Origin of the sequence: Leptolyngbya sp. FACHB-261, assembly GCF_014696065.1 — a bacterium.
Classification (GTDB): domain Bacteria; phylum Cyanobacteriota; class Cyanobacteriia; order FACHB-261; family FACHB-261; genus FACHB-261.
In genome coordinates this window covers 57,672-980,417 of record NZ_JACJPL010000031.1, presented here as the reverse complement: position 1 = coordinate 980,417, position 922,746 = coordinate 57,672, and the positions used below count along the sequence as shown (strand labels likewise).

General features: G+C 52.3%; 848 protein-coding genes, 7 tRNA genes, 1 other RNA gene and 3 pseudogenes (1 of these 859 cut by a window edge). 453 read left to right on the top strand and 406 right to left on the bottom strand.

All coding sequences use genetic code 11. The annotated features are described in order from the left end of the window. A protein-coding gene (locus H6F94_RS29660) for a Ppx/GppA phosphatase family protein (RefSeq protein ID WP_190805839.1) crosses the window boundary here: on the top strand, positions 1–1,631 show its 3' portion. The gene continues 40 nt to the left of window position 1, outside the view; only the last 1,631 of its 1,671 coding nucleotides appear in the window; its start codon lies off the left edge, out of view; the stop codon is at positions 1,629–1,631. A gap of 290 nt (positions 1,632–1,921) precedes the next feature. On the opposite strand, the gene H6F94_RS29655 is transcribed toward H6F94_RS29660, so the two are convergent. Together H6F94_RS29655 and arsS are read right to left on the bottom strand one after the other, a co-directional pair. Then, positions 1,922–4,576 (bottom strand): chloride channel protein, encoded by a 2,655-nt coding sequence (locus H6F94_RS29655; RefSeq protein WP_242041463.1) that lies wholly within the window; start codon positions 4,574–4,576, stop codon positions 1,922–1,924. Positions 4,577–4,827: 251 nt separating this feature from the next. Further along, on the bottom strand, positions 4,828–5,772 hold the full coding sequence (gene arsS / locus H6F94_RS29650; protein WP_199320700.1) for an arsenosugar biosynthesis radical SAM (seleno)protein ArsS: 945 nt from the start codon (positions 5,770–5,772) through the stop codon (positions 4,828–4,830). Between the two features lie 245 nt (positions 5,773–6,017). Between arsS and H6F94_RS29645 the strand changes: the two genes are divergently transcribed. Then, positions 6,018–7,130, top strand: coding sequence for a pentapeptide repeat-containing protein (locus tag H6F94_RS29645; protein ID WP_190805837.1), 1,113 nt, complete (start codon positions 6,018–6,020; stop codon positions 7,128–7,130). A 227-nt stretch (positions 7,131–7,357) separates the two neighbouring features. On the opposite strand, the gene H6F94_RS29640 is transcribed toward H6F94_RS29645, so the two are convergent. Beyond that, a complete protein-coding gene (locus tag H6F94_RS29640) occupies positions 7,358–7,690 on the bottom strand; it encodes a hypothetical protein (RefSeq protein WP_190805836.1) in 333 nt (110 codons plus the stop codon). Positions 7,691–8,302: 612 nt separating this feature from the next. On the opposite strand from H6F94_RS29640, the gene H6F94_RS29635 reads away from it, so the two are divergent. After that, complete coding sequence (locus H6F94_RS29635) at positions 8,303–9,544, top strand: Na/Pi cotransporter family protein (RefSeq protein ID WP_190805835.1); 1,242 nt, start codon at positions 8,303–8,305, stop codon at positions 9,542–9,544. A gap of 100 nt (positions 9,545–9,644) precedes the next feature. On the opposite strand, the gene H6F94_RS29630 is transcribed toward H6F94_RS29635, so the two are convergent. Further along, positions 9,645–9,941 (bottom strand): hypothetical protein, encoded by a 297-nt coding sequence (locus H6F94_RS29630; RefSeq protein WP_190805834.1) that lies wholly within the window; start codon positions 9,939–9,941, stop codon positions 9,645–9,647. Positions 9,942–10,426: 485 nt separating this feature from the next. Here H6F94_RS29630 and H6F94_RS29625 point away from each other — a divergent pair, with 485 nt between their 5' ends. Beyond that, a complete protein-coding gene (locus tag H6F94_RS29625) occupies positions 10,427–10,621 on the top strand; it encodes a hypothetical protein (RefSeq protein ID WP_190805833.1) in 195 nt (64 codons plus the stop codon). Positions 10,622–10,718: 97 nt separating this feature from the next. Further along, entirely contained in the window at positions 10,719–11,345 is a 627-nt protein-coding gene (locus H6F94_RS29620) for a precorrin-8X methylmutase (RefSeq protein WP_190805832.1), read from the top strand. A gap of 42 nt (positions 11,346–11,387) precedes the next feature. Here the strand turns inward: H6F94_RS29620 and H6F94_RS29615 are convergent, their stop codons facing one another. The 3 genes from H6F94_RS29615 to H6F94_RS29605 all read right to left on the bottom strand — a co-directional run bounded on the left by H6F94_RS29615 (position 11,388) and on the right by H6F94_RS29605 (position 13,754). Further along, positions 11,388–11,603: a DUF2839 domain-containing protein gene (locus H6F94_RS29615; protein WP_190805831.1), complete on the bottom strand. Its 216-nt coding sequence runs from the start codon at positions 11,601–11,603 to the stop codon at positions 11,388–11,390. 32 nt (positions 11,604–11,635) lie between these two features. Continuing rightward, on the bottom strand, positions 11,636–13,171 hold the full coding sequence (locus tag H6F94_RS29610) for an ATP-dependent DNA helicase (RefSeq protein WP_190805830.1): 1,536 nt from the start codon (positions 13,169–13,171) through the stop codon (positions 11,636–11,638). A gap of 205 nt (positions 13,172–13,376) precedes the next feature. Continuing rightward, positions 13,377–13,754 carry a HesB/IscA family protein gene (locus H6F94_RS29605; RefSeq protein ID WP_242041462.1) on the bottom strand — a complete coding sequence of 126 codons (378 nt, stop codon included), beginning with the start codon at positions 13,752–13,754 and terminating at the stop codon, positions 13,377–13,379. A gap of 101 nt (positions 13,755–13,855) precedes the next feature. On the opposite strand from H6F94_RS29605, the gene H6F94_RS29600 reads away from it, so the two are divergent. Next, positions 13,856–13,932 (top strand) — tRNA-Met (locus H6F94_RS29600). 100 nt (positions 13,933–14,032) lie between these two features. Here the strand turns inward: H6F94_RS29600 and H6F94_RS29595 are convergent. Beyond that, entirely contained in the window at positions 14,033–15,517 is a 1,485-nt protein-coding gene (locus H6F94_RS29595) for a GTP-binding protein (protein ID WP_313949398.1), read from the bottom strand. Positions 15,518–15,700: 183 nt separating this feature from the next. Here H6F94_RS29595 and H6F94_RS29590 point away from each other — a divergent pair, with 183 nt between their 5' ends. Further along, positions 15,701–17,716: a DICT sensory domain-containing protein gene (locus tag H6F94_RS29590; protein ID WP_190805828.1), complete on the top strand. Its 2,016-nt coding sequence runs from the start codon at positions 15,701–15,703 to the stop codon at positions 17,714–17,716. A gap of 61 nt (positions 17,717–17,777) precedes the next feature. Here H6F94_RS29590 and chrA read toward each other — a convergent pair whose 3' ends face one another. Continuing rightward, entirely contained in the window at positions 17,778–19,004 is a 1,227-nt protein-coding gene (gene chrA / locus H6F94_RS29585) for a chromate efflux transporter (protein WP_190805827.1), read from the bottom strand. 169 nt (positions 19,005–19,173) lie between these two features. Beyond that, entirely contained in the window at positions 19,174–19,872 is a 699-nt protein-coding gene (locus tag H6F94_RS29580; RefSeq protein ID WP_190805826.1) for a hypothetical protein, read from the bottom strand. A 308-nt stretch (positions 19,873–20,180) separates the two neighbouring features. Here H6F94_RS29580 and H6F94_RS29575 point away from each other — a divergent pair, with 308 nt between their 5' ends. From H6F94_RS29575 to H6F94_RS29560, 4 genes are all read left to right on the top strand, one after another. After that, entirely contained in the window at positions 20,181–20,432 is a 252-nt protein-coding gene (locus H6F94_RS29575; protein ID WP_190805825.1) for a hypothetical protein, read from the top strand. A gap of 81 nt (positions 20,433–20,513) precedes the next feature. Further along, on the top strand, positions 20,514–21,032 hold the full coding sequence (locus H6F94_RS29570; protein WP_190805824.1) for a pyridoxamine 5'-phosphate oxidase family protein: 519 nt from the start codon (positions 20,514–20,516) through the stop codon (positions 21,030–21,032). Between the two features lie 121 nt (positions 21,033–21,153). Further along, on the top strand, positions 21,154–22,203 hold the full coding sequence (locus tag H6F94_RS29565) for an SDR family NAD(P)-dependent oxidoreductase (protein ID WP_190805823.1): 1,050 nt from the start codon (positions 21,154–21,156) through the stop codon (positions 22,201–22,203). Between the two features lie 68 nt (positions 22,204–22,271). Beyond that, positions 22,272–22,901 carry an HPF/RaiA family ribosome-associated protein gene (locus H6F94_RS29560; RefSeq protein WP_190805822.1) on the top strand — a complete coding sequence of 210 codons (630 nt, stop codon included), beginning with the start codon at positions 22,272–22,274 and terminating at the stop codon, positions 22,899–22,901. Positions 22,902–23,166: 265 nt separating this feature from the next. Here H6F94_RS29560 and H6F94_RS29555 read toward each other — a convergent pair whose 3' ends face one another. After that, positions 23,167–23,907, bottom strand: a complete 741-nt coding sequence (locus H6F94_RS29555) for a phytochelatin synthase family protein (protein WP_190805821.1) — start codon at positions 23,905–23,907, stop codon at positions 23,167–23,169. A gap of 159 nt (positions 23,908–24,066) precedes the next feature. On the opposite strand from H6F94_RS29555, the gene H6F94_RS29550 reads away from it, so the two are divergent. Continuing rightward, positions 24,067–24,453 (top strand): nuclear transport factor 2 family protein, encoded by a 387-nt coding sequence (locus H6F94_RS29550; protein WP_190805820.1) that lies wholly within the window; start codon positions 24,067–24,069, stop codon positions 24,451–24,453. 276 nt (positions 24,454–24,729) lie between these two features. Here H6F94_RS29550 and H6F94_RS29545 read toward each other — a convergent pair whose 3' ends face one another. The 14 genes from H6F94_RS29545 to H6F94_RS29480 form a co-directional block, all read right to left on the bottom strand. Further along, positions 24,730–24,921, bottom strand: coding sequence for a CsbD family protein (locus H6F94_RS29545; RefSeq protein ID WP_190805819.1), 192 nt, complete (start codon positions 24,919–24,921; stop codon positions 24,730–24,732). A gap of 476 nt (positions 24,922–25,397) precedes the next feature. After that, on the bottom strand, positions 25,398–25,736 hold the full coding sequence (locus tag H6F94_RS29540) for a DOPA 4,5-dioxygenase family protein (protein ID WP_190805818.1): 339 nt from the start codon (positions 25,734–25,736) through the stop codon (positions 25,398–25,400). A gap of 121 nt (positions 25,737–25,857) precedes the next feature. Next, positions 25,858–26,310 carry a GNAT family N-acetyltransferase gene (locus H6F94_RS29535; RefSeq protein ID WP_190805817.1) on the bottom strand — a complete coding sequence of 151 codons (453 nt, stop codon included), beginning with the start codon at positions 26,308–26,310 and terminating at the stop codon, positions 25,858–25,860. 115 nt (positions 26,311–26,425) lie between these two features. Beyond that, entirely contained in the window at positions 26,426–26,965 is a 540-nt protein-coding gene (locus H6F94_RS29530; RefSeq protein ID WP_190805816.1) for a VOC family protein, read from the bottom strand. Positions 26,966–27,104: 139 nt separating this feature from the next. Next, on the bottom strand, positions 27,105–28,268 hold the full coding sequence (locus H6F94_RS29525; RefSeq protein ID WP_190805815.1) for an L-dopachrome tautomerase-related protein: 1,164 nt from the start codon (positions 28,266–28,268) through the stop codon (positions 27,105–27,107). Between the two features lie 70 nt (positions 28,269–28,338). Beyond that, positions 28,339–28,929: a VOC family protein gene (locus tag H6F94_RS29520; RefSeq protein ID WP_190805814.1), complete on the bottom strand. Its 591-nt coding sequence runs from the start codon at positions 28,927–28,929 to the stop codon at positions 28,339–28,341. A gap of 18 nt (positions 28,930–28,947) precedes the next feature. Continuing rightward, entirely contained in the window at positions 28,948–29,439 is a 492-nt protein-coding gene (locus H6F94_RS29515) for a VOC family protein (RefSeq protein ID WP_190805813.1), read from the bottom strand. Positions 29,440–29,552: 113 nt separating this feature from the next. After that, positions 29,553–30,122: a DUF1579 family protein gene (locus H6F94_RS29510; protein ID WP_190805812.1), complete on the bottom strand. Its 570-nt coding sequence runs from the start codon at positions 30,120–30,122 to the stop codon at positions 29,553–29,555. A gap of 127 nt (positions 30,123–30,249) precedes the next feature. After that, positions 30,250–30,393, bottom strand: a complete 144-nt coding sequence (locus tag H6F94_RS29505) for a hypothetical protein (protein ID WP_190805811.1) — start codon at positions 30,391–30,393, stop codon at positions 30,250–30,252. Beyond that, complete coding sequence (locus H6F94_RS29500; RefSeq protein WP_190805810.1) at positions 30,387–30,551, bottom strand: hypothetical protein; 165 nt, start codon at positions 30,549–30,551, stop codon at positions 30,387–30,389. The genes H6F94_RS29505 and H6F94_RS29500 overlap by 7 nt, the downstream gene beginning before the upstream one ends. Before the next feature lie 76 nt (positions 30,552–30,627). After that, entirely contained in the window at positions 30,628–31,572 is a 945-nt protein-coding gene (locus tag H6F94_RS29495) for an AraC family transcriptional regulator (RefSeq protein ID WP_190805809.1), read from the bottom strand. 254 nt (positions 31,573–31,826) lie between these two features. Continuing rightward, a complete protein-coding gene (locus H6F94_RS29490; RefSeq protein ID WP_190805808.1) occupies positions 31,827–32,255 on the bottom strand; it encodes a hypothetical protein in 429 nt (142 codons plus the stop codon). A gap of 43 nt (positions 32,256–32,298) precedes the next feature. After that, complete coding sequence (locus H6F94_RS29485; RefSeq protein ID WP_190805807.1) at positions 32,299–33,477, bottom strand: benzoate/H(+) symporter BenE family transporter; 1,179 nt, start codon at positions 33,475–33,477, stop codon at positions 32,299–32,301. A 247-nt stretch (positions 33,478–33,724) separates the two neighbouring features. After that, positions 33,725–34,714, bottom strand: a complete 990-nt coding sequence (locus H6F94_RS29480) for a homocysteine S-methyltransferase family protein (RefSeq protein WP_190805806.1) — start codon at positions 34,712–34,714, stop codon at positions 33,725–33,727. A gap of 327 nt (positions 34,715–35,041) precedes the next feature. Here H6F94_RS29480 and H6F94_RS29475 point away from each other — a divergent pair, with 327 nt between their 5' ends. Beyond that, a complete protein-coding gene (locus tag H6F94_RS29475; RefSeq protein ID WP_242041461.1) occupies positions 35,042–35,176 on the top strand; it encodes a hypothetical protein in 135 nt (44 codons plus the stop codon). Between the two features lie 105 nt (positions 35,177–35,281). Here H6F94_RS29475 and H6F94_RS29470 read toward each other — a convergent pair whose 3' ends face one another. The 9 genes from H6F94_RS29470 to H6F94_RS29430 form a co-directional block, all read right to left on the bottom strand. After that, entirely contained in the window at positions 35,282–36,760 is a 1,479-nt protein-coding gene (locus H6F94_RS29470) for an alpha/beta fold hydrolase (protein ID WP_190805805.1), read from the bottom strand. 70 nt (positions 36,761–36,830) lie between these two features. Continuing rightward, entirely contained in the window at positions 36,831–37,778 is a 948-nt protein-coding gene (locus tag H6F94_RS29465; protein ID WP_190805804.1) for an SDR family NAD(P)-dependent oxidoreductase, read from the bottom strand. A gap of 53 nt (positions 37,779–37,831) precedes the next feature. Then, entirely contained in the window at positions 37,832–38,695 is an 864-nt protein-coding gene (locus H6F94_RS29460; protein ID WP_190805803.1) for an AraC family transcriptional regulator, read from the bottom strand. Positions 38,696–38,735: 40 nt separating this feature from the next. Then, positions 38,736–39,545: an SDR family oxidoreductase gene (locus H6F94_RS29455; protein ID WP_190805802.1), complete on the bottom strand. Its 810-nt coding sequence runs from the start codon at positions 39,543–39,545 to the stop codon at positions 38,736–38,738. A gap of 182 nt (positions 39,546–39,727) precedes the next feature. After that, positions 39,728–40,285 (bottom strand): GNAT family N-acetyltransferase, encoded by a 558-nt coding sequence (locus H6F94_RS29450; protein WP_190805801.1) that lies wholly within the window; start codon positions 40,283–40,285, stop codon positions 39,728–39,730. 31 nt (positions 40,286–40,316) lie between these two features. Beyond that, the gene (locus tag H6F94_RS29445) at positions 40,317–41,447 is read right to left on the bottom strand and encodes a M20 family metallopeptidase (RefSeq protein WP_190805800.1); all 1,131 of its coding nucleotides are present in this window, start codon (positions 41,445–41,447) and stop codon (positions 40,317–40,319) included. Positions 41,448–41,536: 89 nt separating this feature from the next. After that, on the bottom strand, positions 41,537–42,046 hold the full coding sequence (locus H6F94_RS29440; protein ID WP_190805799.1) for a GNAT family N-acetyltransferase: 510 nt from the start codon (positions 42,044–42,046) through the stop codon (positions 41,537–41,539). Positions 42,047–42,142: 96 nt separating this feature from the next. After that, positions 42,143–42,724 (bottom strand): HD domain-containing protein, encoded by a 582-nt coding sequence (locus H6F94_RS29435; RefSeq protein WP_199320699.1) that lies wholly within the window; start codon positions 42,722–42,724, stop codon positions 42,143–42,145. A gap of 107 nt (positions 42,725–42,831) precedes the next feature. Beyond that, positions 42,832–44,211, bottom strand: coding sequence for an MATE family efflux transporter (locus H6F94_RS29430; protein ID WP_190805797.1), 1,380 nt, complete (start codon positions 44,209–44,211; stop codon positions 42,832–42,834). A 199-nt stretch (positions 44,212–44,410) separates the two neighbouring features. On the opposite strand from H6F94_RS29430, the gene H6F94_RS29425 reads away from it, so the two are divergent. Together H6F94_RS29425 and H6F94_RS29420 are read left to right on the top strand one after the other, a co-directional pair. Beyond that, positions 44,411–45,280, top strand: coding sequence for a helix-turn-helix domain-containing protein (locus H6F94_RS29425; RefSeq protein WP_199320698.1), 870 nt, complete (start codon positions 44,411–44,413; stop codon positions 45,278–45,280). A gap of 251 nt (positions 45,281–45,531) precedes the next feature. After that, positions 45,532–47,142: a tetratricopeptide repeat protein gene (locus H6F94_RS29420; RefSeq protein WP_190805795.1), complete on the top strand. Its 1,611-nt coding sequence runs from the start codon at positions 45,532–45,534 to the stop codon at positions 47,140–47,142. A gap of 133 nt (positions 47,143–47,275) precedes the next feature. Here the strand turns inward: H6F94_RS29420 and H6F94_RS29415 are convergent, their stop codons facing one another. The 3 genes from H6F94_RS29415 to H6F94_RS29405 all read right to left on the bottom strand — a co-directional run bounded on the left by H6F94_RS29415 (position 47,276) and on the right by H6F94_RS29405 (position 50,299). Continuing rightward, entirely contained in the window at positions 47,276–47,725 is a 450-nt protein-coding gene (locus H6F94_RS29415; protein ID WP_190805794.1) for a hypothetical protein, read from the bottom strand. Between the two features lie 724 nt (positions 47,726–48,449). Then, positions 48,450–48,665 carry a hypothetical protein gene (locus H6F94_RS29410; RefSeq protein WP_190805793.1) on the bottom strand — a complete coding sequence of 72 codons (216 nt, stop codon included), beginning with the start codon at positions 48,663–48,665 and terminating at the stop codon, positions 48,450–48,452. A 161-nt stretch (positions 48,666–48,826) separates the two neighbouring features. Beyond that, positions 48,827–50,299 (bottom strand): hypothetical protein, encoded by a 1,473-nt coding sequence (locus tag H6F94_RS29405; protein ID WP_190805792.1) that lies wholly within the window; start codon positions 50,297–50,299, stop codon positions 48,827–48,829. Positions 50,300–51,010: 711 nt separating this feature from the next. On the opposite strand from H6F94_RS29405, the gene H6F94_RS29400 reads away from it, so the two are divergent. Both H6F94_RS29400 and H6F94_RS29395 read left to right on the top strand, forming a co-directional pair. Further along, positions 51,011–51,403 carry a hypothetical protein gene (locus H6F94_RS29400; RefSeq protein WP_190805791.1) on the top strand — a complete coding sequence of 131 codons (393 nt, stop codon included), beginning with the start codon at positions 51,011–51,013 and terminating at the stop codon, positions 51,401–51,403. A 391-nt stretch (positions 51,404–51,794) separates the two neighbouring features. After that, the gene (locus H6F94_RS29395) at positions 51,795–52,016 is read left to right on the top strand and encodes a hypothetical protein (protein ID WP_190805790.1); all 222 of its coding nucleotides are present in this window, start codon (positions 51,795–51,797) and stop codon (positions 52,014–52,016) included. Positions 52,017–52,184: 168 nt separating this feature from the next. Here the strand turns inward: H6F94_RS29395 and H6F94_RS29390 are convergent, their stop codons facing one another. Together H6F94_RS29390 and H6F94_RS29385 are read right to left on the bottom strand one after the other, a co-directional pair. Continuing rightward, the gene (locus H6F94_RS29390) at positions 52,185–54,332 is read right to left on the bottom strand and encodes a M1 family aminopeptidase (protein WP_190805789.1); all 2,148 of its coding nucleotides are present in this window, start codon (positions 54,330–54,332) and stop codon (positions 52,185–52,187) included. A 472-nt stretch (positions 54,333–54,804) separates the two neighbouring features. Further along, positions 54,805–55,212, bottom strand: coding sequence for a response regulator (locus tag H6F94_RS29385; protein ID WP_190805788.1), 408 nt, complete (start codon positions 55,210–55,212; stop codon positions 54,805–54,807). A 751-nt stretch (positions 55,213–55,963) separates the two neighbouring features. Here H6F94_RS29385 and H6F94_RS29380 point away from each other — a divergent pair. The 3 genes from H6F94_RS29380 (at position 55,964) to H6F94_RS33670 (ending at position 57,676) form a co-directional block, all read left to right on the top strand. Next, positions 55,964–56,293 (top strand): hypothetical protein, encoded by a 330-nt coding sequence (locus tag H6F94_RS29380; RefSeq protein ID WP_190805787.1) that lies wholly within the window; start codon positions 55,964–55,966, stop codon positions 56,291–56,293. A 384-nt stretch (positions 56,294–56,677) separates the two neighbouring features. After that, on the top strand, positions 56,678–57,145 hold the full coding sequence (locus H6F94_RS29375; protein WP_190805786.1) for a C40 family peptidase: 468 nt from the start codon (positions 56,678–56,680) through the stop codon (positions 57,143–57,145). 117 nt (positions 57,146–57,262) lie between these two features. After that, positions 57,263–57,676: a zinc ribbon domain-containing protein gene (locus tag H6F94_RS33670; protein WP_396426466.1), complete on the top strand. Its 414-nt coding sequence runs from the start codon at positions 57,263–57,265 to the stop codon at positions 57,674–57,676. Between the two features lie 499 nt (positions 57,677–58,175). Here the strand turns inward: H6F94_RS33670 and H6F94_RS29370 are convergent. Then, positions 58,176–58,248: transfer RNA gene (locus H6F94_RS29370), tRNA-Phe, on the bottom strand. 220 nt (positions 58,249–58,468) lie between these two features. On the opposite strand from H6F94_RS29370, the gene guaA reads away from it, so the two are divergent. Next, a complete protein-coding gene (gene guaA / locus H6F94_RS29365) occupies positions 58,469–60,079 on the top strand; it encodes a glutamine-hydrolyzing GMP synthase (RefSeq protein ID WP_524537857.1) in 1,611 nt (536 codons plus the stop codon). A gap of 204 nt (positions 60,080–60,283) precedes the next feature. On the opposite strand, the gene H6F94_RS29360 is transcribed toward guaA, so the two are convergent. After that, positions 60,284–61,027, bottom strand: coding sequence for a class I SAM-dependent methyltransferase (locus H6F94_RS29360; RefSeq protein WP_242041460.1), 744 nt, complete (start codon positions 61,025–61,027; stop codon positions 60,284–60,286). A 126-nt stretch (positions 61,028–61,153) separates the two neighbouring features. Between H6F94_RS29360 and H6F94_RS29355 the strand changes: the two genes are divergently transcribed. Next, positions 61,154–61,825, top strand: a complete 672-nt coding sequence (locus H6F94_RS29355; protein ID WP_190805785.1) for a DUF1361 domain-containing protein — start codon at positions 61,154–61,156, stop codon at positions 61,823–61,825. Between the two features lie 75 nt (positions 61,826–61,900). On the opposite strand, the gene H6F94_RS29350 is transcribed toward H6F94_RS29355, so the two are convergent. After that, positions 61,901–62,179 carry a hypothetical protein gene (locus tag H6F94_RS29350; RefSeq protein ID WP_190805784.1) on the bottom strand — a complete coding sequence of 93 codons (279 nt, stop codon included), beginning with the start codon at positions 62,177–62,179 and terminating at the stop codon, positions 61,901–61,903. Positions 62,180–62,382: 203 nt separating this feature from the next. Between H6F94_RS29350 and H6F94_RS29345 the strand changes: the two genes are divergently transcribed. Next, complete coding sequence (locus H6F94_RS29345) at positions 62,383–62,703, top strand: hypothetical protein (protein ID WP_190805783.1); 321 nt, start codon at positions 62,383–62,385, stop codon at positions 62,701–62,703. 19 nt (positions 62,704–62,722) lie between these two features. Here the strand turns inward: H6F94_RS29345 and H6F94_RS29340 are convergent, their stop codons facing one another. The 11 genes from H6F94_RS29340 to H6F94_RS29290 all read right to left on the bottom strand — a co-directional run bounded on the left by H6F94_RS29340 (position 62,723) and on the right by H6F94_RS29290 (position 72,773). After that, entirely contained in the window at positions 62,723–63,880 is a 1,158-nt protein-coding gene (locus H6F94_RS29340) for an aminotransferase class V-fold PLP-dependent enzyme (RefSeq protein ID WP_313949397.1), read from the bottom strand. A gap of 147 nt (positions 63,881–64,027) precedes the next feature. After that, positions 64,028–64,336, bottom strand: a complete 309-nt coding sequence (locus H6F94_RS29335) for a DUF3155 domain-containing protein (protein ID WP_190805782.1) — start codon at positions 64,334–64,336, stop codon at positions 64,028–64,030. Positions 64,337–64,644: 308 nt separating this feature from the next. Next, positions 64,645–65,211, bottom strand: coding sequence for a hypothetical protein (locus tag H6F94_RS29330; protein WP_190805781.1), 567 nt, complete (start codon positions 65,209–65,211; stop codon positions 64,645–64,647). 78 nt (positions 65,212–65,289) lie between these two features. Further along, positions 65,290–65,892: a VOC family protein gene (locus H6F94_RS29325; RefSeq protein ID WP_396426465.1), complete on the bottom strand. Its 603-nt coding sequence runs from the start codon at positions 65,890–65,892 to the stop codon at positions 65,290–65,292. 97 nt (positions 65,893–65,989) lie between these two features. After that, on the bottom strand, positions 65,990–66,670 hold the full coding sequence (locus H6F94_RS29320) for a pyroglutamyl-peptidase I (protein ID WP_190805780.1): 681 nt from the start codon (positions 66,668–66,670) through the stop codon (positions 65,990–65,992). After that, positions 66,667–67,533 (bottom strand): helix-turn-helix domain-containing protein, encoded by an 867-nt coding sequence (locus H6F94_RS29315; protein ID WP_190805779.1) that lies wholly within the window; start codon positions 67,531–67,533, stop codon positions 66,667–66,669. The genes H6F94_RS29320 and H6F94_RS29315 overlap by 4 nt, the downstream gene beginning before the upstream one ends. 13 nt (positions 67,534–67,546) lie before the next feature. Continuing rightward, the gene (locus tag H6F94_RS29310) at positions 67,547–68,359 is read right to left on the bottom strand and encodes a pseudouridine synthase (protein ID WP_190805778.1); all 813 of its coding nucleotides are present in this window, start codon (positions 68,357–68,359) and stop codon (positions 67,547–67,549) included. 254 nt (positions 68,360–68,613) lie between these two features. After that, positions 68,614–70,005 (bottom strand): sensor histidine kinase, encoded by a 1,392-nt coding sequence (locus H6F94_RS29305; RefSeq protein ID WP_190805777.1) that lies wholly within the window; start codon positions 70,003–70,005, stop codon positions 68,614–68,616. 8 nt (positions 70,006–70,013) lie between these two features. Next, on the bottom strand, positions 70,014–70,745 hold the full coding sequence (locus H6F94_RS29300; RefSeq protein WP_396426464.1) for a winged helix-turn-helix domain-containing protein: 732 nt from the start codon (positions 70,743–70,745) through the stop codon (positions 70,014–70,016). Positions 70,746–70,903: 158 nt separating this feature from the next. Next, on the bottom strand, positions 70,904–71,686 hold the full coding sequence (locus tag H6F94_RS29295; RefSeq protein ID WP_190805776.1) for a ChaB family protein: 783 nt from the start codon (positions 71,684–71,686) through the stop codon (positions 70,904–70,906). Between the two features lie 106 nt (positions 71,687–71,792). Further along, a complete protein-coding gene (locus H6F94_RS29290) occupies positions 71,793–72,773 on the bottom strand; it encodes a carbohydrate kinase family protein (RefSeq protein WP_190805775.1) in 981 nt (326 codons plus the stop codon). Positions 72,774–72,950: 177 nt separating this feature from the next. On the opposite strand from H6F94_RS29290, the gene pyrF reads away from it, so the two are divergent. Further along, complete coding sequence (pyrF, locus tag H6F94_RS29285) at positions 72,951–73,679, top strand: orotidine-5'-phosphate decarboxylase (RefSeq protein ID WP_190805774.1); 729 nt, start codon at positions 72,951–72,953, stop codon at positions 73,677–73,679. A 17-nt stretch (positions 73,680–73,696) separates the two neighbouring features. Further along, positions 73,697–74,275 carry a hypothetical protein gene (locus H6F94_RS29280; RefSeq protein WP_190805773.1) on the top strand — a complete coding sequence of 193 codons (579 nt, stop codon included), beginning with the start codon at positions 73,697–73,699 and terminating at the stop codon, positions 74,273–74,275. Here the strand turns inward: H6F94_RS29280 and H6F94_RS29275 are convergent. Continuing rightward, positions 74,253–74,951, bottom strand: a complete 699-nt coding sequence (locus tag H6F94_RS29275) for a uracil-DNA glycosylase (protein ID WP_190805772.1) — start codon at positions 74,949–74,951, stop codon at positions 74,253–74,255. The two genes, H6F94_RS29280 and H6F94_RS29275, sit on opposite strands and share 23 nt — an antisense overlap. A gap of 265 nt (positions 74,952–75,216) precedes the next feature. Here H6F94_RS29275 and H6F94_RS29270 point away from each other — a divergent pair, with 265 nt between their 5' ends. Beyond that, positions 75,217–75,687, top strand: a complete 471-nt coding sequence (locus tag H6F94_RS29270) for a bilin-binding protein (protein ID WP_190805771.1) — start codon at positions 75,217–75,219, stop codon at positions 75,685–75,687. Between the two features lie 17 nt (positions 75,688–75,704). Here H6F94_RS29270 and H6F94_RS29265 read toward each other — a convergent pair whose 3' ends face one another. Next, positions 75,705–76,637, bottom strand: coding sequence for a glycosyltransferase family 2 protein (locus tag H6F94_RS29265; RefSeq protein WP_190805770.1), 933 nt, complete (start codon positions 76,635–76,637; stop codon positions 75,705–75,707). A gap of 497 nt (positions 76,638–77,134) precedes the next feature. On the opposite strand from H6F94_RS29265, the gene H6F94_RS29260 reads away from it, so the two are divergent. The 3 genes from H6F94_RS29260 (at position 77,135) to H6F94_RS29250 (ending at position 80,610) form a co-directional block, all read left to right on the top strand. Further along, positions 77,135–79,366 (top strand): glycoside hydrolase family 57 protein, encoded by a 2,232-nt coding sequence (locus tag H6F94_RS29260; protein ID WP_190805769.1) that lies wholly within the window; start codon positions 77,135–77,137, stop codon positions 79,364–79,366. 39 nt (positions 79,367–79,405) lie between these two features. Continuing rightward, a complete protein-coding gene (locus H6F94_RS29255; RefSeq protein WP_190805768.1) occupies positions 79,406–79,954 on the top strand; it encodes a late competence development ComFB family protein in 549 nt (182 codons plus the stop codon). 155 nt (positions 79,955–80,109) lie between these two features. Beyond that, positions 80,110–80,610 (top strand): hypothetical protein, encoded by a 501-nt coding sequence (locus tag H6F94_RS29250; RefSeq protein ID WP_190805767.1) that lies wholly within the window; start codon positions 80,110–80,112, stop codon positions 80,608–80,610. A gap of 112 nt (positions 80,611–80,722) precedes the next feature. Here the strand turns inward: H6F94_RS29250 and nadD are convergent, their stop codons facing one another. Continuing rightward, a complete protein-coding gene (nadD, locus tag H6F94_RS29245) occupies positions 80,723–81,616 on the bottom strand; it encodes a nicotinate (nicotinamide) nucleotide adenylyltransferase (RefSeq protein ID WP_190805766.1) in 894 nt (297 codons plus the stop codon). 74 nt (positions 81,617–81,690) lie between these two features. Here nadD and murC point away from each other — a divergent pair, with 74 nt between their 5' ends. From murC to H6F94_RS29230, 3 genes are all read left to right on the top strand, one after another. Beyond that, positions 81,691–83,118 (top strand): UDP-N-acetylmuramate--L-alanine ligase, encoded by a 1,428-nt coding sequence (murC, locus tag H6F94_RS29240; RefSeq protein ID WP_190805765.1) that lies wholly within the window; start codon positions 81,691–81,693, stop codon positions 83,116–83,118. Beyond that, positions 83,115–84,059: a UDP-N-acetylmuramate dehydrogenase gene (gene murB / locus H6F94_RS29235; RefSeq protein ID WP_190805764.1), complete on the top strand. Its 945-nt coding sequence runs from the start codon at positions 83,115–83,117 to the stop codon at positions 84,057–84,059. Before murC ends, murB begins: the two co-directional genes overlap by 4 nt. A 123-nt stretch (positions 84,060–84,182) precedes the next feature. Next, positions 84,183–84,527, top strand: coding sequence for a YbaB/EbfC family nucleoid-associated protein (locus tag H6F94_RS29230; RefSeq protein WP_190805763.1), 345 nt, complete (start codon positions 84,183–84,185; stop codon positions 84,525–84,527). Between the two features lie 65 nt (positions 84,528–84,592). Here the strand turns inward: H6F94_RS29230 and H6F94_RS29225 are convergent, their stop codons facing one another. Together H6F94_RS29225 and H6F94_RS29220 are read right to left on the bottom strand one after the other, a co-directional pair. Then, positions 84,593–85,414 carry an ABC transporter permease gene (locus tag H6F94_RS29225; protein WP_190805762.1) on the bottom strand — a complete coding sequence of 274 codons (822 nt, stop codon included), beginning with the start codon at positions 85,412–85,414 and terminating at the stop codon, positions 84,593–84,595. 252 nt (positions 85,415–85,666) lie between these two features. Beyond that, positions 85,667–86,686: a 30S ribosomal protein S1 gene (locus H6F94_RS29220; protein WP_190805761.1), complete on the bottom strand. Its 1,020-nt coding sequence runs from the start codon at positions 86,684–86,686 to the stop codon at positions 85,667–85,669. Here H6F94_RS29220 and H6F94_RS29215 point away from each other — a divergent pair. Then, a complete protein-coding gene (locus H6F94_RS29215) occupies positions 86,685–86,822 on the top strand; it encodes a hypothetical protein (RefSeq protein ID WP_190805760.1) in 138 nt (45 codons plus the stop codon). The genes H6F94_RS29220 and H6F94_RS29215 overlap by 2 nt on opposite strands. 43 nt (positions 86,823–86,865) lie before the next feature. Here the strand turns inward: H6F94_RS29215 and nrdR are convergent, their stop codons facing one another. Both nrdR and H6F94_RS29205 read right to left on the bottom strand, forming a co-directional pair. After that, on the bottom strand, positions 86,866–87,384 hold the full coding sequence (gene nrdR, locus H6F94_RS29210) for a transcriptional regulator NrdR (protein WP_190805759.1): 519 nt from the start codon (positions 87,382–87,384) through the stop codon (positions 86,866–86,868). A 56-nt stretch (positions 87,385–87,440) separates the two neighbouring features. Next, positions 87,441–87,878 carry a hypothetical protein gene (locus H6F94_RS29205; protein ID WP_190805758.1) on the bottom strand — a complete coding sequence of 146 codons (438 nt, stop codon included), beginning with the start codon at positions 87,876–87,878 and terminating at the stop codon, positions 87,441–87,443. A gap of 155 nt (positions 87,879–88,033) precedes the next feature. On the opposite strand from H6F94_RS29205, the gene recA reads away from it, so the two are divergent. Then, complete coding sequence (recA, locus tag H6F94_RS29200) at positions 88,034–89,110, top strand: recombinase RecA (protein WP_190805757.1); 1,077 nt, start codon at positions 88,034–88,036, stop codon at positions 89,108–89,110. Between the two features lie 179 nt (positions 89,111–89,289). Here recA and H6F94_RS29195 read toward each other — a convergent pair whose 3' ends face one another. The 5 genes from H6F94_RS29195 to H6F94_RS29175 form a co-directional block, all read right to left on the bottom strand. After that, positions 89,290–90,465 carry a nucleotidyltransferase family protein gene (locus tag H6F94_RS29195; protein WP_190805756.1) on the bottom strand — a complete coding sequence of 392 codons (1,176 nt, stop codon included), beginning with the start codon at positions 90,463–90,465 and terminating at the stop codon, positions 89,290–89,292. Positions 90,466–90,598: 133 nt separating this feature from the next. Further along, entirely contained in the window at positions 90,599–91,345 is a 747-nt protein-coding gene (locus H6F94_RS29190; protein ID WP_190805755.1) for a segregation/condensation protein A, read from the bottom strand. Between the two features lie 203 nt (positions 91,346–91,548). After that, on the bottom strand, positions 91,549–91,917 hold the full coding sequence (locus H6F94_RS29185; RefSeq protein WP_190805754.1) for a lipopolysaccharide assembly protein LapA domain-containing protein: 369 nt from the start codon (positions 91,915–91,917) through the stop codon (positions 91,549–91,551). A 112-nt stretch (positions 91,918–92,029) separates the two neighbouring features. Further along, positions 92,030–94,669, bottom strand: a complete 2,640-nt coding sequence (locus H6F94_RS29180; protein WP_190805753.1) for an efflux RND transporter permease subunit — start codon at positions 94,667–94,669, stop codon at positions 92,030–92,032. Positions 94,670–94,760: 91 nt separating this feature from the next. Further along, positions 94,761–95,840: a phytoene/squalene synthase family protein gene (locus H6F94_RS29175; protein WP_190805752.1), complete on the bottom strand. Its 1,080-nt coding sequence runs from the start codon at positions 95,838–95,840 to the stop codon at positions 94,761–94,763. Positions 95,841–95,986: 146 nt separating this feature from the next. Between H6F94_RS29175 and H6F94_RS29170 the strand changes: the two genes are divergently transcribed. Next, on the top strand, positions 95,987–96,724 hold the full coding sequence (locus tag H6F94_RS29170; RefSeq protein ID WP_190805751.1) for a phosphorylase family protein: 738 nt from the start codon (positions 95,987–95,989) through the stop codon (positions 96,722–96,724). Here H6F94_RS29170 and H6F94_RS29165 read toward each other — a convergent pair. Beyond that, positions 96,693–97,832 (bottom strand): glycosyltransferase, encoded by a 1,140-nt coding sequence (locus tag H6F94_RS29165; RefSeq protein ID WP_190805750.1) that lies wholly within the window; start codon positions 97,830–97,832, stop codon positions 96,693–96,695. The two genes, H6F94_RS29170 and H6F94_RS29165, sit on opposite strands and share 32 nt — an antisense overlap. Before the next feature lie 592 nt (positions 97,833–98,424). On the opposite strand from H6F94_RS29165, the gene shc reads away from it, so the two are divergent. The 3 genes from shc to hpnH all read left to right on the top strand — a co-directional run bounded on the left by shc (position 98,425) and on the right by hpnH (position 102,658). Further along, the gene (gene shc, locus H6F94_RS29160) at positions 98,425–100,344 is read left to right on the top strand and encodes a squalene--hopene cyclase (RefSeq protein WP_313949396.1); all 1,920 of its coding nucleotides are present in this window, start codon (positions 98,425–98,427) and stop codon (positions 100,342–100,344) included. A 428-nt stretch (positions 100,345–100,772) separates the two neighbouring features. Continuing rightward, on the top strand, positions 100,773–100,982 hold the full coding sequence (locus H6F94_RS29155) for a hypothetical protein (protein WP_190805749.1): 210 nt from the start codon (positions 100,773–100,775) through the stop codon (positions 100,980–100,982). 662 nt (positions 100,983–101,644) lie between these two features. Next, the gene (gene hpnH, locus H6F94_RS29150; protein ID WP_190805748.1) at positions 101,645–102,658 is read left to right on the top strand and encodes an adenosyl-hopene transferase HpnH; all 1,014 of its coding nucleotides are present in this window, start codon (positions 101,645–101,647) and stop codon (positions 102,656–102,658) included. 71 nt (positions 102,659–102,729) lie between these two features. On the opposite strand, the gene H6F94_RS29145 is transcribed toward hpnH, so the two are convergent. Continuing rightward, entirely contained in the window at positions 102,730–103,392 is a 663-nt protein-coding gene (locus H6F94_RS29145) for an O-methyltransferase (protein WP_190805747.1), read from the bottom strand. Between the two features lie 119 nt (positions 103,393–103,511). On the opposite strand from H6F94_RS29145, the gene H6F94_RS29140 reads away from it, so the two are divergent. The 13 genes from H6F94_RS29140 (at position 103,512) to H6F94_RS29080 (ending at position 120,624) form a co-directional block, all read left to right on the top strand. Next, the gene (locus H6F94_RS29140; RefSeq protein ID WP_190805746.1) at positions 103,512–103,880 is read left to right on the top strand and encodes a response regulator transcription factor; all 369 of its coding nucleotides are present in this window, start codon (positions 103,512–103,514) and stop codon (positions 103,878–103,880) included. Positions 103,881–104,278: 398 nt separating this feature from the next. Further along, entirely contained in the window at positions 104,279–104,623 is a 345-nt protein-coding gene (locus H6F94_RS33155; protein ID WP_190805745.1) for a histidine kinase dimerization/phospho-acceptor domain-containing protein, read from the top strand. A 265-nt stretch (positions 104,624–104,888) separates the two neighbouring features. Continuing rightward, positions 104,889–107,765, top strand: coding sequence for a PAS domain S-box protein (locus H6F94_RS29130; RefSeq protein ID WP_190805744.1), 2,877 nt, complete (start codon positions 104,889–104,891; stop codon positions 107,763–107,765). A 267-nt stretch (positions 107,766–108,032) separates the two neighbouring features. After that, the gene (locus H6F94_RS29125; protein WP_190805743.1) at positions 108,033–108,671 is read left to right on the top strand and encodes a histidine phosphatase family protein; all 639 of its coding nucleotides are present in this window, start codon (positions 108,033–108,035) and stop codon (positions 108,669–108,671) included. 122 nt (positions 108,672–108,793) lie between these two features. After that, positions 108,794–109,009, top strand: a complete 216-nt coding sequence (locus H6F94_RS29120) for a hypothetical protein (protein WP_190805742.1) — start codon at positions 108,794–108,796, stop codon at positions 109,007–109,009. A 547-nt stretch (positions 109,010–109,556) separates the two neighbouring features. Further along, entirely contained in the window at positions 109,557–110,135 is a 579-nt protein-coding gene (locus H6F94_RS29115; RefSeq protein WP_242041458.1) for a hypothetical protein, read from the top strand. Between the two features lie 75 nt (positions 110,136–110,210). Continuing rightward, positions 110,211–110,948, top strand: a complete 738-nt coding sequence (locus H6F94_RS29110; RefSeq protein WP_277878195.1) for a pentapeptide repeat-containing protein — start codon at positions 110,211–110,213, stop codon at positions 110,946–110,948. Between the two features lie 43 nt (positions 110,949–110,991). After that, a complete protein-coding gene (gene sipA, locus H6F94_RS29105; RefSeq protein ID WP_190805740.1) occupies positions 110,992–111,213 on the top strand; it encodes a regulatory protein SipA in 222 nt (73 codons plus the stop codon). 115 nt (positions 111,214–111,328) lie between these two features. Continuing rightward, positions 111,329–113,092 carry an ABC transporter substrate-binding protein gene (locus H6F94_RS29100; protein ID WP_190805739.1) on the top strand — a complete coding sequence of 588 codons (1,764 nt, stop codon included), beginning with the start codon at positions 111,329–111,331 and terminating at the stop codon, positions 113,090–113,092. Positions 113,093–113,260: 168 nt separating this feature from the next. Then, on the top strand, positions 113,261–116,518 hold the full coding sequence (locus H6F94_RS29095) for a response regulator (RefSeq protein ID WP_190805738.1): 3,258 nt from the start codon (positions 113,261–113,263) through the stop codon (positions 116,516–116,518). Between the two features lie 113 nt (positions 116,519–116,631). Continuing rightward, complete coding sequence (ribBA, locus tag H6F94_RS29090; RefSeq protein ID WP_277878183.1) at positions 116,632–118,359, top strand: bifunctional 3,4-dihydroxy-2-butanone-4-phosphate synthase/GTP cyclohydrolase II; 1,728 nt, start codon at positions 116,632–116,634, stop codon at positions 118,357–118,359. A 127-nt stretch (positions 118,360–118,486) separates the two neighbouring features. Further along, complete coding sequence (locus H6F94_RS29085; RefSeq protein WP_190805737.1) at positions 118,487–119,863, top strand: type IV pilus twitching motility protein PilT; 1,377 nt, start codon at positions 118,487–118,489, stop codon at positions 119,861–119,863. A 20-nt stretch (positions 119,864–119,883) separates the two neighbouring features. After that, positions 119,884–120,624, top strand: a complete 741-nt coding sequence (locus H6F94_RS29080; RefSeq protein ID WP_190805736.1) for a circadian clock KaiB family protein — start codon at positions 119,884–119,886, stop codon at positions 120,622–120,624. Here the strand turns inward: H6F94_RS29080 and gatC are convergent. Then, positions 120,596–120,883, bottom strand: a complete 288-nt coding sequence (gatC, locus tag H6F94_RS29075) for an Asp-tRNA(Asn)/Glu-tRNA(Gln) amidotransferase subunit GatC (protein WP_190805735.1) — start codon at positions 120,881–120,883, stop codon at positions 120,596–120,598. The two genes, H6F94_RS29080 and gatC, sit on opposite strands and share 29 nt — an antisense overlap. 24 nt (positions 120,884–120,907) lie before the next feature. Beyond that, positions 120,908–121,438: a photosystem I assembly protein Ycf3 gene (locus H6F94_RS29070; protein WP_190805734.1), complete on the bottom strand. Its 531-nt coding sequence runs from the start codon at positions 121,436–121,438 to the stop codon at positions 120,908–120,910. Between the two features lie 125 nt (positions 121,439–121,563). Between H6F94_RS29070 and H6F94_RS29065 the strand changes: the two genes are divergently transcribed. Next, positions 121,564–122,886: a hypothetical protein gene (locus tag H6F94_RS29065; RefSeq protein ID WP_190805733.1), complete on the top strand. Its 1,323-nt coding sequence runs from the start codon at positions 121,564–121,566 to the stop codon at positions 122,884–122,886. A 49-nt stretch (positions 122,887–122,935) separates the two neighbouring features. Here the strand turns inward: H6F94_RS29065 and H6F94_RS29060 are convergent, their stop codons facing one another. Next, positions 122,936–123,268, bottom strand: coding sequence for a hypothetical protein (locus H6F94_RS29060; RefSeq protein ID WP_190805732.1), 333 nt, complete (start codon positions 123,266–123,268; stop codon positions 122,936–122,938). Between the two features lie 211 nt (positions 123,269–123,479). Here H6F94_RS29060 and nadA point away from each other — a divergent pair, with 211 nt between their 5' ends. Next, a complete protein-coding gene (gene nadA / locus H6F94_RS29055; RefSeq protein WP_190805731.1) occupies positions 123,480–124,454 on the top strand; it encodes a quinolinate synthase NadA in 975 nt (324 codons plus the stop codon). 4 nt (positions 124,455–124,458) lie between these two features. Here nadA and H6F94_RS29050 read toward each other — a convergent pair whose 3' ends face one another. Continuing rightward, a complete protein-coding gene (locus H6F94_RS29050; protein ID WP_190805730.1) occupies positions 124,459–124,971 on the bottom strand; it encodes an inorganic diphosphatase in 513 nt (170 codons plus the stop codon). A 282-nt stretch (positions 124,972–125,253) separates the two neighbouring features. On the opposite strand from H6F94_RS29050, the gene H6F94_RS29045 reads away from it, so the two are divergent. Beyond that, positions 125,254–126,399 (top strand): cob(I)yrinic acid a,c-diamide adenosyltransferase, encoded by a 1,146-nt coding sequence (locus H6F94_RS29045; RefSeq protein WP_190805729.1) that lies wholly within the window; start codon positions 125,254–125,256, stop codon positions 126,397–126,399. Here H6F94_RS29045 and H6F94_RS29040 read toward each other — a convergent pair. After that, on the bottom strand, positions 126,396–127,547 hold the full coding sequence (locus tag H6F94_RS29040; protein WP_242041457.1) for a histone deacetylase family protein: 1,152 nt from the start codon (positions 127,545–127,547) through the stop codon (positions 126,396–126,398). The two genes, H6F94_RS29045 and H6F94_RS29040, sit on opposite strands and share 4 nt — an antisense overlap. 57 nt (positions 127,548–127,604) lie before the next feature. Between H6F94_RS29040 and H6F94_RS29035 the strand changes: the two genes are divergently transcribed. The 4 genes from H6F94_RS29035 to H6F94_RS29020 all read left to right on the top strand — a co-directional run bounded on the left by H6F94_RS29035 (position 127,605) and on the right by H6F94_RS29020 (position 131,759). Continuing rightward, positions 127,605–127,778 (top strand): hypothetical protein, encoded by a 174-nt coding sequence (locus H6F94_RS29035; RefSeq protein WP_190805728.1) that lies wholly within the window; start codon positions 127,605–127,607, stop codon positions 127,776–127,778. 353 nt (positions 127,779–128,131) lie between these two features. Continuing rightward, complete coding sequence (locus H6F94_RS29030; RefSeq protein ID WP_190805727.1) at positions 128,132–129,874, top strand: 2-oxoacid:acceptor oxidoreductase subunit alpha; 1,743 nt, start codon at positions 128,132–128,134, stop codon at positions 129,872–129,874. An 85-nt stretch (positions 129,875–129,959) separates the two neighbouring features. After that, positions 129,960–130,829, top strand: a complete 870-nt coding sequence (locus H6F94_RS29025; protein ID WP_190805726.1) for a 2-oxoacid:ferredoxin oxidoreductase subunit beta — start codon at positions 129,960–129,962, stop codon at positions 130,827–130,829. Between the two features lie 306 nt (positions 130,830–131,135). Then, the gene (locus H6F94_RS29020; RefSeq protein WP_190805725.1) at positions 131,136–131,759 is read left to right on the top strand and encodes an exopolysaccharide biosynthesis protein; all 624 of its coding nucleotides are present in this window, start codon (positions 131,136–131,138) and stop codon (positions 131,757–131,759) included. Positions 131,760–131,800: 41 nt separating this feature from the next. Here the strand turns inward: H6F94_RS29020 and H6F94_RS29015 are convergent, their stop codons facing one another. The 4 genes from H6F94_RS29015 to H6F94_RS29000 form a co-directional block, all read right to left on the bottom strand. Then, on the bottom strand, positions 131,801–133,093 hold the full coding sequence (locus H6F94_RS29015) for a glucose-1-phosphate adenylyltransferase (protein WP_190805724.1): 1,293 nt from the start codon (positions 133,091–133,093) through the stop codon (positions 131,801–131,803). 104 nt (positions 133,094–133,197) lie between these two features. Continuing rightward, positions 133,198–133,650, bottom strand: coding sequence for an NUDIX hydrolase (locus H6F94_RS29010; RefSeq protein ID WP_313949395.1), 453 nt, complete (start codon positions 133,648–133,650; stop codon positions 133,198–133,200). 17 nt (positions 133,651–133,667) lie between these two features. Continuing rightward, entirely contained in the window at positions 133,668–134,036 is a 369-nt protein-coding gene (locus H6F94_RS29005; protein ID WP_190805723.1) for a hypothetical protein, read from the bottom strand. A gap of 82 nt (positions 134,037–134,118) precedes the next feature. Continuing rightward, entirely contained in the window at positions 134,119–134,607 is a 489-nt protein-coding gene (locus H6F94_RS29000; protein ID WP_190805722.1) for a late competence development ComFB family protein, read from the bottom strand. Positions 134,608–134,798: 191 nt separating this feature from the next. Between H6F94_RS29000 and rpe the strand changes: the two genes are divergently transcribed. Both rpe and H6F94_RS28990 read left to right on the top strand, forming a co-directional pair. Continuing rightward, complete coding sequence (gene rpe, locus H6F94_RS28995) at positions 134,799–135,509, top strand: ribulose-phosphate 3-epimerase (RefSeq protein ID WP_190805721.1); 711 nt, start codon at positions 134,799–134,801, stop codon at positions 135,507–135,509. A 169-nt stretch (positions 135,510–135,678) separates the two neighbouring features. Further along, positions 135,679–136,071 carry a hypothetical protein gene (locus H6F94_RS28990; RefSeq protein ID WP_242041456.1) on the top strand — a complete coding sequence of 131 codons (393 nt, stop codon included), beginning with the start codon at positions 135,679–135,681 and terminating at the stop codon, positions 136,069–136,071. A gap of 28 nt (positions 136,072–136,099) precedes the next feature. On the opposite strand, the gene H6F94_RS28985 is transcribed toward H6F94_RS28990, so the two are convergent. Both H6F94_RS28985 and hisD read right to left on the bottom strand, forming a co-directional pair. After that, on the bottom strand, positions 136,100–136,531 hold the full coding sequence (locus tag H6F94_RS28985) for a universal stress protein (protein WP_190805720.1): 432 nt from the start codon (positions 136,529–136,531) through the stop codon (positions 136,100–136,102). Further along, positions 136,500–137,882, bottom strand: coding sequence for a histidinol dehydrogenase (gene hisD / locus H6F94_RS28980; RefSeq protein ID WP_396426463.1), 1,383 nt, complete (start codon positions 137,880–137,882; stop codon positions 136,500–136,502). Before hisD ends, H6F94_RS28985 begins: the two co-directional genes overlap by 32 nt. Positions 137,883–138,040: 158 nt before the next feature. On the opposite strand from hisD, the gene rpsT reads away from it, so the two are divergent. The 8 genes from rpsT to H6F94_RS28940 all read left to right on the top strand — a co-directional run bounded on the left by rpsT (position 138,041) and on the right by H6F94_RS28940 (position 154,956). Further along, the gene (rpsT, locus tag H6F94_RS28975; RefSeq protein WP_190805719.1) at positions 138,041–138,340 is read left to right on the top strand and encodes a 30S ribosomal protein S20; all 300 of its coding nucleotides are present in this window, start codon (positions 138,041–138,043) and stop codon (positions 138,338–138,340) included. Between the two features lie 2 nt (positions 138,341–138,342). Next, complete coding sequence (locus H6F94_RS28970) at positions 138,343–139,164, top strand: TatD family hydrolase (RefSeq protein WP_190805718.1); 822 nt, start codon at positions 138,343–138,345, stop codon at positions 139,162–139,164. 220 nt (positions 139,165–139,384) lie between these two features. Beyond that, a complete protein-coding gene (gene rpoB / locus H6F94_RS28965; protein ID WP_190805717.1) occupies positions 139,385–142,711 on the top strand; it encodes a DNA-directed RNA polymerase subunit beta in 3,327 nt (1,108 codons plus the stop codon). A gap of 129 nt (positions 142,712–142,840) precedes the next feature. Beyond that, a complete protein-coding gene (locus H6F94_RS33150; RefSeq protein ID WP_190805716.1) occupies positions 142,841–144,730 on the top strand; it encodes a DNA-directed RNA polymerase subunit gamma in 1,890 nt (629 codons plus the stop codon). Between the two features lie 23 nt (positions 144,731–144,753). After that, positions 144,754–148,719, top strand: a complete 3,966-nt coding sequence (locus H6F94_RS28955) for a DNA-directed RNA polymerase subunit beta' (protein WP_396426462.1) — start codon at positions 144,754–144,756, stop codon at positions 148,717–148,719. 554 nt (positions 148,720–149,273) lie between these two features. Further along, a complete protein-coding gene (locus H6F94_RS28950) occupies positions 149,274–151,298 on the top strand; it encodes an elongation factor G (RefSeq protein ID WP_190805715.1) in 2,025 nt (674 codons plus the stop codon). A gap of 350 nt (positions 151,299–151,648) precedes the next feature. Beyond that, positions 151,649–152,434, top strand: a complete 786-nt coding sequence (locus H6F94_RS28945; protein ID WP_242041455.1) for a peptidylprolyl isomerase — start codon at positions 151,649–151,651, stop codon at positions 152,432–152,434. Further along, positions 152,383–154,956, top strand: a complete 2,574-nt coding sequence (locus H6F94_RS28940; RefSeq protein WP_313949394.1) for a type I secretion system permease/ATPase — start codon at positions 152,383–152,385, stop codon at positions 154,954–154,956. Before H6F94_RS28945 ends, H6F94_RS28940 begins: the two co-directional genes overlap by 52 nt. A gap of 102 nt (positions 154,957–155,058) precedes the next feature. Here H6F94_RS28940 and H6F94_RS28935 read toward each other — a convergent pair whose 3' ends face one another. From H6F94_RS28935 to H6F94_RS28920, 4 genes are all read right to left on the bottom strand, one after another. Further along, positions 155,059–156,393, bottom strand: coding sequence for an HlyD family type I secretion periplasmic adaptor subunit (locus H6F94_RS28935; protein WP_190805714.1), 1,335 nt, complete (start codon positions 156,391–156,393; stop codon positions 155,059–155,061). A gap of 168 nt (positions 156,394–156,561) precedes the next feature. After that, the gene (gene kaiC / locus H6F94_RS28930; RefSeq protein WP_242041454.1) at positions 156,562–158,184 is read right to left on the bottom strand and encodes a circadian clock protein KaiC; all 1,623 of its coding nucleotides are present in this window, start codon (positions 158,182–158,184) and stop codon (positions 156,562–156,564) included. Beyond that, positions 158,177–158,473, bottom strand: coding sequence for a circadian clock protein KaiB (gene kaiB / locus H6F94_RS28925; protein ID WP_190805713.1), 297 nt, complete (start codon positions 158,471–158,473; stop codon positions 158,177–158,179). The genes kaiC and kaiB overlap by 8 nt, the downstream gene beginning before the upstream one ends. An 8-nt stretch (positions 158,474–158,481) precedes the next feature. After that, entirely contained in the window at positions 158,482–158,997 is a 516-nt protein-coding gene (locus H6F94_RS28920; protein ID WP_190805712.1) for a circadian clock protein KaiA, read from the bottom strand. Positions 158,998–159,443: 446 nt separating this feature from the next. Between H6F94_RS28920 and H6F94_RS28915 the strand changes: the two genes are divergently transcribed. After that, positions 159,444–162,425 (top strand): ATP-binding protein, encoded by a 2,982-nt coding sequence (locus tag H6F94_RS28915; RefSeq protein ID WP_190805711.1) that lies wholly within the window; start codon positions 159,444–159,446, stop codon positions 162,423–162,425. Here the strand turns inward: H6F94_RS28915 and ureG are convergent. Both ureG and serA read right to left on the bottom strand, forming a co-directional pair. Next, on the bottom strand, positions 162,422–163,075 hold the full coding sequence (ureG, locus tag H6F94_RS28910; RefSeq protein ID WP_190805710.1) for an urease accessory protein UreG: 654 nt from the start codon (positions 163,073–163,075) through the stop codon (positions 162,422–162,424). The genes H6F94_RS28915 and ureG overlap by 4 nt on opposite strands. 25 nt (positions 163,076–163,100) lie before the next feature. Beyond that, a complete protein-coding gene (gene serA, locus H6F94_RS28905; protein ID WP_190805709.1) occupies positions 163,101–164,684 on the bottom strand; it encodes a phosphoglycerate dehydrogenase in 1,584 nt (527 codons plus the stop codon). Positions 164,685–164,903: 219 nt separating this feature from the next. Between serA and H6F94_RS28900 the strand changes: the two genes are divergently transcribed. Both H6F94_RS28900 and H6F94_RS28895 read left to right on the top strand, forming a co-directional pair. Beyond that, complete coding sequence (locus H6F94_RS28900) at positions 164,904–165,683, top strand: transglutaminase family protein (RefSeq protein WP_190805708.1); 780 nt, start codon at positions 164,904–164,906, stop codon at positions 165,681–165,683. Between the two features lie 70 nt (positions 165,684–165,753). Further along, positions 165,754–166,053 (top strand): hypothetical protein, encoded by a 300-nt coding sequence (locus tag H6F94_RS28895; protein ID WP_242041453.1) that lies wholly within the window; start codon positions 165,754–165,756, stop codon positions 166,051–166,053. A gap of 51 nt (positions 166,054–166,104) precedes the next feature. Here H6F94_RS28895 and H6F94_RS28890 read toward each other — a convergent pair whose 3' ends face one another. The 4 genes from H6F94_RS28890 to hutU form a co-directional block, all read right to left on the bottom strand. Then, positions 166,105–166,899, bottom strand: a complete 795-nt coding sequence (locus H6F94_RS28890) for a class II aldolase/adducin family protein (RefSeq protein WP_199320697.1) — start codon at positions 166,897–166,899, stop codon at positions 166,105–166,107. A 69-nt stretch (positions 166,900–166,968) separates the two neighbouring features. Continuing rightward, a complete protein-coding gene (locus H6F94_RS28885) occupies positions 166,969–167,901 on the bottom strand; it encodes a glycine betaine ABC transporter substrate-binding protein (protein ID WP_190805707.1) in 933 nt (310 codons plus the stop codon). A gap of 111 nt (positions 167,902–168,012) precedes the next feature. Further along, positions 168,013–169,584 (bottom strand): HAL/PAL/TAL family ammonia-lyase, encoded by a 1,572-nt coding sequence (locus tag H6F94_RS28880; RefSeq protein WP_190805706.1) that lies wholly within the window; start codon positions 169,582–169,584, stop codon positions 168,013–168,015. Positions 169,585–169,590: 6 nt separating this feature from the next. After that, a complete protein-coding gene (gene hutU / locus H6F94_RS28875; RefSeq protein WP_190805705.1) occupies positions 169,591–171,267 on the bottom strand; it encodes a urocanate hydratase in 1,677 nt (558 codons plus the stop codon). A gap of 93 nt (positions 171,268–171,360) precedes the next feature. On the opposite strand from hutU, the gene hutG reads away from it, so the two are divergent. Next, a complete protein-coding gene (gene hutG / locus H6F94_RS28870; protein ID WP_190805704.1) occupies positions 171,361–172,185 on the top strand; it encodes an N-formylglutamate deformylase in 825 nt (274 codons plus the stop codon). Here hutG and hutI read toward each other — a convergent pair. Beyond that, positions 172,133–173,383, bottom strand: a complete 1,251-nt coding sequence (gene hutI / locus H6F94_RS28865) for an imidazolonepropionase (RefSeq protein WP_242041451.1) — start codon at positions 173,381–173,383, stop codon at positions 172,133–172,135. The two genes, hutG and hutI, sit on opposite strands and share 53 nt — an antisense overlap. 24 nt (positions 173,384–173,407) lie before the next feature. Here hutI and H6F94_RS28860 point away from each other — a divergent pair, with 24 nt between their 5' ends. Both H6F94_RS28860 and H6F94_RS28855 read left to right on the top strand, forming a co-directional pair. Continuing rightward, the gene (locus tag H6F94_RS28860; protein ID WP_190805703.1) at positions 173,408–174,781 is read left to right on the top strand and encodes a formimidoylglutamate deiminase; all 1,374 of its coding nucleotides are present in this window, start codon (positions 173,408–173,410) and stop codon (positions 174,779–174,781) included. Positions 174,782–175,009: 228 nt separating this feature from the next. Beyond that, a complete protein-coding gene (locus H6F94_RS28855; RefSeq protein ID WP_190805702.1) occupies positions 175,010–176,011 on the top strand; it encodes an ornithine cyclodeaminase family protein in 1,002 nt (333 codons plus the stop codon). A gap of 191 nt (positions 176,012–176,202) precedes the next feature. On the opposite strand, the gene H6F94_RS28850 is transcribed toward H6F94_RS28855, so the two are convergent. Then, entirely contained in the window at positions 176,203–176,463 is a 261-nt protein-coding gene (locus H6F94_RS28850; protein ID WP_190805701.1) for a hypothetical protein, read from the bottom strand. Positions 176,464–176,532: 69 nt separating this feature from the next. Here H6F94_RS28850 and fabG point away from each other — a divergent pair, with 69 nt between their 5' ends. From fabG to fabF, 3 genes are all read left to right on the top strand, one after another. Continuing rightward, complete coding sequence (gene fabG, locus H6F94_RS28845; RefSeq protein WP_190805700.1) at positions 176,533–177,276, top strand: 3-oxoacyl-[acyl-carrier-protein] reductase; 744 nt, start codon at positions 176,533–176,535, stop codon at positions 177,274–177,276. Between the two features lie 70 nt (positions 177,277–177,346). Next, positions 177,347–177,589: an acyl carrier protein gene (gene acpP, locus H6F94_RS28840; RefSeq protein ID WP_190805699.1), complete on the top strand. Its 243-nt coding sequence runs from the start codon at positions 177,347–177,349 to the stop codon at positions 177,587–177,589. Positions 177,590–177,634: 45 nt separating this feature from the next. Next, entirely contained in the window at positions 177,635–178,909 is a 1,275-nt protein-coding gene (fabF, locus tag H6F94_RS28835; RefSeq protein ID WP_190805698.1) for a beta-ketoacyl-ACP synthase II, read from the top strand. 124 nt (positions 178,910–179,033) lie between these two features. Here the strand turns inward: fabF and H6F94_RS28830 are convergent, their stop codons facing one another. Next, positions 179,034–180,848, bottom strand: coding sequence for a polysaccharide deacetylase family protein (locus tag H6F94_RS28830; RefSeq protein ID WP_190805697.1), 1,815 nt, complete (start codon positions 180,846–180,848; stop codon positions 179,034–179,036). A gap of 778 nt (positions 180,849–181,626) precedes the next feature. Between H6F94_RS28830 and H6F94_RS28825 the strand changes: the two genes are divergently transcribed. Next, complete coding sequence (locus H6F94_RS28825) at positions 181,627–182,673, top strand: hemerythrin domain-containing protein (RefSeq protein ID WP_190805696.1); 1,047 nt, start codon at positions 181,627–181,629, stop codon at positions 182,671–182,673. Between the two features lie 227 nt (positions 182,674–182,900). Here the strand turns inward: H6F94_RS28825 and H6F94_RS28820 are convergent, their stop codons facing one another. The 10 genes from H6F94_RS28820 to H6F94_RS28775 form a co-directional block, all read right to left on the bottom strand. Continuing rightward, the gene (locus tag H6F94_RS28820; RefSeq protein WP_190805695.1) at positions 182,901–184,007 is read right to left on the bottom strand and encodes a hypothetical protein; all 1,107 of its coding nucleotides are present in this window, start codon (positions 184,005–184,007) and stop codon (positions 182,901–182,903) included. A 105-nt stretch (positions 184,008–184,112) separates the two neighbouring features. Then, on the bottom strand, positions 184,113–184,607 hold the full coding sequence (locus H6F94_RS28815) for an organic hydroperoxide resistance protein (RefSeq protein WP_190805694.1): 495 nt from the start codon (positions 184,605–184,607) through the stop codon (positions 184,113–184,115). 363 nt (positions 184,608–184,970) lie between these two features. Next, on the bottom strand, positions 184,971–186,014 hold the full coding sequence (locus tag H6F94_RS28810) for a pentapeptide repeat-containing protein (protein WP_190805693.1): 1,044 nt from the start codon (positions 186,012–186,014) through the stop codon (positions 184,971–184,973). A gap of 138 nt (positions 186,015–186,152) precedes the next feature. Next, positions 186,153–187,433 carry a hypothetical protein gene (locus H6F94_RS28805; RefSeq protein WP_190805692.1) on the bottom strand — a complete coding sequence of 427 codons (1,281 nt, stop codon included), beginning with the start codon at positions 187,431–187,433 and terminating at the stop codon, positions 186,153–186,155. A gap of 343 nt (positions 187,434–187,776) precedes the next feature. Continuing rightward, positions 187,777–188,502, bottom strand: a complete 726-nt coding sequence (locus H6F94_RS28800; protein WP_190805691.1) for a hypothetical protein — start codon at positions 188,500–188,502, stop codon at positions 187,777–187,779. 109 nt (positions 188,503–188,611) lie between these two features. Continuing rightward, positions 188,612–188,842 carry a DUF1902 domain-containing protein gene (locus H6F94_RS28795; protein ID WP_190805690.1) on the bottom strand — a complete coding sequence of 77 codons (231 nt, stop codon included), beginning with the start codon at positions 188,840–188,842 and terminating at the stop codon, positions 188,612–188,614. 96 nt (positions 188,843–188,938) lie between these two features. After that, on the bottom strand, positions 188,939–189,373 hold the full coding sequence (locus H6F94_RS28790; RefSeq protein ID WP_190805689.1) for a hypothetical protein: 435 nt from the start codon (positions 189,371–189,373) through the stop codon (positions 188,939–188,941). Positions 189,374–189,550: 177 nt separating this feature from the next. Further along, complete coding sequence (locus H6F94_RS32680; RefSeq protein ID WP_242041450.1) at positions 189,551–189,721, bottom strand: DUF433 domain-containing protein; 171 nt, start codon at positions 189,719–189,721, stop codon at positions 189,551–189,553. A gap of 75 nt (positions 189,722–189,796) precedes the next feature. Beyond that, entirely contained in the window at positions 189,797–191,338 is a 1,542-nt protein-coding gene (locus H6F94_RS28780) for a hypothetical protein (RefSeq protein ID WP_190805688.1), read from the bottom strand. 308 nt (positions 191,339–191,646) lie between these two features. Continuing rightward, positions 191,647–192,159 carry a DUF4760 domain-containing protein gene (locus H6F94_RS28775; protein ID WP_190805687.1) on the bottom strand — a complete coding sequence of 171 codons (513 nt, stop codon included), beginning with the start codon at positions 192,157–192,159 and terminating at the stop codon, positions 191,647–191,649. A gap of 877 nt (positions 192,160–193,036) precedes the next feature. Here H6F94_RS28775 and H6F94_RS28770 point away from each other — a divergent pair. Continuing rightward, positions 193,037–193,417, top strand: a complete 381-nt coding sequence (locus H6F94_RS28770; RefSeq protein WP_190805686.1) for a hypothetical protein — start codon at positions 193,037–193,039, stop codon at positions 193,415–193,417. A gap of 203 nt (positions 193,418–193,620) precedes the next feature. Beyond that, the gene (locus H6F94_RS28765; RefSeq protein ID WP_190805685.1) at positions 193,621–193,941 is read left to right on the top strand and encodes a hypothetical protein; all 321 of its coding nucleotides are present in this window, start codon (positions 193,621–193,623) and stop codon (positions 193,939–193,941) included. A 155-nt stretch (positions 193,942–194,096) separates the two neighbouring features. Here H6F94_RS28765 and H6F94_RS28760 read toward each other — a convergent pair whose 3' ends face one another. Next, positions 194,097–194,432 carry a hypothetical protein gene (locus tag H6F94_RS28760; protein WP_190805684.1) on the bottom strand — a complete coding sequence of 112 codons (336 nt, stop codon included), beginning with the start codon at positions 194,430–194,432 and terminating at the stop codon, positions 194,097–194,099. A gap of 236 nt (positions 194,433–194,668) precedes the next feature. On the opposite strand from H6F94_RS28760, the gene H6F94_RS28755 reads away from it, so the two are divergent. Further along, positions 194,669–195,877 carry a hypothetical protein gene (locus H6F94_RS28755; protein ID WP_190805683.1) on the top strand — a complete coding sequence of 403 codons (1,209 nt, stop codon included), beginning with the start codon at positions 194,669–194,671 and terminating at the stop codon, positions 195,875–195,877. Positions 195,878–195,968: 91 nt separating this feature from the next. Here the strand turns inward: H6F94_RS28755 and H6F94_RS28750 are convergent, their stop codons facing one another. Further along, positions 195,969–196,565: a hypothetical protein gene (locus H6F94_RS28750; RefSeq protein ID WP_190805682.1), complete on the bottom strand. Its 597-nt coding sequence runs from the start codon at positions 196,563–196,565 to the stop codon at positions 195,969–195,971. A 170-nt stretch (positions 196,566–196,735) separates the two neighbouring features. Between H6F94_RS28750 and H6F94_RS28745 the strand changes: the two genes are divergently transcribed. Beyond that, positions 196,736–197,221 carry a hypothetical protein gene (locus H6F94_RS28745; RefSeq protein ID WP_190805681.1) on the top strand — a complete coding sequence of 162 codons (486 nt, stop codon included), beginning with the start codon at positions 196,736–196,738 and terminating at the stop codon, positions 197,219–197,221. Positions 197,222–197,341: 120 nt separating this feature from the next. On the opposite strand, the gene H6F94_RS28740 is transcribed toward H6F94_RS28745, so the two are convergent. From H6F94_RS28740 to H6F94_RS28710, 7 genes are all read right to left on the bottom strand, one after another. After that, on the bottom strand, positions 197,342–198,445 hold the full coding sequence (locus H6F94_RS28740; RefSeq protein WP_190805680.1) for a threonine aldolase family protein: 1,104 nt from the start codon (positions 198,443–198,445) through the stop codon (positions 197,342–197,344). 145 nt (positions 198,446–198,590) lie between these two features. Continuing rightward, complete coding sequence (locus tag H6F94_RS28735; protein ID WP_190805679.1) at positions 198,591–198,821, bottom strand: hypothetical protein; 231 nt, start codon at positions 198,819–198,821, stop codon at positions 198,591–198,593. Between the two features lie 226 nt (positions 198,822–199,047). After that, positions 199,048–200,298 carry a DUF4129 domain-containing protein gene (locus H6F94_RS28730; RefSeq protein ID WP_190805678.1) on the bottom strand — a complete coding sequence of 417 codons (1,251 nt, stop codon included), beginning with the start codon at positions 200,296–200,298 and terminating at the stop codon, positions 199,048–199,050. 21 nt (positions 200,299–200,319) lie between these two features. Next, a complete protein-coding gene (locus tag H6F94_RS33380) occupies positions 200,320–201,810 on the bottom strand; it encodes a DUF58 domain-containing protein (RefSeq protein WP_190805677.1) in 1,491 nt (496 codons plus the stop codon). After that, positions 201,803–202,825 (bottom strand): AAA family ATPase, encoded by a 1,023-nt coding sequence (locus H6F94_RS28720; RefSeq protein ID WP_190805676.1) that lies wholly within the window; start codon positions 202,823–202,825, stop codon positions 201,803–201,805. The genes H6F94_RS33380 and H6F94_RS28720 overlap by 8 nt, the downstream gene beginning before the upstream one ends. 112 nt (positions 202,826–202,937) lie before the next feature. Then, positions 202,938–204,425, bottom strand: coding sequence for a mannosyltransferase family protein (locus tag H6F94_RS28715; protein ID WP_190805675.1), 1,488 nt, complete (start codon positions 204,423–204,425; stop codon positions 202,938–202,940). A gap of 131 nt (positions 204,426–204,556) precedes the next feature. Beyond that, complete coding sequence (locus H6F94_RS28710) at positions 204,557–206,272, bottom strand: glycoside hydrolase family protein (protein ID WP_190805674.1); 1,716 nt, start codon at positions 206,270–206,272, stop codon at positions 204,557–204,559. 111 nt (positions 206,273–206,383) lie between these two features. Between H6F94_RS28710 and psb32 the strand changes: the two genes are divergently transcribed. Continuing rightward, a complete protein-coding gene (psb32, locus tag H6F94_RS28705; protein WP_190805673.1) occupies positions 206,384–207,079 on the top strand; it encodes a photosystem II repair protein Psb32 in 696 nt (231 codons plus the stop codon). Between the two features lie 73 nt (positions 207,080–207,152). Here the strand turns inward: psb32 and H6F94_RS28700 are convergent, their stop codons facing one another. Continuing rightward, entirely contained in the window at positions 207,153–207,866 is a 714-nt protein-coding gene (locus tag H6F94_RS28700) for a septal ring lytic transglycosylase RlpA family protein (protein ID WP_190805672.1), read from the bottom strand. Positions 207,867–208,374: 508 nt separating this feature from the next. Beyond that, complete coding sequence (locus H6F94_RS28695) at positions 208,375–209,358, bottom strand: alpha-ketoacid dehydrogenase subunit beta (protein ID WP_190805671.1); 984 nt, start codon at positions 209,356–209,358, stop codon at positions 208,375–208,377. A gap of 548 nt (positions 209,359–209,906) precedes the next feature. On the opposite strand from H6F94_RS28695, the gene H6F94_RS28690 reads away from it, so the two are divergent. Then, a complete protein-coding gene (locus H6F94_RS28690) occupies positions 209,907–210,788 on the top strand; it encodes a hypothetical protein (RefSeq protein ID WP_190805670.1) in 882 nt (293 codons plus the stop codon). Between the two features lie 214 nt (positions 210,789–211,002). Here the strand turns inward: H6F94_RS28690 and H6F94_RS28685 are convergent, their stop codons facing one another. Together H6F94_RS28685 and H6F94_RS28680 are read right to left on the bottom strand one after the other, a co-directional pair. Further along, complete coding sequence (locus H6F94_RS28685) at positions 211,003–211,434, bottom strand: hypothetical protein (RefSeq protein ID WP_190805669.1); 432 nt, start codon at positions 211,432–211,434, stop codon at positions 211,003–211,005. 624 nt (positions 211,435–212,058) lie between these two features. Continuing rightward, positions 212,059–213,285, bottom strand: a complete 1,227-nt coding sequence (locus tag H6F94_RS28680; protein ID WP_190805668.1) for a SpoIID/LytB domain-containing protein — start codon at positions 213,283–213,285, stop codon at positions 212,059–212,061. Positions 213,286–213,605: 320 nt separating this feature from the next. On the opposite strand from H6F94_RS28680, the gene H6F94_RS28675 reads away from it, so the two are divergent. The 9 genes from H6F94_RS28675 (at position 213,606) to H6F94_RS28635 (ending at position 223,084) form a co-directional block, all read left to right on the top strand. Beyond that, positions 213,606–214,562, top strand: a complete 957-nt coding sequence (locus H6F94_RS28675) for a ribonuclease Z (protein ID WP_190805667.1) — start codon at positions 213,606–213,608, stop codon at positions 214,560–214,562. 25 nt (positions 214,563–214,587) lie between these two features. After that, positions 214,588–215,553: a ribokinase gene (gene rbsK / locus H6F94_RS28670; protein ID WP_190805666.1), complete on the top strand. Its 966-nt coding sequence runs from the start codon at positions 214,588–214,590 to the stop codon at positions 215,551–215,553. A gap of 248 nt (positions 215,554–215,801) precedes the next feature. Beyond that, positions 215,802–216,014 (top strand): hypothetical protein, encoded by a 213-nt coding sequence (locus tag H6F94_RS28665; RefSeq protein WP_190805665.1) that lies wholly within the window; start codon positions 215,802–215,804, stop codon positions 216,012–216,014. An 18-nt stretch (positions 216,015–216,032) separates the two neighbouring features. Continuing rightward, on the top strand, positions 216,033–216,926 hold the full coding sequence (locus H6F94_RS28660) for a carbohydrate ABC transporter permease (RefSeq protein WP_190805664.1): 894 nt from the start codon (positions 216,033–216,035) through the stop codon (positions 216,924–216,926). A gap of 106 nt (positions 216,927–217,032) precedes the next feature. Beyond that, the gene (holA, locus tag H6F94_RS28655; protein ID WP_190805663.1) at positions 217,033–218,019 is read left to right on the top strand and encodes a DNA polymerase III subunit delta; all 987 of its coding nucleotides are present in this window, start codon (positions 217,033–217,035) and stop codon (positions 218,017–218,019) included. A gap of 127 nt (positions 218,020–218,146) precedes the next feature. Continuing rightward, positions 218,147–218,644, top strand: a complete 498-nt coding sequence (locus tag H6F94_RS28650; protein WP_190805662.1) for a DUF4168 domain-containing protein — start codon at positions 218,147–218,149, stop codon at positions 218,642–218,644. 59 nt (positions 218,645–218,703) lie between these two features. Then, on the top strand, positions 218,704–219,663 hold the full coding sequence (locus tag H6F94_RS28645) for a branched-chain amino acid transaminase (RefSeq protein WP_242041449.1): 960 nt from the start codon (positions 218,704–218,706) through the stop codon (positions 219,661–219,663). Next, positions 219,664–221,274, top strand: a complete 1,611-nt coding sequence (locus tag H6F94_RS28640; RefSeq protein ID WP_190805661.1) for a glycosyltransferase family 39 protein — start codon at positions 219,664–219,666, stop codon at positions 221,272–221,274. A 91-nt stretch (positions 221,275–221,365) separates the two neighbouring features. After that, the gene (locus H6F94_RS28635) at positions 221,366–223,084 is read left to right on the top strand and encodes a glycosyltransferase family protein (RefSeq protein ID WP_190805660.1); all 1,719 of its coding nucleotides are present in this window, start codon (positions 221,366–221,368) and stop codon (positions 223,082–223,084) included. Here the strand turns inward: H6F94_RS28635 and H6F94_RS28630 are convergent. Beyond that, positions 223,035–224,798 (bottom strand): hypothetical protein, encoded by a 1,764-nt coding sequence (locus tag H6F94_RS28630; protein WP_190805659.1) that lies wholly within the window; start codon positions 224,796–224,798, stop codon positions 223,035–223,037. The two genes, H6F94_RS28635 and H6F94_RS28630, sit on opposite strands and share 50 nt — an antisense overlap. 86 nt (positions 224,799–224,884) lie before the next feature. On the opposite strand from H6F94_RS28630, the gene H6F94_RS28625 reads away from it, so the two are divergent. Next, on the top strand, positions 224,885–226,600 hold the full coding sequence (locus tag H6F94_RS28625; RefSeq protein WP_190805658.1) for a hypothetical protein: 1,716 nt from the start codon (positions 224,885–224,887) through the stop codon (positions 226,598–226,600). A 31-nt stretch (positions 226,601–226,631) separates the two neighbouring features. Here the strand turns inward: H6F94_RS28625 and H6F94_RS28620 are convergent, their stop codons facing one another. The 4 genes from H6F94_RS28620 to rpaB form a co-directional block, all read right to left on the bottom strand. Beyond that, positions 226,632–228,203 (bottom strand): glycosyltransferase family 39 protein, encoded by a 1,572-nt coding sequence (locus H6F94_RS28620; RefSeq protein ID WP_199320696.1) that lies wholly within the window; start codon positions 228,201–228,203, stop codon positions 226,632–226,634. A 100-nt stretch (positions 228,204–228,303) separates the two neighbouring features. Further along, positions 228,304–229,266, bottom strand: coding sequence for a YegS/Rv2252/BmrU family lipid kinase (locus H6F94_RS28615; protein WP_190805657.1), 963 nt, complete (start codon positions 229,264–229,266; stop codon positions 228,304–228,306). An 839-nt stretch (positions 229,267–230,105) separates the two neighbouring features. Continuing rightward, a tRNA-Arg gene (locus tag H6F94_RS28610) sits at positions 230,106–230,178 on the bottom strand. Between the two features lie 95 nt (positions 230,179–230,273). Further along, positions 230,274–231,005, bottom strand: a complete 732-nt coding sequence (gene rpaB / locus H6F94_RS28605) for a response regulator transcription factor RpaB (protein WP_190805656.1) — start codon at positions 231,003–231,005, stop codon at positions 230,274–230,276. A gap of 308 nt (positions 231,006–231,313) precedes the next feature. On the opposite strand from rpaB, the gene H6F94_RS28600 reads away from it, so the two are divergent. Further along, on the top strand, positions 231,314–231,478 hold the full coding sequence (locus tag H6F94_RS28600; protein WP_190805655.1) for a CAB/ELIP/HLIP family chlorophyll-binding protein: 165 nt from the start codon (positions 231,314–231,316) through the stop codon (positions 231,476–231,478). Positions 231,479–231,511: 33 nt separating this feature from the next. On the opposite strand, the gene H6F94_RS28595 is transcribed toward H6F94_RS28600, so the two are convergent. Both H6F94_RS28595 and H6F94_RS28590 read right to left on the bottom strand, forming a co-directional pair. Beyond that, on the bottom strand, positions 231,512–232,603 hold the full coding sequence (locus H6F94_RS28595) for a glycosyl transferase (RefSeq protein ID WP_190805654.1): 1,092 nt from the start codon (positions 232,601–232,603) through the stop codon (positions 231,512–231,514). A 52-nt stretch (positions 232,604–232,655) separates the two neighbouring features. Then, positions 232,656–233,240 (bottom strand): PAP/fibrillin family protein, encoded by a 585-nt coding sequence (locus H6F94_RS28590; protein ID WP_190805653.1) that lies wholly within the window; start codon positions 233,238–233,240, stop codon positions 232,656–232,658. Between the two features lie 115 nt (positions 233,241–233,355). On the opposite strand from H6F94_RS28590, the gene H6F94_RS28585 reads away from it, so the two are divergent. Next, positions 233,356–234,588: a DUF445 domain-containing protein gene (locus tag H6F94_RS28585; protein WP_190805652.1), complete on the top strand. Its 1,233-nt coding sequence runs from the start codon at positions 233,356–233,358 to the stop codon at positions 234,586–234,588. A gap of 356 nt (positions 234,589–234,944) precedes the next feature. After that, positions 234,945–236,591, top strand: a complete 1,647-nt coding sequence (locus H6F94_RS28580; protein ID WP_190805651.1) for a serine/threonine-protein kinase — start codon at positions 234,945–234,947, stop codon at positions 236,589–236,591. 48 nt (positions 236,592–236,639) lie between these two features. On the opposite strand, the gene gatB is transcribed toward H6F94_RS28580, so the two are convergent. Next, positions 236,640–238,112 carry an Asp-tRNA(Asn)/Glu-tRNA(Gln) amidotransferase subunit GatB gene (gene gatB / locus H6F94_RS28575; RefSeq protein ID WP_190805650.1) on the bottom strand — a complete coding sequence of 491 codons (1,473 nt, stop codon included), beginning with the start codon at positions 238,110–238,112 and terminating at the stop codon, positions 236,640–236,642. Between the two features lie 57 nt (positions 238,113–238,169). Here gatB and H6F94_RS28570 point away from each other — a divergent pair, with 57 nt between their 5' ends. Together H6F94_RS28570 and rnpB are read left to right on the top strand one after the other, a co-directional pair. After that, positions 238,170–238,985 carry a hypothetical protein gene (locus H6F94_RS28570; protein WP_190805649.1) on the top strand — a complete coding sequence of 272 codons (816 nt, stop codon included), beginning with the start codon at positions 238,170–238,172 and terminating at the stop codon, positions 238,983–238,985. A 14-nt stretch (positions 238,986–238,999) separates the two neighbouring features. Beyond that, positions 239,000–239,454: RNase P RNA component class A (gene rnpB / locus H6F94_RS28565), an RNA gene on the top strand. 38 nt (positions 239,455–239,492) lie between these two features. Here the strand turns inward: rnpB and H6F94_RS28560 are convergent. Both H6F94_RS28560 and H6F94_RS28555 read right to left on the bottom strand, forming a co-directional pair. Continuing rightward, positions 239,493–240,842: a hemolysin family protein gene (locus H6F94_RS28560; protein ID WP_190805648.1), complete on the bottom strand. Its 1,350-nt coding sequence runs from the start codon at positions 240,840–240,842 to the stop codon at positions 239,493–239,495. A 34-nt stretch (positions 240,843–240,876) separates the two neighbouring features. Then, positions 240,877–243,732 carry a cation-translocating P-type ATPase gene (locus H6F94_RS28555; RefSeq protein ID WP_190805647.1) on the bottom strand — a complete coding sequence of 952 codons (2,856 nt, stop codon included), beginning with the start codon at positions 243,730–243,732 and terminating at the stop codon, positions 240,877–240,879. A gap of 85 nt (positions 243,733–243,817) precedes the next feature. On the opposite strand from H6F94_RS28555, the gene H6F94_RS28550 reads away from it, so the two are divergent. Further along, positions 243,818–245,077 (top strand): ATP-binding protein, encoded by a 1,260-nt coding sequence (locus tag H6F94_RS28550; protein ID WP_242041448.1) that lies wholly within the window; start codon positions 243,818–243,820, stop codon positions 245,075–245,077. Between the two features lie 24 nt (positions 245,078–245,101). Here the strand turns inward: H6F94_RS28550 and H6F94_RS28545 are convergent, their stop codons facing one another. Beyond that, positions 245,102–246,274: a hypothetical protein gene (locus H6F94_RS28545; RefSeq protein ID WP_190805646.1), complete on the bottom strand. Its 1,173-nt coding sequence runs from the start codon at positions 246,272–246,274 to the stop codon at positions 245,102–245,104. Positions 246,275–246,299: 25 nt separating this feature from the next. On the opposite strand from H6F94_RS28545, the gene H6F94_RS28540 reads away from it, so the two are divergent. The 6 genes from H6F94_RS28540 to H6F94_RS33375 all read left to right on the top strand — a co-directional run bounded on the left by H6F94_RS28540 (position 246,300) and on the right by H6F94_RS33375 (position 253,234). Continuing rightward, positions 246,300–249,014, top strand: coding sequence for an ATP-binding protein (locus H6F94_RS28540; protein ID WP_190805645.1), 2,715 nt, complete (start codon positions 246,300–246,302; stop codon positions 249,012–249,014). Between the two features lie 147 nt (positions 249,015–249,161). Further along, a complete protein-coding gene (locus tag H6F94_RS28535; RefSeq protein WP_190805644.1) occupies positions 249,162–249,887 on the top strand; it encodes a response regulator transcription factor in 726 nt (241 codons plus the stop codon). Positions 249,888–249,986: 99 nt separating this feature from the next. Then, on the top strand, positions 249,987–251,309 hold the full coding sequence (locus H6F94_RS28530; RefSeq protein ID WP_190805643.1) for a serine/threonine protein kinase: 1,323 nt from the start codon (positions 249,987–249,989) through the stop codon (positions 251,307–251,309). A 20-nt stretch (positions 251,310–251,329) separates the two neighbouring features. After that, entirely contained in the window at positions 251,330–251,974 is a 645-nt protein-coding gene (locus H6F94_RS28525; RefSeq protein WP_190805642.1) for an HAS-barrel domain-containing protein, read from the top strand. An 81-nt stretch (positions 251,975–252,055) separates the two neighbouring features. Beyond that, a complete protein-coding gene (locus H6F94_RS28520) occupies positions 252,056–252,457 on the top strand; it encodes an NINE protein (protein WP_190805641.1) in 402 nt (133 codons plus the stop codon). A 21-nt stretch (positions 252,458–252,478) separates the two neighbouring features. Next, positions 252,479–253,234: a helix-hairpin-helix domain-containing protein gene (locus H6F94_RS33375; RefSeq protein ID WP_313949392.1), complete on the top strand. Its 756-nt coding sequence runs from the start codon at positions 252,479–252,481 to the stop codon at positions 253,232–253,234. A 97-nt stretch (positions 253,235–253,331) separates the two neighbouring features. Here H6F94_RS33375 and H6F94_RS28510 read toward each other — a convergent pair whose 3' ends face one another. Then, positions 253,332–255,254: a transglycosylase domain-containing protein gene (locus H6F94_RS28510; RefSeq protein WP_190805640.1), complete on the bottom strand. Its 1,923-nt coding sequence runs from the start codon at positions 255,252–255,254 to the stop codon at positions 253,332–253,334. Positions 255,255–255,871: 617 nt separating this feature from the next. Between H6F94_RS28510 and tyrS the strand changes: the two genes are divergently transcribed. From tyrS to H6F94_RS28495, 3 genes are all read left to right on the top strand, one after another. After that, positions 255,872–257,080 carry a tyrosine--tRNA ligase gene (tyrS, locus tag H6F94_RS28505; RefSeq protein WP_190805639.1) on the top strand — a complete coding sequence of 403 codons (1,209 nt, stop codon included), beginning with the start codon at positions 255,872–255,874 and terminating at the stop codon, positions 257,078–257,080. A gap of 197 nt (positions 257,081–257,277) precedes the next feature. After that, positions 257,278–257,442 carry a CAB/ELIP/HLIP family chlorophyll-binding protein gene (locus H6F94_RS28500; protein WP_190805638.1) on the top strand — a complete coding sequence of 55 codons (165 nt, stop codon included), beginning with the start codon at positions 257,278–257,280 and terminating at the stop codon, positions 257,440–257,442. 168 nt (positions 257,443–257,610) lie between these two features. Beyond that, a complete protein-coding gene (locus tag H6F94_RS28495; RefSeq protein ID WP_190805637.1) occupies positions 257,611–257,772 on the top strand; it encodes a hypothetical protein in 162 nt (53 codons plus the stop codon). A gap of 67 nt (positions 257,773–257,839) precedes the next feature. Here H6F94_RS28495 and H6F94_RS28490 read toward each other — a convergent pair whose 3' ends face one another. Further along, positions 257,840–258,046 (bottom strand): hypothetical protein, encoded by a 207-nt coding sequence (locus tag H6F94_RS28490; protein WP_190805636.1) that lies wholly within the window; start codon positions 258,044–258,046, stop codon positions 257,840–257,842. 19 nt (positions 258,047–258,065) lie between these two features. Next, positions 258,066–258,878 carry a SpoIID/LytB domain-containing protein gene (locus H6F94_RS28485; RefSeq protein ID WP_190805635.1) on the bottom strand — a complete coding sequence of 271 codons (813 nt, stop codon included), beginning with the start codon at positions 258,876–258,878 and terminating at the stop codon, positions 258,066–258,068. Between the two features lie 170 nt (positions 258,879–259,048). Here H6F94_RS28485 and H6F94_RS28480 point away from each other — a divergent pair, with 170 nt between their 5' ends. Further along, a complete protein-coding gene (locus H6F94_RS28480) occupies positions 259,049–260,512 on the top strand; it encodes an aspartate aminotransferase family protein (RefSeq protein WP_199320694.1) in 1,464 nt (487 codons plus the stop codon). 52 nt (positions 260,513–260,564) lie between these two features. On the opposite strand, the gene H6F94_RS28475 is transcribed toward H6F94_RS28480, so the two are convergent. Beyond that, positions 260,565–262,085: a peroxidase family protein gene (locus H6F94_RS28475; protein ID WP_190805634.1), complete on the bottom strand. Its 1,521-nt coding sequence runs from the start codon at positions 262,083–262,085 to the stop codon at positions 260,565–260,567. 555 nt (positions 262,086–262,640) lie between these two features. Between H6F94_RS28475 and H6F94_RS28470 the strand changes: the two genes are divergently transcribed. Next, positions 262,641–263,039, top strand: coding sequence for a hypothetical protein (locus tag H6F94_RS28470; protein WP_190805633.1), 399 nt, complete (start codon positions 262,641–262,643; stop codon positions 263,037–263,039). 52 nt (positions 263,040–263,091) lie between these two features. Here the strand turns inward: H6F94_RS28470 and argB are convergent, their stop codons facing one another. Further along, complete coding sequence (argB, locus tag H6F94_RS28465) at positions 263,092–264,012, bottom strand: acetylglutamate kinase (protein WP_190805632.1); 921 nt, start codon at positions 264,010–264,012, stop codon at positions 263,092–263,094. A 329-nt stretch (positions 264,013–264,341) separates the two neighbouring features. On the opposite strand from argB, the gene H6F94_RS28460 reads away from it, so the two are divergent. Continuing rightward, a complete protein-coding gene (locus H6F94_RS28460; protein ID WP_190805631.1) occupies positions 264,342–264,818 on the top strand; it encodes a PAS domain S-box protein in 477 nt (158 codons plus the stop codon). 51 nt (positions 264,819–264,869) lie between these two features. Here the strand turns inward: H6F94_RS28460 and H6F94_RS28455 are convergent, their stop codons facing one another. Both H6F94_RS28455 and acnB read right to left on the bottom strand, forming a co-directional pair. Then, the gene (locus H6F94_RS28455) at positions 264,870–265,289 is read right to left on the bottom strand and encodes a hypothetical protein (protein ID WP_190805630.1); all 420 of its coding nucleotides are present in this window, start codon (positions 265,287–265,289) and stop codon (positions 264,870–264,872) included. A 223-nt stretch (positions 265,290–265,512) separates the two neighbouring features. Then, complete coding sequence (gene acnB / locus H6F94_RS28450) at positions 265,513–268,125, bottom strand: bifunctional aconitate hydratase 2/2-methylisocitrate dehydratase (RefSeq protein ID WP_190805629.1); 2,613 nt, start codon at positions 268,123–268,125, stop codon at positions 265,513–265,515. Positions 268,126–268,438: 313 nt separating this feature from the next. On the opposite strand from acnB, the gene H6F94_RS28445 reads away from it, so the two are divergent. The 11 genes from H6F94_RS28445 (at position 268,439) to ald (ending at position 278,206) form a co-directional block, all read left to right on the top strand. Next, on the top strand, positions 268,439–268,777 hold the full coding sequence (locus H6F94_RS28445) for a P-II family nitrogen regulator (RefSeq protein ID WP_190805628.1): 339 nt from the start codon (positions 268,439–268,441) through the stop codon (positions 268,775–268,777). 132 nt (positions 268,778–268,909) lie between these two features. Then, positions 268,910–270,397 (top strand): ammonium transporter, encoded by a 1,488-nt coding sequence (locus tag H6F94_RS28440; RefSeq protein ID WP_190805627.1) that lies wholly within the window; start codon positions 268,910–268,912, stop codon positions 270,395–270,397. A gap of 48 nt (positions 270,398–270,445) precedes the next feature. Next, a complete protein-coding gene (rpmF, locus tag H6F94_RS28435) occupies positions 270,446–270,628 on the top strand; it encodes a 50S ribosomal protein L32 (protein WP_190805626.1) in 183 nt (60 codons plus the stop codon). Positions 270,629–270,684: 56 nt separating this feature from the next. Further along, positions 270,685–271,293 (top strand): sulfite oxidase-like oxidoreductase, encoded by a 609-nt coding sequence (locus H6F94_RS28430; protein ID WP_190805625.1) that lies wholly within the window; start codon positions 270,685–270,687, stop codon positions 271,291–271,293. 115 nt (positions 271,294–271,408) lie between these two features. After that, the gene (rpsL, locus tag H6F94_RS28425) at positions 271,409–271,786 is read left to right on the top strand and encodes a 30S ribosomal protein S12 (protein WP_190805624.1); all 378 of its coding nucleotides are present in this window, start codon (positions 271,409–271,411) and stop codon (positions 271,784–271,786) included. 187 nt (positions 271,787–271,973) lie between these two features. Further along, positions 271,974–272,444: a 30S ribosomal protein S7 gene (rpsG, locus tag H6F94_RS28420; RefSeq protein ID WP_190805623.1), complete on the top strand. Its 471-nt coding sequence runs from the start codon at positions 271,974–271,976 to the stop codon at positions 272,442–272,444. 93 nt (positions 272,445–272,537) lie between these two features. Beyond that, complete coding sequence (fusA, locus tag H6F94_RS28415) at positions 272,538–274,616, top strand: elongation factor G (RefSeq protein WP_190805622.1); 2,079 nt, start codon at positions 272,538–272,540, stop codon at positions 274,614–274,616. Positions 274,617–274,637: 21 nt separating this feature from the next. Next, positions 274,638–275,867: an elongation factor Tu gene (tuf, locus tag H6F94_RS28410; RefSeq protein WP_190805621.1), complete on the top strand. Its 1,230-nt coding sequence runs from the start codon at positions 274,638–274,640 to the stop codon at positions 275,865–275,867. Between the two features lie 108 nt (positions 275,868–275,975). Next, positions 275,976–276,293 carry a 30S ribosomal protein S10 gene (gene rpsJ / locus H6F94_RS28405; protein WP_190805620.1) on the top strand — a complete coding sequence of 106 codons (318 nt, stop codon included), beginning with the start codon at positions 275,976–275,978 and terminating at the stop codon, positions 276,291–276,293. A gap of 150 nt (positions 276,294–276,443) precedes the next feature. After that, on the top strand, positions 276,444–277,088 hold the full coding sequence (locus H6F94_RS28400) for an LON peptidase substrate-binding domain-containing protein (RefSeq protein WP_190805619.1): 645 nt from the start codon (positions 276,444–276,446) through the stop codon (positions 277,086–277,088). Positions 277,089–277,114: 26 nt separating this feature from the next. Beyond that, positions 277,115–278,206, top strand: a complete 1,092-nt coding sequence (gene ald / locus H6F94_RS28395) for an alanine dehydrogenase (protein ID WP_190805618.1) — start codon at positions 277,115–277,117, stop codon at positions 278,204–278,206. A 26-nt stretch (positions 278,207–278,232) separates the two neighbouring features. On the opposite strand, the gene pheA is transcribed toward ald, so the two are convergent. Further along, positions 278,233–279,093 carry a prephenate dehydratase gene (gene pheA, locus H6F94_RS28390; protein ID WP_190805617.1) on the bottom strand — a complete coding sequence of 287 codons (861 nt, stop codon included), beginning with the start codon at positions 279,091–279,093 and terminating at the stop codon, positions 278,233–278,235. 102 nt (positions 279,094–279,195) lie between these two features. On the opposite strand from pheA, the gene glsA reads away from it, so the two are divergent. Then, positions 279,196–280,176, top strand: a complete 981-nt coding sequence (gene glsA / locus H6F94_RS28385) for a glutaminase A (protein WP_190805616.1) — start codon at positions 279,196–279,198, stop codon at positions 280,174–280,176. A 58-nt stretch (positions 280,177–280,234) separates the two neighbouring features. Here the strand turns inward: glsA and H6F94_RS31855 are convergent, their stop codons facing one another. After that, positions 280,235–282,319, bottom strand: a complete 2,085-nt coding sequence (locus tag H6F94_RS31855) for a serine/threonine protein kinase (protein WP_199320692.1) — start codon at positions 282,317–282,319, stop codon at positions 280,235–280,237. A gap of 371 nt (positions 282,320–282,690) precedes the next feature. Between H6F94_RS31855 and H6F94_RS28370 the strand changes: the two genes are divergently transcribed. Next, positions 282,691–282,918 carry a hypothetical protein gene (locus H6F94_RS28370; protein WP_190805615.1) on the top strand — a complete coding sequence of 76 codons (228 nt, stop codon included), beginning with the start codon at positions 282,691–282,693 and terminating at the stop codon, positions 282,916–282,918. Positions 282,919–282,950: 32 nt separating this feature from the next. Beyond that, on the top strand, positions 282,951–283,616 hold the full coding sequence (locus tag H6F94_RS28365; protein WP_190805614.1) for a DUF8619 family protein: 666 nt from the start codon (positions 282,951–282,953) through the stop codon (positions 283,614–283,616). A gap of 61 nt (positions 283,617–283,677) precedes the next feature. Here H6F94_RS28365 and H6F94_RS28360 read toward each other — a convergent pair whose 3' ends face one another. The 5 genes from H6F94_RS28360 to H6F94_RS28340 all read right to left on the bottom strand — a co-directional run bounded on the left by H6F94_RS28360 (position 283,678) and on the right by H6F94_RS28340 (position 290,779). Next, entirely contained in the window at positions 283,678–284,061 is a 384-nt protein-coding gene (locus H6F94_RS28360; RefSeq protein WP_190805613.1) for a DUF433 domain-containing protein, read from the bottom strand. A gap of 105 nt (positions 284,062–284,166) precedes the next feature. After that, positions 284,167–284,610 carry a hypothetical protein gene (locus tag H6F94_RS28355; RefSeq protein ID WP_190805612.1) on the bottom strand — a complete coding sequence of 148 codons (444 nt, stop codon included), beginning with the start codon at positions 284,608–284,610 and terminating at the stop codon, positions 284,167–284,169. A 510-nt stretch (positions 284,611–285,120) separates the two neighbouring features. After that, entirely contained in the window at positions 285,121–287,859 is a 2,739-nt protein-coding gene (locus H6F94_RS28350) for a WD40 repeat domain-containing protein (protein WP_199320691.1), read from the bottom strand. Further along, positions 287,823–288,698 (bottom strand): AAA-like domain-containing protein, encoded by an 876-nt coding sequence (locus H6F94_RS28345; protein ID WP_190805610.1) that lies wholly within the window; start codon positions 288,696–288,698, stop codon positions 287,823–287,825. The genes H6F94_RS28350 and H6F94_RS28345 overlap by 37 nt, the downstream gene beginning before the upstream one ends. 521 nt (positions 288,699–289,219) lie before the next feature. Beyond that, a complete protein-coding gene (locus H6F94_RS28340) occupies positions 289,220–290,779 on the bottom strand; it encodes an AAA-like domain-containing protein (RefSeq protein WP_242041447.1) in 1,560 nt (519 codons plus the stop codon). Between the two features lie 229 nt (positions 290,780–291,008). On the opposite strand from H6F94_RS28340, the gene lysS reads away from it, so the two are divergent. Further along, positions 291,009–292,529, top strand: coding sequence for a lysine--tRNA ligase (gene lysS, locus H6F94_RS28335; protein ID WP_190805609.1), 1,521 nt, complete (start codon positions 291,009–291,011; stop codon positions 292,527–292,529). A 168-nt stretch (positions 292,530–292,697) separates the two neighbouring features. Here lysS and H6F94_RS28330 read toward each other — a convergent pair whose 3' ends face one another. The 6 genes from H6F94_RS28330 to H6F94_RS28310 all read right to left on the bottom strand — a co-directional run bounded on the left by H6F94_RS28330 (position 292,698) and on the right by H6F94_RS28310 (position 296,311). Further along, positions 292,698–292,958 carry a hypothetical protein gene (locus tag H6F94_RS28330; RefSeq protein WP_190805608.1) on the bottom strand — a complete coding sequence of 87 codons (261 nt, stop codon included), beginning with the start codon at positions 292,956–292,958 and terminating at the stop codon, positions 292,698–292,700. 312 nt (positions 292,959–293,270) lie between these two features. Continuing rightward, positions 293,271–294,362 (bottom strand): redox-regulated ATPase YchF, encoded by a 1,092-nt coding sequence (gene ychF, locus H6F94_RS28325; protein WP_190805607.1) that lies wholly within the window; start codon positions 294,360–294,362, stop codon positions 293,271–293,273. 131 nt (positions 294,363–294,493) lie between these two features. Next, complete coding sequence (locus H6F94_RS31850) at positions 294,494–294,718, bottom strand: hypothetical protein (RefSeq protein WP_199320690.1); 225 nt, start codon at positions 294,716–294,718, stop codon at positions 294,494–294,496. Positions 294,719–294,772: 54 nt separating this feature from the next. Then, positions 294,773–294,955, bottom strand: coding sequence for a Uma2 family endonuclease (locus H6F94_RS31845; RefSeq protein ID WP_199320689.1), 183 nt, complete (start codon positions 294,953–294,955; stop codon positions 294,773–294,775). 63 nt (positions 294,956–295,018) lie between these two features. Then, on the bottom strand, positions 295,019–295,837 hold the full coding sequence (locus H6F94_RS28315; RefSeq protein ID WP_190805606.1) for a tetratricopeptide repeat protein: 819 nt from the start codon (positions 295,835–295,837) through the stop codon (positions 295,019–295,021). A 6-nt stretch (positions 295,838–295,843) separates the two neighbouring features. Beyond that, a complete protein-coding gene (locus tag H6F94_RS28310; RefSeq protein WP_190805605.1) occupies positions 295,844–296,311 on the bottom strand; it encodes a hypothetical protein in 468 nt (155 codons plus the stop codon). A 143-nt stretch (positions 296,312–296,454) separates the two neighbouring features. Here H6F94_RS28310 and H6F94_RS28305 point away from each other — a divergent pair, with 143 nt between their 5' ends. Further along, a complete protein-coding gene (locus H6F94_RS28305) occupies positions 296,455–296,862 on the top strand; it encodes a PPC domain-containing DNA-binding protein (protein ID WP_190805604.1) in 408 nt (135 codons plus the stop codon). A gap of 6 nt (positions 296,863–296,868) precedes the next feature. Here the strand turns inward: H6F94_RS28305 and H6F94_RS28300 are convergent, their stop codons facing one another. From H6F94_RS28300 to H6F94_RS28290, 3 genes are all read right to left on the bottom strand, one after another. Further along, a complete protein-coding gene (locus H6F94_RS28300; RefSeq protein ID WP_190805603.1) occupies positions 296,869–297,390 on the bottom strand; it encodes a hypothetical protein in 522 nt (173 codons plus the stop codon). A 9-nt stretch (positions 297,391–297,399) separates the two neighbouring features. Then, the gene (locus H6F94_RS28295) at positions 297,400–298,380 is read right to left on the bottom strand and encodes a HEAT repeat domain-containing protein (protein ID WP_190805602.1); all 981 of its coding nucleotides are present in this window, start codon (positions 298,378–298,380) and stop codon (positions 297,400–297,402) included. Positions 298,381–298,503: 123 nt separating this feature from the next. Further along, positions 298,504–298,719, bottom strand: coding sequence for a hypothetical protein (locus H6F94_RS28290; RefSeq protein WP_190805601.1), 216 nt, complete (start codon positions 298,717–298,719; stop codon positions 298,504–298,506). Between the two features lie 333 nt (positions 298,720–299,052). Between H6F94_RS28290 and H6F94_RS28285 the strand changes: the two genes are divergently transcribed. From H6F94_RS28285 to H6F94_RS28275, 3 genes are all read left to right on the top strand, one after another. Next, positions 299,053–299,628: an Npun_F5749 family FMN-dependent PPOX-type flavoprotein gene (locus tag H6F94_RS28285; protein WP_190805600.1), complete on the top strand. Its 576-nt coding sequence runs from the start codon at positions 299,053–299,055 to the stop codon at positions 299,626–299,628. Positions 299,629–299,924: 296 nt separating this feature from the next. Continuing rightward, a complete protein-coding gene (locus tag H6F94_RS28280; protein WP_190805599.1) occupies positions 299,925–301,445 on the top strand; it encodes a hypothetical protein in 1,521 nt (506 codons plus the stop codon). Between the two features lie 155 nt (positions 301,446–301,600). Beyond that, positions 301,601–302,158, top strand: a complete 558-nt coding sequence (locus H6F94_RS28275; protein WP_190805598.1) for a hypothetical protein — start codon at positions 301,601–301,603, stop codon at positions 302,156–302,158. Here the strand turns inward: H6F94_RS28275 and H6F94_RS28270 are convergent. Next, complete coding sequence (locus H6F94_RS28270; RefSeq protein WP_190805597.1) at positions 302,143–302,535, bottom strand: hypothetical protein; 393 nt, start codon at positions 302,533–302,535, stop codon at positions 302,143–302,145. The genes H6F94_RS28275 and H6F94_RS28270 overlap by 16 nt on opposite strands. A gap of 404 nt (positions 302,536–302,939) precedes the next feature. Here H6F94_RS28270 and psaC point away from each other — a divergent pair, with 404 nt between their 5' ends. Next, a complete protein-coding gene (gene psaC / locus H6F94_RS28265; RefSeq protein ID WP_190805596.1) occupies positions 302,940–303,185 on the top strand; it encodes a photosystem I iron-sulfur center protein PsaC in 246 nt (81 codons plus the stop codon). Between the two features lie 258 nt (positions 303,186–303,443). Then, positions 303,444–304,325 (top strand): prohibitin family protein, encoded by an 882-nt coding sequence (locus H6F94_RS28260; RefSeq protein WP_190805595.1) that lies wholly within the window; start codon positions 303,444–303,446, stop codon positions 304,323–304,325. On the opposite strand, the gene H6F94_RS28255 is transcribed toward H6F94_RS28260, so the two are convergent. Further along, a complete protein-coding gene (locus H6F94_RS28255; protein WP_190805594.1) occupies positions 304,282–304,635 on the bottom strand; it encodes a hypothetical protein in 354 nt (117 codons plus the stop codon). The two genes, H6F94_RS28260 and H6F94_RS28255, sit on opposite strands and share 44 nt — an antisense overlap. A 136-nt stretch (positions 304,636–304,771) precedes the next feature. On the opposite strand from H6F94_RS28255, the gene clpS reads away from it, so the two are divergent. Further along, positions 304,772–305,053 (top strand): ATP-dependent Clp protease adapter ClpS, encoded by a 282-nt coding sequence (clpS, locus tag H6F94_RS28250; protein WP_190805593.1) that lies wholly within the window; start codon positions 304,772–304,774, stop codon positions 305,051–305,053. Positions 305,054–305,060: 7 nt separating this feature from the next. Then, the gene (locus tag H6F94_RS28245) at positions 305,061–305,927 is read left to right on the top strand and encodes a CPBP family intramembrane glutamic endopeptidase (protein WP_190805592.1); all 867 of its coding nucleotides are present in this window, start codon (positions 305,061–305,063) and stop codon (positions 305,925–305,927) included. A 74-nt stretch (positions 305,928–306,001) separates the two neighbouring features. Here H6F94_RS28245 and H6F94_RS28240 read toward each other — a convergent pair whose 3' ends face one another. From H6F94_RS28240 to H6F94_RS28230, 3 genes are all read right to left on the bottom strand, one after another. After that, positions 306,002–306,250, bottom strand: a complete 249-nt coding sequence (locus H6F94_RS28240) for a hypothetical protein (RefSeq protein ID WP_190805591.1) — start codon at positions 306,248–306,250, stop codon at positions 306,002–306,004. A 240-nt stretch (positions 306,251–306,490) separates the two neighbouring features. Further along, positions 306,491–306,712 (bottom strand): hypothetical protein, encoded by a 222-nt coding sequence (locus tag H6F94_RS28235; protein ID WP_190805590.1) that lies wholly within the window; start codon positions 306,710–306,712, stop codon positions 306,491–306,493. A 142-nt stretch (positions 306,713–306,854) separates the two neighbouring features. After that, the gene (locus H6F94_RS28230; RefSeq protein WP_190805589.1) at positions 306,855–307,694 is read right to left on the bottom strand and encodes a polysaccharide lyase; all 840 of its coding nucleotides are present in this window, start codon (positions 307,692–307,694) and stop codon (positions 306,855–306,857) included. A 700-nt stretch (positions 307,695–308,394) separates the two neighbouring features. Here H6F94_RS28230 and H6F94_RS28225 point away from each other — a divergent pair. Further along, a complete protein-coding gene (locus H6F94_RS28225; RefSeq protein ID WP_190805588.1) occupies positions 308,395–308,787 on the top strand; it encodes a hypothetical protein in 393 nt (130 codons plus the stop codon). Between the two features lie 119 nt (positions 308,788–308,906). Further along, complete coding sequence (locus H6F94_RS28220) at positions 308,907–312,167, top strand: S41 family peptidase (RefSeq protein ID WP_190805587.1); 3,261 nt, start codon at positions 308,907–308,909, stop codon at positions 312,165–312,167. A gap of 20 nt (positions 312,168–312,187) precedes the next feature. Here the strand turns inward: H6F94_RS28220 and H6F94_RS28215 are convergent, their stop codons facing one another. Further along, a complete protein-coding gene (locus tag H6F94_RS28215; protein WP_190805586.1) occupies positions 312,188–312,832 on the bottom strand; it encodes a LysE family translocator in 645 nt (214 codons plus the stop codon). Beyond that, positions 312,822–313,313 (bottom strand): Lrp/AsnC family transcriptional regulator, encoded by a 492-nt coding sequence (locus H6F94_RS28210; protein WP_190805585.1) that lies wholly within the window; start codon positions 313,311–313,313, stop codon positions 312,822–312,824. The genes H6F94_RS28215 and H6F94_RS28210 overlap by 11 nt, the downstream gene beginning before the upstream one ends. A 123-nt stretch (positions 313,314–313,436) precedes the next feature. Between H6F94_RS28210 and H6F94_RS28205 the strand changes: the two genes are divergently transcribed. The 5 genes from H6F94_RS28205 (at position 313,437) to H6F94_RS28185 (ending at position 321,979) form a co-directional block, all read left to right on the top strand. Then, positions 313,437–313,886: a MarR family winged helix-turn-helix transcriptional regulator gene (locus H6F94_RS28205; RefSeq protein ID WP_190805584.1), complete on the top strand. Its 450-nt coding sequence runs from the start codon at positions 313,437–313,439 to the stop codon at positions 313,884–313,886. A 104-nt stretch (positions 313,887–313,990) separates the two neighbouring features. After that, positions 313,991–314,689, top strand: coding sequence for a pirin family protein (locus H6F94_RS28200; RefSeq protein ID WP_190805583.1), 699 nt, complete (start codon positions 313,991–313,993; stop codon positions 314,687–314,689). A 202-nt stretch (positions 314,690–314,891) separates the two neighbouring features. Next, entirely contained in the window at positions 314,892–315,506 is a 615-nt protein-coding gene (locus H6F94_RS28195) for a Crp/Fnr family transcriptional regulator (protein WP_190805582.1), read from the top strand. A gap of 79 nt (positions 315,507–315,585) precedes the next feature. Next, positions 315,586–316,056 carry a DUF4079 domain-containing protein gene (locus H6F94_RS28190; RefSeq protein WP_190805581.1) on the top strand — a complete coding sequence of 157 codons (471 nt, stop codon included), beginning with the start codon at positions 315,586–315,588 and terminating at the stop codon, positions 316,054–316,056. A gap of 448 nt (positions 316,057–316,504) precedes the next feature. Further along, complete coding sequence (locus tag H6F94_RS28185; RefSeq protein ID WP_190805580.1) at positions 316,505–321,979, top strand: phytase; 5,475 nt, start codon at positions 316,505–316,507, stop codon at positions 321,977–321,979. 145 nt (positions 321,980–322,124) lie between these two features. Here H6F94_RS28185 and H6F94_RS28180 read toward each other — a convergent pair whose 3' ends face one another. Next, complete coding sequence (locus tag H6F94_RS28180; RefSeq protein WP_190805579.1) at positions 322,125–322,493, bottom strand: hypothetical protein; 369 nt, start codon at positions 322,491–322,493, stop codon at positions 322,125–322,127. Between the two features lie 120 nt (positions 322,494–322,613). Between H6F94_RS28180 and H6F94_RS28175 the strand changes: the two genes are divergently transcribed. After that, complete coding sequence (locus H6F94_RS28175) at positions 322,614–322,754, top strand: hypothetical protein (RefSeq protein WP_190805578.1); 141 nt, start codon at positions 322,614–322,616, stop codon at positions 322,752–322,754. A 55-nt stretch (positions 322,755–322,809) separates the two neighbouring features. Here the strand turns inward: H6F94_RS28175 and H6F94_RS28170 are convergent, their stop codons facing one another. The 6 genes from H6F94_RS28170 to H6F94_RS28145 are packed head-to-tail and all read right to left on the bottom strand — an operon-like array spanning position 322,810 to position 327,785. Then, positions 322,810–323,598, bottom strand: coding sequence for a PhzF family protein (locus tag H6F94_RS28170; protein ID WP_190805577.1), 789 nt, complete (start codon positions 323,596–323,598; stop codon positions 322,810–322,812). Positions 323,599–323,638: 40 nt separating this feature from the next. After that, positions 323,639–324,202, bottom strand: a complete 564-nt coding sequence (locus H6F94_RS28165) for a GNAT family N-acetyltransferase (protein ID WP_190805576.1) — start codon at positions 324,200–324,202, stop codon at positions 323,639–323,641. A 3-nt stretch (positions 324,203–324,205) separates the two neighbouring features. Continuing rightward, entirely contained in the window at positions 324,206–325,021 is an 816-nt protein-coding gene (locus tag H6F94_RS32670; protein ID WP_190805575.1) for an ACT domain-containing protein, read from the bottom strand. A gap of 10 nt (positions 325,022–325,031) precedes the next feature. Next, a complete protein-coding gene (locus H6F94_RS28155; protein WP_190805574.1) occupies positions 325,032–326,078 on the bottom strand; it encodes an N-acetyltransferase DgcN family protein in 1,047 nt (348 codons plus the stop codon). Beyond that, the gene (locus H6F94_RS28150; RefSeq protein ID WP_190805573.1) at positions 326,062–327,114 is read right to left on the bottom strand and encodes a dipeptide epimerase; all 1,053 of its coding nucleotides are present in this window, start codon (positions 327,112–327,114) and stop codon (positions 326,062–326,064) included. The genes H6F94_RS28155 and H6F94_RS28150 overlap by 17 nt, the downstream gene beginning before the upstream one ends. Positions 327,115–327,164: 50 nt before the next feature. Next, on the bottom strand, positions 327,165–327,785 hold the full coding sequence (locus H6F94_RS28145; RefSeq protein WP_190805572.1) for a putative glycolipid-binding domain-containing protein: 621 nt from the start codon (positions 327,783–327,785) through the stop codon (positions 327,165–327,167). A gap of 466 nt (positions 327,786–328,251) precedes the next feature. On the opposite strand from H6F94_RS28145, the gene H6F94_RS28140 reads away from it, so the two are divergent. Both H6F94_RS28140 and argJ read left to right on the top strand, forming a co-directional pair. Further along, positions 328,252–329,304 (top strand): alpha/beta hydrolase, encoded by a 1,053-nt coding sequence (locus H6F94_RS28140; RefSeq protein ID WP_190805571.1) that lies wholly within the window; start codon positions 328,252–328,254, stop codon positions 329,302–329,304. Positions 329,305–329,394: 90 nt separating this feature from the next. Beyond that, a complete protein-coding gene (gene argJ / locus H6F94_RS28135; RefSeq protein ID WP_190805570.1) occupies positions 329,395–330,636 on the top strand; it encodes a bifunctional ornithine acetyltransferase/N-acetylglutamate synthase in 1,242 nt (413 codons plus the stop codon). 31 nt (positions 330,637–330,667) lie between these two features. Here the strand turns inward: argJ and H6F94_RS28130 are convergent, their stop codons facing one another. Beyond that, entirely contained in the window at positions 330,668–330,943 is a 276-nt protein-coding gene (locus H6F94_RS28130; RefSeq protein WP_190805569.1) for a hypothetical protein, read from the bottom strand. A 292-nt stretch (positions 330,944–331,235) separates the two neighbouring features. Between H6F94_RS28130 and H6F94_RS28125 the strand changes: the two genes are divergently transcribed. Then, complete coding sequence (locus H6F94_RS28125; RefSeq protein ID WP_190805568.1) at positions 331,236–331,784, top strand: general stress protein; 549 nt, start codon at positions 331,236–331,238, stop codon at positions 331,782–331,784. Between the two features lie 187 nt (positions 331,785–331,971). Here the strand turns inward: H6F94_RS28125 and H6F94_RS28120 are convergent, their stop codons facing one another. Next, entirely contained in the window at positions 331,972–332,496 is a 525-nt protein-coding gene (locus tag H6F94_RS28120) for a hypothetical protein (RefSeq protein ID WP_190805567.1), read from the bottom strand. Between the two features lie 857 nt (positions 332,497–333,353). Between H6F94_RS28120 and H6F94_RS28115 the strand changes: the two genes are divergently transcribed. From H6F94_RS28115 to H6F94_RS28090, 6 genes are all read left to right on the top strand, one after another. Beyond that, positions 333,354–334,061, top strand: coding sequence for a toll/interleukin-1 receptor domain-containing protein (locus H6F94_RS28115; protein WP_190805566.1), 708 nt, complete (start codon positions 333,354–333,356; stop codon positions 334,059–334,061). Between the two features lie 44 nt (positions 334,062–334,105). Beyond that, the gene (locus H6F94_RS28110) at positions 334,106–336,349 is read left to right on the top strand and encodes a tetratricopeptide repeat protein (protein ID WP_242041446.1); all 2,244 of its coding nucleotides are present in this window, start codon (positions 334,106–334,108) and stop codon (positions 336,347–336,349) included. 340 nt (positions 336,350–336,689) lie between these two features. Further along, positions 336,690–337,037 (top strand): hypothetical protein, encoded by a 348-nt coding sequence (locus tag H6F94_RS28105; protein ID WP_190805565.1) that lies wholly within the window; start codon positions 336,690–336,692, stop codon positions 337,035–337,037. Between the two features lie 144 nt (positions 337,038–337,181). Next, positions 337,182–337,508 (top strand): hypothetical protein, encoded by a 327-nt coding sequence (locus H6F94_RS28100; protein WP_190805564.1) that lies wholly within the window; start codon positions 337,182–337,184, stop codon positions 337,506–337,508. A gap of 154 nt (positions 337,509–337,662) precedes the next feature. Beyond that, a complete protein-coding gene (locus tag H6F94_RS28095; RefSeq protein ID WP_190805563.1) occupies positions 337,663–338,148 on the top strand; it encodes a hypothetical protein in 486 nt (161 codons plus the stop codon). A gap of 176 nt (positions 338,149–338,324) precedes the next feature. Further along, a complete protein-coding gene (locus H6F94_RS28090; RefSeq protein WP_190805562.1) occupies positions 338,325–339,329 on the top strand; it encodes an isopenicillin N synthase family dioxygenase in 1,005 nt (334 codons plus the stop codon). On the opposite strand, the gene tsaD is transcribed toward H6F94_RS28090, so the two are convergent. Next, positions 339,318–340,364, bottom strand: a complete 1,047-nt coding sequence (tsaD, locus tag H6F94_RS28085) for a tRNA (adenosine(37)-N6)-threonylcarbamoyltransferase complex transferase subunit TsaD (protein ID WP_190805561.1) — start codon at positions 340,362–340,364, stop codon at positions 339,318–339,320. The genes H6F94_RS28090 and tsaD overlap by 12 nt on opposite strands. A 181-nt stretch (positions 340,365–340,545) precedes the next feature. On the opposite strand from tsaD, the gene H6F94_RS28080 reads away from it, so the two are divergent. The 5 genes from H6F94_RS28080 (at position 340,546) to H6F94_RS28060 (ending at position 343,808) form a co-directional block, all read left to right on the top strand. Further along, positions 340,546–341,106: a Photosystem I reaction center subunit III gene (locus H6F94_RS28080; RefSeq protein WP_190805560.1), complete on the top strand. Its 561-nt coding sequence runs from the start codon at positions 340,546–340,548 to the stop codon at positions 341,104–341,106. A gap of 30 nt (positions 341,107–341,136) precedes the next feature. Further along, complete coding sequence (locus H6F94_RS28075; protein WP_190805559.1) at positions 341,137–341,259, top strand: Photosystem I reaction center subunit IX; 123 nt, start codon at positions 341,137–341,139, stop codon at positions 341,257–341,259. 121 nt (positions 341,260–341,380) lie between these two features. Then, the gene (locus H6F94_RS28070) at positions 341,381–341,881 is read left to right on the top strand and encodes a photosystem I reaction center subunit XI (protein ID WP_190805558.1); all 501 of its coding nucleotides are present in this window, start codon (positions 341,381–341,383) and stop codon (positions 341,879–341,881) included. Positions 341,882–341,900: 19 nt separating this feature from the next. Next, a complete protein-coding gene (locus H6F94_RS28065; protein ID WP_313949391.1) occupies positions 341,901–343,478 on the top strand; it encodes an NAD(P)H-hydrate dehydratase in 1,578 nt (525 codons plus the stop codon). 93 nt (positions 343,479–343,571) lie between these two features. Then, positions 343,572–343,808: a helix-turn-helix domain-containing protein gene (locus H6F94_RS28060; protein WP_190805557.1), complete on the top strand. Its 237-nt coding sequence runs from the start codon at positions 343,572–343,574 to the stop codon at positions 343,806–343,808. A gap of 70 nt (positions 343,809–343,878) precedes the next feature. Here the strand turns inward: H6F94_RS28060 and H6F94_RS28055 are convergent, their stop codons facing one another. Then, complete coding sequence (locus tag H6F94_RS28055; RefSeq protein WP_190805556.1) at positions 343,879–344,982, bottom strand: DUF3616 domain-containing protein; 1,104 nt, start codon at positions 344,980–344,982, stop codon at positions 343,879–343,881. Between the two features lie 252 nt (positions 344,983–345,234). Here H6F94_RS28055 and H6F94_RS28050 point away from each other — a divergent pair, with 252 nt between their 5' ends. Then, the gene (locus tag H6F94_RS28050) at positions 345,235–348,261 is read left to right on the top strand and encodes a UPF0182 family membrane protein (protein WP_190805555.1); all 3,027 of its coding nucleotides are present in this window, start codon (positions 345,235–345,237) and stop codon (positions 348,259–348,261) included. 117 nt (positions 348,262–348,378) lie between these two features. Here the strand turns inward: H6F94_RS28050 and H6F94_RS28045 are convergent, their stop codons facing one another. Next, entirely contained in the window at positions 348,379–348,600 is a 222-nt protein-coding gene (locus tag H6F94_RS28045; RefSeq protein WP_190805554.1) for a hypothetical protein, read from the bottom strand. Positions 348,601–349,685: 1,085 nt separating this feature from the next. Continuing rightward, complete coding sequence (locus H6F94_RS28040) at positions 349,686–350,378, bottom strand: toll/interleukin-1 receptor domain-containing protein (RefSeq protein WP_190805553.1); 693 nt, start codon at positions 350,376–350,378, stop codon at positions 349,686–349,688. A gap of 505 nt (positions 350,379–350,883) precedes the next feature. Here H6F94_RS28040 and H6F94_RS28035 point away from each other — a divergent pair. Beyond that, positions 350,884–351,666, top strand: a complete 783-nt coding sequence (locus tag H6F94_RS28035; RefSeq protein WP_199320688.1) for a TIGR02391 family protein — start codon at positions 350,884–350,886, stop codon at positions 351,664–351,666. A 95-nt stretch (positions 351,667–351,761) separates the two neighbouring features. Then, positions 351,762–352,211: a hypothetical protein gene (locus H6F94_RS28030; protein ID WP_190805552.1), complete on the top strand. Its 450-nt coding sequence runs from the start codon at positions 351,762–351,764 to the stop codon at positions 352,209–352,211. 295 nt (positions 352,212–352,506) lie between these two features. Here the strand turns inward: H6F94_RS28030 and H6F94_RS28025 are convergent, their stop codons facing one another. Beyond that, a complete protein-coding gene (locus H6F94_RS28025; RefSeq protein WP_190805551.1) occupies positions 352,507–353,067 on the bottom strand; it encodes a carboxymuconolactone decarboxylase family protein in 561 nt (186 codons plus the stop codon). A gap of 98 nt (positions 353,068–353,165) precedes the next feature. Between H6F94_RS28025 and H6F94_RS28020 the strand changes: the two genes are divergently transcribed. Next, on the top strand, positions 353,166–353,732 hold the full coding sequence (locus H6F94_RS28020; RefSeq protein WP_190805550.1) for a TetR/AcrR family transcriptional regulator: 567 nt from the start codon (positions 353,166–353,168) through the stop codon (positions 353,730–353,732). Between the two features lie 365 nt (positions 353,733–354,097). Here H6F94_RS28020 and cupS read toward each other — a convergent pair whose 3' ends face one another. Next, the gene (gene cupS, locus H6F94_RS28015; protein ID WP_190805549.1) at positions 354,098–354,499 is read right to left on the bottom strand and encodes a CO2 hydration-associated protein CupS; all 402 of its coding nucleotides are present in this window, start codon (positions 354,497–354,499) and stop codon (positions 354,098–354,100) included. An 803-nt stretch (positions 354,500–355,302) separates the two neighbouring features. Between cupS and H6F94_RS28010 the strand changes: the two genes are divergently transcribed. Further along, positions 355,303–355,755, top strand: a complete 453-nt coding sequence (locus H6F94_RS28010; RefSeq protein ID WP_190805548.1) for a cupin domain-containing protein — start codon at positions 355,303–355,305, stop codon at positions 355,753–355,755. Positions 355,756–355,866: 111 nt separating this feature from the next. Here H6F94_RS28010 and H6F94_RS28005 read toward each other — a convergent pair whose 3' ends face one another. Then, complete coding sequence (locus H6F94_RS28005) at positions 355,867–356,529, bottom strand: helix-turn-helix transcriptional regulator (RefSeq protein ID WP_190805547.1); 663 nt, start codon at positions 356,527–356,529, stop codon at positions 355,867–355,869. 172 nt (positions 356,530–356,701) lie between these two features. Between H6F94_RS28005 and H6F94_RS28000 the strand changes: the two genes are divergently transcribed. The 3 genes from H6F94_RS28000 (at position 356,702) to H6F94_RS27990 (ending at position 359,539) form a co-directional block, all read left to right on the top strand. Continuing rightward, a complete protein-coding gene (locus H6F94_RS28000; RefSeq protein WP_190805546.1) occupies positions 356,702–357,613 on the top strand; it encodes a helix-turn-helix domain-containing protein in 912 nt (303 codons plus the stop codon). A gap of 102 nt (positions 357,614–357,715) precedes the next feature. Beyond that, positions 357,716–358,438 carry a dienelactone hydrolase family protein gene (locus tag H6F94_RS27995; RefSeq protein ID WP_190805545.1) on the top strand — a complete coding sequence of 241 codons (723 nt, stop codon included), beginning with the start codon at positions 357,716–357,718 and terminating at the stop codon, positions 358,436–358,438. A 300-nt stretch (positions 358,439–358,738) separates the two neighbouring features. After that, positions 358,739–359,539 (top strand): SDR family NAD(P)-dependent oxidoreductase, encoded by an 801-nt coding sequence (locus H6F94_RS27990; protein WP_190805544.1) that lies wholly within the window; start codon positions 358,739–358,741, stop codon positions 359,537–359,539. Between the two features lie 255 nt (positions 359,540–359,794). Here the strand turns inward: H6F94_RS27990 and H6F94_RS27985 are convergent, their stop codons facing one another. The 3 genes from H6F94_RS27985 to H6F94_RS27975 all read right to left on the bottom strand — a co-directional run bounded on the left by H6F94_RS27985 (position 359,795) and on the right by H6F94_RS27975 (position 362,288). Next, a complete protein-coding gene (locus H6F94_RS27985) occupies positions 359,795–360,808 on the bottom strand; it encodes a hypothetical protein (RefSeq protein WP_190805543.1) in 1,014 nt (337 codons plus the stop codon). Between the two features lie 74 nt (positions 360,809–360,882). Beyond that, positions 360,883–361,068: a hypothetical protein gene (locus H6F94_RS27980; protein WP_190805542.1), complete on the bottom strand. Its 186-nt coding sequence runs from the start codon at positions 361,066–361,068 to the stop codon at positions 360,883–360,885. 650 nt (positions 361,069–361,718) lie between these two features. Next, positions 361,719–362,288 carry a hypothetical protein gene (locus tag H6F94_RS27975; RefSeq protein ID WP_190805541.1) on the bottom strand — a complete coding sequence of 190 codons (570 nt, stop codon included), beginning with the start codon at positions 362,286–362,288 and terminating at the stop codon, positions 361,719–361,721. A 568-nt stretch (positions 362,289–362,856) separates the two neighbouring features. Between H6F94_RS27975 and H6F94_RS27970 the strand changes: the two genes are divergently transcribed. Together H6F94_RS27970 and H6F94_RS27965 are read left to right on the top strand one after the other, a co-directional pair. Next, positions 362,857–363,702, top strand: coding sequence for a HEAT repeat domain-containing protein (locus H6F94_RS27970; protein WP_190805540.1), 846 nt, complete (start codon positions 362,857–362,859; stop codon positions 363,700–363,702). A gap of 282 nt (positions 363,703–363,984) precedes the next feature. Next, a complete protein-coding gene (locus H6F94_RS27965; protein ID WP_313949404.1) occupies positions 363,985–364,581 on the top strand; it encodes a HEAT repeat domain-containing protein in 597 nt (198 codons plus the stop codon). A gap of 134 nt (positions 364,582–364,715) precedes the next feature. Here H6F94_RS27965 and H6F94_RS27960 read toward each other — a convergent pair whose 3' ends face one another. Further along, entirely contained in the window at positions 364,716–366,020 is a 1,305-nt protein-coding gene (locus tag H6F94_RS27960) for a PQQ-dependent sugar dehydrogenase (protein WP_190805538.1), read from the bottom strand. A gap of 32 nt (positions 366,021–366,052) precedes the next feature. Here H6F94_RS27960 and H6F94_RS27955 point away from each other — a divergent pair, with 32 nt between their 5' ends. The 3 genes from H6F94_RS27955 to H6F94_RS33145 all read left to right on the top strand — a co-directional run bounded on the left by H6F94_RS27955 (position 366,053) and on the right by H6F94_RS33145 (position 374,746). Further along, a complete protein-coding gene (locus H6F94_RS27955) occupies positions 366,053–366,586 on the top strand; it encodes a DUF4168 domain-containing protein (protein ID WP_242041445.1) in 534 nt (177 codons plus the stop codon). Between the two features lie 268 nt (positions 366,587–366,854). Continuing rightward, positions 366,855–374,510 carry a hypothetical protein gene (locus H6F94_RS27950; protein WP_190805537.1) on the top strand — a complete coding sequence of 2,552 codons (7,656 nt, stop codon included), beginning with the start codon at positions 366,855–366,857 and terminating at the stop codon, positions 374,508–374,510. Between the two features lie 104 nt (positions 374,511–374,614). Next, positions 374,615–374,746: a hypothetical protein gene (locus H6F94_RS33145; RefSeq protein ID WP_277878179.1), complete on the top strand. Its 132-nt coding sequence runs from the start codon at positions 374,615–374,617 to the stop codon at positions 374,744–374,746. Between the two features lie 35 nt (positions 374,747–374,781). Here H6F94_RS33145 and H6F94_RS27945 read toward each other — a convergent pair whose 3' ends face one another. From H6F94_RS27945 to H6F94_RS27930, 4 genes are all read right to left on the bottom strand, one after another. Continuing rightward, positions 374,782–375,633: a transglutaminase family protein gene (locus H6F94_RS27945; protein ID WP_190805536.1), complete on the bottom strand. Its 852-nt coding sequence runs from the start codon at positions 375,631–375,633 to the stop codon at positions 374,782–374,784. Between the two features lie 73 nt (positions 375,634–375,706). Beyond that, the gene (locus H6F94_RS27940; protein WP_190805535.1) at positions 375,707–376,660 is read right to left on the bottom strand and encodes an alpha-E domain-containing protein; all 954 of its coding nucleotides are present in this window, start codon (positions 376,658–376,660) and stop codon (positions 375,707–375,709) included. 73 nt (positions 376,661–376,733) lie between these two features. Beyond that, a complete protein-coding gene (locus H6F94_RS27935) occupies positions 376,734–378,176 on the bottom strand; it encodes a circularly permuted type 2 ATP-grasp protein (protein ID WP_190805534.1) in 1,443 nt (480 codons plus the stop codon). A gap of 70 nt (positions 378,177–378,246) precedes the next feature. After that, positions 378,247–378,390 carry a hypothetical protein gene (locus H6F94_RS27930; RefSeq protein WP_190805533.1) on the bottom strand — a complete coding sequence of 48 codons (144 nt, stop codon included), beginning with the start codon at positions 378,388–378,390 and terminating at the stop codon, positions 378,247–378,249. A gap of 54 nt (positions 378,391–378,444) precedes the next feature. Between H6F94_RS27930 and H6F94_RS27925 the strand changes: the two genes are divergently transcribed. After that, complete coding sequence (locus tag H6F94_RS27925; protein ID WP_190805532.1) at positions 378,445–378,996, top strand: zinc ribbon domain-containing protein; 552 nt, start codon at positions 378,445–378,447, stop codon at positions 378,994–378,996. Between the two features lie 205 nt (positions 378,997–379,201). Here H6F94_RS27925 and H6F94_RS27920 read toward each other — a convergent pair whose 3' ends face one another. The 4 genes from H6F94_RS27920 to H6F94_RS27905 all read right to left on the bottom strand — a co-directional run bounded on the left by H6F94_RS27920 (position 379,202) and on the right by H6F94_RS27905 (position 384,257). After that, complete coding sequence (locus H6F94_RS27920; RefSeq protein ID WP_190805531.1) at positions 379,202–379,726, bottom strand: pentapeptide repeat-containing protein; 525 nt, start codon at positions 379,724–379,726, stop codon at positions 379,202–379,204. Between the two features lie 154 nt (positions 379,727–379,880). Beyond that, the gene (gyrA, locus tag H6F94_RS27915; protein WP_190805530.1) at positions 379,881–382,586 is read right to left on the bottom strand and encodes a DNA gyrase subunit A; all 2,706 of its coding nucleotides are present in this window, start codon (positions 382,584–382,586) and stop codon (positions 379,881–379,883) included. Between the two features lie 293 nt (positions 382,587–382,879). Beyond that, positions 382,880–383,920 carry a D-alanine--D-alanine ligase family protein gene (locus tag H6F94_RS27910; RefSeq protein ID WP_190805529.1) on the bottom strand — a complete coding sequence of 347 codons (1,041 nt, stop codon included), beginning with the start codon at positions 383,918–383,920 and terminating at the stop codon, positions 382,880–382,882. Between the two features lie 79 nt (positions 383,921–383,999). Next, positions 384,000–384,257, bottom strand: a complete 258-nt coding sequence (locus tag H6F94_RS27905) for a hypothetical protein (RefSeq protein ID WP_190805528.1) — start codon at positions 384,255–384,257, stop codon at positions 384,000–384,002. A gap of 176 nt (positions 384,258–384,433) precedes the next feature. Here H6F94_RS27905 and H6F94_RS27900 point away from each other — a divergent pair, with 176 nt between their 5' ends. Both H6F94_RS27900 and H6F94_RS27895 read left to right on the top strand, forming a co-directional pair. Next, entirely contained in the window at positions 384,434–385,015 is a 582-nt protein-coding gene (locus H6F94_RS27900) for a DUF2808 domain-containing protein (RefSeq protein ID WP_190805527.1), read from the top strand. 184 nt (positions 385,016–385,199) lie between these two features. Then, positions 385,200–385,478 (top strand): hypothetical protein, encoded by a 279-nt coding sequence (locus tag H6F94_RS27895; RefSeq protein ID WP_190805526.1) that lies wholly within the window; start codon positions 385,200–385,202, stop codon positions 385,476–385,478. On the opposite strand, the gene H6F94_RS27890 is transcribed toward H6F94_RS27895, so the two are convergent. Further along, positions 385,426–386,109 carry a TIGR04282 family arsenosugar biosynthesis glycosyltransferase gene (locus H6F94_RS27890; protein WP_190805525.1) on the bottom strand — a complete coding sequence of 228 codons (684 nt, stop codon included), beginning with the start codon at positions 386,107–386,109 and terminating at the stop codon, positions 385,426–385,428. The two genes, H6F94_RS27895 and H6F94_RS27890, sit on opposite strands and share 53 nt — an antisense overlap. A gap of 65 nt (positions 386,110–386,174) precedes the next feature. Between H6F94_RS27890 and H6F94_RS27885 the strand changes: the two genes are divergently transcribed. Continuing rightward, positions 386,175–387,530, top strand: a complete 1,356-nt coding sequence (locus H6F94_RS27885) for a DUF3084 family protein (protein WP_190805524.1) — start codon at positions 386,175–386,177, stop codon at positions 387,528–387,530. Positions 387,531–387,542: 12 nt separating this feature from the next. Continuing rightward, complete coding sequence (locus H6F94_RS27880; RefSeq protein WP_190805523.1) at positions 387,543–387,956, top strand: RuvC family protein; 414 nt, start codon at positions 387,543–387,545, stop codon at positions 387,954–387,956. Positions 387,957–387,988: 32 nt separating this feature from the next. Here H6F94_RS27880 and H6F94_RS27875 read toward each other — a convergent pair whose 3' ends face one another. The 4 genes from H6F94_RS27875 to psbH all read right to left on the bottom strand — a co-directional run bounded on the left by H6F94_RS27875 (position 387,989) and on the right by psbH (position 389,537). Then, a complete protein-coding gene (locus H6F94_RS27875; protein ID WP_190805522.1) occupies positions 387,989–388,246 on the bottom strand; it encodes a DUF3146 family protein in 258 nt (85 codons plus the stop codon). A 3-nt stretch (positions 388,247–388,249) separates the two neighbouring features. Continuing rightward, the gene (pth, locus tag H6F94_RS27870; RefSeq protein ID WP_313949390.1) at positions 388,250–388,855 is read right to left on the bottom strand and encodes an aminoacyl-tRNA hydrolase; all 606 of its coding nucleotides are present in this window, start codon (positions 388,853–388,855) and stop codon (positions 388,250–388,252) included. Positions 388,856–388,864: 9 nt separating this feature from the next. Continuing rightward, positions 388,865–389,203, bottom strand: coding sequence for a TatA/E family twin arginine-targeting protein translocase (locus H6F94_RS27865; protein WP_190805521.1), 339 nt, complete (start codon positions 389,201–389,203; stop codon positions 388,865–388,867). A 127-nt stretch (positions 389,204–389,330) separates the two neighbouring features. Beyond that, the gene (gene psbH, locus H6F94_RS27860; RefSeq protein WP_190805520.1) at positions 389,331–389,537 is read right to left on the bottom strand and encodes a photosystem II reaction center phosphoprotein PsbH; all 207 of its coding nucleotides are present in this window, start codon (positions 389,535–389,537) and stop codon (positions 389,331–389,333) included. Between the two features lie 84 nt (positions 389,538–389,621). Between psbH and psbN the strand changes: the two genes are divergently transcribed. Further along, positions 389,622–389,753 (top strand): photosystem II reaction center protein PsbN, encoded by a 132-nt coding sequence (gene psbN / locus H6F94_RS27855; protein ID WP_190805519.1) that lies wholly within the window; start codon positions 389,622–389,624, stop codon positions 389,751–389,753. 93 nt (positions 389,754–389,846) lie between these two features. On the opposite strand, the gene H6F94_RS27850 is transcribed toward psbN, so the two are convergent. Next, positions 389,847–389,945, bottom strand: coding sequence for a photosystem II reaction center protein T (locus H6F94_RS27850; RefSeq protein ID WP_190805518.1), 99 nt, complete (start codon positions 389,943–389,945; stop codon positions 389,847–389,849). 147 nt (positions 389,946–390,092) lie between these two features. After that, positions 390,093–391,625, bottom strand: a complete 1,533-nt coding sequence (gene psbB / locus H6F94_RS27845; protein WP_190805517.1) for a photosystem II chlorophyll-binding protein CP47 — start codon at positions 391,623–391,625, stop codon at positions 390,093–390,095. Positions 391,626–391,947: 322 nt separating this feature from the next. Between psbB and H6F94_RS27840 the strand changes: the two genes are divergently transcribed. After that, the gene (locus tag H6F94_RS27840) at positions 391,948–392,247 is read left to right on the top strand and encodes a 2Fe-2S iron-sulfur cluster-binding protein (protein WP_190805516.1); all 300 of its coding nucleotides are present in this window, start codon (positions 391,948–391,950) and stop codon (positions 392,245–392,247) included. A gap of 53 nt (positions 392,248–392,300) precedes the next feature. Further along, positions 392,301–392,408, top strand: a complete 108-nt coding sequence (gene psbM / locus H6F94_RS27835) for a photosystem II reaction center protein PsbM (RefSeq protein ID WP_190805515.1) — start codon at positions 392,301–392,303, stop codon at positions 392,406–392,408. A 242-nt stretch (positions 392,409–392,650) separates the two neighbouring features. Here the strand turns inward: psbM and H6F94_RS27830 are convergent, their stop codons facing one another. Then, positions 392,651–393,250: a superoxide dismutase gene (locus H6F94_RS27830; RefSeq protein ID WP_190805514.1), complete on the bottom strand. Its 600-nt coding sequence runs from the start codon at positions 393,248–393,250 to the stop codon at positions 392,651–392,653. A 289-nt stretch (positions 393,251–393,539) separates the two neighbouring features. Between H6F94_RS27830 and H6F94_RS27825 the strand changes: the two genes are divergently transcribed. After that, entirely contained in the window at positions 393,540–393,980 is a 441-nt protein-coding gene (locus H6F94_RS27825; protein WP_190805513.1) for a SufE family protein, read from the top strand. 20 nt (positions 393,981–394,000) lie between these two features. Here the strand turns inward: H6F94_RS27825 and H6F94_RS27820 are convergent, their stop codons facing one another. Both H6F94_RS27820 and H6F94_RS27815 read right to left on the bottom strand, forming a co-directional pair. Next, positions 394,001–394,831 carry a DUF3598 family protein gene (locus H6F94_RS27820; protein ID WP_190805512.1) on the bottom strand — a complete coding sequence of 277 codons (831 nt, stop codon included), beginning with the start codon at positions 394,829–394,831 and terminating at the stop codon, positions 394,001–394,003. Positions 394,832–395,239: 408 nt separating this feature from the next. Then, positions 395,240–397,693, bottom strand: coding sequence for a GAF domain-containing protein (locus H6F94_RS27815; protein WP_190805511.1), 2,454 nt, complete (start codon positions 397,691–397,693; stop codon positions 395,240–395,242). A gap of 224 nt (positions 397,694–397,917) precedes the next feature. Between H6F94_RS27815 and mutY the strand changes: the two genes are divergently transcribed. The 11 genes from mutY (at position 397,918) to H6F94_RS27765 (ending at position 406,605) form a co-directional block, all read left to right on the top strand. Further along, positions 397,918–399,012: an A/G-specific adenine glycosylase gene (gene mutY / locus H6F94_RS27810; RefSeq protein ID WP_242041443.1), complete on the top strand. Its 1,095-nt coding sequence runs from the start codon at positions 397,918–397,920 to the stop codon at positions 399,010–399,012. Between the two features lie 40 nt (positions 399,013–399,052). Then, complete coding sequence (locus H6F94_RS27805) at positions 399,053–399,916, top strand: inositol monophosphatase family protein (protein WP_190805509.1); 864 nt, start codon at positions 399,053–399,055, stop codon at positions 399,914–399,916. 111 nt (positions 399,917–400,027) lie between these two features. Next, entirely contained in the window at positions 400,028–401,002 is a 975-nt protein-coding gene (locus tag H6F94_RS32665; RefSeq protein WP_242041442.1) for an ABC transporter substrate-binding protein, read from the top strand. After that, on the top strand, positions 400,885–401,814 hold the full coding sequence (locus H6F94_RS27800; RefSeq protein WP_313949403.1) for a J domain-containing protein: 930 nt from the start codon (positions 400,885–400,887) through the stop codon (positions 401,812–401,814). Before H6F94_RS32665 ends, H6F94_RS27800 begins: the two co-directional genes overlap by 118 nt. Positions 401,815–401,897: 83 nt before the next feature. Then, positions 401,898–403,100, top strand: coding sequence for an ATP phosphoribosyltransferase regulatory subunit (locus H6F94_RS27795; protein ID WP_190805507.1), 1,203 nt, complete (start codon positions 401,898–401,900; stop codon positions 403,098–403,100). Then, positions 403,097–403,744 (top strand): ATP phosphoribosyltransferase, encoded by a 648-nt coding sequence (gene hisG, locus H6F94_RS27790; RefSeq protein ID WP_190805506.1) that lies wholly within the window; start codon positions 403,097–403,099, stop codon positions 403,742–403,744. Before H6F94_RS27795 ends, hisG begins: the two co-directional genes overlap by 4 nt. A gap of 56 nt (positions 403,745–403,800) precedes the next feature. Then, positions 403,801–404,010, top strand: a complete 210-nt coding sequence (locus H6F94_RS27785; RefSeq protein WP_190805505.1) for a hypothetical protein — start codon at positions 403,801–403,803, stop codon at positions 404,008–404,010. Between the two features lie 95 nt (positions 404,011–404,105). Beyond that, positions 404,106–404,588 carry a Tic20 family protein gene (locus H6F94_RS27780; protein ID WP_190805504.1) on the top strand — a complete coding sequence of 161 codons (483 nt, stop codon included), beginning with the start codon at positions 404,106–404,108 and terminating at the stop codon, positions 404,586–404,588. After that, positions 404,589–405,179 (top strand): chromophore lyase CpcT/CpeT, encoded by a 591-nt coding sequence (locus H6F94_RS27775; protein ID WP_190805503.1) that lies wholly within the window; start codon positions 404,589–404,591, stop codon positions 405,177–405,179. Between the two features lie 88 nt (positions 405,180–405,267). After that, on the top strand, positions 405,268–405,792 hold the full coding sequence (gene apcB, locus H6F94_RS27770) for an allophycocyanin subunit beta (protein ID WP_190805502.1): 525 nt from the start codon (positions 405,268–405,270) through the stop codon (positions 405,790–405,792). 24 nt (positions 405,793–405,816) lie between these two features. Further along, positions 405,817–406,605, top strand: coding sequence for a TlyA family RNA methyltransferase (locus H6F94_RS27765; RefSeq protein WP_190805501.1), 789 nt, complete (start codon positions 405,817–405,819; stop codon positions 406,603–406,605). 120 nt (positions 406,606–406,725) lie between these two features. On the opposite strand, the gene H6F94_RS27760 is transcribed toward H6F94_RS27765, so the two are convergent. Beyond that, positions 406,726–406,881, bottom strand: a complete 156-nt coding sequence (locus H6F94_RS27760; protein ID WP_190805500.1) for a hypothetical protein — start codon at positions 406,879–406,881, stop codon at positions 406,726–406,728. 288 nt (positions 406,882–407,169) lie between these two features. On the opposite strand from H6F94_RS27760, the gene ilvC reads away from it, so the two are divergent. After that, positions 407,170–408,165, top strand: coding sequence for a ketol-acid reductoisomerase (gene ilvC / locus H6F94_RS27755; RefSeq protein ID WP_190805499.1), 996 nt, complete (start codon positions 407,170–407,172; stop codon positions 408,163–408,165). Between the two features lie 168 nt (positions 408,166–408,333). Here ilvC and H6F94_RS27750 read toward each other — a convergent pair whose 3' ends face one another. Next, on the bottom strand, positions 408,334–409,587 hold the full coding sequence (locus H6F94_RS27750) for a sensor histidine kinase (RefSeq protein WP_190805498.1): 1,254 nt from the start codon (positions 409,585–409,587) through the stop codon (positions 408,334–408,336). A gap of 50 nt (positions 409,588–409,637) precedes the next feature. Beyond that, on the bottom strand, positions 409,638–410,822 hold the full coding sequence (locus H6F94_RS27745) for a mechanosensitive ion channel family protein (protein WP_190805497.1): 1,185 nt from the start codon (positions 410,820–410,822) through the stop codon (positions 409,638–409,640). Between the two features lie 297 nt (positions 410,823–411,119). On the opposite strand from H6F94_RS27745, the gene H6F94_RS27740 reads away from it, so the two are divergent. From H6F94_RS27740 to thyD, 4 genes are all read left to right on the top strand, one after another. Next, complete coding sequence (locus tag H6F94_RS27740) at positions 411,120–411,824, top strand: response regulator transcription factor (protein WP_190805496.1); 705 nt, start codon at positions 411,120–411,122, stop codon at positions 411,822–411,824. Between the two features lie 76 nt (positions 411,825–411,900). Next, positions 411,901–412,506 (top strand): L,D-transpeptidase, encoded by a 606-nt coding sequence (locus tag H6F94_RS27735; protein ID WP_190805495.1) that lies wholly within the window; start codon positions 411,901–411,903, stop codon positions 412,504–412,506. Positions 412,507–412,578: 72 nt separating this feature from the next. After that, on the top strand, positions 412,579–412,971 hold the full coding sequence (gene psb28, locus H6F94_RS27730; RefSeq protein WP_190805494.1) for a photosystem II reaction center protein Psb28: 393 nt from the start codon (positions 412,579–412,581) through the stop codon (positions 412,969–412,971). After that, positions 412,968–413,894, top strand: coding sequence for a thylakoid membrane protein ThyD (thyD, locus tag H6F94_RS27725; protein ID WP_190805493.1), 927 nt, complete (start codon positions 412,968–412,970; stop codon positions 413,892–413,894). Before psb28 ends, thyD begins: the two co-directional genes overlap by 4 nt. 48 nt (positions 413,895–413,942) lie before the next feature. Here thyD and H6F94_RS27720 read toward each other — a convergent pair whose 3' ends face one another. The 5 genes from H6F94_RS27720 to H6F94_RS27700 form a co-directional block, all read right to left on the bottom strand. Further along, complete coding sequence (locus H6F94_RS27720; protein ID WP_190805492.1) at positions 413,943–415,184, bottom strand: GNAT family N-acetyltransferase; 1,242 nt, start codon at positions 415,182–415,184, stop codon at positions 413,943–413,945. 26 nt (positions 415,185–415,210) lie between these two features. Then, on the bottom strand, positions 415,211–416,269 hold the full coding sequence (gene aroF, locus H6F94_RS27715) for a 3-deoxy-7-phosphoheptulonate synthase (protein ID WP_190805491.1): 1,059 nt from the start codon (positions 416,267–416,269) through the stop codon (positions 415,211–415,213). Between the two features lie 19 nt (positions 416,270–416,288). Further along, a complete protein-coding gene (locus H6F94_RS27710; RefSeq protein WP_190805490.1) occupies positions 416,289–416,726 on the bottom strand; it encodes a PAM68 family protein in 438 nt (145 codons plus the stop codon). 14 nt (positions 416,727–416,740) lie between these two features. After that, the gene (gene rpsO, locus H6F94_RS27705) at positions 416,741–417,010 is read right to left on the bottom strand and encodes a 30S ribosomal protein S15 (RefSeq protein WP_190805489.1); all 270 of its coding nucleotides are present in this window, start codon (positions 417,008–417,010) and stop codon (positions 416,741–416,743) included. Positions 417,011–417,075: 65 nt separating this feature from the next. Then, on the bottom strand, positions 417,076–417,423 hold the full coding sequence (locus H6F94_RS27700; RefSeq protein WP_190805488.1) for a hypothetical protein: 348 nt from the start codon (positions 417,421–417,423) through the stop codon (positions 417,076–417,078). A gap of 147 nt (positions 417,424–417,570) precedes the next feature. Here H6F94_RS27700 and surE point away from each other — a divergent pair, with 147 nt between their 5' ends. From surE to aat, 3 genes are all read left to right on the top strand, one after another. After that, entirely contained in the window at positions 417,571–418,377 is an 807-nt protein-coding gene (surE, locus tag H6F94_RS27695; RefSeq protein ID WP_190805487.1) for a 5'/3'-nucleotidase SurE, read from the top strand. 144 nt (positions 418,378–418,521) lie between these two features. After that, positions 418,522–419,553, top strand: coding sequence for a type I glyceraldehyde-3-phosphate dehydrogenase (gap, locus tag H6F94_RS27690; protein WP_190805486.1), 1,032 nt, complete (start codon positions 418,522–418,524; stop codon positions 419,551–419,553). Between the two features lie 126 nt (positions 419,554–419,679). Beyond that, complete coding sequence (gene aat / locus H6F94_RS27685) at positions 419,680–420,270, top strand: leucyl/phenylalanyl-tRNA--protein transferase (protein WP_190805485.1); 591 nt, start codon at positions 419,680–419,682, stop codon at positions 420,268–420,270. Between the two features lie 111 nt (positions 420,271–420,381). Here the strand turns inward: aat and H6F94_RS27680 are convergent, their stop codons facing one another. Then, positions 420,382–420,708: a hypothetical protein gene (locus tag H6F94_RS27680; protein ID WP_190805484.1), complete on the bottom strand. Its 327-nt coding sequence runs from the start codon at positions 420,706–420,708 to the stop codon at positions 420,382–420,384. 174 nt (positions 420,709–420,882) lie between these two features. Here H6F94_RS27680 and H6F94_RS27675 point away from each other — a divergent pair, with 174 nt between their 5' ends. Both H6F94_RS27675 and H6F94_RS27670 read left to right on the top strand, forming a co-directional pair. After that, positions 420,883–421,710 carry a photosystem II manganese-stabilizing polypeptide gene (locus H6F94_RS27675; RefSeq protein WP_190805483.1) on the top strand — a complete coding sequence of 276 codons (828 nt, stop codon included), beginning with the start codon at positions 420,883–420,885 and terminating at the stop codon, positions 421,708–421,710. Positions 421,711–422,317: 607 nt separating this feature from the next. Then, positions 422,318–423,094 (top strand): RNA polymerase sigma factor SigF, encoded by a 777-nt coding sequence (locus tag H6F94_RS27670; RefSeq protein ID WP_190805482.1) that lies wholly within the window; start codon positions 422,318–422,320, stop codon positions 423,092–423,094. On the opposite strand, the gene H6F94_RS27665 is transcribed toward H6F94_RS27670, so the two are convergent. Beyond that, positions 423,091–424,527, bottom strand: a complete 1,437-nt coding sequence (locus tag H6F94_RS27665; RefSeq protein ID WP_190805481.1) for a dihydrolipoyl dehydrogenase family protein — start codon at positions 424,525–424,527, stop codon at positions 423,091–423,093. The genes H6F94_RS27670 and H6F94_RS27665 overlap by 4 nt on opposite strands. A gap of 735 nt (positions 424,528–425,262) precedes the next feature. On the opposite strand from H6F94_RS27665, the gene H6F94_RS27660 reads away from it, so the two are divergent. The 5 genes from H6F94_RS27660 to H6F94_RS27640 all read left to right on the top strand — a co-directional run bounded on the left by H6F94_RS27660 (position 425,263) and on the right by H6F94_RS27640 (position 428,148). Further along, positions 425,263–426,207 (top strand): decaprenyl-phosphate phosphoribosyltransferase, encoded by a 945-nt coding sequence (locus H6F94_RS27660; RefSeq protein ID WP_190805480.1) that lies wholly within the window; start codon positions 425,263–425,265, stop codon positions 426,205–426,207. Next, positions 426,207–426,713, top strand: a complete 507-nt coding sequence (locus tag H6F94_RS27655; RefSeq protein ID WP_313949389.1) for a YqeG family HAD IIIA-type phosphatase — start codon at positions 426,207–426,209, stop codon at positions 426,711–426,713. The genes H6F94_RS27660 and H6F94_RS27655 overlap by 1 nt, the downstream gene beginning before the upstream one ends. Positions 426,714–426,777: 64 nt before the next feature. After that, positions 426,778–427,131, top strand: a complete 354-nt coding sequence (locus tag H6F94_RS27650; protein ID WP_190805478.1) for a hypothetical protein — start codon at positions 426,778–426,780, stop codon at positions 427,129–427,131. A gap of 329 nt (positions 427,132–427,460) precedes the next feature. Beyond that, a complete protein-coding gene (locus H6F94_RS27645) occupies positions 427,461–427,772 on the top strand; it encodes a hypothetical protein (RefSeq protein WP_190805477.1) in 312 nt (103 codons plus the stop codon). A 37-nt stretch (positions 427,773–427,809) separates the two neighbouring features. Continuing rightward, entirely contained in the window at positions 427,810–428,148 is a 339-nt protein-coding gene (locus tag H6F94_RS27640) for an SMR family transporter (RefSeq protein ID WP_190805476.1), read from the top strand. A gap of 55 nt (positions 428,149–428,203) precedes the next feature. Here H6F94_RS27640 and H6F94_RS27635 read toward each other — a convergent pair whose 3' ends face one another. Next, complete coding sequence (locus H6F94_RS27635; protein ID WP_190805475.1) at positions 428,204–429,670, bottom strand: hypothetical protein; 1,467 nt, start codon at positions 429,668–429,670, stop codon at positions 428,204–428,206. A gap of 209 nt (positions 429,671–429,879) precedes the next feature. On the opposite strand from H6F94_RS27635, the gene sat reads away from it, so the two are divergent. The 12 genes from sat (at position 429,880) to H6F94_RS27575 (ending at position 443,395) form a co-directional block, all read left to right on the top strand. Next, complete coding sequence (gene sat, locus H6F94_RS27630) at positions 429,880–431,124, top strand: sulfate adenylyltransferase (protein WP_199320685.1); 1,245 nt, start codon at positions 429,880–429,882, stop codon at positions 431,122–431,124. 297 nt (positions 431,125–431,421) lie between these two features. After that, a complete protein-coding gene (locus H6F94_RS27625) occupies positions 431,422–432,201 on the top strand; it encodes a histidine kinase (protein ID WP_190805474.1) in 780 nt (259 codons plus the stop codon). A 96-nt stretch (positions 432,202–432,297) separates the two neighbouring features. Further along, the gene (locus tag H6F94_RS27620) at positions 432,298–433,188 is read left to right on the top strand and encodes a S1 RNA-binding domain-containing protein (protein ID WP_190805473.1); all 891 of its coding nucleotides are present in this window, start codon (positions 432,298–432,300) and stop codon (positions 433,186–433,188) included. Between the two features lie 5 nt (positions 433,189–433,193). Next, positions 433,194–433,724, top strand: coding sequence for a hypothetical protein (locus H6F94_RS27615; protein WP_190805472.1), 531 nt, complete (start codon positions 433,194–433,196; stop codon positions 433,722–433,724). A 79-nt stretch (positions 433,725–433,803) separates the two neighbouring features. After that, positions 433,804–434,535, top strand: coding sequence for a 6-phosphogluconolactonase (pgl, locus tag H6F94_RS27610; RefSeq protein WP_190805471.1), 732 nt, complete (start codon positions 433,804–433,806; stop codon positions 434,533–434,535). Between the two features lie 34 nt (positions 434,536–434,569). Continuing rightward, positions 434,570–435,832, top strand: coding sequence for a vWA domain-containing protein (locus H6F94_RS27605; protein ID WP_190805470.1), 1,263 nt, complete (start codon positions 434,570–434,572; stop codon positions 435,830–435,832). Between the two features lie 105 nt (positions 435,833–435,937). Next, a complete protein-coding gene (locus tag H6F94_RS27600) occupies positions 435,938–436,657 on the top strand; it encodes a double zinc ribbon and FHA domain-containing protein (RefSeq protein WP_190805469.1) in 720 nt (239 codons plus the stop codon). Between the two features lies 1 nt (position 436,658). Further along, positions 436,659–438,089 carry a serine/threonine phosphatase gene (locus H6F94_RS27595; RefSeq protein ID WP_190805468.1) on the top strand — a complete coding sequence of 477 codons (1,431 nt, stop codon included), beginning with the start codon at positions 436,659–436,661 and terminating at the stop codon, positions 438,087–438,089. 184 nt (positions 438,090–438,273) lie between these two features. Then, positions 438,274–439,641, top strand: coding sequence for a protein kinase domain-containing protein (locus H6F94_RS27590; protein WP_313949388.1), 1,368 nt, complete (start codon positions 438,274–438,276; stop codon positions 439,639–439,641). A gap of 98 nt (positions 439,642–439,739) precedes the next feature. Further along, positions 439,740–440,063, top strand: coding sequence for a hypothetical protein (locus tag H6F94_RS27585; protein WP_190805467.1), 324 nt, complete (start codon positions 439,740–439,742; stop codon positions 440,061–440,063). A 414-nt stretch (positions 440,064–440,477) separates the two neighbouring features. Further along, positions 440,478–441,851 (top strand): MptA/MptB family glycosyltransferase, encoded by a 1,374-nt coding sequence (locus tag H6F94_RS27580; RefSeq protein WP_190805466.1) that lies wholly within the window; start codon positions 440,478–440,480, stop codon positions 441,849–441,851. A 284-nt stretch (positions 441,852–442,135) separates the two neighbouring features. Then, complete coding sequence (locus H6F94_RS27575; RefSeq protein WP_190805465.1) at positions 442,136–443,395, top strand: acyltransferase family protein; 1,260 nt, start codon at positions 442,136–442,138, stop codon at positions 443,393–443,395. Here H6F94_RS27575 and H6F94_RS27570 read toward each other — a convergent pair. From H6F94_RS27570 to glgA, 4 genes are all read right to left on the bottom strand, one after another. Further along, the gene (locus tag H6F94_RS27570; RefSeq protein WP_199320683.1) at positions 443,392–443,907 is read right to left on the bottom strand and encodes a hypothetical protein; all 516 of its coding nucleotides are present in this window, start codon (positions 443,905–443,907) and stop codon (positions 443,392–443,394) included. The genes H6F94_RS27575 and H6F94_RS27570 overlap by 4 nt on opposite strands. 153 nt (positions 443,908–444,060) lie before the next feature. Next, complete coding sequence (locus H6F94_RS27565) at positions 444,061–445,191, bottom strand: response regulator (protein ID WP_190805464.1); 1,131 nt, start codon at positions 445,189–445,191, stop codon at positions 444,061–444,063. Then, complete coding sequence (locus H6F94_RS27560; RefSeq protein WP_190805463.1) at positions 445,178–446,293, bottom strand: sensor histidine kinase; 1,116 nt, start codon at positions 446,291–446,293, stop codon at positions 445,178–445,180. Before H6F94_RS27560 ends, H6F94_RS27565 begins: the two co-directional genes overlap by 14 nt. 65 nt (positions 446,294–446,358) lie before the next feature. Beyond that, on the bottom strand, positions 446,359–447,774 hold the full coding sequence (glgA, locus tag H6F94_RS27555) for a glycogen synthase GlgA (RefSeq protein ID WP_190805462.1): 1,416 nt from the start codon (positions 447,772–447,774) through the stop codon (positions 446,359–446,361). A gap of 122 nt (positions 447,775–447,896) precedes the next feature. Here glgA and gshA point away from each other — a divergent pair, with 122 nt between their 5' ends. From gshA to H6F94_RS27495, 12 genes are all read left to right on the top strand, one after another. Beyond that, positions 447,897–449,036 carry a glutamate--cysteine ligase gene (gene gshA, locus H6F94_RS27550; protein WP_190805461.1) on the top strand — a complete coding sequence of 380 codons (1,140 nt, stop codon included), beginning with the start codon at positions 447,897–447,899 and terminating at the stop codon, positions 449,034–449,036. A gap of 135 nt (positions 449,037–449,171) precedes the next feature. Beyond that, the gene (locus H6F94_RS27545; protein WP_190805460.1) at positions 449,172–449,630 is read left to right on the top strand and encodes a tRNA (cytidine(34)-2'-O)-methyltransferase; all 459 of its coding nucleotides are present in this window, start codon (positions 449,172–449,174) and stop codon (positions 449,628–449,630) included. Positions 449,631–450,360: 730 nt separating this feature from the next. After that, positions 450,361–452,640, top strand: a complete 2,280-nt coding sequence (locus H6F94_RS27540) for a peptidoglycan DD-metalloendopeptidase family protein (RefSeq protein ID WP_190805459.1) — start codon at positions 450,361–450,363, stop codon at positions 452,638–452,640. An 87-nt stretch (positions 452,641–452,727) separates the two neighbouring features. Then, a tRNA-Met gene (locus H6F94_RS27535) sits at positions 452,728–452,800 on the top strand. Positions 452,801–452,842: 42 nt separating this feature from the next. Further along, positions 452,843–453,808 carry a tRNA lysidine(34) synthetase TilS gene (gene tilS, locus H6F94_RS27530; protein WP_190805458.1) on the top strand — a complete coding sequence of 322 codons (966 nt, stop codon included), beginning with the start codon at positions 452,843–452,845 and terminating at the stop codon, positions 453,806–453,808. Positions 453,809–454,291: 483 nt separating this feature from the next. Further along, positions 454,292–455,233, top strand: coding sequence for an allantoinase PuuE (gene puuE / locus H6F94_RS27525; RefSeq protein WP_190805457.1), 942 nt, complete (start codon positions 454,292–454,294; stop codon positions 455,231–455,233). 26 nt (positions 455,234–455,259) lie between these two features. Continuing rightward, positions 455,260–455,667 carry an allophanate hydrolase-related protein gene (locus H6F94_RS27520; protein WP_190805456.1) on the top strand — a complete coding sequence of 136 codons (408 nt, stop codon included), beginning with the start codon at positions 455,260–455,262 and terminating at the stop codon, positions 455,665–455,667. A 36-nt stretch (positions 455,668–455,703) separates the two neighbouring features. Further along, positions 455,704–456,873 carry an FAD-dependent urate hydroxylase HpxO gene (hpxO, locus tag H6F94_RS27515; RefSeq protein ID WP_190805455.1) on the top strand — a complete coding sequence of 390 codons (1,170 nt, stop codon included), beginning with the start codon at positions 455,704–455,706 and terminating at the stop codon, positions 456,871–456,873. Between the two features lie 94 nt (positions 456,874–456,967). Then, on the top strand, positions 456,968–457,327 hold the full coding sequence (gene uraH, locus H6F94_RS27510) for a hydroxyisourate hydrolase (protein WP_190805454.1): 360 nt from the start codon (positions 456,968–456,970) through the stop codon (positions 457,325–457,327). 257 nt (positions 457,328–457,584) lie between these two features. Further along, positions 457,585–458,064 carry a DUF7980 family protein gene (locus H6F94_RS27505; protein ID WP_190805453.1) on the top strand — a complete coding sequence of 160 codons (480 nt, stop codon included), beginning with the start codon at positions 457,585–457,587 and terminating at the stop codon, positions 458,062–458,064. Positions 458,065–458,135: 71 nt separating this feature from the next. Further along, positions 458,136–458,939, top strand: a complete 804-nt coding sequence (locus tag H6F94_RS27500) for a sulfite exporter TauE/SafE family protein (protein ID WP_190805452.1) — start codon at positions 458,136–458,138, stop codon at positions 458,937–458,939. 121 nt (positions 458,940–459,060) lie between these two features. Beyond that, positions 459,061–459,789 (top strand): phosphatase PAP2 family protein, encoded by a 729-nt coding sequence (locus tag H6F94_RS27495; protein ID WP_190805451.1) that lies wholly within the window; start codon positions 459,061–459,063, stop codon positions 459,787–459,789. Positions 459,790–459,806: 17 nt separating this feature from the next. Here the strand turns inward: H6F94_RS27495 and H6F94_RS27490 are convergent, their stop codons facing one another. From H6F94_RS27490 to H6F94_RS27475, 5 genes are all read right to left on the bottom strand, one after another. After that, positions 459,807–460,229 (bottom strand): YidH family protein, encoded by a 423-nt coding sequence (locus H6F94_RS27490; protein ID WP_190805450.1) that lies wholly within the window; start codon positions 460,227–460,229, stop codon positions 459,807–459,809. 422 nt (positions 460,230–460,651) lie between these two features. Then, the gene (locus tag H6F94_RS33140; protein ID WP_277878178.1) at positions 460,652–460,780 is read right to left on the bottom strand and encodes a hypothetical protein; all 129 of its coding nucleotides are present in this window, start codon (positions 460,778–460,780) and stop codon (positions 460,652–460,654) included. 97 nt (positions 460,781–460,877) lie between these two features. After that, entirely contained in the window at positions 460,878–461,531 is a 654-nt protein-coding gene (locus H6F94_RS27485) for a cadmium resistance transporter (protein WP_190805449.1), read from the bottom strand. Between the two features lie 22 nt (positions 461,532–461,553). Then, a complete protein-coding gene (locus tag H6F94_RS27480; protein WP_190805448.1) occupies positions 461,554–462,267 on the bottom strand; it encodes a cadmium resistance transporter in 714 nt (237 codons plus the stop codon). A gap of 212 nt (positions 462,268–462,479) precedes the next feature. Next, complete coding sequence (locus H6F94_RS27475) at positions 462,480–463,835, bottom strand: APC family permease (RefSeq protein ID WP_242041441.1); 1,356 nt, start codon at positions 463,833–463,835, stop codon at positions 462,480–462,482. A gap of 793 nt (positions 463,836–464,628) precedes the next feature. Here H6F94_RS27475 and H6F94_RS27470 point away from each other — a divergent pair. The 3 genes from H6F94_RS27470 to H6F94_RS27460 all read left to right on the top strand — a co-directional run bounded on the left by H6F94_RS27470 (position 464,629) and on the right by H6F94_RS27460 (position 468,222). Beyond that, positions 464,629–465,999, top strand: a complete 1,371-nt coding sequence (locus tag H6F94_RS27470; RefSeq protein WP_199320681.1) for a tetratricopeptide repeat protein — start codon at positions 464,629–464,631, stop codon at positions 465,997–465,999. Positions 466,000–466,147: 148 nt separating this feature from the next. Then, on the top strand, positions 466,148–467,170 hold the full coding sequence (locus tag H6F94_RS27465) for a sulfate/molybdate ABC transporter ATP-binding protein (RefSeq protein ID WP_190805447.1): 1,023 nt from the start codon (positions 466,148–466,150) through the stop codon (positions 467,168–467,170). Between the two features lie 101 nt (positions 467,171–467,271). Beyond that, on the top strand, positions 467,272–468,222 hold the full coding sequence (locus tag H6F94_RS27460) for a LysR family transcriptional regulator (RefSeq protein WP_190805446.1): 951 nt from the start codon (positions 467,272–467,274) through the stop codon (positions 468,220–468,222). An 82-nt stretch (positions 468,223–468,304) separates the two neighbouring features. On the opposite strand, the gene H6F94_RS27455 is transcribed toward H6F94_RS27460, so the two are convergent. Both H6F94_RS27455 and H6F94_RS27450 read right to left on the bottom strand, forming a co-directional pair. Then, on the bottom strand, positions 468,305–469,075 hold the full coding sequence (locus H6F94_RS27455; RefSeq protein WP_242041440.1) for a prohibitin family protein: 771 nt from the start codon (positions 469,073–469,075) through the stop codon (positions 468,305–468,307). A 526-nt stretch (positions 469,076–469,601) separates the two neighbouring features. Further along, on the bottom strand, positions 469,602–470,336 hold the full coding sequence (locus H6F94_RS27450) for a Crp/Fnr family transcriptional regulator (RefSeq protein ID WP_242041439.1): 735 nt from the start codon (positions 470,334–470,336) through the stop codon (positions 469,602–469,604). A gap of 86 nt (positions 470,337–470,422) precedes the next feature. On the opposite strand from H6F94_RS27450, the gene H6F94_RS27445 reads away from it, so the two are divergent. The 5 genes from H6F94_RS27445 to H6F94_RS27425 all read left to right on the top strand — a co-directional run bounded on the left by H6F94_RS27445 (position 470,423) and on the right by H6F94_RS27425 (position 474,860). After that, positions 470,423–470,905, top strand: coding sequence for a transposase (locus H6F94_RS27445; RefSeq protein ID WP_190805444.1), 483 nt, complete (start codon positions 470,423–470,425; stop codon positions 470,903–470,905). Positions 470,906–471,271: 366 nt separating this feature from the next. Beyond that, positions 471,272–472,051 carry an SAM-dependent methyltransferase gene (locus H6F94_RS27440; RefSeq protein ID WP_190805443.1) on the top strand — a complete coding sequence of 260 codons (780 nt, stop codon included), beginning with the start codon at positions 471,272–471,274 and terminating at the stop codon, positions 472,049–472,051. A gap of 45 nt (positions 472,052–472,096) precedes the next feature. After that, a complete protein-coding gene (locus tag H6F94_RS27435; protein WP_190805442.1) occupies positions 472,097–472,417 on the top strand; it encodes a cupin domain-containing protein in 321 nt (106 codons plus the stop codon). A gap of 659 nt (positions 472,418–473,076) precedes the next feature. After that, entirely contained in the window at positions 473,077–473,706 is a 630-nt protein-coding gene (locus H6F94_RS27430) for a LysE family translocator (protein ID WP_190805441.1), read from the top strand. A gap of 422 nt (positions 473,707–474,128) precedes the next feature. Further along, entirely contained in the window at positions 474,129–474,860 is a 732-nt protein-coding gene (locus H6F94_RS27425; RefSeq protein ID WP_199320680.1) for a hypothetical protein, read from the top strand. 80 nt (positions 474,861–474,940) lie between these two features. Here the strand turns inward: H6F94_RS27425 and hutH are convergent, their stop codons facing one another. From hutH to H6F94_RS27410, 3 genes are all read right to left on the bottom strand, one after another. Further along, entirely contained in the window at positions 474,941–476,539 is a 1,599-nt protein-coding gene (gene hutH / locus H6F94_RS27420; RefSeq protein WP_190805439.1) for a histidine ammonia-lyase, read from the bottom strand. A 222-nt stretch (positions 476,540–476,761) separates the two neighbouring features. Then, entirely contained in the window at positions 476,762–477,721 is a 960-nt protein-coding gene (locus tag H6F94_RS27415) for a glycine betaine ABC transporter substrate-binding protein (protein WP_190805438.1), read from the bottom strand. A 45-nt stretch (positions 477,722–477,766) separates the two neighbouring features. Continuing rightward, positions 477,767–478,684 (bottom strand): fatty acid desaturase, encoded by a 918-nt coding sequence (locus tag H6F94_RS27410; RefSeq protein WP_190805437.1) that lies wholly within the window; start codon positions 478,682–478,684, stop codon positions 477,767–477,769. 283 nt (positions 478,685–478,967) lie between these two features. Between H6F94_RS27410 and H6F94_RS27405 the strand changes: the two genes are divergently transcribed. Then, entirely contained in the window at positions 478,968–480,476 is a 1,509-nt protein-coding gene (locus tag H6F94_RS27405) for a hydroxysqualene dehydroxylase (RefSeq protein WP_190805436.1), read from the top strand. Between the two features lie 31 nt (positions 480,477–480,507). Here the strand turns inward: H6F94_RS27405 and H6F94_RS27400 are convergent, their stop codons facing one another. Continuing rightward, complete coding sequence (locus H6F94_RS27400; protein ID WP_190805435.1) at positions 480,508–481,131, bottom strand: DUF4385 domain-containing protein; 624 nt, start codon at positions 481,129–481,131, stop codon at positions 480,508–480,510. 245 nt (positions 481,132–481,376) lie between these two features. Further along, positions 481,377–481,874: a GNAT family N-acetyltransferase gene (locus tag H6F94_RS27395; protein ID WP_190805434.1), complete on the bottom strand. Its 498-nt coding sequence runs from the start codon at positions 481,872–481,874 to the stop codon at positions 481,377–481,379. 169 nt (positions 481,875–482,043) lie between these two features. Here H6F94_RS27395 and H6F94_RS27390 point away from each other — a divergent pair, with 169 nt between their 5' ends. From H6F94_RS27390 to H6F94_RS27370, 6 genes are all read left to right on the top strand, one after another. Further along, positions 482,044–483,018 (top strand): hypothetical protein, encoded by a 975-nt coding sequence (locus tag H6F94_RS27390; protein WP_190805433.1) that lies wholly within the window; start codon positions 482,044–482,046, stop codon positions 483,016–483,018. Positions 483,019–483,209: 191 nt separating this feature from the next. Then, positions 483,210–483,887: a response regulator transcription factor gene (locus H6F94_RS27385; protein ID WP_190805432.1), complete on the top strand. Its 678-nt coding sequence runs from the start codon at positions 483,210–483,212 to the stop codon at positions 483,885–483,887. 516 nt (positions 483,888–484,403) lie between these two features. Beyond that, on the top strand, positions 484,404–485,057 hold the full coding sequence (locus H6F94_RS27380; protein ID WP_190805431.1) for a BMP family ABC transporter substrate-binding protein: 654 nt from the start codon (positions 484,404–484,406) through the stop codon (positions 485,055–485,057). Positions 485,058–485,173: 116 nt separating this feature from the next. After that, on the top strand, positions 485,174–486,586 hold the full coding sequence (locus tag H6F94_RS27375; protein ID WP_313949387.1) for an ABC transporter ATP-binding protein: 1,413 nt from the start codon (positions 485,174–485,176) through the stop codon (positions 486,584–486,586). Next, positions 486,577–486,720, top strand: coding sequence for a hypothetical protein (locus H6F94_RS33370; RefSeq protein WP_313949386.1), 144 nt, complete (start codon positions 486,577–486,579; stop codon positions 486,718–486,720). The genes H6F94_RS27375 and H6F94_RS33370 overlap by 10 nt, the downstream gene beginning before the upstream one ends. Next, positions 486,720–487,406, top strand: a complete 687-nt coding sequence (locus tag H6F94_RS27370) for a cysteine hydrolase family protein (protein ID WP_199320678.1) — start codon at positions 486,720–486,722, stop codon at positions 487,404–487,406. Before H6F94_RS33370 ends, H6F94_RS27370 begins: the two co-directional genes overlap by 1 nt. Here the strand turns inward: H6F94_RS27370 and H6F94_RS27365 are convergent. Beyond that, positions 487,384–489,684 carry a CHASE domain-containing sensor histidine kinase gene (locus tag H6F94_RS27365; RefSeq protein ID WP_190805430.1) on the bottom strand — a complete coding sequence of 767 codons (2,301 nt, stop codon included), beginning with the start codon at positions 489,682–489,684 and terminating at the stop codon, positions 487,384–487,386. The genes H6F94_RS27370 and H6F94_RS27365 overlap by 23 nt on opposite strands. 160 nt (positions 489,685–489,844) lie before the next feature. On the opposite strand from H6F94_RS27365, the gene H6F94_RS27360 reads away from it, so the two are divergent. The 3 genes from H6F94_RS27360 to H6F94_RS27350 all read left to right on the top strand — a co-directional run bounded on the left by H6F94_RS27360 (position 489,845) and on the right by H6F94_RS27350 (position 492,331). Continuing rightward, complete coding sequence (locus H6F94_RS27360) at positions 489,845–491,035, top strand: MFS transporter (RefSeq protein WP_190805429.1); 1,191 nt, start codon at positions 489,845–489,847, stop codon at positions 491,033–491,035. Positions 491,036–491,203: 168 nt separating this feature from the next. Beyond that, on the top strand, positions 491,204–491,518 hold the full coding sequence (locus tag H6F94_RS27355) for a fertility inhibition FinO-like protein (RefSeq protein WP_190805428.1): 315 nt from the start codon (positions 491,204–491,206) through the stop codon (positions 491,516–491,518). A 402-nt stretch (positions 491,519–491,920) separates the two neighbouring features. Further along, positions 491,921–492,331, top strand: coding sequence for a hypothetical protein (locus H6F94_RS27350; protein WP_190805427.1), 411 nt, complete (start codon positions 491,921–491,923; stop codon positions 492,329–492,331). 92 nt (positions 492,332–492,423) lie between these two features. Here the strand turns inward: H6F94_RS27350 and H6F94_RS27345 are convergent, their stop codons facing one another. The 4 genes from H6F94_RS27345 to H6F94_RS27330 form a co-directional block, all read right to left on the bottom strand. Beyond that, positions 492,424–492,627: a hypothetical protein gene (locus tag H6F94_RS27345; RefSeq protein WP_190805426.1), complete on the bottom strand. Its 204-nt coding sequence runs from the start codon at positions 492,625–492,627 to the stop codon at positions 492,424–492,426. A gap of 118 nt (positions 492,628–492,745) precedes the next feature. Next, complete coding sequence (locus tag H6F94_RS27340; RefSeq protein ID WP_190805425.1) at positions 492,746–493,030, bottom strand: DUF2470 domain-containing protein; 285 nt, start codon at positions 493,028–493,030, stop codon at positions 492,746–492,748. Between the two features lie 117 nt (positions 493,031–493,147). Then, positions 493,148–493,822 (bottom strand): SDR family oxidoreductase, encoded by a 675-nt coding sequence (locus tag H6F94_RS27335; protein WP_190805424.1) that lies wholly within the window; start codon positions 493,820–493,822, stop codon positions 493,148–493,150. Positions 493,823–493,873: 51 nt separating this feature from the next. Beyond that, on the bottom strand, positions 493,874–494,725 hold the full coding sequence (locus H6F94_RS27330; protein WP_190805423.1) for a DMT family transporter: 852 nt from the start codon (positions 494,723–494,725) through the stop codon (positions 493,874–493,876). Between the two features lie 179 nt (positions 494,726–494,904). Between H6F94_RS27330 and H6F94_RS27325 the strand changes: the two genes are divergently transcribed. Next, the gene (locus H6F94_RS27325) at positions 494,905–495,606 is read left to right on the top strand and encodes a DUF547 domain-containing protein (RefSeq protein ID WP_190805422.1); all 702 of its coding nucleotides are present in this window, start codon (positions 494,905–494,907) and stop codon (positions 495,604–495,606) included. Here the strand turns inward: H6F94_RS27325 and H6F94_RS27320 are convergent. The 8 genes from H6F94_RS27320 to H6F94_RS27285 all read right to left on the bottom strand — a co-directional run bounded on the left by H6F94_RS27320 (position 495,591) and on the right by H6F94_RS27285 (position 503,438). Further along, positions 495,591–496,331, bottom strand: coding sequence for a TIGR04283 family arsenosugar biosynthesis glycosyltransferase (locus tag H6F94_RS27320; protein ID WP_190805421.1), 741 nt, complete (start codon positions 496,329–496,331; stop codon positions 495,591–495,593). The genes H6F94_RS27325 and H6F94_RS27320 overlap by 16 nt on opposite strands. Before the next feature lie 100 nt (positions 496,332–496,431). Continuing rightward, positions 496,432–497,217, bottom strand: a complete 786-nt coding sequence (locus tag H6F94_RS27315) for an FkbM family methyltransferase (protein ID WP_190805420.1) — start codon at positions 497,215–497,217, stop codon at positions 496,432–496,434. Between the two features lie 42 nt (positions 497,218–497,259). After that, positions 497,260–498,429 (bottom strand): SUMF1/EgtB/PvdO family nonheme iron enzyme, encoded by a 1,170-nt coding sequence (locus H6F94_RS27310; protein ID WP_190805419.1) that lies wholly within the window; start codon positions 498,427–498,429, stop codon positions 497,260–497,262. 385 nt (positions 498,430–498,814) lie between these two features. Then, entirely contained in the window at positions 498,815–499,585 is a 771-nt protein-coding gene (gene egtC / locus H6F94_RS27305) for an ergothioneine biosynthesis protein EgtC (protein ID WP_190805418.1), read from the bottom strand. A gap of 53 nt (positions 499,586–499,638) precedes the next feature. Beyond that, positions 499,639–500,925, bottom strand: a complete 1,287-nt coding sequence (locus H6F94_RS27300) for an MFS transporter (protein WP_190805417.1) — start codon at positions 500,923–500,925, stop codon at positions 499,639–499,641. Between the two features lie 96 nt (positions 500,926–501,021). Then, positions 501,022–501,579: a M48 family metalloprotease gene (locus H6F94_RS27295; protein ID WP_190805416.1), complete on the bottom strand. Its 558-nt coding sequence runs from the start codon at positions 501,577–501,579 to the stop codon at positions 501,022–501,024. Between the two features lie 135 nt (positions 501,580–501,714). Further along, positions 501,715–502,404 carry a bacteriorhodopsin gene (locus H6F94_RS27290; protein ID WP_190805415.1) on the bottom strand — a complete coding sequence of 230 codons (690 nt, stop codon included), beginning with the start codon at positions 502,402–502,404 and terminating at the stop codon, positions 501,715–501,717. Positions 502,405–502,688: 284 nt separating this feature from the next. Then, a complete protein-coding gene (locus H6F94_RS27285) occupies positions 502,689–503,438 on the bottom strand; it encodes an SIMPL domain-containing protein (RefSeq protein ID WP_190805414.1) in 750 nt (249 codons plus the stop codon). 181 nt (positions 503,439–503,619) lie between these two features. On the opposite strand from H6F94_RS27285, the gene H6F94_RS27280 reads away from it, so the two are divergent. Together H6F94_RS27280 and H6F94_RS27275 are read left to right on the top strand one after the other, a co-directional pair. Continuing rightward, complete coding sequence (locus H6F94_RS27280) at positions 503,620–505,578, top strand: serine/threonine-protein kinase (RefSeq protein WP_190805413.1); 1,959 nt, start codon at positions 503,620–503,622, stop codon at positions 505,576–505,578. Between the two features lie 408 nt (positions 505,579–505,986). Further along, complete coding sequence (locus tag H6F94_RS27275; protein WP_199320677.1) at positions 505,987–506,604, top strand: WGxxGxxG-CTERM domain-containing protein; 618 nt, start codon at positions 505,987–505,989, stop codon at positions 506,602–506,604. A 146-nt stretch (positions 506,605–506,750) separates the two neighbouring features. Here H6F94_RS27275 and H6F94_RS27270 read toward each other — a convergent pair whose 3' ends face one another. Next, positions 506,751–508,733 (bottom strand): alpha-amylase family glycosyl hydrolase, encoded by a 1,983-nt coding sequence (locus H6F94_RS27270; protein WP_190805411.1) that lies wholly within the window; start codon positions 508,731–508,733, stop codon positions 506,751–506,753. Between the two features lie 219 nt (positions 508,734–508,952). Continuing rightward, a complete protein-coding gene (locus H6F94_RS27265) occupies positions 508,953–509,564 on the bottom strand; it encodes a peroxiredoxin family protein (protein WP_190805410.1) in 612 nt (203 codons plus the stop codon). A 108-nt stretch (positions 509,565–509,672) separates the two neighbouring features. Here H6F94_RS27265 and H6F94_RS27260 point away from each other — a divergent pair, with 108 nt between their 5' ends. The 3 genes from H6F94_RS27260 (at position 509,673) to H6F94_RS27250 (ending at position 510,966) form a co-directional block, all read left to right on the top strand. After that, entirely contained in the window at positions 509,673–510,035 is a 363-nt protein-coding gene (locus tag H6F94_RS27260; protein WP_190805409.1) for a DUF4258 domain-containing protein, read from the top strand. Between the two features lie 2 nt (positions 510,036–510,037). Continuing rightward, entirely contained in the window at positions 510,038–510,265 is a 228-nt protein-coding gene (locus tag H6F94_RS27255; RefSeq protein WP_190805408.1) for a YgiT-type zinc finger protein, read from the top strand. A gap of 350 nt (positions 510,266–510,615) precedes the next feature. Then, positions 510,616–510,966 carry a hypothetical protein gene (locus H6F94_RS27250; protein ID WP_190805407.1) on the top strand — a complete coding sequence of 117 codons (351 nt, stop codon included), beginning with the start codon at positions 510,616–510,618 and terminating at the stop codon, positions 510,964–510,966. Positions 510,967–511,130: 164 nt separating this feature from the next. Here the strand turns inward: H6F94_RS27250 and H6F94_RS27245 are convergent, their stop codons facing one another. The 4 genes from H6F94_RS27245 to H6F94_RS27230 form a co-directional block, all read right to left on the bottom strand. Beyond that, positions 511,131–512,261, bottom strand: a complete 1,131-nt coding sequence (locus tag H6F94_RS27245) for a hypothetical protein (RefSeq protein WP_190805406.1) — start codon at positions 512,259–512,261, stop codon at positions 511,131–511,133. 58 nt (positions 512,262–512,319) lie between these two features. Continuing rightward, positions 512,320–513,060, bottom strand: a complete 741-nt coding sequence (locus H6F94_RS27240) for a hypothetical protein (protein ID WP_190805405.1) — start codon at positions 513,058–513,060, stop codon at positions 512,320–512,322. A gap of 8 nt (positions 513,061–513,068) precedes the next feature. Next, the gene (gene acsF, locus H6F94_RS27235) at positions 513,069–514,148 is read right to left on the bottom strand and encodes a magnesium-protoporphyrin IX monomethyl ester (oxidative) cyclase (RefSeq protein WP_190805404.1); all 1,080 of its coding nucleotides are present in this window, start codon (positions 514,146–514,148) and stop codon (positions 513,069–513,071) included. 195 nt (positions 514,149–514,343) lie between these two features. After that, positions 514,344–515,654 (bottom strand): acetamidase/formamidase family protein, encoded by a 1,311-nt coding sequence (locus H6F94_RS27230; RefSeq protein ID WP_190805403.1) that lies wholly within the window; start codon positions 515,652–515,654, stop codon positions 514,344–514,346. Positions 515,655–516,082: 428 nt separating this feature from the next. Between H6F94_RS27230 and H6F94_RS27225 the strand changes: the two genes are divergently transcribed. Next, positions 516,083–517,654 carry a hypothetical protein gene (locus H6F94_RS27225; protein WP_190805402.1) on the top strand — a complete coding sequence of 524 codons (1,572 nt, stop codon included), beginning with the start codon at positions 516,083–516,085 and terminating at the stop codon, positions 517,652–517,654. Positions 517,655–517,897: 243 nt separating this feature from the next. Here the strand turns inward: H6F94_RS27225 and H6F94_RS27220 are convergent, their stop codons facing one another. From H6F94_RS27220 to clpP (H6F94_RS27205), 4 genes and pseudogenes are all read right to left on the bottom strand, one after another. Beyond that, positions 517,898–518,131 (bottom strand): hypothetical protein, encoded by a 234-nt coding sequence (locus H6F94_RS27220; protein WP_190805401.1) that lies wholly within the window; start codon positions 518,129–518,131, stop codon positions 517,898–517,900. Between the two features lie 147 nt (positions 518,132–518,278). Beyond that, positions 518,279–519,997, bottom strand: a complete 1,719-nt coding sequence (locus H6F94_RS27215) for an ArnT family glycosyltransferase (protein ID WP_199320676.1) — start codon at positions 519,995–519,997, stop codon at positions 518,279–518,281. A gap of 68 nt (positions 519,998–520,065) precedes the next feature. Then, positions 520,066–524,637 (bottom strand): GAF domain-containing protein, encoded by a 4,572-nt coding sequence (locus H6F94_RS27210; protein ID WP_190805400.1) that lies wholly within the window; start codon positions 524,635–524,637, stop codon positions 520,066–520,068. A gap of 273 nt (positions 524,638–524,910) precedes the next feature. Next, a pseudogene (gene clpP / locus H6F94_RS27205) lies at positions 524,911–525,537 on the bottom strand (ATP-dependent Clp endopeptidase proteolytic subunit ClpP); the annotation flags it as partial. Positions 525,538–525,712: 175 nt separating this feature from the next. Between clpP (H6F94_RS27205) and H6F94_RS27200 the strand changes: the two are divergent. From H6F94_RS27200 to H6F94_RS27185, 4 genes are all read left to right on the top strand, one after another. Then, complete coding sequence (locus H6F94_RS27200) at positions 525,713–526,060, top strand: ArsR/SmtB family transcription factor (RefSeq protein WP_190805398.1); 348 nt, start codon at positions 525,713–525,715, stop codon at positions 526,058–526,060. After that, entirely contained in the window at positions 526,042–526,620 is a 579-nt protein-coding gene (locus H6F94_RS27195) for an SRPBCC family protein (RefSeq protein ID WP_190805397.1), read from the top strand. The genes H6F94_RS27200 and H6F94_RS27195 overlap by 19 nt, the downstream gene beginning before the upstream one ends. 265 nt (positions 526,621–526,885) lie before the next feature. After that, complete coding sequence (gene clpP, locus H6F94_RS27190) at positions 526,886–527,488, top strand: ATP-dependent Clp endopeptidase proteolytic subunit ClpP (RefSeq protein WP_190805396.1); 603 nt, start codon at positions 526,886–526,888, stop codon at positions 527,486–527,488. A 58-nt stretch (positions 527,489–527,546) separates the two neighbouring features. Further along, positions 527,547–528,242, top strand: a complete 696-nt coding sequence (locus H6F94_RS27185; protein ID WP_190805395.1) for an alpha/beta fold hydrolase — start codon at positions 527,547–527,549, stop codon at positions 528,240–528,242. Between the two features lie 203 nt (positions 528,243–528,445). Here the strand turns inward: H6F94_RS27185 and H6F94_RS27180 are convergent, their stop codons facing one another. The 15 genes from H6F94_RS27180 to H6F94_RS27110 all read right to left on the bottom strand — a co-directional run bounded on the left by H6F94_RS27180 (position 528,446) and on the right by H6F94_RS27110 (position 541,239). Then, positions 528,446–529,408, bottom strand: coding sequence for a glycosyltransferase family 9 protein (locus H6F94_RS27180; RefSeq protein ID WP_190805394.1), 963 nt, complete (start codon positions 529,406–529,408; stop codon positions 528,446–528,448). An 85-nt stretch (positions 529,409–529,493) separates the two neighbouring features. Next, a complete protein-coding gene (locus H6F94_RS27175; RefSeq protein WP_190805393.1) occupies positions 529,494–529,862 on the bottom strand; it encodes a metal-sensing transcriptional repressor in 369 nt (122 codons plus the stop codon). Between the two features lie 153 nt (positions 529,863–530,015). Further along, positions 530,016–530,792 carry a phycobilisome rod-core linker polypeptide gene (locus H6F94_RS27170; RefSeq protein WP_190805392.1) on the bottom strand — a complete coding sequence of 259 codons (777 nt, stop codon included), beginning with the start codon at positions 530,790–530,792 and terminating at the stop codon, positions 530,016–530,018. Between the two features lie 85 nt (positions 530,793–530,877). Next, a complete protein-coding gene (locus H6F94_RS27165) occupies positions 530,878–531,591 on the bottom strand; it encodes a phycobilisome rod-core linker polypeptide (protein WP_190805391.1) in 714 nt (237 codons plus the stop codon). 26 nt (positions 531,592–531,617) lie between these two features. After that, positions 531,618–532,355, bottom strand: coding sequence for a phycobilisome rod-core linker polypeptide (locus tag H6F94_RS27160; protein WP_190805390.1), 738 nt, complete (start codon positions 532,353–532,355; stop codon positions 531,618–531,620). 90 nt (positions 532,356–532,445) lie between these two features. After that, entirely contained in the window at positions 532,446–533,273 is an 828-nt protein-coding gene (locus tag H6F94_RS27155) for a phycobilisome rod-core linker polypeptide (RefSeq protein ID WP_190805389.1), read from the bottom strand. A 130-nt stretch (positions 533,274–533,403) separates the two neighbouring features. Continuing rightward, positions 533,404–534,006 carry a HEAT repeat domain-containing protein gene (locus tag H6F94_RS27150; protein WP_190805388.1) on the bottom strand — a complete coding sequence of 201 codons (603 nt, stop codon included), beginning with the start codon at positions 534,004–534,006 and terminating at the stop codon, positions 533,404–533,406. 48 nt (positions 534,007–534,054) lie between these two features. Beyond that, positions 534,055–534,882 carry a C-phycocyanin alpha-cysteine-84 phycocyanobilin lyase subunit CpcE gene (gene cpcE, locus H6F94_RS27145; RefSeq protein ID WP_190805387.1) on the bottom strand — a complete coding sequence of 276 codons (828 nt, stop codon included), beginning with the start codon at positions 534,880–534,882 and terminating at the stop codon, positions 534,055–534,057. A gap of 25 nt (positions 534,883–534,907) precedes the next feature. Next, positions 534,908–535,162 (bottom strand): rod-capping linker protein CpcD, encoded by a 255-nt coding sequence (cpcD, locus tag H6F94_RS27140; protein ID WP_190805386.1) that lies wholly within the window; start codon positions 535,160–535,162, stop codon positions 534,908–534,910. Positions 535,163–535,330: 168 nt separating this feature from the next. Then, positions 535,331–536,200: a phycobilisome linker polypeptide gene (locus H6F94_RS27135; RefSeq protein WP_190805385.1), complete on the bottom strand. Its 870-nt coding sequence runs from the start codon at positions 536,198–536,200 to the stop codon at positions 535,331–535,333. Between the two features lie 130 nt (positions 536,201–536,330). After that, entirely contained in the window at positions 536,331–536,819 is a 489-nt protein-coding gene (cpcA, locus tag H6F94_RS27130; protein ID WP_199320675.1) for a C-phycocyanin subunit alpha, read from the bottom strand. A 52-nt stretch (positions 536,820–536,871) separates the two neighbouring features. Continuing rightward, positions 536,872–537,390, bottom strand: a complete 519-nt coding sequence (gene cpcB / locus H6F94_RS27125; protein ID WP_190805384.1) for a C-phycocyanin subunit beta — start codon at positions 537,388–537,390, stop codon at positions 536,872–536,874. A gap of 625 nt (positions 537,391–538,015) precedes the next feature. Next, complete coding sequence (locus H6F94_RS27120; RefSeq protein WP_242041437.1) at positions 538,016–539,020, bottom strand: RluA family pseudouridine synthase; 1,005 nt, start codon at positions 539,018–539,020, stop codon at positions 538,016–538,018. Positions 539,021–540,009: 989 nt separating this feature from the next. Continuing rightward, positions 540,010–540,810 carry a signal peptide peptidase SppA gene (gene sppA / locus H6F94_RS27115; RefSeq protein ID WP_190805383.1) on the bottom strand — a complete coding sequence of 267 codons (801 nt, stop codon included), beginning with the start codon at positions 540,808–540,810 and terminating at the stop codon, positions 540,010–540,012. Positions 540,811–540,822: 12 nt separating this feature from the next. Beyond that, entirely contained in the window at positions 540,823–541,239 is a 417-nt protein-coding gene (locus H6F94_RS27110; protein ID WP_190805382.1) for a hypothetical protein, read from the bottom strand. Between the two features lie 52 nt (positions 541,240–541,291). Between H6F94_RS27110 and H6F94_RS27105 the strand changes: the two genes are divergently transcribed. Continuing rightward, positions 541,292–542,494, top strand: coding sequence for an MFS transporter (locus H6F94_RS27105; protein ID WP_190805381.1), 1,203 nt, complete (start codon positions 541,292–541,294; stop codon positions 542,492–542,494). 67 nt (positions 542,495–542,561) lie between these two features. Beyond that, positions 542,562–542,987 (top strand): YidH family protein, encoded by a 426-nt coding sequence (locus H6F94_RS27100; protein WP_190805380.1) that lies wholly within the window; start codon positions 542,562–542,564, stop codon positions 542,985–542,987. Positions 542,988–543,266: 279 nt separating this feature from the next. Here the strand turns inward: H6F94_RS27100 and H6F94_RS27095 are convergent, their stop codons facing one another. From H6F94_RS27095 to miaA, 3 genes are all read right to left on the bottom strand, one after another. Then, entirely contained in the window at positions 543,267–543,509 is a 243-nt protein-coding gene (locus H6F94_RS27095) for a DUF7219 family protein (protein WP_190805379.1), read from the bottom strand. A 351-nt stretch (positions 543,510–543,860) separates the two neighbouring features. Next, a complete protein-coding gene (locus tag H6F94_RS27090; RefSeq protein ID WP_190805378.1) occupies positions 543,861–546,686 on the bottom strand; it encodes a 5'-nucleotidase C-terminal domain-containing protein in 2,826 nt (941 codons plus the stop codon). 486 nt (positions 546,687–547,172) lie between these two features. Then, on the bottom strand, positions 547,173–548,081 hold the full coding sequence (gene miaA, locus H6F94_RS27085) for a tRNA (adenosine(37)-N6)-dimethylallyltransferase MiaA (RefSeq protein ID WP_190805377.1): 909 nt from the start codon (positions 548,079–548,081) through the stop codon (positions 547,173–547,175). A gap of 137 nt (positions 548,082–548,218) precedes the next feature. Here miaA and gyrB point away from each other — a divergent pair, with 137 nt between their 5' ends. The 3 genes from gyrB (at position 548,219) to H6F94_RS27070 (ending at position 552,821) form a co-directional block, all read left to right on the top strand. Continuing rightward, positions 548,219–550,141, top strand: a complete 1,923-nt coding sequence (gene gyrB, locus H6F94_RS27080; RefSeq protein ID WP_190805376.1) for a DNA topoisomerase (ATP-hydrolyzing) subunit B — start codon at positions 548,219–548,221, stop codon at positions 550,139–550,141. Between the two features lie 223 nt (positions 550,142–550,364). Then, entirely contained in the window at positions 550,365–551,558 is a 1,194-nt protein-coding gene (locus H6F94_RS27075) for an ABC transporter substrate-binding protein (protein ID WP_190805375.1), read from the top strand. Between the two features lie 207 nt (positions 551,559–551,765). Further along, positions 551,766–552,821, top strand: a complete 1,056-nt coding sequence (locus tag H6F94_RS27070; protein ID WP_190805374.1) for a branched-chain amino acid ABC transporter permease — start codon at positions 551,766–551,768, stop codon at positions 552,819–552,821. A 121-nt stretch (positions 552,822–552,942) separates the two neighbouring features. Here the strand turns inward: H6F94_RS27070 and H6F94_RS27065 are convergent, their stop codons facing one another. After that, a complete protein-coding gene (locus tag H6F94_RS27065; protein ID WP_190805373.1) occupies positions 552,943–553,164 on the bottom strand; it encodes a hypothetical protein in 222 nt (73 codons plus the stop codon). A 337-nt stretch (positions 553,165–553,501) separates the two neighbouring features. Continuing rightward, positions 553,502–553,972 carry a hypothetical protein gene (locus tag H6F94_RS27060; RefSeq protein WP_190805372.1) on the bottom strand — a complete coding sequence of 157 codons (471 nt, stop codon included), beginning with the start codon at positions 553,970–553,972 and terminating at the stop codon, positions 553,502–553,504. Between the two features lie 866 nt (positions 553,973–554,838). Here H6F94_RS27060 and H6F94_RS32660 point away from each other — a divergent pair. Beyond that, positions 554,839–554,991, top strand: a complete 153-nt coding sequence (locus H6F94_RS32660) for a UPF0175 family protein (RefSeq protein WP_242041436.1) — start codon at positions 554,839–554,841, stop codon at positions 554,989–554,991. Positions 554,992–555,112: 121 nt separating this feature from the next. On the opposite strand, the gene H6F94_RS27050 is transcribed toward H6F94_RS32660, so the two are convergent. After that, positions 555,113–555,358 carry a hypothetical protein gene (locus tag H6F94_RS27050; protein ID WP_190805371.1) on the bottom strand — a complete coding sequence of 82 codons (246 nt, stop codon included), beginning with the start codon at positions 555,356–555,358 and terminating at the stop codon, positions 555,113–555,115. 131 nt (positions 555,359–555,489) lie between these two features. Between H6F94_RS27050 and H6F94_RS27045 the strand changes: the two genes are divergently transcribed. Continuing rightward, positions 555,490–556,389, top strand: coding sequence for a toll/interleukin-1 receptor domain-containing protein (locus H6F94_RS27045; RefSeq protein WP_190805370.1), 900 nt, complete (start codon positions 555,490–555,492; stop codon positions 556,387–556,389). Between the two features lie 509 nt (positions 556,390–556,898). On the opposite strand, the gene H6F94_RS27040 is transcribed toward H6F94_RS27045, so the two are convergent. Continuing rightward, a complete protein-coding gene (locus H6F94_RS27040) occupies positions 556,899–557,684 on the bottom strand; it encodes a toll/interleukin-1 receptor domain-containing protein (RefSeq protein WP_190805369.1) in 786 nt (261 codons plus the stop codon). Between the two features lie 589 nt (positions 557,685–558,273). After that, positions 558,274–558,546: a nucleotidyltransferase family protein gene (locus H6F94_RS27035; RefSeq protein WP_313949402.1), complete on the bottom strand. Its 273-nt coding sequence runs from the start codon at positions 558,544–558,546 to the stop codon at positions 558,274–558,276. 339 nt (positions 558,547–558,885) lie between these two features. On the opposite strand from H6F94_RS27035, the gene H6F94_RS27030 reads away from it, so the two are divergent. The 4 genes from H6F94_RS27030 to H6F94_RS27015 all read left to right on the top strand — a co-directional run bounded on the left by H6F94_RS27030 (position 558,886) and on the right by H6F94_RS27015 (position 561,590). Next, entirely contained in the window at positions 558,886–559,485 is a 600-nt protein-coding gene (locus tag H6F94_RS27030) for a Uma2 family endonuclease (protein WP_190805368.1), read from the top strand. 51 nt (positions 559,486–559,536) lie between these two features. Beyond that, on the top strand, positions 559,537–560,091 hold the full coding sequence (locus H6F94_RS27025) for a Uma2 family endonuclease (RefSeq protein ID WP_190805367.1): 555 nt from the start codon (positions 559,537–559,539) through the stop codon (positions 560,089–560,091). A 181-nt stretch (positions 560,092–560,272) separates the two neighbouring features. Continuing rightward, positions 560,273–560,836 carry a Uma2 family endonuclease gene (locus H6F94_RS27020; RefSeq protein WP_190805366.1) on the top strand — a complete coding sequence of 188 codons (564 nt, stop codon included), beginning with the start codon at positions 560,273–560,275 and terminating at the stop codon, positions 560,834–560,836. A gap of 190 nt (positions 560,837–561,026) precedes the next feature. Continuing rightward, the gene (locus tag H6F94_RS27015; protein ID WP_190805365.1) at positions 561,027–561,590 is read left to right on the top strand and encodes a Uma2 family endonuclease; all 564 of its coding nucleotides are present in this window, start codon (positions 561,027–561,029) and stop codon (positions 561,588–561,590) included. Positions 561,591–561,709: 119 nt separating this feature from the next. Here the strand turns inward: H6F94_RS27015 and H6F94_RS27010 are convergent, their stop codons facing one another. After that, entirely contained in the window at positions 561,710–562,375 is a 666-nt protein-coding gene (locus H6F94_RS27010; protein WP_242041434.1) for an MOSC domain-containing protein, read from the bottom strand. Positions 562,376–562,733: 358 nt separating this feature from the next. Between H6F94_RS27010 and H6F94_RS27005 the strand changes: the two genes are divergently transcribed. Both H6F94_RS27005 and H6F94_RS27000 read left to right on the top strand, forming a co-directional pair. Further along, a complete protein-coding gene (locus H6F94_RS27005; RefSeq protein WP_190805364.1) occupies positions 562,734–563,240 on the top strand; it encodes a DUF1622 domain-containing protein in 507 nt (168 codons plus the stop codon). 188 nt (positions 563,241–563,428) lie between these two features. Continuing rightward, the gene (locus tag H6F94_RS27000) at positions 563,429–563,923 is read left to right on the top strand and encodes a DUF3574 domain-containing protein (RefSeq protein ID WP_190805363.1); all 495 of its coding nucleotides are present in this window, start codon (positions 563,429–563,431) and stop codon (positions 563,921–563,923) included. Positions 563,924–563,947: 24 nt separating this feature from the next. Here the strand turns inward: H6F94_RS27000 and H6F94_RS26995 are convergent, their stop codons facing one another. Continuing rightward, the gene (locus H6F94_RS26995; protein ID WP_190805362.1) at positions 563,948–564,856 is read right to left on the bottom strand and encodes a LysR family transcriptional regulator; all 909 of its coding nucleotides are present in this window, start codon (positions 564,854–564,856) and stop codon (positions 563,948–563,950) included. Between the two features lie 165 nt (positions 564,857–565,021). On the opposite strand from H6F94_RS26995, the gene H6F94_RS26990 reads away from it, so the two are divergent. Continuing rightward, positions 565,022–565,552, top strand: a complete 531-nt coding sequence (locus H6F94_RS26990; protein ID WP_190805361.1) for a GNAT family N-acetyltransferase — start codon at positions 565,022–565,024, stop codon at positions 565,550–565,552. Between the two features lie 31 nt (positions 565,553–565,583). Here the strand turns inward: H6F94_RS26990 and H6F94_RS26985 are convergent, their stop codons facing one another. From H6F94_RS26985 to H6F94_RS26960, 6 genes are all read right to left on the bottom strand, one after another. Further along, positions 565,584–566,237, bottom strand: coding sequence for an amino acid ABC transporter permease (locus H6F94_RS26985; protein WP_190805360.1), 654 nt, complete (start codon positions 566,235–566,237; stop codon positions 565,584–565,586). Continuing rightward, positions 566,224–567,102 carry a transporter substrate-binding domain-containing protein gene (locus H6F94_RS26980; protein WP_190805359.1) on the bottom strand — a complete coding sequence of 293 codons (879 nt, stop codon included), beginning with the start codon at positions 567,100–567,102 and terminating at the stop codon, positions 566,224–566,226. Before H6F94_RS26980 ends, H6F94_RS26985 begins: the two co-directional genes overlap by 14 nt. Before the next feature lie 256 nt (positions 567,103–567,358). Continuing rightward, positions 567,359–568,576, bottom strand: coding sequence for an MFS transporter (locus H6F94_RS26975; RefSeq protein ID WP_190805358.1), 1,218 nt, complete (start codon positions 568,574–568,576; stop codon positions 567,359–567,361). A 205-nt stretch (positions 568,577–568,781) separates the two neighbouring features. Further along, positions 568,782–569,423, bottom strand: coding sequence for a Uma2 family endonuclease (locus tag H6F94_RS26970; protein WP_190805357.1), 642 nt, complete (start codon positions 569,421–569,423; stop codon positions 568,782–568,784). A gap of 78 nt (positions 569,424–569,501) precedes the next feature. Beyond that, positions 569,502–570,056 (bottom strand): Uma2 family endonuclease, encoded by a 555-nt coding sequence (locus H6F94_RS26965; protein WP_190805356.1) that lies wholly within the window; start codon positions 570,054–570,056, stop codon positions 569,502–569,504. A 327-nt stretch (positions 570,057–570,383) separates the two neighbouring features. Continuing rightward, on the bottom strand, positions 570,384–570,773 hold the full coding sequence (locus H6F94_RS26960; RefSeq protein WP_190805355.1) for a hypothetical protein: 390 nt from the start codon (positions 570,771–570,773) through the stop codon (positions 570,384–570,386). A 406-nt stretch (positions 570,774–571,179) separates the two neighbouring features. Between H6F94_RS26960 and H6F94_RS26955 the strand changes: the two genes are divergently transcribed. The 6 genes from H6F94_RS26955 (at position 571,180) to H6F94_RS26930 (ending at position 579,058) form a co-directional block, all read left to right on the top strand. Continuing rightward, positions 571,180–572,721 carry a TIR domain-containing protein gene (locus tag H6F94_RS26955; protein WP_190805354.1) on the top strand — a complete coding sequence of 514 codons (1,542 nt, stop codon included), beginning with the start codon at positions 571,180–571,182 and terminating at the stop codon, positions 572,719–572,721. Then, entirely contained in the window at positions 572,721–576,695 is a 3,975-nt protein-coding gene (locus H6F94_RS26950; RefSeq protein WP_190805353.1) for a WD40 repeat domain-containing protein, read from the top strand. The genes H6F94_RS26955 and H6F94_RS26950 overlap by 1 nt, the downstream gene beginning before the upstream one ends. A 503-nt stretch (positions 576,696–577,198) precedes the next feature. Continuing rightward, positions 577,199–577,582, top strand: a complete 384-nt coding sequence (locus H6F94_RS26945; protein WP_190805352.1) for a hypothetical protein — start codon at positions 577,199–577,201, stop codon at positions 577,580–577,582. 12 nt (positions 577,583–577,594) lie between these two features. Next, on the top strand, positions 577,595–577,924 hold the full coding sequence (locus H6F94_RS26940) for a hypothetical protein (RefSeq protein WP_190805351.1): 330 nt from the start codon (positions 577,595–577,597) through the stop codon (positions 577,922–577,924). 57 nt (positions 577,925–577,981) lie between these two features. Beyond that, complete coding sequence (locus tag H6F94_RS26935) at positions 577,982–578,530, top strand: nucleotidyltransferase family protein (RefSeq protein ID WP_190805350.1); 549 nt, start codon at positions 577,982–577,984, stop codon at positions 578,528–578,530. Positions 578,531–578,860: 330 nt separating this feature from the next. Next, entirely contained in the window at positions 578,861–579,058 is a 198-nt protein-coding gene (locus H6F94_RS26930; RefSeq protein ID WP_190805349.1) for a hypothetical protein, read from the top strand. A gap of 130 nt (positions 579,059–579,188) precedes the next feature. Here H6F94_RS26930 and H6F94_RS33135 read toward each other — a convergent pair whose 3' ends face one another. Next, positions 579,189–580,790: a Calx-beta domain-containing protein gene (locus tag H6F94_RS33135; RefSeq protein ID WP_190805348.1), complete on the bottom strand. Its 1,602-nt coding sequence runs from the start codon at positions 580,788–580,790 to the stop codon at positions 579,189–579,191. A 109-nt stretch (positions 580,791–580,899) separates the two neighbouring features. Further along, positions 580,900–582,465 (bottom strand): murein biosynthesis integral membrane protein MurJ, encoded by a 1,566-nt coding sequence (murJ, locus tag H6F94_RS26920; RefSeq protein WP_190805347.1) that lies wholly within the window; start codon positions 582,463–582,465, stop codon positions 580,900–580,902. Positions 582,466–582,753: 288 nt separating this feature from the next. Between murJ and H6F94_RS26915 the strand changes: the two genes are divergently transcribed. The 4 genes from H6F94_RS26915 (at position 582,754) to H6F94_RS26900 (ending at position 588,643) form a co-directional block, all read left to right on the top strand. Beyond that, positions 582,754–583,008, top strand: a complete 255-nt coding sequence (locus H6F94_RS26915; RefSeq protein WP_190805346.1) for a hypothetical protein — start codon at positions 582,754–582,756, stop codon at positions 583,006–583,008. A 400-nt stretch (positions 583,009–583,408) separates the two neighbouring features. Further along, positions 583,409–585,907 carry an NACHT domain-containing protein gene (locus H6F94_RS26910; protein WP_190805345.1) on the top strand — a complete coding sequence of 833 codons (2,499 nt, stop codon included), beginning with the start codon at positions 583,409–583,411 and terminating at the stop codon, positions 585,905–585,907. Positions 585,908–586,066: 159 nt separating this feature from the next. Continuing rightward, positions 586,067–586,246: a hypothetical protein gene (locus tag H6F94_RS26905; protein WP_190805344.1), complete on the top strand. Its 180-nt coding sequence runs from the start codon at positions 586,067–586,069 to the stop codon at positions 586,244–586,246. Positions 586,247–586,654: 408 nt separating this feature from the next. Further along, positions 586,655–588,643: a sensor histidine kinase gene (locus H6F94_RS26900; protein WP_190805343.1), complete on the top strand. Its 1,989-nt coding sequence runs from the start codon at positions 586,655–586,657 to the stop codon at positions 588,641–588,643. Positions 588,644–589,650: 1,007 nt separating this feature from the next. Here the strand turns inward: H6F94_RS26900 and H6F94_RS26895 are convergent. Continuing rightward, entirely contained in the window at positions 589,651–590,013 is a 363-nt protein-coding gene (locus H6F94_RS26895; protein ID WP_190805342.1) for a hypothetical protein, read from the bottom strand. 609 nt (positions 590,014–590,622) lie between these two features. Between H6F94_RS26895 and H6F94_RS26890 the strand changes: the two genes are divergently transcribed. From H6F94_RS26890 to H6F94_RS26865, 6 genes are all read left to right on the top strand, one after another. Continuing rightward, the gene (locus H6F94_RS26890; RefSeq protein WP_190805341.1) at positions 590,623–591,318 is read left to right on the top strand and encodes a TIR domain-containing protein; all 696 of its coding nucleotides are present in this window, start codon (positions 590,623–590,625) and stop codon (positions 591,316–591,318) included. Positions 591,319–591,410: 92 nt separating this feature from the next. Further along, a complete protein-coding gene (locus H6F94_RS26885) occupies positions 591,411–592,229 on the top strand; it encodes an ATP-binding protein (protein WP_190805340.1) in 819 nt (272 codons plus the stop codon). 1,376 nt (positions 592,230–593,605) lie between these two features. Next, positions 593,606–595,201 carry an AAA family ATPase gene (locus tag H6F94_RS26880; protein WP_190805339.1) on the top strand — a complete coding sequence of 532 codons (1,596 nt, stop codon included), beginning with the start codon at positions 593,606–593,608 and terminating at the stop codon, positions 595,199–595,201. A gap of 33 nt (positions 595,202–595,234) precedes the next feature. Then, positions 595,235–595,870 (top strand): type I restriction enzyme HsdR N-terminal domain-containing protein, encoded by a 636-nt coding sequence (locus H6F94_RS26875; RefSeq protein ID WP_190805338.1) that lies wholly within the window; start codon positions 595,235–595,237, stop codon positions 595,868–595,870. A 437-nt stretch (positions 595,871–596,307) separates the two neighbouring features. Next, a complete protein-coding gene (locus H6F94_RS26870) occupies positions 596,308–596,712 on the top strand; it encodes a hypothetical protein (RefSeq protein WP_190805337.1) in 405 nt (134 codons plus the stop codon). A gap of 16 nt (positions 596,713–596,728) precedes the next feature. Continuing rightward, the gene (locus H6F94_RS26865; RefSeq protein WP_190805336.1) at positions 596,729–597,049 is read left to right on the top strand and encodes a hypothetical protein; all 321 of its coding nucleotides are present in this window, start codon (positions 596,729–596,731) and stop codon (positions 597,047–597,049) included. 117 nt (positions 597,050–597,166) lie between these two features. On the opposite strand, the gene H6F94_RS26860 is transcribed toward H6F94_RS26865, so the two are convergent. Continuing rightward, positions 597,167–597,613, bottom strand: a complete 447-nt coding sequence (locus H6F94_RS26860; protein ID WP_190805335.1) for a hypothetical protein — start codon at positions 597,611–597,613, stop codon at positions 597,167–597,169. A 99-nt stretch (positions 597,614–597,712) separates the two neighbouring features. Here H6F94_RS26860 and H6F94_RS26855 point away from each other — a divergent pair, with 99 nt between their 5' ends. The 6 genes from H6F94_RS26855 to H6F94_RS26830 all read left to right on the top strand — a co-directional run bounded on the left by H6F94_RS26855 (position 597,713) and on the right by H6F94_RS26830 (position 602,982). Continuing rightward, on the top strand, positions 597,713–598,924 hold the full coding sequence (locus tag H6F94_RS26855) for a 5-(carboxyamino)imidazole ribonucleotide synthase (protein WP_242041433.1): 1,212 nt from the start codon (positions 597,713–597,715) through the stop codon (positions 598,922–598,924). Continuing rightward, positions 598,921–599,442 carry a 5-(carboxyamino)imidazole ribonucleotide mutase gene (gene purE / locus H6F94_RS26850; RefSeq protein ID WP_190805334.1) on the top strand — a complete coding sequence of 174 codons (522 nt, stop codon included), beginning with the start codon at positions 598,921–598,923 and terminating at the stop codon, positions 599,440–599,442. The genes H6F94_RS26855 and purE overlap by 4 nt, the downstream gene beginning before the upstream one ends. Before the next feature lie 272 nt (positions 599,443–599,714). Further along, positions 599,715–601,262, top strand: a complete 1,548-nt coding sequence (locus H6F94_RS26845) for a Ycf46 family AAA ATPase (protein WP_190805333.1) — start codon at positions 599,715–599,717, stop codon at positions 601,260–601,262. A 61-nt stretch (positions 601,263–601,323) separates the two neighbouring features. Then, a complete protein-coding gene (locus H6F94_RS26840) occupies positions 601,324–601,698 on the top strand; it encodes a DUF1257 domain-containing protein (RefSeq protein ID WP_190805332.1) in 375 nt (124 codons plus the stop codon). 31 nt (positions 601,699–601,729) lie between these two features. Beyond that, entirely contained in the window at positions 601,730–601,939 is a 210-nt protein-coding gene (locus H6F94_RS26835; RefSeq protein ID WP_190805331.1) for a DUF2997 domain-containing protein, read from the top strand. Positions 601,940–602,136: 197 nt separating this feature from the next. Beyond that, positions 602,137–602,982, top strand: a complete 846-nt coding sequence (locus H6F94_RS26830) for an alpha/beta hydrolase (RefSeq protein WP_190805330.1) — start codon at positions 602,137–602,139, stop codon at positions 602,980–602,982. 70 nt (positions 602,983–603,052) lie between these two features. On the opposite strand, the gene H6F94_RS26825 is transcribed toward H6F94_RS26830, so the two are convergent. Beyond that, positions 603,053–604,966: an ATP-binding protein gene (locus tag H6F94_RS26825; protein ID WP_190805329.1), complete on the bottom strand. Its 1,914-nt coding sequence runs from the start codon at positions 604,964–604,966 to the stop codon at positions 603,053–603,055. Between the two features lie 69 nt (positions 604,967–605,035). Continuing rightward, positions 605,036–605,857: a cyanophycinase gene (locus H6F94_RS26820; RefSeq protein WP_190805328.1), complete on the bottom strand. Its 822-nt coding sequence runs from the start codon at positions 605,855–605,857 to the stop codon at positions 605,036–605,038. Between the two features lie 570 nt (positions 605,858–606,427). Between H6F94_RS26820 and H6F94_RS26815 the strand changes: the two genes are divergently transcribed. Next, complete coding sequence (locus H6F94_RS26815) at positions 606,428–607,312, top strand: isoaspartyl peptidase/L-asparaginase (RefSeq protein ID WP_190805327.1); 885 nt, start codon at positions 606,428–606,430, stop codon at positions 607,310–607,312. Between the two features lie 223 nt (positions 607,313–607,535). Next, complete coding sequence (locus H6F94_RS26810; RefSeq protein WP_190805326.1) at positions 607,536–608,498, top strand: aldo/keto reductase; 963 nt, start codon at positions 607,536–607,538, stop codon at positions 608,496–608,498. Between the two features lie 141 nt (positions 608,499–608,639). On the opposite strand, the gene H6F94_RS26805 is transcribed toward H6F94_RS26810, so the two are convergent. From H6F94_RS26805 to tftA, 12 genes are all read right to left on the bottom strand, one after another. Next, positions 608,640–608,924: a DUF427 domain-containing protein gene (locus H6F94_RS26805; RefSeq protein ID WP_190805325.1), complete on the bottom strand. Its 285-nt coding sequence runs from the start codon at positions 608,922–608,924 to the stop codon at positions 608,640–608,642. Positions 608,925–609,043: 119 nt separating this feature from the next. Further along, positions 609,044–609,910, bottom strand: coding sequence for an NAD(P)-dependent oxidoreductase (locus H6F94_RS26800; protein WP_190805324.1), 867 nt, complete (start codon positions 609,908–609,910; stop codon positions 609,044–609,046). A gap of 51 nt (positions 609,911–609,961) precedes the next feature. Continuing rightward, positions 609,962–610,870 carry a DMT family transporter gene (locus tag H6F94_RS26795; RefSeq protein ID WP_190805323.1) on the bottom strand — a complete coding sequence of 303 codons (909 nt, stop codon included), beginning with the start codon at positions 610,868–610,870 and terminating at the stop codon, positions 609,962–609,964. Positions 610,871–610,909: 39 nt separating this feature from the next. Then, positions 610,910–611,767 carry an AraC family transcriptional regulator gene (locus H6F94_RS26790; RefSeq protein ID WP_190805322.1) on the bottom strand — a complete coding sequence of 286 codons (858 nt, stop codon included), beginning with the start codon at positions 611,765–611,767 and terminating at the stop codon, positions 610,910–610,912. A gap of 54 nt (positions 611,768–611,821) precedes the next feature. Continuing rightward, positions 611,822–612,124 (bottom strand): HNH endonuclease, encoded by a 303-nt coding sequence (locus H6F94_RS26785; protein WP_190805321.1) that lies wholly within the window; start codon positions 612,122–612,124, stop codon positions 611,822–611,824. Positions 612,125–612,258: 134 nt separating this feature from the next. After that, positions 612,259–615,015: a response regulator gene (locus H6F94_RS26780; protein WP_190805320.1), complete on the bottom strand. Its 2,757-nt coding sequence runs from the start codon at positions 615,013–615,015 to the stop codon at positions 612,259–612,261. A gap of 79 nt (positions 615,016–615,094) precedes the next feature. Continuing rightward, positions 615,095–617,566 carry a methyl-accepting chemotaxis protein gene (locus H6F94_RS26775; RefSeq protein WP_190805319.1) on the bottom strand — a complete coding sequence of 824 codons (2,472 nt, stop codon included), beginning with the start codon at positions 617,564–617,566 and terminating at the stop codon, positions 615,095–615,097. An 80-nt stretch (positions 617,567–617,646) separates the two neighbouring features. After that, positions 617,647–620,139, bottom strand: a complete 2,493-nt coding sequence (locus H6F94_RS26770; protein ID WP_190805318.1) for a methyl-accepting chemotaxis protein — start codon at positions 620,137–620,139, stop codon at positions 617,647–617,649. A gap of 78 nt (positions 620,140–620,217) precedes the next feature. Next, positions 620,218–620,703 (bottom strand): chemotaxis protein CheW, encoded by a 486-nt coding sequence (locus H6F94_RS26765; RefSeq protein WP_190805317.1) that lies wholly within the window; start codon positions 620,701–620,703, stop codon positions 620,218–620,220. 74 nt (positions 620,704–620,777) lie between these two features. Next, complete coding sequence (locus H6F94_RS26760) at positions 620,778–621,134, bottom strand: response regulator (RefSeq protein ID WP_190805316.1); 357 nt, start codon at positions 621,132–621,134, stop codon at positions 620,778–620,780. Between the two features lie 106 nt (positions 621,135–621,240). Beyond that, positions 621,241–622,413 carry a response regulator gene (locus H6F94_RS33365; RefSeq protein ID WP_190805315.1) on the bottom strand — a complete coding sequence of 391 codons (1,173 nt, stop codon included), beginning with the start codon at positions 622,411–622,413 and terminating at the stop codon, positions 621,241–621,243. 844 nt (positions 622,414–623,257) lie between these two features. Then, complete coding sequence (gene tftA / locus H6F94_RS26750; protein WP_190805314.1) at positions 623,258–624,664, bottom strand: hormogonium tapered terminus morphoprotein TftA; 1,407 nt, start codon at positions 624,662–624,664, stop codon at positions 623,258–623,260. A 260-nt stretch (positions 624,665–624,924) separates the two neighbouring features. Here tftA and gnd point away from each other — a divergent pair, with 260 nt between their 5' ends. Continuing rightward, positions 624,925–626,373 carry a decarboxylating NADP(+)-dependent phosphogluconate dehydrogenase gene (gene gnd / locus H6F94_RS26745; protein WP_190805313.1) on the top strand — a complete coding sequence of 483 codons (1,449 nt, stop codon included), beginning with the start codon at positions 624,925–624,927 and terminating at the stop codon, positions 626,371–626,373. Positions 626,374–626,512: 139 nt separating this feature from the next. On the opposite strand, the gene gvpJ is transcribed toward gnd, so the two are convergent. Further along, positions 626,513–626,980, bottom strand: coding sequence for a gas vesicle protein K (gene gvpJ, locus H6F94_RS26740; protein WP_313949385.1), 468 nt, complete (start codon positions 626,978–626,980; stop codon positions 626,513–626,515). Then, positions 626,977–627,669: a GvpL/GvpF family gas vesicle protein gene (locus H6F94_RS26735; RefSeq protein ID WP_190805312.1), complete on the bottom strand. Its 693-nt coding sequence runs from the start codon at positions 627,667–627,669 to the stop codon at positions 626,977–626,979. Before H6F94_RS26735 ends, gvpJ begins: the two co-directional genes overlap by 4 nt. Before the next feature lie 142 nt (positions 627,670–627,811). Between H6F94_RS26735 and H6F94_RS26730 the strand changes: the two genes are divergently transcribed. Continuing rightward, the gene (locus H6F94_RS26730) at positions 627,812–628,663 is read left to right on the top strand and encodes an alpha/beta fold hydrolase (protein ID WP_190805311.1); all 852 of its coding nucleotides are present in this window, start codon (positions 627,812–627,814) and stop codon (positions 628,661–628,663) included. Between the two features lie 51 nt (positions 628,664–628,714). Here H6F94_RS26730 and H6F94_RS26725 read toward each other — a convergent pair whose 3' ends face one another. The 4 genes from H6F94_RS26725 to H6F94_RS26710 form a co-directional block, all read right to left on the bottom strand. After that, positions 628,715–629,029, bottom strand: a complete 315-nt coding sequence (locus tag H6F94_RS26725; protein WP_190805310.1) for a DUF1816 domain-containing protein — start codon at positions 629,027–629,029, stop codon at positions 628,715–628,717. 50 nt (positions 629,030–629,079) lie between these two features. Beyond that, complete coding sequence (gene rlmB / locus H6F94_RS26720; protein ID WP_190805309.1) at positions 629,080–630,456, bottom strand: 23S rRNA (guanosine(2251)-2'-O)-methyltransferase RlmB; 1,377 nt, start codon at positions 630,454–630,456, stop codon at positions 629,080–629,082. 21 nt (positions 630,457–630,477) lie between these two features. Beyond that, positions 630,478–630,798, bottom strand: coding sequence for a Mini-ribonuclease 3 (locus H6F94_RS26715; RefSeq protein WP_242041432.1), 321 nt, complete (start codon positions 630,796–630,798; stop codon positions 630,478–630,480). 71 nt (positions 630,799–630,869) lie between these two features. Next, the gene (locus tag H6F94_RS26710; protein WP_313949384.1) at positions 630,870–631,214 is read right to left on the bottom strand and encodes an STAS domain-containing protein; all 345 of its coding nucleotides are present in this window, start codon (positions 631,212–631,214) and stop codon (positions 630,870–630,872) included. Between the two features lie 243 nt (positions 631,215–631,457). Between H6F94_RS26710 and H6F94_RS26705 the strand changes: the two genes are divergently transcribed. Then, positions 631,458–632,981, top strand: coding sequence for a Ycf46 family AAA ATPase (locus tag H6F94_RS26705; RefSeq protein ID WP_190805308.1), 1,524 nt, complete (start codon positions 631,458–631,460; stop codon positions 632,979–632,981). Between the two features lie 133 nt (positions 632,982–633,114). Next, complete coding sequence (obgE, locus tag H6F94_RS26700; protein WP_190805307.1) at positions 633,115–634,128, top strand: GTPase ObgE; 1,014 nt, start codon at positions 633,115–633,117, stop codon at positions 634,126–634,128. Here the strand turns inward: obgE and H6F94_RS26695 are convergent. The 9 genes from H6F94_RS26695 to H6F94_RS26655 all read right to left on the bottom strand — a co-directional run bounded on the left by H6F94_RS26695 (position 634,125) and on the right by H6F94_RS26655 (position 645,067). Continuing rightward, positions 634,125–634,604, bottom strand: a complete 480-nt coding sequence (locus tag H6F94_RS26695) for a tetratricopeptide repeat protein (RefSeq protein ID WP_313949383.1) — start codon at positions 634,602–634,604, stop codon at positions 634,125–634,127. The two genes, obgE and H6F94_RS26695, sit on opposite strands and share 4 nt — an antisense overlap. Positions 634,605–634,653: 49 nt before the next feature. Then, entirely contained in the window at positions 634,654–636,795 is a 2,142-nt protein-coding gene (locus H6F94_RS26690; protein WP_190805306.1) for a M48 family metalloprotease, read from the bottom strand. A 280-nt stretch (positions 636,796–637,075) separates the two neighbouring features. Beyond that, on the bottom strand, positions 637,076–638,653 hold the full coding sequence (locus H6F94_RS26685) for a glycosyltransferase family 2 protein (protein ID WP_242041431.1): 1,578 nt from the start codon (positions 638,651–638,653) through the stop codon (positions 637,076–637,078). Positions 638,654–639,130: 477 nt separating this feature from the next. Further along, the gene (locus H6F94_RS26680; protein ID WP_190805304.1) at positions 639,131–640,222 is read right to left on the bottom strand and encodes a glycosyltransferase; all 1,092 of its coding nucleotides are present in this window, start codon (positions 640,220–640,222) and stop codon (positions 639,131–639,133) included. 110 nt (positions 640,223–640,332) lie between these two features. Further along, positions 640,333–641,538 (bottom strand): aminotransferase class I/II-fold pyridoxal phosphate-dependent enzyme, encoded by a 1,206-nt coding sequence (locus tag H6F94_RS26675; RefSeq protein ID WP_190805303.1) that lies wholly within the window; start codon positions 641,536–641,538, stop codon positions 640,333–640,335. Next, positions 641,528–642,217 (bottom strand): acetyltransferase, encoded by a 690-nt coding sequence (locus tag H6F94_RS26670; protein ID WP_199320674.1) that lies wholly within the window; start codon positions 642,215–642,217, stop codon positions 641,528–641,530. Before H6F94_RS26670 ends, H6F94_RS26675 begins: the two co-directional genes overlap by 11 nt. Positions 642,218–642,249: 32 nt before the next feature. Then, on the bottom strand, positions 642,250–642,939 hold the full coding sequence (locus tag H6F94_RS26665; RefSeq protein WP_190805302.1) for a class I SAM-dependent methyltransferase: 690 nt from the start codon (positions 642,937–642,939) through the stop codon (positions 642,250–642,252). After that, positions 642,936–644,228, bottom strand: coding sequence for an ABC transporter ATP-binding protein (locus H6F94_RS26660; protein WP_313949382.1), 1,293 nt, complete (start codon positions 644,226–644,228; stop codon positions 642,936–642,938). Before H6F94_RS26660 ends, H6F94_RS26665 begins: the two co-directional genes overlap by 4 nt. A 14-nt stretch (positions 644,229–644,242) precedes the next feature. Further along, the gene (locus H6F94_RS26655) at positions 644,243–645,067 is read right to left on the bottom strand and encodes an ABC transporter permease (RefSeq protein ID WP_190805301.1); all 825 of its coding nucleotides are present in this window, start codon (positions 645,065–645,067) and stop codon (positions 644,243–644,245) included. 440 nt (positions 645,068–645,507) lie between these two features. Between H6F94_RS26655 and H6F94_RS26650 the strand changes: the two genes are divergently transcribed. Beyond that, entirely contained in the window at positions 645,508–646,662 is a 1,155-nt protein-coding gene (locus tag H6F94_RS26650) for a glycosyltransferase family 4 protein (RefSeq protein ID WP_190805300.1), read from the top strand. A 96-nt stretch (positions 646,663–646,758) separates the two neighbouring features. Here H6F94_RS26650 and gifA read toward each other — a convergent pair whose 3' ends face one another. The 3 genes from gifA to H6F94_RS33130 all read right to left on the bottom strand — a co-directional run bounded on the left by gifA (position 646,759) and on the right by H6F94_RS33130 (position 647,971). Continuing rightward, the gene (gifA, locus tag H6F94_RS26645) at positions 646,759–646,959 is read right to left on the bottom strand and encodes a glutamine synthetase inactivation factor IF7A (protein ID WP_190805299.1); all 201 of its coding nucleotides are present in this window, start codon (positions 646,957–646,959) and stop codon (positions 646,759–646,761) included. Positions 646,960–647,194: 235 nt separating this feature from the next. Then, positions 647,195–647,491, bottom strand: coding sequence for a hypothetical protein (locus H6F94_RS26640; RefSeq protein ID WP_190805298.1), 297 nt, complete (start codon positions 647,489–647,491; stop codon positions 647,195–647,197). A 354-nt stretch (positions 647,492–647,845) separates the two neighbouring features. Further along, positions 647,846–647,971 carry a hypothetical protein gene (locus tag H6F94_RS33130; protein WP_277878174.1) on the bottom strand — a complete coding sequence of 42 codons (126 nt, stop codon included), beginning with the start codon at positions 647,969–647,971 and terminating at the stop codon, positions 647,846–647,848. On the opposite strand from H6F94_RS33130, the gene H6F94_RS26635 reads away from it, so the two are divergent. The 3 genes from H6F94_RS26635 (at position 647,970) to H6F94_RS26625 (ending at position 650,774) form a co-directional block, all read left to right on the top strand. Then, the gene (locus H6F94_RS26635; protein ID WP_190805297.1) at positions 647,970–648,314 is read left to right on the top strand and encodes a 2Fe-2S iron-sulfur cluster-binding protein; all 345 of its coding nucleotides are present in this window, start codon (positions 647,970–647,972) and stop codon (positions 648,312–648,314) included. The two genes, H6F94_RS33130 and H6F94_RS26635, sit on opposite strands and share 2 nt — an antisense overlap. A gap of 50 nt (positions 648,315–648,364) precedes the next feature. Continuing rightward, positions 648,365–649,534: a murein hydrolase activator EnvC family protein gene (locus tag H6F94_RS26630; RefSeq protein ID WP_313949381.1), complete on the top strand. Its 1,170-nt coding sequence runs from the start codon at positions 648,365–648,367 to the stop codon at positions 649,532–649,534. Positions 649,535–649,994: 460 nt separating this feature from the next. After that, positions 649,995–650,774, top strand: coding sequence for a PEP-CTERM sorting domain-containing protein (locus tag H6F94_RS26625; RefSeq protein ID WP_190805296.1), 780 nt, complete (start codon positions 649,995–649,997; stop codon positions 650,772–650,774). Positions 650,775–650,875: 101 nt separating this feature from the next. On the opposite strand, the gene glyS is transcribed toward H6F94_RS26625, so the two are convergent. The 6 genes from glyS to H6F94_RS26595 form a co-directional block, all read right to left on the bottom strand. Continuing rightward, the gene (gene glyS, locus H6F94_RS26620; RefSeq protein WP_190805295.1) at positions 650,876–653,008 is read right to left on the bottom strand and encodes a glycine--tRNA ligase subunit beta; all 2,133 of its coding nucleotides are present in this window, start codon (positions 653,006–653,008) and stop codon (positions 650,876–650,878) included. Positions 653,009–653,097: 89 nt separating this feature from the next. Continuing rightward, positions 653,098–653,928 carry a DODA-type extradiol aromatic ring-opening family dioxygenase gene (locus H6F94_RS26615; protein WP_190805294.1) on the bottom strand — a complete coding sequence of 277 codons (831 nt, stop codon included), beginning with the start codon at positions 653,926–653,928 and terminating at the stop codon, positions 653,098–653,100. 89 nt (positions 653,929–654,017) lie between these two features. Then, positions 654,018–655,166 carry a TFIIB-type zinc ribbon-containing protein gene (locus tag H6F94_RS26610; RefSeq protein ID WP_190805293.1) on the bottom strand — a complete coding sequence of 383 codons (1,149 nt, stop codon included), beginning with the start codon at positions 655,164–655,166 and terminating at the stop codon, positions 654,018–654,020. 16 nt (positions 655,167–655,182) lie between these two features. Continuing rightward, positions 655,183–656,286 carry an SPFH domain-containing protein gene (locus H6F94_RS26605; protein ID WP_190805292.1) on the bottom strand — a complete coding sequence of 368 codons (1,104 nt, stop codon included), beginning with the start codon at positions 656,284–656,286 and terminating at the stop codon, positions 655,183–655,185. An 84-nt stretch (positions 656,287–656,370) separates the two neighbouring features. Beyond that, entirely contained in the window at positions 656,371–657,339 is a 969-nt protein-coding gene (locus H6F94_RS26600; RefSeq protein WP_190805291.1) for a diacylglycerol/lipid kinase family protein, read from the bottom strand. A 49-nt stretch (positions 657,340–657,388) separates the two neighbouring features. Continuing rightward, positions 657,389–658,963 carry a metallophosphoesterase family protein gene (locus H6F94_RS26595; protein ID WP_190805290.1) on the bottom strand — a complete coding sequence of 525 codons (1,575 nt, stop codon included), beginning with the start codon at positions 658,961–658,963 and terminating at the stop codon, positions 657,389–657,391. 314 nt (positions 658,964–659,277) lie between these two features. Here H6F94_RS26595 and H6F94_RS26590 point away from each other — a divergent pair, with 314 nt between their 5' ends. The 4 genes from H6F94_RS26590 to H6F94_RS26575 all read left to right on the top strand — a co-directional run bounded on the left by H6F94_RS26590 (position 659,278) and on the right by H6F94_RS26575 (position 667,522). Continuing rightward, complete coding sequence (locus tag H6F94_RS26590; RefSeq protein ID WP_190805289.1) at positions 659,278–660,246, top strand: M48 family metallopeptidase; 969 nt, start codon at positions 659,278–659,280, stop codon at positions 660,244–660,246. 82 nt (positions 660,247–660,328) lie between these two features. Continuing rightward, a complete protein-coding gene (locus tag H6F94_RS26585; RefSeq protein ID WP_190805288.1) occupies positions 660,329–663,667 on the top strand; it encodes a S8 family serine peptidase in 3,339 nt (1,112 codons plus the stop codon). A 228-nt stretch (positions 663,668–663,895) separates the two neighbouring features. Continuing rightward, the gene (locus tag H6F94_RS26580) at positions 663,896–666,877 is read left to right on the top strand and encodes a beta strand repeat-containing protein (RefSeq protein WP_190805287.1); all 2,982 of its coding nucleotides are present in this window, start codon (positions 663,896–663,898) and stop codon (positions 666,875–666,877) included. A gap of 468 nt (positions 666,878–667,345) precedes the next feature. Further along, a complete protein-coding gene (locus H6F94_RS26575; protein ID WP_190805286.1) occupies positions 667,346–667,522 on the top strand; it encodes a hypothetical protein in 177 nt (58 codons plus the stop codon). Positions 667,523–667,631: 109 nt separating this feature from the next. Here H6F94_RS26575 and H6F94_RS26570 read toward each other — a convergent pair whose 3' ends face one another. Together H6F94_RS26570 and H6F94_RS26565 are read right to left on the bottom strand one after the other, a co-directional pair. After that, positions 667,632–670,811, bottom strand: a complete 3,180-nt coding sequence (locus H6F94_RS26570) for an MFS transporter (protein ID WP_242041429.1) — start codon at positions 670,809–670,811, stop codon at positions 667,632–667,634. Between the two features lie 635 nt (positions 670,812–671,446). Further along, a complete protein-coding gene (locus H6F94_RS26565; protein WP_190805285.1) occupies positions 671,447–672,418 on the bottom strand; it encodes a hypothetical protein in 972 nt (323 codons plus the stop codon). Positions 672,419–673,148: 730 nt separating this feature from the next. Between H6F94_RS26565 and H6F94_RS26560 the strand changes: the two genes are divergently transcribed. Then, positions 673,149–674,849, top strand: coding sequence for an ArnT family glycosyltransferase (locus H6F94_RS26560; RefSeq protein ID WP_190805284.1), 1,701 nt, complete (start codon positions 673,149–673,151; stop codon positions 674,847–674,849). A gap of 11 nt (positions 674,850–674,860) precedes the next feature. Here H6F94_RS26560 and metH read toward each other — a convergent pair whose 3' ends face one another. Continuing rightward, on the bottom strand, positions 674,861–678,472 hold the full coding sequence (gene metH / locus H6F94_RS26555; RefSeq protein WP_190805283.1) for a methionine synthase: 3,612 nt from the start codon (positions 678,470–678,472) through the stop codon (positions 674,861–674,863). Between the two features lie 602 nt (positions 678,473–679,074). Here metH and H6F94_RS26550 point away from each other — a divergent pair. Beyond that, positions 679,075–679,734 (top strand): hypothetical protein, encoded by a 660-nt coding sequence (locus H6F94_RS26550; RefSeq protein WP_199320672.1) that lies wholly within the window; start codon positions 679,075–679,077, stop codon positions 679,732–679,734. 138 nt (positions 679,735–679,872) lie between these two features. Here the strand turns inward: H6F94_RS26550 and H6F94_RS26545 are convergent, their stop codons facing one another. The 5 genes from H6F94_RS26545 to H6F94_RS26525 form a co-directional block, all read right to left on the bottom strand. Further along, a complete protein-coding gene (locus tag H6F94_RS26545) occupies positions 679,873–681,075 on the bottom strand; it encodes an argininosuccinate synthase (protein ID WP_190805281.1) in 1,203 nt (400 codons plus the stop codon). Positions 681,076–681,174: 99 nt separating this feature from the next. Continuing rightward, on the bottom strand, positions 681,175–681,618 hold the full coding sequence (psbQ, locus tag H6F94_RS26540) for a photosystem II protein PsbQ (RefSeq protein ID WP_190805280.1): 444 nt from the start codon (positions 681,616–681,618) through the stop codon (positions 681,175–681,177). A 46-nt stretch (positions 681,619–681,664) separates the two neighbouring features. Next, positions 681,665–682,072 carry an ExbD/TolR family protein gene (locus tag H6F94_RS26535; protein WP_190805279.1) on the bottom strand — a complete coding sequence of 136 codons (408 nt, stop codon included), beginning with the start codon at positions 682,070–682,072 and terminating at the stop codon, positions 681,665–681,667. Beyond that, entirely contained in the window at positions 682,059–682,718 is a 660-nt protein-coding gene (locus H6F94_RS26530; protein WP_190805278.1) for a MotA/TolQ/ExbB proton channel family protein, read from the bottom strand. Before H6F94_RS26530 ends, H6F94_RS26535 begins: the two co-directional genes overlap by 14 nt. Positions 682,719–682,805: 87 nt before the next feature. Beyond that, positions 682,806–683,597, bottom strand: a complete 792-nt coding sequence (locus H6F94_RS26525; protein ID WP_242041428.1) for an LmeA family phospholipid-binding protein — start codon at positions 683,595–683,597, stop codon at positions 682,806–682,808. Positions 683,598–684,151: 554 nt separating this feature from the next. Between H6F94_RS26525 and H6F94_RS26520 the strand changes: the two genes are divergently transcribed. Continuing rightward, a complete protein-coding gene (locus H6F94_RS26520; RefSeq protein WP_190805277.1) occupies positions 684,152–684,370 on the top strand; it encodes a DUF4327 family protein in 219 nt (72 codons plus the stop codon). A gap of 88 nt (positions 684,371–684,458) precedes the next feature. Here H6F94_RS26520 and H6F94_RS26515 read toward each other — a convergent pair whose 3' ends face one another. Further along, positions 684,459–685,028 carry a cofactor assembly of complex C subunit B gene (locus H6F94_RS26515; RefSeq protein WP_190805276.1) on the bottom strand — a complete coding sequence of 190 codons (570 nt, stop codon included), beginning with the start codon at positions 685,026–685,028 and terminating at the stop codon, positions 684,459–684,461. A gap of 238 nt (positions 685,029–685,266) precedes the next feature. Here H6F94_RS26515 and sigC point away from each other — a divergent pair, with 238 nt between their 5' ends. Together sigC and H6F94_RS26505 are read left to right on the top strand one after the other, a co-directional pair. Beyond that, positions 685,267–686,478 carry an RNA polymerase sigma factor SigC gene (gene sigC, locus H6F94_RS26510; RefSeq protein WP_190805275.1) on the top strand — a complete coding sequence of 404 codons (1,212 nt, stop codon included), beginning with the start codon at positions 685,267–685,269 and terminating at the stop codon, positions 686,476–686,478. A gap of 122 nt (positions 686,479–686,600) precedes the next feature. Then, the gene (locus tag H6F94_RS26505) at positions 686,601–688,268 is read left to right on the top strand and encodes a SpoIID/LytB domain-containing protein (protein ID WP_190805274.1); all 1,668 of its coding nucleotides are present in this window, start codon (positions 686,601–686,603) and stop codon (positions 688,266–688,268) included. 75 nt (positions 688,269–688,343) lie between these two features. On the opposite strand, the gene H6F94_RS26500 is transcribed toward H6F94_RS26505, so the two are convergent. Next, on the bottom strand, positions 688,344–688,643 hold the full coding sequence (locus H6F94_RS26500; protein WP_190805273.1) for a ferredoxin: 300 nt from the start codon (positions 688,641–688,643) through the stop codon (positions 688,344–688,346). A gap of 612 nt (positions 688,644–689,255) precedes the next feature. Between H6F94_RS26500 and H6F94_RS26495 the strand changes: the two genes are divergently transcribed. The 3 genes from H6F94_RS26495 (at position 689,256) to priA (ending at position 693,262) form a co-directional block, all read left to right on the top strand. Next, on the top strand, positions 689,256–689,645 hold the full coding sequence (locus H6F94_RS26495) for a DUF1823 family protein (RefSeq protein ID WP_190805272.1): 390 nt from the start codon (positions 689,256–689,258) through the stop codon (positions 689,643–689,645). A gap of 106 nt (positions 689,646–689,751) precedes the next feature. Beyond that, entirely contained in the window at positions 689,752–690,660 is a 909-nt protein-coding gene (locus H6F94_RS26490; RefSeq protein WP_190805271.1) for a hypothetical protein, read from the top strand. A 106-nt stretch (positions 690,661–690,766) separates the two neighbouring features. Next, complete coding sequence (priA, locus tag H6F94_RS26485; RefSeq protein WP_190805270.1) at positions 690,767–693,262, top strand: primosomal protein N'; 2,496 nt, start codon at positions 690,767–690,769, stop codon at positions 693,260–693,262. A gap of 69 nt (positions 693,263–693,331) precedes the next feature. On the opposite strand, the gene H6F94_RS26480 is transcribed toward priA, so the two are convergent. From H6F94_RS26480 to gyrA (H6F94_RS26470), 3 genes are read right to left on the bottom strand one after another with little or no spacing between them, the layout of a single operon-like run. Then, the gene (locus H6F94_RS26480) at positions 693,332–694,327 is read right to left on the bottom strand and encodes a tetratricopeptide repeat protein (RefSeq protein ID WP_190805269.1); all 996 of its coding nucleotides are present in this window, start codon (positions 694,325–694,327) and stop codon (positions 693,332–693,334) included. Between the two features lie 27 nt (positions 694,328–694,354). Continuing rightward, the gene (locus tag H6F94_RS26475) at positions 694,355–695,140 is read right to left on the bottom strand and encodes a hypothetical protein (RefSeq protein ID WP_190805268.1); all 786 of its coding nucleotides are present in this window, start codon (positions 695,138–695,140) and stop codon (positions 694,355–694,357) included. A 27-nt stretch (positions 695,141–695,167) separates the two neighbouring features. Continuing rightward, positions 695,168–697,630 (bottom strand): DNA gyrase subunit A, encoded by a 2,463-nt coding sequence (gene gyrA, locus H6F94_RS26470; RefSeq protein ID WP_190805267.1) that lies wholly within the window; start codon positions 697,628–697,630, stop codon positions 695,168–695,170. 63 nt (positions 697,631–697,693) lie between these two features. On the opposite strand from gyrA (H6F94_RS26470), the gene H6F94_RS26465 reads away from it, so the two are divergent. Together H6F94_RS26465 and H6F94_RS26460 are read left to right on the top strand one after the other, a co-directional pair. Beyond that, a complete protein-coding gene (locus H6F94_RS26465; protein ID WP_190805266.1) occupies positions 697,694–698,086 on the top strand; it encodes a response regulator in 393 nt (130 codons plus the stop codon). Beyond that, positions 698,083–698,757: an endonuclease III domain-containing protein gene (locus H6F94_RS26460; RefSeq protein WP_190805265.1), complete on the top strand. Its 675-nt coding sequence runs from the start codon at positions 698,083–698,085 to the stop codon at positions 698,755–698,757. The genes H6F94_RS26465 and H6F94_RS26460 overlap by 4 nt, the downstream gene beginning before the upstream one ends. Here H6F94_RS26460 and H6F94_RS26455 read toward each other — a convergent pair. Both H6F94_RS26455 and H6F94_RS26450 read right to left on the bottom strand, forming a co-directional pair. Further along, positions 698,730–701,780 (bottom strand): family 10 glycosylhydrolase, encoded by a 3,051-nt coding sequence (locus H6F94_RS26455; protein ID WP_190805264.1) that lies wholly within the window; start codon positions 701,778–701,780, stop codon positions 698,730–698,732. The two genes, H6F94_RS26460 and H6F94_RS26455, sit on opposite strands and share 28 nt — an antisense overlap. Beyond that, positions 701,780–704,557, bottom strand: coding sequence for a DEAD/DEAH box helicase (locus H6F94_RS26450; RefSeq protein WP_313949380.1), 2,778 nt, complete (start codon positions 704,555–704,557; stop codon positions 701,780–701,782). The genes H6F94_RS26455 and H6F94_RS26450 overlap by 1 nt, the downstream gene beginning before the upstream one ends. 194 nt (positions 704,558–704,751) lie before the next feature. Between H6F94_RS26450 and H6F94_RS26445 the strand changes: the two genes are divergently transcribed. After that, the gene (locus tag H6F94_RS26445; protein ID WP_190805263.1) at positions 704,752–705,612 is read left to right on the top strand and encodes a prephenate/arogenate dehydrogenase; all 861 of its coding nucleotides are present in this window, start codon (positions 704,752–704,754) and stop codon (positions 705,610–705,612) included. Here the strand turns inward: H6F94_RS26445 and H6F94_RS26440 are convergent. Both H6F94_RS26440 and alr read right to left on the bottom strand, forming a co-directional pair. Beyond that, positions 705,597–706,874, bottom strand: coding sequence for a tRNA nucleotidyltransferase/poly(A) polymerase-related protein (locus H6F94_RS26440; protein ID WP_190805262.1), 1,278 nt, complete (start codon positions 706,872–706,874; stop codon positions 705,597–705,599). The genes H6F94_RS26445 and H6F94_RS26440 overlap by 16 nt on opposite strands. A gap of 13 nt (positions 706,875–706,887) precedes the next feature. Further along, the gene (gene alr, locus H6F94_RS26435; RefSeq protein ID WP_190805261.1) at positions 706,888–708,051 is read right to left on the bottom strand and encodes an alanine racemase; all 1,164 of its coding nucleotides are present in this window, start codon (positions 708,049–708,051) and stop codon (positions 706,888–706,890) included. 154 nt (positions 708,052–708,205) lie between these two features. On the opposite strand from alr, the gene H6F94_RS26430 reads away from it, so the two are divergent. Beyond that, positions 708,206–710,761 (top strand): sigma 54-interacting transcriptional regulator, encoded by a 2,556-nt coding sequence (locus tag H6F94_RS26430; RefSeq protein ID WP_190805260.1) that lies wholly within the window; start codon positions 708,206–708,208, stop codon positions 710,759–710,761. Between the two features lie 51 nt (positions 710,762–710,812). Further along, positions 710,813–711,214, top strand: a complete 402-nt coding sequence (locus tag H6F94_RS26425) for a cupin domain-containing protein (protein WP_190805259.1) — start codon at positions 710,813–710,815, stop codon at positions 711,212–711,214. Here the strand turns inward: H6F94_RS26425 and H6F94_RS26420 are convergent. From H6F94_RS26420 to H6F94_RS26395, 6 genes are all read right to left on the bottom strand, one after another. Then, positions 711,211–711,348: a hypothetical protein gene (locus H6F94_RS26420; RefSeq protein ID WP_190805258.1), complete on the bottom strand. Its 138-nt coding sequence runs from the start codon at positions 711,346–711,348 to the stop codon at positions 711,211–711,213. The two genes, H6F94_RS26425 and H6F94_RS26420, sit on opposite strands and share 4 nt — an antisense overlap. Before the next feature lie 284 nt (positions 711,349–711,632). Beyond that, entirely contained in the window at positions 711,633–711,992 is a 360-nt protein-coding gene (locus tag H6F94_RS26415) for an MHYT domain-containing protein (protein WP_190805257.1), read from the bottom strand. Further along, positions 711,976–712,752 carry a Uma2 family endonuclease gene (locus tag H6F94_RS26410; protein WP_190805256.1) on the bottom strand — a complete coding sequence of 259 codons (777 nt, stop codon included), beginning with the start codon at positions 712,750–712,752 and terminating at the stop codon, positions 711,976–711,978. The genes H6F94_RS26415 and H6F94_RS26410 overlap by 17 nt, the downstream gene beginning before the upstream one ends. 25 nt (positions 712,753–712,777) lie before the next feature. Next, entirely contained in the window at positions 712,778–713,650 is an 873-nt protein-coding gene (locus H6F94_RS26405; protein ID WP_313949379.1) for an S-methyl-5'-thioadenosine phosphorylase, read from the bottom strand. A 17-nt stretch (positions 713,651–713,667) separates the two neighbouring features. Then, complete coding sequence (locus tag H6F94_RS26400; RefSeq protein ID WP_190805255.1) at positions 713,668–714,510, bottom strand: CheR family methyltransferase; 843 nt, start codon at positions 714,508–714,510, stop codon at positions 713,668–713,670. Between the two features lie 38 nt (positions 714,511–714,548). Continuing rightward, positions 714,549–715,103, bottom strand: coding sequence for an HNH endonuclease (locus H6F94_RS26395; protein WP_199320671.1), 555 nt, complete (start codon positions 715,101–715,103; stop codon positions 714,549–714,551). 176 nt (positions 715,104–715,279) lie between these two features. On the opposite strand from H6F94_RS26395, the gene ndhL reads away from it, so the two are divergent. The 5 genes from ndhL (at position 715,280) to map (ending at position 718,879) form a co-directional block, all read left to right on the top strand. Further along, positions 715,280–715,507, top strand: a complete 228-nt coding sequence (ndhL, locus tag H6F94_RS26390; protein WP_190805254.1) for an NAD(P)H-quinone oxidoreductase subunit L — start codon at positions 715,280–715,282, stop codon at positions 715,505–715,507. Positions 715,508–715,534: 27 nt separating this feature from the next. Further along, a complete protein-coding gene (locus H6F94_RS26385; RefSeq protein ID WP_190805253.1) occupies positions 715,535–715,882 on the top strand; it encodes a DUF3007 family protein in 348 nt (115 codons plus the stop codon). 64 nt (positions 715,883–715,946) lie between these two features. After that, entirely contained in the window at positions 715,947–716,744 is a 798-nt protein-coding gene (gene trpA, locus H6F94_RS26380) for a tryptophan synthase subunit alpha (protein ID WP_190805252.1), read from the top strand. A gap of 530 nt (positions 716,745–717,274) precedes the next feature. Further along, positions 717,275–717,916 (top strand): hypothetical protein, encoded by a 642-nt coding sequence (locus H6F94_RS26375; protein WP_190805251.1) that lies wholly within the window; start codon positions 717,275–717,277, stop codon positions 717,914–717,916. 141 nt (positions 717,917–718,057) lie between these two features. After that, the gene (map, locus tag H6F94_RS26370) at positions 718,058–718,879 is read left to right on the top strand and encodes a type I methionyl aminopeptidase (RefSeq protein WP_190805250.1); all 822 of its coding nucleotides are present in this window, start codon (positions 718,058–718,060) and stop codon (positions 718,877–718,879) included. 173 nt (positions 718,880–719,052) lie between these two features. On the opposite strand, the gene H6F94_RS26365 is transcribed toward map, so the two are convergent. The 4 genes from H6F94_RS26365 to H6F94_RS26350 form a co-directional block, all read right to left on the bottom strand. Next, a complete protein-coding gene (locus H6F94_RS26365; RefSeq protein WP_190805249.1) occupies positions 719,053–719,484 on the bottom strand; it encodes a response regulator in 432 nt (143 codons plus the stop codon). 345 nt (positions 719,485–719,829) lie between these two features. Beyond that, positions 719,830–720,132, bottom strand: coding sequence for a 50S ribosomal protein L27 (gene rpmA / locus H6F94_RS26360; RefSeq protein ID WP_190805248.1), 303 nt, complete (start codon positions 720,130–720,132; stop codon positions 719,830–719,832). Between the two features lie 29 nt (positions 720,133–720,161). Continuing rightward, a complete protein-coding gene (gene rplU, locus H6F94_RS26355; RefSeq protein ID WP_190805247.1) occupies positions 720,162–720,548 on the bottom strand; it encodes a 50S ribosomal protein L21 in 387 nt (128 codons plus the stop codon). Positions 720,549–720,658: 110 nt separating this feature from the next. Beyond that, the gene (locus tag H6F94_RS26350) at positions 720,659–721,534 is read right to left on the bottom strand and encodes a M48 family metallopeptidase (RefSeq protein ID WP_190805246.1); all 876 of its coding nucleotides are present in this window, start codon (positions 721,532–721,534) and stop codon (positions 720,659–720,661) included. Positions 721,535–721,696: 162 nt separating this feature from the next. Here H6F94_RS26350 and H6F94_RS26345 point away from each other — a divergent pair, with 162 nt between their 5' ends. Next, positions 721,697–722,908, top strand: a complete 1,212-nt coding sequence (locus tag H6F94_RS26345) for an NAD(P)/FAD-dependent oxidoreductase (protein ID WP_190805245.1) — start codon at positions 721,697–721,699, stop codon at positions 722,906–722,908. Positions 722,909–723,020: 112 nt separating this feature from the next. On the opposite strand, the gene lepB is transcribed toward H6F94_RS26345, so the two are convergent. Continuing rightward, the gene (lepB, locus tag H6F94_RS26340; RefSeq protein ID WP_190805244.1) at positions 723,021–723,611 is read right to left on the bottom strand and encodes a signal peptidase I; all 591 of its coding nucleotides are present in this window, start codon (positions 723,609–723,611) and stop codon (positions 723,021–723,023) included. A gap of 244 nt (positions 723,612–723,855) precedes the next feature. Between lepB and H6F94_RS26335 the strand changes: the two genes are divergently transcribed. From H6F94_RS26335 to H6F94_RS26325, 3 genes are read left to right on the top strand one after another with little or no spacing between them, the layout of a single operon-like run. Further along, positions 723,856–725,445 carry a glycoside hydrolase family 57 protein gene (locus H6F94_RS26335; RefSeq protein WP_190805243.1) on the top strand — a complete coding sequence of 530 codons (1,590 nt, stop codon included), beginning with the start codon at positions 723,856–723,858 and terminating at the stop codon, positions 725,443–725,445. Between the two features lie 46 nt (positions 725,446–725,491). Continuing rightward, a complete protein-coding gene (gene clpB, locus H6F94_RS26330; RefSeq protein WP_190805242.1) occupies positions 725,492–728,176 on the top strand; it encodes an ATP-dependent chaperone ClpB in 2,685 nt (894 codons plus the stop codon). Between the two features lie 9 nt (positions 728,177–728,185). Beyond that, positions 728,186–729,049 (top strand): alpha/beta fold hydrolase, encoded by an 864-nt coding sequence (locus tag H6F94_RS26325; protein ID WP_190805241.1) that lies wholly within the window; start codon positions 728,186–728,188, stop codon positions 729,047–729,049. Between the two features lie 84 nt (positions 729,050–729,133). Here the strand turns inward: H6F94_RS26325 and H6F94_RS26320 are convergent, their stop codons facing one another. Continuing rightward, positions 729,134–730,327, bottom strand: a complete 1,194-nt coding sequence (locus tag H6F94_RS26320; RefSeq protein ID WP_190805240.1) for a hypothetical protein — start codon at positions 730,325–730,327, stop codon at positions 729,134–729,136. An 81-nt stretch (positions 730,328–730,408) separates the two neighbouring features. Here H6F94_RS26320 and H6F94_RS26315 point away from each other — a divergent pair, with 81 nt between their 5' ends. Next, positions 730,409–731,335 carry a metallophosphoesterase family protein gene (locus H6F94_RS26315; RefSeq protein WP_242041427.1) on the top strand — a complete coding sequence of 309 codons (927 nt, stop codon included), beginning with the start codon at positions 730,409–730,411 and terminating at the stop codon, positions 731,333–731,335. Positions 731,336–731,360: 25 nt separating this feature from the next. Here the strand turns inward: H6F94_RS26315 and H6F94_RS26310 are convergent, their stop codons facing one another. Continuing rightward, complete coding sequence (locus H6F94_RS26310; RefSeq protein WP_190805239.1) at positions 731,361–732,704, bottom strand: glycosyltransferase; 1,344 nt, start codon at positions 732,702–732,704, stop codon at positions 731,361–731,363. 688 nt (positions 732,705–733,392) lie between these two features. Here H6F94_RS26310 and H6F94_RS26305 point away from each other — a divergent pair. Beyond that, positions 733,393–735,204, top strand: a complete 1,812-nt coding sequence (locus H6F94_RS26305) for a sensor histidine kinase (RefSeq protein ID WP_190805238.1) — start codon at positions 733,393–733,395, stop codon at positions 735,202–735,204. Here the strand turns inward: H6F94_RS26305 and H6F94_RS26300 are convergent. The 6 genes from H6F94_RS26300 to H6F94_RS26280 form a co-directional block, all read right to left on the bottom strand. Continuing rightward, the gene (locus H6F94_RS26300; RefSeq protein WP_190805237.1) at positions 735,161–736,498 is read right to left on the bottom strand and encodes an FAD-dependent hydroxylase; all 1,338 of its coding nucleotides are present in this window, start codon (positions 736,496–736,498) and stop codon (positions 735,161–735,163) included. The two genes, H6F94_RS26305 and H6F94_RS26300, sit on opposite strands and share 44 nt — an antisense overlap. 12 nt (positions 736,499–736,510) lie before the next feature. Then, the gene (locus H6F94_RS33125) at positions 736,511–736,642 is read right to left on the bottom strand and encodes a hypothetical protein (RefSeq protein ID WP_277878173.1); all 132 of its coding nucleotides are present in this window, start codon (positions 736,640–736,642) and stop codon (positions 736,511–736,513) included. A 61-nt stretch (positions 736,643–736,703) separates the two neighbouring features. Then, positions 736,704–737,105 carry a plastocyanin gene (petE, locus tag H6F94_RS26295; protein WP_190805236.1) on the bottom strand — a complete coding sequence of 134 codons (402 nt, stop codon included), beginning with the start codon at positions 737,103–737,105 and terminating at the stop codon, positions 736,704–736,706. A gap of 167 nt (positions 737,106–737,272) precedes the next feature. Continuing rightward, positions 737,273–738,070: an ABC transporter permease gene (locus H6F94_RS26290; protein ID WP_190805235.1), complete on the bottom strand. Its 798-nt coding sequence runs from the start codon at positions 738,068–738,070 to the stop codon at positions 737,273–737,275. A 93-nt stretch (positions 738,071–738,163) separates the two neighbouring features. Next, complete coding sequence (locus H6F94_RS26285) at positions 738,164–739,237, bottom strand: DUF5357 family protein (protein ID WP_190805234.1); 1,074 nt, start codon at positions 739,235–739,237, stop codon at positions 738,164–738,166. Next, a complete protein-coding gene (locus H6F94_RS26280; RefSeq protein ID WP_190805233.1) occupies positions 739,234–739,755 on the bottom strand; it encodes a hypothetical protein in 522 nt (173 codons plus the stop codon). The genes H6F94_RS26285 and H6F94_RS26280 overlap by 4 nt, the downstream gene beginning before the upstream one ends. Before the next feature lie 87 nt (positions 739,756–739,842). On the opposite strand from H6F94_RS26280, the gene ispD reads away from it, so the two are divergent. Further along, a complete protein-coding gene (gene ispD / locus H6F94_RS26275; protein ID WP_396426461.1) occupies positions 739,843–740,523 on the top strand; it encodes a 2-C-methyl-D-erythritol 4-phosphate cytidylyltransferase in 681 nt (226 codons plus the stop codon). Between the two features lie 2 nt (positions 740,524–740,525). Here ispD and H6F94_RS26270 read toward each other — a convergent pair whose 3' ends face one another. After that, complete coding sequence (locus H6F94_RS26270; RefSeq protein ID WP_190805232.1) at positions 740,526–740,867, bottom strand: hypothetical protein; 342 nt, start codon at positions 740,865–740,867, stop codon at positions 740,526–740,528. A 692-nt stretch (positions 740,868–741,559) separates the two neighbouring features. Here H6F94_RS26270 and H6F94_RS26265 point away from each other — a divergent pair. From H6F94_RS26265 to H6F94_RS26250, 4 genes are all read left to right on the top strand, one after another. Beyond that, entirely contained in the window at positions 741,560–741,922 is a 363-nt protein-coding gene (locus H6F94_RS26265) for a hypothetical protein (protein ID WP_190805231.1), read from the top strand. A 328-nt stretch (positions 741,923–742,250) separates the two neighbouring features. Then, a complete protein-coding gene (locus H6F94_RS26260; protein WP_190805230.1) occupies positions 742,251–742,391 on the top strand; it encodes a hypothetical protein in 141 nt (46 codons plus the stop codon). A 162-nt stretch (positions 742,392–742,553) separates the two neighbouring features. Continuing rightward, positions 742,554–743,075, top strand: a complete 522-nt coding sequence (gene rnhA, locus H6F94_RS26255) for a ribonuclease HI (protein ID WP_190805229.1) — start codon at positions 742,554–742,556, stop codon at positions 743,073–743,075. A gap of 12 nt (positions 743,076–743,087) precedes the next feature. Beyond that, on the top strand, positions 743,088–743,519 hold the full coding sequence (locus H6F94_RS26250) for a Uma2 family endonuclease (RefSeq protein ID WP_313949401.1): 432 nt from the start codon (positions 743,088–743,090) through the stop codon (positions 743,517–743,519). 43 nt (positions 743,520–743,562) lie between these two features. On the opposite strand, the gene H6F94_RS26245 is transcribed toward H6F94_RS26250, so the two are convergent. After that, positions 743,563–744,126 carry a Uma2 family endonuclease gene (locus H6F94_RS26245; RefSeq protein ID WP_190805228.1) on the bottom strand — a complete coding sequence of 188 codons (564 nt, stop codon included), beginning with the start codon at positions 744,124–744,126 and terminating at the stop codon, positions 743,563–743,565. A 101-nt stretch (positions 744,127–744,227) separates the two neighbouring features. Here H6F94_RS26245 and H6F94_RS26240 point away from each other — a divergent pair, with 101 nt between their 5' ends. Both H6F94_RS26240 and H6F94_RS26235 read left to right on the top strand, forming a co-directional pair. Next, the gene (locus H6F94_RS26240) at positions 744,228–744,782 is read left to right on the top strand and encodes a GNAT family N-acetyltransferase (protein WP_199320670.1); all 555 of its coding nucleotides are present in this window, start codon (positions 744,228–744,230) and stop codon (positions 744,780–744,782) included. A 239-nt stretch (positions 744,783–745,021) separates the two neighbouring features. Continuing rightward, the gene (locus H6F94_RS26235) at positions 745,022–745,387 is read left to right on the top strand and encodes a surface-adhesin E family protein (RefSeq protein ID WP_190805227.1); all 366 of its coding nucleotides are present in this window, start codon (positions 745,022–745,024) and stop codon (positions 745,385–745,387) included. Positions 745,388–745,424: 37 nt separating this feature from the next. On the opposite strand, the gene pyk is transcribed toward H6F94_RS26235, so the two are convergent. Then, positions 745,425–747,182, bottom strand: a complete 1,758-nt coding sequence (pyk, locus tag H6F94_RS26230) for a pyruvate kinase (protein WP_190805226.1) — start codon at positions 747,180–747,182, stop codon at positions 745,425–745,427. A 407-nt stretch (positions 747,183–747,589) separates the two neighbouring features. Here pyk and H6F94_RS26225 point away from each other — a divergent pair, with 407 nt between their 5' ends. The 3 genes from H6F94_RS26225 (at position 747,590) to H6F94_RS26215 (ending at position 750,082) form a co-directional block, all read left to right on the top strand. Beyond that, entirely contained in the window at positions 747,590–747,952 is a 363-nt protein-coding gene (locus H6F94_RS26225; protein ID WP_190805225.1) for a hypothetical protein, read from the top strand. A 179-nt stretch (positions 747,953–748,131) separates the two neighbouring features. Beyond that, positions 748,132–749,055 (top strand): DUF4349 domain-containing protein, encoded by a 924-nt coding sequence (locus H6F94_RS26220; protein WP_190805224.1) that lies wholly within the window; start codon positions 748,132–748,134, stop codon positions 749,053–749,055. A 103-nt stretch (positions 749,056–749,158) separates the two neighbouring features. Continuing rightward, on the top strand, positions 749,159–750,082 hold the full coding sequence (locus H6F94_RS26215) for a DMT family transporter (protein WP_190805223.1): 924 nt from the start codon (positions 749,159–749,161) through the stop codon (positions 750,080–750,082). 6 nt (positions 750,083–750,088) lie between these two features. On the opposite strand, the gene H6F94_RS26210 is transcribed toward H6F94_RS26215, so the two are convergent. Continuing rightward, a complete protein-coding gene (locus tag H6F94_RS26210; RefSeq protein ID WP_199320669.1) occupies positions 750,089–750,631 on the bottom strand; it encodes a GNAT family N-acetyltransferase in 543 nt (180 codons plus the stop codon). 500 nt (positions 750,632–751,131) lie between these two features. On the opposite strand from H6F94_RS26210, the gene H6F94_RS26205 reads away from it, so the two are divergent. The 4 genes from H6F94_RS26205 to H6F94_RS26190 all read left to right on the top strand — a co-directional run bounded on the left by H6F94_RS26205 (position 751,132) and on the right by H6F94_RS26190 (position 753,495). Next, entirely contained in the window at positions 751,132–751,842 is a 711-nt protein-coding gene (locus H6F94_RS26205; protein ID WP_190805222.1) for a hypothetical protein, read from the top strand. 240 nt (positions 751,843–752,082) lie between these two features. Then, positions 752,083–752,373: a hypothetical protein gene (locus tag H6F94_RS26200; RefSeq protein WP_190805221.1), complete on the top strand. Its 291-nt coding sequence runs from the start codon at positions 752,083–752,085 to the stop codon at positions 752,371–752,373. Continuing rightward, a complete protein-coding gene (locus H6F94_RS26195) occupies positions 752,370–752,795 on the top strand; it encodes a type II toxin-antitoxin system VapC family toxin (RefSeq protein WP_190805220.1) in 426 nt (141 codons plus the stop codon). The genes H6F94_RS26200 and H6F94_RS26195 overlap by 4 nt, the downstream gene beginning before the upstream one ends. Positions 752,796–752,844: 49 nt before the next feature. Further along, the gene (locus tag H6F94_RS26190) at positions 752,845–753,495 is read left to right on the top strand and encodes a Uma2 family endonuclease (RefSeq protein ID WP_190805219.1); all 651 of its coding nucleotides are present in this window, start codon (positions 752,845–752,847) and stop codon (positions 753,493–753,495) included. 49 nt (positions 753,496–753,544) lie between these two features. Here H6F94_RS26190 and hisB read toward each other — a convergent pair whose 3' ends face one another. Next, positions 753,545–754,171 (bottom strand): imidazoleglycerol-phosphate dehydratase HisB, encoded by a 627-nt coding sequence (gene hisB, locus H6F94_RS26185; RefSeq protein WP_190805218.1) that lies wholly within the window; start codon positions 754,169–754,171, stop codon positions 753,545–753,547. Positions 754,172–754,203: 32 nt separating this feature from the next. Beyond that, positions 754,204–754,329 carry a hypothetical protein gene (locus H6F94_RS33120; protein ID WP_277878171.1) on the bottom strand — a complete coding sequence of 42 codons (126 nt, stop codon included), beginning with the start codon at positions 754,327–754,329 and terminating at the stop codon, positions 754,204–754,206. Positions 754,330–754,447: 118 nt separating this feature from the next. Here H6F94_RS33120 and H6F94_RS32640 point away from each other — a divergent pair, with 118 nt between their 5' ends. Beyond that, on the top strand, positions 754,448–755,680 hold the full coding sequence (locus H6F94_RS32640) for a pentapeptide repeat-containing protein (RefSeq protein ID WP_190805217.1): 1,233 nt from the start codon (positions 754,448–754,450) through the stop codon (positions 755,678–755,680). A 39-nt stretch (positions 755,681–755,719) separates the two neighbouring features. On the opposite strand, the gene H6F94_RS26175 is transcribed toward H6F94_RS32640, so the two are convergent. After that, positions 755,720–756,157, bottom strand: coding sequence for a hypothetical protein (locus tag H6F94_RS26175; RefSeq protein ID WP_190805216.1), 438 nt, complete (start codon positions 756,155–756,157; stop codon positions 755,720–755,722). Positions 756,158–756,583: 426 nt separating this feature from the next. On the opposite strand from H6F94_RS26175, the gene H6F94_RS26170 reads away from it, so the two are divergent. From H6F94_RS26170 to H6F94_RS26140, 7 genes are all read left to right on the top strand, one after another. Next, positions 756,584–757,852, top strand: coding sequence for a pentapeptide repeat-containing protein (locus H6F94_RS26170; RefSeq protein WP_190805215.1), 1,269 nt, complete (start codon positions 756,584–756,586; stop codon positions 757,850–757,852). A 530-nt stretch (positions 757,853–758,382) separates the two neighbouring features. Further along, complete coding sequence (locus H6F94_RS26165) at positions 758,383–758,850, top strand: hypothetical protein (protein ID WP_190805214.1); 468 nt, start codon at positions 758,383–758,385, stop codon at positions 758,848–758,850. A 434-nt stretch (positions 758,851–759,284) separates the two neighbouring features. After that, positions 759,285–760,721: a carbohydrate porin gene (locus tag H6F94_RS26160; RefSeq protein WP_190805213.1), complete on the top strand. Its 1,437-nt coding sequence runs from the start codon at positions 759,285–759,287 to the stop codon at positions 760,719–760,721. 5 nt (positions 760,722–760,726) lie between these two features. Next, complete coding sequence (locus H6F94_RS26155) at positions 760,727–762,823, top strand: tetratricopeptide repeat protein (RefSeq protein ID WP_190805212.1); 2,097 nt, start codon at positions 760,727–760,729, stop codon at positions 762,821–762,823. Positions 762,824–762,828: 5 nt separating this feature from the next. Further along, positions 762,829–765,252 carry a cellulose biosynthesis cyclic di-GMP-binding regulatory protein BcsB gene (locus tag H6F94_RS26150; RefSeq protein ID WP_190805211.1) on the top strand — a complete coding sequence of 808 codons (2,424 nt, stop codon included), beginning with the start codon at positions 762,829–762,831 and terminating at the stop codon, positions 765,250–765,252. Continuing rightward, positions 765,230–767,701, top strand: coding sequence for a UDP-forming cellulose synthase catalytic subunit (gene bcsA, locus H6F94_RS26145; protein WP_199320668.1), 2,472 nt, complete (start codon positions 765,230–765,232; stop codon positions 767,699–767,701). The genes H6F94_RS26150 and bcsA overlap by 23 nt, the downstream gene beginning before the upstream one ends. 562 nt (positions 767,702–768,263) lie before the next feature. After that, on the top strand, positions 768,264–771,500 hold the full coding sequence (locus tag H6F94_RS26140) for an alkaline phosphatase (RefSeq protein ID WP_190805210.1): 3,237 nt from the start codon (positions 768,264–768,266) through the stop codon (positions 771,498–771,500). A 252-nt stretch (positions 771,501–771,752) separates the two neighbouring features. Here the strand turns inward: H6F94_RS26140 and H6F94_RS26135 are convergent, their stop codons facing one another. Continuing rightward, entirely contained in the window at positions 771,753–772,178 is a 426-nt protein-coding gene (locus H6F94_RS26135; RefSeq protein ID WP_190805209.1) for a hypothetical protein, read from the bottom strand. Between the two features lie 201 nt (positions 772,179–772,379). Further along, on the bottom strand, positions 772,380–772,760 hold the full coding sequence (locus H6F94_RS26130) for a hypothetical protein (RefSeq protein ID WP_190805208.1): 381 nt from the start codon (positions 772,758–772,760) through the stop codon (positions 772,380–772,382). A gap of 804 nt (positions 772,761–773,564) precedes the next feature. On the opposite strand from H6F94_RS26130, the gene H6F94_RS26125 reads away from it, so the two are divergent. From H6F94_RS26125 to H6F94_RS26115, 3 genes are all read left to right on the top strand, one after another. Beyond that, entirely contained in the window at positions 773,565–774,038 is a 474-nt protein-coding gene (locus tag H6F94_RS26125; RefSeq protein ID WP_190805207.1) for a hypothetical protein, read from the top strand. 4 nt (positions 774,039–774,042) lie between these two features. Continuing rightward, positions 774,043–774,795 carry a DUF8370 family protein gene (locus H6F94_RS26120; RefSeq protein ID WP_190805206.1) on the top strand — a complete coding sequence of 251 codons (753 nt, stop codon included), beginning with the start codon at positions 774,043–774,045 and terminating at the stop codon, positions 774,793–774,795. A 394-nt stretch (positions 774,796–775,189) separates the two neighbouring features. Further along, on the top strand, positions 775,190–775,927 hold the full coding sequence (locus H6F94_RS26115; protein ID WP_190805205.1) for a carbon-nitrogen hydrolase family protein: 738 nt from the start codon (positions 775,190–775,192) through the stop codon (positions 775,925–775,927). A gap of 536 nt (positions 775,928–776,463) precedes the next feature. Here the strand turns inward: H6F94_RS26115 and H6F94_RS26110 are convergent. Both H6F94_RS26110 and H6F94_RS26105 read right to left on the bottom strand, forming a co-directional pair. Continuing rightward, positions 776,464–777,630: a nucleoside hydrolase gene (locus H6F94_RS26110; RefSeq protein ID WP_190805204.1), complete on the bottom strand. Its 1,167-nt coding sequence runs from the start codon at positions 777,628–777,630 to the stop codon at positions 776,464–776,466. 681 nt (positions 777,631–778,311) lie between these two features. Then, positions 778,312–778,593: a hypothetical protein gene (locus tag H6F94_RS26105; RefSeq protein ID WP_190805203.1), complete on the bottom strand. Its 282-nt coding sequence runs from the start codon at positions 778,591–778,593 to the stop codon at positions 778,312–778,314. Positions 778,594–779,221: 628 nt separating this feature from the next. On the opposite strand from H6F94_RS26105, the gene H6F94_RS26100 reads away from it, so the two are divergent. The 4 genes from H6F94_RS26100 (at position 779,222) to H6F94_RS26085 (ending at position 782,674) form a co-directional block, all read left to right on the top strand. After that, positions 779,222–779,800: a hypothetical protein gene (locus H6F94_RS26100; protein WP_190805202.1), complete on the top strand. Its 579-nt coding sequence runs from the start codon at positions 779,222–779,224 to the stop codon at positions 779,798–779,800. 472 nt (positions 779,801–780,272) lie between these two features. Next, positions 780,273–780,821: a DUF2867 domain-containing protein gene (locus tag H6F94_RS26095; protein WP_190805201.1), complete on the top strand. Its 549-nt coding sequence runs from the start codon at positions 780,273–780,275 to the stop codon at positions 780,819–780,821. Between the two features lie 175 nt (positions 780,822–780,996). After that, positions 780,997–781,167: a hypothetical protein gene (locus H6F94_RS26090; protein WP_190805200.1), complete on the top strand. Its 171-nt coding sequence runs from the start codon at positions 780,997–780,999 to the stop codon at positions 781,165–781,167. Between the two features lie 754 nt (positions 781,168–781,921). After that, complete coding sequence (locus tag H6F94_RS26085) at positions 781,922–782,674, top strand: SDR family NAD(P)-dependent oxidoreductase (protein ID WP_190805199.1); 753 nt, start codon at positions 781,922–781,924, stop codon at positions 782,672–782,674. Between the two features lie 255 nt (positions 782,675–782,929). On the opposite strand, the gene H6F94_RS26080 is transcribed toward H6F94_RS26085, so the two are convergent. Then, positions 782,930–783,169, bottom strand: coding sequence for an alpha/beta fold hydrolase (locus H6F94_RS26080; protein WP_199320667.1), 240 nt, complete (start codon positions 783,167–783,169; stop codon positions 782,930–782,932). 605 nt (positions 783,170–783,774) lie between these two features. On the opposite strand from H6F94_RS26080, the gene H6F94_RS26075 reads away from it, so the two are divergent. Continuing rightward, complete coding sequence (locus H6F94_RS26075; protein WP_190805198.1) at positions 783,775–784,167, top strand: hypothetical protein; 393 nt, start codon at positions 783,775–783,777, stop codon at positions 784,165–784,167. Positions 784,168–784,252: 85 nt separating this feature from the next. Here the strand turns inward: H6F94_RS26075 and H6F94_RS26070 are convergent, their stop codons facing one another. Together H6F94_RS26070 and H6F94_RS26065 are read right to left on the bottom strand one after the other, a co-directional pair. Continuing rightward, positions 784,253–785,128 carry an AraC family transcriptional regulator gene (locus tag H6F94_RS26070; RefSeq protein ID WP_190805197.1) on the bottom strand — a complete coding sequence of 292 codons (876 nt, stop codon included), beginning with the start codon at positions 785,126–785,128 and terminating at the stop codon, positions 784,253–784,255. Positions 785,129–785,659: 531 nt separating this feature from the next. Further along, on the bottom strand, positions 785,660–786,403 hold the full coding sequence (locus H6F94_RS26065; protein ID WP_190805196.1) for an SDR family oxidoreductase: 744 nt from the start codon (positions 786,401–786,403) through the stop codon (positions 785,660–785,662). A 144-nt stretch (positions 786,404–786,547) separates the two neighbouring features. Between H6F94_RS26065 and H6F94_RS26060 the strand changes: the two genes are divergently transcribed. Next, positions 786,548–787,462 carry a LysR family transcriptional regulator gene (locus tag H6F94_RS26060; RefSeq protein ID WP_190805195.1) on the top strand — a complete coding sequence of 305 codons (915 nt, stop codon included), beginning with the start codon at positions 786,548–786,550 and terminating at the stop codon, positions 787,460–787,462. A gap of 61 nt (positions 787,463–787,523) precedes the next feature. Here the strand turns inward: H6F94_RS26060 and H6F94_RS26055 are convergent, their stop codons facing one another. Then, positions 787,524–788,300, bottom strand: coding sequence for an SDR family NAD(P)-dependent oxidoreductase (locus tag H6F94_RS26055; protein ID WP_190805194.1), 777 nt, complete (start codon positions 788,298–788,300; stop codon positions 787,524–787,526). Between the two features lie 197 nt (positions 788,301–788,497). On the opposite strand from H6F94_RS26055, the gene H6F94_RS26050 reads away from it, so the two are divergent. The 4 genes and pseudogenes from H6F94_RS26050 to H6F94_RS26035 all read left to right on the top strand — a co-directional run bounded on the left by H6F94_RS26050 (position 788,498) and on the right by H6F94_RS26035 (position 792,321). Beyond that, positions 788,498–788,812, top strand: coding sequence for a winged helix-turn-helix transcriptional regulator (locus tag H6F94_RS26050; protein WP_190805193.1), 315 nt, complete (start codon positions 788,498–788,500; stop codon positions 788,810–788,812). A gap of 390 nt (positions 788,813–789,202) precedes the next feature. Beyond that, positions 789,203–789,937 (top strand): hypothetical protein, encoded by a 735-nt coding sequence (locus H6F94_RS26045; RefSeq protein WP_190805192.1) that lies wholly within the window; start codon positions 789,203–789,205, stop codon positions 789,935–789,937. 771 nt (positions 789,938–790,708) lie between these two features. Beyond that, entirely contained in the window at positions 790,709–791,257 is a 549-nt protein-coding gene (locus H6F94_RS26040) for a hypothetical protein (RefSeq protein WP_190805191.1), read from the top strand. 344 nt (positions 791,258–791,601) lie between these two features. Then, positions 791,602–792,321 (top strand): annotated as a pseudogene (locus H6F94_RS26035) (IS1 family transposase). A 9-nt stretch (positions 792,322–792,330) separates the two neighbouring features. Here H6F94_RS26035 and H6F94_RS26030 read toward each other — a convergent pair. Continuing rightward, entirely contained in the window at positions 792,331–793,125 is a 795-nt protein-coding gene (locus tag H6F94_RS26030) for an SDR family NAD(P)-dependent oxidoreductase (protein ID WP_190805190.1), read from the bottom strand. Positions 793,126–793,769: 644 nt separating this feature from the next. Between H6F94_RS26030 and H6F94_RS31830 the strand changes: the two genes are divergently transcribed. From H6F94_RS31830 to H6F94_RS25980, 11 genes are all read left to right on the top strand, one after another. Further along, positions 793,770–794,009: a nuclear transport factor 2 family protein gene (locus H6F94_RS31830; RefSeq protein WP_199320754.1), complete on the top strand. Its 240-nt coding sequence runs from the start codon at positions 793,770–793,772 to the stop codon at positions 794,007–794,009. Beyond that, positions 793,951–794,166, top strand: a complete 216-nt coding sequence (locus tag H6F94_RS33665) for a nuclear transport factor 2 family protein (protein WP_199320665.1) — start codon at positions 793,951–793,953, stop codon at positions 794,164–794,166. The genes H6F94_RS31830 and H6F94_RS33665 overlap by 59 nt, the downstream gene beginning before the upstream one ends. Positions 794,167–794,319: 153 nt before the next feature. Further along, positions 794,320–794,802: a cupin domain-containing protein gene (locus H6F94_RS26020; protein ID WP_190805189.1), complete on the top strand. Its 483-nt coding sequence runs from the start codon at positions 794,320–794,322 to the stop codon at positions 794,800–794,802. Between the two features lie 229 nt (positions 794,803–795,031). Further along, the gene (locus H6F94_RS26015; protein WP_190805188.1) at positions 795,032–795,616 is read left to right on the top strand and encodes a YdeI/OmpD-associated family protein; all 585 of its coding nucleotides are present in this window, start codon (positions 795,032–795,034) and stop codon (positions 795,614–795,616) included. Between the two features lie 442 nt (positions 795,617–796,058). Beyond that, positions 796,059–796,457 carry a nuclear transport factor 2 family protein gene (locus tag H6F94_RS26010; RefSeq protein WP_190805187.1) on the top strand — a complete coding sequence of 133 codons (399 nt, stop codon included), beginning with the start codon at positions 796,059–796,061 and terminating at the stop codon, positions 796,455–796,457. A 284-nt stretch (positions 796,458–796,741) separates the two neighbouring features. After that, complete coding sequence (locus tag H6F94_RS26005; protein ID WP_190805186.1) at positions 796,742–797,194, top strand: hypothetical protein; 453 nt, start codon at positions 796,742–796,744, stop codon at positions 797,192–797,194. A 399-nt stretch (positions 797,195–797,593) separates the two neighbouring features. Then, complete coding sequence (locus H6F94_RS26000; RefSeq protein WP_190805185.1) at positions 797,594–798,166, top strand: hypothetical protein; 573 nt, start codon at positions 797,594–797,596, stop codon at positions 798,164–798,166. A 626-nt stretch (positions 798,167–798,792) separates the two neighbouring features. Next, positions 798,793–799,281 carry a hypothetical protein gene (locus tag H6F94_RS25995; RefSeq protein WP_190805184.1) on the top strand — a complete coding sequence of 163 codons (489 nt, stop codon included), beginning with the start codon at positions 798,793–798,795 and terminating at the stop codon, positions 799,279–799,281. A 276-nt stretch (positions 799,282–799,557) separates the two neighbouring features. After that, complete coding sequence (locus H6F94_RS25990; protein ID WP_190805183.1) at positions 799,558–800,013, top strand: GNAT family N-acetyltransferase; 456 nt, start codon at positions 799,558–799,560, stop codon at positions 800,011–800,013. Positions 800,014–800,196: 183 nt separating this feature from the next. Continuing rightward, positions 800,197–800,862 (top strand): glutathione S-transferase, encoded by a 666-nt coding sequence (locus H6F94_RS25985; protein ID WP_190805182.1) that lies wholly within the window; start codon positions 800,197–800,199, stop codon positions 800,860–800,862. A 175-nt stretch (positions 800,863–801,037) separates the two neighbouring features. Beyond that, positions 801,038–801,523: a VOC family protein gene (locus tag H6F94_RS25980; protein ID WP_190805181.1), complete on the top strand. Its 486-nt coding sequence runs from the start codon at positions 801,038–801,040 to the stop codon at positions 801,521–801,523. Positions 801,524–801,720: 197 nt separating this feature from the next. Here the strand turns inward: H6F94_RS25980 and H6F94_RS33660 are convergent. The 3 genes and pseudogenes from H6F94_RS33660 to H6F94_RS25965 all read right to left on the bottom strand — a co-directional run. Beyond that, positions 801,721–801,786 (bottom strand): annotated as a pseudogene (locus H6F94_RS33660) (Ada metal-binding domain-containing protein); the annotation flags it as partial. 131 nt (positions 801,787–801,917) lie between these two features. Beyond that, complete coding sequence (locus H6F94_RS25970; RefSeq protein ID WP_190805180.1) at positions 801,918–803,978, bottom strand: cation:proton antiporter domain-containing protein; 2,061 nt, start codon at positions 803,976–803,978, stop codon at positions 801,918–801,920. Positions 803,979–804,460: 482 nt separating this feature from the next. Continuing rightward, positions 804,461–805,669, bottom strand: coding sequence for a tetratricopeptide repeat protein (locus H6F94_RS25965; RefSeq protein ID WP_190805179.1), 1,209 nt, complete (start codon positions 805,667–805,669; stop codon positions 804,461–804,463). Between the two features lie 679 nt (positions 805,670–806,348). Here H6F94_RS25965 and H6F94_RS25960 point away from each other — a divergent pair. The 12 genes from H6F94_RS25960 to dapB all read left to right on the top strand — a co-directional run bounded on the left by H6F94_RS25960 (position 806,349) and on the right by dapB (position 820,033). After that, positions 806,349–807,158, top strand: coding sequence for a GAF domain-containing protein (locus H6F94_RS25960; protein ID WP_242041426.1), 810 nt, complete (start codon positions 806,349–806,351; stop codon positions 807,156–807,158). A gap of 115 nt (positions 807,159–807,273) precedes the next feature. After that, positions 807,274–807,453, top strand: a complete 180-nt coding sequence (locus H6F94_RS25955; protein ID WP_190805967.1) for a hypothetical protein — start codon at positions 807,274–807,276, stop codon at positions 807,451–807,453. 254 nt (positions 807,454–807,707) lie between these two features. Then, positions 807,708–809,630, top strand: coding sequence for a glycosyltransferase family 39 protein (locus tag H6F94_RS25950; RefSeq protein ID WP_190805178.1), 1,923 nt, complete (start codon positions 807,708–807,710; stop codon positions 809,628–809,630). Between the two features lie 86 nt (positions 809,631–809,716). Then, complete coding sequence (locus tag H6F94_RS25945; protein ID WP_190805177.1) at positions 809,717–811,372, top strand: B12-binding domain-containing radical SAM protein; 1,656 nt, start codon at positions 809,717–809,719, stop codon at positions 811,370–811,372. Positions 811,373–811,424: 52 nt separating this feature from the next. Beyond that, positions 811,425–812,180 (top strand): gamma-glutamyl-gamma-aminobutyrate hydrolase family protein, encoded by a 756-nt coding sequence (locus tag H6F94_RS25940; protein WP_190805176.1) that lies wholly within the window; start codon positions 811,425–811,427, stop codon positions 812,178–812,180. Between the two features lie 127 nt (positions 812,181–812,307). Continuing rightward, on the top strand, positions 812,308–813,255 hold the full coding sequence (gene murQ, locus H6F94_RS25935) for an N-acetylmuramic acid 6-phosphate etherase (RefSeq protein ID WP_190805175.1): 948 nt from the start codon (positions 812,308–812,310) through the stop codon (positions 813,253–813,255). 271 nt (positions 813,256–813,526) lie between these two features. Continuing rightward, entirely contained in the window at positions 813,527–815,443 is a 1,917-nt protein-coding gene (locus H6F94_RS25930) for an EamA family transporter (protein WP_190805174.1), read from the top strand. A gap of 24 nt (positions 815,444–815,467) precedes the next feature. Then, the gene (locus H6F94_RS25925; protein WP_190805173.1) at positions 815,468–816,319 is read left to right on the top strand and encodes a RecB family exonuclease; all 852 of its coding nucleotides are present in this window, start codon (positions 815,468–815,470) and stop codon (positions 816,317–816,319) included. Between the two features lie 285 nt (positions 816,320–816,604). Then, positions 816,605–816,970 (top strand): DUF1830 domain-containing protein, encoded by a 366-nt coding sequence (locus H6F94_RS25920; protein ID WP_190805172.1) that lies wholly within the window; start codon positions 816,605–816,607, stop codon positions 816,968–816,970. Between the two features lie 77 nt (positions 816,971–817,047). Then, positions 817,048–818,433: a bifunctional UDP-N-acetylglucosamine diphosphorylase/glucosamine-1-phosphate N-acetyltransferase GlmU gene (gene glmU, locus H6F94_RS25915; RefSeq protein ID WP_190805171.1), complete on the top strand. Its 1,386-nt coding sequence runs from the start codon at positions 817,048–817,050 to the stop codon at positions 818,431–818,433. 44 nt (positions 818,434–818,477) lie between these two features. Next, positions 818,478–819,161, top strand: a complete 684-nt coding sequence (locus H6F94_RS25910; RefSeq protein WP_190805170.1) for a hypothetical protein — start codon at positions 818,478–818,480, stop codon at positions 819,159–819,161. A gap of 29 nt (positions 819,162–819,190) precedes the next feature. Then, on the top strand, positions 819,191–820,033 hold the full coding sequence (gene dapB / locus H6F94_RS25905) for a 4-hydroxy-tetrahydrodipicolinate reductase (RefSeq protein ID WP_190805169.1): 843 nt from the start codon (positions 819,191–819,193) through the stop codon (positions 820,031–820,033). Positions 820,034–820,371: 338 nt separating this feature from the next. On the opposite strand, the gene aroB is transcribed toward dapB, so the two are convergent. Further along, entirely contained in the window at positions 820,372–821,478 is a 1,107-nt protein-coding gene (gene aroB / locus H6F94_RS25900) for a 3-dehydroquinate synthase (RefSeq protein WP_190805168.1), read from the bottom strand. 95 nt (positions 821,479–821,573) lie between these two features. On the opposite strand from aroB, the gene H6F94_RS25895 reads away from it, so the two are divergent. From H6F94_RS25895 to H6F94_RS25880, 4 genes are all read left to right on the top strand, one after another. Then, positions 821,574–821,966, top strand: a complete 393-nt coding sequence (locus H6F94_RS25895; protein ID WP_190805167.1) for a hypothetical protein — start codon at positions 821,574–821,576, stop codon at positions 821,964–821,966. 170 nt (positions 821,967–822,136) lie between these two features. Further along, positions 822,137–824,041, top strand: coding sequence for an AAA family ATPase (locus H6F94_RS25890; protein ID WP_190805166.1), 1,905 nt, complete (start codon positions 822,137–822,139; stop codon positions 824,039–824,041). 83 nt (positions 824,042–824,124) lie between these two features. Next, positions 824,125–824,619: a hypothetical protein gene (locus H6F94_RS25885; protein WP_190805165.1), complete on the top strand. Its 495-nt coding sequence runs from the start codon at positions 824,125–824,127 to the stop codon at positions 824,617–824,619. 91 nt (positions 824,620–824,710) lie between these two features. Next, complete coding sequence (locus H6F94_RS25880; protein ID WP_242041425.1) at positions 824,711–825,079, top strand: hypothetical protein; 369 nt, start codon at positions 824,711–824,713, stop codon at positions 825,077–825,079. Here H6F94_RS25880 and der read toward each other — a convergent pair. Then, the gene (gene der, locus H6F94_RS25875) at positions 825,069–826,439 is read right to left on the bottom strand and encodes a ribosome biogenesis GTPase Der (protein ID WP_190805163.1); all 1,371 of its coding nucleotides are present in this window, start codon (positions 826,437–826,439) and stop codon (positions 825,069–825,071) included. The two genes, H6F94_RS25880 and der, sit on opposite strands and share 11 nt — an antisense overlap. Positions 826,440–826,557: 118 nt before the next feature. Beyond that, a complete protein-coding gene (locus H6F94_RS25870) occupies positions 826,558–827,271 on the bottom strand; it encodes an MBL fold metallo-hydrolase (RefSeq protein ID WP_313949376.1) in 714 nt (237 codons plus the stop codon). A 62-nt stretch (positions 827,272–827,333) separates the two neighbouring features. Between H6F94_RS25870 and H6F94_RS25865 the strand changes: the two genes are divergently transcribed. Continuing rightward, the gene (locus H6F94_RS25865) at positions 827,334–828,923 is read left to right on the top strand and encodes a site-2 protease family protein (RefSeq protein WP_190805162.1); all 1,590 of its coding nucleotides are present in this window, start codon (positions 827,334–827,336) and stop codon (positions 828,921–828,923) included. Between the two features lie 92 nt (positions 828,924–829,015). Here the strand turns inward: H6F94_RS25865 and H6F94_RS25860 are convergent, their stop codons facing one another. Further along, positions 829,016–830,104: an ABC transporter permease gene (locus tag H6F94_RS25860; RefSeq protein ID WP_190805161.1), complete on the bottom strand. Its 1,089-nt coding sequence runs from the start codon at positions 830,102–830,104 to the stop codon at positions 829,016–829,018. Between the two features lie 97 nt (positions 830,105–830,201). Further along, positions 830,202–830,360 (bottom strand): family 2 glycosyl transferase, encoded by a 159-nt coding sequence (locus tag H6F94_RS25855; RefSeq protein WP_190805160.1) that lies wholly within the window; start codon positions 830,358–830,360, stop codon positions 830,202–830,204. Between the two features lie 531 nt (positions 830,361–830,891). Between H6F94_RS25855 and H6F94_RS25850 the strand changes: the two genes are divergently transcribed. From H6F94_RS25850 to galK, 9 genes are all read left to right on the top strand, one after another. Further along, a complete protein-coding gene (locus H6F94_RS25850; protein ID WP_190805159.1) occupies positions 830,892–832,022 on the top strand; it encodes a geranylgeranyl reductase family protein in 1,131 nt (376 codons plus the stop codon). A gap of 129 nt (positions 832,023–832,151) precedes the next feature. Further along, positions 832,152–833,333, top strand: a complete 1,182-nt coding sequence (locus H6F94_RS25845) for a polysaccharide biosynthesis/export family protein (protein ID WP_190805158.1) — start codon at positions 832,152–832,154, stop codon at positions 833,331–833,333. A gap of 238 nt (positions 833,334–833,571) precedes the next feature. After that, complete coding sequence (locus H6F94_RS25840) at positions 833,572–834,540, top strand: UDP-glucuronic acid decarboxylase family protein (protein ID WP_190805157.1); 969 nt, start codon at positions 833,572–833,574, stop codon at positions 834,538–834,540. An 81-nt stretch (positions 834,541–834,621) separates the two neighbouring features. Then, positions 834,622–836,019 carry a UDP-glucose dehydrogenase family protein gene (locus H6F94_RS25835; RefSeq protein ID WP_190805156.1) on the top strand — a complete coding sequence of 466 codons (1,398 nt, stop codon included), beginning with the start codon at positions 834,622–834,624 and terminating at the stop codon, positions 836,017–836,019. A 105-nt stretch (positions 836,020–836,124) separates the two neighbouring features. Beyond that, positions 836,125–837,129 carry a UDP-glucose 4-epimerase GalE gene (gene galE / locus H6F94_RS25830; RefSeq protein ID WP_190805155.1) on the top strand — a complete coding sequence of 335 codons (1,005 nt, stop codon included), beginning with the start codon at positions 836,125–836,127 and terminating at the stop codon, positions 837,127–837,129. A gap of 172 nt (positions 837,130–837,301) precedes the next feature. Then, complete coding sequence (locus H6F94_RS25825) at positions 837,302–839,221, top strand: glycoside hydrolase family 2 protein (protein ID WP_190805154.1); 1,920 nt, start codon at positions 837,302–837,304, stop codon at positions 839,219–839,221. Then, complete coding sequence (gene galT, locus H6F94_RS25820; RefSeq protein ID WP_190805153.1) at positions 839,133–840,233, top strand: galactose-1-phosphate uridylyltransferase; 1,101 nt, start codon at positions 839,133–839,135, stop codon at positions 840,231–840,233. The genes H6F94_RS25825 and galT overlap by 89 nt, the downstream gene beginning before the upstream one ends. Continuing rightward, positions 840,230–841,363, top strand: a complete 1,134-nt coding sequence (locus H6F94_RS25815) for a M24 family metallopeptidase (protein WP_190805152.1) — start codon at positions 840,230–840,232, stop codon at positions 841,361–841,363. The genes galT and H6F94_RS25815 overlap by 4 nt, the downstream gene beginning before the upstream one ends. An 83-nt stretch (positions 841,364–841,446) precedes the next feature. Next, a complete protein-coding gene (gene galK, locus H6F94_RS25810) occupies positions 841,447–842,511 on the top strand; it encodes a galactokinase (protein ID WP_190805151.1) in 1,065 nt (354 codons plus the stop codon). A 31-nt stretch (positions 842,512–842,542) separates the two neighbouring features. On the opposite strand, the gene H6F94_RS25805 is transcribed toward galK, so the two are convergent. The 3 genes from H6F94_RS25805 to H6F94_RS25795 form a co-directional block, all read right to left on the bottom strand. Beyond that, positions 842,543–844,786, bottom strand: a complete 2,244-nt coding sequence (locus H6F94_RS25805; protein ID WP_190805150.1) for an SDR family oxidoreductase — start codon at positions 844,784–844,786, stop codon at positions 842,543–842,545. Positions 844,787–845,104: 318 nt separating this feature from the next. After that, positions 845,105–846,256, bottom strand: coding sequence for a UDP-galactopyranose mutase (gene glf, locus H6F94_RS25800; protein WP_190805149.1), 1,152 nt, complete (start codon positions 846,254–846,256; stop codon positions 845,105–845,107). 182 nt (positions 846,257–846,438) lie between these two features. After that, the gene (locus H6F94_RS25795; protein WP_190805148.1) at positions 846,439–847,791 is read right to left on the bottom strand and encodes a glycosyltransferase family 1 protein; all 1,353 of its coding nucleotides are present in this window, start codon (positions 847,789–847,791) and stop codon (positions 846,439–846,441) included. Positions 847,792–848,840: 1,049 nt separating this feature from the next. Between H6F94_RS25795 and H6F94_RS25790 the strand changes: the two genes are divergently transcribed. From H6F94_RS25790 to H6F94_RS25765, 6 genes are all read left to right on the top strand, one after another. After that, positions 848,841–849,674 carry a carbon-nitrogen hydrolase family protein gene (locus tag H6F94_RS25790; protein WP_190805147.1) on the top strand — a complete coding sequence of 278 codons (834 nt, stop codon included), beginning with the start codon at positions 848,841–848,843 and terminating at the stop codon, positions 849,672–849,674. A gap of 99 nt (positions 849,675–849,773) precedes the next feature. Continuing rightward, on the top strand, positions 849,774–850,265 hold the full coding sequence (locus tag H6F94_RS25785) for a YajQ family cyclic di-GMP-binding protein (protein ID WP_190805146.1): 492 nt from the start codon (positions 849,774–849,776) through the stop codon (positions 850,263–850,265). A 1-nt stretch (position 850,266) separates the two neighbouring features. Beyond that, positions 850,267–850,776 (top strand): peptide deformylase, encoded by a 510-nt coding sequence (gene def, locus H6F94_RS25780; protein WP_190805145.1) that lies wholly within the window; start codon positions 850,267–850,269, stop codon positions 850,774–850,776. 192 nt (positions 850,777–850,968) lie between these two features. Continuing rightward, positions 850,969–852,438, top strand: a complete 1,470-nt coding sequence (locus tag H6F94_RS25775; protein ID WP_190805144.1) for an efflux RND transporter periplasmic adaptor subunit — start codon at positions 850,969–850,971, stop codon at positions 852,436–852,438. Further along, positions 852,435–853,661, top strand: a complete 1,227-nt coding sequence (locus tag H6F94_RS25770; RefSeq protein WP_190805143.1) for an ABC transporter permease — start codon at positions 852,435–852,437, stop codon at positions 853,659–853,661. The genes H6F94_RS25775 and H6F94_RS25770 overlap by 4 nt, the downstream gene beginning before the upstream one ends. Then, positions 853,662–854,399 (top strand): ABC transporter ATP-binding protein, encoded by a 738-nt coding sequence (locus H6F94_RS25765; RefSeq protein WP_313949375.1) that lies wholly within the window; start codon positions 853,662–853,664, stop codon positions 854,397–854,399. 144 nt (positions 854,400–854,543) lie between these two features. Here H6F94_RS25765 and H6F94_RS25760 read toward each other — a convergent pair whose 3' ends face one another. Further along, positions 854,544–854,774 carry a Calvin cycle protein CP12 gene (locus H6F94_RS25760; RefSeq protein ID WP_190805142.1) on the bottom strand — a complete coding sequence of 77 codons (231 nt, stop codon included), beginning with the start codon at positions 854,772–854,774 and terminating at the stop codon, positions 854,544–854,546. 365 nt (positions 854,775–855,139) lie between these two features. On the opposite strand from H6F94_RS25760, the gene tatC reads away from it, so the two are divergent. After that, positions 855,140–855,940 (top strand): twin-arginine translocase subunit TatC, encoded by an 801-nt coding sequence (tatC, locus tag H6F94_RS25755; RefSeq protein ID WP_190805141.1) that lies wholly within the window; start codon positions 855,140–855,142, stop codon positions 855,938–855,940. Between the two features lie 39 nt (positions 855,941–855,979). On the opposite strand, the gene H6F94_RS25750 is transcribed toward tatC, so the two are convergent. Next, positions 855,980–856,933, bottom strand: coding sequence for an SDR family oxidoreductase (locus H6F94_RS25750; protein ID WP_190805140.1), 954 nt, complete (start codon positions 856,931–856,933; stop codon positions 855,980–855,982). A 330-nt stretch (positions 856,934–857,263) separates the two neighbouring features. On the opposite strand from H6F94_RS25750, the gene H6F94_RS25745 reads away from it, so the two are divergent. From H6F94_RS25745 to H6F94_RS25735, 3 genes are all read left to right on the top strand, one after another. Then, positions 857,264–857,587 carry a DUF6679 family protein gene (locus tag H6F94_RS25745; RefSeq protein WP_190805139.1) on the top strand — a complete coding sequence of 108 codons (324 nt, stop codon included), beginning with the start codon at positions 857,264–857,266 and terminating at the stop codon, positions 857,585–857,587. A 161-nt stretch (positions 857,588–857,748) separates the two neighbouring features. Then, entirely contained in the window at positions 857,749–858,165 is a 417-nt protein-coding gene (locus H6F94_RS25740; RefSeq protein WP_190805138.1) for a hypothetical protein, read from the top strand. A gap of 83 nt (positions 858,166–858,248) precedes the next feature. Then, positions 858,249–859,532 carry a glutamate-5-semialdehyde dehydrogenase gene (locus H6F94_RS25735; RefSeq protein ID WP_190805137.1) on the top strand — a complete coding sequence of 428 codons (1,284 nt, stop codon included), beginning with the start codon at positions 858,249–858,251 and terminating at the stop codon, positions 859,530–859,532. A 114-nt stretch (positions 859,533–859,646) separates the two neighbouring features. Here H6F94_RS25735 and H6F94_RS25730 read toward each other — a convergent pair whose 3' ends face one another. Next, positions 859,647–860,393 (bottom strand): DUF561 domain-containing protein, encoded by a 747-nt coding sequence (locus H6F94_RS25730; RefSeq protein ID WP_190805136.1) that lies wholly within the window; start codon positions 860,391–860,393, stop codon positions 859,647–859,649. A gap of 120 nt (positions 860,394–860,513) precedes the next feature. On the opposite strand from H6F94_RS25730, the gene H6F94_RS25725 reads away from it, so the two are divergent. Continuing rightward, the gene (locus H6F94_RS25725) at positions 860,514–860,864 is read left to right on the top strand and encodes a histidine triad nucleotide-binding protein (RefSeq protein WP_190805135.1); all 351 of its coding nucleotides are present in this window, start codon (positions 860,514–860,516) and stop codon (positions 860,862–860,864) included. Between the two features lie 55 nt (positions 860,865–860,919). On the opposite strand, the gene H6F94_RS25720 is transcribed toward H6F94_RS25725, so the two are convergent. Next, on the bottom strand, positions 860,920–861,642 hold the full coding sequence (locus tag H6F94_RS25720; RefSeq protein WP_190805134.1) for a sugar transferase: 723 nt from the start codon (positions 861,640–861,642) through the stop codon (positions 860,920–860,922). A gap of 467 nt (positions 861,643–862,109) precedes the next feature. Here H6F94_RS25720 and H6F94_RS33360 point away from each other — a divergent pair, with 467 nt between their 5' ends. The 3 genes from H6F94_RS33360 to ndhO are packed head-to-tail and all read left to right on the top strand — an operon-like array spanning position 862,110 to position 863,626. Further along, on the top strand, positions 862,110–862,481 hold the full coding sequence (locus tag H6F94_RS33360; protein ID WP_190805133.1) for a photosystem I reaction center subunit IV: 372 nt from the start codon (positions 862,110–862,112) through the stop codon (positions 862,479–862,481). A gap of 17 nt (positions 862,482–862,498) precedes the next feature. Then, positions 862,499–863,359, top strand: coding sequence for a DNA-formamidopyrimidine glycosylase (locus H6F94_RS25710; protein ID WP_190805132.1), 861 nt, complete (start codon positions 862,499–862,501; stop codon positions 863,357–863,359). Positions 863,360–863,413: 54 nt separating this feature from the next. Continuing rightward, a complete protein-coding gene (gene ndhO, locus H6F94_RS25705; RefSeq protein ID WP_190805131.1) occupies positions 863,414–863,626 on the top strand; it encodes an NAD(P)H-quinone oxidoreductase subunit O in 213 nt (70 codons plus the stop codon). 275 nt (positions 863,627–863,901) lie between these two features. Here ndhO and H6F94_RS25700 read toward each other — a convergent pair whose 3' ends face one another. Then, positions 863,902–865,020 (bottom strand): pentapeptide repeat-containing protein, encoded by a 1,119-nt coding sequence (locus H6F94_RS25700; RefSeq protein WP_190805130.1) that lies wholly within the window; start codon positions 865,018–865,020, stop codon positions 863,902–863,904. A gap of 360 nt (positions 865,021–865,380) precedes the next feature. Between H6F94_RS25700 and miaB the strand changes: the two genes are divergently transcribed. Together miaB and H6F94_RS25690 are read left to right on the top strand one after the other, a co-directional pair. Beyond that, positions 865,381–866,724 carry a tRNA (N6-isopentenyl adenosine(37)-C2)-methylthiotransferase MiaB gene (miaB, locus tag H6F94_RS25695; protein WP_190805129.1) on the top strand — a complete coding sequence of 448 codons (1,344 nt, stop codon included), beginning with the start codon at positions 865,381–865,383 and terminating at the stop codon, positions 866,722–866,724. Between the two features lie 39 nt (positions 866,725–866,763). Further along, complete coding sequence (locus H6F94_RS25690; protein ID WP_190805128.1) at positions 866,764–867,243, top strand: hypothetical protein; 480 nt, start codon at positions 866,764–866,766, stop codon at positions 867,241–867,243. 75 nt (positions 867,244–867,318) lie between these two features. On the opposite strand, the gene H6F94_RS25685 is transcribed toward H6F94_RS25690, so the two are convergent. The 5 genes from H6F94_RS25685 to H6F94_RS25665 all read right to left on the bottom strand — a co-directional run bounded on the left by H6F94_RS25685 (position 867,319) and on the right by H6F94_RS25665 (position 870,774). Further along, a complete protein-coding gene (locus H6F94_RS25685) occupies positions 867,319–868,320 on the bottom strand; it encodes an RNA polymerase sigma factor, RpoD/SigA family (RefSeq protein WP_190805127.1) in 1,002 nt (333 codons plus the stop codon). A gap of 155 nt (positions 868,321–868,475) precedes the next feature. Further along, positions 868,476–868,772, bottom strand: coding sequence for a TMEM165/GDT1 family protein (locus H6F94_RS25680; RefSeq protein ID WP_190805126.1), 297 nt, complete (start codon positions 868,770–868,772; stop codon positions 868,476–868,478). After that, a complete protein-coding gene (locus H6F94_RS25675; RefSeq protein WP_190805125.1) occupies positions 868,769–869,161 on the bottom strand; it encodes a TMEM165/GDT1 family protein in 393 nt (130 codons plus the stop codon). Before H6F94_RS25675 ends, H6F94_RS25680 begins: the two co-directional genes overlap by 4 nt. A 106-nt stretch (positions 869,162–869,267) precedes the next feature. Continuing rightward, the gene (locus H6F94_RS25670; RefSeq protein WP_190805124.1) at positions 869,268–869,615 is read right to left on the bottom strand and encodes a YkgJ family cysteine cluster protein; all 348 of its coding nucleotides are present in this window, start codon (positions 869,613–869,615) and stop codon (positions 869,268–869,270) included. A gap of 127 nt (positions 869,616–869,742) precedes the next feature. Further along, a complete protein-coding gene (locus H6F94_RS25665; RefSeq protein WP_396426460.1) occupies positions 869,743–870,774 on the bottom strand; it encodes an asparaginase in 1,032 nt (343 codons plus the stop codon). A 24-nt stretch (positions 870,775–870,798) separates the two neighbouring features. Between H6F94_RS25665 and speB the strand changes: the two genes are divergently transcribed. From speB to lipA, 3 genes are all read left to right on the top strand, one after another. Then, complete coding sequence (speB, locus tag H6F94_RS25660) at positions 870,799–871,719, top strand: agmatinase (RefSeq protein WP_190805123.1); 921 nt, start codon at positions 870,799–870,801, stop codon at positions 871,717–871,719. Between the two features lie 118 nt (positions 871,720–871,837). Continuing rightward, a complete protein-coding gene (locus H6F94_RS25655) occupies positions 871,838–872,056 on the top strand; it encodes a hypothetical protein (RefSeq protein ID WP_190805122.1) in 219 nt (72 codons plus the stop codon). 62 nt (positions 872,057–872,118) lie between these two features. Next, positions 872,119–873,015, top strand: a complete 897-nt coding sequence (lipA, locus tag H6F94_RS25650; RefSeq protein ID WP_190805121.1) for a lipoyl synthase — start codon at positions 872,119–872,121, stop codon at positions 873,013–873,015. A 7-nt stretch (positions 873,016–873,022) separates the two neighbouring features. Here the strand turns inward: lipA and H6F94_RS25645 are convergent, their stop codons facing one another. Then, complete coding sequence (locus H6F94_RS25645; RefSeq protein ID WP_190805120.1) at positions 873,023–874,558, bottom strand: phytoene desaturase family protein; 1,536 nt, start codon at positions 874,556–874,558, stop codon at positions 873,023–873,025. 111 nt (positions 874,559–874,669) lie between these two features. Here H6F94_RS25645 and H6F94_RS25640 point away from each other — a divergent pair, with 111 nt between their 5' ends. Next, positions 874,670–874,933 (top strand): ParB N-terminal domain-containing protein, encoded by a 264-nt coding sequence (locus H6F94_RS25640; RefSeq protein WP_190805119.1) that lies wholly within the window; start codon positions 874,670–874,672, stop codon positions 874,931–874,933. Positions 874,934–875,136: 203 nt separating this feature from the next. Here the strand turns inward: H6F94_RS25640 and H6F94_RS25635 are convergent, their stop codons facing one another. Further along, a complete protein-coding gene (locus tag H6F94_RS25635) occupies positions 875,137–875,679 on the bottom strand; it encodes a Dps family protein (RefSeq protein ID WP_190805118.1) in 543 nt (180 codons plus the stop codon). Between the two features lie 487 nt (positions 875,680–876,166). On the opposite strand from H6F94_RS25635, the gene H6F94_RS25630 reads away from it, so the two are divergent. The 6 genes from H6F94_RS25630 (at position 876,167) to H6F94_RS25605 (ending at position 879,431) form a co-directional block, all read left to right on the top strand. Then, positions 876,167–876,239 (top strand) — tRNA-Thr (locus tag H6F94_RS25630). Between the two features lie 36 nt (positions 876,240–876,275). After that, positions 876,276–876,755 carry a hypothetical protein gene (locus H6F94_RS25625; RefSeq protein WP_190805117.1) on the top strand — a complete coding sequence of 160 codons (480 nt, stop codon included), beginning with the start codon at positions 876,276–876,278 and terminating at the stop codon, positions 876,753–876,755. A gap of 98 nt (positions 876,756–876,853) precedes the next feature. Further along, the gene (locus H6F94_RS25620) at positions 876,854–877,522 is read left to right on the top strand and encodes a MotA/TolQ/ExbB proton channel family protein (protein ID WP_190805116.1); all 669 of its coding nucleotides are present in this window, start codon (positions 876,854–876,856) and stop codon (positions 877,520–877,522) included. Further along, positions 877,522–878,076, top strand: coding sequence for an ExbD/TolR family protein (locus H6F94_RS25615; RefSeq protein ID WP_190805115.1), 555 nt, complete (start codon positions 877,522–877,524; stop codon positions 878,074–878,076). Before H6F94_RS25620 ends, H6F94_RS25615 begins: the two co-directional genes overlap by 1 nt. 86 nt (positions 878,077–878,162) lie before the next feature. Then, the gene (locus H6F94_RS25610) at positions 878,163–878,699 is read left to right on the top strand and encodes a DUF2127 domain-containing protein (protein ID WP_190805114.1); all 537 of its coding nucleotides are present in this window, start codon (positions 878,163–878,165) and stop codon (positions 878,697–878,699) included. 123 nt (positions 878,700–878,822) lie between these two features. Beyond that, the gene (locus H6F94_RS25605; RefSeq protein ID WP_190805113.1) at positions 878,823–879,431 is read left to right on the top strand and encodes an Hsp20/alpha crystallin family protein; all 609 of its coding nucleotides are present in this window, start codon (positions 878,823–878,825) and stop codon (positions 879,429–879,431) included. A 233-nt stretch (positions 879,432–879,664) separates the two neighbouring features. On the opposite strand, the gene H6F94_RS25600 is transcribed toward H6F94_RS25605, so the two are convergent. The 3 genes from H6F94_RS25600 to H6F94_RS25590 form a co-directional block, all read right to left on the bottom strand. Next, a complete protein-coding gene (locus tag H6F94_RS25600; RefSeq protein ID WP_190805112.1) occupies positions 879,665–880,765 on the bottom strand; it encodes a hypothetical protein in 1,101 nt (366 codons plus the stop codon). 209 nt (positions 880,766–880,974) lie between these two features. Next, entirely contained in the window at positions 880,975–881,472 is a 498-nt protein-coding gene (locus H6F94_RS25595; RefSeq protein WP_190805111.1) for a hypothetical protein, read from the bottom strand. Between the two features lie 5 nt (positions 881,473–881,477). Beyond that, entirely contained in the window at positions 881,478–881,642 is a 165-nt protein-coding gene (locus H6F94_RS25590; protein WP_190805110.1) for a DUF2256 domain-containing protein, read from the bottom strand. An 87-nt stretch (positions 881,643–881,729) separates the two neighbouring features. Between H6F94_RS25590 and H6F94_RS25585 the strand changes: the two genes are divergently transcribed. Genes H6F94_RS25585 through H6F94_RS25575 form a run of 3 tightly spaced genes read left to right on the top strand, consistent with a single transcriptional unit; the run spans position 881,730 to position 884,634 of the window. Continuing rightward, positions 881,730–882,527, top strand: a complete 798-nt coding sequence (locus H6F94_RS25585; RefSeq protein WP_199320664.1) for an RNA methyltransferase — start codon at positions 881,730–881,732, stop codon at positions 882,525–882,527. A gap of 3 nt (positions 882,528–882,530) precedes the next feature. Further along, a complete protein-coding gene (locus H6F94_RS25580; protein WP_242041424.1) occupies positions 882,531–884,042 on the top strand; it encodes a serine hydrolase in 1,512 nt (503 codons plus the stop codon). Positions 884,043–884,073: 31 nt separating this feature from the next. After that, positions 884,074–884,634, top strand: a complete 561-nt coding sequence (locus H6F94_RS25575; RefSeq protein ID WP_190805109.1) for a thylakoid membrane photosystem I accumulation factor — start codon at positions 884,074–884,076, stop codon at positions 884,632–884,634. 138 nt (positions 884,635–884,772) lie between these two features. On the opposite strand, the gene H6F94_RS25570 is transcribed toward H6F94_RS25575, so the two are convergent. Then, entirely contained in the window at positions 884,773–885,720 is a 948-nt protein-coding gene (locus H6F94_RS25570) for a nucleotidyltransferase family protein (protein WP_190805108.1), read from the bottom strand. 206 nt (positions 885,721–885,926) lie between these two features. Here H6F94_RS25570 and H6F94_RS25565 point away from each other — a divergent pair, with 206 nt between their 5' ends. Beyond that, positions 885,927–887,543: an LCP family protein gene (locus H6F94_RS25565; RefSeq protein WP_190805107.1), complete on the top strand. Its 1,617-nt coding sequence runs from the start codon at positions 885,927–885,929 to the stop codon at positions 887,541–887,543. 182 nt (positions 887,544–887,725) lie between these two features. Continuing rightward, positions 887,726–887,798 (top strand) — tRNA-His (locus H6F94_RS25560). Between the two features lie 183 nt (positions 887,799–887,981). Here H6F94_RS25560 and H6F94_RS25555 read toward each other — a convergent pair. Both H6F94_RS25555 and H6F94_RS25550 read right to left on the bottom strand, forming a co-directional pair. Continuing rightward, positions 887,982–888,053, bottom strand: a tRNA-Val gene (locus H6F94_RS25555). A gap of 144 nt (positions 888,054–888,197) precedes the next feature. After that, positions 888,198–888,881, bottom strand: a complete 684-nt coding sequence (locus tag H6F94_RS25550; protein ID WP_190805106.1) for a hypothetical protein — start codon at positions 888,879–888,881, stop codon at positions 888,198–888,200. A gap of 574 nt (positions 888,882–889,455) precedes the next feature. Between H6F94_RS25550 and H6F94_RS25545 the strand changes: the two genes are divergently transcribed. The 5 genes from H6F94_RS25545 to H6F94_RS25525 all read left to right on the top strand — a co-directional run bounded on the left by H6F94_RS25545 (position 889,456) and on the right by H6F94_RS25525 (position 893,525). After that, the gene (locus H6F94_RS25545; protein WP_190805105.1) at positions 889,456–889,902 is read left to right on the top strand and encodes an NUDIX domain-containing protein; all 447 of its coding nucleotides are present in this window, start codon (positions 889,456–889,458) and stop codon (positions 889,900–889,902) included. 141 nt (positions 889,903–890,043) lie between these two features. Then, a complete protein-coding gene (locus tag H6F94_RS25540) occupies positions 890,044–890,928 on the top strand; it encodes a helix-turn-helix domain-containing protein (protein WP_190805104.1) in 885 nt (294 codons plus the stop codon). 334 nt (positions 890,929–891,262) lie between these two features. Continuing rightward, complete coding sequence (locus H6F94_RS25535; RefSeq protein ID WP_190805103.1) at positions 891,263–891,679, top strand: hypothetical protein; 417 nt, start codon at positions 891,263–891,265, stop codon at positions 891,677–891,679. Between the two features lie 66 nt (positions 891,680–891,745). Next, positions 891,746–892,681: an ATP-binding protein gene (locus tag H6F94_RS25530; protein ID WP_190805102.1), complete on the top strand. Its 936-nt coding sequence runs from the start codon at positions 891,746–891,748 to the stop codon at positions 892,679–892,681. 148 nt (positions 892,682–892,829) lie between these two features. Then, positions 892,830–893,525: a hypothetical protein gene (locus tag H6F94_RS25525; RefSeq protein ID WP_190805101.1), complete on the top strand. Its 696-nt coding sequence runs from the start codon at positions 892,830–892,832 to the stop codon at positions 893,523–893,525. A 65-nt stretch (positions 893,526–893,590) separates the two neighbouring features. On the opposite strand, the gene H6F94_RS25520 is transcribed toward H6F94_RS25525, so the two are convergent. The 7 genes from H6F94_RS25520 to H6F94_RS25490 form a co-directional block, all read right to left on the bottom strand. Then, complete coding sequence (locus H6F94_RS25520; protein WP_190805100.1) at positions 893,591–894,772, bottom strand: acyl-CoA dehydrogenase family protein; 1,182 nt, start codon at positions 894,770–894,772, stop codon at positions 893,591–893,593. A gap of 92 nt (positions 894,773–894,864) precedes the next feature. Beyond that, positions 894,865–895,617 carry an ABC transporter ATP-binding protein gene (locus H6F94_RS25515; RefSeq protein WP_190805099.1) on the bottom strand — a complete coding sequence of 251 codons (753 nt, stop codon included), beginning with the start codon at positions 895,615–895,617 and terminating at the stop codon, positions 894,865–894,867. Between the two features lie 61 nt (positions 895,618–895,678). Further along, on the bottom strand, positions 895,679–896,437 hold the full coding sequence (locus H6F94_RS25510; RefSeq protein ID WP_242041423.1) for an ABC transporter permease: 759 nt from the start codon (positions 896,435–896,437) through the stop codon (positions 895,679–895,681). Positions 896,438–896,571: 134 nt separating this feature from the next. Next, entirely contained in the window at positions 896,572–897,573 is a 1,002-nt protein-coding gene (locus H6F94_RS25505; RefSeq protein ID WP_190805097.1) for an aliphatic sulfonate ABC transporter substrate-binding protein, read from the bottom strand. Positions 897,574–898,252: 679 nt separating this feature from the next. Beyond that, positions 898,253–899,071, bottom strand: a complete 819-nt coding sequence (locus H6F94_RS25500; RefSeq protein ID WP_190805096.1) for a DUF1838 domain-containing protein — start codon at positions 899,069–899,071, stop codon at positions 898,253–898,255. Positions 899,072–899,347: 276 nt separating this feature from the next. Beyond that, complete coding sequence (locus H6F94_RS25495; RefSeq protein WP_190805095.1) at positions 899,348–900,727, bottom strand: FAD-binding oxidoreductase; 1,380 nt, start codon at positions 900,725–900,727, stop codon at positions 899,348–899,350. Positions 900,728–900,921: 194 nt separating this feature from the next. Further along, on the bottom strand, positions 900,922–901,461 hold the full coding sequence (locus H6F94_RS25490; protein ID WP_190805094.1) for a hypothetical protein: 540 nt from the start codon (positions 901,459–901,461) through the stop codon (positions 900,922–900,924). 970 nt (positions 901,462–902,431) lie between these two features. Between H6F94_RS25490 and H6F94_RS25485 the strand changes: the two genes are divergently transcribed. From H6F94_RS25485 to H6F94_RS25460, 6 genes are all read left to right on the top strand, one after another. Then, positions 902,432–903,454, top strand: coding sequence for a glycosyltransferase family 2 protein (locus H6F94_RS25485; RefSeq protein WP_190805093.1), 1,023 nt, complete (start codon positions 902,432–902,434; stop codon positions 903,452–903,454). Further along, positions 903,451–905,139: a glycosyltransferase family 39 protein gene (locus tag H6F94_RS25480; RefSeq protein ID WP_242041422.1), complete on the top strand. Its 1,689-nt coding sequence runs from the start codon at positions 903,451–903,453 to the stop codon at positions 905,137–905,139. Before H6F94_RS25485 ends, H6F94_RS25480 begins: the two co-directional genes overlap by 4 nt. A gap of 47 nt (positions 905,140–905,186) precedes the next feature. Next, positions 905,187–907,232, top strand: a complete 2,046-nt coding sequence (locus H6F94_RS25475; RefSeq protein WP_190805092.1) for a heparinase II/III family protein — start codon at positions 905,187–905,189, stop codon at positions 907,230–907,232. 74 nt (positions 907,233–907,306) lie between these two features. Next, positions 907,307–908,551: a glycosyltransferase gene (locus tag H6F94_RS25470; protein WP_190805091.1), complete on the top strand. Its 1,245-nt coding sequence runs from the start codon at positions 907,307–907,309 to the stop codon at positions 908,549–908,551. A gap of 96 nt (positions 908,552–908,647) precedes the next feature. Continuing rightward, positions 908,648–909,613 carry an NAD-dependent epimerase/dehydratase family protein gene (locus H6F94_RS25465; protein ID WP_190805090.1) on the top strand — a complete coding sequence of 322 codons (966 nt, stop codon included), beginning with the start codon at positions 908,648–908,650 and terminating at the stop codon, positions 909,611–909,613. Positions 909,614–909,921: 308 nt separating this feature from the next. Beyond that, positions 909,922–910,944 (top strand): glycosyltransferase family 2 protein, encoded by a 1,023-nt coding sequence (locus tag H6F94_RS25460; protein WP_190805089.1) that lies wholly within the window; start codon positions 909,922–909,924, stop codon positions 910,942–910,944. A 90-nt stretch (positions 910,945–911,034) separates the two neighbouring features. On the opposite strand, the gene H6F94_RS25455 is transcribed toward H6F94_RS25460, so the two are convergent. Further along, the gene (locus H6F94_RS25455; protein ID WP_190805088.1) at positions 911,035–912,147 is read right to left on the bottom strand and encodes a Vgb family protein; all 1,113 of its coding nucleotides are present in this window, start codon (positions 912,145–912,147) and stop codon (positions 911,035–911,037) included. Positions 912,148–912,445: 298 nt separating this feature from the next. Here H6F94_RS25455 and H6F94_RS25450 point away from each other — a divergent pair, with 298 nt between their 5' ends. The 5 genes from H6F94_RS25450 to H6F94_RS25430 all read left to right on the top strand — a co-directional run bounded on the left by H6F94_RS25450 (position 912,446) and on the right by H6F94_RS25430 (position 919,075). Beyond that, a complete protein-coding gene (locus tag H6F94_RS25450) occupies positions 912,446–913,408 on the top strand; it encodes a sll0787 family AIR synthase-like protein (RefSeq protein WP_190805087.1) in 963 nt (320 codons plus the stop codon). 27 nt (positions 913,409–913,435) lie between these two features. Continuing rightward, a complete protein-coding gene (locus H6F94_RS25445) occupies positions 913,436–914,623 on the top strand; it encodes an MSMEG_0565 family glycosyltransferase (RefSeq protein WP_190805086.1) in 1,188 nt (395 codons plus the stop codon). 1 nt (position 914,624) lies between these two features. Continuing rightward, positions 914,625–914,930, top strand: a complete 306-nt coding sequence (locus H6F94_RS25440) for an MSMEG_0570 family nitrogen starvation response protein (protein WP_190805085.1) — start codon at positions 914,625–914,627, stop codon at positions 914,928–914,930. A gap of 216 nt (positions 914,931–915,146) precedes the next feature. Continuing rightward, a complete protein-coding gene (locus tag H6F94_RS25435; protein ID WP_199320663.1) occupies positions 915,147–917,897 on the top strand; it encodes a hybrid sensor histidine kinase/response regulator in 2,751 nt (916 codons plus the stop codon). After that, a complete protein-coding gene (locus H6F94_RS25430; protein WP_190805083.1) occupies positions 917,894–919,075 on the top strand; it encodes a hybrid sensor histidine kinase/response regulator in 1,182 nt (393 codons plus the stop codon). The genes H6F94_RS25435 and H6F94_RS25430 overlap by 4 nt, the downstream gene beginning before the upstream one ends. Before the next feature lie 24 nt (positions 919,076–919,099). Here the strand turns inward: H6F94_RS25430 and H6F94_RS25425 are convergent, their stop codons facing one another. Further along, entirely contained in the window at positions 919,100–920,017 is a 918-nt protein-coding gene (locus tag H6F94_RS25425) for a histone deacetylase family protein (protein ID WP_190805082.1), read from the bottom strand. 174 nt (positions 920,018–920,191) lie between these two features. Between H6F94_RS25425 and H6F94_RS25420 the strand changes: the two genes are divergently transcribed. Together H6F94_RS25420 and H6F94_RS25415 are read left to right on the top strand one after the other, a co-directional pair. Then, positions 920,192–921,433: an HhoA/HhoB/HtrA family serine endopeptidase gene (locus H6F94_RS25420; RefSeq protein WP_190805081.1), complete on the top strand. Its 1,242-nt coding sequence runs from the start codon at positions 920,192–920,194 to the stop codon at positions 921,431–921,433. 82 nt (positions 921,434–921,515) lie between these two features. Then, positions 921,516–922,337 carry an alpha/beta fold hydrolase gene (locus H6F94_RS25415; protein ID WP_199320662.1) on the top strand — a complete coding sequence of 274 codons (822 nt, stop codon included), beginning with the start codon at positions 921,516–921,518 and terminating at the stop codon, positions 922,335–922,337. Positions 922,338–922,746 lie beyond the last annotated feature (409 nt).

Sequence of the window (922,746 nt, the reverse complement as noted above, 5' to 3'; positions counted from 1 at the left end):
CGCCAATTCTTGCGGCTATCGATATTGGCACGAATTCTATCCACATGGTTGTGGTTAGGATTCAGCCTGACTTACCTGCCTTTACGATCATTGGGCGTGAAAAAGAGACTGTTCGCCTGGGAGAACGAGAGCAGCAGACGGGCCGTCTGACCCCTGTTGCTATGGCAAGGGGCCTTGAGGCCCTACGCCGTTGCCAGAGTATTGCTCAAGCTCAAGGCGCGGGTGAAATTATTGCTGTGGCCACGAGTGCTGTGCGGGAAGCGCCAAACGGGCGTCAGTATTTGCAGCAGATCGAGCAGGAGTTAGGTATAGAGGTTGACCTGATTTCGGGTCCAGAGGAAGCCCGACGCATTTATCTCGGTGTTCTCTCTGGCCTAGAGTTTGGCAATCTGCCCCATGTGATTATCGACATTGGCGGCGGCTCCACCGAGCTGATTTTAGGTGATGGGCGAGAGGCTCGCTTCTTGAGCAGTACCAAGGTTGGGGCGGTGCGTCTCAATGAGCAGTTTGTACACAGCGACCCAATCCGCTCTGAAGACTACGAGCGCTTGCGGGCTTATGTGCGCGGCATGCTGGAGCGACCGGCTGAGGATCTACGCTCCCATCTCACCCCCGCTGAAACCGGCTGCCTCCGCATGGTGGGTACTTCTGGCACGATTCAGGCGCTAGCCCTGCTCTTAGCCCGCGAGAAGCTGGGTACAGTGCCATTGCCGCTCAGTGGATATGAATTCAGCCTGAGCGAGTTAGAGGGCGTGTTAGAGCGCCTGCAACGACTGAACTTGCGGGAGCGACGCAACCTTCCTGGCTTATCAGAGCGGCGATCCGAAATTATCCTGGCTGGTGCGACAGTCCTGCACGAAGCGATGCTACTGCTGGGGACCTCCAGCGTGGTGGTTTGCGAGCGGGCCTTGCGCGAGGGCCTAGTGGTGGACTGGATGATGGCCCACGGGCTAATTGCAGACTACTTGCGCTATCAGGAGTCGGTGCGGGAGCGCAGTGTCATACGCATGGCCCAACGCTATCAGGTCAATGTAGACCACAGCGAGCACGTAGCAGATTTAGTGTTGACCTTGTTTGACCAACTCAACGGCGTGCTGCATGACTGGGGGAGTCCAACGACTGAGGGCTTACCCTGGCGAGAGTTGCTGAAGGCTGCGGCAATTCTGCACAATTGTGGCCACTACATCAGTCATTCAGCCCACCACAAGCACTCCTACTACTTGATTCGTCATGGTGAGCTGCTGGGCTATACCGAGGCCGAGATTGAAGTTATCGCTAACCTAGCTCGCTACCACCGTAAGGGGACGCCTAAGAAGAAACACGAGAGCTACTTGACCCTGACTCACAAGCAGCATCGCCGCTTTGTAGACCAGGCCAGTGCCTTGCTACGCTTGGCAGTGGCTTTAGATCGTCGTCAGTTGGGCGCGGTCGAGCGTATTTGGCTGGAGTATGACGCCGAAGCACGGCTCCTGCATCTGTACATACAACCAGCGCAGGCCGATGACCCCTGCGATCTGGAACTGTGGAGTCTGGACTTTAAGAAGGAAGCTTTTGAGACTGAGTATGGGGTCAAGCTAGTTTCACACCGGGCCAGTGCTCAGGCTGGCTTGCTGACAACGGCTGCCCCCTAGCTGTTTCCTCCTGTGCCTCAAGACTGTCGCTTCCAGATGTCTTCTAAGGTTCTGGATATCCTGCCTAAATTCTCGTAAAAGTCTTTAAACCAGCTTCTAGGAGCCTACTGCTCCTCGTAACTGAGTATGGGGTCAAGCTAGTTTCACACCGGGCCAGTGCTCAGGCTGGCTTGCTGACAACGGCTGCCCCCTAGCTGTTTCCTCCTGTGCCTCAAGACTGTCGCTTCCAGATGTCTTCTAAGGTTCTGGATATCCTGCCTAAATTCTCGTAAAAGTCTTTAAACCAGCTTCTAGGAGCCTACTGCTCCTCGTACCAGAATGACTGTCCGCTTGCTATTGCGGGCAATCGCTTCCGGGATGTTGCCTTTAATCACCTGTTGCAGCAAGCCCTCCCGACTAGCCCCTAGCACAATCACGTCACATTGGTCTTGGCGGGCTAGATCAAGCACTGCATGAGAGACGGAGGTGGCGTGAACTGGTGTGGTGCTGACCTTCCAGGGCACTGCACGCCCATGCCCCCGTTGGCTTAGGCGACGGCTGAGGAACCGAGCCGCTCGCTCTAGATTGCTCTGGTCTGGGCGAGGCTGAGAGGGCTCAAACACTTGACAGAGACGGATCTCAGGCGCACTACTGAGCGAGACCAGGGCTGGCAGCAATTGCACCGCTTGTTGAGCATTGGGACCACCTGCCATAGGCACCAACCAGCGATTGGGGATTGTCTGACTGCACAACTTCACCAACACAACCTCGCAGGCGGCCTGTCGGATTACAGTGTCTACGACGTTGCCGAAAATACGGCCTGGCGTCGGTGTGCTCCCCTCCCAACCCATCAGCACCAAGTCAATGTGACGCTCTTTTAGAGTTTCCAGAATGGCCTGCGCAACATCGTGCGCTACTCGAACCTGGGTGTGAACTGGAATTTTCAACTCTTTGCCCAAACGCACTGCTCGATCTAGTAGCCGTCGGCTACTGGTTGTCCGCACCGATGTTTCAGATGGAGAATTGTCCCGAGGCACCAAAATGACCTGTAGGCATTCGAGTTCGAAATGGCGCTCGCGGGCAATCGCTGCTGCCAGTCGCAGCAGGGCTGAGGCAGTTTGGGGGTTGGCGAGAGGCACCAAAAGCCGCCCTTGGCCCAGAGCTGGCGCGCGGGTCTGATGCACGACGTAAGAAGGTTCTGGCTGTGGGCCAAAGCGGTTGTGATCACCGCTCAACCGGTCAGATTCCACTCGAATGATGTCAGCTCTAGTGATGATGCCGACTAGCTTGCGCCCCTCTGTCACGGGCAAACGGCTGAGCTTGTAACGGTCCAACAGGTAGAGCACCTGAGTCAGCGGATCGCTGGGCCGAACTGTCACTGGTTGCAACGTCATAATCTCCCGTAGGGGCAGATCACCGGCCAAGCCTCGCTGGTTGATCACTGCGAGGTCAGTTTGGGTGACAATCCCCACAAGCTTGCCTTCGTCCAGCACTGGGAAGCCTCGGTGGTGCGAGCGAGAAAAAGCCTGTACGACCTCATCCAAGCTCAACTCGCTAGCCAGTGTCTCGACTCGTCCCTGCATGATGTCCTCGGCAGTCAGCTTTGCCCAGAGGCCATCAGCGGGTGCATCCGAATCTAATTTGATACCATTCCACTCCAGCAGGCGCGTGTAGAGTGATCCTGGAAAAACCTGTTCGGACACGAGATAGGCCACCACCGAGGTGATCATCAAGGGCAGCACCAGGTTGAAATTGGTTGTCATCTCGAAGACGATCACGATTGCTGTGATCGGCCCCCTGGCCACCGCACTAAACACAGCCCCCATACCGGCAAGGGCGTAAACAGTAGGGGAACCGACCAGATCAGCTCCCCAAGAAACTCCAGAAACAAGAGATAGGTTCTGGAGACTTTGAGCCCCTGTGCCGACTAGATAGCCCAAAGCGGAACCCATAACCAGTGAGGGGGCAAACAAGCCTCCCGGCGCGCCGGAGCCGCAGGCAATTAAGGTCAGGCCGAAGCGGATGACCAGAGCTACAGCGGTCACCTGCCAGCTGGCTTCTCCAGTGACCAACAACTCCTGCATCCCTGCGTTGTCCCGAAATGAGGCCGGCAGGAGCGCCACGATCAATCCAGATGCTAACCCCGCTAAGCCCACTCGCCAGGGTAGTCCCAGGCGCAATACCCGACGATAGAACGTCAGGCTTAGGAAGACGCCTTGGCAAAATAGGCCCCCGAGCAAGCCTGCTAAAACTCCCAGGATCAGGAGTAGTGGAATCTCTTGGGGCAGAAAATTGATCTGATCGGCGTTCATGCCAACGGAAAGCTCATTGCCCCCCAGTAGCCGGGAGACGACAGCGCCGACAAACGAAGCCAGAATTGCTGTCCCTAGAGTCAGGCCCGATACGTCCTGCAACAGCTCTTCGATCACGAACAGAACGCCCGCGATTGGGGCATTAAAGCCTGCTGCTAAACCGGCTGCTGTCCCCGCTGCAATCAGCTGGCGTCGGTAGTCTGGCGACGTGGGGACCCAACGGCTGAGCTGAGCGGCTAGCGCGGCCCCAATTTGCACAGTTGGACCTTGTCGGCCTAAGGTCAGCCCAGAGCCCAAAACCAGGGTTGTACTGACCAGTTTGACAACCGCAACTCGTAAATCGAGCGATACGGGCAAACGGGCAAGGGCTGATTTGACTTGAGGGATACCGCTCCCCGCCGCTTCTGGTGCCAACCGTTCTACGAGCCAGCCAGCCAGTAGACCGCCGCAGAGCCCGATGGCTGGCAAAATCAGCCAGGGGGGCAGGACGTGAGCCGCGTACACACGCCAGCCCCCTAGCCATCCCACCTGTTGCTTGAGGAGGAAGCCTGCCAGACCGGAGACTAGACCGATCACGCAGGCTTCAAAGATCGCTAGACGTTTGGGCTGGAGCAGTTGCCACAAACGGTTCGGAACGGGGAGATGCCACATCATGCTGAAAATCAGCCAGCTTGAGCCTTGAGGCTTCGGTTAACTTGGCTTCTAGATTGGCCAGATTGTCAGGGCCGATCTCATCTTGAGCCAAAATTTTCTTGAGACACAAGCAAGCTTATGAGCATTTCGCATGGCTCAGATCCGTTTTGCGTATTATCAATAGCAACTGTTTGACCTAGTGAGATCTGGGCCTAGTTGGACTAATGTTTTACTCGATTAGGCTGACTAAGTGAGTTAAGGGCTAATTTACCTCAAGTCAGTGAGCCACCACAGCTAGAACCGGCTCCTGCTGTGCAGCCGTAGCAGTGCTCACCCGTGGCGATGCCACGGCCTAGCAGGTCTTGTTCGCCCAGTTCCCATAATTTGCGTCCTTCACCGGGAACGCCTAGCTCCAGCATTTGATTGAAGTCGCAGTCGTAGACGTTGCCTAGCCAATCAACGCTGATTTGATGACGGCACATGAGCCCTTCGACTGTACTGAGGTTAAATGCTTGCCGCAACAGGGTCATATAGGCTTCGCTCTGACCCGTGATCTCTAGGAAGTGAGCGTAGCGCTTGATCGGGATATTGGTGATCGTAAATAGCTGGTTGAAGACAATGCCGTAGCGAGCTGCGAGTTCCCGTTGGTAGTCGGCTTCTAGTTTGGCTTGGGGCGGTGGCAGATGGGCACCTACTGGGTTGTAAACCAGGTTCAGGGTTAAGCCGGTGTCAGGGCTGCCGTAACCCAACCCGTTGAGCTGTTGTAGGGCACGAATGCTGTTTTGAAAGACGCCGTTGCCTCGTTGTTTGTCAACGTTGTCTTCGAGGTAGCAGGGCAGGGAGGCAACTACTTCAACTTGGTAATCGCGCAAAAATTCTGCTAGATCCTCGTGGCCGGGTTCCAGCAAAATCGTTAGGTTGCAGCGGTCAATGACGTGACGGCCCAATTCACGGCCAGCCTGCACTAAGTAGCGAAAGTGTGGGTTTAGTTCTGGAGCACCGCCTGTGATGTCTAAGGTGCCAATCTTGGGATGGGCAGCTAGAAATTCAATAATGCCCTCGGCAGTTGAGCAGTCCATTGACTCGGTACGCTTGGGGCCAGCTTCGACATGACAATGGCTACAGGCCATGTTGCAGCGCTTGCCAAGGTTGACCTGAAGGGTGCTGAGAGAGGCGCGGCGCAGAGGAGAGCCCAAACGGGCTTGAAAGGTTGGCATGACCACTGGAGGGAGGCGTCTCCTCAATGGTAGGACCGAATTCATCGACAGTTCTATATATGTGCCTAATGTGTGCCTAGCGTAGGAGATTTGCTCTAGGAGCAATTGGGAGCGAAGTTACAGGAGCGTGACTTTTGCAGTAGAGCTTGAGGGGTTAATGGTGAGAATCCTATTGAGCTTGGCTCCTTAAATCACACTTGCTAGGAACTGAGTATTTTGAAGGAGTTCTCTCTCTACTCAGCTATATGGCTAACGAAGAACATCTTTCTCTGCTCAAGCAAGGAGTAGTCGCTTGGAACAATTGGAGGAGACTAGAAAAACACATACAACCTGATCTTTATAAGGCGGACTTGCAGGGTGTGGATCTCAGTGGGGCTAACTTCAGACAGGCTAATCTTGGAGGGGCGAATCTCAGCCTCGCAAGCCTTCGCTATGCAGACCTTTGTGGTACAACCCTTTGTGAAGCAGACCTGAGGGGAGCCAATCTTGCTAAGGCATTTTCTATTGGAGCTAGCCTTGCCTATGCAAACCTCCAAAATGCAAATCTAGTTGAAGCCCAACTTGCTGGAGTAACCCTCACTGGAGCAAGTCTTGTTGGAGCCCTGCTTACAGGCGCAAACTTACAAGAAGCGGACCTTAGCCGGTCAGACCTTACTTTGGCAGATCTCAGCCACGCAGATCTCACAGGCGCTCATTTAGTTGAAACTAACCTTGAGCAAACAAATCTTGAGAGTTGCAGAGTTTATGGAATATCCGCTTGGGACTTGAATCTGAAGGGAGCAAAGCAGTCGAATCTGATTATCACTTCTCCCAACGAAGCGACTATCACAGTAGATGATCTTGAGGTTGCTCAGTTTATCTATTTACTTCTCAATAATAAAAAGATTCGTAGCGTCATTGACACTATGACTTCCAAAGTCGTTTTAATACTTGGTCGTTTTAAACAAGAGAGAAAAGCGATTTTGGACGCAATCCGAGAGGAGTTGCGTAGGGGCAATAACTACGTCCCTATTCTCTTTGATTTTGATAGACCAAACAACAGGGATTACACAGAAACTATTGTCACATTAGCTTCAATGGCTAAATTTGTTATTGCTGACCTTACAGATCCTAGCTCCATCCCCAAAGAATTAGAGTCTTTTACTGAAAAATTTGCTATTCCGGTTCAGCCATTAATAGAAGGGGCGGACCGTGAATACAGCATGTTTAAGGATACTTGGAAATATCACTGGGTTCTTCAGATTCACCGCTATCAAGACTTGGATGATTTGCTAACCTCGCTCCGAGAGAAAATCATTGCCCCTGCTGAGGCAAAAGCAACCGACCTATTGAGACGAAGGCAGGAGGTCTACGGGTGATGGCTTGGAATGGTTAGCTCGCTCACTGCTAACAGAACCTTATGGCATCTCCATCATGACGGCTGCCCTCTCACGCTTCTGTCTTAGGCAAGCCGAGCGTAGCGAAATCGCTCACCAAGATCGAGAAACCGTGCGGACCTGGCGTGAAGGTGCCGCTTTGTTAACTAAATTACTGCTGCCATTAACCCATTTAAGAGAACCTATAAGTAGCAATAATTTGGTGCTGACTAAGCGGCAAGCTGAGCAGATTGCCTTTGTAAAATAGCCTGGAGATTCTGATAGATGGGAGAGCGAAGGCTGACCCAAACCGCGTATCGAGTCTCAGAGATCGTAATCATCACAGGCACTCCCTTCACCGCCAATCCATAGGCTAGGTGGTAGGCTTGCAGCCTGGATTGCAGACTAAATTCATGAGCTAATCCGTAAAGCTCTCCCTCATGACGGATACCTTTTTGCAGAGCCCCCTCTAGGTAGAAGTTGAACGGCTGAAGCTGCTGCTCACGCACGATGGCGGGAAGCGAATGTAGCGTGACTTCAGAAGGAGAAGCAGTGAGAGGCATAGCTAACTCAGTGAAAAAAGGAACTAAAGCTTCTTGAGATCTTCATATTCGGCTGATGACTGGTTGTCCCCCGTCACAAAGCTCAATCTCGCTTGAGATCAAGGCTCTCACTCCCTGCAATTCGAGTCATCTCCCACACGAAATAGACCAATCGTCACTTGCCACGCCCATCACGAAAGCCTGTTCAGCCTCGTAACAGCTTCACATTTATCGAAAGGAAAGTTTGGGAACCTTAGGTAATTTTAATGGCTTATCAGGTAGCAAAACAGTTTTGACTACTGGGTCCTCATCTTGTGAAACGACTAATCCCAACTCACTGCCATTCTCACTTTTGTTAATCTTCAGTTTGCTTAAGGCAGATAATTTTAATCGCCTGTTAACGACTTAATAATCATCGGAAGCCCTCTTGTAATTTCACCCTCAAGAGATAGGTGGAAGTCGAGCGTTAACCCGATAGTTTGGGTGTTTGAGTGTTGTCTAAGTTCGTATAACCTTCATTGACTTAAGCTTGACGCTTAGCGAGGCATGAGTAGATATCTAGCCTCGAACAAGTTTTTGGTACAGCAAATTCTGGGCGGATTCTGGCCCTACTTGGCATTTGGAGAAACTTTTATGGCTTCCTCAAACAATTTGAGAAAAGTATTTAGGCTCTTGAGCTTAGGCTTCTTAGTGCTTGCGTTAACCTTTACCCCGACCCTACTCAGCCTTCATTCTCCTGCTTCTGAATCTGTCTCGCTTGAAATATCTCTGGCGAAAGCCAACGCCCAAACGCCGGAAGCTCAAGCTCCCAATGCCCAAGCACCAGAAGCAGAAGCAGAAGCAGAAGCAGAAGGTGGAGACAGTGCTCAGGCTCCCACTGGGGACGAAGAAGATACAGAAAAAATTGACGCTACCAAAATGGTCATGGGCGTACTAGCTGGTCTCGTGCTATTTCTGTATGGCGTCACTCGTCTCGCCCAAGGTCTCAAAACTATTGCAGGAGACCGTCCCAAACGGCTCCTTGATAAATTCACCACTAATCGCTTTGCAGGTGTGCTCACGGGTGCCGCTGCAACCACTGTCTTAGATTCATCTTCAGTCACTATCATCATGGTGATTGCTATGGTGAGTGCCGGTCTGCTGGGCTTTGCCCAATCTCTCGCTGTTGTTTTGGGCTCCAATATCGGTACAACCGTGGGCGCTCAAATCATTGCTTTTGAGATCAATCAATATGCTCCTATCGCCCTCTTCATTGGCCTGCTTCTACATTTTGTCGGTAGGACAGAGCGTCAAAAAAACATTGGTTTAATTCTGTTGGGTGTGGGATTGATCTTCTTCGGTCTCGATACGATCGACGAAGCAATGAAACCCTTTAGGACCTATCAGCCCTTCATTGATTGGATGAGAACATTAGGCGAGCATCCACTACAGGGTGCTCTAGTAGGGGCCTTGTTTACCGTTTTGATTCAATCTTCCTCGGCCACTGTCGCGATTATCGTCACATTAGCCGGCTCTGGCCTAATTTCACTGCCTGCTGGTATTGCCCTAATGCTAGGTGCAGAAATTGGCACTTGCGCTGATACGTTGGTAGCGACGATTGGACGAGGACGCCCAGCTCTGCGTACGGGTGTGTTTCATCTGGTGTTCAATGTGGTTACTGCCACCATAGGTATTGCCTTTGCGGCTCAACTTGCTCAGTTAGTCGAGTCTATTTCCTCGGGCGCTGGTGTTGGACGGCAAATTGCTAACGCTCAGATCATCTTCAACGTGCTAGGTGTGTTGCTGTTTATTGGCTTAATTCCGCTCATAGCTCGCAGCTTAGAAAAGCTAGTTCCTGATGCTAAGCAATCAGAGCGGCAGCCAGTCAACGTCTAAGGCCAGACTAAAACAAGTTCCGCCTGAGGCGCTCTATTGTCTTGCCTCAGGCGGAATGGTGAATGCACTTGAGCAACCAGTCCAATGCCTGCATTAGGTGTTAAGCAGACTGCTGAGCGCTCCGGAAGCGAAGGCTGGTCCAAACGGTATAGCGAGCCTTAGAGATGGTAATAATCACGGGCACTCCCTGCTCAGCTAGCTCGTAAGCTGCTTGGTAAGCTTGGAGCCGGGATTGAGCATTGAACTCCTGTCCGAAGCCATACAGCTCACCCTCATGCCAAATGCCCTTCTGAATCCCGGCATCTCCATAGAAGTTGAAAGACTGAAGTTGCTGCTCATGCACGACCGCTGGCAAGCGGTGCAGGGGTGTCTGAGATGCAAAAGACGTGAGAGGCATGACTACGCTCAGCAGTAATTTCGGTCTTGGATAAGTCCACCATCCGCTGATTACAGGCTTTTGCCCGTGATAATCCTCAGCTCCAAGTTGTGATCAACTTTGGGTCTACGCGTGATCTGGGTCATCGTCTGGCTTCGCACAATCTAGGTCAGCTTCAGACTCGTAAGATCACTGACGGGTAGGGTGGAAGTGTTAAGCATTTGTAATGCATCTACACTGTTCCGGCCTTTTTTGCCTAGCATCTGGCCGTAGTCTTCATCAAAACTACAAATGGTCTTGGTTCCAGGAGCATTAGCAGCTCAACTCTAGTAGCTCAAATCTGGTAGCCCAACTCCGGTAGCTCAACTCTGGTAGCTCAACTCCAAGCCATCCAAATAGCCCTATTTACTTAAGGTCTGCCTTCGGGCAGTTGGAAAAGCTAGGCCAAGTTAATAAAAGGTAAAAGGTTGGCATTCCGTTTAGGCAAGGGATCGGAGCAACAGGCGATGCAACAAACCACTCTTCAACTTGAACCGGGTAAGCTTTACCGAATCGAGGACCAGCTTAGCAACTACACTGTTACCTTTAGCGAGGTCACGCTTGCCGAAGGCATGGTACGTCTGGGATTCAAAGACGAGAGCGGTAAGGACATCTTCCTTACTCAGGGCTCTCTGGAGTCGATGAAGGTCTCCCCAGCTTAAGCTGGGCTTTCCAGAAATCTGGGGATACTTATCCCCGGTGGCTTCTAACTCAAAGCGATCCGCTAGGCTAAATCCTGGTGTCTCCTTGGAGCAGCAGTTGGATAGCCCCAGCAATCCTCTTACTCATCCGATCACAGCTCAGAGTTTTGCGCTGATCGATCGTGAATTCGGTGAACATGGCCTGACGCCCGACCAGTATGCGGTTGTGCGTCGTGTCATTCATAGCACTGCTGATTTTGAATTCAAGCACTTGGTGCGCTTCTCACAGACCGCCATCGAGTCAGGGATTGCGGCGCTGCAACAGGGGGCTCCTGTCATTGTTGATGTCGGTATGGTTCAGCAGGGGGTACGTAACCTGCTGCGGCAAACTTTTGACAATCCTCTGCTGAACTGTCTGGAGCAAGTCCCGGCACCAGCCCCTGAGCAGACTCGCACCGAAGCCGGATTATTGCATTGGGCGACGACCTATCCTCAAGGTATTTTCGTCATTGGCAACGCTCCCACTGCCCTACTAGCCCTGTGCCAGCAGCTCCAGGCGGCAAACGTCAGCCCTGCCTTGGTAATTGGGGCCCCAGTGGGCTTTGTCTCAGTTTTAGAAGCTAAGGCTGCTCTATCGGCCTGCTCTGTGCCTCAAATCCAGGTAGAAGGTCGAAAAGGCGGCTCGCCTGTTGCTGCCGCCATTCTCAACGCTCTAATTATCCTGGCTTGGGAAAGGGAGGTTTAGCTTCCCCCTTCCCAGCCTCAATCTGTCCCAATCACGCCTTAATCACTGGACCTGCCACCAGCCTGCCCAGGGACCAATAAAACGCACCATTACCCACAGGAAGACCAAGCCAAAGATGCCAAGCCAAGCGCCTTGGGTGCTCCACTTGACGAACTGCTCAGCCTGTTGCTTGTTGATGAAGGTTAGCCAGGGCAGGATTGGCTCCGGTTGACCGTATTTCTCGCCCAGATTGTCCTTGCGACGCTTAGATTCGCCCATCGGAATACTCTGACTTAAAGTTTGTTTCCTTACTAGTCCAGGATAGGACAGCTATCGCTCTCAAACAGCCCTGGATCGAGATAGCTGATCCGAGCGGCTGGATTTAGAGCATTGATGATCTGCCCACCATAGCTTCGGTGCAGAACTCGGTTATCGAGGATAGCCACAACGCCTTGGCGCTCCCGCACAGGCACAACTGCCCGTTGCAAGGTGCTGAGGGCTTCCGGCAGGAGGTATAGGCGGAACCAGTCCTGCCGCAGGTGCTTGTAGTGCGCTACCCGTCCTGCCACCAAAGGGTCTTCGAGCGAGGGAATCGGCAGGGTTGCGATTGCCAGCAGTTGCGGTGCAGGCAGGACCCGTTGATGCTCTTTCCAGAATTTCCAGCCTGTAACCAACACGCCGTTGTCATCCAGGCAGGTCCGCTCTACTTGAACCCGGGAGCCGAACTCAGAAGCCAGAACAGAGCCAACTTGAGCTTTCAAGGGCACATCGCCCACAATTACCACCACCAAGCCCTGCGTGCTGCTGCTCTCGCTAATCAGATAGCGCAATTCTTGCAACAGAGCCACCTGGAATTGCGGCGTGTTGGGCATAGGCAAGCCATCTGGCAGATAGAGCTGAATCAGCTCGTGAGTCCGGGCTGGACCGAACTGCAAACAGGTCATGTCTCCCAAGCCCAGCCGTGTCCGGTAGGTGACCGCATTGGGGTCAGCATCCAAGGCTGCACCTACAACCACCAGGGGTTGCTTTGACCAAACTCGCTCCTGAAGCACCGAGCCAATTTCAATGGGGCTAGCGTGCAGCGAGAACTGACCGTGGGTTCGCGAAACCTGAGCCCAGGCTAGATTGTCTTCGGCTTGCCAGAGCTGCCAGAACTGCTGCCAAGCTTCTGGTAAAGCCGCAATCCCCGCTGTGCCTGGACAGTCTTCCAGCAGGCTCAGCAGTTGGTTCAGACTCTCGCGCTCTGGCTGGTCAATCAGATGGCAGTGGTAGGGGCTTTCGGGGTGGCGAAAAATTTGCTGGGTTAAGCTGACACGCAGCGAACGGATGTCCTCGGCTTGGCTGGGACAAGCCAGTAGCAAGGCATCCCAGTGGCCTGGCTGAATCACCGAGGTCAAGGCATCGCGGGCTAGCTCTTCTAGATCATCAGCGCTGTCAATGAGAACCGGCACTCCCTCAGGGAAGTCGCTCTGGCCACTCAGATGGCTCTTTAACCAATTCTGAGGGGTTGTAAACAGCAGCCCACAGAAGCCCTCAGGCCAAGCAGACTCGGTACGAATAGGCTTGTTCAAGCTCATGATTTGCTGCAACCGAGGAATCTCGATTTGCAGGAGCCGTTGCTGAGTTGCCTCAGCCGCCACAATGATCACTGGCCCTGGCCACATCAAGGCAGGCACCAAATAGCTCAAGCGGTAACGTTCGCTGCCTCCTACCTGCATTAGGGCACTGCGACCCAATCGAAAAGCACGCGCCACCAGCCGGGCCATCGTCAGGTGATGGGGCCAGGTAGGCACGCCCTGCTCACGTAGGAAGGCGCGGAGTTGCTGGTGGACTTCGGCTTCAATCACAGGTCTGTCCGCTGAACAGACCCTATTCTGACACAGGGCCGTAGGGCTGGTTTGTCAGGGGCTGGGAGCTTTACTAGAAGTCAGTTGAGACTTGTTGCTGCTGACCACCAACCCAACCAGCAACAGAGGCTAGCAAGCACAAAGCCCAGGCACAACAGCGCCCAGGCTTCGGTCACACAGATGGGTACTCAAGGCACGGGAGAACTTAAGCGTGTTGCGGTTGGGCCTCTTGAGCTGTCGAGAAGGAGCTGCCGCACCCGCAGCTATGGGTCGCTTGAGGATTGTGGAAGCGGAAACCGCCGCCCATCAAATCTTCGCTGTAGTCCAGCGTCAGTCCATTGATATGACTCAAGCTAGCCGCATCGACGACGACTCGGATACCCTCGCAGTCGTAAACCACGTCATCGGGTCTAGCTTCGCTGTCAAAGTTCATGGTGTAGGACATGCCAGAGCAGCCACTATTCTGAACGCCTAAGCGTAAGCCAGTTGCCGGGTCCTCAAAACGGGCCTTCAGGCGCTTAACTTCACGAGCCGCAGCAGGAGTGAGGTTGATCATAGAAGCTTGCTGACCTTGTTTTTCCATACTTCTTATCTTAGGTCCATCCCACGTCTGCAGATTTCTGGTGCGTGGGGTTGCATAATCTCGTAAGACCCGCTAGGATATAAATCCTGAGGTTGAAGCGACGCGGGGTAGAGCAGTCTGGTAGCTCGTCGGGCTCATAACCCGAAGGTCCATGGTTCAAATCCATGCCCCGCCACCAACCCAAGCTCTAATTAGACTTAGCCCCAGCAGTGATATCACTGCTGGGGCTAAGTCTTTGGGTTTCTTTACAGAGCCTGCAATTCAACAGAGCTTGTAATTTAAGGGATTGGCTTGCCTGCTTTATCTACTGCCCGCTGACGCCAGTCGATCTTGGCTTGAAGCTCAGTTCTAATCCGGCTGAGAATTGAGCCCTCATCCAGATTTTCTAGGATGCGTGTGACCACCGCTTTGGGGCCACTGGGTCCCCAAGAAGCACCATTCGCTAAATATTCCTTGGCGACCATACCAATCGCGTAGGAAGAAACCCCCGCCACGCCAGCCTGAGTGAGGGCCACCGATGCATAAGCGGCCAGACTGGTCCCGCCGGTAACTGGCACCGCCAGCCCCAGCAACCCCTTCAAAGAACTCATGCCTAGGTTGGCAAGCAGTTCGCTGGCGCTGATGCCCCCCATGCCGATCGCAATTTTTTGTAGCAGACCCACCGCGCCCTGCTGGGTCATGTTGATGCCATAGAGCTTCGAGAGCCCCAGAATCAAGGCCACATCTACCACAGCACCGCCAATCACATCCATCACTGTGACCGGATTAAGCGCAATCGCCGCCGCTTTGGTGAGGGTTGCGTTCCAGATCAGCTTGTTAGCCCGAGCGTCTCGGATCTCTAGCTTGCGCTGGACAATGTGGTCGTTGACGTTGTCCACGAACAGCATGGTGTTGAGCGCAACTAAAGACTTGCCCTCCCGATGCAGAATCTCCAAGATCTTGAGCTTGAGGTCGTTTACCTCCGGCGGGCCAGGAAGCAGCGACACACCCAAACTGCCATCAGGCCGACGCACTGCTTTGGCAATGAGGGGTGAGGCAGCGGCCATCACGATCTCATTGGGCGAAAGTAACTCACGAACACGGTCATCGCGGATTTTCTGGTAGATCGCCTCACGGTCAGCGTCTGGATACTGGTCAATTTTGTTGAAGACCAGCAGAATCGGTTTGCTAGCCTGTCGCAGGCGCGAGAGGGCTTCGTACTCGACTTTGGTGATGTCCCCCGACACCATAAATAAGATTAGGTCGGCCTGCTGTGCGATCTCCTGAGCCAGAGCCTCGCGGGCCTCGCCATCCACCTCGTCAATGCCAGGTGTGTCAATTAGTTCAATGCGCGAATCTCCCAGCCCCCTGAGCGCAACCCGCAAAATATCGTGATCGCTACTGCCCAAAGCCTCTCGACTGACCGTCCACTGGGCGCTATGGCTCTCGCGGGTAACTCCGTGGATCGGGCCAGTTTCGAAGATATTGCGGCCCAACAGGGCATTCAGTAATGACGATTTGCCCCGACCCACCATCCCGAACACAACAATGTGCACGACCTGGTGGTCTAGCTTCTCTAGAAGAACTTGTAGATCTTCGAGTTCAGGCTCTAAACCTGCCCGTTCGCTGGGGCTAAGGTCTAACTGGTCAACGATCTCGCGTAGTGCTTTTTGCGCTTGCTTGTAGTTGAGTTCCTCTTGAATGTCCGCAAAACTTAGGATGGTACTGTCAAGCTCATCCTCAGCTGGGTTGTGGGTAGGATTAAGGCTGTCTGAACTGCTCACAGGCTGCACGTTCCTCCCGCTTTTGAGCCGTTCCTCCAGTCTATCCTCGCCTCTGTGGTCTGCTGGAGAGAGCTGAGATTACGCAATCATTCCGTTAATGGGCGCTAGGAGCCTGACATCTTCTCCTAGACTCGAAAAGGAGCAGGTTAACCTAAGCTCAAGGCAGGGCGGGTTCGGACACTGATGAGCAAGCAGATTTCCCTGTTGCAAGAGGTGCAGGCGGCATTTCCCCACCTGAGACCTCAAACCTATTTCAAGTCTTCGTTGACGGCGCTCTCGCATGCGATCGAGGATCAGGTGCTTGCCGAGACGACTGGCTCAGCACCTTTGGTCATTGCTTGCTTCCAACAGGAGCGCTTCTATCGGCAAGAAGCCAGCCGCTACCTGCGCATTGCCGAACTGACCGATCAGGTCTATATCATGGCGGCACCAGAAACTAATTTCGCTGCCAGCTCTGATCACTACGAGACTGTGCCCTTCACCCCCGACGACAGTCTTGCTCAGGAGTGGCATCTGATCGTGGTGAGCGACCAGTACACGATCTGCCTGATCTGCCGTGAAGTTACCCACGAGTCGGATCAGAACGACCCTAGCAGCCCCGGCAACGGTAATAGTCCACCCCTTTTGGGTCAGACCCTGGATCAGGCGCGACGCTTTGAGGGGATTTGGTCTTTCGATCGCCGCGTCAGCTGCGAAGCGGCACGGTTGCTACTCGGTCGGGTGCTGACCCATCGCCCAGCCCTAAAGCCAAAGATCACAGCTGCTCAGGCTCGGCTTGCCTCAGCGGTGGAGCTCACTGGCTTCAGCAATGTTGACCCAGCGCCGTTCGCCGAGCGACTGATGACGCACTTGCAGGCTGGCCAGTACAAGCTACTCAAAGCCTACCGCTCGATTCAAGACCAGGAACGGCGAGAGCGCCTGGTGAACCGCATTACCAGTGTGATTCGCCGCTCTCTAGACACTGACGAAATCCTGGCAGTGGCAGTTCAAGAGCTAGGCGAAGCCCTGCAAGCTGACCGCTGCCTGCTCTATCGCTGCAAGAACACCGATGTGAGCGCCTATATTCGGCATCAGTTCTGCCGCGAGGGTATCGTACCTGTGCAGTCTGACCGCTGGCCGCTCCAGCGTAACCCTCTGCTACGGGAAGCCAGCTCGCGCCAAGAACCCTCGCATACCGTCGATGCCTTTCACGATCCTCGTCTGGCTCAAATTCTGCCACTGGTGGAGTCGGCTCAGATTCGCTCCTGGTTGGCGGTGCCGGTTCACTATCAAGGGCGGCTGTTGGGATTGATTGAGCTGCACGATTGCGATGAGTCGGCGCCGTATCTGTGGACCGAAGAAGACATAGAACTGGTAAGTTCGATCGCCACTCAGGTGGGCGTTGCCCTAATCCAGGCAGAGTCCTACGCCAATTTAGATGACCTCAACCGGCAGCTCGAAGCCCTCGACCGGACCCGCAGTAATCTAATTGCCATCATTGGGCACGAGTTGCGCACGCCCCTATCCACGATCCAGGTTTGTTTGGAGTCGTTGGCTAGTGAGCCAGACATGGTCTCTGCAATGCGCCAGGAACTGCTGAATGCAGCTCTGACCGATGCCGATCGCATGCGCAAACTGATCCAGGATTTCCTCACCCTCTCACGCTTAGAGAGTGGACGGGTGAATTGGCACATGGAGCCGCTCTCACTTTCAGAATGTGTGGATCTCGCTCTTAGCAGCATCCGTTCGCGTCGGGAGGACCGGCTGCCTCGGATCAGCAGTAAGGTTTCTGATGATCTGCCTTTGGTACGCGCTGATGGCGAGTGGTTAGTGGAAGTGCTCAGCAAGTTGTTAGATAACGCCTGCAAGTTTACCGATGGGGATGGTGAGGTGCATCTGGAAGCGCAGGCTAGTGGCAGCCGCATGCTAGAGGTGACAGTTTCGGATACTGGACGCGGCATCGAGCCAGACCGCCTAGAGGTTATTTTCGACCGTTTCTATCAGGAAGAAGGCGCGTTGCGCCGGACAGCCGGGGGCACGGGTTTGGGGTTGGCGATTTGTCGTCAGATCGTGCAGGGCTTGGGAGGATGCATCTGGGCCGAATCGTCGGGTCGCAACCAGGGTAGCGCTTTTCACTTCACGCTACCGACAGCAGACGGTTCGGATCTGCCGACTAATGGCTCAACGCCTCAGCCACCGATGCGGGCGACGCTGCGTTAGTCGGTTCAGATGGTCCTGGAGCGAACTTGCCTAGTAAACGGGTGAGTGTAAACCGGGTTCATTAGGACAACCACAGCTGCGATAGCAGACCAACTAGGCCCCCCGCTGCCACTAACCAGGCAGAGTTCAATTTGAACCGGAAAATAGCCACCAGGCCGAGCAGTGCCAACAATACCGTCAGCCAATCTACTAGGGCAGCTTTGCCGAGCTGGTAGGTGACAACCGCCATTAGTGCCAGCGAAGCAGCATTCACGCCATCTAGAAAACGAGAAGCCCAGGCAGAGCGGCGGATCCGAGGCACCCAAGGGTTGACAACTGCCACCAAAACGAAGGCGGGCAGAAAGATGCCGATCGTGCCTGCAACGGCACCTGCATGACCGGCCAGTAGATAACCAATAAACGTCGCTGTTGTAAAGACTGGCCCAGGCGTGAACTGCCCGATAGCCACGGCATCGAGCAACTGTTGCGACGTGAGCCACTGTGTCCGCTCCACCAGTTCGCGCTGAAGAAAGGCAAGCAGAACGTAGCCGCTGCCATATAGAACCGAGCCGATTTTCAAGAAGAACAAAAAGACTTGCGGCCAAGAGGCTGGGCTCGCTGCTGAAGTTGCAACCCTAGGTGAATCACTGCTGAAGGTGAGCAGGGCAGAGCTAGGCAACAGGATAGCCATCTGATTGCCCTGCCTAAAGTGCTGCCAGTTACTGACTAGCATTACGCCCAGTCCAGCCAGCAATAGCAGCAGGATCTCGTTGAGGCCAAACCAGAAGGCTACGGTCACAGCCACAGCTGCAATGCCGGTAGGGAGGTTGTTCACGGCTTTTTTGCCCAAGGTCCAGAGCGCCTGAATTACCACCGCGATGATCACAGGCTTAATGCCGTACAGCAGCCAGCCCACAGTAGGCACAGTCTGGTAACGGGCATAGATTGCGGCCAGCGCCCAAACCATCAACATGGCAGGCAGAATGAAGCACGAACCAGCCACTAGCAAACCTCGCCAGCCTGCTCGCTCGTAGCCGATGTGAATGACGAGCTCGGTTGAGTTAGGTCCAGGGATGAGGTTAGTTACGCCTAACAGGTCTAATAGCTTCTCACTGCTGAGCCATCGGCGACGCTTGACGACCTCGTCATCGATCAGGGCAATGTGAGCAGTGGGGCCGCCAAAGGCGATGGTTCCTAGCCGTAGAAAGACCAACGCCAATTCCTGAAGCCGTTGTCTTTTGGCTGATGGGCTCAACTCCGCATAGTGAGGAGACTGGGTTAGTTGGGTTTGGTCGTCAATCTCGGGCATTTTCCGGCATCCAGGGCTGGCCTAGCATCGTCTAGCTAGGGTAGCGGCTTTGCCCGTTTGCAGCATGTGCCCGTGACGACTCTCTCAGGACAACTCCCTTAGGAGCCGCTCTTTCTAGAACTGCTTTTTCTGGAACCACTGCAGACCGCAGCCTCAGGAGCCACAAAAATTACAGGGTTCTGGATCTGCTATAGCTCTGTAGTTGTTCCTCAGTTGCTAACCTCTGCAACCAAACAGGGTAGGCATAGGAATCCTGTAGTTGAAGTTTGATACCAGGATAGGTCTGCATTGACTGCTCAAGCACCGTTTGCAAATGCTGAATATGACTGACATCCTGACCAGAGGCTTCAAGGCCAAGGCTCCACCAAATATCTCCTCTGACTGTTAACTTTGTCAGCTCAACGTTACAGCCCGGTTGAGCCGTTTCATTGGTTGGAATCTCAATCAGCACTGGATCGGTGTGAAGTTGATAGCGTCGTACGGTGCGTACTTTGTGGATTTGGATCAGGGTTTGATTGAAGCTTTTTGTTAAAAATTGAGTGACCACGGGTTGCCCGTGGCTCCATTTGAGCCACTGCTCTAGCTTGCCTTGACAGTCCTTCAGACAAAGTGGCTCCAGCTCTCGGGTTCGCCATTTCACTTCTAATTTGTTTTGCCTGAGTTTTATCCCTAAATTATCAAGCCCTAGAAGGGCTGGCATGGATAAGTACAAGTCCTCGCGGCTCTCCGAAATTGATGGCAAGATTGACGCCATTTCAGAGCCGTCTTGCTGAAGACCTTGCTGAAATCCCTGCTGAAACCACTGCTCGACAGCCTCAGGTAGCCTTCCTGGCTGAAACCAGCGAACCTCTGTAGTAGCTAACATCATCTTTTAAATTCAGTGAGCTTCATTGCAGATAAAAACTTGCAGAGGCTGCATCTGCCGATGGAAAGACCGCTCAAAGCCTGAGACGAATAATGTCTGATGACTCGGTGCTTTAACTCTCTAGTATTTGTTCGCCTAGCTTGTTCACCTACCTAGAGAGAGACGTTGCTCTGAGCAGTTTTTTTTAGCATACATAAATGGTTTATCTCGTTCTAATCGAGTGCACTATTCGATTTTTAGCCTCGCTTTAGAAGCAAGAACCACTTAAGCAAGGTGGTCCCAAAAAGTAGTTCAACCAGGAGTTACTCAATATGGCCTCAATTGCACCACTACAAGGTTCAGAGCTAATCGATTGTGCTAGAGCCAACTTCAAGAAAGGGATTCAGGTCGCTGCGGAGCGTTGTGGTTATGGCGAAGATCTTCAAACCTTTGAACGTGAATTGAAGAAAGCTTGTGATCACATCGGGGTTGAAATCGGTAGCTTTCAAGACTTGACGCCCGATGGTCAACGAGAGCAGGAGCCAGGTATGGTTGTTTCTCCTGACACAGTCGGTCAACTCTGATATGCCCATCAGTACATTCGAGTTCATTCATTGCATTAGTTGAATCAATTAGTAAGTCATAAGTCAAAGGAATAGCAACGCATGGCTAACTCCACTGAGCGCAACGAACATTTAAAGAAGTTGCGTGAAATGATCAAAGACATTGAATACGGCATGTTGACCACGCTGGATGAGACAGGCAAGCTCCATAGCCGTCCGATGTCCACCAATGGCCATGTTGAGTTTGATGGAGATCTCTGGTTCTTCACCTATGCCAGTTCGCACAAGGTCGTAGAAGTTGAGCAGAATCATCAGGTCAATGTCAGCTTCTCTGCACCTAACAAGCAGCAATATGTGTCGATGTCGGGCACTGCTCAACTAGTGCGAGACCGCAATAAGCTTGAGCAGTTGTGGCAACCTCAACTCACAGCTTGGTTTCCTAAAGGACTAGAGGAGCCTGATTTGGGTCTGCTCAAGGTGAGTGTGGAAACCGCAGAATACTGGGATTCCCCATCTAGCCCAGTGGCCCATGCCGTAAGCCTGATTAGTGCTTTAACGACAGGCAAGCCTCAGGATCCCAGTCAGCACGAAAGACTGAACCTGACCTCGGTGGCAGATTAAGTCGTAGATTCAATAGCCCACGCGCCTTGGCTGCGGGGTTTAGTCGCTGCGCCTCGTCGGAAGTGGGTGCTGAAGCTAGCCCTGTTTGCCTGCACTCAAAAGCTGCCAGGAGTTTTGGTCAATGGGGGACATACAGCAGAATTCGCTGGCTTTGCTTGCGCTTGGTATAGGGTTGTTGCTCACTGCTCAGTGGTCGCTGCGCTGGTGGCGCGAACGCAGCTACACCCTCAGTGGCAAGACTGTGCTGCTGACTGGCGGCTCCCGGGGTCTGGGCCTGGTGATGGCTCGTCAGTTAGTCCGTGAAGGCGCACATCTAGCAATTTGCGCCCGCAACCTGGAAGAGTTGGAGCGAGCACAGCTTGATTTGGAGCGCTACGGTGGGTCCGTTTTGACCGTGCCTTGCGATGTCAGCGATCAAGTTCAGGTAGAGCAACTAGTCCGCACAGTCCGTGAGCACTTCGGCCCCATTGACGTTCTGATTAACAACGCAGGCATCATTCAGGTCGGCCCTATGGAAGTCATGACCCTCGATGATTACGAGGAAGCCATGAAAATCCATTTCTGGGCACCGCTCTATACGACCTATGCCGTCTTGCCAGACATGCGTGAGCAACAAGCGGGCCGCATCGTCAACATCTCCTCGATTGGCGGCAAGGTTAGTGTGCCTCACCTGTTGCCTTACAGCGCCAGCAAGTTTGCCCTGGTTGGTCTATCTGAGGGGCTGCGGGCCGAGTTGGCGCAGCATGGCGTGACCGTGACGACGGTGTGCCCTGGCCTGATGCGAACCGGTAGCCCTCACAATGCCCTCTTTAAAGGTCGGCACCGGGCGGAGTACACCTGGTTCAGCATTAGCGATTCTCTGCCTCTGATCTCAATGGGCGCGGAGAAAGCAGCGCGTCAGATTATTGCTGCCTGCAAGCGGGGTGATGCAGAAGTGATCCTGTCGCTGCCTGCCCAGGTGGGCGCCAAGTTTCATGGTCTCTTTCCCGGGGTAACTGCCGAGTTACTGAGTTGGGTCAATCGGCTCTTGCCTGGGATAGGCGGCATTGGCAGCGACCGATTGCAAGGTAAGGATAGCTACTCCAGCCAATCCCCCTCTGTCTTGACTACTTTGAGTGACCAAGCAGCTGAGCGGAACAATGAGATTGCTGCAACTCAGTTAGAAGAGTGATGAAGCACTCAAGGTCAAAAGGACAGCATATTCACAGGCTCTAAAGTTTTGAAATCGGAGAATAACAAATGAAAATTCCACCAGAAATTACCTACCGTTTTATTGATAAAACAGATGCAATTGATTCGCTAGTTCACGAGAAAATTGGCAAACTGGAGCAAGTTTGCGATCACATCAGCAGCTGCCACATTGCCATCGAAAAGATTAACGACCGTCCGCGTAGCGGGTCTCCTTACCGCGTGCGCCTAGATATTACGGTCCCTCCTGGGCATGAAATTGTGGCTGAAAGCAATCCGGGTGAGGGCAACCAGTACGATCCGCTGGATGCTGTGATCCGCAATGCTTTTCGTGCGGCTCAGACCCAGCTTAAAAAACTCAATCAGCGCCAGAACGAAAGTGGTAAGTCCCAAACCCATGAAGGACACGAAACTACTGCTCTCGTGGTGCGGTTATTCCGCGACCAAGGCTATGGCTTCATTCGAGGCTTAGATGGTCAAGAGTTCTACTTCCACCGCAACAGTGTGCTTCATGATGACTTTGATCGCTTAGAAGTTGGCACAGGTGTGCGTTTTGTTTCAGATTTTAACGATGGCGAACAAGGCCCTCACGCCAGTACCGTTCAGATTGTTGACAAGCCCGGTCATCGAGCCGGGGAGGCTGAGGAGACATTGATTGAACCGCCCCTAGGTTGGCAATAATGCACAGAACAGAACGGGCCATGTTTTCATGAGCTATCCTGCCTGAATCACTATCTAAATCAATAGAAGCTTGCTTCAAAAACTAGTCCTCAGTGAAGTCCTACAAGGCTCACTGAGGACTGCTGCTATGAGGGGTGTTCCTCGGGGCTTTGGATCTGGGAACATGCTAGAAAGCTACCAGCTCTTGTTGATGGCTATGGCCATGAATTCTAGATGAAACTGAGCCAATTAATGGAGGGTATTAGTTATTGTCTTGATGGCATTTTCAAGGATTACGGCTAACCAAAACGAACCCACGGGTTTTACCGGCTGTTGCATCCGTTGTTGCCATCGCTTCCCATAAATCTTCTGCTTTTACCCAAACGGGCGGGTACTTATAACGGGCCACATCTAGAATCAGAAAACGATCGCTCTCCTGGTCATAGGCTGCCAGTGGTGAGATATGTCCACCTCGTTCCTGCCCAATTTTGCCGCGCAGATAGTTCACCAGAACGAAATTTCCAGGCTGGCTTAGATTCGCTACGACCAGCCTGCGAAACTCTGCCAGATTGGTATCACTACTATGGTAAACCTGAGCCTGGACCGAATAGCTGCCAAGCAATCGCCCCAGTTCATCCAAAGTTATGCCTTGGCGTGCAACGACATTAGGACTGAGCACTTGCTGAGCCGCTTGGTTTTCAAAAAAATTCTCTTGGGTGAATACGCGATACGGAGCATATTGAGCTGATGCGGGCGCTGGGATGCCTAAACTATTCAGCACCATCACCATGCTGGCAACCCCACAGTAAGCTTGGTTGATTTGGGTGACAAACTGCATACTGAGATTCCAGAAGTCATCCTTAGCCTCACTCTCCAATAGAAGTTCCTCGCCCTGCTCTGAGTTGAAGGCGATCAGATTTGCTGGCAGGGGAATCGTTTGGGCAATTGCACTGCTACCTGCGATACTGATTCCTATAATGAGGGTTCTCAGAAAGGCTCTGGTCGCTTGGAATACCTTGGGCTCCATAAATTCTCATAACAGTCATTCGAATTGCATTCTATCGCTATTGCTACGAGATAACAGCGAGTAACATCTAGCTGTGAACCTTCGATACATTACATTGATAGAGGTGGAGTTAGTGCTCTAGACCCAGGTTGTTACACTTTCGTCATGCAGAATAACTCAATGTCACCAGAAACCATCCAAGCTTTAGTCACTGCCTACTTCGCTAACTTCCAAGCCATGAACCCAGATGCTTGGATTGAGAGTTTCACAGAGGATGCCTTAATCTACGATCCAGTCGGTAAGCCACCTAATAAAGTCCATGAAACTGCTCGAAAGTTTTTTGGACTGCTCTCGATGTTTTTTGAAAAACTACAGATATCCCAGGATCAGGTCTTCATTGTAGAAAATGGAGCAGCCGTCAAATGGACTATGCAGGGCTGGGCAAAGAATGGGAAACGAGGCACTGCTGAGGGCATTAGCGTGTTTGAGATCCACGAAACCGGCAAGATTCAACAGGTTTCCTCCTATTGGGATGATGCTGCAATGATGGCCCAGGTTAGAGACTGAGGGTGAGATTTTGAGAGATAGGGCTAGCCTAGTAAGCCTTAATAAGTTCCTATCTAGTGATAGAACTTCAAGTATTGTCCACGCCTCTCCTGTAATTCTGTGGCAAAACCTTAAGTCTGGAGCAGGTTCGATTTAAATTAGCAAAGACCCATCCTGGAACAATTCTAGGATAGGCTTTTGCTTTTATTAAGGTCGGGTTATTCTCTTAACCCGGCTCAGCCTAAGGGGTTGCTCTCTACAAGGAGCCCTTATTTATGCCCTTAGTGATGCTCTTAGTTACAGAGCTTCGTCGACTATTTCTTTCGCTTTTTCTTTGATGTTTTCTTTGGCATGCATAGCCTGGGCTTGTCCCTGCTTTGCCTGACCTTCCAGTTGGTCCTCTGGGTCGCCTGTTACTTTACCCCAGGCTTCCTGGACCTTACCTTCCAAGTTCTTGCCAGTCGCTTTAGCTCTATCTTCAGCGCTCATATCTAACTCCTAAGTTGTTAAAACCGAATGGACTTAAGGTTCTAAGCTCAGACTACACAGCGTTGCGAGCAACCAATCCATAGACAAATTGAACAACTTCAATGTACGCTGTCGAACACAGCTTTAGTGTCCTCCTCAAGACTTATGTTTTGGTAATGCTTTCTCTCCTCATACCTTTGGCTCAAGGTTAGGAATGCGTTAACCCTGTCCCTATTCCTACTAAAGATAAAGATGGGTCACTTACTGCCCCTGCATCTTGCGATTCAACCCGGATAGCTAAGCCAGTAGACTAGGGGATTAAGTAGTCTGCGCTGTAAACTCGTGCTGATGTTGCTCCACAAATTGGCGGATAAGCCCGGTGAGATTATCTTTGTATTTGTAGAACTCGTGGTCTTCGGCTAATGTGGCTCCAATCAAACGAGCATCTCTACCGTTGTTGTTCTATCTGCCAAATTCTAGCCATAAGCTGCTCAAGCTTACCGAAGAAACTCGACATTAAGCTCTAGCTTCTCTCCTAACCACAAAGAGCGGTCGGTATGGTCTCCCACATCGTCCCCTGTTTCAGGGTGAACCAAAATATCTAGCCCCTCACGATTGAGCATTAACCAGGGAACAAGCTTGCCGAATTGCTCTGGAGAAAATGCAACTTGATACATCGCTTTGGGATGAGGGCCGATGGGCCGGTCATGCCAACGCCCTAGTTGTACTTCAAACCTAGTGCTTAATCCTTCGCGGATACGGGCCGCTGCGTCCCGGCTTGCAGGGTCAAAGTAGATATGAGCATGAAAGTCAATAATTTTGGTAGTATCTTGCATCTTGACCAGTTCCAGTCTTTAGTCGCAATCCCAAACAATGCGGTTGTAGTCTTATTGATTGTATGTTGACTCACAAGGTTAAACAGCATTCTCTACTTGCCACTGCCAAACCCTTCCATCTTCAGGATCCTCGACTTCGCCTACCAGCTGCATACCGAACTTTTGCCAGAATCCTGGCTGATGCATTGCGTTCGGGTAAGGTATGGGCAATTATGTGACGGACTTCGGCTGACTCTACGCCAATCGCGATCAGCTTTTCTGCCATTGCTGTTGCGTAACCCTGGCCCTCGAACTGGGGAAAGGTGAAATAAGCAATTTCGACCACGCCATCAGGAGTTGGCGCAGCTTTAAAAGCACAAGTACCAACTACAACCTTAGTTTTATCATCTATAGCAAGATAACCCAGCCAAGGCAGGTTTGGAGTCCTGGCTGTCGTCATTGCTAGGGTCTGCTGTACAACTTCCCTCACAAGGTCTGAGTTTTCTGCTAACTCAGCTTGAAAATAAATGCTAAAGTGCTCGCCTCCCTCTTCAATGACTTGTAAAACTTCTTCATTAACAGGAATTAATCTCACGGCGCTTATCTAAGCCGAGAAGATTTCACAGTTTATTCAACTATACGTAGTGGTTGACCGACAAGCATCTTAATACAAAATTCGGTCGTAAGTTATTACTATTGACCATGATTGGTCATTGGATATCTTTATATAACTCTAAGATATTGCCATCTATATCCCTAAAATAGACAATGCGAATACCAGGTGGATTGTAGGTTGCTGGTGGACTAACAAATTCAACACCACGTGCCCTCAATATTTCATAGGCTTGATCGACGTCATCAACTGCAAATGCTAAATGTCGCCAGCCCTGCGAGAGCATGTGTTGAGGAGGAAGTACATTTTGCTCCTCTGGTCTGATTGACCTCTTGACTTGAGCCAGATCGATGCGGAACCCTGGTATTTCCATCCAAGCGATTTGGACATTGCCGTTATCTAAGACGACCCGCTGGGTTTCATTAAAACCCAGCTTCTCTGAATACCATTTCGATGCAGTATTGACATCTGCAACCGACACGGTCATGTGGTGAATTTGCAGTGGGAGCTGACGCTGCGCTAACGGTGCAGCATTTTGAGCTGGCTGCCGAGGAGTCTGTTGAGCAGCGCTATACATTGCCAAAAAACCTATCATTAAAACTGATAGAGTGATGGCTGGCCACAATTTTCTGAGCACGGCTAGTTCTCCAACTGGAAATTCACTTACAAAGCCATCACTTACAAGGCCGCAATTGCAACTAATCACGCATAAAATTCGCCAGTTTAATCAACCCAAAATTAGTACAAAGGCACGGTGCCAATCCTACCGGGAGCGTTTAGCGGGCCGGTGCAAGTGGTCGAAAACGGAGCAGGTAATAAGGCGGAACACCGCTATCCACAGGCTGAAAGAAGACACTTCTGTGCGCTTGGTTCGTTGCTACATAAACATAGCCATCTACAGCAGGTTCAAAGCCTTCGCTGAAGTTCAATAGTTTGTCATCACGACGAATCAATCGATAGTTGCCTTGATCGTTGGTAACACCAATCGCGTTGTATTGTAAATCTGTGTTGTAGACATTGCCGGCGGTATCGACCATTAAACCATCACCAATGTTCCGGTCACCATACCTTTGCACTCGGCTACCCAGTTCACTTGCGCTGAGGTTTGCATTTGCTAAATCCTGAGTTGCAATACGGTAGACGCTCGTACTTGTCATGGGAGCGTAGTAAAGCCACTCCTGAACCGGATCAAGGGCAATGCCATTCACACCCCAACGGGAAGGGATTTGTGTGCCTTGCTTATCGATAGTCAGCATCAAGGGTTTCCCTTCAATGATAGTGTTGAGCGGCTCGGCCTGCACAGTGCGGTGTCCCTGTAGGATGCGACGTGCCTGCCCACTATTTAAGTCAACCACCACCAATGCAGGATTAAACCGTTGAGGCTCAAAGCCGCCACCTGTGTCTGCAATAATGGCCTGATTGTTTTTCTCGTCAATCACAAAGTCTTGAAGTGCAGAATTTGGCTCATAAGCTGGTGGAGAAATGGAGATTTCTTTCACTAGTGTTTCGGTGTTTGTATTCCATCCCACTAACTTTGGCAATCTACCGTTCCCACCCATATCTAGCATCCAAAGAACCCCTTTGCTGTCTAGCCGTAGGGAATGAGATTCATATTTTGCTCCAGCAGGATAGTCGCGGAGAGTGCCATCCGGTAGCAATTCGTGAACTTTATTTGGGTTCGGCGCACCGAAATGCTCTGTCCAAATGATTCTGCCATCCTGTGTTCTAACAACAGCCGAGGGACGAATCGGCAGAGTCGCAACGACTTCAAGCTCAACTTCATTCGTTACAGGTCTTTCAGGTAACCTGACTGTAGCTTGAGTAACCTGGCGCACAGGTTCTTGTCGGGTTGAGTTTTGTGCAGCAGTGAGTCCAGTCGCGCTCACCAGGAGAACGGCAGGGATGACAACAGTTAGCGTTCTGCGAATTGAAGGTTGCATAGAGTTTAAGAAGAAGTAGAATTTGCGCAAAAAATGTGATCAACAATGATCAACCTTGCCGAGAGAATGTTCAGTTTCTCTCCCAGATTGCAATCAAGTTGCCATTGTTATCGCGGAAATTAGTGACAGAAGTTCCAACTTCAGGAATGTATCTACTCTCCCAAATAAGTTCAACTCCTTTTGACTTAAGCTGAGCATCTGCGGATTTCAGGTCATCGACCCAGAAGACCAAATTTCTCAATCCTTGTACCTTAAGGTGATCTGGTGGTTCTTTCGGGCTGCCCTCTAAGTTTTCGCTGCCAGCAATATGAATTAGATCAATAAAGAATCCATTGTTTTCAATTAAGGCAATCTCAATTCCTGTAGAAACACGGCGTCTGTTCTGAAGCTGGAAACCTAGATTATCCTCATACCACTTTACAGATGCGTCAATATCCGAGACAGAAATCGCAACGTTGAAGATTTGCAGCGAATCTAGACCGTTTTTTGCAGCAGCTTCAGCATGTTGACTAATCGTTGAGTGAGGAGGGCTTGCTGAATTCTCAAAAGTTCGCGCCTTGGCGGATTGGGTGGCTTGAAATAAGACGAGGAGTGAGCTAGACAGAATAGCCGAGGCAGCGACACTCTTAAAAAACGGATGGTTCTGTGTAAAAGGTTTCATAAACACTCCTCTCGACTTTTAATTAAGTTCCTGGACGAGTTCGATCAAATTGCCATTGTTGTCTTTGATGAAGCAAAGCTTGAGCTGAAGCGCTTCATCTACCGTTGGCTCCCATAAGAATCTCACACCTCGCCTTTTGAGCTCTGCTGGAACTGCATCCAAATCATCCACTGCGAGAGCAATATGCTTGTATCCCTGTACCAATAAATCATCGGGAACTGTTGCAGGTGGTGGCTGTGCCCGGGCCGAGTTTTGCCGTGCGAAGATCTCAAGGCGAAATCCATTCAGTTCTAAAAATGCTTGCTGCGTTGATAGCTGGGTCAAATCACGTCTAAGAGTGACTTTGAAGCCGAGTTTGTCTTGATACCATTGGAGTGTTTCTTCAAAGTTGGGAACAGATAGTGCCACATGATGAGGTCTTGGAGAGCCCAGTGGCATAACGGTTGATTGATTCACTGTGAGATCTGAAGTTGTAGGCTGCGCTTGCACTTCTGTTTGCTTTGGCTGCATTGCCAAAAAGTTCACAAGAACCAGAACTGCAAAGGTACTCAAAGCAATTCTCAAAAATCTTCGCATATGTGTAATCGATTTGCCATTTCAAGCTTCTTCACCGAATAGAGCCGCTATTGAATGCGTTCGTAAGTATATTCAATTGCTAAAAACTCGTTTTCTGCCGGATATTGGAAATATTGACTTAATACCTGTCGCCGGTTGCTCTGAATCTGAAGAACATGGCGCAACTTGGTAGAACGTCCATCAATGTCTGAAGTAAGACCTGGGAAGGTATAGGTCATGCCAAAGCTAATATTGTTGCCCTCAATCCCAACGTTGCGAAGGCTCATTAGACCAGGAGTGCGGGTATCCATTGATGCCAGTTGGTATTCCTGATCGAGAGGTTGGTAAGTGTAGAGAGCAAGCCGTGTGAATGGTTGCTCATTAGCCGCACCTTCCATGATTTCAAAGAGAGTTGTGCAATCCTCCAACCAATAGCGGCGTGCCGTAATTCCGGTGAATTCAACAGGCATTGCGTTGGCTGTAAACCGTGCAGTTTGCCTGACGCGAAATGTTCCAATCATTGGCTGAAGTTTGCGATGAAACTCACTGGGTAGCGCCAAACGCTCATTAGCGTTCATGTTTGGGGTAGCAGTTCGATTCAGGGTTTCAGCAGAGCAAACACGAATTGGTGTAGTCATCTGACTCTGAATTATGCCGTTTTGGCTTTGAGCGCTCGCAACTTGTGAGCTAGTGTTGAGCGATGCAATTCCTAAAAGGATCGAAACCATCAAGACAGTCGCAACACCGTAAATAAACTTGCGTCGCCTAGATTTCATAATTGCCCGTGGCCTTAGCCACCATATCAGCGCCCTCGCCTGCCAGTCTCAGAGTCGGCACTCGCCCAATGCCGCGTGCTGCACTACTGATGAGGTCAACTTTGCCCGCAACCCCGTCTCCCTTAGCTAGCACTTGCGGATTTGTGGACGGCTGTTGTGCGGCACTGTGGCAGCAGAAAGTATGCTTTCTGCTGCCACAGTGCCAAGAGCAGTTGCCCCACCCACAATCAGTTTGCGGCGAGTCGAAAAGATTTTGGCTGGGGAAGAGCCTCTATCATTATCGGCGTTCATACCAACCACTCCTTTTGAAATCCAGTTGGAGTAAGCGCTAGACGCTTCTCGTTATCTGTTCCAACTCTAGAAGGACTCAGGCAGTGCAGTCTTGGACACTCTTGCTAATCCATAGGACATTCTTGCTACTCTGCTGCATCGCTTTAGGAGAAACCCCCACAATTCGCTTGAAGTGGCGGCTAAGGTGACTTTGATCGTAAAAACCGACCTGAGTAGCAATATCGGTGATGGCCATCTCGCCCTGCTGCAATAATTCCTTGGCACGCTCAACCCGACAATGAATCTGATACTGATGCGGTGCTGAACCGGTTGATCGCTTGAATAAGCGTGCGAAATGATATGCGCTCAAATTGACTTCAGCCGCAATTTCCTCCAAACTCAAATCCTGATTTAGATGTTCCTGTATGTAAGCAATGACTTGTTTTAATTTCGACTCAGATAAGCCCCCTGTGTACTGCTGAACTGATCTTTCAATGGTGCTGTACTCTCTGATTAAGTGAACGACTAGAGCATTGACTAATGACTCAGCATAAAGACGACTGCCCACTTTTTTAGATTCTAATTCTGCAAGAAGCAATTGGCCGATTTGTCGGATTTGAGGATCAGCCGCTGCAAAATGATTGAGAATTTCAACGCGGACCGAATCAACCTCAACTGCTTCTAGGGCTACCTTGGCAACTAAGGCTGGCTCAAGACACAAATGTAAAACATTAACCTCATTGTGCCAGGCCCATTCAGTGGGGCGATTAGCAGGAGTCAAGATCATGTCTCCCCTGGTAACTTCGGCTTCATAAACCTGTCCGTCCAACTGCTGCACTAAGCGATACGGTGTTCCACAGTTCAAGGTGATGAGATGGTGTGCAAGCGGAGGAGAAACCAGACTATTGGCAGGATGATGATAGTATTCAACCGCAATGCCTTTCCAGCTTTTTGACTTGCTCGAAAGCAAGGGCTGATCCGGTAACTCATCCAATAGGCTAATTGGCTTGAGGGGATCATCCTTAAACTGGCGCTGGTGCATCGGGTTGAGTTCGCAGAAGCTACATGAGAAGTATACAGTGGTGCCCCTGGAGTGATCACCCTACTACAGAGCTGTAAGCAACTGTTGTTTCTGTGCTATCACTCCACAAATAGCATCGTGTTGATGAATAAGGAATATGAATTGGTACAGGGATTCAAGAAATAATGCCTTTCCTGATCTTCGTTTTAGATTTTATTGCAGAAGCAATTCAAATTGAATTTGATACGATTTTCCTGAGGGGCGAACTCGTGGTTCTAGCGTGAACGTTGGCGTGAGCGGTGTAAATAACGTCCAATACCCCATACAGCAGCACTCAATAGACCGGCATTAAGAACAACTAGCCAGAGCAGGTGAATGAGAGAAACTTGGCTCACCAGTTTTGTATTTGTAGTTGCGTAAAGCAGTAATCCTGTCCACATGAGCAGTAACACCAGCGCCAATGCAGTTCTACCGGTAGGGCGCTCAAATGACCAGGGGCGCAAGATCAAATGCAGTAAAGCAATTTCAACGAAGGAAGCAACAATAGTTCTGTGCAGGTCTCCCTCAAAATTTGTGATCGATAGTGGGTTCATCTCTTGTGACGGAGGCGAGTTACTAACGATACTTAAGTACATTGAGCCCAATAGGACAATCCAGTAAGCCCCTAGGCTATACAGTCTGAACCAACGCCAAAAAGATCTCATTTTGAACCTGTTCTGGTGTTCATTCTAGAGCAGCATAAGGCAACTACCCAGAACGGCGCCTTGCCTGCAATACCGCAAGCGATAACGCACCACCCACCAACCCCCAAAACGCTGAGCCGATCCCGAATAAGGTAGTGCCAGATGCCGTTACCAGGAATGTAATCAGTGCAGGCTCGCGCTCTCCCTCTTTTGCCAACGCGGCTGCTAGCCCATTGCCGATTGTGCCTAACAGTGCCAGCCCGGCGATCGCAAGCACCAGTTCCTTGGGGAATGCCGTGAATACTGCCCCGACTGTGGCACCAAATAGCCCAATCAAGATGTGGAAGACGCCAGCGGCAACTGCTGCCACATAACGCTTAGCTGGATCTTCGTGGGCTTCTCGACCCATGCAAATAGCGGCTGTAATCGCTGCAAGATTCAAGGCGAAAGCGCCAAAAGGTGCCAACACGAGAGTTGCAGCCCCAGTCCAGCCGATCAGCGGCGAGATCGGGACTGAGTAGCCGGATGCACGAATTACGGCGACTCCAGGCACGTTCTGTGAGGCCATTGTGACCACAAACAGCGGTAAGGCCATGCTAACTAAGGCACTAACCGAAAACTGTGGCAGCGTCAAAACCGGCTCTGCCAGTTGCAGGCGTACGGCCTCAACATGCAGTAGCCCTTGTCCTCCAGCAATGGCTATACCCACTAGCAACGCGGCAATAACTGCGTAGCGCGGCACAGTGCGGCGTGCAAGCAAGTACACGCAGAACATAGCGAACGTCATCACAAACTGCGTCTTCATGGCGACAAAGACATCCAGCCCGAATCGCAACAGAACGCCAGCCAGCATCCCCGAAGCAATAGATATTGGAATGCGGTTAATGATGCGCTCAAACCAGCCGGTAAAACCGCAAAGCGTGATCAATACTCCTGAGATTAGAAATGCTCCGATCGCTTCCCTCATCGGAACTCCAGCCGCCGAGGTAATTAGCATCGCTGCCCCTGGTGTGGACCAAGCGGTTACAACTGGAACTCGGTAACGCAGGGATAAGGTGATGGAGGTTAGCCCCATGCCTAAGCCGAGCGCACACATCCAGGAGCCAATCTCAGCGGGTGAGGCCTGGAGGGCCTGGGCTGCCTGAAAAACAATGACGGCTGAGCTGGTAAACCCAACCAATACAGTGACAAAACCTGCGATAACCGCAGAGGCTGAGAAGTCTTTGAGTAAAGTTATGCGCATGGGCGTGCCGAAGCTTAGGAATACCGAGTGAAGAAATCGGCTTTAGACACCTTAAGGTTGTCGGACCCAAGCTGAGCTGTATTGGATAGAATTGCCCTTTTGAGGCCGCTCTAAAAGCTTCTAAACACTCGATGCCACCACCCGCCGCAGATAACCTAACAAGGCTTAGGCTAATAAGTCTCAAAAGTAAGTCTCAAAAGATTACTCGGCGGTCGGGTGTAGCTCTGCTATGGCACCTCTATAACGTCTAGTAGATAGTCTGTAGTTGTCCCCCTCGCGAGACATGAGTCCATAACAGAGGCAGGTAGGCTTTGCAGATCGCTTCGACATGGCGATGATCTGTGCCGCAACAACCCCCAAGCACGTTTAAATTCTTCAAGCTGCTTTTTAGCTCACGGTACTGGTTACCGAGTTCCTCTGGGTTGCCGTCATCCAATTGCTCTGCCTCATTCAGCTCAGCATGGCTCTTGGTGGATGCATTCGCTCGAATGCCGCGAATTCGTTCTAACCACGGTTCCTCCTCAACCAACACACTCGAAAAGTGAGTTGGATGGGCACAGTTGATCATGTAGTAAGCGGGCGCACTATTCGTGTCTCTGTCAGTTTGTTCGATAGCATCCTTTAATGTTTGACCCGTTGGCAGCTTGCCATCTGTTTCAACCGTAAAGGAGATAGCTACAGGCATGCCAAGTGACTGAGCTGCACGGGCAATGCCAATCGCTTCCTCAACATAGGTCATGGTGATCGCACTCACCATATCCGCATCGGCATCCCGAAAAGTTGCAATCTGGTTTAGGTGATACTGTTCTGCTTCCGCCTCGATCATCAGCTCAGCAGGATCGTAGCCATCGCCCCGAGGCCCAATGCAGCCACTGATCACCATGCGGGTGTTTTCAGTCTCGTATTCCTCTCGGATAGCATGAAGCAATTCGATTGCCTTGCGATTTATATCAGCTAATGCTTCGCTGGAATAGCCAAGTTTGGCAGCCCAATCTGGATTAGCACGCCAAGTTGCACTTTCAAGAATGAAACCAATTTGATAGTCTTTAGCAAGCATGGCGTAGGTCCGAAAGTACTTCTGAAGTGCTTTCTGCCCTGCCTCATGCCTCAACAAATCGAAAGCAGCGAAGTCTGGTAACTCTAATCCTTCGTGAAAAATAAGCGTGGTTTCAATGCCACCATCGGTGAGGAACAGATCGCTCGATAGCTGCGGTAAACAGTTTCTGTATTGTGCCATTTTGTCTCCCCTTGTGGATTATTGCGCGCGAACGGCATGATTGCGAGTTGGGTAATTTAAACAACGGGCGCTGATGCCCTAGCCTGAATAATGATGCCGAGTTACTCGAACTCGTACCTACACTAAATGCCGATAGCATAACTGCTACTGTCTAGCGGAACTCGCCATATCCTATTGATTGAATAGGTAGAACTTGCCTGAGTTATGCAGTGCTTTCAAAAGCGTGCTACTTGCAACTCAGGTCAGGGATAGCTCAGCAATATCCTTTGATCAAACCTTCGGCAAACGATTGCAGGGGTGCTAGGTGGAGCACCGCCGAGCATCCAAATGCAGCAACTCTGCCATTTCTTCCGGGCTGATATGGATTATGGTTGGCGTGTTGCTCAGTCCCGAAACATTGAGATCAACTCTGCGATGTTGCAACAGAACCAACAGAACAATCCTCAGCCTGTAACTGCCTAAATCATTAAGCTCCAGTTCTTCTTTGAAACTCTTTTTTGATTGGATAGACCTGTCAAAAACAAGTCTATCCACCCAAATTGTTTTGGCTGATGCTTCCCCACCTTTTCACTGCTGGGAGTTGATGAAAGCGGTGACTAATGAGAGCGCTTCGCGGATCTTGGCCTCGCTATCATAGAAATCAAGCTGTGAGCCACTAATCCAGTGAACTTCTGGCTTATTGGTCATTGCACTAATGAATCCCTTGGCACCTTGAGGAATCGCGCCATTTTCGGAGTGGACAATGACCGTTGGTATGCGAATGAGCGGTGCTGAAGTGTGTGAGTTGTAGGTGAGCCACTCAGGCCAAGATAGAACGGCGAATCGATTGCCCCATTGTGGAAGTAACCCTCGGCTGGTGTTGAAGTAGTAATCATAAATTCCAGGCGAGGGAACGTACATTGCAGCACGTGCATCATCAGTGCTCGCACTTGCAATAAACCTAACCTCGCCCGTGCGCTCATAGGTTTTGCGGGCATCTTGTCCTTCGTTGAGCAGTCCATCGTAGCCATTAGGGCTAATGCCAGGACGAGCAACATAGGAGCTTCGAGCGATCTCAGGTGTGTGTAACCAAGGGGCCACTAAGGCAAGCCTCTGAACCCTCCTGTCTTCGGCTGCAGCTTTGGCAGCGTAGCCCGCACTGGCGCAAACGCCTACCACCGTGATTTTCGCACTTCTCAGTTCAGGTCGCTGTGAGATGTAGGAGATGGCAGATTTGAAGTCATCTGTTTTCCGTTGGGGCGATTCATAGTGACGAGGTTGCCCTTCGCTTTCACCGTAGCCACGGAAATCAAAGATCAGAGTTGTCAACCCATCTTCAGCGAATCGTCTTGCGTAGAGCATTGGCATCTGCTCTTTAACAGTTGTCCAAGATCCAGCGGCAATAATGACTTCATTTGTTTTTGGGTTGTTGGGTTTATAGAGCCAACCCTTTAGAGTGTCCCCACCACTTTTAAAGGTTACGTGTTCAACAGTGTGGTTACGAACTGGATCTGCGATGCCCGATCGTCTTTTCGCTTCGTTGAGAACTTCAATATTGCCAGAAGATCTCCCTGGGATCATACGCATTCGCATGATCTTGAGAGTGCCATTCTGGTTTTCAAACTCATATTCGTAGCGACCTTCTAATGTCCACTGATCACCACCAGAAACTCCCTTCAAGGTGTGAGTGGCAGAAAAGCGTGAGATGGCCAAGATTCGGCCATCTTTTTCTCTAACTTGAGTCTGCGAGATCTGATGGCGAGTGTTATCGAATGCGGTGAGCAGTGGCTGCCACCGACCGATGATCTCTTGGGAAGTCAGAAGCTCAGGATATCCGTAATCCAAGACAACTTTAGTAGAGAAGAGCCTTGAGAGTTCTTGCCATTTGCGCTGATCTGCAAGTAAAGCCACGTTGTTGACAACTTGTTTCGCAGCATCCGCATCAAAAGCAGGCTGTTGAGCTGCGCGCTCTTGAGTACGGCCCATCGAGACCGTACTCAAGAGCGATAGAAGTGAGATCCCAGACAGGATAATTCCACGTCGTGTAAAAGCGCTGTGTAGTTTCATACTGCCCGTAATATTTCAAAAATGGTTTTCCAAAAGCTTGGATGGTTCTGTGCTGTTACATCTGTAGGGACTAATCCAGTATTCCGCTAGTGACATCAACTAGGGAGCCATGAAATGCAGTAGCATCATCGGACGCCAGAAACATTACAGCCCGTGCCATTTCTTCAACAGTGTTTGTGCGTCCAATAGGGATTGCTTTTGATCCTTCTTCAAAAGACATACCGCGCTGTTCCCGTACCCGGCGCAACATCGGTGTATCTACGCCACCGGGTGAAATTGACGTAATCCGAATGTTGTCTTTGGCGTATTCTAAAGATGCTACTTTGGTTAATCCAAGCAGAGCATGTTTGCTAACACTATAGGGACCAATTTCTGTAAAACCCCTGTGCCCTGAGACTGAGGCTGTGTTGACAATACAGCCTCCCCTCTGCCTGAGCATATGGGGGATTTCATGTTTTAGTGAGTAAAATACCCCGGTTGTGTTCGTGTTCAATGTATCAAGAAAATCTGCAGCTGATTGTTCGTGCAATTTGGCCAGGTTTGGATTGACAATACCTGCATTATTAAATGCAATATCCAAACGACCATATTTCTGAACACAGCCATCTACAAATGCTTTGACATCTTCTTCGCGTCTCACATCAGCCTGCATGTAAGTTGACTCGCCCCCAAATCCCTTAATTCGGGCTTCAACTTGACGGCCTAAATTCTCACGCCGACCGCAAAAGAAGACCTTTGCACCTTCTCTAGCAAATGCGTAGGCAGTTCCTTCACCAATTCCTGATGTGGCTCCTGTAATCAGCACAACCTTGCCTGCAAATCTGCCATTCGGGTTGATAGTAGATGCAGGCCCAGGTGGTTTCTGTGTATTTGCCTGAGCTGTTCCAGATGCTATTGCTGTTGTCAGCCCAGCAACAGCGGCTCCACCGACCACTAGTTGCCTCCGAGTCAGCCCCTCCGCAGATTTTCGCTCGCCATTAGCTGCATTGACATCTGAATTTTCAAACTGTTTTGGCATCTTTTCAAGGGTTCCGAGCTTCGTCAGACTTTCCCTTTAGAAGACTAGCCGACTCAATCTAGATTGTCTTGTAGATTTTTGCGATCTTGTAGACGATATTGTCCTGGGGTGGTCTGAACTAAACGCTTGAACTGATGGGTAAAATGACTCTGATCAACAAAACCTGTGTCTATAGCAACTTGCTGGATTGCAATCCCTTGAGAAAGCAGAGTTTTAGCGTGGTTAATCCGCACTTGAGTCTGATACTGTTTCAGCGAGATACCAACTTCCGCTTTGAAAACTCGGCTCAGGTAGTACGAGCTTAAGCCTGCAATTTGAGCTAGATGATTGAGAGTGACATCTTCTCCATAGTGTTCTTGCAAATACTCACGAACTCGCCGGATTGCTTGACGCTCTCTTCCGGCAAGTCTTTGCTTAAGTGAGATGTCCGTATGATTTATAAGGAGTTGTGCCAGCAGAGCTAACAACAGAGAATCCTGCTCAAGCCTCGAAGCAACTCCTTGTGAAGCTTTGTGAAAATCTAAAAAATGCTGGGCGAGATCGGCATTTAGAATAATGGGATCAGAGAAAAAAGGTAAATTGGTTCCATTACCGGCAATCTCTAAAGCTGCTGCTCTGACCGTATCAGGATTGATATACAACATGCGAAACGTAGCAGGAGTCTGACGGTCTTCTATATCGCGCCCTGTGTGCATCTCGCCAGGATATATCACACTCAGACTTCCAGTGGGCACCCAGTAGTGAGTGCCTCGATAATAATACTCGCCAGGACAATCAAGGCTCAAGCAAAACTGGTATTCATCATGGCAGTGTTCCGGTAACCATTCGGCAGGGCAGGGTGCATAGCGGTAAAACTCTAGCAAGATATCTTCGAACAGCCAGCCCTTAATGATGTGTTGTGCTGGGTTTGATGTCATAAGCTGAGGGCGATAACTGTGTACGCAATTTAGAGGGGGTTTATTTCTTCTGCCCAAGCATCACAGCCGTGATTAAGAACCGCCAGAGTGCATCAGGAAGAATGGCATGCATGAGCAGAAAAGCTTCACCATAAGGCGAATAACGGAGCCTGTCTGAACGATCATTAGCAGCCTTGTAAATTGCCTTGGCGACCCCTTCAGGACCTGGTAGCCTATCATTGACTCCTTCACTGAATTGCTTTACTTGATTAATCATATCTGTATAAATAGGATGGTGAGCCCAGACTGTTCCACGATTGATGAAATTTGTCCTGATACCACCAGGCTCAATAATCTTTATTCGAATATTGAAGCGGCGTAGCTCATAGCGCAAAGCCTCAGATAAACCTTCCACTGCCCATTTTGTTGCGTGATAAGAAGAAATAAGTGGGAAGGCAAGGCGGCCTCCAATGGAGGCGACATTAATAATCGTACCTTCGCCCTGACGACGTAGAACTGGAAGGATCTGCTGGATGGTAGAAACTAGCCCGAAGACATTAGTTTGAAACTGCTGCTCGAATTGCTCAGGGGTTACACCTTCGATTGGACCCATTAATGCATAGCCAGCATTGTTTACTAGCACATCAATCTTGCCAAACTGCTCCAAAGTCTGATGGATCGCAGATTCAATCGTCTCGGGCTTAGTGACATGAAGGTATGGGTAGATAACTCGTTGACCTTCTGCCCAATCAACTATTTTCTTCGGTGATCGCATAGTTGCGGCAACGTTCCAGCCTCTTTGAAGGAAATACCGGGCTGTTGCTTCGCCAATCCCACTCGAAGCGCCTGTAATTAGAACCGTTCTACTCATTGTTGCCTTCTAGACAATTTCATCTCGCCTTTAGGCAGCTTAAACTGTGGGGTATAGTCCACAGTCAAGTAAAATTTTGTACTTCGTTGTAATTTTAATTAGTGCGCTCTCTATTATGCTGTTGCTCTCGTTGCGGGACTCGGCTTTAGGATATCTGGAGTAGGCGGTGGCCAGCATCTTCTCTACGGCGTCTGAGTCAGTAACTTCCAGGCCTCCCGTGTAAGCTGCCATTCGATCTGGCTCCAGCCTCGCGCGCACATCCAGTCGGGGCTAGGACGGGTACCAATTGCGATAAACCCATAGCGATGTGCTAAACGCGCTACACGCGAATTTGCACTAACAGAAATGCCTCGAATTTCATTTAACCCCAAATCGCGAAACCCGAACTCGACTAAAGCGCTGGCAACCTCAATTGCGTAGGCATAACGTCCCCAGAACTGTGGTGCTAGCTCGATGCCCAGTTCTGCTTGGTCAGGACCATAACCCTCACAGCGTAGGCCAGCACAGCCAACTAACTCCTGCGAGTTCCGGCGATCAATAATGGCAAGTTGATAATTGCGACGGGGGCGTTCGATTGCCCACTCGCTGAAAAGGTGAAGGAGCTCACGGGTATGGCTGAGTTCTACTTCTTCTGGCGCACAGAACTCGGCATACCGGGGATCAGCATGGTATGCGAAAAATGAGGGGGCGTCTTCCTGAGTAAAGTCTCGTAGAAGAAATCTCTTGGTGACGATTTCCATAATTAATAATTAGCTGCTATCTTGCGCTTCGTTACACACCACACCACTGCCTTACAATCAAGGCGTAGATTTCGATAGATTGCTCCAATTTCGAAATGTGGCAATACTCATCTGTCTTATGTGCCATTGAGGGTTCGCCGGGCCCCAAAATAATAGTAGGTGAAAAATTATAGGCAGGCGTAAAAACAGAGGCATCAGAGAAAAAAGTCGCACCTGCCGCCCTTGCTTCCTGGCCTGTAACGCTTCTCGTGATTGAAAAGACTTGCTGTATCCAATCGTGCTTCACGTCTGATACAACGCTGGTCGCTTCGTTGATAATGTTGACCTCTACCTCTCTGCCTAGTAGTTGCTGTAACTGCTCTCGGATATCTTGATGATCTAGACCAGGAATCGTCCGAATATCGACACCAATGATGGCTTGATCGGGTACAGAATTAATGTTTTGCCCGCCTGAAATCGTCCCAACATTGAGGGTGGGTTCTCCTAGAAACGAGTGTGGCGCAATTCCAAAATTGAACTGCTCCAATTGCAGTGAAGCGCGCGCAGCCTTGTAGATGGCGTTGTCACCTAGTTCTGGGGTTGAAGCATGGGCTGTAACACCTGAGGTGCGAATGGCAAATCGAACGGCACCTTTGTGCCCAATTAACGGATAGTTAGCCGTTGGCTCACCGACCACGATCGCCCCAGCTTCACCCAACGCACCTGGTTGCTCTGCGAGGTGATACGCGCCTGCACAGCAAGTTTCTTCACCGGCTGTAAAGATAAGCGTCAAGTTTGCATTACCTCTAGATGCGCTTGCAATTTCCTTAGCAGCAAAGATCATCGCAGCAACACCTGACTTCATATCGGATGTCCCTCGCCCATACAGTACATCACCGTCGGTTTCGCCATTGAAGGGCTCTTTCTGCCACTGGGATGTGCCAAGTGGAACCGTGTCAATGTGGCCTGTTAAGCAGAGCGGTAAATAGCTTTTGTCACCTCTTAACTTTGCTACTAGTGAGGTGCGCCCTTCAGCATAGGCATAATAATTTGTGCTGAACCCCAGATCCTCAAGCAAGCCGCCAATAAAACGAACGCACTCGTCTTCCTGCCCAGGTGGATTCATCGTATTAAACCTGAGCAGGTCTTGAGTGAACTGGAGACTGTTGAGTAGTGGTTTCATAGTTGTGATTTTATGGTTTCAAGGATCTAGAGAATTCGTCCTACCAATAGCCTTAACAACTTTATCCTGAATATGGACGGCTCAGCCTGTTAGAGGTCGCGTGCAAACAAATTAACTTCCGAACTGTTTTCAGACAACCTGATCACTTGTTCGAATCTTAAACCTAGCTTTTCGAGAACTTTGATTGAGCTGTGATTGTCCAATGTAGTTACACCCACAATGCGATTTAGGACCAGCGCATTTTTTGCGAGTCCTATCACAGCAGAGGCTGACTCATAGGCATATCCATTACCCCAAAAACTTGGCAAAAAAGCAAAGCCGATATCTACATCCTTCAAGGATTCCCTTTTAATCAGACCACAGATTCCAATCGGAATTCTGCTCTGCTTCAACTCAGTTAGGTATAGCCCGAAGCCAAACTGCTTATAGCTGTGAATCGGGCCTTTCAAGATATAGTCACGAGCATCATCAAGGGTTTTCACACCTTTGTCTCCAATGGAGTGCAACCAAGAGGGCTCGTTCACAAGCTCAAACATAAAATCTGCGTCTTCGATAGATAGTTTGCGAAGAATTAGCCGGTTTGTTTCCAGGATTTTCATAGTAAAAGTGTTTCTTCTGCATCTAACCCTCAATATTAGCGACTTACACGAATATCTGACGACCAGATTTAACACTCATGGTGGTATATGCCATTGTTATACAGCTCTAGTTACGTTCTCTAACCTCGCTATTGCTTGCATTAAATTTGCGCGGGCTCTTGCCTCGAACCTCTCTCTATACTCATCAAGATGATAGATGTGCTGCCGGTTCAGGAAGCTGCGTAAAATCTCTACCCTCTTCTGCCTAAAGAGGCTTTCTGGAACCCAAGCATACTCCTTCCTAATGTTCTCTTCATATCGCCAGAAAGTATCCTCTTCTCTGCCTAGGATTGAGAGGTCTACATCGATTAATATTTGTGCATCTCTGTCTTTTAGTTTGGCATTGTGACGGGTAGCTAAGATCAAGCGAGAGACTCTTTCAACAATAGCGTTGCCGAGACCGGATTGGTTAATAACAAACTGTGCCCACTCAGCACTTTTTTGCTCGTTCGCGCTTCCTCTTGGGTCATAAACAGCGTCATGAAACCAAATTGCTAACTCGATCTCTTCTGGGTGGGTAGCCAAAGATTTAGCTTGCTCGAATATGGTGAAGCAATCTTCGATATGGGTGAGGTTGTGGTAGAAGCGATGGGGTGAAGAATAGGCGCGAATCAACTTTTCCAAAACGTCTTGAGACACCGTAGGAGCCTGTAGTTTCTGCCAAGTCTCTTCCCAGTATTCTCTAAGCATTACCTACATCTTGTCTAACGAGTCTTTTAATAACTAACAACTAAGGAAAGATAACATCACTCGGAACCAAGGTAGCATCTTCGGGCAGTTAGCCTATGAAAACGCCACACGAAAATCACGCCAGCGACGGCTACCCCAATTGATTGTCCTGTCCACAGTCCAACACCTCCCAGCCCTAAGGGAAATCCCAGCAGGTAGCCACTAGTCAATCCCACACCCCAGAAAGCGAGCCCACTTAAAAACATCGGTAGGCGGGTATCTTGAAGTCCATATAATGCACCCATTGCGACCCGCTGTACCCCATCCAAGAGTTGAGCTAACGCGGAGATGAGCAGCATCGGCACGGCTAATCTGATTACATAAGCATTCTCTGGGTTGTCAATATCCAAGTAGAGGCCAATCACCTGTTGACGATATACGATTAAAGCGATGGCTGTCAGGACCATGAATGTTGCTGCAATGCCAATGCTGACATACCCAGCTCGTCTTGCCCCTTTAAGATCTTGCTGTCCGAACCACTGACCGACGCGGGCAGTAACTGCATAAGACATCCCCAAGGGAACCATGAAAATGATGTACATCGTTTGGTAGACCGTCTGATGCGCCGCTAGGACTTCGGTTCCCAAGATGCCCATGAGAAATGTGATAACTGCGAACAATCCATATTCCAAGGCAATAGTAACGGCGATTGCGACTCCAATCACCATTAAACGCTGCAGAAGCTGAGGCCTCAGCCGATGCAGATTCTGCAAGAAGCGGTATTCCTTTAACTGTGGATGCCTAAGAATGTAGATCAGGAAAATCAGGAACATTAACCAGAAGCTTAGCCCACTGGCTAATCCTAGCCCCGCTAACTCCATGCGTGGAAAGCCAAACTTACCGAATCCTAAAATATAATTGCCTGCCACATTGAACAGCGTTCCGATCACGACAATCACGGTCACAACATGGGCTTGGGAGATAGCCGATACATAGCCTCTCAACATCGCAAACCCCAGCGCTGGAAAGATTCCCCACAGGATGAAGTTGAGATACTGATCTGCAAGGGCAACGATTGGCGCAGGTTGCTGAAGCAAAAGTAATGCTGAATCTAAATGCCTAATTATCAACATCAGAGGGATGCTGAGAAGCACCGATAACCATATTCCTTGACGCGCAATTTGCTCGATTTGCCTTTTTCGGCCTGCCCCATAAGCTTCTGCGACCAGTGGGCTGACTGCCATCACGATACCGCTCGCTATGTTCAAGACAAGCTGAAAGGATACTGATGCTAAGCCGCCAGCTGCTAGACTTTCCGTGTTTAAGTGGCCCATCATAATCGTGTCTACAAAGCCAACAGCAGCTTGGGCGACTTGAGCACTGGCTAGGGGGACGGCAAGTTTTAGAAATTCACGACCCTCTATCTCAATGCTCGATTTAACTAACCTTTTAGTCACGATTGCTGTGCCTCTTCGCCATAATACTGATTCACGGTTTACAATCTAAGAAATTTGAATGCCGACTGACTACTCAAACCTTGCGCAACTATCAGCATCTTGCGATAGGTTCTAAATTCTAAGCGGCTACCATCCTAAAATCCCTTAAACTAAGGCAGATAGAAAGGTCTCTGCGATGCAATCACCAGTGACAACATCAATGCGGACTGTTCAATCGCCAGAGGCTAAACTCCAGCCCCCGCTTGTCTCCAGTCAAGTTTATGGTTGGAAGAACCTTGTGGTGGAAGAGTTTCATCAACCTCCGGGGCAAGAGCAATATCAGAGCCTAGCAGAACACACCCTCTGCTTATCGTTGAACCGTCGCCCTTCTCGTTTGTTGCAGGTGTTAGACGACCACCGTCAAACCAGCCTTTTCAGCAGAGGCGACTTAACCATTGCTCCTGCGGGAGTGCTCCTATTCAGTCAATGGCACCAAGATGATCGATACTTACGGATTCGCGTTACATCTAAGTTTCTAGAGCAAGTTGCTCAAAATGCACTTGAAATTGGCGCTAGTCGCATAGCACTCTTGCCAGAATTCAGAACTAAAAACCCTCAGATCGAACAAATTGGCATGATGTTGTTGAGTGAACTCCACGATGGGGGACCCGCAGGACGGCTCTATGTCGAATCGCTAACAAACGTGTTAGCTGTGAATTTGCTCAGAAATTATTATGCTGTTCAATCATCCGTTGTTTTGTACGCTGGAGGATTAAGTGATTGCCAGCTATTGCAAGTTACAGACTACATCAATGATTGCTTAGCAGACGATATTCAACTCTCTAGTCTCGCTGAAGTGCTGGGATTAAGTCAGTTTCATTTTAGTCGGCTCTTTAAGCAATCAACAGGAGTATCTCCTTACCAATATGTCCTTCAGCAACGGGTGGAACGCGCCAAGCAGTTACTCAAAACGACAGACCTGCCGATCATGGACATTGCTCTACTCTGTGGGTTTAGTAGCCATAGTCATCTAGGCAAGTGGTTTCGACAGTATATGGGGGTGGCCCCGAAAACCTATCGAACTAGCTAGACTAGCTAGACTAGCTGGAATAAACTATCTTTGAACTGGCTTGGCTTCATTTGCTGATCAACTCTTAATCGTGTTTCCTCATTGAGAGGTAGAGCAGGTTTGGTACCTCTGTTTGATTTTTTTGGGTTCTTAAAGTTTGGATGAAGCTCTGCCGGAACTTGGCTCAAGCCAACTCCAAAAACTGTCTTCTGAGGAGAGGTGCGTCTTGACCCATCACATCAGGCACCGCAAATTAAGTGAGTCAGACAAACATGGATTTAAGAACTCGAAATCCTATCCTTGCCATAGCCCTCTTCCTAATGTTGGCTGGACAGGCTGAGCAAGCCCTTGCCACAACAACCGATTCTGACAAAGTTCGTATGTATACGGAGGCAGCCTGGCAATACGCTGCAATTGCAGACTCAGACCGAGCGATCCAGGTCTTAGATCAAGCGCTGCTACTCACTAGAGGCATGCCGGAGAAATGCTTCCAGGGTAATTCGTTAGTTAGGGTAGCCGGGGGGTACTGGCTAGCGGGTCAAGAAGCTAAAGGCAAGCAACTGTTGGCAGAATCAATTCAGGTTGCTCGCGCTCAAGCAGCGACAGGTTGTAGTCGTAGTGCCACCTCACCTGATGAGTCGCTGCTCAATCGTGCTAAAGAGTTTTCCCAAGCTGGACATGAAGACATTGCCACTGCAATCGCCACTGGCATGGGCGATCCGATCACCCTGGCAGAGATTGCCAATCATCGTGCCGAAGATGGTGCCATCAAGCCAGCCAAGCAGCAGGTGCAACAGGCACTGACCTTCGCCCAAAATGTTCCCGCTGACTATCGCACCCTCATTTTAATTGGGATGGCTGAACGGCTGAGTCAGCCTGAACTCAAACGGCAGATGCTGCCTGTGTTGGAGCAAGCGCTTCAGCAGCCAGTCGAAGGTGGGGAATTGAGTGAATCCGAGTCATTGCAAATCGGTCAAAAATTCAGAATTGCCAAGCAGTTTGCAGAGGCGGGGCAACAGCGTCGAGCCATCGAAATCCTAGATCAAACGGTGCCTCAAATTCGGACCTTGGTGATTAAGCTTTACCCTGGTGCAAGAGTCTCTCTCTTGAGTGAAGTTGCAGAGCAATATGCAGTCCTGGGCGAGCAAACTAAAGCAACCGAGGTACTAGCTGAAGCTAGAGTGCTAGCGCAGGCAATCAAGCAACCGCAAGCTAGAGATTTGGGATTAGTTAGTGTGGCAAGAAGCTATGCCAAAGTTGGCAATTTTGATCAAGCTCAGCAGATAGCTCAAGCCATCGAAGAGGTGGAGGAACGCGAAGGTGCGTTGAGCGGAATCGCGATTGGCTATGCCAAAGCTGGAGAGGTGGAGCGGGCAACAGAACTCGCCACCCAAGTAAGAAGCCACCGAAACAATACGCTGGCAGAGATCGCGAGGCATTATCTAGCGCAGAAGCAGTATGACCAGGCGCTACAGTTTGCCCAGAAATGGCAAGTGAAGAGTGTTTTTCCGGAGATTGCCTCTGGTTATGTGGAGTCAGGGCAACCCGACCGAGCCTTGCAAGTGGTGAAATCAATTCCAGCACCGCCTGGTGAAACACAACACATGCAATGGATTTTCCCAGAGTTAGCTCGTGGTTTTGCTGAGCAGGGACAGTTTGAGCAGGGGCTTCAACTTGCTCGGACGATAAGCGAGCGACAATACAAGGCTTATGCCTTGCTAGGAATCGCCAAACAGTATGTCCAGCCCAAGACTGAGGGAGGACTTCAGGGTTTTGCTGCTGCGCTAAGCGATTGGTTCCAATCTTGGTTTGGAGAGTCGGATCAGGAGCGCTCCTTGAAAATTTTGGACGAGGTGCTGCAAGTTATTCAATCTGATCAGTAGACAAGCTAAGCGAGCAGCCTAACAACTCACCAAAGTCCCTGTGTTCGCTGACGTTGTTCTGATTTCTGCCCGCAAAAATAGCTTGAAAGCCAGACAATCTAGATTGTCTGGCTTTCAAGCTATTACCTACTGTCTAGTTGCCTAGAGCATCCTTGACGCCATCAACAGTGCGTTCGACAGCATTTTTGCTAGCATCTATTGCTTTTTGAGTCCGAGCCGCATCTTCATTTGCTCTCTTCTCAATTAAATCTCTATCTCTCTTGGCTCTACGCGCAAAGAAGCCACCCTTATCATCCGATGCTTTTTCAACCCGCTCAGCGTTTTTGTTGGCAGTTTTCTTAACTTGTTCTGCAGTATCTCGAACGAAACCTTTGGTCCGCCCAGCATCTTCACTCGCTTTGCCTTGAGCCCGAGAGCCTGCATCTGCTGATGCGATTAGGTTTGTAGCGGGAGCAGCCATTGCCGCGGTGTCAGAGAAAAACGCACCCTGCCAAACGAAGGTGATCGCTGATAGAAATAACAGTGTTGTCGCCAGCCAACGTCCTGCAGTCGCGAACCCTTTCATAAAACGATTTAGTTTCATAGGATACGATCTCCATTAGATTTAGCATTCCATTTCTACTTTATTTGAAGGCAAGCTAAATCTTTCCTTAGGCAGAGGTTGTTTTTATTATAAGTTTTTGAGCTACTAGAACTGGTCATCACTCAGTTCAATGAGGGGCTTGAGGTTAAGAACAATAGAAGTTATTACAGGAATTGGGCAGCTTGACCTTGCTCGTATTGTAGCGACTTAAACCCAAAGACCTAACGCGACGCGCAAAATCAGAAACAAAGCAAGCTAACTTTTAGCGGCCTCCGGTGAACATTGCTTTTGGAATGAATAGGATGTGGCCTGAAGCCTCCTTGAAGGTCACGCCAGAATCTGACCATTCAACAACAGATTTCTTGATATGTGTCTCAACATCGTCGTAGCCGGGATGAAATGAGAAGTCAATGTAGTGTCCGTATGTTGGACTACCGCTCTCAAGACCGACATAGATGAAATGATTCCGTTCGATGTGTATAGGAAAACCCCGCCAATCTATATCACTTTCAACTACAGACAAATAATAAGGTCCAGGTGATTGGTAATTTACGGATGTCGATTGGGGCCACTGACTGATCAATCTGAGGGATGGTCTATCCAGTAGGGACGCGATAACGGGCGCAAGAATAGATGAGCTAAGGATAATGAGAAGAATATTCCTAATAGGTTTCATAAACCTCAGCTGTGTTGTTACACAATCGGTTGATAGTTTGTAACTGGATTAGTCATTCCATGAATCTCGTTCCTGATCAACGTACTCCTGAGCATCAATGCCTTGCCAGATTTCTTTTCCTAACCCTTCCAGTTCCATGATGCTGTATTTAGGTTTTGGAGCCATGCGACGGCTTACTATTCCAGCTAACCCCGCTAACAAACGCAGTTGCTCATCGGGTTTAAGATTTTCAACTTGACGGCGAATGTCCTGACAAGTCGTCATGTAACTTACTCAATCGCCTTTACCGGCAATCATGTCATACTGTTCATGAATTAAGTATTCTCTTCGGGTGCGAGCATTTGTTAGACATCATACTTTCACACTTGCTATCGTTACCTCCAGACTGGTTATTGTTACTTACTTAGTACCACTTAGAACTTCTGCTATTGTCGGCTTCCAATATCTTGAGGGGAGAAATCTCCTAGAGGATGCTTGCGAAAGTAAAGTGAAACATTTTGTCTAAATGCTTGGTCTAATTTAGGAGTAATCTCAATCATTCTATCTCTAAGCATCTCGACATTATCCATTTTTAATGGGGCTAGAAGTTTCTGGGCGTTCTTAATTCGATAAGCCTCGATTAAATACCGTGGTGGTTGTTTGACGTAGATAATACTCCATGCGGCCCATCCAGAGAAGGCACTAATTGTGTATGGCTGGAGTTCTGCTCTCAGAAATAGAAAACAGTCAGCGTTTATGAATTGCTGCATGGGAACAACTTCAGCTAGATCTCCTTGAGTATGACGCTCGTTAAGTAGGTCAGCATGTACAGATATTGTATTGAGATTAAGGCGTTGTCTTCGATTCTCTAGAGAGTCGAGAGGTGAGCATATATAGGTAAATGGTACATTATCAGGCTTGCTATAATCGTAAGGTCTTTCAACGTATAAGTCTTCATCTAAGATTTTTGTAATAATCTCCCATTGCTCCTCGCGAATTAGAAATGAGAAAAACATTACAAAAAACTCATGCCCTACAAACTTGTAAAAGTCAAAAGCCTGCTTATAAAAACTGCCTGCAAATCCAGTTGGTGTACCGTAACGATTGAGAACTTCTTCAAACCCCCTATACATAGCCGTTGCAGCATTTAGCGCACTCATTGATGCAATGGCTTCTGCAAGATGAGAAAACTCTACTCCAAGTTCAATAGTTTGCCCTATTGCATCTATGATCATTTGGTCGGAAACCACTTCCGTCAAACTTGGAGCGATAGAATCAAGCCGCTCCACCAAGTCGGTCATGAACTTACGAGTTAAAACCTCCTGATTAGGTTGGGTATTTTCAACAGCTATTCTCGCTTGCTCACCTATGGATATAGGTTGAATGATTTTGCCAACTGTTTGCAATCTATGATCTGTAAAGATAGTGTCCAATGCAGCCACCAACTTCGTCTCAAGTTGTCTGCGTTCTGATGCTTTTTCTGTAGGTGCTTCGGGTATTTTGTAAGTAATTACTCTTCTCATTCGCAAGTCGAATGGAAGATGTTCTGGTACGCCAAATGCTGTATTCATAATCATGACGATCCGTTCCGGACCAAGAGTTTTGATAGCATAACCCAGTTCAATCAAAACATTCGGATTTGGTGTTGGACGGAATTGACTTCCTGAATTAATAATCGAAATATCACACACGAAGATGTGAGTTTGCTCGATTTTGGCAAAAATAGTACTTGCAATATCAGGTGATCCAGGAACACCAGTAGTATCACGATCTACAACTGGTTCAACTTCTATGGACTCATCATTGCGAATTGATTTCACCGCATTTTCAAGGGCTTTTTCGATAAAGCCACGATTAGTAGAGTTGGGTAAGTCTGACTGCCATGAATAGAATACTTTGCATTCTGGCATGTTGTGCACACTAATACTACTTCAGCTTTAGAATAACACTTGAGAACTTAACAAGTGTGACAGACAGCTACTGCAACAGTCCTAACAGATAATCAAGTGGACTGGGAGTTTACTAGACAGAAGCTATCTGCATGTTAACCTCAGCACTTGATGGGCCGAAGGTCTCAGCCTATGTCCAGGTAAAACGTTGAGAGTGGCAAGAACCTGATTTTTTCTACCTGTCAGAGTCGCACCAAGGTAAACGGTAACCCTGGTTAGAACAACCGTAGTCGGACAGGCTCCTTCACTGAAGGCAGATTTCACCTGCGTCTGGTCAAGTTTCAGAGCAGCGGAAGTGTGAGCAAGGCACCAGCTTGTGATCACAACAACCAGACTTGCTGTCGTTACTCCCGGACTTGCTGTCGTTACTTCCGGACTTGTTGACGTTACTCCCGGACTTGTTGTTGTAGGGACAGAAGTTGTTGACGTTACTCCCGGACTTGTGGAAGTAACGTCAACAAGTCCGGGAGTAACGTCAACAAAGATTTTAGTTGATCTTTAATTTGCTTTACATTTGTCATTGAGAATTGATCAGGCTACCTTTTGAACAGCCTCAGAAAATCTACTGAATTTTCTTGAAGAGGTAGTAAAAGTCTGTGAGATCCTCGTAAATCAAATTGGTAAACAGCCTAAGGAAGGTGGGAAATCTGACACTAGACCTTTCACTTAAGGGATGAAATCATGGCTCGCAGAAAGCGCACTTCGAGAGTTTTAGAAAAAGCTGAACTACGCGCCTCTGGCCTAAAAGCCGTTGATCCACAACTGGAGTTTGACAATTCGGTCAAGTTGAGCAACTTTACTAGCACTATCGAGAGATTACGGCTCAGAATTGATGCTTATAACACTGCTCTGGCTGTCATTGATTCTTCTACGACCGAGATCGCTGAGCTAGAGAAAAGCCTGGGTGATATGGCTGACAAACTGTTGATTGGCATTGCCTACCGCTACGGCAAGGACAGCGTTCAGTACGAAATGGCCGGTGGCGTGCGCAAGAGCGAGCGCGTGCGTAGGAGCAGCCAGAAACGCATCCGGGAGTCAGCAAGCCAATCCAACAATAAGCCTCAGACCGCCTAGGGAATGACGCAAATTAAGCGCATGAGCATCGGTAGGGGCAATCCCTTGTGGTTGCCCAAACTCTTTACTCAACTGACACAGGGCATTGCTGGCACAGAGTTCTGCGCCTGGATCAGAAGCCTCTGAAATTAGTCTCAAACTGGGCTTGCCAAACGCCTTACTTTGACTTATCTTTCGTTCAGTCCAGTTCTCAAAGCGCCGCCGAGGGTTGATAACCGCAACCCTCGGCGACTGACCTCTAGGTTGGTGTTTGCCAGCCCAAAGGCTACGACGGAGTTTAGCACTCCGTTGGGGTCAACCTATTCCAAGCGGGTCAGGCGGGAACCTAGAGAGGGAGCGAAGGGGCAATCTTCACCGGTTGCCCCTCAAAACCTATTGAGGATTTTTGGTTATGACTCAATCGCCTGCACCCACTTTTAGCGACAGCGATTTGAATATTTTGAGGGTCTTAATGCAGCGCTATAGTCTCTCGGCAGTTGTCGCTGCTCTCAGTCGAATTTGCTTTTGGCAAGCAGAACAGGCCGTGACCCAACGGCAAAACCGAGAGACCATTCGCGAATGGCGAGAGGATGCCAGCATCTTGAATAAAACCGTCGTTCAGCTCAATCACTGACGGTTAGTTTGTCCTGCTCAACTGCCGCCACAAGTCAGCTCAGACATGACCTCATGCCCAAGAAGATAGGGCTTGGACTAGCGAGAGCAACCTCAAATTAGCTTGCTATAGCAGGGACATAAACTATATGTCCCTGCTTAGACTCGAACTTAAGCTAGGCGACGTTAGTTACACCACAAAGATTTGACTTGTGTTGTCACTCAAAAGACTGGCTGCTTTCTTCGTCACCACCGCGAGCAGATCATCCCCTTGGAAAATCTGGGCACCATCAGTACTATCCGTAAAGGACAACGTATCCAGGCTAGTAACCTGAAACTTAGTTGAGCCCAGTTTGAAGTTATTGATGGTATCGAAGCCGTCACCCAGCGATAGCACCACAGTGGCCATACCAGGACCAAGCCAGATGGTATCTAAACCAGCGCCACTATTGATCGAATCCGCGCCACCTCTACCGTAGATCGTGTCATTGCCAGCCCCCGCTGTGATCGTATCGGCGTTGGAACCGCCATAGATGAGGTCATCGCCCGCGCCACCGTTGACTGTATCGTTACCGCCACCCCCATAAACCGTGTCGTTGCCAGCCCCTGCCGTAAGCGTATCGGCGCTGGAGCCACCGTAAATCAGGTCATCGCCATTACCACCGTTGAGCGTATTGGTGCCGCCTCTGCCATAAACCGTGTCGTTGCCATCTCCAGCCGTGATCGTGTCTTTGCTGGAACCCCCGTAGAGAGTGTCATCCCCAGCACCACCAATCAGAACATTGATGCCACCCTTCCCGTAAATGGTATCGTCACCATCGCGGCCAAAAATCACTTCAGCGGCGTTCGTACCTGTTAGGGTTTGGTCACCAGTTGGATCAGAGGATAATCCCAACTGGGCAATCGGTGGAATCTCACCGCTGTAAATCCAGTCTTGAAAGAAGGCACTCAGTTCTTGCCCACTCACTTCTTCAGCTACGCCAAAGAAGTCCTCACTCGTGACATTGCCATTACGATAGCGTTCGTAATAAGTCTGCAAGGTATCGAAGAAATCGGTATCGCCGACTTCTAGCCGTAGCGCATGTAAGGCCAATGCCCCCCAGTCATACACACCCGAGTTAAACAAATCATCTGCTGGTGGCAAACCGGGCGCAACTAATTCCGCCTTGGCATCTACGACTGTGTTGTACTTGTTGACTACCCACTCATCTAGAGCATCGCGGCCTTGAGTGTTCTCAATCCACAACCCTTGCGAGTAGGTAGCAAAGCTTTCATTCAGCCAGATGTCGCTCCAATCGGCCAAACTCACGCTGTTGCCAAACCACTGGTGAGCTAGCTCATGGGCAACCACCTCTTCAGTACTCGAAGCAAACCCACCTAGAAAAGCTGGGTTCCGGCCCAATTGACCCGTGCCGAAAATCGACAGAGTTTGCGTCTCCAGGGCTGCGCCTGTGTCTGTGTTCATAACCACAGAGCCATAGACATCAAACGGGTAAGGACCAAAAAGCTCACTAAAATAAGTGAGCATCTCCGGCTGAAGATCAAACGGCTTGAGTAGGTCTGGCGCAATGCCCTCAGCGAAATAATTGCGAATCGGAATTCCGTTCGCCGTTCCATCGGTATCGAGATCAAATTGACTGATATTAACTGTCGTTAGGTAGCTCGCCATCGGATCGCGAGCTTCAAAAATATAGGTAGTCGTATTGCCATTGTCGATGGTTTGCTCCAGCACCCCATTCGCGGCAACCTCAAAGGGTTCTGGAACTGTAACGCGGAATGTATAAGAAGCTTTGTCCAGCGGGTGATCGTTGACTGGATAATAATTCGCCGCGCCATCTGGTTCACTGAGAACAAAGCTGCCCCCATCAAAGATCACCCAGCCAGTCAGCACTGGAATTGCCACTGAGGTGATCTGCTCCGGCGAGCCGTTATAGTTCACCTTTACTGTGAACGCTTCGCCTTCAGCAAGCGTCTCTGCTGGCGTAATGGTCAGCTCCTGCCCATCACGGCTATAGGTTGCAGGTTTGCCATTGACCGTGATGCTGTCAACCGAGAAGCCAATGAGGTCCAAATTGAAGCTGGTGAGACCCTGAGTCGCCTCGGCTTCAATCGTAGTGATGCCAGTCAGAGTGCTGGTGTCAACGTCAGAGACGTTTAGATCAACGGTGTAATTTTGAACATCATAACCACCGTTACCAAAGCCTGGGTAAAGTGAATCGCCGACCCCGGCAGCACCCGCTGAAGGAGCCGCATTGGCAAGAGCTGCCCTGGAAATTGTTCTTGGAGTTGTTTCAGGTAGAGCGTCACTCAGGTTACGTAAGCTACAAAAAAGACACATGATACTTTACTAAAACTGGCCTTCGTAAAATACACAAGCATTGCGTAAATTTACTGTAGTAAAGCCTACAGGTTGCAGCGAGATCTTTGCTTTTTCTGAACAAAATTTCACAAACTCAATAAAGGCTTGACCACTGAAGAGGTGGCAAGCCCAAAGTTGCTAGATTTTGAATCACATATGCCAGCTCAAAATACCTTTCTTAGCACAACTTCCATCACAAAAGCGATTAAAATAATACTTGGCTGGCTTGCTAAACAAACAAGAGCAGCACTACCTTGATTTGTTTCAGCCTAACCTGAAAAGCTGCAAGATTAAGAAATATCTGCCCAAACAGCCACGGGCTAAAAGCAAGTTTAGACGGAGGAGTGAACTAGACTAAAATCTTGCGAATAAAATAGTGATTAAGATAGTCAAGACAAATAGCTACTAACTATTGAAAACAATTTGGTAAATTGAGTGAACAGATTATCATCTATGGCTTATGGGGCACACGTCTTTCCATTTCCTTTAGCAAAGACTGCCGCAGCACACACCTTACTGTCTCAACCAGTTCCATCGGTTCAAATGGCTTGGTGATGTAAGCATCAACTCCTTGCTTCATCCCCCAGTATCGATCAAACGCCTCGCTTTTAGCTGAGCACATAATCACCGGGATGTGCTGACCTTTTGGGGTGCTCTTCAACCAACGACAGAAAGCATAGCCATTCATTCCGGGCATTACGATGTCCAGCACGACCAGATCAGGAAGCTGATCTTGGACCATTTCCATACCCTCGGTGCCGCTCTGAGCTTCGCGCACCTCAAAGTTGCTTCTGCTCAATACTCTGGCAGTGACAGTTCGTGCCAACTCGTTATCGTCTACAACTAGAACTGTCCTCATGGTCCTCTACTGAATGAATCGTTGACTTAGAAGAGATGAAGCAACGCCAGATTTCTAGCTGTTAGTTGCGTTGGCTAATAGCCTACCAGCCACAGAAAAAGGTGAACACCGTGAAGATGCTAGCTGTTGAACTAATGATGACCTATCTCTAAGCAGAACTACAGGGGGCGAAGGAGCATAGATCTGTATTAGCTGACGTGAACTTACACAATATAGTCTCTCAACTCGCTATGTAGTGCTTGAAGAGAGCTTTTCAGGCATTCCGAGTGCACCCAGCTAACATACCCTCCATAAACACATTTTCCTGAGCGATCAGTAATGAACACATGATCAACGCCTGCATAGTTTTTCTAGGTGTAGATAGCTATGCCATTTCTGAAAACAATATGAGGATGAGACTTGGCAAAATCTGCTCTGTTTGCATCAGTTATGCCCTGCACCCGTTGAAGCTGATTGATGAGTTGTATGATTGTGGGCTTACTCGTGTCCCTTACAACATTTACTTCTATAGATGCAATGATGTTTTCCTTCCCTCCTATGATGTATGCACCTTGTATAGAGCGATTTGATCCTGTACATCCGCTTCAATAGCTTGCTCTGCCACCTCACACAACGTATTTTTTGATTTTCAGGGAAGTGACCTTATAATTACTGACAACCTTGATGCTGCTTCACTGCACCTTTACAGCTCTCTGTGAATACATCTGTCAAGGTAGACGCAGTGTTCTCAAGCTTGTAGCCAAGGTTCTAGATGGACGAAATAGTCAGAAAACTTGCTGCGCTGGGGCTTCCTGGTGTCATGCTAGTCGTCACAATGGCATTCAGTGGTTTTGCTGGCGCTGCCGCAATCACAACAGCTCTAGCAGCCCTAGGTGGCCCATTCGGTATGCTAGGTGGCATAGGGCTGCTAGGAATTGCAGGACTTGTTGCTGACGCTCTAAGCAAATATGGGATTGATTTTCTGCTTGCCGGTGTTTATGCAGAACGTAGAAAGAACGAGTCCAAAGAGAGTCTTGCCAGGGAAATAGATAGTCTACCTATCTCACTTGAACTGAAGCTCAAGCTAAAGGATTCTCTCTAAGAGAACTGTAGGAGTTGATAATGCAAGAGAATGACGTCAAAGCTCTAGCTTCCTTCCTAGCTACGCTTGCCTCGGCAGGCGCAAGTTTAGGCTCAATAACGGTAGCCACCATCACTGCTCCAATGCCAGGAGTATTAGGATTTGTTGGCTTAACCACAACCACCACTGTTGCATTGCCAGTAGCAGGGATCATAGCTGCAGGCGGATTGGCTTATTATGGAGCCTGCAAAACGAATGAGTGCATAAGCCCTCCTCAAAAGTAAAAACCAGAACTTAACTACGTAAGTAGCTCCTAGACAATAAGACTTAAAGAGCTATTTGTCTTCTGTTTTTCTATTCACTGCTACACAGCCCTAAAGCAATGAGAGCACCTGGAGTGAATAGATGGCTTTATCCATTGAAGAGATAGAAGAAAGAATCAGAGACATTAAGCGTCATGTCAACCGGGACAGTGAATTTTATGGCAAGCTACTTAATTGGCATGACTTCGTGTGGCATTACGGAATTGGGCTGTCAGATGACCTGATCTTTGATACGGGGCAAGGCATGCAGACCTTTGAAAGCCGTACAGTCAACGCTAACTTTGTGCTTGGTATTGACCAGATCGCTTTCAATCCTGGTGAGACTATCGAGCGTCTAACCCATGCCCTAAGATGTTTTGGCTCTTGGGACTACGGATTGCTTGGCTGGAATTGCGAGCATTTTGCACGGTTGATTGCCACTGATGTAGCAATCTCATACGAGGTACAGAAGACCCTATTTGCGTGGTTGAATCATGGAGGTTATCACCCAACAGCTCAGCAAGACTTCAGAGCTTACTTAAGCAAAGAATCACCAAGCTTAAATCGATAGGCTAGCTGGTCAAAATGGTTCTAGTGGCTAATAAGTATGTGGCTTACCTCTGAAGTAGCACTAGTAACAGGGTCTACCGTTACGGTTATTTGTTGCACTATAGCCTGAGTAATCCCTATGGCGAACAGCCTAAAATCTTGCCCCGATTGTGGGCACATGGTCTCACCCAAGGCCGCCAGTTGCCCTAACTGTGGTCGAAAGCTTACATCAATCTTGAATGATTCACTCAGGGTTGCAGTAATACTAGTCTTAGTCGTTGTTATTTTAAGTGCTGGGTATAGTGTTCTTCAAGTTTGGTGGATTGCTTCTCAAGACCGGGGTGGAGAAATTGGGGAGCAGGCGAGGCAAGCTCAGCAGAGCTTAGAAGATTTAGAAAAAGCTGTGGAGGAAGCGAGAAGCAGTAGCGAAAATGATCTAGCGTCAGCAACAGAAACCAATGCTGGCGCTTACTCTCCACCTACGCTAGAAAAATCTAACCCAGGCACAAGCTCAAGCAGCTCTCTCACTGACCAAGATCTATCCCTGAACTAGAACAGTTACCAATCAACCTGTGGGGATCCGTATGATCCGAATGGGACGTACTGGCCCGTGTTTGTAGATGGGGGCAACTTGTCAGAAGTCAGAGCCAATATCTGTGGCGATGCTCAACAGACCATTCGCAAGGACACTGGAGCTGCCTCTGTGCAAGTTGCTTCATTCATTCACTTCTTACGCTCACGCAATTGCTTTTGCTGACCGTATTGGTAGAAGCGTGGGGCAGCATACTTCTTATCTCAATGGAAAAGCGGTGAAGAAAGGCCAGTAAATCAGAGGTCAGGCTTCATCCCCGGACTGGGGTAAGCTCCCGCAGGTCAACTCCTTCGTATTTTGAACCATCTGCCCCAAAGCGCTAGCTGGTAATACTGTCTGAAATCATCGACATGACCCGTCGGCTTCACCACCCGAGGTGTGCGAGACAGAGGGCAGTGCTTACTACAGCGACGGGTTGCTTTTGCAGTTTAAGCGCCGATGTTTGAGGTGTACCAGGAGATGCCAGGAACCAGACTTGAACTGGTGACACGAGGATTTTCAGTCCTCTGCTCTACCAACTGAGCTATCCCGGCGTTGAAGCTTAATCATCCTAGCGCTGCCATTGGAAGTCAGTCAAGGCCTTCAGCCAATTCATTTGGCTTTTAGGGATGAAGGTTGTACAAGCACAGATATGGTAATCTAGTTCAAATACCCTTCAATAAGTTTTTGAAAACCTCTACCTGAGCGCTGACCCTACCTGAATTGAAGGTCAGGTATTTTCCAGCTCCATTGCCTGTAAGAGGACACTTGACGGTGGTTCCACAGACCCAAATTCCCGATGCACCCATAGAGAGTGCCTACCAGATTGAGCGCCAGATGATTGCAATTCTGGATTTCGGCTCCCAGTATTCCGAACTAATCGCACGACGCATCCGGGAGACCCAGGTTTACTCTGAGGTTCTTTCCTACCGTACAACGGCAGAACAGCTCAAACAACTTAATCCTCAGGGCATTATTCTTTCGGGTGGTCCCAGCTCGGTTTACGACAACCACGCACCCCTATCTGACCCAGAGATTTGGAATCTAGGTATTCCTGTGCTGGGTGTTTGCTACGGCATGCAGCTGATGGTGCAGCAGTTAGGTGGTCAGGTTGAGCGGGCAGCGCGAGGAGAGTACGGCAAGGCCTCACTCCAGATTGACGATCCCACCGATCTGCTGACCAATGTCGATGACGGCACCACGATGTGGATGAGCCATGGCGATTCGGTGACGGCTCTGCCTAATGGCTTTGAAACCCTGGCACATACCGCAAATACTCCCTGTGCTGCCATCGCTCACCATGAGCGTAACCTCTACGGTGTGCAATTCCACCCGGAAGTGGTGCATTCACTAGGTGGCATGGCCTTAATTCGCAACTTTGTTTACCACATCTGTCGTTGCGAACCCACCTGGACGACAGAAGCCTTTGTGGAAGACGCTATTCGCGAAGTGCGAGCCCGGGTCGGTGAAAAGCGGGTACTGCTGGCTCTATCGGGCGGAGTTGATTCTTCAACGCTGGCCTTTTTGCTGCACAAGGCTATTGGTGACAAGCTCACCTGCATGTTCATCGACCAAGGTTTCATGCGTAAGGGTGAGCCGGAGCGGTTGCTGAAGCTGTTTCAGGAGCAGTTTCACATCCCTGTAGAGTATGTGAACGCCCAAGAGCGTTTCCTTGATCAACTTGAAGGCGTTACCGACCCTGAAGAGAAGCGGCGACGCATTGGCCACGAGTTCATCCAAGTATTTGAGTCGGAGTCTAGGCGTCTTGGTCCCTTTGACTATCTAGCTCAAGGGACGCTCTATCCGGATGTGATCGAATCTGCTGATACCAACGTCGATCCGGCAACGGGCGAAAGGGTCGCAGTCAAGATCAAGAGCCACCACAATGTCGGTGGTTTGCCTAAAGACCTGCGTTTCAAGCTAGTTGAGCCCTTGCGTAAGCTCTTTAAAGATGAAGTGCGCAAGGTCGGGCGTTCATTAGGTCTGCCCGAAGAGATTGTACAGCGCCATCCGTTCCCGGGTCCCGGTCTAGCGATCCGCATTATTGGTGAAGTGACCTTAGAGCGCCTAGAGATCGTACGGGATGCTGACCTGATTGTGCGCCAGGAAATCAATCGTTCCGGTTTCTATTCCCAACTCTGGCAAGCCTTTGCTGTGCTGCTACCCGTGCGTAGTGTCGGCGTCATGGGTGACCAGCGCACCTATGCTTATCCAATTGTGTTGCGCCTGATTAAAAGTGAGGATGGCATGACGGCAGACTGGGCGCAGGTTCCCTATGAGTTGCTGGAAACTATCTCCACCCGCATTGTCAACGAGGTCAAGGGAGTCAACCGTGTCGTCTACGACATTACCTCCAAACCACCTGGCACCATTGAGTGGGAATAAAGCGCTTAGGGCTACCGCTTTGGGCCTTTGAGCTCTAGATCTCTAGTCCAAAGATCTCTAAAAGCTCGCTAAGTTAAGCTAAGTCAAATCGTTCAAGAGCCCCAAGTTCAACCTTATGTAAGGGAAGCCTGGGGCTTTAACTTGCTGTCAATCAGCTGTTTCGAGCAAGCTGCTTTCCTCTTCGGCAGATTCTGCTAGCAGTTTTCACTCTGCTAGAGCTGTCTTATAACCAAGCACGGCATAGAAAGGATCGCCTGCGGGTAGCAGCCAACCGAGTGGACCTGAACTGCGGCCCTGGTTCTGTACTGCCTCAATCCGCTCAAAGCCACCAGCGTTCTGGAAATAGCGCTTCACCAGTTCTACCCGCTCTGTCTCATTGCTCTCCATCCAAACGCGAATCGCCTTTTGATGAAACATGCGATTGCTGAAGCTGGTGATTACAACTCCCCCAGGGGTCAGGAGCCGCTGTAGTTCCTGAAACAGCTCCAGAGGACGGGTGACGTACTGGATAGAAACAGCAATTAGAATTGCGTCGAAAGATTGATCCTCGAAGGATAAACGTGGATTCTTATTCAGATCTTGCACAACGAACTTAGCCAGACTGGGATTGCGCCCCAGTTCCTCTGCGTTCAGACCATGACCTACTACCTCACGCAAAGGTAATTCGGAGGCATCCGGCAGGTGTGATACCCAACTGCTCATCAAATCCAGTACCCGACTATCTGCTGGAATACGCTCGGCATAAAGGCGGGTGAGTTGATCGATGAAGCCGTCATCGACATGGGTCACGAAGCGCGGAAAGCTGTAGAACTGCGGATCAGCAGACTCGTCTAGGCGCTGAACATCTTGGTTGGAGAGCAAATCAGCCATGATTTTAAAAGGGAAAGCTTGCGATAGAGCGTTGCAGTAGGGGCGGTTGCAGGGAGCAGTTTCGATCCCAGCACTCATGGAAATGAGCTGTTATAACTTTTGTAACAGAAATTTATCTAAACTCGGGCCTCAAATCGAACCAGGCGATCCATCCCTGGTCAGGTTATAGGTTAATCAAGTTATAGCCGGATCTATGGTGAGAGCATGGCTGCGCGAATGGTTGCTTTCTGCCGATATATCTGGGAAGTTCTGCATCCCGACTTTGGCTTGGGTTGGAATTTATTCCTCGCTTTGATTCCGCTAGGGCTGAGCTTGTTGCTGTTTAGAGGCAAAGCTCGTGGACAGGGTGGGCGACGAGGGACGCTTTGGTGGTTAACAGCAATCGCTTTTCTGCTATTTCTGCCGAATGCGGCTTATGTGCTCACTGATGTGATTCACCTGATTACTGAGATTCGCCGTGAGCCGCCTCTGCCCCTGTGGACGATTGTGCTGATTCTGATTCCGCAGTATGCCCTGTTCATCCTGGCGGGCTTTCAAGCCCATGTCCTGTCCCTTCTAAATCTGGGCCACTATCTGCAAAAGCAACGGCGGCCGTCCTGGGTCTTGCCTATGGAGTCAGGGCTGAACTTGCTGTGCGCGATGGGTATCTATCTAGGCCGCTTCCGACGCTTCAACAGTTGGGATATTGCCACACAGCCAGAAGAGCTGCTCTATACCACTCTCAATGACTTCACCAGCCGCTTTCCCCTTGCTGTGGTGACGGTGACCTTCGTGGTGATTACGGGATTGTACTACCTGTTTAAGGGGGTGGACTTAGCGGTGTTAGAAGCTTGGCAGCGACGCCACATCAAGCCAGAGCCACCGGCGAAGAACTAGGCCCAAAACTAAATCTAGAGCTGAACCTAGAAGCTAAGTCTAGAACTGAGCCTTGCTTTTGAGTTGCCTCTATCTCTATTGATGATCCTCGGCTCGGGGAGTCCTACCTCTCTGTTGCTCGCGACGAAAGGTCAAGAACCCTGGCTGTCTTGCAAGGCGCTTGAGTTGACTGCAAGCATCATCCCTACCACTGAGAAAATTGTGGACAGCCTGCAAAGCCAGAGCTTCGCCTTGGAGTTGAGCCACAATCTCCGACATTTCCGGATGCCTGCCGATTGCCGCCAGCCTACGCTTGATGGCAATTTGAGCCGTTTCAACTTCGGTTAGTAACTTGTCCACCTTGGTCTTTGGCACAGATCCCTCCCAGTCCGGAATAGGTCCTGCCTTCCCCGAGGGAGACTTAGGCATGACCTCTGTGGTCCATACTACTAGGCGAGCTTACCCATTTTCTAAGGATTTCAAGTCATTAAGACTACACGTAACTCAGAGTTAACATTAGACCTTCCGGGTCGGGCTGGGTCTACAAGGGTAATTGTAGAAGCACTTCTAAAGCGACTATGGCTAATCTGTCAAGGCAGTTATGCACAGGCATCGGCTGTGTCGTTGAATACCTTGATTCGGAGCAGTTCCTAGGTGAAGCGGCAAAGTGGTCTGCCCTGTCCTTACAGGTGGCAACTGTGCCAATGATCATCAAGGGCTTTATTGCCCATACCGGCTTGCCCTTGGTGATGACCTTGCCCACAGTCTGTGTGTTTGCCTTCCGAAGCCGCTACGGCTGGAAGAAGCAACTGCTAACCAATCAGTCCGACTACATAGGCCTGCTGGTTTGGAGCATCTTAGGTCTACAGTCAATTACCTTCAAGAGCAGCATTTTCTGAGCGCTGCTCTAACTGAGCCTCAGGCTAAGGCTGCTTGCAGGGTGTCTACTAGTTTTTGAAGATCTTCTGGTGTACTCAAGTAATGGACGGAGGCCCGAATGCAGTTGGGATCAGCAATGGTACGTACAAACACAGCTTGCTCCTCCAAGGCTTTGACCAGGCTAGCGTGCTCCTGCCCATTGACCTGGAACGAGACTAAGCCAGCTTCTGGCGCAGTCTGACGCAGGCAAGTGATGTCTGGGATTGCCTGCAACTGTTGCCAGAGCTGAGTACTGAGGCTAACGATACGCTCATAACGCGCTTGGGCCGTCCCCCAAGCTGCATGTGAAGCGATAGCCTGACGCAGCCCACCGTACAACATGAAGGCGGAACTGGCTACTTCATAGCGACGGCAATCCGGATGCCACTCAGCAGGTGCCGCAGAAGAGTAGGTGCGAGTGCTACGCCAGCCAATAAAGGTTGGTTCCAACTCGGCCTGAGCTGCGACGCTGACATAAAGCCCGCCAACCCCTGCGGGACCACACCACCACTTGTGCCCTGTAAAGGCGTAGAAGTCGACTGCTGATTCAGGCAAGTTTAAGGGTAGAACGCCAACTGATTGAGCCGCATCAACTAGCACCCGGGTGCCTTGAGCATGACAAACACGGACAATCTCAGCAAGAGGTAGGACTTGCCCAGTGTTCCAGAGGATGTGGCTAATCACCAGTAGTCGTGTGGCAGGACGCAGGTACGCCTGCACGATCCCCACCGCATCGTTTGGATTCAGGGTTGACTGCAGGGGACAAAAAGAGACCTCAATGCCAAAACGCTTCTGCAGCTGAAAGGCGGCTGCAACGATACCAGGGTGTTCACAGTCTGACAGCAGCAGATGATCCCCAGCCTGCCAAGGCAATCCCCAGAGGGCAATATTGCAGCCAACTGTTGTATCTTCTGTCAAGGCTATGGTTTGGCTGGGGGCGCCTAACTCAGCCGCAATCGCAGTCCGAGTTGCTTCACACTCAGATGCAATCCAGGCGTTGACTTGTGCACTGAAGGGTCCTAGCTGGTCAATCTTGCGGTAATTCTCTTGAATAATCTCTAGGGCAGATGAGGGAAGTGGGCCCTGGCCGCCATAGTTGAAATAAGCTTTGTCAGCGAGAGCAGGAAACTGCTGGCGATGGACACCCAAATCAGACACAGGCAGAACTCAGACTCTAAGACTTCTGGATTCTAGCCCAGGCATAAGCTCTCACCTCTGGGTCTAGAGCTCAAAAGCATAACCTCCACGCCGGAGTACCGTTTAGGCACGATGGCGTGGAGGTCCGATTCCCTGAAACCAATCGTCTCAACCAACAGAAGCAGCCAACTCTTCGGCCTCTTCCGGTGGCTTGAGGCTAGGGAAGAGGAAGTGATTTTCTTCTACGTATTGTGCCCCGAACAGGCCCTTCTCAGCCCAAAAATAGCGGTCAGTGGTGTGCTCGTTCCGTCGAACGAGTAGCAAGGCAGGTGGTGCAATCCCGGCAGTATGGATAAACTTACGGGCCGCTGTGACCGGCTTATCGTCGCCACTGTCAATGCTGAACTGAGGAACGTGTTCTAGGATTCTACGTCCCTCTAGACGCCGCCGACTCTTCCGTTTCCGTCTCCTAGCCAAACCTCGTACCTCCTTGAGTGTTGCGGTAGCAGCTTGCAATCCTGACTAAATTGTGTTTGCGGCTACAAAATCCGTTGTGAGTATATCGGTTCGGCACTAGGAATTCAACTTTTCTTAACGGAAAGATACAGATACTTGATGAAATGTCTAGCTATTGGTTAGCAGAACAAATCAGGCCGCCGTAAAACTCCACGTTGGATAGCTACCCAGCGCAAATAGCCACAAATAGTCGCTGCAACTGAATGCAGCTTACCGGAATATTGCGAAAAATTTAACTTTGAAATGGCGCAAAAACTGTCTAGCGTTCTTTAGCGTCCGGGTTGAGAGGGTGGACGTAGTAAGAAAAAGCTTACGCCAAAGGTAGAGACGGCAAATGTCAAAACGACTAGGGCTAGAACCACGGCTGGCAGCCAACCCTTGACTGCCCGATCAGAAGTGCCAGCGCGGAGGTCCAAGCTCTCTGCTATTTGAGACTCTTCTTGATAGAGCAATGGTTCGTGTTCTGGTATTGGTCCGTCTGGGGAGCTTACTTCAGGTGCAGTGCTGTTGCTCTCCCCTACAAAGCTCCGCGCAAGCCGGTCAGCGACACTAGCCGTTCTAGCAGTTATTGACTCACCCTCTACCTCAGAGCTGTGAAGAGAGTCAGCAATCTGCTTGAGGCGAGCACAGGCGCGTACGGTGGTTTCAACCTCAGCCCGGAAGCGCTGATTTTGCCGAACCAATTCCTGGTTCTGCCGAGTCAAGGTTTCTAGTCGTGTCCGGGTGACCTGCAACTCACTAGCCAGCTCTCGATATACAGAGATCGGAACTGAAGCTTGCTGTGCACCCGATCTAGACTCTGTACGAGGTGAGGAGGTATTGAGGTTGGAGGTCATAGACGCGGGTGCCGCTGAGCGAACGGCAGCAGAACGAAGAAAACACTTGCAGTTTACAGTAATCCAGCCGAAGCCGCTTTAGGTAGTGGCTTCAGACATCTCAATAACTCGACCTTGGCGATCCTTAACTAGGAAGTTCAGCGGTTTCTCGGCCCGAATCTTATACTTTACGCCTCGAGTCTGGGCGCGCATCAATACCTTTTCCAGGCAGTCACGGTCAAAGCAAACGTGACGGTCGCGCTTGGGGCTCTGAGAATTAGCGCCGCTAATCACATGCAGTTGGACGTTCTTCTCAAGCTGGTACCACAGTCCGTCTGGAGCATCAGTGCGACGAGCAGTTGCGACACTGCCACGCATATCAGCCGGGAAATACAAAGGATCGACCGCGCCCGCCCCTAATGTCTGCTCATAGTTGTAGTAGTAGTGCAAGGGCACATCTGCAGCGGGCAAGTCGAGCTGACCTTCGTAAAAGCTACGGGCTTGGTCAAGATCAGACACCATGACGGTATGCACCTTAGGCGCACTGGTTAGAAACATCCACATCGCGACTGCATAGGCACCCAGCAGCATCACCATGACGCTCTGGGTTGAGAACAGTGCATCCAGTGGTAGCAGAACACTCAGGCTTGGCCAGGAGTAAGCAGTCAGCAGTGGCATTCCATCCATGGCAACAACAGGCATCAGTATTGATTTAGTTGGGATGTGATCAATGAGTCAGGATGAAGGCAGATCCCTCCTCCTTATCCACCATACTAATACTTACTTCCGGGAACACTTGCTACTTCCCTGGGGGTGACAGCGCTAGCTTTAAGGCTTCTGAAATTAGGAACTGCACCGCCTGACATTGCGATTTCAGGGCCAACGCAGGAGGCTCTTTTAGAGCCTCCTGCGTTGGTAGTTGCTCGGGTAATAGAGGCAGATGCACGAAGACTGCCTGTAGCCGAGGCTGTTGACTATTCTTCTGAGTGTTGTAGTAAGCGTTGTAGTACAAGCTTTGATAGTACACCTGGTTACAAAGATAGGTCCCTGCATCCTCAGAAACTTGGGTCGCGATACCCTGCTCGTTCAAGGCGGTTGCCCAAGCCTGCAACGGTAAAGGGCTAGCTAAACTCTCGGGGCCTTCAGGCTCAATGACCTGCCGCTGAGGTTGTTGACCCATGTTGTCAGGGATCGAAAAGTCAAGGCAGTTGCGAGCTAACCGTTCCAGACAAATCTCAGCTCGTCCAGGCGCCTGTCCCAAGCAGATCAGCACCGATGGTTGCTGGCTTGCCAGAGCTGAACTCAGAATCTGCCAGGCTTGCTGACTGGCACAAGGAAGCAATAGGCTCTCTGCCCCAGGCAGATGCTTCAACACCCCGATCTCTAGATGCTGAAGAACCTGCTGCGAAGCGTTAATCGAGAAGTTGCCGTAGGGCTCGAAAGCTGTCAGCAGCAGCTGACAGCGACTAGCTGGACTCACGGGGTAGGCGATGGATTCGGTGTTGGGGCTGAAGCAGCTGGAGTAGGGGTCTCGGTAGACGAATTCGCACTGAACACTTCCTCGGCAACGGCTCCTGGCTGTCCCAGTGCCCGAGGCGGTTGATTACCAGAGGTGACTTTCACGCCGCCCGCATTGCCGACGCGCAGCAAGATCTTAGATTGAGCAGACCAGTTACGTTGATCTCCCTCGTGTAGGATGCCTTCAAAGGCGGTTTTACCGTCGCTGATCACCCGTACCCAGGACTGATTAGTCAGAGAGATCCCCACGTTGACTGGTTGGTCCGCACGAAACTGAAACGGAGCATTAGTGCTGCCATTGCTCGCGTTCACTGGCGGTGAGGCCCAGGGGCTACTACCACTGGCAGGCGCGGAACTGGATGGGACTGGTGCAGTTGGCGAAAGCTGAGCTGCACTCCCTAGAGAAGTTTCAGAATCACTTACCGTTTTGCCAGAATGGTCGAGCAGCAGGGATAGACTCCCTACCGCACAGGCAATCAGGGCGACATAAAACAGATAGAGATGCATCGGACGCAACTGAGCGGCGGCCGACCCTCGCCAAGCTTCGGAAGAATTGGGCTTGAGATGCACTGGAAATGAGTAGGCAAGCTGGGCGCCATCAAGTCCTAACGCATCTGCAAATCGCCGAATAAAGCCCTGAATGTAAACTGGCTCTGGCAACTGGTCTAGCTGCCCTTGCTCGATTGCGCTCAAATGCTTGATCTGGATCAAGGTCTGAGCGGCAACGTTTTCCAAGCTCAAGTTCAAGTCTTCACGCGCTTGGCGCAGATAGGCACCAAGTTCAACCAGACGCAGCGATTGCTGCTGGTCCGTTCGGGGTTCCATGACAACGCTGTTGCTACGCACTCCTAGCACCTTGAATACCTCTGATGTCTGAATGGTCAAAATCACTGGCGCTGCTATAGGCTGCTTTGAGCTGCTGCACTTCAGCGGGTGACAAAACTCGATAGGCTCCAACTGCCAACTTACCCAAATTGAGGGGACCAATGGCGAGCCGATGCAGTTTCAGAACCGGATGGCCCAACTGCTCAGCTACGCGCCGGATCTGACGATTGCGTCCTTCCTGAAGCACAATCTCTAAAGTTGTGGTGCGCTCGCCTCGGTGCAGCACCCGTACCTTGGCTGGCAATGTGAGTCTGCCATCTAGTTCTATGCCTGAGCGCCACTGAGCTAAAAGCTCGAGTGCTGGATGACCCTGAACCTGGACTTGGTAAGTTTTAGCAACCTGCTTTTGGGAAGCGGAGCCAGGATAATGGGGATGGGTGAGTCCATAGGTCAGCTCGCCATCATTTGTGAGCAGCAGGGCACCAGTACTGTCTGCGTCTAAGCGACCCACCGGATGAAGGCCCTGTCCTGAACGCCACTGGGCTGGCAGTAGATCCAGGACGGTGCGTCGAGCTTGGGGATCGTCGCAGGTAGAGAGCACACCGGCTGGCTTGTTCAATAGCAAATAGAGATGTGCAGGCTGGTTTTCAGACTCTAGAGGCCGCCCATCCACCTCAATCTGATCAACCGTTGGATCGGCTTTGTGACCCAAGGTTGTAATTACTTCGCCATTGAGACGGACACGCCCAGACTGAATGAGTTGCTCAGCCTGTCTGCGCGAGGCAATCCCCCAGCGGGCAAGAATCTTCTGGAGGCGTTCAGCCATGACTACTGTTTTCGGGCGACTTTACTGGAATGAACCGTCCAACGAACTGTCCGGGGGCTAGCAGTTGTCAATGAACAACTGGCTCGGTAGATAAACGCTACTGAATCAAGCTTACAAACTCGGCCAGCCTTAGTTACAAGGCTATCAATGAGGCTAGCACCATGTACCCACCATGTACTCAAGATATTACTGGTAAGCCCCAGAGTTGGGAATAGCCGATTGAACTTCTTGAATTAGCGTAGAACCTAATAGGCTTAAGGTAAAGCTGTAACGTTGATGCTTTGCGGTACTGCTTGAATGCGGGGTAGGCGAATACACAGCCAGGCCCCGCCTGTTTGTGGGTGATTCGCCGCTGTAATCGTGCCACTGTGAGCTTCAACGATCTGCTGGGCAATCGCGAGCCCCAAACCGCTGCCGTTAGGGCCCAAATGGCTAGGCTGGGCAACTGCTGGCGCAAGATGGGTTCGAGCAGCATCAGCACGGTAGAAGCGTTCAAAGACATGAGGAAGCGCTGCTTCCGGGAAGCCAGGACCCCAGTCGATGACCTCAATGGTGATCATCTCTGAGCCGTCCGTTTCAGGGTTAGAACTGCTGCCTTCTGGCAACGCACTGCTGATGCTGATTCGGATCGGTTGACCATTCTCGCTGTGCTGGATGCTGTTGTCCAGTAGATTAAACAACACCCGGTACAGGCGTGGCTCGTCTGCCTGGATCGTGAGTTGACTAGGCCCCACGTAATCTAGGCGCTGTTGTTTCGCACTACTGAGAGGGGTCAGGTTCTCCCAGGCGGAACGCACTAGAGCAGGTAAATCCACTGCTTTGATAGACAGAGCTCGCACTGCCTGCACATCGAGACGGCTTAGCTCTAAAAGATCCTGAACCAGACTGCTCAGCCGTTGAGTCTCGTTAAGCAGGCGATCTAACCAGGGACGCACCGAGGCGTCAACCTTGGATTGCAACATCTCAGCGACGAGCCGCACTGAGGTCAGAGGCGTTTTCAGTTCGTGGGCGACGTCGGAAGTCCAGCGGTTGTGCTGCTGAGCGATCAGAACGGCCTCGCGTCGGTCTTCCAGATAAACTCCGACACAGCCTTCGCTGAGATGCACGCCCAGACCCCGGACTGGCACAGGACGACGCTCGGGCGGTGTGGGGGGGAAAGTCCATTCTGCCTGAACCGATCGCTGCTGCTCCCGAGCAATCTCAATCAGCCGGTCCAGCTCGTAAGAGCGAACAACTTCCAGCAGCAGACGCCCCAAGCGTGGCTCCTGGCCATGCTCAATCCCTAACAGCTTGCGAGCTAGGACATTCCAGTAAACCAGGCGGTTCTCTCCATCAACCTGGAGATAGCCAATCGGCGCTTCGCTTAACAGCCGTTGGTTGTCGGTGAGCTGCTGCTGAAGTTGGTAAATTTGTTCCGTCTGTAGGCTTACTGCAGCAGACAGCCTAGAAAATAGAGCTGAGGGCTGAGGGGTTGAACTGGGAGGACTGGTGCTTTCCACAATCGAGAGTAGTCTTCGCAGCCTTCGATGCAAACGAGCCTGAATGATCCAGGTCAGCAGCACACCCAGCCCCAGACCAGAGGCAAAATAGACAAAACTGGGGAAAGGCACCACAGCTAATACAGCAGCCAGGATCGCTTCCCCCATTAAACTTACTATCCAAACCGATAGCCAAAACCCCGAACGGTCACTAGATAATCGGGATGACTGGGATCACGCTCCAGCTTTTCCCGCAGCCAGCGGATATGAACATCTACAGTTTTGCTGTCTCCCATAAAGTCTGGTCCCCAAACCCGTTCTAGTAACTGCTCCCGCGACCAGACCCGGCGTGGGTGAGTCATAAACAGCTCTAGCAGGCGGAACTCCTTGGGTGAGAAGTTAACTTCCTGGCCTCGCACCAACACCCGACATTCCTCGGGGTACATCACGATCTCGTTGAACTTGAGTATGGCTCCCTGTACAGGCTCCCACAGGCGGTTTTGACGCCGTAGGATCGCCCGCACCCGTGCCACCAATTCCCGCATGCCGAAGGGTTTGGTGAGGTAATCGTCGGCACCGACCTCTAAACCCACCACCCGGTCGGTTTCACTGTCACGGGCACTCAGAATCAAGATCGGGACACTATTGCCTTCATGACGGATCAAACGGCAAAGGTCCAAGCCGTTGAGGTAAGGCAACATCAAATCTAGGATGATCAAGTCTAGAGGCTCCACAGATTTGGCGGTCTCTAGTGCCTCACGACCGTCAGCTGCGAGCAGGACTTCGTACCCTTCTTCATCCAGCGCCATAGCGATGGTTTCGCGAATCAGGGCCTCATCTTCGACTACCAAGACTCGACCAGTGCGAACTCTTGCAGGGTTCGTCGCACTCTCTAGGCACATCATCATAAAGTTCTGGGGGGACCAGCAACAGCCGGGCTCATAATACCACTCCCCCAAACTGTACCGCTGAAATGCTGTTGTGGACGATACAGTTCGGGGAAGTTTTAGCTTTGGTCGAAGGGTTCATTCACGCTAAAGGCAGTGACCAATCCGAAATCTAGACCTTAGCTTGCTTTAGACCAACGCCCGTCCGCCCCTTCAACGTAGTGGGTCCGAATCGTGTCCCAAGCAGCATGCTCAGCCTCGCTAGCACTGCTGGTTTCACTTAGAGCCCGGTTGTAGTGCTCGATATAGGTTTGTTGCGCTTCATCAGACAAATGAGAGCGCACTTCAGGCGATAGGTCCTGAACACTTTGAATAGGGCCAGTGCTTCCCCGAGGCAAAGCAGTCTGAGTGGTGCTTACTTCCTCGCCACCTGCACTTTCTAAAAGCAGTTGAATTTCGCCGCTTCGGTCAGCTGGTACTTCTGCCATCAACAGAAAATCGCCAGCTTCAACTCGAGTTTGGTAGATCGCTGCTTTGTCTTCGGGCATTCCCAAGGCTGCGAAGACAGACACCAAGCCAGCTCCCGCCGAACCAGCAATCGCGCCACTAGCAGCGCCAAGTAGCACTGCCCCCAGAGGACCCGCAGCAACTACCGGGCCAACAAAGGGGATAAACAACACGCCTACGCCGGTCAAAAGCGCTAGAACCGAGCCGAAGAGAGAGCCGAAAATGCCACCATTCTTGAGACCACCCAGGATCACATCCCGACGGGTCAGAAAGCCGGTAATGCGAGTTTCTGTGTGGAAATTACGGCCCATGACCGAAATATCTTCCCGTAACACCGCTCGATCCAGAAGACGCCGGATTGCGGCGTCAATCTTGGCCTGGTCGGTAAAGACGGCAGTGACAGCCCGTTCAACCTGCTGACTGGGTTGGGAGGCTGAGGTAGACGTGGCGACCATGATGTCAGTCCCTATTCGGTTGCTTACAGCCAGAACGCTAGCAAGGCCATTCTGAGTCTATAAACGCCTAGCGATAGATTCAGCTACTAGTTAGGTTTTAGTGGGTCTAGTAGCTGACAACTTGGCGCAGCAACACATCAACTGCGGCAGCCGTCGGTTGAGCTGCAATGGCACCGGGCGCGGTAGTGGTCAAGGCACCGACAGCATTGGCGTAGCGGACTATGGCCTGAGCGCGCTGCGGATCGTTCAGGTTGCTCACAGCAGTTTGGTTCAATTGGTGTAGCAGGCCTGCCACGAAGGCATCGCCTGCACCTGTGGTGTCAACGGCTTTGACTGACAAAGCAGGTACTTTGCCTTCGTTCCCGCCCAGACAATAAGCACAGCCTTGCGCTCCAGCAGTGACAAATACACCTTCCACCTGACCTAAGCGATGGGCGATCACACCCGGATCCATAGTGCCGAATAGCCACTGGGCTTCCTCATCTGAGAGCTTCAGAAAATCTACCCGTTGCATCAAGGCCCGAATCGGTGCTTCTGCCTGAGCTGGATCGGGCCAGAACATGGGTCGCCAGTTGACATCCAGCAGAATTTTGACGAAGTTCTGTTCGCAGAGTTGTAAGGCGGTTTCAATCGCCGCGCGGGTTTGGGGATAAGCCAGTTCCAGTGTGCCCAGAACCAAAAAGTCAGCGGCTTCAAACAGGGGCACAGGTAGCTGGTCCTGGTTTAAAAAAGCATCCGCGAAGCGAGTGGTATCCAGGTCACCAAAGCCTGCAAAGGTACGCTCCCCCTCTTCAGACCGGGTGACGTAGACCAGACGGGTTGGGGCTGTTGAGTGGCGCTGGACGCCGCTGACTTCGACTCCGTCACTGCGCAGAACTGAGATCAGAGTGTCGCCAGCTTCATCGCTGCCCACGCAGCCGATAAAAGCGCTGGAGGTCCCCAACTTGGCAAGGCCACAGGCAACATTGGCCGGAGCCCCACCCGGATAAGGAGTCCAGGAGGTTACCTCCGCATATTCGCGACCTGACTGATCGGCGAGATAGTCAAACAGCACTTCACCCAGGCATATGACATGGGGGCTTGTCATCCCAAATTCCCAACACTGTGCCCCCCAGACTAGCAAAGGCTGTACCCGACACAGCGCCCGATTACCGAGAAGAGGCACACTAGACTCTGGTCAGGAGCTAGGTTTTGTCTAGTTGGGTCTTTCCAGATTCAATGGGACTAGACCTCACCCTAAGAATTGGATTGAGGGAATAGGCGGTTGAAACTTTCACCTGCAGATCAAATTATTGTGGCTTTGGATGTGGCCGGTGAGCCCGAAGCCCTGGCTTTAGTTGCTCAGCTGCCAGAAGTCCGCTTTTGGAAAGTGGGCCTAGAGCTATTTATTAGCTGTGGACCTGGCATTGTTCAGAAGCTGAGGCAACAGGGCAAGCGCATTTTTCTAGACCTGAAGCTGCACGATATTCCCAACACAGTTGCTGGGGCAGTGCAGGTAGCAGCTAGCTACGGCGTAGATTTGCTCACGGTTCACGCAGTGGGTGGACGAGCCATGCTGAAAGCGGCAGTGGCTGCAGCCGAAGCTGGTGCAGCCAAAGGGGGCGTTGCACCGCCTCGGCTATTGGCAGTTACACTGCTGACTAGCCTTTCATCCCGAGATCTGGCTTTTGACCTGAACGTACCTCTGGAGTTGCCAGAATACACACTGAAGTTGGCGCTGTTGGCGCAGGAATGTGGCATTGGCGGAGCTGTTTGTTCTCCTCAAGAGGTCGAAGAATTGCGAACGCGGCTGAATGATGGATTTTGCCTGGTCACACCGGGGGTGCGGCCAGACTGGAGCGTCGCGAACGACCAGAGCCGTCATACAACACCAGCCTCAGCTCTGCGTTGGGGAAGCGATTACTTGGTCATTGGCCGACCTATTACAGCCGCGCCTGATCCTGCTGCTGCCTTTCGCCGACTTTGTACAGAACTGTCGGAGGTTGGTGTGTGAGGCAAGGTCCAGGAGCCATGAGGCTGGGGCATCTCGGCTGGCTGTTGCTACTCCTATGGTCACCACCAGCCTTGGCTGGGGAGAGTTGTCCCGCAGACCTGCCAGGTCTAGCCCAAGGCCTAGTGCGCGATCTACCCAGTTACGCCAACCGGGCTTATGCGCGCTACAACTTGCGCACTCATTTGGTAGTGGCAGGTCGTCCTGAGTTTGATCCCCTGCCCACTGGTCCTGGTCAGCTCAACCGGGATTTAGGTCAGACTGCTGGCACGGCTGTACCTAACCGTGACGACGATGTGAAGCAGCTTTTTTTCAGTACCTTGGAGCGGGCCTATACGCCCGAGGGAACGCAGACAGTAGAGCAATTCCACTGGCTGTTTTTGGCTCAAGATGCAGAAACCTGGCGGTTAGCTCTACTATTCACCCGTACAGGGGCTCGTACAGGTAATCCTCCTCTGCTCACGCCCCCTCGCGATAACAGCAACGGCGCTCTAGCTGAAGCGATCCGAACCTGGCTGCGAGACTGTCAGGCAGGTTATTTGCGCCGTACACCATTGCGGTCTACGCCACCGCAGTCTATACAGCAGCCTCAGCCATAAGCTCGTCGTAGCGCTGGCGCACCTTTTGGATGTCTTGCCACATCAGCCATTTTGGGCTGCCTTTGTCCCGCGAAGGGTTGCGCAGCAAGTAAGCCGGATGAAAAATGGGCATGCAATCTCGTCCATTCCAGCTCAGCCACTCGCCTCGAATCTTTGTAATCCCCTGCTTATTGCCTGTCAGCGAACGTACGGCAGTCGCTCCGGTCAGCAAAATAATTTTGGGATCGATCATGCGGATCTGCTCTAACAGATAGCCCTTGCAAATGTCTGCTTCTTCGGTTGTAGGTGTCCGGTTACCAGGAGGGCGGCACTTAACGATATTGGAGATGTAAACATCGTCCTCGGTCAGCCGCACGGACTCTAAGATCTTCTCCAGCAACTGCCCAGAACGCCCCACAAATGGGATGCCAGTTTCGTCTTCGTGCTGCCCTGGCCCCTCTCCCACAATCATAATTTTGGCGTTCTCGCTGCCTCGACCGACCACCGCATGGGTCCGCCCCGCCGCTAGCTCACAGCGCACACAGCTATTGCAGTGCCGCACGATCGTCGCGATATCTGAGTAGCTGCCTGGAGGGATCGGTAACGATCCGTCTGTGGGAATCAGTTCTGGATCAAAATTCGTAGCAGCCGCAGGTTCAGATTGACCAAATAGGCTGATCTGCTCTTCGAGAGACATGGTCTAGTGTGGGGCAATACCCTGGCTATCTTACCTGACTGTCTTTGGCCCTGCTCCATTCTCCGGATGGACGCTAGTCCGCTGGAATCAGTAGAAATTAGCCCTAGCACAATCTGGATCTGCACTGAATCTGCACAGCCTGAAACGCTAGGGAGCTAGCCTACCTTCCCGCTGACCGTTCAAGAACTTTATTAGACTTGTTAACATATCGTGACACATCTGTCTTAAAGATTCTTAATATCTCGCTCTACTAAGAGGTTTTCCTGTGATTAGTCGAATTTCTATTTTGGTCCGTGAAACTGAAGGTCGATACCTCTACGACAGTGAGCTGAGTGTTTATACTCGCTATCTCTCGGAATTAAAAGCCCGCATTGCCGTTTACCAAAAGCTTCAGGCGCTTGAAACTGAGGTGATTGCTGAAATTGAAGGCAAACTTCGCCATCAAGATTCCAGCCTATTTCTCTACGGGGGTGAGGATGTGTCTTCCAAATGGAAGCGGGACACGCTGCTGACCTACCGAGCGATGGCTAAGGCTGTGCTGCTCGACGACGTAGACTACCTAAAACAAAGCTTTCTGCTATGGATGCAAACAATGATGCGAGCTTTCGGTGCTCTACGGAGCTGCGCTGAAACCTACATGCTGATGGGAACTGTCTTGCGCAGACGGCTGAGCAGCCCAGAGGTTGCCATACTGATGCCAGTCTTGCAAGTCATCCAACAGACCCTTGCTGAGTGACTGGGTAAACGGTGCTGTTAGACAGTACCTGTATGTTGCTCACGATAGGCAGCGTAGACCCCCTGCACGTTGTACCAATTTAGAAAGACACGGGCCAATTCCAGGGCTAGCTGAGGTTTGCCTCGGTCGATCAACCACTGCAACAGGGGTGCTAGAGTGCGCTCGTTAAGAGTTCCACCTAGAGATAGCAGCCCCCACAGCAGCCGGTGCAACCAGGTCATCTGAATCATCAGCCGCACTTCCCAGGTTGGGTGCTTCTGGTAAAACAACACGCCCATGCGTCCCCGCTGGATCTCCCGGTCGATCAGGTGAGGAATCTGCTTAAGATTGAACGGGGGATGCCAGTGGTAGCCGACAGCATCCGGGCACTTAATCAATTTGAGCCCCCGCTGTTTCAAGCGCACTCCCAGTTCTAAATCCTCCCAACCATAGAGTTGAAAGCGGGTATCGAACAGTCCCGCTTTCAACAACCAATGGCGGGCAATGGCAACATTACCAGTGGCGAAGTAAGCTGCCGAGAAGTCAGTAATTTTGTAAGGCTCGGCTGTGGGATCGTCAAAATTGGCAGTGTTAATCACCCGTCCGTAGGTAAAGGCGCGATCATTGCCTTGACTGCCCCAAGCCTGGTGTAAGCTCCGTTCATGAGCGCTGAGGAAGACGGGGGTTACTACCAGGTCACTATCGATGAAGATAATGACATCGCCAATAGCCTTCTCTACGCCCAGGTTGCGGGCAGCAGAGGGACCTGCATGGTCTTGCTGAAACAGGCGTACCTTGGTGAAACGCTCGGCATTGCGCTGCAAGAACTCGACCGTGCCATCCGTAGAACCATCATCTACCACCACGACTTCATATCCCTGACCTGCAGGCTGTTGCTGTTCTAGGGCATGCAGGCACTTCGTCAAGATGGGCAGACGGTTATAGGTCGGGATAACAACGCTGAAAAACATGGGCCGAATCGGGGCAACTGCTTACCACTGACAGAAGGGCTGAGATTTCGTTCCTCATGAGTTTGCCACAAAGCGGTTGATTTCTGCTGCTACGAGGGGCTGTCGTGGCGGTGTAGAAAGGTTTTGAGCTAGCCAATTAGCTACCTGGTGAACTGCGAGGTGAACTGCCATCAGAAGTTGCTAATGGTTCAACACTTGCCTTTTGCAGCCTTTCTCAGAGCAATTTGAGGTTTATAAAAACTTGGGATATTGCTGAATTTCCCAGTCAGAAATAGTAATTAAAAGTAATTTGGGTGAAAACTTTTCCTGACATATTTCAAGATGGCTAGATGGCTAATCCTTAGTTGAAGTTATTGAACGAAAGCGAAGGTAAATCTCCTTTCTGATGGTGAACTCAGCCCGTGATCCAGCTTCAGTGCTCATTAATTCCTAAGCAAGCCTCTAAAACTGAGGACAGGGATTAAAATTTCGGGGTATCCCGGTTGTCGTTCCAACCCATGCCTCACCCGCTCTACGTTGCCTTCATCTGGCACCAGCATCAGCCACTCTACAAGAGCCCAGTTGCTGGCAAGTATCGTCTACCTTGGGTGCGTCTACACGGCACCAAAGACTACTTGGATCTGATTCTAATTCTGGAGCGCTACCCAGCTCTGCACCAGACCGTTAATCTAGTTCCCTCATTGCTGCGTCAGTTGGAGGACTACGTTCAGGGAACTGCCTTTGACCCTTACCTCGAACTGCTGCTTTCACCCATCGAGAGCCTAGATCCACAAAAACAGCAATTTATCGTTGAACACTTTTTTGACGCCAACCACCACACGCTCATTGACCCCCATCCTCGCTACGCTGAACTCTACAATCAGCGACAAAGTCATGGTCATCAATGGTGTCTGGAGAACTGGACCAAAACTGAATATGGTGACCTGTTAGCCTGGCACAACTTAGCCTGGATAGATCCTATTTTCTGGGACGATCCTGAGGTAGAGCAGTGGCTGCGACAAGACCGCAATTTCAGTAACAGCGATCGCCAACGCATCTACAGTAAGCAACGGGAGATTCTGAGCCGGATTATTCCTCAACACCGCAAGATGCAGGAGTCGGGACAATTGGAGCTGACGACAACTCCTTACACCCACCCTATCTTGCCGCTGCTCGCTGACACCGAAGCTGCCCGAGTCGCTCTTCCCAACCTGCCTCTCCCTCGCAATCGTTTTACTTGGGAGCAGGATATCCCTTTGCATCTCACTAAAGGGGTTGAGGTTTATCAACAACACTTTGGTCGACAGCCACGCGGCCTCTGGCCCTCAGAACAGTCCGTCTCACCAGCAATTCTGCCCTATGTTGCCAAAGCTGGATTTAACTGGCTTTGCTCTGACGAAGGGGTATTGAGCTGGAGCTTGCAGCACTTATTCCGGCGAGATGACCACGGCAATGTGCTGGACCCTGAACTACTCTATCGCCCCTATCGTGTTGAGACTGCTGCGGGCGATCTAGCCATGGTCTTCCGCGATCACCGTCTCTCCGATTTGATCGGCTTCAGCTACGGTCCCATGCAGCCCACTGTTGCGGCCCAAGACTTTATCGGGCATCTAGAATCAATCGCCAATTCCCTCAAGACCCGTCAACCGGGTGGTGGTACAGCACTTGCGCAGCCCTGGCTCGTGACCATCGCTTTGGATGGCGAAAACTGCTGGGAATACTACGAGCGCGATGGGCTGCCCTTCCTAGAAGCTCTATATAGCCGCTTGAGCGAGCATTCTGAGTTGAAGTTAGTTACTGTCTCTGAGTTCTTAGAGGAATTCCCTCCCACGGCTATCCTGGCTGCCCAACAGCTTCATAGCGGCTCCTGGATCGATGCCAACTTCACGACCTGGATTGGCGCTCCGGTCAAGAATCTAGCCTGGGAATTGTTGACTGAAGCGCGCCGAGTCTTAGCCAATCATCCTGAAGCAACCCTAGAGAACAATCCAGAGGTTTGGGAGGCACTGCTAGCGGCTGAGGGGTCAGATTGGTTCTGGTGGTTTGGCGAAGGCCACTCTTCGAACCAAGATGCTATGTTCGACCAGTTATTTCGGGAGCATCTCATCGCCTTATATCGTGCTTTGAATGAACCCGTTCCGTCCTCACTTCTAGGTGATCTGGAAATTCATGATGGACCTGGCGATCACCTACCCCGTGGCTTTATTCATCCTTATATTGATGGCTTGGGCGATGAACAAGACTGGGACCGGGCAGGGCGCATTGATTTAGGGGGTGCTCGCGGCGCCATGCATCAGGCAAGCGCCATCCAGAGGCTGTGGTATGGCGTTGACCACTTCAACTTCTACTTACGCCTAGACTTTCGTAGCGGTCTCACACCTGGGGTTGATACGCCTTCACAACTGCATTTGTTCTGGTTCTACCCTGGTCGCATTCACCACAACAGCCCCGCCCCTCTAGCAAACCTGCCCGATCAAGCCCCGCTCAACTATTTCTTTCACCACCATCTGCTGATCGACTTAAAAACGCAAACGGTACGCTTCATGCAGGCGCGGGAATATTATCACTGGGAGCAACGCACCAATAACGTCCAGTTGGGACTCAACCAATGTTTAGAAGTCGCTATTCCCTGGAGTGATCTGGGCATTGAGCCCAGTTGTCCTCTACGGTTGGTGGCGATGCTTGCTCAGGACGGTTGTTTTCAAGCGGCTCTCCTCGACAAGGCTCTGCTCCCCATCGAAGCCCCCTAGGGTGCTATTGGCATACTTACCCTGAAACGGACGCCCATCATGAGTATTGAATCGATTATTGAACAGGCTCTTCAAGACGGTTATCTCACCCCAGCTATGGAAGCTGAGGTTGGCCGTATTTGTGACAGTGTCTCTGAGCTGAGCATTGAAGAGTACATGGCCCTTGACCGTCTCATGGGGGCGCTGCTAACTGGCGAAGTGGTTGCCGTTCCTCGCAAACAATTCATCAACGTGATGGAAGAGTTAGTGCTCACTGAATCAATTACCCGAGTTGCAGAGATTGAGGCTAACAGCGACAGAACTTTGGATTTGGGTGATATTGCTGCCTATGCTCTCAACCGACTGCCACCGCTTTATGCCACGACTGAAGAAGGGGCAAACTACCAGCGCCAACGGGCTCGCACAGAGTTACAAGAGCTAATCTCCACACAGGTGCAGGAGGCAATTACCCATAATCTGAATCGTCCTGAATTCTTCCCTGAGCGTCAGGCTCTGGGCAAAAGCTCTAACAAAGAAACCCTCAGCCAAGTCAGCTCTCTGCTGCAATCCTACGCACCCAATTTCGAGCACCAGTCCAGCCCTAGTTAGAGGTTCTGCCTCAAGCAGAGTGCGCAGCAAGGTTAAGCCAGCAATCTCCAGTAAGATTGCGTGAGACGGAGATAGAACGAGCCTCTAGCCAGACGACGGAGGTTGTGGCTGCAACTAGAATCGGGTTGAAACAAACTGAAGTTGAACCTGATCTCATGCTTCCCGTTAACCTTGTTCGCTGGACCGGTACTTTGGTTGTAGGGTTGGCTGGTCTCGCTGCTGTCCTGCCTGTCCAGGCTCAATCCAGACCTAGTGTCTTTAATGAGCCTCCTTACACCCGCCCAACGACTCAACCCTCAGCCCCTTCCTCCACTGCGCCTCCTGTTGAGAGGCTACAGGCACCCTCGGCGGTTGTCAGCCCACGGAATGGTCAGATCAGTATTGTCTTAGTGAACCAAACTGGTACAGAGGTGACCTATCAAGTCATTGGGGACACCAGCGAGCGCAGTCTCAGCGCAGAGTCAACCTATACACTGCGCGACTTGTCTGTTCCCACCAACATGAGCTTCTACCGCCCTGATCGTGGTCCCCTCGCCGTCGCAGCTGACTCACCAGCCCCTGGCGAATTACGGTTAGTATTCAGCCGTGGACCTAGCTTTGATGTCGACCGAACTTCGCTGACCGTTCAAGCCTCTGGCCAGGCTTTTTTAAATTAGGCTCTCTTAAGCCAGCTTTTCGAACAGGTTGTCTTGAACTGGTTATCTTAAACTGGTTATCCCGGACGACTCTCCTAGCCAGCTTCAGCTCGTTGGCTGCAATGTCTAACACCTAATCCCGGTAAAGCCCATGGGCTTCGATATAGGCCTGCACAGCGGCAGGAACCAGCCCTGCAATTGAGGTCCCTTGGGCAACAGCCTCTCGGATCTGCGTTGAGGAAACAGCTAGAGGCTTTAGGTTCAAAACAGACCATCTGAGAGGTAACTCTCGGGTGGTTAACTGTTGCTGCACCTGAGCAATCAGAGTCTGCAAAGGTCGACTCCCTGCGCGCGGAACGACTAACCAGTGACAGTGCTCTACCAGCTCTTCTAAGTCATACCAACGGGGTAGGCTAGCAAAGGTATCGCTCCCGATTAACCAGTGCCAGTCGGCTTGTGGTTGAGACTGGCGCAACTGCCTGAAAGTTTGTGCTGCAAACGAGAGCCCTGGGCGTTGCACTTCTAGGGTTGAAATGGTTTGGTTCAGCTTAGAGGCCAAGGCTAGTTCTAGCATTGCCAGTCGGTGTGCAACCGGCGTTGTTACTCTGCCAGATTTGTGGGGCGGATTAGCTGCCGGAAGCCAGAGGATTTGCGCTAGACCCACTTGCTGTTGCGCTTGCTGCGCCATGTTTAGGTGACCGCAATGCACAGGGTCAAAACTGCCACCGAAGATTGCTAGCCGTTGTGATGAAATCCCCTGAATTGGGAATGCTGCATCCATAAGATGAGGCATTACAGTGTGGTCAGCCAAGCTCTGTAAAGGGCCTAGCTTCGATCGAATCGGAATTTCAGAGCGAGCTCTCTGTGAAAACTCAACTTGAAGTTGCTTAGCCGCAGTTAGATCGCATTTCTGCCTCACCGATTCTCCCTCACGGTACATAGCAGCTCTGAGAATGTGCCGGATGATTAGATCAATCCGGGGACTACTTCCAACCTCGTGTAGCAGGATCATATGCGAGGTCAGCAATACTACCGGCAACAGATGATCCTTGATATGATGTCGCTGTCAAATCGGTGTGGTGTGGTGTTTGAGGAGCTAGGATGCTGAACTCGCTTGATTTCAGCGGTGGATCATTTCACTTTATAGGCATCGGCGGGATTGGCATGTCAGCCCTGGCCTATGTTTTAGCAAAACAGGGAAAATGCGTTTCTGGTTCAGATATTCGACCTAGCGCGATAACAAAACGTTTAGAGGATTTAGGCGTTCGGGTACTCTGGGGACATCAAGCTGAAAATTTGACTTTATCTAGTCAGGTATCAAAAGGCACTTGCGCACAGCTTCCTCAAGTTATTAGTTCCAGTGCCATTGATCCCCAGAATCCCGAGTATCGGGCGGCCCAAGACTTAACACTGCCCATTTTTCATCGGTCTGATTTGTTGGCTGCTTTGATCCAGCAGTATGAGAGCGTTGCGGTAGCAGGTACTCACGGCAAGACCACGACCAGTAGCTTGATCGCTTACCTGCTGTTGCAGGCTGGGCTTGATCCTACGATTGTCGTTGGCGGTGAAGTCAACGCTTGGAACGGTAATGCTCGGCTAGGTCAGAGCCCCTACTTAGTTGCTGAAGCCGATGAATCAGATGGCTCTCTGGTTAAGCTAATCCCTAGCGTTGGGGTCATCACCAATATTGAGCTGGATCACCCAGACCACTATGAGAGTCTCAATCAAGTCATTGAGACTTTTCTAACCTTCGCTCACCATTGCAAAACGCTAGTTGCCTGTTTGGATTGTCCAACTGTCGAACAGAATCTCCAGCCTGGCGACAGCTACGAGCTAATTGGTTACAGCCTCAAGGGACACCCTCAAGCACGTTACCGAGCAGATCGGGTGAGTTACGGCGCTGAAGGAACCTACGCCCGCATCTGGGAGAGCGAAACGGTTTTGGGCAAGATTCACCTCCGCCTGCTCGGTGAACATAACCTTAGTAACACTCTGGCTGCCATTGCGGTTTGCCGTGTCTGGGGTGTGGCTTTTGACGATATTGCTCAGGCGCTATCAAGCTTCAACGGCGCCCGCCGTCGCTTTGAGGTGCGTGGACAGTTTAAGGGCGCCGTTCTCATTGATGATTATGCGCATCATCCTAGTGAGATTAGAGCAACGCTGGCTGCAGCTCGTTTACAGAAGCCTAATCGGGTGATCGCAGTTTTTCAGCCCCATCGCTTTAGTCGTGCCCTAACCCTGCTGGAAGATTTTAGTCGAGCGTTCTCAGATGCAGATGTTGTCATCGTCAGTGCCATCTATAGCGCTGGAGAAGTTAATCCTGGCACTTTGAGCAGTGAACAGTTTGCCCAAAGTATTGCTGCACAGCATCCAGCAGTTCACTACCAAAGCAGTCTTGAGGATGTGCGCCAGTTTCTGGAACGCTTTCTAGCACCGGGAGATTTGGCGCTCTTCTTGGGTGCGGGCAACCTGAACCAAATCATTCCTCAGCTCTTGGCTGCTGAGCCCCAGGAAGTGGTGCTGTCATGACGATCTTTTACCCTGGGCTCGAAAGCCTCAGCCAACCAGAGCTGCCATCGCCTCCATCTCTGGTCCAACGCAGTGTTTCTCTAGCGCCCCTGACCTCCTTCCGTGTTGGCGGTCCTGCTGCCTGGTACGCTGCACCACGCACCTTGGAGGCCCTGCGAAGCTGTCTTCAATGGGCTCAGGATGGCGGGTTGCCGTTAACCTGGTTGGGTGCAGGCTCCAACTTGCTGATTAGTGATGCAGGCTTACCGGGTCTAGTCATTCACACTCGCTATTTGCGGGGTTTGCACTTTGATGATGAAACCGGACAGGTGAGAGCTGCTGCGGGGGAATCGATTGCCCGCCTGGCATGGCTGGCAGCAGCTCGGGGTTGGGAGGGACTTGAGTGGGCAGTTGGCATTCCCGGTACCATCGGCGGTGCGGTAGTCATGAACGCTGGTGCTCACGGTGCTTGGACATCTCAGTTGCTCCGTCAAGTTGAGCTGCTGTCACGTTTTGGCGGCAAACCTCAATTAAGCGAGCCTGAAGCCCTGGCCTTTAGCTACCGAACTTCTGGTTTACAGACTGGAGAATGGGTTGTAACCCAAGCTCAAATTCAGCTAGCGCCTGGTGGCGATCCTCAACGGGTTCGGACCATCACAGCAGAGCACTTACGGGCTCGCAAATCGACACAACCTTACAACCTGCCCAGTTGTGGTAGCGTTTTTAAAAATCCAGGCCCTCAAACAGCTGGCTGGCTAATCGAACACACTGGGCTGAAGGGTTATCAGATCGGCCAAGCCCAAGTTTCTCAGTTACACGCTAACTTTATTCTCAATTGCGGCGGAGCAACTGCCAGCGATATTTGGCGGTTGATCTGTCATGTTCAGGACCAGGTTGAGCAGCACTGGTCAATTCGCTTACGCCCAGAGGTCCAGATTTTGGGCGAGTTTCCTGCTATCTAAGCTGAATCTAACCTAACCTATGGCAAGGATAAAGCTTGCTTGCCGATGCAAAGGGGTTGGGAGTGCCATAATAAAGGCTGCCCTTCACTGGGATGTTCTCAAGCATAGTTGGTAAGCCTAGTTATGGCAGAAGGAAAGGGATTTGGGTTCGGCCTCGGCAAAATGAAAGAGCTGACGGAGGCGTTTAAGAAAGCCCAGCAAGTCCAAGAAGGGGCCAAACGCCTTCAGGAAGAGTTGGAGGCCATGGAGATTGTGGGTGAAGGCGGGGGCGGCTTGGTGAAGGTCACAGTGAGTGGCAACCAAGAGCCTCTAGGTGTTGTCATTGCCCCCGAAGCCCTCAACGAAGGTGCCGAGGTGCTCTCCGATTTAGTAGCAACGGCTATGAAAGACGCCTACAACAAGTCAACGGCCACTATGCGTGAGCGCATGGAAGAGCTGACAGGTGGCCTAAACCTGCCCGGCCTCTAAAACCCAGCTCCAGACTAAGAAGCGACCGGTTGACTTACTTCTAAGAGCCTCTCATGTAGAGGCTCTTAATCTTGTTGGTGTGCGAAACGATAAGCTCCGGCTAACGATAACACCACAGCCAGCAGTGCCAGGACCAATAAGGTATACCAGGGAAAATCAGCCAGTTCTCGAAGGGGAAGGTAAGCAGCTGCTCGCAAACCCACGCTGGCATAGGTTAGTGGTAACAGATACACAATTGCTTTGAGGAAGCCTGGTAACTGGGAGGGGTCGAAAAAGGTAGCTCCTAGAAAGGACATTGGCACAATCAAAAAATTGTTGTAAAGCCCTACGCTCTCTAAAGATTCCACCTTCAAACCAACCAAAACCCCCAGAGCAGAAAACACCATACAGTTGAGCAGCAGCAACAGCAAGAACATTGGATTGACAAAACTCACGAACTTGCCGGTTGCTAAAATGCCAACTGCCATCACCGAAGCGGAGGTCATTAAACCTCTTGTGACCCCTGCTAGCATTTTGCCCAGATGTAAGGCTAAAGGATGAACGGGCAGTAGCAAAATTTCTTCGAAGGTACGGCTATAAAGGCGCTCACCACAAATCGAGAACGTAGTGCCGCCAAAGCTGATCGTCATTGAGGAGAGGGCGACCATACCGGGCAAGATGAACTCAAGGTAGTTGTCGCCAAGGACCGGATCGGTGATGCGATCCATGGCAGAACCAAGCCCTAGACCAAAAGCCAGAATATAAATCAGAGGGGACACCAAGCCAGAGGCGATGATTTGTAAAATCCGCACTCGCAAATCCAGCCAATCGCCCCACCAGATCGTTAGGCTGTCTTCAAGGATTCGCTTGAACTGTGTTGGCGTAGCAGGCGTAGAAGCAAGCGACATAAGGGAGCTGTTGAACTTAGGGGCTAAAAAGAGGGGCAGATTCAATGCTGAACCTAAGCTGCATTATGACATCCTGCTTCTAGGTCTCACCTCATTAGCCGCAACCTCTAATTGACCTCACAGTGGCCTAAAGTTGACCATCTAGCTGAAGTTGCCCTAAAGCAAAGCAGCCTCAAAGAAGGAAAGAGGATTGCTTGAGTAGCAATCCTCTTTCCTTCTTTATCTAAATTAGTGGAGTGCTAGCTTGAAGACTTACTCTTCTTCGGTTCCTTCTTCGGTTGCTGTAGGCAGATCCTCCAAAACCGGAGCTAAGTTAACCTCAACATCACTGACAGCTTCTACGCCATCATCGCTGTCAGCTTCTACGTCATCATCAGTCCGACCACCGCCCAGCATTTGCTCGCGGTACTTAGCTGCCATCACCTCAGCATTGTCATAGACCAAGTTCGGGTCTTTAACCATGGCGCCAGGTTCTGGCTCCAACTGCTTGGTGGAAAGCGAGATTCGGCCTCGCTCAGCATCTAGGTCAATGATCATTACCTTGACCTCATCGTTGACATTGAACACACTGTGAGGCGTGTCGATGTGATCGTGTGAGATCTCGGAGATGTGCAACAAACCAGAAACACCGCCAATGTCAATGAAGGCACCGTAGGGCTTGATACCACGAACCACGCCTGTCACCACCTCGTAGAGTTCGAGACGGTTCATCTTCTTCTCAACCAGAGCACGACGATGGCTCAGGACTAAGCGGTTGCGATCTTCATCCACTTCCAAGAACTTGAGGGGTAATTCCTCTCCCACTAGTTCCTCTTTCGGCTTACGAGTGCTGATGTGGGAGCCGGGAATGAACCCCCGCAGCCCTTCAATGCGCACCAGGGCACCGCCTCGGTTAGTCGCGAAGATGAGAGAGCGCACCGTGGCGTCTTCCTTCTGGAGCTGACGCACCCGTTCCCAGGCTCGCATGTATTCGATGCGACGAATGGAGAGGGTGAGTTGTCCCTCCTCGTTCTCGTCTGTCAGAATAAAGAACTCGCGGGTCTCGTTCGACTGGAGGACCTCTTCGGGACCGTCGATGCGGTTGATTGACATCTCCTGAATAGGGATGTAGGCAGCCGTTTTGGCGCCAATGTCAATCAAAGCTCCGCGTGGCTCGATGCTGAAGACGGTTCCTGCAACGATGTCGCCAGGGCTGAAATGGTAGTCGTATTTGTCTAGAAGGGCGGCGAATTCTTCGTGGGTAAAGCCGACATCGATTGCTGGGTTGACCATGCTTGCTAGTGTCCTGGTGATGATCTCCGTATGGGATTTGCCTCCTGTGAGTGCACCGCACGCTGCGAGAGCGGGCATAGACGCTGCTGATTCAGACACCGAGATCGGTGTGCTGCAGACAGCACTAGAGGGCTAGATCAAACATCATAACCGAATCGGGTCGATGAAGAGAAGTCAACCTAAAGAACCACCGGGCTGCTACTCTCTCGGTTACGGCTGTCGCTGACTGCTGGTTCGACGTCACCCATCCGATTGCGCAGTTGATTGAGTTCTTCCGCAAAGTCGCGGATACCTCGAAACTGCCGATAAACTGAAGCAAAACGCACGTAAGCAACTTCGCTCAAACCTTGGAGCTGCTGGAGAACCATTTCACCAATTTCAATACTGGCGACCTCTCGAGTAGCCTGCTGCTGAAGTTGGGCTTCAATCTCATCGACTAATGCCTCGATTCGCTCGGCATGAACTCCTGTCTTCTCACAGGCTCGAACCACACCTCGCAACAGCTTAGAACGGTCAAATGACTCTCGCTGCCCATCCCGCTTAATCACGGTGACAGGCACGAACTCGATCCGCTCATAGGTTGTGAAGCGACGCTTACACTTGAGGCATTCACGGCGTCGACGAATACTCTGGCCGCTCTCCGCTGAGCGCGACTCCAAAACCCGGCTGTCAGTATGTTGGCAAAATGTACAGCGCATAGTATTTCGTATATTGGCTGAAGCTGACCCAAAAAACAATCTTTTGCAAGGCAAGCTTAGGAAACAGTAGCTTCAAGCTGTCGGTTGAGTGTCTGGCACCAAGCGGCAGCCAGGCTGACTTCGGTAAAAGGGATTTCTGCAGGTGGGTCAGCCACTAACTCTAGAACCACCCGCTTGCCAGTCACTGGTTTGCTAGCCGGTTTGTCAGTCAATAGCTCACTGGGGTCGATCCGTTGCCCATCTACATTTAGGTAAATGGCTTGCACCTGCTGTAAACGAACTCGCTGTAGCTCTACAGGGCCACGGCGGGTAGGCTTGCCCCAAATTAGATCTTCTCCATCCTGACCCAGGACAGCATAAATGTCATACTTAGCCCGTCGGAAGCCTGCAGCCCAACGTCGATAAGCCTCCACTTTCTGGTACTCGTTCCAACCAGCCCAGGTTAGCCAGATAAACAGGGCTAGCAGCGGCAGCCAGAGTAGTCCGCGCTCCATATGATTTTTTACATTTAGGACCCTGCTCTATTGTGACCGATTGCTGGATCACAGGGGTAGGCGGATCTACATCTGGAACCGCCCTCCAGGGACAGAAGCCACTTGCTATATTGAAGGTCGCACGCTCTGCATACCTCATAACTGGACTCTACGCAATGGCCCCTAAGTCAACGGACAGCCCCGACAAACAAAAGGCCTTGACCATGGTGCTCAACCAGATTGAGCGCAACTTTGGGAAGGGCGCGATCATGCGCTTAGGGGACGCCACCCGGATGAAGGTGGAGACATTTCCCAGTGGCGCGCTGCCCCTAGATCTGGCGCTCGGCGGTGGCTTGCCCAAGGGGCGGGTAGTCGAGATCTATGGCCCAGAAAGCTCAGGCAAAACCACCTTGGCTCTGCACGCGATTGCGGAAGTGCAGAAGGCAGGCGGCGTTGCAGCTTTTGTGGATGCAGAACATGCTCTAGACCCAGTCTACGCAGGGGCTCTGGGTGTCGATATTGAGAATTTGCTAGTTTCCCAGCCAGACACTGGCGAAGCTGCGTTGGAGATTGTGGACCAACTCGTCCGCTCGGCAGCTGTAGATATTGTGGTCATCGACTCTGTGGCTGCTCTGGTACCTCGCGCAGAAATTGAAGGCGAGATGGGTGACTCTCATGTGGGTCTGCAAGCCCGCTTGATGAGCCAAGCTCTGCGCAAGATTACTGGCAACATTGGCAAATCGGGTTGCTTGGTCGTTTTTCTCAACCAGTTGCGTCAGAAAATTGGGATCTCCTACGGTAACCCTGAGGTCACTACAGGCGGTAACGCTCTGAAGTTCTATGCGTCGGTGCGCCTGGATATCCGTCGGATTCAGACTCTCAAGAAGGGCACTGAGGAGTACGGCATCCGCGCCAAAGTAAAGGTTGCCAAAAACAAAGTTGCTCCTCCCTTCCGCCGTGCTGAGTTCGATGTGATCTTTGGTAAAGGCATCTCAACCATAGGTTGTTTGGTTGATATGGCTGAGGAAACTGGCGTGATCACCCGCAAGGGTGCTTGGTACAGCTACAACGGCGACAATATTGGCCAGGGCCGCGATAACACAATCAAACTGCTGGAAGAGAAGCCAGAGTTCGCTCGTGACCTGGATGCGCAGGTACGACAGAAGTTGGAGATGGGGGCAGTGGTCTCCGCTAACTCGGTTAGCCCCAGTGACGAAGGTGAGGAGGACGAAGAATACTTCGAAGAGGATTAAGGCTCCTCTGCTCGCTTGCGGCCAGCGACTGCCAATCTAAGTGCCACCTAAGCCTAAGCACCTAGTTAGACGAGATAAATAATTATCCCCAGTCCATCACTCTTCAAGGGCTGGGGATAGTTCTTAATGGAATTGAGCTAGTGGCAATGGGCTACTGGCGATGAGCGACTGGTGATAGTTTACAGACGGGCATCGCTGCCGAGCAGTTCGGCAATGGCTTGCTGTTCGACCGCTGGTTTGATAGGAGGGTGAGGCTGGCGGGCATCCGTGATTAGCCAATCCAAAGCCGCTGCTTGCACGTCGATAGTTGCCCCAGTCTTGTCTACGCAGTAGCGACCAAAGACGAGCTTGTCCACCAGTCTCACATCTGGTCCCAACCGCGAGTATTCAAAGATGACGCTGCGTTCGACCGTAGCACCACCGCAGATGTGGCAGTTGGGGCCAATCATTGTTGGTCCAATGATCCGGGCGCCATCATCGATTTTGGTCATACCACCGATGTAGACTGGCCCTTCAACCTCAACTTTGTCCCAGTTCACAGCCACGTTCAAGCCGGTGTAAATGCCAGGGGCAACTTCGTGGCCAGGAATGTCAACGTTTTTGACCTTGCCGCGCAGTACATCCTGGATGGCTTGCCAATAATCAGGAACCTTGCCAATATCAACCCACTCAAAGTCCATGTTCACGCCGTAGAAGGGCGCATTCATCTCGACCAGCTTGGGGAAAAGCTGACTACCGATGTCGTACTCTTCGCCAGAAGGGACATAGTTAAGGACTTCGGGTTCGAAGATGTAGATGCCGGTATTGATACAGTTCGAAAGCGCTTCTTCGACCTTAGGCTTTTCCTGGAACTGACGAATGCGTCCGTCTTCGTCAGTAACAACGACCCCATAACTGGAGACTTCTTCCTTGGGCACTGTCTTCATGACAATGGTGGCAATGGAACCTTTTTTGCGGTGCCACTCCACTACCTCGCTCAGGTTCAGATCAATCAGACCGTCACCGCACATAACGATGAAGGTGTCATTGAAAAAGGGCGAGAAGTCCTGAATCTTTTTGAGCCCGCCTGCTGAGCCTAGGGCTTCGCCAACTAACTCGCCATTCTCATCAATATGGCCTTCGAAGGAATAGGCGATCTGAACGCCAAATTTTTGGCCGTCTCGGAAGTAGTTCTCAATTTCGTTGGCGAGGTGACTGACGTTCACCATGATTTCGTCAAAGCCATGCTGACGAAGTAGTTCCACCAGGAACTCCATGACTGGCTTTTGCAGGATGGGAATCATCGGCTTGGGAATCACATAGGTGATCGGACGGACGCGGGTTCCCTTGCCCGCCGCCAGGATCATGGCTTTCATAAGTTCACTCTCAAACTTGGGCGATTCGGATACGGAGCACTAGATCTTAGGGGTGTCCTAGACACGCCCTTTTGCCTATTCAAGTTAGGGGACCAGAAACAGGATGGCATACCCAAACGCTGTTGCCACCCACTTAGCTGTCTCCAGAGAGATCCAGAGGACGGAGCTTGAGGTCAATATAAAACTCATCCTGTGACAGTTCCACTCGGGACCGGGCCGACAGCAGCAACAACGCCCAGAAAACGCCGACCCGGTCGTTATAGAACTCTAGTAATCGGTCCAGGTCTAGCCACCCCTCTGCCTGTGGCACCACAGTGGACCAGTGATTCACCAGAAAGTGCTCTAGCTCTTCCACCACTTCGGAGAGGTTTTCTCGGTGGGCTAGCTGAGCAATGGCTTGCAGGGCCTTGGTCCGTGATGTGCGTCCATTGTTTGGTAAACCGCGCTTAGGTCTGGATGGACCTGACTGCTCCAAGCTAGAGGCCATGATCTCTAGCTGAGTAATCAGTTCCTGCAGCGTAATCGGACGCGCTGTTGGGGGCAAAGCGGCCGGGCGGCGGCGTAACTGGTGCTCTAGAGGGTAAGGCAGGCCATTGCCAAGGGCTACTGCATCTAGCAGCTCCAGTAACTCCTCAGGCTCATCGCTGGACTCTTGCTGCGTTTCCATCTGAGCCAAAGTTTGTGCTTTCAGCAGAATCAGGGTCGAGGCGTAGAGTAACGCCTGCCCCGATTTGTATAGGTCCTGCTGGTTTTTGGGTGCCAGTTCGGTAAGGAATCGGTCAATCACATCAATGACGTGAACATCCCAGGGATTAATCTCTCCCCGTTCTGCTAAATCAATCAGCAGCGAAATCGCATCCTGGGCGAGAGAATCCGCCATTGCGTTATTTCTGGTTCCTTTCGCTGGTTCAAACCTTGTAGTGATTCTAGTCGGGATGGCCTTGCTTTGTCGGCATTTCGCTGAACTGCTACTTTGCTTTCAAGAAAAAGATTGCGGCCCCAACAATTAGCGCCAGCAAAGCCAGAGGTACCCAGCTATCCCACTCCATTCTTAATCAGAAGCAATTTAGAGGCATCTGGAAGTTAAGAGTAAGCTGGCTTGCCAGAGCTGGATTCAACCGTCTCAGCATCAATCGCTTCACTACTGGGTGCAGGAGGCAGTTGCCGCTGTTCCTGAACAGCTACTTCGAGTTGCTGCACCTGCTGCTGGAGCTGCTGAATCTGATTATTCTTTTCGCGCAGAGCCATCAAGCGCTGTAAGCGGCCCCAAACGCTAAATAACCAGGCTAGAACTGCGCCTAACCCCATCGCCAGAATCAATTCCACTGCGATAGGTGCTTGTAGCTGAAGACGATCAGTGAGTTGAATGCTAGCCAATTCTGTGTTCTCCAGGGAGAACAGAACTAGGGCGAGGGCAATGACAAAGATTAGAACAAAATTGATCTGTCGCATGCTGTTTTCTCCGTTCACTTCTCAGACGCTAACAGTATAAACAGGCTACCCAGTTTTGCTGCCCGGTTTATTACCTAGTTCTGCAACCTGACTATGCCGTTCTAGTTGAGTTTTAGGGGCTGGGTAGAGACTGCTTACGCTTACCTCCGGCTAAATCATCAAGCAAGGCGTAGGCAACTGGAATGACCACCAGACTCAATAGGGTGGAGGCAGTCAGGCCACCAATAATGGCGATTGCCATTGGGGCTCGTGTTTCTGCACCAGCACCCAGTCCCAAAGCGACTGGAACCATGCCTAATAGGGTCGAGACTGTGGTCATCAAAATCGGTCGCAAACGCACTGGGCCTGCTTTGAGAATGGCCTCCGTGCGTTTGAAGCCTTGCTGCCGTAGTTGATTGATGTAGTCCACCAGTAGAATCGCGTTTTTGTCCACCAGCCCCATCAGAAAGATCACCCCAATCAGAGAAATCATGCCGAACTCGCGACCTGTCACCAGCAACGCCACGACTGAACCAGTCAGTGATAACGGCAGCGACAGCAGAATGACTAGGGGGTCCGTCCAACTGCGCAGCAACACGACCAGGACAACCAGGATGCACAGCACCGACAGCGACAGGGTCGTACTAAAACTACTGAATACCTCATTCAGCCGCCCAGAGTCGCCGCCCAAGTCCAAGCGAATACTGGGTGGTAGATTCAAGTCTTTAGCTGCTGCCACTACCTCTGCAGTCGCATCACCCAGACTGGTATTGCGTGCCAGGTTTGCAGTAACCACCACAGCTCGCTGCTGATCTTGCCGATCAATTTGAAATTCACCCAGCGGGGTTGCAGTGACGTCTTCCAGGCCTCGAAGTTGGCCCAGACGTTCCTGAAGGCGACTGGAAGCGTCCTGTAAAGCTTTAATCTCATTGCCAAGCAGCACTGCCTTCAGTGGTTTCTCTCCTCCTAGATCAACTACCTGTGGATCTTCGACGCTGATGTTGACGTCGGCTAGCTGGGGCAGGTTGTCTCGAACCTGCTCTTGCAAGTGAAAGGTGCTGATCTGGCGCTGTTCAGGCGGCACAAGTTTGACGTAGAGACTGCCGCGGTTGGACTGACCTTCGCGAGAACCTACGGTTGTGAAGACTGTTTGGATATCTGGAAAGCGTTTCAGTGAGGTTTCAATCCGCTCAGCAATCGTGACCGAATCGGACAACTGAACGCTGGGCGGGGCTGAATAAACAACGTTGAACTCTCCTCGATCCAAACGAGGAATAAAGCCCTTAGGCACCAGAGGGATCAGGGCCAGGCCAAGCACAAAGGTTGCCAGGGCACAGCCAACTACCAGCCAACGATGGCTCAGCCCCCAGCGCAGCAGTCGATAATATTGCTCGACTAGGGTCGTCCAGAACTGCCCCTCTTCTGAATTGCTCCTCTGAGGGCGATTGGAGGGTTTTAGCCAGTGGGCAGCAACCACGGGCGAAAGCGTCCGCGCCACCAGCAGAGAAGCAAGAACAGCGGCAGACACTGTGATGCCAAAGGGTTTGAAGAATTGCCCGATGACATTACCCATCAGGGCAACAGGCAGAAACACCGCCACAATTGTGAGGGTGGCAGCAGTCACTGCCCAACCGATTTCTGACGTTGCGTCAACTGCTGCCTCATAGGGGGACTCACCAGCTTCGATATGCCGCATGATGTTTTCCACGTCCACGATGGCGTCATCGACCACAACACCAATCACTAGGGCGATGGCCAGTAGCGTAATCGTCTCCAGATTGAAGCCGAAGCTTGCCATCACGATGAAAGTTGCCAGCAGGGAGGTAGGGATCGCCAAGGCTGAGATTAGTGTGGCCCGCCAGTTCCGCAGAAATGGGTAGATGACCACCACAGCCAGGATGAGGGTGAAACCCAAGTCGTGCAGGGTAGATTCGATAGCGGCATGGATATAGTCAGCCTGATTCGCTGCCAAAATCAGGCGTGTCGGAGGCTTCAAACTGCCTCGCAACTGCTCGATTTCACGCTCAACCCGACCCACCACATCAAGGGTGTTAGCATCTCCCCGTTTCACCACCCGTAATCCCAGAGCCGCCTCGCCATTGAAGCGAATGCGGTTAGAGCTGTCAGGGCTACCTAAGATTGGCACCTGTAGCACACCGGGTACCTTCTCTAAGGCAGGTACCAGTTGATCGCGAGCGAGCTGGGCAAGCTGTGCTACGTCTTCCCCTTCCAAGACATAGCTGAGGGGTGCTGTCTCGTTGAGATTAATCGGCGTGACCTTAGTGATTGCGCCGGTAGGTAGAGAGACCTGTTTGAGCGCAGCCTCAACCCGTTGGGTAGCATTAGCCAGATCAGTGCCGACATCAAAGGGCAAGCTGATCACTGCCTGTCCCGGATAGCTGGTCGATTGAATTTCACCTGCTCCCTGGAGCTGGCTCAGCTGACGTTCCAGGGGCACAACTACATCGGCCTCAACAGTGGCGGCACTGAGTGGTAAGGCACCACCCGGCAACGAAATCCCCACCGGCAGCTCACCACTGGATGGCAAACCGGAGGCAGGCGAGTCGGCAGCAGCAGCAGGGACGCTGACACTAACAACTACGACTGGAAACGTGATATCCGGAAACAGGGCGTACTTCAGAGAGCTAAAGGCCAGCAGCCCTGCCGTCATCACTGCCAGCCAGAAACCTACAATCAGTCGCGGGTGTTGAATGGCCCAGCGTGACAGGTTAAAGCGAGGACGTTCCGGTAGAGGTGAAAACGGACGGGACATGATTTAGAGGCCAAAAGACGCTCCAAATGTATCACCTTGACCGTTATCACTCAGCCTTGGCATCCCTCTTCTGTTGTTTTTCTGAGGGATTTCAGGATGTCTCACCTAACACAAATGGGGCGCGACGCACTTGCTTGATCAACCAACGCACCCCGCGGTCACTAACGACCGACATTGGACCCGCTAGCATCAAAGACTTCACCTCGTTGCGGGAAATCTTGACTGAGCCACCTGACTGCAACATCGCGGTTGACTGGCACAAATCACGCAGCGTTGCATAGGCAAATAAGAGCGGCAGAATGCAGAACAACCGAATGGGCACCGCTGCTCGGGGGATGAGTAGGGTATATTCCAACGCTTCGTCTAAGTCACGCCAAGCTAGCTCAATCAAGCCAGCAACTGCAGCTCGGTTGTGCTCTGTGTGCTCTGGACTCAGCAGCAACTGATGACTGCTACCCACCGCGAGCAGCGATTGCTCCGGCACATAGATCGCATTCTCGTGCTCGACGTCCCAGGCAATGTCCTTGAGGATGTTCACGGTCTGGAGAGCTTCACCAAAGGCTTCGCACTTAGGCAGCAACAACTCGTACTCCCGCTCACCCACGAGTAACGAATGCTCGTGCCACAGATCGCTGAGCAAGTGGCCGACTGTGCCAGCCACGTAGTAGCAGTATTCTTGATACTCAGAGAGCGTTTGGATTCGGATGCCCTGAGGGTGGAGGCCAACGAACTTTTTCATGCCTCGCACCATTTCCACAACCCAATGGCGCACTCGAATTTGTGATTGCGCTGGTAGGGTTCGGAACATCACAAAGACGAGATCTGTGTGCTGCACCAGTTCGACATGCGCTGCCTCACCCGTAACTGGATGGGCCAGAGCCGCGAACTTATCGGCTAATTCGCTGCTCTCGAAGCACTCCAGAAAGCACTCCAGCAGCAAGACTTTACGCTCAGTAGCAACGGCAGGATCGTCTTCTAGCGTGTCAGCAATCCGGCACAGTAAATAAGCACAAAGTACAGCTCGGCCCAACTGACCCGGCAAAAAGCGAATACTCAGGGCAAAGGTTCGCGAAACTTTTGACAGAATCTCTTGGCAGAAGCGTTCAGCCTGCTTTTCAACCTGCCTCTGTTGCTTAGGCTGAAGCAGAGGCTCAAGTGTTGTCTGAATCATTGCGGATCGCTCAAGCAGCTAGTTCACTCACCACACCCAACGCCCGACTTCCCGTAAAACCGAGAATAAGGGACCATAAATAAGCCAGGAGTAGCAATCAGCAATCGATAGCTCTCGCATCCTGTGCTCTGCGAGGAAGATAGCATATGCCTGTTGAATCAGACCTGCCCATTCCTGTGAGATTAAACGCTTCTGGACCTTTAACAGGTCCCTCCGCTCTAATTAGCGGCATTGATGCAGTTTTAGTTCCCCAAGGCGCGGAGTACCAGGCAGTAGTGCGGGCGCTGCCCCCCAACGGCCCTCTTGTGGTTCCCTTGGCTATTGGTCCTGCCCAGGCGCAAGCACTAGCCTTGTCTCTAAAAGAGCGCCACTGGCGACGGGTTTTAATCACAGGCGTATGTGGCAGCCTTGCTCCCAACTATGGCATAGGCACAGTGGGCGTGTACGAGGGCTCAGTCAATGGCACAGACTCAGAACTGTGTGACCCAACCCTGACCTCAGCACTGTTGACAGCACTGCCCGAAGCGGTAGCAGTGCGAGGACTGACGACTGAGCGGGTGTTGTGTCAAGTGGCAGAAAAACGCTCTGCCCAGCAAACTTCTGGCGCTCAGGTTGTAGACATGGAGAGTTACCCTCTCTTGCAAGAGCTATCGGCAGCAGGTGTGGCGGTAGCCGTACTGCGGGTGGTGAGCGATGACTGCCAGCATGACCTGCCTGATCTCAACACCGCGATCGATGCTCAAGGGCAGTTACAGCCTCTCGCCCTAGCCTGGCAACTCTTGTGTCAACCCCTGGCAGGCTATCAACTGGTCAGAGGCTCTTTGCGTTCGCTGCGGGTGTTGCAGCAGACCCTCAGGTGTCTGTTCCCGGCGCAGCCTCAGTAAGGCTATAGGTGCGGCCTTTCCAAGCACCGCCTCGTCCGCTCCAGTGGCGCAGGGCAGAATCGATGGTCATGGCGGTATAGAGCAGGCCCGCTAGGGGCAGAGTGAACGCCCACCAGGGCGAGCTGCCATACAGTCGTACGGTTGGCCAATAGGCTAGCGACATCAGCAACCAGCTCCCTAATGTCAGCACGGGGATCAGGTACAGCAAAACCATACCCAGCACTGTCCCGGTTAGCAGCCAGGGCGAGTAGTCTAACTGCGTAAAGGCCGTGCGGGCTACCATATTCCAGATCTCACTGAGCGTATCGTAGGGCCGTAGGCTGAGAACATCGCGAGTTAAGCCAAGCCAAACTCGGCCACCACTCCGCTTAATTAGGGCAGCCAGAGCGCAGTCGTCAATTAAAGCCCCACTAATTGTCTGAAGTCCTCCGGCTTGCATGAGGCTTTGGCAACGTAGCAAAACACAGCCCCCCGCGGCGGCAGCTGTGGCTCGGGCTGGATTATTGGCCCAACGGAAGGGATAAAGTTTTTGAAAAAAGAACACAAAAGCGGGGATCAGCAGGCGTTCCCAAAAGGTTTGCACGCGCAGCAGCACCATTAGCGACACCAGATCCAATTTTTCCTTCTGCGCTTTGCTAACTAAGGTGCGCAGGCTCTGAGGCGAGTGGGCTATATCTGCATCAGTAAACAGGAGAAACTCGGCCTGGGCCTGGGCAACCCCTTGATGCATTGCCCAAAGCTTGCCGGTCCAACCGGAGGGCAATGGCTCGGTTTGAATGACTTTAAGCCTGCCGTTGCTATCCAAACTCCGGGCAACTTCGCCGGTTCCGTCTTCGCTACGGTCATCTACCAGAATGATTTGGAAGGGACCCGGATAATCTTGCTGTAGCAATGTGGGCAGGGTTTGGGGCAAGACGTCTGCTTCGTTGCGGGCAGGCACAATGGCACATACTGAAGGCCAAGTTTTTGATTCATTGGTAGACTCTGAAGCTGAAAACTCTGAAGGTTCCAAGTGCTGATCGCAACGCCAGAATTGGCCTCTGAATAGCAGCAACCACAGCCAAGCGAGCGCGGATATTGCAGCGAGAATCAACCACAGACCTGCCACACTAAAATCTCCTCACGTGATAAATCTCTTATATCAAGATGAGCGTCGTTCATACCTTCACGCGTCTTGCCTTGAGAAAACGGTTGCCGTCAGGATCTAGAAAATCAATCAAATCTACTAGCGCATGTTGCAAAAGAATCAGGCGTTGTTGATGCTCTCCCTACTCTTAGGCTAGGAGTTTAAGATCATGGCGTAGGTCGTCAAACCAACGGCTAAAACTCGTATCTTCTTTTTCTAAAAACATCACCTACTAATACTGAACTTCTTGAGTCAAAATCTCCAGTCATCCTAAGTATTTTGCCAGAACACACAAAGTGTATTGAATGGCATGCTTTTTCCCTGAAAATGTGTCATTTCCGCAAAACTATTTGAGAAAATTCAGGTTCACATTACTAAACCAGCGGCTCTGTAAATCAAAAGCAGCCCGCAGCAAAAACGTGTGGCAACGACAAGCTCAGTTCTCACTTTCTCAGACTCCTAGCGGTGGTCTTGAGTCTAAAGGGGTGCTTCGCTACCTCTAAGCCAAGAGCATACGGCTTGTCAAAGCTGTGGGTCCCCCGTATGCTAAATCGCGTGTGGTGGAGACGTTAGGGTGACTAGCATTCAGGAAAACTACACGGCTAGGGGAGCACTCCGGAGTCGTGTCGAGGCCGTAATTGCCAAATCTCAGAACTATTTGCTTGCCACTCAGCATGCCAAGGGCTACTGGTGGGCCGAACTGGAATCCAACGTCACGATCACGGCTGAAGTGGTCCTTCTGCACAAGATTTGGGGCACAGATGCTCAGCGACCACTGCACAAGGTGCGAACCTATCTGCTCAATCAACAGCGTGCTCATGGCGGCTGGGAGCTGTTCTACGGTGATGGCGGTGATCTGAGCACGTCAGTCGAGGCTTACCTGGCGCTCAAGCTGTTAGGGGTGGCTGAGTCGGCAGAGCCGATGCTGCGGGCACGTCAGTTTATCTTGGCGCGGGGCGGCATCTCCAAAACCCGCATCTTCACCAAGCTGCACCTAGCTTTGCTGGGTTGCTACAACTGGCGTGGTGTGCCCTCGTTGCCGCCCTGGGTGATGCTACTGCCCGATGAGTTCCCCTTCAACATCTACGAGCTATCCAGTTGGGCAAGGGGTAGCACGGTCCCTTTGCTAATTGTGTTTGACCGCAAGCCTGTATATCGGGTTGCGCCGCAAGTCAGCCTGGATGAACTCTATGCGGAGGGGTTTGCTAACGCTCGTTTTGAACTGCCTCGGCACGGCGACTGGACCGACTTGTTTGTTGGTCTCGACTCCCTGTTCAAGTTTGGTGAACAACTCGGCTTCGTGCCTTTCCGCGAAGAAGGCATCAAAGCTGCGGAAAAGTGGGTGCTGGAGCGGCAAGAAGCAACAGGCGACTGGGGTGGCATTATCCCCGCGATGCTGAACTCGCTGCTGGCTTTGCGCTGCCTGGACTACGCTGCTGACGACCCAGTTGTAGACCGGGGTCTGCGCGCCATCGACAACTTTGCTATTGAAACCGAGACCGAATACCGCATCCAGCCCTGCGTCTCGCCTGTATGGGATACAGCCCTGACCATGCGAGCTTTGGTCGATAGCGGTCTTGAACCCGATCACCCTGCCCTGGTCAAAGGCGGCGAGTGGCTATTGGAGAAGCAAATCCTGGACTACGGCGACTGGGTTGTGAAAAACAAAGTCGGCAAACCAGGAGCCTGGGCCTTCGAGTTCGACAACCGCTTCTACCCGGATGTAGACGATTCTGCCGTGGTGGTCATGGCCTTGCAAGGCGTGAAGCTGCCCAATGAGGCCATTAAAAAAGCGGCAATGGCTCGGACGGCAGCTTGGATTGTGAGTATGCAATGTCGACCTGGCGGTTGGGCTGCCTTTGATCTCAATAACGATCAGGACTGGCTCAACGCCCTGCCCTACGCCGACCTCAAGGCGATGATCGACCCTAACACTGCTGATGTGACAGCGCGGGTGCTGGAGATGTTTGGTCGCTGCAATGACTTGCCCCTGGATGAGCCGGTGAAAACCAGAGCCCTGAACTATTTGCTGCAAGAGCAGGAGTCGGAAGGGTGCTGGTTTGGACGCTGGGGCGTGAATTACGTCTACGGGACCAGTGGCGTGTTGGCAGCTCTGGATGCGTTAGGCACGCAACCTCAAGCGATTCAGCGCGGTGCCGCCTGGCTTGTCAGTTGCCAAAATGCTGATGGGGGTTGGGGTGAAACTTGCCGCAGCTACAACGATCCCAAGCTCAAGGGGCAAGGGGTGAGCACTGCCTCTCAAACCGCTTGGGCACTGATTGGCCTACTGGCTGCTGGTCAGGCTCAAAGCAGAGCGGTCGAGCGCGGAATTGTTTATCTCCTGGATACGCAACGCTCAGATGGTACCTGGGACGAATCAGAGTTCACTGGCACTGGCTTTCCCGGCCACTTCTATCTGAAATACCACCTTTACCAGCAGCATTTCCCGCTCACAGCCTTGGGCCGCTATCGCGCTTTGGTAGGCTCTCCCTAACGGGGCTTAAGGGCACTGGGGGTAGATCCTGAAGCTTTCAGTTGAGTCTTAGGCCATTTAGCCTCAGTGCCCCACTTGATCTCGCTTTGATTGTCTTTGCCAGCTCTGCCCGGTTCCGGCGCTGTGCTGGCTTGGCCTGTGGAAGACGACCGCCTGACGCTTGACGAATCGCAATAGTCGTTCGTTAAGACATCTTGGCATTGCAGTTGGTTTCGCCAGCCGCTAAAAGCATTTCCTAACCGTTAGCAAACCCACTCTAGAAGGCAGATACTGCAAGCTTTTGCAGTATCCGGAAATTTTGCTTGCCGTTTCGCGTAATTGGCGTGCCTGAGGTGGCAAGCAAGCTTGCGCAAAAGGCGCATGTGTTGCTCCAACCACTCCTCTACTGTGTGAGTGAAGCAAACAAATGACCAGTCGGTCAAGCCAGTATGCGCAAAGTTGTAAAAAATTTCACTTATGAAGAAGCCATGTTCACAGAAGAAGATGCTTTCAAGTGGCTAATTGTCAGTATTGCTGTTTACGCCAGTGCCATCGCTGGTCTGGTTATTCTCGGCTACGAGGACCAGGTCAAGAACGATCAGGGCTTTTACAACCCTCTGAGTATCACTAGTGTAGAGACAAGTGTGGCAACCAACTAAGGGCATTGAAGCGTACACGACAGCTCACCCCTTAGCGACCCTCAAACTTTGACCGTCAACTCAATGGTTTTGTCTAAACCATCTCCCGCTGAAATTTGCTCCTCTGGACCAACTCAATTGGGCCAACTGCAATTGTGGGAATTAAATGATCTAGACCTGATCACTTCGATAAGGTCAGAGAACGCAGCAATTTTTCTGTCTGTAAATCTCAAATTCTGATTGTGTGATCCAATTCCGCATTTGCGTTCCAGCTCTTGGCGAGAACTGCTTAACAAGGTTCATGAGGGGGCGGGATTGCGAAGATTGGCTTTGATCAACTGCCATCAAGTTCTGACAGAGCCCCCATAGCCAATCAGTTTAAGAACCGAGTAGCCCTCTCCTCGCAATAACTGAGAGCTTCAGGATGGGCATAGTAAAAGCAAAACATCGCTCAAGTTTTGGGATTTTTAGAGACTTGAGCTGAGGCACGGACTCGCGAGCAGATGGCAAGGTCGATGACCTGTGTTACCTCCTTGGTGCGCAGATCTAAGCCAACCTAAATTGATTAGAAACAACCCCAGCACGAACTTGCTAGAACTGGTTTGTAGCGAAGGATTCGAAGAATTTATAAGAATCTAGTAGGATCAGTTTTAGAGTCCGTGTGGTGTCAGGAGTAGAGTGCTGTGTCCATCAATCTGAAGCAGGCGATTGAGGTTGGTAAGTATTTGGTGACCCAACGCCTGATGGGTCGCAAGCATTATCCGTTAGTCCTGATGCTGGAGCCTCTGTTCCGCTGCAACTTGGCATGTCCAGGCTGTGGCAAGATCCAGCACCCAGACGAAATTCTCAAGCAGCAACTCACGCCAGAACAGTGCTTCAAAGCCGCTGAAGAGTGCGGTGCACCGATTGTCTCAATTCCAGGCGGTGAGCCGTTGATGCACCCGCAGATCGACGAGATTGTGCGGGGCTTGGTGGCTCGGCGTAAGTTCGTTTACCTCTGTACCAACGCTCTGCTCCTTAAGCAAAGCCTGCATAAGTTCACACCCTCGGACTACCTGAGCTTCAGTGTTCACTTGGATGGCTTACAGGAAAAACACGACCACTCCGTCGATCGCAAAGGCACCTTTGACTTGGCAGTGACAGCGATCAAAGAGGCCAAAGCCAGGGGCTTCCGAGTCACGACCAACACCACGGTGTTTGAAGGCACCACTCCCGAAGAGATGCACGAGTTTTTCGACTTCGTGTCTGGTTTGGGTGTGGACGGCATGATGATCTCGCCCGGCTATAGCTACGAGTTGGCCCCTGATCAAGACCACTTCCTCAAGCGGGAGCAGACGCGGGCTTTGTTCCGCGAGATCTTAGAACCTATGAAGAAAGGGCAGAAGAAGTGGAACTTCAATCACAGCCCCTTTTTCCTGGACTTCTTAACAGGCGAGAAAGACTACGAATGCACGCCTTGGGGCAGCCCAAGCTACAGTGTCTTTGGTTGGCAAAAGCCGTGCTACCTGCTCAGTGAGGGCCACTACAAGACCTTTAAAGAGCTGATTGATAAGACTGACTGGTCCAAGTACGGGCGCCAGAGCAACAATCCCAAGTGTGCCGACTGCATGGTCCATTGTGGCTATGAACCGACTGCTGCTGTTGATGCTATGAGTCCTGGCAATATTGCCCGCTCGGTCGGCAGCTTGATTGGCTAGACCCGAAATCCTCTAGCAGTTTCCATGAGGGCGGGGCAAAAAACCCGCCCAATGGTTTTTCAGCAGGTTCATTAGCGCTTAAGCGCCAAGGTCAGCCCATCGCCAATAGGTATCAAGCTGAGCGTAACTCGCTCGTCCTGGTGCAGTTTTGCATTAAGGGCTCGAATATTTTGAGTGCTCTCGTCCTGAACTTGGGGATCCGCAACCCGTCCTGACCAGAGGACGTTATCAATCGCAATCACTCCGTTGGGACGCACTAACTGGAGAGCTCTTTCGTAGTAAGCATCATAGTTCTGCTTGTCTGCATCGATAAAAGCAAAATCGAAGCTGCCAGCCTGTCCTGATGCTAAAAGTTGATTCAGGGTATCCAGGCCAGGCACTAGACGGAGATCGATTTTGTCGCTCACGCCCGCTTCTTGCCAGTAACGACGGGCAATTGCTGTCCACTCTTCGCTCACATCACAGGCTACGATTTTGCCCTCAGGCGGCAGAGCAAGGGCCATGCAGAGCGAACTGTAGCCTGTGAAGACGCCAACCTCCAATACTCTAGTTGCGCCGATCAATTGCAGAAGCAGTCCCATGAATTGCCCCTGTTCCGGGGAAATTTGCATCAAGGCCTGGGGTAACTGTGCTGTTTCTTCGCGTAGACGCAACAACAACTCGGGCTCTCTTAACGAAGCAGATAACAAATAATCGTGCAGTCGGTCACTGAGGGGCAGGGTTCTGTTGGCCATAGTTGGCGGTTTAAGACAAACGGATATCTGGCAAGGGGGCGGCTAGCCGTGATTCTAGCGAGCTGGAAGGGAAGACTCTAACTTAGCCCCTTACGAATTACTCCCCCAGGTAGGGCGTTATGAGCACAGTTTTGGTTGTGGATGATTGCCCTATACATTGCAGAATGATCGGGGTGCTGTTAATCAAGGCTGGCATTGAAGTAATTCAAGCAGCAGACGGTATCGAAGCCCAGGAGCAGATCCGAGCTCATTGTCCCGATTTGGTAATCATGGACGTGGTCATGCCCCGCATGAACGGCTATGACCTCTGCCGTTGGGTCAAAAACAACTTAGAAACTAAGAACGTTCCAATTGTCATGTGCTCTACCAAAAATGAGGCCTTTGATCATTATTGGGGCATGAAACAAGGTATAGACGCTTATATTGCTAAACCTTTTAATCCAGGAGAAATGGTAGATACCATCCAGCAGTTGTTACGGCAAAAGTAAAGTGCTTAACCCTGTCTTAGTTGTTTGAGTCTCTATAGAGACAACTTTAAGTAGCCTCTCAAGGGTCAGCACAAAAAGTTAGGGCAGTCGGCGGGCAGCTATTCAGTGAAGGATGGCTGCCCGTCGATTTTGCATAAAACGCTCAAGCTTCTTATCGCTACCGCCCATTGCTCGGCTTGAGACTGCACGAACTCAAATAGTTCTGTTGCTATAAGCATCACCATCTATATCACTGCTTCTACCTATAGTCGTAAGCTAGAATATATCTTGGGATAGTAGAAAAACGATTATCAGATCGACATCAGTTCAACAAGTCTGTATGTTTCATTAAGAACAAGCAATGTTTTTTCAAAAAGCGTTGATGCTATATCTCAAGTGTTTAGAACGTCTGTAGCTTTATGAATCACCTTTGGCTAGAAGCAAAAAGTAGGTTCTCGGACCCAAGGCCCGAGAACTCAATTCAGGAAAAGCAGCTCTTAGAAGAGAGCTTAACGTCTTGCCGACCTCAACCTGAGCATGCACAAGAGGCAGCTTCTTCGAGTGAAGATGAACTATTAAGAACCTTAGCCTACCAATTACGCACACCCTTAACTGCGATGTTGGGTTGGGCTCAGTTGCTGCGCAGTCACGAATTAGATGAGGAGACTATCGCCCGAGCCCTTGAGACGATTGAGCGCAACGCCAAAATTCAAGTTCTCTTGATAGAGAAGTTACTGGAGAAGCCTTGTGAGCCCAAGCGGTAACTAGTCAAGCGAGATGTCTGTTTAGGTTATAGCCAGACTTACGCCAATTTATCAAATTTATTAGGATCAGTATAGAGCAAAGGCAGGCTAAGAGTATTGCCTAGACCACAGGCTTTTAGGCTATAGGTGTTTCTCGACTATTCACTCTTGCTGCCAAAATTTTGTCGGTTGAGAGGAGAGCTTTAGTAACCCCTCAGTAACCCCTTTGCTGATTCTAGAGAGCTTTTTACTTGACGCTTTGATTTGGTGTTTCAAAGGGGAGAAGATGATCAAGGTTACTCGCGAGTTGTTACCCTACAGCATTGCTGTTTTGGCCGATGGGCTCGCCCTACTGTTGACGAGCCTCCTGCAACCTCTGTTGGCACCAACTGTTTTCGCGCTCTTTTACCCGGCAGTGATGATTAGCTCACTATATGGTGGGTTAAAACCGGGGCTATTCGCGATTGTTTTGGCAGCGCTAGGGGCGAAGTATTACTTTCTGCCACCTTTATATTCTCTTGCTATCACTGACTTCAACGTGCTAGTGCGCTTTAGTATACTAGTGCTAGTCTCGTTTATGATCTATGGGCTAAGCACTGCTTTGCGCGCTGCCAAGCACAAGGCTGAAATGAGCCTTCGGTCTTTGCGCGCGAGTGAGGCTCGCTTTAGCCGTCTGGCTGAGTCTAATCTAATTGGTGTTCTAGTCGCAGACATAAATGGCTCTGTGCTGGACGCCAACGACGCCTTTTTACGCACTGTTGGCTACAGCCGCGAGGATTTACACGCTGAGCGAGTTCACTGGGGTGAAATGACGCCACCCAAGTACCAGGAGATTAGCCGACGCGCCATTGAGGAACTTCAAGCTGTTGGGGTTTGTACCCCTTTCGAGAAAGAGTATGTCCGTAAAGATGGCAGCCGGGTACCCGTTCTGTTAGGCTTTGCTCTTTTAGAAGGTACTCGGGAGCGAGTTATTGGCTTTGTCTTGGATTTAAGTGAGCGTAAACGCACAGAGACTGCTTTGCAAGAAAGTGAGAGGCGCTTTCGACGACTCGTAGAGTCTAATATCTTTGGGGTAACGTTCACTAATTTTGAGGGTGCAGTTCATTATGCCAATGACTATCTACTAAACCTTTTAGGTTACGGGCAGGAGGAGCTATCGAGCCAAACCCATAAAAATCAGGCTCTACCGCAGAAATTAATTCCTCTTCACGCTAAAGGACTAGCAGAACTTAAAAGCCAAGGAGTCTGCACGCCGTTTGAGCAGGAGTTCATTCGCAAAGATGGTCGGCGTGTGCCTGTTCTAATCGGAGCCGCACTATTACAAGAGCCCTACGACCAGCAACAGGAAATCGTCAGTTTCTGCCTAGATCTGACTGAGCGTAAACAGGCTGAGCAGGAGCGGGCTCAACGGCTGAAATGCGAGCAAGCAGCCCGAGCCGAAGCCCAGGCTAATGAGCAACGCTACCGCTTCTTGGCTGAGTCTATTCCTCAGATTGTCTGGACTGCCCAGCCTGACGGTCAAGTGGATTATCACAACCAGCGCTGGTTTGATTACAGCGGTCTAACCCTGGAGCAAAGCTTAGGCTTAGATTGGCAATCAGTCTTGCATCCTAGTGATCTGCCCCATTGCTTGGATCAGTGGCAGCAATGCGTGGCGACTGGTGAGCGTTATGAAGTGGAGTACCGCTTTAAACGAGCGACAGATAACGCCTACCGCTGGCACTTGGGACGAGCTCTGCCTCTCCAATCACCGGATGGACAAGTTGTTAAATGGTTTGGCACCAGCACGGATATCGACGACCAGAAGCGAGCCGAGCAAACTCTGCGCTTTCTAGCCAAAGTCAGCGCCCTGCTGGCTTCTTCGTTGGATTACGAAACTACGCTGGCTAGTGTGGCAGGTCTTGCTTTACCAGCGTTAGCAGATTACTGCCTGGTTGATGTAGTCGAAGAGAACGGCCAAATCTGCCGAGTAGCCACTGTGCATACAGATCCGGACAAGGTTGATCTGGTGCATCAATTGCGCCGCTACCCCCCGAATCCCAACAGTTTGGAGGGAGTTGCCAAGGTTTTACGGACCGGCCAGTCGGAGATTGTGCCTGAAGTCTCACAACAACTGCTTGAGGCGACCACCCAGGATGCTGAGCACCTGAAGCTGACCGAGGCGCTTGGCATCAAAACTTACATGATCGTGCCGTTGCTTGCCCGCAACCGGACGTTGGGCGCGATTACCTTTGTCTTGACAGCATCAGATCGACGCTATAGCTCTGCTGATTTGGCACTTGCAGAGGAGTTGACTCGTCATGCGGCTATTGCCGTAGACAATGCTCGGCTCTACGCCCTAGCCCAACGGGAGCGAGCTGAGGCCGAGTCTGCCAATCGGCTCAAGGATGAGTTCCTGGCCACGCTCTCCCATGAGTTGCGCTCGCCCCTGAATGGCATTCTGGGTTGGGCTCAGTTATTGGGGCGCGGCAAGCTGAATCCAGAGGGTGCAACCCGCGCTTGTGAGATCATCGAGCGCAATGCCAAAGCCCAAGTGCAACTGATTGACGATCTGCTGGATATCTCACGCATCATTCGCGGCAAAATGCGCTTAGAAATCGGTAACTGTGAATTAGTACCGATCATCGAAGCGGCCCTTGAGGCAATCCATCCAGCCGTAGAGGCTAAAGGCATTTGTCTGCAATCGCTGTTAGCAGCAGACCCAAAATCGGTGATGGGTGATCCCAACCGCCTCCAGCAAATTCTGTGGAACTTGCTTTCCAATGCCATCAAGTTCACGCCAGCAGGAGGGCGAATGCAAGTCTACCTGACTTACACTGACACCCACGCTGAGGTCAGTGTAAGTGATACCGGCAAGGGGATCAGCGCTGAGTTCCTCCCCCATGTCTTTGAGCGCTTCCGTCAGGCTGATAGCTCGATTACGCGCACTTACGGGGGCTTGGGTCTAGGTTTAGCGATTGTGCGAGACCTGGTTGATTTGCATGGCGGCATGGTTTCAGTGGATAGCCTCGGCGAGGGACAAGGCAGCACCTTCACAGTCAAATTGCCGCTCAACAGCCCTTCCCCTCTACTACAAGCTTTAGAAATATGCTCCCTTCTGACCGACCCGTATGCCACCAAGGGTGATGCGGAGGTAGCCAACACAAGCCTTAAGGGTCTCTAAATTCTGCTCGTTGAAGATGAAGTTGATACCTGTACCCTGCTTGCTGACAACTCTGCTTATACCTGTGAGGAAGATCGTAAACGAGCGCTTGGGGCTGGTTTTCAACAGCACCTTGCTACACCCGTGGAGTCCAGTGAACTGGTCACAACGATCCTCAACCTGGTGGCAGAGAACGCCTAATCTGTAGTCCCCAAGCTACTGGGCAATAGAATTACCTGGTTACGATACAAGGGCTTACTCTCACTCAACCAACCGGAGAGAACAACCTTGAGCTTAACGCTTTACTTTCTGCGCCACGGGCAGACTGCGTGCAGTCGTGAAAATGCCTTTTGCGGCTCCATCGATCCAGAACTGACCTCGGAGGGCATTGAGATGGCGCAAGCGTTTGCAGAGGCTTACCGCACAACTGCCTGGACGGCAGTGTTTGCCAGCCCAATGAAACGCACGATTGCGACAGTGAACCCGATCTGTGAAGCCTTAGGTCTAGAGATTCAACTCCGCGATGGTCTTAGGGAAATTCACTATGGTCAGTGGGAAGGGCTATCGGTAGACAAGGTTAAGGAAACCTATCGAGAAGACCATATTCGCTGGACCGCTGATCCTGCCTGGTATCCCCCTACCGGTGGTGAGGCGGCTGTCGCCATTGCTACCCGTGCGCTCAAGGTCGTTGAAGAAATTAAGCAGCGCTATAGCAGTGGTAATGTTCTAGTTGCCTCTCATAAGGCGACGATCCGCATCCTGCTCTGTAGCCTTTTAGGAGTTGATGTGGGCCGTTTTCGCTATCGGATTGGCTGTCCTGTAGGCTCGATCAGTATCGTAGAATTCGGCGATCACGGACCTCTAGTCCGAGCTTTGGCTGAGCGCAGCCATCTCAGTGAACGCTTGCGTTCGCTGCCCGGCACTTAAGCCAATCTGAGAGCTGGTAACAAAAGTACATGGATCAGCGTGAAATTACGTATCTGAAACGCAGGTCAGTGCTGCTTGATTGGTCCAAACTAGTGACATCTCTAGCTTCAAAGAAAACACCCATGAACCGTAGCTTTTCTGTTGGGCAAAAGCGCTGGGCTGAACGCTTTGCTGCTCAAGTTGTCAACTCAACTGATGGTCGAGTCTCAAGCGAATTGGCCTACGAAGTGGGTCAAATCATTGCTCGTGGTGCTGTGCAGGAGCGAACCACCCAAGAACAGTCAAAGGTAGATACGCTTTGGGACTCCTACTGGGAGTTTGTGCTAGCAACAGTTTGAGCGGCGGATGAGTGAATCTGGTAGTGCTTTGCCTTCGCAGTCGCAATGGCACTACCAGTGAAAAAGAGATTTTTCGCTGTAGCTATTTAGCTGCTGGCGCTTCTTGGCTTGGTGGCTCTTGACTTGGCCTAGAGTGCCTAATCAACCTGTTCCTGCTTAATTTCCTGCTTAATTAGCTTCTGACCTTACATTTCTCGGCAGGCCCTTCACAGAAGATAGGCTCGCTAGGTCTGGGCTGGGAGAATAACTTAGTAGGAAAAGTACTGCCGATCATCCCTCTGTCGATCTTCTGATCTATCTGAATCTAAAGGAAAAATAGCAATCAGAGCTTATGGCTTGACCATTGGCTTCAAGAGGGTTCCGAAAACTGCAGCTCAAGCTTTTAAGCTTGAGCTGCAGCTGTTACTGGATGACCATTGCCCTAAAAGTCTTGTTGGTTAGCTAGGTGAGAGGCAGTAGTCAGTCAGCCAACTAGCCAGTAGAACCTCAATTCAGCGCAGAGACCATTAGGATCGATAGCATTCAGAGAAAAGCCCTACCTTTAACCATGGTCCAGTACACCCTCGCTCAAAACCCGGAAGTCATCCTGACGGTTTCCGGGAAAGACTCTGCCAAAGCTCGTGAGAAAGCGATGGACCAGCTCATCGAACTCATGGATGCCGGCAAATTAGCCACTGAGCTGGCTGACGGCTTTAGTCCTCAGCAGTTTATCGAAGTAAAAGATCCCGGTTCTGCCTCTGTCAGTGATGAGGACGCCGTGACCCAAGCTGTCCAAGTGCTCAGTAACTTAGCCACTCTCAAGCTCAAGGTCCAAGAAAGCCGCACTGAAGCCCTGGAGGTTCGCGCCCAGGTTGACGTTCTGTTTAGCGACGAAACGGTCAGTGAAGACGAGATTGCTCGACTTAAAGAAGGCTTCAAATCGCTTAAGACCTTTGCTCAGGCGAACCTGCGCTACCGAGAAGCTAGGTCCCAGGCAGAACAGGCACGCGCCATTTTAGACCAAGCCTTGCAATCGCCAGAACCAGACGCCAAGTCTGAAAAACACCCAGCCGACAAGCCTAGTTCAGCGGGTTCAGGCCCAGATAAACCTGCCTCGGACAAAAGCGCAGAGAAGCCTAACAAATAGTTCCTGAGTACCCTGAAGTAGAGTGGCACCCTTGAGCATTTTGTCTGGTGCAATGCTGCGGCGAAAGGAGGCCAACTGCGTCCTAGCACTTTAATTGCTGCTGATGCCAGCCATGCTGACCTTCGTGGCGCAGATTTGCGTCGAGCTGATCTACGCAGTATGCGGCTGACGGCTGCTTGTCTAAGAGATGCCTGCTTGAGAGAGGCTCTGCTCAACCACAGCCAGCTTCAAGATACTGACCTCAGTCGGGCTGATCTCAGTTATGCCGATCTCAGCCGCGCCTGTCTCAACGGTGCTAATCTCCAGGCAGCCAATTTGAGTGGGGCTATTTGCCAAGATACGCAGTTACGCGGCGCAGATTTGCGCGGGACAGACCTACGCAATGTCAATCTCAATGGCGCTGACCTCAACCAAGCGCGGTACAACAACCTAACTCAGTGGCCGGAGCAGTTTAAGTTTCAACACTGTGGGGCTGTGGGACCGGGCGCAGATTTGCGGGGCGCGAACTTGCGCGGATCCGATCTCCGCAACCTGGATCTGCGTGGGACCCAGCTTGCTCAGGCCAATCTCAAAGGGGCTCGCTTCAATGGAGCCCGCCTTGACAGCCTCGATCGCAGCCTGCAACACCACTTGATCCGTCTGCTAGCTTGTCCAGACCCGGAGGTGCGTCGCCGTGCTGCGACCGGGCTGGTTCAATTGCGGCGGTTTGATTCGGTTGGGGCCTTGCTGCTGGCCCTAGGGCGTGAACCGCAACCCGAGTTACAGCAACAACTCCGACAGGCAATTATTCGCCTGCGCAACGAGCCCCGCTAATCTAGCTAATTCTGAAGAGTGAACCTTTGAGAGTGAACAAAATATGAGCGAGTTTGCGATTGGTGCGAAAGTTCGGCTTAAAACCCTACCTCCCTACCTCAAAACTGCTGAACCGATGCCAATGCTGCGTCCCGCTTACCTGCTTAGCCAGGGGGCTGAGGGCGTGATTCTGGACCGACGACCAGGCGGTTATTGGGGCGTGCGCTTCGCAACAGGCGCCTATCTCATCGACACCCAGTTTTTAGAGAGCGCTGAGGATGCTTGAACCGATCGACATGGCCTATGCCAGCCCTGTCTCTGACTGAGCGCGAGAAGCTCAGTGCGCACTAGCCCCAGCAGCATGTAGACTGCGCTGTATCTTTTTTTAGACAGTTTGGTCTATGCAGTCTGCCCGCTTAGTGCGCCACTTGTGGTTATTGCTCTTGGCGCTGATCTTAGGTGGCTACTTAGTCGCCTGTGCGCCTCATCCCCTCCCCGGCTCGCAACTGGTTCTGTCGACCACCTCAGACCCCAAAAGTTTTAACCCGATATTGGGCGAAAACTCTCTGGAAGATGTGAGCTTAGTTTTTGATGGTTTGGTGCGCTTGAACGGGCTAACCGGACGCGTAGAGCCAGAACTGGCAGAGTCTTGGGAAATCGACAACACTGGCAAGCGCATTCGGTTCACACTGCGGGATGGATTGCAGTGGTCCGATGGACAGCCGCTAACTGCCGACGATGTTCTGTTCACTTTTGAAGACGTCATCTTTAACGAGCAGATTCCAGCTCGCCAACGGGATGTCATGCGCATCGGCCAAAGCAATCGCTTTCCCGCTTTGCGTAAGCTCAATGAGCAGCAGATTGAGTTCATTCTGCCTGAGCCTTTTGCCCCGTTTCTGGTCACGCTAGATGCGCCGATTCTGCCCAAGCACGTTTTAGAGAACACAGTTCAAAATCTCAATTCAAACGGTAATCCGCAGTTTTTAACCACTTGGACCGTTGAGACCAACGTTCAGCAAATTGTTGGCAGTGGCCCCTATCGCCTTAAGCAGTATCGCCCTGGTGAGCGAGTGTTATTAGAACGCAACCCTTATTACTGGCGGCGGACTGCCCAAGGTGCAGCAGAACCCCTAATCGAGCGGCTGGTGGTTCAGGTCATGGACTCCCGCGATACCCAACTGCTGCGTTTTCGCTCGCAAGAATTGGACTTCTATAATTTGCGGCCAGAGGACTTTCAACTGCTCAAACAGGAAGAGGAGCGGGGTCAGTTCACGATTTATAACGGTGGTCCACCACCGAATAGCACCTGGATCACCTTCAACCAAAGCCGTGCTCGCAATCCTAAAACTGGGAAACCATTGGTGCGGCCAGAGCGGTCGCGTTGGTTCAGGGACCTTGCCTTTCGACAGGCAGTCGCCCATGCTCTTGACCGGCAAGCGCTAGTCAACAATGTGTTTCGGGGTCTAGGCAAGGTCCAAGACTCGCCACTTGCAGAGCAGAATCCCTACTACCTTGCTCCCGACGCAGGGCTAGTGACCTACCCCTACGATCTAGAGCGCGCTAAAGCAATTTTGCAAGCGGCTGGCTATACCTACAACTCTCAGGGTCAGTTACTCGATGACCAGAGCAACCCAGTGAGATTTGTGCTGAACACCAATGCGGGTAATACCATTCGTGAAGCCATCGGCACGCAGATTCAGCACGACCTGGCTCAAATTGGCATCATCGTTGATTTCGTGCCAGTTGCTTTCAATACGCTGCTCGAAAAGATGGATGTCCGTCGGGACTGGGAATGTATTTTGCTGAGCTTACCGAGCAGCATTGAGCCTAACAGCGAGGCAAGTTTCTGGCGCAGTGATGGTCGCTTGCACTCCTTCAACCAACCTCCTAGCACCGAAGAAGGAACGCTACCGGGTTATCAGGTTTATCCCTGGGAGAAACAGATCGACCACCTGCTGATTGCCGCGGCGCAGACCTATGACGAGCAGGAGCGCAAGGCGCTCTACGGCCAATTTCAACAACTGGTGCAGGAGCAGTTGCCGGTCATCCATTTAGGTAATCCTCTGACCCTGACTGCCGTGCGTCGTCGTGTGAGAGGTGTTAAGTTTTCCGCAATTGGGGGCGGTTTGTGGAACCTGCCGGAGCTGAGCTTGGTCAAGGAGTAGAAAGCTGCTAGAAAGCCAGTGTGTGTCCCCTGTGAGCCAGTTGCCCGAATCGGCAACTGGCTCAAGTTTTTTCTCAATTTAGCCCCTGATTCCCTGAGCACAGTTAGAGAAGTTCGGGCATGTTTGATCAGGGGTACCAGACGTACGCGGGCTGAAGCCTGAGAACTCATGATCAAGCCACCGCTACCGCTAAATGAAACTGAGCGGCTTGCTACCTTACATCAGCTACAAATTCTCGATACCGCACCGGAGGAGCGCTTCGATCGGATCACGCGGATGGCTAGGAACCTATTTGGTGTGCCAATCGCCTTGATCAGCTTAGTCGACGCGGAACGCCAATGGTTCAAGTCCTGTCAGGGGTTGGACGCCAGCGAAACCTCACGGGATATCTCGTTCTGCGGCCACGCCATTCTCAGGCCAGAACCCTTCGTGGTCACTGACACCCAATTAGACCCACGGTTTGCTGACAATCCTCTGGTTGCAGGTGAACCCTACATTCGTTTCTACGCTGGCCAGCCACTGCTTTCAAGCAATGGTCAGCCCTTAGGCACACTTTGCCTAATTGACCGTCGCCCACGTCAGCTCAACGACACTGAGCTAGAGTCCCTGCGTGATCTGGCGATTTGGGCTGAGAACGAACTCAATGTGATTGCGCTGAACGAAGCCTTGGGAATTCAGCAGCAAGCTGAGGCGGCCCTGCGAGAGAGCGAAGCCAGACACCGTGCACTCCTCAACGCAATACCAGATTTGATTTTTCGGATCAGTCAAGATGGCACCTATCTAGACTTCAAGGTGGAAGAGGACAAAGATCTGGTGGTGCCACGCAGCCAATTGTTAGGCAAAAAAGTCTGTGAGGTATTGCCACTTGAGCTAGCCAAACAGTGTATGTACTACATTGCTCAGGCGCTGCAAACTGAGAGAATTCAAGTCTTCGAATACCAACTCGAAGTTGTTAATAGAATGCGGGATTATGAGGCGCGCATCGTTGTCTCTGGGGTGAGTGAAGTATTGGTGATTGTGCGAGATGTGACTGATCGCAAACAAGCAGAAAGGGCTTTAGATCGCGAGCGCCAACAGCTTCGTCAAATTGTGACCAACGCACCTGTCGCAATGGCGATGTTTGACACTGAAATGCGCTACCTGACCCACAGCTACAAATGGCTCACTGATTATGGCTTGGGGGAGAAATCTCTGGTAGGTCGCAGCCACTACGAAGTGTTTCCTGATTTACCAGAAACTTGGAAGAATAAACATCAGCAAGCCCTTGCAGGAGAGGCTCTAGCCTGCCCAGAGGAGATGTGGGAACGGCAGAACGGGACCAAAGAATACCAGCGCTGGGCCTACAATCCCTGGTATGGTCCTGATGGTGAAGTTGGCGGCATTGTTATTGTCGTCGAGCGAATTAATGAGCTGGTTGAGGCGCGGGAAGCTGCAGTGGCAGCTTCACAGCTCAAATCTGAGTTCCTAGCCAATATGAGCCATGAAATCCGCACGCCCATGAATGGTGTGATTGGCATGACTGGTTTACTTCTAGAAACTGAGCTCAATGCTCTGCAACGAGATTTCGTTGAGACGATTCGAGTGAGTGCTGATAACTTGCTAACGATCATCAACGAAATCCTAGACTTCTCCAAATTAGAAGCTGGGTCAATGGAGCTGGAAAATCTAGACTTTGACTTGAATAGTTGTGTTGAGGAAGTAGCAGATCTACTTGCTTCTCAAGCTCAGACTAAGGGTTTAGAACTTGCTACTTTAGTTTACAAGAATGTCCCCACTCAATTGCAGGGGGATGCCGGCCGTCTCCGCCAGATTCTCACTAATCTAACTGGTAACGCCGTTAAATTTACAACTGAAGGAGAGGTTGTTGTTCGGGCGACACTGCAATCGGAAACATCGGCCTCTGCTGTCATTTTGTTCTCAGTGATCGACACTGGCATTGGCATTGCTTTAGGGGACCAAGCTAAGCTTTTTCAATCCTTCTCTCAGGTTGATGCTTCAATCACCCGCTGCTATGGTGGCACCGGTTTAGGCTTGGCCATTTCTAAACATCTGGTCAAAAGGATGGGTGGTGAAATTGGTGTGATTAGTACTGAAGGGCAAGGCTCCTGCTTTTGGTTTACTGCTAGTTTTGCCAAACAAACTGACACAAATAGAACTGAGAGTTCTGCTCCAGCTGATTTATCTGGGTTGCGGCTTCTGGTTGTAGACGACAACACCACAAACCGCAAAATTTTACGCTACCAGGCTAGTGCCTGGGGTCTGCAAATAGACGAAGTTGCGAGTGGAAAAGCAGCCCTACTAGCTTTGCGGCAGGCTGCTGCATTTGGCAATCCATACCATATTGCTGTCCTCGACATGCAGATGCCGGAACTCGATGGTGCAAGCTTGGGCCAATTAATCAAGTTGGATCCAGTTCTGCACCAGACTCAGTTGATCATGATGACCTCTATCAATCAACCGGGCAACTCCAGGCTGCTTTTGGAGCAGGGCTTCTCAGCCTACCTAGTTAAACCGGTCAAGCAATCTCGGCTTCTTGCTTGCATCATCAAGGTTTCGGCCTCTTGCCTGCAGACAACCTCAACAGCCCTGCTAGAACGGACGGCCCTCTTAAGTTCTGCTAATGCCTTAATTCACAGTCAAAATTATTCTGAACCTAATATGCCAAGCCAGTCCTCCAAACTTAAAATTCTGATTGCAGAGGATAATCTCGTCAATCAAAAAGTTGCATTACATCAATTGAAGAAGCTGGGTTACGAGGCTGATATTGCCGCCAACGGTCAGGAAGCACTAGATATTCTGGCTCAAATTGCCTATGACATTGTGCTGATGGACTGTCAGATGCCGCTTCTAGACGGCTATGCAGCGACACAAGAGTTACGCCGTCGCGAAGGGCAAACCCGGCACACCATTGTGATTGCCATGACTGCCCATGCCCTCAAAGAGGATCGAGAAAAGTGCTTGGCGGCAGGGATGGACGATTATCTCAGTAAGCCCGTTCGTAAAGAAGAGTTGGAAGCTGCGCTTAAGCACTGGTCGACTCTGATTGCGAGCGGAGACGGCTGGGTTCAAGGCATTGGCCAATCTCTCAGTCCGAGCCCACCCCTTGATCTCGATCGTCTGCACCAGATCTCTGAGCACGACCTAGACTTTGAACGGGAACTCTTGCAAACCTTTATTCAAGATATCCAGGAGAACTTAGTTGTAGCCAGGCAAGCAGTCTTAGCCAGTGACATTACAGCAGTCGAGCATCACGCGCATCGGATCAAGGGCTCTAGCGCCAATGTCGGAGCTTTGACCCTACAAACTTTGGCTAATCAACTTGAGCAGCAAGCTCAGCGCAGAACCCTGGAGCAAGCTCCCGCTCTCCTGCTTGATCTGGAGCAGTCCCTAGAGCAGGTGATTGCTTTTGTCTCTCAGCACGTTTAGAGCGGAACCTTTAGAGCAGCACCTTGGAGGAAGATTTCGGTTTCGAGCTTTAACAGGCCAAAGCAGAACTCCGCTGATATTAAGATCAAGAGTAGAGGCAGTGTAAACAATCGTTGCAGGATAGTCCTCCCTTGATCGCGCAGCCCGACCGTCAACCCTTCCAGTTCGACACGATTGAAGATGCCCTTAACGATCTGCGGGCTGGCCGCATGATTGTTGTTGTGGATGATGAGAGCCGTGAGAACGAAGGAGACTTAATTTGTGCGGCTCAATTTGCTACTGCTGACACCATCAATTTCATGGCCGTCTATGCGCGTGGCCTCATTTGTCTTGCGATGACGGCTGAACGGCTAGACGAACTAGATCTACCTTTGATGGTCAGCCGTAATACAGATAGCAACCAGACTGCTTTCACGGTCAGCATCGATGCCGGTCCTCACTTGGGCGTCGGCACGGGGATTTCCGCTGATGACCGCTCTCGTACCATTCTGGCGACTCTAAACCCTCGCACCCAACCTGAAGACCTGCGTCGCCCCGGCCACATTTTTCCCTTAAAGGCCCGTGACGGCGGTGTTCTGAAGCGGGCTGGACATACGGAAGCCGCGGTTGATTTGGCCCAGCTTGCGGGTCTCTACCCAGCTGGGGTAATTTGCGAGATCCAGAATCCAGATGGGTCAATGGCGCGGTTGCCGCAACTGATCGACTATGCCCACGAGCACCAGTTGCGCCTCATTAGTATTGCTGACTTGATTAGCTACCGTCTGGCTCATGAACGCTTTGTTCATCGTGAGACGGTCACTCGTCTGCCTACAGAATTTGGTGATTTTCACATCTATGCCTACCGCAATACCCTGGACAATTCTGAGCATGTAGCAATCGTCAAAGGCGATCCGGCTACCTTCAAAGATCGTCCAGTCATGGTACGAGTTCACTCTGAATGCCTAACTGGAGATGCCCTAGGCTCTTTACGCTGCGACTGTCGTGCCCAGCTTAATACTGCGCTCAAGATGATCGAGCACACAGGTTGCGGGGTCGTGGTCTACCTGCGGCAGGAAGGTCGGGGGATTGGCTTGATCAATAAACTCAAAGCCTACTCCTTGCAGGACCTAGGCATGGATACGGTTGAGGCCAATGCAAAGCTGGGTTTTGGTCCAGATCTACGTAACTACGGGGTTGGGGCTCAAATTCTCAATGACCTAGGCGTCCGACAAATGCGCCTTGTCACCAATAACCCGCGTAAGCTCGCAGGACTCAAGGGCTACGGCCTTAAGGTCGTTGACCGAGTTCCATTGCTGACTGAGGCAAACCATTACAACGCTCGCTATCTGGCAACGAAGGCAGAAAAGCTCGGCCATTTACTCCTACAAACCTATCTGCTCACCCTGGCAATCCAGTGGGATGATGCCCCGCTTAGTCCTGAAATTCACTACAGCCGCCTGGACCAGTTGCGAGACTTAGCCCAAACGCAGGATCTCTTAGCTCAGGAGGAATCTCGTCCAGCGGTATTGGCTTTGTTCGATACGCCCTCGCTCACGATTAACCTAGGTTTAGATCAGCCAGGTTTAGCCGCAAAGGATTGGTATCAGCAGGTCGATCATCCTTATCTAGAAGCTCTCCAGCGGATTCTGGCAACTGTCGCTAGGCTGCCTCATTTACGCGCTTTTGAGTTCCGAGTAATGAGTGGGGAAGACCCAGTGGCTGGGGTGCAGGGTAGCTTAGACCGGGTTGCTAGTTCCATCAGCCAACTCAGCACAGTTCTCCGAGCAGACAACCTCAACCCACAGCGCGTCTATCATTTCAGCAATAACCCGACCCCGGTTGTTCCGAAATCTTTCGTTTAACGCATCTCTACTAGTTCCTGAGCGCAAGCTGGAAGCGTTGGGTACACTCTGAAACCAGAAGGGTAAGCCTTTCCTAGCCCAAGGCCCCTGCGCGGGGGTCTCTGCAAGACTATCGCAGCCTAACCTTATGACTCAGTCTCACAACTCGCCCGTGCCTTCCCCCTTGAACCGAGTCCCGCCTGCACCCCCGCCCGTGCCTCCTGCAATGCCCCTGCCTCCCCGTCCAGGCAGCTTGCCTGTGACCAGCATGTCTGGAGATACAACCGTCGTCAGGAATCCAACTTCCTCCGATCGTCCGCCTATCCCCACTACTCCCACTTCATCCTCCAACCCCCGGCCTACCGCAACGGCTACTACGCCCTCTGCTCCTCCCCCCCTGCCGGGTCATCGTCCAGGGGCTCCGCCACCAGCGCGTGGGGCTCGCAATCGTGCTGCTACTGGTCAGCTGACTCTGGAGATGCTGGTGCGGGAGGCCTACGAAAAAGGCGTCTCTGACATCCACTTGGGGGTAGGAGAGGTTCCTCGCTTCCGTCAGCGGGGTCACATGGAGCTAACTGAGCATCCGGAGACTGATGAGGACACTTTCTTTGACTGGCTACGTGAGATTCTGACCGAAGATCAGATCCAGCAGTTTAAAGAGACATTGGAATACGACGGTGCCACCCAGTATGACGACATGGCGCGGGTGCGGATTAACGTCTTTGTCTCGCTTAAAGGACCAGCGATGGTGTTGCGTCTCATCCCGCTCACCATTCTGACCATGGAACAACTGCACTTGCCGGAGGTCTTCCGTGAGCTGTGCCACCACCACAAGGGATTGATCTTAGTAACCGGTCCTACCGGTTCTGGTAAGTCGACCACTATGGCTGCCATGATCGACTACATCAATAAGGAGATGCCCAAGCACATCATTTCTATTGAGGACCCGGTGGAATTCGTTCACCAGAGCCGCAAGTCTCTGATCCGTCAGCGCGAAGTTGGTTTGCACACGTTGAAGTTTGACAATGCGCTCAAAGCTTCACTGCGTGAAGACCCCGATATCATTCTGATTGGCGAAATGCGCGATCGAGAAACGGTCAATACTGCTCTGAAAGCAGCGCAAACTGGCCACTTGGTATTTGGCACCCTGCACACGAACAGCGCCGTTAAAACTATCGAACGGATTCTGAACCTTTACAACCCTGATGAACAAGCGCCAATGCGGATTCAGGTGGCAGAATCTCTGGTTGCAGTCATTGCCCAATCTCTGGTGCGCACAACCGATGGCAAGCGGGCTGCAATTCACGAGATCATGGTCAATACTGACGCCATCAAAGACTTTATTAAGCGCGGTGAAGTTGATGAAATCGAAGGCATTATTCCCAGGTGCACTTTCGATGGCATGTGCAGTATGAACCAGTCACTCTACGCCCTGTATGAGTCAGGACGCATTACTGAAGAAACTGCGCTGGAAGCGTCGCCCAAGCCTAATGAGATGGCACAAACCTTGCGCGGTCGGACCTAACTCGGACCTATATGTAGACTATGGAGCGCTCCCAGGCACTTTTTAAAGGCATTGCCTTATTTACGCCTGGAGGCGATTTTGTTTACGCCGTTGACCCAAGCAAGCTGAGCTACTGGCACCTTCATCTGTGTAGTGCTTTACAACGGGCACTCTCACTTGATGAACCACCGCACTTCTTGACTCCCTGCTATACAGCCAGCGTGGATTGCTGGCAGCATCCACAGACAGGTCAAATTCACATTACTGCAGAAGCTTATCCTGCAGTGCTCCGTTATCAGGCGCTACTCAATGCTGCTTTTGGCTTGTCAGAGCATCAAGTTTGGCAGTTGGCGCCAGCGGACCTGGAGAACTGCGATCCCATTCTGATCGAAGCTCACCAAAGTAGTTTCCCAGAACTTTGGGAAGACCACGACTTGGTGCTGAAGGTGGAACGACCAGAGGCTGTGTTGCCCGTCAAGCTAGAGGCTTCTAGACAGGAGCGACGCGGTTACGAGTTCAGGCTGTTTATTTCTGGAAACAACTTGGCAACAGAGCAGATTCTCCAGGAGCTACATCTGTCGCTGGAACGGCTTTTGCACGAGCCATACAGCCTCAAAATCATTGATGTGCTTAAACATCCTGAAGAGGCTGAAGCTGATCACATCAATGTAACCCCAACGCTACTCAAAGCTTGGCCCCTGCCGACAAGGCGCTTGAGCGGCAAACTAGATAACCTAGCCCGCCTGCTTGCTTCTACTCCGCTAGAATCTTCGGCACCTTGAAGTAACCCTCCTCGCGGTCGGGGGCACAGTCCAATAGAGTTTCAGGGGCAGGCCAGGGGTGGAGAGTATCAGACCGAGTAATGTTGCGCTCGTCAATCGCTCGCGTAGTAGGCTGCACGCTGGCGGTATCTAATTCACTCAGCTGCTCTACATAGCCCAGAATGCCTACCAGCTGACTCGTGAAGCGCTCCTCCTCATCCGGTGTTAGTTCTAGGCGAGCTAGCCGCGCAACATGGCGGACTTGATCACGATCAAGCATGAAAAATTGAGACTCCTAATCTTTTTAGAAGAACACGTCCATCTTTGAGCGCCCTGTGGTTTTCAACCAGTTCTGAGCCTCAATGTAATTGTTGGGGGCAATTCGGATCGCCCGCTTCCAGAACTCGGCAGCTTGGTCAAAGTATTCGTCGGCTTCCTCGGCTTCCTCAGATTTGCCAGATTCCTTCAGTCGCTCCCCCTTGTAGTGATAGATCACTGCAATGTTGTTAAGCGCCTGGGGCAGCCGTGGGTTTAGTTCTAGGGCTTCATGGTAGTACCCCAGTGCCCGGTCATGTTCGCCATTACTGGCGTGGATTAGGCCAATGTTGTAGAGAATGTAGCTGCGATCGTATGGATCGTCTTCGAGGGTGAGTGCTTCCTGATAGTTCTCGAGAGCCTCGGCGTACTCTCCGTCAGCTTGGGCAGACATGCCGTCGCGGTAGTAAGCGAAGGCTTCCTTCTCCCTCTTACTACCGGGCATGATCTTGAGGATCATATCCGCCATGACCGTGAAGGAGCGGTCAATGAAGTTGTCGTTGCGCTGGGATCTCGGCATATTCCGGCTAGAGAAAATCTCGCTGCTGATCATGGTACTGCATCTACCCGGTGCCTGATTTCAGCTCTGATAGACCAAGGGTAAGCCCCTTAGAATAGAGCTAAAGACCTGAGTATGCGCGTCCTATGGCTCTTTCCCAGGCTACTCCCAATCCCGCCGTCATGCAGGCGGTTGAGAAGCTAAATTATCGCGTTACGGTTGGCGACGTTGCCGCTCGTGCTGGCTTGGATGTGAAACTGGCGCAGCGAGAACTGCTCACGCTAGCTCAGAGCGCTGGTGGACATTTGCAAGTTGCAGAGTCGGGAGAGATTGCTTATGTCTATCCCAATAACTTTCGAGACGTTCTGCGCAGCAAGTATTTCCGGCTCCAGCTTCAAGAGCAGTGGCAGAAGATCTGGAAAATTCTGTTCTACTTGCTTCGCATCTCGTTTGGTGTAGTTCTGGTCACCTCAATTGTGCTGGTGATTGTTGCCATTTTTATCATCATGACTGCCATGCGCAGCAGCGATGACAATGGCAACAGCAATGACCGCGATGGCGGTGGCATGTTCTATATGCCAGGTCTTTTCTACTGGCCGGATCTGTTCTGGTTTTTCAGCCCGAATTACTACGACGAGCGACCCTATACCCAGCGCCGTGGTTCTGAGCAGAAGCCTCAGATGAATTTTCTAGAAGCAGTGTTCTCTTTCCTATTTGGGGATGGTAACCCCAATGCCAACTTGGAAGAGCGACGTTGGCAAACGATCGGCAGTCTGATTCGGCGAAACCGAGGTGTAGCAATTGCTGAACAGGTTGCTCCCTACCTAGACGATCTAGGCAGTGGCTTTCGCAATGAGTATGAGGACTATATGCTGCCGGTGCTGACTCGATTCAACGGGCAGCCAGAGGTTAGCCCAGAGGGTGACTTGGTGTACCGTTTTCCTGAACTTCAGGCAACCGCTTTCCGCAGTCGAGGCATGCAGATTCCAGAGTTCCTGAGGGAGCTCCGCTGGAAGTTTAGTGAGGCCACCTCTGGCCAACTGACCTTGGCTGGAATTTTAGGCGGCGTAAACGTGGTTGCGGTCTTGATCCTGGGCGGTTTACTCAGGAGCGGAGCAGCAGAACTGGGTGGATTAGTTGGGTTTGCCAGTGGTATTTATGGCATCTTGCTAGCCTACGGTATTGGTTTTCTGGTAATCCCCCTAGTGCGCTATCTCTGGCTCCGGGGCCGTAATGCCAAGGTTGAAGCTCGTAACGCTAAACGGCAGCAGCAGGCCGCGAAATTAAGGCAAAGCAGCCCTGAAATCACCCGCAAGCTCACTTATGCTCAGCAATTTGCAGCTGAACAGGTGATCAGTGAAGAGGACCTGGCCTACACCACTGAGCAAGACTTGCTAGACCAAGAGTCAGCGAATAGCCGCAAAATCGACGAGGAATGGAATCGACGGCTAAATCAGGGAGACCGCTAAGTTTGCCTCTCTAAACAGTGAGCTGTTACTTGTGTTTACTCAAGGTCTTCTACTGAAGAGTGCTGAGCCAATCGCTCAATTCGATGGACTCAACATAGGAGTTGGTTTCTGGGACTGGAGAGCGTGCGAGCGCCCCAGTGACAGTGACAAAGCCGATAGCCACGCTGACTACAGCTAAGACTCCTAACCAACGCCGACGCTGTCGTCGGCCCTCAATGCGTCGAAACTCATGGGCAATAGCCTGAATGACAACGTAGGACTGAGGTTCCTGTGGACATTGAGCCAGGTTTTCTCCGGCTGCATTCCAGATGTTGAGTGAGCCGGTCTCGTCACGTTCACATAGATAGAGCTCGTAGTCAGGGGTACGAATAAGGGTATACATAGCAGTTCCCCTCGCTGAATCATGGATTCGGTTTTTGGTATCTATATCTAAAATTTACGATCTGGCCTGGGGCCTAGATCAGGGAGAAAAGATTACGATTTTCAGGGCTCTTAACAACCCCAAAGGTCACTAGGGTCACTTCAGGATGCTATTTTTGGTAAATTCAACTATAATTAGCTCACATCACCTGAAGCCGGGGTAATTCCTGCCTGTGTTTACAACTGCACGCCGCCAACCGGGCTCGCCAAGCATGGCCGAGCTACCGGATGATTTGTTTGCTGCTATTCAGTCTTTAAAGCGCGAATTGAATGCTGTGATTCTGGCTCACTATTACCAGGATCCTGATATTCAAGATGTTGCTGATTATCTCGGTGATTCTTTGGGGCTTTCCCAACAGGCAGCAAGCACTAATGCAGAGGTAATTGTGTTCGCAGGGGTTCACTTTATGGCTGAAACGGCCAAAATTCTGAATCCAGACAAGTTGGTTTTGCTGCCGGACTTGGCCGCAGGTTGTTCGCTCGCTGATAGCTGTCCTCCAGAAGCGTTTGCTGCTTTTAAGGCGGCTCATCCCAATCATCTAGTGGTGTCGTATATCAATTGCACTGCTGAGATTAAGGCAATGAGCGACATCATTTGCACTAGTGCAAATGCCGTTCAAATTGTGCGTCAAATTCCCGAGACTCAACCGATTATTTTTGCGCCAGATCGCAATTTAGGCCGCTATGTCATGCAGCAGACAGGGCGCGAGCTGGTGCTTTGGCAAGGCGCTTGTATTGTGCATGAAACCTTCTCAGAGAGGAAGTTGCTTCAGCTCAAGACAGCTTATCCCCAGGCCGAAGTGATCGCCCATCCGGAATGCGAACCAATTCTCTTGCGTCATGCGCAATATATTGGTTCCACGACGGCGCTGCTGAAGTACGCTCAATCAAGTACCAGTCAGACTTTTATTGTGGCTACGGAGCCGGGCATTATTCATCAGATGCAGAAGCAAGCCCCCCAGAAGCAGTTTATTCCTGCTCCTCCGTTGAGTAACTGCGCTTGCAATGAGTGTCCGCACATGCGGTTAAATACCCTAGAAAAACTTTATTGGGCAATGAAGAATCGAGCCCCAGAAATCACCATGCCTGAGACAACTCGGGTCGCAGCACTGCGACCCATTCAACGCATGTTAGCAATGAGCGTTTGATGCTCTAGTGTTTAGCAGCAGCGATGCACTTATCGATCAGAGGCTGCACCTTGGCTAGCCCCTGCCAGCCTTTGATTTCGGTCACCTTCTTCTCTAAGTTCTTATAGGTTTTGAAGAACTCAGAAATTTCTTCGAGCCGATGAGGGGCGATGTCTGTGATGCCTTGGACCTCTGCATAGCGGGGGTCTTTGGCAGGCACACAGAGAAGCTTCTCATCGCCTTCGCCGCCATCAATCATTTCCAGCATGCCGATAGGGCGGGCCAGAATCACGCAGCCGGGAAAGGTGGGCTGATCAATAAGGACTAACGCATCGAGTGGATCGCCGTCATCGCCCAGAGTGTTGGGGATAAAGCCGTAATCACAAGGATATTGAACCGATGAGTAGAGCACCCGGTCTAGGGCAAAGGCTTGCAAGTCTTTGTCGAACTCGTATTTATTTTTGCTACCTGCGGGAATCTCAATCAGGATGTTGACGAGACCAGGTTTTGGTTGGGGACTAATGCGCGAGAGATCCATAGGTCGAGATCCGAGGATTAAGCGGTGCAAAAACGCCAACCATTATCCGCTACATTCTGCACTCAGTGCCATCTAATCTTCTGGTGCTTCTAATTATGCCCTCGGCTTTAGGTCTCTCAGCTGGGTATTTGGGCCTCAAGCCACCAATAAAACGCTAAATCCAGGGGAGGGTATCCGTTAAAATCAAGCCGGTAAGATTGAAACCAGTTAAACCAGCCAATCACCCGCCTAGCTCAACGCTGAGCGGTATGGCCTTGGTCTGCCTCTCGTAATGACTTGATAATGACCCGCACTGGTATTGGTATTCAGACCGCTCAAACTCGTTCTGAGCGCGTTGTCGGTCAACTCCACGTTTATGACGGTAAGGGTAAGGGCAAGTCCCAAGCCGCCTTGGGTGTCGTCCTGCGGTCTATTGGTCTAGGCATGGCTCCAGAGAATCAGGCCCCCCTGCAAACTCGGGTGCTGCTATTGCGCTTCCTCAAAGGACCCGGCAGAGCTTATGCCGAAGATGCAGCGATCGAAGCGCTACAAAGAGGTTTTCCTCATCTGATCGATCAGGTGCGCACGGGGCGAGCTGAGTTTTTTGGGGCTGATCAGGTCACCCCTCTAGACCGTAAAGAAGCCCAACGCGGTTGGGATATTGCTCGGGGTGCCCTAGCCTCAGGGCTGTATTCCGTGATCGTGCTGGATGAGCTCAATCCGGTTCTCGATCTAGGCTTATTGCCCGTTGATGAGGTGGTGCGGACGCTCAAGAATAAGCCTGAGCCCCTGGAAATTATTGCGACTGGTCGGGGAGCGCCTGCCTCCCTGCTGGAGATTGCCGATCTGCACTCCGAAATGAAACCGCACTACCACACGGCAGCTCAAGCTAACGGCATCACTGGCATCGAGATTTATACCGGCGCGGGTAAAGGCAAATCGACCAGTGCTTTGGGCAAAGCCTTGCAGGCGATTGGTCGAGGCATCAGCCGCGATTTATCCCATCGCGTCTTGATCATGCAGTGGCTTAAAGGGGGCAGTGGCTATACCGAGGATGCTGCCATTGCTGCGTTGCGCCAGATTTTTCCCAATCTGGTTGACCATCAACGCTGTGGCCGGGATGCCATTGTCTGGCGTGGCCAGCAACAGGAGATTGACTATGTAGAGGCTGAGCGGGGCTGGGAGATTGCCCGTGCCGCCATTGCTTCCGGGCTTTACAAGACAATCATCCTAGATGAACTCAACCCGACTGTAGACCTAGAACTACTGCCCGAAGAGCCGATCGTGCAGACACTGCTCCGCAAGCCCCTCGATACCGAAGTCATTATCACGGGGCGCTGTAAGAACCCACCCGCCTACTTTGACCTCGCCTCTGTACATTCAGAGATGGTTTGTCACAAGCACTACGCGGAGAAAGGGGTTGACCTGAAGCGAGGGGTTGATTTTTAGACTCGTTGCTTGATCGGTTGCAGGCAGCTTTCTACCACTGCCACCACGGATTGAGCCAAGGCCCGAAAATCGTAGCCGCCTTCTAAACCAAAGACGATCTTGCGCGTTAGCCCCAGACAAAGCTCAGTAAACAGGCCATAGTCACTGGGCTGAAGGGCAAGGCTAGCAAGAGGGTCATCTCGGTTCGCGTCAAAGCCTGCACTGACAATTAACAAGTCAGGGGAGAACTCGCGCAGAAACGGCAAAATTTTCTGTTCAAAAGCGGGCTGATACTCTGCCAAAGTGCTGCCGCTCGCCATTGGCAGATTCAAGATGTTGTTGTGGGCTCCCCGCTCCTCCGCTTGACCTGTACCCGGATAGAAAGGAGCCTGGTGGGTTGAGACGTAGGCGATCTGGGGCATATCCCAGACAATCTCCTGGGTGCCATTGCCGTGGTGCACGTCCCAATCCAGGATGGCGACCCGTTGTATACCGGGCTGGCTGAGGGCGTACAGAGCTGCCACAGCAGCATTGGCAAAAATGCAGAAGCCCATACCAATTTCAGGCAGAGCATGGTGTCCTGGTGGACGTGCCAACACGAAGGCAGGCTCACCTGAACGCAATACTTGGTCAACCCCGTCCAACCAGGCACTCACCGCTAGCAGGGCAACCTCGTAACTCTGGCTGGAAACGAAAGTATCTGAATCAATCCGACCGCCGCCGGCTTCGGCCAGACGTCTAACGGCCTCTACATAGGGCTGGCGATGTACTCGCAACACCCAAGGTAAGACTTCACGCTCTTGCCAGGCTGTGGGGGTCTGCCAACTCAACTGCTCGGCAAAGGCTGCCTGACGCAGAGCCTCCACTGAGGCTGTCAGCCGTCCAGCCTTCTCAGGATGGAGACGCCCCGTGTCGTGCTGCAAAAATTCCTCGGAGTAAATGATGGGAAAGGTCACAACATCCCCCTCGCAAGATTCTGAATAGCTGAACCGCAGGTAGCGCAACCCAAACAAGGCAACGGCTAGATAGAAGCCCTCTACCTCGCCGAATGGGCTGGTATACGGGTTCAGTGTAGCTGACACCCCTAGGCCCTGAAAAAATGACTCTAAAAAAACGACCATGAAAAAACGGAGAGCCAGCAAGTAGCTCTCCGCCAAATCAGGGTGCATCTATTACCAGAGTATGCCACGAAAAGGATGAGGGGTAACACCCATCAGACAAACTTCATGATTTCTACATCGAACTCATCTGAGCCGGGGTCTGCCTCAACTAGTCATAACGCTCAGGAATTACTCATGCTGGCTCCAAGTCGAGGCAGTTTCGGGCCGGAATCCCGGCAGGACGAAGGTAGACCTGCGCAAGACTCTAGCCAAGACTACAGCCAAGACGCCCGGTTGTGAGACAAAATTCTCTCTAATGCAGAATTAGCCCAGGACTGAGCCTACTTGAGAACGAGCGGAAATCAAGTTTCTGGTCTTGCTCAGTTTACAGGTATCTAGATACATGCAAACCCAGCGCTGTTTTTACTGAAGCGTTGTTAGTTTTATGACTTATTTTTTTGCTTCACCGAGGCTTTACTAAGATTTTTATGGGTTTTCAAAGAAAGATGAAAAAAGTATCAGACCTTCAGGAGCCTATAGGTCATATTAGATATAGCAGAGTTTAAAGAACATGCTGAGTTTTATGAACAAACCCCCCTTCTAAAAAGCTCTGTGAAGCTCTGTCGAAATAGTTCGAATTGAGATATGTACTTATGACCAAAGCGTCCTTTGTTCTACGAATTGCCGGGGAATCTGGCGAGGGTGTGATTAGCTCGAGTGAGACTTTTGCACGAGCTTTAGCAAAGTTGGGCTACTGGCTGTTTACCTATCGCACGTTCCCGGCAGAGATCAAGGGGGGACCTGCCCTATTCCAGATGCGAGTGGGCTCGCAACGCCTAAGCACTCAGGGAGATAGCCTGGATTTGCTGTTGGCCTACAACCAATATGCGTTCGATCACAACGTCAAAGATTTAGCCTCTGCAAGTGTGGTGGTTTATGATTCTGAGGCCGTTACCATTCCCAATGATTTTAAACATCAAGCTGTAGGAGTTCCCTTTGGTCGAATTGCTCGGGAGGAGATTGGTTTTCCGCTAGCAAAAAATGTTGTTGCGCTTGGTGTTCTTTCTCAGTTTTTTCCAGGAGTTGAGCAATTTCTCCAGCAAGCTATCGAGAAGCAATTTAAACGTAAAGGCGAAGAAATCATTGGCAAAAACAAAGCGGCTCTGCAAGCAGGTTTAAAATTTACTGCTGATTTGCCTACAGAAGTTCTGCGTTTAACTGAACCAAATGTGGATCAAAGCCGCTTAATTCTCTCTGGCAATCAAATGATTGCGATGGGTGCTATTGCGGCAGGCTGTCGAGCTTACTTTGGCTATCCGATCACACCGGCCACGGACATCATGGAATTTCTCGCTGGGGAACTGCCCAAGGTCGGTGGGGTCTGTCAGCAAGTTGAGGATGAAATCAGTGCCGTGATGATGGCTGTCGGTGCCTCCTACGCAGGAGTTCCAGCGATGACCGCGACCTCTGGTCCTGGCCTATCACTAATGGGTGAAACGCTGGGCTACGCCTGGGGAGCTGAGATTCCCATAGTCGTTGTGGACTCAATGCGTGCCGGTCCCAGCACGGGGATGCCAACCAAGATGGAGCAATCAGATTTGAATATTGCTCTGCACGGTAGTCACGGCGATACAGCCCGCGTGGTGATTGCCCCCACTGATGTTGAGGACTGCTTCTGGCAAACGATTCGGGCCTTCCAAATCGCCGAGACGTATCAGGTGCCAGTTGTACTGCTCTCAGACATTACGCTCAGCAATCGCACAGAGAGCGTACAGCGGCCCGACCTCAGCCAAGTGAAACGGGCGGAGCGTCTGACCTACACTCCTTCTGAAGTGCCCTATCTGCGATTTGACCTGACGAGTTCAGGGGTATCGCCTATGGCAGTTCCAGGCCAGCCTAATGCTCACTACGTTGCCAGTGGCTTGGAGCACACCCCTTCTGATGCCCCCTGCTACACCCCAGAAAACCACGAAGCCCAAACCGAGAAGCGCTTCCGCAAACTAGAACAGATTCGCGCTAGTCTACCTGCACCTGAGATCTTAGGTGACCCCTCGCGAGCCGAGGTCGGTTTAATTACTTGGGGCACTGCTTGGGGGCCGGTGCAGGAGGCAGTGAAAATCGCTCAAGCGCAGGGCCATTCGGTTTCAGCGATGGTGCTGCGGACTCTGAATCCCTTTCCCACTGATGCAGTACAAGACTACCTGCGCGGCGTACGTTGGGCGATTGCAGTAGAGAGCAATTTCCAGGGGCAATTGGCCCATCTAATCCAGGCGCACACCTTCCGTGAAGTGGACAAACTGCGAGCCTATGGTGGTGTTCCTTTCAGTGTGGCTCGCATTTTGGAAGCCATTGCAGCTCACAATTCACTGGCTCGACCCGTCAGCCTCAGTCGCTAGACTTGCCGCTTGTTTTGCTGGCCGCCTGTTAGTGCTGGTTTTGAACCTTTGCCTTTTGATGTTTTGGATAAGTTTTGGATGAGTTATGGTTACCACCCCTGCCCGCTCCAGTGCCCGTGATCACTATAAGAGTCAGGTGAAGCCGACTTGGTGCCCTGGCTGCGGTGATTTCGGCGTACTCAAAAGTGTTTACGAGGCATTCAATCAACTAGAGATCGATCCAGATAACTTAGTTGCAGTCTCTGGTATCGGCTGTTCTGGACGTATTCCCTTCTTCATTGATGCCTACGGTTTTCACTCTTTGCATGGTCGTGCCCTGCCTGCGGCCTCGGGTATCAAGTTGGCACGACCAGAACTTGATGTAGTTGTGTTGGGAGGTGATGGGGATGGCTTAGCCATCGGTGCAGGGCATTTCGTGAATGCTTGCCGTCGCAACTTAGACATCACCTACATCATCATGAACAACTCGATCTACGGGTTGACGAAAGGACAAGCTTCCCCCACCAGTTCCTGGTCGATGGCAACGAAAACTGCACCTCAGGGCAGCAATGAGCAGCCCGTGAACCCGATTGCCCTAGCTTTAGTCTGTGGCGCAACTTTTGTTGCTCGTGGCTTCTCAGGGCAAAACAAAACCTTGGGTGAATTGCTCGCGCAGGGCATGTCTCATAAAGGGTTTTCGTTCATTGAGGTATTTAGCCCCTGTCCAACTTTCAACAAATTCAACACTTACGAATACTACCGAAACGAAATTCAAGCTCTACCTGAGGAACACGACCCTCACAACCTGCCCCAGGCATTGCAATATGCCTTTGCGCCAGAGACTTATCTCGGCGTGTTCTACGACAGTCAACAAGCTGTTCTGAATGACCACACTGAGCGCATTAAAACTGGCAGTCAAACAGATATTGACACTCGCTTGAATGCCTTGTTTGATAACTTTGCAACCGCAGTGTAGGAATTCAGTTCCTCTCCAAAGACTTTTTACAATGAACCCCGCTCAATTATTTTGAGCGGGGTTTGTGTTGGTGCTATGACTTTCTCTAAAATTCCCATCTTTCGCTCATGCGTTAGTGCTTTAGAGATGAGCCCAAGGTCCTCTGGTCAAAACTGCCATTGGTCTGTCCAATTCTGCTCGGATACATTGGCCAGCACAATCCGTCTCTGGTCTTGTCCTGAACCCGATATAGGCTGAGAGAAGAATCAGGGGAAAGCTATCTCCAGCAATCTGTACCTTTGTCCTTCCAGTGTTGCGCTCTCATCTATGAAATTTTCTCAAGACATCCAGGCACTTCTCGAAGAGTATGCCCAAGAGCCTCTGCCCCTGGGCAAGCTTCTAGAACGCACGGGTGAGCACGGCTTTGGCATGATGAGTGCCTTGCTGACCTTGCCCTTCCTGAGTCCCATTCCAATCCCTGGCTTCTCGACTGTCCTGGGTGCTGGGATTGTGCTTCTAGGGACTCAACTCAGCTTAGGCTTTCGGAAGCCCTGGTTGCCCAAGCGCATCGCTCAGGTTGAGCTTTCGCCCAAAGTCACGGCTGGACTCTTGAAAACAATCAACTGGATATTGAGGCCTTTGGAACGGGTGGTTCGGCCTCGCCTGTCAGTTCTAATCCGTAACCCATTGCAACGTCGTTTGATTGGTCTATCGATGGCCTGGGCTGCGATTCTGATGGCCCTACCCCTACCACCAATCATTCCCTTTACCAATACATTTCCAGCCTATGCCATCCTGTTTCTCGCAATTGGGACGATCGAGTTCGACGGCTTCCTAATCATGGCAGGTCATGGCATGACAGTTGCAACCACCCTCTACTTTGTCACTATCGCTGGTGCAATTTGGGCACTGCTGCTCAACGTCTGGGAAAGGTTACAGCAATTCCTCTGAACCTCTGCTTACTGACTGGCTGTCAACCCTAATTGGCGACCCTAGATGATGGTGCCATCCGGAATGACAGCCTTCTTGAGAACAATCACAATTCCACTGCGAATGTAGAAGCCTGCTTCTTCACGATCGGCTTCTTCAACGTGGTCTTTGTTGATGATCTGCACATTGCGACCAATGCAAGCGTCCTTGTCCACAATGGCACGGCGAATAGTTGTGTTGTGACCAATGCCCAAGGCGACTTTGCCATCGTTCAGCCCACCATCTCGCTCTACTAATGAGGTGTAGTAGTCCGACCCCATCAATAGGGAATCTTCAATCACACAGCCCGCCTCAACGCGAGTCCGAATCCCCAAAACAGAATGTTTCACCCGGCATTTTTTCAGAATACAACCTTCACCAATAATTGATTCAGTGATGTTGCAATCGAGCAGTTTAGAAGGCGGCAAATAACGGGGGCGGGTGTAAATTGGTGCTTTTTCGTCGTAGAAGCTGAAGGGGGGGCTGGGTTGACGCGTCAGATCGAGATTCGCGTTGTAGAATGCCTCGATAGTTCCAATGTCTTCCCAATAGTCATTGAATAGATAGGCTTGGACGTTGTAGCTATCAGTGGCGTCAGGGATAATTTCCTTGCCGAAGTCCGTCCGGTGTGCCGACTCCTTCAACAATTTGATTAGAGCAGCGCGGCGGAAGACATAAATGCCCATAGAGGCAATGTAGGGCTTGTGCCTTGCTTCTTCGGCGCTAAGACCCAGGGATTGTGTATCTACTTGCATGTCTCGTAGGGCATCACCCTTTGGCTTTTCGCTAAACGAGAGCACCCGACCCGTTTCGTCGATCTTCATAAGACCGAAGCTGGTAGCCTGCCGCTCATCAACTGGCAGCACTGAGAGAGTAATATCGGCTCCTGTTGCTCGGTGCCTTTCGACAAACAAACGGTAATCCATGCGGTAGAGCTGGTCCCCTGAGAGGACTACAAACTCATCAATCTCTTCCCAGGACTCCAGTAGCCACAGATACTGACGTACAGCATCAGCTGTTCCCTGGAACCAGTTGGGGTTCTCTAGAGTTTGCTGAGCCGCTAACACTTCTACGAACCCTTCGGTGAAACCCGAAAAATTATAAGTACGAGTAATGTGACGGTTAAGAGAGGCCGAGTTGAACTGAGTAAGGACATAAATTTTAGTGATGTCCGAATTGATACAGTTACTCACCGGAATGTCGATCAACCGGTACTTACCTGCCAGAGACACCGCAGGTTTCGCCCTGACTTTGGTTAGGGGATAGAGACGCGTGCCTGCCCCGCCACCCAAGATGATCGCTAATACATTCCGCATACAAAGCCCCTTGTTAACTGCTCTACCGCTGATCCCGCACTCTTAAACTAAGTGTGTGATGGGGGGGTACAGTTTGCAAGTAGGCCAGGTCACACGATTCCCGCTTAAGTTTCCAGGATCTCCAACAGGATTTCCAGGTGAGGCTGGGCAATTTTGCGAGTTCGCCCAAGTTTTTGGGAGAATAGGGCACCACTGCGCAGTTCTTGAGGGGTAAACAAACCCATATCTTCACCCTCCTGCAAACAGAGCTGATCTAGAGAAACTCCCAGCGTCCCTTGGAAAACGTGACGAATAACGGCGCGACTGGTTGTGTCTGAGCGGTATAAGGTTAGCTGCTTCGGCGCATGCCCAATCTCCTCCAGTAGCTCCCGGCGCATTGCAACCGAAGGATTTTCGCCCTGCTCTAAGTGCCCCCCAAAAAAAGCCCAATGGGCAGGCCAGGCAATGTTAGGCAGGTCATCGCGCAATTGCATTAGATAAAGGTCCCCTCGTTGAGGGTCGTCGTAGCGCAGACAAGCGATAGCAACCTCAACTGGCTGAGTCAGTGCGTCTTCCACTTCAAGACCTACTCTTGCTATAACCGTCGGATTTCCTCTAGATAGGCTTTACCCAAGTCGACATTGGAAACCACAATGCCCTGGTATTGGACATTAGCCTCTAAGCGAACCGTTGAACCACTAGGAGGGGGTTGCTGCTTGGTTAATACCCAAATCGTGCTATCTCCCTGTTTGAGTTCATAAACACTTGTGCCTAGCAACCCAACCTGGTTACCTACAGTTCCGCCAACGTACACTTTCGTGTAATTACGAGGCTGTTGCTGGATTGCCTCAATATTAGTCAGGCCAATACCAAAGCCAGCCAGTTGAGCACAACCAGTAGCTAGGCTTAAGGTTAGAGCCAGCCCCAACATCCAGGGCAGGGCAGAACGGGGGAAGGTCTTCATAACATCTTCTGTGCGCCTACGCTCCCAGTCTGACCCAAAGACCAACCCCCTGCTAAGGCCTACTCAGCTAGAGATTGCAGATCTAGCGTAAGAAACGCTGATTGTCCCAAGATTGTGGTTCGCGCCGCCGCCAGGTGTAGCAACCCTGGGACGTTTCAGCGAGCTTTTCTTTAAAGACAGGGACCAAATTATGCCAATCGAGATCCTCGCGTCGCAGAATCTGGCGTAGCTCGCGCAAAACACGCTCCTGCTGTAACTCCTCTGACACAGAAGTTAGAGGCGGAGAGTCTCGCCGGGGTGCTTGTTGGACTGTAGCTAGGGCTTGCCGCACAACCGCACTCACTTGCCGACCCGCCTCATGATTGGCTTTGAGCTGCTGCAAGCGCCAGCCTTTCTCACTGGTGGCATACAGGGGGCTTAGCCGGTTGAGGGCGCGAGCGGCAACCTCTACAGGACTAATCTGTTGACGCAAGCTAGGCGGTAGACTCTGGACTTGGAGTTCGGCCTCCGCCAGCACCAGTTCCTCAGCTGCGTTTCTGAAAGCTTTGGCTGTTTTTGAGTCACGAGTCATACCCCTTTGTTCTGCGATGCACCTCAATATCCGGAATATTAAGCCGGGATCGGGGTTAGTTCCCAGGGCATTGGGTTAGCCAGCAAGTTAAACTTTCGCAAGCTCTTCGAGAGTCTACGAATGATCCCGGCGCTAAGCGAGTGCGATACACTCGTTTACAAGACTCAGCACGCGTACGGAGGACACAGCCCATGACCGAACATCCCACCAACGGCTCTCAAAAACCGATTGTGGTTTCTCCTTCAATTTTGTCTGCTGACTTTAGTCGGTTGGGCGATGAAATTCGGGCTGTGGATGTAGCTGGCGCCGACTGGATTCATGTAGATGTTATGGATGGCCGTTTTGTCCCCAACATCACGATTGGTCCGCTGATTGTTGAGGCAATTCGTCCAGTGACTCAAAAGCCCATAGATGTCCACTTGATGATTGTGGAACCTGAGAAATATGTGGGCGATTTTGCTAAAGCAGGCGCTGATCTTATTTCAGTCCACGCAGAGCATAATGCTTCCCCTCACCTTCACCGTACTCTGGGGCAAATCAAGGAGTACGGTAAGCAGGCTGGCGTTGTCCTAAATCCCGGCACACCTCTTGAGCTCATTGAGTATGTCCTGCACCTCTGCGATTTGGTGCTGATCATGAGCGTCAACCCTGGTTTCGGGGGCCAAAGCTTCATTCCTGAAGTGCTGCCTAAGATTCGCAAGTTGCGTCAAATGTGCGATGAGCGAGGCCTAGACCCTTGGATTGAAGTGGATGGAGGACTCAAGGGCAATAATACCTGGCAAGTCCTAGAGGCAGGTGCTAATGCCATCGTTGCTGGTTCTGCAGTGTTCAAAGCTCCTGATTATGCTGCTGCTATTGAGGGAATCCGCCGCAGTCGCCGTCCTGAGTTAGCCACAGTTTAATTTTCTCGGCTTAGTTTTCCCGGTAGCGGTTAGCTAGCCGGAGCTCGAGCGCGCCCGCAAATTTCAAGTCGATTTGAATACTTAAGCTGATTTGAGGAGACGTTGATTCAACGTCTCCTTTTGCATGTCTGGCTACACTGGAGGCATTCTTTGTGTTTGGCTTGCTTCCATGCCGCGTCGCAGACGTTCGCTTGAGTCTCCCCCCACCCCAACTGACCCAATGGGTGAACAGGCGCTTCAGCATCTCTACGCGTTTTTTTGTCTCGTGCCGGTGTTTGGCTTCTTTCCAGCTCTCTGGACTCTGTACCGACGCCAAGGCACTCCTGAGCAAATAGCCGCTAGCCGTGTTGCTGTCACTTTGGCACTGAGTTGGGTGTTGGGCTACGCGCTATTTGCAACCGGCGCTCAAGCCAGCGAAGCTCTCAAGCTACCCCTGTTGCTCACCAGTAGCTTGCTATCCTCGGCTTACTTTCTAAGCAGCTGCTGGTTGATGTTCCGCCTGTGGCGTCGGCAACCTCTGCGCCTACCCCTGGTTAGCAAGGCTGCGGATCACCTGCCCTGAGTTGGTCAACAAGCCAATCCTTTCTGGCTTAAGCAGTTGGCTTCATAACCAGCACCGAACAGGGCGCGTCAGCCACTACTTGAGCACTTACTGAACCTTGCATGATGCGGTCAAAGCCAGTCAAGCCACGACTCCCCAAGACGATCAACTGACTCCGATGAATTCCGGCTAAGCGAATAATTTCTTCGGCTGGATCACCCGATACCACTTCTAGCTCGGACGGACAGGGGATACGGGCTTGGTACCCCTGAAGAATCTGCATGGCCTGATGATGAGTCAACTCCAGTTCCCCTGTTGCATGAGGAATATCTAAGGGTTGGTCGATTTCATTGGCAACGGAGGGCAAGACATGCACCAGCACAACCTGGTGCTCAGGCCCCAAAGCAAACTCCTTCAGCGTTTGTACCACCTGTTCAGATAGTTCAGAACTATCCAGGGCTACCAGGATCTTCTTGAGCAAACAGACCTCCTTCTGGCTGAACCCTTAGTCTCACCGACTCACCATGAGAATACAGCCCCTCTGCCTCAGTCAGTTGATCGATAGCTTGGGCCACATTTTGTAGAGACGCCGGTGTGTACTGAATCAGGCTGGTATGCTTCATAAAAACTTCCACTTGAAGCGGGGAGGCATACCGGGCTGCCCCAGAGGTTGGCAGGGTGTGGTTAGGACCTGCCAGATAATCCCCCACTGCTTCTGGCGTTGCATAACCCAAGAAAATAGCACCAGCGTGGCGAATGCCTTCCAACAGCGTCCAAGGATCAGCAACCTCTAACTCCAGGTGTTCTGGCGCGAAGTCGTTGGAGAGTTCAAGAGCCTCCTCTAAGGAGCCGACCACCACTACTAGCCCGTAATGGGCAATGGACTTCTCTGTGAGAGTGCGTCGGGGATGGTCTTCCAGTTGATGATTAACTTCCCGTACGACCTGAGTAGCAAGGGCCGTGCTAGGGGTAAGCAACACCGATGCAGCAAGGGGATCGTGTTCTGCCTGAGCCAGCAGATCCGCTGCAACATGGGCGGGGTTAGCGCCTGAGTCAGCAATGACCAAAACCTCAGATGGCCCAGCTAAGGAGTCAATGCCGACGTTGCCGTATACCAGCTTTTTCGCCAGGGTGACATATACGTTCCCAGGGCCAGTGACCACGTCCACTTTGGGAATCGTCTGGGTGCCATAGGCCAGTGCAGCGATAGCTTGGGCCCCGCCGACCCGATAGATCTCGGTGATTCCAGCTTCTTGAGCCGCTACTAGTACTGCACTATTTAAGGCTTTGTCAGGTCCGGGCGGCGTCACCATGGCGATGCGCTTCACTCCTGCGACCTTGGCTGGCACAGCATTCATCAAAACTGTACTCGGGTAAGCTGCTTGGCCACCAGGTACATAGATCCCAGCTGCATCCACGGGGGTGTAACGCTTGCCCAGGACCACACCGTTGTCCTCAAACTGGACCCAGTTTTGGGGCAGACGTTGCTGATGGAAGGCGGTGATGCGCTGGTGAGCTAAGCGAATGGCGCTTAGTAAGTCCTTGCTAATCTGCTGGTAGGCTGCATCCAGTTCAGCACCGCTAACGCGCAGCTCCTCAGCCCGTAACTCCTGCCGGTCAAACTCGGCAGTGTAGTGAAGCAAGGCCTGATCTCCAGTGCGCTTGACTGCTTGCAGAATCTCACGAACGGTCGCCTCCTTGTGTATTACCTGGTCATCATGAATCCGGTCGCGGATGCGCCGAAGCTCCGTCTCCGCCTCAATCCGCTGAGTGATGATTCGCAGCATAGAACCCAAGAACGCCGGTATGTCAGGCTCAAAGATCAGCGGCATACCTACCCTGAGATGCCTGAAGACCTTGAAGGGCCAGTGTTCACGTTCCTAGCTTAACCTGATTTTCTCGACCCCCAGCGCGTAAGATTCACTCCAAGGCAACCCAGTGCTATCATTGATTCTCACGCAAATTTTTATGGCTAGGGATTACTCGGCTCGTGGCAAACATCAAATCTGCAGTTAAGCGCGTAGAAATCGCTGAGCGGAACCGCTTACGTAACAAAGCTTACCGGTCTGCCGTTAAAACCCTGACAAAGCGATGCTTTGAGGCTGTAGCTGCCTATCAGCAAAGCCCCAGCTCGGAAACTCTGCGGGCAGCCCAAACCAGCCTGTCTACCGCTTTCAGCAAGATTGATAAGGCGGTCAAACGCGGCGTTTTGCACACTAACACTGGCTCTCGTAGGAAAGCCCGGCTCTCTCAGGTCCTAAAGTCGCTTGAAACTGCTTCGGCGCCCTAAACGTGCCTTCTCCGCTGATTGACAGCCACGTCCACCTCAACTTTGAAAGCTTTCAGCAAGATCTGGATGCGACAGCGCAACGCTGGCGAGAAGCTGGAGTGGTTAGGTTGATCCATTCGTGCGTAGAGCCAGCAGAGTTTAGCCAGATTCAAGCTCTTGCTGATCGGTTCCCTGAGCTTTCTTTTGCGGTGGGGCTGCATCCTTTGGATGCGGATAAGGCAATGCCCGAACTCTTGGACCAACTGCGTAGCCTAGCCGCTTCTGATCGGCGAGTCGTTGCGCTAGGAGAAATGGGGCTGGACTTCTACAAGGCAGACAATCAGGCGCAGCAAGAGTTAGTCTTTCGGGCTCAGTTAGCGCTCGCCCGTGAGCTGGATCTGCCCGTTATCATTCATTGCCGAGATGCGGCAGCGCGGATGTATGAGCTACTCTTGGCGGTTCAGGCGGAGGGGCCGCCAGTTCGAGGTGTTATGCACTGCTGGGGAGGCACCCCAGAAGAAACCAGCTGGTTCTTGGGCCTGGGTTTCTATATTAGTTTCAGTGGCACGGTCACTTTTAAAAATGCCACTCAAATTCAGGCATCCGTAGCAGTTGTACCTGACGAACGGCTTCTCATTGAGACTGATTGCCCCTTTCTATCGCCTGTTCCAAAGCGAGGTAAGCGCAATGAGCCCGCCTTCGTGCAGTATGTGGCCCAGCAGGTGGCGCAATTGCGAGGTCTATCTTTAGAGTCATTGGCCGAGTTGACTACGCACAATGCGGCTCAACTTTTCCGGCTTAGCTTAAATGATGTAGAATTTGCGTCACAAATTCTGCAAACTTGAGTTACGCTAGGAATATCTGTGGGAAGATTACAAGTTCTATGGCGGGATATTGACGCTGCCCTCCGGCTGCGTGGTTCGCAGCGGCTTAGGACATAACAACTGTGCATCAGGCTTGAGGCTTCTAAGGGTTGAAGCTTAAGCCCTCTTCTTGTTGACAATCGTGTCGAGACTAGCTTAGAATTCGGTGCCCACGCTCTCGCGTGGCCTATAGGGGAGACGCATGACTAAACAGAGCTACACAGCCCCCGCGTTTACTCTGCCGGACTTGGTAGAGATTCAGCGGGAAAGTTTCCGCTGGTTTCTGGAGGAAGGGCTGATTGAGGAGTTGGAGAGCTTCTCACCCATTACCGACTATACCGGCAAGATGGAGCTGCACTTCCTGGGCCAGAACTACAAGCTCAAGCGCCCCAAATATGACATTGACGAGGCGAAACGGCGCGACAGTACCTACGCGGTACAGATGTACGTGCCAACTCGTCTGATCAACAAGGAAACCGGCGAGATTAAAGAGCAGGAAGTGTTCATTGGTGACCTGCCACTGATGACCGACCGGGGGACCTTCATTATTAACGGTGCTGAACGAGTGATCGTCAACCAGATCATTCGTAGTCCGGGGGTGTATTTTAAGTCCGAGACCGATAAGAACGGGCGACGCATCTACAACGCCAGCCTGATTCCGAACCGGGGTGCTTGGTTAAAGTTTGAGACTGACAAGAACGATCTAGTCTGGGTCCGCATCGACAAGACCCGCAAACTCTCAGCACAGGTGCTGCTGAAAGCTTTGGGGTTGAGTGACGTTGAAATTTTTGATGCCCTGCGTCACCCCGAGTACTTCCAAAAAACTATTGATAAGGAAGGGCAATTCGGCGAAGAAGAAGCTCTCATGGAGCTATATCGCAAGCTCCGGCCTGGTGAACCCCCCACAGTCAGTGGCGGGCAACAGTTGCTTGATTCGCGCTTTTTTGACCCCAAACGTTACGACCTTGGCCGCGTTGGCCGTTACAAGCTGAACAAGAAGCTGCGTCTGAACGTACCAGACTCGGTACGGGTGCTCACTCCCCAAGACATTTTGGCGGTAGTGGATTACCTGATTAACCTGGAGTACGACATCGGTCAGACCGATGACATCGATCACTTAGGCAATCGTCGCGTACGTTCGGTTGGTGAACTCCTGCAAAACCAGCTTCGGGTTGGTTTGAACCGATTGGAGCGCATCATTCGAGAGCGCATGACTGTTTCCGAGCCTGATTCGCTCACACCTGCGTCTTTGGTGAACCCCAAACCGTTAGTAGCAGCGATCAAGGAATTCTTTGGCTCCAGCCAGTTATCTCAATTCATGGACCAGACTAATCCTCTGGCTGAGTTGACTCACAAGCGCCGTATTTCTGCCTTGGGCCCTGGTGGTCTCACCCGAGAACGGGCAGGCTTTGCGGTACGGGATATTCACCCATCGCACTACGGACGTATCTGCCCGATTGAGACGCCAGAAGGGCCCAACGCAGGTCTAATTGGGTCTCTAGCTACCCATGCCCGCGTAAATTCTTATGGCTTCATCGAAACCCCGTTCTGGCGGGTGGAAAACGGTCGGGTCTGCTTCGAGGATGACCGCCCGCTATATATGACGGCGGATGAGGAAGATGATTTGAGAACTGCGCCAGGGGATATCTCTCTGGATGAGGGTGGCAACATTCTAGGTGAGCAGGTTCCGGTGCGCTACCGACAGGAGTTCACGACTTCTGCGCCCCAGGAAGTTGACTACATGGCAGTCTCGCCCGTGCAGATCATCTCAGTGGCGACCTCTCTGATTCCTTTTCTGGAGCACGACGATGCTAACCGTGCCCTCATGGGTTCGAACATGCAACGTCAGGCTGTACCCTTGTTGCGCCCTGAGCGTCCCTTAGTCGGCACAGGCTTAGAGCCGCAAGCAGCTCGGGACTCTGGCATGGTTGTGGTCTCCCGTGCTAACGGCGAGGTCGTCTATGTTTCGGCTGAAAAGATTGTGGTGCGGTCCAATGAGGGCGGACGGGAAATTACCTATCCTCTTCAGAAGTACCAGCGCTCTAACCAAGATACCTGCCTAAACCAGCGTCCTCTGGTCTTCGTTGGCGACAAAGTCGTCACTGGCCAGGTCATGGCGGACGGCTCAGCGACGGAAGGCGGCGAGCTGGCTCTAGGTCAGAACATCCTGGTTGCATACATGCCTTGGGAGGGCTACAACTACGAAGACGCCATTCTGATTAGCGAGCGGTTGGTCTTTGACGATGTCTACACCTCGATTCACATTGAGAAGTACGAGATCGAGGCTCGCCAGACCAAGCTGGGCCCTGAGGAAATCACTCGGGAGATCCCCAATGTCGGTGAGGATGCTCTGCGCCAGCTGGATGAAGACGGCATTATCCGGATCGGCTCCTGGGTTGATGCAGGCTCAATTCTGGTTGGCAAGGTGACCCCGAAGGGTGAATCTGATCAGCCCCCTGAAGAAAAACTGCTGCGAGCTATTTTCGGTGAGAAGGCACGGGATGTAAGAGACAACTCCCTACGTGTGCCTAACGCTGAAAAAGGCAGAGTCGTTGATGTGCGAGTGTTCACTCGAGAGCAAGGCGACGAGCTGCCTCCTGGCGCCAATATGGTAGTCCGCGTCTACGTGGCTCAGAAGCGCAAGATTCAGGTGGGTGACAAGATGGCGGGGCGCCATGGCAATAAGGGCATCGTGTCCCGTATTCTGCCAGTCGAAGACATGCCTTTCCTACCAGACGGTAGACCAGTAGACATCGTGCTGAACCCTCTAGGGGTGCCATCCCGCATGAACGTCGGTCAGGTCTACGAGTGTCTGTTGGCATGGGCTGGCGATACGTTGGACGTTCGCTTTAAGGTCACTCCTTTTGATGAAATGTACGGTTCTGAGGACGACAAGGAAGTGTCCCGAGCCCTAGTGCACGGCAAGCTTGAAGAAGCTGCCGAGATCACCGCTCAAGAGTGGTTATACGATCCCAAAAATCCTGGCAAAATTCAGGTGTTTGACGGGCGTACAGGCGAGGCCTTTGACCACCCAGTCACAATCGGCAAAGCCTACATGCTGAAGCTGGTGCACTTGGTTGACGATAAGATCCACGCTCGTTCAACCGGTCCTTACTCACTGGTGACACAGCAGCCTCTGGGCGGTAAGGCTCAGCACGGTGGTCAGCGCTTTGGTGAAATGGAAGTCTGGGCGCTAGAAGCCTTCGGTGCCGCTTACACCTTGCAGGAGTTGCTCACGGTCAAGTCTGATGACATGGTGGGACGTAATGAAGCCCTCAACGCAATCGTGAAGGGCCGGGCCATTCCAAGGCCGGGGACACCAGAGTCGTTCAAGGTGCTGGTTCGTGAGTTGCAATCGTTGTGTTTGGATGTCTCAATCCATAAAGTCGAGTCGCGAGAAGATGGCAGTACTAAGGATCTAGAAGTGGATCTGATGGCAGATGTTGGGACACGGCGCACCCCGTCACGACCCACCTACGAGTCAATCTCACGGGATGACATGGATGACGACGACGACAGCGACGATTGATGCGGATTAGGACTAAGAAATAGCGGAGCCCCGGGCAATGGCAGTGTCAGCTGTCAATGCCCGGGGAATGCTCCCTTCCGAACTGATTTGACGAATTGAAATACTTAAGAACGCCCGAGGAATAGCAATATGCCGAAGCTGGAACAGCGGTTTGACTACGTCAAAATCGGCTTGGCTTCGCCTGATCGGATCCGGACTTGGGGAGAACGGACCCTCCCCAACGGACAGGTTGTTGGCGAAGTAACTAAACCTGAAACGATTAATTACCGAACGCTCAAGCCCGAGATGGACGGTCTGTTTTGTGAGCGCATCTTCGGGCCTGCCAAAGATTGGGAGTGTCACTGCGGCAAGTATAAGCGAGTTCGCCACCGGGGCATCGTTTGCGAGCGCTGCGGGGTTGAAGTAACCGAAGCGCGGGTGCGTCGGCACCGCATGGGTTACATCAAATTAGCTGCACCGGTCACTCACGTTTGGTACCTCAAAGGCATTCCTAGCTACATGGCGACGTTGCTGGACATGCCCTTGCGGGATGTTGAGCAGATCGTTTACTTCAATGCCTACGTTGTTCTTAGTCCTGGCAATGCTGAGAACCTAACTTATAAGCAACTGCTCACCGAAGACCAGTGGATTGAAATCGAGGATCAACTCTATCGAGAAGATTCTCAGCTGTCAGGTATTGAAGTAGGTATCGGCGCTGAGGCAGTGCAGCGGCTGCTTCAGGATCTCAATATGGAGGCTGAAGCTGAGGGTCTGCGCGAGGAGATCGCCACGTCTAAAGGTCAGAAGCGAGCCAAGTTGATCAAGCGCCTGCGCGTTATTGACAACTTCGTTGCCACTCAGTCGAAGCCAGACTGGATGGTCTTGCAGGTGATTCCGGTCATTCCTCCTGACCTGCGCCCAATGGTTCAGCTCGATGGTGGGCGCTTTGCCACCTCCGACTTGAACGACCTCTATCGTCGGGTGATTAACCGGAACAATCGTCTGGCTCGCCTGCAAGAGATTCTGGCTCCAGAAATCATTGTGCGCAACGAGAAGCGCATGCTTCAGGAAGCCGTAGATGCACTCATTGATAACGGACGGCGGGGTCGTACCGTGGTCGGTGCAAACAACCGGCCGCTCAAGTCCCTGTCCGACATCATTGAAGGTAAGCAAGGCCGCTTCCGGCAAAACTTGTTGGGTAAGCGGGTTGACTACTCGGGACGTTCAGTCATTGTGGTTGGACCTAACCTCAAGATCCACCAATGCGGCCTGCCCCGAGAGATGGCGATTGAGCTATTCCAGCCTTTCGTTATTCACAAACTCATCCGTCAAGGCTTAGTCAATAACATCAAGGCTGCTAAAAAGCTAATCCAACGGAATGACCCGCAGGTCTGGGATGTCCTCGAGGAAGTAATCGAAGGCCACCCCGTGATGCTCAACCGGGCACCCACGCTGCACCGTTTAGGGATTCAAGCCTTTGAACCCATCCTGGTCGATGGTCGCGCCATTCAACTGCATCCATTGGTCTGTCCAGCTTTTAACGCTGACTTTGACGGAGACCAGATGGCGGTTCACGTACCGCTCTCCCTGGAAGCTCAAGCTGAGGCTCGCCTGTTGATGCTGGCTTCCAACAACATTCTGTCCCCTGCTACGGGCCGACCGATTGTAGCGCCATCGCAGGATATGGTCTTGGGCTGTTATTACCTAACTGTTAGCACCCCAAACTCTGGCGATCCAGAAAAAATGTCTGGGGCCGGACGGCACTTTGCCAATCTAGACGACGTGGTGATTGCCTACGAGCAAAAACAGATCAGCTTGCATGCCTATGTATGGGTGCGCTTTGACGGTGAGGTTGAAGACGAAGAGAAAAACCACGAGCCTGAAATCACCAGGGATGAGACTACGGGCGTCGTCGTCAAGCAGTACAAGAACCGCCGCGTTCGTGAAGATGCCGAGGGCAATGTGATCGCGCAGTCCATCCGCACCACTCCTGGTCGGATCATCCTCAACAAGACTATCCTCGCTTCCCTGGCCAGCTAACTACGAGCTAAGAGAGAACCCTCATGGCAGAGCGCACAAAAAATCAGCAAAATGACAAGACAGCGGGTCTCAATCGAGACCAGCCCATGCCATTTCGGAACCATGTGGTGGATAAAGGGCAGCTCAAGAGGCTAATCGCCTGGGCTTTCACCCGCTATGGCACAGCTCGGACGGCGGATATGGCAGATGCGCTAAAGAGCTTAGGCTTCCGCTACGCTACCCAAGCTGGGGTTTCAATCAGCGTAGATGACTTGCAGGTTCCCCCCAGCAAGAGCAAGTTGCTGCGGGCTGCTGAAGACGAAATCAAAGCCACGGAAGATCGCTACACGCGTGGCGAGATCACGGAAGTTGAACGTTTCCAGAAGGTAATTGACACCTGGAACGGCACCAGTGAAGAACTGAAAGATGAGGTGGTTCGCAACTTTAAGCAGAACAGCCCCCTCAACTCGGTCTATATGATGGCCTTCTCTGGCGCTCGGGGTAACATCTCCCAGGTGCGCCAGCTAGTCGGCATGCGCGGTCTGATGGCTAACCCTCAGGGTGAAATCATCGACTTGCCAATCAAAACCAACTTCCGAGAAGGTCTGACGGTTACAGAGTACATCATCTCCTCCTACGGTGCTCGTAAGGGACTGGTGGACACAGCCTTGCGGACTGCGGACTCCGGATATCTCACCCGCCGCTTGGTGGACGTGTCCCAAGACGTGATCGTGCGCGAGCATGACTGCGGCAGCAAGCGGGGTATTCCTGCTCGCCCGATGACAGACGGTGACCGGATCCTGATTCCACTAGAGGATCGTCTGCTAGGTCGAGTTGCTGCTGAGGATGTGGTGCATCCCACAACTGGCGAGGTCTTGGTACCGCAGAACGAGACCATCTCTGATGATGTAGCGCGGTCTCTGGGCAAGGCTGGCGTGCAAGAAGTCATTGTGCGTTCGCCTCTAACCTGCGAGTCAACGCGCTCGGTCTGTCAGCTCTGCTACGGCTGGAGCTTGGCCCATGGTTCTAGGGTAGATATTGGCGAAGCGGTTGGTATTATTGCAGCCCAGTCGATTGGTGAACCGGGGACCCAGCTGACCATGCGTACCTTCCACACTGGAGGGGTATTCACGGGCGAAGGAGCTCGTTTGATTCGGGCTTCATTCAGCGGCACTGTCAAATTCCCCAAGAAGTTGCGCTCTCGCGGCATGCGAACCCGCCACGGTGATGACGCCTTACTGGTAGAGAGTAATGGGGAGTTCAGCGTTGAAGGGGGTGGACGCAAGGAAGCCTTCCCGATCACGCAAGGCTCAACATTGCTAGTCAAAGACGGTCAGCAGGTCCGCGAAGGCCAGATGTTGGCTGAAGTGGCGCTCGCTGGTCGCAACTCTCGCAAAACCGTAGAAAAAGCAACCAAAGACGTTGCTACAGATTTGGCCGGTGAGGTCAAGTTCTACGAACTGGAGCCAGAAGAAAAGCGTGACCGTCAAGGCAACGTTTCTCGGATTGCCAAGCGCAGCGGCTTGATCTGGATCCTGTCTGGCGAAGTGTATAACCTGCCGCCTCTGGCAGAACCCATTGTTAAAAATGGGGACAGCATTGAAGCAGATGGGGTGATCGCTGAAACTCGGTTAATGACCGAGCATGGTGGTGTGGTGCGTCTGCCTGACACTCAAACCGAGGGCAAGAGCGGCCGTGAAGTCGAAATCATCACAGCTTCAGTAGTCCTGGATCAGGCCCATGTCCGAGAAGAGAGCCACCAAGGTCGCGAGCAGTATCTGGTCGAAACCAACAGTGGTCAAACTTTCTCCCTTAAAGCCACACCTGGTACCAAGGTTCAGAACAATCAGGTAGTGGCTGAGCTGATCGATGATAGCTATCGCACTTCTTCGGGTGGCATCATTCGCTACTCCGGGGTTGAAGTGGCCAAGCGAGGGAAAGCCAAACAGGGCTACGAAGTGGTCAAGGGTGGCACGCTACTCTGGATTCCTGAAGAAGCCCATGAGGTTAATAAGGATATCTCGCTGCTGAACGTTGAAGACGGGCAGTACATCGAAGCGGGCACTGAGGTTGTAAAGGACATCTTCTGCCAGAGCAATGGCGTAGTGGAAGTGGTTCAGAAGAACGACATCCTGCGGGAAATCGTAATTAAACCCGGTGAACTGCGTCTGGTCGAAAGCCCGAGCGATCTCGTTGTGGCTGATGGTAGCCTGGTTAACCCTGGTACTGAGGTCATGGCCGGTTTGGTAGCCGACGAACTGCGCTATGTCGAGTACGTGGAAACGCCTGAAGGTCCAGCCCTGCTGCTGCGGCCGGTGCGTGAATTTACCATTCCTGACCAGCCGGCTGTACCTAGCCAAGAGTCTGTGAATGAATCGGGTCGAGCGATCCGTCTACGAGCTGTACAACGTTTGCCTTACAAAGATGGTGAGCGAGTCAAATCGGTCGAGGGACTAGAGTTACTGCGTACGCAGTTGGTTCTAGAAATTGACACTGAAGCGCCTCAGCTCGCTGCTGATATCGAATTGATTCCCGATGAAACTGACCCAGAGAGACGTCGCCTGCAACTGGTGATCCTGGAACCTCTAGTGCTGCGTCGGGACATCAGCGCTGACTCTACCCAAGGTAAAACCCGTACAAGGCTGTTAGTCGAAGACGGTCAAAAAATTGCTCCTGGGGCTGTCGTTGCTCGCACTGAAATTATGTGTAAGCAAGCGGGTGAAGTGCGGGGTCTCAAGCACGACGGCGAGGCTGTACGTCGGCTTCTGGTGATCACCGAAGAGAACGTTTATCGGGTACCTAATGCCGAAAGCGCAGCTCTCAAAGTTGGCGATTTCGTCCGTAAAGGCGATACCTTGGCTCCTGGTATACAGGCTGATGAGTCTGGTCAGGTAGTTGCTGTCACTGATGCTGAGGTAACTATCCGGATTGCGCGGCCCTACCTGGTTTCAGGGGGAGCAGTTCTGCAAATCGAGGATGGTGACCTGGTCCAGCGGGGCGATAATTTGGCCCTACTGGTATTTGAGCGAGCTAAGACTGGGGACATCATTCAGGGTCTACCTCGAATCGAGGAGCTGCTGGAGGCGCGTAAGCCCAAGGAGATGTGTGTTCTGGCCCAACGGTCGGGTACTGCTCAGGTCACTTACGACGAAAACGGCGATGTTCTCGAAGTCACGGTAGATGAAGGCGATGGCACGGTCTCACCCTATCCAATTGGTCCGGGGCAGAACGTGATTGTGTCTGACAGTCAACCCGTGGAAGTTGCGGAACCCCTCACTGATGGTCCTGCTAATCCTCACGACATCCTGGAGATCTTCTTCAAGCTCTATCGGGAGACCAAAGGTGCAGGTGAGGCTGCTCTGATCAGTTTCCAGAAGGTGCAGACCTTCCTGGTTAACGAGGTTCAGTCGGTGTACCAGTCTCAAGGCATCGATATCTCTGATAAGCACATTGAGGTCGTGGTTCGCCAAATGACTTCCAAGGTGCGAGTCGATGATGGCGGTGACACCACCATGCTGCCAGGAGAGTTAGTGGAGCTGTACCAGATTGAGCAGGTCAACGAGGCCATGTCGATCACGGGCGGTGCCCCTGCGGAATACACGCCTGTGTTGCTGGGGATTACCAAGGCCAGCTTGAACACCGATAGCTTCATCTCAGCTGCGTCCTTCCAGGAGACCACGCGGGTACTCACAGAAGCAGCAATCGAAGGCAAGTCTGACTGGCTGCGCGGCCTCAAGGAGAACGTCATTATTGGACGCTTGATTCCCGCCGGTACGGGCTTCAATGCTTACGATGACGGTACTGGTGACGTCGATGCAGGTTATGACGGTTTGGGCCTGTTCGATGAGGAAGCAGGTCTGGAGGATGTAATCCTTGATGACCGCACCGCTCGCAGCTACGGCTTCGATGGAGCGCTGGATGGCGAAATAACCTTTGGCGCTGGCTTTAGCAGCGTGACTCCTGATGAAGAAGAAGCAGAAGTCGAGGATGACCTAGGCGAAGAAGAGTAAGCTCTTGTGCAATTCGCTAATTGCTAGGCGGCGGGTGAATAACTAGCCCAAAGTCTAGCGAGATTAAACCCTCCCCAAATGGTGGTGCTAGCACTGCCAAGGGGAGGGATTTTTGTATCTGGACCAATTGCGTAACGACTGGATTGTTCCCTCAATTTCGTCCTTGCCAGAAAAATCTACATTCTGGCCTCCCTGGTTTGCAAACTCGATTTGGCAGTAGCGCTGATACAACATACCTAAGCCCAAATGCCTGGGCAAATCTATGGCTATTGGCTGAGCAATGACTAAACAATCTCTATGCGAGTGTAAATGTGAGTGTAAGGTTTGTTTGCGTAAAGCTTAAGAAAACTAACTAGGACGATCCCCGATCTAAGCGAAGGGATATGCTGAACTCATCCACTTAGAATGTGACCGCTAACGCATTTAAAACATTGAATCCTGATTGATTTGTGTCGCGCTGAACCGCTTACGCTACAAGGGTTAAGCCGCTAAGAATCAAGCTGGAATTTGCTGTTGCTTTTAAAGCTAAATCGGTTGGCGGCGGGGAGGATTTTATGTCTAACCGTATCCGAAACGTGGCGATTGTCGGCCCTTACCTGAGCGGCAAGACCACGTTGCTAGAGAGCCTGTTGTTTGTGACTGGTGCAATCTCACGTAAGGGTAACGTTCAGGATGGCAACACTGTTGGTGACAGTGTGCCCGAAGCCGTCAATCGCCAAATGTCCGTTGAGGTCGTGGTTGCTACCACCCACTATGGCGCTGGCGACGATGCCACTCAATTCAACTTCTTAGACTGTCCTGGCTCAGTTGAGTTTGTTCAGGAAACCTGCAACGCCCTTATGGGCGTTGATGCGGCGCTTGTAGTTTGTGAGCCTGAGCCGGAGCGGGTTCTGGCCTTGGCGCCGCTCTTGCAGTTTCTAGATCGTTGGGAAATCCCGCATCTACTCTTCATCAATAAGCTAGATCGCGACTGTGCCAACTTTGTTGGTGTTTGTCAGGCGTTGAAAGCCGTTTCCCGTCGCCCTCTAGCCTTGCAGCAGTACCCCATCGGTCAGGGTGCTAAGCTCACTGGCTTTATTGATCTCATTACTGAGCAAGCCTATCAATACCATCCAGGTTCAGCTCCTGATCCAGTCCCTTTGCCAGAAGACTTGAGGGCTGAGGAGCAACAGGCCCGGGCCGAAATGCTAGAGACCCTAGCCAATTTCGATGACCACTTGCTCGAAGAACTACTTGAAGAGATTGAGCCTCCCCAAGAAGAGATTTGGCAAGACCTGCGTAAGGATTTGAGCGCTGACCGAATTGTGCCTGTATTCCTGGGTGTGGCTCAGCAGGACTTCGGCGTGCGTCCTCTGCTAGCAGCTTTGGCCCAGGAAGTCCCAGACCCGATGGAAACTGCTGAGCGTCGCGGTATCAACCTCAACAGCCAGGAGCCGCTTGCTCAGGTCCTCAAGACAAATTTCTCCTCTCAAGGCGGCAGACTCTCGCTCGTGCGCGTTTGGCGAGGCCAAATCAACGAAGGTGTCTCGCTGAACAACATGCGGCTGGGTGGCATTGCGAGGCTTTGTGGTCAACGGCAGACCAACCTGCAAACAGCTCAGGCAGGCGATATCGTGGCTCTGTCCCGCATGGAGGGCGTCCGTACTGGTGACACTCTACGGCTGAATGTCTCCACTCGGGCACAAACACTACCAACGGCAGAAGTGATTGCGCCGGTCTACGCTCTGGCTGTCTCACCAGTTAACCGTAACGACGAGGTCAAGCTAAGTGCTGCAACTACCAAGCTAATTGAAGAAGATCCAGGGCTGCGGGTTGAGCAAAACTCTGAAACCCACGAAATCATCTTTTGGGGACAGGGGGATATTCACATTCAGGTTGCGCTGGACCGGGTGCGACGTAAGTTCAATTTGCCTCTGGAGGCGCGCTTGCCTCAGATCGCCTACCGCTCCACCATTCGTAAATCAACCGAAGTGCATGGGCGCTATAAGCATCAAACCGGTGGTCATGGTCAGTTCGGCGATGTTCACTTGACGATCAAGCCCTTGGCGCGGGGCGAGGGTGAACAGTTCTCAGAGACGATTGTGGGCGGTGCAGTGCCACGGCAATACATCCCCGGCGTTGAGATGGGAGTGCGCGAGTTCTTGGCTAAGGGCTCAATAGGCTATCCCGTAGTCGATATCGCTGTAACCTTGACCAATGGTTCCTATCACTCGGTGGATAGCTCGGAGCAAGCCTTTAAGCAAGCTGCGCGAATCGCTATGCAGGAAGGTCTGCCCAAGTGTGAGCCAGTTTTGCTAGAGCCGGTTGACCTGATCGAGGTCGCAATTCCTCAGGAGTTTACGCCACGAGTATTACGCTTAGTAAGCGGCAGACGGGGGCAACTCCTGAACTACCAGGCTCGAGAAGGCTGGTCCGGTTGGGACATGGTGACAGCCCATTTACCTCAAGCAGAGCTCAATGATTTTGTGATCGAATTGCGCTCCCTCAGTTTGGGGGTAGGGTTGCTGACCTGGCAGTTTGATCACTTGCAGGAGATTCCTGAGAAAGTCGCGGAGCGAGTGCTAGTGGCTTCGAAGTAGAACTGGCTAGAACTAGCTGGGCCCGACAGCCCACCAGGCCGTGGATGGCAGCAGGTAATCAGCATAAATAAACCATTTGGATGAGTTAGCACAGGGTTAGAGCCTCTCTAGCCCTGCTTTTTGGGTCCGGTTTTGGGTCGTGTTTGCCTGTTGAAGTGATCGGGAATACTGTGGGGCACTCTAAGGCAGGGGGTTAACGTGCAGAGCTATGCCCCAGCTTTCCACACGCCCTGATCTTCTCCTGTGTCTTCTCCGTGCTTGGGTTGTCTCCTAGTTCAGCTCTCCCCCGCTTTCTGCAACTCATATTGCCAAGTCCCGTTCCCCTCTCGCGTAAACACGCCCCTAAAAACATGGCCCTGCAAAACCTGCCCCTGCAAACCAAGATGGCTGAAGCTTTTTTGAGTGTTGACGATCAACCCATTCCTCTATCGCAGGCCTTGAGATATCTTCAAGCCTCTGGCAATCTACAGCCCTTCATTGGACAAATCTTGCGTCAGTACTTACTCGAACAGGAGCTTGCTGCTCGAGACAGTATTCAAGTAGAGTCTTCCCTGATTGAGCAGGCAGTCATCGATTTTCGTCTCAACAATCAACTCACCGACCCTAAAGCATTTCAAGAGTGGTTAGCCAAAAATGGTCTGGACTATAACGGCTTTCACAATCAAATCGTTTCTAGTTTTAAACTAGAAAAACTGAAAGCTGAAATTACAGAACCTAAGCTGCAAGAGTATTTCATCGACCGCAAGATTTTCTTAGACCGAGTTGTTCTCTCTCGGATTATTGTGGCCGAAAAAGAATTGGCGGAGGAATTACGTAGCCAAATCGAAGAAGGCACTCGCTTTGAGCAGTTGGCTCGTGAATACTCGATAACCGATGATCGCGTAGTCAATGGCATGATGGGACCTGTCAGCCGAGGTCAAATGCCAGATGGTCTGCGGGCCTTGGTCGATCAAGCGAGCCCCGGTGAGCTGATTGGCCCCTTACAAATCGACGATCGTTACTGCCTGTTCCGGCTCGAAGACTTTCTGCCTGCTTCTCTAGATGGTCCTTTGCAACAGGAACTGCAAAATCAGCTCTTCGAACAGTGGATTGGCGAGAAAATGCAGACAATGACTATCAAACTCCAAGTCGGTTGATGAACCCAGCCAATCCAGCCTCGCCCTTGGCCTTGGAGGAACTGCCCCTGTGCCTGCTAAAACCTGAGCAGCAACTCCAGTGCCAAGACCAAGCAGAAACGCGTCGCTACCCACTCGGCGATCTGATCTGGTCTACAGATGCTCAGGACAGCCAGTTTCTGGTGGTGGCTGGGCGGGTTCGCCTCGTGCCCGACCAGGGCCAATCAATTCTGCTGAAAGAAGGTGATTGGTTTGGGAGTCTCCTGGAGTTGACCGGTTCTTGGAAGGCCCGAGCTGCTAGTAAAGAGACCCTGGTGTTGCATTGGGATGGCACACTGTGGCGCAGTGTGACCTCACCAGAGCTTCAGCAATTCTGGTCTCGGTTGCGCGACCGTTACCAACCGCCAACGGAGGAAGTTCCTCAACCGGTTTCGGGCTACCCCTTCGTCTCCGGTCTCAACACCGGCGCTGCTTGCCTGACGATGGTGGCACAGCAATTACAGAATCCGGCCCAACCAGCTTGGGTGCAACGGCAACTACGAGGCCAGCGTCCAAAGCATCTGGTGGAGGCTGGGGAGAAGCTAGGCTTTCATTTGCGTCGAATTCAAACTGATTGGAACTCGCTCCGGCAATTGAGCTTTCCAGCCCTTCTGCATTGGCAGCAGGAACATTGGGTCACCGTTTACGGCGTTCAAGGCAACCGTCTGATCGTTGCTAACCCGCTCAATCCGGCCCAGGCCTGTGAAAGCTTGCCCCGTGCAGGTGTTGAAGCAGCTTGGGACGGCCAACTCTGGCAGGCTGAGCTGATCCAGACGCAGGACCGGTTTAATCTGAGCTGGTTCCTACCTGCGGTCTGGAATTACCGGCGGCTGCTTGGAGAGGTGTTGATAGCCTCCTTCACGTTGCAACTGCTGGGCCTGATCACGCCTGTGATCACGCAGGTTGTGATTGACAAGGTCATGGTGCAGGGAAGCTTACCAACCCTGGACGTAATGGCAATCGCCCTGCTGGGGGCCGCTGTGTTTGAAGCGCTTTTGGGCGTCCTGCGCCTGTTTATCTTCACGCATACGGCTCGGCGTCTAGATCTCAGCCTATCTGCCCAAGTCTTTCGCCACCTGCTACGCCTGCCTCTAGCCTACTTTGAAGCACGTCGCGTGGGCGATACAGTGGCGCGGGTGCAAGAGCTGGAAAACATCCGTCAGTTTCTGACTGGCACAGCCCTTACGGTCATTCTGGATAGCATTTTTGCTGTGGTGTATCTGGCTTTGATGTTCTACTACAACATCAAGCTGACCTGGGTCGCTCTGGCCGTGATTCCCCTGTTTGCCATTCTCACCCTGGTTTCAACACCGATTCTGCGCAATTGGCTCAACGAAACCTTTAACCGCAGTGCAGATAGTCAGTCTTTTCTAGTTGAAACTGTTACTGGTATTCACGCAGTCAAAGCTCATGCGGCTGAGCGAACTTCCCGTGACCGCTGGGAGGGGCTATTTGCCCGCTTTATTCGCACTAGCTTCAAAGCCTCGACGACCTCTAATATCAGCAGCCATATTGGCGATTTTCTGACTAATTTCTCCAGTCTATTGATCCTTTGGGTTGGAGCCAAATTAGTGATTGAAAACCAACTCACGATTGGGCAACTGGTAGCCTTTCAAATGTTGTCGGGCCGCGTCACAGGTCCGTTACTCCGTCTGGTGCAACTGTGGCAGAATTTGCAGCAAGTTTTGCTGTCTGTAGATCGCATTGGTGACATCCTCAACGTTGCCCCCGAGGCAGAGCCAGGTGCTGGCCTAGTTCTGCCCACGCTTCAGGGTCAAGTTACGTTTGACCAGGTGTTTTTTCGCTATCACCCCAATCAAGAGCCTATCCTGCGAGGCATTTCGTTCACAGTTCAGCCTGGCATGTTTGTAGGCATTGTCGGACGCAGTGGCTCTGGCAAGAGCACTTTATCTAAACTGCTCCAACGTCTCTACCAACCTGAATCCGGTCGCATTTTAATTGATGGTTTTGACATCAAAAGTGCAGACCTAGCTTCCCTACGCCAGCAAATTAGCGTGGTGCTCCAGGAAGACTTTTTGTTTAATGGCTCCATCCTAGAGAATATTACTCTCGGTAACCCAGATATCACTGCTGAGCAGGTAGTAGAAGCAGCTCGCTTAGCGGTTGCCCACGACTTTGTCAGCGAGCTAGCCCAGGGTTATGAAACTAACGCTGGCGAACGCGGTACCGCCCTCTCTGGCGGTCAGCGCCAACGGATTGCCTTGGCTCGTCTATTCCTTTCTCAAGCTCCCCTCCTGGTTTTGGATGAGGCAACCAGCGCTTTGGATAGCGAAACCGAACAGCAAGTTTTACAAAATTTGCAACGGGTCTCCCAGGACCGAACTGTGTTTCTGATTGCTCACCGCTTCGCACCTCTGAAACGTGCGGATCTAATTCTAGTTCTAGAAAAAGGTGTGATTGTTGAGAAGGGTCAGCATGATGAACTCTTGCAGAAACGAGGTCTCTATTGGTCCCTCTACCAACGTCAACAGGCCGCTGTTTGATAACTGTTTGATAAGGGCTTTGTTTGACGATGGCTTGTCAGCCCTTGCAGCAGGGACGAGTAGAGAACTAATTGTAGGGATTGAGTAATCCAATTTCTGCCATTACCGAACCGAAAAGGCTTCATCAAAACGACGGGTAATGGGTTCCATCAAGAAGGTCAAGATGGACTTTTTACGCGTCACAATTTCACCGCTAGCACTCATTCCAGGCGTGAATGTCACTGTCTTGCCACGAACTTGCAGTGAATGTTTGCTGAGCTTAATACGAGTCGGAAATACTGGCCCCAAATCTTTGTCCACGATGGCATTAGGGCTGACTTGAACCACAGTGCCATCAATGGTGCCAAATTCTTGAAAAGGAAAGGTAGCAATTTTGACCTTGGCTTTCATGCCCTCCTGAATAAAGCCAATGTCTCGATTTAGAACCTTGACTTCCAGTAGGAGTTGCTCGCCTTCTGGCAAAATCGACAACAATTCCTCACCCGTTTGCACATTGCCACGTGTAGCTTTCACACTGTAAATGGTTCCTGCTACAGGCGCTTTTAGAATCTCCTGGTCCCGTTGTTTTCTGGCCTGCGCAAGTTGCCCCTCAATGGCAGTTAGATCTTCACGACGTTTGGTGAGTTGACCCAAAATATCGCTCTGACGCTCAGATTTGAGACGGGCAATTGCATCTCGAACTTGCTCGTAGGTCGCCTGAGCCTGCCGAATTTCCTCGCCCTGGGCATCAATGTCCTTGCGTAGCGAGGCAACCCGATCCTGGGAATCAATGTAGTCGAGCCGAGGAACCGCCCGGTTCTCATCGGAGGCAAGCGTCCTTAGGGCCCGTTCACGAATTTGAGCACTCTTGAGGCTTTCCTGAAACTGGGCCAGCTTGACCTGAGCCCCTTTGATCACAGCGAGCTGACGGGTTGCTTCTGACGCTGCCGCATTCTGGCGAGCTTCGTACTCCTGCAAGCGGGCCCTTAGAAGCTGATCTTGCAGCAATGTGCCAGCTCTGGTTGTTCCTGTCCGCTCCGCTTCCAGCCGCCTCAAGTCCTCTCGGATCAATTGGGCCGAACGGGCCAGTCGGTCAACCTCAGCCTGAGGCAGACTAGAGTCTAAGCTAAGCAAAACCTGCCCCTTCTGGATGCGCTCACCCTCTTGAACCTCGACCCGTTGAACTAGACCGCCACTCAAGGCGCGTACGGGGCGCACCTGAGCGGAGGGAATCAGTTCCCCTGGCGCAACTGCCACTTCATCGACCAGGCTGAAATGGGTCCAGGCCAGAGCACTCAGCACTAGCAGGCTGATACTGCCTGCCAACAGCCGTGTGTACAGGGGGGGTAACTCCTGAACCGCTTTGCCCAATTCGTAGGACAGCCCATCCTCAGGTCGAGCTAGTTGATGTTTGACCCGACGAGCGTGGGAGGGTGAAGGCGTGAAAGGCGAAGTCATAGACGGTTACAGGCTGCTAGCTTCTGGCTTGTGACTTCTCTAGAGTGGCTCAGGGGTCTGCGTCCTACCAACCTTCTGGAGCAATCCGACTTGAAACGAGGTCAATCGAAGCAAACTAGAACCAATTATGTCGTTTTAGTAATTTCGCTGCGCCGCTCAATTTTTTGCCTAAAGGTCATCCTCTGGTCCCATCAACTGGACTCCCTGCACAATGCGAGAGAGTTCACTCTTCTCATCAATGGCAATTCGAGTGGGCGAACCGCTAATGATCCGCTCGAAGCCCCTGAATGAGTCTTTGATTTCAGCACCCTTGTCACTAATGACATACTCTCGAATGCCTTTGTCATGCCAGGAGCCACGCATTTTGAAGACGTTGAGAGCTCGTGACATTTCGCCACGAATTTCAACATACTGCAGCAGCAAAATCGTATCCGTAATCGTTGAAATGTGAGACTCCGTAATCGAGTGGGAGCCCATGAACTGATCCGTCGTGTTAGTGAACAGGCCAGTAATCTCTTCTTGCTTGGCGAAACCGGTTACAGCAATCACGAATTGGCGAAAGGCGTTGTTGCTCACACCTCTAGCCAGGGCAGATAGCGAATCAATCGCAATGCGTGAGGGTTTGAAGGTTGCGATCTCCCGCTTCATAATCTGCAAATGGTCTTCTAAACCTGCAGATTCAGGGTAGGCACAGATAATTTTGAGTAGGCCCCTCGCCTCCATCTCCTCAAAGTCAGTTCCCCAAGAAGAAGCATTTCGTGAGAGTTGTGCGCGCGATTCTTCATAGGCGAAGAGAATTGAGCGCTCGTTGATCAAAAAAGCATTTTGAAGGAACTTACTGACCAGCAGCGTTTTACCTGTCCCTGTTGCTCCGGTAGCCAAAATAATCGAGTCTTTGAAGAAACCACCGCCACACATCTCATCGAGGGTTGGAATGCCAGAAGAGACGCGAATATTGGAGGAGCGCTGAGTTAACTGCATTGCCCCCAGAGGGAAGATGCTGATGCCATCATTAGTCATCGTGAAGGGGAACTCACCCTTCATGTGTGTGGTGCCACGCAATTTGAGAATTTCAATCGTACGGCGGCGGCGCTCGCCCTCTAGGGCATTGCGTAAAATGAGCACGTTGTCTGAAACGAATTCTTCTACCCCAAAGCGAGCAATGGGACCGTATTCCTCAATGCGCTCGGCACTCATGATCGTGGTTACGCCCACTTGCTTCAATCGCGCTACCAAGCGAAAGATTTCACGGCGCACGACGCCCGCAGCGTCGTACTGCTGGAATACGGCAGTGACCGAATCAATCGAAACTCGCTTGGCTCGATACTTGCGCACTGCGTATTGAATGCGCTCGATCAGGGCCGACAGATCAAAATCTCCAGCAATATCTTGACCCTCAGGATCTGGCGAGGCATCCAAGATGAACAACTTACCGTCATCGATCAGCTTTTGCAAATCCCAGCCGAAGCTGTAGGCATTCTTGATGATGTCAGCAGGGGATTCTTCAAAAGTGACAAAGATGCCTGGCTCATCGAAATGAATGATGCCGTTGTAGATAAACTGCACCGCCATCTGCGTTTTGCCAGTACCCGAGGTGCCACTCACTAGAGTGGTGCGCCCTACTGGCAGACCGCCGTGGCTGATATCGTCAAACCCTTCGATTAGCGTGCGAATCTTCCGCACACCACGCCCATCTGCTCTGCTGTTAAGGTCGCTTAAGGTTGGGGACTCCACACCGATTTGGGGCTCAGAGCCGTCCATGGAAGCCCCCAGGCTCGAAGCTTCACTCATGGTCTTCTAATTCCTCGTACAGCAAGTCTAAACCAATTAAAACTTTGTCCCGGTCTGACAGATCACCAATGATTTTGCGTACAGGTGGGGGCAGAATCTTGGCTAGAGTTGGCGTTGCCAGAATTTTGTCTTCTTCAGCCAACTGCGGACTCTTGAGAACATCGATCACTTTGAGTGTGTAGACCCCTTGAAATTCAGTTTCTAAAATGTCATTGAGGGTTTTGAGCGCTCGGACTGAGGCACTGGTGTTACCAGCGACGTAAAGCTTTAAAACGTAGGTTTTTTTCATGATAAACTCTACGGCTCGCGGGGGATGGAGCGGCGGTACAGCTCACACAGATGGGCGATCACATCAATCAGCGCGATTCGGTAGTCCAGCAAGATCTCATCACTGCGCCCTTCGAGTTTCAATTGCTTAGCGAAGGCGTCCATGAGCTCCATGTGAATTTCTAGAACTTGGGACACTGAAATGTCCGCAAAGAAAGCTAGATTCACGAACTCGTCAATCCGTTGGTTTAAATCACCATTGGACCGAAAGTAGTTCAAAATAATCCCACGATAGGTCGAGTACAACTTCCGGTAAAATTCCTGGCGCTCCGGCTCTGGCAGACGTCTCAAGAAACGGCGGGGATCGCGTTTGTAATATACTCCAAGATAACCCAGGCGCTCCTTGAGCTTATCGGCTAAGCTGTGGTGCTGACTGAGGGAGTTGCTGGTAGGCTCTGAGGAGTCTGACAAGGCGGCTGTTTTCCCTAACCGGAGGTGGCTGGCAAGCGGAGGCAGACTTAAAGAACGGCTGATAGCCTGACTCATGGACTTTCCTAGGCTATCAATTTATAGGACAGGTAGAAAGCAGGCAGTTGGCTAAGCAGATCACCTAGATGACTAAGCAGGTCGAGGCAGTATTGTTTGAACTGACTTCCTCTGTTTGAGGCCTCCGTTTGAGTCGCCAGCGACTGGTAATCCTTCGGCCACTCGGTCAGCAGCAGGAAGCAGAATCCTAAAATAACTTGGAGCCTTTTCAATCCTCAGAAAATACTATAAGCGCTACACGTCACCAGAACGCTGGCTTCTGCTCAGCAATGCCTCTCATCAGAGCCATAGTTCATAATTAGAGTTTATTGAGGCGCTGAGCAGAGAGCCATCTGGTTAATCTCATTTAGTATTGGTGCCTTGAATGGTGGATGGGTTTGGATTGGATGGGTTTGGATTTGTGATTTCGCTGACTGCTTCCTGATCGCCTCGGCGCGAGCGGCAATATGCAAGCTTCTCTGTTGAACTGGTTCGCTCAGCCAGCCCCGACCTGTCCAGCCACGGCAACGGCTGTTGAGGTTGCTGCGCTGCTGGATCCCTATTCGCTCACACAACCGACGCGCCTCTTGGTTGCCCTAGATGAGCAGAATCGGCCCCTAGGCCAAGTTGATGCCGTAGCTCTACTGCTCCAAACCCACTCTGGCTCGAGCGCTCACCCAGTTACAGTAAGAACTTGCCTACGACCGCTGCCGGTAGTTAGTCATGACCGCTCCCTAGCCGAGTTTTGGTCTCTCTGGCAGACCTCGCCTGAACCCTTCTGGGCTTTGGTCGATGAACAGGGTACGTTTGTCGGCTTGCTTGATGGCTTTCGACTCCTGCACACTTGGTGTCTTGGTTGGGGCGAGCGCCCGGATGCGACTGTACAGTCAGTCGAGACTGTGCAGACTCCGGCCCTGGACTCACTGACTCACTTAGTAGAGTGTTTGCCCCTGCCGGTGATGCTGTCTACCTCTGGCGGAGAGTTGTTGAAGGCTAATCGTCTCTGGCAAGAACAACTAGGTGAGCTTCAGCCAGAACTGGCAACTGCAAGCTCCAGTCAGGAGCAGGCAACTTGCATCTTGCTATCGGTTCCAGGCCAGGAAAGTACAGTGCCGGTTTACCAGTGTCGTAGCGCTGATGGTAATGAGCACACTTGGCAATTAATTCAGGCTCCACTGCTCGGTGGCAGTTTGAGGCTGATCTTGGCGCAGGACATCACAGAGCAACACCAGGTTGCCCGCGAGCTAGAGGCCCGTAATGCAGACCTAGTACAGCTCAACCGGGTCAAAGATGATTTTCTCTCCTGTATCAGTCATGAGCTGAAAACCCCCCTCACCTCGATTCTGGGCATGGCCGGCATGTTGGTGGAGGAGACGGTTGGACCTTTAAACGAACGCCAAAAGCGCTATGCCACCCTCATTCACCAGAGTGGTCGCCATTTGGTGGCAGTGATCAACGATATTCTGGACCTGGCTAAAGTCGAGACTGGCCAGCTAGAGCTTTTGCCTGAGGCAATTGACTTAGCAGGCGTTTGCCAACTGAGTCTTGAGCAAACCCGACGCCTGTTTCAGCACCGTAGCAGCAGCCAGGACCCTAGCAGCAATGTTGGCATTCAGTTCTCTCTATCCATTGACCCCGATCTAGAGCAGTTGGTGGGTGACGAGTTTCGCCTGCGTCAGATGCTGGTGAATCTGCTATCTAACGCCTTCAAATTCACCTCGCCTCCGGGTCAAGTCAGCCTCAGTGTGTGTCGTTGGCAGAGTTGGATTGCTTTCATCGTCAGCGATACCGGTATTGGGATTCCAGCTGAGAAGCAACACCTGATCTTTCAAAAATTTCAGCAACTTGAAAGCCCCTTGACTCGCCAGTTTGAGGGCACGGGCATGGGACTTGTACTCACACAGCGCCTCGCCCGCCTGCACGGCGGGGATGTCACCTTTGTTTCTCAAGAGGGCAAGGGTAGCCAGTTCACCCTGCTGTTGCCTCCCAATCCGCCGCTTGACCTCACCTCGCCCATGCCAGGAGCGACGCGTCGGACCGAAGCGATCAATCCCTTGAAAGGGCCTAATGCTCTGGGCAGCGACCTGGTGCTGATTGTTGAGGCGGTGCCCACTGACTTGAATATCCTCTCGGAATTGCTGTCGCCTCTGGGCTATCAGGTTGCCGTTGCCCGCTCTGGCCTAGAAGCCTTGGAAAAGGCTCGTCGGCTTAAACCAGGCTTGATCTTCTTAAGTCCTTTCCTCGGCAGCTTATCGGGTTGGGATGTGCTGTCCCTGTTTAAGCAGCAAGTCGAGACTCGGGGCATCGCCGTGGTAGTCACGGCTAGCCAGGCTGAGCGGCGGCAGGCGTTGGCTGCGGGTGCTGATGGCTTTTTGAGCCGTCCGATTCAGTCCCGCGATCTGCAACGCCTACTCCTGGATCTCGAAACGCGGGCTCAGAGCCAGGCTATCCCCGAAGGCATTACCGTTTTGAGGTTGGGCTCTACGGACTCTTTGCATCGAGCGGAAGCGAACCGCTTGCCCGGCTTAGCCGAACTGCTACACTGCTGCGGCTATCGTCTGCTGGAGGCGGATGGTCTTGAACAAGGGGAGTTGCTGGCCCGCATTTGGAAACCGGATGTAGTTCTTCTGGACATTCCTGAAGGAGATTTGGTGACGGCGTTGCGCACACTGAGTCAAATGACTGTTTTGGCCTCGCTGCCCCTGGTCTGTCTACCGCCTGCCAACAGCCTAGATCTGCCGTTCCATAGCTCCACCGCCGATCTGAATCTGCGCATTCTACCGTTAGAACTGGCTGGTCAAGTTCCCTCTGCAACTACTGTGCTTCAGGTGTTGCAGAGCATGGTGGGCCAAACCACCAGACCATTGCTGCTGCTGGGCGACTTCAGTGAACCCAAGACCAAGGGGCAAACTGCCAGAGGCCAGAATGCCGATTTTGAAACCGGTGCTTTGCCCAGACGCTCAACCCTATTGGCTCGCTACCTGCGTGCTGCGGGTTATCGGGTGTTGCTAACTCAGAATCCGAATGATGTGCGCCGCCAGATTGAGAGTGGGAATGGTGACCTGCTATTGCTGCTGCTGCGCTATCAAGAGCCAGAACAGTTGCCTGGTGGGCTGGAGCTGATTCATTGCCTGAACTCTCGGCTTCAGGGTTCCCTACCCCTGGTGGTGCTGGATGACCGCCAGCGCCACCAAAGTGTGTTCAACTGCGTTCTGTTTGAGTCTGGAGGCCAAGTTCTCGATAAGCCCGTGCGATATGAGCAGGCTGCCCTGACTCCAGACCCACTACCAGACCCACTGTATGAGGCTCTGCAATCGGCCCAAGCGCTGTGCTTGCCCAACTCGGTTTCAATGGCGGAGCTGATGCATGCAATCCGTAGCTGTCTGTCCCAACAGCAGGGCACTGGCTTGACGGTAACGCTCGGCTGGCCCCAACACGAGCAGAACTAGCCGCTATTTTCAGGGCTGGCACTGGTACTGGCATTGGCACTGGCGCTGACGAACAAAACCTCACGCTCCAGCCAGGCAAGCACCTGCTCTAGCCCCTCACCGCTGCGCAGATTGGTGAATACAAAGGGTTTGTTGCCTCGCATGCGCTGGCTGTCGCGCTCCATCACGCCTAAGTCAGCACCAACATAGGGAGCCAGATCGATCTTGTTGATCACCAGCAGGTCAGAGCGGGTGATGCCGGGTCCACCTTTACGGGGAATCTTGTCGCCCTCTGCAACGTCGATCACGTAGATGCAGGCATCGACCAGCTCTGGGCTAAAGGTTGCGGCCAGGTTATCGCCACCAGACTCCACCAGGATTAACTCCAAGTTGCGTAAGCGGGCTTCAAGCACCGCAATTGCGTCCAGGTTCAAACTGGCATCTTCCCGAATGGCCGTGTGTGGGCAGCCGCCTGTCTCTACGCCTAGAATGCGGTCCTGCTCTAGCGCCCCGTGCCGGGTTAGAAACTCGGCATCCTCGCGTGTGTAAATGTCATTGGTGACCACTGCCATCGAGAAGCGCTCACGCAGCGTCCGACAGAGCGCGGCGACCAATGCTGTCTTGCCCGAACCGACTGGGCCACCAATGCCAACGCGAATTGCTCCTGACATACTGCTTGCTGCTACAGGTTCACGGTTACAGGTTCACGATGTAAGCATCGCGAATACCCGATACGCCTTGAATCTCGCTGAGCAGTCCTTCTGGCAGCGGATCGTCGATGCTGACGACCATGACTGCATCGCCTCGAACCATGCGGCGACCGACCTGCATACTGGCGATGTTCACATTGAAACTGCCCAGCAGGGAACCGATCTTGCCGATGATGCCGGGCATATCGCGGTGCAGGGTCAGCAACATGTAGCGGTTGGGAGCCACGTTGATCGGGAAGCCGTCAATGTTGGTGATCCGGATTTCGTCTTCGCCCAACAGCGCCCCTGTCACCGAGCGACGACCTAGGGGGCCTTCTGCCACCAGATGAATCGAGCCGGTGTAGTCCTTGACGCTGGGGTCGCGGGTTTCAGTGACATGGATGCCCCGTTCCTTGGCTTCCAAGCTGGCATTGACGTAGTTCACCCGTTCCTGCAACGCCTGGGACAGCAAACCCTTGAGGGCTGCGACCAAAATCGGCTGGCTTTCGCGGGTGGCCAGATCTCCCTGGAGCCGAACGTCGAGCGAGGTAATCCGTCCGCCTGCCAATTGGCTGACCAAGTTACCCAAGGTTTCTGCTAGTTGCAGGTAGGGCTTGAGTTGTTGCAATACATCGGGTCGTAAGCCCGGAATGTTGACCGCGCTACGGGCTGGCAAGCCTAGCAATACATCCCGAATCTGCTCAGCCACGTCTATGGCCACGTTGGTTTGCGCTTCTTCGGTCGATGCGCCTAAGTGAGGCGTTAGCACCATCTCCTTGCCCAGGCTGCGTAGGGGAGAGTCTGCTGCTAACGGTTCGTTCTCGAACACATCCAGAGCTGCTCCGGCGATCTTGCCAGCCTTCAAGGTTTCGTAGAGGGCTTGTTCGTCAATGATGCCGCCCCGTGCACAGTTAACGATGCGGGCTGTGGGCTTCATTAAGCTCAGTGTCCGAGCATTAATCAGGTGGCTAGTTTCTGGGGTTCTGGGCAGGTGCAGGGTAATGTAGTCCGACTCAGAGAACAGCAGATCGAGTTCGACCAGGCTGCACCCCAACTGTTCAGCCCGCTCTGAAGACAGGTAGGGATCGTAAGCTAGCAGGCGCATGCCCATTGCCCTTGCCACGGTGGCAACGTGAGAGCCAATCTTGCCAAGCCCTACAACGCCCAAGGTTTTCTTGTAAACCTCAACGCCAGTGAAGCTCTTGCGGTCCCAGGTTCCAGTCTTAATCGAGGCGTTGGCGTCGGGGATGTAGCGCGAGAGCGTGAGCATCATCGCCAAGGCATGCTCAGCCGCTGCGATTGTGTTGCCCTCTGGTGAGTTCACGACCACGATGCCGTGGCGCGTGGCTGTGGGGACGTCAACGTTGTCTACGCCAACCCCTGCTCTGCCAATAATCTTGAGATTGGCACCGGCCTCAATCACCTCCGCCGTCAACCGGGTGCCGGAGCGGATCATAATAGCTTCGTAGGCGGGGATCAGCTGGATCAGCTCGTCTTGACTCAGACCGGTTTTGACATCAACCTGAGCGACCTGAGAGAGGATATCAATCCCGACCTGATCAATGGGATCGGAAACAAGAACCTTTGGCATGGCTGGCGAGAGAGGTAACGGGAAAACTGCCGGCGAAAGCTCCAATGCCGTTTCGCCACGGTGAACTATTGTACGCCTAGGTGGGATGATCCCCTCCAAATTGATCGGGTCTATACAGTTTCAGTTTTGGTTTGGTGGTCTGGTTAGCCATTGCTCTGTGGCGCTTCTGTTAGACCGGTAGATGGCAATTTCCAGATAGTTCTTTTTCCGGAGAGCCCTATGCGCTTGGATGCCGGCTGTGAAATCACCTTTGAAGCCAGTGGGCCAACCCCCCTGATTCTGATGCTCCGACCCCGGAGCGGCGCTGGACAATGGGTAGTGCAAGAAGAGTACAAGTTGGAGCCCGCTGTGCCCATTGTCGAGTACACCGATGGCTACGGCAATTTGTGCCAACGCTTAGTGGCTCCTGAAGGCACTTTTTCGGTCCATACAACTGCCTGTGTTGAGACCGCTGACGCGATTGATGTTGAGCCCGATGCGGCGTTTGTGCTGGTGCAAAATTTGCCTGAAACTGTCCTTCAGTTCCTGTTACCCAGTCGTTACTGTCAAGCTGACCAACTCGGGGATCTAGCGAGCAAAATTGTGGGAGATCAGGCGGCTGGCTATGCTCAAGTGGAGGCAATTCGCAATTGGATCCACAGCAATATTGAATACCGTTACGGCACCAGCGACGCTTCAACCTCCGCAACAGAAACTGCCCAACAGCGCGTAGGCGTCTGCCGAGATTTCACCCATCTAGGCATTGCTTTGTGCCGTAGTCTCAGCATTCCGGCCCGGATGGTAGTTGGTTACCTCTATCAGCTTGATCCTATGGATCTACACGCCTGGTTTGAAGCGTTTGTTGGCGACCGTTGGTACACTTTTGATGCCACTCAAGAGGAGCCCCGTGGCAATCGCATTGCCATTGCTTACGGTCGTGATGCTGCTGATGTTGCCTTAGCCACTCAGTTCGGTCCAATGCAACTCACCACGATGAAAGTTTGGGTGAACGCAGCATAACCCCCATGCAGGTTCAAACTCCAGTGATGATGTAATTCCCTCATTATTCATTTTGAAAAAGCAGCAAGCTTTGAACATTGCCAAACTAATTGCTCTACTGCTATTTCTGATATTGCCTTTTATCGTTGCTCCGCCCGTGGAAGCGGCCTCCTGTCGCAACTATCATGACCACACTATCTGTATTCTGAAAATTAAGCGCAGTGCTAAATATGTCTGGGAGTATAGAGCAGTGGTAAGTGTTGATGGGGTAGAAAGACCGCTCGAAATCTATAACTGCCGGGGCCACTTTCGAGTGCAAAAAGACGGACTGGCTGTGCCATTCAAGCCCAATGATCCAGGCGAATTGATTTGTAGTCTTCTCAAACGTTAGGGATTTAGAAAATTGTCAATTTTGGCCGATCAAGACGGCTTCGAGATCGCTCTAGCCCTCTCCGTCCTGGCCTTCTGGCAGGGGATGATTGGCAGGAATGTAAGCCGCCAGAATATGGTCAAAAGCTCCTTCAGGAAAGGGCCTGGCCCCACCGAGTGCCCTGGCTTTTAGGGTAGCAGCGGCGGCCTCCTCAATCGTAATCAGCAGGTTGACCGCACTGAGCACGTCTGGACCAAAGGCAAGGACACCATGATTGGCCAATAACACGGCTTGGGTGGCCGGTTGGCGTTCGAGAGCATCGGCAATTCCCTGAATCGATGCTTTTGAGCCACGGGGTCCCCAGGCGGCGACCGGAATGTCTTCCACCTGCCCGAAATGCAACAGTGATTCGTAATAGCAAGGCAAGGGCATGTGGGCCAGGGCAAACACGCTAGCGTAAGGCGAATGGCTGTGAACCACTGCACCAACCTCTGGGCGAGTCTGGTACACGACCGTATGCATCGGGATGATGTGGTGAGTCTCTGCGGATAGTTCGCCGCAATCAATTTCCCCCGTGAGTTGCAGCACTGCTAAATCATCGCTGACCAGGTCCTTGAGCAGAATCCGAACCTGATCCTTTTGCAGACGGGTGCTGATGTTGCCATGTCCACTGGGAGACAGAACACCTGCACTGAACAAACGCCGTATTGCCGCTGCCATTGCCCGCCATTCAGAAGCGGCAGATTTCGGTGCACTGCGTCGTCCAGTGCCTTGAACAAAGCTCGGCGGCTTGTTGTTAGGTCCCTTAGCCCCCTGCGTAAAACCTGGCTGTTGGTTGGGGGGAGCCCCTGCATTCGAGTTCTTCATAATTTGTCAGTTGACTCTCTTCTGGCTTTGAATTTGAATTCAAGATTGGAACTAAGAACTCTAAGCAGTTTAGGTGCCCTTTAATAAGCCTTCTTGAGTTAAAAACTCCTTGGCTACCTCAGCCGGTTCACGTTTTTTGCCGCTGACTTCAAAGTTAAGCCGCTGCATAGCCTCATTGGTAATTTTGGGCGCTAAGCTATTGAGCGCATCGCCAATGCCTGGATTGGCATCCAAAGTCTCTTGCCGCACCACAGGCGCGACTTGGTAAGGCGGATATAAACCCTTATCGTCTTCGAGTAGGACCAGGTTAAAAGCGCTAATTTCACCGTCGGTACTGAAGGCTCGCGTAACATCTGCTTCGCCATTGGTCAAAGCCTGATATCTCAAGCCTGGATCAGCAGGAATAATCTTTTTGAATTTAGGATCGCCGTACACCTTGATCACCCCAGGCAAACCATCTTCGCGGGCCTGAAATTCAGGTGGGGCAATAATAGTCAACTGACTGCCTTGGGCAACCATATCTGAAATTGTCTTGATACCGTATTTCTGCGAGACCTCTTGAGTCACGGCAAAAGCGTTGGTATTGTTCATTGGTGATGGCTCTAGCCAGACCAGGTTGAACTTTTCTTTGTAGTCTTTGGCAACTGTGTCATAGACCTGTTTCTGGTCGCTATTCTGAGGCAGTTTCAGCACCGTCAGCAGACCAGTTCCGGTGTACTCCGGATAGAGATCAATTTGACCATCCAAAAGACCTGCCTGAGCCACAGGTGTGCCACCCAGGTTGAGTTTGCGCTCGACTTTAAAACCATTGTTTTCCAGGACTAGCGCGTACATTTCGCCCAGAATGAACTGCTCGGTGAAATCTTTGGAACCTACTTTGATCGGCCCTGCATTATCTGTCGCACTGCCTGTGCTGCCTCCACTACCGCTACAGGCGACCACCGTGAAGGCTGTGATCAAGGTCAGTAACAGCAGCGCCAACCAGCTACGAACGGACTTCATAAAAGCTGTCCTCGAAGAACTCATACTCATTCAACCTACAAGCGAACTGTGGTCCGAGGCTGCCTTAGTGATTACAAAGTCGGCGCTAACCCTGAATCAGAGGACAAATCGTCAGCCAGGGCTAGCGAGGACGAAGCTCTCTTCTGTCTCGGTTGCCGTCTCAGTCTGTTCAGCCGCAGCCACCTGACGCAGCAGCGTGCCATCGGCAATCAGGTTGTGCAAGCGCTCCACATCTGAGCTGAGGATGCGGTCTTCTGCCAGAGGCGGCACCTCGGCCCGGATGGCTTTGAATGCAGCACCCACGCCATGCCCGAGCTGCAAAGGCCCGCGCAGGTCGATAGCTTGGGCCGCGACCAACAGTTCAATCGCCACAATGTAGCGTAGCCGCATCAGGATCTCTGCCGTCTTGCGAGTGACCAGGGGGGCTAGGGTCGCATGGTCCTCGACATCGTCTGAGACAGGCATGGCTGATAGACAGATCGGTGCGGCGAGATGGCGCAACTCTGCGGCCAAAGCAGTAAGCGTTTTTTGTAGGGTCGCTAGGCCGGTCCGGTTGCCGCCCAAGGGCGTGAGGCTTAGGGGCAGACCACTGAACACGGGCGACATGAGCCGCTTGACTCGCTCGACCGTCAGGTTTGCAAGCATCGACAGGGATAGGCCAACCGCTTCCAATTGCAGGGCAACCGCCGGGATATCGAAGTTGCCATTGGAGAGGATCAGGCCTGCCTCAGGTAGGACCAGAGGATTATCACTGGCTCCATTGAGTTCGCTCTCCAGGGTGTGCTGCGCCAGTTCCAACGAGGCTAGACAAGCGCCATGAACCTGGCTCAGGCAGCGAAAGCTGAGCGGGTCTTGAAGGCGACGAGCAGCGCCAGCTTGCCACAGATCGCTACCCGCTAAGAGTTTGCATAATCGTGCTGCCGCTGTAGCCTGCCCCGGTGCCGGTCGTGCGGCTTGGACGCGGGGATCAAACGGGGTGAGATTGGCGCGAAAACCTTCGAAGCTGAGCGCGGCAGCAATCGTCGCCGCTTGCCAAAGGCCCAGGGCATCGGCTAGCACCAGCGCGCCCTGACCAAGCGAGACCGCGTTAGCACTGCACAGAGTCAGGCCCTCCTTAATACCCAGCCGCACGGGACTCAGACCGGCTCGTCTTAGGGCCTCGGCCCCAGAGAACTGCTCGCCCCGAAACTCTGCTTCACCATGACCAATCAAGGGCAGGGCGAGGTGCGCCAGGGGCGCTAAATCTGAAGCACCAATCGAACCGATTGCAGGTACGCGAGGATGAACCCCAGCGTTCAGCATTGCCAGCATGGCCTCCACCACCTCAAGGCTGGTGCCCGCCCCCCCGACTGCTAGCCCATTGACCCGGACCACCAGCATGGCTCGCACCACCTCGGTCGGCAGGCAGGGGCCAACGGCGACGCTCCGGCTCAAGACCACCAGTTCTTGAAAAGCCTCAAGCTCAGTCGGCTCTAGACGCACTCCCGCCTTCTCGCCGAGACCCGTGGTAACGCCGTAGATCGGCTTGCCTTCCTGGGCTAGCCGCTCGACAACAGCTCTAGACGCGAGGATGCGTTCTCGTGCTGCCGCAGACAACACAACCGGCACTCGTTCTCGAGCCACGCGCACTACCTGAGCAATGTCGAGGCTTTGACCCGACAGCACCAAGACTTCTGTGGTCATAGATTTTTAAAGTTCTAGCAGGGGCAAATTCAGACCTTGCTCACGGGCGCTCTCCTGGGCAATGGCATAGCCTGCATCGGCGTGGCGCATGACGCCAGTCGCGGGGTCATTGGTGAGCACCCGTTCCAACCGGTGTGCCGCCGCTTCGGTGCCGTCGGCCACAATCACCATGCCCGCATGCTGGGAATAGCCCATGCCCACACCGCCGCCGTGGTGCAAGCTGACCCAGGTGGCACCACTCGCGCAGTTCAGCAGCGCATTGAGCAGTGGCCAATCGGAAACCGCATCCGAGCCATCGCTCATGCCTTCAGTTTCACGATTAGGGCTAGCCACAGAGCCAGAGTCCAGATGATCTCGTCCGATCACAATCGGCGCACTGACTTCACCTCGCGCTACCATTTCGTTGAATGCCAGTCCTAGGCGAGCCCGATCCCCCAGCCCGACCCAGCAGATGCGAGCCGGTAGCCCCTGAAACTGGATGCGCTCACGCGCCAGGTCTAGCCAGTTGTGCAGGTGCGTGTCGTGGGGCAGCAGTTCTTTGACTTTGGTGTCGGTGCGATAGATATCTTCAGGGTCACCGGACAGGGCCACCCAGCGAAAGGGTCCGATGCCGCGACAGAACAGGGGGCGAATATAAGCGGGCACAAAGCCTGGAAAGTCGAAGGCGTCGGCCACGCCAACATCTTTAGCCATTTGTCGGATGTTGTTGCCGTAGTCCAGCGTCGGTACCCCCAAGCGGTGGAACGCTAGCATGGCCTGCACCTGCTGTGCCATCGACTGCTTAGCAGCAGCTTCAACGGCTTTGGGATCTTGTTGCCGCAGCGTTTCAGCTTGTTCCCAGGTCCAGCCCACCGGCAAGTAGCCGTTCAGGGGGTCGTGAGCGCTGGTCTGGTCGGTGACGATGTCAGGCCGGATGCCCCGTTGCAGTAACTCCGGGTAGACCTCAGCCGCATTGCCTAGCAGACCCACTGATACGGCCTTGCCTGAGGCACAGGCGTTGTCAATAATCTGGAGGGCTTCGTCTAAGTTGGCGGCTCTCCGGTCCAGGTAACCTGTCTCAATGCGGCGCTCGATACGACTGGCCTGGCACTCGACCGCCAGCATCGAAGCCCCCGCCATAGTGGCAGCCAGCGGTTGTGCTCCGCCCATGCCGCCCAACCCAGCGGTCAGGATCCATTTGCCTATGAGGTTGCCCTTGTAGTGTTGGCGTCCGACTTCGACAAAGGTTTCATAAGTGCCCTGAATGATGCCCTGCGTACCGATGTAGATCCAGGAGCCAGCGGTCATCTGGCCATACATCATCAAGCCTTTGCGATCGAGTTCGTGGAAATGCTCCCAAGTTGCCCAATGCGGGACCAGATTGGAGTTGGCAATCAAAACGCGGGGCGCATCGGCATGAGTTTTGAAAACCCCTACCGGTTTACCCGATTGAACCAATAGGGTTTCGTCTGCTTCTAAGGTCCGTAGAACCTCGACCAATTTGTCAAAACACTGCCAATTTCGAGCGGCCCGACCGATGCCGCCATAGACCACTAATTGGTCTGAATTCTCTGCAACTTCGGGGTCTAAATTATTCATTAGCAGGCGTAATGGGGCCTCAGTTAGCCAACTTTTGGCACTGAGTTGAGTCCCACGTGCTGCACGAATAACCCGCTTTTTTTCAAGAATCAATGGTTCTGCCATGTTTTATCCTGGTTCAAAGCACCCGATGCAGATTGATAATCTTCCCACCTAAATTCATCGATAGACCTTTTTTCTGTTGCGACCTATACACAGATGGAAATTTACCGATTTCATAAAGGAACAACACCTTTACTGATCAGCATGCCGCACGTCGGCACTTTCGTGCCCAATCATATTGAGGAGCGGCTGACGAAACAAGCTCGCGTTCTACCCGATACAGATTGGCATATTGCCCGCCTGTATGACTTTGCTGCCGACTTGGGGGTCAGCTTGATTGCGGCTAACTACTCACGCTATGTCGTTGATCTTAATCGCCCTCCCGACAACACCCCCCTCTATCCTGGCGCTGCCAATACGGAACTTTGCCCGACTACTCTGTTCGACGGTTCTCCAATCTATAGCGAGGGCGAATTGCCAGATTCAGAGGAAATCCGTGAGCGTCGGGAGCAATATTGGCAACCCTATCACAACCAAATTCAAACCGAATTATCGCGTCTCAAAACTACACATGGAGTGGCATTGTTATGGGATGCCCATTCAATTTGCTCTCATGTGCCTCGCTTATTTGCGGGTCGCTTACCAGACCTTAGCTTGGGTACGAATAGTGGTTTAAGTGCGGCACCGGAATTGGCCAAGCGTTTGCTGGCGATTGCTGAGTCAGCAGACGATTACACCGCTGTGCTCGATGGTCGTTTTAAGGGTGGTTATATCACGCGTCATTACGGTCGCCCCGACGCAGGCATTCATGCAGTCCAATTGGAATTGGTTTGGGCAACTTACATGCAAGAAGTTGCACCCTTTTCGTTTGAGGAAGAACGGGCAGCTAGCATCAGACCGGTGTTGCGTCGGCTTCTAGAATCGGCCCTCAATTGGGCTGAGGAAACTCAGCCGGTGGCAGTGCCGGAAAGCCTGCTTTAATCACGTTTAGGCAGGGATTGCCGCCGATGCTATAGGCCAATTCCGCGGGCTGCTCGATATCCCAAAGCACGAAGTCGGCTGCCTGACCCACTGCCAGAGTCCCTCGCTGCTCAGCTAGCCCTAAAGCCAGAGCTGCGTTGCGGGTCATGCCTGTCAATGCCTCCTCGGGAGTCAGCTGGAACAGCGTGCAGGCCATATTCAACATCAACAGTGGAGACGTGGTGGGGGAACTGCCCGGATTGCAGTCTGTAGCGATGGCCATAGGCACGCCATGCTGACGAAATTGCGCCACCGGCGGTAGTTGGGTCTCCCGCAAAAAGTAAAACGCGCCCGGTAGCAGAACGGCTACGGTGCCTGCCGACGCCATTGCGGCCACGCCTTCGACTGAGGTGTATTCCAGATGCTCGGCGGACAGAGCCCGAAACTGGGCTGCCAGGGCCGCACCGCCCAAATCTGAGAGCTGATCGGCATGCAGTTTCACGGGCAAACCCCAGCGCTGGGCCGCTTCGAAGACGCGGACGGTTTGAGCTGGTGAGAAGCCAATCCCCTCGCAAAAGGCATCGACCGCATCCACCAAGCCCTCCTGAGCAACGACCGGCAAAACCTCGGCGCACACAAAATCAATGTAAGCGTCACTGCGGCCCTCAAATTCTACGGGCAGCGCGTGAGCGCCGAGGAAGGTCGTGCGAATCGTAACTGGCTGATGCTCCGCCAAAGACCGGGCCACCCGCAGCATCTTGACCTCGGTTTCCAGATCCAGGCCGTAGCCAGACTTGATCTCAACGGTGGTGACGCCCTGACTACGCAAGGCCCTGAGCCTGCGCTCGGCGGTAGCGGTTAGAAGCTCTGGGCTGGCCTCTCGGGTTGCGGCAACAGTTGAGCGAATGCCACCTCCGGCCCGAGCGATCTCTTCATAGCTAGCGCCTTGCAGGCGTAGCTCGAACTCTCGGGCTCGATTACCCGCATAGACTAGGTGCGTGTGGCAGTCGATGAGACCCGGCGTGATCCAGCAGCCTCCAGCCTCGAAAACTGCATCGGCAAGGGTTTCAGGCGAGCCGGGCAGCTCGGTCCGCTTGCCAACCCAGGCGATCGTGCCCGCCTTGACCCCAATGGCTCCATCTTGGATGAGACCATAGGGCCGTCCTGCCTGCATGGTCGCCAGTTGTGCGTTTAACCAAATTGCATCCCACTTGCTCAAGACCCTGCGCTCCAGAGGCGTTCTATGTTTAGTGTGCTGGCTCCCTACGCACTGCTGCCGGATGGTTGGGCGCCTCAGGTGCGTTTAGAGATCGATGACAAGGGTTTGATCTCAGCCGTGACTTCTAATGCGCAAACCGGCGAGGGGGAACGGCTGGCCGGTTCGGTTTTGCCAGGGATGCCCAATCTGCACTCCCACAGCTTTCAGCGGGCGATGGCGGGTCTGACCGAGCGAGGAGCAACAGGAGAGGATAGCTTCTGGACTTGGCGACAGTTGATGTACGACTTTGTGGATCGGCTGACGCCGGAGCAATTGGAAGCGATTGCGGCCCAACTCTATGTTGAGCTGCTCAAGGCCGGTTACACGGCAGTCGGCGAGTTTCACTACCTGCACCATGACCCCACGGGTGCTGCCTATGCCCAACGCAGTGAACTCGCTAGCCGAGTGATTGGAGCGGCCCAAACCACAGGTATCGGTCTGACACTGCTGCCGGTTCTCTACAGTTACAGCGGCTTCGGGGGAATAGACCCGGCTCCCAAGCAGCGACGGTTTCTCAATGACGCTGAAAGTTTCTTGAGCTTGTGGGACGAACTGGCGAAAACCTGCGCGGATGATCCTCAACTCCGCTTGGGGGTTGCCCCGCACTCGTTGCGGGCAGTGGCACCGGAGCTATTGCAGGAGGTGCTAGCTGCGATTGACAGCCGCGATGCCAAAGCGCCGATCCATATCCATGTGGCCGAGCAGATGCAGGAAGTTAATGACTGCATCGCCTGGAGCGGCTTGCGGCCCGTGGAGTGGTTGCTGAATCACATGCCCCTCTCGCCTCGCTGGTGCCTGGTGCATGCGACTCACATGAGCCCAGACGAGACGGCGCGTTTGGCTGCTAGTGGCGCTGTGGTTGGACTATGCCCGACCACGGAAGCCAATCTGGGCGACGGTCTGTTTCCCGCTGTTGACTTTCTGCGGCAGGGAGGCCAGATCGGCATCGGCTCGGATAGTCATATCTCCGTCAACCCGATTGAGGAGTTGCGCTGGTTGGAGTACGGCCAGCGCCTGCTTCACCAACGTCGCAATCTCCTATGCAGCGCTGAGATCCCTTCGGTTGGCGAGTTTCTGTATCGGCGGGCGTTAGCCGGTGGCACTCAAGCGCTCCAGCGGCCAATTGGTAAGCTGGCTCCCGGCTGTCGGGCTGACCTGGTCGTCCTCAACTCCGAGCATCCGGCTTTACTCGGTCGTGATCAAACGCAGCTCCTAGATGGCCTGATCTTCTCCGGCGATAACCGCTGCGTGCGCGATGTCATGGTCGGTGGCCGCTGGGTAGTTCAAGGAGGTCGGCATGTGCTAGAGGAGCCCATCCAGGCTTGCTATGGCGCTGTTCTGGCAGAGCTTTTGAGTTGAGACTGGTTATGAATCAGCGGCCAGGCTTTAGAACTCGTGGGCGAGTCTTTGATCCTCGTCAATGAGATTTAACATCTCGCGCACGAGTCCTCAATTCTCATTCACGAGCCTCGGAAACTGGACGATGAGTCTTTACAGTCCGTGCAAGAGCAGCAGAACCTGACGCCTGCGGTGGGGGAACTGATGAGCCACAAAACATTTTTACCGAACCACTCCTAAAACAACTCAATGGATCCCATTTACTTCACCTACCTCAATGGCCTCGATGTCAGTGCTCTCGCTCTGACCAATGACGAAATCCTGGCCGCAGTCGAGGAGGGGCTACGGGCGCAAGGCGCTGGTGAAACTGTCATTGAGCCCCGTGTGCATCTGGAGCCGGATCCCGCTTTTCAGGGACATTTCAATATTCTGCGAGGCTACATTGCGCCGCTTCAACTGGCTGGCGTCAAGATTGTCGGCGACTACGTGGAGAACTACCAGCGCGGCCTGCCCTCGGAGATGGCGCTGCTGAATCTGTTCGATCCGCGAACGGGAATACCCGTTGCCCTGCTTGATGCCACGGCGATTACCGAGATGCGAACGGGCGCTGTGACTGCGATTGGCGCTAAATATCTGGCTCGACGCAACAGTCGCGTGCTCGCCCACATCGGCGCAAGGGGCACCGCTTACTGGAACGTTCGTTTGCTCGACCACCTCTTTGACTTCTCGACAATCCGGGTCCATTCGCGCCGTCCCGAGAGCCGAGACTCGTTTGCCGCTCGCTTATCCGAAGATCTAGGCAAGCCAGTGATCGCCACCGATGACTGGGAGTCCTGCGTGCGCGGGGCCGACATCGTAGTCGAGGCCTCCCGCTTGAACGCCCCCACACCACTCCTAAAAAGCGAATGGATCCAGCCCGGTGCCTTCGTGGCGCCCTATGGCACGATGAGCGCGGTCGAACTGTCGCTAACTGATCTCATGAGCAAAATCGTGGTTGATGACTGGGGCCAGTGTAAACAGGGCAAGTTCGGCTCTCTGCGTGCCCATGTCGAGACAGGCCGCTTAAGCGAACAGACTCTTTACGCTGAACTGGGCGAGATTGTGACAGGCCACAAAGCCGGTCGGACCAGCGACGTCGAAACGATCCTGCTGTGGCATCGCGGCTTATCGACCAGTGATATTGCTCTAGGTCACGCTCTGCTGACTAAAGCTCGAGCAATGGGCATTGGTCAGCAATTGCGATTTGCCTGAGGACGCTTCATGGAGCATGGCATTGCCATGCCCCTACAAGTCCCAACTAAGTAAGTCCCAACCAAGTCAGGCCCCCAAGTCTCAACAGGTGTACTGCTGTTTAGGCTTTGACTACGCGACAAGGCTGGCAAGCTTGGGTTCGCGATGTTGGGCTGGCAAGCTTGGGCTTTCAATGTCAGGGCTGCCAATATTTAAGACTGCCGATTGACTTCAGCTTGGAGCCACTCGTCAACGGGTTGCCCGTCGCGGCGGCGTAGCTCAATGCGCACCTGGATTGGGGAGGAGGCACCTGGCGGGGCAACTTCTTGATGGAACAGAATTTCGTAGTCTGAGGGGTTGTGGTTGTGTTCACGTAGCCAGGCTTCCACCCGAGGCGGAGCGAAGAAAGACTGGCCTTGCTCGAACATGCGCGTGATTTGCATCTGAAGCGAAAACGGATTGAGGCGTCCCATCGCTCTGCTGTCCCCACTGACTGCTACATTTATTGTCTGCTGCTCAGGCTAGCCGAGGACAGAAAGCGTGTGAAAGCTTTACAGGATCAAGTTGCCATTGTCACAGGGGCATCGCGGGGTATCGGTCGGGCGATTGCCTTAGCCTTCGCCGCCGAGGGAGCCAAAGTTGCCATCAACTATGCCCGTTCCGGTGAAGCGGCTGAGGCGCTGGTGCAAGAACTTCAGCAAGCCGGAGGCGATGGCTTAGCCGTCCAAGCCGATGTCTCGAAAGTCGACCAAGTGGATACCCTATTTGCAACCGTGGCGGAGAAATGGGGCCAATTGGACGTGCTAGTCAACAACGCCGGCATCACCCGCGATGGCCTGCTGATGCGCATGAAGCCCGAAGACTGGCAAGCGGTGATCGACCTCAACTTGACCGGCGTGTTTCTCTGTACGCGGGCAGCGACTAAGCCCATGGTTAAACAGCGTCGTGGTCGCATCATCAACATCGCCTCAGTGGCAGGACAAATGGGCAACCCTGGTCAGGCCAACTACAGCGCGGCTAAAGCAGGCGTGATCGGTTTCACGAAAACGGTTGCCAAGGAGCTTTCCAGCCGTGGCATTACGGCCAACGCTGTAGCCCCCGGTTTCATCGCCACTGATATGACTGCCGACCTCAAGAACACCGAGGAAATCCTCAAATTCATTCCCCTCGGCCGCTATGGTGAGGCTGCTGAAGTGGCCGGTATGGTGCGCTTTTTGGCCGCTGATCCGGCAGCTGCTTATATTACCGGCCAAGTGTTTAATGTGGACGGTGGCATGGTCATGTGAGTGTGCCCCTTTCAGATAAGATTGGAAGGATGTCTACTACTGAACAGTTTTCAAGGAGCTAACAGTCCCCATGAGTGAGACGTACGAAAAAGTCAAGAAAATCGTGGCTGAACAACTGGGTGTCGATCCGGCCGAAGTCAAGCCGGAAGCCAGTTTCGCCAACGACTTGGGGGCTGACTCCTTAGACACCGTAGAGCTGGTTATGGCCCTAGAAGAAGAATTTGAACTGGAAATTCCTGACGAAGATGCAGAAGGGATTGCTACCGTTCAAAGCGCAGTAGATTACATCGATAAAAAGAAAGCTGCGGCCTGATCCTGCTTCGATTGAATTTCTTTTAAGGTTCTTGCAAGCCGATCCATGTCTAACCTCGATTTGTCCGAGCGAAGCTCCGTGTTGAAGCGTGTTGTTGTTACGGGTATGGGAGCCATCACTCCCCTAGGCAATACCCTGGCAGACTACTGGACGGGCTTGATGGCAGGCCGCAATGGTATTGGTTTGATCACCCAATTTGACACCTCTCGTCACGACTGCCGAATCGCGGGTGAGGTCAAGGGCTTCAATCCCCAAGACCACATGGCTGCCAAAGAGGCCAAGCGCATGGATCGCTTTGCGCAATTTGCAATTGCCGCAAGCAAGCAAGCTTTAGCAGATGCCCAATTGGAGATCACGGACCTGAATGCTGAGCAGGTCGGCGTCATCATCGGGACTGGCATCGGCGGCCTGAAGGTGCTGGAAGACCAGCACGAAGTGCTGATGAACCGTGGCCCAGACCGTTGCAGCCCCTTCATGGTCCCCATGATGATCGCGAATATGGCTGCCGGTCTGACTGCCATTCACACCGGAGCCAAAGGCCCTAATTCCTGCCCAGTCACCGCCTGCGCCGCAGGTTCCAATGCCGTAGGTGATGCCTTCCGCTTTGTGCAGCGGGGTTTGGCCCAAGCCATGATCTGTGGCGGTACAGAAGCGGCGATCACTCCCTTAGCCGTGGCAGGCTTTGCCTCAGCTCGCACGCTCTCTACGCGTAACGATGACCCTGCCCACGCCAGTCGGCCCTTTGATCGAGACCGTGACGGTTTCGTCTTAGGTGAAGGCTCAGGCATCCTGATTCTTGAAGAACTGGAGCATGCGCTCAGTCGGGGCGCCGAAATCTACGCTGAAATCTTGGGCTACGGCGTTACCTGCGATGCCTACCACATGACCTCGCCCACGCCGGGTGGGGATGGGGCAGCCCGCGCAATCCAGATGGCGCTGAAGGATGCAGGCATCACCCCAGATCAGGTGAGCTATATCAACGCCCACGGCACCAGCACGCCTGTGAATGACCCCACGGAAACCTTAGCCATTAAAAAAGCGCTCGGTGACCATGCCCACCGCATAACGGTGAGTTCCACCAAGTCGATGACCGGGCACCTGCTGGGCGGCTCCGGCGGCATCGAAGCGGTGGCAACGGCAATGGCTGTGGCCAATGACCGCGTCCCCCCCACGATCAACCTGGAAAACCCTGATGAAGGTTGCGACTTGGACTACGTGCCCAACGTCAGTCGTGAACAGCTTGTAGATGTAGCGCTTTCTAATTCTTTCGGCTTCGGTGGTCACAACGTCACGCTGGTGTTCCGCAAGCACGCAAGCTAAGGGCACAGGACAGAAAGGACACGGGATAGGTGGTAAGTGGGTGGGGAGACCCCACCCCTACCAGACTGTACTAAAGCCACATAAAGTAAGGGCGAGGTTTCCTCGCCCTTACTTTGTCTTGTCCCTACTGACGGTTGATGCTGCTGGTTGTGCTGGTTGTATTCAGTGGGGCGCAGTTGGCAAGCGTTGGCTGCGTCTGGTCAGACAGAGTGACCGCGTGGGGGACCGGACGAGGCAGATAACTCACCAGTGACTCGTTGCGGTAGGCCAAGGAGGTACTCGCTCCAGAGTCGAGCATCACCGCTTCGCGCAAGCCCGCTGCTGCAAGGGCCCGTCCCAAGGCAACCGCGTCAACTCGGTCATGGCTCACGCCGACCACCGGTTGCCCCTGCTCGTTAATGCCCCAAAAGGCTCGCTGCCGCATGGCGTCGAAGCCGTAGAGGTCACGGAAGCTGCTGGAGGGCTGACCCACTCCTGCTTTTACTAACCAAGCAGCAGCGACAAAAGCATCGGTGACATCTGGCATCTCGGCCTGAATCCCCTCCAGGCTGTTGTGCTTTTGACCGTTAAAGGGCACATACCGTACACTGCGAGGGCCAATCAGCACCAGAGGCCGCCCGCCCATCTTCTTCAAATCGTTGATGGAGTCTGGGATGAATTGCCCAGTGTTCTGACTGAGCACAGGACCAATCATTTGATTGGAATCGATGTGTTCTAGAGAGAAAAAACCACCATCCACAGCGGCCGTCGCTCCCGATTGCGCCAGGATGTCAGCGACTTGATAACGAGTGTCGGCATGGAAGGTGCGAGGGCGTCCACCGCTAATCAGAGTTAGGGCAAGTCCATCCGAGTCAACATTGTTGACCGCGACCGGTGTATTGAAGGTGATGCCGCCGCTCGGCAAGCTGAAGGGCGGTCCTGCCCAAGCTTGAGGTAGGACTTCTCTGAGGCGAGACTGACCGAAACGTTGAATTGCTAGGAGCGTCGTGGAATTGCCGGCAAAGGTCTCCTCCTCTTCGTCATTGCTCATGGTCAGCGCTGCTTGGAAGCCTGCTGCGGCTACTTGCGCGACCACTCGCTCATCGTGGTGCCCTGCCGGGTAGGCAAAGTAGGGAATAGGCAGGCCCAATTCCTGCTCTAGGCGTTGCTTAGAGGTCAGAATCTCCGCCTGGAGTTGCGCGTCGTCCAGCTTGGTGAGGTCTTCGGGGTGAGAGACGGAGTGAGCGACGATCGTGGCCAAACCACTGTTGGCGATCTCGCGTAGCTGGTCCCAGGTGATGTGGGCGCGACCGGGGACGGCCTTACCTGCTGCATCAGCCTGAGTTTGCTTGTCCAGGGCACCGATATAAACCGCGAAAGTCGCTGGGTAGTTGTAGCGCTTCAGCAGGGGCAAGACAAACTTGTAGTGGCCTGCATAGCCGTCGTCAAAGCTCAACAGCACCGGTTTGGGCGGTAAAGGTACGCCAAAACGCAGGTTAAGCACCAGACGGGTCATGCTGATCGGCGTTGCGCCTGCTTCTCGGATTTCTTCTAACCGAGCTTCGAATTGCTCTGGCGTGACATCAAAGAAGACTTCAGGCTGATCCGTGATGTCGTGATACATCAGAACTGGCACACGGGCCATGCGGGCGCTCTCGGCAATTCCAGGCCAGGGTGCCAGGTTGCGGTTGAGACGTTCCCATAGTCCCATTGCTGTGCTGATCTGTTGGTCTAAACCCCGCGCCAGCTCCGAGGGCAGCATGGCCAGGTTGCCGCCTGACTTCTGCTCGGTTTCAGAGGCGTTGACGACGGTGCCGGTCGGGCAAAGTTCTGCTGATGGTAAGGGCGTTTGTGCCAGAAGTGGGGCTGCCTGGAGCAGGCTGCTCAAAGTGAAACCACCCAGCGTGGCCCACCGTCTAACCGTTCTACTGAGGCGGGACTCACACCACATTTTGTTCATGCTTCGTACCTCCTCACACACATTACCAGCACCATAGAGCTTTGACTGGGCAGGTGCCAGTTTGCTCTAATACCTGAGTGGGGTGTTGATTTGAAAAAGTTTTATCAACGTCTTCCCCTCTGGGTTTCCGACTTTGTCCGCTGTCTGCCGCTCCGCTGAAGCAACGGTCCCAGCAGGGCACTATCCTCAGCTCAGAGTGAGGTTTCCTCCCCCACTTCTACTGGCGTCACTTCTCCTGCCCGGACATTGCCCGGACAACTGAAACCTGAACAAAGTGCTGGGCTGCCCAGTAGTGATTTAGGCAGATACAGACTGCCCCATAGGCCTTAAACCCCAGTGTCACTAGCCCTTGAAATTAAAGCTTGTTTCTGATGCAGTCTACTTTATAGGGCTATATACAGAACTAGGATTCCAACGAGTAAGGCATTAAAACTCGTATTTTGTCCTGTAGCTTGCTCAATAAGGCAGTGATAACAGAGCTCTTAAGGTTTTAGCTAAGGCACTTCTGCTAGAGGCTTATTGATTAGTTCTAAAGCAATGCCGTAACGCACTTGCCAACGACAGACAGGTCAGAACATAAAACTGGCTCTCAAACCAGGGGCTCTGTAACGCTTGGCCATCACAACTGCGCTCTACTATAGGTCTTCCTCGGCGGCTAGCTGCCTGTGGGCTCAATCAAAACATCTAACTTTGGTCGGGTGGACGAGAACGGGTTCACCGCCAGGATCAAGGTATTCAAGCATTTTTGTCACTTTACTTCTTTGTAGGAGCATCCAGCATGGCTACAACACTAGACGATACCAAACGGCTTGCCATCGGCGAGAGATTGGCAGATCTTAAGGCTTTTCAAAATTTGATTATCTCGAATGATCAAAAGCTCATCGACGTCTGCCCTTACGACGATGTCCGTGAGCGTCTTCAGAACATGCTTGAGGATGACCGCAAAAACCTAGGCATTATAGAGACCGTGATCGTTCAATACGGCATTCAATCTGAACCTAGTGCTGCGACCAACATATTTATTCCGCAGTTCGAGCAGATGATGTCGGGCGATGAGTTTACGTTCTACCAGAAACTCATGCATCACGAACTGATGAAGCATGGTCAGGCGATGAGTGGAATCATGATCCACAAAGCCGCTCAGGTAGTAGGGGCTGATATTGAAGTGGCGATTACGCCTTTGAATACGGTCAACTTCGAGGGCCGTGCTCACCAAGAACAGCTCAAGGGTGTGCTGGAACAGGTGGGTGTCCGTGAGATGACCGGCAAAGAAGCCAAGCAAGGGCTTTGGGCGCGCGTGCAGGATGCAGTTGCTGCCCTGTCGGGTGTTGCGGGTAGCGTGATTACCCAGAACACAGACAAGCAGGACATGAACATTCAGACCCTGATCCGGCTGGACCACAACAAGGTGAATACCATCTTCACCGAAATCGGAGCGACGAAAGATCCTCAGAAGCTCCAAGAGTATTTCAGCCAGCTTTACAAAGATCTATTGGTCCATGCCCAGGCTGAAGAAGAAGTTGTCTACCCGAAAGTTCGCCCGTTCTACGGCGAGGGGGACACGCAAGAGCTGTACGATGAGCAAGCCGAAATGAAGCGGATGCTTGACGAGATCAAGGCAATTGACCCTGCTTCAGCGGACGAGTTCAGATCTAAGGTCAAGGATCTTATGGAAATGGTGGGTGACCACATCCGCCAGGAGGAAAGCACGATGTTCGCGTCAATCGATAAGAATTGCAGCAGCGAGCAGAAAGAGCAAATGGCTAGCGAGTTCAAAGCGGCCAAGAGCAAGCTCCAGCAAGAAGTGGCAACTGCTAATCGATAACAGTCGGCTTGTGTCTGCACCATGAGCTGCATGATGGGGAGTTGAGATCAGTTTTAGAGGCGTTAGATATAACTGCTGAAAGCGAAGTTTTCTATCTTCCCATCAAGCCAAGCCCGGTAGTTTCCTGAACTATCGGGCTTGGCTTGTGAGGGTGTAAATGAGAGCATAAAGCTATTTTTTCTGACTAATTCTAGGTGGTCACTCCTCTGTTCATTCTGGATTCTGAATTAGCCAATCTCAATGCCCCACTTTTTGAGCAGAATTCCTATTAGCTTTGGTAGTAGAGGTAGGAGAGGGCTAGGCACAGTCAGCAGAAACCGGCGGAAAGTTTGAACATCGAAGGGCCACACGGGAAATTCGTCAGTCAGGGTGTAGAAAGCACGAAGCTCCTTAATTTTCTCGCTACCCTTCTTAAGAACCTCTGCGTCTCCGGTCAGGCTGGTATGAATCTGAGAGTAATCCGCTTGAAACTGTCGAGCAATCTTGTGTAAGAGATCTTCCTTCGCTTTTCTCATTCCCCTATGGGCCGCTAGTAGAGGGCCATAGAAACAGGCGATTGATAAAGCAATGTGGAGTGGGATGATGAGATGGACAAACCAATAAACCCGATCAACTCCTTGACTGATGAACTGATATTCAATGAGCCCAACCATTATGCCTAAAACAGCAGCTAAATATGCAGTCTTTAGGGAATAGTCACTTAGTGGTTGAAGCCCACCGCAACGGTCTGGATGCAGAGGATTGATATTAAGCTGTTTTTCTTGGAGGATACGATGCAGAACCCGGAGATTAGTAATAAGGTTCAAGACCAGCACAGCGCCCGTGTACACTACGGCAAATGTGGCAATGGTGACAGCCAAATTTGGCAGGAGTCCGGAACCATACCAATTATTTTTTAAGCTAGATTGGGTGACGAAAACGAAGGTACTGTAACCAACTGCAGTAGCCAAGGCCAGAAGCTTGCGCCATTTTTGGTGGTAGAAGCTGAAAATAATCTGATCAATTTCTGATTGATCGGTTTCCACCACATCAGATGCTTCAAGCTCCTGAACAACATGGTCAATGGCTTGAAAACTCCACAAATAATATCCCGAAACCACTGGATTGATGAACAGGATCCAAAACCAGGGAAACCAGTCTTGAAGTAAGCCTACCTGCCCTGGCTTGGACCATAAGGTGTTGCTCACCCAAGCTGCAATTAAATAAAGCCCCGCGACGAGCACGATTGAAAGTAGCCCAAGACTGAAGGGAGAGAGATGTAGCTTTTCAATCAGCAAATAGGCAACAGGTTCAGAGCGATAGAGGCTGCGCTTCTGCAACGATTTTTGATTCATCGCATCAATAGATAAGACATAGAATTAGTTGCCACTATCTCGCAGCTGCTCTGTTGACTCACTTGTTGCTCTGGTATGGGACCGATAGTATAACCCACAGGCAAATCAAACTACGGTCACCTGCACATCGACATTGCCACGAATCGCTTTTGAGTAGGGGCAAAGCTGGTGCGCTTGAGCAACTGCCTGCTCGGCTTTCGCGTGGTCTGCACCCGGAATCTCGACTGTTAACTTAGCCGCAAGCATATAGCCACCGTCTGTAGGATCTCTGCCAATCGTTACAGAGCAGGTGACAGTTGCTTTAGAGGCATCAACGCCTGCTTTTCTAGAAACTAGGGCAAGTGCGCCATGAAAACAGGCTGCATAGCCAGCTGCAAACAGTTGTTCGGGATTCGTTCCTTGGCCGTGTCCCCCTAGCTCAGCTGGAAATGCTAAGTTCAGATCTAGTAGCCCATCAGAACTGCGGGCGTGACTGGATAGTCGGGCGTGTCCCTCTGGCCCAGGGGTTACTGTAACTACAGCTGTATACAGAGGTTGCATCGTGGCTCCCTCGTATTGTTGCCCTAGTTCTTGGAGCAGTTTCTCAGTATTAGAGGTCATGGCTCATACCTTTTCATTTCTGTGAACAGCTGAGCAGCAGTCTCTGTCATTTTATAGTTGCTGGCAAGTGGTACTGGTTCAGCGCCAGAAATTTTGGCATCGGTCAATACCAGGGCGATGAATTCTGTTGAGTCGAGTCTTTGCCTGCTCTGCTAAGGATGAAGGCAACTAGCAGGGATTGCCCTTACAAACTCTATGCTTTTAAAGGGCAGCATCCTGCTCTGAATCCGCAACTGCAGTGCTTATGGTAAGCGCAATACAAATACTGCCTGCGATGTAACATTATACCTGTGGAGAAGGCAAAGATCATGAATGCAGAGCTATGCGTTCATCTGCTTCAGATCGCTGATAATGGGCTCTAACCTATGGGTTTAGTCCTAGCTTCTTACGGAAGTTATCATCGTATATTGCTTGTTCCCAGTTCTGAGCCGATTTAATTTGCTCTACGGTTATGTGTTCTGCATTTTCAAAGTTCGTCTCTCGAATGTTTGCGTTGTCGAGGATTGCGTCAAAAAGATTGGCTTCCCGTAAGTCAGCTTTGGAAAGATCCGCTCCTTGAAAATTAACGTTTCTAGCCTTAACTTCCTGAAGATTAGCTTCTCGGAGATTAGCCTCTTTAAGGTTTGAGCCATCAAGTGTTGCTCTTTCGAGGTCAGCCGCATCTAAGTCGGCTTTCTCAAGATCGGCGTCCCATAGAAGGGCTTTGGTTAAGGGAGCGTTTTTGAGAGAAACTTCAGGAGCTATCTTAAATGCTCCTGCCTCTTCAGGATTAAACCCTGCTGGAAATATGGTTCTCTCATCATATACAGCTTGTTTAAAAATGGTTCTTGTTCCAGCAATCCCGAGATCAGCATCATAAAAGTTGGTTCCGAACAGCCTTGCTCTTGCAAAATTGGCTCTGCGTAGGCTGCTTTGACTAAAATCAGCTCCACTAAGATTGGCGTATCTAAACTTGCAAAGACTGAGATCTATCCTGGAAAGCTTGATGCCGTCTTCTAAGTTCGCTCCTGAAAGATCGACATTGCGCATTTTGATTGGGTTGCCTTTCTCGTCATGCTCTTGTGCTAAGTTCTCAAGCGCTATTGTCAAGGCATAACTGGTGAAGCGTCCATCAGGTGAAGATTCCCTAGCTGCGTTTGCTGCGTCAATTGCTTTCCAATACTCGAATTGTCTTCGCTTTGCTTCTTCTGCCGCTCTTTCCTCCCACTTTGGGATTTCTCTTAAAAAGGCAATGATAGCGATCAGTAAGCCGAGTTTGCTGAGAGAGTCGAGAACCTTGATAAAGGCTGCTTTCTCTAACCAGGTGGCAAGCTGAGTAGAGAATAGTAGTGTTGCCAATAGAAGAATAACAATCGTAAGCCAAACCCCCCACTCCTTAAGTAGAGTCTCGAAGAGTAGGGATTTCAAGCTTCTTCGTTTGGGGCGTCTGTCAGCCATCTTGTCAGTTCAGAACTATCGACCCTATTATCATGATGTATAGTCAACCAAAGGATGCAGAGTTACTTACGATGAGTGAGCTTTAGAGCTGAAATTGCTTAATCAACCTCACTGGAATGAAGAACCGGAAATCTTAGGGTGTTCTTCCCAACTGAACTCCTCCTGGATACGACTTGCGAATTTATTACAAGCTTCGGGCAAAGAAAATAACATCAAAGCATACAAATCACTCTTGTATAGTATGCCTTCAGTAGGATTAGGGTGACCTATTTCCCTAAACAAATCACTGAGTCGTATTGATTGACGAGAGTGGACATCGAAGGTTGAAGGGTCTTCGCCGGAAAAGCGAATATACCAATCGCAGTCTGCTAGAGTTTTTAAATGAATCACTGTCTTCTCGTTGATTTTTACGGTGTCTTTAACGGTACTTTCTGGTTTTTGCTCAAAAATTTTTCTGAAGTCATCTAAGCCATCCTTCCAGGCGACTTCTTCCGGAAGGAATGCAAGCTCTGCTTTAGGATTTAATCTCAACTCAATTCCTTTAGCAAGGCTGCGTTGCAAGAGAGCGTACTGGTAGACAATCTCTGGTATTTCTACACCAAGAGTATAAAGGCTACGACCATTGCAAAGAGCATATGCTTCTCTCTGGATTTGCTTCTTCAGTTTATTGAGAGCCTTGTCAGCAGAAGCCATATATTTTCCCCCCTTAGCCTCAAACGCATCGGCCTTTGCTCTAACACTGAAAAATAATGCTACCACTAGTGGTAGTCTTTCAGGCTTACCCATACTAACTTGATCAAGTTCAGCTAGCAGCCATGCCTCTAACTTCTCTGCTCTATCAATTAATCGATCCGCTTCTGATAGATCGGGTAGGTGGTCAATAAAACGTTTATAGACTTCCATTAGCTCATAAGTATTAGCATAGAATTCCTTTCTTCGCCTGCGCGCTTCTACCCCTTGAATTTCCCGGACTATTTGTTGAAAATCTGAACGCATCTCCTCACGAAGAATGTTCATTTGCTGAGACAAGCCATATTGGCTGCTGACCAAAACTTCAAGGGTGCGTTGATGAGCATTGAGAGCGTTTTGAATGCTTCCAAAATATGCCCGAATCTGCTCATGATTTTGATCTAACTTTTTCTGAGTTTTCTGCAATTGGAAGGCGTTATAAACGCCAACACCCAAATTAAGTACACCAAGCGCAAGACTAGCAATTGAAAGCATGTTTATATCAAGTAGCTGAGAGGGAGATGTAAAGCCACCAGATGGTTGAATACATGGAACAGTCTGACCAGTTGGAATATAACGTGTATTGTAAGTACCTGCTTGGCCAATAAACGTCTCGTAATCTGATATATTGCCACCTTTAAATGGATAAGGTCTTGCCATAAGTCGTTCTCCAAATAAGCTGAGGTAGCAGTTATAACGGCAGCTGAATTGCCAAAAGCGCGTTTTGTTCAGATTCCACTGCTATAATTTATAGAGTTCCCAAAAATTCAAAGCAAGACGACAGGGCCTTGGTGCCAGCCAGTAAAGCCGTGACTGTGGTATTCAAGATTCATTTACAGGTACCAGCTTGCCTTTTGAGCAAGGCCCCCAAACTAGTCGTTTATGTAGCGCCGTTTGTTCGGAGATCTATCAAATCAAGTTGTGGCAGCTTAGTGTCTTCTGATTTCTATCGATCTTCTCTGTAATCCAGTATTTAGGTTTTGTTCTATCGTCGCATTCATCTTTAGTCCCATTTGGGACCGAACTCTTCTGGCATCTCCACAACTATGCCGTTTGAGACAAGGAACTTTTTAATGTCATCTAGAGCAACAAGAGTGTTTTCAATGCTGGCCTCGAACTTGCCTTGATTAACCTCGTTCAAAAAACAGAATAGTTGAGTGTAATAGTCTCGGAAGTCTTGGTCTCTCAATAGTTTTTGACAAAAGCTAGAAAAGGTGACGGGCCTATTTGTTTCTTCTTGGATTAGCTGTTCCCCAATTCCGTTTACATAGTTGAACCATAGGATGCTTTTGTTTGAGGAGATGCTTTGTTTGAAGCTTTCAGTTTTCAGTAAAAATTGAGCGGTTAGTGACCTTTGGCCGAATTGTAAGAAGACTGCGTCTCGCTCATAAAGGGCAATCCAGCAAGCGACCGTCGCTATCATATACGCGGCAGAGGTAATATAGTTTCCTTCGCTGGTTGTAAACCACTGTAGTGATTCGGCGTCTTGGGGTGATGCTGCAAGAGTAGCTCGTGGGCTATGCATTTTCTTTTTGATATAGAACAAACGGTAATGGAGGTCATGGCAAGCTCGCCAAAGAGGTTTGCTGTAGAGGAGTATTTTTTTTCGAGCTTCAACTGATTCGGCTAGACGAGGAGCAAGAAAGTAGTTTTCAAAAACTCTCAATCCTGCTGCTACTAGTCCACCTCCTATTGCTCCTGAGACGAGATTGAAGATCTCACCAGCCATATATTCCTATGGTTTTTTAAATTCTAAGTATTATACGCTTCAGCGATGGTGAACAGTCTACTTAGCCGTTTGACAATTTCTCGATATTTGAGACCTGCCGGCTGCCCCATCAAACCCCCAGAATCAGCGGGTAGTCAAATGAATCTTCGATGTTGGTAAGGCTGACTGTACTTTGGCGCTCGGTTTGAGCTCCAATTAGCTTTTTCGCGACATCACGAGGAATTTCAATGGTTTCAGCAACGATACGTCCTTGCGCAACCAAGCCTGGAATATCGTCTGAGGTAGCCAGGTAGACTCCTTCAGGCAGTTTCTCGATGTGTAGTTTGGCGATTTGTTCCATAATCACTTCTCGATTTTTCTAAACGGTGGCCTTCTTACTGGTACGAGTAGGTGTACACAGCTTACCTCGTCCACAATGACTTGCCTCCCAACCAGCCTATATTGTTACGAACATGAGAAGAATTAATGTGATCTCTATGCATATATACAATAAGAATACAGAGAAGAAATACTGTGTCCAAAAATCTTTTCTCGGAGAGGACTTGAATATATTTTCAAGCTCGCCACTCAGGCTTGAACCTTGATCTAGATAGTATTGTTTGAAGTGCTTCTGGATGCTGCTCGATCTTTCAACGTGACTTAGTTGAACTTTTCTATACCGAAAATCAAAGTAGGCAAAAAATGTGATGGCAGCAATTCCAATGCCCAGAAAGCGCTTGTCGTGTTGCTGAATGGCAAAACCAATGAGGGCTGAAACTAGAGTTATAGCCCAACCTTTTATGGTGAAGCTAGTAACATCAAGAGCGCTAATCCTGTTTTGGTCAATCTCAAGGAGCTTGAGTAGTATCTCGTATTCTCTATCATTCTCCATCAATTATTTTTCCTAAATATCAGGTGGGCAGCCTCTTGACACTGAATTACGGCACTGATTTTATCAGGTTAAGTTTCTGCATAGAGCCAAGCGTTTGCAATCACTGGCAGTGAGGCTGGGATAGTCTCCGAGCAAGTCAGCTTCGCTGGCTCCCTGTTGATGCAGGCTGACCAGTAGTCAGACAGGAATGCGGGTTTGACGGATACAGGCATCACCCCCCATCACTCCTGGTGTTTTTTCAATACCGATCCGGGTTCCACTCAGGCTGGCAACCAAGATTTGGATCGCCTGAGCTTTTTCGGCGGAGGATAGGGCAAGTAGCTGGTTTTGAAGTTGTTGAAGAGTCATGCAGTTAACCACTCTTTCATCAAGGATAGTCTGCTGCACTCATTACCAGTTTATTTAAGTTGATCTAGATAAAACTTAAAAAATAGAAATATCATTTAAGTGCTCATAATTATGTCCCTTGTTGTCGGCTCGTACAGGAGGATAGGTACTTTGTTTCGAGAGAATTAAATCTGACCAATTATTGAGGCTTCTATCAGAAGTCCAATGCTCAAATTCATGTAAGGAATGTACAAGTGGTGGCATATTCAACCCTACACTAGAGCAATAATCAGTTTGCCTTACCATCCCCTCAAACACTGTGGATGCAGCAACACTGTCATAGAAAGTCATAATGAGAGGAATCACTGGCTTGTCATAGAGATTGAGAGCTTCTACTGTTGTACCAATTTGCTCAGATGCAGAGTGAATACGGCACCAAAGATCCGCAAGTTTATCAGCCTGGAAATAAGCACTTGTATCAGAAGACATAACACTACTTTTGCATTCTATTACAATATAGGAGTTTGAGGTTTTAATGAGAAAATCAGCACGCTTATCTTTACTAGAACTAGGATTTTTGACTTCAGTAATTCTCTCAAAAGAGTTAGGACAAATAAAAGGGAATAGTACATTTTCAAGATAATGTTCAAATGCGCGACTTAATAATTGTTCTGGTTTTCTTCTATGGCTGCCCTTAAAAACAAAACCTCTCACTTGATTCCAACAGGACTCAGTAAAAGAAAAAGGATCTGGCAAACAGAATTCTTCATTACTCAATTCAACAAAGGGAATCTCCAGAAAATGGTTGAAAAAAAACGGCTGATAGTAGTCAGGAACACTATTAAGAGTTCCGCTGGTCTTGCTACGGAATGAAGTATCAGTTTGCGCAGAGAAAAGTGCACTATTTTGTTTGATAAATACTTTTAGGCTCTCTGAAGTAACATCCAATTTCTGAAGTTCGCCATCCATATTAGAAAGCTGAGAAAAATTACAAAATCCTTTTCTGTCAGAAAACCGGTTAAACAAAACCAAACAGGCTAAAAACTGCCTAAAGTAACTTATTGGGTTCAAGCCTGTATGATTTGGAGAAACAGCTGAAAACTCTTTGTTAGATAGATTGTCCAATACCTCAATTAGTTTGATTGTTCGATTTATGCGAGAAACTGGAGACCCAAAGCCTGCATTTTGGAAAGCCACTAAACGTTGTACGAATAAACCAGTTATATGAGAACGAATTACTTCTAAATCCAAAATATTACTCAGCTTCAATGACCAGTTGCGTACTTTATTCTCATTGTCGATTTCCCAGCGTAGGATGGAGCTTGATAGAACCTTCAATTCTTCCCTGAGAAGATGAGTGTCTGAAATAGTATGCCCACCCCAGTTATAGTAAGTATTAATCAAATTATCAAACGTCCGAATACTAATATTCTCGCGTCGATAGGGATTACCGGCGCTAGCTAGTAACATGAGCCGGATAGCAAGATTGCGTTCTGTATTGCCCTTCAACCAATCTAAGGGATTTGAGTATTGAGTTTCCCACTTTTGCCAACATCTTTTAGCCCCAGTCTCTAAGACTGAAGTTGAATTGTAGCGGCGAATAAACTCACGTAACTCAGAGAAGTTTTTGAAATTCATGTTTAATGTTAGAGATCTCTTTTTTTGTTCAAAGTTTCAATGTATAAGTTGGCCTGCAAACGATCTACTGTAAAAACTTTTACAGTGGATATACGATAAAAGTAGGAAACATCCTGACGCCTCTGTTCTGCTCTCATCTACCAAGAAGTGAAGCTGTATAACGGATCTATCTACCGAGCACAGATTGCCTTTGCCAACTGATAGCGACATGAATGTTCTGGTGCAGTGGCTTATATCAAACTGCATTCTTTAGGTAGGTAAAACAATGAGGTCTGCATACAACCACCAGGGAGTAACTTTAGAAATTCCTACATAAAATTTCCCTGCCTGTAATTCTGTAAGTCATCTAAAGCATTTGCAGTCCATTTAGAGAGTTCGGTTTTATTTGCGTGAGTATCAAGCCACTTCTTTAGCCAAAAAATCTGCTTTCGAGATGGGGAAAAATAATTTTTTTCATCTGCGAGTAGCTGGTTTTCAAAGCAAACGATGTACCACCAAGTGAATATTTCACCGAATAGTTCTGGAATCAGATCAGGATTAACCTGATTATATTTGATTGCAAGTGACAAACGCCGATAGAAGTTTATTAACTGCCATAAGTAACGTGATTTTTCAGGATCTTTCTTGTATATCTCACCCAATGTATCGTGAGGATTTCCCTTGATGAGCTGGTCTGCACTCATTCTCGATTCATGCATGACATCACTGTCAAATTCGCGGTGTAGATCAAACGTCGTTTGTAGCCTATTCCAATGGGCAGTTGTGAACCAAGTTATAAGTCCTCCTACAATGGTTCCGATGAGTACGCCTAAAATTTCCATGATTTGTAGTTTCACTAATTTGTATGAAGCCTGGCTTCACTGCCTAGAGTGTTTAATCATTGAACCGTCTAGTCTTTTCACAAACTCCGATCATAAATAATCTCGCAATTTCATTGACTTTGGAAACTAATGAGCAACCTCACAATAGCTTCCTTCTTGAAACCCAATTGGCTAGCTCCATTATTAGAGTAGCTCTCTTTTAGTCTGCTATTCTCTAGTCCACCATCTTGTATGACTTTTTTAAGCTAGTTTCTGATTTTGACAACTAGATCAACTAGACCATTCCTGCGCAGGCTATTTGTATATTAACCCTTGGCTAAGGCAACAATTAGGAAGCTCAGCATTTGTTAAAACTGCTTGACTAAGTTGAGGATACATCTTATTCCTATCGTACCGAGTAAAGAAATGTTCAGCAAATTCATTACTACATTATGTTTCGCAGGTTCGCAGGTAATACTTAAAAACATGGACCGTGTGAGTATTTGTATTTGATAAACACACGAATTCCCTCTTTCTCTATCAGGTGGAAGGAGCTGATAACAGAGGTCAGTACACTTGAACACCTGAGTGCTGTTCCTTGTTCTTATCTTTCGGCAGTGAGTAGAGTTCATCCTAGGATAGCCACTGGTTCCCGCAGTCGGTAGACCAAAACAATTTTTCTTTGCCTACTTGACTCCAGCGGCAAGTCCCTGGTAATTTCCAACTCAGGCAACTGGCCCCTAGGCGTCCCCCAGGGTCTTATACAAACTCTGGGGAACTAACCGCTCAGGTCGTTAGACGCGACCTGGCGGCTAGGGGGCAGTTTAGCACTTGCCTTTCTCGACCCTGAATAGGGGTCAAAGGCTCTATTGCCCTCAAATTTTTGGAGCACTTTCCCATGCACCTTACTCAGGTGTTGCAGCCGCAGCTTTGCATTCCCTTGTCTCAAGTTGCCCGGTTTTTAGGCATTCCCGAATCGCTCATTTGCCGTATTGAACACTGGTTGCACGTGCTGTTTGTCCATCGTGCCGATCGGGGTGGGCAATTCCTCAGCTATCGCAAATTTAACCAGTGGCTCTCCGCCTGTGCTCTAACCATCCAAGCCTGCAACGACCTGCACCTGCTCGACTGGGTTGGCGAAGTCATCAAAACCGAAATCCAGCGCTACGCCTACCCCGACGATGTGTTGAGGTATTGGCGGCACCTGTGGCGACAGCGACGGCAGCAGTTGAAAGCTCTACAGGAAGACTTAGCCAGCTCTCTTCTTCCAGCCCAGTAACAAACCTGTGAGGTGGCAAACGCTACGACATTAGTGGCAAACGTTACGAAGTTACTGACCAACGCTACGACATTAGTGGCAAACGTTACGACGTTAGTGGCAAAAACTACCAATTACTGGCAAACGTTACGACGTTAGTGGCAAACGTTACGGCATTGGTAAGTAATTCATTTACAAAACCCTTCCCAACCCCTGTACTCACCATGAGCCCCAACCTTCGCCTCGCCCTCTGGGACCACATCACCCGCCGCCTCAACCTGGCCGCCCCGCTCAAACTGATCTTGCTCACCATCGCCAATTACCTCGAACCCAACGGCGGACACTCCCGCGTCAGTCTCGTCCTGCTCAGCCGCGACAGCAACCTCGAACCCCAAAACCTCCAGCCCCTACTGCTCAGCCTCGAAGCCCGCGATTTAGTTCGCAAAGTCACCGTCCATCCCGAAGGTGGCGGCCCCACTATTCCGCTCTATAGCCTCTCGCCCAACCTGCTCCGCACTGTACACAACAGCGACCGAGTCCCCTAATGCAGCAATCTAAGCCCATAAATCAAGAGGGCCAATCAAGAGAGCCGATCAAGCGGGCAAACCCAGAGAGCAGATTAAAAGAGCAGATCAAAAGCCCAACTCCAGTTTCCTCCAGAATTGGGGCCCTAGGGTTGGGGGTCTCAGCGGGCCAAAGCCTATGGTGATTGTGGCCTGCGCGGCTGCATCAAATTTTCCGCGTCACTGATATAGGCCCTGCGCGTCCGTCTATCAAATAGGCACAGCACCTGACCCGTCTGGTTATTCATCTGAGCTTGAGCATAATTGCCCCGCACCAGCAGCGCATCGTACCCCACCCGATCATCAAAGCCAACAATCTCCCCCACCGCCTGAGCATTGCGCAAACCACTCAGCGCCAGACATCTAGACCTGACTTCCCGTTCATGTTGTGTCCAAGCCTCCGGCGAAGAAGCCTCCGCCACACCGCCAACCAACAACAGCCCGCCAGCAACCAACACCAGTAATTTCTTCACCCTAATCTCCTTAAACAACTCAGAAAACAATCAGAAAAAGGCTTAGTCTGCCCACGCAACTCTATGCCCACCTATTCTAGTGAGGGAACAATTTTCGCCCTCCCCAATGCCTGGACTCCACCCCCAGCCCCTCCCCGACACGGAGAGAGGAGAAAGAGAATCTTACTCCCCCTTCCCTCGCAGGGAAGGGGGCTGGGGGGTTAGGTCCTTACCATTCACCCAACTTCTGACCTGCCATGCTCACCCTGCTTCTGTGGCTCCTGCGCTCCGCCAGTCGTCTGACTGCTCTGGTTTTGATGGCAGTAGTCGCCGTCGCTGGTTATGCTCGCTGGCAAGGAGAGTTCGACCCCATTCAGTTAGCTGGGCAGGCGGTTGCTGCTGACCCCAAAGCTGGTCGCAGTGAGGCCCTGCAAATACTGGACTTTGCGGCTGAGCAGAACTTGGCCGATCCAGGGGTTCTTGCTGCCGCTCGTGAACGCTACGAATACACTTCTCAAGAAAAAGCTTGGGCCGTGGCGCAGGGAGCGGTGACCGGCAACGTTGTTGATGCTTGGAGTGCGATTGGCGCTATCGGTTCCGATTTGCTGGTAATTGGCGACTTGCGCGATCTGGCAGTCCAGAGCTGGCGCTACCAACAGGGTCTATCGGTTGACCCTTTAATCACAGCCTTGTCCGGTATTGGCGTCGCCACCACCGCCGCCGAGCTAACCGGCGTAGGCGTCACCGTCGATGCCGGCACCTCAGTTGCCAAGAATGGTTGGCGCTTTGCCCGAGGCACCGGCAAAGTTGTGCCCGACAGCGTGTTGCGCAGAATGTTTGATGAACTGGGCACTCTGGCAACCAACCCTGCGGCCATTCGCAATTCGCGCTCTGCGGTAGAGCTTGCAGATTCGGGCTGGCGCTTGTTTCGAGGCGTGGGTTTAGATATGCCCACCTTCGTCAAAATCAGCGGCAACCTCAAGTCAGTTGATGACCTCAAAGCCGCCGCTCGTCTAACCGAAACCTACGGCAACAGTGGCAAGACTTTGCTGCTGCTGGAGGGTGGTGATGCTCTACGTCTCACCCGCAACCTGGGCGAAGCCAAAGCCATGACCCTGTTCAAGCGTCAACCGGCAGTTGCCCGTGGCCTGCTGCGTGTTTCGCAACGAGCCAGCCAAATTGCGCCCCTAGTTCGCCTGGTCAAGGTGATTAAAAAGTACGGCATGGCTGGTTTGCTCACCGCTTTAGCGGCACTAGTGGCAGCGCTTGCCGGTTTGCCTTGGTGGAGCCTACTTGCTTTGCTGGCCGCTTGCCTGCTCCTACTGGTACCGGGCCTGATCTTCAACCTGCTGACCTTCGGCAAGTTCAAGCGCCAGCCTAATCGAAATAAGGGCCAAAATCAGGACCAAAGCAAGGGGCGGCGAGGCAAGAAAAAGGTGCTAATGGTCGATCGCTGGCGACCCTAAGCACCTTTTTCTTTTTTCTTTTCTTTGCCTACTCAGGCCTTTATTGACCTTTTTTGAGTTGATCTACTCAAGCCTTTACTTACGCCCTTACTTAAGCATCAACGTCGTCGCGATTGTTCTCGTTTTGGATGTCTACGTCCATCCAGGCTTCCCGATTGGTGAGGTCTAAGGCTTCATCTACGATGTCTTCCTGGTCGTATTCGGTATAGACCATGCGCTGGTTGACCGGGTCAAGCAGTAGGCTCTCAGCGTAGTTGCGAATCGCCTCGATCTCTTCCTGGTCGATGGGATCTTCGTCTAGCGCCTGTTCCAGAGTGGCCAAAAACTTGTCGTTGGCCTCTTTGACGTAGCTGTACTCGGAGAGGAAGCTCTTATACAGAGCCTCAACTTCAGTCCGAACATCTGCCGAGACGGCTTCGCCAGCAGCAGTTATTTCTGCCTCGGTCTCAACACCATCGGTGTCTAGAAGCTCTTCGGTATTCGGTTCGGTGAAGGGCTTCGTCAGTGTGTAGGCCCGCATGTCGCGCAACCGTCGCACCACCGCATGAATCTCGTTATCGGAAATCTCAGGGTCAGTATCGAGGGTTTCCGTGGTGTCGATTTCTCCCCCTTCCCCATTGTTTTCCAACAGCAGCTCAGTGTTGGTTTCAACTTGGGGGTCGGGCCTATCGTCTCGCTCGCGGGCCATAACTCAGACTTCATGCAACACCTCCAGTGTCTGGCCTCAGCCTGGGTAGGCACGTCTATCAGATGGGAGAACTGCCCACCGCCCAAATCTCCCCCTATTGAGCCGTGTGCATTCTGATATATTTCGAAATGTAAAGCCAGCCGCTCATCCCCTTCCCCTCATCCCACGCAATGAATACCGCCACACCGCCTCTGGGTAAGCCCCGTCCTCTGCTGTCTGTGATTCTTTTATCTGCTGTCAGTGGCCTGCTTTATTACGGCTACTACAAATGGGTCATCCAGGACGAGTTGCGGAGTTATACCGGCTCCGGTTGGTCGGGTGCTGTGTCTCTGTTGCCCTTCGTGCTGGGCGTTGCTGTTCCTCAAGCGCTGCGCCTCGACCCAGATGTACCAAGTTGGTTTCCCTGGTTGTCGCTGCTGGGCATTGTCTGGATCTACATCGTGCAGTTCAAGCTCTACCGCACTGTAAACGCACTGTATCGCCAGGAAGGATTAAAAGAACCCCTAAGCGTTTGGTGGCTGTTTGTGCCCGGCCTGAATCTAATCGTGGGCTTTCGCCAGATTCATTTCCTCAGCCAATTTTGGGCACTCAAACGCGGCATCCCAGCTGAAGATCCAGTGACAGAAAGGATTCCTCTGCTGTCGGCCAATGGTTAAATCAAAACAAACTAGGGGCAATCCTTACGGGTTGCCCCTAGTTTGTTTTGATTAGGTCTGATTAGGTCTGGTTAGGTTTGATTAGAGCAGGCACAAGACACTGCCCCTCCAGAAGCCCTATTAGGCAACACTCAGACTGGTTTGGCTATTACCGGTTTGGCTATTAACTTGATCCATTTGACTATCAAGTTGATGATCAATCTGGCTGTAGCGCTGAGCCGCTTCTAGCAGAGCCGTGACATCAGCCACCTGAGTATTGAAGGCAGTGACCAAGCGGATGCTATCCCGGTCCCAGCGGTAGAAGTGAAAACCGTCAGCTAATAGCCCGTCAACCACGGTCTCAGGCAAGGAGACGAAAATTTCGTTAGCTTCAACTGGGTGCTTCAAGGCCGCACCTGGCAAGGTTGCTAAACCAGCCGCCAGTTTAGCCGCCATGTCGTTAGCGCGAGTGGCATTGCGCAGCCACAAATCGTCAGTGATATAGGCTTCGAGTTGCGCTGAGAGATAACGCATTTTAGAGAAGAGATGGCCCGCCCGCTTGCGACGATAGCCAAAGCTAGCGGCTAATTCTGGCTTAAAGAAGACCACAGCCTCAGCCGCCATGGCACCGTTCTTGGTCGCGCCAAACGAGAGCACATCTACTCCCGCTCGCCAGGTAATATCTGCTGGGCTACAGTTCAATCCCACCACGGCATTGGCAAAGCGCGCCCCATCCATATGTACGCCCAGATTGTGGGCATGGGCAATTTCGGCCAGCTCGCTCACCGCTTCAGGTGTGTAGACGGTTCCGGCCTCGGTTGCCTGAGTCAAACTCAGCGCTGCTGGCTGCACATGATGCACAACGCCTGTGCCGGCATTGGCCAGAGCTGCGGTCAAGTCTGCTGCCTGAATTCTGCCGTGCTGCCCTGGTAGGAGGACTAGCTTCGCGCCACCTGTGTAAAACTCCGGTGCGCCACATTCATCGACCTCAATGTGGGCCTGGTTGTGGCAGTAGATAGAGCCATAAGGCGGCGTCAGCACCGATAGCGCTAGGGCGTTGGCGGCTGAGCCGGTGGCGACTGGAAAAACCGTAATCGCAGTTTCGAATAATTCAGAAAAGTGGGCGGTGAGTCTCTGGCTGATCTCGTCATTGCCGTAGGATGTTGCCGATCCTTCATTGGCTGCTACCAGCGCCGCCATAATTTCAGGTGCTACACCTGTTACATTATCACTGCCAAAATTCATAGCCTGCCTCATGCAAGTTCCCAACCCAAAGGAACGAGGCTTCTATGATAGCGAAGCTTACCTTGTGAGGAATTTCTGACAGAGAATTCTTAGTTTTCGAGTATTTTATGAGATTTTGCTGCGCTGAAATACGCTGGTCAAAGTGCTAAGACTTTGCTTGAAACCAACCTTGAAACCAGCTGTGATGGCGCAGAAATTGGCTGAGCCAATAGCCCAGGGTGAAAGCCATCAATAAGGGCGAAAGCCATTGCAAACCGGGAACTTGCAGGCCCAGATTGGACAGCACCAGCATCAGCAAGTCATCGACAAAGGTCAGAGCAACTGGCCACACTTTTTCTAAAAGAATATTGAATAAATTCTCAGAGTGGCTATGCATATAACTAGGTCCGTTTTAATGGCTCCGTTTTAATGGCCCGTTCTAATGGCCCGCGCTTTCTTTGCGCTTCGAACTGTTCACACCCTACCGAGAATAATTGGGGTGGCGCATTGTCCTGCGCTGCAAAGCTGTTGCCAGATTCGGCAAAGTTATTTCCCAACTGCCTCAGGTGATCAGCTCAGAACCTGAGGCTGAACCCAGCTCTGAGAACAAAGTCAAATGAAGCCTAGCGTCGAGAGTTTTTGGTCGGACTATTGAGGCGTTGGTAACGAGCCAGCCGTTTTCTCAAAAGGCGAGCCTGCTGAATTTGGTGGTCATCGGCTACCCGTTGACTAAAGCGAGCTTCTAGATACAAGTCGTTCAGCCGTTGCCAGTCCGCCGCGACTTCTGGTTGCTGCCGTTGCACTTCTAATAAGAACTGACCCGGCGAACGGTTAGTGTCAGCCCGCAATGTAGGCCCCTCTGCCTCACCTCGGGCCTGCCAGTAGAGCTTGCTGACTTCATCTAAGTCGGCTCCGGGCCAGCTATCTGCTGTGGCTTGCGCAGCAGGCGGGTCTAGCTTGCGTCGGCGCAAAATCCACCAAGCGCTGAGCCCACTGGTCAACAGGCCCAGCAGCACCCACAGCCAAGGAAAACGAGGCGGTTGGGGTGGCTCGGCAGTGGCAGGGGCATTGGCTTGACCGGTGCTTGAGCCCTGTTCGCCTGGGGGCGGCTGAGGTGGTGGCTGATTGGCTGGTGGTGGTGAATCGGGCTGAAGTTGCGAGTCTGGGGGAGGGGAGTTGTTGGGTTGTGGCGGTTCTTGGGAGGGCGGCGGTTCGGGAGGCTTGAACTGAGCCAGGGGGCTGAGAACTTGCCAACCTGATGTTGCCAGGACTAGACTTATCAGCGCAGCTTGCAGCAAGCGACGACGCGTAGCAAATTGCCCGATGCTCTGCGCCACGCCTACGGTCTCTTGACGAGCCTGTTCAGCCATCACCAGGACAGCAACGCCACCCAACCCCGCCAGCACCAGAAAGCTCCAACCCCAAACCCCCTCCAGCACTAAGGCAAGCAGGATCGTGACCGCAGGCCAGACCAAATGTTGCCAATAGTGACGCTGGTTAACCAAGCGGGCCTGGTCTAGCGCCAACAGCAAGGGTAGGAGCAGCAGCAGCACCAACGGCCAGCTTGGGCCTAAGCCGCGCAGCAACCCCAGCAAGAGCAGCAGGCCACCACCTAGTCCGGCACGATAGCCCCAACGCCAAGGGCCACTGAACTCAGCCAATCCCCGTTGACAGAGCCTTTGCCAAGTTTGTAGCCAGGTGCTTTGACCCGCCTGAAGCACGACGCCAACCCAGCCCAGGCTCAAGATCCCCAGAACCACGGCCAGAGAAGCTAAGCGGCTGGGGTCTAGCAGGGCAATGCGGGCCAGCAGAAAAAGCCCACTCAGACTGCTCAGGGTGAGGACGGCAAGGCGAAAATACTGAGCCTGATGCATGAGCCAGAAAGGAATTAGGTTTTAGAGCCTGGCGTTGGTGAGTGCTTGCGCAAAGCTTTGCTCGGGCCGCAGAACCACTAGGGGCACCCCAACTTGACGCAGGGCCGGAAAATCGGGTCCGGCCAGTTCAGGATCTAGCACCGCCCGCAGGCCCCGTTGATTCAAGCTTTGGCTCAGCCGTTCTGGTTTCTGTCCGGGCAGAAGACTGAGCGCAGCCTGACCCTGGCAGTAGACCTGCTGCACCAGTTGGGTTGCTTTCACCTGCGGCAAACCCGGCAGGCAGGCCGACAGCTCATGCACAATGCGCGTAAAGCGGGGTTCGCCCTCGGCTGCTTCCGGGTTGAGCAGGGTCAAGCTGCCTGCTTCAGCCGAGAATTCCAAGGCCCAAAAGCTGGCCCAATCGACCAGAATGGCCGCCAGCGGCTGGCCTCGTCCGCTGGCTTCTAGAAGCACTTCTAGGCTCAAGTGATTGGGGGCGGCATCGATCCAGACGATTGGACCGGCCATTTGGCCGTCATCTGCGGCCAGTGGTGCTTGGTCCAGGCTGACCATCTGAGAACCGGGTTCGAGGAATGCCAAACGGGACAGAAAAGGCTCCACCGCCAGCGACCCTTCCCAGCAGTCCGACTGCCAGCGCAAGCCTGCCTGGTCAACTGCGCGGCTGGCACTGACCAAGCGCAGCCGTTGCTGATTTTCCAGGCAATGGCGGCCCAAGGTTGCTGCGGCCCGAATCGCGGCTTCGACGTTGGTTTCGCTTTGCCGCCCAGCACAGAGCGCCTGTGTACCTAGATGCAGCAGTAGGGTCATACCGCTGTCGGCCCGGGTGCGGCTAAATTCCCGCACAATCGGGCTGCGGCTGCGCGCCGTGGCTTTCCAGTCGATGCTGCGCAAGGGGTCGCCTGGCCGGTATTCGCGAACCCGATAGAATTCCTCGCCAGCGCCGATAGCAAAAGGATCGCTATAGAGCCCTTGGCCCAAGTTCAGCCAGCTCAAGGTTGACCAGTGATCCAGAACTTCAGTGCGGGGCAGCACCAGCACCTTGGCGCCAACCGGCAGTTCGGTCTGGTGTTCGCGCAAGCCCAGCCGGTCGCGCTGGCGCAAGCGTAAACTCTCAGCACTATAGAAGCCGCGTCGCGGGGCCGTGAGGCTGTAGTGCAACAAGTGGTTCCCAGCTTTTAGGAAGCGCAGATTGATCCACTGGTTGGGGAAGATCTCTTCCAGTAGGGCTCCGGCCAGAGGACGGTTCAGGCGCAGATCCAGCGCTACGGTCAGCGTCCCCCCTTCGATCACCCAACTGGGAGCATTGCGGCTAAGGTGGCTCGGGCTAAAAGTCTGACGGTCAAAAAGTGTCCCGGTCAGCCAGAAGGCAACTGCGCCAATGAGCAGTGCCAGGATTGTGGCATTGCGGTTGGCAATCAGTAGCGCACAGGCCAGCAGTCCAACCAGCAACACGCCCCGCCCAACCGCTGTCGTCCAGGAGCGGTTGACTGGACGAGGCCGGGGTTTAGCCACGGTAGAACGGGGTGGAATAGTTGGGACCGCTCAGGTTGACCGGAGGCACCTGAATGCTGTTGAGAATGCTGTTGAGAATTTCGGCGCGACGCGGATCGGTAAGGGACATGGGCACCTGCGGCAGGATGCGATGACCCAAGACAGGCCCCACCAGCATCCGGATGTCATCTGGAACGACATAATCGCGTCCGTGAGTGAGGGCCCAAGCTTTGGCGACCTGCACCAGGGACAGTGTCCCCCGTGGGCTAGCTCCCAGCTTGAGAGTTTTGTGGCTACGAGTGGCGGCGACAATGTCCAGCACATAGTCGGCCAGACTGCGCTCCAGATGAACCCCTGCGACTTGGGCCTGGAGATAGCGCATCTGGTCCGGGGAGATCACTGGCCGCAAGGCGCTCAAGGAGCTGGTCTGGGGTGGCTCAAAGATCATTGCCAGTTCACTACTGCGGTCGGGATAGCCCATCTGCAGACACAGGGCGAAGCGGTCAAGCTGAGCTTCAGGCAGAGGATAGGTGCCCTGGTACTCCACCGGGTTCTGGGTCGCAATCACCAGAAACGGTTGGGGCAAAGGCCGCGTGACGCCATCAACACTTAATTGGCCCTCGCCCATCGCTTCGAGTAGGGCTGCCTGGGTGCGCGGTGTGGCTCGATTGATTTCGTCCGCCAGGACAATTTGGGCAAACACAGGCCCCGGTACAAAGCGGAACTCTTGATGGCTAGCTTCGTAGATGGATACGCCGGTGATGTCTGAGGGCAGCAGGTCTGGCGTGAACTGGATGCGCTTGAATTGACCCGCAATCGAACCGGCCAGGGCTCGCCCTAGCAAGGTTTTGCCCACACCAGGCACATCTTCTAACAGCAGATGTCCCCGTGCCAAAAATCCCGCTAGAACTAGGTCTATGACCGCCGATTTGCCCTTCAGCACTGAGGCCACGTTCTGCCGTAGTGCCTGCACCATCAGCACGCTACTCTCTCTTGGCGATGCGCTGTTGTCCTTCGGGTCAGCTGCCTCCCTCATGCCCCAGTGTCCTCTACCTATGCTGGTTCACTGCTCGCCCGCAGGCGCTCTCGCCCACAGGTATTCGCCCACAAGTCGCCTTTGATACATCCTCTGCTGCCAGCATACTGCCTCAGCCTAGAAATGCCCCGGCACCAAAATCGGCGCTTAGTCTGGCCAATAACAAAATAGCCAGACCAACCAGTGTCGCCAACAAACGGGGATGAGGGCTCAGCCATTGACCCCAAACTAGAAACAACGGATAGGCGGCTAACGCAAACCGGCCAAAGGACAACATCTCAACTCGGCTAGAAGCAAAGGTGAAATAGGGCAGTGCCAGCGACAAGAGGGTATACAGTCGCAGCGGCTTGGGAATGAGCTGATAGCCTGTGAATAGAGTCACTAAAACTAGCACAGCGACTACCAGATTAAGGCTGGCCCAGCTCCAGGGAGAGTGCTGGATCCAGTTGCCTAAGCGCACGACCGGCCCCAGCAGCAAGGCATCTAGCAGGTGTTGCCAGTGATTACCCGGTCGCATCGGCTCCTTCCAGGCTTGTTGCGCATGCACAAACGCTAGAGGATCCTTCACAGTCGCGCCCAGCCAGGTTGCGAAAGCGACTAGTCCCAATCCTGCCACCAACCCTCGCTGCAAACGCTGCCGCCAATCGCCTCGCGTTTGAAGTAATAGAACTGGCATATGCACGATGCCGGTGGAGCGGGCCAATACCGATAAGGCTGCAGCCAGAGGCGCCCAGCGATTTTCTAAGTTTAGAAAAACCAGCAGCGACAGTGTGATGTAGAGCGATTCTGTATAGGGCAGCGACAGAAAAAACGAAGTGGGAAACAGGGCATAGAGAACCACTGAAGCAAAGGCTGCTGAGGGCTGAAGCCGCATTAACAGCGCTAACCGAAATAGCAATACTCCAGCCACCACAGCCAAGACCTGCACCATCCCCAGCAGCGTGAGCTCGGGCGGTAAGCCAGTCAGGAACGCCAGGCCGCGACCCAAAAACGGCAGCAATGGATAAAAGGCGGCATTGGTATATTGCTGCGCACCCAGCAGGCGTTCGTTGTAGAAGTAGCCGAAGCGAGCAATGCTGAGATACCAGCGAGCGTCCCAGTTGTAGACGCTGTGCAGCAACCGCTCCAAAGGCTTCAGTTCATGCAGCGAGAGCGTATGCACCGCCGCTTGACTTTGGAGATCCAGCTTGGCAAATTGCAGCCAGAGCAAATTGCCCTGACCGGCGCCCATCGCCGCCAAGCCAGCGTAAAACACCTGCAGCTTGGGCGCGACTTCAAGCGTAAGCTGCCGAGGTTGTTCAGCCTGAGGGCAGCTACGCAGCTCGTACTGCCGAAGTCCCGTCACCTCAATCGTTGCCGAGGGACAGCCCGCGAACGTGTAGCTCAGGGAATGGGGCTGATGGTCTGGGCTACGCGCCTCTACGACCACGGGTCGCCCCATCAAATCACTGACGCCCAAGCTGTGCGGCTGTTGAAGATTGAGGTAAGCAATGCTCACATTGGGGGCCAACCAGAGCATCGACAGCAGAACCAATAGCCGGGAGGCAACCAGCACCCCCAACAGCGGCCAGAGATAGGGCGACTTCAGCAGTTTTTTCACGGACTCAGCCTACTCGATTTCTGTGGAGCCAGCATCACCCCTGTTTTGGTGATTCCAGCGCGCCGAGCGGGTTCAGTAAAGTGACAGCTTTGTCCCCAGTTGATTTTTCAATTGATTTTATAGAAGCCCTCCTAATTTTGTTTGGGCCGAGCCGGTAGGCCTGTTTCACAAGCTGCTTTGCGCTGCTGATCATGTTGCGGAAATAGCCAACCGTAGGCAAAGTAATTGACGCAGGTCAGATTCAAGTCACGACTACGGGCGTAGCTCAACAAGGCAGGGGCTTGCTGCTCAAGGGGAGCGTGGCGAGGACCGTTGGCCCGAGCGTAGGGTGGGTCCGCTGCTAGGTTGGCGCAGAAGTCGGCTTTAGGGCGAGCGCTCAGCACCCGGTCAAACTCTGCCAAAACACATTTGCTGGCTTCACTACCCGTGGCGGTCGTAGAAGTTGCAGCAGGTGTGGTTGGGCAGGTCAAGTTATAGGCATAGAGCATTGGCGATAGCCCACCTGAGCTCAGCGGAAAGGTCTGATAGGCTTGCAGGCGTGGATCGACAGGGTTGTCGCGGTTGCCATCTGGCCAGACAGCGGCGGAGAGCTGGATCGAGCGGCGTCGGAACGAACGCAACGTACCAGCGCTCTGGCGCACTAACTCCGTAACGCTGTCGCGCATGTAAGTCACAGCCAGTGCTTCTAGTTCTTGGGCTAGGGCTGGGTCGAAGGGCTGATTTCGACGTGCGCGCGGATTCAGCCAGGCATCGATTTGAGCGGGAGACACATCCGGGCGCTGACGCCGTAAATAGCTTAGAAACCGAGCAAAACCCTGCTCACTGAACAGCCAAAAAAGCCTGGGGTCGCGGTTTAAGCAGCCCTGCTGGATCTCAGGGCTTTGAGTGCAGCTGACCACGGGGTAGCGAATGTAGTCCAACATGACGCCATCCACCCCCTGCTCCGCCACCTCGCGCACGACTTGCTGTAGATCTTTTTGCACCGCCGGGTGGGTTGGGTCCACAAACCAGTGAAAATCCTCGGTGCTGCGGGTGCCAGGATAGAGTGCACTGGCCTGGAAACTGGCATTGCCATCGCCGAGACTGTTGCGCAGATTAGCGATCTGACCAAAGCCATTGCGTAAGCGGCGCTCTGGATAGCGGCTACTGTAGTCGGGGCCAAAGTCCGTGGCTCGGATCCAGGCATGTAACCGAATGCCCCGCGCATGGGCGAGCTGAGTGTAGAGCCGTAACAGGTTGCCCTGGTCTTGGCTGCAGTGGGAGGCAAAAGACCCGCTAGGGTAGAGCGTTCGCCCGGTGTAGAAGCTTTCTAAATAGACATCAGTAATCCCCAGCACTAGCAGACGGTCAATCACCTCCAGGGCTGCTAGAGATTGGCCGTCGCAGGCGTAAGCCCGCAACCACATCCCCCGCTTTTGCAAAGGGCTGCGCTCAAAGCAATTGGCTTTCAGCTGAGCCTGAACTTGATTGAGAGCGTCCGTATAAGCTCGGGCTGCGTCGTTGCGCTGTTGCAGCAACTTGGGCAACTCGTCCACCTTGAAGTTGGCATGGTCGGCGCGTAGCCAAGCGATCGCCTGAGTTCGGGCTTGCGCTAGAGCTGCGCTTTGACTGGGTTCTAGCTGACAAAAAGGGACTCCAGGCTGAGCCACTATCGCTGAGCTAGGTGGGTTAGGTGAGCTAGTCGGTGGCGTCAGGCTAGGTGCGGTTTGGATCGCTGGTTGGCTAGCCGGTTGGCCAACCGGTTGAGGCCGTGGTGGCGTGATTTGAGAACCCTGAGCCGTAGCAGGTACTAGCCCGCTATTCAGCATCAGGACGGTTCCCAAGAGCCCTGTGAGGATTTGACGCATAGGAATTGAGAGTCAGCCAAGGAGCAATCACAGACGCAACATCATACCTTCAAGCTGAGGTACTCCTCCGGACTGATAAAATCCTGGAGAGCGAGTCCTGAGGTACAGGGGATGAAACAACGCCTGAAGCAGTTGGTGCAGCGTGTCGTGCTAGCGATTACTCTGCTGATTGCACTGACCCAGTTCATGACCCTGCCTGCCCATGCTATCGAACTGGAGGACGTTCCAGCTCTAGTGGCTGGCGATCGCACCTGGGTTAGAGACCTGGCTGATGTGCTTAGCCGTGATACAGAGGGTCGTCTGAATCGGGTCTTGGATGATTTAGAGCGTACGACGGGTAAGTCAGTTCGCATTGTCACGCTACGCCATCTCGACTATGGCGATACATCTGCCGCTGTTGCCTCAGGTCTATTTGAGCAATGGTTCCAAACCCCAGCTGAGCAGGCTAACCAAACTCTGCTTCTACTGGATACCCGCAGTCGCGAGGCCGCTCTCCAGGTGGGGGAACAAATCAAGGCTCTACTACCGGACGACTTGGTTGAGAGCATCACCAACGAGACGATGGCACCACAGATCCGAGAAGGCAACCTGAATCAGGCGTTGCTAGCCGGAGCCAGCCGTCTCAGTGCTGTTCTCTCCGGCTTAGACGATCCGGGGCCGCCTCAAGTCACCCAAGCGGTTGCGCCTACTGCAACTTTTCCGGGCGAGACGGATACAGGAGATGCAGCTAAGCTAGTTGGCTTTCTGCTGCTCGCTGCCGTGTTGATTCCGATGGTGACCTACTATGCCTATCGCATCTGGTCTTAGCCTCGGCGATAAGCGTCAGCGCTTGGGCTCCAAGGCGTCGGACTTCTGGTTCTGGGTTTAGAGGCACTAGGGCTCATGAACCCGGTTTCATCACCACTGCCTCAACTGGCACCACACCGGGGTGAGTGCTGCCCAAGGCGTAGGCAGCTGCCCGGGATAGGTCCAGCATGCGTGGTTTAACGTAAGGCCCTCGGTCATTGACCCGCACGATGACCGAGGAGCCAGTGTGGCGGTTGGTGACCTGGAGGAAGGTATTGAAGGGCAGGGTGGGATGCGCTGCGGTGAACTCCCGTTGCTCGAAGGTTTCGCCTGAAGCCGTGGGCCTTCCGTTAAAACGAGGACCGTACCAGGAGGCTAGACCCTTGAGCCGTTGGCGGGTAGCCTTCAGGTTATAAAGATCGGCTTGCACTTCAACCATAGAGAGAGGACGTTCACCGAGAGCGGTCCGCAGTCGATTAAGGCTGTCTTGTAGAAGCGAGACACTATTCCGCTTTTGTGCTGCTGCTAATTTGCGGTCAATTGTAAATAGCACCCGCTCTCGAAACCGAACAACAGGCACATCCGCTACTAAGGCTGGGCGAATTTGGTCGGCGTTAAGCTCGGGATTAAGCACTAACATTAAACCAATTTGGTCGGCGATAACCTCGGCTCGTTCGCGGTCCCGTAACTTAAGAATCGGACGCTCGTTCACTAGAACTTGAGTTGTGCCTGAACTGCTGGCTTGAACTCGGGGGAAGTCTGCTAAACGTGACTGCAAAGAAGGAGCCATCTCCACAACTTGAGACATTAGTGTAGACACTGATGAAGCTTGAGAAGTTGATAGATTGCAGAGCGCTGAGGTGTCATTAGTCAACGTCGCAGGAGTAGGACCAACCCAAGATACTGCTGACAAAAACAAAACAAGTTTGGGACACAACATTGAAATTAATGACTACCGAAAGGAAGATACACCAAAGGCAAAGCAGGACAATAAGCTCATAAAACAGAGCATTTGCCCACGCGCCTCTGTTGATCTAACAAACTGCTAGCTCTAGATTTTCTCCTTTAGGGTAGATTTTCCTATTGCCTCCACCTGCATGATCCCCGGCCAAAACCGCTTGATCCCTGACTAGATAGCCTCAAATGGCATCTATGAGAGGTTTTGCAAAGTTATCTGATGTTTCTGAGTAAGCGCAGAATATTCAACTCAAACTGTTTAGAAAGTCTTATCTAAAAGCAACTTGAAATTTGAGATTAAAAAGGCGCTAAAAAAACTGGGGTAGCAATAAGCTACCCCAGTCTGTAATCGGCTGAATTTATGCTGCAACTGCCAGCATGTCTTTTACGCCGCGCACAATATCTTGGGGCTGAACAATGGTCAGGTTCTCTAATGTGCCGTTGTAAGGCGTGGGAATGTCCTGAGAGGACAAACGCAACACAGGGCCATCGAGCTCATCGAATAAGCGATCATTAATCGAGGCTGTAAGCTCAGCGCCGATACCGCCAGTCCGCATACACTCTTCAACAATCACCACTCTGTGGGTCTTGCGAATAGAAGCGCCAATAGTGTCGAAGTCTAGTGGCTTAAGCGAGATCAAGTCGATAATCTCAGGATCGTAGCCTTCTTTCTCTAGCGTCTCAGCAGCCTTAAGGCAGTGATAGCGCATACGAGAATAAGTGAGTATGGTCACATCCTTACCAGGACGAACCACCTCAGCCTTATCTAGAGGCAGCACATATTCATGGTCGGGCAGATTCTCCTTGAGGTTGTAAAGGAGAACATGCTCGAAGAAGAGAACTGGGTTATCGTCTCGAATCGCTGCCTTCAGCAAGCCCTTGGCGTTATAGGGCGTAGAACAGGCCACAATTTTGAGACCTGGCACGGCTTGGAAGTAAGCCTCTAGCCGCTGAGAGTGCTCAGCCCCAAGTTGACGACCTACCCCTCCGGGTCCGCGAATCACCAAAGGAATTTTGAAGTTGCCCCCTGAGGTGTAACGCAGCATGCCAGCGTTATTGGAGATCTGGTTGAAGGCTAGCAGCAGAAAACCCATGTTCATGCCCTCGATGATGGGCCGCAAACCACACATCGCTGCGCCAACTGCCATCCCCGTAAAACTATTCTCTGCAATAGGGGTGTCTAGGACGCGTAGCTCGCCGTACTTTTCGTACAGACCCTTAGTGACTTTGTAGGAGCCGCCATAGAGCCCAACGTCTTCGCCAAGAACGAAGACATTAGAGTCACGGGCCATCTCCTCGTCAATGGCTTCCCGAAGTGCGTTGAAGAACAGGACCTCTGCCATGAATCTTGCTGCTGAGTGATCAACCTTAAAATTTTGACACACAGATGTCCCCAGGAACCACCGGGGCAAGCAACGCTGCTCGGCCAATAATCCCAGCCTGGGTTAACCAGATGAAGCATTCGCTACTGCACAAGAAATAAGCTAGAAAACACAAATATTATTAGCTGCTTATCTTTTTTAATGGCTGGTTATTTAGCTTATAAAGCTCAGAAGAGAACTAAAAAAACAGTGCTTAGCCAATAGCATAAGACTGAGCGAGTACCGGTCAAATGGACTAGGGCTCTTAACCCAACTTGCTTGTCGGTCAGGCGTTGCGGGCACATAGCGACTTCTAGATAGCTTTACAGACTCAGCAGCGACTTCGCCTCTGTTTCATAGTTTTGCTCCGGAATGAGCCAGTTCTGGCTGAATCCCTCAGTGGATGATCCGAGTTATCGAGCCTAGCAACTCCCTCTTGCTGTGCCGCTTGCTCTAAGGCGAATGCTGGGTGCACTACAAAGCCAAATTCTAGATTTCAGGCAGCGTCGTTTTCCCCCGGACTTCGTGTTATGACTACACTTGATGATAAAGCCTTGATCCAGAGCTTCCTGACCGGCAAGGCAGATCTGTTAGCCAATCAAAACCTGCGAGTAGAGTCGATCTTCAATGCCCAGCAGTTAGTTGCTAAAAAAGGCGAGTTGATCGCCTCAGTCAAGCTCGCAGGTAAGATTCGCACCGCTCTAGTTAGAAACGAGTCCGGTTATCGGGAATTGATGCACCAAGCCTTACAAGACAATGGCTTTGTGCCTATGGGCGAGAGTACACGCCGGGGATTTCTGAAATATGACCAGTACGAGTTACCACCAGGGTACCGGATGCATTGTACTGAAGCTCGCTTTCTCTGGAAGGCTTGGTGGCTAGCTCGACGAGGTCAACACTATCGTCAACCTAACCCCAGCTTATATATCTTTTCCCAAGGCGCTTGGGAATTGATTCAAGACATTAGTTGGAACCCGGGTCTCTTCTTCATCAAAACGAATAATAATACAGAGCTCCGCTTAGAAAGCTCAGACTATGTGGTCTGGCTAAGCAAAATTCCACCCCGCGATTCGGAGCCAGAGAGTGAACAAGGCTCTCCGGATAAAGTCCCTAATCAAGCCGGTGCTCAAACGGTGGGCCTCGACCCTGCCAAAGCAAACCCAGCAGCAAAACAGCCCAACTCAGGCAGCAGCCATGCGGTCAAATCTTCGCCGTATACTAAGCTGCGCCAAGCTTCAGAGCATTTCTTAGGTGGAATTGTTCGAGACCGCACTGCTGAGACCCCATTTGATTTGTCTTTGCCCGGCAACCTCAATGCCGTTGTAAAGTTTCACCAAGGTCAACTGCACATCAACACATCGGTCGGTGAAATTGTTGTGGAGGGCGCTAACCTTCGGTTCTGGTTAAGCTAGCGCTTGAGCTACTAACAACAAAAGTCTCTGTTATTGCAGCTAACTATTGCAGTCAACTATTGCAGTTAATGCAGGGATAGAGACATAACTAAACACCTCCGGATTGGTTGAGAGAACTTCCAGAGGTGTTTGACTTTTTGAGTAATGATCCCACGGCTTAACAGCTTAGTTGTGATCAACCAATCAACTAATGACCTAGCTAGCTACTACAGAGCTAGGACTGCTCTACTTCGTCCATCTGCACCGGTAGGCGGAAACCTTCGAATAACTGGTACACTCGCTGAGCAATGCGTACGAACTGGCTGGCGTAGAGAGGTGCAACTGCACCCAGCCAATAGCCGCCATCCTGCTCATAGATGTAGAAGCTGGGATCCCAATCCAGGTCGGCTTCCGAGGCCCAGCAACCGATGTCAACACTCTCTAGCTCACGGGTGTCGTTGTTAAAGACGACTGCCAGAATGACAAAGCCCGGCATCAAAGGGTAGTCAAACTGGAACACAATCTCACAGCAGTCTGAGCCGAACTGCTCACTTTCAGGTGTGAAGCAGACAGCTGATCCAGGGAACTCCTGCCGGTACACAGACGCCACGGTTGCGACCTTGATAGCGGAGTCTAGAGTGGTGGCGTGATTCAATGCGTCCGTCATGAGTGCTCCTACTGGCCCACTGGGGAGGTTAAGGGTTGCCCAGCTCGCGGCTGGGGTTTGGTTTACAGGTGGTCAAAGGCGATGTGCCCTTTTCGTACTGGTCATTCCAGGGTGGTCATTTCAGGCGTGCCAATACTGCGACTTGAGGAATGTGACTTGAGGAATGTAATGCCCACCGCTCTGGAACAGCTTCAGAAACCTACCTTCGCCAGCAAGCGCTCAGTCGCGAAGATCAAGCCGCTGCCTGTCAACATAATCAGAAGAAATCCAACCATTGGTAGACCCCAGTCAGTTGCTACTCCTCTAGAATGATCGCTTTGAACCTGATATTAATCCGAGAGCCAACTGAATTAGGGCAGTAAATTTCTGCTGCGTCTACGGGTTTATACGTAGATATAGAGGCATGAAGTCGGACTGTTGCAGCTCGAAGTCTGCCCCTACCCGGAAAAACAGCGTTAGAAAGCAGCACTCTTAAGGCTCAGCTTGTTGACATCAGGATCCGCCGAGCGATCGGCTCTAGTACGGAGTTCTTGCCTGGTCTGGGCAATCGGTGCTTAGGTTCGGGTGAAACGGCTGCGATAGCGGTGCCTGCGGCTGATAGCTCTGACGGATTTAGTGTCCAGATTAGGGAATAAGGGCAATTTTGCCCAAAGTCGCACCCTGGTAGTAATAGGCCGTAATCTGCTGGTAGGTCCAACCTCGGCTCGCCATGTTGTGAGCTCCCCATTGGCTTAAACCCAAGCCGTGGCCGAAGCCGCGTCCGCTGATCTCAAAGTTGGTGGGAGGGGTTGCCATTGGCTTTAGGCTGGCGATTGGGCTAAACCGAGGCATCACCGAGAACAGCGTACTGCGTAGATTCAAGAGTGTACGCAGTTGGTTGCCGTTGATATCACGGTTGCCACGTTCGCCTACGATGCGCATCATGACCACCCGTCCCTGAGGGGTCATGCGTAGGGGAAGCATGTAAAGCACGTTGCCGAGGCCTGGCAGCAGGGTGCGCAGTTGAGCCTGAGAGACGCGAGTGTTCCAGGTGTAAACTGGTGCGCCTGCGTCGTAGTCTGGCACTCCTCGCAAGTAGGGCAGGGCTTCTACCCAAATGTCCTCCACATTCTCGGTGTGGCCGCCGGAAGAGGAGTGAAAGACGGCCTCGATAATCTGTCCGTTGTAGGTCAGCACTTGTCCAGCCGTAGCTCGCACTGCCTGCTGCGTTGAGAGAGCCTCACTCTCTAGCCCCTTATAAACCTGTGAGGATTGGCTATCGTCGACATCGTAGTGAGCACTAGCTCGGCTCTGGCGCTGAAAAAGCACGTAGGAGCGGGCGGCGATGGCTTGCGCTTTAAGGGCTTCAAGCGGCCAGTTGGCAGGCATTTCTGCTCCCACAACACTGTAGAGATACTGCTCCAAATCAACTCGATTGACCGCCAAAATACCGCTGGATGTGGCAATTAGCTCTACCTGGCCCCGATACCACTGATCGTCGATGAAGATGTAGCCCCCATTCTGCGGCTCAATGCGCAAGCGGCGACGGCTCCAAGGCCCAAGCCTCAAGCTTCCACTAGAGAGTTGGACGGTGAAGGATTGCATGGCACTGATTTGCCCCAAGCTGCGACCTGCTTCGTCCTTCACATTGGCCTGGGTTGAGCTGCCAACTGACAGACGATTGCTTTGCTCTTCAACGGCCACCCGTAGTTCTAGAGCTTTCGACTCATTTTGTGCTGCTTGGACGGGAAGGGCTACCTGCCAACTCAGCGCTAGCCCCAAGGAGAGTAAGACCTGCTGCCGCCAACGATTGTAGAAAGGGCGACTGTGGAAACGGAGAGTTAGCCACTGGCCTAGTTGTCTTGTCTTCACACCCTACTCCTACACAAACCTGCCCTACTCCTACACAAACCTGGTGTTTGAGTTCGCACTCCAGAGAATGTTGCCACACGCGCTTGAATTTGCAGCCTGTCGGGGCCGCACAAAGACAAATCAACGACAAATTAACACAGCTCTGCTGGGCCTCAGATTTGCTTGACCAGAGCAACCACAAATGTAGTCACCACAAGTAGTCATCACAAAAGCAAACACAAAGCCTATGAGGTCCTGGTCGCTGCGCATCCAGGCTTGGGTGTGACTGTTATAGTTTGGGAGTCTTTAACTCCTAAGGCTTGATTTAGCCTCCGATTACTGTGCAGATCACGTTTCTTGGAACGAGTTCCGCCGTTCCTACCCGCTCTCGCAATGTCTCCAGTTGGGTGCTGCGATTGCCACAGCGTAGCGAAGCCTGGCTGTTCGACTGTGGTGAGGGTACTCAGCACCAGATTCTGCGCAGCGATGTCCGGATTAGCCAAATCACCCGCATCTTTGTAACGCACTTACACGGGGATCACATCTTCGGGCTACCGGGGCTGTTGGCCAGTGCTGGCATGGCCGGTAACCCTAGCCGCATCGACCTTTATGGTCCCTCTGACTTGGAGGATTACTTGCAAGGGGTGTTGCGTCCTTCGCAGACTCGCTTGGGCTACCCAATTAAAGTTCACGTGGTCAGACCGGGTCTGGTTTTTGAGGACGAGCACTTTCAAATTCTCTGCGCGCCGCTCAAGCATCGGGTCACTGCCTTTGGCTACCGCATTGTTGAGAAAGACCGACCCGGTCGCTTTGATGTGGAAAAGGCAGCCGCCTTAAACATCCCCTCTGGGCCACTCTACGGCAAGCTAAAACGAGGTGAAACCGTCACCCTGCCCGATGGTCGGTGCATCAATGGCGCGGAATTTTGTGCGCCGCCTGAAGTGGGGCGCAAGGTGGTTTATTGTACTGACACTGTTTATTGCGACAGTGCAGTTGAGTTAGCTAAAGACGCTGATGTGCTGATCCACGAGGCGACTTACGCCCACCAAGATGCAGAATTAGCCTACCAACGCTTGCATTCAACCTCGACTATGGCGGCTCAGGTCGCGCTTGGAGCCGGTGTGAAACGCTTGTTTCTAACTCACTTTAGCCCTCGTTATGCGCCTGGCAACCCCGTGAAGATTAACGATCTCTTGCAAGAAGCTCGCATGATCTTCCCGTCTACTGAGATTGCTCATGATTTTTTAAACTACGAGGTACCTCGTCGTCAGTTGCCCGAGGCTGTTGCCCGCGTTTGATCAAGCCCGAAAGCTGTGAGTAGAGATGTCAGCCCTTAGCCGAGCCCACCCTCTGAGTTCTGTGCCTAGAGTCGTTGTTGTTGGCAGCATCAATATGGATCTGGTGGTCCAGGCTCCTCAATTGCCTCAACGTGGTGCAACAGTGCTGGGTAGCAATTATCAATATTGTCCCGGTGGCAAAGGGGCTAATCAGGCAGTGGCGGCAGCCCGGTTGGGTGCTCAGGTGACCCTAGTAGGCCAAGTGGGGCAAGACGAAGCCGGTACTCAGCTGCTAGCAGGCCTGAAGCGCGACAACATCGATATCAGTGTCCTGAGTATCTCCGACCAACATCGTTCGGGGCTAGCTCTAGTCACGGTGGATCAACAGGGCGAGAACACAATTGTGGTGGTGTCTGGCGCTAACCAGGGGGTAGACCAAGCCTATGTGCATCGGGCCGCAGGCACTTTTGCTGGCGCCGATACTGTGCTGCTGCAACTGGAAATTCCGCTATCAGGTGTGGTGGAGGCAGCCCAACTGGCGCATCAAGCTGGAGCGCAGGTGATTCTCAATCCCTCGCCGATTCAAGCGCTACCACCAGAGTTGCTAGCCCTGGTCCAGGTTCTGGTCCTAAACCAAAATGAGAGCCGAACTCTAACCCGCCGAACTGCGCCGGACGCCGCAACTTCAGCTCTGCTGGAACTAGGGCCTGAGACGATTGTGGTCACGGCTGGAGCTGCGGGTGCTTGGGTTGCCACCCGAACTCAGCCTTCGCCGGTGCATGTCCCAGGCTTCCGGGTAGAGGCAGTGGACACGACTGGGGCAGGCGATGCTTTCACAGGCGCCTTGGCCGTAGCCCTAGCGGAGGGTGAAGAAATTCGTTCAGCTGTGGAGTTTGCCAATGCTGCTGGGGCGGCAGCGACAGCGGTTCTGGGCGCCTACGCCTCGCTGCCGTGTCGGGCAGACCTGGAGCAAGTTCGCTCCAACCATTTGCTCTACCCTCAGCGCTCCTAATCGTTTTCTAATTCTAGTTTTTCAGTCCTAATTTTCTAATTCAGCCCTGAGGGGAGCTACCCGGCAGTGAATGATTGCTGTTGACGGTTGCTGATATTGATGCTGATGCAGATCACAGCACTGTGAGGGCCGAGTTGGGATTATCGTCAATAGTTCTACAAATGATTGGATGATTGACGGTTTGGTTCATCTGCCCATCCCATGTGTTGCAGTCCTAGCTGCCGCTAGGTAGCTACTAGGAGGAAACCATGTTTATCCTGTCACCTCGCGATGTCCAGTTGGCTTCTGAAACCCGGAATCACTTAACCTACCGAAACTGGAACTTTATCAGACGCGCCAACTTCTCGGTGGAACGGGCAACTCAAGCAGTGCATACCTGCCGAACCTATCTTGACCAAAATGTTCGCTCGATTGTGATTCAGGGTGAGCAAGGGTACAGTGTGTGGACAGGTATTGATTGACGCTTTCCCTTCATCCCTATGGCCTCAGGCCAGTCTCGCACTGATCCACTCACTGACAACGAAACCCTCACAGCCTGGCTGTTCTTGACCCCAGCTCTCCTGCTGCTGGGGGCTTTTGTATTTTGGCCAATGCTGTACCTGCTGTTCTTGAGTGTCAGCGCTGGTCATTTGGGTTCATCGGGTGTGCGTTGGGTCAGCTTCGCGAACTACTGGCGGTTGCTGACTGACCCTGATTTCTGGCAGGTTTTGGGCAATACGCTCTACTTCACAGTCGGGACAGTGCTGCCATCACTGGTACTGCCCCTGGCCCTAGCGGTATTACTGGATCGGGTGGTGGCCTGGCGGGATATCCTGCGTACAGCCTATTTTTTGCCGTCAATTACCTCGCTGGTGGCTGCGGGTTTGGCCTTTCGTTGGCTGTTTCAGCCTGATGGTCCGGTCACTCAGCTATTGCTGGCTTTGGGTGTGGCTGAGCCACCGGCTTGGTTCAACAGCGAAACCTGGGCCATGCCCGTTCTGATTCTGCTCAGTATCTGGAAACAACTGGGTTTCAACCTGGTGGTCTTTCTGGCGGGCTTGCAAACGATTCCGGGCAACCGCTATGAAGCCGCTGAACTGGATGGGGCAGGTGCCTGGCAGCAGTTTTGGCACATTAGTCTGCCGGGGCTACGGCCAACCCTGGTCTTTGCAACTGTAACAACGGCGATTTTCACCTTCCGGAGTTTTGAGCCTGTGTATGTGGTGACGGGAGGTGGCCCTCTCAATAGCACCAATATCTTGGTCTATGACGTTTATCAGCAGGCATTCGCTCTGTTTGATTTTGGCTATGCTGCGGCTGAGGCGATGGTGTTATTGGTCCTGGTGCTGGGGCTGGTCGCTCTGCAACTACGGGTTTGGGGCGATGAGAATTGAGACTGTCACTTCCCACAAACAATTGCTAGAAATACTGGCCAGGAACATTTGCCAAAAACACTTGCCAAAAACATTTGCCAGAAACATTTGAAGTTAAGAATCCAGCATGCCCGCTTATTTCTATTGGGGTGAAGATGATTACCGCTTGAGTCAGGCGGTCACAGCTTTGCGTCAAGCAGTAGTCGATCCAGATTGGGAGTCGTTCAACTACGAAAAACTGGCTGGGGACAATCCAGAACAGATTGTGCAAGCATTTAACCAGTCGATGACGCCACCCTTTGGTCCAGGCAGTCGCTTGATCTGGCTAGCGGAAACCACCGTGGCCCAGCGCTGCTCAGAAGAACTATTGGGGGAACTAGAGCGCACTCTGGCCAGCCTGCCCGAAACTAGCCACCTGCTGCTGACCAGTCGTGGCAAACCCGATGGCCGGATTAAATCGACTAAGGTCTTGCAGAAGTACGCTACCGTCCAGGAATTCTCACCGATTCCCCCCTGGAAGACTGACGAGTTGGTGCGACAGGTGCAGCAAATGGCCAAAGTTGCTCAGGTTAGGCTCACCACTGAAGCGGCTGAGCTGTTGGCTGAAGCTGTTGGCAATGATTCCCGCCGCGTTGCCATGGAACTTGAGAAACTCAGCCTCTACGCCAGCCAAGGTCAGCCTGTAATCAATGGCGCGGTGGTGCTGCAAATGGTCACGGCATCCGCTCACAACAGCCTGCAACTGGCAGACGCCATCCGAGAAGGCCAAACCGCTCGGGCTTTGGGCTTGGTCTCCGAGCTGTTGCTGCAAAATGAAGCCCCGCTGCGCATTTCTGCTACTCTGACCGGGCAATTTCGCACCTGGTTGTGGGTCAAGCTGATGCTGGAAGCCGGAGAACGGGACGAGAAGAAGATCGCTGAGGCTGCTGAAGTTGGCAACCCCAAGCAAATCTACTTTCTACGCAAGAAAGTCGAGAAGCTATCCTCGCAGGTACTGACTCAGGCTCTACCGATGCTGCTGAAGCTAGAAACCGGTCTCAAACGGGGTGCCGAAGAGACGGCTGCTCTGCAAACTGCCGTTGTAGAGTTATCTCAACTCTGTGCCAGCTCCTGAGCTGGCCTCAGACAACTTGACAACTGAGCAGTATTTATACCCTCTGGATTGCTTCGCGTGGAACTTCTGGGTTCTAAAATGACTCACATCATTCAGAACTCCTGGTCAATTTGCGTTTTCTGCTGCTATGACAACTTCTAGACTTCCATTGCGCTTGGGCCAACGGCTGCTACCCTTCGCTGCAAACTGGGTGATTAGCTCAATGGCGTTCTCTGCCTTGATTCTTGCTACTCCGTTTGCAGCTATCGTGCAGGCCCAAACTACTTTCAGCGATGACCAGATTCAGCGCTTCGCCCGGGCCTATATCAAAATCGAAGCCCTACAGGCTCGTTTGCAAAGTGAGGCGCAGAATGTCGAGGGCATGCCCCAGTTGATGGCGCAGGCTCAAACGCAGGCCCGGACCCAGCCCAATTTCAGTCTGTGCCGCAATATGGTCAATGACCTGCCGCCACAGGGTGCAACTCTGTGCCAAACGTTGCGCACCGAGACGACTGCAATCTTGCGGGAAAACGGCGTTGACGTCGATGTCTTCAATGAGATTGTGCAGCGTTATCCCAGTGAGACCAGTTTGAAAGAACGGGTCAACCGTGCGGTTAGCGCCGCGCGTGGCTCCGCCAGCCGCTAAGCATCCGGTATGATCGGGCAACACCAGCAGGGCAATACCAATCGGGAAGGACGGCTTTAATGTCTGTGGCTACAGGTTCAGCGGAGGAAAAAGGGGAGCTGCGTCCCCAATTTGCCTATCTGCGTGGAGAATTTGTCCCGAGCGACCAAGCCTGTATCAACATCCAGACCCACGCCTTCCTCTACGGCACAGCTGCCTTTGAGGGTATCAAAGCCTATTGGCTGCCTGAAGAAGGACGTATGGCAGTGTTTCGCATGGCGGAGCACTACCAGCGCCTTCTACAAAGCTGTCGCATTCTGCGCCTGAAAGCCGAACTCAGCGCTGAGCAGATGGGTGCTCTGACTTTGGACCTGGTCAAGCGCAACGGCCATCAGGGACCCACCTATATCCGCCCAATTGTTTACAAGACCGACTTGCGCATCGGCCCGATTCTGCTGGCACCCAATACTCAAGACGACTTCTGCCTGTTCTCCTTACCGCTGGACCAGTACGTTGATACCCGCAAGGGCTTACATGTTGGGGTCTCTTCCTGGCGGCGACTAGATGACAATGCTATCCCTGCGCGGGCCAAGGTCAATGGCGCCTACGTCAACACGGCTTTGGCCAAGACCGATGCTCATCTGTGCGGCTTCGATGACGCGCTGGTATTGAATCAGGAGGGCAATATTGCCGAAGGCAGCGCTATGAACCTGTTTCTGGTGCGTGATGGCTGTCTAATTACGCCCACCGTGTCAGACAACATTCTGGAAGGCATTACGCGGGCGACGGTGATGGAGTTAGTCCGGGCCGAGCTGGGTCTAGAGGTGGTGGCTCGTTCGATTGACCGTACTGAGCTATATGTGGCTGACGAAGCGTTTATGGTAGGTACGGCGGCCGAAGTTGCTCCAGTGACGCGTTTTGATCATCGACCAGTCGGGGATGGCAACATTGGTGCCCTAACCCGCCAGATTCAAGGACTCTACACGAAAGTTGTGCGCGGCCAACTGCCTCAATACGACCACTGGCTCGCCCGCGTCTAGATGTTTCGACTGGCCAAATCCCAACTCCTCCTGGTGCTGCTAGTAGTGGGGACGGGCCTGCGCTTCTGGCATCTGGGGGACCAACCCCTCTGGACCGATGAGGTGCTGAGCGCACTCTTTAGCCTGGGCAAGCGCTTGCAGGATGTGCCTCTTGATCAAGTGCTGGAGGCTGCTGATCTGCGGCCTCTGTTCCAGCTCAATGTAGAGGCTAGCCTAGGCAGCATCGCGGAAGCAGTTAAAACCGATTCGACCCATCCGCCGCTTTATTTTTATCTATCGCATCTGTGGCTGAGGCTGCTGGGGAATGGATCCTTGCAAGACTTGCCCTGGCGGCTGCGCTCGTTTACAGCGCTGACTAGCAGCTTGGGTATCCTGGCGATTTACGTTCTGGGGCGAGTGGCGTTCCGAGGCGCTCAGGCTAAGGCTCTGCTTCTAACGGCTTTGGTGGCGGTTTCCCCTTTTGCCGTGTACTTGGCGCAGGAGGCACGGCACTACAGTCTGGCGATTCTGTGCTTAATTGGGGCGCTGACGGCCCTGTTCGCCCTGCTCGATGAATTGCACAAAGGCCGTTCTCTCAGTCTGATGCTTTTGCTGGCTTGGGCATTGAGTAATGCCATCGGGCTTTATGTGCACTATTTCTATCTGCTGGCTTGGCTAGCCCAACTAGTGGTTCTGGCTCTGGCTTTGGCCCGGTCCTGGCACTCGGCTCGCACTCAGTTATTACCTTGGGGATTGGCCCTTGGCGGCGTCTTGCTAGTTTGGCTGCCCTGGTTGCCAACGCTGCTAGAGCACAGTGGGCGGGGCGAAGTGGCCTGGATCAGCCGGGGTTGGAGCAATCTAGATGCTGTCCTTCAGGTGGTGATGCTTCTGCCAGGCACAGCAGCTCTGTTTGTAATGCTGCCCCTGTCGCCTGCGTTGGGTGAATTGCAGATTGTCCTGGTCTTGCTCTTATTGGGGTTGATCGGCACAGGAGCGTGGTACTTGTGGCGGGGTGGGCGCTTGTCTGGGGATGCAGCGCTGCCTTGGGCTGGGCTGTTTGTGATTATGGCAATGGCTCTGCTAGTGGGGCTGGGCTGGGCTAAGCAAAGCCGTTTGACCAGCGTGTTTCGCTATAACTTCATTTTCTTGCCTGGCATGCTGCTGGTAGCAACGGCTTGCCTCAGTGGGCTCAAACGCCCCGTCAGAGAACAGGTGATTGCAGCCTTTTTGGTAGTCGGTTTGGTCAGTAGCAGCTTGGCCGTGCAGGGCTGGGTCTTGGCACAGACCGGCGAACCGGCAGCCACGGCAAGCCGCATCCGCAGCCAAAGTCAGACCCCGATTTTATTTGCGCAGACTTATAGCGACCTCAACGATGTGGCAAAGGGCTTGGCTCTCAGCCTGGAGTTGCAGCGACAGGATCCTCAAGCCCGGATCATCTTTGTCAATGATGCCAATGGCAACGCTGCTGTCCTCCAAAAACTGACAGCGGTAGTGCAGTTAAACTTGCCGGTGGATTTGTGGGTCACACGGGCCCTGAGAACGGCTGATTGGTCAGGCGTAGCCTGCCGCAGTGCCGAACCGGAGCGCATTAAGGTCAGCGGCGAGGGCTACTATCACTTGATTTGCACTTAATTGGGCTGGCTATGCCGGTCAGTCAAGCTCGATTGCATTGCACCAAGCAGCGTGCAACAGTAAGGGCTGAATTTGTAACGGTGTTGAGGGAATGCAGTTCGCCCCGCCCCAGATCAGCAAAGCCCAACGTCCGCTATGGCAGAGCGGTTACTTCTGGGCAGTGATGCTGCTCCAGCTGATTCCAGTGACGCGGTTTCTAGCCGTGATGCTGGGCGATCGCTATACCTACATTGATGACGCTACACAGCACATTTTCTGGATGTGGCAATTCACCGACCCCAACCGCTTTCGTGGCGATTTGATGGCGGACTACTTCATCGCTCAAATGCCTCCGGGCGTGTACGGCTTGTACTGGGCTGCCAGTTTTCTGATTTCGCCGGTTGTGTTCAACAAGATCCTGCCGGTTCTGTTAGGGATAGGGTCGGCAGTGTTGTTGTTTCTGCTGGCAGAACGGTTGTTCAACGACCGTCGGGTGGCCTTCTGGGCAACGCTGGTGTTTGTGCTGCAACTGTGGACTACTGATGACTTGAGCACGGGCATTGCCCGCTCGTTTGCCTATCCACTATTCCTGGGCTTTCTATACACCCTCTGCCGGGGTTGGCGCTGGGCTGTGCTCGGCTGTTTGGTCTTGGGCTGTGTGTTTTATCAGCCGGTAGTGGTGCTGGCCCTGGCCGTGCTGACCTTTGTGCTAATTCCTGGAGTCGCACCGGAGTTTCAATTCAATTCCCGGCTCTGGCGACGTCACCTCTGGCTGCTGATTGTTGGAACGCTGATTTGCGCCGCGATTCTAGTCCCTGGTCAGCTGATTGATGGTCCGTTTGGCCCTATCTTGACCAAAGCCGAAGCCCTCACCGATCCGGCCCTGCTCGACGGCGGTCGCAATGAAATGTTCGTAGCCGACCCGCTCCGCTACTGGATTACTAGCAAACGCACAGGGCTGGGTTTAACCCTCATGCATCCCCTCTGTGTTTTGCCTGCTTTATTGGTGCCTGTGCTGCGTTGGCGCTACGGCAGTCGCTTGAGCAGCCTTAAGGGTTGGTCGGGTTGGGTCACCTTGCTGGGCCGAGTGTTTTGGGCGTCGCTGGCAACCTACGTGCTGGCGCAACTGGTGCTGTTGCATCTTTATCATCCCAACCGCTATGTGTCCTTCTCGGTACCAATTGTCGGTGCCTTGTTTAGTGGCGTGGCAATTGCAGCATTGCTGGAACTCTGCCCCCGACCTTGGGCTGGCTGGTCCCGAACAACGTTGACGGCAGTGCTGTGCTTGGCGTTGCTGCTGGCTCACCTGCCTCTGTGGCCCATGGGCCTGAGAGTTGGACAATACAATCAGATCTATGACTTTTTGAGAGCCCAGCCTGCGACCACGCGGTTGGCTTCTCACCCCAGTGAGGCTGGCAACCTGCCTCTGCTGACGGGTCTGCCTGTGGTTGCCTCTATGGAAGGTGCGCTGGCCTGGCATCCCACTTACTACCGGGCCATGGAGCAGCGGCTCTGGGAAACGCTGAATGCTTTCTACACCCCTTCGCCCCAAGTCTTGGCGGACTATGTAGAGCGCTACAAGGTTGACCTGTTCGTGGTACCGCTTTATCGCTTGTCCTCGCCGTCTCGGGCGCGCTTAGGCTTGTTTGTGCCCTTTGCAGGTCGTGCTCGGGCGCTGGTAGAAGCGAACCTTGCGGCTGGTGCCAAGCCAGTGTTGCAGCAATTGGCAGAAGCACAGCCGCTCATCCAGCAAGAAATTCAAGACGGTGGTTTACGAGATGTTATGGCGATTGTGCCAGCGCAGACGATTTACCAACGGGCAGGGCGTTAAGCAAGCAGTCTGCTCGCAAAACAACCCATTTCTCAGTGGCAAAAGCTTCACAACGGTCTAGAGGTTGGGCTAAAACAGGCGTTCCCTGCTTCAATGCACTGAGCGCTTCAGAAGTCTCGGGTTGCAATTGCCGCAGCCAACGTTTGCGGGTGATGTATTCAGGTTCAAAAGCAGCCCGATCTAACAGCCAGAAATCAACACCGTAGGTTTGGATGAGATCACGAATGACTGCCCAATCGGAACTGTATTGAGCCTGGAGTAGATCAGCAGTGCGTTGTCGAACTTGGCGATAGTAGCCCATGTGATAGGGCAAGACATATTCCTGACCGACCAGAATGGAACGTTGCGCAAAGGTGGGTAAGTTATCGGCCTCCTCTGCCAGTGAGGCGATCAAACTATCTTTGGGCTGTTGGGCAAAGAACTCATACAACTCTGGAAAATGACCCGTAACATAGCCAGTTCTGGGAAACTTTTTTAAGAAGCTAGGATAGGTAATGAGCACCATTCCCAGAAGACCAGCCAAGCTAAAAGCTAAGATTTTTTTGGGGTTAAAATTCTGCTCAGAGCGTCGGCTGCCCCAGGTTAACAGAGCATGCAGGAGCACGGTTAAAGCAATGCCAGCTGCGACAGCCATAAGAATTTTGAAACTGTGCTGTGTGTAGCGGCTAGGCAGAAACAGCTTGAATAAAGTGGCATGGGCCAGCAAGAAGATAGCAACCGAGGCTAGGACAAGCTGAGGCAAAATGACCAACGCTGGACGCAGCTGCCGCACCAATGGGAAACGCTCCGGATAGCGTAGCAAAATTGGCAATAAAAAACTGGCTGCATACAGAGCCGGTGTGAAGGTCAAGCGCAAGCCACTATGCTGACCTTCCAACCAGAAAAACCAGGGATTATCTGAGAAAAAACGAATACGCCCATTGGCTGCAAACTCCGGCATCAGCTTGGCTTTGGCCAGGCTAATCATGGGCCCAAACCGAGAGGAACCCAAGGCGTAGGGCAACAGAACCAGGAGCACAACGCCCAATCCCAAAACACAAAATCGAACATTACTGCGGTTGGAATCCAATTGAGGACGCCAGCCCTGCCAGCGCAGCAATGACAAACACAAAACTCCTGCCGCAACAAAGACTAAGGGCGGATAAAACAGGCCCAAAAGTGCAAGTGAAGCCAGACAGGGCAGTAGGGAGCGACGAGACAAATAGTATAAAAAAGCGAGAAGCAAAGGATAGACAAATGCACGAGGCGTTGCCGAGGCTAAGTCGTCTTTAACCCACAAGCTTTGGTTGAGTAGAACCGTGGTGATAAAGCCAGCCATTGGCACGGGCAACAGCTGCAAACAAAAGCCAAAACAATAGATTGTGCTAACTAGACACAGCGCAACTGGCAGTAGCTTGCTCAATAACAATGGTGTAACACCAACCCCTGCCATCAACCGAAACAGCGCAGCATAGCCAGGTGGCGTCACCGATTGAAAATAATCAGCAATTAAGTCATTGGGCAATAGCTCCGGATCCAAAAAACGCTGCATCCAGAACACGTATTCCCGCGCATCATCCTGGACAACATATTCACTACCAAATGCCTGCCCAATTGCCAAAACGCAATAATATAGAGCGAATGCCAAACTCAAGCCAAACCAGAATTCAAGTTGGGATTTGAGCAATAAATTGACTGAAAAAAATGAAAACTTGCGTGGGTGAGCAATGGGCATGGCCTTGGCAGGAATGATAAACTCTGTAGACTAAAAGCCACAAAGTTAGTAGCCTTTCGTATTTAGAATAATATGGGAGCCACCCTTTGAATTCGTCTTCTGCCAAAAGTCCGCGCCCTAGCCAGACCGCGTTCAACAAGATTGATGGTGGTGGCCAACGAACGGGGTTGCTATTGGTACTGCTGATTACGTTGTTGGGCAGTTTACCGGGGCTGTGGCAGTTTTGGCATAATCCCTGGGCAATCCCAGACGATGCCCGTCAGCATGTGTTCTGGATGCTGCGCTTTGATCAACCTGGCTTATTTCCCAACGACTGGATCGCTGACTATTTTCAAGCCGTTGCCCCACCGGGATACACCAGCCTATACCAGCTGGCTAATGCCTTGGGGCTCAAGCCTTTGCAGTTCAACAAGCTGCTGCCCTTGGGGCTGGCTCTGATCAGTGCAGGCTATTGTTTCAGCTTGTTCTGGCGCATTTTGCCTGTCACTTGGGTTGCTACCTTGGGCAGCTTTTTGTTCGTGCAACAGGCCCTCTGGTTTAGCGATGATGTATCTTCGGGAACGCCTCGCGCTTTTTTTTATCCGATTTTTCTGCCGTTTCTCGATTGTTTGGCCGCCAAACGGCTCATGCCCGCTGTGCTGTTGGCCGGTCTGCTGGCCCTGTTCTACCCACAGGGAGCATTACTGGCCCTAGGCGTTCTTGCTTTGAGCGGACTTTGGGCAGGTCGAGGGCCGCGCGCTATGCGCTCTTGGCTGGCCTTCGCTGGGGCGCTTGCACTAGTTGGGGCAGCGCTTTTGCTTGCCAAAGCCGATACGGCCATCTATGAGCCAATTGTTAGTGGCGCCCAGGCCCGAACCATGCCTGAGTTTTTGCCAGGGGGACGTTCGTCCTTTTTTGCCAAGAGTTGGTCCCGCTACTGGTTAGGGGGAGGACGTAGTGGCCTGATGTTCGACCTCAGACCTCCCTTACTGGCTCTCGGCTTCCTCTTGCCGCTCCTGTGGCTACAACGCAGCCGTTGGCCAAGGCTACAATCCCGGCTGAAGCAAATGACCTCAGCTCGCCTTGTGCTCGTGCAGGTGCTCGGCGCTTCATTAGGGCTATTTCTGCTGTCCCATGCCCTGCTGTTTCGCCTGCATTTACCGGTGCGCTATGTGTTGTACACCACGCCACTGCTGCTCTCAATTGCTGCTGCTATCACGATCTACGTTCTGATTGAACGCTTAGGCCAGTGGCAGGGAGCAGGTGTGATTGGCTTGCTCCTGCTGTCTCTATGGCTTTGTCCCTACCGACAACATCCGGTCAAGACGGGAACCATCCCAGAGATCTACCAATTTCTGCGCCAGACACCTGTTGACACGCTGACCGCATCACTGACGCTTGAGGCGGATAATCTACCTAGCTTTGCCCAGCGCTCTGTCTTAACGTCTGGCGAGTACTCTATTCCCTATCAACTGGGTTATTACCAACGCCTGCGGCAACGCACTGTTGACCTAATTACCGCGCAATATGCCACTGATGCCAGCGTGATACAGAATTTTCTGAACCGCTACGAGGTTGATTATTGGTTGGTTGAAGACAACGCCTTTAAGCCTAGCTACTTGAAGCATAATTCCTGGCTCCGGCAGTACCAGGCGGTGGCAGAAGCAGCAGAAAACAATCTCACGGCCCAAGCTTCTGGGCAGGGGCGCTTAATCCTGCCTCGCCTAGTCAAAACCTGCACGGTTCAGCGCCAGAAGGAATTTACTCTGTTAGCTGCCAATTGCTTGAATGCTGCTTTGGAAAAATCACAGCCAAGCTCATAGTCATTACTCACAGTAAGTCGCGAATAGAGCTCTATTTTTGCAGGTTATACAAATAGACAAATGCTCCCGGACGTTCAAAACTATCTATTCTTTGTCCAATCTGATTTAGATAGGTTTGGATCATTTCATTCTCTTGTTTAAGCAAGCTGTGGGAGAACAGCAACCACACACGCGGATTGCCGCGTAATTGGTCTAGATCTGCTTGGTAGCGCTTCCATTCAGCAGCTGAAACTTCTTTTTGTTGATCGTACTGATCCAGGTCGTCCACGCCAATGATGTAGTCACCCTTCTGATAGCCATATCGCTCAGCGTAATATTTGAATTGATACTCCCCTCGTTGGAAAATATACAGAACATCCTCCGGCTGTTGGTGTTCTCTCACATAGGCGATGACAGGCTTGATTTCTTCTCTCAACTTCGGTTTGACCAGAAGTTGGCTGGCATCCAGCAACGGCGGAGCTAAGAGGCACACTAACAGCACTGTCCCAACTCCTGACAGCCACATGGATCTTCTGGTTCTGAGATAAGTCAGACCCTCAGCCATCAGCAGGATAAAGAAAGGAATTAGAAATAAAACCAGGCGGGCCTGAAACGGATACTTCTGCAAACAAGCAGCCAAAAGCGTGACCAAGATTGGCGATAGCAAGACCAACAGCGTCTTTAAATTTTTCTTGCCATAAGACGCACAGCCCGCCAAAAAAACCAGAATTGCTAGGACATCAAAGGGGCCGGCAAAACCAAGGGGTTGATAGAAGAACTTGCCCAGAGCATCCAGAAACCAAAGCAGATCAAAGGGCGAGGCGGGAAATGCATCACCCCAGGAGGTTAATAAATCTTGATTGCTACTGAGATCCCGCAGAGAAATCAGATAGCAAACTAAAAAACTCAAGAGCCAAGTGCCTTGGACCATTGAGATTTTTAATGCGTTCTCTCTTTCACCCTCAACCAGCTTTAACAGCAGCACCAGTGTGCCCACTCCCGCTAGAACAAAAATGGCAGGATGGGAAAACCAGATGCTGATACCTCCTACTACAGAGATCAGGAGTAGCTGTCTTGTCCTTAGCTTCTGAGCTAGCAAATTGGTAGCCAGCAAACTAGAGAGTAAAGCAATAGCGATATCGCTAGAATACTGTTTGACCTCTGATGCATAGTAGATGACGTGTTTTGAACTGGCAAATAGCAACAAAGCAATCGGAATTGCCTGCCAGGGTAAACAACGCTTGGCTAGCTCATAAAGCAGAAACAGAGCAGCAATGCCAGTGAGCAGAGGAAACAACCGAAGCGCATATTCGTGGTTGCCCAATGCCTGAACAGCCAACTTTTCAATCATTAGAAAGCCGACCGGGGCTCCCTGGTCATAATCTAAAGGCTGTAGCAGTTCTAGAAAAGAACGGTCAATAATGTTCAGCGCTAAAACTGCTTCATCAGCCCAAAGGGACCGATTAGATGCATATTGAACCAGCCTAAATACAACTCCCAAGGCAATAGCAAGCCAGGAGAGATTTTTAGGCGAAGTCAGCCAGGAGAGTTGTTTATAAAACTTAGTTCGGGTAAGCCCGACGAGCTTACCCTGCAAGGACTGACTCTTGATCAAATTTGCCACGACTGCTCAATACCTGTCGATCCAGGCTCGGGTACGTACTTAAACCACCCAATTTTAGAGATATCCCTGACGCCTATCTCAGCAATCTCAGCTCAGATTCTCACTTGATCTTGACTTGCAAATTCGGCAGTCCCTCTAGTTTTTCAGTGGGTTCTGGCTCTAGCTCGGGCTTAGGTACCAGAATTGTCAGACCACCAGGAATGCATTGAATATCGACAGGTGTGGTGCCGACAATTTCACCGTCCAACGCAATTTTCTGAGGCGGATCGGTGGTGATTTTGACGGAGCGAGACCGCAAGTAGCCAATATCAGGACGTTCACCAGCGACGCCCTGTAAAGCTGTTTGCAGCAGATGAAAGCCCGCCGCAATCGCTCCAGTCGCAGTCGAAGGTGCCACGATCGTGATATCTAACATGCCATCATCCACTACAACTGCTGCCGGTCCTTGGGCCAAGATTGAAGTGGAAGGGGCTGCATTGGCAACGGTCACAGCGGCAGCAGTCACCGTAACTACTTTGTCGTCAGTTTCGATCTGCGCTTCAAAGATCTCCAGTTGCCGTAGCTGCTGCACTCCAGCTAAGACGTAGGCCAGCATGCCAAACCGGTTTTTGGCGGCGCGGTCTGCCCGCTCAACTGCTTCAGCTTCAAAGCCAATTCCCGCTAACAGCACCATTGGCTTGCCATTACAGGTTGCTGCGTCAACTACGCGAACTGAGCCGGTCAAGATGGTTTCACAAGCTTCTTCGATTGTGTCAGGAATGCCCAGGGCATTGGCAAAGGCGTTAGCCGTTCCCCGGGAAATGACACCAAAGGGAATGCTGGTTCCGACCAGAGCCGTTGCGGCGGCTGATAAGGTACCATCACCACCGGAGGCAATAATCATTGCCACCCCTTCCTGAACTGCGGCTAGAGCCAGCTCATCGGCATCGGTTTCTTCTGTGGTGTAGCGAATGTCAAGGTCAAATTCTGGTTCTAGCAATTCGCGAATCTTTTGGAGATCTGCCTCCGAATCGCCTTGCCCTGCAACAGGGTTGTAAATCAAACAGGCCGAGCGGCGGCTCATGTCAGCATTAGCTCCAACAGTGCTCAAGGTCAGCCCTTATCCCAGTTACTAATGTGTCAAACAGTTTAGTTAGAACACTCCGTCTAAAGCTATATTTCTTTACAAGGTTCTATTGTGTCAATTAAAACGCGCCTAAACACGGTTTGTCAGCCCTAACCATTGAGACAAATATGGCAAAAAGTGTGAGAGGTAACTTGCAAGACGTTTGACAACCTTGCTGAAGGGAACCAGTCTTACTTGACAGGTTTTACTGGGGGAGTCACGTTGTTGTGAAGCTGAAAAGGGGAGGGGCCAATACTCCTGGTCGTTTCATGTGGAGTGGCGAGTTGGAACATTCAGGTTGGGAAATTGATAGCGGCACCAAACTCCAGGCTTGCACTTGCTCCAGAAATACCAGAGCGCTGCGAATGAGGATCATTAACCGCGACTCAATTAGCAGAAGATAGTCTACCCTTGATCGACCATAGCTTTATCGCTTATTAAGCCTCAATCAACCCGTTGTGAAGCCTCAATTTTTACGAGTTTAATCTTCTCTGCCTCGTTCATCGCTTTTGCCAAAGGGACCATTGAGAGCCAATCTGCCCTCATCTATTGCTGTTTCCTCGATGGCATCGAATTGGGAAAGATAGAAATGCGATGGCCCACTTCTTATCCAGCTCCTAGCTAATGCCATGTCTGTTAAATAAAAGCGCGGCTGCATCAGCAAGGCTAGTCTTTATGACTAAGGACAATCAAACCTGCCCGTGCGGGTTTCACTGGTTTAGCCCCAGACTCCAGTTCGTGGGTTTCTGCATCCCCAACTTCAAAGAGGTCAGGAGAAGCCCTGACCTCGACTCAAACGCGCCCAGCACGGCTCGAACGTGCGACCGACCGCTTAGAAGGCGGTTGCTCTATCCACTGAGCTATGGGCGCTCGCGCCAATTTGAAATAGGCGCAGTGCTCAGATCCTACTGCAACAAGGCCAAGCTTAGCTAGTCTCGCCTCTAAGGGAGAGCACAACGCCAACCCTACTCGTTCTCGACCGGCTCAATGATCCGCTGGAACAGATAGCCGGTGCCCCGCGCGGTCAGAATCAGCTCTGGATTGCTGGGATCATCTTCCAGCTTGGCCCGCAGCCGCGAGATATGAACATCAACCACCCGCGTGTCTACATGGCGCTCTGGCGTGTAGCCCCAAACTTCCTGCAAAATTTCCGAACGCGAGAACGGTTCACCCGAACGGCTCACTAGCAGCTCTAACAGGCTAAATTCCATACCCGTTAGCCGAATCCGCTCATCGCCTTTGTAGACTTGGCGTTTATTGGTATCAATGCGCAGGTTGCCAACAAAAATCACCCCGGAGCTAGGAATGCCCGAAGTGCCCGTCTTCTCGACCCGACGCAAGACGGAGCGAATGCGCGCTTCCAGCTCTTTAGGCGAAAAGGGCTTCACAACATAGTCATCTGCCCCTAATTCTAGACCTGTGATCCGGTCAGCGACATCTCCCAGCGCAGTCAGCATGATGATCGGCACATCAGACTCTTTGCGTAGTTCCTGACAAACCCCATAGCCATCTAGCTTGGGCATCATCACATCCAACACGACTAGGTCAGGGATTTCGCTGCGAAACATGTCCAGCGCCTCTTCACCGTCGGCTGCGGTTACAACGTCGTAGCCGATCATTGATAGGCGAGTTTCCAGGATTCGGCGAATGCTGGCTTCGTCATCCACTACCAGTATTTTTTCTTTGTGAGTCTCCAAGGTGCCAACTCCCTTACGTCGAAATATTGGATTAGATTAATTTTTCCTCACTTTAACATCGCGCTATTGCGCGAAATCGAAGGAAATCATTACGCTTCGCAGCAGTTCTAATCCTAATTCATATAACTCTGGGATCACTATATGGAGCTGTTTAGTCTCGCTGTTGACCGCCTCAGCCAACTCCACAACCACTGACTTTCGAAACAACACGAAATAACTTTTGTGAAGTATACTAAATGCTAATGCAAGCTATTAATGTAGAAGTACTAACTGTCTTTCTGTTCCTTCCCCTAACGAGGTAGCCCACCATGGTAGAGCCGAGCCAAACCCCCAATGTTGAAGACCCCAAATTCGGTTTCAACGATTATGCTGAGCGCCTAAACGGACGCGCCGCCATGATCGGTTTCATCTTGGCCTTGGTGATTGAGTATGTGACCGGCCAAGGGCTGCTGGATTGGATGGGCTTGGTCTAGGCACTGGTCTTGGCCTAACTCCCTAACGGGCAACTACTGATTGGTGAGGTTGGTCAGATAAGCCACAATAGCGGCAGCGAGTGTTTCGTTGCCGTTTTTGGTTATGGGTTCGCTGCTCCGGGGTGCTAGTGGCTTTTGGTATAAGAAGTCCCAATTGCCTTGGTAAAACTCCTCGGGCGGGATAATCTGGTGCTCGCTGTAGTCCTGCAAGCCCTCTAGGAGAACCTTAGCTTCAGCGAAGCCCTGACGCTCCAGACAGGTAACCGGCACGCCAACGCGACAGGCCTCAGAGAGGGTGCCATAGCCTGGCTTAGAAATAACGCGGCTGCACAGCGGCATCACATCCACTGGGCGTGTAGTTCGGTCCTGAATCTGCATTAGATTAGGCAGGTCAGTCGGGCAGCGCCGGTCAAAGGTCACAAAAAACCAATCTGGATGGCGAAGTACATTCTGGTAGGGAATCTCCCCCAGACCCAGCCCCCCAAAAGTCAGCAAGGCAATTGGGCGGTCCTCAGGCAGCCGAAATCGTAAGCGCACCTCTTCAGCCGAGTGCCGGGGCCAGCCCCCCGTTAGCCCAATGTCTTCAATCACTGGAAAAACACTCATCGGCTCATGAAAGGGTAAGCGGAACAGCCGGTCGCAGTGTTGATACGTTTCGCGAATGCTGTTGGCAATCTCGGCAAACTCTCCCCCCCACTCTTGGTAGACAAAATCCCAACCAAAGTTGCTCACGGCCCAGCTGGGTACTCCAGCTGCCTGCGCAATTGCCACCGCTGAAGGAGGCATATCCATCAACAACAACTGAATGCGATTGCGCTGGATAAAATCCACTTCTGCAGCAATAAAACTCTGCTGTCGGGCTTGGAATGCCTTCAACTTCTCAAGCGTTGCGGGCTGATCCATTGTCAAGCTGTCTGCTTGGACCACGCCCGGTTCAAAATCGCGAGGACGCAGAATGAAATGACCTGGGAGATAGGCTTCTAGCAACCAACGAGGAGCACTAGTCGTTAGCACCAACAGAACATCTGGGCACTGCCGTTGCACCTCCGCTAAAACGGCTGCTGTACGGGTAGCATGTCCGAAACCATGACTAGTAATCGCTGCATAGAGCGCTGGACGAGGCATAGACTCAGAATCTCGATGGTGACGGGATAGTGGCGGAGTTTTAATACTGGTTTTAATACTTACTCAGCACAAACAAACTCCCTTCGTTGCCCCGACTAATACGTAAATCATCGTCCAGATAAGTAACTTCTAGCCAGCCTCGCTGCTCGCGATTTTTAATTTCAAAATCAACTGCGCGGAATTTCTCACCCGCTTCAAACCGCTCTAGAAAATTATTAACATCGGTGTAATTAATCAACCGTTGTAGCCCTAGGACAAATCGCTCAAATTGAACATTTACGCGTCGCTCAGACACTACTTCAAAGCGAGCACCAACGCTGACTAATCCTTCTAGCAGGGGTAACCCTGTAATTTCTGCCACGTTGTAAACGCGCCCACTAGAGGCTCGGATGCACTGATAAATCTGACCTAATTTCAGTGCTGGTACCCGCCCCAAATTGAGCAATTCCTCACTCGTGGTGTACAGCAAGCGCCAGTTGCCATCCAGCTTTTGTGGTGTCTCGGTTGGGCGCGGGGTCGGGTTGTAAGCTTCTAGGGCGGCGGCGGCCACCAGAATTGCCTGCCGGTCGCGCTCCTCGGCGTTCAAACCTCGATTCATTCCAGCGAGACGTTCCAGCAGGGCACTTTTGCCAATCATGAGGCGACCAGAGCAGTGGGGATAAGTTGGTAGGGGCTCAAAAGAACTCTAGCAGGTCAGGCTGGAGCTGCCAGAGATAGAATTGCAAATGGACTTCTGTGCTTGAGCGCGTCTTTTGCCCCTAACAAGCTACTGGACTCTGCTTATTTCCCCGGTGGCTGGCGGCATCATCGGGTACTTTACCAATGACTTGGCGATCCGAATGCTGTTTCGGCCCTATCGCGCCATCTACATTGGCGGACGCAAGCTGCCGTTCACACCCGGGCTGATTCCCCAGAACCAGGAGCGCCTGGCTCAACGCATTGCTGACGCGATTCTGGGCTCCCTGCTGACCCCGGAAGAATTGCAAAACCTGGCCCGTCGCTTGCTGGCAACCGAGCGCATGCAGGCGGCTATCCTGTGGTTATTGCGAGTTGCCCTAGATCAGATTCGTGATGATACGGAGCAGAAGACCGCCCGAATCCTCTCAGGTATCTTGCGCGATCTGCTGAGTCAATCTCTGCCTCGCTTGCTGCGGGTCTTGGCTCGTCGTGAAGATTTTCTAGAAACGCAGCTCAACCAGATTTTTGACCAGGTTCTCCTGGATCTCCAGCTGAACGAAGCCCAAGCCAGCCAACTGTCAGAATGGTTGCTCGACATTGTGCTGCCGCCTGACAACCTGCGCGACGCTCTGGTCAGCTTCCTCACTGACCGCAACATCGAGATCATTGATGAGGGCTTCCGGGAGAAAGCTAGCGGCACCTATTGGGTCGTCGCTAACCTATTTGGTGCTCGTAACGCTCTACAGCGGCTAAGGACCTTTTGCATCGAAGAGCAGGGTGAAGCCAACCGGCGAATTGCTGACCTCATCCTCGCTTTGGGGGTACGCCAACGGCTGATCGAGCTGCTGCAAAACCTGTCGCTACAAAACTTGCCGGTTGCCACTGTGCGCCAGCTGCGCCGCGCGATGCGCGAGAGTGTGCGTACCTACATCCGCGAACAGGGAGCTGAGCTGTTGCAGGGGTTCAGCGAGACAGTGGATTGGAATGGGGTAGCCGTGTTGCTGCTCAACCGTCTGCGCAATTCGACTGTGGTTAATAGTTCCTTGGAAGTGGTCAGCCAGGAATTAGCCCTGATTCTAGACCGCTATCTAGAAAAAGACCTGGAAGCCATCGTGGCTAAGGCGATTCCGATCCTCGATCTAGACCGAGTCATTGTGGATCGAGTCAAGGCAACCACACCAGCCAGCTTAGAAGAAGCCATTCAAGGCATTGTGCAAAAAGAGTTGCAGGCGATCGTCAACTTAGGTGGTGTTTTGGGAGTACTAGTGGGCGTAGTCCAGGCGCTGCTACTACTCGCTCAGTCCTAGCTCCCTCCCTCTCACCTAAAGCGTTGGAACCCAGCGCTAAATCAGCACGCTAAATCAGTAGATCTACTGGAAATTGCGGGTATTTACCTGGCCTTGACTCAAAAATGGGTCGGCTTTACCAACTCTTCAAGGTAAAAACCGTAGAACTCCCGCTGCGCCTGGCAACGTAGATCTTGAAAACTGGGATCACCCCGAACCCAACCCTGAAGTGGCATGAACTGCTGGCTGCTCTATGTGCAACCGCTCACTCATTCCAGAAGGACCATGGGTCCGAGTTCTATGAGACGACCTGCGGTCTTGACCGGTGCACTATTCACCTGCCTTGCCAGGGTAGCCCTTCATGAGCGTATGACCCCATGAGTTATTGCTTCAACCCTGTTTGCCCGAATCCGGAAAATCTGACCCATACTCGTTTTTGTCAGGCTTGCAACCATCAGTTGCTATTGCACGAGCGCTACCGTGCAGTGGAGCCGCTGGGACGCGGAGGCTTTGGAGCAACCTTTCTATCGCAAGACGAGTCGCAACCTGAACTCCCGCTGTTTGTTGTCAAGCAACTGCGTCCTGTAGCGACTGCTCCCCAAGCCCTGAAGATGGCGAAGGAACTGTTCGAGCGCGAAGCCAATACCCTGGCTAAAGTCGGCGTTCACCAGCAGGTGCCCAGCCTTCTAGACTACTTCAGCGAGAATGAAGAGTTTTATCTGGTTCAGCAGTACGTTGAGGGCGAGACGCTCAAGCAAGAAGTCGAGCGCCGGGGGGCATTTAACGAGGTGGAAGTGCGTCAGTTCTTGATTGAAGTACTTCCGGTTTTGGAATTTGTGCATCAAAACCGAGTCATCCATCGAGACATCAAACCTGCCAACTTAATCCGGGCCAAGCGAGATGGCCGGCTCGTGCTCATTGACTTTGGCGCTGTTAAGCATCAGGTGCAAGCGGGTGTTGTGAGTAATGATGCCTCAGACCTATCTGAATCTGACCGAACCGCCTTAACTGCCTTTGCCATTGGCACCGCTGGTTTTGCCCCACCTGAGCAGATGGCTCTGCGCCCAGTCTATGCCAGCGATATCTATGCCTTGGGCATGACCTGTTTATACTTACTAACTGGGCGTTCTCCCAAGCACTTAGCCCACGACCCACTAACCGGTGAGGTGATCTGGCAGGACCAGGTTGTGCTGAGCCCTCATCTCGATGCCATTCTCAAGAAAATGCTGGAGGATTCGGTCCGCCAGCGTTACCGTTCTGCCAATGAGGTTTTGCGGGACCTAGACCTGGCTCCCCATCTGCAAACTCTGGCCCAAGGTCTAATGGCCCAGCAACCAAGCAAGCCAGCCGTGCCTACCTATCGCTCGGCCTTTCGCAAGGGTAACTCCACGACCGGAGGCCACTCCGGTAGTCAGGGCAATTCAGAGGGCAACAGCGGCAGCCAAACCTCCTCCGGCTTATCTCAACTGGCGATGGCGATCCGTCGTCGCCGAGCTGAAAATGCGACAACCACAAATTCAGCCGGGAAATTGACGCCTGCTGTGGTGCGCCCGATTGTGATTGCGGCCTCGGCTCGACCGCCGGTGCATGATGCCGAGCGCGAAGCTCGCACAGTCCGCAACGATTACACCAAGGGCGTTCGCAATTTTGCAGGGCGCAATCTCACCCAGGCTGCTCTGCAAGCTGCGCTCCTGTCTGGCTCAATTCTTACCAAAGCCTGTCTATTGCAAGCTAATCTGCGCGGTGCCGACCTCAGACACTGTGATTTAGGTCATGCCAATCTGGTCCGGGCTGACCTGCGGGATAGTCTCTTGACCGATGCCTACTTGAGCCATGCTGATTTGAGCGGTGCCGACCTGCGCGGCGCGGATCTGCGCAATGTTTACTTGCGCAATGCCAATCTCCGAGGCGCTAACCTTTGCGGGGCCAATCTCAGTGGTGCCAAGCTCAGCGACGAGCAACTAGCTCAAGCTCGGACCAACCTGTTTACAGTTCGGCCCGAGCGTAAGAATTTGCTGTGGTAGCCCCTGAGGCGTCAGGGGCCAGTGGTTAAGGCTTTGATGCGCCTTCCTTTACGCCTTGAGCTTTTGCGCTAAGAGCTGATTGGTTAGCTTAGGGTCAGCCCGGCCCTGGGTTTTTTTCATGACCTGACCTACGAAGAAGCCCAGCAGCTTAGTTTTACCAGCACGATATTGCTCTAGCTCGGTCGGATTGGCAGCAAGCACTTCGTCAATCGTGGCATTGAGGGCAGTCGCATCCGAGATTTGGCTCAGACCCTTGCTCTCTACTAAGGCTTTGGCAGAGCCACCTTGCGTTAGTAACTCGGGCAGCAGTTCCTTGGCCATTTTGGCGCTGATCGTATTGGTCTGGATCAGGCTAATGAGTTCACCCAAAGCAGTAGGGGTCAGCGCGGTTTCAGTGATCGCTTTTTTCTCACTGTTGAGATAACTGGTGATGTCTCCCATAATCCAGTTGGCTGCCTGCTTAGCCTCAGCTCCTGCCGCCAGCGTCGCCTCAAAGTACTCAGCGATCGCCCGATCATCAGTGACCACCCGACTGTCGTAGGGGGAAAGGCCGAGTTCTGTTTCGTAGCGGTGTCGCTTAGCAGCGGGCAATTCGGGCAACTGAGCACGCCAGCCTTCCAGAATCTCCTGCGTTAATTCGATTGGCACGAGATCGGGCTCAGGGAAGTAGCGGTAGTCACTGGAGCCTTCTTTAACGCGCATGCTGATTGTGCGTTGGGAGTTCTCCTCCCAAAGTCGGGTCTCTTGGACCAAACGGCCCCCTTCTTCAAGCACACCAATCTGGCGGTCGATTTCGTAATCGATCGCACGAGCGATGGCGTTGAAGGAGTTCATGTTTTTGATCTCCACCTTTGTGCCAAACTCGCTTTGGCCAACCGGTCGCACTGAGATATTGACATCGCAGCGCAGTGAGCCTTCCTGCATGTTGCCGTCGGATACGCCTAAGTAACGCAGGATGCGACGCAGCTCTTGTGCGTACTCAGCCGCTTCGGCCCCGGAGCGAAGATCTGGTTCAGAGACAATTTCAACCAGGGGCACCCCAGTACGGTTGAAGTCCACGAGAGAGTAGGCAGAACCCGAAAGACGGTCAGACCCGGCATGGACGAGCTTGCCAGCATCTTCTTCCATGTGCAGGCGGGTGATGCCGATTTTCTTGGTCGTGCCGTTTTCTAGTTCGATTTCCAGCCAACCATGCTCGGCAATTGGCAGGTCGTACTGCGAGATCTGGTAGTTCTTGGGCAGGTCAGGATAGAAATACTGTTTGCGGTCGAACTTGCTAGGGGAAGTAATTTGGCAATTGAGAGCTAGGCTGGCTTTGACTGCATACTCCAGGACACTCTGGTTGAGAACTGGCAGCACACCAGGCATGCCCAAACACACGGGGCAGACGTTTGTGTTGGGCGGTGCGCCGAATTCAGTGGAGCAGCTGCAGAAGATTTTGGTTTGGGTTTTAAGCTGACAGTGCGTTTCTAAACCAATGACAGCTTCGTAACGAGTTCTAGCAGGCGCAGCAATGGTCATGCTCAAAGCCTTTCCGAAGGAAGTAATCTTGCAAACAGAGATTCCATTGTATTAGCTATGCTCCTGTCAGATCAGGACTTACTCATCCTGGTGGGCTTCTTCCTAGTCGTGATCGCCATTGGCTATAGCGTTTACGGTTCGCTACAGCTACAGGAGGACAAGCTGCTGGTGAAGAAGGTAGAACCAGCTGAAGATGAGCCGCCTCCAGCCGATGCACCCTGGTATGTTTTGCGCTGGTATCAAATCCGGATGTGGTTTAAGGCTTATCTTAAAGTGCTGCGCCCGAAGCCCAAGCCGCCAGACAAGCCCAAAAAACCGGCTGATGTCGAGTTTTCCTTTAAAGGCAGCTACGACCTCAATAAGGTGCCCTCACTCACCGTTAAGGTCAAGAACAATACAGACATTTTGGACGATGTCGATGCCCAAGTCGTTAAGATCCATTGGGCTCAAAGCCGCATCATCGGCATTGGCATTACCGGGCCCACGGAGAAGCCTCAGCCAATGGTCTACGTCGCAGAGGCTCTTAAGGAGAAACCCACCATTCAAAAGCCCACTGAGATTGACCCTGGTATTCAATTTGAGGGCCAAGCCAGTGTCCCAGAAGCCATTGAGCTGAGGGACGGTAAGCTGCAACTTAAAGATGGCGGTACTTTAGTCAAGATCGTGCAGCCTACCTTCCGCAGCAAAATAGAGCTCCAAGCGAGATACCGAGATTTTATGCGCGGCCTACAGAGCCGGGATCTGATTATCAGGCTGGTCACCCAGGTGGGCAATGGCCCCCTAGAGACCAAGGAGCAGGTCTTCAAAGTCAAGCGCCAAACCAGTGCTTGGCATATCGTGCTGCTGAAAGCATTTCTGTCCAAGAAATCCTAGACTAAAAGATTGGAAGAGTAGGTGTGGCGGTTGCGGGTCAGTTAAACCTGACCTGAGGAAAGTCCGGGCTCCCTAAAGACCAGACTTGCTGGGTAACGCCCAGTGCGGGTGACCGTGAGGAAAGTGCCACAGAAACATACCGCCAATGGAATGGGGATCGGGAGCGGGGGGCAGGGGTTCGGTGAGGAGCAATCCACACAGTCCCAATCTCCAACTCTTGGCTTCCAATCACAGGTAAGGGTGCAAGGGTGCGGTAAGAGCGCACCAGCAGGGTCGAGAGGCCCTGGCTCGGTAAACCCCGGTTGGGAGCAAGGTCGAGGGGCTATGGTTGGTCTTTTTCCAGCTCCGCTTTTGGCGTACCGCTAGAGGCGTTCGGTAACGAGCGTCCCAGATAGATAACTGCCTTCCCTGGGTCTGCTGCGGCAGGCCCCTGGGGATAACAGAACCCGGCTTACGGCTTGCTCTTCCATTTTTAGTTTTTCAGATTTTTAGTTTCTTGAAGTCCGCTCAGTCGCTTTGCTGAGGGGAATCTGAGGTGACCATCTCTGCGGTTGTGGTTGGCGGTGTATAAGTAACGCGGACGCGCTGGCCGTCTTCAAGCACCAGCAGTTCTACCGACTCTATTTGCAAGCGATCGCCTGAGGTTGGCAGTTGATTAAATTCAGCGAGGAACAACCCTGCTAGGGTCGCTGCCTGATCGCGGGGTAGATCGCTGCCCAACTCGTTGTTGACTCTGGATAAGCTGGCCCGCACATTGAAAATGCCTTTGTGGGGGCCCAATCGCAGAAACTCCGCTTCCTCTTCAGCGTCGTACTCATCGCGGATCTCGCCCACAATTTCTTCAAGCAAATCTTCGAGGGTAATTAAACCTGCTGTGCCGCCGTATTCGTCTGTGACCACGACCAGGTGCAGACGCCCCTTTTGCATCTCGCGCAGAATATCACTGGCGCGTTTGTACTCGGGTACGAAGCGCACTGGACGCATCAACTCACGCACATTGGGCGTTGGGCCTCCGTCCGATAGATACGGTCCCGCTTCTGTCTGCGGCCAGACCAAGTCTTTAACGTGCAGAACTCCCTGAATATGGTCAATGTCTTGGTCGTAGACAGGCAAGCGAGTGTGGGCATTCTGGGCCGCAATGTTGTAAGCCTCGGCCAGGCTGGTATTGACGCTGATCGCCTGCATGCGTACGCGAGGCACCATGACTGCCCGGGCCGTTAGCCGCGACAGCCCCACCACGCCCATAATCATGCGCCGCTCCTGCTCGCCTAGGGTCCCCCCTTCCCGAGCTGCTTCAATCAGTGCCCTAATTTCATCCAGGCTAATGCGAGTTTCCTCGTTGTCGTGGGCATTGCCACCGACCCAGCCCAGGATGGTGTTGGTCGCGCTAGTCAGCAGATGGACCAGTGGCGAGGCCAGTTTGCCTAGCCAGGCAATCGGCATCACTGTAAACAGTGCTACGGACTCAGCGTGACGCAGGGCCAGTCGCTTCGGAGTGAGTTCGCCGAAAATTAGACTGACCAGAGACACGACAACGGTGACAGCGAAGAACGCTGCATTTTTGGCGAATGGCCCCAGCAAAGGTTTAAGGGCATTCGCTAAAGGCAGGGATAGCTCCACCGCTGCCGCTGCTGAGGTAAAGAAGGCAGCCAGGGTAATGCCGATCTGGATCGTGGCTAGGAAGCGAGTGCTGTCGCGACTGAGCTTAAGTGCCTGCCGGGCGCGGCGACTGCCTGCCTTGGCCATTACCTCCAGCCTTGTGGGATCCGAAGAAACCAGCGCGATTTCAGCCGCGGCGAAAAAGGCATTAATGGCAATGAGCAGGACCACCAGGCCCAGTTGCGGCAGGACTTCCATACTGCTTGGTTATACCTCGCTCCCAGCCGGTGCGTTAGCCTTCCTGTCTCCCCTTAACTAACCGGATGAACAGCTTTTCACCCTCAATCCAAACAAACATCAGGGCGCTGAAGCCGATGCAGATGCCCAGCTGAGTGAGTGAGAGCACGTGGGTGCCGAAGAAGCTGCGCAGCGGCTCGACGTAAATCAGAGCCAGTTGCAGCAGTGACGTAACTGAGACAGCTCCCAAGACATAGGGATTAGAGAAGGGGTTCATCTCCATGGTGAGCAGACTGTTAGAGCGTATCGCCAGAGCGTGGCCCATCTGAGCTAGACACAGGGTTGTAAACACCATCGTCTTCCATGAGTCAGGGTCAGTGCCAAACTCATTGCGGAAATTGAAGGCTATTTGCATCAAGATGATGCTGAGGATGCCAAAAATGATGCCGATGCGAATCATGTAGAGCCCCAAGCCCCGGGCAAAGATGCTTTCTTTGGGACTGAAGGGGGGACGGCGCATCACATTGGGGCCAGCAGGCTCAACGGCTAAGGCTAGTGCTGGCAAACCATCCGTGACCAGGTTCATCCAGAGAATTTGCAACGGCGTTAGTGGCACAGAACCGCCTGCGAGCAAGATCGGTGCAGCTGCAATGGTGAGCACTTCACCGATGTTGGAACCCAAGATGTACTTGATGAAGCGCCGGATGTTGGAGTAGACAACTCGTCCCTCTTCGGTCGCCGCAACAATCGTGGCAAAGTTGTCGTCTAGGAGCACCATGTCGCTGGCCTCCTTACTCACATCGGTACCGGTGATACCCATTGCGATGCCGATGTCAGCTTGCTTAATGGCTGGTGCATCATTGACGCCATCGCCGGTCATTGCAACAAATTCGCCGTTCTTCTGCAAGGCCCGCACGATGCGCAGTTTGTGCTCAGGCGAGACGCGAGCATAGACGCTCACCTCTTCGACTGTGTTCTCTAACTCTGACTGAGATAGGCGTTCTAGTTCCTTACCGCCTAAGGACTGCGCCCCTTCTTGCACGATGCCTAAATCAGTGGCGATAGCGACCGCCGTGAGTTGGTGATCGCCGGTGATCATGACAGGGCGGATACCTGCCTGACGACAGCGGGCCACTGCGTCTCGCACCTCGGGTCTAGGCGCATCCAGCATACCGACCAACCCTAGCCAGACTAAGCCCTGCTCGGTGGTCTCGTCGCTGTCTTCAGCAGGTAAAGTCTCTAGTTCACGAGCGGCAAAGCCTAGAACCCGGATGCCCCTTCCTGCTAGGTCTTCGTTTTGCTGGAGGACTTGGCGGCGCTGCGCTTCTTGAATGGGCACAAGCTGTTGGCCGACCAGGATGCGGTTGCAGCGCTCTAAGACCAGCTCTGGAGAGCCTTTGGTGAACATTAAGTAGGGAGTCTGCACAGGTAGCGGCAGAGCTGCCTCGGATTTGCGGTCGCAGATTACACTCATGCGCTTGCGATCCGAGGAAAAGGGAAATTCAGCAGCTCGGTGCAGCTGTTGTCCCACATGGCTCTTGTCCAATTGAGCCTTGCCCGCTAGGGTCAGCAGAGCACCTTCAGTGGGGTCGCCTACCACGCTCCAAATATTGGGTGGCTCTGACTTAAGCACCGCGTCGTTGCAGACAACGCAAGCCAGGAGCAGGCTATGGAGTTCAGGGTCGGTCTTGGCTTCGACTGCTTGCCCCCCGTTGGCTTGGGCAGCCTCAACTTTTTGGAATTGGCCCTCCGGTGTATAGCCACTGCCGCTGACATCAAATGTAGTGCTGGCGGTGTGCACTTTCTGCACCACCATTTTGTTCTGGGTCAGCGTGCCCGTCTTATCTGAGCAAATCGTAGTCACAGACCCCAAGGTTTCCACCGCGGGCAACTTGCGGATCAAGGCGTTGCGCCGGACCATCCGCTGCGTCCCCAGTGCCAGCGCTACCGTGATCACTGCAGGCAAACCTTCGGGTACGACTGCCACAGCCATACTCAGAGAGACTTGAAGCGGTTCCTGCAATGGGGTTAAATCGCCACGGAAGATGCGAGCAAAGCCATCAGGAACCTGTAGGACAGACACGACTACGACAATCGCCACCAGAATTAAGGCACCACTGACCAGCACATTGCCTAGCTGGCTCATGCGGCGCTGTAGGGGGGTGGGTTCACTCTCAACGCCTTGCAGTAGAGTAGCCACCCGTCCCAATTCAGTGCTCATACCGGTCGAGGTCACGACCATCGTGCCGCGGCCCTGCAAGACTTCGGTTCCCTGGAACACCATATTGGTGCGGTCCCCCAAAGAAGCATCGTTAGCCAGCACAGCTGCGGCTGATTTGGTGACTGCTTGGGCTTCGCCAGTGAGGGCGGCTTCACGGATCCGCATGTTGGCGGCTTCTAACAGTCGACCATCAGCAGACACTTGGCCGCCGGCCTCTAGAAACACAATGTCTCCCGGCACGAGTAACTGAGCTGGTACCTCGTCAGTCTTGCCCGAACGTTGAACTCTCACAACTGGAGAGGAAAGCTTCTTCAGCGCTGCCAACGCTTTCTCCGCCCGGCTCTCCTGCAGGTAGCCCAGCAAACCGTTGATGCCAACAATGACCAGGATGGCAATGGCGTCCTTAACCGACCCCAGCAGGGCTGAAACCACGGCCACAGCCAACAGCATGATCAGCATGATGTTGGTGAACTGATCTAACAGAATGCTCCAACTGCTCCGGCCTGCTTTTTCCTCTAGTTCATTGGGGCCAAAACGATCTGTCCGTTCCTGTATCTGAGCGGCGCTCAGTCCCTGTTCCGGGTCGCTCTCTAACAAAACCAGTGCCTTCTCAGCGCTCAGGGAGTGCCAAAGAGTTGGCGGCGTTGGCGGCGAGGAGGGAGACTCAGTCGCAGACGAAGGAGAAACCATGGGCAGGCCTAAAAAATAGTGCTACAGGTGTTCTTAACACTTAAGCATAGTGCCACAATGAACTCTAGTGGTTCGCCTCATAACAATGCTTCACTCCAGGCTTCACTCCAGCGCCTGCCCACCTGACGCTCCAAAGACTGCACTGCCAGACGGTGCATCGTCGGCTCAACGCTTGTTACCCGAAGCTCTTGCCGAGCAGCCTGAAGCTGGAGTTTCTCTATGGACAGACAGTGGTAGTGTGACTCTGAATGCTCTGCAGCCATTAACGAATTTGGACCTGATTGGACGGCAGGCGGAGTTTCAGCGCATTGTACAAGTTCTGGCTCGGGACGGAGACTTGTTGATTACTGGAGTTCCGGGTAGCGGGCGGCGAACCCTAGTCCGGCGAGCCGCCCAGGAAGTAGGAGCCTGGGTTCTGGAGGTGGATTGCATTCGAGTGACGGATGGGGAACGCTTCGTGCACTTACTGTGCGAGAGCCTAGACCAAACGTTCAGAAGTGAGCCTGCCCAAGCTCTAATTCGAGGCTGGGTGGAGAAGACTGCTGCTGACTGGCTGGTTCTCACGGTTGATGCCAAGGGTGAACAGCGGTTAAGGCCAGTTCGGGGTTTGGCTCGCGACCAGCTTTGGAATGCTTTTGAAGCGCTGATCCAACTGCCGCAGATACTGGCAGAATTCCTGAACGGCCAGGTTGTGCTGAGCTTGCCCAGCTTTCCTCACATCCGTTCCTGGGACCGTAACCGCGAATGGGAAACATTTTTGCGTCAGGAAATTCAACGGCAAACCCGAGTCAGTTATGTACTGGTCGCAACTATCGCTGAAATCAGCAGCCAACCCGACGAAGCCCTCGAATCGTTGCAACTCAATCCGCTACCCGACGAGGTGCTGGCCGCTTGGGTACAAAAAGTTTTTGCCGCTCAAGGCCTAACGTTTGACCCGCTCGATCAAGCGCTGGACCTATTTCTAACCGCGGTGCAGGGGCATTTAGGTGATGCTTTGGCCTTGGCCCGACGGCTGCACTCCCTACAAGTCCCCAAAGGTTTAATCGGTCGTCAACAAGTTGAGCAGGCTTTGCAAGGTCTGCTAGCTGATCTGTCCGCAATTTTTGAATCGTTACTGCTGCTGCTACCGGCGAGCCAAGTGCAGTTATTGGAATGTCTGGCAACCGACCCAACCGACAAGCCTCAGAGCCGTGAGTACATCCACAAGCATTGCCTATCTAGAGGCGGCAGCCTTCAAGGGGCTCTAGCGGGTCTTCAGCAAAAAGGCTTGCTGTATGGTTCTGATCAGGGCTATCGCTTAGCCCTGCCGCTGCTGGCTCTGTGGATCCGCGAGCGCTTGATCTGAATCTCTAATCGCAATTGATTGCCCTTAATTTCCCGGCTTTCCTGGCTCTGGGCTAGGAATGGAGTCTGCTTCTGGTGACCTGGGGTAGAGACAGCTGGAAGCCGATGCTGAACCTGAGCTTGCCGAACTTGAGTTAATCGCCCCAGAGCTTGGGCTGGGCTCTGCTTTACTCTCTTCAGGGCTTGTGTAGCCCTCCGCTCCATTGAGTTTGGGACTGTCTGGTTGAGTCTCCGCTAGTTCTCCACATAACCGCTCAGCCTCGTTGAGGCTGAGGCGAGCAAGCGAACGGTAAAACAAAGCAGGATCTCCAGCCTGCTCAGCACTGGGTAGCTGGCTCCAAACATCCAGACTGCGGCGAGCTGACTGAGCAGCTGCACTCAGAGACTCTCGGTTGCCCGTAGATGCCCCTCGGGATACTTCGTAAATGGCCGCAGTAGCAGTGGCAACTCCAATGGCCAGAGGAGAGTTGGCATGGATACGGGCTAATTGCTGGCCTGTACGCCGGATCTCAGCCAAAGTTGCCAAGGTATTGGGGGCGTCAAGAGTACTTTCCTCTGGAATCTGTAGGAGCCGCTCCTGTAGAGCTTGCGCAACTGATAGGACCGCAGGGTCGCTCGTACCAGAATGGCTGACGGTCACAGTTGGGTCAGGCACTGAAACTGAGCTGTTCGGGCTAAGCAGATTCAAGGGAGCCTTGACGACGGCAATGCCTCCCAATAAAACTGCAGCGCCAGTGGCGACGGCGCTGAGTAACTTCAAAAGCCCTGCCAGACGAGGCGGTAAGCTAGTCAGCCGAGTCGAACGGCCTGACAGGCGAGATACACTGGTCAAATCTTCTGGGTGTAATTCTAGGCTGCGCAGGTCCAGTGCTATGCCTTCGTCGGTGGCCTCAGTCACTTCCAAGGCGAGCGGGCTAGGTGGGCCAAATTGAAGTCGGGTTCCGGCTAGTAGAGGCATCAGCGTCTTCAAGAGCCGTCCCCCGGCTTTTGTGCCTGCCAAACTGGGAGCTGCATACCAAATGCCTTCCCAAAACAGCAGGTTAAGACAGACCATGGCTCCGGTAGGCAGCTCATCAGCAGGGGTCAGCAGTGACAAGACGCCCGAGGGCAGACGTACTAAGCAGGCCTCTAAGCCGGTGGCGAGGTGCAGTTGACAGTCCCGTTGTGGTCCATCCAGTACTGTAAAAATCAGTGGCATCGTTTGGAGTCTCCTGAAGCGCATTATGCGTCTTTTGCGCCAACCTCGGAGTGATCAATCAACCGCTAGCAATCGCCCTGTCCAAGCTGCTGGGCGACCTGCTACCCCCCGCGTTTGGCTGTTATTGGGCGGTTGTCGCCAAGCGGGTGTGGGCATCGTATATGGGCTGGCTCTTAGCGGTGCCTGTCTGTGGAGTCTGCAAGTATTTTGGCCAGAGGGGGGGTATTTCAGCCAAGTGCAGGTTCCCCTGGCACAGCGTGCTAGCTTGCCCCTACGCGTGGCAGTGGCTTGGGTACGTCAAGCCGATGCAATTGCTGAGCGTCAACCTGACCAAGCTTTAGCTGGTTACGGGCGGGCCTTAGGCATTCTCGATGGTCTCAACAATCGCCAAAGTCTGGTGCTCCAGCGCCAGATCCAACAGCAAAGCGAGCAAATCCAGCGGGCAGAATTGCAACCTAGTGCCTTGCCTCGCGAGAGCTGGGGCGAAGTTCTATCCCGTCTGCGTCCGCCCTTTGCTCATAACTCGGCCAACGAGCCACCTGCACAGGTTTGGCTAGACGCGCTGTTGTTCTATCCCCTGGTGCAAGAGCCGCAAATCTGGGTTTTGGCCGCCTGTAGCCTGTGGTTAGCACAGCGCTTTGCCCGTTCGGTCCGAGAGCAATTGGCCTGGACTCGCATTTTGGATCAGAGCACTGCCCCCGGCCCTTGGGGCTTCTCACCAGTGCGCAGTTTGCCAGAACTCCTGGGGACTGGTTTGGGCTTCGGTCTGTTCGTTGGACTGGTGTTTCTGTCGCCCAGTGTGCCGGTATTGCTGGCTGTGGTTTTAGGCTCTGCCGTACCTGTAGGGCTGGTATCAGGGCTCAACGCTTACTACAGCCGTCGCTCTCAATTGGCTCTGGATGCCTGGGAGGTACGCTACCGAGCGCAATTTAGCAGCGAGCTGCACAATACTGCGCAGCAAAGCCTGATGGGGGCCTCTTCGGTACTCCGAGAAGTGCTCACGGGTTTAGAAACCTCCAGCCGAGCTGAAGATGCCCGCTTGGCTTGGCGCTTGGCAGCAGCTGCCGATCACTGTCGCGCCGCTGAGGATGAGTTGCGGTTGCTGCGCAATGGCACTGAAGACATGTTTGCGCGGGGTCAGCGTTTCGGTGCGGCTCTAGACCCAATCCGCGATCGCTTGGAGCGGGAGGGTACCGCTTACACGATCCGCTGGTGGCTCAACGGGCAAACGGTGCCCGAGTCTCAGTGGGAGCAACAGGCGTTTACCTTTGACACTGTCGCTGACCGCCGCATTGCCGCCACGCTTTATCAGGTAGTTTCAGAGCTGACCTGGAATGCGTTGAAGTACGCCCGCCGCCCTCAGCATGAAGACCAGAGCCCGCTGCGTTTAGATTTGTGTTTTCATTGCCTGCAACCGCCCGCCGCTGGTGCCTTCAGCCCAGTTCGTGACCGTCGCCTGCCCTCTGGCTTTCGTTTGAGCGTGAGCGATAACGGTCCTGGGTTTGATTTGCGCGAAGCTTATCTGCGCCGTCCCGGTTCGGGATTATTTGCTCTGGGACGTTATTTGCGCCGCCTAGAGGCTGTAGGAGCACGGGTTCGCTATCGCATTGATGCTCGGCCTGGTCAAGGCAGCCGGTTCACGATCGATATCCTGACTGGAACCCTGATGGGAGGCGCTCACTCAACAAGCTGGTCTGCTGAGCCGCCGTCCAAACCAGTCCCGCCCAAAAAGATCAAGCGTAGCCGGGCTCCCATTCCTTTTGTGACCTGGTTAGTGGGTGGCATGGCCTGTGCTGGCTTATTGGGCGGTCTCACCGCTTCTTTGTTAAGTCGTACCGGCAGCCTGGAGGCCAACCGTACCGCTACACCTGTACCAACCCCAGAATTGTCAGGTGCTACCGACCCCGAAACAGGCAAGCTGATCCTTCAGCCTGAGGGGGTTGCAACTGCCCGCACCTTGCTGGCCCAAGTGGGCGACCAGCAAGTTTTGGAGCGAGCTGAAATTGAGGGACGCACCGGGCAGTTAGGTGATCTGGTCAAAGCTATCCAGAAGGCCAGTGAGGTCTCCCCTCGCTCGCTGGTTTACCGGAACGCCCAAGCGCGCATCCAACAGTGGTCAACTCGGATCCTCAGTAGTGCCGAGCGACAGGCTAAGCAGGTAGCGCCAGATGCGCCTCAGGCGCAAGAACTGCTCAGTCGAGCGATTGCGATCGCCAACTTGGTTCCTGATGTTGCTCCTGACTATGCCCGTGCTCAGGCGCGCATCCAGGATTGGCAGAAGCAGCAGTCTGAGATCCGGCGGCAACGCGAGTTAGAGACTCTGGCTCGGGTACAGGCGATTCAGGCTCAGGCCAACCAGTTTTCTTCACCGGAGGCCAAACCTACCTTATCGATTCTGCCGTTGGATAGCCGGGTGACGGAGGGGGACATCGATCTACAGGCTGAGCAGGTGTCGATTCAGAATGATGGCAGCTTTCAGCTCAGCTTGCTGCTCACCAATCGCGCCTCAGAACGCTTTATCTTCCTGGTCAGCCAAGTGGCCCTGTTGGATGGTCAGGGTCAGGACATCACCGGCCAGGTCAACTTGGAGGGTGCAGCAGATGGTTTCCTTGAACCCGGCCAGAGCGTACGCCTACAGATCCATTCGCTCTCAGCCCGTGGCTGGACGCCCCCCTATCAGGTGAATTTGCCAGAAGTACAAGCACTAGACGCTCGGGTGCTCAGGCTGGATTTGCCCTAGTCCTTGGTGCTAGTCCTTGGCGCTAAGAGCAGCGTGCCAAAACTGAGTTTTCAACCCTCAAGCATTAGGTTCTGAAGCATTAGGCCCTAGAGCATTAGGCTAGGATGCTCCTAGCCCAGATCCTTAGCTGTTGAACGGCCACTCAGTATGCCAGAAACGATTGGCGAGCCCATTACCCTCGTGGTGGTGGATGATCACCCAGATACCCTGGCTGGAGCTGCTGCCCATCTTAGTAGCCAGCCAGATTTTGCTGTGATTGGTCAAGCGATGACCGTGACCGATGCCCTGGAGTTAATTACTACCCTGAAGCCGCAGGTCGCCTTGGTCGATTTAGAGTTACCTCGCCAGCGAGGGCAACCTCCCGAGTACCTGGCAGGAATTACTATTGCCCAGGCAGTACAAGCCTCAAAGCTGCCGACTCATCTGGTTGTTATGACTGGACACCGGGACCGCTCCGGCTTAGTTGCCCTCCAGCCCTTTGTGCAGACCAGCACGTCTCACCCTCGGGTTGTTTATGATTACCTGCTCAAATCGGCTACCCCACAAGAGCGGGCTGAAGCAGTTCGGCAGGCGGCTAAGGGTATTGGCCGCTCTCTAGAGGCTCAGGTGCCGCAGCTCACGCCCCGTGAGCGCATTGTGCTGATCCATATGGCTCAGGGCTTGGAGAACAGCCAAATCTCGGAAACGCTAGTCGTTGCTGAGTCCACAGTGATCTCCCATATCAAGTCAGTGATGAGCAAAGTGCTGGGTGAACCCGACGAAGAAGAGCGGGGGTCGCGGCGCAATCGGATGCTCTGTGTGCGTCGAGCCTTGGAATATGGCCTGATTCAGCCGGATCACATCAATCAAAACTGGCTCGATTTACCCTCCTAAGTAAGGGGATACAAGCTTTAGCAAACTTGAGACTTGTGCTCATCCCCAGATTCCTGGATTAGATTTTAGAAATCCCCTGCGCTCTGGAGAAGGAGGCACGTGACGGACAAGGTGCTAAAAAACCGCTACCGGCTGCTCCAGCCTCTGGGCCAGAATGCTGGGCGGCAGACCTGGCTAGCGGAAGACCTGCAAACCATTCCCCAACCCGCTGCCGACCCAGCAGAGGACTCGGCAGACGCTGGCACTCAGGTGCCGAGCGATTTGGGCCGAGTGCGTGGGGAACTCGTAGTAGTGAAGCTTCTCTCCTTTGGGCCAGGGTTTAGTTGGGATGATCTGAAGCTGTTTGAGCGAGAATCTCGGATTCTGCAAGCCTTGGATCACCCCTCTATTCCCCGCTACCGAGATTACTTTTCTACAGATTCCACTGAAAGCTGGGGTTTCTGCCTGGTCAAGGACTACATCCCGGGTGAGTCTCTATCGGACCGGATCCGGCAGGGCCGGCTCTACTCTGAGACCGAAGCAATTGAACTGGCAGAGGGACTGCTGGAAATCCTGATCTACCTGCATGGCCGCACGCCGCCTGTGATTCACCGCGATATCAAGCCCAGCAATGTGCTGATCGGGGAGAACGGTCGCTTGCACTTAGTGGACTTCGGGGCTGTGCAAAACCTGGCGGTAGTCGAAGGACAAACAATCACAATTGTCGGCACCTATGGCTACATGCCCCCAGAGCAATTTGGGGGACGCACGGTAGCGGCTTCGGATCTCTATGCGCTTGGCGCAACTTTGGTCCATGCCCTTACCGGCAGAAGTCCGAGTGATTTGCCACAGCGGAACTTACAGCTTCAGTTTGAACGGGTCGTGAGCCTCAGCCCTGGCTTCACTCAATGGCTGCATCGGCTGCTGGATCCCTCCTTGGATAGCCGCCTTAGTTCCGCTCACCAAGCGCTCTCAACTTTGCGGGCCGCTCAGGTATTTGGTAGCGAACCCGCGGCTACAGAGCAGACCACGGCTGAGCCGCGTAACCGCGACCAGCCCCTCTCTAACCGCATGGCTGAAGTTGGTTTGAACTTACCGGGTATTCGTGACCGCATTGACCAGCTAGATCAGCAGCAACCGGGTGCCAAACGGGAGGCGATCCGCATTTTCCGGGGCTGGGAGGAACGCCGTCCTCTGTTCAATCTGGTGGTGTTTTTACCCACGCTCTCAACCCTATTGCATTACATGGGCTCGCCAGGAGAAATGTTATTCAGCCTAGTCTTTTGGGGCTTAACGGCTAACATCTGCTATTTCCTAGGCCCCTGTATTGAGAGTTACTTGAGTTGGCTGGGTTTACGTCCGACCTGGCTGCGTAACACCCTGTTTGTTAGTGGCAGTCTGCTCTCTCTGCTAGTCACCCTAGCTGGGCTGCGGGTGTTGTAGCTCTAAGCCAGCCTTCCTATATGCGCCTACCCCTCCCCCAGTTCGCCGCAACCAATCGCCATCCCGATCACTTTGCTGAGGTGATCGAAACTTCGACTGCCGAGTTTATGGCGCAGTGCCTCGATCCAGAGGACCTGAATTTTCCGCAAATGCCGCCTTTTGGCTCTTGGGTCAGCGCTCAAGACGAAGAAACTGGCAATCAGGTTTATGCCGTGGTCTATCATGCCAGCACCTCGCCAGTTGATTCGATCCACCGGGCCAGGGCCTTAGGTCTCTCGCTGCAACAGTTGCGGGAACAGCAGCCCCAGATCTTTGCCATGCTCAAAACTGAGTTTCGTGCGGCGATCGTCGGCTTTCGACCGGGCAATCAGCCGCAGCTGATCCATCAGCATCTACCGCCGCGCCCACCGCAAATCCATCAGGCTGTTTATCATTGCGCCACAGCGGAAGTCGTCGCCTTTAGTGACCGGCTAGATTTCTTGCGCACCTTGATTCAGGTCGCTGGAGCTCCCGTCGATGAACTCACAGCGGCGGTGATTCGGCAAGTCTATCGAGCCCGGCAACTTGAGCGCACTTGGTTGGTGCAGGCAGGACGGGCGCTGAGCGTTTTGCTCAAGGATGATTACGATCGGCTCAGCGCCATCCTAGGGCAAATCTACGCCTGAGGCGACTACACCCGATTTCGGCAAGCCTTCTATGATGGAACGGAGGCTAGTGGGCTAGCCTGACACGGAGATTTAGACCCCATGCAGTCGCTTTCCTACCCTGTTTCCACCACCAAACGTAAGGATAGAAAGCTTGCCGGGATTCTAGCATTGGCTGGAATTCTTACCCTTCCCGGTCTGCACAAGATCTATACTGGCAAGGTAGGTTGGGGGGTTGTTTACCTGCTGTTTTTCTGGACCCCGTTTCCCAGAATTGCCAGCGCAATCGAGGGAATTTGGTATCTCACTCAAACTGAGGCCGAGTTCAACGAACGCTTTAACACTGGCACCATTGGCCCTGAAGCCAACCCCACCTTTCGCCCAGAGCACGTTGCTTCTGTTGCCCAAGCTCTGCGAACCTTGGACGACCTACGACGAGACGGGCTAATTTCTGAGTATGAGTTCGAGCAGAAGCGTCGCCAGTTGCTGGCTCAAATTGGTTAGGGAGAATGGCCGGGAGAAGCTGTGCGTCCATCGTCAGACCGTTTAACTGCTCCGTCCCTAACGATGTGGAAGCTTTGGTCTCTAGTACCGGGCTTGCATTGGCTGGGCTTTTTAGTTGCGGGGCATCGACTGCAACAACAGCCCTGGACTGTCGCTGGGGGAGTTTATGCCGCCCTCTTCTTTCTGCCCTTAGCCAGCTTACCAACGGGAGTAGGTGTGCCTGTATCGCTGTTGAGCTGGCTGGCTGCAGTAGTCCACGCGCGCCGCAGCGAACGTCAGTATGCCAATCTGGTGCCTATGCTGAACGACCCTTATCATCGACTGCAATCGTTGTCTGAGGTAGAGGTTGCGGTACGTTTGGGATTAGTAGTCGATGTCAACCGCGCGAGCGTAGATGACTGGTTGCGGTTGCCTGGAATCTCCATTCGTCAAGCTCGGTCACTAGTCAGCCTGACTCGTGCTGGTGTTCAGTTCTATTGCCTTGAAGATGTGGCAGGAGCTATTGGTGCGCCAGTAGAGCAATTGCAAACTTTAGCCCCGGCTCTGCGTTTCTGTTTTTACGACCCTGACGGTGCCGAGTTGCCAGTCCGGCTGGACCCAAATCTTGCCAGCTCGGAAGAGCTGGCCAACTTGCCAGGAGTTGATAGCAACCTAGCGCAAGCGATCACACACAATCGGGGACAACATGGGCCCTACCGCGATCTCGCTGATCTACAGCAACGCCTTCACCTGCCGCCAAAGCTGACTGCCACCCTACTCCATCACATTCAGTTTTAACTTGGTTCCTGGAGGGCTTAGGGCTTAACTGGGTGCTCGTGCTAAGTAGTTGCCCTGTAGTTGCCCTAACCCTTAATTAATGACTCAACTAAGGCGGCTAAGGCCGCTCGAAGTTCGAGGGTGGGTCAAACTTCTCGGCAGGCACGCCTTTCAGTGCTTTAGTCATGAAGTCTTTCCAAATCGGGGCGACGAAGCCACCACCCGTTGCGCCGCCGCCCAGAGGGCGATAATCGTCGTTGCCCACCCACACTGCTGTCACCATCTGAGGCACATAGCCCACAAACCAGATATCACGTTCTGAAGAGGTGGTACCGGTTTTACCTGCTACTGGACGACCATCGCCCAGCTGGGCTGCTTTGCCGGTACCCTGAGTGACCACCCCTTGCAAGACGCTGTTGAGAGAGGCAGCAGCCCAGGGATCGAGCACGAGTTGCGGATCTGGATTGTTATCCAGGATGACCCGTCCACTGTTGCTGGTTACGCGAGCAATAAAGGTCGGCTCTGACTTAAAGCCATTGGTCGCAAATACACCGTAGGCGGAAGCCATTTCTATAGGTGTGAGATCCACCGCGCCCAAAGGCAAGGAGGTGACTGGCTCCATCGGACTGGTAATCCCTAGGGTTCGGCTAGTCTCGACGACTTTCTCCATACCTACCGCTTTGCCAAGGCGAATGGCGGGGATATTACGTGATAACTCTAGAGCTTTGCGAATGCTAATGCCGCCCATGAAGGAGTTGTCGTAGTTCTGCGGTGAGTACCAGCCATTGCCATCGCGGTAGCTGACCGGCGAATCAGAAATAAAGGATTCCGGCGTGTAGCGGCCACTGGCGAAAGCGGCGTAGTAGACAAAAGGTTTGAAGGCTGAGCCAGGTTGGCGTTTGGCCAGTAGGGCACGGTTGAACTGGCTCTTTTCGTAATTAACGCCACCCACCATTGCTTTGACAAAGCCTGTACGCGGGTCAAGGGACACCAGGGCCATTTGGTCAGCTCGCAGACCTCGACGGCGCAATTTAGCGTGCTCTCCGCGCACCGTTTCTTCCGCAATACGTTGTAGGCGCAAGTCCACTGTGGTTTGAACCCGCAGGCCGCCCTTAAGGATGGCGTCTGAGCCGAAGCGGTCAGTTAACTCTTGAATCACCGCCTCAGTAATCCAAGGCACTTCGCTACGACGGAATGAGGTGATTTCGCCCAGCTGCAACGGCTGCTGGCGGGCCTGCTTGTATTCGGCAGCCGTAATCCACTTCAGCTCTAGCATGCGGTTCAGCACCAACAACTGGCGCTGTTTAGCAAGCGTGTAGTCCATGAAGGGGCTAAAGACTTCGGGCGCCTGAATCAGCCCGGCCATCATCGCGGACTCAGCCAGTGTTAGTTCAGATGCCGACTTGTTGAAGTAGCTCTCGGCTGCTGTTTCTACGCCATATGTGTTGTGTCCCCAATAGACCTGGTTGAGGTACATCTCCAGGATTTCGTTCTTGTCAAAGATCTGCTCTAGGCGCATCGCCAGAACTGCTTCTGCTACCTTGCGGTTGAAGGTTTGCTCAGGCGACAGAAACAGATTCTTCACCAACTGCTGGGTAACGGTGGAGCCACCCTCGACCACAGAACCTCTTTCCCAGTTGCTGATAAAGGCCCGAGCAATGCCGTTGGGGTCAACGCCGCGATGAGAATAGAAGTAGCTGTCTTCGATTGCCAGCACCGCTCGCTTGAGGTTGGGTGACATCGAATTAAGCGGGACAACTTCACGGTTGGCTTCACCGTGGACACTATCGATCGGCTTACCTGTGATGTCGTAAATATGAGTTGTCTCTGTGGGCACATAGCCCTTGAGCACCCGCACATCTGGCAAATCACGGAAGCTCAGGGCCAAACCTGAAAGGGCACCCGCAACGACCGAGCTGCCCAATAGCGTCACGGCCAGTAGTGACCCACCCACTGCTTTACCCACAGACTGCACATAAGCCAGAGTCTCGGGTGGGCGCGAGGGCTGCTTCTGCTTGTGTTTGAGACTCTTAGAAGACACGGCGGTCCTGGGGTCTGGGTGAATCGAGTGGATTATAGTCTGCCCACCCCTGGCTTGAGGCCATCCTAAAAGGGGAGCTTGTCTAAGTAGTAGATTTTATACTTTACCCATTTCTGATCAGAACTTAGACGCTCTTTCCCTGGCCCCCCAATTCTGGGGAACTAAGCACCATCCTGGGAAGTTCAGCTAGCATCTAGCTGAATTTGGTAGTGGCCTCTTGACAAGCTCAGGTCCTGAGACAGCAGAAATTAAAGGTTAGCTTACCCCAGACGGCAACCGCGAGCGGAAAACTGTGGTGGCAGGAACAGGCGGCAGGATAGAAGCAGATATAAGGCTTTTTAGGCCGAGTACCAGTCAGAGATCTGCTGCAAGTCAAAGTTTACTTTGACCCTATTTTCTGGGCAGGTTTCAAACACGATCCGAGGCAGGGTTTAAACGAATCCCTAGTACTTTTAAATTTCAAGAAACAGCTGCGATCAGTGTTGCGAAAGCTAATTCCTCAGCTCGCAGTTCTAACCAGCAGTTCTAAGCGGACAACTGCATGGGGTAGACTTCAGGGATATTGTCCACTGACTTAAGCGTGGCCTCCATCCTGGCCTGACTGGCTATTGAAGACTGTGAGCGTAACTGACCCCCATTCTCTGACCTTGCTACGCCGAGGCATTGTCGAAGTCTTTCCGAATAGTCCTGAGGACAATCTCTGGAAGCGTCTAGAATCAGCCGAACTGCCTCTGCGCATCAAACTTGGCATTGATCCGACGGGCACCGATATTCACTTGGGCCACAGCCTTGTTTTCCGCAAGCTGCGTGCTTTTCAAGATGCTGGGCACACTGCTGTGCTGATTATTGGTGACTTCACAGCTCGCATTGGCGACCCTACTGGCAAATCTGAAGTGCGTCGCCAATTAAGCGAAGAGCAGGTTCAAACCAACGCTCAGACCTATCTTGAACAGTTGCGTCCAGTTCTAGACTTTGACACACCTGGACGTCTGGAGATTCGCTACAACTCCGAATGGCTTGCCAAGCTAGACTTGCAAGAAATTATTAAGCTGCTGGCAACCATGACCGTTAGCCAAATGCTAGCTAAGGAAGGCTTTGCTGAGCGAATGCAGGTGAACAATCCTGTTTATCTGCACGAATTTCTCTATCCCCTGATGCAGGGCTATGACTCTGTAGCCGTAAAAGCTGATGTCGAACTAGGCGGCACCGACCAGAAATTCAATCTGCTGGTGGGACGGGATCTACAACAACACTTCGGTCTGTCACCGCAGTTTTGTTTGACTATGCCACTGTTGATTGGTTTGGATGGGCACCAAAAAATGTCCAAGTCTTTGGGCAACTATGTCGGTCTATCCGAAGACCCCCTGAGTATGTACTCCAAGCTGGAGAAAGTGCCTGATACTCAGATCTTTAACTACTTTGAATTGCTCACGAACCTGCCTTTAGACCAACTCCCCTCTGATCCCCGCGAACGGCAAAAGCTTTTAGCCCTTGAGGTCGTCAGTCAGTATTACTCAGCGGAACTAGCTAAACAGGCTCAAGATAGCGCCCGCGCCTTGGTGAGTGAAGGCAACGCAGCAGCAGCAGCTAGTGTACCGGAATTCTCCTTAGCCAATATTCAGTTTCCCGCGCCGGTGTTCTATCTACTGAGCGCTAGTGGTCTATGTGCTAGCTCCTCTGAGGCGCGACGCCAGATTCAAAGTGGGGCTGTCAAGCTTGACGGCCAGAAAATTGACCAGGTTGATCTCAGCTTTGAGAGCCCTGAACAGTTAACCGGCAAGGTGCTTCAGGTTGGCAAAAAGCGCTTCGCTCGTCTAGTTCCCTAGCCGTTGACCGAAGCCCTGGGGGAAACCTCTAGCCAAATTGCGCCTCGTCTTCACAGCGGACTGTGAAGAAAACGTTGCTGTTAGCTGGCGGGCTTGTTACATTCTTTAACGTAGGCCTCCGGCTTACGGCTCGTTGTCTGGAATTGTTTGTCTGAAACTAGTTAGTTGCTCGTCCGTTCTAGAAGAGGTCAAACGTTATGGAATCTAACACCAAGGCTGCTGAAGCCAACGGCCCCAAGTTTGGCTTCACGCCCAGCGCTGAAAGCCTGAATGGTCGTTTGGCAATGATCGGTTTTGCCGCTGCTGTAATCATTGAGTTGGTTAGCAACCAGGGCATTCTGCACTTCTGGGGTCTGCTATAACTCTCGCCTAATTGCCTAATTAAGGTTTAGCCAAACCCTTAGTTGTTAGCCTTGGCCAACAACTAAGGGTTTGGTCTTCTTTGAGGATTTTGAGTTATTCGTCAGCCCGCTACTCTAAGTGGTTACGGGCCGGACGAAGAGGTTGAGCAATGACTAGCAGCAATGGGGGTGAGCCGATCAATTAACGCTTGGACCGACTTGCAAAAATGGCCAGAGGAACAACTGGAGCAAATGGGGGAGCGGCTGAGCCAACTGGAACGCATCACCGCAAACTTGGCTACTGCTAGTCAAGACCAACAGTGCCGTATTGGTGTTCTAGAGCAACCCTAGGGGGGCTCGTTTAGTCCGATAGCCCTCAATAGAGCCCTGCTTCTCCACTCTCTAGGAGGCAGGGCTTTTAGGGTACGTGGGGATCTGGTGCCTTCTGGAGACAAGACCCTCTGGCAGCGTTACGGAAGGTCTGGATTGCATCAACCGTGTTGAGCTTACCGCAGCGAGGGCAGTGAACCTGCTCTCCTGACACGGGCTCAATATCCGCACGGCTCCACCAACTGCCGCAATAATCGCAGCAGAAGTGGTACAGGTACTCCAGAGAGACTTTCATGGGTCAGGTATTGGGCGGCTTAAAGCTGCTGCAAACGTTGCAGTTGGGGGTTGTTGTACCACCAGGCAATGATTTGCTGCCAATTCCAGCCCCGTTCAGCCATCGCCTGAGTCATTTCCTGGTCCAGGTGTTCGCCATCGGGATTGGGCATGTAGCCGCCGTTGTAGGGGATCCAGCTATTGGTAATGCGGGCGCGATAGTAGCCCGCGGCATTGCCCATGACGATGCCACGGGTTGCGGCAATGGCCTCATCAGTGCGGCGATGGAACTTGGGCACGTTGCGGTTGTTTCGGGAGTCGAAATAGTAAAAACCGCGATAAACCTGATCGCGGGTGTCATCAACTAAGTCAAACGGGTTACTGCCCCATTTACGGCTAGATTGGGTGCGCAGAGCGTAGGTGCGGGCAGCTACAGCTTGAGCTTGGAGTGCGTCCATATGCCAGCTGGCGGGCATCTCATTGGGCACAACGCCACGCAGATACTCTTCAACCGGCAAAATGTTAATTGCTATCCCCTCACCACGGCGAGGGCGCACCTCAATCATGCCTGGGTACCAGGTGTTGCCAACTCGAACCAAGCCGCCTGCAGCTGGCTGGATGCGGCTGACCACACTCGTGGGTAGAGAGTACCATTGCCCCGGCTCTAACCGTTGCAACGGTTGCCCCTGAGTCTGGAGCGTTGCGGGCAGAGAGACTGATACCGCCATAGAGTTGCTGGCTTCCTCGTGAACCAGAACACGCACTAAGGCAGCGGCTGTTGCCACTTTGGTCTGCAAGCCCACGAGGAAGATCAGGGCTAGTCCTAGACTGCACCTGCGTAGCATCCGTTTCATTTCAGCTCCTTGCCAAACCAAGTCTGAGTAATGAGTAAATGGAGACAAACTGCGCTCGATTATATATACAGAAGTGCCAATTGGCCCTAATTCTGCAAGCTAATTGAGTTAGAAGCCTTTACACCGCTCCAGCAGTGGGGGCAGGAATCTTCCTTAAACCCTTGCTGGAAATGAGAAAATCTTCCATCGGTCAGCCTTCCCACCAGAGCACAAAGACCTACGTTTTTGCGCAAACCGTTACAAACCATGCAGTCGACCAAGGGTTATCCGGTGGTAAGTTAAGAGGTCACTTTACTACACATAACCTCTCTGAACCTCCCATGGGGCAAGATATTCAACCCACTCAGGCCATTGCCGAAAAGCACCGCGAGTACCTCTGGCCCTGTGTGTCCAACTACTACGCTGAGCCTGTGGTGCTGGATCGAGGTCAGGGAGCTCAGGTCTGGGATGTCGCTGGTCAGTCCTACCTGGATTTTTTTGGCGGCATTCTTACGACCAGTGTTGGCCACAACCATCCCCGCGTAACTGAGGCGGTGCTGAGCCAGTCCCAAAAGCTTTTGCATTCCTCGACGCTCTATCCCAATGCGCCGATTGTGGATCTTGCGGAAAAGATGGCGGAGATCACTCCCGGCTCCTTGCAGAAAAGTTTTTTCTCGCCGAGTGGCTCTGAGGCGAATGAGACAGCTATCCAATTGGCGCAGTACGCCACTGGTTCGCTGGAGTTTCTGGCCTTGCGCCACGCCTACAGTGGTCACACAATTTTGACCACAAACATCACGGCTCAGAGCACTTGGCGGCAGTTGCCCAGTCAAGTACCCGGCGTGAAGCATGTTGCCAATGCTTACTGCTATCGGTGTCCCTACGGCCTGGAGTATCCCAGTTGTGAACTGCGCTGTGCCAAGGACGTGGAGCAGGTTATCCAGACCACCACGACTGGGCAAATTGCTGGCATGATTGCGGAGCCAATTCAGGGGGTAGGCGGCTTTATTACGCCACCACCAGAATACTTTGGCATTGTGGCTGAAACTGTGCGGAACTACGGTGGTGTGTTCATCAGCGATGAGGTGCAGACTGGCTTCGGGCGCACTGGCGGCAAGATGTTTGGCATTGAGCAGTGGGGTGTGGAGCCAGACATTATGACCATGGCCAAAGGGGTTGCTAACGGCTTGCCCTTGGGGGTCACGATTGCCAAAGCAGAACTGGCCGACCGATTTCCAGGGCTCTATGTCTCGACTTTCGGTGGCAATCCGGTGAGCTGTGCGGCGGCAGTTGCCACCATTGAAGTAATCCAGGTAGAAAATTTGGCCGATAATGCTGCGACTCAAGGCGCTTTACTCCGCTCCGGCCTGGAATCTTTGCAACAGAAATATCCGGTCATGGGCGATGTGCGCGGCATGGGTCTGATGCAGGGTGTGGAAATGGTCACTGATCCTAAAACTAAAGAACCTGCTACCAAATTCGTTGTGCAATTGTTTGAAGAAACTAAGAAACGCGGTTTGCTGATTGGCAAAGGTGGCTATTACGGCAATGTCTTGCGCATTACGCCGCCGCTGAATATCAGCAAAAGCGAGGTTGAAGAAGCGCTGGAGCTTCTTGATCAGAGCCTAGCGGTATTACAAACAGGTTTGCCCTAAATACAAAAGGCCCAAGCAGTAACCCCTCGGGCCTTTTGTAGAACTAAAAGAGTTAGGCGCTTGGTGCTGGCTTATCTCCTATAGGATTGAGGTCATCGACAAACCGCAGCAAATCGGCAAAGGTAAAAGTTCCAGGAACCTTTGCCGGTAGAGTCGGTTTCCAGTCGGGGCAGCGAGACAGGAACGAACTGCTATCGGTTTCTAGGAGACCAACAAAAACCTCGGCAATAATTCGGCTGCCCAATTGGCCTAAGTGTCTGCCGCCCGCCTGAATCTGCGCTTCCTTAAGGATGTAATACCAGAGCGGTGTTTCTATATGGAAGTTGTGTTGCTTCGCGACTGCGCCATCTGGACCTTCAGCGATTTGTGCTGGCTTCAATGGCTTAAGTCCCATGGACCTGGCAATGCTTTGGCCGGGTGGCAAACCTAAACTACTGCCACGCAATAGATTTCTAACGGCTAATGAACTGGGAGCAGGAACATTCGGTAAGTTTGCCAGAGGATTGACCAGGAAAGGATCCAGCTTACGGCTAGGATTGACCTTCACTGGAGCATCTAAGTCGAAGAATAGCCGCCAATCGATAATCCAGTTACTAGGAACGGGAATCTCAAAAAGATCATCCTTAGTACCAGATTTAGCTGTGAAGGCAAACAAAAGATCAAGTGTTGCAGGGGTGATAAAGCCAGGGCTCTTTTGATCGGTGGTAAATACTCGGTTGTAGTCATAAACCGAGCGAATCATGCTGTGGCCGAGACGATAGGCTGCTGCAGAAAATTCAACTGGAATAAAGGCCTCGCCAATCGGTTTGTAAAAAGCTCTTCCTTGTTTCAACACCAGATCCAGTTGCTGGATGTCGAGGATAAGGCGCAGAAAGTCGTGGAGAACAATCCACTGGTAATGCCAGATCACGATGTCTCTGGCTTCTTCAAAAGGCGTTTTGCGAACGGGAGAACTCTGCTTGATGCTGCCGTTCTTAATGCCCTGAACCACTTTATTGTGGAACTTCAGAAAGGCGAGATGAAGCTGGGCAACGATCAAATTCTCATCGTTGCGTGGGTCGCCAAGCACGGCAAGGCCACTGCTGACTCGGGGCAGATCGTTAGGCTTTGCTGCAATTGCTTCTTTGCTCGGTCGCCCATCAGCGGCGACTGCTGTGGTTGAACCAATTAGAAACTGGTCTGGATCATCGAGATCGTAGAGAAAGGGCTGCCCGCTGGGACCCGAACCGTAGACGCTATCTAAATCAAGGGCGGGAGTCCGAAAGTTTTGAATGGCTAATGGGTCAACCAAAACTTCTTTGAGCGCAGTTGTGTCGAGAGTGATGTCGTGATCAATGAATTGGCCAAGATAAGTGTAGCCAGCTGGAACACTAGGGTTATCGCCATCTCGATCTCCGTTTGGATTATCGGCTTTTGTATCGAGCATGGCATTGCCCAAATCGGTCAAACTCTCCTTGGAGGGTGTGAGCGGCCGCAGATTGGGAAATAACCTACCAAACTTTCCCGTGGGCACATATTGACCGAGAGGGTAATTGTCGCCTCTACGAGGACTAAAGCCGTGGAGTCTCTTCATTGTTATTGCTGCTCTGTTGTTTTAGTTAAGATTCAATCGTTCAATTTCTGGTTGAATGCTTAAGCTACAAATTGCTACATCCACACCCAAGAACCGGCAAAGTATTGCCATAGCCCAACTAGCTTCTTAGACTTAGCTCCTACAGAGGTGACGGGGCAGTTGCTTAATCCTCAGGCCATCTTAGGGATTGCAGCGCAGAACTGGCATTACCCTGCCGGGTACTATGCGGAGCAGGAATTAAGTGTTAGCAAGACTGACCTTATACAAGTCAAAACCTAGCAAGAAGCCCAATGACCCACTTGACATCTATCCAATACTTGCGATGGGGTCTTGAGCTAAGTAGTCATTGCTTCTCTAGCGTCACCTGGGGTCTTGAAGAAACTCCAGGTGACTAACCCCCAAGCTGTAAAGCACACAGATGGAGGCTAGTGGGCAGTTTAACACTGCTGATCCAACCCCTTGCGTGTGGGGCGAGTCGAGCGCGGCTATGGGCTGAGGCAATTCATTGCAATGAATTGCCCTCTCATTCCCCATTCAATTTTGGAGCATTTCCTCATGCGCCTGACTCAGATTCTTCAGCCCCAACTTTGCATTTCTGTAAGTTCAATTGCTAGGTTTTTAGGCATTCCCGAGCAGATGATCTGTCGCTACGAACACTGGCCCCATCAGCTATTCGTGCATCGTAAAGACCGAGGCGGACAGCTCGTTAGCTATCGTGTCTTTGCAGAATGGGTGGAAGCCTGCGCAAAAACCATTCAAGCCTGTGCCGACTTGCGAGTGCTGGAGTGGTTAGGACAAGTGATTCGGGCTGAGTGTCAACGCTTCGACTATTCCGAGCCGGTCGTTGAGAAGTGGCGGCAACTCTGGCGACAGCAGCATTACCAATTGAGAGTTACTCGTGCTCTAGCGGCTAAAACTGCATCCACACCTTCTCAAGGCTTGGGACAGTCTTAGCCGCAATACAGGCAACCAAAAAGTGAATTTATGCGGTCCTTCCAGGCTTGCTCTAAAGTGATTTCAGCAGCTCAGTCGGTAACGCTGGTTGACGCTCGTCCAGATCCGGATTCATCAAGCGCGAACCAACCAATTTAGTGCCAATACCCGCATCACTAAAAATTTCCAACAGCAATGAGTGGGGTACCCGCCCATCAATGATGTGAGCGGCACGAACACCTTGTGCCAAAGAGCGCACACAGCACTTAACCTTAGGAATCATGCCCCCAGAGATTACGCCCTTATTAATCAGCTCCCGTGCTTCCTGTACATCCAAGGCACTGATTAGGGTGCTGGGATCCTTGTAGTCCATCAAGAGCCCTGAGGTATCGGTGAGCAGGATCAGCTTCTCGGCATTCATTGCCGCAGCCAGTTCCCCAGCAACCGTATCGGCATTGATGTTGTAGGCCTGCCCAGTTTCGTCAGCCGCCACACTAGAAATCACAGGAATATGACCGCCTTTAAGCAGAGAATCTAGAATGCGCGTGTCTACGCTGTTGACCTCACCGACGAAGCCCACCCCTTCCTGCTCCGGTCGGGCCTTGATCAGGTTGCCGTCCTTACCGCATAGACCCACCGCAGAGCCGCCAGCCTGGTTGATCAGCTCCACGATCTCTTTATTGACCCGCCCCACCAGCACCATTTCGACCACTTCCATCGTCGCGGCATCAGTCACGCGCAGACCGTTTTTGAACTGTGGCTCAATGCCCAAGCGCCCCAGCCAAGAGTTGATCTCAGGACCACCTCCATGTACTAGTACTGGGCGCATCCCGACACAAGCCATAAACACGACATCGCGAATCACCTGATCTTTGAGCGTGCTGTCCTTCATCGCCGCACCCCCGTACTTGACGACGATTGTGCGCCCAGCAAACTGCTGGATGTAGGGTAACGCTTCACTGAGGACCTGAACGCGATTAGTGACATCGAGCATAAGTCTTGGGCCTGGGAGTCAAAATCTATGAACTACCCTACCCCGAGGAAGCGTTGCTGGCGCAAAAATCTGAGCTACAAAAACTAGAATTTCTAGATTAAATGACATCTAGCAGAGATGGTTAAGCCCTGCAGGTAGTTTTACTAGGACATTGCTATTGTTGCTTAAATTGCTCAGTATTTTCTTCGTTAATGACGATATCTATATCATTGGCCTCCTAGCTTTCTGGCGTAGGTACATACGCCATTTTCACGAGGCCAGGATTCGTAAATGATTGCTATCGTCAGAATTATAGATATTCTCTAAAATAAAGTCTGCGAAGAAAGTTAATGAACGAACTAAAATCGCTTCGCACTCAGCTTGAAACTTCTCAGCAGAGCTACTGTGGCTGCTTAGGAAAAGCTGACATCGGTCTAGCTTTATGTCGGTTGGATGGAACCTTAGTAGATATAAATCTAGGCTATGCAGCTATTTTAGGCTACACGGTTGAAGAAGCACTCACGCTGAATTGTAAGAATATCACTCCAGAAAAATATGTAGAGCAAGAGTTAGCGGCATTTCAGGAACTCAAACGGACAGGGCTCTACGGTCCCTATGAAAAAGAATATATTCACAAAGATGGCCATCTAGTACCTGTGCGGATTTCAGGGCTGCTGCTAGAGCAAAACGGAGAACGCCTAATTTGCTGCAGTGTTGAAAATCTCACCCCAACTGCAAACGAATCGCCTTGTGAAATTCAGCTACAACCAGAGGCTGCAACAAACACAAAAAAGCCTGCACAGGCAGGCCAAAAAACTAACAGATGAGCTTAGTTTATAAGCTAGAGTGTCTGGCTAGCTTCAATTACGGTCTCTCAGCTATGGTCTCTCAACCGTTACCTCGCCGTAAGGGCTCTGCCAGACCGTGGTTCCGTTGTTATTAACCCGAACCGTCGTGCGCCCCTGTACAGGTGTTCTGCGGCGAGTCCGAGAGGTACGAGGCATGGATGAACCAGCCTGCTGATAACGAGAGGTCGGTGTGACACTGCCCTGAGTCACCGTACCGGCAGGATTGGAATCGCTATAGGGATATCGGTTAAGGTCAATGGCCTGAGCAGGCATGTTATTGCTTGGCTCAGGCCTATATCTATAAGGGTAGCGACTAGGATCAATAGCGCGCATAGGCGAGCTTTGTCGCTGATCATCGACTGTAATTTGAGCTGTGATTTGGGCTTGAGCCTTGCTGGTGCTCAGAAGGGCCAAGAGCACCAACAGAGAGGAAGCCAGAAGTTTTTGCATGGAGGCCGTCGGAGTGCTGAGTACCCCTAGAACGTGCCCGTCTTGCGGCAATCAAGCTTGAGCAAAACTGAGGCTTTACCAAGAGTTTATTCAGGCCCTAGGTGGGCCTAATTGCAATTCATATAGGGCTTGTATAAAACTTGCAATTGGACCCAAAATTCTGAGGGGGCATCATTCTTGACTAGGTCAGAGAATGATGCCCCCTCAGTAATAGCAAAGACAGCTACTGGGCTACTGCCACTGGCATACCCAAAATGTCCTCAATTTTCGGCATTTGCTCCAATGGAATAACCCGGCCTTCGTCCTCAAAGTCGGCAATCTGATCAAAGTTGAGATATCGATAGATATCGGCTGAGAGGGGCGCGATTTTTTTGGCTACAATCTGCCGGTACTCCTCGACAGTGGGAATGCGGCCCAACTGTGCGCAGGCTGCCGCTAACTCTGCTGACCCCAAATAGACCTGGGCTCCCTTACCCATGCGGTTGTTAAAGTTGCGGGTTGAGGTGGAAAAGACAGTGGTGTCGTCAGCAACTCGTGCTTGGTTGCCCATGCATAGAGAGCAGCCAGGCATCTCAGTTCGAGCCCCTGCCCCACCAAAAATGCCGTAGATTCCTTCCTGCTTGAGTTGGTACTCGTCCATGCGAGTTGGGGGGCAGATCCACAAGCGTCCTTTGACCGGCGGTTCGCCCTCGAGCACTTTAGCCGTAGCCCGGTAATGACCAATGTTGGTCATGCAGGAGCCGATAAATACCTCATCAATCCGATCACCAGCAACTTCAGAAAGCAGCTTAACGTTGTCAGGATCGTTAGGCGCGGCAACAATCGGCTCAGTAATCTGATCGAGATCGATCTCAATGATTTCGGCATACTCTGCATCCGCATCAGCTTCTAGCAGTACCGGATTAGCCAACCACTCTTCCATCTTGGCAATGCGACGCAACAGGGTTTTTGCATCTTGATAACCCCGAGCAATCATGTTGCGCATAAGGGCAATATTCGAGCGCAGATATTCTGAAACAGTTTCAGGGCTGAGCTTGATCGTGCAGCCCGAACAGGAGCGCTCGGCGGTGGCATCAGTCAGTTCAAAAGCCTGCTCCACCTTGAGGTCAGGTAAACCCTCAATTTCCATAATCCGACCGGCAAAGACATTCTTTTTGTTCTCTTTGCCGACCGTGAGCAACCCCTGTTGAATAGCGACATAGGGGATGGCATTCACAAGATCGCGCAGTGTTACGCCGGGCTGTAATTCACCTTTGAAACGCACCAGCACTGACTCTGGCATATCTAAAGGCATTGCTCCTAAGGCTGCTGCAAAGGCCACCAGTCCAGAACCGGCTGGGAAGGAGATCCCTAGCGGAAAGCGAGTATGTGAGTCCCCGCCTGTCCCTACCGTATCTGGTAAGAGCATGCGATTAAGCCAGGAGTGGATGATGCCATCGCCGGGACGCAAGGCCACGCCACCCCGCGAGGCAAAAAAGTCTGGCAGATCTTGATGAACCTTGATGTCAACCGGCTTGGGGTAGGCGGCTGTGTGGCAAAAGGTTTGCAGTACGAGATCGGCTGAGAAGCCCAGACAGGCTAGTTCTTTCAGCTCATCCCGAGTCATAGGACCAGTCGTATCCTGGGAGCCAACCGTAGTCATATGAGGCTCGCAAGATGTGCCGGAACGCACACCGCCTACCCCGCAGGCTTTGCCCACCATTTTCTGCGCTAGCGTAAAGCCTTTGCCGGTATCTATCGGCGCGACCGGACGAGTGAAGATGTCGCTAATTGGCAAACCCAATGCAGCTCGAGTTCGGTCAGTTAGCCCTCGACCAATAATGAGGGGTACGCGACCGCCCGCTCGGACTTCATCAGCAAGCGTTGTGGGTTTAAGTTCAAAGTTTGCCAAGACTGCGCCGGTCTCGCTTACGATGCGACCTTCATAGGGGTAAATCGTGATCACCATGCCCGTTTCTAGGCGAGTAACATCGCACTGAATCGGCAGAGCCCCAGAATCTTCAGCAGTGTTAAAGAAGATCGGCGCAATCGCGCCCCCTAGAATCACACCGCCAGAGCGCTTGTTGGGTACATACGGAATATCGTTGCCAATGTGCCAGAGCACCGAGTTAATCGCTGATTTGCGCGAAGAACCAGTGCCGACGACATCGCCAACATAGGCAACCGGGTGTCCCTTGCTCTTGAGTCCAGCAATCGTTTGTAGGGCTCCAGGCAGGCGCGACTCCAGCATGACCTGCGCATGCAATGGAATGTCTGGCCGGGTAGTGGCGTGGGATGCTGGCGATAAGTCGTCGGTGTTAGTCTCTCCAGGCACCTTGAAGACCGTCACCGTAATTTGCTCTGGTAAGGGTGCACGGCTAGTAAACCAGTCAGCTGCAACCCAAGAATCAACAACCTGTTGCGCGTAAGCATTGGTCTGCGCTAATTCAACAACCTCGTGGAAGCTGTCGAATACCAGTAACGTCTGCCTCAAGGCGTCGGCTGCGGCCTGAGCAATGTCAGGGCGGGCATCGCTCAATAGATCGATCAGGATACGCACGTTGTAGCCCCCGACCATCGTGCCCAGGATTTCGATCGCCTGGCTAGGGGACAGCAACGCTGATGTGGTTTCGGCCTTGGCGATCGCTGCTAAAAAAGAAGCCTTAACATAAGCTGCTGAGTCTACGCCGGGGGGCACGCGCTCCCGCAGCAGCTCCAGCAATTCCGCGCCATCACTGCCATGAGGGGTACTCTTCAGCGATTCGCAGAGGGCGGCAGTTTGCTGGGCGTCCAGAGGTAGGGGTGGCACTCCCAGGGCAGCCCGTTCCGCAACGTGTTGACGGTACTGTTCCAGCATGGCGTTCTCCAAATGCGCATGAAAGTAGTTAAAGACTCTAAAGCTGTGAGGCTCGCAGGTTTGACCGTACTGCGCAACCAACTTTGCAAACCGTATCAGACTGTACGCCCTCTTCCTGCGTCACAGTCCTCCTATCGCTATCCTAGCCAATTGGTTAGATTTCTTTACTAAAAGCTGCCGTGCAAAGACTGGAAAAATACAGTAGTCTCTGCTACATATCTCTCGAACAGTCGGGTGCTAGAAGAGTGTCAAGCCTAAGCAACTGCGGCTGTAGGCGACCGAGACTTTGGGTAGTAGAGGAGCAAGGAACAGTTTGAAAAAGGTAGAAGCAATCATCCGGCCCTTTAAGCTGGACGAGGTCAAGATCGTTTTGGTGAATGCTGGCATTGTCGGCATGACTGTCTCGGAAGTACGCGGCTTTGGCCGCCAAAAGGGCCAGACCGAGCGTTATCGAGGCTCTGAGTACACCGTAGAGTTTCTGCAGAAGCTCAAGGTTGAAATTGTGGTCAATGATGACCAAGTTGAAATGGTGGTGGAAAAGATCATTGCTGCTGCCCGTACTGGTGAAATTGGAGATGGCAAAATTTTCGTCTCTCCAGTTGACGAAACAATTCGAATTCGAACGGGTGAGCGCAACCTGGAAGCGATTTAGTTGAACTGGTTACACTGGCACAGCTTCCCTAAAAGAATGCCTTGCCACAGACCCGTGACGCCTCCGAGAGGTTCATGGGTCTTGTCTTTTCAGAGCTTGTGTAGTGCAGACGGAATCTTGGAGAACAGCTTGATGGGCAGAGCAGACCTGGTGAGAATTGCCTGCCGGGGCATTGGCGGCGGTTTATTAACTAGCTTGCTGTTGGTAACTAGCTTGCTGCTGGCAGAACCTGCCCTCGCTCAAACCACCGCTCAAGTTATTCCTCCTGCAGGTATGCCGACTTCCCCTGCGACTGCCCAGCACTCTGCTGATATTCTCTGGACCTTGATGACCGGAGCCTTGGTTTTCCTGATGCAGGCAGGCTTCGCCATGCTAGAAGCTGGTTTTACGAGGGCGAAAAATGCCGCTAACGTCATGATGAAAATCATCGTGACGGTTTCCATCGCCTTTTGTGGCTTCTGGTTTGTCGGCTTCGGCTTGATGTTTGGCAGCAATCCATCGGGCTGGATTGGCACAAACTGGTTTGCATTGGGCTTTGATGCCACCACCAAACTCGCGGCTGTTCCCAGCAACATTACACTGGCTCCAGGTGTTGATGCGGGCTGGCCCTTCACCTTCTTCTTCTTTCAAGCTGTATTCGTAGCGGCTGCGGCAGCAATCGCCGCTGGTGCATTAGCAGAGCGAACGCGCTTTCTGGCTTACCTGATCTATGCCGTTGTCTTCTGCTGCCTGATCTATCCAATTGCTGGCAGTTGGCTCTGGAATGGGCTGTTTGCAGATTGGAATGGTGGCACGGTTGGTTGGTTGCAGAAGCTCGGCTTTATCGATTTTGCCGGTTCAACTGCAGTTCACTCAATGGGCGGCTGGGTCGCTCTAGCGGGTGCTTTAGTCGTTGGGCCGCGCACGGGGAAGTACAGTCGTACGGGTCAGGCACGCGCGATCCCTGGACATAACTTGCCTCTAGGCATGTTGGGCGTTTTCTTGCTTTGGTTTGGCTGGCTAGGCTTCAATGGCGGCTCCACTAATTTCGCTAATGTTGATGCGGGCTGGATCATTCTCAACACCAACCTGTCAGCTGCAGGCGGAGCTCTAGGGGCAACCTTCGCCTCCTGGGCAATCTTCTCCAAGCCCGATATGACTTTCGTGGGTAATGGTGTTTTGGCGGGAACCGTGGCAATTACCGCCCCCTGTCACACAGTGACCCCTTGGGCTGCCCTACTGATCGGCTGTATTGCTGGTGTACTAGCCTTGTTAGCCGCATTGACAGTCGAAACAGTCCTTAAGGTTGATGACCCGGTTGGTGCTTTTGCCGTTCATGGCGTCTGTGGATTGTGGGGCACGCTGGCAGCTGGCATCCCTTGGTTCGGCAATCCTTACTTTCCTGCGCGTGGCTGGCTGCAGTTGGGCATTCAATTGGTGGGTATAAGCGCAATTTTTCTCTGGGCATTTGGTGGTGGCTTATTCCTGTTTCTAATCCTGAGAAGAACTGTGGGCGTTCGAGTTTCGGTTGAGGAAGAACTCGCTGGCTTAGATATCAGCGAGCACGGTAACATCACTTATCCCGACTTTACGGGCATCCCAGGCAGCAATGCCAGCACAAAAGCTCCGCTCAAGCCCTAGAATGGGAGGGTTGTCAAGTTTGCCGTCTGCCCCAGACGCCTGATTGCTATGGCCGTTCCTAAGAAGAAAACCTCGAAGTCCAAGCGCGACATGCGCAAAGCAGTTTGGAAAGGCAAGGCCCGTCTCCAGGCTGAGCGGGCTCTGTCCCTAGGTAAGTCCATCCTGACGGGACGTAATACCGGTTTCGTTTATCCCACTCCTGAAGAAGATGAAGAAGGCGAAGAGGCATAGGCTAGAAACCTTTTTTACAATAGGTTTAGAGTTCTGACTTCCAGGTGCAGCGCTTCATGCTAGGCAAGTTTTTTCGCAAGCCCGATGCTAACCAGAGCGACCGAGTTCCTCCAGGTCAGCACCTCACCAACGGTTTTCCGGTATTGACCTATGGGCCGACACCTGAGGTGGCAACTGCAACCTGGACTCTTCGTCTGTGGGGATTGGTGGCTCAAGAGGCGCACCTGGGCTGGGATGAAGTAATGGCTTTGCCCCAGAGCGACTTCACTGCCGACTTTCACTGCGTGACTCGTTGGTCAAAGCTAGACGTGCAATGGACAGGCGTCAAAGTGCCTGACCTAATGAAGCTGGTGGAGTTGGATCCTCAGGCGCAACAGGTTTTGATTCATTGCTATGGTGGCTACACAACCAACCTTGCTCTGGAAGACTTCCTGCGGGAAGAGAACTTCTTTGCCCACCGTCTGTTCGGTGAACCTCTGCCAGCAGACCACGGCGGACCTATACGTTTGGTCGTACCTCACCTTTACGCTTGGAAAAGTGCAAAGTGGATCAACGGCCTAGAGTTCTTGAACCAGGAAGAACTAGGCTTTTGGGAGCGCAATGGCTATCATCGTCGGGGCGAACCTTGGTCCGAGGAACGCTACACTGACGGTTTGTTCAGCTAAGTCTCTAAGTTCTACTGCCTCAGTTCTACATGGGAATTGCTATGGCTAAGCAAAACCTGGTAGGATAAGGGATTGTTGAAATAAAAGTAACCATGTAGGTTTTACGCTAGTTCTCATGCCGACTATTCAGCAGCTCATCCGCGACGAACGTCAGGCCTCTAAGGTCAAGACCAAATCTCCTGCTCTTAAGAGCTGTCCCCAACGGCGCGGTGTCTGCACTCGTGTCTACACTACAACGCCTAAGAAGCCAAACTCTGCTTTGCGTAAAGTAGCTCGTGTGCGGCTTACGTCCGGTTTTGAGGTGACTGCTTACATTCCTGGCATTGGCCATAACCTGCAAGAGCACTCTGTGGTTATGATTCGGGGAGGGCGGGTCAAGGATCTGCCTGGCGTCCGCTACCACATCATCCGCGGTACCTTGGACACAGCAGGTGTTAAAGACCGTAAGCAGGGTCGCTCGAAGTACGGTGCCAAGCGTCCGAAAGCAAAATAGGGTAGCTCCTAGCTTTCCGTCGACGTCTAAACTGCCTAGGGCTCAGCGTCCAGTTGCCAATCGAACTTGTGTTCTGGCAATCTGAACGCTTTCGAATGTAATGTGAAGCAGCGTTGGCCTAGTTGTTTAGGTCTTACGCAACTCTCAGTTAAAACTCCATCAGCACCTCTGGAAAAAAACTCTCACCATGTCTCGTCGTACTTCCGCTACCAAACGTCCTGTCCCTCCCGATCCGGTTTACAGCAGCCGCCTAGTCAGCATGATGGTTCGCCGCCTCATGGTGAGCGGTAAGTATTCTGTTGCTTCTCGCATTGTCTATGACGCTCTAAAAGCGATTCAGGAGCGGACGGGCAATGATGCTCTAGAGCTTTTTGAGCGGGCTGTGCGCAATGCAACGCCCCTCGTCGAGGTCAAAGCTCGTCGGGTTGGCGGTGCGACTTATCAAGTACCCATGGAAGTACGCGGCGACCGGGGCACTGCATTAGCATTGCGCTGGATCACGCAGTTCTCGCGCCAGCGTGCGGGTAAGAGCATGGTCAGTAAGCTTGCCAATGAGCTGATGGATGCAGCTAACGAGACCGGCGGCGCTATTCGTCGTCGTGAAGAGACGCACCGCATGGCTGATGCTAACAAGGCGTTCGCCCACTATCGCTACTAAGTCCCCCCTAAAGCTTCGACGAAAGTATAGAATCTTTACGGAAGGCCTTGAACTTTCAGTCAAGCCTAACCTGTCCAAACCAAGGAGGTAGTTGTGGCACGTGCCGTTCCCCTCGAGAAGGTACGCAACATAGGAATCGCAGCCCACATTGATGCTGGGAAGACGACGACTACCGAGCGTATTCTGTTTTACTCCGGCGTGGTCCATAAGATCGGTGAGGTCCACGAAGGAACAGCGGTCACCGATTGGATGGAACAGGAGCGGGAACGGGGCATTACGATCACCGCAGCCGCTATTTCTACCAGTTGGAAAGACCATAAAATCAATATCATCGACACGCCGGGTCACGTGGACTTCACCATTGAGGTGGAGCGCTCCATGCGGGTGCTGGATGGTGTGATTGCCGTATTCGATTCCGTAGGTGGTGTTCAACCCCAATCGGAGACAGTATGGCGTCAGGCGGACCGCTATCGGGTGCCCCGGATCGCGTTCGTCAACAAGATGGACCGAATGGGCGCAGACTTCGTCCGAGTTTACAAGCAGATCGTAGATCGACTGCGCGCTAATGCAGTTCCCATTCAGCTGCCGATTGGTGCTGAGGCTGACCTCAAAGGCATCGTAGACTTGGTCGCCTTGAAAGCCTATATCTATAACAATGACTTAGGTACTGACATCGTCGAGACCGACATTCCTGCCGATATGGAGGAGTTGGTTGAAGAGTACCGTGCCAAGCTGCTAGAAGCGGTAGCGGAAACCGACGATGCGCTGATGGAGAAATTCTTTGCTGAAGAGCCTCTAACTGAAGAAGAGGTTCGAACTGCTCTCCGCAAAGGGACCATCGCAGGCACAATCGTGCCTATGCTCTGTGGCTCTGCCTTCAAGAACAAGGGAGTCCAACTGCTGCTGGACGCTGTTGTTGATTACCTGCCTTCTCCCCTTGAGGTTCCAGCCATTCAAGGGACCAAGCTGGATGGCTCTGCCGTTGAGCGTCATGCTGACGATGAAGAGCCGATGTCTGCGCTTGCCTTCAAGATTATGGCTGACCCCTTCGGTCGCCTGACCTTCGTACGCGTATACTCAGGGATCCTCAGGAAGGGCAGCTACGTTCTCAACTCCACGAAGGGTAAGAAAGAGCGCGTCTCTCGCCTAATCGTGTTGAAGGCTGACGAGCGGACCGACGTCGATGAGCTTCGGGCGGGCGACCTAGGAGCCATGCTGGGTCTGAAGGACACCTTCACAGGGGATACCCTGTGTGAAGAGTCCTCTCCAGTTATTCTGGAGTCCCTGTTCATTCCTGAGCCGGTTATCTCTGTTGCAGTTGAGCCGAAGACCAAGCAGGATATGGACAAGCTCTCCAAGGCGCTGCAGTCGCTTTCGGAGGAGGATCCCACTTTCCGTGTCAACGTCGACCCAGAGACTAACCAAACGGTAATCTCTGGTATGGGCGAGTTGCACCTGGAAATCCTGGTAGACCGTATGATGCGAGAGTTCAAGGTCGAAGCTAACGTGGGTGCTCCCCAGGTGGCTTACCGTGAAACTATTCGTAAGCAGGTCAAGGCTGAGGGCAAGTTTGTCCGTCAGAGTGGTGGTAAGGGTCAGTACGGTCACGTTGTGATTGAACTTGAACCTGCCGAACCAGGAACAGGGTTTGAATTCGTCTCCAAAATCGTTGGCGGCTCGGTTCCTAGGGAATATATTGGTCCTGCGGAAGCGGGTATGAAGGAAGCCTGCGAAGGTGGGATTCTGGCTGGCTTCCCCGTGATCGATGTACGTGCCACGTTAGTCGACGGCTCCTACCACGATGTTGACTCTTCGGAAATGGCCTTCAAAATTGCAGGCTCAATGGCAATTAAGGATGGCTTCCTAAAAGCCAGCCCAGTCTTGCTGGAGCCGATGATGAAGGTTGAGGTAGAAGTACCAGAAGACTTCCTAGGCACCATCATGGGTGATTTGAACTCTCGCCGAGGTCAAATCGAAGGTCAGGAAAAGGCAGCTCAAGGCTTAGCAAAGGTCGCTGCCAAAGTGCCCCTGGCGGAAATGTTCGGATACGCCACCGACATCCGCTCCAAAACCCAGGGTCGGGGCATTTTTACGATGGAGTTTAGTCACTATGAGGAAGTTCCTCGGAGTGTGGCTGAAGCCATCATTGCAAAGAGCAAAGGGAACGCGTAGTAGGACGAGGAAGACAACTCAATGGCACGTGCAAAATTTGAGCGGACCAAACCCCACGTCAACATTGGCACCATTGGTCACGTTGACCACGGTAAGACCACGTTGACGGCGGCGATCACGATGACCTTGGCAGCACTGGGCCAAGCTCAGGCTCGCAAATACGCAGATATTGATGCAGCTCCTGAAGAGAAGGCGCGCGGCATCACGATCAACACCGCCCACGTGGAGTATCAGACCCAAACTCGTCACTACGCCCACGTGGACTGCCCCGGTCACGCTGACTACGTGAAGAACATGATCACGGGTGCAGCGCAGATGGACGGTGCAATCCTAGTGGTATCTGCCGCAGATGGCCCCATGCCTCAGACTCGTGAGCACATTCTGCTAGCCCGTCAGGTCGGCGTTCCTAATATTGTGGTGTTCCTGAACAAGGAAGATCAGGTAGATGACGCTGAACTGCTGGAACTAGTGGAACTGGAAGTTCGTGAGCTGTTGGATTCCTACGACTTCGCTGGCGACGATATCCCAATTGTGGCAGGCTCAGCTCTACTGGCTGTAGAGAAGATGACCTCTGATCCCAAGACCATTCGGGGTCAGGACAAGTGGGTCGACAAGATCTACGACCTGATGGACGCGGTGGATGCTAGCATCCCCACACCTGAGCGGGACATCGACAAGCCCTTCCTGATGGCGGTTGAAGACGTCTTCTCGATCTCGGGCCGGGGTACGGTCGCCACAGGCCGGATTGAACGCGGTAAGGTCAAGATTGGCGAAACGATCTCGATTGTAGGCATCAGAGACACCCGTGAAACCACGGTAACTGGCGTGGAAATGTTCCAGAAGACCCTTGATGAGGGTATGGCTGGCGACAACGTGGGCTTGCTACTACGGGGTGTTAAGAAGGAAGACATTGAGCGGGGGATGGTGCTAGCCAAGCCTGGTTCAATCACCCCTCACACCCAGTTTGAGGCAGAGGTCTACGTGCTGAAGCAAGAAGAAGGTGGTCGTAAAACGCCCTTCTTCCCCGGTTACCGCCCTCAGTTCTACGTACGTACAACTGACGTAACGGGTACCATCACCTCTTTCACCTCTGACGATGGCAGCACTGCCGAAATGGTGATGCCCGGTGACCGCATTAAAATGACGGTTGAACTGATCAAGCCCATCGCTATTGAGCAGCAAATGCGCTTCGCGATTCGCGAAGGTGGCCGTACAGTTGGTTCTGGCGTGGTTTCTAAGATCGTCAAGTAGAACTTGCGCTAAGTAAACCTTAGTTAGCGATTCAACTTCTCTTAGAGCGGTAGACAGGTGCAAGCCTGCTCTGCCGCTCTGTGCTCACTCCACTTTCTCTACTGAACAATGGCAACTATCCAACAGCAAAAGATTCGCATTCGGCTGCAAGCCTTTGACCATCGGCTGCTTGATACCTCTTGTGAGAAGATTGTCGATACTGCTAACCGTACTAACGCAGCAGCGATTGGCCCTATTCCTTTGCCGACCCGGCGCCGCATCTACTGTTTGTTGCGCTCACCCCACGTCGATAAGGACTCTCGGGAACACTTCGAAACCCGGACCCACCGTCGTATTATTGATATCTATCAGCCATCTTCTAAAACGATTGATGCACTGATGAAGTTGGATTTGCCAGCTGGTGTAGACATCGAAGTCAAACTCTAATCGCCCGTTTCAAGGCTCTCTTTAATGAGGTTGCCCTGTTCCCTGTCATGGGGGGCAGGGCTGTCTGTGTATCTTAGCCACAGCGCTGAACCCTGAATAACCCGTAGAATAGAGTAGTTGAAAGCACTCAATATTTCCTAACCACTGGTAATGGCCTTCCCTTCCTCTATCGCGGTCTGCGAACTACCCCTATTCCCGCTTGGGGATGTTGTGCTGTTTCCAGGGCAGCCTTTGCCGTTACACATCTTTGAGTACCGTTACCGGATCATGATGAATACCATCCTCGATAGTGATCGTCGCTTCGGGGTCTTAATGGTAGATCCGGTTCGAGAGGAACCCGCTCGAATCGGCTGCTGCGCCGAGATCGTGAAGTATCAACGTTTGCCAGACGGTCGACTGCGGGTTTTAACACTAGGACAACAGCGTTTTCAGGTGTTGGACTATGTGCGTGAGAAACCCTACTACGTCGGCTTAGTGGAATGGCTCGAGGATGCAACCCCTGCTCAGGATCTGGGGCCACTGGCTGACGAAGTGAGTACGCTGCTCAAAGACGTCGTGCGTCTGTCTGCCAAGCTGATGGAGCAGGACATCGAGCTACCTGACGATTTGCCAACTTCACCCACAGAGTTGTCCTACTGGATTGGGCGCAACCTCTCTGGAGCGAGTGTAGAGCAGCAAATGCTACTGGAAATGTTGGACACCGAGGCTCGCTTGCGCCGGGAAGCTGACATTTTGTCTTCTACCCGTAATCATTTGGCTGCCAAAACTGTTTTGAAAGATACTCTCAGCAGTTGAACTTACCTTGAATTCAAATTGAATCTATGCGTATTGGTGTACCTCGAGAGGTCAAGGATCAAGAGTTTCGTGTTGGACTAACCCCCAGTGCGGTGCAAGCGCTGGTCCATCGGGGACACCAGGTACTGATTGAGGCAGGCGCAGGCACGGGGGCAGGTTTCACAGATGCCGATTACGAGCGGGCCGGAGCCAAATTAGCTAACAGCCCTGAGACTATCTACGAGCAGCAGATGGTGGTCAAGGTGAAAGAGCCTCTGCCCTCTGAGTACAAACTGCTACACCCAGATTTGCTGCTGTTTACCTACCTGCACCTAGCCGCAGATGAAGTACTGACCACTGCACTACTGAAGTCAGGAGCGACCTGTGTTGCTTATGAGACGGTGCAGGCTAACAACGGTCAGCTGCCACTTCTGGTGCCGATGAGTGTGATTGCAGGACGCTTGTCGGTGCAGTTTGGGGCGCACTACTTGACTCGGCAGCAGGGCGGGCGCGGTGTACTCTTAGGGGGCGTGCCTGGGGTACGACCTGGACGGGTGGTCGTTTTAGGCGGTGGCATTGTTGGGACCGAGGCCGCGCGCATGGCTGTAGGTTTGGGGGCACGCGTGCAGATCTTTGATGTGAACCTGAATCGGTTGTCTGAACTAGAAACGATCTTTGGTTCACGCGTGGAGCTTCTGTACAGCACGCCTGCAAACATTGAAGCGGTTGTGCCCGAAGCTGATTTGCTGATTGGTGCGGTGCTGCTACCCGGACGCCGGGCACCGGTGCTGGTATCTCGTGAACTGGTTAGTCAGATGCAGGCGAGAACAGTGATCGTTGATGTGGCAGTAGACCAGGGTGGTTGCATTGAGACTATGCGCACAACCTCGCATACCCAACCGGTGTACGAGGAAGCTGGCGTTCTGCACTACGGTGTTCCCAATATGCCGGGAGCGGTGCCCTGGACAGCTACCCAAGCTTTAGTCAATGCGACCTTACCTTACGTCATTGCCTTAGCTGATTTCGGCGAAGAAGCTCTGGACAAAGATCCTATGCTGGCGCGGGGGCTCAACATTAAGGCTGGCAAGATTACTTATCCGGCTATAGCTGATGCCTTCCCTCACCTGCCCAGGGCTTGAACGGTGTACCTGACGCTGGTTGGCAATTAGGGCTCTGAGGTGACAGGGCGGGCCAAAGACAGGACTGAATAGCTGCCAAAAATCTTGAGGGTTTCAGCATAGGCCCGCAATTCCTCTATGGCAGAGCGGACCCGCTCCTCGTTAGCATCAGCTTCTAGATCTAGAAAGAACAGATAGTCCCCCAACGAGCGTTTGGTGGGGCGGGATTCGATACGGCTGAGATTGATCTGGCGGCTAGCGAAGATCGAGAGCGGTCGCATCAGCGCACCAGGGACATTAGCTGGAACGCTAAAAGCCAAAGACGTATGGCTACCACCCGTCGCTGCTTGCAAGCTGAGTGCCCAGAAGCGAGTGCAGTTGGCTGGGTGGTCATTAATCGCCCGCGCCAGGATGGGCAGATTGTATAGGCTCGCCGCTCGCTCCGCGGCAATCATCGCCATTGTGGGGTTGTCGAGGTAGTCAAGCGCCTCCGTTGTGGAACTGGTGGGAATCAGTTGCACTTGAGGCAGGTTCTGCTCTAACCACTGCTGGCACTGGGCCAAACCTTGCGGATGAGAGTAAACAGTCTGAATCTGCTTGAGGTCAACTGCTCGGGAGATTAGGGTTTGGGTCACTGGTAACACCAGAGCTTGCTGGACTTGTAGCCCGTCTAGCGCCCACAGTGTATCCAGGGTTGTGGTGACGCTACCCTCAATCGAGTTCTCAACTGGAACAATGGCGCGTTCGACCTCCCGCCTAGCTACGGCCTTAATTGCTTGAGGGATGCTGGCATAGGGACAGAGCCCTGTAATCTGCTCCGGATTCAGCAGTTCTAGATAACGCAGAGCTGCAGTTTCGCTGAAGGTACCGGCTGGGCCAAGGTAAGCAATCGAATAGGAAGTGACCATGCTGATATCCTGCCATTTGAGGATAACCATCGGGTTGGTTGTGACCCCTCTAAGCTCAAAGAAGGTTATCTGCTAGCTCACCTCAAGGTACAAGCCCGGCTTATGAGCCAAAAGCCAGACTCTATAGAGGCTGACCGAGGGCCTCTCCAACGTTTTCTCGAGGACTTGCACCGCAAGTATCAACCGCTGTGTGAAGGCCATCTAGCCAATTACATTCCTGAACTAGCCAAGGCTAATCCAGATTGGTTTGCCATCTGTGTGATCACCGTGGATGGACAGGTTTACACTGTGGGCGATTTTGAGCAACTGTTCACGATTCAGTCGATTTCTAAAGGGTTTGTCTACGGCTTGGCCTTAGAGGATCACGGGCGCGATGCTGTGCTGAGCAAAGTTGGTGTAGAACCCACCGGCGATGCCTTTAATGCCATCGTGCTGGATGAACACTCCAAACGCCCCTACAACCCCATGGTGAATGCAGGAGCGATTGCCACCACGAGCTTGCTCAAGGGAGTTGGCCCTACTGAACGGCTCAACCGCATGCTCGATATGTTTCGCTGCTATGTCGGTCACGATGTCGTGATTGATATTTCTGTCTTCATGTCAGAGCGCACGACTGGGTTTCGCAACCGGGCAATGGCCTATCTAATGCGCAACTTCGGCATGATCGACGAACGCATTGATGAAGCGCTGGACCTCTATTTCCAGCAATGTTCCTTGATGGTGGACTGCCGCGATCTGGCAGTGATGGCTGCAACCTTAGCCAACCGCGGCATTAACCCAATCACCCAAGAACGTGCCGTCCAGCCCTGCTATGTCAGAGACATTCTCACGGTGATGTATAGCTGTGGCATGTACAATTTTGCGGGGGAGTGGGCCTACAAAGTGGGTCTACCAGCCAAAAGTGGGGTTTGCGGCGGCATCATTGCCGTAGTGCCGAACCAAATGGGGATTGGTGTCTTCTCACCCCTATTGGATGGCCGAGGTAACAGTGTTCGCGGGGTTAGAGTTTGCGAGGATCTCTCTACTCGCTTGGGCTTGCACTTGTTTGACTGCCAAACTTCACTGCTGAACCTAACATCCTGACTCACTAATCCCCCCTTAGCAGTCCAAGCTGTGTTGATCAGGATTGATTGCAGAGAGATCACTGAGGGCTGATCAATGGCCCAGAAGCCGAGTCAGATTTGTTGGCGACGACATAAGCAGAATCAAGCGGCTGAACCCTGCCGCTACGTACCAGAGCTTGGTAGACGAAGGCAGCTACCTCTGCGCGAGTTGCAGCCCGGTTCGGGTTGAGCCGGGTGAGGTCAGGATAGTTCACCACCAATTGCTCTTGAGTCGCCGCAGCGATGTGGTAGGCAGCGTAAGTCGGGATCTGGTCTCTATCTTGAAATTGACCGAGTGCATCGGTCACGCTGCGGTCTGTAGAAATAAGTGAGAGACCGTTGCTCAGCGCCACTAACGCCTGGACCCTGGTGATGTTTTGGTTGGGTTGGAAGCGCTCATTGGTGTAACCAGACAGGAAGCTGCTCTGATAAGCCGCTTGAATAGACCTGGAGGCCCAGAAGTTCTGCGGGACATCCTTGAAGGCTAGCTTGGGACGCTGGGCCTCGGGTTGAAAGGCCTTTTGCACGATGGTTGCAAACTGGGCGCGTGTCACCGGGGCGTTGGGTTGAAAGCGACCATCTGGAAAACCAGAGATGATGCCATCTTGGGTTAGAGCCTTGATGTAGCCAGTAGCCCAGTGACCTTTTGTATCTTTAAAGGGGCCGGGACCGGTAGCTGCCAGGGCAGAGCCAGACCCCTTAGGGGTAGGAGGAGTCATCAGGGGCGCAACTGGCGTTGCTACCGGGGCGCTAGCAGTCGGGGTCTGTTGCGGGGAAGGGGACCCGAAACCAAGCCGCGATAGGAACTGATCCAGGTTGGCAGTTGAAATCTGTACTAGATTTCCAGAGGTGCTCAAAAGCCGTTGGGCCTGCAACGTCGCCAAGTTTAGAGGTTCAGCCCCGAAGGGCGCCTTGGCTTGGGCTAATCCCCAACCCGCAAAGGGACCTGCTGCCAGGATGCTGAGTAGTAAGACTTGGCGGAGATTGCGCTTGGCGGAGGGCTGCTTTGCTGGCGTTTGGCTACGGGTGCGGGAGTTGCGAGCGGCGGTCGAGCGCTCTTTGGGTTTAGCCAGTTCAGGCGCTTGAGGTTTGGGACATTTCTGAAGAGCTGCCAATGCTTCTTCGGCACTGGTGTAGCGCTCGATAACCGCAGCTCTCAACATGCGGTCCAAAACGTCCGCTAGTCCCTCGCTGATCTGAACGCGGGTGCGCCAGGTCCAGATGCCGGTGTTGTGGTCGTACAGGCTGTTGGGAGAGCAGCCTGCCAGCAGGTTGACACAGGTTGCGGCCAAGGCGTAGAGGTCGCTGGTCGGGCCTACAGGCAGGCCAGAGAGCTGCTCGGGCGGGGAGAACCCAGGGCTGTTAATCAGCGTGTTCTGAGTGTCGCCCTCACTGGATTGCAGCTTGGTGTTGCTGGCGTCTTTGATTGCGCCGAAGTCGATCAGAACTAGCCTGCCGTCCGGGTCAGCGTCTACAGACGCAGGCGCGGGGGTCGGTGTCAGTACAGAGGAGGCCGACAGACGACGGGAGGTGACCGATGCCAGAACCATTGTCTCCGCCTGTGAGGGGGGCATCACCAGGTTTTGGTTGGTGCGGCGCATTAGGTTGGCAGGTTTGATATCTCGGTGGATGACGCCTTGCCGATGGATGTAGCCTAATACGGGCAACAACTCCTCAAGGATCTGTCGGATCTGTACTTCCTTGAAGGGACCATTGCGCTTGAGTTCTTGGGCTAATGTTTGGCCTTCGACGTACTCCTGGACCAGATAAAACTGTCCCTGCTCTACGAAGTAGGCAAAGAGCTGGGGAATTTGAGAAGCGACTGGACTGCTTTTGCGTCCTAGCCGTTCTAAAGCAGCAGCTTCGCGCTCAAATAAGCGACAGGCAACCTCGAAGACTCTGGGGGCTCGCCTTGCCGAACGCAATTGCTTAATGACGCATTTGGGTTGAGAAGGTAGGTCTTCATCTCGGGCCAAGAAGGTAATGCCAAACCCGCCTCGTCCCAAGCGGGAAAGTGCCCGATAGCGGCCTTTGAGCAGCAAGGGCGAACCGCAGGTTTGACAGTAATCCTGGGCTTCTAAGTTCTGGGGTGAAGGGCACTCGGGGGCCAGACAGTAACTCACGGCGCGCGGGGCTCCTGCTCGATTAATACTAGTAGGCCGTAACGACCAGGGCTTATGAATTAGAGTTCACTCTCTAATTTTTTGTTACCCGTGATTTCCCGGGTTTTAGTCAGAGTTTGGATGTAATCTTCTTGAGGGTTTAGTGTTTTTTCTGTAAACCCTCCGGCTGCACCCTAAATCAATTCCCGAGAGTAGAATCTCACACCGCTTTCCGCTATTTTATCCGTAATTTCTCGGGTTGAGTTGTAGATTGGCTGGCTGGAGATGCTGATCGCTGCACCCTAAAGGTTCAATTTGTGACATCGGAGCTACGAACACTGCGGTAGGATAACCGCATCCAGTCGGTCTCACTAGAGTGGGAAGCGCTAACCTTGCTGGTACGCTTGCTTGTCCAGGAATGTCCCTTTTGCGGCTACCGGGTGTTCTTCCACCACGGTCAGTTGATCGTCTGCTCTATCCATACTGGCATTGCTACCCGTAGCCCCTGCCCCAACTGTCGCCGCGTCTTGGACCCGGAGCAGTGGCTAATTGTAGATCCACTGACTCAGGATGCTGTCCCGGAAGACCTTGAGGCGGGTAGTCCAGAGCCCAAATGTTAGGCTCAATCTAAAGCTGCCAGTTTGTGAAGTTCATGTTGACGCCGCTGAGACGTACCAAAATCGAAGAAGTTTGCCCATTGGTGCCAACGGGAGACCAGTATCAGTATTACTGGGGGACGCCGCAGGATGTGTTGCGGCGAGTGGCTGTGTCGTGCCTGGGGGTGGTCGGTTTCTGGATTTTGTCTTTTGGCCTGGGCTCGCTGATGTTTTTGCTCAGCATGATCTCGTTTCTCTACTGGCTGTGGGGGCCGATCTACTGGGCTGCGCAGCGCAATCGTCGGTTTCGGGCACCGCAGTATGCGGCGTTCTGGCAGGGCGAGGTGGTGAGAGTTTGGGGCACGGAGGAGATTGTCGAGAAGCGAGAGAAGGTAAATGACCGGGGGCGGCTAGTGGTTAGCCATGAGCGCAAGCCGTTTCTGAATTTGGAGATTGGCGATAAGGATGGCTTTTGGACAACGGCGCTGAAGGTGCCATTTAAGCCGGAACATCGACAGATTAGTCGTCGTCAAGCTGTTTGCTGTTTGCTGATGTCGGATGAGCCAGAGTTCGAGCGGATTAATCGTATTTCTGATGCTTATCTGCCCGATGTTGATGTTTGGGTGAGCGATTATCCTTATCTGCGACGCGATGTTTTTGGCGATATTTATCGCTACTTAACTGTACGTAGTCAGCCGATTATTGATTTAGAAATGGAATAGGAAAAGCTCTTTAGCTTATAAGGCTTTGATTGATGTATCGGCATCTAGATGCAAGCGTAGGCTAGACATTGGCTGCTTCTAGATTTTGCTCAACCGTAATTGCGGTGTCGATTTGGGCGCGATGGGCTTCGTAAAAGGCTAAGGCAGCGTTCACTTGTGCTTCGGTCAGGCTGTATTCCGCAGCAATTTGGTTGGCAGGTAATCCCCATTGTTGAGCAGCAACGACTAGGGTCTGTACACGAACTCTTGTGCCGCGCAGGTCTGGAGTTAAGAGGCCACTGGCACCCTGGCGCTGTGTAATTTCAGGAAAGGCTGGATCGTCAAGCTGCTGGCTGAGGTTGCCGATTTTTTCGGTGATGGCCCTAAGGATAAACTGCTCTAGTGAAATACCCTGTTGTGCTGCCCACTTTTCGGCTTCTTGCTGGAGTTGGGGGGGTAAGTTCATGGCAATGTCAGACCGATAGTTTTCTGGCTGTTCAAGTTGGATGCTGTGTTGTAGAGCGGAGGGTTGAATAGTGACTAAGGCTGTAGGTTTGTCTTGTTTTGGGTCCTATTGTATTTCTGGGTTGATTTTGGCTGGGTGTGACTCGATTAGGGGTTGGGGGCTGAGTTGTTGAGGCAATTCGGTTGAGTGCGGTGGTGGGGCGGTGGCTTGTAGGCGTAGTTGGTAGTGGCGTTGTCGCCAGAGAGTGCGCCAGTGGTCGAGGGTGGTTTGGGGGTAGGTGAAGCGTTGGCAGTCTTGTTTGATGACTTGGCCGAGCCAGGTGAGGATGCGCAGGTCGGCGCAGGCCTGGATGGTTTTGGCGCAGGCTTCGGCCCAGTCGCTAAAGACGCGATAGCTGAGGAATTGGCCGCCTCGGTTGGCACGATGCACAAAGAGCTGATGCGGCCAGTGTTCGATGCGGTAAATCATCCAGTCGGGGATGCCTAAATACTGGGCGATTTTGCTCCAGGAAATGTAAATCTGCGGCTGTAACACCTGGGTCAGGTGCATTGCGGATGTCTCCAAATATTTGTAGGGGAGGGAGAGGGGTAATTCGTCTAATGAATTACCCCAAACTGTCCAGCTAAAGAACCAAGCACAGAGCGAGCAGTTCAGCCTACCTGCGCCTGCCTCGGTTCGTGAAACACGGGTGCTACACTCTCCTCAGCCTCCAACCGTTTAGGCGATTGGGGGTCAGCTACCTAGGGCTGTGTCCATCAGTTCCTAGGTAGCGTTCATCAACTGAACTGAGATTGAAACCTACAGTAGTTGGCGTGGTTTCGCAAGAGGCAAACGCAGAATTTTGTTGTCTCTAATCAATTCCTTCCCCCCACACTTTTGATCTTTCGCCACACCCAACGGTAGGGGCGAGGTTTTCTCGCCCTTACAAACACCCACCGCCTTTTATCGAGGTTCATTCCCCATGCAAACCGCCTCAAACTCCAGGTTGCACAACTCGAATTGCTCAAACTTTTGCTCTTAGCTTTGCAATTGATGCTGAGGTTTTCGGCTCAACTCGCCTCAACGCTTGCTCCACACATATCGCTGGCAGGTCTCTTTGGCTCCTCGCGCAACTTCATCCTTGGGTTCGCGCATAACCGGGTGGTTGCGCAGGCGATTGCAATCAATTCGCAGCCCAGCTTGCCAAGTGCCGCCCTGCCACAGGCGGAGGGTCTTGTCATTGCTGCCACTAACAATAGACTGTCCATCAGGACTAAAGGCCACAGACCTGACAGCCTCCTGATGCCCCTGGAAGGGCTGGCCTATCTGCTTGCCCTGTCGGTCCCACAGTCGGAGGGTGTTGTCATCACTGCCACTAAGGATGGACTGTCCATCGGGACTAAAGGCCACAGACCTAACCCAATCCTGATGCCCTTGGAAGGGCTGCCCTATCTGCTTGCCCTGTCGGTCCCAGAGGCGAATGGTCCTGTTGGAACTGCCACTAACAATGGTCTGCCCATCGGGACTAAAGGCCACAGACAAGACAGAACCCTGATGCCCTTGGAAGGGCTGCCCTATCTGCTTACCCTGTCGGTTCCAGAGGCGGAGGGTGTTGTCATCACTGCCACTAACAATGGTCCGTCCATCGGGACTAAAGGCCACAGACCTGACCCAACCCTGATGCCCTTGGAAGGGCTGCCCTATCTGCTTACCCTGTCGGTTCCAGAGGCGGAGGGTGTTGTCATCACTGCCAATAACAATGGTCTGTCCATCGGGACTAAAGGCCACAGAATTGACATCATCCCCATGCCCCTGGAAGGGCTGGCCTAGTGGCTTGCCCTGTCGGTCCCAGAGGCGGAAGGTGTTGTCAAAACTGCCACTAACAATGGTCTGCCCATCGGGGCTAAAGGCCACAGACGAGACAGCCTCCTGATGCCCTTGGAAGGGCTGCCCTATCTGCTTGCCCTGTCGGTCCCACAGTCGCAGGGTGCTATCCCAACCACCACTAACAATGGACTGTCCATCAGGATTAAAGGCCACAGACCAGACAGAACCCTGATGCCCTTGAAAGGGCTGCCCTAGTTGGTTACCCTGTCGGTCCCACAGTCGGATGGTGCTGTCGTTACCACTACTAACAATAGTCTGTCCATCAGGACTAAAGGTTACAGAAAAAACCCAGCTCCAATGCCCTTGGAATGGGTGACCCAACGGCTTGCCCTGCTGGTCCCACAGTCGGATGGTCTTGTCAACACTGCCACTAACAATGGACTGCCCATCGGGACTAAAGGCCACAGACCTGACAGCCTTCTGGTGCCCCCGGAAGGGCTGCCCTAGTTGGTTGCCCTGTCGGTCCCACAGTCGGATGGTCTTGTCACTGCTGCCACTAACGATGGTCTGTCCATCGGGACTAAAGGCCACAGACCTGACCCAACCCTGATGCCCTTGGAAGGGCTGCCCTAGTTGGTTGCCCTGTCGGTCCCACAGTCGGATGGTCTTGTCACTGCTGCCACTAACGATGGTCTGTCCATCGGGACTAAAGGCCACAGACCAGACAGCCTCCTGATGCCCCCGGAAGGGCTGCCCTAGTTGGTTGCCCTGTCGGTCCCACAGTCGGATGGTCTTGTCACTGCTGCCACTAACGATGGTCTGTCCATCGGGACTAAAGGCCACAGAATTGATATCATCCCCATGCCCCTGGAAGGGCTGGCCTAGGGGTTTACCCTGCCGGTCCCACAGTCGGATAGTCTTGTCTCCACCGCCGCTAACAATGGTCTGCCCGTCGGGACCGAAGGCGACTGACATGACTAAAGGATCCTGATGACCTCGAAAGAGATTTTTTTCCCTGGATGCTTCGACGGCATTAAGCAGGCTGGATTGGATCGGGGGGAGAACCTTCTGAAATTCCGCTAAACTTCGCCCTGCGGCTTGAATTGCCAGCAGGGTACCATTCACGGGCTGGGTATTGAGCAGGATGCTGGCCAAGGTTCCTTGCTCCTGCAACTGGGCTTCCAGGCGTTGCTCCTCGGCTCGTTGGCGCTCTCGGTTGGCTGCTTGCTCATTGCGCTGAGCAATTCCAGCCTGCTTCTGTGCCGCTTGCCGTTGCTGGTTGGCTTCTCGCGCATTCTGTTGCGCAATCCCGGTCTGCTTTTGGGCTTCCTGGCGCTGTTGATCCGCTGCCAGTTGCAAGTCCAGGGCTTTCTTGGTTTGCTGTTGTGCAATCCGAGCTTGCTTCTGGGCTTCCTGACGTTGACGGTTGACTTCCTCTAACCGCCTATTAGCAATCTGGGTCTGCTGTTGCGCAATCACAGCTTGCGTTTGAGCCATCTGACGCTGCTGAAGCGCATACCCCGCCAACCCCGCCATCACCAACGACAGCAACAACAAACCCACAATCACCGGCAGCGCAGGCTTAATCCGGTCCCACCAAGTCCCCGGCAAATTCTCCCGAACCCACTGGCCATCAAACGCCGTGCGATAAATGCGATTGCGCACATGCAGCACTGCATTATCGGCCCGACAAACCACCCCCGACAGCTTGAGGTGCGACTTAACCAGCGATTGCTCCTCATCCAACACCGGGCGCTTACCCCGGCGAATCTCGCCATAAGTCGTCAACACACCAACCGGATCCCGCGCTCGCTTGGTCAGCATGTCCCGCACAAACTGCAAGTTATTGTCTTGCTCGCTCTGCGCTCCAAAAAAAGTGCGGCTCACCAAACCGTCAACCGCCGCCTCAGTCCAGGTCCCCCCGGCCCCCCAATGCTGGGGGGAACCGGAGTTTTTTACCTTCCCCCAGACCGAGCGGCCAATGGATACCAAGCCTCTCGCTCCACCTGAAACTGGGCGATTAGCCACACCCTCCCTCCGTTCTCCCCCCAGCATTGGGGGCCGGGGGGGCCTGCCTCTGCCACCACTCGACACAGCCGTTGCGTGAGATAGGGGTGGCCATTCGTCCACTTCAGCACCCAATCCAGCACCCGCTTGGCCTCCGTCTCCGCCAGCCCCAACCCCGCCGCTAGAGGCAGCGCCTCCTCAAAGCTAAAATCGGTTAGATCCACCCGTTGCCCAACGTTGAAGGGCGTGCGCCAAGGGTCGCGTATTAAGTCGCTGGGGGTTGCTACGCCAATCAGCACAAACGAGAGCCGCTTAAGGACTAGATTCTGCGCTCGTGCCACGTAGAGATAGCGAATAGCGGTGAAAAAATCGTCCGTGAAGTCAAGACTGAGGGTGCTGTCAATCTCATCAACAAAGACTACTACCCGCTCCTCAACCTCAGCCAGCAACACCTCCTCAAAAAATAGTGTTAAGCGTTGGGAAACACTCAGATGTCTTCGCTCCCGCCACCAAGCCAACACATCAGCCTTGAAACGGAGCTGTCGTTTCAGCCGCATCGCGAAATTGAGGTACCACTGTTCCGGTGTAATCTGCCCTCCCGAATTCTGAAGGTCCACAATCACCGAGCGAATGCCCTCCTTGGCCAACTGCTCCGCAGTGCGCACCATCAAGCTCGACTTCCCCATCTGACGAGCCGTGAGGATATAGGCAAACGCCCCTTCCCGGCACAGCTTCAGCAGCTCCTCATCCGCCTGACGCGGAATATAAATGCCACTGCCCGCCTGCACCGTACCGCCAACTGTGTAGATACTCGCTCGGGTCATCTGCCTCTCCTCAACCCCTACTCTCCGAGGGCCAGCACACTAGCGTTCACCCTGCCCAATCCAGCTCCGAGCCTCACGAATGAAGCTCCTGATCCTCTTTAAAGAGCCTCCAAACCTCGCGCATGAAGCTCAGAGCCTCGTGAATGAAGCTCCAAGCCTCATTAATGAACCTCAGAACCTCATTAATGAACCTCAGAACCTCATTAATGAGGCTTTGATCCTCTCTAGAGAGCCTCAGAACCTCGTGAATGAGCCTCGGAACCCCATTAATGCAACTCCAAGCCTCGTGAATGAAGCTCAGAACCTCATTAATGCAGCTCAGAGGCTCATTAATGAGGTGGAGACCCCTCCCCCAGCCCCTCCCCCGCGGGGAGAGGGGGGCCGGAGGTTGGTTTTTGATTTGGGTTTGTGTGGGGAAACGGGGAGTTAGATCCTTATCTCCCCTTCCTCCCCGCTCGCGGGTCGCGGGGGATGGGGGTCCTCCTCCCGCCTGAGCTGAGTCCTCGCGCGACGGAGATCCACTACCCACGCAGATGCTCCCGGAAATACTCTGCGTACAACTGACAGCGCGGCACGGTTCGCTGGTTCTGGCGACGTACTAAGCCAGCCCCGCGCAGCCGGAAGAACACGCGCTCATCAGGGCAGGTCTGGTTACGGATCACCTGAAGCAAGCCCTGTACTAGCTCCCTTCTTTCGTGCAGACGGAACAGGTGATAGCTCAGGTGATCGCCAAGTGGTCCCCGGTCGGCTGTGGCATTGGTGAACAGATCTGCCACCGTTATTTGTTGACTAGCTACCAAGTACAGAGCCCGCCGCACTAGATAGGGATGCCCGCCCAACAGCGTCATCAATTGCCGCTCCTGTTCCAGGTTCAGAGGTTGTCCATGCCGCAGATTAAGGTCAGCCACCTGCGCCAACGTGAAATCCTCCAGTTCAATCACCTGACCTACATTGAAGGGCGACTGATTCAAGTTCTCGATCAACTGATAAGGCTCAGTCGAAGTCACCAGCACCAGATCCAATCGCTTCCAAATCGGAGTAATGGCGCGGTTGTTGTGCCAGCTCCGCAACATGCCAAAAAAGTCGGTGTGGAAGTCTGTATCAAGTACAGACTCCACCTCATCCATCGCCAGCACCAATGGGCTAGCCAGCTCCTCCAGCAAGTAACACTCCAGATAGTCGGTGCAGCACTGACTATGGCCCAACCCCGAAGCCCAATACTCCTCTATCCGGTTGGTAAGTCTCAGCTTCCTAGTTAGCCAAGTGGAGAAGCGGCGAAAAAATAGGCCCGCATCTGCCAGTGCCGCCTGGTCAAACAGTTGAAAATCCAGGAAAGCCACGCGCTTACCCGCCTCAACCGCCGCCCCAATCGTGCGAATCAGCAGCGAACTCTTGCCCATCTGCCGAGGGCCTTTGATCGTGATCGTCACGCCCTGCTGCGCAATCGTCTCCAGCGCCAACGGATCCGCAGACGGACGCGCCACATAGAAAGCCGATTCAGGATCCATCGTCCCCTCCGGCAGCTCCAGCGACACCGGCTGAGCTGAGGGCAAGGGACGCGCCAGGTCTGGTTGGCCTTCTGGGGGCTGGCCTTCTGGGGGCTCGCCTTCTGGAAGCTGAGCGGCGCGGCTGTTCAGTTCCCCAACTGCCAAGCCTGCCCCAGCAATCGCCCGCTGCAATTCTGCAATCAGTCGTGGTGTATCCTGCTCATCCTTCCAGAAAGCCCAGTTGATGCTGTTCAAATAAGCGCTCAGCGGATAAACCAACGGCTCCGTATAGGCCAAGCGCACCGGCAAAATTCCCGGCTTGCCCGTTTGCTTGCTGAGATGATGGGCTTTCTCAATCTCCGCCACCACCATCTCACTAGTCACTGACTGCGCCGAGATGAACGTAATTAGATAATCCGAGCGTTGGATCTCCGCTTCAATGCGTTCTGCCCAGCGTGTGCCCACAGTCATCGTCTGGTCAATAAAGACCTCATGGTCCTGACCCAGCGCCTGATAAACCGCCAACGCCACCGACTGATCCGGCTCAGAGCGTCGATAACTAATAAAGATCTGCGCCCGTTCCCCAGTTGCCAATTCCTGAGCCCAGCGTCGATTGGTTGCCGACAGTATAGACGCTAGACCTCCGGTTGGACGGTACCCGGCTGGGGTGATTCTGAGGTGATTCTATTGCTTGACTAGTGCTTAACCGGAATCTGCACTATTGAGTTCAGTAGTTCAGTGCCGCGCCTGAATCAGCCTTGCTCACAGGCGCTGCGTTCTAGTGCCAAGTTACACTGTGGTATTGCCTGTTAGTCCTTGAGTCATGTCCGATCGGCCTCAACCAGAAGATCAGTCCGCTCTCGATAAAATCCGCGCCACTCGCCTGGAGAAGGCCAAACAACTGCGAGAACTGGGCCAGAATCCCTACGCTTACCGTTGGCAGTGCAGCCACACGCTCCAGGTCTTGCAGGATAAGTTCCGCGACTTGCCAACCGGCGAAGAGGCTGACCTAGAAGTGTCAGTGGCCGGGCGAATCATGGCCCGTCGCTTCATGGGCAAGCTGGCCTTCTGCACCATACAGGACGAAACCGGCACGATTCAGCTTTATCTAGAGAAGCAGCGCCTCACCGAGCACATGGGCGAGGACGCCTTTAAGCGTCTAGATAAGCTCTCCGATATTGGCGACTTCATCGGTGTACACGGCACGATCAAGCGCACCGAAAAGGGCGAGCTCTCGGTCTACGTGAGTGACTACACCATCCTCACTAAATCCCTGCGGCCCCTGCCCGACAAATGGCACGGCCTCACTGACGTTGAAAAGCGCTATCGCCAGCGCTATGTAGACCTGATCGTCAATCCCCAAAGCCGCGAAGCCTTCCGCAAGCGAGCCCTGATCACGTCCGCACTCCGGCGCTATCTGGAGAACCAGGGCTTCATCGAAATCGAAACCCCCGTCTTCCAAGCCGAAGCTGGCGGCGCAGATGCCCGTCCCTTCATCACCCACCACAATGCGCTGGACATGGACCTGTACCTGCGCATCGCCACCGAGCTGCACTTGAAGCGGTTGGTGGTGGGCGGCTTTGAACGGGTGTTTGAGCTGGGGCGCATCTTCCGCAACGAGGGCATCTCCACCCGCCACAACCCAGAGTTCACCTCGGTCGAGGTGTATCAGGCTTATGCCGACTACACCGACATGATCAGCCTGACCGAAGCTCTGATTACTAATGCCACTCATGAGGTCTTAGGCACCCTTCATCTCACCTACCAGGGCACTCCTGTTAACCTGACACCCCCTTGGCGTCGAGTCACCATGCACGATCTGGTCAAGGAGCTAACTGGTCTGGACTTCACCCAGTTCAGCAGCGTCGATGAGGCGAAGCAAGCGGCCCAGGCTGCAGGCATCTACGGCTTAGACAACTGCACCAGCATTGGTCACGTGCTCAACCAAGCCTTTGAGCAAAAGGGCGAGCCAACCCTGATCCAGCCGACCTTTGTGCTCGACTATCCAGTGGAGATCTCGCCACTTGCCAAGCCCCACCGAGATAAACCGGGCCTAGTAGAACGGTTTGAGCTGTTTATTGTCGGCCGCGAAGTCGCCAATAGCTTCTCAGAGCTAACCGACCCCGTGGAGCAATACGAACGCCTCAAGCAGCAATCCGAGAAGAAAGCGGCTGGCGATGAAGAAGCGCAGCCGTTGGACGAGGATTTTGTAATGGCTCTGGAATACGGTATGCCGCCCACGGGTGGGATGGGGATGGGCATCGACCGCCTGGTCATGCTGCTTACAGACTCTGCCAGCATCCGGGACGTAATCGCCTTCCCGATTCTCAAGCGTGAGGATTAGTTAGAAGGGGAAATTCTCAACCTCTAAACTCTTAAGCTCTCAAATTAAGCTTGTAGAGAAAAAACTTGCTCTGCCCCCGGCAATTATCCCTGCCTTATATTGCTGGGGGCAGAGCGCACAACAAGGTTCAATCTTGGCAGGCTTAGTCTTAGAGCTTAGTTTTGGGACTTAATCTTGGTCAGTTAACTTCTGCCAAACCTGAACAGCTAGCATGACCGGCAAAAGCGTCACCGTTAAGATGGTCATCCCTAGAAGAATGACACCTGTCAGTCCGGCTGCTGTTAGAGAAACACCAGACTCACTCATGGTTTCTCGTTTTGCGCTGGTGGAGTTGAATTGAGCACCTGCGGCTGGGTAGCTGATTAATCCCTGGCCAGTCAGTCCGGCTGGTCTTGAAGCTAAGACAGGGTAATGCTTGGCATTGCTCACTGTGTTTTCCTCTTAGGGTTTAGACTCGGCTATCACATCGCTAGTCCATAGGTAAAGCCCCGATAAAAATAGTGTGAAGCTGTTACGTATCTCAACCCGTGAGAAGCGTCACATGCTATTGGTGATCCCTGGCACAAGCCCGAGTGAGCTCGATTACAAGGGAGCATAGCATTCCATCGCAGCTGCCCTCGTACCAAGCTTTTGAGCAGCTTTGAACTACTTGCTAGCAGCCCATGTCTCTAAAGATAGAGAATGGGAGTTTCGCTTCAGGTTGAGGCTGTCTTCTGCCAATTCAACCTGAGCTAAGCAGATCTAGACGTTGAAGCGGAACAGCATCACATCGCCTTCTTGAACGACGTACTCCTTGCCTTCACTGCGAACCAAGCCTTTTTCCTTAGCTGCGTTCATTGATCCAGTGGTCACTAGGTCCTGATAGGCTACGGTTTCGGCTCGAATGAAACCCCGCTCAAAATCGGAGTGAATCACACCTGCGGCCTGAGGAGCCACCATGCCTGCATGGATTGTCCAGGCACGGGTCTCTTTGGGACCTGTGGTGAAGTAGGTGCGTAGGCCCAGAAGGTGATAAGTGGCATGGATCAGGCTCTTCAGACCGCCTTCGCTCACGCCAAGCGATTCGAGGAAGTCCTGCCGTTCTTCAGCTGACAGATCGACCAACTCGGCCTCAACTTGTGCGGAGACCATAACCACTTCGGAGCCTTCACTAGTCGCAAGCTCACGCACCTGATCAACCCAGCCGTTGCCATTGGCGAGGTCTTCTTCAGAGACATTGGCTGCGTAGATGATCGGCTTACGAGTCAAAAAGCCCATGAAGGCAGTGGCTTTCTCTTCTTCTTCGGTCAAGTTTGCCAGTCGGGCCGGCTTGCCATCGTTGAGAACAGCCTGGACTTTCTCCAGTGCTTCAAGTTCAAGCTTCGCCTCTTTATCAGTGCGAGCTGCTTTACGAGTCCGCTCGATACGCTTTTCTAATTGAGATAGGTCAGAGAGGGCCAGTTCTAGGGTGATGGTCTCGATGTCACGCGCCGGATCGACTGAGCCAGCAACGTGGATGATGTCTGGATCGTCGAAGCAGCGCACCACATGCACGATGGCATCGACCTCGCGGATATTGGCGAGAAATTTATTGCCTAACCCTTCACCTTGGCTGGCTCCCTTGACCAGTCCAGCAATGTCGACAAACTCGACACGAGCAGGCAGGATTTCGGCTGAGCTGCTGATCTTAGCGAGCACCCCCAAACGCTCATCCGGCACAGAAACAATGCCAGTGTTGGGTTCAATAGTGCAGAAAGGAAAGTTGGCCGCTTCGGCCTTGGCATTGGCAACCAGGGCATTAAACAGAGTTGATTTGCCAACGTTAGGAAGACCGACGATTCCGGCTCTGAGCATGGGACAAGGACTAGGGCAGTTTGCCTATCTATTATCGCTGCTGCCCCGACTGCCGATGAACGCTGATACTGTTTGCTGCTAGTTTGTGCCCCAGTTTAGATGCGCACATAGATGCAGTACAGCAGCACGCCTTAGCTAAGACTATCTGGGTCAATTCCCCTGGCTCGCAACAAATCTGCCAATCGCTCAGCGCGCTGACGTTCCTGGCGTGCTGCTTCCTCGGGTGTTGCGAAGCGCTGACCCTGCGCGTCATACCAGTAAAGCCACTCTCTCTGCCAGCCTTCATAAGTGCCGTGTCCTCGGCCAATCCCTAGGTTTAGCTCAGGTAACCAAATGGGTTCAGCCGTCTGACGCACGTATGTTCCCTCGACCAGACGGTAAACCTCAAGGGGGTCGTGCCCGTCTCGCTTCTAGTAGTCAGGGTTGTAAATGACATAGTAGAGGACGCCGATTTGAGCGTACTTCTGGATTTTGTCGTTGCACTCGCTACCTGGAGTTCTAGAGACAACTTCTAGAGCTAATTGAGGAATTGTCCAATTCTCTTCCCAGAGCACATAGCTCAAGCGCCCACGTTCGCTTTTAAGTCGTGGCACCCCCAAACTTAAGCAGTCATTGGCTTCAGCGATACTCTCTGGCGCTGCCCTTTAACTGTGTTCCTAAGGTGCAACCCTGAGAATCTGCTGAGCGGTTTGAATTTGCTCTGTTGAGAAACCTGCTCGGCGTAGATTACTCTTCAAATAAGCTGCATCAAAAAAGCGACTATCGAGTTCGGTAGCCCGACGAGCGTAACGTTTAGCCTCTGGGTCAATATCTTTAGGGCGATTGGGACCGACGTTTTGCTCCTGATGCTGAGCTTGGTAAGTGATGGCAGCAGCAAACAAGGGATGGGGATTGCTCGGTTCTAACTGCGCAGCTTGCCTTGCCCCCTCAAGGGCACAACTCCAATCCCAGGCTCGTTGGCAGGCTAAGGCTAAGTTGTAGTGAGCAACTTCGTTGTCGGGCTTGAGTTGCAATGCCCAACGATTGACAGCCATCGCTGCTTCAACGTTGTCCTGTGCCAGGCGAACGATCCCCAGAGCATTGTAAGCTTCAACACTCTTGGGATCGCGCTCAATGCCCTGCCAGAGGGCGTGAGCTGCCTCAGCCTCCTGGCCTGCTAGGTGTAAGGTCCAGCCGAGACTAACATGGCCTTGGACGTTCGTCGGTTCCAGCTCAACTGCTTTGCGCAGAGCCGTAATTGCTTCAGGATATTGCTCCTGGCGTTGGTAGGCTAAGCCAAGCACTCGCTGCACGGCGGCTGAGCGAGGCGCAGTCTGCGCCACCTGCTCCAGCACAGTAATGGCAGAGGCACTGTCTCCCTGGTTGAGCAAACGCAAGCCCCGATCGAGCTCAGTTTGCACGGAGGGCTGGGCCAGAACTGCAGGACTGAGCAGCAGGACTGCTAAGCAAACGTAGCGCTGTATCCAAGAGGTCATTAGAGGTTAGCGACTGGGCCGAATATCCGGTGTAATTTGAACAGCTCGAGTGTAGAGCGACCCTGCTTCAGAATATCGGAAATCGATCGCAACATCATGGATGGAGCGGCCAGTTGGAATATCTACGGTATCTCCCTGAGCCGATTGGCAGTTGCGGTTATCAAACTCCTCTGCAACACAAACGCGAATAGCCGTTGCCGGATGATCAAACCACGTGCGAGTGGGTAAAAATTTGTTTTGAACGCTAGTCGCGTGACGAACTCTAATCCTGCGATTGTCGATGACTGTAACCACCACCCATTCTTCGCGATCCAAATCACCAGGGGAGAAAACACTACCCTGTTGCACGTTACCAGTCGCGGCATCACGTAGCCGAAGTTTATAGATAGTCTCAGCCGCTTGGGCTGAATTAATTAGGACTTGGGTCACTAATACAGAGGTAAGAGCAGCGATAGAGAGCAGAGATTTTTGCATAATATTTTGCATGGCATTTGCCAGTAGTACCCAAGAATATCCACAAGATAGGATTTCCCTAGGGAAGTTACTTCATCCGGTTGAATCACCTGAGTGGGTGAACGACTCAAGCTCTTCGAGTTCAAGCTTTAAGGAAATCATTGATGAAAACCTTGGCGCTACGTCTCCGACCCGGCCAAGATTTAATGCAGGCTCTAGGTGAGTTTGCAAACGAGCAACAACTCCAAGCTGGGTTCATCCTGACTTGTGTGGGTAGCTTGAATCGAGCCGCACTGCGCTTTGCCGGTCAGCCAACAGCAACCCTTTTAGAAGACCGATTCGAGATCGTTTCCCTAGTTGGTACGCTTTCCGTGCATGGCTTACACCTGCACCTATCTCTGGCTGATAGTACAGGCCGAACGATTGGCGGTCATGTCAAACAGGGGTGTCGGATTTACACCACAGCAGAGCTAGTGATTGGGGAACTGGAACATTGTGTGTTTGAACGTGCTCCTGATCCAGACACTAGTTATCTGGAACTGCAAATTAGGAATTTAGAATTCCAAGACTAATCAAGCCTAAGCAAAGTTTGGAGGAATGGAGTTGCGTTCGCGCTTGTTCCGCTTCCCTGGATTAGGGCGTGGGCTAAAGCCTTTGGCTGCACTGCCCTGTTGAAGTTGCAGATCAATTAAGTGTTTGAGATCAGCGCGTTTGATCTCTGTGCCTCGGTTAACATCTCCAGGCGTATCGAAGAAGACCAAGGCATTGACCACGTTCAGCGCTAATAGTTGAAAGAGAATGTCGATGACGCCTTGTTTGCGGGCAACTAATGGGTCACTCTCTAGTCCTTGGATGCCTGTTGCTGCGTCTTGCTCTGTGGGATAAGCGTAAACAACCGTCTTTTGCTTCTCAGGTTGATGGCGACTGCTCAGGGTCGTTACAATCCAGGCTTCCTCTGGCGACTGCACCACAAAATACTCAAGGTGGCCGAGTTGCTGAGCCAGACTCTTGAAAACGGGGGCCGCTAGCTGAATCGCACGGGCCGCAGTATCGTCGGGAGCATTGTGCAGCAACTCCGCAATTTGGGCGTCGAGATCCATAACGCGATCCTAAGCCTGAGGATGATGGGGATGGCGTTGCTGACGAGGGGACTGGGCAGGCGGTTGGCTGCGCGCTGTCCTGGGTGGTTCTGTTGGAGGAGCTGCTTGTTCGTGAAAAACGGGTCGGTGTGTCTGGGCGGCCTGTTGCCCCTCAAAGATGGCACCGTAGGACTCTAAGAACTCGCTCTGAGCGCTGAACTGACGCTGACTTTGCTGGATCTTGCCGACTGCCCAACGAGCCGTCTCAGCCACACGGGGATCAGAATCGCCTACAGCATTGAGTAGCAACTGAGCATTGCGGCTACTAACCGCTTGGATGCGAGTCAATTCGCGGACTGCATTTTGGCGCACCTCTGGATTTTCGTCTTGCAGCGCCAGGGTTAGGGCTCGTGACACAGAGACCAGATTGTCGTAACCGATCTCGGATAGCGCCGCCAGGATCAGGCTGCGCTGCTCGGGCACCGATTCAACCATCGCCTGCACAAGCGGGCGAACTGAACGCGGGTCTTTGAGCTTCTTCAGCTCCCACGCTGCCAGTTTACGCACTTGGGGATCACGGTCCCGCAGCATTTGCGCGAGTTCGTGGAAGTGGTCTATCTTCTGTGCCTGTCCCATGCTGCTGCTGTTGGGAGGTAGGCTTTCGCGGGCAGGCTGACGGTTAGGGGGGCGGCGCAACTCCTGCGTCACCTCTGGGTCTTCCTGGCGCTGATTGAGCAAGCGTAGATGCCGATTGAGCCCTGCATAAGCCAAGCCCCCTAGTGCTAACAGCAGCATAATCGCGAAAGCGGTCCAGCCATGATTAGTGATAATCGGCTGTAAAGCGGGAACCGAATCCGAGCTGAATGTGCCACTTCGCTCAGTCGGGGTACTGACTTGAGCAATGGGCAGGTAGGCGCTGTTGGCGTTAGCGTCCCCCAGGCGAAGCGTGGTGAAAGAGAACCTAGCGGGCTGAGGGAGGGCCATCAGGCCCGCGTCGCTATCAATCGGCATAACGCGCAAGCAACGGCAGGGCAGGCAGTCAGGAGGGATTATTCCCTCGCGCTTAGTCTAGTCGATGAGTCCCCCTCACGACTATTTAGATTTCAACTAGTTTTTCAGTTCCAACTTTTAGAACTAGCCCAATTCACTAGAGGCTCGTCGCCAGTACTGGATAAAAGCTCCACATTCAGCACTCAGCATTGCTGTGGCTAAATCATCTCCGTAGCCAGCGGCACTACCTTTGGCCGAGAAGTACAAGACTGCCCAGCGTCCCCGCTCTTGACGGGCCAAATACTGGCCTGAGGGGTCAGCAAACTCGTAGCCATAATCAGTGGGGTTGATAGGGTACATAGGGCCGTAGTGCTCGGAATGCACGCTTCGAGGTTACCCTTGACTCTCCACAAAAGTGCGGACTATCTCCGCAGCCTTTGTCGGGAACATCAAAGCCGAATGAGTCTTTAAAGCTCCACCTGCGAGGCTAGCCCAAATTTCAGGAGCATGGCCACAATCGCAGGTTGTTTTCAGATCTAGTCTATCTAGTGGGTTGATCTGCTGGGTGCATGAGTGAAGTTGTCCGCTTGATTGATCCAGTCGATCTAACTGCTATGACTCATGGCATACATAGAAAACGTACTTAGAACATGAGGCGATAGCACATGAAGCAGGGCCTGATAGGCTTAAACTATGACCCTGGCTCCCTGGCGCTCTATTCTGGCACGGGCATTGCATCGAAACCGTAGCCTGCCCTACGCCCGCTATTTTCAGTTGGCCACTGTTAGCGCCGATGGCCGACCCGCCAACCGCACCGTTGTCTTTCGTGACTTCTTGGAGGGTACCAACCGCCTCAAGATAGTTACGGACGTTCGCAGCGAGAAAGTGGTTCAGCTGAGCCTACAGCCCTGGGCAGAGGCTTGTTGGTACTTCCCCAACACCCGCGAACAGTTCCGCTTACAAGGACAACTGCTCCTGATTGATGCCAAGGCTCCGGAGCCTCAGCAGTCTTGGCGCTACCAGGCCTGGCAAGTGCTCTCCGAGGCCGCTCGCGCTCAGTTTTCCTGGCCCACACCAGCGCAGCCTAGACAGCCCGAGACTCTATTCACGAGCGCTGCTCCTGATGCCGTTGAGCCCTTGACCAACTTCTGCTTGCTGCTGCTAGAGCCTGTGAGTGTGGACCATTTAGAACTACGGGGCAGTCCTCAGGACCGGACAGTTTATCAGTTGTGCGAAGGAGACTGGACTGTGCAAAGTCTTAATCCATAAACTAGATCTGCTAAAACCAGAGCTGCCTAACTGGTAAAGCTTCAGCAACTTGAAGCACTGAGTTAAATTAAGACAAAATTTTAGCTAACGGTACAATTAGCGGCACAAGAGAAGAGTATAATCCCCCTCCAAGAATCGCTTTTGGGGGGAGAGGGTGACAGGGTGGAGTTGGATTCAGAGTTGAAACGCTAAGTCTAGCTTAGACCGTCCTGCCAGAGAGCATAGAGGACGGTCATCTCTAATTGCTTTCAAATTGCGTCGTATTGAGCCTGCATGTCTACGTTGGGTGGAGAGTTATGCCTGCCAACTTAAATTCGCCGTTGAATTCACCAGGAGTGAGTGAACCTGCGGTTATTAACTTAATCAGTCTCTACGTCTATCAAGCAATTGTGGCCGTTCAACAGCAACAACCCGAGTTGCTGAGCGCAAAGGCTAAGGCATTTGCTTGGCAAGAGCGTCGAGCTACCTTCATTGACAAGTTAGCAGCGGAACTCAGAAAAGCTGAAGACGTCGAGGAGCTGATTTCGCAGCTTAAACGCATTCTGCACTTATTGTTGGCTCCAGATTTTTTCGGCTCTGACACCTTTCAGATTCTGATGGAGCGAGTTTTTCAACTTACATATCCTGAAGCTGATTCTGAAGTTGATATAGAAGAGGCCGGGGGTCTGGCCAGTGATCTGGGCACTGATCTCAGCATAGATAGTGAGGTCGGCCTAGGTATTGGTATTGGTATTGCTGGGGATATTAATGCAAGCAATCCTCAGGCAGAATTGCCAGAGAACTACGGCATGGCCGTTCTGCTATTGGACGCAGAGAATTTGCACGTGAGCGCGGAAATTGAAAATTTTCTAGCTCAAGTCTGCCGGTATCCCCTTCAAGTCAAGGTCGCCTTTGGTAATTGGCGCAATCTGGGCCGAAGAGATGCTGAGTTGTACAGCCGTGGCTACGAACTCATCCATGTGCCCCCAGGCAAAAATAATGCTGACTTGAAAATGGTGGACTTCGGGTCTTCGATCTTGAAGCTTTACCCTTATACCCAGGAAGTTCTGATCTGCTCATCCGATCGGATCATGGATTGCCTTTACACCTCACTGCATCAGTGTGGCGTCAATGCCTATTGGATACGCCGCCAAGGAGAAGCGCTGACTGTAATCAGTAGTCAGACAGGGGAAACCGCAATTTACACCTCGGCCAGTCGCAAAAAGAACCTGCCTCAGACACGCTTAGTTGAGATCGATACTTCTGAAGTGCGACAATTATTTCCTTCGCCAGAAGCTTTGATTCTAGAACTCAGGAATTTAGTAGAACTAGAACAGGCACTCTCCTCTTCTGAGTGGGTCACCCTATCTAGGCTGGAAGTTTTATTTAAAGAAAAGTACGATTTAGAACTTTCTGAAGCTGTTGTGGCTCACCGCCTAGGCTATCGAGCTCACGAAGCTTTCAGACGGCGCTTGGGGGGCTTTCTGATTCATCAGACTCAAGATCATTCTGAGGTGTATGTCACTCTGCTGCCCAGTTCTCAGCCGTTATCTAGCCAAGCCAATTGGAGCCCTGCTCTGCTATCACTCAACTCAGAAGCTGCAATAGAAGCAGCATTAGCTAGCTTGATCGAGCAGTTAACTCAGCAAACATCAGGAGGCTATATCCCAATCTCGGACTTAAGCCGGGAATTTAATCGAGAGTACGGTTTGGCGATTACAGTAGTCATCCGCCGCTTATTTTTAGGTAAAAGTCTGCGCAAGTTCTTGCAGAGGCGGCCTAGCTTTCGGTTGGCCCGGCTTGGTCCAGAGTGGCAGGTTGCCCTGGTCAAATTCTAGTTTGACTCCTAGCGCTGTAAAGGCCCTGTGAATCTAGACCTGTGAATCTAGAAGACCTTCTGAGGTCTAGACACTAGTCGTAGGGTTGATCGTAAAACTCACTTCATGTGGAAGGTTAGAGTTAGCCTTTATGATTCGTGGAGCCCCCACCTGGTATGGATGCCCAGCGCGCCCAGTATGACGAGCTACTTGCTTGTTACAGCGAGCCAGCAGAGGTGCTAGAGCTACTCAAGCAGCACCGGCCCTATCTGGAGCTTATGCCCAGCATGCGGCGGCCCCTGGAGAGCATTATCACGATTCCCTTACCCATTGTGCGGTTACGGGATCGCACCACTCGTGAGTACAGCAGTCACCGGGTTGCAGCTGATGTTGGTGTTCTGCTCTGTGACCCAGAGTGGAAGGTCAAAACTGGCATTGAGATCTTTATTTTCATCCATCAACCCGAAGAGAACTTTTCAGACCTCCTCAGTCGTTGGCGGCAGACGGAGATCCTGCTTGGCCAGGAATATTATTGGGTGATGCCCCGTCGCTACAAAGACATTCTCAATGAGGGGGCAGAGGATTTTTATCCTCTATTTGTTCTGTTTCCCGACACGCCGCAGCGCATCATTAAAGGTCTAAAAGGAGCGGCTCTGCCCTATATCTGCCATACCCCCATCTCCGAAGCGTTAGCGGAGGATGAAGCTGAGCTTGAGATTCAACCCCAGGAGTAACTTCCCTGCAGCAACTGTGGGATTGTGCTCTGGGCCCAAAACAGTAGAAAGAAGCTACCTGATAGCAAAAGATGATTGCCCAACCAGCCCAGGGTATGTTCTGGTGCTTCAGGATGACCCAGGTGACGGCTAATCAAACACCAGCACAAGCCCACCCAGGCAACGGTCATGGCGATCATTGGCCAGGTTAGAGACTGAGCCATGTCGGAGTAAGACCAGCCAAAGCTTAAATACAGAGTGACTAGCAGGAAGCCGGTGAGCTGACGGTAGAGGTCTTCAGGCAGGAAGGCAGTGATTGGGAAGATGCGCTGATCGAAGAACTTCACCATGCCGCCAAGAGCCACCATGTAGGAACCGTAAGCCAGGGCTGCTTCCACCGTTGTTTACTCCTTGGGTATGCGCGTATCGGTGCTTTAGTAGGTATATCTTCCCAGTTATAGTCTGACTCGCCTCACATTGCTCCATCGACTGGTGGGATTTTTGAGTTGGCTCAGCCTACCACAGGAGAGAAACTATCTAAGTTGGCATAAGCTTGCTCAAAGCTTGGTTTAGGTGCACGGCTAGGCTAGCTGAACTGCGACCCGAATTGGCAAGCTAAAACGCCTTGCATTGGGCTGTCAGTTGGGCTGTTAGTTGGGCTACCAGTTGGGCTGTCGGTGTGAACTACGGTGAAGTTTTACAACCAGTTTTCCAGCTCAGGGCAGGCACTGCGGTAGACTGATGCTCGACAAAAGGTCCAGCGGTCTCACACACCGTTTACCTGTAGATTGGAGCCTTTTCAATGTCTCATTCCGTCAAAATCTACGACACTTGCATCGGCTGCACACAGTGCGTCCGGGCTTGCCCGACCGACGTGCTGGAAATGGTGCCTTGGGATGGCTGCAAAGCGCAGCAAATTGCCTCTTCCCCTCGGACAGAGGACTGTGTTGGTTGCAAACGTTGCGAAACGGCTTGCCCCACCGACTTCCTCAGCATCCGGGTCTACCTGGGCGGTGAGACCACCCGTAGCATGGGCTTGGCTTACTAAGCACTTTTACAAGCGCTTAGTTTGCATTTGTTTACGAAAAGCAAAACGCACTCATTATTTTATCTTTGGCGTTTGTGGTGTTCGTCTGTGGGAGGGCTTGGCGAAGTCCTCTCTTTTTTTGGCCTTTTTTGCAGCTTGGCTGAAGCTGCTGAGACTTTCTGAGGCAAGACCCAGCTTGCAAGTTGGCTAGGTGAAGCTGGGATTGGTATGAGCCTGGTTTACGCTAAGGCAGGAGAACACTTTGCCCCTAGCTAATTAATGCAACGCCGTCCAGAAGATTTGCTCAACGCCTATTGGCCTCAGCTTGCCATTATTGGAGGGCTTTTGCTCCTGTTGCTAGTTGTAGTGAGCCAGGGCTTGTTGCTCGTGCAGCCAGGCTATGAGGCAGTCGTGTTTAACCGATTGACAGGGCTGGAGCCAAACACTCGCGCCACAGGCATTCATCTGCTGATCCCACTGGTGGAAGAGCCGATCCTCTACGACATTCGCACCCAGACCTACACCATGGCGGGGCGAGCCGAAGAGCGAGCGGTTGCTGACGATTCCCTGACCGCCCTGACTGCCGATGGCCAACGCGTCGATTTGGATATCTCCGTGCGCTATCGCCTTGACCCCGCCCAATTGCCTCCCCTGCACCGCAATACAGGGCCAGATTTTCTGAACAAAATTATTCGGCCCGCTTCTCAGGCCGTGGTGCGCAATGATGTTGCTCTCTATTCAGCGATTGGTGTCTACTCGGGTCAACGGCAGGAATTGCAGGAACGGATGGAGCAGGACTTAGGCGGCTTGATGGGGCAAGAAGGCTTAGTTCTCCAGAGCTTGCTGCTGCGTAATGTTGACTTCAGCCGTGAGTTTCAGGAGGCGATTGAGGCCAAGCAGATCGCCGAGCAAGAGAAAGAGCGCGAGCGCTATCGAGTCGAGCAGGCCCAACTGCAAAAACAACGGCGCATCGTTCAAGCTCAGGGCGAAGCAGAGTCATTGCGCTTACGAGGCGCAGCCTTAGCCCAGAACCCGGACGTCATTCGCCTAGAGTATGTGCGTCGCCTGCCGGACGACACGCAGACAATTTTGGCGGATCCCAACGTGATCCTCAACTTTAGTGATTTTTTGAGTTCTCAGTTGCCCAAAGTTGAGCAATAAAGCGGTGTAGATGAGCACGAGAAACAGAGACATCCACCGGCTCTTGGTGAGTAATGCTCTCTAACACCGGCAGCACTTCGGTATCTAGAGCGATCTGAAATCCGTCTAGAGGCCAGAGCAAATCTGAGGTAAAGCGTAGATCATGGATCGTAACGGGGCTGCCGTCTCCCTCCAGTTCTGCCAATGCTAGAGGACGCACCCAACCTTTGCCAGTTGCCTCTAAGGTCTGAATCACCTCGGCGTAGAGCCTCTGCTGCTGATAAGGAAGGTAAACAATTTGACAGGGCACGAACATGGAAACAGAATTCATGTGTACGATTGTAACGGGATGTCCTGTCAGGAACCGTTGAAACTGTAGGTACCATTCAGGAGGATCAAGCCTGGCTAGCCTAGGTAGCATCCTGAATTCCCGCTTGAAGTGAATTGAAGATCAGAGGAAACCGGAAGTGTCTACTGAGACGATTGAACAGCGTTCAACTGCCCGGAAGCTCGCGCCGCGCTACCGGGTCTTGCTTCACAATGACGACTACAACTCCATGGAGTATGTGGTTCAAGTGCTGATGAAAACGGTGCCGGGTATGTCCCAGCCGCAAGCCATCGACATCATGATGGAAGCGCACAATGCTGGAAAAGCCTTGGTGATTACCTGTGTTCAGGAGCATGCAGAATTCTACTGCGAGTCGCTAAAGAGTAGCGGCCTGAGCAGCACGATTGAACCAGCTGAATAAACTTCTGATGCACCGAATGCTCATAGGCTGGGCTGGCTACCCGGTGCTGGTTCGACTGGTCTTGTTCTTTGTGCTACTTGGCGTGCTCTGGCTACCGTTGGCAGTTCCGCTGTATGTGCTAACCGGTGGTGGTCAGTTGTCGGGTCAGCTAGCGGTAGTCTCGCTCTATGCACTGCTGTTTGTAGCGCTTTATGTCTGGGGTCGCTGGGTTCGTGCCCAGTTGGCCCCTTTCAAAGCGTATGGGTTGATTTGGCGTGGACGGGCCGCACAAGAGCTTGGGCTGGGCATCAGCTTTGCACTGCTAAGCCTGGCAGGTCTGTTTGCCTTAGAAGGCTCTCTGGGCTGGTTGAAGTTTGCTGTGCCCCCCGTGGTGAACTGGGCAGGTGTAGGTTTAAATAGTGTGGCGGTTGGGCTGGGGGTAGCTCTCGCTGAGGAACTTTTGTTTCGCGGTTGGTTGGCTGGTGAGTTGGCGCGAGACTACGGTACGGCTGGAGCGCTGCTAGGCAGCAGCGTGATCTACGCACTGCTGCATTTTATCAAGCCAATACAGGCGATCTTGGAGAGCTGGCCACAGTTTCCAGGGCTTTGTTTACTGGGGCTAATCCTGATTTGTGCCCGTCTAGCAGGGCAAGGACGGCTGGCGCTGCCAATTGGTTTGCATGCGGGCTGGGTGGGCAGCATCACAGCAGTGAACATTGTGGGCCTAGTCCACTACACCGGTGCTGTGCCGCCTCTGGTAACCGGGATTGGCAATAATCCACTGGCGGGCCTGATGGGCCTAAGTTTCCTCGCGTTAATTCTGATGCTGGTTCTGACTCGCCTAGCACTACAGGGGCAGGATTTGCATAGAGCGGGACAAAGGCTGATCAGTTAGCTCAGAAGAAGTATTGAATTGTAAGTGACTTAGGGGTTGAAAATTGGACTGCCTAACTTTCAACCCCTGAGCCTTTAAGATCTGGAAAGTTTAACTAAAACCTTATGGCTTTTTCGCTGCTCTGGTAACTTTTTGACGGGAGACTTTTGCAGCAGCCAATCGAGGTAGAGCACCAATAGTTGTAGCTTTAGAAACTGGGTCAGACCGGAGAGGTTTTCCTCACTGAATAACTCGTCTAGAAGCTTGTCTAAAACGGTTTCAGCGGATCTGCGTAGCAACCAAGGTAGAACCACACTGAGAACGAAGGTCAGGATCGCGTTCATGGGCAGGCTGAGGGGCTAGGGGGTGGACGGCACTCATCAATTGCTGGAGGCTGAAGCGTACTTGGCCTGGGGTACAGTGTTCGGGAATCATGAGTGGGAGCCTGGAGTAGGTGCATTTGTAAAGTAGACGGTCAAAATGAGCACCGGGTTCCACGTGTTGAGCCAGTTGTAGCAACAAAAGTAGGACAAGCAAGCAGCTTGTCCCGGCCGCAATTAGCGGCAAGAGATCGGGGGCTGATTCTAGTGTTTGAGCTGGATGAGTGCTTTAGTGAGAATGCTTGCGTCCTTGCGCCATTCACTAGTGGAATCTTGAGCCTGATGCAGCACTTCGTTGCGGGCTGCTGAGCGCAGGCAAATGCGGCTGAGGGCAGCAATGACAGTGGAAAGAGTGTAGCGTTCGACCAGGGTGAGCAGGAGATTGAAATCGCGTTCGTCGAAGGTTGAACCTGGAATCTGAGACATAGCAAGCAATCCTAGAGCACTGACTCAGTTTTTGCTGAGTAGCCTGAGACTGAATAGATTCACAAATAAATAGAACAAGCTGGAAAGCAGGGAACACAGGACCTGAGAAGCAGCTAACAAGTCAAGACTTCAACTCAAACCCTCACTGAGGGATATTGGCACTGACCGCAAAATCAGCGAAGTCTGCGTAAGTTGAAGAAGGCGTCGCCCAAGTGCGGTCATTGCCTCCAAAGAAGGTAGAGAAAAAGATGCCTTCTATCTTGAGATCCGAGGTAGTTCGGAACAGTAGGTCGTTCTCTGAGAGCACGAGTTTGCCATCAACCCAAACCCGAATCACCCCATCCTTAACATTGGGTTTATTTAAGACCACTGCTTGCTCTAAGCGATACCAGCGATTGGGTTGAAAACGCCAGTTGCCTCTGCCTAGAGAGGAGCCGCGCTCCTCGCTGGTGGGCAGATAAGCGTAGACTTCGCCGTCACCTTGGCGTCGCCACATAAACCGGGTCGAAAAGCCATTGGTTCCATCGGGAATCTTTCGGCCGTTATTCACCCTGCCGCCAAAAAGACCTGGTAGCTTGCCGCCTTTCACAAAGCTGAAATTGCTGGCAAATTTGACGTAGTAACGCAAGTAGAGAGAATCCCTGGGAGGTAAGCCCAAATCTGCATAAAACTGGGCACCACCTACTGGTGCACCACTGGCTCGGGTCACCGTGGGGCTGGCGGAATTGGCTGGATAACTCACCCTGAGAATTTTAGAAAAGCGACCGCTGGGATCACTGATCCTTCGAGCATTACTAAGCCCCCAATCACCATGCTCCCTGAGATGCCATTTATCCATCCACTCCTTGTTGGCAAAACTATCAGACCAGAGTGAGGAAGATCCTCGGCTAGGCGTTCCACTATTTGCTCTCAGAGCAGGCATTACCGAAAGCAATGTGCCCGCTGAGAAATAAACCAACAGCTTACGCCGCTTCAGCATCATATTCTCTCCAAGCTAGAAGTCATTGAGCTTTAGGCAGGTAGCACCCTGACCCTGGCCTTGAGAAAGCAGTGTCAATTCAGCACAAAATTTCTGCACAAGCAGGCGATAGATTACAAGCTGTCCTGCTTTCTTCTGTTTGTTTGGAAAATTAGCAAAATGGAGTGAGTGTCCGGTTTACAGTGCGGTCAAGATGGCCTGCGTAAACGTGCAGATTAGGAACACTACGTTGGGAACACCAGAAGTTGAATGGGTAGCTACAGAAGGCGTGCCTAACACCTGAATCGGTGTATTGCTCATCCCCCATAAAAGCCGCCTTCACGCTCTGTTTACTAAAGCTTCTTGTCGCTTCAGGAAAAATTTGAGAGAAATGTTTGGCTCCTGACATGAACTTGTTTGATTAAAAGCTTAGTTTAGTGATATTTGAGACATCTCCTTGGGAGATATTACTGAACTTGGTAGGATCTGAAAAGCTGCGCCAACAGCGATGCTGAAGTTCGGCTAGATATCTGCGAATAGCCAAATATCTGGGCCTGAACGGTCTCACAATTGCTAGAGAACATCAAGCTTGGGGCCAAACATCAGCTCAGGTCAGTCTCTGGAATAGATGATGTTGATACCGCAACAATCCAGGCAAATCCTGGTAGCTTTAATCTTGCAGACTCACAATGATCATGACTGTTAATAATGGGGGCGTCAGCAGATGGAACTGAAAGAGCGTCTACTGCAACTAGCAGAGAATGAGTTGGCTGAATACAGCACCGACGCTCGCAAGATGGAAAAGCTCCGTCCCAAAATTGTGTTTCAGACCAACCGAAATCAGCAGCAGCAACTCAAGAGCGAGTTAGAGGCTGAACTGACAGGGGGACTCAATGACTTGCTAGAGAAACAGCGGCAAACCGTGGCTCTACCCTTTTGGGGCATTGCAGGCTTAGGGGTACTGGAGGGATTCGTTGGCTTTCCGGCGGGCTGGGTAGCCGCCTTGGCGGGTGTCGGTGCCGCCTTTGGCATTCAGTGGTGGGGTTGGAAGTTGCAAGCTCAGCGCCTGCTGCTCAACGCCCTAATTGACATTGAGGAACGCGCCAAAGCTCCTTGATCTGCTCCCCCTCAATCTGAAGAAATCAAATTAAGGAAATCTGTGTAATCCCTGGTGCGGACTGAGACCAGGCTTTAAGATGCAGCTTCAACTGTCTCAGCAAGCGAAGATAGCGAAGTATGGTCCGGCAATCTGGCTACTATCGGTTTCCTACCATTCAGGGCAACCAGATCGTTTTTGTTTGCGAAGACGATCTCTGGAGCGTTGCAGTAGAAGGTGGGATTGCCGTTCGGCTAACTTCGAATTTGGGTGAAGTTTCCCATCCTTTTTTGTCACCCGATGGCACAGGGTTAGCCTTTATTGGGCGAGAAGAAGGCAATCGTGAGGTCTACTGGATGCCTGCCGAAGGTGGGGCCGCAACTCGGCTCACCTTTTTGGGGGCGATGACCTCGGTAGTGGGCTGGAGCCCGGATGGGCAATCAATCCTATTTGCTAGCAACTCAGCGCAGCCCTTTGGTCGTATCTTCAATCTGTATCAGATTAGGCCTGAGGGTGGCATGCCTGAACGTCTACCGTTCGGGTTAGCTCATACCATTTCCTATGGCTCAGAGGGTGGCGTTGTGCTGGGCAGAAATACAGCTGATCCAGCTCGCTGGAAACGCTATCGGGGGGGTACAGCAGGTGTACTGTGGATCGATGCACAGGGCACAGGTGAATTTCGCAAACTGATCGATCTCAAGGGCAATTTAGCGGCACCAATGTGGGTGGGTGATCGAGTCTTTTTTATCTCTGATCACGAAGGCGTTGGCAATTTGTATTCCTGCACATCAGCGGGAGAAGATCTGCAAGCTCACACCCATAACCGCGATTACTATGTGCGCAACGCAACCAGCGATGGTCGCCGCATCGTCTATCACGCGGGTGCTGATTTATTTTGCCTAGATACTGAAACTGGGTCTCAGAACAGCATTGAAATTGATTTTCGCAGTCCTCAAGTTCAGCGACAGCGAAAGTTTGTGGAAGCAGGCGAGTTTTTAGAAGATTACACGCTGCATGCCGAAGGTCATTCGACCTTGGTTACGAGTCGAGGCAAAAGCTTTTATTTTGGCAATTGGGAAGGAGCTGTTACGCCGCTGAATCCAACCGATGGCGTGCGTTCTCGGCTGACTCGCTGGCTCAACGATCAACGACGACTAGTGACCATTGCAGATCGCGATGGCTTTGAGGCTCTAGAGATTCACAACCCCGGTGTGAATCTAGAAGTCGAGCGCTTAGAAGAATTAGATTTGGGCCGCGCCCTCAGCTTGGAGATTTCGCCTACTGAGGACAAAGTGGTTTTGTCCAACCATCGGCAGGAGTTGGTCCTGGTCGATCTGAATACAAAGCAGCGCCAGGTTCTAGATGCGAGCCAATACCAACGCATTCATGGCTTTTGCTGGTCCCCCGATGGGCAATGGGTGGCCTACAGTTGTGCAGAGAATCAACAGACAGCCTCAATCAAAATTTGTCGAATTCAAGATGGTAGTACTTATTGCCTAACCCCACCCAGATTCAAAGATATTCGCCCGGCTTTCGACCCTGAGGGCAAGTTCATTTACTTTCTGTCGTATCGAGAGTTCAATCCGGTCTACGACAGTATGTATTTTGATTTGGGCTTCCCACGCGGCATGCGCCCATTTCTGATTGCCTTGAAGAAAGAAACGCCCTCGCCTTTTGTGCCAGTTCCCAAACCTTTGAAGCCAGGTAAAGCTAATGGCAAACCAGAGGCCAAAAATGGCAATGGCGAAGACAAGCAGGACGAGGACAAAGGGAACGACAAAAGCGTCGAGAAAAAGATACCCACGGTTGAAATTGACTTTGATGGAATCGAGCACCGTGTGGTTGGATTCCCAGTTCCCGAAGGGCGCTATGGCCAAATTTGGGGTGTGAAAGGCAAGGCTCTATTCACCTCATTGCCAATCAAAGGCAGTTTGAACGGTCAAGCGGATGAAGAAGCTGAAGCCGAATCAACCTTGGAGTTCTATGACTTTGAGGAACAAAAACGCGAAACAATTGCTACAGAAGTCACCAGTTTCAGGGTCGCGAAAGACAACGAAACAGTGATTTACCGCTCTAAAAAGCGCCTACGCATCTGTGCAATTGCGCCTCAAGACAAGAACAAAAACAACGACAAGCATCCAGGCCGAAAAACCGGTTGGCTCGACCTCAAGCGTCTGCGAATTTCTGTTGTTCCCTTGCCGGAGTGGCAGCAAATGTTGCGCGAGATTTGGCGCTTGCAGCGAGAGCACTTCTGGAAAGAAGACATGGCTAGTTTGGACTGGGAGCAGGTGTATCAGCGCTATGCTCCCCTGCTCAGCCGCGTCAGTACCCGTTCTGAGTTTTCAGACTTAGTTTGGGAAATGCAGGGCGAACTGGGCACTTCCCACGCCTACGAATACGGCGGCGACTACCGCAAAGCGCCGCCTTACCAAGTCGGCTTTTTAGGTGCTGATTTTACCTACGATTCGGCTGCCGATGGCTACCGAGTTGCGCATGTGGTGCAGGGCGACTCCTGGCAAGACAAGGTAGACTCACCGCTGCATCGGTTGGGGGTGAATGTGCAGGTGGGCGATCTGCTCTTAGCCGTGAATGGGCAACGGGTCAGCCGCGAGTTGCCACCCCAAGCCTTGCTAGTTCACCAGGCTGACTGCGAAGTAACCCTGACCTTTGCTGGAGCCATCCCAGAAGAGCCTCGCACAGTCACCGTCAAAACCTTGGGCAACGAAACCCGAGCCCGCTATCGCGAATGGGTAGAGCGCAATCACCAAACTGTCACCGAAGCGACCAATGGCCGAGTGGGCTACGTCCACGTTCCGGATATGGGACCGAGTGGCTACGCTGAGTTCCACCGCTATTACTTCGCAGAGGTACAGAAAGAGGCACTGGTTGTTGACGTGCGCTACAACGGCGGTGGCCATGTTTCGCAACTGCTGCTGGAGAAATTGGCGCGCAAACGCATTGGCTACGACATTTCACGCTGGGGTAAGCCAGAGCCCTATCCCGCCGATTCGGTACTGGGACCTGTCGTGGCGATCACCAATGAACACGCAGGCTCCGATGGCGATATTTTCAGCCATTGCTTCAAGCTCATGCAGTTGGGCACCTTGATTGGCAAACGCACTTGGGGCGGTGTTATTGGCATCTGGCCCCGCCATGCTCTGGCTGATGGCAGTGTGGTGACCCAGCCGGAATTCTCCTTCTGGTTCACGGATGTGGGCTGGAGTGTGGAAAATTACGGCACCGATCCAGATATTGAGGTAGAAATCACGCCTCAAGCTTGGGGCCAAGACCAGGACCCCCAACTCGAACGAGCGATTGAGCTGGTGCTGGAACAACTGGAACAACATCCGGTTCAATTGCCTGACTTCGGCCCTTATCCCCAACTGAGGTTGCCCGGATAAAGCCCGTTGACTCGCTGCCCTTAGCGCCACAAACTCAGCAAGGCCAGCAGGCCAAAGCCCCCGATCAAACTGCCGGAGAGGCGATTGACCCAGCGCAAGGTGTGGGACTTGAATCGGTGGCGAAACCTACTGGCTATACTACTTAGCGCTAGCCACCATAAGGCCGAACCTAGAAAAACGCCTAGTACCAAGAGCCCGGCCGAGCGGTAGTCGCTGCCATTACTGGCAAGTCCCAACCCGGCAAAGACGCCCACGAACGACAGAATCGTCAGGGGATTGGTCAGAGTTAAAAATAGGGCTGAGAGGTAGGCTCCCCAAATGCTCTGACCTTGGACTCCCCGATGCGCTTCCGGGCTTTGCAGTGGCACCCCTTGTTCAGTGGGTTGAGCCAGAAAGGTTGTGATGCTTAGGTAGCAGAGGAACGCTCCCCCTAGCAGCCGGATCCAGATTTGCTGGCTTAGCAAGAGGCTCGAAATGAAGGTCAAGCCAAAGCCTGCGATGCATCCGTAAAGGGCATCGGCGGTGGCAATTCCCATGCCGGTGATCAGGCCAGAAAAGTGTCCTTCTACCAAGGTGCGGCGAATACACAGCACCGCCATCGGCCCAACTGGGGCAGCAAGCGAAATTCCAACAATCAAGCCACGGAGCAAAAAATCAAAGCTCATTGCGATCTCCAGAAGGGCTATTAGGTGAAGGCAGCGGCAGAGCAGGCGTTTCTTTCAGAGTGGAGAGCACGATCGTGGTGCGCGTGCGCACGATTCCTGACAGGCCCTTGAGTTGGTCACTCACTAGGCGCTCCAGATCGCGGGTGTTCAAGCAGCGCACTTTGAGCAAGTAGTCATCGTCACCGGCAATGTGATGGCATTCCTGAACCTCCGGCAGGTTCTGAATTAGTTGCAGAAAAGCAGCTCGGTGTTCGGGTCGCTCCAGGGTGACGGCGACAAAGGCCGTCAGGTCATAGCCCACCGCTTCGGGCTGGATCAGGGCTGCGTAGCCGCGAATCACGCCGCGTTCCTCTAGTCGCCGTACCCGATCAGCAGCGGCTGGAGCTGACAGTCCTAAAACACCAGCTAACTCGGCCCAGGTTGTGCGTCCTTGCGTCATGAGCTGACGGATAGCTTTTAAATCTATAGTTTCGAGCAGCATTGACCTTGGATTAGAAACAAATACATCTATATCACTTTCTAATCGAAGACAAAACCGGCGCTTGACAAGGCAGTAATAAAACGATAAATTAACCCTAGATAATTTAATGTTCAACTGTCTAAGTTGCCTCAATTTCAAGGTTCGAGAGAAGAGGTCTGCGCCCTCGGTGCCTACGTCAAGTTGTTGCGAGCAGCTGAATCCGTCAGCGCTCGGGTTCATCAACGTATGACCGATGCAGATCTCACAAGCAGTCAGTTCGGGGTTTTGGAGGCGCTATGGCATTTGGGGCCTTTGTGCCAACGAGACATCGGTAAAAAGTTGCTCAAAAGTGGCGGCAACATCACGATGGTGATCGACAACTTGGAGAAGCGGCATTTGGTTGAGCGCAAGCGAGACGCCAGCGACCGTCGTTACATTACCGTCTGTCTAACTGAAGCTGGACAGCAGTTAATCGCTGAGCTCTTTCCTCGCCATGTCACGGCTGTGGTGGCAGAACTCAGTGTGCTGAGCGTGGCTGAGCAGGAAGAACTGGGTCGACTCTGCCGAAAGCTCGGCAAGCACGAACTGAGCTAAGCCCCATTTTTTTTGCCCCAATCGTTCAATGTTGAAGCGTCTAGGGTCAGAAAATCTTGGCTAAAACCTTCAAGTCAACTCTTTTCAGAACCAAGGAGGATGGAATGATTACTCTACGCCCTAGCGATGAGCGCGGCCATGCAAACCACGGTTGGTTAGATAGCTACCACAGCTTTTCCTTTGCTAGCTACTATGACCCGCAGCATATGGGTTTCCGTAATTTGCGGGTGATTAATGAAGACCGAGTTCAGCCTGGTCATGGCTTCGGCACTCACGGTCACCGCGACATGGAGATCCTCACCTATGTGATTGAGGGAGCGCTAGAGCACAAAGACAGTATGGGCAATGGCTCGGTGATTCATCCAGGCGAAGTGCAACGCCTGACCGCCGGAACTGGCATTACTCACAGCGAATACAATCACTCGCAATCTGAGTCGGTTCACTTGCTGCAAATCTGGATTTTGCCCCAAGCGCAGGGCATTAAACCCGGTTATGAACAGCGCCAATTCAGCCTGGAAGAAAAGCGAGACCAACTGCGTTTGATTGCCTCCCCGACAGGCCGCGAGAACTCAGTCACAATTCACCAAGATGTTGACTTGTTCGCCACTGTTTTAGCTGCTGATGAACAGGTGATTCATACCCTCAAACCTAATCGGCACGCTTGGGTACAAGCCGTCCAGGGCACTGTTACCCTCAATGGTTTGACCCTTAAGGCTGGTGATGGGGCTGCGATTAGCAGTGAAGACAAGATCACGATTGAAGCCAAAGCTGCGGCAGAGGTATTGCTGTTTGATTTGGCTTAAAAGAGTGGCTGCTTGAGTCAATTGAGAATGGCTCAAGTAAGGCTCTAAGTTTAGGCGTTGCACGTTAAGCAAGAGCAATCTAAGTGCAACGCCTAATTTAAGAGCCAGATTAATGGCCAAATTAATGGCCAATCGAATATTTAAGCTGTTGTGCTAGTCGTGCTGTTGGTTTTGTTCAGTTTGGCACTTCTATAGGAATACTATGAGTTTTTTGAGCCCAGATAGCCTCTCGTCCAATGTACGTGCCGCCATTACCTATCAAGATTTAGTACCCGGTCAGGCATTATTTCAGCAGGGTGATCCTACGGCTGCGATGTTTGGAGTTGAATCTGGTCGAGTGCGCTTAAGCCGCAATACTTCTGAGGGCAAACTGGTCACTTTTCAAGTGATCCGAGCGGGCGAAAGCTTTGCCGAAGCGGCTCTGTTCTCTGAAACTTACACCTCGGATGCGATTGCTGAAATCCAATCGCGGGTTGCTATTTACCCCAAGCAGTTATTAGTAACTGCCTTTCGTGAGAATCCAGATCTAACCGAGGATTTTGTGGTTCAGTTAGTGCGTAGCATTCAGGTTCTGCAATCTCGCTTGGAATTGCGAGACGTCCGTTCTGCGCATCAACGGGTGCTGCAATATCTGCGGATTATAGCTGAACCTAACGATACCAATCTGGTGATCTTCGACCGTCCGCTCAAAGATGTTGCTAATGACCTTGGCTTAACGCCTGAAACCCTTTCACGGGCGCTGGGCCGACTAGAGCACGAAGGCGTGATCTCGCGGGCCAAGCGACAAATCAGATTGCACGATTCAGCTGTCGCTTGACGCTATTAGAAGCTGATGAGTAGGCGGTTAGTGACTGTGCTAAGTTTTATGACAGCCGTTTCATGACCTTCGGACTTCTATGAGCCTGGAAATCCCTGCCTCGATCAAGCCCTGGCTGAATTTCATCCACCCGTTCCTGATGTGGGTGCTGCTCGCGATCTCGATCTACGCGTTGTATCTGGGGGTTCAACTTCGCAGAACCAGAACGGCTGAAGGGGATCTCAAGAAGGAGTTGATCAAGGGCCGCTATAGTATCAAACACCACCAAATCGGCTCCGTGCTGCTGGCGCTGATGATTATCGGTACAGTAGCTGGCATGGCGGTCACCTACATCAACAATGGCAAATTGTTTGTCGGTCCGCATTTAATCGCGGGTCTGGGCATGGCTTCGCTGATCGCAGTCTCGGCGGCTTTGACTCCCTTTATGCAAAAGGGCAATGATTTCGCTCGCTACACGCACATCTTTCTGAACGTGACTTTGCTGGGGCTATTCGGTTGGCAAGCGGTTACAGGTGTGCAAATCGTGCAGAAAATTATTAGCCAAATGTAGTTGAGTTTGCTTTGAATTTGTCCCTTTGAATTTGTTCCACTATTTCTTGTTGGTTTAGTCCGCTTCGGCGGACTTTTTTTTGCCCATCCAATGCCCAAGGTCGAGCGCGAAGGTTGTGGTGGACATAATCGATTGCTATTCACCCCTGTGTATGAGTTTGGCATTGCCAAGCCCTTAGCACTGCATTGAAACTGCTCGTCCAGCCTCTGTTTCCTATGTAAAGTTTTGAAGAAGAAATCAGCTTTTAGGCTTCTATTAAGCAGTTGTTAATCCTGCGTTAGAGTTTCTATATTTTTCGCTTAACGCTAGGCCGGTAGATTTTGATCGGCTTGCTAGCTCCGTAAGAATACGGAAATTGTGGTCAGCAGGGTAAAACCAGGCGCGTTTGGCGCTGGTTGCTGACGCTGGGCCTAATACCTGCAATTGTCGATTGATTAGAGAGGCATTTATGGCGGACTCCATTCGCTTTGCGACCTTTAACGCGTCCCTAAACCGCAATGCGGAAGGCCAACTGGTTACCGATCTATCTACCCCCAACAATGCCCAAGCCAAAGCAGTCGCAGAAATTATTCAGCGCAGCAATCCAGATGTCCTGCTGATTAACGAATTTGATTACGATGCTGAAGGCCAAGCGGTTGATCTATTTCGACAAAATTATTTGAGTCTGAGCCAGAACGGTGCTGCTCCCGTTGAATATCCCTACGCTTACGTTGCCCCTTCTAACACGGGCGTTGCTTCAGGTTTTGATTTAGATAATAGTGGCTCGGTCGGCGGTCCTAATGATGCTTTAGGGTTTGGTTTTTTCCCTGGACAATATGGCATGGTGGTGTACTCCAAGTACCCGATTGAGACCGCCAACGTCCGTACCTTCCAAGATTTTTTGTGGAAGGACATGCCTGATGCCCGCTTGCCGGATGACCCCAATACAGCGCAGCCCAACGACTGGTATTCCGCAGCAGAACTGGATGTGGTTCGGCTCTCTTCTAAGAGCCACTGGGATGTGCCAATTGAGGTGAATGGCGAAATTATCCATGCGCTGGTCAGCCATCCAACGCCACCAGTTTTCGATGGTCCTGAAGACCGTAACGGCACTCGCAATGCTGATGAAATTCGCTTCTGGTCGGATTACATCACGCCTGGACAGGGTAGCTACATCTACGACGACCAGGGCAGTAGAGGCGGGCTGACGCCTGGGTCACGCTTTGTGATCATGGGCGACCAGAACTCGGACCCATTGGATGGGGACAGCATCCCCGGCGCAATTCAGCAGCTTCTCGACAATCCACTGGTCAACACCAGTGTGACGCCGACCAGCCCCGGTGGCCCAGAACAGGCCGCCCTGCAAGGCGGTGCCAATACCAGCCATGCAAGCGACCCTCGCTTCGATACCGCCGACTTTGCCGACACGACGCCAGGCAACCTGCGGGCTGATTACGTGTTGCCATCAAACAACTTGCAGATTACTGACGCTCAAGTGTTCTGGCCCGAAAGTAGTGACCCTCAGTTTTCGCTAGTTGGGACGTTTAATCCGACTCTGCCCGGTGGCTTTCCCAGTTCGGACCACCGTCTAGTTTGGGTGGACACGGTGATTCCCAGCCGCAGCACCGTCAGCAATGTCAGCTTTTTGGGTGAACTCACGTTTCCCACCGGTTTGCAGTTTAACGGTACTCAAGTGGGTGGCTTATCGGGCATTACCTATGACCCGAGCCGCAACCTTTACTACAGCATTGCGGACGACCGCAGTGAATTTAACCCGGCCCGCTTTTACACGCTTTCGATCAACTTGAGCGATGGTCGCCTCGATAGCGGTGATGTCACCTTTGAGGATGTGACCACGCTGCGCGATGCCAGTGGCAATCCCTTTGCTCCTTTGAGCCTGGACCCGGAAGGCATTGCTCTCACCGAGCAAGGCACGGTGTTTGTTTCCTCAGAAGGAGAAGTTCGCCCAGACTTGGGACGGGTCACAAATCCCTTTGTCAACGAGTTTTCACTCACGGGTCAGCAGCTCAGCGCTCTGCCCATCCCGGACCGATTCCTGGCTTCCCCAGACAATAGTGGTATTCGTAACAACCTGGCCTTTGAGAGCCTGACGATTTCGCCCGACGGTCGCTACCTCTACACCGCCACCGAGAACGCCCTGAAGCAAGATGGTCCCGCTGCCGATCCCACCCAAGGCAGCCCCTCACGCATCCTCAAGTACGACTTGGTGACCCGGCAGGAAGTCGGCGAATTTGTCTACCTCACCGAGCCCGTTGCGGCTGTACCCAACCCACCGGAGGGTTTCAGCACCAATGGCTTGGTGGACTTGCTGGCGATTGATAACAGTGGCACTTTGCTGGCGCTGGAGCGTTCGTTCTCGACTGGGGTTGGCAACACGGTCAAGCTATTCGAGATTCGCACCCAGGGTGCCTTAGATGTCAGCGGCCAAAACGATTTGTTCGACGAAGCAACCGGCGCTCCCTTTGAGATCGACCCGCCAGTTGCTAAGCGCGAGCTGCTGGATTTCGCCAGCTTAGGTCTGACCCCAGACAACTTAGAAGGCATTACCCTGGGACCCAAGCTGCCCGATGGTCGCCAGTCCCTGATTGTGGTGGCCGACAACAACTTCAGCCCGGCCCAGGCCACTCAGTTCATTACTCTGGCCTTGGATGTCGACAACATCCCCGTGGTGCTGCCTCAAACTGAGACGCCGCAGGTTTTGGACACCGATGAGGCGGTGCCCAGCGGTGCGATTGCCGGTGATGCTGACGATCCGGCGATTTGGGTCAATCCCACGGATTCGGCCAAGAGCTTGGTGATTAGCTCGCTCAAGGATGGAGGCCTGGCGGTCTTTGACCTCAATGGCGCTCTGGTGCAATCGGTTCTGCCTGCCGAGTATGGCGACATCCGCTACAACAACGTTGATGTGCTCTATGGCTTTGAGTTGAGCGGTCGGACGGTGGACTTGGCGATTGCTTCCGATCGCGAGAACGACACGCTGGCGATTTACCAAATCAACCCGGCCACCGGACGGCTCAACAATGCCACGTCCAGCGCTATTCCTGGCTCGATCTTCGGCCTGGATGATGGCGAACAAACCGCCTACGGCTTGACGACCTACACCAGCCCGATCAGCGGCAAGCAGTTTGTCTTCGTCAGCCAGCGCGAAGGCGACCAGATTGCACAGTTGGAGTTGGTAGACGACGGCAGTGGCAAGGTCACCGCGGTTCCGGTGCGGACGCTAACTGTGCCCATTCCTGAGGGCGGCGAACTCGAAGATGCCCAAGTCGAGGGCATGGTAGCCGACCGCGAGTTGGGCTATCTGTACGTGGCCCAGGAAAACAGGGGCATCTACAAGTTCTCGGCAGAGCCAGGAGGCAGCACAACCGGAACCCTGCTCGACGCCGTGAAACCGGAGGGCAGCAACCTGGAAGCCGATGCTGAGGGCTTGACCATCTATTACGGAGCCGATGGCAAGGGCTACTTGCTGGCCTCCAGCCAGGGCGACAGCACCTTTGCGGTTTACCGACGCGAGGGTGGCAACGCCTATGTGGGCAACTTCGCGGTTGGCGCCTCGGGCAGCATCGACAGCGTTGAAGAATCGGACGGCGCTGACTTGATCAATGTGCCTTTGGGACCGCAGTACCCCTTCGGTTTGCTAGTCGTGCACGATGGCGCCAACGATCCTCAGGTGGTGGCAGCGGACGACGGAGAGCTGGAAAACACCAGCACCAACTTCAAGTTTGTGGGCTGGCAAGATGTCGCTAATGCCTTCCCTGAGCCCCTAGAGATTGACCCTAACTCGTTCGATCCGCGCAACCCTACGCCGATCACATCGCCGGTTGCTGAACCAGCGATTCAGTTGAAAGCCATCGGCACTTATGCCAGTGGCATTTTCGATGCGGGTGGTGCTGAGATTGTGGCTTACGACCCGCAGTCGCAACGCCTGTTTGTGGTCAACGCTGAAAACGCCACGATCGATATTCTCAGCGCCAGCAATCCCAGCCAACCGACGCTATTGCAATCGATTGATATCTCAAGTTTGGGCGCGCAGGTCAACAGTGTTGATGTCTACAACGGCATCGTGGCAGCGGCGATTGAGAATGAGAATACGCAGGCGCCTGGCGTGGTTGGCTTCTTTGATGTCAACGGCCAGCTGTTGAATTCAGTCACTGTGGGTTCGTTACCCGACATGGTGACCTTCAGCCCCGATGGTCGCAAAGTTTTGGTTGCCAATGAAGGCGAACCCAGCAGCGATTACAGCGTGGATCCAGAAGGTTCGATCAGCATTATTGATCTCTCAGCTGGCGTGGCTAACCTTAGTCAAAGCGATGTCACCACAGCTGATTTCCGGGCCTTCAATAATCAACTTGGCGCCTTGAGGAGCGAGGGCGTTCGCATCTTTGGTCCCAATGCCAGTGTGGCTCAAGATATCGAACCGGAATACATTACCGTCTCTGAAGATTCCAGCAAAGCTTGGGTTTCTTTGCAGGAAAACAACGCGCTAGCTGTGGTGGATCTAGCCACCGGAAAAGTTACCGACATCTTGCCATTAGGTGCCAAAGACCACAGCCAAGCGGGCAACGGTTTAGATGTCAGCGATCGCGATGGCGGCATCAATATCGCGCGTCAACCCGTGTTGGGCTTGTATCAACCCGACGGCATTGCCGCTTACGAGGTTAACGGTCAAACCTTTATCGTCACTGCCAATGAAGGCGATGCCCGCGATTACGATGCCTTTGCTGAAGAAGCGCGGGTCAAGGATCTCAGCTTGGATCCCACGGCTTTCCCCAATGCTGCGCAATTGCAAGCCGATGACCAATTGGGCCGGTTGAATGTGACTACTGCCAACGGTGACACCGATGGCGATGGCGACTTTGATCAGCTTTACGCCTTTGGTGGTCGCTCATTCTCGATTCGCACGGCCGAAGGGCAACTGGTCTTCGACAGTGGCGACGACTTTGAGCGAATTACTGCGGCTCTGCTGCCCAATGAGTTCAACTCAGACAACGCCGAAAATGGCTCCTTGGACAGCCGCAGCGACAATAAGGGACCTGAACCCGAAGGCGTGACCACAGGCGTGATCGACGGGCGCACCTATGCCTTCATCGGCCTGGAACGCATCGGCGGTGTCATGGTCTACGACGTCACCGATCCCTACAGCGCCAGCTTTGTGCAGTACATCAACAACCGCGATTTCAGCGGCGATGCCGAGACGGGCACAGCAGGCGATTTGGGGCCGGAAGGCTTGGCTTTCATCAGCGCTAACGATAGCCCCAACGGCAAACCCCTGCTGGCGGTCGGCAACGAAGTCAGCGGCACCACCACCTTGTATGAAATCAACCTGACTGGCGCGATCAACGGCAGCAATCGGGGCGAAACCCTGGTCGGTACCGCAGAGGTTGACCTCATTCTCGGTTTGGGCGGCAACGACACGCTTGCCGGTCTGCAAGGTAATGACCGCCTCTACGGCGGCAACGGCAACGATGTCCTGCGTGGCGATCAGAACATCCGCACTGCCGGTGGCCTCAATGGCGGCGACGACCTACTCTATGGCGGCAACGGCAACGACCGCTTGGGCGGCAAAGCGGGCAATGACCTGCTGTATGGCGAGGCGGGCAACGACCAACTCTGGGGTGACGCGGGCGATGACCTGCTCGACGGTGGCAAGGGTAACGATCAGCTCAACGGTGGCAAGGGCAGCGATGTCTTTGTGCTCAGAGCTGGAGACGGCAGCGACTCGATCTATGACTTGCGCCTAGGCCAGGGCGACCGCTTGGGTCTAGCCAATGGTTTGACCTTCGCAGACTTAAGCCTGACGCAGGGCACTGGCGGCAAAGCTGATGACACCCTGGTCCGCTTGACCAGTAGCGGTGAGCTGTTGGCAACACTCAACGATGTGCAAGTTAGCAGCCTGACCTCGGCGGCATTTGTGAGTGTCTAAGAGGTAACTACGGCTTGAGTGAGGGCCCAGTGGCGACTTGAAAATAGAAGCCGTGGCAACTAGCTGAATCTATACATTCACCTCTAGCAATCCCCCTTAAGTTCTCTCAACTGGGAAACTTGAGGGGGATTGGCTCATCTTGCCCTTAAGCGCTCACCACTTTGGCACGCACCCGGCGCTTACGCTCAGATTTCTTCTTCAAGCCAACGGCTTGGGCTTCATCACTGTCTGAACCAAACTGTCCCCGCACGACTTCTTTCATCGCCAATACAGCGTTGTGAAAGTTCCATTCTGCTAACCGTGCCGCGTTGACTGTGGCCCGGTACATCGCCTGTCTTTCGGTTTCCGCTTGCTGCTGCATGATCATCGCCTGATAGGCGGCTTGCAATGCCTTGGATGTTGCTTCAATGCGGGCGGTTTCGTAGTTAGGAATAGCACCCAAACCATTGAGGGCATCGATATCCTGGCTAATCACTTGAGGAGACAAACGACGATTGCTACTTTGGGTCGACATAGTAACGGTGTGAGTGCAATACCTTGCTAAAGTGCCCACAACTCGTGAGAATGCCACGCCGCCCCTTCGCTGGCGTCAACCGATTGCTTACCCTCAAACCCTGCTTAAGCATTGGCCCCAATGATCATTAGATTTGTGCTTGCTCCCATCTCAATGCAGCCGCTTGCACTCAGTAATATCCGCAGTGACATTGCCAATGGATCGACTGACATTGATGATCATCCTGCCTGCATTACTAATGGCTTGAGCCGCATTCCGTAATCTCCGCGATCACAGAGCTATTGCAGAGAGCAACTTGTCGATGGCAGGAGCGGCGCTATAACAATTCCCCCCGCAAAACCGTAACTGCCTGACCGCCTAAAGCCACGCGCTCACCGCTACAGCGCACGCGCACGACCCCGCCCCGTGCCGAAGCTTGATAGGCGACAAACTCCTGCCGACCCAAGCGTTGTTGCCAGAATGGACCGAGGCAACAGTGGGCCGAACCCGTCACGGGGTCTTCGTCAACGCCAGAGCCGGGAGCGAAGAAGCGTGAGACAAAATCGTATTCGGGCGAAGTGGCGGCGCTGGTCACAATCACACCTCGAACGGGCAGTTTTCGCAGCAGCGTGAAATCGGGATTGAGAGCCCGAACCGTTTGTTCAGACTCCACTTCGACCACATAATCAAACTGATTTTTGCCCACGTAAACCGGCCTGACTGCTAACGCCTTCAATAAATCTGGAGGGGCTGTTGTGGCTTCCTCTAGCTTGGCGGGAAAGTCTAGTTCAATCCAATCACTGCGTCGCTCCGCCGTCAGAAGGCCGCTGAGCGTGTGAAATCGCGCTTGTTCCTGGGGCTGCAAATGTCCTGCTTCCCACAGAACATGGGCACTCGCCAACGTCGCGTGACCGCAGAGAGCAACTTCAACCGCAGGCGTGAACCAACGCAAACTGAAACCATCGGCTTGACGGTGCAGAAAGGCCGTTTCAGACAGGTTCATTTCCTGTGCTACCTTCTGCATCCACACTTCATCTCGTGGCTCTGGCAAAATACAAACTGCGGCAGGATTACCGGCAAACGGTTCAGCGGTAAAGGCATCGACTTGAGTAATCGTTAGTCCCATTGCAACCTCTTTAATCACAGCTTGAAAGCGAGCCGACCGTTTATAGCAATTCTGCCGGAGCCACCGGATTGAGCATGACGTAATGCCAATGATCTTCCCAGACACCATTAATTTTCAGGTATTGTCTGGACAGCCCTTCATTAACGAAGCCTAACTTCTCAACCACGCGGATCGAACGCTGATTTCTAGGCATAATATTGGCTTCGACGCGATGTAGCTTTAAGCTCTGAAAGGCAAAAGGCAGCACAGTGCTCAGCGCTTCGGTCATTAAGCCCTGATTGATCCATTGGCGATCCAGCTTGTAGCCCAAGTGACAAGACTGAAAAGCACCGCGAGTGATGTTCGTTAAAACTAGGTCGCCAATCAAAGTATTAGATAGTGCTTCCTTCTTAAACAACCACAAGCGCAGCGTTTGACCTTCGGCCCAACGCTCCAGTTCCTTTTGTAATTTTCTGCGGTGAAATTCCAAGGTGTAAAAGTCTGGCGGTACCGTCGGGCTCCAGGGCTGAAAGAACTCTCGATTCCGCTCAAAATAGGCCAGAACCTCAGGCGCAGTACTGGCATCCAGGCGCTTGAGCACCAATCTGGATGTTTGAAGTTCCATGACTTAGGCCTGGACTTGGTGGCCCGCCTGCCTGAGCACGGCAATTGCCTGTTCTAAATGTTGTTCTCGAACCAACAAGTAGTCGGTATCGTAAGTTGACACCGCAAAGATGCTAATGCCTGCTTGCGCTAATGGATTAGCCAAGGCAGCCAGAATCCCAGTCAAGGCAAAATTCAACGGACCGGCAACTTTGAACCCTTGCCAGTTGGCCTCATGGATCACGCCATCAGGCACCTGGCTCTGCGGACAGACAATCGAGAGTTCCTCAACGGTTTTAACCACGGCAAAAAATGCACCGCTCACCGCCCAAACTGGAATTGGCTCCGTTGGCTCCAACCGGCAAACCGCCAATCGCTCAGCTAGCACGCTGAGCTGTAGTCCTGCTGCCGTGGCTGCCTGTGTGGCAGCTGCCTGGGTTGCTGACGCTGGCGTGGATTCAGACTGCATCGACGATACCTCTAGTAGATTGCCATCGGGATCGCGCAAATAAACCGAGTCGATAGGACCCAGGGCACCGGTTCTGCGCACTGGTCCCTCTAGCACTTCAACCCCACACTGCTGCAGATGTTCAATGACCTGAGTCAACGCAGTTTCGCTCAGCAGGCACAGATCCGCAGAACCCGCCGTAGCTCGCTCCGCCTTGGGTTCAAACTCCCGGCCCAGCTCATGCAAATTGATTTTCTGTTGACCAAAGTGCAGTGCCTTGCGTCCCTCGCCAAAGGTCACCACCTCCATGCCCAACACCTGAGCATAGAACTGGCAACTCACCTCCAGATCGCGAACCGTCAGCACCAAATGATCGAGTCGCTGAATCTTCATGCTGAGCGGCTCAAGGCTTGATCACGGCGTCTAACAGCACCTCTGCGCCGAACCGGACTGGATCGCTGCAAGGCAAACCGGTGTCGGCCTGGGCTTGCTCTACGGCGGCTCGGGCGGCAGCCTCATCCAGGTGAGCCGTATTCAAGGCAATTGCCACCACTGCTGCTGGCGCAAAGGCTCCCCCTGCCGCGGCTAGCGCTTCGTAAAGCGGCACAACGGCGCTGAGTGGGGGAATCGGCACCTGCTCAATGTTGCGAATGTGCGCCTGCCCGGCTCGGTGCACCAGGATCAAATGCGTCGGCTGACTGCCGCGCAACAGAGGTAGGGTCGCGGTCGAGCCGGGATGCAGCAGCGAACCCTGGCCCTCCACAATCAGCAAGTCGTGGTCGTAGCCGTAGCGCATCACCAGTTGCTCCACGGCACCCGCCGCGAAATCCACGCGGATCGCATCCAAGGGAATGCCATCGCCTGCGATCATTAAGCCAGCCTGACCCGTGCCCAAAAACTTAGATCGCAAGCCCCGCTGACGCGCTACCCGTTGCACCTCCAAGCCCGTCGACATCTTGCCAACCGCCATATCCGTGCCTACCAGCAGCAACCGCCGACAGGGAAGCAGACGCGCCTGACCACTGCCCACCTTCAGCCCTGGCGGTTCCTGACGAATATCCCAAATCCACTGCTCCGGCTGAAGCAGCGCCTTCAGCTCTGGATCGGTGGCCATTAGCGTGTGCAAGCCGTTCATCACCGATAGGCCTGCCGCAACCGCCTGCTTAATTTCTTGTCGTCGCGCCTCGGGTAAGATTCCCCCCGAGGGCGCCAGACCAATAGCCAGCACATTCGGTTGTAACGTCAAGGCTTCGCTGACTGAGGCCACAATCGGTGCCTGGTGCGCAATGCCTGTCAGTTCTGCCAACGAGCCACCGGCGCATTGCTCATCGATCACCGCCACAATCGGCGCTTCGCTGTAACGCAACAGCGACAGACCAGTTTTGCCACTGCTGCCGAGGATGCCCTCGTGCAACAGCACCGCCACTCGATGCTCAGGCGTTAGCCGCATGGCGTTGCACTCCCAATCCAGGCCGATCGTTTGGCATCACGCGTCCGTCTTGCAACGTTGCTCCCGCGAACGGGTCATCGACCAGGTTGAGCTGGCTGTCGAGATCCAAACGGTCAGCCAGGGGCGAAAGCTGAGCCAATGCCGTATTAGCCAGCGAACTGTCGGAATAGCAGCCAAACATAATTTGCAAGCCGCAAGCTTGCGCCGTATGCACCATGCGTCTGGCCTCAGTTAAACCGCCACATTTCATTAGTTTGATGTTAATCCCCTGCACTCGGTCTGCCAGCCGCACAATGTCATGGCTAGTCCAGCAGCTCTCATCGACAAACAGCGGCAGGGGCGATTGCTGGTTGAGCTCAGACAAGTCAGCTTCCTGGCCTTTGGCCAACGGTTGCTCAACGTAAGTCACCTGTTGCTCGGCTAACCAGTCGCACATCTTGACTGCATCCGCTAAGCTCCAACCGCCATTGGCATCTACGCTGATCGGCTGGCTAGGCGCTTCCTCTCGGATCGCCAGCAGCATTGCCCGATCTGCCTCAATGCCAGCCGGATTGCCCAGTTTGACCTTCAAAGTCTTAGGCGCAGCGAAGTCCAGCCAATCGCGCACACGGGCTCGGGCCGCTTCGGGCGTGTTGATGCCAATCGTCACCGACGTAGGCACAATGCGGCTGCAATCCAGACCCCACAATTGCCACAGCGGTAGCCCCACCCGCTTGCCCAACCAGTCATGCATCGCCACATCCAGAGCCGCACGCGCAGCAGACCCAATCTCCGCCTTCCGCAAAACCTGCTCAATCGCTTGCTGGTCTAGCGGGCTGAATTGCTCCAGCAGCGGCATCGCCCGTTGCAAATCCGCCAAAATCCGCTCGCTGGTTTGAGGCTGCTGATCGGCGGCGAAGGGAGAAGCCTCGCCCCAGCCCTCTAGTTCATCTTGGATCACCGTCACCCACAAGTTCGTGCTCTGCGCCGTTGTGCCACGACTAATAGTTAAGGCAAATCGCTTATGGACGGTGAAGGGCTGAACGCGAATGCGCATAAGAGTTGAGCTGAGCTGGATTGCTGAAGGTCAATCAAGGTTAATCGCCACTACTGGGACCACACCCGTCTAAACGCTTCAGGATAATCGATGACCAGACCTTTAGCATCCAGGCGCAACTCAACCTGGATGCCAGTGCCTAAGTTTTCGTAGCGATACAAGCCGCCCTCGGGTTTATCCCCAGCGTTACCCTCTACATTCGCTTCAGAGCCAGTAGCAAGACAGGTGTAACGTTGCTGACTGGTTTGCAGTTTGATCTTAGGCACGGTTAAATGAACCGCCTTCACTTCAGCAGATTCGCCTGGGTTTAAGGCTAAACGACGAATCGCTAGGCTGTGGGGGAAGGGAGTGACTGCAAGATCTAGATCCAAGCAGCCATCCAGAGCGGACACTGCAAAACCAGACTGAGTCGTCCACTGACCGTTGCCATCAGACCACAACTCAATGGCTTGTCCACCGCCACTCAACAGATCTAGACTCAGCCTGCGCACTTGCCATTGCAAATCACAGACAATCGTGTAGCGCACCCGAAAGGGCTTTTGCTTATGCATGCCGATCAGCAGGCTATCGGCTAGAACCTGATCTTCCTGTTCGGTTAGCTGGAGATGTTCTAAGCCAGGCTGCTGCCAAGCCGTCCAGATTACATCCTGCGTTATCCACTGTGCTCTCACAGGTGCTCCCACAGATGCCCTCAGATAGCGTCCGGCCAAAAGTATCTGTGGCAATCATACGCTTAGACTGCAAAAGCGATAAGTTGTCTGCTTGAAGCAATGCCTAAGTGATAAATATTACAGTGCTAAGGATTACAGCCCTAAGACTTGAAGCCAACGCAATCCAGAAGGCCATCAAGACAGTTAAGTTGCGATTAGAAATATTAAGATTTCGTTTGTCCCTCAGCAACTAAACTGGATTATGGTCTACTTCCAAACAGTCAAGAGAATTAACGAGTAGAGCTTTCAGTTTAGGCGTGGCAAAGGCTTGAACTGAACTATTAAAGATGTATTGAAAGATATATTGATGTATTAAAGCAAGGCAAAGCAAGCCGAGTTTATCGCTAACTCAACTGGTTCCGGAGACTCAGAACTTGACAAAGAAGAGAGTGGGCACAGATGCTTGCAAAGGCATAGAGATTAAGCAATGACGACAATCTATTTTGCGACCAATCGACGTCCCAATCGGCCCACCAATCCTGATGATTTTGATAGTGAGTTTAGCAGTGATGGTTTAGCCAACTTGCGTTTTGGGCAAGCACAAGTAACCGGGCCTAACTTCGACCAGTATCAAATCGCCGTTGCCCCCGAAAACTTCTCAGTAACGCCGCCCGTTTTGGGTAGCCAAGCCGTCTTCGATCGCGTCCGGCGTGAGATGTTCCAGAACGCCAAGGACACCATGATCTTTATTCATGGCTTTAATACGTCCTTCAAAAGTGCTTTAACCGCAGCGGCTCAACTCAAGCAAATTTTGACTGCTGCCGATCCACTCGCGCCCAACGACCCCATTAAGTTGAACATGGTGTTGTTCTCCTGGCCTTCGGATGGGGCGCTACTGCTGAGCAAAACTCAATCCCGCGATATTGTCGCCTACAAAAATGACCGCTTAGATGCGGCTGCTTCGGGGTCTGCTTTTGCACGGGGTCTGCTCAAGGTTGCCGATTTCATTAATCAAGTGCCGCCTGAACAGCAGTGTAAACAGAGCTTGCATCTGCTTACCCACAGTATGGGCGCTTATGTTCTGCGCAATGCTTTGCAGGAACTCAAACGGCAGGTGGGCGAACAGTTGCCCAGGCTATTTGACCAAGTGTTGATGATGGCAGCCGATGAAGATGATGATGCCTTTGAATTCGAGCACAAGTTGCTCTCTCTGCCCCGCCTAAGCCGACGCACCAGTGTCTATTTCAACAATGGCGATTTGGCGCTATGGGCTAGCGATACGCTCAAGGGCAATCCCACGCGGCTGGGCAATGATGGTCCCATCCACCCGCAGCAGGTGCCTCGCAACGTTGCCCTCATCGATTGCACAAGAGTTGTGGCCCGTTTCGCTGAACCCTCAGAGCATGGCTATTTCCTAAATGTGCCTCGGATCGCGGCGGACATGCGGCAAGTCCTGCGCAACCGTGCCCCTGACGAAGTTTTGGGCCGTCGTTATCTAGTCGCTAACAATCGCTTCCGCATGTTGGAGCCGATAGCATAAAGCGACCTGGCACGGGGTTCAGAACGACAGTTCAGGCAAGGGTCACAAGAGTAAAATCAGGGTCAGGTTTTCGCAAGGGGTGTGAGCGAGATGACGACACAGGACTGGCAGGTAATTTCCGGCGGCGTAACCGCTCCCCGAGGCTACCGAGCTGCTGGGATTGTTGCAGGTTTGAAGCCCTCTGGTGCCCCTGACCTGACCCTGATTGTGTCGGAAGAGTCAGCGATTGCGGCTGGTGTGTTCACGCAGGTGCAAGTGCGTGCAGCGCCGGTGGACTACTGCCAGCAACGCCTTCAGGAAAAACCGGCTGCTCGCGCCATCTTAATTAACGCTGGTCAAGCCAATGCCTGTACTGGTGCTCAGGGCATGACCGATGCGCTGGAATGCGCCCAAGTGCTGGGACAGGCACTCTCAGTGCCACCAGAACAAATTCTGCTAGCTTCGACGGGGGTGATTGGCCAGCGCATCAAAATGGAACCGCTAAAAGCGGCAATTCCTCGGCTGGTGGCTGAGGCGATGGATCCCAACAAGGATCTTGAAGTGGCCGCAGCAGAGGCGGCACGCGCGATTATGACCACTGACTTAGTGCCCAAGACCGTGGCTCTAGAAGCAATGGTTGATAGTCGTCCGGTGCGCGTCGGCGGCATGACCAAAGGCTCCGGCATGATCCATCCCAACATGGCAACGATGCTGGCCTTTATTACTTGCGATGCTGCGGTGACGCCGAGCCTGTGGCAGCAGATGCTGGTCAAAGCTGTGGATCAAAGCTTCAATCAAATCACGGTAGACGGCGACACCAGCACCAACGACACTGTGCTGGCCCTGGCCAATGGTCTGTCCCGTACGCCAGCAATCACCGATGAAAACAGCCCCCATGCCCAGCAGTTGCAGGAGATGCTGACTGCCGCCTGTGTGGATCTGGCCAAGGCGATTGCTCGCGATGGCGAAGGCGCAACCTGTCTGTTAGAAATCCAGGTGAGCGGGGCGACAGATGAAGCCGCGGCTCGTCAGGTAGCCCGCACGATTGCTGGATCTTCTCTAGTTAAGTCAGCGGTGTTTGGTCGCGACCCCAACTGGGGTCGGATTGCCGCGGCGGCTGGTCGAGCTGGAGTTGCCTTCGACCCCAGCCAACTCCAGGTGAAACTGGGCGACTTCCTAATGATGGAAGCGGGAACGCCGTTGCCTTTTGACCGCGCCAGTGCCAGCAATTACCTGAAGCAGAAAGATGTGGTGATCAGCGTCAGCCTAGGTGATGGTCCGGGCAACGGCACCGCTTGGGGCTGCGACCTCAGCTACGACTACGTCAAAATCAACGCCGAGTACACGACTTGAGACAGAAACAGCTCAAGACCGACCAACGGCCCTAGTCAGCTTCGTGTTCTAGCGCTTTCTCGTCCAGTTCGGCTGCGCGGAAAACTAGATCGGCACCGATCAAGTGGCCAGTCTGCACGGGCACTTCTTCGTGCAGCGACAAAATCAGTTCTTCGCAGAAGCCCAAGCGTCCGTCTGGGTAGAGGGCAAAATGCACGCCTGCTTCCCATTCCAGCTCTTCTAACCGGTCTATCAGCTGGCGGCGTCCCTGTACCCAGGAGGCGATGTCATCTGGATCGTTGGGGTTGAAGAGAAAGAATTCTTCCATGAGGGGATGGCAGAGACGACTTGCCTAGAGTTCCCTCGATGCGTGCCAGGGATAGGGGCTTGCACTTATAGCTAGCTGGTTTGGATCTCTGCTTGAGTCTCGCTTGAATTTCGCTTGAATTTCTGGCGACTGAAGTCTTCCTCAAGGTGTTGGAGCGAATGGGGTGGATTTTACACACTAGGAGAACCGTAGCCAAAGCTACTTTTCTTAGCTTGTTTCATCTAACTTGTCTCACCTAGCTGGCCTCACTTAGAACTACCCATTCACTGCACATTTTGAAGGAGTTAAAACAATGGCTGTAACTCAACAAAGCCGCGCCGCTGGCATATTTGACAATCGCGAAGCTGTCGAGCAGGCGCTCAATGAATTGAATGCTGCTAATTTCCCGATGGATAAGGTTTCTGTGATCGGCAAGGAGGCCGAACAGGTTGAGTCGGTGGGCGGCGCTCAGACGAGTGAGCGAGTCGGCGATGAGTCGGTGGAGACTCAGAGAGGGTTGTCTGAAGATGTGGCGACGGCTAGCGCTTGGGGCACAACGCTGGTGGGCCTGAGCAGTCTGGCGCTTCCGGGTGTGGGGCCGGTGCTGGCGGCGGGTAGTCTAGCGGCGGCCCTAGTGGCAACGGTCACGGGTTCGGCGATTGAAGCCTCAACGGCTGATCGTTTGATTCATGCCTTAACCGATACGGGTATGCCACAAGAACGGGCGCTGGTTTATAGCAACCGTCTGCATCGGGGCGATTATTTGGTTCTGATCGAAGGGCCGGATGAGCAGGTTCGTCAAGCTGAATCGAGCTTAAAGAATCGCGGCATTGAAGAGTGGGCGATTTATGCAGGAGCTTAAGCGATTCCTGTCAGGCCTGTTAGGTAGGAATTTGGCTAAAATTGGCTAAAAATTAAGGCTGAATTGATCCGTTTGCCTTAGGCGCTTCTGGATTGGAGGCGGCTCAACTGTACTCGTTGAGCCGCCTTTGCGTCATCTAACTGGTCTTATCGTCGGTCCCAATCTGCAAGAGAAACCTAATCTCTATTTAGAGTCCGTCTCTGTCGGCGTCGCCGGGGATTGCACGCTCAACGCGGTCCCAGGCATCGCGAGCAGCATGCTTAGTTTTGTCCCAACCCAGTTTTGCTTTGCCGCCGTGGTTGGTTTCGTAGTCGCTCTGGAGATAGGGCTCGACTTCGTCGTAGGTGCGGCCGCTTCCAGCGTAGCGACCGTAGCCTTCGTAGCCGGTGCGATAGCCGGGTTGATAGTCTTCGTAGCTGTGGTCTGGTTGGACGTAGGGGCGAGTGGCGTAGTTCTGGCGCCAGTAGTTATCTTCGACGCTAGGGTCGATCTGCTCGGCGACGTTCTTACCTGCTAAGCCACCGGCTACGGCGCCAACTGCTGCGCCGACGACTGCGCCAACTGGGCCACCAAGGGCACCGCCAATCACGGTCCCGATTGTGCCAGCCCCGGCAGCGCCTACGCCTGTGCCGACTGGATGGGAGCCGGGTTGCCCGGTGATGGGGTCGGGATTAGCATCGGAATCGTGGTCTTTCTTGATGTTGTCGCTCATGAAGCGTACTCCCTTGTAGCATCTATCACAGCTCTTAGAGCCTAATGGGGTTTGGCTGAGGTGTCCGTCTGTCTGTGGTAGGAGCTGGGTAAAGCTAATTGCAAAGTCTCTTTAAGAAGGTAAGAAATAATACATTTAGGTTTAGCTGGGAGTTAAGGGTGGGTAAAGCAGAGGCTCTGGGTCTTGTGAATGAGTGTTTGAGACTCGTGAATGAGGCTCTAATGCTCGTGAATGAGCCTTTGAACCTCTTTAATGAGTGTTTGGGACTCGAATTTATAAATGTAAATTAAACGGTTAGCAGGGCAACAGTCTCCTGAAAAATTTAGGAAAAGTGGATGCCTTTTTTTGATGTTGAGTTTTTCTTTTGCGTGGTTTTGCTGGGGTCGTTGTTGGCTCTAGCAGTTTATGGGCGTGGTTGCTGCAAGTTAGGGATAAGGGTCTAGCGTTCCCAAAAATTACGCTTGAACTAAAAGTAAGCACGGTAAAACTAAACTAAATCTGGATTGAACTAGATTTCAGTGCGATTGAACTAGAATTGCGCGTGGTGAAACTAAGTTTTAGCGGGGTGAAACTAGGCTCAAGCACGATGAAACTAGATTTGCGCATGGTGAAACTAGGCTCAAGCGCGATGAAGCTCAGTTTGGGGCTGCTGAAACTAGATGATGGGATGGTTGGAGAGAATGCCCCCTAGCCCCCCCAAGTTTGGGGCGAAATGGAGTTTTGCTAGCTTCTGGTCCTTGGGCTTGAGTTTATGACCAGTACAAATTTAGGCGGGTCAGGGGTGGGCGCGCCTATACTGGCGGCTAACTTGGCCTGCTTGAGGCTAGGGTGGCAACTGGGCTAAAGGGGTTCTCTGAATGGCTTCAGATGGGGCTGATCACTCGGCGAACGGTGCGCTTCAGACTTGGCAGCGCAAGCTGGCTTTTTTGGAGCAGGAGCTAGCCAGGACATCGAATGCGAGTCAGCGATTTGAGCTTCAAGAACAGATTGACGAATCTAATAGACAGATTCAACGGTTGCGAGCGTCAACAGCTACGCCTCCGGTGGCAATACCCTCTCAGTCAACAGTGCAACCAGAAAAAGAATGCCTAGAAAGGAAGAAGCCGGTGCCGGAGCCTGTACGTGACCAGGTTTTTGTGAGCTACAGCCATGAGGATGCGGAATGGCTCAAGAAGCTTCAGACGATGCTGAAGCCGATGGTGCGGAACGGGACTATTGATCCGTGGGATGACACTCGCATCAAAAAAGGGGCGAAGTGGGAGGTAGAAATTGAACAGGCATTGGCTCGCGCAAAGGTAGCTGTGCTTCTGGTTAGCTCTAATTTCCTGTATTCAGACTTTATTGCCGAACGGGAGTTTCCAGCGCTGTTGAAGGCGGCTGAGGAGGAGGGACTCACAATTTTGTGGGTGGCGGTGAGCGCTTCTATGTATAAGAAGACGGCTCTCAATAGCTACCAGGCAGTGAATGACCCGTCTAAACCTCTCGACAGCCTCAGTCCCCCAGACTTGAACAGAGAACTAGTCAAAATCTGCGAGGAGATCGAAGCAGCAGCAAACCCTCAGTAGCCCCTTCGACCGCTGACGGCCAATCGTCGGAGGGGCAGGATAACTTGGCAAATGTCCCAAACAACATTCCTCTGAGTGGAGCGGGTGAGTTTGTGGGGCGGGAGGAGGCGTTAGATCGTCTGCATCAGCTCTTGCAAGAGGAACGCCGGGTTGCAATTGCAGCGGTGGCAGGCATGGGCGGTGTGGGCAAGACGGAGTTGGCGATTCGATACGCCCTAGCCCAGAAGCAAAGCTACTCCGGTGGGATTTGTTGGGTCTCGGCTCGAAGTGGGGGAGATATTGGCATTCAGATTGTGCGGTTTGCTAAAGCTATGCTCGACCTAAAGCCGGCAGAGGAACTGGATGTTGAGACTCAGGTGCGCTTCTGCTGGCAGCATTGGCCGGAGGGTGAGGTGCTGCTGGTATTGGATGATGTGACGGACTATGCGAAGGTCAAGCCTTACCTGCCCACAGAAGCTTCCCGCTTTAAGATCCTGCTCACGACCCGGTTACATCTGGGGGCATCCATCGGACAGCTTTCTCTGGATGTATTGCAACCGGAGGCGGCTCTGAAGTTGCTGGAATCGCTGATCGGCGAGGAACGACTGCAACAAGAGATCCAACTTGCTAGAGATCTCTGCAAACAGTTGGGCTATTTGCCTCTGGGCTTGGAGCTGGTAGGGCGATACCTGAAGCGGAAAACTGAGCTGACACTGGCTGAGATGCTGACGCGGTTGGAGAACAAACGGTTAGAGCATCTCTCGCTAAAAAAGCACAAGTCAGAAGATGACATGACTGCGCCGCTTGGAGTGCAAGAAGCCTTTGAGCTGAGCTGGCAGGCGTTGGATGAGACCGCTAAACAGTTGGGTTGTTTGCTAAGCCTGTTTGCTCTGGCTCCAATTTCCTGGTCGCTAGTAGAGCAGTGCTGGCCAGACATGGACCTAGAGGAACTAGAAGAAATCCGAGACTATGGCCTGCTGAATCTGCATTTGCTCCAGGAAAAGGGCAAAGGGTTCTATCAACTGCATCAATTAATCCGCGAGTTTCTGCAAGAGAAGATGGCAGTATCAGCTCAGGCAGACGAGCAAAAACGAGCCTTTTGCCAAGCAATGGTGGTGATTGCCAAGCAAATTCCATACTCGCCAACTCGTCAACAGCTTCGATTGGTATCTCATGCCGTTCCTCACCTTGCAGAGGCCGCCAAAGGGCTATCTCAATTTCTCAACGATGAGGATCTGTATTTGCCCTTTGCCGCTTCAGCCAAATTTTACGAAGGCCAAGGACTTTATACCTTGGCAGAACCCTGGTACGAGCAATGTTTATCGGCTGTCAAGACCCGCTTTGGTAATGAGCATCTAGCTGTTGCCACTAGCCTGAACAATCTGGCATTGCTCTACTATTCTCAAGGTCGCTACAGTGAGGCAGAGGCTTTGTACAAGCAGGCCTTGGAACTTACCCAACGCTTGCTAGGGGATGAGCATCTAGCTGTTGCCACTAGCCTGAACAATCTGGCATCGCTCTACTACTTTCAAGGTCGCTACAGTGAGGCAAAGCCTCTGCTTGTGCAGGCACTGGAACTCAGCCAACGTTTGGTAGGCAATGAGCACCCAGATACTGCCACAAGCTTGAACAATCTGGCAGGGCTCTACGAATCTCAAGGTTGCTACAGTGAGGCAGAGCCTTTGTACAAGCAGGCGTTGGAACTAGCACAACGCTTGCTGGGCAATGAGCATCCAATTGTTGCTGGTCACCTGAACAATTTGGCAGGGCTCTACCATTCCCAAGGTCGCTATAGCGAGGCAGAGCCTTTGTACAAGCAGGCGTTGGAACTAGCACAACGCTTGCTGGGCAATGAGCATCCAGATGTTGCCAGTAGCCTGAACAATCTGGCATCACTCTACTCTTCCCAAGATCGCTATAGCGAGGCGGAGGGCATGCATAAGGAGGCATTGAAACTCAGACAACGTCTGCTGGGCGATGAGCATCCAGATGTAGCGCAAAGCCTGAGCAACCTGGCATTGCTCTACTACTTCCAATGCCGCTACAGCGAAGCAGAGCCTTTGCTTGTGCAGGCATTGAAACTCAGACAACGTCTGCTGGGCGATGAGCATCCAGATATGGCCATTAGCTTGAACAATTTGGCATTGCTTTACAAATCCCAAGGTCACTACCGTGAGGCAGAGCCTTTGTACAAGCAGGCATTGCAAATCGCTGAGCGGGTATTAGGGGTTGATCATCTCAGTACAGTTCTCTATCGCAGAAATCTCAAATCCCTACGCGATGCAATACAACAGGAGCCAAACGCCTAAAAGCGCAGCTACCCAGCCCTGCAACTGCCTAACGAGTTTTCTCCCAAGATAAATCTCGTTCTAAAGCTTGACTGTGGTTTTAGAATTTGATATTTTCTTTCCACTAACCTTATCAATTTCTGCCTAGACGAAACAGCCTCAACTCCGCAAAACTGAAGCGCCATTTAGGGCAGCTTGCAACAACCCTAAACGGCTAACCCCCACGCTGTATCAGCCAGCCTGGAGGCTAGGAGGAAGTTTAACACTCCATACTAGCCACCCAGACTTCCTATGGTCACAGAAGCGGGGTGGCTTTGGTTTTGGTTCTCTACAAACCAATCCCATTTAGGACACTTCCCCCATGCATCTCACGCCAATTCTGCAACCGCAGCTCAACATCTCCCTGACGCAAATTGCCCGCTTCCTTGGCATCCCCGAACACCTAATCTGCCGCTACGAACACTGGCCCCACCAGCTCTTTGTGCATCGCACCGACCGAGGCGGCCAATTCATCAGCTACCGCAAATTCAGCGAATGGATCGAAGCCTGCGCCCTCACCATCCAAGGTTGCACCGACTTACGCGTCCTCGAATGGCTAGGCCAGGTAATTAAACGCGAATGCCAGCGTTTTTCCTATCCCGAAGCCGTACTTAATCACTGGCGAAAACTCTGGGAACAGCGCCACTACCAACTGCGCATCGCCGCCTGAGTTCTTAACCTGAAAACACCCCTTCCCTAGCTCCTCTTTCTGTAGAAAAAGCAGCTCAATTTCTCCTGCTTTCTCCACCCAAAAGAGAGCTGAAAGATTAACTCCTGCGACACCCAAATTCACCTCACCCAACCCAACAAAACCATGTCTTCCAAAACTCGCCTTGCCCTGTGGGACTACATTAGCCGCCGACAAAACCTGCCCGCCTCCGCCAAAATTTTGCTACTCGTTGCTGCCAACTACACCGACCCGCGCACCGGTCGTGCCAACCTGCCCATCTCCCTCTTCGTCCGTGATGGTGACGTCGAAGAAAGCGACGTTCGCCGCTACATCGTGCGTTTAGAAACCAGCAATCGGCTCAGCAAACTCATCCTACCGGGCGATGACATTAGCCGACCGCCAAGCACTTTATTTAACCTCTCGCCTCAACTCATTCTCAGTGCTCAGCAATGGGCGAGAAATCCAGAGTAACAACTGTTACATAACTGCCGCTAAGCCATCCGCAGATAGAAATTTCTAATTGAGTTTTTGAAGCTCCTCTATCTGCGGACAGTGCTGACCTGCCGGATAGAGTTGCCAAATTTTGGAATGGAAAAGAAGTCTCCACCCACTTAAAGGGGCAACCATGAAACTATCCATTCGAATTGCAGCTCTGCCAATCACTTCCGTCCTGCTATTAGCCGCCAGCATCTCGCCTGCCTTTGCACGGGACGGCTACCGCCTGGGTACTGTCAACCAACGAGTCACAGACACTCAGGCGAACGGCGTCAGCGACGACCCTGCCACCGCAACTGCCAGTGGCCGCGTCAACACAAACCGCAACCGCAACGAAGCCAGCACCACGACCAATACCAGCACCACTAGCACTGAAGACAGCACCGGGGCCAACACCGCCGACAGCAACACTACAGAGAGCAGCACCGTCACCACCGCCCAAGACGGCAGCACCACCGACGCAAGCGTCGAGCGTAGCAACACCGTCATTGAGCGTCGCACCCAAACCACCACCACAACGGTCGAGCCTGCGGCCCAGCCTGCCCCAGTGAGCCGCCCAGCCCCCACCTACGAAGACACCCGCACCGAACCTGCCGCCGTTCGAGCCCTGTGGTAGATCCCAAACTTTACGCGCTTGTAAACCGCTAGCGCCCTCTTAACTCTCTGGCTCAAAACGAGACGACTTAGCTTTTCTAGAGCTTGAAATGTTTACTATGAGCACAGTTCCAGCAATGGAACTGTGCTTTTTTAAGTCTCTAGATTAGGTCTCTAGATTTAGGAGAATTTCGCTCCATGCCTGTGCAAATACCAGTCATTGATTTCGAGCCTTTTCTCATCGGTGATCAAGCCGCACAACGAGCCGTTGCTCAACAGATTCATCAAACCTGCCACGAACTCGGCTTCATGTATTTGAAAAACATTGGCATTTCTCAAACGCTAATCGAGCAGTTTTTCAACCGGGCTCAGTCGTTTTTTGCGCTCCCCTCAGCTCTCAAAGAGCAGGTGACTGAATCCAGAACCATTGCCCCTGGCCAGCGCTGCGTTTATATGGGCCTGGGCACAGAACGCAGTGACCCTTCCCAGCCCGATGACCTCAAAGAAACCTTCGATATTTTTAGAGAAGAGGGCTACTACCAGGAAGCCTTTGTCCACAACCCAAATCCTCCCGCTCAGACGCTAACCGAGCAAACCAATCTGCAAACCGTTGGGCTGGAATTCCAGACTGCTTGCACCGAAGCCTCCTATCAAGTCTTGCGCGCCTTTGCCTTGGGCCTAGACCTGCCCGAGTCCTTTTTTCAGGTTCGACATGGGCAAAACAACATCCTGCGCCTGATTCACTATCCCCCCCTGCACCAAGAGCCCGAACCCGGTCAACTGCGCTCCGGTACCCACACCGACTACGGCAGCTTCACCCTGCTGTTCCAGGACAACGTTGGCGGCCTGGAGATCTGCACTGCCCAGGGCGAGTGGATTGCCGCGCCCCCAATTCCCGGCACCGTCATTGTCAACATCGGTGATCTGCTCCAGCAGTGGACCAACCAAGAGTTGCGCTCAACCTGGCACCGCGTGGCGATTCCTACCGGCGCTAAAGTGCAGCAGTCGCGCTATTCAAGTGCCTTCTTCTGTGAACCCAACAACGACGTTGAGGTTGCCTGTCTGAGCACCTGCCAGGGACCGGAGCGCCCACCACTGCACGCACCTGTGATCGCCGGGGAACATCTGCGTGAGCGCGCGAAAGAAACGATTAACGCCCTGAACGACAACGCCCTAAACGACAGTGCTGCCCTAGCTGTATAAGCTCATCACCTGGGTTAGGGCCAGCCGCGACTGCACTCCCAGCGTCAGCGGCGAGACATGCCCCTGAGCCAAATGCATCACACCTGCACAGCCAATCATCGCGGCATTGTCTGTGCAGAACTTCAGCGGCGGGAAAATCACCTTGACTCCCCGCTCAGCTGCCGCCTGTGTGAGTTGACTGCGCAGGCGACTGTTGGCTGCTACCCCGCCACCGGCAATGATCGTGCTCAGGTCATGGTCTAGGGCGCAAGCCAGCGTGCGCTTGGTGAGCACCCGCGCCACCGTCTCTTGAAAGCTGGCTGCTAGGTCAGCTACGGGCAGAGGCTTACCCTCACGCTCAAATTGCTGCACCAGGCGCAGCATGGCGGTTTTAAGGCCGCTGAAACTGGTGTCGTAGGGATGGAAGTTGCGGCTACCGTCGCCCAGGCTGACCTTGCCCTCTGGCAGTGCAAAAGCTTGGGGATTGCCTTCATGGGCTACTCTGTCGATCGCAGGCCCACCGGGATACTCCAGCCCCAATAGCCGCGCCACCTTATCAAAGGCTTCACCAGCGGCATCATCCCGCGTCTGGCCCAGCAGCTCATACAGACCGTGGTCGCGAACCGCAATCAGACTGGTATGCCCCCCCGACACCAGCAGATACAGAAACGGCGGCTTCAGCTCAGGCTCGCTCAAGTAGGCCGCGTAGAGATGCCCTTCCAGGTGATGCACGCCTACCAGAGGTTTGTTGTGCACCAGGGCCAGCGTTTTAGCCGCCGTCAGCCCGACCAGCAATGCCCCCACCAAACCCGGCGCACAGGTTACAGCAATGCCATCAATCTGGTCCCAACCCAGCCCTGATTGGGCCAGTGCATCGGCAATCAGTGGATTCAGGGTCTCGACATGTTGACGGGAGGCAACCTCTGGCACGACCCCCCCATATTGCCGATGCAAGTCGATCTGCGAAGCGACCAGGTTGCTGTGAACCTGATAGTTTTCCACCACTGCAACCGAAGTTTCATCACAACTAGTTTCGATTGCCAAAACCGCTACCATAAGCTGCTATTTTTCTATGGTTGAGGATTGAGTTCTGTAAGAGTAACCTAAAGAGCTAAATGTTATCGTTACGGCGTTGGGAGGTAATGTACAAGGTTACTCAAAACACTCAACACTCACTTCAATTATCTCCATCTTTCTTCAAAGAACGTTGCACTCTGTAATAAAGGGAAACAGTTCTATGCGTCGATTGCTTGCTCTCCTGCTGACCGTGACGGTTTGGCTTGGGTTAGCCTCCAGCGCCCAGGCTCAGAGCACGGCTGTGGGTTTGACCCTTTGCGCTGACTCCCCTCAGTTTCAGGAGCGCCTGGATACTGCGATTAGCAGTTTCGAGGATCGCCTGAGCTTGTATGAGCCAGGTAGCGCCCCTGCGCTCTATCTCCAGGGCAAAATTGATAAAGTTCGTGAGCGCTTCCAAGGTTATACCGAGTCTGGCTTGGCCTGTGGTCCCGAGGGTTTGCCCCACCTGATCACCGATGGCCGTTTGGACCATGCTGGTGAATTTCTTCTGCCTGGACTTCTTTTTCTCTATCTAGCTGGTTGGTTAGGTTGGGCGGGTCGTTTCTACTTGAATGAAACCCGTAAAGAATCCGAGCCTGAGAAGAAGGAATACATCATTGATGTGCCTCTGGCTGTGAAGAGCTTTGCTGCTTCCATTGCCTGGCCTTTAGTGTTTGTGAAGGAATTGCTGAGCGGCGAACTTCAAGTTCCAGATACGCAGATTCCTGTATCGCCTCGCTAGCCTTTTGTCCTCTTCCAGAGAGTTCTCGTCATGCAAGATTTCCTTAAGTTCTTGTCGGTTCCTTCGGTCACTTTGATTACCTTCGCGTCATTGGCGGTTACGGTTTTCATCTTGATCAATTGGTACTTCCCAGACATCATCACGTTTCAATAGCAGACATGCCTGACGAGTTATATTCGTCAGGCATTAAATGCTTTTTGAAACTGTGTTTCTTGCCCAAGCTAGGGCCAGCAATGGTCCAGATCCGCCTGACCCAGACCAAGGATGTAATAGCATGAGTGATCCCAGAAATCGCGAGTATATCCAGCCAGTTTTCAGCGACCCTCAGATTGGCAATCTGGAAACTCCCATCAATGCTTCTGGCTTCAGCAAATCCTTCATTAACAATCTGCCCGCTTACCGTAAGGGCATTGCGCCGCTCCAGCGTGGGTTGGAAGTCGGTATGGCCCACGGCTATTGGTTAATTGGTCCCTTCGCTCGTCTCGGCCCCCTGCGTGACACCGACGTGGCTAATCTCGCTGGCCTGCTCTCAGCAGTAGGTTTGGTTGTGATTCTGACCCTGGCGCTCTCCCTCTATGGCAATAGCGCCTATGACGTACCGGATCCGGTCGTCACGGTTACCGCTAAGCCACCAGATGCACTGAAGACATCTGAAGGCTGGAGCCAGTTCGCGGGTGGCTTCCTAGTTGGCGGCATTGGTGGAGCAGGCTTTGCCTATCTGCTGCTGTCTAACCTGGATCTGCTCAACGGCATTTCTACGGGCGTATTCAACTAGCACGACCAACTAGCAGACTGTGTCGCTTAGCGTGCCTCAAAGCCGAGAGCAACTGGTCAGAATGGCCTTGGTCACCGCTGACCAGATGCGTGCAATTGAAGCGCGAGTCTTTGCGGCTGGTCTGCCCGTTGAAGCCTTGATGGAAAAAGTAGGGGGTCTGATTGCACGACGCATTCAGACCCTCTATGCTTTGCCGAGATTTGCGCGGGTCGGCGTCCTGGTCGGCCCCGGACACAATGGCGGCGATGCCCTAGTGGTCGCCCGGGAGTTGCACTTTGCAGGCTATGCAGTCAGCGTCTACCAGCCTCTAGAACGGGCCAAACCGCTCACTGATGCCCATGCACACTATGGACGCAGTTTGGGCATTGCTCAGGCCCAGCAGGTGGCTGAGCTGAGCGCTTGTGATTTTGTGATTGATGGCCTATTTGGCTTCGGCTTAGAGCGTGAGATCACCGGCAGCATGGCTGAGTGTATCGAGCAGGTGAATGGCTGGGCTAAACCTGTCGTCAGCATCGATCTGCCCTCGGGCTTGCACACCGACTCAGGCACGGTCCTGGGTACAGCCATTCAAGCAGAGCATACGCTTTGTCTGGGCTTGTGGAAGCGAGGTTTGCTGCAAGATCAGGCCCTAGCCTATGCCGGTGAAGCAGAGTTGATCGATTTTGACCTGCCTCAGGCAGACATCGAAGCTGTCCTAGGCGCTGAGCCTACAGCTCGCCAGATCACGCCGGAAATTGCCCTGGCTGAGCTGCCTCTGAAACGCCCGCAGTCAACCCACAAGTACAAGATGGGGCATCTGCTGCTGATCGCTGGATCGGTGCGCTACAACGGCGCTGCCTTGCTCTCAGCCTTGGGGGCGCGGGCTAGCGGTGTTGGCATGCTCAGTATTGCAGTGCCCGCCTCGATCAAGCCTCTGCTCGTGGCGCAATTGCCCGAAGCTCTAGTCATTGGCTGCCCGGAGACCGAGACAGGCGCGATTGCCAGTTTGCCCGAAGATTTAGATTTGCAGCAGTTTCATGCCATTGCTTGTGGACCGGGGCTTTCCGCCGGAGCTAGAGCCGTGGTTGAGCAAGTCCTGTCGCCGCAATACACTGGCCCCCTGGTCCTCGATGCCGATGGCTTAAATATCCTGGCGGAACTGGGTTTGGAGCGACTTCAGGGCCGCTCAGCGCCCAGCTTGCTCACCCCGCACCCCGGTGAATTCAAGCGGCTGTTTCCCAATGTGACCCTAGAGGATCGGCTGAGCGCGACCCAGGCTGCGGCTGATAGCTGCGGCAGTATCGTCTTACTCAAAGGGGCGCGGGTGGTGGTGGCTGGACCGGATTCGCAAGCAGTCTGGGTGAATCCTGCTAGCACACCAGCCTTGGCTCGAGGTGGCAGCGGTGATGTCTTGACAGGGCTAACAGCAGGGCTATGGGCGCAAGCTGCGGCGTCAACCAACTTAAGCCTGCCTACCGCAGTCGCGAAAACAACCAGTGCGGCCTGGTGGCACGCTCAGGCGGGCATTCAACTGGCTCAGGAGCGGACTGAATTGGGCGTCGATGCCTTCACCTTGGCGACCTCTCTGGTGCCTGCTCTGACGGTTTGGCTTGTATAGGTCTGTGACCAGTTTGTTGTGCAAACTGTGAAAATTGAATTAAAGCGCCAGATGTAGCGGAATATTTCAGTGTGTACCCTGTCACTGTGCTGGATGACTACCTTGACACTGAAAGCCCGCCTTAGGCTGCAATACTACATGGACCAACACGGTTGGTCTGTGCGCGATCTGTCCTACGAAGCTCGGGTTCCTTATACGACGGTCAAACGTCTGAGCGAACACGCTGTTTCTCAGATTCACATTCCCACGGTCACAGCTCTAGCTAAGGCCTTGGGGTGTCAGTGGACCGAACTCGTAGAACTTGTGGAGGTGGACGAACCTGACGACTAGCTCAACTCAGATGAGCTTAGTGCAAACAAGCTTAGTCCAGACGAGCCCGGCTCATTGGGCCCCGCTTAGGCTAGCTCAACTCAAAGACATCCGCCAATACTGCACCAGGCTGCTCCTTGCGGCTATCTGCTGGCGCGTCGTAAACCACCAGGATGGAGCGAGCCGCGTCTGCTGCGCCTGAATCTGAACATAATGAGCGAGGGCATAGGGTGATGCCCTCGGCGTGGTCAGTACTCTGGCCGTGGGGCACCTGGAACAGCTCAGTAGGTCTGGATAGGCTCTGAGCGGTCAATTGAGCTGGGCAAGGCAGGCGAAAGATTTTGACCGGGCCATCTAGAGCCATGGTCGGGCCAGCCAGAATCAGCAAGTCTGAACCGTCCAGGCAGAGTTCGCGGATGCCCAAACCGTTTAGGTCTACAAAATGCTTTTTGTAGGGCTGTCCCGCTTCGCCGATCTTTTTCAGCTTGAGTGCGCTGGGGCCAGCGTCCTTGACTTGCAGTTCCAGAATCACGGCCCAACCTCGCAACACCGGTCCGCGCAGCCCTATAAAAACTTGATTGCCAATAACGGCTAAGCCCTCGATATCGAAGCCATTATCTTTGCTAGGAATCGACAAAAAAGGCCCCAGATGAATGTCCTTGCGGAGCGCATCAAGCAGGCAATTGCTTTGGTAGGTGCCCTCTAATTGAGCGGCGCAAAGCACTTGCTTGGGATGATTGGGGTGGGGACAGGTTCGATGTAACTCGCCTTCGACTAGAGGAATGCGGGCGAGTAAATAGCGGTTGCCATCGGTCTTTACCTTAGCTAGTCGCTGAATGTTTTCAGGATCGCTTTTGTCTGGCTTGGGTTTGCAGCGCTTGCTACTGTGGGAACCCACCAACCAGAGATAGTGGTCGGCAAAAGCCAACCCTTCAATATCAACTTCGGCTGGTTGTGGATTTTTCTTGTTGGGTCTGCCGGGTAGCTCTAAAAACTCAGACAACGCAAAGCGTTGGTGCTCAGCAAACGTATTAGCAGCCGTTGGCGATAGCCGCTCTAAGCTGGCGGTCTCATCGGAGGCCAGCCATAGGTGACCATCGGGTGTGAGAGTGGCAACTGATAAATTGTCCCGAAGTGCTTCAAATTGATGGTCGAACTTAAGCAGAACTTGGTGCGCTGAGGTTGTCGTTTGCATAGGCTGTCCTGGGGCTCATCGTGAGGCTGAAGCCTGAGTAGCCGAGCCACAATTTTTTGGCAGCATCGGTAAGCCAATTTAAGCCGATCCAATTTAAGCCGATCATAGAGGGGCTGCTCTGTGATGGGTTGTTCTCAGGACAGACGGAGTTCTTAAGACAAAATTGTTCTCCAAAGAACAAACTAGAAGGAAGCCCGTTGAACCCAATGGTTTGCTCCGCCCCAGTCTCCACCTCAGATTGTTTTCTTTGCCATGTTTGCTAAATGGTCGCCGCGTTTCAAAATTGCCTTGCCCTTGCTGCTGATCGTGCTGGTGTTGCTGGGGCCGGGGGTGAACCTGCGGGTGGAAAGCCTATGGTTTCAGGTGGTTGGCTACGCGCAGGTGTTCAACTTGCGTTGGTTGACCCAGGTGCTGGTGAGCGCTATTGGTTTGCTGTTGGCGGGTAGCTTTGCCGGAGCCAACTTGTGGTGGGCCTGGCGTTATGACCCGGAAGCTGAAGCAAACGCTGACCTCCGGCTTGATAGTCCGCGTCGCCGCTCTCGTCGCTTAGAGCAACGCGTTGTGACCTCGGTACTGCGTTCGAGTCAGGCTAGACCGGCGGCCCTACCTCCAGATCGCAAAGCCACTGCGCTACGCCTTTACGGTCGCGACCTGAGCTTGATTGCAGCAGCGGTGGTGGCGCTGCTGTTGGCCTTGGATTTGGGGCGCAACTGGTTTCGGCTACTGGCTTGGTGGCACCAACAGCCCTTTGAGCAGGTGGATCCGGTCTTTGGTCTGAATCTGAACTTTTATGTGTTCAGCTTGCCGGTTTTGCAGGCGTTGCAGCTTTGGAGCTTCAACCTGGTGGTGGTGACGCTGCTGGCGGTGGCTCTGGTTTATGCCTATCGTCGCGGTGCGCTGTCGCAACAGGACAAGTTTGTCGGCTTTCTGCGTTCTGACCGGCAGCATTTGGTGGGGCTGGTGGGTGTGCTGGCCTTGGTGCTGGCTTGGGGGCATTGGTTGGCCCGTTATGAGCTGCTGAACTCGGAACGGGGTGTGGTGTTTGGTGCGGGCTACGCCGATCTGCAAGCGTCGCTGCCCGCTCAGACCCTATTGGCTGCGGTGACGCTGGTGGCGGGTTTGCTGCTGCTGGGGTCCACTCGCAACCCGCGTTGGGTGAGCTGGCAAAGCCTGAGCAGAGTGGTGTTTGGCTATGGGCTGCTGTCGCTGCTAGCGGGGGTTGCTTATCCGATCCTGGTGCAGCGCTTTGTGGTGCAGCCTACTGAACTGGCCAAAGAGCGTCCTTACCTGGAGCGCAACATTGCCTTTACGCAACAGGGCTTCGGTCTGGAGGCGATCACCGAGCAGCCCTTTGAGGTGCAATTCAATCTGACGCGGTCTGACCTGGCAGCCAATAACGCCACGATCAGCAACATTCGCCTATGGGACAGCCGCCCGTTACTAGATGCCTACAGCCAGCTGCAATCGATTCGGCTCTACTACCGCTTTGCCGATGTCGATATTGACCGCTACCGCTTCAGCGATGGCGTGCGTCAGGTGATGTTGGCAGCACGGGAACTCGATTACGAACAGGTGCCACAACGCGCCCAGACCTGGGTAAACCAGCATTTTCTCTATACCCACGGTTATGGCCTGAGCATGAGCCCGGTGAATGCGGTGACTGCCGAGGGCCAGCCAGAGTTCTTCATCAAAGACATTCCGCCGGTGACGACTAGCCCTCAACTCGCTGAGCGTCTGCCGGTGCAAGTTCCGGGCATTTACTATGGCGAGCTGACTCGCCATCCGGTGTTTGTGCGCACGCGAGCGCAGGAGCTGGACTATCCCCAGGGCGACGACAATGCTTACACCCGCTACGATGGCGTGCCGGGGCTGAGTGTGGGTTCGCTGGGAGAGCGGTTGCTCTATGCCTGGTACTTCCGCGATCCGCGCATTCTGCTGACGCAGAACTTCACGCCGGAGAGCCAAATTCTGTTTCGCCGCGCCATCCGGGAGCGGGCGACGACGATTGCGCCGTTTCTGCGCTACGATGCCGACCCCTATCTGGTCCTGGCAGATGGCAAGCTCTATTGGATTCTGGATGCTTACACCACCAGCAATCACTATCCCTACTCGGAACCCTTGAGCTTGAGTGCGACTCGGGCTTTGCCTACAGCCACGCCCACCGGGTCAGATGCTACGGGAGCAACCCAAGAGGGTGAAGATCCGGAGACGCAAGCGCTTCAGCATCCGGAGTACCGCGACCCTTTGGAAGGGCTGGGCGATCTCAACTACATTCGCAATTCGGTGAAGGTGGTGATCGATGCCTATAACGGCACGGTGGGCTATTACATTTCTGATGCCAAGGATCCGGTTATTCAAACCTATGCGGCGATCTTTCCTAAGTTGTTCCAGCCGTTGTCGGCGTTGTCGCCTGCATTAGGGATGCATCTGCGCTATCCCAGTAGTTTGTTTGCGGCGCAGTCGCGGCTGTATGCCACTTATCACATGCGTGATCCGCAGGTGTTTTACAACAAGGAGGACCAATGGCAGATTCCTCTGGAATTGTTGGGTAGTGAACCGATTGTGGTGCCGCCTTACTATCTGGTGATGAAGTTGCCAGGTGAGAGTCGGGAGGAGTTCATTTTGATGACGCCTTTTACGCCGACTCGTAAGGATAATTTGATTGCCTGGGTGGCGGCTCGCTCGGATGGACAGGCGTATGGCAAGCTGCTGGCCTATCAATTTTCGAAGCAGGAGTTGATTTACGGGCCACGACAAATTGAAGCTCGGATTGATCAGGACCCGGTGATTTCGCAGCAGATTTCGCTTTGGAATCAGCGGGGTTCTCAGGTGTATCGAGGCAATTTGTTGGTGATTCCGATTAACAGTTCGCTGCTGTATGTGGAACCGTTGTATTTGGAAGCGGAGCAGAGCCGGTTGCCGGAGTTGCGACGAGTGATTGTGGCCTACGAAAATCAGGTGGTGATGGCACCGACTTTGGATGAGGCGTTGGGCATTGTGTTTCGAGGGACGACGCCAAGGGCTCAACCGGCAGGGAATGTTGCTGCGAGTCCAGATGCGGGGGGCGACCCCATTCCAACTCTGCCTTCTGTGGCTAATTTGCCGACGGGGGGCAATCCGATTGCTAGTGATTTGGTGCAGCAAGCGCTTCAGCAGTGGGAGGCGGGGCAGCAGGCTCTGGTGCAGGGGAACTGGACTGAGTATGGTCGATTGCAACGGGAGCTATACGAGACGCTGCGTGAGTTGGAACAGCAGGCGGGGCCGACGGGTAGACGTTAACCGCTAAAACCCCACCGCCTGCAGCACCTTACCTTGGCAAAGAACCCTACCGTCTGCGGCACCTCCCCTTAGCAAGGGGAGGTTGAGAGGGTTGAATATGTGGTGCTTTTAGTGGGCCTAATGGTTGAGCTGAACGACGGTTTTGTTCAAGATGCTGGCGTCTTCGCGCCATTCGCGAATGGTTTCTCGATTTTGGTGTTGGGTGGCTGCTTGTTCTGCTTGCCAGAGACAAATTCGACTCAGGGCAGCGACGATGACGGAGAGGCTGTAGCGCTGCATTAATACGCTCAAAATGTGTAAATCGCTGTCGCTAAAAGTGGGGGCTGACGATTGAGTCATGATGAAAAATCCTCAATAGGTTTTGAGGGGCAATCGGTGAAGATCGCCCCTTCGCTCCTTCTCTTAGGTCCCCACCTGACCCGCTTTGCATGGGGTTAACCGCAACGGAGTGCTAAACTCCGTCGTAGCCTTTGGGCTGGCACAAACCAACCTGGAGGTCAGTCGCCCAGGGTTGGCGATAACAACCCTCGGCGGCGCTTAGAAACTGGACTGAACGAAACGATAAAACAAAGCTCTGCGTTTGGCAAGTCCAATTTATCTGCAAGTCAGAACTTGCATTCAGATGCGTCTCGGCTGTGCAAGTTCTGGAAGAGACTGCCAAGCGTTCAATCAAGAAGGCCCCAGACAAAGCCTGACGAACTCGTACTCTCACTTAGGCCGCGTCGCTGCTCTTAGAGAGTCTCAGTGAATCTCGCTACTGTGTCAGGCCATTCTATAGCTGACATAGATGAATCTATCTCTGGCATAGATTGTTTTATGTCCGGCATAGATGAATCTATCTCTGGCATAGATTGTTTTATGTCTGGTATAGATGAATCTATGTCAGACCAAGATTCGATCTCACTTGACATAGTTCATTCTGTGTCAAACATAGATTGCATCTCACTCGACATAGATGAATCTATGCCAGACAAGATTTGATCTCACTTGGACATAGTTCATTCTGTGTCAGACATAGATTGCATCTCACTCGGCATAGTTCATTCTGGGTCAGCATGAGATTTGGTCTCGGTTGGACCCACTTCGTTTTGGGTCTGACCTATTTCACTTTGGGTCAGACATAGATTGCAGCTTGACTGCTCTAGGTGTTACTACGGGATAGTTAGGTCGTTCTGGGCTGGCTCCTGTTCGTTGGTTACTCCGACCTGTTGGTGTCATCTACCTTGCCTAGTTGAATATCAGCCTCTTCCTTGGTCGTTGACCCGCACCAAATGACGCTATAGACACCTGACTGTTGGTTGTCCGACACGAGCTCTATCTTGGCTGATTCCCTGATGCGGCTTGTAATCGTGAATTAGATCCTCGATGGCAATTCCATGATTACTTCGCAGTTTAGCTAGCGTTAGTTGCTGCCTGTCTTTCTTCTACTTCTTCTTAGTAGAACTGGGTCTAGCCTTGCGTGTTCTTGACTTACTACTACTACGGTTAACGGCTGTGCTAGGACGTGGAGTCACAGGTTTCTTGCTATCACTATCACTAGGTAGGGTTGCGCCTTTAGTTGCCCTCTGATTTTCCTCTTTTTTGCGTTTGGCCTTAAGTCGTCTGGAGGCGCTGATTAGGGCGTCGATTTTATCCTGATAGGCTGCAGCGCTCCCCGGTTGCTTGCCTAGCTCCTGACCTATTTCACTGATTAATTGGTGCAAATCTCCCGCTTTTTCACAGCTGAGTGCGTTATATGCTTTAAGAGGATCACGCACGATACTGCCAGTAGCACCGGCAGCAAGGATGGGAAAAATCTTGCCTTTGAACCCTATCATCCCACTGTTGTACACTCCGTAGCTCTGCATGCTGCCCCAGCGTGCACCTAACTCGAAGAGCACGTATGCAGATTCCAAACTAACTTCAGTGAGAAGGCCAATGAAGACGCGAGCATCATGGATTTCCTGGCGTAATTGGGTTTCTGTATGCGCGCCCGTTTTGAGTTTGTAACCCTCTACACTAGTACAACGGATTTTACTCGGTTCGATATGAAAGGCGTCGCGGAGCAAGTCGATCAAGGCCTTGGCCACCTTTGCGTCTGCACTGCTGTGGCTGAGGAAGATGTCAATTGAGTTCATAGATCTGTCCTTACGCTAAACACTGGCCACTACTACGAGCCCTTCTCTTCAATCACTGGAACCACTGGGCCGCGCTCTTCAAGACTCACCCTCTTCAAATTACTGGAAGTAAATCATCGGACTTGACCCCATAGTCTTGATCAAATCGTTAAAACACGCAGGTCATACCCTTATAAAGCCTACTTCAAGTGAATTGGGCTGCTGCTCCAGGGGCAGGTCGAATGCGCTTTGATTGACGTTCTAGAGTAGATTGCACCGAGTTTGATGCCCACACTGATCGACGATTGTCGCCACAATTGCCTTGAATCCACAAAGGTCCGCCGAATGCTCAGATTCTCATCTTGTTGAGAGACTTATAAATCTCTCAAGTAGGAAGAAGTCTAGCTGCCGTGCGCCGAGAGTAATTTAGCGCAGGATACATAGGCTGCTAACGGAGGCAGTATCGTGAGCTTATAGATCAAGTAAGCATAAAGTTGTTGGTGAAGTAACTAAAGCAGAGTAATGCTTGCTCAAAAAAGCGGAGTTAGAATGGTTTGACTCATATAGTCTCTCCCAGGTGAAGATCTTGAATTTAACCGAGACCCAGAAAAAACTTTTGCGGTGGTTAGTTGAAGAAGTACGAGCTGGAAAGCTAGGCGAGGAGAAAATTTGGTTTCTTCGGTCCCGTGATGGCACAACTTTAGATGGCTATAAGGGAGATGTTCCAAATATAGAGACAACAACTCTTGACGCATTGCAGAGCAGTGGCTGTCTCTCACGCGACCGAAGCCAGTTGAATCAGTACAAGTATTCTCTCACCAGCAGAGCTTATGAAGCTGTTGACTCTGATTTTGGTGCGCCCAACCTATCCGCTATCACCCATTTGATTCCCTTAACTGAAATTAAGCATTTAGATGCTGAGTTATGGGAGAGATGCCACTTTTCATTAAGTGCTGGTGGAAATGACCCTAAAGCCTGGGATAAAGCCGTTCGTACAGCACTGGTGATTTTGGAGGAGCGTTTGAGAAAACTTGGAGGAACTGAATCTATTAAGCCCGATGCTACTGGTGACACCATTGTGAACACGATTTTCGGTGTTAAAAGTTCAGTTTTGGGCGACAAGCTTAATGATAAGCAGCTTAAAGGATATCGTGATTTATATGCAGGTATGATGGCTGTTTTTCGCAATCATTACGCACATCGAGTGATAGATCCTAGCCCAGAGGTTGGTGGAGCAATCATCGTATTTATCGACTTGCTGCTCAAAATGCTGGATGATATAGACGGGGACGTAGGTGCAAGAGACTAGGCAACAGCACCCACATTCCCAGACCACCGCAATCACAAACCAGTAAAGTATAGAGTGAGAACAGAGCGCAGCTATCGTTCAAAGGACAAGACAAAATGGCAGACTCAACAGATGTCTTGCTAAAGCTTTGTGAGCAAAGATGGGCCGAAGTCAAGCAGGCCGAGGATCAGAGGTCAGCTCTCAGCAACATAATCCTTCTGATTGCCTCAGCCATAGTCGGAGTCTTCACGCAAAAAGGACTCGACAGAAACAACCTGCCATTATCTCTACTTCTTATTTTCTTAGGCATCTATGGGGCCATTGGCTCACGCAAATATCGAGAGCGTATTCACTACAGCCTCTCCATCTTAAAACTCTATCGCGACAAGCTGGACGAACTATACCCTGACGCTCAAATTGAAAAACTTAGAATCCAAGCAAAAGACTTTCACGAAAAACGCCATCCCTTAATGACAAAGATTTATCCCCATCAGCTTTGGGTAGCGCTTCATATCTCAATCGCCATCGCTGGTCTTATTCTGACGATTATTGTCTTGAGACTGTAGCGAACAAAGCATAACATTGCCCCTGACCAGTCCCGTTAATTAGCTTCTTGAGGGAGATCCTACCTACCAGAATATACAGAGAGTTTCAGCCTATCTACCTACTGGACATCACACTGAAACTCTCAGCCTTTCACCTAAACATGTACTGAAGCCTTCTACCTCACAAGAAATGACACCTGGAAGGTTCCAGCTAATAATCTAATAGCTTATTATGCGGCCTAAGCTATCGGCAGAGACGTAACCGAAAGCGTGTCTGTCAATGCTTATAGCCAAGTTGAAGTGAGGTTATCAGCGCTTACACAGCTACCGCAGGCTTTGACCAAACATGAGGTTGAAAGGCCTTATCTAAAGGAGTTTTAGCAATGTGGTTAGTGTAGTTGTGGATAATTTTGACAGCAATTCCCAAAATGACTTCCAAAACCTGCTGCTTCGTGTAACCTGCTGCTAAAAACTCTTCAATTTCTCGATCATTGACCCAACCTCGCGCCTCAATCATGCGTTGAGTGAACAGCCGCAGCGCTTGCAACTTTTGATTTGCCAGAGGTTGACCAGCTCGGAGCGCCTCAATATCTTCAGACGCCATTCCAATCATCTTTGCCAAACCGGAATGGGCTGCCATGCAGTAGCGACAGTCATGTTCGTAATTAGCAGTGAGATAGATAACCTGCTGTTCGACCGGCGTAAAGCTGGTCGCCTCAAATAAGTCCCACAAGGCCATTCCAGCTTTCAAGGTAGCGGGAGCTTCTGCAAGAATTCCCTCCAAATTTGGCACCAAACCAAACGTCTCCTTGGCATGGATGAGCGCTTCCTTCGAGGCTGCTGGCGCATTTTCAACCGTGTAGATCGTAAATTCCACGGGTCTATCTCTCCTAAAAACCGTGTGGTAGACAGAGCTGTCTACCTTGGACGGGTGCTAGTATAGCCCCATGGAGACAGAGTTGTCTACCCGGAGTCATGACCACCGAATCAAGTGCGGCCCGTCAGCAAATTCTAGAAACCGCTTCTGAGCTGTTCTATCAAAAGGGCATCCAGCATGTAGGCATCAATGAAGTCATTGCTGCCTCTGGCGTGGCAAAGCGAACCCTCTACCGCTGGTTCTCTTCAAAAGACCAACTGATTGAGGAAGTCATGAAATATCGCGCGACTCAATGGTTGTGTTGGTTTGAAGATGCGGTTTCAGACAAAGGAAACACCCCCAAAGAGCGGTTACTGGCAACCTTTGATGTTCTCCAGAGTTGGTACTCAGAGCCTGACTTCCGAGGTTGCCCCTTCATCAATGCAGTCTTAGAAATTGCTGATGCGTCCCATCCAGCTCATCAAGTCTCGATCAATTTAAGAGAAGCTATCCGTACTTACATCATGCAGTTAGCCTCTGAATTAGGAATGCATGACCCTGCTTCCTTTTCACAGCAATATTTGCTCTTAATTGGCGGAGCCAGTTTAATGGCGACTATCGAGGGCAATCCAACTGGAGCACAATATGCCCGCAAAGCCCTGTCTGTCTTAATTGACGCTAGCTAGTAATACTGAAAAGTAGCCTGTAGAAAAGATATATTCCTAATTCAAGGCCAGTTTCCCAAGAGCAACGTACAGAGCCAATTCTGAATCCTTGCCTCTTGAGGTTCCATCAAGGTCTCGAATATCAAGATGTCAAATTAAGATATCTATGAAAATGTAAGCTTCAACTTAGGAGATAAAGAGGGATAACGTGCAGCGAGTCAATAAAGACTTCTGAAAGATTGCAAGTTTATCCGCAGAGATCAATCGGCAATTGATTGTGACTTCTCACCAAGAGACTACTCAAAAAACAATAAAGGCTCAAACAGTTTTTGGGGCAGCAACCCATAAGGTTGCTGCCCCAAATAAGACGCTATTTAGGCGTTCAGTTACGCAGGAATTAACACGGTGTCGATGATGTGAATGACGCCATTGTCAGCCGCAACATCTGGCGTTGTCACTGTAGAATCGTTAACCTTGACACCCTTAGAGGCATCAATTTTCACGTCTGAACCCTGAACCGTGGTGGCTGATTTCAGCTTCACAACATCAGCCGCCATCACTTTGCCAGAGACAACGTGGTAGGTGAGAATTTGCTTGAGCTTCGGGATATCTTTGAGCAGTGAATCAACAGTGCCCGCAGGAAGCTTAGCAAATGCTTCGTCGTTGGGTGCAAATAGTGTAAATGGTCCAGAACCCTTCAGTGTTTCTACTAGACCAGCAGCTTTGACAGCAGCCACTAAGGTGCCGAATGAACCGGCATTAACGGCGGTGTCAACAATGTCAGACATTCAATTACCTAGTTTGTGTATCTGTAATGACCATAACGTAGTTGCCACAAATATTGCGTTGATTTTGTCAGTATCCATCTAAAGGAATAGATGTAGCAAATGTGGAATTTTCAATATTGATTCGGCATTTAGTAGTCGCAAAATCAAGCAATTATCTATTACTTCGAGCCCTATTTCAGATTAAATTCTGATTAAATGCTGAAAGCTAAATCTCGATTGGTTAGATACACCTCTCGTACCTACAATTCGCTAGAACTTGACCCACTACTCGAAAGCTCGCATCTGGCCGCTTCCCAGCTACCGTGCAAGCATCTTGTCGTTATCTCTCTCAAGATTGCCTGATCTGCTTGTGAAATTATTTGTAAGTCATTTCTCTTTGCGAGAATTGCTACCGCTATAGACTGTTCAATCAAATCATCCTGGTTAAACCGCTGCCCCTCAAGGCAGTGTTAGTAACACTCTCTGTTTTGTCCTAAACATGTTTCCAGATGTGGCATCTCGAATTGCCCAATTTGGAACTACTTGAACCCCTCACCCAATTAGTTCACCCGATTAGAGGAGTGACACAACCAAACTGTGCATCCTAGCCTGTGTTTATGCAAACGGTGCAGTCCAGTTCGGATTCTTCTTAAGCCTGTAGAAGCCCTTTATGCTTGATCACCTTGCCTTTGCTTTCCGGATTCGATCCATCGCAGAAGCCCTAGGCGCGGTAGAGGCTTATAGGGAACAGCGATGGAAGGTTAACGCTAAGCCCGCCAGTTAGCTCGAATTCTGTAAATCTATTCAATCTTGGGAGAAACCTCATGGCTATTGCAGTACAGCAACCAATGCCAAAAATTCTTGCGCCCGGCGAAGGCGATTCTTATCAAATGTTGGCTCACACCCTAGTCCGCAAGATCACTTCCAGTGACACAGAGGGTGACTGGGCAATGTTTGAGATGCTTGATACGGCTGGGAGTCAGCCGCCTGTCCACAGCCACCCCTGGCATGAAACTTTCTATATCCTTGAGGGCGAAGTAGAAGTACAAATTGGCAATCAGCGAACGATGGCTACCGCAGGAGCAGTAGCTCACATCCCTGCCAATGCTATGCATACCTTCAAGATCTGTTCTGCAACAGCTCGGGTTCTTGTGATTATCTCTCCTGCCGCCGCAGAAGCCTTTTACCGGGAACTTGGAGCAGAAATCACCACCCTACCTCCTGATCCAGCCATTTTTCAGAAGATCTGTGCCAAGCATGGCCTACAGCTTCAATGACCCCTCCCAACCTCCCCTTCCCTTGGCAAGGGGAGGTTGCGTAAGCGGTGGGGTTTTGATGGGTAACTCTCATTTAGAGAAATCAAAGCTCAGCCAATTTTGTGTCTGAAGCTAAACCACTTCCACCAGTTGATTGTTCAACGCTTCGAGATCAACTCCGTAGCGTTGAAACAGGTCTCTCAGAGTAGTCTTATCCGTTTCGGTCAGGCGCACTAAGCCCCACAAGAGATGTTCAGTGCCAATCGACTTCTTACCCTGAAGCCGAACAACTTGCAAGGCAAGCTCTAGAACGAACTTACTCTCTGGGCTAAACTTTTGATCACGGGACTCAAAAGCAGGTTCCTTGGTTTCAGTACCCAAGGTCACGCCATTAGCTCGCAGTAAACGAGCAGAGGTGGTAGTTGGCTCAGCCAACAAGCCAGCCAGCAAATGTTCTGGTTCAACTTGTGATTGCTGTGAACCTGCCGCCTCATTGCGAGCAAACTGGATCGCGTTGATGGCCTCTTCAGTGAACCTCTCAAAACCAAACTCGAAACCAAAGTAATTCTTGAACCGCTCAACCAGGATTTGCACAGCACTCTTTGCCTCGTAGATAAAAATGTCTTCAACTGCAACGTTGAACAGGCTGGCAATCTTCAGAGCCATGTCCAGACTGGGATCGAACTTGCCTGATTCAAAACCATTGACCGCCTGACGACTGACTCCTAACTCCCTGGCCAAGTCCGCTTGCGACCAGTGGTGCAGTTGTCGAAGCTCTTTCAGTCGGTTCTTCATCACTTGATTCACCCGCTGTCAAGTAACACTTTACATTTAGGGTCAGAGCAGTGTCAAGTGCTGCTTGACACTGCTAGCCTGCTGACGATGCTAGGGTGAGGCGCCCCCCTATCTAAATACAGTCGGACAAAAACAGCCAGAATGAAGAAGCTCCAACCGGTTTGAGCCAGAGATGAGTGCACAAGGGCAGGTTAAGATCCTTGATTTTCGCCAAGAGAAGGCAACAGACTTCCTACTTCCTAAACCTGCTGTTCTCTCAAGCTCCGGTTGGGACAGCATGCATTTCGAACTCCATCAACAGCCCAAGTTTGACATTGCTGAGCATCAGCACACCATGCACGTTATTGCTTATGGGCTTGCTTGCTCACCACTGCCCTGCTCACCAGGAGAACGCTGGTTAGATGGAAAGCTGACGAGAGAGACGCGGAGTCAGGGAGACATCGCGATCATCCCTGCGGGTATTTCCCATCGCTGTAACTGGAATACCTCAGCCCAATTTGCAGTTTTGGCAATTGAGCCTGCACTGCTCCAACAAGTTGGTCAAGATTTGGTTGATCCTGATCGCATTGAACTCATTCCTCGTTTTATGAATGAGCAAGATGCACTAATCCAAGGCGTCTTCTCCACTTTGCAAGAAGAATTAGAGTCTAGTCAAATCGGTGGCTATTTGTTAATCGATAGCCTCAAGACGACGTTAGCGATTCACCTGCTAAGAAAATATTGCGCCACGCAACCCAAGCTCTCCAGCTATGCAGATGGATTGCCTAAATCAAAGCTGCGTCAGTTGACAGAATATATCGACGACCATCTCCAAGACGTAAAGCTCATTGACTTGGCTGCAATTGCCCAGATGAGCCCGTATCACTTTTTGCGTCTATTCAAGCAAAGTATCGGCCTCACTCCTCATCAATACATCTTGCAGCGTCGGATCGAGAAGGCAAAGCATCTGTTGCAGTACAGCGAACTCAGCATTGCAGATATTGCAACTCACGTTGGCTTTTGCGACCAAAGCCACTTGACTCGATATTTCAAACGCATTGTTGGTGTCACGCCAAGGCAACTCCTACAAGCTCAACCGCAATAATCTACTAAGATCCCGCAACTTTTTTCTAGAGCCTTGAACTCCAGCCTTTCTAATCTATTGGCAAGTTCTACTAGAGGCTCAAGAATAAGCAGGGGGAATAACGTGCAAATTGAACAATCAGAAGTGGTCATCTCCACGCCTGACGGGCAAATGCCTGCCTGCTTGTGTACACCTACTGAGCAGGGCCGCAAGCCAGCCGTTCTCCTGCTGATGGAAGCCGTTGGCTTAACATCGCACATTCGAGACGTAGCAACTCGAATTGCCAACGAAGGTTATGTGGTGCTCACGCCGGATTTGTATTATCGCGAGTTGCCGAACAATAAGTTTGGCTATGACGAGGTTGAGCCAGCAATGGCGATGATGTACCGTCTCGATTTCGGCCAACCTATTGAGGAAGACATTGGGGCAGCATTGGCCTACCTTAAGTCACAACCCAACCTCTACCCCGATAGGATCGGCGTGACAGGATTTTGCTTGGGTGGTGGCCTGACCTTTCTCACTGCCTGCAAATTCGCAGACAAAATCGCGGTAGCAGCTCCCTTTTACGGCATGGTTTTAGATGATTGGATTGACGAAGTGGTCAACATTACAGTGCCCGTCTACTTGTTCTTCGGCGGTGCTGATCCTTTCATTCCGCTCGAACGCATCAAGCAAATCGAGTCCCGGTTTAAGGAACTTGGCAAAAAGTACAAGTTAAAGATTTACAGTGATGCCAATCATGGTTTTTTCTGCCACGAGCGTTCTTCCTACAACCGCTTGGCAGCCGAGGATGCTTGGCGAGAGCTTATACAGTTTTTGCATCAACATCTACAGAATGCTGTGTGAAAAGCGCTAACCTAAAAGAGAGACAAGGATTATCTGTTGAGTGCTCAGGTTTTTTAGAGATGGCACGCGCTATAAGACTCTTAAAAGCTGGCTCTGCTATTGCGAACAGTTCTTCTCCTTCATGTCTCCAATAGCAAATTAATCTCAGACACCCGGCGATACTTCATTGGAAAGACGCAAGCACATTGCTGCCTTCTTAGGATTGTGAGGGTTCAAAGCACACCATCAATTGAGGCTGTCTGGCCACGAGCCGCGAGCCAGGACAAGCGAGTGCAGAACAGTCCTATAGGAGTTTGAATTATGAACAGTTTATCAACCCGACCCCTAGCTGTCGTGACGGGTGCCTCCAACGGCATCGGCTACGAACTTGCCAAACAGTTTGCCCAAAACGGCTTTGATCTCCTAGTCACAGCTACAGGACTCAGCATCAACGAAGCCGCCAGAGCTTTTGAGCAGCTAGGTGCCAAGGTCGAGACGGTACAAGCGGATTTGGCTACCTATGACGGTGTCGAGTCACTCTACAGCCAAATTAAGGCCACTGGTCGCCCTGTTGAAGCCATTGCGCTCAATGCAGGCGTTGGGGTTGGCGGTGAGTTCGCTCGCGACACTGATCTAAAAGACGAACTCAATCTGATTAACCTGAATGTTGTTTCCACCGTCCATCTGGCCAAACGGGTGGTGAAGGATATGGTCGAGCGTGGCCAGGGTCGGATGCTCTTCACTGCCTCAATTGCAGCCATAATGCCTGGACCCTTTGAAGCGGTCTACGCAGCCTCAAAGTCGTTTGTGCACTCCTTCGCGGAGGCGCTACGCAACGAGTTGAAGGACACAGGTGTCACCGTCACGTCGCTCATGCCCGGACCGACTGACACCAACTTTTTCCACCGGGCCGGTATGGATGACACCAATGTCGGTGAGAGCAAGAAGGACGACCCGTCTCAGGTTGCCAAACAAGGTTTTGAAGCTCTGATGGCAGATAAGGACGCCATTATTGCCGGTTCGCTTAAGACCAAGATCCAGGGCAATGTGAGCAAGGTCTTGCCGGATACCGTCAGTGCCGAGCAGCACCGCCAGCTCACTGAGCCAGGAGGCAACAAGTAAGCTATATCTACATCTACTCGACTGATTTAACCAATTAAATTGAGTTGAAGAACTGCCGCTGATCAATTGCCGATCAACCCTAGCAACAGCCAATATTGATCGGCATTGATCGGCGGTAGCCACTGGCGATAGGTCCGCTGGCAAACGCCAATAACCTGTAATGGCAAGAGACGGGAAAGTTGGCCATCAACTACTAGCGCAGATACCAGACCAGCTCACAAGTTCGGCACCGATTAATTAGCTCCCCTTTGCACTTTATGGGGCGCTTGAGGACCTTCGCACTTTGGGCCAAGGAATTTTTGGGTCCTGTGCGAGTTGTCTGGCAACAGCGGCAGCTCCATAGCGATTCAGGTGGCTAGGGTCTTGAAAGTAATCGGGTATTGCTAGGTCCGGTTGATTGAAGTCTCGGACAATCAAACCTCTTAGGCTCAGCCGTCGTAAGTAACGTTGAAATTGCCGCTCGTAGCGCTGCCTAGTTGGGTCTAGGTAGTACTGGGTCAGAGGCAAGTTGACAAACACAATCGGAATGCGCCGGTTGCGGGTGAAGCGCAGTAAGGCTGTGGTTGCTGCCGTCTGTTCACCCCATAATCGGAAGGCTTGGTAATCACCGTCGAACTGACCAGGCACGCGAGGATACTGCTGATAGTAGAGCGCAGGCTGAAAGCGGTTGGGTACGGCCAGAAACCCACGCTCGTCAAGCGGACTAGCTACAGCCGAGGATGGACCATTGAGCTGAGTCGGTCGCAGGCCAGCCGAGAGCGGCTGGACTATGGTGAGTTGTCGATAGCCTGGGGACGTCAGGATCGCCTGGTAAGTTCGGTCTGGCCGACCACTATTAAAAGCCCGCACGCCATCAGCCCATAAAATTAGGCGAGGTAGGTGCTGTGGGGGCAAAATTCGCCGTAGTAGTAGATCGACAACCTGGGCAGTTGCACCATTGACACCAATATTGAACACCCTCAGCTCGGTGTAGCCCTTTTGATTGAGTGCTTGTTGTAAGACGAGTGGGTCAAGGCCTTGCAGGGCCCGAGAACTCCCCACGATCAACACATCAGCAGGACCGGCCTCAGCTAAATAACGCTGGTAATGCTGGAGTTGCTCATCTAAGCGGGGGCTATTAAACGTGGGGTAGGTAACCTCAGGCTGAGCAGGCTCAGGGCTAGAGGACCCACTTGGGGGAGTGGCTGTCTGAGCAGCGGGGGCTGCCAACAGCAGCAACAGTCCACCGTAGGTTATCCAACCATTCACAGTCGGCAGTATCAAGCGCATTCAATCTACAAGGATGCCCATCAAGCACGCTAAGAGTTCAGGCTAGAGGACAACCGCCACTCAGCAGACTCAATCTAATCCATTACTTTGAGCAAACCCATCCGCAAGCGTTCAAATGCCCCTCTGATTTTAGTTTGCTCCGTTTTCGAGAGAGGTTCCGGAGCCAGCATGGCTGAGAGAAAGTGCTTTTGGTCGGCGCGAGTAATCCTGCCTGAGGCAAAAACTCGGTCAACGACTTGCTCAAGAGGGGATTGATTCATGGTGCGGGCTAATCTGCGAGCTGGGGGGCAAGCAACTGGAGAAGGCATGACGGAAGAGATGATGGAGCTTCGATGCTGCAAATCCAAGACAACTTCAGGCCGAGGAGAGCTTCTTATAGAGAATGTCTCATTTGCTGTAACTCAGGCTTCCTGCACCCGGCTCACCCTATTGGGCGAGTAACATTGGGCGAGTAACACTTCGTTGATTGCCAGGAGTTCCTCAAGGAAAGGAAGGCACAGCCAAGAGAAAGCTCAGGCAGAAGAAAGCCGGAGTAAAGCTAGAAACTGCAAGACAAGCCATCCAGCTGCCATGACTTGCCTTACGATGAAAAATCCTGGCAATAGCCAGGATTAGGGGTCAAATGCAGGTATTTTTGGCTGTTACATAAGAGAACTTGCGGCACCCAGTTAGGACCTCAATAGAACCTTGAGACCAACTTGAGACCAACTTAGGACCAAGGGACTCTCGGCTCTGGTCTCAGTCTTCTAGCTTGGCGACTGCTCCCTGACAAACATAAGATAAGCCCAAGGTTAGCCAGTACACTTCCTCCGATTGGCTCACCCAACAGGATGAGCGCAACTCATCTAGAATTAGTGAGCCTAACGAGTTGCTCTAGCTGCTTATGCCTGAGCCTTGTGGCGAAATTAGGCTAAAGCGGAACTAGGCTAGGTGCCTGAGGGGCTCCAACTTTGGCTTGTCGGAGTTTGAGTGATTCTCGTTTAGAGCAACCGCAGGATTTTGAGTATCCTCGAACTAAGTTATGGTGATTGACCAAACGCTTTGTGCCACATTCACATTTGCAAAGCCAGTAGGCAGTACTATCGACGTACTCACCAAGCTTAATTACCGTCCAACGTCCAAACTGCTCACTTGATAAATCCTTACGCCAAGGACGCACCAGCCCTAACTTCTTCTTGTAGTCGTTGACTGTGCTTCTCCCTACTCCTAATTGCTCTGCGCATTCCAAAATAGAGCAGCCTTGTAGAACTAAGTCTCGACAACGCTCTAGCCTTGCTAAATATTCTGCAGAAGGAGGAGCAGTTCGTGGTTTAGAGCGAGAACGACGAGGGACGCCCTGCTCCTGAAGATACTGACGAACTCTTTCCCCTGTCCGGTTATATCGCCTGCCAATCTCTCTCAGAGAGAGACCTTCTGCATATAACCTTTTGATCTCATCTCCATCTGCTTGCGTGAGAGCTTGACGTTGCTCGGATGCCATGCCTTTACTACCGAAACGTGGGCCAAAAAATGAGGCAATTCAATGGCTCTGCAATCTACGCCTTTGGGTTGAGAGCGCAGAGTAGCACGCAGGAACAAATCGAGATTGTCCCTAACTTCTGAATTGGTATAGATAAATCCAAACCCAGCGACTCAACAGTTGCTGCGCTCAAATCCAAGTTGTTTTCATGGGGAAATAGTACCGCATAAGAGGACTGGTTCAAGACTTTACCTTGAGCTTCGTGTTTTGGGCAAGTGGCTCACGCCAGTCATTTGCAGGTCTCCCCAGCCTTGCTCTCATACTGCTTGGACACTGCCCTAACCTCCTGTAAAGGAGAATTGAGTTTGGGCTGCAATCCACGCCAATCTCACACACAGCATCATGAAAAGATGCTTTTGTTTACCTTTGCTTTCTAGTCCACTTTTTGGCCTGCTTTTGTCAGGCTTTTCAGTCAAGTAGTTTAGAACTAGCTTGAGCTAGAATCAAGAGGAATTGAGATTGCAAGTTTGCTAGGCTTGCGGGTTCAGATTCGGCTCACATTTGACTCATACTTGAGCAGGAGCCCAGCATGATTGATTGGGACGAGTCAACAGAAATTGCTGCCCTAGAGCGAATTGGTGGCAAAAAGGCTACTTCTGCCCTGCGGCAAGCTCTGAGCAATGAGGACAGCCATGTACGCAGGCGTGCAGTCGAATCGTTGGGAGAAATTGCTGGTGAGGTAGCAATTCCTACCCTACGTCGAATACTGTCAGACAAATCGAGTGGGGTCCGTAAAAAGGCGGTCGAAGCTCTAGAGGGCATTGGTACTGAAGCAGTCATTCCGGCCTTACAGCAGGCGCTTCAAGATGATGAACCTGCGGTTCGGGAGCGAACTGTTGAGGCGCTGGGACAAATTAGAACCGAGGCAACTATTCCTGTCTTGAAACAGGCAATTACTGACTCTGAATTCACTGTGCGTAAACGGGTAGTTGAAACCTTAGAGCTAGTTGGCGGACCCGCGGCGATTGCTGTTTTGAGCCAAGTATTAAACGATGAGTCGCCCAACATTCGTGAGAGGGCCGTTGAAGCTCTAGAGCAGATCAGAACTGAAGCATCGATTCCGGTTCTGAGTTTAGCTCTCAAGGATGCAGATTCTAGTGTGCGCAGACGAGCGGTTGAGGTCCTCGAATCAATTGGCGGCGAGTCCGGAGTTTTAGCGCTGAGCCAAGCCCTTCTGGATGAGTCAACGAGTGTTCGTCGTCGTGCTGTCGAAGCCCTGCAGCATATTGGCACTGAGTCTGTGATTCCCATACTTAGTGCAGCCCTAGCCGATCAATCGCCCCTAGTTCGTCGTCGCGTAGTTGAAGCGCTCGAAGAAATTGGTAGCGCTGCCATTGTTCCTGCGTTACGCAAAGCGTTTCAGCAAGGCAGTTAAATTTACTTAATCAAATCTACTTAACAGAGTCTTGAACACACGCCAGATGTTGTAACAGGCGTGCAAATAATACATGGAACTGCGGCTAATGTAGAGCGAAAACCAGCAAGGTTCAAGCATTGCTGGAGAGTGGCTCAATAGCTAACGCAATGGCTAGCTCAATGACTCTAAGCTTTGGTTATAAAACCTGCTCTCAAGCCCTAAGTTTCCCTTGCGATTTCTAGAAACCACTTGGCATTCTGAATCAGCGGGGATCAGACTGCGGGGGGAGTGAAATAGGGCATTGCAAGCGTACTGTTAGAACACGAGATCAGGAAGGCGGTGGTTGGGATGTATGACAAAGTTAGCAATGAGGCAGCAGTTTCTGCGTTGTACCTTGCCCTACAACAAGACGAGTCTCACATTCGCAAAAGGGCGGTCGAAGCGTTAGGCCAAATTGGTGGCGAGGCAGCTTTACCGGCTCTGTTACAAGCCTTGTCGGACCCTAGCTCTGGCGTGCGTGAACGAGCTGTAAGCGCCTTAGAGGGGATTGGCGGCGAGCATGTAATTCCAGCCCTACACTCAGCTCTGATGGATGAAGACTTTAATGTTCGCAAACAGGTTGTTGAATCCTTAGGACAAATCGGTGGCGAGGCAACGATTCCTGCCCTACATCAAGCTCTGAATGACGAAAGCTCTAGTGTCCGTAAGCGTGCTGTTGAGCTTTTAGGACAAATTGGCGGTGAAGCGGCATTAGCGGCTCTGCGTCACGCCTTGAATGACGAGTCCTTCAGTGTGAGCAAACGGGCCGTTGAAGCTATTGAGAAATTGATTGCCGTTGAGCCTGAGAGCACCGAAGGGGAAGCCCGGATGGATGTGGCTGCCCCTAATCCTGTTTAATTAGCGATTTAATTGGCTCAAGAAGACAAAAGAAATACAAGAAAAAACCATAAAAAGTCAATGTCCAACTCTCTGACCCTTTAGGTTGATTTCAAGCTAGTTTTAGGTAGATTTTTACCTTCGCGGGCCTTACTTTACGGTACATAAGTGACCCGCCAGATCTTGCCGCCTGGCTCGTCAGTGACCAGTAGGGCACCGTCAGAGCTGACGGTCAGACCCACAGGGCGTCCCCAGACTGAGGGGACCGAAGGATTAACCAGCCAACCCGTCAGGAAGTCTTCGTAGCCCCCCTCTGGTTGTCCCTGAGCATTGAAGGCAACCCGCACGACTTTATAGCCTGTTCCCTCAGAGCGGTTCCAGGAACCTCTAAAGGCTACGAACGCATCTCCTCGATACTCAGCGGGAAACTGCTCACCCCCGTAGAACGTTAGGCCTAAAGCCGCCGAGTGTGCTTGGAAGAGCACATCGGGAACAATCGCTTTACGTTCTAGCTCCGCCCGACGTGGCAGGCGCGGGTCAGGGTTAGCGCCCAAATAGGAGTAGGGCCAGCCGTAGAAGCCTCCCGGCTGCACTGAAGTTAGATAATCTGGCACCAGGTCATCCCCCAGTTGGTCCCGCTCGTTCACCGTGGTAAAAAGCTTGCCAGTGCTGGGGTTAAAGCCTAACCCAACTGGATTACGTAGCCCAGAAGCATAGGTCTGGCGATTGCTGCCATCGGGGTTCATGACCTGAATCGAGGCGCGGGGCAAAGGTTCCTCTGCCGCGTTGCCTTGAGAGCCTACACTGACAAACAGCTTGGAGCCGTCAGGGCTAAAGATTAGGTTGCGGGTCCAGTGCTGGTTGTAGCCACCTCCTGGCAGGCGGGTGATGGTCTGAGCTTGGCCCTGCAAACGGCTCTGACCTAACTGATAGGGATAGCGCACTACTGCGTCAGTGTTAGCGATATAGAAAAACCGGTTATCTGGGGAGATAGCCATACCTAACGGTTGGCGAAGCCCCTGTGCAAACACAGTGTTTTGGTCAACTACACCATCACCGTTGGTGTCGCGCAGTAAGCGAATGCGGTTGTCATAAGACTCTGCCAGAAAGATGTCGCCATTCGGCCCGCTCAACAGCCAACGCGGACGGGACAACCCCTGAGCAAATAGATTGACCTTGAAGCCTGCCGGTGCTTGAAGTCTGGCATTACTCGGCTGTGGTATCACCCGTGGGCTACGACTGACCGAATTAGAAGCGTAAGGCTTAGGCAGATCTGAGACCTGAATCAGAGTTCGACGTGCTGTCCTAGAGCCTGCCTGGGCTATTGGTGGGGCAGCCGTTGTGTTTTTGGTTGTGGGTTGGGAGGGTTCAGCAGTTGGCAGGCTGCCAACGCCAGCATTGCCCAGCTGACAAGCTGTTACTAGTGGCAGCAAAGAGATTAGAACAAGAAGACGGCTCATCTTAACTAGGAACGCAAGGGCTCTAATCTCTAATGATGATCAAAACTCGACCAGTTAAGGGCCTGGTGAAGTGCCAGCTCGAAGGCCAGAGCAGTGAGCAGGAGTACAACCCGCCTAGATCTGGCCTAGCCAAGAGGTTGTGCAAAGGGTTACTAAATTGGGCTCGGAGCTTGATTCTGGGCTTGTTGCTGAGTTTGACTTTGGGCTCATTGCCAGGGCTAGCCCAGTCCTCAAGTCCAGTGAGCCTTCCGGATGACGATCCACCTCTGCTTGATGTTGTGCCCAGTGCCAGCGACATCCCATCTGAGAAAGTGAGTCAATTTGCTCAGGCTTATCTCAAAATGCTTAAGTTAATGGCCAACCGAGAGCCAGATCTGCGTAGCGCTGAAACTGACTTGGATTCAGTCGAGGTTGAGCATCAGATTGAAGCAGACGCACGCACCATTATTGAAGGATCAGGACTGACGCAACTGGAGTACCTACAGCTGCTTGGACTTGCCAATAGCGATCCTGAATTTGGCGAGCGGATCACGATGCAACTTCAGGAAATCGGCGAAGAGGCTTAGGGTCGTGCTTAAGCCTGTAGTAGTAACTTAATTCTTAATTGAGATTTGTTGAGTGCGAATTGCGACCATAACCTACGAACGTGGTGAAGGTTCGTGTATGCGAAATTGCTTGACAGACGCTAGCCTGGAAGCACAATCCGGTCCACGCTGAGTGACGGTTGTATAGTTGGCTGCAATACCTGTGTTCGCATTGGCTCTGAACTCCTCTGGGGGCAAGCAGCGGACTGCAGACTCAGCTTCCAGGCACAGAAAAAAGGGGTCCTCAGAAGTGACTGCTCCCAATCAGCAGATTCGCGAATTCATGACTGAAATTCAGGCTGTCTTGAGCAAGCCGATCAGTCTGGTCCCGAAAGTTCAAACTGACGAACTTCGGCGCCAGCGCGATCTATTTCAGCGTCTTAACCAACACCTGGAAAGTATTCAAGCGCAGCAGGCCCTGGGAGAGGAACTCGAACAGCTCAAAGAATCGCGTTTGGCTAGGCTGACCGAATTAACCAGCCTAGAGGTGCAATGTCAGGCAGCCCAGGCGCAACAGACTAGCCTGGAGAGCCAGCTTCAAGAACACCACAGTGAGCAGCAGCGCCTCCAGCAGGAGATCGCTGAACTGGAAACGACTCGGGCCGAAGCGCTAAGGCAACAACAACTCAAGCTAGAAAGTACGCTTAGTGAGTTGGCCGAGCGGCTAAGCAGCTTGCAGGAAGCTCCTGTGCACACCTTGGAAAGCGTGCTCACCCCCTTTCGTGACCAGCTTGAAGTAACTCGTCAGCAACTAGAAGCAGAGCGCTCCAACTTAGGCACTGAGTCACAGCGTCTACTCAATCAGCTATCTGCCCTAAACGCCCAACTAGAACAGAATCTCCAGGACAAAGCGCAACGGGATGAGGCAACGGCTAGCCCAGCTGAGATAGCTGCCCCAATTGATCCCCAAGCTCTACAAGCTGCCCTACAGCATGAGTTGCAAGACGGGTTGCAAGAGCTGGAGACCAACCTCAAGCAGGAATTGGGAACCCTGAGCCAGGACTGGAGCCAGCAACTCAGGCGCGAGTTAGCAGACCTGCAGCAGCACTATAATCAACTTCGCTCAGACTTGAGTTCCTTGGTCACTCCAGCTTCAATCTCGATCCCTGAGGCTCAACCCAGCGCCACAAGCTCTTCTACCACCCCTGATTCTTCTGAACCTGATATGGATCTTCAGCAGCAGCTTATTGCCGGAGTTCTTCAAAGCCTGGAAGCTCATCTCAAAGATCAATTGAGCCAGCAACTCCGTCAGACCCTATCGCAGGTTCAGCAAGCGACCCCAGCTTCCCCCGCCTCCACTGAGCAGCTGCTGTCTACCTTAGACAGCAGTTTGTCAACCACATTTGCAGGCCTAAGCCAGCGTCTATCCCAAGTCAATCACTCAGGGTCCCGGGGCGAGGCAGCACTCAGCTCCTTGATCCAGTGGCTTAACCAATCTGGCCCTAGTGAAGCAAGCACGGCTGAACTGCCGTCCTACCCAGGGGCATATGCAGGGATGGAAGTCTTGCCCCCGGTCGTACCCGACCAACCCCGACAAAATCGAGGGGCTCTCCTAGAAGATCATGCTTATCCTGGCTATGAATTGCCAGCAGATTTGACCGAAAACAGCTTTGAGGCGGAACTGGAAGCGGCCCTGAATGAGATCGAGCTTCAGCCCTTTGCGCCTGAGCTAGAGAGCAATGCCGTTACGACTGAGGATGCCGTTGGCCTGCCTTCCCCGGTATCGGGTCTGAGTATATCGCTTCCTGATGCTTACGCTGCTCTGGGCCTGCTTGAACAAATAGCCTCAGAGTTGCAGCAGCCAAACGCGCCAGAAACTGTAGGCAGTCCTGAGGTTGTAGCCAGCCCTGAAGCTGAAGTGAGCCCTGAGGTTGCTGTCACTCCTGAGGTTGCTGTCACTCCTGAGGTTGTAGATACTCCTGAGGTTGCAGCTGCTCCTGAGGCAATCACAAGCCCTGAGGCTGTGGCAGGTCCTATTGATGACACGCCTCCTGAACTTCTCAGCCCAGAGTCTGCTCCAACGCCAGATCCTATTCCAGCTGAGGCGTCCTCTGAAGTGGCTCCCCCGGCAGCTTGGGCAGATGAGCTTGCAGATGAACTCAGCCGCTTAGATCTTGAGCATACAGGCACTAGCTCGGTTGATTTCCTGCCCCTTGAGCTTGAGCAGGACCTAGCTGAATTCGATCAACCTCTGCTCGATATTCTCTCAGAGCCTCTAGCTTCTGAGGAGGCTGACCAACCGATCCCAGAGCTTGCTGAGAGTCTGATAGAAACCCCAGATATCCCAGCCACTGATGCAGAAACCGGCGAAGCAACTGACGTAGCAACCGACGTAGAAGCAATTACTGCTCCCGAGGAGATCATTCCCCTGGAAGCGGCTATTGCCCCTGAGGAGATTGCCGCTCTTGAGACTATTGCCCCTGAGACTATCCTCCCTGAAGCAACGGCTACCGGAGTTACAGAGGAGCCTGCTCAAGTTTCTCCTCAAGCCCCTCTTGATGCCTCGGTTTCTGCTGAAGCCCCCACATCCCTTAGCTTTGCGGAAGAAGCCTTTGAGGATTTGGGACTCAGTGACCTGTACTTAACCCTTAATGACCTCTACCAAGAGCCTGTACTAGAGCCTGAAGCGAATCAAGCCACAGAAACGCCCAGCCCAGAAGCAGAACCCCAGGCTGTTAATGCGCTAGAGGGATCAGATCTGCTATTCTTCGAGCCTGCTTCGCCTAGTGACGAAAATGAAGCGCCGGAGAGTCTACCTGCTGAAGCTGAAGACACGCTGGAACTGGAGCGCACAGCGGTTCCTTTACCTGCCTCAGAATCAGATCTTGAACTGGAGCTGTTAGGGTCAGATCTTTTCGGTGATATCGCAGCTGAGCCTGAAGCCAGCTCGATAGAGACTCCAGTCGATGTAGGCGGCCCAGAACAACTAGCCAGCCTGAATGACTTCCCAAGTGAGCAGCCATCGGGGCCTCTGTCAGAGGCGTTGTCAAGTCCTGGTTCAGTTATCCCACTCTCAATAGAACTCGTAGAACCCCAGCCTGAGCCGGTACTAGCTGAGTCAGAACAACAAGTCCCAGATCTAATGTGGGCTGCGGTAGATAAGCTCGGACCCGTGGAGACATTGGCTGACTTGAGTGAGCTTTTGAGTGCTCCTCCAGAGCCACAACCGGCAACCGAGCCTGAAGCGCTACAACTACCAACAGAAGCTCTTGAGGCTGAGGCCCAAGCAACACCGTCACCTGAGCCAAGTTTAGAACTCAGCCCGGAGCCTACCTCAACCCTAGAACTAGGAGCGGAGCTGGACGACAGCCTAACCCTATCTGATTTTGCCGAGGACCTCAGCGGCGATCTCTCTCAAGCTACAGGCGACGAAGTTCTACGGCTAGATAACTTCTTCACTGAGGATGGCGATGCCTGGGTGGATGACCAGCTGCGTGAGGAGCTGAGCCAGGATTTGAGCCGTCTGGAAACCAGCCCTCCTGAAACCAGCTCGGCAGGATTCTCAGACGTCACCATAGACAGCTTGTTTGAAGAGGAAGCCAGTGAAGGACTGCTCCCTGACCTAACAATTTTGCCGACCCCAACCATTCCTGAAATTACTAGTGGAGCAGAGCCTGAGCCAGAAGCAGCAAGCCCAGAACCTGAGAATTTGTCAGTAGCGGAGTCAGGGACGGAGTCGCTGGAATCAGAGCCAGAACCCGCATTAGCAGAAGCAAGTGACAGCGCTCTTGATGAAGACCTGCTGCTCGAAAACTTTTTAGCGCCAACGGTTGAGGCTGCTCGTGCAGAAGCAGTGTCTGCTGAAGCTCCAGCGCTCACAGCCGACAATTTCTTGGACACAGAGCCAGGGCCTGAACTTACGCCTGAACCGATTCCAGCCCCGGTTACTAGCCCCGACCAGGGCGAGGAAGGTGTAACCCCTACTGAAATTACCTTGGAAAGCTTCTGGGATGAGCCAGAGGCTAGCGAACCGACTCCAGTTGAACTGGCTCCAGTTGAGCTGCCTCTACTTGAATTGGCCCCGGTTGAATTTGCTCCGGCGGAGCTAGAGGCTGAACTGAGCGCTGAACCAGGCGAAGAGGCAGACCTCTTTCAAAACCTGTCCGATCCGGCTCCTCAAACGCCAACCGCAATAGATTTGGTCAACTTAGAGGGTGCCGTCCCTCAGTCGGAAGCATCCGCTGTGGCACCTGAGGCTCCAGCAATAGCTGAGCCTGAAGATTGGCCCGATGCAGAACTACTGGCAGTCCTGGGTGATGATTTATTAAGCCTAAACGCGCGCCAGACCCCACCTCAGACTGCGGCAGAGACAACGCTAGAAACGCCAGAAACAACACTAGAGACAGCGCCAGAGTCTACTCCTGAGGTTTTAGTCAATAGCAGTCTAGCTCTGGACGATTTGGACTTTGGCGATCCAATCTTAGATACGCCAGATAGGCCAGAAGCTTTAGTAGACGAGCAGCTCACCAATTTTGCTGATGCAGCTGAGGCTGACTTAGAAGCAACGACTGATTTGGCTGCTCCTATTGAAGTTGTTGAGGAATCGCTGCCCACCGTAGCCGCCCCGATTTCGACAGAGGCAGACTTAACCCCCGAGCTTGAAGAATTTGAGGAACTGGCTGCGTGGAGTGACGATCCCCTAGCCCTAGAAGCACAAACCCTTCTAGAAGCGGTAGGGGACGAGGCAGACGACAGCGAGGAGTTTGATGAATCAGGCTTCGACAGCTTTGGTCTCTCAGATCTGTCGGACGACGATGACCTGTTAGCCGATTTTGGAGGTTTAGGGGATCTGGCTGAGGTTCCAGCTCTGCCATTACCAACCGAGACTGAGTTAATTATTCCAGAGCCAATCGAGGCCGAGCAGCTAGAAGCTGATCCCATCAGGACTGGTCAAGCTAGCCCGGTTCAAGTTGGCCCAGATCAAACTCGACCAGATCAAACTGGTTCGGCTCAAATTGACGCTGAGCCCGTCCCCTCGCCTGCGCAGACTACGCAACCTGACCTTGACCCCCTCACCGCAACTGCCGACCTCAACGATCTAGACCTGGGCACCCTAGAGCAGCTGCTATCAGAGATCGCCCCTGTAGTGAGCGTTGCCCCTACCGAGCCGGCTGCTAGTCCTCTTCAAGCTTCAGAGACGCTGACAAGTGCTGAACTGCCAACGGGCCAGACCTCTGAGGCACCCACCCCTGAGCCAGCAGCAGCCGAACCGGTAGCGGATCCAACCCCTGCTCCAGCCCCTGAGCAGATTGATGAAATTAACATCACGGTTCTCTCTCGGCCTGTGACTGGGCTGGAAGGACTCACAGATGATTCATTTGAGGAAATGGGATTTGAAGATCTCGACTTGGAGACAAGATACGAGCTGGATCTGGATGACGATCTGACCGAACTGGAAGCCTTACCCGGTCAAGCAGAGCTAGCAGATTTGACGGAGTTCGGTTTTGCAGAAGAGGCTGACCTACCGGACCTGGATGTAGAGGCTATCTTGGGCTCCGAGTTATTGGAAACCGACGAATTAGACGGCGATTTCCCTGAGATGGATTTGGATAGTGACTCGTTTGCCTTAGAAGAAACCCTACTAGAACTGCCCGAACTAGACTCTGATTGGTCTAGCGAGGATGAGGACGATGGCGATGAACTCACCCCATTAGAAGTCGATGGTGGTGCCTCTGCTTTAGACAATACGATCCTGGAACTACCAGAGTTGGAGTCCGACTGGACTTTTGATGCCGACGATGATGACAGCGCCAGCTGGATTACCATGCTGGGGACCGAGGAAGGCGGCGATGAGTCGGACGAAACTGAGGACGGTTCGGATTGGTTGACCTCTCCGGACGGAGAAATTGACGAAGACTTTGGAGAAGACACGGTCGTCCCCGGGCTGACTACTGCCCAGCCCAAACCGGCCTTGCCCCCTGATCCAATGAGTGGCACAGGAGTTTCGGGCTATCGTGCCCCCAATGAGCCCATAGGAACTGGTTGGCTAGAGACATCAATCGTCAACAGCCCACCAGTTAACAGCACACCGGCTTCATATCCTGGTTCAGAGACAGAATCACAATCAGACTGGGCCTCGATTGCGACCTTAAATCCGCCTCGTGCTTCTTCAGTGAATCTGGACAGCGAGAGCCGCTGGTTCCTGGGCCTTGATTTTGGCAGCCGTTCTCTCTCGGCCACACTGCTTGAGGCAAATAGCGGCAAACTCTATCCTTTGAGCTGGTCTTATGGGGCTGGCCGCCCCGAAACTCTCTTTGAGTTTCCCTGTCTGGCTTACCTGCACTCTGACCTGCTCAGCTCAGGCATCCAAGAGCCTCTTGAGGCAGAAGTGCTAGTTGGCCCTGACGCTTGGGCAGTGATTCAAAGGGAAGGCTACGCTGCCAAGGGTCTGTTGCTGCATAGCTTCAAGGCGCTGCTGAAAACAGGGCTCTCCTACCGAGAAGCAGAGCAATGGCAACCTCTAATTCAGTGGTCTGATCGGCAACGCTTGCCACTGCGCTGGTTGCAAGCTGCTCTGCAACAGATCTTGGCCCAGGGTTCGCAGCAGGCTCAAGCCGAGGGGCTGAACTCAGAGACCTTGAGCCGCATCTGGCAAAATCTAGCAGGGGTAAGCTTGGGCGTACCGACAGGCTGGTCAGAGACTTACTACCTGAATTTGCGGGAAGCCGTTCTCAACCTGGGTTGGGTCCAGGGGCCTGAGCAGGTGCTCCTGGTTGAGGATCCGATTGCTGGCATTCTGTCCTTGCTAGCAGCACAATCCTCAGCCGCTGCTCCAAGCAGCATAGGCACAGCTGCAGTACCGCTCAAATCTCCCTGGATAGGACCAGCGTTGCTGTTAGATATTGGCGCTGAGTCCACAGAATTTACCTTGGTCAACCTGCCGGATGACTCTCAAAGCCTGAACCACAGTGACTTTATCTGCCATAGCTTACGCTACGCTGGCGAAGGCATTGAGCAAGACATTGTTTGCCAGTTGCTCTACCCTAGGCTCCAGCAGTTCATGTCAAGCTCTGCTGAGACTTTCAGCCTAGAGGATTTGGACCTACCCTTGCCTGGCGATCCAGATCCAGCGGCGCGTTGCCGGTTGCGTCAGCGGTTAGAAAGTTCCACTCTGGGTCAGGAGTTGCAAGCTCTGGCACAGCAGTTGAAACTTGCACTCACTCAGCAGGACCGCTTCAGTGCTCAATTAGCTGGACAACCGATTTTGGTCGTACGGCGTGAATTGGATAGCCAAGTCCTCTTGCCCTTTGTTCAACGTTTGAATCGAGAGCTAAACGACTTACTGAGCGTTGCAGGGCTTTCAGTGGCAGAGGTGAAATTAGCCCTTTGTACCGGTGGCACTGCAGCACTGGGAGCAATTTCCCTTTGGTTACGTCAGAAGCTGCCCGCGGCCCATCTAATCGAGCCTGATGAAGTGGCTAAGGAACTTCAGGGGGGGCGCTTAGCGCAGGGGTTAGCGTTGCTACCGCTCTATCCCCATGTTGTCGACCAAGTTCGGCTCCAGTACGGCGATTATTTTCTGTTACTGGAATTATTGAAGGCATTTCCGCCATCAACTGCCGAAAATGCAGCAACTTTAGCGGCTCCTGTCACAGTTGAGGCCTTGTTGCAACAATTGGAGCGACGCGGCATCAATACACGGGTCTGCCGGCAGCGGGTAATTGCGATTTTGGAGGGACAATTGCCTGCTGAACTGTTTGCCTGGCAGGATGAAGACCGGCTCTGGTTAGCAGCGCAGCCAGCGATGCCAGAAGCAGCGCTATTTGACCCGATGAGTGATGGTCGCTATCGGCCCAATCTGCTGCAGTTCGAACGCCTTCGCTCCTATCTACAGGCTGTGAAGCAGACCCTCTCCCAAAACCTAGAAGAACCACTGGTCATCAATCCTCTACCTAAGCCCAACTAACCTAGGTTCTAACTAAGTCAGGTCCAACTAAGTCAGGCCCAACTAAAGGGCCTGACGTGCAAAGCTCTGAGTTCATCACCTCAAAACTAATACACAAAACTAATATGTTTGACGTGTTCACAACCCTCTCGGCGGGCAGCACGATGCTGCTGTTCATCTTGCTAATTGCCTTCAACTTCTGGCTGTTTCGGCGTAATCGCCGTGAATTACAACAGCACAAGCGTCGAGGGCTCTGAAGTCGAAGGCTCAAGCTCTAGCTACAGAGGCAGAACTAAAGAGTCTGAATCGAGAGCTGGTATTGCATTACAGCTTGAGCCCGACTAGCTCGTACCAAGCCAGTCACAGGGGCAGCATTGCGCGGTTGAGCACTGGTGGCCAGTGGTATGTGGCGGTCAGCAACAGCTAGGCCCTGGCTTGGGTCATAGCCACGCCAGCCAGCACCCGGCAAATAAACTTCTACCCAAGCGTGGAGGTGATATTTTGGCAGGTCTGGCTCAGTTTTCTGATAACCACTGACAAAGCGAGCCGCCAAGCCCATGCTACGGCAGACCTCCATGAACAGGACGGCCAGGTCACGACAGGAACCTGAGCGTTGGTTCCAGGTGACCGCAGCTGGTAAAGGTTCGCCAGTCTCGCGGAATTGTTGCTGACAGGTCTGATGAATCTGTTGATTGAGTTGGTTGAGAAAAGCGACTGTACTACCGGCGGTTGATTGATAAAGGCTTTGGGCCAACTGAACAGCAACTGGATCTAGACCGTAGGGGAACTGCCCGCCTAGATAGAGCTGGAGATGGGCGAGCATGGGGGCTGGATAAACAATTGGTAATTGGGTGGCCCAGGGTTCTAGGAGGTAGTTAAAGGGATTGGTGCACAGCGTTTCTACGTCTGAGACAACCTTAAGGCTTAAGGAATCAGTTGGCTGTCCAAACCAGAGCTGAATAACTGCGTTGTTCTCCAGATCCAAAATCTGGGCAGTTCCCTCTGGTTTGGGCACAATCTCTAAAGCAAAATCATGCAGTTTTTGAGCGCCATCACAACGGGGCCGCAACCGCAGAATATGAGGTTCTAAGTTAACCGATTGATCATACTGATAAGTTGTCGTGTGGGCAATCTGATAACGCATAAGCCAGCAAGAACAGCAGCTCCCTGTTATTAGTTTAGAGAGGTCGTTTAGGGAAGAGATTTAGGAAAGTAATTTAGGGAAGAGGTTCAAGCGCAAAGAAGGTTTCAAACATCTTTTCACCAATGCCATTCATTCGCCGTTGCAACTGATCTAGAAACTCGTGTAAGCCAGTTTGAATAATTTCCTCAATCGTCGAATAATCAAGTTCGGAGCGTAAGCGTCCTAGCGCTCGTTCAACTGGATTTCGCCAAGTACCTGTGGGAGTTCCTGTGATCTGGTGAACTGAACGCTCCGCCTCTAGTAGACAAAATTGAATGGAGCGAGGAAATTCTCGATCTAAGATTAAGAATTCTGCAATGCCTGTAGGCTTAATTCGGTGCTGACCCCGCTTGCGATACATTTCGTAGGCGCTCGCCGACTTGAGTAAAGCGATCCATTCCAGTTCGTCCAATAGCGTTCCTACATCTCTAGCTGAAGGCAGCAGAATAAAATATTTGACGTCCAAGATTCGTGAGGTCTTATCAGCTCGTTCTAAAACCCTACCGATTTGCCCAAAATTCCAGCCTTCATTACGAGCCATCGTAGCGTCCATGATGCCAGCAAATAGATGACTGGCTAACCTCACCTCAGCAAAAAATTCGTGTAGCCCTGACAGAGATTGATCGGGGCATGCGTCCTTTACCATCAGGTAAAAGCTATTCACCTGTTCCCACATTTCTGAAGAGATGATTTCGCGAACTGAACGGGCATTTTCGCGAGCGGAGCAGAGACAGGACAAGATAGAGTTCGGGTATTCTCGGTCAAAGGTGAGAAAATGAATGACATTCTCTGCTGTAGCCTCGCCATAGCGCTTCTCAAATAGCGGTAGGTCACCACTCGTGAGAATCAGAGGCTTCCATTGCTGAGCAATTCCCGTTGGTAAATCCAGAATTAAATTAAGGTTGACATCGATAAAACGCGCTACATTTTCAGCCCGTTCAATATAACGATTGAGCCAATAGATGGAATCGGCAACGCGGCTCAGCATTTGAACTTTAAACCTTTACTCGATGAAGAAAGCAAACCAAGAGACATATTGATCAAGCGAGAACCAGGCACCATTATTGTGAATCTTGAGCCAGTACCCAGGTATCCTTGCTACCACCGCCTTGTGAGGAATTAACCACCAAAGAGCCTCTTTTGAGTGCCACTCGGGTCAAGCCACCTGGATTGACGTAGACATCCTGACCATAGAGGATATAGGGCCGCAAATCGACATGACACCCCTCAAACGTATCCTCAAAAATTGCTGGAACCCGCGATAAGCACAGCGTGGGTTGAGCGATATAGTTACGAGGATTGGCTTTGATCCGCTCTGCAAATTCTTCTCGTTGCTGGGCAGAGGCATGAGGGCCTACCAACATGCCATACCCTCCAGACTCGTTAGCGGCTTTGACGACAAGCTTATCTAAGTTGCCCAACACATGCTCCAGTTGTTTAGGTTCCCAGCACAGGTAAGTGGGCACGTTAGCCAGGATCGGTTCTTCTCCCAAGTAATAACGAATCATTGCTGGGACATAGGCGTAAATAACCTTGTCATCAGCAACGCCTGTGCCTAGAGCGTTGGCAATCGCCACTCGACCGGAGCGATAAACCTCCATCAAACCGGGTATACCAATTAGAGAGTCTGACCTGAACACCAGAGGGTCAATAAAATCATCATCGACGCGTCGGTAGATTACATCGACTCGCTTTAATCCCTTAGTTGTGCGCATCTGCAAATAACCATCTGCAACCACCAAATCCCGCCCTTCAACCAGTTCTACACCCATTTGCTGAGCCAGGAAAGAGTGCTCAAAATAGGCGGAATTGTAGATGCCAGGAGTGAGAACTACAACCGTAGGATCCTGTGGTTTGTTAGGCGCTAAATTCAATAGTGTTTCTAGAAGATGGCTAGGATAGTCCTCAACGGGTCGAATCTCCAGGGTTTTGAACACCTGAGGAAAGGTGCTTTTCATAACCCGACGATTTTCTAAAACGTAAGAGACCCCGGAGGGACAGCGGAGATTATCCTCTAGGACGTACCATTCTCCATCTCGGTCCCGGACGAGATCGGTTCCGGTAATGTGACACCAAATGTTGCCCGGAGGTTTTAAGCCTATGCAGGGCTTCAAGAAACCTTTAGCAGAGTAAATTAGCTCTTGAGGAATTACGCCATCACCTAGAATTTTTTGTGCGTGATAAACGTCTTCAATAAAAAGATTGAGTGCTTGAACTCTTTGCTTAAGTCCTTGTTCTATCCGAGACCATTCTTCTGCTGAAACAATGCGGGGAATAATGTCAAAAGGCAGAATCCGCTCTGTTCCTTGAGTGTCACCATAGACATTAAAAGTTGCACCTAATTTGAACAAAGCTTTTTGAGCAGCCTGCTGTCGTTGTAGTAGTTCTCCAGGTGCTAGAGAATGAATTCTCTTAACCAAGAGGCTAGCTTCTGGCCGAGGTTTATCTTTAGCAACAAATAGCTCGTCGTAGAAATCCCCTGGGTTGTAGCTAGTAAATTTCACTGCTGCTCACTCAATCTTCTAATCAATGGATAGGATTTAATAGTCGGTCGCGCTGTAGCCAATAATACCGCTATTTCTCAGGCCGTAAAGTACGCTTTGCAAGCTTCAAAATGGCGAGGGCATCACAATCATCAAGAAAACCAACAATGGAGGATAAATCGTTGCCTGAAGGAGCGGCGATGACAAGCAATGTTGGCAGCAACTCAAAGTCCATCAACGCCTCTCAGTCTCATCTAGAATAGGGCTTTAGTCTGGGCTCAGATTTGGCATGGCTTACACAGGTGACCTCGGTAATGGTCAGCAGGTTTACGTCGAGAACCAGGGAACCCAAACGCTGATCAGCCTCAGCAGTAGCAGTCCTGGGCAGCAGCAGAGCCAACGCTGCACCCTTGAGACGGGGGCGTGGCTGAGCCCTCCCATTCTGTTTCGAGTGCCAAGGGGTCTGATCCTGCGACTGGAATCGGCCCAAGGGCAACAATTTGTCCATCTCCAAGCTGGTGGCATTAGCACTTTAGCAACGGCTCCCTCTCTACTGGACGCTGACATATTGCCACTTCAAGTTAGTCCATCACTGGCCTCTAACCAATCGGCTGTTGAGATACAACCCATGCAACCCATGCAGCCCATGAGAATGGGCAATATGGAGATGCAAATGAACCCAATGGAGATGCGCATGGGTGACTTAGAACTGCGCATGAGTTCCTCGCAACCGTCCTCAACGCCGTCTCAAACACCTGGGCGTTTCTGCTCTCAATGTGGGCAGTCTGTGGCCGCTAGCGATCGCTTTTGTATCCATTGCGGTTCACCAACCAAAGGCTAGTCTGATTGGGCATTGCCAGAACCGATAAGACTAGAAAACTCTAAGAACTTGTATCATCAACTCCTTAGTTTTCAAAGTTTTTCAAGCAGGCTTGAGCGAAAGAATTAGAACGATTCTGTTGCCAGGCTACGCAAAGGCTCAAAGACCAAAATACAGTTGGGCCTGTCACATTGAGCCTGTAATTAACGCTTTAGCTAACTATGTCTTAACTGTGAATACTGCCGTCTGGCATAGTAGCTCCGTTCAGTTTCACTCTGGACAAGTTGACTCGGCTGAGGTCTGCCTCACGCAGATCGGCCCAACTCAGGTCTGCATCCTTGAGGTCTGCCTCGCGTAGGTTAACCTGACGCAGATTCGCCCAGCTCAAATTCGCGCCCTTCAAGTTGGTCCGCATCAAATTCGCTTTGCGTAAATCTGCTTGGGTCAGATTAGCGCCATTGAGGTGAGCTTCTCTCAGGTAGGCTTCTTGCAGGTAAGCTCGCACGAGTAAGGCTTCATTGAGGTTAGCCCGAATCAATTTGGCTTGAATAAGGCAGGCCTCCCTCAGGTCAGCTCCAGTGAGATCAACCCACTTCAAGTCAGCGCCGACCAGAGAGACTTTACTCAGCAAAGCTTTGCGGAAAGAAGCCTTGCACAACGAAGCTCCACTGAGCGAAGCTTCACTTAAATCGGCGCCAGAAAAATCTCGCTCTCCCGCCGCATATCGTTTCAGTAGTTCTTGAGGCTGCATGAATTTGGCAGTCGTCTTTCTACCAATGGCAAAGCCATTCTGTCTGAGGTCTAACCACCCTGGAGGACTAATTGCACCCTTTCTAAAAGAAACCCCAGGGCAGAAGCACCTGGGAGTTTTCGTTAAGAGTAAACTCAGAAATCCAGCCTCAATTTTACTCTTCAGCTAGATCCTCCACAGCTAGGGCTTCGTCATCCCCGCCTTCGCCATCCAGCGAGACTGGAATGAGTGCTACTGCTGCAATAGAATCATCCTCGTCCAAGCGCTGCACCCGGACACCTGTCCCCATTCTTGACTGACAAGAAATGGCACTGGGGTCTTGACGAATCACAATGCCACGACTGGTCACTATCATGAGTTCCTCAGTCGCACTTAACACGCGCAGCGCTGCCAGTTGGTCGCCTTTCTTGCGGAACTTCGTAGCTACGAGCCCCATACCAGCTCGATTCTGATGGCGGAAGTCCGCTACAGGTACCCGCTTGCCGTAGCCATTGTTTGTGACCACTAACACCCAGGGACCTGCTGACTTACCTTCCTCGGTAGGGCCTTCCTCAGTAGCGCCTTCTTCAGTAGAACCCTCCTCGGTAAGGCTTTCCTCAGTAGGGCTTTCTTCTAAGCTGCTCTCTGCAACTTCTTCCAGCAAAGCCTCCACTTCGCTCTCAGCGACTGGCTCCTCACTCAGATCCACTGCCACAGGCAGTTCTGATTCTGGCGACAGTTCTTGGGCTCGCAGAATATCCAGACTGACAATCGAGTCTCCATTGCGCAGCGTCATCGAGCGCACACCGCGAGTGGGTCGGCCTAAGGGACGCAACTGCTCATGGTTGGCCTGGAAGCAAATTGCCATACCAGCACGACTGCCAATAATCACGCTGTCGGTGGCTCGGGCTCGCTGCACCCAACGTAGCTGGTCGCCTTCTTCTAGAGCGATCGCAATCAGGCCGTTTGTACGGATATTGGCAAAGGCAGATAGTTGAGTTTTTTTGATGTAACCCTTGGTGGTGAGCATCACCAGATAGTCATCATCGGCAAACTCATCCACCCGCACCACCGAGGTGATTTTCTCGCTGCTGGGAATCGGTAAGAGCTGCACAATCGGTACACCACGGGCTGTACGCGAGGCTTTGGGAATCTGATAGCTCTTGAGGCAATAGACAACGCCCCGGTCTGTGAAGAACAGGATGCTGTCGTGGCTGAAGCAAGTGAAGAAGTGATCAACGGCATCGTCCTCCTTCATCCGCGTGCCTGACCGGCCCCGCGTGGCCCGCTTTTGAGCCTCGAAGTCAGTTACTGGCATCCGCTTGATGTAGCCCTGTTCGGTGAGGAACACTACCATCTTGAGATTGGCAATCAAGTCGACCGCGTCAATCTCACCTTCTGCCTGCTCAATCACAGAGCGTCGCGGGGTGCTGAAGCTTGTTCGCAGTTGAACCAACTCAGTCTGAATGATCTCTAGAATCCGTTCCCGACGGTCCAAAATATCGAGCAGGTCAGTGATCTGTACCTGGAGGCTTTCGTGTTCCTGCTGAATTTTCTCGGCTTCTAGGGCGGTCAGACGACGCAGTTGCATCTGTAAAATGCCATCAGCCTGAGATTCAGACAGACTGAAGGTAGTCATCAACTCCTGCTTAGCAGTTGCTGCGTCTGCTGCATGGCGCAGTAAGCTAACGATGGCATCAAGGTTACTGAGAGCGGTCAGCAGTCCTTGCAGTAGATGATCGCGTTCTTCCGCCTTGCGCAACTCGTAGCGAGTGCGACGGGTGATCACCTCTTCGCGGAACTCTAAGAACACTGCCAGCGCGTTGCGGAGTGTCAGCAGTTGCGGCTCTCCATTGACCAGAGCCAGCAAATTAACCCCAAAGTTAGCTTGCAGGGGCGTGAGTTTATAGAGGTTGTTGAGGACAACCCGGGGATAAGCCTCGCGCTTCAGCTCAATTACGATGCGCATGCCATCGCGATCAGACTCATCGCGCAGGTTGGCAATCCCCTCTAAGCGCTTGTCGTTGACCAGTTCAGCCATCTTCTCGATCAGAGCTGCCTTGTTGGTCTGATAGGGCAACTCAGTGATGATGATGGCTTCGCGATCGGGGCGTCCCCGCTGTTCCAGGGTTTCAATCGAAGCAACCCCGCGCATGGTGATGCTGCCTCGCCCTGTCGTGTAGGCTTCCCGGATTCCGTCAGTGCCGAGAATCAGACCACCCGTGGGAAAGTCTGGGCCAGGAATATACTGCATCAGTTCCAGATCGCTCAGATCCGGATTCTGGATCAGCGCACTCAGCCCATCGATCAGTTCGCCTGGATTGTGCGGCGGAATATTAGTGGCCATGCCAACGGCGATACCGGCACTGCCATTCAGCAGCAATTGCGGCAGGCGCGAGGGCAATACCAACGGTTCTTGCTGTGAACCGTCGTAGTTATCACCAAAGTCTACGGTTTCAGACTCAATATCGGTCAGCAGCGAGTCTTGGGCCAAACGGGTGAGTCGGCACTCGGTATACCGCATCGCTGCTGGTGGGTCATTGTCGATGGAACCAAAGTTGCCATGGCCATCCACTAGCCGCTCACGCATCGAGAAGTCCTGGGCCATGCGGACCAGAGCTTCGTAAACAGCGCTGTCACCGTGAGGATGGTACTTACCGATTACATCGCCCACCACACGGGCGCATTTGCGGAACGGACGATCTGGCGATAAACCCAGCTCGTGCATAGCGTAGAGGATGCGGCGATGCACTGGCTTGAGACCGTCGCGGGCATCAGGCAATGCCCGTCCCACGATCACGCTCATCGCGTATTCCAGGTAGGACTGCGACATTTCGTTGCGCAGATCGGTCGGGATAATCCGTTCTTGTGAAAATGTCATGGGGTAGAACTGCGCTGAACGCCTTACAGAATCCGAAGGTTGGATCCGAAACGGGGAGAGATTGTCAATCTCGCTGAGTGAACTTGCTCATCGCTCTCCAGAAAAGCTCTAAGAGCCAACGCTCAAGAGCCGGGAGCGGGAAGCCCAATTTTTACTCAGCCTCTCTGGGTACCCAACGGTCTCAAGCATCAGATGAGCACTGGAACTGGAGCTTCATTCTAACACGCCCACCCCATCTCTCGGGGCAGGACCACTGGTCCTGAAACCCCCTCGGTGCAAGGACTTCGCTTTGTCTAGTCCCCAGCCAGAGCTAGCTGAACCAGTCGGTCGACCAAGGCAGTAAAGCTTAAGCCTGTGGCCTCCCACAGCTGTGGGTACATACTGGTGCTCGTGAAGCCAGGCATGGTGTTGATTTCATTGATGAACACCTCTCCGGTCGCTTCAACATAAAAAAAATCTACTCGGGCCAGCCCTGCGCCATCAACCGCCTCAAAGGCCTGAACAGCCAGCTTGCGCAGACGTTGGCTTAAGTCCTCAGGTACTGCCGCTGGGATAATCAAGTCCGCTAGCCCTTCGGTGTACTTAGTTTCGTAGTCGTAGAAATCGCTGCGGTAGGTGATCTCGCCCAGAACCGAAGCCTGCGCCTGCTCATTACCCAGCACCGCACATTCGATCTCGCGGGCCGTCACTCCCGCTTCCACAATCAAGCGACGGTCGTAGCTAGCGGCACTGTCCAAAGCGCTCTGGAGCTGAGCCCGGTTACGGACTTTAGCAATGCCCACAGAGGAGCCCAAATTGGCCGGTTTGACAAAGCAGGGATAGGCCAGTTCTGTTTCAACACGGGCTAGCCAATGGTCTGTCTGCGATTGCCATTGGCCACGCGTGAGCGCAAGGTAGCGAACTTGTGGTAGCTCAGCCGCCGCAAATAGAGTTTTCATCGCAATTTTGTCCATGCCTGCTGCCGAAGCAAGCACGCCAGCACCGACGAAAGGTTTGCCCATCAACCGCAACAGCCCCTGAATGGTGCCATCCTCACCATTTGGTCCGTGCAAGATTGGGAACCAAACATCTACAGCAGCAGCGCTAGCTGGAAATTGAAAGCTAGTGCGTCTAGTTTCGTTGGCTACCGGTTGGCCAGTTGCTAACACTTGCGCCGACAGCTCAGGTTCGCTCCAGTGACCGTTTTTTTGGATGTAGAACGGGCAAAGCTGGTACTTTTCCGCATTACCAGCCAAGCCTCGGGCAATCGCTTGAGCTGAGCGAATAGAAACTTCATGCTCGCCGGACTGACCGCCAAACAACAGCCCGACCTGTAGCTTGCCTGATGTACTCATTGCCTGGACTTCCCCTGCAAGTGTCCAGACAATTATCGCGATCTCGGGAGAGCAGGGGGTCGCAATCGTTGGGGATTAATTAGCCCAGTTGTACCCGTTGCTCAAATTCCTTACGGGTCGCTTCGGCCAAGTCAAGGGCTTCTTGGTGGAGAGCCGGATGGTTGACTTCTAACCAAGCAAGCAGACGGCTGAGCTGAGCGCTCATTAGATCAAAGTCAGCTCGCAAAATGACCAAGGTTGCCATTTGCTGAGCGGCTTCTGGGGCGTGGCCCTGCTGCTGAAATTGATTGGCAAGCTGGCTTAGAGCGATTTGACGAATGGAAGCTTGAGTGTCCATAGAATCTCAAAAAATGGGTCTCATTGACTTCTTCCAGACTTCCCTAGCGCTAACCGACCTGTTCAAGCCAGTTCCTCATCACCAATTCCTTATCGCCAGTTCCCCATCGTAAGATATTGGGTACGGCAACCCAGCTCGGAACCCTTGTCTTCAGCCCAACGTCCAAGCAGTCAGGTTTGTCTTTATCTTCCGTTGTCTGGACTTCCTGGATTAATATGCACACCTCGACCCGTAAACTCTTAACGCTATTAGCCCTCACAACTAGCTTTGTCGGTCTTGGTACAGGTCTAGAAACCCTGCTACCCAGCCAAAGTGCTCAAGCTGAGGGATGGGTGCTGTTTGGTCCTAGTCGTGATACTACCCTGGACTACGACTTGATCAACGAGCGCCCTAATGCCCGCTCAGTTACCTTGCGCCTATTCATGCCAGCCCAAGATGTTGCTAGCACCGAATTGCAGGTTAACTATCCTGATGCTTACATTGGCCTGCTGCGGCCAGAATTAGTGCGCGTTTACAACCGTCGCAGCCGTCAGGAAATTCCGCTCCAGGAGGCAACTAATGACGCAGAGTCAGGCAGCTTGCGTTTTACCTTCAAGGATCCTGTTGCCGCCGGTGTGCCTCTGGAGCTTCGAGTTGTGGGGTTAACTAACCCATCGCGCCCCAGTATCTATCGCTTGCAAGCGCGTCTATTAGGTACAGAAGCAAATCCCCTATTCCGTTACGTCGGTCAGTGGTTGGTCACTATCGGGGTTTCTTAGGGTTGTCTTTTAGCAACAGCGCTGAAACAAAAACTGGGTTGGGGAAATGCTAGTGGTGCAGCCTCATACAGATGGCGAAGATGGCGAAATCATCCATCTGCATGAGGGGGATCCAGGGGAGCGGACAGCATGATTGGGATACCCACTCTGTCCTGAGTTCTTGGGGTCAAAACCTTTGTTTGCCATGTTTCAACCTTCCGAGGGCCTCAGTTCTACGTCGCTATTTGAGCTGGTGCATGTTGCCCTGACAACCGGGTTGCTAACCTTTGAGCTTGAGGAGCAGATCAATCAGGTTCTGGCTTCAGAAACGGCTACAGCCATGGACTATGCAGCTCTAGAGTTGCTGCTAGATGCAGTTCATGATGAGTACGTTTGTCCCTCACGCTTGCAACAGCCAACCTACGCTGGTTTCAAGGCTGAGGCGACCTCAGTTCCTGCTCCAGTTGTTGCAGCACGCGGCTAGAACTGGGTGGCAGTTGCTGGCGTTGTTGCTGCACATCGGACCAGGTGTCAAGGTCCGAGTGCTGCGGGAGCAATCTCCAGCTCAGCCCCAGTGCTTGTAAACGCTGTAGGGTTACCTGTAGTAATTGGGGGGTGCTCATCGGCATGCCCACAAAGATCGGAAATGCCTGACGCGCACCGACTAGATAGTAGCCGCCATCTTGAGCAGGTCCCAGGACCACATCTACTGCCTCTAGTGCCTGCTCCGCCTGCTCCAGGATCGAAACAGGTAGGTGCGGACTATCGCTACCAATGCAGATCACAGATGACCCAGGCACGGCCACTTGCTGGAAGGCCTGTTGCAAACGAGTCCCCAAATCGCCTTCCGTTTGGGCAAAGCTCTGGAAGTCTGGAGCAACTTGGCTAAACCAGTCACAATCGCCGCTGTAGGCTAAATAACGTGATTGAAACCGAGCTTGACGAAGCAAGGCTAAGGTATCGAGTAGAAACGCCTCAGCTAAGCGAGCCGCCTGCTCAAAAGAGAGGGGCGGACAGAGGCGAGTCTTGACCCGTCCTGGCGCAGGCGCTTTAGCTAGCAGGAGCAGACGACAGGTGTCGGGAGCAAACAAGGGCGGTGCTAAGATTGCGTGCATAGATTTACAGATCACACCTTAGAGCCGTTCCCAACGATTCGCACTGCCGAGGCCATCCCAAACATATGACCGGCTATATCCTGGTCCTGGTGGTCCTGATCTTGGGCGGTGTTATCGCTACACTGGGCGACCGTATTGGTACCCGAGTTGGCAAAGCCCGCCTCAGTCTTTTCAACCTACGCCCAAAAAAGACTGCGGTTCTGATCACGATTATTACAGGCGTTCTGATCTCCGGCTCGACCCTGCTACTGCTGTTCTTGACCGATCGCCAGTTGCGCACAGGCTTGTTCCAACTCGGCCAAATTCAGGAGCAGCTGCGAAATGCTAGAACCGAGCGGCAGCAAGCTGAGTCAGCGCTGAAAGTGGCACAGGATCGACAGTCCAAAGCGCAGAGGCGGCTGAACCAAACGAACCAGTCCCTTGCCCAATCGTTGCAGCGTCAGCAGAAGACAGCCACCCAGCTTAAAACTGCAGAGCAGGGTTTGGCTGAGTTGCAGCGACGCTACCGTCAAGTGAATGAACAGCTGTCAACCGTGTCGAAGCAGGAAGTTGCCCTGCGCCAGACCATCACTCAGCTCATAGCCGAACGCCAACGTTTGTCTCAAGAACGCACTCAACTGAGGGTGCAACTGGAAACCTCTGTGAGCCAAGCCCAGGATCGCCTGAGTGCTTTGGAGGACCAGCGCTCTCAACTAGAGCTAGAAATTCGCTCTTTGCGCATTAGCCAAGAGCAAATTCGCCGGAGTGCTCAAGTCCTGCGCCAGGGGCCAGTCGGTCTCCAAGCGGGCCAAGTGTTAGCGACTGGCGTCGTGAATCAAGTTTCTAACCAGGCAGACGCTCGGCAGGCCATAGATCAAATCCTGCGGCAGGCTAACCGGGAAGTACAGCAGTTGATCGCGGGGATACCAGAGCGCGATGTTCAGAATGACAGTTATTTGGCCATTCAAATCACCGAACCTGAAGTCACCCAGCTGATGAATCGCATTACCGATGGTGGCAATTATGTGATTAGGATTCAGTCAGCCGCCAATTACCTAGTTGGCGAAACCAGTGTGCGGGTCTATGCCGATCTGGATCCGAACCGCGTTGTCTTTCCAGCGGGTGAGGTAGTAGCCGCAATTAGCGTTGATCTATCGCAAACTCGGGACCAGAAAGTTCTCCTGGAGCGACTAGATTTCCTGTTCACTGCGTCCAATTTTCGGGCCCGACAAGCTGGCGTTTTAGCTGATCCGCTCACGGGTAAAGTCGGGGAATTCTCACAAGCATCTGTGATCGAACTTATTCAGGAACTGCAACAATATACAGGGCGGGTAGATATTCTAGCCGTGACCAGCCGCAGTACTTACACAGCAGGTCCTTTAGCCCTGGAACTGGTAGTGACTCGTGATAACGAGGTTTTACTCAGAATTGGTTCGGAGTAGGGTGATGGGACAGTGATTCTAGGCTTTGATCCAGGTCGCGATAAGTGTGGTCTTGCGGTGATGGGTCTCGACCGCAGCGTTCAGTACCATCAGGTTGTGCCCTCCACCGGTGCTGTCCCTGAAATCCAGAAGTTACGAGAGCGATTTCCGGTGTCGTTGTTAGTGCTGGGCGATCAAACCACTGGTCGCGATTGGCGACAGCGCTTGGAAGCAGCTTTTCCTGATTTACGCATGATCACTGTGGATGAGCGCTACAGCAGCTTAGAGGCACGCGAGCGCTATTGGCAGATGTACCCACCTCGCGGGTTATATCGCTTTTTACCTAAGGGGGTGCGGGTGGCTCCACGGCCTGTGGATGACATTGTGGCTCTCATCCTAATTGAGCGCTATTTAGAGCGCTTAACGAGTAACGGGGCGCAGGGCTAAGTTTTAGATTTTGGAGTGCTAAATCCTTAGCGCTAAATTTCAGCTCGAATAACGAACGAGTAGTCGCTACCTGGCTCTAGGCGGTAATCACTTTCTTCAAGAAAGCGGTTCAGGGGCTCTTGAATCAAGGCACGACCGAGCGAGGGCTCGACTACCAATTTGCCTTGGCGGAAGCGCCATTGAAATTGCCACTCTAGCTCATTGGCAACGACGTCGCCCTCAATATGGCCTTGTTGCCAACTCAGATAAGTAATGCGAACGTGGGCAATAGTCCGAGGCAAACGAGGCACGGGTCAGAGCTTGAGTGCTGAGCGTCCATTGTAAAGGCTCATTGCCTTCTCGAACCCCGACCGAAAGATTAGTTCTACAGCGTCTCGGCTCATCACCATCACCTCAGAGAGTAACTCGCGCTCTTCTGGCCGGAAGGTGCCCAGAACATAATTTACAGTGTCACGCTGCTCCCCTGGCGCAGGTCGACCAATGCCATAGCGCAGCCGTGGAAACTCCTGAGTTCCCAAATGACCAATTAGCGACTTCACGCCGTTATGTCCGCCCGCTGAACCTGAAGAACGTAGCCGAATCCGGCCCACCGGTAAATCTAGGTCATCGTAAAACACTAGGACAGAAGCAGGCTCGAGCTTGTACCAGTCAACAACAGCCCGAACCGACTGTCCTGACAGGTTCATATAGGTAAAGGGCTTCAGGAGCCGAACTCGATGAGAGCCCACTTGCCCCTCCCCAAAAATTCCTTGGAAGCGTTTGTTCTCGCTCAGAGGAATTCGCCAATTTCTCGCTAAATAATCGATTGCTTCAAACCCGATATTGTGGCGGGTTCGCTCGTATTTGGCACCAGGGTTGCCAAGACCAACAAGCAATGCAGGTTGAACTAACTCACTCACAACCAAAGCTTAGCTGGCAACCGTCTCGTTGATGCCGGTGCCGTTCTGGCTGGGCTCAGCCGAGGTCAGCTCTGCTGCACTTGTGTTTTCTGTAACCACTGCAACTGGATCAACTTTAGCGGCTTGAGAAGGTTCAACGGCAGCAACTGGTTGTTCAACTTCTTGGCTTTCCAGTTGAGCCGCTTCTCGCTTGAATTCGTTCTCAAATTCTTTGGAAGCGTCCTGGAAGCCTCGGATTGCCTTGCCTAGACTACGGCCAATTTCTGGCAGCTTTTTTGGCCCAAAAATAAGCAGAGCTACTACCATAATCAGGGCCATTTCTGGTAAGCCAATGCCAAATACGTTCATGTGATCGCTCTCATCACGGTTCCCCTTAAGTATAGGCTCAAGTCAGTAAGAGCCTGACCTAGGTGTCTAACGCCTAGATCAGGCTCTCTAGGCCTAACACTTTAGCCTCTTCGGCAGCAGAAATAGCTCAGCTACCGCCTAGGCTACGCCAGTCAACTTTTACTCCTTCTAGTAGCAGAGAGGAGTTGTAGATTTGCAGAATAATCAGCAAAAAGACCAAAAACAGCGCCATAGACACTCCCATCAGGAGAGTGGTACCCCAGCCAGGAGCGACTTTGCCATACTCGGAATTTAAGGGCCTTAGAACGTCACCCAGCCACGTACGTTGCGACATAGTTCACCTGTGTCTAAATTCTGGACAGAAGTATTAATCGTTCGTAATATTATAGAAGAAGAAAACTCATAATTTGCAGCTCAAATGGAACCCGCAACAGTTCTTATCATCAGCATTGGTACCCTCGTTCTTGGCATTACTGGCTTTTCCATTTACACCGCATTTGGTCCCCCTTCCAAAGCTTTAGAAGACCCCTACGAAAAGCATGAAGACTGATAGGGAAGGTAAAAAAATGAAAATAGCAAAGGCCGCATCCTAGAACTAGGGGCGGCCCTTTTACATGCTCAAATTGCACGTTAAAACGGTGAGCTACTTCTTGTTAATGCGCGGCGGTTCGCGAAAGAAAATCGCGAAGAATAGTAGGCCAATCACACCAGCCAAAATCAGAACGTAAGTGATCGCTTCCATTGAGAAATTACCAATCGAGTCTGCTTATTCATCAAGGTATCAGCAAGAGGAGCAGACTTTACCAGAAAGATGTGATTAAGCCTGACCCTCTTGACTGGACCCTAGGCAGGGGCAACTAATCCAAGGAAAGCGCCCCTACATTGGCAACTAGACCTCAGCTTCCTTACGGGTGGTGCGGTCACCAACCTTTTGGAAGAAGCCAAATTCAACTTGCTCTTCGTCCAGCTCTGGATCAATACCAGCAAACACATCGCGGAACAGAGTCCGAGAGCCATGCCAGATGTGGCCAAAGAAGAACAGCAGTGCGAATACGGCGTGACCGTAGGTGAACCAACCCCGGGTGCTAGTCCGGAATACACCGTCAGAGTTGAGCGTTTCACGGTCGAACTCAAAGGGTTCGCCCAGCTGAGCTCGGCGAGCATACTTCTTGACAGCGAATGGGTCGCTCAAGGTTTGACCACCCAGTTCACCTCCGTAGAAGCTAACAGTGACGCCAGCTTGCTCGAAGCTGTACTTAGATTCAGCGCGACGGAAAGGAATGTCAGCCCGAACAACACCATCTTTGTCGGTGAGGATCACCGGGAAGGTTTCGAAGAAGTTGGGTAAACGACGAACTTCTAGCTCGCGGCCTTCCTTATCTTGAAACACAGGGTGACCAACCCAGCCTTGAGCAATACCGTCACCCTTGTTCATGGGGCCAGCACGGAACAGACCGCCCTTGGATGGGTTGTTACCGATGTAGTCGTAGAAGGCAAGCTTCTCAGGAATGCTATTCCAAGCTTGATCCAGACTAGAACCAGCAGCGACCTCAGCGCTGACGCGACGGGTGATTTCTTGTTTGAAATAACCCCCGTCCCACTGGTAGCGGGTAGGGCCAAACAGTTCGATTGGGGTAGCAGCGCTGCCATACCACATGGTGCCAGCGACCACGAAAGCAGCAAAGAACACGGCTGCAATGCTGCTAGAAAGCACCGTTTCGATGTTGCCCATCCGCAGTGCCTTATACAGACGCTGGGGCGGACGCACGGTCAGGTGGAACAAGCCAGCCAAAATCCCGACAATACCAGCAGCAATGTGGTGAGCCACAATGCCGCCAGGGTTGAAGGGGTTGAAGCCATCAGGTCCCCACTCGGGTGCCACTGGTTGTACATGCCCTGTCAAACCATAGGGGTCAGACACCCACATCCCCGGACCAAAAAGACCCGTTAGGTGGAAAGCACCAAAACCGAAGCATAGAAGACCAGACAGGAACAAATGGATGCCGAACATCTTGGGCAGATCCAGCGCCGGCTCACCTGTGCGAGGGTCGCGGAAAAGCTCTAGATCCCAGTTCACCCAATGCCAGCAGGCCGCTAAGAACAGCAGCCCAGATAGAACAATGTGAGCAGCAGCCACCCCTTCAAGGGTCCAGAAACCGCTGTAGTTTGCGTTGCCCCCGAGTACAGACCAGCCGCCCCAGGAGTCAGTAACCCCCAGACGGGCCATGAAGGGCAGTACGAACATGCCCTGACGCCACATGGGGTTCAGAATTGCATCAGAAGGGTCGAAAATGGCAGTCTCGTATAGGGCCATCGAGCCAGCCCAGCCTGCCACCAGTGCGGTGTGCATCAGGTGCACCGCAATTAACCGTCCGGGGTCGTTCAGGACGACGGTATGTACCCGGTACCAGGGTAATCCCATGAATTACAGTCCTCCTAGAGTCGAGCGCTTGAGATCGCGTTCATTTGATTCTTTCTAGTTTTCTGGTGAGCCTGCCGCTCTGGCAGCTGCCTCACTAACTTTTCTACCTAAGTACCAGCAGCTTGGACCCAAGGCAATGGCATCCTTAAGACTGCCTTTGGAAAAATGAAAACGTATAAAGAAGTGTAACCAGCCAGTGCATCCTTTGCAAGCGTTTTCTAAGCAGTGATCCCCAAGCCCAAAAGTCAGTTACAAAATTTAACTTTTTGTGAGCTAGACGGCTAAGCTGAAAGAGACGCAGGGATTGATTGGGAGATTAACTGTGGCCTGTATCCGGTTTATCAACGAGGACAAGGAAGTTATTGCTGCGGAGGGCGCCAATCTGCGCATCAAAGCCATCGAGAACGGCATTGATATCTACAAAACGATGGCGAAACTGCTTAATTGTGGTGGTAGTGGTCAGTGTGGCACCTGCTTAGTTGAAATTGAGTCCGGCGCCGAGAATTTGTCAGAGCGAACCCCCTTTGAAGACCAAAAGCTCAAGAAAAAGCCCGCAACTTATCGATTGGCTTGCCAAGCACTGGTCAATGGGGATGTCGCTGTGAAGACCAAACCTCGATAAGGTATCCTGTTGGGTATTCAATTCCAGACATAGCAGCGCAGGGGAGGTCTTTGATGGAAACCAATGTTTTGGGGCTGATCGGCACCGCACTAGCTCTATTGGTGCCTACCGCCTTTCTGATTATTCTCTACGTTCAGACAGCTAGCCGCGAAAGCAAATAGCCTGTAGCAGTCGTCCTTCCACTTAGGACTGTCCTGTCTTGAACCAGCCTAAAAGCTCCAGAGAGTCGGTAGGTAGGGCTAATTTACTTGTCCGCGCTACTGGCTAGAGAATTCTGATTCAGCTAGTCGGATTCAGATTAGTTGCATTTCTTTGCTAATCTTTATTGCTTGAAAAAGCAGGGCGTGAAATACCTTTCACGCCCTGCTTTTTCGCTTTAACCTAGCGCTCCAGCTTAGTTAGGCTAGGCAGCTGTAAAGTTGGCAGTGGCAAACTCCCAGTTGATCAGGTTATCCAGGAAGGTCGCGATGTAGTCGGGTCGCTTGTTCTGGTAATCGAGGTAGTAGGCGTGCTCCCAAACATCCATAGTCAACAGGGGTGTTTGACCCTGAGCAATTGGGTTCTCAGCGTTTAGGGTCTTCGTGACTTTGAGTGTGCCGTTATCCAACACCAACCAAGCCCAGCCACTGCCAAACTGAGTAGCACCAGCGGCTTTGAATTCTTCCTTGAACTTATCGAAGCTGCCAAAGTCAGCGTTGATTTTGTCAGCTAGGGGACCGGTTGGTGTGCCACCCCCACCGGGCTTCATAGAGCTCCAGTAGAACGTGTGGTTCCAGGCTTGAGCACCATTGTTGAAAATGCCAGCCTTCGATGGATCTTTGAAGGATACCTTAATCACTTCTTCAATCGGGTGCTCAGCCAGGCCCGCGTCCTGAACCAACTTGTTGTAGTTAGTCACATAAGCAGCGTGGTGCTTGTCGTGGTGAAACTCGAGCGTGCCTGACGAGATATAGGGCTCTAGAGCCTTGTAATCGTAGGGTAGAGGGGGGAGTTCGTAGGTCAATGGTCTTCCTCTCGATGATCACTATCCATCGCTTTGGACAGGCCCCCTTGGAAATCCCGTGGGGCTGCCGAACTTACGATAGCTTTTACGCTCAAAATTCTATAACAAAGAATTTACAAAGCTCTGCTTGCGGTTGGCTAATATTCAGATTGGGATTTGGAACGAGCTGGGCATTAAAGTGAGCATCTACATCTCGAATCAGGTTCACCACAGTGCTCTGCTGTTAGGATATTTGTAACGACTCAGACATAATTCGAGCCGCTTACTGAGAGCCGCCTGGCTGTTGCCCATGCTTCCTCCATTTCTTGAGAAAGTTCTAGACCGCTTCAAGCGGCTCCCGGATGACAGGACTCGTACCGAGGCCATCATCTACTACTGCAAGCGTCTTGCGCCGATGCCTGCTGAATTGAAGACGGATGAGACGAAGGTTCCGGGCTGCGTCTCTAATGTGTTCATCACCTCTGAGCTGCAAGACGGCAAGATGCACTATTTAGCTGCTGCCGATGCCCTGACGACCCGTGGTGTGGTGGCGATTCTGGTAGAGGGCTTCAATGGCCTATCCCCGGAAGAGGTGCTGAGCGTGCCACCCGAACCCTTCAAAGAGTCTGGCATTGTCCAAAGCCTATCCGCGTCCCGCGCCAATGGCTTTTACAACATCCTCAATCGCATCCGCGAAGAGGCGATGAAACATTTGGCGTCGGTCAACAGCCAGCCAAGGGCTAACAGCTAGCAGCCAGAGTTGACTCTGTTCTAGTTCCGTCTGTGCTCAGTTACCAGGGTCAGGCTCGTCCAGCCACCTCTGGTGTCATAGCTGCGTACCATGCGCTGGCGAATATTGTATTGGCGCAGCCAACCAGCCTCTAAAAACAGCGGTTGTCCTACTTTTACGCGCAAAGGAGTGGTGGACGAAGCCCCATCTGGCAGCAATAACACCTGGATGGGCTGGGAGCCCTGCTCAAAGCGCAGTATATTGCCCTCGATTCTGGCGGTGGAATTGATTTCCCCACCTGGATAAGTCAACTGCTGGCTCAGCTGATCACCCTCCCGTTCGAGTCGCAACTTGGTCGGATAGGTCTCTGGTGAGCGTAAATCGGGGTACAAGCTAACAGCTTCTCCATGCCATTCCCCTAGCAGGTCTTCGACCCTTAGGGCAGGACGTTCTGAGACATTAGTATCCAGCTGTTTTTCTCGAATCAGGGTGAAGCCTTGAAGCTCACCGTCTGGGTTAAACAGTTGGACCAGACGCAGGCGACGCTCACCCTCAATGAAGCCAAACTCTGCTCCGAACTCGGCAAAAGGAGCTAACTGAATTGATCCTTGAGAAAAGGCGCCATTTTCGAAGAACAGTGTGGCCCGATTGAGTGAGCTGTATTCAAAAACTTTATCTTGTGGCTCTAGTTTGCCCGCCGCATCAGGTAAGAATCGCCGCACTGTTTGCCGGATGGTGTTGTTGTCATTTAAGCCCTCTAGGCTAACCAGGCTGGGGATGTCCTCCAGAAGTTCTGCCTGCGCCGAGAGACGCATAAAAGAGCCCTGCCATTGCCCCAGATTCTGGAGCAGACTTTCCCATTGAGTTCGCATGTGATTACAAGAGAATATTCTCAAACATTTAATCGCCTCGCTGTCAGTATGGTTCTTGGTTTTTTGAGAAGCAATCTTAATGACAGGATAGGCTGTGCTCTATTAGGTAGGACAAGTGACGAGTTCGGGCACCTCCTGATATTGATGATGTTGAGTCCAAACCAATTCATGATTGCTAGCGGAAGTGTCTTAAAAGTATCTAAGTGCAGACCAACTCAGTTGCGCCTGTTTTGACCCTGCAGGAGTTGTGGGGATTACTCACTGTGCACTAGGGCGCGAAGAAGTTAGCTAAGGCAACGACCATCCAGGTGCCTTGGACCTAAGTCTTGAATTCAAGAACTTTGAGATAAAAACTAGAGCAGATAAAAACTAGGTCAGCTTGAGCTAGACCGGTTGAACTGGGGGATCTTACTTGCCAGTCATAATCCATTCGCCCTGCCAATCTTCACTGGGCGGATTGGCTAGGAAATATTGGCAACGGTCTAGATAAAGCTTTACTGTTTTGTCTTCTGGACAGAGTGGTTGGGCCTGTTCAAAGGCCTGAATGGCTTGATCAAACTGTCGCCGAAGATAGAGCTGGCGGGCATCAAAATAGGCATCTAAAAAGACAGCGGGTTTGCTTAAGGGTTCTCCAGGAGCGCCAAGCAATTCGTAGATGGTAACGGCTTGGGTTTTGCCCTTCACAACTAACCGGTCTAATTCGCGAACCTGAACAATGTCTTTGCAGTCTTGGTAAGTGTACTCACTCAAGACAATGTCACAGCCATAGTTTTTGCTGGCACTTTCTAAGCGAGAGCTGAGGTTGACTCCGTCCCCAATCGCTGTGTATTGAGTTCGCTTCTGAGAGCCAATGTCACCAGAAACCACCTCACCGGAACTCAAGCCAATGCCGATTCGAATTGGGCATTTACCAGCTTGAACCCGTTCCTGGTTAAACTCTCGAAGATGCGCTCGCATGCGCAGTGCAGCCTTAACGGCTCTGCAAGCATGGTCTGCCATTGCCAGAGGCGCTCCAAACACTGCCATCACTGCATCGCCGATGAACTTGTCGAGCGTTCCCTCTTCCAACATCACGGCATCAACCATGCGATCGAAGTAGGCGTTCAGCATTGAAACCACTTCGTCTGGTCCCATCGTCTCGGTCAGCCGAGTGTAATCCCGAATATCCGAGAACAGAACGGTCACGGTGCGCCGCTCCCCTTTCATCAGGGCATCTGCGCCTTGCTTGAGGAGTTGATCGGCTACACTCTGGCTCACGTAGCGTACCAGAGCCGTTTTCATCCGCTTCTCCTGGCTGAAGTCCTCCATTACGACTAGGCCACCGCGCACGCGACCTTGAGTCGTTTTCAATGGGCTAAGCGTAACGTGGACACTACGGGTGCCTAAGGTTTGCTCAGGGTGATATTGACGGATCCGGGTGTCGGGATCGGCTGCAAACCAGGTATCGAGGATGGTGCTGACTTGACCATCATTGGTTCGTAACTCAATCACTTCAGCGATCGATAGACCGATTGTGGTCTCATTCTTTAAGCCCAGCAACTCTGAAGCACTGGGATTAACCGTTTCGATATAACCCTGCTTGTCGGTCGAGATCACTGCATCAGAAAGGCTGCCCAGGATATCGAGTTGGTACTGCTTCTCTTGCTTAATAGTCTCAAATAGTTGAGCGTTCTCTAGAGCCACTCCAGCCTGAATACTAAACGTGGACAGTAATTCTTCATCCGCATTGGTAAAGGGACCGTTCTCTTTATTGAGTAATTGAGTTACAGCAACAACTTTTTTTCTGCCATTCTTAGTTTGAGCAGTAGAGCTAAAGACTGGCATACATAAGATATTGCGCGTGTGGTAGCCCGAGCGATTATCAGTAGAGGGATCAAAACGGCTATCGGCATAGGCATCAGCAATGTTGAGAGTTTCACCGGTAGATGCCACATGACCTGCAATTCCCGCATTGTGAGGAATGCGGATTTCAAACAGATTACCAGCTTGGTCGCGCGCTCTGGGTGCCCATAGTTGCTGATGCTCTTCATCAAGCAAAAACAGTGTCCCCCGATCGGCTTTCATTAGCTTGCGGGCTTCTTCAATCACCGTGTCCAAGGTTTTATTCAGGTCCAATCCCTGCTGCGAAAGGGACAGGGTTGCCTGCATCAAGGCTTGGAAGCCGCGCTGTGCTCGCGCAGCCATATAAAACGCCTGACAGCTCTCTAGAATGACCCCAATTTTGTGGGCAAAAGAACTGAACTCTTCTTCATCTTCTTGAACGAAATAATCATCACCAATTTTATTGATCAGCTGAGCAACAGCTACTAAACCCGGCACCGGATGAGAATCAGGCTGATTGGCTTCCCCCGGCACGTTCAGCACATCTGGATCCGATTTGCTGAAGATGGGCATGCATAAAATACTGCGCGTCTTAAAATTATGTTTATCGTCAATCTCGCGATTAAATCGGGGATCACTATAGGGATCGGTAATGTTTAGACAATCTCCTGTACAAGCTACATAACCAGCGATCCCAGCATTGTAAGGAATTCGAATGCCATCAGTGGTGCCCTCAGCAACTTTAGAAGTTAGTTCGCCCCGCTCTCGATCTACTAGAAAAATTGTGACTCGCTCAGCCTTGAGAATTTTGCCGATTTTGAGCGTGAATGCTTCTAAGATCTGCCCTAATAAATTATCAAGTTCTTCATGGCCGATGAATTCAATTGCCCGTTGAAAATGTTCCAGTTCGCGGGTCATCTGGTCCAAGATTCCAGCAAACTCTGTACTAGGAAGCTGGCTGATCTTCTCGTTAAGCGTCAGACTGCCATAAGCACCTTGACTGAAGCTGACAAGCGAACCACCCGGATACAAAGTAGACATGGTTGGGGTAAGCGCTCACGATAGGGCGTAGGTAGATACAATTTTGAGCAGCGCTCCAGGGGGCTACCTGCTCAAAGTCTAGCGACTAGCGACTGGCTTGAGTGAATGCCCCCGTGTCTGAAGCAATGACTGCCCATGCAAGTCAGAGCCCCCTTACACAGAGACCTGATCATCATCGAAAGGTTTCCCGTCTGGCGCCTGCTTGCGCCAACCTTCCCTCTGCTTTGAACCATTTAGACTTTCTCCGAAATCATCTCAACGAGCTGCGAACCAGCCTCTTACTTTGGTATGCCGAGCAGGGTCGGGATTTGCCCTGGCGACGCACCCGAGATCCTTATGCGATCTGGATCTCCGAAATCATGCTCCAGCAAACTCAAGTTAAGACTGTAATTCCCTACTACGAGCGCTGGCTCCAAGCCTTGCCCACTGTGCAAGATCTGGCTACCGCCGATCTTCAAACCGTGCTCAAGCTCTGGCAGGGGCTAGGTTACTATGCTCGGGCTCGAAATCTCCACCGTTGTGCCCGAGTGCTGGTTGCACAAGGTGGTGAGTTCCCCAAAACGCTTGCCGACGCAGTCGCACTCCCCGGTATCGGTCGCACTACGGCAGGGGGTGTTCTAAGTGCAGCCTTTAACCTACCCGTCGCTATCTTGGATGGCAACGTCAAACGGGTTCTAGCTCGCCTGTTGGCACTAGAAGTGCCCCCTAGTAAGGCCTTGAACCAGCTTTGGACCTTGTCTGAGAGCCTGCTAGATCCTGAACGAGCCCGCGACTTCAATCAGGCTGTGATGGACCTGGGCGCCACGATCTGCACGCCTCGCGCTCCAGCCTGTCTACTTTGCCCTTGGAGACGTTACTGTGCTGCGTACAATGCTGGAGTGCAACAGGAGATCCCAATGAGCGAAGCCAAACCTGAACGTCCTCACAAGCGCATCGGCGTTGCCGTGATCTGGAAAGGTGACCAGATTTTGATTGACAAACGCCGCGCTGAGGGTCTTCTAGGGGGACTCTGGGAATTTCCAGGTGGCAAGTTGGAACTCGGAGAGACGGTGCAAGAATGCATCCACCGTGAGATCCAAGAAGAACTAGCTATAGACATTGCTGTAGGCGACCACCTGATCACAGTGGAGCATGCCTACACCCACTTTTCCGTTAGCCTGATGGTCCACCACTGTCGCTATTTGGGCGGGGAGCCTCAACCGCTCGAATGCGAAGAAATTCACTGGGTCAGCTTGGCAGACCTAGATCAATACCCCTTTCCGAAGGCGAACTTACAAATTATCGAGGCACTGCGCCAACACGTTGCCTCCGTCCCTTAGCCACGTAAACTGAGTACGTTTGTTACAAACGCCGTTACAAATGGGCTCTATCAAAGCCGACTCCTCCCCCCTTGCACCACAGGGCGATCAGCTCCAAGTGCTACTGGATATCGCAACTGAAGCAGCGTTGAGCGCAGGTGCGGTCCTTCAGTCCTATTGGGGAGAGCTACGTGAAATCGAGGACAAAGGTAAACCTGACAATATTGTCACCGAGGCAGATAAGGCGGCAGAAGTTGAGGTACTGCGGGTGCTTGAGCGACATGTACCCGACCATCAAATTTTGGCTGAGGAATCAGGTAGCCTTGGCAATGCTGAAAGTCCTTTCCTGTGGGCTATCGACCCTCTAGATGGCACTACTAATTTTGCCCACCAGTATCCCTTCAGCGCTGTATCTGTAGGACTGCTATTTCAGGGAGAGCCTCTGGTTGGTGTGATCTTTGACCCCTTCCACAACGAGCTATTTCGGGCAGCAACAGGCTTGGGAGCAAGCTGCAACCGTCGTCCAATTCAGGTTTCTCAAACCCGTCAACTTGAGCGCAGCCTGCTCGTCACAGGCTTTGCCTATGACCGCCGCGAGACGGTAGATAATAACTACGCTGAGTTCTGCCATTTCACCCATCTGACCCAAGGCGTTCGTCGCGGTGGTTCTGCCTCGATTGACCTGGCTTATGTAGCTTGCGGTCGTCTAGATGGCTACTGGGAGCGGGGTTTAGCCCCCTGGGATATGGCAGCGGGGGTAGTTCTGGTTCGAGAAGCAGGCGGACTGGTCAGTGCTTATGATGGCGGCGTTTTGGAGCTAGGCACTGGCCGCATCCTGGCTAGCAATAGGCACTTGCATCAGCTTATGAGTGTGGAGCTTGGCAAAGTCAGACCACTGACTCAGAACTTTCCTTTTGAACCCTGACCAAATCGACTCAGGTTGTCTGACTCAGATTGACATTGATCAAGCTTGACGGTACCTGTAAGACACTGTTACAAACCATAACTTCACTGTTGGGCTGGGAGTTTAACCACGATGTTGCAACGCTTCAAGCGCCGATCTGCTCTTCTGCTGCCAGTCCTTGCGTCTCTGACCCTATTTGGGGGTGGACTGACGGCCTTGGCCTTGATGTACAACCTGGAGGCAAACGCCTCTGATAACAGCTTGGAGGCCGTGGAGCGTCGTGGTTACTTGCGCGTTGGCGTCGACGCCTCAATTGGAGGGGCATACATGTTTTGGAATCCTACAACTGAGTACTACGACGGCTTTGAGTGGGACATTGCTCAGCAGTTAGCCCAACAGCTTGGGGTTCAAGTCCGCCCTGTGAATATTCCCTGGACCGACCAGCTTGAGGCGCTACGCCGTAATCGCGTTGATCTGGTTCTCAGCGCCCGAGAACGAGGCAGTATTGCTAACCGTGAATTCACGGATTCCCAAGCCTACTACCGTAGCCCCCAACGGCTGCTAGTGCGAACCGAAGATGCCCAAAAGCTGACCAGCTTGCGCAGCCTAGTCGGCAAGCGCTTAGGTGTTGTTGCTGACAGTGGCGGAGCGGCTGTGGTAGAAACGTATAACCGCAACCGGGGGAACGCAGTTCGTCTATTCTCTTCTAGAGACATGGAGCGATTGCTTAGGCTACTGACCAATCGTCGAATTGATGCCATCCTGATAGATGAGCCGGTTGCAGCTTGGCAGGTCCAGCAAAGTCAGGGGCAAAGGGGAGCTAGACTGGCAATGGTGGGTCGCCCTCTGTTACCTGTTGATTTAGTCGGGGTGTTGGAAAGCAAAGACCAGGCCTTGAAGGCTGCTGTCGATCGGGCGATCGATCGCATGCGTCAGGTAGGTACACTAAAATCAATTCTCCAGCAATGGAATCTGTGGGACAGCACATCATCAACAGCACCATCCGAATCGAGCGCGGGCTCCCGCAATTTGACGTCCCTGACCACTATGCCGTCCTGGGACTTCCAATCACATCGGATCCTGCTCGTATCCGTAAACGTTACCTGAAAATTGCCAAGGGTCTCCATCCCGATAGCTTTGGCTCCAGTGATGCGGCTACGAAGGACTTTGCTAGCCAACTGTTTTCCAAGTTGGTCAGCCCAGCCTACCAGGTACTGACCAATGAGCGTGAGCGGACCGAGTATGGCGCCATGATGCGCCTGTTAGCGCAGCGGCTTCAGCGTGATCCCTCTGGCTTGCTAGTCCGCAGCGAAGCGGCTCTTGAGCTGCAACGCCTAGCCCAACGTAGCAGCATTATTGATAACCCTTACGAAGAGGCAGTCGGTACAGCTTCTAGTAAGCTTTACGACTCACTAGACACTGCCCTTGAACTAGTGGCCAATCTGAGTGAACTCAATTTGGTCTTTCTGCTATCCCGTGAGGGGACGCCCGCTGTCCGCTCCTCTAACAAGCAGGATCTAGACCAGCCGCCCGTTCCGGTGAAGTCGGAAAGAGTGAACTACGCCAGCCGTCACTTCGAGAGAGCCAAATCTTATATTCTTAAGCGGCAGTGGCAGGAAGCAGTGCAAGAACTGCGTGATGCCCTCAAGATAGAGCCGGAGAACAGTGCCTTCCACGCTCAGCTTGGCTTTGTGTATATGCAACAGAGCTTGGCGGGCATGGCCCGTATTAGCTTTCAAAAGGCTCTGCGCATCAATCCAAACGAGCCCTTAGCCCTAAAGCATCTGCCTGACGTTAGTGGCGGAACTACCTCCCGGTCTAGTGCGGCAGGCACTAGCGCGAAGGGAAAAACCACGCCCCGTAAGGGTGACTCAGGCAAAGGTGGTGGCCTGTTTGGTGGTCTATTCGGTAAAAAATAATTTTGCCTGAGCAACGGCAGAGGGTGGTCAAAGCGGTAAACTAGCAAAGCCCAAGCATCGCAAGCCGCGCGAGATCTCTTCAGGTGATTCATCAACCGCCCGCCGGGAGCCGCGACCTGCTGCCCCTAGACGTTGTCCAGAAACGCTGGATCGAGCAGCGCCTCCAGCAGGTCTTTAGTGCCTGGAACTACCATCAAATTATTACGCCGACTCTAGAGCGTTTAGACACTCTGACGGCAGGGGGGGCACTGCAGTCGCACACGGTGATGCAGTTGCGCGATGGAGAGGGGCAGACTCTGGGATTACGGCCCGAGCTGACTGCCTCAATTGCCCGAGCCGCAGTCACTCGGATGGCCGGAGCCACTCTGCCACTGCGTCTCTACTACAACGCCAATGTCTTTAGACCTCTGCGTAGCAGCAGCTATCCAGGTCCTCAAGAATCTTTCCAGTCAGGCGTTGAGCTTTTGGGCGGCGGCGGACTCGTTGCCGATGCCGAAGTCTTGCTGCTGCTGCGTGACTGCCTAGAAAACCTGGGTGTGGCTCAGAGCGGCTGGTCTCTGATTCTAGGCGAAGCAGGGCTCACGCAGGCATTGCTGTCTGGATTTCCGGAGGCAGTGCGGGAGACTGTTCGGCAGGCCATTGCTGGCCTGGATCGAGTAAGCCTGGAGACAATGCCTCTAGATCCGGCATTGCGGCAGAGGGCTCTCTTCTTACTGGAGTTGCGAGGAGAACCTGCCGAGGTGCTGGCGCGGCTAGCTGCTTTAGACTTGGCACCTCGTGAGCGGGGCTTACTCAATCGTCTCAAAGCTTTAGTCGAGCTGCTAGAGGGTGTCCCCCTAGTGTTAGACCTCAGCCTGATCCAGACCTTCGACTACTACACGGGGATTGTGTTTGAGGTCGTATCCGGAACCCATCTGCTGGGGCAGGGTGGACGGTATGACCAGTTGCTAAACCTTTATGCTCCTGAGCGTGAACCTTGTCCAGGTATTGGCTTCGTCTTAAATCTAGAGGAGCTGCACAGTTGGCTCCTGGCTACTGGGCAACTGCCCGAGCGAGTTCCAATTGCCGATTGGTTGGTTGTGCCCCTAACCCCTGAGGCGTATGCCACAGCGTTTTCCCATGCTGCTCTGTTGCGGGCAGCCCAGCTACGGGTAGAGCTTGATTTGCATCAGCGTCCGCCCGAAGAAGTGCGTGCTTACGCTCGCCGTCGTCGCATCGCTAAATTAGCCTGGGTCAGCGGTCCAGACACAATCAAGTTAGAGCATGTGGAGGGGAGCGAACCGTGATTACTGTAGCGCTGCCCAAGGGTGCCCTGCTGGAAGAGAGTATCCGTCTGTTTGCCAGCATTGGTCTAGACTTCAGCGTGCTTCTAGACCCGAAGAACCGGCTACTGCAAGTCAGCGACCCAACTGGGACTGCCAGCGCTCTGCTGGTGCGCACACAGGATGTCCCCGTGTATGTCGAGTACGGTCAAGCTCAGCTTGGGGTCGTAGGTTCAGATGTTCTGCGTGAGAAGCAGCCAGGAGTTGCCCAACTGGTCGATCTAGGCTTCGGGCGCTGTCGCCTGTCGGTAGCCGTGCGGCGAGACAGTCCTTACCGCAGCGCTCTGGAACTCCCCCCGCACTGCCGCGTCGCAACAAAATTCGTTCACTGCGCTCGTCATTACTTTCAAGCACTCGATCTGCCCGTTGAGGTGGTGCCTCTATATGGCTCAGTGGAGCTGGGACCAATCACAGGTATGTCTGAGGCGATAGTTGATTTAGTCTCGACGGGTCGTACTCTGCGGGACAATGGCTTGGTGGAATTGGAGGTGCTGTTTGAGAGTACAGCCCGACTCGTCGCGCACCCCCTAAGCTATCGTCTCAATCGCGGCAATTTAAGTGACTGGGTTGATCAGCTCCGGATGAGCTGTCAATCGACAATTTCCTGAGGCTAGCCCGAGTGTGCTGCACTACAATCAGGGCATGGGCTTCCAGGAGCTGGCTTATGCTGGTATTTCTGATGAACGAGCAGCTCGTTCCCTCCCACCAAGTGTGTCAAACTTGTCTGCTGGCCAATGTCAACGGTAGTCCGCGTTGGCAAGGGGGAACTCTCCGCTGCGGTCGGGCACTGCCTAAACTGGTTGCAAGTCAACCGGATTTGTACCAGTGCCCGATGGGCTTTCAACTCACCAACGTCGATTGTCTGGAAGACTAGACCTGGGCGCCTGGTGTCTCAGGTTATCCTGGAGAAGCGAGGCTGCCTGCGAGAAGCTGCACTTGCGGAATCCAGTTCTTCAGGAGAAGTCGTTCATGGCTTGGCGCGGCACAACAACAGTTCCGGATCGAATTCTGGCCTGCTTACCCTACTTATTGCCTTTATCAGGCGCTGTGCTGGTTGGGCTTAAGGGTGGAATTTTCAATCTTCTACCGCCTGCAGTTAGCGATCCCTTATTAACCCTAGGCGGTTTGTTGGCGCCCCTATCCACTGGCTTCATTGGGCTTGCCGTCTTCTTTGCGCTGTTTCTCCTGGTTGTGCGCAATACAGACATACAGCACTTCATCCGCTTCAACACAATGCAGGCCTTGCTGATCGACTTTCTGCTGGTTGCCTGTAGCATCGTGCTGGATCTACTCAGCCAGGGTCTAGGGCAAGCGATTGTTCTGCCGATTCTCTACAACACGATATTCCTGGGTGGCATCGCTGCAATTATCTATGCAGTCGTACAGAGCTTAATAGGGCGGTATGCTGAGATCCCAACGATCTCTGATGCGGTGTACGCCCAAGTTCGCTAGATGACTCACGCCACTGATGTACTAACCCTGGCTCGCTGGTTGGCTGGAGACTTCAGTAATCAAGCCCAGGCTTTCGAGAATCCTCCTTTTTACGCTCATATTCGAGTGTGTATGCGCCCCCTGCCAGTAGAACTGCTGGGGGGTATTGGTCTTTTTGTCGAGCAAGCCTACGATTACATGCTCAATGACCCCTATCGGGTTGCCTTGCTCAAAATCATCACTGTTGAAGACCGTCTTGAAATTGAAAACTACGGTCTCAAAGATTCAACTCCTTACTATGGCGCCTCTCGGGATCTGAGCCGTTTGAGCAAACTCACCCCCGCAGAATGCGAAAAGCGTCCAGGTTGCAACATGCATGTGCAATGGACCGGACACAGCTTCAAAGGTAATGTTGAGCCAGGTAAAGCCTGTATGGTCTTTCGTAATGGCAAAAATACTTATCTAGAAACGCAGTTTGAGGTTGGTCCAGACCGATTTGTTAGTCTTGATCGAGGGTTTGATCCCGAGACTGAGCAAATGGTGTGGGGCTCAGTTGCAGGCCCCTTTGAGTTCACCCGACGCACCAGTTTTGCCCACGAGATTACTGGATAGAAAGGCAAGGGATTGGTCTCAACGGAGTGGTAAAATTTGCCCAGCTTGCTTGGATCTGCTTATAGATGCTTAAGGGAGAACGACTTTTATGCGGGATACAGTCGGCGATCTGATCAGAGGCTACGATTCCACTGGTCGCTATCTCGACCGCAACGGCCTCGATAGCCTCAAGTCCTACTTCGCCACTGGCACGGCGCGAGTCAAGGCGGCAGCGTTACTCAGTGCCAACGCGGCAACCATTGTGAAACAGGCTGGATCAAAACTTTTTGAAGAGGCCCCAGATCTCATCCGTCCCGGTGGCAACGCTTACACTACCCGCCGCTACGCCGCTTGTTTAAGAGACATGGATTATTACCTGCGCTACGCCACCTATGCTGTGGTTGCCGGTAACACTGATGTGCTTGATGAGCGGGTTCTCAACGGCTTGCGCGAAACCTACAACTCCCTGGGTGTACCCATCGGTCCGACCGTGCAGGGCATCCAGCTCATGAAGGAAATTGTTAAGGACTTGGTCAACGGCGTTAACAGCATTGACACAAGCAGTGCCAATGGCAACTTCCTAGACCAGCCCTTCGACTATATGTCTCGCGAACTGAGTGAGAAGAACATCTAGGTTTGATAATCCGGCAACTCTAGCTTGGCAAAAAAACGCCTGGATGCACTGATTGTAGACTTGGGCCTGCTACCCTCGCGGCAGCAGGCCCAACGTGTGATTCGAGCAGGCGAAGTTCGAGTCAACCAAAGCGTCGTTGATAAACCTGGCACCGAGGTAGACGAAGCTGCTCAGATTGAAGTGCGTCAACCGCCTCCTTTTGTTTCCCGAGGTGGTGAGAAGCTTCTAGGTGCCTTGCAAGCCTTTGCTGTCCTGATCCCAGGCCGCATTTGTCTGGATGGAGGCATTTCAACTGGCGGCTTCACAGACTGCCTGCTTCAGCACGGAGCAGCCCAGGTGTATGGTGTTGACGTGGGCTACGGTCAGGTGGCCTGGTCTTTGCGGACTGACCCACGCGTGATTCTGCGGGAGCGTACTAACCTGCGCTACCTCAAACCAGAGGAGTTGTATAACTCAGAAGCCCCCCGACCTGGCCTAGGGGTGGTTGATGTGTCTTTCATCTCGCTCACGCAAGTTTTAGAAGCGTTGTGGGGACTCTTAGTGGCTCCCCGTGAACTACTGCTACTCGTGAAACCCCAATTCGAAGCTGGCCGAAGTCAGGTGGGTAAAAATGGCGTTGTACGCGATCGGCAAGTCCAAGCTCAAGCGATTCGCAAGGTGCTTAGTCGAGCGCAAGAACTGGGCTGGTGCTATCGAGGTGTAGCTCTATCTCCCTTGGAGGGACCGGCAGGCAATCGGGAATATTGGCTGTGGTTACATACTGAATCTGAGTCAGCTATTCCCGACCTAGATGTTTGGATTCAAAGCGTATAAACCTGTTTTGGGAGCTTTGAAATAACAGCTCCTCCCAGTAAATAGAGGCGGACTGGGAGGATTAAATCTGCCTGTCAGGCTCTCTAAAAAATGTCGAGAATTGCAAATTGAACTATATTTTCACTGCTTAGTTTTAGGGTCGGAAACAGTTCGAAGCCAGCAGCGCTCAAGATACTGAATTTGTTGCCAATCAGGACGCTCAGCGGAATTGGGCTGCTTTACAAACAGAGGTTGGTTGAGGAACTTCCAGATTTTGTGCCAGGTATTAGAGTTCATTTCGGTATAGGAGTGGTGGAACGAAGCCCTACTGAGGCTCTTCGATTAGAGTGCCCTCGGCCCTTTCTGATCCATCACCAGTTTTAGCCCTTGATCAGGGAACTCTCAGCCTCAAGCTAGAGTTGCAAAGCACATCTTTATCTTGGACGGGCTGCATTAGGCTTTGGCTTTTCATAAGCTTTATAGTTGCTGGTGCTAGTGTCAGACATCTCTATGCTCTGAGTACAGACAAACAGTAGAATGAAGGGCTTGCACACCTTAGCTGGCTGCTTCCAAGGAGATGACCTCATGGCCCGCATGTACTACGATGCTGACGCAAATCTGGATTTACTAGAGGGCAAAACGATTGCCATTCTGGGTTACGGCTCCCAAGGGCATGCTCATGCCTTGAATTTGAAAGACAGTGGCCTGAATGTGATCGTAGGTCTCTACGAGGGTAGCCCCTCTTGGTCAAAAGCAGAGGCAGCAGGTTTGAAAGTCCATACCACTGCTGAAGCCGCTAAAGCAGCTGACTTCATCATGATCCTGCTACCAGATGAGGTGCAAAAGAGTATCTACAAAAGCGAGATCGAGCCAAATCTCAAAGCTGGGGATACGTTGGCTTTCGCCCACGGATTCAACATTCACTTTGCACAAATCTTGCCACCCAAGGAAGTCGATGTGGTGATGGTCGCTCCTAAAGGTCCAGGCCACTTGGTTCGACGGACCTTTGAGCAAGGGCAGGGCGTACCCGCACTGTTTGCTGTGTATCAGGACGCCACTGGACAAGCGCGTGATCGAGCGATGGCCTATGCCAAGGGCGTTGGCGGCACCCGTGCTGGCATCCTAGAAACCAGCTTTCGAGAAGAAACCGAAACTGACCTATTCGGTGAGCAAGCGGTGCTTTGTGGGGGTCTGAGCGCTCTAATCAAGGCCGGCTTTGAAACACTGGTGGAAGCAGGCTACCAACCGGAACTCGCGTACTTCGAGTGCCTGCATGAGGTGAAGTTGATTGTAGACCTAGTTGTAGAGGGTGGCTTGGCCAATATGCGCCACAGCATCTCTAACACAGCTGAGTACGGCGACTATACCCGAGGTCCACGCATCGTCACTGATGCCACCAAAGCTGAGATGCGCAAGATCTTGAGTGAAATTCAGACAGGGCAGTTCGCCCGTGAGTTCGTGTTGGAGAATATCTCAGGCAAAGCTGGATTCACAGCCATGCGCCGTCGCGAAGCTGAGCACCCCATTGAGGAAGTGGGCAGCGATCTGCGAGCTATGTTTAGCTGGCTGAAGAAGGTCTAAAAGAGCTCAGCTGAACCTTAGCCAATCATTGGGTTCAGGACTCTTGATGCTTGGGGCTTTGTCTGCCTGCTGAGAGTACAGGGACCCAAGCTCAAGATATTGCAGGCACCTGACTGTAGATTCATTTAAGGGTGGAGTGCCTAGCTCAAACTCTTCACTTTATGCCCCTTAGCCAGCAGCTACAGTTGGCAACCACAGGCTAAAAGCACTTCCCTTACCAGGCACACTTTTGACTTGTAAGGTGCCGCCTATCTGAGTGCTCAAATCCTGCGCGATGGCTAATCCCAGACCAGTACCAGGGATCTCGCTGTCCTGCTGGGCTCCTCGATAGTGGCGCTCAAAAATATGCTTCTGATCAGTCGTAGGGATACCAGGACCATCATCTGCCACCGTGATTACCACCCCACTGGTAAGGCTACCAGTGGCATAGATCTGGACTCGCCCGCCAGCAGGGGTGTACTTCAAAGCATTGTCTAGCAGGTTGCCCAAGACCTCCCGCAGGGCATGAGCATTCGCCCGAATATGAGGCAGATTCCCTACCAGTTGAGAGCTTAGAGCGATCCCACGTTCCTGAGCAACGGCTGCTGCCGAATCCAGTAAAGGCACGAGCACTGAGGCTATATCTAACTGTTCGAGAGGTAGAGTGTTGGCTGGTGGCAGTGCCAGGGGGCTAGGGGAAGCTTCTAGAGAATAAGGCTGCGATGATGGAGCAGAAGATGCAGTCGAGGCTTCGAACTGCGTGAGCAAATCCTGAATGTGCTCACTCTCGCGCAGAATGCTGTTAATTGAGTCGCGGTTGTTATCGTCAGGTTTCAGTCGCCGCAGTACCAGCTTAGCAAAGGTGCGCAGAGCAGTCAGAGGATTACGCAACTGATGGAGCAGGGTTGCTTCGGCCTCCCGTTGCTGCTCCTGCTCCAAATTGAGCCAGAGAGCCCGTCGGTCAAGCACACAGGCTAAGGCTAGAGTACTGGCAACCTGCTCGATTTGAGCTCGTTCCGGCTCATCCCAGGGCTTTCCCTCTCGGCGGGTCACTAGAAAGCCCAGCACTGCACCTTGATGTACGAGCGGTATTACCAACCTGCCCTGCCAACTTAGACTCATTGGCTCAGCAGCGTCTGCGGGATCCGGGTCAAGGTTTAATTCAGCCAGGGGCTCAAGTTCTTGAGGCATCCAATCAGCCGAGGTCATGGGGTCTGAAGGTGCCATCAACCGGTGTTGAGGACTGAGTGCTGCCAGCAGATCTAAGCTTTCGTCATCAGGATAGGCAACTACTTGAATTAGGTTAGGCGCCAGCTCCAGACCATTAGATGCTTCTGGATCAGCCAAATAAACTGCACTCGCAGTTGCCCCCAGACTACGAGTCAGGAGTGAGATCTGGGCCTGACAAAGGGCCAGAAATTCTTGGCTAGAAGACAGAAGCATTCCACTGATCCTAGCGTTTGTGCTCTAGGTTGCGGCTGGAGCAACTCTTACTAACTGAGCGGCTCACTTTCCAATCCACCTGCCGTCTCCAAGCTATTTGCACTTAGGTTCCCTTCTTCACTTAGCTTCAAGCTCCGGATATTGAGGTCGCGCTGCGGGAAGGGAATTTGAATCCCAGCCTCGGCGAAGGCTTGGTCAATGGCGTAATTGAGATCGCTGATCATGCGGAACTGATCCTGAGGGTTGTAAATCCAAACCAGCAACTCGAAATTAAGAGCACTATCACCAAAGGAGCGTAACCAGGCTTGAGGTACAGGATGCTTGAGAACTTGATCGTGGCCCTGAGCGACTTTCAGAAGTACCGCTTCTACCTGTCGAGTATCAGAACCGTAGGCAACACCAACCGGGATATGGATACGACAAGTAGGGTTGCGATGGCTCCAGTTGACTACCTGCGACTCAGTGAAGCGGGAGTTGGGAACGATCACTGAAACATTATCGGGGGTGCGAATGGTTGTCGCGCGCACGCTGATCCGCTCTACCGTCCCCAGACGACCATCGACCTCAATCAGATCCCCAGCTTGAATGGGCCGCTCAAATAACAAGGTCAGGCCACTAATGAAGTTGGCACTGATGCTCTGCAACCCCAGGCCAATCCCGATACCAACGGTTCCCGCTAGCAAGGCTAGAGAACTCAGGTTAATGCCTAGGCTGGGTAAGAGCACGGTCAGACCCAACACCGTGAGCAGATATCTGAGGACTGTAGCCGCCGCCTCTTGCGTTCCCCGTTCCAAACCAAGGCGATTAAGGAAGCGATCGCGGACTAGGTCGCTCAAAAAGCGGGAGCTAACAAAAACGACTAAAGCGAGGAGAACTAGAGCCAGTAGTGACAGGATTGAGACGCTAGTATCCTTGCCAACCGAGAAGTCATAGGTAAGAACTCCCCAGGCTTGATTGACCAGTTCCGCCAAAACTTGCAAGACCCGAGCGCGAGCTGGACGTAGCGGCGGCACTTGAGCCGCTGCCGTTGCTAGAGCAACCGACCACAAGTTCACTCGCAACAGCCAGATGATAATATCCTCTGCCAGTTCCAGGTAGCGTCGGGTTGGTAATGCAACCTGTGCTTCGGTGTAGCGCTCTAGTGTTCGCCACACCTGATTGAGCAGCACATTTAAACCCAGTGCAATGCCCAGTATTAGCAACGCAAAGCCGCACCCCAGGAGCAGCTCACTCATTTTCCCTCCCCCACTCTACGTCTTAACTTCAGGAGATTTGAGTAGCCTGAGTAGTCTGCCACAAATCTGATAGCCGTCATTAGCATCTAGTCGCTTAGCTAGCTACAAGAGCGATTGTTTGCAGTGAGCCAGAAAGCTACTTTGCTTTGGCACTTTACGCAGTACTAGTACATCCTGCTGAGCATTCCAGCTAGGGAACCTGCGTGGATGGGAATAGGCTACCGTTCTGGGGAAAGCTTCAGTGCAGGGGTCAGGGGCTGACTTTACACCCGATACCCTGGCTGGAGCTTAGAAATCATGTTGACGATTCTAATTGCCAGTGACCGCTCGCCCTGGAATCAGAAGACCCGTATCTGGTTACACGAGCACAACTGGCAGACGATCATGCAGACCAATGCCAAGCTTGCTTGGCAACTCCTGCTTTCGGGTAAGGCTCAAGTCTTAATTGCCGATGTGGAGTGTTTGGAGCCATTTGATGGCTATAGTTTGGCAGAGCGCTGTCGCCAGGTAGATTTTCTTCAAGATCTGCCAATTTTGCTGGTTGGGCCAGACCTGTCAATACCGCGGGTTGTCGAACTACTGACCCGCGCCGATGACTATTTGCGTTTGCCTATCGATCCAGCCGAGTTAGAGGCTCGAATCCGGGTTGCTATCCGGCGGTCTAGCCGCCTGCGCCCTGTAGGACCAAACTTGCGGCTAGATGCGATCTCCTCGACTGTGCAGATCCGCGACCAGACACCAGTGTTGCTCTCTGCTCTGGAATTCCGGCTCCTCTCTGTTCTTCTAGAAGCCCAAGGCATGCCTCTGACATCTAGCCAGCTGGCTGAACGCATCTGGGAGCATCCCCGTCCGGCCCAATTAGACCAGCTGCGTGTTCACATTTATCATCTGCGCCGCAAGCTAGAGAATGAGCCCAGTCAGCCACTGCTCATTCGCCATCTACGGGACCAGGGCTATATTTTGAATCTACAAGCTGACTTACTGCAGTCCCGTTCAGCCTGAATTTCTGAGCTGGGGTATGCATAGACTAACAAGGGATTCTCACCCTGTTGCTCGTTGGTTCTGCACTGCGACACTCATGCGTTCTCTTTCTTGGTCTGTTCACAGTTTGTTTGTAGGTCCGATTCTGCTAGCTGGTTTAGCTGCCCAAGCTCAATCAGTTCCGACACCAGCCGCAACTACGACCACCACACCCAGTGTGCTCGCGCCAGGTCTGCTTGCGCCCGACTTCATAATCGACCCCCCTGTCCCTCAACCAGCTGCCCCTCAAGTAGAAACACTGCCTGTTGAGCAACCCTTGCGTTTGGAAGTTGAGGTTAGCAAACGCCGAGTCAGCCTTTACCGAGGTAGCTCCCTGGTCAAGCGTTATCCAATTGCCGTAGGACGCCCGGGGTGGGAGACGCCTACTGGCACTTTTCAAGTAGCCCAAATCGTCCACAACCCCGATTGGATGAACCCTATGACTGGGGCAGTCATTCGAGGCGGTGACCCAGCTAATCCTTTAGGACGCCATTGGATTGGCTTCTGGACCGATGGCACCAACTGGATTGGCTTCCACGGTACCAACCGGCCTGAGTCCGTGGGCCTGCCTGTCTCGCATGGCTGCTTGCGGATGCATAACCGAGACGTTGCTGAGTTGTTCGCTCAAGTTCAAATTGGCGTCCCAGTTACTGTCCGTCCTTAAAACTTGCCTCAAAGGTCCTCAGTAAGTTCGCAACAAAATGTTAAGATTCCTGAGTGCCCTTAAGGATTTTTGATGGTGGATAGCACGGCATCTGCAGTCATCCAGTTCTTCAGCGGCTTAAACGAAGAACTCAGTGGCGTTAGCCTACGACGTTCAAATCGTACTGGCGAGCGCACCGTGCTCATGACCTTTGAGAAACTGCAGGCGTTGGAGAGGCTGAACAGCTTCACTCACGCCTCCACTAACACCATGCGCCTGCTTGACGTCGAGGGCGAGATTGAGGTTGAACCCTCTTCTGTACAGTTTCGCTTTGGCGGCGAAGAAGGCGACCAATTGCAGCGCATGGATTGCCGCTTTGAGATCAGCGATGAGCATTGGGACCGTTTTATGCGCTTTATGAATCGATATGCCGAGGCAAACGGCTTAAGCTACAGGGGTTCAACCCCGGAAGGAACCAGCCAATGAAAGTTGCTGTGACCGGTGGAACTGGCCTGGTTGGCAGTCGTCTTGTGGAACGTCTGCAGCAACAGGGTCATCAAGTGCTCCTGCTAGTTCGCAATCCTGAGCGAGCTCGACAGCTGTTTCCAAGCAGTAAGTTTGCCAATTTAGAAATTATCACCTACACGCCTAAAGCGGGAGGCGAGTGGCAGCGCAGCCTGGATGGCTGTGATGGGGTTGTTAACTTAGCTGGTGAACCTCTGTTCGGCGCCCGTTGGACAGCTGAGTCTAAGCGGGAGATTCTAGAGAGCCGACAACTTGGTACCCAGCGCTTGGTTGAAGCCATTGCTCAAGCTCAGCGGAAACCACAAGTGTTGGTCAGCACTTCAGCAATTGGCCACTACGGCACCAGCGAAACTGCAACTTTTGACGAAACAAGCGCTCCTGGCGCTGACTTTCTGGCCGGTGTGTGCAAAGCCTGGGAAGCCGAGGCTCAGAAGGTTACTGAATCGGGAGTGCGCTTAGTAATCCTGCGGATGGGGATTGTTCTAGCTCCAGGTGGAGCATTGGCCCAGATGGTGCCTCCATTTAAGTTAGGAGTTGGCGGCCCAATTGGCAGTGGCAGACAGTGGTTTTCCTGGGTGCACCGCGAGGACGCCGTCAGTTTAATCCTCTACGCCCTGACTAATTCCAAGGTCAGCGGTGTCCTCAACGCCACTGCACCAGAGCCTGTGCGTATGGTTGAGTTGTGTGATGCTTTAGGCAAGGCCGTTAACCGCCCTTCTTGGCTACCTGTTCCTAACTTTGCCCTGGAACTTTTACTGGGGGATGCCGCTCAGATCGTTTTGGAAGGCCAACGAGTGCTCCCTAAGCAAACTCAAGCTGTTGGCTTTCAATACCAATATCCTGAAATTAACGGCGCCTTGCAACAGGTTGTCAGCCAGCTGTAGATGGGGCCGCTCAGCCATCTTTAGCGTCTTTAACCTAGCTTGAACGGACTAAAATTCATTCCAGCAGAAAGGTGGCGTGCATTGCCAAGCTCGGTCAAGCTGGGCGAGTAAGGACCGTTCGCCTGTAAACTCTAGCTCCCGTGTCCAAGCCAGTTCTGAGGCTTTGCGCAGCCCACAAAATAGCTCTACCAGGTGGTCGATCGAGAGGCGTAGCACTGCTGGCTCTGGTCGAGTTACAGGATGCATACGGCCTGCGGTGAAGTTGGCTGTGACAACCTGTTCGCCTAATTCTGGATCCTGAATTTCAAAGGTCAACATGAATGGCGGCCCCTGATTAATCACTCTTAGACGAAAGGCTTCCTGTACGTCTACCAATCGCCACATAAAGCCGCCGCCAATCTCTCCAAAGCGAGGAGTTAGTCCAAAGAGTGTCTCTTTCTCAACCCGCCGTTGTTCACGCAGCAGATAGGGAAAGAGATCTTCAGGGTAGGTAGTCCACATAACTGCCTTAATTTGATCGCGCATGGCGCTCAAGAAGCCTAGGAGCCCCCAATAGGCTTCTCGGGAGACTGCTACCCACTCGCGTACTAACAATCGAGAACCTGTAGGCGGCCCATCAGGCTGATATTGCACGACCAAGTAGCCTAACAAACGCCCCTGCTCGAAATAACAGAAAATCTCGCGTCCTAGATGAGGCTTAGCGAACTGTTGCCACTGGCGCTCCTGACGGACCAGCCAGCCGTTATGTCGCAGAGCAGCTCGTTGGTATAGCTCACACAACTCAGGACCATGTTTAGCCCACTCGCAAGGCACAACACCTGTCCGCTCCGAGCCTTTGGGAAGACTGTCAGTGGCAACTGTGTACTGGTGCAATCGTCCAACCCACGCCCAACCTAACTGTCGGTAAAACCCATGCTGAAATGGGTAAAGCATAGCCAGAGGAACTTTCTGGCTATGCAACTCAGCGAGGGCGTGGCGAACCAGCCCTCTCGCTACGCCACGCCCCCGTGCTTCTGGTGACACGGCCACTCCTGCCAGACCGCCTAGAGGTAGGATTTGTCCCTCTAACACGGTGTTCAGGTCTAGAAGCTTATAGGCTCCGACTGCTCGCCCATCCGCTGCAACTGCTAACCACTGGCCCTCTAGGGCTTCAGGATCTTCTCGAAGCTGCTGCTCAATGGGTTCAGTTGCCTGCTGCGGACAAAAAGCCAAACGCTCAAGCCGCGCCAAAGCCGGAATATCCTCCACTTCAGCGCGTCGAATTGTTAGCCCCGTGGCAGGGGACCCCATCAAGGGCTCCGAACCACGAGAAACCATCAGGTGAGAACCGGTTGCCGCTCAGGCCAGCGACCCACCGCCCGGCCCACGACTGCAATCTCGGGTACTAAGCTATCAAACCGCTCAGGCGTCAGTGATTGTGGCCCGTCGGATAGTGCTTTCTTAGGATTGGGGTGTACCTCAATCATCAGGGAGTCGGCACCTGCGGCAACGGAAGCTAGAGCCATTGCAGGTACGTACTCAGCTAAGCCCGTACCGTGACTAGGATCCACCATGATTGGGAGGTGAGTCAGCGTACGTAATACAGGCACTGCCGCGAGATCCAAAGTGTTGCGGCTGTACTGACGGTCGAAGGTTCGAATGCCCCGCTCACACAAGATGACATTGGGGTTACCCGCGGCCAGGACGTATTCTGCCGCCATCAACCAGTCTTCGATAGTGGCAGCCATGCCTCGCTTCAAGAGTACTGGCTTATCCTGAGCACCAACTTTCTTGAGCAATGAGAAGTTCTGCATGTTGCGGGCGCCGATTTGAATGATATCGGCAACCTCGGCAAGGCGGTCTAGATCCGCTGCATCCATCACTTCAGTAACAATGCCTAGCCCCGTAGCAGATCGTGCTGCTGCTAGTAACCCTAGAGCGCTCTCGCCATGGCCCTGGAAGGCGTAGGGCGAAGTCCGAGGTTTGTAAGCGCCGCCACGCAGAAGCTGCGCACCAGCAGCTTTCACGCGCCGCGCCGTCTCTACGATCATCTCTTCATTTTCGACTGAGCAGGGACCTGCCACTAACACCACTGGGTGATGTTCACCGAAGACGACGGGACCGTTAGGTGTTTGAACCACTACTTCGCTCGACTCACCATGACGGTACTCACGGCTAGCCCGCTTGAAAGGCTGTTCGACCCGCAGCACCGACTCGATCCAGGGGCTTATCTCCTGAATCTGAAAGGGGTCAAGGGCCGCGGTCTCACCGACTAGCCCAATCACCACCTTGTGCTTGCCGACAATCTTCTCGGGCGTCAATCCCCATCCCTTCAGATCCTCGCAAACGCGAGTCACTTCAGTTTCCGGCGAGCCCACTTTCATCACAACAATCATGCTCAGTCCCCTGCAACAATCAACTCTTCTGACCCTTCCAGGCCTCGGTCAAATAGCCAAAATTCTTCCGAAACTCGTCCCACCCGAGTTTGCTCCCTGGACGGCCTTCATCCCAGGATGCTGAAATCGCGCCATAGCTTAGGCCCAGAACACCTAAGCCGAGAAAAGCCATACTAAGCAACAGCACTACAGCATTGGGCACTGCTACACCGTTCTGAATTAACCCGTAACTGCCCAGGAACGTTGAGAAACCCAGCAGCGTTGGCACACCACAAAATGTCAAGACCCGGCGAACAATCCGATCGCTCACTGCCTTGGGCATGGTGCTATCGCCACGGGCCGGAGCGGAAGGGGGCACAGGAACAGTTTGCTTAGACTCAGAACGCTTCTTGCGAGATGTCCCTGGCTCGAAGGGGAGCCGGACTCGCTCTTGACCGGACTCAGGATCAGAGGTCATCTTTCTGCCGGTTTCTAGCCACGAATTCCCAGGCGAGTCAGTAGGGCCCGGTAACGTTCGGGATCGTTTTTGAGGACGTAGGCCAATAGGCGCTTGCGCTGACCAATCATCTTCAACAAACCTCGGCGAGAGGCAAAATCCTTACTGTGAGTTTTGAGGTGGGCGCTCAGCTTGTTGATCCGTTCGGTGAGAATCGCCACCTGAACGTCAGGAGAACCGGTATCCGTTTCGTGAATTTGGTAGTCCGAAATGAGTTCTTGCTTTCGCTCTTGCAGCAGGGTCATGGTTTCTGTTTCAGGTCTCGCAGCAGCTAACTATCCTATCACGGCACTCTACTGGCGCTGGCAAATCACAGATTGCCAAAGGCTCGCAGAAAACGGCTGACCGCCAGAATCATGGGGAAGCCGATGCCTGCTAAACCAAACCACCCCCCAACCTGACCGATCCAAACCAGAACTATGCGTGAACCTTCAAACTCGTCCTCTCTCGCCCTGGCAACGAAATCAGAGGCCACGCCGACTAGAAAAGCGCCCCCCAGACCCAACGGCAGACTCAGTAGAAACCAGCGCTGTAAATTATCACTGGGGATAATCTTCAGAACCGGCAGAACGACAAAAACCAAAAATTCCAGACTCACCCATGTGCTCAGGCTGGTCTTAAAATCTCGATTGGTCAAACCCTCAAACGAGAAACGCATAGATTTGCTTCCAATGCCTGCGTAAAGGATTCCGAAACTTAGGAGGCAGCTATTCGTAACTGAGCCTGCCAAGATTCTATCGATTCTGTCCCATCTGGCATACGATCAGCCTGAGCTAAAACCATTGACTTGAGCTCAGATTCAGTTATGCGTCTGCTGATCGGTAACGATGATGGAATTTTCGCTCCTGGAGTGCGAGCGTTAGCGAATGCCCTAGCACAAGCAGGACACACAATTACTGTTGTCTGCCCTGATCGAGAACGCTCGGCGACAGGGCATGCTCTGACCCTACACAAACCGCTGCGAGTTGAGAATATTTCCGAGATTTTCCATTCAGCAGTACAGGCTTGGGCTTGCTCTGGCACCCCCTCGGATTGCATCAAATTGGCCCTAGATGCTTTGCTATCTGAGCCGCCAGAGCTAGTTCTATCTGGTGTTAACCGAGGAGCTAATCTCGGTACAGATGTCCTCTACTCTGGCACTGTGTCAGCAGCGATGGAAGGGTTGCTAGAGGGCATTCCCAGTCTGGCCATCAGCCAGGTTAGTTACACCTCGCTTGATTTTGCCGTGTCTGCGCAGGTGTCCTGTGAACTAGTGGCTCAGATTGAACGCGCTCCATTGCCTCTGACATTACTCAATGTCAATGTGCCCCCTATTGCTTTTGCTGAGTTACAGGGCTTTGCACTCACTCGCCTAGGCGTTCGGCGCTACCAAGACATTTTTGAGAAGCGAGTCGATCCAAGAGGGCGTATCTATTACTGGCTGGCTGGGGAAGCTATTGAAGAGGAGGCTGAGCCCGATACTGATATTGGGGCTGTGCGAGCCAAACAAGTCAGTATCACGCCTCTACACCCCAACCTCACCAGTGAAGTTGGCCTGAAGGTAATGGAATCTTGGCATTTGAGTCTCAGCAATGGTTTCAACAGTGGTCTCAACAATTTGAAACAGAAATAGTTTGAAACATTTGAATGAGCAGTTGAATAAAACGTAAGCTCTGAGCGCTCTATTGCAATACAAGCTTGAAGTAATCGTTGAGGATAGGGCAGGTTCAGCAGATTAGTGCTAACAGAATAAAAGTAAAAAATCCGTAGACCCTCTATGGCAACCCGAATTGGCATTAACGGCTTTGGTCGGATTGGTCGTGCCCTGCTGCGTGCGATCCTCAAAGATCCGCAAAATGATCTTGAGGTAGTAGCAGTCAACGACTTGACCGATCCTGCAAATCTGGCTTATCTCCTGGAGTTCGATAGTGCTTATGGTCCTCTAGGGATTCCTGTTACCGCTGAGGATGGTCAAATTCGTGTTGGTGATCAGCTTGCATTCCAAGTTTTCGCCGAGCGCGATCCCGCCAGTCTTCCCTGGGGTAAGTTAGGCGTTGACATTGTCATTGAATCTACTGGCTTCTTCACTAACCGTGATGGAGCTGCCAAACATTTAGAAGCGGGTGCCAAGAAAGTCATCATCTCGGCTCCGGCTAAGGGACCAGACCTAACTCTGGTGCTGGGCGTCAACGAAGATCAGTACGATCCTGGCAAGCACCACATTGTCTCTAATGCGTCCTGCACCACCAATTGTCTAGCTCCAGTAGCGAAGGTGCTGCTCGATAACTTTGGTATCGAGACGGGCTTCCTCACGACCTGCCACGCTTTCACGGCTACTCAGGGATTGGTGGATAAACCAGATCCCAAAGATTTTCGTCGTGGCCGTGCTGCCTCAGTTTCCATCGTGCCTTCAACCACTGGCGCTGCTACTGCGGTAGCTGAGGTTTTGCCTGCCCTCAAGGGCAAGATGGATGGTTTAGCCCTACGGGTGCCTACTCTCACTGGCTCCGTTGTGGACTTCGTGGTCCGAACTGAGAAAGCAGTTAGCGTCGATGCCGTTAACCAAGCCTTCCATCAGGCTGCGGACTCTGAGCGCATGAAAGGAATCCTCGGCATCGCTCGCCCCGATATTGTCTCTAGCGATATTGTCGGCAATCCGTTGTCGTCCATCGTTGATACAGGCTCCACGATGAGCTTGGGCGAGTACACAATCAAAGTTCTCTCCTGGTATGACAACGAGTACGGCTATGCCTCACGGGTTAAGGATCTGACTCAACTGATTGCCCGCCGTTCTTTGGTGAACGCTTAGACCTGCAATAGCTTTCAGCAGCAACGGCTTTAATTAGCAGGTTTGATTAGCAGGGTTGGGGGCACTTGAATAGGAGCCCCCAACCTATCGCAAAGCTTTGTATCTTATAGGTTTGAATCCGAAGGGATGAGCGTGAGCAAATTGCGGTTCGACATCCCCACCATCATTAACAACTACGCTCAAGGCTATTTCCTAATGGCGGAGGGACCCCGTGACCGCCTGGGCTGGTATAGCAGCAGACAGCGAGCGCTCATCCCTTTAGACAAGGGCTTCCGCTATCCTCGCTCTCTCCAACGAGTTCTCAACCAAAACCGATTTTCAGTTGCCATAAATCAAGCTTTTGCTGACGTGGTTGAGGGTTGTGCGAATCGAGAAAGCACCTGGATCTCCCCAGAATTGAAGACCATTTATCACGCCCTATACGAAGCGGGGTGGGCTCACAGCTTTGAGACTTGGCAGGGAGACCAGCTTGCAGGTGGGATTCTGGGACTTGCCATTGGTGGCGCTTTCATCGGCGAATCAATGTTCTTCGCCATTCCTGAGGGTTCCAAAGTCGCGATGGTTAAACTTGTAGAACATCTGCGACAGCAGGGCTTTATCCTCTTTGACGCACAGATGAACAACCCCCACCTCGATCGTTTTGGGGCCTATACCATTTCTGATCAGGAGTACCAGCACTTGCTGCAACAGGCAGTCCGCAAAGCCTGTCATCTGTAACGAGATTCAGGGTAGCCGAGCTCCTCTCAACCTAAATACATCTCCGGAACTCTACATCTGTGCAACTCTTTGTCTGAAGCTTTGCAACCTTAAGGTCACTAGACCCTAAGTTCAGAGGCTATCTCGATGAGAGTTATTTTCGGCAGGGAAGATCTCTTGCGCTTGAAGGCGGATGAGTAGTTCACGCAGTTTCAATCGGGGAATGCTAGGCCAGCCTCCAGCATTCTCAATATCTCGGAGCAGACTGTATAGAGCCTGACGATTGCTGGGTAGCGCCTCTTGAAAGAACGTATCTCGAATCTCGTGATGCAGATTCTCAAGCAAGCGCAGCAGCGCCAGTAATTCTACAGCGTTGCCTTGGCACGACTGAGCGAGAGAGTGAACTTCAGAACTCAGCCTGTTCAGGTCTTCAGACAAGCCAGAAGGGGCATTAGACATATCGACATTGTATCGGTTGCCTCTTCCAAATCTGTGATCTCGCCATGATCTCCAGGTTTGAAAGAAGGGCAAATAAAGGCTACACAGCCCGTGTAAAATAAGGTCCGACCTAGCTGTGGTCGCCTGAAATCATCTGCTCTGTCGGCTCTATCTCAGTTCTGTTGAGAGGTTGTCATGAGGTATCGCGCTCTAATCACCGCCCTGATTGCTCTGTGTTTTGGCCTGTTGACTGCTTGCAGTGATGCTCCAACCAGTAGTGGTCCCCTAACCTACGACCAGATCAGAGGAACTGGTCTCGCTAACAACTGCCCTCAGCTTGAGGGCGTCAGCCGAGGCAACATTCCTATTGATTCTGGCAAGTCCTACCAAATCTCTGATTTGTGCCTCCAGCCCACCGAATTTTTCGTTAAGGAAGAACCGACCAATAAGCGGCAAGCTGCCCAATTCGTCCCTGGTAAATTACTGACCCGTTCAACCTCAACGATTGCCTATGTGAAAGGCAAGTTAGAGCCTACCCAAGCGGGTACTCTGCGCTTCGTTGAAGAAGATGGCCTTGATTACCAGCCGATCACAGTTCAATTACCTGGTGGTGAGCGCGTTGCTCTGCTATTTACGGTGAAGGGATTGGTGGCTGAAACGCAACCGGGTCTGTCTGCAATTAGCACCTCTACAGACTTTGAAGGCGATTTCAGAGTCAACACCTATCGTACTGCTAACTTTCTCGATCCCAAAGGCCGTGGTTTAACTGCTGGCTATGACAACGCGGTTGCCCTTCCTGCTCAGTCTGATCGGGAAGATTTGACAGAGAAGAATATCAAGCGTGAACTTACATTGCCTGGTCATCTGTCTCTTCAAGTCGCTCGTGTAGATAACTCCACAGGTGAAATCGCCGGTACCTTCGAGAGTGAGCAAACCTCGGACACTGATATGGGTGCAGAGGAACCTAGAGAAGTCAAAATCCGTGGGCTATTCTACGCTCGTGTGGACCCCTCTGAGGCCTAGAATCAACAGGTCTAATCTAGGGCTTTCAATAGCTTTCAATGCGTGCCTTCAGCACGTTAGGTGAGAGGAGCAAGTGCTCCTCTTTTTTGTTGTCAGCTCACTCTAACACCTAGCATTTTGGCCATATCTGACGGTCCGATCCTGAATACGGTTCTTAAAGGTCAGCGTATTGTGTGGAGGTGCTACTACAAAAATTTTCATGTTTCACCAACCAAAGACATTGATTCAGCCTACATCTGGCAGCAGCTTCAACCATCAGCATCATCACCCACCAAGGCCTGTGAACCTTTCAGTGAAAATGCCGTTGTTGCTCTGCGTGCAAGCTTTTAATCTATAGTTCAGAGTCAAAAGTTCTACACAAGCTGGCTGTACGAACTTCGTTTGATCAAGATGAGCAGTCCAATTGGTCAGTGCCTCAGCAGCAACAAAGGTTATTTGAAGGCGCACGGTTCGATTCTCAACATGGATATTAGGGACTCTGGCTCTTCATCAAATCTTTAATTACTCCTCAGGTTTCCATTATGCTGAGCGGACTTTTTCCGTGACACATTAAGTGAAACCTGAAGACTTACTCGATGCTCAGTTCTCTAACTCTGTAAAGTTCGTTATGCCTACACCTGTCTCTGCGGATTTAAAGAGCCAGAGCCTACAAATTTTGCAGGAGTATCGGCGCTATCCCACTGCCCAACTCCGCAACGAGCTAGTCCGACTCAACTTGGGTCTGGTACGTAAGGAAGCTCACCACTGGATTAATCAATGTACAGAGAGCTATGACGACCTCGTGCAAGTGGGCGCGCTTGGTCTAATTCGAGCCATCGAGAGATTTGACATGTCAAGGGGGCATGCCTTTAGTTCTTTCGCCATTCCCTACATTCGGGGCGAAATCCAGCATTATTTGCGAGATAAAAGCCCAACCGTACGTATTCCTCGCCGTTGGTTAGCTCTCCAGAGGCAGGCTAGCAAGACCGTACGAGAATTGCGTGGCCAGCTACACCGCCAGCCATCTGATGAAGAACTGGCAGCGGCTCTGGAAATCGAGCTATCCGAGTGGCAAGAAATCAAGCTAGCCTGCCAGAACCGCTCTCCCTTGAGTTTGGATGCCCCAGTTCGAGATGAGGAGGACAGCACAACCTCGCTGGGAGATATGGTTCCGGATGCTGGCTATCGCAGCTTTCAACTGGCCCAAGAAGACCGGATTCGTCTCCAACAAGCACTTGCTAGGCTCGAGCAACGCACCCGACAAGTTCTAGAATTCGTCTTTTTACAAGATCTGACACAGAAAGAAGCGGCAGAACGCTTGGGTATTAGTGCTGTCACCGTGTCTCGACGGGTGAAGCGAGGCTTGGAATCTCTGCAAGACTTGATGGACGTGACTGAAGACTAAGCTCCCCAAGCACGACAAAGCTTGAATAATCCTTCGAACAGGTTCTGGAGCAATCTATTGCGATGGTACTGTCGTTGAGCTAGTTGACGCGCTGCCATTAAGTTGATCTCCATCAATGTAGGATAGGCAGTGACGAGCTGCTCAAATGCGCCCACTGGAAGCCGATGGGCCATTGCCAAAGTAATCGGAGCGATTAGGTCACTGGCACTAGGGCCAACGATGTGAGCCCCGAGGATTTGACCATTGCTCCGAGTAATCAGTTTACAGAAACCCGTGGTTTCTGCTTGCGTTTGTGCTCGATCAACGTCTTTAAAATTTTGTTTGAGCACCCAAACATCTTTGCCATATCGACGATGAGCGGCGGGCTCGGTGAAGCCAACGCTAGCAAATTCAGGTGAGGTGAAGACTACTCTTGGAATAGAGCGGTAGTTAGATTTGCGATGCGGAAGGAATAAGGCATTGCGTAAGGCAATATTGGCTTCGTAAGTAGCCACATGAGTAGAACAGTAACCACCGATAACATCGCCGCAGGCATAGATGCGAGGATTACTGCTTCGGAGATATGCGTTTACCATAACGCCGTGCCGACCAACTCTTACACCGGCAGCCTCCAGACCCAAAGATGAAATATTGGGACAACGCCCAGTAGAAACTAAAATTTTGTCTGCATCAATTGGGCCAAAAGTTCGATGATTGGTGTAAACACGTTGCTTACCGTTCCATAGTTCAACCCGTACTGCCTGGGTTTGGCCAAGCACCCGAATGCCTTCGGCTTCGAGGCAAGCTTGCACTAAACGAGCTGCCTCTGGATCTTCTCGGTCCAGCACGTGGAGACCAGCAGCCAGTATAGTGACCTGAGAACCCAGTCGGGCAAAAGCTTGACCTAATTCGACTCCCGTGGATCCTCCTCCAAGAATAGTGAGGGTCTCAGGTGCTTCTGTTAGTCCAAAAACTCGCTCATTAGTTAAATAATCAATAGCGTCTAAGCCCTCAATTTCAGGCCGACTAGAACTAGAACCCGTGGCAATAACAAAAGCACGAGCTTGCAATTGTCGTCCGTTAACAGCAAAGGTGCGGCGATCAATAAACTGACCACTGCCCAAAATTACATCTACACCTAGCCTAGCAAGAGACTCTAAAGAGTTTGCCTCAGTAATTGTCTCAATTACGCCTTGTATACGGCGACTAATTTCAGGAAATTTGACGCTAGTATTGTCAACAGCAATACCAAAATCAACAGCGCTACGCACTGTCCAGGCAACATGGCCAGCTTGAGCCAACACTCCGCTAGAAATACAGTTTCTATAGAGGTGGTTGCCGATCTGAGCTTTCTCAACCAGGGCGACACGAGCTTTGAGTAAAGCTGCTTCCCGAGCCGCTGTCAAGCCTGCAGAACCACCTCCAATGACGACAAGATCATAATCTACGGGCATGGCACGCTCCTTCCTAGGTCCGCTTAGAATAGCGGTTGAGGTAGTCTTGCTTCAACCAAGATTTTGGTGATTTGTGCCAATGCCGCTGCTTGGTGGTCTTGTCAATTCAATAATATCGGTCCAAGATGCTAGAAGTCAGAACCAAGTTCCTAATGGAGTGAAACCTTCTGAGTTCTACCCAAGGACAAGAGACTGTATCGGGAAACTCTCAGCAAGTAAGAGATGAGATAGTCAAAAAACCAACTTAATCCGCTGCTAAATACTTAGCCAGTATGTGATTGATTGGCGAAAAACCTCTTGCCGGTCAGGCCTTTACCCAAATAAATATGGGAAATTTATCTTAAATTTACACTTATCTCAATAGTGAGAAGTTTTGAAAAAGCTCTGATAATGAGCTGTTCTGACTAGTTCTGCAGGTTCTAGAGTTTCAGGTACAGTTTCAAAGGCCTATTTAAGCCATTTAATTCTTGATGTATTCGCTGCTACTAGCTTGTGTCTCGTGGCGCACTTACTTACTGCCCAATTTGCACAGTTCTCAGCTTATCTACGGCCTTGATCTAGCATATCGGAGCAATCTCAGAACTTAGTATGGCTGATGAAGAAACTATAGCCAGTTCCCCGAGCGTCTCAGGCACTAATGTTATCTCCAGTTGCCCTTTATCTTCCTGTTAATCAAAACCTGCAAGCTCTACATGTAGAAGATCATCTAATTCCACAACCTAGAGTGTAACTTTCATGATTACCTCGCTGCCCTCGGTGTTGTCGCCACATTTGATGGCTCTACGGCCACGCCAGTGGACGAAAAACCTGATCGTCTTTGCAGCGCCATTGTTTGCCTCACGGTTCACCGTGCAGGACTCTTTGGCTGCTGCCTTAGCCTTCGCGCTGTTCTGCTGCGCTTCTAGCAGTTTTTACCTTCTCAATGACATTGCTGATATTGACTCTGACCGACGGCATCCGGTCAAGTGTAAGCGTCCAATTGCCGCTGGCTTAGTCAGTATTCCTGTTGCGCTTGGCATGGCAGGGTTGCTCTTGGGAGGCTCATTGCTGATCTCTTGGAGGCATTCGGTAGCGCTGGGCGGAATTGTGACAGGCTACGCGTTACTTCAGGTCGCCTATAACTTGCGTTTGAAGCGCACGGTCATCCTAGACATCACAGCCATTGCGACGGGTTTCGTATTGCGGGCTTATGGGGGAGCGGCAGCTGACCGCATCGTGCTTTCCCCCTGGTTTCTGCTATGTACAGGCATGCTGGCTTTGTTCTTGGGGGTTGAAAAGCGTAAAGCTGAGCTTCGCCTGTTGGAAACTCGCGGCGGTCGAACTCGTTCTGTTCTAAAGCGCTACTCTCTGCCTTTATTGAATCGGATGGAGAATGTAGTTACAACTGGAGCGATCATGACCTACGCTATCTGGAGCTCCGGCCCTCAGGTGCAGGGTGCATCAACGCCCTGGATGATGCTCACTTTGCCCTTTGTACTATACGGCGTTTTTCGTTACCAACTTCTCAGCGATCCTCAAGAGATTGCTCGGAAGACTGATGAATTGGGCCATGAAACAGGCGGACAAAGTGAACGTCCAGAAGAGATTTTGTTACAGGACTTACCGATATTGCTCACGGTTGTGGGTTGGGTCTCTACCAGCTTTGTCATTCTATCTCTGAAGAGCCAGGGACTAATTTAGTGGGTTTTCATAGGCGAATTGTTGCTGTTGCCAAAATTGACCTTGATGAGTTGTATGCTTGCGGAATTCGAGGCGTAATTCTAGATCTAGACAATACTGTCGTTTCTGAGGATGACTGTTACCTATCTCCCGGTGCAGAACTTTGGATTCAGCAGGCCAAGCTTCAGGGTCTTAAGTTTTTCATTCTCTCGAATGGTAAGCGGAGAGCTCGCTTACAATCTTGGTCCTACCGGCTTGACATTGCAGCCTTAGGGCGAGCAAGAAAGCCATCTCCATTAGCATTCCGCAAAGCATTCGCTCAACTTCAACTCAAACCCCGCCAAACAGTTGTGATTGGCGATAGCCTCCATACAGATGTGGTAGGAGCAATGCTTTCAGGTTGCTCTAGTATTCAAGTTGCCAGTTTGCCCCACCCAGCGCGTTGGTGGGAAAAGTTGCTGGGCCGATGGATTCATTATCCTTACCCTTCAGAACTTGAACTTTGGCCTCTAGATTCATCCGGTTGATGCTGATTTTACTGCAAATCTTTGTATTAAGTCTCTCTTCTGAAGGCGGGGAAGGATCGTTCCGATGTGGCTTAGCCTACAAAGAAAAAGTATAGAAAAGTTTTTGAAACACCACCGCCTTCTGATCGCTGGTGTTGTAGTGGTAGCACTATTATCCCGTTTGATGTTTGTCGGTTTACTTCATCATCCGAGGCACGGAGATCGAGCTTTCTATTACACTGTTGCTGAGAATTTGGTAGACGGTCGTGGCTTTGAGGTGGATTACATCTGGAATTATTTAAGTAATCCCGAAAGACTTCCCCATAGCAGTAATGACTTCTGGATGCCAATGACAGCTGTTATTATCAGTTTATCAATGTTTGTGTTTGGCAAGTCTCTGCCAGCAGCTTTACTCCCTTCGAGTCGGGATACTCCGTAGGCAACGGCCTTTTATAGGAGCCTTCTCAGCGACAATAGGGATTGGTTTTGCGCTCTCAATCTCTCTTTTTGGACTGACAAATCACCTCGATTATCTCAACGTATTATCGTTTATTTCTAAACACGGTGAGACTTTTCATCCTAATCAGTCGATTAATGGCTTACTCAATCGCTCGCTGTTAGATGGTAGTGTTCTGAAGTTTACCAAGGATGCCTTGCCACCCTTTAACCTGTGGGTGTACGTCGGCACCCTGTTAAGTTCTCTGGCTTTGGTTTTGCCCTACGCCACCAAAGCGAGCTGAACAAGGAGACATCATTGACTTTGCAATTGTGGGCCTTGCATCAACAATCTCCTCTCCGATTGCCTGGCAACACCACTACGGCATCCTTTTGGCGCTCTATGCCTTTCTCTTGCCCTACCTATGGCGCCGCCCTTTGTTTGGTAAGCTGACTATTCCCTATCTGGGGTTGAGCTGCTTTTTATCTAGCAACTATTTTGCTTTCTTGAAAAGAGCCGTCACCTCACCCTTCAACCTGGTTTTATCCTACTTACTATTGGCGGCCCTGATGGTGTTAGTTTGTCTCTACGCCCTGAGGAGAGCTGAGGCTCGGCCCAAGCGAGAAACCTTTGAGGTAGGCTAATCTCTGACATTTCGACTTCTAGAGCATCAAACGCACCATGCCAACTCAGATTTTTTTTGGTTTACTCATTCTGATCACAGTTGTTTTGAATACCCTTGCTCAAACTTTGTTGAAGCTAGGTTCAGGGCAGAATCCCTTAAACTTTTATTTATTGGGTGGTCTCGCAGCCTACGGCTTGAGTACTATCTTTTACGTTTTGGTTTTAGGTAAGTTCAATCTATCGGTGGCTTACCCGGTGGTTATTGGTCTAACAGTGGCCGCAACGGCGATATCAGGGGCAGTGATCTTGAAGGAAAAAATTCCAACAGAACAGTGGGTAGGAATTGGTTTAATGCTCAGCGGTATTGCAGCCATTGCCTTTGCTAAACATCCCTAAGCTTTCGCAACTCACTGTTTGAATGAATTTGCTTTCATGACTACTCAGTCACTTCTCAAGATTCTACAATTTCCAGATCTGGACGGACTTGAACCTCAATTTGTCGCAAAATACGGAGGCTTTCCTCTGGACCATCAATTTGCTTGCTTGCATCCAGCCAGAACACATGAATTCCTAGCTCTGACAAAAATTGAATATATTCCCCTAAGGGAGGTCGATCGAAAACTCCGGCCTTCAAAACGCTGTAGCCTTGCTCTAGCCAAGGTCCCAACGTAAAACGTTCATAGTATAGAATTTGACCGATTAGCTCTTGGATACTCTCAGCCATGTCCTGGTAATAGAGCAGTTTGACCTCGGCCAATAGGACTTGAGGCGGAGCAACAGCTAGAAAATCGAAGAATTTACTGTCTTCACGCACCTCGAGACCTGCTAAACGAAACCAACGGCGGAACTGCTGCAGCAACTCATTGTGCTCTGGTGTACGTTCTAGTTGACGACGACGGCGGCGTTCTGCTGTGAGTGGATCAGGACGAGCAGAGCTAGGCAAACCGCTGGCACTGAAACTTGGCGGCTCATCAGGGTCAATAACAACCCGTCCTCCGGTTGGTAGGCTCAAACTGGTCATCGAACCGTGACTATAGGGACGGAAAGCTAGCTCAGCCAAATCTTCGTCTGAATCCGCCTGGATCGAGAGCAGACGCCGGTTGAGCGGCGACGCTTGATCTAGATCGAACACGGCTTCAAACAGCTCTGATGGTAGAGCTAATACCTGCTGCAGATGTTCTGGACTGACTGCCGTTTCACTATGTGGATTCAGAATCTCGCTGCCGAAGTAGAGGACTACAAGCAGGGGATACACCGGCAAGCGTTGCTCACGGGGCACGAGCATGTGCCACATCGCCTCTGACCACTCAGATTGGAATACTGCAGCCTTGGGCGAGCGTCCAATCACCTGCAACAGTTTGGGGTAACCGCTCTGCCAACCACAGGGGTTGTCATCAAAGCCACAGCGCTGTCGGCCCTGATCCACGGCTAAGGGATAGCGCCCATCATAAAGACGAAAAGGGCAGAGGTCCCGGTCCCCGTTAAGAAAGGTTGAGTCTTCCCACAAATGTGGGGACACAGCATGGCAACCAACCCCTGCTTGGCTGTTGCAAGCCTTGAACCAGCGCTGCTCATGCCCCCCTTTAGCCAGGCTCCCTTCAGGTTGAGGAGTGAGAGGTTGAATATAACCATCATCCCCCTGATTGAACAAGGGCCAGATTAAGGCTGCTCCATCTGCAGCAGTTGGCAACTGAGGATGACGCTTGGCATAGAAGGGATCACAAATTAGTTGGCCGAGCTCGTGTAGAGGGACCCCCTGCGCTGAGCCAATCTTAGGCAGTTGATCGGTTGCTTGAATTGCCAGCGCAATCTCAACTGCAGTAGGTTTCAGGGCTACTCCAGCTAATCGCCGGTAGCGGTACAGCAAACGGGAAGCCGCAGCAAACAGAGCATAGCGCTGAACCGGGATCAGAGGCATGAAGGCGCCAAGAAGGTGACGGCAGCAAGAGCAGAAACCCGTCTGACCTCACTGCTCAGTGTACTGTGGCTTCGAGACAGAGACAGGCTACTGAGACAGTCTAGGTTTGTCTTGCTGAGATTTATCAGGGTATTGTTACTTAGCACAGCAACCGAGCAACGGTAGGATTTAAAAGAAATATTTCCTAACTTCAGCAAGGGGCAGAAACTTTGACCCAGACTATCCAGCTACCGGTCACCCGTCAGTCTGCTGCTAAAGCAACAATCCAACCTCATGGTGGGGTACTGATCAACCGCCTAGCGACTGCTGAGCAGCGGGCTGAGTTCCTGAGCCAAGCTGAGCACTTACCGCGAGTGCGATTAGACGAGCGGGCGCTCTCAGACCTGGAAATGATCGCCATTGGTGGCTTCAGCCCCTTAAACGGATTCATGGGGCAGGCAGACTATGAGCGAGTCGTTTTAGAGATGCATTTGGCAAATGGTCTGGCTTGGTCCATCCCAATCACCTTATCGGTTGGCGAGGAGGTTGCGGATCGTTTAAGCATCGGCAGCCTAGTTCGGTTAGACGCTCCTGACGGCAGATTTGCAGGCGTGTTGGAGCTGACCGAAAAGTATGCCTATAACAAGCTGCATGAGGCAGTGCATGTCTACCGCACTAATGAAGAGCGTCACCCAGGCGTGAAAGTGGTATATGAGCAGGGACCGATCAATTTGGCCGGTCCGGTCTGGTTGCTAGAGCGCAAAGCTCACCCTCAATTCCCGACCTATCAAATCGATCCAGTAGAGTCGCGTTGCCTCTTTCAAGAAAAAGGCTGGCGCACTGTAGTCGGATTCCAAACCCGTAACCCCATTCATCGCGCTCATGAGTACATCCAGAAATGTGCTTTGGAAATTGTGGATGGGCTATTTCTACATCCATTGGTTGGGGCAACCAAAAGTGATGACATTCCAGCTGATGTGCGCATGCGCTGCTACGAAATTATGCTGGAGCATTACTACCCGCAGGACCGCGTCATTCTAGCCATTAACCCTTCAGCTATGCGCTACGCAGGCCCACGGGAGGCAATTTTTCATGCCTTGATTCGGAAGAATTACGGCTGTACCCATTTCATTGTGGGACGGGATCATGCAGGCGTAGGCGATTATTACGGTACCTACGATGCTCAACATATTTTCGATGAGTTTGAACCTGGGGAACTGGGCATTATGCCCTTGATGTTTGAACATGCGTTTTACTGCAAACGCACAAACGGTATGGCAACTACTAAGACAAGCCCTAGTACACCTGAGGAGCGCATCCATTTATCGGGGACCAAAGTTCGAGAGATGCTACGACGCGGCGAGCTGCCCCCGCCTGAATTCTCTCGCCCTGAAGTTGCGGCAGAACTAGCCCGAGTCATGCACAAGCAAGCGATTGAAGAGGTCACTAAAGCAGCCGATCTGTACGAGATTTGATCTGCTTTTACTTCGGTTGTTGTACCCAGCTTCTGAGGCCAAGCTTTTGAGCAAGCGAGGTCACTAAGTCCAACATGCAATAGTACGCTCAACCCAGTTGCCGGTTTCAACAAGCCGCGTAGCTGGGTTGTTTGTAGCAACGAGTAATAGCAGAAACTTGTTGAACAGAGCTAGGTAGTAATGCGAAGTGCAAGCGCTTCTGTCTTTGGGCTTAGCTTGAAGACTTATGTCCGCAGGCGGTTACAAGAACAACAACCGGTGCGACACGATCAAAGATAGCTTTCAAAAGATTTAATTATGACCGAGAACACCCCAAACAAGCCCTCCGTTAAGGAGCACGTTACGGCTGAACTCAGCCGGGTCAAAGAGGTCGGTCAGCTGCGCTCGGATCGGGTGCGTGAGATTGTACGCGACGCGGTTGCTCAGGTAACTGACGAACTAAAAGCTGGCACTATCGATGTGCGTAGCATCGTTAGAGATGCAGTGAGCGCTGCTGTGTCTACTCTACGCACAGAAACTAGCGACTTCAAAGAAACGGCCATTGCCACAATTGAAGGGGCCATTGAAGGCATCAGCAAATCCCGTCGACAAACGCTGGAAGCCTCTCAGCAGGAAATGCGTCAGCTCCAAGCCCGCTTGGAAACTGAAGAAAACCAGCTGGTCAACAGCGTTCAAGATGGTCTTGAAGGTGCCAAAGATTCAGCTATTGAACTACCAGCTGAGGTCAGAGAGCGGATTGATTCAGCGCTAGAGGCGCTCCAGGACACCGAAGAGGTTGCCCTACTCAGGAAACGTTACGCCCAGCTCCAGGGACAGATTTCCCTAGTGCGAGCCAATCTAGCAGCCCGAGTGGAGACTGCTCCAGACCGGGTTAAGGCCTATCTAGAGGACGCAAGTCACTGGTACAAGCAGGCCCGCGACCAAGCGGCTGAGCATCCCCCTGAAGAGAAAATCGCAGCTCTCGAGGGCAGAATTGGTGAGGCTGGTGCTGCTGCTGCTCGCAGAGAGGGGCAGATTCGCAAAATGCTAGCCGAGCTCCTGGAAAAAGCGGCTGATGCCGTGCGCGAACGCCGTTAACTTCACCACTAGCCCACTGCTCGCTACAATGGTGCAGCTCCCACAGCCTGTTTTCTCATCTTGAGATGCGGGCTGTCTCTTGCGTCTAATAGTTCCATGAGTCCTCAGAAAAACAGCCACGCGTCCTTTTCAATGGACGATTTTGCCCGCGCCCTCTCCCAGCACGACTATGACTTTCAGGCAGGACAGGTAGTGCCCGGTAAGGTTTTCAGTGTCGAGAACAGTGGTGCGTTCGTGGATATTGGCGGTAAGTCTCTAGCCTTTTTGCCCCTCAACGAGGTCGCTCTGCACCCTCCTGACCAGACTTCAGAGGTTCTAAGCCCTGGAGAAGAACATCAGTTTTTTATCCTGCGGGGTCAGGATGCCGATGGGCAGGTCACCTTGTCACTGCGCCGCATCGCACTGCTGCGGGCTTGGGAGCGGATTGCTGAACTTAACGAAGCCAAGCAGATCGTAGAAGGTCGAGTCACGGGCACCAACAAAGGTGGTGTCACGGTTGAGGTGGAGGGGTTGCGCGGCTTTGTGCCTCGTTCTCACCTGGTAGAGCGCAGCAACTTGAATGCCTTGGTCGGCAAAACGCTGATGCTGAGCTTTCTAGAGGTGGATCAGGAGCAGGACAAGCTGGTGCTCTCCAATCGGCAGGCTGCGAGTGTGGCTGGTGCTGGCTCACTCTCACCAGGCGAGCTGATAGAAGGTCGAGTTACAGGCATTCGACCATTCGGCGCCTTTGTTGAGTTTGGCAGTGGTAGTGGCTTACTGCACATTCGAGCGATTAGTGCTCAATTTGTGCAGTCTATTGAATCTGTTTTCAAGGTTGGACAGACGCTCAAGGCTGTGGTGACCGAAGTCGATGTGGCACGAGGGCGTGTTTCTCTGTCTACCCGGGTGCTGGAAAACTATCCCGGTGAGATGCTGGAGAACCCTGAGCAAGTGATGGCTGAGGCCGACAAGCGGGTGGGCCGAGCACAGCCAAATCAGGCGGAATGAGCAGGATGCGTGGCTGGATCTGCTGGAGCGTGGTGAGTTTGGTAGCCTGCGCCCGTCCGGTAGTCACTAGTGCCCCTTCTCCCACCGTGCCCTTGCCCTCGACTGTCACCCCCAGCGCTAGTCCGAGCCTGGCCCCCACGCCTAGCGCTGTTGCCCCTACCCCCACTTCCTCTCTGTCTAGGTCTAGCTCTGTTCAATTGAAAAAGGAAGTCGTCGAACCCAGTTTGGCTCGGCTGCAGGGTCAACTGTCTTATCCCAGTGAATATATTCCCAACGGTGTGATCCGGGCTGAGAACCGCTTCACCAATCAGGTCTTTAAAGTCCCCTTTGAGTTCGAGGGCAACGGGGCACACCGTTTTCAGTTGCAGGTGCCGCCGGGATCTTACTCTGTAGTTTTCTGTGGCGATGACCAATTGCCGGTAGAGGCACTCAAAGATCTCCCACCTGAGCAAGCAGAGGCTAACGTTGAGGTGAAAGCAGGTCAGGCCATTGATCTAGGCACCTTAGTTCCCTATAACTGGCCTGAATGCCGGTGATAGTCTCAGGGTAGACGGGCTAAACCTGGTTACTCCGGTATGATGCAGAGCGTTGCCTGCTTTCTGCCGTACGCTGCGCATGAGCCCTCACTCTCAAATTGAAGTTTTTCCTGACAAAGCTGACCTGATCTATCGAGCGGTAGAGGTGGTGCTGACCGAAGCCCACAAAGCGCTCTCCCACCGGGACCGCTTTACCATTGCCTTAGCTGGCGGCAGCACCCCTGAGCCTCTGTATCAGGCTTTAGCGAAGCAAGAGCTGCCGTGGGACAAAGTCCACGTGTTTTGGGGCGATGAGCGCTATGTGCCAGCCACTGATCCTCAAAGCAATGAGGGTATGGCTCGTCGGGCCTGGCTGAACCACGTACCGATCCCAGCTAGCAACATTCACTCCATACCAACCAGTGCAGCTGATCCATCTGAGGCTGCGCAGCAACACGAGCAAGAGTTACAGAGCTTTTTCGGCACCCCTTCCGGCGAGTTTCCAGCCCTAGATCTGATCTTGCTTGGTATCGGTGATGACGGTCACACGGCATCTCTATTTCCAGGGACACCGGCTCTTGATGTCACTGACCGACTAGTGACAGTGGGCAGCAAAGATGGTCAGCCCCGCATCACCTTCACCCATCCATTGATTAATCAGGCGCGATTGGTGTTGTTTTTGGTGACTGGCGCTAGCAAACTGCCAGCACTGAAAGCGATCCTGTCTTCTAAAGAGGATGCTCGCCAATACCCTGCTCGCCTGATTCAGCCAACAGGCTCTCTCGTTTGGCTGTTGGATGAGGCGGCGGGCTCAGGTCTTAATCTAGGGTAGAACTGGAGTAGTTGCCTCTCCTCTAGACGCCTCTATGAGCGTGAATCTGCGCCTGTCCCTCAGCGATGCCAACCTGGACCGCAACCAGGCCAGCAGTCAACGCCAACTTGCGATTTATGTCTCCGCAGGGGCCGAACGCGGTAAGTTGTCTCGGACTGCACCCCTCAATTTGTGCCTGCTACTCGACCACAGTGGCTCGATGGCCGGTCAACCCTTAGAAACTGTGAAACAGGCAGCAGGGCAACTGATCGACCAATTAGCGCCTCAAGATCGAATCTCAGTGGTCGCCTTCGATCATCAAGCGGAAGTGCTAGTGCCCAATCAGTCAGTGCAGGATCCATCCACCGTACGAGCTCGCATCCAGAAGCTTCGCTCGGCAGGTGGCACCTGCATCGACTGTGGTATCAAAGCTGCGCTGGAGCAATTGGCTCAGGGCAAGCAGGGGACGATCTCTCAAGCCTTCGTGCTGACCGATGGCGAAAACGAGCACGGGGACAACGATCGCTGTGTGAAGCTAGCCCGCTTGGCCACTGAATACAACTTCACGTTGCACACCTTGGGCTTCGGCGACAGTTGGAATCAAGATGTCCTAGAGTCCATTGCCGACGCTGGTGGTGGGGCAATGGCTTATATTCGGGAACCAGACCAGGCAGTTCTGGAGTTTGAACGGCTGTTTCAGCGCATTCAGGATGTCGGCCTAACTAATGCCTACCTGGTGTTGCGCCTAGGCGCTGGCGTCCGTCTGGCGGAACTAAAACCTGTAGCTCAGGTCGCGCCGGATGTAATCGAACTGCCAGTGCAAGCCGAGGGCAATTTCCTGTCGGTACGTTTGGGCGATTTGATGACGGACACCGAGCGCGTAGTCCTCATCAACCTTTACATCACCCAACCCGCAATGGTTACAGCCGCTACTTGGCCTGTTGCTCAGGTGCAAGTGCGCTATGACAACCCTGCTACTCAGCAACTGAGCGTGTTAACTGATCCCGTGTCTGCTGAGGTTCAGTTTGTTGCCGATTTCCGGCCCAATACTGATCCCACACTAGCCCCGCACATCATGGCTTTGGCAAAATACCGACAGACCCAAATGGCCGAAGCTAAGCTTCAGCAAGGAGACACCTCCGGAGCTGCAACCCTGCTTCAGGCAGCAGCCAAAACAGCTTTGCAAATGGGCGATCAAGGCGCTGCAACCGTGCTTCAGAATAGTGCCACCCGACTGCAAAGCGGCGAAGCATTATCGGAGTCTGAACGAAAGCAGACCCGAATTGTGTCAAAAACGGTCCTTCAGCCTCCCAGCTAAGGCTTTAGTTTTCTGCTCTGTTTAGAAAGCCTTACTTGAGATAGATGCTTGAAGCCCGAAAGCTTGCCAATCAATGACTGAGAATAGGTTGTTTGGAAAACACACATGATTGTCTGTCCGAACTGCTCTCATCAAAACCCCGACGGGGCAGTGCAGTGCGAGGCCTGTTACACCGACCTGCCCCAGTTGGCACAGTGCCCTAGCTGCCACGCCCAAATTCAAACGGATGCTAGCTTCTGTGGGCAATGTGGCTACGACTTGCGCTCCAACAAGGCGGCAGGTAATGGCCCTCTGCCTCCAACTCAGTTTCCTGCAACTCCTGCTTCCCCAATAGTTTCCCCAGAGGTTTCGCCAGAGGTTTCGCCGCCCCCACCGCCCCCACCCGAGCCGGTTGTGGTTTCTGCTAGCCCCTCGCTCTCCGCAGCAGGGACTTTACCTGAGTCATTTCCGGAGCCTTTGCCCGCTCCTAGCAGCTCTCGGACCCAACTCCAACAGCAGGTCGCTCGGCTGATTCACGTCCAAACCGACACCTCGATGGAACTGCCACCAGGCTTGCCCGTCATCCACCTCGGTAAACCTAACGACCGCATTCCTCCCGACATTGATGTCTCTGGCTTTCCTAACTCTGAGATCGTCTCACGAGTTCATGCTGACATCCGCGTTGATGCTGATGCCTACTACTTAGAAGACACCGGCAGTGCCAACGGCACTTATGTGAACAACATTCCTTTACCCATGGGCAACCGCCACCGTTTACGCCCTGGAGATCGAATTGCTCTAGGTAAGGGAGACAAGGTGAGCTTTATTTTCCAAATTTCTAGCTAGCATGATTGACTGTCCTCAATGCGGCTACAGCAACCCAGTTGCCAATCGCTTCTGCCAGAACTGCGGCATGGCCCTAGCCCAACCAGCCCCAAGCCAATCTGGGTTAGTAGGGGTTGGCACTGAATCGCTACCAACCGAGACACCCCCAGCAACACCTGAAGTCCCTGGGGGTGTCGAGCAAGCAGTTATTCAGCAAATAAGTGTCGAGCGGCTCGGTACCGAGCAATCAATCACTGAGCAACCAATTACTGAGCAACTGAGTACCGAGCAACTCGGCATCGAGCAAACAGGCATTGACCCACTAATAGCGTCAGGGCCCCTCCCCCTTGGAGCGCCTGTTGAATCAGCCGTTGGAGCAACGGTGACTCCAGCTGATGAGCTTATCACTGAGCCTTTACCTGAGCCCCCTCTCCCAGCAGAACCAGCAGGTGCAGAAAATTCGGCTGGGGCAACCCCAACCATCAAACCATCCCCTCACCCTACCTCTGCTCGCCGTCTAATCGCGCTGCATCAAGCTGCTGGTACCGATGTAGGCCATAGACGGGATCACAACGAAGACACCTTCTACGTTCAGACTCAAATCAGCACAGCGCTGACGCCCGAGGGCAAGCAACTAGAGTCAGCGCGAGGGTTATACGTGCTCTGTGATGGCATGGGAGGCCACGCTGCTGGAGAAGTCGCTAGTGCGATGGCGGTTGAAACCTTGCGCGATTACTTTCAGCCCTTCTGGAACAACCTTGAATTGCCCGGCGAGTTGACTCTAAAGAAAGCAGTCTGGGCTGCCAATGAAGCCATCTTCTCTGCTAACGAGGGTGGGCAAAGCAGTTCCGCTACGGGTCTGCCCCCCGCTGAAAGCGGACGGGTGGGCAGTAGTCGCATGGGCACCACGCTAGTAATGGCAGTGGTTCATAACCATCGAGTTGCGATTGCGCATGTTGGTGATAGCCGCCTCTATCGTCTGACTCACCAGGGCTTGACGCAAATCACCCGCGACCACGAAGTGGGACAGCAAAATATAGATGAGGGGTTACCCCCTAACGTTGCCTATGCGCATCCCGAAGCTTATCAGTTGACCCAAGCTTTGGGTCCACGAGCTGATGAAGCAGTTGAACCTTCAGTCCAGTTTTTAGAGATCTCAGAGCCAACTTTATTGCTGTTGTGCTCCGATGGCCTCAGTGACAATGGCTTGATTGAAGCTTATGTGCAGAGCAGCTTGCTACCGCTTTTGTCGACTCAGGCTGATCTGGAGACAGGCATCGCGCAGCTGTTAGCGTTAGGGAACGAGCATAACGGTCATGACAATCTCACTGCAATTCTGATCCGCTTCGACTTTGAGGCGGCACCCACAGAGGTCAGCCGAGAGGCGACCCCAAAAGCCGCTCAAGCACAGGCCCAAGCACAGGACGGAACGACTACGACAGAATTGACGTAAGATTCAGACTAACCATTGCGTTGCTCTGTATGTTCTTAGACTGCTAGCTGTGATCCCTCAAGCGCAGTGTTCGACTCAGACGGGATCCAATGGAGCTGACGCACTTTAAACCGCAAAGCCTGGAGTTGTGATCCCGAATAATGGCCTATCTCTGCTGATGACTCTGTAACGCCCGGTTTTGCCTGTGACACTTCCATCGGACGGCTTCGATGTGATTACGCTGACCCTACTGCATCCGGTGCAGTCCATTCCTATCCAGACTTGGACTTTCTCTGGTAAGGACGTAATCTCAATCGGACGGGCACCGGACAATAACGTGGTGCTTTATAGCGCTGTGGTCTCTCGCCGCCATGCGGAGTTGCGTCGTAACGGTGATATCTGGGAGCTGACCAATCTAGGCACCAACGGCACCTACCTGAATGGAAAGCGGGTACAGCAATCGATAGTCGCCAATGGCTCCGTGCTGCGTTTGGCCCGTTCGGGTCCCAACCTGAAGATTCAGTTTCCTGGTGAACCCTCTGTTGGGCTAGAGAACGCTGCTACTGCAAGCCCCAGTCCGCCGGATCCTAGCCTCCTTCAAGTAACCCCAGACTATAGCCCACCCGATCAAAATACACAGGAGCACTACGGTGATGTGGATCGGGGCCCTGAGGCCAAAGCTAAACAGGTAGCGAACCGCTCCTGCACGCATCAGCGAACCGCTGCCAATAGCTTGTTTTGCCCAGACTGCGGTCAACCTACGCAGGTCCAACAGATTATCCGAGGCTATCAGGTTGTTCGGGTGCTGGGTCGAGGCGGTATGGGCACGACTTATCTGACCTGGAAGGATGACCAGATTCGAGTTTTGAAGGAAATTAACGCTGATTTAGTTGATAACCCCAAAGCTCAACAACTGTTTGAGCGGGAGGCCCACACCCTGCAACAGCTCAATCACCCTGGTGTGCCCCGCTTCTTTGATTTCTTCACCGAGGCGGGCAAACGCTACCTGGTGATGGAGATGATCTACGGCCAGGACCTTGAACGCTGGGTTCTCCAGAAAGGGCCAGTCAGCTCACAACAGGCGATCGATTGGATGGTTCAGGCCTGTGAAGTGCTTGACTACTTACACAGCCGCGAAACGCCGATTATCCACCGCGATATCAAACCTGGTAACCTGCTGTCGCGGGTTGGGACTCAGCAACTAGTGGTTTTGGACTTCGGCGCAGTACGTGCAATGAAGAGCCCCGCCTTGGGCACTCGCATCGGCGCTGAAGGCTACAGTGCGCCTGAACAGGATCGTGGACGACCAGTTCTACAATCGGACTTGTATTCGGTTGGCTCAACCCTGGTTTACCTGCTTACAGGCTCTGGCCCCAGTCGTTTCTACCGTCAGATCCAGGGTAATGTGCGTCTCTGGCTGGATGGGCAACCAGAAGCGACCCGAATCAAACCAGAGCTACGTAGTGTGATCATGAGGGTTACAGATCCGTTACCGGAGAAGCGCTACACTACAGCTCGGGACTTAGCAGCAGCTTTGTTGGGCTGCGTCAGGACACCCTCTTTGCAGGCGTAATTAGCCCTCTAGAAGAGCTGACGAGATCGTGAGGAGGGTGCCGCTCTAGAAAGTCTCTCTTATCCTGGAGAAAAGATCCCTTCTGACTCTCTTCCGGCATGGTGTCGATTGGCTTCGCGCTTCTGACTGCTGCGATTTTGCTTGGCTGTATCGTGCTTCAGTACTGGCTGCTGCGAGTTGCTTTGCGCCGCCATGAACACGCGATCAGCCGGATTGAGACGAGTTATCCCCGTCTCCACCGGGCCGCAGGTACCCAGTTCTACTGCCCCAGTTGCCGCTACTACGCAGGCAGCACGTTTTTAGTCTGTGCGCTGTACCCGAAAGGCTGGCCAGAGGAGCAGCGTTTGTGTGCCGATTGGCGTGGTTTGAGGCCGTCAACCCCTGTTCCTCAGGTCCCGTCCCCCACAGCTCAACAGGACTGATCATTGAGATAGGTTTCAGCCTTGCCGCTTAGCTTCTACCCAGTAGCCAGCCCCGCCTGGCTGTGCTTGTCACCGCTTTTAGCCCACAGCTCTGACCTAGGAGGCTGGGAAATTTGGGTTGTGAATGATTCTTTAACCGCCAAGTTAGTAGCCTGGATGGTCGATGAGTAGTACCTAAAGACTGAGAGTTTTTCTGAATGTATTAGTCCAACAATAGCTGGCGGGAAGATCCCCCGTTGGAAAGATTTTATTCTTTAATTCTGCTCCTGAAATAGGTCCAGGGTAGCCGAATTCTTTGGAATAGAGACTCGCCAATACTTCCAGTTTGAGGATGTTCATATGCTAAAAACTCAAAGGAAGTTAGCTATTTCTGCGCTCATACTTTCTCTAATTCTATGCATAGAGCTGCTAGTGGTGGGGTGGGATAAGTTTACTGACATCACTCACAATACAGGTGGGGATTATCATACTTTTCCTAATCTATTCACACAGCTTCGGATTGGCATTATCTATATCAGCCTGAACGTTGTTTATATTATTTGGCTTTTGGGAGGACGGCAGAATCGGCAACCGGATAGGCAACTAGGTTATGAGTTCATTTGCTTTAACGATGTTATTAAATACGTTTCGGTTTTTCTGCTGATTGCGTTTGTAGCCTATCCAGTCGGCAACGACGTCTACTTGTATTTGCAATATGGGTTAATGAGTCTCAATGGCGTTAATCCCTTTACTCATGGTGCTGGCGGCTTTGCTTCTGAACTGTCTCCTTTGATTCGTTGGGGTCAGAGTTCGACCTATGGACCTGTGGCCCAATTGCTGTTCATGGCAGCAGCTACAGCCACGTCCTTAAGCCCAATTTTAGCGGTTTATCTGTTCAAGCTGTTTTGCTTACTGATTCATATTTTCAATGCTTATCTAGTTTGGCGGTTGCTGCGGTTCTCTGCCTATCGAAGCAGCATCACAGCAGCCTATCTCGTTAATCCACTGCTGCTATTTGAGCAAGTTGCTAGTGCTCATATTGATGTTCTGATCTCCACTGTTGTGCTGCTGCTTGCTGCTTGTCTTCGCTACCGTCGCTATGCGATGGCAATGGCAGTGGCCTGGGTGGGCTTCTTAATCAAAACTCTACCGATTGTCTGGCTGCCGTTGCTTTCGGTGTTCTTGATCCGGCAACGCCGCTGGCTGAGCCTCGCTATTGTCATTGCTTGCAGTCTCATTGCAGCAGTCGCTCTAGAACAGACTGTTTTGCCAACAGTGGGCGCTTGGAAAAGTTTATTAAATCCAGGAGCGGCTGGTACAGCTAATTCTCTCCACAAGCTGCTTAAGGTGTCATTGGATTCTGCTCCAGGCATTAGCGCTAATGTTCAGCAACTGCTCCTGTCAAAATTTAAATTAATTGCCTATGCCGGTTTCGCGGCATTCTACATCTGGACTTTGCTAAAAGTCTATGGCAGACAGCGCTACCGCGAAACAAACTTGATTGTTGATATTGGTTGGATTACCTTAGTTCTATTTTTATTGGCAACGCCGTGGCTGATGCCCTGGTATGCTTCTGTTCTACTAGCCATCGTTGCGCTCAACCCAGAATCTCGGGTCTTTGCCCTCACTACTTTGAGCTTTTGCCTATCCAGTAGCTGTGTCTATGCCTTGATGGGGGTTGGTGCAGCCAGTAGTGTCGTTATGGTAGGACTACCCGCCACGATGCTACTACTTGCACCCAAACTTAGCCGCAGCTGGCCAGTGCCTTCTCCAGTGGTTGAACCAGAATTAGTCAGAACGGCTGACTGAGCATTCTAGAATATCCTGTTACCCGTGCCCAAGCTCCTTAGAGGCTTCAGGCGTAGGAGCTGCTCTCAATAGCGCGACCCTGCTTATGTTTCATGACTGGATCGCTTCAAGCTGGTTTTTGCAAGAACAATTTATGCTTAAGACTTAATTTGCTGGCATTTGTAAGGTGTTTGTAAATGGGTCAGGCCTAAGCCTGACAATTCGGAGCTAGGGAGAATTTAGCAACTGTGAAGGCAACTGTCTTTTGGCACCGGTCCAAGAGATTTTCCAGTTGGTTAAAACGCATGGATAGCCAAGCTTCTCCCGATAATTCACAGCTTTATACTCGTCTGAGCCAAGCTTTGCCCTCGATTAAAGGGCTTGCTATTCTGATGGTTGTGATCTATCACATTTGGAATTACACGAAAGACTATCCGTCCTTTGCACAGATCATAGCGGCAGCCAGTAATGGCAGTCTGAAAGATTGGCTTGAGGCATGTCTTGATCTTGTATCACTATTAGGTGAGCAAGGAGTTCATTTCTTTCTAATTGCCAGCGGCTTTGGCTTAGCAGCGTCTTGGTGGCGGCAATACGGGTTACTTGATAAAAAGGCAAGTTCATTCGCAGTCATTCCCTTCTGGAAGCGTCGCCTTCAAAAGCTCTTGCCCTTTTACTGGGCCGCGCACGCCTTAGCCTTGCTTCTCGTGTTCATTCATGCTGAATGGGTGCCATTTGGTCATGAGGTTTTTAATCATTCAAGCTTGGGAGTGATTGCTGCTGTTATTGCAAGCCTGACTACGTTGCGCAATATTGTGCCAGAGTTTTATTCTTTCTTGAATGGAGCTTGGTGGTATGTTGGTCTTTCGGTACAGCTTTATCTCGTTTTCCCCTTGCTGATTAATCTAGGCAAACGTTGGGGATGGACCCCGCTCCTGATGGGGTCTCTGCTTCTTTCTTGCCTCTATCGAGCGGTGGTGATTACTCTGCCTTTGTCTGAGAAGCTAACAGATGTTTTAGTGCGTGGCGCACTATTTCCGTCTCGCTTATTTGAATTTGTCTTTGGCATTGTGCTTGCCATTAGCCTGCTAAAACCGATCGCTACTTCTCAGCGGCGTACAACCCAAATTTTCGGCCTTGACCCAAATCTCTTCACCTGGATTCATGCCCTTCTGCGCAAACGTCAATGGTTGCCAGTGAGCGTTGCGCTTTGGATCTCAGGGCTTGCTTGTCACTGGTCATCTTCCGCAGGCTGGCTTTTTTTAAGAGTGCCAGCTGATGCCCTAATCGGGGTTGGCGAATTCTGTCTAGTGTTTCAAATGCTGGCATTCGCTCCCCAGTTACAGCCTTGGCTAAAGCCCCTTGGCCATTACTCCTATGGGATTTACCTGACGCACATGAACTTATTTGTGGGCCTCTGGGCACTATCCTTACCGCTGCTGCCCTCCTATTGGCCCCATCTACTTCTAGTAACTTCGATCACCTGTGGCTTGGGTGGGCTGTTGGAGTTAGGCTATCAGCGATTAGAAGAGCAGTTCTGGCTCAAGAAAGCGGTTGGCAGGGTCTAATCATCAGAGCGACGACGGACTGAGTACTGGCTGAGAATATCCCGTCCCCTGCGCACAAGTTCCTCTGGGCCTTCCAGCATCAGCAGGTACTGGCCCCGCCGCAAACGGCTACGGTAGACGGCTGCGGTACTACCCTCCCACAGAAAACCAGAAATCGCACCGAGAACTGCGCCAGTAAAGCTTCCCATAATGCCAATGGCAATTGCGGTCACTACCCAACTCGGCACAGGTCCCCAGGTGAGATTGTCCGTCAAGGTTGCCGGAAAAAACGCACCAATTCCAGTGCCTAAAACACCAGCAATCAAGGCTAGTGAACTCGCCCGCTTCCAAGCCAGTTGTATTGGGTCTACGAGGCCTACATGCTCGGGTGGGCTATAGCCCTCGCCAACCACAGCAAGGTTCTCTGGTGAGATGCCGTATTGTTGCAGCAATCGATAAGCCTGAATCGCAGAGGCTTCATCCGGCAATACCGCGATCATGAGGCGCGAGTGGCGGAAGCGAGTGGCAGTCAAGGCAGGTTCGCGGCTCGATGTGCCTCATTCTAACCGCAGTATTCAGGAGGGGCATCCCTGCTGCGTTAAAACTTCGCCTGTGAGATCTCTCCGTGGATCTCCAACTGTTCGCCAGTCCCCTTGCCCCCTTAGGCTCTGAGGACCCCTGGGGATCTAATGACCAATGGGATGAGCCAAATGCGAGGATGGCCAAATTCCTGGTAAATCGACAACTTGGGCCTTGAGCTGCACTAACCGGTCAATCCAATGCAGAAGATCATGAATTTCAAATGGCTTGGGCACAAATAGATCAGCCCCAGCATTGAGCACGTCCTCTCGATCAGCATCACTGACGGTCGCAACCCGACAGATATTCTCAAACTCGGGGTTACTGCTGAACAGTTGACACAGCTCTAGACCTTGAACCTGCCCTGGCTCAAACAAATCAATAATTACTAGATCAGGAACTTGCTGAGGTTGACGGCAGAGTGACAGAGCCTCCCGAGCTGAACTGGTAACAGTGACCCAGTAGCCCCGCATTTCCAAAGTGGTTTGTAGCAGAAACGCTAGAGCCGCGTCTGGTTCTACTACTAAAATGCGAGGAGTTCGCATGGCTTCAGTTCGCGTAGATTCAGGCGCAAGCACAGGCAGTTCTGGCTCGGCTTGTGTGGGTAGGACTGCAATATGTTGCCGATTGTTCTGCTGACGGGCTAAAAGATTTGCTTTGATGGCCGTCGAAAACAGCGTGGCAGTCGTGCTAGCCGCACTTAGAGGGCCTAACACCACCCCGATGTTGACCTGCACCAGCGGGAACCGGCCACTGATACCCCGCCGGTCTGTGGCAATTAGAAATGAGCGCCGCCGATCTTGCTGCGTGTAAAACTGCAAACTTACTGACTGCCAGGACGCCGCAATGGCGCTGGCGGTGCTGACTCCAGTGGCTAACGGCGTGAATACCAGAAACTCATCGCCACCCAGAGGCAAACAACCGGTAGGGGCTGCGGCAGCCTGTTGCTCAATGATTGCCGACCAAGTGCGCAGCATTTGCTTACCAGCCACAACCCCATAGAGCTGCTCGTAGAGGCTGAAATACTGAAGGTCGCAGTAAAGCAAAGCCCAGGGTTCGGGCTGGGCCAATTTAGCTTGTACCCAAGTTTCTAGATCGTCAGTTTGGGCAGTGGTTGGAGCCGCCGCTGCAACTGGATCTGTGGAACCACTGGTCAGCTCCAGTCTGGCTCCTGTCCCATCGTTTACAGCATGGTCTGAGGAGGTACTCCTGCCCCCTGCCGGATCAGGAGCGTGCACTCACCCCACCCGGTGAACGAGGCAAGGCTTCGCTGCCTTGCTCGTCAGTTAGCAGATCGGCCTGAGGAACAACCTGAGCCGCAGGCAAGCAAACAGTAAATGTACTGCCCTGGCTGAGGCAGCTGGTCACCTGAATCGCGCCGCCCAGGCTTTCCACCAGTGCTTTGGTGATGTATAGGCCTAGCCCTGTTCCCTCCCGCTGCCGTGTCAATGGGCTGTCAACCCGATTGAATCGATGGAACAACTGCTCCAGGTGCTCCGGGGCAATGCCAATTCCTTGGTCGCTGACACTAATGCGAATCTGCTCCTCATCCTCTGGATCTAGTTGACCCCGCACCTTAACAGGGGTACCTTCTTCGGAGTACTTCAGAGCGTTGTCAATCAGATGAGTGAAGATCTGCTCCAGACGGTCCGGGTCTGCCCAAACTGCTGGCAAGCCAGCAGGCAGATCTAAGCAGACTCGTCGCACATCATAACGACCGATCAGTTTGTCGAGTACACGCTCAGCCACTTCCGTTAGCCTTAAACGCTGAGGGATATTTTTAAGGCGTCCTGATTGAATGCGTGAAACTGTAAGAATATCTTCCACCAGATAGGTCAAGCGATTGGCTTGGGATTTAATGATGCGCAGAAAGCGATCGAGTTGCACCTCCCCAAGCTGCGAACGGGAGTTGAGCAGTGTATCCACAAACCCCTTGATGCTGGTTAGAGGAGTACGCAGCTCGTGGCTAACGGTGGCAATGAAATCTGCCTGGGTCTGCTCTAGCTCCCGCGAGGCCTCCGCTTGAAAGGTCCACACCCTCAGCAGTTGAGCTAACGACGGTGAGGCTGAATCAGAGGATTGATGACTCGCGTCCCAATCCTGCACTCGCACCCTAAAACTCAGCCAATCATCACTGCGGCGGTAGGGCAGGCTAGGACGGGTGCCGGTGAGGTCTGCTAGCTCAGGCCACCAAGTGAAGAGAGACTGCCCTTCGATCTGGTCAACGCTGAGGCCCATTAGTGAGGCCAGCACTTCATTGCAGCAGCAGATTGTTCCTTGGGCATCAGTCAGGATGACGCCCACCGGCAGGCAGTTCAACAGCCTGCGCTCATAATCCATCAAACCTGCCCCCGCTTACAGCTGATCGGTGCGATCTTGAGTCTAGTAGATTCCCCGCCAGAGCTTCAGGGGCTCTGGGTCGCCAGCTCAGCAACCGCGTCTTCTACAGGTAAGCCTATAGTCTCTCGATAGAGCTGGACATACTGCGACGCCGAAGTATCCCAGCTAAAGTCAGCCTGCATGCCTCGCTGTTGCAGGGCTCGCCATTCCGGCTTGTAGCGGAAGCCTTCCCAGGCTCGGACCATGCAAGTGTAGAGGTCCAGGGGTTCGTAACGGTCGAAGCTATAGCCATTGCCTGCATGATTGGCCGGATCGTGGTGGAACACGGTGTCAACCAGACCGCCCGTACGACGCACAATCGGCACCGAGCCGTAGCGCAAAGCGATCATTTGACTGAGGCCACAGGGCTCAAAGCGAGACGGCATCAAGAAGGCATCGGTGCCTGCGTAAATGCGTTGAGCTAGAGCATTGTTGTAAAGAATCTGGGCTGACATCCGGCCGGGATAACGGGATGCCATCTGCCAAAGCTGAGTTTCGTAATAGCGATCGCCGTTGCCCAGCACAATGAATTGAGCGTCGGTGTAAGCCAAGAAGCGGTCGAGCACCTGGATCACCAGGTCTAACCCCTTTTGCTCTACCAAACGAGTGACCATGCCCACTAGAAAGGCGCCAGAGTTCACCTCCAGACCAATTTCTTCTTGCAGTTCAATTTTGTTAGGAGGGCGTTTGTCTAGGCTATTAGCGTCGAAGGTGTTGGCGATATAGCGATCGGTCGTCGGATTAAACGCTTTGACGTCAATGCCGTTGAGAATTCCAGCCAAGCTTGGCCCCAAGGACGCCAGTAAGCCCTCTAAGCCTTCTCCATAACTGGCCGTGCAGATTTGCTGCGCATAGGTGGGGGACACAGTATTGACCCGGTCGGCATAGCGAATTGCAGCGGCCATCGTGTTGTGCCCCTGCATGTACCAGGGCACCCAGGTCATCTGCTCCAAGCGCCAGCGCCAGGGACCCTGGTAGGCCAAATTGTGAATGGTAAAGATCGTTCGGATATCAGGAGATTGATGCATCCACACGGGAATCATTCCCGTATGCCAGTCGTGGCAATGGATAATTTCAGGCTTCCAATAATTCCAGGCAAACTCAGCAGCGGCATTGGCGAATAGGGTGAAACGCCAGTCCTCGTCTTCACCGTAGTAGATGCGCCGAGGCGTAAATGAGGGATGTCCTACCAGATAGAGAGGGACTTCAGTGCCAGGTAGCTTGGTTTCAAAAACATCGAAATTCTGAAACATCGCGCTGCCTTGCCAAACGCTCTGTTTCGGGATTTGAACCTTGTCCGGCAAAAACCCGTAGTAGGGCATGATGATGCGCACGTCATGTCCCATTGCACGTAGCACTGACGGCAACGACCCCACTACGTCAGCCATCCCACCTACCTTGGCAATTGGCGCAGCCTCAGCAGCGGCAAATAAAATCCTCATGCTTGTCCTTCGGGCGCAATCACAGCGTACTGCGTACCATACTGCCAGCTTTGGGGACTCTGGCCCAACCTCTACTGTCGATACAATTTGGAAGTAAATCGTTTCAGCAAGGGGAAAACGGGGTGCTATCCAAAGGTTTCGAGGTTGAAATGTATACAAGCACCCCAACCGGCGAAGTTGTGGGGCTCTCCGATCGGATTGTGGCCGCTCTGAGCGGTTTTGTGCGCGAACCTGATAGTCGCAACGTTGAATACACCACGGCTCCCTTCACGCGTTATGAGCCGCTCATCTACGCACTGCTACAACCGCGCCGCCGTCTACGCACCTACTTGCACAACTTGGGCAATTACACCCTCTTACCCGGTAGTACCCTACCGCTAGTTGGCCAAAACCACTTTGTGCGCTCTGATCCTGGAAACCACTACCACAGCTACATTGAGCGCACTTATGGCACACGAGTGGTGACTGCCAGTATTCATATCAATGTCGGCATTCCTGATCCTGAGTTGTTGATGCGGGCTTGTCGCCTAATCCGCATGGAAGCGGCTCTGTATCTGGCCCTCAGTGCCTCCTCGCCCTTCCTGGAAGGCAAGGCAACGGGTTCGCACTCCTCGCGCTGGCAAGTGTTTCCCCGTACCCCCGAAATTATCCCCTTGTGGGAAAGCCATGCCCATTTCATTGCCTGGACTGAAGAGCAGTTACGCCTGGGAACGATGCAGAATGTGCGCCACCTCTGGTCTAGCGTGCGTCCCAATGGCTCCAACCGCCCCCACAACCTCAATCGTCTAGAGTTGCGTATCTGTGATTTGGTCAGTGACCCACTAGCGCTGTTGGCGATTACCGCTCTCTTAGAGACTCGTCTGATTTCCCTGATGCAGGATCCAGTGAATCTAGACCCCTTGCATGCCAGTCCCCTGTCTCTCGACCAGCTGGCAGAAATTGCTAACCAGAACGAAGCCGCTGCCGCCCGCGATAGTCTGGATGCAGAGCTGATTCATTGGCAAACGGGCAGCTCAATTCGAGCTCGCGATTGGATCGAGGCTTTGTATAGCTCTGGCCTACCGCTTGCTCGTCAGCAGGGCTTTAGCTGTTTTCTCCTGCCCTTAAAAACGCTGCTGCGGGAGGGCAATGAAGCCCAGCGCTGGCTGTCTCATCTAAAGCAGGGGGCCAGTGTGACGGATATTGTGGTCCAGAGCATTGAGGATCTAGCCGCGCTAGAAACAGAGCTGGAGCGATCGCTGGGCTTGGAGCAAGTTGCTTAAAAGCCTCTCTGGCTTGCGATAAAACTTTTTCAAACAGAATCTGAGAATGATTAAGAAAATCTATACGCCTGCGCATTAGCGATTGATTAAAAGATCAAATCAATTTTGGCTGTCTATGATCTACGCGGTTGACAGATGCTGCAAGTCGTGCTCGTGCACCCTCTAATCCCTCAGAATACTGGCAATATTGCTCGCACTTGTGCTGCTACTCGTACACCCTTACATCTCGTTGAACCACTGGGCTTTGAGCTGAGCGATCGCTATCTCAAGCGTGCTGGGCTGGACTACTGGCCCTATGTCAACGTGAGGATTCATCCCTCCCTAGATGAACTCAAGCAAGCCTGCCCGACCATCCCAGGCTCGGCACGCTGGGTCTGCTTTAGTGTCCGGGGGCAGCAGGCTTACACCGAATATAAGTTTCAGAGTGGCGATTGTTTGCTATTCGGCAGTGAAACTGAGGGGCTTCCTGATGGAGTTCTAACTAGCCATGACACGGTGTACATTCCTATGGCAGAACCGGGTGTACGCAGCCTAAATTTATCGGTAAGTGTTGCTGTGGGGCTATTCGAAGCTCGGCGACAATTAGGGCTTTGAGGACACAGTATTGAGCTGTCTTTTCTGCTTTGGGAGAAATAGGGGTCTTGCACTCAATCCTCAAACTGTCAATTTGGTTACCGTGGCGGCCTAGATCCATTGGCTCAATCACTCTCATTACATTTCCAAATCTTTAAGCGTTATGTTTTCGAGTGAGGAAAGACCATCCTGGCAATTAGCTGGCTGCTGCTCGGGAGCTTTCGTTGGTGCTGCCTATCAGTCGCCAATAAAATAAAGGCAGTGGCTCTGTAATCCTTGCTCATCAAGGGTTTGACAAGGATTAAAGGACTGAAAAGTTGATGATATAGGCCCCATAGGTTTTGCCAATTAGAGACCAGAATCCAGACCAAGTTGTGAGAATTCAGTGAGAAAAAACGACTACGGTTGCCATGCTTCCTAGGATCAGGCTAGATTCAGCGGCTAATAATCAGGGGTTGTATTCAGCGTTACAAGTTGTGGCCGACGGACTGAATATGGATCCTTTGCCCTGGTTGGTGGCTGCATCCTAGGACACAAATTTCTTCCTGTTCCCCAAAAATCTGTTATTCATTTTTTTGGTTGTGATAACAAGCCAACTTGTGTGAACGGGAGAAGCAGGGTACTCTTACCCAAGTATCTGTCTGAGGTCGGTGATTTCGATCAGTCTTACGGTTGATGTGAATCAGTGACTAGTAGAGACAGATACTACGGACGGTTCAACACTGGTCAACTGGTCAATAGGAGGTCGTTTTTGAAACGGACGTTTCCGCAGAGGGTTAAGTCGGTCGAACAGCCGACCGGAGACCTACTTCTTCCGGGTGTGATGGAGAGTGCCGTGGCAAGTGCTAGTTCTGCTCAAGACGTGGATGGAGTCGCCCGACGACTTCGCCAGCTTCTCCCTGAGCCTACGCGTGGCCTACGTCAATCAGTTGCAGTTTTAGGTTTAGCCGTTTCTGTCGGTGCCGCTGGCCTGCTGATCAATCAGCAAAAGCAGCGGGAAGGGAAGGTTGATCCCATCCCTTTCTCAAGTCGCACTTTAGGCGATGTGCTCAGCCAGAACTCAGCAGCCAAGTACGAGGCAGCGGCGAAGGCCCTTGAAGCGGGTGAACTGGACGACGTCAAAGGCGTAACGCTGCACACAGTAGAGCCCGGCCAAACCCTCTGGCAGTTGACCCAGATTTACCAAGTTGATGCCGCAGCCATCACGGTTTCCAACGGCATTAGCGCCAACACCGAACTCAAGCCGGGACAAATTCTGGCCATTCCGCCAGTTAACGGTTTGCTGCACCAGGTGCATTCAGGCGAAACCTTGGAGAGCATTGCTCAGTTCTACAAGGTTGCTCAGAAGGACATCAGCCGTTATAGCGAGCTGGCAGATGCCAACCGCCTTGCCATCGGTCAAGAACTGGTGATTCCAGGCGATGTGTCAGACCTGCTGAAGATTCGTGAGGAAGCCGCTCGTCGTCGGTTAGAAGCAGAGCGGGCTCGTCTTCAACAGCGGCTCTCCGAGTTGCATGCTAGTGGTGTCCGTCCCGTAGCCCCAGCTCAGCCCAAAGCTGCGGCCAAGCCTAAAACTCCGGCTCAGCCTAAGTTGACCACTTATCAGGTACGGCAGGGCGACACTGTTGAGGTAATTGCCCAACGTCATGGTGTTTCTCAACAGGTGCTGGTTGAAACGAACCGCCTCAGCAACCCTAGCCGTCTACAACTGAATCAAATCCTGAAAATTCCAGTTCGTCCTACTGCTGGACAAGCGTCTAGTGCCCCACTGAGCTTGAATACTCAGGTTTCTCGTAGTGTTGCCCCCACTCATTTGGAACCCCAAGCCAGGGCTGCGGCACCTCAAGTAGATACTTCTCGCGCTATTGTCTGGAACGATCTAGTTAATCGGTCCGGCCAGGCACAAGCAAGAGCGATTGAGACTCTGGCTGAACCCCCTGCTCCCACGCCTGCCAGTGCTACGGCACCAGTCGCCCCAAAATTCACCGTTAGCAGACCCACTGTGGCGGCAGAGCCTCGTGCCAGCGTCGGTGGATCTATTTCTCCGTCAGTAACCGATAGTCAGGTGACCCTGGCGGCTGCGCCAGCACCGGAAGTAGCTCCGGCAGCGGTGCCTAAGGCGCCTAACGTGACAGCCTCTAGGCCAACTGTTGCTGAGTCTCGTCGTTCAGAATCTGAGGTAGCCTTTACTCCCTCAGTATCAGCTCAGGCTGCGAACCCGGTTGCCTTGGCGGCCGCGCCAGCACCGGAAGCAGCTCCTGCAACGGCTCCTGTAGCGCCAGCTATTGCACAGCCTCGCCCCGTCACTGCAGCAGCTCCAAGCCTAACTCTGGCAACAGCGTCAGCAGCGGGCCCCAGCAGCCCTGTGTTAGCCGAAACCGTAGCTGACCCAGCGCCAGCTCCTGAAGCCTTGCAATCCCTGGAAGGGGAAGTCGAACAGCTGCAGGCTCAGGTTCGAGCCACTGAGCGTCAGGCCCGTCTGGAAGCAGCAGCGCGTGCCCGTCAGGCTGCAGCTGAGACCCGTGCTCGTCAATCAGCTCAATCTGTAGTCACTCGTCGCCAAGCTCAGTCAACAGCTCCCAGTCTGCCTGCCTTAGAAGCCCATGCCTACCTGCCGAGCGAGCCCGCTGCCACAGCCACTAATGCGGCTATCTCAGCAGAAGGGTTCATTTGGCCATCTCGTGGGGTTTTAACCTCTGGCTACGGCCAGCGCTGGGGACGCCTGCATGCCGGTATCGACATCGCAGCCCCTGTAGGAACGCCAATCATGGCCGCTGCCAGTGGTGAAATCATCGTTGCCGGTTGGGACTCAGGGGGCTACGGCTACAAGATCGACATCCGACACGAGAACGGCACTGTAACCCGCTATGCTCACCTCAGCCGCATCTTGGTTCAAGTTGGCCAACAGGTGAACCAGGGTGAGCACATCGGGGCAATGGGTAGTACTGGCTTTAGCACCGGTCCTCACTTGCACTTCGAGGTGCGCCCCGGCGGTGGCAGAGCGGTTAATCCGCGCTCTTACCTGCCTTGAACGGGTATTGTTGAGGAGAAGTGAAAAAATTTGCTTCTCCTCAAGCATTATCTGTGATAGGTTAATTTATCGGTGAGCGATGCTCATGGCTCAGTAGCTCAGTGGTTAGAGCAGGGGACTCATAAGCCCAAGGTCGCAGGTTCAAATCCCGCCTGAGCCATTTTTAAGACTGTAACTTGTACTCTCTAACGCTTACCAGCCTGTGGAGAACTATTCTCCATTGCATCAACGGCTTCAGCACACCCTGGAAGCACGACGATTGCTGCTGAGAGGTCAATCGCTGCTGGTTGCTGTGTCGGGTGGGCAGGATTCCCTGTGTCTACTGCGGCTGCTCTTAGACCTTCAACCTGCTTGGGATTGGCGATTAGCCGTTGCCCATTGTGATCACGGTTGGCCAGGAGACCAGGGCGCTGCTGAGCAAGTGCACAACCTGGCTCAAGACTGGGGTGTGCCGTTTTATTTACGCTCAGCTTCGCTGTCACCTCGAGGCGAGGCCCAAGCGAGAGCCTGGCGCTACCAGATGTTAGGGGAAATGGCTCAAGAGGCTGGCAGCAGTGCTGTTCTAACGGGGCACACGCAGAGCGACCGGGCTGAGACCTTGCTACACAACCTAGTGCGCGGCAGTGGTGCAGATGGTTTGCAATCTTTAGGCTGGCGACGTCCGCTTTGCGCGAGAGTAGAACTGGTACGTCCTCTGTTGGGAATCTCCCGGAGTGAGACTGGAGAGTTCTGTCAAGCACATAGTCTGCAGGTCTGGCAGGACATTAACAACCTCGACCGCGCTTACCGTCGTCCCCGCATTCGGCAAGATCTGCTGCCCTACCTCAAACAGCACTTAAACCCACAGGTTGAACGGCACTTGGCCCAAACTGCCGAGCTGCTTCAAGCTGATGTGCAATGTCTGGAGGCATTGGCTGCGGAGTGGTTAGCCAAGGCCGAGCATCCAGAGCGAGCTGGACTCAATCGAACTACTTTGCAGGCAGCTCCCTTAGCTCTGCAACGTCGAGCAATTCGCCAATTTCTCAAATCCCACAGCCGTAGATCACCGGATTTTGAACATATTGAAAAGTGCTTGGCTCTATTGAGCAGTCCCAATCGAAGTAGCACTGATCCATTCCCTGGTGGGCAGCGAGCAGTTGTCGAGCATCCCTGGATTTGGTTGGTGTAATTGTCTAGCAATTGCAGCTCAGCGTTTAGCTCGATTCAATCAGTCCATCAGCTAGAGCATTCATTCGAGGCAAGCTACCCAAGCATTTTCTAATCGCCCTCAGAGAAGCTTTTTCTGTGCCAGTTTTTTATGCCGATTTTCTGTGTCGGGTGCCTCATAAAATCAACTCACCTTTTAATCGCTACCCATTGACCCCTCCTAACCTCCCCTTGCCAAGGGGAGGTTAGGAGGCAGTGAGGTTTTGAACAGTAGCTCTCATTGAGAGAATTGGTATAAAACCCTTTCCAAAGCAGGGAGTATCCGTCAATACAGAAGCAGGTCCTTCTCCTCAACTTCAATGAGGCGTTTGTGAATGCTAAAGCGCTAAAAATAGTCACGTATGCTTCTTTTGCTTCTTCGTGGCCCTAGAGAAATAGGTGATCAGTAAGTGAGGTAGGTAGCCCTTAAAATTCGGTTTTGAACTGTTAACCAGAAACTGCAACAATGCCAGAGCAATATCCGCGAGACCTGGTTGGTTATGGCCAAATTCCACCCGATCCTTGCTGGCCCAATCAAGCCCGCCTCGCAGTGCAATTTGTGATCAATTACGAAGAGGGTGGCGAGAACTGTATTCTGCATGGAGACCCCACCTCCGAATCCTTTTTGTCGGAAACGGTTGGGGCTGTGCCACTCCCTGGTGTACGAAATCTGAACACGGAGTCGATCTACGAATATGGCAGCCGGGCGGGGTTTTGGCGCCTATATCGACTGTTTACCCAACGGGGAATTCCTGTCACTGTATATGGGGTGGCGATGGCACTAGAGCGTAATCCTGAAGCTGTCGCAGCTATGCTCGAAGCCAATTGGGAAATTGCCAGCCACGGCTATCGCTGGATTGACTATCAGTACATCGGTGAGGAAACTGAGCGCGAACACCTACGCCGCGCAATTGCTATCCATACACAGATGACAGGCCAGCGTCCCCTTGGCTGGTATACCGGTCGCATCAGCGCCAATACGCGTCGATTAGTGGTTGAAGAAGGAGGGTTCCTTTATGACGCTGACAGCTACGCAGATGATTTGCCCTATTGGGTCTATGACTATGGCAAACCCCATCTCGTGATTCCCTACACTCTAGACAATAACGATATGCGGTTTGTAAGTGCTCAGGGTTTTAACTCTGGCGATCAATTTTTTACCTATCTGCGCGATGCTTTTGATATTCTCTATGCCGAAGGAGAAACGACCGCCAAAATGATGAGCATCGGACTACACTGCCGGTTGGTTGGACGACCAGGACGAGCAGCTTCTTTAGCCCGTTTTTTGGACTATGTGCAGCAACATGAGCGGGTTTTGCTCTGCCGTCGAGTTGATATTGCTCGGCATTGGCATGAGCATCATCAGCCGTTCCGAAACCCAGTTGCGAAAGAGCTAGAAATTCAATAATCCAGATCAACAGGACGCAAGCCAATATGACGCAAGCTGATGCAAGCGCAAAACGAGTATTTATTTGTGGTTCTGCCTTACGCGGTCAGCCAGACCACAATAACTTGCAGACTGCCAAGTTCATTAGAGCGGCGAAAACTAGCCCTCGTTATCGTTTACATGCTGCGGCGGATGGTTGGCATCCAGCAATTTATGAAGTTGTGGAAGGTGGTATTGCCATTCCTGGCGAAGTGTATGAGCTAAGCCTGGATCAGTATGAGCACTTGTTGGCGACCGAGCCACCCAATATGTACCCGGGTGATGTGACTCTTGAAGATGGTGAAGTCCTAACTGCCATTCTTTACCCTCAGGAGTTAGTCAAACAGCATGACTGGCCTGATATTTCCCACTACGGCGGTTGGGCTGCTTATAAGGCAGCTGTCACTCAATCGTGATCGGTAGAATTTGAGCACTTCACCAAAGAGGGGAACTTGTATAACCTGAAGGCGGTGATTATTGGGGCAGGCATTGGCGGTTTAACCGCAGGCATTGCTCTACAGCAAGCAGGCTATGAGGTAGAGATTTACGACAAAGTCAAAGAACTCCGACCTGCAGGGGCAGGGATTTCACTTTGGTCGAATGGAGTCAAAATCCTCAATAAGTTAGGTCTGGGCGATCAGATCGCTCAAATTGGTGGGCAAATGGATCGGATGCAGTACCGCGGCCACAGGGATGAGCTGCTCAACGACATCGATCTGCAACCCTTAATCACGGCAGTAGGACAACGCCCCTATCCAGTTGCCCGCGCCGATTTACAACAAATGCTTTTAAGAGCATTTCCAGGGACAGTAAAACTCGATTGCAAGTGTGTTGGTGTTGAAGATCGAGGCGAAAGTGTCACTGCTATTTTTGCCGATGGGCATCAAGCAACCGGTGATCTTCTAATTGCTGCTGATGGCATTCACTCCACGCTTCGACCCTACGTTCTGGGCCAGCAAACTCAGCCAATTCAACCCAGTTATGTTGGCTATGTAAACTGGAATGGCCTGGTCCAGGCAACCAACACTTTGATTCCCCGAAATACCTGGGTCGTCTATGTGGGGGAACACAAACGGGCTTCCCTGATGCCTGTCGGGGGCGACCGATTCTACTTCTTTTTTGATGTGCCGCTGCCCGTTGGTACTCGGTCTCAGCCTGAGCAGATCCATACCGAATTGGCTGATTTTTTTGCAGGCTGGCCTAGCCCGGTGCAAATGCTGATTCAGCAACTAGAGCCGACCCAAACTAACCGGCTGGAGATCCATGACTTAGGCCCACTCGATCGCCTGGTTCGCGGTCGGGTTGCACTTCTCGGCGATTCTGGCCATGCTACAGCTCCAGACCTAGGACAAGGCGGTTGTCAGGCAATGGAGGATGCCGAGGTGCTGACCCGCTATTTGCTAAGCACAAACCTAGGAGTTGAAGATGCCCTAGAGCGTTACGAGGCCGAGCGCAAAGAGCGGGCCAATGCCATTGTCCTCAAAGCCCGTAGACGCGCAGAAATGATCCACGGAAAGGAACCAGAAGTGACGCAGCAATGGTACGAACAGCTCAGGCAAGAGAGCCCTATTGAGGTAACTCAGGCCATCGCCAAAACGATTCTGGGCGGCCCATTGCGATAGAACTATTGCGCTAGAACTATCGCGATAGAAGTAGGTGCGAAGAGTCGGCCTAAAGAATACGCACAAAGAACTTCAAAAGGCTACAGCAAAAACTATGGCAGGGAAACTCACAACGCATGTCTTAGACACAGCGCAAGGACGCCCAGCTGCTGGCATGGTGATAGAACTGTGGGCTGTCGACCGTTTAGCCAATCAGAGAACTTTGCTGAGTACAACCTCTACAAACAGCGATGGGCGCACTGCTAGCCCTCTGATTGAGGAGGAGTTGAAAGTGGGTGTTTACGAACTAGTCTTCGCTGTAGGTGATTATTTTGCCCAACAGCCAATCAATAGCCCAGCTCCCCCATTCCTCGACCTTGTACCGATTCGTTTTGGCATCGCTGACGCTAATGCTCACTACCATGTGCCACTGCTAACCTCCCCCTGGGCCTACAGCACTTACCGAGGCAGCTAAGCTGCTAGTGCTGTCTAGAGCTTACTCATGTCAAAGTTTACAGACGAAAACTATCTTAAGGCAGATGTTACTCGGCCTGAATAAGACTTCGGGCGTCAACCTTTGCTCGGCAGCATTGTCAGAGAAAGTTCCTCTGGTAAGTACGTAGTTTGGCAGCAGCTAGGTTGTCGAAGACACCTCAAAGCGCTAAAATCCGGTAAGTCTATCGGGATAGCGCAAATAATGGAAAACTTGAGGAAACTGTCGGGGAGCAGCGCTTGGCAGGGCAGATTCCCCTACAGCTAGTGCAGCCAACTTTTGCTGAAAGCCCCAGAAGGTTTAAGTCGCTAAAGAAACTCAGGGGTGGATTTCTGCTCACTGTTGGCTATTTGTTATCGCCGCTATGCTGGTGGAATGATTTGTTTTTCAATCTACCAATCGCCTATTTCTTCGGCTATCTTTGCAGCTGGTTTTCGCCAAATTTACTCTCGTCCTGCTCAATTGTCGGCTATTGGCTCTCGAACATTATTGGCATATTGCTAATGCAGCTAGGAGTTATAGATGTCTTTCAAGACAAACCAAAAACTAGCCTCAAAAAAGAGCTGTTGACGGGCTTGGTTTCATCAACTATTTATACCCTAATCATTCTGGCACTAATACAGTTTAAAATTCTCGACGCGCCGCTTCTGTTCTCTAATCAAGCTCCTACCCATTCCGGCTCCTCTATCCCAATGTTGATCGGAGGAGCTATTTTTTGAGCCTCATTTTTTGAATCTTTCAGTGGCTCTGTATATGCGCCTAGTTCATCTCATCTATTTAAGGTAGCAGTATGAACTATTGCTTGCTGTCATTTCTCAGCTTTTTGGTTGGCATTGTCGTTGGGCTAACGGGCATTGGTGGTGCAGCTTTAATCACGCCCATGCTAATTTTTGTGTTTCAGGTTCCGCCTGCGATTGCAGTTAGCTCAGATGTCGTAGCTGCAACCTTGATGAAGGTGATTGGTGGTTTCAAACACTGGCAACAGCAAACTCTTGAGCCTCAAGTTGTTCAGTGGCTAGCCCTGGGCAGCGTGCCGGGTTCACTAATGGGCGTAGGCGTTTTACACTTCATCAGGCACTCTAGCAAGCTCAACCTAGATTACTTCTTGCTCCGTCTGCTCGGTGTTGCCATGCTATTGGTAACTCTTGCAGCTCTGGTCCAATTTCTGCTTTTGACTTTTGTGCCCGATTTGAAGCTACACTCACCTCCCAAGTTTGATCTCAAAACCAAGTCTGGTTGTGCCTTAACTGTCGGCATAGGCGCTGTTTTAGGTTGCCTGGTGGGCCTAACTAGTGTGTCCTCTGGTTCAATGTTTGCTCTCGTGTTGCTGGCTTTTTTTCAGCTAGATTCGCGCAAATTAGTAGGGACAGACATCTCTCAGGCAGCTATTCTCTTGACGTTTACTTCTTTGGGGCATCTCACTCTTGGGACAGTTGATTGGAGCCTGGTGTTACCCATTTGGTTTGGCACAGTACCTGGTGTGTTAGTAGGTGCAGCATTGTGTCAAATTGCGCCGCAACGTGCCCTTCGATTAGTAATTTACACACTGCTAGCAATGATGAGCTGGAAGTTAGTTCATGCAGGTATGAGTTAAAATCAATTGAAATATTTACGCCTGTGGATAAGGTAGAATCTTCCTCCCTCAATAGATATGCGCTCCTCTCCTTAGGCAAATTAGGTAAGGCAGATTAGGTAAAGCAAGTTAGGCAAGAGGTATGTTGGGTTCCCATCCTTGGCAATTGCTCCAATCATTTAGTGGTTTTCTCAAGCGGATTCTTGCAGCCCGTTGGCGTTCTTTGCTGATGCTCTTGATTGGCGTCTATGTCCCCTTGCAAGCATTCCAGCTCCTGGCAGTTGAGATTGGCAAGAATGAGGGAGGACTGCCCTGGGATGCGCCGATCATGATGGCTATCCATGCCACTGCTCAAGCACAGCTGGATACTTTTGCCGCTACACTGACGCATTTCGGGGTGTTTTGGGGGGTATTTCCAGTTGCTACTGTGATCTCGCTGGTTCTGCTGCGTCTCAGAAGATGGCGAGCCCTATCGTACTTGCTGATCACGCTCCTGGGGAGCGTTGCCATCAACCGTACCGCGAAGCTATGGCTACATCGCGTGCGGCCTAGTCTGTGGGAATACCCACCTGTATCCGATTATGCATTTCCCAGCGGTCATGCGATGTCCAGTATGACCCTGGTCGCAGCTTTAGTGATTTTGACCTGGAGAACGCGCTGGTGTGGGTGGATTCTGTTCAGTGGTAGCTTGTTCGTAGTCGCTATTGGCTGGACGCGCCTATACTTAGGTGTTCATTATCCCAGTGATATCCTGGCAGGCTGGATGGTTTCAGTGGCCTGGGCGATTGGAGTTTGCCTACTGATTAGACCACACCTAAGCAGAGTGACTCCTGCAAACGATGAGCAAGCAACCACTCAACAGCAATCATGAATACTTGCGCCACTGCCTCACTCAAAGACGACACTGCTCATAGGACTGAGGGGAGCCGTGAACACAAAATAAATCACGCCAGTTCCTAGCAGGGTGACAATGATGCTGAAAAAAATCACCCAGCGGTCTGCAGGTTCATAAGTATCTTCGTCAATATCCCGACGAACAGCAAAATAGTGCTGAGTCGAGAGCAACACAGTTACTAAACCCACCAAAGAGAAGATTAAACCCAGTTTCCAACCAGTACCGGGGCGAGGCAGAAGAGGGGGCTGAAAAGCACGAAGGCGGACAATGACGACGCCAAAGCCCATAAGGGCGATCCCAGTCCGCATCCAGGCAAGGTAGGTCCGTTCATTGGCTAAGTGATCTCTAACTCGTGACGGATTTCGCCTCTTGGGTTCCTCTATAGCCTTTTCCTGATCATTTACATCTACTTTCATGAATCTCGAATAGCAATTGCCCTGTTAAAAGTCTTAATCTTTAACTTATATCATTTCTCTCTTGACTTACCTCAAGTTGCTTGTAGAGCCGCAAGGTATATTTCTAGCTCACAAAACTTAAAAATACCGTTTCAAAAGCTTCTCTTAAAAAAGAACTAATAGCTAAAGAATCAGAGCCTCTTGACCGTGCAAGCTTGCTCTGATTCTTCGGCTATTAGCCTATGGCTGTACAACAACTAGGCAGAGAGAGCCAGGTTCAGATCCCAAAGGAAAATTGAATTTCAGTTAGGTCTTTAGTCCTCAATCGGTGCATTGGGTGTCTGTAAGTCAATGTCTGCCTGCCAACTCACCAATTCTTTGCTGAATCTCCCCCGGGGTGTAATCGCCTTGATTGGGTGCACCTTCTGCTTGCAAGAGGCTATTCAGGGCTTGAGTGACCTCAGCATAATCAGGAGTTGTCGTGAGTTTGGTCTGTCGGCCCAAGAGGGTTGAGCCACAGCTAAATTGATCAGAACAATCAAAGCGGCTAGAGCAACTTTGAAGAGTTTCATGGTTTTTCTCCTTTATCGGGTTGTTGGATTTAGCGATCAACTTTCTCGTAATTCTAACGAGAGAAGTTCTCAAAACAACAAGCAAACTAAAACGGCTTCAGGAACTCATAGAACCACTTTCAATCAGAATGAAAATCCCCAGACCAATCAAGACAAAAGGCACTGTTCTGCGACCGTGGCGAGTCAAGAGCTCAGCAATGATTGGATAGTGAGTTGATCGGTAGGCAACATAGCACCAAACTCCAATCAACAAAAAGAAAATCCCTAAAATAATACCTAAACTCGGGAGATCGCTACTGGCAAACAAAGAGGTGTAAATGCTGACATTATCTCCGCCATTCGCAATGGTAATGGCAGCCACATTGTAGGTCTGAGGGGAAAGCAAACTAGACAAAGTAGATGTCAAAGAGCCGGTGGTTTTGGGGCGGTTCCATTGGCTCTGGCTCGTTGCTACAGTCTGGACTTCATTCTCCTCTGTTCTCTGGCTGATAAGTTGACTGATTCCCACACCAATTGGAACGAGTCCTAACAGACTAATCCAGGCTTTTGGCACCACTAAGCCACCAAAGAAACCAGGTAGGCTGGCCATAATCAGGGCTAAGAAGCCTAGATATTGTCCAGCAACGATATGGCGGCGGCGAAAGACTCGATTCACCTGTGAAAACAACAGCATCAGAATAATGATGTCGTCAATGTTGGTAGCCACAAAGGACGTTACCCCTGCCAATGCGGCTGTAGCCAACCAACTCATTGCTCCAATACCATTGCCTTTCTCACTCTTTCTCCAATCCAGGCAATTGGCTGTTACTTCTGTTCAGAGTGGCCAGGCAGAAACCACTAGCCACCAAAGCCAGGATAGTCAGCCCTCGGCTTTCCAAAGTGTGGCTCTCTATCAGAATCAGAATGCCTAGACCAATTAAGACAAAAGGCACTACTTGATTGCCGTATCGAGCCAAGGCATCAGCGATGGCAGGCAAGCGAGTTAATCGATAAGCGGTGTAACACCACAGTCCTACAAGCGTAAAGAATACGCCGAGAATTGCAATCAAGCTCTCCAAGGTACTGCTGGCAAAGAGTGGCACATAGATGCCGATATTATCACCCCCATTGGCGAAAGTGACAGCAGCGACGCTGTAGGTTTGAGGTGAGACAAAACTCGTCAGGAAGCTCCCCTCGTTGGGTTCTGGTTCTTCCTCCTCATCCACTTCGTCCATACCTTGATCTAGCAAACGGCTAATGCCGATCGTGACTGGAATTATGCCCAGTAGGCCAACCCAGGGTTGAGGCAAGATGAGATTGCTAAAGAATCCGGGCAAACTAGCAAGCACCAAGGCACCAAAACCAAGATACTGGCCAGTGACGATATGCCGACGGTGGAATACTGCATTCACCTGAGAAAAAAACAGCAGCAGAATAACAATATCGTCAAGGTTAGTTGCTGCGAAGGCGGTTAAACCAGTGGGAATTGCAGTGGATAATCCGCTCATATCTATCAATCTACCTGTCCTTTCTTGAGAAAATAGTTGCGTTTCCGCCTGCAAAATCTGAAAGATCTCATCGCTTAGTGCAGCCTTGATTGAGGAAGCAAGGGCGCAGCCGATCACAGATTGCGTACATCGCTGAATCTGATATGGATGGCTTCAATAGACCGCTCCATTCTGATCACGATTTTGGGAGAACGCAGTCTCTGAAGAGCAAATCAGCCACTGCCTGCAAGCAAGTAAAGCAAGACTAGATAAGGAAAAAGATTATAAGGAGCCTCTGGTACCGGAAATAGGCTGCTACCAGGAATCCCAATCATGCCCACCACGGGCAACATCATGAAACCAACTGCTAGCCCAGAAAACACGATGTCCACTGGCCGCAATTTTCCAATCTTGCGCAGGTACACAGGTGCAGCAACCGAGACCAGGATATACACCAGCAGAAAGCCGTAGGTGCAAATCGTCCCCAAATAGCCCATGCTTTGGAAGGGTTTTAACCCCAGCAGATTCATGGAGGCAGGTACCAAAAATGTGAGCAGGGAGGACAGCATAACAGCCACATGAGGTGTCAGATTAGCATCATGGGTTTTACCTAGGGCAGAGTGTAATAGACCATGACGTGACATTGTGAATAACACTCGGGCTGCTGGATTAATGCAAGCCAGGATGCAAGCAAAGAAACTGAGCAAGGCTCCCAAGCTGATTAGTGTGCCTAAAAAGCCTACGCCTGCCTGTTCCGCTAGAAAACTGAGCGGCTCTTCAGTGCTGCTCAGGTCAGCGGCGCTACCGCTAAAGCCCAACACTTCGATATAAGCCATGACGATGAAGAAGAAGCCAGCCTGAAGTGTGCTTTGCATCACCGAGCGAGGAATATTCTCGAGCGGTTTTTGAGCCTCTTCCCCTAAAGACGTCGCGCTTTCAAAACCAGAAAAGCTAAACACGACCAGGACAATTCCCATGGCTACGCCACCCGGAGTTGCGCCTTGCAAAGTGAACTGGGATAGGTCAAGCACAAAGCCTTTATGAGCCCAGACAATGATCCCTAAGATTGCGATGAGACCAACCGAAATTCCCTCTAGCCACAACATTGCCTTTGCTGATAGCTGAATATCTCGATGACCTGCATACCAGGCAATGCCTGTACCGAGAGCCAGGAGAGTAAATATATGAGTATGAATACCAATGTGGCTCAGCAAAGCTTGGCCAAAGTTAGCAAATCCGCACAATACAGACATGCCGGTAAATAAGTAGGCCAGAATCAAGCCCCAACCACAGAGTACACGTGCAGTCGGGCCTAAGCCTTTAGCAATATAGGAATAGAGTGAACCGGGCGAAGCTGACCGGCGAGCGAATTGATTGATGTTAATGCTGACGAAGACTAGCCCGATCATGCCGAGCAGAAAACTCAGCCAAGTGCCGTTCCCTGAGAGGGCGAAGATCAAGCCCATGTTGGCGGCAGGCGTTGTGGTCGGGGCAATCACCGCAACAGACTGGGCTAGAACCTCCCTGTAGGAAAGACATTCTCGTTTTAAGCCATATGAACTCTGCTCAAGTGGCACTTCGTTGGTCATTTAAGTCCTCAATACACAGTTCTACGATCGATGCAACAGAGACTGGGTTTGCCAGTAGAAATTTATAAAGCCTTGCATGAATGAACAAGCTTTACTTTAGGCAATCTAATCAATTGGAGCAAACACTCTTTTTTGTCGAAACGATAAATAGAAGTGATTGACTATACAGGTCAATATATTTCGATTTACAATGCTTCTCAGCAGAAACTCTGAGCCCTAGATTCTGCAAGAGGGGTTGTGCAACGGCAAATCAACCAAGCTTTTTCAAAAGAGCCAGTGTTTTTTCCTAAAATTCGGCTCTAGAAGGCCCATAGATAAAGCCTGAGATTTAGGATCTAGCTTTGTCTTAAGGTTGAACCCTGAGAGAAGTACATAAGCAGAGTGCTGACGATTCTTAGTCTTTTTGACATTTTGCAGGAGTTATTGTTTTTCGAATTGCTCCTGATGCAGGAATCCAGAAAACAATGCTTCGAGTCAATCAATCTTCGCAATGGTTAAACCAATGTATGTTTCTTTAACTAGAATCAAGAATTAAGCGCCACAAAATTACCTTCAAAATTGTATTCAAACGAGCGATTTTAAGCCAAGTTCGAGCTAGTGTTCGTAGCTCCGAAGAAGCCTTACCCGGTGAGGCTAGCCCAATCTAGTCTTTTTCCCCTGACATAGGAGCCTGGAACCTTGCTTTCCAAGGTTACCTGTGTCACAATTTGCCCTTAGTCAGCGCAATTACGGTATCTCGCTCAGTTTACCGGTGATTGTGTCTAGCAGGGGTAAGGTTGAGGGATCTTTATAGATGCTGAGGGATACTCAGGGACTCGAAGTCACGACGAACTCACCAGAAGCCGTAGGGGCCATCAATCAGTTTGCTGACCAGTTGTTGGGTTATGGCAATCGCCCAGAAATTATTTTGAGTGCTGTTGAGGCAGATCCAACCTCTGTGTTGGCCAATACGCATGCAGCGGCCCTTCACCTCTTCGCGGAGAATGGCAGTGCAGCAAGCGAAGCAGAACCTTATCTCCAAGCAGCCCGTCAACAGTTAGCCAATGCCAATCAGCGCGAAAAGCTCTATTTCTCGGCAATTGAGTCTTGGGCGCAAGCAGAGGTAGACCGGGCACTGGTTTACCATGAGCAGCTCGCAGAGCAATTTCCTCGGGATCTAGTCTCCGTCCAAATCGGGCAGTATCACTACTTCAACTTGGGTCAATCTCAGGGCTTGCTTCAGCTGATCGAAAAGGTTCTACCTGCTAATCGGGAAAATCACTACATCCATGGCATGTTGGCTTTTGGCCTAGAGCAATGCCATCGCTTAGACGAAGCAGAGGTGGCTGGGCGACGGGCAACCGAAATGAACCGTCAGGATCCCTGGGCCCATCACGCTGTGGCTCACGTCATGGAAACCCAAGGACGGCTGGATGAAGGGATCGCCTGGATGGAATCTCTAGCCGACACCTGGGAGAACTGCGGCACGTTTTATACCCACAACTGGTGGCATGTAGCCCTCTACTACCTCGATCGCGAAGATCTTCAGAGCGCTTTGCGCGTATATGACCGACATGTTTGGGGCCGAGCTTGCAAAGAGTATTCACAATGTCAGATTGATGCTATTGCCCTCCTGTTGCGTCTAGAACTGCGCGGCGTGGAGGTTGGCAATCGCTGGCAGGAAATAAGCGCTTACCTGAGCAATCGTCTTCACGAACATGTTCTGCCGTTTCTCGATTTGCAATATCTTTATGCGCTAGCTCGCTCAGGTCAGGATGAGCAGGCTACTGAAATGCTCAAGAGCTTACAAACCTACGCAGCTCAAGCTAAGCCCTATATTCGACCTGCTTGGGCCGAAGTGGCGGCTCCTATGGCCCGAGGCCTGGTAGCTCATGCGCGAGGAGATTGGTCTACTGCTAGTGCCGAGATCCAAACAGCCCTACCCCGGTTGCAGGAGATTGGCGGTAGTCATGCCCAGCGAGACCTGTTTGAGCAGGTGTACTTAGATACTTTGCTTCGACTTGAGCACAATGCCCAAGCCCGGGTCATGCTCGAAAAGCGTGCGCGGACTCGCAACCAAATCCCAGCCATTCAGAGAGCCTTAGCGACTACCTATCAGAAGTCGGGCTTGCAGGATGCAGCTGAGCAAGCGGCTCGTCGAGCCGAAGAATTATCCCGTCGATAGAAGGTCAGAATATCCAGAACTCAGAACATTCAGGACATAGCCAAAAATTCTGTCAGGAAAGCCATTAAAGGCTATTCGAAGTTTGTGCATCCAGTGTCTAAAAGCCCCCAGACACTCCCTCAGAAAAAAGCAATTCGGAGCAAAGGCGATGAGTATCTCGGTAGAAAATGTTTCCAGGCAGTTTGGTTCCTTCCAGGCGGTAGACAATGTCAGTTTAGAGATTGAAAGCGATTCTTTGGTTGCTCTATTAGGGCCATCTGGCTCTGGAAAGTCAACTTTATTGCGTTTGATCTCAGGCTTAGAACAGCCAGATAGGGGCAAGATACGGCTGGAGGGAGAGGACATTACTCACCGTCAAGTCAGTGAGCGAGGCATTGGCTTTGTGTTTCAGCATTATGCCCTGTTTAAACACATGACCATTCGCCAGAATATTGGCTACGGTCTTAGAATTCGCAAAGCCCCTAAAGCGAAGATTCAGAGACGCGTCGATGAGCTGCTAGAACTGGTGCAGCTTAAGGGTCTAGAAAACCGTTTTCCTTCGCAACTCTCAGGCGGACAACGGCAGCGGGTAGCTTTAGCAAGAGCCCTAGCGGTTGAGCCCCGAGTTTTGCTCTTGGACGAACCATTTGGTGCCTTGGATGCCAAAGTCCGGAAAGAACTGCGGGCTTGGCTGCGACGTCTGCACGATGAAGTCCATGTCACCACGATTTTTGTGACCCATGACCAAGAAGAAGCCATGGAAGTTGCTGACAAAATTGTGGTGATGAACCAGGGCAGGGTTGAGCAAGTTGGTACAGCAACCGAGATCTATGATCAGCCAGCCACTCCCTTTGTCATGAGCTTTGTTGGGCCAGTAAATGTGCTGCCAAGTAATTCTGGTATCTTCCGCAACAACGGTTTTGAAGCAACTGACGAGCAGATCTTCCTAAGACCGCACGATGTTCTGATTCAAACCAAACCAGGAGAAGCATTTGCTCCAGCGCAGGTTAGCCGAATTGCGCATTTAGGCTGGGAAGTTCAAGTTGAGTTGGAAGCAGGAGGTCAGGCGCTCACCGCCTTTGTGACCCGTGATGACTTTCACAACCTTCAGCTTCAACCTCGCCAGCATGTTTATATCAAACCTCGCAAAGCAAAGGCGTTCTCCTTAGCAACCGCAGCAACCGCTAGATAGGAGAGGATGTTCCTGATCATCTGGAGCCGAGTACAGGTTCTAGATGATCAGAAAATGGCTGATCTGGAAGTGCGCGGTTTATGTATTGCTAAAAAATCAGAATGAGGCTTGACCAGTTACGAATTTTTCTCACCGTGGCACAGCAGCTACATTTCACGCGTGCTGCAGAATTGCTCTACATTACTCAACCAGCAGTCAGTGCTGCCATTCAGAGCTTAGAGGAAGAATACAGCGTAAAACTGTTCCATCGGATTGGCCGCCAAGTGGAGATCACTGAGCCTGGAAGATTTCTCCAAGTGGAAGCGCAGCGGATTCTCGATCAAGTTGCGCTAATGGAGCGGGGCTTGCGGGAGTTGAACGATTTGCAATGGGGCGAATTAAGACTTGGGTCGAGTCTCACAATTGGCAACTACTGGCTACCTGACAAAATAAACCAGTTTAAACGTCAATACCCAGGTATTTTCGTAAACTGTACCCTAGCTAACACGGAAGAAATTTGTGCAGGGACAGCGACAGGCTTGTTTGATTTGGGCTTGGTAGAAGGGGAAGTTCAGCCTTCATTGGAAAGCAGTTTGGAGCAGGACATTGTTGGGAGCGACCGCTTACAAATTGTTGTTGGCAAATCTCATCCTTGGTTTGAGCGCGAAAGCATTTCTCTAACTGACCTTAGCACTACAGCTTGGGTTATGCGAGAGCCGGGTTCCGGGACACAGCAAAGATTTGAGCAAGCCTTATGCAGTTGGGGTATTGAGCCTACTGAACTCGATGTGATCTTGGTTTTGAGCAGTGGCGAGATGGTGAAGGCAATTGTGGAAGGCGGCGTAGGCGCAGCTGCTATCTCAGAATTAATGGTGCACAAAGAGCTTCAGCTTTCTACCCTCCGAGCTATTCCAGTAGTCGATAACCGAACCAGGGCTAAGGTGCCGGCTGAAATTGTTCGCCCTTTTTTGAAACTGAAGCACCGGCAACGCTTTCAGACCCGGTTATCAAAGGTCTTTGAGCAAATGCTGACTTCGGACACCCATCAGCTTAGCCGGGTAGCTACCTCTTGAGCCGCTGAGCTTAAATTTGAATGTTAATGGTATCAATAAATTGTGGTCTGCTAAAACTTGAGTGCTAAAGCAGGATCATTTCTCATTTCTGGGTAGGTTTTACAAACTGATTTAAATTTAATAGTTTCGTCGCGTCGTCTCCCACCACTAAGGGCAAGCCACCATTCCACTTTTCTATGGCTAGCTTTTGTAGAAGTTCAGGCGTCAAATTCTCACGCAGCAACCTTTGCGACTCAGCTTCTCCTTTCGCTAGATTGACTCTGGTTTCAGCCTCTTTAGTCGCCTTCAGAGCAACGAATTCTGCTCGTTTGGCCTCTTGCTCAGCAATTTGTTTGGCTTCTACGGCATCGCTGAATCGTTGTGAGAAGTGGACATGAACTAGCGAAATATCATCTACGGCAATGTAATAAGTAGATAAACGCGCTGTCAATCCATGATCTACCCCAGCTTTTACTTCGCCTCGCTTAGTGATGATTTCTTCTGCTGTGTATTTCGCCATTACAGCCTTTAGAACTTCTTCTACCGCGGGGTTGATAATTCGCTGAACCACGGCAGCTTCATCCCCAATGGTCTGAAAAATGGCGTTGGCTTCTGCTGGAACGATATGCCAGTTCAGAGCCACATCTGTAAAGACGTTTTGCAGGTCCCGGGAAGAGGCTTCAGCCGAAATCTCTTGGTTTTGCACTCTGACAGTCAGCTTTTTTACCGTATGCACTAGAGGAACAACCAGGTGAATTCCTTCTCCCAAGACTTTCTCTTGTACTCTGCCGAACTGCATCAAAACGCCTCGTTCTCCTGCGTTGACAATCACAAAGAAACTAGAGAGCAGAAAAACTAGAAGCAAAATGAGCATTATCTTGCTGACGATGTATATTTCGTCGCCTGCTTTTTTAGTTGGTTTTGCCCTAGTGATTCTGCCAGTTGATTCCATGCTTAGGTGGTTAACTTTACTCTGTTATCTCACCCCTATTTTACCTACTTCAGCGCAGAAATCGATTCATTTCTGGCAGCAGCCAATGCGATGTTTTCCAAGGTTTTTAGTTGTAGATTTATCGGCAAGCTACTGGCAAAAGTGCCTCGGTTTTCTCGGCCTGATCTATATTTGAATCCCCCTCTGTGCCAAACCTCGCGTTTGTGTTTAGGGTCACGCATTGCCTCAATGTCGGATTGTTCTTGGGGTAGAGGTGGGGAAAAAGAGAACGAGGCTAGCCTTTGAAAAGTCAAGCTTTATAAAGACGAGCTGAACAGCTTATTCAGCTTGAAGCAACAGAGTAATACTGCTGGCTCAGACTTTGTCAAACTTCAAAGTCGAACCTCAAATTCTCAAAGGTTCCACAACAAAAGGCAAGCTACTCATCTCTGCTTGAAGCTCATATCTCTCAAAGCTCATAGTCACCTCTGGCAATTGTATTGAGCTTGTCTGGATCGAGCAGTAGAATCTTACCGCCTCGTTGATAGCTCATCACTGCTTGCAGTTGCTTGAACAAACGCACACACTCCTCATAAGTAATGCCAATACTACGAGCGACTTGGTAGTAGGGCAGGCGCGAACGCAAACACAGTCCTTGATCAGTCACCGTTGTACCTTGCTCGGTAGCCTCGGTTTGAATGAATCGAGCTAAGCGTACAATTGCCCGCTCCGAGACCAAGCCATGTACCGTGCTGTGGAGATGCTGGAGCCGATCAGTCAGCACCACCATAATCCGTAGGGCTACCTCTGGCGTTTGCTGAATCAGAGCGAGCAGGGCAGCTCGCTCAACCGTGAGAACTTGACAATCTTGTTCTGTGACCACTGTGGCTGGGGAAATCCCATCGCCAAACAAAGCGGGTGCTGCAAAAATCTCCCCAGTAGCCAGTGTCCGCAAAATCGTTTCTTTACCCGTTGAAGCTGTTTTTTTGATCTGGATCAGGCCACTAAGGACCGCGAACAGCTTGGCAGGCAAGCGATCTCTTTCATGAAACACTATTTCGCCCCGTGAATAGGACTTCACAGCCGTATGAGCTTGCAATTGCTCCAGCTGCTCGGGTTCAAGCTGAGAAAAGATTGAGATTTGTCGGAGTTGCTCAGTCGTGACCAGCATAGTTGGGTTGCCAGAAACAAAAGCCGCAGCCATTCAGCTTGGCAGTATGAGCTAGCTCAAAGACACCACTCAGAGAAGCTGCCAATATCAAAGTAAGGTCAGTTGACGAGGATAACGATATGACAATCACCTCAGAACATGCAACCGCAGCCCAAGTGCAAGCTCTCGCTAGGCTCTACTTTGAAACCAATCCTGCCCAAATTTCTGGCGAAACCATCGTGGAACTCTGCGATTGGCTGATGAGCGAATTTCAAAGTCTGCCGCTAAATCTAGAGTTCTCAGACTACGAGCGGTACAGCAATGAAACAGAGATGTTCGCCGACATTGAGCAAGAGCATCTTTGGGTCTCTGCTGACAGCTACGATAGCAGCATTTATCCTAATCCTATTTATGGATTTATCTTTCAGGCACTACATGACTATGACCACTATTTGACCGATAGTGACTTCAGCCTAAAAGGGGAGATAACTAGCTACAATGCCATAGCAAAACGTGCCCCTAGCTTAGAGATTCAGAAGATTCTGTACTCTGAGATTGTGCTACGCTCAGCTGCCTATCTTGATCAGGGACAGGCACCCTCACCGAAGATTGTCTTTCCTTAAAGGTCTTCTCCTAAAGTCTGAAGGTTGCCAACGCAAGATTGTTGTTCATAACCTCAAGCTATAAGCCTGGAGGGATTCAAATGACACATGAATGCCCTTGTTGTTCAACTCGATTATTGCGGCAGATTCACCATCAGAAGGTTGGCTGGTTTTGTTCCCATTGTTGGGAGTATATGTCTGTCTTGCCTGAGATGGAAAAGACGATTAAGACGACATCTATCTATTCCAAAGATTATAGATTTTCCAACCGCGAACAGAGCATGATTTCGAACTATGAGCTAGCGCAGAGGTAAAGCAAGAGGGACAGCAAGAGAGACAGAGCAAAATAGTTCTGTCGAAGTAGTCAGCTATAAAGAGGCCCGAACCATGATTCAAACCACGCTTAATCTACAAACGGCCCCAGGCTATCAAGTTCTAGCTGCCGCAGGCAAAACCGTTCTGCGTCCAGGTGGACGAGCCGCAACCGAGCAATTGTTTCAATGGGCCAACTTTAAACCTGGAGAAACAGTCCTGGAGCTGGCCCCCGGCTCAGGCAACACTGCTATCGATTTGGCAAAACGCTATGGCGTCACTGTGATGGGCATCGAAAGAAATCCTGATAGCGTTGCCATTGCCCAAGCCAAGATACGGGCTGCTGGATTAGAGGATCGGGTTCAAATCATCCAAGGCAACATCTTGCATCTGGAGTCAATCACTCAGCGGTTTGACTATGTGTTAGCAGAAGCAATTCTGACCATGCAATCCAGCACTGGTAGAGACAAGATTTTGCAGACAGTGCGTGAGCACCTCAAGCCCAACGGTAAGCTGCTCAGCCACGAAATAGTAGCGCATCAAAATCTAGAGCAGATTCATCAAGACTTGGCACGCGCAATTCGGGTCAATTCAACCCCTCTAACAGAGCCCTGCTGGATCGAGACTTGCACTCGTGCTGGACTGAAGGTTACTCACAGCAAGAACGGCCCAACGGGATTGCTGAATCCAGCCCAGCTGCTGCGGGATGAGGGCATTATCGCTACAGCTCGGATTGCCTGGAATGTGCTGACTCAGCCTGATATTCGTAACCGGGTTCTGCACATGCGGCATGTGTTTAATCAACACCGCCAGAATATGGGCTACATCGTACTTTGCGCAGTTTTAGAAGCGTAGGAATTTGACCTTTAACTTACAAACTGAACCAGGAAGGAATCTATTATGGTCACCACTCGCTCCCCTCATTCAGCAATCACCGCTCAGCTCTATGAGCGGATTGATTATACAAAGCCGAAGGTTACTAGAATCCCCTTGGTTAAGACTGAGGGTAGCCAATTTGCGCTGATCTGTGTAACAGCAGGGACTGAACTGGCCGAACATGCAACGACTCGAGATGTCTCGATTACGGTGATCGAAGGGCAAGGCACTCTCACGCTAGAAGGGCGGGAAGTTACTTTGGAACCTGGCGTGTTTGTCTTTATGCCTGCAAATACACCTCACGCGCTACAAGCTTCGACCAACCTCGCTTTTTTGCACACTTGAAGCTAGCGGTAGGTAAAAGCCCCAGTTCTTGTATTGGAGCCCCTATGACAGAACTCATAGGAGGAGAGCGATTGGCCTTGAGAGCGAGCAGGGGAGCCGCTGAGTGCTCGATTATTAAGCAATTCTAAAGACAAAAAGCATTTAAGCTCTGTTGATTCGATATCAGCAGTGATCGATTCAGGCTTGGCTGCAAAGCTTCCAGAGTTCGCTCTTGAGCTTCCAGAGTTCACTGCAAAGCTTTCAGGATGCCTAGATTAGCTTCCAGAGTTCACTGTTAGGCTTCCAGGCTACCCGGATCAGCTTCCAGAGTCTGCCGCTAGGCTTTCAAGCTGCCCTGTTGAGCTTTCAGGGGAAGCGTTTCTGCATTCCGCCGAGGCCTTGTGCCTTAAAGTCGTTTGCCACAGTTTTATGATTGTTTCTTAAGCACTGAATTTATTGCTGGAATGTCTTCCAATGCCCGCTTACACCCTTAGGATTATCTGTGTTTGTACTGCGCGAAGGACGCTTGCCAAAACCTAGGACGTAGAGCACCTCTTTGTTCTACACCTTGCCTCACCTCGCTCTAAGTGGCACTGCCGAGCCTAGACAAATTGGCTCTTGACAGACCTTATGCTTGGCTCGATCGTTACCTGTAGCTATCCAGCTTTAGGGAAATATCCATGCCAGAAATGCCCATGTTTGGACTGTTCCTGACCGCCGCGGTCTTGCTAGCGATTACACCCGGTCCAGGCATCTTTTATGTCTTAACCCGAAGTCTCAAGGGCGGACGGGCAGAAGGTTTGGCTTCGTCATTTGGCACTGCTGTTGGCGGGTTTGTGCATGTCATCGCTGCCGCTTTGGGGCTCTCGGCCATCCTAGCCACCTCCTCGATTGCCTTCGCCATTGTCAAATACGTTGGCGCAGCCTACCTGATCTATTTGGGCATTCGCACCTTGGTCAGTGACAATGAGATCGAATTAGAGGCAGACATTCCCGTGAGCACAGCCAGCAATGCCTTTCGTCAGGGCATCATTACCGAAGTGCTCAATCCCAAGACTGCCCTGTTCTTCCTGGCCTTCGTCCCGCAGTTTATTGATCCTCAAGGGATCGTCATCCTCCAGTTTGTGTTGCTCGGCAGCATCTCAGTGGCCCTGAATACCAGTGCAGATATTAGCGTTGCGCTGCTGGCTAGCCCCATCGGCCAATGGTTGCGAACCAGTGCGAAGTTGAGACGGAGACAACGGCTGTTCACAGGCTGGTCCCTCATTGGGCTTGGGACTTACGTTGCTGTAGCTGACAACAAACGTTAAAAGCAAGCGTCGAATGCTGACCTAGTAATGCTGACCTAGTTTGAAACGTGCTACGACGGCATTACCTCGTCAATCGAAAACCTAATAACCCGGCAGGTGCTTGTACTTTAAACAGGATAAATATGACCCTGTACAGTAGCTTTATGGACAAGCAGCATCGCATTGTGTTGCAGTAGATCAGAGGCTTAGGAACTTAGGGGCTTAGGGGCTTAGGGACTTAGAGAATGAAGTTCAATATCCGTTCCCGTGAATGTTTCCATGAACGTTCCTATGAACTGGTCCTTCGCCACTGATTAGCAACCCAATAGAGAATTAGCCTGCTCCACATGGAACGTTTCCCCGCCAGAATTCATATTCTCCTTGCTAGCCAAGAACCAGTTGGGGTTGTGATTAGGCGGGGGCCTTCCAAGTGCGTCTGCACGTTGCTATGGGATAGACGCAAGGATGAATTTACCTTAGCCCAGTGGTTGAAAGGACGAATTTACGAGCGTCGCAGTGACCTGTCCCCCGATGGCAAATACATGATTTACTTTGCGATGAACGGACGCTGGAACTCAGAAACAAAAGGTTCATGGACTGCCATCTCCCGTGCGCCCTGGCTTAAGGCGATTGCCCTGTTCGGTAAGGGCGACTGTTGGCATGGCGGCGGCCTGTTTACCGGCAAGCGCACCTACTGGCTGAACGATGGCTATGGTCATCGTCTCATGCAGAATTCTAGCGAGGTTCGTCGTGATGAAACCTACCAGGTTAAGGAATACTACGGCGGTGAATGCCTCAGCGTGTATTACCCACGGCTGCAACGCGACGGTTGGACCTACCTTCGCAATCACAAACTGGGCAAGCATCAGGATTTAACTGTCTTCGAGAAACCCTTACCAAAAGGCTGGATCCTGCGCAAACTAGCCCATGCAGAGATAGGCGCTCCCCCCGGTAAAGGCTGCTATTGGGACGAACACGAGCTTGAGCACTCCGCCTCTGAAACTCTTTTGAAGTTTCCAAATTGGGAATGGGCTGACTGGGATCAAAATCGCTTAGTTTGGGCAACCAATGGCAGCCTCTGGACCGGCAACTTGCAGCACCACAAACTCAAAAACGTGCAATTGATTTATGACTTTAACGGCCTGCAGTTTGAAGCTCTATCGGCACCCTACTAAGCTCTACTGAGCCTTACCAACGGGGAGAAAGACCAGCCACTATCTACATCTATATGCGGCATCTTTATTGCAGATTTAATTTAGTGCAGAGTTCCGACTGCTGCCTCTACTGCCTGTCGCAACTCACCTGAGATGATTAAGCCCCGTGCTGCTTCCAAATCGCCGGTCATGCTGCGGTCACGATCAAGATGCGGGACCACCCGCCGCACCGCTTCAACTGCTGCCATCACCCCCGGACCCGGATGCAGGGGCTGATGGAAGTCGAGGGCTTGGGTCGCATTCACCAGCTCAATCGCAATCACCCAGCGGGCATTCTCCAGAATCATTGCCGCTTGGCGAGCACTGGTCGTGCCCATCGAGACATGGTCCTCCTGGTTAGCGCTAGTCGGAATGCTATCCACGCTAGCGGGATGAGCCAGCACCTTGTTTTCGCTCACCAAGCTAGCAGCGGTGTACTGGCTAATCATCAGTCCCGAATTCAATCCTCCCTGCTGAGATAGGAAGGCGGGCAACCCAGACAGCGCCGGGTCCAGCATGTGCTCGATCCGCCGTTCGCTGATGTTGGCCAGTTCAGCGATAGCAATTTTGGCGTAGTCCATCACTAGCGCCACCGGTTGCCCGTGAAAGTTGCCTGCCGAAATGACCTCATTGTCTTCGCAGAAAATCAGCGGGTTATCGGTAACCGCATTGATTTCCCGAGTCACCACGTCCAGCACATGACGCAGCGCATCCCGGCTGGCCCCATGCACCTGTGGCATGCAGCGCAAACTGTAAGCATCTTGAAGTTTGTCGCAGTCAGCGTGGGAGTGATGAATCGGGCTATTGGCACCAAGGCCGCGCACATTCTCAGCCACCTCAGCCGCACCGGGATGAGGCCGAACAGCAGTGACCCGAGCATCAAAGGGCCGTAAGCTACCCTTTAGTGCCTCCAAGCTCATGGCGCCTGTGATATCAGCCGCAGTTGCCAACTCCAACGCATCAGCTACCACCAGTGCCCCAATCGCCGTCATCGCCTGAGTGCCATTGATCAAGGCCAGGCCTTCTTTGGCTTCTAAAACCACAGCCTGTAAGCCTGCCTGTGCCAACGCCTCGCTTGAGGGCATCACCTGACCTGCATACTCCGCCTGACCTTCGCCGATCAGGGGGAGACTCATGTGCGCCAGAGGTGCCAGGTCCCCGCTAGCTCCGACCGATCCCTGCGACGGGATAACCGGGTGAACACCGCGATTCAGGCACTCCAGGAGCAACTCGATCACCTGCAGGCGAATGCCACTGAACCCCAAGGCCAGGCTCTGGGCGCGGAGCAGGAGCATGGCCCGTACAACATCGCGGGGCAGAGCTTGCCCGAGGCCAATCGCGTGGGAAAGGATCAGATTGCGCTGCAATTGCCGGGTATCCGCAGGCGCAATGCGGATGTTGGCAAGTTTGCCGAAACCGGTGGTCAGGCCATAGATGGTCTGACCTTGTGCGACCAGGTCTTCGACATAAGTGCGGCTCTTGAGCACCCTTGTTTGAGCCTCAGGAGCAAGGCTGACCCTTGCCCCGCCTCGAGCTACCAGAACTACCTCTTTAAGCGTGAGCGGCTTACCGACAAAAACCTCAGCCGACGCTGCGAAGCTGTTGCTCTGGTCGAGTATCTGGCTAGGTGTCTGGCCGGGTATAGGTTGCTGGCTCAGCATCGGACATCCTTCTCCTGCAATTGGGAACTCAGCCCCCATAAAACCTAGATAAAATCTAGGAAGCCAGTCAGAAAAAAACGCTGCGAGGGGGCTGAAAAGAAACCGGAAACGGTCAGGCGCAGGAGAGTCCTACCTTATCACTTCAGCTTCAGCCAAGGTCGGTTTTTGCAACAGCTTCGCAACACAACGGTATGGCTTTTGGCAGCAACCGCGCAGCAACTTCTAAGACTGCTTCACCAGACCTTCTTGAACCAAAAATTCTTTGGCGACTTCTGCTGGTTCACGACTTTTGCCACTCACCTCATAGTTGAGGCGCTGCATAGTTGCGTCGGTGATTTTGGGAGACAAGCTGTTAAGAATGTCGCCAATTTGAGGGCTGGCATCTAGAGTCTCTTGCCGCACTACAGGCGCAACCTGGTAGGGCGGATACAGGCCCTTATCATCTTCCAATACCACCAAATTAAAGGCGCTGATTTCGCCGTCAGTGGAGAAGGCCTCCACGACATCAGCATCGCCATTTTGCAAAGCTTGGTAGCGCAAACCTGCATCAACGGGGATCAGCTTCTTGAATTTAGGATCTCCATAGACCGCTTTGAGGCCAGGCAAGCCATCTTCACGGGCTTGAAATTCAGCAGTGCTGACTAGTGCTAGCTCACTGCCTTTGGCAACCAGGTCAGAAATGGTTTTAATGCCATATTTCTCGGCAGTTTCCTGCTTTAAAGCAAAGGCTTGGGTGTTGTTCATCGGCGCAGGTTCCAGCCAAGCCAGGTTGAACTTTTCCTTATAGCCTTTGGCCACAGCGTCATAGACTTCCTGGCGGTCGCTCATCTTCGGCAGCTTCAGCACCGTGAGCAAGCCGGTGCCGGTGTACTCCGGATACAAATCGATTTGACCGCTCTCTAACCCAGCCTGCGCCACTGGAGTACCGCCTAAGTTCAGCTTGCGCTCGACCTTGAAACCGCCATTCTCCAAGGCCATGGCGTACATCTCACCGAGAATGAAGGCTTCGGTAAAGTCTTTGGAACCCACCTTGACAGTTGTAGTAGCTGCCGGAGAAGCAGCACCAGAGGTAGCGCTAGGGGTAGCGTCTGAACTGCTACTACTGCCGCTGCAAGCATAGACGGTCACTGCACTCAGCACTGCCAACAGCAGTAGTGTCAGAAGATTACGGATCGACTTCATAAGGTTCACTCCAGAAACAAAGCATTAGGACGGTCATTGGGACAGTCATTGGCACCAGCTTTGGCGAATGTCGCGGTGAGCCCCTGCGTAGCTGTCTGCAACCACCCGCAAGCGAGCACGAAGGAGCTGATGCAATGCGGGTAGCGCGTGAAATGGCACCGAGGGGTAGAGGTGGTGTTCGGTGTGATAAGACATGTTCCAGTTCAGCCAGCGCAGTCCTGCATTAGCTAGAACGGTGCGAGTGTTGGTGAGGCCATCGTTGCTTTGATTACAGCCGGTATGCTCCGGCAGCAGAAACCAGCGCAGGCAAGGCTGTCCAAGCAGAAGCGGAATTAGCCAGTAGATCAAAGGAGCACTGGTCCATGTGAGCAGGGCGTGGGCTACTAGGCTGGTGTAAACCGCTAGAAACAGGCGCGCTTGCACAATGACCTGCGGATGCAGGCGCTTGGGGAGATAGTCCAGGTCGTCAAGTTGGCCTGCTGCTTGCCTCACAAGCCCAACTAGAGCGGCTTGCCAGTAGGGGACGCCGCTGAGTAGCCACAGATAGTGGCGCAGGCTCTGCGGCTTCGGGCTGGCTAACTCTGGATCGCGTTCGGGGCATTGGGTGTAACGGTGGTGGGCTAAGTGAAACTGGCGAAACCAGGTAGGTGGCAAGACCAGGATCAGCCCTGCCAACCAGGCAACAGCCCGGTTCAAGCCAGCGTGACGGAAGGCAGTGCGATGGCTGCACTCATGCAGCGGGGCAAATAGCGCTACCTGAGCTATGCCATGAAGCAACAGGGTCGGGAGCAGCCAGAAACTAAAGCCTGCGCAGAACACGCCTGTACCTGTGAGGGCGATGAGACCCAAGTGCCCCAGGATCTGAATGGCCCCCAAGCGATCTGAGCGCTGGTCCAGAACTCGCAGCTGTGCCAGTGAGATCAGGCGGTGAGGGGCATGGGCTGGGACGAGCGCCGTTGACATGGTTCCGGTGTTCCTGGCAACGCGCAAACGCACCGCAGCCTCCTGGGATGACAAGAGCTAACCACATAGAGACTTCTATATCAACCCAAGGCTTCAAATAGTCAGTTGTTTTACGGTTTGTGATTGAGGCCTTATCTAATAGCCAGTTGTTTACCTCGGGCTACGAATCAGTCAATCAGTAGCCAGGTCCGAGGCTTGGGAATCATGTACCGGGCCCTAGGTCGCTGCACCCTGCACTAGGCTAATCGTGCCATCCTGAGCAAAGACGCGAGAGGCTGGCAGGATGGCACAATCACAACGACCCCGAGTAGTGGTAGTGGGAGCGGGCTGGGCAGGCTTGGGGGCTGCTGACCATTTGCTCAGTCAAGGCTATGAGGTCACGCTGCTGGAGGCGGGTCCCTATCCTGGGGGTTTGGTAGCGGGCTGGAAAACCGAAGGTGGGCGAGCGGTTGAGGCTGGCATCCACGGCTTCTGGTATCCCTATCGCAACATTTTCAGTCTGGTCGAACGGTTAGGGTTGCAGCCTTTCACTCCCTGGACCCGCTCTTCTCAATACTCCCCGGCAGGGCTAGAAGTCGAATCGCCGATCTTTCAAGAACTGCCCCGACTGCCCATGCCCCTGGGGACGTTTTTGTATCCCGACTTTAAGCGGCTGCCTCTGATCGACCGGCTTTCTGCCTTGCCCTTGCTCTACGCCGTAGTCGATTTCGACAATTCTGATGCTGCCTGGCGACGCTACGACTCGATGACCGCTCGCGAACTGTTCAAACAGTATGCTGTCTCGGCGCGGCTGTACAAAGAGTCCTTCGAGCCGATGCTGCTGGTGGGCTTGTTTGCACCAGGGGAGCAGTGTTCGGCGGCTGCCGCTTTGGGCATGCTCTACTATTTCATCCTGGCGCATCAGCCAGATTTCGATGTGGTTTGGTGCCGGGGCACAGTGGGCGAGCGTATTTTTCGACCCTGGGTTGAGCGGCTGGAAAATGCAGGCGCAAAGGTGCTGACGCAACGCCGTGTCACTGATTTGGGTTTAGACAGTGAGGGTCAGGCGACCAGCGTTGTCTGTGGCGACGAAGTGTTCGCTGCAGATGCGGTAATTTTTGCAGTTGGCGTCAGCGGCATGCAGAAGATTGTGTTGGGCAGTCCAGCCTTGCGGGAACGAACTGAATTTCGCAACACCATGAACTTGGGTGCGGTGGATGTGTTGGCAACCCGGCTATGGTTTGACCGCAAAGTGCAGGTGCCGCTGCCCTCGAACGCTTGCTTTGGCTTCGCACCCACGACGGGCTGGACTTTCTTCGATCTCAACGCGCTGCACGATGAGTATCGAGATGAGCCCGGTAGCGTAATTGAAGCTGACTTTTATCACGCCAACCAACTGCTACCCCTGGATGACACAGAGATTGTGTCGCTTGTCCAACGCGATCTATCAACCTGTGTACCGGCCTTTGCGGGAGCGAAGGTTATTGATAGCAGTGTAATTCGTTTGCCGCGTGCCGTTACCCACTTTGCCCCTGGCAGCTACCAATATTTGTTGCCAGCCCAAACTAGCGTTGCCAATGTTTGGATGAGTGGGGATTGGATTGCCAATCGGCATGGTTCCTGGTCTCAAGAAAAGGCTTATGTCACCGGTTTGGAAGCTGCCAATCTAGCCATCGGCTACTTCAAACAAGGACAGTCGGCAACGATTTTGCCCGTCGAAGCAGATGAGCCGCACATTCAAACCGCTCGCAGCCTTAACCAGGCAATCCGGAGCTGGGGTGAAGCGCTTTTGCCTAATTTTTGGTTGCCTTAATTAGCCCCAATTGGTTTTAGGCTGTCCCAATCTAGAGCGCTGATTTGCCCTGCGGCGGATAGGCTTTCTCGCGCTTTCCCGGTGGATCAAACAGCTGACGATGGCGCTGTTTCAGTTGCAAATAGGTCTGATCTTCCCGGGCCTGCTGCCATTTCTGCTTAAAGATCTCGGCTGCTGCTGCTTTTTGAGCATCGAATCCTGGCGGCAATGTCTCACGTGTGCCCTTGGCATATTTTCTGCCACCTTTGTGGTTGCTATAGCGTCGAGCACGGGTATAGCCCATTTGCAGAAACTTGCGAGCCATGTCCATGCCCACAAAATCACCCTGCTGTTTGTAATCGAGAAACAGAGCGTAGATTGCGTCAGCTGACTCTTGAGCAACCTCAGGTGTTTTGAAGCGCCAGTAAGGCAGGATCTCACTTTTGTAGGGTTCCACACTTAAGACCCCCTGCTCACCAATGCCAATTTGGTAAAGCTCAGGATGGGCTCGGAAATCAGTGTTTTTGAAATCTTGGCTGTAGTCGAATTTCACAGCAGGATTGGCCTTACGAACTGCATTGAAAATTACGAAAATTACATTGAAATCGCACTGAGAGTTGCATTGATAGTTAGGTTTGATCGAGTTCCTCCGCCAAGCTGCTGGCGTAGGAGGCATAAAGAGGAGCCCCAACTAGTGCCAGGACTCCCCTTGTGTTTCTCATAATGCACTGACTGCTCACTTGCCAGACTGGCTGGAAAGATACTGAATAATGGCGGTAAACCGGTCAGCCAGTGCGTTTCCTCTATATATAAACCAATGTAAAGCAGCTTTCTCAGCAGACCACTCACCTAGAGGTAGAGATAGAAAATATGGCGACTCACTCTGCTGACAGAGGCTCAATTTGTGAATGAGGCACAATCCTAATTAGCCTCTAATTCAATAAGCATTTCTACGCTACTGGGCCGAAAACCACAGGTTGTAAAGAGGTGCCGGGCTGTGTCATTGGCTGTGGCTGTATCCAAACGTACCTGTTGAACTCCAATCTCTCGAAAACGAGCTAATGCAGCTTGTACCATTTGCCGAGCAATGCCAAGACTTCGATATTCTGGCTCGACCCACAAGTCGTGAATGAAGCCAAACTCTTGGAGACGGTAAATTGGAATTTCCTCTTCCGTGGTTGCAATTAGAAATGCAATGAGCTGTGGCGGCGGCTCTGATTCGATGCGATCTGCCTCAGCAACTAGAAACACACTCCGCTCGTTCTTGGCTTGGGCGATTAACCAGCGTTGATAACGCTGACCGGGATTAGGCAGAAAACCAAATTTAGCTGGGTCCCAGGCTTCATGTAGAGCGCAGATTTTGTCAACCATTACCTGAACGGCTGGTACGTCAACGGGTGTAGCAGGGCGAATCAGCATGGCAGGCGAAACTCGTGACTAAACAATATCGCGGGACGCCTATAGCAGCTATTGCAGCTTGCGACTTCTCTGGCAACTTAGAGCAATATGCAGTCGTCCCAGAAGGACGAAGCTAAAACCAGGGCCTAGAATCAGGACATTGAAATTTAGCCTTCAGTTGCAGGACTCAATGAGAAAAATTCTGTTTGCCAGTTCTCTGTTTTGCCTGGTAGCCAGTTGGGGCTCTCAGTCCTTGACGGTCTCTGCTGACCCTGGGAGCCCGGCGCAGGTTATGGCTCAAGCCGCAAACAGCACCCAACCCCAACCTCAATCCCGAGTCAATTTGTTGAGCGCAGGGGCAGAACCAAGGCAAGTCCTACGCTTTAGACCTGCAGTTAATACCCGGCAGATTAGCACCATTCGTCTTAAGCTAGACCCAACAATTTCCTTTGGCGGCGGCGTTGTCCCTAGAGTGAAGTTACCGGACACAGTTATGAAAGTGGAAACGGTGGTGAATCAAGTCGATGCCAACGGCGATATTCACTATCAGTTTCGTTACACCGAGGCCAATGTCGTTGCTGATGCGACGGTCCCGCGAGAAGTTGTCAATTCAATTCGCTCGCAGATTCAAAAAATTGTTGGTGCCGGTGGTGCTATTGTCACCGACTCGCGAGGGCAAGTGAAATCAACAAACTTGACCTTTCCTCAAGCAGTGGACCAGAGCACTCGACAGACTTTAGAGCAAATAGCGCAGTCGCCTGAGCAATTCTCGTTGCCCTTGCCTGAAGCCGCCGTTGGTCAGGGAGCTCGTTGGCAGGTGACCTCTCCATTGAGGCTTGGCGGTTTGAACCTCACTCAAAATGCCACTTATGAATTGACCAATCTGCGTGAGGGAACGGCCACCCTCAATGTGAATCTGGTGCACAGCGCCGAAGCGCAAACGCTCTCCCTCAGTAGCTTGTCGGATGGCGTCACATTTGCCCTAAAGTCGCTGACCTCTCAGGGACAAGGACAGTCGGTCTTCCGGTTAGACCAAGTCATGCCCTTGCGCTCCAGTTTAGTGCTCGACTCTAACCAAGAGGGCAGTGCGCTCAATCCTGGTAGCTCTGAGGGGACCCCCATTAGCATGAGGCTTCGGATGGATTTGCGTCTTGAGTCTCGCTAGATTCTAAATACTTTGCTGGTCGTAACTGGACTATTGCCTGAGCCTTGCTCGGACTCCATGCCTTTTCAGGTCCTCAACTGATAAATGTATTTGGCAATACAACTCTGGATCTGAACTTCGGGCGAATCTCTTGGCAGCAGAACTGTTTGCTGAAGGCCTGCCTGCTGTCTTGACGCAAGGTCATTCTGATTATGCGAATCCTGCTGGTCGAAGATGATATAACTCTGGCGGAAGCCCTGTCCGACGCTCTGGTGGACGAGCGCTATGTGGTGGACGTTGCCAAGGACGGAGAAGCGGGTTGGGCTCAGGTGAAAGCTTTGACCTACGATCTGCTCTTGCTGGATGTGACCCTGCCCAAGCTTGACGGCATCAGTCTTTGTCAGCGCTTACGCATGAGCGGCTATCATCTACCGCTTCTGATGCTGACCGCCCGCGATACCAGCAGCGATAAGATCACAGGTTTGGATGCAGGTGCCGATGATTATGTCGTCAAGCCATTCGATTTACAGGAGTTGCTAGCGCGGGTTCGCGCTTTATTACGTCGGGGCAGTACGACGCTGCCCCCGCTTTTGACTTGGGGCAATCTGTGTCTAGATCCCAATACTTACGAAGTCACTTATAGCAGTCGGGCTTTGCGTTTGACGCCCAAGGAATTCTCACTGCTAGAACTGCTGATGGCCAATGGCCGACGGGTGCTCAGCCGCGCAGTCATGATTGAGCGCATCTGGCCCTTAGAAGATTCGCCTGAGGAGGATGCTGTTAAAGCTCATATCAAAACCCTACGAGCCAAATTGAAAGCCGCAGGGGCACCAGAGGATTTCATCGAAACGGTCCACGGCATCGGCTACCGTCTCAGACAAGCCTCATAAATTAAATCTGAAATTCAAGCTGGGCTGCTCAGATCACCGATTAGGAACAGATGGCTTTGTTCCTCTGAGCGAAAAGCCGAACCTTGACCTGTCTACTCCTGTTATACCAACTCACTTTTTAACCGCTACAGATTGACCCCTCCCAACCTCCCCTTGCCAAGCAGAGGAGCCGTAAGCAGTGGGATTTTGATGGGTAGCTCTCGTTTAGAGAATTGATATTACTGCCTGTTAGCTTTTGCTTGAATTTAGTTGAATTTAAATAGAACTGGTAGCTTCTGCTACTGTAGAAAAAAAGCCTAAAAGGGCAGTTGAGCTTGCCTCAATTGAGTTGACCAACTGTCAGCTATCTTAGATAAACCTGTAAGCCTGACGCCACGGGAAACGCTTAAACTTCTTCCCGATTTCTTCCCGATTTCTCTCTAACTTCTCCCAAATTTCTCCCAGCTTTTTCACGTCTATACCGTAAGTTGCGTGTTCAAGTTGAGCACTAGACCTTGGCTTGGAGGAACCGAAGACGTGAACAGCCGACCCCCGTTATTTCTATCCCGTCCCCAGGTCGTTCGAGGCTTATTGGCCACTGGTGCCTTTGGCATCACAGCCCGCTTCGGAACGGGTTGCACCCCTGCGCCAGCAGCGACCACTAGTTCTACCACTGGCGCTGGCGCAGCCAATATGGGCTTCATCTATGTAGGAGCCAAAGATGACTATGGTTGGAACCAAGCTCATCACGAAGGCGCAGCAGGAGTTTCTAAAGAGCTAACCTGGGCCAAGACCGTGGAAGAGGCCAGCGTGCCTGAAACCACAGCGGTTGAAGAAACCATGCTGAATATGATCAATCAGGATGGCATTACCGCCCTATTTCCTACCTCTTATGGCTATTTCGATCCCTACATTCTAAAAGTTGCCAAAGAATATCCTGAAGTCCAATTCTTTCACTGCGGCAGCTTGTACCAGGAAGGAGTTTCACCCAAAAATGTCGGCAGCTATTTTGGCGATGTCGATGAGTCACAATATATTGCTGGCGTAGTTGCAGCAAGTACTTTTAAAACTAAGAAATTAGGCTTTATCGCGGCCAAGCCAATTAACCCTGTGCTGCGCAACATCAATGGCTTTACGCTAGGTGCTCGCAGCGTTGATCCCGCGACAGGGGCGCTGGGCACGAATAATTAAGGTCAAAACCTAAGAGCAAAACCTAAGAGCAAAACAGCAAAGAACAAGCCCGAACCTAGCTAAATTCCCACCTGAAAATAGCCCCTCAAAATGGAATCCTGACAAGGCGAAGCCCTATGACATCAATAGCGAGTGTAGTTGTAGAAATAGCCAGACCACCAGAATTAGAAGTGGTCAATATGACCAAGCAGTTTGGCTCGATGATCGCACTAGACAATGTCTCCATGACGCTTAGGCCGGGGAGCTTTCATGCTCTCTTGGGGGAAAACGGTGCGGGCAAAAGCACGTTTGTAAAGTGCATTATGGGCTTCTACACGCCGACCAGTGGTGAAGTCTTGATTGACAAGCAGCCCTCTACGATCGCCAGCCCTCGCGATGCTCAGCAGTTTGGCATTAGCATGGTCTACCAGCACTTTACCTCGGTGCCAGCGATGAGTGTGGCCGAGAATTTAGTGCTGTCTCGATTCAACAGTCCCAATATTATCAGCTGGAAAGAAGAGTATGAGCAGCTGCGTGAGTTTATGGCCGATGCGCCTTTCCAGGTTAATTTAGACACGCCTATTGCTCAACTGGCAGCGGGTGAAAAACAGAAGCTAGAAATTCTCAAGCAACTCTATCTCAAGAGCCGCATTCTGATTCTGGATGAGCCGACCTCGGTACTCACCCCCAACGAAGCTGATGAAGTTTTGGGCTTGTTACGAGAACAGGCTTCGGGAGGACATCTTAGTGTCTTGATGATCACCCATAAATTCCGCGAGGTCATGGCTTTTGTGGATGAAGTCACAGTGCTAAGACGAGGCAAATTTGCTGGTCATGGCTTAGTGCGTGATCTCTCAACCTCTGACATGGCTCAAATGATGTTGGGTGAACAGAGGGAAGTCAAACCCGTTGAAAAAAATGCTCCGCCCTCGACCACACCCATTTTGGAGGTTAGAGGTTTAAGGGCGAACAAAGACAATGGCCTAGAGGCTGTCTTAGGAGTTAATTTGACGGTTCATGCCGGCGAAATTGTCGGTATTGCTGGTGTCTGTGGCAATGGTCAGCGGGAGTTAGTCGAAGTTTTGGCAGGTCAGCGAACCGCAACCGCGGGCCAGGTGATCGTCAATGGCGAGGTCTACAGGGCCACGCGTGGCGAAATGTATCGACATAAGATTTTCGCCCTACCCGAGGAACCGTTGCGCAATGCCTGCGTACCCCACATGAGCGTGGCGGAGAATTTAGCCCTGCGCACCTTTGACCGTGAGCCCCAAGCCAAGGGCGGCTGGTTGCTGATTAAGCAGGCAACACTTCAGTTTGCTCAGGGTTTGATTAGCCAATTCGAAATCAAAACACCGTCGGCCGATACCCCCGTTGGCAATCTGTCGGGCGGTAATGTTCAGCGTACTGTACTAGCGCGTGAGCTTTCTGCACACAATATTAAAGTTCTAATTGCAGCAATCCCTGCTTTGGCCTCGATTTTGCTGCGGTGGAATTTATTCATTCGCAGATTGTTGAGGCGCGCAACCGAGGCGTTGCTGTCTTGCTGGTGAGTGAAGACCTCGATGAATTGCTAGCTCTTGCCGATCGAATTGCAGTGATTAGTGAAGGTAAGTTAGTGTACGAAAGCCCAATTGCAGATGCCGATTTTGCAACAATTGGGGAACGCATGGCAGGACATGAATAATGCGAATTGACGCCCAGCCCTACGATTATGAGCTGCCAAACCTCAGTCAGGTCGCTTTGGTGATTATCGACATGCAGCGAGATTTTCTGGAACCTGGCGGTTTTGGTGAAGCCCTGGGCAATGATGTTCATCGCTTACAAGCGATTGTGCCAACGGTCAAACTGCTTCTAGACAGCTTCCGAGCGCAGAACCTAACGATTATTCACACGATTGAATGCCATCTTCCTGATTTGTCTGACTGCCCTGTTTCGAAGCAGAAACGAGGCCGAGGGACACTCAATATTGGCGATCTGGGGCCAATGGGTCGAATTCTGATCAAAGGAGAACCTGGCAACGACATTATTTCAGAACTGGCTCCTTTGCCGAGTGAAATTGTAATCCACAAACCGGGCAAAGGAGCCTTCTGTCGTACCAATCTAGAAGTGCTTCTGAATGAACGGGAAATCACCCATTTATTAATTACAGGGGTGACAACAGAGGTCTGCGTCCAAACCACAATGCGTGAGGCCAATGATCGTGGTTACGAATGTCTTATGGTTGAGGATGCAACGGAAAGCTACTTTCCAGAATTTAAGCAAGCAACTCTGGCAATGGTGCGTGCTCAAAGTGGAATTGTGGGCTGGACTGCATCGGCAGCAGCTGTTTTACAAGGGTTGGGTGGTGTTAAGAGCGCTGCGGTAAGGTAAGGGTGAAAGTTGTTCCCAATCCCACTTTGCTCTCAAAGGAGATCTGGCCTCCATGCAGATCTACACAGGTTTTAACCACGGCTAAGCCTAAACCGGTACCGGTGATATCGCCAACATTTTGACCACGATAGAAGGCCTCATACAGCTGTTGCTGATCTTCGGGTGGGATACCGATGCCCTGATCCCTGACCTTGAAGATGATATTTTCACCGTGGGTCAGTTCCAGATGGATTTGGCTCTCTGGAGCTGAGTACTTCAAGGCGTTAGACAGCAGATTCGTCAGAATTGAGTGCAGAAGTTTTTCATCTAGGTAAGCTTGGATGCAGCCAGAGTGATTGGTAAAGCGGATACTGCGCTCAGCAGAGCCATTGCCGCTATGTCCTTCGCCATAGCCATGCCTACTGAGTTGAACTTCTTCAATTAAACGCTGGCAAAATTGGTCTAAATTCAAGAGTTCAGGTCTGTACTCTAGCTTGCCAACCTCTGCTCTAGTGAGCGTGAGAATATCGGATAGTAATTGAGCCATCATTCTAGCGGCTGAGCGAATGCGTCGGAAATTGCGGTGTTTACGCTCTTCCGTCCACTCGTGGCTGTTATTCTCCAAACCCTGCACTGAAACTAAAATAATGCTCAGCGGCGTGCGGAACTCATGGGAGGCCATCGAGAAAAAACGCAGTTTGAGATCACTGATTTCACGAGTGCTATCTAGCTCCGCCGTTTGCTCTTGGATTCTAGTTTCTAATTCATCATTTGCCAGACAGAGGGCAGCTTCTGCCGAAGACCGTTCAGTAATTTGCCGATGCAGTAGGTAGTAAATGCCAACTAGCAACGCAAAACATAGGCAAACCCCAATCATGTCCACGACCACTGTGTCGCGGACGCTGGCTTCAGCTGCCCCTCTTGCCGCTTGCAACCGGGATTGCTCCGCCTGTTGCAGGGCTACAACTTCGCGTTGCAGCTCAGCCTGGAAGCTTGGCTCTGGTGAGGCCAGCGGCTCTCCGCTTCGAGCAATTAGCACTTGCAAGTCTGCGAGTCGCTGCTGAGTTTGAGCATCAGTCGTTAGCTTTTGAAGAGTCTCCACCTCTTGCCTAAGAGCCTGTTGCTCAGCAGGGCGACCAATTCTATCGGCCTCGTTGCCTGAAACGATGAACAGAATTTTGGCAAGGCTGACAAGCATCTGGTGGGAGCTTTCAACATGTTCTGTACTCTTGATCAGCAGAGTCATGCTGCGATAGGAGACAAAGCTGATGCTGCACAAAATCAGCAACACAAGACCGACCGCGCCTGCAATTAATTTCTTCTCAAAAAACCATCGCCCCTGAGTTTGATGCAAACTGTAAAGCGCTTGCCGGAGTTGTTGAGCTTGGGCGGTGGCAGTATCTGCCGTCATGCGGCTTTGGTTATAGAGTTCAGCCCGGTCGACATAGTCAGAGGTTGGCAGGGCTAGCAGTGACCATTGACGGTCAGTGACTTGAAAATTTCGAGTGCAAATATTGCGGTTGCGGTACAGCGATTCCCCCGCCGCCTCAATATTTCTCTCGTATTGAGGGTTAGAAAGAATTTGCTTAGTTTCAGCTTCGTAGTAGGCCAAAAAACCTTGGCCCGTTCTACCCGATTTATCATAAAGATACAGGTTAATCTGATCGAGATCTAAGCCCGGCAAAGCGGCCTTCACAATATCAGCGATACGGAAGACACCAATCACAAATCCTTGCAGAGCCTCGGGTCGCATCGCTAAACTCTCAGGCACAACTCCACTTTGGTAAATCGGCAAAATCACCAAAAAGCCAAAAGTAGCATGGGTTTCTTGGACGAGTTTGATGCGGCCACTCGCAACTGTGCTCCCCGTATCCCGAGCTTTTTGCATGGCAGACCAACGGGTGGGATCAGAGGCCAAATCAAAACCAAGGGCTGGTCGATTTTCTGTGAAGGGTTCCACATAGAGAACGGGAAAATATTCAGAGCGCTGTGTTGCTCTCAGTGCCTTGCCCTCTGCGGTTCGCTCTGTGATTTCAAAAACTGGATAACCTTCAGCTTGTACCGCTTGTTCTAAGCCTGAACGCTCGGAGTCTCGAATGCGAGGTAACCATTCCAAAGCATAAATACTAGGGTGACGGGACAATGTTGGTTGAACGAAAGATTTAAAGTCCTGTCTTCTGACTTGCTTAGACGAAGCATAGAACTGGCTAATGGAGCGAAGCACTTCAAGACAAGCGTCTACACTTCTTTGTAAGTTGACCGCCAAGATATCCGCACGCTCTTGCAGTTCTGTTTTCATTGGTCGTTGCCCCAGACGGACTCAGGTTTAATCCTGGCATTATTGGGGCAGTCGTTGAGGTTTATGGCAAACACAACCTGATATCATCAATGTCTAATTTTGATGCTTTCTCTAGTTGTGTCCTAATTAAGGGTGTTTTGACTCCGAGTGATTTGCCTTGATGACTCTTGATCCAGCCAGGAAAAATGTTCTGCTACTTGCGTTGTGCCAAGCACTGGGGATGACTGGGAATACGGTCCTGGCTACCGTGGCAGCGCTCATTGGTCAAGCCTTAGCCGACGATAAATCCTTGGCCACTTTTCCTCTGGCTCTACAGCAGTTGGCAACGATGGGGGCAACCATTCCTGCCTCCCTGCTCATGCAACGCTTGGGACGTCGGGTTGGATTTCAGATTGGGGTGCTAGTTGGCATGGCTGGTTCAGTCTTAGGCGTTTACGCAATTTCGAGCCAAAGCTTCCCTCTCTTTTGTCTGGCGACGATTCTGTTCGGTAGCTTTAACGGCTTTGCTGGCTTCTACCGGTTTGCGGCGGCTGAAGCAGCTCACGAACAGTTTCGCAGCCAGGCGATTTCCCTGGTCATTGCGGGTGGAGTCATTGCTGCACTGGTGGGTCCTGCTTTAGCAACCTGGTCCAGAGTGCTGATGGAGGCTCAATATGCGGGCTCTCTGGTGGTGATCATTACGCTGCAACTGGTTGCTCTTCTGCTACTGACCTGGGTGGCAATGCCCCGCGCCTCAGTTGTGCAACAGACAGAACCCGTACGGCCTCTAATGGTGATTGCACGTCAGCCTAAATTCATCGTAGCTGTCTTGGGCAGCATGTTGGGATATGGCACGATGGCGCTGGTCATGACTGCTACGCCTTTAGCTATGGTTGCCGCGTCTCACCCATTCGATGCTGCGGCCTCTGTAATTCAGTGGCATGTGCTGGGCATGTTTGCACCATCGTTCGTGACCGGTTTTCTAATTGCTCGGTTTGGTGTACTCAACATCATTCTGTGTGGCGGCGTACTGAATGCATTTTGTATTGCTATCAACCTGCTTGGCACCGGTTTTCTCGAGTTCTGGGCTGCCCTGCTGCTGTTAGGCATTGGTTGGAACTTCATGTTTGTCGGTTCCACCACTCTATTAACTGAAGCCTATGCTCCTGCTGAGCGGGCAAAGAGCCAAGCCATGCACGACTTTTTGATGTTCGGGTTCGTTGCCTTCGCCACGTTTCTATCGGGAAGGCTGCTGTACGACTTCGGTTGGGATATGGTGAACTACGCAGGTATTCCAATGAATGCCCTAGCGATAGCTGCTGTGCTCTGGTTACGCCAGCGACGTGACTTAGCTCCAGTTTCGCCCGACTGAGGCCCGTCAGCTTGGCCTTGGCTATTTAGTCATAACAGCAGCTATGGCTTAATAGGACAGTGATGGCTTGAATACAGACGAGGCTAGCGATTCACAGCAAAACAGCCCAGCAAAACCAGTGTGAGAGGTAAAGCCTGAAAAAACGCAGCAGGACTAGAGGAGGAGCGCATGACAATTCCAGGCAGGATGGAGCTGACCGTTAAAATCAGCCAGTTTCCCGAAAATTTCAAAACCGTAGAAAACGGTTGGAAGCAGATCCAGGTGGAGGTGGGGGGCAAAGAAATCACGATCAAAATGCGGCCCAGGATGTTCAACAAGCTAGAGAAAGCCAAGGCTGAGTATCCAGAGTGGATCGCCTCAATTGCAGGCCAGATGGGACCCAATACGCCTAAAGGATTTATCCTTTTAGAGCCCAACCTTCAAGTCTTTGAGCGTAAGCCCAGACCTGAGGTTGCGGCAGCTAGTCAGGCTGACGCTAACTGAGCCCAGCCCGAAACCTGCAATAGTCTCCGGACAGCTCTCTTCCAAGGCTTTCTCAAAACGTTTCGAGAGAGCTGTGGGAGGGAGCTATTGTTTAAGTAATATTAAGAAGCGGAATGTTAAGCAGTGTTTAGCAGCTTGAGGTTGCGCAAGCTCTTAAGAAAGTCAAAGCGTATCCCTCTAGACTGAAGTCAACTGCTTGTAAGCCCTGTAGAACCTGGATAAATTGCCGAAATTTAAAGCTGCTGAGTTAGACAGCACACACTGATGCAGCCGACAGTGCTGGTGTAATGTTGAGAAATCTAAAGCGAAAGCATGAAATAAAGCTAAGACCTCCCCGCAGATCCTTCAACAGCATGCAAACTACAAAGTAGGAGCAGTAAGGACCTGAGGAAACGTAGGTTTATGTTGAGAATATTGAAGTTGTTTAAGCAAATCTTCAATTCATTTACTCGCAAAAAAGCTCCAATTGGTCATTTGGTTCGCTGTTGGATCCAGGATGGCTCTCCCCACGGGTTTGAAGCTGTGGTCTTAGTGGAGTCAGATGCCAGCCTTGACCTAAGCGACTCGACTATTCTTTGCAGTCGTGCGGCCTCTATCTTCTGGCATCACTACCGCCAGAGGCCTTATCAATACGCCAGCTTAGGCTCGGTCTACAAAACTCCAGCCAATGCAATTCGTAAGACAGTCTTGTTCAAAGATGGCCGAGGTCTAGACCTAATCAGCTCTAGACGTCCAGCCAATGATCGTGACGATCGGCTCACTAAAGGAGAAGCAATTCTTACGAAAGAGCCTCGTTTACTAAGCCAGGTGTAGGTTGAACTCTAGGGCTCGCAGCACCTGCAAGCCCTAGTGAACTAGTAACTGATTAGCGACAGACTAGCTAGCGACTGGCCTAGCTATTGAATCTACTGATCAGAAAAGTATTTCTCGGCTTCTTGACTCATCGCTTGAGTAAACTTTTTCTCAACGCTCTTTTGAGCGATCTCTAAAATTTCGTCCATGGAAGTTTCCTGCAGAAACTTCGAGGCGGCTGCAACATGCTCGCGGTGAGGGCACTTCTCTCCCAAAATACAGCCGTTGACGCAAGCTTCAGCACAGTTTACGGTCATCGTACACCTCTCAATCCTTACTTCCCAGCTTAGCGATACCTGGCTTGGGATACCTCAGCGATCTCAACTTTTTGCTGCCTTTAGAGCTGCCTCAGAGCTACCTTAAACGTCTACTGAACTAGCGAAGCTGGGTTTGTGCCTGCTTCAGCATTGCGATCAGGGTGTGGTGAGCATCCTCAGCATCTTTGAGCACATGGTCAAAGTTAATGCGCAGGGGGACGACAGCGCCCTTGAGTTCAGTCATCAAGTTCATACCTTGAGCATCAATGGAAACCATTTCTGCAACTGTCACTTCTGGTGCCCCACCAAAGGTTTTGGCGTAAAGGGCGATGGCATCTGTATGGTCCTGATTCATGTGCGCGCAGATGCGTTGACTAATTTCAGTTGAAAAAGGTTCAGACATAGCCTAATTGATTGGAAAAGGTTGGGAGATCACAAAAGCTTCGGGAAGCCAGTTTGCAGGCTGCAAAATTAGTGTATCAGTGTGCAGTGAAAACCTAAAACCACTCCCCACACGGGCCTAACTCAACTGAAATTCCTCAAAGACCGGTTGGCCATAGAGCATCTGTCGATCAACGGCTGAGAGAACTTTGTTGTTGGCCCGTTCTGAGGTGAGGCACTGGCAAACTAACTGGGCGACATCGGCCCGGTAAATGCTGCCTGCCACCGCAGGATCTTCGGTCAACAAACCGTTGCCGGTAGCAGGTCCTGATTGCAGACCACCAGGGCGGATGATGGTATAAACCAAGCCACTAGCAATCAAATGGTTTTCTGCTTTTTCCTTTTCTGCCAATACAGTGGCTAAGGTTTCTAAAACATGAGGCGCGATCGCAATGGCGCTATTGCCAGCGCCAATTGAAGAAATCAAGATGAATCTTTTGGCACCGACTTTGCGGGCCGCATCGATCAGATTCCTGTTGCCCAAATAATCTGCTCGCTTCCCATCTTGGGGCAAACCGCCAATCGTACTGATCACGGTTTCGATAGGGGTATCACCCAGCATTGCTTGCTCGACCGCAGGCACATCAAGTGCATCACCGATCGCAACCGTTATGCCCAAAGCTTCCAGCTGAGTACGAGCTGCCTCGTGGCGCAGAAGCGCTTTGACCCCGTATTGCTGCTGGCTCAAACAGCGAGCAATCTCTAGGCCAACGCCTCGGCTCGCCCCGGCTAGAAAAATGTAAGGAGCACCCATAATTCTCAAAACCCTTCGACGCAAGAGAGTTGCTCCAGCGATTGTAAGCTTCTAGCTCTCGCGGCGCACCTGACTTAAAACAGTTGCGCCCAAGACTAAGCCAGCCCCCAGTAGCCCACGCACTCCCAAACTCTCGCCGAGCAACCAAAAGGAGAACACAGCCGCAAATACCGGCTCTAGGGCGTAAATCAATGCTGTTTCTGAGGCTGAGAGCCAACGTTGAGCCACGGCCTGCACCCAGGTAGCGATGGCAGTAGCAATCAGTCCCAGGTAGAGCACCGCAGTGAAGTTGGCCCTTACGGCAGGCCATTGCTCTAGCAGCGCTGGGGCTGACCAGCCTAGACCTAATAGGGCGACTACAGCGAGTTGAACCGCACTCAGGCTGAGTGGTGCATGCTGCGGTGTTACTGCTTCCAGCAGGAGGATGTAGAGCGCGTAGCTCAGGGCACAGCCGAGCATCCAGAAATCACCCACCACCCAGCTTCCCCCCTCCCAAGACATAATGCCAATCCCAGTAAGAGCCAGCCCTGCTGCTACGAGAGCTACATGGGGCAGACGTCGGCCCAGCAGTGGTTCCAACAAAGGCACCAGAATGACGTTCAGAGCGGTGATAAAGGCTGCCCGGTTAGCTGAGGTGGTTTCGAGACCAAGCACCTGGGTCGCAAACGCAGCAAAGAGTAGCAGCCCCAGCAAGAGGCCATCTCGCAGCAGGGTTATATTCAGACGCACGAATGGTGCCAAAGCTAAGGCCGCAATCACAAAGCGGCTGCCAATTAGAACCGCAGGGGAAAGACTTTCAACTGCACCTTTCAGCAGGGGAAACGTGGTTCCCCAGACCACTGTGATCGCAACCAGTAGGGCAACACCCTGAGTACGCAGAGCCTTCTGAGATAGACGCACCATGATGGATCTCGGAGTAGGGACAACAAGGCTCAGACCAGAGCGGCAAGCACCTTAGCGTACTAATATGCCTGTCGCATTATCCCGGTAGACCAATATACTCGGGCCAGGATACTTAGGCCGCGATACTTAAGTCACGATAGTTAGGCCCACACATTCAACGGATTGCGTAAGCTAAAAACATGCTGAACTTCTCTGTCTGGGATTCGCTGCTCCGGCAATACGTGGATGATCAGGGCCGGGTAGATTATGGGGCCTGGCAAAATGAGCAGCCGGACGCTTTGACACCATGGCTGGCGGAGTTGGCCAGCTTCGACCTACAGACTCAACCAGATACCGATTTCCAGTTGGCTTTCTGGGTGAATGCCTACAATGCTTGCGCAATTTCCGATGTCTTAAGCCGTTATCCGATTGATTCAATTCGGCCAAGGATTTTAGGTGTTCCCAATTGGCCTGCTTTTTTATGGTTTTTTCTGAAGCCTACTTATGTTGTAGCTAAGAGACGGTTGAGTTTAAATCAGATTGAACATAATATTCTGCGTCGTGATTTTGCTGAACCTCGGATTCATTTTGCTCTGGTTTGTGCATCGGTTGGTTGTCCATTATTAAGGGCTGGTGCTTACTGGCCAGAGCAGGTCCGGCAGCAACTAGAGGAAGATGCGAGCCGCTTTATTAATAATCCTGAGAAAGTTCACTACGAACCTGAAACCAATACACTGCATTGCAGCCAAATTTTAAAATGGTACCGGGATGACTTTTGCCGGGTCGCACCTTCTGCACCAGACTACATTCGCCGCTATCTCAAAACAGATTTTTCGACTGAGCCTTTGCCGCAGATTCGCTACCTGCCTTATGATTGGAGCCTCAATCAGCGGAAGTCTTGATAGAAGCGTTTGAGGTAGGCTGCATCCACGCCAAACCCCCAGAGAAAGCCGATCATCAAGTGGAGTGCAGTTGCTTTCCAAGGCCCCCAACGAGCAATACGACGATCAGAGGTTAATACTGTTCGATTGATTAAGCGAATCCGGCCCCGCTGGACTAATTTAATGCATAAATCAGCTTCTTCCATAATGGGCAGAGTCGGATCAAAACCACCACAGGCCTGAAAGTCTTCACGACGGCAGAACATTACCTGATCGCCAAACAACAACCGTAATCCCTTAAAAAATAGATGGGGTCGAAATAGTAGTGGTGCGTAGAAAGTTTTGAGATAGTTATGTAGTGAAACACCCCAATGAGTATGGGTTGAACCTGCAATCAAGGTGATGAAGCCACCGCAGGAAACAGTCGGATTGGCAAGTGCTTGTCGGATCACAGCGATCAGATCACTAGGCACGACAGTATCTGCATGTAGAAAGCAGAGAATGTCGCCACTAGCCGCTTGGGCCCCTTGATTCATTTGAACTGAACGTCCCTGTTTGCAGGAGTAGAGCACTTTAACGCCCAAGCTCTCAGCAATCGCTACAGTCTCATCTTCACTGCCTCCGTCTACCACAAGTACCTCCCAAGCGGGAGGATCTAGAATGCTAAGTTGACGTAAGGTTTGTCCCAAACAGGCTGCTTCATTCAGAGCCGGAATCACAATGGACACTTGTTGAACTTCAGGCATGGGGGCTGGCTAACTAGGGCATAGGGCTTCTATGGCTTCAAAGATAGACCAACCCTTTGTTCTACGACTGCTTGAGGATACCGGCTTCTGAAGCTAAGCCCTAAAGCCTGGTTGCGTAGACGTTGTAGTAAACGGTATCTTTCAGCTCTGGCTGCTGTTCAGCGGTCACTGTAAAACCCTGTTGTTTGAGCATGGTTTCAATGCTCACAACTCTGTTTTCAAGATCCTGAACTTCGAGCACAAGCTGTTGGATTTTAGGCCAGTCACGCGGCTGAATGCCCAGCAGAATATCTAATTCACTTCTTTCAGCATCAATTTTGAGCAAATTAATTTGGCTGATGTTCTGATCTTGAATGACTTCAGAGAGCGTTTTGAGTTGACAAGTTATAGTCTGCTGCTCTGACAGCAGGCGCTTGGCTAGCCGCGTGGCAATAAGCCGCCGGAGCCAGGGCAACAGGCTGCCCGAGTTGCCGGCATAGGTGCGCAGTGACTCTGTAACTTCCTCTGGATCAGGATAGAGCGTAGACCAACCACTGCATTTCTGGTAATAGGTTAGACTTGCTGCTCCAGAGCTTTGAGACAAGCCGAGATTCAAGAGCGTAGCGTTGGAAAAATGCAGGAAACTATTGCGCTGCAATGCCTTGAATACGGCTGGGATGGGCTCGAAACAGTAAAGATTTAACTCTGGAGACGCTTGACTCAGTAACAGTGAGAATAGGCCGATATTGGCACCCACATCGAACACACAGTCTCCAGGCTTGACCGTGATGCCATGACGCAAATAAACCTGCTGCTCAAAAATCTCGCGGTAAAGAAAATTCAGCTCCAATTGATTTAGATAAGCAACTTTTAAGCCATTGGGAAGTCTGGCTTCTGCAATACCCATGCCTGTTCTGCCTGCTCTACTTAGCAAACGCTGAACCCAGTTTCACTGTTTGGAACATTGCCCCTCAGAATCAGGGCAACTAGACGAGACACAGCGAAAGCCTGCAAAAATTTGCCTAACCCAAGGGTGATACCAGTTACGGAATGAGGCCCGGACCAAGGGCCGAGCCGTAGCCCAAGATCCGCCGCGTAATACGCGATGCTGTCCATCAAAGTAAGCAGCTGAGTAGCCAGCGTAGGGATAGGGCCGGAAACCAGGATAGGGGGTGAAGGTGCTCGCGGTCCATTCCCAAACCGCACCGATATCCTGTAAGCCAGTCCGCGCGGCTTGCTCCCACTCTGCTTCAGTCGGTAAGCGTTTGCCCACCCAGCGAGCATAGGCTTCTGCCTCATAGGCGCTGACATGGCAGAGGGGTGCCTCTAATTTCTGCTCAGACCAGCACAGCGGCGCCTGAATGCTGTGTGCTTCCCGCCAGGCCCAGCCATCCTCGGACCATAGCCAAGGCTGCTGGTATCCCCCGGCCTTAATGAAGCAAGCATATTGTTCAACGCTCACAGGTGCCGCGTCAATCCAGAACTCTTTGACGGACACCGGGTGAATAGGATGCTCGTTGTCGTAAGCTCTAGGACCTTCATCGCCCATTTCTAGGGTCCCAGCAGGGATGTGTAGGGGTGCGGCAGGCGCACTTGGGGACACAAACTGAGGCCCTAGCCCTCGCTGACCCATCAAGCGCTGCACAATCACAACCGTTTCGCTGTGCTGGTATTCGTGCTGCAAAACCTGGTAAAACACCTGGGCTCGGCGCAACAACCAGTGCTCAGGATCGAAGTTAGTGCTGTGCAATAACTGCAAGCTAGCCTCTTGCACTCGGCTGAGATAGTCCAGAATGTCTGAGCGGGGCGGCAAATAGATTCGCTCATGCTTGACTGATTGCACCGCCGAAAAGATTGGTTCGTACTCCTGAACCAATGCTGTTTCGCCCTGGCATTGCCCTAGCAGCCAAAAAGCTTCGGTATAACCAATGTGGCCTAGATGCCAACCCACGGGACTGAAATCTGGGTGAAATTGTCTGCAAAAATCTTGCTCATCAATAGCGTCAAACAGGCTTAAAGTATGGACTCGGGTCTGGGTTAGCTCTGCCTGAATTGCCGCTTTCAGATGCGATTGCTGGGCTGAGAGTGGCGGAGCATTAGGGCTCAGGGTGTGATTCATCAGCGGGGGTATAACTTGATAGAGATTAAGCAAGCATGAGCATTAAGTCACGCCTGCCTTACTTAAAAAATTCTACTGTAAACCCTAATTTTGTACTGACTATCGCTTCATAATCAGAATCTTCTATATCAAAGAAAACTCTGCAATCCCCCTAGGATTACTGGGTTTTCTAGAAGGCAAAACTGGCGATATGGGAACTTAAGCTCTCTGCTCCATTGGTATTGAACTCAGACTACCTAAAAACATTGGATGAAAAGCTTAGAAATAGATGAGAAATTAGCTCAAACCTCTAATTTAATTTTCTTATGGGTGAAACAGCTCAGGGGCTGGTCCACCGCCCCTGAGTTGTAAAGTTTTTAGCTAACCCGTAGCTGAAGCACCTAAATCAGAGTGCTTCAAACTGAAATTGACCTGAGCGATTAACACTCAACAAATGATGGTCTGGGCAAGGGGACCAAGCTTGCTCTGGAGACAGAGGTTCTGAGGCAATCAATGCCGCTTCTCCCTGCTGCCAATACAGGGAGGGACTGCTGGCCTGATGGTTGGTCCGAACCCCTGCCACCTGGTTGCCATCAGTGACCAGCAAGTTGAGAGCCAGACCTACCGAATCTCCTGCCCAAGCCACTAGCTGCTGTACCGTTTTATCCAGGGCTTCGACCAAACTCAGTTGCGACTGTTGCCAATAATTCAAAAACAGCGCAAAGATATGTTCTGAATCGCTGGTGCCTTGAATGGCTTGGTAGTATTCGTCGCTCAGACTGTCACGGATAGGCCGCATTAATGTCTTGCGAAAGTTGGTAATGTAGCCATTGTGAGTAAACAGCAGATTGTCATAGCGAAACGGCTGGCAATTGCTCTGGTCAACAGCGATGCCCGTGGTAGCACTGCGCACGTTGGCCAAGATACAGCTAGACTCCAGGTAAGTTCCTAGATTGGGGAAGTTGATGTCATTCCACATGGGTATGATGTTGGTGTAGACACAGGGAGGTATTTGCCGTTGAGGGTGATACCAGCCCACACCAAAACCATCTGCATTGACCACAGCATTGGCCATTTCTTGCGGTTTGTAGCTCTGAACCAATAGCGAATGCTCCGGCTCCAACAAAAGTTTTCCCAGCGAAACCGCGGGCCCTAGATAGGCAGTCAGACGACACATAAAAAGCCTAAAAAATAAATTGGACAGCCGAGCAAACTGAAGACTATCAAAAGTCAATGGCGGCTCAATGGTTGAGACTGCCCCAGTACCAATTCAGGTTCAGGCGCTTGGTAAGCATAGACATCTTGGCCGCGACCCAGTGCAAACCGGAGCGAATGGCGCAGATCCTTGCCCGCCTGAGTCATGAAGATCAGCAGAGCTGCCCCCGCTAGGGTCGCTGCCAAAGCGAACATGGCTCGGAAGCTGGCCTGCGCGGCCACGGTCCCCAACAAGGGTCCAGCGAGCGCAATGCCTAAGTCAAAGCCACCAATACACAAACTGAACAGCCGCGCCCGCTCCAAAGGACTAGCCCGGTCAGCGACTAGAGCGCTCATAGTCGGCAACAGGATACCTGCCCCTAACCCTTCCACAGTCCCCGCGATTAGAAAAGCCTCGGCACTGTTAGCCAGTGAGAGCAGCAGCATAGACAGGGCATAACACACCAAACTGAGGCTGATAAACAGCCCACGCCCATGACGGTCGGAGGCTCGACCCGTGATAAAACGCACTACAAAGCTACCAATGGCGATAGCTGTGTAGAACAGCCCTGCATTCAAACTCACTTGTTCCTGCTCAATAAACAGCGGGACATAGGTGCTCAGGGCTCCAAAAACAAGCCCAACCATGAGCATGACCAGAGCGGGAATCCGAACGCGAGGACTAGTCAGCAACCGCCAAAACTGTTTGCTTGAGGTTGCGGCTGAATCTAAAGCGATGCTAGGCGCTAGAGGTTGCTCCTCAACCTGCCAGGTACATACTAGCCCTACCAAGCCCAAACCTGCCGACAGCAGAAACAGTGGTGTGTAGCCTGTCCAGGCTTCCAAAAATCCACCCAACGCTGGACCAATAGCCATGCCTAAAGGATTGACTAAGCTCATATAGCCGATCAATTCACCTCGGTTGCGCTCCGGTGAGAGGTCCACCACCAGCGCGCTGTAGCCGGTTGTGAAAGCGGCAATGCTAATGCCATGTAGGGCACGGCTCAACCCCATCAATGGCATCGTCTTGACCACGATGTAGCACAGGGGCGCGATGGTGGCCGCTAGCAGTCCCAGGAGCAGAGCCAGTTTGCGACTGCGCTGATCGGCCAACCGGCCCACCCAGGCGCGGCAGAGCAGGACGCCGACTGCAAAAGCCCCCATAACTAGACCAATTTGCTGCTCAGAACCACCTAAATCCCGAAGGTAAAGCGGCAAGACCGGCAGTAGCGAAGCTAGGCTAGACCAGAACAATAAACCTGCAGTAAACAGAACTCCCAGGTTCCGACGCTGGCGACGATCGAGCGTAGTGAAAATATTCAAGAGCGAGCCAAGCCTCTGGTGAGCAATAAACTTCCCCCTGTAGATCTTAGTATTTGTACTTACTGCTGTCCTGACCTGTTCGGGGGACTTTAGGAATTAGCGGCGGCGTAGACAAGTGTTGAGGTTCCTGGCCCGTTGTGCGCCACCAAAATGAGTTCGCGATGCCCGACCTAAGCGCGTGAGATCTTGCTGTAGGACTCTGAGGTCAGCATTGTTGAAATAGGAGCCGTAAAGCTGGCGGATGGCCCAGCAATCAGCCTCCTGCTCAGTGGCGCGTGGATAGGCACGACCACGTCCGACTGTGTGACCTAGGACATGGTGAGCACACTCGTGGGCGTAAAAAAATAGCCGCGTACGATAGCGAATGTTTGCTGCCACAGCGCGGTTATAACGAATTTCTGGGTAACCAGTCGCTGGGTTGCGAACGGCGACGGCTAAATCGTTGAGTGAGGGATCTTCAAGGGTTGCTACTGGCACAGTCCCAACCTTACAGCCTTCAAAAGCAACGGACTGAGCCTGCCCTGGTTGAGCTCCTAATAAGGGCAAAAGCACTAGCGTGGTGCTGAGTGCAAGCCAAATGCTCAATCGGTATTTTGATTGATGGTGCAACCGCTTCTGGTGCAACCAAGCAACCTTACTCAATGTTGTTGGCATGCCAATCTGCCCATGATCAGGATTAAACCAGTCTCAAATCGAGCCTCTACTACAACAAGCTACTCGACCCTTGCAAGCTTAGTCCATAAAGTTGGCTCCGGATGAGCTAAAGAAACTGGCCAGACAGGCTTGAACTTATCTCCTAACCAATTGAGGTTCACGCACCTGCTCTAGTGTGTGCAGCGTGTTAAGCGAGAGTAAACCAAAGCCAACTTTAGATGCGAGGTCGAGCGACGTGTAAAGCATGGTCTCAACCCCACCACTGATCAGGTTAAAGCCAGTGTTGCCCAGAATCCAAACTAGAGGATAGCCAGTCCAAAGCACAAGATGGACTGTGACCAACCGACGAAAGGCACCCGCCATTCCCGGCAGTTTCCGTTCAGCTTCTAAGCGATAGGGTTTAACCAGTAGATAAATAATCGCTAAGTAAGCGCCGCAGCTAACCAGGTACCAGATGTAATTAATCGGTTTTGGTGAAATAGTTGCCACAAAACCGGTCGCAATCATGTAAGCATTGGCACCCAGCAGGCTGCCTACAAGGGGCACGCTCGTGCGTCCCAGATAAGCAAGATCTAAAAGTAGCAATGGTGTTGATAAGAACCAGGTGACATAGCGAACCCAATAGGTTGTGCGATCTTGAATAACATTAACCCCCTGTCCTAGGGCCATCGCTAAATAGAGTGCAGAAGCGATGGCAGTGATGAAGAAGTTAAGAATAAAAATCGCCCTCCAAGATTCTTTCTTGGCGTTGTGGGCACCAACGCCAAAGAAGATGGATCCTGAGGCCATACCGATGACCCCTATCCAGAGCCAGAATTGTGTCACAGCAAATCTCCAGACGAATTAATTTGAGTTCGTAAGTTCTTGGATACGCAGATTTTTAAGCCCAAAGCAAGTTGGCACTTCGCGCTTAACAGAACTTTACAATGTACTTATGGTGTCTGGGATCTATCCGATGACCGAGTATGACTGACTTGATCCCTAAACTGGAATTCCATACAAAACACATCCCTTCCCCATCAAGTCGAGCTGAGTAGGAAAGGGATATATATGGAGGTTTTTGAGCGGCTTGTGTTGCTTGCTGAGAAGTTGCTGGCTGAGGAGTGATTCTAGTAAGTGATTTGCAGCGTGACGGCGGCTTGAACTTGCTGTTGACCACCTACGACAGGGGTTGGCGCCTTATCGGCGGCCTGACTCAGCTCAGCTCGGTTCATGAGGTAGGGGACTGGGGGCGACACGTTACCGCCATCGACTTGAATCGTTTGCACAACTTGTGCGGTATGACCGAGCGTAGCCAATACGGCGTTGGCTTGAGCGCGGGCATCTTCAACCGCTTCGCGTAGGGCCGTTGCTCGTGCCTCGCGAATGCCAGCTTCTGGTGCAACAAAGTTGACCGAGTCAATCCGGGTTGCCCCTGCAGATACTGCTCGGTCTAGCAATGGTCCAGCCTTTTCGACAGGCACTCGGAAGCTCACAGTGTTCTGACCGGTGTAACCCACTAGGCGCTGACGATTATTGGAATAGTCGTAGGTGGGAGACAGGTTGATGCCAGTGGTTTGTAACCGCTCCACTTGTTGTCCCTGCAGAAAGCGCACTACCGCAGCCGAACGCTCGGCAACCTGACGTTGCACTTCTTGTGCAGTTTGGCCTTGGATCTGAACGCCTAATTGAACTTCCGCCTTAGTGGTTTGGACTGGTTCTTCGCCTCGACCTGTGACGGTTATGATGCGTTGTTTGGGCGTTTCATCAGCAGCGAAGGCGGGTGCTGGCGGTAGCCAGTTGAGGCTAACCATAGCTAGCAAAATCGGTAAGCCCAGTAGCTTTGTTTTGGATGAGATGGGCTTTAGTAGAGCGCTCATGCAGTTCTTCCTCACGGTTAAGATAATCAGCTTCGGTTCTAGGGGTACTTTGGCACTTCTCTAGTGCCTATGTGCGCAGTGTTGCAGTTTCCGCAACCAAGAACAGGCAATCAGGGGTTTCCTGAAACCTGATAGGAGTGAGTGAAGTCTGAATATTAAGATGTAGCAGCAGGTTTTCTCTGTGACGTCACCCTTGCGAAACTTCGATCCACCTCCCGATCCTTTGCTAGGCACCCAGATTGCAGGCCGCTACGACTTGGTCCGATTGCTAGGCCAAGGCGGTATGGGGCGAGTCTACTTAGCCCAAGACAGCGTGCTCGGTGGCATGTTGGTTGCGCTCAAGACGCTGACTCAGACGCTGCCCGACGACTTAACGCGTCGTCGCTTTGAACGGGAAGCTCAAGCCTGTGCTTTGCTTAGTCAGCGCAGCCTCCACGTGGTGCGGGTGAGTGATTATGGCTTTACCGCCGATGGGCTACCCTTCTACGTGATGGAGTATCTAGAAGGCCGGACGCTGCGGGAAATCATGCAGCCAGGTCCTGTGGCCTTGCACCGCTTTTTGTCGTTGGTCCGACAGATTTGCTTGGGTCTGCGACAAGTGCATGAAGGGCTGGTAATTGAGGGGCGACATCAAAACCTGGTGCACCGCGACCTCAAACCCAGCAATATTTTGGTGCAAGAGGATGCCAGCATGGGCGAGCTGGTGAAGGTACTAGACTTTGGCATTGCCAAGTTTTTGGGCGAACAGGGAACGCTCTCAGTGCAAACGCAAGCTTTCATTGGCACCCTGGCATATGCCTCGCCAGAGCAGATGGAAGGTCGGGAATTGGATGCCCGCTCGGACATCTACAGCTTGGGTCTGATCATGTACGAGATGCTGTCTGGGACGCATCCACTCAGGAGCAACGCTACTTCAATCCCGAGCAACTCAGACTCTTTTGCCCATTGGTATCGAGTTCACAACCAGGAACAGCCCCGGTCCCTCAAGGCGATTGGTGGGACTGCCGCTTTGCCAGCGGCAGTCAATGACCTCGTCATGTCCTGTCTGGCGAAGCAACCAGCCGATCGTCCGCAGACAGTTGATGAACTCTTGAAGGCGTTAGGCCAAGTCAACCAATCTTCAAGTCCAGACCTGGGAGCAACCATTCGCGTGGGGTCAGCCCCGGCTGCCTCAGAGACAGCCTCAATCAGCAGAGCTGACACTGAGGTGGTCGCGCCAGCGAAGCTGAACGAGCCCCAGAAACCTAAGGCTAAAGCTAAAACTACAACCGAATCCGGAACCAAAACCTCGCTCACGCCTGCGCCTACTCAACCCCTCCGCCTCCCCGACCGTCGGCTGCTGTGGGGTGGGGTGGGGGTAGGTGTGTTAGTGCTGGGGTTTGGGCTTTTGAGTGCCTTCAATAGCAAGCCCAAAGCTCCCATTACAGCCACGGCCACGCCCGTGGCGACTGACACAGCCCAGGCTGCACCAAACGCTGATCTCCAGGCTAAATTCCGAGACAGCTTGATCAAGGCGGCTGAGGGTGACAACGCTGGAGCCAAAGCTGATTGCGAAGCCGTCACTGCTCAGGACCCAGAATCAGCTTTAGGGCAAACCTGTGCCAGCTTTCTAGCAGTGCAAGCCAAACAATGGCAAGCAGCGATCGACCGGGCCAATGCCGCTCTAAAGCTAGACCCCAAGCAAGCTGTTGCCTACAACAATCGAGGCTCTGCTTACTACTTTCAGGGCAAAATGGGACCTGCCCTTCAAGATCTAAATCGAGCAATTCAACTCAACCCCAGTTATGCAGCAGCCTACAACATTCGGGCTGCTGCTTTGCAATCGCAGAAGAAATCTAGAGAGGCGTTGCAATCTTGCCAAAAGGCGATTGAATTGAGCCCTCGCTATCTGGATGCTTACAATACTTGTGGCAATATCCAAGGGAGTTTGGGCGCCTGGAATGCGGCACTCGGACATTACAATCGAGCTATTGAATTGGGCAGCCAAGATCCGGTTGCGTTTGCCAATCGCGGTTTGATTTACAACAAGTTGGGTGATAACCAAAGCGCCCGTTCTGATTTGCAAAAAGCACTCGATTTGACCCCTGCTGATAACAGCGAACTGCGCAATCAGCTGACTTCGCTACTACAACGCCTGTGAGAACCGCGAAGAACAGCTGTAGCGTTTGACTGTAGTTGGGCCGAGCCGTCGCAACTGAATATCCTTTAATATTGGGATTCGTTAATCGAATGTTTATGCAAGGGTTCTGCTCAGCAATAGCTGAAAAAATGAGCGCGTTCCTGATCACATTTGCTCTAATTTTTTAGTCTCCCCTTTGATAGAGCCTCTTTAGATACGCTTTACTTCCCTAGATTGATTCTGCTGTTGCAGTAAATCTTTAGCTTGGTAGCGATATGCGCTGCTAAAAGTGACGCGCAATTTTCAGAAGCGCGTGTCTACCTTAGAGATTTTCTAAATCATTCAACTCAGAGAGGAAGTTCGACGATGAAAATTTATGGCTGGTCAAGATTGCTTGGGGCTAGTGTCCTTGCCTTAAGCTTGGGTGTTATGACTTCAACCCTGCCTGCTTCTGCTCAGTCTTCGGGCGGTACAGGTGGCACGGGTGGCACAGGCACGACCACTGCACCTGGTGGCACGGGTACCTCCGGTACTACCGCTCCGGGTGGTACTGGTGCAGGTACTGGCACCGGCGCTGGCACTGGCACGACTACCGCTCCCGGCGGCACTGGCACCACGACTGCACCGGGTGGTACGGGTAGCACGGGCACCACGGTTCCTGGTGGTACGGGTGCGGGCACTGGCGCGGATACCGGCACCGGTACTGGCAGCACAGGCACAGGCACAGGCACGACTTTCCCTGGTTCGACTGGGGCACCGGGCACAACTGGAACTGGCGCAGACACCACGACCGCTCCTGGCACCACAGGCACCACGACGGCTCCAGACACCACGGGTGGCACGACTGCTTCCCCTGATGCGGCGGATACCACTGCTAGCCCTGCCCCTGCGCCCACCACCGCGAACACTGAAGGCGACCGCGACTTCGATTGGGGTTGGCTAGGCTTGCTGGGTCTGTCCGGTTTGGCTGGTCTGCTCCGTCGTCCTGAGGAGCCAGCACGTTATCGCGATCCCAACGAAGTGAGCCGTACTGAGTCTCGCTACTAGGAGTCTCGCGACTCAGTAAGAGAGCCATCTACTGGCTGTCATGTTTGGAGGGGCTGGGTGATCCAGCCCCTCTTATTAGTCTTTAGCCACGAGTTAGTCTTTAGCAACGAGCGAGCTGCATGGGCTCACTTCTAACTGAATGAGTTCTAAACCGGGACATACACTTTGGCTTCCCAGGGATAAACCGGTTCGCGGCCAACCCACTCCTGCGGTACAGCCCGATCTTGAGTGATTTCGCGCCAGGTTTTGCCAGCAGAAATGCCAGGCCAGTTGGGGACTTTGTAGTCTGAATTGGGTGGTGTGCCGTAATCAGAGAAGTTGGCAACGACAACGGCAATTTGATCGCCCTGACCGCGTTTCCAGACTAGTACCCGCTTGCCCTCAGAAAAATCAGAGTGCAAAAACTGAGTGTCATTGACAGCTAAGGCTGGCGAGGTGGTGCGGAAGCGGGTGAGCCGAGCCACATATTGGAAAATACGCTGCCGCCAATCTTCACTGACACGACTGTAATTGACGGGATCAACTTGTTTGTTGCTGCCGTGTTCGTTGTTGAGGTCTAGATCTTGCTGGTCGGCAAATTCATCGCCTGCCAGAATCATGGGCGTTCCCACGGCGGTGAGCAAACAGACGAAAGCTAATTTGATCCGTTCCTCAGTCTCGTAGACGCCATTATTGGCTAACCAGTTGTAGAAGCGCTCATTACCGAGGCCACCGATATCGTGAGAGGTCAGGTAATTAACCGCTTGAGAGCCATCGCTAAAACCCAACAAGCGGCAATCGATTAGCTTGCGCACGCTCCACTCAAAGCTGGGTTCATCTGACCAATTGCGCCCTAAGATCACCTGGCGCACAATCTGCTTAAATTTCTCATTCCACAGTCCATCCAGTCGATTTTGCTGGATCCAACTCAATGGCACACTGAGGTCTTCACCCACGACCAAAAAGCGGTCGCCACTGCCGCCCCGCTTGTCCCATAGAAGTCGCGCAAAGTCTTTGAATTCTTGCAGAAAGTCGTAGCTGGCAATGTTGTTGACACTGTCCAAACGCAAGCCATCAACTCGGTAATATTCCAGCCAATGAGCAACATGGGCTTTTAAATATTCCCGTGCAGGCACAAACCAGGCTTTTTGGCCCGTGATTGGGTGATAGCCTTCAACCCAGTAGTTGTATTTGAATAGATCGCCACCGAAACCATCGCGGCTGCCCTGTTCGGGATCGCCACTGGCATGTTTGACGTAGAAGTCTAAGAAATTGATGTTGCTGTAGGGGTTATTGCGCGAAAACGCCATCACCATATCGCAGAAGAAGCGCAGACCCTGGCGGTGGCAAGTTTTAATCAGGTGGCTTAAATCGGTCGAGGCTGTTGGGGCTTTTTGGGAATCGGGACTGCCTAAATCGAAGTCAGCAGCGAAATAATTAGCGGTGCCATATCCCCATTCGCGCTTGTCATCGCTATCGCTGGCTGGCAGAAGTTCCAGGGCATTCACTCCCAGCTCGACTAGATGGGCGTGGCCTCGGTCGAGCGCGGCCACGGTTGCGAAATCTGGTGCTGTCGTTTCGTGCTCCAGTAGAGCTAGGGCATCGCGGAAGGTGCCATTGCCGAAGACGACATGGCCATCGGAAGCGCTCTGTGCCCAGCGAGTTGGCAATTCGTAGATAACTAGCTGGTTATTGGTGGGTAGGGTTGAGAGATCGGGCTCTCCTTCCCAGTTGACAGTTTGACCTTGGGGATCGCAGGGGATGAGTTGGCCTTGCTGATAGAGGACGACGCCAGCCGGATCACCGCTCTCGGCTCCTCCCACCTCGCCTGGGGCGGGAGCCAGAAAGCGCCGATCAACGGTGTAGGCCAGGGGATCAGTGCAGTAGAGAACGCGATAGCCACTGCTGTAGGCGTTGGTGTCGCAGACTTTGAACCAGTAGAAGTAAACCTGCCCCTCGGCTAGGCCGCAATCTTGAGCGGCGACTTGCCATAGGTCGCGAAACGACTCGTCAGGTTGGAGGGGGATTTCCCGAAAGTCTCGGCGATCCTGGGGAGCGCGACCGATGTAGAGCGTCGGTTGAGGCTCGGTCACTCTGGGCCGCCACAGTACAAAATGAGTCCGCTTGCGAGTTAAAAGGTCTGCAGGCATTCGTTTAGCTCTCCCGGATTCTAAAAAATCAGTGTTCAGTTGCGGGGGCAGACGCACCGGATTGAGGCCGCGCTTTAACGCGAACAATATCCGCCTGTCAGCTGATCGGTAGGGCTATCCCTGCCACGCTGGGCTTGGTTGCATGAGGCCCTAACACCCCAGGTTTTATTCAAAACGGGTGCACTACAAACCACATCACCCAGGTAGGTAGTTCCTACCCTAGGGCACTTGCAAGGAGATCAATGTTTGCAAGATTTCATTAATTGGTGGATTTGCTTCTTGGAAGCGGAAAAGATATTGGTAGCGCAGACGCCCGTGGTTATCGAGGATGAATGTGGCAGGGAGTGGTGCGCCTAGAGCTTGGCCGGTGTGGTAGAGCCGAAAAGTGCCGCAGTTGGGGTCAGACAGAACGGGGTAATTGAGGTGTAAGTCTGAGATGACTTTGCGACCTTGATCGCTCGGGATGCCCGCCACCATCAATACCTCAGCGCCTAGATCCCGGATCTGTTTGATGTTGTCTCGCAGGGCGATTTGATGGGGGAAGCACAGGGGGCAGTAGTGCTCATCGGAGAAGATGCGCGTGAACGAGAGCACGGTGAAGCGGTGAGTTTTGCAAAACTCTGAGCGGCGAATCTTGGCTGGCTCGCTATCGGGTTGGGGATCAGGTTCGATCAGAGGCAATTCAAAATCAGGCGGGATCTGACCGATGCGCAAGATTGGTGTGGCGGGGATCGGTAGCAAATGATTGACCAGTCGGCGCGTGCGGAGCTTGGGGCTAAGCAGCTTCGCGTTTTTGAGGGTGTCTAGTCCGGTCTGTAGCGCTTGAACCATTGCCTTAGTCCTCAGATGAGTTGCCCTTACGCTTTCCTTACTCTTTAGTGTTGCAGATTTGTCTTAGAAACTAGGGTGGGACCTCTCTGGCTGTACTGGCTGTATAAGATGCCAGAAGTATCTAAAGAGGCTGTGGGCTTAGATGACGCGGTACAATCCCTTGTGAAATCAATTGAAGAGATTCGAGGCCAGCTTTGCTCTGGGCAATTTGAGTTTAGCCGTCACGCGTTCAGGCGGACAGTTGAGCGCAATATCAGTGAATATGAAATCAGAGAGGTTGGAAAGGATGCAATCTTAATTGAGGATTATCCGGATGATAAATACTCTCTGAGCTGTCTGTTGCTGGGTTTTACGAGTGCAGGCCGACCTCTACATCTTCAGGTCTCAGTCATTGATGCAGAGTTAGTTAAGATCATTACGATTTACGAGCCTGACCCAATCCAGTGGATTGATTATTCAAGACGGAGGTAGGGATGTCTCAATGTGATGTCTGCGGCTCAGTAGAGTTCCATGAGGAACTTGTCAGTGAAGTGTTTCAGATTGACAGCAAACCTGTCTTGGTTGAAAACATTCCTGCAAAAGTGTGTGCACGTTGCGGTGAACTTGTTTTCAGCCGCGAAACCACAGAAAGAATCAGGCGGATGGTTCATGGAGAGGTTGCACCGGAGAGGTCGATGAGTATTGACGTTTTTGTCTATTAGGCACTCAGCAACTACCCACACTGAAACAGAATCTTCTTCAAAGAATTTTGCAAGCCCTACTTGCCAATTGGCTTTAACTGCTGTAGATTGCAATCTCAGTTCAGTTGATGAACGCTACCTAGGAACTGTAGCAACCAGCCCTAGATAGCTGACCCCCAAACTTACTTAAGGTTTGGAGGCTGAGGAGAGTGTATCACTTGTGATTCACCCGCCAAGGCAGGCGCAGGTACGCTGAGCAATCGCTCTGTGCTTGGTCTTCACCTGAATCGTTGGGGCAGTTCAATTGTCTGAATTGCCCTTTCCATCCCCTTGCCAGCATTTTTGGACCCAAGTTTTGGAGCCTCTTTTCCATGCGCCTAACGCAGGTTTTGCAGCCGCAACTTTGTCTTTCGTTTAGCAAAGTCGCTCGCTATTTAGGAATTCCCGAATCGATGATTCATCGCATCGAACATTGGCCGCATCAACTCTTTGTGCATCGTACCGATCGCGGCGGTCAGTTCGTCAGTTACCGCGCCTTTGCTGAGTGGGCCGAAGCCTGTGCCAAGAGCATCCAGGCTTGTGCCGATCTACCCATGCTCGATTGGCTAGGGGAAATTATCAAACGCGAGTGTCAGCAGTTTCGCTATCCCGAAGCCGTGCTGGAAACCTGGCGTCAATTGTGGCGACAACAGCACTACCAGTTGCGAACTACGCGACCTTAGCGCTGCTGAACCCATTCATCGCGCTCAAGGCCCGGTCCCCAGCAAGCAACACTTGCCCGCGCGTAACCGAGGTCCGCCTTCACGCAAGTAAGGACGCGCTGATCGCAAGGCGAGCTGCCTCCCCACTCACTTGGCTTCGCCTCCTAGCAACTTGAGTCCGCCGCCTAAAGCGGTCTGACCGAGACCACCAGGCGATCCACCAATACCTGGCCTGGGTCACTGCCCAAAGCATCGGGACCACCCGCCCCGCGCCAATATAGCCGAATGCCCTCAAACCTAGGGAAGTAGTAATAGAGCGGAGCCGTCGAGCTTTGAGGCAGCGGCATCCGGGCTTTTAGTTCGGTGCTTTCAAAAGTGCCGTTGTCATTGGCGTCGTACCAGACCTCTTGCGCATCCGGTTTCACCACATAGCGGTAGTTGCGGAATGAGGTTGAAGCAATACCCTGAGGCGTGCGCACCCAGCTATTGCTGGGGAAATCCGCAGCTGTACCCGGTGAGACGCCATTGGCTCCCGAAATAAAACCGGGAAGCCACCAATCGGGCCTGCCATCTCGGTTGGCATCATAGGTTTCAAACTCGCCCAAGTTACTGCGACCGCCGCCGTACTGCAACAAAGCCGTGGCACTGGTATTGTTGCCAGAGCGAATGCGCAGATGATAGGCCGGACGCGCCCACCAGGTCGTCGAAAAATCATTCAAACGTTTATTGAGCGTCGTATCCAAGCCGCTAGTCGGATAACTGTGGGTCAACACCACCATGAAACGCCCGTTCTCGCCCGCCCCACTGGTATCGAGTTTGGTCCAAGCCGCGCGAAAGTCAATGGTGACAATGTTGGTGGCGTGGTTAATTGGCGTCGCGAAGCGGTGGTCGAGGGCCGTAAAAGTGCGCAGGCTACTAGGGGTGCTGTAGCCAGTCAAGCCCACCGTGTTGTTGCTGCCGGTCCGAGTGAGCTGAACATAGCTGCCCGTCGTGAAGGCCGAGCGGGCCACCGTGCTGTTGCCCCAAGTCACCGCTTGGCTCAAGTCGGTCCAGCCATTGAGATTATAAAAATCTTCACTGTTGAACACAATCTGAGCGCCCGTTGGTGGGGGCGGGTTTACCGCGACTTGCATGGGCCCTCCTGTTTCAAGCCCAGCTTGTGGCCTAAACCAAGTTGGGCTTGAAGCTGGAGCTTGAGATATAGCACTCATGCCAGCACTGCTCATGCCAACAATACTCATGCCAGCAGCGGCACCGCAGGTAAGCAGCAGCCAACGCCGAGCAACTCTTAGGCGATTCTTGGGAACGTGGGTCATCTCTTTCACCCTGCCGTTTTCCCTCAGCCTACAACTGGGAGTTGGACTCAGATGTTAATTAAGGTGTCCACTCCAGGAGCAAACCAGCGCGACGGTCGCTACGTTCGCCCGTGCGCTGCCACTGGAAATCGGTAGCCAGACGCAGATCACGCGTGAGCGCATAGCCCACCCCCACGCGAGTCAATCGCGTTTCGTTATCGCTCCCTGGCTTAATCCAGGACTGACTGAAGTTGATATCCGAACTGCCGCGCGACAACACCAAAATCACCTTGTAACCTATGTCCACGCCGCTCGTGCGGTCCCCCTGCAAATACGCCTGACCGTAGCCAACTTGCGGTGCGAAATTGAAGCGAGAACCCAACGGCAATAGGTAGTAACGAGCATGCGCCTGCAAGCGGCTATCATCGCCCGTCTGCTGATATTGGCTGCTGAAAGTGAGACCTGTGCGCCCCACAAACACATCTTCTACGCCCACAGCAAAACCGCCACGCTCATCTTCGAGAGAACGAGTCGGCCCCACTTGAATCCGGGTTGGAAAACTAGGGTCGCGCCGAATATCATCCAGCACATCCGGCGGCTTTTCTAGCCAACGTCGCAGTACCGGGCTTTGCTCTAGAGTGCCTGCGGGCAAATCGAGATCGGGGTTCGGTGAGGGGCTGGCTTGTGGGGTCGGCGTAGCGGTTTGGGCCAGCAGAGGGGCTTGCCAGCCACCAACACTACAGCCAATCCCGCACGCGAGGGTGAATCCCAAAAGAAAGCGGACCTGACTTTCAGATCCGCCCCAATTTAATTGCTTCATGCCTTGAATTAACGGACAGTTCCCGGTGCCGCAGCAGGCACTGGCTTCATAAAATACAGGCGGATCAATTGCCAGCCGATGCCCAGAATCGGAGGTACCTTTTGCAAGGACTGGATCAGTGCCGGAGCATTAGATTTGCCAATGGCAGACAGTCTACGAGCCTTGTCCACGCAATTATCCAGGCGAGCGGTGAACTCCGGATTGGCCGTATCGAGAACAACTGGGAAAACCTTAGCGGCATCACGGTTAGTCTTCTCGATCACATCCAAGTCATAATCGCGAGGATTCATGCCCAGGAGTTGATAAAACTCAGGACGGAGAGCCACATCGTTCATGTACATGGTGGCGAACACCGACAACAGGAAGAAGCGGCACCACAACTTCGCTTTCCAGTCATTCAAAAACTGGGGCTGCGACTTCATCAACAGCGCGAAGAAGTCACCGTGGCGGCTTTCATCCTGGCACCAATTCTCGAAGAATTGGAAGATGGGGTAGATGCGATTTTCGGGATGCGCTTCCAGGTGGCGATAGATTTTGATGTAGCGCCAGTAGCCAATTTTCTCGGACAGATAAGTCGCGTAGAAAATAAACTTGGGTGCGAAATAGGTGTAGCTCTTACTCTTGGTTAAGAATGACAGGTCCAGCGCCAGATTGAAGTCTGACATGGCCTTGTTGAGGAAACCTGCATGACGCGCCTCGTCACGGCTCATCAAGTTGAAGCATTCCGCCAAAACAGGGCTGCTGTCTTTGAGCTTGCGTGAGAGTTCCTTATAAAGCAGAAAGCCTGAAAATTCAGCAGTACAAGAACGCTCTAGAAACTCGACAAACAAGCGGCGGGCTTCCGGGTCGAGGTGATCCAGCGACTGATTGAAGGCATCCCCACGCACGAAATGGTGACGATTGTAGTCCGTGCGGAACTCATCTAGGAGTGCCTGAAAGTCAGCTTCTCGGCTGGAGATATCCAGCTCAGCCATCTCCTCGAAGTTGGTGGTGTAGAAGCGGGGCGTCAGGATCGTGTCCTTAGACGGAACCTTCACGCCGGGGCGCTGCTCTTGGAGCGAGTCTGCTTTATGAAGGGAATCTACCATCGTCTCTTGCTTTGACCTGAACGCTTGCTAACTGAGGATTAGTGTCATCAGTCTACCAGTGCCCTCGGCTTGCAACGAGCGTTTGAGAGGGGTGAAGCGTTAAGAAGTATTGCCTGAGCTAAACGGTTTGAGTATGACTAGGGGCAGCTTGCAGGTGGATTGAGTGGTGAGACTACCCCTAGAACTCATGCAGCCTTAGCTTGAATAGGGTGTGGGCAAGAACAGGCTCTTGGGCAGCGCCGCATGACAGCCCTGGCGCATATCCACCACCTGTGTCACGCCAAAATCTACCGCAACAGACATCAAGGTGTAGGCTTCATCAGCGCTCATGGCTCGCTTCGTTTGTAGAAACTTCAACATTTGATCCGCTGATTGACGCATGGCCTTGTTGAGGTCTTCATTGAAGCCGTGGGTAATCCAATGGGTATCAGTTTCCAGAATGGGATTGGTAATGGGGAAATCTTTGATCACAAAGATCTGAAGATAGCCATTGAGCGAAGCTTCAATTGCAGTGCCAGCCAGTTCGGCATCACCTTGAGCCATGTGCGGATCACCGATAAAGAAATTGGCTCCTCTATTGAAAACCGGGTAATACATCGTGGCTCCAGCGCCGATGCGCCAGTTGTCAATATTGCCGCCAAAAGGACCCGGTGGGATACTGTTAATCCGCCCACTTTCACCTGGCGCTACACCCATAACGCCGAAGTGAGGACGCATAGGAATCGCAACTTTGGTTTTGAAAGGTTGACGGCTAGCAGCATCAGGAGCAGTTACAAAACCGGCTTTGTCATACAGCGGTCGCCCTTTGAAATCATAGGCAAATGCTGGTTGAGCTAGACCCGCCTCAAAGTCGAGTTTATAGATAGTAATGCGCTCTTTTTTGAAGGCGTCGTAGAGGTAGCCCCAGTGGGCAGCAATGTTACTGCCATAGGGCAGCCGTGGCTGAGTTTTCAGAATTCGGACCATCAGCGTATCGCCTGGCTCCGCGCCTCGGACGGCAATCGGGCCAGTCATCACATGCACGCCTGGGCCCCGGTCAGTTACCTTGTCATAGACTTCTTTGACCCCCGTATCCATCAGTAAATCGGGAGCATCCCCTGCGTGATGTGTGAGGGCTTCGACATAGACAATATCGCCAGAGTCAATCGTCAAAACGGGAGGCAGAGTTTTATCAAAAAAGCCCCAAAAGCAAGTCTGTGGTGTGGCTTTGAGGATGTGAATATTACCAGCATCGCGAATTGAATCAGCGGCTGCAACGGTTTCTGCCTGGGCTTGTTCTGGGTTGCGTAAGAAACCAACTGCGTAATCTGCACCTAACGCTGCGGCGGCCCCGCTAGAAACTAAAAAGGCCCGCCGCGACTGCTTCGATAAAAATTGCGCTGGGGGATCCGGTTCACTCACTTCCGAATCAAGATTTGCTAAGCCATGCGTGTGATCATTACAGTCATGACCTACTCCATGATCCGATCGAGGATTTTGCTCGGAATCGTGCTCATGTTGCGCCATCAATCATTCTCCATGCCTCTAAAGGCCTGCAACATCAGCCCGGATTTTAGAGAGCTAGAACGCTGTTTTTTGTATTCTTAAACACGAAGACTTGAGGCTCAACATAAATTAAAAACCTAAAGTAAAAAAAGCAAAAAAACGGTGTCAACTGCGGTTGAAAATGCACAAACAGAGCTTTGAATTCAGTTTGCTCGTAATGTTTTAAGAGTTGATTCTATGCTCTGATTGCCCCTTTGCTGCCAAACAAACTGTTTTGGGGCGCAAAAATCACTCGACTAGGTGAATCCATTGGATGAGGGCAAAAGCGCCTGGACGGTGTGAGCCTAAGCCTGGGAACTTCCTGCTCCCCAACTAGGTCAGCTCAATTCCGAGCCTTGATTTTGGTCGCTACCTTCGTTTAGTCCCTGCCTCTGGATCCGAAATTGCTCATGAGAGTCGCCTCGCTACTTGGTCTGGCCTGTTTGCTCGGTGCTTGTGCAAGGTCTGCACCGAATCTTGTCTCTGGCAGTCCCACTGCAACTGAACCGCCGGCCAATTGTCCTGCCCCAGTTAGCGACTTGCCTACGCCTAGCACCTCATTCTATGAAGCGGATGGTTCCAAAGCCACTGTCAACTTCGTGAATGCTAATGACCGCTTTGACTATCGCCCTCGCAACATTGTTAGTGATAGCGACACAATCAAGTTTCAAGCTCGGGAATACGATTTCGTTTATTGTCGAGCCAACCAATCCTGGACGGTTCAACCGGGTACTTTACCCGCAGAACTTGCTAGACCAGAAAGTTATCAGCAAGCTAGCAATCCACCTCTAAACCGGGTCGAATTCCAGGATCAAACTTACGAATATCGAGCCCTGACTCGCGATGACAAAGTCATTTTCGAGGTAGGTAAAGCTCAGAGTAGCCCGCCCCAGCAGCAGGTGCTCTACACCTTAGAGGAAGTGAAACAAGCGGGGGTGGGAGTGGGCTTGGGCTCTGCTTCAGCAACCACACCAGTCGTCTATAACAATCAGCTCTGGTGGGCAGTCACCTCCCAACAAGGGGAAGGGAATGCCGGTATTGCTACCCTGGTCAACTATGACCCCAAAACCCAGAAATTAACACTGGTTAAACCCAAGACCTTACAGATTCAGCAAATTACTGATCTAGCAATTACGGGCAAACCAACCGCACCAACCTTTTGGCTGGGCACCATGCGCTCTGGCGAAGGTAATCCGTCTCTTTCCAGCTTGGGCCTAGTCGCTTATCGCCCTGGAGTGCAAGATCCTAACCAGGGTTCGATGACCTCTTACAACGTCAACAACAGTCCCATAGTTGGTGCCATACCGCAAAAATTGAAGCTTGAACAAGATACTCTCTGGGTCAGCACTGGTAACGGGGTTTGTGCCTTGCAATGGGCAAATCCCGAAGTGACTCAAAGCTGGTCTTGCTGGCGGTTTACGGCCACAGCCGAGCTACCCCAATCCGGCTTGGCGCTCTTTAAGAGTCTGACTCAAAAAGAGCCAGGAACCACAACGCTACAGCCAGATGCCGGTCCGGTTGAAGTTCTGTGGTGGATGCCCTTAAACCTGACTGAAGCTAACCCCACGGGCCGCTACGAAATCCGTTATGAGCCAGGCTTTACGGCAACCATCAACACGGGGATTTCACCCCTGCCGGAGCAGGCAGTTCGTGTCCCCGATACGCCTGCTGTTTACTGGCCCGCTTCTGACTGGCACTGGAATGGCGAACGGTTTGTTCGCAGCTTAGACGAAGTTCCAGTCAATTATTCTGGCGGTGGTTTTCGTGGCGTTGGGCCTGAGCCAAACTTCTTGCAACAAAACAACTGGAACGCTATGCGCGGTGATTTAGATCTGCTCAATGCCAATGAGCAATCGATTGAGGTGCGCTATCACTCGGCTTGGGCAGAAGACGTTGCCCTGAAACCCCGACCCACAGTAATAGCTCAAGAGCCCGTTGCTAATCGCCAGCCCAACCCTCTAGCTGTGAAAGCAACTCCCTAAGTAGTTTGGCTTGATAGTTTCTTGCTGGTTTGGTTCATTAGTTTTAAGCCTGCTTTTTTCAGACTTTTCTGCAACACTGACTTGGCTCGCCAGCTACTTAGCCAAACCATTTCAAATCATTTACAGACTAGCCAAAACAAATCTGGGCCAAAATAGATTTAAGCCGAAACAGATTTAAGAGCCAGATGGAAGCCGTTGGTTCAGGCTTCTATCTGGCTCCTAAGTCATCTTTCGACAACCGAACTACATCTTGCCGTTCTGCATCACTTGTTGCAGGTGCTGACGGATTTCCTGCGCATGCTGCAGGTCAGCTTGCTTTAGCCGTTCAAACAATTCTGCACAGGGCTGAGAACCCAGCGATTCAGCGTCTTGTTTGTAGGTGTCATATGCCTTTAGGGCTTCAGACTTATTTTGCAGTACGGTCAGCAGATCGTACTCCAGGTTGCTAATGGCTTGAGTGCCTTGGCTCTGAGTCATTGCTTGAGTCTCCACAAGAGTTCCTCACTCAATCTGGATCAGCTCACTAGCCGGTTCATCTGCCCAAGAGCGTAGTGAAATTTAGGTTCAAGTAGTACAAGCTCTGAGTTCGAGCCCCCAGGTCAACCTCGATTCAAGCAGATTAACTCAAGCAGGTTTAGGCAGGTGTGGCACAAGCGCGCCAGTGGCAGCAATTTTGAAGCGGTTAACCTCACTAGGCTGACGGACCTCCAGTTCTGGTTGGCCAGACTTAGGCGTCCGTTCTATCAAGACCCAGCCCACTGCACGACCTAAAGAGTCGGCCTGAGGCAGCGACAGCCTCTTGAGGGCAGGCGCATCTAGCAGCAGAAACGGATGAGCGTCTTGCTGCCAGATGCGCTGTAACTCCTCAAGTGAATGCGGCTCGACGTGGCGTTCGCTGTAGAAGTAGAGCGAAGGTCGGTAGGACCCAAACGAGGTGTAGGCGGTTGCCGTCGCTGGCAAATGTTGCCGCAATAGATTTGCCACTGGGCGCACCGGATAAGCCTCGTTCAACTCCCAAAGCCAGAAACCAGAGCCGATGAGCAGCAGTAATGACACATACATGCCCCATAGCAGCACCGGAATCGCCTGCCGATCCTGCTGCCAGAGCAGCCGCGCGCCAACCCACAGCGTCAAAGCCGCTGCGGACAAAGTCAGGATCAGAGCCAAAGAATCCGTTGCTGAACCGGGAGCCGCAATCAGGGTGTACAGCTCGTAGAAGCACAGGCAACTGAGCAAGCTTGCCCCCAGCATCAGCATGAGGGCTCCGCCTTTTTGGAACGGGTGTTGCCCTCGCCACAGAGCGCTTAGCTCAACCCCAACTAGCAAGGCCAAGGCTGGCTCCAGAGGCAAAATGTACCAAGGTAGCTTGGTGCCCATCACCGAAATCGCCAGCAGATACAGCGCCGACCAAACCAGGGCCAACTTGCCCCAACTGCGGTTGCGGTCCTCCCAAGCCAGACTGACCCCTCGGGGCAGGAAGATCAGCCAGGGCCAAGTGTACTTGAGCAGTTCCAGCAGATAGTACCAGGGCGGCCCCCCATTGCCTTCTACACCGCTAGTAATGCGGCTGAAAGATTGGCTCAAAATAGTGGTTTGCACAAATTGCTCGCCGTAGTGCTGCCACTGAGCCACAGACCAGGCTCCTATCGGCACCAGTCCCAGGAGCAGGCCGCCCCACAGATAACCTGAGCGCAGCAGACGAGGGGTGTCCCAGGCGAGAAAGGCCAAGACCACGCTGAGCAACAACAGACCCAGTAAGCCTTTGGTCAGGCAGATTAAGCCCAGCCCTAGCCCCAACCCCAGGCAAGCACGCAGATCGCGACGGGCACGCAAGGCTGACCAGACCATGATTAGCCAAAAGCACAGCACTGCGCCATCGAGCATGGCCAAGCGCCCATGCCGCACCACTGGCAGCAGAGTTAGATACACCAGGGCCGTCATTAGGGCTGGCAAGCGAGACCCTACCGCTTCACGGCTTAACAGGTAAAGCAAGGGCACCGAGAAGGCACTGAGTAACGTGCCCGGCAAGCGGGCAGTCCATTCATGCACACCACCGAGGCGGTAACTCAAGGCCATCAGCCAGTGCATCAACGGTGGCTTGTTCAAATAAGGCTCACCGGAAAGGGTCGGGTAGAGCCAGGTCAGGCTGTGAGGCGGAGCTTGCCAGATCTCACGTGCGACTTGAGCATGGGTGCCTTCATCCCAGTCACGCAGGGGCACCTCCCCAAGCACCAGAGTATAGAGCAGCAGAGCAGCGAGTAGTAAACCGCTCATCCAAAGCACATCAAGGCGGTGTGCTGGGCGCTGATTTGCAGTTTGCAAAGGAGAAAGGGGCAGACTCACAGGCCTAAGCCACTGGGTAGGAGGTTAAGGCAATAGTTCATTAAACACGCTGTAGCGCCGACCTCAGCCTAACCCAAGGGAATTTCCACCACAAAAATCGTTCCCTGACCTGGTTTGCTCTCACAGCGAATCGAACCCTGATGGTGGTCCACCACGATTCGATAGCAGATCGATAACCCTAAGCCTGTCCCCTCACCTACAGGCTTAGTTGTGAAAAACGGATCGAATAGGCGCGGCTGAATTTGCGGCGGGATGCCAGGGCCATTGTCGATGATCTGCACCTGAATGGCAGCGCCAGTGCAGCCGGTCTTGATCGTAATGCAGGCGGTCTCGTTGCCTCGTTCACGCGGGTCACTACTGCGCAGGGCATCAACGGCATTGCTCAGCAGGTTGAGAAAGACTTGGTTGAGCTGGCCGGGATAGCACAGTAGGGGTGGCAGCTCCGAGTAGTCCCGAATCACTTCGATGCCGCCTTTGTAGGGAGCTTTGCGATCAGCACCTTGCTTGAGCCGGTTTTGCAGCAGCAACAGCGTGCTCTCAATGCCTTCATTTAAATCAGCAGGCTTCTTGTCAGTTTCGTCGAGCCGGGAGAAGTTGCGCAGGGTCAGGACAATTTCGCGGACCCGTTCGGTGCCCGTACGCATCGAGCGCAGAATCGCAGTTAAGTCCTCACGCACAAAGTCCAGGTCCATGTGCTCTTGAAATTCAAGGATCTGCGTTGGTGGCTCGGGCATATGCTGCCGATAGAGATCCAGCAGCGTTAGGCAGTCCTGAATATAGGTCGTGGCGTGAGGAACGTTGCCATGAATGAAACTAATCGGGTTGTTGATCTCGTGGGCTACTCCCGCCACCATCTGACCCAGGCTGGACATTTTCTCAGTCTGAACCAGCTGAGCTTGCGTGGCCTGCAACACATCTAGAGTTGAGCGTAGATTCTCGGCCTGAGCACGGGCATCAGCTGCGGCTTCGCGTGTGCGATGGACGAGTTGTACCTGGTTAATTGCCACGGCTAGCTGGTCCGCTACCGCTTCTACTAGGGAGACTTCATCTGCTTGCCAAACCCGGGGAGCATTGCATTGCTCGATGCAGAGAATGCCAGAAAGGGCTTGCAGGCCAGCGCTGGTACCAGGTGGTACCGGAGACTCCTCGGCGTTAGCCCGTATCTCTGGACTGTCAAGCATCGATAGTGCATCGTCAGCCTCGGGCCGCACGATGGGCATGTCCAGGGTAGAGAAAATCTGGGCCCGCTCCAGATAGGCAGGATAAAGCTCATTCAAATGGGGATCACTGCGGGTGTTGTCCACCACCAACGGCAACCACTGCGAAATTGCTTCGAAGTAGACCGGAAAGTCGGCTACCTCCAAGGGTGGCGGACAGGGCAGCACCCCTGCTTCATTGGGGTCCCGGCTGAATAGGTGGCAGCACTCTAGTAAGCGATAGTCGGGCGAGAAAAGCCATACGGAGACACGGGTGACGTCCAGAGCCTCGGTGAGTCCCTGTGCCACCTGACGTGTGAGCGTGCCCAGCTCCAAATTGTGATGCAGGGCTGAAATGATCTGGTTGAGTAGTGCCTCCCGTTCAGCCGCAGCCCGAGTCTCGTTGTATAGACGCGCCTGGTTAATGGCGATGGCTAGCTGGTCAGTAATGGTCACGACGGTACGGGTGTCTGCCAGCTGCCAGCGACGCGGACTCTTGCAATCGTGCAGCATTACCCCACCGATTACTGCCCGCGTATCGCTGCGGCGGATCAGCGCGAAGATCTGAGCCTTGACACCCAACGCCAGCAGACCCGCGCCGCCGTCGCCCAGGAGTGGGTCTTGGGTCACATCATCGCTGCTATGGGGACTATCGCTGTTATGCAGGTGCCACCAAATTGGGTAATCCTGAGCCAGGACCTCAGCGCTCCAGGTGTACCCCAGCAGAGATTGAGAGGGCCCCGTCCGGTATTCGTGGGTAATTTGGAAGCCGTCTGACTCGGAGTAGCCAGTGCTATAGTCGGGCCGAATAAACAGTAAGCAGCGGTCAGCCTGTAAAGCCTGCGCCAGCCCCTTTACTGCCTGGTTCAAAATCTGGTCAAGGTCGAGCGAGCTGCGAATGGCAGTCACGACAGCGTTGAGGGCTTGTTCGCGTCGAGCTCGGATCTGCGCCTGTTGAGCGGCGTAGCGGGTTTGTTGATACAGCTCGGCCTGGGTAATCGCTACCGAGAGCTGATCACCCACCGTCTGTGCCAGGGTGATATCGGCTGGGGCAAAGCTGGCTGGCTGGTTGCTTCCCCCTTTGCGAGTTAAGCCTAAAACTCCCCAGGTCCAGGCCCGTCGGGTCGAAGTCAGATCAGGATCATCCTCGTACTGCACAATCGGCACGAGCAGCCCTGAGCCTGGATCGAGATCGCAGCACATCTGGCGGCAAAACTCAGAGAAGCGGATGTCTGTGCAGCGATCTGGGATAACCACTGTTTCCTGCCGCAGCAGCGCCTCAAAGATTTCTCCCAGGTCATCTGCGGCCCAGTGGGTATTAACCAGGTTGGGGGCCCAGGGGTCATTGCAATAGCTGTGGCTAATCAAAAGCCCTGGCTTGCCGTTGGTATCGGTGTGGCGCTGGTACAAGTGACAGCGCTCAACCCCCAGCCCTTCGCCCACTTGGGTGACAATTGTCTCCAGAATGGCATCTCGGTCTAGGGAACTGCGGGCAGCAGCAGTAATGCGATTAAGGAGGGCTTCGCGCTCAGCTTGGCGACGAGAGGCTGCGTAGAGCTGGGCTTGGGTAATGGCTACAGCTAGTTGATCGGCAACGGCCTGTAACAGTTCCACCGTTTCAGAGGTCCACTGACGCTCAGTGCTGCACTCGACGCATTCGATAAACCCCAGTTCGCCATTGGCAGCAGTCGAGGTTGTACTGGCTAGCCCACTGTCCAGTGGAGCATCCGAGGCCTCAACCGGCAAAATTAAATCAGAGCGGAAGCCAGTTTGCAGCAGCAGAGTGCGGCTTTGGCTGCAAAGCAAGGGATGGGTTGCAATCGAGTCGATCTGAACGCGCTCTCGACGCAGCAGATGTTCCCCCAATTGGCCCAATTCTTCGACATTGAACTCACCGATTAAGCTGTCTAGCCCAGGCTCACGCGATTCGTGAGTTAGAGCAAAGCAGCCCCGCTCAGGTCGATACCAAAAGAAGTTACAGCGCTGGACCTGCAACAACTGGCGCACTTCATCAACGGTGGTTTGCAGGATGTCGTCCAGATCTAGCGTGGCGCGAATGCGATTGGCGATCCGATTCAGCAGCATTTCCCGCTCAGCTCTGGCTCGGGAGACTTCATAAAGCTGGGCGTGGGTAATCGCGACGACTAATTGGTTGGCAACTACATGGGCAGCGTCAATCTCTTCGGGTTGCCAGGGATAAGGACTGTGGTTGTAGGCCGTTAGACTGCCAATCAGTGTGTTTTGATAGCACAGCGGCAGCGACAGCACCGAGCGCATCCGTCTGAGTTCAAAGGTCTGCCGTTCCAGTTCGCTAAGTCCTGGGTGGTGACGGGTGTCCTCGATCATCACCGGATACTGGTTACGAATCTGGTTGAGAAATAGGGAGTTTTCTGACAGATGCAGCTGCACCGGCAGGGGTGTGTCCTCGCCCCAACGCCCTTCCTGGCTGCCAACTCGATGCACTTCATGGCTGATGTAGAGACAGTCAGCCTCGGCACCAGTCGGTTTGCCAAAGTTGACGACATCGGCCTGCACAACCCCCAACAGCTCGGTTAAGGCAGTATCCAGGATGGTGTCGATGTCGAGCGACTGGCGAATACGATCGTTGATGCGCCCCAGCAGAGCTTCCCGCTCAGCCTGGGCACGCGTTTCTTGATAAAGTCGGGCCTGGGTTAGAGCAATGGCCGCCTGCCCTGCCACCTGTTGCACTAGCGTGATCTCAGCCGCACTCCAGCAACGCGGCGTGGACTGGCTGACCAGGACTGCGCCAATTAAGCCTCCCCGCGTGATCATCGGTACCTGGAGGACTGAGCGCCAGCTGTACTGGTTAAGCAGCATTCGCTCAGTGGGCTCAAGATCGGCAATATTGATGTCAGCAATGGCCCAGGGTTGACCACTGCGAAAGGCCCAAGTGCTGCTTGGCCAATCCTTCGGCTCAAGATGAGCCCCCTGCAATGGGCGAACTGGACTACCGGGCGAACGGTACTCCGCATTGAGAACCAGCGTGCCAGCATAGGGGTCATAAACTGCCAATGCTGCCTGGTCGGCCTCCATGGCCTGTCCCAACTCGTGAATAATAAAGGCGCCGACTGCTTCTAAATCCTGCGAATTGCAGATCTGGTTGGCAATGCGGCTGAGTAGCACCGCCCACTGGACCTGCTGCACACCTTCCGGGTATAGGGTTGACCTAGGCTTGCGGGGCACTGGGTGGACGGGCACGCTAGTGAGCAGTTCTTCGAGCTCTCGCTGGCTGTCGAAGGCACTGAGTCCGCCTAAATGTTCTAGGCAAGCTAACCAACCGCTGAGCCACTCCAAGGAAGGGTGCTCACCGACCGCACAGCGTTGCAGCAACTCCGCAATCGCTGCCTGGGTAGCCTGGGCATCGAGGATCATGGATTGGCCACCAATAGCTTTTGGCAATCGGTTAGGAAGCGAAGTAGGCATGCGTCCTGCGCCCAAGACCGTTGGTGATCTGTATTTTGATCTGTCCGCTTCCCTAATGCAGCACCCGGATTGATTTTGGTCTGTGATCTGCTACCACCAAAAAATCGCCTCACCCTAGCGATCTTAAGCAAGCCCTCTAAGCACTAGAAACCAGCTTAGACCTGGGGTGAGGCAATTTTTTGAGGTCCAATCGCCTCAGAAAATCGTGCCTAGACGATAACCATCCAGCTAACCAGCTTGAGTTAACTAACTTGGCCAACCAGGACGCTAAAACTAGACGGTAACAGGGACGGCAGCCTCTTCAGGGCGAGGACGCTTGACAATGACCTCGTCGATCAGGCCATAGGCACGCGATTCTTCGGCAGACATGAAGAAATCGCGCTCCGTGTCCTGCTCAATGCGATCTAGAGGTTGACCGGTATGGAAGGCCATCAAGTCATTGAGACGGGACTTGTGATAGAGGATTTCTTTGGCCTGAATTTCAATGTCTGTAGCCTGACCCTGAGCACCACCTAGAGGTTGGTGGATCATGATGCGCGAGTGGGGCAGACTCATACGCTTGCCCTTGGCTCCTGCTGTCAGCAGAAAAGCTCCCATACTGGCAGCAAGACCTACACAGATCGTGCAAACATCAGGCTTAATCCATTGGATGGTGTCGTAGATAGCCATGCCAGCTGTGACCGAGCCACCTGGAGAGTTGACGTAAAGGTAGATGTCCCGCTCCGGATCCTCGGATTCTAGGAACAGCAGTTGCGCCACCACAAGATTGGAGACGTTGGCATCAATTTGCTGACCCAAGAAGATAATGCGCTCGCGCAATAGACGGGAGTAAAGGTCAGAGGCGCGTTCGCCGCGTCCGGACTGCTCAATAACGGTAGGTATCATGGGGCGCTGATCTGGTTCGGTACGCTATGTCTTCAAATGTAATAAATTCCTTGCTTGAAAGGGGCCGCTAGCGAGGGAATCCCATTGACAATTAAGCGAATGCTTATCTATCCTGAAGACAGTTAAGTGAATGCTTAATTGTTTCTTGGTTGTTTTATGCTTTCGAGCAGGTTTTTGAGCCGACGCTGCCATGAGCCGACCGGTTGCCAGTGCAGATATTTTTCAGGCAATTGCAGACCCGACCCGACGGGCCTTGCTCGATCGTCTGCGCCAGGGAGAGCAGCCTGTGAAACAGTTGGCAGAGCCCTTTGCTCTGACGCTACCGGCGATCTCCCAGCATTTGCACATCCTCTGTGAGGTGAGCTTGGTCACGCAGCGACGGGTAGGGAGGCAGCGCTTTTACCGGCTCAATCCAGAGCCACTCCAAGAAGTAGCTGATTGGCTCAGTCGCTACGAGCAGTTCTGGCCCCAGAAGTTAGATCGCCTCGGCACCTATCTGGATGAATTGGAGGACCCCCCATGCGCCGACAAGCCATAAAACTTCAGGTTTTCTACCCACACACGCCAGAGCGGGTATGGCGGGTGATTACTGACCGTCGTGCCTTGGCCGACTGGCTAATGGACAATGACTTTGAGCCCCGCTTAGGTCACAAGTTCTGGTTTCGAGGTCATACGCTACCCGGCTTGGATGGTGCTATCCAGTGTCAAGTGATTGCTTTGGATATGCCTAAGCGCTTGAGCTACACCTGGCAAGACAGTCTAATGAGTCAGCCTACGGTTGTGACTTGGACGCTAACGCCTGTAGCCGGGGGAACTCGGCTGCAATTGGAGCATCAAGGCTGTAAGCCGGAGCCTAACTCATTTGATGAGTTGATGCGGTTGCCTGGTCGTCAGGCAAGCCGAGCTTGGTATCAGTCTCCAAGTTCAAACGCGAACATTCGGACCCTAGAACCAATCACCTCAGGAACACAGCCCTTCAGCTATAGAAAGTCAGACACTGATTCCTCCTGTGATTTCTATCTTGAAGAGAATTGGAACTACAAGCTTCGTCACAGGTTGCTCACGGTCCTTAATAGCATGGCCGCCGAGCAGGATTAATTTCCTGAATCAGCTACCTGTCATAGCGCACACAGTAACACTCGCAATAACACTCGCAATAACGGGGCTTAAATAAAGCCCATTGCTGCTTGTCTGGAGAACAATAATGCTTGTCTCAACCCTCGGCTAACGGCAGTAGTTGGTTAGTTGGTTGGCAATAGTGTTTTTGTTCCTTGTAGAAAGTGACTAGATAGGGAACTGGACAGTGAGCCCCAGTTTTGTGATTGCAGCAATCTTAAAGAATGCAAAAAGGAGAACGCAAATAATGGAACGCTCCCATCAGCTAAGCATCCCAACTGTGATCCAATCTTCTGGCACCACAGAGCGAGCCTTTGATATTTACTCGCGCCTCTTAAGAGAACGAATTGTTTTTCTAGGAAAAGAAGTTACAGACGAAAGTGCTAACTCAATCGTTGCGCAATTGCTGTTCTTAGACTCTGAAGATCCAGAACAAGACATCTTGTTGTACATCAACAGCCCTGGTGGTTCGGTCACGGCTGGCATGGCGATTTATGACACTATGAGCCAGCTTCGCGCCAACGTGTCTACGATCTGCTTAGGCATGGCAGCTTCAATGGGCTCATTCTTGCTGTCTTCAGGCACCAAAGGAAAACGATTTGCACTACCCAATGCCCGGATTATGATCCACCAGCCCTCCGGTGGCGCGCAAGGACCAGCCAGCGATATTGAAGTCGTTGCTCGCGAAATTCTCTATCTAAAAAACATAATCAACAGCATCCTGGCTGCAAATACAGGCCAAACCAAGGAGCGGATTGAACAGGATTCTGAACGAGACTTTTATATGAGTGCTGAGGAAGCTAAGGCTTATGGTCTGATCGATAGCACGATTGCGAAGAAACCCGTTTAACGAATTTGCGGCATCTGTGATGTGAACAACAGGATGTTGACAAAAAGGAAAAACAATCATGAGTGAAGTTAAGAGCATTGTCTTGGTTCACGGCTTCTGGACAGATGCCTCTAGTTACAGTCAAGTTATTCCAACACTATTGGCAGAAGGCTACGAGGTTATTGCAGTTCAAAACCCACTAACTTCGTTAGCGGATGATGTTGCTGCAACGAAACGCGCTTTGGCTCGCATCGAAGGTCAATGTATTTTGGTTGGTCATTCTTGGGGTGGTATGGTCATTACCCAAGCGGGCAACGACGAACGAGTCTCTGGCTTAGTCTATATTGCTGCGCTTGCTCCTGATGCTGGCGAATCGATGATAGATCTAATGAGTAAATATGAACCCAAAGCGGAGTACTTTCAAGAACAAGAAGGCTTTATTTGGATTTCAAAAGAAGGCGTACAAAAGACTCTTGCGGGTGACCTGACAGCAGAACAATCCGCATTGATATACGCGACTCAAACAGCGCCATCTACATCACTGCTGCAAGTAAAAGGAGATTCGCCAGCCTGGAGAAATAAGCCAAGCTGGTATGTTGTTGCGAACAACGACCAGGCTGTTCCACCTGAATTACAGCGTGAATTGTCTAAACGAATGGCCGCAACAACAACTGTTGTAGAATCAAGCCACGCCGCAATAATTTCTCATCCAAAAGAAGTTTTGGACGCTATCAGAGAAGCAGTGACGAATAGTTCTACTTCTAGTCCTGCTTAAGATCTAAACCTTAAACAAGCTAACGGTAGCTTCTGAGAAATTCAGAAGGGCCTTCAACCTTGGCTCAAGCTCCAGTGGGCTTGCAGTAGAGCTAGCCCAAGAGCTGGCTCTGCTGCAAGCCTGGCATTAACCCAGCACTCAGTGAAGAACGCTTGCTTTGGAGGAAACAGCAGGTTAGCTATCCCTTAGCTGCTTCCTCTTAGCTAGCTGCCCCAAACACGCTCCAAAATGCTGCTCGGTGGAATATCACTGATTAGCCCTGACTCAGCGCGAATTGGTAAGAACTTCTCGCTCTTGGGCAACAACTTGGCGGGGTCTGTAGGACCAAAAAGGGCCAGGGTGTAAGTCTGAACCGCAACGGCGAGATGCATGGGCGCACTGTCGGTACAGAGCATGAGATTTGCCCCTGCAATCATTGCTGCCAATTTGCCCAAGTCAGGAGGAGCTGTGATTTTGAGATCGGACAGGGCTCGGCGCAGATCGTTGACTAGAGAGCCATCTTCCGGGCCCTGCACCACGACCACTGGTAAGTCGGGCTGGCGGCTTCTGAAGTCAGTGATGATCTTCACCCAGTTTTCCACTGGGTAGATCTTATTGATGCCCTTCTCCTTGGCAAGCTGGCTGGAGCCGCCGTGGATCAACACATAGCCACTGTCTTTAATTGCCAGCCGCTCCTGCTCACTCTCGGCCCACTCAATATCTTTCTTAGGCACGCTGATGCTGATCTCGGGGCAGGGAGTATTAATCCCCAGACCCTTGAGCAGGTCGTGGTACATCTGTGCCGCATACTGATCCAGATTTAGGGGCACTGAATCGGTCAAAAATAATTGACCATCGCCGCTGTAGCCCACCCGCTGCCGAATACCTGTAAGCCAAAGCAGTAGGCCGACCGCGAACCGCTTGCCCAGAGAAAATACAGTATCGTACTCGACCTCCCGAATCACGCCGAGCAGGTTGCCCCAGTCCGCCAAACTGTTGTTGGCTTTGAAATCGAAGGGAATGACCTGAGTAACTGATTTACAAAGACGATAGGCACCCACGGAGCGAGGCTCAGTGACCACATCGATCCGGACATCAGGAATTTGCTGCTTGAGATCGTCCAGGGTGGGAAAGAACAGAATTTGATCACCAATCCCGCCAGGCACTAGAGCCAATACACGCTTCATTTTGCTCAAGCGCGCTCCTGTAGGCGTCTGACAACGCAACCAATTGTAAACCGGATGTTGGCGTCTGCCGCCTCCTTGCTAGGACTCATTTGAGGAAGCGGTCAAGCGCTACCTTCAGTTCGGCAATCTCGGTTTCGATATTGCCTTCCTGAGCCGCACGTGCAATGCACTGCGTGAGGTGCTCTTCGAGGATGCTGTGGGCGACGCGGTCGAGCGCGCCTCGCACCGCCGCCACCTGGATCAGAACATCTGGACAAGGGCTACTTTCTTGCACCATCCGCTTGATGCCACGAATATGGCCTTCGATGCGCGAGAGGCGATTGCTCAAGCGCCGCACAGACTCAGAGTCATGGACATGGGGATGGCTATGAGAATGGGGCTCAGGCTCCACGGGAGAGTCCAGCAGCTCAGGTTCACTATCTGGATGAGTCAGGGGAGGGTGTAGGGAACTCATAGGGACCGCCTGAAGACAGTGGGACAGAGGAAAGGAGATGAAAAGGCTCGGGAGCCTATCCCAGTGTAAACTCCCAAACAGAGTGGGCCAGGGAATATCCCTGGCCCACTCTGGATTAGACCCTACATCTGAGATTACTAAGCAAGAATTGGCTTAGCGACGGCCTCGATAGGGCACTGCTGCTAGGTAATCAATATCCGCTGCCCGTAATGACTGGGCATAGTTCACCTTGGGATTGATGGAGCGAGCCACATCTAAGAACTTGCGAGGGTCGCCTTCGGGGATGTAGCGCTGCTGGAACTTCTTGCTGTAGAACTTCTCCAGGGTGAAGCGCCAGTCGTTCTGGGTAACACCGTAGTTCTCACGGTAATCCTCACCGTAACGGGGCGTAACTAGGTTGAACGGACGGCCTTCAGTGTTGCTGCCGAAGCGCTTGCGCTGATAGGGGACTGTATTTTCGCCAAAATTCTGCTCATATTCGTCGCTATCGACCAAGGCATCCACAAAAGCGGTGTAGCCCTGCTCACCAATAACAATCGACCAGGCGATTTCTTCACCCTTGTTATAACTGTCCCGGCCTAGAAGGCGACGGACCAGCAGGCTTACGAGTCGGTAGTTGTTGTTCACTGAGACTACACGCTCATAGAACACTTCAGACTTCGCAAGGCCGCGCACAAAGTCGCGCACGCTGAGGGAGCCATTTTTTAACTGGGATTCCAGCGCTTTCTGCCGATTGCTCTCCAGAATCTGGTGCTCACTGAAGATTTGGCGATAGCTGGCCCAAATTAGCTCATCAATCTCGGTAGGGGAAGAAACATCTTCCAGACGATAAGCGCGGTAGCTGTCCTCATCTCGATCAGCAATTCCAAAGCTAGCAACCCGCTGATTTTGGGTCGAAGGGGTGTAATTGAGTAAGGGCACTGCAGGCATTGAGCAAGGCTCCTGACGTGGGTATAAGAGAAAGTTATCGTAAAACAGCGGCGCTGAATCAAGACTGGCAAAATCGCCACCTAACTTAGCGGGCTAGAGCGAGAGCTAGTAGGTAGAAAACAACAGTGACACCGAGGCCAGAACCTAGCAACGCCAGGAATGGTTGCCAGCCCATTTGCGCGACCAAGGGCACAAACTGCTCCACTCTTACAAGCCAGTAGGGCTTGGCTGGGGGCTGCTTGTCTCGGTAGTCCTCGCCATAACGCGGTGTCACTAGATTGAAGGGCCGCTCCGACCGACGACTCCGTTGGTAGGGAACTGTATTCTCGCCAAAACTAGTCTCGTATTCCTGAGAATCAATCAGGGCATCAACAAAGCGACTAAAGCCCTGTTCAGCAATCACAATCGACCAAGCAATACGCTCCTGCTCGTTGTAGGAGGCCCGGCCCAGGAAGCGCTTGAGGCAGAGATCAACCAAACGGTAGTTATTATTGGCTTCGACCAATAAGCGGTAGAACGCCTCAGACTTACCCAGGGCGCGTACGAAGTCGCGCACGCTTAGGGAGCCGTTCTTGAATTGAGATTCCAGCGCCTTGGGGCGATTGCTTTCTAAAATCTCATGCTCGCTGAACAGTTGGCGATAGGTCGCCCAAAGCAAGTCTGAGCGTTCGCTATCGGATTGGGTGTTCTCAGACCGATAAACCCGAAATCCAGAGCCATTTTGGTCTGATAAACCAAAGCCAGAAACTCGTTGGTCTTGTACCGTTAGCGGATAGCTCAGTAGGGGCACAGCAGCCATACGGATGATCCTCCAGAGTTAGAAAACTACAAGGGGAAGCTGAAGCTGGAATTGATGTTTTTACCCGTTTGGGCTTGCGTTTCCCGAGACGTGCTGGGTACCTGAATGTTTTGGACGCTCACTTTGTTGAACGTTGTGCCCTTGGGCTTGAGTTCGCGAGCCATTTCCAAAAAGTTCTTGACATCGCCAGTGCGGGGGCGCTCCCGATCCAGCTTTTCGCGCCACTGGTCGCCGTAGCGAGGCGTTACTAAGTTGTAGGGACGCTGACCATAACGCCGACGTTGATAGGGAACAGTGTTTTCGCCAAAATTCTGCTCGTATTCTTCGCTATCGACTAGGGCGTCAACAAAGCCACCAATTCCGTTTTCGGCGATATAAATTGACCAGGAAATCTCTTCGCCCTTGTTGTAAGCATCGCGCCCTAAAAAGCGCTTCAAGCAGATATCAACCAGTCGATAATTATTATTGGCTTCAACGACTAACTGGTAAAACACTTCTGATTTACCCAGGCCACGAATGAAGTCACGCACACTGACTGCGCCATTCCTGAGTTGGGACTCCAAAAAGGTTTGCCGGCTGCTTTGTAGAATTAAGTGCTCACTGAAAATTTGACGATAGGCCGCCCAGATCAGCTCGTCAAAATCAGTGGCGCTAGTAACATCTTCCTTGCGGTAAGTGCGCGGCGTTTCTTCATTGGCAACTTCATAACCCGCGACCCGGTGGTTTCGGGAGGCAGGCTTGTAGTTCAGCAGAGGTAAGGACATAGTCAGCAATCTCCGAATGCTAGGGAAGGGGGCTAGGGGATGGGGGTTAGGGGGGGCGGGCTGTCACTCAGTCCATCCCCTAATCCCTAATCACGAGTTGGGCAGATAGCGGTAAGGCAGCGCAACCTCGCCGCGAGTCAAACGAGCAGGGGGTTGGCCGCTCCGGGTCATATCCGGAATTTCAGTGCGTTTGGCGCTCTTAGCCTTAGCCAGCGTCGATTGATAATTCACCTGGCCAGGGCTTAGACTCTCAGCCATCTTCAAGAAGGTGAGTGGAATCGCCTGACGAATCACGGTTTTATCCAGATCGTCAGCGCTGTAACGACGCACTTTGTAGAATGACCGGCCTACCAGATCCAACTCAATTTGACGATTGCGCCAGTAATCGCTGTAGCGGGGATTAACCAGGTTGAAGGGTCGCCCTTCGAACCGCCGCCTTTGGTAAGGCACAGCATCCTCACCAAAGGCCTGCAAATACTCCTCGCTATCGACTAGAGAGTCAATGAAGCCTCCTAGCCCCTGATTGGCGATGACAATCGACTGGGCGATTTGCTCACCCTGATCATGAGTGGCACGGCCCAAGAAGCGCTTGAAGCTAATATCGACCAAGCGATAATTCGAGTTGGTTTCCATCACCAACTGTCGATAGACCTCTGACTTGCCGAGTCCGCGAATGAACTCACGCACACTGATTTTGCGGTTCTTCAGTTGTGACTCTAAAAATTTTTGGCGGTAGCTTTCAAGAATCAAATGCTCGCTGAAAATTTGGCGATAGGCAACCCAAATCAGAGCTTGCACATCGTCTTCAGTCGCATCGCTGAGGCGGTAAACTTTAGGGTCATCTTCATCAGCAACTTCATAGCCAGGAACTCGATAGTTCTGACTGCGGGGCTTAGTTTCAAGTAGGGGTAGGGCCATAAAAAAGTCCTTACAAAGGTCTTGGAATTAGAATTTTGGGATCGACGGCTGAGGTCCGGTTAAGGTTCTGTCGCTTGACTCAGTTGAGGAGACTTGAACTAAGCGCCTAGGTGCCTGTGTGCTTAGATATCTAGAGCTCAGACGGGATAAGCTGTCGCAAGCGTTGGAGAGCGAGCAGGGCTCGGGCCTGTACAACTGGCTCTGCATCTTGCCCAGCAAGATGCTTGAGGCTAGCTTCTGCGTTGGGATGATCAACCGCTTGAGCAATCGCTTCTAGAGAAACAACGGCAGCATAGCGAATAGACCAGTCTTCGTCCTGAACCAGTTGGCTCAAGCTGGTTTGGATACGCTGCGGTGCTGCCCGATAAATCCCGCCTAAACCTTTTGTCGCCGCCCGACGTACGCTGGGAGCAAAATCAGTCTCGGCAGCCTGCACCAGTACTTCTAAGGCCCGAGCATCACCCAGCGTTGCCAATGCTCGAATTGCATAGGCCCGTGCCCCGTAGTTGTAGCCGTCCAATTTCTCGATCAACAAAGGCACAGCTGTTTCGCCCCACCTAACTAAACCCTGCATTGCGGTAATCGCTGCTGCTGGGTTGTTGTAGCCCAGCACTTCGATCAGCGCTGGAATCGCTTCAGCTTCGCTTGACGCAGCTAGGGCTTGCACGGCCTGAATCAGCTCGGTTGGGCTGGCGGCCTGCTGCACATTTTGGATGAGAGTGCCAGTATCCATTTCCAAGTCCTCAGGGCTAGAGGACGACTGAAATCGTCCCCACAGCAACTACAGCAAGTTATCGATCAAATCCAGCACGGCTGGAAGAGGATTTTCTGGATGAGGTTCCATGGCGAGTGCCACAGAGGGCGCTACGTTCAAATGCACGTCGAGCAGGCCCTTCAAGGCAAACAGCTTAAAACTGTTTTCGGTTCGAGCCCGAGCAATTGGCTGAGCTGCCTCCAAATAGCCCACTGCGCCCAAGTCACTCAACGCAACTCGACGCAGATTGATATCTGGATCTTCAAGGGCGCGCACCAATTGCTCAGCGTACTGACGCTCACCTGTGAGGCTATACATCGCCCGAGCAGCACTCAAGCGCACCCGAGGCACCGGATGCTCCAAAAAAGGAGCGACCTCTGCAACTGCGTCTTGAGCCTTGAGCGCTCCTAGTGCCTCTAGAACATCCTCGTAGGGTTGGCGCAGATGGGGCTGACCGGGCATCTGTTGTGCCGCTTCCACCCCACCTGCAAGCAGTTGGCGCAAGGCAGCGACACAACGGTTGTCCCCTAATACAGCCAGTGATTGTGCAGCCGCTTCGCGGACGTAAAAGTCCTCGCACTCCAGACAAGCCATTAACGCAGGCACGGCCCGAACGTCTCCTAGTTTGCCCAAGGCGCGGGCGGCATTGCGCCTCAGCGGATAACCGCCTAGTTCAGTGCGGTCTGCCTCATCGCTTAGCGCAACCATCAAAGCGTCCACAGCCTCCTGATCGTTCACACGCATTCTGCCCAACCACCAGGCGGCGTAGTAGCGCAAACTCAGATCCTCACCCACGAGATTGGCTAACGCCTTCTCACGAGTGAGGCTGGGATCGGGTAGGGCATTGTCCTGCATGGTCGACCTGCTGTCAGAACCGGGATTAGCTGAGATTAGATTCCTTGCCAGCTGTCAACGGTTCCACCTTCAGGATGCGAGCGCCTAGTCGGTTGAGGCGCTGCATTTCCTCGTTTAGCTTGCCATAGGACACCGTGACTGAACTGGGGCCGCTGCGGCGGATGGAGTAAGAACTGCGGTTCGTTTCTTCGTTCTGACGCAGTCCTTCGTACTCGATGCGGAAAATGCGGCGTCCAGCTTCGGTGGTTGCGGCAGTTCCAGTGGCGGTTTGACCCAGCATAGTCTTTAGAAACTCCAAACTGAATTGAGTGGTTTAAGGATAGAGAGTAAAGCGTGGGGGGCAGAGAGTGAAGAGCGAGTCTACACCCCCAACTCTCCACGCTTCACACTCAAAACTTTGGGCAGGTTTTCGAATTTCTGAATCAGCAGGGCTTGGCCCTGCTCATCTCTAAACTGGCGTAATGCTAGCGATCTTGCCACCAGTGCGGTGGATTTGCTGCATCTTCGCTAAGAGTTGGTGATGAGGCACCATAAATACAGTACTGCTTCGGCGCACGGCTGGATAGCCCGGGGTCCGAATGCTGGTCACTTCTAGCCGGTACAGCCGGTTCAGATCATCTGCTGTGCCTGCACCCGTGTTGGGACGATTGCGAGGTGCAGAATCCGAAGAAGCGCGGTAGGACCAACCCGTAGCTCCGCCAGAGGGACCAACAATGGTATTCGAGCTGTTTTGCGCCAAGTTACGGGTCAGGCGAGGGCTCTTACCTTCAACCTGGGAGCTGTCGCTGTTGGCATAACCCCGGTAGAGACGGAACATGCGGTTGAAGCCAACCGTCCGTGCACCCGTAAAGTAGCCAAAGCCCCGATAGAAGGGAACAACATTGTCCCCAAAGTTGGTAACGTACTCTTCACTGTCAATGAAGGCATCAATGTCAGCGTCGTAGCCTTTCTCGTTATATAGACCGAAGTGGAAGATCAGCTCTGCTTCGTCGTAGGGAGCACGACCGAGCAGGTGCTTATAGTTCAACTCCGTAAAGCGATTGTTGGAGTTGGGATAGAAAAATCTGGTTTTGTAAAGCTCTGATTTGGCAACAGTTCGCACGAATTCCCGAACCGTAGTTGTGCCTTGACGCAATTGCGACTCGGCATAGGTTAGGCGTTCACTCGCCATAACGTAATCGTTGCCTAAGAGCTGCCGATACACAGCCGAGATAACAGCCTGAACGTTTTCTTCAGACCGGTTTGGCCGCAATTCGACCCGCTGAGTCTCATCAAAGGCGGAAATGCCCAGCCGACTTGCTGATGCTAAACCACTCATGCCTTAATCTCCTATGCGGAACGCTGAAGTTTTTTAACCAAACAAGCGCAATGCCTGGAGAAGCAAACAACTGTTAGCGGAGAATCGCCAACCCTCGCTCACCCCTCCAGGCATCCCCAAGGACTTTTGACTAGCTCAGGGCGTTGATTGCGTAGTCAATGTAGGCGTTGGCTTCAACAGCAGGCTGACCAGAACCACCGTGGTTGGCCTTGATCCACTTGAGGGCTTCAATGTACCAGCTGGGGGATAGATCAAAGGTGCGGTTGATCTCAGACAGACCAGCGATCAGGTACTCATCCAGAGGACCTGTGCCACCAGCAACTAAGCTGTAGGTGACGATCCGCAGGTAGTAACCGATGTCCCGAGCGCACTTAGCCTTACCTTCAGGGCTGGAGGCGAAGTTAGAGCCTTGCTGCTGGGTGGTGTAAGGGAACTTTTGGTAGACAGCTTGGGCAGCACCATCGATCAGGCGCTGAGCGTTGTCGGTCAGCAGACGAGCAGCAGCTAGAGCGGCTTCAGCACGCTCGTAGCGGCCATAGACCTGGGTCAGCTCAGCGTTGCTGAGGAAACGGCCCTGGGTGTCAGCGGTTGCGATGGCTTCAGTGATGGGGGTCTTCATAATGCTGGATATCTTCCTTCAAGTTTGTACGCTTGTACGGCAGTCAAAAAAGTTAGGCAACAGCGGCAGCAGCACGATCGAAGTAGCTAGCCACTTCAGACATCAACTGGTTGCAATCGCCCTTGGTGATGCCGTTGGGATCGTTAGCGATGGCAATCGCAGCATCCTTCATCTTCTGCACACCAGCAGCCACTGAACCACCGGGTACGCCCAGCGCTTGATAGGTCTCACGCAGACCGTTCAGGCAGCGATCATCCAGCACACTGGCATCACCTGCGATCGTTGCGTAGGTCACGTAGCGCAGGATGATTTCCATGTCGCGCAAGCAAGCAGCCGCACGGCGGTTGGTGTAGGCATTACCGCCAGGAGCGATCAGCTGAGGCTGCTCAGCAAACAGAGCACGGGCGGCGTTAGCGACGATGGTCGAGGCGTTGCCGGTGATGCGGTTGACGACGTCCAAGCGCTTGTTGCCATCTGTGACCAGGCGCTGCAGGGCATCCAATTGGCCGCCGCTCAGGAACTCGCCCTTGGCATCAGCCTGAGAAACAACCTTGGCGAATGCGTCTAACATGTTTGTCTCCTACTTGCTGTTAACGTGTTGAGTTTCACAAACATCTCTAAAACCGAAAATGGCTTAGAAATGCAACGCTGGAAACGTTGAAAGTGTAGACCAGTTTCGAGGCCGAGCTTAAGGAGGAACGCTCTCTAAGTGATCCTTCCGCTTGGACGCTAACTCGGTTAACCAGAGCAGTTCTCTGAGAAAACTGAGAAATATTAACGCCCGAATGAGAAGGCATTGGCTCCCCCTGAAACACCGTCTCGACACCTGAAAGGCCTTGTACATCTCAGCTTGCGCCTGTGAGCACCGCCTTCAGGTTCTCTTTATACAATGCCCTCAAGCATTTATTTATTAAGAATGGTAAAAAGGTGTCGACTGTTGCAAACTTTTAGCGGAGGCCGTACAAATCAAGGCTTTGAGTGCTTTAGAACCCCAGTTTTAGGTCTAAATACTAAGCTTTGTAAAAGCGTATCAAGAAGGCTTGCCCACGCTTAGGCTTTCTTAAGAATCCTGCCGATTCGCCTAATGCTCTCGTTTTGGCTCTCCACCGAGAGGTTGAAGAACTGGGCTGTTTGCTTGAAGTTTTATAACCGTGACAGCCTCAACTTTACATAGCTACTTCTAATTTCCCCTCGATTTAGAAGCTTGAACGCTGCCGAAGCACTTGGAGCAGGGTGAGAAATGGCCCTGGTAAGGGAGCCTCAAAACTCAGAGCCTCCCGAGTAGTGGGATGTTGAAAGCTCAAGCGCCAAGCATGGAGGGCCTGACCTGGCAGGTTAACGCCAAGCGTTTTGCCGGAGGCGTAAACGGGGTCACCAACAATCGGGTGCCCCATATAAGCAGCGTGAACCCGAATTTGATGGGTTCTACCAGTCTCCAAGTCAAAGTGCAGCAGCGTGTAGTTCCCCAACCGTTCTTGAATTCGCCAGTGGGTCACCGCCTGACGTCCGCCTTCCGCTTCAGGGACCACAGCCATTTTCTTACGGTCCACAGGGTGCCTGCCTAGTGGAGCACTCACGCTGCCCGCTTCTGTTCGGGGGCAGCCATAAATGACACCTAGATACTCGCGCCGGGCTGTTTTCGCCTGAATCTGAGCTTGGAGGCTGCGGTGGGCTGCGTCTGTTTTAGCTACCACCATCACACCTGTAGTATCCCGATCTAACCGATGCACAATACCGGGACGCTGGACCCCGCCAATGCCGGAGAGCGAATCTTGACAGTGAGCCAACAGGCCGTTGACCAGCGTGCCAGAGCTGTGGCCAGGTGCTGGATGAACGACGAGACCCACTGGTTTATCGATTACTAATAGTTGATCATCTTCATAGAGAATACTCAGAGGCATGGTTTCTGGCTCAATTGCCAGAGGCTCAGGCTCAGGCAAGCTCAGGTCAACCTGATCGCCTACCTGCACCAAGTCTTTTTTGTTACAGACCTGCCCATTGAGCCGGACCTGCCCCTGCTCGATCAGTTTCTGGATGCGGGACCGAGAGAGATCAGGCAATTGCTCAGCGAGCCAACGGTCCAGACGTTCTCCCGAGTCCTCTGGTGCTACGGGTGGGATCTGGATCTGAGCTAAATGCCCTGTTTCTGGTTCAGAGCGACTTTCGGGCATTGAATCGACGCGTTGACGGACAGTCGCCATGTTTGCTATTCGAATATTTACTGATGCCAAGCTTGAATTTGGGCTTGATTAGCCCTCAATTAAAGTAGTTTTCGGGTGGTCAAACTCTAGGTTAACAAGTCTCAAACTCAAAAGACCAAACCTAAGCTGCCAGCCTCGATTGCTAACTCCAGTTGCTGAAGGCATTCAAACATGTTTCTTCTATAAATGATCCTATAAATGATCTATGAACTTGGGTTCCTAGTTAGAACAGACCTTGGGCACAGGGGCATCTTATTTATTAGTAGGTTATTGAAAGCATCGCCGTGAAAAGAATTACTCTCTTTTGTTGCCTCTCGTTGTTAGCTGTAGTGAATGCGGTCGGTGTTTCTTATTTTCTACTTTGGGTTGTGTTGAGCCAAGGCAATGTTCAAGCCCAAGCAATTAATGGTAAGGCTGAGTCTGACTCTAGCATTCAAAAACTAGCAGCTATCCCGTCAGTCAGATAAAGCTAAAAACCAAGTATTTAAAGTTATTGCTCTAACCATAGATTTACCATGGACAAGACAAGATTTTCCCAAGGTCAGAGAGAGATCTACGAACAAGGATTTAACGTAGGTTATCACTGTGGCAAGAAACTCTGCGGCCTTGACGACACTAGCAGCTTAGATTATCAAAATTTATTTGAATGGATGATGATTTCCCGAGAGTTCACTCTTGGTGTTCAAGATGGCTGTTCTTATTTTGTTGCCCATCAGAACTCAAGCGAGCCCGAAAGCTCCCAGCAACCAGCGACCAGGTCGCTTGATATGGGAACGCGAAGATTGCAAGCCGCTCTAAAACGATAGAGAGTAGCTGCCAGTAGAAGTGGCAGTAGATGGTTTAATTTGCGCAGCTTAATTTGCACGATTCAAAACAAATCTTAAATAAGGCTAATCCATAGAAGGAGAGCTATCCCAAATCGAGATAGCTCTCCTTTTATGATGTATGCTCACTCTTTACAGTGAAACCTGCTGTGCATTAACTAGCCGCTAGGGCCGGAACATCCACAGCGGTTGACCATTCGTGCTCAGTTCGAATTCGGTCCAGTTCATTAAGGCATCAGCAGAGCCAGGAACTAAGCGGGAGAAAAAGGGTTTGGGGGATCTAAGATCGACAAACTTGGCTTTTTCGGGGTCTAAACCGGCCAGCTCAGCTGCCCAGCGACGAGCATCTTCTTCAGTGCCGAGGCGATCGACAACACCCAGGTCCAGGGCTTGCTCGCCTGTGAAGATGCGGCCATCGGCAAAGGCTCGGACTGCATCTTCGGTGAGGTTTCGGGCCTCCGCAACTGTGCGTACAAACTGGCGATAACTGACATCAATTAGATCTTGAAGGATATTCTTCTCCGGTTCTGTTAGTTCTCGATCAAAGGCCAGGATGTCTTTATAAGGACCGGATTTAATGACCTTGAACGATACACCGACTCGATCTAATAATCGTTCAATATTATTGCCCCGTAAGATGACGCCAATGCTGCCAGTAATCGTGCCGGGGTTCGCTATGATATGCGGCGCTCCCATGCCGATGTAAACGCCACCGGAAGCAGAAATATTGCCAAAACTGGCGACGATTTTGACCTTATCTCGCAGCTTTTTAAAGGCAGTATAGATCTCTTGAGAGTCGCCCACTGTGCCACCAGGGCTATCAATGCGCAGTACTAGGGCTGGGAACTTGCGCTCTTCGACCAACTTTAGAAATCCCAGCACGTCTTTGCGGGTTTTGCCACCAATGGCACCCGAAACTTCAATTCGAGCAATCGCGTTGCGGCGTTTGTTAAAAGGCCAGGGCATAGGAACAGGTCATCAGGAAGTAAAAGGATTGGGAGTATCCGCAAACAGGATGGGGGCGATCGCCGCCGCAGACTCTAATCGCTGCGCCTGGTTTTCTTCGATTGCGAAATACTGATCGAGGCGATAGCAGAAGCTTTCAGGATTTAGACTCTGAACGCCAGCACTGATGATGTAACTTTGGGCAGCAGACCCACGGAAGGCACTGATCGCTTCAGTGCAAAAGGCAACCTTAGACTCTGGTGCCGCCTCCAACCAGTCGATACCCAACTTAGAGCCACTGAGCATTGCTGCTCCATTGGCTGGCTGAACAGGACGACGGACAGCGCTCGGGTTGCGGTCTGAGGCGCAACCCATACACAGTACCCCAACCACCATCAGGGTCAGTAACCGGGTGAGCCAGGAACGCCAGGGTCGAAGGAATTGCCCCATGAGCTGTAACAATCTGTAATCTGATTGAATCTATTCTACTGTGGCGCGACCTGTGAAAGTTCCCCAAGGAATTCCTCAGAATGTCTGGGTTCTTGGATTTGGCAGTTTGCTGAACGATATCAGTTCGGAGATGATTCACTCCTTACTGCCGCTGTTTCTGGTCTCAAGCCTGGGGGCGGGGACCCTGACGGTGGGACTGATTGAGGGCACGGCTGAGGCGACTGCTTCGGTGGTGAAGATTTTCTCGGGCGCTTTGAGCGACTATTTGGGACAGCGCAAGAACCTGCTTGTGCTGGGCTATGGCCTGTCTACGCTGGTCAAGCCCTTGTTTGCTTTAGCTACCACTCCTGCCTGGGTTTTAGCAGCTCGCTTTGGCGATCGGGTTGGTAAAGGCATTCGAGTTGCTCCCCGCGATGCCTTGGTTGCTGATACAACACCTCCTGCTTTGCGGGGTGCAGCTTATGGTCTGCGTCAGTCTCTGGATTCAATCGGGGCATTTTTAGGGCCTTTGATCGCTTCAGCTCTAATGCTGGCCTGGGGTGGCAAACTTCGTTGGGTGTTCTGGGCTGCCTTGATTCCCGGTGTCTTGGCCGTTGTGTTGTTGGCAGCGGGTGTGCGTGAGCCCCAGAACCAGAAATACCAACTTGAGCCGGGAGCGGGGCAACGGCGCACTCAGCCTTTGCATTGGCATTCTTTGCGCCGTTTGCAAGGAGCCTACTGGTTGCTACTGGGGGTGGCACTTCTATTTAATCTAGGCAATTCCAGTGATGCATTTTTGCTGTTGAAGGCGGAACAACTTGGAATCGCAACCCCCCTAGTGCCTCTGGGGCTGGTCGTGGTGAACTTAGCCTATGCCGCTAGCGCTTATCCAGTAGGAGTTCTCTCTGATCGCCTGGGACGCGTCGGGCTGTTGGTGGCCGGATTCCTCCTCTACGCCTTGGTTTATTTGGGCTTTGCTGTAGCCCAAAGCCCCTGGCAAGTTTGGGGCTTGTTCGCGCTCTACGGCTTGCACTTAGGCTTGAGCCAGGGAGTGCTGCTGGCACTGGTAGCAGATCGAGTGCCTGGAGACTTGCGAGGGACGGCCTTGGGCTTTCTCAACCTGGCAGTTGGGGTAGCCCTGTTGCCAGCTAGTTTGCTAGCAGGTAGCTTGTGGCAACATTTTGGCTCAGGTGCGACCTTCGCCATTGGCAGCATTTTTGCAGTAGCCGCAGCAGTTCTGCTCTGGGTGTTTCGACCTGCTGTAGGTCAGCAGTGAAGCCTACGTGACTACTACCGTGATGGCTGATAGCGGCAAAACTTAACAACCGAACAGGGTGAGCAGCATGACTAAGATTGACCGTCAACGCGAGCATCAAGCTAATGAGCGTACCTTCTTAGCTTGGTTACGGACCTCAGTTACCCTGATCGGTTTTGGCTTTGCCATTGCCCGCTTTGGTCTGTTCCTTCAGGAGCTGCAAGTCAATCTGACCACCGCGAGTGATGGCAATTCGCATACCTTGGGAGCGCGAGGTCTCGGCATCAGTCTGGTTATTGCTGGAGTTGCTTTAATTGCCCTAGCCGCTTGGCGCTACAACCAGGTTTTTGAGCAAATTGAGCGTAGCGATTACCAGCCCAGCCGTTTGTTGATCTGGATTGTGACAGCTGTAGTGATAGGGTTAGGAACTCTCACTATGCCCCTGGTGCTTTGGCGCAAAAACAGCACACAACCCAAACTGGAAGCTCCACGCAAGCCAACTGCTCACCCATAACTGCCTAGAACCTGGTTAGGGGTAGTCTGCTATGTGGCAAAGCCTCCAAACCTGCTCAGCCAGGGGGGGGAACCAAAGTGTCTCTTGGCGGAGTAGGCTTAACGCTCAAGGGGTGACTAGAGGAATTGGGGAATCAACAATGAAGGTAGCAGGTTGGGTCATGTTGGCGTTAGGGGCGTATCTTCTGGCCACGACCAGTGATCCTTTAGGAGTCGTGCTACTACTCGCTGGCTTAGGTATGGCGCTGCTGTTCTAGCTTGCCTAAATTCTTGGTCTAGATTAAGGGTTGGCGGAAGATATGCCAATGCCCAGTTGCTTCTTACTCTGCTTTAGCTGTTTCCAAAGCGTCTTGATCTGCCGATAGGACTCTTCTGGTGTGATTTTGCCACCGGTTTCTAGAGAGCAGATAATGCTCACCCGATGGGAAAACTCCTGCAGATTGGCATTGAAAACCAAATTCTCGGCCTTGACCTGACCGTAGTAACGGCTACGGGGGCACAAAAAGTCAGAATGGTCGTTCATAGAAACCCTCTTTAAACTTTATGCATCGCCTCGGCAGCAGGTAGCTCAGAGTCCTAGTTGCCCAGAGATCTGTACGCTACGGTCTGTTCGCACTTAGCATTTTTTCTTAACCGCATCTTAACCTGTTTGGGTAGGTGCTTCAAGTATTTGCTCATGGCCTCCAGCTGGCTCTCTGGCTCCGAGGTTGGCTTCTGAAGATACATCTTCTTGAGTGACTGTAAATGCGACTTAAGAGCGAATCTGAGTTCGAACTCAAGTAAATTTGCCTGTGCAGCTTCTGGGAATTCCAGAAGCTGCACAGGCAGGTCTGCCTGACTGTAGCCTTAGTGGCGCCCTACTCTGGCAGGCCGGTTAAGCAGTAACGAAGTCAGCTGCGGTAATTAGATTTGCCTGGACTCCCACTAAAACTGCTAGCAGCTCGGTGCTGGCACCATTGGCCCGAATCAGCGTGTTGTTCTGAGTGGCTCCTGTACCCTGACTGATCGTCAATTGCCCAAACTGTAGACCGGCAGATAAGGCAATGAGATCTTGGCCGTCCGTAAAGTCTATGATTGTGTCCGCTCCAGCACCAAGGGCAGCTACAAAGCGATCGCTGCCCGATCCGCCCACTAACCGGTCTGGACCAGCACCGCCGACCAACGTATCGTCCCCCGCCTCACCGAAGAGCACATCGCGACCGGTCCCACCCAGCAGGTGGTCGTTACCAGCCCCACCAATGAGGCGGTCGATGCCAGCACCCCCGTTGAGCAGGTCGTCGCTAGCCAAGCCACTGAGCACATTCGCTCTCGCACTGCCGACTAAGGTATCAGCAAGAAAAGACCCTTCCAAAAACTCGATGGCTTGCAACTGGTCGCCTTGCGCATCACCGCCAGTCCCTTGACTCGTGAAGAGATTGACATTCACCCTAGTGCTGGAATTGCGGTAGCTGGCAACATCAAATCCTGCACCGCCATTCAAATTGTCGGCGCCTGAACCGCCAGTTATCCGGTCATTGCCAGCGCCAGCCAACAAGAAGTCAACTCCCAGACCACCTTCAAGAACGTCGTTGCCCAAATCACCCAGCAAACGGTCGTTGCCAATGTCGCCGCTTAAACGGTCCCTGCCCGCTCCTGCAAATAGCCGGTCATTGCCAGCACCCCCAAACAAGTCGTCGTCCCCCGCCAAGCCATTCAGTTGGTCATTACCTGCCCGCCCCAAAATGATGTTGCTTCGAGCGTTGCCAGACAGATTGTTATTGCCAGCATTGCCTCGGATAGCGTCATTAAAGACAGTATCGGTTCGGGCGCTCAGGTTTTGAATACGCGTGTCTTGAGCGGGACCGACATCAGCGACATTAAATGATGTGGTGTTGAAACGGGCTCTTGCATAATCAGCAAAGGCCTTTTGTTCGGTTCCCGGTGTGGTGAAAGTACCCCCGGATGCAGGCCCTAAATCAACCCGATTGAGACCCGTGGTTGGAAATGGATAACCATCGCCGCCACTGGCCAAAAAGCCCAAGGTGACCATGCGGAAAGTTCGGTTCGGATCGCCCAGCAACTCGCCGCCATCGGCGACGACATCCAACGTTCTGCCATTCTCGTCTTTGATGGCGAGCGACAACACTCGATCACCAGCAGGCCGATTGGCATCGAAACTAAAAGCCATGCCACCCACTTGCGGGAACCGACCAGGAGTTCGTCCGGGGCCTGTATCTGCAACGCCATGCTCAATTAGTTGCAGCAACTGCTGCGCGCTAACCGTCACCAAGCTCAAGCTGTTGTTGAACCGCAAAGAGTTCTCAATATCCAGTTGAGAAAGCTGTCCTTCTGTTTTGCCTGCTAATGGGTTAGCAGGGGGAGGCAGCCTGATGAAGTCATTGGGATTGGTCGAGCCGGGAGCCGCTTGTACCGTGCCAATATTATCGCGAATACCGCCACCATTTTTGAGGGCAATGACGACGCTAGGATCGGTTTGTCGAGCGGCAAATAAACTGGCGTCTGCGGTTACGTTACCCAAGTTGGTTTCTTGGGTGCGAACATCATCACGAGTGCCATTAAGAAAAACATTGGTGCTGCCGAAAATATTGCTATCTTTAGCAACAATGACCGACCGCAAGGCATTGGTAATTGCCACGACTTCTGGATCCGGGGTTGCTGTTGCACCGCCAGCCAAGTTAAGCGCAGTCAGAGCTGCAACGCTAGCAGCATCGGTGGCATAGGCGCCATTAATTGCCGGATTCAAGTTGTTGACATTGATCTGTCCAGCATCATCAAACTCAGCAACTAGGCGACCCACATAGGTGTAATTGGCAGCTGTATTGACAACTAAAACGGGACCCGTGGGTGATGTTTCGACAATTGGATAAGCGATGCCAGCGGGAGCTGTATCTCCAGGTCTGAGCCGATCAGTGCTGTCGGGTAGCAGGGTGTGTGAACCTCCCGCAATCACGACATCGACATCTCTCAGCCGTTTTGCCAATTCCCGTTCAATAAAGAGTTGCTGCATGTGAGCCAGCACGATCACTTTATTGATGCCGGTGGCTGTTAAGGCATTGACCGAAGATTGGATCTCAGCTGCCAGCGCATCCAGTTGCTGCGGTGTTGGTGTGCTGGCAAATGGAGAAGGGGTAACGCCAACGCCGGGACCGGGCGACGAAATTGAGGGCAAGGTCGGTGTAGTTGCACCCACTAAACCAATGCGCTGACCGTTGACTGTGATTACAGCGCTGCCAGAAATTCGACCGGAATTGGCAGCAGTAATGGTGGTGAAATCTTGGCCGTCAACAACCACACGGTTGCGCAAATTGGCATCACCGCTGAAGTCTAAATTGCTGCTGAGATAGGGGAATCGGGCTCCAGCGTAACTGCCACTAGGAACGATTAGCGACTGAATGGTTGACGTTCCTAAATCAAATTCGTGGTTGCCAAAAGCAGCGGCCTGAAAGCCAATTTCATTCATGATCGCGATGTCAGGCCGTCCAGGTCCGGCTGCGCCGATCACACTCGCTAAGCTGGGGTCACTGCCCGCTGAGAAAAAAGGACCTGGAATATAGTTGTCGCCCGAAGACAAGGTCAGGGTGTTGGCATAGTCATCTCTGAGCGCATTAACTACCGTGGAAAAGTTTACGGCATCGGTCAACGCAGGGATGCCACTCTCTAAGTCAGAGGCGTGCAGAATTTGCAGTGTAAAAGTTGCCATGAATTGCCAAGAAAATATTAGGATGTGCAGCGATTGCACGATGGAAGCTGATCGACGCTGAGACGGAAACCTATCAAGCAGCTTGGCAAGAATGGCTCAGCATATCTGAACATCCTTGAAGGTAAGTGGCCAGGGTTAAGGACAGGTCATGAGAGGTTAAAGCTGTCACCAAGTGAACCTTAAAGCCTGTAATTTTGCTGACTCTATACAGCCTGTAAGACTCATAGCTGTTTCAGGCAAGGGCCAGACTACGATTGAGAATCGGAATGACTGAACTGAGTTGATTTAAAGAGGACCTTAAAAAAGTAGGCAGCTGCATTGACTAGTTCCGAGGCCTGACTAGGTCTAAGGCCAGCGCATCGTACAAGTGCTGCCCAGCCGGTAACCACTAAGGACAGAGATATGATCTTTGCGCTTAATTTTTGTGCTTAGGACTTCAGATAGGGAACGAAGGTAAGGACAAACCCGATGCCCTCTGAACAACCCTTACAGAAGTTTGATCACCTCAGTCATAAGGTCGCTCGAATCGCTCTGAAACCACTGAATGCGTGGGTCAGCTCGAAACCAGGTGCGCTGCCGCTTGGCAAATTGGCGAGTTGCAATAACCGTGAGTTCTTGCGCCTCTGTCAGGCTGAGCTTGCTGTCGAGATACTGGCTCATTTCCCGATAGCCCAAGGTCTCGAACAAAGGCAGATCGGCTCCGTAGCGCTGCCGCAACTGCTGAACTTCCTCTAGCCAGCCCTGTTGCAACATGGTATGGGTGCGTTGCCGGATTCGAACCTCTAGGTCAGTGCAATCCAGGCCAAGCTGCAAAATCGGGTAAGCCGGTGGCGACTCGCCCTGTTGCTGCGTTAAGGGGACGCCAGTTACGTAAAACACCTCTAGTGCCCGCAGCGTGCGCACCAGGTCATTAGCGTGAATGCGCTCTGCACTAGCCGGATCAACCTGTTGCAGCATCGGATAAAGCATAGTCTGGCCCAGTGCTGTCAGCTGTCGCCGCAACTCCGGGTGTGGGGGCACGCGGGGAATTTTCAGCCCATTCACCACAGCGCGAATATAGAGCCCCGTCCCACCAGCCAGAACCGGCGTTTGGCCCTGAGCATGGCACTGCGCAATCAGGGCTTGGGCCTGTTCTTGGTATTGCGAAAGGGTCAGAGTTTGGGTCGGCTCAGCAATATCAATTAAATAGTGCGGCACCTGCTGGCGCTCCTCAACGCTAGGTTTAGCGGTGCCAATATCGAAGTGCCGGTAGATCTGCCGTGAGTCCGCGCTGAGGACAACTGTACTCAGGTGGCGTGCAACCTCGATTGCTAGTGCCGTTTTACCACTAGCTGTAGGGCCGACGATCACGACGAGGCCAGGCTGCTCAGGATGCCATTTTTTGACTTGATCCATCCCCCGTCCAACCCTTTGCTCTGATGCGCCTACGGGCGTCTCTAAGGCGGGTGTGCTAGAATTGATGAGCGTTTTCGGGCCAGCCTTGGTTCTTGCTAGGCTCAACGCCCCTTCAAGCCCTCCGGAGCGTCCGATTTATGACCAGTAGCTATAGCGCTGAGCAGATTCAGGTTCTAGAAGGTCTGGAGCCTGTTCGTAAGCGGCCCGGTATGTACATTGGCTCTACAGGGCCAAGAGGGCTGCATCACTTAGTTTATGAGGTGGTGGATAACAGTGTCGATGAAGCGCTCGGCGGCTACTGTACCCACATCGAAGTCAGCATCAACGCCGAGGGCTCTGTCACCGTTACCGATGACGGTCGCGGTATCCCCACTGATGTTCACCCCAAGACCGGTAAGTCAGCACTAGAGACGGTAATGACCGTGCTGCACGCGGGTGGTAAGTTTGGTAGCGGCGGCTATAAGGTCTCTGGCGGCTTGCACGGCGTCGGTGTGTCCGTCGTTAATGCCCTCTCCGAGTGGGTAGAGGTCACTGTTTGGCGCGGCGGCAAGCAGTTTATGCAACGCTACGAGCGGGGTGTAGCGGCAGCAGAACTCAAGACTAAAAATATCGGCGGTGACCGCCACGGCACCCAGGTCACCTTCAAGCCTGATACCGAGATCTTCACCGAAACGGTCGAGTTTGACTACACAACCCTGGCGGCCCGTCTGCGTGAGCTGGCCTATCTAAACGCAGGTGTCAGAATCACCTTTACTGACCTGCGCATCGATAAGCCCCGCGAAGAGGTCTACTGCTACGAGGGCGGCATCCGCGAATATGTCGCCTACATGACCAGCGAGAAGCAGCCCATCCACGAAGAGATCATCTACGTGCAGGGTGAGCGCAACAATGTGCAGGTCGAGGTGGCCTTCCAGTGGTGCGTGGACTCCTACAACGACACGTTGCTAGGCTTCGCCAACAACATCCACACCAAAGAAGGCGGCACCCACATTGAGGGGCTGAAAGCGGTTCTGACCCGCACCTTCAATACCATTGCTCGCAAGCGCAACAAGCTCAAGGAACACGACGCTAACCTGGCGGGCGAGAACGTGCGCGAGGGACTAACCGGCGTGATCTCGGTGAAGGTGCCTGACCCCGAGTTCGAGGGCCAAACCAAGACCAAGCTGGGCAATACCGAAGTGCGCGGCATTGTTGAGTCGCTGGTGGGCGAAGTGCTCACCGAGTACCTCGACTTCCATCCCAATGTGGCCGATGCCATTTTGGAGAAGGCAATCCAGGCGTTTAACGCCGCAGAGGCTGCTCGTCGCGCCCGTGAGTTAGTTCGACGCAAGTCGGCACTAGAATCTTCGACCCTGCCCGGTAAGCTGGCTGATTGCAGCTCCCGCGACCCGAGTGAGTCCGAGATCTATATTGTGGAAGGCGATAGCGCGGGCGGTAGCGCCAAGCAAGGTCGCGACCGACGCTTCCAAGCAATTCTGCCCTTGCGCGGCAAGATCCTCAATATCGAGAAAACCGAAGACTCTAAGATCTACAAGAACACCGAAATCCAGGCGCTGATTACGGCCTTGGGTCTGGGTATCAAGGGCGAAGAGTTCAACGTCTCGCAACTGCGTTATCACCGCATTGTGCTGATGACTGACGCTGACGTGGACGGGGCTCACATTCGCACCCTGTTGTTGACCTTCTTCTATCGCTATCAACGCGACTTAGTAGATCAGGGTTACATCTATATTGCTTGCCCTCCTCTCTATAAGTTGGAGCGGGGCCGGTCCCACGTCTATTGCTACAGCGACCGCGAATTGCAGCGACGCATTGCGGAGTTCCCTGCTAATGCTAACTACACGATTCAGCGCTTTAAGGGCTTAGGTGAAATGATGCCGCAGCAACTCTGGGATACCACGATGAATCCAGAGACGCGCACGTTTAAACGGGTCGCAGTTGACGATGCTGCCGAGGCCGACCGGATCTTCACGATTCTGATGGGCGACCGGGTGGCACCACGCCGCGAGTTCATCGAAACCTATGGTTCTAAGCTGGCTCTAGCTGACCTTGATATTTAAGCTCTGCTCTTGAGGCTTTGATATCTAGGCTGGCTTTGAACCTAGCTCGCTTCTAAGCTAAAACCAGACGCCCCAGTCATCCTTGAGATAACTGGGGCGTCTGGTTTTAGCACCTATAAGCTTGAGAGCCCATAAGCTTGAGAGCCTAAGTTTTCTGAAGAGTATCGGCCTGGGGACAACTGCCAGGTAAGATACCTGTTGCTCTATTCTGCTGAAGCTGATCATGAACACCTGGAGGATTCGGCGGCGTCTGTTCTTGTTGATGCTGTTTGCCAGCACCGTGGCGGCTTGCAGTACTGCCGAGGCTCCCACTACTAGCGCCACTGGCACTGCTACTGGCACCGCTACCAATGCCAGCAGTGCTGCTCAAGTGAAAGTCGGGGCGGTCTGGTCGCTGTCTGGTGGTGCTGCTGCCTACGGTTCGCCGCAGAAGCAGGCGACTGAGTTGGCAGTGGAAGAGATCAATGCGAAAAAGCTGCTGGGCGACCGCCAACTGGTGGTGCAGATCGAAGATGATGCTGGCGACAAACAACAGGCCATTGCTGTATTTGACAAGCTGATCAACCAGGACAAAGTTGCGGCCATTCTTGGCCCAACCCTTAGTAACTCTGCCAAAGCGGCTGATCCGCAAGCGCAAGCTGCTGGTATTCCTGTCTTAGCGGCTTCCAATACAGCATCAGGGATTGTAGAAATTGGCGATTTTATCTTCCGCGCCAGCTTGCCAGAATCGGTGGTGATTCCCAACACGATCAAGACCACGCAAGCGGCACTGGGCTATAAAAAAGTCGCGGTTTTGTATGGCGACGATGATGTGTTTACCAAGAGCGGCTATGACGTTTTCAGGAAGACACTGACCGACCAAGGCATCGAGGTTTTGACTACTGAAACCTTTAAGAAGGGAGACACCGATTTCGCACCGCAGTTGACCAAAATCAAAGGCTTAAATCCTGATGCGATTATCGTGTCAGCCCTGGCCGAAGAGGGAGCCAATATTATGGTGCAGGCGCGGCAATTGGGCATTCCGGAGACTGTGCCGTTTATCGGTGGTAACGGCTTTAACTCACCGAAGTTAGCCGAGATTGCGGGACCTGCGGCGAATGGGGCGATTTCGGGTGCGGCCTGGTTTGTCGGCAGCACTACACCGGGCAACTCTGAATTTGTCCAGGCGTTTAAAGCCAAATATGGCAGTGAGCCAGACCAGTTTGCCGCTCAGGCTTATGCTGCTGTTTACATCTTGGCGAATGCGATTAAGACGGCTGATTCTGCAGATCCAAAAGCGATTCAGGCGGCACTAGCACAGACCAAAGATCTGGATACGGTACTAGGCAAATTCTCTTTTGATGAGCAGGGTGATTGTCTCTATGCGCCGGTGGTGCAGGCGATGAAAGATGGGCAGTTTACGCTGTTTGGGAGTTGAGGACCTTACCCCTGGCCCCTCTCCTGCGAGGAGAGGGGAGAAGAGTTAGTGGGAGGTGTTGGTTTTGGGTCAGTTTCTAATAAGTTTCTGCTACGGGGAGAAGGGTGCTAACTCTGTGCTTCCCCCTTTCCTGTAAGGGAAGGGGATTGGGTGGGTTAGGTCTCCGCTCAATATTCATGCCATTTTTGATGCGAGTTTGAGCTGACTATGGACGATCTGCCGCAGCAGTTGATAAATGGCCTTTGGCGAGGTAGTGCGCTGGCGCTGTTTGCAATGGGCTACACGCTGGTGTTTGGGGTGCTGGATGTGTTGAATCTGGCCCACGGGGCGACCTATATGATTGGGGCGTTTGCGGGTTGGGTGGTGGTGACTCGGTTGGGGTGGCCGTTGTATTTGGCTTTGCCGGTGGCGATGGTGGCGGCGGGGTTGCTGGCGGGGTTGTTGGATCGGTTGGCTTTTAAGCCTTTGCGGGCTCTGACGACGGGCAGTTTGATTCTGTGGTTAGGTTTTGTGGTGCTGTTGGTGGGGTTAATTGCTGGCTTTACGGACCCGCTGCGTTTGAGTGTGGTGGGTTTGGGGGCGGCGGTGATGATTGCGGGGTTGGTGCAGGATGGGCGAGCGGTGAGGCCTTTGCGTCAGCGAGCGGTGCCACCTCTAGCGCCGATGATTACTTCGATTGGGGCCTCTACGATTTTGGTGAGTCTGGTGCGCAGTGCGACTAATGCGCAGCAGCAGCGCTTTCCGCTGGATCCAGTGGCGAGTCGGGCTTATGCGGTGCTGCCCAATGTGGTGCTGACACCGGTGCAGATTGGGGTGTTTGGCGTGGCGCTGAGTTTGATGCTGGCGTTGGTGCTGCTGATTAACCGCACCAATTTGGGCCGAGCGATTCGCGCAATTGCTTTTAATGAACGCACGGCGCGGCTGTTGGGTATCAATGTTGATTGGGTGGTGTCGCAGACCTTTTTTCTGTCGGGGGCACTGGCAGGCGCGGCGGGGGTGTTGCTGGGTTTGGCGTTCAATAATTTGCGCTATGACATGGGCAATCAGATTGAACTGGCTGGCTTGACGGTCATTATTGTGGGCGGCATGGGCAGCATTGGCGGGGCGGCGCTGGCTGCGTTTTTGATTGGTTTAATTCAGGTGTTGAGTGCTGCTTATATCGACAGTAGTTTCCGCGATGCAATTACGTTTGCGCTGCTGTTGTTGATGTTGCTGGTGCGTCCGAGTGGGTTGTTTGGGCGAGGCACAGCCAGCCGGTCGTGAAAGGGTGTTGGTTGGTGGCGAGGGTTTAGGGTTGGGGGACCCAACCCCTACCGGGTTTTGTAATGTCTGTATGCCTTATAAGGGCTTGGCAGTGCCAAGCCCTTATATACAACGGCGGAGGTTAATGATTGAGCTGGACGATGGTTTTGTTTAGGATGCTGGCGTCTTCGCGCCATTCGCGGATGGTTTCTCGGTTGTGGTGTTGGGCAACGGCTTGTTCTGCTTGACAGAGACAAATTCGACTCAGAGCGGCGATGAGGACAGAGAGGCTATAGCGTTGCATTAAGACTCTGAGAATGTTCAAGTCGTTGTCACTAAAAGCGGGTGCAGACGATTGAGTCATGGCCGAAAATCCTCAATGGTTTTTGAGGGGCAATCTGCATAAGATTGCCCCTTCGCTCCGTCTCTAGGTCCCCACCTGACCCGTTCGGAATGGGGTGGAACCACGCCGGAGTGCTAAACTCCGTCGTAGCCTTTGGACTGGGTGATACCAGCTTGGAGGTCAGTCGTCTAGGGTTGTGACATCAACCCTAGGCGGCGCTTCGAGAATTGGACTGAACGAAACGATAGGACAAAGTAAAAAATTTTGCAAGTCCAATTTATAAGCAAATGAAAACTTGGTTTAGGTTCCCCTTGTGCTCGGGTTTTGAGCGTGGGGGAACCTGATAAGCGCACGGAGTCTAAGCCTGAGACTCGTCTGATTGGGGTTTGCGGGTTTTGCGGGCGTAGCGGCGCTTCAGTTCACTGACAATTGCGGCATTGCCTGCGCCAAGGTTGGTTTTAGCTGAGCTGTAGACAACTCTGGCGCTGTTGTAGGCTTCGCAGCCTGCGACCTTGTAGGTGTCTTCGACCAGCTCGTGCAGGCGAGCTATCGAAAGCAAGATTGGGTACAAGCCTTCGTATAGGCTTACTTCGCGACGCATGTTTTCAACATCGAAGGAGCGGGGTAGGAATTCAACATTCTGATTGACCACTTCCATTGCTTGTTGTATAAAGATACGGCTTTTGTCGCCTACTTTGGGCAGGTTGCGCTGTTCTTCTTTGGACAGGTTAAGCAGAAAGGACAGCTTTTGTAGAATAATATCAATTCCTTCGAGCACAGCCTTTTGATCGCTAGCAGAGAAGCTAACATTGTCTAAGTTTTTGGGCATTTTTTTGCAAGCCTTTAGTGATTTGGATTAGCGAAGCTGTTGATTACTCCTCTATCCTAGTAATGCTCAAGGACAAGGCTAGACAAATCTGTAGTCCCACCCAAAATTTAGAAAAAATCTCTGCAAAGTCTCAGTATATCCCGCAAATTTAACGCTGAGAGTCATCATTCTATCCCCGACATAGAATCATCTATGCCGCGCATAGATGATTCTATGTCTGACCCACTTGGTTCTATGTCTGAGTGAGATTGAACTATGTCTGACATAGATGATGTTATGGTTGGCATAGATGATTCTATGTCTGACCCACTTGGTTCTATGTCTGAGTGAGATTGAACTATGTCTGACATAGATGATGTTATGGTTGGCATAGATGATTCTATGTCTGACCCACTTGGTTCTATGTCTGAGTGAGATTGAACTATGTCTGACATAGATGATGTTATGGTTGGCATAGATGATTCTATGTCTGACCCACTTGGTTCTATGTCTGAGTGAGATTGAACTATGTCTGACATAGATGATGTTATGGTTGGCATAGATGATTCTATGTCTGACCCACTTGGTTCTATGTCTGAGTAAGATTGAGCTATGTCTGACGTAGATGATTTTATGGGCACAATAGATCTGATCGTGGCCTAACCCACTTTGTTCTATACCTGAGTGGATTTGACCTCAGTTCGACCCACTTTGTTTTTGGTTGAGCAAGCTTCGCTCCGAGTGCAATCCTGGTTGGATGCTATCCTTAACCACTGGGAAAAGCTATTTTGAAGAGGTTTAGGCAGACATTCTCGCGCTAGAAGAGGGGACAGAAGGGTTGCTAAAGAATGTTGTCAAGGTTGAGTGGCTGAGATATAAGAGTGTTTATGAGTCTGGTGACTCCCAGTGAAATCATGCAAGCAAGTGGGTTATCTGAAAAGGACTTCTTGCTGGAAATCATTCTGTTGTTTCAAAAGAAGAAGATTAGCATCGGCAAAGCTAGCAAATTAGTAGGATTGCCGCTAGAAGTTTCAGTATGAGTTGGCGGTGCGCCAAACTCCGATTCACTACGATGTGGAGGAGTTTGAGGCAGATCTACAAACGTTGCGAAGTGCGGGTCGCTTGTGATTATTGCCAGTGATATGTCTATCTGAAGCGAGTTCAATTTGGTGCTGCAACTACAAACGATCTATTTGCTGTAATGCCCGTAAGAGGATTTAATGTCACCAAGGCTATCTCCGCGCAATTTTTTTGCTGTATATCCTTTTTGCCTAACATGGCTTGTTCTTTTGACTCTTGGGTGATATTTGATTTTTTAGTTGTAAATAGTGTAATTGTTGCTGTAGAGTTTTGAGTCTGCAAATTAGTTTGCCAGCTCATTTTTGCTAAAACAGTCGATTTAAACATTGAAGCTGATGAAAGTTTTTGTTCCTCGTCGGTTAGACATACTGTTGCTTCTACTCTGTTCCTACCTAAACAGAGCTATTATATGGTGTGGTAAAATTAGATTATGAGTGTAGTGCTGTCAAACGTTACGCATGAACCAAAATAAAAAGTACGATGTAGCGTTATCTTTTGCCGGAGAAGACCGCTCCTATGTAGAAATGATCGCTGGCGCGTTGGTAGCGCGAGGAATAAAAGTTTTTTATGACGATGATGAAAAAACTAATCTTTGGGGAAAAAACTTATATGAATATCTGATCGACGTCTATAAGAATAGAGCCAAGTACACTGTCATTTTTATCTCAGCTAACTATAAAAATAAGATGTGGACTAATCATGAACGAAGAGCAGCTCAAGCTAGAGCAATTGGTGAGAGTTACGAGTACATACTTCCTGCTCGATTTGATGATACAGAAATAGATAGCGTTCTTTCTACTACGGGATATATAGATCTAAGAAAGCACTCTCCATTTGAAGTTGCAGTTTTAATTTGTGAGAAGTTAGGCCAAAACTTATTTGAGGTAAAAGCGCATTCTGTTCCATCACCTAAATCTCCTTTACTTTCTGGAGAAGCAAAATTTGACTATTCTAGCTATAACGGAAGATTTCGGATAGGTGATGGTCATCATTTATTTGAAACCATCTGGAGTAAGGCAAGCAATGTCCGCATCCATTGCTATACGGACACTGCAAGTATTAGAGGAGTTGCTCTGGTTCCAATGACAGTAAAATTGAACGAAATTACACAAGCATCAACCCTTGATTTTACTTCACGTGTAAGATCACCTGAAATCGGTCAATATTTGATAGTGCAGAACAATCATGGTCTTTATGCGGCATTAAAAATTCTTGATATAAAGGACAACACTCGCAGTGATGTGGCAGATGAACTCACGTTTTATTACTGGATTCTGACTGCTGGCTCAGATAATTTTTCAAATATATCTGACAAGAGCCCGAAATGCGTGGAATTTGACACATTGACTGAATCGTAAGCATGAGATCAATGTGAATACTTGGTGGGTTGGCGTAGCGACGATGAGAAATTGTTGTGATATGTAAAGCTTAATTTATCGTTGAAAGCTCCTCCAGGTTGTTTCCCTCGGACTCAATCTTGGCTACATGGTAGGCATGGAAATACTGTGAAGCAGTTTATTGCTTTGATGGAGCGAGTTGCACAATTAGAATGAAACAACAGCCTACTTGGAGGCTTATTATGATCATTGCTACAATCCTATAAACTCGTGATGCGCTGTAGTAGCTCCGGTTCCTTGAACAAAACTTGTTTGCTCCCTTACTGGAAGTTGAAGAGAAGATTTTTTCTATCCTAAAAAATATTCAGTAGAGGAACCTTTAAATATGCATTCTGTATATTAATACCCTGAGCTACTACTTTGGGTTAAAAATTAAGTTTCTCAAAATCTTAATTGAAACAGTTAACAAAAGAAGAAAAAGTAGGATGCCTTAAGCTATAAAGCTAAATTAAAGTAGATTACGTTAATTCTTACTTTCTTCGACCATTATACTTGGGCTTGGTTCTTGCAATGATTCTTTCTGCTTTTGCCCTTGCGCTTTCGATACTAGACATTCTTTCGATTTTAACTTTTGAGCCAGGTACGTGTTTTCTTCCGCTTAATAAATGCTCTCTAATTCTTTCCTGGACTTCTCCTTTCTTAGCTGCTCCAGTAAAGTTGTTGCTACCAGTCTCGGTCAGAATTCTGTATACAACTGGGCAATCATTGGGTAGCTTACCTATTCCTTCTTGATTGAACTTTACTGTTTTTGTTTGAGTTCTAGAAGAATAAGCAGACTTTGTTTTCCCTTGAGCTTTAGAGGACGAAAGTATAGCTTGAGTTTGCTCGTCTTTTAAAAAGCTTGAGCGATGAAGCTTTTGTATAATCATCTCAGCCAATTGCTGAGGTTGAGTAGAACGCAGATCAACATAACCGATTGTTGGGTGAATACCAGGAATTTCGGTATCATCAAACCGCACAGGAAGTATGTACTCTTGGTTTTCCTCAAAAGCACGAGCTTGTGCGCTTTTCCGTTCATGATTTGTCCACGTCTTTCTTCCGTAAGCTTCCGAGATAAATATTACACAGTAATGTGCTCTATTTCGATATATATTATCAAGATGTGAATACAGGTCTTTACCCCAAAGATCAACCTGTTCAAAGCTGTCATAGAAGACATCGACACCTGAGTTCTGCAAATGATCAGCAACTTTTTTAACATATGGTCGATTTTCGCTGGCAAAGGAAAATGCAACTTGATACTTACGCATTGCCATCTTTTTTCACACACTCCCCACCAAATAATAGAACTGCTCTTGGATATTCTCCCCTCGTTTTAAGAATTGTTTCTAGAATAGATAGGGTGGACACCCCCGGTGTGCAAGGATTTCAGCAATTTTGGAGGAGTGGGATCGTTGCTCTGGGTGGAGGAGCAGGCTAGTCAGGGGTACAACTCCAATAGGCTTCGAATGCTAGAAGTATTGAAAGGTGGTTCAATACAGAAAAAAGGGGACAGAATGTAGTATTCTAACCTAACAAATAAAAAACAATGCCTGAGGCTGTTTTTATTCTCCACTCTTGTCAAATCGATTAGTGAAATCTCGTCTTCCACGTGTCGCTCCAGATAAGTATTTAATCTAGCAGCTCCACATTCCAATTAGACCAATTTCGCATCCTCGTAACCAGCCACGCCCTTTCGGCTTATGCACTGGTGAGTTTACTGTGCCCGATGATTTTGATGCCCCTTTACCAGATGGCATTTTAAGCTTATTTGAGGGTGAATAAGATTACTGCTTGATACGCATATTTTTTTTGGTTTATCAGCGGAGATCAACGTTTGCCAGGTGATCTTCGCAAGAGTAATGTTTATTCGCTTGCACAAATCACCTGATGTGTCTTCAAAATCTCATGCCGCCGATAAGGGTTTTTCAACCCTTGCTTATCAGCCAAGTCCACCTCTCGCCCAAACATGGCTTTAAGCTCTTCCTTCATGTCTACCCAATCAAGCAGACTCCAACCCTGATTGGCAGAAAAGGTCACTAAAACATCGACATCACTATCAGAGCGAAAATCGTCACGCAAAACAGAACCGAATAGTGCAAACTCTGTAATTCTCCAGCGTTGGCAAAACTCAGCAATCTAGGTGACAGCCACCTTCAACCGTTCGTCAATTAAAGCCTGTAGCTCAGCCATCATCGCTCACCTTTGCCTCACCCAAAACCATCAACAGTCAGTGCTTGTAAGGTTTTGCAAGTAATTTGCTTTGAACATAGCTTATCTAACCAACGGATTAAAGCTTTTGCTAATGGAGATGGCCACCTGCTGCAAGCCAGCTCAACCTTATTGAACGAGTGTTAGTAGAGGCTCCCGCTAAAAAAGCAACCTGGCTGAGTGCGCTCCCAACTTTGCACCGTAAGCTGAGGCGCTGTCCCTGGTTAAAATTAAAAGTGCGACTCAGCGCGATTATGAGGTACAGCGATGACGCAAACCCCCCTTCTCAATCAGCCCTCTACCGATCAGCGTCTCATTCATAGAGGCATTACCTGGCAACACTTCAAGCTGATTCAAGCAGGTTTTGCTGAGTCTCCTGGTGTCAGGCTGTTCTACCACAATGGCGCGATCGAAATTCTTATGCCTGGACGGGAACACGAAGTTTTTAGTCGGCTCATCGGCTTTCTGATTGGGTTATTCTGTCTGGAAAATAGTATTGAATTTGAACCCACAGGTTCCATGACCCAAGAGCGAGAAGGGGAAGTCTCAGCTCAGGCAGATGAATCCTACTGTTTTGGCGCATCTAAGCCAACTCCTGATCTCGCAATCGAAGTAGTGTTTACCAGTGGTGGTCCCAACAAGCTTCAGCGATATCAGGCGCTTGGAGTACCCGAAGTGTGGTTTTGGCAGGATGGCCTATTCAGCCTCTATCGCTTGCGGGATACTTATTACGAAAAGATTTCCCGTAGCGAGATTCCAGAACTCGCAACTCTCGATATAGATTTGCTCACCCGTTGCGTGTTGATTGCCCAAACGTCTCGGCTAGAGGCAGCAACCACATTTCGCAACGCCCTCAAGCCCAATTAGCCAATCATCACTCTCCACTGTGGCAGCCGTTTGTCCTAAGGTTTGATTGCCATGCCCACCACCTACAAATGGACAATTGAACGCTACCACCGGGCAATCGATGCTGGGCTGTTTGACGATCAGCCCGTCGAGCTATTGCGCGGAGATATTATCGTTATGCCACCAGAAGGAGAACCCCACGCCTACTACAACAGTGAAGTTGGGGATTATTTGCGGGCGCTGCTGGGCAATCGAGTCAAAATCCGCGAGGCGCACCCCATCACCCTGCCCAATGACTCCGAACCCGCCCCAGATTTGGCAATTGTTAAACCACTGGGAGCAGTCTATCTAGAACACCATCCCTATCCCGACGACATTTTTTGGCTCATTGAGTTCTCAAACACCACCCTCAGTAAAGACCTGAACGAGAAAAAAGCAGTCTACGCCGAAGCCGGTATTGCTGAATATTGGGTGGTAAATCTTAAGGATGGAGAACTCAACGTCTTCCGAGACTTAGACAACAGCTACTACACCGCCGAACAAACCTTCAAAACTGGGGTCGTGTCTCCTCTCGCCTTTCAGGATGTGCAAATTCAGGTGCAACGACTGATGAACCCATACCGATAGAAAACCGACAACAGGGTCAGCTAAATCAATGATCGGGCACTAGAATTCGCGCTTATTCAGTCAGTGTGCTCTAAACAAATCACATAACCTAAACGGTACGCTAGTTACTCCAATATCCTCCACTCAAAAGCTTAGGTAAGATTGAGAACAGACCTGAATCTGGCAGCGTGGAGACAGTCTAATGGTACAGAGCCCTTCCAAAGCCTTGACTCTGCAAGAGTTTCTGGAGCTACCAGAAACTAAGCCTGCCAGCGAGTATATTAACGGCGAGATCATTCAAAAGCCGATGCCGCAAGGACAGCACAGCACAATTCAAGGCGAACTAATTATTGCCATCAACGCAATTACCAAGCCTTCAAAAGTCGCCCGAGCCTTTCCAGAACTGCGCTGTACCTTTGCTGGTCGCTCAATTGTGCCTGATGTCGCTGTCTTCCTATGGAACCGGATCCCTCGCAACGAAAACGGAGGCATCGCCAACCTATTCGCACTAGCACCAGACTGGATGATTGAAATCCTGTCACCCGACCAAAGCCAAACCAAAGTCACAGCCAAACTCTTGCACAGCTTGAAACACGAGACTCAACTGGGCTGGTTAATCGATCCCGCAGAGCAAGCTGTATTGGTCTACTTCCCAGACAAACCACCCGAGTTATTTGACAAACCCGAACAGGCCCTTCCCGTACCATCCTTCGCCAGTGAGTTACAGCTCACAGTAGGAACATTATTCGGTTGGCTCTTGGAGTGATAATCTGCCAAGCCCTACAATACGATTTAACAATTGCAACTGCCGATCAGGTCATTTGTGCCATTCAGTCAGTGCGATCTAAACAGCTCATAGAACCTGAAGGGCACAGTAGTTACTTCAATATCCTCCACTCAAAAGCCCAGGTAAGATTGAGCGCAGACTTGAATCTGGCAGCGTTGGAGACAGTCTAATGGTACAGACCCCTTCTAAAGTCCCCACCTTGCAAGACTTTCTGGAGTTACCAGAAACTAAGCCTGCCAGTGAATACGTGAACGGCAAGATCATTCAGAAGCCAATACCAAAAGCCCGGCACTCCCGACTTCAGGGGAAGTGGGTCGAAATCATCAATGAAGTCGTTGAGAAACAGTGCATTGCTTATGCCTTTCCAGAACTGCGCTGCACCTTCGGTGGTCGGTCGATTGTTCCTGATATTGCAGTTCTCCGTTGGGAGCGCATAGAGTTTGATGCAACTGGAGAACCTGTGGATGATGTTCTAATGGCTCCAGACTGGACCATTGAGATTCTCTCACCCGAACAAAGTTCCAATCAAGTCACTGGTAACATCCTGCATTGCCTGAAACATGGTTGTCAGTTGGGATGGCTCATTGATCCGAATGACCGTTCTATCTTGTCCTTCTTACCCAACCAACAACCAGAATTATGTCAAGGAAGTGAGACTTTGACGGTTCTCGATAGAGTTGAGCTAACGCTGACAGTGAAGCAGGTATTTAGCTGGCTGAAGATGGGGCAATAGTAAGCCAGCAGTGTGAGTCCTACCTGACTAAACCCAGCGCATACTTACGCTGGCTTAGGCGAAAAGTTCAATCTATCCTTAGTTAGTTCGGTAATTAGTACACCGTCCTATAAATGAGCTTAGAGCCTTTTTCCCCTTCGCTGCTGCTGCTCCATCTGCTGCTTGAAGTAGTTCCGCCAGCTCACTGGCAACGCCTGAAGTTGTGTAGCCCGTTGCATCAATTCCAAATCGTCCGTCTCACGCGCATACAGACGGGTAATATCTGAAACCTTGATCTGGTTGTCATCGCGCTCAATGAGTTCCAGGGTATCGCCTGCCCCAACCTCACCTTCCTGGAGCACTGAAAAATAAAAACCGGTCAGGCGACTTGCTAAAAACCGCTGCACCATATCAGCTCGTCCGAACTTAATGCCGAGCTTGTAACAAGGCATCCGCGGTTGCGTCACTCTCAGTTCAACCGTACCAATGCGGAATCGATCTCCAATGTTCAGTGCATCTTCCATCAAACCAACCGTCGTGAAATTCTCCCCAAACGCGCCCCAAGGTAGCTCTGCCTCTGGCAGCTCATCGCGCCAATATTCATAGTGTTCAGATGGGTAAGCATAGACCGCCTTCTCTGGGCCTCCATGCACCGTTAAATCTGCCTGCCCGTCTCCATCCAGATTGAGCGTTCGCACCGTCACGCGACCTGCGATGGGTTCTTTAAAGATGCCAGTTGTGACGATTTTGCCCTTCCAAGACACCTCTCGGGGAAGTCCGACATGAACGGAGATCACTTGCATCATCACCACTCTCCTTATCCTGAACCAGTGTGTAGCTAAGACGAAGCACTGTCAGCTCGCAAACCATCATAGCCCCTGAAGCTAAGAGGCCCTGTGCTGTGCATGAGAATCTCAACAACCACGGCTTTAGCTTCAGTTAAGCAGCTACTGATCAATGAGATGGTTGATGGGATGATCAATGAGATAACTGAAGCTGCTTGCTAATATAAGCAGTCAAGAAACGGGCAATATGGCTAGCAACCACATCAGAGTTCTCAATTTCTATAAAATCAGCTTTGGGTTGTTTAGAACACTTTAGGGATTAGAATCTGCGGAGCTTACCTGGGTACAGACCCTCCAGTGAAACCCGGACTAGAAATGCATGAAACAAGACTCATTTCAGGAATCTCTCGTCAACTTGCTGCTGCCACTAGCCCTCATCCTGGGGCTGGTGCTGCTGTTGAGCCTTGATGTTGAACAGGCATCTGGAGAAGCAGTGGTAAGTAACCCCCTAGAAGCCTGGCTCAAGCTGATTGTCGGCTACTTAGCCGCTGGGGCAGAGATTGCTGCGGCGATAGTCATTGGAGGAGCAGTCGTGCGAGGGATTGCAGACTATCTGCGTCAACTCCTCTCGCACTCCCGACAGCACTTTGATGCTACTGAGAGGATTCGCTTGAAGTTAGGACGGGTGCTGGCCTTGGGCTTAGAATTTACCGTTGCCAGTGATATTTTGCTAACAGCCGTTGCGCCGACGCGCCAGGACATCTTGGACCTGGGAGCAATTGTCCTGCTACGAACCCTGCTCAACTACTTCCTGGAGCGCGAGATCCAACAAGGCGAGCAACGGCGCTCACTAGAGCAGAACATGACCGTGAGGGAGGCGGAGTAGAGCGCTTTGCCCTCTGGATGCTAGCTCGTCACAAGTAGCTCACATAGATTTTGAACTTATAAATTTTGAAGTTTAAGTCATAGAAAACCAGCTTCTTGTTTTGAATTTTCATTTCTAAAACCCGATATAGAAAGGGGTTTTAAACCCAAGTGATATAGTGTCTGGGAAATTTGCCACCTGCCACTCCCATGACACTTCTGCAAAAGAGCTTGTTCAGTTGCCTTGGTATAGCTAGCTTACTAGCCATAGGCTCTGCTCACTTGAATCTAGAGGGCAAGTCTCAACTGCTTCCTGCCTCTGCGCAAGTTCTTCAAGCCCCCGCTACCGAGACCCCAAGTGAGCTGTACGACCAAGCTCCAGGAGAGGTCCTAACAGAAGTAGAGCTTTACTTTGGGCTTTCAAAACCGGATGGCAAAACTGTGTCTGTCACTGAATGGCAAACCTTTGTCAATCGTGAAATTACGCCCCGCTTCAAAGATGGCTTCACCGTATTGAGTGCTTATGGACAATATCAAGATAGTTCTGGAAGATTGGTGAGAGAAAATACCCATGTTGTAGTTCTGATCTACCAGAACAGCCCCCAAAAAGAAACAGATGTAAAAGCGATTATCGATACTTACAAGCGCTCCTTTAAACAGGAATCAGTCCTGCGAACAACCAGCTTGGTCAAAGCTGCTTTCTAGAAATAAAGGGTCAGGAGTGAACAATTAATGCTTGAACAAAGGAGGTTGCCACCCGTGCTTCACCGTATCCAAAAAACCGAAAACGGCCCTGGGCAATAAGGCATCGGCCAAGGTCACAATCCCAATCACTCGCTCTAGTGGTACCGGCAAACTCTTAACTTGTATCTCTGCTGGAATGGGCTCAGCTGCTAACTGAGCTATGACGGTCGCCCCCAATCCCTGCTTGACCATGCTAAGGATGGTTGAATCTTCCCTAACTTCGTAATCAACCCTGAGGGTTTGACCAAATTGCGACAGATGGTCGTTGACCGTTTGATTGTGGAGTGGGCTGCGAAGATTCACAATCATGGGATACTCAGCCAACTGTTCCCAAGTCAGGGGAGCTTCTTGTCTGGGTGCAGGCGGTAGCAATGCTACAAATTCATCTCGAAGCAACTCCCAGCCCTCGAACTCAGGAGTGGTTGGCAAAGTTGTGAAGCCCACTTCTGCCTGACCTTGGCGTAAGGCTTGCTCGATCTCCGCATAGCGATCGCACTCAATAATCACAACGCTCATGGTTGGAAACTTAGAGCGAAATTGAGCAATCACACTTGGCAGGATATGAGTTGCAATACTGCGGGTGGAAGCGACGCGAACTTGACCGCTCTCAAAGCGTTTATCGTGATTTGCTTTTTTGCGAATGACTTTAAGCAGGTTTAAAACTTGCCGAGCCTCTTGAATAACCTGCTCACCCGTATGGGTCAAGGCTGCACCACGCCTGCCTCTAACTAGTAGCACAACGCCCAATTCCTCTTCTAGAGAGGCAATGGCATGGCTAATCGTTGATTGAGATAACCCTAGCTCTAAGGCTGCCAAGCTGAAATTGCGATGTTCCGCTACTGCAACCAAAGCGCGTAGCTGAGAGAGCTTCAACCGGTCGGAATCCTCAGCCATCAGTGAGAGAAAGAGCTACATCTCAAGTAAATACAGAATCTATTGAAACATATCCATCGATGCCGTCGATAGAATCTATCTAAGTCATACTTTGACGGTTGATTCAGCAGATATTAGGTTGAATCTACGAGCCAAACTAGATTCAGCCTAAATAAGGTCAATGCCATGAGCAAACCAGAACTGACCATCCGCGCAGCAGTGCCTGGAGATATGGATGCGATTATCGAATTAATTCACTTAAAAGCTGAGTTTGATGGCTGTCCTGAAGCTGTAGCAGCCACAGCTGACCAATTGAGAAACGACTTATTTGGCGAGAAAGTCCTTGCCTCAGTTCTTCTAGCTGAGCTTGAGCAAGAGGCCATCGGTTTTGCAACTTACCACCCGATCTATTCAACCTTCTTAGCAAAACCCGGCATCTGGCTCGATGACCTATACGTGAAGGCTGAGTACCGGAGCCAACACATTGGCCGAGCGCTGATATCTCGTTTGTGCCAAATTGCTCAGGAGTGTGGCTGCGGTAGGGTTGACTGGACGGTGGCGACAAACAACCCTCGCGGTATTCGGTTCTACAAAAATATCGGGGCCAAAGTTCTTGAACAGGTGAGGCTGTGCCGCCTAGATAAGGAAATGATTGCCAGGAATGCGGCCTTTGCCTCTAGCTTTGCTTCTACCTTGGCCGTTAACAGAAAAATTTAACAGAGCCCGTTCTGCAAGCTAACAATCTAGATCACGAATTTACATACTTGTAGCGACGCTCAAAGAATTGCTGTAGAACGCTCAGCAACGTTGTTAGCAGCCAATAGATCGCTGCTGCTTCTAGAAGAATGGGCAAGACAACTGCCGAGGCCGAACTGATTTGGTCGGCAATACTAGTCAGCTCTTCAACGGTGACAACCGAGGCCAGTGAGGAAGCTTTCACAACATCGATCAGTGAGTTCCACACACTCGGCACAGCTCGACGCCAAGCTTGAGGAAAAATGATGTATCTAAAAGTGGCGAACTTATTGAAACCCAAGGAAAACGCGGCTTCCCATTGTTCCTTAGAAATCGACGCAATGGCTCCTCGAAAGGATTCTGAGATATAAGCACCGAAGTGCAAGGTCAAGCCAATGACGATCGATTGAAACGGCGTAAAGCGAACAATACTGGCGAAGCCAAAATAGATAATAAACAGTTGCACCAGTAAAGGAGTGCCTCGAAAGAATGAGACGTAAAGATTGGTGAGCCAGTCAAGCACCTTGATGCCAGGTAGCGTCAGCATCGCGACAATGAGACCCACGATCAGGGCAAAAACAATGCCCAAGATGCTAATCCAAACCGTTGTGAGTGCCCCTTTTAGTAGCAGAGGAAACGAGCTAATCAGGAGATCAACTACTGACATCTTCGCCGAACCATTTCTCTGAGATTTTTGTGAGTGTACCGTCTTGTTTGATTTCACTCAACACTCTGTTGACGTCATCGCGCAATTGCACATTATCTTTCTGAAAGGCAAAAGCGGATTGAGTCTCGTCAAAGGGTTCGCCAACTGCTTTGACTTTGTAATTGGTTTTCTTCAGCTCGGTCAGGGCATAAAAACGATCATTGAGAGCGGCATCAATTCGATTCTGCTGAAGGTCAGTGAGTACCTGAGCGATGCCCTGGTAGTACTTTAAGTTAGCGCCTGCTTTTTCTGCCGCTTCTGCGTAATTGCTGCCCTGGGTGGTGCCGACGGTTTTACCCTTGATGTCAGCAACGCCTTGAATGTTCTTGGGGTTGTCATTGTTGACTAGGACAACGATACCAGAGACGGTGTAAGGCTCAGAAAACGCATACTGCTGCGCACGCTCTGGGCTTACTGAAACTTGATTGGCGACAAAATCGAAGCGCTTAGCATCCAGCGATGCCAACATACTTTTCCAGGGAGTGGGCACAAACTCAATCTCTCGGCCCAGCCGCTTGGCGACTTCCCTGGCCACGTCCACGTCATAGCCAACGATTTCTCCAGACTGCAAATCTCGGAAACTAAAAGGGGGATAAGTTGCTTCTGTCCCAACTGTCAGCGCTGGTCCTGATGCTGCAGGTGCTGAAGTTGAACTATTGACTGCCGGTGTTGTGCTGTTACCTGTAGCGCTGTCGCCTGCGCTAGAACCGGCTGTACCGGAACTGCAAGCTGCAAGGACTACAGCACTGCCACAACTGTAAGCAAACAGACGCAGAAACCTCGACCGAGCAATCTGCCTCGGCAATCCTAAGTTAGGGTTAGGCATTTGACTTTGCTTTCTCTGCACCTTTTAAGTCGCTCAACGGAAAAATTTAGAGCAGATTGAATTGGTGATCAGACTAGGACGTTCTTATTGTTCACGGATCATCCTTCAGGTACATTTCTCTTTGATTTCAGCCTTAAGGTACATCCTAGTTGCGAACTTAGGCAGTAACAAGTATCGCCTGCTACTGCTTTTTAGTCGCCTTGCTTACATGTCGCTTGATTCATTACAAGTTGTCTAGTAAATAACGAAACGGCCTTTAAGCATCAGTGGAATTGGACGAGCCAGGAGCAGGCAACTGATTGGGAATATATTGCTTGCGGCTGGCAAACGCGAACAAGAGCACTGCAAAGGTGAGCGCCCCCGCTACATAAAGGGGATAAGCATAGGTACTGGGATTAGCTTGATTCACCAAAGCCCCAGCAATGACGGGACCGAAAGCGTTAGAGACGTTCAGATAGGATGCATTTAAACCTAAGGCGGTCCCTTGAGTCTCTGGTTTGGCATTGAGTGAAATCAAGGTTGTGATCATTGGCTGCACCAGCGCATTGAACACCGAGAACATGATGCTCACTGCTACAAAATAGGCAATATTAGGAATGACTGGCATCAAGATAAATGACAAGCTGCGCATGAACAAAGCCAGGAACAAAATACGCACCAGGCTGAAGCGACGAGTCAGCAATGAAATACCTTGAGTTTGCATGATCATGGCCAGGACGCCAAACACGACAAACAACAGTGTGAGCGATTGGTTGTCCTGGCCCAGGACGCTAAGAAAGTAAGGCTGAAAGGCAAAGGTAAAGATCGTGAATGTCGTGCCGAGCAGGAAATTGATCACCAACAAGATGCCAATCTTAGGAATTGCTAGACCTGTGATTAGATTCCCCAAGCCTATATCAAAAATATTTTGCGCTCTTTCGCTCCGGACTTTTAGCGTCTCCGGCAGGAAGAAAATGGTGATCAGAAGCGCAACCAGTGCAATTGCGCTCGACGCTAAAAAACCAGTTCCTAAGGAGTTTTTCTGAGCTACGAAGCTGATGATTGGGCCTACGATAAATCCCAGGCCAAAGGTTAAAGCGCTAAAGATACCAAATGCCTTAGCCCGGTCTTGAGGGGCTACAACGTCAGAAACTACAGCCTGAGCGACGGAGATGTTGCCGCCTGTGATGCCATCTAGAAAGCGAGCCAGGAACAGGATAATAGCTGTATCCGCTGTCCCTGCTACAAAGTTGGCGATTACAGTTCCCGCCAAGCTGATGATTAAGAGCGGTTTGCGTCCAAATCGGTCGGACAGTTTGCCGATAACTGGAGTTGAAAAGAACTGAGAAACAGCATAAACAGAAAACAGCAAGCTTGTTTGAAAATCGTTCAGGCCAAACTGCCGACCGTAGAGATAAATGATTGGAATCAGGATTGTAAAACTGATTGAATTGGCGAAGGAAATTAAGGCGGTGATCCAAAAAGTTCGACTCATGCAAAGGAGAAATAAGGGAAATGTTGTGTTTGCAAGTGTTGCGCTCAGCACCAGTCTTTGATGGTAACACCCAACAGCCTGCTGCTCCTGAAGCCATCTCTGAAAAACAAGCTTTGTTTCTAGTTCTTCTCGAAGTGTTTCTAGCAAAAAGAAGCCTACGGGGTTGTGGTTGCTCCCCGCGGCCTGGTGCAAGCTGCTGCTTTAGCTATTGCTGGAATTGGGACAATAACCAGGCAACAACTTGGCTTTGATTCATCTGGCGAGTGCGCTGTAGGGCTTCTCTCAGCAAGGGAATGGATAGCCCTGGCAAGACCATAGACTGATTAATTCGACGGCTTCCATTATTCTCGATGGTAAAAGCAAGGATTTGAACATTTTTGACGTCAACAATCCAGTATTCTCTAACCTGCAAATCTTCATAGAGAAGCCGCTTTTCCCCTTTGTCATCTTCAAGGGATGTATTAGCAACTTCGATAACTAAAGCAGGTGCTGGATAGCTGTCTAGGTCAATAATTGTAGTCCCCCAGGGAACAATATCTGCATTGTCCCCAATGTAATAAGAGGCATCAGGCTGAGCGTCATCAAAACCTATTTTGCGGTAGGTGCAGTTGTCTCTTCCTGTCAGGGGAATTGCTTTAAGAGCCGCAAATAGACTAATCGCAACCATAATGACCGTGTGGTCGCAGGCATGATCAGAGCCAACGGGTGCCATTTCTAGCCTCATCCTGCCATCGTGATAGTAGGCTTTGGCTTTTTCATAGGCAGGAGCTTCAATAGTTTGGAGATATTCGTCCCAGTTGGCGGCTATCCAGGTGTCAGTGAGAAGTTGGGTTTGCATTGAACTCATGATCCCTTCTCCATAAACGCCCTTCCCCATAAACAATAGCTCTCTGCGCTCTGCTGTGCTGGTAGCTTTTTTTACCTATTACCCGAGCACTTCGTCTACCAGAATTTCAACATCAGGGAAAGCTTGAATCGATAGAGTTTGGCCTCGTTGCAAGGTTTGGATGTTTTGATAACCTGTTGCGGTAGGTTCGCGATGGACTTCGATGCATTGCTCAGGAATGTTGACGAGCCAGGTTTCGGGAATGCCGCTTTCTGCGTAGAGAGGCAGCTTCACGGCTCGGTCAAGTTCCACGGTGCTGTCTGCGACTTCGATTAGCAAGAAAACATCTGAGGCTTGAGGATGCCCAGCTTCGTAGAAGTCTGGACGGGGCTGGAGCAGTGAGACGTCGGGCTGAGGCTCAGAGCTGTCGTTTAATTGAATAGGGTTTTGGGGCCAGACCAAGGCAACTCCTGGTAAGCGTCTGGTGAAAAGATCTGTTAGACGCGCAACGCAAGCTGCATGCTTTCTACCGATGGGGGACATTTCCAGAATCTCGCCTTTAATCAGCTCCACGTGGTCGTTTTCGGTGAGGATGCCAGCCTCGGCCATGTGGTGGTATTGCTCGACTGTGAATTTGCGTCTGAGTAACTGCATAGGGGTTACTGCCTCCGTTGCCTCTATTTCAGTCTCTAGTTCAGGCTTGAGATCAATTGTTCTCTAGTTTGTTGCTAATGGCCTCCGCGTTCAGCCTTGCCTACCAAACCAAAGGCTCTCTAAACCAAACAACTCAAACCAAACAACTCAAACCAAAGAACCCAAACCAAAGAACCGCTCCCCCTGTTGCACAAACAAGCTAGGAGAGCGGTTCTGGTTGACCCCTCCCAACCTCCCCTTGCCAAGGGGAGGAGCCGTAGGCTGTGGGGTTTGGGACAGCGGTTCTGTTTTGGTTTTGAGTTTGTTTTGGTTTGACTTTGCGCTGGCTCAAGACTTAACTTGAACCGGGGTTGCGGCTTTGGTGGTTTCGGTTTTGGGTTTGCGGGTGGGGCGTTTGCGTTCGCTCTTGCGGACACCGCCAGCCATGCCGTATTCGGCGCTGTTTTTGCCGTATTTGACGGCGACGCCGAGCAGCATGTGTTCTGCCAGATCGCCTAGAGATTCTTCGGCTTCTTGGAAGGCTCGGTAGGCGTCATCAACGGCGGAGAGCAGGGTGTTGTAGGTCTTTAAGCGGGTGCGGGCTTGCTCTAGGGAGGTGTTGAAGGCTGTCAGGGTGAGGGAGTTGCCTAAGTCGAGGTTGGGGTTGATGCACTCTAGAGCGGCGATGCGACGCTCTGCATTTTCCAGGACTCTAGAGCTTAATTTGGGGCGGGCCATTGGAAGGCTCCTTAGTTTAGGGACAGGCTTAGAGTGGACAAGCTGCGGGCTAGCGAGTACTGGGGAAATTGAGGAAAAATTGAACGACTTTTGCCGTAGCTGCCAAGATTCTCAGTAGATTTGCCGGGATTCGGGCCAGAGTTTATTTGCAAAGCAGAACTCTGGAAGCTGCACAGAGAACTCTGAAAGCTAAACAACGAACTCTGAAAGGCAAACAATGAACTCTGCGAGCTAAGCGGCGAACTCTGGAAGCTGAGCCATGAACTCTGCGAGTTAAACAGAGAACTCTGGAAGCTGAACGGCCTTCTCTGATCCTTGTGCAAGGGGCTCGGCTATGCTGAACTCAAGCCAAGGCAAGACCTCTAGCAAGCTGTATGGCTGATCAGGTCTTTCCCTTGCTGTGCTCTTGGATTGCGAGTTTCGTGCGGAGGCGCAGGCCGGGGCCTCGGAGGCTGGGGTGAGGGCTGCGAGGCAAGTCATGGGCTTTGAGAACGACATCTTCATCAGCTACGCCCATATTGATAACCAGCCGCTGACGCAGGGGCAGGAGGGCTGGATCTCGGATTTTCACACGGCCCTGGAGATTCGCTTAGGCCAACTGCGCGGGGAACGCCCTAGAATCTGGCGGGATCTCAAACTGCAAGGCAACGACGACTTTGGGCTGACGATTGTGGAGCAGTTTCCCAAGGTGGCGCTGCTGGTGTCAGTGCTCTCGCCTCGCTATGTGCGCTCGGAATGGTGCGTTAGGGAGCTGAAGGAGTTTTGCCGAGCGGCTGAGCAAACGGGTGGCGTGCGGGTTGCCAATAAGGTGCGCATCTTTAAGGTCATCAAGACGCCGATCCCCCAGGAGCAGCACCCGGAGGAGTTGCAGCCGTTGCTGGGCTACGAGTTTTATCAGGTCGACCAGACAGGCCGACGGCGGGAATTTAACCGCATTTTTGGGCCGGAGGCTGAGCGCAACTATTGGGCCAAGCTGGATGATCTGTCCCAGGATATCCATCAGCTTCTAGACACGCTGAGCATCGACCCCAATGGCCCTTTGCCTCAAGTCGCTGCTCCCACTGGCACCACCATCTACCTGGCTGAGACCACCTCTGACCTTAGCCCTGAACGCGACAAGATCCGGCGGGAGCTACAGCAGCGGGGCCATGTGGTGCTGCCCGACCAGCCGCTCCCCTACAGTCCGGAGTTTGAGCAGAGCGTGCGGGAGTATTTGGCGCGATGCACGCTCTCGATCCATTTGGTTGGGGGTCGTTATGGCATTGTGCCCGAGGGGGCGGAGCGCTCGGTGGTGGTGTTGCAGCATCAGTTGGCGCTGGAGCGCGACCGCAGGGACCCAGCCTTTACGCGCTTGGTCTGGATGCCACCGGATGCCCAGGTGCAAGAGCCGCGTCAGGCGGAATTTCTCCAGGCGTTGCAGGATGACTCTGAGGTGTTGCAAACCAGCCTGGAGGAGTTGAAGACGCTGATTCAGGACCGGCTGAGCCTTGGTGCGATAGCCAAGGAGCCTATGCTGAGCGAAGCAGGGCCAGCTCGGGTTTATTTGATCTGCGACCAGCGCGACCTGGAGGCGATTGAGCCTTTGGAGAGCTATCTCTGGGACCAGGGTTTTGAGGTGCTGCCGTCGCTGTTTGAGGGAGATGAGGCGGAGGTGCGGCAGTACCACCAGGACAGTTTGCGCGATTGCGATGCGGCACTGATCTACTACGGCGCGGGCAGTGAGCTGTGGTTGCGCACGAAGCTGCGGGAGTTGCAGAAGGCGGCGGGCTATGGCCGGTCGAGTGCGCTGTTGGCAAAAGCGGTTTATGTTGCTGGGTCTGAGACGCCCCAGAAGCAGCGCTTTCGCACTAATGAGGCGCTGGTGATTAAGAGCTTTGAGGCTTTCTCGGCTACAGCCCTCAAACCTTTCGAGGAGCAAGTGCTGCGGGACAAAGGAGCGTTGCGCTAATGGTTAGCACTCAGACTCGCCTCAATCCGTTTCCGGGGCTGCGGCCTTTTGAGGCGCATGAGGACCATCTGTTTTTTGGCCGGGAAGGGCAAACGGATGAGTTGTTGCGGCGGTTGCGGCGCACCCGGTTTCTGGCGGTGGTCGGCACTTCGGGCAGTGGCAAGTCTTCGCTGGTGCGGGCGGGTTTGTTGCCAGCGTTGCACAGTGGCTTTATGACGCAGGCGGGCTCAAGCTGGCGGGTGGCGTTGCTGCGTCCCGGCGATGACCCAATTGGCAATTTGGCTAGGGCGCTGAATCAGGCGGATGGGTTGGGGACCTCTCCCCTAGCCCCTCCCCTGCGAGGGGAGGGGGACCGGAGGTTGGAGGAGGTTTCGCCTTTGGCTTCTGGCTTGCGGGGGGAGGAGAGCGCTTCCCTAGGGTCTCCCCTCGTAGGGGAGGGGGACTGGAGGTTGGAGACCTCTCCCCTAGCCCCTCCCCTGCGAGGGGAGGGGGAGCGGAGTTTATTGGCTTTGTCAGTGGGGGAGTTGGAGGTACGGGCGATTTTGACGGAGACGACGCTGCGGCGGGGGGCGTTGGGGCTGGTGGAGGTGGTGCAACAGGCCCGGTTGCCGGAGGCGGAGAATCTGCTGGTGGTGGTGGATCAGTTTGAGGAGCTGTTTCGCTTCAAGCAGAGCAGTGGGCAGGCGGCGGGGGATGAGGCGGCGGCGTTTGTGAAGCTGTTGCTGGAGGCAGTGGGGCAGCGGCAGGTGCCGGTTTATGTGGTGCTGACGATGCGCTCAGATTTTCTGGGCGATTGTGCGCAGTTCCGCGACTTGCCGGAGATGCTGAACGATAGTCAGTATTTAATTCCGCGCATGACGCGGGAGCAGCGACGGGCAGCGATTACGGGGCCGGTGGCGGTGGGTGGGGCGGAGATGGCTCCGCGTTTGGTGAATCGGTTGCTGAATGATGTGGGCGATAGCCCGGACCAGTTGCCAATTCTGCAACATGCACTAATGCGGACTTGGGATTACTGGACGAACCACCGGGAACCGGGGGAGCCCATCGATCTACGCCACTATGAGGCGATTGGTGGCATGGCCGAGGCGCTATCGCGTCACGCAGATGAGATTTACAACGGCTTGCCAGATGAACGCTGCCGCAAGATTGCTGAAAAGCTGTTTAAGTGTCTGACCGAGAAAGGCCCCGATGGGCGAGGCATTCGGCGACCCACGCGATTGCGAGAAGTGTGCGCAGTAGCAGAGGCCGAGGCGGCGGAGGTCGCTGCCATTGTTGAAGACTACCGAGGTCCTAGCCGCTCATTTCTGATGCCGCCTGCGGGTGTGGTGCTGACTGAAGATACGGTGCTGGATATCTCGCATGAGAGCTTGATGCGAGTCTGGCAGCGATTGAATGAGTGGGTGGATGAAGAGGCCAGCTCGGCTCGAATCTATCGCCGCTTGGCGGATACCTCAACCATGTACCAGCAGGGAACTGCTGGACTGGGCAGAGATCCAGAATTGAGCATTGGCTTAAATTGGCGTGAGCAAAACAAACCGAATGCCGCCTGGGCGCAACGGTACAATTCTCGCTTTGAGCAGTCGATGCAGTTTTTGGATGCAAGTCTCGCAGCCCGTGATGCTGAAGCAGCGGAACAGGAGCGAAGCCAGCAGGAGGAACTTCAGCGACAACGAGAAGAAATTGAACGCCAAAAGAAAGCCCGGAAAACCATAACCTTTGCCCTAGTGGTTGCCGTTGCTGGCTTGGTGGTTGCCGTCGGCTTGGGAGTCGTGGCTTTTATTCAGTCGCGCAAAGCTCAAAACAACGAGATCAAAGCTTTGAGTACTTCCTCAGAACAGCTTTTCTCTCTGAACTCAGGCCTCGATGCTTTAATACCTGGTCTTAAGGGCGGAATCCAGTTGCAAAAGGCGGGCAGGACAGCCGATCCTTTGATTCGAGTTCAGGCTTTGGTCGCGTTATGGCAAGTGGTCTACGGGACCAGTGAGCGCAATCGCCTAGAGGGTCACAGTGATGCGGTCTGGAGCATCAGTTGGAGTCCCGATGGCAAGACCCTGGCTTCGGCTAGTCGGGACAAGAGCATCAAGCTGTGGAGTGTGGAGACGGGCCAGCCGCTCAAGACCCTCTCTGGTCACACTGCTACGGTCATTAGCGTGAGTTGGAGTCCCGATGGCAAGACCCTAGCTTCGGCTAGTAAGGACAAGAGCATCAAGCTGTGGAGTGTGGAGACGGGCCAGCCGTTTAAGACCCTCTCTGGTCACACCGATGCAGTCGGGGGCATCAGTTGGAGTCCCGATGGCAAGACCCTGGCTTCGGCTAGTGATGACAAGAGCATCAAGCTGTGGAGTGTGGAGACGGGCCAGCCGCTCAAGACCCTCTCTGGTCACAGTGCTGCGGTCTGGAGCGTGAGTTGGAGTCCTGATGGCAAGACCCTGGCTTCGGCTAGTAAGGACAAGAGCATCAAGCTGTGGAGTGTGGAGACGGGCCAGCCGCTCAAGACCCTCTCTGGTCACAGTGCTGCAGTCGGGGGCATCAGTTGGAGTCCCGATGGTAAGACTCTGGCTTCGGCTAGTGCGGACAAGAGCATCAAGCTGTGGAGTGTGGAGACGGGCCAGCCGCTCAAGACCCTCTCTGGCCACATTGCTGAGGTCTATAGCGTGAGTTGGAGTCCCGATGGCAAGACCCTGGCTTCGGCTAGCAATGACAAGAGCATCAAGCTGTGGAGTGTGGAGACAGGCCAGCCGCTCAAGACCCTCTCTGGTCACACTGATGTGGTCCCTAGCGTGAGTTGGAGTCCCGATGGCAAGACCCTGGCTTCGGCTAGTTGGGACAAGAGCATCAAGCTGTGGAGTATGGAGACGGGCCAGCCGCTCAAGACTCTCTCGGGCCACAGCTCTGAGGTCTGGAGCGTGAGTTGGAGTCCCGATGGCAAGACCCTGGCTTCGGCTAGTGCGGACAAGAGCATCAAGCTGTGGAGTGTGGAGACGGGCCAGCCGTTTAAGACCCTCTCTGGTCACACCGATGCAGTCGGGGGCGTGAGTTGGAGTCCCGATGGCAAGACCCTAGCTTCGGCTAGTGCGGACAAGAGCATCAAGCTGTGGAGTGTGGAGACGGGCCAGCTGCTCAAGACCCTCTCTGGTCACACTGATGTGGTCTATAGCGTGAGTTGGAGCCCCGATGGCAAGACCCTGGCTTCGGCTAGCAATGACAAGAGCATCAAGCTGTGGAGTGTGGAGACGGGCCAGCCGCTCAAGACCCTCTCTGGCCACATTGCTGAGGTCTATAGCGTGAGTTGGAGTCCCGATGGCAAGACCCTGGCTTCGGCTAGCAATGACAAGAGCATCAAGCTGTGGAGTGTGGAGACAGGCCAGCTGCTCAAGACCCTCTCTGGTCACACTGATGTGGTCTGGAGCATCAGTTGGAGTCCCGATGGCAAGACCCTGGCTTCGGCTAGTTGGGACAAGAGCATCAAGCTGTGGAGTGTGGAGGCGGGCCAGCTGCTCAAGACCCTCTCTGGTCACACTGATGTGGTCTGGAGCATCAGTTGGAGTCCCGATGGCAAGACCCTGGCTTCGGCTAGTTGGGACAAGAGCATCAAGCTGTGGAGTGTGGAGGCGGGCCAGCTGCTCAAGACCCTCTCTGGTCACACTGATGTGGTCTGGAGCATCAGTTGGAGTCCCGATGGCAAGACCCTGGCTTCGGCTAGTTGGGACAAGAGCATCAAGCTGTGGAGTGTGGAGACGGGCCAGCTGCTCAAGACCCTCTCTGGTCACAGTGCTGAGGTCTATAGCGTGAGTTGGAGCCCCGATGGCAAGACCCTGGCTTCGGCTAGTGCGGACAAGAGCATCATCCTCTGGAATTTTGACCTTGATGAGCTACTGACACGCGGCTGCAATTGGGTACAGGGCTATCTGAAGAACAATCCCAATGTCAGCCCAGAAGATCGTCATATGTGCGACGGCATTGGAACACGTTAATCAAAGCCATCTTGAAAAGATAGAGAAGACCCTATTTTCTCCAAATATCTTGCATCAGTTCCTATCCCTCTGATAACGTAATCGCTAACCGTTCAGATGGAGGTTTTGATTTACGAAACAGACCCCTTAAAACTGAAGCGCTACTCAAAAGCTTTAGGCAACTTCTGAGTAGCTGACCCCCAAACTGTGATCAGCACAGTCAGGAGGCTAACGGGTGATTTTAACACCCTCCTAGCCACCCCGACTTGCAATGCAAATCAACGGGGTGGCTAATCATTTGGCGGCATCCCGGTAGGGGCGAGACAACCTCGCCCCTACCCGCGGGCCGCATTGTGGTTGCCCTGAAGGGCAGGAAAACCCTGCCCCTACCCACGACCGCGAAATTGCAAACCCCTCAATTTTTAATCACCAATTCCGTAGGGGCAGGGTCTTCCTGCCCAGTGCAACATTCCCGCAAAAGAAATCACCCCTGCATCTCTTCTTTCCCTTTTACCCGCATCCCCATGCGCCAACTTTTGCACCTAATCAATCCCCGTCAATTCGAGATTTCCCTCAGCTATCTCGCCACCTATTTAGGCATTCCACCCGGCCTAATTCTGCGTTTCGAGCAATGGGCCAACGTCCTGTTTGTGCATCGCAAAGATCGCGGCGGCCAATTCATCAGTTACCGCAACCTTATTCAATGGCTCGAAGCCTGCGTCCAAGCCATCCGCCACAGCCCAAACCATCAAACCCTGCAAGAACTCGGCCAACTCCTCAAACGCGAAATCGAACGCTTCACCTACGCCGCCGACACCATTGCCTACCTGCGTCGCCTGTGGCAACAACGCAAAGCCCAACTCGACCTCGACCTCAACCTGCGCAGCTTCTACACCCCCAACCCCTAAGGCCCCAACCCAATGAACACCTCCCATCTCAACCCCTCTCAAACCCGCCTCATGCTCTGGGACTACATCAGCCGCAACCTCAACCTCTCGCCCCAATCCAAACTGCTCCTGCTCCTAATCGCCAACTACACCGACCCCCGCAGCCTCAAAGCCAGCGTCCCCATTTCCCTGCTCGTCCTGCAATGCAACCTCAAAGAACCCGAAGTCAACCGCCTGCTGCTCCCCCTCGAAGCCTGCCACTACACCGAACGTCAGCGCGTCCTCACCGATGCCGGTCGCTCCGTCATCCTCTGCCATCTGAACCCCCAACTGATCCAAATGGCCCTGCGCGCCCAGCTTTAATCGAAACTGGTAACGGAAACTGATTGTTGCCCCTCGCTCCCCGCCAACGCAGAACCCATGACCGATTGCTCACATCTCCAAACCATCCTGGCCGACTCCCCCGTGGGCAAAGTCCTACCTGCCATCGCCGCTCTGAACTTGCCGAACTGGTGGCTGGCCGGTGGAGCCGTGCGCAACACCGTCTGGAAATCCCTGTATGGAACTAATTGTGGCCTGGTGATCAAAGACTTCGATGTCGCCTTCTATGACGCCAACGGCGACCGAGAGCAAGAACTAGCTGCCAAACAAACCCTCGCCCAGCAATTTCCCGACGCAGTGTTCGATGTCAAAAACCAAGCCAGTTTCGCCGTCTGGCGTGCCGGTCGCCGCCCCTACAGCAGCACCGAAGATGGGGTTGCCGATTGGTTGCACACCGCCACTGCCGTAGGGATTCGGCTGAACTACTTGGGCCAATGGCAGTTCTTCACTCCCTACGGTCTCGATGACCTGTTCAACGGCATCATTCGCCCCAGCCCTGCCCATCTCCAAAACCCCGACGCCGAACGCAAAGCCGCCTCCTTCCTGGAAAAATGCCCTAACCTGCGTTTAGCCTCGCCCTTGAACTAAGCTCAATGAACTAAGCCCAATGAAATGAGTGCAATCAATTGAGCTAAAACTGCCTAACAACCAACTAGTTCCACCTTAAATGGTCAAATAGAACACTAAATTAATCCTTCAATACAGAACCCACCTATAAGGCTCCTCAATTAAAGGCTGCTCATAACCTAACTTTAATCAGGCTCTTAGCTCGCAGCTTTTAGCTTGTGAGCAGTCTTTATGGATAATCTAACAGACAGGAAATTCTTCCCTAGAGCGGAGGGCTAACTCCTTTGCTAGCCTGTACGCTTTATATAAGAGCATCACAGAAAATTTTAGAACTGAGGGAGAGAAGCAATTATGGATCTCAAAAAGACAGCTAAATCGCTCACAGAAAACCTGAAAGACACTGCTAGCGATCTCAAAGACAACATCGACAAAGCTGCTGACAAGCTACAAGATCACGCCGAAAACACCATTGATCAAGCTCAGCACACCACCAAAGGCGCTAAGAAAGACTTCAAAAAACAGGCCAAAAAGGTAATCGATAAGCTCTAACTCGCAAAGAGCTACTTGCGCCTGAATGCCTAGCCTAAAGCGCACAGCGCCAGCCAATCCTGAGCTTACCCCTCGTTTGGCTGGCGCTAATCTGTTGAGACTTTGTGATTGCTTCTACCTAATCAGGCAGCTACCAGAACCTAACCGCAGGCCGTACCGCAGGAGCAATGTTGCTACCGACATGGGCACCACCAAAGAAGGTATTGTTCAAAGTCAGCAGCAATTCCCCTGTGCCAAAACCCGCATTACCCCCAATGCCATCCCCCGAGCGAAACTCACTGCTGCTGCCCAAGCGAACCACATCAACAGCCTGGATGTTGCCAAACGACAGCACATCACCGCCTACGCCAGTGCGAAACTGGTTGACCCAATCCTGACCACTGCCCCTGACATAACGAACTGTATCTCGCTCCCAGTCCAGCCCCAGAAATAGCTTGTCCTGCCCGCCGCCGCCAATTAAAGTATCTTGACCCGCACCGCCGACCAGGGTGTCGTTCTCTGCAAAGCCCAGCAACCGGTCATGACCTGCACCACCGTAGAGCGCATTGCGGCCAGAGTTGCCGGTTAGAACATTGTCGTTGGCATTGCCTCGACCCGTAATATTGCCTGCACCTGTCAAGGTTAAGTTCTCAACGCCTGGTTGAAGCGTGGTAGTGATTGCCGAGCGCACTGTATCGGTGACAAGAGCCGTGGCGCGACCATTGGCAATGACCGCATTAGTCGAGTTCGATAAAAGCAAGTCGAAGCTTTCATCCGCTTCATTCCAGTTGTCATCCAAAACCAAGACATCGACAGTTTTGCTAGTCTCGCCTGGATTGAACGTTAGAGTGCCACTGCTGGCAAGGTAATCATTGTTGTTGCTGGTGCCGTCAACGGTTGCATAGTTAACTGTAATTGGCTGAAGGCTTGGGCCTGCAAGCGTGACTTTAAACTGGGCAATGCTACCACTCGCCCGTTCAACAACCGTGCTGCCCTCTAGTCTTATTGCATAGGCAGATGAATAATCAACGCTATAGCCAATGTCTTGTAATACAGCAATATCTAACGCCTTAGGCAGAGTCCGAGTGCCAGGCTCGTAAATCGGACTCATCAAGGCCTCACCCAAGCCGTTAATCGTGAATCCCTCGCGAATATGGCTCAAGTCAGAATCTAGGGGAATCGGATTATTCTGATTCAAGGCCCTGACAGCTGAACCGTAAAAATAGCCGCCCTGAGTCAAATTCGCAAAAGCATTGGCCGAAGATGAAAAGCCTAAAATATGGCCTAACTCATGTACTGCTACCGAGAGAAAATCAGTGCTGTTTGCTGGAATATCACTCGCCGTATCGGGGGTGAGGTCAAAGAACCAGCGCTCGGTTGAATCAAAGGTGATTTGGCCGGTCCAGGGCTCAAAGTCCGCGCCCAGCCGTCGCCTATCCAGCTCAGTTCCTTCCACCGCCAAAAACGAAGAGCCGCCTAGGGCTAAAGTGCCGTTGGGTCCACCAAAATTTTGAGCGCCAACAAACACGACCAGATCATCAATTTCAGCATCCGAAGTCAGGTACTGTGTCTGACCCGTTTGAGGGTTTTGCACAAAGAGCTGGGTGCCAACTGGGATGTTGGTGAACTCATCGCGAATGATGTTTTGCCAAACGCTTGCTGCCGCCTCTAGGGTTGCCCGGCGCTCAGCTGTGAACCAGTTATTGGTATCAAAGCGGTAGTCGAACTGAAGGTCGAAGCGATCAGCGCTCATCAGAATTTCGGCAGGCTGAGAGGATAGGTTCCTACGTATAGGAACGTGTCAGTTATAACTCAGCCTTCAAAAAGCTGCCCGTAAGAGCACTGGCTTTAAGCTATTCTGCTCAACGCCGCAGCTTCGCCAATAGCCGACCTGTGAACATATCTACTTCCGGCAAGCGGAGCGGTAGTATGCACAGCGCGAACACTGCGATACCTAGACCCCCTGCCAGGGCCAGCTCCAACAGTTGCAATCCCAAGCCTTCGGTGCCCCACAGCCGTTGCGTGCCCTGCAAAACTCCCCAACCCACTAGACCTGTCAGTCCTGAACCCACCAAAAGCCCAACCAACGGCCAACCCAAGCCTTGCCAGGCCAAACCATTCAGCCGCTTACCCAGCACCCGCAGCATAATCGCCATCGAGATCAGATTGACGGTTGCCGTTGCCAGTGCCAAACCCGCTGCCCCTGAGGTCTTGGTGAACAGAGCGCAGAAGGCAATATTGAGGCCAACCCCTAGCAAGCTGACCTTAAAGGGCATCTCGCCATCGCCCAAGGCGTAAAACACCCGCACCAGGACATCTCGGCCCAAGTAAACGAACATACCCACGGCGTAGGCCACCAGTACCGAAGACACCAGCTGCGATGCGTTCAAATCGAAGGCATCGCGCTCATAGATCACGCGCACTGCTGGTAAGGCCAGCACACTCATCAAGGCTCCTAACGGCATCATAGTCAGGGCTGTGAGCACAAGGCTTTGACGAATGCGCTCCTTGAGTTCTACCCAATCGCCTGCCGCCACTGCTTTGGCAAAAATCGGCAGATAGGGCACCAGAATCACATTGGAGAGAATGCCCAGCGGCGTCAGCACTAGCAGTTGCGCATAACCCAGGGCGGCAGCAGCTCCCACTGGTAGTTGCGAGGCAAACAGCAGACTGGTGTAGACATTGATTAGCAGCATGCCAGACGAGAGCGTTGCTGGTCCCATCAGTTTGCTGATTTCGCCCATGCCAGGGCGCTTGAACTCGAAGCGCAGGCGCAACGTACCCATGCCCGCTTTCCACTGCGGCGGAATCTGCACCAGCCATTGCAAGACTGCGCCGAACAAGGTGCCCCAGGCTAGAACTGCCGGACCAAAGCGCTCGGCAAACAGCAACACTGCCACGACCACAGCACCACTGGAAAACATCGGACTGACCGAGGGCAACCAATAGAGGTCAGCAGCATTGAGGGTGCCAAAGCCAATGCCGATCAGGCCCGAGAAAACAGCTAGTGGGGCCATGATCCGGAACTGCTCGACCGCAATGGTTCTGACCTCGGGCGGGGCGCCGGGGGCGATCAGTTGGATCAGGGGTTCGGCAAAGAGCATCAAGCCCACGGTCACCAACAGTAGAACGCCGCCGACTAGTGTGGTGATCGTCTCGACCAGTGGCGCTGCTTCTTCTTTGGGGCGTTTGGCCAGGACGCTAATAATCGAACTGTGGAAAGGGCCGTTGATGCCCCCCAACAAAATGAACAGAAAGCCGGGGATGACATAGGCATAGGTGTAGGCATCCACCGCTGGCCCCACGCCGAACTCAGCGGCAATCACCTGCTGCCGCACAAGCCCTGCCAGCTTGCTAATTAAGGTTGCAACAGCAACAATCCCGGCAATGCCCGCCAGGGAACGGGCGGGTTTGGAAACATCGGACATGGGTAGGCTCGGACGGTCTGAGTAAGCTCATTTATTGAAGCTTGAAACCAGCCCTGTCGCCAGCCTCAAAACTTGTGAACTTCCCGCTCGGTTCCTTGCAGTTAGACAGCAAGGAACAAGCAAGGTTGCTCGTTATAATTTCGGCTTCAACTAGGACTATAGCTTTTTAATTTAGCTTTACCAGGTGATTGCCCTTCTCTTTCGAAGTTACTGGTCCAGTTATTATTATTAATAGTCAGGCTAATATTGCCCTTGTCAGAGCTATAAAATCAAAGCCATACGATTGCAATGCGCAACATCAACCTCGATGAACAAACCGAGCAGCAGCTAGCTGACTTAGTAGCTTATGCTCAAACGGATGAGAGCAGCCTGCTACAGAGTCTCATTCAAGAACGCTGGCTAGCGATGCAGCCGGGCAGAAGTGTGATTGAGCGGTTAGGGGGCTTGCCGCGTCACCGCCTGGAAGGACCACCAAACCTGTCTGATCCAGACGTTAGCCTAGCGCATCTTGATGCGCATATCCAGTCTCAGAACCCGCAGTGACCTACCACCCGATCATTTTCATTGATTTCTACCTTGAGGTAGTTGCTGGGAGGGGGGTAAAGCAGTACTAAACTGTAATATCTCCATATTTGGCTCAACCTTGAGCAGAAACCTGGGTTTTAGAACAAGTTTTGAATTGAAAGGGAAGTGTTCGGCAGCTTGAAGGAGCTAGCACTGCTTAGCCGGGTTTAGAAGGTATTTCCAGCCTTATCTGCAAGATTAAGACCGGAAACGCCTAGGAAAGCCTGGAAAATACTTTCAGGCAGTCTGCGGTAGTGATGGGTAACGAGCGGTAAGGGCAAGAGCTGATTGAAAAGCCGGAATTGCCTGGGATATGATGAATTGATTTTTTAAGTTGATGAGAAGTCTTAAGCTTGGTTAGGTCTGAAAGGATGTAGAGATGGCAAGGATTCAGGTTGATCAAGATGTATTTAGGCGATTGAAACAAGCTTATTCAGAAAAGTATCACAGCTCTTATAAGCAATTAATTGCCAAACTCAATAGCCTCTATCAGCACGAACTTGACGATCCGAAAGATAACTTAATTTCAGAACGGACCATTCGTAATTTCTTTGGCTCTGATACCCAAAAAGTTTCCTTAGAGAAAAATCTCAACTATCTCTGCTCGGTCCTATTAGATTGTAAAAGCTATCAGGAAGCTCTACGGCAATCAGCTGAGCAAATACTCACAGAACCCTCAGGCCAAGCTGGACTAGAGCAAGCTAAGGCGAACGAAGCTTTAGAAGCTGATGATTGGCTAGAGCGCTACCAGCAATATCTCAGGCGCAAGTGCGGCAGCATGAAGGTGCTGAGCATGACTGAGCCGGTGAATCTGGATAACATCCGGACGCAGGTGAATGTCTTTAAAAGTATTCGCGGGCGCAAACCTCGGACGATTAAAGAGTTTTTAGCAGCCCTAGAAAGTGGCAAAGATCAAAGCCTGAATCGACTTACCTACATGGGTGATGAAGAGCGAGTCGATGCTCTAGAAGCCGTCAAGCACCATTGCAAACTGATGATCTGGGGTAAGCCGGGTGCAGGCAAAACCACGCTGCTGAAACATTTGGCGTTGCACTTTCCCATTGAACATTGTCATCACTGTCCGATGGGTGAGCTGAAAGAGCCTCCCATTCCTATCTTTATCCAGCTCAAGACCTTTGCCGAAGACAAGCGTCGCTTGAGCCTTTTGGAGGCAATTACTCAGGAGTTTGAACCCTTTATTGATGACCCTGAAACAGTCGTTGAGAATCTGCTGAAACAGGGCAAATGCGTCGTTCTGCTAGATGCCTTAGATGAAGTGGTTGATGCGGAATCGGAGCGAGTCTATCGAGCCATTGATGAGTTCACGCAACGCTACGCCCACAATCATTTCGCGATTAGCTGTCGGGTAGGCGCTTCCGAATATGTCTTCCCCGACTTCACTGATGTTGAGGTTGCGGACTTCGATCAAGATCAAATCGAAGAATTCGTGCGCAACTGGTTCCGCGTGCGCATGGAGCCGGACACAGGCGAAAGATTCTTGGAGGTTTTGCTAGACAATCCCTCGGTTCGGGAGCTGGCAACTAGCCCGTTGCTGTTGACCATGTTGTGCTGGACCTTTGAGGACAAGTTTGACTTCCCCAAGAATCGCTACTCGCTCTACGACGACGCCGTAGACACACTGCTGCGCAAGTGGGACGCCAGCCGTCGCATGAAGCGGACACAGCTTTATACCGACAAACTATCGCGTCAGCGCAAGATCAATTTGCTGTCGGATATTGCTTATCACGCCTTTGACCAGAAGCCCCAGAAGTACTTTTGGCAAAAATGGGAGCTTTGGGATCTCATTCGTCGCTTTATTGAGAATATTCCTGGCGTTGAGACCGAGACTATTGCTCAGGAAAGCCAGGCAATTTTGACGGCGATTGAAGCTCAAGATGGGCTTTTGGTTGAACAGGCCAAAGGCATTTACTCGTTTTCTCACCTCACGTTTCAGGAATATTTTACGGTTCAGTACATTCTGGAGAGCCGCAATTCCAGCATTGTCAGTCAGGTGATTCGGCAGCATGTAACTGACCGTCAGTGGCGGGAAGTTTTCAAAATGACGGTGGAGCGACTGGCCGATAGCAACGAGTTTTTGCGTTTGATGTTCTGTCAGATCAATGACCTCGTGGATAATGAACCGCTTCAGCAAATGCTGAGTTGGTTGGATCGAGTGACTACCGCTTCTAATGTGGCATCGAGTTCCTGGCGGGCTGCTTATTTAGCGCTCGATTTGGACATCGATCTCTACATTAATAATCGAGCCAAAATCGACCACAGCCTGGCCTACAAACTTTCGGCTGAGCTAAGAGGGCTGAACCTCGAACGCAAAAAGATCATGCCCCGGCAACCGAAATGCAAACTCGAACTAGATTTGGGGGTTGTGCTGACTTTAGCCTGCGCCTGTGCCCAGGTTTCTGAGCCCACCAACCTTGAAGAAGAGCATGACTATGCGCTATTGAGTGATGTGCTTCAGGGTGACCTGGAAATCGTGCCTAGATTAGAAGGGGCCATCGCTGATGCAGAAGACTTGGGCTACACCGAACTGGTTGAAGAGTTGGTCACCCTGAGGAATTACAAACCACGGGCTGATGTACCGGGTTTGGGCTGGCGAGTGTGGGCGCATGGGCTGCGGGAAGCGATGACTCAATACCTGGATGTTGGCTACGATGTGAAATTCTCAGAAGAAGATGCAACGGCTCTAGAGGATTATCTCTACGTCAGCCACCTGCTGCTGGAGTGCTTGCAGGGCGATAGCTATTCTTCTAAGGATTTGCGCGAACGGCTGATTGACAGTCTGCTCCTGCCCAGGGACCGGATTGCCCCCGACTTGCTGCTGCCGCCTTCGCTAGTCCGAGACCGATACGAGGCTGCTTAATGACGGTTGCAACCTGAGTTGAAGCGCACCTGGTGTGTTTTGTCGTCGGCAAAGGCAATCTCCTGAGCCTTTGCCGATGCTTGCTGGTCATTGCCGATGCTTGCCGTAAGCGTTATACTTCCTGTGCAGTATCGCACCTACGGTTAAGGAGCAGCTTACGTGAGCAATCAGGAGCAGGGCAAGGAAGCCAAAAAGGTGTGCAAGCATGTTCCCGGTGCACTTTGGCAGTCAGGCTGTTGTACTGAGAGTGCTGCCTCGGCTGAAACCATGCCGACCGATATTGCTCCTAGTAAGGATGATCAGGCCGCTCCAATGCCTGAGGTGGCTGTCAAGCTCTGAGTTGTACTTTGGGTCAGTAGCAGCAATCTGAATTGGCGGGCTGCGTTGTGCAGTCAGCCTGCCCGTTGGCCCGCTGACCTGGAAGGAGTTGAAGGCAAGTTATTGTCTTCAGCTTCGCTGTAGGCTTCTAGGCACTTAAACATTTACATCAAGGCTCTAGCCCCGTCAGTCTCTCCAACTCGGAGGGACTGACGGGGCTTTTGCTTCTTTGGGCGGCAACCAGCTGCAGGGGGGCGCTCCTCTGCCAGCTATCTATCAATGGTGGTTGAGTCAGCCATCATGGAGCTAGGCAGCTCAGACTAGGGCAGTTCATGAGCGAACAGAGTTTCGGCTGTCATTCGCCTTAGAACCCGTGGCACTGCTTATTCGTCTGAGTGCATTAGGTGCGATTGTGAGGGCACTGCCTGCATGTCTTCCCAGTTCATTGCTTGGTTCCGGCTGCGGTTTCGGCATCCAGATTGGCTGCCGACCTTCAGGCTGGTTGTACTTGGCTTGACGGGGGGGTTTGCGGTTTGGGGGCTATGGCAGGGGTGGGGTGTCCTAACGTGGTTGGCGTTGCTGCTCTGGACAGCGTGGGTTTTATTGCCCCTGTCTTTAGCGCTGCTGGTTTCAGGGCTGGTTGTCTTGGGGCTGAGCTGGGGATTGGGTTGGTGGCAAGGACTGGGAGGCGAGGTTTTACTAAGTCGCCAGGGGCAAGAGCTACTACTAGCGGGGTTGGCCGTGGTGGGTGCTAGCAGTTTGCTGCGCCGGTTCTTGCAGGTTGTGGAGTGGCGGCTGGCGGCTCAAGCGGTGCTGACTACTCTGGCAGAACTTGGGTCGGAGGCTGCGCCGGATACGGCTTTGCACCAGGCCCTGACTATGCTGCGCGATTTTGCGCGGGCGGATGGGGCGATTGCCTTGCGTCAACTGGATGAAGTGACGGCAGAGGCTTTGGTTTGCCTGCCCGCGACGGTCTTGCCGTGCCAGTTGACGACACCGGCTCTGTTTGCTGAGGCCCTGGCTCGCAATCAATGTCTCTACTACAGGGATTACGCTTCGATGCCCAATGCCTCCCGTCTTTTGTTGGCGCAGGGGACACAGTCGTTGGCTGTGTTGCCGCTGGCTTCGGATGGCTTGCGTGGTGCAATCTTGCTGCTGTGGCATCGCCGGACCGGAGTTTCCTCGACGCTACGGGGCTTTATTGAGTCGCTGCTCAGTGAGTTACGGTCGCTGCTGCGGCTATACGATACTGGTTTGCAATTGGGCCAGACGCAGACTCGCTTCAGCGCCATTTTGGAGACGATGCCGCAAGGCGTGGTGTTTGTCGATGAAAGTGGGGAGCCGGGTTGGCTAAATCAAGCAGCAGCGATGCTGTTGAACTTGTCGCCGGGTGCGGTGGAGCCGCCGGTATTGGCTGGAGCGATGGCGACATTGCGCAGGCAGGCGGACAATGATCAGGAACTGGCGGCCCAGGCTGAACAGTTCTTTGCTCAACCGCAGGGCGAAATTCGCAACTGGGATTGGATCTTTAGTCAACCACAAGCGAGGGTGCTGAGAATTGCCATTACGCCGACGCAGCTGCGGGGTGTGCCGGGTCGGCTGTGGATGTTGGATGACATTACAGAGCAGTATTTTGGCAGGCAGGCTTTGCTTGAGCACACTCAGAAATTATCCCAGGCCAATCAAGAATTGGAGAAGCTCAATCAGCTCAAGGATGATTTTTTGAGCACGGTTTCGCATGAGTTGCGAGCGCCGATGACCAATATGAAGGTGGCGATTCAGATGCTCAAGCTAGCACCGACGCCAGAACGGCAGGAGCGCTATTTAGAGATTTTGCAAGCGGAATGTAAGCGGGAAGTTGAGTTGATCAATGACCTTTTGGATTTGCAACGACTGGAGATTGGTAACCATGCAGCTCTGGTCCTGGAGCTGATCAATCTGCAAGAGTGGTTGCCTGAGTTGCTGGGGGGGTTTCAATCGCGGTTGCAAGAAGGTCAGCAGGTTTTGCGGTTGGATCTTCCGGCTGAGCTGCCTCAGTTGCTGGCAAATCGAGCTGGGCTGGAGCGAGTTTTGACGGAGCTATTGAACAATGCCTGCAAATACACGCCAGTTGCGGGTGAGATTCAACTGAGTGTTCAGGTGGCATCGGTTTTAGCAGAGGATTCGGAGGAGCCAGTCTCGATGATGCTGTTTAAGGTTCGCAATGCCGCTGAAATTCCAATTGCGGAGCTGCCGTTTATCTTTGATAAGTTTTATCGGGCGGCTGCTAATGATACCCGAGGCAAGGGCGGCACTGGTTTAGGTTTGGCGTTGGTGCAGAAGTTGCTTGAGGAATTGCAGGGCAGGATTTGGGTTGAGAGTGGCAGCGGTTGGACGACGTTTACGGTGGAGTTGCCGACCTGGTGGAAGCCTGAGTAATCGTTAAGTGGAGAGGTGTATTTAGGGAGGCTTTGAAGCTTTATCCTGGTGTTGGTTCTTCCAGCCCCCCTTCACGATTCAAGCTCTAACTGAAGCTCGCTGATGTATGATGGCCGCTTGATAGAAAAGTTGCCCTGCTTGCAGTGCCAGGGGTTTGCTCAGGTGATGGGTGTTTACCTCCAATGATGTCTGGACCGAACCAAATAGCTAAACTGGTCAGTAAGGCAATGGTGCTTTTCTCCGAAAACCTAAGCTTGAGGCTGAGACCAGGTATTTGTTTTTTTGGCGTTGGTTCATTGCGGTTAGAGTTTGATCGAGGGCGACTCACCTTAGTTCTCCACGTTTGCTGAAATTGAGCTGCTGAAATTGAGCATCGCCTGGGCGTCGGGAAAGGCTTAGACGATTGCTCTCTTTCAGAATGAAAGATGAAAAGCTTAGTAGCCTCAGCCACTTGAGAGATAGTTAGCGCTTTGCCTCTAAGTACCGATGCCTCCAAATTATTTGTCTTTTTAAAGGCAATTTTTCCTGGTTTATATCTACCAAAATAAGTAAGAGACGCCTGTTATTGCCGCTTGTTTCCTTTGAGTTTCTTTCTTAAGTAGTGCATCAGGGCAGAAATTGAATTATAAGATCGAGTTGTGGCTGAGCAGTAATAGGCGACAGCTTCGGTTGGGTGTTCTTTGCTAGCTCTCCACGTTTGTTGGCTGAGGGTTCTGTCTGGGCGTCGGGAAAACAACTGGGCAGAACCCTACCTCTGCCTGACCAAAATTCGCTGGGAGCAGGACAGCTCAAATTGTGCGGCTCAAATTCTCGGTTTTGAGCGAGCTTCTACCGGTGCAATTTGTTGCTGTTCCTGCTTTAACTGTTGGCGAGAGAATGTTGTAGTTATGCTTTGGGCATCGGCTCAAGTTTTGGGTGGGTGCCCCAACAAATTAAAGCTGAGCGACTCAATCTTGAGCGGCTCAGCCGGTATTAATAGAGATAAGCGGTAAGGAACGGGAACTGCTTTAGCTTGCAATGGCGGGTTTGGCTGTGCGGCTGGGGCGTTTGCGTTCGCTGCGGCGGGTGCCTCCGGCGAGTTGGTATTGGTAGCTGTTTTTGCCGAATTTGGAGGCGACGCCGATCAGCATGTCTTCGGTCATGTGCTTGAGCAGGGTTTCGTTTTCTTTGAGTTCGGCTTGGGCGACGTCGATTTGAGCGAGGAGGCTATTGTAGGTGGCGAGTTGGCCGCGTATGCGGTCGATTTCGCTGTTGTATTTTTCCAGGCTGAGGGAGTTTTCGAGGGTCAGTTGGGCGCTGATGTTTTTCAGGCCAATGGCTCGTTGTTCGGCTTTGGCCAGGATGGGGGAGGTGCGTTTTTGTCTAGACATTTGGGTGAGTCTCGATTGATTTATAAATCCAAATTAAAGGGCTGGTGGGGCGATAGTCCCCCGAGAAATTTAGGAAAAGCAAATGTCTTTTTTTGATGATGTCTTTTGTTTTTGCGTGGTTTTGCTGTGGTCGTTGTTGGCTCTGGTGATTTATGGGTATGGTTGCTGCAATTTAGAGATAATCGTTTAGCGTTCCCGAAAATTACGATTGAATTAGAAATAAGCGCGGTGAAACTGAACTAAATCTGGATTGAACTAGATGTGAGCGCGATTGAACTAGATGTGAGCGTGATGAAACTAGGTTTTAGCTGGGTGAAACTAGGTTCAAGCGCGATTGAACTAGATGTGAGCGGGGTGAAACTAGGCTGAAGCGCGATGAAGCTTGGTTTGGGGCTGGTGGAACTAGGTGCTGGGGTGGTTTGGTGGGGAGAAGGCCCCCCTAGCCCCCCAAGTTTGGGGGGAAGTGAAGTTTTGCAGGCTCCTGGTCCTTGGGCTTGAGGTTGTGACAGGTATCAATTCAGGGCTAGTCGGGGGTGGGCGCGGCTATACTGGCGGCTAATCTGGCCTGCTTGGGGCTGGTGCGGCAACTGGGCTAAAGGGGTTCTCTGAATGGCTTCGGGTGGAACTGATCAAGCAAACGGTGCGCTTGGGACTTGGCAGCGCAAGCTGGCTTTTTTGGAGCAGAAGCTAGCCGGGACGTCGAATGCATCTCAGCAGTTTGAGCTTCAGGAACAGATTAATGAGTGCAACCAGCAGATCCAACGGTTGCAGGCATCAACAGCTTCTGCGCCTCCACCAGGGGCAGCATCGCGGCCTTCAGCTCAAACGGTTGCTCAGGCTAGTTCAGAGGGGCCGGTTGAGGTTTTTATTTCGTACTCACACAAAGATGATGAGCTACGCGAAGAGCTTGTGGTTCATCTATCGAACCTGAAACGGCAGGGCAAAATTAAGGCTTGGCACGACCGGGCGCTTGAGGCGGGGAATGAGTGGGATGCTGAGATTAAGGCGCAGCTGGAGGCCGCTCGGATTATTCTGCTGCTGATTACGCCGAGGTTTATGGCGTCGGAGTATATCAATGACATTGAGTTAGCGCGGGCAATGGAGCGGCATGCGGAGGGGAGCGCTCGGGTTATTCCGATTATTCTGAAGCCTACGGATTTTAAGGGTTCGCCCTTTAGTAAGCTTCAGGCGTTGCCAAGGGATGCGAAGCCAATAACAACCTGGGCGAATCAGGATGAGGCGTTTCTGAATGTGGTTGAGGGGATTCGCAGGGTTGCGGAGAATTTGCGCCAAAACCCTCGCTAGGCTCACGGCATCCTACTGGCACTCTGCTAGTGAGCCCGACTGCATCAGTGTCAGACTCCAACTTCGTCTTAGAGAATTCTGAGACACCTTTCGTGGCAGGTCCGCCTGTCGGCCATCCTCGTCGCTTCTTTGGGCGGGAGCAACAACTCAAACGTCTGTTCAATTTGTTGAAGCGGACACCTCTCCAAAATGCTGCAATTATCGGCCCTCGTCGCAGTGGTAAGACTTCATTGCTACTCCATCTCAAACAGGTTACTACTACGCCTGTAGAGCAGTTGCGTCCTGGTCAGCGTTCTGATTGGTTGCTTAAGCCGGAGTCCTTTTGCTGGGTTTTTGTAGACTTTCAGGATTGCCGATTAGGTAGCCGTGAGGGCTTGCTGCGCTATCTGCTGGCCTGCCTGAAGTTACCCATCCCTTATCCCTGCGACTTAGATCGCTTTTTGGAAGTAGTCAGCAACCACTTGCGCATACCCACAGTAATCCTGCTTGATGAAATTGGTGTGGCATTGCATCGTTATGCGGAGTTGAATGATGCGTTTTGGGAAGGGTTACGGTCACTAGCTACTAATCAGGTTGGGGGTAAGTTGTCATTTATTCTGGCCACTCATGAGTCTCCGCTTGACCTAGCTCAGCACACCGGCCACAGTTCCCCATTCTTTAATATTTTCGCCTACACAACAACGCTCGGCCCTTTGCTTGAACCCGAAGCCCATGCGCTAATTGCCAGTTCTCCAATTCCCTTTCCTGATGCTGATATCGAATGGATCTTGACCCAAAGTAGTGGCTGGCCAATTTTGTTGCAAATTCTTTGTCGAGAACGTCTGTTTAGCCTAGAGGAAGGTGACCTGAGCGATGATTGGCGAGAGGAAGGGCTACAGCAGTTAAAACCGTTTGCTCATTTATTAGCCTGAGAGTCTTGATACTTTCGCTACCAAGTTTATTTCACTAACTCCTCAACTTTTACTACGCATCTAGCCTCTGTCCCTAAACTATGACCCCACAAGATGTTCCTCACAATGCCTACACTGCCACTCCAGAACAACACCCCAACTTGACTCTGGGTAGCTTGCAAATACTCTTTTGGCTTTTTTTCTGTCCCTCAGTTTGGAACAGTTTTGTAGCCCAAATAGATCCGAATCTACGTGCCAATTTCTCTTTGGTTGAGCTGAACCGAGCGCAATGGCGTAAGCCGTCTCTACGTCGGCTACTAATGCAGACATATGTCATTTTGCCACTCATGACTGGCTCGCTAGGTATTGTGGCAAGTATGCTTATGTCACAAGCGCAGCTTCCTGAGGCTTTAAAGGGCCCTGATACATTATATTCAACATCCCATGCAGCAAATATAATAAATTTCGTAGCAGCCCTTGTAATGACTTATATAACAGGCGCAATAATAGGCGTTGTAGCAATCGCTGTAGGAGCGATTAGTACGCTTATAATCGTACCTTCTTTAGTGGTTGTTAATATGGTAGTTACTGGGAGTCATGCTTATGACATGGAAATGCTTACGTTTTGTGTAGGGTCAAACATAATTAGTATTGGCTTGTTGGGCACTGTAGCCAGTAGAACTTTTGCACACTCATTGGCACGACAAGCTGGTGGAACTGTTGTAAGTGTGTTTGTTAGCCTTCTATCGATCATCATAGCAAGTTTAATCGCGCTCTTGGTGGGAATCTGTATAGCAAGCATTGTGCCGCCAGGAAATGCAGTAAGCAGTATAGTAGGAAGCATTATTGCCATTGCGATAGTTATCGCCGCGCTTGTTGTCGCCAAAGAAGCGGTGGTTGAATTAAGGACACAAGAACGATGGCGTATTTTTTTAGTTGTCTTAACTCTTGTCGTGGGGGCTGGTGTAGTGGTCGGGGCAATAGGCCCTATGATGTCAATGACGCGAGAAGGTAGTGTTATAAATAGTTTAGTAATTGGTACTTTAATGGGTGTCGCCTTCGGTACTTTCTTTTCTTTGTTGTATTTATTGGCCGACCGCATTGGAGGGCCTGGGGCTGCCGCTGTTGCTGGTAACCTAGGGACCAATGGGATAGCAATGATGACGGTAGGTTATCCCCCTGATGCTGGTAACCTAGGGACCAATGAGATAGCAATGATGACGGTAGGTTATCCCCCTAGTGTTTTCTGGCTAAATCTTCTTCTGCTTGTGATAAGTATTATTTTGGGGCTTACCTTGTCTTGGTGGCGACCTATAGCTTTTTACCCATTGGTAGCAGCATGGAACACGGTACTTCAACGTATTGATGAGCAAGGATCTAGAAATGAGACTAGTCTCTTGCGATGGCACTCTGCCTTCTGGGATGAGCTTCAGCGTCTGCCCCTGCTGGGCCTAGATCAATACGTGGTTTTGGTGGCAGAACGTAATCCAGTTGAGGGACAGGCTGCTATTAAGTACCTTAGTAATGGATACCAGCGCTGGGCGGCTCAGGCGGCTCAGATTGAGTTAGATGCACGTCATTTGCATCGACACTTTAATGTAGCAGCTATCAGTCAAGCTCATCGCAGTCTGACAGCAGGAGAATTGGAAGGCCCAGCCAGTGTCCTATTGCGAAGTTTTAGCCGCATCAGTCAGGATGTGGAGGCTGCCTTAAGACAAGGAAGCATCTACAATCAACGCTTAGCTCTCAGCTCTGTTGCAGATCGTTTAGATGGCTTATTAAGAGAACTTATCCAAAGCAGCAATAAATACGCTGTTCGCTTTCATCCGATTGCGAACCACTGGCACAGCCTCATTCAAAATTACATTCAAGAACTAACGGCTACTGCTGAACAACAGCAAGAAATCGACTCACCATACATTATTGGTGTCCCCCTCACCGAGCAACAGAGAATTTTCACCGGACGTACCGATGTCAGTAGTCGCATTGAGCAATTACTACTCGACCGTCGCCGCCCGCCCCTGTTGCTCTATGGCCAACGGCGCATGGGCAAAACTTCCCTGCTCAATAACCTGGGACGCTTACTACCAAACACAATCATTCCACTGTTTGTCGATCTGCAAGGGCCAGCTTCTCGCGCCAGTGACCAAGCTGGGTTTCTCTACAACCTTGCTAGAGGCATGACTGACTCTGCCAAAAGGCAAAGCGGTTTAGCTCTGCCAGCTCTAACCCGTGAAGCTCTCGAAGCAGACGCCTTCACTTGCTTTGATGAATGGCTCGATCAGGTTGAGCAAGTCTTAGGGCAAAATACCGCCTTGTTATCTCTTGATGAATTTGAGGTATTAGATCACGCCTTAGATAAGGGACGTTTCAACGAAGCTGATGTTCTGGGCCTGCTGCGAAACCTTATCCAGCATCGTCCCCGATTCAAGATTCTGATCTCTGGCTCTCATACGCTTGAGGAATTTCAACGCTGGGCCAGTTACTTGATTAATGTGCAAGTCGTTCATATTAGCTATCTCAAAGAAGACGAAACCCGCAAACTCGTTGAGCAGCCGGTCAAAGATTTCGCCTTGCGCTATGAACTAGATGCTAGCCGACGCGTTTTAGATCTCACCCGAGGCCATCCTTTCCTCGTGCAATTACTTTGTGCTGAAATCGTTGCTCTTAAAAATGAGCAAGACCCTTCAGTTCGCCGCTTAGCTCAATTGGATGATGTTGAGGCAGCTATTCCCGAAGCCCTAGACAGTAGCAGTTTATTCTTTGCTGATATTCGCAATCAAGTAGACAAAGATGGCCTTGCTTTGCTGCGCTTTCTAGCGGCTAAAGGCGAAAGAGCTAGTGTTAGTCGAGAAACTCTAGAACAACAATTGCCTGACAACCTAGACAACACTCTCAATCTGCTTCTACGACGTGAGCTAATTGAAGCAACTGACAAAGGCTACCGCTTCCAGGTAGAACTGATTCGACACTGGTTTGCTCGCGGGTCATAACAGTACAGTGGCAATAGCAGCCCAGGGGGAGTCATGACCACAACTCGCGCTACCTCAAAAACAATCCCGACAACCGCTGTGGTTGAGGACAAGTTCGGTCTGACGCTGACCGCCGATCCTCAATTCTTCACCGAATGGCGCGAGAATCTGCCCAATCTTACTGACTTAGAAAAAGAAACACTCAACCTCTTGCAGCAACGGTTTGCCGCTCACCGACGACGCGGCACCGTTTCAGAAGGAGCCGTTGACAAGTTATTAGTATCGCCATTGCTGGACCTAGCAGGCTTCTACGAACTCCCTTTTGAGATCCGCACCGAGGAGCCGGTTGAATTCGCTGTGGCCGAAGAGGACGAACTGCTGCGTGGCCGCATCGACACCCTAATTATTCAAGATCAACTCTGGGTCGTGGTCATCGAAGCCAAACGCACAATCATGGTTTCGCTCGCGGTGCCACAAGCATTGTCTTACATGATGTGCAGTCCCAACCCTGAACGACCTGTTTATGGGCTAGTTAGCAATGGCGACGAGTTCATTTTTCTCAAAGTAAAGGCTACTCCCAAGCCTGAATACAGCTCATCAAAGCTGTACTCGTTGTTCTTTCCACCCAATAGCCAGGACTTGTATGAAGTCTTTCAAGTCTTAAAGCGAATTGGGACCGTGGCTATTTAAATACGCTTGTCAAAGCTGAACCTCTTTGATACTGTATCCTCACGACTGGTTGAGGAGGATTGCCTATCGAAAAAAACAGCCCAAAAACTTAAACGCTACCTAGAAGCTATAGCCAACTCCTAGATAGCTAACCCCCTCACTGCGATCACGGCAGTTCGGCGGCTGACAGGTGATTTTAACACCTCATTAGCCACCCCGACTTGCTATGCAAACCATCGGGGTGGCTCAATCATTGCGGCGGCATCCCGGTAAGGGCAGGACAATCTTGCCCCTACCCACGACCGCATTCTGGCCGCCTAAAGGGCAGGGAAACCCTGCCCCTACCCACGACTGTGAAACTGTAAACCCCTCGGTTTTCAATCCCCAATTCCGTAGGGGCAGGGTCTTCCTGCCCAGTGCAACATTCCTGCTCCATCTCTTCTACAACTCGCATTCCCATGCGCCAACTTTTGCAACTGATCAACCCCCGTCAATTCGAGATTTCCCTCAGCTATCTCGCCACCTATTTAGGCATTGCCCAAGACTGTATTTTGCGCTTCGAACAATGGGCCAACGTCCTATTTGTGCATCGCAAAGATCGCGGGGGCCAATTCATTAGTTACCGCGATCTCATTCAATGGCTCGAAGCCTGCGTGCAAACCATTCGCACCTGCCCCAACCACCAAGCCCTGCAAGAACTCGGCCAACTGCTCAAAAACGAACTCCAACGCTTCACCTACGCCGCCGACACCATCGCCTACCTGCGCCGAATGTGGCAACAACGCAAAGCCCAGTTAGATCTCGACCTCAACCTGCGCAGCTTCTACACCCCCAATCCCCAACCCCTAACCCTCAACCCTTAAACCCCCCAAACTGCCAATGAACTTCTCCCACCTCTCCCCCTCTCAAATTCGCCTCCAACTCTGGGACCACATCAGCCGCGAACTCAACCTCTCCAACCAAGCCAAACTGATCCTGCTGATCATCGCCAACTACACCGACCCCCGTAGCCTCAGAGCCAGCGTGCCAACCTCCCTACTCGTCCTCAAATGCAGCCTCAGCGAAACCGACCTCAACCGCCTCTTCGTACCCCTCGAAGCCAGCCAACTGATCGAACGCCAACGCGTCCTCAGCGACGCCGGTCGCTCAATCACCCTCTGCAACTTGGGCAAAACCCTACTGCAACAAGCCCTGCAATAAAAAAGCCCCCCGACCCCCCAATCGTGGCGGGAGAAAGAGGCTTATTAAGGCTTTAATTCAGTGACTAAAATCAACTCCAATTCCCCCAGCATTGGGGGGTTAGGGGGGCCTCCCCCATCAACGCCGCGTCGCCAAAATCAACAACAAAACCGGCTCCTTCGCCGTTGGGTTGCGCAGCAGATCCACCAGCAGCACCTGCTCATCTTCCCCCTCTCCTCGCTCATAGCCCAACCGCGCATAGTAGCGCTGCTCCTGGCTGTCCAACTGCGTCAGCTTCTCACTACGTTCCCAATCCGTGTCTTTGAGCGTATTGGTATAGAAGGCCAACAAAGCTTCAATGCTGGTTTTGGCAGGCAGGCGATAACTCAACGTAGTCACCGAGCCATCCGTCACCGCATTGCGCACCGGATCCTCCAGCGCATTCATCATCTCCACCGTAAACGGGTCCAGATCTCTCGCTTGCACCGGGTTGGCTCCCTGCGGCACCGGAATATGCTCGACCGCAACAGGACGACTACAAGCCGTTAGCAGCAGCATCAAACCCCCTAACAGAGCAACTCGCATGTCTCCTCCCGGTCACAACCCTTGAACAACGCCCCAGCGATAGCATCAGGCGACAACAATACTGAGAGAATAGAAGAGTTTGCTGCTTTGAAGCTACCGTTGACTCTTTTAGACCGCTTCGCTAACAACCGGCCCCCTGTGCCAGAGCCAGGACCAGAGCTGACCCCAGAGCCGACTGCCCCTGCTGCACCCATCGGCGTCATTGGCGGTGGTCAATTGGCCTGGATGCTTAACCCCGCCGCCCAAAAACTCGGCCTGCCCCTGCGCGTCTTAGCTAGCCATGCCCAAGATCCCGCCGTGCAAGTCGTATCCGAAAGTTTCATTGGCGATCTCAGCGATCCAATCCTAATCGCTCAATTGGCCCAAGATGCGCAAGCCGTCACCTTCGAGAACGAATTCGTCGATCTAGAGCAGTTGCGGCCTCTGGCCCTGCCCTTCTATCCCAGCCTCGATAGTTTGGCTCCCCTGCTCGACAAGTACACGCAGCGCCAACACCTCCAGCAGCATGGCTTGCCCGTGCCTCGTTTTCATAACCTCACCAGCCTTGATGCAGACCTAGACAAACTCAATGACCTAGGCTGGCCCCTCGTACTCAAAGCCCGACGCCAGGGCTACGACGGACGCGGTACCGAAATTGTGCAGAACCCCGAGCAGCTAGCCAGGGTTTGGCAGGGTTGGGGTCAGGTTCCCGCCCTAGTCGAGCAGTTTGTGCCCTTCGCCGCCGAACTGGCAGTGATGGTTTCCCGCTCACGCAGCGGCGAAATCGCTGTGCATCCCGTAGTCGAAACCCAGCAAGAAAACCAAGTCTGCCACCGCGTCATCGCACCCGCCCGCGTACCTGCCGAGATTCAGCAAGCGGTCGAAACCATTGCCCGTGACTTTGTGCTCAGCATCGATGGCGTTGGTATCTTCGGCATCGAACTGTTCTGGGTGCCTACCTGGAACGCAGTCCTCGTCAATGAAGTCGCGCCCCGTCCCCACAACTCCGGTCACTTCTCAATCGAAGCCTGCGTCACCTCGCAATTCGAGCAACATCTGCGCGCCGTAGCCGGTTTGCCTCTGGGTGATCCGGCTCTCCAAGTGCCCGTCGCCGTCATGGTCAACCTGTTGGGCTACGAAAGCGCCCAGCACGACTACGTCACCGAGCGCCAACAGCTCAGCCAGCTCCCCGGTGCTCATGTGCACTGGTATGGCAAAAGCGAAGCCCGACCGGGACGCAAACTCGGTCATGTCACCCTACTTGGCGACGATTTAGACCAGGTGTTAGCGCTAGCAGACCGAGCAGATCTGATTTGGCGGAGGCAGGCATGAGTCAAGCACAGGTCAGCATCATCATGGGCAGCGATTCCGACCTGCCCACCATGCAATCAGCCGCTCAGGTCTGTACGGACTTCGACGTACCCCACGAAGTGGCGATCATCTCAGCCCATCGCACTCCCGATCGCATGGTGGAGTTTGCGCGGACGGCTCATGAGCGTGGCATTCGCGTGATTGTGGCCGGAGCTGGAGGCGCAGCGCACCTGCCGGGGATGGTTGCGGCACTGACGCCTCTGCCAGTGATTGGCGTGCCGGTTGCCACGCACCATCTGGGCGGACTGGATTCGCTGTACTCGATTGTGCAGATGCCGCGCGGCATTCCCGTAGCCACGGTTGCGATTGGCAATGCTCAGAATGCAGGTCTCTTAGCCGTGCAAATTCTCGCCAGCCATGACCCAGCCCTGCTGGAGCGCGTGCAGCAGTATCGCCAAGCCCTGCGCGATCAGGTTCTAGGTAAGCAAGCGCAACTGGAAACCCTAGGCGTTGAAGCCTACCTGCACCAGAAACTCTAGAGAGTTGGAGCCATTCCTAAAGCCAGCTCTAAAACCAGCCCCAGAGCAGGCGTTAGAAAAAGATACGAAAAGCCAGAGTTATTAGTCTTGTGTAAAGACTGTGAAGTTCAGCCTGTGACTGTCCGGTTTGCAGGCTTTACGGCACGATGAGTACAGTACCCAAAACGGTGACTGTAGGGTGTGAGCCCACACAGTCCAACCGTGCTGGAGCACACTATCATCAATTTTGAAGTCATCAGGGGCAATGCTACCTGCCTTGCTGTCGTGGAATTGTGAGCACAGCTCGTTTTTGTGAAGAACTAGATCTCCTCATCCGCTCACGGCATCCCCTGATCTACGTGGTCACCGTGGAGGAAGAGCGTACAGAGCGAGCCATCCAGCAGGTTGCTGCCGCTCATCAGCCGCCCCGTCAGGTGCAGTTGCATGACTTAGTGCGAGGCTTCGAGCACAACCAGCAGTGCAAAGACAGCTTGCTACGGGCGTTGCTGCTGGTGGAGCAAGCCCCAGCTTGGACTCCGACTTTGTTTGTCTTCCGCGATTTGCACCGCATGGTGGGGCCGTTGCGCTCCGATCCTCAGGTGATTCGCCAGCTCAAGCATCTCTATCGCAGTTTGCGCAACAGCGCTAAAACTATCATCCTGCTGTCCCCAGCGCTGGAACTGGCCTCGGAGCTAGAAGAGTATCTAGCCGTGATGGAGTTCCCACTGCTGGAGCCGCAAGAAATCCGGCTGCTGATCCGCAAGCGTTTAGGTGCACGGGCGGTGCAACTGACGCCTTCTGCTCTGGATCAACTGGTCAAAGCCTGCTCTGGGCTCACTTGCGACCGCATTTCGCACCTGCTGGCCCGAAGCGTCACCCAGGATTCCGCGCTCACCGATGCCGTGATTGACCGAGTGCTGGCCGAGAAGAAGCAGCGCATTCGTCGCACTGAGATTCTAGAGTTCTTCACGCCCACGGAAACCCTGGACCGCATTGGCGGCTTAGACAACCTCAAGACCTGGGTGCTGCAACGGCGACGGGCCTTTAGCGAAGAGGCGCGCCGCTTTGGTCTGCCCCATCCTAAGGGCTTGCTGCTAGCGGGCATTCAGGGCACGGGCAAAAGTCTTTGTGCTAAGGCGATTGCCCATCTGTTTCAGTTGCCGCTGCTGCGGTTGGATGTGGGCCGTTTGTTCGATGGTTCGCTGGTGGGCCGTAGTGAATCGCGCACTCGCCAGATGATTCAGTTGGCAGAGGCGACCGCGCCTTGTGTGCTCTGGATCGATGAGTTAGACAAAGCCTTTGCTGGCATGAGTGGCGCGGCGGGCGACTCAGGCACCTCAGCGCGGGTTTTTGCCACCCTGGTAACTTGGATGCAGGAACGCGACAGCGCTGTGTTTCTGGTCGCCACCGCTAACAACATCGATTCGCTGCCACCGGAGCTGCTGCGCAAGGGACGCTTTGATGAGATTTTCTTTATCAATTTGCCCAGCTATGCTGAACGTAGAGCGATTTTTCGAGTCCATTTAGAGCGGTTTCGCCCAGATAACTTGGGTAAGTTTGAGGTGGATCGGTTGGCGGAGCTCACGCCCGAGTACAGTGGTGCAGAAATTGAGCAAGCAGTTGTGGAAGGGATGTATCGAGCCTTCCACCAGGGTCGCGATCTAACTACCGAGGACATCGTTCAGGCGATTCACGAGACAGTACCCCTGTCTCATACTGCTCGTGAGCAGATTAACTACCTCAAAGAGTGGGCAGCTCAAGGGCGCGCCCGCAGTGCCTCGACCGATGTCCGCAAGCTGGCGGAGTTTGACTTGGACTCCCGCTCGTTGCCCGGCCTCTAATCTAGACCTCAGCAGACCGCGCGATTACCTCTCGTTGTGCCCACTCACCTAAATCCCCGCCATGTCTCACTTCACGCGTATCCGTCTTCAGCTCAAAAATCGCGCCGCTCTGCGCTTGGCCCTAGCTGATTTAGATTGTGCGGTTGAGGAAAATGCGCTTGTGCGCGGCTACCAAGGTGCCCAGTTCCGGGCTGATCTGGTTGCCAAGCGTGAGGGCTGCTACGACATTGGCTTTATTGACCGCCAGGGCTATTTTGAAGCGGTGGCGGACTTCTGGGGCCTGGATCTCGATTGGCAGCAGTTCCAGCAGCAGTTGCAGCAACGCTATGCCTACCACACCATTGCGCAGAGTGCTGTAGAGCAAGGCTTTAATGTAGAAACTGTGCAGGAGCTAGAAGACGGCAGCCTGCGGGTTGTAGTTGGCGCTTGGCAGTGAGCATGCGTGGGCTTAGCAGAGGACAATAGTGATGAGTACCTACCGGCAAATTGAGTTCATTATCCGACCGAACGGAGCCATTGAGGAGCGGGTGGTCAATGGTGAAGGGTCAGGTTGTCTGGACTTGACCACAGGTCTGGAGCAAGATCTGGGCGAAGTGGCGTCCCAGGACCAGCTGCCGGAGTTTTACGACCAGGTCCAAGCTGAGGAACTGATTCAGGAGCAGCAGCAGACTGCCTAGAGCAATTCTCTAGGGTCAGCTTCAGCAACTATTTCAGGCTCTACATAGCCAGTTGAAGCTCTGTGCAGGTCTACCAGAGCCAGAACCAAACCAGCCGTCGTGAAGCTCAGTCAAGCTTTGCGGCGGCTGGTTGCTCTAGACGTTTCATTTAAGAACCTTAACTGGGAACCTCTTATGTCAGCACGGTTGAAGGTTTAATGGATGACAGAAAACTGAGAAAGCTGTTACTGGGAGAATTCTCGGTCAAGCGTATGGTGAGTTCTCTGCTATTTCTCTATGCCTGTCTTTGCCTCTACGCCTTCTTTTTTACCGACCGCTTGATGTTCCCGGTTCCGCCTGCCAGCTATCGAGACACGGAGGCGGTGATCAAATTAACCGCAAGCAATGGAGCACAAGTTTCAGCGCTGTATTTACCCAATCAGCAGGCAGACTACACTCTGCTTTATAGTCACGGCAACGGCGAGGATTTGGGTTACATTGCCCCGGTTCTGCAACAGTTGCAAGCGATTGGCTTTGCCGTTTTCGCTTACGACTATCAGGGCTATGGCACCAGTCAGGGCAGAGCTTCGGAGCGCAATACCTATGCCAGTGTTGATGCGGCCTACGATTATTTGACTGCAAAATTAGGCGTGCCAAGCGACCGAATCATTGCATATGGACGCTCGATTGGTGGCGGTCCCACTTTGGATCTAGCAATTCGTCAACCCTTGGCGGGTGTCGTGTTGGAAAGCACGTTTGTCGCTATTTTTCGGGTCGTGACCCGGATTGCCATTGTGCCCTTTGACCGTTTTGATAACCTTCGCAAGATCCGCAAACTGCGCTGCCCGGTGCTGATTATCCACGGCAAACTAGACGGCGTGGTTCCCTTCTGGCATAGCCAACGCTTGTTTGAAGCGGCTCCCGAACCGAAGCAAGCACTATGGCTGGATCAGGCGAATCACAACGATGTCGCCCTGGTTGCAGCGGAGCAATATCCCCAAACCTTGCGGCAGTTCGCTGAGCGGGTTGAGCAGTTTCAACAAAACAAACAGCAGGGCAAGTAAAGGGTTTTACGCCCAAGTTTTGCCCTGCTGTTGCTGCCTGTAATTCAGCTCAAATGCCAATTACAGATATCTACAAAATCGTCGCCAATTCCTTTTGATAGACCCGTAGGAATGGCTCAGTTGGGCCGAGACGATATTGCTCCATCAAGCCCTTACGACGAATAGAGATCGTATCGCCCTCTTTGATGATCGTGGTCGCATCTTCAAAGGCATCACGCATCAGCGTCGTCCGCTCAGCCTCGGTCGGATTATTCAAGACAATCAAATTACTGCCTTGATAGAACATGCCTTCATCGTTCAAGCTCTCCTCACTGTATTCGGCGATTAGCAAATCGAGCCGAGGATTGCGTAACAAGTTCTGGATGTTGCTGTTGTAGTGGCTGTTGATCGCTTTCTCTGAGCGGTTCAGCAACACGGCCTCTCGGCAAACAGCGCCGATCGTCCAATCAGGGTGCTCAAACAAAATGTGATCGACCACTTCTTGCAGTTCCTGAATCGTTACCCGATTGAAGGTAATAATCGGGATCCGCGCTTCTCGACCTGAAGCAAAGAAGGTTGAAAGGATGGGTGAAGTTACATCCACACTTTCACCCACGGCGGGCTTCAAGTGCATGAACACACCGGGTGCTGCATTAATTTCCAAAATGCCAAAGTCACCATCCCGCCAAGAGTGCGACAGGTCTCGTGCAATCACATCAATGCCCAGGCAGGTCAAGCGCAAGTGCTGAGCGATATCTTGAGCCAGGATAATGTTGTCTGGATGAACCGTATGGGTGGCATCAATGCTCATGCCCCCTGCCGATAAATTAGCAACCTTGCGCAGGTAGACGGTGCGGTCTTCTTCGATCACGCTGTCGAGAGTTAAGCCCTGCTCACTCAGGTAACGATGCATAGACTCATCGCTGTGAATTTTGCCGAGTGGCGAGGTGGGTGTATCTTGTCGAGCTGACCGCCGGTTTTCGCGCTCGATTAACTCCGACAGAGTAGAGTAGCCATCGCCAACTACGGAAGCGGCTCGCCGTTCGGTAGCGGCAACAAAACCGCCATTGACGCACAGCAGGCGAAAGTCAGAGCCAGAAATACTCTGCTCAACAATAATTTGCCGAGCTTGATCTTCGCCAATTGCTTCAACCGCTCGCTCGAAGGCGAATTCCAAGGCATCTGGGTCTCTCACGTCGGCAGTCACGCCAATCCCTTTGTGACCGACCACAGGTTTGACTGCAACTGGATAACCCACTGCCCGAGCTGCCGATAAGGCTTCGTTCAGCGTGACCACAATTTCGCCTTTGGGCACCGGAAAGCCGAGGGTGCTCAAAAAGGCTTTGCAATCATCCTTGCGGGTTGTGAAATCGGAGTCGAGATGGCTGTCCTGGTCGAAGGTTGTGGCGATGCCCCGCACTTGCTTGCGACCGTAGCCGTATTGAACCAGGCCTTCGTCCCACAGGTAAAAAGTGGGAATGCCTTTTTCATAGGCAGTGCGCCAGAGCGCATAAACGGTAGGGCCACCGTAGACCGATTGCCGAAACGTGGTTTTCAGCTCTTGCAGACGGTCTTCAATTCTGAAGTCCTCGCCCTGTGTAATCGCCTCAAACCAGTCCCAAACCAAATAGACCACCGCTCGGTCGGTGCGGGCGTGGAGCGATTGCACAGCAATTCGCGTGTAGCTCTCCCCTACAACCACGTTGCAGTGGTCTTGGTACAGGTCCAGGTCACACTTCCGCACATCGGCAATTACCTGCGCGAACAAATGCCCATAGGAAGATTGGGTTTTATGGCTCAGGTGAGGATAACGCTCGCTTAAACGCTCTACATAATCTTCCAAGGGCCGAGGTTGATTTGCCTCTGTGGTCACAAAATCAAACACCAAAGCAGCTGTGCCTAGATTGGCATTAGGACCTACATAATGTTTGAAATTGAAAATATCAAAGGCGTCTGTCTTCCGTGCATTAACACGGGGGACAATTGTGCTTCTCTCTCGGCCCATGGTGTCGCTCCCAACTAAAATTCCTGATCAGATTTCTGGTTAAGTTCCCGATTAGATTTGAAGCCTAGCCTAGGCGGCTACCTGCTGTTCAATAATTGGTTTTCGGCTACGCAGATCAAAATGATAGCCATCGGGTAAGATATGCAACTTGACATTACATAGAGCCAGCCCTTCATCCTTTAGCAGCCCTTCCACATTGTTATGAGTAATGTCACTGAGATCGACGATGGTTACCGCGCCATTACCAACGACTTGGAATTGGTGATCGTTAACAATAACCGCTGTATCTTCGTCGATGCCCATACCCAGCAGATGTGGTTGGTGAGCAACTGCGGCCAATAAACGGCCAATGCGTCCTCGTTGTGCGAAGTGCTGATCAACCACAACCTCCGGTAAGAAGCTCATGCCATCGTCAGTTTCCACGATTTCAATGCGAGGGTGAGTTTCAGCGTCCCCTTCCACAATCATCGTGTCAGACATCATGCTAGCCCCTGCACTGGTGCCACCGACAACGATGCCTTCACGATAGCGCTTATGCAGTATTTTATCGATTTCAGTTCCTTTCAGAATCGAAGTGATACGAGATTGATCGCCGCCTGTAAAGAAGACACCGGTTGATTTCTCAATCGCCTCTAAATAGCTAGGAGCAGCGGCATCGTCTCGACTGACGGTATCAATGATCCTTACATCCTCGATCCCTAACCGCTGGAATACTTTAATGTAATCATCGCCTACTTCTCGGGGAAGTTCAGTGGCTACGGTCATGACGACAATCCGAGCCTGTAGTCCTCCAGCTCGACGCACAAACTCCCGCAATATTTTGCAGTCGCCCTGCTTGTCTTCTGCACCACCAATGATCACTAACTGCCCACGAGCTTCAGTACCAGGCATACTATCTCCAGCTTACTTTTGATGCATTTATTTCCAGAAGACCATAACGGCATAGCAGCGAAAACCCCCAATTGGTAGATTTCGCCCGAAACAGCAATGAGTAGGTGCTGTGTATTAAATATGGCTGAATATCACTTAAATACCAGTGGTTTGTTTAGAGCTGATTAAAGCCATTAATGAGTGAGTTAGCTTATTAAGCTTAGCTGAACTTAGAGTAAGGAAACTACCTTGGACTTCTAGCTAAGATAAACCAAAAGCGTATAACTTCCAGGCCGCTGATCCCAGCCTACGCATCACTGAGAAAGCTGAGTTTGAACGGGGTCTAGCAGTGCTAAATTGCGTCAACTTGTAGAGACACTTCTTCATACACTTCCTCATAAAGATCGCCCGTGGGCAATTCCAGTTTTGCGGCGGGGGAAGTGCGAGCTTTGCTGAGTTGTATCAACGTTTACGGGACGGATGCCTTCCGTGCTTTATACTGGTGTGATCACTTACAACTTAATTGCCAAGTAACTTTTTATTTACCCCTTAGCAATCACTATAGGACATGGACAACAGGGGCGACTTTGCATGCAACCGAGGCTAATTATTCACGGCGGCGCGGGTAGCGCATTGGATGGCAAAGGAGGCGTAGGCGCAGTCCGCAAGTCGCTCTATGCCGTTCTCGATACGGTGTATCCATTATTACTACAGGGTCTCAGTTCTGCGGAAGCTGTGGTGCGAGCAGCGCAGCTTTTGGAAGATGATCCCCTGTTTAATGCGGGTACTGGCTCGGTTCTCCAGTCCGATGGACAGATTCGCATGAGCGCCTCCTTAATGGATGGGGCGCGGCAAAGTTTTAGCGGCGTTATTAACGTCTCCCGTGTCCAACATCCCATCGAACTCGCTCACCACCTTCAGCAATCGGACGACCGGGTGCTCTCGGACTATGGGGCAGGCGAGTTGGCCCGCGAATTGCATGTTCCGCCCTACAATCCGCTGACCGAGCAACGGCTGGAAGAGTGGCGCGTTGAAAGCCACCATGACTTTAAGAAGCGCATGGGCTCAGTCACCGCAGGTGTGGGTACGATTGGCGCAGTTGCGCTGGATCAAGCCGGGCGACTGGCCGCGGCTACTTCGACCGGTGGTCGTGGCTTCGAGCGGATTGGCCGAGTTAGCGATTCGGCTATGCCTGCAGGCAATTATGGCAATGCCCATGCTGCCGTAAGCTGCACCGGAATTGGCGAACATATCATCGACGAAGCCTTGGCTAGCCGCATTGTAGTTCGAGTGACTGACGGCCTGAGCTTGTCGGCTGCATTTGAGAAATCCTTCTCTGAGGCTCGCGACCGCAACCGCTACTTTGGTGCGATTGGTCTAGATGCAGCAGGTGAGATCGCCTGGGGCAAAACCAGTGAAGTGCTGTTAGCGGCCTATCACAACGGCGAAACCATCGGCGATACTTTGCAAGATTAAGCTGCACCCGAATTTGCGCCCAAATTCACGCTTCGGTTCCCTGCTGTGGTTTATATAGCCAGTGGGGGACCGAATGAGTTGTGTTGGTTTTGCGCTTTTTAAGTAAATCAACCATTGATACCTGCAAAGCTTCAGGTGCAGTACCAAGCACTGATGCTTTTAGACCCAGGTTCAACTTGACTAAAGACAACATTGCACTAGACAACATTGCATTAAGAGCAGCATGGACGAGCGACCCCTAGGCACCTCTGATGTACAAATTTCTCCCATTCTGATGGGCACCTGGCAGGCTGGTAAAAGCATGTGGGTGGGCATCGAAGATGCTGAGACAACGAAGGCAATGCGCGCAGCTTTTGATGCCGGGATTACCACCTTCGACACCGCTGAAGTTTATGGCAATGGCCATTCAGAGCAAATTGTTGGACAATCGCTGGCCGATGTCCGAGAGCAAGTGGTCTATGCAACCAAGGTTTTTGCCAATCATCTCAAGGCGGAAAAGGTAATTGAGTCCTGTGAGCATTCCCTCAAAAACCTGAAAACTGATTATATTGATCTCTATCAAATTCACTGGCCTTCCGGCGCATTCAAAAGTAGCATTGTGCCTATTGAGGAGACAATGGGAGCACTGAATCAACTCAAACAGCAGGGCAAAATCCGCGCGATTGGTGTTTCTAATTTTTCCCGGGTTCAACTTGAAGAGGCCAGCCAGTTTGGTCGAATCGACAGTTTACAACCGCCGTACTCGCTGTTTTGGCGGCAGGTCGAACAGGATGCAGCGCCCTATTGCATTGAAAACAACATTTCTATCCTGGCCTATTCGTCTCTCGCCCAGGGTTTATTGACTGGCAAGTTCGGTCCAAATCATCAGTTTGAACCTGGCGATCACCGAGTTAAGAACAAGTTGTTCACCGGAGAGAATTACAAACGAGCCCAGCAAGCTCTAGAGAAGCTACGTCCGATTGCAGAGCGGCATCAAATTAGCCTGAGTAATCTAGCGTTGGCCTGGCTGATTGCTCAACCCCAAGCCAACGCGATTGTAGGAGCCCGTAATGCTGAGCAGGCCAGCCAAAATGCTAAAGCTGGTGAAGTGCACCTCTCAGCGGATGAGCTAGCCGAGATCGATGCCATTGGCCGCATTGTGACCGATCACCTGGATGATAGCCCCGTCCTCTGGAACTGGAGTTAACCAGGCGCAAGCTTGAGCTGCAAGATATAGAGCCACCGAAGTTAGAAATTAAAAGTTAGGGCTCGAAACTTAGAACCCAAAACTTAGAAAAGAAAGATTATCAGGCTGATGATTTGAATCATCAGCCTGATATTAATACTGCTACTTTTCTACTTTCACGCCCTTCCAAAAGGCAATGTATCCCTCAATGTTTTTTGCGGCAGTTTTAGCGGTGGGATAGTACCAAGCAGCATCAGGATTAGCTTTGCCATCGACCTCAATCGTGTAGTAGCTGGCAACCCCTTTCCAGGGGCAGGTCGTATGGGTGTTGCTAGGCTTGAAATATTCGCTCTTGATTGCGTCTGGTGGAAAGTAGTAGTTGTTCTCAACGACTTCAAAGCGGTCACTTTCCGCCACAACCACGCCATTCCAAGTTGCTTTAGCCATCAGTTGCTCCATTGGGTCTGTTACTAGATGCTAACTTACAGTTTAAGTCAGAATGCCAAGGGCGTGCACTGAGGGGCCTCAGCCAGGCTCACTTTGCCTGAATCCTATTGGGTACTAAGCTATTCAGGACTCGGATTAACTGCAGAAAATAGCGCTGAGTAGTCAGCATGGGTAAGACCTTGTTCTAAAGCAATTTCTAGAATTGTGCGTACGCCTTCTAAACTACTGGTGTTTTGCTCAACAGCTTGCGCTTCTGCCAGAAACAGGTTGACATCTTTGAGCAAATGTTGGGTTGGGAAATTGGGTTGATCGTAATTGCGATCGAGCATACGCTGCAATTTTTTGTCAAAAGTCGGGGCGTAGAGAGCACTGCCGCGCAAGATACTCATGAAGGCTTCAACGTCAGCTTCCTGGCGCAGTACAAAGCCCAAGCTGAGGGAAAAAGCGGTGGTGAGAGAGGCAATTAGTTGATTCAGCGCTAGCTTAATCGCTGATGCTGAACCGACTGGACCAAGCAATTGGGGCTGAGGTCCAAAGTGTTGCAATAGCTCTTGGTAGCGTTCAAATTGCTCTGGTGTCGCTCCGACCATGACAATCAATTTCCCCGTCTGAGCTTCCGGGATACTGCCTAAAACTGGAGCCTCAAAATAGTCGCCCCCTGCGGCTTGAATTTGAGCACAGAGGTCTTTGCTTTCCGTAGGCGCAATGGTGCCCATTTGAATGATCGTTCGACCCTGAAGTTGAGACCGAATTTGCTCATTGAGCAGCGTGTCTCGGATTGCCTGAGCATTGGTGAGCATGAGCATAATGCAGTCGGCATTGGCGAGCACAGCCTGCGGTTGCGTGGCAATTTCGGCTCCAGCCAAACGCAGAGGTTCTAGCTTAGCAGCCGTGCGATTGTAGGCCACTAAGGGGAGTCCAGCCGCCACTAGCCTTTGCGCCATGGGTAGTCCCATGAGCCCTGTGCCTAACCATCCCAGTTTCATGGTCAACTTCCCCAGTATTTTAGTGTTGATTTTAGTGTTGGCAATTAAGTCTCAGTAGCGATTCGCTTCTAAAGACGCCGATTTTCGAGATTGGCCCACTGATTGGAGGATAATGCCAGACACGATCACAATCAAGCCAAGGATTGAACTCCAGGCAATCGACTCTGACAGAAATAGTGAGATATAGACGAGCGATAAAAATGGCGTCAGGTAAAGCGCATTGGAAATGACTGCCGTATCCCCATATTCAAGGGCTTTGAACCAGAAAATATAGGAGATGCCGTTGACCAGAAAACCGTTATAGAGCAACCAAAAGAAGACTGGACTCGAAGGCCATTGAAAGGACGAAAAAGCAAACATGGTCAGCGTCACAAAAAATAGAGCCGAGGCGAAGTATACAAAAACGCTCAATGTTTTATCGAAATTGTATTTCTTGCCCAGCACTGAGAAGAGAGCGAAGACAAAAGCCCCAACTACAGCCATTACATCACCAGTTAGGTTGGTGAAACTTACGGCTAAAAGATTACCTCGGGTGACGATGAGCACGATGCCCAAGAAGCTGATCGCGATAGCAATTAGCCGCTTCAAGGTCATCTTCTCCTTGAGAATTACTGAGGCTAGCACCAAGACCAGAATTGGCCAGGTGTAGGCCAGAATAAACCCTTCGGAAGCAGTGGTGAGAGCCAGAGCTCCATAGAGAAAAATGTAGTAAAGGTAATTGCCTAGGAAGCCTAGAAAAACCATGACTGAGTAATCTCTGAGGGAATACTTTCTACTCAGAGTTACTTTGCGCTGCCGCAACAGCAAGCTGCTCATAATTAGACACGAAAAAATAGTCGAGTAGAACAACATTTGCAAGTTGTCTAACTCCACCAAGATCTTTTTGGAGGCAACTGGAATCGAAGCCCAGAGTAAGATGCATAACCCCAGGTACAGGTAGGATTTATTTTGTTTGTTCATGATGCCAAGACACAAGTTGACTAGAGCTTAAATCTCTGCTCATAGCTTGTCTTGAAGATTCTTGCTCCCTAGCTGATATTGGCCAGGGGTTACCCCTACCAAACGCTTGAATTGACGAGTTAAATGGCTCTGATCGGCAAAGCCAGTTTCAGCCGCTACCTCCAAAATTGACCAGCCTAAGGAAAGCAAGCTTTTTGCCCGGGTGACTCTAACTTGGGTGAGGTAAGCATGAGGCGGTAAGCCTACAGCTCGACTGAAGACCCGCGTTAAGTAAAAGGGGCTTAACTCGGCGATGCGAGCCAATTGGGCTAGGGACACGTTTTCTGGGTAGTGAGTCTCCAGGTAATCTCGAATCTGTTGCACTGCCCGGTTTTCTTGCCCCAACGCTTGCTCTGCACAGCGAGAGTCTGCATGATGTTTGACCAACTGAGCTAAACCGAGAACTAGGCATGACTCACGCTCCAAAGCTGAGTTGGATTGTTCCAAGGCAATGTGCAATTGGAGCACCGCTTGAAACAGCCTGGGATCCTGAAGCACCGGCTCTAGGAAAAACGGAACATTCTGCGTCCGTCCCGCTATCTCAGAGGCCACCTGCTGCATCAGTCGAGGCTGGGGGTAAAAGATGCGGTAGGTCCAGCCCCTAGCGTCGGCGGCATGATTGGCGTGAACTTCGCCAGGGTTGATTACAATCAGGCTGCCTGCAGGCGCGAAGTGAGTGGTGCCCCGGTAAAGCACAGTCTCCGCGCCACGCGTCACTACCCCAATGCAAAACTCCTCGTGACTGTGCCGGGGAAAGGTATGGGTCACGTAGGTGGCATGGAGTAATTCAATCGGTTCAATCGCCTGTGTAGACCAGGCTCTAGCCTGCTCACGGGTGGGTTCAACTGACCTGCTCATCGCTAGTCCTGGTGAACTTTGAGGTGGGAACTTGGAGTCATCCTACCGGACCGACTAACGCTTTTTGCGATCCACTTTCACGCGTTTTCTGGGATCTTGTTTGCGCAACCAAGCCAGAAATTTGTCTAGTTCTGGCTCAGACTTGAGCTTGTCCAATGAATTAAGCTCCTGAGCCAAGCGCGTGTTGTCAAATAGTGTATGGATTTGGCGATGACAGGCCGAGCAAATCTGAATCGTTGGACCGGGGTCGGCTTTTTGACGCTTGGTTTTTTGCCTGGGAATTAGATGGTGAACGGTTAAAGCCTCTAACTCTCGCTGGCAGAGTTCACATACTGCCTTGGCAGCGGCTCGGCTCATTTTGGCTCCCCCACGTCTGGCATTTTCTAGCTTGCCATGCCCCTTCTTGGAACTGTGGATTGACCTGTGCGCTGGGTTGGACAGAGCGGCAGGGAGGTGATTTATGCCAGGGCTAAGTTGGAGCTAAGTCAGGACTAAACTGGGACAGCTTGCAGCAGCGTGGCGATTTTTTTGAGCAGTTCCGGTGTGGAAAAGCCTTTGGTCAGGTAGTCGGTTGCCCCCAATCGTCGCGCCTCCTGGTTCCATTCTTCTGAGAGCCGGGAAGAAATTACCAAGATCGGCATAGTCATGCCTGCCTGCCGACAACGGTCAATCAGGGTAAAGCCGTCCATGCCGGGCATCTCGATGTCTGTAATCATTAGAGCAGGCAAACTGTGGCTTTGCAGCCAATTCCACGCCTCTACGCCATCGCCGCAGGTGCTCAAGTCGTAGCCGTGGGCAGACAAGCTCCGCTCAATTCGGCGCCGTACCAGGGCAGCGTCATCGACTACCAGAATGCGTTGCGTGAGTGGGTTGGCGGTTGATATCGTCCTAAATGGCTCAGACGGCCCTGAGAATAGAGAATTCACACTCTCGCCCTCAGAGAGGGTCAACAGCCCTTCAACCAGGGCCGAAGGTTCTAGAACCGGAATCAACTTGCCATCCGCTTGCAGGCTCACGCCCATTAAACCGAGGGGAGCCTGCAAAGGGTTAGGCAGGGCATTGATCAACAGGTCACTTTGCCCCAGCAGTTCATCCGCTACCAACCAGGCTTGCTGCTGATTGACCTGGGACTGAATGCGGAGACAGACGGCGGTTGCGGCTAGCAAGCGGGTTGTTTTAGTGGGTTGCCAGTAGTGGAATAGGTCCAAGGCTGGTGTCGGGTTGCCATCTTCCTGGATGCTCAAGTTATAAAGTCGATGGGGTGGTGCCGGGTGGACCTGTAGATCGCTCAGTAGCCGGGTGATTGAAGTTTCTTCCGCCGGCACTGCAAAGCTGCGATTGCCCGCTTGCAAAATCACGCAACGCACCAGGAGATGGGGCACGGGGATTTGTAGCCGGAAGGTGGTGCCCGCACCTAGGCTTGTGCTCAAGCTCAGACGTCCGCCCATGCTGGCAACCTGAGTCGCCACCACGTCCATGCCTACGCCGCGACCAGATAACTCACTGACTTCTAACTGTGAACTAAAGCCAGATTGACAGAGAACCGCTAGCAGTTCCGCAGGGGTTCGGGTCTGGGTTCGGGGCAGACCGTTGGCTCGGGCAACTTTCTCAATTGCAGCAGCATCAATTCCTCGACCGTCATCCTGCACCTGCACCACAAACAAGCTACCCCGCCGCACCAGTGACAGCGTAATTGTGCCCTGCTCCGGTTTTCCCTTGGCAACCCGTTGCGCGGGTGGTTCAAGGCCGTGATCGTAGGCGTTCCGCAAAAGGTGCAACAGGGCAGGCTCCAAACTGCGCATGGTGCCCGCATCAAGTTCTAGCCGTTCGCCCTGCACGACCAACTGGGCAGGCTTACCATAGCGGTTGGTCAGGTCTCGTAAAATTCCCCGTGCCCGAAAACTGAGGGTTTCGAAGGGCACCAGACGGGTTTGCTCAAGAGTCTGCTGCAAGCCTCGAATGCTGTGATCCAGGCGTTGCAGACTTTCAGTCGTTTGACGCGCTGATTTTTCGGTCTCAGCCCCTAACTCGATTAGGCGCAGGCTAGTTTCGAGCAGGCGGTTGACGGCTGTGTAGCCCTGTCGATAGCGCTCTGGGGTTGGTCCTGTCGTTTTTTGGGTTCGGTCCAGGAGGGCGTAATCGTCCTGCATTTCCCGCAGTCGCGCGATGTACTGCACACTTTCCTGAGCCAAGGTAACTAGAGGCAGCAATTGCGATTGCAGCGTTTGATAAAAGCCCTGCGTGGCGCGGGTTGCTAATAGGGTTTCGACCAGCTGTTGGGCTGAGCGGTCCAAACGCTCCAGCGGCACGGGAATCTGGATATCGACCGCGAGGCTGGCAGCGGTCTCTGGAGGCTCAAGGCTGGGTAGGGCTGGCTGAGGCAGGGTTGGCTGGGGCGCCTCTGGTGTGGCCTCGGCTCCTTCCGGCACAGCCGTTATGACTGCTGCTGGCGTTGGCACCGCTAGGGCTGGTGCAGCCAGCCGTCCGCCACGTCGGGCACAATCCTTCAGTTTCAGCAGATAGCCTGGCCACTTTGAGCGCCAGATTCGGTTCTCTAACTGCGTGGTTAGCAGAACTCGGCTGCGCTTGAGCAGAGGCACCCAATCGCCCTCAAACTCTAGGTCCTTGCCGATTTGCAACAACTGTCGCAAAGTTCGCTTGGCAACCTCAAGCATCGTGGGGGGTACCGACCCCTGCGCTGGCAGTTGCTCAAGCGCCATTTCCAGCTCTAGGACTACTAAATCAAAGCCTTGCTCAGCGAACTCCTGCCAGAGTTGCTGCTGCTCATCCCACTCCGGTAGGTAGCGCTGGCGGACTAGCTCCCGTAGTGCTTCGATGCGCTCGACGGTTGGCTGTACCACTAAGCTGGCGTTACTTGTGGCAGGCACCTGCAAGCTGCCGGTTAGCAGTTCGCCCCCCTCCAGCAAAATCTGGCGCAACTGACCATCAGCTAGAGGCGGTGCTGGTGAGCGGTAGCGCAGATCGGAGAGCAAATCCTCCAGCACGCTTGCCACTTGTAGGATGGCTTCTGCACCGACCGTGACCGCCCCGCCTTTAATGGTGTGCACACAGCGGTAGAGCTGCTGAATGTCAGTGACCCAAGCAGTCTCTCGCAGTTGCTTAGCAGTGCTGACGTAGAGTTGCAGATACTTTTGGGTATCTAGCTCAAACAGGCTGCGCAACTCTTGCTGGAGCTGAGCTTCTGCGACTGAGTCAAACTCAGAAAAATCGGCTTCTGAGGTGAGCATGGGTGACTGGCGAGGTGGGCAAGGTCAAAGCAGTGCGAACGGGAACAAAAAGGAACGGCAAGGTTATCGCAGGTGGGACTTAACGGGAGTGGCGTAGGTTGAACGGTAGAGGCGGCAAGGGAGGCATTTCCTGGGTGGGTGGCTCGATAATCTCAGCTTGGCTCTGAGTGGGTTGGGGGCGAGGCATAAGATGGCCAATAACTTCTGGCCCTTGCAGTTTGCCAGCGGGGAGTCGGAAAAACTGCATTCTCTCCAGCAGCAGGTGAGCCAAGCTTCCCATCTGGCCTGACTGTTCGCGAGTAAAGCGGGCTTGAGTCACCGTGCGTTCAGTCACGCTGGCAATATCGCGAATTGATTGCAGCGTGGTTTCTGCTGCCTCGGCGATTGCCCGTCCCGACTGGTTGACTTCTTGCCCCACCCGTGCCACCTGCTCGGTCACTGCCTGGATGCGCTCAAATGCCTGGCTAGATTGCTCAACCCCTGTGGTGAAGCCGGACACCAGACTGCTCACGCTCTGCACGTCTTGATCGATTCCTGACACCACAGTTTGAATCTGGCCGGTCCGCTGTTGTAGAACCACCAAACCCTGATTGGTCTGCACTGCTAGATTATTCACCTGGTCAGCAATCGCTTCGAATTCCCGTGCGACGCTAATAAACTGCTCAGGATCCTGCTGCCCTGCCGCGCGCGCAGCAATCATGGAGGCATTCATCGCGAGCACCTGCGTGAGTGAGGCGACGCGCTTCTGGTCTTGCACAAACTGAGCTGCCAGTTGCACGAAGTCCCCGAGCGTTTTAACCCGACGCACCATCTGTTCTGTCCCCTGTTCCAGAACGTCAATGCGGCTGTTCAGGTTGAGCATTTCCTGCTGGCCTTGGCCGACGGCGACTTGGGCTAACTGCATGGACTCATAGGCTGCGCCTGCCTGTTGCGCCGTTCCCTGAGCTAGGTCGCTGACGTTTTCCACCAGAGCTTGCACGTGGGTCACCGATTGTGCCTGCTGTTGAGAATTTCGGGACACGGAAACGGCCAGTTGTTCCAGACCTTCAGCCCCCCGGGTTACCTGTTGCGCTGTGCTCAGTACGTTCGCCATCACCTCAGACAACTGCTCGATCAAGCGATTGAGCGTGTCAGCGACCAAGCCGGTAGCGCGGGGGCTGACCTCAGCCTGCACGGTCAGGTCGCCGTCCTCTACAGCTGACACAATGTCCAGAATGTGACTCACTTCCGCCTGAAGCGCTTCACTTTCTTGTTCAGAGGCACTCGCTTGTTTTAATCGCTCCTGAGCCTGCACCGCCCTTGCTACTTCCTGACGAATTTGGGCCTCGTTAGCTGCTACCTGGGCCAGCAAGTTGTAAAACGAGGTGGAAAGGCGTCCGATCTCATCCTGCTGAGCTTGCCCTTCGCCATCTTCAGTCTCAGCCAATTTGTTGCACTCATCCAAGATCGGTTGCAGGCGACGGTTAAGCCCACGCACAAACAACCACACCATCAGCGCCAGAATTACAGCAGCACCCAGGGTGCCGCCCAGGGTGATCCCTAATACTGGACCCACCACCACTGATTGCGGCACCGCAGCAATCATCAGCCAGTTGGTGTTGTCGATGCGCTGGTAAGCCCAGAACTTGCCCTCCGCTGATACCAGCCCGGAACGGCCCTTCTGCAACAGCGGCCACACCGTCTTCAGTTCCGGGATCCTCTGGTAGTTCTCGCGGGTTTTCGCTTTCTCAGGGTCAGCCGGGTAAGCCGCAAGGTTGCCCTGACTGCTGAGAATGGCGAAGTAGCCAGCGCCTCTGAACACTGGGCCTTCGACCTGCTCCCCTAGCGCAGTGACGTTGACATCGTTGCCCGTGATGCCCAAGAGCTTGCCCTGGTCATCGAAGAAAGGCTGCATGAAGCTGGTCATGGAAATGCCATGCCAGTCGAACGGCTCCAGCCACACTTTCTGGCGAGCTGTAGTCGGTTTGGTGAAGTATTCCTTGGTCTGATAACTGTCGTCTTGGAACAGCTCTGAGTAGCGAACGTTGTTGTAGGGAGCAGGCAAGGCTTGTCCTGTTCCGGCGGCATCAGGGAAGCCTTTGACCGTGTAGAAATAGGGGTAATACCACTGGCGGCTGCGGGTGACTTGGTAGGGCATCTGCCCGAAGCCAACCCCCATCGTCAGGCCCACCCGCTTTTGGAAATACTCAAAGGCCAGCTTCTTATAGGTTTCTGGGTCGCTGATGCCGGCTTGTCGCAGAACGCGGACGGAGGAGGCCAAGTCCAGCACCGACTGCTCGACTTGGGTGAGCTGCCCTTCTACGGCACCAACCCGATTGCTTAAGACGCTCTGCACTTCATCTTTGGCCTGCCGCTCGAGCACTTGATAAAACAGCAGGGACATACTGCCCAACCCCACCAGGGCTCCACCCAGCACGTACAGGAAGAGCTGAAAGCCTACAGATTTGGGAGCCCAAAGCCTATTCAAGCTGAAGCCTGAAGGGGTGATCAACTTCTGCATTGAGGCAACTGGAGGTGTTGCCAGTGAAGACCTGGGGCGAATGGAGGTCATAGGGTCAGGGGGGGACAGTGATCGCTGAAGGTTGAAGTGTTTGAGCCGAAGTTTGAATTTGGGCTCTGTCGAGTGCTTAGTTAGGGACGCTGGGAAGCCGACGCAGAACTCAGCAAGTTGTGGGGGGGATGGTTGTGATCACTGGGCTCGGCTTTGACATTGAGCGTGTTCAAACTGGCATTGGCCAGATTTACGCGCATTTCCAGCTCATCACTTTGCAGATCAGGCGGCATCATGTCAGGTAGACGGAAGAATTGAATGCTGGTGAGCAGACGACGAGCCAGATCTTCCATGCGCTCCGATTGCAATCGGGTTCGGCGGGTCAGCTCAGCGGTGCGCTCAGCAAGACCGGCAATTTCGCGCATTGCCTGAGCACTACCCAAAGAAGCATTCACAATGCCTTCACTGGAGCGGGCTACGTCCTGACCCACCTGCACCACTTGCTCCGTGACCGTCTGCACGTTGCTGAATACTTGGCTGGACTGCTCAACGCCAGCATTAAAGCCTGCCACCAAACCACCCAGGCTCTGCACATCAGCATCAATGGCGGAGACCACCGAGTGAATTTGAGCGGTTCTCTGTTGCAGGGCCCCAAGGCCGTCGTTGGTTTGGGTTGCTAAGGTGCTGACCTGAGCCGCGATCGTCTCGAATTCCCGCGCCACCACAATGAACTGCTTGGGATCTCGCTGCTCGGCGGCTCGGGCAGCAACCAGCGTGGCGTTGATCGCTAGTACTTGAGTGAGTGAGGCGATCTGCCCCTGGTCCTGCACGAACTGGTCGGCCAAGCCAACGAATTCTCCCAGGGTTTTCATCCGTTGCACGATCTGAGCGGTGCCAGTTTGCAATACATCGATACCCTGGGTCAGGTTATCAATTGCGGTTTGGCCCTGTTCGACAGCTTCTCGTACTGAGAGTAGGGCTTGGTTGGCGAGCCCTACCTGCTGCGCTGAGTTGCGGGCTGAGTATTCCACCTGCTCGGTCAAGGCTTGCACCTCACTCACCGCCACCGCCTGCTGTTCGGCGTTGATGGCCACGGTCTTAGATAGCTCTTCTAGTCCTTCCGCACCTCGCAACACCTGCTCAGCAGTACCCAGCACGCGCCCGAGCACCTGAGCAAGCTGCTCGATCAGTCGGTTGAGCGTGTCAGCGACCAAGCCGGTGGTGCGGGGGCTGACCTCAGCCTGCACGGTCAAATCGCCGTCCTCTACAGCCGATACCACATCTAGCAGATGTCCCACCTCAGCTTGCAGCGCCTCGCTCTCCTGCTCTGCTGCACTGACCTGATTAAGCCGCTCCTGTGCCTGCACTGAGCGGGCAACTTCCTCCCGAATGCGCTCTTCGTTGGCTGCTACCTGGGCCAGCAGGTTATAGAACGAGGTCGAGAGCCGTCCGATTTCGTCTTGAGAACCAACGACCTCCGTTTCGGTTGCGGCGAGCTTGTTACATTCATCCAAAATTGGCTGCAAGCGACGGTTGAGCCAGTTCACAAACAACCACACCATCACCGCTAAAATCCCGGCAGCAAACAGGGTGCCGCCCAGAGTGATCCCTAATACTGGACCGACCACTACTGATTGCGGCACCGCAGCAATCATCAGCCAGTTGGTGTTGTCGATGCGCTGGTAAGCCCAGAACTTGCCCTCCGCTGATACCAGCCCGGAACGGCCCTTCTGCAACAGCGGCCACACCGTCTTCAGTTCCGGGATCCTCTGGTAGTTCTCGCGGGTTTTCGCTTTCTCAGGGTCAGCCGGGTAAGCCGCAAGGTTGCCCTGACTGCTGAGAATGGCGAAGTAGCCAGCGCCTCTGAACACTGGGCCTTCGACCTGCTCCCCTAGCGCAGTGACGTTGACATCGTTGCCCGTGATGCCCAAGAGCTTGCCCTGGTCATCGAAGAAAGGCTGCATGAAGCTGGTCATGGAAATGCCATGCCAGTCGAACGGCTCCAGCCACACTTTCTGGCGAGCCGTAGTCGGTTTGGTGAAGTATTCCTTGGTCTGATAACTGTCGTCTTGGAACAGCTCTGAGTAGCGAACGTTGTTGTAGGGAGCAGGCAAGGCTTGTCCTGTTCCGGCGGCATCAGGGAAGCCTTTGACCGTGTAGAAATAGGGGTAATACCACTGGCGGCTGCGGGTGACTTGGTAGGGCATCTGCCCGAAGCCAACCCCCATCGTCAGGCCCACCCGCTTTTGGAAATACTCAAAGGCCAGCTTCTTATAGGTTTCTGGGTCGCTGATGCCGGCTTGTCGCAGAACGCGGACGGAGGAGGCCATGTCCAGCACCGACTGCTCGACTTGGGTGAGCTGCCCTTCTACGGTGCCAACCCGGTTGCTTAAGACGCTCTGCACTTCATCTTTGGCCTGCCGCTCCAGCTCTTGATAAAACAGCAGGGACATACCGCCCAACCCCACCAGTGCTCCACCCAGCACGTACAGGAAGAGGCGAGAGCCAACTGAGTTGCTAGGAGACAGGCTAAAGCGGCGCTGCCAGCGGGCGGCAGAGGCTGCGGTTGGAGCAGGTACCGTGGCTTGGGCAGTCTCAGTCGCCTGAGGGGTGCGTGGTTGAGTAGAGGTCATAGAGAGTCCTTTAGAAAACGAATGCTAAGCCTTGGCGAGTTTGAACCGGCAAATTTGAGTTGGCAAATTTGAACTCGGTTAGCTTGCACGCACCCCTACCTGCCATCGTTGAGGCTGCCAAACGGTAGATGGAATATCTTCGGGTTGAAAAATGCGAATGGGGCCTGCTTCCCCCAATGGCTCAGCTGTGAGCTGTTGTGAGGAAACGGCTCCTAAAACTTGGTCTATGACTAACCCTGCCCCTGCCAAAGCCCCAGCTAATGTGGTTAGCCGGACAGCAGTCAAACTTTCCGCAAGCAAAATACCTTGGCTTTCCTGAATCTGCAAAGAGATCAGGGGCACAATGCTGCCCTGATGATGAACCACCCCTAGAACGCCGGCAGCATAAAACGGTAGAGGTAATAAATGGGAACGCTCTACCACCATAATTTCCAGCACCAAAGCCGCTGAAAATGCCAGCGTTTGTTCTCCCCAGCGTGCCAGAATAAAGCGTTCAGCAATGGATACTTCCTGATTGGAGTTATCCGCAGCAAGAGCCAAAGGGACGAGGGCAGGTTCAGTCATTAGCTTGCTGCATTGATTTAATGCATTAATTTAGGGCATTAACAGGCTGATCCAATGTGAGCCAATGGGTTCCGTCAAACTCGCTGCAAGGCTTGAGACAAGTTTTCACGGGTTACGGGTTTAGTTAAGTAGTTATCGGCTCCAGCCCGCTTCAAACCGTAGGAGATTTCCAGGGGCGTTTTTTTACTGGAGTAGAGAATTACGTACTGCTGGGCCGTCAGCTGATTAGAACGCACCGTTCTCAAAAATTTGTAGCCGTCCTGGTCGGGCAAGACAATATCGAGAAACACTGCCGCATAGCCCCCACGCTCAATTTTGTCTAGGGCTCCCTCCGTTGAGGTGCAGGTGTCTACTTGATGACCTAACTCCTCCAGCAAAGAGGTTATTAAGTGCCGATCAGGAGCACTGTCATCAACGACCAAAAAACGCATCTGCAACTCCTCTTAAACACACGAACTTCAAACGGACTTCACACGAGAAAGGTAACAGAATCTCAGGTAGAGAATGGGTTCAGTTCATTCAAACCACCAAGCTTGATCAAAGCAGAACATCGGTAGATAGGGGAGCAAGATTGCGCAAGATTATACGAAGTTCAGCTCGAAAAGTACTAGTTTCTGCTAGTGTTCTTGGCTTGGCAATAAACCGGCAATTTGCCCACTGGGCTCGCCATTGGTTGGCCTTATTCCTCTCAGCAGTCATAAGTACTAATGGCACAGATGAAAATTTAGGCTGGCGGCGGATCTGCTTTAGTAAGTCAAAGCCTGATGCTCCTGGCATATTAATGTCTAAGAAAACAACTGATGGATTTCGGGCCATCATCAACGAAACAGCCTGCTGTGCCTGTTCGGTACAACTCACCCGATAGCCCCAACTCAGCAGTAAATCGCGGAACTGGCTCAGCAACACAGGTGAATCATCCACCACAAAAACCTCAGGTTCTAGCTTGGCGGCTGGCTTAGCTTTGGCTTGGCCTGTGTATAAACTATCCTGTGACTGATGGGCGGATAGCGGCAACACATGCACAATATCCTTCTGCGCTAGTTGATCAAAGAAAAAGGCAGTTCGAAACAAAGACTGTCCTAATTCAGTGGCAATTTCGCTCAGTCGTTGCTGCCCAGTAGTGAGCCGGGCAAACAAGGGAAAGTGTCGATTGCCAACCCGTTCTAATAAGCCCTCGGCATCGGCTAGCTGAACCTGCTGATAGGGATGCTCTACCCGTTGCAACCGTTGCCATTGCTTGGCTTCTTGATTAGAGGCTTGCTCTAGAGCCGCTAGTGGCCAGGTCGGTAAGGGGAGCTGAACTTCTGGGCTGGGTTCCCAGACAAAGGAAAAATGTTCTCCTAGATGTAGCGCCAAAAACGTTTCCAGCAAAATGCTTTTAAGAACCTGAGCCACAATCTCAGGATTCTGGCGGTAGGCTTGCTCAATGACTGGATAGCAATCAAGCCCAACCGGATTGGTTTGGTGAGCGGGTGGTGCAGGCGGCAGCGGAATTTTTTGTGACTTCAGCTTGCCAGCAAAGGTCTCCAGAATGCGGCCCTCTTCAACCAAGACCACCCCATTTTGCAATAGGAGTTTCCAACAGTGGTGCTCGGTTTCAATGCGCAGGATCCCGCAAGAGCGTGCTAACACTCGCACAGATGCTAACAGCACATGCAGAGGTACCGCTTGAATAACTGCTCCAGTTCGGATCTTGCTCGTGATGCTCACGTCAACCTCTGAGAACAACCTTGCTTGTCAAAGCGATCTGTGCTTTCTAAAAGGGCAGTTTTGGATGCTCCGAAGTGATAGACTTCTGGAACTCTTTTGCCGGCTGGGGAGCAACGAGTTTATGGCGATTTACGATTCTAATTCTCTAGGTTCAAGCCAAATCCGGATTCGCACTGAGTTTGTCACTCAAGCTTTAAAGTAAAGGAATTTTAAGCTGCGTTCAAAGTTGCTGGCGCGCTGGCCAATTGCCGCTACTGATGGCCATAGCAGCTAGCCGGCTCAACTGTTTGGCAGTGAAGAACTTTTGAGTCGCTGGTTCGTTTTTCCTACTGTAAGACTGTTGAAAGTTGAATTAGACCAAGCGAGACTAACCTAAGTAATGTAGGCAGCAAATTCCATCATTCAAAGATTCCATAGGGAACAGTCAAATTTCCCTTACCAGGTTAGGGTAGCAATTGTCAGGCTTTAGTATCATTAGCAACAATGAGCTGCGCTACTGGCTCAATTCGTGGCACCTCCAAAATTTCAACTGACAACCACTCGAAAGCTTCGAGTCAGCTGCAACTGAGGCATCAGAACTCAGCAATAAAACTGCCAATTGCTCACAGCTTGCTCAACAGCAACCTAGCCGAGATAACCAGAGCCAACTCTGGTCACCCAACACCATTTGTCTCTCAAAAACTTGCAAGCCACCCCTGGAAGATGCTCAGTTGGCGGTTTGGCGCCAAAAGTCAGGTATGAGGAGCGCAACCCTGAACCGTACGAATCCTAATATAGTGACAGAAATTACACAAGGCAAGCCTCACCCCCAGTTTCTACGCAACTGAGGGCATGTGGTTTGGGGCTAGAGGATGCCTGCTGACTCATAAAGTTGCCGCAGGACGGCTTTGATCCTGGTGCCGTAGTTGGGGTCGGCCGCCCAGCGACCACTGAGCTGATCCACAAGTGGTGCAATGCCGCGGGTGACAAATCCGAAGCGAGGATCCACCAACTCCTGCACTAGAGGGGCGGTGTTGGCATAAGCTTTGAGATGTTGAATGTGGGCCCGTACGCCGAGGGTCTGCGTCTCGAAAGAAGCGGTTTGCGCGCCACTGCCCACCCCTCCCAGTCCAGCAAAGTTATTTTGTTCTGGCTTCACATCGCCTTCAAACTTGAGAAAGCCGGTTTCAACGCACATTTGAGCAAAAGCAATATCGTAATTAATGCCTTCAATTGAGGCTTCCTGGCGATAAAGCTTGGGCAGCTCATCGTAGCGTCCCAGCGCTTTGTCATTGCTATTTTTTAGAAATAGCTTGAGTTGAACCTCAGTGGTCACGCCACTGCTATTGATCTGATCAAATTGTCCGGGGCAGAGGCCAGTGAGTGAACGCAAAGATAGGGTTCTCGTTGTTGCATCCCAACTCACTGCAATATTAAATTCCCGCAAATCTACCGCCCGCATATAAGTAATGCCCCGATAGGTAATGCGGCGGATATTGCTAGATTGCGAGAGACCCAACTTGAGCTGATCAACTAGGTCAACTGGAAGGTAAGCATTGCCCGAAGCAATTACCCCTCTCTCACCGTAGATTCGTCCGTTAAGACTGATTGTGATCTCGGGGTAAGGCTGCGTCGCTCCAGGCGTAGAGGTTGGGGCTTGGGGAGTAGTCGGGGTTTGAGGGGTTGGATTTTGAGGGGCTGGACTGGGACTGGTCCCCACCAGCAGGGTTTGTAAGCCGTCGGCTAAGCCTAGGGCGTAGTCTCGCCTGCGGTTTTGAATCAGCGTTCGGTCTTCAGCATTAGTGAGAAATCCCAGTTCCACCAATACGGCACCAGGCACCGTTTGGCGGCAAAAATCTAGCTGCCCCAACGCTGTATTGGTATCAGGCTGGGCACCTCGATCAGGCAGAGTGGGTATGCGTTGGAGCACCTTAGTCACTAAGGTTTCTGCCTGACGTCGCCGCTCAGCATTATTGACGATGTAGTAGGCTGTGATGCCTCGGGCCATGGTATTTGCAAATGAATCCAAATGAATTTCCAGGGCAATATCTTCGCGATTGCCCCGAGCATTAATCCAGGCAATCGATTGCGCCTGACTTAGGTTGTCGGGTACTGATTGAAACGGCAGCTTGCGCTCTCTGAGTTGCTCTGCTAGCAAATCGCGAATCTGGATCAGAATATCGGCCTCGACGAGACCTGCCACAATGAAGCCTGGATCGCGGCGGCCGTTCTCTAGACCCCCATGCCCCGCCGAAATAAAAATCTGTGCCATACTATCGCTCCTCGCCCACGCAAACCTAGTCCAGCTCTAACACCAGCGCTTACTCTTAACCACTTCTGCTTCTGGCGGCAATTTTCCCGATAATGCCTCTGATAATGCCTTAATCTGCGGCATTTGCCCGATAAGAGCCACAGTTTTACAGAGACTTAAGCTCTGCTTCCAGAGCGCTCAGATGAGATCGGGCTACCCTTGGGAGAGGCCAGCCCTTGCCCCAGGGGGTTTGTGCCTTGGCACATTGAAAGAGTGACACCATGACAAAGCAAAGCTTTGGTCTAATCGGTCTAGCTGTAATGGGTGAAAACCTAGCGCTCAACATCGAGCGCAACGGCTTCCCTATCGCGGTCTATAACCGGACCTCCGAAAAAACCGATGAGTTCATGAAGAAGCGGGCGGGTGGCAAGCAAGTTAAGCCTACCTATTCCCTCGAAGAACTGGTCGACTCCTTGGAGCGCCCACGCAAAGTGATGATCATGGTGAAAGCCGGCGGACCGGTGGACGCGGTGATCAACCAGCTCAAGCCTCTGCTAGAGCCAGGAGACATTATTATTGACGGCGGCAACTCGCTGTTTAACGACACTGACCGGCGCACGGTAGAACTTGAAGCGGCGGGCTTGCAGTTCATCGGTATGGGTGTGAGCGGCGGCGAAGAAGGCGCCCTACATGGTCCCAGTCTGATGCCGGGTGGACAAAAGTCTGCCTATCAATCCATCGAGCCGATCGTGAATAAGATTGCGGCTCAGGTGTCTGACGGCCCTTGTGTGACCTACATCGGTCCTAAGAGCGCCGGTCACTACGTCAAGATGGTGCACAACGGCATTGAGTATGGCGACATGCAGCTCATTGCTGAGGCTTATGACCTGCTCAAAAACGTCGCTGGGCTGGATCGCAAAGACCTGCACGAGACTTTTAAGGAGTGGAACACGACAGAAGAACTGGAGTCGTTCCTAATTGAGATCACGGCAGATATTTTCACCAAGCTGGATGACACAACAGGGCAACCCCTGGTGGAAGTGATCCTCGATGCGGCTGGTCAAAAGGGCACCGGACGCTGGACGGTGATGACTTCGCTAGAAATGGGCGTACCGATCCCCACGATTGTCGCGGCGGTGAATGCGCGGGTGATGTCGTCGCTCAAGAATGAGCGCGTCGCTGCCTCCAAGAGTCTGCCGGGTCCGGAAGGTAAGTACAGTGGGGACATCAAATCCTTTGTCAACGATGTCCGTGATGCGCTGTACTGCTCCAAAATCTGCTCCTACGCTCAGGGCATGGCACTGTTGCAGAAAGCCTCGAAGGAGTTTGGTTACGAACTCCACCTCGGTGAGATCGCCCGTATCTGGAAGGGTGGCTGCATTATCCGAGCGGGCTTCTTGAACAAAATTCAGACGGCGTTTGGTCAAAACCCCGAACTGCCCAATCTGCTGCTCAGCGACTACTTCCGTGAGACGATCCTAGCGAAGCAGGCTGCTTGGCGGAACGTCATTGCAACAGCGGCCAAACTCGGCGTTGCCTGTCCTGCTTTCAGCGCCTCGCTAGATTATTTTGACAGCTACCGCAGCGCCCGTCTGCCGCAGAACCTCACCCAGGCCCAACGCGACTACTTCGGGGCTCACACCTACGAGCGTGTTGATCAACCTGGCAGCTTCCACACCGAATGGACCCCTGTCGATCAGGCTTCGCTCTCACTCGGAACCACAGACTAAAGTTCTGCCAAGCTTCTGCGCCTAGCCCTTCCCATTTTGGGGAGGGCAACTCTGTTTTAAGGCTGTGTTTTTTTAGCAGCCTGTGCAGGATTTGTGCTGCACACTCGTTGTCTCAGTAAGAGAAAAATATCCTCTTCGCTTACTGAAGTTTTGAACTAGAAGTGAGTAGCAGGCGCAGCTTCAAGTGGATAAGGTCAAGTTGAGCGACGCCGAGATCAATGTCACCTTCAATGACAACACCAGTCGTAATCAGCCGGTCGAGCAGTTCCAAAATAGACGCCTTTTCAGAAGGCCGTCCTGGATAGTAACTACCCGGTTTAGGCAACAGCGAACCTGCATCGCCCAAATCAAGATTTAGCTTCTCGGGATCAATATCGAGCACCTCACAGACATTGAAAATTTGCTGCTCAATGGCTTGCAAACTATTGGCTGCTCGCTCGATCTCGGCGTCGCTGAGTTGTTCAGCTTCCATACGGCGGATGACCTGCGCTTCCATCAGCTGACGCAGCAATTCCACCACGGTCAGCACTAGGGGCGCTAGTCCTGACTCACTCTGCTTCAATTTCAGTGGACCCGCCTCAGGCTGAGATTCTAGGGGATCACTCACGCGTCCACACCTGCGCCGCTCAGATGGGTGAAGTGGTAAGGCGGTAAAGGCCCTCCCAATTCCAACCGCCAGTGTGGATAATCCCGCTGCCACTGTTCTAGGACTGTCTTCAGACTTTGCCGTTGCTCCTCCCGGAGCAGTACATGCAAGCGGAGCAGTTCCTCGGCCTGGACTCGGCCAAGCTCAAGCGAAAATTGCTGTGCTAGGGTCTGCACCAGAGTCTCACACTCCTGCTGTTGCTGCTGTGCGCGTTGCTGCTGGGTTTCATACTGTTGTTTCTTCGCTAGCAGATAGGCCCGTCCGGAGGCTGAGCCACGTTCTGGCTCTGGCCATTCGATTCGACCTTTCAGCAGATATTCCCCAGCGCCTTGAAGTTCTTGCAAGCGCAACTGATAGGCCTGTTGGTTCTGGCTCAGATGCTCACGTAGGCGGCTTTCGGAGATGAATACCGTGCCAAAGCGCAGGGGCAACACAGTCTGGTCCTGACACAGATGGCAAATTACCTGGTCGTGCCGAACCGCTGCCTCTAGCAGACGCTCGTCCGACTGTTGCAGCGCGTCCAACGAAATGCCTGATTCCACGGCTGCTGCTAAGTCACCGACAACGATGTACTCAATCGCAGTATCCTGAAGACCCCGAGGCTTCTGGCGCGGGGGTGGCGCACTCAGGAAGGCAAAGGTGTAGACCATCTGTATACAGTGCCAGGATGGGGAGAAAGCTTGGGCTCCTGCTTCTAAGGTAGCCCGTTCCTGACTGGCTCCGTTGCCCCGCTTTGCCTTTAAAAGCGCAAATTTTTGTTGATTATAGCTTCCTGGTACTGTCGCTTAACCCATGACTTCAGTTCCCCTCCCACTGCACGCTCACACCGCTGGTCAGGGCTTTCCTATCCTTTGCTTGCACGGTCACCCTGGTAATGGACGCAGCATGAGTGTCTTCACCGAACACCTGTCTCGCCGCTTCTGGACTCTAGCGCCCGACCTCCGCGGCTATGGCCGTTCACGTACGGAGGATGCGTTCAGCATGACCGATCACCTTCCGGACCTAGAGCACCTGCTAGATCGCCATCAGATTCAGCGTTGTTTAGTGCTGGGCTGGTCTCTGGGCGGCATCTTGGCTATGGAGCTAGCGCTGCGACTCGGCGACCGGGTGAGTGGCCTAATTCTGGTAGCGACTGCTGCGCGACCTCGCGGGAACCACCCGCCGGTCAGCTGGCAGGATGAAGCTTTTACTGGCGTTGCTTCGATTCTCAACCGGATCTATCCGGCTTGGGACTGGAACATTGAAACCTTCGGCAAGCGGTCGCTGTACCGCTATCTAATCCAGCAGCATAATGCTCACGCCTACCGGCGCTTGGCCTTTGAAGCGTTGGAAGCCTATCTGACCACTTCACGCCCCGCAATTGCAGCTCTGTCGCAGGCCCTGCAGCAAAGATACAGCCGCTTAGACGACCTGCCTTCTCTTCGGGTGCCAGCTCTGGTTCTCGCGGGTGCTGAAGACCGTCACATTACGGCTGCTTCCAGTGAGGAAACGGCACAAGCCCTACCCAATGCTGAATGGCACTGCTACCCAAACGTCGCTCACCTCTTTCCCTGGGAAATCCCAGAGCAGGTGCTTAGAGACATTGACGACTGGCTGGTCAGACACCCACAGGTCAGCCAGGCATCAATAATGGGGATGGAGTAAGGCAGCAGCCTCAGAGCTCAAAGGGTTAATTAGAGGGCTGGTTGGAGCTAGCTAGAACTGACTGCTGAAGCTCCGCTTGGATACGGAGCGCTCAGCTGGTTCTAGCTCTTCATCAAACACAGTCAGCACAGTTGGATCGCAGCGTTTGACGACTACCTTGATGCCCTGTGCCCCTTCACTTTCTAGATCTTCGATGTAACCAGGACGGGCTGACTCAGCCTCAGCCTCGTTCTGGAAGGGGCCAAAGTAGTAGGTGCAACGGGGCTCAGCTGTCGAAATCTCCGCCCACCAAGCGCTACCGCGACCACGTTTAAAACCAGTCACGAAGTTCGTGAACACACCCTTAACAACGTCGAGCATTGCCATGAGGAACCTGTGGGATGAGTAGACGTTAAGAATTCACACTTTTTTATACTTCAGGTTGCTGCCTTTTTCAAACTGCCTAGTGAAAGGGTTTGGGTCCACCTTTGGCGGTAAATTTCGTACAGTGCCATACCCGCAGCGACAGAGGCATTGAGGCTAGGGGTCTTGCCGTGTAAAGGAATCGACACTAACTCATCGCAGGAGCGCTGTGTCAATAAATTTAGCCCCTCGCCTTCTGCCCCAATCACGAGCACGGCAGCGGGAGCAAACTTCACCTGATGAATGGGTTGCCCCGACTCCGAGGCCGTACCGTAGATCCAGAAGCCAGCACTCTTCAGCTCTTCTAGAGCGCGATTCAGATTCACCACGCGTGCAACGCTCAAATGCTCCAGGGCGCCTGCTGCAACTTTGGCTACTGTGGCCGTGATCCCAGCAGCTCGACGTTGAGGGATCACCAATCCCTGAGCACCAATTGCCTCTGCCGTGCGTAGGATCGCTCCCAAGTTATGGGGATCAGTAATGCCATCTGCGGCAATGATCACCGGCGAGTTGGAGGCCGCTTTGGCTCTTTCAATCAAGTCGGCCAGTTCCAAATACTCATGTGCAGAGACTTGAGCGGCGATGCCCTGGTGCGTGGCATTGCTGGTGATTTGGTTGAGGCGACGCGGTTCTACTTCATCAATGACTGTGCCTGCTGCTTTAGCTTGATCTAGCAGACCGAGGAAGCGGTGGTCATAACGTAAGTGCGGCACAATCCAGAGCCGGTTCAAGGGCCGTTGCGCTTCTAACGCCGCTATCACTGAATGCCTGCCGTAGATCAGTTCTGCTTCTAGGTTGTCCCCAGCCGCTTCCTGTGGTTCCGCCGCTCTCTCGTCCTGATTGGGTCTAAAAGAGGCTTGGGGGCGGGGGGCACGGTTGAAGTCACGACGTTCCCGCGGCTCGCGCCGGTCTTGTGACTCACCTTGCCGCCGACCCTGAGTGCGTTCACGTTTGGGCTGCCCATCTTTGCGGATAGGTGAGCGCTTGGCGTAGCCGTTCTGCGACTGGCCCTGCGACTGGCCCTGTGATTGGCCCTGCGACTGGCTCCTCTCCCCTGCCGCATCAGCATTGTTCTTGCGAGGCGGTAGGGGCTTAGCTGGGTTGGGGAGACGCTTGCGCTCTCCGGATGCAGACGAACCTGATGAACCGCCAGCCTCACGACGAAAACTACGGTCTCCCGAGGAACCACTGGCCTCGCGGCGGAAACTACGGTCTCCTGAGGAACCGCTAGCCTCACGGCGAAAACGCCGGTCCTGACTAGCATTGGACCCAGCTTCAGAATTGCCATCCCGATCGCGGCGACGGGGTCTATCACTCTCAGCCGCTCTACGCAGTTGAGGCTTTTGAGGATGAGCTTTTTGAGGACGTTTTTGAGAATCGCGAGCAGGCATGACGGTCCACCAGAAAAGTAGTTATTCGGAACCCAGAACGGCCAGAAGCTGGCGTAGTCGTTCGGGGTCAGTGAGATAGAGATAGCCAATCAGGGTTTCTAAACCGCTCGCCTGTTGGTAAGTAGCAGGATCTAGCCTGCGAGGCGCATTGGTAGCGGCATTACGTCCCCGACGCACCCATTCCTGCTCGGTTTCTGTCAGGTGGGCCTCTAAACGTTTTAAGCTCAAAGCTTGACTCTCGGCTCGGACATGAGCCACCACCTGCCTATGGTAATCCTGAATTCGGCAGGGGGGAAAAATCAAGATCTGACGGGTGTAAAGCTCAAAAACAGCATCACCCAAATAAGCCAGAGCTGCGGGGGAAAGCTTAGCTACCTCCGCAGATGAGAGAGTGTTCAGGCCAAACAGGGGGCTCAGTCCTTTGGCACGTTCTTCAAGGCTTCCTCAACCGAGGGTTGAAGTGCCAAGAATTGTTCTAGGCGAACCAGCTTTACGGTTTGAGTAACACGTGGGTTACTAATAATTTGTAGCGATCCTTTTGCATTTTGGGCTTTCTTCGCCATTTGCACCAGGACGCCCAAACCAGAGCTATCTACGAAATCAATAGCTGAAAGGTCAAGGATGATGTGCTTAGGGCCATCATCCACATATTTGCCAATAGTCTTCCGAAAAACAGGCTCAGAGAACGCGTCTAGTAAGCCTGCGAGGCGAAAAATTTGGCAATTATCCCTAACGTCATGGGTGCCTCTCAAACTCACGGTCAGGGTCAGCGGCTCCGGAATAATGCCCTCCTGCGGGTCTCCTACCCCTCAAGTCGAGGTTACAGTATAGGGTCTTTGCCAGAACTTGTCTACCTGGCTGTCCGCCCCCTAACTGTACGGCTTCTCCCCGACATTTAGGGCACTGTCACCTAGCTAGAGAGAGTTGCACTACAGGTGCAACGTGGGACGATAACTATTGTTGCAGTCTGTTGCAGCTCAGCCCCGTTCTCTGCCCCAGCCATGAGCTTTCGCGAAGAATTTGCCCTACTGCTGCGTGCCCGCTATCCGGTTATCTACATTCCCTCGCGCGAAGAAGAGCGGGTAGAGGCAACTATCGCTGAAATTGCTCAGGAGAGCGGCAACCGGGCGGTCTACACCTGGGACTTTGTGGACGGTTACCAGGGCAACCCCACAGATGCTGGCTTTGGCCGACGCAATCCTTTGCAAGCCCTGGAACTCGTAGAAAAGTTACCGGCTACAGCACCGGGGATCTTTATCCTGCGAGATTTTCATCGCTTTTTAGAAGATGTCGCTGTGGGGCGTAAGCTGCGCAACTTGACCCGGTTACTTCAATCGCAGCCTAAGAATGTAGTAATCCTCTCACCTCAGCTCAACATTCCGGACGATCTCAGTGAGGTGCTGACTGTCCTGGAATTTCCTTTGCCCAATGGCGCTGAAATTCGAGCTGAGGTCGAGCGTTTGCTGGGCAGCATGGGCAGAACTTTGGAAGCCCGTGCTATGGACGACTTGGTGCGCTCTTGTCAGGGGCTTTCTCAGGGACGCGTCCGACGGGTATTAGGCCGAGCTATTGCCCTGCATGGCGAACTGCGGCCTGAAGACGTAGATCTGATTTTGGAGGAAAAGCGCCAGACCATTCGTCAAACGCAAATCCTCGACTTTTACCCTGCCACTGAAGAGATCTCAGACATTGGCGGGTTGGACAACCTCAAAGACTGGCTGTTGCGCCGAGGCAACGCCTTCTCTGACCGGGCACGCAGTTATGGTCTCCCTCATCCGCGAGGGCTGCTACTGGTTGGCATTCAAGGCACAGGTAAGTCCCTCACTGCCAAAGCCATTGCCCATCACTGGCATCTGCCCCTCCTACGCTTGGATGTAGGGCGCCTGTTTGCGGGGCTGGTAGGCGAATCTGAGTCTCGAACCCGTCAGATGATTCAGTTGTCTGAGGCGCTAGCTCCCTGTGTTCTCTGGATCGACGAAATTGATAAAGCCTTTGCTGGCAGCGATGGCCGTGGTGACTCCGGCACCACTTCTCGGGTCTTCGGTACGTTTATTACTTGGATGGCAGAGAAAAAGTCTCCTGTGTTTGTGGTTGCAACGGCCAACAACATTGGCGCCCTACCACCCGAAATGCTGCGCAAAGGCCGCTTTGACGAGATCTTTTTCGTCGGTTTGCCCAGCACTGAGGAACGACGAGAAATCTTCCGGGTGCACCTCAACCGCCTGCGGCCCCATAACGTTCGCGCTTATGATCTGGAGCGCCTAGCCTACGAAACGCCGGACTTTTCGGGAGCTGAGATCGAGCAGACAATCATCGAAGCCATGCACCTGGGCTTCAGCCAGAACCGCGACTTCACTACTGACGATGTTTTAGAGTCCGCCAGTCAAGTTGTACCTCTCGCTCGTACCGCCCAAGAACAGATTCAACTGCTTCAAGATTGGGCCGCTGCAGGCAAAGCTCGACTTGCCTCTCGCTACAATGCCCTTTCCGACCGACTCCAGCGTCGCTTTACTGGGCCAGACTAAGCGCTTCTAGTAACGCTAAATCCACTCTCCTTTTGGAGTAGTTTCAGCGTAAAGGCGATCAGCGTGACTACCCTCACTACCATAAAGATAATGAGGTGGGCTAGAGGCTTGTGCCTTTAGCCAATTGGAACGCATGCAATTTATTGACCAGGCAGAAATTCAAATCAAGGCGGGCGATGGTGGCGATGGCATCGTTGCCTTCCGGCGGGAGAAGTATGTACCGGCGGGTGGTCCGGCGGGCGGCAACGGTGGCAGGGGTGGAAATGTGATTCTGCGGACAACCCAGAACCTGCAAACTCTGCTGGATTTTCGCTATGCTCACCGCTTTCAAGCCGAGAACGGGGAGCGCGGCGGTGCCAAGAACATGACCGGGGCTAGCGGTGAGGACCGCATTATCGAAGTCCCCTGCGGCACCGTAATCTACGATGCTGAGACTGGTGAGTTTCTGGGTGACTTGACCGATGTTGGCCAGGAGCTGCGGGTCGCGAAAGGTGGCAAAGGCGGACTCGGTAACCGGTGTTTTCTGAGCAATCAGAATCGAGCTCCCGAACAAGCTCTGCCTGGTTTACCGGGCGAGAGTCGCTTGCTACGTCTAGAGCTGAAACTCCTGGCAGAAGTCGGTCTGATCGGCTTACCCAATGCTGGTAAATCGACCCTGATCTCTGTGCTGTCGGCAGCTCGGCCCAAAATTGCTGATTATCCCTTCACCACGTTGGTGCCTAACCTGGGTGTAGTGCGCCGGCCCACAGGCGACGGCGTTGTCTTTGCTGACATCCCCGGCTTGATCGAAGGCGCTCATACAGGTGCTGGTCTGGGCCACGATTTCTTACGCCACATTGAGCGCACCCGAGTGCTCGTGCATCTCGTTGATGGTACTGCCCCTGATCCCCTACATGACTATCAGACCATCGAGGCTGAGCTTGAAGCCTATGGCCATGGCCTTAGCACTAAGCCACAGTTGGTCGTTGTATCCAAATTAGATGCCGTTGAGGAATCTGTTGCTGCTGAGATCAAAGCTGACTTGAGTGCCCACCTGAAGCAGCCAGTCCTGGGCATTTCGGCAGTGAGCCGTCAGGGCCTCGGCGAACTTCTCCAAGCCATTTGGCCTTTGCTCGAAGCTGGCGTTCCAGAGCCCAGCCTGCCCTAGCTCATCCGCACCAGACACTCTAGGCTCATGGCCTGATTGATTTGGGCAAAGGGTTGAATCTCCAAGGCCCGGCGAAAAGCGGGTAGCGCTTCTGGATAGCGATCCAAGGCAAAGTAGCAGAGGCCCATGCCATGCCAGGCCCCAAAGTGATGTGGGTTGAGTTCCACAACGCGGTGGCAGTCACGGAGGGAACGGTCATAACGGTGGCATATGTAATGCAGGGTTGCTCGTTTGTTATAGGCCTCTGCAAAATCTGGATGCTGCTGAATGAGTTGGCTGAACTCCTGTTCCGCCTCAGCAAAGCGTTGCTGTTCCATCGAGGCTGTACCCGCTAGCAGTTGTCGTTCAGCCTCTGGTCCTGCTTCTGCATACCACCTCTGCCACAGAGCACGGGTAGCGTGCAGACGCACTCGTTCATTGTCCTGACGTAAAGCCTTTAAAAGCCCCATCAGATCATCAGGTAAATCAAAACTCACCGCAGTTCTTCCGTTGCTCACTCAAGTCTAGGGCAGGCACACCCGAAACTCAGACCTGGCCGAAAAACCACAGTGTGGTTAGCCCTGCCAGTATTAGACTGCTCCCCAAACCGTAAGTCCAAAGTTGAAAGTTACTCTTGAGTTGCTCCCCAGAGGCTGCCTCTAGAGTTAGCGCATCGACCCAGGGCAAAGGCCCTCGTCGGAACCAGCCTTGAACCGTGACTGGTTTTGCCGTCCACTGTCGCATTAGCGGATAGCCGACTAGCAAGCTGCCAGCTGGTCCTGCGGCTGCTTGATAGCGCAAAGCAACCCGTCTGCCTGCCTCATCCTCAAATGTGACTGCTCCATCCGGATCGCTACCAAAATCTAAGGGCAGTATGACTTTCCCCTGAAGACGCACGGGCAGACCACGCAGGGGTTCGGCAGATGCATTCAGTAGTAGTTGGCTCAGGCTGGCATCCTGGAAACGCTCCGCCAGCACGTCCGGATAAAGCGTGTTGACTCTCAGCAAAACCCCAGTGCCTGTACCAATCAAGACCAGTGACAGGATCAGCCAGCTGTCTTGGAATAGCAAACTGAGTACCCAGCCTAGAACTAACCCCAGTCCTAACCCCAACCAAGGTGCCGCTAAAAGAGCGCGCCTGAGTTGAAACTGCTCGTAGACGGGCTTCTCCAAGCGTCTACTCAAGGCAACTACTGCATCCAAGTCGATTTGGGTGGGGAGAGCGAGCTGCTGAGCATAGCCGCTGAGCGCTCCCAATCGCTTGCCGAGAAGGGGATGAGTGGTGCTCAGTTCACTCCAGTTCACCCAGGGATTGTAGAGCTCCCAAAGTAGCCAGCGCTCCAAAACCAAGGGCTCTGTGGGCTGAGCTAAGAGCAAGCGTCCGAGGGGCAAAGCGGCTTGGTCATCGCACAGACTTAAAGGCCGGATCGCTTCTAACAACCTTGCCATGGGGTCAGCCTGACCTATGGCGGGATCAGCAGTTTGATCTGCTTGCCCCAACGCAACTTTCACCAAGGCCCGCGCCAGAGCATTGGGGTTGCCGGTGTTGGCCGCTGCGAAGTGGTCTGCGAAATGAGTCCGGCGACGGGACAGCCAGAGCAAGGGCCACAGACTCAAGCGGTATAGCTGGTGAAAACCTGCCGCCAGCAGTAGAATCCCCCATTTGGTCCAACTCTGTTGCAAGTAGCGGTTGTTGAGAGCGACCAGGCCAATGTAAGGCAGATAAAACAGTTGCCCTAACAGCAGTCCCAGGGTCATGACTGTTGCGTCCCAATAGGCGATTTGCCCTACTTCGTAGGCGACGACAGCAGCTAGCTCGTCTGGTTCCAAAACCGAGAACAGCCCACTACTCACCACCAGCCGTCCTGTTCCTAGCAAGCCTGCATAACTGAAGACGAGGGGCATGTCTGTTTCAACCAAGGCCAACTTCACCCGCTTCAGCCCTAGACCGCGACGCTCACTCGACCGCTGTACCAGCCGATAGGCTTCTGAGCTTCTACGGCTCAGCTCGGTTAAGGGTAATGGGCGCAATCCTCCCCAAGCTTGGGTCCAATACCCCAATAGCCAATCCATCAGCCACGGTGAGAGAGCTGCAACACCGCCCAGGAACAGCAGAATCGGAACTCTCCCCACCAGTGGGTTGGACTGCTGAAAAATTGGCATCCACCCCAGGAGGAGCAGCGTGAGCCAGACTTCCCAAAGTAAGGTCAGGCCGATAACAGGCCAGAGTACACCCACCCGAACGATGCGCAGCGGTGCCCCTTGCCGGTGGTAACGGTCTTTGACTGGCAACTCAAATCCCAAATAATGAGTTTGAGTGGGGGCAACAGGTGGAGCCTCAGGGGGTGAGGCTTCAGGTTCCGAGGGGTACTGGCTGACAGTTGGCTCTAACTCTCGTGCCTTAGTGGGCTCGGACTGCACATCAGTCGGAGACAGCGTAGCCAACATTTTTTGAGCCCAAGCTTGTAGCTTGGGCTCTGGGTAACTGAGCAAACTCTGGCAGAGACGCACGGCCTCACTGCGCCGTCCACAGCCTTCATAAGCTTGGATTAGATAGATTTGCGCTTGAATTTGAGTGCGATGGTCGCCTTGAGCCGTCGCTTGTTGCGCTAGGTCACGCAGCAGTTCGACTGCCCTGGCATAGTGCTGCTGTTTGAGTGCATCAACGGCAGCTTGCAGCAATTGCATGTTCCCCCTCCGGGCTGGAAGCATTCAATAGGATAGCGATAACTACACACCCGTGCCTTCTCAATCTCAGAATTGGGGTCAGTTCCGGGCTACGGGTGTGGCCTACCACTGGACTAACTCACTTGGTCTCTCTGGCACACCTTTCCTATCCGAACCAATTGGCTCAAATATCAAGGAGAAATTCTTCTAAGGCTGTTAGTCCAACCTGACTTAAATGTATTTGGGGTGGTCGGACTGACGTTTGATGAGAAGCTGATGAAGGTTTAAAGCTTTGCCAGGGCTATATATCAATACTGAAATCATAACGAGACTTAGTTAGATTTGGACTGTAACAAGGATCGTAGTCGAGGTGTTTTCCCCACTTGCTTTTCAGATATTCCATTTCCTTAACAAGCCGATTATGCTTCTCTGAAGTGGTGTCATAACCCCGGCTCTTGGATTCATAATGATAAAGTATGACGTGAGGAAGGTAAATGTTTCTATAACCTTTCTCGACCATTTTGAAACAAAGATCTACATCATTAAAGGCAACTGCAAGTTCTTCTTCAAAGCCTCCAACCTCTTCAAAAACTTCCCGTCTACACATTAAACAAGCTGCTGTTACGGCAGAATAATTGTTTATAGTTTGAAGTTGACCAAAGTAGCCGAGGTGTTTTGCAGGATAATGCTTGTGTCCGTGGTCAATCAAACCACCAATTCCTATGACTAGTCCAGCATGTTGAACTGTATTGTCTGGATATAGCAGTAATGCTCCAACTGCTCCTATACTAGGCCTTTGTGCCTGTTCAACCAAGGCATTGATCCAATCTGAGGTCAGGACCTCAGTGTCATTATTTAGAAATAATAAATACCGCCCCGAAGCTGCCTTCGCTGCATGATTGTTGATTTTGGAGTAATTGAAAGGAATATCCAAGGACTGAGATTTAAACCTGGTTGGCTCCTTTTCTTTCCATTTGTCAATAACACCGATTGTTTCCACTTCAGTGCTGCCATTATCAATTAATAAAACTTCGTAATTAGGATACACGGTCTTTTCAAAAATAGATGTTAAACATTTGTCTAGTGTTTTTCCTAAATTTCTTGTCGGGATGATAATACTGACTAAGTCAAGTTTTTCTATCTTGTAACGAATAATATAACGACCCTCAGCTGGGATAGGTACCACTACTCCAGGCTCTGCTCTTCGATCAAGAGCATCAGAAAGAGCTTTAATCGCTGCTTCTACTGCATAACTTTTGCAGGCGAGGCTGTATGCAGTAGAATTAGGGTGAATGCGCCAGTGATATAAAATCCTGGGGATGTGGAATATTTTTTTAGTCTGTTCTGTAAATCTAAGGGCAAGATCGTAGTCCTGAGATCCCTCGTATCCCTCTCTAAAACCGCCGATCTGTTCGATAAGAACCTTTCGATACACACTGAAATGGCAGGTGTACATTCTAGATAAAAACGAGTCAGGGCACCAATCAGGTTTAAAGAACGGAGACTTAAGCTGTTCTCGCTCATTAATCTGATCCTCATCCGAGTAGATCATATCGGCATCAGGATGTCGGTTAAGCAAGTAGGCTACTTCGTAAAGGGCATCTGGCGTTAACAAATCATCATGATCAAGCAGTGCTACAAACTCACCTGTTGCTATCTCCAAAGCTGAATTAGAAGATAGAGAAATATGTCCGTTCTCTTCCCTGAAAACAACTTTGATGCGAGAGTCCTTTGATGAATATTCACTCAAAATTTGTCCCACATGGCTTTCTGTCGAGGCATCATCGGCAATGCATAGCTCCCAGTGCTGATATATCTGGCTCAGAACAGATTCAATAGCCTCCTTTAAGAAGGATTCAGGAGTATTGAAGACTGGCATGATAATGCTTATAACTGGCCTGTAATTGAACATCGTGACCGTGTTAGACATCCTCTGAAGATCAGCTTTTCTGGGATAGTTGTTGATAAGCCATCTTTGATATGCGAAGTCATTACTCAGAGGGATCCCATCTGGTAGTTTCCGATGGTCACTGAAGAGGACCCTAATAGAGGTGGGGACGAATTTAGTGATTAGTTTTCTTAGCAGGTGGACGGGGCCTTCTTCCCGAAGAGTATGAAGCACAACGAATAGTGCTCTTCCACTAGTGATGGAATTATAAAGATACCTAAGCTCCGTTCCTAGCTTTCTAAAACTCATTTTTCCTGTATGTTTTTTAAACGCAAATAGATTATGAAGAGCGATAGTTGAATCTTGCTATATTTCTCCGGAGAGCCTATCCTGTTCGGGCGAAACCTTGTCAAGAATTAGGTGGCGATTCACGATAGTTTTGGGGATAATCTTTTTGCGTCTTGCCTTTCAATCATGCTTTGTAAGACCTAATAGCTTTTTGAATGTAAGCCACTGTGCCCTTATCTTCCAGAATTTGCTATGTTTTAATCTTTCAATCTCTTCTTGAGCTATTGTCCCAAAAACGTCATACTCTCCACTTAGTCGAATCAAATCAGCAAAGTCAAAAGAGTGGTCACTTCTTAACTTTTGAGCAATATCTGTATCATTAAATAATTGATAAAATGTACTGATAGCAAAGTATTTATGCGAAGGACTATTTACCTTGAGTGCAAAATTAGCAATATAAAAAGGTAAAAGCTCATTTCTAAATCCAGTCTTGCTGCCAGCGGCTTCGGGGAAGATTTTAGAGAAATTATCGCGGTTCTCCAGGCTTAGATAGTTCTTTAAAATTTGGGAAAGCTCTATCATGTGGCGAATTTTAACTTCAGGTCTGTTGCCGCTAGCGTTCTCTTGATGCTTTCTAACACGGAACTTGATCAGATTCTCTGGTATTACGTAAATATCGTATTTCGAACAAAGCCTTATCCAGAAGTCGAGATCTGGTAGTTGAGCAAAACGCTCATCATACGAGCCAACGACTCCATAGCATTGTTTCCGAATTAAAACACTAGGATGACACAAACAGTTGCCGTAGAAAAAGAAATGGTTTAGCCACTCAAATCTTGTTCTGTTAGGTTGTATAAAAGCTTTTTGGTAGAAATTCTGTTCGCCAACAGAATTTCTACCATCCTCACCAACTATTTGAGCGTAGCTGAAGACTGCAGCAATTTCCGTGTTCTTCTCTAAAAAAGCAACTTGTTTTTCTAGTTTGTCGTGCATAAAAATGTCGTCCGAGCTTAACATTGCAACGAACTCGCCCTTGGCCTCACGGACACATTTGTTAGCAGCGACAGATGCGCCTCGATTCTTCTCAAGCTGAAAAAGCCTGATTCTTTCGTCAGAAAACTGGCTGATGATATCTACAGTTTTGTCACTTGACCCATCATCCACAATCACTATCTCAAAATCCTGGTAACTTTGATTTAAGACACTTTCAATTGTTTCGGCTATATACTTTTCGTGGTTATAAGATGGAATAATGACCGATACTCTTGGCATATTCTGATACAAGTTGTTGATGGTCTAGTTCTTTAAGGTCTTTCTGAGGTCATCTCAGCTTATATAATCTGTTAAAATCTATCCCTACTTTAGCTCATTGCTTCTTGCTTTTACCTTTGCTGTAATTGCTCTCGTACTTCTGTGGCATATCTCACCGCTAGCCTGATTATGCTACAGATCACACTTATCTCTTTGGAACCAACACTTGTACCAGTAGGTAGAGAAAGCACACGCTTTGCTAAGTGCTCTGTATTAGCAAGCAGAAGACCAGCATGAGGGAAGTAGGAGCGATAGGGCTCCATCCGATGGCAACCAGGATAGAAGTAACGTCTTGCCAGAATATTTTCAGCTATGAGAACCTTTTGCAATTGGTTACGGCTCAATTGTGCTGTAAGCTCATCAACTTCTAGAATGACATATTGGTAATTGAATTTTTCGCTTTCATCATAAATTACTAAATGAACACCTGGAACATCTTCTAGCTCTCTCTGATACTGCTTATAATTTCGATAATTTGTATCAATAAACTCTGGCAAACTTTCTAGAGATGTCAGTCCCATTGCCGCGGACACTTCGCTCATCTTCCCATTAGTTCCAATATATGTAACTGTGTCATATCCAGAAAAGCCGAAATTTTTCATAAGGCGCATCTTCTCTGCTAGCTCATCATCATTAGTGACTACTGCTCCACCTTCAAAGGTGTTGAAGAATTTAGTGGCATGAAAACTGAAAACCTCGGCATCACCAAAGTTACCAATCATCTGCCCTTTATAGGAGCATCCAAATGCATGAGCTGCATCAAACATTAATGTCAGATTGTGATGGTGCGCAATTTCTGAGAGTTGCTCCACATCACAAGGCCGCCCCCACAGATGAACTCCAATGATCCCTGTGGTACGCGGTGTGATCATCTTTTCAACTTGATGAGGATTCAAGTTATGGGTCTTGGAATCAATATCACAGAAGACGGGTGTAATCTCTTGCCATTGGAGTGCATGAGCTGTCGCAATGAAGGTAAATGAGGGTACAATAACCTCTCCAGTTAAACCAGTGGCTCTAATCGCAATCTCAAGTGCTACCGTAGCATTACACATAGCAACACAATGCTTCACTCCAATGAGATCAGCAATTCGCTGCTCTAACTCCTGTGTATAAGGGCCATTATTGGTCAACCATCTTCTGTCGAACATGTCATTTACACGTTCCAGAAACCGTTCGCGTCTGCCGATGTTTGGACGGCCTACATGCAATCCCTCCCTAAAGGCAGGTGCATGACTAAATATTGCCAAACTTTCTAGTTGAGACTCAATTAACATTTTTCACAATCTCGCGTATTACTCTAGCTGGAACTCCGTAAGCTACTACGTTGTCGGGGATATCGTTTACGACAACAGCGCCTGCTCCAATTAGTGTGCCTGATCCTACTCGCACACGGTCTACAACTGTTGCCCCAATTCCTATCCAAGTTGCACGTCCTATAGTAACTTTGCCCGCTAAATGAACTCCTGGTCCAATATGAACTCCGTCTTTTATAATAGATTCATGATCAACGCTGGCACAGGTATTAATGATAACGTTGGATCCAATTTTTGCGCTGGGATTGATAACTGCTCCAGCTGTAATAACTGTTCCAGCAGCTATCGATGCACTAGATGCAACAACTGCTCGAGGATGAATTGCAGTGGCCAAGGATAAGCCCTTTAGTCGAGCTAACTCAGCTAATTCTAGCCGAGTTAGACAATCTCCAATTCCCAAAATTAAATACTTAACCCCTTCTGAAATAAGGTTGTCTAATTGCTCCCGCCCACCCAAGATAGGAGCTTTGCAGAAATTAGAACCGTAGTGGGATGAATCTGAATCGCTTAGAAAGCCAACGATCTCATACTCTCCACCAAGGCGAATAATATCAGCAACGACTAAAGCATGCCCTCCAGTACCCCAAATCACTAGCTTTCGTACCATAAAATTTTGATTAAGCGTAGTAGGGAAGATCAAAGAATAGTGAACAGTAACTGTCTGACTGTTCGCTATTTCTGAGCTTCACATATTAAGAAAGAATCTTTGCGTGTCTCCCGGTTTCTCAGCTCCGCAATGTCGCTGACACGCCATTCAACATCCCTAATCTTCTCAAATCCAGCTTCACTCAGCCTACGATATAGTTCCTCGCGATCGTAAAGCCATTGATGACCCCACGAACGAAAACAAATATTTAGCATCTCTGCACGAGTTTGAATAAATTCAAATCCGGGCCAAGTCAACCAATCCTGCTCTCGCCAATTGCCCTGGTAAGACTTTTCAATCAAAACATCAAGAGAAGGCATAGCAATTCGGATTACTCCGTCCGACCTAAGTACACGATAGCATTCCCTTAGAAAGGCTACACCCTGCTCAGCGTTCATGTGTTCTAGGAAATGCTCGCAGTAGAGAAACTCACAGGAGCCATCTTCAAGAGGTATCCCTTGGCTCAAATCCCAGGATATATCAGCTGCTCTAGATGACAAATGCAAATCAATATTAACCCAGCTCTCAAATTTAATGGCTCCACATCCTAAATGTAGCTTGTACGGAGCTTCAAAATTAGACAGCTTTTTTGCGAACTGCTTCTTTCGCCATTGCAGAGCAAGATTATTAGGTACAGAATGACAAACTTCGTACGCTTCCCTTAACGATCTTTTGATTTTGCTCTTAGCTAAGCTTTTAATGGAAATCAAGTTCATGATTGACTGCCTGTTATCGGTTCGACTAATTCAGTATTCCATTTAAGGTCAGGACGAATAACACCAATCCAGTTGCCATACCAGCCTCCCTTTCGCTCCGCGTCATGAATCTCGAATGTGAACAGTTCTTCCTGATCTAAAAGTGGGACTGAAGCATCTTTTACGATCAACAACCTGGCTCGGTACGTAGAATTGTTCAAGAAGTTACTAGGAATATAACAAGTTTCACAAATCAAACCTGCTGGAGAGAATTTCGATTCTGATATCGAATTAAAAACGCAAATATCTTCAAGCGTATAGAGTACAAGGCTGAGATTCAAGTAAGAGCCAGCAACAAAATTCCAGTATTTAAATTCTAATTTTAGTGAGTCGCAAACTGTCATTCTCTCTTTTGGAATATCTTGAGTAGTTGAAAGCCGGACGTGATACAGCCGCACTTGCTCGTTCCCAGGAGCAGTTTTTGGATCCTCCCAAACTCGCTCTAGCTCATTGGAAGAATAGGATTGGATGTATTTCGCAACAATGCTGCTAGCTTCTCCTTCGTCTACTAAAGTCCCTCTGCTCATACAAATTGCTCTTTCACATAAACTTTTTATAGCTGTCATATTATGACTTACAAAAAGTATGGTCTTGCCCTGCTTTTCGGAAACATCGCTCATTTTCCCCATACACTTTTTTTGAAAAGCAACATCCCCTACTGCTAGTACTTCGTCCACTATTAAGATCTCCGGCTCTAAATGAGCGGCGACGGCAAAGGCTAAACGCACATACATCCCAGACGAGTAATACTTAACAGGTGTATCTAAAAACTTTTCAACTTCAGCAAAATCAACTATCTCATCAAATTTTCTGCTAATCTCCACTTTGCTCATTCCTAAAATCGCGCCGTTGAGATAAATGTTTTCTCTGCCAGTTAGCTCTGGGTGAAAGCCTGTTCCCACCTCTAAAAGACTGGCTACTTTTCCCCTAATAACAATTCGCCCCAGTGTTGGGTCCGTAATCCGGCTAAGTATCTTTAAAAGTGTAGACTTGCCTGCTCCGTTGCGCCCGACAATACCAACTTTATCTCCCTGCTTGATTTCAAAAGAAATATCTTTGAGTGCCCAGAATTCTTCAGAAGTCAAGCTGATTTGCTGCTGGTCATACGTTCTAAAAAGCTTTCGCCCAAGAGATTTTACGCTATCAGCCATCACATCTCGAAGAGCTATGTAACGGCTGCGCCCCCCTGCTTGGCGACCAAGAGTGTACTTCTTACCGAGACCCTCGACTCGAATCACTGTATCAGCCACAAGTCTAAACCTGCCTAAATGACGTCTGCGAATGTGCGTTCTGTTTTGCGAAAATACCAAATGCCGGTGTAGAGTACAAAAGCTACTAATCCCAAGGACAGTGCAAAGCCAGGCCAATAAATCTCAGCGTCCTTACCCAAGATCGCCCAGCGGAAACCATCGATTACACCAACCATCGGATTGAGTGAGTAGAGCAATCGCCACTGCGGTGGCACAACACTGCTACTGAAGCCTACTGGCGAGATGTACAAACCAAATTGAACAATAAACGGCACGATGTAGCGGAAGTCTCTGTATTTAACGTTTAAAGCAGCTAGCCAGAGCCCTACCCCCATTGCTGCTGCAATGGCAATCACTGTGAACAGTGGCAAAAACACAATATGCCAATCAGGAACAAAACTATACCAAATCATCAATGCTAATAGGATCATGCCAGAGATTAAGAAATCGACAAAACTGACAATCACTGCACTGGCAGGCACAATCAAACGAGGAAAATAGACTTTTGAAATCAAATTTGAGTTCGTGATCAGGCTGTTGCTACATTCTGATAGCGCATTAGCAAAAAACTGCCAGGGCAACATAGCAGCGAAAACTAAAATTGGATAGGGAACACCTCCCGAAGGCAATTTTGCCAACTGACTAAACACAATCGTGAACACAATCATTGTTAAAAAGGGCCGAATCAGCGCCCAAGCAATACCGATCGCTGTCTGCTTGTAGCGCACCAAGATATCGCGCCAAGCCAGGAAATAAAATAGCTCCCGATAGCGCCATAGATCCTTCCAATACTGACCTTCGGTTCGACCTGCTTCGATAATCAGCTCTCTAGTGCTCACTGACTCCTCTCGGGGCAACAAAAAGAGTACATCTCAGTCTATGCTGCCAAGAATGCCACCCACTCCTGATCAAGCTTGACTGCTTTGACTGCTACAGGAAGGATACCCAGTAGCCTCTGACACAATCACATGGCAACCGGATTTCTTCGGTGAATAAGGTTAGGGCGGAAAGTACAAGCTCAGTGTTCTGCTGTTCATTTCACTGTATATTTCGTCACTTTAGTTTAGAGGGCATTCATCTAAAACTTTAGGTTCGCAAGATTTCTAAAGCAAAACCCTGTGCGAACTTATACTGCCTTTGCTCAAAGGCAGAACTCACCTACTGATATCAGTAGCCTCACTGCTTCTTTGTGCTGGTAGGCAGCAGGTTGGGTAGAACCAACTGCATAGGTGGGTACGCTTGAGGCTGTGGCTTCTCGACCGGTTAGAGGGATAGAGCAATGAAAGTGGGCATCAGTGGCCTGTTTCTGAAACCAGCCCAAGTGGGTGGGGCAGAGTTCTTGCTGCGAGGTTTGCTCATTGGCATGGCCCAGATTTCAGAGGTGGAAACGTTCCTATTTCTGCCAGCTCACATTACTGACTGGGTTGCAGAGTTAGAGCAGGGTGATCCTGCCTATCGGAGTTTGAAGGAGCACATCACCATTATTTCGATCCCTATTCAGGGCAATCGCTTTGTCAGTGAAGCTATTCAAATTCCTCGCTACAGCTACGAACTAGCCTTGAATGGACTCATCTATCCCAACTATTTCACGCCCTGGCAGTGGCGGCAGCCAGTACCAACTGTGACCTTGATTCTGGATCTGAATCATCGACATTATCCACAATATTTTTCTTTGCGGCGAAGGCTCTGGCTGAATGTAATACATCGGGCAACACTGCTGAATGCCGATTTCACAGCCACGATTTCAGATTTTGTGCGCCAGGATATCGAGCAAACTTATGCCATTAAAACCAAGCACCCAGTAGTGACGCTGCCCGTTCCTATTCTTTGGCAACGCCTGGAGACTGTCACAACGCCCTCAGTGCAACCTGAACAACCTTTCGTTCTGTGTGTTGCCAACCATTACCAGCACAAAAATCTCAGAATTCTACTCCAGGCATTTCAGAAATTGCCTGACGATTTATCTGAGGTTCAACTGGTTCTGGTAGGACAATTTCCCCAAAGTTTGATGGGTGTCCGCCGCGAGCAGTGCGACGATATTCCCGCTCTCGTGAGCCAGTTGGGCTTGCAGCAGCGAGTGCTGGTTACAGGTCATATCAGCGATGGGGAGTTGGCTTGGTACTATCATCACGCTGCTATCTTTGCCTTCCCATCCTTATTTGAGGGCTTTGGCATGCCTGCTGTGGAGGCTTTGGGCATGGGGCTACCAACCCTCACTACCCGTTGCACTTCGCTTCCAGAAGTCACGTTAAATCTGGCCCAATACGTTGACGATCCGTTGGATCCCCAAGAGATGGCTGAACATTTGACCGAAATGTTGCGCCATCGTTCGCAATTTGTACCTTCAGCAGAAGCAGTGGCTCAAGTCAGAGCAGCCTACGAGCCAACTACCATTGCCCGTCGCTATCTCAAGCTACTGAGTCAAAATCCATAAAATAGCCCCAAAAAGCTCTGCGCCTACTCAGATAACTGAGCAGGCGCAGGTTAAATAGCCGATTAGATACAAGGCTAATCTGAGGTGAGTAGCCTCTCAGCTCATCGTTGCGCCACTACGGTCATAGGTAGCGCGAAATGAGGGATGAGGCTTGCCTTGAATATGGTTCCAGTATTGAGCTGCCTCAACAGGTAGGCCAACTTCGATGGCAGAGCGGCCCAGCAGCGATTGCTGGCGATGCTTGATGGCCGTGTGATGGCGCGTCATCAGCGAACGAGCTTGGTCTTGAACTGTCATGGCGTTGTCTCCGTATGAGTCAGTGCCGTGCTTACTTATCTAATATATCAGAAAAATCTGTATCCAGTTTTACCGTTTGTATCGTATTTGGTCAGGATTTCAGCACTCCCTCTTTTTATGTTTGCAGTTCTGACACATTTATTGGCTAGCCCAATTCACAACGCACTCAGGCTGAGTGGCTGGGTTCGCGTCAGGGCCTAGGGGTTGTGTCTAAAAGTCTTACCCCAAAGTCTGGTTAGGAGGGTTGAATCTCGCGCCAGTCCCGGCAGGTAGGGGCGCTGGGTCCCTGAGGATTGGGAGCACAGACAAACCAGGGCTCCGCTGCATAGTAGAGGCAGGTGAGGCAGAAAGGCATACAGCCTGGTGCGCTCAGGGAGACGAACTGCTCCTGAGCCGAGCGCCAAGTTAGACGCCCCAAGCGTTGACGCATGAACTGGCGACGTTTGTTCTGACGCTGCCAAGAGCGCAGAATCAAATCATGCGATTCCTGGCTCACAGACTCAGAAGGGACTGACGGGGGAAGTGATTGCACCGGTCTCACCTACCTTGTTTAAGGGAAACCTTGATCAGTTTTGACCTGGAGCTACAAACTCGACTTAACCACAGGTCTATCTTTAATTCTCAGGCTGAGTTGCCTTCAAAGTATCTACCTATGGATACTCTAAGTACCAACTAATGCTGTCTCTAGCTGTATTTGCTTGCTGTCTGCTCAAGCGAGGCGCCAGCTCGATAATCAAGTCTGGTTATCAGGCCTAGGTTTTCAGGCTGGGTGGCTTCGTCCGCGTTAAAAAATGTAACTATAGAACTCAGAAAAAGATACGAGAGGAAACTTTAGATGAGCGATAAGAACTATTCGTGGAAAGGTAGCCCAAACGCGGGTTTAGTATTAGCTATCTTGGCGTTGCTGGGTGGCTTGGCTATATTGCTTGCGGGCTTTAGCGGCTAGTTGGGACTGGCAGGGTTGGCAGTAAACTAATCTGGATTGGCTGATTTGTGCAATGCCTGAGGTCATGGAGCTGTCCAACCCTGCCACCTACCAGGTCCGTCTGCTCAATCCTGAGCGAGGTCTAGATACCACCCTTTCAGTCCCTGCAGACCAGTACATCCTTGATGTCGCTGAAGATGCAGGGCTGGTTTTACCGTGGTCCTGCCGTTTAGGAGCCTGTTCTTCGTGTCTGGGGCAGATCTTGGAAGGCGAGGTTGACCAGCATGAGCAATCTTTTTTGCAGAGTGCTGAGATTGCTCAGGGCTATGCAGTGACCTGCGTGGCTTACCCCCGGTCCAACTGCACAATTCTGACCCATCAAGAACAGAAGGCTTATAACCAAGCGCTTTATGCTCCTACTCAGTCTTAGATGCCGGAACCAGGTGTTACGATGGCCGGCATTTGGGGGGCGGTAGGATCGTGAGGCTACTAGGGAAATTGGGCAACAACCGCTGGCGTTGGTTGCTGGCACTCCTGCTAGTGCTCCTGCTGAGCTGCTTGTCCTGGAAACCAGTTTCCGCTCAGAGCCTCAAGCAACTGCGTGAACGTCAGCAGAGCGTGGAACAGCAGCGCCAGTCGGTGCAGCAGCAGCGCCAGTCGGTGCAACAGCAGGAAAAACCGGCGCAGCAATTGCTCAACAATCTTAAGACTAATATCCGTGCGACTGACAGCCAGATTAAGGACAACGAGTACCGACTGGCGCAAGCGGAGCAGCAGTTGCAGGATTTGCTGGCTGACCTCAAGGTTTATGAGGAACGCTACGAACAGCAACGCTTAGCTACCGTTGCTCGCCTGCGCTACTTGCAGCGACAGCAATCGGGGCGTTGGTGGACGCTGTTGTTAGCGAGCCGCAATCTCAACGAGTTTTTAGACCGACGCTATCAACTGCGTTTGCTCTATGGTGCAGACCGCCAAATTCTGTCTGACCTGACGCGAGCGGCGGCTGAGCTGAACCGCCGTAAGACTGTGATCGAGCGGCAGAAAAACCAGATTGCCCTGCTTACCCAGGAACTCCTAGGCCAGAAAGCTCAGCTCCAGGCCCAAGCGGCAGCTCAGACTGAAACCGTGAATCGGCTGGCTAATGATCGTCAGGCTCTAGAAGCGGCGGAGACGCAGTTAGCGGAGGAGTCTGCTGCCCTGACCGGTCTAATTCAACGGCGAGTCGCAGCAGAGCAAAGTCGGACGGGTGGCCCCATTGTGCGTGGTACGGGGCAACTGGCTTTGCCCACAGATGCTCCATTGACTAGCTACTTTGGCTGGCGAGTACATCCAATTTTGGGCTATCGCCGTTTCCACGCTGGTATTGATTTTGGGTCAGCCTATGGCAGCACGATTCGAGCAGCCGACAATGGCACAGTGATTTTTGCTGGCTGGTACGGTGGTTACGGCAATGCAGTGGTGATTGACCATGGTGGTGGACTCACTACACTTTATGGTCATTGCAGTGCGCTCTATGTGGGCGAAGGCCAAGGCGTTGCCAAAGGCCAGCCTATTGCTGCTGCTGGCTCAACGGGACTATCAACAGGACCGCATCTGCATTTTGAAGTTCGGGTTAACGGTTCGCCTGTAGATCCTCTGGGTTACCTCTAGTTCATACTTCGTTCCGCAGTGTTTTTGCAGTGGTTTTACGGCTACAACAGGCACTAACCAAGCCTAGACAAGAGTATTTACGGTGGTTGAGCGGAATTGTTCTCAGTGAACTCTCTTAAATTTCGAGTGAAGTTCGGCCTTAACCCGTGACACCACCTAGTGCCTGTAGATACTGTATAGAGTATTGATGCCTCATGCATCGGGGGGTGTATGAGTTAGGGGAATTCTGCCACGTAATTTACCTGCTTTGCTTCACGAGACTGGTTCTAACCCTTGAACATTGCTCGGTAGCTGACTCAGGAATCTTACGCTGCCCAGAGTTACCCCCAACGCAGGCAGTGCCTAGATTTACCTAGAGATTACGGAGACGCTTCCATAACTCTCTCTGGCTCAAGCCGGAAGTCTTGTTGTGGAACAGGCTCAAATCAAATTCTCAACTTTTCTGGAGTCTCCTAATTTTATGAGCACCTCTTCACTAACTCAGCAGCGCCTCACCCACGGCTTCATGGCCTTCGCTGCGATGGCGGCAACAGCAGCCGTTGCTTCGCCAGCCCAAGCCGGTACCTTTGACTTCGGTACCGATGGCATCCGCTTCGACAAGGATACGATTGGCACCTTCAACTTCGTTGAGTCGCACGGTAAATTCCAATCGACCTTCGGTGTGTATGAAGTCGATACGGATGGCGAGGTAGGGACTTTCACGAAGTTGTTCGAGGAAGTCAAGCCAAGCGACAGCGGCAGCGCGAATGATTGGATTGGCACCTGCGGCAAGACGGTCCTCACCTGCAGCAACTCGTTCACGTTCCTTAAAGGCGTGAACTATACCTTTGGTCTACAGTCTCTCTCGGGTAATATTGTCCGGCCGACTGTCTACTCAACCACTGCGCTCAATAAGGGTCTGTTTGGCACCCAGGTCTACTTCAGCAATGACCTGAACGCTGAGCCAGCTAAGGGTACTGTTGTGGGTAGTTCTAGCGCTGATCCCTTCGCTAGTTCTGCAGCGGTTGGCTTTGAGGACACCGTAACTAAGAAGAACAAGGGAACGCAGCCTCTAAAGGTTGGACAAGCCCTGGTAGACTACAACGACTTCAAAGTCACAGTAGAAGCTAAGTCGGCTGAAACTGAGTCAGTTCCTGAACCTGGCATGACTGCTGCTCTAGGTGCAGTTGCAGTAGCCGGTGCGATGGCCTTACGCCGTCGGACTGCCGGTGGTCGCGTTGAGCGTTTCAACGTTGAATAAACGCCTCGTATAAAACTTGCAGCCCTTAGGTTTTCCTAGGGGCTGCATAGTTTATCTAGAGTTCAATCCGCTAAAGGGCTAGCTAAGGCTTGCTAAAGAGCCTAGGGCTTAACGATTGGACCAAAGTCAGCTAGCAACCGAGCGTTGTTGCGCAGAACTCCCAGCAAGTTCAAACGATTCTGCTTGAGCTTAGGGTCTGGGTCCATGACTAAAACGCTTTGCGGTCCGTCAAAAAATTGGCTCACGGCTGGGGCTGCTTCAGCTAAGGCTTGTACTAACAGGCCATAGTCTCGGCTTTGACGCGCTGTAGTAGCCCGCTCCGCTAAACGGACAGCCGCTTCGTACAAGGCCTGCTCGGAGGGCTGTTGAAATAGGCTGGGGTCTACGACTTGAGCCGGATCGAGAACGTCGGTGGGCAGGGAACCCTGAGTAGCCAGTCGAGCAACTCGATTGACGCTTTCGTAGAGTCGCTCCAAAGTACCGTCTTGACGGGTTGATTGGAGAAACTGAGCCCGCTTGCGCACATCTAATAAATCGGCCAAAGCCCGAGCAATATATTCAGCATCGCCTTCGCCCAAAACAGCATTGACCAAGTCATAATCAATGTCCTGCTCATCCTGAAGTAGGGTGCGAATGCGCTGGCTGAAAAAGTCAGTCAGTTGTCGGCGCAGAACTTCTGGGGTGGATTTGACCGGCGTAAATCGAGCAACCGCCTGGTCTAGAAGCTGGCCCAAGTTCAGGGCATAATTTGCGTTCCAAACCACGTTGAGAATGCCGTTAGCAGCTCGCCGCAAGGCAAAGGGATCGGAGGAGCCAGTCGGCAACATGCTCAAGCCGAAAATACCGACTAGGGTATCCAGCCGATCGGCAATACCCACTACTCGCCCGGTCAGACTCTGTGGTAGAGCGTCTTCAGCACCGCGCGGCAAGTAATGCTCAAAGATGCCTGTTGCTACCGCTTCTGGTTCAGTGTTCCGAGCGTAATCGCTGCCCATAATGCCCTGAAGCTCAGGGAATTCACCCACCATTTGGGTGACTAGATCAGCCTTGCAAAGTCGGGCCGTGCGTTCAATCAGATGGCGTTCCTCTGTAGAGCAACTCAGCTGCTCGGCAACCCAACTGGCAACAGTAACGATGCGCTCGACTTTGTCCGCGACTGAACCGAGATCTTCCTGGAAGGTAACTTTGCTCAGGCGAGGCGCATAGCTTTCCAGGGGTTGCTGACGGTCTTCGGTGTAGAAGAAGCGGCCATCAGAGAGCCGAGCGCGAATCACCCGCGCATTGCCTTCCGCGATGATATCGGCCTTAGCGGGGTCGCCATTGGAAATCGTGATAAAGCTCGGTTTTATTGCCTCGGGCTTGCCTGCATCGTGCAAGGGGAAGTAGCGCTGGTGACTGACCATTTCGGTCTTGATTACAGGCGCTGGTAGTTCCAAGAATTCCGGCTCGAACTGCCCCACAATTGCAGTTGGCCACTCGACCAGATGCACCACTTCTGCCAGCAGATCGGGCAGCACTTCGACTTCACTACCAGTCCTGACAGCTGCACTCTGTAGCTGTGCTTGGATGCGACGGCTACGCTCCTGAGGATCGGCCAGCACAAAGGCAGCTTCTAAGGTGGCTAGGTAGGTATCGGCGCTGGCAATTTCGACTGTTTCACTCGGGCAGAGAACGCGGTGGCCTCGGCTCAAGCGTCCCGCATCTACCCCACCAATACTGAGGGGTAAGGCCTGGGTATCGAGCAGGGCGACCAACCAGCGAATCGGACGAGGAAATTTAAGATCGCCGTTGCCCCAACGCATCAGGCGCTTGCCCTCTAGGCCCGTGATCCAGCCAGGAGCTAGGTCCTTAAGTACCTCAGCGGTGGGACGACCTGGGGTTTTGATGCGCAGAAAGACAAATTCGCCTTTGTTTGTGTTCTTTGCATAGAGGTCACTGGGGCTTGCCCCTTTGCTACGGGCAAAACCTTCAGCGGCTTTGGTCGGCACACCTTCTCTGAAGGCGGCTTGCACCGCTGGGCCTTTGGCTTCCTCCTCGCGGTCGGGCTGTTGCGCTGGTAGTCCGGAGATCAGAACTGCCAGACGACGAGGCGTGCCGTATACCGAAACCTGAGCAGATTCTAGAAAGGCCTCCTTGAGAGAGCGGGGAATGCGCTCTTGCCACTGGACGAGGGCCTCACTGACAAAACTGGCTGGCAGTTCCTCGGTGCCCACTTCCAGCAGAAACGTTGCCATAAGATCCCCGAAACGTAAACTCCCTCAGTTTATCAGCGGAGTTGGTCTGTTGAAGGTCCAGCTTTTGGCTAAACGTTAGATAACCCGAATCAAGCAAAGGCATAGGCGGCCATGCTGAGGCTGCCATAGGTAAAGCTGGAATGGAGAAGCCGGGTTTTGACTCCTAAGTTGCCTGCGCCGATGGCCACAAACAGGGGTAGTAAGTGCTCTTCGGTGGGATGGTTGCGTTCTGCATGGGGCGCGAGTTGCCGGTAGTTGAGGAGTTGCTCAAGCTTGTGATCAGTTGCAGCGGCGGTGATCCAGTCAACGAACTCGCTGGCCCAAACTGGAGCTTGAGCATTGGAGCGGTTGGCTTCTAGCTCCCAGAGGTTATGGGTGAGGCTGCCACTGGCCAGCATCAGCACCCCTTCGTGACGTAGAGGCGCTAAAGCTTGTCCGATTGCGAGGTGATGTGCAGGACCTAAGCGAGGCTGAAGCGACAGTTGCGTTACTGGAATCTCGGCATCTGGATACATCAGGAGCAGAGGGTTCCAGGCGCCATGGTCTAAACCACGGCTGGGGTCTAATTCAGCTTCAATGCCGCTCGTGACCAGCAAGTTCACTACCCGCTCAGCTAGATCTGGCGCACCAGCTGCTGGGTATCGCAACTGATAAAGCTCCGGGGTAAAGGCAGAAAAATCGTGAATGGTCTCTGGCTGGGATGCAGCACTCACGGTAGGACAGGCTGTGGCCCAGTGGGCTGAAATCACCAAGATCGCACTGGGGCGCCCAACTTGAGTGCCCAACTGCTTAAGAAAATGGTGGGCAGGAGCATCTTCAAACACCAAGTTGGGGGCTCCGTGGGAAACGAACAGGCTGGGGAAGGTAGTCCCAACCAGGTCAGGAGAGCCGACTACCAGCTGATGCTGAGCCTCAAGCATGTGACCTCCTAGAGCTGTCTAGAACTGTATTTTCTACTCCTCCGGTGTAACATAGAACTGTACTAATACAAACTGTATGAATTGGTAGTCTAAGGAGGCTGGTCCGAAGGCGGGACAGGCAAAGGTAGGTCGTTTTGCTGCTGAGGATTCAGGAGCCACAGCACTCCTGCCAATACAGCAGTACAGAGAAGGGCGAAGCTGAGAATTTTCCAAGCGCTATAGGGGCGGTCGCCCAATACTTCGCCTGTGCGGGCATTAACCAGTACTTGATATTGCTGGTTGTTGAAGCGATAGGCCGAGATCCAAATTGGTAGCAAGATGTGTTTAAACGTGGTGTTTCGGTGCGTAGTGGCAATGTGATGCACTCGCTGCTCATCGCCACCGATATTGCGACAGACATCTTGATGGATGACCGAAGTCATCCATTGCTTGGCGACCTCAAAGCCCTCGTCTAATTTGACTTGGTAACGTTGAGCTTTGAAACCTGCTAGGTAAGAGGGCTGGTAAGGACACAAGGCTGACAAATCCCAAGGCTCTAACGCATCTAATCGCTTCTTGTTTACAACTTGGGTAGCAGCAACTAAGACATCATCAAATAACCGAGATACCCTGCCAGAGGCTGGATGCCAGCGAGTTTTCTGGACTTGACGTGTTTTGGTGACGCTCTTGCCATCCTCAATTTCTGTGTAGGTTTCGGTGACATAATAGTGTTCGCCTCGCTCCCCCCGGTAATCACTGATGGCTTGACAATCGTAGGTCCAAAAGGGCAAATAGACGCCAGAAAGTTCTTCCTGCTGGGCTATTTTGTTGAGGCTGTTGGGGGCGAACCAACGATTGCCTAGCCACTGCTGAATATTAGTGCGTGCCTCTTGTTTTTGCATTGCAAAAGGTAGGACTCCTCCAGGGGTTAAAACCGGGTGAGCTGACTTGGGTTGCGTGACAATATTGGCTGCGCAAAAGGGACATTTGCCTGCCACTTCAGGCGGTTCAAACGTGATGCTGGCCCCACAGTCAGAGCAGGCGACTTCTAAAGCTTGGCTGGATAATAGAGAGGTTTGGCCCGTCAGTGAGTTAAGGGCTTGGCTGTAGGGGTGTTCTTCGACTGCCTGATTGCCGTGCTGAATTTGCTCCTCGCGCCCACAGTAAGGGCATTGGAGCCGCCCAATTTTGGGTTGAAATTCCAAATCCGCACCGCAACCTGGACAGGGAAAGCGGTTGACAAGTTTTGACGGGTCCATAGTGAGCCTGTGGCGTTTAGCTCTGCGGGGAAGGCGGCACTGCTGCCAACAGCGAGGCTAGTTCTGGGAGCTCTATTGCTCGCTTCCAGCCGTCTTGCCCTGCTCGCCAGATATAGGACTGAGCCGTCAAGCCTTGAGCCAGCAGTTGATCAGCCGCAAAGGGACCGAAGTTTTGCCCGTCTCGCGACAAGTACCACTGAGTGGAGGGCACAGGCGGAGGCGGTGCGGCTTGAGGTTGTGAAACTGGTTGGAGGGGCTGCAGTGCTTTCGGTTGCATGGCCGCCACCATCTGCTGTCCCATGGCGAGGCCCACCCCGAATTCTAGCGGGGAGTTACCGCCTCCAGGATTTTTGGCTGCGGTTTCAATAGCATTGGCTGCCTGGAACTGTGCGTACTGCTGCAAGTCTCCTAGCAAGCCCATTGAGGTGCGCTTGTCTAAAGCAGCTTCGACTTCTGCGGGTAGTGAAATGTTCTCGATTAACAACTGGGTGACTTCTAGGCCGAAGCGATCCAATTCAGGCTGAATACCTGCTCGAATCGTCTCTCCCATGTCGCTGTAGTGCGCGGCAAAGTCTAGCAGGGGAATGTTAGACCGTCCAAGCCAGGTGGCAACCTGGGTCACAATCAAGTTGCGAATTTGACCACTGATTTCATTGACCTGAAATAGGCCATCGGTAGCGATTAGTTGTTGCAAAAACTCTTCTGGCTTAGCCACTCGCACCCCATAGGTACCGTAGCCACGCAGACGTACCGGCCCTAGCTCTGGGTCGCGCACGATAACGGGGTTAGAGGTTCCCCATTTCAAGTTTGTAAATGTGCGGGTGCTAAAGAAGTAAACCTCAGCTTTAAAGGGCGAGTTGAAGCCATAGCTCCAACCCATCAGAGTACTGAGAATTGGTAAGTTTTGAGTGCTGAGTGGGTAAAGCCCTGGCGCAAAAACATCGGCAATGCGACCTTCATTAACAAGCACGGCCATTTGACCAGGCCGTACCGTCAATTTGGAGCCCCTTTTGATCTCGTTCTGGAAGCGCTCGAAGCGGTAAGCCATCGTATCGTTGGTGGGGTCCAACCATTCGATGATGTCAACAAACTCGCATCTAATCTTGTCGATGATGCCCACGACTCGCCTCCAGTTTGAGATGAGTCTAAGCTAACTTAGAGCCTCGGCTTGCCGCACCGTGATTCCTCGGAAGCGGAGACTGTTTTATGCCCCTCCAGGCAGCTCGCTAAGGGCTGGAATGCTGCTCTGACCTTCCTCTTCGGCAAATTTTGTCAGTAACTCAGGGGTCGGGACGCGCACCCGGAGAGCTTTGGGTACAACCTCAACTGTGAGTGGAGTATTGCCTATACAGTCACCATCGGCGTGGACTTTTAGGGGATGGTAGCTTCTAACTTCGATTCTGGCAGCCTGATAAGTTCGGAGTTGTTCGCGGGATAGAGGCTGACCGCGCATGGCAGTGAAAAAGTGCTGAAGATGCTCCCATTTGGAAGCGTTGTCAAGGTAGATTACGTCCAGCTTGCCGTCGTCCATTTTGGCATTAGGAGCTAAGGCAAATTCCATACCATAGCGCGGACTATTGCAGATGTTGACCTGAAGAGTGCGTAGCCGTAGCAGGCGTCGACCATTGAGCCGTAGGACTAAGCGGTGAGACCGGAACTCTGAAAAGATCTTGAGGCCACTCAACACACTCCTGAGTAGAGCCAGACGATTTTTCTTGACCGCTTCTTTGACTTCATCGCCACAGGGAAAGAGAACTGCCTCAAGGCCTATACCAACCACTTCTAGAAAGTAGTGATCGTTCGCTTTGCCCACATCAATTTGGCAGCTTTCCCCTTCTACCAAAATTCGAGCGGCTTGCTCTAAGTTGTTGGGGATACTCAAACTGGCCGCAATGTTATTCCGGGTTCCCAGAGGGATAATACCTAGGGCCGTTGAGGTGTGAATTAAACCCCGAGCTACTGCTTCGATAGTGCCATCGCCACCCGCCGCAATCACCAATTTAGTTCCTGCTTGCGCGGCCTCAGCAGCCAGAGCTTGCCCATCAGAATCCGGGGTGGTTAGGCTAACCTCAGCCCGAATGTTTTGGTCTTGGAGAGCTTTGATAATATCGCGTAGCAAACTGGCTTGGTCATTAGGTCCAGAGGTTGGGTTGACGATTAAAAGTGTATCCACCTTGCCCTCCTTGAGTTCAGATTTAGAGCAGAGTAACTGGTCTGCACCCTCAAATTACAAACGGCTTGATTGCTTGGGTTTGCCACTGTCTTTGGGTTCGCTCCGCTGCAAAGGGCCGCACTGTGAATTTGGGCGGTCGCCCATCTTGAACATCAATGCGCAAGAAGGAGTAGGGGCGTCGCTTCTGATAGCCGTGGCCATTGCGGCCAACGTAGAGCAGAGACTTTGCCACTAGGCGAGTTTGGCTACTTCCAAGACCCCCAACCCCCTCAATGAGTTCCGGCCCTTCCGTGCGTTGGCGACGGAGACTGAAGCCACTGCCACCGCAGACAATCCAGTTTAAGTTGGCATCAGCATGACCCGTGTCCAGAGTCCGAACATAATCCAGACAGTGGGCATGACCATTCAAGATCAGATCGACCAGCGGGCGGTCCTGAGCCTGAGCGCCGACGGCCTTGGCAACGTTGTCCAGAACTTGACGCAAGCGGTGGCGAATGGCGAGGGTTTGGGCCTGATGCCACTTAGATGCCTCAGTGACATAGGGAGGATGGTGGAAATAGATGATCCGCCCACGCACCTCGGAAGTGTTCCAGGATTTGATTAGCCCTTGTTGCAGCCACTTCAACTGCTCAGTATCCGTGACCGTTGTTTCATTAGCGGCTAATTGCTGATCGATGTCGTGGATTACCTCGTCAATTTGCTCAATCTTGGTGCGCAAGTCGTCGTGTTCTTCTACTTGTTCCGGCGGGTTGGAGCTGAGGCTCATGCCAGCATTCATGAGTTCCTGTTTCTTTTGCGCTTGTTCAGCTCGTCGCTGTTCGAGCGTGTGCCGGTAAGCGTCACCCTCTCGGGTCGCTGGCAAAGGTAGCGGTGCATTGAACGTATTGGAATCTAAGGCAAAGAAATCGATGCCGCCGTAGCGGAAGCTGTAGTAACGGTTGGGCAGGCGAGTGAATTGCCCCGGTTCATAACGCAGACAGAAACCAGTCTCGGTTTTGGCTGTGTAATGCTGATCGAGGTGAGCGCTTAAATCAGCGGGATTGGGCAGCGCTTTGAGGTAATCCAGAAAGGCCCGGGCGTAGGCATCGCCTTGATGCGAGCCATGCAAGCCAATATCAAAATCAATCTTGGATCGAAGCAAGCGACGCAGGGGTCGGGTGCCTTGAGCCAGCAGGCCGTAGAGCAGCGGCAGATCGTAATAATCGTGGTTGCCTAAGACGGGCAAAATAGGCAAGTTGAAAACCATTTGGTCATAGGCAATGCGCTCGTGATTTTCGCCACCTACTAGAAATTCCCGATAGGGCTCGATAAAGTTTTTGGGGTAAAACTCGCTTGAGCCGACGAAATAAATGACATCGCCGGTGTGTAGCACAAACCGACAGCCGTCCCGCTGTTCCAGCATGAGTTCAGCGACTCGGCGCTGGGGATTATAACCTCGATAGGACCCCGAACCACTATCCCCTAAAACAATAAAAGAGAAGTCTGGATTGTCCTGCTGACCATCGTCCAGGACCATGCGAGTCTGATCGATGCCCCGTTTAACCATTTCTGGCTCTTGCCATCGCACCCGCTCTTTCATTTTGCGGATCTTGACGGAAATGGGTGGATCGGTAACAAGCTCCATGAGTAATGCTCCAGGGATCGGCGTAGGAGGCCGGAATAGGCAGTCGGCGCACTGGGGCAAACCAGGTGTAGCACGTTGATCCTAGCGGCGATCGATTGTCCTGGCATCTATCGTTTGTTGGTGATGTAGCCTTATCCCTGTGATTTAGGCCTGGGTTGCCTGCAGCTCTGGAGGGCAAAAGGCGCTTGGGGACTTGAGGCCTTGTTGCTGCGCAAAACCTGATTTGCCTCATCTCAGAGGGCTCAAGGTCTTGGCCGGTACCCAAAATCAAAAAATCTAGCGAGAATGTGAGGGCAGAGCGTGAAGGAATTGCGATGCCTACCTACCCTGGCCTTTCTAGCGAAGCCTTCAGACACCCTCTCGATGCGCAAGCGGAACTAGCGTTGCGCAATCTACCGGGCTTTAACTTGGTGGCTCGCAAGTTTGTCGAGTTTATTTATGAACGCCCACAGCTGATTTATCACTCTGGTAATAGCATTCAAGTTGGCCCACGACAGTATGCAACGCTCTATCGCATTTTTCGTGAGTGTGTTCGCGATCTAGATGTGCATCCAGAACCCATCCTGTTTGCCACCCAAAACCCAATTGCTAATGCCTACTCACTAGGACAGGAACGGCCTTATATCGTCATTAATTCTGGTCTACTGGATTTGATGAACGAGGACGAGATTCGGTCCGTTCTTGCGCATGAACTTGGCCACATTAAGTGTGGCCATACGATCTTGATTCAGATGGCAATGTGGGTGATGGGCGCAATTACGACCATCGGCGAACTCACCTTTGGTATTGGTAACGTAGTGGGTACCGGGCTCATTTACGCCTTTCATGAATGGAAGCGTAAAGCAGAACTCTCCTGTGACCGAGCGGCCCTACTGGCACTCGATGATCTCAATGTCGTGGTCAGCTCAATGATGAAGTTCTCGGGTGGCTGTCACCAATTTGGCCATGAGTGCAGTTTGGAGGAGTTCATTAAACAGTCTGAGCAGTTTCAGCAGCTCGACAGTGACGGCTTAAATCAGGTCTATAAGTTTTTGCTTTATAACGGTGGGCAAGGCGCGATTCTGAGCCATCCCTTTCCAGTGGATCGAGTGCATTATTTGCGCGAGTGGTCTCTGTCTTCTGAGTATTACAACATCAAGTCTGGCAATTACGTTCGGGGCGAAGACTCAACCATTGACATCAATTCCACGCCCCCAGCTCCGAGTGAAGCGGCTGAACTTCAGCGCCAGATTCAGGAATTGCAGGATGAGATTAATCGCCTGAAGCGCAAAGGAAACTCGTAGAGGCAGGATTTCGCCATCACTGCCAGCCTGTAGGCTAGACGCGTACTAAAATCGTGGCACTGCACAGGTGAGGATTGCTGGAATGGTGGACGAGGCAGATTTAGGCAGAGTTCTACAGCGGGGAGGACAGGAGCTGGACTTGCAGCGCGTCGATGATCGCTTCATCGTTCGCACGACTCCTGCTACCGCTGCTCCCCGCTCTCCTGAAGACTTAGGCCAAACTGTCTCAGCTACCTTTGTTCGGGCCATTCCCAACACAAACCTGGACGAATTCAGCGTTGATCCAGGCCAGGCTGAGGCAGCAATCGCCGATCTTCGGCAGCAGGAAGATGTTGCCTTTGTCAGCCGGGTTTACAAACTACGCGACAATCCGGGCGCATTTGTCTACTTTACCGATCAAATTACGGTGCAATTTGCCCCAGGAACTGACGATTCAACCATTGAAGAAATCGCCAATCGCTTTGGACTTCAGTTTCTAAAGCCAGTAGAGGGATTGGATAAAACTTCTGTGTTTTTGGTGACGCGTCGGGCCACCGAGAACCCGGTCAAAATCACCAACCGCCTCGCGGCTATGCCAGAGGTTTCGCAGGCTGAGCCGGAGATGGTAGTTGAGGCCTCTGCTCGTTATCAACCCAAAGATGAGGGCTATTTGCAGCAGTGGCATCTCAGCAACAACGGTGGAGCTCAATTAGCACCTAACTCTCATATTTTCGCGGACCAGGCCTGGGATATCACTCGCGGTAAGCGCGAGGTAATTGTTGCTGTAGCTGACGACGGTTTTGACCTCAGCCATCGCGACTTTCAAGGAACGGGCAAAATTGTTGCCCCTCGTGATTTTAGCGACCGTGACGCTGACCCAAATCCTGGTTCGGCCCAAGAAAAGCATGGTACTGCCTGTGCCGGTTTAGCGATAGCCGAAGAAAACGGTTACGGCTCAGTAGGGGTAGCCCCAGGCTGCGCCTTCATGCCGATTCGCACCTCCGGTTTCCTGGATGACAACACGATTGAGGCTCTGTTCGCCCATGTGACGCAGAATGGTGCAGCTGTTCTGTCCTGTAGCTGGGGTCCTAGCACGCTGACTTTTCCGCTGTCCATTCGACAACAGGCGGCGATTCGGAACGTTGTGAATAATGGTCGCAGGGGCAAGGGCTGCGTGGTTGTCTTCGCCTGCGGCAATGCCAATCGTCCGATCAAAGGGGCGGTGGATGAGCAAGGCTGGCCACGCGATGCCATTAAAGGAGCGACTCAGTGGCTCGATGGCTTTTGCACCAACCCCGATGTGATGGCAATTTCAGCGATCACCAGCTTGAACAAAAAAGCGGCCTACAGCAACTGGGGGCCTGAAGTTTCCGTTTGTGCGCCTAGCAACAATGCCCACCCCGGTCTTTTCCTGGAGCGCACTGGCTACACCCGTACGGGGCCATCGATTGCCGATAGCCTGCTGGTGGGTCGGGCCATTTATACCACTGACCGCACTGGGCCAGCTGGTTATGGTCCGGGTGAATTTACCAGCACCTTTGGTGGTACCTCCAGCGCAGCACCAATTGTCGCTGGTGTTGCTGCCCTGGTGATCTCGGCCAATCCCAACCTGACTGCTCGCGAAGTGCGGCAGATTATTGAGCAGACTGCTGACAAGATTGTGGACAACAGCGTTGATCCGCAATTTAACGTCAACCGGGGGAATTACGACGCTAAAGGGCATTCCCAATGGTTTGGCTATGGTCGGGTCAACGCGGCTAAGGCTGTTCAGGAAGCTGCCCGTCGCGCGGCCCCTCCTACTACTACACCTACGCCCATTCCTACTACGCCTACTACCCCCACGCCTACGCCTACTACGCCCACTACCCCCACCACGCCGACACCTGTAACGGGTTGGCTACGCCTGGAAAATTCGACGATCTTGCCCATTCCAGATGCCACCCCCGCCGGCGTAACCAGCAGTATTCAATGTCTGCAACCGGGCAATGTTCAGGACATTGAGGTTGAGGTTGATATTGAGCATGACTCCTTTGTGGGCGATCTCGACGTCATTTTGATTCCACCGTCAGGCAACGCGATTACCTTGCAATCTAAGTCTGGGGGTCGCAACGTTCGTCTCCAGAAGAAATTTACCCCTCAAGACACGCCTGGTTTAGAGACGGCACGTAATACCACTAGCCTGGGCAAGTGGTCCTTGCGAGTGGTTGATAGCGTTAAAGACGATGTTGGGAAGCTGCGCAGTTGGAAGTTGGGGCTGCTGCTTGGCACTAGCCGTGCGCCTAGTGCGGGTCCTGCAACCACGCCAGTACCCGCCGCCCAGTCTGCCGCGCCTGCTCCTACGCCTGCGACTGCTCAAACTTCGACACCTGCTCCTGCTGCTGCGCTCAAGGCCCCCACTCCAGCACCCACACAAGCCCCAACTCCTGCTCCGACTCCGACTCCGGCTCCGGCTCCGACTCCGGCTCCGGTAGCCACTCCGGCTCCTGCACCTGCTTCAACGCCTACCCCTACTCCCGCAGCGGCCTCTGCGCCGTCAATCTCAACCCCAACCCCAAGCGCTGCTCCTGCTCCTACGCAGGCATCTGTTTCTACGCAAGCATCTGCGCCTGCCCCTACTTCCACTCCAAAACCAACGCCTGCGCCTGCCCAAACTTCAACCTCAGTACCCGCCCCAACGCCTGCGCCCGCCCCAACCTCAGCCTCTGCGCCGTCAACTCCAACCCCAACTCTTGCTTCTATCCAAGCACCCGCATCCTCCCCAACACCTGCACCTGCCCCGGCTCCTGCACCTGCTTCAACACCTGCACCCACTCCAACTCCTGCGGCTGCCCCAACTCCTAAGCCTTCTCCTGCGCCCGCTCAAACTTCTGGGCCTGCGCCAACTCCTACCCCTATTCCTGTCCCCATTCCAGTCCTAGTACCCACGCCTTCCTCATCTCCCATACCAGCCCTAATCTCGACGCTGACACCAACAACGGCTACGCCAGCACCTGTTTCTACGTCTACGCCCACACCTGCGCCAGCCCCAGCCCCTGCGCCCACACCGACTCCCGCAGTTGCAACGTCTGCTCCGCTGCGGCTTACCGCTCGTGTTGATCAGCCCATCCCGGATGGCGACCCGAAGGGGGTCACCAGCACATTGACGGTTACTCAAGCAGGCAAGATCCGCAGTGTCACGGTTGAGGTTGATATTACCCATCCGTTTAGTGGTGATTTGCGGATCAAGCTGCTGGCCTCAGGCGGGCAGACTGTGCTTCTGCACGATCTTCAGGGTGGAGCTACCTCTGGCCTCAAGAAAACGTTTACTGCTCCCGATAGTCCAGCCCTAGCTTCCCTGGCTAACACCCCTGCGGCTGGTGAGTGGCGAATCACCGTGAGCGATCTAGTTACCAATGACACTGGGCGGTTTAATAGCTGGGCACTTAATCTCACGCTTACCTAGCCCACACCGTTTTAGAAAGAACTCTCCAGTAAAACCTCAAAACATCCGGTTCCCAAAGTCTTGACTCGAAGAAGGCTCTGAGAACTGGATGTTTTTCTGTAGCTCTACGGCTGCAAAGGGCTCGCCAGGAAACCTTCATCAAATTTTCTGCGTAGCTTTACTGAACACAAGCTTTAATCAAAGTATAAAAAAATAGAGCTAGTACTGAATTCTACGGATCACTCTGATATGGCAATTGTTAATGGTAATCCTGGCAACAACGTCCTTAAGGGCACGCCAGTCGGCGATTCCATCTCTGGATTAGCCGGAAACGATCTTTTAGACGGACTCGATGATAATGACTTTTTAAATGGTGCTGCTGGTAACGACCGCCTATTTGGGGCGTCTGGCAATGACCGCTTAGTGGGTGGTGGTGGTAACGATCGGCTGGTCGGTGGCGATGGCGTTGACACCTATGTTGGTGGTGTGGGCAACGACACTTATGTCATTGATAGTACGGATACGCCACTCAATGCAGATGCCGCAGGCGTTGATACCGTCATCGCTAATTTTGACTACACCTTGCGCCCAACCTATGAAAATTTGAGGTTAGTCGGTCCAGCTATTTTTGGCATCGGCAATGGTCTCAATAACACAATTATTGGCAATGACAATAACAATGTCTTAAACGGCGGCGGTGGCATTGATACTTTACAAGGTGGTAAGGGCGATGACACTTATGTAGTCAATGTCGCTGCCGATCAGGTGAATGAAGGGATCGCTGCGGGCTATGATACAGTCCGCTCACTCGCCCTAAACTTCACTTTAGGAGCAAATCTCGAAGCTCTGATTTTGGCTGGTCGTGGTCGTAACGGTAACGGCAACGAGAATAACAACCAAATCACCGGGAACGGCTTCAATAATATTCTCAACGGGCTGGATGGTAATGACACTATTGATGGTGGTATAGGCGCAGACACATTAATCGGTGGCACTGGCAACGACACTTACTTTGTTAATCTTGGCAGCGACCGCATTGTTGAAGACTTTAACAACGGCTTTGATATCGTTCGATCTTCAGCGTTCCGGTTCGCCTTGAGCGCTAACCTAGAGAACTTAATTCTGGAGTTCGGTGCCTCTCATGGTACAGGCAACGAACTTAATAATCGCATCTTCGGCAACAGCAACAACAACATTCTCAGTGGCTTAGGCGGCAACGATACTCTAGTTGGTGGCGAAGGTGCTGATACCCTGATTGGCGGTATGGGAGATGACACTTATTCCATTGACAGTGCTGATGCTCCTCTAGAACCAGATGCCGGTGGCATCGATACAGTCGTTGCCAATTTTGACTACGCTTTAGGTGCCACTTACGAAAACCTAACGCTGCTCGGTCCAGCTATTTATGGGACTGGCAATGGTCTTAACAACACAATCATTGGCAACGATAACAACAACATTCTGAATGGCAGTGGCGGTAACGACAACCTCCAAGGCGGTAAGGGGGATGACACTTATTATGTCAACTCTGCTGGGGATGTTGTTGTTGAGCAACTCAACGGCGGTTTAGTTGATACCGTTATCTCTAGTGAATCTTACGTCTTAGGTGCCAATGTTGAGAACCTGACCCTGATCGGTAATGCCAATCGCAACGGTACCGGCAATGCGGATAACAATATTATCCAGGGTAATAATGGCAACAACCGTCTAGATGGCAAGGGCGGTGCTGATACGCTAATTGGCGGTGCAGGCAATGACACTTACGTCATTAATGCTAGCCAAGATGTTGTCAGTGAAGAAGGCGGCAGTGGCTTCGACGTGGTTGAAGCTTATGCCTCGTTCGCGCTCTCAGAGGGAGTTGAAAACCTGGTCTTGATGAGTGGTGCCAGCATTGATGGCACAGGTAATTCGGGCAATAACACGATTACTGGTAACGCTGGCAATAACCGCTTGGACGGTCGAGAAGGTGTTGATACTTTGATCGGCGGCGCAGGTAACGACACCTATGTAACTGATGGTTCAGATGCCATCCTTGAGTCAGGCGGTAACGGCAACGACACCATTGAGACGAATATTACCTTCTCGATTGCTAGCCTGACTAATGTTATCGAAAACCTGGTTCTAACGGGTACTGCTAACATCGATGCGACTGGCAACGCCAGCAACAATTTCATCATCGGCAATAGCGGTAACAACGTCATCAATGGCAACGGTGGTAACGATACTCTAATTGGCAACGAAGGTAATGATACCTACCTTGTAGATGCTACTCTAGACACCGTTATCGAAGAAGCAGGGGAGGGCAATGCCGATACCGTTTATATGCAGGCTAACCTTGACTATACTCTGAGCGCTAACGTCGAGATTTTATACCTCGCCTCAGGTACAGCCAATGTTGATGGTACTGGTAATGATTCTGTAAACACGATCGTAGGCAATGACGGCAACAACGAGCTCAAAGGTGGCAGCGGTAACGATACTCTAATCGGCGGTGCTGGTAACGACACGCTAATCGGTGAATCGGGTGATGATCGGCTTGAGGGTGGCTTAGGCAATGACTCTTATCAGGTCAGCTCTTTCGCTGACGTTGTTGTCGAAGATTTCAATGGCGGTGAACTTGATACTGTCTTCTCAACAGCCAATAACTACACTTTAGGCGCCAACCTTGAGAATCTGGTCTTAAGTGCCTATGGCAATATCAACGGCACCGGCAATGCACTAAATAACGCGATCACGGGCAATGACGGCAAAAACACCTTGATTAGTGGAGATGGCAATGACACGATCAGTGGCGGTAGGGACAATGACATCATCAACGGTGGCGCTGGCTCTGATATTCTGATCGGTGGCACTGGCGCTGATAACTTGACTGGTGGCTCTGGTAACGATGACTTTGTCATTGATGATGGTCTCCAACTGGCTGACATTATCACTGACTTCAGTGTTGCTCAGGTAGATCGCATTGTTCTGGATGCAACCAAGTTTGATCGTCTTGCCGTGCAAGTTGGTAACGCGCTGACAGATACTCAGTTTGCGGTAATCAATAATGACATTGCGTCGGAGCTAGCCAGTGCAGGTGCTAGCGGAGCGCTGATCGTCTACAACAACACAACAGGCAAGCTGTTCTACAACGAGAATGGAGCTGAGGCAGGTTTGGGAACTGGCACTCACTTTGCAAGCTTAGCCAACCTCGCCTTCCTGTCGGCATCTAATTTCTTTGTTCAGGTCTAAGGTGTTCAGATCTAAGGTGTTCAAGCTTAAAAGGGTTTAAAGTCTTAGCCTGAACTAATCAAGGGGATTTCTCCAGGGTGACTTCCAAGGTGTAGTTTAAGTTTGAGAGCTAGAGGTAATCTAGCTCTCTGTTTCTACTTCTTTCAATGAGAGAATTGGCTTGAGCCAACGCGCCAACTTCAGTCCGTGATCTGGACCAGCCTGTATCCCCTGCTACCGGTAACATCTTCAGAAAGCTGAGCATGGGTTAAGATTAAGCCTGGGTGTATCGATCAGCACATAAAGAGCCTATTTGCCGCAATGGTCAAGAGTTAACCTATCAAAATCTATGATCCCTGATAAGATTACCGCTTTTCTTGCTAGTTGCAAGAATCCAACTCCGGACCGATAGTCAATTTTGGAAGTCAAAATTACATTGATGACTATTAGAGAATTAATATAACGCGTCAGGGTGAAAGAGAAATGAAGATGAGCACGACTGTTGATTCAAAGCTTTTTTACATCCTGCAAAATCTTGAGAACGAGAATGAGCCGCCGCTAGCGGTTAATTATGCCTCAAGAGAGGAAAATGACCGGCTAAATGGTCTGCTTCGCAAGCAAGATACGCCCTACCGTTGGGTTCTGAAGTCTACTTCAGCAGTTTAGGTTGTTTTCAACCGAACAAAAAGCAACCGCAACCCTAGAATTAGCAATTCGCTTTGATTGAGATTTGGTTTAGCCCAGGGGTCAACAGTAACCCCTGGGCTCGCTCTGTCTAGATTGAACCTCTGAGACCCAAGGCAGTTAAACCTCCTGCCGCAATCACCCCCGCAATTGCTGCGGTTGCCACAGAGGTTGCTGCGGTCCCAAATAGCCACCACGCAGCGGTTGCAACTGTCTTCTGGGCTTCTTCTGCTTGTGCTTTAGCCTTGTGCTTCAGCTCTTTAATGCGTTTTTGCGCTTGTTGCTGAAGCCGTTCTGCTCGATTGAGAACGCCATCCCGCACCCCTTCAATCTGGTTAACGACTCGGTTGGCTTGCTCCTCAGAGATATCTGAGCGAGAACTGAGCAGGGCAACGAGAGTATCGCGATCAAACTGGCCGAGGCGGTCGCGTAGGGCATCAAATCCAGCCTCCGGGTCGTCAAACAACTTGCGGAAGTCGTGCTGAATACCCTCGTAGTTAAGTTCAGGACGATCGAGAGAGTTGAGGTAATCCCGGGTTCTGGTAAAAACGCTGTCAAGGGCTGCTTGTGCCCGACGCTGAACCGCTTGAATCTGTTCATCTAACTGATCCCGAACAGAGATAATCTGCTCCACAATCTGATTGGCTTCTTCTTCGCTAATGTCCTCTCGTTGTGATAGCAAAGCAACAAGGGTAGAGCGGTCAAACTGCGAGAGCCGATCTCCTAGGCTACTCATGCCTGCCTGCGGCTGCCTGAGCAACAATTGCAAGTCTCGTTTGATGCCTTCTGGATTCAGTTCTTCTTTGTTGGTGTTGCGCAGGTAGCCTGTCAAATCGCTTTGGAAATCTCGCACCCGCTCTCCAGCCCGAATGGCTAAACGCCGCGGCGCTTTGATAATGCTGCGAATGGCTTCTTGTACCTGATCAATAATCTGATTGACTTGCTCCTCGTTCAGATCGCCCCGTTGGCTCAGCAACTTCACCAGAGTTTCTCGATCTACTTGTGAGAGCCGCTCTCGCAGCGCTGAAGTTCCGGTGGTTGGATCGCTGAGTAGAGTGAGCAGATCACGCTGAATCCCTTCCGGGTTGAGTTCTTCTAAGTTGGTGCCTCGTAGGTACTCTGCAATCTGAGTAGTGACGCGGTCGTACTGCTCTTTCGCCTGACCGGCTAACTGTTGCGGAGCTCCCAGGATACTATCCCGGACTGATTCAATCTGATCGATGACTTGGTTGACCTGCTCCTCACTGAGGTCGCCCCGCTGGGTTAACAGTTGCACCAGCGTGTCCCGGTCAAATTGTGAGAGCCGACTTCGTAATGCGGACAATCCTGCTTGAGGATCATCGAGTAAGGTTCGGAGCTCCTGCTGAATGCCTTCAGGATTTAACTCCGCTAGATTGGTATCGCGCAAATAGGCTTCGACCCGTTGCCGCAACTCGCCTGCCTGGGCTTGCGCCTGGTTCCAGGTTTCTTGAGACTGACTCAAAAAGCGATCCCGGCTGCTTTCAAGCTGAGTCAAGATTTGGTCTGCCTCTTCCTGGCTCAGATCTTGCCGTCCGGCTACTAGAATTTGCTTGAGCGTTTCCCGATCGAATTGAGACAAACGGTTGCTCAGTATTTCATAACTGGCTTCTGGGTCCGCCAGTAACTGGGTAAAGCTGCGCTCAATGTTTTCTGGATTCAGTTCCTCTTTTGAGGTGGAGCGCAAATAATTTTCAAGGCGCTGGCGCAGATCCTGCGACCGCTCTTGTTCTTCAGCCGTGCGCACCGTTTCAAAAACGTCTTGGCGAATCTGTTCGAGCTGATCAGCGACTTCGTTAACTTTCTCAGGGGTAATGCCTTCCCGCCGAGTTAGCACGTTCACGAAGTAGTCACGATTGAGTGACTCTAACTGTTGCCGAACGTTGCCTGGGTTTGCCTCTGGATCGTAAATGGTCTCTCTGAATTCGAGATCGAGAGTTTCCCGGTTCAAATGCCAGGGTGGAGAATTGAGCAGGTAGCTTTCGATATCGGTCCGGATGGTGCTGAAGGGAGGTTGCCCGGCTGAGGCATTGCCATCCGCGCCACTGCCAACTTTGCTAGCTTGCTCAGTGAGTTGTTGACTGAGAGAATTCAGCTGTCCGGCAATCTTCTCCAGGCCTAGATCAGACAGGTCTACTCTCTTAGACAAAGTCGACATGAGAGTACCGATTCCCATCTGTAAAGCTCGGTTGGTTAGGCTACCTTGCTTCTGCGGGTTTTGGCGATCTTGTTGATTTTGCTGGTTTTGCTGTGGCTGAATAAGCTGCTCAAGACGATCCCGCAGTTGCCCTCCTTTCAACTCCTCTGGCAGTGCAGATTGGACGAAGTCCAACAGGTTCGCTTGAAGTTCTGGCGGTCGTCCTTGTTTAACCACCTGATTCCAGGCCGTCTCTAATTGGTCTGCCACCCGCTCCACATCTTGTTTCGAGAAGTCGGTGCGTTGGCTGACCAAATTCACAAACGTCTCGCGGTTTACCTGCTTCAATAGGTCACTATCAGCAAGCGATTGCAAGTCCGAACTCCGCAGCAAGGTTTCAAAGCCGCTCCGAACTGCTCCCAGATTTAACCCAGGAAGTTGCAGATTTGTGAGGTAATCTTCGACGCCGTCTCGCACCCGGTCTGGCGCAATTGCTGAGCGCAATTCTCGAGTGGCTGCCTCAACAGAAGCTTCCACCGTATTGACCACTTGGTTATTGATGGCCCGACCACTGAGGGCGGTTGCTGCTGTGCCCATCACGCCCTGTAAACCTGAGCTTGCCGTATCAACAACAGAACTGACCAGAGAGCCAACTGCTTGCGAACTCACCCAAAGCAGCAGCAGAAAGTACACTGACCAGATCACGACTCCGACAATAGCTCCCAAACTTCCACTGTTAATCAGAGTCAGTTTTACAGCTAAAAAACAGGCGATAAACAGAGCTGTGTTAACCGTAAATAGAGTCCAAAGCCCCACTTTGGCTTCGACTTTGCGGATACTCTTGCCCCAACTTTCATCTGAGTCAGTATCTAGTGCTTTGGCTCCACCCGAAATACCTGCTGCAACCGATATGTTCGTCAACAGAAACTGAAAGGCAAAAGCCATGACCACCCCAGCGATCAAGGCGATGAAAAATTGAGGTCCTGAGAGAAAAAACAAGGCTGATTCGTCTGGAGACAGCACAATCTGAGCCAATGGCAAATTGAGAATAGCTTGGGCAAGCCCAAACTGAGCACTGGGCATTGCCAGAAGGGTTTCTATACTTTGAAACATCATATTTTTCCTTGCTTTTGGAATTTAGCGATCGTGTGATCGGCCAACTGTTACGAGTTGCTCTTCCTCTCAATTTGAGACCAACTTTGATGCCTTCCTAGATTCAAAGTGCGCGGCAGCTAAAGATTTTGGTTTGTGGCTCCTAGAGTTATTTGCTTCAATCTCCTCATCCTTATCTAGAGAGATAGAGAAAGCTCCTATCAAAGGAGTAGGCTAAGGGTTAAGTTGACTCGTATAAAACACTGCAAAATCGCCTCAAAATGAGGAAGCTTTTGCAGCTTGCTATGTCTAAAGATGGAGCAGCCAACGAGGCTGCTCCAAGCTAGTGGACGGAGTATTTATTTAGCTTCACATAACTTAGTTTTCTAGAGTTTTATGAACGCAGCAATTTAGTTGACTTTTGGTTGAGAGTCAACTGATTCACATAGCTCATGAAGGTTTGCTGAGCAAAGCGATTGAACAGCAAACCTTTGCTCAGGAGGGGCTTAGAAGGCAACGCTGTGCTTCAAGCTCACTCGCTTTTGCTAATAGGTTCTGCAAAAAACGCCTTGCCTGAAGTTCAGAGCTACCCCAGGCGTAAAACGTAAAAGCTGCAAGCAATCAGGGACAGACAAAGAGCCCCTTTGCCTGCAACTTACCTATTGGGGCTGAGAGCGATTGAGCTGGGCTCGACGCAGAGCAGCCTCACTATTTTGCCGGTAGAGTAGGGTCCGGTTCCGCGCCGTCTGATACCGACCATCTGTGTTTGTAACCTGAGCCATCAACTCTGAAGCTTGCTGCCACTGCGTTGCCAAAGCCAGCCACTGAGCCGGAGTTTGAGCTGCCTGGCCTGAGACTGCTGCTCGCTCAGCAAGACTGACGGCTGCCGCGAACGCATCCTCAGAAGCTTTAACTGCGACTGGGGCTGCTGGAGCTGGTGCTGCTACTGGGGCTACGCTCGGCTGAACCGTTGCCTCTGGCTTTGCTAGCGCTTCTGGCTTTGCTGGTGCCGGAGTGGTAGGAGCGGGAGCGCTAGGAACTGAGGCTGCCTCGGTTGCGCCAAGCCGCCAATTGGGGATCACCCACTTTGAGAGGCTCCAACCCAGCAGCAACAGCGTCAGACTCAAACAGACACCACCAAGGATGCCTCGTCTAAACTGATGTTTTTCCCGTATGAAGGTAGGAGGCGAAGGCAGAGGTAAGGCAGTTCTCTCAAACTTAGCCCTAGGCCGCTTCTGGCTTGGGCTTAGCCGTTTGAGAAGACTGGGCTTAGCCAGGGTAATCTCTTCGGACCAGAGGAGCTGACCTTCAGGATCACGGTTGATTTCCTCTAGCCAGAGCAACTGCTGCTCCCGAACAATGCGGCTATTGATTTTGATACGACGAATCTCACGAGGGGCAATTGCCTCCAAGATCTGTCGAATCCTCTCCACCAGGCTGGACTGCTCTAGCTGCTCAGTACCGGCAGCTTCACACAGCAGTTGCAGGACTCCTTCCTCACGTACCGCTCGGGTTCTAATCCCCTGATCGGCTAGCTTTTCATTCAAGACCTGAATGATCGCCGCCACACTCCCCTGATGGGCTTGACTGAAAATGTCATCGACCGCAGAGACTGTTCTAGGCTGAGACATAGCTCGATAGCTGACCCCGAAGATTGCTCACCCTTTAATTTAGACGGTCAGTTGCCCCTTGGCGACAGTGGTAACAGTTCTGAGCCCGTCCCTGCCAGCCCTTCCCCTAGCGTGATCCCCGCGTTAACCCCAGTAAGCTGAGTTCTCTCTGACTAGTCTCACACTGGTTTCATACCGTCTAGCGCCGATGCTCCGGTGACCGTTATGGATTCAACTTAAGTTCGAACTACTCACAATTTGGGTCAGCATAAAGCATGTCCTTATTATATGGCAAGCTATTTATTGGTAATAATAAGCACCTCGCAGTTTACTTCTCAACTCATTCTTGCTATTTAGAGTAAAGCTATTCTGCGTTTGGGAACTGTCTATCCTAGTAGGTAACATGTTTACTGTATTGTTGCTAACGAGTTGGCTTCTCCTATTTCTTATTGCTTGCCAGCATAATTCCTGTTACCGCAGTGCTCTACTGTCAGCAACTGTGTGGTGGGGTGTTTTACTGACTGTCATAACTGAGGCTTTGAACCTCGGTCAACGGTTAGACTTTAATTGGATAGCAGCTTGCTGGTTTATCGCTAATCTAGGATTGCTTCTAATTTGTTGGCGCACCTACAGTAGATTAAGCGATTGCAAAAGGACTCAGCAAGCAAACTTGCTAGGAACGATTTATCAAGGCGGAAGGCAATCTTGGTCCTCTAGAAGATTCAGCTCTGTCCCGCTTCTAATCAGCAGTATGATTCTGCTAACTGCTACTGTTGGCTTGATTGCCCTGGTTGCCGCACCCAACACCCTAGATTCTCTCACCTATCATCTGGCTCGGGTAATGCATTGGATTCAGAATAAAAATCTGAATCCCTATCCAACTAGTTATCTGCCGCAGATTTATCAGCCGCCTTTTGCTGAATGGGTCATTCTACATCTTCACGTTCTAAGCGGTGGAGATTATTGGGCTAATCTGGTGCAGTGGTTTAGCATGGTTGGCAGTATTCTTGGCATATCGCTAGTTGCTAAACAGCTGGGAGCAAATTTACAAGGGCAAGTTTTTGCAGCCGTCACAGCCGCAACTATTCCAATGGGGATTCTACAGGGCTCAAGTACCAAAAACGACTATGTTGCTGCCTTTTGGTTAGTTTGCTTTGTGCATTATCTTCTGTCAGTTGTTCAACCTAAGCCTGCTTGGACCTTCAAGAACTTGCTGGGAGTCAGTGCTAGTCTGGGCTTGGCTTTTTTGACGAAAGGAACTACTTATATCTACGCATTTCCCTTTATTATCTGGCTGTTCTTGGCCGCTTTTAGAGACTTTCGCTGGAAGCTCTGGCGGCTCGCTTTGCCAACCACGGTTCTAGTGATCGTGCTTAATTCAGGTTATTATCTCCGCAATTTTCGTTTATTTGGCTCCCCGTTTGGTTCTGATCCCCAAACGCCGTATCTCAATGGTCTATGGAGCTTTCCAGCGTTCTTATCAAATCTGGTTAGAAACCTTAGTCTGCACCTAAGTATGCCAATCGGCAGCGTCAACCGTGGCACAGAGAGGGCTATTTACGCGCTTCATCAAGTGTTAGGCGTAGATATCAACGACCCTCGTACAACCTGGCCAGGGGTTGAATTTCATATTCGCAGCTTGTCTAATCATGAAGATAGTGCCAGCAATCCATTGCACTTGTGGTTGATTTTAGGAGCGGTTTTATTATGCTTGATTTGGAGAAATCTAAGAAGACAGCAGTTGCTCAGGTGCTATCTTGCCGCTAGCATGGGTGCCTTTTTTCTCTTCTGTCTTATACTCAAATGGCAGCCCTGGCATAGTCGCTTGCATTTGCCACTGTTTGTAATTTTCTCGGCAGTTGTGGGCGTTGTCTTGTCTCATTTAACCAGTTATAAGCTAGCTAATGCTATTGCTTTTATTTTAATCCTATCGGCATTACCTTGGGTTTTGTTTAATTTTTCTCGCCCGTTATTGTTCTCAATGGATCGCCAAGCTTATGTGGAATCACGTCAAGTCGTCTTGAGCCCCAGAAATATCTGGAATACCAGTCGAACGGCTCAATACTTCAATAACCGCACTGAATTTGAGCAGCCCTATCAGCAAGGTGCTGCTTTTTTGCAGACTCAAAACTGCACCGATATTGGTCTTCAACTGCCCCTAGGCGATCCCTGGGAATATCCCTGGTGGGTGCTTCTACAGAATCGACAATCCCCAGTGCGTTTCGAGCATGTCAATGTCCAGAATCTCTCGGCGACACTGTATGACCACCTCCCGTTTAGTGCCTTTGTGCCCTGTGCCATCATCAATGTCCGCCAACCAGCAGAGCTGAAGGCTGGAGCTAATGAGGTGAACACATTGCTCACCCCTCAAGGTTCCTATACCCGAGTTTGGGCATTAGGACCAGTCACGATTCTGATGCCTCAATCTACTCAGTCATCACTCACAAAGTAAGGGCTCAAGATTTAGGCACTAAAGTACCGAGCCTCTGGGTGATAGGCCACAATCGCCGTGGTTGATTGTTCAGGATGTAATTGTTCGCTCTCGTCCATCTCCAGGCCAATGCGTTCGGTCTGCAATAGGTTGAGCAGGGTGTATTGGTCTTGTAGGTTAGGACAGGCCGGATAGCCGAAACTGTAGCGTGAGCCTCGATAACGCTGCGCCAGAATATCCCGAATGTTGTCGCTCTCCTCAGAGCCAAAACCGAGTTCGTGTCTAATGCGGGCATGGGTCCATTCAGCCAAAGCTTCAGCAGTTTGGACGGCCAAACCGTGGAAGTAGAGATAGTCGGTATAACGATGCTCCTGAAATAGCTGCTGAGCATATTCGGTTGCGACCGTTCCCATCGTGACTGCTTGCATCGGGAATACATCGACCCAGCCTGATTCCTGCGGTGCAAAGAAATCGGCGATACATAGCCTGCGCATCGAGCGTTGGCGCGGAAACTGGAAGGTAGCAATAGGGCTGGCCGTTGGTTGACTCAGGTATTTAGCGGTGGGCAGCAGGTAGTAAAGGCTAGGCTGATCCTCTAGAGCAAGCAGTTCTGGAAAAGTTTCAGGCGCATACAGATTGAGATCATTGCCCACTGCTTGGGCTGGAAAATAACCGTAGCTAACCTGTGGTTCCAGCAGCTTCTCGGCAATGACGCGCTGCTTCCAGTGCTCCAGGATTGGATACACCTCTTGGGCTAAAAACGCATCGTACTCTTCGCGGCTTTGCTCGCGAGGCTTGCGAAACTGCCATTGCCCAGCGACCAAGGCTTGCAGATCCAGATACTCAAACACTGCTTCGAGTGAAATTTCTGCAGGTCCAAGAACTTTCGTGCCCCAAAAAGGTGGCAAAGGACGCTCAATCTCTGCGCTAACCGTCTCAGCGCGACGAGTATCGATTACCTCTAGAACTGATTCCGTAGGGTCAAGCTTTTCAGCCTCTGGTGTTAGAGGCTCTGTTAGAGACTCTAGTATAGGTTGTTCCTCAGGCAACGCAATTGGTTGACCATTGAGGAAGCCCACAGCATCGTCCCACTGACCCGCGACCTTGGCTGGCATCAGCTTATCCATGAAATGCAAATCTGAGAACGCATCTTTGCCATAGATCACCTTGCCTTTGTAAGCGTTTTGGCAATCTACTTCGACAAATTTGCGAGTGAGGGCAGCACCCCCTAAAATCACCGGCGCGGTAATGCCTTGCTCGTTGAACACCTCTAGATTTTCTTTCATGAAAGCGGTGGACTTGACGAGCAGACCACTCATGGCAATGCAGTCAGCTTGGTGCTCTCGATAAGCCTGAATAATGCTATCAACGGGCTGCTTGATGCCCAAGTTAATCACGCGATAGCCATTATTGCTCAGGATGATGTCTACTAGATTTTTGCCGATGTCATGCACGTCGCCCTTGACGGTTGCGATGATCACGACCCCTTTACTAGAACCCTCCGCCTTTTCCATGAAGGGTTCTAGATAGGCTACAGCAGACTTCATGGTTTCTGCTGACTGCAACACGAAAGGAAGTTGCATTTGGCCTGAACCAAATAGCTCGCCTACCACTTTCATGCCGTCTAGCAAAAAGGTGTTGATAATCTCCAGGGGCGGGTATTTCTTGAGAGCTTCGACCAGTAGATCGTTGAACCCGATGCGTTCTCCATCGATAATACGGCGCGTGAGCTGTTCTTCGAGCGGCAGGTTATTAGTGACTGATTTGAGTTGCTTAGTGGTCGCTCCTGCAAATAAATCAGTGAACTGGGTGAGTGGATCAAAGGTGCAGATATCACCTTCAAACTGGCGCTGATCGTAAATCAGTTGACGAGCAACCGTTTGATGGCTTTCCTCAATGCGCGCGAGAGGCAAAATTTTGCTGGCACTGACAATTGCACTGTCCAAGCCAGCTTCAGTACAGTCATGCAAAAACACCGAGTTCAGCACCACACGGGCCGCAGGGTTTAGACCGAACGAAACATTGGAGATGCCTAAGACAACATGGCAGCCAGGTAGCTCTGATTTAATGCGTCGGATTGCTGCAATGGTCTCTGCAGCATTGCGTCGGTCTTCTTCGATCCCAGTTGAAATCGGTAATGCGAGCGGGTCAAAAAACAACTCGTGGGCAGGAATTCCGTACTCCACAGCTTGCCGATACGCCCGTTGAGCAATCTTAAATTTGCCCTCACCTGTCCGAGCCATACCATCTTCATCGATGGTGCCAACCACGATCCCTGCACCATAGGCTTTAGCCAGTTCCAATACTTTAAGAAAGCGAGGTTCACCGTCTTCATAGTTGGTGGAGTTGAGGATGCATTTGCCACCTGCAACCTTGAGCCCCGCCTCCATCTTTTGCCACTCGGTCGAGTCCAGCATGAGTGGAATCGTGACATTGGTAACTAGCCGAGACACCAATTCGTGCATGTCTCGTTCCCCGTCGCGACCCACATAGTCCACGTTGACATCGAGGACATGAGAGCCTTCTCGCACCTGTTCACGAGCCAGTGAGATCAGGCCATCCCAATCTTCAGCATTGAGTAGCTCTCGGCATTTTTTGGAACCACTGGCATTTAAGCGCTCACCCACAATCAAGAAAGAGTTGTCTTGTTCGTAGGGTTGAGCACTGTAAATGGAAGCTGCTGAGGGAGCAAACTGAGGTTGCCGTTGCTTGGGCTTTAACTCTTGCGCTGCGTCTACCAAGGCTTGAATGTGGTCAGGACGGGTGCCACAGCAGCCCCCCAGGACTCGAACACCCAAATCTTCAACGAAATGAGTTAGGGCCTCGCGCAGCTCGGCAGGGGTCAAATGATAGTGAGCATGACCCCCAACATTCTCGGGAATACCGGCGTTGGGAATGCAAGAAATAAGGAACGGTGAGTGGGCAGATAGATAGCGAATGTGCTCTGCCATTTTGTCTGGCCCCGTCGCACAATTCAAACCCAAAATGTCAATTGGGTAGGGTTCTAAAATCGCTAAGGCGGCACCGATATCAGAACCTACCAGCATCGTGCCGGTGGCTTCCATAGTCACGGAAACCATCAGGGGTAAACGGGTAGCACGCTCCGCAAATACAGTTTCAATGCCAGCCAAAGCGGCCTTGATTTGCAAAACATCTTGGCAGGTTTCGACGATAAACAAGTCAACACCGCCATCGAGCAGTCCTCGTGCCTGCTCAGCAAAACTAGCCTTCATCGTGTCGTAGTCGATGTGGCCGAGGGTAGGCAGTTTAGTGGTCGGTCCCATTGAGCCAGCCACAAACCGTGGCTTGTCAGGGGTGGAAAATTCTTGAGCGACCGACTTTGCCAAGGCAGCAGCCTTGCGATTCAGTTCATAAGCTTGGTCGGCTAAGTCGTACTCGGCCAGCACAATCGAGGTTGCACCGAAGGTATCGGTTTCGATGACGTCTGCACCTACTGCCAAAAACTCCCGGTGGACCCTGGCAACTGCCTCTGGCTTAGTTTCAATTAAGTACTCATTACAGCCTTCATACTGAGGACCGCCGAAGTCCTCAGCAGTGAGGTTTTGAGTCTGCAATGAGGTACCCATTGCGCCATCAAATACAATCACGCGCTTTTGGAGAAGGTCCAGTAGGGGGTGGCTCATGAGAGTTGGACTCGCAGAAGGGAAAGACGGAACGTTAAGCCCTTCCATTATTGCAGGGCATTCCTGTCGCCCTCAGAGCCTAGGTAACAATTGACCTTTCTGGATGTCTTTGTGGGGATTTGCAGCTTTAGAGGTGGTTCAGACAGTTACTACCCCTGGTGCTACCCCTATCTGCAAACCGCCTCAGACTATGACTCTATTTGCCTGAGCGCTGAACCCAAAGCTTTTAGAAGGCTAGGGAACCTTTGGAGTCTTTGCAACTAAAACTCCAAGCAGAGAGCCTTTGTGTATATTTTTATACTTAAATTTTTGCAGATTTAGTCAATTATCAGAATTTCCAAGCAAAACCAGCTTGAGGTGTGTGAAAAAAATGTAAATTTAAATATCTACTTAATGAAGGATTTCTAAATTGAATGTGAGCTGGTTGTATTGACTACGTGAACGGCTGTAGAACCTCAAGGGAACTGATTCAAGAGTCTGGCGTGCTAGTTTTCGTGATACCACTCAAGAGTCAGAAGGTTTCAAAGTCTTGGGAACGAGTTTCTCAACTCTTCGAGCGATGTATTAAGTCGGTCTGCAATCAGACCTCAACAAACTTCAGAGTGATTGTTGCCTGCAACGAGAAGCCTGCGATTCAATTTCAGCATGCTCAGGTGAGCTACCTTGAGGTAGATTTTCAACCTCCCAAGGAGAAAACAATCATCGCAGCGAAGCGCACAGATAAGGGCCGCAAAATTCTAGCGGGTCTCATCCATGCTCGTCAGTTTTCACCATCACACACAATGGTGGTGGATGCAGATGACTGCATTAGCAAAAATTTAGCTGCATTCGTTGATCAGCGGGCTGGCAACAACGGTTGGTTTCTCAACAAAGGTTATCGCTATCACGATGGCGACTCATTCGTTTACTTGAAACGTAGAAATTTCTACCGAATGTGTGGCACCTGCAACATCGTTCGTTATGACCTAAATCAGTTGCCAGAACACCCAGAATACAACCGTGGTTATGGCTACTACGAATATTACATCGCTCACGAACGGGTGAAAGAGACGCTCGCAGCTCAGGGAAGCCCGCTCAAGCCATTACCCTTTTCAGGGGCTGTCTACATGGTCGAGAACGGAGAAAATATCTATTACAAGAAAGAGCGGTTATACAACGGCATTCTCAGCCGATTCAACCAACGACCTCTGAATTCAATGATTCAGGCTGAGTTTGGGTTAACGTCTCTGGCTCCAGAGAAGCGATTGAGCTTGACTCGTTAAGTCTCGCTCCATGAAGTTCGGCTAAAAACTGGCTAAAAACAATGAGAGAAGAAAGGTTCGCCAGGCCAATCTTCTCTCATTCGGTTTTCGAATTCAGGTTGAACTAGAGACTACAAGAGCGCCGTCTCTAGCCTCGATTCAACTTCGATTCTTTTGAGACCATACCCGGGTCGGTAGACCCCAAACATAGATGAAACCTTCAGCTGCCTTGTGATCAAATTGGTCACCGGAGCCGTAAGTGGCCATGTCTTCGTCATACAGAGAGAAGGCTGATTTCCGGCCCACAATGCTCAGATTGCCTTTAAAGAACTTTAAGCGAACTGTCCCAGATACTCGCTCTTGAGTCTTTTGAACAAAACCATCCAGCGCTGCTTTAAGCGGGCTATACCAGAGCCCGTTATACACCAACTGAGCGTAGGTTTCTTCAATGCCACGTTTGTAGTGCGTGACATCAGCAGTCAGGGTCAGACTCTCGACCTCCCGATGCGCATGAATCAAGGTCAACAGTGCAGGAACCTCATAGATTTCACGCGATTTGATTCCTACCAACCGGTTCTCGAGCATGTCAATGCGACCGTACCCGTGCAAGCCAGCAATCTCACCTAATCGGGTCACTAGTTCCACAGGAGCTAGCGCTTGCCCATCTAAACTGACCGGTATGCCATGCTCAAAGCTAATTTCTACATAGCCAGGTTCGTCTGGAGTAGCGCTGACTGGCTTAGTCAGCACATAAATTTCCTCTAGAGGCTCAACCCAGGGATCCTCAAGCGGCCCTGCCTCAATGCTGCGACCCAATAGATTGCGGTCGATGCTGTAGGGGGATTTCTTCTTGACTGGTGCTGGGATGCCAAAGCGTTCGCCATAGGCAATGGTCTCCTCCCGGCTCATCCCCCACTCACGGGCAGGAGCCAACACTTTCAACTGAGGATTGAGAGCTGCGATCGAGACGTCAAAGCGTACCTGATCGTTGCCCTTGCCAGTGCAGCCGTGGGCAACAGCGTCTGCACCATACTCTTCAGCCGCCTCAACTAGTAGTCGGGCGATCAAGGGCCGAGCCAGAGCTGTAGACAGAGGATAGCGGTTCTCGTAAAGCGCATTCGCCTGAATTGCTGGGAAAGCATATTCCGTGACGAATTCCTGAGTTACATCGCGGACTAAAGAAACACTGGCCCCAGAATCCAGCGCTTTCTGCCGGATAGGGTCTAGCTCATCGCCCTGACCTAGATCTGCCGCTAGGGTAATCACTTCCTCCACTCCCCATTCCTGTTTTAAGTAGGGAATGCAAACGGAGGTATCAACCCCGCCGGAGTACGCCAATACGACTTTAGTAGCCCGACCCATGAACAATCCACCCAACGACAGAGCCAACAGTATCGTACTAATGGCAAGGCTGATTCAATCATCTGCCTTTAGGATTCCCGGACATTTCCTGCCAGCGATTTAACTGCCACTGGCTTCTAGCAAACTGTCAAACGCCTGACGGGCGCGGGCAAAGGCACTGATAGCCGCCGCTTGATTCTCATCGGTAGCGGCCTGGTCAATTTTGACCAACTCCTTGAATAAGACCTTAGACAAATCACGGACTTGCGTTGCCTTACCGGGCGATAGTTGGCGAGCCAGACCACTAACCGTGTGACGCAAGTCTCCCAGAGGACCGTGGATTAAAGAATCAGTATCTGTCCAGTTTTGTCTGGTGATCAAAGATTGCAGTTCATCAAACCGTTCGCGGAAAGCTTCGATGCGCTCGGTGTAGAGCTGAATTTGCTCCAACTTAGCGGTATCAACTTTGGTCAGATTGGCCTCAGGAGCAGGATTAGCACAACCGATTAGAAACGTTGCCACCAGCACTAAGATGGCAGACAACAGGGAACGCAAACGAATCATACGCTGCTCTTAGACACCTCAAAATTTGCTGCACTGATGAATGAGTTTAAGGTGCTGGACGTTTTGCCGCAATCGCCATTCGAGCACCTGGAATGGTTCGCACCACATCCATCACGCTAACCACTTTGCCGTTCGCTACCTGCTCATCCGCATTCAGCACAACTAAGCTCTGAGTATCTGTGCCCATCAGGGCCTGTAGCTTGCTCCTGAGCTGTGGCAGTTCAACGGGTTGACGGTTCAACGCGATTTTGCCTACTGCATCAATCGTGATGTTGATCTGTGATTCTTTTTGCATCTGAGCGGTAGAGGCTTGTGGCAAATTAACCGGTAGCCCCTCCGAACGCGTCAGAAACAGCGTAGACATAATGAAAAACGTCAGGATTGCAAAGACCACATCGATCATTGGCACGATGTTGATCTGGGGATTGCTTTCTGGCTCCTCAGTTAGACGCATAGGGCACCTCTGGATTTAAGCTCCCACGCTCATAGCGCCGTCGCTGCAACAACTCTAATTGACCGCCATATTCCTGAATCATGGCAATTTGTCGAGTGTAGAAGCCACGGAAGATACCTGCAAATAGCAGTATTGGAATTGCCACAATTAGCCCACTCGCGGTTGATACCAACGCTTCGCTGATCCCTGCAGTTACTCCAGTTGCCTGGGTAGAACCTAGGTCTCCTATTTGCAAGGAACCGAAGGTGGTAATCAATCCCAATACAGTCCCTAATAATCCAAGCAGGGGGGAAACTGTGATGATCATCTCAAAGGCTACGTTGAAGCGCTTGAGCAGCGGAATCTCGGCCTGAGCCGCACTCTCCAAAGCAAGCCGGAACTCCTCCGGGTTAGGACTGTCTAACTCCAATCCAGCCAGAAAAATGCGAGCAATAGGCAGATCGGCATTCTGCTCCAGCTTGAATAAGGCGGAGCGAATATTGCGACGGTAGAGAGCTAGTGTCTCTACGACCAGCCGCTCCTGCCGTCGGGAGATGCGCAGCCAGAAGACCGTCCGCTCTAGAACCATCGCAAGCCCCAGAATTGAAAATGCCAGGAGCGGCCACATGACCACACCACCTGACCGAAACAGATCTAGGATCTGCATACCCACATCAGCCCTTCAGCACTGCTTAATCTACTGCTGACTATTGCTATCACATAATCAGCTTAGTCCGCAGTGCTCGCACCCTGCTTAGCCTTGATGAGGAAAGTGCTCAATTTGGGCGTAGCCGCTAAATACCAGGCGTCCGCTTTGAGTTTCCAAACGGTTCAGCCGCAGTGTGACGCCATCAAGGTCAAAGCGATCCAGATCAACCAAACCATTTAGAAGCTCTACAAAGGCTAGAGCGCAAGCCTCTCCTCGCTCAGTGCTGCCATCAATAGCTGGACAATCTAGTAGAGGTTGGGTAAACAAAATTCGCCGCCGTCGCTCCAGAGCCAGGGTGGCAATGAATTGAATCGGCACTGAGGTACCATCAGCAAAACAGGTCAACGCCTCAATTCGCACTCGATTGTTGCGCAGCAGCTCCAGCTGAATCTTCTCAAAGCTGACGGGTTGCTCCGACAAACTCGGGAGGCTAAGCTGACGCAGACGTCGGGTCACTAGCTCAGCTGTAAAGGCTTGATTGAGATCCGCTTCTGTTAGCACCACCTGAGCCACTGCTTGAGTGGTCTGCTTCAGGCGCACTTGACCCTGCATAATTTCAGCAAAATCGATTGCGACGGCGTCTGTCTCGAACGACATCGTCTCGACTCTGAACTGACGACGAATCACTAGTCCTCGCCCGTCCATGCGGAAACTGTCAAGGCTGCCCTGCAGCAGTTTGCTCGGAGGGGAACACCGAATCGAAACCTCGACGGACTCCGCCTGGCTGAATAGGTGTCGAATTGCAGTACTAGCTGCTTTGTTGAGCAGTTGCTCGCCTAAATTCTCGCCGGTCATAGCCGCCATTTGGCCAAAGCGCCTATCGGGGAGGGTGAACATCAACTGCTCTCCTTTGCACTTGTTTACGAAGGCCTATTTACCTTGTAACAAAGTTTTAAGGGCTAGGCAACTACTCCTGGAGTAGATGAGGGACTGAACCGAGTTCTATAGCAGTTGGGCGCTGACCCTATAAGTACAGGGCTGTGAGCTTCTACCTGTAAGCACTTCAGGGACTAACGGCTTATGGCACGTACCCAGTATTGACTTGCATTGATAAGTCTTTAGAATCCTCGCCCCCAGCTTTTTAAAACTCTTGACTAATGGCCTGAAGGTTTCTAGGGGCCTTAGCGCAAGCTAATACCCTCAAAAAGCGTCCCGCTCTTTACGGAAATCTAAGCTGTGGACATGATGAACAATGAAGTATGGTAGCCTAGGTGCTTATCGAAGCAAGTTGATTTCACTTGCTGCACGAGTGCCCTGGCAGTCCTCTCTGAGTCGCTTAGGGTGCTAGGCGCGAAAGTTGATTGAGCGACTAGCCTACTTTGCTGGCTCGTCCCATTGGCTTCTTGAATCAAGCACAAAATCAAACACAACTAACGTGTTGGTTGAAAACCATGGCTCAGCAAGTTACTCACCCGATGGTGAAGCTTCAGAACCAGGTCCGTTCCCTTGTGGACTCTGGTGTTCTCAAACCTGATGACCAAATTTGGAAAATCGCTCTCTTGTATGGCAACGATTGGCCGCACTGGAAAGAGGAACTCCTGGATTTTGAGTTTTCAATGCAAGATCCTGTGACCGACCTGCTAGCAGTCGAGTCTTGGGATGAAGATTGACCTGACCAAGCTACTCGGAAACCGAGTTTAGCTACCTATCACAGCTAACTTAGTCTACTGGGGCGTTGCGCCTGGTTGGCTAAGTCACTCAGTCCTGTTCAATTAACTTCAGAGCGTTTTGTAGCTCACTCACCTCATCTCGGTGAGCTCGAATTAGCACCCGGCTCGGTCTGGGTGCTAATTCCGTCTGCTCAACTCTCAGGTCGACCCGCTCTTCACGACCTGCACCTCGCCAATAGAACAAACCAGCGGCTGGTCCCAACAGGGCTAGCCCTAATGAACTACTGCCCAGTTGAGGATAAACAACAGATAGTACCAAGCCGATGCAGAACAGACCGGATACGGTTAGGGCGCTGAGGAAGAATGCCAGGAAGGCACTAGGGCGAACTTGACCCGATAGGGTTATAGTTCCAGGCTGACTCCAGAGATCACGGGTTTCCGGTGATCTAGGTCTATCTTCAGGCACAACTGAGATCACCTGATAAGCCCGCTGCGTGAAGTACTGTCTGAGTTGCTGCATCAGCTGCTCACCTGCCAAATCAGATGACAGTATGTACTCCTGAGTTCGGTCCTTCACCGATGCCCGCACAAAGAAAAACAACCCCACGAGCAGCAGCAGAGTCAACACAAAGGTCGAGGCTAAAATAGGGTCAGACATGCCAATGCACAGCAGTAGCGATCTCAGCTTTGGGTTGATCTCGTTGTCTAGGAACGAATCAGTTCAGTCTAGCAGGCTCGTTGGGGTGACTGTTTATTACGACTTGCCCTTGACCTTTGCAACAGAAGCAGAAGCTCGGGTCAATGTTCGAAGAACCTGATTCATTGGGAACACTAAGGTCGGGTTGTTGATCACACTCTCTATCGTCCGTCCATCTGGAGCCGCTGAGACAATCGCTATGGCAGGAATACCTTTCGACGCTGAAGCCGAGTACGGCCAAGACTTTGAGCCAGACTCTAAAGATCTAGAGGTAGACGTAGAGGACGTTGAGTTAGTTGCTGATTTCAAAGGCTCTCCAGGTCGCCGCACAACAGACTTAGTTCGTCTTTATCTGCAAGAAATCGGGCGTGTCAAGTTACTGGCGCGAGATGAAGAGGTATCAGAAGCCCAGAGAGTCCAACGCTATATGGCACTGTTGGAACTGCGGAGCAAAGCAGCTCAAGAGGACCAAGTAGCGCTCCAGCCGCTCGCTCATGTCATTGAAGTGCGTGATCGCCTGATTGCTCAGCTTGGGCACCGTCCCTCTCTAGAGCGCTGGGCAGCCGAATCGAGCCTAGCGGACACAGCAGAGCTTAAGCAGATTCTTGCAGACGGCAAGCGGGCTTGGGCCGCAGCAGCGGGTCTTAGCCTGAGCGATCTAGAGCAAATTCAGGACCAAGGCACCCGAGCCAAAGAGCATATGATCAAGGCCAACCTGCGCCTGGTCGTCTCGGTAGCGAAGAAATATCAAAATCGCGGCCTAGAGTTGCTGGACCTGATCCAGGAAGGCACTTTGGGCTTGGAACGAGCCGTTGAAAAGTTCGATCCGACCAAGGGCTATCGCTTCAGCACCTACGCTTACTGGTGGATTCGCCAAGGCATCACCCGAGCCATCGCGACGCAAAGCCGCACGATCCGACTGCCAGTTCACATTACTGAGAAGCTGAACAAGATTAAAAAAGCTCAGCGTAAGCTCTCCCAAGAAAAGGGCCGTACGGCAACAATTGAGGACATCGCTGAAGAACTAGAGATGACCCCACCACAAGTTCGCGAACTGCTGGTGCGGGTGCCCCGCTCTGTGTCTCTAGAAACCAAAGTAGGCAAGGACAAAGATACAGAACTAGGCGACCTTCTGGAAACTGAGAATGTGTCTCCAGAAGAGGTCATGATGCGCGAAGCGCTGCATCGCGACCTGTTACAGCTTCTGAGCGATCTCACCAACCGGGAGCGCGATGTCATTCGGATGCGCTTTGGATTGGGTGACGGTCGAACTTATTCGCTAGCAGAGATTGGGCGGGCTCTGGATCTCTCGCGTGAACGAGTCCGACAAATTGAAGCCAAAGCCCTGCAAAAACTGCGGCAGCCAAAGCGTCGCAACCGGGTGCGGGACTATTTAGAAGCCCTTACCTAATGGTGTCTTTTACCTTGGCGGGTTCATAAAAACCAGCTTTGATACATCTATCCAAAGGTTGGTTTCAATGAGAGTGGGAAGGCTATGATGTCAGGCAACTCTGACAGCTCTGGTCCTTCTCCATGCCTCGTTCCCTCTGGTTTACTTCCCCGCTGGGTCATGTTGCTCTAGGTTTATTTTGCTGGCTGAACCTATTCGGTGAGGCCAGCTTCGCCGTTAGTCGTCAGGATTCAGAGTCAGCTCTTAATCCTGAGCTGAAGATTGGTATTGTGCAGCGCTTTGGCGAGTCAACGGGAGACCGTTTGCAGTTGCGAGCTATGCCTGGCGATACCCTGACCCTCAGCTTCAAGCAGCCCGACAACGCTCAGCCTCAAGTTTTGCGTACCAATCAGGTAACGCTGGAGTTGATTAGTGAGCCAGTGGCCCCTCCCGAAGTGGAGGAGCGTCTCATTGTCAGTGCCCATCGTAGTTATGAGAATGCCGAGGCCAGTGCTAATTACTGGCGCTCTAAAGGCTTAAAGGTCGAAATTGCCCAGCCAAAACGTTGGCAGGTGTGGGCCCAGCGGGAAGTCTACAATGAACCCTTGCTGCGGCGTTTGTTACTCGATAGCCTGCGACAACAGGGCAATCAGTTTGCTCAAATCGAGAGCCGGGTAGTTAGGGCGCGACCCCAGGCTTCCTGGATCGTCAACGGTTACCGCTACAGCCGTGATGAACTGGACATCCGCTCAGGACGCAGTCTGATCTGGGTTAACCGTAACCTTTATGCGGGTTCTTTGCGTTTACAGCCCAATGCTTACGCTAATTACAGTCTAGTCAACCAAGTGCCCCTGGAAACCTACCTGCGTGGAGTGGTCCCCCATGAGATTGGACCCGGGGCTCCGGCTAATGCCGTTCAAGCTCAGGCTGTACTGGCGCGGACCTATGCCCTGCGCAATTTGCACCGCTTTGAGATTGACAATTATGAACTGTGTGCAACGACCCACTGTCAGGTTTATAAGGGTCTCACCGGTACCCTGGCCGTTAGTGACCGGGCTGTCACCTCAACTCGAGGTCAAGTTCTAACTTTTAATGGGCAGGTGATTGATGCGCTCTACTCCTCCGCCACCGGAGGCGTAACTGCTCCCTACAGCGACATGTGGAATGGCGAAGATCGGCCTTACCTGCGCACAATTATTGACTCCGTGGGGCAACCTTGGGATTTGTCAAACCGGAGTCTAGCCGATGAAGCCAACTTGCGAGCATTCTTGAATAGCCGAGCTGGATTCAACGAAGAAGGCTGGAATGTATTTCGTTGGCGAGAAGATAGCACCCTGGCGGATATGACCAGCTTCCTGAAACGCTACTTCACGTCTTTGGGCGGCACAGCCCCTTCGTTCACGACGATTCGAGATGTCCGCGTTGTCGAGCGTTCAGCCTCTGGGCGGGCACTTAAGGTGGAAATTCAAACTGATGGGGAGCCGATTGTGCTCAAAAAAGATGAAATCTTGCAAGCTCTCTATGCACCGACCAGCACCCTGTTCTACTTAGATCCGCTCTACGACAACCGATCTGGAATCCCCATTTTAAAGGGCTATCGCTTTGTGGGAGGCGGCTTAGGGCATGGGGTTGGCATGAGCCAGACAGGCTCTTACCGCCTAGGGCGGTTGGGCTGGAACTACAATCGCATTTTGAGTTTCTACTACTCAGGCACCCGGCTGGAGCGAGTGGGCCAGGATGTTCAGGTGAGCCGGAAACCTGGTGCTGCACTTGCTGATGGAGAAGCTGTCAAGCAACCAGAAGCGAATTGAATTAATTGAATTGAAAAGAGGCGGGGACTGGAATGTGACTCACATTCCAGTCCCCGCCTCTTGCATCTGAAGGCGCTAGTAAAGCTCTTCTTCTTGGTGAGTTTGGATGGTGCAGTCGGAAGTGGGGTAAGCCACGCAGGTTAAGACATAGCCTGCTTCGATCTGATCATCATCCAGGAAAGACTGGTCAGACTGGTCAATCGTTCCCTCGACAATTTTGCCAGCACAGGTGGAGCAAGCACCCGCACGGCAGGAGTAGGGTAGGTCAATTCCCTGTTCCTCAGCTACATCAAGGATGTACTCGTCATCGGGTACTTCAATGGTAGTGTTTAGCCCTTCGGCTTCGCTGATCAGTGTGACCTTGAAGGTTGCCATCAGTCAGTGGTCCTCTCTTGGTGGAAACGGCACTATCACTGATACTAAGGGAAAAGTAAAGCCTCAGGGCGCGGATTGGCTGGTTGTGTGAAAGGGATTTGTAATTTAATTTCACGACAAATCCAGAATCACTTATGGCTCTCTTACCTTGGTTGATTGTGGTGTGAGCGCAGGCACTGATGATGTTAGGCAAGGTTCAACTCTAGCTGCAACGCTTCCTTGCTGACATAGACTGAATCCTGAGCTAGTCTGCATCTGAACTAGACCCTAGAACCCTTGAAATGCAGGGCTAATGCGCCTTCCCCCAATACTGGGGAGCAAGATTCTAGCTAAATGATTTTTGCCTAACCATGACTGCAAATAGCTGAATGGTTTTAAGCCATAAAACTATGAGAAGTGTTAGCAGGATAACACCAGTATTCTGTCGGGCTCCTATTATGAGGTCCCGTTATGACTAATGGCTCTTCTGCCAAGGCTTAGTAATGTTAATAAAGCGTTCTGACCATTTATATCCTCCTAAACTCATAAATGAGCCTCAGGAAGCTTAGCCGTACATACACTATTGCGGCACTTGTTGACTCGATTTTTAATCTTGCCAGTTGTTTGAATCTAATGTCTAGCTTGCCGCCTTTAACTCGGGAAACGATCTGGGCCATTTTGACCGACACAATCGATGATGCTACCTTAAACCGACTGCTCTGGCACTACCTTGGGTATCGTCAAAATTTGACGGATGGCAATTGGGACACGGGGGCAGTTGTACCAGAGTGGCGAGACGAATACCCAGAACCGCCTGATTTTATCGCTAGCCGTCCCGCGACCGTTAAATTGACTCGCTCGATTCCTGCTGCCCACAAGCAATTGCTCAAAGAGGATTTGGGCTTTGCCGGTTACAAAGTGAGTGAACTGGTACCTCGCAAGACTCGTCGGGCCACTGCTGCCAATTGGCTCCTCAGCCAGTTGCACGCTCAGGAGCCAACTGCTCCGGAGGCTGAGGTGTAAATCTACGGGTGATCATTCTGAGCAGGAACTTGCGGGTTTATACGGTTTCAGCTTGCCAGCTGCTCTGTAGCAGCTAGACTGGGGGCAGCTGAGCTCCCGGGTCTCCATGAAACTGAGTAGCCTATTCAACGGAACGCGAACGGCTGCAAGCCGTTCAGGGCGAAGGACGAATAAGTTATCTCGTCTGCTGAGCCGTTTGTTGGGAAATCCAACCTTTCTCGTGATGCTGGTCATGTTGGGCTCTGGCATGGGGGCGCTTTGGTATCTCAATGCCACCCGTGTGGTCAAAGCAGAAAGCGATAAGTTTACGCCAGTTCGGGCCTCCAAGAGTCTAGTTCCCCAGCAACGCGATCAGCGTCAACCTAATCCGGCAAATGGGGCCAATCAAACTGGGAACAATTTGCCAGCCAGGCAAAACGTAGATTTGGGCCTTGACAATTTGTTCTCAGATACTGAACCTGCCCCTGCGGCTGGTAGTAGCGGTGTGGTCGATCCGTTTGAGCCCTATCGTCGCAACTATCAGCTACCCGGTTCAGCGGCGGCAGGTTCGACAGCGGCAGGCTCAGCTGTCCCAGTTGCTCCGGCGCCTAACGCATCCAGTACTATCCAGACCGGTCCCTTACCCGCTGGACCTTTAGACAGTGGCCCGATCAATGCTGGTCCAATCCAGACAGGGCCCGTGCAAAGTGGCATAAGCCAACCTGCCCCTGCTGCCCAGTCTGGCAGTTCCACCAGTTCTTCCCCGTCTGGTTCAGCTGGGTCTACTGGTTCCGCTGGCTTTACCGGCTCAACTACTGCACCCTCGACTGGAGTTTCGGGAGGAGCGCCAAGCTCAACCTCCGTCCCAGGCTCAAGCAGTAGTTATAAGCCTTTGACCTATCGACCTGGATTTGCTAATCCAGCCAGTAGCTATACCAATAGTCCCGTGCCGAGGGCTCCTACTAGCCTCCCAGCTTCAACGGCAAGCCCAGCGGTGCCTCAAGCAGCGAGAACCCCTGGTACTGCGACTCCATAAAGGCAGCACTAGTGTTTGAGCAGCTTTGGAACTCCGGGAAACACTATATCTACCGCAAAGCCGCTTAGAGCCCTATCCTTAAGTGGCAGTGAGTTTGTGGTGTGCCATGAGCGACCCAGCCCAGCTCGCCCTTTGCCTCGCTGAATCTATTGAACCCAAGCCCCCTGTACCACCGGTGGCTTGGGTCGAGGTATTGGTAGACTGCGCAGGGGTTCAAGATCTCTATACTTATGCAGTGCCACCTGGTTTGAAGGTCAGCACAGGGGACATCGTTTCGGTTCCCTTTAGCAGCAGCCAGGTTGGCGGAATCGTTGTACGTTGTCTGAGCCAATTACCGACTGAGCTGACATCTACTCAGATTCGGCTGGTTGTTGAGGTGGTCAGCCCCAGTTTTTTTTCAGCTCCGTTTTGGATTCTGCTAGAGCGGGTTGCTGCCTACTACTGCACACCGCTCGTGCAAGCCGTGCGCGTGGCCTTGCCGCCGGGACTGCTGGCCCGCGCGCAGCGCCGGATCCGCTGCCAAATGGGGGTAATGCCACCGGGGGCTGAAACTTTTCTGAGCCCTGCAGGCCGCGCCCTAATCAGCTATCTCCAACAAACTGTGGGCCAGGATTGTGCCTGGAACCATCTGCGCAAAGCTGTACCGGGCGCCGAGCGGGGGCTGCGGGAGTTGTTGCAACGGCGCTGGGTAGACAGTTATCTAGCTGCCCCAGAGCCACCCCGCCCTAAGACTCGTCAGGCTGTAACTCTAGTCCGGGCCAGCGATGCTGTGATGGACCTCAGCCCACGGCAGCGCGAAGTGTTGGAGGTGCTGCGACGACAGGGGGGGGATCTCTGGGCCAGTGAGCTATTGCAAGCCTGTCATACTACCTCAGCTGTGCTGAAAGCCCTGGAGCGTAAGGGCTACGTTAGCTTACAGGACCGGGAGGTGTTGCGGAGCGGTCTACCAGGGGCAACCCCTGTGTCCGATAGCGCTAAGCGGCTAACTTTCCACCAGGCTCAGGCCCTTGAGGCGATTCAGGGCTTGCAGGGTTCAGCACAAGTGCTGCTGCATGGCATTACCGGTTCGGGCAAAACTGAAGTTTACCTCCAGGCAATCGCGCCCATTTTGCAATCTGGCCGCTCGGCCTTGGTGCTGGTACCTGAGATCGGTCTCACTCCTCAACTCACAGACCGCTTTCGAGCCCGGTTTGGGGATGCGGTGCAGGTGTATCACAGTGCTCTCTCCGATGGGGAGCGTTATGACACTTGGCGGCAGATGCTCTCCGGCCGGACTTGGGTAGTGATTGGCACTCGCTCAGCGGTGTTTGCACCCTTACCCAATTTGGGCTTGATTGTGCTGGACGAAGAACATGACGCTTCGTTTAAGCAGGATCAGCCCCAGCCTTGCTACCACGCTGGTTTAGTTGCTCGCTGGCGGTCGGAGCTGGACCAATGCCCACTGGTACTAGGCTCAGCGACCCCAGCCCTGGAAACCTGGCAGCAGGTGGTAGGGGACGCCACTGAACCACTTGACGTACCTACCTATCTGAGCTTGCCGCATCGGGTCGGTCAACGGCCACTGCCGCCGGTTGAGGTGGTGGATATGCGCTCGGAGTTTCGAGCCAGCAATCGCTCAATTTTTAGCCAGCGCTTGCAAGCGGCTTTGTGGGAGCTGCAGGAGCGACGGCAGCAGGGAATTTTATTTATTCACCGTCGCGGTCACAGCACCTTTGTCTCCTGTCGCGCCTGTGGCTTTGTGATGGAGTGCCCGAATTGCGATGTCTCGCTGGCTTTTCACCATCCTCATCTCAACGCCAAGCCGCTTCTGCGTTGTCACTACTGTGGTCATAGCCAGGGTCATCCGCCTGAGTGCCCGCAGTGTGAATCACCCTACTTCCGTCATTTTGGCAGCGGCACCCAACGAGTTGTGCAAGAGCTAGCTCAATTGTTTCCTGATCTGCGCGTGATCCGCTACGACAGCGACACCACCCGTAATAAAGGGGCACATGCCCAACTGCTGGGACGCTTTGCAAGCGGTGAGGCTGATGTGCTGGTGGGTACCCAGATGTTGACCAAGGGCATTGATCTGCCGCAGGTGACGCTAGTTGGTGTGGTCTCGGCAGATGGCTTGCTTAATTTTGCTGACTTCCGAGCGGCAGAGCGTGCCTTTCAAACTTTGACTCAAGTTGCAGGACGGGCCGGGCGCGGTGAAGAGCCAGGACGGGTCATTCTGCAAACCTACACACCAGAGCACCCAGTCATTCAAGCTGTGCAGGCCCATGAGTTGCTGAGCTTTATGCGGGCAGAGTTGCAGGAGCGAGCGGACCAGCTTTACCCTCCCTTCAGCCGTTTGGTCCTACTGCGTATAAGTGGGCCAGATGGCGGTGCGGTAGCAGAGAGTGCAACACTAGTGGCTCAGACAGTCCGGGATGCAGCTTTTTGTGATGTGCTCGGTCCCGCGCCAGCTCTGGTGCCTCGGGTAGCTCGACGCTATCGCTGGCAGGTGCTGCTCAAGCTTCCCCGTGACACAAGCGAGTTTCCCGATTTAATAGCGTTGCGCAATCTGTGTGCGACTGGCGTCAGTCTGACCATTGATGTGGATCCACTGACGATTCTATAAAGTCGCTGAGGAGCCGGGAAAATCAATCTCAGCGTTTTGACTCGAAGTGCTAGTTCTAGAGATCTGGTTTTAGGGAGAACTGGCTCCCGCAGGTGAGGCTGGAGCTTGTCCAGCTTGGCCCCCCTGAAGGCGCTGGAGCTGAGTTTCAGTCAGCCTTGTCCATTGAGCATTGCCCTGAGCATTGAACAGGCTACGGGCGTAGTTAAGGACCTGGGCTGCTTGTGCTGCCTGTCCCTGCTGGGCAAATACTAACCCCGCAGCATAGTAGGCATTGGCATAGTTGGGATCGAGGCGGGTCGCCTCGCGAAAGGCGGCGAGGGCACCGTTGAGATCTCCTTGCTGAAACAGAACTGAGCCCAGGCCATAGTGAGCGGTGGGCGCATTGCGATTCGCCGCCAGAGACTGACGAAAGGCAGTGGCAGCTTCAGGCAACTGACCTTTGCCTTGATAGGCGAGGCCAAGGTAATAAGGCGGCTCGGCCGCTCCTGGGCTCAACCGAACGGCCTGTTGCAGAGCTGCAATTGCCTGGTCAAAGCGGCCTTGGCGCTGATAGACCAAGCCCAAGTTGTACTGAGCTAGACCCAAATTAGGATCGATCTGGATGCCCCGTTGGAGGTAGGCAGCTGCTTGGTCCAGATTCCCCCCTTCCAGTAGGGCTGCTCCTAGATTGGCGTAAGCCAGAGCGAAATTGGGCTGATTGCGCACCGCCTGATAGAAGCTATTCACTGCTCCCTGTAGATCGCCCTGTTGGCGCAGTGCCAAACCTAGATTGTAGTGAGCCGGGGCTAGGCGGGCATCAAGTTCGATTGCCCGCCGAAACGCAGCAGTTGCCTGGGGTAAGTTGCCCTGCTCGATATGGCGGTTGCCCTGCTCAAACCACTGCTGAGCAGACTGCCTACCAACCTGTTCCGTTGGAGTGGGTGGTTGCGAAGTTTGAGCTGCTCCCGGTTCTACTCGTAGGAATAAGCATCCCAGCCATAAATTCCCCAACAGCGTCAGTCCTATTGCCTGGCTGCTGGCCTTGTGCCAACCGAAAACTCTCCAGAAAGGCTGCTGTCCATCCATCGCCTCACTGCCCTCACGCTTTGTGCTCTACTGTGCCATAGATGCCTCAGTCTGAGGTTCCTGCAACACAATCTGTGTGGGCGAGTTGCCACTAATTAGCAGGTCATAGCGCTGCCGGTAGCGGCTAACCTCGAACCGAATACTTCCACCGGAATTGCTGCGAGACAGGAGGGTAAAGCCGCGCCGTGCCAGTTGAGTTTGGTAAAACTCCTGCACCATCTGAGCGCTATCGCGGCTGGCAATTGACCAAATCAGACCCGTTTTCGAATTGGGCTTTGCCGCCTCAGCTGCTCTCGGATACTTGGGAAATTCTTGGACGAAACGCCGTCGGTCTACCTGTGCATCTAGGCTGGGTAAGTCCTGTAGGGAAATGACGGTAGGATTTTGCAAGCCTACGAACAGATAACGCCGAACGCTCTGGCGCGACACGGCAGCAATCACTCCCTGCTCAGAACTGGCGACAGGTAAGACGCTATAGCCATTGAGCACTAGGGCCTTTAGGAGGTACTGCTGCACCTGTTTGGGGTCGTCAGGAGTTTGGTCGCTCCAAATGACCTGCTCCCCGGATAGAGGACCTAGGCCGAGCCGATAGGGGGTTGCGCCAGGGTAGTGGGGAAAGTTGATCAAATAATTGGCCAGATCCTGGCCTTCATCGGCATCTTGAAGCTTAACTGGCGTTACTTCTGCTCCTGAGAGCGGCGGGTCTTCTGGACGACAACTCTGGATCAAAACCAGGCTCAAGAGCAGCAAGCAAAGCGCTCTGAAGCGCTGCGGCATCAGAACCGAGGAAAGCCAGTGGTGGTCTGAAGTCATAAGCTTATGCAGAACTCATGCAACTGCCTACCCTTCAGGTCCCACTTCGACTGCCATCACCGTTAGCTCGGTTAGCTTTTCACTTTTGTTGGTTTGAACCACACGACGTCCCTCTGCGTCTCGGCCTAGCGGCGGTATTGTTTGGGCCGATAAGCGCAGTAAGCGAGGGGCATCGGTGGTCAGTAGCAGTTCCGTTTCGGGGGTGACAGCAGCAATGCCCATAAGTGCATCGGTTTTGAGACTGAATGGCAGCACCTGAACACCGAGATCACCGCGTTGCGAGAGACGCAAGAGACTGGCGCGCAGCCGCTTGGCGTAGCCCTTCTGCGTGACCAACGCTAACTCAGTTGATTCACGAACGACCGCTGCTCCGATCAAGCCCTCCCCTTGGCGCAGGCGCAGAGCCTGGTTACCCATCGCCGTACGACCCATTAAGGGAATCTGCTCTTCATCAGCCATCAAGCGCAGTAATCGCCCGCCTGAGGTTGCTAGTACTACTTGGTCGCCGGTATGCACCCGGGCTGCCCAAATTAGTTCGTCGTCATCTTTGAGCTTCAAGGTGCTCAAGCCGCGTCCGGTCAACTCGTTGAACTCTGCCAGCGGCACCCGCTTGATCCGTCCCTGCCGCGTTAGTAGGAGTAGGCAGGTGCTTTCACTGTAGGTTCCTTCCGTAAACCGAGCCACAATTGGTTCGCCCTGAGGTAGCAGGCCAATCAACGGAGTCCCGCGAGAGCGTCCGCTGGTCAGTGGCACCTCGGCTACCTTCAATGAGAATGCACGGCCGCTCCGGGTCAGTAGCAACAGATCATCCCGACTACTGCCGACCTGAGTTTCCACAACAAAATCTTCCGCTTCCTCAGGGTTGACCTCCTTGGGCGGTCGGCCCCGTCTCGGTCCCACTTCAGAGCGTCGCACATAGCCTCGGTGGGTGAACTGCAGCAGCGAGGGCACATCGGGAATGTCTTCGTGCTCTTCCTCAAAGGAGACAGTGACGGCTCCGCTAATCACGGTGCGTCGCTGATCGCCGTGTTTGCGTTTGAGCCCACGCAGGTCTTTCTTGAGCACTTTCAGCAACTCGTTGCGGCTGCCCAGCAGACGCTCCAGCTCCCGAAGCCGGCCGTTGAGTTCTTGAAATTCGGTCTGTAGGTTCTGGCGCTCTAACCCGGTGAGACGGCGCAAGGGCATGGCCAGAATTTCGCTTGCCTGCCGGTCGCTGAGGTTGAGCCGCTCTTGCAGCTGAACTTTAGCGGTTGAGCCATCTGGCGCGTGACGCAGCAGATCGATCACCGTATCGAGGTCAGACAGAGCCCGCAACAGCCCCTCCACCACATGCGCCCGAGCCCGCTTTTGCTCCTGCTCGTGGCTGTACAGCCGGGTCAAGGTCTCGATGCGGAAGTTGAGAAACTGAGTGAGCAGTTCCCGCAGGCTCATCTGACGCGGCTGGTTGTCGTCGAGAGCCAGCAAAATTGCCCCGAAGTTAACCTGCAGCGGCGTCAGCTTGTACAGACTGTTGAGAACTTTTTGTGGATTGGCTTCTCGGCGCAGCTCGATCACCACGCGGGTGCCGTCCCGATCTGACTCGTTGCGGATGTCAGCGATGCCGTCTAGACGTCCCTGGTTAACCAAGTCAGCCACTTTTTCGATCCAGCTATCGCGGCTGACCTGAAAGGGAAACTCGGTAATCACAACCGCGGTGCGCCGATGCCGTCCCCGTCCGGGCTGAATTTCTTCGACCTCGGCTCTGCCCCGTAGAGTAATCGAACCACGACCGGTGGTATAGGCATCCCGAATGCCCTCCTGACCCACAATTTCGCCACCTGTGGGAAAGTCAGGACCGGGAATGAGCTCTAGCAACCGTTCATCGGGTAGCTCTGGGTTGTCGATCAGGGCAATCAGCCCATCTACCAACTCATTTAGGTTGTGAGGCGGCACGTTAGTCGCCATGCCCACTGCAATGCCTGATGAACCATTCAGGAGCAGAATCGGCAACTGAGCGGGTAGCACTGTAGGCTCTTGTTGGGAGCCATCGAAGTTATCGGTGAAGTCAACTGTGGCCTCACTGATGTTGTCCAGCAAGACCTCATGGCCCATCCCAGCTAGACGACACTCCGTGTAGCGCATTGCTGCTGGCGGATCGTTGTCTACTGAGCCAAAATTGCCATGGCCAGCCAGCAATGGATATCGACTGGAGAAGTCTTGTACCAATCGCACGAGGGCGTCATAGACCGACTGATCACCATGCGGGTGATACTTGCCGAGCACATCGCCAACCACACGAGCGCACTTACGATAGGGCCGATCAGGAGTCAACCCCAGCTCGTGCATTGCGTAGAGGATGCGACGGTGGACTGGTTTAAGGCCATCGCGAACATCTGGCAGTGCCCGCCCCACGATCACACTCATGGCATATTCGAGATAGGACTGCTGCATTTCGGTGTGCAAGGCAGTGGCGATTACCTTACCCTCTTGCAGATTTAACTGCTTGGCCATGAGCACTTCCTTCTTTCGTCTTCAGATAACAGTAGTAATAGCCAGAACAAGCTGCGAGGCACCATGACCACTGTCTTGATTGTGGAAGATGACCCGATTAATGCTCGCGTCTTTTCCAAGATTCTGACCAAACGGGGCGGCCTGGAGGTTAGACACACAGAGGATGTTGAGGAAGTGATGACCATTGCGCGTGCGGGCGAAATAGACGTCATTTTGATGGATGTTTCCCTAGCCCACAGCACTTACCAAGGCAAATCGGTTGATGGTATTAAGATCACGCAGATGCTTAAAGCGGACCCCGTTACGGCTAAACTGCCGATTATTTTGGTGACAGCTCACGCGATGCAAGGAGATCGAGAAAACTTCTTGAAAGCGAGTGGCGCTGATGACTATATCTCTAAACCGGTAGTTGATCACCAGCAATTTGTAGATCAAGTTCTCTCGGTTCTACCTTGAGTGAGTGGATCGCTTGGATCCTAACGCGTCTCGAACTTGCCTATGGTCCCCGCACCTGGGTCCCGCCCGACCCTGGGCGGACCCCCACCGATGAGTTGATTGGCACTATTCTCAGCCAGAACACCACCGATACCAACAGTGGCCGCGCTTTTGCGGCCCTGAAGCAGCGCTTCCCCGACACCCGTGAGCTGTTGCATCTTCCTCGCCTAGAACTTGAAGCCACAATCCGGGTTTGCGGCCTGGCCCGGACAAAGGCTCAGTACATTAGTACTACTCTAGCCCGCTTCTGGCAAGACCAGCAGGACATCGAAGGCCACTTCCTCTGTGCATGGCCCCCAGAAAAAGCCTGGGCTTATCTCATATCACTGCCGGGCATCGGTCCCAAGACTGCTGCCTGCGTGTTGATGTTCCACTGCGGGGCGCCTGTCCTGCCAGTGGATACTCATGTTCATCGAGTGGCGACTCGGCTCGGGTTGATTGCGCCTAGCCGTCAGCGCGGCGTTGCTGTCCACCAGGCGCTTCAAGCCCAACTACAACCCGAGCAGGTGTATCCCTTCCACGTTCTGCTCATTCAGCACGGACGTCAGACTTGCAAAGCTCAAAAACCTCGCTGTCAAGCCTGTGTGCTGCGGGAGGGTTGCGTTTATGGCCAGACTCTGACTTCCGCTTGAGGGTCAGCGCTGACCTGATTGGTTCGATTCGACCGGGCTATGGTCGTGCGTTCGCCAAAACGCAGTAAAGCGTCAAGGGCTTCGAGCCGGTTCTGCCAGGTCCGCAGGCGGTAGGGCCGCTCCAGCGCATCCAGACGCATCCAGCGGTTCAGCCCTGTGCGCATCTGCGCTAGGGCTGTGCGAGCCGTCTCTAGATTGGCCCGAGATGGCGTGCGCGTTAGGGCTCCCAAGGCCGAATCTAGCGTGGTGGCTTGCTCACGCCAAGCCGTGCGTTCGTTATCGCGGATCCAAAGTTGGTTATTGCGATTCAGATAGTCCCACTCGCGTCGTAAGCCCTTAAACCGAGCTTGGGCTGCGGCAAATGGCTGACGATAGGGCACGATGCTGCCGTCTGCATCTAAGCCTGCTGGTGTACAAGCAGCGGGACTAGCGGTGCTGGCAACTGGGGTTGTTGCACCCGTGGGGCAGGCCGTTGAAGCTATTGGCGAGAGGATCTGCTGCAAACCATCGCTTAGATGAGCCGCGGCAAATAGAGAATAGCCCCCAGCAGGCAAGTCACGTACGCTTTGGAGTTGGTCGATAAACTCGGCTTCGGGTAGATTTAACAGCTTCAGGCTGGGTAAGAACAGCACCGGAGCCTGTCGGACCTGAGCCAGCGACGGTTCTACCAATGCCTGTAAGCGGGTGGTGCTTAGCGCATAGGTCATGGGCACCAGTAAGTCAATGTCTCCCTTACGCGCCCAGGTTTCCCAATGCTGTTGCAACTCCAGGGTGCGGTCGTGTTCAGGAAGTGGAAACACCGCAGCCGACAGGATTAGGCTGGGACGGACACTGCGCACCATGCGGGCGGTCTCAGCCACAAACTGATTGACTTGCTCGGTGCGGAACTCGGTCCACAACCACCACAGTGAGCGGTCAGCAGGCGTAATCGTTAGTGGATCAACACCGCTAATTTGCCGGAATTGCTCTCGTGCCGCTTGACCGTAACCATAGGTACGCCTAGCGCCAGGGTCTTGGAACGGATAGCGGATATAGTCCAGGTGCAAGCCATCCACCTTGTAATTGGTAGCAATTTCGCGGAATAGCCGCAGCAGAAAGCTGCGCACCTGTGGGTTTGCTGGGTCTAAAAAGGGTTTTCCCTGTCCCGGCGGCACTAAGCTGCCCCGGTTGTCGAAATTGGCCCAGCCGGGATTGCGGGCAATCAGTGGACCGGGGTAGTTGGCGGGTAAGCCCAGCAGCGCGTTGTGGCGGTCATTGCCAGCAGCGAAGACCCAGACCCAGGCATGCAGCTCCATCTTGCGCTCGTGAGCTAAGCGCACAGCCGCCGCCAGGGGATCCCAACCGCGTGTCAGTGGATTCTGCTCTGGGGCAACTTGGCTAGGGTAAATAGGATAACCCGCATTCATCGTCTCAAAAAAGACGGTGTTGACTCCAGCGGCGGCCAGTCGGTCAAAGACCCGAGTCAGACCTGCCTCAGAGCCCGCTTCCACAATCGTGCCCCGGTCCAACCAGATAGCTCGGACTTCTGGCAAGGCTGTCAGCTGCTCTGTCGGATAAATGGCGCGTAAACTATCGCGGGTTGCAGCCCATTGCAACCGGGCCTCAGCGTACTGACCGGCTGTGACTAACTTAGGGAAGTCTTGCAAAAAACGTCGAGCCTGGTCGAGCGCCTGATCATCGGCAGCAGGTAGAACTGCTGAAGTTGAGGCATTACTGGCGACGCGGCTGACCAGGGCACTCTCAACTCGGCCTAGCAGTTCCGATAACTCTCGGCGCAGGGCGATTGATTCCAGGGGGCTGATCGGTGTAATTGGAGCTGGCACAGGCTCCGGCTGCATCCAGCTCGGATCCAAAATATCAGTGTCTTCAGTCGGTTGAACCTGCTGAGACGGCGATGAAGCAGTTCCCAGTACATCGTTGATCGCTCGACGGCTGGCCGGAGCAGCACCAAGTCGCAGGCCTCGCAATTCTGCTAGGGTCGGTGTGCGACGCTCGGCGCGACGGGATGGAGTCGGGGCGGTTCGCGACTGTCGCAGTTCTGCCAAGGTGGGTGTCCGACGGCTAGCCGTTGGGGTAGCTACAGGGCCAGGGACAGGTCTAGTTAGGGGTCTAGCTACAGGACTGGTTGCGGGGCTGGTTCCGGGGCTAGTTCCGGGAGTGCCCAGCTGAATGCGGTTGGGGGTTGATGCAAGCCCCAGTTCCGGACGAACGGACTGCACCGGCGCACTCTGAGCCAGCCGGTCTGCCCCAAAGTAACCTAACGCTGCCCGCAACCAGCGGCCATCTGAGTTCGCCATGATTGGGGTATTGGTTCCCCATTGCCAGCCAAGAAATGCAACTTGCTGGGTGGCCACGACCGCAGGCGGCTTTCCCTGCTGATCCCAGGCAGCGACTGTTTGGCTATCGAGACCCGTGGGAATCAAAACGCCCCCCTGCAAGCCAGCCTCTGGGGGGGTATCTGCCGTCCCGCCCCAACGAGACTGAAACTCGCGCCGAACCGATAGACCTGCACTGCGATCCAGGCTAGATGACCAGTAAGCTCCCAGTAAACTGCGCAAGGACTGCTGTACAAACTGCGACGAGCGGCTACCCACAGGACCACTGACAATCAGGCGGCCACCGCCTTGTAGCCACTGGCGCAAAACTTCAACTTGCTCAGCACTCAACAGCGATTGGTTGGGCAAAAACAGTACGCCCTGGTTACCCAAAAGGGTCTGTAGCGCTTGCAGGGTCTGGAATTGCTCTGGCTCCACAACTCGATAGGCCACGCCAGTCCGGGTCAGGCGGGCTTGAACGTCAGACCATTGAGTTGTATCGTTACTCCGGACCACACCCAGAACCAGGGTTTCGGCAGTGTCCCCTGGAGTCTGAGCTATGACCGAAGCGGAGGCATTGGCCTCGATAGGGAAAACAGGTGGCTCAGATGCAGATGCACCCAGCCCTGCGCCCAAAGAATTTAGAGTCAGAACAGTGCAGGCAGACAGGAGTCCTCTCCTGCGCCAGACTTGACGATCGAGCGGCATCAAACTACCTCGTTCACAGGAAAACGGTCAATGAGCTGGATTGCTCGTTGGGCATTTTGTCTTAGGACTTCGTTCAGGTGAGGCGTGTGAGGTAACTGAGCCAGAAGATCTAGAGTTCGCCGCATCATCCGCACCACATCTCCTTCATCTAGACTTGTGCCGCCAATCAGGTCAGGCCAGTCCAAACCCAGAGCCCATTGCTCCACCAATCCCACCAAGTCGTACTCCAGCCAGACTGGCATGACCACTTGGTGACGCCGCTGTAGTTGAAAGAGCTGTCGCCGGATGCCACGCAAGCCCGAGAGAGCTTCTTCCACCTCGCCCGAAGGTTGATACTGAGCCCAACTATCGGGTCTGGCAGCTTCACTAACCAACGCAGCCACGGCTGCGGCTAGATGATGGGGAGCCAGGTCGTCCAGTTCGCCCGAGGCCAGTGCTAGCGCCAACCACAGTTCGTTGTCGCCCCGCAGAGCCGCCGCCACTTGACCGACCGGCGTAGGCTGTAATCGGTCCATTCCTTCCGGTTGGCGCGGACGATGGATTTCCTCTCCTTCACGTCGGGCTCGGGCGCGTCCGGAACCTGACTGGGGCTCAGCTGGAAGAGGCTCCAGACAACCAAAGCTTTGCAAAATCTCAACGAGACTGAGAAATTCGCGCCAATGCCGCTGGGACTGGGCACCGAGCTGGCGTTGCTTAACCTCCAATTCCTGACGCAGTTGTTGATAGCGACGCTGTTTCTTCGCCAGATTGCCCCGATCAGCCCATTGATGAGCTGGGTGGGCGGCAATCTGGTCTTCTACCATGCCCAAGCGCTGAAGCTGTTGCCGGACCTCTGGGGAGGGATCTGGCAAGGGCAAAGGCGGAATACTGCGGGCCACAACGACTGTTTGCTCATCGCCCTTGCGACTTGAACCACGTTTGAGCGGCAGTTCTAGGGGCGGGGATAGGTGATCGGCAGCCTCTAGACGGGGCCGATCGGGATGCATCAGCAGCACCTCATTGGCGGCAATCACTCGCCAGCGGTTATCGGCTCCTAGGCAGATTAGCAGCGGAAACTGACCAGGGCCGGGAATGCGGCTGACCAGAACGGCTTCTAGAGGTTGCGGCGTTTGCGCGTTGGGAGCCAGGGTCAGCAGCGTGCCGGAAATTGCATATTGCAGCAGGGCTACCTGGTCGTGAAAGGCGTGTTCTTCAGCCTGTTGCTCCAAAATTTTCAGCAGACGGCGCTCTTCTTTAAGACGCTCCTTGAGCTTTTCGTAGCTATTGACCAGTTCCAGGTCAACATCGCGAAACTGCGTTTCTAGGCTGCGCAACTCCGCAGTCAGCTTCTTGACTTGCTCCTGTTGTGGGCGCAAGTGAAGGGTCGCTAGGTACTGCCCAAAGCTGAGTTCGATCAGCGAACGGGCTTCTTCCATGGTGTGGCGCTGCAGCAGGTTCAAGACCATGCCGTAGCTGGGAGCAAACTGGCTGACCAACGGATCGGCACCAGCCGTGCACAGATAGGCAGCCTCTTTCGCTCCTTCGAAGGGAGTCTGGACGGTCACAACATAGCCCTGAGCGTCCATGCCCCGCCGACCAGCACGACCGGCCATTTGCAGAAACTCAGAGGGGTTGAGTAGGCGATGGCCACGGTCGGTGCGCTTAGACAGGCTAGAAATAACCGTGGTGCGGGCTGGCATATTAATACCCGCCGCCAGAGTTTCGGTGGCAAACACCACTTTGATCAGGCCCTGCTGAAACAGTTCCTCAACTAAGCCCTTCCAAGCAGGCAAAATCCCGGCATGGTGCGCTGCGATGCCTCGGTACAGCGGTTCAACTTGACCGGAGCGACCCGCATCAGGATTTTGTTCCAGGAAATGGTTGATCTGCTCACGCAACCGATCGGCTTCCGCTGCGTTAACCAGACTCATCTCGCCCAATTCGGCTACGGCTTGGTCGCAGCCGCGCCGACTGAAAATGAAGTAGATCGCAGGCAGCATGTCGCGGCTGCGCAACTGATCCAGTACAAACGCGAGCGGCGGGGCTTCCTGCCGATTGCCACGCGGTTGGCCGGACTTGGGATTGCGATGCCGCTCGTTGGCTTTGAGGTTGGGGTTAATCCGAGTGCCACTGCCGTCCAACAGAGGAAACAGCCCCTTGGGATTGCAGAAGGAGAATTGCAGAGGGACCGGTCGGAAGGTGGAATAAATCAGCTCAGTTGGCCCGTGCACCTGATCGATCCAGTCTGTGAGCTGATCGCTATTGGCAACTGTGGCTGAAAGCGCTACCAGTTGAACTTCCGCTGGGCAGTAAATGATCGACTCTTCCCAAACCGTGCCGCGCTGACGGTCGTTCATGTAGTGGCACTCGTCGAGGACCACAGCCTCGACCCTGGCTAACGAGGTGCCGACCTCGCCAATTGCCGTGCCATAGAGCATGTTGCGGAAGATTTCGGTCGTCATCACCAAAATCGGCGCTTCGCGGTTGATCGAGATGTCGCCGGTCAGTAACCCCACCTGCTCTGCCCCAAACATTTTGCGGAAGTCGCGCAGTTTCTGGTTGGAGAGTGCTTTGAGGGGGGTGGTGTAGAAGACCCGACGACCCTGAGCAAGCGCTCGATAGATTGCGTACTCACCGATTAGGGTTTTGCCGGAACCCGTGGGAGCACAAACCACAATCGAGCGTCCTGCTTGCAGGGCTGCAATGGCTGAGCGCTGAAATTCATCAAGCTGAAACGGAAATAGACTAGCCAGGTCCAACGAGGTAGACCCCAACGCTAGAGAATCAGAAGGGGGCACAGTCACTCAAGGTGGAGGAGCGGGGGAGCGGCTGCAGATCAGGCAACGCCTAATGCCTAATGCAGTATGCGTAACATCATATCGCTAGCCTCTCTATGAGACTGTCGTGGTAACCCAGCCTGACCGTTTCTTTACTTACTCCCACAGTTAGTCCCACTAAGGCTGAGCCCCTAAGCGCAAGCATGAGCGAAAGTATGAGTGAAACCCCAGCCCAATCTATTGGCATTGTCGGTCTCGGGCTGATCGGCGGCTCTCTGGCGATGGACTTTAAAGCTCTGGGACACCGGGTGCTGGCGGTGGCTCGTCGGTCTGAAACCTGTCAGGCAGCCCTGAACCGTCAGGTTGTGGACGAGGCGACAACTGACCTGAGCTTGCTCCAAACTGCAGAGGTGATCTTCATTTGCACCCCTCTCGCGGCCATTGAAGCTACTGTGTGCCAGCTAGTGCCATTGCTCAAAGCTGAAACCGTCCTCACCGATGTCGGCTCAGTTAAGGCACCAGTAGTCACCCAGATCGCACCGCTATGGCCAAATTTTGTCGGCGGACATCCGATGGCAGGGACTGCAGAACAGGGCTTGGAAGCTGCGCAGGCTGGACTGTTCCAGGGTCGAGCTTACGTTCTGACGCCCACTTCAGACACACCGAGCCCTGCGCTTAAAACAGTTACGGCTCTCGCCCAGTCCCTTGGCAGTCGGGTCTACCAATGTGCCCCGCAAGCCCACGACCAGGCCGTGGCCCAGATTAGCCACTTGCCGGTCATGGTTAGTGCCAGCCTGATTGCTGCCTGTGAAGCTGAGCCCAACGCTCAAATCCGGAGCCTGGCTCAGCAGTTTGCCAGTTCTGGCTTTCGAGACACCAGCCGCGTCGGTGGCGGTAATCCAGAACTAGGTGTGCTGATGGCCCGCTACAACCGAGAGAGCCTGCTGTCAGCGCTCTCTCAGTACCGCCACTGTCTCGATCAAGTTACTGGCTGGATCGAAACCGAAAATTGGTCAGTGCTGGAGCGGAGCCTCAGTCAAACTCAGCAAGCCCGTCCTGCCTACCTGGACGAGTAATCTGAACGCACTAGCAAGCGGGCAAGTTCCAGAGCCTCTGCCTGGTTGTAGATCTGGCCTTCGGCATGGGCCAGCTTCAATGCGGCCAGCAATTGCCCAATTTGAGGACCGGGCATGATCTCTAAGGCTTGAATAAGCTCGGTGCCAGTGACCAGCGAGGAGGCATGCGCTACCGGATCATCAGCGTCTAAAAACCGTCTCAGCCAGGGATCTAGTGCTTCTGCCGAGATGCCAACGGCTGCGGCTAGAACGCAGAGCGCTGGCAGGGTATCGCCTGCTGCCTGGAATAAGCGGTATTGCTGGCAGCGGCTGAGGGGAAAGGCCTCAATCAAGTGCAGAAACCGAGGCAGCAGTTGCAGCAGTTGCAGCACAAAGCGAGTTTCGGCTCGGCTGTAGCGCAGCTCGCTCAGGCAATACTCTAGGGCATCGACATCGACAGTCTCGGCTAATAGCAAGGCGGCTAGTTTGGTGCCCATCAAAACTGTGCGCTGATCGCACAGAGATTCGGCCAGCAGGGATTTCAGCTCGGGCCAGTGCGCTGTGAGCTGATGGCTCTGTTGGTCTACCGCCGCTAGATGCTCAAAGTGCGACTGCTGAAGCTTGGGCAGCCAAGGACGCAACAGACCATCTTGCCAGGCCGCTTGTAGCCAGGGTGTGCCCTCAGGATGGCGCAGCAAGTAACCAATTTCGGTGCGCACCCGCTCAGCTGCTACCTGCGCCAAAGCTGGCGCTAATTGTTGCAGCGCAGCTCGGGTTTGAGGCTCGATGGTGAACCCCAACTGGGCTGCTTGTCGATAGGCCCGCAGCAACCGCAGGGGATCTTCCTGCAAGTTGGCGGGACTAACCATGCGGATGTAGCCAGCCTGTAGGTCTCGGTAGCCGTTTAAGGGGTCAATGATTTCGTCACCATGCGGATCCCAGGCGATCGCATTCACGGTGAAATCTCGGCGCTGCAAGTCGGAGGTGAGACTATCGCCACACTGCCGAGCTAGATCGACTGTGGCCGTCTCAAAGACGACCCGAGCGATTTCGCGCTCGGCGTCCAGCAACACGAAACCAGCCTGATGGCGGTAGGCCAGGGCTTTTGCGGCTGCAACGGTGCCGCTCGGCAAGACAAAATCTAGATCCAGACGGGGGCTCACCCGATTTAACAAGCTGTCCCGGACAGCACCTCCCACCAAGTAAGCCGGGTTTGGTAGCTCGTCCGGCGTGAAGGGCCAGGTCTGGGGATTAACAGCGCCAGAGCGCTCCTTTGCGGTCACAGATTCGCAATGATTACCTAGAAGATGGGGCACTCTGCTCAAACTGAGGGGCACGGCGTACAGTCACGCGGGGCAAACGGTGCTTAAACCCACAGAGGATCTCCCAGGAAATAGTTCCCAGGGCCTCGGCCCAGTCCTCAGCGCTGATTTGCTCCGCTCCATCTTCGCCTAGAAAGGTGACGACTTCACCCTCCTGGGCATCTGGTACTGCCGTTACGTCAATCATGCATTGATCCATAGTGATTGCACCAATTTGAGGCACGCGCACGCCTCGTACAATTGCTTGCAGGCGATTGGAGAGCAGGCGTGGTACCCCATCGGCATAGCCAATTGCTACAGTTGCTACCCGAGTCTCTTGTGACGCCACGAAGAGATGGCCGTAACTGACGCCTGTGCCTGGCGCAATCGTTTTGACCTGGGTGATGCGCGCCCGAACTTGGAGCACAGGTCGCAGGTCCACGTGGAGACTCAGATGCGGTGCTGAATAGAGCCCGTATAGAGCCAAGCCTGTTCGTACCAAGTCGTAGTGGAGGTCAGGGTCCGCGAGAGTGGCAGCAGAGTTGGCGAGATGCAGCCGTTGCTCGGTCAACCCGGCTGAACGGACCTGTGCGACTACCTGCTCAAAACGCTGCTGTTGCAGTTGCATCAAGGCCGGGTTGGGGTCGTCAGCCGTGGCTAGATGGGAGTAGATCGAGGCGATTTTGAGGTTGGGTAGCCGTTGCACCAGTTGCACAAACTCCAGGGCTGACTGCCAAGACGTGCCCAACCGAGACATGCCGGTGTCGATTTTTAGGTGCACGGCCAGGGGCGTAGCCAGGGTTTCCGCGTAAGTTAGTGCCTGCTTGGGGGTGCAGATGGTTGGCTGAAGTTGAGCCTGGGCCACGGCCTGCACCTCTTCTGGCGTATTTGTGGCTCCCAGCAGCAAAATTGGGGCTGGAATGCCTGCCGCACGTAGTTCCAAGCCTTCCGGTAGAGTGGCGACGCCCAGCCAGGTTGCCCCTGCGGCTAGAGCGCTTTGGCTAACTGTGACTGCGCCATGTCCATAGGCGTCGGCCTTGACTACAGCCAGCAGCTCAGTACTGGGTTTGAGCAGACCACGTAGGGCACGAACATTGTGCTCCAAGGCATTGAGATCGACTTCAACCCAGGCCCGATGGGTCAGCTCCCAGTTCTGCATGCTGGCACTCCACACTTCACACCGTCAGGCTACCAAGGCCACTGGTAGCCTGAATTCCTCTGGTAAGGGGATCTCCAAAGGTCGGGTGAAGGGCTCGATATGATCGGGATGTCTTGGCGCTTGCATCAAGGCGCTTGCAGCAGGGAGATCTCCAATGTCTACCGCTTCAGATCCTTCCCAGGTGAGTTGGTTGCAGCAGATGACTGCGCTGAATGTGCTGAGTGATGAGGTGGTGGCAGCGCTAGCGGCTGCCGTCGTGGTCGAGCCCTTTCAGGAAAACCGCCGCTTGGTTCTGGAAGACACGCCACCGCAGGCGCTGTACATTCTGCGCCAAGGGCGATTGGAAACCTACCACACTAGCCCCAGTGGTCCGGCTGAGGCAGCCAGTCTACTCCCTGGTGCTGTGATTCACCTGCAAGAGTTGCTACTCGATCGTCCGGCGCAGCAAACGGTGATTACTCTAAGCGATGGCGAACTCTGGACGATCCCCAAAGCCGAGTTCGAGGCGCTGAGCCGCCAGTATCCACAGATCGCTCGCGTCGTCTCGCAGCAGTTGGCTGATGAACTGGCAACAGTAGCCTCGCAATTGGCCCTAGAGCAGGAGCGCTCAAACACTCTGCGGCCTTACCTGGTACCCAAAGCCACCCGTGGCATTGTCGGCTCTAGTCGCTATGCTGTGCGCTTGCGTCAGCAGATCCGCGAAGCTGCTAACGATCGGCGTCCGGTCTTGATTTTTGGCGAAGCGGGTACCGGTAAGGTCAATGCTGCCGCTCTGATTCACTTCATGTCCCCGAACCGCCGCGAGCCGTTGATCCGTTTGAACTGTGGTGCGCTTCAGACTAGTGGGGCCGATCTGTTTGGGCGGACAGGTGGCAAATTAGGTCTGCTGGCGCTGCTAGGTCAGGGCACCCTGGTTCTCGACCACGCCCAAGATCTGCGCCCCGAGCTGCTGACCAAGCTTCAGGTGCTAATGCGCGATGGCACTTACAGTCCGGTGTCGCGGGACGGGGAACCATCTGCCGCTCAAACTAGCGAAGCCCGCATTATCTTCACGGCTGAACAGGTGGTACCGGGACTCAGTGACGAGCGCAAACTGCTGGGACACACGATCAAAGTGCCGCCTTTGAGGGTGCGTAAAGAAGACATTGAAGCCCAGGTCAATTACTATGCCAGTCTGTTTAGTCGAGCCGAGAGTATTGCCCGTCCCAGCATTTCACCGGAAGCGCTGCGCCGTTTGCAAAGCTACGATTTTCCCGGCAATTTGCCAGAACTTCAGAGCTTAGTGGAACGGGCAATTGTGCAATCGCGACGCGAGACTGGCGATGCTACAGAACTTACCGAAGAAGTATTCTGGGGAACCCGCGAAAAGAAGCGCTCGTTCCGGTTGAATTTGCTCAACGCTTACCCTGCTTTGCGTAATTTTTTGCGCAGTCCCTGGTGGCCGGATCGCATTAACTACGGTTTTACTTTTGGCTTTTTTGCCGTTGTTGTGGCCCTGCTATTATTTGGACCGCAAACTCGGGATCAAAACCTGGCGCTGAATTTTTTTTGGGCCTGGTGGTGGCCTCTAATCTTGGTAGCCTTCCCGTTTGTGGGAAGGCTGTGGTGCTCGGTCTGCCCGTTCATGATCTATGGCGAAGTTGCCCAGAAGCTATCCCTGGCGATCTATCCGCGTCAGCTTAAGACTTGGCCTCGTGAGAGTGCTGAGCGTTGGGGCGGCTGGTTTCTGTTTGGGTTGTTCACGCTGATTTTTCTCTGGGAAGAATTGTGGCACCTGGAGAATGTGGCTTATTTATCGGGCTGTTTGTTGTTGCTCATTACAGCGGGAGCAGTAATCTTTTCGCTGCTGTTTGAGCGGCGTTTTTGGTGTCGTTATCTATGCCCAATTGGGGGCATGAATGGTCTATTTGCCAAGCTTTCGATGGTTGAATTGCGGGCGCAACAGGGTGTGTGTTCGGCGGAGTGCACGACTTATCAGTGTTATAAGGGCGGTCCTCAAAAAGGCGAAGGACTAGAAACCTTCGGTTGCCCTGTTTATTCCCATCCGGCACAACTTTCTGAGAACCGCGACTGTGTGCTTTGCATGACCTGTCTCAAAGCCTGCCCGCACCGCTCGGTGGAATTGAATCTGCGTCCGCCTGGCATTGAATTGTGGACTAGTCACACGCCAACCACTTATGAAGTGGCGTTGTTGCTGTTGCTGTTTGGTGGCACATTTCTCCATCGCTTGCCGGAGCTGTTGCCGCGATTGGGGCTGAGCTGGGATTTAGAGAATTTCTGGGTCCATGCTGGGGCCTCGATGCTGATTTTGCTCATTCCCACTGCGGTGACTTTGCTGGCTTATGGTCTGATTCGGCTGTTTAGCCGCAAGCTGAAACCCCGTTCGTTCATCGAACTGGCCTATGGCTATCTGCCGCTGGTGCTGGGTGGCAGTCTGGCTCACTATCTGCGGTTGGGCTTGACGGAGGCGGGTCGTCTGCTGCCGGTAGGGGCAGCGACGTTTGGCTATGGCATGGGGACATTGCCGGTATTTGTGGCCCATCCTGCTGTGGTGGAATTCTTGCAGGCAGTGACGCTGTTGGCTTCGTTGCTACTCACGGTTGTGCTTACGCAGAAGATTGCCCGTCAGCCGTTTCGGTTGCTGCTGCCTCAGCATTTTGCAGCTCTTGCTTTGACTTGGGGTTTGTGGCAATTAATTGTAGGGGTCTAACCTTGGCTCTTGTTCCCGGCTAGCAGGACAAACTGAATCAGGAGGGCATTGATGAAAGTTGCGAAGAACTTCGAGACCGAACTGGCTAGCGTGACGGAGTTTTGGTCGCCTAAGGTGGTGAGCCAAGTGAATGACCAGTACATCAAGGTCGCAAAGCTTAAGGGTGAGCTTGCTTGGCACAAGCATGACAACGAAGATGAGCTATTTCAGGTGGTCAAAGGGCGACTGGTGATCCAGTTTGAAGATGGTGATGTGGAACTGGGTGAGGGTGAATTTTGTGTGGTGCCCAAAGGTGTGATGCACAATCCGGTTGCCAAGGACGAATGCTGGATTGTGCTAATTGAAACGGTTACGACCAAGCACACAGGCGATGTTGAAACGCCGCTCACGAAGACGATTGAGCAGCAGCTTGCCTCGGACAAGCTGCCGTTTTCCGGATATCTATTCGCTTAGACGTAGCGGGTCAGGACGCACATTTTCTGACCCGGATTGTTAGGGCTTGGAATGATTTCGCTACACTCATAGGATTGGGCGAAGCTGAGGATGTACAGGCTGTAGATTTGATCTAGAAATGGGTTGAGGAACATGAATTCTCAAAGCTATCTCCGCGTTGAGAAACACCTAGCAAATAAATTCGCCGGATCTTAATTGCTAGATTTCCATTTCCTCACCTCAATTTGCAGGACCGGTAATAGCAAGTTATCTTCTATTTCAAATCTCCATTGATAATGATGGCGTAACAGTTCAAGGACGTACTAATGGCCTGGTTTTACAAATCAGTTTTGAGTACTGGCGATTGATCTGAAACGCATCTCGCTTAGCCTTCAACCATACAAAGCTAACTAAATTAAAAGCGAGACTGACTTAATAACTAACCCTTTTCGGGCTCCTCAACGCTACCTGGTTCAAGTTGCTGAACTTGGTTTTCTGTCAATTCATCAGCGCTACTGACACCTTCCAAGCTATTCAGCCGTTGCTCTAACACCTCTACACTTTCCGCTAGAGCAGAACTATTTCTAGACCGACCACCAGGGCTAAACCAAACCGCAACTGTGCTGATCGTGATCGCCGTAACCACAGCCACCGGCAGCAACGGACCACTTTGCGTAACCTTCACCAGTGGAATGCAGATCGCCAGCATTCCTGTACCCAAAGCCCACATCACCGAAGTCGCAGCAATTCTAATGCCACCTCTAAAAGGCTCAGCCTGCTGCTCAAACTTTGGGGCCATCCGCTGCTCCTGAGTCTACGTCAGTGAGAAATTTACTGGGGTCAATTCCTTGGGCTCGTAAATTCTCAAGCAGAGACTCAAGCTGCTGTGAAGCTTGTTCTGCCCGTTGACGCTCTTGCTCAGCGCGTTGACGTTCCTGCGCTGCCAGTTCCTCTGGTGTCGTCAACCTTCTCCCAGATCGGTCGTACCAATATAGCCACTCTCGCATCCAGCCCCCATACTCGCCCTGACCTCGGCCAATACCCAGTTCAATTTCAGGCAACCATACTGGCTCACCGGGTAAGCGAACATATTGACCATCCGTTAGCTGATAGACCTCGAACGGCTCATGCTTATCCCTGCGCCAAAAATCAGGATTGTAAATGACGTAATACAACGCCCCTAACTGGGCGTACTTTGCCAGCTTCTCGTCATACTCGCCGCCATAAGTTTGGGAAACAGATTCTAGAACAAGCTTGGGAACTACCCAATTCTCCTCCCAAAGCACATAGCTCAACCTTCCCGGCTCCCGCGTGCGCCTCGGCACACCCAAACTCAAAAAGCCATCAGGCACAATCGGTATTGGTCGCGGAGAAGGCGTGTAGTAGATTCCCATATCTACGCCAAAAAACCAGTCCATCCGCTTCGGCCAAGCCAAGGCCAAACTGGCTAAAAGCAGATTAGGAATCAGGTTTTGAAACTCGTTATCCACAGGGGTGTCGTCAGAGTCAGGCAGTTCCTCTGCGGATGGCAGGTATGCTAGCGGGTCATACTGTACCATGACGATTCCCCTCTGCAGATACCGATTAAAGGTACTTCTTTAATAGCAAACTCAATCGCTCCTTCGTCGCTTCTGGCACTTTATCTAAAGGGGTCAAGAGCGCATATTTGAGTGCGTGATGAGCTTCCGATTCTGGTGGATTTTCACCCAAACGACGCACCGTTTCTTGAATTACTTTTTGAGCGTTCACGGCATTGCGTTGCAGATTGCCAATCACCATCTCAACCGTGACGCTATCGTGATCTGGGTGCCAACAATCGTAATCCGTCACTAGTGCCAGAGTTGCATAAGCAATCTCAGCTTCGCGGGCCAATTTTGCCTCTTGAAGATTGGTCATGCCAATCACCGTTGCCCCCCAACTGCGATACAAATTCGACTCTGCCTTGGTTGAAAAAGCAGGCCCTTCCATGCAGATGTAGGTGCCGCCGCGGTGCACTTGCACATCGCCCAAACCTTCAGCCGAGTCTGCCAAAACACTGGCCAATTTTGCGCAAACCGGATCGGCAAAACCAATATGAGCCACTAACCCCTCACCGAAGAAGGTATCCACGCGATGACGAGTGCGGTCAATAAACTGGTCAGGAATCACCATATCCAGCGGCCGCGCTTCTTCTTTGAGCGAGCCCACCGCTGAGGCCGAGATCAGGTATTCCACGCCTAGAGACTTCATGGCGTAGATATTGGCGCGGAAGGGAAGTTCGGTGGGCAGAAGCGTATGACCACGCCCATGTCGGGCCAGAAATGCAACCCGCGTGCCCTCCAAACTGCCGACAATTAGCCGATCCGAAGGGGCTCCAAAGGGAGTCAGCACGTCCAGTTCTTCCAGATCCTGAAGCGCCTCCATCTGATACAGACCACTGCCGCCGATGATGCCAATTTTGATTTCTGCGTTCTGCACTCTCAAAGCGCCCCTGCTTAGACACCAAGTTGACTGGAGCTTAGCAGACTTGGACTGTAGAGATGACGCGCCAGACCATTCAGGCCCAAAGCTTTCCAGCCACTCAACCGCTCTGACTTGCCTAGCCAGAGCCGACCATCGGGCTTGAGCCCAGAGAGCAAGCGTTGTACCAACCGTCTTTGTGCCCCCTCATGCAGATAAATCAGCAAATTACGGCACAGAATCCAATCACAGCTTTTAGGAAAGGAACTGCTGAACAAATCCTGGCGACGCCATTCAATGCAATCGCGTAATTCTGGCTGGAATTGCCAATGGTTACCCACGGCTTGCAGATAGGGGCGTAGGCGATCCCAATGACCCTCTAGTTCCTCAGGCCGATAAATCCCTGAACGGGCTTGCTGCAAAGCTCTCTCGCTCCAATCGCTGCCAATCAACTGGACTCGATCCAGGGCCCTACGTTCCGCTAATAAGACCGCTAGAGAGTAAACCTCCTGCCCAGTAGCGCAAGCCGCACTCCAGATTCGGATTGGCTTAGCAGACCGATGCAACAAGCGCTCTAGCCAATCCTGCTTAAATTCTTGCCATAGTTCACGGTCTCGAAAAAAAGCCGTCGTTGAGATTGTCAAGCGTCCGGTTAAACGCTTGAGAGCCTCAGGATTCTGCTCCAGGTAAGCCTGATAGAGCAGTGGGTTGTCATAGCCAGCAGCCTCTGCATATAACAACAGCCTGCGTCGGATTTGGTGGGGCTTGTAAGCGTAGAGGTCGAGACTGAGCACCGCCCCCAACCAGAGCAGAAAAGGCTCCCAAGCCGCATCCCATGCTGGTAAATCTGTTCCGAGTTGAGCAGGGTTGGCAAGCATGGCTATTGGTCCCAGGCGATTCGATGGTTGATTGTCGATTACAGAGGCAGGTCTCTGGCCTGCCGGGTCAGAATTAGCGTCTGTTGTTCTAGTTGCTGCGGCGTCGCCGCAGGGTAATTCCAAACAGGGGGGGAACCAATCGGCCCAAAACTGAGTTGTTCGGCTTCTAATTCGGGCTCCGCCAAAAGCCCTAAGCGCTCTGCGATTTCATGCAAGCGAGCAGGCAAGGCCGCAGGGCGTCCGGGAAAGGCCGGATCAAAGTGGATTACTGCATCCAGCTTCCATAGGTTGCAAGCCTGACACAGTGGCTGGAGATTAAGGGCTTGATTCGGTCCCCCTCGGCTGACTGGAATGATGTGATCCCGAGCGACTAACCCTGCTTGATGCCAACTTTTGCCACAACAAGGGCAGCGATTATACTGCCGCTGCAACTGCCAAAATTCTGCGTCCATCACTCGCCCCTCAGGGTCATAGCGAGCGCGGCGCTCTTTGGCCTTCTGGCTTTTCTGCTGCTTGAGTGTCAAGGCGGCACAGCCCATGCAGGGCGTGGTCTCAAACAGAAAGGTTTGTAAGCACTGGGGGCAGGTAAACATAGATAGTGCTGTTTGCCCAGACAGGGCTGTTAGCCAGACTCAGCTAAGCCAGACATAGTGTACTGGACGCTTTCCTGATTCAGTAGCTCTGTCGTGAACGGACAAAGGCTGGGGGGTACAAAGTTCGGAGGTAAGATGAGGTCAGTTATCCAGCGTTCTTTGGCCTCTGAACCATCATGTCTTTTGCTGCTGATCTGCCGTTGGTGCCATTCCTCTATCTGGGCGTGGGTGGGGCCTTTCTGGTCGTATTACCATTGCTAGTCTTTATTTACGCACGCGACCGCTGGTACGCCGCCGGTTCGATTGAACGCGTATTTATGTACTTCTTGATCTTCTTGTTTTTCCCAGGGTTGCTCTTGCTCAGCCCCTTTCTCAACTTCCGCCCCAAGCCCCGTCAGGTTTGAGGTTTCGTTAAGGTCCGTCCAAGCCTAATGCGACGTATTGATGTTTTAACTATTGGCCTGGTGGCATTTCTGGCGGGGGGCGGTATCTATCTCGCCTTTCGCCAATTTGGATTAGATTCTCAAGATGCAGGCATTTGGAGCCAGGTCCTGCTGGTGGTGGGCTTGGTGGCTTACCTGAGCACTTATCTACTCCGGGCAGTTAGCCACAAAATGACCTACAACCAGCAGCTCAAAGATTACGAAGAGGCTGTGTTGGCCAAGCGGCTGGCGGAGATGAGCCCCGAAGAACTGGCGCAGTTGCAGACAGAAGTCGAAGCGGAGCGCCAAAAGCAGAGTGACTCGGCAAGCCCACCAGAGCTACACTCTCCCGGCTAACGTTGAGCCGGTGCCCCCTAAGCCGCTATGCTCCAGGAGTATTGCAACGTCTTCTGTGGTTTCCATGCTTTCTGTGTCTGCCCGCTTTGAACAACTACGCGAACGGGGCGAACGAGCTCTGATTCCCTTCATTACAGCTGGCGATCCAGACTTGGCGACCACAGCCGAGGCACTGCGCCTCCTCGATCGTAGCGGTGCCGACTTCATTGAACTGGGCGTTCCCTACTCTGATCCTCTGGCTGATGGACCCGTCATTCAAGCTGCTGCAACCCGTGCCCTAGCCCGTGGTACTCGCCTGGCTCAGGTTCTGGAGGTGGCTCAGCAGGTGAGTCCTAGCTTGCGGGCGCCGCTGATCCTATTCACCTACTACAACGCCATTCTCAATTGGGGCATTCGGTCTTTTCTAGAAAAGATCTATGCCAGCGGCGCCCGGGGTTTAGTGGTGCCCGACCTGCCTCTGGAGGAAGCGCAAGGATTGCTAGATACAGCTGCCGACGTTGGCGTAGAAGTCATTCTGTTAGTCGCACCGACCAGTCCCCCCGAGCGCATTCAAGCAGTTGCTCAGGCTTCGCAGGGCTTCATCTATCTGGTCAGTACCACGGGTGTAACGGGGGTACGAGCCCAGGTAGGCCAGCAGGTTCAGGAGCTTTTGATGAGCCTACGCCAAGTCAGTGACAAGCCAATCGGGGTAGGCTTCGGCATCTCTCAGCCTGAACATGCCCGCCAAGTCGTGGAGTGGGGCGCAGATGCGGCGATTGTTGGCAGTGCTTGTGTGAAACGCCTCGCTGATCCCCATCAAGGCCTGCCTGCACTAGGGGATTTCTGTCGCACCCTCAAGACAGCCATTGCCACCGCCGAGTAGCGATATATACAAGAGTTGAAATTGAATTCTCTGTTGTAGACCCAGCTGCAACCCAGTCTGGGCATACGTTTGATTACACCAGGTCTAAGCTAAATAGCTTAAGCTTCCGGCAATGCTGTTCCAGTGGTTGTACTGAGTTATACTAAACACAGCTCTACGTCCTTCTTAAGTACACTTAGAGTGGGTCGTATTTACCGCAAGCTCTAGCCATCCAAGACTTCAGGGAATCGTACTCTGTCTTTAGGTATAACTTCTCAAATCTTCCGGAGCGGATATCCCTGTCAACGTGATGAATGACAGGATTCTCTAATCTGTAGGACAAGGGATGAACTACCAAGACAGTAGCCGATTGATCTGGCAATGCCCATTTATTAGGGCTTTATGGATGGATAAAGTGCTTGTAAATTCACGGGGAAACTCTTAATCCTTCCCGGTCGCCCGTGTTTCTATGGGGATGGTAGATTGTCTCAGCATTATTGCTTGCGAGTAATAGCGTAGTCAGACAAACCAAACCAAAGGAACGGGGGCTTATGGTTGCTTGTACGATTGTCCAACCGGCAGGTCGAACTGCCGGTCGAAAAGCCAAGATGCTAGAACAACTCTCCAGCCAATCCATACCTACAGAGCGTGGCAGTAACGCGGCTGTTCAACAGAACGCGGATCACGAAGATGCCCTTGCTCCTTTGGCTTGCCCATTGGCCTGTGAGGCCTTTATGGTGCTGGATTTTGAAGGGTTGCCAGACTTCAAACCTGTTGATATTCACTTTCAATCTCAGGGAGTCACCTTTGCGGGGCCAATCGCGTTGCGCCCTTCTAACCCCGCTTTTCCACCCCATTCGGGCAACACTGTTTTGTTGGGTGCTCAGGAAAACCGTCGTCCCATCGAGGCAATCTTCGCCAAGCCTGTGGAGTTCGTCGGAGCCTGGGTGACCGCCTCAAAACCCATGATCATGTCCGCCTACGACGCCGCCGGCCAGCTGCTAGACCAAGCGACGTTGTCAGCAGCGAATCTGGGCAAGACAGATTCGGGTTTATCACCCAACCAGTTTTTGAGCGTGCGAGCAGTTGGTATTCACAGAGTCACCTTCACCTGCTACGACGGCAACCTAGTGCTGGATGATCTGACATTTTACCCCGCTGTTAGCGCTATTAGTTTAGAGACAACGGTTTAAGCCGCAAAACTCTGGGTAAATTAGGTTAACTTAGGGAGGGCGGGTTTTGCAGACCCAGGCTCCCGCTTGACGTTCCGGCTAGTCTAAACGGGACCACCTTAAACAGGTGTTTTGCCCAGAGTTTGTTACTACGGCATTTTCATGAATATCTTCAGCAATCTGGTTGCCCAACCCGCGCCTTCCCGCACCCGTCAGCGTCGAACCATTGAGATTAAGTCTCGGCGTGAAATCGAAATCATGCGTCAGTCAGCCAAGATTGTGGCGACCGTGCTGAAGGAGATTTCAGAACTGGTGCAGCCTGGCATGACCACTGCCGATCTGGATGCTCACGCCGAGAAGCGAATTCGCGAAATGGGCGCGGTACCCAGCTTTAAAGGCTACAGCGGTTTCCCCGCTTCGATCTGCGCCAGCATCAACAATGAAGTTGTCCACGGGATTCCCAATCCCAAGAAAGTCATCAAGAATGGCGACGTGCTCAAGGTTGACACCGGAGCCTTCTTCCAAGGCTTTCACGGAGACTCCTGCATTACTTTGGCGATTGGACAGGTCTCTGAGGCAGCAGCCAAGCTGATTCAAGTTGCTGAGGAATCGCTCTACAAGGGAATTGAGCAAGTCAAGGCAGGCGCTTACCTGCTAGACCTAGCGGGTGCCATTCAGGACCATGTTGAGAGCAATGGCTTCAGCATTGTCGAAGACTTCACGGGACATGGGGTTGGCCGTAACCTCCATGAAGAGCCCTCCGTTTTCAACTTCCGGACCCACGATCTCCCCAACGTTAAGCTGCGGGAGGGGATGACGCTGGCGATTGAACCGATCGTCAATCAGGGCTCACGTCACACTCGTATCCTAAGTGATCGCTGGACTGCGGTTACGGTTGACAATAAGCTCTCAGCTCAATTTGAGCACACCGTTTTGGTGACAGCCGATGGCTATGAGATTTTGACCGACCGCACCAAGGTCTAAATCTGGGTCAAAGCCACGGTTCCAAAGTAGGCTGCTAAAACTGGAGTTTGAAACTCAAATCCAGGCTCGTATGGGAAAGCGCCTCAGCCGATGCTGAGGCGCTTTCTTTTAGGGATTTATCAGAGGGCTATGAGAGACGTATTCCTGGCCTGTTAAGAGGCAGGCAGAGGCCCTCAAGCTTGCTGAGTGAGGTCATTATCACCGTTTGCTGGTGCCTGGCCTACTTGGCAGATCAATGACACCAGTTCTGGCACTGGTGCTCCCTTAGGGCAGAAAGCGTCAATGCTGGGATTTTGCTCAGAGACTGCCTCCAAGTCATCGTGGGAGGTGTGCAGAATAATGCGAGTCGTTGGTTGGCGTTGCCGAATCGCCTCAGCTGCTTCCAGCCCGTTCAGCTGGGGCATTTGGTAATCCATGATGATAATATCAGGCTGATATTTGTCGCTGAAATCAACAGCCTGAGCACCGTTGCTAGCACTGCCCACTACGACTAGACCTGACTGATGCTGCAAAGCTAGTTTCAAGCTGAGACGAACTAACTCGTCGTCGTCAGCAATGAGGATGCGTAAGCAGGCGGAAGTCGGGAGAGGAGTGTAAGTTGGCACAGGATTTAAGAAGTTAGTTAAAAGGGCAGGGAACGGTTGCTGTCTAGACCCAACATAAGGAGAATAGTGATCTTTAACTCTCTATCTTGAGACAGAAGGAGCATTGAAGATTCCATAAACCTATCGTTCTTCGCCTGAAGAATACATAGGGCCGAAATTAATTCAGCACAATGGCTGACTTATACTGACTAATTAAAATCTTTACAAGAACAGTTTACAAGAAAAAAAGGTGGGCAAATCCTCATAAGGATTACCCACCTCTTTTACTGGAATCTTTCTTTGATTCCTTAGAGTTTAGTAGAAGTAACTACTACAGCTAGAAGTGCCGATTGCTACTCGCCTGGTCTATGCAGCCTCAGTGAGTACTGCTTCTGCAGGCGCCGTTTCGGCAGCAGGAGCGGGGTAGACACTGATTCTCTTGCGAGTTTTGCCAAAACGCTCAAAAGTCACAACTCCGTCAATCGTTGCGAACAAGGTGTCGTCATTACCCCGGCCAACATTGTTGCCTGGGTGAAACTTAGTGCCACGCTGACGAACTAGGATGTTGCCCGCCCGCACGACTTGTCCGCCGTAGCGCTTGACGCCGAGACGCTTAGCGTTAGAATCGCGCCCGTTCCGGGTGCTGCCAGTCCCTTTCTTGTGAGCCATAGGAGTTAACCTTTTAAACCGTCATCAGTTTACTCTTCTTCATTAGTTGTAGCAGCTGCAAGAACTGGGGCGCTGCCGCTTGCTTCACCCACCACCTGGCCCTCTAGCGAGATGCTGGTGACCAGAATTCGGGTGTAATTCTGACGGTGACCGCGCTTTTTGCGGGTCTTCTTCTTGGGCTTCATCTTGTAGACGATGACCTTACGTCCGCGTCGGTTGCCCAGAGAGGTGACTTCAACTGTTGCATTGCTCACCAGAGGTTGACCAATGCTCAGTCCATCATCGTGCTTGACCAAGAGCACCTGGTCGAGCGTAAGTGTCCCGTCCTGTTCTACGGGCAGAAGTTCTACATCGTAGAAGCGACCGGGCTCGACGCGCAATTGCTTGCCGCCCGTTTGAATGATTGCGTAAGTCATGGGTTGAAGTTGCCTTGGGGTCGCCGTACAGGTGCCTGATGCAGAGCATCAAGCTTAGCGCCTGACCTGATCCGAGCAAAATAAACAGGCGATCTCTGATTGTGCCGCTGTTAGCGCTGACTTGTCAACCTTGAGCGCACCGCTGACTGGTAGGCTGCATTGTCTAAACCTGCCGAGCCTGCCAGATTATTTTGAGCAATCAGCTGGTTGAGCGTCCGGATGCGGTCAGGGGTGGCTGGGTGCGTGCTCAAGAAATTGGGCACTGAGCGAGAACTGACCAAGTTCTGCATGAAGGCAGGCATGGCACTGGCTGCGTAGCCAGCGCGCGTCAGACTGAATAGGCCTAAGCGGTCAGCCTCAAACTCATCTCGACGGCTGCCCGGACGGTTGAGGGCAAGCTCCACGCCAATGCGGACGGCGGTGTTGCGGTCAAGTCCAGCCGCGCTTGCCAGACCAGCCTCAATCGCCTGCTGCTTCATCTGATTGACGGCGTGTCGGCCAACGATGTGTCCCATCTCGTGTCCCAGAACGCTGGCGAGTTCTGCTTCATTGGCAGCCTTGGCTAGCAAGCCACTGGTGACATAGACATAGCCGCCCATCGTAGCAAAGGCATTGACTTGATTGTTGCGGACTACCTGGAAGCGATAGGGGATATTGGGCCGCTCGCTGTAGGGCACTAGTCTTTGGCCGATGCGGTCAACGTATCTGGTAATGTTTGGCTCGTTAAGCAGGCGAAACTCACTGCTGAGAAGCTGCTGATTAATCTGACCGCCCAAGGTAACCTCTTGGCGGTCGGAGAGGCTGGACAGCTGGATCACCTGAATGCCACGAAAGATCAGGTCTACTAGGCCGCGTTGGGCATTAGCTGGCTGAGCATAGGACGTTGCCCAAATTGTCAAAGCCACAATTGCCGACAGGCAGGGCAACAGCCAGCGCTGCCGGAAAGATAGATGGTGTATCAAGCGAGAAAAAGAGCGGTTATTCATAGCAGCAGTACTAAAGCCAGCAATTGATCGGACGTGAGTAAGGCTCCTCAAGTTGCGCCCTGACCTTTCCTAAAGGCTGGCCTCCAGTCCAACCCCGCCCAAGATGGCGAGAGTCGAAGTTCGTTATCCTGGAGGCAGCGCCCGGTCCTCCCCATTTTGACTATGACTCAGCAGATCTGCATCCTTGGTGGTGGCTTCGGTGGTCTCTACACCGCCCTGAATCTCAGCCGTCTGCCCTGGAAAGCTCAGCAACCGGAAATTGTTCTGGTCGATCAGTCAGATTGCTTTGTGTTTACGCCCCTACTCTACGAATTACTGACCGGGGAGCTTCAAACCTGGGAAATTGCCCCTCCTTTTCAAGAACTATTAGCCAATACGGGCGTGCGGTTTCTGCAAGGCGTTGTTACTGGCATTGATCTAGCCGAGCACCGGGTGGAACTGACTGAGGGACCAGAGTTGACCTATGACCGGCTAGTTCTGGCTTTAGGGGGTGAACCCGCTAGCAGCAGTATTCCAGGCGTCGCTGAGCATACCTACGCTTTCCGCAGCGTTGCTGATGCTCGTCGGCTAGAGGAACGTCTGCGTGTTTTAGAAGAAGCCAAGCAGGACAAGATCCGCATCGTGATCATCGGCGCTGGTCCTAGCGGCGTGGAATTGGCCTGTAAGCTAGCAGACCGGCTAGGCGATCGAGGTCGGGTGCGGCTAGTTGACTACGGCAATCAAATTGTTGCTGGTTTTGCCCCCACCACACGAGAAGCAGCCCAAAAGGCGCTGGAACGGCGGCAGATCTGGCTCAACCTGGAAACCAAGGTGCTGAATGTCAGCAGTGATGCGATCACCTTGGAATATCGCGACGAATCTGAAACCTTACCTGTTGATTTGGTATTGTGGGCTGCTGGCACGACGGTCCCGGACTTGGTGCGGACATTGCCGCTTAAGCACAACGAGCGAGGCCAGGTCGTGGCTGAATCCACGCTGCAAGTGCCCGACCATGCAGACCTATTTGCTCTGGGTGATCTAGCAGAAAGCCACGATGCCGATGGACAACTGGTTCCGATCACAGCCCAGGCAGCTTTTCAGCAGGCAGAGTTCTGCGCCTGGAATGTTTGGGCTTCGCTCAATGGTCGACCTTTGCTGTCTTTCCGCTATCTCCAACTAGGCGAACTCTTGACTTTGGGTGAAGATGCTGCAGCCTTCTCGGGTCTGGGTTTAAACCTGGATGGACCGCTAGCCTACCTGGTTCGCCGTGTAGTCTATCTGGGCCGTATGCCGACCCTGGAGCACCAGATCAAAGTCGGCTTGAATTGGATTACTCGCCCTGTGCTTGAGGCTCTATCTCAGTTTGATGCCGCAGTTGCTGAGCGTCAGAGGTGAGTTTTGAGAGCAGTTGCCAATAAATGATTCTAAATTTTTGAAGGGGCATGCCAAGGCATGCCCCTTCAATGTTTGCTGTCCCTTCTCTGCTGTTCCCTAGTCCCTCATGGAGCTATGGAGTCGGTTGAGCAATCGCACTACCCCCAGCGAGGTTTAATTCACCAACGCGTTGCGGCGGCCAGAAGCGGAAGGCGGCACGACCAACAATGCGATCGCGGGGCACAAAGCCCCAGAAGTGGCTATCGTAGCTGTTGTTGCGGTTGTCTCCCAGGACCATATATTGCCCTTCAGGAATTCGCTCAGGCCCCCAAACGTAATTGGGGCGATTGCCTTCAAGATAGCGTTCGCTTAAGGGCTTACCGTTCACGAAGACCGAACCGTCATGGACGGCAACCTCATCGCCTGGCAGGCCAACCACCCGCTTGATGAAGGCGTCCTTGTAGCCCTCGTTCTGCAGCGCCTGGGTGGGCTGAAACACGACAATGTCTCCCCGTTGCGGTGGGTGCAAGCGGTAGCTAATCTTCTCCACCAGCAACCGATCATTCACCTCTAGCGTTGGCACCATAGACTCTGAGGGAATATAGCGGGCCTCAGCGACAAACACACGAATCCCAAAGGCGAGCAGAACGCTCACACCTAGAGTTTTCAGGTTGTCAACCCACACGTTAGGGGAGGGAGGGGGGGACGCATCTTGCTTGGTCATTGCTTTATCCTAACGGCTCCTAGGAGAGAGTCTGTGTCGTTGAAGTACAACCTTGATGACGCCGGGATGGCTATCGATATGTTTTCTGGGATCAATCCGATCAGTCCGCTTATTTTGATTCTCTCGGATTGGCCGAGAATTGGCTGGCTATCCCTCAAGCTGGGATAAGTCAAGGGTTGTCCATTGGCTGTAAATTGTTCGTAACCCGCTTGTCCTGCTTTAATCCACTCTGAGGGACCCGTTCATGAGCATCGGCTATCTCGCGTTTGTCCTGCACGCTCATTTGCCCTTTGTACGGCACCCTGAGAGTGATTATGTCCTAGAGGAAGAGTGGCTCTACGAAGCGATCACCGAAACCTATGTGCCTCTACTACAGGTATTTGAAGGGCTCAAACGGGACGGCATCGACTTCAAAATAACGATGAGTATGACGCCGCCCCTGGTCAGTATGTTGCGGGATCCCCTGCTTCAGGAGCGCTACGACAAGCACCTAGCCCAGCTTGAGGAACTAGCTGAGAAAGAAGCCGTCCGCAACGAGCACAACGGCCATATCAAATATTTGGCGAACCACTACGTTGAGGAATTCCGGACTGTTCGTCAGCTCTGGGAGCGCTACGACCGAGACTTAGTGGGCGCATTTAAGCAGTTTCTGGACTCCAACAATCTAGAGATCATTACCTGCGGCGCAACTCACGGTTATCTACCGCTGATGAAAATGTACCCGCAGGCGGTGTGGGCTCAAATTCAAGTAGCCTGCGAGCACTACGAAGAAAACTTTGGTCGCCCCCCGAAGGGCATTTGGCTGCCTGAATGCGCCTATTACAACGGCTTGGAGCGCATGCTGGCCGATGCAGGCTTGCGCTACTTCCTAAGCGATGGGCATGGCATTCTCTATGCCAACCCCCGTCCTCGCTTTGGCACTTACGCACCGATTTTTACGGAGACTGGCGTGGCTGCTTTTGGCCGCGACCATGAGTCCTCCCAACAGGTCTGGTCTTCAGAAGTAGGATATCCAGGCGATCCGGCCTATCGAGAGTTTTACAAGGATTTGGGCTGGGAAGCAGAGTACGAGTACATTAAGCCGTACATCATGCCCAATGGCCAGCGCAAAAACATTGGCATCAAATATCACAAAATTACTGGGCGCGGTTTGGGGCTCTCTGATAAAGCCCTCTACGACCCCTACTGGGCCAAGCAAAAGGCTGCTGATCATGCCGCTAACTTCATGTTCAACCGAGAACAGCAGGTTGAGCACCTTCACGGCATCATGAAGCGTCCGCCGATTGTCGTTTCGCCCTACGATGCTGAACTCTTTGGGCACTGGTGGTACGAAGGCCCCTGGTTTATTGACTATCTGATCCGCAAGTCGCACTACGACCAGGGCACCTACCAGATGACTCACTTGGCGGACTATCTGCGCGACAACCCCTCGCAGCAGGTAGCCCGTCCCGCTCAGTCCAGCTGGGGCTATAAAGGCTTTCATGAGTATTGGCTCAACGAAACCAACGCCTGGATCTACCCGCACCTGCACAAAGCAACTGAGCGCATGATCGAGCTTTCCAACCAGGAGCCTGCAGATGAACTAGAATGGCGTGCGCTTAACCAAGCGGCGCGCGAGTTACTTTTAGCTCAATCCTCGGACTGGGCCTTTATTATGCGGACTGGCACCATGGTCCCTTATGCGGTGCGCCGGACCCGTTCTCACCTATTGCGCTTCAATAAGTTGTTTGAAGACCTGAACCTCGGCAAAGTCGATTCGGGTTGGCTTGAGAAGGTCGAAAAGATTGACAATATCTTCCCTAGCCTCAACTACCGGGTTTACCGGCCTCTCTAGAGAATCTACCCTTGTTAGACTAAAATTCCGCCCTGGATGATAGCCGATGCAGCCCACCGATCCCAACAAGTTCACTGAAAAAGCCTGGGATGCGATTGTTAAATCTCAGGATGTTGCGCGACGTTCCTCCCACCAACAGCTAGAGGTGGAACATCTGATGGTGGCTGTGCTGGAGCAAGAAGGGCTAGCTGGCACCATTCTGGCACGTGCCAATGTGCCACCGGCGCGACTGCTGCAACCGTTGGAGGGGTTCCTGCAACGGCAGCCCAAGGTTGGTACCACCGATCAACTTTACCTAGGCCGCAATCTGGAGTTGCTCTTGGACCGGGCAGACGAAGCCCGTCAGAAATTCGAAGACGAATTCATCTCGATCGAGCACTTGCTGCTGGCCTTTGTTGAAGATGACCGCATTGGCCGGCGCATCTTTAAGACAGTTGCCCTAGACCGTAGCCGCCTTGAAGGCATCATCAAAGACGTGCGGGGCAATCAAACTGTGTCTGACAAGAACCCAGAAGCCAAGTACGAAGCCCTAGAGCGCTTTGGTCGTGACCTGACTGAGCAAGCAAAAGCTGGCAAATTGGACCCGGTGATCGGTCGAGACGATGAGATCCGCCGCGTGGTTCAGGTGCTTAGCCGCCGCACCAAGAATAATCCTGTGCTGATTGGCGAACCCGGGGTGGGTAAGACCGCAATTGCTGAAGGTTTGGCCCAGCGCATTCTGAACGGGGATGTCCCTGAGTCGCTGAAGGGGCGCAAGCTAATTTCCCTAGATATGGGTTCTTTGATTGCGGGGGCAAAATATCGGGGCGAATTTGAGGACCGGCTCAAAGCGGTGCTTAAAGAAGTCACCAGCTCCGACGGGCAGATCGTGCTGTTCATTGACGAGCTTCACACAGTGGTTGGTGCCGGTGCCACCCAAGGTGCCATGGATGCCGGTAATCTGCTCAAACCCATGCTGGCGCGAGGCGAGTTGCGCTGTATCGGTGCTACAACCCTGGATGAGTATCGCAAATACATCGAGAAAGACGCGGCACTAGAACGGCGTTTCCAGCAGGTCTTTGTCGATCAGCCCACAGTTGAGGATACGATTTCGATTTTGCGGGGTTTGAAAGAGCGCTACCAAACTCACCACGGGGTCAAAATTGCCGACTCAGCGCTAGTCGCAGCCGCAGTCCTGTCCGATCGCTATATCTCGGATCGCTTCTTGCCCGACAAAGCTATTGACTTGGTGGATGAATCGGCTGCCAAGCTCAAGATGGAAATTACCTCCAAGCCCGTCGAGCTGGATGAGATCGACCGTCGCTTGCTGCAACTGGAGATGGAGAAACTCTCCGTGCAGGGAGAAGACGAAAGCTTGGAGCGTACCGAAAAAGACGGCAAAGTTATCTATCGCAATCGCCAAGGCCAACGCAGTTCCAATGAGCGTTTGGAGCGAATTGAACGCGAAATTGCGGACCTCAAAGAGAAGCAAACCGAGCTCAATTCTCGCTGGCAAACCGAGAAGGAAACGATTGACACGGTGCAGGATTTGCGGGAGCAGATCAGCCAAACTCAGGTGTTGATCGATCAAGCAGAGCGCGAATATAACCTCAACAAAATTGCCGAGTTACGTTATGGCAGGCTTAGGGAACTGCAAGAACAACTGGATGCCCTAGAAGTCAAGCTGGATAGCAATGCTACTGGCCTGTTCCGGGAGCAGGTCACTGAGGCCGATATCGCTGAGATCGTAGCCCGCTGGACGGGAATTCCTGTCAAGAGCTTGCTGGAATCTGAGCGGCAAAAACTATTGCAACTGGAATCCCATTTGCATGAACGGGTTGTAGGGCAAGAAGAAGCTGTTTCCTCTGTCTCTGCGGCGATCCGTCGGGCTCGGGCTGGCATGAAAGATCCGGGACGTCCGATCGGCTCCTTTATCTTCTTAGGACCGACAGGGGTCGGCAAAACCGAGCTGGCGCGGACTCTGGCTCAATTCTTATTTGATACCGACGAAGCGATTGTGCGGATCGACATGTCTGAGTACATGGAGAAGCACTCAGTTTCGCGGTTGATCGGCGCGCCTCCTGGCTACGTGGGTTATGACGAAGGGGGGCAACTTTCTGAAGCGATCCGTCGCCGTCCTTACTCAGTCATTTTGTTTGATGAGGTTGAGAAAGCCCATCCGGATGTATTCAATATCCTGCTACAGGTTCTCGATGATGGGCGCATTACTGACTCTCAAGGTCGCACAGTGGACTTCAAAAACACTGTAATCATCATGACCAGCAACATTGGTAGTGATGTAATTCTCGATGTCTCAGGGGACGACACCCAATATGAGGAAATGCGTCGGCGGGTGAATGAAGCTCTGAGAACCAACTTCCGTCCTGAGTTTCTGAATCGGGTGGATGAAACGATCATCTTCCACGCACTCAGCAAGGCTGAGATTCGCAAGATCGTCGGTCTGCAAATTCGTCGCATCGAAAAGCTGTTGGCGGACCAGAAATTGCATTTGGAACTCTCGGAGGCCGCTCAAACTTACGTTGCAGAAGTCGGTTATGACCCTGTCTATGGGGCCCGTCCGCTCAAGCGAGCCATTCAACGCGAAATTGAGAATCCAATTGCAGTCAAGATCTTGGAAGAGGCGTTTGAAGAAGGCGATACCATTTTGGTCGATGTGACAGACAATCACCTGACCTTTGATCGTAAAGCGACACGTCAAGTTACCCCTCCGCTCTACCAGCAGGCTGTGTAGACATCTGCCATGCCATACCTTGAAATCCGCCAAATTCCCCATTACTACGAGTGGGTCACGGCCTACGGCGATCGTCCAACTGGACGCCCCGTTATGGTTTACGTCCATGGGTGGGGTGGCTCTGGTCGCTACTGGGAGAGCACTGCACGGGCGCTTTCACCGGAGTTTGATGGTTTACTTTATGACCTGCGTGGCTTTGGCCGTTCCAAGGTAGCAGCGTTGACAGAAAGTGGTCCTACAACCCTGTATGAACTAGAAGCCTATGCGGACGATTTGGCTGAGATGCTAGATGCTCTGAATTTGGAGCGCGTGTATCTCAATGCTCACTCAATGGGCGCTTCGATGGCTGTTCTGTTTTTGAACCGCTATCCGGAGCGTGTTGAACGGGCCATCTTGACCTGCAGTGGCATTTTTGAATACGACAAAAATGCCTTTGAGCAGTTCTATAAGTTTGGCGGATATGTGGTGAAGTTTCGCCCTCAATGGCTGGCCAAAATCCCCTTCGTTGAACGCATGTTCATGGCGCGGTTTTTGCACCGTCCGATTGCCATTGCTGACCAAAAAGCTTTTCTAGAAGACTTTTTGCTAGCCGATTATCATGCCGCTCTGAATACAATTTTCGCTAGCGTCAGCAAAAAAGCGACAGAGGTTATGCCTCAAGAATTTGCCCAGGTGCAAGTTCCTACCTTGCTAATTTCGGGTGAGAAGGACATTATCATTCCTGCGGACATGGGCGAGAAGGCCGCGGCCCTGAGCGAGCAAGTGAAATATGTTGTGATTCCCAAAACTGCTCACTTCCCTATGCTGGAAGATCCTCAAACCTACTTAGCTCAGGTGCGGGAGTTTTTGGCGCAGGAAGTTTATGCGGGTTGACCGAGCGTTCTTATCTGGGTCTCACAGGCCTAGATAAGAACCCAGATAAGAACGCAGAACAGTCCCACAAAATTCAGCCAGAATTTAGCGTTGGAAGATGACCATGTTTTCCCCAACCACAGGGTTACGGGCGACCAACTGATCTTGCGCGTCCACAACCAGCAGGCGGCTGAAATCAAGGTCGCGGCTTCGCTTAAGCAGATCGGCCATCAACTGGTCCTGTTTTGCTGCCGCCAAGTTGTACCAATCGCTGCCTAACTGCACAGTGAGACGATTGCTCTGGAAGTTGGCCCGAATTGCCTGAATCAAACCTGGCGCGTAGCTGTTGGTGACCTCGGAAACCTGGCTCTGCATTGAGGCAATCAAACTTTGTTCAGGCGTGAGCTGAGGCAACCGCTCGGGTTCAGGCTCCTCAGCCTTGGGGGGTGGCGAGACACTAACTGGCGGCGTCTCTGGCTCCGGAGCCGTCAGTTCTGGTGGCAGGACGGGCGCTGCCGGTGGGGATGGTACCTCTGGTGGGGTTATGAGTGGCGGAGTCGTCTCAGTGGGCTGCTTCTCAGTGGGCTGCTGGACAGGCGGCGGCACCACAGCAATCTTGGGCGGTGGCGCTGGGCTCAGAGCCGATGAAAGCGTGAACAGCAACACTAGCAGTGCCCCAGAAGCACTAGCAACCAAGCCCCGGTCGCTCAGCCGCTCATTGAGTGAGGCAGGCAAGATGGCCCGTGTCTTGTCTAGACCCCAGGCCAGCGCTGATTCTAGGGCAGTGCGCACGCGTTCTGGCAGCAGATCGCGCACCCGTCCAAAGACGTTTTCTAGCCAAACTACAGCCTGTTGCCACAAAGGCTGGATCCGGGCCAATTGGCCACCAAGGTCAACAGGGGATAAAGGTCCAGTTGTCGCCTGTGGACGGGGGACACCGGGTGTAGCAGCTGTTGCGACTTCTGCAATTGAGGTATCTGCTACTGAAGTAGAAGGAGGTAACGCTGCCGGTTCAGTCTCTAGCCTGACCAACAAATACTCGGCCCCTCGGATCACTGCGCGCAGCAACACAATAGCCTGCCGACGCAGCCAGGGCTGGGCTACTTGCCAAAATTGCTGGAACTGAGCGATGGCCTTGCGCAAAAGTGCTGTAGCATCCTGCGGTGGCAGCGCAGGTGGCGGTGAGGCAGCAGACTCCTGCGGTGGGCTTAGCGGGCTCGGTGGACTGTCGTCAGGCCCAGGAGCTGAGTCGTTCGGCGCTTCGTTTTCAGGGGGGAGGTCAGGCGGCTGGCCGGTCATGGCAACAGTACATTCTGATACCGGATCACTGTATCACTGCTGCCCTGTCTTCACAGGAGAGCGTTATCTTAGTCCCTGGAGATGTTGACTATTGTTATGCCGTTAAAGCGCCGTCAGTTGCTCACCTGGACTGGTCTAGCTGGACTCGGGGCCGCCACCGCTTGCATGCGTTCTAGAGCGGGTTCTTCGCAGACAAACCCTCCTGCTGCCAGCGCTGCTATCCCCACGCCTGTGCCAACTACGCCAGCAGGACCACAGTTGCGTTTTGCCGCTGTCGCCGATACAGGCACGGGTGGTGAGGGGCAGTACGCTGTTGCCAAAGCAATGGCTGGCTACCACGCTCAGAACCCCTTCCCTTTAGTGGTCCTAGCTGGAGACAATATTTACAACAACGGCGAAATTGAGAAAATCAGTGCTGTGTTTGAGCAGCCCTATGAGACCTTGCTAAATCAAGGTGTCAAGTTCCGGGCTTGCTTGGGCAACCACGACATCCGTACCGCGAATGGCGAACCTCAACTGCGCTATCCAGGCTTCAACATGGAAGGGCGCTACTACACCTTCACTCAAGCTCCAGTACAGTTTTTTGCGCTAGATACGAATGGGAATGCCGCTTGGCGAACGCAACTGGCCTGGCTCGATCAAGAATTGAGCCGTAGCACTGCGCCCTGGAAAGTTGTCTTCGGCCACCATCCGGTTTATTCATCGGGCCATTACGGGGTCAATCGAGCTTTTATCCGCGACTTAACCCCACTGTTCGAGAAGCACCGGGTTCAGCTCTATATCAATGGCCACGACCACAGCTACGAGCGGACCCAAGTCATTAATGGCACGACTTACCTGATTTGTGGGGCAGGTGCAGGTACCCGCCCCGTGGGCCGCTCAGGCTGGACTGCTCACTCGGCACAACGCTTAAGCTTTGCTGGGCTTGAAGTCTATGACGATCGGATTGAGATTGAAGCAATTGGAACCGATGGCAGTGTCTTTGACCGAGGCGTCATAAAGCTGTAGCGCGAGGAGTCAGCTAACGCTATAGCTAGCGGTACAGATAAGGCGTGTCAGTGAAGTGAGGTTGGCTAGCCCCACTGGGCTGGCGGGCTCGAAGATGGGTGTCGATTTGCCTCGAGTGCCTCGAGCTACTTCTGTGCTGATTGCTGAGTGCTAAGTCGTGAATGAATTTTGCTACAAATTCTGCTCCAGTTAGATTCACGCCAATTCGCTTCGGGCCGATCGCCAGGGCTTGTTCCAGCCCTGCTAGGAGGCTGCTGGCAGACAAATTCTGTTCTCTAAGCAGAACGCCACGACCAGAATTGTGAAGAAATTGGGCGCGGTAAAGCTGCTCCTGCACCATGCCGTTGGCTTCGTAGGGAACAACTAGGGCCGGTACCCCAGTTCGTTCAAGATCAACAAATGTGCTTTGTCCGCACTGAGAGACAGAGGCAACACAGTGATGCATTAAGCGGGCGGCATACTCAGCACTGCTGACAGTTGGCTGCACGATCAACCTACCCTGAGTCCCTGTCGCTGTCGTTACCGCTTCGGCCATGGCTTGCAGAGCAGCCATCTCAGCCTTCAAGTGTGGTCCGACCAGGAGTCGCCAGGGATGCTGGCCCAAAAGGCAATTTGGGGAGCGCTGGGCTAGACCAAAGGCTTCAATCGCGGCTCGGAACAGCTGATTACCCAGTTCACTACCACCTGCTGCAACAATGACCTCAGGCTCCTGAACCTCAGCCAGTGGCAGTAGAGGCGTGCTGTCTACAGGGTAACCAGCCAAAATTAGCTTGTCCTGAAATTGCGCAGCGAGCGGACAACTTTGCATGAACAGGTCGAGACTGGCTCCGCAGACCAGAATGTAGTCGACCTCCTCTTTCACTTTGCAAAGGTATTCTTTAGCTTCAGTGTCAGATTGATTCTCAAAACCATCAATAAAATCCATAGAGGAAGCCAAAACGGGTGGTTCCCACGGTGCTAAATGTGCCAGGTCAACGAGTGTTTTATATTCAAATTCAATTAACTTATCCCACTCTAAACCAGATAGATGATTATGTAAGAGAACAACATTGGGCTTGATTGTATTGAAGGCGTTACTTACACAATCTATCCGTGCTTGTTTCCAACGCTCATCGACCTCATGACCGCTTTCGTCAATGAGCTTGAAGTTCAATGAACCATGCTCGGTAACTTGATTCCGACAGACTGGTAATTTTATCCAGTTAATTCTGTCATGCACCACACTAAAAGGCACTAAATCGTCAATTAGAACCGTGAGTTCAACATTCTCGTATTGCTTAACTAGCGCCTTTGCAAGCACTTGAGCCCAATAGTGGGAACCTAGACCCATCATGGGTTCAACAAAATAGAGAACAGAAAATTTTTCCATGAGGTATCGTGCTGTGTTCCAGCGCTCTGAAGGACCTTGAAGGTTATCAATGAAGGCTCGGTGTTATTTCTGATGTAAACATGTAGCCCTCTGGCTACTCATCAGAGAGGATACGGTCATCACGCTTATTAGCCTTGTGATATCCCCGTATATTTACGGTTGCTTAACAAGCTGATAAAAAAGCTTTGCCGTAAAAACTACCTTGACTTCTATACTGCTTACGTAGTATTGCCGAGGGCTGCGCTTGCTCCTTTGACGTCTCAACTCAGTGTTCGTGGTAATCTTGCTGGGCTTGACGGATTCCCAAGTAGATTAACCCTGTTAAACTTAATGCCCCTCAGTTTTGGGCCTACTGAATTAAGCCGCATCTGCTGTGCGAAACTTAAACAGCAGATCGCTTGAAAATTTGTCAACAGCAATTTAGCGTGATTTAACTTCCTCTTTGTCCACTGGACCAAGAGCATCTCGTAACCTATGATCGAGGCCAAACCTGCCTTTGCTTAAGTCTCTTGTGCCTAGGCGAGAACGTTCGCTCTGCCTGACTTGCAAGTCAGAAACTGCCAGAAAACTACACTTTAGGGTTGAGGTTCTAAGTTTTGGCAGAGAGTGTTATGTGAAGTAAGGTGAAGAGTGAGAACCTTGGGTATCAGTAGCCCAAATCAGACTAGCGGATCAGTAGGTAGCTTCGATGACACTACGCAAGAAGACACTGCTCATCATTGGGGTTACCCTCGTTAGCCTGGTCTTGGTTCTGTATAACATTTCTGCCAACATTTTGCTCAGTGGTTTCAACCAATTAGAAGAGCAGAATATGCGCATGAACCTTGAGCGAGCCTCAAGCGCTATTTCGCATAATTTAGATGAGCTAAACACCTCTAATATCAACTGGTCAATGTGGGATGATTCCTATGCTTTTGTTGCAGAGCCCACAGAAGACTATATCCAGTCAAATTTGTACGACAATGCCTTTGAAAAGCTTAAGTTGAACTTGATGTTGTTTGTCCGCTCCTCAGGACAACTTGTTTATGGCAAGGCTTTTGACTTGCAACGCGAACAACAAACTTCCCTGCCTCAGAATTTACCAGCCTATCTCAAGCGCAACCCTCCAGCCCTGCGCCATGCGGATCCAAACAGCAACCGTTCAGGCATTATTCTGCTACCCAAGGATATTTTGCTGGTTTCCTCGCGGCCTGTTCTGACTAGTGAAGGCAAGGGACCGATTCGGGGATCTCTCATCCTAGGGCAATACTTAAACGAAGCTAAACTTCAAGCGCTAGAGCACACCACCCGCCTGTCTCTCACTGTGCATCGGCTCGATCAATCACCGCTACCGCCTGACTACCAGGCTGCGCTGACCTCGCTAGCCAATACCTCCACCTCCACCTACGTCCAGCCACTCAGCGAAGACCAAATCGCAGGCTATACCTTGCTTGAGGATATCGAGGGCAGACCTGCTCTATTGTTGCGGGTAGACACTCCTAGAGCAATCTACCAGGAAGCCCGCATCAGCCAGAAGGCTTTGCTCTGGACGCTGCTAGGCATCGGCCTAGTATTTGGTTGTGTCGCGCTACTGCTCCTAGAGAAGTTAGTGCTCGCCCGTTTGGCTCAGCTGAGCGCGAGTGTGAGAAGCATTCGCAGCAGTGACGACCTCGACCGACGCGTATTGGTCAAGGGTAAGGATGAGCTATCAAGCCTAGCTAGGGCAATCAACCGGATGTTGGAGACGCTGGCGCAACTCCATCAACAAAGCCAGAAGCAAGTTCAAGAACTACAGCAGCTGAGCCTGCTCAAAGATGACTTCCTGAGTACGGTTTCTCACGAACTGCGAACGCCATTGACCAATATCCGAATGGCAATTCGCATGTTACAGCTGTCTGAGACGCAGGAGCAACGGTCGCGCTATTTAGCCGTTTTGCAAGCTGAATGTAATCGGGAAGTTGATCTGGTTAATGACCTCTTGGATTTGCAACGGTTGGAGGCAGATTCCTATCCGATCTCTTTGCAGACTTTGCATTTAGATGAATGGCTACCAGAAATTCTGCAAGCATTTCAATCCCGCCTGAATTCTCGTCAGCAAACCCTGCAAGTTGAGCTATCCCCCGAGTTGCCGCCTCTGCTGTCCGACCAAGCTGGTGTGACGCGAATCCTATCAGAACTGCTCAATAATGCCTGCAAATACACGATTAGCGGCGGCAAAATTGCCTTGAGCGTGCGCTGTGTTACTCAGCCTCAACTCACGGATCGAACTTCGAGTTTAGCCATTGCCTTTTGCGTTGCGAACGAAGCAGAGATCCCAGCAACCGATCTACCCCGGATCTTTGAAAAATTCTATCGAGTGCCCGAAGCTGACCGTTGGAAACAAGGCGGAACCGGTCTGGGGCTATCTTTGGTCAAGAATTTGGTTGAGCACCTAAGGGGCAAAATCCAGGTCGAGAGCCGAGACGGCTGGACCCAATTCACCGTTGAGCTACCGGCCACTGCTGAACCCTGCCTGCGTTAGCGGCTAGTTCTGGAGGTCTACCGCGCAGGCCAGTCATCAATTGCAGCGCGTAGACTTTCAACGGTCGAACCGTCCGCAAGAGCCAGAGCGCAACTCGGCGTAGCCCAACCAGAGGCAGCCATTGATTGGAAAAACAGCGATCGAGCAGGTCGGTGAAGCCTAGAATCGCTAGATTTTCTAGTTTGCGCCAGCGCTCGTAGCGTTTGAGGACGCGCCAATCGCCAATATCTTCGCCCTGTTGATGGGCTGCTTGCAGCACTTGGGCCAATGCGGCAGCGTCCCGAATCCCCATATTCACGCCCTGGCCTCCCACCGGATGACAGCAGTGAGCGGCATCGCCAATCAGGGCCAAGCGAGGCTGTGTGTATCGGTTGCTGTGCATCAGTTGCACAGGAAACAGCACTCGGCCCCCGGCCAACGTTAGCTGGCCCATTTGAGAGCCATAGCGGCGGCTCAGTTCTGCCAAAAACTGCTGATCATCCAGCGCCGCCATCGCCTTCGCTTCGGCATGGGGTGCCGTCCAGACGATTTGGCAACGACTGTCGGGCAAGGGCAGGATGGCAAAAGGGCCGCTCGGCCAGAACCGTTCATAGGCTGTCTCTGGGTGAGGCTTCTCTGGCTTTACCGTAGTCACAATGCAAGATTGCCAGTATTTCCAGCCATGAGTGCCAATGCCCGCACCGGTCCGGATCTGTGACCTGGCTCCATCTGCGGCCACCAGTAAGCGGGTCCGCAGGCAGCATTGCTCGTTCTCCAGCTTTAAGGTCAGCTCAACCCCATCCGCTTGATAGCAGGTGTTGATTACCTCAGCCGGACATAGCCAGCTCACGGTTGGGCACTGCTGTAAGCCCTCTTGAAGCGCAGTGAGCAACACTCGATGCTCGGCTACATAACCCAGGGCGTCGGTCCCTAAGTCTTCAGGGCGAAAATGCACAACACCTGGATGGTCGGCATCTGACAACCGGATATGACGATAGGTGGTGATTTGGGGTAGGATTTGCTGCCAAAGCCCTAGGCCCTGAAAAATGCGGCTTGAAAGTAAGGAGATCGAATAGGCTTGCCCCCTAGCTGCGGCAGCTGATTGCATCTGAGCTTCGACTAAAGCGATGCGGAGCCCCGAGCCTTTGAGCGCACAGGCCAGGGTTGCGCCAACTAAGCCCCCACCCACAATCACCAAGTCGTAGTCATACCCCTGCGGCCTTGCTTGCTGGGGCTCTATTTGGTTTTGGGGCTGGTTTTGAGATTGGTTTTGGGGTTGAATGGATGGCTCGGAGACTGGCAGCAGCGAGGTCATTTTTAATAAAGGTTACGAAAAAATACTCTGTTCATTACACTTCTTCATTGTTACGCGAATGGCCAGAGCGAGCAACAAGATCGCGCCATCAAATCCCATTAGATTGCTGGTTTCAACACCCACTTCACGAAACCCAATAGCCATACAAAAGCCTCCCCTTGGGGAGGCTTTTGCATCAGTTGAATGAGTTTAGACGGCTGCGAGATTAGCCTTCAACTACAATCTTACCGACCATGCCAGCGCCACGGTGGGGGGTGCAGTAGTAGGTGTACTCACCAGCAGGAACGTCGAAAGTCTTTTCGTAGGTTTGCTTCGGAGCGTTCAACAGGCCCTTGTGGGAAAGCTCGGACGCTAACGTTTTATCGTTGCCGGGAACCTTGTCGAAAACCACGTTGTGGGGGTAGGCAATGTTGTTGACCCACTTGATCGTATCGCCAGCTTTGATCGTCACTGTGGCGGGTTCAAATACCAAAGAGCCCTTCTTAGAACCCATCAGAACTTCAACAGTGTCAGCTTTAGCAGCACCAGGAGTTAGGCCTAGGATGCCCAGAATCAGGACGGCCATCAAGGCTACGACTTTGAATCTGCTGACCAGAGTTTTAAACATGAGCAAGCCTCTACACAAAAATTCTGCACTAACTGCAAGGATAAAAGGCTGTGGCAACTTTTTTTCAAAAAGCACAGCGTTCATTTGCCATCGTAAAGTCTCCTCCATGGAGGAGAGTCAAGACTAGCAGCTAGGGCATTAGTAGCCTAAATAACAATTGAGACGGCTCAAATCTCTCGCTCCGAGAATACAAGAACGGCCACCGCCAACAGCAGTAGCGTATAGGCCAGGGCGTAGAAAGCTCGCAGCAGCAGTTCTCCGCTAGGCGGCAGGATGCCGTGTACAGCCTGGTTCTTGAGATCGAGCAGCGACAGGTTGGGCAGGACCAGGTAGAGGCTGTGGGCGACTTGCTCGATCGTGGCGTTCTTGCTCAGTTTGGCCAGGGAGAGCAAGTCGGTGCTGAGGTGCCCCATGATATAGACGCCAAAGCTGAACAGACTGGCCAGCAAGGAACTGGTAAACACGCCAAACAGCAGCGCTACTGCCACCAAGAGCGCTAATTCCAGCACTACGAAGGCTGAGGACACCAAGATTGGGCCGACATGCAAGCTAATGCCGGTCGAAAGGGTGCCTTGCATCAGGCGCAAGCCTGCAACTGCTAGGAAAACAGCGGTCATCATCGCCACGATGACTGCTAGCACGGCGGATAGCCCCAAATGCTTGCCGACAATGAACTCGGCTCGGCTCATTGGCTTGGCAATCAGCACAAAGACGGTGCGCTTTTCGATCTCTTTGTTTACTAAGCCCGTGCCAACGAAAATGGCCACTACTAGCCCCAGCACGCCAATGGCCGCTAATCCTACATCGAGCAAAATCTTGTCTTCGGCCCCGGCAGAAATATGAGGCAGGAGCAAGCCACAGGCGACCAGCAGGACAGCAAAAAAGCCAGGTAGATACAAAACGCGATCGCGGATGGTTTCGCGAAAGACATTGGCCGCAATAGTCAAAACCCGACCAGGATTCATAGGGGGAAAGGGAACGCGTACAGCAGCGACTAAGGCAATATCAACTAGAGCAATAGCTATCAACCAGAGCAATAGCTAGGGGTAATCTAGTCGCTAGTTTGCCCTGGGTTGCTCGGGGCTAATCACCTCTTCAAGCAACATGGGGTCTGAACAAACTAGCGTTACCGGCTGACTATTGGCCTGGATCTGGCAGTCCTGTCCGGCAATCACAGTCTCACCAGAAGAGAAGCGGTCTTGCCGCCGCACCACTAGGCGCAGGCGAGTGGGCTCTTGGAGGGAACTGGCCCGACCGAGGAGTTCCACATCTAAATTCACTTGTTGGTTGGCCGCGCCAGACTGAGGCAGAACCACCGCATCCAGCAGAATTTGCTCAGCCAGGTGGGTTTGAGGATCGCCTAGCCGTTGCAGCCAGGCTTCGCGCTGGTTGGGGTCTTGCAAACGCTGGGCTTCAACCGTCTGGCGTAGAGATTCTAGAACTAAACGGTCTCCAGGCTGAATGCCCTGCCAGCCAAACCAGCCTCGCACTTGGTCCCAACGCCGCCGCACGACACTATCGCGTTCGGGGAACAGTTCAATTGCCCGGACAAAAGCGCTGTCGCTGAAATCGTCAGCCTGATAGGGGTACACCGCTGTCCAGTCCCGCACTGTAATCCCGAAAGCGAGCCAGCAAGTGACTAACAGACTAGCGATCAGGCGCTGAATGCTGCCTTCTAAGATCGTGGCTTTGCTGCGGACACCGGGCTTTTCTACTTCAGGCGGAGGGTCCACCCAAAAGCGGGCAATCCGGGGCGTGATCTCGCAGAGCGCTGCCAAGGGCGGCCACAGTAGCCAGGCGGTTTCGTAGTCGTCCAGCCAACGGCCAAAAATCACGAAGCTGATTAGGGCTCCCTGCAAAATAGCTCCAAGCGAGAACACCTCTGGCCATTGCCAATCGCCTAAGAAGCCTAAGGCCCCAATTACAAAGAAGGTCCAGCCAAAGAATTCTAGGATCGCCCGCGCCAAGTCGCTCTCGACCAGGGACCAAGCCAGCCAGGCTGACAAGCTGATCAGCATGGCCTTGCCCCAAAGCTCTGTGCCCGATTTGTGAGCCCAACGGCCCACTCGCTCTGGCATGGTCAGAAACCAGGAGATGACCCCGACTTCGATAATCTCCTTAAAGATGCTCATAGAATCCCTAGCGGTCGGAGCAGTAGATAGGCGAGGACCCGCAGCGCAACCATGACCAGAAAGCTTCTACCGTTGATGACCAAAAAATGCTCTCTGAGGCGAGCGTTATCGGCGCCTTTAAACTGGTGCCGGTTGAAGAACCAGTCCAATCCTTGCAGGGTCCATTTCTCGATGAAAACAGTGCCGAAGTAAGCCAAGAGCGCGGAGACAATCAGCCAGGAGAGAAGATCAGGATTGCCCACGCCAATTTGCGAGTTTTCTATGTACAGCAAGCCTTGACCGGTCAGGATGAGCTCAGCAACAGGGCGCTCTAATCCCACTAGGGATAGCAAAGGCTGCGTGGCAAAAAACGCTAACCAACCCACTAGGGTTGAGACGAGATTGAGAATCCCTGCATAGTAGCCAGCGTCATGCGGCGGTAGGGTCAATCGATTGAGCAGCATTGGCCGCTCGACTTCAACGACTACCCACAGGAGAAAGAGCTGATAGAGAACGGTCGGGAAGGGCAAAACCAGCATGGCATCAAGTTTAGACGCTGGACGTGTAAACTCTGAGCGAGAAGCTCCTGATTGCTTTATATTCTCGTTGCTTTATATTCTCGCCCAATGATGTATCTGCTCATCCCTGCTGCTGGTTCGGGCCGACGGATGGGGGCTGACCGCAACAAGTTACTGCTGAAGCTGGGCCAGCGTCCGCTGTTGGCTTGGACGCTATTGGCTGCGGCGGCGTCTAGCAGTATCGGTTGGATTGGCATCATTGGTCAGCCGGAGGATTGGCCGGACTTCAAGGCAATTTTGGCCGACCTCAAGCTGTCGCTGCCGGTTGAGCTGATTCGGGGTGGCGATACACGGCAGCAGTCGGTCTATCGCGGCTTGCAAGCTTTGCCGGCTGAGGCCAAGCAGGTGTTGATTCATGATGGGGCTCGCTGTTTGGCGACGCCTGCGTTGTTCGACCGTTGCACTGCTGCTTTGCAAACCAGCCAGGGGCTAATTGCGGCTGTGCCAGTGAAGGACACGATCAAGGTGGTGGGCTCCGAGGGTTTGATTCAAGACACACCCGATCGCAACCAGCTTTGGGCGGCGCAAACGCCCCAGGGGTTTGAAGTGAGTTTGCTGAAGCAGGCGCATCAACAGGCGATTGAGCAGGGCTGGGAAGTGACTGATGATGCGGCGCTGTTTGAGAGAGTGGGTTTGCCGGTGAGCATTGTCGAAGGTGAGGAGACCAATCTCAAGTTGACGACGCCGGTTGACCTGGCAATTGCGGAGTTCATTTTGAAGTCTCGTTAAGTTTACGGCTTGCGATTTAGGCAGAGGGCATGGCGAATCAAGCCTTCGGATAGGTTGTAGAGCGTGGCTGGCGGACGACCGGGGGCTTCGGCAGGAACCAGGCTCTTTTCGACCCATTGATTGGCTTCGAGGTTGACCAATAAACGGCTGATATCGGATTGGCTCAAGCCGCTATGAACCACGATTAGCGAGATGGGAATGCGGGCTCTGAGACTGCGTGGGTCGGTGAGATTGGCGATAACTTGCAAGATGCTTTTGCTGGCAGCAGGTAGCTTAATTTCGCGGCTGATGTAGGCCCAGAGCATGAGGCGAATTTGGGAGGGTGATAGATGGGCGGTATTCATTTTGAGTTTGTTCCTAATGGCTGAATGAGTTTGAACAATGCGGTCATGGGTAGAGGCAATAGATGCATTGCCCCTACGGAGATCCGCCTAAAGTGTTAGCCACCCCGGTGATTTGCCATAGCAAGTCGGGGTGGCTAGTGAGGGTGTTAAAATCACCCGTTAGCCGCCTGACTGTCCATAGAACAGTTGGGGGGTTAGCTACCCAGAAGTTCGCTTACAGCTTCTGAGTAGCGCTAAATTTTTGCAGCAGGTTAGCGGTGATTGGCGATAGGCAAAAGACTCCTGTCGTTGCGATGCAGCCCAGATTAGCAGACTGATCTGCGCTAAGCAAGCGAGTCTAGCAAAAATACTGAGCGTTTGCAGACCGACTTTGCTGAAGTGTTAGTTGATTTCACAGAAGCATTGCAGCTTTCCGCATAAGTGTTTCTCGATTTCACAGGAGTGTTGCAGCTTTCTGCATAAGTGTTTCTCGATTTCACAGGAGTGTTGCAGCTTTCCGCATAAGCGTTTCTTGATTTCAGAGAAGCGTTAAAGCTTTCCGCTTGAGCATTTTGCCCCAACAATACCCGCAAATCTACTAGCAATTTGCTAGCTTCCCACTCTCTCGTCCGCTTTTTTCCTAGATAACCCCGAGGCTTGTGCTCAGCCAACTATTTACTCTAGACCTATCCTTTATTTCTAGGGTGATTTCTATGACCAGCCGTAGACGTAGCTCCAAATCCCTCGACCATGCCCAACGCCGCATTGCAGCACTAAAGTCCATTAGCCCTAACCTTGACCTGGGCAACTCGCTGACAATGGAAGCTTATCGGTCTTCTATGAATCAAGTTTCCGACTACCTGGAAGCCTACAATACCATGCTCTCTGCTGTTGACGCTGCCCGCAGCAAACTGAGTCAAGCTGAGAAAGATCTGAGCGATCTATCCGAACACATGCTGCTCGGTGTTGCCAGCAAATACGGCAAAAGCAGCGAGGAATACGAAATGGCAGGCGGCGTCCGCAAAGGCGAACGTAGACGCCCAGTCCGTAAGGCAAAGGCAGCAGTCACAGCTTGAGGTGAGTAAAGGCGTTTCCCTGCCTTAAAATAAAGGCAGGGGAGCATATTAGTTAAGCATCAATTTAACAATCAGCAGGAGTGAATGTACAACAATTTTTAGTCTGGAAACTGGACCCGAGAAACTCCTGAGAAAAACTCCGTCTACCTTCTTTTTCGAAGTATGAAAGCGCCTTAAGGTTAATGAAATTTTTTATCCCTGTCTTATATGTGGAAGAATGTTGTAATGAGCCAAAAGCGATGTGTTCAATTGGCCTACGTTAGTGTTTTTAACTTGAGCAGTCTCGTCAGGAGACAAGGATAGTCCCCTGACGAGACTGCTAGATCAAATGAAAGCTGCCATTGAAACTGGTGAAGCTACACCAGGCCAAGCACTGCCGTTTGAGATTGATGAGTTTCCAGAAACAATCCGAGAAAATGCTATCCCAAGATTTAGAAGTTGTAATTGGATCAATGTTTCAGCTTTGTAAAATCACGAGAAACGAAGTTGGGCACTCTCAAATTGTTCCTGATTTGAACTGAGGATTAATCTTTGTTGATCTCGGTCACTTTGTTGCTTGTATTGGGCGTGTTTGTGCGCTAATAGAGCGCTTTGAGGATAACAGTATTATTGTATAGGAACCGGCTGATATATGAGCGAAGAACTTAAGAAAGTTGTTATTTACACGGATGGGGCTTGTATAGGTAATCCTGGTCCTGGAGGGTATGGAATTGTCTTACTTTATGGAAGACATCGAAAAGAGCTGTATGGTGGTTTTCGTCTGACAACTAATAATCGTATGGAGATGATGGCAGCCATTATTGGACTACGCACACTTAAAATGAAGTGTGCTATCGTCGTCTACTCTGACTCGCAGTACTTAGTTGATTCTGTCACTAAGGGATGGGCTAAGGGATGGCGAGCAAATGGCTGGAGACGCAACAAGAAACAGAAAGCCATCAATGCTGATTTATGGGAACAGCTACTTGATTTGTGTGAGCAACATGAGGTCACGTTTGAATGGGTAAGAGGTCATGCAGGTAATGTAGAGAATGAGCGTTGTGACCAGCTAGCTGTGCGGGCAGCTCAGCAAGAAGATTTACCTCCTGATATTGTTTATGAGAATAAGCAGGATATTGAACTCCCAATCTTAGATGGGTTGGATTTACAGTAATAACCTTACTTCATCCCCCACCGCTGCCTGATCAAACTTCTAGGCACAGAAACTGCTTTTCGTCCCAATATCATTGTGCTGGATCAAACTCGTCTAATCAACGAACCCTTGTGGCAACAAGAACCTGTCATTACATCAGGAGCCTCAATCAAACTGGTGGTTGAAGTCGTCAGCACAAATTGGCAGAACGACTACGTCCGCAAAGTTGAAGACTACGCACTACTAGGCATTCCTGAGTATTGGATTGTGGACTATCTCGGTGTTGGCGGCAGAGAATACATTGGCAAGCCCAAACAGCCAACCCTGACGGTCTGCACATTAATCGAAGATGAGTATCAGAAACAACTATTTCAAGGCAACGATCAACTCGTCTCCTCAACCTTTCCAAGTCTGCAACTCACCGCAAAACAGGTCTTTGCAGCAGGACAGCTAGGCGCAGTCTAAAACTGTCGTCGGCAAAGCTTTTTCTTAGGCCAAGACTTGAATACTACTCCAACAGCCAACCGAACAAATCTCCAACTGTTAGCCTAAACTCCCCAGCAAATTCTGGCACTGGCAACTGTGTTTCTGGCGCATCGTAAACAGTTGTCGGTCGGTCTGGCCAGTATACAAATACCGATTGCTCTTCCGGATCAATCAGCCATCCCATCTGAGTCTCATACTTCAGACAGTGCAGGATGTTTTTCGTTACCTTCGTTTGGCTCTGATCAGGCGAGAGAATTTCAATCGTCCAATCCGGCGCAGCCGAGAAAACATTGGTAACTCCACCATTCTCCTTGCGGGGAATCCGAGCCCAAGTGAACACAGAAATATCCGGCACAATTGAACGTCCGCCAAAGGTACAGCGCAGCTCCGCAAAAGCTCTGGCAATTCGTTGTGGTTTGAGCACACTGTTAATTGCCGTTGCCAATTCAGTTTGAATAGCGCTGTGCTCTCCCTGAGGCATTGGCTTCTGAATAATCTGCCCGTCAATATATTCACTAGCCGGTTCCGTCTCCGACAGCCTCAGAAACTCTTCCAGCGTTAGAGCTTTAGCCGGCGATTGTACCATCAGGATTGACCGTTCGGACTAGCTACATTGCCTTTACCTGCCATTCTACAAGGATTACTATCCGAAGGTGAGATCAAAGACGAGCGAGCCTCTTACTGAATATGGACTTTTCCTTGACCTCCTTTCCCAAATTAGAAACAGAACGTCTCTTGCTGCGTCAGGAAACCCCAGAAGACGCTGAAGCTGTTCTCGCCGTGTTTACCGACCCGACAGTAACTCGATTCCATGACCTTGATACCTTCACCGCCATTGAGGAAGCTTTTGGTGTAATTGAGCGACGGACACAACGATTTAAAACTGGGCGCGGCGTACGCTGGGGAATTGCTCGAAAGCAGGACAATATCGTAATCGGTTCCTGTGGCTTTAATTGGAATAAACAAGCGCAGAGTGCCGAAGTTGGTTACGAGCTAGCCAGTGCTTTTTGGCGGCAAGGCATTATGACCGAAGCCTTAGACGCCATTCTGCAATTTGGTTTTACAGAAATAGGATTGCAATTTGTTTTAGCTGAAGTCATACCAGGTAACATTGCTTCTAAAACCTTGTTAGAGAAACTAGGCTTTCAGAGCCAAGGCATCTTGAGACAGCATGGATTTTGGAAAGGACAGTACCACGATCTAGAGCAATTCGTGCTTGCCAAAGCAGCGCAGCCAGAATGATTAACAGACCTGCTGGCTACAAATACTTTGATGTGTTCAAGTATTCTCAAATGTAGTTGTGCTTGTAAATTTAGCCGTCACTGCCCTTGGTTCATAGTCAAGAGTTGGCTGGCTTTGCAGACATACCAACCTCCAGAGCCCTGTGAGGGCAAGCACCCATCTTCTCAAAAACTGAGTTTTAGTTAGGCTAGATAACCCAAGGGAATCTTGGGAGCAAGACGCTCTTGGAGCTTACGAACATGTGGAAGAACGTAGTTGGCTTGACCCTAGTGTTGCTGATAGTGGGCGCTGCTCCAGGCAGAGCAGACTGGACCCAGGTTGCCAAAAGCCAGAGTAATCAGCGCTTTTCGGTCAACCCGGATAGCATCAGGCGTGATGGGCGCTTTGCCTGGTTTTGGTTCCGCTACCAAACCGCTTATGAGGGGCAACCCCTAACCTTCGATACCTACACCTCAGCCGATTGCACCACTCGGCAGTACCGACGGCGGCAGCAAATCGAGCACTGGCAGGGGCAACGCCGTACCGGCAACGATGATCAGCGGCTACGGCAAGCCAGTGCTGGTGAACCCATGTGGTCCGTGCTGGAGCGAGTCTGCGCCCAATAAGCCGCCCAACTGCCCACAACCCCAAAGGCCGCAATTGCTACTCCGATGAGCCGGCCCCCGAGAAAACCAGACCTCGTTGCAAATCCAGCGTGAGGATGGCACCGTCCCGGATTACCTCAGTAGCATTCTTGACACCCACAATCACCGGCACGCCCAAGCGCAGACCAATGATCGCTGCATGACAGGCAAGTCCGTCTTCCTCGGTGACGATCCCCGCAGCCTTGCGAATGGCATCTACATAGTTCGCATCGGTGCGCGGGGCCACTAGGATTTCGCCGGTACCGAATTGGGAGGCATCGAAGCCATTGAAGGCGACCCGTGCTCGTCCGCTCACCGAGCCAGAGCCGATCCCCGTACCTTTACCCAACACTGCCGTCACTACTTCGACTTTGATCAGGTCCGTCGAGCCAGAAACCCCCTGGAGTGTACCGGCAGTCATCACGACGAGATCGCCATCTTCGACTAGTTGCTTTTCCTGAGCCACATTGACTGCGGCCTGGAAAGTCTGGCGCGAGGAAGGCAGATCTAGCACCAGCAGCGGACGGACGCCCCAAACCATTTGCAGCTGACGGGCAACATCGGCGTGGGGGGTAACCGCCAGAATCGGGATCTTAGAGCGGAACTTGGAAACGTTGCGAGCTGTGGCGCCTGACTTGGTGAGGGTCATGATCGCAGCAGCATCCAGCTGTTCGGCAATGCGGCTGACGGCCTGGGAGATCGCATTAGGAACCGACTGCCCCACGCTCTCGGCGGATGTAAAAATGTGCTCGCGCTCAACCGCCTGAGCAATGCTAGCCATCGTCGCAACCGCCTGCACTGGGAACTTGCCCACAGCGGTCTCGTTGGACAGCATCACGGCATCGGTGCCATCCATGATCGCGTTGGCAACGTCAGAAATCTCAGCACGGGTAGGGCGCTGATTACTGACCATACTGTCAAGCATCTGGGTCGCGGTAATCACCGGAATGCCCATCCGATTCGCGGTTCGAATCAGGCGCTTTTGCAACAGAGGCACTTGCTCCGCTGGCACTTCAACGCCGAGATCACCCCGCGCCACCATCACACCATCGCAGAGCGAGAGGATCTCTTCCATTTCCTCAATCGCTTCGTGCTTCTCGATTTTGGCGATCACGGGCACGTGCTTGCCCCGCGCTGAGATCAGCTCTTTGATCTCTAGGATGTCTTGGGGATTGCGCACGAAGCTCAGAGCCACCCAATCCACGCCCTGATCGAGACCGAAGATCAGATCTTTGCGGTCTTTATCGGTGAGCGCCTTGATCGAAAGGTAAACGCCTGGAAAATTGACACCTTTATTGTTGGACAGTGGCCCACCGATCACAGTGATGCAGTGAAGTTCTTGGGTCTTGCGGTCAATACTTTCGACCTGCAACTCAACCTTGCCATCGTCTAACAGGATGGTTGCACCCTCGTGCACTTCTTGCGCCAGGTTGTTGTAAGTCACCCAGCTCATTTGCTGGTTGCCCTGCATCGGACGACTGGTGAGGATGAACTTATCGCCCTTGTCGAGGATGATCGATCCCTGCTCAAAGCGCCCTAGCCGGATCTTCGGTCCTTGAAGATCTTGCAAGATGCCAACTGGCTGGTTCAACTCAAAGGCGATCTGCCGAATGTTGCGGATATTGCGCTGATGGTCTTCATATGCGCCGTGGGAGAAGTTCAGACGCAGGGTGGTAGCTCCGGTCTGAATCAGTTCACGCAGGACTGGCGGCGGACTGGACGCAGGGCCAATGGTGGCAACAATCTTGGTGCGGCGGAAAGAATCTCGCAGGTGCATAAAGCCGGGTCCTGAGTCAGCAAAGGGAACTTAGGAAAGAGTCAAATTTGACAGGGAAAGCCTGTAGAGCATCTGGGATACTACCACGGTTTAACCGGCATCTTGTTACTCTGTTCCGACCGTGCATATGGGATCCGGGGATGGTGGGTAAATAGGATAAGCCCTTGGACCCACTCTGTTTTCGCGTTATTTTCGCGTCTGTTGCCAACCATTAGAGACGAGGTTGAAAGTTTTGGCAACACAGTTTCCGAAATAGGCAATTGCCTTAAGAACATCGGCAACTCAATTTGCCGTGGCCCTGAATGCATCGCTAAGACTATTTCTTTATTCTGAGAATTAAGGAACGCAAAGCAGCTAACTCGTTGAACTTAAGTGTTCCAAATCATTATAAAGAAGGAGCCTTTCCCATGTTTCAGACGCTACGCAATGCAATGGTAACGGTTGCGGTGGCACTGCCAATGGTGATGCTGAATGCTCAAAGTGCTTCAGCTGACCGACGTGATTTCGCAGTACTAAACAACACCGATCTCACCATAGAGCAGTTATATGTTTCTTCTTCTAATTCAGGACGATGGGGTCAGGATCGTCTGGGTTCTGAAGTTTTAGAGAGCGGCGGTTCATTCCCAGTAAATTTCACTAATGGTTCTAATCAATGTGTTTACGATGTCAAAGCGATCTATGAAGATGGCAGCTACGATTTGGCAATGGCACAGAATCTCTGTGAGCTAACCTACATTGAATTTGCAGGAGCGCAGGGCGATTACCAGTAATCAGAAAGGCCTATTAATAAGCTCTAATTAATAGGCCTCAATTGATAGGGCGTGAACTTGTCAGGGTAGCTTGTGCTCTCAGCCTGAGTATCTGGAGCAGACAGTTTCAATTTCCGTAACCACCCATTTAACCCGCCTGCTAACAGCGCTTAATGAGGAATAGGTTACGGAGACCAGCAATGCAAGCCGAAATTCGAAACAGTATGTGGGTTGGATTACTACTGTGCGGCACCGTGATCACTGGTTGTGCCAGCTCAAACGTGCCCAGTGCCGCTTCAGGACCCAGTGCAGGTGAGCTTACAGCCAAGACGGAAGCTCCCGCCCCTAGGTCTGTTGCCCAGGCTTTTGCTCCCGGTTCGACTGATAACCAGGCCAAGGCTCAAGCCAGTGCTCAGGCCGTTCCCAAGCCAGCCCCGCAACTGGTTCGTACAGCCAGTGTGAACCTAGTCGTCCCGGATGTAGACAAAGCGGTGCGGGCATTAAATGAGCTAGTACGGGAGCAGCAGGGAGAGGTGCTGAACCTGCAGGATCAATCTCCCATCCGTTCAGACACTGCGCATAGAGCACAAGCGCAACTCCGGGTGCCTCAGTCTCGCTTTGAGCAGACTTTGGCGGCGCTGAACCAGCTGGGTCAGGTGCAAACGCGCACGATTAGAGCTGAAGACGTTGCTGACCAGATTGTTGATTATCAAGTTCGTCTGCGCAATCTGCGACGCACTGAGGACAACATCCTCAAGATCATGGACCGCTCTGGCAATATCGAGCAGGTGTTGCGCGTGACCCAGGAGTTGGGCAACGTGCGCGGCCAGATCGAACAGATTGATGCCCAACTCAAGTCGGTGCAGAATCGGGTGGCCTACTCTAACATCACGGTGAGCTTTGAGGCAGCGACTTCTGGTCCTGTGGCTGAGCGTGCGGTTGGTGTGCGGTTGGGTGAGTCTTGGAAGTCATCGACGCGCTCGATGCAAGCCTTCTCGTTGGATCTGTTGGCACTGGGTTTATGGCTGATCGCCTTTAGTCCTTATTTGTTAGTCTCTGGTGCAGCGCTGACCTTTGCCTTGCGTTGGTGGCAGCGTCGTCGTCCTCAGAGACCTGCTGCTTAGGGTCTTTTGAGGAGGGAGCTTTGAGGCTTGGTTTCTGCTGGAGAATCTCAATGGCGCAGTAATGGCGCAGTAGCATCCAGGGGAAGTCTAGGGTGATTTGAAATTGCCGAAAGAATCTACCTCCCCACCTGCCTCCGGTCTGTTTGAGTGGAAAAGTTTAGCGGCTGGCATTGGGGCTGCGGCGTCTTGGGGCATGGCGACGGTGATGACCAAGGGTGCATTGACGCATATGCCGCCGCTCACCCTCCTGGTAGTGCAGCTGCTGTGTAGCAACCTACTGTTGTGGGCTGTGGTGGTTGCGCAACGTCTGCCACTGCCACCCGTTCAGCAAATTCTGCGGTTTGCTTTGCCGGGCCTACTCCAGCCAGGACTTGCTTTCATCTTGGGTTTGATTGGTCTGTCCCTGACGGCTGCCAGCATTGAGGCTCTGATCTGGTCAACTGAAACCTTAATGATTATTGGTCTGGCTTGGTTGCTGCTGGGGGAACGGCTGCAACCGCCCCTGATTGCTCTGGCGGTTTTCGGCGTCGTTGGTGTGGCGCTGGTGACGGCGACGGGCGATGACATGACGAGCGGCAGCAACTCACTACTGGGCAATCTGCTAATCTTTGGCGGTACTTTCTGCGCTGCTCTGTATACGGTGCTGATTCGACAGCGGGTAGTTGATCTGGCACCTCTGCTGCTGGTGGCGCTGAATCAGGCGATTGGTCTGCTGGGGGTGTTGGTCGTCTGGCTAGTCTGGTCGCCTGCGACGGAGTTTGCTCCCCTGAGCCAGCTCGGCTTGGGAATTTGGGGGCTAGCGGCAATTTCTGGGGTTATGCTCCATGCCATCCCGTTTTGGCTGCATACAATTGTCCTCCAACGGCTCTCCGCTAGCCTTGCTTCGCTGTTTCTGACGCTGATCCCTATCTTCACGATTGGTGGGGCTTATCTGTTTTTGGGAGAGCAGCTCTCTTCGATCCAATGGATAGGCGCAGCCTGCGTACTGCTGGCGATGGCTGGGGTTTCGGTGCTCTACAGTGAGTAGCTGGCTTTAGCGCTCAGCCCAGTTCTCTGCATCCAGCTTGAACAGATCGAGTTCGACGCCGTAGTATTTGCGGCTGCGTCCCATCGGCACCATGCCTAAGCGCTCGGTCACTCGTCGTGAGGCTGTGTTCTCGGGTCTGACTACGGCATAGATGACCGGCAACTTCAGGAGCTTAAAGCCGTACTCGATTGCTGCGCGTCCGGCTTCGGTGGCATAGCCTTTGCCCCAAGCTGACTGTTTTAAGTGCCAGCCTACTTCGTAATCCTGAGTGGGCTGGCCTTGGTTATCGGGCAGTTGTTTGAGGATGACTGCCCCAACAATTTCACTGCTTGACCGGGTGACGATGGCCCAAGAGCCAGTGCCGTTCTTGCGTTTGGCATAGACCTCAATCAAACCTTGGAGATTAGCCTGTTGGACTTCAACACTCTCTACAGTGCTGCCATTGCCAATAAAGCGCATGACTTCAGGATCGCTGTAAATCTCAAAGGCTTGCTCCGCATCTTGTTTAGGCAGCCACTCGCGCACGAGCAAACGCTTAGTTTCAAACATGATTGCTATAGGAAACCTGCTATCTGCAAATTGGGAGAGCCATAGGGGTTGGGTGGGGAGACCCCGCCCCTACCATTTTTAGGTTGCGGTAGGGGCGGGGTCTCCCCGCCCGTCCCTGCCCCCAAATATCTAAAGACTGATTAACCCTGTCCTGCTTGTTTCCAACCTAGGGACATGGGGGAACTTTGCATTTTAGAGCAACAGCAACTTGCTCTTGTTCTCAAATTCTTGTGGCAGTTGTTAACCAAGCTTGGAATTGATCTCCCCAAGTTTCGGCTAAAGCTCTCCAGACTTTGGATCAATCTCCCCAGACTTTAGACAAAGCTCCTCAAGCTTGGAAGGGTTCTCGTCAAAGTTTGACTAAAGCTCTCCAGACCTAGGTAACTTCTCCCCAGGCTTTGGTTTAAGCGCCCCAAGTTTAGAATCTTTCTCCCAACTTGGGAACAACTATTCAAACCCCGTAAACCAACACTCACCTAACCAATACTAAGAGCATCACCATGAAACGCAGACCACCCAGTGCGCCCGAAGAAGTCATCCTTGAAGATGCTAAAAACAAGCTCGATCTCGCCCGCAAACGTTTGGATGATCTCAGCGTTATGGGCGTTACCGCAGACAAGCTTGACCAATTCCAGAGCCAGATTGCAGCCTATTCAGCCCTGCCCGTAGATGCAACTCTGCTGAGCATCCAGAAACAACTCACGGCCAGCAAAGATAGCGTCCTGAAGGACGCTGTTGCTTGGGGCAGCATGCTACGCGACCGCTGCAAACTCGCCTTCGGCAACACTGCCCACAACCCTTTTCCCCACAACTCCTTCCGTACTTCCCACAGCAACGAGTCCAAGATGCTGTTTGTCCTGCCCAGCCTGATTGATCTTGCCCAAACTTACGCGACTACCTTGAGCAATATCGGTCAGCCCAAAGACTATGCCGACCAGGGACAAACTTTGCGCAACCGCCTTGATGAGCTAAACCGCAAGCAAGAGCAAGCCAAACTCAACCGCCGTGTAGCAACCTCTCGACGCCACGACGCTATCCAAAAGGTCTACGAGAGCCTAACCCATCTCAACGCCGCCGCTCGTGCTGCCTACCGCGACCGTCCTCAGGACCGCGATCTATTTCGCGGCCTCACCAGCCGTACCCCTGTCACCCCAGATCCTAAGGTCGCAACCTCATCATCAACCCAACCACAACCTGTACAAGCAGGCTAGCCCCCTAGCAGTAGCCTTCTGTAACCCCAGCAAGTTTCCTAATAACTTGCTAGAAGCCTGCTGGGAGTTGCAGAAACAAATGGCTGTTGTTGCTCAAGCAGGTAGTTGGTCTGCTTCGCATGTTGCAAGCTAGTTGGTCAGGCTGTCTGCACAGGGGTTGTTTCCTCAGATACCTCAGCATAAAGGGCATTTTCAGCCCTAAATTGGAAGAGAATTGAGGAACTGGTGGAGGACAACACCATGAAGGCTTATAAATTCAAAGGGAAAATCAATTCAGAGGGCAATCTGATCATCACAGAGGCCATTGACTTGGTACCTGGAGATGTTGAGGTAATCATTCTACAAGTGACCAGGCATGATGAAGTACCTCTTAACTCCGTCTCTAGCTTTGAATCCGAGGACATTAAAAAACCGGTTCAATACCGTACCAATGCTTTCAAAGATTTATTAGAGAATGTCCAACCTTCTCCCCCTGACTTTGATCCAGAGCAGGCTAGGTGGGATGCCTTGCAGGAAAAGTACAACTTGTGAGAATCTTACTCGATACCAACATTGTTATAGATCTTGCTCTTCAACGACAGCCGTATGTAGAGGAGAGTGATCAAATCTTCTCCCTTATTGAACAAGGCCTTATTGAAGGATACGTTTCGGCATCAACCCTCAGCGATCTTTACTACATTATTCGCAAACAACAAGGCCACGGCTGGACCCTCAAGTTCTTGAAAAGATTGACCTCTATCTGCTCAATTGCAACTGTTGATCAGGCCATCATCGCTATGGCACTCAATATTGATTTTAGAGATTTTGAAGATGCTATTCAGTACAGCTGTGCTGTACTGAATCAGCTAGATGCAATTGTTACTAGAAATCAGCAGGATTTCGTCAGCTCCACGCTTCGGATTTTGACACCTGCTACTCTAATTGAAGAACTAGCCAACGAGCAGAATTGCTAAAGACGCTAGGCTAGAGACATCTCAGGAATTTGCTGAAGCGAGGTGAACTATGAGCCAGTTGAAGACTCAGTTGCTAACTGACCAATGGGTTCCAGCAACCTGGGAAGAGTACCTGGCGGTTCTGGACGAGCCAGACTATCAGCAATCCAGGGGATACTACTACGATGGGCATCTGCGAATTGAAATGTCTCCAGTCGGTTCCGGTCACTCTCGCCGTAATACCGTTGTCATCTTTGCTATCAATTTGTTTTGCACTCTCAAAGGCATCCCTTTGAACGGGCTCACCAACTGCAGCTACCGGAAAACTGGCGTTCAAGAATGCCAGCCAGACGTCTCCTATTACATTGGGGAACGCGCTCAGTCGGCTCCGGACGAAACTTCAGTTGTGGACTTAGACCGCTATCCGCCTCCTAATCTAGTTATTGAAATCGCTAACTCTTCGCTTGGCGATGACCTCGGACGCAAACGGCTGTTATATGAAGATCTGGGCGTTTCTGAGTATTGGGTGATTGATGTGAACAATGCTCAGGTCATTGCCTTTGAAATCTATGAGCTTGGCAGCAAGCGCATGACTCAATCTAAAACTCTCCCCGGCCTCTCCATCTCGCTGATCGAAGAGGCACTTCGCCGCAGTCGTGAGACAGACCAATCACAAGTAGGAACTTGGCTCCTGACTAAATTGCAAGAGCCAAGAAACTGAGAAATTCAATTCAAGAAGGCAAGCTACAGTAAGCCCCTAGAACACAGCCTTAGAGCACCCCTTTGGAACTCGGAATTTCTCCTATGCGACGCTGATCAAAGGCAACCGCCATACGCAATGCTCGGGCGAAGGCTTTAAAAGTCGCCTCGATAATGTGGTGGGAATTAATGCCATCCAATTGCCGAATGTGCAGCGTTAATTGCGAGTGATTGACCACCGCTACAAAGAACTCTCGTACCAACTGCGTATCGTAAGTGCCAACGCGTTGCGTGGGGATCTCTAATCCATAACTGAGGTGTGGGCGTCCTGAAAAATCCAAAACTACCTGCACCAATGCTTCATCCAAAGGCGCAAAAAAATGGCCGAAGCGCACAATACCCTTCCGGTCACCCAACGCCTTGTGCAGAGCTTGCCCCAAGGTAATACCTACATCTTCGTTGGTGTGGTGATCATCAATATGCAAATCGCCGGTCGCCTGCACCTCTAAGTCAATAAGACCATGTGAGCTAATCTGAGCCAGCATATGGTCCAGAAATGGAACACCTGTATTTGCCCTACATTTGCCCTGGCCATCCAGATTCAGCGCCACTCGTACATCCGTCTCGCCCGTCGTGCGACAGATCTCAGCGGTGCGATCAACAAAAGAAGCAAGCTCAGGAAGAGCACGGGTCTGCATATTAAAGCTCAAGCAAAACGGTTGTTCTGATCCTAGAACAGGCTCAAGATTTGCTGAACCGCCCCAGAGAAATTAAGAGAAATTGGTAAAGCGTTCGGGTTCGGCTGCAAGGGACCGTATAGCGGATCGGACGAAACTGTATTTTTTTGCTGATCCACGGACTACCGGGGGAGAGGGGGATTTGCTCATGGGTTCGCTGCTTGGGGGACAGGCTCTTAGTCGAGCGCCCTTTGATGATCTGTGGTTTCCACAACGCCGCTCAGGAGGATGAGCTCTGTGTCTACTCTCGCTTCTCCATCCGCTCTGCTCGCTCGCCCGCCGCTCGTTTTACTACAAACCCCCACTGCCAAGCCAACCAGTGGACCGCCTGCTGAAGCAAACGGTGCCTTCATTGGAGCTGGGCCACTGACGCCGGTTTTTCTCGCTAGTCTGCTTCTGTTTCTGCTGTTCTTCTGGCAGATTGTTCGGGCTGAATTGCGCTACAACAAGCCCCGTCGTAAAAAATATCGGGCGGCGTCTGCTGTCGTTGCAACCCCGCAGCCTGCTGCAGTCGGCTCGTCACTGCCTGTAGTAGAACCCCTTGGGTCTTCTGAAGTTAAGGTCACTACCCTCAATGCTGATATGCCCAGCTCTGAGGAGCATGAGGTACCAGAGGGTTCGCCAGTTGTGAAGGGCCATGCCATTTATCCCCACGCTCAGCTGAGTGGCGTGAGCTTGGGCGGCGCTAACCTTGATGGCATGAATCTACTGCGGGCCAATCTGTCATTGGCCTATCTTAGTGAGGCCAGCCTAGTTCGGTCTAACCTCAGTGGTGCCGATCTCAGCAACACCTATCTAGGACAGGCGGATCTCAGCCATGCCAATCTCGGCGGCAGCAATCTAAGTGGGGCCAATCTCAGCGATGCCAATCTCTACGGAGCTGACCTGAGCCGTGCTTCCTTACGCAAGGCCAACCTCAGCAGAGCCAAGCTAGTCGAGTCTTTTCTCAGCGGGGCCTATTTGCAAGAAGCGGATTTGAGTGGGGCTGACCTCACCGGCACGAACTTGATCCGAGCCGACCTCAGCAGCGCCAACTTGAGCGGTGCCAACTTGAGTGGGGCGAACCTCAACGGCGCTGATTTAACCGGGGCCAATTTGCAGGGCGCTGACCTCAGCAAGGCCAACCTCAGCGGTGCCAGGTTGCAAAATGCCAACCTCAACTTGGCGAATCTGCTTAAGGCCTATCTGAGCGAAGCCAATCTGAGCGAAGCCAACTTGAACAACGCTGATTTGGGTCTTGCCAACTGTACGCACGCCGATTTGCGTTTTGCAAGCTTAATTGAGGCCAACCTCAGCCTGGCAAATTTCAACAACACCGATTTGCAAAAGGCAGACCTACGCGGGGCTAATCTGGAACGGGTTAATCTGGAGGGCGCGACTGTACGCGATGCTTCTTTTGCCCAGTGCCAGGGGCTCTCGGACCAGGACACCCAATCCCTAACGGAACGTGGGGCTTTGTTTAGTGGTTGACCCCGTCACCGGACCTTAAGCGGGTCACACAACTTCCTGCTAGCTAGCTACATCACGCCAGAGCATTAGTAGACCGGCAGTACCCAAGCTGACGAAGGTAATGTACAGATGCCAGTAGGCCCGCAGACGCTCCTGCGCGTCTAATTCGGGATGGAACAATGTTGTGTAAGCAAGCAACAACCACAGCAGCATCGCTCCTAACCCCATGCAGCCCAGAGCAACCTTAAGCCGTACGGGGCGCAAACTTTGGTCATCAATGGAGGTCCAATCTACTTCTGCCAGGTCAGCCAGGGAGCGATCGGCTAGGGCAGATGCATCTTGCAGATAGGGTGAGAGACGGGTGGGCACTAGGGCAGAGGTCGTGGCAAGCGTCTTGAGCCGCAGGCTTCGTTCTGTGTCGCGCAGCAAGACCAAGGGTGTGCGACTGGGAGCAATGGCCTCTCCCGCGTTATAGACTTCAAAGTTGCGTTCCGGCATCTGTGTGGCTCTCCGGGTGACCAAATGCCCCGAGGTTTTATGGGGGTTAATGGGGGCTGTTCACAGTTTGACTTGTTTCCAGTTTGGTAGCCAAGTCCTGGTGCTGACTAATTTCTCAGGGTTTAACCAACTTTGGCCACGGATGTCTGGAGCTTGTATTTGGAGCTTGAGAACGCCCAATCCAAATTCAGCTGTAACTCCGCCTTTAAGATTAGGTGTAGTAAACCTGATTTATGTTAAGCATTGGGATCGCCAATGCTTATTTCCGGTTATCTCCGGGTTCCTTCGTAAGTAACAACTGTGAGCTGCATGAGTGCTTCTACCCGCCTTGGATCGTATGGCTGGTAATACCCGGCACATTCACTAAAGCTGAAGCCTCGGTCAGCAGTCACGTACGGAGAATCTTACGCATAGGATCTTTGGGCCATGACGCTCACCTTCCGGGTCTGGTTCCTGTATACCTTCGTCGGCCTGGGTCTGGCGCTGGTGTTAAACCTGGTAACGGGTTCAGGTCCACTGTCTGCACTGCTGCTTTGTGCTCTGGCGCTGCCACCAATTGTGCAGCAATATAGCTCATTGCTTACAACCCTACGGTCTCGGCACCGAGCTGCGGCTCGGGGCAAACGGCGCATTTCGCAGACGCGAGTTGCTACCCCTGACCCTGAGCAAGAAAAGCCTAAAGCTGCTCAAATTCGGGTTCGTCCACCACTACCAGCTGCATCCTCACTGGCAGATGGGCTAGCTGCCGCCTTCAGTGATAGTGATCTTGAAGTTCCGACGCAGAGACAGATAGATATCGCTGAGGCAGAAGTCCGGACGATTCGGGGCTACACGATTCAGCCAGGGGCGAAGTTGAGCCAGGCTAACCTTCGCGGGGCGAACTTAAACGAGGCCAATCTCAAGGAAGCTGATCTCAGTGGCGCTGAGTTGGACCAAAGCAATCTTAGTCGTGCCAATTTGAGTGCGGCCAATCTGGTAGGCACTAACCTCAGCCGGGCTTGTTTAATTCGGGCCGTGCTGACTAATGCCTATCTCAATACGGCTGACTTGAGTATGGCTAACCTGATGGGGGCAAACCTCAGCGGTGCCAGTTTGTTTGAGGTGGTTTTGTCACGGGCGATGCTGGACCGAGCCAGTTTATTTAAGGCTATTCTTAGCCGCTCAGACCTCAGTGGTGCCAGCTTGCATTGGAGTGATCTGCGCGAGGCTACCCTGATTCGTTGTGATCTGAGTTCGGCTAGCCTGAGTCAGGCCAATCTCACACGGGCCAACGTCAGTGAAGCTAACTTGAGCTATGCGGATTTGAGTGGCTCGAACCTTAGTCGCGCCGACCTCAACTATGCCAACTTAACTGAAACGAGTTTGATTGAAGTCAGCCTGATTAAAGCTAGTTTGATTCAAGCCAATCTCACAGCGGCCAATCTCAGTGGTTCTGACCTCAGTGTGGCGAATTTGAGCAAGAGCAATCTCACACGGGCTGTACTGAGTGAGGTGAACCTGAGCCTAGTCAATTTAAGCGAGGCTAACCTGAGCGAGGCTATCTTTGAACGGGCCAACCTAGAGCGCAGTAACCTCGATGGCACTATCGTCAATGGCACCCGTTTTCTCAACTGTATGGGGCTCGACGAGGAGCAGATTATAGACCTTGCAGAACGAGGCGCTATTTTTGAGGAAGTGGCTAAGACATCAGCGTGATCAAAGTTTGATTACGACTATTTCTTAGAAGCGTGAGTTTGGTGCGTAAATGTGTTCGATAGAGGCGTGATTGCAATGCCTCTATTGTTCTTATGGCTTGCCTTGGCTAAGTTGAGAAAGCAGCAGTGTATTTGGGATCTTGAAAGAGCTAGCCTAGTTAAAAAACAAATTTATCTCAGTATTTACCGTATTTTCAACCTGGACATTTAGAGCTTTACGGGTTTCCTATGCTTTTGTTGGTAGATTACTTAAAGAAATGTCCTGGCTCTCCGAATAATTACGGTAATCATAGCTTGGCTGGGTCTATCTCCATCCAAATTCCGATTTCAATCCTCAGTCTTGCTCTCGTTTCTAATGTCGGCACCTGATGAACCCTGCAAGGGGTTTTAAGGCGCAACAGCAACAAGTTTCAGCAGGGGTTTTAAAAGCATCTCGACCGAATTTGTCATTGGCCTGACGAAACTTAGCTTCACGGATACTCAGACGGTGAGGTCAATGATTTAGCTATCCTTCTCATCAGCCCAAACCCCATGAATATTCTGTCTCATCGATTTGTCAGAACTCTATTGCCTGCTGGTCTAGTCTCTGGTTTGACTTTCGCGGCCTTGAGCTTACCCGTTTGGATGTTCCCCAACCAGACAATTGTGCTGGAGCGACAAGATCAGGTAGTTTTTTCCGGTGAACCAGAGATTCTAATTCCACCCTACCTGGGTGTTGCAGCCACCTTCAGCCTAGGTCTCGGCATCACTAGTTCTGTGGTTGCTGAATGGCGACGGGGACGGCGACGGTCTTCTCGCTTGCAGCAACAGTTATCGGCGCTGCGTGAGGTCGTTAAGGTTCAGGAAGATCAACTGGTTCAACTCCGGCTTCAATCCATCTACGAGCAACCCAGTACTCATGAGCTTAAATCATTCCTGCAAGATGTTAAAGCCACTGCAGGCCGACCCACCAACCGGTTTTATTCAGTTGATTCAAGCAGTAAAGCAAGCAAAGCTTGAGTGCTTGATGGGGTCTGGAGATCCTAGTTTCGAGCTACTTTACTGGTCGTTTGACTGGACAATTCAATAGTCAAGTGCAAGAGAGCCACGGGGGATTTATGGGCTGTCCACAGCCCTTATTTATCTTTATGATTCGACCTCTGTGATTTGTGATTTTGTTAATGTTCCTGTTAAAGCTGCGTTCGTTCTGGACTCTCTAGATTTTTCTAATTGTCTGTAGCTTAAGCACTGAGCTTTATTGCGCACGAACCCACTCTAAAACTTTATTTTGGTTTTTCCGGGTCAACGCGAATAAAGTCCGAAGAGTTCTCCAGATTTCTGTATTGAGCCTGAGTTACTGCTGCCCAATTTGTTCGGACGGGCAATCGGTTGGGAACACCCAATCACTTTTTCCAGCTCTTTTTGGAGCGGGTGGTGCGCAAGGGATAATTTTTATGCTTCTCAGGGAACTTCGAGGTCTTTTTGCGTCCAATTCAGGTTCATGTGGTGCTGGTATAGCAACTGTTCCTCGGCTCGTAGCGGCAGCTCGTTTACAACCGCGTCGGTTCTGGCTGGCTTCACTTAGTTTGGGCTGCTTTGTAGGGGGTGGAGTTGGAGTTTTACCCGCACTATCAGAAACTCAGGAACCACCAGTCATACCAGGCCTGAGACAGGAGCAATCGCCGGAACAAGAGCTAAAACAAGAGGTTAACGAAAGCACAACTGCTAGCCAATCTACTCCTCAACCGGTAGCACCACCAGAGGCCATTGAGCGACCTGCGGTTTTTGCCCCCGGTGAGCAGCGGCTGCAGTCGAAAATTGCGCCGCCAGCGGTGGGTTCTGTTCCTGCTGTAACACCACTGCCTGTAGGCTCAACTCAGATGCTAAGTCAATCTGCTTCTGACTTGCTACCTGCAACCACTGGTTCCGATCGCAGCATTCGGCCTCGTCTACAATTTCAAGGTTTGGGACTGGCTGAATCGAACGAAGATGTCTCGTTGCGATTACGGCTGAATGGTTTACTCCCGCTCAACCAGCGCACTGTCTTGGGAGCCACTTTAGAAAGCCGATTCGGTTCGGTTTTTGGCTCCGATCAAGTGATCGATTTGAACGAGCTTTTCATCACCCATGCCGTCAATGATCCGGCGACTGTGCGCTTTACAGTTGGCAAGCTGGACTTGACTTCCTACTTCGATCGCAACAGCTTCGCCAAAGATATTGCCACTCACTTTTTCAATCCAGCATTCCAAACCAATCCAGCCCTGGGAGCTGCCGGCCTCAGTTCCCAACCGGCATTGCTGTTTAACTGGACGGCCAGCGATAACTTCGAAGTCAAGCTATCGGGTTTTTCATCCCAGCGCGACTTAGGCGATTTGTCGCTGGATAGCTTTGCAGGCGAACTAGGATTGCGCCTGAGCGATTGGGGGATTCTGCGGGCGACTTATGTCACCAGCGTTGAGCGAGACCAGGGTAGTTCCGGTCAGCCTCGCCAGAGCAACATCATCGCAGTTCGACCAGGCGACCGGGAGCAGGCTTTCGGTCTCAATTTTGAAGCCTTCCTGCCAGACCCCAAGCTGGGCTTTTTTGCTCGCTACGGTCACTACGACAACCTAGACCGGGACCAGGGCAGTGCCAATGCCTACAGTGTCGGCGTGACAGCGCTGGATGTCTGGGTGCCCCAGGACCGGATGGGGTTGGGTTACGGCACGCTGCTCAGCAATAGTGACCTGCGCGATGACCTGGACCGTGACTTTCCCGACGCCTTGGAGTTGTTTTACGACCGTCCTCTCAATCGCTACTTGCGCATCGGCGCTAGCGTCCAGGGCGTTAACGGCTTCTCCGATGTCGTCTTTGGGCTCCGACTACGTACCGATTTGGACCTCTTGCGGTGAGGACCATGAAACACACTTCACATGCTGCGTCAGAACCTTCTAAGTCTTCCAGCCGCCTGCGCCTGGCTTTAGCTGGGTTGCTGCTCCTGGCGCTCATTAACCCTCTGCTGACAGCAATGCCAGCAGAGGCGCAATCACGGCTGCAGCAGGGCAATGTATATCTGCAACGGGGCCAGGCCAACGAGGCGATTCGCGAGTTTCAGGCTGTCTTGCGCAACTCACCCAATCAGGTGCAGGCGCAGTTGGGCCTGGCTCAGGCTTACAGTAAGCTGACTCGCTGGGCTCAGGCAATCGCCGCCTACGAGCGCGTACTGCAACTGGACTCCCGAAACGAAACTGCCTTACGAGCGCTGGGTGAGCTGGGCGGCTACGAGAGCAACCCCAATTGGCGACGCACCGGTATCAATGCCTTAGGTACGCTGCTGGAACTGAAGCCCCAGGACAGCGCCGCTCGTTTGCGGCGGGCGCAACTGCTGAGCTGGTCGGGGCAACTCACCGAAGCGCTAGCCGACTACCAGGTTTTGTTGCGCAGTGGCCGAGTTAGCCCTGCGGCCTGCGTCGCCGCGGCGCAGGCTTACACCTGGGCGGGCCAGTACACGCAGGCGGTCAGTCTGTTTCGACAGGCGCAACAGGCCGGAGCTACTTTAGCCGAAGCAGAGTCTCTGGACTATGCCCGCGCTCTGGCACAAAGCGGCGACACCGACCAGGCGGTCGCCCTGACGCGCACTGTGCTGCGCCAAGCCCCACGCGATTCTAATCTCAATGCCAACTTGGTGTTGAGGGTTGCTGACATCCTGGGGGATATCGACAGCGAACGGGCAACGGCGTTGCAGTTTTATCAGCAGGTAGCCCGCAGCCGTCCTAATGACCGCCCGTTGGCGCTGAACATCCTGCGCTTACAGACTCAACTGGGCCAGCTGTCTGCTGCTCAGGCTCAGTCCCAACTGCTGGCGCTGGTGCAACCGCTCCCAGCTGAAACGGCTCAACGCGAGGCGCTGGCTGTGTCCCTGCTGCGTTTCCCCGCTACGGCCAGCCTGATTCCGGTCTATCAGCAATTTTTGCAAGCCGGAGTTGACCAGCCATTTTTGCAGTTTCGACTGGCTCAGGCTTACCTCGATCAGAACAACTTTGAGGCAGCTCGTAGTGCTCTCAGTGCCTATTTGGCGGTTCGTCCAGGCGACGATGGCGCTCAGTTGGTGCGAGCAGAAATTGAGCGGCGGGCCGGTAACTTGGCGCTGGCCCGGCAGATCTATGAGCAAGCCCTCAACCAGCAACCTGAAGCCGTCGATGCGCTAGTGGGTTTGGCTGCCGTTGCTTCAGATGAGGGCAATGAGCCAGAAGCTCTAAAGCTCTACCAGCAGCTCATCCGTCTGCGACCTGATGACCTGAACCTCAAAGCCCGCTGGGCGCAGTTGGCCTACGGCCAAAACGCGATTAGCGAGGCCGAGGCCCTGGCGGTGCTGAATCAATGGTTTGCGGCTTATCCCAATACTGAGGTCGTGCCGCCGGCCCTGATTAACCTGGTCGCTGCCCTGCCACCTAAGCCCGAGCGCCTGGATCTGTATCAGCGTCTGCTGCGCCTCGACCCAGACCAGGCTGGCTTACGGCTGCGTTTGGCCCAGGTGTATTTGGCCAGTGGCAACCTCACTGAAGCGGAAACTGAGGTGGCGCGTGTGCTGGAGCAGCAACCGCAGAATGTAGGAGCCTACTTCGTGCGGGCTGAAATCGCTCAGGCCCAACGACGACCGGAGCAGGCGATTCAGGTCTACCACCAGATCCTCAGCTTCTCGCCCAACAATATTGATGCACTCCGATCATGGGCTGGGGTGGAATTTCAGCAGCAGCGCTACGTCGCTGCCACCTCCCTCTATCAGCGCGTGCTGAGCGTGCAGCCCAAAGACCGGGCAGCGCAGTTGGCCCTGGCCGATCTCGCCGCAATTGCAGGGCGACGCCTCGAAGCCCTGAATCGCCTGGATCAAGTGCAACAAGCTTCCCCAGCTGACCCTAATGCAGAGTCGGCTGAACTTTCGCAACGCAGGCGTCAGGTCCGGGAAGACCTGCTGCTGCAACGTGGCTTTGCCCCCTACTGGGAACGGTACTAACACCCATGAATACTCGCCCATCTACCGGTCGCACTCTGCTAGTCAGCAGCCTCATGCTTAGCGGTTTGTTGGTGAGTTGCTCGCCGAGCAAACCACCTGCAGCACCAGAGACAGCCTCACCGGCCTCGTCTGCCCCGGGTACACCTGCCACCAGCAGTGTGTCGGCAGCGCCACTGGAGATTCCGCCCATCCCCATCGCTCGCGTCGCGTCCAATAGCGAATCGGTCACCACCAACATCCAGCCCGGTGGTGCGGCAGTGACTACCTTGCAGTCTGGCAGCTACGTACTGAAGTTTGACCCCAAAGCCGAAGACAAGCCGATTGGTAACCAGCTCACCAAAGGCATTCGACTGAAGGGCACTTATGCTGAGTCGAACCTGTTCTTTCCGCGTCCGCGCGACTGGTCGATTACTCAGGCCAAGGCGCTGATCCGCTTCCAGCATTCGCCTGCCCTGCTGCCCGATCACTCAACCCTGACCATTCGCTTAAACGGCTCGAATCTGGACACGGTGAAGCTAGATGCCAAAAGCGCCAAGGCCGGAGAGCTAGAGGTGCCGATCCCGATAGCTCTGTTGCAGGACAACAACAACCTGACCCTGGTAGTGCAGCAGCACTACACCCTGGACTGCGAAGACCCCTTTGATGAGTCTTTGTGGACTGAGATCCTGCCCACCTCCCAGGTGTCCTTCAACTACGACCCTAAGCCGATCCAGCTTGACTTCAACCGCTTTCCGCGCCCCTTCCTGGATGACTTGAGCCTGCTGCCGGCTAACCTCACCTATCTACTGCCCCCCGACGCTAGTAGTGAAGACCAGAAGCAAACCAAAGGCTGGCTCAGCGCTCTGGCTCGATTCCAAACCGCCTTGGGTCGGACCGCCGAGTACCGCCCGCTGAAAACCACGGTGGTCGAGTCGCTCCGGGATGCTAAGGGGCCGATCGTGATTGTGGGCACGCCGCAAAACCAGCCAGAACTGGCCAATTTGGAGCTCCCCTTCAAGCTGCAAGAAGGCAAGTTCCTGGATGGCAAGGGCAAAGTGGTCCCGGATGACGTTGGTGTGCTGGCCCTGACCGCGACCACCGGCCCAGTGCGCTTACCCGTGTTGGTGATCAGTGGCAATGGCGCCGCTGGGGTCGAGAAGGCTGCCCAGTTCCTAGTCCAGGGCAAGGATGCTGACATCGGCACCGGACGCGGCATCCTGATCAATCGCCTCACCGAGGTTCCCAAGCCCAACCCCCGCGACTGGCCGCGCTACCTGCCACCAGCGCAGCAGTTCGACCTCAAGGATCTGAACGTTAAAGACACCACGGTGCGTGGGGCTTTCGCCGGGTTCATCGAGTTCGATTTCCGGTCGCTGCCCGATGACGTCTTTTTGCCCAATGAATCGACGATCACGCTGAACTACAGCTATGGCGCTCAGGTTGACTCCAACCTGTCCACGGTTGAAGTTCTGATCGACAACATTGCGGTGGGCAGCTTCCCCTTGGAGAAGTCCCAGGGCGAGACCAATCTCAGCCGCACGTTCAAGTTCCCCGCCACTAGCACGATCCGACCCGACTCGCGGATGCAGGTGGTGTTCCGTCTGTTCCCCAAACAGCTCGATGCCTGCCGTCGCACGGCGCAGGATCAGCTATGGGCGACGCTGCATCCGGGTACGCGATTCGATTTGCCACGCGAGAGTTCAGCTCGTCTGCCCGATCTGCAACTGCTGCGCTACGGCTATCCCTTTGGTGGACCTCAAGATCTCTCAGAAGCCGCTGTCGTGGTGCCGGATCGGCCTTCGCCGATGGAGGTGCGTACGATGCTGGCGATGGTGGACCGGCTAGGGCGCTTGTCTCAGGCCGATGCAGTCAACCTGGGCGTCTATACGGCCTCCTCGCTACCGGGCAGTGTGCGCAACAACGCCAATCTGATTGCCATTGGCTCACCCAAGCGCTTCCCCCTACCTGAAGTGATGAAGCTCAGGACTGGCATGGGCTTCCTACCTGACTTCCTGCGCTTCCGCCGCGACACTGAAATTCAGGCTGTGCCCGACCAGCAGGGCGTGCTCACGCAGGTGATCTCACCCTGGAACAGCGCACGCGTGGTGCTGGGCCTGACTGGCCAAACCGACGCCGAGTTGCAGAAGGTGGTGGATCTGCTAGAGCGCGACTCCCTGTTCTTCCAGTTGGAAGGAGATACCGCGCTGATCGCCTCGCGTGAGGACCTGAAGTTCTTGTCCGAGCGCCCGCAACGTCTGATTGGTGCGACAACACCCCGGCGCAAGTTCACCAACTTCTTCCAGAACAACTGGCTGATTCTGCCCTTTGGTCTGATCTTGACCTCGTTGCTGGTCTACTACCTGCTGCAACGCTATATCGACCGACTCGAACAAGATGCCTCAGGGCAGCCAAAGCAGGAGGGCAAAAATGAAGGCAAGGGGCAAAAGTAATCTGCCTAAGCTCAATATCGGCCTCAAGTCGATTGCGAGCCAGCGGCCTTCGGATCCAGGCCTGCACCGCATGTCCTCCCAGCAGATCGCGCTGCTGGTGGTCATGGCCGTGCTCAATGTGCCGCTGATTGTTGCCCCCCTCACGGTGTGGCAACAGGCGGTTGCCGGCATTGGGCTGGCTGCGGTCGGCTATTGGGCCAGTCGTATCAGTACACTGCGGGAATTTCTGGTGGGTTTGAGCACGACCTGCACCCTGCGCTATCTGTACTACCGCGCCACCAACACCCTCAACCTCGACAATCCGCTCAACACCGCAGCTAGTTTGATGCTGTTTGGCGCGGAACTATACGCCGTGCTGGTGTTGCTCCTGGGCTACTTCCAAACAATTCGCCTGACCGCACGGCGACCACCGGCTTTGCCCCTGGAGGTTGAGGATTGGCCCAAGGTGGATGTCTACATTCCCACTTACAACGAAGCGGTGGAAATTGTGCGCAAAACGGCGTTGGGAGCCTTGTCGGTTGACTATCCCAACAAAGCGGTTTACATCCTCGACGATGGTCGCAAGTTTCCGGAGCGGCGCAAGCAACTGCTGGCGATGGCGGAGGAAATTGGTTGTGGTGTGCTCACCCGCGATAACAACGACCACGCCAAAGCGGGCAATATCAATGCGGCCTTGCGCCGCACCGATGGCGATTTGGTCTTGATTCTCGATTGCGATCACATTCCCACCCGCAATATTTTGCTCAATACTGTGGGCTTCTTTCAGGACCCATTGGTCTCGCTGGTACAAACGCCCCACTGGTTTTATAACCCTGACCCTTTTGAGCGCAATTTACTGTCGGCTGGGCGGGTGCCTTCAGTACAGGAATTGTTTTACAAAGTGGTGCAACGGGGCAATGATTTTTGGAATGCTGCCTTCTTTTGCGGTTCGGCGGCAGTGGTGCGCCGCGCCCATTTGCTGCTGATTGGCGGTATTGCCATTGAGACGGTGACCGAGGATTGCCACACCTCGTTTCGTTTGCACGCCATTGGCTACAAAACGATTTACTACGACCAGATTATGGTGGCGGGTCTGGCTCCAGAAACCTTTGCTTCTTATGTGTCGCAGCAGATGCGTTGGGCTAGAGGCATGGCCCAGATTTTGCGCTTAGAAAATCCCCTGTTCAAAACAGGTCTGACGATTCCGCAGCGCTTGTGCTATTTCAGCGCCATGCTGCATTTTTTCTATGGCATTCCCCGGCTCGCCTTTGCGATTGCACCAGTATTATTTTTGCTATTTAGAATCGAGCCGATTCGAGGCATTAGCTTTGAAACGGTGGTCTATGCGTTGCCCCACATTCTGTTAGGCAGCTATGCTAACTACGCGCTCTATAAACATGTTCGCTACTCGTTCTGGAGCGAAGTGTATGAGTTTGCGATGTCGTTTTATACAGCAGCTGTTACCACAGCGGCTCTGATTAATCCCAGAGCTGGCGCTTTTAACGTTACAGCCAAGGGTATCAGCGTCACCGAACGTAATTTTGACTGGGGTTCGGCTCGACCTTTGCTAGCAGTGACGGGGCTGGTGTTTATTTCGCTGCTGGTCTTTCCGGTGTGGCTCTTTCTAGCGCCGGAATATTGGGAAGCAGTGACGATCAATGCTGTCTGGTGTGCCTATAACTTGATTCTGCTGGTCTGTGCGCTGCTTGCCAGTTTGGAGCAACCTCAGCTCCGCAATAGTCATCGCCTACGACGCCAGATTAGCGCCAGAATATTTAGCGGCGGACGTCATTGGTCGGGTGAAACGGTTGATATCAGCGAGAGCGGTGCCAAGGTGGTTGTATCGGGTTGGCCGGTGTTGCCCAAGCGCATCGAAGTCGAGCTGCAAGGCGACTCAATTTCTCAGGCCCGGATTCCGGCTGTGGTGCTGCGCAGTACACCGGGAGCCGATGACACCTGCACCTTTGCCTTGCAGTTTCTGGATTTGACTCAGTCGCAGCAGGACAATCTGGGCCTGGTCATTTACTCCGACACTCAGCTCTGGTATTCGCAAAACCGCGAACAGGCTGACGATCCAGTGAACTCTTTCTGGTTTATTACCAATAGTTTGCTGCGCTCTCTACGCCAACCCAAAGCAGCGAAAGGGGCACCGTTGCGCCGCTCGGTTCAAGCTAAGGCAATGCTCTATTGGGAAGGGCAATTGCATACGGCAGAGGTCACCAGTTTGGGTCTGGATGGTCTGGATTTGGCTCTGGAACCGCAGATCGTTAAGCAGTTGCATCAGCACTGGAAAACTAATCCTTTGATTGGTTTGGAATTGCAAAATCAACGGTTGGTGGCACAAATTCGAGGGGCTGATTTGGCAAATGGTCGTCCCAATCGCGTTCAATTGGTCTTTCCGAGCCAACTCGAACGCCAGCAACGCTCCAAGGTGCAAAACCTGTTGGATAACCTGCCTGTTCTGGTCTAGCTTCTAATACCAGTGCTCTAAGTGAGAGCTAGCTATCAAAACCCCAGCGCCTACGGTACCTCCCCTAGCCAAGGGGAGCCGGGGAGGGGGCAAAGGGGTAGCGCTTAAAAAGTGGATCGGCATAACTAGCTCTCGAAGCACAAACTTCTATCCCTTGGGGTAGAAATTTGTTGCTTTTGGCCCCGGTTTTTATGCCGTTGGGTAGATATTGCTTGGCCTTCACCCACCCTTAACGTTCCGCCCGGGGTGTTTCTTAACTTACTAATGAAAGCCTAGATGTGTCAGTAGCCTCACCTAGATAGATTGAACAGCTTCAACACGGTTAGTCCCCCAAAATTCTGAACAGCTCCTATTGACTGATGCACTGACTGATGCCATAACTGGCGCACTCATTGACCTATTAACTGATGCCATAACTGACGGCTCGTAGATTCGCCTGCGAGCAGATCAAACTGTGAATTGCTCATCGGGCTTTCACAGACCTATTGCTGTGGAAAAAATTGGGGCGCAACCGTGTTGAACCAGAGCTTACTGAACCATAACCAAAGGCTCCTCAACTGCTATGTCAGACCACAACACCGCCAACAATACGCGTGACAATACGTCCGACAACCAACCTGACAACAACAGCGTTATCTTCATTCATCCAGATGGCACCACGCCTTCTCACTATGCGCTCGCCCGCTACGTTACAGAAGGTCCTGATGGCCGCTTGAACTGGGACAGAATGGAGAGTGCGGGGTCTTATTTATCTCACATCAAAGACCAATTGACTGCAACCTCTAACGCAGGTGCAGTGGTCCATGCTTATGGGGTTAAACCGCAAGCCGGTTCCTACGGTTTGGATGAAGAAGGTAATCCTATTGAGTCTCTTTCGGCTCAAGAAGGCTTAACCGAAACCGGCACCACGATCATGGAAGAAGCAATCGCAGCTGGCAAAGCCACTGCGGTGATTAACTCCGGTTTCATTGCCGAACCGGGTACGGGCGTTTTTCTCGCGGATGTTGAAAGTCGGAGCGACACTGAAGCCATTACCGCTGAAATTGTTGAGTCTGGCGTTGATGTGATCCTCGGCGGCGGCGAAACCGATTATTTACCAGTGGGCACGGTTGGTTTCTTTGGCGAAGAGGGCACCCGCACCGATGGGCGTAACTTAATCGAAGAAGCGGAAGCGGATGGCTATACCGTTGTCTTCACGCGGGAGCAACTGCAAAGCCTGCCCGAAAATACTGAGAAAGTGTTGGGGATCTTTGCGGCTAGCGACACCTACAACGACACCACCGAGGAAGCAAACGCTGCTGAGCGGCTAGAAAACTACGGGCAACCCGGCAACCTCAACCCACCAACGGTTGCTGAGATGCTAGAAGCGGCGCTGCCGATTCTGGCTAAGGACGAAGATGGTTTCTTTGTGGTGCTGGAAGAGGAAGGCACAGACAACTTTGGCAACAACAATAATGGCCGCGGTGTAGTCGAAGCCGCGATTCGGGCAGATGAAGCGATTGGCGTTGCCCAGAACTTCATTGACACTGAGCGTCCGAACACCCTCTTGATTACCAGCGCAGACAGCAATGCGGGTGGAATTCAAGCCGTTGACCTGGATGAAGGGGGTCAAACCGTTGGCAGCATTGGCGTCAACCCGACTCTGCCCGATCGCTCCGATGCCGTTCAGGTGCCCCTGGATGGGCAAGAAGGCCGCGACACCGAGCCCTTTGTTGCTGGTCCTGACGAAAATGGCACCCGCTTTGACTTTGGCATTGCCTACGCTGGTTTGCCCGATTTTGGCTCGGATATTGTTAGCAAAGCCTACGGTCTCAACGCTGACGCACTGCCCAGTACCCACGACAACACCGAGATTTATCGGTTGATGTATCAGACGCTGTTCAATCAAGAACTGCCGTCTTTTGTGCCCGCACCAAAACCCGCACCCGCAACTACCGCGGATACGGGTAATGTCATCTTTATCCACCCGGATGGCACCACGCCTGCTTACTTCACCCTGGCGCGGCTGACCCAAGAAGGTCCTGATGGTCGTCTGAATTGGGACATGATGTCCGATGCTGGCGTATACATCAACAGCATCAAAGACAATCTGGCCCCTTCTTCTAATGCCGGAGCTGTGGTTCACTCAATGGGAACCAAGCCGGTCACCGAATCCTATGGCTTGGATGAGTATGGGGAGCCGGTGATTTCTCGCTCGGGCAAGCAGGGCGTAACGATTATGGAAGAGGCGATTGCTGCTGGTAAAGCCACGGCGGTGATCAACTCCGGCTTTATTGCCGAACCGGGGACGGGTGTTTTCTTAGCTGATGTTGAAAGCCGCAGCGAGACGGAAGCGATCACGGCGGAAGTGCTGGAATCTGGCGTTGACGTGATTCTCGGCGGTGGCGAAACCGACTATTTGCCCGAGGGCGAAACCGGTTTCTTTGGCGAAGAGGGAACCCGCACTGATGGGCGCAACCTGATCGAAGAAGCTGAAGACCTGGGCTACGAGGTGGTCTACACGCTAGAGCAATTGCAGGATCTGCCCGACGACGCCACCAAAGTGCTTGGCATCTTTGCGGCTGAAGACACTTACAACGACACGACCGAAGAAGCCAACGCAGCAGCAGGGCTGGAGAACTACGGCCAACCCGGCAATGAAGATCCCCCCACGGTTGCTGAGATGCTGGAAGCGGCTCTGCCGATTCTGAATCGGGATCCAGACGGTTTTATGGTCGTGATGGAAGAAGAGGGCACTGACAACTTCGGCAACAACAACAATGGCCGGGGTCTGATTGAGGCTGCGCAACGGGCTGACGCTGCGATCGGCGTGGCGATGGACTTCATCAACAACGAAGACCCCAATACGCTGCTGATCACTTCAGCCGATAGCAACGCCGGTGGCCCTCAGGTCTATGACGTTGACAGTGCCGATGAGCCAGTGGGCACGGTTGGGGTTAACCCGACGCTCGCAGACGACTCGGACGCGATTCAGGTCCCGCTGGACGGACAGGAGGGGCGCAATACCCAACCGTTTGTCTCTGAACCGGATGCCAATGGCAATGAGTTTCCCTTTGGCATTGCCTACGCCACGGTTGATGACGTGCCCGATAGTGTTCTTACCAAGACCTACGGTCTCAATGCTGGCGATCTGCCCAGTTCGCATGAGAACACCTATATCTACGAGATCATGTACCGAACCCTGTTCGGTCAAAACTCGCTGCCCAACCTAGTTGAAGGCACGGCGGGGGCTGAAACCCTGCTGGGTGGAACCGACCGCGACCTGCTGCGGGGTAATGAGGGCAATGACACTTTGGCTGGTTCAGTGAATGCTGATTTTCTCTACGGTGAGGTGGGTGATGACCTGCTGCGTGGAGATCTCAACACGACTCAGGCTGGCAGTGAGGCGGGTGGCGATGACCTCCTCTACGGTGGTTTAGGGAATGATCGCGTGTTCGGGCAGGGTGGTAATGACCAGCTCTACGGCGGTCAGGGCGATGATCAACTGTTTGGTGATGCTGGCAATGACCTGCTGGTAGGCGGTCTGGGTGCAGATCGGTTGACTGGCGGTGCAGGTCGAGACGGGTTTGCGCTTGTCTCTGACTCGGGTAGCGACACCATCAATGACTTCCGCCTTGGCGAGGACTTTGTGGTGATGACTGGCAGCACGACGTTTGAAGATCTCACCTTCACTCAGCGTGGTGGTAGCACGGTGATCAGCTCTGGCGATGAGACGTTCACAACCCTGCGAGGGGTCAATGCTAATGCTCTGGTCGCGGCCGCTGGTTCGACGTTTACCAGCATGCAGGGTCTGGGCTAAGACCTAACCCCCCCGGCCCCCTTCCCTCGCAGGGAAGGGGGAGGCAAGGGACAGGTTCTTTGCAGGGGGTGAGGAAATCTTGAGTAGGGGCTTGGCATTGCCAAGCCCTCAATTGCCGTTTTGTACGGTTCGTAGCAGGTTGGGGGAGACCTAACCCCCCAGCCCCCTTCCCTGCGAGGGAAGGGGGAGGCGTAGGACAAGTTTTGCAGGGGGTGAGGAAATCTTGGGTAGGGGCTTGTCATTGCCAAGCCCTCAATTGCGATTCTGTACGGTTCGTAGCAGGTTGGGGGAGAGGCTGTAGAGGGCGATGGTGGGGCCGCCGCCTTCGGGGTGGACGGTGACTTTGCGGATCAGGTCGCGGGCTTCGAGTCCTGGCAGTAAGGTCTGGAGGTCTTGGGGTTGGAGGTTGCTGTCGCGGCTGAGTAGGGCGAGGGTGACACGGGAGTGGGGGCTGTTGGGTTCGAGGTAGTTGGCGATGGTCAGCAGGATCAGTTTGAGTGGGGCGGCCAGGTTGAGGCAGCGGGTGATGTGGTCCCACAAGGCGAGGCGAAGGTTGGTGCTCATAGTTAGGGTCTTGGGATTGGTCCTTGGAACTGCAAGTTTGGTGTTCTGAACTGCAAGCTCGGTGCTTTGAACTCCGACATCGGTGTTCTGAACTGCAACCTCGGTGCTGTACACCTCCGGCGTCGGTGCTCTGAACTGCGAGTTTGCTGCTCTATACCTGCGGCATCGGTGTTCTGAACTGCGACGTCGATGCTTTGAACTCTGGCGTCGGTGCCCTATACCTCCGGCATTGATGCTTTGAGCTGCGGCATCGATGCTTTGAGTTGCAACGTCGGTGTTCGGAGCTGCGACACCGGTGCTTTGGGGGTAATGTAATTAGGCTTGTCTCGGCAGGGCTTGAAGAGTAGTGCTTTGACAGTTGCGCAGTTGGGTATGCCGCTGTCGCCATAGGTGCCGCCAATAGCTCAGCACATCGTCGGGGTAGGAGTAGCGCTGGATTTCGGTTTTGATCACTCCGCCAATCCAGTCGAGCAGATGCAGGTCGTTGCAGGCTTGGATGGTGAGGGCACAGGCGGAAAGCCATTGGTTGAACTTGCGATAGCTGAGGAATTGTCCACCTCGGTCAGCGCGATGGACGAACAGCACATGCAGCCAATGCTCCATGCGGCAAATGAGCGATTCGGGAATGCCTAAAAAACGGGCAACTTGAGACAAAGGAATGCAAAGCTGCGGCTGCAACACCTGGGTGAGGTGCATAGGAAGAACTCCAAAAATTTGAGGGCAATAGAGCCTTTGACCCCTATTCAGGGTCGAGAAAGGTAGGTGATAAACTGCCCCCTAGCCGCCAGGTTGTACAGAAGACAACCCGGCGGTTAGTTCCCCAGAGTTTGGTTAAGACCCTGGGGGACGCCTAGGGGTCCAGTTGCCTGTGTGGAAATTAGCAGGGTCTCCCTGGTGGAGTCAAGTAGGTAGCGCAAAAAAGATCTGTGTGTTGCAGCTAACTGAGCAATGTGAGCACTAAAACACAATCAGTAGACCTGTTTCAACTCGCTGATTTTCTTCCTACCCAGTTAGTAAAACGACGGCTATGCTGAATGGACATCTCCGCTCAGGATAAAACCTGAAACGAGATTTGTGTATCAGGTGATTAAGAGCACCGTTCCCGGAGCCTTTCACCTGGAAGAACAGCAGGGAATTCCTGTACCTGATAGTCACTACATTCCGCTCATCAACTGGAGATTGATTTAACATCACGCAAGTTTGTGAAATTCCACCAGTAGACGAGTGAGAAATGCCTCAATCTTGAAGTGTCACGTTTCATTGAAACACCACTTGTTACGGAAAGCCTCTGAAGCTGTCTTCCTATCCACCTGTTTGGGATGGATATATTGAAAAATTCTGCCTAACGACAAATTAGGCAGCCTAAGTTATTGATATGGCTGCAAGAAAAACCCTTTCTAAATGTATACAACTGTTTGTTAGTAAGGTAATCGATAGAATGCAGTTTTTGTTCACGGCTTTTATTCGAATTTTAGCTAAAAAAGCAAAGCCTAACGCCGTATGTCTTATTATGTTGCTCCGCAACAAGCAGAAAATTTGTTTCTGAGAAAGAGCAAAAATGAAAGAGTTGCAAGATACATAGCAGCCCAAGAACTAGCTTGTTTGGTCAATGACAAATCATTAGGATTGAGAATGCCTAATGGTTTCAGCACTAAACAGTTGGTTGAAATTAAGGAAGAAAATTTGATGCCAAAGAACAAAGAAGAAATTTTTACTGCGGTGGAAACTCTTGTAAAGCTCTCTGATTCAAAACAAAAAACTCAAAACCTGTATAAGCAATCTTTGGAAGCACACAAAAGTATAGGCTTATTATTCGAGGAAAGACTATTGGTTGAAGACAATTTCAATGAGATAAAGAAAAGCCTGAAACTCATCAAAGATTATGCTGTAGCGCTTTCAGCATATAAAGAAGCTTTGCCTGAAGCTGCAAAGGCGAAAAAGTACCTCGAAGAAATCTTAGAACTACCTGAGTAATTTTATGACGAAAGAAGCTATCCTTTTCTCTGAAGTGTATGGAATTACAACATCAGAACAAGATGACTGGTTTGATCCTCGCCTTGATAGAGATACGCATCTATGTATAGATCCATTTCAGGTTTTTAAGTCTAAAGATCCACTTTTTAGTAACTGCCACCAGAAGTTCATGCAATTCTTTAGATCTGCTTTTGCTGTAGCTTCTGAAATCGGTGAAGTTCCTTCCAAGGAAGATCAGGAATCAGAAAATTTACCGTCAAAATATAAAAGATTGATATATGATACACTTCGCTTCCCAGAGGTAGAAGAAGTGTGTTTGGGTTTCTCTAAACGGACTACTGGTGGAGCAGGCACGGGTAAGGACTTCGCGATAAAACTATCTGATGCCCTAATTAATCTTTCAAAGAAATCTAGTTTACCTCCTAAACATTTTGAACAAATTGAAATTTTCACTCCAGGTATTGGCAAAGATAAAATTAGTGACGCAACAGGTAATTTGATCAAAGAGGAACTAGTGCATTATACGAGAAATATTTGTAGGAGGTTTTCCATAAACGATGAAGATCTTGTATGGCGGCCCGTTAAAAATCATAATTTCGACTTTGAACGCAACGAGTGGGATGATCAAGGTTTTTACTTACCTTTAAATCTTCGGATTACTCAAAAGCTGTTTCGGCGAGCGCCGATATTATTTCCGAGTAATCGGATGTTATTTCGGCGGTCGCTGTTGTTGATTCCAGTTCCGCCAAAGCAATAAACCGAAACAAACTCACCAGTAGAAACACAAACAAGTTCCCAATTGCTCAGTCCAACCCTCAATTCAATCTCCAAAACCACTTAATCCAGGCAAAAGAGCACTCCACTAGCCTGAGAACAAATCAGCCAAGGAGCATCGATACATCTCTTAAAACCCTGCTAACCAATGCATCAAGAAGCGTGTACTGAGTCTGAAAATATGCGGAGAGATTCTGCCTATTTGGTTGAATCAGAGTATTGCGCGGAAAGATTCTGCCTATCTATCTGGCTTGAGGTGTTATACGGAAATAATCCACCTAATCACCACTATGAGGGTGTTATACGGAAACTTTCGGTTCAATAATAGTTAGCTAATTCAGCCCGTACCTTCAGCGCATGATAATAAGAAACCCAGCATGAAAATTAGCGCCGTCCAACTCCAATCCTTTGCAGGCGACATCGCGTCAAACATAGCTAAACATTTAGAATTCACCAGGGTTGCTGTCGCTCAAGGCGCTGACCTCGTTTTCTTTCCAGAGTTATCGCTCACGGGTTACGAGCCGCAACTCGCGCAATCACTCGCCACTGATACAACAGATCTGCGTCTTGATGTATTTCAGCAGTGCAGCGATGTACACAATATTACGATCGGAGTTGGCTTACCCAGGTTGACAGGATCTCAGGTGCAGATCGGCATGATTTGGTTTACACCAAACGCACCTCGTCAGACCTATGCAAAGCAGCAGTTGCACATCGACGAGATTCCCTTCTTTGGCCAGGGTGATAAGCAACTTGTGCTCAGAACGCCTACCCACACAGTTGCTCCAGCCATCTGCTACGAATCACTCCAGCAAAGCCACGCCGATCACGCTGCAAATCTGAGTGCAGATGTTTATCTGGCGAGTGTAGCCAAATCTGCGGACGGATTGCCCAAAGCTATGCTGCATTATCCTTCGATCGCTCGACAGCACAGGATGTATGTGCTCATGGCGAACTGCATCGGTCCGTGCGATAACTTCATCAGCGCTGGACAGTCGGCTGTCTGGAACAAGCAGGGAGAATTGCTCGTGCAGATGGATAGCGAATCGGAGGGGATCTTAATGATGAATACGATTAGCAACCAAGCGAGTATCTATACACTGGTAGGCATATGAAGACGGACTTGCTAACAAGTCTTCTGGAGCGGACTGGCAGAGAATCCTGATTGTGAGAAACCAACGCTTGCAGCCGCTCAGCAGGAACGTTAGACCGAGAAAGTTACCGAAGTGGACGGTGAGGACCTAGTGAAAGCCACGGTGTTGTACAAGAGCATTTAGGAGATTTTATTGCTGCTGGCTAGCAAGTCAAATTAATCACTGCTGGAGGGGTGGTGGGGTTGCTAGCGGTGGTGGATTTGGTGCTGGAGGAATTATTGGACTTGGATGTTGTTGGGTTGTAGTTTTATTGGAAAAACCATAATCAGAGAAAGTTAAGGGGCTTGTAACCTCAATCTCAGTGTAGGGACAGTCCATCCAAGGCATCGATTGAGCTTTGAATTGTAGTGATCACTTGGACGAGAAATTGTTTGTCCTTCAAATACTGAGAGAACGTGAGTTCATTCGATGGTCCCCTCGTCGAACTCACGCCGGTTTAGAAGCTGTTCTGAGTGGGATGCGCTAACAGCGCGATCGTCCCTAGTTATCCTGCCTCGTCAAGTGGTGCGCCTTTTCTTAATTACGCCGCCTACTGCACCTGCAACCAGCAACCCCAAAATAGACGTAGGCTCAGGAACTGCCTGTGCTTGTTGAGCCGAGAAAACTTCACTAGCGCTGAACCCAAGATTGTCAAAACTGGGGTTTAACGATGCCAGCACATTAGGCGGCAAACCGGCAAAGGGAACTGTCTGTCCCTGGCTTGCCCCCGGAGCCGATTCAGCATCAATCTTGATATGTAAGGGAACCTCAGGAGCAAAATCAGGTTCGCTGAGGTTGATCGCAGCAACCATGTCCCAGAGAGGATTGGGGTTGACATCGCCACCAACAACAACAAGGGAGAAATCCAGAAGCTCCGCGGCTAGCTCACTTTCTGGAGTTCCGGTTGCTAACCATGCGCGATAATCGTCGCGAGTAAAGGCAACCTGGTTAGTTGCATCAAGGGGAGTCAATTGAATGTTCAAACCCCTTTCTCCTGCTTCAAACACTTCTTTAGAGGCAACTGGGTCAAGCCAGATATTGAATTCTGCAACGCGGTTGGTCGAAAAGGGCGGCTCTGGCAGGACACCCAAATTTCCCGGAACAAAAACGGCTCCACCCATGATTTGCAAAACTGCAATATTGTTGATGATGGACGAGTCAATTCGCAGTGCTTGAGCAATGTTGGTCATCGAGCCTGTTGCCAAAATTGCCACAGGCTCAGGCGAGTTTTTGATTGTTTGAACAATCAGTTCTGCCGCTGGCTGGAAGTCGATCGCGGGTACATCATCGGGCAATGTCACAAAGGGGGCATAAAACTTGTCGGCATCGTTTCGGATGAATGCTGGAAATGCGTTATTTCCTTCTAGAGGTGTGGCGCTGCCAATGCCAACGGGAATATCCGTTGCATCCAAGAAACCCAACATCCGCCTGAGTCCACTTTGAAAGCTTTGACTCTCAGGACGGGCAACCCCGTGGGACATGGTGATTGCCTCAACATCAAACTTGGGGTTTGCCAGCATATAAGCCAACGCAGCCAATCCATCCTGGCTACCATCGTCATCCACGATTAGAGGAGTTCTGGACGTGAGGGAAGCAGCCAGCACTGGCTGGATGGCAATACCGAAGCTCGCGATCGCTGTTGATAAAGACGCAACCGTTGCCATTCGAGTTAAACCAGTCTTCATGAGTTCTACTCAAGGGTAAATGGTTTGAACAAACTGCAAAACACGCCACTACTCGATGAGGACGCTTACGCTTTTATACGCTTATCAAGGAAAACTCTCGGTTCTCCCTGATACGGCACGAAATTTGGTAGTCCTAAAGATGTCAGGATAGGGAAGACGAAGTTACCTCACTCAGTTGATTCATGTCAATTTCTCCGCCTGCCTGTCCCGGTTGTAACTCAACTCATGTCGTCAAGAATTGAACGGTTTAACTGCACCTTGCGCTAGCGAGTGTTGCGTCTAGTGAGGAAGACGCTATCGCTTTCTAAGCAGTTGGAGAACTATATTGGGATAATGGAGAATCAAGGTGCGCTCGATTTTACGAACGGCACGGATTCAAAGCGATTCAGTGCGGTGACGGTTCTGAAAATGAAGAAAAATGTCCTGATGTTCTGTATGAATGGTGCGCGTGATTAGGTTGACGGTAGTTTACAGCAGCAGAACAATCCCGTTGCACACGGACGGTTTTGGGCCTCTTCGTTGATTCCAAGAGGGTTTTAGCGGCGGGTGAAGCGGAACGTTAGGCTACTCAGGTTATGGGTGAGGACGTAATCTAGAGCTTGTCTGCTAAATTCAAGCAGGTGTTGCTGGTGCAACTGTGTAAGTTTCGTTGATCTGCTCGTCCACACCCCAAGCATCGGCCTAGGTATTTATTACTTCGGAGTACTCAAAAGCTATTTCGGCAGTCGCCGATGTTATTTCCGAGTACTCAAAAGCTACTTCCGAGTACTCCAATGTTATTTCCGAGTACTCAAAAGCTATTTCGGCGACCGCCGATGTTATTTCCGAGTACTCAAAAGCTATTTCGACAGTCGCGGATGTTATTTCCGCGCTCGCAAAAGCTGTTTCGGAGTACTCAAAAGCTATTTCGGCGGTCGCGGATGTTATTTCCGAGTACTCGGAAGTTATTTCGGCGGTCGCCATTGTTGATTCCAGTTCCGCCAAAGCAATAAACCGAAACAAACTTACCAGTAGAAACCCAGACAAATTCCCAATTACTCGGTCCAGCCGCTGATTCAATCCCCAAAACCACTTAACCCAGGCAAAAGAGCACTCCACCATCCTGAGAACAAATCAGTCAACGAGCATCGATACATCTCTTAAACCCTAGCCAACCAATGCGCCAAGAGGCGGGCATACTGAATCTGAAAATATGCGGAAAGATTCGGCCTGATCACCCTGAGTCGTGTATTGTGCGGAAAGATTTGGCCTAATCACCAAATTTAGAGGACTATGCTGATCATTCGGCCTATTCACCCGCTACGGAGTCTTAGAAGAAAACGTTCTGCCCATTAATCGTTAGCCTGCTTAGGTTATTGATTGAGGCAATATGTCAGATCTGCCCGTTGGTGTTCAAGGTTAGGTGACCTTGAGGTCTATAGATGGAGCAGCATCGGTACGAGGTCGCTCCATCACAATTCTGTTACACACGAATTGTATAGAGATAGTAGTTGAGTTCCAGAGGTTACTAGCAGCGGATAAACGGGAACATTAGTTGAAAAATTAGTTCTTTCCTTTCTTGCAAAGGTTTCTAGCCAGCAAAGAACCCGTTATGCTAAGCGACTTACGTATACCAAAAGAAGTCCGCAGAACAATAGATAACGAGCTTCAGCCCGGAGAATTTATAAGATGGGTTGAGCAGCCTGTGCCTCAATTGATCACAGCATCTTTCATCGTAAGTGCTTTTTTCGGTATTCCCTGGACTAGCTTTGCCATATTTTGGATGTGGGGGGCATTGGGGTTTAAATTCCCCGATTTACGAGCAGGTTTACAACCTGAGTATCTGTTTGCTCTTTTTGGTGTACCTTTCGTTCTGATTGGTTTTGGAATACTGTCTACTCCCCTATGGACATGGCAAGCAGTACGAAAAACAGTTTACTTGGTTACAGATCAACGGGCTATTTCTATTCAGGGTGGTTGGTCTACTACTATTAGAAGCTATCTGCCTAAGCAATTAACAGATGTATATCGGAAGGAAAGAGCAGATGGAACGGGTGATGTAGTTATTATGATTCGGCACTGGAGAGACAGTGATGGAGATCAAAGAACTGAAGAGATAGGATTTCTAGGAGTTCGTAATCCACGAGAAGTTGAAAAAATATTGAAGCAGTTGGCTCAAAATGCTACGTGACAAAACCCATACACTTCGATCGCTGAAAGGAGATCTACTGGAAACGGGAGCATAACTGGGATGGGTAATAAGCAACGTTCGATCGCTATGGCTGACTCTATTGAAAATGCTTTGCGACCAACTCTGTATTTGTGGAAATACTTATGGGTACAATCAAAAGTAACCTAGCAGTTCACGGTTCTTGGGTAGATGGTTCTTGTTACAACGAGGTGATCCTGACGCTGTTGGTAGAAAGCTATGAAGCGATCACAGGTTAACAACGCCCATGCACACCGACCGCCAAAAAATTATCAGTTTGATGCAGAAGGCATCTGCGGCAGGTGATGGGCAACGTTATGCCGAAAGTTTTGGGTGAGAGAGCGGTTGAGCAGTTGCTAGTTAGTGTCCAGAGTTAAGTTGTTTCGGATTTATTGATGGGTGATAACCTAAAGAGTATCGTTGAGGCATTTCTTGAGGTTGAAGAGGCGAGTAAATGAACAAAATTTTTGTCCAGGAAACCAATATTCCGAGTACAAGTTTAGCAGTGAGCTCGTTACCGCACATTGATTTTGCTGATGCGTTTAAATGTCAGCTTCCAGCAAATGAACCTCAAAATATAGATTCAGTAACATGTGCAATCTTTTTGACAATGCCGCAGTGGATAGCGCAATTGCTAGAGCTACGCAATGCCATTGTTCGTCCGTTTGGTCTAAAGACATCGATTGGTGCAGCTCCATCCAGTAATCAAGACGAACTTCAACCAGGAACAGCAGTTGGTGTATTCGAGGTGCTCGATCGTAGGTTGAATGAGGAGATTGTGCTCGGCGAGGATGATAAGCATCTAGATTATCGGGTTTCAATTCAATTGGAGCGTGAGAAGGAGAAATGCTGGGTCGTTGTTTCAACTGTGGTCAAGTTCAACAACTGGTTGGGCCGAGCTTATTTTGTTCCGGTCAAACCAGTGCATAAGATCATTGTTCCAGCCATGATGAGATATGGATTGGAGCGTTCAACAGGTAATGCATTAGGTAAAACGGCATAGCAATTCAGTTGCACACCGGCCGTTACAAGTCTCTGTGTTGAGTTTGAGAGGTTGTCTACGGCGGGTGAGATTGGTCGTTACGCAGCTAATAATGAATAACGCACCAATAATAAATAAAATTGCACACTAGGATAAATCTGAGTGCTATAATGATTTGCTGACAACGGAGGTCTTAATGAGTAGTCTCAAAGGCTGGGGATTCACATGCCTTATCGGTTGCATGTTGTTAGTCACACTGTCGATGACGGTTTTAACGGGTGAGTGGTCAATTGTTGCAGGCATTATTGCAGTTGTGCTTGGCATCCTATCCGGTGGTCTTTATGCTGCATCGGCTCGTCAACGGTAATAATCCAGTGAATAAGCATCTGCGAAAGAATAGCTTGAACAACTCTTTAAAGAAATTGGTTTTTGAAGAAAGTTCTAGTTCAAACAGGATTTCAGTTGTTCTAAGCGATACCTGACTCAATACTCTGAACAGATCAACGGTTCAAGAGGGGTATCTGCCGCAGGTGATGGACACCGTTAGGCTGCTTGGGTATTTATTGTTAAGGACACAAGTTAGAGCTTGCCTACTGGAATGTGAGAAGGTGTTGCAGGCCCAACGGTGCAGGTCTCGTTTAGCTGCTCGTCCACACCCTAAGCATCACCCTAGGTATTTATGAGTTCGGCGACCGCAGATGTTATTTCCGATTACTCGGATGTTATTTCGGCGGTCGCCATTGTTGATTCCAGCTCCGCCAAAGCAATAAACCGAAACAAGCTTACCAGTAGAAACCTAGACAAATTCCCAATTATTCAGTCCAGCCGCTGATTCAATCCCCAAAACCACTTAACCCAGGCAAAAGAGCACTCTACCATTCTGAGAACAAATCAGCCAAGGAGCCTTTATACATCTTTTAAAACCTAGCCAACCAATGCGTCAAGAAGCGTGTACTGAATCTGAGAATATGCGAAAAGACTCTGCCTATTTACTGGGTTTAGGGTGTCATACGAAATCATGTGCCTGATCACCACTATTGTGGTGTTATACGGAAATTTTCAGTTCAATAATAGTTCGACGGTTTCCGCATCCTCCCACTTGCTATCGAGCTAAAAGAGCTATGAACACAAGAACACTTACGGGCAAAGTTGCCTTGGTTACCGGCGCTTCGCGCGGGTTGGGCGTTGCCATCGCTCACGCCTTGGCCGACGAGGGCGCGGATGTCGCCATCACTTACATGGCGTCGGCGGAGAAAGCGGAAGCGGTCGCGCGTGCCCTAGAACTCAAAGGCATCCGCGCCGCAGCCTTCAAATCCGATCAAGGCGATCCCACCCAGGCCGCGCCGCTCATTCAGGCTGTCATGGAACGTTTTGGGAGACTTGATATCCTGGTCAATAACGCCGCCGTCGCTTATCAAGGCAAAACCATTGACCATCCCGACATTGACGATGCCCTGATGGACCAGATGTGGGCGATCAATGTCGCTGGAGTGATCGCAAATATCCGAGCCGCCGCCAAGGTGTTGCCCGAGGATGGACGGATTATCAGCATCAGTTCAGGTGTAGCAACGCGAGTCGGTTTTGCCGGAGCAGCCGATTACGCGGGCACCAAGGCCGCAGTGGTCGGCTATTCAAAGGGAGCAGCACGAGATCTCGCGCCCCGCAAAATCACTGTAAATGTGGTCGCCGCCGGTTTGATGGAGACCGAAATGGCCGCCGAGGCTGGCGTTGCGGAGATGCTGTTTGCCACGCTCGCAATTCAGCGATTCGCGCGCCTGGAAGAGGTCGCAGCCGGCGTGGTGTTCCTCGCCAGTCCCACGGCATCTTATATCACCGGCACGGTGCTCAATGTCGAAGGCGGCTATGGTGCATGAGGAAAGCGCTAACACTCAACATGACTGTCCCGGCATATCTTTTGATTGCTTGGTATTTTGTCATGGAGCGATCGCTGAGAAAAGGTCAGCAGGCACTCAGCCTCAAACCAGGGGAAGCTGATCTCATTTGTGTATTGAAGGTTATAGCTAGCGGTACAACAACACCGTTGCAGCGGATTATCTAGATTAGATGGTTTAGAAGCAAAGGTTGCTTGCAACCGTTGAACAGCAACGTTGGGCAGCAGCTTTCTATCCTTAGCCTGGATAATCAGGTGCGATCAAACGCCAGCGGTCTGCCAGCGCAGGCATGAGGTTGCGAAACTGAAACGACGAGCAAGGGTAGCCATGTGGCAGCAGCACGGGTGCGTCCGATGACCCAGCTTCTCGGTAAAAGATCTCCGTACCATCAACTTTGATTGTGCGATGCTTGACACTCAATTGTGATAACGGGTTTTGACTGAGTTGTGCTTTGGATTCACTTTCTACTTCTGTCATGATGAAGCTCCAATGTTTCAAGGAGTGCTTTAGCTATTGGATTGCCTATCTTTGTACTAGCTTGACGATAGCTACCCAACAACACCCAGGCACCTGACTGCCGAGAGATAGTCTGTAGTTTGAGGTGGTCTGTTGCGGGTAATGAGTAATGTTCCATAGCTTTGTTAGTTAGTCGTGGCAGTTATTTCCGAGCACTTGGATGTTATTTCGGCTGTTGCCGTTGTTGATTCCAGTTACGCCAGAGCAATAAACCGAAACAAACTCACCAGTAAAAACATAGACAGATCTCCAATTACTCAGTCCAACCGCTGATTCAATCCACAAAACCACTTAACCCAGGCAAAAGAGCACTCCACCATCCTGAGAACAAATCAGCCAAAGAGCATCTATACATCTCTTAAAACCTTGCCCACCAATGCGTCAGAATCGGGTGTACTGAATCTGGAAATATGCAGAGAGATTCTGACTATTTGCTTGATTTAGGTTGTCATACGAAAAGCATCCGCCTAATCACCACTATTGGGGTGTTATACGGAAATTTTCAGTCCAATAATAGTTAGGTGCCGATGCAAGCTGGAACCTAGCATTACATTGGAGACACACTCATGCGAACACGTATAAACAGTACCGCGTACCGAGCCGGCAGTGGCCTTGCCCTCGTGGCAGCATTCCTCCTCGTCTGGCTAAGTCTTGGCGTTGGCATCATCGGGAAAGACGGTGATCCCGCCAACCTGATGTATTTCGGGGTGCTTGCTGTCGGCATCATCGGTGCCATCATTGCGCGTCTCCAACCTCAGGGGATGTCACGTGCCTTGTTTGCGACAGCGCTCGCTCAAGCATTGGTCGCCGCAATCGCGTTGATCGCAGGGTTGGGTCTCCCGTGGAGCGGGCCAGCAGAGATTCTGTTGCTAAATGGGTTCTTCATCGCCTTGTTTGCCGGATCGGGCTGGCTGTTTCGTCGTTCTGCCGGTGGGCGACCCGAACGGGGCGGCGCCTAACAATTCATTCAAACCGACGCCGCTTTGTGATGCGGCTTAACTCAATCGTTAGACGGCTAAAGCTATGCTTTTGGGCATTGCTTGCTTAATTCGTTCGGTAAGCTTTAGGCGTTATACCTGTAAACTGTCGAAATTGCTTGCTTAGATGGCTATGACTGTTGAAACCACAGGCTAAGGCAATATCTGCTACCGATTGGTCTGTTTGTTTCAGTAATTGCTTTGCTCGTTCGATGCGTTGTTGAAGCAGGTATTGGTGGGGAGAAATCCCCATCGATTGCCTGAATAGCTGACTAAAATGCGACTGACTCATTCCCGACAGTTGAGCGAGATCTGCAAGGCTGATGTCTTGATCTAGAGAGTCATTGATGTAATCCGTCACTTGAAGCAGTTTGCGATCGCCCAATCCGCCCTCATACGCGGCTACACGGGGTTGAGCAGTTGAGTAATTGCGAAGTAACTGCACCACCAGCGCATTTGCCAATGACTCAATATACAGCCGCCCGATTCTGCCGCCCTGATGGAGTTCTAATCGCAACAGCATCAAAATCTGCTCAATCTGAGGGTGGCGAACACGAAATTCTGGAACCAGTTCAAGCTGATTTTGCTGAATGTTGATTGCCTCTCTAGCAACCTGCTGGAGAAACGACGAAGGAATCTGAATGAACAAGTAGTGGTCATCACCCTCAGATTTATAGGCACTGGGAAGCCCAGCAGGTGTGATAGCAATATCCCCTTTGCGATAGAGCCCAGTGTAACGGCGATCGCCCAAGACCTGATGGAGGCGATTGGGTTTTGCAGTTAAACTCAACACAATCGTAGGGTCTGCCTCAGACTGAAGTTCCACACCTCCAGGGGGTTCCTGAAATTCTTCCACAAGGATGGGTTCCCAGCCCAAAGTTTGGCTTGAAACGATCGGCAATTTGGGCTTGTGGTCTATCGAAGTCTGGGATGCTTTTGCCATCGCTGCGTTTGCCTCAAAAACTTGTCGTAGGATTTTGACAGTTCTGCAAGATCTTGATAGTTTCAAGCTTTGAGCTTCCCTATTCTATGATTGTAGCCAAAGAGTTATGAATCTTAAGACAACAGGAAGTTCTCTACGCATGACCCATTTACCAGCACTCGAAAAGAATACGATACAACAGACGGCATCCGAGAATGCTGAGCAAAGGGCCGAACAAAGGATTGATCTCATGTCACTGGTTAGTTGGCTTTTCCTAATTGGCTCGTTAATTTTTCAGCTCGATGCGATTCTTGAACTCACTGAAGGTCTCTCATTACACGTCGCTTTTCACTTGTCGTCTAGCTTACTGTTCACACTTGGCTCAATCCTTTTTGTGCTACATGATGCTAAGCAAAAATAAGAGCAGAAACCGTCTGCCTATTCGTCTGGCTCGGGATGATATACGGAAAGTTTCCGCTCAATAAGTTGTTCGGCCCTGATCCCAGTAAGCTTAAATAATTAAGAGCCCAGAAGGCTTTAATGCGTCTGAGCTTATGGATTGGGCAGTAGAACAGCCATTTGCCTCTCAACCGCTTTTGGATCACTGAGTAGCTGGGCGGCTGTAGCGGTTGCCTGCTCCCCTGGATATACGTCCTCAATTTCATTCACAATTGCCTGTAAGGTAGCTTGCGCTACTTCCATGGGAGAAACTTTATGGCCAGCGTAGTCTTTGCTCATCTCCGTATCAATGGTTCCAGGCATAACAGCCACAACAAATGTGCCTTGTGCCGCAAGCTCTGCTCGAATTCCTTTAGTCAACGCCAAAGCTGCCGCTTTTGAGGCAGAGTAAGTACCAATGACCGGAGCCGTTGCTTGAGCCAAGATGGATAAAACATTGGCAATCGCTCCACCCCCGTTTTGCTTGAGAACTGGCGCAAACGCTTGAACCATCATCAGCGTGCCAAAGTAATTAACTTCCATCTCAGCTCTGGCACTTTCAAGATCAGGATGGGTGATGAAGCCACCATAATTGAGGGCAACACCCGCGTTATTGATCAATAACGTGACATCCTGATAGCTTGCAACGACATTCTGAATCGATCGAGCATCGGTAATGTCAAGCTGTATGGGAACCACCCGCTCTGGATCAAGCGCGACAATTCTACTCAGTGATTCTGGCTTCCGAGCAGCAGCATAGATTCGCTCGGCTCCCACTGCCAGTAATGCTTCAACATAGGCTTTGCCCAAACCACCATTAGCACCTGTAACCAGCGCAACTGAATTTTCGAGTTTCATCTTTTTGCTCCTAACTTGTAAGCCTGCGCTTAGCTTGTGAATCTCCTGCACGCTTTGATAGTAGTTCTTTCAAAAGCTGAAAAAAAGCGGCTATTATGCAAATAACCTTTTCAGAATCTGCAATAACCCATCTCCTTTTTGTTCATGGATCAACTCACGAGCCTAGTTTTCTTTGCGCGAGTGACGCAACACGGCAGCTTTTCTGAGGCTGCCCGTCAATTAGGTTCCTCTCCAGCATCCGTCAGTCGAGCAGTGCAGCAACTAGAGGCACGCTTGGGATCTCGCTTGCTAAACCGCACAACCCGCAGCCTTTCCTTAACTGAGGATGGAAAAGTATTTTATGAGTATTGCCAACAAATTCTGAGTCAGTTGGAGGAGGCCGAGCTTGCTTTGAGCCAGGCACGTTCTGCTCCGTCTGGAACTTTGCGCCTAGACTTAACCGTTGCATTTGGGCGGCTCTATATCGCGCCCGTCTTGCCGCAATTGGCTGAGCGATACCCCGACCTCAAGTTTGAGATTACGTTCAATGATCGTCATACAGATTTGATTGAAGCAGGCTTAGATGCTGCCGTGCGCTTGGGCAGTAGTCCAGATAGTCAGCTCATCATGCATCCTCTAGCAATGGCTCGATTAATCGTGTGTGCGGCCCCAGCTTACCTAAGTCTTTATGGAGAACCTCAAACACTTAGTGAATTGCAATCTCACCAATGCCTAAATTTTGTTATGCCCCAAACAGGGCGAGTGCGTGATTGGCTCTTTCAACAGAATGGACGGAGAGTGGAGATTCCTGTATCCGGTCGCTTCTCATTCAATCATCCAGAGGCGCTAGTAGAAACTGCGATTGCAGGGGGAGGATTGATTCAACTGTATAACTTTCTGGTTCAACCCGCGATCGCACGAGGAGACCTTAAGCCTGTTCTATCAGCGTTCGCACCAACAGGTTCGCCAATCTCCATTCTGTATCCGCAGAAGCGCTATGTCTCTGCTAAGTTGAAAGCGTTTATTGAGTGTATGGAAGAGCTCGTAGCAAAACTGAAACAGCAAAACATCATCGAATAGAGAACAATGCAGTAGTTGGCAGCTAGGGGCAAGCTTTTTAGTCAGGCTGCGCAGTTCAAGATTAGGAATTACGCCCTGCCATTACTCCACCATCCACATCCCAAGTAGCACCCGTAACCCAAGAAGAGTGATTAGACATTAAGAAAGCAATGATCTCTGCAACATCCATCGGTTGCCCAACACGACCAATTGGATGAAAGTTGTTGAAGCCCTGTAGCGTTGTATGAATCTCTTCGGGTTTGATGAAAGCTCCATAAATTGGCGTTTCTACAACTGCGGGTGCGACAGCATTGACTCGAATTCGGTACTGAGCAAGTTCCATTGCTAAGTGCTGCGTAAGAGCGTGCAACCCTGCCTTTGCCATTGAGTATGCAGAGGATGGCGTGGCAAGTACAGCTTGATGTGCCCACATTGAGCCAACATTGACAATTGCTCCCCCTTGTTCATGCTCCACTATATTACGAACAACTTGCTGTGTTGCGAAGAAGGTACCGCGATTGATATTAAGGTAGCGATCGTAATCCGCCTCTGAGTGGTTGAGAAATGACTGTGGCAAAAAGACACCTGCCGAATTAATAAGGTACTGAACATTCCTCAATTCGGTAGCAATCTGTTCAACCAGCCGGAATGTATCTTGACGATTGCTGATGTCTGCTTGCCAAACCTGGATATTGCCTAATTGCTCTAGATCAGATGCCGTTGCCTGAAGCTTTTCGAGATTGCGCCCTAAAATCGTGACGACTGCCCCTTGAGTGAGAAGAATTTCTGCAACTGCTCGTCCGATACCACTGCTTCCGCCGATAATGAGTGCTTGTTTGTGCTTAAACTCTGAGTACATGATTGGTTCCTTTCCAAGGTTATGGATTGATTACAAACACAGCAGCATCTTAAGCAACTGAGCTGGAGTAGAGAAGTAAGCACCTTCGGGTGGGGTACGCACTTTTTGGTAGAAATTGAGACAGGGCGCGAAGAAAGTTTTTTGATTTAGGCAAAATGGGTAGAGCAAGACCAGATAAAACAACTTCAGCAGCAGCAATGCTGGAGTACATCATTGGCTGTAAGTGGTCGATCCGAATTTTGACCTTGATTCGTCAGGGAGTGGATCGTCCTGGAGCGATCACGCGCTCCATTGATGGGCTTACGACCAAAGTGCAAAGCGATTGCCTAAACAAGATGGTGAGCTTCGGAATTCTGGAGAGAATTGCTTACGGAGAGATTCCGCCGAGAGTTGAATACAAGCTGACCGATTTAGGGCAACGCTTTGTTGCCATTTTGGATGCAGTTGCAGATTTGCAGCAAGAGATAGAAGCGGTTAGTCAGCAGCACAACACTTCTGTTCGAGCGGACTGACGAAAGCTCTTGTCTAGCCGCAAAGTTTGCTGACAGCCCCTCAACAGCCCCGTTAGACTGCTTGAGTTATTAGTTAAGGACATAACTCAGAGTTTGGCTCCTGGAATTTGAGACGGTGTTGCAGGTCTAGTGACGTAGGTCTCGTTTAGCTGCTCGTTCGCACCCTCAGCATCGCTGTAGGTATTTCTTACTTCGCATTACTCAAAATCTATTTCGACGACCGCAGATGTTATTTCCGATTACTCGGCTCTTATCCAAAGACAGCAACTTACCTTAACCATTCCCGGCTCTACTTAAGGCTGAACTGAGAAGCATTGGTTTCACCTCATGCCATATGCCATATCTAGAACTAAGTGTTACATTCATGCCAAAACAGAAGGAAAGGATAGTATGAATATGGTGTTTCCATTTGTGCCTGCTACTAATACTGCTGCTGCGGTCTGGATAGAGGACCGCCTTCAAAGTTTTGCAGAAAGCGTTCTGTCTATCGTGCCTGCGAAGTTTTCGGCCTATGCCCGTGTCTACCATCCAGCCTGGCAAACAATCAACGGTCAGCGGACGGTTATACGCTGGTCAGACGTTGCCACAGCCACAAATTCTGTTATCCATCGACAGATGCAATGGCCGAACATTGTTGATGGTTACAACCCGACACATCCTCCCGCACTTAACGGTTCGTTTGAAGAGCCAAGTACGGGGAGTTTACCACCTAAGGTTTCGCGACCGCTCTGGCAAGCGCTTGCACCACACACAACAACACCAGAATACTGCTGGTTTGCCGTGTGGGAAGGGCACGGCTGCTTAAACGCACTGGTGCCATCGAGTCCATCGTTTGCGATTCCACACCGTCGGTTTCATCTATTCCACGCTTCTATTGAGGCGATTGAAGCGTCTTTTAGCGATTCATCGTTTCATCAGTCAGCTAATCTGTGGTGGCCGAGTGACTGTGCATGGTGTGTCGCGACAGAAATAGACTTCATGACAACTTACGTCGCTGGTACAGATGCAGCGATCGCTGCGCTAATAGCATGCACCGAGTTGGAAGTTGATAAAGTGGAGCCGACGGACGGAGTCACGTGGGCAAGCGACACCCTAAACCCGCCACCATCGCAAAGCTACACATGATGGTGCACAATCATCAATGGTTTCTCCCTCGTAGGAGCAGACGTTTGTTTCGAACAGGTACGGGCTAACAAGGCGCTGCAAATGACGCGATGCTACGGAGCGGTTTTTCGTGCTCCCACTACGAATCCCATGTGCCATGCCTATTACTGGTCGCATGGCACGCGTCTGAGCTTAGCAGTTAACCTTGAATCCTTTAACCCGTAGCAAATGTGACGGGCAATAATTATGAAAATCAAAACCAGCTATCTTTAATAGATAAAAAAAGGTTTTAGAGTAATGCCTGATGTAGCTGAGTTAAAGGATGACAAAATTACTAATCGTGGTTGCACCTACTTAAACCTTCGGTCTCAATGGGAGCAGCAAGTAGATTAGCAACATGCTGAGAAGCTATGTTTTTAAACGAATTTTAGGATGGTTAGTAATTGTGAGCAATAAACGGGTCAACGTTCCACTTCACCCACCGTGGGCAATCGCGAATGCTTAACAAATAGCTCTCCGGCGGTCGAGGGCAAGCGGGTTTTTAGCTCGCTAGATTTTAATTGGGACGCAGTTGAAAGGGTATCTATGGGATGCGATGCTCAAGTGAACGGAAATCTTTGGTTGAGGCATAGCTGGGAAATTGTGGGTGGAGAGATTGCTGTCGTCGTTACTAAATTCGAGTCCTGGGAACTCTATAGCAGTGAGGTGACAGTTGGAAAAGCGGTCACAAACAAATTCAACTGTCTTTGCTGCTTGCCAAGCTATTAGTGTCTTCCAAATCGGGTAACAATTATGGACAGCCAGGATGATGTATCGCAACTTAGTAATGAAGAACGGCACATTGATGAACTTGATTGGCTTTCTGATTACTTAGATAGGGCGATTCGAGGAATATTCATATTTATTTTCCAAAAGCTACCTACATGGGTAGGAAATACTCTGACGTCAGTAGTTACGTATACTTTTGATTTTCTTTGGAGGCTAGTCCGGGGAGTAACGTACTTTCTCAAACAAGCCCTTGTCTGGTTGTTTTGGACACTACCCAAGAAAGTTCTTGACTGGTTATTTGATTCGGCAAACTACCTGCTGCGGCTGGGACGAACTGCCCTTCAAGTTCTGATATTAGCTACGGTTCCTTTTGGACCTTTGCTTTTATCACTCAAAGTGGGTCAGTTTGTTTGGGCATCCAGTGCTTGGTGTCTACTGGCTACCATAGGAGCAGTTTGGGGCTTGATTTATCTCAATAGGAGCAGATGGAAGATTGGGCAGACTACAGGAAGACTCGTTAACAAACTCAAATTCTGGCGCAGAAGAAGCGTACCAGAGTTTGTAGAGAAGTAGTTTAACTTCTAGCTTTGTATCGATGTGCTAACAATATGCCCTAGGGCCAATGAGGTCGAGAGGATGGTCAAAATAAGGCGTGAGGTAGGTGCTGAAGCGAGATCTTGGTGGTGATGCAGAAGTTGTTTGCAGCCGCTCAATTGCAGCGCTAGGCACATGTGACCTCGCTACGATAAATGGTTAAGCCATGTCTTTGCTCTCTCTGTCACATTGAGGCTCTGGTCCTTTGACCTCGACTACAAGTCATTCAAGGCGCATCCTCTCGAAATCATTGCTCCCACAATAGAGACGTGGGTAGCCCTCAAGATGTAAGGATGGAGGAATAAGGTTACCTCAGATGCTCCATGTCTGATTCCCAACCTATCTGCCCTGTCTGTTACTCAACTCATGTCGTCAAAAAGGGCAAAGTCCACAACGGTAAACAGAACTTTAAGTGCCGTGATTGTGGCAAGCAATTTGTGCAAGACCCCCAAAACAAAATCATTGTTCAGGCAACCAAAACCCTAATCGATAAACTACTACTTGAGAAGATTCCGCTAGCTGGAATTGCCAGAGTCGCGGCTGTTTCAAAATCTTGGCTCCAAAGCTATGTCAATGAAAAATGTGAGAGTGTGCCGCGTCAGACCAACGTAAGGGCTAGAAAAAGGGACGCTTAATTATCCAGTGTGATGAGCTGTGGTCGTTTGTAGGTAATAAAGGCAACAAGCAGTGGATTTGGTTGGCGTTGGATGTCGAAACACGAGAAATTGTGGGGGTGTACGTTGGAGACCAAGGTCGAGATGGAGTTCAAGGATTATGGGATGCTTTGCCAGGAGCGTATCGCCAGTGTGCTATTGCTGACACCGATTTCTGGTCGGCTTACGACGAGGTCTTCCCCAGCAAGTGACATCAGAGGGTTGGTAAGGAGAGTGGCGAAACCAGTTATATGGAGTGATTTAACTGCACCTTACGCCAACGAGCATCGCGCCTCGTGAGGAAGACGTTTCGTTTCCAAAAAGTTGGAGAACCATGTTGGCGCAATTTGGTACTTTGTTCACCACTACAACGCATCCTTACATCTTTAGCACTACCCGTTATTGTTTGCCAGCATCACTTCCTAACACCAGCTTCCAGAAGCTAGAAACTCCCTCTCGGGGCAAAAACCGAGGCAGCGTAGCCAGAATGGGATTAATCAGGCTGCCGGGAATAACGATCGATTCTCGTTTTTCAAATGCTTTTATGGCATCTCGTACAACAGTCTCAGCTGGCGTATCAAACTTTTCAGCTACATTAACTAGGAACGGCGGAAATCCCGCTTCTTTGAAAAATTTAATGCCAGCTGGTCCTGGACAAACGGCTAGTACATGCACTCCATAGCTGCGATTCTCTGCCCACAAAGCTTCGCTAAAGCTGAGAATAAATGCTTTTGTTGCCGCGTAGATCGAGAAATAGGGCATAGACTGAAACGCTGCCACCGAAGACAGATTGATTACCCCTCCAGTCCGACGCTGCCGCATCCCAGGCAAGAAGCGATGGGTCAAATCTACAATCGTCGCAATATTAAGCTGCACCATCTTAAGCTGAAGATCTCGGTCGCTTTCGGCAAAATCACCGTAATCTCCAATTCCAGCATTGTTCACCAATAAGTCGATCGATCGTCCAAGGTGCTGCACAGTTTGAAAGATTGTTTCTGTAGCGTCTGCTGCTGTCAAATCCTGGACGATGATATCTACTTGGATGTGATATTGATGATGGAGCGAATTGGCAAGTTCGTGTAACTTGTCCTGGGAACGAGCAACCAGCACAAGATCAGTTTGCCGCGCTGCTAATTGCTGTGCAAATGCTGCACCAATGCCGGCAGAGGCTCCGGTAATCAAGGCTGTTGTCATACAAACATACAGGTTCACTTTACTAGAATAGATTGGACTAAATTTATAGTTTCTGAATCACCCGGAAGAACTATTGCTGCAAGGTAATGTTTCGGCTAGGCGGCTATCTTTCTGCAAGACTCCTACCCTGAAAAACAGCAGCTACACTAATCAGAAATGAGCAAACCTGGCTTCCACGAATCGCAGGTCAATTCCCTATCTCTGTTCCTACTTCTTATAGACTTATCTACTTAGTACTAGATTATTCTTAGCAATGGACTGTGTTGCCGTGGCTAGCTGGGAAACCAGCTGAGCCAGAGGAACTCCATCTAAAAGGCCCTGAGTAATTAAAATGCTTGTTAATTCAGGTGTGCCGAGCTGAAAATATGCGGAAAGATTCTGCTTATCTACCTGATTTGAGGTGCTATGTGGAAATCATCCGCCTAATCACCACTATGGGTATGTTATGTGGAAACTTGCGGCCCAATAGCCCAGCAAGCCTAACAATAGTTGTGCTGTTGCTCCACGTGTTTCGGTATGTAATGATAAAAGTATGAGAGGCAATTAATACTCAACCTCGTCGCCCGTGCTGTCACGCTGCACGCTAGGGCCGCTCTGGACGTCGGCTGCGAGGAGGGGAAGGGGATCTTCTCCGAGGAGAAAACATGGCTGCCACAACATCTCTCCAAATCATCAAGTCGCTTTACGAGGCCTTAACCAAGGGCGACGTCACCACAGTCCGACCCCTACTTGATCCTCAAATCGAATGGACGGAAGCAGAGGGATTCCCCCTCTCTGGCACGTACCATGGACCGGAGGCGGCTCTCAAGGGGGTGCTAATGAGGCTTGCCACGGATTGGGAAGGTTTTCAGACGACCCCAGACGAGTTCCGTCGATGGCGGTGAGACAATCGTCGTCCTCGGCCACTATAGCGGCACCTACAAGGCAACCGGTAAAAGCTTCCGGGCGCCGTTTGCCCATGTTTGGAAGGTTCGCGACGGGAGAGCTATCCGCTACGTCCAGTACACGGACACGTTGCTGGTCCAACAGGCGCTTCAGTAACGTGCCCTCTCCGGGCTCGGACGCGTAATCGGGGTAGCAGCGATTCCTGCATAGACGAGGTGCTCTATCGTTTCGCTTGTCTGTTAAGTTGCAGAGGTTGTCTGCATCCAATCAGCTCAACCGTTAGCCCTCATCATCCTTCGCGAGGTTCGCATGTTGCATGAGTCAAAGCCGATTGCTGTCGTCGCGTCTGAGATGCCAGTGCGAACTAAACCTTCCGTCTATCCAGAGCCTTTTGCGTCGCGCATGGCTGGAAGGGAGAAGCGCCCCCTCGGCGATCTCTTTGGCCTCACAAACTTTGGTGTAAACCTCACGCGCTTGGCTCCCAATGCAGTGTCTGCCCTTCGTCACGCGCATACGAAGCAAGACGAGTTTGTCTATATTCTCCAAGGCCGACCTACCCTTCATACAAACGAGGGGCGAACTCAACTCTGTGCCGGAATGTGCGCCGGGTTTAAGGCAGGCACAGGCAACGGACACCGCTTGATCAACGAAACCACAGAGGAGGTCGTGTACCTCGAAGTTGGCGATCGGACACCCGGAGACGAGGGATACTATCCCGATGACGACCTTAAAGCCTTGCTCGTTGAGGGGATGTGGAGTTTCGTTCACAAAGACGGCTCTCCATATGTGTGACATACACGCTACCCGCCATATGAGGGCTAACAATACTGGCGCAGCGGATTTGCCAAAGCTGCTTGCGGTGTTGCAGCGGTATTGGCAACTGCTGACTAGAACTCACGGTTAGCCTCTTTCGGGCGATGGCTGGGACGCGTAGATGATGTTCTTCTTACGGTGAGTGTGAACGTTAGCCTGCTGAGCTTATGTTGGCTCTTAGCCCTAGAATTGTTTGCTGTCTTCTTTAATGCTGAAATTTGATGACCGAATCGAAACTATTTATGCCAGCGATCGCAAGGCGTGGCGGCAATGGTTAGAAAAGAACTATTGCACCTCGATCGGCATATGGTTGATTTATTACAAGGTCAAAAGCGGTAAGCCCAGCGTTCAATACAGCGAAGCAGTCAAAGAAGCCTTATGTTTCGGTTGGATTGACAGTAAAGTTAAATCTTTAGATGAAGAACGCTATATGCAAATCTTCACACCCCGAAAACCCAAAAGTGTATGGTCAAAACTCAATAAGCAGTACATTGAAGAACTGATCGCACAAGGATTGATGACTGAGGCGGGTCTCAAAAAGATTAATGCTGCGAAGCAAGATGGCTCGTGGGCTCTGCTAGATGAGATCGAAGCATTAAGCGTGCCAGTGGACTTAAAGCAAGCCTTAGAAGCAAACGAAATAGCTAACCAGAATTTTGAGTCGTTCAGTAATTCAGCAAAGAAGAATATTCTCTTTTGGATTGATAGTGCAAAGCGTCCAGAGACCAGGTTGAAGAGGATTGAAAAGACCATAAGCTCAGTAGCGCAGAATAGAAATCCATTGACCCAATGACAATCTTGGTCCCTGTGCAATCATAACAAGGCATTGTATTGGAACAGAGCCTAGACTATTGGTTGAGTTGCAAAAGTTATCTCCGTTCGGCTAGCTCAAACGTTGGGCGGCTTCTTTCTTTGATAAGGGCAGTACATCAATGCTGGTCGTGAGTTAGTTTGCATTGTGAGAAGTGTAGTACCTTCTTTGGGTTGCAGTTTGTAGCGACATTAATTGTATGAAGTGTACTGCTAACCCATCAACTGTTTATGCTCAGACGCAATGGTTTGAAACTGATTTGCTAGTGCTCAGGATTAGGTTGTTTGGAAGACATTGCCCAGGTAATGTTTTGGAAGTTATCGATCAGGCAGCAGAAATAGAGAAATTAAGTTGAAGTTGCGGGCACGTCCTTGAGAAGTGAGATAACCTGAGCACATCTTTGAGCCGTAGAGAGGAGTGACAGGTGAAAACCGAAAACCTAAGGATCAATCAACTTTCTTCCAAAGCATATGAGTGGTATCTGCAGTATTTAAAGGCGTTAGACACTTTAGATATTGAAGCATATGGCAGATTTTTAGCGCCGGATTGCTCCGTACAATCAAACAACGACCCTGCAATGAAAGGCAAAGAGGTTGTGATGCAGGGACTTGCTGGGTATTGGACGACCTTCGCCAGTCTGGAACACGACTTGTTAAATATCTACGGTAGCGACTCATGCTTCGTGCTTGAGGCACTGAATCATTACAAACGCAATGATGAAAAGACGGTTGCCATTCGAGCCGTTGCTTTTACTGATCGCAATGAGGAGGGGTTGGTGACCTCGGTTAGATTCTACACAGATACTACACCGTTGTTTGCATAGGCGCAGCCCAGCAACCATGTTGCAATAATACAGCCAGATTATTTGCCAAGTTCTAAACTTAGAATCAGCTATAGCCAACGGCAGGAATGATGAGTTCAGATAAGAACCATTGCCTGCACCGGACGGACTGGTATCTGTTAGCTGTGTTTCAAGATTGCCTGCTGCTGGTGTGCTAACCGTTCGTCTGCTTAAGTGATTGGTACAGTTCATGCAGCCTACCTGTTAGCGCTGATGTTAATAGTTCAGAAGCTGCAAGTGTAATGATGCTTTACTTAGAGCGTTAAATGTCTGAAGTTCCAGAAAAAGCTGTTGGCCAATACCAAATCTCGCTGAGGGATGCAGAGGGTCATTTGCTTCCAGCAGCAGTTGAATTGGGTTGTCGTGATTGGACCGAAGTGACTGGTCGTCGCACTAAATGTCGTATCAAGTTGCAGTGGGCCGGTGGTGTCATTGAAGAAACAGCTTGTCATTTCTTCGAGTCTTTCAAAAGGGTTCAAGAGAAACTTGCTTTGCACGGTCTTCTACCCATGTGCTACAGAGCCAGCCGGAGGATCATATTAACGGGAATGGCAGCTGATATGGCTTTGGGCCGTAAGGCTTATCGGGTGAGCGAAGATGGTCAGCTACTGCGTCCAACCGTAGACATTTTCAAAACAGGTGATGATGTAGAACCTGTAAGCGTTGAAGCCCAAGAGCAGTTTCAGGCCGAATGGTGGCAATTGTTTCGCGAACAGTGAGCCACACCACACAGCTGAACAATAATTGTTCGCTGTCGAACGGATCCACGTCGAATTTAAGTAATGTAGCTTTCCTCCGTGTGGTAGGCGTAGGGCTTCAGTCGAACCGCGTCTTGCACTTGCTCTAGCAGTTTCTTCAGACGCTACTGCATGAAAGTTGAACGAAAACGATGTACGGTGTGTTCAGTAGTACATCTAATCATCCACATAGGAGTCTGAAGATATGCGAAAACATCCGGCCCATCCACTTCAGGCAGCGTACTAAGCGGAACGATCGACTTAAGCACTGAATTTAAAGCCTTATGCCAAACTGAATTATTCTGCTTATCTACTTGCTACAGGATCTTAGGCAGAGCTGTCTGCCCATTACATCGTTAGGCCTCTCTCATTCGATCTGCCATGGTATTAAGCCGGTTATTATTCTGCATCACGGCTGCGCTTTGTCTCTGCTCCTGCCAAAGCACGACTGCGTCACCGGATGCCGCTCAGCCTTCCGAATCGAGTGCTTCGACACCCCTGACCGCAGATGGTTGGGGGCCACTTCGCGTTGGCATGACGCGTGAGGAGGTAGTTGCGGCATTGGGTGAAGATGCCAACCCCGATGCAGTCGGGGGACCGGATCCGGAGCAGTGCGACGAGTTTCGCCCGAGCCGTGCGCCGGTAGGCATGCTTGTGATGATCGAGCAGGGACGGCTTACCCGGATCTCCCTAATCAACGGCTCACCCATAAAGACTGAGGCAGGCTTCGGCGTCGCTGACTCGGCCTCAGCAATCAAGGCTGCCTATGCAGGCAAGGCTGTAGTCACTCCGCACAAGTATGTCCCGCCTCCTGCTGAATACATCACCATCTGGAGCACGGCTCCGACCGAGCCCAATGCTCGCGGAATTGTCTATGAGGTGGGTTCAGATGCCCGCGCAACCCACGTCCGTGCGGGAGGCCCTAGCATTCAGTATGTGGAAGGGTGCCTGTAGGTTGTGGCCTTTTATGCCGCTATCGCCCTAACCAGGGCGCTACAGGCGACAACATGGGGCTGGGCATGCTTTCAGTCGATCAGGTTCAGTGCACCGGTCCCACGTGCCTGAGCCTAATCGTTGTGCCGTTGAGCGTTTGGAGGAGACGTAGCCGAAGTTCCTCTGCTGGTGTTCGAGGTTGGGTTGGCGTGAGCTTATAGATGAGGCAACGCTTTAAAGGTCGTGAGGCAACCGCAAATTTCAGAAAAGTACCCTCAAGGGTAATAGCCAAGCTAAGACAAGCTTTGCATATTAAAGCTTAGTCTTAAACGCAATGATCGCTCTAGTAATTTGGCTGGCGTGGATTGACTAATATTTCCTGTGTAGGTAAAGGTTATTTACAGCCGCTCAATCGCATCGTTAGCAGCTCAGTTTATGTTGACTGGCAAAAACTCTGAAACGCTTGTTTTGGAAGGCTTTCAGGCAATTGATGTGCTTTCTGAAAAACTTTGAATGCATAAGCCCTCAAGGTTGCACATCATAAGACTTATCAGTAACGGATTATTGGTCTTTGAGCAGAACTGTTTGTTCTGCTTTGTGATGCCCATAAAATCTCTGTTTCTTTTATTTGGGAGTTTGTTTTCATCATGATTCATCACTTTTCAATGGCGGCAAATAATCCGCTTCATGTCGCTCAGGTTCTAGCTGAATTGTTGCAGGGGACTGTGGCTCCTTTTTCAAAAAATCCAGGCAGCTACGTTGTTTTTACCGAGGATGTATACGGAACTTTGATTGAGATTTCCCCACAGGGTTTGGAGTTGCAGCCGGGTTCAGGAGATGAGTCCTTTTGCTATTCGGTGAACCATTCTCGTTCCTCTGGCTATAGCGTCACTCATTTTAATCTTTCAGTTGCTGTTAGCGAAGCCAAAATTCGAGCGGTGGCTGCGCGTGAGGGCTGGCGCACTGTACGGGTTAGCGCAGGAGGTTTTTTTGAAGTAATGGAGTTTTGGGTTGAAAATCAGACCTTATTGGAGCTGATGCCTCCACCGTTCACAACTCAATATCTTGCCTTTTTGCACTCAGAGAAACTGAAAAATATCTTGGCAGGTATGACAATCCCAGCGCCAGATTTCTAATTAACGGGTTGTTTAGCAACGTGATTGTAATAGTTTTTACTCATGTTTGTACACATGTTCGTACAACCGTGAGGAAGAGCTTAGGTAAAATTGTGGTTCTGTAGGAGCGCAGGGCGCCGAGAGGTCTCGGGGGTGATTGCTAGACAACGCTGCTAACAAGTCTTTGGAATGGTGCTTTGAGGTTTCTCCCCTGTATTCTAGGTTACTTGCCGTTGCTCAACTGGGTTGTTAGGCGTTGTGCAAGGAAAAATCGCCACCTGGTAAACGGAGCTTCTTATGAATATTAAAATAGACGATTTAAGCGGTCCCGAGATATACGAACTGTTGCAAGAACATCTTCAGAGTGCGGCTCTACACTCGCCGCCTGAGAGTGTGCATGCCTTGGATATTGAAGCATTACGCAAACCGGAAATTACATTCTGGACTGTGTGGGAAAATGGGGAGCTACTCGGCTGTGGAGCAATCAAAGAACTGGATGCTCAACATGGCGAAATCAAATCTATGCGGACATCTTCGCTGCACCTTAGAAAAGGCGTTGCGACCAATCTTCTTAAGTACATACTTGAAGAAGCTAGGCGGCGCGGTTACAGACGGTTAAGTTTAGAAACGGGATCAATGGAAGCTTTCGAGCCTGCTCGTAAACTCTACGCTAATTTTGGCTTTACCTATTGCCAACCTTTTGCAGATTATGTTGAAGATCCGTATAGCGTCTTTATGACAAGAGAGCTTTGAGTTTTTGCTTTTGCCTAACAACTTGGTTTTACAGGCTAATCACGATAGCAAAGACACCTCTTCATGCGGCCAATTGCCGGTGGCTTTTGCAAAGGATCGTGAGAATTATTCCCAGACGACTGCCAAGATACAGTAGTGTTGCCCTTGTAACTACATTGAACTCTTAGCTAAGAGAATAATCCGATGATCACCGTCCACCACTTGAATAACTCCCGCTCCCAACGGGTGCTCTGGTTGCTAGAAGAACTCGGGTTGGAATACGAAATCAAGCACTACGAGCGCGACCCACAAACCATGCTGGCACCGACATCACTGCGCGAGGTGCATCCACTCGGTAAGTCGCCGGTGATTACCGATGCTGGATTAACCCTGGCGGAATCCGGAGCTATTGTTGAGTATCTGGTCGAACGCTACGGTAACGGACGCTTGGTTCCGACTCCGGGCACACCGGAGCGGTTGCGTTACACCTACTGGCTACATTATGCAGAAGGCTCAGTGATGCCGCCGCTGCTGCTCAAGCTTGTCTTCGACCGAATCGAGCAACAGCCAATGCCCTTTTTTGCGCGTCCGATTGCCCGAGCGATTGTAACTCGCACGAAAAGCTCATTTACTGGACCTCAAATTGCGCTGCACCTAGATTACCTAGAGGCGGAGATTGGCAAAAGCGAATGGTTTGCAGGCCATGAATTTACTGCCGCCGATATCCAGATGAGCTTCCCGCTAGAGGCGGCTACGGGAAGGGCAGGACTAAACGCGAGTCGGCCTAAGCTTATGGCATTCCTGGATCGCATTCATCAACGTCCGGCCTACCGCCGTGCCCTAGAGCGCGGTGGTGTCTATGACTTATGAGGGCTTACGAGTTGGGGGCAATTGCCTCTGGGTAAGGTGAGGATGCCTCAAGGGATATACCTGTGCCAAAGCTGCACCGAATCGGCTCAACAAGGCGCGGCAATTGACAGTTAGCTTTATTTAGCTTTACTGCCTGCACCTGAACTTGGCCATTGTTGAGTGATTACACTACGAGATGCTAAAAAGAATCGACCACATTTACCTCTCGGTTTCCGATTTTTCCCGCTCTGAGACATTCTACGACCTGGTTATGCAGGAACTCGAGCAACACAAGGGTGATAAAGCTATTGCTGGTGAACCGCACGCCCATTACTTAGGTCCACAGTTTCAGTTGACAATTCGGCCCGCAAAGACAGGACAAAAACACGATCCCTATACTCCCGGCTTGCATCACCTCTGCTTTCAGGTAGAGACAATGACCGAAATAGACTCATGCTTTGAGAAGCTCAGAGCAGTGGGAATCGAGGTAAGCCCACCCAAACGGTATCCCGAATACCATCCTGAATACTACGCTATATTTTTCGAGGATCCAGACGGCATAAGACTGGAAATTGTTGCCGAAACATCTGCCCGCCAAGCTTTAGAGTCGCAGTGGGATGAACTGGAGGAATTTCTGAATCCTCTACAGGCATTGCTCAAGAATGAGCATCACAACCCCTAACAAACCGCTCAACTTAAATGTGTACGCTGCGCTTCATCAGAAAACTCAAGTTGTCGCCCGTCCTTGAGGAAATCGAGCAAGAGATTTAAAAATATCTGGCAGTGCAAGCATTTTTCAATACCTATCCCGCTAGACCAACCTGAGTTAGTTCTTAGCGCAGTTCGTCAATGGTTGGGAGAGCTTAAAGGGATGAGTTTTCAGCTAATGCCTAGACTACAATAGATGCCAGCGGTCTTAACTGCATACACAAAGGCACCATCTGCCTATGGATCTCGTTGCACAAGCGCTTGCCAACGCTGTTCGTCTGTCAGAAACTCCACGACTGACGCGTTTTCCATAACGACTTCCTGAGCGTTTCCTGTAAGGCTCATAGACGTCGTAGTTAGAGTCCCCTTCAAGCTTGGGGTTCTCCTAACAGGATCAGAGAACAATTTAGAGATTGAACAATGTGGGTGGTCACCTCACTCACCGCTAGTCCTCCTGCAGTCCGATAGCGAACAGTATGCAACATCACCAAGTCAACATCTTCTGCCGCCTGCAGAACTGCTCCTGCGATGTCGCTGCTGTGAACGGTTTCAATAGTTGTCCTGATCTTCAGCTCACGGTTCGCAGCAATTGCAGATAACCGAGCTGAGAACTCAGATGATTGGGCTGTAGACATCTGAGGATTGCTCACATGAAATAGGACTACAGTTGCCTGGTTTGCATCTGCCAAAATTTGGGCAAAGCGAATGGTGCGTAAGGTTTCTGAAGTGAAATCATTGACGAGAACCAGAATGCTTTGAATTGCTGTGGGGCTGATTAATAAACGGGTTACGGCAACCGGACAATGAGCAGCACAAATGACACTATCAATGACATTGCCAAACAGGCGGGCTCGAAATCCTGTCGTGCGAGACCAGCCCATCACAATTAAATTGGCATTGTGTTCTCGACTAACTCGGCTAATTCCAGTTGCCACATCATCATCAATCCGAATGGCTGCCTGGGTTTCTACGTTAAACTCCTGCCCAATTGCGATCGTAGCTTGCAGTCGTTTATGGTTACGTTCCAGAAGGGATTCTAGCTGAGGATGATCCATGTAAACAGGCGCTTTGACAATCGCCACAGGAATAATCCGCCCTGACTCGTGACGCGCTAACAACGCTGCCATTTCAATGAGATACTGCTGGGTTTTGGGATTGTAAGTAGGAACCACAATCGTGAAGGGCCTATTGGTTTCCTTGCTGTCTGAAAGCGGGGTATGCGTGAACCAGGGCGCTGACAAGGACTCAAGAGCAGTTGTTGGAATCGTCAGCTGGGGAGCAAATCGAGCTGTGATCAAGGGGCCGAGAACGGAGGTCACCACCATCAGCACAATGACGCTATTGAGCACCCCTTCTCCAATCAGCCGTTCTCCTGCCGCATTGAGGGTCTGATATCCTACCAGCGTAGCGGTCAGGGTTGCAGCTACTTGCGGTAGGGACAAAGACCACATCGTCATTAACTCTGGAAATTTGTAGTGATAGAGCCACTTAGACAGAAGGGCCGCGATGAACTTGCTACTGATCAGTCCACCGACAATCGCCGCAGTGAGCCAGATAGCACCTAAGGTTTCAAGGAAGGCAGGTAGGTTGATCAGCAGCCCCATATCTATAAAGAAGCAGGGGATAAACAGCACGCTGCCAACAAACTCTACCTTTTCTTTTACAGGACTATTACCTAGGACATCATTAACTGCTAACCCTGCCAGGAAAGCCCCAACAATTTGCTCTACTCCGATGACCTGCGCTCCAACTGATGCCAGAAACAGCGCCAGTAGGATGAACAGAAACTGATTGCCTTCAGCATCACCAGAACGCCGAAAAAACTCCTTACCTGCCCAGTCAAAACCTACTAACACCAACACTGAATAGAGCGCTAGGCCAACTATTAGCGTCGCAAAGCTCAGGGCAGTAAAGGAGCCTAAATGAATTCCAACACACACGGCCAACACCAGTAGTGCTGCCGTGTCGGTAATAATGGTGGCACCGATCGTCACCATCACAGCTTCATTAGAAACGACTCCCAGACGGCTCACGATCGGGTAAGCCAGCAGGGTGTGGGAAGCGAGCAAAGACCCAATCAGCACAGAGGCATTCCAGCCAAAGTCAAACAGTCGCCCGACCGTAGTGCCCATGATCATTGGGACAATAAACGTGAGAAAACCAAAACCCAAGGAGCGATTGCGGGTTTTGTGGAACTGTTTGAGGTCGATTTCCAAACCTGCCACAAACATCAGGTAGACCTTGCCGATGCCTGATAGCAATTGCATGGTCTCGGATTTGGCATCCAACCATTGCAACCCGCTTTGCCCCAACACAATTCCAGCAATCAATAAGCCGACAAGTCCAGGCAGACGCAACCGCTCAAATAGTGGTGGTACCACCAGAATGACCAGCAGCAGCAGAGTGAACGTGAAAATTGGACCTTGCATTAGTCAACCAGCTTGTTTTGGATCGCAGGACAATCTAAGGCACTAATAGTTTCTCAATCGAGGTAAATAATAAGGCTTTTTCCTACTAGAGGATAGGTAGCACTTGCTCAGAATATCTTTAGGAACTATTAGGTTTTCTCTAGATTGACACTAAAGGCTCAGGCTGGCTCCCAAATTTGTCCTAATCTTGTAGTTTAAATTTTTCAGGCTAGCTGCTCCATAGTTTACAGCTTTAAACTCCATAACTTTAGTGAAAAGACGAAAGCCGCTGAGGTCAACATAAGCTCATGCCCCATTTTCAGTCAGTGGCGGATGAATAGTAACAGCAAGAAGCTGCAACAGATTGCAGATAGCAAGTATTTAAAAACAAAATTTGGCGCATCCTACAAGATGCGCCAAACTCTATCTAACAGACACGTTGTAACTCTGATAACCGGAGACAAGCGTAACAGCAAAAGTGTGGGGGCTTAGCCCCCAAGCTGTTAACCGATAGCGCCGATCTGCTGTAGGATGAGGTCGAGATTTGCTGATGCCTCAACATCACCTTGCAGAAAAGAAAGATCCCGCGCTTGTCGGATGTAGGCAATGCCTTCCATCTCTCTTCCTTGCTGCAACAGTACAACACCCAAGTTGAAGTGCGCTTCGGGAGAATCCGGTGCCATGCTGACAACTTGCTCGAATGCAGATTCAGCTCCAGGGAGATCCCCTTCACTGCTGAGCAGCAAGCCGCGATTGAATTCGTTTTGAACTAATTGAATATTAGCCTGGTCAGTGACTGGGCTAATCGTCACTACATTGGTTGAACTCGTTTGAGCAGCCGGTTGCAGCGAAGTATCTGCCTGATCGGAGAAGGTCATCGGGCTAGCGTCTATCGTTGTTCCAGTACCACTAGTTGAAGTACCACTGGTCGCAGATGAGAGCGCATTCTGTGCAGCACCTTGCACGGAATCTGCTACCTTTGACACCGACGACTGAACATTGTTAGACACACTTTCCAGAGCTTGCGTCATTTTGGGTTGAGCATCTTGCGCTGCACTCTGAACAGACTGAGCTGCACCTTGCACTGAACCTGCAATGCTAGATGCCGAGGATTGAATGCTTTCGGAGGTCTTGTGAACTGCTTCGTTCACAGCAGGCCGAGCATCTTCAACCGTTGCTCTTACCGCATCTGCCGTTCCTACCACTGAGGGACGGGCTTCATCAATCGTCTCTGCTACTGCATCGATCGCATGGGTAACAGAGGGCGTTACGGCGTCAAGTGCGTGGGTTACCGAGGGCCGAGTTTCATCAATTGTCTGTTTGACCGAATCAATCACCCCAGTCACAGAGGGTTGAGCCGCTTCGATATTGTGCTTCACAGCATCGACTGTGCCAATAACAGAGGGCTTGATGTCCTCAACTGTCTGCTTCACAGTATCGACTACACTTTCAAGCTTCCGGTCAACTCCTTCAGCCGCTTCACGTCCAGTGTTAGCACCCGCTACACCACCAACGACTGCACCCACAGCAGCGCCCCAGCGTCCGCCTACTAGCCGACCGATGAGTGCTCCTGCCAAGCCTCCGCTTACAACCCCAAGCCCTGTTGCAACAGTTTGGACCGGGTCGCGCCCTTGGCTCTGCTCTGAGGAAGATAAATCTTGATGCTGTTGACTGAGATCCTGCTTACTAAGATCCATCGTATTGTCCGTCATACTTTTTCCCTCTGGTTTGTTAAATTATTCGTTACAAAGCGTCGCAACCATCTGAGCTGTTGCTGATATCACAACCGTAACGATTGCTTCAAAGTGCATAATCCGCTAAAAGAGAGAGATTAAGCTGGTGGTTGTAAGCAGTAGATGTAGAGAGGATTCCCAACTGGAAAAGACGAAGAATAAAACCAGGGATAAGGTTCTAATTAGCTAAAAAATCACCGGTTAACCACCCTCGTAGGGATAGTATTGAGCGAACAGCATTTAACCAAGCGTTAACGCTGAAAGACAACGATGACAACTCAAAACTGCCAGCAGGCTAAAACTGGAAGTAGAGAAAAATCTTATACTCCAAGCATGTCTTAGGACCTACTCCTAAGGTCTAGTACGAGGAGAGACGCGCTGGATTGCGGTTTCGGTTGAAGTGTCTAAAGCATTGGCTTCCTCGGGTGCCGATCTGCTAGACGCTGCGCTTTGCCTGCGCTCTGCTAGATAGTTTCGCAACGTCTGCTACTGGTCACACCTCATGTGTGACAGACCGAGTTCAGTGGGACCTGAACCTGAAGTTGCAACACTAATTTTTGGGCAAGACATTGTCAGCTTTCGATTGAGTTGAAGGTTAACTCAAGGCCGGTGGAGAGTGTGAAATTGCCTGGCTACTCATATTAAGCACTGTCAAACTTTGGCTTCGTTTCCAGCCTCAGCAGGTTATTGTCGTGAAAAGTGGCTTGCGACTGCCGACCTTTGCGCTGAGCAAAAAGAGACACGTGATATGGAAGCAAGAAAGCCCGAACAAGAAGCCGCTAGACTTGAAGCACTTAGACAGTACAGGATACTAGATACGCCCTCAGAGCAGGCCTATGATGACTTCACCGCGCTAGCCTCTTTCATCTGTGAGGTTCCCATAGCCCTCATCAGCCTTGTTGACGCAGAACGCCAGTGGTTTAAGTCGCAACTAGGCTTAGAAGTTAATGAAACCTCTCGAAATATTTCGTTTTGTGGGCACACCATCCTCAGCGATCAAACAATGGTGGTCAACGATGCTTTGTGCGACGAACGGTTTTTAGACAATCCTCTCGTCAAATCCGCTCCGGGGATTCGCTTTTATGCGGGGGCACCCCTGATCACGCCCGAAGGATATGTCATAGGTTCCCTCTGTGTCATCGATCGAAAACCAAGAGATCTGTCTGAGGCTCAGCGGACAGCATTGGAGGCCATTGCGCGCCAGGTTGTCACCCAATTGGAGTTTCGACGGGTCTCTTCAAGTCTCGCTGAAGCCCTCGAAAAGATAAAACTGATAGAAGGGCTGGTCCCTATATGTTCATACTGCAAAGGAATCCGCAATGACCAAGGATGCTGGTCAACGGTTGAGAAGTTTATAAAGCAGCATTCGGACGTGGATTTTACTCATGGCGTTTGCAATGATTGCATGCGACAGCACTTTCCAGAAGTCGCCAAAGTTTTGCTAGAAGATGTTGAATTAATGGACTAGATAAAAGATTGAGCAGACGAATGTATGTGAATCTAACCGATGTAGAAATGAAGCTGAGGGTTGTTAGCTGAATTCGAAGGATTGTCTCTGTTCAGTCAGTTTAGGAGCATCCAGCGTGCAGTATTTCCCAGAAACACCCCAGAACACCAAGACAAACGTCAGCAAGGTTCTGCTAATCGGTGTGGCTGGAGGTACAGGTAGCAATGTTGTTAAAGGATTTCTTGAACAAGATGTAGCCGGTTTAACAGCTATCACCCGCAAAATTGACTTTGAGCATGCCGCTTTGTATTTCTAGTTAGCCAGCTCAACGTCTGAGCCGGATAGTTAACCTGTGTGTCAGGTTCCGTTTAATGGTGAGCAAGGTGGTGAGTAAGGGCAAGTAACAGGGCAGGGTCCTGTCAACAGCAGCTCACACTCTCGTGCATTTAGTGATGATGCACACATGTCGCTGTCTTACACCAGGGAGGGAGCATTGATCAACAGCAGCCGATACAGTGGAAAAACGGCTGTCTGGATAGAGTTACGGGAACAGACCCCTGGTGTGTTGTGATGAGTGAGAGATGGAAGACTGCTCCAGTGCGCCTTGGCGTGGGCTGGGCTGATATTGCTGTACTAGTCTTAGGATTGCTTGTATTGACTTGTGGTTTAGGCGGCTATGGTTTTTACGAGCCGCACGAAGGCCACTTTGCTGGCGTAGCCCGCGAGATGCTCCTGCGTAATGATTGGGTAACGCCCACCCTCAACGGTGCTCCCTATCTAAACAAACCACCACTTTTGTATTGGCTAATCGCGACCAGTACCAAACTATTCGGATTCAATGAGTTCGCAGCTCGCTTACCTGTCGCTCTGGCTGGCTGGCTGGGTGCTGTGGTGGCCTGGAAATGGGCACGGGAGTTATGGAACCCCACCGCCGGACGCATGGCTGCAGCCATGTTGTGTATGGCTGCAGGCTGGTTCCTATTCACTCACCAAATTCTGATCGACGTTCTGTTGGCGAGCTTGCTGCTAGCGAGCTACTACTGCCTGTGGCGATTTCTCTGGGAACCTCGCCGTTGGCGCTACTGCTTAGCTCTGTATGGCCTCTTGGGATTGTGCATCCTCACCAAAGGTCCTGTCGGCTTATTTTTCCCAGTGCTGAGCTGGGTGGGTCTAGCCCTGAACCGACGCAGCTTCGCAAGTTTTCAAAAGGCGCGGCTGGTCCTAGGCGCTGGCGTCATCCTGGCTGTGATTCTGCCCTGGGTGGTCGCCGTTGAGCGAGCTAATCCCGGCTTTCTAAAGTATTTTTTGCTGAATGAGAACCTGAGCCGCATCGCAGATGTCCGCTGGCCTCCGGACTATGCCGTGTCAAAGGTTAGCGCCTTGGGTTACTTAGCCGTTGCTGGCATTTGGGGAATTCCTTGGACGCTGCTCCTCCCCCAGGCCTTGAGTTCAGCTTGGCAGGACTGGCAGCAGGGACGCAGTCCCGAGGCTACCTGGTCACAGCGCCGCCGCAGTGAGGGGATGTTGCTATTAACGATTGCGGCTGCAGCGCCACTGCTCTTGTTCCTGCCAATGTCCTCGCGATTGGTGTACTACAGCCTACCGGCTCTCCCTCCGGTCATCCTCTTATGTGCAGGCTGGTGGTCGCGTTGTCGAGAACCAGGGCAGCGACAAGGCCAGCGCAGTCTGGGTTGGGTTTTCGCGTTGCTGGGGTTAGTGGTAGGTACAGGTGCCTTTTGGTTGCCCCGGTTAGTAGTGAACTTGCCTGAGCTGGCAAACATTGCGGGTTTGCACTTTACTGCCGCTTTTCTGTTGCTGGCCTTAGGGGCGAGCTGGTTAGTTGCAGGAGTGCTGCTACTCGCGAGATGGCCCTATCGTGCCTTAGTGGGCCTATGCCTTGGGCTATCGCTGGTTTGGGCAACCGTCGCAAATGGATTTGCCACAACTGAGGCTGTACGCTCGTCGCGTCAGCTAATTGCCGCAGCCGATCCCCGCCTAGGTCTCGAAACTCTCTGGGTATTTGAAGGATCGCGAGAACTGGGAGCGGCGGGAGCCATGAGTTACTACCTGGATCGCCGAGGCGGTCACCCTCTTGCAGAAGTGCCCGGTGCCACGAGGACAGCTCCCTTACCGCCTGGCTGGGCCAGAGGCAGGGCGGAGACAGCCTATCGCACTGTGATGGTACTGACGGATGGGGGCGTTAATCGTCTGCCTCCAGTGTTTCCTGGACCCGCGCCTGCTTATGCAACCAATCGTCGCCAGTTGCAAGAATTCTGGGACAGCACTCGCCCGGTGGTGTTTGTGACTGATTTTCTGCGCCAGCCCAACGATCCCCAAGACCCACTTGACTTGAATCTACCGATTTCGGCCAAGGAGCCACTACAGGTTGTTGGCCCCCGGCAGCTCTACGGTAATGCAGCCGCACAAGAACACTGGGAACAATCTTGTGCTTCCCGTGGGCAGGCTACAGCCGAGTGCAGTGGGCGTATTTAAGGATTGGAACCTTGCGCTCAGAATTTGAACACCCTAAAGTGTCATCAAAATCAGCAAAATCCGCGTTGTATAGGGGTATAGCCTGAATGACTGCTGACCTAAAGGCGTTTGAACAGCCAGTTCCTGAGAGCACCTCTGGTCGCATCCGTTATGTCCCACGCAACCAGCGGCGAATTCTCTGTATTTTTCCCAAATACAGTCGCTCCTTTGGCACCTTTCACCACGCCTATCCCCTGATGGGAAGCGTTCGGGCTTTTATGCCACCGCAAGGTATTTTGATTGTGGCGGCTTATCTGCCTCAGGAATGGGAAGTTCGCTTTGTAGATGAAAATGTGCGTCCTGCTACTCAGGCTGATTATCGCTGGGCAGATGCGGTCATTGTCAGTGGCATGCACATCCAGCGACCTCAAATTAACCAGATTAATGAGTTGGCTCATCGTCACGGCAAAATTACAGCCGTCGGTGGGCCTTCAGTATCCGGTTGCCCGGAATATTATCCTGATTTCGATTTAGTGCACTTAGGCGAATTGGGCGATGCGACCGACCGGATGATTGAATATCTGGACTTGAACAACGAGCGACCCAAAGCGCAAATTCGCTTTGAAACTAAAGAGCGATTGCCATTGAGTGAGTTCCCCGTTCCGGCCTATCATCTGCTCAATCTCAGTCAGTATTTCTTGGCTAACGTGCAGTTCTCCAGCGGCTGTCCCTACCGCTGTGAGTTCTGCGATATTCCTGAGCTTTACGGTCGCAATCCGCGACTAAAAACGCCAGAGCAAGTCTGTGCTGAGCTGGATGCAATGCTCGCCTCTGGTAACCCAGGAGCTGTGTACTTCGTCGACGATAACTTTGTTGGTGATCGTCGAGCTGTGATGAAGCTGTTGCCTCACTTGATTGACTGGCAAAAGCGCAATGGTTACCCCATTCAATTCGCTTGTGAAGCGACATTAAATCTGGCTCAGAGTCCCAAGTTGTTGGAGATGATGCGGGAGGCTTACTTCTGCACTGTATTCTGCGGCATTGAGACACCAGAGCCAGACGCGTTGCGCTCGATTTCTAAAGATCACAACTTGAGCATGCCAATCCTAGAAGCGATTAAAACGCTGAATCGCTACGGCATGGAAGTGGTCTCAGGCATCATTGTAGGGCTAGACACGGATACACCAGAAACCGCTGATCACATTCTGGAATTTATCCGGCTGTCCCAAATTCCCATGCTGACGATCAATGTGCTTCAGGCTCTACCTCGCACGCCTTTGTGGCGCAGGTTGGAGTTGGAGGGGCGCCTGGTTTCAGATGAGGGCCGGGAATCGAATGTTGAGTTCTTGCTGCCTTATGAACAGGTGATTGGTATGTGGCAGCGCTGCATTACAACGGCCTACGAGCCGGAGTTTTTGTACGAGCGCTTTGCCTACAATATGGAGCATACTTACCCCAATCGAATTGAAGTTCCTAATAGCCCTGCGCGCACCTCTTGGGCTAATATCCGTCGAGGCTTGACCATTCTGTCAAATATCCTGCTGCGCGTCGGCCTATTTGGTAAGTACCGCGAAACCTTTTGGAAGATAGCCAAACCAGCATTCAAAACAGGCAATATCGAGAGCCTAATCCATGTTGGTTTGGTCGGCCATCATCTCATTCAGTTTGCTCATGAATGCGCAAACGGCGCTGAGTCGGCTTCGTTCTATTCGCAAAAACTTCGCCAAACTGAGCCGTCCCAAGTTGGCGCTGGGAAGCGCTGAGTTTACGTTAGCCTGCCTGAGCAGGGTGACAATTTGCTGCAAATTTGAGGTTATGACTCCAGCACCGATCATTGGTCTAACAACTTACTGCCGCAACGACGTCGGAGATTTTTATCTGCCGGGAGCCTATGTCGATGCCATTCGGGCAGCGGGAGGTGTAGCGGTGCTACTACCGCCAGGGGAAACTGAGCCAGCCCAATGGTTGCCTCTGCTCAATGGCCTGGTGCTGGCGGGTGGGGGCGACATCGAGCCAGAGGCGTACGGCGGACAGTATCACCCCACGCTTTACGGCATGGATCCGGAGCGCGATGCCTCTGAGCTTACGCTGGCGCGCTCGGCCTTGGTAGCCAACCTGCCGGTGCTAGGCATTTGCCGAGGTTTGCAAATTCTGAGTGTTGCGGCTGGGAGTAAATTGCTCCCTCACGTTCCAGATGTGTTTGGCACGGCGGTGCTGCATCGTAAGGAGAACCCCCGGCGACCCATCGCCCATTCGGTACAGCTGGTGTCGGACAGCCGCCTGGCTGAGTTGATGGGGCAAACCGAGGTGAGCGTTGTTTCCTGGCACCACCAAGCCATCCACACGGTGCCCTCAGGCTGGCGAGCCGTTGCCCATGCTGCTGATGGGGTAATCGAAGCGCTTGAGCACATCAGCCACCCCTGGGCAACGGCAGTGCAATGGCATCCAGAGCTATCGGCGGATGATCCCCTACAGCGGCGTCTGTTTCAAGGGTTGGTTGAGGCCGCGCAACAGCACAAGGGGCAAGCTCTCAGCGGCCAGGTTTTAAGGGCCATACCAACCTCCGCTTAAGGTTCTAGCTGCTCCAGTCCGTCAAATCCTCTAGAATTCAAATTCTCTAAAAACTGTCGAGGAATCTAGAAAATCGTCCGCCTGCTTTTGAAAATACAGATAGCTAAAAATCACTTAGGACTTCGTTATGCAGCGCGGCCATCTTCTCACTGAACAGGTCAACCCCAACTCTCTGAACCTCGATCAACTCTCCAACTTAGAACTGGTTGATCTGTTCAATCAAGAAGACGCCAAAGTCTTGAGCGCGATCGCCACAGCCCGTGAGTCGTTGGCTACAGCGATTGACCTGACAGCCGCAGCCTTAGCCAAAGGGGGACGGCTATTTTATGTGGGAGCAGGCACTAGTGGCCGCTTGGGCGTGTTGGATGCCGCTGAATGCCCACCCACTTTTTGCACCGATCCCGACCTGGTTCAGGCGATCATTGCGGGTGGATCTGCTGCCTTGGTGCGTAGTTCAGAAGCGCTCGAAGATAGCGCTGAAGATGGGGCTCAAGCGATCACACAACGTCAAATCTCTCAGCATGATGTCGTGGTGGGGATCACGGCGGGGGGCACTACTGCCTATGTTCAAGGTGCCATCCGGGCTGCTCGCCAACGTGGCGCTAAGACAATTTTCGTTGCCTGTGTGCCTGTAGAGCAGGTAGCCAGCGAGGCAGACTTAGAAGTCCGTCTGTTGGTGGGGCCAGAAATCCTAGCCGGTTCAACCCGACTCAAAGCGGGAACCGTTACCAAGCTGGCCTTGAACTTGCTCTCGACTGGAGTCATGGTTCGACTGGGCAAGGTCTACGGCAATCGGATGGTCGATGTGGCTGTGACTAACAGCAAGCTTCACGACCGGGCCCTGCGCATTCTTACAGAACTCACTGAGCTGGAGCGCGATCAGGCAGAGCAGTTGCTAGAGCGAGCAGGACGCAAAGTCAAATTGGCCCTACTCATGCATTGGACTGGCCTCGACCCAAGAGAGGCTGAAGCCTTGCTAGCAGCTGAAGGAGGCCAGCTACGGCAAGCGATCACAGAGTTCAGAAAAACTACAGCGCCTGCTTCTGATTCAGCCGCAACTGCTCCACAAACGTGAGGTTTGGGCATCAACCTGAAGCACACTCCGTTACCTAGCTTGCAAGTGCAAAACGGAGAAGCGCTCAATTTTAATGCTCATTTGCCTGCAAAATTCACTCAAGTTACACGACTTCTGTAATATGGCAAGACATCAGTGTCGATTCGACTTTTGAAGTCGCGCTGAAACACAAACCATCTGAATGCCGTGAGGCTGACGAGGATCAACCACACGCCAGCCTGGGATTTCAACCTCTGGGCAGCAGCAAATACGGTGAGTTTTGGGAGGAACAATGGCGGAACTGGAAAACCAGCGTCCCACTGATGAACAGGGTACACAAAGTCAACGGGTCGATTCAGCCGGCGCTTCTCCCCCCCGAGCAGGTTCTGCTCACCGGGAGGGTCAGCTTAACGGCTCTACTGAAAAGGCTCTAGGCTCGCTAGCCTCAGACTTGCAAGCTCTCAAGCAAAGTCTGGTTACTCCTCTGCTCGCCGATGTAGAGCGGCTCCAGACTGAGAAAACGCAATTGCTCACGACTATCGAACGGCTCAAGGCTGAGCAGGCTACGCTTCAAGGCCGCAGTGCTCAGTTGCTTTCTCAGGCTCAGACCGCTCAACAGCAGCAATGGGCCCGTCAATTAGCCCAACTGCTCGCTGCCCGCCTGCATGAATCCCTCAAGCAGCAGCTCACGCAGATGGCGGGTACTCTGACCCCCTCCTCCGAACGAGCAGGGCTGGCTGTGAACACAGAGGGTCTCCATGCCCAGTACAGTCGCCGCACCGATGAACTGCTGCTGTCCATGGATGCCAGTTTGAAGGCGACCTTCGCGACGCTTCAGCAGGATCTCAATAGCTACGAGAGTTCGCTCTCTCAGCAACTATCTCGCATGCATGTGCAGGAGCAACAGGCAGAGGTCATTCTGGCCGCTCTGGTCAGTCGCCTGCGGGAGCAGTTTCGTCAGGAAAGCAGCACAGCCCGACGTCCGGGTCCCAGCTCTGCCCCTGAAGAGGTCAGGCCAGAAGCAGCCAATGAGGGGCCCAGCTCAGTCAATTCAATCAACTCAACCGAGACCCTGCCATCGCGCAGTGAACCAGTGTCAGAAGCCAGAGCTGTTAGCCGTAACAGCGCGCCGGAAGAAACCATGCAGCGTCCGCAGGAGCCTACTGTGCCGGTCGCTGTGCATGAATCTAATCCGGCGATGGTGCATATGCCCAAGCCGCCAGCTCCCCCCCGTGAGCGCAAACGCTCTAGCAACGGCCTAGCTGGCTTAGTGTTGGTGTTGTTTTCGTCGCTGCTGTTAGCTCTACAAAACGTGCTTGTGCAGTTTGGTCTGACAGCACAGGGCAGTGGCGCTCTTGAGCAGACCTTCAGCAACTCACTGCAAATTCTGTTCCTGAGAGTGTTATTTGTAGTGCCGCTCCTGTGGCTGATTGCAGGGCGTCTTCGTCCCAGATGGCCTGAAGTCGGTCAGTTGTTTGCACCGGTTAATCGTGGCCTGGGTTGGCGAGTTGTTGGCAGTGGTGTTTTCCTGTTTGTGTCTCAGCTGTGCCTCTATCTAGCGATTGGCACTCTACAGGCTGGACCAGCAACCACAGTTTTCTTTATCTACCCAACGGTGACAGCTTTGCTAGCCTGGCTCGTGTTTCGCGACCGGATCAATTGGCTACGACTGCTGGCGATCCCTGTCGTTTACGTGGGTGTTTTCCTGACCTTAGGTTATGCAGGCGGCCAGCTGGTTGATCCGCTTGGCTCAACTGCTGCCATTGTCTCTGGAGTAACCTTTGCAATCTCTCTGATTTTGAGTGATACCTGCTTCCCGAAAATCCATCCAGTATCTCTGATGGTGCTCAATTTCAGTATTGTGCTGCTCTTGAGCTGTATCGGTCTGCCATTGATGGATTGGAGTAATTGGGCGCTATTGCCCTTGTGCTTAGCACTGGCATTGATGACTTTAGGCAGCTACCTAGCCTACTACGTTGGCATTCGGATGGTGGGGGCAGCTCCAGCTTCATTAGTGGCCTCTCTGGGTCCGGCTTTCACTGTGCTGCTAGCCTGGGGTATCCTGCGAGAGACTTTGCCCCAAGCTCAAGCGGCTGGCCTGGTTCTAGTCACTCTGGGCGTTGCCACCTTGTTCGCACGGGAACGGTTGCGCCGACCGATCGAACCTCGCACTCGCTACTCTGAGCCTAGGAGCCTACCTCGAAGCTGAGCCCAGCGTCTAACGCTGACCCCTATGAGCTATTTGCTGTCTGCGACTCGACTACTCACCTTCACGACCTGTCCTCGGGCTTACCAGTTTCGCTACGAGTTAAAGCTGCCCGGCCGACCCTTGCGCACGCCCCAACTCGGCCTTGCCCTGCACCGGGCCCTTCAGCAGTTTTATCGCTGGCCAGGGGCTGCAGCAGAAGGGCCTAGTCGTGCTTTTCTACAGACCTGTTGGGCTGGGGCTAGTGCTCGTCTGGAGGCACCAGAGCAACAGCGTGGGGCAGAAATTTTGGAACGCTATTTTCAGCGTCATGTCTCTCCTCTACAAGGTTGGCGACAGCCGCTTGCCGTCGAGGGGCGTTTGAAAGCGCCTTTGGCGGTTGAAGGGGAGCGGGGCATCGTAGAGCTGACAATCATAGGACGCTGTGACCGCCTGGAGTATTTAGAGCCTGAGTCATCTGCTACCGGTCAAACGGCTCGCCTCCACTTGATTGAGTACAAAACCGGGCAGCTTCACCGGTCTCCTGACACGCTCAAATTAGATTTGCAATTAGGGCTCTATCAGATTGCGATTCGTCACCGCTACCAGGCTTCGTTAGCGAAAGTTAGCCATGTTTATTTAGCTGCTGATGAGGTGCTGAGCTACGCAGTTGCGCCGGCTCAAGAGTCTGCTTCTCGGGCTCACGCTCTGGAACTGGTTGAACAATTGCTCGAGGCCAAAGACTGGGCCTGTAAATCAGGCCCCCACTGCCGTACTTGTGCCTATCGGTCCTACTGTCCAGCGTGGCAAGATCCCCCTACTGCCCTGCCAACCCAAGCACTGATAGGGGTTAAATCGCTGCAACTCAGCCTGCCACTCAGTTCAGCCACCATCAATTAGCCTGTAAGCCTTAGTTCCGGAGACTAAAGGTGCAGTCCTGAACGTGCAATGAAGCTTGAACGTGCCAGTTTCAGAGTTGTATCAGAGCACCGCTTGGAAGATTACAAATTTTTAATTGTTTTTCTAACTTTAGAGTGACGAACCCAGGAGTAATTTAAGCAGAAGTATGGGGTCTGTATTCTAATTTGGATTTCTCTAGCATGAATTGACGATTTTGTGATTTGTGTGACTGATGATCCCAAAGATAAATCACTAATCTAAAGTCACGCTTTCTCCCTTATCGCCATGCTGATCCCCACCGGTTCTGCTGCTCGTGCATCCACACTCATTGATTGCTGCTACATCAACACTAGCCGTACGTTCGAAATCGTTCGCATCAGCGAACCTGCTTCTGCCTATTTTGAGCGTACCGTCTTGCCGGGACAGCGATTGGTTTTCCAAGCTCCAGCTGAGGCAGTTCTAGAAATCCATACGGCGGCCCTTGCCACTGCTATCCACAGTGATTCGATCCCCTGTGACCAGCTCAAGATTCAAGCCAGTAACAGCTTCGGTGGGGTTGCGAGCAGTGCTATGGGAGCCTCCTTCTCAGCAACTGGGCGCGATAGCTTAGTTGAGCACCACCGCAGTGCTGAGAAACAAAAGGTTGCCTGAGGCTAAATCCCGTTTGCCCCTATAGAAAGCGCTATACTCCGGTTGATCATTGGGGCGTAGGGCCTTCAACTAGGCATATGGCGACAAACGGGGAGATCGTAGTAGCAGTGTTGGCGGCAGGTAAGGGAACCCGCATGCGTTCCACACTGCCTAAGGTGCTCCATAAACTGGCTGGTCGATCTCTGGTCGAGCGAGTCTTGGATGGGTTGCAGGGGCTATCCGTAGCCAGACGGCTGTTGATAGTTGGTTACGGTGCTGAACAAGTGCGGCAAGCACTGGTTGCTGAGCCCGGATTAGAGTTTGTTGAGCAGACTGAGCAGAAGGGGACAGGGCACGCGATTCAGCAGTTACTGCCCCACCTCGAAGGCTTCAGCGGTGATCTTCTGGTTCTGAATGGCGACGTACCGCTGCTACGGCCTGAAAGCTTGCGTACCCTGCTCGAAACTCACCGAGCTAGTAGTGCTACAGCAACGCTCCTGACCGCTCACCTGCCTAATGCTGAGGGCTATGGCCGCGTTTTTTGTGATGGCCAAAACTCAGTTCGCGAGATTGTTGAAGACCGGGACTGCACTGCTGCTCAGAAGCAGAACCGCCGCGTCAATGCTGGAGTCTACTGCTTTAGCTGGCCAGATTTAGCCAGAGTGCTGCCATCGCTCAGCACTAATAATGACCAGCAAGAGTATTACCTCACCGAGGTGATGAACTACCTGGAGCCTGTGGTGGCAGTCGACATTGCCGATCCTCAGGAAATCTTGGGCATCAATGACCGGGAGCAACTGGCAATGGCTTACCAGATTCTCCAGGACCGTGTGAAGCGACATTGGATGCAAGCCGGAGTCACCTTCATCGATCCGGACAGCTCCACCATCGACGATACGGTCGAACTCGCTCCCGACGTGGTGATTGAACCCCAAACTCATCTGCGCGGCAAAACCTGCATCGGCGCTAATTGTCGAATTGGTCCGGGCAGTCTGGTGGAGGATGCTCAAATCGGGGCCAACACAGCTGTACTTTATTCGGTTGTGCGTCAGGCTCAGCTTGGGGCAGATAGTCAGGTCGGTCCCTTTGCCCACCTGCGCGGCAATGTTGTCACTGGTTCCCACTGTCGTCTGGGCAATTTTGTTGAACTTAAAAACACTACTCTGGGCGACCACACCAATGCAGCTCACCTGTCCTATTTGGGCGACGCAACTCTGGGCTCACGGGTAAACGTAGGGGCTGGCACGATTACTGCCAACTATGATGGCGTCCGCAAGCACCCCACTGTCGTGGGTGACGGCAGCAAGCTTGGTTCTAACACTGTTCTGGTTGCCCCCCTTACCCTGGGCGAAAGCGTCACCGTCGCCGCTGGCTCAGTGGTCACTGAAGATGTAGCTGACGATGCTCTGGTTGTTGCCCGCTCACGCCAGGTGGTTAAACCCGGTTGGCGTCCTAAGTCCAGCCCACCGCCAGAAACTCCTTAGCAACAGCGTTGGCTGAGACTGTAGTGAAACCGCGCAGGCTAGTGATGATAGTTCTGGGCTTGGCTCTAGCTTTGACTGGAGCCGTAGGAGCCACGTTTTGGTTGCAGCGTCCGACCTCGGAAGAAGCTCTGTTGCAGAGGGCAGAAGCATTGGCCCAGACCGGTAACTACCGTGAGGCAATTGCTACAGCTACTCAGATCCCAGTGGGCAGTGAGCCCTATGGTCCTGCACAGCAGCAACTTCAGCAGTGGCAACAGATTTTGGCTCAGCAAAAGCAAGCCCTAGCCCGCCAGCAACGACAACGGGAGGCCGCAGAGCGAGCTCGACAACAGCAGCAGTTGCTGACGCAGATTGCCACCCAATTAGCCCGAATCACCTACGATGCCTACTCGCCCAGCGAGTTTGCTCCTTATCAAATAAGTCGGAAGGCTGCCGATCTCACACTTAAAGCGAGCAAGCCAGGGCGCTACGGTCAAACTCCCTCCAGCGATGACCTGCGGCTGATCACGCTGGCTCTAGCTAAGGAATTGTCAGCGTTGGTGCCGTCAACTCTGCGCCGGGAGCTGCAGCAAATCCACTTCGAACTCTGGAACCGCTATCGAGTATCAATGCCTGCCAAATTGCTGGGTAGCCAGGATGGCTTAGCTATTCTGCGTAGCCTTCAAATCAACAGCTTTCAGGCCCGGAGAACTCAAGTTCTAAGAAACGGACCAGAATCCGTACCATAAGAAAGAAATGTTTGTCGGAGCCTACACCCATGCCTGCTGACTCTGCTGAGCGTAGCTCGGGACAGCCTATTCCTGTAGTCATCAACGGTGCAACGGGCAAAATGGGCCGTGAGGTTGTTAAAGCCGTCAGTCAGGCTCCAGACCTCAACCTACTCGGTGTCGTTGGCCGAACCCACATTGGTGAAGATGTAGGCGAAGTCGTTGGGATCGGCCCGATCGAAGTTCCAGTCACCGATGATTTACAATCGCTGCTCCTGATGACAGCGCAGGAAAGACAACTGGGGGTCATGGTGGATTTCACCCACCCCAGTCTGGTCTATGAAAACATTCGTGCTGCTATTGCCTATGGGGTTCGTCCAGTGGTGGGCACAACTGGCTTAAGTGAGGCCCAAATCTTAGACTTAGCCAATTTTGCTGACAAAGCCAGTATGGGTTGCTTGATTATTCCCAACTTCGCGATTGGCATGGTGCTGCTCCAACAGGCCGCCATCCAGGCATCCCATTACTTTGACCACGTTGAAATCATCGAGCTACACCACAACCAGAAAGCCGACGCTCCCAGTGGGACTGCCATCGCTACTGCCGCTCTGCTCTCTAATCTGGGAAAAGACTACAACCCAGCAGCAGTTAGTGAACACGAGAACATTGCTGGCGTGCGAGGTGGTGTAGTTGGCGATAATATCCGCATTCATAGTTTGCGCTTACCCGGTTTAATTGCGCACCAGGAAGTTATTTTCGGAGCACCTGGTCAGGTTTATACCTTGCGTCACGACACTACGGATCGAGCTTGCTATATGCCGGGTGTTCTCCTAGCGATTCGCAAGGTTCTTAAGCTCAAGAGTTTGGTCTATGGGCTAGAGAAGATTTTGTAGGGCTTTGAAAGCTAAAAGCTTAGGGAGGTGTCAGGTGGGTTCTCTGCCATTGACACATCCCTAAGGCTTCGTTCTTGCTATTCAATTGTCTAAAAAATTACCTGGCCCAAGAGCCCCCAGAGCCAGGCAAACTATCTGTAAGGACGCGCTTTGCGTACCAGGAAAACCGCTTCTCAACTCAGTTGCCCCCCTAGCTGAGGCCAGCTCTCCACCGCGCTTTACAGCAGTGTGCCTATCTTTGCACTTTAAGCAAAATGCTGGCTTCGAGATAACTACGCAATTGTCAAACCAATTTTTAAAATCATCTAGCAAAAAGCCCGTGATTTTACGTTTGAACTTTAAGCTTGAAGTTGTTGAACCGCTTCCAGCACAGATTGCCCAGGCACCTGATCGGTGACAATAACCGTACCGATGGTTCGAGGCAAAACAAAGCGGACCCGTCCGTCTTGGACCTTTTTGTCGCTCTGAAGACTGCTGAGCACTGCCTGTGCCTCAACGCTATCAAGGAGCGTGGTTGGTAGTCCGGAGCGAGCAATCAAAGCATTTTGGCGGTCTGCATCCGAGCGGTCCCACAATCCCAAATGAGCGGCAATTGAACCGGCTGCCATCATGCCTAAACCAACCGCCTCACCATGGTTGTAGTGGCGGTAGTGGGTCAGGCTTTCAATCGCATGACCGACCGTATGACCGTAGTTGAGAATGGCACGCAAATTAGATTCTTTCTCGTCCTTAGCAACCACTTCGGCCTTGGCCCGAGCTGAGTGCTCCAGAATTGTGTACAGCAACTCGGGCGTTAAAGCTCGCACGCTATCGAGCCGAGGGGATGCTTCAAGTTGCGCAAAGAGATCGATATCCCAAATGATGCCGTACTTAATCACCTCAGCCATACCAGCCCGAAACTCGCGGGGCGGCAAAGTCGAGAGAACATCGGGATCGATCAAGACCAGTCGCGGCTGATGAAAGGCGCCGATTAAGTTTTTGCCTTGCGGATGATTAACACCAGTCTTGCCACCAATCGAGGCATCCACCATGGCCAGCAGGGATGTTGGCACCTGCACTACAGCAATGCCACGCAGCCAGGTTGCGGCAGCGAAGCCAGCCATATCCCCAATTACGCCCCCTCCCAGTGCCACGATCAAAGAAGAGCGCTCAAGGTGGTGAGACAGAGCTGCATCGTAGATCTTCTGCACAGAAGCCAGAGTTTTGTAGCGCTCTCCCGGTGGCAGCAGGCAAGTTGCGGTGTCATACCCCGCCTGTGCCAGTCCCTCCACAACCTGCTGGCCGTAGCGCTTAAAAATAGCAGGATTGGAAACTAGAAGCACGCGACTGCCTGCCTTCTGCCCGCATGTTTGCAAATGCTGCGCTAAGTTGCCTAGTCCCCCAGGCTCAATAACGACTGAGTACGGGTTACGGGGTAACTCGACAGAGACAACAGTAGAGGACATCGCAGGACAAAAAAGGGTTCCCTCCTGAGCATACTGTGGGAGTTTGCACCTTAGGTGGGGAACTCTAGGTGACTAGCAGTTTCAGTAAAAACCCCATGTCTCTTCCCCGGATGCCTCGCAGTCGCATTCAGCCCAAACTGCGGTGTATGCCCCGTCAGAAGACCGAGGCGTCCACCTATCTGGAAATGCACAAGGTCACTATTGAGAAGCAACGCCTACTGAACGAACTAGATCATCTGCGGCAGCGCTACACCCAGGTCATCAGTCGTCTAGAAGAAATTGATACCCAGCTCAACGGCTTAGAGTCCACAGCTGAGGCTTATCGCGAGCAACGGCCAAGCTTGTCACCTACTCTAGGCGACCCTACCCCCAGTACCCGTCTGATTGGCCAGGAGATTCTCACCCGTCCTGTGCAAACCACTAACGCTCAAACTGCTCATCAACAAGCCAGAAATAGCGGATTTGACAGTTTTACCTTGGAATACTGAGTTGTCTGTCAACGCCAGCTGTCCTTGATATTTCTACGTAGTTCTACGGGTTGCGCTGGCATTAAGCGTCAGTAGACCTTAGGCAGTCACCTTATATCGCCTTGACATCGTCAGGGCAGTTTTCACCTGCGACTTTTACTGTATTCTGAAGCACACTAGGGGTTCCCTCAATGGGTAACAATCTCAGCGACTACTTCAAGGGCATTGAGCAGCTCATTGATCTAGCAAGACAGCTGGAAGAGAAGGCGCGAGACTCAGATCCCGATAACCCTGAATCTGATCAGATTAAGGTAGACGTGCAGTTTCGCTCTCGACCACCTGGCGGCAACATCCCGCGCACTGGCAATATCCCACCCCGGCGAGGTCCTGCTACTGGGGGGACCAGCAGTGATGATGTTGGTAGTGAGGAGCCGGTCGTCCGCAATCGCGAAACTACCAAGCCTGAGTCCAATTCCTCGCCTGATGAGGGAGAGGCTGCTGAACCCAAGCCTCTTAGTCTCACCGAAGTGGGTGGCTTGCAAGATGTGCTGGCGCAGTTGCGCGAGATGGTAGAAATCCCACTCAAGCGCCCAGATATTCTAGACCGCCTAGGGCTAGAACCACCCAGAGGCGTGCTGATGGTAGGGCCTCCTGGCACTGGTAAGACGTTGACTGCGCGCGCGCTTGCAGAAGCCTTAGGTGTCAACTACATCGCTATTGTTGGCCCTGAAATTATTGGCAAATACTATGGCGAAGCCGAAGGACGTCTGCGCCAAGTCTTTCAAAAGGCAACCAAGTCCGCACCCTGTTTAATTTTCATTGATGAGATTGATGCCCTCGTCCCTAATCGCTCCCAAGTAGAGGGCGAGGTCGAGAAGCGTTTAGTGGCTCAAATGCTCGGCCTGATGGATGGCTTTGCTGCTAGCAAAGGGGTTATCGTTCTGGCGGCAACCAACCGAGCCGAGGCGATTGATCCGGCTCTCCGACGGCCAGGGCGTTTCGATCGGGAGGTGTACTTCAAGGTGCCGAGCCGAGATGGTCGACGCGAAATTCTAGGGATCCACACTCGTGGCATGCCCCTAGCCGAGGATGTCAATTTGGACAACCTTGCCGATCTCTCAGTAGGCTACGTGGGTGCCGATATTAAGGGACTGTGTCAGGCCGCTGCCTTTGCAGCTCTACGCCGCCAAGTTCCCAACCTCGCTAGCATTCCTCAAGATTTGAAGATCGCCCAAGCTGATTTCGAAACTGGTCTTAAGCAAATTCAGCCATCGGTCCTGCGCTCGGTGCAGATCGAGTCTCCAGATGTGAGTTGGGAGCAAATTGGCGGTCTAGAGGAAGCGAAGCAAACTCTGCGCGAGGCAGTCGAGGGCACACTCACCAGCCCGGAACTCTATGCGAAAACGCGGGCGCGGGCACCCCACGGCATCATCCTCTCCGGTCCCCCCGGGACTGGCAAAACCCTGCTCGCCAAAGCCGTTGCCTCCCAAGCTCAAGCCAATTTCATCGCTCTATCTGGCCCAGAGTTGATGACCAAGTGGGTTGGAGCATCTGAGCAAGCGATCCGGGAGCTGTTCGCACGAGCGCGGCAGGCTGCCCCCTGTGTAATCTTTATCGATGAGCTTGACACCCTGGCTCCCGCCCGGGGTCGCAACACGGGGGATAGCGGCGTTAGTGACCGGGTTATTGGTCAACTCCTCACGGAACTAGATGGGGTGCGGCCCTCACAGGGCGTTCTGTTAGTCGCTGCAACCAATCGTAAAGACAGCATTGATGCAGCACTGCTACGAGCAGGACGATTGGAATTGCATGTCTCGGTTGATCTGCCATCCCAATCCTCTCGTCGCGACATCCTAAGCGTCCACAATCAGGAGCGACCTCTCGCAGCCGACGTGGACCTTGACCATTGGGCCGAGCTCACTGAAGGCTGGAACGGCGCCGATCTAGCCCTGTTGAGTAACCAAGCAGCCATCTCAGCAATTCGCCTTCACCGTGCAGCAGCTCGTGAAAACCAGGAATTGACCGCCGATAGCATCTGCATTACTCAGACTGACTTCCAACGTGCTTACGAAGAATTGATGCGCCAGCGAACCTAAGCAACTGGTTTGCGGAGGTCGGTTGTTCCACGCAAGCGCTTGTCGCAATAGTAGCCATGAACTAGCAGTATTACTGAGCCTTTATGGTCAGGGTTGGGGGCACTTTTGAAGGTGCCCCTGCACAAATCTCGCTCATGGTGCGCTTGAAGCGATTGCCTTGGCCTAGCCTCACTATCCTGCTGCTAGGCTACAGCTTTGCCGGTTGGCTTCTAACAACTTGTCGGGCTCCCTGGCTAGCCTGGCTAGGGACTCAGCTTGTGACTTTACACCTAGCTTGGGCAGGCAGTGATGCTCTAGCTCTAGCGATCGCGTGGGTAGTAGGTATGGGTTGGGCAGGGGCCTTTGCGATTGCCTGGCCCTACAGTTTGCCTTGGGCTGGCATTACTGTTTGGGCAATTGCCCTAGCTGCAGCTTGGGCCCTGGCTCTGATACTGGCGCTGATCCTGGGATTGACTGCTCGACCCTTGCGAAGCGCAGGTTTGAGCAGGATGCAACGATTTTGGGTACTGACCTGCTTAACTGCTGCGGGCTTAGTTCTGGGCTGGGTCGCTGCACAGGGCTTTTGGCGTGTCTATTGAGGATTAAGCATTGAAACGAGCATCTTTTCGCAAAGAGCAGGTTAGCAGATCTGATTACCCTGCCCGAACCCCTAGCTACTATTTGCAGAGAATGGGCCCGGGGGTCATAGACAGCTTTAGCTCCGAGCAACTTGCCGCTGTGAGCGCTGCCTTGGCTGAAGCGATACCAAAACCGTCTCCCAAGCTGGTGGACCTGCGCTTTGGGGTTGATTTGGTTTTCTCTCGTTTTTACGTTGTCCTGTTCGTGGGTAAGGACCGTCGCAAGAACCAGCGTCAACATGAATCGGGAGGACTGCCTAGGGTGGGAAACCTAATTGCGGCATTTGTCCTCTTGGTTAGCGCCAATCTGGTAATCAGCGCTTGCATTCTGCTATTTGCTTACCTACTTAAGTCAGCTATTGGTCTGGATTTTTTACCAGAGCACATCTCAGACACGGTTCAAAAGCTCTCTAAGTTTTGATACGCACGGCCCGATTGGGACCCCCACGTTCAACTTCACGTGCCTTTTTGCCCCGCCACATCAATCGGATCGGTGTGCCAGTGAAACCGAGACCCTTGCGCAACTGCCCCTCAATGTATCGGCGGTAGTTGTCGTTAAGCAGCTTGGGGTCGTTGACAAACATCACAAAACTGGGCGGTTGGCTGGCGACCTGAGTGCCATAGTAGAGCCGGCCCTGCCGTCCTCCACGGGTGGCGCCGGGGCCATGCCAAGTGGTTGCTTCTTCCAAAACTTCGTTGAGGACTGAGGTAGAGATGCGGCGATTGTGCTGCTCGGCGGCTGTATCTACAAGCTCCAGAATCTTGGTCACCCGTTGACCCGTTTTCGCACTGACAAAGATTCTTGGCGCCCAATCTAAGAACATTAGTCGTTCTAAGAGCTGCTTCTCGTAGTCATAAATGGTGTAGGCGTCTTTCTCAACGGCATCCCACTTGTTGACGACGATTACACAGGCACGTCCCTCCTCAGCGATGCGACCCGCTAATTTCTGATCTTGGTCGGTCACACCATCGAGCGCATCGATCACGAGCAGGGCTACATCGCAACGGCGGATCGCCTTAAAGGCGCGGTTGATGCCAAAAAACTCTGGGCCATACTCAACGTTTTTCTTTTTACGAATCCCCGCTGTATCGACCAAACGATAGTGTTTGTCACCGTGGCTAAACAGCGTGTCGATGGTGTCGCGGGTTGTGCCTGAGATTGGGCTCACAATGGAGCGTTCCTCACCCAGGAAGGCATTCAGCAAACTAGACTTGCCAACGTTGGGGCGACCGATAATCGCAACTCGGGTTTCCTCAGGATCTTCACTCAGCTCCGTAGCTGGCGGCAGGTAGGTAATGAGCTGATCGAGTAGCTCCCCAGTGCCGTTGCCGTGGATACTCGACAGGGGAAAGGGCTCGCCTAAACCTAATTCCCAAAATTCAGCTGCTTGCGATAATCCCAGATCTGGGGACTCACACTTATTTACAGCAACCAAGCAGGGAACAGTCTGCTGTCGCAGCCAGTGAGCAATCTCACGATCAGCATCCGTTGGCCCTACCTGGCCATCGACCACAAGAATGGCAGCCGTTGCTTCTGTTAGCGCAGTTACTACCTGCTGGCGGATCAGGGGCAGAAACTCCGTCTCATCATCAAAGATTAGACCCCCCGTATCTACGATCTGAAACTCGCGGTCGCCCCAAAAAGCAGGTCGGTAGGTTCGATCACGGGTAACGCCAGGTTGGTCAAAGACAATCGCATCGTGAACTCCAGACAGACGGTTCACGAGCGTCGATTTACCCACGTTGGGGCGGCCAATCACGGCAACAATGGGCAAAGCCATAATTCAAAAATCTCAAGTGCTAAAGCAGTGCCTACGGAATTCAGCCGGAGCCTGCTTCTATCAGTAGTATTCTATTGTACTGATTCTGCCGCTTCGGACCGCTGCCTCTCTAGCTGATTTAAATTTGCTGGTCTAGATTGAGAGCTGCAAGCTGAGCATACGCCTCTTCAATGACCCGTTTACCCCGGAGCAGCCCTGTGTTTGCTCCAGGGCAAATATAGCGAAGGGTAGCAGGACTAAACTCCTGTAGAAGATGGCGAACGCTGTTGAGCTGGCGAGGCCAGTGAAAAGTTTTTGAGGTCTTCAAAGGAACGGGACGCCCCTGTGAGTCTGGCAGGAGATGGCGACCGGTAAATAGAATGCCACCTTGAGCTGACCAGTAGAGGCAGCTGGCGCCGGGGCTATGCCCAGGTGTCCAAATCATGCGCAGGCCCTCGCTTAATTGGAATGCTGCCTGGAATGTCGTGCACTGCATACCAGAGAGCTGGTATGCTTCCTGTTCTTGTACCAAAATCTGACAGCTAAACTCAGCCTGTAACTTTTTAGCTTCACCAATCCCGCCACGATGACTGATGACTAAGGTATCAACACCACCTTGAGCGCGTAAAAAATCCAATTGAGGTGGCAAGGCTGCTGGACAATCGACCAGGACCCGCTGCGTGTTTTCTACAATGAAATAAGCAGTGCCACCAAGAGTGGCTCGGTTAGGTGCAAACGCCCAAACTCCTGGTAGAACCGGTCGGGCTACGCCGGTCGGTGTGTTCAATGGCAAATTCGAAGGTAAATTTGACTGGAATGGGTCATTGGAAATGAGATCGGATGGAGCAGTCACAAGCTTGCCAGATTGGGTAGGAACCGTAGGATAGAACGGCGCAGCAGATTAGGACAGATAGCATGATCAACGGGTTGACCTTACTGTGCCTGCTTCTGATGACGGGTGGACTAACCTACATCATTGTGCAGCGCCATGTTGCTCATCTGACGCGTACCCCTTGGTGGTGGCTATGGCTAGTCCTGATGACTCCTCCTCTCAGCGCTGGCGGTTGGGTGATTGTCAGCGGCCAGGATCCACCTCTGACTTTCATGGTGCTTCTGGTTCTGATCTCTTTTTCCTTGTATTACACTTTGCTTCAGGCAGGACGCATACCCCCGCCTTCTCCCTCTGAAACTAAGGCAGCGGAGGCGAGTGAACAACCAACCGTTGAGAGTACGGTGGCAACTCCTGTAGAGCCTGTACGGGCTAAAGCACCGCCTCGACCCCTAGATCGCGACGAGGAAGCTCGTCTGCAACAGTGCTTTCCCTGGTCCATTTACTACCTTCAGAACTTAGAATATCGACCTCAAGCAGTGATCTGTCGCGGCCAGCTGCGGGCAGAGCCGGAGACAGCCTACACCACCATTCGCACTAATATCGAGGCGCAGTTTGGCGAGCGTTTTCTGGTGATGTTCCAGGATGGGCAGGCCGGTAAACCTTTCTTTGCCCTCGTCCCTAACCCCTATCTGAGCGCTAGCAGCCTTGGGACTAAAACGTCGCGCCCAACCCCACGATCAAATGCTCCTGAAGCGAGTCGTCCAGGCTTGGCCTTGGTTTTACTCGCAACGACCCTGCTCACCACCGTGCTGGCAGGCGTGGAGCTGAGTGGAGCCAACGCTAATGGCAGTGCGGGTAGCGTAGCCTTCGAGCAGGCTCTATTCAGCGCGGGTATCCCTTATGGATTGGCGATCCTAGCGATTCTAGGCCTGAGGGAGCTGGGCCGCTATCTCAGTGCTCAGCGCTATCAACTACGAGCAAGCCTGCCTTACTTTATTCCTCTGCCTCCTCTCCCTTCACTACCAGGTCCAGGCACGCTGGGAGCTTTTGCTCAGATTCGTTCAGCCATTCCTAATCGTAAAGCGCTGTTTGATCTGGGATTTTCTGGGGCTATTGGCGGTTTCCTACCAGCTCTACCACTGCTTTTTTGGGGCTTTGTTCATTCAACTCCTGTTGTCCTAGCCACGGTAGCCAATCCGACCAATCCAGGAGCAGTCAGCATCGAAGCTTTTGACCCACGCCTGTCGATTGTGACTGCAGTGGTCAGTAAATTGGCTCTGGGTAGTGCCTTCAGTGGGGATATGGTTTTGCGACTCCACCCGGTCGCGGTCGCAGCGCTGCTGGGGCTTGTGGTTACTGCGTTGAATCTAGTGCCAGTCGGGCAATTAGATGGTGGGCATATTGTGCATGCCATGTTTGGACAACGCATGGGTACCAATATCGGGCGAGTTTCGCGTCTACTGGTACTAGGGCTTGCGATGCTAGGTGTTCAGCCCTGGCTGCTATTTTGGGGGCTGCTGTTGCTCTTTATGCCTAGTGCTGATCAACCAGCGCTAAACAATGTGACAGAGCTAGACGGAACTCGGGACTTGCTGGGTTTACTAGCTCTTTCCCTATTGCTGCTACTGATTCTGCCGATGCCTAAGTTTTTAGGTTCCGTTATTGGACTCTAATTTACTTGCAAATTAGACAGTTAGTTTAGTGACCTACTTTGCCTTAGTTCCTGTAAAAGGCAATTGAATCGGCTGAGAATTTCACTGTTCTCTCACTGTTGCAAATTGCGTGGATCAAGTGCATCGCGCAAACCATCCCCCAACAAATTGAAAGCCAAAACCGTCAGAATGATCAAGATTGCTGGTGGCCAAATTAACCAGGGTTGCAACACAATGATCGAGGCATTAGTTGCGAGACTAAGCATATTTCCCCAGGAGGCGTCAGGCTGCTGAATGCCTAAGCCAATGAGACTGAGTACAGACTCGGCCAAGATGAAGCCAGGAATAGAGAGGGTTGCTGAGATAATGATGTAGGTCGCGGTCTGGGGCAGAATGTGACGCAGGATAATGTATAAAGGCCCTGCTCCCATTGCCTGTGCCGCCTCAACGTACTCTTCGGACTTAATTGCTAAGACCTGTCCTCGTACCACTCTGGTGAGACCTGACCAACTCACAAACGAAATGATAATAGTAATTACAAAGAAGCGTTCTGCGTTGGTGAAAGGAACGCCAGTCAAAGGGTTATTTTCTAACACCGCAGCCAGAGCAACTAGCAGGTAGATTGTGGGTATAGACATCAACACCTCAGTCAAACGCATAATCAGGGTGTCTGCTAAACCACCCCAATAGCCCGAGATGCCCCCAAGTAGCATTCCTAGAGGGAAAGTGATAGCAATACCAACAATCCCAATAAAGAGACTGACCTGGGAGCCGTAGAGTAAGCGGCTCAACTCATCCCGTCCCTGCTCGTCTGTACCCAACAGATTGAAGCGTCCTTCACCCTGGGTGCCGAACAGGTGCCGATCCATCGGAATTAGCCCCAGAAGCTTGTAGGCAGTGCCTTTGGCAAACGGCACAATCCGGCTAGGCTGGCTGCGGTCAACGACCAACTTTCGTTCACCCGTTTCGAAGTCGACAGGTCCTTGAGTGGTTGGGTAGACATGAGGCCCCAAGAACTCCCCTGTATTCTGGTTGCGCCAAAAAATCTGGGTAGGAGGTAGCAGTGCGCCATTGCGTTGAGCATCATTTGGGCCGTAAGGTGCCGCAAATCCTGCCAATATTGCAAGCAAATATAGGACGACCAGTACCCACAGACCGAAGCGCGCCAATGGATTTCTCTTCAGACGCTGCCACCAGTTCATGCCACCTCCAATTGCTTTGGCTGTTTGCCTTTGTCTTTAGAGTCTACTAGGCGCACGCGAGTTCAGGAGCTAAACCCATAGACTGCTCCCTGATGAACTACGCCTTGAAGGGCTCCACTACGTAGGAGACGTGGACCGGGTAACCGAGCCGGGCATAGATCGTGTCCACGCAGCGCAAGGCGGCTTCTCGGTCGCGGAACAAACGCAACACTCGATTTTGGCCACTCGGGTAGCGAATACACAGTTGCCAAGCCATTGCAATTTCCTTACTAATTCAACTGATCGACCGTCTCACCAATGCCTGTCTGTAAAATCGTTTCGCAAGAGCCACAGTGCGTGAGATTTAGGTGAGTCGAGTCACACAGAGCAAGTCAAAATCTCCAACGTCAACCGAGTTGGACTTTGATCGGCTTCTGTATTGCTTTATCAAACCTTCATAGACCTTAAGGGTAAATTGAAGCCTTTGTAATCCGGGTATCTAAGTAAAGACTGTCGTTCTAGTCAGACGTCAGGTTTCAGTAGAAACACAGCGCTGCTGCTCACCTGAGTGTCTAGAAAAAGCGATTTTAGCGCTTGTCTCTTGAGCTACAATTCCGTGGTTTTGGTCCTTTGGTTTTGGAAATTCTCAGCTTAGAATCGCTGGCCCAAGGTGTATTTACCGAGTTGCCCAGATTGAGCGTTAAAGTCGGGAAGAGAAGAACAGCGGAAATTGCTGGATCGGGTGTTGAACACATCGCCCAAGCGTCTCTACTATTTGTGTTGTTAGCCTGGAGTGAGCTCAAAAACCATGTTTGACTGCATCATCGTCGGTGCGGGTCCATCCGGCGGCTCAGCTGCCTATCACCTGAGCAAGCGAGGGCGCTCAGTGTTATTACTGGAGGCCGAATCTTTACCTCGCTACAAGCCTTGCGGTGGTGGAGTGTCTCCGGCAGTCGCGCAATGGTTTGACTTTGATTTTTCGCCTGCTATTTCCCTGCGGGTCGACAAGATCCGCTACACCTGGAAGACTGAGGATCCGGTTGTCGCCAATTTGCAAGACCTAGAACCAGTCTGGATGGTGCGCCGGGATGTGTTCGACCACTATCTAGTTCAGCAAGCCCAGAAATTGGGGACCGAGCTACGCGACAGTACCGCTGTCACGAGCATTGAGTTCAAGGGCGGCCACTGGCAGGTGAACACCGCCAGTGGTCCAGTTGAAGCTAAGTATCTGATCGCGTGCGATGGCGCGAAAGGGCCAATGGCAAAGTGGCTAGGCTTCAAAGATCGCAAACGGCGTTTGGCAGGAGCGCTAGAGGCAGAAGCGCCTGCGGATGTTCAGCACCAGGACACAGCCCATTTCGAGTTCGGCATGGTCAAGAATGGCTACATCTGGAACTTTCCCAAAGCTGAAGGGTATTCCATTGGGATTGGTACCTTCATCGGTGGCGAGCGCCAAGATGTGCGCGATATTGTGACCGAGTACGCCAAATCCTTCGGCGTCGATTTCAAGAGCATCAAGCAGTACGGGCACCCCTTGTGTTTGTGGGACGGTCAGCAAGTGCTGCACACCCAGAATGCTCTGCTGGCTGGAGAGGCAGCCTGTGTGGTCGACCCCTTTACCGCTGAGGGCATTCGTCCAGCTCTATTCACCGGTATGTTGGCGGCTGAAGCCATCGACAAAGCCTTGACAGGTGATATCAATGCCTTAGAAGGCTACAGCAATCGGGTCAATACCGAGTGGGGAGCTGATATGCAGTGGGCACAGCGTATCTCCAACGTGTTCTACCGAGTACCAGGCATTGGCTATCGAGTGGGAGTCAAACGCCCCTCAGCCACCAAGATTATGGGCCAAATTCTCTGCGGTAAGATTCGCTACGGTGATGTTGCAGGCAGAGCTATCAAACGCCTTGGTGGCGGTTTTCTGCCCGGAATGGGTTGAAACAGGGCAAGGCTCCGGTTTCAGAGTAGGCGCTCGTGCATGAACGAGAACGGGCGCCTATAATCCCGGTTAAGTTCTACACACCTTACTCCACCTTTCCTACCCTACAACTGCTACAACTGCGCAGCCATGACTCAACCGTTCTACCACCTGCCCTTATCGGTGCTACTCCTCAGTGGGTTGGGAGGTCTAGCTCCTGAGCTGGTATCACCAGTGCTAGCCCAAACAGCTCCGGCTCAACCTGCTCCAGCTCAACCCTTATCGACTCAAAATCCGCCTAGCTCCGGCTCCGGCATACCGTCCTTGGATGCCAACCTGCGCCAGGATATTGGTCGCTACTTGCTGGGGGCTGGAGACCGCATCAAAGTCAACGTCTTTGATGTCGAGGAACTCAGTGGCGAACAGCAGGTGTTACCTGACGGGACAGTTACCCTGCCGCTGATTGGCTCAGTAAACGTTGAGGGCATGTCCCTAGAGGCTGCAGCGGGACGACTAGCACAACTGCTGTCCCCCTATCTAGTGCGCAACATTGTTAATGTGTCACTGGTATCTCCTCGCCCGCTAACCGTGGCGATTGTGGGAGAAGTCAATCGGCCTGGCTCCTACACCCTCAATTTCAATCAGGATAGTCGAGGCAGTAGTGGGACCAATGGTGCCATTGGCGGCATTGGAGGGGTGCAAGGTGGAGCTAATGCGACAACTCTGACTGGCGCTCTGCAAACAGCAGGTGGCATCACTGCCTTAGCGAATGTGCGTCAGATCCAGGTTTCTCGTGTGGTCGCCTCAGGCGGGCGGCGAACCTTTGAAATCAATCTTTGGGACCTGATGAAGGGAGACATCAGCCAAGACGTTCGGCTATTTGATGGTGACTCAATCAACATCCCACGAGCTACCACCCTGACGGCTCAGGAGTCTACTGAGATTGCAGGGGCCAGCTTCTCACCAGCAACTATTAACGTCCAGGTAGTCGGTGAAGTGGTGAAGCCAGGCAACGTTACCATTCGCCCCAATGCACCGTTTACGGAAGCAGTTGTAGCGGCAGGCAGTATCACTAACGACGGCGATTGGCGACGTGTAGAGTTATATCGCCTTGAACCAGACGGCAGGATCAGTCGTCGCACCCTACGGGCTGACCTCAATCAGCCACTCAATGAGCAGAGCAACCCACCTCTGCGTAGCCGTGATGTAATTGTAGTTCGGCCATCGTTTGGCTCCTCGATTTTGCGCGGAATCTCTACCTTTGGCAATGCATTGAGTGGGGTTGTAAACCCGATCTTCCTATTTGATCGCATCACCGATCTAGGTAAGTAATCTGAGTCGATCACTCGATCTAAGTCTAAGGCTTCAGATCGAGCCCTTAGACCCACAAACTTTTCTGTATTTCCACGATTGTCAGGTAGGGGTTGAAGATTTCATAAAGTGTCCATGCAGTCTGTTTCAAACCATGCAGCAGGTCTGTTAACTTGCTGAAGACCGTGACTGGGTGGCCTCCAACTCTACCTGACCGATGTCTCGCCTATCTAGATCTCTCAAGCTCATACGCAAACCTATGCGAATTTTAGTAACTGGTGGCGCTGGTTTCATCGGATCTCATTTGATTGACCGATTGATGACAGAGGGCCATGAAGTCATCTGTCTGGATAACTTCTACACCGGTCACAAGCGCAACATCCTCAAGTGGTTGGACCACCCCTATTTCGAATTGATCCGTCACGATATTACGGAGCCACTTCGGCTAGAGGTTGACCAGATTTACCATTTGGCCTGCCCAGCGTCGCCCGTTCACTATCAGTACAACCCAGTCAAAACCATCAAGACTAATGTGATGGGAACGATGAATATGCTGGGCCTAGCAAAGCGGATCAAAGCCCGTTTTTTATTAGCTTCGACTTCTGAAGTTTACGGCGATCCAGAAGTCCATCCCCAAACGGAGGACTATCGGGGCAATGTTAATCCAATTGGGATTCGCTCCTGCTACGACGAGGGCAAACGGGTTGCTGAAACCCTCGCTTTCGACTATCACCGTCAGAATGATGTCGAGATTCGAGTAGCCCGGATTTTCAATACTTACGGCCCCCGAATGTTGGAGAATGACGGGCGCGTCGTCAGCAACTTTGTCTTTCAAGCGTTGCGTGGCGAGACTATCACCGTTTACGGAGACGGTTCGCAGACTCGGAGCTTTTGCTACGTCTCTGATCTAGTGGACGGTCTAATTCGATTGATGAACGGTGACCATATTGGTCCGGTAAATCTGGGCAATCCGGATGAATACACCATCCTGCAATTGGCAAAGACCGTGCAGGACATGGTAAATCCGGGAGCTGAAATCCGTTTTGAGCCCTTGCCTCAAGACGACCCACGGCGCCGTCAGCCTGACATTACCCGCGCCCGTAGCTGGTTGGGTTGGCAACCAACTGTTCCTCTGAGAGAGGGGCTGGCAAAGACCATTGAAGACTTCCGCGCCCGTTTAGAGCCTGAGGCTACCCGGAGTCTGAACAGTGTTTCCCCTGTTAGTTGACTTGTATAGCTGGTGGTCCGTCTCCAGCTGAATATCTGACATCTCGCTATCGTTTATCCATTCAAAGAGGATCAGCACAATATGCGCGTCTGTGTTATCGGCACTGGGTACGTTGGTCTGGTTACAGGGGCCTGCTTGGCTCATGTAGGGCATGAGGTCATCTGCGTCGACAATAACGAGGCCAAGGTCAAGCTGATGCAGTCCGGCCAGTCCCCGATTCACGAACCGGGACTGTCGGAGATTATGCAGCAGGCTATTGCCTCTGGCAATATTCAGTTCACCACAGACCTCAAGGCCGGTGTTGAGCACGGTGAGATCCTGTTTATTGCAGTAGGTACCCCAGCCCTGCCAAACGGTGAGAGCGACACGCGCTACGTAGAGGCGGTGGCCCGTGGCATTGGTTCTAACTTGAGCAGTGGCTACAAAGTCATCGTTAATAAGTCGACTGTGCCGATCGGCTCTGGTGACTGGGTGCGCATGCTGGTCCTGGATGGCGTAGCTGCTCGTCAGAAGGAAATGCCTGTTGCCGTGGCTCCTGGCGGCATGCCTGTCATTCCTGAGAGCTTTGATGCACCGCAGTTCGATGTGGTGAGCAATCCTGAATTCCTGCGCGAAGGCTCTGCTGTTTACGACACCTTCAACCCCGATCGTATCGTTTTAGGTGGCAGCAATCCTCAAGCCCTGGAACTGATGAGAAAGCTTTACGAGCCGATCACCAACCGCTCCACTGCTGAAAACCAATCTTTGCCGCCAGTGCCTGTGGTAACCACCGATCTGCAATCAGCAGAGATGGTCAAGTATGCATCCAATGCTTTCCTCGCGACTAAGATTTCCTTCATCAACGAAGTTGCCAACATCTGTGATCGGGTTGGTGCTGATGTTGTTGAAGTAGCTCGCGGTATTGGCTTAGATTCACGGATTGGCGGCAAATTTCTACAGGCAGGCATCGGCTGGGGTGGCTCTTGCTTCCCCAAAGATGTGTCAGCACTGATCCATACCGCTAGTGACTATGGCTACGAAGCCAAACTGATGAAGGCTGCAGTTGAGGTCAACCAGCATCAGCGGGTCATTGCCGTTGAGAAATTGCAACAGGCGCTCAAAATCCTTAAGGGCAAGACCATTGGTCTGCTTGGGCTCACTTTCAAGCCTGACACAGACGACATGCGCGATGCGCCTGCCCTGACCCTAGTCGAGCAGCTTGTCCGCCTAGGCGCTAAGGTCAAAGCTTACGATCCGATTGTCTCCCAGACTGGTTTGGGTCAAGGCCTAACAGGGGTACAGGTAGAAACTGATCCTGAGCGTCTCGCGGATGGTTGCGACGCCCTGGTTGTGGTGACTGACTGGGCTGAGTTCAAGTCTCTAGACTTTAGCCGTATGGCTAAGCTCATGTCTCAGCCCGTGATTATCGACGGTCGGAACTTCCTAGACCGCGAAACCTTAGAGGGTGTGGGCTTCCGTTATACGGGTATTGGCCACTAAACCATGCTTCCGTAGCGATGCACAGGCGGGGTAGATCTAACCTGATCTACCCTTTTTTTCAGCGATCTTCTAAACCTTTTCGGAAGTAACCCAAGGACCCCGGCTATGACCAGAGGTACTGTTTTGGTAACCGGAGGAGCAGGCTACATCGGCTCTCATGCCGTCCTAGCTCTTCAACAGGTGGGCTTTGAGGTCGTTATCCTGGATAACCTCGTCTACGGCCATGCTGATCTGGTTAAATCTGCACTCAAAGTCGAATTGGTACAAGGCGATACCAATGACCGCGCTTTGTTAGATTCTCTGTTTACCTCCCGCAGCTTTGATGCGGTAATGCATTTTGCTGCTTACGCTTATGTCGGTGAATCTGTCTCTGACCCAGCTAAGTACTATCGCAACAATGTTGTAGGTACGCTAACTTTGCTAGAGGCAATGGTCGCTGCAGGCATTCAGTCCTTTGTTTTCTCATCGACCTGTGCCACCTACGGGGTACCTCAGCAGGTTCCTATCCCCGAAGAGCATCCCCAGTCGCCGATTAATCCCTATGGCATGAGCAAGCTAATGGTCGAGCAGATGCTCAATGACTTTGATCATGCCTACGGCTTGCGCTCAGTGCGCTTCCGCTACTTCAATGCGGCAGGGGCAGAGCCACAAGGACGCCTCGGTGAGGACCACCAGCCGGAAACGCATCTCATCCCACTAGTATTGCAAACAGCTTTGGGGCATCGAGATAGCATCTCTGTGTTCGGCACTGACTACGAAACGCCGGATGGAACTTGCATTCGAGATTACATTCATGTCACTGATTTGGCGCAGGCGCATGTGCAGGGATTGGAGTATTTGTTAAGGGGAGGCAAGACCGAAGTCTTCAACCTAGGCAATGGGCAAGGGTACAGTGTGCGCGAAGTGATTGATGCAGCGCAGGCCGTGACAGGCCGAGAGATCAAAGTGGTAGAGGCCGAGCGGCGGCCCGGTGATCCAGCCATGCTGGTGGGCAGTAGCGAGAAAGCTAGACGAACTTTGGGCTGGCAACCCCAATACCCTGAGTTGGCAGTAATCTTGCAGCATGCCTGGCAATGGCATCTCCAGCGCCACAGTGTAAATGAGCATTGAAGTTTTTAACGGAAGTTAAACGTACCCAGGTTGAGGGTACGCTTTGAAAAGCTAGAATAAATGTCTGAAGATAAAACACTCTTTAGATAGATATTCAGGCCAGCTTGATAAAAAACGCCCTGAATCCGTTGGTGACGGGGCTCTTTTTTGGCATTCTTAAGGAGTCGAGCCCGTGCTGTCCCAATCTGCTGCCTATCCACGTCCACAGCTGCAACGTTCCAGCTGGATCTGTCTCAACGGTCCCTGGAAATTTACTTATGACGATGCAGGGCAATTTATCCGGCCTAGCGACATTGACCAGTGGACTCACACCATTGAGGTTCCGTTTGCTCCTGAATCTGTACGCAGTGGCATTGCTGATACAGGTTTTCACAAGAATTGCTGGTACGAGCGTGAGTTTGACCTGCCAGCAGAGGAAGGCGGCGTACTGCTCCACTTTGGTGCAGTTGATTATTATGCTCGCGTGTGGGTCAATGGCCAGTTTGTTGGCGAGCACGAAGGCGGTCACACTCCATTTAGCCTCGACATCACTTCGGTCTTGAATGCTAACGGCCCTCAACGGGTAACCGTATGGGCAGAAGATGACCCTCAAGATTTAGCTAAGCCCCGGGGTAAGCAGGATTGGCAACTAGAGCCCCATAGCATTTGGTATCCCCGTACCAGTGGTATTTGGCAGACGGTTTGGGCTGAACGAGTTCCTAAGACTTATATTGACCGTTTGCGCTGGACGCCTCATTTTGAGCGTTGGGAGATTGGCTTTGAAGGTTTTGTTGCCGGGCAGCGGCAGAACGGCCTGCAATTGAAGGTCCGACTCAGTGTTGGTGAGCAATTGCTGGTTAATGACACTTATGAAGTGCTAAACGGGGAGGTGCACCGACGCATCGCCCTCTCGGACCCTGGCATCGATGACTACCGTAACGAATTGCTGTGGAGTCCTGAGAAGCCAACTCTGATTGACGCCGAGATCCAGCTTTGGCACCAAGGCAAACTCCTGGATGAGGTGAAGTCTTACACCGCTATGCGGACGGTGAGCATCCAGCGTGATCGCTTCATGCTCAATGGGCGGCCTTACTATTTGCGCTTGGTACTCGACCAGGGTTACTGGCCTGAGACGCTGATGACAGCTCCTTCCGATGATGCCCTGCGTCAGGATGTGGAATTGACCAAGCGTATGGGCTTCAATGGCGTGCGCAAGCACCAGAAAGTAGAAGACCCTCGCTTCCTCTATTGGGCAGACGTCTTAGGATTACTGGTTTGGGAAGAGATGCCTAGTGCCTATCGCTTTAGCCCCAAAGCGGTAGAGCGGTTGACGCGTGAGTGGACTGAGGTGATTGAGCGCGATGCTAGTCACCCTTGCGTAGTTGTATGGGTGCCCTTCAACGAATCTTGGGGTGTACCTGACCTAACAGCGACCGCCGCTCACCAAAACTGCGTCCAGGCTCTCTATCACTTGACCCGTACGCTGGACCCAACTCGTCCGGTCATTGGTAACGATGGTTGGGAGAGCACAGCGACCGACATCATTGCCATCCATGACTATGACAACCAGCCGAACCGCTTGGTCAAACGGTATGGCCCAGAGGTCAAACTCTCCGACCTCTTCGAGCGGCAACGTCCTGGTGGTCGTATGCTCACGCTCGATGGCTATCCTCATCGGGGGCAACCGATTATGCTAACGGAGTTTGGTGGTATTGCTTACGCTAAACGGGAAGACCCGGCAACAGACAGGATCTGGGGCTATGTTCGCTCGGCGAATGCTGCGGATTTACAGATGCGTTATGCAGCGCTTCTGGACGCAGTCAATCGAGTGGAAATGTTTAGTGGCTTCTGCTACACCCAGCTAACCGATACCTTTCAGGAAGCCAACGGATTACTGTACGCTGACCGGACGCCTAAGATTCCGCTGGATATCATCGCATCTGCGACCCTAGGTAGGGGTGAAGACGAAACGGCCAGGGCTATGCTCCCACCAGTTGTAAGAACCGAGTGGTTGCAAGGGCAGGATGCACGTTCAGAAGCTGCTGAAGCCGGATGGTCGTCGGTTGACTCTATACAGCCGGTTCCCTATTGCGGCGGAAATCACAGCACCTAGTCCTGCTAGTGAACCCGTTGAGGCTAACCCACACCTGCGTTGGCACCCCCTGCGCGGCGAATGGGTAGCCTATGCCAGCCATCGACAGGGGCGGACGTTTATGCCGCCCCCCGAATACAATCCACTAGCGCCGACCCGCGATCTGCAATTTCCCACGGAATTGCCCGCGGGGCGCTATGACATTGCAGTCTTTGACAATCGCTTTCCCTCGCTGGCGTTGGATGCTCACGATCCACCGGATGCTATTGTGCCGACCCTGCCGGCAAATGGAGCCTGTGAGGTTGTGGTGTTTACCCAGGATCCCAATGCCTCTTTGGGCTCTCTGAGCTTGGACCACCTGGAGCTGCTGTTTCAGACCTGGGCTGATCGAACCAAGGTGATCGGCAGTCAAGCTCAGATCGAGTACGTGCTGCCCTTCGAGAACCGAGGCGTAGAAGTGGGCGTGACTCTGCACCATCCCCACGGCCAGATTTACGCTTATCCGTTCGTGCCACCAGTACCGGCGCGCATGGCTGAGCGAGAGCAAACCTACTACCAGAATCATCAGCGAGGTCTGCTGCAAGACTTAATCCAGCAGGAAATTCGTGATGGTCAGCGCCTGATTTATCAAGATCAATATGCTGTTGCGTTTGTGCCGGTCTGTGCCCGCTATCCTTACGAAGTTTGGTTGGCACCGATTGATCCGGCTGCAACCTTTATGGACTTGAGTGCTGAACAGCGCCAGGGATTAGCTAGAGCCCTGAAAACGGTTGCGCTCAAGTATGACGGTTTATGGCAGCGCCCGTTTCCTTACTTAATGGCCTGGTACCAAGCAGCAACCGATGGTCAATCGCACCCAGAGTCTCACCTGCATGCGGAGTTCTATCCGCCTTACCGCACAAGAGACCGGCTGAAGTACCTGGCGGGAACAGAGCTAGCGGCAGGCATGTTTGCCAATGATGCTCTGCCTGAAGAGAAGGCTAAGGAGCTGCAAGCGGTGACGGTCAGTCTGGAGGAGACGGTGCTCCAATGAATCAGCAGTTGCATCAATTAAGTTTGTCCTATCCCAATAAAGGACAGACTCAGAGTGACGAAGTAGAAGGCAAGCTCAGCCTGGTCCGGCAAGCTCTGAGCGAAGCAGGAGCCCAAGGTCTGCGCTTGCGAGGCACCGATTGGTTTGCCTGGGCCACAGCTGGCGGGTCCAATACAGTACTGCTGACCGCTGAGACTGGTGTTGCTGAGGTTTTGGTGACGGCTCAAGAGGCCTGGATCCTAACCGACGAAATCGAAGCACAGCGCCTAAAGGACGAGGAACTACCCGGTAACTTTAAGCTCTCGGTTAGTCCTTGGGCCGAGGCAGCGCAGCGAGAAACCTTTGTGCAAGAGGCTGTAGGCGGGACAGTACTGAGCGATCGTCCCACTGGTTCTGAAGGGCTGTTACCTACTTCGCTGCAGCAGCAAAAACGGGTTCTGACGGCACCTGAGCTTGAGCGCTACCGCCAAGTTGGACGGCTGGCGAGCGAAGCCATGACTGAAGTGCTATCAGCTGCTCAGGCTGGCTGGACCGAGTATCAATTGGCGGGGGCCGGGGCTGCTGCTCTGTGGCGACGTGGGCTGCATCCCGCTCTTACCCTGGTTGCCGGGGAGCGGCGTCTCCCGGTCTATCGTCACGCTACGGCTGGCCCTGAAGCCCTAGGAAAAATGGCGATGTTGGTGTTCTGTGCGCGGGGCTACGGCCTCTACGCAAACTTGACACGCTTCGTCTCCTTTGGTCCTCTCAGTTCCCAATCCGCTGATTTGCATCGCCAAGTCCGTGAGGTCGAAGCTGCAGCCCTACAGCATTGCCAGCCTGGTACAGAACTCAGCGCAATTTACGAGGTGCTAGGCCAGACCTATCAGCAGCAGGGTTATCCCCAGGCAATTCGTGAACACCACCAAGGTGGAACGACCGGCTATTTGGCACGAGAAATTGTTGCCCATGCCAAGACTAGCCAAACGCTGGTGGAGGGCACAGCTATGGCTTGGAATCCCAGTTTGTCGGGAGCCAAAATCGAAGATACGTTTGTGCTCCTTGATGGCAAACTCGAAAACCTGACGCTAGATCTGCAATGGCCTAGCGTCGAGGTTGAGGGGCGTCTACGTCCAGTGCCTTTAGAGCGCTGATCTGAGTTGAGCTGAGTTGGTCTGAGAACTTGGAGCGTACAGTCCAAGTTCTTATCTAAGTTCTTAATGGCTTGCTAAATAATATGGACTTTCAGCAAATATTTGGTGCTGAACCAACGACCCAGGCGACAGCACCGGGACGGGTGAATCTGCTAGGCGAGCACACAGATTACAACGAAGGCTTTGTCTTACCAACGGCAATTCCTCAATCAACCACTGTTCAGCTCGGCTTTAGTTCAGATGACCAGCATCATTTTTACTCTCAAGAACTGGATGAGAAGGTGAGCCTTGCTAGGACTGGTCCCACGCCTCAAGGGTTTGCCAGTTATGTTTTTGGCTGCATTCAGATGGTGTCGGCAGAGCAGCCTGTACCGCCTCTAAATGTGTATGTCACTTCTTCTGTGCCTATAGGGTCGGGTTTGTCTAGTAGCGCGGCTCTGGAAGTGGCAACGTTTAGAGGACTAAGGGCCCTGCTAGAGCTCAAACTCGATGATGTCCAGATTGCGCAACTTGCTCAGCAGGCGGAGATTCAATACGCGGGCGTCGAGTGCGGCATTATGGACCAGATGGCGTCGAGCCTAGCTGATTTGGGGCAACTGCTATTTCTGGATACGCGCACCTTAGAGCGACAGGTGTTGCCCCTGCCGCCTGAAACTGAAATTTTAGTAATTGATAGCGGTGTACCCCGTAAGTTAGCAGCTAGTGGCTACAACCAGCGACGGGCTGAGTGCGAAGCAGCGGCACGCCAATTGGGAGTTTCGGCGTTGCGTGATGTCAGCGATCCTCAAGCAGCGGAGAGTTTACCAGAGCCGTTACGCCGTCGCGCTCGACATGTGATTACTGAAGACAACCGAGTGCTTGAAGCTGTGCGAGGGGTCTCTGCACAACGATTTGGCGAGCTGATGAATGCCTCTCATGCCAGCCTGCGTGATGACTATGAGGTCTCGGTGTCTGCTTTAGACACATTAGTCGAGATGCTTCAGACAACTTCTGATGTGTTTGGCGCTCGTTTGACTGGGGCTGGCTTTGGCGGTGCCTGTGTTGCTTTAGTTAGAGCGGGGCAAGCCCTGGCAGTGGGTCAAGCGGTCTTGGAACGCTATAACCGCCAGGGCTATGCCGGACGTCTATTAGTGCCAGAGGCACATTAGTTGTCTCAAGTCGTCTCAGTTGGCTTGCAAATTAACTTACAAGAACTTTTTTGGGGGCCGCCCCTGAAACCTGACACTCGTTGAAATAGCGACTCAAGGCATTGTCTAAAGATGGAAGCAAGAGCCCACGCTCACTGCTCAAGACGCTATAGCGAGGCCGAGGGGCAATCAAGGACAGCTCATCGCTAGCACAGGCTCGAATGTAACTAGCATCAAAGCCCGCATAGTTTGCGACCTCTCGGGCCAGGTCAGCCCAGCTCACTGCTCCCGTATTGCTGAGGTGCCAGAGGCCATACTCGCCGTCTAACAGGAGATCTAGGCTAGTCTGCACCAGATCGGGAACATAGGTGGGTGAAATCAGCACATCTTGGGCTGCAACAAAGGGCTGGCCAGCAGCTAAGGTGCGTAGGGCAACCGTGACAAAGTTGTGTTCATCCCAAGGGCCAAAGAAAGCGCTAGTCCTCACGACTAGAGCACTGGGCAGCGCTTTGAGAACGCGGGCTTCTGCCTCGGCCTTGCTACGTCCATAGACTCCCAAAGGTGATACAGCATGGCTCTCAACATAGGGAATATAGGGAACAGGCTGATTGCCATCGAAGACTAGGTCCGAAGAGAAAGTGAGTAACTCAACTCCCTGTTGAGCGCAAGCTGCTGCTAGCACCGCGGGTCCCTCAGTGTTCTCGCGCAGACAGCGTTCGGGTTCGCGTTCAGCATCATCTACCCGCACATACCCGGCTGTATTGACGATGGCCCAAGGGTTAAGCTCTGACAGAACTGCCTTTACAGAGTCAGGATCCGCAATATCCATTTGGTGGCGGCTGAGCAACTGATAAGAGATGCCGCGCACCTCGCACATCCGGGCAAAGGCCTTACCCAAAGTCCCAGTCGCACCAGTGATCAGCAGAGGCTGCACCCTTTGATCCTGCCCCTGTTTTTGTGCTTGTCTCAGCGGCGGCACTGCGGTTCGAGGGTAGCTCACAGGCGGGTAGAGCAGCCGTTCAGGACGACGCCACCAACCAGGTTGAGCGAGGACAGGATGGTCGTAATCGCCTTTTGCGGCTAGTTCACGCATCATTCGCGCTAGGGCAGTGGCGCGGGGCTGATTGGAGCGCAGGTCAAAAACCCCCGGTTCGTAGTGGCCATCTGAGCGGGTAACCAGGCTAATCCAGTCGTAACTGCCCAGCAAAGCCCAAACAGTGACAGCCCGCATCGCCACGCCTTCTTGGTGCAAACTTTGGGCTGCGTCCCAAACTTCTTTGAGCCAGCGCAATTGCTCCTCACGGGTGCAATTAAGGTGCACTTCGGTAATAGCTAGGGGTAGGTGATAGCGATCCCATGCCTCTCGCAGTAAAACCTGAGGTCCAACTGTCCCCTCAGCAGAGACTCGTACCGCCTCTACATCGGCATAGCTATGTTGTCCGTTAGTACCGTGCGTGTGAGCCGGGTAGTTTTCCAAGCGTTCGTCTAAAAAGCGTTCGCTGGTTAAGTAATGGTTGATGCCTAGGATGTCTGGAGGGCAGGGGTGTTGCCCAAACCAGTCGAGCTCAGCCTCAGAGATACCCGATGGCAATAGGTAGCGCCTTAGGGGGTGGTGTTTGTCGATGCGGCCGCAGAGCAAATCGAAACTCAACCACCGACGCTCATTTTCGAGATTTGCCTGGTAAGCCAGAGTTGGCGTGCTGAAGGTTTTGCCCAAATCCTCGGTCTGTACCAATTGGGCTTGGGGATTAATTTGGCGAATCGCCTGCATCGAGAGCACTACTGCACGGCATTGAGTCAGCAAAGCGCGAATGAACGTCTGATCATCACGACCGTGGGGATACCAATGTCCATACATACCGCTGAAGCGGGCTGTGGTGAGAGGCTCATTGACTGGTGTATAAGCATCGACCCAGGGATAACGCTCTGCTACAGCTTTGGCAAACTGAGCCAGTTGCTCTGGAAAAGCTGGATCGACCAGGCTGGTGTGGCTAGGACCACTGCCGTGGTGAACCAAACCCACGATTGGGCGGATGCCTAATTCCTGCAGACGGCCTAGCCGCTCGTCGGCCCAGGTCCAGTCAGCCTGATCTAAACCATTGGGCGCGATCTGTTCCCACAGGATCGGATAGCGCAGGGCGCGAATGCCTAATTCCGCAAAGCGATCTAAATCATCCAGGCGGGTAAGGTGCCCATTGCGCTCAAGCTGATTAAAGTATTGTTCTCTTACCCGGTTAACTGTACACTCCACACCTGCCCACAACTCAAGGGGCTGAATCGGGTGCGACTCTGCCATGACCATTCTCCTGAAACTTCCAAGTGCTATGTGCTGCTATCACTGGTCGCAATTACTGGCTGGGATAACTGCGAGCTGCACTCCGATTTGCTGTCACTGTTTTGCAAGTTACGTGCCACATTTTTGTTAAGCCTCCCTCATAAGGGAGAGAGCCTCAACGCTCGGTTTTGTGACGATGAATACCTAAAAGGTCCCCAGGCAAAAACTTGGGGACCGGCATTTTCTCAGCTTAGGTTGGCCATAATTTCTTGTTCATGCCCACACCAATAGGCAACCATACAACTAGGGGCTAGCCCTTGTAAACTCATCGCTTTTGGGCTACTTAGCTGCAACTGCTGCTAACGTCTGACCATTACTGTCTTGGGGCTTCCAGTTTTTGCCCTGCTCAATCAGTTGGTTATAAAGCGTTAAGGCTTGAGCAACCACTTGGTCCATGTTGTAGTATTTGTAGGTCGCTAGACGCCCAACAAAATGCACGTTAGGTGTTGCATCCGCTAAAGCTTTGTACTGCTTATACAGCTCTGCATTTTCCGGTTTAGGGACTGGATAGTAAGGATCACCTTCTGCCCGAGGATATTCGTAAACAATGCTGGTTTTGGGGTGGTCTTGTCCAGTTAGATACTTGAACTCAGTGACACGAGTATAAAGATGCTCGTTAGGATAATTAACTACAGGTGCCGCTTGATGGACAGGTGCGTTGATCGTTTCGTGCTTGAAGTGTAGAGAGCGATAGGGCAATTTGCCGTAGCGGTAATCAAAGAATTCATCAACTGGACCGCTATAAATCATCTCGCGGAACGGCAGGACATCCAAGATTTCCCGATAATCAGTGTTGAGCATCACCTTGATATTGGGATGAGAGAGCATGCTCTCAAACATCCGTGTATAGCCGTGCAGGGGCATAGCCTGATAAGTATCGGTGAAATAACGAGCGTCGCGGTTGGTACGGGTGGGTACTCGTGCTGTAACCGACTTGTCGAGCTCAGAGGGGTCAATTCCCCATTGCTTACGCGTGTAGTTGCGGAAGAACTTCTCGTAGAGTTCGCGACCAACCTTATTAACAACTACGTCTTCAGATGTGCGGATGTATTCTTTGGGTTCAGCAACAGATGCAAAAAAATCTTCTAGCTGAAAAGAAGTCAGGCTAAGGCCGTAAAGCTTGTTAATGGTGTCTAAGTTAATGGGGATCGGCACCTGTTGACCGTCTACACTTGCTAAGACATGATGTTCGTAAGGACGCCATTCTGTAAAACGCGAGAGATATTCGAATACATCCCGAGAGTTAGTGTGAAAAATGTGAGGTCCGTACTTATGGACCAGAATTCCTTCGTCGTTGTAGTGATCGTAAGCGTTACCTGCAATGTGTGGACGACGGTCAACAATTAAAACCTTGTTGTTGGATTGGCTGGCAAGCCGCTCTGCTAAAACGCTGCCAGCGAAACCTGCACCGACAATGAGATAGTCAAACATGGGTTATTTCGCCTTTTTGATTACTTGTCCAAGAGCCCATTAATAAGTTGAGCTCTATGTTATGGTCCAAATGGTCTAAGCTGTCTAACTTGAGGTCAGCAGGCAGGGATCAGGATTGATCCCTGGCACTCTCACTAACACTCTTAAGTAAGTCTTTCAGCTTATTTTATGGGTTGAGTAAGCTATTTGCTGGAACGCAACGCCGTCTTCGCTTTAGCTACAAGTTGCTCTGAGCCCATCGCTGCACCCATTAACTCGGCCATCTGGTTCCAGGTGCGGTCCCAAGATATCTGCGATAGAAATTGATCAACTTGAGGCAACCAGCCAGAGGCTTGAGGATCCCGTGAAAGTAGCATCTCGACTGCTGCTACAAACTCCGGAACTGTATCTGCAATTTCCGCCAAGCCAGACTGGCCATAGGGACAAACAACATCTCGAATTGAGGTGGATACAACAGGTCGTCCTGCTGCTAAGTATTCTGGGGTTTTAGTGGGGCTGATAAAGCGCGTAGACTCATTGCGGGCAAAGGGCAACATGGCAACGTCCCAGCCAGCTAGATACTGGGGCAATTCTGTATAAGCTTTGCCACCTAGGTAATGAATATTGTCTAAGCGGGGCAACTGAGCCTGGTCAATCTTAACGACGGGGCCAATAATAACCAGATGCCACTCAGGGCGAGCCTCGGCCACGCCGCGCAACAGATCCAAGTCCATCCGCTCGTCGATCACCCCATAGAAGCCAATACGCGGATGGGGAATCGAGGCCTGATCGGCTGGCTCTTCAGTTAGCGTTCGAGCTTGAGCAAAATGAGGCACATCAACACTACTGGGAAAGGCATGGACATTAGCGTGTTGCTCGCGCTTGGCTTCGTAAAGCGTTTGTCCGCCTGTGAAAACTAAGTTAGCGCGCTCAAACAACTCAGCTTCTAGTTCTCGCAGGATAGGAGGCGCTCCCTTAAATGCAGACAACTCATCCATGCAGTCATACACAACTAGCGATGGCTGCAAGTGGCGGCTAAAAGGCAGCGCCATTGGGGTGTAGTACCAGAGGATTGGCTGTTCAATTTCACGTTCAGCGAACAGCTGGTCGAGGAGTTGCTGTTGAGTTGGATGGGCAGAGTCACCCTGTAAAGACTCATGGAGATGGGGCACAACCACCCAAACCCCATTGTCACGGCGACTAATGTCTATGCGGGTTCCTGGTTCTGTACCGAAGATCGGCTCTTCGACAAAAAATACCCGTTGCTCTTGTGCGCAACGGCTCAGTAAATGTTGCGGTCTCTGGTATACAAAATCCCAGCGCAGATGTGACAAACAAACTAGATCCGGTACATCTGTGGGAAGCGATTCCAGCTTTTCAAGGCTCTGGCTCCGTTTCCGTAACACTGTGCCAGCGGTACGCATCCGGGCAATCCGTGCCTCCCGAGTTGCAGCAGGGTTGATGTCTTCTTTTTTGGCATCCTTTCTACTGAGGTCGTAAGGGATTTCCCTGCCTTGCTTGGTATTGTTTTGATAGCCTGTCTTAGGGTTATTCATCTGCAACCTTTGCCTGCTGCTTAAAGGTACGTTGCTTTTGCAATTCCATTTTTAGTGCTGTAAATGCCATCCGTAGGCTTAGATTTGCTGAAAACACCTCCTCACAATTTAGGTAATTCGACTGCCAGTTCTTTTTGGCAGCAGAGAGTAGGTGCCTGCTAGGCACCTGAGAAAATCTGATCTACTATCCCAAATTGAACCGAGAGTAGGCTTAGTGTTTTAGGCTAACCTTTCAAGAACATTTGCTGCTTAACCTCTGGCAAGGCCAACTCCAACTCGTTGACCCTTTGAGGCACACCCTCGCAGCGCTTTACGCTTCTGAGAAGATAGTGAATGAAGCAGCAACTGAACATGCTCAAATACAATACGTTTCTTTGGGATTATTCATCCATCTCTCGACTGATTAGTATCTTTAAGCCAGAAAGAGCTTTGAATAAAGCTGCCTTAGTGATTTTAAAGCGGATGGTCTTGCTCTTGCGTTTTGCCTGGATTGTCTGTATATACTATCCCTTGAGACCTAAGTTGTGTCAGAGGCTACTAAGACAAGGCCTATAAGCCTACCCTTGTGGAAATATTTTGCCCTCGACTTAACCACGCAAAGACAAATAGAGCCAAGTTTCAGTTATTCTTGTGTAGCGCAGAGTAGCAAGACTTCAAGGGGGTTTCAATCCAGTTTCTTAGCCTGTAACTTATGGATAGAGATATTGTTTATAGGTATTAGAGTCAGGGCTTGTAGCATTAATGCGTACACAAGCTATTGTAAGCAAGGGTACAAGCAAGGCCAAAGGGAGCCAATCGAAGATATCACAAATTAAGGCTTTAGCGGCTAAGACTAGCTCGTGTTTCTGACCCTCCACTCAGTCTGAAGAAGAGACTGAAGAAAAGAAAAGTCAGTGCTGGGCAACAGGACGAGCCACTTGTGAAAGCGGGAGGGCATTGATCTAGACAGTTTGGCAACGACCTTTTGTATCTAGGTCAAGGCCTAGACGATGTGAGATCACTAGCTTTGAGGCGCTAGGATCAAAGATATCCTGCTTGCTTCAAAGATTATGAAGTCCTACTTGGCTGCCGCCATTCAGATGACCAGTGTGCCTGACCTAGGCAAAAATTTGGCTCAAGCGGAGGAGCTGATTGATCTGGCAGCCCGTCGGGGCGCTGAGTTGGTTTGTCTACCCGAGAATTTCTCATTTTTAGGGGATGAGGACGAAAAAATTCGTCAGGCTCCCCACATTGCGCAGGAAAGCGAAAAGTTTCTCAAGACGATGGCCCAACGCTATCAGATCACCTTATTGGGAGGTGGTTTTCCAGTCGTCTCTAGCCTGAATCCAGACCAAACAGTCCCAGATCGAGTGCTCAACACAGCGCTGCTGGTCGGTCCTGACGGTAGCGAATTGGCCCGCTACGAGAAAGTCCATTTATTTGATGTCAATCTACCCGATGGCAATACCTATCGGGAATCCAGTACTGTTCTGGCGGGTAAGATGCCACCCCCAGTCCACCCATCAAAAGAGTTGGGCAACTTGGGCTTGTCTGTCTGCTACGACGTGCGCTTCCCGGAGCTCTATCGTCACCTAGCTGCCCACGGAGCGACGGTCTTGCTGGTACCGGCGGCCTTTACTGCCTACACAGGTAAGGACCACTGGCAGGTTCTGCTTCAAGCTCGGGCGATTGAAAACACCGCTTATGTGATCGCGCCAGCTCAGACAGGACGCCACAACCCTCGGCGTCAGTCCCACGGCCATGCTATGGTCATCGACCCTTGGGGAGTCGTGCTAGCAGATGCTGGGGATCAGCCCGGAGTCGCAGTTGCTGAAATCGAGCCTAACCGCCTGGATCAAGTCCGGCGCCAGATGCCTTCCCTCCAACACCGAGTCTTTCTCTAGGCTGAAGGCTGAATATAAGTTGAATGGGGAGCGCTGGAGTTATGCTTGGACTTCTAACTTTACTTACACTGAAGAGTTGTATCGGTAATGAGTTGAGCTATGGCATCCAGCTTCTCCTTTGACGTGGTCAGTGACTTCGACCGGCAGGAATTGGTCAATACCGTAGACCAGGTGGAACGGGAGATTAAGAGTCGTTATGACCTTAAGGACACGGACACCAAGGTGACACTCAATGCCGACTCGATCACGGTCGAGACGAATAGCGAGTTTACGCTCTCCTCCATTCATGATGTGCTGCAGACCAAAGCCAGCAAGCGGGGCTTGTCTCTAAAGATTTTCGACTACGGCAAGATTGATTCAGCTTCGGGTAGTCGGGTGCGTCAAGAAATTGCTCTCAAGAAGGGCATTTCTGCCGATCTCGCTAAACAACTATCCAAACTGATCCGTGACGAATTCAAGAAGGTACAACCCTCAATTCAGGGTGATGTCGTCCGGGTTTCCAGTAAATCAAAAGATGATTTGCAAGAGGTGATGAATCGCCTGAAGCAAGAGGATTTTCCTGTCGCTTTGCAGTTCATGAACTACCGCTAACATGGCTGTCCTAACTATTGCCCAGATTGGCGAATCGATTTTGCGACAGGTTGCTACTCCTTTCTTAGAGGAAGAACTGCAAATATCGGAGACGCAGCAACTGATCGACGACATGACCGACACGCTGCGGGACAGCAAGGGAGTGGGTTTAGCGGCGCCCCAGGTGTTTGTCTCCAAACGGCTGCTAGTTATGGAGAGTGTGAACAACCCGCGCTATCCGGACGCGCCAGATATTCCGCTCACGGTTTTGGTCAACCCAGAAATTTCTTGGGCTTCCTCAGAACGTGATGCTTACCAAGAGGGCTGTTTGAGTGTTCCGCTTAAGCGAGGCGAAATCTGGCGTCCAACCCAAATTCAGCTCAAAGCCTGGAACCGCTTCGGTGAAATTTTGAACTTGGAGCTAGATGGCTTTCCAGCACGGGTTATCCAGCATGAAATTGACCATCTCAACGGCATTCTGATCCCGGACCGAACGACCGAACAACAAACCGAACTGGTAGAGGTTCGTTAATTCCCTCCCCCTGGGATAGGAAGTTTGATTGTTAAGTTTCTATGATAAAAGCTGGGTCAGGCTTGAGACTTCCCTGTCTCTACAACGGCTGTCCAGAATTTATTGTTTAGAGTTTGTCTTTTGGAAACTCTGAAGGCAGGGAGCGTCGTAGAAGTTAGCTGCCCCTATTAGTGATTTGGACTTTTAATTCTCATGGGCGATACTTCTAACTCTAAGCTCAGTCAGCCTGGCAGCGACAGTAACGGGCGGACTCCCCTCGCCCAAACGCCTACAACTTCCCCCCTGACTCCGCAACCAGCGTCAACAAGGAGTCTTAAAGCCAAACCGCAGCGTCGTAGAACCTGGCGTTGGGCGGTGCCAGCTCTGGCAGCAGTCATTCTGGCGGGCTCTGGCGGGTGGTATGCGGTGTCTCGACGTAATCCCTCTGGTCCTAGTGTGGCCGAGTTGACTGTGCCAGTTGAAACCCAGGACTTAGCAGTTCGCATTGAGGCCAGCGGTACGGTCATTCCAATTTCTACCGTTAACGTCAGCCCTAAAGTCTCGGGTCGTTTGGCGGCTCTCTATGTAGATCAAGGCGATCGGGTCAAGGCTGGGCAAATCCTAGCTCGCATGGATGAAGCTGCCCTCAGAGCCGATCTTGCCCGCGCCAAAGCCCAATTAGCCCAGGCGCAATCAGAGTATGCCGAGATGCGGGCCGGTAGCCGCAATGAGGAAGTTGCTAGAGCCAGAGCTCAAGTCGCTGCGGCTCAAGCTCAAGCCGACCTCAGTTCTGAGCGAGTAAAACGCTACAGCAACTTGGCCCAGGAGGGCGCAGTGGCCCAAGATCGGCTGGATGAGGTGCTTAGTGAGAACCGTAGTGCCATAGCCAATCTGCAAGAAGCTCAGCAGCAGTTGCAGCAACTCGCTACTGGCTCTCGATCTGAAGATATAGACCAGGCCGCAGCTCAGGTGGCTGCAGCCCGGGCTCAAGTGACCCAAGCCCAAACTCAGCTCAACGAGACTGTGATCCGGGCTCCCTTCGATGGCATTGTCACTCAGAAGTACGCCACGGTCGGCGCTATCGTAACGCCCACAACTTCAGCCTCGAATACAGCTTCAGCCACCTCGACCTCCGTAGTGGCCTTGGCCTCAGGGCTGGAAGTCCGCGTTAACGTCCCTGAAACTGATATTTCTCAAGTCAAAACAGGGCAACGGGTTGAGATTGTTGCTGATGCCTATCCTGACCAGACCTATGAGGGACGAGTGCGCTTAATCGCGCCTGAGGCCGTAGTGGACCAAAACGTGACCTCATTTCAGGTCCGCGTTGGCCTGGTGACCGGCCAGACCCAACTGCGCTCTGGCATGAACGTAGATGTCACCTTTATTGGTGAGTCGGTCACTAATGCACTGGTTGTGCCAACTGTCGCCATCGTCACCCAGAGAGGTAAAACCGGTGTTTTGGTTGCCGATGCCGAGGGCAAGGGGCAATTTCGTCCCGTTAAAGTTGGCTTTACACAGGGTGATGAGACTCGAATCCTGCAAGGTGTGAAGGCAGGCGAACGGGTCTTTATTGATTTTCCAGAAGGCAACCCCAATGCCTTTGACCAAGGCCAGGGCCAGAAGCAGAGCGGCCAGGGGCAGGGCCAAGGCCAAGGACAGAGCGGAACTGAAAGAAAACAATGAGCGTTGATCTAGTTGAAAGCGTTGGCATGGCGGTTCGCACCCTGACCGCTAATAAGTTGCGCAGTGGTTTGACGATGCTAGGCATCATCATCGGCAATGCTTCAGTGATTGCAATGGTTTCCTTGGGTCAGGGTGCTCAGCGTTTTGTCAATCAACAATTTCAAGGGCTAGGCACCAACCTGCTGTTTGTGGTCCCTGGAACCGACCAGGGGCGCCGGTTGGGCGCGGTTCCGGCGAGTAGCTTGACCTTGGCTGATGCTGAAGCGATTAAGCGGCAAGTACCCTCCGTGGCGGGGGTGGCGCCTCAGATGGTCGATCGGTTTCGCATTAGCTGGGCCAGCAAAGACACTCAAGTTAACGTCACCGGTACCACCCCTGAATACACTTTGGTGCGTAACACAGCCATAGTTCAAGGCCGTTCATTCAACGACCTTAATCTCGACCGTAACGACCGGGTCGCTGTACTGGGGCCAGCCACGGCTCGCGAGCTTTTCGGCAATCGTGACCCGATTGGCGAAAAGGTTCGCATTCGTAACCTCAGCTTCCGCGTGATTGGTGTGACTGAAGAAAAAGGCTCTGCCTTTGGTCAGAACCAGGACGAGATTGTCTACGTGCCGGTCACAACGATGGCTAATCAGTTGGTGGGACGACGGAACTCACGTCGTAGCCCCTCACTGCAATCGATTTCGATCTCGGCCCGCGACCCCAAGAGCATCAGAGCTGCTCAGTTTCAGATTACGAATTTGCTGCGGCTGCGCCACAACATTCGGGGTGAGGACGACTTTACAGTGCGTAGTCAGCAAGACCTCTTGCAAACTGCTGATAATGTCACTGGCATCCTCACAATAGTGTTAGCTGCGACTGCAGGCATCTCACTGCTGGTGGGTGGCATCGGCATTATGAACATCATGCTGGTTTCGGTTACAGAGCGAACCCAAGAAATTGGTCTGCGCAAAGCCATTGGCGCAACTCGCGCTGACGTGCTCACGCAGTTCACAGTCGAAGCCGTAATCTTGGCAACCGCAGGCGGCATGATTGGCATTGTGCTAGGTGTAGGCGGCACCCTGCTAGTGGGCACTTTCACGCCGCTAGATGCGATTATTAGTCCCGCTGCAATTGTTCTGGCAGTCAGTGTTTCGGGAGCGATTGGTTTAGGCTTTGGTGTTTTTCCTGCCCGTAGTGCTGCTCGCCTAGATCCCATTGTTGCTCTGAGGAGCCAGTGAATGAGTATGACGTTCCACGCCTCTCCTTCTCCTGACATCATTCGCTTGGACCACATTAGCAAGCGCTACGGAGCTGGCGATACCGAGGTTATAGCCCTCAATGATGTCAGTCTCCAGGTGCAACAGGGAGAATACTGCGCAATCATGGGGCCATCAGGCTCTGGTAAGTCCACAGCAATGAGCATCATTGGCTGTCTCGATCAGCCCAGTAGTGGCCAATACTATTTGGATGGCGAAGAAGTCGCTCAGTTAGATGACGACGAACTTGCTCATATCCGCAATCTTAAGCTCGGCTTTGTTTTCCAGCAGTTTCACCTGTTGCCTCAGCTGAGTGCGCTGGAGAATGTGATGTTACCCATGACTTATGCCGGGGTTTCCCGCTTGGAACGCCAAGAGCGAGCCGAAGAGGCTTTGGTCCGCGTGGGGCTGGGAAATCGACTCAACAACCGTCCTAATCAGCTCTCCGGAGGACAGCAGCAACGGGTCGCGATCGCTCGGGCGATTGTCAATCAACCGGTTCTGCTGCTGGCAGACGAACCAACCGGTGCCCTGGATACGCGCACCAGCAAGGAAGTCATGGACATCTTTCAGGAGTTGAATAACGTTGGCATGACTGTGGTCATGGTGACCCACGCCCCGGAGGTTGCTCGGCTCTGCCAGCGCATCGTTTGGTTCCGTGATGGTGAGGTGGTGCATTCAAATCTGGCTCCTGCTGACTTAGCCATGGTTACCAACTAGGTTTGTGAACTGCACCCGTCAGCCCCCCTTTAAGAATCAAATCTAAAACCAACAACATCCCAGAAACAGGCAGAGAGGCTGCCAGCTGCTGGAATGTTGTTAGTTTTAACCTTCGGATTTGACTTGCCGATGCAGAATGTCGATCTAGTCTTCGTAGATTCGGCACTCATCAGCGCTGGGGTTGTCATCGCAGTAACGCTCTAGGGAGGTACGCTGCGTTTGAGCCTGCTTCTGCTTCTGGTGGGAAGCTTCAGCTTGAAGCTCTTCTACTACGTCCCAAGCCACTGCACACTCAGGTGAGGTCGCACCATTGACATCGCAAACCGTGCGGGCTGCATCACGCTCTTCTTGAATCTTCTGCTGGATATCGCTCATGGTTTCTCAGTTAAGACCGCTCGTTTACGGCTTTGGAACAATGGGTATATGTACCAGTATACGGAATCTGCCAAGCTCAAGGCTGTAGCGTTTCCCGAACCAGGCTAACACCCTCCACACACCGCAGCCTCTAGCCTTGGGAATTTTTCAGATTACCTTGCGAAAGAGCCAGAAAAGCTTTAAGTCGAGTTGCAACCCCCCAAAGGCTGACTTAAACTGCACGATCCACAATCAGTCAGCAATCAGTCAGCAGTCAGTCAGCAAAGCCCGCCAACTGACTGGTCACTTCCAGGGCTGGAAGCTCACACGGTAAAATGCAGCCATAGCAATCTATTGTTCGCAGCAAGAGCCAGAGAACGAACGTTATGACTTCATCATCGTCCTCGGAGCTAGCCTCCTCTGAACTGGAGCTGTCCTCTGGCCCACTAGATGAGCCTGAAATTGACGATCCCGAAGATATCGCCCCAGACGATGTCGAAATGTCTCTGTTCGACCATCTAGAAGAGCTGCGGTTGCGGATTTTCTATGCCTTGGCTGCGATGGGCGTAGGGATTGTCATCAGTTTCTTCCGCGTTAACGATATTGTGCGGGTTCTTGAAGGTCCCGCCCGAGGCGCAAAACTCATTCAGCAATCCCCTGGCGAATACTTCTTTGTTTCTTTGAAGGTTGCGGCTTACAGCGGCATCTTGGCAGCAACGCCTTTTGTGGTGTATCAGATTGTGCGCTTTGTGCTGCCCGGTCTAACTGTGCGCGAACGCCGTTTTCTGGGGCCGATCGTGCTGGGCTCTACTGTACTGTTCCTGGCGGGTTTATTCTTCGCCTACGTCGCCCTGATTCCAGCTGCTTTGACCTTTTTCATCAGCTACGGTGCCGACGTTGTTGAGCAGCTATGGTCGATTGACCGTTACTTTGAATTCGTGCTGTTGCTGATGTTTAGCACTGGGCTGGCTTTTCAGGTTCCTGTTATCCAGATGTTGTTAGGGCTGGTAGGGATTGTTAATTCAGCCCAAATGCTGCAAGGCTGGCGCTATGTCATCCTTGCTGCTGCCATTCTTGGAGCCGTCTTGACGCCGTCAACTGATCCACTGACCCAAAGTCTGCTGGCTGGAGCTGTGACCGGTCTTTACTTCAGTGGAATTGGCTTGGTGAAGTTGCTGGGCCGTTAGCAACACCCTCGAAAAGGTACAGCCCAGCGCCTCGCCTCTCTAAAAACTGGTTTTGATGACAGGTTCTTTGTAGTCCAGCTCCTTGAGCTTTTTGAGGATGCGGGCAAAATATTCCTGCAAGTAGCTCTCCAGGGTCGTAACACTCTCGGGTGGAATATCTAGAACCTCATAGACCGTGGCCATCTCAGCGTCCAGAGGTTTGCCACTCGCCAGAACTTCTGTGAATGCTAGCCGGTCCGATAAGTTCCAACCCCATTGAAAGAAGCGAGCTACTTTGCGGACGCTGCGGAGCAGGCCGACCGGCATTCGGCTAATGCGCGCTTGACGGCCCGAAAGCCGTTCGCATAGCCGAATAATCTCATAAGGTCCCCAAGCCCTTGGCCCCGCTAAGGGCAGGCGTTGATGCGCTGCATTGGGACTTCCCAAGGCAGTAATGGCGAAACGGGCGATGTCCTGAGTATCCATGTAGGCAATCGGAGAAGCTTCGCCAGTTACCCAGACGGTTTGATTCTCCAGAATAGGAATTGCGTACTGGCCGATTAAGCCTTGCAAAAAGCCACACGGGCTGAGAATTGTGTAGTTCAAGCCCGACTGAGCCAGATATTTCTCGGTGCAGGCTTTGATATCCATGAGAGGCACATTGGGGTAAAGCTCAGCACCCAAAATCGAGAAAAAGAGGAAGCGCTCAACTTTAGCCTCAGCTGCCGCTTTAATCAGAGCGACCTTGCCCTCCCAATCCACTTGGCGAATGCTGAGACTATCGGTGGCACGAGCTGTAGCGGCATCAATTACCGCAGTAATCCCTTCCAGTGCCTCGCTCAGCGTTTCGGGCTTGCAAAGGTCTCCATAGACCAGCTCAGCTCCCCACTCCCGCAAAAAAGCAGCCCTTTTCGCATTGCGGGTCAGACAGCGAACGGTATATCCCTCGTCCAGAGCCCGACGGGCTACCTGTCTTCCTAACGTGCCGGTGGCACCCACAATTAATAAGCTCATGGGAGGGATGGTGATAGAAATCTTAACTTTTGCTAAAAGCTTATCAGAAATCGATCCCGCCCAGAGACTTGGCGCAAAGGGAGCCAAATTGACAGTAGAGCTGCGTAGTCACCCCTTTTGGTTAGCAAAGGTTTTGTAAAGGAAGGAACGACATCTTGCGTAGATCCCGAAGAAGGCCGTAAACCGAAGGAAACAATCGCTAGAATTGATGAACAAACTGAATAAGAGGGAACTTTCGTTTGTTTATCCCTTGCCAAAGTTCCCGTCTAGAGTGCGCTCCTGAAGGCAGGACCGCCCGTCCAGAGATTGATTCGAGAGGAGACAGCGAGCATGCTACACCGCAAGATTTATCAACTCTGCCGCGACGGGAGCGATGTATGGATTTACCTGCGTGATCAAGGACGTTGGCTAGAGCGAGCTCGCATCCTGGATATTGAGGGCGACGTCGTCACCCTACGCTATGAGACTGAAGACGAAGAAGAGATCTGCGCCTGGGAGGAAATGGTTCGCCTGGAGAGCATTGGCGCTGTGACCCAGAAACTCTCAGTTGTTCCTAAGGGCAACATGGCTGGCAACGAAATCTTAGTTTCTGATGACTGCCCAGAGGCTGAGCAAATCCACAAGCGCCGTCCTGAAGCCAATCCCGATCTGTAGATTCTCAGATTCTTGGAATCTATATGAGAGGTGTATTCAACCTCTGTAGGCTGTTTGGCATTTAGCTTATGCTCAAACAGATTCTGCTCAGACAGAGAGTTCGGCGCTAGCATGTTTCTCAGAGATGAGAGGTCTGCGCTCTCTACCCCCCCATCTGGCTTGTGCAACCTCAGAAGGTCCAGAAAATAGAGCTGACAACGTCCTATCCTTGCCCCTGTCGTCGGCGTGGGCAAATCGTGCCTATTGCCTTGACAGAGGCCTTTGGCTGCGAGCGTTGTCAGCAAATCTTCGTTGTGGAAGAGGGAGGTTACTCCCTAGAGCAACTGTCTACTAGCTATCCCTACAAGCGGGCCTGGCATTGGACTGGGCATCAATGGAGCGCAGTCAATCGCGGTTTGGGTGAGAACTATCTCACCCTTGCCATGACCTTCGTGCTAGCGCCCCTGCTCCTGTTATGGCTAACTTTGGCCTTGCAGGTTTCCCTGGAACCACAGATGATCTTGTGGTCCGTGGTCACGCTGATGCTAGTGGTCATCCTGGTAGTGATGGTTTGGCTGGCCCTGCGACGACGCAGTTAGTCTAAGTTAGGCTCCCCTAAGCGGCAGCCTGGTGTCTTGGGCTTTGACCTGGGCTGTGAATGAGGGCCATGACCTGATTGATTATGAGTGCCGACACTTTCGATCTAACCGTTGCTGTTCGCCAAGCCCAACGTGCTTCTTCTTATTTGGCAGCTGCATCAGGAGCAGTGCGTAATCACGCACTGCTCCTGATGGCTGAGACCCTACGGCAGCGCCAAAATGAGATTCTGGAATGTAACACCCTGGATTTGGAAATCAGCCGTGAACTGGCTATTCCCGAGTTGGTGATCGACTGGCTGAAGTTGACCCCGGAGCGTTTAACTGCGGCTGTCGAGTGTTTGCACCGTTTGGTAGAAGCTGTTGATCCGCTAGGGCGGACTGAGGCAGGACGGGCCCACCCGGAGGGTTATCTGCTCAGTCAGCGGCGCATCCCCTTGGGCGTAGTAGGTTTAGTTTACGAGGCATTTCCTGATCTGATCGTGGTAGCAGCAGGGCTGTGTATCAAATCAGGTAATAGCTTAGTCCTGAAGGGCAGCAGCGAAACTAGCCATTCCAGCACAGCAATCGTTCAGGCAATACAGGCTGCGCTTGACCGTGCCAATCTGCCCGAGGGTTGCCTGGAGCAGGTCCCCTCTGACCGAGGAGAATTGGTTCAGGAACTAGCCACGCAAGACCGCTATCTGGACTTGGTGATCCCCTACGGTCGGCCTAGCTTAGTACAACAAGTGGCTCGGCAGGCCACAGTGCCCGTTCTCACGCCAGCCTTGGGCAACTGCTATCTCTACATTGCAGCTTCGGCCTCGATTCAATTGGCCGCCCAGATTATTCTGGATAGCTACCGCAGCGAACCTGACCCAGTCAATGCCATCGAGAAAGTCCTCATTCATCCCCAGGCTCTAGAGGTGGGCTTTAGCGATTTGCGACGCTTACTAGAGGGCCGAGGGCTTGAGGTGCGTGGTGGCCCAATCATTGCTGAGCGCTATCCAGGGGTCAAGCTGGTTGAAGATGGGGAATGGGATAAACCCTACTTGAACCGAGTTGTCGCTTTTCGCTGCATAGCCGATCTAGGAGATGCCATCGCCTGGATCAACCGCAACAGCAACGGCCATGCCGATAGTATTGTGACCGACTCCTATCGGGAGAGCCAGCGCTTCGCCAGTGAGGTGAACAGTGCCTCTGTCTGGGTGAATGCCAGTCCTCGATTTTTGCGCAACACAGGACCAGGGGGCACAGTACGACTGGGCATGGCTAGTCGTAAAGGTCGTGCTAACTCAAATCTGCGACGGCCAACCCAGGCAGGTCCTATCGGTTTGGAAGAGTTAACTACGGTCAAACAACTGGTTCAAGGCAACGGCAACATGGATTAGATGAGGCTTCAGTTGAATCTCAGCTTAATAGAGGGGATAGGGCCGCAAATATGACACCCCTATCCCCTCATTAAGCTCTTTGCTACCGGTTGCCCGAACGTTAGTTACCGCGAACTAGCGGACAACCTGGACTGGATGCGCCAGCGACTCTACCAGGCTGCGCACTACGGCAATCATGGCCAGCTCGCTATCGAGTTGGTTGATGGCTGAACCCACGCCGACCCCGGAGGCACCAGCAGCAATGGCCATCGGTGCGGTAATGCTAGACAGGCCAGAAGCGCAGAGGACAGGAACAGAGACAGCGCGGCTAATCTCCGCGGCTGCTGCCAGTGTGGGTGCTGCTTTCTCAATCAAGCCCAGAATGCCACTGTGTAGCGGCTGGCTGCTAGTGCCGCCTTCGGTTTGGATTAGATCAGCGCCAGCTGCTGCGAGCTGTTCAGCCAAGTCAGCTTGCTGGTCGAGGGGTAGCAAGTGGGGCACGGTGACCGAGAGGGTTACCTGCGCGCCGAGCAGTGCTCGGCTGCGACGGGTTAGGTCAAGGACTTCGGCAGCGCTGAAGGTTCGACCTTGGGCATAAAAGCAGTCGAAGTTGCCAATTTCAGCGAGGTCGGCACCGGCAGCAATGCCTTGGGCTAACTGCTCCGGTTCCACTGCTGATATACAAATCGGCAACTGGGTCTCAGTTCGAGCTAAATGCACCAAGGCTGGATCAGCGGCAATATCGACGAAGGTCGCTCCACCGCGTTCGGCAGCCCGGACCACGGCCCGAACTCGCTCTGCATCGAAATTATTCAGACCACTGATAATCTTCAGCGCCTGACGACGCTCAAAAGCTGCTAGCAGGCCAGGATGGATGGGCATTAATGGCTCCTCGCAAAACGACGTGCAGGTTTTTTGTATGGCCCATTGTACGGGTTCTTCACGATCTGCACATGCCTGAGCCGCTAGACTAACCCAGGAAAAGAGCAAGAGGATTGCTGTGTGAGTGCACCTGAGGACACTATTTTTGGCCGCATTATCCGCCGTGAGATTCCTGCTGAGATCGTTTATGAAGATGACCTGGCTTTAGCTTTCAAAGATGTCAATCCTCAAGCCCCAGTTCATATCCTAGTCATTCCTAAGCAGCCTATTCCTCAGATTTCTCAGGCACAGCCTGAGGACCAATTGCTTCTGGGTCATCTCTTACTGACAGCCCAAAAAGTGGCAAACCAGGCGGGCCTGGATGAGGGCTACCGCCTGGTGATTAACAATGGCAACAACGGTGGTCAGACCGTCTATCACCTACATATCCACATTCTTGGAGGGCGGTTCATGACTTGGCCTCCTGGTTAAGCAGCATTGGGTTGAGCGGCATTGGGTGGCCCCCCATGCCGCTCTGCTGAGCCAACTAGCAGGCTCCGCTGCGGTTAAGAACCACCTGAATCGTCTTCAGCAGTAGGCTGACGTCGTAGAACGGGTGCCAGTTCTGCTGATAGCGCAGGTCTAAGCGCACTACTTCCTCAAAGTCTTTGATGGAAGAGCGACCGTGGGCCTGCCATTCGCCAGTAATCCCAGGCTTTACGTTCAGACGCTGCCAGTGATGGGGCTGGTAGCGGCTCACTTCGTCACGGGTGGGCGGGCGAGTGCCCACTAAACTCATGTCACCGCGCAGCACATTCCAGAATTGGGGCAACTCATCCAGGCTGGTACGGCGCAGGAAGCGGCCCACCCGAGTAATACGAGGGTCATTCTCGTTCTTGAAGAGCAACCCTTTAGCCTGGTTCTCGACTTGGTGCTTCAAAGCATCAGCTTCAGGCACCATTGAACGCAGCTTCCAAACGGTAAAGGGTTTACCTTGGAGCCCGAAGCGCTCTTGGCCGAAGAAGATGGGACCGGGGCTGTCTAAGCGAATGGCAATCGCCACAGGAATCAAGACCAGGCCCAAAATCAGCAGTCCGACCAGCGAGCCGACAATGTCTAGCCCCCGCTTGAACAGACTGTAGGCTGAGGGATGAGCAGTGAGGTCCGGCACGACAACAACCGAGCGGTTGTCGTTGCTTGAGAACCCTACTGACCCCTGAGTTAGCTTAACTTTAGGGTTTTGGATGAGACCTTGGGATGAAAGCATCATGGCACTTAGACAAACCGGGACTACGTAGGACTTGAAGAGACTTTCAGTACAAATGCGTATGACCCATCCGTAATACTAGGTGCGTAACCTACGGAGCGTGTAGGGTTCTCAGTGGATTTCGCCAAATCTTCGTACTCGCCCTAGCTCCTATGAAGGAGCGGTATTCTGGCTTTATGCAGGGAGCAAAAACAGAGGCAGCAGCATTCGTTTGCTGAACCCTAAGGCTCAACCGGGTCTAGAGCATTTACGGAAAAACCTGTTTTCGTGGGGATCACTGATTCGTGGCCAAAGCCTGCTTAAGTCCGCTGCGGAAGTTGCAATCAGCTTTATGAAGCTTGTGTAAAGCTGGCGTAAACGCTTTGGGCTACAAAACTTAATCGGGCTTCAATAGACAGCCCTGATCAACTGACTGTAGGCTGAGGAGCAGATTGCAATACTGAAAAATTCAACGAAAGCGAGGATATTGCATGGCTGTCCAACGTGGATCTAAGGTCCGGGTTCTGCGCCCGGAATCCTACTGGTACCGGGGCACTGGAATTGTTGCTTCTGTTGACCAGAGCGGCATTCTTTACCCCGTGATCGTCCGCTTTGACAACGTTAATTATGCTGGCGTTAATACCAACAACTTTGCCCTCGCTGAGGTTGAAGAAGTTGCTCCTCCCTCTAAAAAGGCGATCTCCAACGTTGAGAAAGGTAAACAAACCACTCTCGACGAGAGAACTCGTACCACGGGTGCAGGCATCCCCAGTGATATGAAGAAAACCGCTCAAGCCGAGGGCCAGCCTCAGCGGGGCGATCAATCCAAGCCTGGTAATCCTAACCAGGGCACTGAAACCTAAACTGTCTCTTTTCGGTCTTGCCTGAACTTCCTGAAGTTGAAACAGTTCGGCGTGGCTTAGCTCACGCTCTAAACGGTCGGCAGATTCAAGGGGCAGACGTGCTTTTAGCGCGCTCGGTAGCCTACCCTGAGTCTCCGACCGATTTTGTTACGGCTTTGCGTGGAACGACCCTTGTCGATTGGCAGCGGCGGGGCAAGTACTTGCTGGGGCAGCTAGCCCGAGAGCAGGTAGCAGCAGGTTGGCTGGGAATCCACCTGCGCATGACCGGTAGCTTGTGGTTCAAACCCGAAGGTCCGCCCTCGATTCACACTCGTATCCGCTTGTTTCTAGATGGAGGGGACGAACTGCGCTTTAGCGATACACGGACTTTTGGGCGCATGTGGGCAGTACCACCAGATTGTCCACCAGAAAAGGTGATCACAGGGTTGCAAAAGTTGGGACCCGAACCCTTTTCCGAGGCATTTTCCTCTGACTATTTGTACACAGCCCTGCATCGGCGGCAGCGCCCGCTCAAAAGTGCGCTGCTGGATCAGGAGTTGGTGGCAGGAGTTGGCAATATCTACGCTGACGAGGCGCTATTTACGGCAGGACTATCGCCTACGCTACCAGGAAGCCAGATTACACCTGAGCAAGCCGCTCGGTTGCAGAAAGCGGTGCGCTCAGTTTTGCAGGCAGGCATCAATTCAGGTGGCAGCAGCTTCAGCAACTTTCAGAATGTGCAGGGAGTGTTGGGCAATTACTTGGACGGGGCTCAGGTGTTTCGGCGCACCGGAGCCCCTTGCCCTACCTGTGGTACACCAGTCGCTCGAATTAAGTTGGCTGGTCGCTCCACTCACTTCTGTCCGACTTGCCAAGCCCCTGCTGGAACGAAGCGTTAGAGATTGAGCTCTACAATGCAAGCAAGACAATGAGAGAACTCGCAGACACTTCCTATGGCGTTTAAGAAAGGTGACATGGTTCGAGCGGTTCGCGAGAAGCTAGATGGCAGCCTAGAAGCTCAGGCTAGCGATCCTCGTTGGCCTCCCTACCTCTTCAATTCGCGCGGTGAGGTTCTCGATCTTCGCGGCGATTATGTTCTGGTCAAATTCGGTGTAGTGCCTACGCCGCCCGTTTGGTTGCAGGAAGGCCAATTGGAAGCAGTCTAAAGCTGGATACCAGCCGCAAGCTGAGTCTAGTTTTGGCTGATACAGGTTGGTTCTGAGCCCTAGCAGGGACGAGGAGATTAGGATTAGGGCCTAACCCCTATAGTCCTAAGCTTCTGTTCCTGCTTCAGAACCAACCTGTATCAGAACCGGTTAGTAGAGGTCGAGAGCCGTTAACCGTAGTTCAAACCTGTGCCTGATGTGCTCGAAGCTCAGCTTTCAACTGACTCAGGGCATCAGCTAACTTAGGGCATCAGCTTCACGACTAGTTTAGGTTGCTAGTGTGAGTGCTGCGGTGGCGAAGCCTGGGCTGTTGGGAAGAGTAATGGTTGGTTGTAACCCACTGCACTTTCCGGTTTGGCCCCGTCTAAATTCGCCCCACTTAATTTGGCACCTCGTAAGTCTGCCCGATCCAAATTGACCTGATTCAAATCCGCTCCATTGAAATACGCCTGTCGCAGGTCTGCCTGTCGCAAGTCTGCTCCTGTGAGATTGGCTTCGCTAAGATCAGCCCCCTGGAGAATGATGCGGTGAAGAATTCCTCCGCTTAGGTTTGCCTTAGCCAAGCTTGCTCGCTTGAGATTAGCTCCACTGAGATTAACCCTACTAAGGTTCGCCCCACTTAAATCTGCGGCACTTAAGTCTGTCTGGTTTAAATTGGCTTGGTTCAAATCTGCTTCATTCAAGGCAGCTGCATGTAAATAGGCCTTTTGAAGATTAGCCCCACTGAGGTTAGCCTTCAGCAAACTTGCCAGTGCAAAGTTGGCTCTTCTAAGATCAGCGCCACTCAAATCTGCGCCATTTAGTTTTACGCCTAGTAAATCCGCTTTACCCAGGTCAACTTTGCTGAGGATTGCCCCGGTTAAATTGGCGCCATGCAGATAAGCCCCTTGAAGATTAGCGCCGGTTAAATCTGCTCCACTTAGATAGGCAGTAACGAGAGTCGCTCCGCTCAAATTTGCTCGTTGCAGATTAGTTCGGATTGGCTCCCCTGAGCCAGATTGCTGGTGTTGCCAACTGAGTTGAGCTCCTGTCAGATTGGCCTGTTGAAGATTGGTTTGGCTAAGATTTGCTTCTCGTAAATCTGCTTGAATTAGATTTGCACCTTTTAAGTTAGCTTGATCTAATTTCGCTCCGCGCAAGTCGGCGCCATAGACATTTGCACCTTGTAAATTAGCGCCACTCAAGTCGGCGCCGCTTAGATGACAGCCTTGACATTGCTTGGTTTCTAATAGCTGTTTGACTTGAATAGAATCTGGAGAATAGCGGCTTGTTCCTGGCCGTTCGGGCAATGCGGACTTTTTATGGCCTTCAGCCAGAGAACGTTCCTCAGGGAGCGAACAAGCCAAGCATAATAGGCCTGGTAAGACTAAGGCGGTCAGATTCTTCAGCTTCATGATGATCCTCTTATTGCTAAGAGCGCTCAATACATCCTAGATTTCACCCCTTACTTTCTGCACCCGGATATTCCCAGAGCTTCCGGCCATGAAATAATAATTTTTTAAGCTTGAGAGGCTTTTCTCGGCAAACTGATCTCAAAGAGCCGATTTCAGGAGTAGAGCGCCTCAGTAGCGCCTTCAGTAGCTCCTACAGACGAATGAGGCTAATCAGTATGGCAATTAGGTCAAGCTTGCCTGACAGGGGTGATAAGAGAGATGGAAGTAAATGAGCAAAGCTCGCTGGGCTGCCCAAGGCGACGGGCGTGAGTGGCTTAATGGAGCGCTAGGATAGATCTTCGAGTCCCTCCACTTTGAACCATGTCTTCGACCGCCGACCGCCGCTATCACATCACCACCTTCGGTTGCCAAATGAACAAGGCGGACTCCGAGCGGATGGCTGGCATTCTAGAGGGCATGGGTTTTCAGTTCACGGAAGATCCAGAGGCCGCTGACTTGGTCCTCTACAACACCTGCACCATTCGGGACAACGCTGAGCAGAAAGTCTATTCCTATATCGGCAGGCAGGCCAGACGCAAGCAGCAAAACCCAAACCTAACGCTGGTTGTGGCAGGTTGTGTTGCTCAGCAGGAAGGCGAAGCTCTACTACGCCGGGTACCTGAACTCGATCTGGTAATGGGACCGCAACACGCCAACCGGTTGAGCGATTTGCTAGAGCAAGTCTTCAATGGTTCCCAGGTGGTAGCCACAGAGCCAGTGCATATTTTCGAGGACATCACCAAACCCCGTCGCGATAGCAAGGTCACGGCTTGGGTCAATGTGATTTACGGCTGCAATGAGCGCTGCACCTACTGTGTGGTTCCCAGTGTGCGAGGCGTTGAACAATCGCGCGAGCCTCAAGCGATTCGTGCCGAAATCGAAGAATTAGGGCGTCAGGGCTACACAGAGATCACGCTGTTGGGCCAGAACATTGATGCCTACGGTCGGGACATCAAAACAACCTTCACCGACCTGCTCTATCAAATTCACGATGTTCCAGGGCTTGAGCGCATTCGCTTTGCTACCAGTCACCCGCGCTACTTCACCGAGCGCCTAATTCGTGCCTGTGCTGAGTTGCCTAAGGTTTGTGAACACTTCCACATCCCCTTTCAGTCAGGCGACAACGAGATCTTGAAAGCTATGGCCCGGGGGTATACCCACGAAAAGTATCGCCGCATCATTGATACCCTTCGCCGCTACATGCCTGATGCGTCAGTCACTGCTGATGCGATTGTGGGTTTCCCTGGCGAAACCGAAGAACAATTTCAAAACACACTAAAACTGGTCGATGATATCGCCTTCGACCAGCTCAACACTGCGGCTTATTCGCCTCGACCTAATACCCCAGCCGCGCTTTGGCCCGATCAACTGAGTGAAGAAATCAAAAGCGACCGCTTGCAACGCCTGAATCATTTGGTAGGGCAGAAAGCAGCTGAACGCAACCTACGGTATTTAGGACGTACTGAAGAAGTGCTGGTAGAGGACCAAAATCCCAAAAATCCGGCACAAGTGATGGGCCGTACTCGCAGCAACCGTCTTACCTTTTTCGACGGTAATATTCATGACCTTAAGGGCAAGCTGGTTCAGGTTGCGATCACGGAGGCCCGAGCCTTTAGCCTGACTGGTACGGCATTGGTTGAAGAGGTGGTTGGGAACCCTAGGTAGTCCTCAATAACCGCTAATTTCTTCTAATTTCTTCCTCTCATGTTCGCAACTTACAACGATCACCTCAAACTCGCGCCCCAACAAGCTGAACAGCTGCTCTCACTGAGTGTGCAAGAATTTCTCAGCCAGAGTAGTGTGCAGGCTCTTTTGAAGAGCCTAGATGTTGAGCTGCTCAGGCAGACTCTACCCACCGCTGGGTCAGTCTTAGCCAGGCAACTGCCACCCTTTTACAACTGGCTCAAATCCGAATTAGGTGTGGCTAATGTTCCAGACACACCTGACCATGCAACTAAATGGGTTGTGAACTTCTTGAACAACCAGGAAAGCTTAGCGAGACTGGTTGAGTTACACCGCCCAGTTCCCCAGCCTGCGATGGAGCGAGCTATCCCTAAATTGGTCGCAGCTTTTGACGATGTAGAAAACGGCACCCGACAGGAATGGCAGAAGGCAGTGTCGGCCCTCTGCCTACTCCTAGCGGTTGCCGCTCGGGATCGAGATCTTCACAGTAGCAATGCTTAGCTGCTGGCTAGCTTGCCCACAGAGCTGTGGCCCAGGGAATCCTGGTTAACTTGACCAAGGCCAAGGCTAGCTTGATTAAGCAGCAGCTCCTAACCAGTTGCCTAAGCGCTCCCGCACTTCAGGCTGGCGCAATTTCTTCATTGCGGTTGTCTCAAGCTGGCGAACTCGTTCGCGTGAGACATTGAGCTGCTTACCGACATCGGCCAGAGTTAGGGGCTTGCCGCTGTCGAAACCATAGCGCAGTCGAATGACCTCCGCCTCACGCTCAGTCAGCACTCCTTCGAGCACTTGCTCGATTTGCTGCACTCGTAACTGCTCAGCTACATGCTCCTCTGGGGAAGCATTGAGCTTGTCTTCCAACAGATCGCCCAGCTCAGACTTCTCGTCATCGCCCACGAGCGTATTGAGTGAAATAGCTGCCTGATAAGAGCTGCGCAGTGAACGCAGAGTCTCCAGGTCAAAACCAGTGTAATCGGCTAGCTCTTGCTGAGTAGGGCCACGGCCTAGGCGTTGAGTCAACTCACGCAAAGACTTTTTAAGCTTATTGAGCTTCTCAACAATGTGAACTGGCAACCGAACCATGCGGCCTTGAGTGGCCAAGGCACGCGTGATGCCCTGCCGGATCCACCAGTAAGCATAGGTACTGAAGCGGAAACCCTTGGAGGGATCAAACTTCTCGACACCCCTCTCTAGGCCCAGGCTGCCTTCCTGGATCAGCTCCAGCAGGTCCAAGCCACGATTGAGGTACTTACGAGCAATTGAGACCACTAGGCGCAGGTTTGCCTCAATCATGCGCTGCTTGGCTCTCTGGCCCTGCTCCAAGCGCTGGTTTACCTCAGCTACATCAATGTCTAAAGATTCAGCAATCTCTGCAAGGCTAGGCTCCCGCTGAAGTTGCTCCGTCAGGTTATCCTTGGCATGGAGGCACTGCATCATCAACTGCACCTGACGGGCCAGCTGAATCTCCTCCTCGTGGGTCAGCAACTCGTGCTTGCCCATCTTGTGTAAGAACAGACCTACCGCATCGCGCTCCCGAAGGCCAGCGGCACTGCCCGACTTCAGAGTGGCAACTGCCATATCGACTCCTCTCTCTGCTGTGAAAAAACTTTGCAGCGGGTGGTGAAAAGTTACCCTAACCCGCCCTATCGGTGTTTCGTATTTACTTCTTAACAATACTGGCAGTTTCTAGGTCAGCATAGAGAGTCAACCGTACTTGGTGGGTTGGAATTGCCCTACCTATCCTCGTCTTGCACCTCGGCGGGTCTAGGCCATAGCAAGCGAACTGCCATCAAGGCAAAGCCTGCCGCGGCGACACCTTTGAGTAGGGCGGTTGGCAACACCTGTGCGGCTCCCTCTCCCGCCAATACACCAATCAAGCTAGTTAAAACCAGAGCCGCCGAAGCTCCCAAGAATACTGCACGGGGCGAACGAGAGCTTCCGCCTAAGGTCATAGCTGCTAATTGACTTTTGTCGCCCAGCTCGGAAAGAAAAACGGTTGTGAAGCTTAGCAGCAGTAAATGCCAGTTCATCGCAGCACCCCATCCCAAAGTAATGCCACTGCCAGGGCTAGAAAGCTTAAGCCAGCCAAGGTGTCCAGCACTTGCGGTGCGAATTTCTTGGACAACCACTGCCCAGCCATCACCCCCAGCAAACTAGTCAAAACCAGTGCCGGAGCTGCTCCCAAGAACACCACCCAGGGTTGCTGGGATTGAGCACTCATCATCAGGGTGGCAATCTGAGTCTTATCGCCAACTTCAGCTAGAAAAATCGTGGAAAAGGTTGCCAGCACAACCTTGGGATCTAACTTGGACACAGCTTGCTTGGGTGCAGCCTGCTTGGGTGTAGCTTGGCTGTGAAGCTCAGAGTGAGTCTCAGGAGGATGCAGAGGCAAGGGGCGAGTTGGTTCTTGAAGCTGCATCGTCGCTGCTAGGCCTCTATTATTTTCACTATCGTTTCATTTTTAGCGTGCCATCTGTACAAAATAGCGTCAAGTCAACAGAGGTTGACTATTAGTTGACCAATAGTCAACCAATAGTTTGGGTGAATTGCTCTAGCTCTGGGCTTGGGCTACCGTACACGCCTTCGATCTGCTGCTGACAGCACTCAATGGCGAACTCATCCAAGTCTTCTGGTCCAACGTCATAGAGGTCGCTGAAGACTTCGGGCGTTACCCGGCAGAAGCGAGGACGCTCAGTGTAGATGCGGCAGGTGCGGCTCTCGTGATCAAAATTGACGCACCAACCACCCTCACCGACCAAACTCAGGTAGAGCTGGAGTTCGTCTGGGATAAGGTAGTCTGCCAAGTCAGGGCGATCCGCCGGATCGAGGTGGCAGCAGGCTCCACATTGCTTGACACATTGCCAGGTTGGCACAGAATTTCAGGGCAACAGAACTGAACCATCCTAGCGATTAAATCAAGCGATTAAACTAGGAGATTAAACTGGCAGGGCCAGTAAACAGTCTTAATGGGCAGCGCAATCTGGATACCATAGACCATCTCTATAGCATTGCCAATTCGCCTAGAACTTCAAGCCGCTTATAGTCACTGAGAGTCGTGAATTGCTCAGCCAGCCTCTCAGCGGCACTAGGGGTAATCCAACCGAGCTGCCGCAGTGCGTGGATTGCAGCACCGTGCTTGGCCCGCTTAGCACCATCTTTGACCTTGATCGCTAACCCTAAGCCCTGCCCAACTCGCCCAATACACTGAACTCCTTCAGCTCCAGCCTTGCTGATCAATTCGCCTTCACTGAGGCGCATCAGCTCGGTGTCGAATTCGCCATCCCCGGCCACCATCTCTGGATAACGGGTCATCGCTCGCACGAGACACTCAAGATCCAGACGACTACCGGAGGCGAGATGAGCGTACAGCGTTGCCATCTGACTCAGTTGCAGGAAATATGTGGGAACTCCACAGTCGTCACGGGCGCTGATGAACTCAGCTGTGGGGATCCGTAGCAGGTCAGCTAGCTTCTCAAGCACGAGCTGCTGGACTGGATGCCGGCTGCTCAAGTAGCTCTCTAAAGACCAATTACATTTCTGACAGACTGCCAGCATGCCAGCATGCTTCCCAGAGCAATTATGTTGCAGTGGGCTGCGTCGACCTGTAGGAATTGGACAACGCAATTGACTGGGATCAACATCGCAACGCCAGAGAATATTGAAAACTTGCCGAGATTGGGTCACTGTTCCCTGGTGAGAGCTACAGATGACCGCTAGATCCTTGTCGGATAAGTTAAAGCGCTCTTTGGTCCCGGAAGCAACCACAGCAAGGGCCTGAATTGGCTTCAAAGAAGAGCGGATGAAGGCAGCTGTTTCTGGGTTACCGGCTACTGAGAAGACCCGTCCCCGCGTATCACAAACCACTGCCTCAGCATAATGGCTGGATTCAACAATGCCTTCGCGCAGGAGCCGAATTTCTAGCTCCTCAGTTTGAGTTCTTTTTCCCCTAGTCATGCGTAAAACTGTAACACCTTGGATGGGACGCCTGGCCTCAATCGCTAAGATGGAAGGCTGCATAACAGCCAAAGACATCACAGCTTAAGGACACTGCACGCCATGATTGCCCAATCGCCCCTTCCAACTCAACCGCTAGCCACAGAACTGCTGCCCTTTCTCGGCTCAGACGTTGCTGCTGCCTACGAACAGGCTCAAGTGGTGATTTTGCCAATCCCCTACGAAGCCACCACAACCTACAGAAAAGGCTGTGCTCAGGGTCCCGCTTCACTTTTGGTTGCTTCGCAGCAGGTTGAATACTACGACGAAGAGCTAGAGCGTGAAGTCTGGCCGGTAGGCATCTATACGCACGCGGCAGTCGGTGGTGATGTGCCCAATGCTGAGACTATGCTGCAGCAGGTGCGTGAGGCAGTCAAAGGCTGTGCAGACGATGGCAAGTTTGTGATTGGTATTGGCGGTGAGCACAGTATTACCAGTGCCATTGTGGAAGCCTATGTGCAAAGCAACCCGTCAGAGCCGTTCACCGTGGTTCAGATCGACGCTCATGGTGACCTGCGCCATGAATATGAGGGATCGATTCACAATCATGCCTGTGTGATGCGGCGCATTGTCGATATGGGCCTACCAACACTGCAAATCGGCATTCGTAGCATTTGTCAGGAGGAAGCCGACCTGATCAGGACGCAAAATTTAGCAGTATTTCGGGCGCGTGAACTTGCCAAATCAGCTAATTGGATCGACGAAGCTCTGGCAGCTATTCCCACCCGTAAAGTCTTCATCACTATTGATGTGGACGGTCTAGATCCAGCCCTGATGCCTGGAGTCGGGACGCCGGAGCCCGGTGGCTTAGGCTGGTACGAAACCTTGACCTTTCTACGACGCTTGTTTGAAGGCCACGAAGTCATCGGCGCAGACGTGATGGAACTAGCTCCACTAGGCGACTCAGTTGTATCTGAATTTACTTGTGCCAAACTGGTCTACAAGCTGATTGGATACCACACTCTGGCTGCCAATCCTTCATGATTAGCAACATCCAAAACCATAACTTTCCGTCCTCCTACCGATTACGGTGACTGGGCAGCAAGGTTAAGGTGCGTGCCAGGGTAGAGTTTTTGTCCCCGTCGCCCTTCTTCGAGGTTCCATGCACCAGCGTCCTACTGACAGCTTTGCGGATGATGTGTTTGACTTTGTACCCCTGTATGGAGTCCACACGCTAAGCGGTGTTGCATTGTTGGCTGTGGCGCTGGTGGACCTATCCGTCCTATACCGGCTGTTCCAGCAATGGGCTGGACAAAAGCTGTCCACTTGGGTTGCAACTCGTCCAGCTTGGCTAACACTACGGCGCTCACCGGCCTGCTAGTCTTTTCCCTTCTAGGCTGAAAACAGAGTAGGATCAACCCGATAGGTTGAGCCAAAGTGGGCATGGCAGTTAAACCGGAATGGTTACGGGTCAAAGCTCCTCAATGGGAGCGGGTTGGCAACGTTAAGGATATCCTGCGGGATCTCAGCCTAAACACAGTTTGTGAAGAGGCGTCCTGCCCCAACATTGGCGAGTGTTTCCAGGCAGGAACAGCCACCTTTTTGATCATGGGACCGGCCTGCACGCGGGCTTGCCCCTACTGTGATATTGACTTTGAGAAGAAGCCCAAAGCGCTGGACCCGAGCGAGCCTGAGCGACTAGCCGAAGCGGTTCGACGATTGGGGCTGAACCATGTGGTCATTACCTCTGTCAACCGGGACGATTTGCCGGATGGGGGCGCCTCTCAATTTGTGCAGTGCATTGAGCAGACGCGGACTGTGATGCCGGGAACCACGATCGAAGTGTTGATCCCTGACTTATGCGGCAATTGGCAGGCTCTAGCGGGTATCCTGAGTGCTCAGCCTGATGTGCTTAATCACAACACCGAGACAGTGCCACGCCTTTATAAGCGCGTGCGCCCGCAAGCTCAGTACGAGCGCTCATTGGAGCTTTTGCAGCGCGCCCGTGAACTCGCTCCTTGGGTCTATACCAAGTCGGGTATTATGGCAGGCTTGGGGGAAACTGATCAAGAAGTCGAGCAGGTAATGCGCGATTTGCGCTCTGTTGACTGCGACATTCTCACCATTGGTCAATATCTTCAGCCGAGCAACAAGCATCTAGGTGTACAGGAGTTTGTGACGCCAGAGCGGTTTGAGCAATGGCGACTTCTAGGCGAATCCCTTGGCTTCTTGCAAGTGGTTTCGTCACCCCTCACGCGCAGCTCTTATCATGCTGAGCAAGTACGAGCCCTAATGGCTTTGCACCCCAGAGTGAAGCTGGACGGTTTAGCTGCTCAATAATTGCTGCTCAATAACTAAAGTTCAGTAACCTCAGCAATTCGGCTGTTTGTTCAGGCTTAACTAAGCTATTGGCGCACAGAATGCCAGAGCCAGCCACTGCAGGAACACCAATACCAGGCATGGTGCTGTCGCCAACGCGATATAGTCCTGCTATGGGTGTGCGAGGTCCTGGAAATAAACCCTGTCCAGCTGCAATTGCAGGACCATAAGTACCTTGATGGCGGCGTAAGTAGTGAGCATGAGTTAAGGGTGTGCCGACCAGCTCTAAAGTGATTCGTGCTTGCAGGTCGGGAATAATCCGCTCTAAAGCCCGATATAGAGGCTGCGCTCGCTCACGTTTGCGATCCTCATACTCTGGGCCTCGCTGCCAGCCTGCATACGGCTCTAAGGTATAAGCATGGATGACATGGTGACCGGACGGGGCAAGCGAGGCATCCCAAACCGAGGGAATAGAAATCATGCAGGTGTTACCGGGCGCTGTGATGTCCTGCTTAGTGCTGTGAATAACGACGTGGTGACCGGTGAGATGGTCTAGGCCCTGGGCGCGGATACCCAAATGCAGGTGCATGAAGCTCTCGACCGCGGGAGTCGCGAGGGCGTTTTGCCGGTAGGGAGCAGGCAGGTCTTCAGGCTTAAGCAGTCTGGTGTAGGTATCCCAGAGACTAGCATTGGAGATGACAATGGGAGCCCGAATTACCCCACCATTCTGTAGTCGTACCCCTACTGCTCGCTTAGACTCCACCAAAATTTGCTCGACATGGGCTCTCAGGCGTAGTTCCCCACCCCAGCGCTCCAAACCGCGCACCAGTGCTTGCACAATTGCACCACTGCTGCCTACAGGGTAATCAACGCCAATACGAGAGCGCTCACCCATCATGAAGGCAACCTCAGGCGCGATTGTGCTGTGCGCCTTAAGACCGGAGAGTAGAAAGCATTCCAGGTCGATCAGTCGTCGCAACCAGGGATCCTGTACATCTCGATCCATGAGTTGACCGACTGAAGCCTGAACCACGCCAACTAGAGGCAAGAGTTTCAGTAGTGAGGGCCAGTAGTGCCTGAGCAGAACTGGCAGCAGATTTAGATCTGCTCGGAGAGCGAGGGTTGGAATGCCTCGTAAGGCCTCGTAGAGAGACAACAAGCGTTGCTCAAAGCATTGAAACTCAAGCGCCCCAGTTGGGCTCACTGCTGCAATGGCGTCTTGGTAGCGCTGAGCATCACTGTAGACTGGGAAGCTTCCTTCAGGAAAGTGGTAGTGGCCTAAAGGGTCATAGGTGATTGTCGCTAGCGATTCTCCTAGAACTGTTAGCACCTGCTGCAATGGGTTCAAGCTACGTGGGTTATTCAAGCCACTGTAGAAAGAAGGTCCAGAGTCGAAGTGAAAGCCTTGGCGTGAAAAGCTGTGGGCTGCTCCTCCTGCAATCGTGTGGCTCTCGCAAACCAGAACCCGTTTGCCATAGCGAGCGAGCAGTGCAGCTGCAACTAGCCCACCGATGCCACTACCAACCACAACAACATCTAAGCCATTTAAGTCATTCGAGGTCATTCGGGTTCTGCATGCTCTAGGTTTGGCAGGAAGATGGGCGAGAACGCTTGAATATTCGTAGTCGTAATGAGTATGATTTAGAGTAGTTGACCTAAGACAGAATGTAGTGACATGGCAAGAGTACAGGAGATTCCAATCCGGCAGATCCGTCGTCCTCTATTTCGGCAGAACGATCAGGCCAAGGTCGCTGCTTTGATGGAATCGATTCAAGAAATTGGTTTGCAGGAGCCAATCGATATCCTAGAAGTCGAAGGCCAATACTATGGCTTTTCAGGTTGCCATCGCTTTGAGGCTTGTACCCTTCTGGGTTATGAAACTATTCGCTGTAATGTCCGACGTGCGCCTCGCTCGGTTTTACAGATGCATCTAGCTTGATGTCTGAAGCGGCCTAAAGCGGCATTAGTGATTGATTAAGCAGTAGAGAATTACCTCAAGAGAACCAGCCCGAAAGAACCAGCTCCAATTGACCATAAAAAGCATCGCTAAAAAGCACGAAGAAAGAGGTAGGCTAGCCTACCTCTTTCTTACATATTGAGTTGCTTATTGAGCCTTTTATAGAGACTCCAACCCAAGCGTGACTACTTCATTTCGACAGGTAGTTTCAGCTCTGAACCGGGTTTATCGCCATCGGGCTCAATGGAGACACCTTCGATAAAGGAGCGGAGCATCCAAGCCATGTCTTCATGAGCTTCCATGATGCCGGTTAGGAAGTCAGCTGTCCCTTCGTCACCAAATTCCTCAGAGCAACGGTCTACATGGCCGCGCAAGTTGCGGATGACCTGCTCGTGGTCGTCTAGCAAACGAGCTACCATGCCGTAGGCAGTTGGGATGTCACCGGGATGCTCTTCCAGAGTGGCGTACTCCAGGAAACCTTTGGCTGTGCCCACAGGGTAACCACCCAGAGCTCGAACGCGCTCGGCAATTTTGTCTGAACTCTCAGACATAGCCTGGTACTGTTCTTCCCACAGTTCATGCAGTGAACGGAACTGTGGACCAACAACGTCCCAGTGGTGCTTCTTAGTCTTAATAATCAGTAAATAGGTATCTGCCAGATCAGCATTTAGTAATCCGATCACGCCTTCGCGTTGCTCAGGTGACAGACCAATATTTAACTTACGCATTATTTAGAATCTCCGTGGTTCCGCAGTACCTCTATCAGAGCAAGCTACGAACCTTAGGACATCAACCCAATGGCAGAAGAGGGCCAGATCAGCCCGCTGAGCCAGGAATGATTCTCAGACTGCAAGTTGTGAAAATTCTCATTAATCACTAATGCTGTTGCTATCAACACCTGCATCTGTCTGAAGGATTAAACTATTCTTTTGGTGAATTTACAGCTAGGTTTTTATTACTTGGATTGGTTCTTAATTTCCACTTCTTAATTAGAGATGAGCTGGCTAGGGACAGGTACAAGCTTGATGAGCTTAGTTAAGTGAATATGTTGATCTAGGTTGCCAACGAAACTCCTAAGACCTAAAAACCTCAAGAAAGTCGAGCGTTGAGATATTGACTGAAGACAAATTGACGAATGCTGAGTCCTGCGCTCCATCTCCGATCCTAACCTAGCTGCCAAAACGACCCAGGCTTTGCTACTATTATCAATTGAACGCTGGCGTAGCTCAGCTGGTAGAGCAGCTGATTTGTAATCAGCCGGTCGCAGGTTCGAATCCTGTCGCCAGCTTCCTAGAGATTGAGTCCTGCGGTGCATCGGATCACTATGCCTCGGACCCCGGCCGCTAGCCGATTGCTCGGCTTAGCGGGTCTGCTGTTGCTCACGTTGAGCAGTTGCAAGCAGCAGGTGACCTGGGAGACTTATCACAACGACCGCTACGGTTACACCTTTCCCTATCCCAGCACCTGGCGCGCCGCAGTTCCTCCCAGTAACGGTGATGGACAGGCCTTCATCAGCCCCCGAGTTTCCGAGGTTCAAATCCGGGGCTGGGCGGCTCAAGTTGCGACTAGCGTTGAGGCATTGCCTCCGTCTAACTTTGTGACTGACCAAGGGGTACGCGGCTACCTCAAGCAGGAGTCAGAGCCGCAGACCCAGACAATCTATCTGAGCCTGGCAATCCAGCAGCAGGGGATTCGCTACAACCTTCTGGCTCAGGCGCCACAGTCAGAGTTCAATACTTACCAGCCTTACTTCTACTACGTTGCTAGAGGCTACCGTTTAGACCAGAAACCGTCCGGATCCTGAGAGTATCTCCGGCATCTATGATGATCAGGGAGCCTTTGACGCCAAGATAAAGGGCGCGAGGCCCGCCAGCTTAGATACCAGGAGAACGTCGGTAAAGCATGGGTGAACTATTCACTAAGGGTGGCCCGGTCATGGTGCCACTGCTGGTCTTGTCGATTTTGGCACTGGCCGCCATTCTGGAGCGTCTTTGGTTCTGGTTCAATATGTTGCTCAACGAAGGCCAAGTCATGGGACGGGTGCTAGAGGCAGCCCGACGCGACTGGGATGCTGCCGCCAAGATTGCCCGTCAATATCAAAACCAACCGGTGGGACGTTTTCTGCTGGCTCCAATGAAGCTGGAGAACCCAAACCCAGAACTATTCAGCCTGGCACTTGAGGGTGCGGCAGAAGACGAACTGGGCGCAATGCGTCGTGGTGAAAAGCTACTGGAGGCAATTGTGGCGCTGTCTCCCCTGTTAGGACTGCTGGGTACAGTCGTGGGATTGATCAACTCTTTGAGTTCGATCCGCTTAGCCGACTTGGGAACCTCGGCCACAGGTGGAGTAACCCTCGGTATTGCCGAGGCCCTGATTACCACGGCCACGGGCTTAATTGTGGCCATTGGAACCCTGTCATTTCACCGCCTGTTCCAGGGGTTACTGTTCAATCAGATTAAAGTGTTCCGCAAAGCAGGCAATGAGCTGGAGCTACTCTACCGGCAACACTGGCAGCAGTTTTACGGCCCTGAGCGGCGCAGTTCTCCAATCGAAAAACAAGCTCAAAGCTGATGAAGATTAATCTGCCTTTTATGTCAGGTGAAGAGGCTCGCATCGATCTGATTCCCCTAATCGACGTGATCTTCTGCATTCTGACCTTTTTTCTGCTGGCCGCGACTGTGTTGACCCGACAGCAGGGCATCAACCTAAATCTCCCCCAGTCCAGCAGTAGCGCTTCTCAAACCCAAAGGACATTGGTTGTGAGTTTGGATGCCTCGGGGAATACCTTTGTGGACCGCGACCAGGTGAGCCAACCGCAACTGGTGCAAAGAATCTTGGATTATTTGACGCTTAATCCTCAGGGGGTAGTGGTGCTTAGCGCAGACCGTAGCCTGAGCTACCAGCAGGTAATCTCAGCTTTAGATACTCTGCGTGCTGTGGGTGGCAGCCGCGTGGCGCTGGCTACTAACCCACCAGCAGGTGCACAATCAGGGCCACAATCCGGCGGTGGCATCACCGATCCCCTCAATCCTGGGGCGCAACCTGCTCCACAACCAGGTTTTCAACCCAATTTACTGGAGCAGAATCCCGGGCAGTTTTATACCCCCGCACCAGCTCAGCCTTGAAAAATTACCTCTTCCGTCAGCGGAGGCCCGGCAGCTAGCGCCGTACACTGTGGGGGTGGGTTGATCCAGACCGAGGCATTGACTGTTTGGCTGAGCTAAACCGTTTCGACCGCCCTCTGCACTCTGAACAGGGGCATAATCCGACACCTCAGCTCGTGCGACCCACGGGCTTGTTGGTGCTGATTGCTTATAAGCTGGGGCAGGCGATTTTGCTGACGTTTGCCTCAATCGCGCTACTACTAGCGCGTATTCACCACAGCACGATTCGTCAAATGGCTCTGCTCCTGGAAGACTATCCACTAGAGAGTCAGCAAGTAGTTGTCAATTGGGTGTTGGTCCACGTTGCTCAACTGAGCCCACACACACTGCTGTTTGCTTCTGTCGCAGCAGGACTGTATGCACTACTGAGCTTGGTCGAAGCTATTGGCCTTTGGCAAGAGCGAACCTGGGTACGCTGGCTGCTCTTGGTAGCTGTAGGGCTTAGCCTCCCCGTCGAAGTTTATGAATTATGGGCAGAAGCAACTTGGCCAAAGGTAGGGTTGTTGACGATAAATGCCCTAATTTTCTGGTACGTTCTTAAGCGCTTTCCAGACGCCCATAGTACAGTTAGCGGGGAGATATAGCAGGTAAGGCAAGCTCGGTGATCACGCTCTTAGCAGTACGGCTTTGCCCTCTCTAAGCTTGAAGCTTGCTCACTACGATTGAGTCATCACCAGTGAATTTCAAGATTTGCCAGGAGAACTGTGATGACTCTGATCCGCTTAACCCCTTCCGTTGAATTGGGTCTGATGCGCCGCGACCTGGATCGCTTGTTTAACAGCTTCTCTGGCACTGTTGCTCGTCAACAGCCCCAAGCTGAAGCTTGGCAGCCTGCAATTCAGGTAGTCGAAACCCAGAAGGCCTACGAAGTACGGGCATTAGTCCCGAACCTTGATCGCGACAGCCTAAAGATTGAGGTGACAGTTGAGCGCCTCGTCCTCAGTGGGCTTGTGCAAGACCTTGCTGCTAATGATGCAAAGGTCCACATCAATGAGTTTCGTCAGGGCAACTTCCGCCGCATCCTAGACTTCCCGTTGGCACTAAGCACCTCTGATGTTCAAGCTGCTTATGAAGGCGGTGTGCTCACCGTGCGTCTGCCCAAAGCTCAAGCTGCACGCGTTGTCAAAGTTAACCTCCTAGACGCTCAGCCTGAAGCTCAGCCTGCTGCGCCTGTTGCCGCTGAAGCCCCTGCGACTGAAACACAGCCTGCTGTCTCTGTAGCGCCTGCACCTGTTGCCACCGAGGTTTCTGCTTGGGAAGCTCAAGCTCAAAGCCAACAACCCAAAGCTGCTGAAATCCAAGACATCTGGGCCTAATGGTTCGGGTCTAAGTTTCTGGGTCTCAGCTTTCGGGTCTAATTTTTGGGGTCTTGCTTGAAACAGACTGAAGCAAACTGACGCGACACCTGTACGTTAGTCCACCTCACTCATAACGCTTGGGGCTCATACCAGAGAGATGGCAAGTCAGGCATCTCTCTGGTATGAGCCCCATTTTCTGTTGCTAAGTCACTCTAGATCTGTTCCAGAGCCATTTCAGAACGGCTAGAAGCTTAGCGTTGGCTCAGCGTGAGTTGAGTTGGGTTGCTCACCTCGTTACCAGTACGAGCTGTGGCTCGCACGATGTATTGCGTACCCGACGTAGGCCTGCTGGGCAGAGGGACTTGAACCTGAAAGCGACCATTGGCATCAGCGGTGACTTCTTCATTAAGCAGACTTTGACTGCCGAGGTTGATCAGCCCGCCTAGGACCGACACTCTAGAGTTCACATTAACGTTAACTCTGGCGTTGGGACGGGTTTGACCTACCAGGGTAAAGGAACCGCTCACCTGGCCCCCTTCCTGGTGACTAGTGAAGCGGGGTTGCAGTGCTGCTGTGCTACCGGTTGAACCAGTGCCAGTACTGGTGCCAGGGCTGGTCGAACCTCCCGTTGAGCCCCCAGTTGAGCCACCGACCTGAGGCGCTTCAGTAGTGCCACCAGCACTGGTACTCAGGACCACGGGTTGCGCAGCGGCTGCATAGGTCACTTGGTTTTGGCGTAGCAAACGACCGACTACGACACCCTCAGCGACCCGGTCACTGGATTGAACATTTAGGGTCGCGACATAGACACCTGAAGACACTTCTTGAGCAGGCAGCTCACGCACAGTACGGCCATCCTGAATCAAGAGAACCGAGCCCCGTGCACCGGGTGTACCGTTGACGGTTGCTAGAAAAGTTGAGCCTGGCCCTAAGGGATTGCTGGCGGCGTTGTGGGTGACTGAGGTGATGCGTACTGCTGCCTGGGGCTGCTGCACAGCAAATGACCATTCCACCACGCGACGCTGACCATTAACGCTGGCATACTCCACTCGAACCCGGTTCTGTCCTGCAGGCAGGGCTTGGTCGGGGCGGTAGCTGAAGAAGTTCCGCGTAACCACACTATTGTTGGTGACGTCCCGATCGTTAACCAAGATCCGGACCGAATTTACATCCACAGCACCGCCATCAGTGGAGTTGAACTGACCCGAAATCGAGGTGCTGGGTGAGACGTTTTGGCTATTGAGATCTGGGCTGACATCTACCACGCGTTGCGCCAGTGCTGCTGGCGGTAAGGCCAAGGGTGCAAGCAGCAGGCTGGAGGCGGCAGTTAACGTCAGTAAGAGCTTTTGCATGATCAATTCGAGCAGACAGGGATTATCTCTTAAGAGTCCCTGGATCTAGCCTAAGTTCCGCAAACCTCTCAAGGCAGAGTTGCTCTTGAATCAAAACTGAAGTAGCTCATTGCAGGCTTGATGAATTTAGAGATGCCTTAACTAAGAGTGTCTCTAAGGTCGAAAAGCTTTAAGAGCTTATTGGCCTTAGCTCTGAAATTGAGAGGCTCTCACAGGCGTGGCAGGAGTAAATCTGACTCCCAGTAGCCCAAGCAGCTGTCTTCTTGGGTCACCGTGAGTGAATGGCGGCAAGCATTCAGTGTGAGCTGTAACCAGAACTCCCGCAGCATAGATTGCATAACGATTACAGGGTAAAGGCTGGCACCAAAGGCAATGCGTAGGAAGCAGTCTTGGTCGGCCAGATCCTCAAACTGCACAAGGCCCCCGTAACCCGTCTCGTTGATCTGCACTGCTAAACGTTCGCTCAACTTAAGGGAGCTAGCACAGAGCTGAATGCCTATAGTGGGTGCTGGCCCTGGTAGATGACTACTCCGAGGACACAAGGTGCGCAGATAGTCAGCCTCGGGCTGTGACAGATAGAAGAGTTCTCCCCAGAAGGGAACCCCCTTCTCCCAACGCTGCAACTCTGGCATCACAAATTGCCCGTGGGAAAGCTGGTCGCGATAAAGCTGCTGGAGACGTAGGGAGGGAGTGACATCACCCAGCATGGCCCTCATCCTTCCAGGGAATCAACTTGCGAACGTCGGTTGCGACAGCGGTCAGAGCAGTATTTCACCTCGGACCAGCACTTTTCCCACTTCTTGCGCCAGGTGAAGGGACGGCTACAGACCGGACAAACTTTGGTTGGTAGGTCAGACTTCAACCGTTGCTTCGCCATATGCTACCTTTCGCAACCGAATTTGCAACCTAATCACAAGAGCCTTGAACTGTCATCATAATCTTCAGCCTTCTTAATAATTTAGCGTTGATCTCGAACCTACAGGTTGTGTTAGTCGAACCCGCTGGGCCGCTGAACGTTGGCTCAGTAGCGCGGGTAATGAAGAATCTGGGTTTCTCGTCCCTAGTCCTTGTCAATCCCCGTTGTGACCCACAGGGACCAGAAGCTCGACAGATGGCTGTGCATGCGGCTGATCTTCTCGACCAGATCCAGGTTGTGACCTCACTACCCGCAGCCCTGTCCGCTTCCCAGCGGGTTATTGGCACGACAGGTCGTTCGGACCCACTGCCTGTGCCACCTCAATCGCCAGAGCTAGGTCTCGGCTGGCTAGTAGAACTTGATGCAGGGAAGACTAGCTTAGTGTTTGGGCCTGAGGACCGGGGTTTGAGCCGGGATGAACTAGCTTATTGTCAACGGTTTGTGACCATTCCAACCAGTTCTGCTTATACCTCGCTCAATCTGGCCCAGGCTGTTGCTATCTGCTGCTACGAGTTGCAACGCCTCAGCCAGAACTCAGTACAGATATCAGCTGCCGTTGAGCAGTTGCCAGGCCAACTACCTCAACACGTACCTGAACAGCAGCAAGCAGAGATCGCAGCTTTAGAAGACTATTTCGCTGAGTTGCAGACAACCTTGCTGAAAATCGGATATCTTTACCCCCATACTGTCCGCAGCCGGATGGCCAAGTTTCGGGCTTTGCTGAACCGGGCCCATCCTACCGCTACGGAGGTAACCATGCTGCGTGGTATTCTGCGTCAGCTGGATTGGGCGCTGTCCCACCCAACTGAGTTGGGCGATTGCAGTCGTGAGCCTCGTGAGGAATGAACGTTGGTTGAGAGATCCCCCCTACGGCCAATTCAGTGGAATGCCAGTGCTGTAGCGCGGGCAGGTGCAGAGGCCGACCAGAGCACAACTCAGAATCAGGGCCGTCGGCTCCAAGCTCGCACCAGAGAGGGCAAAGAGGCAAAAGAGGCGAAGAAGTCTCCAGAGGCAGTGCCCCAACGCTCTCTACGCACAACCCAGGCTCGCAGCCGCAGAGAGCGTCGCAGTCTGTTGTCGGGGTCGCTTGACTCAGGGGTTGCTGCCAACAACCTAGCCCGGAAAGCAGACGAAGCACGCCCACCCGAGAACCGCCCGCCTCTGACCCGTTCCTCTCGTTTAAGGACTCGTTCTGAGGCAAAACCACGCGATAAAGTAACCCCTGAAACTGAGCGGTCTAACTCGCGCCAGCGCAGCCGGAAGCCTCAGCCATCGTCCGTCGCTCCCGCGCCGCGCACTCCAGCCCGTCTACGCACCAAAGTTCAGGCGGTGCCCCCTCTGCTACGAGCGCTACGCCTGTTGGTGGTCGGTGTTGGACTGGGTGCTATTGTTGGCACGCTGATTTCGATCTGGAATCCTGATGGCACTCAGCATGCTAGAGCGCAGGACTCCCATCAGCCTAATCCCCAGGCTACATCGCAGTCGGGAAAGGTTTTAACACCCTTAGAAACTCAGCAGGAATTGAGCGATCTCAAACAGCAGCTTCAGACTTTAGCCACCGCTGAACCTGATCTCAGCCCAAGCGTGTTTGTGCTGGATTTGGATACCAAAGCTTACGTTGACCTAGCGGCTACCACGCCGTTCTCCGCAGCTAGCACGATCAAAGTGCCGGTTTTGGTTGCCTTTCTTCAAGACGTGGACGCGGGCAAGATCCGCCTGGATGAGCTTCTCGAAATGCGACCGGACCTGATCGCCTCTGAGGCTGGAGATATGCAATACGAAGCTCCAGGCACCAAGTTCACGGCTCTGGAAGTGGCAGACAAAATGATCACGGTCAGCGATAACACTGCCACTAATATGCTGATCGACCGCTTGGGTGGCATGGCTAAGCTCAACGAACGCTTTGCCTCTTGGGGCCTTGCTGCAACAGCTATTCGCAAACCCCTACCTGATCTAGAAGGCACCAACACCACGAGCGCTCGTGACTTGGCAACCCTGATGAACTTAGTCAATCAGGGCGATCTCCTATCCCTGCGCAGCCGTGACCGCATGTTAGAAATTATGCGGCGGACTGTAACCAATACCTTGTTGAGTCCAGGTTTAGGTGAGGGCGCTATCATTGCCCACAAAACGGGAGATATCGGCTCGGTGGTCGGGGACGTTGGCCTGATCGACATGCCCAATGGCAAGCAATACTTGGCAACAGCTCTGGTCAAACGTCCTCATAATGACCAGCGAGCTAATGAGCTGATTCGTCAAATGTCAGCTGCGATTTACACCTACTTGAACCAGTCGCCGGGAGCCAAGAGTTCTACTGCCACGCCAACAGCCACGCCTGCAGCGACACAAGACGTACAATGAGAAGCGTTTTATTGCCGTCCCTTGCAGTCTCATGCGCTTTTGGCTTGCTCTGTGTCTTAGTCTTGTCCTGACCTTCTGGGCGGCTGGCCCTTCCTGGGCAAGCTTGGCTGATGACCATTTCGATGGCAACATCTTTCCGCTCTATGCTGGCAATGGCTCTTTGGTGCCGCCGAGGACGACACTCGCGGAATCTTTGCGACGCCAACGCCCAGCACTGCTTGTCTTTTATACCGACGACAGTCGCGATTGCAAACAATATTCGATTGTTGTGTCTCAGCTTCAGGCGTTTTACGGACGCGCCGTTAGCATTATGCCTCTGATCGCAGACACCATCGATCCTGACCACAGCCGTTATACGCCTCAAGATGCTGGCTACTACTACCGAGGTCAACTGCCACAGACGGTGTTGATCGGCAGCGAAGGCCAAGTCCTCCTTGATGAGGTTGGCCAAGTCCCTTACGAGAAGACTGATGCAGTTTTGCGCAAGGTGTTTAGCTTGCCGGAGCGCAATGCTCAGGACGAGACTTTAGTGCCTCGGGCCTTCAACGAATTCAATAGCGAGTTGGCCCGCCCGGACGACAAGCGCAAGTGAATATACCCGAGTCAAGATAAGTGAGTAAACGCAGGTAGGGGGTGAAGCATCAGGAACCAGTTGAACGAGTTGAACTGGCGTCAGAAATGAGGGTCAAATGCTAGTTAAAGGCTTCACCCTTTCCCTTACAACAGCGGCTTACACAGCTAGAGTACCTGCTGCATAAACCCCGGGGTTTAGAGGCCGATTGATCAACGATTGTGGACCGATCAAGGTACCTGCGGGTAAATGTGCTTTGGGACCCAATTTTGCCTGTTCTCCTACATAGCAGGGACCTTCGAGTTTTGCTGCTGGATCAACTTCGGCGCTATTCGCTACCCAAACTCCAGGGGCTCGTTCCTGAGCAGTAGCCGTTAAGGCGTAAGGCATGTTGCCCGTCAGGATATCGAGTTGAGCTTGATAGAACTTGGCTGGGGTGCCTAAATCCATCCAGTAGCCTTCCCAAACAAAGCCCATCATCTTGCCATTGCCAGTCAACAGTTCTGGAAAGACAGTTTTCTCAAAACTTAAGGGCTTACCCACTGCATAAGGTGCAAAGAGCTCGGGTTCTAGAACATAAGTTCCGGCATTAATCGTGTCGATGCCTAAGGCAGCAGCTTCTTCTGCGGTTGGTTTTTCGCGGAAGGCTAGAACACGATTCTCAGGTGTTAACTCGACTAAGCCAAAGGCCGTCGGATCTTCTACACGAGATAAAGTCAGGGTGGCTTGGGCCCCGCTGGCCTTATGAAACTGAATCAAGGCGTTCAGATCTAAGTCGGTCAGAATGTCAGCGTTGAAAACAACCAGTGATTCGCCAGTGAAGTATTGCTCCGCCAGCTTCATTGCACCCGCAGTATCTAAAGGCTCAGCTTCCTCAACGTATCGGATCCGTACACCGTAAGCACTGCCATCGCCGAAATAGTCACTGACTTGATGGGCTTGGTACTGCACGTTCAGCAGGATATCCGTGATACCCGCTTGGCGACAGCGCTCGACCATCCACACCAAAAAAGGCTGGCCCAGCAGGGGCAGCATCGGCTTGGGGCAGCCGTAGGTTAGGGGACGCAGACGTGTGCCTTTTCCCCCAGCAATGATGACGGCTTGCATAAAACCCTCGGGCTATAATCGTCTGTGCTCAGTATACAGAATGATACATTTGTGTCCGGAGATAGGACTACTTACGCCGCAGACTTAAACGGAGTGTTAGTAGTTCTGGATACAGGTATTCCCTTGTGGCGAAGCGCAAGGCCCGGTGACCCATTTAAGGTTGCCGATAAAGGTCTGGGGACACACACAGCAGAGGAGTGACACAGTTGGGTAGTTCGCAGATTTCCACGACTGAAAGTGCTTCGCAAACAGAGCCAACCGTCACTCCACTCGCGTCCGACCAGCCCCCTCCCCAGTGTGAACGGTTTGCTCCAGAGTCAGACACGATTGTGGCCGCCCCCGAGGTAGCTGTAAAGTCTAAGCCTTCAGTCGTTGAACAGAATGAACCCGTTGAACAGGCTGTTGTAGCCAGCGCAGCTCCAGAGCCTATATCTACGCCTATACCAACCTTATTAATTGAGCCGCCGCAGTCGGTTGCAAGCTCCAAGCCTCGCTTACTTGACTGGTGGCATTGGAAGCTGTTACTGAGTGTGGTTGCCCTGCTCTCGGTTGGAGCTGGGACTTTGTTAGCGGTGGTTAAACCATTAGGCGGTCTGCCCTGGAGTGCTCCGGAGCAGCGGTCGCAATCCCCCTTAGATTTTCTACGCAACAGCTTCCGCTACCAGCTGTCGCGTCCAGTCACTGTGCTCGTTATGGGCATTGACCGAGTCCCAGATGCACCTGCTGGCTCTAAGGAGGTTTTTAACGGGCGCAGCGATACGATGCTGCTCTTGCGTTTTGACCCAGCTGGGAGTTTGGATCCAGCCAATCCTGATGCCAGCGCTAAAGGTGTGCCAGTTCTTAATCTTCTGTCAATTCCACGCGATACCAGGGTCGATATCCCAGGGGTCGGTATTAGCAAGATTAACTCGGCTAATGCGGCCGGTGGTCCTACCCTAGCTGCGCAGACGGTTAGTGAAACCCTGAACGGAGTTCAGATTGACCGCTACTTGCGTTTGGATACTAGCGCTTTAGTAGACTTAGTAGATCTCCTGGGTGGGGTACGAGTATATGTCCCCAAGCGCATGCGCTATGTGGATCAAACCCAGAAGCTCAATATTGATCTGCAACCGGGTTGGCAGACTCTGAACGGGACTCAGGCCATGCACTTCGCCCGCTTCCGCCAGGACGACTACGGCGATATTGGTCGGGTGCAACGGCAGCAAGTTCTACTGAAAGCGCTGAGTGCCAAGTTAACGGATCCAACGACGCTGGCCCGTATTCCGCAGGTACTCTCGTTGATGCCGAAGTATCTCGATACCAATCTCAGTGCTCAAGAGTTGCTATCTCTGGCTTACTTTGGCATTGCCCTAAAGTCAGAACAGATCAATATGGTTATGCTGCCTGGTGAGTTTGGCTCTCCTGCAACCTATGGAGCCAGTTATTGGCTGCTGGACGAAGCAGCTCGAGACCGGGTTGTAAAACAGTTTTTTGAGGTAGAACCAGGCAGCGACCAATCAGAAGTTCGTCCTCAAGAGTTGCGCATTGCCATTCAGAGCGCCAGTAAAGCTCCTCAGGCTGCCCGTAGCTTGGCTGATTACCTGGCTTCGCAAGGGTTTTACAATGTCTCAGTTGCCCCTGATTGGCCTGAGGCACAGTCTGAAACGGAGGTTTTGGCCCAGCGTGGTGATGTTCAAGGCGCCGAGGCAATCCGCAAGGTTTTGGGTTTAGGTAAGGTGAGCGTTCAGTCCACGGGCGATATCGAGTCGGATGTAACAATTCGGGTTGGTGACGATTGGCAGCCCCCTCAGGCTGAACCAACCCCTAAAGCTGAGGCTTCCTAAGCCTGAGGTAGGGATGGCCTGGTCTAGCGGCTGGGCACTCAAATAACTGCATCAAGTCTGCTGACCAAGTGCGCTCATACCGTGTTAGTATCAGAAATGTCTTGATAACTCAGTCTTCTGTTGACTGATTTTTCAAGCGCTTATTCCAAGTGAAACCTCTTGAGTCACTCGGGTAAGGTGCGGCGGGCGTAGCCAAGTGGTTAAGGCAGTGGATTGTGGTTCCACCATTCGGGGGTTCAAGTCCCCTCGCTCGCCCTCTAAGCGTTAAATCGCTAATAGGAAGAGGGGAGCTGATTATTCAATCAGCTCCCCTCTTTGTTGGCATATAAGGAACAAATGGGTTAATTTCCCAGCTTCTGTGTGCTGTCCTTGTCTAGAAGAAGATATTTAGTAGCCCGATAGCTTGACCAGAACGGCCAAATTATCGGGCTTCATAGATGGGCGATACTGGATTCGAACCAGTGACCCCTTCCGTGTGAAGGAAGTGCGCTACCACTGTGCTAATCGCCCATGGCCAACACTGACTCTTACAACCTTCTTAAGAAGGTGTTCAGTGTATGACGCATCTCAGCTTAGCAAAGAAAGGCGCAAATTAGAAACTGACTTTCCGAGACAGATTTTACTCCTCCCGTAGGCCACTAGAGAGAGCCTCTCTTAGGCTGGACTACCCACTCGAGCCTGCTGATCATTAGCTCGATCATAGATGAAGCTGACGAAGCCTTCCGCTGTACCTCGGATTTCAAACTTGCGCTTACGGTCGGACTCCAAACGGTTAAGGGCATTGGCCAATTCCTGAGCCAAAGCCTCAAACTCAGACTGTCCAGATGGACGGCGCTTCAGACGCTTGAGATCGACTCGGTTTTCCCATAAAGGAATCGCTTGCGCGAATGCCTCCGAAACCACCGTAGCCTCTGTTAGCGCTTTGCGGATCTTGGCCGCCAAGTCTCGGTGGTAGTTGAGATTAGGCACACCTCGAACTGGCCCAGAGCGAGGCTCTGTCGTTGTCGGTTCAGATGTTCGCTCAAGCGGTATGGGAGGCATCTCGATGTTGACGATTTCAACAACTTCTTCATGCAGTTGAGAGAGCCGCCGCTTAATTTTTAGCTCGTTCTCTACTAAACTGCGGTACTGCTCCTCTAATTCAAGGTCAGCCCGAAAGTTTTCGATCTGCTCAATTGACTTCTGCTCAGCCTCAATCTGACGGAGGACTTCTCCTAACCGGGTACGATATTCTTTCTTGATTTCGGAAATTCTATCCTCTCTGCGCCGCTTATAGTCCGCATGAGGACGAGATTTACTAGTATCGACAGAATCCTTCTTACGGACGCTCCAAATCATAGACTCCGGCTTATCTTCAATATTTCCTGTTCACTCAAATTTAAGAGAGCTGTTCACTACCTATAACCAGGATTTTATCATAGTAAACCCTAAGATACGGTTTTCCTGAGGCAGTCTCTAGGCATTTTCTGCTTGGTCTCTAGGCATCTGGTGCCTAGTTGAAGGTTTTATACCAGGTCTTCGGTAGAAATAGAACAGACACTGTTATGATGTCTGGACTTCAATCAGCCACTGGTACTGATTTGCCCTGCTCTACAGCCTGGGCTCTGAGTCCTGCAATTTACAGTCTTGCCTGAAGGGGCAGCGACTGCTGGGGTAACTGTTTTGTTCCGACTCATCCTGAAGAAGTACTAGAACCAGCCACTACACTCCAATTGCCTATAGGTTTGATCGTAGTTTTTCATTCCCCCCTCGTTGCTCTTAAGCAACTTTTCTAATCTATAGAGGCAATATCAGGATAAGGACATCATCCAATTGGGTCAGAATATGATCCTTTTCGCTCAGTTCATGCAAGATTAAGCGTAAAGATTATACTGACTGGCGTATTTGCCCTCTGTAGACTAACTTTCGTCCTGTGACTTATCGTAACCCTGCTCCAACTGTAGATATCATCATTGAGCTGATCGACCGACCTCATCGGCCACTCGTGCTAATCGAGCGTCGACATGAACCACTGGGTTGGGCAATACCTGGTGGCTTTATAGACTACGGTGAAAGCGTAGAAGCAGCAGCTCGACGCGAGGCTCTTGAGGAAACCTCACTCGTGGTGGAGCTGTTGGAACAGTTTCAAGTCTACTCCGCGCCGGAGAGGGATCCTCGCCAACATACAATCAGTGTTGTTTTTCTGGCGACTGCGGTAGGCGAACCTCAGGCAGCAGATGATGCTAAAAGCCTAGCAGTCTTTGAACCTTGGCAGCTTCCCAGCAAGCTCTGCTTTGATCATAGCCAGATTTTGCGAGATTACTTGCGCTATCGCTACTACAGAGTCCGTCCTCGTCTGGATCAGCAAGGGCAAGCCTGAGCTCGAATTTCTCAATCAACTATACGGATGCGACGCAAATTACCTGAATGATCAGGCATTGCTTGGGCCATATCCTTGATGGCTGCGCCCTAGCTCGCCTTTGCATTCGTGCTTCTATATTCGTGATGGAGATTTAAGAACATGCGCTCACAGGGTCTGGAGTCTGCCAGTCATTCCCTCGGGCGAGGCTACACAACCTCGCTGGAATTGGCCTGTAATGAAGTTTGTCAGACCGATGTTTTCCAGCAAACGGTCACGCAATTGCAGGCCCAACTGGGCAGTGCCACCACCGAAGTCAAGGAGTTGCTCGAACAGGTCGCTCTAACCTCTGCTCAGTTAGGCTTTCACCGAGGACTGGCGCAGGCCCAGGCCCACGCTCCCATGTCTAATGCCATGTCTAAAGTCAAAGTTAGATCCAAACCCGCTCAGGCTAAGCCTCAACCTCAGCCCCCACAACAACCTCGCCTCCGCCGCAATCAAAGCCGGGAAGCTATTCAAGCCACCCAGAGTGAGGCCCTGCGCCGTCTAGGTGAGCAGCTCCGCGAAGCCCGTTTGGCTCAAGGGCTGTCTTTGATGATGGTACACAGTCGTACGCTAGTGCCCCTCTATCACCTTGAGTCGCTAGAAACAGGACAAGTGGAAAAGCTACCAGAAGTTGTCTATGTGCGCGGCTTCATCCGTCGGATCGCTCCTTTATTGGGCTTAGACGGCAATATGCTGTCCGCACAAATTCCCGATTCTGACCCGGTCTATAACGTTGTTCCCTCCTGGCACCACCCATCGGTTCAAGCTGACTATTCGATCTATGCCTACGCCTGTTGTGTAGCTGTGACCGTGGGTGCCTTGGGGAGCGTGCCCTATTTTGCCCAAATTGAAGCAACACCCAATTCCGATAACGGCAGCCATCAACAACAGTTGCCTGCTCAACCCAGCATGGCTCCAGATACTTCAGAGCCTTCTGCTATGGGTGTTACAGCACCGGAGGTTATTCAATCTTCTACTCCAGAGCGCTTGCGCCTAGGCTAGATAGGCTCTCATCTGCCTGAGCTTATCCGTCTAAGTTTGTCCTCCTCACTGACCACCCAACCGGGTGGTTTTTTTATCGTGACTTGTCAAAATCTATCAAATATAGTACAAATGTACTAACAAGGTCTTTGCTCGAACCGAGATTTTGTTTGCTCTAGCTTCCCATAGGTATTAGGTCCACAGAGCTCTGGGTGCACAGAAATGAGCTGCTGTTCGAGAGGTGCTGTTCGAGATTTTGTTTGAGACGCTACCAGTAGAGGGATGCTCAATGCTTTATGCCATTTCAAGAGCCAGGGCAAATGCTGCTAGGCCCTCTCTGCCTAGGCTACCGGTCTTGCAATCTCTATCTCCCACTACTGCTACGAGTTCTTCACTCTTGGCCCTTCAGGAGCAGTCTCCTCTGACTACAGCGCTGGTGACTGTACCGCTCATTCCTGGCGCTGTGCCTATAGATGGCAAAGGGTGGTCACTTCTGGTGCAGCGTTTAGCAAGGTTGCAAGCGCAACGCAGTGCTGCACTCACCTGTGGCGATCTCCCGACTTACTTACGTCTGAACGGACGCATTCACAGAATTCAGCGACGCTTGTTGAGCCAGATACGGGACTCTCCATTAGCACCGCGACGTCGGCAGCGGGTCGGTAAGCTAAAGCGGCTCATGCTGCGTCTACAGCAATGGTTTAAGCCTAATGCTTTGCACCCTCGCTCACCCCAAAACCGGTTGAGCTATCCCAGCTCCGGTCGGAGCTTCTAGCAGCCACTCGCCTGGCGTGGGCTGGACGGCTGTTGTTTGTTGGTTCTGTTACCCTTGGTACCCACTATGTTTCAGCCTGTTCCGACCTCTGCGCAAGAAGTTGCTGCCAGCTCTGTTCTCAAGCGATTTGTGGTCAGCCCTAACCGTTCAGCCCCTTTAACCTGGGTTGTTTCTGGATTAGCGGGCTCTGGTAAGAGCAGCTTGCTGTTGAGTTTTCCTCGTCCACTCGTCATCGACGTGGAGGGTAGTACCCACCACAAACAGATCCCTCCAGGCGCGACTGTAGCGGAAGTCCGCAATTGGGCTGATTTCTGTGCCCTGGTCGAGGCGCTGAAACAAGACTGCCCGTTTGAAACCGTTGCCTTAGATACGTTGGATGCGCTCTGGGTCTTGCTTGCAGGTCACGATCCCCAGTGGCAAGAGCATGGGCGCTTGTACACGTCTTTTAAAGGGACTTTGGAGACATTGCGCGGCTTGGGTGTACATCTAGCTCTGAGTGCACATGTACAGCGCGTAGTGGTACCGGGTCGATCTGGCAGCCGCGAGCCGTTGCGTCAATATCGAGTCGATCTGCGCGAAAAACTGCGCTTGTGGCTAGAAGGCTGGGCAGATGTGGTGCTGTATCTCTCAGAAAGCAGCGGACGTTATAGCTTGATCAGCCGCCCTAGTCAGGAGGCCTTTGCCAAAGACCGAACCGGTCGCCTGGGACGCACTCTACAAGGAACACCCGAAGAGAATCGGGCAGCGTTGTGGAAAAGCTTGGGGCTAGATCGAGTTGACGTGCCAGCCAAGCTAGCTCCTAACTCCCAGCTTTTAGCCTCAGTCGAACCCGATCTGCTGGAGCTATTTAATCAAGAGCGTCGCCGCGCAGGACTCAGCATTGATGAAGTGCGGGCATTTCTCAATCGTCGCTTTCAAGGGAAGACTGCCCGCGATCTCAGTCCTCAAGAGTGCGAACAGTTTCTGACCTGGCTGCGCTCTCAAACGACTAAGGCGTCTTAGCGGTGCCGTTGGAGCCTGCTTTCTTAAATCAGGTAACCAACCTGGGTGCCTACCTATCAGTACTCAGGTTGCCTAGACGACTGGAGCATGATGAGAGAGGAGAGCAATCTTTCAATCTCAATCGCTAGCCCCGGACGAGCACATCAGCATGAGTACAGCAGACAGTGAACAAAGTAAAAGCGCTCGCGGTACAGCCGCTCGCATGCGTCAGGCCAAAGCACGCCGTAAGCGGCTGATTGCCTTGGGTGTTGCTGGTATCTCTACCGCTCTAGTTGCCGTGGGCGCGGGAGTTCTGCTGCAGAAGCAGCAAGAGATATCTAAAAGTACACCCCAAAACGCGATTGGCGAGAATGCTCCGGTTGAACGCAATTGGCCAGCTGCTTGGGCCAGTAATGCCTCCGCTCGTCCCTTAGGCACCGAAATTAATGGCATTACTTGTGATGCTGCCGAAGGGGTAGTCGAGCACACTCATCAATATTTGAACTTTGTGGTGGACGGTAAGACTGTTTATGCGCCGGCCAACGTTGGAATCAACCCGCAAGGACCTTGCCTCTATTGGTTACATTCTCATAGCCCAGATGGCATTATCCATGTCGAAGCTCCTCAGAAACGTTCGTTTGTTCTGGGCCAATTCCTGGATATTTGGCGTTCCACAAACACGGTAGACCAGAACCTACTGAGTTCGGTGGTGGCTGCGGCAAAGCCCAGCCAAGTTTGGCTCAATGGCAGCCTCTATCAGGGTAATCCTTGGGAGATTCCCTTGACTGAGAAGGCGCAAATTACTGTGGTTTACGGTAAACCGATTACGCAGCCAGTGCCCTTTACGTTTCCATCTGGGCTTTAGTCGCGCTCCCTTCCTGATTGGCTGGAAGGCAGTGAACTGGAAGTAGGATAGCCAGCAGTGAAAATCTAGGAGTAAAAATTAGGCGTGGGCAGCTGATCATTGAGAGCCCAATCGCCCACATCCCGCACTTTGTAATCAACAGGATCGTGCAGGGTGAAGGTGCGCAGGTTACGCCAGTAACGATCAAATCGGTATTTAGCTGCCGTGGACCGGCTGCCCATGACCTCAAAGATCCGGCTAGTGACGTCCAGGCCAATGCGGGTGGCTGAGATTTTAGCAATGGCGATCGCGAGGGCACATTCTCCTCGCTGCTCAGCCGTGAGTTGCTCTCCCTGCTCCCAAGCCGTTTGTACCAACTGGGTTGCTTTATCGACTAAGGCTTCAGCTCCACTCAGATTCGTCCACATCTCGCCGTAGTGTTGCAGGATGTAAGGATCTTCAGTGGCCTGCTCGACCCCTGAGGTCAACCAGGGTCTCGTGGTGCTGGCAGTGTACTGCTTTGCCGCAGCAAAGGCACCCTGAGCAATTCCTAAATAGATATTGGCGAAGGTAATTTGTGTCAGGCAGGAGCGCAGAGTGCCAAAAGGACTGCCGAAGGGACCGGGCGGTCCCAAAATTTCGCTAGCTTCAACTAAAACGTTGTCGAATGTAATGCTGCCACTATCCGTTTGGCGCTGACCCATATTGTCCCAGTCGTCATGGACTGTGATACCCGCACGCGCCGTAGGCACAACTACAACGGCCAATTTGGTGTCGCCCTCGCGCACGGCTGACACTGGAATGAGATCGGAATCTTTGGAGCCAGAGCAAAAGCTTTTGGTCCCATTGAGTCGAAACTGTTTTCCCTCTGCTGTTAAAGTCACACGCCGATCTAGAGGGTTAAATGCATTGCACCAAAACCAATTATTGCGGGTGGTTTGTAAGTAGTAGCGCTCTTTCTGTTCGGGAGTACCAAACAGGTGGGGGACCACTACGCTGAGGTGATGGTAGGAGAAAATATGAGCAATCGAACTGTCAACCTTGGCAAACTCCCGCACGATGCCCAAGGTTTGAACCCAGGTTGTCCCTATCCCCCCATATTCTTGAGGAACCATGAGCTTCAGTAGGCCGCTCTGGCGCAATTGATCGCGTTCATGCTGGGCTGTGCCTCCCTTGGCATCCCGTTCTGCCGCTGTTGTGGCAAATTCCTGGGCTAAGGCTTTTGCCACAGCGTTGTAATCTGTTAACTCTTGAGTGGCTAGTTGCATACTGAAAATACGGTTATGAGTGCAGCGGCGGCTTGGGCCCAGACCATCCTACTTAGATAGGCTTTCGTTGGAGTTTGGGAGGTGGAGGTTGGCTAAACCTCAGCCAAGGGTGAATCAGTAAACGATAGATCTAATTCGCTCAGTAGTCGTTCCTTCCAATGCTGAAAACTCAGCTCGGTTCGCTTGCGTGGCCTGGGAAGGTTGGGCACAAACTCTTGATGGATTCGGCCTGGATTGCCTCGCATAACCACAACTCGATCGCTCAAAACTAGAGCCTCTTCGATGTCGTGAGTCACTAGAATCATGGTTGGCTGATCATCTTGCCAAATTTCTAAGAGATGTTCCTGCAACTTCATGCGAGTAAAGGCATCCAGAGCGCTGAAAGGCTCATCCAGTAGCAAAATCGAGGGTTGAGTTACCAGAGCTCTGGCAATCGCAGCTCGTTGGGCCATACCACCCGACAGCTGACGCGGTAGGGCCTGGGCAAATTCGACTAAGCCTACCTTGGCAATTGCCTCGTGAGCCAGTCTTTCCTGTTCAGCTTTGACTAATTTTCTCAAACCAAATTTTACATTTTCTTGCACCGTTAACCAGGGCATTAGCCGAGGTTCTTGGAAAATAATGCCGATCTCAGGGTGGGGTTCAATAATAGCTTGGTTACCAATCCAAACTCCTCCTGAAGTTGGCGTGTCCAGACCTGAGATAATGCGCAGCAAGGTGCTTTTGCCACAGCCGCTTGTTCCCACTAAGCTGACCACTTCGCCAGGCTGGACTCGCAGATTAATTGATGCCAAGGCAGTGAAGCCGTTGTCAAATTGTTTGTGAATCTCGTCCAGCCTCAGCATAAATTTCTCAACAAATTTTGCATAATTTTTTAGTTTGCCAGCTCTTGATTGACCCTGGATTTTAGGAGCGTGAGCCGTATGAGTCTTGCCACTTCAGCAGGCGCTGTCCAAAATGCGCGAGAACTGCATCGGTCAATTTGCCAAAAACAGCAAACAGAAGAATGCTCGCCAGAATCATTGCGGGGCGGCCTGTGGCTTGTCCATCAGTCATCAGGAAACCTAAACCCTGACTGGCCCCCATAATTTCTGCCGCAACCACGAACATCCAACCTAGCCCTAATCCGCCCCGCAAACCGAGAATGTAAGCGGGCAGTGTTGCCGGTAAAAAAACACGGCGAACCAGCTGAAATCCCTTCAAGCGGTAGATGCGGCCAACCTCGACTAGCTTGCGGTCAACATTCTGAATGCCGCTCATTAAATTGAGATAGATCGGAAAGAAAACACCCACCGCAATCAAGGCTATTTTTGAAGTTTCATAAATGCCCATCCATAGAATAAACAGCGGCACCCAGGCCAGCGAAGGGATATTGCGCAGGGCTTGCAACAGAGGATCTAGTAACTGACGCGCAGCGTGCGAATAACCAGTTAGCGCGCCTAAAATCGTTGCCAAACCCGCACCCACTAAAAAACCTAGCAAGAGCCGAGAAAGAGTAGCACCAATGTGGTGTAGTAAATCGCCGTCTACTGCTAAGTCAACAATAGTTAGCAGCACTACCGAAGGAGCTGGCAGTAAATTGGCTGCAAACACGCCAGTTCGCGACAGAATCTCCCACAGGATCAGCAAGATGGCAGGCACAATCAGCCCAGTTGCCCAGTTCAACCTTGAGCTTTGTCTGCCTTTGCGTTTGCTCAATAGTTGTAATGGGTTGGATGCCTTGGATAGAACAGTATTGCTTGGGCGCGGGCTTGAAAACCATCCTGCTGATTTACGGGAGTTGCTCATGCTCGGTTCACTTATTGCTGAGAAACTTTGGTGACATATTGCGGATCAATCAGCTCGTCCACAGTTTTTTGCACGTCTGTGGAGGCTTGAATCACTCCACTCTTTTTCAGAACATCACCAGCCGCGTTGATCGCCTGCTTCTGGGTGTCGCCAATTGTTGAGTTGTCTAAACCAACGCGTTCGAGCTGCTTAGTCGCAACTGGGTCGCTGAGCTTGGCCTCTCTGGCCCAAATTGCCTTGAGGTCAGCGCGATTTTCTAGAGACCACTTGCGTGCCTTCTCATAGGCTCGAATCACCCGCTCGACTGATTCTGGATGCTCTTTAGCGAATGCTTCTCGCACATTGAGTACACCGTAAGTATTCCAATCCGGGTTGCGGAAGAACAGGCGAGAGCCTTTTTCAACTTCCGTCTTAGCCATATGCGGATCTAAACCAGCCCAAGCATCCACATCGCCTTTTTCTAAGGCGGCTCTGCCATCCGCATGCTGCAGCTGAATCAGCTCAACATCTTTCTCACTTAAGCCAACACTGTCGAGGGCCCGCAGCAAGAAGACATAGGGATCTGTGCCACGGGTAGCTGCCAGCCGTTTGCCTTTCAAGTCTTCCAATTTGTTAATGCTGGAATTGGCTTGAGTAACTAACGCGGTCCATTCCGGCTTGGAGTAGACATAAACAGATTTGATCGGGTTGCCATTCGCTTTGCCAATCAAAGCTGCGGCACCAGCGGTGGAACCGAAATCAATACTGTTGCTGTTGAGAAACTCCAGTGCTTTGTTGCTGCCCTGACTGAGGACCCACTCAACTTTGACGCCGTCTTGTGCAAACTCCTCTTCCAGCCATTTCTTCTCTTTCAAAACTAGGCTGAGCGGGTTGTAGTAGGCATAGTCTACGCGAACTGTGGCTAGCGCATCGGCAGTTGAACTACGGCAACCACTCACTACACTGAATACAAACGCCGCCGCTAAAAATAGACATACGAATTGCCGCTTGATCGGCAAAATTAGCTTTCTCATCGTCTCACGTCCAACAGATTTTGATTCAACAGGTCATTCAACAGGTTTTCGAAATCCAGTCCGTGCTCCCCATGAAATGGGGTGAGCTACAAAGCTATTGCAACCACTCCCCTCTAGGTTTTCACCGCTCCAGCTAGAACAAGATATTTTGCAGGAGCAGAACTCAAGGATTGGTCCCTCATGCTGCCCTTACTGCTGGGCCCAGTGGCGTAGGTTTTGCTAGCCGTCGTCATCGTCGCCCCACAAATGAGAAAAACTGTGCCAGTAGCGCCCCCCTCTGCAGATGTGTAATACCTGTGGGGCGGAGGATAATCTACGGTAATATGGGCGAAATACCGTGCTTATCGCAGGGTCAAGCGGCAGTTTCTCACAGGCCGGGGCAAAAAGCAAGTGAGAGTTATACTCGAACTGAATTGTTGGCCCGAATTACCGGCTGAGTGACCGTTCAGCGGCCAGAATTGGCTCTAGGTCCATTTACAGCCGCCTATATAAATGTAGAAGTGCTGGGCAATAACAGGATGTGGATTCTGTAGCGGAAGTCCTTGCGCCAAAAATTGGGGCAAACCCGAGAGATTGTCCCAACAGGGTTTTCTCAAGCCACAAGGGCATAATTCGCCCGTTAAGCTGTAATTCTAATGAGTTGACGTTTAGCTTCCAGAATTCTCCCAATCGAGATTGCTTAAGCAGGAGCCAATTCCGGAACAGGGAAGGTTTCGCCGCGTAGGTAAGCCTTGAAATGACGCTTAAAATAGAACCACGACGTCATATTTTTCTGCGCTAAACGTAGCTCTGGCGCATTGCGATACAGAGGAATGCGCGTGTCAATTTCTTCCTGTATTACCTGAGGTAGATCGGTGAATTTTTCGACTTTGCTGCCGCAGGCACTATAAATTAGTTGTCCCTGTCTAGCTCCCATTTTCATCCAGGGCAACCAGGGGCCGAGCCGATGCCAGGAGATTGAAACGTTCTTAATTGAAATTGTCTGAGGATCTAAAAGCTCTTGAGTCGGTACTGTTAGTTTAAAAAACTCTGCAGCTTTATAGTTTGATTCTGGGCTGTACTCCGAGAAGCGCTCATCCCCAGCCAGGGGATTGGGATAATCTAAAAACATATCGAAAATAAAAGTGGTCGCATCACCTGCCACTGTTGCTGGGTAGTTTCCCTGGAGACAAATCTGTACCGGATTGTTGGCAACATGCACGACTGGTAGCCACTCATCGGTCCAGGGATTTTGCCAGTTCCGTACAATTTCGCCTGTGTGAATATCAGTGTAATAAGTTAGCTCTCGCGATACAAAATTCCAGGTGCCATCCTGATTCTCAATGCAGCGCCCCACGTTCATGCCAACAATGTTGAAGAGATGCTTTCGGGCTTCGCCAGGAACCAGAGCGTAGAGAGAACCTGTCCAGGTAGTGAGTACTTGTGTCTCATCAATTGCACCACGGACCTTAACGAGGTCTCTAGCGCTGAAATCGCAGTTGACCAATGATTGGCTCATGACACACTCCAAGATCTCTTGTATTGACAAGCCCTATCAAGCTAGTAGTATAGCAACAAGTTTTACAATTCTTTACATTGGCCTTTAGGGGGATTTAGCGGCGGCATAGAACTTAAGGGCTAGCCGTTGTCCCCCTCGTATCAACCAACTCAGCTAGAACTCAAACCTCAGTAAGAAGCAGTATGGGCCTATAGGTAGAGGACTCCAACTGCAAAGCCTCAAGCTTCTTGCGCCTAAGGAGCAGTCAGAGTCGATGGACCCGAGTTAAAGCCTTGGCTATTCAACTAAAACAGGAGAGCCGTAGAGGTCGGGTTGCTGAAATAAGCGCATTTTGCCGGGGTTTAAGATACCGCGTGGGTCCGTTCGATGCTTGAAGGATAGTTGAACTGGATTGCCGGCATCATGCCCCCCGTCTTCAAGGATGTAAGTGTGCGGATTGTAGACAAAGACACCGATTGACTCGCAGTAATCGATCATTTCTTGAAGTCGTTCCCGAGTGCTGTAGCGGATAATCGGCAGCGCCCAGCACTGCACGTTGCCCTGAAATCGCACCATCTCACTGTGTAGCAGGAACTCATCGCCAAATTTGGTCTTCAGCAATTGCATCTGCTCTAAACTGCCTGTGCGATTGGCGGTGAAGCCACACTGCAAGTAGGTCAGGGCGTCATCCTGTTTTTTGGCCCATAAAGTAGTGTGGTTCCAGGTTGCGTCACTAAAGGTTGGGCTGCCTTTGCCATATAGGGGAGCTTCACCGGTCACTTCCCCCCCATGTTCAGCAACTAGCAACTTGGCTTCAGGCAGATCTGTGGGTGAGATCAGCAGCAGCACAGTGTGCAAATCTGGGTTGGCGTAGCCAGCAATGGGCTTTTCATAGGCCACGATCGGCTGCTCTAAGCCTGCAATCATGCGCTTTTGAATACCAGTGGCGCAGGCAACAGCCCAGGTGAAGTCGTGCGCCGCCTGCCAGCTGCCAAACCCAGCTGCCAACTGCTGCCAGTCTACCCGAGGGGCTAAAGGCATATCGACTTGAGTAATGATGCCGTTGGTGCCATAGGCATGAAGGGCTTGGTCGATCTCGGGTCCCCGCAATTCCAGAATTTGCGGCTCGGCTTCAGCTGTGATCAGACGCAGCGCACGCAGGTTGCCTCGATCACGCAGGACACCGTGAGCAATACTACCAATGCCCCCACTGCCACCAGCCACAAAGCCACCAATACTAGCTGTACCGATGGTGCTGGGGTACATACGCAGTTCTAGACCCTGCTGACGCCCCTCCTGCTCAATCGTGCTGAGTTTGACCCCTGGCTCAGCGATCACGCCGCCGTTACTGAATGCCAGGATCTGGTTCATCGGCTTGAGATCGAGCAGAACCCCGCCATACAAAGGCACAATCTGGCCGTAATTGCCGGTACCCAAGCCTCGAGCAGTGATCGGCACTCGATGCTGATAGGTCAAGCGCAGCAGCGCGACGATTTGCGCTTCTGTGGTGCATTGCACCACAACATCGGCCCGCTTGTCGGCCAATTGCTCTTTCAGCCAGGGGCTGTACCAGTAATAGTCTTTGGATAAACGCTCCAGGCTACCGAAATCGGTGAGTATCGCTCCAACCGGAACAATATCTTGCAGTGCCTGAAGAAATTCAGCAGAGACGCTCATGGACCGACCCTCAGTTGCCTTTTAAGTACACAATCTCACATGTACCTGTGACACTAGCTTTGTGCGCCTTTAGCAACTGATATGTGTGATACGCAAAATTCTGACGGCTTGGCACACCTCCCAACCAAGGTCGAGTGCTCTGTTCTGCCGCCAGAATTTTGATCAAAGTTAAATCAAGACACGACCAAAGTTGATTAAGAGTACAACATATGATCCCGCATCATGGACCGAGCATCGGAGGTCAGCATTTGTTCTCTGCTCATCGAGCTAGCATCAGCAGTCAGCATGTGATTCCTGCTGGAGCCAGACTTGCCCAAGCCACGTACATCATACTGATTGTCAGAAGGGTTAATCACACTTGAAGCCGTCAGCATATGCTTCTTGCTCATCGAGTCAGCATCAGCCGTCAGCATGTGATTCCTGCTGGAGTTTGAACTATCAGACTGGTTAGGATTGGTCACATTTGAAGCCGTCAGCATGTGCTTCTTGCTCATCGAGCCAGCATCAGCCGTCAGCATGTGATTTCTGCTGGAGTTTGAACTATCAGACTGGTTAGAAGACCTAACGCTATCTGAGGCCGTCAGCATATGGCGTACGGAAGGAGTTTCGCTTAGTTGGATTCCTTGATTCACAGTGACTGCGCCAAGGCCAAGTAAAGCGGCAAAAGCAAGCGTTTTGAAAGTAATTTGCATTGAAGTTAATGTCCTTAAAGCCACAAACGATTTGGAAAACATGAACACGGTTTAAAGCGTTCTTAATGTACTCAAGATAACCAGTTTGCCACTCCCGCTTCCTAAATCTTGCGAGATAGATTAAGGGAATCACAAGGAGGATCCAAGGCACTGAAAGCCGGAATCATCCGAAAAATGTTGGTTGATTCACCCAAGCCATTGATCAAAACAGACCAAGCAAGATGAGGTGGGCCGGGGAAAAGTAGCTCAAAGTATCCTGTTACCTCTGCCCTATCGGAGGGCAGCTAATCACGATTTAGAACTGACATCTATGCACTTGCCCCTTCTCTTGAGGGCCACTACCTGACTCATGTCCCGGTAGGTTCAGTTCCCTACAACTACCAGATAATAGCCCCTTCTTAAGAGCTGTAGATTTGATTGCTGAACAGCCAGCAGTGAGAGTGATACAACCCGCTGTAACGGGCTACACCTCAGCAATTGGGAAAGGGTCTAGCGGAGTGCGCTGGATCTCAGTCAACTCAGCCGTGGCACTGTAACCTTGACTAGTCGCACTGGCGATCAGTTGCGGATGATCTCTAACTCAACAGGGCTGCATCTAAGTGTGAGCTTCAACCAATAAGCCTATGATTGGAGCCAACTCTAGCCTGTCAGGCAAAGTTCTCAGATCCAGCCAGAACAAGGTAGGGGCAGCTTCCAAGACCGTAGAGGCGGCAAGCTCACAATCAATGACGGCAGACAAGATGGCAGACAAACGGTCGGAGCGACTTTACGGGCAACGAGCCCGTCTGGCACTGATGACCCTCATCTTAAGTCTTTGTCTGAGACTTCATTTGCCATGGCAAGACACACGCTAGGTCTGAACGGTCTGAAATTTTGCCATAACCTCCAGGTTTGTTCCTGGGGTGAGCAAAAACTTCTCAGTTTGCCTCTAGGATTTCACAGAGTCTATACATATCCTTCCAGTGATGTCTCCTATAACAGTAACGATCGACTGCTAGGTAGTTGACACAGTATGCTGTCTGTTTCCTCTGACTGCCCCAACTCATCCCTACCTGCCGTCTCGGTGATTGTGCCGGTATTTGACGGGGCTGTCGATCTGCCCGAGCTATTGGCAGGGCTAGACCGTCAGTCCTACCCAGTGGAGCAGTTGGAAGTCCTCATAGTCGATAACAATTCCAATGACAGCAGCCGTGAGCTCGTCACCGAACATTGCCGTCAACGGCCTCACTTCAAGCTGTTGAGCGAAACAGAGATCCAGAGCTCCTATGCTGCCCGTAACACCGGCATTCGGGCTGCTCAAGGTGAGATCTTGGCTTTTACTGATGCCGACTGTCGGCCTGAGCCAGGTTGGCTTTCGGCTTTGGTTGCCCCCTTTGTCGATCCGGCAGTTGGCTTGGTGGCAGGAGAAATTTTGGCGGTAGCCAGTGAAGGCTTGCTCGAACAATACGCGGAGCGGCAGCAAGTGCTATCGCAACGACACACGCTCGCCCACCCGCAAGGACCCTATGGACAAACTGCAAACTTGGCAGTGCGGCGAGAAGCGTTGCTAGAGGCTGGTCTGTTTCGACCCTATCTGACTACCGGCGGGGATGCAGACCTGTGCTGGCGGGTGCAAAACAGTGGGCAATGGCGCCTAGAAGCGGCTCCTGAGGCTGTGGTACGCCATCGGCATCGGACTACCCTATCGGAGTTTCGCAAGCAGTGGCGACGGTATGGACGCTCCAATCGCTACCTGCACAGCTTGCATGGCATCCCGTTACAGCGTGAGCCGACTTTGCAGGAATACAGTTACCGGACACTGCGTTGGTTGCTGAAAGAGCTGCCGCAGGCTAGCCTCAAGCTGCTACGGGGTCAGGCTGGTGTTGTCGATCTGCTTGGCACCCCTATCGATTTAGTGGGACGGCAAGCGCGGGCCTACGGCCAGAAGACAGCACAACTACCAGATAATGCTCGCGAAATTCCATCGCTAGCCCTGCCCCCCGCTTCAGATCGCCAGTCAACGCTCCGTGCCGACCCTCTGAGCTTCTCCTCATGACCCGACCTGCTATGGCTGCTGGCTTGCAATTCAACCGCTCCCGGGTGCGTCTGTCGCTGGAATTGCTGCTGGTAGCGGCGATCGTGATCGGCGTTGTCCTGCGTCTGCTCAACTTGGGCACCCGCGAGTTTTGGTATGACGAGGTCGTTTCGCTCAATATTGCGGCAGGCCAGCTCAGTGCCTATGACGGACCTAGCGCGATTCCAGCCCCGACGCCCTTGTCAGACTACTTGACAGTTTTGGGATTGCCGGCGGAATCGAGCTTGAAGGATAGCGTCAAAACCCTAGTCGGCCTGCTCAAGAGTCTGCTAGGAGGCGAACCTCATCCCCTGCTGTTTTTTCTGAGCCAACACTTCTGGCTTCGCCTATTTGGCAACAGTGAGGTTGCCACTCGCAGCTTGAGCGCTTTGTGCAGCATCGCTGCTATGGGCTGTGCCTATGGCTTAGGCCGAGTCGTCAGCGGTCATCGCAGCGGTTTGTTGCTGGCGGCACTGCTAGGAGTTAATCCGTTTTACTTTTTCCACTCACTCAATCTGCGCATGTATGCGCCGGTTGTCTTGTGGGCAACGCTCGGCGCTTGGGCGCTGCTCTATATCATTAAGCACCAGCAGACATCCTTACTTAGCAGCTGGCCACAGCAGCTCCTTTGGAGCGGTCTGCTCGCAGGATCAGTGGCGGCTGGTTTGTTAACGCTTTACCTGTTTGCCTACTGGCTCATTGCCCTAGCCGCAGTTGTGCTTTATCTAGACCGACGGCATTGGTGGCAGCACGGCTTGCGTTTGGGGGCTGGGGTACTGCTAACAGTGCCCTGGGCGCTGTGGGGAACAGTAAAGCAATTACGCAATGCTGATGTGGATCGCTTCTCAACTCCGGCTGGATTCTGGGCTGCTAACCTGGAGCATTTGCAAAACACCGCGCAGGTTCTAGGCATTCACCTGCTTGTCGGGGACTGGGTGACTAGTCTGCCTGACTGGATGACGACTTTGGCAGGCGTCTTGGTTGGGAGCGCGTTCCTCATAGTCAGTTGGAGTCTCTGGCAACGGGGCGAGCGACAAATGCTGATCGTGGCCCTGTTGCTGGGACTGCTACCTCTGGGCCTAGCCTTGGCTGTAGACGTACTGGGACGCAAGACAACCCTGGGCTTTGGCATGGGCCGGGCCATGATCTTCATGCTGCCAGGCTGTCTGCTGCTAATTACCCTAAGCGTAGAACGATTGGCTGGACGTTGGCGTGAGGCCGTAGCACTGGCTTTGGTGCTGCTGTACTTGACAATTAGCGTTGGTGACTTCAGCCTCAGACAGCGTCAAGGAATGCATGTTCTGGCTGATGTCATCGCCCAGGAGCCGACCACTCCCACGCTGATTGCCATGAGCTCACGCGCACGCGGTCATATCTTGCGTTTGGCCTATTACCTCGACCCATCAGCTCCCGTCATGTTGCTGGCCCAGGCTGCCCCGAAGGTAGTGAGTGCACTTAGAACCGCAGCAATTGAGTATCCTCGCGTTATTTGGCTCGATAGCGTGAAGCCCTCATTCTTTGATCAGCCAGCGACCGAGGCCGAGCAGCAGGAGGTTCAGCAGATTCTCAAAGCGGCTGGGCTCCAGCCAGTCCAGAGTCAAATGCTGACGGGTACCATGCCTCTAGACGAATTCAAGATGAGCCTTTATAGCCGCCCGCTCAACTGAGGATCCTCAATGCAGTTTCGATTGCCCTCCCTCATGGCCGGTTCCCCATGCCCTTAGCTCTCAAGAAAACCGGAATGTCACCTTTACGGGTGCTAACCGTGGCTGGCCTGCTATTGATCTCGGTGGGCAGTCTATTGTGGCTGCGCGGCACCCTGTTACGCCCTAAAGCGGTGGCTTCTGTAGCTGTGTTTTATCCAGAAAACATTGGCAATGACCCAGAGAACGCTGAAGCAAGCTGTCAGACTACGGTTCGCCTCTTGAGGGAAGGCCAATTACCACTGGCTAAGGATTCGACTGCAACCATCAGCCTGAAACCCGATTGGAGAGCACAGACCGGGCGTTCCAAGTACTTCATGTTCAATTTGCACAGCCTGCGCTTTCTGGAGTGCTTGGTTCAGGCAGGTGAAACAGGCGATACTCAGGCTTTAGACCAGGCCAAGCAGGTCGTCCTCGATTGGCAGGCCCAAAATCCCTTGAAGGGAGCAGTGACAGACTGGACCTGGAAAGATAACAAGGACGGCTGGGAGGAGCACGCCACCTCGTGGCGCTCGATCCTTCTGAGCTATCTGTACCGGGTTTCGGCACAAGCTCCCCAGGCAGATCCAGATTTCCAGAAGCGGCTGAGCGACTTAGCTGAGACTCAAGGGCAATTACTCAGCCGCAACGAAATTTACATGCCTGATCACAACCACGGCCTCAACAATGCCATGGCGCTCCTGGCTCTAGGCACAACCTTTCGGGAGCTACCCGAGTCCAGAGGCTGGGTCGATCTGGCTCTGGAGCGGGCTGAGCAACAGATGCGCGATAACGTCGCCCCAGATGGCATTCAGTTAGAGCAGTCAGGCGTTTATCACTTCTACACCCTGCGGACATTTCTAGAAATTGCCCACGTCGCCGAAGCATTAGAACGACCCATGTCGCTGGCCTATCGCCAAAAGCTCGATCAGATGCTGGGGGCTGCGGCTCTTATGGCAGGGTCCAATGGCAAGGTGGAGGGTTTACCTTACAGCGAGCCTGACCAGAACTTGACCGATCACTACCTCAAGCACTGGGCTGAGCTAGATCTAGGACCTGATACGCCTGGACGGCGGCTCTTAGAGCAGGTCAGACAAGGCAAGACACAACGACGGTTAGCCGTCTACAAAGAAGGCGGCTACAGTTTTTTTGAGGCTCGTCCCGCTCAAGATTTAGAAATTGTCTTTCACACGCGAATTCTGGATGCGCCCCATGCTCACCAAGATGCACTTGGGGTCACTGCCATGCTTGGCGACCAACCGCTCCTAGTCATTCCCTCTGCCAACTTGCCCAAAAGTGATGACTATTTCCTCGGGCCTCAAGCTCACAACACTGTGCAAGTAGGCAAATTAGAGCAGAAGCCAACAGTCAAAGGACCGCAGGGCCCATTGGTGTCCTTTCTGAAGTGGAATAAGCTTCAGGGTGCCGCGCAGAAGCTGGGCTTGGATGATTGGCTGTTGGCAGAGCGTCGCCGTTTAGGTGCAGATGAATTGTCATTGCGACAGAAAGCGGTGGACAACGGTGGCAAGGTCTTGGCCTTTGGTAGTAGCCCCAGTCTGGACTATGTCACCGCTGAGCAACGCACCTATGACGATGTGACCCATATCCGCAGCGTTGCTCGGATTGGCTCACGCTATCTCTTGGTTTGGGACCGGCTACAAGGCAAGGAAAGCCACGACTACACTCAGACCTTTCACTTCAGCCCCCAAGCGCAGATGCAGGTTGAGGGCAGTACGGGTAGCGCCCAACAGAATGGACAAACCCTTGCTCGCTTCGTGCAACTACAAGCAGGGGTAGGCAGCAATCTCTGCCGGGGTCAGCAGACTCCTCAACCTTGTGGCTGGTATCGCGACTCGACCGGGCATACTCAGCCCACAGCTGCCCTGCGCTACACCGCTCAGGGTGAACAGGCAGAGTTTCTTTGGGTTCTATCGGCGGAGGCGGAGCCCTTCACCGCTCAAGTGAAAACGGTAGGAACTGAGAAACCCTACCAAGTCCTGACCCTGTCAGGTAAAGGCGGTAGTTTCCAAATTCGTTTAGAGGACTTGACCTTGAGGCTAGAGAATGCATCGAGATAAACAGCCCTGCTTAGCGGGCAACCTAGCCTGATTTTGTCTGCCCCTCCTAAGTACCCACCCTCGCTCCTATAGCCATGAACCACCCCCAATCACTTCTGGTTGCTGAAACTGGTCCGTTTCAGGTTCCCAAAAGTCCTATCACTGACCAAGCATCGTCTGCTGTACGTTTCTCTCTGGTGGTTCCCACCTATAACGAGGGCAAAAACGTCAGAGCTATTGTGACGATTCTCTGTCACTTGCTAGACGAAGCTTTGCCTAATGATTACGAGCTGATCATTGTTGATGATGACAGCCCCGACCGCACCTGGGAACTGGCGCAAGCCATGACCCCTGAATACCCCCAGCTACGCGTGATTCGCCGGCAGGGAGAGCGGGGACTATCAACAGCGGTGATTCGCGGTTGGCAAGCAGCTTCGGGCAAGATTTTAGGAGTGATCGACGGCGACCTACAGCACCCACCTGAGGTGCTGCTGCAAATGCTGGAATCGGTGCAGGGTGGGGCTGACTTGGTGGTGGCAAGTCGGCACGTCGAAGGCGGCGGGGTGAGCTCTTGGAGTCTGACGCGGCGGATTCTATCGCGGGGGGCTCAAGTTCTGGCGCTGACCATCTTGCCGGGGGTAATTGGTCGGGTGTCTGACCCTATGAGCGGCTACTTTATGCTGCGCCGTAGTGCCATCGCTGGGCGAACCCTTAGTCCTGTAGGCTACAAGATTCTGATCGAGGTGATTGGGCGGGGGCGCATGAACACTATTGCCGAAGTTGGCTATGTGTTCCGCGAACGCCAGGAAGGCGAGAGCAAAGTGACTTGGCGGCAGTATGTAGACTATCTGCACCATCTGCTGCGGCTACGGCTATCACTTGGGCGGGTCGGACGAATACGTCGCTCTCTATCTCAGTGGCAGTTAGGACGATTTGTGCGCTTCGGTTTGGTGGGTTTGACGGGGGTATTTGTAGATACGACGTTGCTCTACCTGCTTCACGACCCTAGTGGGTTGGGTTGGGCACTGACCCGGAGCAAGATTATCGCTGCTGAGTTCGCGATTATCAATAACTTTCTTTGGAACGACCGTTGGACTTTTGGCGATATTTCTAGTCAGCAACGGGGCTGGCGCAAGCGATTCAAGCGGCTGTTGAAATTTAACTTAGTCTGCCTGATTGGTTTGGGTTTAAATGTGGTGCTGCTCAATGTGTTGTTCAACAGTTTGAAGGTCAACTACCTAGTGGCAAACCTGCTGGCTATTGCCGCAGTCACCATTTGGAACTTCTGGATCAACTCGCGCCTAAGCTGGCGAGTTACCGAAGTTACCCGAGAGGACTAAGCGAAATCGGGACCAGGTTAGCCCGCTTGGGAATCTGATCTCGCCATTACTTTAGCCCGATCTTTTAAGCATGCAGAGAACCTACGGAAGGACAATATGACGATCAGCGTTGTGACCGGTGCGGCTGGATTTATTGGCTCTAATCTCAGCAAAGCGCTCCTAGAACAGGGCAAAACAGTGGTTGGGATTGACCACTTCAACGACTACTACGATCCCTCACTAAAGCGCCGAAATATCGAGTCACTACTGGCCTATCCAGGATTCAAGCTGATTGAAGCTGATCTTAGTCAGTTCGACTGGCAGCCCCTCCTTACAGATACAGATGTGGTTTATCACCAAGCTGCTCAAGCAGGGGTGCGGGCTAGTTGGGGACAGGGCTTTCATGCCTATACCGAGCGCAATATCACGGCAACCCAGCTTCTACTAGAAGCAGCCCGTCAAGCTCCCAACCTGCAACGGCTAGTCTATGCCTCAACCTCTTCGGTCTACGGTGATGCGGAATGTTTCCCCACCTCCGAACAGGTGGCCCCTCAGCCGGTCTCACCCTACGGCATTACTAAGTTAGCAGCGGAGCGGTTGTGTTTTCTTTATCAGCGTAATTTTGGCGTGCCAGTAACGGCGTTGCGCTACTTCACGGTATACGGCCCGGGGCAACGACCCGACATGGCCTTCCACAAATTCTTCCGAGCAGTGCTCAAGGATGAAGAAATCCCGATTTATGGAGATGGGCAACAAACTCGGGATTTCACCTACATCAGTGACGCGGTTGCTGGCAACCTAGCAGCTGGCAGTGTGCCGGCGGCGGTCGGACAGGTCTTCAATATTGGCGGCGGTAGCCGAGTTGTACTAAGCGAGGTTCTCGACACTATCGAGCAAATTGTCGGTAAACCCCTGCGACGTCGTCACCAAGAGAATGCGATGGGTGATGCTCGCCACACGGCTGCTGACATTAGCCGCGCCCGTACTCTGCTAGGCTATGAACCGAAAGTGGGCCTAGCAGAGGGGTTGGCACAGGAGTGGGCCTGGATCCAGACCCTCTATGCACCTGTCGTCGTTGCCTGAGTTGTCGTTGCCTAAGTTGCCCTTGTACAAGCGGCCAACTCGGCATTGACATCACGGAGACAAAACTTTATTGGTTACCGCGCCGGATTCACAGATTTTACACAGACGAAGCAGACTTAAGCTTCTATAAATGTACTGTTGGCAAATAGTGGATCCGGTGTATTTACATCCTTCTTAGCTGCGCGGTTTCCGATTGTCACTTTACCGCCCTGCTTTTGGTTTACCCATTTGCCGAGAATGGCGGACTCTCTCTGGCCCAAAGGTCAGCTTAAACAGCTCGTGCCCATTCAACCTGATTGCAAAACGCGATGAACACCCTGCTATCCTCTGGCCTACCTGGGACCTTACAATCCTCCAATCCTGAGCTAGAACTCTCAATTGTTGTGCCCATTTACAACGAAGTTGAGAGCTTGCCCCATCTAGTCAACACAATTGCTAACACCCTGGTAGGACAGTACCGCTACGAAATTATCTGCGTGGACGATGGATCGCGGGATGGTTCAGTCGAGTTGCTGAAGGATATGGCGCAAAGCCGCTCTGACTTACGGGCTGTACTGCTACGCCGTAATTATGGTCAGACGGCAGCAATGGCAGCTGGTTTCCGCTACGCCAAGGGACGCGTCATCATCACTCTAGATGGCGACCTGCAGAATGACCCGGTTGATATTCCCCGGCTGCTGGCAAAGCTCGATGAAGGCTACGACCTAGTGAGTGGCTGGCGCAAGGAGCGTCAGGACGCGGCCTTGACTCGCCTGTTGCCCTCTAAAATTGCTAACTGGGTGATCGGGCGAGTCACTGGGGTTCAGCTGCACGACTACGGCTGCTCACTCAAGGCTTATCGATCTGAGTTAGTGGCAGACATGAACCTTTACGGTGAGCTGCACCGCTTCTTGCCAGCCTTGGCTTTTATTGAAGGGGCTAGAATTGCTGAGCTGCCAGTGCTCCACCATGCTCGTCGCTTTGGCCACAGCAAGTACGGTTTGGGACGGACCTTCCGCGTGTTGATGGATCTGCTGACCATCTACTTCATGAAGACGTTCCTTACCCGTCCCATGCACGTTTTTGGGTTGTTCGGGCTGGCTTCAACGGCGCTAGGTACAGTGCTGGGCCTTTACTTGACCTTCTTAAAATTTGGCCTGGGGCAGAGCATTGGCGACCGCCCTTTGCTCATTCTCACCGGTGTCCTGATCCTGGCTGGGGTACAGCTCTTCAGCTTTGGTCTGCTGGCAGAACTCTCCATCCGCACCTATCACGAATCTCAAGGCCGTCCTATCTACCGAGTTCGCGAGGTTGTGGAGTCAGGTGTGGCAGAGTCTAACGAAAGCGACTAGATTTTCCTATCTGTAAGTTGGGGGCTTGGCAATGCCAAGCCCCCAATTTTTGCTTGCTAGTTAATCGCAAGTGTTTAAAGTCATTGCCGTTTACTCGGCTGGTTTGCGTTCGCGCTTGAGTTCAGCAAACAAGCCCAAAGCGCCCAGAACCAGAAAGCCCAATATTGAGGCTGGTTCTGGGACAGAGGTTGGTAGATAGGCAATGCCAATTGGACGCAACAGTTTATCGTTGGTGGGCACAAAAATCGGCCCAGCATTGCCCAAGGACGGCAGAGGTGCCCCTGTTGTGCTGTCGTAGCGCAAAATAGCCCCCAATTCCCCTCCAGTTGGTGAGTTGTCAAAGCCTACGGTGTAGAGAAGATTGCTGGCACCGAAGGTTAAATTGCCTACGAAATTGCTGCTGGGAATCGTATTGGTGTAATTGGTCGATAAGGTATCTACCAGACTGGCGGTCGATAAATCGTAGCGGCGAATGTCGTTGGCAAAGTCGCTCACAAACAAGTCGCCCCGTGGACCGAAGGCCAAACCTAAAAAGCTGACAAACCCGAAACTATCGGGTGACGGTGACGGTTGTTCAATAAAGACAGTCGAGTTCTTCGTGGCGATATCAAAGCGCAAAACTTGACTGGGCAAGCCAGGAAAGGTTGCAGTTCCATTAACAGCAATGCTGCCTTGAGTCGTGACGTAGAGGCTACCATCTGAACCAAACAGCAAATCGTTAGGACCGTTGAGGCCACCAGCCAGCCCATTGCCCGCCGCAAAGACATCTAGAAAAGCGCCAGTGGTGCCGTCATAGCGCAAAATTTGATCGGAAAGAAAGCTACTGACATACAGGTTGCCATCGGGACCAAAAGCAGAGCCGTAGGGACGAAACAAGCCGCCACCTGAGGCAAACACATCAATAAATTGGCCTGTCTTGGCATTAAAACGCAGGATTGCCGATGAAGCAGCTGTTTTGCCACTGCTCACGTACAGGTTGCCGTCAGGACCAAAGGTTAGGTCATCTGGATCAACCAAGCCACCACTGCCAGGGGCAATAAAGTCACCCAGAAACTGGCCGGTGCGCTCGCTGAAAGTCACCACGTTGTTACCACGGGTGTTACCGATTAGAAGCGCTGCCTCCGCTTTGGGTCCCTCTAGATTGAATGCTGCTAGGGTGCCGAGTAAGAGGGTAGCTCGCAGCAGAAGTAGTGAATTGCGCATAAGAAGTCAGTATTTTCTCGGAGGACAGCGTCATTTTCAGCAAGAGTTTGCGGGAAAACTGTCCCCGTACACACTAAAGTCCGGAGTCTACACGTAAAGATTTCGTGAAGAGTGGAAGCCAATAGATTCTGATCTGCCCACAGCTCAGACAAGGGTGGGTAGTGATCTAGGTTTTCGAAGCTGTTATTAGTGGTCGGTTTGGCTTGACAAGCCTTGCTTTTAGGGGGCTTGCCGTGGATAGATAGGGAGATAACAATGGGCTATTCCTTAAGGAAGCTCGCGATTTAGGTCGGTTTTAATGCTGCTTGAACTAGCTAATTATTGGCGGGGGGCCTTAGGGCTTTTACAGAAGCAAGATATTCAGAAGGTAGAGCATTGTCTCGCACAGATGGTGCCCCAGACCGAAGCCAAGATTTTGCTGGGTGATGATTGTGCTGCCATTCCTGAAGGTGATGGCTATTTGCTTTTAGCTGCCGAAGGAATGTGGCCTTTACTGGTAGAAACAGAGCCTTGGTTTGCCGGCTGGTGTTCGGTTCAGGTCAATGTCAGTGACATCTACGCCATGGGTGGCCGTCCCCTAGCCGTTGTCGATACGCTTTGGAGCAAGAGCACTAGCGCGGCTGAGCTCGTTCTGAAGGGAATGATCGCTGCGGCTCAGACTTATGGCGTGCCAATTGTGGGCGGGCATACTAACCTCCACAGCCCCTATGAAGCTCTAGCCGTTGCGATTTTGGGACGAGCCTCTCGCCTGCTGACTAGCTTCAATGCTCAGCCTGGAGATACCTTGCTAGCTGCGGTCGATCTGCGCGGACAATCACATCCCCAGCACCCCTTTTGGAATGCCAGCCGTGGTGTTGAACCAGCCCGATTACGAGCCGATTTAGAACTATTGCCTCTGATTGCTGAAGCAGGTTGGTGCGATGCGGGCAAAGACATTAGCATGGGTGGCATTCTAGGCACGCTGCTGATGTTGCTAGAAACTTCTGGCTGTGGAGCGGTTTTGAATCTAGATCAGGTGCCTAAGCCCGCCTCTCTGCCTCTAGAACGCTGGTTACTCTGCTTTCCTAGCTATGGTTTCTTGTTGAGTGCTCGGCCTGAGCAGGTGACTCGCATTCAAGAGCAGTTTCGACAGCGTGATCTGGTGTGTGAGCCGATTGGTCAAGTCCAAATGGCTCAGCAATTGGTGTTGCAAACTGGTGATGAACAAATGACTTTTTGGGATCTGGCCCAAGTTCCCTTTATGGGTTTCTCACCCAAATAACTGAAGATAATCTAGCTGGTTACGCTAATGACACCATTGTCGCCACTTCGTATTGCCTTATTAACCTATGCAACTAAACCTAGAGGCAGTGTGGTTCATACGCTGGAACTCGCAGAAGCCCTTCAGGATTTGGGCCACCACGTATGCGTGTATGCACTCGATAAGGACGGTAGTGGTTTCTATCGAAGCCTGCGTTGCCCTCATCAAACCATCCCAGCTCAACCCGTAACTGGTAACATTGATGCTTTAATTCAACAGCGCATTCAAGAGTTTGTAGATTTTTTGGCTAACATAAACACAACTTACGATTGTTACCACGCCCAGGATTGCATCAGTGCTAATGCGCTTCTAAGTTTGAAAGAGAAAGGAAGCATTCCTCATTTTTTGCGCACCGTTCATCACATTGAAGACTTTAATAGTCCCTATCTACAGCGTTGCCAAGATCAATCTATTCGCCGTGCTGATCGGTGTTTATGTGTAAGCTTGCATTGGCAGGTTGCTCTACAAGAGGGTTACGGGATTGCTGCCTCTAGAGTATTCAATGCTGTGGACAATCAACGCTTCTCGCCTCACTCAGATGGCCTTGAAAGCGAATTGAAGACTCGGTTAGGATTAAGTGGCTGGCCCATCTATCTCACAGTCGGCGGTATTGAGCCACGCAAAAACTCTCTAACTCTGCTGCATGCCTTTATCCAGCTGCGACAACAGTATCCGCAAGCACAGCTAGTTATTGCGGGAGGCGCAACTCTATTTGATTACGAAGCTTATCGCCAAGAGTTTTTTGCAGTGGCGCAACAGACAAATTTACAAATTGGCAAGTCGCTGATTCTACCCGGGGTAATTACTGATGCAGATCTGCCTGCTTTGTATCGCTCGGCGGACGCGTTTGTGTTTCCCTCCTTAAAAGAAGGCTGGGGCTTAGTTGTGCTAGAAGCAATGGCCAGTGGCCTGCCAGTGCTGGTTGCTGATCAACCTCCGTTCACAGAGTTCTTGACTGCTCAGGAGGCGTTATTGGTTGATCCTAACGATCCGCAGGCACTGGCAACAGAGATGGCTAAGCTGCCTAATCCTCTAATTGCCCAAAAGCTTAGTGAGGCAGGGTTGCGACGTAGCGCTGACTATAGCTGGGCACGTTCGGCCTTAGCGCATGCTGAAGTCTATCACCAGTTTTTGCAGTCCCAGGCAGATCAAGAACCAGTTCCAGTTAGGAGGTAATATGCCCGAGATTCACTTTCGCGTGGAATGGCCCGACGGTCGTCAGGAAAATTGTTACTCGCCTTCTTTGATTGTCAAAGACTATTTTGAAGAAGGTAAGAATTACAGCCTTGATGATTTTTTAGAACGCAGTCGAACCTCACTGAAAATTGCTGATCAGCGTGTTTTTGCGAAGTACGGGATGCACTGCACAGCTGCAATGTCACAACTAGACAGAATTGAAAAAGCGGTGCTTGAATACCAAGCTCAGCCTGCAGGCACAGCTCAACCTGCGGGCACAGTGCGCTTGGTTCAGTTCATTACCTAGAGCAGTGCCAATCTTGCAACAGGATTGCAGTCTGTAGGCCAAGATATAACCACGGGCACACTCGCAGGCTAGGAGCAACTGCCTCTAGCCTCGAGTCACCAGGTTGAGCAGGCAGCAATGTCCGTTTGCTCGGCTTCTGACGTTTGCTGCGCTACGAACTGGCCTCCTGTTATGGTGTTGAACTCTCTGCTGCGGGTTGCGAAGGATTCCCGGAAGATGCCAATCCGGTTCGTCCTGGTGGTACCTTTTGTCCTTCAAACTTTTGCTGCGGTAGGTCTGACCGGTTGGCTCTCGCTGCGCAACGGGCAGCAGGCGGTGAGTGATGTCGCGGCTCAGTTACGGCATGAAGTGACGGCCCGAATTCAGGACCGGCTCCAAACCTATCTGAGCACACCCCACACGATCAATCAACTCAATGCCAATACCATCCGGCTGGGACAGCTGAATATACGGGACATCCGGGGCTTACAGCAGCACTTCTGGCAGCAGATTCAACTCTTTGACTCGGTCAGTTACATCTCTCTGGGCAACCAGCAGGGCGAATACATTGGCATCGAACGCGCCGCCCAGGGGGATTTGCGAGTCGTTGTGACCGATGCGTCTACGCGCGGGGATGGCTATAACTATGCCACCGACCGGCAGGGTAATCGCACCCGAATCGTACAGATCAATCGCAACTACGACCCACGGGTTCGGCCCTGGTACACAGCAGCAGTGAAAGCAGGTCAGCCGACGTGGAGCCCGGTTTACCCGGTATTTGCAGAGCCTAGATTAACGATTACCGCAGGTCAACCGGTCTATGACCGCCAGGGAAAATTGCTTGGAGTTGTGATCACCGACTTGGTGCTGTCACAGATCAACGAATTTCTGCACAACCTGCGGATTGGGCGCTCGGGACAAACCTTTATCGTGGAACGCTCAGGTCTGCTGGTCGCCAGCTCGACTCTGGAGCAGCCCTCCCTCGTTGAGAATGGGGTGACCAAGCGCTTGGCCGCGACCGACAGTGGCAACCCGTTAGTGCAGAACACGGCTCGCTACCTGACTCAGTATTTCGGCAATCTGGAGCGTATCAAGGACAGCCAACAGCTAACCTTCAAGCTGGGCAACGAGCAACAGTTTCTTCAGGTGACGCCCTTGCGAGATAGCCGGGGCATTGACTGGCTGATCGTTGTAGTCGTGCCTGAATCAGATTTTATGGAGCGAATCAATGCCAATACCCGCTCCACGATTCTGCTGTGCTTGGGAGCACTAGTCCTGGCAACCCTACTCGGCATCTTCACCGCGCGACGGATCGTGCAGCCCATCCTGCGTTTGAGTGTGGCGGCGGAGGCGCTGTCTGAGGGGCACTGGGACCAAGCCGTTCCTCTAAGACGGGAAGACGAACTTGGGGTGCTAGCTCGGGCGTTCAACCGCATGGCGGGGCAGTTGCGTGAATCCTTTGTCGCTCTAGAGCAACGCAATGAGGAGCTGGAGAGCCGAGTGGCAGCTCGTACGGCTGTAATCTGGGAGTCTAACCAACAGCTGCAAGTCGAGATTACGGAGCGCCAGCAGGCCGAAGAGGCCCTGCAACAAGCGAAGGAAACTGCGGAGGCTGCTAATCGAGCCAAGAGTGAATTTCTAGCCAACATGAGCCATGAACTGAGAACCCCGCTTAACGGCATTTTAGGTTACGCCCAAATTCTCAAACGGGAGCGAAACTTAACGCCTCGTCAGCAGGATGGCTTAGGCATTATTCAGCAGTGTGGGGAGCACCTGTTGGTATTGATTAACGATATTTTGGACCTCTCCAAAATCGAAGCCCGGAGAATGGAACTCCATCTGAGCGAGTTTGCTTTTCGCGAATTTTTGCAAGGCATTGCTGCTATTTTCCGGGTTCGAGCCGAACAAAAAGGTATTAGTTTTCTCTATGAGGTGTTGTCGCCTTTACCAATGGCAGTGCGGGGTGATGAACAGCGCTTGCGGCAGATTTTAATTAATCTGATTGGTAACGCTGTTAAGTTTACAAATCAGGGGGGAGTTGCCTTCAAAGTGGGGTATCACGGTAGCAAGCTTCGCTTTCAAGTTGAAGATACGGGCATTGGCATCGCCCCTGACAAACTGACGGAAATCTTTCTACCTTTCCAGCAGGTGGGTGAACAGCGCCATTTAACGGAGGGAACGGGGCTAGGTCTACCAATTAGCAAAAAATTAGTTGAGATGATGGGAGGTGAGCTTAAGGTCAAGAGTAACTTAGGCCAGGGCAGTTTGTTTTGGCTAGAACTAGAGTTGCCAGAGGTGGCTGATTGGTCCGCAACTGCCGCCAACCGTGAGCCAAATATCATCGGATTTCAAGGTCCCCAACGCAAGATTCTGGTAGTTGATGATAAGTGGGAGAACCGCTCAGTTCTAGTTAACTTTCTCACACCTTTGGGTTTTGCGGTAGAAGAGGCCAGTGACGGCCATGATTGCTTGACTAAGGCAGCAGTGTTTAAGCCTGACGTCATTTTGATGGATCTGATTATGCCAAGCATGAACGGATTGGAGGCAACCAAACAGTTACGCAGCTCTGATGATTTTAAAACAGTGGTTGTGATTGCCACGTCTGCCAGTGCCTTTGACTACGACCAGCAGAGCAGTTTAGAAGCGGGTTGCAATGATTTTATTCCCAAACCAGTCCGCACAGATGAACTGCTAGAGCGTTTGCAATTCCATTTGAATCTGAAGTGGAACTATGATGTGGAGCCGTCTCAGGATAAAGCGGTGGCTGAGGCTGGACTATGGGTTGCCCCTTCTCCGGAAACTACGGCCACTTTGCTGAGCCTAGCAATGATCGGCGATATTCGGGGCATTCTGGAGCAAGTTGACCAACTTGAGCAACTTGACGCTGGCTTGGCGCCTTTTGCAACGGAGTTACGTCAGTTAGCTAAGAGCTTTCAAATCAAGAAAATCCAAGAATTTATCAAGAAATATTCAACGGTTGGAGAATGAGCAACGTAGCTGACGATAAAAGCATTATCCTGATTGTCGATGACAACTCGACAAATTTAGGAGTGCTTTTCGATTTTTTAAGTGATTCTGGTTTTAAGATTCTGGTGGCTCAAGACGGCGAGAGCGCTATTGAGCAGATCAGTTATGTCAAACCTGACATCATTCTGTTAGATGTGATTATGCCGGGTATCGACGGTTTTGAGACTTGCCGTCGGCTCAAAGCCAGTGATTCAACCCGAGATATTCCGATCATTTTCATGACGGCCCTATCTCAAACTATGGACAAGGTGAAAGGCTTTGAAGTAGGCGCTGTTGATTATGTTACTAAACCCATTGAACATGAGGAAGTCTTAGCTCGGATTAACACACATATAACGATTGAAAACTTGAAGCAATGCCTTCAGGCAAATAATGATTCGCTACAGCAGGAAATTAACGAGCGTAAGCGCATAGAGGAAGCGTTACGGGTTTTGCTGCATGCGGTTTCCCACGATCTGCGCAATCCAGTGACTGGAACCTTGATGGTGTTAAAAAATCTGCTCAAGCGTGGTGCGAAAGCAGAGGCCAATCCGCTAGACCAAGACCTAATTCCAGTGCGCCGGTCAGTTTTAGAGCGGATGATCCAGGGCAGCGAGCGACAGTTGCACCTGATTAACTCCCTGCTGGAAGCGCATGCGAACGATGTGCAAGGGGTTGTGCTTCACTGTACCCAGGTGCAGCTCAGCTCACTGCTGCAAACCCTGGTGGCTGATTTAGAACCTCTGTTGGTTCAAAACCAGGCAACTCTGATCAATTCGACTCCTGACGATCTACCGCCAATTGAGGCCGACCCTACTCAGCTTTGGCGAGTGTTTGAGAATTTAATCACTAACGCCTTAAAGCACAATCCGCCGGGTTTGCAAATCAAGCTCAACGCAAGCCTTGAGGACAATTGCATTCGCTGCACAATTGAGGATAGTGGCATTGGTCTTGATCCCCAACAGTGTCAGACTCTATTTGATTTATATGTGCGAGGCTCCCAAGCTCGGCGCTCCCTGGGGCTCGGTTTGGGCCTTTACCTCTGCCGCCAAATTGTGACTGCCCACGGCGGGCAGGTCGGTGCGATCAGTCGTCCTGGGGCTGGGGCCACTTTTTGGCTGACCTTGCCCTTGGCGGCCAGCGTAGAGTGTCAAGGGTAAAGACTGTAAGTTACGACTAAACCTCTAAAGCCGGCGCTGGCAGTACACTTCAGCCGCCGCGCGGTGGAGCAGCGAATGACGGTAGGCCAGAGACCTAAGGTCATCGGCGTAGCCACCGCCAATCACACTAGCAACTGGGTATCCCTGACCAATACAGGTGCTCAAGACCTGCATATCTCGACGAAAAATGCCGCTATCGGTCAAAGCTAATTTGCCCAATCGGTCACCAATATGGGGATCGACGCCAGCATCGTAAAGCACCAGATCAGGCTTGAACTCTGACAGTAAATCAGGCAAGTAGGCAGCCAGGGTCTGCAGGTAGGCATCATCCTCCAGCCCTTCCGGCAGAGGGACGTCTAGACTGCTTTGCTGCTTCGTACCCGGAAAATTAACCTGACAGTGCATTGAGAAGGTAAACACAGTGGGGTCATCTTGAAAAATGAAGGCGGTGCCGTCCCCCTGGTGCACATCGAGGTCGACAATCAGCACCCGTTGCACTAAGCCCAGCGCTTGTAGAACCCGCGTCGCCACGGCCAAGTCGTTAAAAATGCAAAAGCCCGAGCCGTAGCTGGGAAAGGCATGATGGGTGCCGCCCGCTGTATTGCAAGCCAAGCCGTGAGCCAGAGCCAACTGAGCCGTCAGCACCGTTCCGCCTACCGCAATGCAGGTTCGCTGAACTAAGGCCGGGCTCCAGGGCAACCCAATCCGGCGTTGAGCTTTAGGGTCGAGGCTGCCTTCACAAAATGCCTGCACGTAATCTGCTGCGTGAACTTGCTCTAACCAGGCTTGAGAAGCTCGCTCCGGCTGCCAAAACTGATTGCTCTGAGCCACACCATCGGCTAGAAGCAACTCATAAAGCAAGCGAAATTTTGTCATCGGAAAGCGATGGCCTGCTGGTAGAGCGGCAACGTAGTCCGTGTGATAGATAATCGGCAAGGGCATAAGCAAGTTAATCGCGATCTAAAGCTCAGCGCTAATCTCAGTGCTACAACCAGCTTGAATATGCTAGCGACTCGGCCTATGAATCTCCATGGGCTTGAGCTCGCCTTGTCACATTGGTGTCATACCCCCTACTTAAATTAAGAACTGTTAGCCTGCAACTGAATTCAATCGCTTATGAAAACCATTCAGCCTAGTCGTGAAGTGAACGACGTTGAACGCAAGTTTCCCTGGAAGCAATCAACGATTTGTCTATCAATGCTTGTGGTTGGTGCAGGAGCAGCACTAATCGGTGATCGCTTGCTGCTCCAGAATTCAGAGCCAGCCTCAGCTCCCATTTCTCAGCTCTCCCAGGCACCCACACCAGTGGCCCAGCGTGCTGCCCTGCCGCTGACTGCAGACTCCAATTTTGTAGTCGCAGCTGTTGAGAAGGTGGGACCAGCTGTGGTGCGTATTGATTCTGCTCGCACTGTAGAAAGCCAGGGACCTAGTGCTTTCAATGACCCTTTTAGACAGTTTTTTGGATCGAATGGGTCAGAACAGCCGTCCCGACAGGTTGAGCGGGGAACTGGCTCAGGTTTCATTACCCACTCGGATGGCACCATTTTGACCAATGCCCATGTGGTCGATCGTGCTGACACAGTTATGGTGACTTTGAAAGATGGGCGTCGCTTCAAAGGCACAGTCCTAGGCAAAGATCCGGTCACCGATGTTGCGGTGGTCAAGATTCAGGCCAACAATTTGCCAAGTGTTAGCCTGGGCCGCTCTGAGCAATTACGACCAGGGGAATGGGCCATTGCCATTGGTAATCCACTAGGCTTAGACAATACGGTTACCACTGGCATCATCAGCGCTACCGGTCGCTCCAGCAACCAGGTTGGCATCAGCGATAAGCGAGTGAACTTTATTCAGACCGATGCCGCAATTAACCCTGGCAACTCGGGTGGTCCCTTGCTGAACGCACAGGGCGAAGTGATTGGCATGAACACGGCAATTATCAGGGGGGCTCAAGGCTTAGGCTTTGCAATTCCGATTGCTAAAGCTGAGCAAATTGCCGAGCAACTGATTGCCAAGGGCAAAGTTGAACATCCCTATCTGGGTATTCAGATGTTGGCGCTTACCCCTGAAGTTAAAGAGAACCTCAACAGCGACCCCAACAGTGCCATTACGGTTGAAGAAGACCAGGGCATTCTAGTTGTGCGGGTTGCCCCTGGTTCACCGGCGGCAAAAGCTGGCTTGCGGGCAGGAGATGTCATTCAAAAGATCAACGGTCAAAGTGTCGCGGACGCTGATGCTGTGCAACAGCAGGTTGAGGCCAGTTCTGTAGGCGGTAACCTACAGATGGAGCTGCGGCGCAACGGTCAAACGCTCAATTTAGGTGTGCGGCCTGGGGCCTTTCCTCATCAGCTTGAACAATAGTTTCTAACAGCCTCTGCCAATAGTCTCCAGGTTTTGTTTCTAGCTGTTACGGGGATTCTGCAACCGCTGTAGGAGGCAGGAAATGATGTTAAGTGATGCCTTAGCTGGTCAAGCAGTTCAGCTGCGTCAGGGCGTGGTCCTTCAGGTTAGCCACAGTCCAGGCTGCTCTCCAGCACTTGTTTTTCTGCATGGAGGGCTGGGCAACCGCTTCAACTGGCGCTCTCAATACGAGTTTGCCCAAGCCCAGGGCTGGGAAGCTCTGGCTTACGACCTAGCAGGACACGGCCAGTCCAGTGCCTACCGCCGCTATTCCCTAGGACGGCACCAGCGGGACCTGAGCCTCCTCCTACAGCGCTTTGACATTCGGGCCCCGGTTCTCTGTTGCCATAGCTATGGCGTGCCTCTAGGTCTGGAGTGGGCACATCGCCACAGTGTGAGCGCTTTGATTGTGATTGGTGGCGGTACCCATGACCTCGATCCTTGGTGGGAGGTACCGCTAATAAAATTTCTAGCTTGGGGCGGTCGGTATCTTTATTACCTGCCAAGTGTGCAAAAGCTGACCAATCGTCTGTCTAGCCCTTATCACCACAGCGTGATGGAGCGTTTTTTTGCCGAGAGTCCACTTCCTACCCAGCGTGCGCCTTATACAGCACTACAGATTTTTTGGGGTTACAACTTTTTTAGACGTCATCTAGAGCCACTCAATTCTCAGGTGCCCGTTTTAGTGATTAGTGGTGATCAAGATCCAATGTTTATGCCCGCAATGGGAGCAAGTTTAGCTTCGCTATTTCCCCAGGGTAAACATCTCAATGTTGCTAATGCTGGACATTTAGTAATGGCTGAGCAGCCCGAAATCATTAATCAGGCGATTGCTGAGGTAGTTCAGTCGGTTGTCAAAGTTTAGTCAGCAGCATTATTAAATTAATCCTGGTTTCGCTTGCATAGAGCTGTTGCAGCGTAGACAGGGCATTGCTCTTGTTAGAATTGAACCAATCGGTAGGCTCGGCATAACTCCTTAAGAACTAAACCTAAGATGCGCTAGTTATCAGACAGCCAGAGATCTTAGTGATGTTTTAGAAATGTCTTGGTAAGGAATTGCCCAGCTATTTTAGTTTAGTACTATTTAAGTTTTGACCTCGAGCCGAGACTTTTTGCTTGGGCGCGATAGTCGTCCTGGCAAGTCTAGCCAGGCATATATAGCTTGATACAAAGCCGTCTGATTGAGCAACCACAATAACTGCAACACCAGAGCTAACAGAACCCAGACGGGTTCACCGTGCTGTAAAGTATTTAGCAACTCCAGTTCATCAACG

Bases quoted from the DNA above. Each gene is read 5' to 3' on its own strand.
- ilvC (WP_190805499.1), top strand. From the start codon at position 407,170: ATGGCCCGCATGTACTACGATGCTGACGCAAATCTGGATTTACTAGAG.
- H6F94_RS25760 (WP_190805142.1), bottom strand. From the start codon at position 854,774: ATGAGCGATATCCAGCAGAAGATTCAAGAAGAGCGTGATGCAGCCCGC.
- H6F94_RS28720 (WP_190805676.1), bottom strand. From the start codon at position 202,825: ATGAGGGAGGCAGCTGACCCGAAGGACAACAGCGCATCGCCAAGAGAG.
- H6F94_RS27985 (WP_190805543.1), bottom strand. From the start codon at position 360,808: ATGCGCTTGATACTGCCGACTGTGAATGGTTGGATAACCTACGGTGGA.
- acpP (WP_190805699.1), top strand. From the start codon at position 177,347: ATGAGTGAGACGTACGAAAAAGTCAAGAAAATCGTGGCTGAACAACTG.
- gatC (WP_190805735.1), bottom strand. From the start codon at position 120,883: ATGCTTGATCGTGATCAAGTCCGCCATGTTGCGCGGCTAGCTCGCCTA.
- H6F94_RS26410 (WP_190805256.1), bottom strand. From the start codon at position 712,752: ATGGTACAGTATGACCCGCTAGCATACCTGCCATCCGCAGAGGAACTG.
- H6F94_RS25930 (WP_190805174.1), top strand. From the start codon at position 813,527: ATGGCGGAACTGGAAAACCAGCGTCCCACTGATGAACAGGGTACACAA.
- psbN (WP_190805519.1), top strand. From the start codon at position 389,622: ATGGAACCCGCAACAGTTCTTATCATCAGCATTGGTACCCTCGTTCTT.
- H6F94_RS28555 (WP_190805647.1), bottom strand. From the start codon at position 243,732: ATGGTTTCTCCTTCGTCTGCGACTGAGTCTCCCTCCTCGCCGCCAACG.
- H6F94_RS29065 (WP_190805733.1), top strand. From the start codon at position 121,564: ATGGCTCTTTCCCAGGCTACTCCCAATCCCGCCGTCATGCAGGCGGTT.
- H6F94_RS28310 (WP_190805605.1), bottom strand. From the start codon at position 296,311: ATGCAAAAATCTCTGCTCTCTATCGCTGCTCTTACCTCTGTATTAGTG.
- H6F94_RS28095 (WP_190805563.1), top strand. From the start codon at position 337,663: ATGAAACTATCCATTCGAATTGCAGCTCTGCCAATCACTTCCGTCCTG.
- H6F94_RS25805 (WP_190805150.1), bottom strand. From the start codon at position 844,786: ATGGCAGAGTCGCACCCGATTCAGCCCCTTGAGTTGTGGGCAGGTGTG.
- H6F94_RS25970 (WP_190805180.1), bottom strand. From the start codon at position 803,978: ATGCAAGGTCCAATTTTCACGTTCACTCTGCTGCTGCTGGTCATTCTG.
- H6F94_RS27600 (WP_190805469.1), top strand. From the start codon at position 435,938: ATGATTGTCTGTCCGAACTGCTCTCATCAAAACCCCGACGGGGCAGTG.
- H6F94_RS25605 (WP_190805113.1), top strand. From the start codon at position 878,823: ATGACTCTGATCCGCTTAACCCCTTCCGTTGAATTGGGTCTGATGCGC.
- petE (WP_190805236.1), bottom strand. From the start codon at position 737,105: ATGTTTAAAACTCTGGTCAGCAGATTCAAAGTCGTAGCCTTGATGGCC.
- H6F94_RS26635 (WP_190805297.1), top strand. From the start codon at position 647,970: ATGGAGCTGTCCAACCCTGCCACCTACCAGGTCCGTCTGCTCAATCCT.
- H6F94_RS29260 (WP_190805769.1), top strand. From the start codon at position 77,135: ATGCCTCACCCGCTCTACGTTGCCTTCATCTGGCACCAGCATCAGCCA.
- H6F94_RS28100 (WP_190805564.1), top strand. From the start codon at position 337,182: ATGTCTTCCAAAACTCGCCTTGCCCTGTGGGACTACATTAGCCGCCGA.
- H6F94_RS29130 (WP_190805744.1), top strand. From the start codon at position 104,889: ATGATCAAGGTTACTCGCGAGTTGTTACCCTACAGCATTGCTGTTTTG.
- cupS (WP_190805549.1), bottom strand. From the start codon at position 354,499: ATGTCTGACATTGTTGACACCGCCGTTAATGCCGGTTCATTCGGCACC.
- H6F94_RS26705 (WP_190805308.1), top strand. From the start codon at position 631,458: ATGAGCTTTCGCGAAGAATTTGCCCTACTGCTGCGTGCCCGCTATCCG.
- H6F94_RS27815 (WP_190805511.1), bottom strand. From the start codon at position 397,693: ATGTCTACTTTGTATCCGGGTGGTTCGCTTGTCAGCTTCAGTCAAGGT.
- H6F94_RS29015 (WP_190805724.1), bottom strand. From the start codon at position 133,093: ATGCGGAATGTATTAGCGATCATCTTGGGTGGCGGGGCAGGCACGCGT.
- H6F94_RS25940 (WP_190805176.1), top strand. From the start codon at position 811,425: ATGACTCCAGCACCGATCATTGGTCTAACAACTTACTGCCGCAACGAC.
- H6F94_RS28770 (WP_190805686.1), top strand. From the start codon at position 193,037: ATGCACCTTACTCAGGTGTTGCAGCCGCAGCTTTGCATTCCCTTGTCT.
- H6F94_RS25735 (WP_190805137.1), top strand. From the start codon at position 858,249: ATGAGTGCCGACACTTTCGATCTAACCGTTGCTGTTCGCCAAGCCCAA.
- galE (WP_190805155.1), top strand. From the start codon at position 836,125: ATGACCAGAGGTACTGTTTTGGTAACCGGAGGAGCAGGCTACATCGGC.
- H6F94_RS26425 (WP_190805259.1), top strand. From the start codon at position 710,813: ATGAAAGTTGCGAAGAACTTCGAGACCGAACTGGCTAGCGTGACGGAG.
- H6F94_RS26990 (WP_190805361.1), top strand. From the start codon at position 565,022: ATGAGCAAACCAGAACTGACCATCCGCGCAGCAGTGCCTGGAGATATG.
- ald (WP_190805618.1), top strand. From the start codon at position 277,115: ATGCGTATTGGTGTACCTCGAGAGGTCAAGGATCAAGAGTTTCGTGTT.
- H6F94_RS26060 (WP_190805195.1), top strand. From the start codon at position 786,548: ATGGATCAACTCACGAGCCTAGTTTTCTTTGCGCGAGTGACGCAACAC.
- H6F94_RS29230 (WP_190805763.1), top strand. From the start codon at position 84,183: ATGGCAGAAGGAAAGGGATTTGGGTTCGGCCTCGGCAAAATGAAAGAG.
- murJ (WP_190805347.1), bottom strand. From the start codon at position 582,465: ATGTCCGATGTTTCCAAACCCGCCCGTTCCCTGGCGGGCATTGCCGGG.
- H6F94_RS29255 (WP_190805768.1), top strand. From the start codon at position 79,406: ATGAGTATTGAATCGATTATTGAACAGGCTCTTCAAGACGGTTATCTC.
- H6F94_RS26280 (WP_190805233.1), bottom strand. From the start codon at position 739,755: ATGCTGGTTTTGCCCTTCCCGACCGTTCTCTATCAGCTCTTTCTCCTG.
- H6F94_RS25550 (WP_190805106.1), bottom strand. From the start codon at position 888,881: ATGATTTGGAGCGTCCGTAAGAAGGATTCTGTCGATACTAGTAAATCT.
- lipA (WP_190805121.1), top strand. From the start codon at position 872,119: ATGGCAGTTAAACCGGAATGGTTACGGGTCAAAGCTCCTCAATGGGAG.
- H6F94_RS28020 (WP_190805550.1), top strand. From the start codon at position 353,166: ATGACCACCGAATCAAGTGCGGCCCGTCAGCAAATTCTAGAAACCGCT.
- H6F94_RS26770 (WP_190805318.1), bottom strand. From the start codon at position 620,139: ATGACCTCTACTCAACCACGCACCCCTCAGGCGACTGAGACTGCCCAA.
- gifA (WP_190805299.1), bottom strand. From the start codon at position 646,959: ATGACAGTTCAAGACCAAGCTCGTTCGCTGATGACGCGCCATCACACG.
- H6F94_RS26320 (WP_190805240.1), bottom strand. From the start codon at position 730,327: ATGACCGGCCAGCCGCCTGACCTCCCCCCTGAAAACGAAGCGCCGAAC.
- H6F94_RS29300 (WP_396426464.1), bottom strand. From the start codon at position 70,745: ATGATGATGTGCCTAGAGAGTGCGACGAACCCTGCAAGAGTTCGCACT.
- H6F94_RS26820 (WP_190805328.1), bottom strand. From the start codon at position 605,857: ATGCCTGGTACTGAAGCTCGTGGGCAGTTAGTGATCATTGGTGGTGCA.
- H6F94_RS26585 (WP_190805288.1), top strand. From the start codon at position 660,329: ATGGTGGACGAGGCAGATTTAGGCAGAGTTCTACAGCGGGGAGGACAG.
- H6F94_RS26160 (WP_190805213.1), top strand. From the start codon at position 759,285: ATGCTTCTCAGGGAACTTCGAGGTCTTTTTGCGTCCAATTCAGGTTCA.
- H6F94_RS27250 (WP_190805407.1), top strand. From the start codon at position 510,616: ATGCGCCTAACGCAGGTTTTGCAGCCGCAACTTTGTCTTTCGTTTAGC.
- H6F94_RS28685 (WP_190805669.1), bottom strand. From the start codon at position 211,434: ATGACGGACGCATTGAATCACGCCACCACTCTAGACTCCGCTATCAAG.
- H6F94_RS27400 (WP_190805435.1), bottom strand. From the start codon at position 481,131: ATGCCTCCTACGCCAGCAGCTTGGCGGAGGAACTCGATCAAACCTAAC.
- H6F94_RS32660 (WP_242041436.1), top strand. From the start codon at position 554,839: ATGAGTCTGGTGACTCCCAGTGAAATCATGCAAGCAAGTGGGTTATCT.
- galK (WP_190805151.1), top strand. From the start codon at position 841,447: ATGGACTTTCAGCAAATATTTGGTGCTGAACCAACGACCCAGGCGACA.
- H6F94_RS25775 (WP_190805144.1), top strand. From the start codon at position 850,969: ATGGGCGATACTTCTAACTCTAAGCTCAGTCAGCCTGGCAGCGACAGT.
- lysS (WP_190805609.1), top strand. From the start codon at position 291,009: ATGTCCGATCGGCCTCAACCAGAAGATCAGTCCGCTCTCGATAAAATC.
- H6F94_RS27865 (WP_190805521.1), bottom strand. From the start codon at position 389,203: ATGAACGTATTTGGCATTGGCTTACCAGAAATGGCCCTGATTATGGTA.
- chrA (WP_190805827.1), bottom strand. From the start codon at position 19,004: ATGCCCGAGATTGACGACCAAACCCAACTAACCCAGTCTCCTCACTAT.
- H6F94_RS26115 (WP_190805205.1), top strand. From the start codon at position 775,190: ATGAAAATTAGCGCCGTCCAACTCCAATCCTTTGCAGGCGACATCGCG.
- H6F94_RS28000 (WP_190805546.1), top strand. From the start codon at position 356,702: ATGAGTGCACAAGGGCAGGTTAAGATCCTTGATTTTCGCCAAGAGAAG.
- H6F94_RS26270 (WP_190805232.1), bottom strand. From the start codon at position 740,867: ATGAATACCGCCCATCTATCACCCTCCCAAATTCGCCTCATGCTCTGG.
- H6F94_RS27980 (WP_190805542.1), bottom strand. From the start codon at position 361,068: ATGAATCAATCCCCTCTTGAGCAAGTCGTTGACCGAGTTTTTGCCTCA.
- H6F94_RS28765 (WP_190805685.1), top strand. From the start codon at position 193,621: ATGAGCCCCAACCTTCGCCTCGCCCTCTGGGACCACATCACCCGCCGC.
- H6F94_RS27635 (WP_190805475.1), bottom strand. From the start codon at position 429,670: ATGCCTCTGATCCCGGTTCAGCGCTATGCTCTGTTTGCTGCGGCTTCC.
- H6F94_RS27275 (WP_199320677.1), top strand. From the start codon at position 505,987: ATGACTTCAACCCTGCCTGCTTCTGCTCAGTCTTCGGGCGGTACAGGT.
- H6F94_RS25460 (WP_190805089.1), top strand. From the start codon at position 909,922: ATGAACACCCTGCTATCCTCTGGCCTACCTGGGACCTTACAATCCTCC.
- der (WP_190805163.1), bottom strand. From the start codon at position 826,439: ATGGCTTTGCCCATTGTTGCCGTGATTGGCCGCCCCAACGTGGGTAAA.
- H6F94_RS25640 (WP_190805119.1), top strand. From the start codon at position 874,670: ATGGCAAGAGTACAGGAGATTCCAATCCGGCAGATCCGTCGTCCTCTA.
- H6F94_RS27070 (WP_190805374.1), top strand. From the start codon at position 551,766: ATGGACGATCTGCCGCAGCAGTTGATAAATGGCCTTTGGCGAGGTAGT.
- H6F94_RS28070 (WP_190805558.1), top strand. From the start codon at position 341,381: ATGAGTGATCCCAGAAATCGCGAGTATATCCAGCCAGTTTTCAGCGAC.
- H6F94_RS26345 (WP_190805245.1), top strand. From the start codon at position 721,697: ATGACTCAGCAGATCTGCATCCTTGGTGGTGGCTTCGGTGGTCTCTAC.
- H6F94_RS26240 (WP_199320670.1), top strand. From the start codon at position 744,228: ATGGACTTTTCCTTGACCTCCTTTCCCAAATTAGAAACAGAACGTCTC.
- serA (WP_190805709.1), bottom strand. From the start codon at position 164,684: ATGCCAAAGGTTCTTGTTTCCGATCCCATTGATCAGGTCGGGATTGAT.
- H6F94_RS27365 (WP_190805430.1), bottom strand. From the start codon at position 489,684: ATGAAAACAGAACTGCAAGAGCGTGCGGATATCTTGGCGGTCAACTTA.
- H6F94_RS25680 (WP_190805126.1), bottom strand. From the start codon at position 868,772: ATGAACTGGCATTTACTGCTGCTAAGCTTCACAACCGTTTTTCTTTCC.
- H6F94_RS27480 (WP_190805448.1), bottom strand. From the start codon at position 462,267: ATGAGCGGATTATCCACTGCAATTCCCACTGGTTTAACCGCCTTCGCA.
- sppA (WP_190805383.1), bottom strand. From the start codon at position 540,810: ATGCCCTGGCCTTTTAACAAACGCCGCAACGCGATTGCTCGAATTGAA.
- H6F94_RS27910 (WP_190805529.1), bottom strand. From the start codon at position 383,920: ATGAGTACATCAGGCAAGCTACAGGTCGGGCTGTTGTTTGGCGGTCAG.
- pheA (WP_190805617.1), bottom strand. From the start codon at position 279,093: ATGGTCACTTCCTATTCGATTGCTTACCTTGGCCCAGCCGGTACCTTC.
- H6F94_RS25540 (WP_190805104.1), top strand. From the start codon at position 890,044: ATGCGCTCACAGGGTCTGGAGTCTGCCAGTCATTCCCTCGGGCGAGGC.
- H6F94_RS29195 (WP_190805756.1), bottom strand. From the start codon at position 90,465: ATGAAAGCCATGATCCTGGCGGCGGGCAAGGGAACCCGCGTCCGTCCG.
- H6F94_RS27485 (WP_190805449.1), bottom strand. From the start codon at position 461,531: ATGAGTTGGTTGGCTACAGCCGCATTGGCAGGGGTAACGTCCTTTGTG.
- H6F94_RS26285 (WP_190805234.1), bottom strand. From the start codon at position 739,237: ATGAGCATCTTTAAGGAGATTATCGAAGTCGGGGTCATCTCCTGGTTT.
- H6F94_RS28245 (WP_190805592.1), top strand. From the start codon at position 305,061: ATGCACCGAATGCTCATAGGCTGGGCTGGCTACCCGGTGCTGGTTCGA.
- H6F94_RS26865 (WP_190805336.1), top strand. From the start codon at position 596,729: ATGAACTTCTCCCACCTCTCCCCCTCTCAAATTCGCCTCCAACTCTGG.
- psaC (WP_190805596.1), top strand. From the start codon at position 302,940: ATGTCTCATTCCGTCAAAATCTACGACACTTGCATCGGCTGCACACAG.
- H6F94_RS29410 (WP_190805793.1), bottom strand. From the start codon at position 48,665: ATGACGACTTGTCAGGACATTCGCCGTCAAGTTGAAAATCTTAAACCC.
- H6F94_RS29175 (WP_190805752.1), bottom strand. From the start codon at position 95,840: ATGATTCAGACAACACTTGAGCCTCTGCTTCAGCCTAAGCAACAGAGG.
- H6F94_RS25500 (WP_190805096.1), bottom strand. From the start codon at position 899,071: ATGAGCCAATCATTGGTCAACTGCGATTTCAGCGCTAGAGACCTCGTT.
- H6F94_RS27210 (WP_190805400.1), bottom strand. From the start codon at position 524,637: ATGCCTACTTCGCTTCCTAACCGATTGCCAAAAGCTATTGGTGGCCAA.
- gnd (WP_190805313.1), top strand. From the start codon at position 624,925: ATGACAAAGCAAAGCTTTGGTCTAATCGGTCTAGCTGTAATGGGTGAA.
- H6F94_RS25730 (WP_190805136.1), bottom strand. From the start codon at position 860,393: ATGCCCATCCATCCTGGCCTGCTAGCAGCTTTTGAGCGTCGTCAGGCG.
- argJ (WP_190805570.1), top strand. From the start codon at position 329,395: ATGACGACACAGGACTGGCAGGTAATTTCCGGCGGCGTAACCGCTCCC.
- def (WP_190805145.1), top strand. From the start codon at position 850,267: ATGGCTGTCCTAACTATTGCCCAGATTGGCGAATCGATTTTGCGACAG.
- priA (WP_190805270.1), top strand. From the start codon at position 690,767: ATGAGCGACCCAGCCCAGCTCGCCCTTTGCCTCGCTGAATCTATTGAA.
- H6F94_RS28040 (WP_190805553.1), bottom strand. From the start codon at position 350,378: ATGAACTCAATTGACATCTTCCTCAGCCACAGCAGTGCAGACGCAAAG.
- H6F94_RS27820 (WP_190805512.1), bottom strand. From the start codon at position 394,831: ATGCGAACTCAATGGGAAAGTCTGCTCCAGAATCTGGGGCAATGGCAG.
- H6F94_RS29205 (WP_190805758.1), bottom strand. From the start codon at position 87,878: ATGGAGCGCGGACTACTCTGGCTGCCGCTGCTAGCCCTGTTTATCTGG.
- rpsG (WP_190805623.1), top strand. From the start codon at position 271,974: ATGTCTCGTCGTACTTCCGCTACCAAACGTCCTGTCCCTCCCGATCCG.
- H6F94_RS27595 (WP_190805468.1), top strand. From the start codon at position 436,659: ATGATTGACTGTCCTCAATGCGGCTACAGCAACCCAGTTGCCAATCGC.
- H6F94_RS26785 (WP_190805321.1), bottom strand. From the start codon at position 612,124: ATGAGCCGAGCCGCTGCCAAGGCAGTATGTGAACTCTGCCAGCGAGAG.
- H6F94_RS25475 (WP_190805092.1), top strand. From the start codon at position 905,187: ATGCCCTTAGCTCTCAAGAAAACCGGAATGTCACCTTTACGGGTGCTA.
- H6F94_RS27615 (WP_190805472.1), top strand. From the start codon at position 433,194: ATGCGTGGCTGGATCTGCTGGAGCGTGGTGAGTTTGGTAGCCTGCGCC.
- H6F94_RS27850 (WP_190805518.1), bottom strand. From the start codon at position 389,945: ATGGAAGCGATCACTTACGTTCTGATTTTGGCTGGTGTGATTGGCCTA.
- H6F94_RS27175 (WP_190805393.1), bottom strand. From the start codon at position 529,862: ATGAGTTCCCTACACCCTCCCCTGACTCATCCAGATAGTGAACCTGAG.
- H6F94_RS28055 (WP_190805556.1), bottom strand. From the start codon at position 344,982: ATGCAAACGACAACCTCAGCGCACCAAGTTCTGCTTAAGTTCGACCAT.
- H6F94_RS27370 (WP_199320678.1), top strand. From the start codon at position 486,720: ATGCGAATTGACGCCCAGCCCTACGATTATGAGCTGCCAAACCTCAGT.
- H6F94_RS26040 (WP_190805191.1), top strand. From the start codon at position 790,709: ATGGACAGCCAGGATGATGTATCGCAACTTAGTAATGAAGAACGGCAC.
- H6F94_RS27680 (WP_190805484.1), bottom strand. From the start codon at position 420,708: ATGTCTAATGCCCCTTCTGGCTTGTCTGAAGACCTGAACAGGCTGAGT.
- H6F94_RS28210 (WP_190805585.1), bottom strand. From the start codon at position 313,313: ATGCTGCTCGAAACTATAGATTTAAAAGCTATCCGTCAGCTCATGACG.
- H6F94_RS26490 (WP_190805271.1), top strand. From the start codon at position 689,752: ATGAAACTGAGTAGCCTATTCAACGGAACGCGAACGGCTGCAAGCCGT.
- H6F94_RS27045 (WP_190805370.1), top strand. From the start codon at position 555,490: ATGAACCAAAATAAAAAGTACGATGTAGCGTTATCTTTTGCCGGAGAA.
- H6F94_RS27970 (WP_190805540.1), top strand. From the start codon at position 362,857: ATGATTGATTGGGACGAGTCAACAGAAATTGCTGCCCTAGAGCGAATT.
- H6F94_RS28120 (WP_190805567.1), bottom strand. From the start codon at position 332,496: ATGAGCGACAACATCAAGAAAGACCACGATTCCGATGCTAATCCCGAC.
- rplU (WP_190805247.1), bottom strand. From the start codon at position 720,548: ATGACTTACGCAATCATTCAAACGGGCGGCAAGCAATTGCGCGTCGAG.
- H6F94_RS26055 (WP_190805194.1), bottom strand. From the start codon at position 788,300: ATGTACTCAGAGTTTAAGCACAAACAAGCACTCATTATCGGCGGAAGC.
- H6F94_RS27930 (WP_190805533.1), bottom strand. From the start codon at position 378,390: ATGGACTTTGAGTTGCTGCCAACATTGCTTGTCATCGCCGCTCCTTCA.
- H6F94_RS28075 (WP_190805559.1), top strand. From the start codon at position 341,137: ATGCAAGATTTCCTTAAGTTCTTGTCGGTTCCTTCGGTCACTTTGATT.
- H6F94_RS26210 (WP_199320669.1), bottom strand. From the start codon at position 750,631: ATGTTTGAAACTAAGCGTTTGCTCGTGCGCGAGTGGCTGCCTAAACAA.
- H6F94_RS27605 (WP_190805470.1), top strand. From the start codon at position 434,570: ATGAGCGTGAATCTGCGCCTGTCCCTCAGCGATGCCAACCTGGACCGC.
- egtC (WP_190805418.1), bottom strand. From the start codon at position 499,585: ATGTGTCGTCTGACTGCCTATCTAGGGCCCGCGGTTTCGCTGGGAAAA.
- H6F94_RS26080 (WP_199320667.1), bottom strand. From the start codon at position 783,169: ATGACAGAAGTAGAAAGTGAATCCAAAGCACAACTCAGTCAAAACCCG.
- holA (WP_190805663.1), top strand. From the start codon at position 217,033: ATGCCCGCTTATTTCTATTGGGGTGAAGATGATTACCGCTTGAGTCAG.
- H6F94_RS29005 (WP_190805723.1), bottom strand. From the start codon at position 134,036: ATGAAGACCTTCCCCCGTTCTGCCCTGCCCTGGATGTTGGGGCTGGCT.
- H6F94_RS27500 (WP_190805452.1), top strand. From the start codon at position 458,136: ATGAACTATTGCTTGCTGTCATTTCTCAGCTTTTTGGTTGGCATTGTC.
- H6F94_RS28200 (WP_190805583.1), top strand. From the start codon at position 313,991: ATGATTACTCTACGCCCTAGCGATGAGCGCGGCCATGCAAACCACGGT.
- H6F94_RS26125 (WP_190805207.1), top strand. From the start codon at position 773,565: ATGTCTTATTATGTTGCTCCGCAACAAGCAGAAAATTTGTTTCTGAGA.
- H6F94_RS28525 (WP_190805642.1), top strand. From the start codon at position 251,330: ATGCGCCTACCCCTCCCCCAGTTCGCCGCAACCAATCGCCATCCCGAT.
- H6F94_RS26225 (WP_190805225.1), top strand. From the start codon at position 747,590: ATGTTTCAGACGCTACGCAATGCAATGGTAACGGTTGCGGTGGCACTG.
- surE (WP_190805487.1), top strand. From the start codon at position 417,571: ATGCGTCTGCTGATCGGTAACGATGATGGAATTTTCGCTCCTGGAGTG.
- H6F94_RS27270 (WP_190805411.1), bottom strand. From the start codon at position 508,733: ATGCCTGCAGACCTTTTAACTCGCAAGCGGACTCATTTTGTACTGTGG.
- H6F94_RS27320 (WP_190805421.1), bottom strand. From the start codon at position 496,331: ATGCCTGAAGTTCAACAAGTGTCCATTGTGATTCCGGCTCTGAATGAA.
- H6F94_RS26960 (WP_190805355.1), bottom strand. From the start codon at position 570,773: ATGGCCCGCCCCAAATTAAGCTCTAGAGTCCTGGAAAATGCAGAGCGT.
- purE (WP_190805334.1), top strand. From the start codon at position 598,921: ATGAGTCAAGCACAGGTCAGCATCATCATGGGCAGCGATTCCGACCTG.
- psb32 (WP_190805673.1), top strand. From the start codon at position 206,384: ATGAAACAACGCCTGAAGCAGTTGGTGCAGCGTGTCGTGCTAGCGATT.
- H6F94_RS29470 (WP_190805805.1), bottom strand. From the start codon at position 36,760: ATGAAACTACACAGCGCTTTTACACGACGTGGAATTATCCTGTCTGGG.
- H6F94_RS29085 (WP_190805737.1), top strand. From the start codon at position 118,487: ATGACTCAGTCTCACAACTCGCCCGTGCCTTCCCCCTTGAACCGAGTC.
- H6F94_RS27700 (WP_190805488.1), bottom strand. From the start codon at position 417,423: ATGCGTTTCTCGTTTGAGGGTTTGACCAATCGAGATTTTAAGACCAGC.
- H6F94_RS26810 (WP_190805326.1), top strand. From the start codon at position 607,536: ATGGACGAGCGACCCCTAGGCACCTCTGATGTACAAATTTCTCCCATT.
- H6F94_RS27940 (WP_190805535.1), bottom strand. From the start codon at position 376,660: ATGCTGAGCCGCGTTGCCGATTCCATCTATTGGCTCAATCGTTATATT.
- recA (WP_190805757.1), top strand. From the start codon at position 88,034: ATGGCCCCTAAGTCAACGGACAGCCCCGACAAACAAAAGGCCTTGACC.
- H6F94_RS26570 (WP_242041429.1), bottom strand. From the start codon at position 670,811: ATGATGTTTCAAAGTATAGAAACCCTTCTGGCAATGCCCAGTGCTCAG.
- H6F94_RS28475 (WP_190805634.1), bottom strand. From the start codon at position 262,085: ATGAAGAGACTCCACGGCTTTAGTCCTCGTAGAGGCGACAATTACCCT.
- H6F94_RS26690 (WP_190805306.1), bottom strand. From the start codon at position 636,795: ATGCAATTGCTGCAAGCTGCCGTTGATGCACTCAAACAGCAGCACTAT.
- H6F94_RS27410 (WP_190805437.1), bottom strand. From the start codon at position 478,684: ATGTCAACGGCGCTCGTCCCAGCCCATGCCCCTCACCGCCTGATCTCA.
- H6F94_RS26975 (WP_190805358.1), bottom strand. From the start codon at position 568,576: ATGAGTCGAACTTTTTGGATCACCGCCTTAATTTCCTTCGCCAATTCA.
- H6F94_RS28345 (WP_190805610.1), bottom strand. From the start codon at position 288,698: ATGACCCGAGCGAGTATCTACACAGTTGGCGGTACGGTGCAGGCGGGC.
- aroF (WP_190805491.1), bottom strand. From the start codon at position 416,269: ATGATTGTTGTGATGAAAGTGGGCTCGCCGGAAACTGAAGTGACTCGC.
- metH (WP_190805283.1), bottom strand. From the start codon at position 678,472: ATGAGCCACCCCCTACTGGACCTTCTCCAAAAGCGCGTGATTGTATTT.
- H6F94_RS28800 (WP_190805691.1), bottom strand. From the start codon at position 188,502: ATGGCTGGTGAGATCTTCAATCTCGTCTCAGGAGCAATAGGAGGTGGA.
- H6F94_RS26680 (WP_190805304.1), bottom strand. From the start codon at position 640,222: ATGCCAAGAGTATCGGTCATTATTCCATCTTATAACCACGAAAAGTAT.
- H6F94_RS27260 (WP_190805409.1), top strand. From the start codon at position 509,673: ATGCCAGAAGTATCTAAAGAGGCTGTGGGCTTAGATGACGCGGTACAA.
- H6F94_RS29185 (WP_190805754.1), bottom strand. From the start codon at position 91,917: ATGCGACAGATCAATTTTGTTCTAATCTTTGTCATTGCCCTCGCCCTA.
- obgE (WP_190805307.1), top strand. From the start codon at position 633,115: ATGCAATTTATTGACCAGGCAGAAATTCAAATCAAGGCGGGCGATGGT.
- H6F94_RS25505 (WP_190805097.1), bottom strand. From the start codon at position 897,573: ATGAGAAAGCTAATTTTGCCGATCAAGCGGCAATTCGTATGTCTATTT.
- H6F94_RS26095 (WP_190805201.1), top strand. From the start codon at position 780,273: ATGAACAAAATTTTTGTCCAGGAAACCAATATTCCGAGTACAAGTTTA.
- gatB (WP_190805650.1), bottom strand. From the start codon at position 238,112: ATGACCATTGCTGCGCCTGCTAGAACTCGTTACGAAGCTGTCATTGGT.
- H6F94_RS26650 (WP_190805300.1), top strand. From the start codon at position 645,508: ATGAAAGTGGGCATCAGTGGCCTGTTTCTGAAACCAGCCCAAGTGGGT.
- H6F94_RS29555 (WP_190805821.1), bottom strand. From the start codon at position 23,907: ATGGAGCCCAAGGTATTCCAAGCGACCAGAGCCTTTCTGAGAACCCTC.
- H6F94_RS26730 (WP_190805311.1), top strand. From the start codon at position 627,812: ATGACTTCAGTTCCCCTCCCACTGCACGCTCACACCGCTGGTCAGGGC.
- H6F94_RS28460 (WP_190805631.1), top strand. From the start codon at position 264,342: ATGAACGAACTAAAATCGCTTCGCACTCAGCTTGAAACTTCTCAGCAG.
- ndhO (WP_190805131.1), top strand. From the start codon at position 863,414: ATGGCGTTTAAGAAAGGTGACATGGTTCGAGCGGTTCGCGAGAAGCTA.
- H6F94_RS28855 (WP_190805702.1), top strand. From the start codon at position 175,010: ATGGATCCCATTTACTTCACCTACCTCAATGGCCTCGATGTCAGTGCT.
- H6F94_RS26170 (WP_190805215.1), top strand. From the start codon at position 756,584: ATGACGCTCACCTTCCGGGTCTGGTTCCTGTATACCTTCGTCGGCCTG.
- H6F94_RS26385 (WP_190805253.1), top strand. From the start codon at position 715,535: ATGCGACGTATTGATGTTTTAACTATTGGCCTGGTGGCATTTCTGGCG.
- H6F94_RS26235 (WP_190805227.1), top strand. From the start codon at position 745,022: ATGTGGAAGAACGTAGTTGGCTTGACCCTAGTGTTGCTGATAGTGGGC.
- H6F94_RS26950 (WP_190805353.1), top strand. From the start codon at position 572,721: ATGGTTAGCACTCAGACTCGCCTCAATCCGTTTCCGGGGCTGCGGCCT.
- H6F94_RS26995 (WP_190805362.1), bottom strand. From the start codon at position 564,856: ATGGCTGAGGATTCCGACCGGTTGAAGCTCTCTCAGCTACGCGCTTTG.
- acnB (WP_190805629.1), bottom strand. From the start codon at position 268,125: ATGCTGGAACAGTACCGTCAACACGTTGCGGAACGGGCTGCCCTGGGA.
- H6F94_RS28700 (WP_190805672.1), bottom strand. From the start codon at position 207,866: ATGTCTCAAGTTGTGGAGATGGCTCCTTCTTTGCAGTCACGTTTAGCA.
- H6F94_RS29215 (WP_190805760.1), top strand. From the start codon at position 86,685: ATGCTTGCTAGTGTCCTGGTGATGATCTCCGTATGGGATTTGCCTCCT.
- nrdR (WP_190805759.1), bottom strand. From the start codon at position 87,384: ATGCGCTGTACATTTTGCCAACATACTGACAGCCGGGTTTTGGAGTCG.
- H6F94_RS28240 (WP_190805591.1), bottom strand. From the start codon at position 306,250: ATGAACGCGATCCTGACCTTCGTTCTCAGTGTGGTTCTACCTTGGTTG.
- H6F94_RS27240 (WP_190805405.1), bottom strand. From the start codon at position 513,060: ATGAAGCAATTAAATTGGGGCGGATCTGAAAGTCAGGTCCGCTTTCTT.
- H6F94_RS29590 (WP_190805828.1), top strand. From the start codon at position 15,701: ATGAGCAAGCAGATTTCCCTGTTGCAAGAGGTGCAGGCGGCATTTCCC.
- H6F94_RS26335 (WP_190805243.1), top strand. From the start codon at position 723,856: ATGAGCATCGGCTATCTCGCGTTTGTCCTGCACGCTCATTTGCCCTTT.
- H6F94_RS26475 (WP_190805268.1), bottom strand. From the start codon at position 695,140: ATGACTTCAGACCACCACTGGCTTTCCTCGGTTCTGATGCCGCAGCGC.
- H6F94_RS25910 (WP_190805170.1), top strand. From the start codon at position 818,478: ATGATAGTTCTGGGCTTGGCTCTAGCTTTGACTGGAGCCGTAGGAGCC.
- rpe (WP_190805721.1), top strand. From the start codon at position 134,799: ATGACCGAACATCCCACCAACGGCTCTCAAAAACCGATTGTGGTTTCT.
- H6F94_RS27975 (WP_190805541.1), bottom strand. From the start codon at position 362,288: ATGGCATCCGAGCAACGTCAAGCTCTCACGCAAGCAGATGGAGATGAG.
- H6F94_RS25700 (WP_190805130.1), bottom strand. From the start codon at position 865,020: ATGAAGCTGAAGAATCTGACCGCCTTAGTCTTACCAGGCCTATTATGC.
- H6F94_RS27925 (WP_190805532.1), top strand. From the start codon at position 378,445: ATGGCTTACACAGGTGACCTCGGTAATGGTCAGCAGGTTTACGTCGAG.
- H6F94_RS26000 (WP_190805185.1), top strand. From the start codon at position 797,594: ATGGTATTAAGCCGGTTATTATTCTGCATCACGGCTGCGCTTTGTCTC.
- H6F94_RS29170 (WP_190805751.1), top strand. From the start codon at position 95,987: ATGCCTGTTGAATCAGACCTGCCCATTCCTGTGAGATTAAACGCTTCT.
- H6F94_RS29180 (WP_190805753.1), bottom strand. From the start codon at position 94,669: ATGTCCCGTCCGTTTTCACCTCTACCGGAACGTCCTCGCTTTAACCTG.
- H6F94_RS27560 (WP_190805463.1), bottom strand. From the start codon at position 446,293: ATGGATTATGAGCGCAGGCTGTTGAACTGCCTGCCGGTGGGCGTCATC.
- H6F94_RS28935 (WP_190805714.1), bottom strand. From the start codon at position 156,393: ATGACTTCGCCTTTCACGCCTTCACCCTCCCACGCTCGTCGGGTCAAA.
- H6F94_RS25525 (WP_190805101.1), top strand. From the start codon at position 892,830: ATGAGTACAGCAGACAGTGAACAAAGTAAAAGCGCTCGCGGTACAGCC.
- sigC (WP_190805275.1), top strand. From the start codon at position 685,267: ATGGCAGGAATACCTTTCGACGCTGAAGCCGAGTACGGCCAAGACTTT.
- psb28 (WP_190805494.1), top strand. From the start codon at position 412,579: ATGGTGGATAGCACGGCATCTGCAGTCATCCAGTTCTTCAGCGGCTTA.
- H6F94_RS27390 (WP_190805433.1), top strand. From the start codon at position 482,044: ATGAGAAAAATTCTGTTTGCCAGTTCTCTGTTTTGCCTGGTAGCCAGT.
- H6F94_RS29480 (WP_190805806.1), bottom strand. From the start codon at position 34,714: ATGGCACAATACAGAAACTGTTTACCGCAGCTATCGAGCGATCTGTTC.
- H6F94_RS28360 (WP_190805613.1), bottom strand. From the start codon at position 284,061: ATGAACTTACCCCCCCAACTCCAGCAAGAAGCCGAAAAGTGGGCAGCA.
- H6F94_RS26915 (WP_190805346.1), top strand. From the start codon at position 582,754: ATGCGCAACATCAACCTCGATGAACAAACCGAGCAGCAGCTAGCTGAC.
- H6F94_RS26050 (WP_190805193.1), top strand. From the start codon at position 788,498: ATGCTGGAGTACATCATTGGCTGTAAGTGGTCGATCCGAATTTTGACC.
- speB (WP_190805123.1), top strand. From the start codon at position 870,799: ATGATTGCCCAATCGCCCCTTCCAACTCAACCGCTAGCCACAGAACTG.
- gyrB (WP_190805376.1), top strand. From the start codon at position 548,219: ATGACCAGTAGCTATAGCGCTGAGCAGATTCAGGTTCTAGAAGGTCTG.
- H6F94_RS27195 (WP_190805397.1), top strand. From the start codon at position 526,042: ATGCGCCGACAAGCCATAAAACTTCAGGTTTTCTACCCACACACGCCA.
- H6F94_RS25445 (WP_190805086.1), top strand. From the start codon at position 913,436: ATGACACCATTGTCGCCACTTCGTATTGCCTTATTAACCTATGCAACT.
- tftA (WP_190805314.1), bottom strand. From the start codon at position 624,664: ATGGCACAGATTTTTATTTCGGCGGGGCATGGGGGTCTAGAGAACGGC.
- H6F94_RS26725 (WP_190805310.1), bottom strand. From the start codon at position 629,029: ATGGCAATGCTCGACGTTGTTAAGGGTGTGTTCACGAACTTCGTGACT.
- pgl (WP_190805471.1), top strand. From the start codon at position 433,804: ATGAGCCCTCACTCTCAAATTGAAGTTTTTCCTGACAAAGCTGACCTG.
- H6F94_RS29250 (WP_190805767.1), top strand. From the start codon at position 80,110: ATGCTTCCCGTTAACCTTGTTCGCTGGACCGGTACTTTGGTTGTAGGG.
- psbH (WP_190805520.1), bottom strand. From the start codon at position 389,537: ATGTCGCAACGTACGTGGCTGGGTGACGTTCTAAGGCCCTTAAATTCC.
- H6F94_RS27225 (WP_190805402.1), top strand. From the start codon at position 516,083: ATGAGAGTCGCCTCGCTACTTGGTCTGGCCTGTTTGCTCGGTGCTTGT.
- argB (WP_190805632.1), bottom strand. From the start codon at position 264,012: ATGCTCGATGTCACTAATCGCGTTCAGGTCCTCAGTGAAGCGTTACCC.
- H6F94_RS26565 (WP_190805285.1), bottom strand. From the start codon at position 672,418: ATGTCTCAGCCTAGAACAGTCTCTGCGGTCGATGACATTTTCAGTCAA.
- H6F94_RS26085 (WP_190805199.1), top strand. From the start codon at position 781,922: ATGAACACAAGAACACTTACGGGCAAAGTTGCCTTGGTTACCGGCGCT.
- H6F94_RS27660 (WP_190805480.1), top strand. From the start codon at position 425,263: ATGATTACCTCGCTGCCCTCGGTGTTGTCGCCACATTTGATGGCTCTA.
- H6F94_RS26790 (WP_190805322.1), bottom strand. From the start codon at position 611,767: ATGAGCAGGTCAGTTGAACCCACCCGTGAGCAGGCTAGAGCCTGGTCT.
- H6F94_RS26870 (WP_190805337.1), top strand. From the start codon at position 596,308: ATGCGCCAACTTTTGCAACTGATCAACCCCCGTCAATTCGAGATTTCC.
- H6F94_RS29120 (WP_190805742.1), top strand. From the start codon at position 108,794: ATGAACCGTAGCTTTTCTGTTGGGCAAAAGCGCTGGGCTGAACGCTTT.
- H6F94_RS28140 (WP_190805571.1), top strand. From the start codon at position 328,252: ATGACGACAATCTATTTTGCGACCAATCGACGTCCCAATCGGCCCACC.
- H6F94_RS27775 (WP_190805503.1), top strand. From the start codon at position 404,589: ATGACTCACGCCACTGATGTACTAACCCTGGCTCGCTGGTTGGCTGGA.
- H6F94_RS27890 (WP_190805525.1), bottom strand. From the start codon at position 386,109: ATGCACGCAATCTTAGCACCGCCCTTGTTTGCTCCCGACACCTGTCGT.
- H6F94_RS27490 (WP_190805450.1), bottom strand. From the start codon at position 460,229: ATGAAAGTAGATGTAAATGATCAGGAAAAGGCTATAGAGGAACCCAAG.
- H6F94_RS28545 (WP_190805646.1), bottom strand. From the start codon at position 246,274: ATGCCACTGATTTTTACAGTACTGGATGGACCACAACGGGACTGTCAA.
- H6F94_RS33125 (WP_277878173.1), bottom strand. From the start codon at position 736,642: ATGGCTATTGGGTTTCGTGAAGTGGGTGTTGAAACCAGCAATCTAATG.
- H6F94_RS25985 (WP_190805182.1), top strand. From the start codon at position 800,197: ATGATCACCGTCCACCACTTGAATAACTCCCGCTCCCAACGGGTGCTC.
- H6F94_RS27520 (WP_190805456.1), top strand. From the start codon at position 455,260: ATGACGCAAGCTGATGCAAGCGCAAAACGAGTATTTATTTGTGGTTCT.
- H6F94_RS26775 (WP_190805319.1), bottom strand. From the start codon at position 617,566: ATGACCTCCATTCGCCCCAGGTCTTCACTGGCAACACCTCCAGTTGCC.
- rpsJ (WP_190805620.1), top strand. From the start codon at position 275,976: ATGGCAACTATCCAACAGCAAAAGATTCGCATTCGGCTGCAAGCCTTT.
- H6F94_RS27265 (WP_190805410.1), bottom strand. From the start codon at position 509,564: ATGGTTCAAGCGCTACAGACCGGACTAGACACCCTCAAAAACGCGAAG.
- H6F94_RS27200 (WP_190805398.1), top strand. From the start codon at position 525,713: ATGAGCCGACCGGTTGCCAGTGCAGATATTTTTCAGGCAATTGCAGAC.
- H6F94_RS27120 (WP_242041437.1), bottom strand. From the start codon at position 539,020: ATGGCGACTGTCCGTCAACGCGTCGATTCAATGCCCGAAAGTCGCTCT.
- fabF (WP_190805698.1), top strand. From the start codon at position 177,635: ATGTCTAACCTCGATTTGTCCGAGCGAAGCTCCGTGTTGAAGCGTGTT.
- murB (WP_190805764.1), top strand. From the start codon at position 83,115: ATGACGATCTTTTACCCTGGGCTCGAAAGCCTCAGCCAACCAGAGCTG.
- H6F94_RS27960 (WP_190805538.1), bottom strand. From the start codon at position 366,020: ATGAGCCGTCTTCTTGTTCTAATCTCTTTGCTGCCACTAGTAACAGCT.
- gyrA (WP_190805530.1), bottom strand. From the start codon at position 382,586: ATGACATTTTCACAAGAACGGATTATCCCGACCGATCTGCGCAACGAA.
- H6F94_RS29345 (WP_190805783.1), top strand. From the start codon at position 62,383: ATGGCTAATCTGTCAAGGCAGTTATGCACAGGCATCGGCTGTGTCGTT.
- tatC (WP_190805141.1), top strand. From the start codon at position 855,140: ATGACTTCATCATCGTCCTCGGAGCTAGCCTCCTCTGAACTGGAGCTG.
- H6F94_RS25835 (WP_190805156.1), top strand. From the start codon at position 834,622: ATGCGCGTCTGTGTTATCGGCACTGGGTACGTTGGTCTGGTTACAGGG.
- H6F94_RS26395 (WP_199320671.1), bottom strand. From the start codon at position 715,103: ATGTTTACCTGCCCCCAGTGCTTACAAACCTTTCTGTTTGAGACCACG.
- H6F94_RS26525 (WP_242041428.1), bottom strand. From the start codon at position 683,597: ATGTTCACCCTCCCCGATAGGCGCTTTGGCCAAATGGCGGCTATGACC.
- H6F94_RS27375 (WP_313949387.1), top strand. From the start codon at position 485,174: ATGACATCAATAGCGAGTGTAGTTGTAGAAATAGCCAGACCACCAGAA.
- H6F94_RS29500 (WP_190805810.1), bottom strand. From the start codon at position 30,551: ATGAACGCCGATAATGATAGAGGCTCTTCCCCAGCCAAAATCTTTTCG.
- H6F94_RS27220 (WP_190805401.1), bottom strand. From the start codon at position 518,131: ATGACTCAGAGCCAAGGCACTCAAGCCATTAGCAACCTGGAGTACGAT.
- cpcB (WP_190805384.1), bottom strand. From the start codon at position 537,390: ATGTTAGACGCATTCGCCAAGGTTGTTTCTCAGGCTGATGCCAAGGGC.
- H6F94_RS29455 (WP_190805802.1), bottom strand. From the start codon at position 39,545: ATGAGTAGAACGGTTCTAATTACAGGCGCTTCGAGTGGGATTGGCGAA.
- gyrA (WP_190805267.1), bottom strand. From the start codon at position 697,630: ATGGCCAAGCAGTTAAATCTGCAAGAGGGTAAGGTAATCGCCACTGCC.
- H6F94_RS27670 (WP_190805482.1), top strand. From the start codon at position 422,318: ATGCCTACACCTGTCTCTGCGGATTTAAAGAGCCAGAGCCTACAAATT.
- H6F94_RS29645 (WP_190805837.1), top strand. From the start codon at position 6,018: ATGGCTAACGAAGAACATCTTTCTCTGCTCAAGCAAGGAGTAGTCGCT.
- H6F94_RS27415 (WP_190805438.1), bottom strand. From the start codon at position 477,721: ATGAAGTCGATCCGTAATCTTCTGACACTACTGCTGTTGGCAGTGCTG.
- H6F94_RS27435 (WP_190805442.1), top strand. From the start codon at position 472,097: ATGGTCACCACTCGCTCCCCTCATTCAGCAATCACCGCTCAGCTCTAT.
- H6F94_RS25845 (WP_190805158.1), top strand. From the start codon at position 832,152: ATGACTCAACCGTTCTACCACCTGCCCTTATCGGTGCTACTCCTCAGT.
- H6F94_RS29440 (WP_190805799.1), bottom strand. From the start codon at position 42,046: ATGAAAATCCTGGAAACAAACCGGCTAATTCTTCGCAAACTATCTATC.
- H6F94_RS26685 (WP_242041431.1), bottom strand. From the start codon at position 638,653: ATGCCAGTCTTCAATACTCCTGAATCCTTCTTAAAGGAGGCTATTGAA.
- miaB (WP_190805129.1), top strand. From the start codon at position 865,381: ATGTCTTCGACCGCCGACCGCCGCTATCACATCACCACCTTCGGTTGC.
- H6F94_RS27395 (WP_190805434.1), bottom strand. From the start codon at position 481,874: ATGCTGATTCGCCCTGCTACACCCGTTGACGTACCAGCCGTTCAGGTA.
- H6F94_RS28115 (WP_190805566.1), top strand. From the start codon at position 333,354: ATGGCTTCAGATGGGGCTGATCACTCGGCGAACGGTGCGCTTCAGACT.
- H6F94_RS28520 (WP_190805641.1), top strand. From the start codon at position 252,056: ATGCAGTCGCTTTCCTACCCTGTTTCCACCACCAAACGTAAGGATAGA.
- H6F94_RS29315 (WP_190805779.1), bottom strand. From the start codon at position 67,533: ATGGAACCCCGAACGGACCAGCAGCAATCGCTGCGTCTGGTTGAACTT.
- H6F94_RS27990 (WP_190805544.1), top strand. From the start codon at position 358,739: ATGAACAGTTTATCAACCCGACCCCTAGCTGTCGTGACGGGTGCCTCC.
- H6F94_RS29275 (WP_190805772.1), bottom strand. From the start codon at position 74,951: ATGTCTCTCGAAGAGCAGATCAGCCTATTTGGTCAATCTGAACCTGCG.
- H6F94_RS28550 (WP_242041448.1), top strand. From the start codon at position 243,818: ATGCTTCACTCCAGGCTTCACTCCAGCGCCTGCCCACCTGACGCTCCA.
- H6F94_RS25995 (WP_190805184.1), top strand. From the start codon at position 798,793: ATGATTCATCACTTTTCAATGGCGGCAAATAATCCGCTTCATGTCGCT.
- H6F94_RS26455 (WP_190805264.1), bottom strand. From the start codon at position 701,780: ATGCCGCTCGATCGTCAAGTCTGGCGCAGGAGAGGACTCCTGTCTGCC.
- H6F94_RS25855 (WP_190805160.1), bottom strand. From the start codon at position 830,360: ATGGCTTGGCAACTGTGTATTCGCTACCCGAGTGGCCAAAATCGAGTG.
- uraH (WP_190805454.1), top strand. From the start codon at position 456,968: ATGGCAGGGAAACTCACAACGCATGTCTTAGACACAGCGCAAGGACGC.
- H6F94_RS27060 (WP_190805372.1), bottom strand. From the start codon at position 553,972: ATGCCCAAAAACTTAGACAATGTTAGCTTCTCTGCTAGCGATCAAAAG.
- H6F94_RS27895 (WP_190805526.1), top strand. From the start codon at position 385,200: ATGTTTCAACCTTCCGAGGGCCTCAGTTCTACGTCGCTATTTGAGCTG.
- H6F94_RS27920 (WP_190805531.1), bottom strand. From the start codon at position 379,726: ATGCAGCCTCAAGAACTACTGAAACGATATGCGGCGGGAGAGCGAGAT.
- H6F94_RS25485 (WP_190805093.1), top strand. From the start codon at position 902,432: ATGCTGTCTGTTTCCTCTGACTGCCCCAACTCATCCCTACCTGCCGTC.
- H6F94_RS27575 (WP_190805465.1), top strand. From the start codon at position 442,136: ATGGATAGCCAAGCTTCTCCCGATAATTCACAGCTTTATACTCGTCTG.
- H6F94_RS27360 (WP_190805429.1), top strand. From the start codon at position 489,845: ATGACTCTTGATCCAGCCAGGAAAAATGTTCTGCTACTTGCGTTGTGC.
- H6F94_RS27095 (WP_190805379.1), bottom strand. From the start codon at position 543,509: ATGAACGACCATTCTGACTTTTTGTGCCCCCGTAGCCGTTACTACGGT.
- H6F94_RS29605 (WP_242041462.1), bottom strand. From the start codon at position 13,754: ATGGAAAAACAAGGTCAGCAAGCTTCTATGATCAACCTCACTCCTGCT.
- H6F94_RS31830 (WP_199320754.1), top strand. From the start codon at position 793,770: ATGGCTGCCACAACATCTCTCCAAATCATCAAGTCGCTTTACGAGGCC.
- H6F94_RS25945 (WP_190805177.1), top strand. From the start codon at position 809,717: ATGACTGCTGACCTAAAGGCGTTTGAACAGCCAGTTCCTGAGAGCACC.
- H6F94_RS27150 (WP_190805388.1), bottom strand. From the start codon at position 534,006: ATGGATACTGGCACTCTCATCCAAAATGTGCAGCAGGCCGCCAGCCCA.
- H6F94_RS28590 (WP_190805653.1), bottom strand. From the start codon at position 233,240: ATGATTGGCAAAAGTGCCCTGCTGGAACGTCTCGCTGGAATGAATCGA.
- H6F94_RS28580 (WP_190805651.1), top strand. From the start codon at position 234,945: ATGAGTTATTGCTTCAACCCTGTTTGCCCGAATCCGGAAAATCTGACC.
- H6F94_RS28230 (WP_190805589.1), bottom strand. From the start codon at position 307,694: ATGATGCTGAAGCGGCGTAAGCTGTTGGTTTATTTCTCAGCGGGCACA.
- H6F94_RS28315 (WP_190805606.1), bottom strand. From the start codon at position 295,837: ATGACCTCTTGGATACAGCGCTACGTTTGCTTAGCAGTCCTGCTGCTC.
- H6F94_RS26140 (WP_190805210.1), top strand. From the start codon at position 768,264: ATGTCAGACCACAACACCGCCAACAATACGCGTGACAATACGTCCGAC.
- dapB (WP_190805169.1), top strand. From the start codon at position 819,191: ATGCCTGCTGACTCTGCTGAGCGTAGCTCGGGACAGCCTATTCCTGTA.
- H6F94_RS26120 (WP_190805206.1), top strand. From the start codon at position 774,043: ATGACGAAAGAAGCTATCCTTTTCTCTGAAGTGTATGGAATTACAACA.
- H6F94_RS26015 (WP_190805188.1), top strand. From the start codon at position 795,032: ATGCTGAAATTTGATGACCGAATCGAAACTATTTATGCCAGCGATCGC.
- H6F94_RS26130 (WP_190805208.1), bottom strand. From the start codon at position 772,760: ATGCACCTCACCCAGGTGTTGCAGCCGCAGCTTTGCATTCCTTTGTCT.
- H6F94_RS27180 (WP_190805394.1), bottom strand. From the start codon at position 529,408: ATGAAGCGTGTATTGGCTCTAGTGCCTGGCGGGATTGGTGATCAAATT.
- H6F94_RS28290 (WP_190805601.1), bottom strand. From the start codon at position 298,719: ATGTACCCTATCAACCCCACTGATTATGGCTACGAGTTTGCTGACCCC.
- H6F94_RS29475 (WP_242041461.1), top strand. From the start codon at position 35,042: ATGCAGCAACTCTGCCATTTCTTCCGGGCTGATATGGATTATGGTTGG.
- H6F94_RS28815 (WP_190805694.1), bottom strand. From the start codon at position 184,607: ATGACCTCTAATACTGAGAAACTGCTCCAAGAACTAGGGCAACAATAC.
- H6F94_RS28150 (WP_190805573.1), bottom strand. From the start codon at position 327,114: ATGCGCATTCGCGTTCAGCCCTTCACCGTCCATAAGCGATTTGCCTTA.
- H6F94_RS28480 (WP_199320694.1), top strand. From the start codon at position 259,049: ATGAGAAAATCTTCCATCGGTCAGCCTTCCCACCAGAGCACAAAGACC.
- H6F94_RS28225 (WP_190805588.1), top strand. From the start codon at position 308,395: ATGGAACTGAAAGAGCGTCTACTGCAACTAGCAGAGAATGAGTTGGCT.
- glmU (WP_190805171.1), top strand. From the start codon at position 817,048: ATGGCGACAAACGGGGAGATCGTAGTAGCAGTGTTGGCGGCAGGTAAG.
- H6F94_RS26155 (WP_190805212.1), top strand. From the start codon at position 760,727: ATGAAACACACTTCACATGCTGCGTCAGAACCTTCTAAGTCTTCCAGC.
- H6F94_RS28285 (WP_190805600.1), top strand. From the start codon at position 299,053: ATGACCCTGGCTCCCTGGCGCTCTATTCTGGCACGGGCATTGCATCGA.
- H6F94_RS26375 (WP_190805251.1), top strand. From the start codon at position 717,275: ATGGTTGCTTGTACGATTGTCCAACCGGCAGGTCGAACTGCCGGTCGA.
- H6F94_RS29575 (WP_190805825.1), top strand. From the start codon at position 20,181: ATGGCCTCAATTGCACCACTACAAGGTTCAGAGCTAATCGATTGTGCT.
- H6F94_RS26305 (WP_190805238.1), top strand. From the start codon at position 733,393: ATGACACTACGCAAGAAGACACTGCTCATCATTGGGGTTACCCTCGTT.
- H6F94_RS28185 (WP_190805580.1), top strand. From the start codon at position 316,505: ATGGCGGACTCCATTCGCTTTGCGACCTTTAACGCGTCCCTAAACCGC.
- H6F94_RS27760 (WP_190805500.1), bottom strand. From the start codon at position 406,881: ATGAACTCTAATACCTGGCACAAAATCTGGAAGTTCCTCAACCAACCT.
- H6F94_RS26190 (WP_190805219.1), top strand. From the start codon at position 752,845: ATGAGCCAGTTGAAGACTCAGTTGCTAACTGACCAATGGGTTCCAGCA.
- H6F94_RS28400 (WP_190805619.1), top strand. From the start codon at position 276,444: ATGGCCTTCCCTTCCTCTATCGCGGTCTGCGAACTACCCCTATTCCCG.
- H6F94_RS26980 (WP_190805359.1), bottom strand. From the start codon at position 567,102: ATGCCTAACCCTAACTTAGGATTGCCGAGGCAGATTGCTCGGTCGAGG.
- H6F94_RS28640 (WP_190805661.1), top strand. From the start codon at position 219,664: ATGTTTCGACTGGCCAAATCCCAACTCCTCCTGGTGCTGCTAGTAGTG.
- H6F94_RS26465 (WP_190805266.1), top strand. From the start codon at position 697,694: ATGACCACTGTCTTGATTGTGGAAGATGACCCGATTAATGCTCGCGTC.
- H6F94_RS25750 (WP_190805140.1), bottom strand. From the start codon at position 856,933: ATGAGCTTATTAATTGTGGGTGCCACCGGCACGTTAGGAAGACAGGTA.
- H6F94_RS28220 (WP_190805587.1), top strand. From the start codon at position 308,907: ATGGTCCGGCAATCTGGCTACTATCGGTTTCCTACCATTCAGGGCAAC.
- H6F94_RS25490 (WP_190805094.1), bottom strand. From the start codon at position 901,461: ATGTTTTCCAAATCGTTTGTGGCTTTAAGGACATTAACTTCAATGCAA.
- H6F94_RS28790 (WP_190805689.1), bottom strand. From the start codon at position 189,373: ATGGAGAATGATAGAGAATACGAGATACTACTCAAGCTCCTTGAGATT.
- H6F94_RS26890 (WP_190805341.1), top strand. From the start codon at position 590,623: ATGGCTTCGGGTGGAACTGATCAAGCAAACGGTGCGCTTGGGACTTGG.
- H6F94_RS26580 (WP_190805287.1), top strand. From the start codon at position 663,896: ATGGCAATTGTTAATGGTAATCCTGGCAACAACGTCCTTAAGGGCACG.
- H6F94_RS28990 (WP_242041456.1), top strand. From the start codon at position 135,679: ATGCCGCGTCGCAGACGTTCGCTTGAGTCTCCCCCCACCCCAACTGAC.
- ychF (WP_190805607.1), bottom strand. From the start codon at position 294,362: ATGCTCAGAGCCGGAATCGTCGGTCTTCCTAACGTTGGCAAATCAACT.
- H6F94_RS25635 (WP_190805118.1), bottom strand. From the start codon at position 875,679: ATGCGTAAGTTAAATATTGGTCTGTCACCTGAGCAACGCGAAGGCGTG.
- H6F94_RS25600 (WP_190805112.1), bottom strand. From the start codon at position 880,765: ATGCAAAAGCTCTTACTGACGTTAACTGCCGCCTCCAGCCTGCTGCTT.
- H6F94_RS25980 (WP_190805181.1), top strand. From the start codon at position 801,038: ATGCTAAAAAGAATCGACCACATTTACCTCTCGGTTTCCGATTTTTCC.
- H6F94_RS27065 (WP_190805373.1), bottom strand. From the start codon at position 553,164: ATGACTCAATCGTCTGCACCCGCTTTTAGTGACAACGACTTGAACATT.
- H6F94_RS29035 (WP_190805728.1), top strand. From the start codon at position 127,605: ATGATTTCTACATCGAACTCATCTGAGCCGGGGTCTGCCTCAACTAGT.
- H6F94_RS28850 (WP_190805701.1), bottom strand. From the start codon at position 176,463: ATGGGACGCCTCAATCCGTTTTCGCTTCAGATGCAAATCACGCGCATG.
- H6F94_RS26045 (WP_190805192.1), top strand. From the start codon at position 789,203: ATGAATATGGTGTTTCCATTTGTGCCTGCTACTAATACTGCTGCTGCG.
- sipA (WP_190805740.1), top strand. From the start codon at position 110,992: ATGAGCGAGTTTGCGATTGGTGCGAAAGTTCGGCTTAAAACCCTACCT.
- H6F94_RS29445 (WP_190805800.1), bottom strand. From the start codon at position 41,447: ATGAAACCACTACTCAACAGTCTCCAGTTCACTCAAGACCTGCTCAGG.
- H6F94_RS29415 (WP_190805794.1), bottom strand. From the start codon at position 47,725: ATGAAACTAAATCGTTTTATGAAAGGGTTCGCGACTGCAGGACGTTGG.
- H6F94_RS27030 (WP_190805368.1), top strand. From the start codon at position 558,886: ATGACGCAAACCCCCCTTCTCAATCAGCCCTCTACCGATCAGCGTCTC.
- H6F94_RS27155 (WP_190805389.1), bottom strand. From the start codon at position 533,273: ATGGCCCTACCCCTACTTGAAACTAAGCCCCGCAGTCAGAACTATCGA.
- H6F94_RS27735 (WP_190805495.1), top strand. From the start codon at position 411,901: ATGCGTTCTCTTTCTTGGTCTGTTCACAGTTTGTTTGTAGGTCCGATT.
- H6F94_RS28105 (WP_190805565.1), top strand. From the start codon at position 336,690: ATGCATCTCACGCCAATTCTGCAACCGCAGCTCAACATCTCCCTGACG.
- H6F94_RS27455 (WP_242041440.1), bottom strand. From the start codon at position 469,075: ATGCTCATTTTGCTTCTAGTTTTTCTGCTCTCTAGTTTCTTTGTGATT.
- H6F94_RS26350 (WP_190805246.1), bottom strand. From the start codon at position 721,534: ATGAATAACCGCTCTTTTTCTCGCTTGATACACCATCTATCTTTCCGG.
- H6F94_RS27185 (WP_190805395.1), top strand. From the start codon at position 527,547: ATGAGTGAAGTTAAGAGCATTGTCTTGGTTCACGGCTTCTGGACAGAT.
- H6F94_RS26615 (WP_190805294.1), bottom strand. From the start codon at position 653,928: ATGCTTGAGGCTCAGCATCAGCTGGTAGTCGGCTCTCCTGACCTGGTT.
- H6F94_RS27335 (WP_190805424.1), bottom strand. From the start codon at position 493,822: ATGGGTGCTCCTTACATTTTTCTAGCCGGGGCGAGCCGAGGCGTTGGC.
- alr (WP_190805261.1), bottom strand. From the start codon at position 708,051: ATGCAGAACTGGGAGCTGACCCATCGGGCCTGGGTTGAAGTCGATCTC.
- H6F94_RS26935 (WP_190805350.1), top strand. From the start codon at position 577,982: ATGACCGATTGCTCACATCTCCAAACCATCCTGGCCGACTCCCCCGTG.
- H6F94_RS29450 (WP_190805801.1), bottom strand. From the start codon at position 40,285: ATGGAAATCGTCACCAAGAGATTTCTTCTACGAGACTTTACTCAGGAA.
- H6F94_RS29145 (WP_190805747.1), bottom strand. From the start codon at position 103,392: ATGGCCAACAGAACCCTGCCCCTCAGTGACCGACTGCACGATTATTTG.
- map (WP_190805250.1), top strand. From the start codon at position 718,058: ATGAATATCTTCAGCAATCTGGTTGCCCAACCCGCGCCTTCCCGCACC.
- H6F94_RS28045 (WP_190805554.1), bottom strand. From the start codon at position 348,600: ATGACTCAATCGTCAGCCCCCACTTTTAGCGACAGCGATTTACACATT.
- H6F94_RS28305 (WP_190805604.1), top strand. From the start codon at position 296,455: ATGAAAACCTTGGCGCTACGTCTCCGACCCGGCCAAGATTTAATGCAG.
- H6F94_RS26165 (WP_190805214.1), top strand. From the start codon at position 758,383: ATGAATATTCTGTCTCATCGATTTGTCAGAACTCTATTGCCTGCTGGT.
- H6F94_RS28885 (WP_190805707.1), bottom strand. From the start codon at position 167,901: ATGAAGTCCGTTCGTAGCTGGTTGGCGCTGCTGTTACTGACCTTGATC.
- H6F94_RS28820 (WP_190805695.1), bottom strand. From the start codon at position 184,007: ATGAATCAAAAATCGTTGCAGAAGCGCAGCCTCTATCGCTCTGAACCT.
- H6F94_RS26400 (WP_190805255.1), bottom strand. From the start codon at position 714,510: ATGCTTGCCAACCCTGCTCAACTCGGAACAGATTTACCAGCATGGGAT.
- H6F94_RS27245 (WP_190805406.1), bottom strand. From the start codon at position 512,261: ATGACCCACGTTCCCAAGAATCGCCTAAGAGTTGCTCGGCGTTGGCTG.
- H6F94_RS26420 (WP_190805258.1), bottom strand. From the start codon at position 711,348: ATGTTCCTCAACCCATTTCTAGATCAAATCTACAGCCTGTACATCCTC.
- H6F94_RS25655 (WP_190805122.1), top strand. From the start codon at position 871,838: ATGCACCAGCGTCCTACTGACAGCTTTGCGGATGATGTGTTTGACTTT.
- H6F94_RS25890 (WP_190805166.1), top strand. From the start codon at position 822,137: ATGGGTAACAATCTCAGCGACTACTTCAAGGGCATTGAGCAGCTCATT.
- H6F94_RS29425 (WP_199320698.1), top strand. From the start codon at position 44,411: ATGCGGACTGTTCAATCGCCAGAGGCTAAACTCCAGCCCCCGCTTGTC.
- H6F94_RS26415 (WP_190805257.1), bottom strand. From the start codon at position 711,992: ATGGCCCCAAAGTTTGAGCAGCAGGCTGAGCCTTTTAGAGGTGGCATT.
- ndhL (WP_190805254.1), top strand. From the start codon at position 715,280: ATGTCTTTTGCTGCTGATCTGCCGTTGGTGCCATTCCTCTATCTGGGC.
- H6F94_RS28695 (WP_190805671.1), bottom strand. From the start codon at position 209,358: ATGGCAGAGGTCCTGTTCTTCAACGCACTTCGGGAAGCCATTGACGAG.
- H6F94_RS25665 (WP_396426460.1), bottom strand. From the start codon at position 870,774: ATGTCTTTGGCTGTTATGCAGCCTTCCATCTTAGCGATTGAGGCCAGG.
- H6F94_RS25430 (WP_190805083.1), top strand. From the start codon at position 917,894: ATGAGCAACGTAGCTGACGATAAAAGCATTATCCTGATTGTCGATGAC.
- rpmA (WP_190805248.1), bottom strand. From the start codon at position 720,132: ATGGCTCACAAGAAAGGGACTGGCAGCACCCGGAACGGGCGCGATTCT.
- H6F94_RS27450 (WP_242041439.1), bottom strand. From the start codon at position 470,336: ATGGCTGCGGCTTTTGTTTCTGGCAACCCAACTATGCTGGTCACGACT.
- H6F94_RS28130 (WP_190805569.1), bottom strand. From the start codon at position 330,943: ATGGAAGAATTCTTTCTCTTCAACCCCAACGATCCAGATGACATCGCC.
- H6F94_RS27445 (WP_190805444.1), top strand. From the start codon at position 470,423: ATGACAATCACCTCAGAACATGCAACCGCAGCCCAAGTGCAAGCTCTC.
- H6F94_RS27495 (WP_190805451.1), top strand. From the start codon at position 459,061: ATGTTGGGTTCCCATCCTTGGCAATTGCTCCAATCATTTAGTGGTTTT.
- H6F94_RS28170 (WP_190805577.1), bottom strand. From the start codon at position 323,598: ATGGGACTAACGATTACTCAAGTCGATGCCTTTACCGCTGAACCGTTT.
- psbB (WP_190805517.1), bottom strand. From the start codon at position 391,625: ATGGGATTACCCTGGTACCGGGTACATACCGTCGTCCTGAACGACCCC.
- H6F94_RS25420 (WP_190805081.1), top strand. From the start codon at position 920,192: ATGAAAACCATTCAGCCTAGTCGTGAAGTGAACGACGTTGAACGCAAG.
- H6F94_RS27465 (WP_190805447.1), top strand. From the start codon at position 466,148: ATGAGTATCTCGGTAGAAAATGTTTCCAGGCAGTTTGGTTCCTTCCAG.
- H6F94_RS26530 (WP_190805278.1), bottom strand. From the start codon at position 682,718: ATGCAGATCCTAGATCTGTTTCGGTCAGGTGGTGTGGTCATGTGGCCG.
- arsS (WP_199320700.1), bottom strand. From the start codon at position 5,772: ATGCCAACCTTTCAAGCCCGTTTGGGCTCTCCTCTGCGCCGCGCCTCT.
- H6F94_RS26610 (WP_190805293.1), bottom strand. From the start codon at position 655,166: ATGGACCCGTCAAAACTTGTCAACCGCTTTCCCTGTCCAGGTTGCGGT.
- H6F94_RS27785 (WP_190805505.1), top strand. From the start codon at position 403,801: ATGCTGGTATTTCTGATGAACGAGCAGCTCGTTCCCTCCCACCAAGTG.
- H6F94_RS26765 (WP_190805317.1), bottom strand. From the start codon at position 620,703: ATGACTGAACCTGCCCTCGTCCCTTTGGCTCTTGCTGCGGATAACTCC.
- H6F94_RS27165 (WP_190805391.1), bottom strand. From the start codon at position 531,591: ATGGCTGCTGTGCCCCTACTGAGCTATCCGCTAACGGTACAAGACCAA.
- kaiC (WP_242041454.1), bottom strand. From the start codon at position 158,184: ATGAGTGAAGCTTCGAGCCTGGGGGCTTCCATGGACGGCTCTGAGCCC.
- H6F94_RS28365 (WP_190805614.1), top strand. From the start codon at position 282,951: ATGTTGACGCCGCTGAGACGTACCAAAATCGAAGAAGTTTGCCCATTG.
- cpcA (WP_199320675.1), bottom strand. From the start codon at position 536,819: ATGAAGACCCCCATCACTGAAGCCATCGCAACCGCTGACACCCAGGGC.
- lepB (WP_190805244.1), bottom strand. From the start codon at position 723,611: ATGACCAAGCAAGATGCGTCCCCCCCTCCCTCCCCTAACGTGTGGGTT.
- H6F94_RS28455 (WP_190805630.1), bottom strand. From the start codon at position 265,289: ATGCAAAAACTTCTGGCTTCCTCTCTGTTGGTGCTCTTGGCCCTTCTG.
- H6F94_RS29400 (WP_190805791.1), top strand. From the start codon at position 51,011: ATGGCTCGCAGAAAGCGCACTTCGAGAGTTTTAGAAAAAGCTGAACTA.
- H6F94_RS28190 (WP_190805581.1), top strand. From the start codon at position 315,586: ATGAGCCTGGAAATCCCTGCCTCGATCAAGCCCTGGCTGAATTTCATC.
- H6F94_RS26545 (WP_190805281.1), bottom strand. From the start codon at position 681,075: ATGGGTCGGGCTACTAAAGTCGTATTGGCGTACTCCGGCGGGGTTGAT.
- H6F94_RS29465 (WP_190805804.1), bottom strand. From the start codon at position 37,778: ATGCCAAAACAGTTTGAAAATTCAGATGTCAATGCAGCTAATGGCGAG.
- H6F94_RS29025 (WP_190805726.1), top strand. From the start codon at position 129,960: ATGGTTACCACCCCTGCCCGCTCCAGTGCCCGTGATCACTATAAGAGT.
- H6F94_RS26665 (WP_190805302.1), bottom strand. From the start codon at position 642,939: ATGAACTTGATTTCCATTAAAAGCTTAGCTAAGAGCAAAATCAAAAGA.
- H6F94_RS29485 (WP_190805807.1), bottom strand. From the start codon at position 33,477: ATGCGCATAACTTTACTCAAAGACTTCTCAGCCTCTGCGGTTATCGCA.
- H6F94_RS28920 (WP_190805712.1), bottom strand. From the start codon at position 158,997: ATGAGTCAGGCTATCAGCCGTTCTTTAAGTCTGCCTCCGCTTGCCAGC.
- H6F94_RS25765 (WP_313949375.1), top strand. From the start codon at position 853,662: ATGAGTATGACGTTCCACGCCTCTCCTTCTCCTGACATCATTCGCTTG.
- H6F94_RS26245 (WP_190805228.1), bottom strand. From the start codon at position 744,126: ATGGTACAATCGCCGGCTAAAGCTCTAACGCTGGAAGAGTTTCTGAGG.
- H6F94_RS29570 (WP_190805824.1), top strand. From the start codon at position 20,514: ATGGCTAACTCCACTGAGCGCAACGAACATTTAAAGAAGTTGCGTGAA.
- H6F94_RS28650 (WP_190805662.1), top strand. From the start codon at position 218,147: ATGACAACTTCTAGACTTCCATTGCGCTTGGGCCAACGGCTGCTACCC.
- rlmB (WP_190805309.1), bottom strand. From the start codon at position 630,456: ATGCCTGCTCGCGATTCTCAAAAACGTCCTCAAAAAGCTCATCCTCAA.
- H6F94_RS26760 (WP_190805316.1), bottom strand. From the start codon at position 621,134: ATGCGTTTTTTGGTCGTTGATGACAGTGCTCCTGATCGGCACTTAATA.
- H6F94_RS25425 (WP_190805082.1), bottom strand. From the start codon at position 920,017: ATGCCCTTGCCGATTATCTATCACACGGACTACGTTGCCGCTCTACCA.
- H6F94_RS26150 (WP_190805211.1), top strand. From the start codon at position 762,829: ATGAATACTCGCCCATCTACCGGTCGCACTCTGCTAGTCAGCAGCCTC.
- H6F94_RS28665 (WP_190805665.1), top strand. From the start codon at position 215,802: ATGTTTATCCTGTCACCTCGCGATGTCCAGTTGGCTTCTGAAACCCGG.
- H6F94_RS28125 (WP_190805568.1), top strand. From the start codon at position 331,236: ATGGCTGTAACTCAACAAAGCCGCGCCGCTGGCATATTTGACAATCGC.
- H6F94_RS29095 (WP_190805738.1), top strand. From the start codon at position 113,261: ATGATCAAGCCACCGCTACCGCTAAATGAAACTGAGCGGCTTGCTACC.
- hutH (WP_190805439.1), bottom strand. From the start codon at position 476,539: ATGCTGAGCCAGCAACCTATACCCGGCCAGACACCTAGCCAGATACTC.
- H6F94_RS29155 (WP_190805749.1), top strand. From the start codon at position 100,773: ATGCGCAAAGTTGTAAAAAATTTCACTTATGAAGAAGCCATGTTCACA.
- H6F94_RS28890 (WP_199320697.1), bottom strand. From the start codon at position 166,899: ATGAAGAACTCGAATGCAGGGGCTCCCCCCAACCAACAGCCAGGTTTT.
- rnhA (WP_190805229.1), top strand. From the start codon at position 742,554: ATGAGCGAAGAACTTAAGAAAGTTGTTATTTACACGGATGGGGCTTGT.
- H6F94_RS26675 (WP_190805303.1), bottom strand. From the start codon at position 641,538: ATGTTAATTGAGTCTCAACTAGAAAGTTTGGCAATATTTAGTCATGCA.
- H6F94_RS28635 (WP_190805660.1), top strand. From the start codon at position 221,366: ATGCAGTTCGCCCCGCCCCAGATCAGCAAAGCCCAACGTCCGCTATGG.
- H6F94_RS28735 (WP_190805679.1), bottom strand. From the start codon at position 198,821: ATGCATAGCCACTCTGAGAATTTATTCAATATTCTTTTAGAAAAAGTG.
- H6F94_RS27040 (WP_190805369.1), bottom strand. From the start codon at position 557,684: ATGGCAATGCGTAAGTATCAAGTTGCATTTTCCTTTGCCAGCGAAAAT.
- H6F94_RS29510 (WP_190805812.1), bottom strand. From the start codon at position 30,122: ATGACTACACCAATTCGTGTTTGCTCTGCTGAAACCCTGAATCGAACT.
- H6F94_RS27650 (WP_190805478.1), top strand. From the start codon at position 426,778: ATGTGGCTTAGCCTACAAAGAAAAAGTATAGAAAAGTTTTTGAAACAC.
- H6F94_RS29525 (WP_190805815.1), bottom strand. From the start codon at position 28,268: ATGCAACCTTCAATTCGCAGAACGCTAACTGTTGTCATCCCTGCCGTT.
- H6F94_RS27780 (WP_190805504.1), top strand. From the start codon at position 404,106: ATGGCTTGGCGCGGCACAACAACAGTTCCGGATCGAATTCTGGCCTGC.
- H6F94_RS33155 (WP_190805745.1), top strand. From the start codon at position 104,279: ATGAATCACCTTTGGCTAGAAGCAAAAAGTAGGTTCTCGGACCCAAGG.
- H6F94_RS29635 (WP_190805835.1), top strand. From the start codon at position 8,303: ATGGCTTCCTCAAACAATTTGAGAAAAGTATTTAGGCTCTTGAGCTTA.
- H6F94_RS28660 (WP_190805664.1), top strand. From the start codon at position 216,033: ATGGCCTCAGGCCAGTCTCGCACTGATCCACTCACTGACAACGAAACC.
- H6F94_RS27440 (WP_190805443.1), top strand. From the start codon at position 471,272: ATGATTCAAACCACGCTTAATCTACAAACGGCCCCAGGCTATCAAGTT.
- apcB (WP_190805502.1), top strand. From the start codon at position 405,268: ATGCGGGATACAGTCGGCGATCTGATCAGAGGCTACGATTCCACTGGT.
- H6F94_RS26445 (WP_190805263.1), top strand. From the start codon at position 704,752: ATGAGTGAAACCCCAGCCCAATCTATTGGCATTGTCGGTCTCGGGCTG.
- rpoB (WP_190805717.1), top strand. From the start codon at position 139,385: ATGACTAAACAGAGCTACACAGCCCCCGCGTTTACTCTGCCGGACTTG.
- H6F94_RS25415 (WP_199320662.1), top strand. From the start codon at position 921,516: ATGATGTTAAGTGATGCCTTAGCTGGTCAAGCAGTTCAGCTGCGTCAG.
- H6F94_RS29625 (WP_190805833.1), top strand. From the start codon at position 10,427: ATGCAACAAACCACTCTTCAACTTGAACCGGGTAAGCTTTACCGAATC.
- H6F94_RS25785 (WP_190805146.1), top strand. From the start codon at position 849,774: ATGGCATCCAGCTTCTCCTTTGACGTGGTCAGTGACTTCGACCGGCAG.
- cpcD (WP_190805386.1), bottom strand. From the start codon at position 535,162: ATGCTGGGTCAAACCGCCACTGGAACTGCCGCAACCACCGAAGCTGGA.
- H6F94_RS25440 (WP_190805085.1), top strand. From the start codon at position 914,625: ATGCCCGAGATTCACTTTCGCGTGGAATGGCCCGACGGTCGTCAGGAA.
- hutG (WP_190805704.1), top strand. From the start codon at position 171,361: ATGGAAATTTACCGATTTCATAAAGGAACAACACCTTTACTGATCAGC.
- H6F94_RS25625 (WP_190805117.1), top strand. From the start codon at position 876,276: ATGCCTCGGACCCCGGCCGCTAGCCGATTGCTCGGCTTAGCGGGTCTG.
- H6F94_RS28175 (WP_190805578.1), top strand. From the start codon at position 322,614: ATGATCATTAGATTTGTGCTTGCTCCCATCTCAATGCAGCCGCTTGCA.
- H6F94_RS27325 (WP_190805422.1), top strand. From the start codon at position 494,905: ATGCTGAACTTCTCTGTCTGGGATTCGCTGCTCCGGCAATACGTGGAT.
- H6F94_RS26840 (WP_190805332.1), top strand. From the start codon at position 601,324: ATGTCTCACTTCACGCGTATCCGTCTTCAGCTCAAAAATCGCGCCGCT.
- trpA (WP_190805252.1), top strand. From the start codon at position 715,947: ATGCTTTCTGTGTCTGCCCGCTTTGAACAACTACGCGAACGGGGCGAA.
- H6F94_RS28775 (WP_190805687.1), bottom strand. From the start codon at position 192,159: ATGGAAATTTTAGGCGTACTCATCGGAACCATTGTAGGAGGACTTATA.
- H6F94_RS27050 (WP_190805371.1), bottom strand. From the start codon at position 555,358: ATGTTTAAATCGACTGTTTTAGCAAAAATGAGCTGGCAAACTAATTTG.
- rpsL (WP_190805624.1), top strand. From the start codon at position 271,409: ATGCCGACTATTCAGCAGCTCATCCGCGACGAACGTCAGGCCTCTAAG.
- H6F94_RS26505 (WP_190805274.1), top strand. From the start codon at position 686,601: ATGCCTCGTTCCCTCTGGTTTACTTCCCCGCTGGGTCATGTTGCTCTA.
- tsaD (WP_190805561.1), bottom strand. From the start codon at position 340,364: ATGGTAGCGGTTTTGGCAATCGAAACTAGTTGTGATGAAACTTCGGTT.
- H6F94_RS26945 (WP_190805352.1), top strand. From the start codon at position 577,199: ATGCGCCAACTTTTGCACCTAATCAATCCCCGTCAATTCGAGATTTCC.
- H6F94_RS28090 (WP_190805562.1), top strand. From the start codon at position 338,325: ATGCCTGTGCAAATACCAGTCATTGATTTCGAGCCTTTTCTCATCGGT.
- H6F94_RS28730 (WP_190805678.1), bottom strand. From the start codon at position 200,298: ATGCATCAGGCTCAGTATTTTCGCCTTGCCGTCCTCACCCTGAGCAGT.
- H6F94_RS27385 (WP_190805432.1), top strand. From the start codon at position 483,210: ATGCGAATCCTGCTGGTCGAAGATGATATAACTCTGGCGGAAGCCCTG.
- H6F94_RS27285 (WP_190805414.1), bottom strand. From the start codon at position 503,438: ATGAGCGCTCTACTAAAGCCCATCTCATCCAAAACAAAGCTACTGGGC.
- H6F94_RS25885 (WP_190805165.1), top strand. From the start codon at position 824,125: ATGGTCAGGGTTGGGGGCACTTTTGAAGGTGCCCCTGCACAAATCTCG.
- gap (WP_190805486.1), top strand. From the start codon at position 418,522: ATGGCAACCCGAATTGGCATTAACGGCTTTGGTCGGATTGGTCGTGCC.
- H6F94_RS27230 (WP_190805403.1), bottom strand. From the start codon at position 515,654: ATGGCGCAACATGAGCACGATTCCGAGCAAAATCCTCGATCGGATCAT.
- H6F94_RS25850 (WP_190805159.1), top strand. From the start codon at position 830,892: ATGTTTGACTGCATCATCGTCGGTGCGGGTCCATCCGGCGGCTCAGCT.
- H6F94_RS29655 (WP_242041463.1), bottom strand. From the start codon at position 4,576: ATGATGTGGCATCTCCCCGTTCCGAACCGTTTGTGGCAACTGCTCCAG.
- H6F94_RS28540 (WP_190805645.1), top strand. From the start codon at position 246,300: ATGCGTCTTTTGCGCCAACCTCGGAGTGATCAATCAACCGCTAGCAAT.
- H6F94_RS29540 (WP_190805818.1), bottom strand. From the start codon at position 25,736: ATGCAAGATACTACCAAAATTATTGACTTTCATGCTCATATCTACTTT.
- hisD (WP_396426463.1), bottom strand. From the start codon at position 137,882: ATGCCGCTGATCTTTGAGCCTGACATACCGGCGTTCTTGGGTTCTATG.
- H6F94_RS27905 (WP_190805528.1), bottom strand. From the start codon at position 384,257: ATGGACACTCAAGCTTCCATTCGTCAAATCGCTCTAAGCCAGCTTGCC.
- H6F94_RS27075 (WP_190805375.1), top strand. From the start codon at position 550,365: ATGAACACCTGGAGGATTCGGCGGCGTCTGTTCTTGTTGATGCTGTTT.
- H6F94_RS28945 (WP_242041455.1), top strand. From the start codon at position 151,649: ATGGCCCTGCAAAACCTGCCCCTGCAAACCAAGATGGCTGAAGCTTTT.
- H6F94_RS29360 (WP_242041460.1), bottom strand. From the start codon at position 61,027: ATGAGTGCTGGGATCGAAACTGCTCCCTGCAACCGCCCCTACTGCAAC.
- H6F94_RS28600 (WP_190805655.1), top strand. From the start codon at position 231,314: ATGGTAGAGCCGAGCCAAACCCCCAATGTTGAAGACCCCAAATTCGGT.
- H6F94_RS25615 (WP_190805115.1), top strand. From the start codon at position 877,522: ATGAAGATTAATCTGCCTTTTATGTCAGGTGAAGAGGCTCGCATCGAT.
- tuf (WP_190805621.1), top strand. From the start codon at position 274,638: ATGGCACGTGCAAAATTTGAGCGGACCAAACCCCACGTCAACATTGGC.
- H6F94_RS29045 (WP_190805729.1), top strand. From the start codon at position 125,254: ATGACCCGCACTGGTATTGGTATTCAGACCGCTCAAACTCGTTCTGAG.
- H6F94_RS28825 (WP_190805696.1), top strand. From the start codon at position 181,627: ATGGCTACAACACTAGACGATACCAAACGGCTTGCCATCGGCGAGAGA.
- rpmF (WP_190805626.1), top strand. From the start codon at position 270,446: ATGGCCGTTCCTAAGAAGAAAACCTCGAAGTCCAAGCGCGACATGCGC.
- H6F94_RS26315 (WP_242041427.1), top strand. From the start codon at position 730,409: ATGTTGACTATTGTTATGCCGTTAAAGCGCCGTCAGTTGCTCACCTGG.
- H6F94_RS26590 (WP_190805289.1), top strand. From the start codon at position 659,278: ATGCCTACCTACCCTGGCCTTTCTAGCGAAGCCTTCAGACACCCTCTC.
- H6F94_RS29060 (WP_190805732.1), bottom strand. From the start codon at position 123,268: ATGTATACCCTTATTCGTACCCCTGACTACGAGCTCTATCTATGTGAA.
- H6F94_RS26260 (WP_190805230.1), top strand. From the start codon at position 742,251: ATGAAAGCTGCCATTGAAACTGGTGAAGCTACACCAGGCCAAGCACTG.
- H6F94_RS25745 (WP_190805139.1), top strand. From the start codon at position 857,264: ATGCTACACCGCAAGATTTATCAACTCTGCCGCGACGGGAGCGATGTA.
- H6F94_RS28805 (WP_190805692.1), bottom strand. From the start codon at position 187,433: ATGGCAAGACCTTATCCATTTAAAGGTGGCAATATATCAGATTACGAG.
- H6F94_RS26020 (WP_190805189.1), top strand. From the start codon at position 794,320: ATGTTGCATGAGTCAAAGCCGATTGCTGTCGTCGCGTCTGAGATGCCA.
- H6F94_RS29115 (WP_242041458.1), top strand. From the start codon at position 109,557: ATGGTCCAGTACACCCTCGCTCAAAACCCGGAAGTCATCCTGACGGTT.
- H6F94_RS25570 (WP_190805108.1), bottom strand. From the start codon at position 885,720: ATGCAAGCCGTCATCATTGCTGGGGGAAAAGGCACACGTCTGCGTCCC.
- H6F94_RS27090 (WP_190805378.1), bottom strand. From the start codon at position 546,686: ATGGCAACTTTTACACTGCAAATTCTGCACGCCTCTGACTTAGAGAGT.
- psbQ (WP_190805280.1), bottom strand. From the start codon at position 681,618: ATGATTCGTTTGCGTTCCCTGTTGTCTGCCATCTTAGTGCTGGTGGCA.
- H6F94_RS25720 (WP_190805134.1), bottom strand. From the start codon at position 861,642: ATGATGCTTTCATCCCAAGGTCTCATCCAAAACCCTAAAGTTAAGCTA.
- galT (WP_190805153.1), top strand. From the start codon at position 839,133: ATGCACGTTCAGAAGCTGCTGAAGCCGGATGGTCGTCGGTTGACTCTA.
- H6F94_RS29490 (WP_190805808.1), bottom strand. From the start codon at position 32,255: ATGAGATCTTTTTGGCGTTGGTTCAGACTGTATAGCCTAGGGGCTTAC.
- H6F94_RS26535 (WP_190805279.1), bottom strand. From the start codon at position 682,072: ATGCGTCTAACTGAGGAGCCAGAAAGCAATCCCCAGATCAACATCGTG.
- H6F94_RS26430 (WP_190805260.1), top strand. From the start codon at position 708,206: ATGTCTACCGCTTCAGATCCTTCCCAGGTGAGTTGGTTGCAGCAGATG.
- H6F94_RS26825 (WP_190805329.1), bottom strand. From the start codon at position 604,966: ATGGGCCGAGAGAGAAGCACAATTGTCCCCCGTGTTAATGCACGGAAG.
- H6F94_RS29330 (WP_190805781.1), bottom strand. From the start codon at position 65,211: ATGACCTCCAACCTCAATACCTCCTCACCTCGTACAGAGTCTAGATCG.
- H6F94_RS29385 (WP_190805788.1), bottom strand. From the start codon at position 55,212: ATGAGGACAGTTCTAGTTGTAGACGATAACGAGTTGGCACGAACTGTC.
- H6F94_RS25495 (WP_190805095.1), bottom strand. From the start codon at position 900,727: ATGAGCGTCTCTGCTGAATTTCTTCAGGCACTGCAAGATATTGTTCCG.
- H6F94_RS28645 (WP_242041449.1), top strand. From the start codon at position 218,704: ATGTCTGTGGCTACAGGTTCAGCGGAGGAAAAAGGGGAGCTGCGTCCC.
- H6F94_RS25895 (WP_190805167.1), top strand. From the start codon at position 821,574: ATGTCTCTTCCCCGGATGCCTCGCAGTCGCATTCAGCCCAAACTGCGG.
- H6F94_RS28155 (WP_190805574.1), bottom strand. From the start codon at position 326,078: ATGCGGCTAACGCCTGAGCATCGAGTGGCGGTGCTGTTGCACGAGGGC.
- H6F94_RS25950 (WP_190805178.1), top strand. From the start codon at position 807,708: ATGAGTGAGAGATGGAAGACTGCTCCAGTGCGCCTTGGCGTGGGCTGG.
- H6F94_RS29630 (WP_190805834.1), bottom strand. From the start codon at position 9,941: ATGCCTCTCACGTCTTTTGCATCTCAGACACCCCTGCACCGCTTGCCA.
- psbM (WP_190805515.1), top strand. From the start codon at position 392,301: ATGGAAACCAATGTTTTGGGGCTGATCGGCACCGCACTAGCTCTATTG.
- H6F94_RS29220 (WP_190805761.1), bottom strand. From the start codon at position 86,686: ATGGTCAACCCAGCAATCGATGTCGGCTTTACCCACGAAGAATTCGCC.
- H6F94_RS28830 (WP_190805697.1), bottom strand. From the start codon at position 180,848: ATGAACAAAATGTGGTGTGAGTCCCGCCTCAGTAGAACGGTTAGACGG.
- H6F94_RS27885 (WP_190805524.1), top strand. From the start codon at position 386,175: ATGACCGGCTATATCCTGGTCCTGGTGGTCCTGATCTTGGGCGGTGTT.
- H6F94_RS26200 (WP_190805221.1), top strand. From the start codon at position 752,083: ATGAAGGCTTATAAATTCAAAGGGAAAATCAATTCAGAGGGCAATCTG.
- thyD (WP_190805493.1), top strand. From the start codon at position 412,968: ATGAAAGTTGCTGTGACCGGTGGAACTGGCCTGGTTGGCAGTCGTCTT.
- H6F94_RS26030 (WP_190805190.1), bottom strand. From the start codon at position 793,125: ATGACAACAGCCTTGATTACCGGAGCCTCTGCCGGCATTGGTGCAGCA.
- H6F94_RS27745 (WP_190805497.1), bottom strand. From the start codon at position 410,822: ATGAGTGAGCTGCTCCTGGGGTGCGGCTTTGCGTTGCTAATACTGGGC.
- H6F94_RS28630 (WP_190805659.1), bottom strand. From the start codon at position 224,798: ATGCCCATTGCTCACCCACGCAAGTTTTCATTTTTTTCAGTCAATTTA.
- H6F94_RS25860 (WP_190805161.1), bottom strand. From the start codon at position 830,104: ATGAACTGGTGGCAGCGTCTGAAGAGAAATCCATTGGCGCGCTTCGGT.
- murQ (WP_190805175.1), top strand. From the start codon at position 812,308: ATGCAGCGCGGCCATCTTCTCACTGAACAGGTCAACCCCAACTCTCTG.
- H6F94_RS26205 (WP_190805222.1), top strand. From the start codon at position 751,132: ATGAAACGCAGACCACCCAGTGCGCCCGAAGAAGTCATCCTTGAAGAT.
- H6F94_RS25965 (WP_190805179.1), bottom strand. From the start codon at position 805,669: ATGACGGACAATACGATGGATCTTAGTAAGCAGGATCTCAGTCAACAG.
- H6F94_RS27110 (WP_190805382.1), bottom strand. From the start codon at position 541,239: ATGGGGCAATTCCTTCGACCCTGGCGTTCCTGGCTCACCCGGTTACTG.
- H6F94_RS26830 (WP_190805330.1), top strand. From the start codon at position 602,137: ATGGATGACAGAAAACTGAGAAAGCTGTTACTGGGAGAATTCTCGGTC.
- H6F94_RS28500 (WP_190805638.1), top strand. From the start codon at position 257,278: ATGGAATCTAACACCAAGGCTGCTGAAGCCAACGGCCCCAAGTTTGGC.
- H6F94_RS27470 (WP_199320681.1), top strand. From the start codon at position 464,629: ATGCTGAGGGATACTCAGGGACTCGAAGTCACGACGAACTCACCAGAA.
- H6F94_RS29030 (WP_190805727.1), top strand. From the start codon at position 128,132: ATGACCAAAGCGTCCTTTGTTCTACGAATTGCCGGGGAATCTGGCGAG.
- H6F94_RS28750 (WP_190805682.1), bottom strand. From the start codon at position 196,565: ATGGCCCGCGAGCGAGACGATAGGCCCGACCCCCAAGTTGAAACCAAC.
- H6F94_RS28470 (WP_190805633.1), top strand. From the start codon at position 262,641: ATGCGCCTGACTCAGATTCTTCAGCCCCAACTTTGCATTTCTGTAAGT.
- H6F94_RS25470 (WP_190805091.1), top strand. From the start codon at position 907,307: ATGAACCACCCCCAATCACTTCTGGTTGCTGAAACTGGTCCGTTTCAG.
- H6F94_RS26780 (WP_190805320.1), bottom strand. From the start codon at position 615,015: ATGCTCACCTCAGAAGCCGATTTTTCTGAGTTTGACTCAGTCGCAGAA.
- H6F94_RS29520 (WP_190805814.1), bottom strand. From the start codon at position 28,929: ATGAAACCTTTTACACAGAACCATCCGTTTTTTAAGAGTGTCGCTGCC.
- H6F94_RS28795 (WP_190805690.1), bottom strand. From the start codon at position 188,842: ATGGAACAAATCGCCAAACTACACATCGAGAAACTGCCTGAAGGAGTC.
- H6F94_RS27315 (WP_190805420.1), bottom strand. From the start codon at position 497,217: ATGGGTATTGCAGAAGCCAGACTTCCCAATGGCTTAAAAGTTGCTTAT.
- H6F94_RS26805 (WP_190805325.1), bottom strand. From the start codon at position 608,924: ATGGCTAAAGCAACTTGGAATGGCGTGGTTGTGGCGGAAAGTGACCGC.
- H6F94_RS26910 (WP_190805345.1), top strand. From the start codon at position 583,409: ATGGCAAGGATTCAGGTTGATCAAGATGTATTTAGGCGATTGAAACAA.
- H6F94_RS26835 (WP_190805331.1), top strand. From the start codon at position 601,730: ATGAGTACCTACCGGCAAATTGAGTTCATTATCCGACCGAACGGAGCC.
- H6F94_RS27740 (WP_190805496.1), top strand. From the start codon at position 411,120: ATGTTGACGATTCTAATTGCCAGTGACCGCTCGCCCTGGAATCAGAAG.
- H6F94_RS28255 (WP_190805594.1), bottom strand. From the start codon at position 304,635: ATGAATTCTGTTTCCATGTTCGTGCCCTGTCAAATTGTTTACCTTCCT.
- H6F94_RS28440 (WP_190805627.1), top strand. From the start codon at position 268,910: ATGGGCAGAGCAGACCTGGTGAGAATTGCCTGCCGGGGCATTGGCGGC.
- H6F94_RS27945 (WP_190805536.1), bottom strand. From the start codon at position 375,633: ATGCGTTATCAGATTGCCCACACGACAACTTATCAGTATGATCAATCG.
- H6F94_RS27020 (WP_190805366.1), top strand. From the start codon at position 560,273: ATGGTACAGAGCCCTTCCAAAGCCTTGACTCTGCAAGAGTTTCTGGAG.
- H6F94_RS26480 (WP_190805269.1), bottom strand. From the start codon at position 694,327: ATGGATGGACAGCAGCCTTTCTGGAGAGTTTTCGGTTGGCACAAGGCC.
- H6F94_RS26075 (WP_190805198.1), top strand. From the start codon at position 783,775: ATGCGAACACGTATAAACAGTACCGCGTACCGAGCCGGCAGTGGCCTT.
- H6F94_RS27015 (WP_190805365.1), top strand. From the start codon at position 561,027: ATGGTACAGACCCCTTCTAAAGTCCCCACCTTGCAAGACTTTCTGGAG.
- H6F94_RS26265 (WP_190805231.1), top strand. From the start codon at position 741,560: ATGACCAGCCGTAGACGTAGCTCCAAATCCCTCGACCATGCCCAACGC.
- H6F94_RS26895 (WP_190805342.1), bottom strand. From the start codon at position 590,013: ATGTCTAGACAAAAACGCACCTCCCCCATCCTGGCCAAAGCCGAACAA.
- H6F94_RS29495 (WP_190805809.1), bottom strand. From the start codon at position 31,572: ATGCACCAGCGCCAGTTTAAGGATGATCCCCTCAAGCCAATTAGCCTA.
- H6F94_RS29070 (WP_190805734.1), bottom strand. From the start codon at position 121,438: ATGCCGAGATCCCAGCGCAACGACAACTTCATTGACCGCTCCTTCACG.
- H6F94_RS27000 (WP_190805363.1), top strand. From the start codon at position 563,429: ATGACACTTCTGCAAAAGAGCTTGTTCAGTTGCCTTGGTATAGCTAGC.
- aat (WP_190805485.1), top strand. From the start codon at position 419,680: ATGAGCGTGAGCAAATTGCGGTTCGACATCCCCACCATCATTAACAAC.
- H6F94_RS26930 (WP_190805349.1), top strand. From the start codon at position 578,861: ATGGATCTCAAAAAGACAGCTAAATCGCTCACAGAAAACCTGAAAGAC.
- H6F94_RS29080 (WP_190805736.1), top strand. From the start codon at position 119,884: ATGGAGCGCTCCCAGGCACTTTTTAAAGGCATTGCCTTATTTACGCCT.
- H6F94_RS27805 (WP_190805509.1), top strand. From the start codon at position 399,053: ATGGGCTCTATCAAAGCCGACTCCTCCCCCCTTGCACCACAGGGCGAT.
- H6F94_RS29615 (WP_190805831.1), bottom strand. From the start codon at position 11,603: ATGGGCGAATCTAAGCGTCGCAAGGACAATCTGGGCGAGAAATACGGT.
- H6F94_RS26220 (WP_190805224.1), top strand. From the start codon at position 748,132: ATGCAAGCCGAAATTCGAAACAGTATGTGGGTTGGATTACTACTGTGC.
- H6F94_RS29040 (WP_242041457.1), bottom strand. From the start codon at position 127,547: ATGCACCCTGATTTGGCGGAGAGCTACTTGCTGGCTCTCCGTTTTTTC.
- H6F94_RS27710 (WP_190805490.1), bottom strand. From the start codon at position 416,726: ATGACCTCTGATCCTGAGTCCGGTCAAGAGCGAGTCCGGCTCCCCTTC.
- H6F94_RS27675 (WP_190805483.1), top strand. From the start codon at position 420,883: ATGAGGTATCGCGCTCTAATCACCGCCCTGATTGCTCTGTGTTTTGGC.
- H6F94_RS26970 (WP_190805357.1), bottom strand. From the start codon at position 569,423: ATGAGTTCAATGCAAACCCAACTTCTCACTGACACCTGGATAGCCGCC.
- puuE (WP_190805457.1), top strand. From the start codon at position 454,292: ATGCCAGAGCAATATCCGCGAGACCTGGTTGGTTATGGCCAAATTCCA.
- H6F94_RS25590 (WP_190805110.1), bottom strand. From the start codon at position 881,642: ATGGCGAAGCAACGGTTGAAGTCTGACCTACCAACCAAAGTTTGTCCG.
- H6F94_RS28260 (WP_190805595.1), top strand. From the start codon at position 303,444: ATGCAACGCCGTCCAGAAGATTTGCTCAACGCCTATTGGCCTCAGCTT.
- H6F94_RS26795 (WP_190805323.1), bottom strand. From the start codon at position 610,870: ATGAACAAACAAAATAAATCCTACCTGTACCTGGGGTTATGCATCTTA.
- H6F94_RS29375 (WP_190805786.1), top strand. From the start codon at position 56,678: ATGGCTTTATCCATTGAAGAGATAGAAGAAAGAATCAGAGACATTAAG.
- H6F94_RS28755 (WP_190805683.1), top strand. From the start codon at position 194,669: ATGCTCACCCTGCTTCTGTGGCTCCTGCGCTCCGCCAGTCGTCTGACT.
- H6F94_RS28745 (WP_190805681.1), top strand. From the start codon at position 196,736: ATGAATACCGCCACACCGCCTCTGGGTAAGCCCCGTCCTCTGCTGTCT.
- H6F94_RS28430 (WP_190805625.1), top strand. From the start codon at position 270,685: ATGCTAGGCAAGTTTTTTCGCAAGCCCGATGCTAACCAGAGCGACCGA.
- pyk (WP_190805226.1), bottom strand. From the start codon at position 747,182: ATGCACCTGCGAGATTCTTTCCGCCGCACCAAGATTGTTGCCACCATT.
- H6F94_RS28595 (WP_190805654.1), bottom strand. From the start codon at position 232,603: ATGCCTCGTCCAGCGCTCTATGCAGCGATTACTAGTCATGGTTTCGGA.
- H6F94_RS29325 (WP_396426465.1), bottom strand. From the start codon at position 65,892: ATGCCTGTTGTTGCCATGGATGGAATGCCACTGCTGACTGCTTACTCC.
- cpcE (WP_190805387.1), bottom strand. From the start codon at position 534,882: ATGCAGGACAATGCCCTACCCGATCCCAGCCTCACTCGTGAGAAGGCG.
- rpsO (WP_190805489.1), bottom strand. From the start codon at position 417,010: ATGACCCTGCTGCAAGAGCGAAAGCAAGAACTCATTTCGGACTACCAA.
- H6F94_RS27160 (WP_190805390.1), bottom strand. From the start codon at position 532,355: ATGTCCTTACCTCTGCTGAACTACAAGCCTGCCTCCCGAAACCACCGG.
- H6F94_RS27955 (WP_242041445.1), top strand. From the start codon at position 366,053: ATGATGATCAAAACTCGACCAGTTAAGGGCCTGGTGAAGTGCCAGCTC.
- H6F94_RS29390 (WP_190805789.1), bottom strand. From the start codon at position 54,332: ATGTGTCTTTTTTGTAGCTTACGTAACCTGAGTGACGCTCTACCTGAA.
- H6F94_RS27350 (WP_190805427.1), top strand. From the start codon at position 491,921: ATGTTGAGAATATTGAAGTTGTTTAAGCAAATCTTCAATTCATTTACT.
- H6F94_RS29355 (WP_190805785.1), top strand. From the start codon at position 61,154: ATGGCTGCGCGAATGGTTGCTTTCTGCCGATATATCTGGGAAGTTCTG.
- H6F94_RS27310 (WP_190805419.1), bottom strand. From the start codon at position 498,429: ATGAATCACACCCTGAGCCCTAATGCTCCGCCACTCTCAGCCCAGCAA.
- H6F94_RS28490 (WP_190805636.1), bottom strand. From the start codon at position 258,046: ATGAAAGTCTCTCTGGAGTACCTGTACCACTTCTGCTGCGATTATTGC.
- H6F94_RS29190 (WP_190805755.1), bottom strand. From the start codon at position 91,345: ATGGCGGATTCTCTCGCCCAGGATGCGATTTCGCTGCTGATTGATTTA.
- ispD (WP_396426461.1), top strand. From the start codon at position 739,843: ATGATGTATCTGCTCATCCCTGCTGCTGGTTCGGGCCGACGGATGGGG.
- H6F94_RS28295 (WP_190805602.1), bottom strand. From the start codon at position 298,380: ATGCCGATTGATAGCGACGCGGGCCTGATGGCCCTCCCTCAGCCCGCT.
- H6F94_RS26860 (WP_190805335.1), bottom strand. From the start codon at position 597,613: ATGCGAGTTGCTCTGTTAGGGGGTTTGATGCTGCTGCTAACGGCTTGT.
- H6F94_RS25645 (WP_190805120.1), bottom strand. From the start codon at position 874,558: ATGACCTCGAATGACTTAAATGGCTTAGATGTTGTTGTGGTTGGTAGT.
- H6F94_RS29140 (WP_190805746.1), top strand. From the start codon at position 103,512: ATGAGCACAGTTTTGGTTGTGGATGATTGCCCTATACATTGCAGAATG.
- H6F94_RS28690 (WP_190805670.1), top strand. From the start codon at position 209,907: ATGACTACACTTGATGATAAAGCCTTGATCCAGAGCTTCCTGACCGGC.
- H6F94_RS26875 (WP_190805338.1), top strand. From the start codon at position 595,235: ATGACCACAACTCGCGCTACCTCAAAAACAATCCCGACAACCGCTGTG.
- H6F94_RS25455 (WP_190805088.1), bottom strand. From the start codon at position 912,147: ATGCGCAATTCACTACTTCTGCTGCGAGCTACCCTCTTACTCGGCACC.
- H6F94_RS26310 (WP_190805239.1), bottom strand. From the start codon at position 732,704: ATGGAAAAATTTTCTGTTCTCTATTTTGTTGAACCCATGATGGGTCTA.
- H6F94_RS33145 (WP_277878179.1), top strand. From the start codon at position 374,615: ATGTTTGACGTGTTCACAACCCTCTCGGCGGGCAGCACGATGCTGCTG.
- H6F94_RS25880 (WP_242041425.1), top strand. From the start codon at position 824,711: ATGGGCCCGGGGGTCATAGACAGCTTTAGCTCCGAGCAACTTGCCGCT.
- H6F94_RS28780 (WP_190805688.1), bottom strand. From the start codon at position 191,338: ATGAATTTCAAAAACTTCTCTGAGTTACGTGAGTTTATTCGCCGCTAC.
- H6F94_RS28560 (WP_190805648.1), bottom strand. From the start codon at position 240,842: ATGGAAGTCCTGCCGCAACTGGGCCTGGTGGTCCTGCTCATTGCCATT.
- H6F94_RS27405 (WP_190805436.1), top strand. From the start codon at position 478,968: ATGGCACAATCACAACGACCCCGAGTAGTGGTAGTGGGAGCGGGCTGG.
- H6F94_RS32665 (WP_242041442.1), top strand. From the start codon at position 400,028: ATGTTGCAACGCTTCAAGCGCCGATCTGCTCTTCTGCTGCCAGTCCTT.
- hutU (WP_190805705.1), bottom strand. From the start codon at position 171,267: ATGGCAGAACCATTGATTCTTGAAAAAAAGCGGGTTATTCGTGCAGCA.
- H6F94_RS25435 (WP_199320663.1), top strand. From the start codon at position 915,147: ATGCCAATCCGGTTCGTCCTGGTGGTACCTTTTGTCCTTCAAACTTTT.
- H6F94_RS26500 (WP_190805273.1), bottom strand. From the start codon at position 688,643: ATGGCAACCTTCAAGGTCACACTGATCAGCGAAGCCGAAGGGCTAAAC.
- H6F94_RS29640 (WP_190805836.1), bottom strand. From the start codon at position 7,690: ATGCCTCTCACTGCTTCTCCTTCTGAAGTCACGCTACATTCGCTTCCC.
- H6F94_RS25465 (WP_190805090.1), top strand. From the start codon at position 908,648: ATGACGATCAGCGTTGTGACCGGTGCGGCTGGATTTATTGGCTCTAAT.
- H6F94_RS33130 (WP_277878174.1), bottom strand. From the start codon at position 647,971: ATGACCTCAGGCATTGCACAAATCAGCCAATCCAGATTAGTTTACTGC.
- H6F94_RS33150 (WP_190805716.1), top strand. From the start codon at position 142,841: ATGCCGAAGCTGGAACAGCGGTTTGACTACGTCAAAATCGGCTTGGCT.
- H6F94_RS28235 (WP_190805590.1), bottom strand. From the start codon at position 306,712: ATGTCTCAGATTCCAGGTTCAACCTTCGACGAACGCGATTTCAATCTC.
- H6F94_RS25790 (WP_190805147.1), top strand. From the start codon at position 848,841: ATGAAGTCCTACTTGGCTGCCGCCATTCAGATGACCAGTGTGCCTGAC.
- H6F94_RS25575 (WP_190805109.1), top strand. From the start codon at position 884,074: ATGCGCTTTTGGCTTGCTCTGTGTCTTAGTCTTGTCCTGACCTTCTGG.
- H6F94_RS29100 (WP_190805739.1), top strand. From the start codon at position 111,329: ATGCAGTCTGCCCGCTTAGTGCGCCACTTGTGGTTATTGCTCTTGGCG.
- H6F94_RS28880 (WP_190805706.1), bottom strand. From the start codon at position 169,584: ATGACCACAGAAGTCTTGGTGCTGTCGGGTCAAAGCCTCGACATTGCT.
- H6F94_RS25840 (WP_190805157.1), top strand. From the start codon at position 833,572: ATGCGAATTTTAGTAACTGGTGGCGCTGGTTTCATCGGATCTCATTTG.
- H6F94_RS29310 (WP_190805778.1), bottom strand. From the start codon at position 68,359: ATGGCTGAACGCCTCCAGAAGATTCTTGCCCGCTGGGGGATTGCCTCG.
- H6F94_RS29560 (WP_190805822.1), top strand. From the start codon at position 22,272: ATGAAAATTCCACCAGAAATTACCTACCGTTTTATTGATAAAACAGAT.
- H6F94_RS33135 (WP_190805348.1), bottom strand. From the start codon at position 580,790: ATGAGCGCTGATCGCTTCGACCTTCAGTTCGACTACCGCTTTGATACC.
- H6F94_RS26495 (WP_190805272.1), top strand. From the start codon at position 689,256: ATGTCTAGCTTGCCGCCTTTAACTCGGGAAACGATCTGGGCCATTTTG.
- H6F94_RS28165 (WP_190805576.1), bottom strand. From the start codon at position 324,202: ATGGAACTTCAAACATCCAGATTGGTGCTCAAGCGCCTGGATGCCAGT.
- H6F94_RS25520 (WP_190805100.1), bottom strand. From the start codon at position 894,772: ATGCAACTAGCCACTCAAGAGTTAACAGATTACAACGCTGTGGCAAAA.
- H6F94_RS32680 (WP_242041450.1), bottom strand. From the start codon at position 189,721: ATGACTCTTCAACAACTTCAAAACCAGCTACTTGCCCTATCCTCCGCC.
- H6F94_RS26900 (WP_190805343.1), top strand. From the start codon at position 586,655: ATGTCTTCCCAGTTCATTGCTTGGTTCCGGCTGCGGTTTCGGCATCCA.
- kaiB (WP_190805713.1), bottom strand. From the start codon at position 158,473: ATGAAAAAAACCTACGTTTTAAAGCTTTACGTCGCTGGTAACACCAGT.
- H6F94_RS28900 (WP_190805708.1), top strand. From the start codon at position 164,904: ATGCGCTTGGATGCCGGCTGTGAAATCACCTTTGAAGCCAGTGGGCCA.
- H6F94_RS29290 (WP_190805775.1), bottom strand. From the start codon at position 72,773: ATGACAAGCCCCCATGTCATATGCCTGGGTGAAGTGCTGTTTGACTAT.
- H6F94_RS26595 (WP_190805290.1), bottom strand. From the start codon at position 658,963: ATGGAGCTTGTTACCGATCCACCCATTTCCGTCAAGATCCGCAAAATG.
- H6F94_RS29545 (WP_190805819.1), bottom strand. From the start codon at position 24,921: ATGAGCGCTGAAGATAGAGCTAAAGCGACTGGCAAGAACTTGGAAGGT.
- H6F94_RS29550 (WP_190805820.1), top strand. From the start codon at position 24,067: ATGTCACCAGAAACCATCCAAGCTTTAGTCACTGCCTACTTCGCTAAC.
- H6F94_RS26985 (WP_190805360.1), bottom strand. From the start codon at position 566,237: ATGTCAGTAGTTGATCTCCTGATTAGCTCGTTTCCTCTGCTACTAAAA.
- H6F94_RS25675 (WP_190805125.1), bottom strand. From the start codon at position 869,161: ATGCAGCTTCAAGAACCAACTCGCCCCTTGCCTCTGCATCCTCCTGAG.
- H6F94_RS29000 (WP_190805722.1), bottom strand. From the start codon at position 134,607: ATGACTCGTGACTCAAAAACAGCCAAAGCTTTCAGAAACGCAGCTGAG.
- H6F94_RS28275 (WP_190805598.1), top strand. From the start codon at position 301,601: ATGGATGCCCAGCGCGCCCAGTATGACGAGCTACTTGCTTGTTACAGC.
- glgA (WP_190805462.1), bottom strand. From the start codon at position 447,774: ATGAGGATTTTATTTGCCGCTGCTGAGGCTGCGCCAATTGCCAAGGTA.
- H6F94_RS25865 (WP_190805162.1), top strand. From the start codon at position 827,334: ATGATCAACGGGTTGACCTTACTGTGCCTGCTTCTGATGACGGGTGGA.
- glsA (WP_190805616.1), top strand. From the start codon at position 279,196: ATGAGCCAAAAGCCAGACTCTATAGAGGCTGACCGAGGGCCTCTCCAA.
- H6F94_RS28955 (WP_396426462.1), top strand. From the start codon at position 144,754: ATGGCAGAGCGCACAAAAAATCAGCAAAATGACAAGACAGCGGGTCTC.
- H6F94_RS27295 (WP_190805416.1), bottom strand. From the start codon at position 501,579: ATGCCAACAACATTGAGTAAGGTTGCTTGGTTGCACCAGAAGCGGTTG.
- H6F94_RS27255 (WP_190805408.1), top strand. From the start codon at position 510,038: ATGTCTCAATGTGATGTCTGCGGCTCAGTAGAGTTCCATGAGGAACTT.
- H6F94_RS28860 (WP_190805703.1), top strand. From the start codon at position 173,408: ATGTTTAGTGTGCTGGCTCCCTACGCACTGCTGCCGGATGGTTGGGCG.
- bcsA (WP_199320668.1), top strand. From the start codon at position 765,230: ATGAAGGCAAGGGGCAAAAGTAATCTGCCTAAGCTCAATATCGGCCTC.
- H6F94_RS25685 (WP_190805127.1), bottom strand. From the start codon at position 868,320: ATGGCAGTTGCCACTCTGAAGTCGGGCAGTGCCGCTGGCCTTCGGGAG.
- H6F94_RS26300 (WP_190805237.1), bottom strand. From the start codon at position 736,498: ATGACCTCGCTGCTGCCAGTCTCCGAGCCATCCATTCAACCCCAAAAC.
- H6F94_RS26090 (WP_190805200.1), top strand. From the start codon at position 780,997: ATGAGTAGTCTCAAAGGCTGGGGATTCACATGCCTTATCGGTTGCATG.
- ureG (WP_190805710.1), bottom strand. From the start codon at position 163,075: ATGTCAGGAGCAATTCGCGTTGGCATTGGTGGCCCAGTCGGTTCGGGC.
- H6F94_RS26290 (WP_190805235.1), bottom strand. From the start codon at position 738,070: ATGAATCCTGGTCGGGTTTTGACTATTGCGGCCAATGTCTTTCGCGAA.
- H6F94_RS29280 (WP_190805773.1), top strand. From the start codon at position 73,697: ATGAGGCTGGGGCATCTCGGCTGGCTGTTGCTACTCCTATGGTCACCA.
- H6F94_RS29225 (WP_190805762.1), bottom strand. From the start codon at position 85,414: ATGTCGCTTGCTTCTACGCCTGCTACGCCAACACAGTTCAAGCGAATC.
- H6F94_RS27665 (WP_190805481.1), bottom strand. From the start codon at position 424,527: ATGCCCGTAGATTATGATCTTGTCGTCATTGGAGGTGGTTCTGCAGGC.
- H6F94_RS28710 (WP_190805674.1), bottom strand. From the start codon at position 206,272: ATGCGTCAAATCCTCACAGGGCTCTTGGGAACCGTCCTGATGCTGAAT.
- clpP (WP_190805396.1), top strand. From the start codon at position 526,886: ATGGAACGCTCCCATCAGCTAAGCATCCCAACTGTGATCCAATCTTCT.
- H6F94_RS28010 (WP_190805548.1), top strand. From the start codon at position 355,303: ATGGCTATTGCAGTACAGCAACCAATGCCAAAAATTCTTGCGCCCGGC.
- H6F94_RS28535 (WP_190805644.1), top strand. From the start codon at position 249,162: ATGCCAGAAACGATTGGCGAGCCCATTACCCTCGTGGTGGTGGATGAT.
- H6F94_RS29380 (WP_190805787.1), top strand. From the start codon at position 55,964: ATGGACGAAATAGTCAGAAAACTTGCTGCGCTGGGGCTTCCTGGTGTC.
- H6F94_RS28215 (WP_190805586.1), bottom strand. From the start codon at position 312,832: ATGAGCTTTGATTTTTTGCTCCGTGGCTTGATTGTTGGAATTTCGCTT.
- H6F94_RS27585 (WP_190805467.1), top strand. From the start codon at position 439,740: ATGGTGTCGATTGGCTTCGCGCTTCTGACTGCTGCGATTTTGCTTGGC.
- H6F94_RS26005 (WP_190805186.1), top strand. From the start codon at position 796,742: ATGTCTGAAGTTCCAGAAAAAGCTGTTGGCCAATACCAAATCTCGCTG.
- H6F94_RS26940 (WP_190805351.1), top strand. From the start codon at position 577,595: ATGAACACCTCCCATCTCAACCCCTCTCAAACCCGCCTCATGCTCTGG.
- H6F94_RS28740 (WP_190805680.1), bottom strand. From the start codon at position 198,445: ATGAATTTTGGCAGTGATAATGTAACAGGTGTAGCACCTGAAATTATG.
- H6F94_RS25595 (WP_190805111.1), bottom strand. From the start codon at position 881,472: ATGCTGGGTGATGTCACTCCCTCCCTACGTCTCCAGCAGCTTTATCGC.
- H6F94_RS25530 (WP_190805102.1), top strand. From the start codon at position 891,746: ATGTTTCAGCCTGTTCCGACCTCTGCGCAAGAAGTTGCTGCCAGCTCT.
- H6F94_RS25515 (WP_190805099.1), bottom strand. From the start codon at position 895,617: ATGCTGAGGCTGGACGAGATTCACAAACAATTTGACAACGGCTTCACT.
- H6F94_RS33670 (WP_396426466.1), top strand. From the start codon at position 57,263: ATGGCGAACAGCCTAAAATCTTGCCCCGATTGTGGGCACATGGTCTCA.
- glyS (WP_190805295.1), bottom strand. From the start codon at position 653,008: ATGGCAACGTTTCTGCTGGAAGTGGGCACCGAGGAACTGCCAGCCAGT.
- H6F94_RS27345 (WP_190805426.1), bottom strand. From the start codon at position 492,627: ATGACCGTAAACTGTGCTGAAGCTTGCGTCAACGGCTGTATTTTGGGA.
- H6F94_RS27460 (WP_190805446.1), top strand. From the start codon at position 467,272: ATGAGGCTTGACCAGTTACGAATTTTTCTCACCGTGGCACAGCAGCTA.
- miaA (WP_190805377.1), bottom strand. From the start codon at position 548,081: ATGGATCAAGTCAAAAAATGGCATCCTGAGCAGCCTGGCCTCGTCGTG.
- H6F94_RS26815 (WP_190805327.1), top strand. From the start codon at position 606,428: ATGCAACCGAGGCTAATTATTCACGGCGGCGCGGGTAGCGCATTGGAT.
- H6F94_RS29420 (WP_190805795.1), top strand. From the start codon at position 45,532: ATGGATTTAAGAACTCGAAATCCTATCCTTGCCATAGCCCTCTTCCTA.
- H6F94_RS28915 (WP_190805711.1), top strand. From the start codon at position 159,444: ATGCAAGCTTCTCTGTTGAACTGGTTCGCTCAGCCAGCCCCGACCTGT.
- H6F94_RS28570 (WP_190805649.1), top strand. From the start codon at position 238,170: ATGCTCCTGTCAGATCAGGACTTACTCATCCTGGTGGGCTTCTTCCTA.
- H6F94_RS27750 (WP_190805498.1), bottom strand. From the start codon at position 409,587: ATGCTTCTGTCTTCTAGCCAAGAATTTCTGGCCCTTTGTCAGGCCCAG.
- H6F94_RS25620 (WP_190805116.1), top strand. From the start codon at position 876,854: ATGGGTGAACTATTCACTAAGGGTGGCCCGGTCATGGTGCCACTGCTG.
- H6F94_RS29305 (WP_190805777.1), bottom strand. From the start codon at position 70,005: ATGGGGGAAGCGATCCTGGCTGCTGTATTAGCTGTGGTGCCTTTCCCC.
- H6F94_RS29515 (WP_190805813.1), bottom strand. From the start codon at position 29,439: ATGCAGCCAAAGCAAACAGAAGTGCAAGCGCAGCCTACAACTTCAGAT.
- H6F94_RS26800 (WP_190805324.1), bottom strand. From the start codon at position 609,910: ATGAAACTGGGATGGTTAGGCACAGGGCTCATGGGACTACCCATGGCG.
- H6F94_RS29395 (WP_190805790.1), top strand. From the start codon at position 51,795: ATGACTCAATCGCCTGCACCCACTTTTAGCGACAGCGATTTGAATATT.
- clpB (WP_190805242.1), top strand. From the start codon at position 725,492: ATGCAGCCCACCGATCCCAACAAGTTCACTGAAAAAGCCTGGGATGCG.
- H6F94_RS28615 (WP_190805657.1), bottom strand. From the start codon at position 229,266: ATGAGCCGCCGCTCGGCCTGTTTGATTTACAACCCTGTTGCAGGGCAA.
- H6F94_RS28300 (WP_190805603.1), bottom strand. From the start codon at position 297,390: ATGGATCTCGACGCCCAAATTGCGGAGTTGCTGCACAATGCTCCCGAC.
- H6F94_RS29295 (WP_190805776.1), bottom strand. From the start codon at position 71,686: ATGGTCGCCACGTCTACCTCAGCCTCCCAACCCAGTCAGCAGGTTGAA.
- H6F94_RS27135 (WP_190805385.1), bottom strand. From the start codon at position 536,200: ATGAGTGGTTTAGCATCAGCAAGTCGGCTGGGCATTTCCGCCTTTGAT.
- H6F94_RS27025 (WP_190805367.1), top strand. From the start codon at position 559,537: ATGCCCACCACCTACAAATGGACAATTGAACGCTACCACCGGGCAATC.
- H6F94_RS29460 (WP_190805803.1), bottom strand. From the start codon at position 38,695: ATGACATCAAACCCAGCACAACACATCATTAAGGGCTGGCTGTTCGAA.
- H6F94_RS25925 (WP_190805173.1), top strand. From the start codon at position 815,468: ATGAGCTATTTGCTGTCTGCGACTCGACTACTCACCTTCACGACCTGT.
- H6F94_RS28050 (WP_190805555.1), top strand. From the start codon at position 345,235: ATGTTTGCTAAATGGTCGCCGCGTTTCAAAATTGCCTTGCCCTTGCTG.
- H6F94_RS26105 (WP_190805203.1), bottom strand. From the start codon at position 778,593: ATGGCGACCGCCGAAATAACTTCCGAGTACTCGGAAATAACATCCGCG.
- H6F94_RS28060 (WP_190805557.1), top strand. From the start codon at position 343,572: ATGACTACCTTGACACTGAAAGCCCGCCTTAGGCTGCAATACTACATG.
- H6F94_RS28355 (WP_190805612.1), bottom strand. From the start codon at position 284,610: ATGCACCTGACCCAGGTGTTACAGCCGCAGATTTACATTTCCTGGAGC.
- H6F94_RS27010 (WP_242041434.1), bottom strand. From the start codon at position 562,375: ATGATGCAAGTGATCTCCGTTCATGTCGGACTTCCCCGAGAGGTGTCT.
- H6F94_RS25990 (WP_190805183.1), top strand. From the start codon at position 799,558: ATGAATATTAAAATAGACGATTTAAGCGGTCCCGAGATATACGAACTG.
- H6F94_RS26515 (WP_190805276.1), bottom strand. From the start codon at position 685,028: ATGTCTGACCCTATTTTAGCCTCGACCTTTGTGTTGACTCTGCTGCTG.
- H6F94_RS27170 (WP_190805392.1), bottom strand. From the start codon at position 530,792: ATGCCTGCAGTGCCCTTACTCAATTACACCCCTTCGACCCAAAATCAG.
- H6F94_RS28030 (WP_190805552.1), top strand. From the start codon at position 351,762: ATGGCAGACTCAACAGATGTCTTGCTAAAGCTTTGTGAGCAAAGATGG.
- H6F94_RS26575 (WP_190805286.1), top strand. From the start codon at position 667,346: ATGAGCACGACTGTTGATTCAAAGCTTTTTTACATCCTGCAAAATCTT.
- H6F94_RS27430 (WP_190805441.1), top strand. From the start codon at position 473,077: ATGCCAGAAATGCCCATGTTTGGACTGTTCCTGACCGCCGCGGTCTTG.
- H6F94_RS29580 (WP_190805826.1), bottom strand. From the start codon at position 19,872: ATGATGTTAGCTACTACAGAGGTTCGCTGGTTTCAGCCAGGAAGGCTA.
- H6F94_RS32670 (WP_190805575.1), bottom strand. From the start codon at position 325,021: ATGAAGATTCAGCGACTCGATCATTTGGTGCTGACGGTTCGCGATCTG.
- H6F94_RS27720 (WP_190805492.1), bottom strand. From the start codon at position 415,184: ATGGGGTCCCCTGCCACGGGGCTAACAATTCGACGCGCTGAAGTGGAG.
- H6F94_RS29020 (WP_190805725.1), top strand. From the start codon at position 131,136: ATGAAATTTTCTCAAGACATCCAGGCACTTCTCGAAGAGTATGCCCAA.
- H6F94_RS28950 (WP_190805715.1), top strand. From the start codon at position 149,274: ATGTCTAACCGTATCCGAAACGTGGCGATTGTCGGCCCTTACCTGAGC.
- H6F94_RS25920 (WP_190805172.1), top strand. From the start codon at position 816,605: ATGCTGATCCCCACCGGTTCTGCTGCTCGTGCATCCACACTCATTGAT.
- aroB (WP_190805168.1), bottom strand. From the start codon at position 821,478: ATGTCCTCTACTGTTGTCTCTGTCGAGTTACCCCGTAACCCGTACTCA.
- H6F94_RS28195 (WP_190805582.1), top strand. From the start codon at position 314,892: ATGAGTTTTTTGAGCCCAGATAGCCTCTCGTCCAATGTACGTGCCGCC.
- H6F94_RS26735 (WP_190805312.1), bottom strand. From the start codon at position 627,669: ATGGTCTACACCTTTGCCTTCCTGAGTGCGCCACCCCCGCGCCAGAAG.
- H6F94_RS26965 (WP_190805356.1), bottom strand. From the start codon at position 570,056: ATGCAGTTACTCAGACGCAAATTCACAGTCGAGCAATACCACCACATG.
- H6F94_RS28080 (WP_190805560.1), top strand. From the start codon at position 340,546: ATGCGTCGATTGCTTGCTCTCCTGCTGACCGTGACGGTTTGGCTTGGG.
- H6F94_RS27640 (WP_190805476.1), top strand. From the start codon at position 427,810: ATGCCAACTCAGATTTTTTTTGGTTTACTCATTCTGATCACAGTTGTT.
- H6F94_RS27620 (WP_190805473.1), top strand. From the start codon at position 432,298: ATGAGTCCTCAGAAAAACAGCCACGCGTCCTTTTCAATGGACGATTTT.
- H6F94_RS27005 (WP_190805364.1), top strand. From the start codon at position 562,734: ATGAAACAAGACTCATTTCAGGAATCTCTCGTCAACTTGCTGCTGCCA.
- glf (WP_190805149.1), bottom strand. From the start codon at position 846,256: ATGTTTGACTATCTCATTGTCGGTGCAGGTTTCGCTGGCAGCGTTTTA.
- H6F94_RS26175 (WP_190805216.1), bottom strand. From the start codon at position 756,157: ATGCCGGAACGCAACTTTGAAGTCTATAACGCGGGAGAGGCCATTGCT.
- H6F94_RS27100 (WP_190805380.1), top strand. From the start codon at position 542,562: ATGACTAAGATTGACCGTCAACGCGAGCATCAAGCTAATGAGCGTACC.
- H6F94_RS27330 (WP_190805423.1), bottom strand. From the start codon at position 494,725: ATGGTGCGTCTATCTCAGAAGGCTCTGCGTACTCAGGGTGTTGCCCTA.
- H6F94_RS33140 (WP_277878178.1), bottom strand. From the start codon at position 460,780: ATGAAACTCTTCAAAGTTGCTCTAGCCGCTTTGATTGTTCTGATCAAT.
- H6F94_RS28180 (WP_190805579.1), bottom strand. From the start codon at position 322,493: ATGTCGACCCAAAGTAGCAATCGTCGTTTGTCTCCTCAAGTGATTAGC.
- H6F94_RS26560 (WP_190805284.1), top strand. From the start codon at position 673,149: ATGATTCTGCTAACTGCTACTGTTGGCTTGATTGCCCTGGTTGCCGCA.
- acsF (WP_190805404.1), bottom strand. From the start codon at position 514,148: ATGGTAGATTCCCTTCATAAAGCAGACTCGCTCCAAGAGCAGCGCCCC.
- H6F94_RS28485 (WP_190805635.1), bottom strand. From the start codon at position 258,878: ATGAAACGGATGCTACGCAGGTGCAGTCTAGGACTAGCCCTGATCTTC.
- H6F94_RS27545 (WP_190805460.1), top strand. From the start codon at position 449,172: ATGCTGCAAGTCGTGCTCGTGCACCCTCTAATCCCTCAGAATACTGGC.
- H6F94_RS25690 (WP_190805128.1), top strand. From the start codon at position 866,764: ATGTTCGCAACTTACAACGATCACCTCAAACTCGCGCCCCAACAAGCT.
- H6F94_RS25450 (WP_190805087.1), top strand. From the start codon at position 912,446: ATGCTGCTTGAACTAGCTAATTATTGGCGGGGGGCCTTAGGGCTTTTA.
- H6F94_RS27825 (WP_190805513.1), top strand. From the start codon at position 393,540: ATGCTTCCTCCATTTCTTGAGAAAGTTCTAGACCGCTTCAAGCGGCTC.
- H6F94_RS27355 (WP_190805428.1), top strand. From the start codon at position 491,204: ATGACAATTCCAGGCAGGATGGAGCTGACCGTTAAAATCAGCCAGTTT.
- murC (WP_190805765.1), top strand. From the start codon at position 81,691: ATGCTGAACTCGCTTGATTTCAGCGGTGGATCATTTCACTTTATAGGC.
- H6F94_RS28005 (WP_190805547.1), bottom strand. From the start codon at position 356,529: ATGAAGAACCGACTGAAAGAGCTTCGACAACTGCACCACTGGTCGCAA.
- H6F94_RS27475 (WP_242041441.1), bottom strand. From the start codon at position 463,835: ATGACCAACGAAGTGCCACTTGAGCAGAGTTCATATGGCTTAAAACGA.
- H6F94_RS27340 (WP_190805425.1), bottom strand. From the start codon at position 493,030: ATGTCTGAACCTTTTTCAACTGAAATTAGTCAACGCATCTGCGCGCAC.
- H6F94_RS26070 (WP_190805197.1), bottom strand. From the start codon at position 785,128: ATGGCAAAAGCATCCCAGACTTCGATAGACCACAAGCCCAAATTGCCG.
- H6F94_RS25795 (WP_190805148.1), bottom strand. From the start codon at position 847,791: ATGAATAACCCTAAGACAGGCTATCAAAACAATACCAAGCAAGGCAGG.
- H6F94_RS26065 (WP_190805196.1), bottom strand. From the start codon at position 786,403: ATGAAACTCGAAAATTCAGTTGCGCTGGTTACAGGTGCTAATGGTGGT.
- rbsK (WP_190805666.1), top strand. From the start codon at position 214,588: ATGTCAGCCCTTAGCCGAGCCCACCCTCTGAGTTCTGTGCCTAGAGTC.
- H6F94_RS26625 (WP_190805296.1), top strand. From the start codon at position 649,995: ATGAGCACCTCTTCACTAACTCAGCAGCGCCTCACCCACGGCTTCATG.
- H6F94_RS25480 (WP_242041422.1), top strand. From the start codon at position 903,451: ATGACCCGACCTGCTATGGCTGCTGGCTTGCAATTCAACCGCTCCCGG.
- H6F94_RS26325 (WP_190805241.1), top strand. From the start codon at position 728,186: ATGCCATACCTTGAAATCCGCCAAATTCCCCATTACTACGAGTGGGTC.
- H6F94_RS26520 (WP_190805277.1), top strand. From the start codon at position 684,152: ATGGCTCAGCAAGTTACTCACCCGATGGTGAAGCTTCAGAACCAGGTC.
- H6F94_RS26110 (WP_190805204.1), bottom strand. From the start codon at position 777,630: ATGAAGACTGGTTTAACTCGAATGGCAACGGTTGCGTCTTTATCAACA.
- hisB (WP_190805218.1), bottom strand. From the start codon at position 754,171: ATGCAGACCCGTGCTCTTCCTGAGCTTGCTTCTTTTGTTGATCGCACC.
- H6F94_RS29565 (WP_190805823.1), top strand. From the start codon at position 21,154: ATGGGGGACATACAGCAGAATTCGCTGGCTTTGCTTGCGCTTGGTATA.
- H6F94_RS25770 (WP_190805143.1), top strand. From the start codon at position 852,435: ATGAGCGTTGATCTAGTTGAAAGCGTTGGCATGGCGGTTCGCACCCTG.
- H6F94_RS26100 (WP_190805202.1), top strand. From the start codon at position 779,222: ATGCTAAGCGACTTACGTATACCAAAAGAAGTCCGCAGAACAATAGAT.
- H6F94_RS29265 (WP_190805770.1), bottom strand. From the start codon at position 76,637: ATGTTTTTCAGCGTTGTTATCCCGACCTATAACCGTCTGCCCATCTTG.
- H6F94_RS28280 (WP_190805599.1), top strand. From the start codon at position 299,925: ATGCCTGCCAACTTAAATTCGCCGTTGAATTCACCAGGAGTGAGTGAA.
- H6F94_RS25815 (WP_190805152.1), top strand. From the start codon at position 840,230: ATGAATCAGCAGTTGCATCAATTAAGTTTGTCCTATCCCAATAAAGGA.
- H6F94_RS33360 (WP_190805133.1), top strand. From the start codon at position 862,110: ATGGCTGTCCAACGTGGATCTAAGGTCCGGGTTCTGCGCCCGGAATCC.
- H6F94_RS27625 (WP_190805474.1), top strand. From the start codon at position 431,422: ATGACCGAGAACACCCCAAACAAGCCCTCCGTTAAGGAGCACGTTACG.
- H6F94_RS29050 (WP_190805730.1), bottom strand. From the start codon at position 124,971: ATGGATCTCTCGCGCATTAGTCCCCAACCAAAACCTGGTCTCGTCAAC.